Genomic DNA, 900029 nt, shown 5'->3' with positions numbered 1-900029 from the left:
GCGGGTCACCCCGGACGAGCTGGAGCGGACCGCCGCCGCGTCCGGCTACTCCCGTCTGCCGGTCACCGGCGCCGACGGCGGCGTCCTGGGGTACCTCCACATCAAGGACACCCTCGGCGCCGCAGAGCGCGACCGTCCCTTCCCCCCGAGCGCCTTCCACCCCGTCATCCGGCTCCGCCCCACCACCCCGCTGGACGACACGCTCACCGCCCTGCGGGCCGCGGGCACCCACCTCGCCGCGGTCACCGGGGACGACGGCACGCTGCTCGGCTACGTCACGATGGAGGACGTCCTCGAGGAGCTCGTCGGACCGGCCACGGCGGTCGAGGAGGCGGCCTGAGCCGCTACCCGGCGGCGTCGGGCCGGGGACGTTCCGCGGGCGGCGCGGCGATCTCCGGCGCGTACAGGGTCGCCAGCGGTTCCGGGCCGGCGTACCGCCGGCGCGGACACCGCCGGTCCTCGGCCTCGTCCTTGTCGCCGGCCTCGTCCTTGCGGCCGGACGGTGCCGGGACGGAGGCGTAGCACAGGCCCTCGCGCGCGTCGTGGTAGGCGAGGTGGTGCCCGCAACCGCACACCGGCTGCGGCCCGTTCAGCTCCTGCTGACGGGCCTTGCGCCGTTCGGTCGCGGCCTTCCTCAGCCGGTCGTAGGCACCTCCGGTGACATAACCGCCCGCGAGGATGACCAGCGCGATCTCGAACCCCGTCACGGCTCCCCCTGCCCTCACCCGGCGGTCCGTACAAGGCGATGTTCGCACGGCCGTCAAGCACGGGTCCGCGACCGCGCGTTCGACGGCCGGCGCAGGCTCAGCGCCCGGTGCCGTCCACCTCGTCGGTCCTGCGGGTCACGTCCCCGGGGGCCGCCCGGATGACGCGCGGGGCGGGTCCGTCGGCGGACGGGTCGTCGTCCGCCTTCATGGCCGCGGCCTCGCTCTTGAGGATGCGGGTGGCCTTCCCGGCGGAGCGCACGAGGCCGGGGAGCTTCCTGATGCCGATCAGGACGATGACCACGATGAGCAGCAGGGCGAGCTCGCTGAGGCCGAACATCGTGCCGGTTCCCTCCGATGGGACGGGGCGCGGGGCGCCCGTGGTGACGACCCTGTGGAAACTACAGGACTGCGGGGACGAGCGGGGGCGCTAGGCCGTGTCGTCAAAGTCCCGCCTGCCCAGCGGCGCCTGGCACGGCATTTCGCTGCGTTGTCGAATCGTCCGAGTAGCCCACTACGAGGACGACTCTCCGCCTTGCGATGCACCGCACCAGACGCCGCTGGGCCCGCCCTCCGGGCGGCCGGCGCTCCTTTGACGACACGGCCTAGCGCTCCCGCGGGGCGCCTTCAGCCGGGAGCGCCGGCCACGGCGCCGCGCATCTCCCGGGCCGGGTTGCCGCCCCAGTGGGCCCGCTCCGGGACCTCCTCGCCCTTCATCAGGAAGGAGTCGGGCGCGAGGACCGCCCCGTCGCCCATCGTGACGCCGTAGTGGACGAGGGCGCCCACGCCGACGGTGCAACGGCTGCCCAGCGTGGTGCGGTCCGACTTGAAGGTGCCGTCCTCCTGCGAGTGGCACTGGATCCGGGTGCCCTCGTTGAGGACGCATTCGTCGCCGATGGCCACGAGGGACCGTTCCGGCACGTAGCAGCCGTCGTCGAAGACCCTGCTGCCGATCCGGACGCCGAGCAGCCGCCAGACGACGGTCTTGAAGGGCGTGCCGTTGAGGACCGCGATCGCCTCGGTCGGGTTGGTGATCTTCCAGTAGCGCTCGTGCCGCCAGAAGGGACGTTCGTAGATCGAGCAGTACAGCGGCCGCAGACCGCCCGGGCCCGCGGTGGCGCGCTCGGTCAGCATCATGTCGGCGACGGCGAACAGCACCGTGAGGACGTTGGCGAGCGCGATCACCGCAGGGCCGAGCGTGCCGTACAGGTCCGCGGCGACCGACACCACCAGCGCGACCGAGAAGAAGAACAGCCACCGCGACATCAGGTGCAGGGCCATGGTGGCGGCGTTGTGCTTGTTCTTCGCCGCCAGGCGGCGCCGGAAGGTCGCGCCGTCCTTGAGGTGGTCGAACCTGCTGTCCCGCAGCACGGACCGGGGGATCTCGAAGCTGGGCGAGCCGAGCAGCCCCACGCCTTCGCGGACCTCCCCGTCGAGCGGGACCATCACCTTCGTGGCCAGGAGGCAGTTGTCACCGGTCCTGCCGTGGGCGGGGAAGGCGATGTGGTTGCCCAGGAAGTTGTGCGGGCCGATCGTCACCCGTGACGTCCGGAAGGACGTGCCGGTGTAGTCGGTGTTGATGACCGACAGTCCGTCGGCGATCATCGTCCCCCTGCCGACGCTGGTCAGACCGGGGGTGTCCTGCCGCACCGTGAGGCCGAAGTTGGAGCCGGTCTGCTCGGCGTCGCCCAGGTCGTAGCCGAGGCGGCTCAGGTAGGGGACGATCGCCGAGCTGTCGCCGAACAGCACCTTGTGGAAGCGCCGGTTGGTCAGGAAGCCGACGGCCCGGTGCACCCCGTAGCGGAAGCCGAACAAGGGGTAGTCCGTGTCCGGCCGGACGAGGAGGCCCAGCACGCGCGGGACGCTCACGGACAGCAGGGCCCCGACGACGACGGCGCCGAAGAAGAAGATCGCGGACGCGGCCAGGGCATCGACGTAGAACGCCCAGCTCGTCAGCGCCGTCGGCCCGGGTTGCAGCAGCGCCTCGAACTGCGGGACCGCGGCGACCACCAGGACGGCGCCGCCGACGGCCAGGGGGACGTACACGATCAGGGCCGTCAGCACCTGGGTCGCCCCGTAGGCGGCCCTGCGGACGGTGCCGCAGCGGACGGGACGGCAGCGGACGGGGTCGGCGGCGCGGCGGTGGTCCACCTCGGCCGGCTGGGCCGGGGAGCCGTGCCAGCGTTCGCCGTCGGGCACGGACTGACCGGTGTGCAGCGAGGAGGCGTGCCCGAGCCGGGTGCCGTCGCCCATGGCGGTCCCGATGTCGAGCACCGTCGCCTCGCCGATCAGCACGTCCCTGCCGAGGGTGACCGTCCCGGTGCGGATCACCCCGGACTGCGCCCGGTAGCAGTTGAGGAAGACGTCCTTGCGGATCACCGTGCCGTCGCCGACGGTGAGCAGGTCGGTGCAGACCGGTACGTGACGGGTGAGGATCGTGACGCGGCGTCCGATCCTCGCGCCGAGCGCCCGCAGGTACAGGGAGTAGACCGGGGACCCGGCGAACAGCGCCAGCGGGTTCGACCGGATGAGCGTCTTGGCGCACCAGAAGCGGACGTACGCCAGGCTCCAGAGGCGGATCTCCCGCGGGCGCCACCGGCCGACGAGCACCCACTTGGCCACGATGGGCAGCACGCACACCCCGAGGAAGACGACGGCCCCGAACACGACCGCCCGCAGGTAGGTGCCGAGCAGCCCGGAACCGTCCGCGATCCACTCCACGCCGCCCGCGAAGACGAGGGCCGCGGCATAGGAGTAGGCGAGGAAGAACAGCAGTTGCAGCGTCGCGCACAGCACGTAACGCGGCGTACCGGACGGGCTCCCCGGCGTGCCCGGTCCGTACGGCGCCGCCACCGGGGAGGCGGCGGCCGGCACGGCAGCCGGGGGCGGGGCTTGCGCGAGGGCCGCCGCCAGGCTCCTGACGGTCGGATGGCGGTAGACGTCCTTGATCGAGACGGACGGCATGTCCTGGCGCTTCCTGAGCCGCGCGCAGAAGCGGGCCATCACCATGGAGTCCGCGCCGAGGTCGGTGAAGAAGTTGCCGTCGAGCGGGACGTGCTCGGCCTGCACGACCGGCGCCAGCACCTCGGCGAGGATCCGTTCGCGGTCGGTGGCGGAGGACTCGTCGGGATCGGGGGTCAGGACGTCGACCGGGATGTCCGCCATGGCGGCTCCATGAGAGGTGCGGACCACGTGCGGTCGAGCTGAGCACCGGGGCGACACCGCCCCGGCATGCGTCCGAGCGAGCGATCCGGAAGCGGTGGGTGGGCCCTGTGTCCGGCATCGGATGTGTGTGTCGTACTCGCAGTCTCGGCCCCGGAGGCCGCGGACGCCACTCGGCCGGGCCGTCACCTTCGGCAACTCCGCTTCGACGGAACGTGATACCCCCTGGTGGTCGGCGGTGCGGCGGGCGGTGCGGTGAACGGCCGGCGGCTGCGCCGGGGGCGCGGGTGGTCAGCGGGCGGCGGCGCCGAACCACCGCGGGAGGACGCCGAGCAGCGCCCGCTGGTCTTCGCCGGCCCAGGCGACGTGGCCGTCCGGGCGCAGCAGCACCGCGGGGACGTCCAGTTCCTCGGCGACGTCGACGACGTGGTCGACCCGGTCCTCCCAACCGGCCACCGACAGCCCGCCCGTCCGGTCCAGCAGCAGGCCGCGGCCGCCGTGCGTCAGGCCGTACAGCCGCCCCCGCTTCAGCTCCACGTCCCGCAGCCGCCGGCCGAGCAGGTCGTGGCCCTCGCCGAAGTCGTACCGGATCCCGATCGCGGTGATCTTCTCGATCAGGTGCCGGTTCACCTCCTCGAAGTCCATCAGCTCCGCCAGCAGCCGGCGCACGGCCTGCGGACCCGGCTCGGTGGACAGCAGGTGCATCTGCGCGCGGGTGTTGTCCAGCACGGCGGCGGCCACCGGGTGCCGTTCGGCGTGGTAGCTGTCCAGCAGCGCCTCCGGCGCCCAGCCGTTCACCGCGGCGGCGAGCTTCCAGCCGAGGTTGAACGCGTCCTGGATGCCGAGGTTCAGCCCCTGCCCGCCGGTCGGCGGGTGGACGTGCGCCGCGTCGCCGGCGAGCAGCACCCGGCCCACCCGGTAGCGCTCCGCCTGCCGGGTGGCGTCGCCGAAGCGGGAGAGCCAGCGCGGCGAGTGCACGCCGAAGTCGGTGCCGGCGACCGCCCGCAGCCGCTCCTTGAACTCCTCGAAGGTCGGCGCCGCACGGTCCTCGGCCACCCCGTCCGCGGGCACGATGAGACAGTGCCGCCCGCTGGGCTCGGGGATGACGCCGAACCGCCCCTGCGTCCTGCGGACCTCGGCCACCACGGCGGCCACCGTCTCCGGGGGCGCGGCCACCTCCATCTCGCCCAGCAGCGTCTCGACCCGGGAGGGCTCGCCGGGGAAGCCGACGCCCAGCAGCTTGCGCACGGTGCTGCGCCCTCCGTCGCAGCCGACGAGGTAGCGCGAGCGCAACCGCGTCCCGTCGGCAAGCTCGGCGGTCACCCCGTCGCCGTCCTGGCTCAGCCCGGCCAGTTCGCAGCCGCGCCGGATCTCCACGCCGAGCTCGCCGGCGTGCTCGGCCAGCAGGCGCTCGGTGACCGGCTGCGGGATGGCGAGGACGTACGAGTGGGCGGTGTCCAGCCCGTCGGGCCACCGCTTCCCGAGGCCGCCGAAGAACCCGCCGACCGTGAACTTCTCGCCGTGCGCGAGGAACCGCTCCAGCAGACCGCGCTGGTCCATCACCTCCACGCTGCGCACGTGCAGCCCGCGCGAGCGGGTCTGCACGCCCGGCTCGGCCTCCTTCTCCAGCACGAGCGCGTGCACACCTTGCAGCCGCAGCTCGGCGGCGAGCATCAGGCCGGTCGGCCCGCCGCCGACGACGATGACGTCGATCATCACCACACCCATCCCCGCAGGTTCCGACTCAGGGCGGTGATTCTGCGGCACGACGGGGGCCTTGCCGCAAGGCCCCCCGTGCGCTATAGGTTGACAGTGGCGAGGAGCGGTGCTCCTCGCCTCCGTCGTTGCGGCCCTTGGTCAGCCTGCCGTCGACGAGGCGCGCTCGCGCCACAGCCGCCGGAGGGCTTCCGGCTCGGTCCGCGGGAACTCCCTGCCCCAACCGGCGGCTGGAACCAACGCCTAGTTCTCCACGGAGTCGTGCTTCTCGGTGTCGGCTTCGAAGTAGACGTCGAGGACGGCGTCGAACTCATCGCTCCACGCGCGCAGCCGGTGTCGGCTGGGCGCATCGACCCACGTCTCGAACCAGCGGCGCGGGGACAGGTAGACCGTGACGCCGAAGCGATGCCCCCACTTGGGGACGTCGACCTCGACCGCGCCGATCTCCTTCCAACCGAACTCGGCCTCGGTGTCGTCCAGCCGGAAGGTGAGGCCGTCCCGGTCCACCCGGATCGCCCCCCTGCGGTCCGCCGCCTCGAACACCGGGCCCTCACCGGAGCCTTCGGTGACTTCGTCGTCAACTGCCTCGTCGTCAACTGGGTCGTCGTCAACTGGGTCGTCGTCATCGGTGTCGGCGGTGGACCCCTCCGCGGCCGCGGCGGGCGACGGCCCTGCGTTTGTCGTCACGTCAGCCACGGCGTCGGACGCACTGTCGGTCTCGGAGGCCGCGGCCTCGGTTCTGCCGTCTCCAACCGGTTCCGGCCCCAGGATGCCGGGGACGTGTGCCGGATCGATGCCGGCGGCCTGTACGAGCGGGATGTTCGAACCTTTGCTCTGCTCCACGGCGGGCAGTATGGCTGATCCGTCTGTGCACGTGACACCCGCCCCGGCATTCGGGTCCTACCGCAGTCCGCTCACGGCGACCTTGGCTTCCGGCCCCGTAACTCACCGCACTTTGACCGCAGCCGCGGTGAGTCCCCAGGGCACCTCAACTTCCCCCCGGCCCGCTGCCGAGGCGGGGTACGCCGGGCTGGGCTCCGCACTGGCTGGCTCACGACCTCGCGGAGCCCTCAACGGCAGGCTCCTGAGCGGGGTCCCGGGCCTCCGGGTGAGCTGGATCACCGGCCGGGGCGGCGGCACGCAGCGCCGCCTCGACCCGGCGGTTGCCGGTCATGGTCGCGGTGATGGCGGTCATGGTGAGGAGGAGGCCGGCGGCGGTGTAGAGCGGGGTGCGTACGTCGTAGGTGGTGGCCAGCCAGCCGCCGAGGAAGGCGCCGAACGGGGCGGCGCACATGGCGAGCATGCGGGAGGTGGAGGCGACCCGGCCCATCAGGTGGGCGGGGACGATCGCCTGTCGGAGGGAGGGGCCGAGCACCATCGTGGCGCCCATGCCCGCTCCGCAGACGGCGAGCGCGAGGCCGGCGACGTACGGGTTCGGGGCGGCGGCAAGGCCCGCGATGGCGAGTCCCTCCACTGCGGCCGTGCAGGTCAGGGCGGCGCCGGTGCCGAGTCGACGGCCGAGGAAGGAGGCGATGCCTGCGCCGAGCAGACCGCCGGTGGCCTCCGCTGTCAGGAGCAGGCCGAAGCCGTAGGTGCCGATGCCGAGGCGTTCGTGCGCGAAGAGGGCGAGTACGGTCTCCACGGCGAGGAAGGCGATGTTCCCGACCGCCGGACGCAGCGCCAGCCCGAGCAGCAGCTGATCCCGGAATACGTACGAGGCGCCGGCCCGTGCCTGCCGCAGCAGCGACTCACGGGCCTGCGGTGCGGGCCGGGGTGCGGCGGGCAGTGACCGTACGAGCAGCGCGGAGAGCGCGAACGAGACCGCGTCGGCGAGCAGCGGGACCGCCCGCCCGAGCGCGAGCAGGGCACTGCCCGCGGGTGGCCCGGCGAAACCGGACGCGGCGGTCTGGGTGCCGCGCAGGCGGGAGTTGGCGCGCTCCAGGGACGCGGGGTCGCGGCCGAGCAGATCCGGCAGGTAGGCCGTGGCGGCAGTGTCGAAGAAGAGCCCGCCGAGGCCGAGGAGGAAGGCGACGGCCGCGAGCAGCGGAATGCTCAAGCCGTCGAGCGCGGCCGCTGCCGCCGGTATCGCGAGCAGCACCGCACGCGCCGCGTCCGTGACCCACATCGTGCGCCGGCGGTCCCAGCGGTCCACCAGCGCACCGCCGAGCACCCCGAAGAGCAGCCACGGTAAGGTTCCGGCGGCCGTGACGACGGCGAGCGCCATCGGATCCCGCGTCAACGTCAACGCGAGCAGCGGCAGTGCGGCATGCGTGACCCCGTCACCGAGCGAGGACACCGTCTGTGCGGTCCACAGCCGTCCGAACCCGGTCGGCAACTTCCCGATGTCCGACATCACTTGGCGTCCCCCTCGGCCTGCTCGCGCGACGCCGGGTGGAACAGTGCGAAGATGAGTGACGCATCCGGCAGCGACGGATCGGACAGCTCCCGGTACTCGTCCGCCAGTGCCTGCAGCCGCGCCCCCAGCTCCGCGAACTGCTCCTCGGTGAGCCGCAGGTGCGCCATCCGCACATGCCGCTCGGCATCCGCCGGCGCTGCCTCCAGGTCCGCCACCGCGTGCCGCATCAGCACGTCCGGCCCTCCCTCGCCCGGATCCGGCAGCTCGATCGACCGCGCGGCCATCGCGTAGTACCGCTCGGTGACCCCCCGGACCTTCCGCGTCCGCACCACCTTCACCAGGCCGGCCCGCTCCAGCAGCCGTACGTGGTAGCTGGAACTCCCCTTCGCCAGGCCCACGCGCTCGGCGATCTGCGTGATCGTCGCGGGCTCGAAGCGGAGCACGGCCATGATCCGGTGACGCGTGAGATTGGAGACGGCGCGCAACTGCTCGTCAGTGGTGACGTGGAACGTCTCGGGTAGATCGTCGGTAGGCATGCGAGCAATGGTCAACGATTCTTGACCATTGCGCAAGGGGATTCGCGCGGACTTTCCGGATCTGCCGTCCGGCGTGCGAGATCTTCCGTCAGCGCCTCCCGCCCGCTGCCGGTCCGGGGCCGGATCTCATGGGGCGGGACGACAGCCGCAGGTGGGAGGGCCTTGCCTTGCGACTGCTACCGATATATCGTTGAGGTATCGCGACCGTACGATGATGGAAGGAGCGTCACCATGCGTTCCCATGGACATGGACACTTTGGGCCCGGCCATCACGGCCGCGGCGACCACGAGGAGGAGGGGCGGCGCGCGGCGTTCGGCCCGTTCGGGCCGCCCTTCGGCGGCGGGCCCTGGGGGCCCGGGCCGTGGCACGGCGGGCGGGGCGGCAGGGGAGGCCCGCGGGGCCGGGCGCGGCGCGGCGACGTGCGCGCCTCGATCCTGGCGCTGCTGGCCGACCGGCCCATGCACGGCTACGAGATGATCCAGGAGATCGCCGAGCGCAGCGGCGGCGCGTGGAAGCCGAGCCCCGGCTCGGTCTACCCGACGCTGCAACTGCTGGAGGACGAGGGCCTGATCAGCAGTGCGTCGGAGGGCGGCAAGAAGCTCTTCACGCTCACCGAGGCCGGCCGCACCGAGGCCGAGGCGGGGCCCGACGCCCCCTGGGAGGAGGCCGGGCGCGGCATCGACTGGGAGGCCATGAACGAGATCCGCAAGGCGGGCGCCGGCCTGGTCGACGCCTTCCGGCAGGTCTGGGCGACCGGTACGCCCGAGCAGCGTGACAAGGCGCTGACCGTGGTCAACGAGGCCCGCAAGAAGCTCTACCTGATCCTCGCCGACGAGGACTGACCCGCTCGACGCCGCCGGCCCGGGACGCACGCGTCCCGGGCCGGCGGCGCGTCCCGTGCCGTGCCTGCGGGTCACGGGCAGGCCTCGCCGAACTTGACGGCTTTGAAGACCACCGGCTGCCCCGTGAGCCCGGTGCCGGCGGCGGGCGACTGCGAGCACACCTTCCAGTTGCTCTCCATGAGGATGAAGCGGTCCTGCCCGGAGGCGTCCTCCGCCGTGATGCCGGTCGAGGCGGTGAGCGTCGTGCGGGCCACCTTCAGGGACGTGCCGGTGAGGTCGGGCATCGTGGCGCCCGCCGAGGCGGGCGGGGGAGCGTCCCGGGCGGGGCAGGACTCCTCGAGCTTCACGGCGCCGAACTCGACGGAGACGGTGGTGGTCCGGCTCCCCGGGGCCGGGCGCTGGAAGCACACCTTCCAGTCGCGGTCCCAGATCTGCTCGCGGCCGCGGCCCAGCGCGTCGTGCGAGTCGAGGCGGTAGAAGCCCAGCGTCTGGGCCTTGTCCTGGGCGGCCTGCAGGCCCATGCCGGCGAACGAGGGCAGGTCGGCCGGTCCGGCCGTGGCCGGAGCGCTCGCGGGGGGCCGGCCGTCGCCGTTGGTGCCGCCGTCGGCGGGACCGCAGGCCGTCGCGGTGGCGGCGGCGAGGAAGGCGAGCGCGAGGGCGGCGGCGGTGCGGGCGATCTGCATGGGCGGGGCTCCCCTGTCGGTCCGTCGGCCCGGCCCGGCCTGGTCGGGGCAAGCGGTACCGTACCCGGGCACAACGGATCAATGCCGCACTGTCCACCTATGAGTGACGTCCGGTCGGGAGCCCGGGCCCGCGGCCGGCGTCCGCCGGCCCCCGCAGGTCCCGCGGACGACCAGCCGCGTCGGCAGTACGCGCGGCGGGAGCGGGCGGACGGCCTGCGGGTCGAGCAGCTCGCACAGGGCCGCGACGGCCGCGGTGCCGAGGGCGCGGTGGTCCTGGGCGACCGTGGTGAGCGCGGGGCGCACGAGGGTGGCCGCGTCGATGTCGTCGAAGCCGACGACCGCCAGGTCCCCGGGGACGGACAGCCCCGCGTCGGCGACGGCGTGCAGGGCGCCGATCGCCATCATGTCGCCCGCGGCGAACAGGGCCGTCGGCGGCTCGGGCAGGGCGAGCAGCCGCCGGACCGCCTCGCGGCCGCTGTCCAGGAAGAAGTCCCCCGTGACGACGTACTCCTCCGGCACCGCCAGCTTGAGGCGTGCGCAGGCGGCGCGGAAACCGGCCAGCCGCTCGGCGGCGGGGGTGAGTTCCGGCGGGCCGGTGACGGTGGCGATCCGGTGGTGCCCGAGGGAGTGCAGGTGGGCGACGGCCGCCTCCGCCCCGCCGGGGTTGTCGGAGGCGACGCCGACCGTGCGCGGGCCGTCCAGGGCGACGTCGAGACCGGCGCAGGGGATGCCCGAGGCCGCGAGGGCGCGCAGGGCGCGGTCGTCGGCGGGCCGGCCCATCGCGATCACGCCTTCCAGGCTGTGCCGGCGCACGGCCTGGACGTACGTCGTCTGCGGGTCCTCGGGCCCGGCCGTGGTGAGCAGCATGAGGTGGTAGCCCGCGTCGGACAGGGCGGTGCGCACCGAGCTCAGCAGGCCCTGCAGGAAGGGGTGGTGGAGGCCGCGCGACTCGTGCCCGGTGTCCCACAGCAGGCCGATGGTGTCGGAACGGCGCCGCACCAGGGTGCGGGCGGGTTCGTTGGGTGCGTAGCCCAGTTCGCCGGCCAGCCGCCGGATGCGCTCGCGGGTGGCCTGGCTGACCTCGGCCCGGCCGTTGAGCGCGCGCGAGACGGTCGCGGTGGACACCCCGCTGCGCCGGGCGAGCTCGCGGAGGGTGATCGCGGGGCCGGTTCCGGGCGGGGGTGCGGACGAGGGGTCCTCATGGGTTCGCAGCACGGTCACAGTCTTGACGATATGTCATGTCAGCGTCAGTCTGTCGGGTGCGACAGCAGCCGGAAACGTTTACGGCCAGTGCCCGGAAGGGCCCGGACAGGAACGGGATGCCTGCTATGCCAGCGAACGAACCGCGCGCACGCCTCATCCACGACCGGTGGAGAAATCGCAACCGGTGGCGGAACCTCCTCGTCCTCTCGACCGCGGCCGCCTGCGCCGCCGCGGTCGCCTCCGTCCCCGCCCGCGCCGACGGGCCCGTCTACGCCCGGGCCGGCGCGCCCGTCGAACTGCGCGTCAAGGACCTGCTGGGGCGCATGACCCTGCAGGAGAAGATCGGTCAGATGGACCAGGTCGCGGTCGCCCGCATCCAGGGCGACTGCGAGTGGAGCGGCGGTGAGCTCAACGAGAGCTGCATGAAGACCGTGCTCGCCGACTACCCCGTCGGCTCGGTGATCTCCGGCGGCGGCATGACCCCGGCCAGGAACACGCCCCAGGACTGGGCGAAGATGGTCAACGCCGTCCAGAAGTACGCGGTCACCAACACGCGCCTGCACATCCCCGTCCTGTACGGCGTGGACGCGGTCCACGGGCACAACAACGTGCTCGGCGCCACGGTCTTCCCGCACCAGATCGGCCTCGGCGCCACCTGGGACGCGGACACGGTGGAGGACTCCGCCGCGGCCACCGCCCGCGCCGTCGCCGCCACCGGCATCGACTGGAACTTCGCCCCCGTCGCCGACCTCGCCCGCGACCAGCGGTGGGGCCGCTACTACGAGACCTACGGCGAGGACCCGTTGCTCGCCGGCACCCTGGCCGCCTCCGCCGTGACGGGCATCGAGCACGCCGGCGGGTCCAAGCGCGTCGCCGCCAGCGTCAAGCACTACGGCGGCTACTCCGAGCCCTCCAACGGCCACGACCGCGTCCCCGCCGACGTCTCCGTCCGCTACCTCCAGGACACCCTCCTGCCCTCCTACCGGCAGGCGGTCCAGGCCGGCGCCAAGACCGTGATGGTCAACTCCGGTGCCGTCAACGGCGTACCGGCCACCGCGTCGACGTACCTGCTCACGAAGGTGCTCCGTCAGCAGTGGGGCTTCAAGGGCGTCACCGTCAGCGACTGGGAGGACGTGCGCGCCCTCCAGACCCGGTACAAGATCGCCGCGGACTACCCGGAGGCGATCGCCCTCGCCGTCAACGCGGGCCTCGACATGGCGATGGAACCGTACTTCGCCAAGGAGTGGAGCACCGGCCTGAGGACGGCCGTCGACCGCGGACTGGTCCCGACGCGGCGCATCGACGAGGCCGTGGGGCGCATCCTGCGCATGAAGTTCGAGCTCGGCCTCTTCGAGCACCCCTACGTGGACCCCGCCAAGGCCGACAAGGCGGTGCTCGGCGCGGACGCCGCCCTCGCGCGGCAGGCCGCGGCCGAGTCGCAGGTGCTGCTCCGCAACGAGGGCGGCGTGCTGCCGGTGCGCGCGGACGCCAAGCGCATCGTGGTGGCGGGCTCGTACGCGGACGACATCAACGACCAGGCCGGCGGATGGACGATCGGCTGGCAGGGCGTGCCCGAGGGCGTCGAACTGCCCGGGACGACCATCCTGGAGGGCATCCGCGCGGCGGCTCCCTCCGGCACCGAGGTCGTACGGGCCGCGACCGCGGACGACGCGGTGGCACAGGCGAAGGGCGCCGACCTGACCGTCGTCGTGGTCGGTGAGAAGGCCGCCGCCGAGGGCGCCGCGGACAGCCCGCGGCCCGAACTGTCCGCGGACCAGCAGGCGCTGGTCAAGGCGCTGAAGGCGAGCGGCAAGCCGGTCGTCACCGTGGTCGTCGCGGGCCGTCCGCTGGTCCTGGGCGACGCAGCCGGCACCGACGGCCTGGTGATGTCCTGGCTGCCCGGCACCGAGGGCGGCGGCGCCGTCGCCGACGTGCTGTTCGGCAAGGTCAACCCGGGCGGGCGGCTGCCGGTCTCGTGGCCGAAGGACATCGGCAACGAGCCCATGTACTACCAGCAGCTGCCGGGCACGAACGGCGGCCTGGAGTCGTCGTACGACGCGCTCTACCCCTTCGGATCGGGCCTTTCGTACACGACGTACGCCTACGACGCCCTCACCGCCGACGCCAAGGGCGTCAAGGTGACCGTCTCCAACACCGGCGCGCGGGACGGCGACCTGGTGGTCCCGGTCTACGCGTCACGGGCGGTCAGCGAGGTGTTGTGGCCGGCGCGCAAGCTGGTCGCCTTCACCAAGGTGCACCTGAGGGCGGGCGAGAAGCGGACCGTGCGGCTCGACTTCGCGCGCGGCGCGCTCGCCGTGACGCCGGGCGACATCGACGGCGCGGGGACACGGCGGGTCGAGCGCGGGACGTACACCTTCACGGTGGGGGACAAGAGCGCCGACGCGGTGCTGCGTTAGGCGGCGGGCGCCGGGGACCGCGGCGACCACGCCGCCTGCGGTCCCCGGCTTCCGGGGCGTCCCGGGCTACTCGACGAGACCGGCGAGCTTGCGCAGCGACTCGTTGAGCGCGGCGGTGGCGGTGTCCTTGAGCTTGCCCGCCATGAGGGCGACGGCCGCGCCGTTGAAGGCGCCGTCGATGCGGACGTCGGTCTGGTCGCCGTCCGGCGTGAGGCTGTAGCGGGTCAGCAGGTCCACGGCCATCGGGCCCTTGCCGGCGATCTCGAACCCCCGCCCGGGGTCCACGGACGTGACCTCCCAGTTCACCTCGGCCGGGAAGCCCATCAGCTTCATGTTCTCCCGGTAGGTCGCGCCCGTCTCCAGCGGCTCCGGACCGCCGTCGGGGAAGCCGGTGTGCGTGGTGCTCCACTGCGTGTGCGAGCTGAAGTCGGTGAGGGTGCGCCAGACCTTCTCGGCCGGAGCCGCGATGCGGGCCTGTGCGGAGACCTCGGCCATACGACCACACTCCCTTGTGTCGGCGAGTGAGCGGAACGTAACGGCCGGGACCGGAACTTTCAATACTGATGAACTGTCAGAAATGCTGTGGGGTGGCGGTCGTTCCTCAGGGCATCGGGCCGTCGTAGGCCGCGCGCGCCTGTTCCACCTCGTCCAGGTGGGCGTCCGACCAGCGTGCGAGCGTCGCGAACAGGGGCGCCAGGCTGCGCCCCAGCTCGCTGATCTCGTACTCGACCCGTGGTGGGACCTCCGGGTGGTAGGTGCGGACCACCAGTCCGTCGCGCTCCAGTTGGCGCAGGCGCTGCGTCAGCACCTTCGGGGTGATCCCGCCGATCCGGCGCTGCAGTTCGACGAACCGCTGCCGGCCGTGGGCGTGCAGGCTCCAGAGCACCGGTGTCGTCCAGCGGCTGAAGACGAGGTCCACGACCGGGCCGATGGGGCAGGCGAGTGCCGGGTCGGCGGTGCGGGAGGGGCCTTCACGAGGGGCCGGGCCGGGGGCGGCGTCGCGGTGCGCGGTCTCGGCGTTCATGACGGCTCCCTGGGGGCTTCCTGGAGGCTTCCTGGGACTTGAGGGATAGTCACTATCCCGTAGGTACCTACTATATCCACGGTGTTAGCTTCGCCGGGTCGTTGACCAACGGACCGGAATGGAGCGGGAAATGATCGCAGTGACAGGGGCCACCGGGAACGTCGGACGCCCTCTCGTACGGGCACTGGCGGCGGCGGGCGAGCCCGTGACGGCCCTCTCACGCCGGGCCCCCGCGGACGACCGGCTGCCCGCCGGCGTACGTCACGTAACCGTCGACCTCGCGTCGCCGGAGGGGCTGCGGCCCGCCCTCGCCGGCGCGAAGGCGCTGTTCCTGCTGGTGGCGGGGGAGCTGCTGGGGCCGCGGGCGAGGCCGCACGACCTGGTGGCGGCCGCCCGGGACAGCGGGGTGCGACGCATCGTCCTGCTCTCCTCGCAGGCGGCGGGGACCCGGCCGGACGCGGTCTCCCACGAGCCGCTGCGGGCCTTCGAGGCCGCGGTCCGCGACTCCGGCGTGGACTGGACGGTCCTGCGTTCGGGCGGCTTCGCCTCCAACGCCCTGGCGTGGGCGGACTCGGTGCGCACCGCGCGCACGGTGGCCGCGCCCTTCGCGGACGTGGCGCTGCCGGTCGTCGATCCCGCGGACGTCGCCGACGCCGCCGCGGTCGTCCTCCGTGAGGGGTCCCACGCGGGCCGGACCTACGTGCTGACCGGGCCCGAAGCGGTCTCCCCGCGCCGGCAGGCGGAGGTGCTGGGCGGGGAACTCGCAGTCCCGCTGCGGTTCGTCGAACTCAGCCGCGAGCAGGCCCGTGAGGGGATGCTGCGCTTCATGCCGGAGCCCGTGGCGGACGGCACGCTGGACATCCTGGGCGAGCCGCTGCTCGCCGAACAGAGGGTCGGCCCCGACGCCGAGGCACTGCTCGGGCGTCCGGCGCGGCCCTTCGCCGCCTGGGCCGCCCGCCACGCGGCGGCCTTCCGCTGACGCGGAGGTGCCGCCCCGGCCCTCGTGGGGGCGGGGCGGCACCGTGGTCCCGTCGCCCGGGTCAGGGACGGACGACGAGCTGGAAGGACTGCGCGGCGGAGCCGTCGCAGGGGCGCTGGACCAACTGGGTGCCGCTCGGGTCGCCGGTGGGGGCGGTGAGGCACTTGCCGCTGTGCCGGGCGGTGAAGTGGTAGCGGCCGCCGGACTCGGCGACGGGCTTCCACTGCTGGTTGGCGCCGCCGCCGTACGTCCACAGCTGGAGCGCGGCGTTGTCGGCGGTGGAGACGTCCGTGACGTCCACGGCCTTCGCGGTGTCGTTGCGGGCGGCCAGGCGCGTGTAGCCGCTGTCGGTGGACAGCACGCGGAAGTCCTGGGCGGTGGTGGAGTTGCAGGTGTACTGCTGGATCGCGGTGCCGTTGGCCGTGGCGGCGGCGCGGGCGTCCACGCAGCGGCCGCTGCCGGCGTTGACCAGGGAGTACCAGGAGGTCTCGGAGATCGGGTCGGTGGGGGCGGGGTCGCCCGTGGAGCCGGTGCCCAGCCACTTGAGGCCGTCGAGCAGGAAGGTGTTCTGGGTGGCGCTGGCGAAGGTCGACGACAGGGGGGTGTTGGTGTCGTAGTTCATTGCGTTGTGGCCGAAGTTGGCGTACAGCATGCGGTACTTGGTGTTGGTCCACAGGATCGGGTAGTAGCCGCTGTACCACGACTGGTTCGGGTCGGTGCCCAGGGGGAAGCTGACCGGGTCGACGGACGCCAGGACGTCGATGTCCGGGTTGTTGCGCAGGTCGTTGCTCCAGCTGTACCACTCGCTCACCGACGAGGTGAACGTCGCGGGCAGGTGCGTGGTGGAGGGGTGGGTGCGGTCCTCGACGCGCAGCACGGCGGTGGTGGGGCCCCAGGTGTTGGAGCGGAAGTTCCCGCTGCCGAGGAACTGGTTGTAGTACCAGGGCCAGCTCTGCGCGTTGTCGGTCCAGGCCGAGACGTGGAAGCCCATCCAGGCGCCGCCGCCGCGCATGTAGGTCTCGAAGCCGGAGCGCTGGGCGGCGCTCTGCGGGGCGTCGTCGAGGAAGAGGACGACCTGGTACTGCTTCAGCGCGTTCGCGTCGGTCAGCAGGTTCCAGTTGGTCGTCGAGGTGTACGTGAAGCCGTTGGCGGCGCCCGCCTGCGGGAACCACTGGTTGGCTTCCTTGACGAAGTTGATGTGGGCCGCGTCCCAGGTGCCGTTGTAGAACGCCAGCACCTTGAAGGGGGCGGCGGCGGGGGCGGACGTGGCCGGTGCGGCGACGGCGCCCAGGAGGACGGCGAGCAGCAGTAACAGGCGGGCGGCGGCGCGCCTCGCGGCGCTCGTGGCACGGGTCATGGGGGGAGGTCCTTCCCGGTCGGCGGGCGCGTGTGGGGGGCGCCGGTGGGGGAGCGGGGTGGGGAGAGGTGGTGGGGGGAGGCGGTGGGGAGGCCTTGTTCAACTCGTGATTTAAGGAGTGAAGGAAGGGTGCAGTCAAGACTTTGGTACAGACCAGTACGGTCCGCCCAGGTGGCCGTCGTTGATCAGCAGGTCCGGGCGGGGGGTCCGGCGGCGCGGTTCCCGGGGGGCGACCCGGCCGGACCGGCGCCTTCAAGTGTTGTCCGGCCCGGATGTGGCGGCGCTTGCCGGCCACACCGCGCCGCACCGTGTCGCATCGGCTGCCAACTGCGCAAATGCACTGCCCGGACATCGAGTTGAGGCACTACCACGCATCGGGCGGCGTTCGAAATCCGTAGCGCGACCTCTTGACGTGTCCGCTGCGGAAGCCTAACTTCACGCCGTGAAGAAAGGTCGATCCGACCTTTGAGCTGCTGTCGCATGGCCGGGCGCGTGCGCCCGGCCACCCCCCACCTCCGTCATGCCACGTCATGCCGTCGCCCGCTTCGGCATGCCCGCTCACACCCCCCACGGCGCCGCGCCCCGCGCGGCACAGGAGTCCTCCATGAGAACCCTCGGAGCGCCGTCCCGCGGCGTCCCCGGACGCGGCCGGGTCCGGCGCCGCGTCGCACCGCTCGCCCTCGGCGCGCTGTTCGCCTCGGGTCTGTCGGCCGTCGTGCTGACCGCCCCGCAGGCCCAGGCCGCCTCCCTCCCCACCGGCTGGGTGACCGTCGCCGCCAAGCACAGCGGCAAGTGCGTCGACGCCGCCGCCGCGGGCACCGCCGACGGCACCGCGGTCCAGCAGTACGCCTGCAACGGCACCACCGCGCAGCAGTGGCAGTTCCAGGCGACCAGCGACGGCTACGTCCGGGTCAACAACCGCAACGACGCGGCCAAGTCCTGGGACGTCACCGACGTCTCCACGGCGGACGGCGCGCCGGTCCAGCTCTGGTCGTACTCGGGCGGGGCCAACCAGCAATGGCTGCCGGTCGAGGAGACCGGCGGGACGTACCACTTCGTGAACCGCAACAGCGGCAAGTGCCTGGACGTGCCCGCCGCCTCCACCGCCGACAGCGCGCGCATCCAGCAGTACACCTGCAACGGCACCGCCGCGCAGTCCTTCAGCCTCGGCTCCACCGACACCCCGCAGAACCCCCCGGGCACCCCCGACCTCGGCCCCAACGTCTCGGTCTTCGACCCGTCGATGTCCTCGGCCGCCATCCAGAGCCGGCTCAGCCAGGTCTTCGGCCAGCAGGAGTCCAACCAGTTCGGCTCCCAGCGCTACGCCCTGCTCTTCAAGCCCGGCAGCTACAGCGTCGACGCCAACGTCGGCTTCTACACCCAGGTCGCGGGCCTGGGCCTGTCGCCGGACGACGTGACGATCAACGGCACGGTCCACGCCGAGGCCGACTGGTTCCAGGGCAACGCCACCCAGAACTTCTGGCGCTCCGCGGAGAACCTCTCCGTCAACCCGACCGGCGGCACCGACCGCTGGGCGGTCTCGCAGGCGGCCCCGTACCGGCGCATGCACGTCCGCGGCAACCTGCAGCTGGACGACGGCGGCTGGTCCAGCGGCGGCCTGATCGCCGACTCCAAGATCGACGGCCAGGTGCGTTCCGGTTCCCAGCAGCAGTGGCTGTCGCGGAACAGCCAGTGGGGCAGCTGGACGGGCTCCAACTGGAACATGGTCTTCGTCGGTGACGTCAACGCCCCCGCGAACACCTTCCCGAGCCCGCCGTACACCACGGTCGCGCAGTCGCCGGTGACGCGTGAGAAGCCGTTCCTGTACGTGGACTCGGCCGGCGCCTACAAGGTCTTCGTCCCGGCGCTGCGCACCAACACCCAGGGCACGACCTGGGCGGGCGGCAGCCCGGCCGGCAGCTCGCTGCCGATCGACCAGTTCTTCATCGTCAAGCCCGGCGCCACCGCCACCGACATCAACGGCGCGCTCGCCCAGGGCAAGAACCTGCTGTTCACGCCCGGCGTCTACCACCTCAACCAGACGCTCAACATCAACCGTGCCGACACCGTCGTCCTGGGCCTGGGCCTGGCCACCGTCATCCCGGACAACGGCATCACCGCGGTGAACGTCGCCGACGTCGACGGGGTCAAGATCGCCGGACTGCTCATCGACGCGGGCACCACCAACTCGCAGACCCTGATGCAGGTCGGCCCCGCCGGCTCGTCCGCGCGGCACACCGCCGACCCGACCTCGCTGCACGACGTCTTCTTCCGCATCGGCGGCGCGGGCGTCGGCAAGGCCACCCAGAGCCTGGTGGTCAACAGCTCGGACGTCATCGGCGACCACATGTGGCTCTGGCGCGCCGACCACGGCAGCGGGGTGGGCTGGACGAGCAACACCGCCGCCAACGGCCTGATCGTCAACGGCACGAACGTGACGATGTACGGCCTGTTCGTCGAGCACTACCAGCAGCACCAGGTGATCTGGAACGGCAACGGCGGCCGCACGTACTTCTTCCAGAACGAGATGCCGTACGACCCGCCCAACCAGGCCGCCTGGATGAACGGCTCCACCCGCGGCTACGACGCCTACAAGGTCAGCCCCTCGGTGACCAGCCACGAGGCCTGGGGCCTGGGCAGTTACTGCTACTTCAACGTCAACCCGTCCGTCGTCGCCGACCGGGCCTTCGAGGTCCCCGCGGTGTCCGGGGTCCGCTTCCACGACATGGTGACGGTCTCCCTCGGCGGCACGGGCACGATCAGCCACGTCATCAACAACAGCGGAGGCCCGTCCAACTCCGCGAACAACGTGGCCAACCTCGTCTCCGGTCCCTGACCCCGGCCGGACGAAGACCGGCGGGGCCGCCGCCGTCCGCACGGCGGGCGGCGGCGACCCCGCCCCCAGGCATGTCCGCGAGCCCTCCCGCGGTCATCGCGGCGCCCAACGAACCGGTGGCGCGGGGGGCTTGACGCAGGGCTGGTCTAGTCCATACCGTCATCGGCCATCAGCTGTTCATGTAGTGAGGCGATGTTCACCTACATGAACGGCTGTCCAGATCCCCCCACCCCGCTGTCCCACCCCCCCCTCAACGGCTTGCCCCCCACGACGTGCACCCCGGGTGCGCACACGAAGGAGCCGTCCCGTGCTGAAATCCGCCGTCAGAGCCCTCGCCGCGGCCCCCGCCGTCCTCGCGATGGCCGCCACCGCCGTCGTCGCCACCGGCGGCTCCGCGAGCGCCGCCGCCAACCCCGGCCCCGGCTTCCCCGCCCACTACGCCGCGCCCTACGTCGAGACCTGGAACTCGCCCTCGGCGATGACGAACGCCCGCAACGCGACGGGCCTGAAGTACTTCACCCTCGCCTTCGTCATCGACGGCGGCGGCTGCAACGCCATGTTCAACGGCGACACGCCCGTCACCGACGCCGGCTGGACCTCCGCGGTCAACTCCCTGCGGGCCGCCGGCGGCGACGTCATCGTCTCCTTCGGCGGTGCCTCCGGTACCGAGGTCGGACTCTCCTGTACGACCGTGTCCGCACTCAAGGCCCAGTACAAGAAGGTCGTCGACGCCCTCAACCTCACCCGCGTCGACCTGGACGTCGAGGGCAGCGCGATCGCCAACACCGCGGCGAACGACCGCCGCAACAAGGCGCTCGCCCAGCTCCAGCAGGAGTACGCGGCCGCCGGGCGCAAGCTCGACGTCCAGTACACCCTGCCGTCCATGCCGAACGGCCTGGACGACAACGGGACGAAGCTGCTCGCCAACGCCAAGAGCAACGGGCTGAACGTCAACCTCGTCAACATCATGACGATGGACTACTACGACGGGACCCGCGACATGGGCAAGGCGGCCACCGACGCCGCCACCGCCCTGCGCGGCCAGCTCGGCGCCATCTGGCCGGAGAAGTCCGACGCCCAGTTGTGGGCGATGGAGGGCAACACCCCGATGATCGGGGTCAACGACGACACCAGCGAGATCTTCACCACCGGCAACGCCAGCACGCTCGCCAACTTCGCCAAGTCCAAGGGCATCCAGGAGCTCGCCTTCTGGGCGCTCGGCCGCGACAAGGCCTGCGCCACCAACGGGCAGCTCTCCGACAGCTGCAGCGGCACCCCGCAGAGCGCCTGGCAGTTCTCCTCCGTCTTCAACACCGTGACCGGCGGCGGCACCACCCCGCCGCCCACCGGCTCCACCGGCCAGATCACCGGCCTCGGCGGCAAGTGCGTCGACATCGCCGCCGCGAGCAGCGCCAACGGCACCGCCGTCCAGATGTACGACTGCAACGGCACCACCGCGCAGCAGTGGACGGTGGGCACCGACGGCACGCTGCGCGCCCTCGGCAAGTGCATGGACCTCACCGCCGCCGGCACCGCCAACGGCACCAAGGTCCAGCTGTACGACTGCAACGGCACCGGCGCCCAGGTCTGGCAGCGCGGCAGCGGGGACACCGTGGTCAACCCCGCGTCCGGCAAGTGCCTGGACGTCACCGACAAGTCCACCGCCAACGGCGCCCGGCTGCAGATCTGGACCTGCGCCGGCGGCACCAACCAGCAGTTCCACCTCCCGGCCTGACGGCCCCACCGCCGCCGCCCGGCGCACCGCGCGACCGCGGTGCGCCGGGCGGCCGCATGCCAGGATCGGTGCGTGACCGACGACCAGGCACCCGTGACCGCCGACGCCCTCCGGGAGCGCATGCGCTCCGCGCCCGTCCTCGGCGGACCCCTCCCGTCCTTCGACCCCGCGACCGCCGGACCCGAACCCGGGCCGCTGTTCGCCCGCTGGCTGGCGTACGCCCTCGACGACGGCGTCCCGGAGCCGCACGTCATGACCCTCAGCACGGCGGACGCCGCCGGACGGCCCTCGGCACGGGTGCTCATGCTGCGCGGCGTCGACCTCGACCGTCCCGCCTTCGACTTCGCCTCGGACGCGGCCAGCCGCAAGGGCCGCGACCTGGCGGACCGCCCCCACGCCGCGCTCACCTGGTACTGGCCGAGGCACGGCCGGCAGATCCGGGTGACCGGGCCGGTCGAGACCCTGGACCGCGCCACCGCCCGCCGCGACTTCCTCGGCCGCCGTGAGGCCTCCCGGATCGCCGGCTTCACGGGCGTGATGAGCGCCCCGATGCAGGGGCGCGGCGCGTACGAGGAGGCCCGGCGCCGGGCCACCGGGCACGTCGCCGCCCACCCCGACGACGTGCCCGAGGGCCACACCGTCTACCGGCTCGTCGCCGACGAGGCCGAGTTCTGGCAGGCCGCCCCCGCCCAGGGCCACGTCCGCCTCCGCTACACCCGCGACCCCGCCGCCCCCGGCGGCTGGACACGGGGACTGCTCTGGCCCTGAGGCCTCACGGCAGGTGCCGCACCCCCGGCGGGCCGGAAGCGGTGCGGACGCGGGCGGCGTCCTGGCCCGGCGGGGCGCCGAACAGGCGGCGGTACTCGCGGTTGAACTGGGTGGGGCTGGCGTAGCCGACGACATGGCCGACGCCCGCGACGTCCTCGGGCCGGGCCACCAGGAGCGAGCGGGCCTCCTGGAGGCGGATGCGTTTCTGGAACTGCAGGGGGCTCATGGTCGTCACGGCGCGGAAGTGCCGGTGGAAGGCGGAGGGGCTCATGCCGGCGAGACGGGCGAGGTCCTCGATCCGCAGGGGCTCGGCGTAGTGGTCGCGAATCCAGTGGATGGCCCGGCTGACGTGGGACAGGCCGCTGTCGGCCAGCCCGATCTGACGGACCATGGCGCCGTGGGGGCCGGTGAGCAGCCGCCAGAGGATCTCCCGCTCGATCATCGGGGCGAGCACGGGGGCGTCCGCGGGGTGGTCGAGCAGCCGCAGCAGCCGCACGACGGCGTCGAGGAGGTCGGGTCCGGCCTCACCGGTCGCGATCGCGGGCGGGGCGGACGCGGCTCGGGCCCGGCGCCCGGGCGGTGCCTCCAGCAGCAGCGGGGCGATGGCGGCGGCGCGCAGGACCAGCCCCATGCCCAGCGCGGGGTGCCGCGGGCTCATGTCCACGTAGTGGCCGGTGACCGGCAGGACCGCGGTGACCACGAGGTACTGCCCCGCCCGGTAGTCGTGCACCTCCTCGCCGAGCAGCAGGCGCTTGCCGCCCCGGGCCATGACGACCAGCAGCGGTTCGGTCAGCGAGTAGTCGGGCGGGGCCGTCGCCACCCGCGAGAGCAGCAGCCCGTCGATGGGCGTCCGCAGGTCGGGCCGGGCGTGGGTCGAGATGAGGCCGCGGACCTCGTCCAGGAGGTCGGGAGGGGTGCGCACACCTCACCGAACCATCCCCTCCAGGGGCCCGGCAAGCCCGATCGGGGCGAAGTCGGCAGGATCGGGCAAGAGCCCGCGAGGATCGGTCTACCCCGCCGGAGCCGTCTCCCGTTGCATGGAGTGGACAGATTCCGACGCACAAGGGAGCACGTCCATGCCGCTCGACCACTACGTCACCCTCGGCCGATCGGGGCTGCGGGTCAGCCCGTTCGCGCTCGGCGCGATGACCTTCGGCGAGGACCCCGGCGGCGCCGGGTGCAGCGTCGAGGAGTCGGAGAAGATCCTGGCGACCTACCTGGACCGCGGCGGGAACTTCATCGACACCGCGAACTTCTACACCAACGGCCACTCGGAGCGGATCCTCGGCGACTGGTTCGCCGCCCACCCCGGACGGCGCGAGCACGTGGTGCTGGCGTCGAAGTTCTTCACCAACCTCTTCCCCGGCGACCCCAACGGCGGTGGCGCGGGCCGCGGTTCGATCGTCGCCCAGCTCGACGAGACCCTGCGCCGCCTGCGCACCGACCACCTGGACCTGTACTGGCTGCACAACTGGGACCGGCACACCCCGATCGAGGAGACGATGCGCACCCTCGACGACCTGGTGCGCGCGGGCAAGATCCGCTACATCGGCTTCTCCAACACCCCTGCCTGGCTGACCGCGCAGGCCCAGACCACCGCACTGCTGAAGGGCTGGACCCCGCTGATCGCGCTGCAGGTCGAGTACTCGCTGCTGGCCCGCACCGTGGAGGGCGAACTCGGCCCGCTCGCCCTCGACCAGGGCATGGCGCTCGTGCCGTGGAGCCCGCTGAAGAACGGCTTCCTGTCCGGCAAGTACCGGCGCGGCGGCGCGGTCGCCGACTCCGTCCGTACCTCGTTCGTGGGCGGTCCCGGGGAGGACGAGTACCCCGTGATCGAGGAGGTCGCCGCCGTCGCCGACGAGCTGGGGACCACCTCGGCGGCGGTGTCCCTGGCGTGGCTGCGCGCCCGCGAGGGCACCGTCGTGCCGATCGTCGGCGCGCGGCGTCTGGAGCACCTCGAGGACAACCTCGCGGGCCTGGAGACGGTCCTCGCCCCGGAGCACCTGCGGCGGCTGGACGAGGTGTCGGCCCCGGTGCTGGGCTACCCGGCGCCCCTGCACGGCGAGTTGCAGGCGATGCTGCAGTTCGCGGGCACCACGGTCGACGGCCGGGCGTCCACGGTGTACCCGCCGCTGCTGCAGAGCGACGTCCGCTACTGAACCGCCCGCGGCGCCCGGCCCGGGTCCGGCCCGGGTCCGGGCCGGGGTCGGTCCGGGGCTGGTCCTGGGGCCGCCGTCATCCCTGAGGAGGACGCGGCGCACGGGGGTGCCCGTCCAGCGCAGGACGGCGGAATGGGACCGTGCGGCGATGCCGTCCGGGCGTGCCGTCTGATGGGGTGGACCGCGTGCACTGGAACGACTCGCGGCTCGGCGCCGAGCTGCGCACCGTGACCGCCGCCGCCCGGCGGCGCGCCACGAGGGACGGGGACCGGCAGGTCGACACCGCGCACCTCCTGCACTCCCTCCTCGAGGCCGACCCGCGGGCGCGGGAAACCGTGGAGGGAGCGGACGGTGCGGGCGCGGCCGGTACGACGGGTGCCGCCGGCGGCCGGCGGGTGGCGCGCGTCCTCGGCTACCTCGCGCAGCGCAGCATCGGCTACGGCATCGCCTGGCGGGACGCGGTCGAGGACCCGGGCGCCGGAAGCGTGCTCACCGCCGTCGTCGCACCCGGCTGGAGCCCGGCCGCCGCCGCGGCCCTGCGTGCGGCCGCCGTCCGCGCCGGGGAGCGGGGCGCGCCGCGGGCCGACGGGACCGACCTGCTCGCTGCGCTCGTCGCCGACCGGGGGAGCCGGGCGGCGCAGGTGCTGAGGTCGGCGGGGGTCGAACCGGAGGTCCTGGCCGGGCGCCCGCGCCCGCCACGTACCGAGGGCGACAGTCGCCACAGGGATGACGGTCCTGTCGCGAGCTGACATCATGGCCCGATGCATGTGTCTCAGGGGAGGAACGCCGGGCTCTGGCTCGCGCTGGTGTCCGCGTTCGCGTTCGGCGGTTCGGGGGTGGCGGCCAAGCCGCTGATCGAGGCGGGGCTCGACCCGCTGCACGTGGTGTGGTTGCGCGTCACCGGCGCCACACTCGTCATGCTCCCCGTGGTGCTGCGGCACCGGGCGCTCCTGCTGCGCCGCCCCGGTCTGCTGCTCGGCTTCGGCCTGCTCGGCGTCGCCGGCGTCCAGACGCTCTACTTCGCGGCGATCTCCCGCATCCCGGTCGGCGTCGCGATCCTCGTGGAGTTCCTCGGCCCCGCGCTGCTGCTCGGCTGGGTGCGCTTCGTCCAGCGCAAGGCGGTCAGCAAGGCCGCGGCGATCGGTGTCGTGCTCGCCGTCGGCGGCATGGCCGCGGTGGTCGAGGTGTGGTCCGGGCTCGCCTTCGACCCGCTGGGCCTGGCGCTCGCCTTCGGCGCCGCCTGCTGCCAGGTCAGCTACTTCGTCCTGGCCGACCACGGCAGCGAGGGCGACGACGCGCCGGACCCGGTCGCCGTCATCGCCTACGGCCTGGCCATCGGCGCCGTCGTGCTCACCGCGGTCTCCCGCCCCTGGTCGATGGACTGGTCGGTGCTCACCCGGCAGGCGGCCCTGGGCGAGACCGACGTGCCCGCGGTCCTGCTCGTCGGCTGGGTCGTGCTGGTGGCCACCGTGCTCGCCTACCTGACCGGTGTGGTCGCCGTACGACGGCTGTCGCCGCAGGTGGCCGGAGTCGTGGCCTGCCTGGAGGCGGTGGTCGGCACCGTCTTCGCGTGGGTGCTGCTGGGCGAGCACCTCGCCCTGCCGCAGATCATCGGCGGAACGCTCGTACTGGCGGGCGCCTTCGTCGCCCAGACCGCCAAGAAGCAGGGCACGACCACGGTCGTCGCCTCCGGCACCCCGGCCGACGCGGAGGCCGCGTCGTCCCGCACGCAGCCTGTGTAACGCTCCCGCCGGGCCCCGGCGCCGGCCCTGCGGGGGTCTCGTCGTCTCGGCCGCGCACCGCTGCGGAGGACCGACACGACCGTCCGGGACACCTGCGCGGCCTGTGTCGCCCCCCGCCCTCGTCGCTACGCGCGCCGGCCCCTTGGCCGTGTCGTCACATGCCCGCCTGCCCCGCGACGTCTGGTACAGCACTCCCCCAGCCTTCGGCCGGGAGTGCCCCCACGCTGCGTTGTCGAATCGTCCGAGTGGCCCACTACGAGGACGACTCTCCGCCTTGCGATGCACCGCACCTGGGGGCACCTCCCAGCGAAGCTGGGGGAGCTCCATTGACGACACGGCCTAGGCCCGGCCACGTCCCGTGGGGCGCGGGGGTGTTCCACCCGCCGCCGGGCCGCCGGGTCCGGCACCGGCGGTGGCGCTGGTCCGCGTGCCGCGGACGGCGTCGGCGCGGCGTGGTCCGCTGGAGTCACCGGTAGTCGATGGGTGCTCGTCGTCGCGGCCACGCGCCGCGGGCGGCCGGGGCGTTCCGCCTGTGGGGGTCCGGCACCGGCGGTCGCGTTGGTCCGCGTGACGCGCGCTGGTGTCGGTGGCGCGGCCAAGCTGGGGCGGCGCTCGCGGCCGCCCCGGCACAGCGTGATCGTCCCCGTCCGGTTCGCCATGCGCGCTGCCCCGTCCGCCGGGTCCGGTAGCGGCGGTCGCGCTTGTCGGTTCGTCCCCGGCTGTCGGCCGCGGGCCGTGGAGAGCGTCGGTTCCGGCGTTCCGCGCCAGGGTCACCGACCCGCCACGCCGGGCCGCAGCGGTCGTGGTGCCCCCGGTGCCGTGCGCCGACGGCGCCCCCCGTCCGTGCATCTCCGGCCGGGCTTCCGCAATCACCCCTACAACCATTCCTCCCCACGGCGTGTCAAAGACCGTGCCGGAGAAGGAAACGGGCTCTTTCCGGACACCCCCGCACCGCCCGGTCGTCCTGAGCGAAGGAGCCGCTCATGCGCAAGAACCGCTCGGCTGCGGTCACCGCGGCATCATTTCTCCTCATCACGGGCGCGGCCATCGCCACCGCGCCCGCCTCCGTCGCCGGGACCCCCGGCGGCACCCATGCAAGTGACCGCAACCGGGACTTCAACGGCGACGGGTACGAGGACGTGCTGACCGGCGCGCCCGGCGCCACCGTGGGCGGGCGTTCCGGCGCCGGTGCCGTCACCGTGCAGTACGGCGGGCCCAAGGGGGTCACCACCAGCGCCAAGGTCTTCAGCCAGAACACCTCCGGCGTGCCCGGCGCCGCCGAGACCGGCGACGCCTTCGGCCAGGCCGTGGCCAGCGGGGACCTCGACGGGGACGGGTACGACGACGCCGTCGTCGGCATCCCCGGCGAGGACCTGGGCGGCGTCGGCGCCGACGCGGGCGGCATCGTGGTCCTGTGGGGCTCGGCGAAGGGGCTGTCCGGCGCCGCGAGCGACTGGCTGCAGTCCGTCAGCGCCATGAAGGGCGACCGGTTCGGCAGCGCCCTGGCCGCCGGGCACTTCACCACCTACGTCCCGGGTGACCTGCTCGCCGTGATCGACAAGGTGGGGCTGTCGATCTTCCAGTACGAGTCCGTGCCGCAGGCCGCCGCCCGCAAGGGCGGGGACGCGGGGACCTTCACGCCCTTCAAGGACCGGCGGCGCACGCCGCTCGCCCGGCAGGCGGAAGGGCCCGGCATCGCGCCCACCTCGCTGACGACCGGCGACTACGACGACAACGGCCTGGCCGACCTCGTGGTCTCCGGCCTCAGCCTGGGCGACGAGCCGGGCTACGGCTGGTCGTACGTCCTCCTCAGCGACGACATCGATCCGCTGCCCGTCACCGCCCTGCGCGGCGGCCCCGTCGTCGCCTCCGGCGACGTCAACGGCGACGGCTTCGACGACCTGGTCACCGGGGAGCCGCACAGCCCCGACGACGGCGGCGCGTCGATGACCGGCGGCATGGTCGGCGTCTACTACGGCAGTCCGGACGGGCCGGTCGGGCAGGAGGGTCCGGGGAGCCCGCCCGTGTGGTGGACCCAGGACAACGCCGGAGTGCCGGGTGTCTCGGAGCGCGGTGACGGCTTCGGCTCGGACCTCTCCGTCGGGGACGTCAACCGCGACGGGTACGCGGACGTCGCGATCGGCGCCTCGGGCGAGGACATCGGCAGCGTCGCCGACGCCGGAGCCGTGTGGGTGCTGCGCGGTTCGGCCGGGGGCCTGACCACCGCCGGTGTCCTGGACGTCAGCCAGAACACCGCGGGCGTCCCGGGCGCCGCCGAGAAGGCCGACAAGTTCGGCGCCCAGGTCTCCTTCACCGACCCCAACCGCGACGGCTACTTCGGTCTGCTCGTCGCGGCCCCGGGCGAGAACACCAACGACGGCGTGGTGTGGGTGTTCTCGGCGGGCGCCGGCGGCCTCAAGCTGCCGGGGAGCTGGACGTACGGCGGCGGTTCGCTCGGCGCCCCGTCGCAGAACGCCCGGTTCGGCGCGGCGATCGACGACTAACCGCGCTGCCCGAGGCGGCGCAACTGCTGGGTCCGGGCGGCGTCGTCGCCCGGACCGTCGCGCTCGGCCAGCAGCCCGCTCACCCGCCACTGGGTCTCGCGCGGGCGGTTCCCGCCGAACTTGAACTTGGCGCGCACGTCGGTGACCTCCAGCCGCAGCCCGCGGATCCCGGGCAGCATCCGGCCGAACGGCGCCTGGCCGGGGACGACGGGGGCGTGGTCGCCGCGCGGCTGGAAGTGGGCGAGCTGCCGGTGTAGGAGGTCCGCCTTCTCCTGCGGGTCGTCCACGAGGTGGGCCACGCAGAGCAGTTGCACGGCGGCGTAGTAGCTGGTGGGCGTCCCGTGCTCGGGCGGGGTGCCCTCGGGGGCGTGCCAGGGGCCGGGGATGAAGGTGTAGTCGTCGACGATGCTGAGCGTCACCCGGGGGTGGGCCTCGATCGCGGCCCACAGCGGGTTCGGCCGGGCGAGGTGGGTGACCGCCTCGCGCCGTCCGGCGTCGTAGGCGAAGTGCAGCGGCTGGACGAACGGGGGCTCGCCGCCCAGGCCGTTGACCGCGAGCTGGCCGAAGTCGTGCGCGGCCAGCCAGTCCTGCCACTCGGCCTCGTCGAGGGCGGCGTCCCAGGGGTGGACGAGCATGCGCGGGGCTCCTTTCAGCGCGCGGTGAGGTAGCCGGGGACGGCGATCGACGGGTCGAGGTCGTCGGCGGGTTCGGGCGTCCCGTAGAAGCGGGTCACCGGCAGCACGCCCGTCCAGTGGGGGAGCGCCAGGTCCTCGGGGTCGTCGCCGGGGCCGCCGGTGCGCACCTTGGCCGAGACCTCGTGCAGGTCGAGGGCGATGACGGCGGTGGCGGCCAGTTCCCTGGCGTTGGCGGGGCGGGAGTCGGCGGCGCGGCCGGGCACGATGTGGTCGACGAGGGCGTCCAGGGCCGCGGAGCGCTCGGCGGGGTCGGTGACCTGGCGGGCCACGCCGTGCACCACCACCGAGCGGTAGTTGATCGAGTGGTGGAAGGCGGACCGGGCCAGCACGAGCCCGTCCAGGTGCGTCACGGTCAGGCAGACCGGGAGCCCGGTGTCCTCGCCGGCGCCGCGCAGCGGACGGGAGCCGGTGGAGCCGTGCACGTAGAGCCGCTCGCCGACGCGGGCGTAGAGGGTCGGCAGCACGACCGGTGCCCCGTCGCGGACGAAGCCGAGGTGGCAGAGGTAGTCCGCGTCGAGGATCGCGTGCACCAGGTCGCGGTCGTACGAGGCACGCTCGCGGCTGCGGGTCGGGACCGTGCGGTCGGTGGCAGCGTACGCATCGGCAGCGGAGGGCGTGGCGGACATGGCGCGATCCTTTGCACTAGTGCATAATGCCTTTTGTGCTAGGAGAGTACACGTTCACCGGCCGGGGTGCAGCGGACATCGCGGCGAGCGTCGAACGGGCCATCGGGGAGGGCGCGCTGGCGCCCGGCGCCGCGCTGCCGCCGCTGCGGGAGCTCGCCGCGGAACTCGGCGTCAACCCCAACACCGTCGCCGCCGCCTACCGTCTGCTGCGCGACCGCGGCGTCATCGAGACGGCGGGCCGGCGCGGCAGCCGGGTGCGCAGGCGTCCGGCGACCACCGCGCGGGACGAGATCCGCCTGGAGGTGCCGCCCGGGGTGCGGGACCTGTCCACGGGCAACCCGGACCCCGCCCTGCTGCCCCCGCTCGGGGAGGCAATGGCCGAGGCTGCCGCCCGCAACGCGCGGCAGCCCACGCTGTACGGGCGGTCCCCGGTCGAGGAGGAGCTCGCCGCGCTCGCGCGTGCGGCCTTCGACGCCGACGGGGTGCCGCCCGGCCCGGTCGGCCTCACCTCCGGTTCGCTCGACGCCATGGAGCGCGCGCTCACCGCCCACCTGCGGCCGGGGGACGCGGTGGCCGTGGAGGACCCCGGCTGGGGCAGCGTCTTCGATCTCGTCCCCGCCCTGGGGCTGCGCGCGGTCCCGGTCGGCGTGGACGACGACGGCCCGCTGCCGCACGACGTGGACGCCGCCCTGCGGCAGGGCGCGCGGGCGCTGATCGTCACCGACCGCGGCCAGAACCCGACCGGGGCCACGCTCTCCGCGGCGCGCGCCGGCGAACTGCGCGCCGTCCTGAGCGGCCACCCGCAGGTGCTCGTCATCGACGACGACCATGTGAACGGCCTGACCGAGCTGCCGCTGCACCCGCTCGCCGGGAGCACCCCGCACTGGATGCTGGTCCGCTCGACCGCCAAGGCCTACGGCCCCGACCTGCGCCTGGCCGTCCTCACCGGCGACCCGGTCACGCTCGACCGGGTCCGCGGCCGCTACCGGCTCGGGCCCGGCTGGGTCAGCCATCTGCTGCAGCACACCGTCGCCCACCTCTGGCGCACCGGAGCGGTCGACGTTCCGGTCGTCTCCGCCGCCTACGCCGCGCGCCGCGACGCTCTGGTGCGGGCGCTGGCCGACCGCGGCGTCCCGGCGCACGGCCGCAGCGGCATGAACGTCTGGGTCCCGGTGCCCGACGAGACCGGGGCGGTCGCCCGGCTCCTGCAGGCGGGCTGGGCGGTCGCGCCCGGCGCGCGCTTCCGCCTGGACTCCCCGCCGGGCATCCGCATCACCGTCTCCCCGGTCGCGGCGGACGAGGTCCCGGCCCTTGCCGACGCCGTCGCCGCCGCCGTCCGGCCGCACCGCGCCGGGCGCTTCGGCTGACGGGGCGCGGGCCGGAGGGGATCAGGCCGCCGGACGGCGCTGGGTCAGCGCCGCGCCGGCGAGCACGACGAGGGCGCCGACCGGCTCGTTCCACGTCAGGTGCTCGTCCAGCAGGGCGACACCGGCAGCGGTCGCGATGACCGGGATCAGGTAGGTGACCATCGTGGCGATGGTCGGGCCCTTCTCCGCGACGATCCCGTACTGCAGGAGGAAGGCGATCCCGGTGCCCAGCGCGCCCAGCGCCACGACCGACAGCGTCGGCCAGAGCGGGAACGAGCCGGGCGTGGAGGTGAACAGCGGGGTCAGCACGGCCAGTTGGACGGTGCCGAGCAGCAGCTGCGCGGAGGACATCGACAGCGCCGAGTTGCCGCTGCCGCTCAGGGTGCGGCGCACGTAGATCCACCCCACCGCGTAGCTCGCGGAGGCGCCCAGGGCCATCGCGGTGCCCGCCGGGTCCGTCCCGGAGAAGCCCTGCCAGGCGCCGAGGACGGTCAGCACGCCGACGAAGCCGATGCCGACCCCCGCGACCCGCTGCCGGGTCGGCTTGTCGTCCGAGAGCGCCACCACCGACAGCACCATGCTCCACAGCGGGGTCGTGGCGTTGCAGATCCCCGCGAGCGTGGAGGGGATGGTGAGCTCCGCGTACGCGAAGAGCGTGAACGGCAGCGTGTTCAGCAGCAGAGCGGCGACCGCCATGTGCCCCCAGGTGCGGGCGCCGCGCGGCATCCGTTCGCGCTTCACGGCGAAGGCGGCGGCCAGCACGGCGGTGCCGAAGACCATGCGGCCGAGCGCGACCTGCAGCGGGGCGTACGCCTCGGTGCCCACCTTGATGAACAGGAAGCTGAAGCCCCAGATGAGCGCGAGCACGGCCCAGCTGACGCGCCAGTCCACCACGGGGCGGCGGCGCGTGGTGACCGAGGGGACGGCGGGGGCGGGCGAGGTGTCGGTGGGGGAGGGGGCGGCCACGGCGGCCGGGTGGCGGGTGCTGGGTGCGCTCATGGCCATCACCATGACGGATTGAACCTCTTAGGACAAGCGAGAAAACCTGTCGGTGATCACGTAGTGTTGCTTACATGTTGAACCTCGAGCGCCTGCGCATCCTGCATGCGATCTCCACCTATGGCTCGGTGAGCGCCGCGGCGGACGTCCTGCACGTGACGACCTCGGCCGTCTCCCAGCAGATGGGCAAGCTCGAACGCGAGACGGGGCAGACGCTGCTGGCCAAGAACGGCCGCGGGGTCCGCCTCACCGACGCCGGCCGGCTGCTGTCCGGGCACGCCGACCGCATCCTCTCCCTCGTCGAGCTTGCCCACTCCGACCTGGAGGCGCACCGCGGCGCCGCGGTCGGCGAGCTGCGCATGGGGGCCTTCCCCACCGCGGTGCGCGGCCTGTTCCCGCAGGCGCTCGCGGCGACGCGGCACGACCACCCCAAGCTGCGCGCGATGGTCCACGAGATGGAGCCCCAGGACGCGCTGGCCCGGCTCGTCCGCGGCGACATCGACCTCGCGGTCGTCCTCGACTGGTACAACAAGCCGCTGTCGCTGCCCGGGGGCCTGGCCAAGGAGCCGCTGCTCGACGACCTCGCCGACGTGGTCGTCCCCGAGGGCCACCCCCTGGCGGGCCGCGACGAGGTCGACCTCGGCGAACTCGCCGACGACGACTGGATCGCCTGGCCGGACGGCGGCTTCTGCCACGAGTGGCTGCTGTTCACCCTGCGCGGCAAGGGTGTGGAACCGCGCATCGCCCACCACGCCGAGGAGCACCCCACGGTGCTGGCCCTCGTCGCCGCCGGCCTGGGCGTCGCCGTCGTCCCGCGCCTCGGGCGCGGCCCCCTCCCGGCCGGGGTCCGCGCGATCCGCGTGCGCCACACCATGAAGCGCCACATCTACGCCGTCTGGCGCTCCGACGCCGACCGCCGCCCCGCCATCCGCGCCGCCGTCGAGGCCCTGCGCCGGGCGGGCGAGGACGTGGCGGCCGCCGAGGGCTGATCGCGTTCGGGGCCGCCGCGCGTGCGCTAGCCGAGCCCCGGCATCTTGCGGAAGTCCCAGGAGACGACGGAGTCCGGGGTCAGGCGCAGCCACGCGTGGCGACCGTCGTGGGGCATGGACTCCAGGCCGAAGTTCTTGGCGGCGAACAGCCGCTCGACGGCCTCCAGGTCCGGGTGGGGCTCGCCGGTGCGGGGCGCCTCGCCGACGAACTCGAGGGTGCCGGAGAGCTCGACGCCGCGCAGTTCGCCGTACTCCGTGCCGTCGTCCACGACGACCGCGACCCGCGGATCACGCCGCAGGTCGGCCCAGCGGCGGCTGCGGACGATCGAGTACAGCCACAGGGACGTCCCGTCCCAGACGAACCACAGCGCGCCCACGTGCGGGCGGCCGTCGGGCGAGACGGTCGCGACGCGGCAGGTGCGCTGCGCGCCGAGGAAGGCGTCGGCCTCCTGCGGGGTCATCATGATCCGGCGCCCGCGCCGCTGTGCGACGGCCATGTGCGTCCCCCACTTCCCTGCCTGACGACTCGTCAGATACGGTCGCTCGGGACGACGGTAAGGCAGCCGCGCACGAGGGGGCAAGCATGACGGACGGCAACCGGGACCGCAGGCTCGACGCGCTCCTGACCCCCCGGTCCACCGCCGTGCTCACCGTCGAGTGCCAGCGCGGGGTGGTCGGTCCGGACGGCGCGCTGCCGGAACTCGCGGCCGCCGTACGGGCCTCGGGGGCGCTGGACGCCACCGCGCGGCTGGTCACCGCGGCCCACGCGGCGGGCGCCACCGTGGTGCACGCCGTCGCCGAACGCCGCGCCGACGGCCGCGGGTCCAGCCGCAACGCGCGGATCTTCCGCGCCGCCGAGCGGCTGCCCGTCCTGCAGCTCGCGGGTACACCGGCGGTCGAGGTCGCCGAGGAGATAGCGGTCGGTGCCGGCGACTTCGTCGTGCGACGGCTGCACGGGCTGTCGCCGGTCGCCGGCACCGGCCTCGACGCCGTGCTGCGCAACCTGGGCGTGCGCACGGTCGTCGTCACCGGGGTGTCGGCCAACGTGGCCGTTCCCAACGCCGTCTTCGACGCGGTCAACCTCGGCTACCAGGCGGTCGTGCCCGCGGACGCCATCGCCGGGGTGCCGCAGTCGTACACCGCGGACATGGTCCGGCACACCCTCGCGCTCGTCGCCACGGTCACCACCGCCGACGAGGTCATCGGCAGCTGGAAACGGTCCGGGCCGGGCCCGGGGGGCTCAGGCCAGGGCCACTGAGTCCCCCTCCACCTTGATGTTCGCCGCCGGCAGCGGCTGGGTCGCCGGGCCGTTGGCCACGCTGCCGTCCTTGATGCTGAACTTGCTGCCGTGGCATGGGCAGTTGATCGTGCCGCCCGCGATCTCGTTGACGGCGCAGCCCTGATGGGTGCAGATCGCCGAGAACGCCTTGAACGAGCCCGCCTCGGGCTGGCAGACGACGACCTTCTTGTCCGCGAAGATCTTGCCGCCGCCGACCGGGATGTCCGAGGTCTTGGCCAGCGCCGCCTCGGCCCCGCCGCCGGCGGGCGCCGACCCCCCGGTCCCCTGGTCGCCGCCCTGCGGGGGCGCGGCAGGGCTGTAGGCGCCCGCGGAGTCGTTGGAGTCACCGCACGCGGCCAGCGCGGCCGCGAGCCCCGCCGCACCCACCCCGGCGACCACGGCGCGGCGGGTCGGAGCTCCTGCGGTGCCAGTCGTCTCGGCCATGCGTCACACATCCTGTTGCCTCGTCCGTTCCGGACCGCCAGCCGGGGCCCGGGAGCGTCGGTCACGCCCTGCCCTGTCGTACGGACGAGATGGGTGAGCCGTTCAACCATCCCAGGGAAATCTCACGTGCGGCCGCATGTCCGCGCGAAGCGCCGAGGCTAGTAGTGCGTGCTGACGAAGACGTTGATCCATCGATCGATGTCCCCAAGGCGGCCCACCACTGCTCCGCCCACCAAACCCTCCGGGTGCCGGAACCACGGCGCGGCGTGGCCGTGGGACACCGATCACTAGGATGCGTCCATGGAGGAAGTGACCGGGATCCGCTACGTCACGCCGTTGCGTGAGGGCGGATCGGTTCCCGGGGTCGTCGAGGCCGACGACCTGGGGACCTACGTGGTGAAGTTCGTGGGCGCCGCACAGGGGCGCAAGGCGCTGGTCGCGGAGGTGATCGCGGGGGAGCTGGCCCGGCGGCTGGGGATGCGGGTGCCGGTGCTGGTGCGGTTCCAGTTCGACCCGGTGATCGGGCTCGGCGAGCCGGACCAGGAGATCCAGGACCTGCTGAAGGCCAGCGGCGGCCTCAACCTCGGCATGGACTTCCTCCCCGGTGCGCTCGGCTTCGACCCGCTGGTCTTCGAGGTGGAGTCCGGCGAGGCGGGCCGGATCGTGTGGTTCGACGCCCTCGTGGGCAACGTCGACCGCTCGTGGCGCAACCCGAACATGCTGGTCTGGCACCAGGACCTCTGGCTGATCGACCACGGCGCCTCGCTGATCTTCCACCACAACTGGAAGGGCGCAGACCAGGCCGCGGACAAGCCGTACGACGCCGCCGACCACGCCCTCGCCCGCTTCGCCCCGGACGTCGAGGCCGCCGCCCGCGACCTCGCCCCGCGGGTGGACGAGGCGCTGCTGCGCGAGGTCACCGCCCAGGTCCCCGACGAGTGGCTGGTGGACGAGCCCGGGTTCGCCGGCCCGGACGAGGTGCGGCGCGCGTACGAGCGGGTGCTGCTGGCGCGCGCCGGCTCGGTGGGGGAGCGGATCACCCTCGCCCCGAAGCAGCAGGAGAAGCAGGCGCCGCCGGAGTGGCTGCGCACCTGGGTCGAGGGGAAGGCCGCCAAGTGAGCACGGCGAGCGGGCGCGATGTGTTCGAGTACGCCCTGGTGCGCGTGATGCCGCGGATCGAGCGCGGCGAGCTGATCAACGCGGGTGTGCTGGTCTACTGCCGTGCCAAGTCCTTCGTGGGCGCCCGGGTCCACCTGGACGAGACCCGGCTGCGCTGCCTCGACCCCGACGTGGACGTCGCCGGCGTACGGGCGGCGCTGCGCGGCTACGAGGGCATCTGCGCGGGCGGCGAGCGGGCCGGGCAGGCGGCGGAGGACGATCCGGGGCGCCGCTTCCGGTGGCTGACGGCGCCGCGCAGCACCATCGTGCAGCCGGGCCCGATCCACACCGGGCTGACCGAGGACCCGCAGGCCGAGGTGGACCGTCTGCTGGATCTTCTGGTGCGCTGAGCCACATCGGCGCGGTGGGCGTTGACACAGGGTCACTGCGCTCCTACGGTTTCGGCTACGGGACGTACTAAGCGGTCGCTCACCTGCGCGACCGCTCCCCACAGGGCTGAGGAGAGCAGATGTCGACCACCGAGCAGCGCGTAGCGATCGTGACAGGGGCGGCGCGCGGCATCGGCGCCGCCACCGCCGTGCGCCTGGCCGCGGAGGGCCGCGCCGTGGCCGTGCTGGACCTCGACGAGACCGCGTGCAAGGACACCGTCGAGCAGATCACCAAGGCGGGCGGCCGGGCCGTCGCCATCGGCGCCGACGTCTCCGACGAGGAGCAGGTCGCGGCCGCGGTCGCGCGCGTCGCCGCGGAACTCGGGGCGCCGACGATCCTCGTCAACAACGCGGGCGTGCTCCGCGACAACCTGCTGTTCAAGATGAGCGCGTCCGACTGGGACACGGTCATGAACGTGCACCTGCGCGGCGCCTTCCTGATGACCCGCGCCGTCCAGAAGCACATGGTGGACGCGAACTTCGGCCGCGTGGTCAACCTGTCCTCGTCCTCCGCCCTCGGCAACCGCGGCCAGGCCAACTACTCCGCCGCCAAGGCGGGCCTGCAGGGCTTCACCAAGACCCTCGCGCACGAGCTCGGCAAGTTCGGCGTCACGGCCAACGCCGTCGCCCCCGGCTTCATCGCCACCGACATGACGGCCGCCACCGCCGCCCGCATCGGCATGGGATTCGAGGAGTTCCAGGCCGCGGCCGCCACCCAGATCCCCGTCCAGCGCGTCGGCAACCCCGACGACGTCGCCAACGCCATCGCCTTCTTCACCGGCGACGACGCGGGCTTCGTCTCCGGCCAGGTGCTGTACGTGGCCGGCGGACCGCTCGACTGAACCGCGACAGGAGACCCGCATCATGAGCAACCAGCCCGACAGCGGACGCGTCGCGATCGTCACCGGCGCCAGCCGCGGCATCGGCTACGGCATCGCCGAGGCGCTCGTCGCCCGCGGCGACCGCGTCGTCATCACCGGCCGCAACGAGGAGGCGCTGAAGGAGGCCGTCGAACGGCTCGGCGCCGACCGGGCCCTCGGCGTGGCCGGCAAGGCCCACGACGAGGCGCACCAGGCCGAGGTCGTCGAGCGGACGATGGAGGCCTTCGGCCGCGTCGACTACCTCGCCAACAACGCCGGTACGAACCCGGTCTTCGGCCCGCTCGCCGAGCTCGACCTCGGCGTCGCCCGCAAGGTCTTCGAGACCAACGTCATCTCCGCGCTCGGCTTCGCCCAGCAGACGTACAAGGCGTGGATGAAGGAGAACGGCGGCGCGATCGTCAACATCGCCTCCGTGGCGGGCATCAGCGCCTCCCCCTTCATCGGCGCGTACGGCATGAGCAAGGCCGCGATGGTCAACCTCACGCTGCAGCTCGCCTCCGAGATGGCGCCCGGCGTCCGTGCCAACGCCATCGCCCCCGCGGTCGTCAAGACCAGGTTCGCCTCCGCCCTCTACGAGGGCCGCGAGGAGCAGGCCGCGGCCGCCTACCCGCTGGGGCGGCTCGGTGTGCCCGAGGACATCGGCGGCGCCGCCGCGTTCCTGCTCTCGGACGCGGCGGCCTGGATCACCGGCCAGACCCTGGTCGTGGACGGCGGCATCTTCCTCAACGCCAGCGTCGGCGCCTGAGGCCCGCGTTCGTCCGCACTCCGACGTGCAGGGTCCCTGGTGCCGGCCACCGCTGCGGCGGCCGGCACCAGGGACCCGCCCGTAGCCGAGGGACCGTGGAGGCCTTCGCCGGCCTGGCTGCTGGGCGGGGACGTGCCCGTCCTGCCGGTGCCCGGGGTGAGCGGCGTCGTGCAGCTCGACGACCTCCTGGCGGCGGCCGACCCGGACCTCGAACCGGAGCTGCGGGCCCGGCTGGACGCGGCCTGACACCCGGCCGGGCGGATTGTCGGTGCGGAACGGTACGTTCGTCCCCAGTAACGGATCGCGTACCGGAGGTTCCCGACGTGCCCATCACGCTGCCCGAGTCCTGGCAGGCCGTCCTCGGTGAGGAGCTGGAGAAGCCCTACTTCACCCAGCTCACCGAGTTCGTGGAGGAGGAGCGCGGGAAGCACAAGGTCTTCCCGCCGCGCGAGCAGGTCTTCGCGGCCCTGGAGGCCACGCCCTACGACAAGGTGAAGGTGCTGGTCCTCGGCCAGGACCCGTACCACGGCGAGGGTCAGGGGCACGGGCTGTGCTTCTCGGTGCAGCCGGGTGTCAAGACCCCGCCCTCCCTGCGGAACATCTTCAAGGAGATGAAGGAGGAGTACGGCTACCCGATCCCGGACAACGGCTACCTGATGCCGTGGGCGGAGCAGGGCGTGCTGCTGCTCAACGCGGTGCTGACGGTGCGCGAGGCCGAGGCCAACTCGCACAAGGGCAAGGGCTGGGAGAAGTTCACCGACGCGGTCATCAAGGCCGTCGCGTCCCGGCCCGACCCGGCGGTCTTCGTCCTGTGGGGCAACTACGCCAAGAAGAAGCTGCCGCTGATCGACACCGAGCGGCACGCGGTCGTCCAGGGCGCCCACCCGTCGCCGCTGTCGGCCAAGCTCTTCCTCGGCAGCCGTCCCTTCACCCAGATCGACGAGGCGCTCAAGGCACAGGGCCACGACCCGGTGGACTGGCGCATCCCGGACCTGGGCCGGTGAGTTCGTGCCCGGGCCGGGCGACGCACGGGGGTCGTCGCCGGGCCCGGGCCCAGGGGGACGTCGATGGCGTGCGCCGCGACGAGTTGCCGCACCGGGCGCCGGGGTGAGGCGTCAGTCGCCGGTGACCCCGTCGATGCGTTCGCGGATCAGGTCGGCGTGGCCGTTGTGGCGGGCGTACTCCTCGATCATGTGGACGTAGATCCAGCGCAGGGAGATTTCGTGCTTGCCGCGGCGCAGCCCGGTGTCGTCGAGCGAGCGGTGGCGGGTCAGCTCGCGGGCGTGCGCGATCTCGGCGCGCCAGGTGGCGAACGCCTCGGCGGTGTCGGCCTGGGCGAGGTCGTGGAACTCGCCGTCGGGGTCCTCCTCGGTGAGGTAGAGCGGGGGCACGTCCTCTCCGGCGAGCACGGTGCGGAACCAGCCCCGTTCGACCCCCGCCATGTGCCGGACCAGGCCGAGCAGGGTGAGGTCGGAGGGGGGCGCGCTGGGGGTGCGCAGCTGTTCGTCGTCCAGGCCGGCGCACTTCATCGCGAGGGTGTCGCGGTGGAAGTCCAGCCAGCTCTCCAGCATGGTGCGCTCGTCGGCGATGTAGGGCGGGTCGGTGCGCTCCGGTGTCGTCGTCATGGCCGCCATGATGGCGGGGGCCTCTGACAGCGTCGACGCATCAACCGGCCGAGCTGCCGCAGTCGCCGCCGAGCATCCCGCGCAGCAGGTCGGCCGCGCCCGCCCGCAACTCGGCCTCGGGTGGGGGCGACACGGACCCGGCGCCCGCGACGGAGTGGAAGAGGACGCCGTCGCACCACGCGATGAGCGACCGCGCGTGACGCTCCGGCTCGGCGGAACCCACGGCGCGCAGCATCGCCTCCAGCTGCTCGCGAAAGGCGCGGCCCGCGGTGTCGTAGACCGTGCGCAACTCGGGGCGCCGGGTGGCCTCCAGGGCGAGTTCCAGGCGGGCGCGCGTGAGGTCACGGGCCTCGGTGACGGAGCGGTGGAGGAAGTACGCGAGCAGCGCGGCCAGCCCCTCGGGCCCGGGCGCGGACGTGGGGGCGTGGGCCGTCTGCGACTCGCGGAAGGCGAGCCTGCGCACCGCCGCCTCCAGGAGGGCCGCGCGGGTCCGGGCGTGGTTGGACGTGGAGCCCTGCGGCAGACCGGCCGCCTCGTCGACCGCACGGTGGGTCAGCCCGCGCATGCCCCGCTCGGCGAGCAGGGCGAGTGCGGTGTCGGCGATCAGCTCGGGGCGGGACGTCTGCGCGGTGCTCATGACGGCAACCTACCGGCCCCGGCTCCGGCCCCGCCCTGCTCGTGTACCGGCGGGCGGCAGCGTCGTCACCTGGGTTCGGCGTGACGGAAGGCGTCGACGCCGGCCGGTTCACCCGGGCCGAGGCGATGGGCCGCCGCCCCGCCTTCCTTCCCTCACCAGGTGCCCGGGTGGAGGTCTCGGACGGCACCGTCACCGGGATTCGGCGTTGCCGGGCCCCACCCCGGTCAGCCGGGGCGACGGGCGCCTGCGCAGGACGGGGTGGCCCGGGTGGGCCGTCACCCGGCTCGGTGTCACCGTGTGCCTTGCCGAGAGCATGGGCGACCGTCTCCCCGGGTTCGCGTGCGCCTCCGGTTCCGGGGCCGGACCTGCCCGTCTGCCTGCGGCGGCAGGCCGGTGCGGCGCGGACGTGCGGGGTGTGTCCCCCCCCGTCACTACAGATGTAGTACGCTCCCCACTACACCTGTAGTCGCGGGAGGGGAGCGGAAGCCATGGGCCGCACATCGCGTCAGCCGCACGCCGTCGTGGTCGGAGCCGGGATCGGAGGGCTGGCCGCCGCTGTGGCATTGCGCCGGCGCGGATGGCGGGTGACCGTCCTGGAGCGGGCCGCGGCGCTCGAACCCGTCGGAGCCGGGATCGGCATCGCGCCCAACGGCCTGCGTGCGCTGGACGCGCTCGGGGTCGGTGAGGCCGTGCGCGCCATGGCCGCCTTCCAGGGCGAGGGCGGGCTGCGCCGCCCCGACGGGCGCTGGCTCTCCCGGACCAGCGGCGAGGCCGCCGCCGAGCGGTTCGGTGGACCCGTGGTGATCGCCCACCGGGCGGAGCTGGTGGCCGTGCTGTCGGGCCTCCTGCCGGACGGCGCGCTGCGCACCGGGACCCGGGTCCTGTCCGCCTCCCCCGGGGGGAAGGTCGCGACCGAGGACGGGACGATCGACGCCGATCTGGTGGTCGCCGCCGACGGGATCAACTCAGCCGTGCGCGCCGCGCTGTTCCCGGAGCACCCGGGGCCGGTCTACAGCGGATTCACCAGCTGGCGCACGGTCGTGCCGGCACCCTCCGCGTACCTCCCGCACGAGACCTGGGGGCGCGGCCGGCTGTGGGGCACCGTCCCGCTCACCGGCGGCCGCGTCTACTGCTACGCGACCGCCGTGACCCCGCCGGGCGGCCGCGCCCGCGACGGGGACGAACGCACCGAGCTGCGGCGGCTGTTCGGCGACTGGCACCACCCGGTGCCCGAGCTGATCGACTCCGCTGCCCCCGGCTCCGTGCTCCGCAACGACGTCCACCACCTCGCGCGACCGCTGCCCGCCTTCCACCAGGGGCGCATCGCCCTGCTCGGCGACGCGGCGCACGCCATGACGCCCAACCTCGGCCAGGGCGGCTGCCAGGCCCTGGAGGACGCCGTCGTCCTCGCCCACCTCGCCGCCCCCGGCGCCGGCGACGAGGCCGTCGCGCGCGCCCTGGCCGCCTACACCGCTCAGCGGCTGTCCCGTACGACGGGCGTCGTGCGCCGCTCCTGGAGCATCGGGAGGCTCACCACCTGGTCCTCGCCGCCCGCCGTCGCACTGCGCGACGCCCTGTTCGCCACCGTCAACCGGGTCGGCCCGCGCCTGGCGCTGCGCAGCCTCGACGGGATCGCCGACTGGCGGCCGCCGGCCGGCCCGTATGCTGCCGACGGCACAGGTCAGGCACTGCAGGCGTAGGCGGGAGCGGCACATGGAACCCCTCAGGATCGGGGTCATCGGACTCGGCGACATCGCGCGCAAGGCGTACCTGCCGGTGCTGACCGCGCAGCCGGGGGTGGAACTCCACCTGCACACCCGCACCCGCGCCACCCTCGACGCGGTCGGCGACACCCACCGGGTCCCGGTCCCGCACCGCCACGAGACCCTCGACGCCCTGCTCGACCAGGGGCTCGACGGGGCGTTCGTGCACGCCCCCACCGAGACGCACGTGGAGATCACCGAACGCCTCATCGCCGCGGGCGTCCCCGTCTACGTCGACAAACCGCTCGCCTACGACCTGGCCGGGGCCGAGCACCTGGTGCGCCTCGCCGAGGAACGCGGGGTCGGGCTGACGGTCGGCTTCAACCGCCGCCACGCGCCGGGCTACGTGCAGTGCGCCGACCACCCGCGCGACCTGATCCTCCTGCAGAAGAACCGCATCGGGCACCCGGAGACCGCGCGCACCGTCGTCTTCGACGACTTCATCCACGTCGTCGACACCCTGCGCTTCCTCCTCCCCGGCCCCGTCGAGCACACCGACGTCCGGGCACGGGTCCGCGGCGGGCTGCTCCACCACGTCACGCTCCAGCTGTCCGGCGACGGCTTCACCGCGATCGGCGTGATGAACCGCATGAGCGGCTCCAACGAGGAGGTCCTGGAGGTCATGGGCCAGGACAGCAAGCGCCAGGTGCTCAACCTGGCCGAGGTCGTGGACCACAAGGGCCAGCCCACCGTCCGCCGCCGCGGCGACTGGGTCCCCGTCGCCCGCCAGCGCGGCATAGAGGGGATCGCCCTCGCGTTCCTCGACGCCGTACGGCACGGCAAGCCCCTCGACGCCCGCGACGCGCTGCTGACCCATGAGCTGTGCGAGCGCATCGTCACCGCCGTGACCGAGCAGACCTCCTGAGCGCCGTCTCGTACGCGCCCGCCCCGGCCAGCAGCAGCACCGCCAGCCGGGGCACCCAGTCGCCGAGCCGGTCGTACGGGCTGCGCCCGGAACCCAGCGGCACGTCGTAGACCTGCGCCGCACTGCGCGACGTGCCCAGCGACGGGCCGATCCGCTCGCCGCGGGCGTCGTGGACCGCGCTGATCCCGGTCAGCGTCGCGTGCACCATCGGCCGCCAGGACTCTGCCGAGCGCAGCGCCGCCAGCGAGGCGTGCTGCGCGGGCGCCCAGCTCCCCTGGAACGAGGACGTGGAGGACTGCGCCACGAGCAGTTGCGCCCCGTCGTCCGCGAGGTGCCGGCTCATGTCGGGGAACGCCGACTCGAAGCACACCAGGGGCCCCAGCCGCACCGTGCCCGCGTCCATGACCACCTGGTGGTCGCCCCGGATCCGGTCCTCACCCGCCGCCCTGCCCACCGATGTGGCCCAGCCCAGCACCGTACGGGCCGGGACGTACTCGCCGAACGGCACCAGACGCATCTTGTCGTAGCTCGGGCCGACCGGCCCGTCCGGGCCCATCAGGACCGAGGTCTTGGATATCCCGAGGCCGTCGGCCCGCCGGGCGTCGACGTTGACCAGGATGTCGGCGCCGACGTCCCGGGACAGCGCGGCCAGCCGGTTCGCCAGGTCGGGACGGGCGGACAGGTCGAAGCCGACGCTGCTCTCCCCCCACACCACCAGGTCCACGCCCTTGCCCGCGAGCGTACGGGTCAGCCGCTCCCCCTGGTCGAAGCGCGGCTGCGGCCCGGTGATCACCCCCGGCTGCACGACCGCCACCCGCACGGACTCCCCGCTGCGGGCCGGGACCGGCGCCCAGGCCCACGCCGCCGTCGTGCCCACCGCCGCGGCGGCCAGCGCCGACCCCGCGGCCGCCCGGCAGGAGGGCACCGCGAGCAGCGCGGCCAGCGCCGTGTTCACCGCCACCACCAGGAAGCTGACCAGCCACACGCCTCCGATCGAGGCCAGCCGCAGCGCCGGCGTCACCTGCCACTGGCTCGCCCCCAGCAGTCCCCACGGCCCGCCCAGGTACTCCCACGACCGCACCAGCTCGACCAGCAGCCAGGCGGACGGCACCAGCACCGTCGCCGCCAGGACCGTGCGGCGGCCCGGCGTGCCCCCGAGCAGCCGCCGCACCAGCCACCCCCACGGCGCCCACAGGGCCCCCAGCAGCAGGGCGATGAGCACGATGAAGACGTGCAGGCTCGGGATCAGCCAGTGGTGCACGGCCACCATGAAGCCGGCCCCGCCCAGCCAGCCGTCCAAGGCGGCCCGCCGCCCCGTCGGCGCGGCGCGTGCCAGCAGCATCCACGGCACGAGGGCGACGTACGCCAGCCACCACAGCGACGGTGCGGGGAACGCCAGCGCCGGCAGCGCCCCCGCCGCCGCGGCCGCCGCGCCGCGCTTCCAGGGCGAGGCGAGCCGGGGGGAGACCGTCCGCGGCCCGTCGACCTTCACCGTCACCTGCGCCACTCCTCACACTCGCCTGCCCTCAGTCTCGTTCGTCCGGACGGCCTTGCCCAGAGGGCCACGGCGCGTGAACCGGCGGCCCCGTGCCGTGCGCGCCGCGCCCCCGCCGCGCACGCCGGTTGAGAGTGCCCCGGCGGGGGACCATGCTGAGGGGGAACGGCCGTGAGGACGAGGACGTACCCATGGGAAGGCGCACCGGCCACGGGGAGCACGGGGGAGGGAAGGAGCGCCACGGGCTGACGCCGCCCGCGGCCGCTGCCGTCGCTGCCGGTGACACGGGGGTGCTGACCGCCTGGGGCGAGGACGCCTGCCGGCTGCTCGGCTGGTCGTCCGCCGAGGTGCTCGGCCGGCCCGCCGGCACCCTGCTCGCCGCCCCGCTGCCCTTCGCCGCACTGCGCCGCATCGCCGCCGGACGCGCCTGGGCGGGCCCCGTCGTCCTGCGCCACCGCGACGGCGGGGACGTGCCGGTCCGGCTGGGGCTGCGCCTCCTCAGCGACGCGTCGGGCACCGCGCACTGGGCCGTCACCGCGACCGCCCCCGGGCGACCGGAACCGGACGCCGGGGTCCTCGCCCAGCTCCCGGTCGCCGTCGCCGTCTACGACCGCGAGGTACGGCTCAGCACCGCCAACGCGGCGATGGAGCGCCTGGTCGGCAGGAGCGTGGAGGAGGTGCGCGGGCAGCGGCTGCGCGAGTTCATGCCCGGTGCGGCCTTCGAGGAGTTCGACCGCGTCCAGGAGGAGGTGATGCAGACCGGCGCGACCGCGCGCCTGGAGAGCCTCGGCCGCCCGCCCGGCGACGACCGCGACCACGCGTACGCGATGCTGGTCTTCCCGCTCAAGGACGGGTCGGGACAGGTCACCGGGGTCTCCGCCGCGGTCTACGAGACGACCGAGCAGTTCCACGCCCGGCGCCGGCTGGACATCGTCAACGAGGCGAGCACCTGCATCGGCACCACCTTGGACATCACCCGCACCGCGCAGGAACTCGCCGACGTCTCCGTACGGCGGTTCGCCGACATGGTCAGCGTCGACCTGCTGGACTCCGTCGTCCGCGGTGAGGAACCCGGCCCACTGCCGGCCGCGGGCGCCCTCGCCTTCCGCCGCGTCGCCCAGCAGTCCGTGCTGCCCGGCTGCCCCGAGGCCGCGGCCCAGGTCGGGGAGCTGGACATGGTGCCCGAGCACTCGCCGGCCGCCTGCGCCCTGGTCACCGGGCGGGGGTCGCTGCACCGCACCCATGAGCCGGAGATCCGGCGCTGGACGGAGTACGACCGGGCCCGCGGCAGGAGCGTCGTCGACTACGGCGTGCACTCGCTGATGGTCGTGCCGCTGCGTGCCCGGGGCGCGACCCTCGGACTGGCGATCTTCATCCGGCACCGCACCGTCGACCCCTTCCACGCAGACGACCTGCTGCTCGCCGAGGAGATCGCCGCCCGGGCCGCCGTCTGCGTGGACAACGCCCGCCGCTACTCCAGGGAACGCGCCACCGCACTCACGCTGCAGCGCAGCATGCTCCCCCAGCACTCCCCGCGGCAGGCCGCCGTCGAGGTCGCCTCCCGTTACCTGCCGGCCGGCTCCCGGGCGGGCGTGGGCGGCGACTGGTTCGACGTGATCCCGCTCAGCGGCGCCCGGGTGGCGCTCGTGGTGGGCGACGTCGTCGGCCACGGGGTGCACGCCTCGGCGACCATGGGACGGCTGCGCACCGCCGTGCGGACCCTCGCCGACGTCGACCTGGCGCCCGACGAACTCCTCACCCAGCTCGACGACCTGGTGGTACGCCTCGACATGGAGGAGGGGCAGGGCATCGAAGGCGGCTCGGACCAGCTCTCCGGGGAGGTCGGCGCCACCTGCCTGTACGCGGTCTACGACCCCGTCACCCGGCGCTGCACCATGGCACGCGCCGGCCACCCGCTGCCCGCCGTGGTCCTGCCCGGCGGCCGGGCCGACTTCCCCGACCTGCCCGCGGGGCCGCCGCTGGGGCTGGGCGGGCTGCCCTTCGAGTCAGCGGAGCTGGACCTGCCCGAGGGCAGCCTGCTGGCCCTGTACACGGACGGCCTGATCGAGTCGGCCGGGCACGACGTCGACGCGGGGCTCGCGCTGCTCGCCCGGACGCTCACCCGGCCGGCCGGGAGCCTGGACGAACTCTGCGACAACGTGCTGTACGGGCTGCTGCCGGACCGGCCCCGCGACGACATCGCCCTGCTGGTCGCCCGGACCCGCGCCCTCGACGCCCACCAGGTCGCCACCTGGGAGCTGCCCGACGACCCGGCCGTCGTCGGGCGGGCGCGCAGGACGGCCGCGGAGCAACTCCGCGAGTGGGGGCTCGGGGAGGCCGTGTTCATCACCGAACTGGTCGTCAGTGAACTGGTCACCAACGCGATCCGCTACGCCGGCGGCGGCCCGATCCAGCTCCGGCTGATCCGCGACGCCACCTTGATCTGCGAGGTCTCCGACACCAGCAGCACCGCCCCGCACCTGCGCCGTGCCCGGATCTTCGACGAGGGCGGCCGCGGGCTGCTGCTCGTCGCCCAGTTCACCCAGCGCTGGGGATCCCGGCAGACGCCCGCCGGGAAGACGATCTGGGCCGAGCAGGAATTGGTCTGACTCCCTGACGCTGCGCGCTGCGTCAGCCCTTCGTGGCAGAGCCGCCCCTGAAGGAGCGTCAGCCGCCGCGGGACCAGTCGCCCTGCCGGCCGCCGTTCCACTGGCCGCCGTGCCAGCCGGTGCCGCCGCCGGTGCGGTGCCGGCCGCCGAGGTGACCCTGCTCGCCCGAGCGGTGCGCGGCGATGGCACGGGTCACGGCCTCCTGCCAGTCGTCGCTGTCCCAGGTGCCGCTGACGCGTGCGTGGCGGCCCGGGGCCGGGGCGTCGCCCGGGGCGTCCGGCCGCGCGGTGTCGCGCGTGCCGGTGCTCGCCGCGGTACCCGTACCCGTGCCCGTCGACGCGGCCTTCGTGACCGCCGCCGTGTCGGCCTTCGTGGTCCCGGCGGAGACGGCCGCGCCCGCGGCGGTCGGCACGATGGCGTCCTCGACGGACCCGTCCGGCACGGCCCTGGCCGGCCCCTGGGCGGCTTCCGCGACGTCGCCGGAGCCGCCGTGCGGCATGAGCATGGACAGTCCCGCGATGGCCCCGGTCGCCGTCAGCACGGCGGTGCCCAGCGAGCCGCGGCCGGGACCGCCGCGCTGCCCGCGGTGGCGGCCCCCGACGACCTCTCCGCTGATGACCTTGACCTCCGCGGCCTCACCCGCCTCCACCGGCTGCGGCCGGGGTATCACCTCGGTGGGGTCCAGCGCACCCGGGTCGGGGTGGCTCGGTGCCTCGGCGGGCAGGGGGAGAGAATCGGCCATGGCTGCGATCATTCACATCCGGCGGCCCGATGTCCAGTTCTCCCGAAGATCCAACTGTCTGTTCATCGTGCGGTATTGGCGCCGGAACCGGGCGGAACCGCCCCGTCGCCGCTCGCACCCCGCCGCCCCGGGGCGCACACTGGTCGCATGCCGGAGCTGCCCGAAGTCGAAGCCCTGGCCGGTTTCCTCACCGGCCGCATGGCCGGCCACGCCATCGCCCGGGTGCTGCCGGTGGCGGTGAGCGTCCTGAAGACCTACGACCCCCCGCTGGACGCGCTGCACGGGCGCACCGTGACCTCCGTCGGGCGCCGCGGCAAGTTCCTGGTCTTCACCACCGACGAGGGCGCGGGACCGTACCTCGCCGTCCATCTGGCCCGGGGCGGCTGGCTGCGCTGGAAGGACGACCTGCCCACGACCCCGCCCCGTCCCGGCAAGGGCCCGCTGGCACTGCGGCTGCTGATGGCGGAACCGGAGGGCGCCGGCTTCGACCTGACGGAGGCGGGGACGCAGAAGCGGCTCGCCGTCCACTGCGTCCGGGACCTCGCGGACGTCCCCGGCATCGCCCGCCTCGGCCCCGAACCGCTCGATGCCGCCTTCACCCCCGAGGTCTTCGCGGCCCTGCTCTCCGGTGAACGCCGCCGCATCAAGGGCGTCCTGCGCGACCAGGGCGTCATCGCCGGTGTCGGCAACGCCTATTCGGACGAGGTGCTGCACGCCGCCAGGATGTCGCCGTACGCGCTCGCCGCGAACCTCTCCGCGGAGGAGGTCAGCCGGTTGTACGAAGCGCTGCTCACCACCCTCCGGGACGCCGTCGAACGCTCCCGCGGCCTGGCCGCGGGAGACCTGAAGGGCGAGAAGAAGACCGGACTGCGCGTGCACGGGCGCACCGGCGAACCGTGCCCCGTCTGCGGCGACACGATCCGCGAGGTCTCCTTCAGCGACTCCTCCCTGCAGTACTGCCCCACCTGCCAGACCGGCGGGAAGCCGCTCGCCGACCGGAGGATGTCGCGGCTGCTGAAGTAGCCGCCCGGCGGGCGGTGACCCAGGATGACTGGTGACCGAAAGGGTGCGCCATGTCCGATTCCACCGGGTACCGCTACGACGACCTGGGTGCGCTGTTCCTCAACTGCACGCTGAAGCGCTCCCCCGAGGTCAGCAACACCGAGGGGCTCATCGACCGCAGTCGTGCCCTGATGGAGGCGCAGGGGGTCCGCACCGAGGTCGTCCGCGCCGTCGACGAGGACATCGCCACCGGCGTCTGGCCCGACATGACCGAGCACGGCTGGCGGACCGACGCCTGGCCCGCCCTGTACGAGAAGGTGCTGGCCGCCGACGTCCTCGTCCTGTGCGGCCCGATCTGGCTCGGCGACAACTCCTCCGTCGCCAAGCGTGTCGTCGAACGGCTCTACGCCTGCTCCAGCCTGCTCAACGACCGTGGCCAGTACGCCTACTACGGCCGGGTCGGCGGCTGCCTCATCACGGGCAACGAGGACGGCGTCAAGCACTGCGCCATGAACCTCCTCTACAGCCTCCAGCACCTCGGCTACACGATCCCGCCGCAGGCCGACGCCGGCTGGATCGGCGAGGCCGGCCCCGGGCCCTCCTACCTCGACCCGGGCTCCGGCGGCCCGGAGAACGACTTCACCAACCGGAACCTGTCCTTCATGACCTGGAACCTGATGCACCTGGCCGCCCTGCTCAAGCGCTCCGGCGGCATCCCGGGCCACGGCAACCAGCGCAGCGCCTGGGACGCCGGCTGCCGCTCCGACTTCGCGAACCCGGAGCACCGCTGACATGCGCATCGCCATCTTCGGAGCCACCGGCCACGTGGGACGCGAACTCGTGGCGCAGGCGCTCGACGCCGGCCACGAGGTCACCGCCCTGGCCCGCGACCCCGCAGCGCTCCCTCCGCACGAACGGCTGACGGTCGTCCCCGGCGACGTCCGGGACCCCGAGGCCGTCGGCCGCGTGATCGCGGGCGCCGACGGGGTGCTCAGCGCCCTCGGCACCCGCTCCCCGCGCGGCGAGACGGTCTGCGCCGACGGGATGCGGCGCATCCTCCCCGCCATGCGGGCGCTCGGCGTACGGCGGCTGGTGGCCGTCGGCGCGTACGGGTCGGGACCCGGCCGGCGCGGTGTGTACCGGGCCGCGACCTCGCTGGTCATCCCGGCCATCATGCGGGACAAGGACCGCCAGGAGGAGCTGATCCGCGCCGAGGGCGACCTGTGGACGATCGTGCGGCCCGCCGTCGTCACCGGCGGCCGCTACTCCGGCGTCTACCGCACCGGATCCGACCTGCGGCTCGGTCTCGCCTCCCGGGTCAGCCGGGCCGACGTCGCCGACTTCATGCTCCGCGCCCTGGGCTCCGAGGACTGCGTACGGCGGGCCGTGGCCATCAGCTCCTGACCGCCCGGACGGCCCACCGCGGGCGGCGCCCCCCGCGGTGGGCGCCGAGACTGGCCGTACGCGCCCGCACCGCCCCGGAAGGACCCCGTCATGCCCACCAACCGCCGCAAGGACCTCGGACTGCTCGCGCTGCGCCTCGGGGCCGGCTCGGTGCTCTTCGCGCACGGCGCCCAGAAGCTCTTCGGCTGGTTCGGCGGCCACGGCCTGGAGGGCACGGGCGAGGCGATGGAGTCCATGGGCTTCCGGCCCGGCCGGCGCAGCGCGCTCGCCTCGGGCCTCGCCGAGGCCGGCGGCGGCACCCTGCTGGCGCTCGGCCTGGCCACCCCGGCCGCGGGCGCGGCCGCCGCCGGGGGGATGGCCGGCGCCGTCTCCGTGCACCTGCCGGCCGGCTTCTTCGCCGCCTCGGGCGGCTTCGAGCACCCGGCCTTCCTCGGCTTCACGGCCGCCGCGATCGGCATCGCCGGGCCCGGCCGCTACTCCCTGGACCATCTGACCGGCGACGTACTGGACTGCCCCTGGACGGTCGTGGCCTGCTTCGCGGCCAGTGCCGTCGCCGCGGCGGTCGTGGTCTCCCGCCGCAACGCCGCCGTACGCGCCGACATGGCGGCCGAACTGCCGCAGCCCTGACCGGACGGTGGACGCGGCGGTCCGGTCCTGACACAGTCCTGCTCTCGGCACCGAGAGACGGGACAGGGATGGGCGACCGGGCGGACCACCAGTACGAGATCTACCTCAACGGGCTCGCGGGCGTGCTGCCCGCGCTCCCCACCGACCTGACGCGGCTGGAGGAACTGGCCGCCGAGCGCCTGGCGCCCGGCCCCTTCGGCTACGTCGCCGGCAGCGCGGGCAGCGGCCGCACGGAGCGCGCCAACCGGGAGGCCCTGGACCGGCTGCGGATCGTGCCGCGCATGCTGCGCGACGTGTCCGCACGCGATCTGACGGTGGAGGTCCTCGGGCGCACGCTGAGCGCCCCGCTCGCGCTGGGCCCGGTCGGCGTGCTGTCGATCGTGCACCCCGACGCCGAGCGCGCGGCCGCCCGTGCCGCCGCCGCGCAAGGGGTGCCCTTCGTGCTCTCCTCGGCGTCCAGCACGCCCATGGAGGACGTCGCCGAGGCGATGGGCGACGCGGAACGCTGGTTCCAGCTGTACTGGGCCAAGGACCGCGAGGTCACGCGCAGCTTCCTGGGCCGTGCCAGGGCCGCCGGCTACACCGCGCTGCTCGTCACCCTCGACACCCCGTTGCTCGCCTGGCGCCCCCGCGACCTGGACCAGGCGTACCTGCCCTTCCTCAAGGGCATCGGCACCGCCAACTACTTCACCGACCCGGCCTTCCTCGCGGGCCTCGCCAAGCCCGTCGAGGAGGACCTGAACGCGGCCGTCCTGCACTTCGTCGGCATGTTCGCCGACCCCGGCAAGACCTGGCCCGACCTCGCCTTCCTGCGTGAGAACTGGGACGGGCCCATCGTCGTCAAGGGCGTGCAGCACCCCGACGACGCCCGTCTGGCCGCCGACGCCGGCATGGACGGCGTCGTCGTCTCCAACCACGGCGGCCGCCAGGTGGGCGGCGCGATCGGCGCCGCCGAGACCCTGCCCGCCGTGGCCCGCGCCGTCGGCGACCGCCTCGCCGTCCTCTTCGACAGCGGCATCCGCACCGGCGACGACGTCCTCAAGGCGCTCGCCCTCGGTGCCGACGCCGTCCTCGTCGGCCGCCCCTACGCCTACGGCCTCGGCCTCGACGGCCAGGCGGGCGTCGAGCACGTCATCCGCTGCCTGCTCGCCGAGTTCGACCTCACCCTCGCCCTGTCGGGCCACTCCCGCCCGGGGGACCTGGGTCCGGAGGCGCTGTCCCTGGGTTCGTGACCGGGCGTCAGGCGGGGGCGCCGGCCGGCTTGCGGACGCGGAAGGCGAACTGCCCGCAGTAGGTGAGCTTGCGGAGGTTCGCCAGGGCGGCGCCCCGCTTCGTCCGCTGCGCCCAGGTGTCGATCTCGGCGTTCAGGGGCGACGCCTCGTCCCAGTACCGGCCGTACTCGGGCGGCCGGCCGTGGTACGAGCGCATGATGAGGGTCACCCCGTCCAGGGAGGGCCGGATCTCCTCCAGGGCGAGCCCGGCCTCCTCGACCAGCACCCGGAAGCCGTAGGGCGTGTAGTTCCAGAGGCTGAAGGAGTGGTACGGCTCGAACTGCGAGGTGCTGCCGATGAAGACCGCGCCCGGCCGCAGCACGCGGCCGATCTCGGCCAGCAGTTCCCTCGGACGGGAGACGTGCTCGAACACCTGGTGCGAGTAGATCAGCGGGACGGCGCCGGTGCGGAAGGGCAGCCGGACGCCGTCGTAGTGGACGACCGGGTCGCCGCCGGCGGTGCGCTGCCGCGCCTCGGGGGAGTCGCCGATGTCGACGCCCACCCAGCGCACCTTCGGGTTGTGCCGGCGGAAGCGCGCGGCCGAGGTGCCGCGGCCGCAGCCGAGGTCGACCACCTGGTCCGGCGCCTGGGCGGAGGTCATGGCCTCGTCGAGGTAGAAGCGCGACGTGACCTGGCGGGCGTGGTCGTCGGGGATGCAGTCGCGCATGAGCTCCCACAGGGTTGCCATGGACCCGATGCTACGGACGGGCCGCGGGCCGGGACCAGCGGCGCGCGGCCGTGGCGGTGCCCGCACCGCCGTCCGGGCCCCGTCCCGCTCCATGCGGACCGGAACCGACCGCAAGGCAGGCGAGCATGACGGCATGACGACAACATTCCGTGGCCTGGCCACCATCCGCTACCACGCGCAGGACCTCGCGGCCGCCAAGGCCTGGTACACCGAACTGCTGGGCATCGAGCCGTACTTCGACACCCCGGACTACATCGAGTTCCGCCTCGGCGACCACAGCCAGGAGCTGGGCGTCTCCCGCACGCCCTCCGCGCCCGCCGGTGTCGTCGCCTACTGGCACGTCGACGACCTCGAGGCGGTCTGGGAGCGCCTGATCTCCCTGGGCGCCCGCCCGCACGAGGCACCGCGCGACCACGGCCACGGCTTCGTCGCGGGTGCGGCCCTCGACCCCTTCGGCAACCTGCTCGGCGTGATGTACAACCCCCACTTCGTGGAGACGGCCGAAGTGGCCGGCGGCGCCGGCCGGAGCGTCACCGGTGCGCCAGCAGGAGGGTGAACCAGACCGTCTTGCCGTCGCTGGACGGCCGGGTGCCCCAGCCCGTGGCCAGTGCCTCCACCAGCAGCAGACCGCGCCCCGACTCGTCGCCGAGTTCGGCCGGACGTCGCTGCGGGATGTGCGTGCTGTGGTCGGTGACCTCGACGGTGATCTCCCGGTCGGTACGGTGCAGCCGCAGCCGCAACGGCCCCTGGGCGTGCCGCACGGCATTGGTGAGGACCTCCGAGGCCAGCAGGCAGGCGGCGTCCGAGACCTCCTCGCAGCCCCACTGCGCCAGGGTCTCGCGGACGAAACCGCGTCCGTCGGCGACCGCCGAGGGGACGGCCGGCACCTCCATCGTGGTCGCGGCGAGCGGAGCCTCGGGCAGCCGGGCCAGCAGCAGGGTGACGTCGTCGGCGTGGCCGTCGGCGTCGGGGCGGAGCGAGGCCAGCACCATGTCGGCGGCCTCCTCCAGCCCGGGAGAGCGGGCGAAGGCGGTGCGCAGTTCCGTGCCGAGCCGGCGCAGCTGTGCGTCGATGTCGGAGCGCGGCGTCTCGACCAGCCCGTCGGTGTACAGCACGAGCGTCGACCCGGCGGGGACGGGCAGGCACACCTGCTGGTGCGGCACGTCGCCGACGCCGAGCGGCACGCTGATGGGCGCGGGCAGTTCGCGCACGGTGGCCTCGGGGCCGGGGTCCACCAGCAGCACCGGCAGATGGCCCGCCGAGCAGACCGTCACCTCGCCCGCGTCCGGGTCCACCACCAGGTAGCAGCAGGTGACGAGCTGGTCGGGCAGGTCGGTGACGAAGGCGTCGAGGGCCTGCATCAACTGCCGCGGGGGTATCCCGGTCTTGGCCAGCGCGCGGGCCGCCGACCGCAACTGCCCCATCACCGCGGCGGCCTCCAGGCCACGCCCCATCACGTCGCCGATGAGCACGCCCACCTGACCGCCGCCCAGCGGGATCAGGTCGAACCAGTCACCGCCGACGCCCGCGCCCTGCGTGGCGGGGAAGTATCGGCTGGCCGTGCGCATGCCCGGCGGCTCGGCCGGTGACCCCATGAGGCTGCGCTGCAGGGTCAGCGCGATGTGCCGCTGCTGCCGGTACAGCTCCGTCAGCTCCTCCTCGGCACGCTTGAGGTCGGCGATGTCGCGCACGATGGAGCAGGCGCCCACGATGGCCCCGTCGCGGTCGCGTATCGGCCAGAGGGTCACGTCCACGTCCAGCAGCCGCCCGGTGCTCGTCACCCGCAGCGTCTCGAAGTGCTCCACCCGCTCGCCCCGGCCCAGCCGCTGCAGCAGGGTCGCGATCTCCTCCTTCAGGTGCGCCGGGGCCAGCATGGACACGTGCCGGCCGATGGCCTCCTCCGCCGCGTAGCCGTACAGCCGCTGTGCCGCGGCGTTCCAGTAGGTGATGCGGCCGTCGAGGGTCTTGGCGAGGATCGCGTCCTGGGACGACTCGACGAGCACCGCCAGCTCGTTGATGCGCTCCTCGGCGGCCTTGCGCTCGCTGACGTCGCGCACCGCCGCGGAGATCAGCAGGCCGTCGGCGGTCTGCAGGGGACTGAGGCTGATCTCGACGGGGAACTCCCGGCCGTCCTTGCGCAGCCCGTACAGCTCCAGTCCGGCGCCCATCGGCCGCACCTGCTGGTTGTGGGCGTAGCCGTGCCGGTATGAGGGGTGGTGGCCGCGGAAGCGATCGGGGACCAGCACCTCGACGGGACGGCCCAGCAGCTCCTGCCGGGTGTGGCCGAACAGGGACTCGGTCTGCGCGTTGACCAGTCTGATGACACCGGTGCCGTCCACGATGACCATCGCGTCCGGGGCCGCCTCCAGCAGCGCGCGGAACATCTCCTCTGCGGCCGGGTCGCCGACCGCCGGGGCCGGCATGTCGGTCCTGGTCTCGTGCATCGTGGTCCCCCTGTCCATCCGGGCGTCCGTTCGGGGCCGATTCCGGGACCGTAGGGCCTGGCGGCGGGCCGTGCCGGGGATGCGCCGAAACCGGTCCGGTTCGCCCGAATCCGCTCAATCCGCGATCTTCCCTGTCCCCTCCTGCGGCACGCGCACTCCAGATCACGGCCCGTGTCGGACATCCCGTCGGCGTCCGGACCACCGCAAGAGGCCCCATCCGGCCCTAGCGGACCGTCATCGCGAGTGCCGAGTCTGGGAAGGAGAGGTCTCCCGTACCCGACGTTTCGGAGGAAGCCATGCACGACGAGGAGCTCCGTGCCCTCGACGCCCATTGGCGCGCCGCGAACTACCTGGCCGTCGGCCAGATCTACCTGATGGGCAATCCGCTCCTGGCCGAACCGCTCCGCCCCGAACACGTGAAACCACGGCTGCTCGGCCACTGGGGCACCTCGCCCGGCCTGAACCTCGTGTACACCCACCTCAACCGGGTGATCAAGGCCCGCGGGCAGCGGGAGCTCGCCGTCTGGGGCCCGGGGCACGGCGGCCCGGCCGTCCTGGCGAACGCGTGGCTGGAGGATACCTACTCGCAGACCTACCCGGACGTCCCCCGTGACGCCGCGGGCATGGACCGGCTGTTCCGGCAGTTCTCCTTCCCCGGGGGCGTGCCGAGCCACGTCGCGCCGGAGACCCCCGGCTCGATCCACGAGGGCGGTGAGCTGGGCTACTCGCTCTCGCACGCTTACGGTGCCGCCTTCGACCACCCCGGACTCGTCGTCACCTGCGTCATCGGCGACGGCGAGGCCGAGACCGGGCCGCTCGCCGCGTCCTGGCACTCCAACAAGTTCCTCGACCCCGTCCACGACGGGGCCGTCCTGCCCGTGCTGCACCTGAACGGCTACAAGATCGCCAACCCGACCGTGCTGGCCCGCATCCCGGAGGGCGAGCTCGACGAACTGCTGCGCGGCTACGGACACGAGCCGCTGCACGTCACCGGGGACGACCCGATGGCCGTGCACGCCGCGATGGCCGAGGCGATGGACAGCGCCCTGGACCGCATCGCCCAGATCCAGGCCGCCGCGCGCGAGGGCGGGGAGAGCGGGCGTCCGCGCTGGCCCGTGATCGTGCTGCGCACGCCCAAGGGGTGGACCGGACCGGCCGAGGTCGACGGCCTGCCCGTGGAGGGCACGTGGCGCGCCCACCAGGTGCCGTTGGCCGCGGTCCGCGACAACCCCCAGCACCTGCGGCAGCTCGAGCAGTGGATGCGCTCGTACCGGCCGCAGGAGCTGTTCGACGAACAGGGCGCGCCCACCGCCCAGGTGCTGGCCTGCGTCCCCGAGGGCGACCTGCGGCTCGGCGCCACCCCGTACGCCAACGGCGGGCTGCTGCTGCGCGACCTGCCCGTGCCGCCCCTGGAGCGGTTCGCCGTCGAGGTCGACAAGCCGGGCGTGACCCTGCACGAGCCCACCCGGATCCTCGGCGACCTGCTGGAACGCGTCATGGCCGACACCGCCGAGCGCCGCGACTTCCGGCTCGTCGGCCCCGACGAGACCGCCTCCAACCGGCTCCAGGCGGTCTACGAGGCCAGCGGCAAGGCCTGGCAGGCCGAGGTACTCCCCGTCGACGAACATTTGGACCGGCACGGCCGCGTCATGGAGATCCTGTCCGAGCACACCTGCCAGGGCTGGCTGGAGGGCTACCTCCTCACCGGCAGGCACGGGCTGTTCTCCTGCTACGAGGCCTTCGTCCACATCGTCGACTCGATGGTGAACCAGCACGTCAAGTGGCTGCGCACCACGCGGGCGCTGCCCTGGCGCCGCCCCATCGCCTCCCTCAACTACCTGCTGACCTCGCACGTGTGGCGGCAGGACCACAACGGCTTCTCCCACCAGGACCCCGGCTTCATCGACCACATCCTCAACAAGGCGCCCGAGGTCGTACGGGTCTACCTGCCGCCGGACGCCAACACCCTGCTGTCGACCGCCGAGCACGTGCTGCACAGCCGCGACTACGTCAACGTGGTCGTCGCCGGCAAGCAGCCCTGCTTCGACTGGCTCGACCTCGACGCCGCCCGCGCCCACTGCGCCCGCGGCGCCGGGGTCTGGCAGTGGGCGGGCACCGAGGACGGCACCCGCGAACCGGACGTCGTCCTGGCCTGCGCGGGGGACGTGCCCACCCAGGAGGTGCTGGCCGCCGCCTCACTGATCCGCCGTCATCTGCCCGAGCTGGCCGTACGGGTGGTCAACGTGGTCGACCTCGCACGGCTGGTGCCCAAGGACGAGCACCCGCACGGCATGGCGGACCCGGAGTACGACGCGCTCTTCACCCGCGACAAGCCGGTGATCTTCGCCTACCACGGCTACCCGTGGCTCATCCACCGGCTCGCCTACCGCCGCACCGGCCACGCCCACCTGCACGTGCGCGGCTACAAGGAGATCGGCACCACGACCACGCCCTTCGACATGGTCGTCCGCAACGACCTCGACCGCTTCCGGCTGGTCATGGACGTCATCGACCGCGTGCCGGGGCTCGCGGTGCGGGCCGCGCCGGTACGCCAGCTGATGGAGGACGCCCGGCTGCGGCACCACGCGTGGATCCGCGAGCACGGCGTGGACCTGCCCGAGGTCACCGACTGGACCTGGCCGGGACGGTGAGCGGCTGACCGGCAGGCGACCGTCAGCCGTCCTTCACGGCGCGCCGCCCGCGGCCGACGCGGGCGGCGCCTCCTGCTCCGCCTCCCCGAACCGCGCCAGGGCCAGTGCCCCCGCGATCGAGAGCACGAAGCCGAGCACGGCGAGCGGGGCCCGGTCGTGCCGCGTGGAGTCCCCCAGCCACACCACCCCGAACAGCGCGGGCCACAGGGACTCGGTGATGACCATCGCCGCCGTCGCGGCGGTCACCGAGCCCGCCTGGAGGGCGTCCACGAGGAAGACGAAGCCGGTGATCCCCGAGATGACGACGGCGTACGTCGCCGGGTCCGCGAGCAGTTCGCCCACTTCGAACCCGATGAGCATCCGCACCGCGACCGCCACGACGCCGAAGCCGAGCCCCGCCACGGCGCCGAGCACCGCCGCCCTGCTCCGCGTCACACGACGGTCCACGATCCGGCCGGCGACCGCCAGCACGACCGCCGTGACGAGGATCGCCAGCCGCAGCCGCAGGTCCCCCTCGCCCCCGCCGTCCCGGCCCGCGGAGAGCGCCAGCACCGCGAGCCCGACGCACACCGCGCCGACCGCCGTCCACTCCGCCGCACGCAACCGCACCTTCAGCAGCACCGCCGCCACGACCGCGGTGACCGCGAGGGAGGACGCCAGCGCCGCCTCGACCACGAACAGCGCCAGGGACCGCAGCGCGACCAGCTCCGCCGCGAAGCCCAGTGCGTCCATCCCGACACCCGCCACGAACGGCCAGCACCGCAGCGCCGCCAGCAGCGTCCGCGCGCCCGAGCACGGCGCCCCGGGCGAGCCCGCGGCGGCCCGGCGCGCGCCCATGGCCTGCATCACCGTCGCCGTCCCCATCAGGACGGCGGCACACAGAGCGAAGGCGATACCCGGTCCCATGCACGGACCGTAACGGCCGGAGGCGGGCGGCCGGTGCGACCGCCACGCGTCATTTCCTGGCCGCCTGCCCACCTGTCCGCCGACGGGCCGGTCACCCCATCGGAGGATCGGGAATGCCGCCTTTGCAGCGATATGCTCCCCGTGGGGCGATGGTCGACGACGTGCAAGGAGAAGGCAGTGGTGAAGAGTTGGCGCGCGGTGGCGGTCGTCCTGGCCCTTGCGGCGGCGGGGTTCCTGGTGTCCTGCGACGCGGGCGGCGACGGGGCACCAGGTGCCGACGTCACCGGCTCCGCCGTCCCCTCGGGGGAGGGGTCACCCGGCGGCGCGACCGGCGGGTCCTCCTCGCACTCCTCCCCGCACTCCTACGAGATCTCCGGCGCGAAGGCGCTCGACGTGAGCAATGAGAACGGCTCCGTGCGGATCACCGTGGGGAGCGGGCCGATGTCGGTGACCGAGACCCTGGAGTACGGCGCCGTGAAACCGGCCACCCGTCATCGGGTCGAGGGCGGCACCTTGAGGCTGGTCGGCTCCGGGTGCGGGAACAGCCGGCCGTGCAAGGTCGACTACGTCGTCAGGGTGCCCCCCGCGACGCCCGTCACCGTCAGGGTGGACAACGGGGAGGTCGAGGCGGACGGCGTCACCGGCGCGGTCGACCTCGGCACGGGCAACGGGAGCGTCACCGGCACCGCGCTCGGCGCCCGCCGGGCGTCCCTGACGAGCGAGAACGGCACCGTCGAGGCGACCTTCGAGGTCGCACCGCAGGAGGTCACCGCCACCGCCGGGAACGGCATGGTCACCGTCACCGTGCCGCCCGGAACCGCCTACGACGTGCGGGCCCGGACCGGCGTCGGCATGAGGCAGGTGAGCGTGCCGAACGATCCGTCGTCGTCCCGCAGGATCACCGCCACCACCGAGAACGGCATGGTCACGGTGCAGACGGGCTGACCGCCCCGGGCCGCCCCGGGGCGCCGGGCGGCGCGCCCCGGGACCGGTGCCGGGTCAGCCGCGGACGGCCCCCTCGGTCGCGCCCGCGATGAAGCCCCGGGCGAAGAGCGCGAAGACCACCACCAGGGGCGCGGAGGCGATGAGCACGGCGGCCATCACGACGCTGTAGTCGGTGGAGCGGCCGACGTTCAGCTGGGCCAGGGCGACCTGGAGCGTGATGTGCTCGGGGTTGACCAGGGCGATCAGCGGCCAGACGTAGTCGTTCCAGGCGTTGACGAAGGCGTAGATCCCGAGGAACGCCAGCGCCGGGCGGATCATCGGCAGCACCACGTGCCAGTACTGACGCAGGAAGCCGCAGCCGTCCATGCGGGCGGCGTCGAGGAGTTCGTCGGGGACGCCCCCGCTGACGTACTGGCGCAGCCAGAAGATGCCGAAGGCGTTGGCCAGCGCGGGCGGGATGAGCGCCTTGAGCGTGCCGAGCCAGCCCAGGTGCATCATGATCAGGTACTGCGGGATGATCGCCAGCTGCAGCGGCAGCATCATGAAGACGAGCAGCACCCCGAAGAGCCACCTGCGCCCGGGGAAGTCGAACTTGGCGAAGGCGAAGGCCGCGATCGAGTCGACGAGGAGCACGAGCACGGTCGAGACGCAGGCGACGGCCAGCGTGTTGAGCATCGAGCCGAAGAAGTCGATGCTGTCGAGCACCGTGCGGACGTTGTCCAGCAGGTGCGGGCCGAAGGAGACCTTGGGCGGCGTGCGGTAGATGTCGCGGGTGGTGTTGGTCGCCATGACGATCGTCCAGTAGAACGGGAAGACCGAGACGAGGACCGCGACGATCAGCACGAGGTGCGCGGTGAGCCCCTTGGGGCGCAGCGACCGTGCGGTGCGCGTCATGACTTCCTCCCGCGCTGGACGAGGCGCCAGTTGACGACGACGAGCACGAGGATGAGCACGAAGAACGCCCAGACGATGGCGGCCCCGTAGCCGAAGTCGTTGTTGGAGAACGCCGATTGGTAGAAGTAGAGCAAGGTGGTCAGACCCGCCTGGCCGGGGCCGCCGAGATTGGCGTTGGCCGCGTTGCTCCCGAACAGGACCTGCGGCTCGGTGAAGCTCTGCAGGCCGTTGACGGTCGAGATGACGACCGTGAACAGGATGACCGGGCGCAGGATCGGGATCGTGATGCGCAGGAAGGTCCGCACCGGCCCGGCCCCGTCGATCCGCGCCGCCTCGTAGACCTCGCCGGGGATGGCCTGCATGCCAGCCAGGTAGATGATCATGTTGTACCCGGTCCACTGCCAGGTCATCAGCAGCGCGATGACCAGCTTGATGGTCCACGGATTGCTCATCCACTGGACCTCGGGCAGGCCGGCCATGTGCAGGATCGCGTTGACCAGGCCGAAGTTGTTGCTGAAGACCGCCCCGAAGAAGATCGCGATGGCGACGATCGACGTGACGTTCGGCAGGAAGAGCGCGATCCGGTAGAAGGACTTGAAGCGCCGCACGGAGTTGAGCAGCGTGGCCAGCACCAGCGCCCCCAGGAGCGTCGGCACCGTCGACAGCACCCAGATGGCCAGGGTGTTGCGGATCGACAGCCAGAAGACCGGGTCGTCCATCAGGAAGCGGAACTGCTGCAACCCGACGAACTGCATCTCGCCGATGCCGTCCCAGCGGTGGAAGGCCAGGTAGAGCGAGTAGAACACCGGCCAGAGCATGAAGACGCCGAAGACCAGGTAGAACGGCGAGATCGCCAGGTACTGCGGCCAGAAGGACAGCGCACCGCGCCGGGCGGCCCGCGCCGCCGGCTGCGGCAGGTGGTGCGCGGGCGCGGAGCGGCGCGGACGGAACCGCGGCCGCCCCGGGCCGCCGCCGGTGGCGTCCACCGCGACGGAGCCGGGGCCGGTGGTCGGAGGCGCCGCCATGTCAGCGCACGCCCTGCCGCTGCGCGACCTGCTTGGCCTGGGCCACGGCGTCCTTCCAGGCGTCGTCCGCCTTCTTGCCCTTGGTCTCGACGTTGGTCAGCTCGGTCTTGTACGTCGCCATCAGGGCCGCGTCCGCCGGGGCCTCGTAGGCCGCCGGGATCGCCTTGGCGGCCGGCCCGAAGACGTCGATGGTCTTCTGGCCGCCGAAGTACGGATCGCCGGCGGTCATCTGCGGCATCGCGTACGCCGCGGGGGCGGCCGGGAAGACCGCGGCGTCGGCGAAGCCGCGGGCGTCGTTGGCGGGGCTCAGCAGCCAGCTCACGACCTTGAAGGCCTGCTCGGGGTTGCGGCACTGGCGGGGCAGCGCCAGGAAGGAGCCGCCGAGGTTGGACGGGCCGCCCGGCATCGGGGCCACGCGCCACTTGCCCTTGGAGTCGGGGGCGGCGGAGGAGATGTCCAGGGCGTGCCAGGCGGCGCCGAGTTCGGTCGCCAGCGTGCCCTTGGCGATGGCCGCGTTCCAGCTGTTGTCGTTGATCTTGGCGTCGAGCCCGAGCTCGTACGGCCGCACGGCCAGGTCCCAGGCGGCACGGATGTGGTCCTGGTCGCCGACGAAGTGGTTGTCGGTGTCGATGAAGCGCTGCGTGCCCTGGCCCACGGCGATGTCGAAGACCGCGCTGGCGCTGTTGATCAGCGACGCCGACGGCACCGCCTTGTGCAGCTCCCGGCCCGCGGCCAGCCAGTCGTCCCAGCTCTTGATCTGCGCCGCGACCTGCTCCGGCTCGGAGGGCAGCCCGGCCTGCTCGAAGAAGTCCGCGCGGTAGAACATCGCGGTGGGGCCGATGTCGATCGGGAAACCGATCTGCCGGCCGTCCTCGCTGCGCGCCAGCTTGGTCTTCCACTCCAGGTACTGCGGGGCCACGTCCTTGAAGCCCAGGTCGTTGAGGTCCAGGAAGCGGTTGGCGTTGGGCAGGAAGGAGGCCATGTCCTCGCCCTTGATGCCGGTGATGTCGGGCACGGACTGGCCGCCGGTCAGCGTCGTGAGCAGCTTCTGCTTGAAGTCGCCGCCTATCTGCGCGGACTTCAGGGTCACTGCGGTGAAGTGCGCCTCGGCGTCCTTGACAACCTTGTCGCTCAGCCCGCCGCCCCAGTACCAGAGCGTGAGGTTCTTGCCGTTCCTGGTGCCGCCCGCTCCGCCGCCACCGCACGCGGCGGTGAGGCCGGCGGCCGCGGCGGTGAGCACGGTCGCCTGCAGGAATCGTCTGCGGGAAAGGTCCACGGGGTTCTCCTACTGCTCGGGCTGGTCGGCGTGGTGCGGGCCGGCGGCGGTCGTCGCGGCGGCCGGCACGGTGTGGTCGAGGAAGGCGTAGGCGGAGCGCAGGTCGTCGTTGCCGGGGGAGTCGCGCACGGACCGCCACCAGCGGCCGACGGCGGCCACGTCCGGTGCGGCGGCGGCGCCACCGATCCGCCGCACGGACAGCGCGGCGACGAGGTTGGCGAAGCGCAGCCGGTCGGCGAGCGGCAGGCCGGCCAGGGTGGCGGCGACCAGCCCGGCCCCGAAGACGTCCCCGGCGCCGGTGGTGTCGACGGCGTCCACCGGCAGGCCGGCCACCGACGCGCTCTCGCCCGTCGTGGAGTCCACCGCCAGCGCGCCCCCGGCGCCGTCGGTGACCACGGCGAGCGGCACCAGGTCGGCCAGCCGGGACAACGCCGCCCGCGGGGTGCCGGTGCGGGTGTAGGCCATCGCCTCCTCGGCGTTGGGCATGAAGGCGTGGCACAGGGCGAGCTGTTCCAGCACCGCCGGGCTCCAGCGCTCCGAGGGGTCCCAGCCGACGTCGGCGAAGACCAGGGTGCCCGCCGCGTGCGCGCGCCCCACCCACTCCAGCGGCTCGGCGCCGATGTGGGCGATCGCGGCCCGGCTGGGCGGCGGTTCGCCGATCATCGCGTCCGGGCCGAGCGGCGGCTCCTGGCCGTGGGTGACCAGCGCCCGGTCGCCGTCGTACGCCAGCGAGACGGTCACCGGGGTCGGCCACCCGGCGAAACGGCGCGAGCGGGAGAGGTCGACGCCCTCGGTGACGGACAGCTCGTGCCACAGGTGCGTGCCGAGCAGGTCCTCGCCGAAGGCCGCGGACAGCGACGTGCGCAGCCCCAGCCTGCTCAGCGCGACCGCGAAGTTGGCGATCCCGCCGGGGGACGTGCCCATGCCCTTGGTCCACACCTCGGCGCCCGGGGTGGGAGCCGAGGGGAGCCCGGTGAAACCCAGGTCGAAGAAGAGCAGCCCGGACAGGAAGACATCGGCTGCCTCCTCCCGGGTGCTGCCGGCGTGTGTCGACCGCGGCATTGCGACCTACCTCTCCAGGGGCACCGGCGCGGGGCGCCCGGTGCTTCGTGTCCCCCCCCGGTCCAGGCCCGGACAGGGGGACGCCCCGGCCTGAAGTAGGCAAGAGCTTGCATGCTGTGCAGTGGTTTGACAAGGGTCAATCACAAACCTGCTCGACTTTGATTGACTTTGCAGAGAGCCCGGGTAGGGTTCGTGCCATGCTCCCCGACCGACGACATGAGCTGATCCTCCGTGCGCTGCGGGCGGACGGCCCCACCTCGGTGACCGTGCTGGCCGAGCGGATCGGCGCCAGCCAGGCCACGATCCGCCGCGACCTCATCCAGCTCGAGGACGAGGGCCTGCTGAAGCGGGTCTACGGTGGCGCGGTCCCGCTGACCGGCGAGGACGACCCGTTCCCGGACGTCGCCGCCGTCCGCGTCGAGGCCAAGGACGCCATCGCCGTCCGCTGCGCCGAGATCATCCAGGACGGCGAGACCGTGCTGCTGGACATCGGGACCACCGCACTGCGGGTCGCCCGGCACCTGCGCGGCCGCTCGCTCACGGTGATCACCAGCAACCTCGCGGTCTACGAGGAGCTGCAGGACGAGAAGGACGTCCAGCTGGTGCTGCTCGGCGGGGTCGTGCGCCGCGAGTACCGCTCCCTGGTCGGCTTCCTCACCGAGGACAACCTGCGCCAGGTCCGGGCCGACCGGCTGATCCTGGGCACCAGCGGCATCCGCCCGGGCGGGCAGATACTGGACACGACCGCCGTGGAGGTGCCCGTCAAACGGGCCATGATCGCGGCGAGCGACCAGGTGGTGCTCGCGGCGGACGCCGGGAAGTTCCCCGGCACCGGCATGGCCCGCGTGTGCGGGCCCGAGGACATCGACGTCGTGGTGACCAACGCCCCGGCGGACGCGACGACCCGGACCTCGCTGCGCGAGGCGGGGGTGGAGGTGGTCGAGGTATGAGGCTCACGATTCTCGGTGGTGGCGGCTTCCGCGTCCCGCTGGTCTACCGCGCCCTGCTGGAGGACCGTGCGGCGGGCCGCGTCACCCACGTGACCCTGCACGACCTGGACCCCGGACGCCTGGACGCCATCGTCCGGGTGCTGCGGCAGCAGGCGCAGGGACACCCCGACGCGCCCGGGGTCACCGTCACCACCGACCTCGACGAGGCCGTCACCGGCGCCGACTTCGTCTTCTCCGCGATCCGCGTCGGCGGCCTCGCCGGACGCGTCGTCGACGAGCGCGTCGCCCTCGACGAGGGCGTCCTCGGCCAGGAGACGGTCGGCCCCGGCGGCATCGCGTACGGGCTGCGCACCATCCCCGTCGCCGTCGACATCGCCCGCCGCATCGCGCGGCTCGCGCCCGACGCCTGGGTCATCAACTTCACCAACCCCGCCGGCATGGTCACCGAGGCCATGTCCCACCACCTCGGCGACCGCGTCATCGGCATCTGCGACTCGCCCGTCGGCCTCGGCAGGAGGGTGGCGCGCGCCCTGGGCGTCGACGCCGGCCGCGCCTGGTTCGACTACGCGGGCCTGAACCACCTCGGCTGGCTGCGGGCGGTGCGCGTGGACGGCGTCGACCTGCTCCCGCGCCTGCTGGCCGACGAGGCGGCGCTCACCTCCTTCGAGGAGGGCAAGCTCTTCGGCGCCGAGTGGCTGCGCACCCTCGGCTCGGTGCCCAACGAGTACCTGAACTACTACTACTCCAACCGCGAGACCGTCGCCGCCGCGCGCGACGCCGAGCACACCCGCGGCGCCTTCCTCCTGGAGCAGCAGCAGCGCTTCTACGAGACGATGCGCGCCCCGGGCACGGAGCCCTTCGCGGCCTGGGACGCCACCCGCCTGGAGCGCGAGACGACCTACGGCGCCGACGTCCGGGAGGCCGCGGGAGCCGGCGAACGCGACTCGTGCGACCTGGAGTCCGGCGGCTACGAGAAGGTCGCCCTCGCCCTGATGCGGGCCATCGCCCTCGACGAGCGCACGACGCTGATCCTCAACGTCCGCAACCGCCGCGCCCTGGAGCCGCTCGACGCCGAGGCCGTCGTCGAGGTGCCCTGCCACGTGGACGCCAACGGCGCCCGCCCGATCGTCGGCGATCCGCTGCCCGGCCACGCCGTCGGCCTGGTCACCTCCGTCAAGGCCGTCGAGCGCGACGTCATCCGGGCCGCCACCACCGGCGAGCGCGCCGCCGCGCTGCGCGCCTTCGCGCTCCACCCGCTCGTCGACTCCGTCGCCGTCGCCCAGCGTCTGCTCGACGGCTACCGCAAGCACGTACCCGACCTCGCCTACCTCCGGGACTGAGGGGACCAGCACCCATGCACGACGACCGCAAGCAGGTCGAGGCGCGCCTCGACCGCGTCCTCGAACAGCGCATTCGCCCCGCGGTGTACGCGGCGTCGGTGCCGCTGACGCTCACCGCGTGGCACGTGGACGGCGAACCGGTGCCGGTGGGAGAGGCGCTGGCCGCCGAGTACGTCCCCTTCGCGACCGGCGACCGCTGGGGCACCCCTTGGTCGACCAGCTGGATACGCGCCCGGGGCACCGTTCCCGCGGATTGGGCCGGCCGGCGCGTCGAGGCCGTCTTCGACCTCGGCTTCATCGGCGACTGGCCGGGCGGCCAGGCCGAGGCCCTGGTCCACGACGCGTCCGGCACCCCGGTCAAGGGCATCGAGCCGCGCAACCAGTACGTGCCCGTCGCGAACCCCGCGGCCGGCGGCGAACCGGTGGAACTGCTGCTGGAGGCCGCCGCCAACCCCGACATCCTGGCCAAGGGGTTCCTGCCGACCCCGCTCGGCGACCGGCTCACGGCGCCCGCGGAACCGCTGTACACGATGGCCCGCGCGGACCTCGCCGTGCTCGACGAGGACGTGTGGCACCTCGTCCTGGACATCGAGGTCGCGGGCGAGCTGATGCGTGAGCTGTCCACGGCCGAGCCGCGCCGCCACGAACTGCTGCGCGCCCTGGAGCGGATGCTCGACGCCCTCGACATCGCGGACGTCGCCGGCACCGCCGCCGCGGCCCGCGCGGAACTCGCCAGGGCGCTGTCCCGGCCCGCCCACGCCAGCGCCCACACGCTGTCGGCGGTCGGCCACGCCCACATCGACAGCGCGTGGCTGTGGCCGCTGCGTGAGACCAAGCGCAAGACCGCCCGCACCTTCTCCAACGTCACCGCACTCGCCGCCGACTATCCGGAGCTGGTCTTCGCCTGCTCCCAGGCCCAGCAGTACGCCTGGGTGAAGGAGCGCAACCCCGAGGTGTACCGGCGCATGCAGGAGGCGGCGAAGGCCGGCAACTGGGTGCCGGTCGGCGGCATGTGGGTGGAGGCCGACGGCAACCTGCCGGGCGGCGAGGCGATGGCCCGCCAGCTGATCCACGGCAAGCGCTTCTTCGCCGAGGAGTTCGGCGTCGAGTGCCGGGGGGTGTGGCTGCCCGACTCCTTCGGCTACACCGGCGCCTACCCGCAGATCGCCCGGCTGGCCGGGATGGAGTGGTTCCTCACGCAGAAGATCTCGTGGAACCAGACGAACAAGATGCCGCACCACACCTTCTGGTGGGAGGGCATCGACGGCACCCGCATCTTCACGCACTTCCCGCCCGTCGACACCTACAACGCGGTGTTCTCCGGCGAGGAGATGGCTCACGCCGTGCGCAACTACGCCGACAAGGGCGGCGGCACGCGTTCCCTGGTCCCCTTCGGGCACGGCGACGGCGGGGGCGGCCCCACCCGCGAGATGCTGGAGAAGGCCCGGCGCCTGCGCGACCTGGAGGGCTCGGCCAAGGTCGTCGTCCAGGACCCGGACACCTTCTTCCGCGAGGCCCGGGCGGAGTACGAGGACGCCCCGGTGTGGTCCGGCGAGCTCTACCTGGAGCTGCACCGCGCCACGTACACCAGCCAGGCCCGCACCAAGTCCGGCAACCGGCGCGGCGAGCACCTGCTGCGCGAGGCCGAGCTGTGGGCCGCCACGGCCGCGCTGCGCGACCCTTCGTACGCGTACCCGTACGAGGACCTCGACCGGCTGTGGAAGACGGTCCTGCTCCACCAGTTCCACGACATCCTGCCCGGCTCCTCCATCGCCTGGGTGCACCGCGAGGCCGAGGCGACCTATGCCCGCCTGAAGGAGGAGCTGGAGGCGATCACGGCCGGCGCCGCCGCGGTGGTGGCCGGCGACCCCGGCACCGGGCCGTCGGCGCCGTGGGTGTTCAACACCTCGCCGCGGGCCCGGGCGGAGGTCGTGGCGGTGCCGGCGGCGCCGGACGGAGCCGGAGGCCAGCCGCTCGCCGACGGCCGGGTGGCGGTTTTCGCCGAGCTGCCGGCCTCCGGGGCGGGGCCGGTCGTGGCGGGTGAGCCGGGCGGCAAGGTGACCGTCACCGGCCGTGTCCTGGACAACGGGCTGGTCCGGGTCGAACTCGACGACGACGGGCTGCTCACCTCGGTGTTCGACCTGACCGCCGGCCGCGAGGTGCTGGCCCCGGGCGAGCGCGGCAACCTGCTGCGGCTCCACACCGACCTGCCCAACCAGTGGGACGCCTGGGACATCGACCGGCACTACCGTCGCCAGTACACCGACCTGACGGCCGCCGATGCGATCACCGTCGTGGAGGAGGGCCCGCTCGTGGGCGCCATCCGCGTCGAGCGGTCCTTCGGGGGCTCCCGCCTCGCGCAGACGGTGCGGCTGCGCGCGGGCAGCCCGCGGATCGACTTCGAGACGGAGATCGACTGGCACGAGAGCGAGAAGATCCTCAAGGCGGCCTTCCCGCTGGACGTGCACGCCGACCGGAGCGCCGCCGAGATCCAGTTCGGGCACGTCTTCCGGCCCACGCACACCAACACCAGCTGGGACGCGGCCCGTTTCGAGGTCTTCTGCCACCGCTGGGTGCACGTCGCCGAGCCCGGGTACGGCGTGGCCGTGCTCAACGACTCGACCTACGGCCACGATGTCGGCCGCACCTCCCGCGAGGACGGCGGCACCACCACGACGCTGCGGCTCAGCCTGGTCCGGGCGCCCCGCGTGCCCGACCCGCACGCCGACCAGGGCACGCACCGCATGACGTACGCGCTGCTGCCCGGCGCGGCCGTGGAGGACGCCGTGGCGGGCGGCTACGAGCTCAACCTGCCGCTGCGCGTCACCGCCGGGGCCGTGGGCACCGGGCCGGTCGCGCCCCTGGTGACCCTCGACGGCACGCGGGCCGCGATCGAGGCGGTCAAGCTCGCCGACGACCGGTCCGGCGACGTGGTCGTCCGGCTGTACGAGTCGCTCGGCGGGCGCGCCGCGACCACCCTGCGCGCCTCGTTCCCGGTGCAGCGGGTGCAGGTGACCGACCTGCTGGAACGCCCGTTGGAGGGGGAGAGCGCGCAGGTAGGGCCCGACGGAGGGATCCGGGTGTCCCTGCGGCCGTTCCAGATCCTCACCCTGCGTCTCACGCCGCGCGCGTAGCCGCCCCACCGCCCGGAACGGTCCGGCCACCGGCCGCCGGCCACCCGTCCGACCGTTCCGGGCCGTCCGGGGCGCGCGCACCACGCCCGCCCCGGACGACGCACCGCCCGGCCGTCACCCCGTGCCGTCGCAGCGGACCCTCGTCCTCCCCGGCGCCGATCGCGCCGCACCGCGGGCCCCGACCCGCGGCCGCCGGGCCACCCCCGGCGACGCCGCCCCGGTCCTCGTCCCCACGCGGCCCGCCGTCACCGCGCCCCACCGCGAACCGACCGCTCCCGGGAGGGAACCCCCATGCAGGACCGCCGCCCCGCAAGCGCAGAGCCCGTCGTTCCGATCGACCCGTGGGACGCCCCCGAGCTGACCGGATGGCGCAGGCTGCCGATGCACGCCGTCGTCCGCCCCGACGCGCCCCGGGTAGCGCTGGACGGGCGCTGGCGCTTCCAGCTGCTGCCCACCCCGCGCACCCCGCTCGCCGGCCGCTGGGCGCAGACGGACGTGCCCGGCTGCTGGACCGTCCAGGACTTCGACGACATCCACGGCGTGCGCGACCTGCCGCACTACACCAACGTGACGATGCCCTTCCCCGACCTGCCGCCCTCACCGCCGGCCGGACGCAACCCGACCGGGGTGTACGAGCGGGAGGCCGACGTACCCGCCGACTGGGCGGGGCGGCGGGTGGTGCTCCACGTCGGGGCCGCCGAGAGCGTGCTGATCGCGCACGTCAACGGCACCGCCGTCGGGGTGGGCAAGGACTCCCGCCTCGCCTCGGAGTTCGACGTCACGCACGCGGTGCGCCCGGGGGAGCGCAACACCGTGCGCCTGACGGTCGTCAAGTGGTCCGACGCGACCTTCCTGGAGGACCAGGACCAGTGGTGGCACGGCGGCATCACCCGCTCCGTCCACCTCTACGCCACCGACCCGCTCCACCTGGCGGACGTGGGGATCACGGCCGTGCCCGGCGGCACCCTCGACGTCGCGGTCCGGGTCCGCAGCGGGGAGGGCGCCCTCCCGGCGGGCTGGAGCGTGTCCGGACTGCTGTGCACCCCGGACGGCATCCTGCGGCTCCCCGCCGACGAGGCCTTCGCGCGGGCCAACGTCGCGAGCGAGCGCGTCTCGGACTTCCTCGGCGAGGCCCGCATCCGGGCCACGGTGCCCGGTGTCCGGCCGTGGACCGCCGAGACGCCGCACCTGTACGACCTGACCGTGCGGCTGCACCGGGCGGACGGCAGCGTGGCCGACGAGTCGCGCCACCGCGTCGGGTTCCGCCGCGTGGAGATCTCCGGGGCCGACCTGCTGGTCAACGGCGTCCGGGTCTACTTCCGCGGGGTCAACCGGCACGACTTCCACCCCCTGACCGGGCGCGTGGTCGACGCCGAGGAGATGCGGGCGGACCTGTGCCTGCTGAAGCGGCACGGCTTCAACGCGGTGCGCACCGCGCACTACCCGCCCGACCCGGCCCTGCTCTCCCTCGCCGACGAACTCGGCCTGTACGTCGTGGACGAGGCCGACATCGAGACCCACGACCACGCCCACGAGCTGGCCGACGACCCCCGCTACCTGGGGGCGTTCACCGACCGGGTGGCCCGGATGGTGCTGCGCGACCGCAACCACCCCAGTGTCGTCGTCTGGTCGCTGGGCAACGAGAGCGACCACGGCGCCCACCACGACGCCGCCGCGGGCTGGCTGCGGCGCACCGACCCGACCCGGCCCGTGCAGTACGAGGGCGCGATCAAGGACGCCTGGGAGGAGACGCAGTCCGCGAGCGACATCATCTGCCCGATGTACGCCTCCATCGAGGAGATCACGGCCGGCCCGCACTCCAAGCCGCTCATCCTGTGCGAGTACTCGCACGCCATGGGTAACAGCAACGGCTCCCTGGCCGACTACTGGCGGGCCATCGAGTCCACCCCGGGCCTGCAGGGCGGCTTCGTCTGGGAGTTCCGGGACCACGGCATCCTCCAGCGGCTCACCGGGGAGGGGGCCGGCCGCCCGGCCGGGCCCGACGCCCCCGCCGACGCCTACGCCGACGGGGTGACCGCCCCCGGCTACCGCTGGGCGTACGGCGGCGACTTCGGCGACACGCCGCACGACGGGGCCTTCTGCGCCGACGGCCTGGTCCTGCCCGACCGGACGCCCAAGCCCGCGATGGCCGAGCACCGCGAGATCGCCGCCCCGCTGCGGCTGGAGCTCACCCCCGACCGCCGCGAGGCGCGGATCACCAACCGGCAGCACTTCGCGGACCTGGCGTGGCTGAGCGCGCGGTGGCACATCGGCGACTCCGGCACCGCCCCCGCCCGGCTCCCGGACCTCGCGCCCGGGGAGAGCGCGGTGGTGCCGCTGCCCACCAGCCTGCTGCCGCACGGCGACTCGCACCTGACGCTGCGCGTCACGACGGCGCAGGACCTGCCGTGGGCGCCGCGCGGCACGCTCGTGTGCGCCCCGCAGGTGGTGCTCGCCGAGGACCACCGGGACCTGCTCACCCGGGCGGGCGCCGTGCTCGCCGGTGACGGGGCGGGGACGGTGGAGCTCGACGACGCCGGACTGCTGCGGCATCCGCTGCTCACGGCGCCGCCCGTGCTGACGCTGTGGCGCGCCCCCACCGACAACGACGAGTGGGGCGGCATCGCAGCCCGCTGGCGCGCCTGGGGCCTGCACGCCCTGGAACGCACCCTGGTGTCGGTCGGCAGGGAGGGCGCGAGCGTGGTGGTGCGCTCGGCGTACGCGACGGACGGCGCGGGCACCGTCGGCCACGAGCAGGTCCTCACGCCGTTGCCGAACGGAGGGCTGCTCGTCGACGAGACCGCGGTGCTGCCGGATGGGCTGACCGACCTGCCGCGGGTCGGCACCGTCTTCGAGACCGTGGCGGGGCTCGGCACCCTAGAATGGTTCGGGCGGGGCCCCGGCGAGACGTACCCCGACCGGTGCGCGGGTGCGACCGTGGGGGTCCACCGGTCGGCCGTGGACGCGCTGTTCACGCCGTACCTGAGGCCGCAGGAGAGCGGCGGCCGGCACGACGTGCGGCGCTTCACCCTCACCGGGGCCGCGGCCGCGCCGGGGATCGCCGTCCACCTGGACGTGCCGCGCCAGGTGAGCGTCACCCGCTACCGCGCCGCGGACCTGACGGCCGCCGCCCACCACGACGAACTCGAGCCGCGCGCCGCGTGCGTGGTCCACCTGGACGCCGCCCACCGCGGGGTCGGCACCGCCTCCTGCGGCCCCGACACCCTGCCGGCGTACCGGGTGGGCCCGGGTACCCACCGCTGGTCCTGGACGCTGCAGCCGCTCTGACGGGCGGTCAACACGCCGCGTGGAGCGGGGACTTCCGAATTGGTGCAGACCATTGACCCCATTGGTCTAGTCCTTCTAGGGTGTCCCCGCATCCACGCGCGCTCACGACCGCTTCCTCACCAGAGGTGACTCCATGCCCAGACAGCAGGGATCACGGTTCCGCAGAACGCTGGTCGGCCTCGTCGCCGCCGGCACGGCGCTGCTCACCGCGAGCCTGGTCACCGGCCCCGCCGCGGCCCAGCCCGCGCCCGCGGCGGCGTCCCACGGCCACGGCCACCACGCCCCGCACACCACGGGAGCCACGTCGAAAGTCGTCGGCTACTTCATCGACTGGGGCGTCTACGCCCGCGACTACCACGTCAAGAACATCGTCACCTCGGGCGCTGCCTCGCGGCTCACCCACATCAACTACGCCTTCGGCAACGTGAGCGACGGCAAGTGCGCCGTCGGCGACGAGTGGGCCGACCACCAGAAGCCCTACGACGCGGCCGGCAGCGTCGACGGCGTCGCCGACAGCACCGCGGACGGCGCGCTGCACGGGAACTTCAACCAGCTGCGCAAGCTCAAGAAGCAGTACCCGGACATCAAGATCCTGTGGAGCTTCGGCGGCTGGAGCTGGTCGCCGGGCTTCACCCAGGCCGCGGCCGACCCGAAGGCCTTCGCCGACTCCTGCTACGCCCTCGTCGAGGACCCGCGCTGGGCCGACGTGTTCGACGGCATCGACATCGACTGGGAGTACCCCAACGCCTGCGGCATGTCCTGCGACACCAGCGGCCCGACCGCGTACACGGACCTGATGGCCGCGGTACGCCACCGTTTCGGCAAGAAGAACCTGGTCACCGCCGCCATTACCGCCGACGCCTCGGACGGCGGCAAGATCGACGCCGCCGACTACGCGGGCGCCGCGAAGTACGTCGACTGGTACAACCCGATGACCTACGACTACTTCGGCACCTGGTCGGCCACCGGCCCGACCGCCCCCCACTCGCCGCTCACCTCCTACCGCGGCATCCCGGAGAAGACCTCCAACGCTGCGGCGACCATCCGCAAGCTGCGCGGCCTCGGCATCCCGGCCCGCAAGCTCCTGCTGGGCCTCGGCTTCTACGGCCGCGGCTGGACCGGCGTGACGCGGACGGCGCCCGGCGGCGACGCCACCGGCCCCGCCCCCGGCACCTGGGAGGCGGGCAGCGAGGACTACAAGGTGCTCAAGACCCGCTGCCCGGCCACGCGCGTGGTCGCCGGCACCGCGTACGCCCGCTGCGGCGACGAGTGGTGGAGCTACGACACACCGCTCACCCTCCGGGGCAAGGCGGCCTGGGCGAAGTCACAGGGCCTCGGCGGCGCCTTCTTCTGGGAGCTGAGCGGGGACACCACCAATGGCGAGCTGATCAACGCGCTCGGCCGCGGCCTGCGCTGATCCCACCGCACGTACGCCGGGAGGCCCGGCCGCCACGGGGGCGGCCGGTCCTGCCGGCGTCCTGCTTCAGCGCGCGGCGCCGAAGTCCTGCGTCCAGTAGTTGCCGGGCTGCGCCAGCGCGATCCCTATCTCCTTGTACGAGCAGTCCAGTATGTTCCGCTTGTGACCCGGGCTGGCCATCCATGCGCTCATCACGCTGGAGGCTGAGGAGTAGCCGTAGGCCACGTTCTCGCCGTAGCTGCTCCAGTCGTAGCCCGCCGAGGAGATGCGGTCGGCGGGGGACGAACCGTCGGAACCGGTGTGCGACATGTTCTGGTGCGAGGCCATGTCCTTGCTGTGGTCCTGCGCGGCCCGGTTCAGCTTGGCGTTGACCTTCAGGGCGGTGCAGCCGGCCTTCGCCCGCTCCTGGTTGACCATGTCGAGCACGGTGGCCGAGGCTCCCGTCAGCGTGGCGCCGGAACCCGCGGCCGGGGAGGCCGGTGCGGCGGACGGTGCCGACGACGGTGCCGACGAGGGCGCGGAGGCGGGGGCCGAGGGTGCGGAGGCGGGGGCCGAGGGTGCGGCGGGGGGTGCCCAGGACGGCTTCCCGCCCCACTGGCCGCCCTGCGTCCACGTCCCGTCGGCGGACCCGTCGGCGGACCCCTTCCAGGACCCGCCCCACGAGGCGTGGTTCCAGCGGCCCTGGCCCTGGGCCTGGCCACCCTGGCCCTGGTCACCTTGACCCTGGGACCCGCCGTACTGCGGGCCCTGCTGGCCGCCGACGCAAGCCATGGCCACCGAGGGCACACCCACGGCGGCGACGGCGAGGGCGGCGACGGTGATCTTCCGGAAGGGCTTCATCCGGCGGTGCTTCGTCATTGCGTGACCTCACTCCAGGGTTCGGCGTGCGTGTTCACAACCCACCTGAGCTGCCGTGACGGCTGGCGGGCCCGGCCATTGTGTGGACCGTCCCGAACATCGGGCAATGAAAGATCGGTACTACGCGGACTCGTAGCCGCGATGCCTCTTGCGCCCGGCGGGTGAGCGTGCCGCGCCGCCGGATCCACGGTGCGGAAGAGACCTGATGGGCCCTCAGATCGCTGTCCCCACCCCGGGAGAGGCCCATGACGCCGTACGGATCGGATACCGTCGCCCCCCTGTGCGAATTATGTCCCATTCCGTTCCGGATAGATGTTATATGCCGCGTAGACGCCCGCTACTAAGTCGCACCGTAACCACCCGATCCAGCGTGAGGGACATCACGGGACGCCCCGGGAACAGTTGCCGCGACGGCCGTCACGGGCACACCGCAGGGCACAATCACCGCATGCGACACATCCTCGTCATCGGCATCGGCGCGGGCGATCCCGAACACCTCACCCTTCAGGCGGTCAAGGCGATCGGCCGTACGGACGTCTTCCTCGTCCTCGGGAAACCCGAGGAACGCCAGGACCTGATCCGCCTGCGCCGGCGGATGCTGGACGACCACGCGCGCCCCGGCCACCGCCTCGTCGAGGTCCCCGACGCCGAGCGCGACCGCACCGCCCCCGGCTACGCCGAGGCCGTCGAGGACTGGCGACGTCGCCGCGCCGACCTGGTGGCCGAACTCCTCGACGCCCACCTCGGCCCCGGCGAGACCGGCGCCTTCCTGGTCTGGGGTGACCCCTCCCTCTACGACAGCGTGATCGCCGTCGTCGAGGAGGTCCTGGCCCGCCGGCCCGGTTCCTTCACCCACGAGGTCGTGCCCGGCATCAGCAGCGTCGCCGCCCTCGCGGCCCGCCACCGCCTCACCCTCACCCGGGTCGGGCGCCCCCTGCAGATCACCACCGGCCGCCGCCTCGCCGAGGGGTTCCCCGAGGAGGCCGACGACGTGGTGGTCATGCTCGACGGCGGCGCCGCCTTCGCCGGCCTCGACCCCGAGGGCCTGGACATCCACTACGGCGCCTACCTCGGGACCGAGGACGAGATCCTCCTCTCCGGCCCGCTCGCCGAGACCTCCGAGCGCATCCTGCGGGCGCGTACCGAGGCCCGGGAACGCAAGGGGTGGATCATGGACACCTACCTGCTGCGCCGGCTCCCCGGCGCGCCGAGGTGAGCCACGCGCAGCGCGCGCGGCCGGTCCCGTAACGGGGACCGAACACCCCTTACTGTGACATCCGGTACTGAACCCCTGCGTACGGGATGAGGTCGAGGACGTGCCGTTCGCGGAGGCGGCCGCCGGTGACGGGCCCGGGCCCGGGCCCGCCGGCGCGCCGGGCCCGGACGCCCGGCCGTGGTCACGGGCACCGCTGCTGGCGGTGTGCGCCGGCTACTTCATGGTCATCCTGGACGTGACCGTCATCAACGTCGCCGTGCCCGTGGTGGGTCGCGATCTCTCGGCCTCGCTCACCGGGATCCAGTGGATCACCGACGGCTACACGATGGTGTTCGCCGGGCTGCTGCTCACCGGCGGGGCCCTCGGCGACCGGCTGGGCAACCGCCGCGTCTTCTGCACCGGCGTGGCCGTGTTCACCGTGTCCTCGGCCGCCTGCGCGCTCGCGCCGGACGCCCCGTCCCTGGTCGCCGCGCGGCTGGCCGAGGGACTCGGCGCGGCGCTGATCGTGCCCGGCTCCCTGGCGCTGCTCCAGCAGGCCTATCCCGTCCCCGCCGCGCGATCGCGCGCCGTCGGGCTGTGGGGCTCGATGGCCGGCGTCGCGGCCTCCGCGGGCCCGCTGCTGGGCGGGCTGCTTGTGTCCACGGTGGGCTGGCGGTGGGTCTTCCTGGTCAACCTGCCCGTCGGCGTCGCCTGTCTGGCGCTGACGCTGCGGCACGTCGCGCCCTCGCGCCGGCGCGCCGACCGGGCCCTGGACTGGCCCGCGCAGTGCGCCGTCGTGGCCGCGGTCGCCCTGCTGACCGCCGTCCTCAACGAAGCCGGGCGGCGCGGGTGGTCCGATCCGGCGGTCCTCGCCGGCGCCGGCCTGGCGCTCCTGGCCGTCGTGGCGTTCGCGGTGCGCGAGCGGCTGGCCCGCTCGCCCGCGATCCCACCGCACATGCTGCGCTCCCGGGCGGTCGGCGGCGGCTCGCTGACCGGGCTGCTCTTCAACTTCGCCTTCTACGGCATGGTGTTCACCGCCAGCGTCTCCTTCCAGCACGAGCGCGGCTACAGCGCCCTCGGCACCGGCCTCGCCCTCTTCCCGGCCGTGGCGACGACGATGTTCGCCTCCGTCCTGTCCGGGCGGCTGGCCCGCAGGACCGGGGACCGTCCGCTGGTCGTCACCGGCATGCTGCTGGGCGCCCTCGGGCTCGCCGGCTGGGCCGCGGCGGGGCCCGACCCGGCCTACCCGCTGCTCGTCGCCCCCATGATGGCCGCAGGTTTCGGCACCTCCTTCGCCCTCACCGGCACGACCACCACCGTCATGGCGGCCGCGCCCCCCGGCTACTCCGGGACCGCCTCAGCCCTGTTCAACACCGCCCGCCAGATCGGCAGCACCGCCGGTGTGGCCCTCGGTGGCACCCTCCTCGCCACCGCCGCCGACCACGGCACGGGGCTGCGCCTCGCCATGGCCGCCGGCGCCCTCGCCTACCTGACCGCCGCGGCCCTGGCCCTGCGGTGCGTACCCCGGAAGGCCCGGCCCGCCCCCGTGCGGTGACCGGACGGGGACGGCGCCACGCGCCCTGCGTCCCACGAGGCCCTCACCACCTGCCGGAACTGGTTATTCCGTGACCTGAGTGCCGCTCTGCCGTCAACTCGGCGCGTCGCTTCGGAAAGCCTTTGTTCGCCTTCAATTAAGAGTCGATCCATAGGTTCGACAAATGTTTGAGAATCCCCATGAGTGCGCAGTGCACGGTGCGGAGGACCGACGGTGACGACGCAGACCGCTGAATCCGCGACCGCCGTGATCCCGCAGCCGGCGCCGGAATCGGGCGGAACGGCACTGATCTCGTACATCCTCCCCGTGTACAACGAGCAGGACGGCATCCGCCACTTCCACGAGGAGCTGGCCAAGGCCCTCGCCGGGCGGCCGGAATTCCGCTACGAGATCGTGTACGTCAACGACGGCTCCGCCGACGGCTCCCTGACCATCCTCAGGGACCTGGCGAAGAACGACCCCCGCGTGCGGGTGGTCGACTTCGCCCGGAACTACGGCCACCAGATCGCCATCACCGCCGGCCTGGACGAGGCCACCGGCGACGCCGTCATCATCATGGACACCGACCTCCAGGACCCGCCGAAGATCAGCCTGGAGCTGGTCGACGCCTGGCGCGCCGGTGCCGAGATCGTCCACGCGCGCCGCCGTACCCGCCGTGACACGATCTTCAAGCGCACCACCGCGCACGCGTTCTACCGCATCCTGCGCAGCTGGGCCGAGGTGGACATCCCGCTCGACACCGGCGACTTCCGGCTCCTGGACCGGCGGGCGGCCGACGAGCTGCGCCGCTTCCGTGAGCGCAGCCGTTTCGTGCGCGGCATGGTCGCCTCGATGGGGTTCCGGCAGACCGAGGTCCAGTTCGACCGCGACGAGCGCTTCGCCGGGGAGACCAAGTACCCGCTGCGGAAGATGGCCCGCCTCGCCATCGACGGCGTCACGAGCTTCTCCACCGTCCCGCTGCGGCTGATCAGCCGGCTGGGCTTCCTCGTGCTCGCCCTCTCCCTCGCCGGCATCGTGTACGCGCTGGGCATGAAGATCTTCCGGCCCGACATCACGGTGTCCGGCTGGACCATGCTCATGGTCGTCACCCTGTTCCTCGGCGGTACCCAGATGCTCGCCATCGGGGTGCTCGGCAGCTACATAGGACGCATATACAGCGAGGCGCAGAACCGGCCGCTGTACATCGTGCGCGAGGTCCTGCGGCATGACGGCGACTGAGGCGGCCGGGGACGCGGACACCGCGGCCCCGACTCCGGCCGGTCCCGACCGGCGGGCGGACCTGCGGCAGCTGATCCGCTACGGCCTGGTCGGCGGCAGCGGCGTCGCCCTCGACCTCCTGGCCTTCCTGCTGCTCTTCAACGTGCTCGGTCTCGACGAGCAGGTCGCCAACATCATCAGCACGAGCCTCGGCATCACCAACAACTTCGTGCTCAACGCGATCTTCACGTTCGACAAGCGGGACCGGCTGTTCGTGCGCTTCCTGCGTTTCTACGCGGTCGGCGTCACCGGCATCGCCCTGACCTACGTGCTGTTCCAGATCTTCACCAGCTGGCTGGGCGTCGACGCGAACATCGTCAAGGCGGGTTCGCTGCCGCTGGTGCTGGCCACCCAGTTCGTGCTCAACAGGAAGTGGAGTTTCGGATGAATCTCGGCATCATCGGTGCCGGCGCCACCGGCCTGACCGCCGCCTACGACGCGGTCAAGGCCGGACACCAGGTCACGGTGCTCGAGGCGGCCGACGAGCTGGGCGGACTCGCGGCGTCGATCCCCATCGGCGGCGTCCCGCTGGAGCGGTACTACCACCACATCTTCCGCAGCGACCGGGACATCATCGAGCTCATCGAGGAGCTCGGCCTCGGCGACGACCTGCGCTTCCACAAGCCCACCACCGGCGTCTACCGGGACGGCGAACTGCACCCCTTCAGCACCCCGCTGGAGATGCTGCGCTTCCCCTCCTTCTCGCTGGTCGACGGCGTGCGCTTCGGTGCCTCCTCCGCGCTGCTCAAGGCCGTCCGCAGCGGTGAGCGCTACAACGACCTCACCGCCCTGGACTGGCTGCGCCGCCGGGCCGGCCGCAAGGCCACCGAGACCATCTGGGAGCCGCTGCTGCGCGGCAAGTTCGGCGACCGGGCCGACGAGGTCTCCATGGCGTGGCTGTGGGCCCGCGTGCACTGCCGCACCTTCGAACTCGGCTACGTGCACGGCGGCTTCGAGCGTGTGTACGCGGCGCTGCGCGACGCCGTCGCCGCCCGCGGCGGCAAGGTCGAGTTCGGCAAGAAGGTGGAGACCATCCGCCAGCCCGAGGGTGCCGAGCAGGTCACGGTGACCACCGGCGACGGCGCGTCCTACGCCTTCGACCAGCTCATCGTCACCGTCCCGCAGCCGGTCTTCGCCAAGGCCGCGGACGTCCCCTCCGACGACACCGTGTGGCGCAACCAGTACCTCGGCGCCACCTGCTTCGTGCTCGAGGTCGACCGCAGCGTGATCCCGTACTACTGGCTCAACATCAACGACCCGGACTTCCCGTTCCTGGCCGTCGTGGAGCACACGCAGATGGTCGACCGCGAGGAGTACGGCGGCCGCCACCTCCTCTACGTCGGCAACTACGTGCCGCGGGACGACTGGCGGTTCACCACCGACCCCGCGGAGGTGCTGGACCGGTACATCCCGTACCTGCAGCGGCTCAACCCGGACTTCGACCGCTCGTGGATCCAGGAGTGGCACTTCTCCCGTGCCCCCTTCGCCCAGCCGGTCGTGACCCCCGAGTACCGCTCGCTCATCCCGGGGCACCGCACCCACATGAGCCGGGTCACGCTCGCCACGATGGCGCAGATCTACCCGCAGGACCGCGGGCAGAGCTACTCCATCGCGCTGGCGCACCGCGTCACGAAGCTCATCGGCGCGAGCTGAGGCGCCGGCGGCCGGGGCCCGGCCGGGCGACGCCCGGGCCCCAGCCGCGACCAGCTCCGTTCGTCGCCCCACACCGAGAACGGATCCACGTAGGGGCGCAGCAGTCCGGTCAGCACCGGGTCGCCGCCTCCCGCCAGTTCGTCCGAGGCCAGCTTCCGCGCGACCCCCGCGAGGAAGTCGGCGAGCTGGATCCGCGGGTCGTGGCGCGACTCGGCCAGCCGCAGCCCCGCCGGCCGCAGGTCCGGCGCCAGGCGGGCCCCGAGCCGCGCGATCCGTTCCTCGGTGAGCGAGTTCTGCCGGTCGTGCACGACGTGCACCCGGAACCCGTCCGCGCTCCAGCGCGCCACCGTCCGCTCCAGCGCGGGGAAGAGCGGGTCCAGCGGCTCCACGGCCTCCGGCGCCTCCGCGAGCCGCGCCCGGAAGGCCTCCGCCCGCGGCCCGGCCCGCCGCAGCACCTCGACGACCCCGGCCAGGGCCCCGTCACCGCCGTCGTCCCGAGCCAGCGTCTCCAGGGCCCGGAAGAACGGGTCGACGGGCGCCTGCCCCGCCTCGTGGTTCCTGGTCCGCGCCAGTTCGTTGGCGGCCCGGAGGAAAGCGCGCCACCGCTCCGCGTCGACGGTGCGGCGCCCCTCGCGGTACAGCACGGCCGCCCGCGCCGCCGCGGACGGCCCCGGGGCCAGCACGTCGACGACCGCCACGACCACGAACCACGCCTTGTCGACGAGATGCACCGAGGCCTCGCCGCCCAGCGGCCCCGCCGGCCCCAGGAACCACTCCAGCACCGCCCGGTGCTTCTCGCGCAGCAGATGGTTCGCCTTGTACTCCTCGGCGGGCGAGCGGATCCGCTCGCGCACCTCCCGCAGCGCCCGGGCCGCCGCGTCGCCCGCGACGCACACGCCCGCGTGCGCGAAGACGTCCGTGTTCCCGCCGATCAGGTTCTCGCCGTCCGAGCCCGACTCGTCGCAGGCGACCTCCAGGAACGTCACCCGCCCATCATTCCGCCCCACCCCCCGCCCCCACCACGCAATTTGCGGCCCCGGTAGCGCCGGACGGGGGGCCCAAGACGGGACGGGGCGGCCGGGAGGAGGTCCCGGCCGCCCCGTCCCCGGGATGTGACGAAAGGGCCTAGCGGAGCCGGCAGACCACCGGGGTGCGGGGGTTGCCGGTCAGGGGCGGGCAGTCGTAGGTGGACTCGACGGTGGCCGCCAGGGCCTTGTCGATGTTGGCGAGCTGGAACCAGGAGCGCTGCAGGACCGCGTAGGAGGCCGGGTCCTCGGTGACGCAGCGGAGGTTCTCCTTGTAGGACGGCAGCTTGTTGACGTCCGGCAGGTACTTGGTGCGCTGCAGGAACGTCGGGACGGGGTAGCGGCACGGCGTCGGGTGGCCCACGTAGTACGCCACGTCGCCGAAGGCGAGGTAGAGGACCGGCGCGCCGCCCGGGATCTGCCGGTTGACCTCGGCGGCCTCCACCGCGGTCTGGTCGGACCGCGCGGCGAAGGCGCCGTTGCCGTAGACGACGTGGCCGGCGTTCATCAGCTGCGGCGAGCCGGGCCAGATCGCGGCGGCCAGGCAGAAGACCCCGACGACCGCCGAGAGCGCGACGGCGGCGGCCGCGAACCGGCCGGGGCGGGCCGGGCGTACGGCGGTCCTGCGGGCGAGCAGCAGGTCGGCCGTGGCGGCCAGCAGTGCGACGAGGGCGGCCGCCCAGCCGGCGGTGACGCCCTGCACGGCGTGCGGGGACTGCTCGGCGAACGGCACGAAGGCCGCGTAGACCGCCGTGACCGCGGTGAAGAACAGCGGCGGCCTGCCGTGCGCGCGGTACCAGGCGGCGACCGCGAGGCCCCACAGCGCGGCCGCGCCCACCGGGAGGGAGGCGGCGTGGTAGCCGAACCAGTTGCCCTGCACCGCGACCGCGGCCACGCACACCAGGACGATCAGGACGGCCAGCGCGGCCAGTTCGGCGCGGCGGCGGCGGTCCTCCTGGCGGGACAGCAACAGCAGCAGCGCCGCCGGCAGCAGCGCGACGACGGGGCTGAGGTAGGCCCGGTCCACCAGGAAGGACGCGGACTTGTCGAGAAGGAAGGAGGGGTCGAGTCCCTTGCGGGTGAGGGCGCCCTGGTTGATCTTCGGCATGTCCTTGGCCCACTGCAGCTCCCGGGAGCCGGCCAGGACGCTGATCCCGAAGAGCACCAGCGAGGAGACGCCCGTGACGAGGCCGAGCCGCACCGCGCGCATCCGGTCGACGGCGAAGAGCACCAGCAGTGCCATCAGGGCGGTGGCCGCGGTGGAGTACTTCATCATGACCGCCAGGCCCAGCGGCAGTGCCGCCACGGCGGCCGCCGGCCACGGCCGTTCGATGCCGAGGGCGGCGGCGATCGCCAGGACCGACAGCAGGGTCGCGGTCCACTCGGGCTGCAGGAAGTCGATCTTCGGGGCGAAGGCCAGTGCCAGCGCCACCACGGCGGCGGTGAGCGTCGCGTCGCGCAGCGGGAGCCGCCGGGCCAGCGCCGTGCGCAGGGCCAGACCGGTCGCCATGCAGAGCAGGACGGCCGCGATGCGGATGATCATCTCGCGGGTCGCGGTCGATCCGAAGGTGAGCGAGTCCAGACCGGCGACGAACCAGCGGTAGAACAGCGGCCGGTGCACGAAGGTGTCCGATACCGAGAATCCTCCGCCCTTCGCGCTGCGCAGGCAGGCCAGGACGTACCGGAGATCCCCGTTCATGCCCGAGGTGATCGCCGAGTAGCCGAGCAGGACGACGGCCGTGAGCGCCCCGCCCCACAGCGCCGGCCGGAGGGTGCGGCGACGTGTCGGCAGGGGGAGCAGCCTGTTGAGCGTGAGGAAGCCGGAATCGTTCACGGGCAGAACTTAGCACCCAATTAATTAGCTTATATGTATCGGGAATTGGGATGCCGCACATTAACCGTTCGTTTTCCCGGAATTCATTCCTCCCCGGTGGTGCACCTCGATTAACCGGTGGCCCACGGGCTCCCGCGCTCCTACAGTGAGCGCGCACCACATCGTCACGGGGGAATCCGGCACCATGCGCACGCACTATCCACGCACACCTCACCTGCCCTGGTCGCCCGGGGCCACGCCGGACGACATACGCGCCGGGGACGCCGGGGCGCTCCGGGGCCGCGAGGTCGTCGTCACCGAGAAACTCGACGGCGAGAACACCACGCTCTACCGGGACGGGATGCACGCCCGGTCGCTCGACTCGGCCCACCACCCCTCCCGGGCGTGGGTCAAGGCGCTCCAGGGGCGGATCGGCCCCTCCCTCCCGCCCGGCCTGCGGGTGTGCGGGGAGAACCTGCACGCCCGCCACTCCCTCGCCTACCAGGACCTGGACAGTTGGTTCTACGGCTTCTCCGTCTGGGACGGCGACCGGTGCCTGGACTGGGACCGCACGGCCCGCATCCTTCGGCGCCTCGGGATCCCGGTGCCCCCCGTGCTGTGGCGCGGCACGTACGACGAACGCGCGCTGCGCGCCCTGCGCCTGGACACCTCACGTCAGGAGGGCTACGTCGTCCGCACCGTCGACGGCTTCCGGTACGAGGAGTTCGGCCGCCGCGTCGCCAAGTGGGTACGCGCAGGCCATGTGACCACCGGCACCCACTGGATGCACGCCCCCGTCGTGGAGAACGGTCTGGGCCCGGCCGCCCCGCTGTGGGCGGTGCGCTCCGGCGCGGCCCCGGACGCCGGCGCGCTCGCCGCCGCCGTGGGCGTCGCCGTCACCGGCCCCGGCGCCGCCGACCGTGCCGCCGACGTCTCCGCCCGGCTGGACGTCCTCGGCCGCACCGGGGACGCCCGGCTGGCCGGGGTCCTCGCCGCCCTGCTGCACGACACCCCCCGCGCCCGCCTGGCGGCCCGCCTCGCCGGGCCGCTCACCATGCCCCAGGCCCGGCGGGTGGCCGACCTGGCCGGACTGCACGCGGCCCTGCACCGCCCGTACCCCGACGAGGCACGCGCGGCCGGCCTGGCCCGCATGGCGCTCGCCGCCGACCTGGGCGTCCTGCACGCCGTGGCGGCCGCCGCGGCGCCCGACGACGCCGCCCGCGAGCAGACCGAATGGTCGGCGCTGCACGCCGAGGAGGCCGGCCTGCTCGGACCCGACCCGCTCGGCCCGCTGCGCCACGGACTGCGCGGAGCCCTCGCCGGGCTCGCCCCTGCCGCCGCCGACCGCTGCTGGGCTGAGGCCCGTGCCGCGTACGCCGCCGGGCGGATCGGCGGCGCGGAGGAGGCCGTGGCCGCCACCTGGCGGTGGCGTTCCGCGGAGTTCCCCCGTCTGATCCATCTGACCGGACCCGCGGGCAGCGGCAAGAGCACCTTCGCCGGCACGCTGCCCGGCACCGCCGTCCGCATCGCCCTGGACGACCTGCGCCTCGCCCGCGGCTCCCGCGCCGACCAGCGCGCCAACGCCGACGTCCTGCGCGAGGGGCTGCGCCGGCTCGACACCGCCCTGGCCGGGCGTGCGACGGTGGTGTGGGACGCCACGTCCCTCAATCCGCACCAGCGCTCCCTGGTGCACGCGGTGGCCCGCCGCCGCGACGCCCTGATCACGCACGCGGTGACCCTGGTCGACGAGGAGGAGCTGGCCCGGCGCAACGCCGGCCGCGCCCACCCGGTGCCCCCCGCCGTGCTGACCGCGCAGGCCCGCCGGTTCGCCCCGCCGTACCCCGGCGAGGCCCACCGCACCTGGTACGTCGGCGCGGGCGGCACCGTCGAGGACACCGACGGCTCGCTCGGCGGCGGCGCCGCGGCCGGACAGGAGGCATGACATGCGCACCAGCGAGGAGATCTACCACCGCGTCCGCTGGGACGCCCGGTTCGACCCGGCGCGCTTCGTGATCGGCGTCCACCAGCGCGGCGCCGCGCCCAAGCGCATCCCGCTGCCCGCCTTCGTGCCCGGTGGCGAGATCCCCTGGCACCGCGTGCTGTTCGTCGAGGCGGACGGAGAGCTCGTCTGGGACCGGGCCACCGGCACCGACCGCATGGACGCCACCGACGCCGGACGCGTCCGCGACCCGCGCCTGCTGCGCCCGCCGTTCTTCACCGCCCGCGTCCCGCACGCCTGGGACGAGGACGGGCAGCGCTGGCGGCCCGCCGGGCAGGCGACACCCGGCCGGGCGGGCACGGCCGGCGGCGGCCGGTTGCGGGTCCTGACCTGGAACACCCTGTGGGACCGGTACGACAGCCACCGCATCGACACCGACCGCCGCCGCCCCCTGCTGCTGAGCGCCCTGGAGGAGGCGGACGCCGACGTCATCGCCCTGCAGGAGGTCGAGCCCGTGCTGCTCGACATGCTGCTGCGGACCCCCTGGGTGCGCTCCCGCTACACCCTCGGCACCGACCCGGACGGACGTGACACCGACGACAGTGGGGTGCTGCTGCTCAGCCGGCTGCCCGTACGGGAGGCCGCCCGGCACACCCTCGGACCGCACAAGGCCGTCGCCGCGATCACCGTCGAGACGGCCGCCGGTCCGCTCGTGGCCGCCGTCACCCACCTCAGCAGCGACCACTCCGAGGACGGTCCGGCCCGCAGACAGGCCGAACTCGCCCGGCTCGCCGAGGGACTCGCCGGCGTCGAGGGCGACCTGCTGCTGCTCGGCGACTTCAACGACGGAGGCGACGGGCCGGCCCTCGCCCTCGGCCTGCGCGACGCCTGGACCGAGGCGCACGGGCCGGACGACCACACCCCCACCTTCGACCCGGCCGTCAACCCGCTGGCGGCGGTCTCCTCGCTCAGTGGCCGTGCCTCCCGGCTCGACCGCGTCCTGCTGCGCGAGGGCGGACCGCGTGTCACGGGGGCGGCGCTGCGGGGCGAGAACCCCACGGCGGAGGGCCTGTTCGTCTCCGACCACTACGGCGTGGAGGTCACGCTCGCCCTCGCGGCGGGGGCGGCGGACGAGGCCGAGGACGTCCTCGACCTGGCACCGACCGCGCGCACCGCCGTGGCCTGGCTGCCGCCGCGCGAGCTGTGGCCCCCCATCCAGGCTGTCCGGCGCGATCACGATCCGCAGATCCACCGCTGGCCCCCGCACGTGAACCTGCTCTTCGGCTTCGTGCCGGAGGCCGCGTTCGAGCGCGCAGCGCCGCAGCTGTCGCAGGCCGCGGCCGGCGTCCGTCCCTTCACCGCCCGCCTCGACGGGGTGCACACCTTCGGGCACCGCGAGGACGCCACCGTCTGGCTCGACCCGGGAGCCGACGGCGGCACCTCCTGGGCGGTCCTCCAGCACGCCCTCGCCCGCCGTTTCCCCCGCTGCCGGGGCCGCGCCGAGGGCTTCACCCCGCATCTGTCGCTCGGCCGGACGCGGGACCCGCTGCGGGTGGCCGCCGAGTGCGCGGCCCGACTGCGCGGGACGACGGCACAGGTCGGCGAACTCGTCCTGCTCTCCCGGCGCGGGGACGAACCGATGCGGGTCCGGGCCACGGTCGGACTCGGCACGGGGGAGCTGCGCTGGGTGCACGACACCGCCGACACCGGCACACCCGGCGTCACCGGCGCACCCGACGACGTCCCGCACGCCGAGGAGACCGCGCGGCGCGTCGCCGACGCCCTGGGCGACGGCGTGGTCCACCTCGCCGGCTCCCGCCGCATGGGGTGCGCGCTGCCCGGTGCCGACCTCGACCTCGTCGCGGCGCTGCCGGGCACGGTGGACATGGCGCAGGTCCGGGGCAAGGTGGCCGCCGGGCTGCCGGAGGCCACCCGCGTACGGCAGGTGACCGGCGCCCGGGTGCCGGGACTGCGCTTCCGCGTCGGCGCGCTGGACGTCGACCTCGTCGTCGTCGCCACCGGCGGCCTCGACCCCGCCGAGGCCGTGGGCCGCCGCACCGAACTGGGCGAGGCCGCCGCCGTCGCGCTGAGCGCCGTCAGCGACGCCGACGCGGTCCTCGAACTCGCCGGTGACCATGACCGCTTCGCCGGTCTCGCCCGCGAGGTCAAGGCCTGGGCCCGGGCACGCGGCCTGGACTCCGCCCCCTTCGGCGGCCTGCCCGGCCTGGCCTGGGCGCTGCTCGCCGCCCGCACCGTCCACGACGCCCCCGGCCTGACCGGCGCCGGGCTGCTCCGGCACTTCTTCGCCACCTGGGCCGCCTGGGACTGGCGTCAACCGGTGGGCGCCGCCGGGCAGTCGGGCCCGGCGATCTCCATCGCCACCCCCACCGAGCCCGTCCGCCCGTGCACCGCGCAGGTCGGCCCGGACGGCCGCGACCTGCTCGCCGGGGAGCTCTACCGCGCCTGGGAGCTGCTGGAGTCCGCGGACGGCACGGGCACCGGCCCCCTGCCCGCCCTCGCCGCCCCGCCCCCGCTCCACCGCCGCCACGCGGCCTGGGCGGTACTGGCCGTGCACGGCGCGACGGAAGAGGAGTTCGAGGACACCCTCGGCCGGGTCAGGGGCCGCGTCCGCGCGCTGCTCACCGCGCTGGAGGACGCCGGCACCGGCGGCGTCCACGCCTGGCCCCGCCCCTTCCGCACCACCCCACGATCCGCCCACCACGCCATCGGCCTCGGCCCCACCCCGCCCGACGCGGCCGGCCTCGCCGGGATCACCCGCGCGTGGAGCCGGGGCCTGCCCGGTACCGAGGTGACGTGGGCGGAGGGCGGCGCCGTGCCGACACTGCGGTGAGGGCGGGCGCTCGACGCGGTCAGGCGGCCCTGAACTCGACGATCCCGATGTCCCCCGCCGTGCGCACCGACGACACCCGCAGCCCCGCGTCCGCGCCGAGCGCGGTCAGCGCGGCGACCCCGCGCTCCCGGCCGCCGAAGTACACCAGCATGCGCAGGTCCATCGCGGCCACCGTCGACTCGCGGTCGGCGCCCACCTTCTCCACGACGAGCACCCGGCCGTGCTCCCCTGCGGCCTCGGCGCAGCGGCGCAGGACCGACCGTGCCGCGTCGTCGTCCCAGTCGTGCAGGATCGCGCAGAGCAGGTAGCCGCCGGCCCCCTTGGGCAGCGCCTCGAAGAAGCTGCCCCCCACCGCGTCGCCGCGGTCGCCGAGTCCGGCCGCCGCCAGCGTCGCGCGGGCCGCCCCGGCCGTGGCGGGCTGGTCCACCACGGTGCCGCGCAGCTCCGGGAAGGCGGTGAGCAGCGCCGCCAGCAGCGTCCCGTTGCCGCCGCCCACGTCGACCAGGTGACCGAGCGCGCCCCAGTCGTACGCCGGGACCAGCGCGCCCGCCCACTCGGCGACGTCGACCCCCATCGCGCGGTCGTACGAGCGGGTCCGCTCCTCGTCCGCCGCCAGGTCCTCCCAGAACCCGCGGGCGTACTGGCGCGGGAACGCGGCCGTGCCCGTGCGCACGCTGTGCGGCAGCTGCACGAAGGCCAGTTCGGCCCGGCCGAGGCCGCCCTCGGTGTCCAGCCACTCCCGCAGCCCGCCCGGGTGGTCCGACCTCAGCTCCTCGCCCCGGGCCGTCAGCGCGTACCGCCCGCCCCCGTCGCGGGTCACCACCCCGACACCGGTCAGGTGCCGCAGCAGACGGTCCAGCGCCCCCGACTCCGTCCCGGTCTCCTGCGCCAGCTCGGTGGCCGTACGGGGCCCTTCCGCCAGATGGTCCGCCACCTTGAGCGTGGCCGCCGTGCGCAGCGCCATCGGGGTCACCAGGTCCGCCAACCGCCACAGGGACACGTCCCGTTGCTCCTCGCCCGCCATCAGCAACTCCCTCTCCTCGCGACCGACCGGCCAGCCTCGCCCCGACCCGCGGGCCCCGCAAGCGAATTACCCGGTCAGGTTGCGCTGCGGGTACGAATCGGTTGCGGCCGGGGCCAACCGCGGCGCCACGGACGGGGGTGGGGCAGCATGACCGGGCATGGAGCGAGACCGGTACGTCGACTTCCTGCGGGCCCTGGCGATCTGCATGGTCGTGCTCGGCCACTGGCTGATCACCGCCCTCGTCCGGGAGCCGGGCGGGGGCATCGTGGCGCCCGAGCTCCTGGCGGAGATCCGCTGGACGCAGTGGCTGACCCTGGGCTTCCAGATCATGCCGCTGTTCTTCCTCGCCGGGGGCCACGCGGCGGGCGGCTCCTGGGCCCGCACCCGGGCGGCGGGAGGTACGGCGGCCCCCTGGGTGGCGCGGCGGGCCCTGCGCCTGCTGCTGCCCGCGGCCGCCTACTGCGGGCTGGTGCTGCTCGCGGTCGCGATCTGCTCGGCGGCCGGAGTGGACCGGCGCACGCTCGAGCTCGCGGGATGGGCGATGGCCATGCAGTTCTGGTTCCTCCCGGTGTACCTGCTGCTCAGCGCCCTCACCCCGGTGCTGCACGCGGCGCACCGGCGCTGGGGGCCGCGGGTCCCGGTGGCGATGGGTGCGGTCGCGGTGGCGGCGGGTGCATCGGTGACGGCGGGTGCCCCGGCCTCCGCCGGGCTGGTCGACTACGTCCTGGTCTGGGGAGTGGCGTACCAGCTCGGGTTCTGCTCGCGCGACGGGCAGTTGACGCGCCTGCCCGCCGCCGCGATGGCGGCCGCGGGCGCGCTGGCCTTCACGGCGCTGATCACCCTCGGGCCGTACCCGGTGAGCCTGATCCGGGTCACCGGGGAGACGGTCGGCAACACCGACCCCCCGTCGCCGGCGATGCTGGCCTGGGTGGTGGCCCAGGCCGGCGCATGCCTGCTGGCCGCGCCGGCCGTCCGGCGGGCACTGGAGGGCGCACGCATGGGACGTGCCGTCGGGTTCCTCGGCGGCGCGAGCATGACCCTGTACCTGTGGCACATGCTGCCCGTGCTGCTCGCCGCCGTGTTCTACCTGCTCGGCCTCGCCCCCGACGCCGCCTTCGGCAGCGCTGCCTGGTGGGCGCTGCGCGTGCCCTGGATGCTGGTGCTCGCGGTGTTCCTGGCGGGCGTGCTGGTCGCACTGCGGCCGCTGGAGCGTGCGCTCGCCCGCCTGTCCGGCGCCGTCGCCCCGTCGGCCGACGCCCGCTACGACCGCCCCGCCCTGCTGTGGACCGGACTGGCCTGCAGCACGGCCGCCCTCGCCTACTGGTCGGTGCACGGCCTGGCCCCCGACGGCCGGTTCCCCGCTCTGCCCGCCCTCGCGTTCACCCTCGGCGCGGCCCTTGTGGCGCTGCCCCGCCGCCCGGCGGCACGCCCGACCCGTCAGGGGGAACCGGGGACCCCCGCGGAAGAGGCCGCCTGACGCCGCCCTTGCCGCCGGGCGGCGGGTTCGCCGCGTGGATCGTGGTGGCCTCTGTGGTGGCCCTTGCGGTGGTCCGACTGGGCGCGGGTAGCGCAGCGGTCCGGCGGGTGTGCCGTCCAGCCCCGCGGCTTGGCCCGCGGCACGGTGGCCTCCTGGGTCGCCGGCGCGGTCGCATGACGCCATGTCATCTTCGTGGCGGGCCGGGTGTCGTGGACGTCCCGCGGGGTCCGACCGCCCCCTCGTGGTAGCGCAGCGGTCCGACGGCTGCTCCGGCCGGAGCCGGGGCTTGGACCGCTGCGCGGCGGTTCCGGGAGCCGGCAAGGCGGCCCCGCCGCCGAAGCCGCCGTACAACCAGCCCCGCCCCGCCCCGCCCCGTCCTGCCTGTCCCGCCCGCTTGGACGCGGCGCTCGGCGCGTGCGGTGGTCAGGTCCTGCGTCCGGCGAGTTCGGCCAACGCGTCGAAGGTGCGGACGAGGACCGCACGCCGCTCGGCGCGGTGCTCCGGAGAGGGGGCCAGGTCGTCGATCGCCCCGTCCCAGGCGGCGAGGAAGGCCGCCTTCCACCGCCGGACCGTCGCTGCCGCGGGGAGCACCGCGCCCGCCCAGCCCTGGGTGGCGATCAGGTGCAGCAGCTCCACGTTGCAGGGGACGGCAACGCCCCAGTACTCGTCGGGCTCCAGCGTCCCGGGGGCGCCGGCGACGGCGTCCTCGACCTCGCGGACCAGCCGCCCGGTGAGCAGGGACAGATGGTCCGCCGCCGTGTCCTCGTCGAAGTTGCCGCTGCCCCAACCGCCCATCGTTCCTCGTTCCTCCGCTCAGGGTTCGATCAGCCCGGCCCGGATCGCGTACCGGGTGAGTTCCAGGCGGTCGCGCAGGCCCAGCTTCTGCAGGATGTTGGCACGGTGGCGCTCGACCGTCTTGGCGCTGATGAAGAGGATGTCCCCGATCTCCCTGGAGGTGTGGCCCTCGGCGACCAGCTTCAGGATCTCCTCCTCCCGGTCGGTGACGGCCCGCGCGGGCAGCGGCTCGCCCTGCCGGGCGCGTTCCAGGAGGTTGCGCACCAGCGCCGTGACCGCGCCCGGGTAGATGAACGGCTCGTCGCGCACGGCGGCGCGGCAGGCCTCCACGAGGTCCCGGTCGGCGACGGACTTCGGGACGTAGCCGCTGGCCCCGGCGCGCAGCGCCTCGAAGAAGAACTGCTCGTTGTCGTGCATCGTCAGCATGAGGATGCGCAGTCCGGGCCGCAGCCGGGACAGTTCGCGGGCCGCCTGGAGCCCGGTGAGGCGGGGCATGGCGATGTCGAGGACGGCCAGGTCGAGTTCGTGGGCGCGGGCCTGCTCGATGGCCTCGGCGCCGTCCCCGGCCTCCGCGACGACGGTCAGGTCCGGTTCGTCGTCGAGGATCATCCGTACGCCGCGGCGTACCAGCGCGTGGTCGTCGGCGAGCAGGATTCGGGTCTTCGCCGCGTCGGGCACGGTCAGTGGTCCTCCTCGCGGGCGGGTACGTCGAGCCGCACCTCGGTGCCGCCGTCGGGTCCCGGACGGAGGGTGAGCCGCGCCCCGATGAGCAGGGCGCGTTCGCGCATCCCCCGGATCCCGGCGCCCTCCGGGGCGGCGCCGAGGCCCTTGCCGTCGTCGCGGACGGTCAGGCGCACAGCGGTGGCGGTACGTTCCAGCAGGAGGTCGACCCGGCCGGCGCCCGCGTGGCGCGCGGTGTTGGTCAGGCCCTCCTGGGCCACCCGGTACAGGACCAGCTCGGTCTGCTCGTCCAGGGCGGGCAGGTGCGGGTCGAGGCGGTGGCGCACGGCCAGTGCCGGGGAGGTGAACTCGGCGGTCAGCGCCCGCAGGGCGCTGGGCAGGCCGAGTTCCTCCAGGACTCCGGGCCGCAGCCGGCGCGCGATGCGGCGGATCTCCTCCAGGCCGGCGCGGGTGGTCTCGCGGACCTGGTGCAGCTCCTCGCGCAGCGGGCCGGGCGCGAGTTCGGTGACGTGCTTGAGCTGGAGCAGCACCGCGGTGAGCGTCTGCCCGACCTCGTCGTGGAGCTCCTGGGCGATGCGCTGCCGCTCGGCCTCCTGGCCGGAGAGCACGTGGGCACTGCCGGCGGCCTGTTCGCTCTCCAGCCGGTCGAGCATGGTGTTGAAGGTCGTGATGAGTTCGGCGATCTCGCCGTGCCCGGCGGCGGCCGGCCGGCGCCCGGGACGCAGCAGGTCCGCCGCCGCCATGGCCCGGGTCAGCCGGCGCAGCGGCGCCAGCCCGACCCGGAGCAGCACGGCGTTGGCGACCAGCATCGCGACCAGACCCGCCACGACCACCGCCGCCTCGGCCGGCAGGACGGGGGAGGAGACCGTGACCGGCCCCAGCAGCAGCATCGTCGCCACCATCAGCACGGCGGCGTTGAGCAGGAAGATCCGCCAGAACAGCGACACGGCCACGGGCCTCCTCTCAGGGGAAAGCGGGAACCGGGGGACAGCCGGCAACGGACAACGGGCGCGCGCGGTCAGTCCCCGGCGACGGGGGACGGGGTGCGCTCCGGCTCGGAGCCGCTCGTCAGCCCCGCCGGGGCGCGGCGCCCGGCCAGTGCCCGGGCCAGCGGCTCGGTGTAGCGGGCCGTCAGGGGGCCGAAGACGACCAGCAGCAGCACGTACGCCGTGGCCAGCGGGCCCAGCGCGGGCTCGATGCCGGCCGTGACCCCCAGCCCCGCGATGACGATGGAGAACTCCCCCCGCGCCACGAGCGCGCCGCCCGCCCGCCACCTGCCGCGCACGGCGACCCCGGCGCGCCGCGCCGCCCAGTAACCGGTGGCGATCTTGGTGAGCGCGGTGACGACCGCGAGCGCCAGTGCCGGCAGCAGGACCGGCGGGATGCTGGCCGGGTCGGTGTGCAGACCGAAGAAGACGAAGAACACGGCCGCGAACAGGTCCCGCAGCGGGCTCAGCAGCGAGTGGGCGCCCTCGGCGACCTCGCCGGACAGCGCGATGCCGACCAGGAACGCGCCCACCGCCGCCGACACCTGCAACTGCTGGGCGATGCCCGCCACCAGCAGCGTCAGGCCCAGCACGACGAGCAGCAGCTTCTCCGGGTCGTCGCTGGAGACGAACCGGGAGATCACGCGCCCGAAGCGGACCGCGACCAGCAGCACCAGGCCCGCGGCGCCCAGCGCCACGGCCAGCGTCACGCTGCCCGCCGCCCAGCCGACCCCGGCCAGCAGGGCGGTGAGGATCGGCAGGTACACCGCCATCGCCAGGTCCTCCAGGACCAGGATGCTCAGGATGACCGGCGTCTCACGGTTGCCGAGCCGCCCGAGGTCACCCAGCACCTTCGCGATGACCCCGGAGGAGGAGATCCAGGTGACGCCCGCCAGCACCACCGCGGCCACCGGGCCCCAGCCGAGCAGCAGCGCCGCGACCGCGCCGGGCAGGGCGTTGAGCGCGATGTCGACCAGGCCCGACGGGTACTGCGTCCGCAGGTTCCCGATCAGATCGCTCGCGGTGTACTCCAGGCCGAGCATCAACAGCAGCAGGATGACGCCGATCTCGGCGCCGATCGCCACGAACTCCTCACTGGTGCCCAGCGGCAGGATCCCGCCCTCGCCGAAGGCGAGCCCGGCCAGCAGGTAGAGGGGGATGGGGGAGAAGCGCAACCGCCCGGCGACCCTGCCCAGCAGGCCGAGACCGAGGATGATGGCGCCGAATTCGATGAGGAAGACCGCGGAGTGCAAGGACTCACTCCCGCCCGAGTATCGCGGCGGCGGCCTCGACACCCTCACGGGTGCCGATGACGATCATGGTGTCGCCGCCGGCCAGGCGGAAGTCCGGTGCGGGGGAGGGGATCGCGTCGGCCCTGCGCAGCACGGCGACGATGGAGGCGCCGGTGTCCGTGCGCATCCGCGTCTCGCCGAGCAGGCGGCCGTTCCAGTACGAGGTGACGGGCAGTTCGATGCGCTCGGCGACCAGACCGAGGTCGGTCGTGTGCAGCAGGTTCGGGCTGTGGTGCGTCGGCATCAGCGCGTCGATCAGCGACATCGCCTCGGGCCCGGTCAGCCGCAGCGACTGCGCGCACGCGTCCGGGTCGTCGGCCCGGTACACGTTCACCGTCCGTGAACCGTCGCGGTGGGCGACCACCGACAGATGACGCCGGTCCCGCGTGGTGAGGTCGTACCGGACACCGATGCCCGGCAATGGTGTCGTGCTCATCCGCGGAGCAGGCACAGCTCGGTTCCCTTCACGGACGGCGTGCCGCCGCCCGGTTGCTCGTCCGTTTCGCCCCCCATGGATCCGCATCCTTTCATCCGGGCGAACCGGGCCGATATGGGTGCTGACACCCATCGCGGGCCCGGTGTGACGGTTCCCACACCCGGAACGGAAAAGGCCGCGAGTACCGGTGCCTTACCTGAGCGCAGCCTTATGTGTTCTTGAAGATCCGCTCCCGACCGGCGAGTTCTCCGCCTCGGGCGCCTAGGGTCACAGTGCCCGGCACACCGCGTTCGGACGTGCCCGGTGGAGTTCCCGTCGTCCGGAGGTACCCCGCACATGAGTTCCCACAGGAAACGACACCGCGCCCGCCGCGCCCCCTCGGCGCGGTCCTGGCCGCTGGCCGCCGCGGTGGCGACGGTCGCCGCGGGCGCCCTGGTCGGGGTCGGTGCGCAGTACGGGAACAACGGCGGCAAGGACGAGGCCTCGCTGGCGGCCGGCGACCGGGAGGCCGACGACCCCGTCGCGTCCGACGCGCGCCCGGAGACCGCGAGCCCGAGCCCGACGACCGCGAGCCCCAGCGCCTCCGCCACCCCGGAGCGGCGCAAGCCGGCCTCGCGGCCCACCCGCACCCCGCGGCCCTCCGCCACGCCGACCCGTACGGTGGCCCCGTCACCGGCCTCGACGACGGTCGCTGCGCAGCCCTCGCGCTCCGACGCCGACGACTCGGTGGTCGAGGAGATCGTCCGGCTGGTCAACGTCGAGCGCGCCTCGGCCGGATGCCGCCCGGTGACGCTGGAGGACCGGCTCACCGAGGCCGCCCAGGACTACACGGACGTGATGGCCCGCTCGGGCGAGCTCTCCCACACCGGGCCCGACGGGTCCACCATGGCCGGGCGTGTCGAGGCGGCCGGGTACCAGTGGTCGGCCCTCGGCGAGAACATAGCCGTGGGCCAGCGGACCGCCGCCGCCGTGATGGACGCCTGGATGCACAGCGAGGGGCACCGGGCGAACATCCTCAACTGCGACTTCGAGCAGATCGGAGTCGGCGTGAACACGTCGTCCAACGGTCCCTGGTGGACCCAGGACTTCGGCACGCCCCGCTGAACCGCCGACCGGCCGGTCAGCTGGGGCGGCCGGTCGGCCTCAGGCCGGGTGCGGGTGACGCCTCGCGCGTCGGGCCGCTTTCCTTCCCCCCACAGGCGGCCCGCCGGCGAGCCCGAGCGTCACCCGCACCCTCGTGCCGCCCAGTGGGCCCCTGGTGATCTCCATGCCGCCGTCGCAGGCGGCCGCCGCCCGCTGCACGATGTCCAGGCCGAGGCCGGTGGAGCCGCCGACGCTCACCCCGCGGGCCCGGGCGGTGTCCGGGTCGCTGATCCCCGGCCCCGCGTCGTCCACCGTGAGCAGCACCGTCCGGGCGGCGGTCCGCTCCACCGTCACCGCCAGCGCGGTGCCCTGCGCGGTGTGCCGGAACACGTTGCCGATCAACGCGTCGACGACCGCCGCGAGGTCGTCCTCGCCGAGCGGGACCGCGGTCGCCTCCGCGGTCGCCTCCAGCCGGCACTCGCGCTCCTGCTGCGCCGCCAGGACGGACCAGAACTCGACCCGGCCGCGCACCACGGCCGACGCGTCGCACTCCTGCGCGCGGCCCGGGCGCTCGGGCGAGGCCGACAGCGGCGTGCGGGCCGCGTCGATGATCGAGTCCAGCTCGCTCTCCAGGTGCGCGATCGCGGCCTCCAGGTCCTCGCCCCGGTAGCCGGGGACCTGCGCGGCGATCCGCTCGGCCTCCAGCTGCAACCGGGTCAGCGGGGTCCGCAGGCGGTGCGAGAGGTCGGCGACCAGTTCCCGTTCCATGGCGAGCAGTTCGACGACCCGGTCGGCCATCGTGTTGAAGGCCACCCCGGCCTCCTGCAGCTCCGGCGGCCCCTTGGGCTCCACCCGGATCCCCAGTTCCCCTGCGCCGAGCGAGCGCGAGGCGCGGGACAGACCCTGCGAGGCGCGCACCACGCGCGCGCCCAGCCGGTCGGCGACCAGGACCGACCCCGCCACCAGGCCGAGCGCCAGCAACGCCATCATCGCCCAGGACGCCTTCACCCCCCGGTCCAGGTCGGCGCGGGGGACGAAGGCCTCCACCACCGCCACCCGGTCCCGGGCCAGGATCACCGGCTGGAGGTAGACCCAGCCCGCGGAGGTGTCCGTGGCCACGGTCCGCCGTCCGTCCGCCACCCGGTCCAGGGCCTCCTGGGAGGCGTGCACCTTCCCGACGACCTGCCCGTCGGGCAGCCGCACGCTCAGGTGGTCCCCCGAGTCCAGCCCGGCCACCGCCTGCTGGACGTCCGCGGGCCGCGTGGTGAGGGCGAGCACCGGCGCCAGCGCCGCGGCCCGCTGCTCGGCGACCGTGGTCGCCCGCGAACGGGCCTCGGACTGCACCAGCAGCGCCAGCGGGATCAGGAAGGACAGCGCCACCATCGACGTCACCGCCAGCGCCACCCCGGCCAGGGCACGTCTCATCGCGGCGTCACCAGCTTGATGCCGACGCCCCGCACGGTGTGCAGGTAGCGGGGTTGCGAGGCCCGCTCTCCCAGCTTGCGGCGCAGCGCCGACAGATGGACGTCGATCGTCTGGTCCTCCACGTACGCCTGCTGCCACACGTCCGCCAGGATGCGGCTGCGCGGCACCACGCGGTCCGCGTGCTCCGCCAGGTAGGCCAGCAGGTCGAACTCCCGGCGCGTCAGCCGTAGTTCCCGTCCGTCGTGGTACGCCACCCGGGCCGGCACGTCGATCAGCAGACCACCCACCCGCAGCGCGCCGGCCGCGCCCTCCGGGGCCGGGCCCTGCGGCTGCGCCGGCGCCATCGCCGAACGGCGCAGCACCGCCGTCAGACGGGCCACCAACTGGCCCCCGGAGAACGGCTTCACCAGGTAGTCGTCGGCGCCCGCGTTCAGCAGCCGGATCACCTCGCTGTCGTCGTCACGCGCGGTCGTGACGAGGACCGGGACCCGCGAGATGCCGCGCAGCATCCGCAGCACGTCCACCCCGTCCAGGTCCGGCAGCCCGAGGTCGAGCACCACGGCGTCCGGGGGGCGCTGCGCGGCCTGCCGCAACGCCTCGAAACCGTAGGCCGAGCTGTGCACCATGTGGCCGTGCGCGGTCAGCACCTCGACCAGCCGCGCGCGTATCGCGGGGTCGTCCTCGACCAGGAGTACGGATGCCATGTGGAGGGACAGTAGCCGGTCGGGAAAGATGGCGGCGTGCCCCGGTACCTGCGCTACGTCGTCATATGGCTCTCGTGCACCGCGGTCAGCGTGACCGCGGTCATGCTCACCGTGGGCTTCGTGGTGGGCTCGACACGCCCGACGCCGCCCGTCGCGCGGGACATCCCCGAGAGCGCGCTCGCCGGCGGCAGCCCGTCCCCCGCGCGGCCCTCGCCGTCGCGCTCCGCGCCGGTGTCCCCCGCCGCGAAGCGCACCCCCAGCCCCACCGTGCGCCGGCCCACCCGGACCCCGGTCCGGCCGGCCACCACCGCGCCCCCCACCCGCACCGCCGGCCCGTCCGCCACGCCCGTCGACTGCGGGACCGGCGGCGCCGGGGTCCACACCCTCCAGTCCCAGGGCGGCCAGGCCTCGGTGCGCTTCGGCGAGGACGCCGTGTGCCTGGTGTCCGCCGTGCCCGCCAGCGGGTTCACCGTCTCCACCCGGCGTGACGGGGCGCAGCAGCTGACGGTGACCTTCTCCGGCGACCGGCACCGCTCCGAGATCGTCGCCACCACCACCCCGCAGAGCAAGGCGACCATCCGCGAGGTGTCCTGGTGACCGGGCGCGGACGGCGACCGGGATACTGGGCGCCATGCGTATCGACTTCGATCCCGAGGCCATGGGCCGGACCCCGTTCTACAAGCTCCTGACCTCGGTGGTCGTCCCGCGCCCCATCGCCTGGGTCTCGACGCTCAGCGAGGCGGGGACGGCCAACCTCGCCCCGCACTCCTTCTTCACCGTCGCCTGCGTCAGCCCGCCGGTCGTGCAGTTCACCTCGGTGGGCCGGAAGGACTCGCTGCGCAACATCGAGGAGACCCGGCAGTTCGTGGTCAACCTCGCGCCCGAGCACCTCTTCGAGCAGATCAACGCCACCGGCACCGACTTCCCGCGCGGCGTCAGCGAGTTCGACGCGGTCGGCATCGCCCGTGAGCCCAGCCGCGCGGTCAAGCCGCCGCGCGTCGCGGCCTCGCCCGTCGCCCTGGAGTGCGAACTGCACAGCACGGTCACCCTGGGCGACTCGACCGTGGTCTTCGGCCGCGTCGTCCACGCCGCCGTCTCCGAGGCCGTGATGTTCGAGGGCCACCCCGACGTGCGCAAGCTCCGCCCGCTGGCCCGCCTCGGCAAGGACGAATGGGGCACGACCGGCGAGGTCCTGGAGATCTCCCGCATCCGCTACGCCGACTGGCCGGGCGTCACCCAGGGCTGAGCGTCGTCCCGGCCGTACGGCCGGCCCGGACCGGTCGTCCGGTCCGGGCCCTTGGGCGTCACGGACGGCTGCGGCGGCGCAGGGACGGGTCGAGCAGTGCGGGCGGGGTGTCGAACTTCTCGTGCGGGGCGAGGTCGAGACCGGGGGCGACGATCGTGTCGATCGCGTCCAGCACGTCGGCGGAGAGCACGGTGTCCGCGGCGGCGAGGTGCGCCCGCAGGTGGTCCGGTGTGCGGGGGCCGATGATCGCGGCGGTCACGGCGGGGTGCGCCGTCACGAAGCCGAGGGCGAGCTGGACCATGGTCAGGCCGGCCTCGGCCGCGAGTGCGGCCAGCTTCTCGACGGCATCGAGCCTGGCCCGGTTGGCGGGGAGTGCGGTGTCGAAGCGTTCCGGCAGGAACGTGGAGCGGCTGGTGGTGACCGGCCGGCCCTCGCGGACCGCGCCGGACAGCCAGCCCGAGGCCAGCGGGCTCCACACCAGCACGCCCAGGCCGTACTCCTCGGTGACGGGCAGCACATGGGTCTCCACGGCGCGCTGCAGGATCGAGTAGCCGGGCTGCTCGGTGACGTACCGGCTCAGGTGGTGCTCGCGGGCGGCCCACTGGGCCTGCACGATGCGGTGGGCGGGGAAGGTCGAGGAGCCGAAGTGGCGGATCTTGCCCGCGCGTTGCAGGTCGGTCAGGGCCGACAGGGTCTCCTCGTCGCCGGTGGCCGGGTCCCACCGGTGGACCTGGTAGAGGTCGACGTGGTCGACACCGAGCCGGCGCAGGCTGTCCTCCAGGGCCGTGACCAGCCAGCGGCGTGAACTGCCGCGGTGGTTGCGCTCGTCGCCCATCGGCATGCCGGCCTTCGTGGCCAGCACGACGTCGTCGCGGCGGCCGGCGAGGGCCTTGCCGACCATCTCCTCCGACTCCCCGGCGCCGTACATGTCGGCGGTGTCGATGACGTTGATCCCGGCCTCGAGGGCGGCGTCGACGAGGGCGGTGGCCTCGTCCTGGGTGGTGCGCCCGATGCTGCCGAAGTTCATCGCGCCGAGCGCGAGGGAACTGACCTGCACACCGGTGCGGCCGAGGGTTCGGTACTGCATGACCGTGTTCTCCCTTGCGGGTGGGGGTGTGGTGGCTGCGTGCCGCGGAAGCGCGCACGGCTGGTCCCGGGGCGTGCGCCCTGGCATGATGAGCAAACGGAACCTTGTTCCGTTAACGATACGGAACCATGTTCCGGTTGGCAAGGCCGGTCGTGGAAGGAGTGCGCGGTGATGGAGGACGGCGACAAGGGCACGGGGCGGGCGCCGCGGTCCAAGCGGGCCGACGCCCGGCGCAACGAGGAGACGCTGCTCCAGGCGGCGGCCGCCGCCTTCGTCGCCTCGGGCGTGGAGGCGCCGGTGCGCGACATCGCCGCCAGGGCCGGCGTCGGGACGGGCACGATCTACCGCCACTTCCCGACCCGGGCGGATCTGATCATCGCCGTCTACCGGCACCAGGTCGACGCCTGCGCCGAGGCCGGACCCGCCCTGCTGGCGAACAGCGCCACCCCGCACGCCGCGCTGGCGCGGTGGATCGACCTGTTCGTCGACTTCCTGGTGACCAAGCACGGACTCGCCGCGGTGCTGCAGTCCGACAGCGCCGGCTTCGAGACGCTGCACGCCTCCTTCCTCGACCGTCTCGTGCCCGTGTGCGCCGGGCTGCTCGACGCCGCCGCCGCGTCCGGCGAGATCCGCTCCGACCTGGAGGCGTACGCGCTCATGCGCGGCGTCGGCAACCTCTGCATCGGCGCGGACAGCGATCCCCGCTACGACGCGCGCCGCCTGGTCGCGCTCCTCGTCGCCGGGCTGCGCCAGGCGGACCAGGCGGACCAGGCGGACCAGGCGGACTGACCCGCCGTCAGGCGAGGCCCGCCCGGTACACCACCAGGGCGATCTGGACCCGGTTGTTCAGATCGAGCTTGGTGAGGATGTGGGACACATGTGCCTTCACCGTGGGGACGCTCATGTACAGCGACGCCGAGATCTCGGCGTTGGTCCTGCCCTGTGCCACGGCGAGCGCCACCTCCCGCTCCCGCTCCCCCAGGAGGCCGAGCAGCCGCTGCGCCTCGCCCCGGTCGTCGGGGCGCGCGGCGGTGCCCTCGTCACCGGCGGCGGTGACGGCGCCGATGAGCTGTTTGACGGCGGCCGGCGACAGGACCGGTTCGCCCGCCATGACGTTCCGCACCGCGGCGACGATCTGGGCGGGGGGCGTGTGCTTGAGGACGTATCCCGCCGCCCCGGCTCGCAACGCCTCCAGGACGTAGCCGTCCGTGGTGAACGTGGTCAGGATCAGCACCTCGGGCGGCCGGGGCCTGCGCCGCAGTTCGGCGGTGGCGCTCAGGCCGTCCATCCGCGGCATGCGGATGTCCATCAGGACGAGGTCGGGCCGGTGCGCGTCGACCAGCGGCAGGACCTCCGTACCGTCCGCGGCCTCGGCGACCACCTCGACGTCCTGTGCCCCGGACAGCATCATGTGCAGGCCGGAGCGCACCAGCGGGTCGTCGTCCACGATCAGGACGCGGGTCACCTGGTCCATGGCAGCCAGATCTCCAGGGCGAAGTCGGTGGGGGTGAGGGTACGGCGCATGCTGCCGCCCGCCAGGACCGCCCTTTCGTTCATCCCGACCAGGCCCTGACCGGCGCCTTCGGGACGTGCGGCGCGTTCCTGCGGCACCGGGTTGCGGGCCGTGACGGTCAGCCCCTCGCGGGCCCCGCCGGTCAGCGACAACCGCAGCGGGCCGTCCGGGGCGTGCTTGCGGTGGTTGGTGAGGGCTTCCTGCAGGATGCGGTACGCGGCCCGGCTCGTGGTGGGGTCCATGGTGGCCAGGTCCTCCGTGTCCCGGTGCACCTCGACGGTGGCACCGGCCGCGCGCGACTCCTCGACCAGCCGGCCGAAGTCGGCCACGGCGGGCTGCGGGGGCTCGGTGTGCGCGTTGACCGTGGGGGTGCGCAGGACGCGCAGCACGTCCTGGAGGTCCTCCAGGGCCTGTCCGGCGCTCTGCCGGATGACACCGGCCGCCTCGGCGACCTGGGCGGGCGACGCCGTGGGGTGGAACTCCAGCGCCCCGGCGTGCACGCTGAGCAGGGTCAGCCGGTGGGCCAGCACGTCGTGCATCTCCCGGGCGATCTCCTCCCGGGCGTGCTGCCGGGCCTGCTCGGCGCGCAGGTCCGCCTCCCGCTCCGCCCGCGCGGCCCTCTCCCGCACACCGGCGACGTACAGGCCCCAGCCGACGGCGCCGCCCACGAACGCCACGGCCGACACGGCCGTGGCGGAGGTGAGGGGCCCGGTGTACGAGGCCAGGACGAACTGCGCCGCCACGGGCAGCAGGGCCACGCCGGTGACCCGGAGCGTGGTGCGCAGCGGGCGGGTGGCGGCCACGGTGAACAGCGCCACCAGCAGCGGTACGACCACGGGCCAGACGACCGTCAGCGCCACGAGGACCAGGGCCAGCGCCACCGGGTGACGCCTGCGCCAGAACAGGGCCACGCACGCCAGCAGGGGGAACACCGCCCCCCGGACCGTCCACAGCGCCGGTACCAGCGAACCGACGAAGGCGCCGCTGGACAGCTGCGGGTACACGGACAGGCCCGACTCCTGGGCCCGGATGACGAACACCGTCAGCCCGGCGGCCCCGGCCACCACGCCCGCGTCCACGAGCCGCGGGTGCCCGAGCAGGGCCCGTCTCACATCGATCACGCACGCAACCGTAAACGCCGTCCCCGGTCCGCATCAAAAAATACGGGCTACGTTGATAGACTTCTATACCAAAGTATGGGGGCGCCCGGTGCGCATCGTTCCTTGGAACGGAAAAGGCGCATACCCGCAGCCGAATTCCCGGGTTCCCCGCGGTCCGTACCTTTCCTGCCATGAATCCCAGGAAATTCTCCCGACGTTTCACCCGGGCCGCAGTTCCCGCCGCAGCGCGGCCGGGGACCCGGGTCGCCGTCGTGCTGGCCGCCGTCGCCTCCATCGCCGTGATCAGCGGGTGCAGCACCCTCCACGGAGTGACGTCACCGGCCGACGCACGCGCCGCCGCCCAGCGCGCGGACCGGGCCGGCAGCCACCGCCCCGCCCCCGACTGCACCGTCGAGAAATGCGTGGCGCTCACCTTCGACGGAGGGCCCGGCGCCACCACGCCGAAACTGCTGGACATTCTCGCGGAGAAGAAGGTCCGCGCCACGTTCTTCGTCCAGGGGAAAGGCCACACGGCCTATCCGCAGACCCTGCGGCGCATGGCGCGCGATGGCCACGAAATAGGCAACCACACCTGGTCGCACAAGGTGCTCACGGAACTGGACGCGCGGCAGGTGAGCGACGAGCTGACCTCGGTCCAGAACGACGTCCGCAGGATCACCGGACACGCCCCCACCCTGATGCGCCCACCGCAGGGCCGCACCGACGACGACGTCTCGGCGGTCATGCGCGAGCTCAGCCTGGCCCAGGTGCTGTGGAGCGTCACCGCCAAGGACTACGCCACCACCGACACCGCGCTGATCACCCGGCGGGTCCTCGACCAGACGAAGCGCGACGGGATCATCCTCCTCCACGACCGCTACCGGGGCACGATCCCCGCCGTCCCCGGGATCGTCGACGCCCTGCGCCGCCAGGGCTACGTCTTCGTCACCGTCTCCGAGCTGATGGCTCCCGCCGTACCGCACCCCGGCACGGTCTACCGGCAGTAGCGTTCCGGTCCGGCTGCGCGATCCGGTTCCATGGCGGTCGGACTCGACGTCGTCCCCGGGGCGGCCGGTGTGGGCCGCCTCCTCCGCCAGTAGACGTGGTGCGTCGCGTCGGTCAGCCCGTTGGAGGGCTCCAGCGCCGGCAAGTGCCGCAGCGGGCCGGGCCGCCGGCCCGTCTCCTCCGGCATCTCGCGGGCGGCGGCCGCCGTTCAGAGTTCCGGGAACGGCCGTACGTCGTCCATGGCCCGCAGCAGTTGGCGCGCCGCTTCGGCCTCCTCCGGCCGGATCGACCCGGCAACGGCTTCGACGACAGGCCGGCCCGCGACACCGCGGCCCGGGACGCGACCTCCCAGAGGGGCTGGTGCCGGAACGGGCCGTGCTCAGCGCCGCCTGCCGCCATGGCCGAGGAGTGCCACGTCTCGGCCCGCACGATCTTTCCCAGCAGATCAAGCAATTCCGCCGTGCACGGCTGGTGCGGGACGGCGATCAGCTCCAGGAGGAACGGGACGGTCGGGGCCGTCGCCTCGCCGACGACGAACCCCAGGGCGCAGACGACGTCGCCCAACTCGTCGACGGCCGCACGGCCGGTGGGGGCGTCCCCGTACGCGATGCGGGAGAGCAAGGCGGGACGCTTCCGGCGGGAGCTCCCAGGGCGTCGAGCAGTTCGCCCCAGGGGACCCGGGAGACCCCCCTCAGCAGGCTTCCCACCGACCGCCTCCCCTTCCGCTACGCGCTCGCGGCCCGGCCCGCCGGTGCTGTGTGAAGGAACCCCCGGTGGGCTACCGCTTGCGGCGGGTGCGGGCGGCGACGACGACGGCGGCGAGGCCGGTGACCGCGATGAAGCCCATCGCGACGAGGAAGACCGGTGACGTCGGTGTCGCGGCGCGGCTGCCGGCGATGACGTAGGCCGCCGTGTTGGGCACGCTGCCCAGCGCCGTGGCCAGCAGGAAGGGCGCGAGGCGCATCCGCGAGACCGCCGCGCTGTAGTTGGCCGCCGCGAACGGTACGCCGGGGAAGAGCCGCATCGCCAGCATCGTGCGGAAGCCGTGCTCGCTGAGCTGGCGGTCCGCGGCGAGCAGCACCCGGCCGCGCAGCAGCGGGCGCAGCGCGTCCCGCCCGAGGAGGCGGCCGAGGACGAAGGCGAGGCCGGCGCCGAGCACCGTGCCGGCGAGGGCCGCGGGCACTCCTGCCTGGGCACCGAAGAGCGCTCCCGCGCCGACGTTGAGCAGGGGACGCGGTACGAAGGCGAGGGCGCAGAGCCCGTAGCCCGCGGCGAAGAGCACCACGGCCGCGGCGCCCGTGAGTTGCGCGGGCCAGCCGTGCGCGAGCAGCCGCTGGGGCTCCCACACCAGCACCGAGGCCGCGGCCCCGGACAGGAGGACGACCAGCAGCGCCAGCCGGGCCCACGACGCCGGTCGCGAACGCGGTCGGGAGAGGACGGTGACCTCGGACATCCCGCGAGCCTAGCGGAGGAGGATGTCGCTCCGGTGCCGCCGCGTACCGTAGGGCCATGGCCCCTCCCGCCCCGGTCCTGCCGGACAGCGCCCTCGCCGATCTCGTGCTGCCACGGCTGACCTCGGCGTACGGTGCCGCCGCCGACCCGGTGCGGGCCGCCCCGGCGGCGGCGTACATGCGGGACGCGTTCCCGTTCCTCGGTATCGCCACGCCGGCCCGGCGTACGCTGTCCCGCGCCGTGCTCGCGGGCATGCCGCGCCCGGACGAGGCCGACTGCACGGCCGTCGCCCTGCGTTGCTGGGCGCTCCCCGAACGGGAGTACCGCTACTTCGCCGTGGACTACCTGCGCCGTCATGTGGGGCGCTGCTCCCCGGACTTCCTCGGCACGGCCCGGCACCTGATCACGACGGAGCCGTGGTGGGACACCGTCGACCTGCTCGCCGCGCACGTCGTCGGACGGCTCGTGGCCGCCGATCCCGCCCTGGTGGACGTGATGGACGAGTGGATCGCCGGCGACGACCTCTGGCTCGCCCGCACCGCGCTGCTGCACCAGTTGACGTACAAGGCGGACACCGATCCCGGCCGGCTGTTCCGCTACTGCCTGCGTCAGGCGGACCACCGGGACTTCTTCATCCGCAAGGCGATCGGCTGGGCACTGCGCGAGTACGCCCGCACCGATCCCGGCGCCGTGCGGGCCTTCCTCGCGGAGTCGGGGGAGCGGCTGTCACCGCTGTCGGTACGAGAGGCGGGGAAGCACCTGTGAGCGGGACCGACGGGCGCGGCCGGGTGCGCCGCAGCTACGACACCGTGGCCGAGGAGTACCGGGAGCGCATCGGGACCGAGCTGGCGTACAAGCCGCTGGACCGGGCCCTGCTGGCGGCCCTCGCCGAGCAGAGCGCGGGCGGCGCGCCCGTGGCGGACCTGGGGTGCGGCCCCGGCCACGTCACGGCATGGCTCGCGGCGCGCGGGGCGCGGACCGTGGGCATCGACCTGTCGCCGGGCATGGTCGCGCTCGCCCGCCGCGAGCACCCCGGGGCCGAGTTCCGCGAGGGCGACCTGCTCTGCCTCCCGGCGGCGGACGGCGAGTTCGGGGCGGCCGTGGCGCTCTACGCGGTGGTCCATCTGACGCCCGGTGAACTGCGGGCGGCGTTCGGCGAGATGCGGCGCGTGCTGCGCCCGTCCGGACGGGTGCTCGTGGCCTTCCACGTCGGGACGGAGATCCGGCACGTGACGCAGTGGTGGGGGCACGAGGTCGACGTCGACTTCCACTTCCACGACCCCGGGACGGTCACCGAGGCGCTGACCGACGCCGGGTTCGAGGTGGAGGCGCGGCTGGAGCGGGCCCCCTACCCGCAGGAGACGGAGACCCGGCGCGCCTACGTCCTCGCCCGCGTCGGCGGGGCGTGAGGCGGCCCACCGCCGGAAAATCGTTCGACCGACGGCCGTGCCGTGCCCGATCATCGACGGCATGTCCCGGTACGCCTTCAGCGCAGATACGTCCGCAGTCGCGGACGCGCTGCAGGCTGCCCCGGCACAGGCTTTCTCGGCCAACGCGTTCGGCGGCGCCCGAATCTGACCCTTCCCGGACAGTCCGGCGGACCCCGCAGGGGGAGGGTCGGCGCGGTCCAGGGGTCCCGCACGCGAGGCGACGAATCGACTTACCGAGGAAGCAACATGCCCAAGCAGGCGTACGTGCGCACCAAGCCGCACCTCAACATCGGGACCATGGGTCACGTCGACCACGGCAAGACCACGCTGACCGCCGCCATCACCAAGGTGCTCAGCGCCCGCGGCTCCGCCGCGTTCGTGCCGTTCGACCGGATCGACAGGGCCCCGGAGGAGGCCGCGCGGGGGATCACGATCACCATCGCGCACGTCGAGTACGAGACGGACACCCGGCACTACGCGCACGTCGACATGCCCGGTCACGCCGACTACGTGAAGAACATGATCACCGGCGCGGCCCAGCTCGACGGGGCGATCCTCGTTGTCTCCGCCCTCGACGGCGTCATGCCGCAGACCGCCGAGCACGTGCTGCTCGCCCGCCAGGTCGGCGTCGAGCACATCGTGGTGGCGCTCAACAAGGCCGACGCCAGCGACCCCGAACTCACCGACCTGGTCGAACTGGAGGTGCGCGAGTTGCTGTCCGCCCAGGGCTACCCGGGCGACACGCTGCCCGTCGTAGGGGTGTCGGGCCTGCGGGCGCTGGAAGGCGACCCACGGTGGACGTCGGCGATCGAGGCGCTGCTCGACGCGGTCGACACCCACGTGCCGATGCCGCACCGCTACACCGACGCGCCCTTCCTGCTGCCGGTCGAGAACGTGCTGACCATCACCGGGCGCGGCACGGTCGTCACCGGCGCCGTGGAGCGGGGCACGGTCCGGGTCGGCGACCGCGTGGAGGTGCTCGGCGCGGAGACGGCGAGCGTGGTGACGGGTCTGGAGACCTTCGGCAAGCCGATGGAGGAGGCCCAGGCCGGGGACAACGTGGCGCTGCTGCTGCGTGGTGTGGCCCGGGACGTGGTCCGGCGGGGCCACGTGGTGGCCGCGCCGGGCAGTGTCACGCCGAGCCGCCGGTTCCGGGCGCGGGTCTACCTGCTGCCGGCCGCCGAGGGCGGGCGGCGCACCGGGATCGCCAGCGGCTACCGGCCGCAGTTCTACGTCCGCACCGCCGACGTCGTCGGCGACGTGGACCTGGGCGAGGCGGGGGCGGCCCTGCCGGGGGCGACCGTCGACATGACGGTCGAGCTGGGCCGGCCGGTGCCGCTGGAGCCGGGGCTCGGCTTCGCGATCCGTGAGGGCGGCCGCACCGTCGGCGCGGGCACCGTCACGGCGCTCGCCGAGTGAGCGCGGGGGTCCGGGGGTTCCGCCCCCGGGCCCCGTCGTGTGCTGGGACAATTGCGGCGTGGAGGACGACGGACGCATACCCGTGACCCAGGACGTGGACTTCGGCGCGGCCAAGCTGCTGCCGGACGTGGACCGGCCCGCGGGGTGGCTGCTCACGGTCGACGGGGCCCCTCAGTCGTACGTGGACCTGGACGACCCCACCTACCTGGAGTTCGAGTACGCGCGGCGCCTGGCATACGTGCTGGACGAGGCCGCGCCCGAGGGCGCGCCGCTGGACGTCGTCCACCTGGGCGGCGGCGCCCTGACGCTGCCCCGCTACACCGCCGCGACGCGACCCGGTTCGCGCCAGCGGGTCGTGGAGGCCGACCGGGCGCTCGCCGCGCTGGTCGCCGCCCGGCTCCCGCTCGGGCGTGGCGGTGACGGCGTGGCGATCACGACGGACGACGCCCGTGCCTGGCTCGAGGCTGCCCCGGACGCGTCGGCGGACGTCGTCGTGGCGGACGTCTTCGGCGGTTCGCGGGTGCCGGCGCACCTGACCTCGTACGAGTTCGTCACCGAGGCGGCCCGGGTGCTGCGTCCCGGCGGGGTGTACCTGGCGAACCTCGCCGACTCGGCGTCCTTCGACTTCCTGCGGCCGCAGATCGCGGGCCTGCGCGAGCTGTTCGGCCAGGTGTGCCTGATCGCCGAGCCCGGGGTGCTGCGGGGCCGCCGCTTCGGCAACGCCGTGCTGGCCGCGAGCCGCTCCCCGCTGCCGGTGGAGCGGATCGCGCGGCGTACCGCGTCCGACGTCTTCCCGGCCCGTGTGGTGGACGGCGACGCGCTGGAGGTGTTCGGACGGGGGGCGCGGCCGGTCTACGACAAGGACGCGGTGCCTTCGCCGATCCCGCCCGACGGTTCCTTCGGCGTCGGCTGACCGCCCCGCGCGACCGTCCGCCCGCCGTCGGGGTCGTCCACGCGCCGCAGCCGCCGCACCTCGGGGAGGGTGAGCACCGCGCCCGTGAGCAGCACCGTCAGCCCCGCGCAGCCCCACAGCGCCCCGTTCAGGCCGAAGGCGTCCGCGGCCGGGCCCGCGAGCGCCGTGCCGATCGGCATCATGGAGACCGAGCCGAACCAGTCGTAGGCCGCGACGCGGGAGAGCTTGTCCTCGGGGATCTCCTGGTGCAGCGCCATCATCCAGGCCACGCCGAACACCTCGATCGACAGGCCGGCGAGGAGCATCGCGCAGGCCAGCAGCGGCACCGGGAGTGCCAGGGCCAGCGCGGCGGCGGGCAGCGAGAACGGGAAGACGCAGAGCACCCCGGCGAGCAGGATGCGGCGCGGCCGCCAGCGGAGCATCAGCAGCCCGCCCAGCAGGTTCCCGACGCCGAACGCGGCCAGGGCCGCGCCCCACGGCCCGGCGCCGCCGAGGTGCTCCCGGGCGACGAGCGGCCCGTACACCGCGTCGGCGGCCGTGATCACGGCGTTGACGACCGAGAACTGCACCACGATGCCCCACAGCCAGCGCCGTGAGACGAACTCCCGCCAGCCGTCGCGCAGATCGCCCAGCAGACCGCCGCGCAGACCGCCGCCGCGCCGCTCCGCGCGGTCGCGCAGCGTCGCCGGGGACACCCGCAGCAGCGCGCGCAGCCCCGCTGCGACCGCGAAGCACGTCGCGTCCACCGCGAGGACCCAGCCGGGTCCTGCGAGGGCGACCAGCGCCCCGGCGAGCGCGGCGCCACCGACGTTCGCCCCGTTGACGCCGAGCCGGAACACCGCGAAGGCGCGGCCCGCGTGGGCGGAGTCGACGGTCGACAGCAGCATCCCCTCGTTGGCGGGGGCGAAGAAGGCCTGCCCGGTGCCGCCCAGCGCGGAGAGCACGGCCATGTGCCAGATCTCGGCCCGGCCGGTCAGCACCAGGACCGCGAACAGGCCCTGCGAGACCGTGTTCAGGCAGTTGGCGGCGACCATGACCCGGTGCCGCGGCAACCGGTCCGCGACCGCGCCCCCGATGAGCAGGAAGACGACCAGGGGCACCGTCCGCGCTGCGGCGACCAGTCCGATCTCCGTACCGCCGCCGCCCGCCTGCAGGACCGCGAACGCCGACGCGACGACGGCGCCCGAGGCGCCGAGCCCGGTCACGAAGGCGGAGGCGGCCAGGAGCCGGAAGTTGCGGCCGGCCCAGTCCGGGAAGCGCGGCCGGTGGGAGACGTGGCGTTTCACCCGGGGACTATCGTCGCTGGGCCGTTTCTTTGGCAAACCCATTTCCGGCCGACAGCCGGCCGGGCCGGATCGGGCTACGGCCTCGGCCTCAGCCGACCAGCCGGACGCTGTCGCGGACCTTGGCCACCGTCCCGGCGTCGACCGCGCCCGCGTAGCCGCTGTCCACGACCAGCAGCCAGGAGCGGACCTCCTTGTCCTTGCCGAGGAAGGTGAAGCTGTACGAGGTGCCGTCGGCCGCGCACGAGCCCTTCATCCCGGTCGCACGCGTGGAGGCGATCCAGCCGGGCAGGCCCTGGGCGTTGGTGTAGGCGCGGGGGGCCGCCTCGGTCAGCTTGGTGCGGCCCTCCTTGTTGTACTTGCCGTACGCCCAGTTGTAGGCCTCGTTGGCGGCCTCGGACTTCAGGCTCTTGGCGCCCTTGCCGCCCTTCACGCCCGCCAGGCCGCGCTCGTCGGTGCCGCACCACTTCTCGTCGAGGACGGCCGCGCCCCCGGTGACGACGCGGTTGTCGTCCCACTCGTAGCCGATGAGCAGGCCCTGCGGCTTGACCGTCCAGCCCTTGGGGATGTCGTAGGCGACGCCCATGTCACTGCGTACGACCGTCTGCCAGCCGGGCACCACGGGCTTGATCGTGTCCTCACCCGGGTTGCCGCGGGCGTCGTCCGGGCCCGGGCCCTGCTCACCCTCCTCGCCCTCCTTGCTCCCCGACGCGGAGGGCGTGGGTGCGGACGAGCCCGGGGCGCTTTCCGAGGCGACCGGCGAGCCGCTGCCGGACGGGCCGGCCTGCGGTACCTTGTCGTCGCCGGTGAGCTTCACGGCGACCAGCACACCGGCGGCGACCACCGCGACCGCGGCCACCACCGACACCGCGACCACCGCGCCCCGCCGCCCCCCGGGCGGCTTCGGCCCACCAGGCACCGGCCCCGGCGGGGGCCCCCACATCTGCGGAGGCTGCTGGTAGGCCGGGTGCTGCTGCGGCTGGTACGGGGCGGGCTGCTGCTGCCCCCACTGGGGCTGGTTCTGTGGGGGCTGCTGCGGATACTGCGGTTCCCCCGGCTGCTGCTGTCCTGGCCACATGGCTGGAAACACTAGGGGTTGAGCGGCCGCGGTTCCACGGAAGCGATGATTACCTGCTGGTAACATCCGGCCATGTCCGAGAACCAGCCCCAGATAGGCGAGCTCATGGCGGCCACCGTGCCGATGGCCGCCACCCTCAGCATCGAGTTCCTGGAGACCACCGCCGAGCGCGCCGTGGTCCGCCTCCCCGACCAGCCCGCCTACCACAACCACGTCGGCGGCCCCCACGCCGGCGCGATGTTCACCCTCGCCGAGACCGCCAGCGGCGCCGTCGTCCTGGCCGCCTTCGCCGACCGGCTCTCCCGCGCCGTCCCCCTCGCCGTCCGCGCCGAGATCGGCTACAAGAAGCTCGCCATGGGCCCGGTCACCGCCACCGCCCACCTCGGCCGCCCCGCCGCCGACGTCATCGCCGACCTCGACAAGGGCGAGCGCCCCGAGTTCCCCGTCACCGTCGCCCTCACCCGCGAGGACGGCGCCGTCACGGGCGAGATGACCATCGTGTGGACCCTGCGCCCCAACTCCTGAGCGACGCCCGGTTGCCGCACCCCGGTGCCCGACCGGGCGCCGGGACGGGCATCGCGAATCCGTTGCGAACTCGCCCGCCCCGTACGCGCAACTCCCTGTTGACGCCGGACGCGTTCGGTTCCAAGATCGTGGCTTCTGCGGTCTTCGTGCGGCCGGATTGGTTCCGGCTCCATGCCCCGGCTCAGGCCACACGGGCTCACGGAGCGACCCGAGAGCCTGGAGGGCTGCCCCCATGTCGTACCTGATCGTGGGCTTCGCCGGCCTGTACGGCGGCGTCCGGGCACTGTGGCTCCGACGGCGGCAACTGGGCCCCGAGGCGGCGCGGTCCTCGTCGGTGATCCTGCGCCCGGGGGTGCTGGCCGTCCTCGCGGGGCTCGCTCTCGCGTGCGGGGTGTTCCTGCTCGCCGACGGGATCCTCGTTATGGCGCAGGGCTGAGCCCGCGGGGTGCGGCCCGTGGCGACACGCCGGGCCGCACGTCGGATACGCTGCAACGACGTGCGCGCACCGGCGCGCCGACCGACATCCGACCGCCCTAGGGGGAGGAAGCGGCCTTGCACGTCCAGGAGTGGCTCGGCACGATCCCGCCGGTCAGCGTCTACCTGCTGGTGGGCTTTGTGATCGGCCTGGAGAGCCTGGGCATCCCGCTGCCGGGCGAGATCATCCTCGTCAGCTCGGCCCTGCTTGCCTCCCAGGGGCACGTGGACCCGTGGGTGGTCGGCGTCTGTGCGTCGGCGGGGGCGATCGTGGGCGACTCGATCGGCTACGCCATCGGCCGGCGCGGCGGGCGGCCGATGCTGGACCGGCTGGGGCGGCGCTTCCCCAAGCACTTCTCGCCGGCGCACATCGCGACCGCCGAGGCGTCGTTCACGCGCTGGGGCATGTGGGCGGTGTTCTTCGGGCGCTTCGTGGCGCTGCTGCGGATCTTCGCCGGCCCGCTGTCGGGCGTGCTGAAGATGCCGTACTGGAAGTTCCTGGTCGCCAACGTCCTCGGCGGCATCGTGTGGGCGGGCGGCACCACGGCCGTCATCTACTACGTGGGCATCGTCGCCGAGCCGTGGCTCAAGCGCTTCTCCTGGATCGGCCTGGCGGCAGCGGTGCTGATCGGCCTCGGCTCGTTCCTCGTCGTGCGGCGCCGGGCCAAGGCCGCGGCGAAGGCCCACGAGGCCGCGCCGGAGGCGGACGCCGTGGCGGCCGCCGCCGACTGAGCGGCCGGTCCCGGGGCGGTCAGTCCCGGGCGAAGGCGGCCCGGTGGGCGTCGGCGAGCCGTACGTAGTGCTCGGCGTTGATCCGGACCATCTCGCGCTCCTCGGTGGTCAGCTCACGGCGCACCTTCGCCGGTACGCCCGCCACCAGCGACCCCGGGGGCACCCGCATGCCCTGGGGGACGAGCGCGCCCGCCGCGACGAGCGAGCCGGTGCCGATGTGGGCGCCGTTGAGGACCGTGGCGCCCATGCCGACCAGCACGTCGTCCTCGACGACGCAGCCGTGCAGCACCGCGTTGTGGCCCACCGTGACGCCCGCGCCGATCACCGCGGGGAACCCGGGGTCGGCGTGCACCGTGGAGTTGTCCTGGACGTTGCTGCCCTCGCCGACGCTGATCGACTCGCAGTCGCCGCGCAGCACCGTGTGGTACCAGACGCTCGCGCCGGCGGCCAGCGTCACGTCGCCCAGCACCACCGAGGTCGGCGCGGTGAAGGCGGCGGGGTCCAGGTGGGGCCTACGCCCGGCGACGTCCGCGATCAAGGCTCTCTCCGTCATGGGGATCACCGTAGTCCGGTGATTGCGCCCCTCGCGTGGCGGGTAGCGCGTACTGCGTGCTGAAGTTCTCCGACGAAGTGATCATCGCGCTGGAAACCGGTGCCCCGGTCGTCGCCCTCGAGTCGACGATCATCTCCCACGGCCTGCCCCGTCCCCGCAACCACGAGGTGGCGCTGGAACTGGAGGCCGCCGTGCGCGAGGCCGGTGCCGTCCCCGCGACGATCGCGGTGCTGGACGGCGTGCCGTGCATCGGGCTCGACGGGAAGGGCCTGGAGCGCATCGCAGCCGACGAGGGGATGCGCAAGCTCGGCCACCGCGACCTGCCCGTCGCGGTCGCCACCGGCGCCAGCGGCGCCACCACCGTCTCCGCCACGGCCTTCCTCGCCGCCCGCGCCGGGCTGCGCGTCTTCGCGACCGGCGGACTGGGCGGGGTGCACCGGGGCTGGACCGAGGAGCAGGACGAATCCGCCGACCTGAGGCTGCTCGCGGGCACCCGGATCACCGTCGTGTGCGCCGGGGTGAAGTCGATCCTCGACGTGCCCGCCACCCTGCAGCGCCTGGAGACCCTCGGCGTCACCATCGTGGGCTACGGGACGAGCGAGTTCCCCGGCTTCTACCTCAGCGGCTCCGGGCAGCCCGTGGACTGGACGGTCGGCACGCCCGACGAGGCCGCCTGCGTCATGGCCGCCCAGGACGACCTCGACGGGCCGCCGTCCGCCGTGATCCTCGCCAACCCCGTGCCGGAGCACGAGCAACTCGACCCGGCCCTGCACGACCGCGTGCTGGCGCAGGCGCTGGCGGCCGCCGAACGCGAGGGCGTCACGGGGCAGGCCGTCACGCCGTTCCTCCTCGGTCACCTCGTCGAGCACACCGGCGGGGCCAGCCTGGAGGCGAACCTCGCCGCCGTACGCGGCAACGTCCGCCTCGCCGCGCAGGTCGCCGTCGCCTGGACGGAACGCGGCGCACATCACATCTGATCGCCCGGCCGCGCCCCGGCGCCCTCGGTACGGTGAGCGGGTGCCGAAAAACGAGAACCTGTTCTCCTCCGCGGCGGCCTGGCGCCGCCGGGCCGTCTCGCGTCTGGTGCACCGCGGCTGGCGGTGGGTCCAGGACGCGGGTGCCGTCTCCGCCGAGCGCCCCGGCCCGCTGCGCTTCGGCCGGATCGGCGCGGGCACCCGGCTGGCGTTCCCGCAGGGGACGGTCTTCGGCGAGCGGTGGATCCACCTCGGCGAGTGCTGCATCATCGGCGAACAGGTCACGCTGACGGCCGGGATGATGCCCGGCCTCGACCTCGGCCCCGATCCCGTCGTCCGGCTCGGCAACGGCGTCGTCCTCGGCCGCGGCAGCCACGTCATCGCCTCCCGGCCGGTCGTGTTCGGCGACGACGTCTACTGCGGGCCGTACGTCTACGTGACGAGCGACAACCACTCCTACGACGACCCGCACGAGCCCATCGGCCGCCAGTGGCCGCGCTCGGCGCCCGTCGAGATCGGCTCGGGGAGCTGGCTCGGCGCGGGCGCGGTGGTCCTGCCGGGGGCGCGGATCGGGCGGAACGTCGTCGTCGCGGCAGGGGCGATCGTGCGGGGCGAGGTCCCCGACCACTCGGTGGTGGCGGGTGCGCCGGCCCGGGTCGTCCGGCGCTGGACGCCCGAGCGGGGGTGGGAGCCGCCGCTGCGGACGCCCGCCCCGCGTCCCGTTCCCGCCGGGGCGACCCATCAGCAGCTGGCCGCGCTCGCGGGGCTGGAGCCCGAACTCCTCGCGGGGCTCGAGGAGAAGCTCGCCTCCGAGGCCTGACCGGCCGGGCGTGCGCGGCGCCTCTTGCCGAAACGGCACGGAACGTTGCCTCCACCGGCGGCCGGAGTGATCGTGCCGCCATGGACGAGAACATGAGGGGCATCGGCGGGAACGGCATCGAGGCACCGGGCGGCGTGTGGGACGTGGTGGTCGTCGGCGGAGGCGCCGCCGGACTGTCCGGCGCGCTGACCCTGGCACGGGTACGGCGGTCGGTGCTGGTGATCGACGGGGGCGAGCCCCGCAACGCCCCCGCCGCCGCGGCACACGGACTGCTGGGACGCGACGGCATCGCCCCCCTGGAACTGCTGCGGAGGGGGCGGGAGGAGGTCGCATCCTACGGCGGCCGCGTCGTCGCCGGCAGCGTCACGGCGATCCACCGCGACGGTGGCCGCTTCGTGGTCGAGTGCGCGGACGGACGGCGGACGGCGGCCCGGCGGGTCCTGGTGACCTCGGGCCTGGTCGACGAGCTGCCGGACGTACCCGGGCTGGCGCAGCGGTGGGGCAGGGACGTGGTGCACTGCGTGTTCTGCCACGGCTGGGAGGTCCGGGACACCGCGGTCGGGGTGCTTGGCAGCTTCCATCAGGCCCTGCTGTTCCGGCAGTTGTCCGAGGACGTGACGCTGTTCCTGCACTCCGGCACGGATCTGACGGGTGATCAGTGGGAACAGCTCGCCGGGCTGCGCGTCGGTGTCGTCGAGGGCGCCGTGACCGGCCTGGAGACCGATGACGCGGACCGGCTGGCGGGGGTGCGCCTCGCCTCCGGGCAGGTGGTGCCCGTCCGTGTGCTCGCGGTCGCCCCGCGCTTCACGGCCCGGGCGTCCTTCCTCGGCGGTCTCGGCCTGGCCGTGCGGGAGCATCCGGCGGGCTTCGGGGAGCAACTCGGGGTGGACGCCTGCGGCTTCACCGGCGTCGACGGCGTGTGGGCCGCGGGGAACGTCAGCGACCTGATGGCGGGCGTTCCGGCTGCTGCGGCGGCCGGGACGACCGCGGCCGCGGCCATCGTCATGGACCTGCTGACGGACGACGCCCGCGCGGCCGCCCGGCCCCGCCGGCCCGCCGGCACCGAGGTTTTCGGCGGGCGGATGGAGGCGGAGGTCACGCGGCGCGTGCTCGGTGCGCGCCGGCACGGCCTGGACCCGCTGCCGGGGGCGTGACCCCTGTCGCCCCCGTCCCCCCGTCGCCCCGTCGCCCCCGGCCTCAGGCGGTGCGGGCCCGCAGATGGGCCCGCTCGCCCTGCCGCCCGAACAGGACGAGCAGTTCGACGGGGTCCTCGCCGTCGGGGCCGAGCCGGTGCGGGACGTGGGTGTCGAACTCGGCGGCCTCGCCGGCCTTCAGCACCACACGCCGGTCGCCGAGGAGCAGCAGCAGGCGTCCGGCCAGGACGTAGACCCACTCGAAGCCCTCATGGGTCTTCAACTCGGGCTCCGTGCCCGGGTGCGGCGGGATCAGCAGCTTGTGCGCCTGGATCCCGCCCGGTCGGCTCAGCGGCACGTACGTCAGGCCGTCGCGGGTGACCGGCCGGAGGTGGATGCGGGGATCGCCGGTGCGGGGCGCGCCGACGAGTTCGTCGAGCGGCACCGCGTGGACCTCCGCCAGGGTCAGCAGCAGCTCCAGGGTCGGCTTGCGGCCCCCGCCCTCGAGGCGGGACAGGGTGCTCTCGTTGATGCCCGTCCGCCCGGCCAGCTCGGCCAGGGTCATGCCGCGGCGGCGCCGCAGCTCCCGCAGCCGGGGCCCGACGGCGTCCAGCACCTCTTTCCTCGTGACGTCCACACCCCCAGGTTGCCGAAACGGCATGGGTTATTGCAAGTGCGGCAAGTGGCGGGCGGGCGGTACGCCGTCAGCCCGCCGCCAGCAGGACCGATCCCGCCAGGGCGAGGCCGGCGCCGGCCGCCTGGACGGGGCGGAGCCGCTCCCCGAGGACGCCCCGGGCCGCGAGGGCGGTGACGACGGGGTAGAGGGAGGCCAGCACGGCCGCCACCGCGACGGGGCCGTGGTGCGCCGCCACGGCGTAGGAACCGTTGGCCGCCACGTCCGCGAGGCCCACGAAGGACAGCGCGGGCAGGCTGCGCCACACCGTGGGCAGGCCGCCCTCGGGGAGCGACGGCGCGCCCCGCCGCACGGAGACCGCGAGGGCCGCCCCGCCCACGGCGACGTTGCAGACGCGCTGGACGAACAGCGCCAGGAAGAGCCCGGTCACGGTGTGGGACGCCTCCGCCACGAGCGACATGACCGCGCCGAAGCCGAAGGCCGCGACCAAGGTCATGACCACCGCCCGCCGCTGTACGGGCGCCCCGCGCAGCTCGGGCCCGCCGGCCAGGACGATGCCCACGACGGCCACCGCGATGCCCGCGTACTGCACGGTCCCGGGGCGTTCGCCGAGCAGCAGCCCCACGCTCACCGGGACCGCCACCCCCACCGTGGCCAGCGGCGAGACGACGCCCATGGGGCCGAGGGCGAGCGCGCGGTAGAAGCAGAGCATGGCGACCGGGCCGATCAGGCCCGCGGCCACGGCGAACCACAGGCGCGGGGAGGCCTCGCTCCAGCCGCCCGTCGCGACGACGACCGCGCCCAGCACGACGGCGGCCACGCCCTGGGACACGACGACCACGGTGAGCGCCGGGAAACGGCGGGTGAGGAGGCCGCCGCCGAAGTCGGCGAGACCCCACAACAGGCTGGTGGCCAGGGCGAAGACCGCGGTCATGGGGCTCCATCGCAGTACAGTACGGTGAACAGTGCAGTACACCCCACAGTAGTGCAGTGAAGTGAACTCCAGCATTCATCATATTGGACGGTACGGTGCCGGACCTCGACCTGATCGCCCAGTCGCTCGCGCGCAACGTCAAGCGCCTGCGCCTGGAGCGGGGCTACAGCCTCGACGCGCTCGCCGCCCGCGCCGGCGTCAGCCGCGGCATGCTGATCCAGATCGAGCAGGCGCGCACCAACCCGAGCCTGGGCACCATCGTCCGCATCGGGGACGCGCTCGGCGCGAGCCTGGTGAACCTGCTGGACTACGCGGACGGGCCCAAGGTGCGGCTGGTCCCCGCCGACCAGGCCGTCGAGCTGTGGAGCACCCCCGCAGGCAGCCGCGGTCTGTTGCTGGCCGGCGGGCAGGCGCCGGGCCCGCTGGAGATGTGGGCCTGGCGGATCATGCCGGGCGAGGGCCACGACTCGGACGCGCACCCGCCGGGCACCGTCGAACTGATCCGGGTGGACAAGGGCGAGCTCACCCTCGTCGTCGACGGGCAGGAGCACCGCGTGCCCGCCGGGACGACCGCGAGCTTCGAGGCCGCGGCACCGCACGGCTACCGCAACCGGGGCACCGAGGTGACGGAGATGACGCTGGCCATCTCCGTCCCCGCCCCCCAGTGAGACGGCGCCGCCAACTCCCGGGATTTGTTAGCGTTCCGGACATGCGCGCACCCATCGGCACCTTCACCGACGTCCACCCCGCCGTGGAGAAGCTCGACCTGCTTCCGGCCCCCGTCGCGGCCGCACTGACCGCCTGGAGCGGGCAGGTGCCCGTCGAGGAGCTGCTGCTGGTCGACACCGACCCCGAGAAGGCCGACACCGCGGTCTTCACCGAGACGTACGGGGTCGCCCTGGAGCAGTCCGCGAACTGCGTGGTCGTCGCGGGCAAGCGCGGCGGGGAGGTGACGCTCGCCGCCTGCGTCGTCCTCGCCACCACGCGGGCCGACGTGAACGGCCTCGTGCGGCGTCATCTCGGCGTCCGCAAGGCCTCGTTCGCGCCGATGGACACCGCCGTGGGCGAGAGCGGCATGGAGTACGGCGGCATCACCCCGATCGGGCTGCCCGCCACCTGGCCGCTGCTGGTGGACGCGGCGGTCGCGGACACCCCGTACGTGATCATCGGCAGCGGCCGCCGGCGCGGCAAACTGCTCGTGCCCGGCAAGGCGCTGGCCTCGCTGCCCGGCGTGGAACTGCTGGAAGGGCTGGGACTCCCCGCGTGACGGATCTGCTGGACCGCCTGGAGCGCTACTACGACGCCGTGCCCCGCGCGGGCGCCCGCGCCGAGGAGCACGGCCCGCTCACCCTCTTCGTGCGCGAGGGCGTCGGCTGGCCCTTCTACGCCCGCCCGACGCCCGGCGCCGACGGCACCGTCGGCCGGGCCGACGTCGACCGGGTCCGGGCCCGCCAGCGCGAGCTGGGCGTGCCCGAGTGCTTCGAGTGGGTCGCGGAGACCACCCCCGGCCTCCGGGAGGCGGCGCAGGCGTCCGGCCTGGCCGTGCACGAGCACCCGCTGATGGTGCTGGATCCGCGCGTCCCGTCCCCGCCGCCGGAACTCCCCGCGGACGTCGGCGTACGGCTGCTCCGGCCCGGCGACCCCGCGCTGCCCAGCGCGCTCACCGTCCCGCACCTGGCCTTCGCGCAGCCCGGCACCGCCGTCGGCACCGCCGGGCGGGCGGAACTCGCCGCCGCGCTCCCGCTGCACGCCGCCCCGGGACTCGTCGCGACCGCGGAAGCCCGCCTGCGGGCCGGGCTCACCGTCCACGCCGCGGCCGTCGAGGACGGCACCGCGCTGTGCGCGGGCCAGTACAACCCCGTCGGCGAGGTCTGCGAGATCGTCGGCGTGGGCACCCTGCCCAGCGCCCGCCGCCGCGGCCTGGCCCTCGCGGTCACCGGCGCGCTCGTCGCCGAGGCCCGTGCGCAAGGGCTGACCACCGTGTTCCTGTCGGCGGGCGACGATGCCGTCGCCCGGATCTACGGCCGGCTCGGATTCCGCCGGGTCGGCACGGCCCTCATCGCGGAGCCGTCCGCCCCCTGACCGGCCGCCGCGACAGGTCCAGCGACAGCGGGATCGAGTGCTCGGCGAACCCCAGGCTGCGGTACAGCGGTTCCGCCTCCGGGGTCGCGTGCAGTTCGACGCGGGTCACGCCCTGCTCCGTGAACCACGCGAGCAGGGCCTGCGTCGTCGCCCGCGCGTACCCCAGGCCGCGGTAGCGGGTGTCGGTGCAGACGTTGAAGACGAAGCCGAACCGGCCCGCCGGGTGCCCCGGCGCGGGCAGCCGCTCCTCGACCCGGCCCACCGCGCACGCCGCCAGGTGCGGCCCGTCCGCGACCGCGGGCTCGCCGTCCACCACGAACGCCCCCAGCCACCGCGCGCCGCCCCCGCCGAGCTGCTCGCGCGCCCGCTCCCGCGCGGCCGCCTCCCAGGGACCGGGCTCGTCCCGCCCGCTCATGGCCAGGAACATCAGCCGCCGCAGCCGTACCAGCTCGGCGGCGTCATCGGGTCGGGCAGGGCGTACGGGACCGGGCATGCGCGCACGCTACAACGCGGCTAGCCGAGCCGGGGGATCTCGATCGCGGGGCAGCGGTCCATGACCATGAGCGGACCCGCGGCCCGGGTGCGCTCGTACGCGTCCTCGTCGATCACGCCGAGCTGGTACCAGACCGCCTTCGCGCCGATCGCGACGGCCTCGTCCGCGACGGCCCCGGCCAGGTCGGAGTTGACGAAGACGTCCACCACGTCGACCGGGAACGGGATGTCGGCCAGCGAGGCGTAACCCTGCTCACCGTGCACGGTCTCGGCCTTCGGGTGCACCGGCACCACGCGCTTGCCGTACCGCTGCAGCACCGCGGCGACGCCGTACGCCGCCCGCGAGGCGTTGTTGGACAGCCCCACCACGGCCCAGGTGTCCCCGAGGCCGGTCAGGATCTTGCGAACCGTCGCGTCGTCTCCGTACACGTCGTCCTCCCTCGAATCCGGTCCGCAGCAGTCAACCAGAGGACGCACCTGACTGTTCCCGTAGGGTGGCGGGGTGGTGGAGCGGTATCTGACGATCGGGCGCGAGCACGTCCACGAGAGCGAGATCAAGCGCTCGCGGTTCCTGTGCGCACTGGCGCCGGCCCCCAGTGAGGAGGCGGCGCAGGAGTTCATCGCCCGTGTCCGCAAGGAGCACGCCGGGGCGACCCACAACTGCTACGCGTACGTGATCGGCGCCGAGGGCCGGATCCACAAGGCGAGCGACGACGGCGAGCCGGGCGGCACCGCAGGCACCCCGATGCTGCAGGTGCTGCTGCGCCGCGAGGTCCGCGACGTCGTCGCCGTCGTCACCCGCTACTACGGCGGCATCCAGCTCGGCGCGGGGGGTCTGGTCCGCGCCTACGGGGGCGCCGTGTCGGCGGCGCTCGACGAGCTCGGCACGGTCGAGCGGCAGAAGCTCGCGCTGGTCACCGTCGTCGCCGATCACCAACGGGCCGGGCGCATCGAGAACGACCTGCGTGCCGCCGGCCGCACCGTGCGAGGGGTCGCCTACGGCGCGGCGGAGGTGCGCATCGAGCTGGGCGTGCCGGAGGAGGAACTGGCGGCCTTCCGGAGCTGGCTCGCCGACGCCTCCGCCGGGACCGCGGGCGTCGAGGTGTCGGGCAGCGCCTTCGTGGACGTGTAGCGGGCCCGTGCCCGCGGGGAGGTCACTCGGCGTTGACGTAGGTGACCTTGCCCTTGACGGTGGCCTCGATGAAGCAGGTGCGGTAGTCGTCGACCCGGTAGTAGTACAGGGACGGCTTGTCGCTGATGATGTCGGGCCTGACGATCGCGTAGCTGAGGGTCGGGTGCTCGACCTTGCAGTCCTTGTCGGCGCGGCCCATCAGGGCCGTGAGCGCGTCCCAGCTGACGGTCTTCAGGTCGACGACGGTGTCGTCGGGATCGATGGTGCCCTTGCTGCCCCACTCCGACACCGCGCCGTCCCGGTACATGTAGCCGTCGTACACGCCGGTGTCCGACTTCTTCGGTGCCTTGAAGATCGCGTAGTCCTCGTAGACGGTCAGTTCGACCACCTTGGTGCCGCCCGAGACCGACTTCACGACGTCCGTCATCGAGCGGCCCCCGGCCACCGAGAGCAGCTTCTCGGGCGCCGCCGTGCTGGGGGCGCCGGGGCCGGAGGAGTGCGTGGCCTTGGGGGTCCCCGTGCCGCCGCCCTTCTCCCTCGCGTCGGCGGCTCCGCCGTGGAGCCCCGGGACGAGGGTGTACAGCAGGACGCCCGCGACGCCCACGGCCACGACGGCGCCGGAGGCGGCCACGACCCGGCCGGCACGGCCGCCGCGCCGGGCCGCGGGGATCGGGGTGGGGCGGGTCGGCGGCTGCGGGGGGTGGTACGGGTGGGGAGCCATCGGCTGGTACGAGGCCGGGGCGGGCCCGAAACCGGGGGGCGCCGCGTCCACGGGCGCGGGAGCGGGCGGCGTGCCGCGCTCGACGTCGGAGAGCATCCGGTCGAGCCGGTCGGCGTCGGGCCGGGCGGCGGCGTCCCGCACGAGCAGGGCGGTGAGTACGGGGGCGAGCGGCCCCGACCGCACCGGGGGCGGCAGGGGCTCGTCGAGGACGGCGACGAGCGTGGCGATGCTGGTCTCGCGGCGCAGCGGGTGGACGCCCTCCACCGCGACGTACAGCAGCATGCCGAGCGACCACAGGTCGGAGGCGGGGTTGCCCTCCTCGCCGCGGATGCGCTCGGGGGCGATGTACTCGGGCGAGCCGATGAGGCCGCCGGTGGTCGTCAGCCGTGTCGAGTCGCGGAGCGTGGCGATGCCGAAGTCGGTGAGCACCGGTGTCATGTCGGGCCGCAGCAGCACGTTCGCGGGCTTCACGTCGCGGTGGTGGACCCCGACCGCGTGCGCGGCGCGCAGCCCCGCGAGTACCCCGCGGCCGACCGTGGCCGCCTCCGGCGGGGTCAGCGGGCCGCGGGCCAGCCGGTCCTGCAGGGAGCCGCCGGTCACCAGCTCCATCACGAGCCACGGGTGGGGGAGGTCCGTCCTGTCCACGATGTGGTGGATCGTGGCGACATTGGGGTGGTGCACCCGGGCCAGCGCGCGGGCCTCGCGCAGCACGCGCTCCCGCAGTTTCGCCGCCGCCTCGGGGTCGGTCTCGGCCAAGTCCGGGTCGGGCGGCCGTACTTCCTTCAGGGCGACCTCGCGGTGCAGGGCGGTGTCGCGGGCCCGCCAGACCAGGCCCATGCCGCCGCCGCCCAGTCGTTCCAGCAGCTCGAAGCGGCCGTCGATCAGTCGTCTGCCGGAGTCGCTCGCCGTCATGGCGGTTATCGTACGGGCGGGCGGGGACACGGCTTGACCGGCCTTGCCCGAATTCGGACTCCCGCGGCGCGCTGACAGTGGTGCCGGATAGCCTGCTCTCGGAGCCTACGGGACCGGTGGGGACACCGGGGCCCGTGCGGAGTATGCGGAACGTGAGCCGGAGGAACGGAACATGCGGGCGGGAGAGCCACGGTGAGGTTGCTGCACACCTCCGACTGGCATCTGGGGCGGTCCTTCCACCGGGTCGGACTGCTCGACGCCCAGGCGGCGTTCATCGACCACCTGGTGGCCACGGTGCGGGCGGAGCGCGTGGACGCCGTCCTCGTCGCCGGCGACGTCTACGACCGGGCGCTGCCCTCGCTGCCCGCCGTCGAGCTCTTCGACGACGCGCTGCACCGGCTCGCCGCCCTCGGCGTGCCCACGGTGATGATCTCCGGCAACCACGACTCGGCCCGCCGGCTCGGCGTGGCGTCCGGGCTCATCGACCGCGCCGGGATCCACCTGCGGACCGACCCGGCCGGGTGCGCGACGCCGGTCGTGCTCGCCGACGCGCACGGGCCGGTCGCCCTGTACGGGCTGCCCTACCTCGAACCGGCCCTGGTGCGCGAGGAGTTCACCCTCGACCGGGCAGGCCACACCGAGGTGCTGAGCGCCGCCATGGCGCGGGTCCGCGCCGACCTGGCCGCACGCCCCGCGGGCACCCGCTCGGTCGTGCTGGCGCACGCCTTCGTCGCGGGCGGCGCGCCCAGCGACAGCGAGCGGGACATCACCGTCGGCGGTGTGGCGGCCGTGCCCGCGGGCGTCTTCGACGGCGTCGACTACGTGGCCCTCGGCCACCTCCACGGCTGCCAGACGATCACCGACCGTGTCCGCTACTCCGGCTCCCCGCTGGCGTACTCCTTCTCCGAGGCCGACCACCGCAAGAGCATGTGGCTGGTCGACCTCGGCGCCGACGGCTCCGTGGCCGCCGAGCGGGTCGACTGCCCCGTGCCCCGGCCGCTCGCCCGGATCCGCGGCCCCCTGGCGGACCTGCTGGAGGACCCGGCGCACGAACGGCACGAGGACTCCTGGGTCGAGGCCACCCTCACCGACCCCCACCGCCCGCACGAGCCCATGGCCCGCCTGCGCAAACGCTTCCCCCACGCCCTCGCGCTGGCCTTCGAGCCCGAACGCACGGACGCCGACCCCCACGCCTCGTACGCGCAGCGCCTGCGCGGCCGCACCGACCGGCAGATCGCCGAGGACTTCGTGACCCACGTCCGCGGCACCGGGCCCGACACCGCGGAGCGGGGTGTCCTGCGGGACGCGTTCGACGCGGTCCGCAGTGATGCCGTACGGGCGGAGGCCGACTGATGCGCCTGCACCGTCCGACCCTGACCGCCTTCGGGCCGTTCGCCGGCGGCCGCACCGTCGGCCATCGGGGGGGCCGCCGGCCGTACGGTGGTCGTGCCGCTGCCGTGCTCGCCGCCACCGCCGCTGGCCGGCGCGCCGCGCGGCGCGGCACCGGGCCCGACACCGCGGAGCGGGGTGTCCTGCGGGACGCGTTCGACGCGGTCCGTAGCGATGCGGTGCGGGCGGAGGCCGACTGATGCGCCTGCACCGTCCGACCTTCACGGCCCTCGGGGCGTTCGCTGTCAGCCGCGCGGTCGGCGTTCGGTGGGGCGATGGGCCGTGCGGCGATCACGCCGCCGTCGTGCTCGGCCGCACCGTGGGTGGTGGGCGGCCGGGAACCGAGCCGGGCACCGGGCCCGACACCGCGGAGCGGGGTGTCCTGCGGGACGCGTTCGACGCGGTCCGTAGCGATGCCGTAGGGGCGGAGACCGACTGATGCGCCTGCACCGTCTGACCCTGACCGCCTTCGGGCCGTTCGCCGGCAGCCACACCGTGGACTTCGACGAGCTGTCCTCGGCCGGGCTGTTCCTGCTGCACGGTGCGACCGGCGCCGGCAAGACCTCCGTGCTCGACGGGGTGTGCTTCGCCCTGTACGGCGGGGTCCCCGGCAGCCGGCAGGGCAACCGGCTGCGCAGCGACCACGCCGGGGAGGACACGCCCACCGAGGTGGTGCTCGACCTGACCGTGGGCGGACGGCGGCTGGAGATCACCCGGCGCCCCGAGCAGCCGCGCCCCAAGAAGCGCGGCACCGGCTACACGATGGAGAAGGCCGTCACCCTGCTGCGCGAGCACACGGCGGGGGAGTGGCGGGCGCTCAGCAAGTCCCACCAGGAGGCCGGCGAGGAGCTGAAGCATCTCATCGGCATGAGCCGGGAGCAGTTCTGCCAGGTCGTGCTGCTGCCCCAGGGCGAGTTCGCGACCTTCCTGCGGGCCACCGCCACCGACCGGGCAGCCCTGCTCGGCAAGCTCTTCGACACCGGCCGTTTCAAGGCCGTCGAGGAGTGGCTGCGGGCCCGGCGGCGGGCCGCCGAGCAGCGGGTCGCCGCCGGGGACGACGAGTTGCAGCGGCTCGCCGAGCGCATGGGCCAGGCCGCCGGTGACGACCCGGAGGCCCTGGCCGGGCCGCTGCCGGAGGGTGTCGTGGCCGGCGACCCGGAACTGGCCCCGCACATCCTGCGCTGGGCGGCCGTGCTGGCCACCACCGCTCACGAACGCGTCGACGTCGCCGACCTCGCCGTGACCGCCGCCGAGGGCGGGCACGAGCGGGCCCAGCGCGAGGCCGAGGCGGTACGCGAACTCGCCGTCCGGCAGCGCCGGCACGCCGCGGCCGAGCGCCGCGCCCGCGACATGGCCGGCGAGCGCGAGACCCACGCCCGCGAACAGCGGCTGCTGGAGACGGCGGAGCGGGCCGCGACCGTGGTGCCCGCCCTGGATCTGCGCGAGCGGGCCGCCGCCCGGCAGGCCCGTGCGGCCGTCGAGGAACGCACCGCCCGTGCGGGCCTGCCCGCCGAGCAGTACGAGGCGGGCGCCGAACAGCTCGCGGAGTACGAGAACCGGCTCCGCGAGGAGCTGGGCGGCCTCGCCGACGCCGGCCGGGCCGAGCAGCGCGCCGCCGAACTGGCCCACGACCGCGGGCGCGTGGAGCGCGAGGCCGCCGAGGACGAGCGGCTGATCGCCGACACGGCCGCCTGGCTGGACGGCTGGGAGGCCGCACGCCTCGGCCACGAACGCGCCGTCGACACCGCCCAGTCCGCCGCCACCCGCGCCGCCGAACTCTCCGGCGCCCTCGACCGGGCCCGCCGCCGCCTCGACGCCGCCCGCGAACGCGACACCCACGCCACCGCGCTGCTCGCCGCGCAGGACCGGCTGCGTGCCGCACGCGACGCCGCCGCCGACGCCCGCGACCACTGGCAGGACGTGCGCGAGGCCCGCATCAATGGCATCGCCGCCGAACTGGCCGCGCAGCTCAGCCCCGGTGAGGGCTGTCTGGTCTGCGGCGCCACCGAGCACCCGCACCCCGCCCGCCCCACCGGCCGCCAGGTGGGCCGCGCGGACGAGGAGGCCGCGCAGGAGGCCCAGCAGCGGGCCGCCGCCACCCGGGACACCGCGCAGGACCAGGTCGTACGCCTCACCGCGGCCCACGACGCGGCCCTCGCCGCCGCGGGACCGGAGCCGCAGCCCGAACTCGCCGCCGCGCACGCCGCGTTGGAAGAGGAGTACCGGGCCGCCGCGCGGGCCGCCGCGCGGGCCCCCGAGGCGCGCCAGGCGCTCGACCGGGCCCTCGCGGAACACGCCCGCCGCTCCTCGGACCGCAACGAGGCCGAGAACCGGCTCGCCTCCCTCACCACCCGCCGGGAGCTCCTCGACCAGGAGGACACCGAGCTCACCGCCCGGCTGGCGCGGGCCCGCGGCCCGTACGCCACCGTCGCCGAGCGCCGCGCCCGGCTCGCGGCGGACGCCGAGCGCGCCGCCACCGCGGCCCGGGCGGCCCGCGCCGGGCAGGACGGCGCCCGCGGGCTGAAGGAGGCGGACTCCGACCTGGCCGACGCCGCCTACAAGGCCGGTTTCCCCACGCCCGAGGCGGCGGCCGCCGCCGTACAGCCGGAGACGGAACTGCGGCGGCTGCGGCAACGGGCGGAGGAGTGGCGCCGCGAGGAGGCCGCGGTCACCGCCGAACTCACCGCCCTGGAGCTGGCCGAGGCCGCCGCGCTGCCCCCGGCCGACCCCGACGCGGCCCGGCGGGCCGTCGAGACCGCCACCGTACGGCTGCGCGGGGCCGCCGCCCGACAGTCCGCCGCGCACGCGACCCGCGACGCCCTCGACCGGCTGCGGGCCGAGGCGCTGCGCGGTACCAGGGCGCTCGCCCCGGCCCGCGAGGAGTACGCGCGGCTGCGACGCCTGGCGGACCTGGCCACCGGCGCCGGCGAGAACACGCTGCGCATGGAGCTGGAGACCTATGTGCTCGCCGCCCGGCTGGAACAGGTCGCTGCCGCGGCCAGCGTCCGGCTGCACCGGATGTCCTCCGGGCGCTACACCCTCGTCCACACCGACGCCCGTGCCTCACGCAACGTCAAGTCGGGCCTGGGGCTGATGGTCGTGGACTCCTGGACGGGCACCGAGCGCGACACCGCCACGCTCTCCGGCGGCGAGACCTTCTTCGCCTCCCTCGCCCTCGCCCTCGGGCTCGCGGACGTCGTCACGGACGAGTCGGGCGGCGCCCGCCTCGACACGCTCTTCGTCGACGAGGGCTTCGGCAGCCTCGACGAGCAGACCCTGGACGAGGTGCTGGACGTCCTCGACGGCCTGCGCGAACGGGACCGCGCCGTCGGCATCGTCAGCCACGTGGCCGAGCTCCGGCAGCGCGTCCCCGCCCAGTTGCAGGTGGTCAAGGGGCAGCGGGGCTCAGCCCTCCGCCACCGCACGACGGGCGAGCGGTGACGAGTAGACGACGCTCGTCGTCACCGAGCCGAGGCCCGAGACACGGCCGGTGATCTCCTCCAGGTGGCGCATCGAGCGGGCGGTGACCTTCATGATGAAGCAGTCGTCGCCCGTCACATGGTGGGCCTCCAGGATCTCCGGGGTCGACTCCAGCAGATCGTGGAACGGCTTGTAGTTGCCGTGCGGGTAGCGCAGCCGGACGAACGCCATGATCGGGCGGCCGATCCGCTCCAGGTCCACGACGGCCGTGTACGCCGTGATCACCCCCGCCTCCTCCAGCCGCCGGACCCGCTCGGTCACCGCGCTCGGTGACATCGACACGGCACGCGCCAGTTCGGCGTAGCTGGCCCGGCCGTCGCGCTGCAGGGCGTCCAGGATGCGCCAGTCGGTGGCGTCGAGGGAATCCACGGTCATGCACCCTGAGTACCAGTGGTTTCCCCGGTCGGGCAAGACGGACGCCGGGGAACGACCCTTCAGACGGGCGTCGGCGGCTCGTAGATTTGCCGCCATGACGACACAGACCGCTGCCCCCGCCTACGCCCCCGCCTCCGCTCCGGCCGACAACCCCGTGCTGCGCCTCCCGCCCGCCGCTCCGGCCGACGCCGCCGCGTACTTCGCCGCGAGCCTCGCCTTCCACGCCGACGTGTCCGACGTCGCGGCCGCCCTCGCCACGGCGGCGGAGAGCGGCACCGGACCCGGCTTCGTCGTCGTCGACTCCCGCTCCACCCAGGCCTGGGAGCAGGGCCACGTCCCCGGCGCCGTCCACCTGCCCACCGCGGACGTCCCCTGGCTCGCCGCGGCCTACCTCGACCGCGACGTGCCCGTCGTCGTGTACTGCTGGGGGCCCGGCTGCAACGGCGCCACCCGCGCCGCGCACGCCCTGGCGAGCCTCGGCTACCGGGTCAAGGAGATGCTCGGCGGCATGGAGTACTGGATCCGCGAGGGCTTCGCCCACGAGACGGCCGACGGCACCTTCCGGCGCCCGGCCGACCCGCTGACCGCGCCCGTGGGCGGCGACGACTGCGGCTGCTGAGGCCGCCGCGCGGCGGCCTCAGCGGACGACGGAGACGGCCGAGCGCAGGAACCGGCGGTCCCGCGGCCCCCGTCCGGCGAGCGGCGCCGCGGCCCGCAGGACGACGTCCAGCGCGGCGTCGGCCTCGCAGGCGTAGTGCCCGCTCGCCCAGGCCGCGTTGGCCTCGACCACCGCCCAGCCGTCCGCGGTCCTGCCGACGTCGACCACGACCGCGCCGGGCAGTTCCGGCACGCCGGGTGCGAACAGCCGTGCGGCGAAGTCCCGCACCTCACCGGCCGCCGGGTCGCCGTCCAGGGGAGCCACGTCCAGGTCGCCGCGGGTCGCGTAGCGGCTGCCCGTGACGACCTCGCCGTCCAGCAGGAACAGCCGGTATTCGACGGCGAACGCCACGATGTCGCTCACCAGCACGGGGGTGTCGTCGTCCACCGCGTCCGGACCGGGCAGGCCGCTGCCGTCGGGGTACACACGGGCCGGGAAGCTCTTGTCGTTCGGCGGCTTCACGAAGGCGGGCCGGCGCAGCCCGCGGGCCTGCGCCAGGGTGGTGAACTCGATCCGCCGCCTCACGAGTTCGAACGGCAGCCGGGCCAGCCAGTCCTCGTCGGCCTCCAGCAGCCCCAGGCCCAGGTCCGCCGCCACCGCGTCCGCGAAGAGCGGCCCCGCGTACAGCGACGGGCCCACGGCGTCGAGCGCGTCCTGCGGCACCCGCCACGTGGGGAGGGTACGCGTCGCCATGCCGCGCCGGTGGGCGGCCGCGGCGAGCGCGTGGCCGGTGGCGGTCACGCGCGGCGAGAGGAAGAGGGTCCGGGACGGGTGCACGGTGTTCACGGTCACCGATGGTGGCGCATCCGGCGGGTGACGCGACAGCGCATTACGCCGTCACACCACCCCGGCCGGCCGCAGCTCGTACGCCCACTGGGCGTCCCGGTCCGCGACCCGCCCGAAACCGGCCCGCTCCAGCACCCGTTGCGAGGCGCGGTTGCCCGGATCGGTGGTCGCCAGCACGGTGCGCACCTCGGCACGGCTCAGCGCCCACCGGGACAGCACCAGTACGGCGTCCGTCGCCCAGCCCACGCCGCGCGCGGACTCCGACAGGTCGTAGCCGATCTCCACCAGGCCGTCGACGGCGGAGGGCGGGCCGTGGAAGCCGATGCCGCCGAGCGCGAGGCCGTCGTCCGTCCGCTGGATCACGAACAGCCCCCACCCCGGGGCGTACACCGCTGCGGCCGCCGCGATCGTCATCATCCCGGCCGCGATGATCGTGCCCTCGCCCGGCCCGCCGTCGATCCACTCCAGCCCGGCCGGCTTGCCGTCGGCCAGCTGCGCTGCTTCCTCCGGCAGTTGCTCCCTCAGCACCACCCGCCCGTGCGTCAGCACCAGGCGGCCGTCTTCCCGCGCAGCATTCGGAATCATCCGCGTGACACCCCCATGCGACTCACCCTATCCACCCCCGCCGCTCCCCGCGGGCGGGTCCCCGCGCGGGGGCGGGCATCGCGGGCAGGCACCGGGCGGCGGAGTGCCCCGCGGGAAATCCGCGGGCTTCCGACGGTCCGGCGTGGCACGATCGGTGCCGCTCAGGGGAGGGATGGGCATGGGGCTCGACTACACCTACGAGATCGTCCTGCCGGCCGGGAACGTCGCCGCCGCGCTGGCGGAGCTGGTGAAGCTGGCGCCGCCGGCCTCGCGCGTGCCGCCGCTGACGGTCACCCTGCCCGGCGGTGAGGGCGTCGTCGTCCCGTTCACGTCCCATTTCCGGAGCGAGCCGGTGGATTGCTCCGGGAGCGGCACGCTGGAGCTCGACACCTCGATCATGTTCGGGGTGGACGACGCCGTACGCGCGTTCCTGGAGACCCGCGACCCCGAGCCCGACGCGCTCGGGAGGGTCCCGATCGGCTACGTCTACCTGACGGTCCGGTTCGCGCCCGCGCTCCACCCCCACTACGCGACGCTGGAGTTCACGGCGGCGACCACCGGGATGAGCCTGATGTTCGAGCGGTCCGCGAGCGTCCGGTCGGTGTTCACCGGCCTCACGGCCGCAGCCGGGGGAGTGTGCTGCCTGCTCGACACCGAGACCGGCATCCACCGGATGGACTGGCTGAACGGCCGGCCGGTCCGGGAGAGCGTCCCCGGCCCCCGCTTCGCCGACTACCGGGCGCTCGTGGCGGCCTGGCCCGACCCGGAGCGGTAGGCGTCGGTGCGCCCTGCGTCCTTCCCCGGGCGGGGCCCGGGGAAGGACGGTCGACCGTCAGAGCTTCGAGAGCTCGTCGACGAGGTCGTCCAGGCCCAGGGAGCCCTGCGAGAGCGCGGCCATGTGCCAGGCCTTGGGGTCGAAGGAGTCGCCGTGGGCCTTGCGGGCGGCCTCCCGCCCGGCGAGCCAGGCGCGCTCGCCCAGCTTGTAGCCGATGGCCTGCCCCGGCATGCCGAGGTAGCGGATGATCTCGCTGTCGAGCATGGCGTCGCTGAGCCCGTTGAAGCGCCCGAAGAACTCACGCCCCAGCTCCGGCGTCCAGGTCTCGCCCGGACGGTACGGGCTGTCCTGCGGGATCTCCAGCTCCAGGTGCATGCCGATGTCCAGGATGACGCGGGTGGCCCGCAGCATCTGCGCGTTGAGGTAGCCCAGCCGGCGCCCCGCGTCCGTCAGGAAGCCGAGTTCGTCCATGAGGCGCTCGGCGTACAGGGCCCAGCCCTCCGCGTTGGCGCTGACCTGGCCCAGGGTGGCCTGGTAGCGGCTGAGCCGGTCCGCGACGTACACCCACTGCGCGAGCTGCAGGTGGTGGCCGGGGACGCCCTCGTGGTACCAGGTGCTGACCAGGTCCCAGACGGGGAACCGCTCGCGGCCCAGGGTGGGCAGCCAGGTGCGGCCCGGGCGGGAGAAGTCCAGGGAGGGGGCCGTGTAGTACGGCGCGGCGGCGCTGCCGGGCGGAGCGATGCGGGACTCGACGTGCTTGACGGGCTCGGCCAGGTCGAAGTGGGTGCCGTCGAGCGCCGCCATGGCCTCGTCCATCAGGCCCTGCAGCCAGTCGCGGACCGCGTCGACGCCCTCGACGGCCTCGCCGGCCTCGTCCAGGTGGGCCAGCGCCTCCAGCGGGGTGGAGCCGGGCAGCACCTTCTCCGCCTCGACGCGCATCTCGGCGTCGAGGCGCCGGAATTCCTCCCAGCCCCAGGCGTACGCCTCGTCCAGGTCGAGGTCGGAGCCGGTCCAGTAGCGGGCCCAGCGGGCGTACCGCTCGCGGCCGACGGCGTCCGGGGTGCCCTCGACGGCGGGGGCGTAGGTGTCGCGCAGCCAGTCGCGCAGGTCGGCGACGGCGGCGGTGGCGTCGGCGGCACCGCCGTCGAGCTCGGACCGCAGGGCCTGCGGGCCCTCCTTCACGAACTGCGCGAACCAGCTCGCTCCTGCGTCCTCGCCCAGCCACTCGCCGAGCTGCTCGATGACCGTGGCGACCTGGCGCGGCCCGGCCGGCAGCTTGCGGGCGACGCCCTCCTCCAGGGAGGCCCGGTAGCCCGCCAGGGACTCCGGGACCGCGCGCAGCCGGGCGGCGACGGCGGCCCAGTCCTCGTCGGTCCCGGTCGGCATCAGCATGAAGACGCCGCGCACCGAGTGGACGGGGGAGTGCAGGTTGCTCACGGCCCGCAGGCCCTCACCCGCCTCGTGCACGGCCAGCTCGGCGGTGAGCCGCTCGCGCAGCAGCCGGGCGCAGCGGCGCTCGTCGTCGTCCGTCGCCTCGGCCGCGTCGACGTCGGCCAGGGTGCGGCGGGCGAGCCCGGCCTGGGCCTCCAGGCCGGCGGGGCTGAAGTCGGGGAGCCGGTCCTGACCGGTCCGCACCCCCAGGTACGTGGCGGTGATGGGGTCGAGTTCGGTGACCGCGTCGACGTACGCGTCGGCGATCTGGCGGGGCAGCGCGCTGCCGGTGGTGTCGGGCATGGTCACATCCTGGTACGGAGCGGCCTGCTCCGTCATCACCATTGACGATCATATTCCTGACGTGGGCGGGAGCAGTGGGCCGCAGTCCCAGTGCTGGAAGATCAACCGGGTCTCCACGCGCGCGACTTCGGGCCGCGAGGTGAACTCGTCGACGACCAGCCGCTGGAGGTCGCCGGTGCTCGCCACGGCCACGTGGACGAGGTAGTCGTCGGGCCCGGTGAGGTGGAACAGCGCCCGGGACTCGGGCAGTGCCCGCACCCGCTCCACGAACGGGCCGATCAGCTCCCGGCGGTGCGGCCGCACCTGCACCGCCAGCAGTGCCTCCAGCGGCCGCCCGAGCCGGGCCGGGTCGACCCGCAGCTCATGGCCGAGGATCACCCCGGTGCGGCGCAGCCGGCTGACCCGGTCCAGGCAGGTGGACGGGGCCACGCCCACGGCCGCGGCGAGGTCCTTGTAGGTCGTCCGTGCGTCGTTCTGCAGGAGCCGCAGAATCTCGAGGTCGACCGGATCCAGAAGCACGGAATCGGACATCGGCCGAAGTTAACACGGGCTCTCCCCACTACGGACCGGTAGCTGTTCAGCATCGGGCCATGGACACGACAGCATCGGCGCCCACCCGCGCCCTCGCCACCGAGGCCGTGCACGCCGGCCGCGAAGACCTCGCGGACCTCGGCCTGCACGCCGTTCCCCTGGACCTGTCCACCACCTACCCTTCGCGGGACAGCCGCGCCGAGGCCGCCCGGCTGGACGACTTCGCCGTGACCGGTGCCGCGCTGACCGGCCCGCCGGTCTACTCCCGGCTCGACAACCCCACCGTCGCCCGCTTCGAGGCGGCGCTGGCCCGGCTGGAGGGCGCCGAGGCCGCGGTGGCCTTCGCCAGCGGCATGGCCGCCCTCACCGCCACCCTGCTGGCCCGCGCCTCCATGGGGCTGCGCCACGTGGTGGCCGTCCGCCCGCTGTACGGCTGCAGCGACCACCTCCTGACCGGGGGCCTGATCGGCACCGAGGTGACCTGGACCGACCCGGCGGGCATAGCGGACGCCATCGGCCCCGACACCGGCCTGGTGATCGTGGAGACCCCCGCCAACCCGACGCTGGCCGAGGTCGACCTGCGGGCCGTCGCCCACTCCTGCGGCGAGGTGCCGCTGCTGGTCGACAACACCTTCGCCACGCCCGTCCTGCAGCGCCCCCTGGAGAGCGGCGCCAGGATCGTGCTGCACAGCGCCACCAAGTACCTGGGCGGCCACGGCGACGTCCTGGGCGGGGTCATCGCCTGTGACGAGGAGTTCGCCCGCGTGCTGCGCAAGGTGCGCTTCGCCACCGGAGGGGTGCTGCACCCCCTGGCGGGCTACCTGCTGCTGCGCGGGCTGTCCACGCTGCCGGTCCGGGTGAAGGCCGCCTCGGCGACGGCGGCCGCGCTGGCCGAGCGGCTGGCCGCCGACCCGCGGGTGGCGAAGGTGCACTACCCGCGGATCGGCGGCGCCATGGTCGCGTTCGAGGTCCAGGGCGACCCGCACGAGGTGATCGCCGGGGTCCGGCTGATCACCCCGGCGGTCAGCCTCGGGAGCGTCGACACCCTCATCCAGCACCCGGCCTCGATCAGCCACCGCATCGTCGACGAGGGCGACCGCCACAGCTCGGGGGTCAGCGACCGGCTGCTGCGGCTGTCCGTCGGCCTGGAGGACGTCGAGGACCTGTGGGAGGACCTCGACATCGCGCTCAGCGCAGCGACGCGCTCGCGCCGGCCGGTGACAGCGTCGCGGTGATGACCAGCGTGCCGTCCTCGACCTGGTAGTCCAGCGGCAGACCCAGGCGGCGCATCGTCGCGACCATCCCGGTGTTGGTCGCCCGGGTCACCGCGTAGACGCTCTCGCACCCCGCGTCGACGGCCTGGGCGACCAGGCGGCGCAGCAGCTCCAGGCCGATGCCTCGGCGCTGCCAGGCGTCCTCGACCAGCAGGGCGACCTCGGTCTCTTCGCCGTCCCACAGCAGGTGGCCGAGGGCGACGAGCCGGCCGGAGACGGTCTGCACGGCGAGGGTCTGCCCGAAGCGGGGGCTGAGCAGGTGGGTCAGATAGCGGTCCACGTCCGCGACCGGGCCGTGGTAGCGGCGCGTCAGGGTCCTGGCGGAGCAGCGCCCGTGGAGCTCGCGGGCGGCCTCGAGGTCCTCGGGGCCCGCCCGGCGGACGGTGATCTCGTTGCCCTCGGGCAGCGTGAGCACCGCCCGGTCCTCCGGGACCCTGGTGCCCAGGTGCGCGTCGAGCTCGACGAGCGCGCGGGCGCGGGCGAACTCGGTCGGGGTGAACGGGAGGTAGGCGCGTTCCACGGTGATGGTGCCTCCGGCCGGATCGCGCAGCCGCATGACGGTGCCCTCCAGGGTGTCCTCGGTGTCCTCCGTGTCCTCGGCGGGATCGGGGCCGGCCGTACCGGGCGGGGTGGACCTTATCGTGCAGCGGCCGAACAACTGTCGTAGTGCCAGGGGCAGTTCGGCGGCGTCCATGGCGGTGCGGGTGGCGAGGTTCAGCACCCGGGTCGGGGTGTCCACCAGGTCGTGGGCGTCGGCCCGCTCGATCCAGGTGTCGCGCCCGCCCCCGCCGCCCACGGTCCGCGTCAGGTCGCCCGGGGCGAGTGCGGCCGGGGCGCGGACCAGGAACTCGTCCACGGTGCCCTCGGCCAGCGGGTGCGTCTGGAGCGTGAGGATGTCCACGCCCCGCCCCGCCAGGGCCGTGCAGAGGGCGGCGAGGCTGCCCGGCGTGTCGTGCACGGTGGTGCGCACCCGCCACAACGTGGTCCGCGGGTCGGGTCCGCCCACGGCGGAGCTTTCCCCCGGCTCCGTCGTACGGCTCCCGCCGTGGCTCCCGGCGGTCGGCGGTGAATGACCGTGATGGCGTGCCCACCATGTGTGGAAGCCGGCCGTGGCGACGAGCGCGGCGGCCGACAGGCACAGCAGGGCGGGGCCGTCGGGGGCGTGCCCGACGAGATTGGCGATGAGGTCGGCGGTGGCCACGGCCACGAAGAGCGCGGCGAGTTCGATGACGTCGCGGCGCCAGTGGTGCCGCCGGCCCGCGAACGCGGCGGGGGCGGTCGTGGCGGAAGTCAGTTCTCGCATGCAAACACCATGCCGAACTCGTGTTGCGTGATCACGAACGCGTTGTGACCGACGGGTAAAGGGTGTCCCATGTCGGTTAACTCCCCCTTTCAACAATTCCGTCCTGCGACAATCTGCGTAGGCACCGGCCGTAGCGCCGCGCGATGCCACGCTGAGTGACGCGTCCCAGGGGGCCCAGTAGACGCACGTACCACGCCCCCGGTCCACTGAAGGCCGTGACATCCAGCCACACGGACCCGTCGGGCGCGAGGCTCACCACGAACGCCTCCTCCCCGCGTTCCGGGTGGCCGGGGAGCGTCCCGTAGGCGAACCCCACGCGCTCCGGGCCGCGTTCCGCCCACACCACCTCGCACGGCGCGCGCAGCGGGCCGATCCGCAGGGGCACACGCACCCCCGGTGCCGCCTCCGGGGTGCCGGCGGGCACCCGCAGTCCGGTCGCCCGGTGCATCCGCCACCCCATCAGCGCCCGTCCGGCCGCGGCCAGCACCTGGGGGCCCTCGCCGAGCCGGATCCGCTCGTGCAGGTGGTGGAGCCCCGGCGGCGTGGGCCCGCCGGTCCGCGTCACCCCGACCTGCTCGTAGGTGAAACCACCCGTCACGGCGCCGTCCTTCCCGTCCTCGGGAGCCCGCGGAGCACCCTCCCCGCTCGCTCCACGAGGTCTCGAAATCGCCGTATTGCCCCGACGATTTGCACATGCTAAGCCCCGGGGGCGCCGCCCGCCCGCCGGTAGGTGCAGACGTTGACGCCCTTGTCGCTGGTGACCGTGGAGACCAGTGCGAAGGTGCGCAGCGCGCCGTCCTCGGGGAAGAGCGACTTGCCGCCGCCGAGGAGGACGGGCGTGACCATGAGGCGGAGTTCGTCGACCAGGTCCTCGCTCAGCAGGGTGCGCGCGAGCGTGGGGCTGCCCATCACCACGATGTCGCCGCCGGGCGCCTCCTGCAGCTCCTTGATCCGGGCGACGGCTTCGCCGCCGGGGATACGGGTGGTGTTGTGCCAGGCCAGCTCGGAGTCGCCGAGCGTGCCGGACACGACGTACTTCGGCAGCGCGTTCATCCGGTCCGCGAAGGGGTCACCGGCCCGCTCGGGCCACGCGCCGGCCATCGCCGCCCACGTGCGGCGCCCGTACAGCAGCGCGTCGGCCTTGCCGACCGCCTCGTCGAAGGCGCCGCCCACGACCTCCGGGTCGAAGAAGGGGTGCGTCCAACCGCCGTTGGCGAAGCCGCCGTCGGTGTCCTCCTCCGGTCCGCCCGGCGCCTGCACCACGCCGTCGAGGCTGATGAACTCGGTGATCACGATGCGCATGGGATTCGCTCCTCGTCTTCGTCGTCACTCGCCGCCGTCACTGCAAGGGAGACCGTCGCACTGCCCCGGAATCATCGCGCCCAGGAGGCGAGGCGAGGTGACCTGGACCACATCCCTGCGGATCGAGACGGAATCCGACCGCCGCCGACCGGCTGTGATCGCCAGGAGCTGTTCCCGCAGTACTTCTGCACTTCTGCCCGGACGTCGCACCGGAGGAGGCACGGGTACTGGCCGCCGTCCAGGGACCCAGCGACGTGGCCCGCTTCGGCTTCGTGTCGGGACCGCCGGCCTGGCGCGAGCACCCATGCCACTCCGTCGTCGCGGAGAACGACCAGATCATCCCGCCGGACCTGGAACGCTTCGTGGCCGAGCGCATGGGGGCCGCGACGGTATCGGTGCCCGGCGCCGGCCATCTGGTCATGGTCTCCCGGCCGCGGGCCGTGGCAGACGTGATCCTGGCGGCCGCCCGCTGAGCACCGGACGCCCGGCGGCGCGCTCGCACCGCCGGGCGCCGGCCCGTCGCAGCCCCCGCTGCCGTCCGTGGCTACTGGCCGACCAGCCCCGCCCGGAGCACCTTCGTGAACAGCACCGAGCCGTCCTGCTCGCGCAGCCGCACCGTCATGTCCCCGGAGTGGCCGTCGATGTCGACCTGCCCGAAGAACTGGTAGCCCTCGGCGGGCGAGACGTTCGAGGCCGTCGGGGCCTTCACGAAGACCCGCTCCGGGCCGAAGGTGCCGTCCAGCGCGCTCGCCGGGAAGGCACCCGCGTTCAGCGGACCGGAGACGAACTCCCAGAACGGCTCGAAGTCCGTGAACGCCGCGCGGGAGGGCTGGTAGTGCTGCGCCGAGGTGTGGTGGACGTCGGCGGTCAGCCACACCGTGCCCGTGATCCTGCGGTGCTTGACGAACCGCAGCAGTTCGGCGATCTGCAGCTCGCGGCCGAGCGGCGCGCCGGGCTCGCCCTGCGCGACGGCCTCGATGTTCGGCCGGCCCTCCGTGGTGTCGGGCACCACCAGCCCGAGCGGCATGTCGGCGGCGATCACCTTCCACACCGCGCGCGACCGCGAAAGCTCCCGCTTCAGCCACTCCAACTGCTCACGGCCGAGGATGCCCTGCGGGTCGTGGGCCTGGTCGTCGGGGGAGTTGGCGTTGCGGTGGGTGCGCATGTCGAGGACGAAGACGTCCAGCAGGGGACCCTGCCGCAGCACCCGGTACACCCGGCCGGCGCCGTCCGGCCGCAGCGAGGAGAGGGGGAAGTACTCGGCGAACGCCCGCCGCGCCCGGGCCGCGAGGACGTCCACGCTCTTCTCGGTGTAGCGCGGGTCCGAGGCGGCGATCACCTCGCCGGGGTACCAGTTGTTGCGGACCTCGTGGTCGTCCCACTGGATGACCGACGGCACCCGGGCGTTGAAGCGCCGCAGGTTCTCGTCGAGCAGGTTGTAGCGGAAGTTGCCGCGGAACTCGGCCAGCGTCTCGGCGACCTTGGACTTCTCCTCCGTGGTGACGTTGCGGTAGGCGCTGCCGTCGGGGAGGGCCTGGGTCGCCGCGATCGGGCCGTCGGCGTAGATGTTGTCACCGCTGCACAGGAAGAAGTCCGGGTCCACCGCGCCCATCGCGTCGAAGATGCGGTAGCCGCCGATGTCGGGGTTGATGCCCCAGCCCTGCCCGGCCAGGTCGCCCGACCACACGAAGCGCACGCCGCCGTGCCGTCCGTCCGGCGCCGTGCGGAAGGTGCCCGTGACCGGCGCGCCGGTGCGGCGCGGGTCGTCGGGGTCGGCCAGCAGCACCCGGTAGTGGACCTGCTCACCGCCCGGCAGGCCGTGCAGCCGGGTCACCCCGGTGAAGTCGGTGCCGGGGCCGACCACCGGGCCGGGGAAGCGCCGGGTGTGCCGGAACGACCCGGTCGCCGAGGTCTCCACCACCATCCGCGCCGGCCGGTCCGCGCGCACCCACACCAGGCCGCCCGACGCGGTCACGTCGCCGGTCTGCACCCCCGACGTCGCCGCCGGCCTCCCCGACAGGGCCAGCGCGGGCGCGGCCGCCGCGGGCACCAGCAGCGCCCCGGAGGCCGCCAGCCCGCCCCTCAGCACCGAGCGCCGCCCGACCGTGCTCCCGGATCCGTCCGCCATCCCGACCTCCCGCGTCGCAGCCGCGTACGCCGGAATGCGTCCGCCCCACGTTCCTACTCGCGCCGCGTGCCGTCGATCCGAACGCCCGGTGAACAACCGGCCCGCGCCGTACGGCGGCGCCCACCCGCTCCGCGCGCACCCACGTGCGTCCCGTGCGGCGAAACCCCCTGGTAACCACGGGCTCCGCCGCCATACGATGTCCCGAATCCGGCGGCCGCGATCACCCGATCGCCCTACCCGCGCCCCGTACTCCCTCCCCGGGAGCGCACCGGCGCCCCCATGATGACTGCAGATCAGACACCGCACGCCTTCCAGGTCGACCTGCGCGGCCTGGTGGACCTCCTCTCCCACCACCTCTACTCCAGCCCCAAGGTCTACCTGCGCGAACTGCTGCAGAACGGTGTCGACGCGATCACCGCCCGCCGGGCCGAACAGCCCGACGCCCCCGCCCGGGTGCTCCTGCACGCCGAGGGCGGCCGGCTGCGCGTGACGGACACCGGCGTCGGCCTCACCGAGTCCGACGTGCACGAGCTGCTCGCCACCATCGGCCGCAGCTCCAAGCGCGACGGGCTGGAGAACGCCCGCTCGGAGTTCCTCGGTCAGTTCGGCATCGGGCTGCTCGCCTGCTTCGTCGTCGCGGCGGAGATCCGCGTCGTCAGCCGGTCCGCCCGTACCCAGGACGCCCCGCCCGTCGAGTGGACCGCCCGTGACGACGGCTCGTACACCGTCCGCACGCTGCCGCGGCAGGACCACCCCGAGCCCGGTACGACCGTCCACCTGACCGCCCGGCCGGGCGCGGCGGAGTGGCTTGCCGAGGAGCGCGTGCTCGCCCTCGCCAAGGACTTCGGGTCTCTGCTGCCGTACGACGTGCGGGTCGGCGACACGCCCGTCAGCGAGCGCCCGCCGGTCTGGGAGCGCCCGCACCCCGGGCAGGCGGCCCGCCGGGTCGCGCTCGCCCGGCACTGCCACGAGCAGTTCGGCTTCACCCCGCTCGACGTCATCGACCTCGACGTCCCCCTCGCGGGCGTGCGCGGCGTCGGCTACGTCCTGCCCGCCGCGGTCAGCCCCGCCCAGCGCGCCGGGCACCGCGTCCACCTCAAGGGCATGCTGCTGACCGACCGGGCGGACGAACTCCTCCCGGAGTGGGCCTTCTTCGTCCGCTGCGTGATCGACACCGACAGCCTGCGCCCCACCGCGTCCCGCGAGAGCCTGTACGCCGACGAGACGCTCGCCGCCGTCCGCGAGGCCCTCGGCGAACGCATACGCGGCTGGCTGACCGAACTCGCCGCGGGCGACCGGGAACGGCTCGCCCAGTTCCTCGCCGTCCACCACCTCGGCGTCAAGTCGCTCGCCCGGCACGACGCCGGGATGCTCCGCACGATGCTGCCGTGGCTGCCGTTCGAGACCACCGACGGACAGCTGTCGCTCGAGGAGTTCGCCCGCCGCCACCCCGTCGTCCACTTCACCCGCACCGTCGAGGAGTACCGCCAGGTCGCGGCCATCGCCTCCGCGCAGGGCATCGGCGTCGTCAACGGCGGCTACACCTACGACGCCGACCTGGTCGAGCTGCTGCCGACCGTGCGTCCCGGCACCGCCGTGGCCGAACTCGACGCGGACACCGTGACCGCGCACCTCGACCCCGTCGACCCCGCCGAGGAACTCGCCCTGTCCGGCTTCCTCGCCGCGGCCCGCGCCAGGCTCGACCCGCTCGGCTGCGACGTGTCGCTTCGCACCTTCCACCCCATCACCGTCCCCGCGCTGCACCTGGACGACCGGGCCGCCCGCCACGAACGCGCCCGCGCCGAGGAGGAGGAGCAGGCCGACGAGCTGTGGGCGGGCATCCTCGGCTCCCTGCGCGGCGGCGCCCCGCGCGCCCGGCTCGTCCTGAACCACCTCAACCCGCTGGTCCGGCGGATCAGCGCCTTCACCGACCCCGAACTCGTCGGCACCGCCGCCGAGGCGCTGTACGGCCAGGCCCTGCTGATGGCCCAGCGCCCGCTGCGCCCCGCCGACTCCGCGCTCCTCAACCGCGCCTTCCTCGGCCTGCTGCAGTGGGCGGCGCAGACCGCGGACAGCCCCGCGGGCAAGCCCGCCGACGCCGAACAGGAGGACGGCCGATGAGCACCCGGGACCCGGCGGTCGAGACCGTACGCCGCGCCCTGCACCACAACCGGGAGGAGCCCGAGGGCCGCGCCCGCAACGCCGGCGCGGAGCGGCTCGTCGCCGAGGCCGGGGCCACCGGCGACACCCCGCTGCTCCTCGAGGCCCTGTTCAACCTCGCCAACGCCTACGCCTACAGCAGCGAGAAGGACAAGTTCTTCGTGCCCTTCGCCCGCCTGCTGCGCATGTGGGACGAGCGGCCCGGGGACTTCGACGGCGCGAACACCCACCACCTGCACTGGATCTTCAAGTGGGTGGCCAACGGCATGCTCGACCAGCCCGACGTCCCGCTCGCCTCCATCGAGAAGTGGCACCGCGAGATGGAGCACCGCTACCGCCTCGCCGGTCACTCCGAACGCGCCGTACGTCAGGGCGAGTTCCGCATCGCCCGGCACCGCGGTGACACCGCCCGCGCCGAGGCCGCCCACGCCGCCTGGCTCGCCGCCGACCGCGACGGCATGGCCGACTGCCACGCCTGCGAACTCCACGGCCAGGGCAGCTGGCAGGTCGAACGCGGCCGTGACGAGGAGGCGCTGAGCACCTGGGAGCCGGTCCTGACGGGGCAGTACACCTGCGCCCACGAGCCGCACAACGTGCTGGCGTCCTCGCTGCTGCCTCTGGTCCGGCTCGGCCGGCTCGACGAGGCGCGCGCCCACCACCTGCGCGGCCACCGCCTGGTGCGCGCCATGGAGAGCATGCGCGGCGCGGTCTCCTCCCACGTCGAGTTCTGTGCCCTGACCGGCAACGAGGCACGGGCCCTGGAGATCCTCGCCGAGCATCCCGCGTACTTCACCGACACCGGCGACCCCGACACGCTCATGGACCACCTGGTCGTCACCGCGCTCCTGATGCGCCGCCTGCTCGCCCTCGGCCACGCCGGCCGCGGCGTCCCCGGCCCGGCCGGCACCGAGTGGACCGCCCGCACCCTGCTCGCCCACGCCGAGCGCGAGGCCGCCGCCGTCGCCGCGCGTTTCGACGCCCGCAACGGCAACGACGCCGTCAGCCGCCGCATGCGCGAGCGCCTCGGCGCCGAGCCCCTCGTGGAGCGGCTCCCGCTGGGCGTCCGGGCCAGGCAGCGCCTGACCACGCCCGCCCGCCCGCAGCCCGCACCGGCCGCCGAAGCGGCCGTACCCGCGGGCGCGGCGGACGTCCCCGCACTGCTCGCCGAGGCCCGCAGGCTCAGCGCCGCCCAGCACCCCGACGCGGGCGCCGCATGGGCCACCGCGGGCCGTGCCGCGGACAGCACCGGCACCGTCCTGGACGACCTGTCCCGCGCCGAGATCGCCGACCACGCCGGCATCGGCGCCTTCGCCGACCCCGGCACCGCCGTACCGCTCTTCGACACCGCCGCCGGGCTGTTCGAGGCGGCCGGCAAGCCCGGCGAGGCCGCGGCCTGCCGTGCCCGCGCCGCCTACGCGGTGGCCGTCGCGGAACAAAGCGGCCGGGCCCTGACCGCGCTCGACGCGGCCGTCTACGCCCTGCGCGAGCTGCACGGCACCGGCCGGGCCACCGCCCGCCAGCTCACCGGGGCCTGGCTGGCCCGGCTCCACCTGCGGCCGCCCGGCGCCGAGAGCGAGGCGGAACTGCTGCGGATCATCGCCTTCGCCGAGGAGCACCGCGACGAGGACCGGATGGCCGGACGGCTCGCCGACGCGATCGCGCTGCACGCCCGCCACACCGCCGCGCGCGGCGACCTCGCGACCGCCGCCGAGCTCTTCGCCCGGGCCGCCCGCCTCCACCACGAGGCCGGAACCCCGTGGCACGCCGCCGAGCCCGAGGCGCTCCTCGCCGACCTCTCCCTCCAGCGGGACGACCACACCACCGCGGAGCGGTCCGCCCGCGCCGCGCTGGAGGACGGCGCCGCGGGCCTGGGCCCGGTGCACCGGGCCCACCTGCACACCGTGCTCGCCGCCGCGCTCGCCGAGCGCGGCGCCGACGCCGAGGCCGCCGACCACGCCCTGGAGGGCGCCCACTGGGCCGACGAGGGCGACATGTCCGAGGAGCTCGGCGCCTGGGCACGGCTCGTGCTCGGCGGGGCGCTGCTGCGCGAGGACAGGTCCGCCGAGGCCGCCACCGTCCTGGAGACCGCCCTGCCCGACCTGGTGCGCGCCCACCACGACGGGCGCGTCGTCCAGGCCCGCTGGTGGCTGGGGGACGCACTGCGCGACCTGGACGAGCCGCGCGCCGCCGCCGAGCAGTTCCTGCTCGCCGCGGAGATCGCGCAGGGCTGGGAGGAGCAGCAGGACCACGCCGTCCTCGCGAACCTCGCCGCCGACTCCCTGGAACGGGCCGGCCTGGCCGGCGAGGCCGCACAGGCGTACACCCGCGCCGGTGAGCTCTGGCGTGCCCTGGAGCGTCCCGTCCCCCTCGTCCGCTCGCTGCGCGCCCGGGCCTGGCTCGCCCTCCACGACGGCCAGGGCGGGCTCGCCGTGGGCCGCTCGGTGATGGCCGAGGCCGTCGCGGTGGCCGAGGAGGCGCTGGCCGCGGCGACGGCGGCCGGTGACGGGGACGCCGCGGCTCACCTGCGCGCCGAACTGGCGGGGACCCACCGGCAGACCGGCGAACTGGTCGTCCGCTCCTGCCCCGGTGAGCCCGGCGAGGACGACACGGACGGCTCGGCGCGCGCCGCGTACGAGGAGGGCCTGGCCTGCGCGGAACGCGCGATCGCCGTCTTCGAACCGGGTCCCGCGCGCAGCGCGGCCCAGCTGATGGCCGCCTGGCTCGAGGCCGATCTGGGACGGCACGCCGCGGCCGCGGAGCGGGCCCGGGCCGTGATCGCCCTGTACGGGGGCGAGGACGGCGGTCCGGCGGACGAGGTCGCCGAGCAGCGATGGGCCGAGGCGCGCTCCGTCCTCGAATACGTCGGCGAGCGGTCCGCCGGACCGGAGCAGGCACAGGGCGGGGAGGCACAGGGCGGGGAGGCACAGGGCGGGGAGGCACGGGCCGGGCAGGCGTAGCCCCGGCCGCCGGCACGGTCCCGACCGAGAAGGAGCAGGCCGTGGAGGGTTAGTCTGAATGGTGGCTTTTGCCGTTTCCCGGCACGCGAGGAGGCCACCGTGACAGCCGAAGCCCTCCGGTCCGAGTTCGCACCGGCCGACGGCCGGTACCTGCCGATCGCCGCCCACGGGCTCATCGGCGACCTGCGCAGCGCCGCGCTCGTCGGCACGAACGGCACCATCGACTGGTACTGCTCGGGGCGCTTCGACGCCCCCAGCATCTTCGCCTCGATCCTCGACGCAGACCGGGGCGGCAGCTTCGAGCTGGCCGCGGACGTGCCCGCGCGCACCAAGCAGTTCTACTTCCCCGACACCAACGTGCTGATCACCCGGTTCTTCGCCGAGGACGGCATGGGCGAGGTGCAGGACTTCATGCCGGTGGTCGACGACTCCCACGAGGCCGACCGGCACCGCCTGATCCGCCGCGTGGTCTGCGTGCGGGGCGTGCTGCCGTTCCGGATGCGGGTGGCGCCGCGCTTCGAGTACGGCAGCGTGCCGCACACCGTCCACATGAACGGGATGCAGGCGCTCTTCGCCACCCCGGCCCAGACCCTCGCCCTGACCTGCTCGGTGCCGCTGGAGAACGACGGCCGGGACGTGTGGGCCCAGTTCAAGCTCTCCGAGGGCGAGACCGCCGTCTTCGCCCTGGACCAGGTCGGCGACGGTGTCGGCCCCCGCGGCTGCCCGCTGACCGAGGCGGAGGACCAGTTCGAGAAGACCGTGCGCTACTGGCGCCACTGGCTCTCCCAGTCGAAGTACCGCGGACGCTGGCGCGAGATGGTGCACCGGTCCGCGCTGACCCTGAAGCTGCTCACCTACGCGCCGACCGGCGCCATCATCGCCGCGCCCACCACCAGCCTCCCCGAGCGCATCGGCGGGGAGCGCAACTGGGACTACCGCTACGTCTGGATCCGCGACGCGGCCTTCTGCGTCTACGCGCTGCTCCGGCTGGGCTTCACCGACGAGGCCGAGGCCTTCATGAACTTCCTGTCGGACCGCATCTGCATGGGGGGACCCCGCTGCACCACCGGCCCGTTGCAGATCATGTACGGCATCGACGGCCGCTCCGAACTGCCCGAACGGGAGCTGGACCACCTGGAGGGGTACGCGGGTTCCGCGCCGGTCCGGGTGGGCAACAATGCCGTCCACCAACTCCAGCTGGACATCTACGGCGAGCTCATCGACTCCCTCTACCTGTACGACAAGTGGGGCAAGCCGATCTCCAGCAGCCACTGGGACACCGTCTGCGAACTCGTGGACTGGGTCTGCGACAACTGGGACCAGCCCGACGAGGGCATCTGGGAGACCCGCGGCGGCCGCAAGAACTTCCTGTACTCCCGCGTGATGTGCTGGGTGGCGATCGAGCGCGGCATCCGCATGGCGAACCACCGCGGCCTGCCCGCCAACCGCGAGCGCTGGTACGGCGCCCGCGACTCCATCTACCGGCGGATCATGAGGAACGGCTGGTCGCAGGCCCGCGGTGCGTTCACCCAGAGCGAGGGCGAGGACGTGCTGGACGCGTCGGTGCTGATGATGCCGCTGTCGAAGTTCATCTCGCCGACCGACCCCAAGTGGCTCTCGACGCTCGACGCCCTCGGCAAGGACCTGGTCTCCGACTCCCTGGTCTACCGCTACGACCCCCTGTCGAGCCCGGACGGCCTGCCCGGCGACGAGGGCACCTTCTCCATCTGCTCCTTCTGGTACGTCGAGGCCCTCACCCGCGCCGGGCGCAAGGACGAGGCGCGGCTGGCCTTCGAGAAGATGCTCACCTACGGCAACCACCTCGGCCTGTACGCCGAGGAGATCGACCGCGCCGGCGAACTGCGCGGCAACTTCCCGCAGGCCTTCACGCACCTGGCCCTGATCAGCGCTGCCTTCAACCTGGACCGGGCGCTGGGCTAACCGCCCGTGCCGTGCCGGACCCACACGTTGGGCTCCACGTACACGGCGTGGTCGTGCGCGGTGTCGCAGTGCACGGGGACCAGCGCGCCGGGCACCTCGACGGCGCCGTCGCGGTCGAAGGGGAGCCCCGTCCAGCGCCGCCACTGGGCCAGCGTCCCGCTGACCGTCATGGAGGCCGGCGCGACCTTCACGACGACGCCGCCGGCCCTGACGTGCACCCGCAGCCAGGGGTCCTCGGGGAGCCCGTCCTCGCGCAGCAGGCCGACGTACTCGGTCATGGGGAGCCGCGGACGCAGGTGCTTGGCCGTGGGCCGGACCGGGGCGAGCAGCGCGTCGTGGCCCAGGTCCCCCGCGGTGTCGCGCAGCGCGGCCACCATGCGGTGCGACAGGCCGCGCCCCAGGTACCCGGTGTCGATGGTGATCTCCAGCGCGCTGACGGCCGTCGCCGGACGCCCGTCGCGCAGGTCGCCGTACGCCCACACCAGGACGCGGTCCCAGCCCTGGTCGGGTGTCTCCTCGCGGCCCTCGCCGGTGGCGTCGAAGGGGACGGCGAACCCGCGCGCCACGACGCGGTCGCCGTCGGTGGCGACGACGCAAGTCCGCGGGAAGTCCTCGGCCACCCGGTGCAACAGGGCTCCGGCGACCGGGTCCTGGGGGACGAAGGCCGGCCAGTTCCCGGTGATCTCCCAGAGCCGGGGGACCAGGGCGGGGCGCTCGGCGAGCGTGGTGATGCGGAGGGTGCCGGTGTCGTTCACGAGGCGGCACCCTGCCAGACGCGCCACCGCCCCGGCATCCCGATTTCCCCTCAGGCCGCCCGGCTCACGTCCGAGCGGGCCACGACCGCGGCGGCGCGGCGGCCGGCCGCCACGGCGCCCCGGCCCCAGGTCCCGGAACCGGCGCCCCGGGCCACCGCGGTGAGCGGTACGGCGGCGAGCAGCAGCAGGCAGCCCAGGACGGCGCCCATCGCCGGGAAGCCCAGCCGGGAGCCGAGCAGTGCGCCGGTCAGCGGTCCGCAGGCCACCCCGAGCGAGGACGCGGAACCGGCGTACACCGCCCAGCGGCCGCGCGGGTCGAGCGCGGCGGCCAGGCCGATCAGGTACGAGAGGACCACCGGGTAGACGGTGTTCCACAGCACCTCGCCGACCGTGAAGGCGACCGCGCCGCGGGCCGAGGCGCCGGCCGCCACGCACACGGCGATCACGACCGTGCCCAGGCCGACGGGCACCGCGCGCCCGAGGCGGGTACCGAGGGCCCCCGCGGCCACGACGCCGAGCAGCCCGCCCCCGAGGGCGACCGCGAACACCATGCCCACCGCGGCCTCCGACAGGCCCACGCGGTCCAGCCCGATGCGTCCGCTCACGCCCCACAGCGCGTTCTGCGCCAGTGACCAGCACAGCATCGACGCCGCGAGCACGGTCCCGGCGACCGGGTGCGGCAGCGGCAGCCCGGTGTGCCGCGCCACGGCCGTGGTCCGCGGGCACGGCCGCGCGGGCAGCCGCCGGGTCAGCGGGAGGACGAGCAGGGCGGTCGTGGCGATGGCCGCGAACGGCAGGGCGTGGCCACCGCCGAGCCGCGGCAGGACGAGGTAGAGCGCCCCGGCCGTCGCCGAGGTCGTCAGCAGCGCGAGCACCGTGACCCGGTGGGGCTCCCGTTCACCGGCGATGCCGACGGCGGCCACCGCGGTCGACGTACCGGACCCGAGGCCGCCGGCGACGCAGCCGAGGACCACCAGGGGCACGTGGCCGGTGGCCGCGGCCGTCGTGAAGCCGCCCGCGATCAGCAGCAGGCCGTACCGGGCCAGCCGCGCCCGGCCGATCCGGTCGACCCGCGAGGCCAGCGTGAACCCGGCGCAGGCCGAGCCGAGCAGCAGCGTGCTGCCGACCGCCCCGGCCTGGGAACCGCTCAGGGCGAGACCGGTGGTGAGACGGCCGACGACGGTCGGCATGAGGTACGGCGCGAGGTAGCCGGCGCAGAAGAGCGCGACGAGCGGCAGCAGGGCGCGGGAGGGCGCGGTCCGCGAAGACATGGGCGTTCCTGGGTGAGGGACGGCCGAAGGCACGGCGAGCAGGTGGGGGAGTGCGCCCATCGACGGACAGGAACGCGCGGAACCATGTGTATCAAGCAACGAGGCTCGGCGATAAGGGGGTATTCCCCACTCAAACCTGCTGTTGCCGAATCGAGATCAAACGCTCGCGTAGAGCACACGCACACAAGTCTCGATGTCGCCCGCCGACAGGTGCGCGTAGCCGAGCACGAGCCGTACCCGGCCGTCCTCCTCCCCGGACCGGCCGTACGACGACAGCGGCCGCAGCGCCATCCCGGCCCGTGCCGCCCGTGCCGCCCGCGCTGGGAACGACGGCCCGGGGCGCCCGTCGCCCGGCGCGGCGCCGGGCCCCGGCTCCGCGCGCTCGCCCCGCGGCAGTGGGTGCGGCCGGCGCTGCTGGCCGGCACCGGGATGGTGGCCTTCAACCTCGCGGTGCTGAGCGCCGAGCGCACCGCGGAACCCGCCGTGCCCGGGGTGCTGGTGGGCTGCGCGCCCGTCGTCGTCGCCGTCCTGGTGCCCGCCGTGGAGGGCCGGCGCCCCGCGCCCCGGGTGACGGCGGCCGCCGCCCTGGTCGCGGCGGGGGCGTTCGGGGTGCAGGGCTGGGGCGCCACCGACGTCGCCGGGCTGCTGTGGCCGCCGGCGGCGCTCGGCGGCGAGGTCGCCTTCGCCGTGCCGGCCGTGCCGGTGCTGCGGCCGCTCCGCCCGAAGGTGCTGTCCGCCTGCGTGTGCGGCGTGGCCGCGGCCGAGGCGGCACCGCTCGGTGTGGCCCTCGACGGCGCGGAAGCCCTCCGGACCGCCGTGATCGGCTTCGTCTGCTGGTACGCGGGCGTCCAGCGGATCGGCGCCGAGCGGGCCACGCTCTTCTCCGGGCTGATCCCGGTCTCCGCCGCGCCGACCGCGCCGCTCGCCGGAGTCGGCACGTACGGCACCGGGCAGCCGGCCGGCACCTGCTGGTGGCGGCGGGGGCGGCGCTCGGCGCGGGCGTGCGCCACGTCACATCCGGCGATCCGGAACGGGCGGGAACTCCCGCCCCGCGCCGGTAGTTCGACAGGTACGGGCCGCGCGCGGAGCGCCGGTCCGGCCAGCGGCCCCGACCGGGGGCCCCCGTCCCGGTCGGGGTCTTCATCGTGGGGCCGCGGGAGGCCGCCTCGGCCCCCGCGGCCCACCGGGCCCTACTTGACCCCGAGCAGTTGTTCGAGCGGGTCGATCGCGAAGTAGACGACGAAGAGCGCCGACACCGCCCACAGCAGCCAGTGCACCTGACGGGCCTTGCCCAGCACCGCCTTGAGCAGCACGAAGGCGATGAATCCGGCACCGATGCCGTTGGTGATCGAGTACGTGAAGGGCATCACGGCGATCGTCAGGAAGGCCGGGATGGCGATCTCGAAGTCGTCCCAGCCGATGTTCTTGACCTGGGTCATCATCAGGAAGCCGACTGCGACCAGCGCCGGCGCCGCCGCCTGGAGCGGCACGATCGTCAGCAGCGGGCTCAGGAAGAGCGCCACCGCGAACAGGCCGCCGGTGACCAGGTTGGCGAAGCCCGTACGCGCCCCCTCGCCGACCCCCGCCGCCGACTCGATGTAGGCGGTGTTCGACGACGCGGAGGCCGCGCCGCCCGCGACCGCCGCGGCACCGTCGATGAGCAGGACCCGGCCCAGGTTCGGGACCTTGCCCTCCTCGTCCAGCAGGCCCGCCTCGGCCGTGATGCCGACGACCGTGCCCATGGTGTCGAAGAAGTCCGACAGGATGAGGGTGAAGACCAGCAGCACCACCGTGATGAAGCTGACCTCGGCGAAGGCGCCGAAGAGGCTGAAGTGACCCAGCAGCCCGAAGTCCGGTGCGGCGAACACGTCGTCGGGCACCTTGGGCGTGGTCAGACCCCAGCTCTTCACGTCCGCGACGGCGTCGACCACGATCGCCAGCACCGTCATGGCGACGATGCTGATCAGGATCGCGCCCTTCACCTTCCGGGCCAGCAGGGCGATCGTCAGCAGCACCCCCAGGCAGAAGACGAGCACCGGCCAGCCCGACAACGCCCCGCCGCCGCCCAGTTGCACGGGGACCGTGGTGTTCGCGGCGTCCGGGATGCGGCTGACGAAGCCGGCGTCCACGAAGCCGATGAAGGCGATGAACAGGCCGATGCCCACGCTGATCGCCTGCTTCAACGCCTGGGGTATCGCGTGCATCACCGCCTCGCGGAGCCCGGTCACCACCAGGACGCAGATGACCAGGCCCTCGATGACGATCAGGCCCATCGCGTCGTCCCAGCTCATCATGGGCGCGATCTGGAAGGCGACCACCGCGTTGAGGCCGAGGCCCGCCGCGATGGCCAGCGGCAGGTTGCCGCCGACGCCCATGACGATCGTCATGACCGCCGCCACCAGCGCGGTGGCGGTGACCAGTTGACCGGTCGACAGGACGTGGCCGAACTTGTCCTTCGCGCTCCCCAGGATGATCGGGTTCAGCACGAGGATGTAGGCCATCGTGAAGAACGTGGCGAAACCGCCGCGGACTTCGCGGCCGAAGGTCGACCCGCGCTCCCCGATGCGGAAGTAGCGGTCCAGTGCGTTGTGCGGTGGTGGTGGCGGAGAGCCCTTCGCCACGTCGGTGGCCTGAGCGGACATGGTGCTCCTCGGGGTCGGTACGGCAACCGGGTAAACCTGCTGGAGGCTGGGGGGATTGTGTACGCCGGAACGTCCGCTCGGGTTTTGAATCCGTTTCCTTGTGTTAACGAATCGGCACCGCTCGGCGCCCCACCCGGACTCCGGCGTCGAAACCGGCGCGCAGCGGCGTCCTGCCTGGACATGCCCTCCCACCGTCCGGTGGGATGGGGACCGTGGGCGACCAGGACAGCGCGGCGGAGGTCTTCGAGCGGCACCGGCCCCTGCTCACGGGGGTCGCGTACCGCATGCTCGGCCGCTTCGCCGACGCCGAGGACGTCGTGCAGGAGACCTGGCCGCGCTGGGCCGCCGCCGACCGCGCGACCGTACGCGACCCGCGGGCCTTCCTGGTGACCGCCACGACCCGGCTCGCCATCGACCGCCTGCGGCAGGTGCGGTCGCGCCGCGAGTCCTACCCCGGTCCCTGGCTCCCCGAGCCCGTCGCCACCGACTTCGGGCACACCGTGCCCGACGCGGCCGAACGCGTCGTCCTCGCCGAGTCCGTCTCGCTCGCCGTCCTCGTCCTGCTGGAGTCGCTCTCCCCGCTGGAGCGCGCCGTGTTCGTGCTGCGCGAGGCCTTCGCGTTCCCGTACGCGCAGATCGCCGCGGTCCTCGACCGGACCGAGCCCGCGGTACGCCAGCTCGCCGGCCGCGCCCGCCGCCACGTCGAGGACAGGCGCCCCCGCTACGACGCCGACCCCGCCGAGACCGCCCGGGTCACCGAGCGCTTCCTCGCCGCCGCGGTGGGCGGCGACCTCCAGGGACTGCTCGCCCTGCTCGCCCCCGACGTGCGCCTCCTCGGCGACGGCGGCGGCGTGCAACGCGCCCCGCTCCGGGTCATCGAGACCGCCGGCAAGGTCGGCCGCTTCCTGCACGCCGTCGCGCCCACCCCGATCGCCGAACCCGCCTTCGCCTTCCGCGAGGTGAACGGCGTCCCGTCGATCGTCGTCACCTCCCGCGGCCGCCCCCACACCGTGTTCAGCCTGGAGGTCACCGACGGCCTCGTCTCCACGGTCTACCTCCTCACCAACCCCGGCAAGCTCACCGGCGTCGCCACCGCGGCCCCCGTCCTCCGCGGCCCCGGCACGGCCTGACCGCCGTGGCGCACGGGACGGCCGCCCTCCGGCCCCGGGGCAGCAGTAAGTAATGCGGGGGTCCAGAACACCAGGCCCACCTCCCTACGGACGTCCCGCCTGGGCACTCCGACAGGCGGTTCGACGCCGTCGGTTAGGGTGCCCCGGGGGCGGGGGCACCACGAGCGACGCGAGGCGGGGAGCGGCTGTGCACGATCATCCGGAGGGCCACGAGGGCGGGGCGCGCCTGGAGGCGGAGGGCGAAGTGGCCACGGCGCGCATCGCGCTGGCCGGGGGCGACCTCGAGCACGCCGCCCGGCACCTGGAGGACGCGCTGGCGCGTGACCCCGCACTCCCCGAGACCCACGAGGCCATGGCCGAGTTCGCCGCGCGCGTCGGGGGCGCGGAGGCGGCGCTGGCGTACTTCGCCCCCGAGGAGCGGGCGTTCATCGGCACCGTGGCCGCACGCGGCCACCTCTGCGCGGTCGCGGGCCACTGGGACGAGGCCGTCGGCCTGCTCGCCCAGTGCGCCGGGCACGAGCCGCAGCGGCCCTGGCTGGACGTCGCGTGGCTGCGCCGCCCCGACATCGCCGAGCTCGTCGCGCCGGACACCGTGGCCCGGGCGGCCGCGCGCGTCGCGCCGCAACTGCCCGATCCGGTGGAGGAGGAGCGGCGCGGCCCGCTGCTGCCGCTGCTCGACCTGGTCCGCGCGAGCGCCGCGCGCCACCCCGACCACACGATGCTGCTCTGGTGCGGTTCCACGCTCGCCCGCCGCATGGGCGGCTCCGAGGAGGCCGTGGGCTGGGCACGGCGCTCGTACGAGCTCGAACCCTCCCACCCCGCCGCGGTGATGCTCGGTTACGCGCTGCGCAGCGCCGGCCGCCCCGAGGAGGCGCTGGAGGTCTGGCAGCGCGAGGTCGCCCGCGACCCCTGCGACCTCGACCTGTACGTCGACGTCGCCGAGTTGCTGGGGTCGCTCGGCCGTCCCGCCGAGGGCGTGGCATGGGCCGAGCGGGCGCTGGCCGCCGACCCCGCGCACCCCAAGGCGGGACCCGCGGCGCACGCGCTGCGCCACGCGGTGCGGCCGGACCTGCGGCACCTGGTGGCCCTCGCCGACCATCTGCGGGCCGAACCCGGACACGGCTACGCCGCGGACCTGCTCGCCCGGCTGAGCCAGGGGACGCCGTGGCTGAACTGGATACCCGGCGGCAACGAGGCCGTCGTCAGCCTGCTGCACCAGGCGCTCGGGCAGTCCGTGCCCGCGGACGCCGGACTGACGCTCACCGTCTCCGCCCTGGAACCGCCGAGCGCGCTGCTCGCGCTGCGCGCCGCGTACCCGAACGCGGTCACCGACATCCAGTCCGTGCCCGAGCCGGACCTGCGGATCGCCCCGCGCCCCGTCGAGGTCGCGCTCTGGGCCTACGAGGGCACGACCGCGCGGCCCGCCGTCCGTCCGCCGTCCCCGGAGGCGGCCGAAGCGGTGCGCCGCCTGGCCTGGCACGGCTGGCCGCACCTGGTCGCCGCCTACGACGACGCGGTGGCGCTCTCCGGGCTCGATCCCGAGGACCTGCTCGGCGTGCTCGTCCATCCGCCGGCCCCGCGCGAGGACGAGTTGGGCCGCGCGCTCTCCGCCCAGGCCCCCGACCTGTGGATACGGTGCGTGCAGGTGTGGGCGTGCCTGGGCCTGGCGCACCACCGCAGCGACGAGCCCTGGGCCGTCTCTCGGCGCCGTGCGCTCCTCGTGGACGTGCTGGACAACGCCGAGGACTGGGTGTGCGAGGCGGCCGCACTCGCGATCGTGGCGACCGCCTGGACCGACCCCGCCGTGCGCCAGGACGCGGCCGAACTCGTCGGCCGCCGCCTGCTGGACGCCCTGGAGGCGAGGCGGAGCCGCGTCGTCACCCTGACCTGGTCGCTGTGCCACCTCGCCCTCGCCACCCCGGAGCTGACCCCGCAGGTCGCGGCTCTCGCCACCGACGCGCTGCGCACGATCGACGCGGAGGACGACGAGGAGGCCGCCGGCCGGGAGTAGCGGGCGTCGCTACAGGCCGCCGGCGACGCGCAGCACCGCGCCCGTGGTGTACGAGGCGTCCGGCGACATCAGCCACGCCACCGCGCCGGCGACCTCGTCCGGCTCCCCGGGCCGCCGCATGGGCACGCGGTCCGGATTGCGCCAGGGCCGCTCGGGGTCGCCCATCGCGGCGTGGATGTCGGTCACGATCATGCCGGGCTGCACGGAGTTGACGCGCACGCCGTCCGGGGCGAGTTCCTTGGCGAGGCCCACGGTCAGCGCGTCGACCGCCGCCTTGCTTGCGGCGTAGTGCACGTACTCCCCGGGGCCGCCGAGCGTCGCGGCGCCGGAGGAGATGTTGACGATCGCGCCGCCCCGGCCGCCGTACCGGGTGGACATCCCCAGCGCCGCGCGGCGGGCGCACATGATCGCGCCCATCACGTTGACGTCGATCACCCGGCGCATGACCTCGACCGGGGTCTCGGTGAAACGGCCCAGCGGCCCGGTCACGCCCGCGTTGTTGACCAGGCCGGTCACCGCGCCGAGCTGTTCGCCCACGGTGTCGAAGAGCGTGTCCACCTGTCCGGCGTCGCTGGTATCGACGTGCACCACGACGCAGCGGGCGCCCGCGTCCCGGACCTTGCGGGCGACGTCCTCGGCGGCGCCGGCGTCCTTCTCGTAACCGATGCCGACGGCGTGCCCCTCGCGGGCCAGCCGCAGCGCGACCGCCGCGCCGATGCCGCGGCCGCCTCCGGTGACCACCGTGACCGGACCCATGCCAGCTCCCTCACTCGACGTGATCACGAACGCTACCAGCGCGCGAACGCCCCATGACGGGCCCATGACGGGCGCGAACACCTCGTGAACAGCGCGCGGCCGTGCCCGCCGGACGCGGCCGGGCCCCTGAGCATTGGTCTTGACCAAGTCGGAGGGCAGCTCTATCGTCGCCTAGTAGTGCAAGAACCTTTAATAAAGAGCCGTTCGGAAACAAGGCTGAACAAACCCCGGACGGCGTCAGGCCGATTGCGGAGGACAGGGTGGGGACCACGCAGCTCGAGAACGTGCCGGAGCCCAAGTACTGGCACCTCAAGACCGTCCTCATCGACGCCCTCGACTCCGAGTTCGCGGTCGGTGAGATCCTGCCCAACGAGCGTGAGCTCGCCGCCCGTTTCGGTGTCGCCCGGGCGACCCTGCGCCAGGCCCTGGAGCAGTTGGAGCTGGAGGGCCGCCTGCAGCGCCGCCGAGGTGTCGGCACCACGGTCGCGCCGCCGCGCGTGGGCGTCTCGGTCGGCCCGTCGAGCGGCAGCTGGCCCGGCGCCGCGGGTGACGCGTGGCGGACCGTGGGGTGCGTCGAGGCCGTCGCCCCCGCCGCGGTCGCCGAGGCGCTCGGCACCGACGCCGACGAGGCGGTGCACACCGTCCGCCGGGTCCGCGCGATGGGCGGCCAGTCCGTCGCCACCGAGCTGCTCTACGTCCCCCGGGCCTCCGTCCCCGGCCTCGCCGGCGACCTCACGCCGGCCGGCCACGCCCCCGCCGTCCTGCGGGAGTTGCACGTCCTCGGGCTCGACGGCGACGACCGGGCCGTGGAGCTGGGCTCGGCCCGCGCCGAGGACGCCAAGCAGCTCGACCGGCTGCCCGGCGCCCCCGTGCTGGTCGTCACCACCCGTTACTTCAGCGGGGGACGTGTCGCGGCCGTCGCCGTCGCCACCTACCGCGCCGACACCTGCCGGCTGACCTTCGGCGACAGCGGAGCGATGGAGATCACCCACCACGGCCAGGAGCGGCACGCCGCCGCGTCGTGAACCCGGCTCCGGCCTCCGTCCCGCCCTCCCGTCCGGTCCGCCCGCTCAGTAGAAGCGGCCCGTGTTGGCGTCCTCGGCGCCATCACGGCCGGAGGGTACGGGCAGCGGGTGTCCGGAGCAGCGGACGTCCCGGTCCCCGGTGGCGCCGGAGACCAGGTAGCGGTCGACGCGTGCGGTGACGCACTCGTTCCAGAAGCTGATCAGGCCGTGGGAGCCCCGCCCCTCCTCGGTGATCATCCGGGAGCCCGGCAGCCTGCGGTGCAGTTCGACCGCGCCCTCGTACGGTGTGGCCGCGTCCCGCTCCGACTGGACGATCAGCACCGGCGGCAGCCGCGACCCGGGGCGCGCGCCGACGTCCACCGCCCGCCCGCCCTGGACCGGCCACGAGGCACAGGGCAGGTTCAGCCAGGCGTTCGCCCAGGTCTCGAAGGGACGTTGACGCGCGATCCGTGAGTTGTCGCGGTCCCACACGCTCCAGTCGCGCGGCCACGCCCCGTCCGAGCACTCCACCGCAAGGTAGACCGCTTCGCTGTTCTCCTCGTCCTCGGCCTGCCCGGGGTCCGGGGCGGCCGCGGTGACGAGCGGGTCGTCGTCACCGCGCAGGTAGCGCGAGAGCAGATGGGCGAAGGAGGCCCAGCGCTGGTCGTAGTAGGCGGCCTGCACCGCCGCCGAGTGCAGTTCGCCCGCGCCCACCTTGCCGGCCGGGCGCTTGCCGAGCATCCGCATCGCCCGGTCGAAGCTCGCCTGCACGCGCCCGGGTGTCGCGCCGAGGCCGTACACGCGGTCGTGCCCGGCGGCCCAGGCGCGCCAGTCCGCCCAGCGGCGCTCGAAGGCCACGTCCTGCGCGAGGTTGGCGCCGTACCAGACACCGCGCGGGTCGGGGTTGACGACGCTGTCGACGACCATGCGGCGCACGTGCGAGGGGAAGAGGGTGGCGTACACCGCGCCCAGGTACGTCCCGTAGGAGACGCCGTAGTAGTTGAGGCGCGGCTCGCCCAGGGCGGCGCGGATGACGTCGAGGTCCCGTGCCAGGTCCGCGGTGCGCATGTTCCGCAGGAGCGCGCCGCCCCGCGCGCCGCAGTTCTCGGCCGTGCGCCGGGCCTCCGCGCGCTTGGCGGCCTTCACCGCGGCGGTGGGCAGCCGCGGATCGGGGCCGGGGGAGCGCTGGTGGCCCGCCGGGTCCTGGCAGGACAGCGGCGCGGAGTGGCCGACCCCGCGGGGGTCGAAGCCCACCAGGTCGTACGTCCTGGCCGCGGTCTCCCAGACCTTGCGGGTGACCGCGCCCACGCCGGGCCGGCCCACCGCGGGGAACCACAGCCCCGACGAGCCGGGGCCGCCCGGGTTGAACACCAGGGCACCCTGGCGCACCGAGGCGGGGCCCGCCGCGCGCAAGCGGCTCACCAGCAGGCCGATCGTCGCGCCGCCCGGCTCCGCGTAGTCCACCGGCACCCGGACGGTGCCGCACTGCACGGGCGCCTTGAGCCCGCTGTCCGCCGGGCACGCCCCGAAGGCGATCCCGGTGGCCCCGGCCGACCGGGCCGCGACCGTGGCCCCCGCCATCCGCAGCTGCTCGGCGACCAGGGGATCCGGGGAGTGCCCGGCGGCCGGGGCGGTCGCCGCGCCGGCCGCCAGCACCAAGGACACTGCCAGGACCACTGCTCGCCGCACGAGGGACGCCCTTTCGCCGGCCACGCCCGCCGGCGCGGCACGCTCGCCGATGCGACGGATCGTCGGCTGGTCGGACAAACGGGCCAAGCAGGCAGGCCGGTGAGCCGCGGAATTTCGCCCGTATTGCCCTGGCCGCTGGTTCGCGTGCTCGGCGGTGGGGCCGGCCGGTGGGGCCGGCCGGTGGTGCCGTGGTCGGGTGGTGCCGTCGGTGGTGCGGCCCGGCTCGCGTCGCGCGCTCAGCGGCCGAGCAGCGAGGTCCTGGCCACCGCGAACAACTGCTCCTCGACGTGGTCCAGCGCGAGCCGCAGTGCCCCCGTGGCCACCGCCTCGTGCCCCAGCGCCGACAGCGCCACCTCCGGCGGTCGCAGGCAGTAGCGCGCCAACTCCGTGCGCAGCGGCTCCAGTACGCCGTCCAGTCCGGCCGCCCAGCCGCCGATCACCACCAGTTCCGGGTCTATCGCCTGCACCAGCGCCGCCACGTCGTGCACCAGGCGCTGCAGGAACCGGTCGAAGGCCTCCCGCGCCTGGACGTCGCCCGACCTCGCGAGCGCGAACACCTCGGCCACCGCGGACTCGTCCAGCGGGTGCAGCGGTGTCCCCGTCGTGGACAGCAGCCGTTCCGGCCGGGCCTCCCGGCCCAGCAGGTGCAGCGCCCCGATCTCGCCCGCCGCCCCGCCGAAGCCGCGGTGCAGCCGGCCCCCGATCAGGGACCCGGCTCCGGGGCTCAGCCCCGCCAGCACGAACACCACGTCGTCGGTGCCGACGGCCGCGCCCTTCCAGTGCTCGGCGACGGCGGCGGCGTTCGCGTCGTTCTCCACCAGGACGGGGCAGCGGAACGACCGGCGCAGCCGCTCGCCCAGCGGCAGCCCCGTCCAGCCGGGCAGCGCCGTGCTCAGCCGCACCGCGCCGTCGGTCTCCACGATCCCCGGGCTGCCCACGCCGACCGCCCACAGGGTGCTGCGGGCCACGCCGGCCTTGCGCAGCAGCTCGGCGACGGTGCCGCGGACCCGCTCCAGGCGCTCCTCGGCCGGCAACGTGTCGGCGACGTCGTGCGCCAGCGACCCCAGGACGCGACCGCTGAGGTCCGACAGCAGCGTCCGGATCTCCCGGGCCCCGATCTCCACGCCCAGCAGGTGCCCCGCCTCCGCGTGGAAGCGGAACCTGCGCGCGGGACGGCCCTGCTTGCGCGCGTCACCGGGCTCCTGCGGCGCCTCCACCACCAGGCCCGACTCCGTCAGGCCCTCGATCACGCCCTCGACGGTCGGCCGTGACAGCCCCGTCGTCTGCACCAGTTCGGTCAGGCTCACGGCGGGCTCGCCGCGCAGCGCATGGAGCACCACCGCGGAATTGATCCGCCGGAGCAGGGACGGGTCCCCGCCGGTGAGCCGCCCCAACGTACGTCCTCCCAGCTTGCGCGCGTGTTGGCCGGATCGTACCCGTCCCGGCGGCCCGCGGCGAGTAGCTCCGGCACAGGGTTACTGACTCGATGTCAAGTGTCACAGGCGCGGGGTTTACTGGAGCCATGGACCTGCCCGGCCACGTGGCCCTCGTCGACGCGCTGCGCGCCCGCCCCTTCCCGGCGCGGCGCGAGCGCTGCGGCGCGGTCGACAGCGGCCCCGGCTACCACATAACGGACCTCCGGATCAGTGCGGACTTCTGGGACGCCGACGGGGACCCCGGGTACAGAGGGCAGGTCGAGGACGACATGGAGGCCGAGTGCCAGGCCCTGGTCGAGGTGTTCACCGAGCGCTGGGGGGCGCCCGAGACGGTCGACCTCGCCGCCCACCTCGAACGCTCCTTCCACGGTGAGCCGGTTCCGCCGCCGCTGGACACCCTGTGCGGCTACGCCTGCGAGGCGTGGGCTTGGCGCGTCGGGGACCGCTGGATAGGGGTGTGCGTCGGCCAGGCGGACCCGGAGCTGCCCTTCCAGCTCGTCGCCGCCGTCGGCGACGCCGCGGCCGTACCGTGACCGCGTCGCACTCCTCGACGCGGTGGCCGCACCCCCACTACCCTTTGTCCGTAACGGCCTGATGTGTCGTCATGCGCGACGACTCCCGCCCCGGGGCCGGCACACACGGCGCGGACGGCTGACCCAGTGATTCCGGCGCCATGGCGCCGTGCCGTACCCGGGGGGCCGTCATGCCGAACCCGCACTTCCTCCACCGCGCCGCGCGAAGACTCCTCGCCGCCGCCTCCGCCCTGCTCCTGGGCGGCGCCACCGCCCTCGTCCACGCCCCCGCAGCCTCCGCCGAACCCGCCACCCCGGCCGGCTACCCCGCCGGGGCGGGCGCCACCCGCTACTCCGGGCTCGCCTTCGACACGTGCACCGCGCCGCCGCTCACCACGATCCAGGCGTGGAACGCCTCCCCGTACCGCGCGCTCGGCGTGTACGTGTCGGGCGTCAACCGCACCTGCGCCCAGCCGCAGCTCACCGCCTCCTGGGTGACCTCCGTCGCCCGGCTCAAGTGGCGCCTGCTGCCCATACACAAGGGCCTGCAGCCGCCCTGCGGCGCCCGGCCCGGCGACGCCAAGATCAGCACCACCCCCGGCTCCGCGCGGACCCAGGGCACCAGGGCGGCCGGCGAGGCCGTCGCCGCGGCCAAGGCCCTCGGCATGCAACCCGGCAGCGCCCTCTACAACGACATCGAGAACTACGCCCAGGACGACGCCGCCTGCCGCACCGGCGTCCTCACCTATCTGTCGGCCTGGACGAAGGAACTGCACCGGCTGGGCTACGTCTCCGGCGTCTACATGAACCTCAACCTCGGCGCCAAGCAGCTCGCCGACGTCTACACCTCCGCCTCCTACGCCCGCCCCGACGCCCTGTGGATCGCCCGCTACGACGGCGCCGACACCCTCAAGGGCTGGACCGGCGTCGCCGACGCCAAGTGGCCCGTCCACCAGCGCGCGAAGCAGTACCGCGGCGGCCACGACGAGACCTACGGCGGCGTCACCGTGAACATCGACAACGACCGGCTCGACGCGCCCGTCGCCACCGTCGCCCTCGGCTACACGGTGACGAGCTCCACCGCCCTCAAGGCCCGCAGCGGCCCCTCGACGACCCATCCCGTCGTCACCACCCATGCGCCCGGCTCCGCCCTGCGCGTCGTCTGCCAGGCCCCGGGCCTGAAGGTGGGCACCACCTCCGTGTGGGACAAGCTCACCGACGGCACCTACGTCAGCGACCACTACGTCAGCACCCCCTCGGCCACGGGCTACAGCGCCCCCCTGCCCCGCTGCGTCCTGCCCTACCAGGTCACCGCGCCCGGCGGCCTCACCGAACGCAGCGGTCCCGGCACCTCCTACGCCGCCAAGGGCACCTCCCCCAACGGCGCGCTGGCCTGGGTCGTCTGCCAGAAGTCCGGCTCCAAGGTCGGCGCCACCAAGATCTGGGACCGCCTCGACAACGGCCGCTACGTCTCCGACCACTACGTCGCCACGCCCGGCACGACGGGCTACAGCAAGCCGATCCCGCGCTGTTGAGCGGGGAAAGCCCGTTCGGCGTACGGGCTTCTCAAGCTCCCCCGTTCGGTCACCGATGCATCCCGCAGGAAGCGTTACTGCGAGGAGAGGTTGGATCTGTGACGTCAGCATCGGCGCCGCGCTCGGCTGCGGGCCTGGACGCGGTGGGGACCGCCGTCGGCGACCTGCGGGCCGGGCGGCCCGTCATCGTGGTCGACGACGAGGACCGCGAGAACGAGGGCGACCTGGTCATGGCGGCCGAGTTCGCCACCGCGGAGACCATGGGGTTCTTCGTCCGCTGGACCAGCGGCCTGATCTGCGCGCCCTTGGCGCCGGAGATCGCCGACCGCCTGGAACTGCCGCTGATGGTCCCGCCCGGCCCCGACCTCGACACGGCGGCGTACACCGTCTCCGTGGACGCGGTCGGCGTCGGCTCCGGGATCTCCGCCGCGGACCGGGCGCGGACGGTACGGACGCTGGCCGGCCGGGCGACCCGGCCCGACGAGCTGCACCGCCCCGGGCACGTCTTCCCGCTGCGCGCCCGCCCCGGGGGGATCGCCGAGCGGCGCGGGCACACCGAGGCCACCGTCGACCTGCTGCGCCTGGCCGGGTTGCCGCCGGTCGGAGTGATCAGCGAGGTCTGCGAGGACGACGGTTCGGTCGCCCGCTTCGACCGGCTGCGGGCCTTCGCCGACCGGCACGGCCTGGCGCTCATCTCGATCGAGCAGTTGTCGAACGGGCCGCGCCACGCGGACCCCGCGACGGTGTGACCGGATGAGCCGTGCGACGATCTTCGACCTGGACGACACGCTGGTCGACAGCGCGGACGCATGGGTCCGTGTCTGCGCCGCCTTCGCCGCCCGCCACGGTCACCGCTGGCGGGCGCAGGACACCGCCGCGCTGCACGGCAACGGCGGCTGGGCGGCGTACGTCGCCGGACTGTGCGGTGGCACGGCGAGCCCCGCCGAGGTGGTCCGGGCCTGCACCGCCGCGGCGACCGGCGAGGTGGCCGCGGGCCGGGTCCGGGCGCTGCCCGGCGCCGTGGACCTGGTCCTCGAAGCCGGACGGCACGGCCCCGTGGGCCTGGCCACCGCCAGCCCGCGCCGCTTCGTCCTGGCGGTCCTCGACGGGCTGGGCCTGACGGGACGGCTCAGCGCCGTCGTGTGCGGGGAGGACGTGGCGCGGGGCAAACCCGCGCCCGACCCCTACCTGCGTGCGGCCGCCGAGATCGGGGTGCCGCCGTCCGGCTGCCTGGCCGTCGAGGACTCCCCGAACGGCATCCGCTCGGCGGCCGCGGCCGGCATGCGCGTCCTCGCCGTCCCCCGCGGCGGCATGCCGCTGCCGCCCGACGTCGCCCACCTGCCCGCCGCCCAGGCCCCCACGACCGCCGCCGCCCTGCCGTTGCTGACCCGGCTGCTCGCGCCACGCCCCGACCCCCTGGTCCACGGGGGCACCCCGTGAGCGGCGCCGGGGACCGGGAGGGCGGTGTCAGGACGCGGCCCGGACGGCGGCGGCCCACGCGCCGGGGCTGCGGTGGTGGTTCCGGTGTCCCGCGACCAGGACGAGGCGCAGCCGCGCCAGGTGCCGGGTGTCCGGGGGGAGTTCGAGCCCCGACAGCAGGGCGAGCGCCGCATCCGGCCGCAGGTCGCCGTGGACGTCGTGGTACGAGGCCAACAGGGCCCTGAAGAGCGCCCCGTGCAGCGCGGGGAGGCGTGCGGCCACGTCGTACGCCTCCTCCTTCACCGGCCAGGGCACCGGGCCCGAGCCGTCCAGCACTCGCCGGGCACGGAGCAGCAGCGCGGGGGAGGCGTCCTCCCGCAGACGCTCCAGGTCACGCCCGAGGACCTCGGCGAAGGCCGTCGCGGCGGTGCTTCGGTCCTCGAACCAGTCGACCCACAGGGAGTAGGTGACGGGTTCGGCGTCCCGCTCCGCTTCCAGCCGCCGGCGGTAGCCGTCCCAGAGCGCACCCGACGGCAAGGGGCCGTCCGGCCCGCGGTCGGCCATGAGGATCTCGCAGGTCACCCCGTAGTCGTCGAGGAGGTCCAGCAGCCCGAACGCGAGCCGCACCCGGCCTTCGGCGTCCAGGTCGTCGTCGACGAAGACCTCGTGGGCCCGGGAGTGCGCGATCTCGTTCGTGGTGAACCGGCGGCCCGGGTGCTCGTCGTCCGTCCACGCGTCGTCACCGGCCTGCCGCACGCCGCGTGCGGCGAGCCAGCGCCGGGCGTCCTCCGCGGTCCCCGTACCCACGTGTGCATCATGCCTGCGACGCGTCGCGGAGGCGGCCGTATTCCTCCGTCATCGCCTGCGTCGACCAACCGGCGTTCAGGCCGCTGGGGTTGGGCAGGGCCCAGATCCGGGTGCCGCCGATCGTGCGTTCCTGGGGGCCGATGCGGGCGCGGGGCTCGGCGAAGGCGACCCGGTAGGCGGTGACGCCCACGACGGCGAGCCAGCGCGGCTCGTACCGCAGGACCCTCTCCGTCAGCAGCCGCCCGCCTTCCAGCAGTTCGTCGCGGGTCAGTTCGTCGGCCCGGGCGGAGGCGCGCGCGACGACGTTGGTGATCCCCAGCCCGTACGCCGGGAGTTCGTCCTGTTCCGCGGGGTCGAGCCGGCGCGGGGTGAAGCCGGAGGCGTGCAGCACGGGCCAGAAGCGGTTGCCGGGGCGGGCGAAGTGGTGACCGGTGGCGGCCGACATCAGCCCGGGGTTGATGCCACAGAAGAGCACCCCCAGGCCGCCGGCGATCACGTCGGGGATGACGCGGTCGCGGGCGGCCTCCAGCTCGTCCGGGGTGGGGCGGGTGCGCCTGACCGTGGTCAGAGGATGGCCCCGGGGGTGTAGGCGGCCGCCTGCGGGTGGCGCTCGGCGACCTCGCCGACCCGGCGTACGACCTCCGCGACCTGGTCCGCGGCCGCACCCGTGAAGGAGAGGCGGTCGGCCATGAGCGCGTCCAACCGGGCCCGGTCGAGCGGGATGCGCTCGTCCTCGGCGAGCCGGTCCAGCAGCTCGTTGCGCTCCACGCCCTTCTCGCGCATCGCCAGCGCGGAGGCGACCGCGTGCTCCTTGATGACCTCGTGCGCCAGCTCGCGGCCGACGCCGGCCCGCACCGCGCCCATGAGCACCTTCGTCGTGGCGAGGAACGGCAGGTAGCGGTCGAGCTCGCGGGCGATGACGGCCGGGAAGGCGCCGAACTCGTCGAGGACCGTCAGGAAGGTCTCCAGCAGGCCGTCGAAGGCGAAGAACGCGTCCGGCAGGGCGACCCGGCGCACCACCGAGCAGGAGACGTCGCCCTCGTTCCACTGGTCGCCGGCCAGCTCGCCCACCATCGACGCGTAGCCGCGCAGGATGACCGCCAGGCCGTTGACGCGCTCGCAGGAGCGGGTGTTCATCTTGTGCGGCATGGCCGAGGAGCCGACCTGGCCGGGCTTGAAGCCCTCGGTGACCAGCTCGTGGCCGGCCATCAGGCGGATCGTCTTGGCGAGCGAGGACGGCGCGGCGGCCAGCTGCACCAGCGCGGTGACGGCGTCGTAGTCCAGCGAGCGCGGGTAGACCTGGCCGACGGAGGTGAAGACCTCGGAGAAGCCGAGGTGCGAGGCGATCCGCCGCTCCAGCTCGGCGAGCTTGGCGGTGTCGCCGCCGAGCAGGTCGAGCATGTCCTGCGCGGTGCCGACCGGGCCCTTGATGCCGCGCAGCGGGTAGCGGCCCAGCAGGTCCTCGACCCGCGCGAAGGCCACCAGCAGCTCGTCGGCCGTGGTCGCGAAGCGCTTGCCGAGGGTGGTGGTCTGGGCGGCCACGTTGTGCGAACGGCCGGCCATGACCAGCTCCGCGTACTCGGCGGCGAGCCTGCCGAGCCGGGTCAGCACGGCGACGGTGCGGTCGCGCACGTGCTCCAGGGAGAGCCGGATCTGCAGCTGCTCGACGTTCTCGGTGAGGTCGCGCGAGGTCATGCCCTTGTGGACGTGCTCGTGCCCGGCGAGGGCGTTGAACTCCTCGATGCGCGCCTTGACGTCGTGCCGGGTGACCTTCTCCCGCTCGGCGATCGACGCCAGGTCGACCTGCTCCAGCACCCGCTCGTAGTCCGCGAGGGCCTGCTCCGGCACCTCGATCCCCAGGTCCTTCTGGGCCCGCAGCACGGCCAGCCACAGACGGCGCTCCAGCACCACCTTCTGCTCGGGGGACCACAGGGTGGCGAGCTCCGCGGAGGCGTAGCGGCCGGCCAGGACGTTGGGGATGCGGGGCTTGGAAGTCACGTAGCGAGATTCTACTGCGCGTCGGCGCAGGTCAGCGCCCCGCACCGGTCTATGCGCGTAGCGCCGTGGGGTGCCCGGGAGTACCCGGGGAGTACGCGGGGTGGGTCCGTTCGTCGTCGGGCCGACCACCGAGGGCCACCCGGAAGTCTTACGGCGGAGATCATCCGGCTCTACCCTTCCGCCGTGAGAACCATGCTCTGGACGGTGCTGGCCGTCGTGTCCGGCGTCATCACCCTGGCCGGCGCCACCGGCATCTTCGTGGCGAAGCACCCCCTGGACATCGCCCTCTCGTGCCTCGTCGCCATCGGCGCCGGGTCCGCGGCCCGATACGCCTGGCGGAAGGCCCAGGGCCCGCGCGACCTCCAGCGCGCCCGCCTCCCCGGCGGCAACGCCCGCCCGGGGCGGTCCCGGCGCCGCTGACGTTCGGACCTGGCACGACTGCCGGTTATCCGTCCGGCTCGGCCCGCGCGAGCTGGTGGAGATCGCGCCAGGCAGGCCCCCTGGCCGGCGGTCGACGCCAAGTTAGGTCATGCGCATGCCGTCATGGCCGAATGCGATCCAGTCGCCCGGACATGATCCCCATAGCGTTTCCCCGACCCGGATCCGCAGACGAGGGGAGGGCACATGCGCGACATCGGATGGCCGGCGAACGACATCCAGTGGGGCTCCTACGACATCAACTGCTAGACCCCGCACATGACGAAAGCGCCCCGCCGTCCCCTGGGCCGGCGGGGCGCACTCGCGGGTCGGGCCGTGGTCAGGCGTTCCCGCACTGTTGCCCGGGGCGGGACGGCGCCCCGCTCAGAGCTCGAACGGCACCAGTTCGGCGCGCTTGGGCGGCAGGCCGTCGCCGGAGGAGCGGCCGGTGAGGCGGCGGCTGATCCAGGGGACGAGGTGCCGGCGCGTGAAGCGCAGGTCGGCGGCGCGGCGGGCGGGCCACGACAGGGGCACGTACGTGGGCAGCGCCTCGGTCCAGTCGAACTGCGGGGTGTGGCCGAGGGTCTGCCAGACCGCCTCGGTGACGCGGCGGTGGCCCTCGCCGTCCAGGTGCAGCCGGTCGTCCGCCCACAGCCGCGGGTCGCCCAGCACAGGGGCGCCGTACAGGTCCACCACGAGCGCGCCGTGCCGGGCGGCGAGGTCGTCGACGAAGCCGAACAGCTGCTCCATGCGGGGCAGGAACCGCGTCGCGACCGGGCCCCGGCGGGCCGGGCTGCGCATCAGCACCAGTTGCCGGCAGTTCGGCGCCAGCCGCTCCACGGCCTCCTCCAGCAGCGCGCACACCTTCGCCACGTCGCATTTGGGACGCAGCACGTCGTTGAGCCCGCCCACCAGGGTGACCAGGTCGGCCTCCATCGAGGCGGCGGTCTCCACCTGCTCGTCCACGATCTGCTGGATGAGCTTCCCGCGTACCGCGAGGTTGGCGTAGCGGAAGCCCGGGGCGTGGGCGGACAGGCGCCCGGCGAGGAGGTCGGCCCAGCCCCGGTAGGAGCCGTCGGGGAGCGCGTCGGACATGCCTTCGGTGAAGGAGTCGCCGATCGCGACGAAGCTGGTGTGGGTGGCGTTCATCTGCATGGCGCGCGTGATCCTACCGGCCCCGCGGGCCGTCGCTTCAGGCGGCCGGTGCGTGGCCCACGAGCTCCTTCAGCACGTCCTCCATGGTGACCAGGCCGATGCCGCGGCCCTGGTCGTCGACGACCGCCGCCAGGTGCGCGCCGCTGGCCCGCATCGCCGCCAGGACGTCGTCCAGCGGGGTGGCGGCGACGACCCGGGTGATCCGGCGCAGGGCGCCCCGCGGGAAGGGCTGGTCGTGGCGGCTGGGGCCGAGGGCCAGGGCGTCCTTCACGTGGAGGTAGCCCAGGATGCGGCAGGCGTCGTCGGTCACGGGGAAGCGCGAGAAGCCGGACCGTGCGGCCAGGCGCTCCAGCCCCGCCGGGGTCATCCCGAAGCGGGCGGACACCACGCGCTCCCACGGTACGACGACCGCGCGGACCGGGCGGCGGCCCAGTTCGAGGGCGTCCTGCAGGCGGATCGCGGCACGCTCGTCCAGCAGCCCGGCCTGGCCGGCGTCGGTCACCATCCGGGCCAGCTCGTCGTCCGAGAACACCGCCGCGACCTCGTCCTTCGGCTCGACCCGCAGCAGCTTCAGCAGCCCGTTCGCGAGGGCGTTGACCGTGAAGATCACCGGACGCAGCGCCCGCGCCAGGGTGACCAGCGGGGGGCCGAGGACGAGGGCGGTCCGCTCCGGGGCGGCGAGCGCGATGTTCTTCGGCACCATCTCGCCGAGCAGCATGTGCGCGTACGTGGCCAGGGTCAGGGCGATCGCGAAGGACAGGGCGTGGATGGCGCCCTGCGGTACGTGCAGCAGGTGGAAGAGCGGCGCGAGCAGGTGCTCGATGGCCGGTTCCGCGACGATGCCCAGCACCAGGGTGCACAGCGTGATGCCCAGCTGGGCGGCGGCCATCAACGGCGACAGGTGCTGCAGCCCCCACAGCACGTGGCGCGCCCCACGCTCCCCGGCCTCCGCGCGGGGCTCGATCTGGCTGCGCCGGACGGAGATCATCGCGAACTCGGCGCCGACGAAGAAGGCGTTCACGACCAAGGTCAGCGCGCCGATGAACAACTGCAGGAAGATCATCGCGCATCCGCCGTCCCGTCGTCCGCGTCCTGCGGGGCGAGCCCGTTCTGCGCGCGCGGCGCCGGGGAGATCAGCCGTACGTGCGCCGCGCGGTGGTGCGAGTCGTCGGTGACCTCGACCATCCAGCCGTTCACCTCGACGGTGTCGCCGGTGGCGGGGATCCGCCCGAGCCGCTCGGCGACCAGGCCGGCCAGTGTCTCGTAGGGGCCGTTCCCGGCGCGCAGGCCGATGTGCGCGAGCCGGTCGGTCCGCACGGCGCCGTCGGCGTCGTAGACACGGCGGCCGGTGCGGTCCTGGTGGATGAAGGCCAGGTCGGGGGTCTCCTGCGGGTCGTGCTCGTCGCGGACCTCGCCGACGACCTCCTCCACGATGTCCTCCAGGGTGACGACGCCCGCGGTGCCGCCGTACTCGTCGATGACGACGGCCATGCTCATCGAGCCGGAGAGCCGGTCCAGCAGCCGGTCCACGCCGAGCGTCTCGGGGACCGGCACCGGCTCCCGCAGCAGCGGGGTGATGGGGTGGCCCTCGCGGCGTTCGTAGGGCACGGCCAGGACGTCCTTGATGTGGACGATGCCGATGACGTTGTCCAGGCCGCCGCGGTGCACGGGGAAGCGGGACAGCCCCGTGGCGCGGGTGATGTCGGCGACGTCCTGGCAGGTGGCGCCCTCCTCCAGGGCGACCACCTGGACGCGGGGGGTCATCACGTTCTCGGCCGTCAGCCCGGCAAGGCTCAGCGTCCGTACGAACAGCTCCGCGGTGTCGGCCTCCAGCGCGCCCGCCCGGGCGGAGTGCCGGGCCAGGGCCACCAGCTCCTCGGGGCTGCGGGCCGAGGCGAGCTCCTCGGTGGGTTCCATGCCCAGGCGGTGCAGCACACGGTTGGCGGTGTTGTTCAGGTGGCGGATCAGCGGGCCGAAAGCGGCGGTGAAGACGGTCTGCGGCGGGGCGACGGCCTTGGCCACCGGCAGCGGCCGGGAGATCGCCCAGTTCTTGGGGACGAGCTCGCCCACCACCATGAGCACCACCGTGGAGATGCCGGTGCCGATCACCAGGCCCAGTGACGCGGCCCCGGCGGCGGACATCCCCAGCGCGCGCAGCGGGCCGGCCAGCAGCTCGGCGATGGAGGCCTGCGCCAGCATGCCGATCACCAGGCCGGTGACGGTGATACCGAGCTGGGCGCCCGACAGCTGGACCGTCAGGCTGCGCACGGCCCGCAGGGCCGCGGAGGCACCGCGCTCGCCCGCCTTCTCGGCCCGTTCCAGGTCGGTGCGCTCGACCGTGGTCAGGGAGAACTCCGCGGCGACGAAGACGGCGCAGGCCAGGGTCAGCAGCAGGGCGACGGCCAGGAGCAGCACTTCGGTCATCGGGACACCTCGGTCCCATGATCGGTCAGACCGGGGTGGACCGCGCGCTGCAGGCGTGGGCGACTGGAAGGGAGACGTGACGGACTCGCAGGGTCGTCCATACGCCCATCGTAGGAAGCGCCGGCGCAACGGACAGCCCGGGAACGCGGCCAGGGGGTGCGCCCCGGACCCGCCCGGCGCGCTATCGGGTGCGCTGGAAGGGCTTGGTCCAGCGGCGCCAGTGGTGCTCGGGCGCGTAGCCCGCCGAGCGCCAGGCGTGGTGGGCGCGCTCGTTGCGCTCCAGCACCATGGCGTCGCCGCGCCGGCCGCCCAGCGCGGTGAAGCGCTCCTCGGCCGCCGCCAGCAGGGCCCGGGCGATGCCCTGCCGCCGCCGCTCGGGGTGGACCGCCAGCCGGTACAGATGGCAGCGCCAGCCGTCGAAGCCGGCGATGACCGTGCCGACGAGCACGCCGCCGTCCTCGGCGAGCAGCAGGGCCTCGGGGTCGCGTGCGATCAGGCGCGCGACGCCCTCCGGGTCGTCGCTGACGCTGGTGCCCTCGGCGGCCGTCTTCCAGAAGTCCAGCACCCGTTCGGCGTCGGCCGGTACCGCGCTGCGTATCCCGAGATCGTCCATGAGGGTCAGCCAACCAGCCCCCGGGCCCGGGCGGCGAGCGTATTACGCCTCCGCGCGCTCTTACCCGTGCACTTCCCCGTGCCCTTCGCCCGGTTCGTCGCGGCGCAGCTCCTCGATCACCGGGGCGAACGCCTCCATCGAGGGTTCCAGCACCGTGACGTAGCTGAAGCCGAAGCGCTCGCGGCCCCGCCGCAACTGCTCCGCGATCTCCGCGACCGTGCCGACGAGCAGCGTCGGCAGGTCGAGCAGCTGTTTCTCGTCCAGATGCGGCGCGTGCGGGGCGAACTCCCCGGCCGCCGCCCCGCGGTCCCCGGTGATCACGACCCGCTGGACGAGGACGTTGAACTCCGGGTCGGTGCCGTACGACGTGGCGAAGCCGCGCGCGGTGGCGACCCGCTCCTCCACGGTCGCGGCGGACAGCAGCCGCAGCGAGCCGTCGTCCTTGGCCGGGTCGGCCTCGGCGCCGGTGAAGGCGACGACGGCCGCGTGCCGTACCGCCAGGCGCAGCATGCGCGGGCCGTTCCCGCCCAGGAGCAGCGGGGTCAGGGGCGCACCGGCGGCGTCCGCGGCATCCGGCCCCGCGAGCAGCCCGGTCAGCGCCTCGACGGTGCGTTCCAGGTGGTCGACCCGGTCGCGGGCGGTGCCGTAGGCCAGGCCCGCGCGTTCGAACTCGGCGCGCACGTACCCCGCGCCGAGGCCCAGCTCCAGGCGGCCGCCGGTGAGCCGGGCGGTGGTGGCGACCTCGCGGGCCAGCAGGACCGGGTTCCAGAACGCGGCGTTGAGCACGAAGGTCCCCAGCCGTGGGCGCCGCGTGGCGTTCGCCGCCGCGACCAGCGAGGGGAACGGCGCGGGCCAGTCCAGGTGGTCCGGCACCTGCAGGACGTCGTAGCCGAGTGCCTCCACCCGGCGGCACTTGCGCTCCCACGCGTCGCCCTGCGCGGGCTCGAGCAGATTCACACCGAACCGGAACCGTCGCGCCATGACCGCCCCCCTCGTCCCGTCCCGTCCGCCGGTCAACGACCTTCCCCGCCTCCGGGCCGCTCACTCGTGGGCGATCGCGGCGAGGACGTTCATCCTGGAGGCGCGCAAGGCCGGCAGCAACGCCGCGACCAGGCCGACCACCACCGAACCGGCCATGACCGCCCCCACCGTGGTCCACGGGACGGTGAACGCCCGCATGCCCTCCAGCGCCAGCACCTCGTGCGTGACCAGGCCCCAGACCAGCCCCAGGGCGAGCCCCAGCACCGCGCCGAAGACCGCGATCACCACGGACTCCAGCCGGATCATCCGGCGCAGTTGCAGCCGCGACAGACCGATCGCCCTGAGCAGCCCGATCTCCCGGGTGCGCTCGATCACCGACAGGGCGAGGGTGTTGACGACCCCCAGCACGGCGATGATGATCGCCAGCCCGAGCAGGGCGTACACCAGGTTCAGCAGCACGGAGATCTGGGTGCGCACCAGCTGCTTGTAGTCGGCCTGGTCACGGACCTCCACCTGCGGGTAGGGCTTGAGGGCCCGCTCCAGGTTCGCCCGCAGCGTCGGCTTGTCGGTGCCGGGGGCGGCGTTCACGTAGAGCGCGGCGTCCTGGCCGCGGGGGAGGAACCGCTCGGCGGTGGCCAGGCCCATGGTGAGGGTGGCGTCGTCGCCGAGCAGGGTGCTCTGGCTGGTGGTCAGCGCGCGCAGGGTGAACGTCGTGGAGCGGCCGTCGACGAAGCGCACGGGGATGCGGCTGCCCACGCGCAGCCCGTGGTGGGCGGCGTACGTCGCGGACAGGGAGAGGCTGTCGCGGGCCAGGGCGTGCGCCGTGTCGCCCGCGGCGTAGTCCAGGTTGAGCGCCCGGTCCGCGCCGGGGCCGATCGCGGTGCCCGTCAGCTTGGTCGTGCGGTGGTCGGGCAGGGTCATCAGGACGGAGACGTACCGCACCCGCACCACCTCCCCGGCCCCGCGCACCTTCCGCACGCGGTCGGTGATCTCCGGGGAGAACGGCGCGAACTGGTCGCCCTGCACGACGTAGTCCGCGCCCAGGGCCCGGTCGATCTCGTGGTCGAAGGAGCTCGCCATCGAGGTGCCGGCGATGGACATGCCCGTGACCAGGGCCAGCCCGATCATCAGCGCGCCGGCGGTCGCACCCGTGCGGCGCGGGTTGCGCAGCGCGTTGCGCTGGCTCAGCCGCCCCACCGGCCCGAACACGTGGGGGAACGCCCCGCCCAGCACCCGGATCACCGGCCGTACCAGCAGCGGCCCCACGACCACCGCCGCGATCAGCGAAAGACCGATGCCGATCCCCAGGAACGTCGCGGCGTCACCGGTGCTCCCGGCCACCGCCGCCCCGGTCAGCGCCCCCGCGGCCACCAGCGTCGCGACCGCGCCGCCCACCGCCCGCGACCGCAGGCTCCGCGCGCTCCCGGCGACCTCGGCGTCGGACAGCGCCGCCATGGGGGAGACCCGGGCCGCCCGGCGCGCCGGCAGGTAGGCCGCGACCAGCGTCACCAGCAGGCCGACGGCGTACGCGGCGGCGGGTACGCGCCAGCGGATGACCATCTCGGCGGCGTCGATGTTCATCCCGAACACCCCGAGCAGCCGGATCAGCCCCGCCGCCGTGCCGACCCCGCACAGCAGGCCCAGGGTGGAGCCGACCAGCCCGAGCAGCAGCGCCTCCACCAGCACCGACCGCCGCACCTGCCCGCGGTCCGCCCCGAGCGCGCGCAGCAGACCGAGCTCCCGGGTGCGCTGGGCGATCAGCATCGAGTAGGTGTTGACGATCAGGAAGACCCCGACCAGGACGGCGACCCCGGCGAAGCCCAGCATCACGTACTTGATCACATCCAGGAAGGTGGCCAGGCTCTCCACCGCCGACTTCGCCTGCTCGGCCTGGGTCGTGTACGTGTAGTGCGGACCGAGCGCGGCGGCGATCCGCTTCTTCAGCACGTCGTCGGAGACCCCGGGCGCGGCGTCGGCCTGCACCGAGGTGGCGACCCCGGTCCGGCCCAGCAGGCGCGACTGCGAGGTGGGGGTGTCGACGAACAGCAGGGCGGCGCCGGGATTGGTCGTGGTGAAGGTGGCGATGCCCACGAGCCGGACCGGGAACGCGCCCGGCTGCGCCAGCACCCGCAGCCGGTCGCCGATCTCCAGGTGACGCTTCGCCGCGGTGTCGGCGTCGATCAGCGCCTCGTCGGGGCCGTGCGGCGCGTGCCCGCTGGTCAGCCGGACGGGACTGCGCGGGTTCCCCGACCAGTTGGTGGCCAGGGTGGGCGCGCCCGTGGTCGGGCCGACCGGCTGGTCCGCGGCGTCGACCACGGTGGTGTTGCGGACGGTGACGTCGATCCGCGCGTCGGCGACGCCCCGTACCGCCTTCACCCGGTCCAGCAGGGACGCCGGCAGGGTGCGCACCTGGCCGGAGGCGAACTGCTGGTCCTCGCTGAAGGCCTCCGGGGGGCCCACCGTCACATCGGCGGCCGTCGAGGCGAACAGGCGGTCGAAGGTGCGGTTGACGGTGTCGGAGAAGATCATGCTGCCGGTGACGAAGGCGACCGACAGCAGGACGGCGAGCGCGCTGAGCAGCAGCCGGCCCTTGTGGGCCAGGAAGCTGCGCAGCGTCGCCCGGAGCATGCGCCGTTGCCTAGCCGTGCTTGCGCAGCGCGTCGAACCGCTTGAGCCGTTCCAGGACGCCGTCCGCGGTGGGCCCGTGCATCTCGTCGACGATCCGTCCGTCGCCCAGGAAGAGCACCAGGTCCGACCAGGCCGCCGCGGTGGGGTCGTGGGTCACCATCACCACGGTCTGGCCGAGGGCGTCCACGGCTTCGCGGAGGAAGCCGAGCACCTCGGCGCCCGCCTGCGAGTCCAGGTTGCCGGTCGGCTCGTCGGCGAAGATCAGCTGCGGCCGGGAGGCCAGCGCGCGGGCGCACGCCACACGCTGCTGCTGGCCGCCCGACAGCTGTGCGGGACGGTGCCCCAGCCGGTCGCGCAGGCCCAGCGTGTCGATCACCCGGTCCACCCACTCCCGGTCGGGTCTGCGGCCGGCGATGTCCATGGGCAGCGTGATGTTCTCGGCGGCCGTGAGCGTCGGCAGCAGGTTGAACGCCTGGAAGACGAAGCCGACCCGGTCACGGCGGAGCCGGGTCAGTTCGCGTTCCGCCAGACGGGTGATCTCGGTCTCGCCGATCCAGACCTGCCCCGAGGTGACCGAGTCCAGCCCCGCCAGGCAGTGCATGAGCGTGGACTTGCCGGAGCCGGAGGGCCCCATGACGGCGGTGAAGCGGCCGCGGGCGATCTCCACGTCCACCGCGTCCAGCGCCACCACCCGTGTCTCGCCCGTCCCGTACGCCTTCGTCAGCGCGGTCGCCCGCGCGGCGGGCTCCGCTCCCGCCTCGATGCCCTCTGTGTCCGCTGCCGTCCATGTCGACACGCTTGCCCCCCAAGATGAGGAAGTGCGTACTTGTCCGTATGCGACCCGAGCGTAGGTCGTCGGGTGCGGTGCCGCATCGTCCCCGAGGGTGAGCGCCGGGGGCGCGCGGGCGGCCGCCGTGCGACCGCGAGTTCGGCCGGCCGAAACCGGCCGGCCGTCCCGGTACGTCTGTAGGTGCACCCGGGACGGGCACGGTGTGGCCGGGACGGGGACGAGGACCAGTACCGAGGGGGGACCGAATCGATGGTGCATGCACGTATCCGGACCGGGTCCGGTGGCCGCAGGCGCACGCAGGCCTGGGCGGTGGCGCCCGTGGTGGCGCTGCTGGCCCTGGCGCTCCAGGGGTGCCAGGACCCGGCGGCCGACGACGCCGGCGACAAGCCGTCCGCGACCGCGCCGGGCACCCCGGGCGCGGCGCGGTCGTCCGCGGCGTCGCCGGGGCAGCCGTCCGCGTCGTCGCCGGGTGGGACGGCCGGCGACCCGTGCGCCCTGGTGACGCAGGAGGAGGCCGAGCGGCTCGCCGGTACGGCCCTCGAACCCGGTCGGGACCTGGAGGGGACCTGCACCTACCCCGCGCCGGAGTCGGGCCCGACGGCGCAGGTCGAGGTCTTCGCGGGGGAGTCGGGGAAGAACTACTACGACGCCGAACGCGGGCTCGGCCACGAACTGAAGCCGCTCGACGGCATCGGCGACGAGGCCTGGCTGGAGGACGGATCGGTCTTCCTGCGGGTGTCCGGTCAGTGGGTCGCGATCCGGCTGGTCCGCAACGAGGAACCGTCCCGGTTCGACGAGCCGCTCGAAGAACTGGCGCGCACGGTGGCGGGCCGCCTCTGAACGCGCTCCCCGTGCGCCCCGGAGCCCCGTCGGGCCCCGGAGCCCCGTCGGGCCCCGGGGCGCACGGGCTCCGGGCGGATGCGCCCGGGAGCCGCTTGTCACTGCTAGTGCATCGGCGCTAGCTTGAGGGTATGGCCAAGACGCAGTTGAACGTGCGGGTGGACGAGACCACCGCCGCGGCCGCCCGCGAGCGGGCCGCGCAGCGGGGCGTCAGCGTCAACCGGTACATCGAGGAACTCGTCCGGAAGGACGCGGGGGAAGCGGGCCGCAGCTTCGTCGAGGCCGCCGCCGACTTCATGCAGCGCTACGAGTCCGTCTTCGCCGAGGAGTTCGGCACGGAGCGCGAAGGACGCCGTTGACCCTGCAGATCGACCTCGCCTGGCTGCTCATGGTCGCCGAGCACAACACCCCCGGTGACCCCCAGGTGACCGACTGGGGCGCCCTCGTCGCCGCGGTCGGCCGCCACCAGGCGGAGATATTCGGCGTCCCCGTCTACGCCGACCCCCACGAGCGGGCGGCGTGCCTGCTGCAACTCCTGGTCCATGTACCGGCCCTGGAGCGGTCCAACGCGCTCTTCGCCTCCGCGGTCGCCTACGCGTACCTGGTGGCCAGCGGCCTGAAGGTCGCCACCTCCCCCGAACGGGTGCGCGACCTGGCCCGGCTGGTCAAGGGCGGCACCGCCGACGTGCACGAGATCGCCGACGAACTGCGCACCTGGTGCGTCTGAAGCCCGGCCGCAGACCGGGCCGGCCGTCGTCAGGCATCGGCCTCCTGGTGCAGTTCGAGGCTGACCAGAAAGTGGATCACGGCGTCCACCCACGGAGCCGTCGCTGCCCCGGCTGTTTCCCCGTCCGAGCTCCCGGCGAAGGAGTCGAGCAGCGCCGCGGCGGACTGGAGCCCGGTGCGGCGGAGCCCTGCGGCCGCCGCTGCGAGGCGGTCGCGAGCGGAAGGACTGCGGCCGCGCAGGCCGCTGTGCGCGATGTCCGCGAGCGCGGACAAGCCCGATTCGAGTGCCTGGGCGATCGGGTCGCGGGTGTGCGGAACAGCCTCGGAGAGTGGCCCCGCGCCCTCGCCTGCTTCGAGGTCGGGTACGACGAGGCCGTCCTCGGTGAGGACGGCCAGCGGGTCGAGCGCCGGACGGCCGCCCTCCCGGCCCAGCAGGCCGCTCACGAACCGGACCCGGGGACTGCCCAGTGCCGTGGCCAGCGCGTCCAGGCCGCCGGGACAGGCGGGGTTGTGGTCGGCACGGACCACCGCCGCGTTGCCCGACGGATCCCGGACGACCGCTTCGAGTCGTTGCCGAGCGGCGTCGTAGCCGACGGACTCGACGCGGGCCACGGCCAGTACCCGGGCGGTGTCGGCCTCCACCCTGGGCCGGATCAAGCGCGGTGGCCGGCCCTCCCAGGAGGACAGCGCTGCGGCGAGATCGCTGATCAGGAGGGAGTCGGGGAGATCGGCCCAGGCCGAACCGAGCGGCGTGACACTCGTGGGGGCGATGCGTCCGCGTCCGATGGTCACGGTGCGGCTGGGACTGCGGGATATGTGCTCGCTGACGACGTTGGCCCCGGACAGCGCCCGCAGCGGGGATCCGAGCAGGCGGCGTGAAGCCAGGTCGTGGCCGGTGAGGGAGTGGCCTTCCGCCACCTCCCAGCGCTTGCGCAGGACCAGGGCGATCCCGGCGGCCGGGTGCGCGAAGTACACCTCGGCGGTGCGCTCCGACGCCGTCCGGCCGGTGACCCGGCAGCCGAGGGAGACCAGCCGCACCCGGCGCAGCGGGGTATCGGCCGGCTCCTGCGTACCGAGCACGCCCGGGCGGTCGGACCCACCCGCGCGACGGCGGGCGTGCAGTTCGGCGAGGAGGTGCGCCACACGCCCGGCCTCGTGGTGCGCATCGCGCCCGGCGTAGGCGTCGACCTGGCGGCGCAGGTCCGCCATGATCGCGGCGGGCCAGTGGAGCGAGGCATCCGACAGCTCCGCGCCGGCGCGGTCCAATTGCGCTGCGAACACCGGGGTCGTGTGCGCGATGCCGTCCAGCAGCAACTCATCGGCCAGGGCGACGGCGGCGTCGAGCGCGTCGTCGGCGTCCGGCGCGGCGGGTGGGCGTCCGCCGACGGCGACCTGCGCGTCCGCGCCGGCTTGGGCGTCGTCGTCCGCGGCGCGGAAGGCCCAGACCGCAAGCGTGATCATCTCCCCGCGGCGCGGGGCCGCGGCGTCGGTGAGGGCGTAGCCGAGCTGGTGCGGGACGGGGAAGCGCACGGTGCACGTCGGCAGATCGGCCGTCGGTACGGGTCGCGCCGCGTTCGGGCGGTGCACGGTCGCCGAGAAGCCGCGCTCCCGGATCCGGCGCGCGGCCAGCAGAGCGGCCCGTCCCAACGCGGCCTCGAGCGCGGCGTCGTCGAACTCGCCCGGCGACCAGGCGGTCACTTCCGGGCCTGTGGGTTCGGCGGTACCGGCCAGCCGCTGGTACGCCAGTACCAGGCTGATCCGATGGCGGCACACGCCGGTCGCCGCGCAGTTGCACTCCGCGGCTTCCAGGCCGGCCCCGACGGGCAACCGTGTCCGGGTGCCGTCCGGGTAGGTGCCGCGGACGGTTCCGTCGGCCTCGCAGCTGACGTCCGGCCCCGAGCCGGCATCCACATCCTTGGCGGCGCGCTTCACCAAGCCGCGGTTGGCGAGGGAGGCGAGCGTGTCGGTGGTGAGGGCCAGCAGATCCTCACGCGGCGGCGCGCCGGCAGCCGAAGCAGTCGTCCCACCGTTCACCGGGCCACCTTCTCGGCGACGAACTCGGCCAGCCGCCCAGGGGTCATGGCACCCACGTGGGCTCCCTCCTGGGCCAGCCGGGCCGCGAGTGCCCGGTCGTAGTCGGGGTTTGCCTCCTCGTCCAGCGCGGCCAGGCCGAGCACGGTCGCGCCCTGCTGGACGAGGCTGCGCACGGTGCGGACCAGCCGATAGGCATCGCCGCCCTCGTAGAAGTCGGACACGATCGCGACGATGGTGCGGCGTGGGTTGTCCACCAGGTCCGCGGCGTAAGCGACGGCGCGTGCGATGTCCGTACCGCCACCGAGCTGGACCCGCATCAGCAGCTCCACCGGGTCGGTGACGTCCGCGGTCAGGTCGACCACCTGGGTGTCGAAGGCGACGAGGTGCGTGCGGAGACCGGGCAGGTTCCACAGACAGGCTGCGGTGACCGCGGAGTGGATGACCGAGCCCGCCATCGAGCCGGACTGGTCCACCAGCAGGATCAGCTGCCACTGCTGGAGGTGCCGCCGAGTCCGTGAGTGGAAGCGCGGCCGCTCGATCAGTATCCGGCGCTCCTCGGGCTGGTAGTGGGCCAGGTTCGCCCGGATCGTGCCCCGGAAGTCGAAGTCCCGCGCCAGCGGCAGCCGGCTGGGGCGGCGCGAGCGGGCGCCGGCGAAAGCCCGGCTCACCTCCGGGCGCAGCCGTTCCATCAGATCCCTGACCACCGCCTCGACGATGCGCCTGGCCATCGCCAGCACCTGCGGGTTCATCAGGTGCTTGGTGCGCAGTACGGCGCGGAGCAGGGTCGCGTTCGGTTCGACGCGGGAGAGCACGTCGGGGTCGGTGACGATCTCGTTGATCTCGTACTGCTCCACGGCGTCGCGCTCGAGCCGCTCGACGGTCTCCTTGGGGAACAGCCGGTGGATGTCGTCGAGCCAGTCCACCGCGGTGATCAGGGAGGCGCCGTCACCGCCCTCCCGTCCTGCGGAGGCGCCACGGCGCACCCCGCGTCGCACCAGGTCCGGGTCGCGGCCGTAGAGCCAGTCCAGTGCCACGTCGCGGGCGGCGGCCTGCGGGCCGAGCGGGCCCGTGCAGCGGTCGGCCGGCGCACCCAGGATCAGCCGCCACCGTTCCAGCCCGGCGTCGGGGAGCTGCGGGGCGGAGCCGGCCGTGGGGTGGTTCCGCGCGGTCATCGCTTCGCCTGCCCGGCTCGCAGACCGTACCTGTCGAGCAGGCGGATCACGTTCTCCTCCAAGGCGCGGGCGCGGGCGAGTACCAAGGGGTCTGCGGACGTGCGCAGCAGTGAGCGGGCCGAGCCGCGTCGGCCGCGACGCTCCAGCAGTTGCTCCGCGATGCGCTCGCGCTCACGGGGCGGGAAGAAGGCGAAGGCCTGCCGCAGCGCGGGCAGGCCGATCAGGAAGTCCGTGTCCGCCATGGAGACGACGATCTCGTCGAGTACGTCCAGCAGGGAGGGGCCCGACCCGTCGGCGAGGGTTCCACCGCCGCCCGTCAACTCGTCCCGGGCCAGGGCGAACAGTCCGGCCAGCCAGTCGCCGAGCTCCTCGGGATCCGAGGTCGCGAGGAGACGTGCCTGGCCGACGGCGTCGTCACCGGCCAGGCCGAGGGACAGCCGCAGGCCCAGAGCCGCGCCACGCAGGTCCGCGGGGCCGGCGGCGTCGGCACCGATCCGCCGGGCCGTGTCGGCCGCCGCCGTCCGGGAGAGCGTCAGCAGGCACTCCGCGTGCCGCAGTGCGTCGCGGGCGGCGGACAGGGCCCGCAGCCGGGCGAAGTCGACCCCTTTGCCTCCGTGCAGGCCCTCGGCCAGCCAGAACACCCGGTCGACCGCCTTGTCGACGACTTCGCCGAGCAGGGGATTCCCGGCCGTGCCGTACACGCGGTCGTGCCGCCACAGCTGGAGCGCGGTGGTCAGCACCTCACCGGCCGGGCCGAGCTCACCGAGCCCGCGCACGCGGGACGCCAGGGAGCCCAGCAACTCGGTGGAGAGCGTGTCCGCACCGCAGAGCACCGCGTCGAAGAGCACCTCCGACAAGGTGGCCGTGGCCGCATCCGGCGACCCACCTGGTGTGCCCCCCGCGGACCGCACGCGCGCCGACAGCGCCACGGCGGCGGCCTCCTCCAGCCGCGCGCCGTACGCACCGGCCTCGATCAGCGCCGCCTCGCGTCCGTGTGCCGGGCCGGGCTCCCAGCGTTCGGCGAAGACCGGGTCCGATCCGGCCGCGGGGCCCGAGGTGCGGACGTGCCCCGGAACGCCCAGGACACGCAGCCGGTGCAGCAACCGGCTGCGGGCGAGGCCGGCCGGATCGGTCAGGTCGGCCGTGGCCCGTTCTCCCAGGACGATCCCGCACTGCTGCAACTGGGCCGCCACATCCAGGACGAGCGGCGGGGCGGGCGTGTCCGGATGCAGGAGGCCGGTCCGGTCGCCGGTGCTCGCGGCGACCATCTCGACCACCGCCGGATCCGTGCCCGGCGTGAGCGTGCCGTGCCCGGTCCAGGGCAACGGCTGCTCCAGAGCATCGCTGAGCACCGTGGCCGCCAGGCCGTCGAGCACATCGGTCCGGGCCGGCAACGGGTGCCCGCGCATCGCGGCCAGACCCTGGGAGAGGCTCCTGGCCGCGATCAGATCGGCGGTCGACACCGGAAGACGTCGTCCTCGCAGCCGTCCGACGACCTGTTCCAGCAGTCCGTCCGCCGCTGCAGCGGGGCCGTGTTCCCACAGCAGTTGGTAGTAGCCGGGCGAGGGCATGCCGGACTGGTAACCGGCGAAGGCGTCGAGCTGGTGGAAGGAGTACGGCACCAGGAAGCTGCCGCCGACGGCCCCGGCGGGCGGTTCGGGGATCCCGGGCCACGGCGCCGGCGTGGTCCCCGGTGCGTCCGTGGTGCGGACCGGTGGCGCGGCCAGCGCCCGCAGCGCCGGCGTGTGGAATCCGCCGGTGACCACGAGCACCGGCCGCTCCTCCGCCCGGGCGGCCGCGGCGCGGACCCAGGAGGCCATGTACTGCTCCCGCGCCCGGTCCCCCTGTTCGGCCTCGGAGTCGCCCCGTACCAGGTCGAAGTAGGCGTCGAGCCGCCGCTGGAGCCCCTCCGGACCGGCGATCTCGAACAGCCGGTCCCACAGCGCGTCGACGCAGTCCACGTCGAACCGGCTGCACAGGCGCTGCGTCGCCGCCGCGTAGCGGGCCTCGGCGTCGGCGTAGCGGTTGGCCAGCGGCTCCGGGCGCCCGGTGAAGGCCGGGTGCCAGGCGGGCAGGTCGATGAAGCGCACCTGTGCGCCGGCGGCCCGGCCGGACCGCAGCGCGACCCACTCGGGGGAGTAGTCGCACAGCGGTGTCCAGGACGTCGCCGTGCGCTCTTCGTCGCGGTAGTGGCTGAACACGGCGATCGGCAGCTCATGGCCCAGCAGCAGCTCGTCCAGCCGCCCGTTCATGTCGGCCGGCCCCTCCACCAGTACGTAGGCAGGCCGGAGCGCCTCGATGGTGCGGGCCACCAGGAGGGCGCAGGCCGGCGAGTGGTGGCGAACGCCGATGAAGACCGTGGTCATCAGTCGGCCAGCAGGTGTCGTGCCTCATGGAGGGCCTGCCACTGGGCGCCGTGCCGACGCCCTGCCTGCTGGTCGAGGAACCGGCGAAGCCGGGCCAGGTCCTCCGGGCTGTCCTTGGCCGCCGTGCCGGCCAGACAGGTGACCAGATCGGCGGCGTCGCCGGGCTCCCCGCGCAGGAACCAGCCGCGCACGCCCACCGCGTGCGCCACCGAGACGGCCTCCGCCGTGCTCATCACAGCGGAGAGCCGCTCGCCGGACGCCTGCTGCCCGCGCAGCTCGCGAAAGGTCCCCACCAGTACCTCGAGCACGTCACGGTCCGGCGGCGCCTCCACCCCGGACCGGCGCAGCAGGGCTCCCGCCTCCGCTTCGACGAGTGCGAGCTCGGTGTCGAAGTCCGCGATGGGGAAGACCGTCTCGAAGTTGAATCGCCGCTTGAGCGCGGCGCTCATCTCGTTGACGCCCCGGTCACGGGTGTTGGCGGTGGCGATGACGTTGAATCCGCTCCGCGCGAAGACCATACCCTCGGGACCGTCCAGCTCCGGAACGGCCAGGACGCGTTCGGACAGCAGCGAGAGCAGGCAGTCCTGCACCTCCAGCGGACAGCGGGTGATCTCCTCGAAGCGGACGATCCGGCCCTCGGCCATGCCGTGCAGCATCGGCGCGGGCACCAGCGAGCGCGGTGACGGCCCCTCGGAGACGAGCAGCGCGTAGTTCCAGGAGTACTTGATCTGGTCCTCGGTGGTGGCCGCGCCGCCCTGGACGGTCAGCGTCGAGGTGCCGCTGACCGCCGCGGCGATCAGCTCCGACAGAAGCGACTTGGCCGTGCCCGGCTCGCCGACCAGCATCAGGCCGCGGTTGGTCGCCAGCGTCACCAGCGCGCGCTCGACCAGGGAGCGGTTGCCGACGAACTTGCGGCTGATCCCGGCCTCCGCGTCCCCGACGATGAACCGGCGCGCCGCCCGCAGGCTCAGCTGCCACCCCGGCGGGCGAGGGTCCTCGTCCCGGGCCCGGAGAGCCGCCAGTTCCTCCGCGTACCTGACCTCGGCAGGGGGGCGCTGCAGCGGGGAGCCTTCCGGATCCGGAGCCCGGTCGGGCGGCCGGGTCGCGGATGCGTCGTCGACGGCGGTCACCGGGCCGTCACCCCTTCCAGGTCGGCGAGCAGTTCGCAGGCGGCGATCGGGTCGAGGTCGCCGAAGCGCAGTGGGTACTCCCGGCTGGACCAGTGGTCGCAGGGCTCCGTGTCCAGCCAGACCGTCTCGAAGGTCTGGTCGGGGAACATGTCGACGACGCCGACGGCGATGCCCTCGTCCAGGGCGATGACCAGGTGACAGCCCTCGGCGAGCCGCTTGGAGAACCACCGCTCGACACCGGCGTCCTGCGGCTCCCCCCGCTCCCACCCCCGCTTGGTCAGTCCGAGCAGGCGGCCCACCGGCACCTTGCACCCCTCGAACCGGTGCAGGCGGTTGGCGGTCTCCTCCTGCGGCGTCAGCCGAAGCACCGGTCGGCCGAGCTGCGGGAAGGGCTGGAGGATCTCGTAGTCCGCGAACAGCTCGGACCACTGCGGCACCGTGCCGCCCAAGTGCAGCGGATGGGCCAGCCGGACCGTCGCCTCGGCGGCGAGCGTGAACTCGTCGTCGTTGACGTCGGCGAAGCTGCGGTCCTCGGCGACCCTGAAGGCGGTCGCCGCGCCGGCCGTGTCGGCGAGCCAGACCAGCCGGCGCACCAGATGCCAGACCAGGGGGTGCTGCACGAACAACTCACGGAACTCCGCCGCGGTCCAGGTCCGCTGCGTGACCATGGCCGCCTCCAGACGGCGGATCTGGTCGGAGGCGATGGTGCGGACGTCCTTCTTCAACGCCGCGAAGCGCTTGCGCTCGGCCGGGGCGAGCTCCTGGTCGTCCTTGACGCCGGGGGCGGGCAGATCCTTGCGGCGCTTCCCGTCGGCGTCCAGCACGAAGGGACGCAGCTGCTCGTCGAAACCCACCGTGAAGCGGCGCGTGCCGTAGTCGACGACCGTCGTGCCGTCCGGGTCCAGTGCGAGATCGGGCACCAGGCGGTCCGCCAGCTGCTCGCCGCTCAGCCCCAGTCCCTCCGCCACCTCGGAGATCTTCTCCTGGGCCCGGACCTTGAGCGCCTTGAACTTCACCCGCTGGGCGACGCCGTGGAGGTGCATGAGGGCGACGTCGCTGCCGATCTCGGCCAGCACGTTCAGGCCCTCGACCGCGCGGTGGTGCGCACCCTGACCCGGCCAGTCGCGCAGGATCGGAGTGAGCCGTCGCACCGTCCCGTCGTCCCCCAGCCGACCGAGTGCGTGCAGGATCCAGCTCTCCTTGGCCGGCATGGCCGCCTGCCGCCACTCCTCGAACAGGGCCCAGACGAAGTCGGCCAGCGAGTCGGCGCGGCACGTCTCGCCGACGACGGCGACCCCGGGGTACGGGTCACCGGGTTTCGACAGGGCGAGCATGGTCAGCACGTGGCGGACCGCCTCGTCCGGCAGTGCCTCGCCGGAGGTGAGCAGGATCTGCGGGAGCACCGAGGGCTGCACCCAGCTGGGCAGGGCCGGCATCCGGGCGGGGAGCGCGATCTCCAGGGGGTCCGCGGCCAGCGTCTCGGCGACGATCCCGGCCGCCTCGCCGCCGTGTGCCGCGGTCACGGCGGCCAGGACGGCGTCCGTCCCCTCGGCGGACGCGACCAGGCGCAAGGCCTGTTCGGCCGCCTTCCGGGCCGGGCCGGGCTGTCCGACGGCGTCCGGTACGAGCAGCAGGCCCGCGTCGATCCCGTACCGGGCGAACCAGGAGCGGGCCGTCATCTGCACCGACTTGAGCCGGACCAGCCCGTCCGCCATCAACCGTGCCGCGCCCAGGTCGAGGAAGGGCATCAGGAGCGGGGTGAGGTGCGCCGGCTTGGCTGAGGCCACCTTGAGGGCGAGCGGCAGCGCCGCCATGCCGTATTTGGCGACGACAGGCTTGAGGAGGTCCGCGCCACCCCAGAGGTCCTCCGGCGACCACTTCTCCAGCCAGGGCGAGAGCACGTCGAGTGGGCCCTGGACGAAGAAGCGCGTCGATTGCCACAGGCCCGATTCGCGTCCGAGGATCGTGCGGGCCTCCTGGTCCCAGTCGGTCGTCCGGGGGTATTCCCAGCCCCAGGACGGGTGCCCGGCCCAGCGCTCCCTTTCGCCCTCGCGCCACGCCAGCCGCCGCGTGCCGTCCGGCACCAGGCCCGTGAGCACCCGTGGCTTGAGGGGTGTTCGCCTGCGCGTCCAGGGCGGTGAGACGAGCAGCGCCGGCAACACCTCCGGCGCCGCCTCGGTGACGCGCTCGCGCGCACCGTCGAGCGACCGCACCAGTTCCGCCGCCGCAGTGCCGAGTCGCGGCAGCAACTCGGGCAACCGCGCGTTGTTCAGCATCACGTGCGTGTTGAGGAGCTGGCGTGCCGCAGGGGCGTTCTTCCCGTCCTTGAGGCCCGCTTCGGCGAGCAGACGCAGGGCCCGGCCCGGGTAGCGCTGCATGGCCTCCTGTATGGCGGGGCGGATGTGCTTGTTGTCCAGACGGGACAGCAGCAGCCTGAAGGCCTCGTCGGTCGGGAAGTTCGCCACCGCCATGGTGATGCTCCGGAACTGGTCGGCGTCCCAGGACCGTTCGATCGCCTCGTTGAGGAAGGGCACGCACTCCGTGCCCAGGCCGTCGGCGAGCGTGGCGACCAGTGTCACGGACCAGCCGCGCCAGACGAGCTTGGGGGCCGGGCCGAGCCGGCCGACCTGCCCGGGATCGTCGAGCGCGCAGAGCAGCAGCGGCCGGAGCACGTCACCGCCGGATCCGTAACCGGGCTCCTCGGCGATGCACTCGTCGGCCCAGCCGGTCGTGCCCGGCGCGAGATAGGCGGCGACGACCCGGCGCCGCGCGGTGGTGCGGCACTCACGCAGCGCGGTGACGGTCTCCTGGTAGGTCTCGTCGTCCGCGCAGGCGAGCAGCGCACGCACCCGGTCCGCCAGCTGACGTGCGGGTTGGGGCGCGATGTAGTCGGTCAGGCCCCGGAAGCGCAGTGTCGGAATGCCGTGACCCTGTCGATGCCGTTGGCCGGCGTCGATGTCGAAGACCTCCACGACCGCGCGGGCGGCGAAGGCCGGCCCGTGGCTCGCGGCCCACGCGTCGGCGAACGGGAAATCCTCCCTTGCGGCGGGGGGCCAGACGGGCGTCACCAGGTTCGCCAGGACGGCTGCCCCGAGGGGGTCCGGCTTCCCCGCCAGATAGGCGCGCGCTGCCTTGACCAGGGCCGGATTCGCCTGCTGTGCGGCGAGCACCTGCTCGATCCAGTCCAGCTCGGCCGCGATCCGTTCCTGGACCTGGTCGGTGGCATCCGGCGCCGGCACGGCGACGCCCCGCCGAACTCCGCCGCGGCGCGGGTGCAGCACCCGGCGCCATGAGCCGGGCAGGACGAACGTGTCCTCGTCGGGAAGTGCGCCCTCCGGCGGCGCCTCCGGCTCGGGCTGCGATTCCGGCTTGGCCGCTGCCGCTACCACTGCCGCTGCCGGCTCCGGCGGCTGTGGTGCCGACGAACCGACCTCGAGGTAGCCCTTGCGCTCCTTCTCGGCGACCAGCTTGCCGAAGTGCGCCGATGCCGCTTCGGCCGACCCCAACTCCTTCTCCTGGAGCCGCCCCTCGGCACCCATCCGTCCGTAGCGCACGGTCACCAGCGCGCCGTCGACCGCTGCTTCCCAGAATTTCGCGGATCCACCACCGACAAGTTCCCAGCGCCGCACAGCAACCCCTCCCACCCACGACCGCACACCGGAGGCATCACTCGTCCGGTGATCAACGGGCGTCACCCTAGTAGTCGCCTGTGACAAGCGGTCCGGCGCAAGGGCTGTCCCTCGCCGGACGCCGCTCAGGCCCGCTGTGCCAGCAGGGCCAGCGCGCCGCTGACGGCCTGGTCGAACGGCGCGGCCGAGCCCGCCGCGCGGGCGAGCACGTAGCCGCCCTGGAGCACGGCCACGAGCGTGGCCGCGATGTCGCCGGTGTCGAGGCCGGGCGCGATCTCCCCACGCGCCTGGCCCTCGGCGAGCGCGTCCGCGAGCCGGCCGCGCAGCCACTCGAAGGTCTCGTCGAGCGGCGCCCGCAGTTGCGGGCTGGCGACGACCTCCGGGTCCTGGGTGAGCCGCCCGATCGGGCAGCCGCGCAGCACGTCGCGCTCGCGGCGCAGGTAGCGCGAGACCCGCTCGACCGCCGTGCCCGGGCCGGCGAGTTCGCGTTCGGCGGTCTGCCGCATCTGCTCGGCGGTACGGCGCACGGCGGCGAGCGCGAGCTCCGGCTTGCCCGAGAAATGGTGGTACATGCTGCCCTGGCCGACGCCGGAGCGCTGCTGGATGGCCTTCGGGCTGGTGCCGACGTAGCCGCGTTCCCAGAGCAGTTCGCGGGTGCTCTCGATCAGGCGTTCCGACGTCGTCTCCATGCCGGCAGTGTACATACCAGTAGGTACAGAGCGGTGGAGCTCAGGCGGGGCGGCGCGCGGTGGCCAGGATGTGCGGGGCGCTCGGCACGGGCAGGGTGAGGCCCTTGGCGCGCTCCGGAACGCGGAAGCGGCGCAGCTCCAGCACCTCGAACCCGGCCGCCTCGACCGCGGTGAGCGTGTCCCGCCCGGTCCGGCAGCCGCCGAACAGCAGCGGCCACACGGTGCGGTCCACCGCCCACTGCAGCGCCGCGTGCGCTCGGCCCTCGGCCCGGCAGTGCTCCAGCAGCCGCAGTTCCCCGCCCGGGCGCAGTACCCGGCGGAGCTCGGCCAGGGCGCGCTTCTGGTCGCGTACGGAGCACAGCACCAGCGAGGCGACCGCCGCGTCGAAGGCCTCGCTCTTGACCGGCAGCGCCTCGGCGACCCCGGGTACGACGTCCACCGGCACCTCGGCGTGCTGCGCGGCGTCGACGGCCAGCCGGCGCAGATGCCGTTCCGGCTCGATCGCCACGACCTCGGCGACGGTGCGCGGGTAGTGACGGAAGTTCAGCCCCGAGCCTGCGCCGATCTCGATGACCCGGCCGGTGAGTCCCGCGAGCACGGTCCGCCGGTGCGCGCCGAAGCCCGCGCGGGCGTCCATCACCGGGCCGCAGCGGGCGTAGAAGCGGGCGAACAGCGGGTGGTGGACGGCTTCGCCCGTCGCGCCGGTACGGCTCCTCATGGCCGGACCTCCTTCGTCTCGGCACCCCCCACTTCCGATTCTGCCGCTTCGGAGCCCGTCCCAAGCCTCCCCGTTCCGGGGCGGATCCGGCGTGTCGCCCGCCGTCCGTCCCGGACGCGCCCGGGGCCGGACGGCGGTGCGGGTCAGGCGGGGTCGGCGGGCGCCCAGTACGAGGTGAAGGCGGCGGCGTCCCAGATGCCGCCGATGCGGGGGGAGAGCCAACCGGGTGCCGCCTGCCGGAAGTCGGCGGGGTCGAGGGCGGCCGCGCCGGCGGGCAGGGCGCCCACGAGCGGGGCGCCGGTGACCTCGGGCAGGTCGGCGAGGTTGCAGCGGGCGGCCAGGTCCGCGTCGTCCGGCCAGCTGCCGATGACGACGCCGGCGCACTTCAGGTCCCGCGCCTTCAGGGCCTCCGTCGTCAGCGCGGCAGCGTTGAGGGTGCCGAGCCCGGCCGGGGCGACGACGAGCACCGGGGCCGCGAGCATCCGTGCCGCGTCCGCCAGCGTCGAGCCCGTGTCGTCGAGCCGGACGAGCAGCCCGCCCGCGCCCTCGACGAGGACGATGTCGTGCACCGCCGCCAGCTTCGCCGCCGCCTCCGCGATGTCGGCCGGGCCCACCGGGGCGAGTCCGGAGCGCCGTGCGGCCGTGGCGGGGGCCAGCGGCTCGGGGTACCGGGCCAGTTCGACGCCGGTGACCTCGGGACCGGCCAGGCGGGTGACCTCGGCGGCGTCGCCCGGCTCGCCGGGGCCCACCCCGGTCTGCGCGGGCTTGAGGTACGCGACGCTGTACTCGCCGAGCAGCACCGTCGCCGCGATCGCGGCCGTCGTCACCGTCTTGCCGATCTCCGTGCCCGTACCGGTCACGAACAACACCGTCATGCCGCCTCCGCCGCCGCGCGCACCGCCGCGCAGATGCGCGCGATGTCCTCGTCCCCCGTGACGTACGGGGGCATCGTGTAGATCAAGTCCCGGAACGGCCGCAACCATACCCCGCTGCGGGCGGCGGCCCGCGTCGCGGCGGCGAGGTCGACCTGGTGGTCCAGCTGGACGACACCGATCGCGCCCAGCACCCGCACGTCGCGTACCCCGGGGAGGCCGGCGGCGGGTGCGAGCCCCTCGCGCAGCCCGGCCTCGATCCGCTTGACCTCCTGCGCCCAGTCCTGGCCGAGCAGCAGGTCGAGCGAGGCGCAGGCGACGGCCGCGGCCAGCGGATTGCCCATGAAGGTCGGGCCGTGGGCGAGCACCGGCACCTCGCCCCGGGAGATCCCGTCGGCGACGCGCGCGGTGCACAAGGTGGCGGCCATCGTGAGGTAGCCCCCGGTCAGGGCCTTGCCGACGCACATCACGTCCGGCGAGACGCCCGCCTGGTCGGCGGCGAACAGCGTCCCGGTCCGCCCGAAGCCGGTGGCGATCTCGTCGAACACCAGCAGCACGTCGTGCTCGTCGCAGGCCTCGCGCAGCACCCGCAGGTAGGCGGGGGAGTGGAAGGTCATGCCGCCCGCGCCCTGCACGACGGGCTCGACGACGACCGCGGCGAGTTCGTGCGCGTGAGCGGCGATCGTCTCCCGCAGGTGGCCGGCGTACGCCTCCTCGTACGCGGCCGGCGGCGCGTCCGCGAAGACCTGCCGGGGCAGGACGCCGGACCACAGCCCGTGCATGCCGCCCTCGGGATCGCAGACGGACATCGGCTGCCACGTGTCGCCGTGGTAGCCGCCGCGCCAGGTCATCAGACGCTGCTTCTCCGGCCGCCCGAGCGAACGCCAGTACTGCAGGCACATCTTGACCGCGACCTCGACCGACACCGAGCCGGAGTCGGCGAGGAAGACGTGCCGCAGCGGATCGGGGGTGATCTCGACCAGGCGGGCGGCCAGCCGCACGGCGGGCTCGTGGGTGAGCCCGCCGAACATCACGTGGCTCATCCGGTCCAGCTGGCCGCGGGCCGCCTCGTTGAGCACCGGGTGGTTGTAGCCGTGGATCGCCGACCACCACGACGACATCCCGTCGACGAGTTCGCCGGCGCCCTCGAACGGCTCGGCAAGCCGCAGCCGGACCCCGGCCGCGGACTCGACGACGAGCGGTTCCTGACGGCCCGGCATGGGCCCGTACGGATGCCAGACGTGCTCCCGGTCCAGTGCCAGCAGCTCGCCCGGGGTGAGCGGCTCAGGCATTGGGCGGCAGGTCCGTGCCGGTGCCGCGGCGGCGCACGGCCACCAGGTCGGTGCGGGCGGCACCGGCCGTCGCGGGCTGCGCGAGGTCGCCGTGGGTGTCGCCGTGGCCGTGGCCGCCGCAGGGGCCGCAGCCGCCGCCCTCGCCGTGCGAGTCGCAGCCGGCGGAGGCGTGGGAACCGCAGCCCCCGGCCGGGGCCGCCACGTCCGCCCGGTGCTGGGGCAGGGTCACCTCGCCGGCGCCCTCCACCTCGAAACCGGCGTCCGCGATCATGTCGAGGTCGGTCTTGCCGGCCTGGCCCTCGCTGGTGAGGTAGTCGCCCAGGAAGATCGAGTTCGCCAGGTGCAGCGCGAGCGGCTGCATGCTCCGCAGGTGCACCTCGCGGCCGCCCGCGATGCGGACCTCCACATCGGGACAGACGAACCGCACCATCGAAAGAATCCGCAGGCACCGCTGCGGGGTGAGGTTCCACTCCTTCGCCAGCGGGGTGCCCTCGAAGGGGATGAGGAAGTTCACCGGGACGGAGTCGGGGTCCAGCTCGCGCAGCGCGAAGACCACGTCGACCAGGTCCTCGTCGCTCTCGCCCATGCCCGCGATCAGCCCGGAGCAGGCCGAAAGGCCCGCCGCCTGGGCCTGTTGCACCGTTTCGACCCGGTCCGCGTAGGTGTGCGTGGTGGTGATGTCCCCGTAGGTGGCCTCGGAGGTGTTGAGGTTGTGGTTGTACGCGTCGGCGCCCGCGCCGCGCAGCCGCTCGGCCTGCCCGTCGGAGAGGAGGCCCAGGCAGGCGCAGACCTCGACGGCCTCGTTCTGCTCCTTGATGGCCTCGATCGTCTTGGAGACGCGGTCCACGTCGCGGTCGGTCGGGCCGCGTCCGCTCGCCACCAGGCAGACCCGCTTGGCACCGCCGGCGACCCCCGCCGCCGCGGCGGCCGCCGCCTCGTCGGGCTTGAGCCAGGTGTACTTGAGGATCCCGGCCTCCGAGCCGAGCCGCTGCGAGCAGTACGAGCAGTCCTCCGGGCACAGTCCCGACTTGAGGTTGACCAGGTAGTTCAGCTTCACCCGGCGGCCGAACCACGCGCGGCGCACCTTGCCGGCCGCGGCCACCACGTCGAGGAGTTCGTCGTCGGAGGTCGCCAGCACGGCGAGCGCCTCCTCACGGGTGGGCAGCTCGCGGCGCAGGCCCTTCTCGACCAAAGCATTCAGCAGATCCATGTCGCGATCCTGGCGTACCGCACGGGCCCGGGCCAATGGGGCATCCCACAAGACCGCTCGCTCAGGGTGTGTGCATCACCACACCGTGCGAGACGATCCGGCACACTACGGTGGCGCCGAACCCTCCGCCGACCCCAGGGGACGACCATGACCCGCGACCCGTTCGACTGGATCGACGCGCACGCCGAACGGCGTCGCGCGGCCGGGCTGGTGCGCACCCTGCGGCCGCGGCCCGCGCGGTCGCCCCTGCTGGACCTCGCCTCCAACGACTACCTCGGGCTCGCCCACCACCCCGAGGTGACCCGGGCCGGTGCGGACGCCTGCCTGCGCTGGGGCGCCGGCTCGACCGGTTCACGGCTGGTCACCGGCAGCACCGAGCTCCACGCCGAACTGGAGGCCGAACTGGCCGCCTTCTGCGGCTTCGAGGCGGCGCTGGTCCTGGCCTCCGGCTACGCCGCCAACCTCGCCGCCGTCACGGCGCTCAGCACCGAGCCGGACACGCTGCTCGTCTCCGACAGTGGCAACCACGCCTCGCTCATCGACGGCTGCCGGCTCTCCCGCGCCACCACCGAGGTCGTGCGGCACGCCGATCCGGACGCCCTGCGCAAGGCGCTGACCGGCCACGACGGCCCTGCCGTGGCCGTCACCGACTCGGTCTTCTCGGTGGACGGCGACGCGGCCCCGCTCGGCGCGCTGGCCGCCGCCTGCCGCGAGCACGGAGCCGGGCTGCTGGTGGACGACGCCCACGGGCTCGGGGTGCTCGGTCCCGGGGGCCGGGGGGCGGCCGCGGAGGCGGGACTGGCGGGCGCGCCCGGACTGGTGTGCACCGCCACGCTCTCCAAGTCCCTGGGCAGCCAGGGCGGCGTGGTGCTGGGACCGGCCCGCGTCATCGAGCACCTGGTCAACGCCGCGCGGACGTTCATCTTCGACACGGGCCTCGCCCCGGCGGCCACCGGCGCGGCGCTCGGTGCGCTGCGCCTGCTCAAGCGCGAGCCGGAACGCGCCGTACGGGCCCGGGCGGTCGCCCGTGAGCTCTACGAGCGGCTGGTGGGGGCGGGGCTGGACGCCACCGCGCCGGACGCGTGCGTGGTGTCGGTGCGGGCGCCGTCGCCCGAGGCGGCCGTCGCCTGGGCCGGGGCGTGCCGTGAGGCGGGTCTCGCCGTGGGCTGCTTCCGGCCACCGTCCGTGCCCGACGGGATCTCGCGGTTGCGGCTCACCGCGCGGGCGGACCTGACGGACCGGGAGATCGGCGACGCCGTGGGGACGATCGTCCGTACGGCGCCGCCGCGCCCCTGAGTTCAGGGGCGTTCGGTCAGGCTCCCCGTCGTCACGGCGGCGAGGAACTCCGCCCAGGCCGCCGGGGGGAAGAGCAGGGCGGGGCCGCGCACATCCTTGGAGTCGCGTACGGCGAGCTGTCCCGAGAGCGGCCCGTCCCCGATGAGGGCCGTCTCGACGCAGTTGTTCGCCGCCGTGCTGTAGCTGCTGCGTCGCCAATTCACACCTGAGAGGGACGCACTGGAGGTGACGTACTGAGGCAGAGCGTTGGACATGGGGGGTGTGCCTCCTTACGCGCCTTTGCCGATGCCGGAGATGAAGGACAGCGACTGCTCACTCGACAGGGCATGGGAGCGCAACCGATTGAAGGCAGCACCGTACGCCCTGACGTCCTCGTGCTGATCCAGATAGAGACTACTCGTCAAATGGTCGAGAACAACCACGTCGAGATCAGCAATGCGCGGAAATGAGAAGATTACGAAAGGGCCTGTGACGCCTATATGCCCACCGGCCGAGAAAGGCAGCACCTGCAGATGCACATGAGGCAGTGAACCCAGCTCCACAAGATGGCTCAATTGCGCCGCCATCACTCCGGGACCCCCGACCCTGCGGCGCAGCACCGCCTCGTCCAGCACCGCCCACAGCTCCAGCGGCGGATCGGCGCGCAGCACCGCCTGGCGGGCCATCCGCACCTGCACCAGGGTCGCGATCTGCCGCGGTCCGAGCTGCGGCAGCACGGACCGGGTGAGCTCGCGGGCGTAGTCCGGGGTCTGCAGCAGTCCCGGCACCACCGTGGTCTCCAGGGTCCGCGCCCGGCAGGCGTCGGTCTCCAGGGAGATGAAGTCCCGGTAGGCGGAGGGGAGTTCCTCGCGGAACTCATGCCACCAGCCGCGCCGGTCGCCCTCGCCCGCCAGCGCGGAGAGCATCTCCCGCAACCGCTGGTCGCGCACCCCGTACACGTCCAGCAGTGCCGTGACGTCCTCGGGGCGCACTCCGCTGCGGCCGGTCTCGATCCGGCTGACCTTGGACTGGTGCCATCCCAGGCGCTGGGCGGCCTCACCGCTCGTGAGCCCCGCCGTGTCGCGCAGACGGCGCAATTCCGAGCCGATCTTGCGGCGGCGTACCGCCGGCACCTGCTGCATGGTGTGTGCACCTCCCGGTTCCGGCACCCCCGCCGGTCCCCGGGCGAAGTCTGCCGCGCAAATACGTTCTCTCGTAGCAGAGTTCACCGCTTTGGGCGACAGATATATGCATATAGCTGTGGTGACACCCGATTAAGGGCACGATGAGTGACACTCTGGCGCGTGAGTGCCGAACGGGGACGTGCCGCGCGGAAGGCGGGGCACGGCGCCGCCGGCCGTCGCGCGCGCGGCCACGGGCGCGGCAGGCGCCGGCGTCCTGGTCACGGCGGGAAAGGGACAGCGTCGCCATGGCAGACCACCAGGAAGCATCCGTCACCCTGCCGAGCGACCCTGCCTCGGTCCCCGCGGTACGTCGCTACGTGAGCGAGCTGCTGGTGGAGTGGGGCATGCCCGAGGACTCGGACCCCGCCGACTCCGTCCGGCTCATCGTCTCCGAGCTAGCGACCAACGCGGTGCTGCACACCCTCGGCCAGTCCCCCACCTTCACCCTCGACGTCCAGCTGGACCGGGACGAGCAGCTGCGCATCGGGGTCACCGACAGCCACCCCCGGTGGCCCCAGCGGCTGCCCGCCGCCGTGCAGCAGGACAACGGCCGCGGCATGGTGATCATCCGTCACCTCACGGCGGAGGCCGGCGGCACGCTGCTCGTCACCCCCACCGCGGAGGGCGGCAAGACGGTCTGGATCAGCCTGCCCTGGGCCACCGCCGCCGCCGTCGAGTGACCCCGGTGGCCCTCAGCCCTCCCCGGTGAGCAGCAGCGCCTCGGCGCCCATCGGCACGAAGCCCGCCGCCGTGAACGCCCGCACGCTCGCCGCGTTGCCCGGGGCGATCTGCGCCCACACCGTCCCGCCCTCCGGGACGAGATGACGTGCCGCCAGCGCGAGCCGGCGGCCGAGGCCCCTACCGCGCGCCCCCGGATCGACCTCCACGGCCGCCTCCCAGCGGCCCGCCACACCCCGGCCCGTCAGCACGGTGCCCCCGGGCACCGTCCACGCCCGTACCCCGTCACGGTGGCGCAGGGCCCGGACGATCCGCGGATGACCCCGGTCGGCGGTCTCCCGCAGGGGCAGGTCCAGGGCGGCCGGCGGCGGCCCCGGCAGGGCCGGCGCGGCGGTCAGCAGGTCGACGTTGTTCACCGTGCGGTCCAGCAGCCCGCACAGCGCGGTGAGGAACGGCGGATTGAGCGGCGCCGAGAGGTCGCCGGGCGGGAGCAGCCCGCGGATCCGCTCCGGATCGGCGTCCGCGAAGACCACGGCATGGGCGGTGAAGGCGATCACCCCGGCGTCGCGCGGCGCGGGCTGCGGCAGGACCGTCACCGAGCTGTCGGCGGGCGGGAAGACGCCCGCGGCGGCGTCGGCGAGGATCCGTATCAGGGACACACCGGCACGCTACCGGCACGTCCACGGCGCCGGTCGCGTTGCCCGGGAGCCCCGGCTCCCGGGCAACGCGACCGGGGTCACTTCACCCGGCCGTACCAGACGCTGCGGCTCCAGATCTTCTCCAGCCGCACCCGCCCGCCGGGTTTGGGGGAGTGCCAGATCTTCCCGTGCCCGGCGTACATCCCTACGTGGTACACGTTGCTCCCGTAGTGGAAGAAGACCAGGTCACCACGGGTCCGTGCGGACTTCCGGATGTGCCGGACGCTGTTGTACTGGGCGCCCGCGGTGCGGGGGAGCTTCTTGCCCGCCTTCTTGAAGGAGTAGAAGGTGAGCCCGGAGCAGTCGAACCTGCCGGGGCCGGCGGCCCCGTACTGGTACGGCGCGCCCCTCTTGGACGCCGCGATCTTCAGCGCCTTGGCGGAGACCGCCGCCGCGTCTGCCTGCTGGGCGAGCTCCGGCAGTACGGCGGGACCGGCCACGGCGGCCGCTGTGAGGGCGGAGACCGCTCCGAGCCGGCACAGGACCCCGGACATGGCTGTTGGCGCACTCATGCGCAACCCTTCGTCGTCCGCCTGCGAAGGATGACCTGTCGGGTTCGGGCAGGCGAAGATGCCCGGCCGCGGCTGCGGCTTCACCCCAAGGGTCCGGCGAACCGGACCCGTACTGCTCGGGTCCTCCGCTCCTGCCGATGAGTCGTCGTCGACCTGGCATCCGCGCGGCGGCAGGATTCGGCGTCCGCACGGACCGCCCCGCCGGGATGACGGGGGCTTGTCGTCGAAGGGATGATCACCCACCGAAGCGGCCGATTCCCAGCACAACCGGTCGAATGTGAGTCTGTTCACGACTCACCTATTCGGGTGGACTCCGCGACACGGGGCCCGGACTGACGACTCGAAAGGAGTCGAACACCAGGGACGGAGCGTCAGATTCCGGATGTGTGCGGCCATATCGCGCAACTCGGGGCCACTCGGCCGTCCACAGCAGATACAACGATCGGGCGAGTCCATTCGGTTCGAGTTGGCGCCGCCCGAACGGACCAGTGTGTCGTGACGCTCCGTCAGGATGGCCGTGACGACGGCAAGCTGACCTGACCGGTACGCCGTTCGCCGTCCAGCACCCGCAGCGCCCGTTCCATCGTCGCCGTGTGCACCTCGCTCTCTCCGCGCATGTGCATCAGCGTCAGCGCGTCACGCAGCTCCGTCGCCCTCCCCACCAGGGCCTGCGCGGCGCGCAGCGCCCCGTAGGTGTCCCGGGAGCGGGACGGGTTGATCCTGCCCAGCAGGTCCACGGCCTGCAGATAGGTGTCGATCAGCTCGCCCTCGGCCCGCGTCAGTGCGGGGAGCGGGGGCAGTTCGGGCACCACAGCCGGTCACCGCAGGGCGCGCGGAGCGCGGCCGGCGCCGTCCTTGCGGCTCAGCGTCAGCCGGTCCACCAGGCCGTAGGCGAGGGCCGACGGGGCGTCAAAAATGGTGTCCCGTTCGATGTCGGCCCCGATCCGCTCCGGTGCCTGACCGGTGTGGCGTACCAGTAGCTCCTCCAACTGCTCCCGACGGCGCAGCAGTTCCCGGGCCTGGATCTCCAGGTCCGCGGTGGTGCCCTGGATCACCTCCGCGAACGAGGGCTGGTGGATCAGCACCCGCGCGCCGGGGGTCATCAGCCGCTTGCCAGGCGCTCCGGCGGCGAGCAGGACGGCCGCCGCCGAGGCCGCCTGGCCGACGCACACCGTCGACACGTCGCAGCTGACGAACTGCATGGTGTCGTAGATCGCGGTCATCGCGGTGAAGGACCCGCCGGGAGAGTTGATGTAGAGCGAGACGTCCTGCTCCGGGGCGGCGGCCTCCAGGTGGATGAGCTGTGCCATCACGTCGTTCGCCGAGATGTCGTCGATGGGCGTCCCGAGCAGGACGATCCGCTCCTGGAGCAGCTTGGAGTACGGGTCCATGGTCCGTACGCCCTCGCTGGTGCGCTCGGTGAACTCGGGCAGGACGTGGCGGGCGGTGGGTCGAAGCATCGCTGCACCTCCGTGGGCACCCGGGCAGGGGTGCCCGTCGCTGTAAAAAATGTACAGGACGTACATCTCGTTATGATGGGGAGCATGGCCCACGAAGTCCCGGTGACACAAGCGCGTGCGGAGCTGGCGGAACTGATCAACCGCGTCGTCTACGGCGGTGAGCGGGTGGTCGTGACGCGTCACGGCAAGCCGCTCGTCGCCTTGGTATCCGCCGCTGACCTGCAACGACTCCAAGAACTGGACGCCGCTCCCGAGGAGGCGGTGGTCAGTACGGTCTCCTCGGTGCGCGGGGTGGTGTCCGCCACGGGCGAACGCCGCCGGTTCGGCATCGCCGCGGAGCACCGCGGTACGACGGACGCCCACCATGACGGGGCCTGAGCGGTTCGTGGGGGCGCGGACCTGTGGAGGGCCGATCCGCCGGCCTTCCCGGAGAGGGTCGTGTGCCGGCTCGCCGAGCGGCCGGGGCAGGGGGTGCGCCCGGGTGGTCGCCGGACTCGTGTCGTACGCCGAGGAGCGGAAGCGCCGTGACATGCTGCCGGAGGACGCCGAGCCCGACGAGGTCGCCCGCACCCCGCTCCCACGCGCGCCCGCCGGCTTCACCCCGGAGCCCGGGAGTTAACGCGGACGAAACGCCGCCGAACTAGCCTGCGGCTGCCGGACAACGGCAGGGCGAATCCGCCGGCCGGGGCCCCCGCGGGTCCGTTCACCCGGGACGACTGCGAGGTGTGGCCATGCAATTGACCCCCCACGAGCAGGAACGCCTGCTCGTCCATGTCGCCGCGGACGTGGCGGAGAGGCGGCGGGCCAGGGGCCTGAGGCTCAATCACCCGGAGGCCATCGCCCTGATCACCTCGCACCTCCTCGAGGGCGCACGGGACGGCCGCAGCGTCGCGGAACTCATGGCCTCCGGCCGCAAGGTGCTCACCAGGGACGACGTGATGGAGGGCGTGCCGGAGATGATCCACGACGTCCAGGTCGAGGCCACCTTCCCGGACGGCACCAAGCTCGTCACCGTCCACGAGCCGATCGTCTAGGGGGCGCCGCGTGATTCCCGGGGAGATCCTCCACGCGGGTGAGCCCGTCGTGCTCAACGCGGGCAAGCCGGTCACCCGGCTGACCGTGCTCAACTCCGCCGACCGGCCGGTCCAGGTCGGTTCCCACTACCACTTCGCCGAGGCCAACCCCGGTCTCGTCTTCGACCGCGCCGCCGCCCGCGGCAAGCGCCTGGCCGTCGCCGCCGGGACCGCCGTGCGCTTCGAGCCCGGCATCCCCGTCGAGGTCGAGCTCGTGCCGCTGGGCGGCGCGCGGATCGTGGCGGGGCTGCGCGGAGAGACCGGAGGTGCCCTCGATGGCTGAGCTCTCGCGTGCCGTCTACACCGACTTGTTCGGGCCGACCACCGGGGACCGTATACGGCTCGCCGACACCGACCTGCTGATCGAGGTCGAGCGGGACCTGTCGGGCGGCGCCGACGGCTCGGGCGACGAGGTCGTCTTCGGTGGCGGCAAGGTGATCCGCGAGTCGATGGGGCAGGCCCGGGCCACCCGGGCCGAGGGCACCCCCGACACGGTGATCACCGGCGCCGTCGTCCTGGACCACTGGGGCGTGGTCAAGGCCGACATCGGCATCCGCGACGGGCGGATCGCGGCGCTGGGCAAGGCCGGCAACCCCGACACCATGGACGGCGTCCACCCGGACCTCGTCATCGGGCCCGAGACGGAGGTCATCGCCGGCAACGGCAGGATCGTCACCGCCGGGGCCGTCGACGCGCACGTCCACTTCATCTCCCCGACGATCGTGGACGAGGCGCTGGCCTCCGGCATCACCACGCTCGTCGGCGGCGGCACCGGCCCGGCCGAGGGCACCAAGGCCACCACCATCACGCCGGGGCCCTGGCACCTGGCGCGGATGTTCGCGGCGCTGGAGCACTACCCGGTCAACATCGGCCTGCTGGGCAAGGGCAACACCGTCTCCCACGAGGCGATGCTCTCCCAGCTGCGGGGCGGGGCCGTCGGTTTCAAGATCCACGAGGACTGGGGCGCCACCCCGGCCGCCATCGACGCCTGCCTGACGGTGTGCGAGGCGACCGGCGCCCAGCTCGCCGTCCACACCGACACCCTCAACGAGGCCGGCTTCGTCGAGGACACCCTCGCCGCCATCGCCGGCCGGGGCATCCACGCGTACCACACCGAGGGCGCGGGCGGCGGGCACGCGCCCGACATCATGACCGTCGTCGCCCACCGCAACGTCCTTCCGTCCTCGACCAACCCGACCCGGCCGCACACCGTCAACACCGTCGAGGAGCACCTCGACATGCTGATGGTCTGCCACCACCTCAACCCCTCCGTGCCCGAGGACCTCGCCTTCGCCGAGTCGCGGATCAGGCCCGGCACGATCGCGGCCGAGGACGTCCTGCACGACCTGGGGGCGATCTCGATCATCTCCTCGGACTCGCAGGCCATGGGCCGGGTCGGCGAGGTCGTCCTGCGCACCTGGCAGACCGCGCACGTCATGAAGCGGCGGCGCGGGGCCCTGTCCGGCGACGGACGGGCCGACAACCTGCGCGCACGTCGATATGTCGCCAAGTACACGATCAACCCCGCCGTCGCCCAGGGCCTCGACGGCGAGATCGGCTCGGTCGAGAGCGGCAAGCTCGCCGACCTGGTGCTGTGGGACCCGGCGTTCTTCGGCGTCAAACCGCACCTCGTGCTCAAGGGCGGCCAGATCGCCTACGCGCAGATGGGCGACGCCAACGCCTCCATCCCGACCCCCCAGCCGGTCCTGCCGCGCCCGATGTTCGGTGCGATCGGCGGCGCGCCCGCCGCCAACTCCTTCACCTTCGTGACGCACACCGCCCTCGAGGACGGCCTCGCCGAACGCCTCGCCCTCGGCAAGCGGTTCCTCCCGATCCGCGACACCCGGCGCGTCACCAAGGCGGACATGCGCGAGAACGACGCCATGCCGCACGTCGAGGTCGACCCCGACACCTTCACCGTCCGCATCGACGGAGACGTCGTCGAACCCGCCCCGGCCGTGGAACTCCCCATGGCCCAGCGGTACTTCCTGTTCTGAACGGAGCAGGGGGACGATGAACCGCGCCGCGCTGCTGCTGCTCGCCGACGGCCGCTTCCCCGCCGGGGGCCACGCCCACTCCGGAGGGGCCGAGGCGGCCGTCACGGCGGGCCGGATCACCGGCCCCGGCACGCTCGAGGAGTTCTGCCGGGGCAGGCTGCACACCACGGGCCTGGTGGCCGCGGCGCTCGCCGCCGCGGCCGCCGCGGGCGCCGACCCGCTCGCGCTGGACGAGGCCGCCGACGCCCGTACCCCCTCGCCCGCGCTGCGGCAGACCGCCCGCCGCCTCGGCCGCCAGATGACGCGGGCCGCCCGCGCCGCCTGGCCGTCGCCCGCGCTCGACGCGCTCGCCGCCGCCCGGCCGCGGGGGGCCCACCAGCCCGTCGTGCTCGGCGTGACCGCCCGGGCCGCCGGCCTCACCCCGCTGGACGCCGCCCACGCGGCGGCGTACGAGGCCGTGACCGGCCCGGCCACCGCCGCCGTACGCCTGCTGAGCCTCGACCCGTTCGCGGTGACCGCCGTCCTGGCCCGGCTCGCCCCGGACCTGGACGAGGTCGCCGCCCGGGCCGCCGACGCCGCCCACCGCTGCCTCACCGAGGGCACCGACGCCCTGCCCGCCGCCTCCGCGCCGCTGCTCGACGTGTACGCCGAGGCCCACGCCGGGTGGCCCGTCCGCCTCTTCGCCTCCTAAGGGGACCCCTCATGCACCTCGACCACGACCACACCGTCTTCCCGCAACGGCACACCTGGGCCACCCCCACCGCCCGCCCCGACGGCAGCCGCCGCGCCCTGCGGATCGGTCTCGGCGGCCCGGTCGGCTCGGGCAAGACCGCCACCGTCGCCGCGCTGTGCCGTGCGCTGCGCGAGGAGTTGTCCATCGCCGTCGTCACCAACGACATCTACACCCGCGAGGACGCCGACTTCCTCCTGCGCAAAGCCGTCCTGCCGCCCGAGCGGATCGCCGCAGTGGAGACCGGCGCGTGCCCGCACACCGCGATCCGCGACGACATCTCGGCCAACCTCGAGGCCGTCGAGGACCTGGAGGACGCCGTCGGGCCGCTCGACCTCGTCCTGGTGGAGTCCGGTGGCGACAACCTCACCGCCACCTTCTCCAAGGGCCTGGTCGACGCCCAGGTCTTCGTGATCGACGTGGCCGGCGGCGACGACATCCCGCGCAAGGGCGGCCCCGGGGTCACCACCGCGGACCTGCTGGTCGTCAACAAGACCGACCTCGCCCCGTACGTCGGCTCGGACCTCGGCCGCATGGCGCGCGACGCCAAGCGGCAGCGCGGCGACCTGCCGGTGGTCTTCACCTCCCTCGTCGCCGAGAACGGCGTCGCCCCCGTCGCCGACTGGATCCGTACGCGGCTGGCGGCCTGGGCAGCGGTCCCCGCGTGAGGGGCGTCCACGCCACCGCCCGGATCACCGCCGTCCCGGACGGCCGCGGCGGCACCGCACTGCCCGAACTCACCGGCGAGGGGCCGCTCGCGCTGCGCCGTACGCGGGCCGCCGACGAACGGGCGGCCCGGGTGACGGTCGTCGGCGCCATGAGCGCGCCGCTGGGCGGCGACCGGCTGGCCGTGCACGTCACCGTCCGGCCCGGCGCCGTGCTCCACGTGGACGCGGCGGCGGCCACCGTGTCGCTGCCCGGCCGGGGCGGGGAGCAGGCGCGGTACGACGTACGGCTCACCGTCGGCGAGGACGCCGTGCTGCACTGGCTGCCGGAGCCGCTGATCGCCGCGGAGGGCAGCGACCTGCTCATGACCACGACGGCCGAACTCGCCCCGGGCGCCCGCCTCGTGCTGCGCGAGGAGCAGATCCTCGGCCGGGCGGGGGAGCGGCCGGGCCGGCTCACCACCCGCCTCACGGTACGGGTCGGGGGCCGTCCGCTGCTGGACCAGGAACTCTCCTTCGGGCCGGGCGCGGCGGGCTGGGCCGGGCCCGCCGTCCTGCACACGCACCGGGCGGCGGGCCAACTGCTGCTCGTGGACCCCGCGTTCACGGACAAGCCGGTGGAGGCGCGGGTGCCGGTGCGGGACGCGGAACAGGGCGAGGCCGTGCTGACCCCGCTCGCCGGTCCCGCCGCGCTGCTGACCGCCCTCGCGCCCGACGGGCTGTGCCTGCGCCGTATCCTGTCGGCTAGCGTGGCCCCGTGACGTCGATAGACACCGAGAACCCGGGCCGTTACGGCCCCAGCGCGACCACCGAGGCCCAGCCGGAGCAGGTCGGCCCCGTCCGCACCGAGTACGCCCCCGCCCACGACGGCGACCCCGACCCGGGCGAGATCGTCTGGACGTGGGTGCCCTACGAGGAGAACGACGGCCGCGGCAAGGACCGCCCGGTCCTCGTCGTCGCGCGCGAGAGGACCGACACGCTGCTCGCCGTGCAGCTGTCCAGCAAGGAGCACAACGACGACCGCGAGTGGGTCGCCATCGGCTCCGGCCCGTGGGACAAGTCCGGCCGCCCGTCCTGGGTGAACGTCGACCGCGTGCTGCGCGTCCACCCCGACGGCATGCGCCGCGAGGCCTGCGCGCTGGACCGGGGCCGCTTCAACATCGTCGTGAACCGGCTCAAGGAGCTCTACCGCTGGCGCTGACGCGCACGCGGACCGGCCCCGGGGACGGTTACCGCCCCGGGGCCGGGGCCGGGGCCGGGGCCGGGGCCTTCACGGCGTCACGGCGTCATGGCTTCACGTCGGCGACGACCGCGTACTGCGTCGACTCGTGCTCCACGATGCACTCGCGCAGCCCGACTCGCCGCGCCTTGAAGTCCTCGCTCGCCAGGTACGCGAGGTACTGGTCGAGCGACCGCCACTCGCTGGTCACGATCCAGCTGTCCGGGTCCGCGTGGGACCGGCACAGCTGCGAGCTGATGAAGCCGTCTGCCGAGACGATGCCTTGGTGCACGAGGTCGTATGCCGCCGCATACTGATCCCCCTTGCCCTCGTGGAGGCGAATCCGCAGAACGACGCGTGTCTTCGGTGTGCTGTCCATGGGACCTCGATCCTTGGGGGCGCGAGGACCGTGCGCACGCCGCAGCCGCGCTCAGGACGGTGGCGTGGGGCCCGGGCGGGCCGTTCGATCGCACGGGGCGGCGCGGGAGTCGCGTGGCAGGGGCCGTCGAACGCGGGTCCCGGGACGGTCGCCCGGGGGACCGCCTCGTCCATCCCGGGGGGATGGGGCGCCCAGTTACCGCCGTCCCTCGACTGTGCGGCCGTCACCTGGGCGGGGCAAAAGGCGCTGGGCCGAACGGGTGAGCCCCATCCGCCGCTACGGGACGGGCGCCCCGGTCAGCAGGCCGGTCAGCACCGCCGCCGCCCCGCCCGCGCCGCCGCGGTGCAGCACCTCCGTACGGTGGACCAGCCGCGGCGCGGTGAGCGGCACCACGGCGACGCCGGCCGCCCCCTCGGCCGCGGAACGCGGCAGCAGCGCCGGACCGAGCCCCGACCTGACGAGTGCCAGCACCGTCCGGACCTCGGGTCCCTCGTGCCGCACCCCCGCCCGGAGGCCCTGCCCGGCCGCCGCCGGATGCAGCAGCGCCGGTGGCAGCGCGGCGGTCGGCGCGTCCCGCAGGGCGTCCGCGAGGTCCGCCGGCCGCACCCCCGCCGGCGGACCGGCGGATGATCTTCCGCCAGGACCACCGTCAGGTCCCCCCTCGGTGCAGCGCACCGCGTGCAGCGGGCCGGCCTCGGGCAGCCGCAGCGGATCGCCGGGCGCCGCCTCGGCCGCGGAACGCGGCAGCAGCGCCGGACCGAGCCCCGACCTGACGAGTGCCAGCACCGTCCGGACCTCGGGTCCCTCGTGCCGCACCCCCGCGCCCGGAAGCCCTCCCCGTCCGCCGCCGGCCGCACCCTTGCCGGCGTGCCGGCGGATGATCTTCCGCCAGGACCACCGTCAGGTCCCCCTCGGCGCAGCGCACCGCGTGCAGCGGGCCGGCCTCGGGCAGCCGCAGCGGATCGCCGGGCGCCGCCGCGCCGTCGGCCAGCCCGAGGCCGGGCTCTCCCGCCGCCACCCCGGCGACGACCTCCGCGCGGTCCAGCACCCGCAGCGTCATCCGGGCGCGCGGGCGCACTTCCCGCAGCCGTGCCAGGGCCCTCGCCGTCCGGGCACCGGCCGCCAGGGGCGAGGCCCCGCGCACGCCGCCAACCGGAGTTCCCGCCTTATGCGTTGGTAAAGAAACACTCATAAGATCTTCTCTCCGGGGCCTCCGGGACGAAAGGATCCCCCTGCAGTTGCGTTCAGGCCGCCACAAGCGGCACCAACAGCAGGGGGAGTTCATGGTGAGACGCACGGCCGTGCTCGGGCTGACCGCGGCCCTGATAGCCGGCACCGTCGCCACGGCGGCACCGCAGACCGCGGTCGCCCGCAGCACGCCGAAGGCCCACGGTCACAGCGGCGCCGCCGAGGCCCGTGGCGTACGGATCGCCGCCGCGCACGCCGCGAAGAAGGGCATCGACTGGGCCGCGTGCCCGGCCGACTGGGGCATCGCGAACCCCGTCCAGTGCGGCTGGGTGACCGTGCCGGTCGACTACGCCAAGCCCTACGGCAAGACGATCAAGATCGCCGTGGACCGCATCGGCAACACCGGCACCGCCGCCGAGCGCCAGGGCGCCCTCATCTACAACCCGGGCGGCCCCGGTGGTTCCGGCATGCGGTTCCCGCTCCGCGTGACGACCAAGAACCCGATCTGGGCGGCGACCGCCAAGGCCTACGACTTCGTCGGATTCGACCCGCGCGGCGTCGGCCACTCGGCGCCCATCTCCTGCGCCGACCCGCAGGAGTTCGTGAAGGCCCCCAAGGCCGACCCGGTCCCCGACGACGAGGCCGACAAGCGGGCGCAGCGCAAGCTGGCCGCCGAGTACGCGCAAGGCTGCAAGGAGCGCACCGGCGCCGCCGTGCTCTCGCAGATGACGACGGCCAACACCGCCCGCGACCTCGACGTCGTCCGTGCCGCCCTCGGCGAGCGGAAGCTCAACTACCTCGGCGTGTCCTACGGCACCTACCTCGGCGCCGTCTACGCCACGCTCTTCCCGTCGCACGTGCGCCGCATGGTCGTCGACAGCGTCGTCAACCCCGACCGCGACCAGATCTGGTACCGGAACAACCTCGACCAGGACGTCGCCTTCGAGGGCCGCTGGAACGACTGGAAGGCCTGGGTCGCCAAGTACGACTCCGTCTACCACATCGGCAACACCCCGGCGAAGGTCCAGGCGAAGTGGGAGCAGTTGCGGGCCGCCGCCAAGGCGCACCCCATCGGCGGGGTCGTGGGCCCGGCCGAACTGCTCGGCCTCTTCCAGAGCGCGCCGTACTACGACTCGTCGTGGGCGGCCGTGGCCGGCATCTGGAGCGCCTACCTCGCGGGTGACACCCAGGCGCTGGTCGACGCCGCGGCGCCCGACCTGTCGGACACCGCCGGCAACATCGCCTCGGAGAACGGCAACGCGGTCTACACGGCGGTGGAGTGCACCGACGCCAAGTGGCCCCGTGACTGGCGCACCTGGGACCGCGACAACACCCGTCTGCACGCCAAGTACCCGTTCCTGACCTGGTCCAACGCATGGATGAACCTGCCGTGCGCCACCTGGGGCGTCCCGCAGCAGAACCCCGTGGAGGTGCGGACCGGCCACGGCCTGCCGCGCGTCATGATCGTCCAGAGCACCCGTGACGCGGCGACCCCGTACACCGGCGCCGTGGAGCTGCACAAGCGGCTCAAGGGCTCGCTCATGATCACCGAGAAGGGCGCCGGTTCGCACGGCGTCACCGGCCTGGTCAACCCCTGCATCAACGACCGGGTCACCGACTACTTCGTGACGGGCACGCTCGACCGGTCCGACGTGACGTGCGCCCCGCACGCCACGCCGGTGCCGCCCACGAGCTGACCCTGCGCGGTACACAGGCGGACGGCCCCGCGGCGCCCACAGGGGCGCGGCGGGGCCGTCCGGCGTTCCGGGCCCGGGCGGCTATCCGAGCCGCACCCCGGTCGTGCCCGTGCCCTCGTTGCCGTCACCGGTGTTGACCGTGCCGCGCGGCTCGAACATCAGGATGCGGGTGCCCTCCTCGGCGCGCGGGCGGTGCGGGACACCGCGGGGCACGGTGAACACCTCGTGCGGGCCGAGGGTCACCGTACGGTCCGGCAGTTCCAGGTGCAGACGGCCGGCGAGGACGAGGAAGAACTCGTCGGTGTCCGCGTGCGCGTGCTCGGCGAAGTCGCCCTCGACGTTGGCCACCTTCACGTCGTAGTCGTTGACCTCGGCGAGGACGTGCGGCATCCACTTCTGGTCCACGGCGTCCATCACGGTGTCGATGTTGCGTTTGTCGCTCATGGGACTCCTCTACCCGGGGAAGGCGGCGGCGAAGGCCGCCCGGGTGGGCGAGTCCGCGCGCCGGTCCAGTACGGCGAAGACGACCCGGCCGAAGCGGTCCGCGAACCGGCCGCCCGGCCCGAGGTGCTCGCGGAAGGCGGCCGCGACCGCCGCCGGGTCGTTGCGGAACACCCCGCAGCCCCAGGCGCCCAGCACCAGGCAGGGGTAGCCGTGCGCCGCGGCGACCTCGAGCACCCTGCCCGCCCGCGCCGTCAGCGCGGCCGGCACCCGGTCCGCGGCGCCGGGGTCCTGGCGGGCGATCACCCCCGCGTTCGGCGCGGCGGAGGTGAGGAAGCCGGCCTCGAAGGGCTCGTCCAGCAGGACGCCGTGCTCGTCGCGGAAGACCGGGACGGCGGGGGAGTGGATCACCCGGTCGCTGTAGAAGGGGCTGCGGTCGGCCCGGTGCCAGTCGTAGAACCGCCTCGCCGTGAGCAGCGTCGTGTACAGCGCCGACGCGCGGCACACCGCCTCCTCCTGGGCCTGCGCCCCGTTGAGGTAGCCGCCGCCGGGGTTGCGCGCCGAGGCGAAGTTCAGCACGGCGACCGGGACTCCCGGTGCCTCCCGCACCAGGCGGCGCGCCGCCTGCAGGCTGTCCTCGCCGGTCACCTCGAAGGCCGTGGGCCCGGTGCGTTCCGCGCGGGGGCCGGGATCGACGGGCCCGGGGCCGTACATCCGCGTCCCCCGTACCGCCCGCGCGACGGCCTCCCCGATCGCCACCTCCACGCCGCGTGCCGTGCGGTACCGGCCGGTCGCGACGAGGCCTTCCGTCTCCTTGGCGAGGGCCCGCAGCCGCGCACTCATGTCCGGTCCTTTCCCACGCCCTGAGGCTAGTGGGGCTCCCCGGGCCCGGCGAGCGGTTTTCCGGCGGCCAGCCAGCGGTCCTCGGCCTCGTAGTCGAACAGGTCGCCGAACCGGTCGTACGTCGACGCCAGGACGGGGAAGGCCTCCCGCCAGTCCCGCCCGCCGAGCCGCTCGACCAGCCAGGCCACGTTCTCCGGCAGCGACTCCGCGTAGCCGGTCACGGCGTGGTAGCCCAATTCCCGCTCCGCGGCCGACATGTCCAGCACGAAGGGGTGGGCCGTGGTCCACGGGGTGTCGCCGACGTTCTTCGCCGGGGGAGGGCCGTCCACGGTGTACGTCTGCGTCTCGTGGCCGAGCGCCGCACCGATGGCGTCCGCGATCTCCGCCACCGTCGGGGCGTACGGGTCACCGGCGTTGAGCACCCGGGAGCCCGGTCGGCCGGCGGCCAGCCGCACCAGTTCGGCGAGGTTCGCGGCGTGCACCGGGTGGAAGCGACTCTCCCCGCCGTACGCGAGCACCCGGAACGGCCGCCGGTCCACGGCCCGCTTGACGAAGTACAGCTCCCTGGGACGCAGGCTGTGCGGGCCGTGGACGGCCCCGGCGCGCAGCAGGGTGACGGGCAACCGCCCCTCCGCCGCGAGGAGGTCGCGCTCGAGTGCCACCTTGCGCGGCGAGTAGCCGCCCTCGCCGGCGGCCAGCACGGCTTGCGTCTCCGTGACGGGCACCGGGAAGACGGGCGCGCCGCCGGGCTCCCCGTCGGTGTCCAGGCTTCGGCCGTGGCCGTCCTCGTAGACGGAGCAGCTGGACACGACGACCGCGGAGCCGATCCGGTCCGCCAGGTCCGTCAGCTGCCGTGCGTGCTCCGGCCCGTAGGCGACGCAGTCCAGCAGCACGTCGCAGCCCTCGCCGAGCGCCGCCGCCAGGGCCGCCGTGTCCTCGCGGTCCACGGCCACCGGCCGGACCCCGTCGGGCCAGTCCACGTCACCGCCGCCCCCGCGGGAGGCGGCCCGCACCTCCCAGCCGTCCTCGGCGAGGGCGCGTACCGACGCCCGGCCGATCTGTCCCGTCGCCCCGATCACGAACGCAGTTCTCGTCATGACCGCGACGCTAGGCGGGCAGGCGCCGGCGGGGCCAGGCGCGTTCGCCGTGCGCGGATCCGCCCAGGGCGCAACCGCCCAGGGTGCGACCGGTCAGGCGCTGCGGCGCAGCCGGGAGCCGATGCCGGACTGGCCCTGCTGCTCCGCCTTGACCTCGGAGGCGTACCGGTCGACGTACTCCTGGCCGGACAGGCCGAGGATGGCGTACATGATCTCGTCGGTGGCCGAGCGCACCACGAAGCGCTCGTTGTCCATCCCCTCGAAGCGGGAGAACTCCAACGGCGCGCCGAAGCGGATCGTCACCGGCTTGATGCGCGGCAGCCGCCGGCCGGCGGGCTGGATCTCGTACGTGCCGATCATCGCGCACGGGACCACCGGGACCCCGGCGCGGATGGCCATGGTGGCCACGCCGACCTTGCCCTTGTAGAGGCGTCCGTCGTGGGAGCGGGTGCCCTCGGGGTAGATGCCGAGGAGCTCGCCCTTGGCGAGCACCTTCAGCCCCTCGCGGACCGCCGACTCGCCCGCCTTCCCGCCGGAGCGGTCGACCGGGATCTGCCCGATGCTGTGGAAGAACGCCGCGGTCAGCCGTCCCTTGATGCCGGTTCCGGTGAAGTACTCGGCCTTCGCCAGGAAGGTGATCCGGCGCGGCAGGATCGCGGGCATCAGGAAGTGGTCGGAGAACGACAGGTGGTTGCCCGCGACGATCGCCGCGCCCTCCTCCGGGATGTTCTCCATGCCCTCGATCCTCGGGCGGAACAGCACCCGCAGCAGCGGGCCGAGGACCACGTACTTGAGCACGTAGTAGAACACGGACTGACTCCCAACTGGCGCCGATCGGCTCCGGGGCGGCGTTCTGCCAGGTCACAACGCGGTTCGAGGATGGTCAGTCTAGGCGCGGCGGGTGCCGTGCGTCACCGGGCCCGTACGCGCGCGCCGAGTGATTGGTATGGACATGACTAGTCGTCACCTCTAGGCTCGCGGCGACGTCAGTTTTGAGAGCGCTCTCACGACCTCCCCTGCACCACTTCCTCCCACACCAGTTAGGGGAACTGCCATGAGACGCAGGATCAGCGCGCGTGCCGCCCTGTCCGTGCTGCTCGTTCTGGCGGGACTGGGCGCGACCTCCACCGCGCCCACTCCCGCCGCCGCCTCTCCCGCCGGGAGCGCTCCCGCGTCCGCCGCCGGCACGCCGTCCGCCGGGCTCGTCCGGGCCCTCGCCGGCGACCTGGGCCTGAGCGAGGCGCAGGCGCGCGAACGCCTGCGCGACGAGGCCGCCGCCACCCGTCTGGAGCCCGCCGCCCGGCGTGCCGCGGGCGCGGACTACGGCGGGTCCTGGTTCGACGCGCGCACGGGCACCCTCGTCGTCGCCGTGACCGGCGAACGCAAGGCCGCGGCCGTCCGCGGGACCGGGGCGGCCGTACGGGTCGTCGAGCACTCCGCGGGCGAACTCGACGCGGCGAAGGCGGTCCTGGACCGCGGGGCCAGGGCGGGGGCCGCTCCGGCGGCCGTGACCGGCTGGCGCGTCGACCCGCGGGCCAACCGCGTCGTCGTCGACGTCCGCGCGGGCGCCCGGGACACCGCGGCGGTGCGCGCCTTCGTCGCCCCCGCCCGCGGGGCCGCCCCCGGCGCCGTCGTCACCTCGGTACGCCGGGCCGCGCAGGCACCGGAGACGCTCTCCGCGGGGACGGTCGGCGGGGACCCGTACTACAGCCACAACATCCGCTGCTCCATCGGCTTCTCGGTGTACGGCGGCTTCGTCACCGCCGGGCACTGCGCCCAGCCCGGCGCCGCCGTGTACGGCTGGGACGGCTCCTACGTCGGCGCCTTCCAGGGCGGCACGTTCCCCGGCAACGACTACGGCTGGGTCAACGTCGGCAGCGGCTGGTGGACGGTCCCGGTGGTGCTGGGCTGGGGCACCGTCCCCGACGCCCTGGTGCGCGGCTCCGCCGAAGCGCCGGTGGGGGCGTCGGTCTGCCGCTCCGGGTCGACCACGCACTGGCACTGCGGCACGGTCCTGGCGAAGAACGAGACCGTGAACTACAGCCAGGGCAGCGTGTACGGCCTGACGAAGACGAACGTGTGCGCGGAACCGGGCGACTCCGGCGGCTCGTTCATCAGCGGCGACCAGGCCCAGGGCGTCACCTCCGGAGGCTGGGGCAACTGCTCCTCCGGAGGCGAGACCTGGTTCCAGCCCGTCAACCCGATCCTGGCCCGTTACGGCCTGACCCTGCACACCGCCTGAGGCGGGTGCTCTTCAGTGTCCCGTTGCGCCCTCGCGGGCGCGGCGGGGCATCAGGAAGGCGGCCGCCAGGGCCGCGACGAACGCGGCCGCGGCCATGAGCGCCGTCCACTGGGTCGCGGGCACCGTGCCCCCGTCGGCCGCGTAGGAGAAGAACGCCGTGCCGAGCACCGCGACACCGACCGAACCGCCCAGCTGCTGCACGGCGTTGAGGACGCCCGAGGCCGAGCCGGTCTCGCGCTCCTCGACGTCGGCGAGGGCGATGTCGAAGAACGGCGCCATGACCAGGCCCATCGCGAAGCCGTTCAGCAGGAGGGCGGGCAGCAGCTGCCAGGTGGTGGCCCCCTGGCCCGCCAGGTGCACGGTGAGCGCCAGCGCGGCGACGGCCACCGCCGACAGCGCGAAGCCTGCCTGGATGGTGCGCCGGCCGTACTTCGGGCCGAGGACGGCACCGGAGAGGACCGCGCCGACGACCGTGCCGGCCGACCAGGGGATCATCGACGCCCCGGCGTGCAGGGCGCTGTAGCCGAGCCCGACCTGCAGGTGCAGGGTGAGCACGAGCATCAGCCCGCCGACCGCCGCGAAGAAGGCCACGCCCACCACGAGCGCCGCGGAGAAGCCGCGGTGGCGGAAGAGCCCCGGCTCGACGAGCGGGGAACCGCCCCGAGCCACCAGCCGCCGCTGGTACCAGGCGAAGAGGCCGAGCACCGGGACCGCGCCCGCCATCGACAGGTACGTCCACAGCGGCCAGCCCAGATCGCGGCCCTGGACCAGCGGGTACACCAGCATGAGCACCCCGAGGCTGACCAGCGCCGACCCCGGCAGGTCCAGCCGCGGCGCGTGCGGCGAGCGCCCCTCGGGCAGGATGCGCAGCGCGACGGCGAAGGCGACGACGCCGATCGGGACGTTGATCAGGAACACCGAGCGCCAGCCGGAGCCGAACAGGTCCGCGTCGGTGAGGAAGCCGCCGAGCACCGGCCCGGCGACCGCGGCGAGCCCCATGACCGGCCCGAACGCACCGAAGGCCGCCCCCTGCTCCTTCGGCGGGAACATCTGGCGCAGGATGCCGAGGCCCTGCGGCACCATCATGGCGGCGAACAGCCCCTGCGCGGCCCGCCCGCCGATCAGCATCCCCGCGGAGCCCGCGGCCGCGCACAGCGCGGAGCACACCGTGAACCCGGCGAGCCCGACGAGGAACATCCGGCGGCGGCCCACGATGTCGCCGAGCCGCGCCCCCGTGATCATCAGTACGGAGAAGGCCAGCGTGTAGGCGGCGGTGATCCACTGGATCTGCGTGGAGCTGCCGCCGAAGTCCGCGCGGATCGAGGGCGAGGCGACGCCGACGATCGTGGCGTCGAGCAGATCCATGATCTCGACGGCGAGGATCACGGCCAGCCCGAGCTTGCGCAGGGGGTGGCCGGTGGCCGGGGGCGCCGGCGGGGAGAGGGATTGGGTGGTCACGGGGGCCTCCGCGGAATCGGACGAACGGCGTTCGTTCTGAACGAACAGTGTTCTAGAAGACGAACAGTGTTCGTGTCAAGTACGCTGTTCGTGTTCCGCTCCCGGAGGTACGCAGCACGTGACATCGGTCCCCGTCCCGCCCTGGCGCCCCGAGCGCAAGAAGGCCCCCCGTCGCAGCCTCAGCCGCGAGGCGATCGTCACCGCGGCCCTGCACGTCGTCGACGCCGAAGGCCTCGACGCGCTGAGCATGCGCCGGGTCGCCCAGGAACTGGACACCGGCGCCGCCTCGCTCTACGCGCACGTCGCCAACAAGGAGGAGCTGCTGGAGCTGCTCCTCGACCGCATCCAGGCCGACGTGACCCGCCCCGAGCCCGACCCGCAGCGGTGGCAGGAGCAGATCAAGGAGATGGCCCGGCAGGGCCGCCGCGTCCTCGTCGCCCACCGCGACCTCGCGCGCGCCGCCATCGGCCAGGGCATCCCCTTCGGCCCCAACGCCCTCCTCAACGCCGAGGCCATGCTCGCGGTCTTCAAGGCCGGCGGCCTGTCCGACCGGGTCTGCGCCTACGGCGTGGACGCCCTCGCGCTCTTCGTCACCGCCACCGCGATGGAGGAGAGTTTGCGCAACAGCCAGGGCTTCGGCGGGACGGGCGTCCCCCTCGACGAGCACATCGCCCGCATCCGCGAGTACTTCGGCTCGCTGCCCCCCGCGCGCTTTCCCCACATCACGGGCATGGTCGACGCCCTCATGCGCGACGAGGGCGACGAGCGCTTCGAGTTCGGCCTCGACCTCCTCGTCTCCGGCCTCGCCCGCCACGCCCCCGCCTGACGCCGGGCCTTTGCGGCTGCCGCGTGGGGGGGGTACGTACTCGGCCGGAGCTGAGTACGTGCGCTCTGGCCGGTGCCCAGGCGGGGCGGGACGCTCGGGTCATGCGCCGATCAACAGCGAATCCCGTGTCCCGGTTGTTGCCGATCCTCCTGCTGGCCGTCGTCGCGTCGGCCGACTGGGCTGCCTGGCTGGGCTGGGACAGGCACCGTGATGTGCAGCCCGACGGCACCGTGACCGGTCCCTACGAAGCCTGGCAGGTCGCAGGGCTGGTTCTGACGCTCGTGGCGGCCGTGTGCTGGGCCGCGTCCCGCGGCTTCGTCATGGCCGCCGTGCTCGGCACCACGCTCGGCCTGACCGCCGCCGCCTTCGTCGACTGGTCGGACGACTCGAGCGGCCTCTTCGTGGTCGGCGTCGGGATGGTCCTGACCGGGACCCTCGTCGTGACGGCCGTCATCGCCAAGGTGGTCGCCTCCGTGACAGGGGGCGGAGGAAGGACGAGGGCCTGACGGCCTGCATCCACGCCGGGGCATGAGGGGTGGTGCCGCCCACGGGGCCAAAATTCACCGGAACGACGTTGTAATGAAAACATCCCGGGCCCTAGTCTCCGAGCAGGACGGCGACGGGGAGGTCGACATGGGGACGGGTTACGCACCCGCGGACACGCGGATGATGGGGATCGTGCACGGCGCGCTCCGCCGTGACCTGGAGCGCACGCGGACGGTGTTGTCCACCGAGCCGCATCCGCAGCCGGGGCAGGGGAGCGCGGTCGGCCGGCACGTCGTGTGGCTGATGGAGTTCCTCCACGCGCACCACATCGGCGAGGACGAGGGCCTGTGGCCCCTGGTGCGCGAGCGCGACCCGGCCACCGGGCCGCTGCTGGACTCGCTGGACGCCGACCACCGCCGGATCACCCCGGCGGCCGTGACCGTGACGGACGCCGCCCGGCGGTACGCGGAGACGGCCTCCGACCAGGCGCGCGTCAGACTGCTGGCGGCGCTCGACGCGTTGACGGCCGTCCTCGTACCGCACCTGGAACGCGAGGTCGAGGAGGCCATGCCCGTCGTGTCGGCCACCCTCACGCAGGCCGAGTGGCATGCCTGGGACCAGCGGTACAACGTGAAGTCCAAGTCGTTCGGGCAGCTCGGCATGGAGGGGCACTGGCTGCTCGACGGCATCGACCCCGAGGGGCACCGGATCGTGGTCGCCCTGGTGCCCCCCGTTCCGCGCTTCATCCTGCTGCACGGCTTCGCCCGCGCCTACCGGCGGCGCCTGGCGCAATGGTGGCGGCCGCAGGACCCCGAGCGGGGAGGGGAGGTCCGCTGATGGCGGAGCAGGAGGAGCCCCGGGCGCGGCGCGCGTACCGGTCACCGCGACGCGAGCAGCAGGCGGGTGAGACCCGGGCCGTCGTGCTGGCCGCGGCCGTCCGGCTGTTCGGCGAGCGGGGGTGGGCGGCGACCGGGATGCGTGACGTCGCCCGCGAGGCCGGGGTGTCGGTCGAGACGGTGTACGCGGGCTTCCGGTCCAAGGGCGAGCTGCTGATGGCCGCGCTCGACGTCGCCGTCGTCGGCGACGCGGAGCCCGAAGCGCTCGCCGAACGCCCGGAGTTCGCCGGACTCGCGTCGGGGACCCGGCAGGAGCGGATCGCCGCCGCCGCGCGGCTGGTCACCGCCATCCACCGGCGCACCGCCGGTGTGCACCTCGCGCTGCGCGAGGCGGCCGCCTCCAACGGCGACCTGGCGGGGAAGCTGCGGGACAACCAGCGGCGCCGGCGCGTCAGCGTCGAGCAGGGCATGACCGGCGTCACGGGGCGTGCGGTGACCCGGGAGGAGCTCGACGGGGTGTGGGCGGTCCTCGGCGTCGAGGTCTACCACCTGCTGACCGGGATCTCCGGCTGGACACCGCAGCAGTACGAACAGTGGGTGGCCGGTGTCATCGACCGGCTGCTCGACGCGTGAGACCCAAGTACACGACCTGGAGGGGGAGGAACAGTGAGGGACAACGACAGGGAGCGGGGCGTCGCCCGGACGTGCCGCACCGAGGTGGTCGTCGACGCGCCGGCCGAGGCCGTGTGGCGCGTCGTCGCGGACGTGACCCGGACCAGCGAGTGGAGCCACGAGTGCCACCGGGTCACCTGGCTGCGCGGGGCGAGCACGGCGGCACCGGGCGCCCGCTTCCGCGGCCGCAACCGATCGGGCCGGCTGAGGTGGAGCCGGGTCTGCGAGATCGTGGCCTTCGAGGCCCCGCACCGGATCACGTGGCGTACCGTCGCCACCCCGTTCTTCCCCGACAGCACCGACTGGACCATCGCGGTGGAGCCGGCGGGCACCGGGACACGGGTGGTGCAGACCTACCGCATGAGGAACACGCCCGCCTGGTTCCGGTGGCTCGTGGGCCGACTGGTCCCGGCCCACCTCGACCGCAGCGGTGACCTCACCGACGACCTGCGCCGCATCGGGACGATCGCCGCCCGCGACGCGCAGACCGCCGCGGCACGGACCTGAGGACGGGCCGGGGGCCGGGAAGCCTCAGCGGGGCGTGCGGATCGCGAACACCCCGATCGTGGCCAGGGTGAGGACGACCCAGGCGAACCACACCCATCCGTTGGGGCCGAGCGCCACCGTGTACGCGGTCACGGCGACCAGACACGCCACCGTGCACGTGATCATCGCCTTGGCAGGTGTGGGCATCCCTGGCCTCCTCCCCGGGGGCCGCGCGGCGGCGGCCCGGACTCCATGGTCCCGCCGCCGCCCGCCGTGCGCTACCAGTCGCCGTCGGTGACCTGACCCTCGTCCCCCAGCTGCTGCACCTGACCCGGGTGCGGCGCCACCCACGGCGACTCGTCCTCGCCGAGCCAGTCGCCGACCGGCTTCACCTGGGTGAGCGTGCCGGGCGCCGCCAGGTCCTCGGCGTCGGCGTCGTAGTAGTCGAACCAGGGCAGTCCGGCGGCGGTGTACGCGGCGCGGTTGACCGGGGAGGGGGGAGCCGGCTCGCCGGTGATGCGGCGCCATTCCGGCACCGTCGTCAGGTGGACGTAGACCCGGCCCGAGGGCTTCGCGCGCCAGTCCGAGGGCTTGCGGTCGTCGCGGTAGACCTCCTGCCGCATGCGGCCGCCGGCGCCCAGCCCCATGGAGACCGGGGACCGTCCCACGCCCGCCGCCCGGCGCGCGGCGCCCCCCGGACGCGGGACGCCCCCCGGGGCCGGCGGAGGGGCGGCCGCCGGGGCGGCCATCGGCATCGCCCCCGGGGCGCCGCCGTAGCCGCCGAAGGCCGCGCGACGCGTGCTCTCCCGGCGCCGCTGCTCCGCCCGCCACGCCGCCAACTGCTCCTCGCCGAGTTCGGACACCTGCAACTGCACCCCGCCCCAGACCTCCTCGCCGGTGACCTGGCCCTCGACGGTCGCGCCCAGGCCCAGGGGCACGGCCACGAACTGCCGGATCGTCCCGGAGCCCGAGTTGATGCCGTCCAGCCACGGCTGGCGCGGCAGCACCACATAGTTCTGCGGGTCCTGCGACAGCCGGTCGCTCCACGGCCGCCCCGACACCGCGCACACCTTGCCGACGCCCACCTGGAGCGCGGCCGGCGCGGAGGCCGAGAAGCTGAGCCACATGGCCTCGCGCTGGTAGACGGGCAGCATGACCCCGCCCCGCGCGAGCCATTCCTGCGGGGCGGTGTCGGGGTGGTCCGAGACCCGGCGCAGCGGGAAGGTGCCGATCCCGGGTGGGAGCGGATGCGTCCCCGTCTCCGGCAGCCGCAGGGTGCGCATGAAGCGCACCGTGACACCGCCCGGCAACTGCAGCGCGTCGCCCGATATCCGTACCTGGTCGCCCATCGCGGGCCTCCCTTCGCGGCGGGCGGCCCCGTCAGCCGCGACCCCGTGCCTCCAAGGATGCCAAGTACGCGTTGTAGGCTGCCAGTTCCGCGTCGCCGTCGCGGTCCGCGGCGCGGTCCTTACGACGCGCCTGGCGCTGGTCGGAGGTGTACCACTGGATCAGCAGCGCCACGAGGACGATCACCGACGGGATCTCGCTGAACGCCCATGCGATGCCGCCGGCCGCGGTCTGGTCGTCCAGCGCGTCGATCCCCAGCGAGGCGGACGGGTGCTTGAAGGCGCCGATCATCGGCTCGCTCGCCATCATCAGGGCGATGCCGAAGAAGGCGTGGAACGGCATCCCGGCGAACAGTTCGAGGATGCGCAGCACATGGCTCGGCCGGTTCGGTCCCGGGTCCACGCCCATGATCGGCCAGAAGAACACCAGGCCCACCGCGAGGAAGTGGACCATCATCGCGATGTGCCCGGTCCGGCTGCCCATCAGGGTGTCGAACAGCGGGGTGAAGTAGAGCCCGTACAGGCTGGCGATGAACAGCGGGATGGTGAACGCCGGATGCGTGATCACCCGCAGGTAGCGGCTGTGCAGCAGCGCCACCAGCAGCTCCCGCGGGCCCTTGCGGCCGCGTCCCGCCGTCGGCAGCGCCCGCAGCGTCAGGGTCACCGGGGCGCCCAGCAGCAGGAGGATGGGGGAGACCATGCTGACGACCATGTGCTGCACCATGTGGACGCTGAACATGACCATGCCGTAGTCGTTCAGCGCGGTGCACATCACCAGGGCGATGGACAGCACGCCGGCGACGAAGGCGACGATCCGTCCGGCCGGCCAGCGGTCGCCGCGCCGCAGCAGTCGTACGACACCCCAGCCGTAGAGCGCGAGCGCGAGCAGACAGCCGGCCAGGAAGACCGGATCCCCGCTGAACTCGAGCCCCCGGCCGAGGGTGAACGGCGGGAGCTCCGCCGTCATCCCGTGTCCGCCGTGGTCCATCCGTCACTCTCCTGTCGTGCCTGCCGCACGCACCGCGCCGTCGGCAATGTGCCGGTTGGGGCGGGTGCGCCCGCACCAGACTAGAACCGCCCCCGGTCGCGCTCGCGACCGGGGGCGGTTCGAGGAGTGTGATCAGTGCGTCACAGCACGCACTCGGCCTCGACGTAGCGCTCGGCGGGGACGGTCTTGAGGTGTTCGACGGCGGTGGCCAGGGGCACCAGCGTGATGTCGGTGCCGCGCAGCGCCGTCATCATGCCGAAGTCGCCGTTGTGCGCGGCCTCGACCGCGTGCCAGCCGAAGCGGGTGGCCAGCACCCGGTCGTAGGCGGTGGGGGTGCCGCCGCGCTGCACGTGGCCGAGGATGACCGGGCGGGCCTCCTTGCCCAGCCGCTCCTCCAGCTCGATCGAGAGCCGGGTGGCGATGCCGGTGAAGCGCTCGTGGCCGTAGACGTCCTTGACGCCCGACTCGAACTCCATCGTGCCCTCGCGCGGCTTCGCGCCCTCGGAGACCACGACGATCGCGAACTTCTTGCCCGCGGAGAAGCGCTCGCCGACCCGCTGGGTCAGCTCCGCGACGTCGAAGGGGCGCTCCGGCACGACGATCGCGTGCGCGCCGGCCGCCATGCCGGAGTGCAGGGCGATCCAGCCGGTGTGGCGGCCCATGACCTCGACGATGAGCACGCGCTGGTGCGATTCGGCGGTGGTCTTCAGGCGGTCCAGCGCCTCGGTGGCCACCGTCACGGCGGTGTCGAAGCCGAAGGTGACGTCGGTGGAGGCGATGTCGTTGTCGATCGTCTTGGGCACGCCCACGATCGGCAGCCCGTTGTCGGACAGCAGCCGGGCGGCCTTGAGGGTGCCCTCGCCGCCGATCGGGATGATCGCGTCGAGACCCAGGTCGGCGACGTGGCCCTTGGCCCGCTCGACGCCGTCCCGCAGGTGCTCGGGGCGGACCCGCGAGGAGCCGAGGATGGTGCCGCCACGGGCCAGGATGCCACCGACCGCGTCGAGGTCGAGCTTGCGGTAGTCGCACTCGAGGAGGCCCTTCCACCCGTCGTGGAAACCTATGACCTCGTCCCCGTGGTCGACGACCGCGCGGTGCACGACCGACCGGATGACGGCGTTGAGGCCGGGGCAGTCGCCGCCGCTCGTCAGCACACCAATACGCATTTGCTCGTTACTCCTGAAAGATCGATCCGGGCGCCGGACGCCGTCGTCCGGATGGACCCGCGGCGACGCGCACCGCTGCTCACTACGTTATCGAGCCGGGCGCGGGCGGCGGAAACGCCGCCCGCACTGCGGACACAACCCGGCCCTGGCCCCGTTTCCCCCGGTCGGCCCCGCGACGTTGCGGACCTCAGGCCGGCTGGGACGCCGCCGCGATGCGCTCCGCGCGCAGCGCCTCGTACCACTGGTCGTCGACCGGCGGCAGCGCCCTGACGTCCATCGCCAGCTTGATCAGCATGTCCGCGATCTGCGGGTTCCGGGCCATGACGGGGCCGTGCATGTAGGTGCCGAAGACGGTCTCGTTGTACGCGCCCTCGGTGCCGTCGCCGGTGCCGTTGCCGTTGCCGAAGCGGGTCCGCGCCAGGGGGCGGGCGTTCTTGCCGACGTGCGTGACGCCCTGGTGGTTCTCGAAGCCGGTCAGCGGCGGCAGGCCGAGCGCGGGGTCGATGTCGGCCAGCACGTCGCCGACGCAGCGTTCGCCCTCGCCGCGGACGCTCACGACGTCCAGCAGGCCCAGGCCCGGTTCGGGACGGCCGAGGTCGTTGACGAACTCGTGGCCGATGATCTGGTAGCCGGCGCACACCGAGAAGACGATGGCGCCGTTGTCGACCGCGCGGTTCAGCCCGCCGTCGCGGCGCAGCCGCTCGGCGGCCAGCCGCTGCGGGCGGTCCTCGCCGCCGCCGATGAGGTAGATGTCACCGGAGGTCGGGATCGGCTGGTCGGACCGTACGTCGATCCGGGTGACCGGCACCCGCCGCTGGCGGGCCCGGCGCTCGGTGACCAGGACGTTGCCCTGGTCGCCGTAGGTGCTCAGCAGGTCGGGGTAGACCCACACCAGACGCAGGCTGGAGTCGCTCACAGCGTGTTCTCCTGTCGAAACGGGTCTTCGGTCAGTTGCCGACGCGGCGGCGCAGGTCCTGGAAGGCGGTGTAGTTGGCGATGGCCTCGATCCGGCCGGCCGGCGAGGTGCGCACCGCCTCGTCGAAGTCCTGGCACACCTCGAACTGCAGCCCCGCCACCTCGAGCCGGACCGCGAGGTCCAGCTTGCGATCGCCGATGACCCGGATCGGGTGCCCGGCCAGGCGGGTGTAGTCCACGTCCCACAGCCAGGAGGTGTCCGTGCCGTCGGCCCCGCGGGCGTTCACCGAGAGGATCACCGGGGTGGGCGGGCCGTCGATCAGCGAGAAGGTCTCCAGCCAGCCGGCCGGGTTCTTCGCCAGCAGCAGCCGTACGTCGCGGTCCTGGAAGGACACCACGTCGTAGCGGCCGGCGACGGCCTGCACCTTGTACATCCGCTCCAGGGCGACCTTGGGGTCGACCCCGAACGCGGCCGCCGCGGCGGCCGACACGGCGGCGTTGGACTTGTTGGCGCGGCCGGGCAGCTGGAGCTGGATCGGCCATGCGGACCCGTACGGGTCGATCACGTGGTCGCCGGACAGCGCCCAGGTCGGCGTCGGGCGGCGGAAACCGCACTCGCCGCAGAACCAGTCCTCGGCCGGCCGCTGCAGGACACCGCCGCAGGAGGGGCAGGACCAGGCGTCGTCCTTCCACTCCTGGCCCGCCGCGACCCAGACGACGGTCGGGCACGAGGAGGCGGCCCAGGTGATCAGCGGGTCGTCGGCGTTGGCGATGATGATGGCGTCCGAGCCGGCCAGGCCTTCGCGCCACTTCTCGGCGAGCATGCGGGTCTCGGCGGCGCGGTCCAGCTGGTCCCGGGAGAGGTTGAGCAGGGCGATGGCCTTGGGCTTGACGTCACGGGCGACGCCGGCCAGGTACTTCTCGTCGACCTCGATCACGCCGTAGCGGGCCTCGGAGCCGCCGGCGAGCGCCGAGGTGATGCCGGCGGGCATGTTGGCGCCCAGGGCGTTGGAGACGACCTCGCCGTTGGCGCGCAGCGCCTCGGCGAGCAGCCTCGTCGTGGTGGTCTTGCCGTTGGTGGCCGAAACGAGCACGACGTCGAGATGGGTCGCGAGCCGGGCCAGCAGATCAGGGTCGAGTTTCAGGGCGACCCGGCCGCCGATCACCGATCCGCTGCCGCGCCCCGCCGCACGCGACACTGCCGCCGCGGCCTTGCCCGCCGTCACGGCCAGCTTCGCCCGCGGCGACAGTGGCTCCGCATTGCCTGCCATCGTCTCCACATCCTCCTCGCGTCCGGCCCCGCTCACCTCCCCGGCCGTCGGGCCGGAGTGCGTGCCCCGGGCCGTTGCACCGGCCGGAAGGCATCGGTCGCCGATCAGCCTATCCACTTCCCCCACCGGCGCTGAAACGAGCCGCCCCCGTACGCTGGCCCGCATGCCACACGCCCCCATCCCCGGCAGCTCCGGGACCGTCCGCCCGATGCGGCTGCTGGGTGACCCCGGGCTCCGGGAGCCCTGCCGCGACGTGACCGTCTTCGACGCCGAACTCGCGCGCCTCGTCGAGGACTTGTTCGCCACGATGTACGCGCACGACGGGGTGGGGCTGGCCGCGAACCAGATCGGCGTGCCGCTGCGGGTGTTCGTCTTCGACTGCCCGGACGACGAGGACGTCCGGCACCTCGGGTACGTGGTCAACCCCCGCGTCGTGCACAACGAAGGGGTCGTGGTGACCGGCGAGGAGGGCTGCCTGTCGCTGCCGGGCGTCCACGCGGGCACCGCCCGGCACGACGAGACCGTCGTCGAGGGCGTCGGCACCGACGGCGCCCCGCTGCGCGTGGAGGGCACCGGCTTCTTCGCCCGCTGCCTCCAGCACGAGTGCGACCACCTCGGCGGCGGCCTGTTCGTCGACCGGCTCACCGGCCTGCGCCGCCACCGCGCCCTGCGCGCCGTCCGCCGGGCCCCCTGGGCGCCCGACAGTACCTAGAGACGCGGCGCGCCCGGGCGGTCGCCCACGGCGGCGAGGCGGCCCCAGAGCAGGTCCGCGAGGTGGCGGACGAGGACGTCACGGGCGACGGGGCGCTCGCCCAGCCACCAGTCCCCGGCCGCGTGCATCATGCCGACGATGCCGTGGCCCCAGACCCGGGCCGCCACCTGACCCTCCGGGCCGAGGTCGAGGCGCTCGGCGATGACGTCGGCCAGTTCCTCGCCCATGCGGCGCAGCACGGGGGCGGAGTGGCGGCCGATGTCGAAACCGCGGTCGGGGTCCGCGGTGCTCTCGGCGGGGTGCATCAGGAAGCGGTAGACCTGCGGCCGGGCCTCGATTGCAGAGAGGTAGGCGTCGAGGGTGGCCTCCACGCGGTCGCGGCGCTCGTTGGGGGCGTCGAGGGCGGCCCGCAGGTTGGCGAGCAGGGCGTCGGTGTGCCGCTTGGCCAGGGCTCGGTAAAGCCCGCTCTTGTCGCCGAAGTGACGGTACAGAATGGGCTTGGTGATGCCCGCCTCGGCGGCGATGGCGTTCATGGACGCCTCGGGGCCGTCCCGCAGCACGACGCGGTCCGCGGCCTCGAGCAGCTCCCTGCGCCGCTCCTCCGCCGCGGACGGCGTCCGCCGCTCCTGCCGCTGGCTGGTGTCCACCCGAGCCTCCCCGCCCGTTCGAATTTCCTCGCGCCTGCGCAACGTAACACCCCTCGTCCGGTTGACATCCCTTACCAGCCGGTAACACACTGGCGTTACCGCAAGTAACAAGCACGTGGAGGGGACGATGGGCGACTTCTCGCTCGAGCTCAACGACGACCAGAAATCGGTGCGCGACTGGATCCACGGCTTCGCGGCCGACGTCATGCGCCCGGCTGCGGCGGAGTGGGACGAGCGCGAGGAGACGCCCTGGCCGGTGATCCAGGAGGCCGCGAAGATCGGACTCTACTCGCTCGACTTCTACGCCCAGCAGTACTTCGACCCGACCGGCCTCGGCATCCCGATCGCCATGGAGGAGCTCTTCTGGGGTGACGCGGGCATCGGCCTGTCCATCGTCGGCACCGGCCTGGCCGCCGTCGGCGTCCTGGCCAACGGCACCGAGGAGCAGATCGGCACCTGGATCCCCCAGATGTACGGTGACGTCAACGACGTGAAGGTCGCCGCCTTCTGCTCCTCCGAGCCCGACGCGGGCTCCGACGTCGGCTCGATGCGCACCACCGCCGTGTACGACGAGGCCAAGGACGAGTGGGTGCTGACCGGCACCAAGACCTGGGCGACCAACGGCGGCATAGCCAACGTCCACGTCGTCGTCGCCGTCGTCGACCCGGAGCTCGGCTCCAAGGGCCACGCCTCCTTCATCGTGCCGCCGGGCACCCCCGGACTCTCCCAGGGGCAGAAGTTCAAGAAGCACGGCATCCGCGCCTCGCACACCGCCGAGGTCGTGCTGGACGACGTCCGCATCCCGGGGAGTTGCCTGCTCGGCGGCAAGGAGAAGCTCGACGAGCGCCTCGCCAGGGCCCGCGAGCGGGCCAAGGGCGGCGAGCGCGTGAAGAACGCCGCCATGGCGACGTTCGAGGCCTCCCGGCCGGCCGTCGGCGCGATGGCGGTGGGCACCGCCCGCGCCGCGTACGAGGTCGCCCTCGACTACGCCACGACCCGCACCCAGTTCGGCCGGCCCATCATCGACAACCAGGGCGTCGCCTTCCAGTTGGCCGACATGCGCACCCGGATCGACGCGGCCCGCCTGCTGGTCTGGCGCGCCTCCTGGATGGCGATCTCGGGCAAGCCCTTCACCTCGGCCGAGGGCTCGATGTCCAAGCTGTACGCGAGCGAGACGGCGAAGAAGGTCACCGCCCAGGCCATCCAGATCCTCGGCGGCAACGGCTTCACCCGTGAGTACCCGGTGGAGCGCATGCACCGCGACGCCGCCATTTATACGATCTTCGAGGGCACGAGCGAGATCCAGCGCCTCGTCATCGCCCGCACCCTGTCGGGCATGCCGATCCGCTGACGCCCGGCCCGCTCACGCCGCCGTCCCGGTCAGCCCGGCCGCCCGCTCGGCGATCGCGAGGACGGCGGCGTCGGTGTTCGCCGAGCAGGCGGCACGTCCCGACCGGGTGGAAGGACGTGCCGGCGTGCAGCCGCAGGAACGGCCGCAACTCGTCGGCTCCGTGGACGGCCGGACCCGGCAACCCCTCCCCGCCGCGGCGCCGACCGCACGGACGATGAGCAGCCCGGTCGGCATCCGGTCCACGTCCCGCTCGCCGGCGGCGCGGCCCCCGGGCGGGCCCTACCCGAAACCCGCCGGGGAGGCGTCAGCGGCGGCGGGAGGGGCGGGTGCGGGGGCGGGGGCGGAGGGCGGTTTCGAGGTCGTCGAGGGTTTCCATGAGCAGTTCGGCGCTGCGGCGGACGATGCGGTCGGCGTCGGAGGGGGGCCATGCGTCGAGCGTGGCGCGGACGGGGGCGAAGTCCGGGGGGCGCCGTTCGCGGACGGCGGTGGCGGCGTCCGCGGTGGCCGTGCGCAGGTGCAGGGCGAAGGGGGCTGCGTCCGGGACCGGGTCGGCGTCGGGGGCCGGGAGGTGGGCCTCCATGAGCATGGGGACGCGGCCCATGGCCGACAGGGCCGCGTCGGCGCCGTCGGCGGTGCGGCGGGACAGGCCGCGGCCGCGCACGGGTTCGGCGTCGGCGCGGGCGACCGCCTGGTCCCAGGCGAGCGCGGCCGCGCGGGCGTCCAGCAGGGCCGCGCGCACCTCCTCGCGCCGTCCCCGGGCGGGGGCGGCATGGGCCTCCATCGCGGCGGCGGCGTACCGCCCGGTGGCCTTGATGCGGTCGGCCAGCCGGTTCCGCAGCCGGGGGGTCTCCCAGGCCGGGAAGAGCGCGTACGCGGCCATCGCCAGCATCCCGCCGAGCAGCGTGAGGAGCACGCGGTCGGGCACCGTCTGCGTCCAGCTGGAGCCGGCCATGCCGAGCAGGAAGACCACGTACGCCGACGCGGCCACCTGGGAGACCAGGTAGCCGGTGCGCAGGAGGCCGTACATCAGGGCGACCGACACCACGGCCAGCACGGCGCAGGGGTAGGGCCCCGGGGCGAAGGACTGCATCACGGCGGTCGCCACGGTGACGCCCGCGAGGGTGCCGATGAAGCGGGCCACGCTGCGGCCGTACGTCTGGGAGAAGTCGGGCCGCATCACCAGCACCGAGGTCAGGGGCGCCCAGTAGCCGTGCCCGAGCGGCAGGGCCACGCCCAGGGCGTAGCCCGCGGGGGTGACGGCGGCCAGCCGGACGGCGTGCCGGAAGACGGGCGAGTCGAAACGGGCCTCGCGCCGTACGGTGCGCGTGGCGAGCGGCAGGAGTTCGGCCACGCTGGGGCGACGCAGGTGGGCGGTGTCGCTGCTCACCGAGCCGCCGCGGCCGGTGGCGGAGGAGACCGCCTCGCTGAGCAGCGCGACGAGCCGCAGCGCGGTGCGCCGGGCGGGCCCGGTCAGCCGCTCCTCCGGCACGGGGTCGACGAGCACCACGGAGTCCGCCTCCGGCGGTACGCGCACCGGCTGGGCCTCCCGTACCGCGCGCGCCACCGCGTCCAGCACGGAGGCCGCCGCGGCCAGCAGCTCGCGGGCCCGGTCGCGCTCCGGACCCTCGGCGGCGGCGCCGACCGCGGGATCGGCGAGCGAGGCCAGCACGGGACGGATGCGCTCGGCCAGCACCCGTTTGCCGCGCAGCGCGGCCGGGCGCCGCCGCGCCTGCCGGTCGGTGATGACGGCGGCGTTGCGCGCGGTCATCAGCGGCTGGGGGTCGAACGGTGCCACCGGGTCGTGCCGCAGCCGGCGTGCGTAGTCCGCCTCCGCCGCGAAGGCGTCGGCCAGCGCGTCGCGCTGCCGGCCCCAGCGGCGCACCGGGAACAGCACGATCAGCCCCGCCTGCACGACCCCGCCCGCCGCGATGACCAGCGCGTGGCCGAAGGCGCCCAGCACGGAGGTCGGCAGGGTGATCACGACCAGCATGACGGCGACGGTGAGGGACGAGACGATGCCCGCGGTGGGCCCCAGCGCCCAGGCCATGCCCGCCAGGAACGCCCAGACCGCCAGCAGCACCACGAACACCCACCAGTGCGCCCCCGCCAGGTAGCCCAGGAAGGTGCTGACGGCGAGGCCGGTACCGGCGACCAGCGCCAGCACCGGCCGGGGCCGCCAGCTGCGCTGGAAGGTGGCCATGCCGGAGGCGAAGGCGCCGAAGGCCGAGGACGCGGCCACCGAGGGGCCGGCCAGCCACAGCGAGAGGCCGATGACGACGGCGACGCCCGCGGCGGCGCGCAGCGCGACGAGCGGTTCCAGCCCGGCGCGCTCGATCCGCAGCCCTTCGCGGGCGCTGCGGCGCAGGGCGCGCAACCAGGTCATGAGGCTGAGGATAGGACGGGTAGGACGAGGAGGGCCGGGTAAGCGCAGCGCAAGATCCGTTCCGGCGAGTCCCAGGAGGCAGACCGCCATGACCGCCCCAGCACGCCGGGCCACCGTGCCGCCCGTGCCGCCCGCCCCGAGCCCGGTGCCGCCCTTCCCGCCCGACCCCGTACCGCCCGCCCCGCATCCGGTCCCCGGACCGACCCCCGACCCCGTGCCCGCGCCGCCCCCGCAGCCGGAGCCCGAGCCCGAACCCCAGCCGGCGCCGCAACCTCTGTAATGCCTGGTCAGGGCCGTGAAGTGAGCCATCGCTGTCCCGGTGGGCGTCGCGTCTGGTTCAATGGGTGCCATGGCCAGCCTCACTGACACCGCGACAGGTCGCAGCGACCTCGAGCCGTTCTGGCCGTCCAGGCAGGAGTACCAGTTCGACCGGGAGTGTTGTCGCGCGGTCCCCGCGCGGACCCCGGCCCACAGCTGACGCCGTCCCCCGGTCGCCGCCCGCTGCCGGCCTCCCGGCGGTCCCGCGCAATACGTCGTCCCACGACCCTTCGCGCGAGAGCCGAGACCTCCATGTCCTCCAGCACCCAGTCCTTGCCCCTGCCCGCCGTGAACCGTCAGCACCTGCGCGCCGTCCGCTCCGGCGACGTCCCGCCGGTGCCGGACTTCCTCCCGCCCGGCGCGACCTGGCTGCCCGCCCCCGGCCACCTGATGCCCGCGGGCGTCGGCGGGCCGCCGATGGTCGGCTACCTCGTCCTCGTCCCCGTCGAGGGGCAGCCGGTGCCCCCGTCCCCGGCATCCGCCGACCTGCCGGTCACCGTCGACGGCGAGCGCCGCGTCGCCCAGGTGCGCGGCCGCGCACTCGACCTCACCTACCTGGAGTTCGAGCTGCTCGCCCACCTGGTGGCGCACCCGCACCGCGTGCACACCCGCGACCAGCTCGTCACCACGGTCTGGGGGTACGGCCACGTCGGGGACGGACGCACCGTCGACGTCCACATCGCCCGGCTGCGCCGCAAGCTCGGCCCCGAACACCGCGGCAGCATCGTCACCGTGCGCCGGGTCGGCTACAAGTACGCGCCGCCGGCGGCCCGCTGAGCCGTCCGGCGGACGGCGGAGGGGGGCCGGGCGGCCTCCGGGAGCGTTCCCGGAACCGGCGGAAACCCGGCTCTCCCACAGGTCCCGTCTGTAGCATGTCCCCCTACCGGACTATGGGTACGCTGCCACCGTTCCGGTGCGGCTCGACGCAGCGGGGAGCAGGTCCGGAGGGCGTGATGGCTGAGTCTCGGGAGTGGGTGCCCCCTGCGCCCGCGACGGTCGCCTGGCCGGCTCCCGCCGCCGCCCACATGTCGCTCAACGACGTCGGCGGCTTCGACTGGGACCTCGACCGCGACCGCATGCACCTCGACGAACACGCCCTGCGGACCGTCGACCTGCGCCCGCAGGACTTCGACGGCGACCCGAAGGCGCTGTTCTCCCGGCTGGCGCCGGACGAGGCCGGCGACGTCAACCGAACGATCACCCAGGCCCTCGGCGAGGGCCACTCCTCCTTCCGCGCCTTCAGCCGGCTCACCCGGCGCGACGGCCGCCGTGGCTGGATCCGTTTCCAGGGCCGCATCGTCCGCGACGGCACCGGCCGGGCGAACCGGGTGATCGGCATCGTCAGCGACGCCACCGACGAACTCGCCCAGGCGGCGGAGTGCCTGCGCGCGGACGAGGAGCACCCGACCGAGAGCAACCTGGTCATGGAGGTCACCGCGTCGCTGGCCCGGGCCGTGACCGTGCGCGACGTGACCGCGGCCCTCACCGGGAACCCCAGGATGGACCGGCTCGGCATAGCCAGCCTCTTCCTCGGCCAGGTCGAGGCCGGCCGGGTCCACGTGGTGAGCGACGCCAAGGCCAGCAGTTGGGTGCCGTCGCTGCAGTACACCCGGATCGAGGACGAGTTCCCGATGAGCGAGGTGGTACGGACCCTCGTCCCGCGCTTCATCACCTCCGGCGAGGAGTTCGCCCGGCGCTACCCCAAGTTGTGGCCGCACATCGAGCCGCTCGGCGCCTCCGCCGCCGCGTACCTCCCGCTGATCGCCCAGGGCCAGCCCATCGGCGCCCTGGGCCTGCTCTACCGGCACAAGCAGGGTTTCTCCCCGCAGGAGCGCCACCTGCTGATCGCGCTCAGCGGCAGCATCGCGCAGAGCCTGCAGCGCGCCATCCTCTTCGACCAGGAGCACGACATCGCGCAGGGTCTGCAGACCGCGATGCTGCCCCGCACCATCCCGCGCATCCCCGGCACCGAGATAGCGGTGCGCTACCGCTCCGCGCGGCTGGCCCGGGACATCGGCGGCGACTGGTACGACGTCGTGGCGATGCCCGGCGGCCGGGTCGCCGTCATCATCGGCGACGTCCAGGGCCACGACACCCACGCCACGGCCGTCATGGGCCAGTTGCGGATCGCCTTGCGGGCCTACGCCGGCGAGGGCCACCCGCCCGCCAGCGTCATGGCGCGGGCCTCGGCCTTCCTGTACGAGCTCGACACCGACCGGTTCGCCACCTGCCTGTACGCGCAGGTCGACCCGGCCACCGGGTCCGCCCTGCTGGTGCGGGCGGGCCACATCGACCCGCTGGTCCGGCAGTCCGACGGCACCGTGAGCGTGCTGCCCACCGCGGGCGGACTGCCGCTGGGCCTGTCCGCCCAGTTCGGCAGGCCGGACTACCCGGTCACCCCCGCCGAACTCGGTCCCGGCGACACCCTCCTGATGTTCAGTGACGGACTCGTCGAGCGGCCCGGCGCCGACCTCGACGACGGGGTGCGGCGGCTGTCCGGGGCGCTGGGCGAAGGCCCGCGCGAGGTCGGGGACCTCGCCGACCACCTCACTGCCGTCATGGGCGAGCAGGCCACCGACGACGACATGGCCCTGCTGCTGCTCCGGCGCGACAGCGACGCCTCCCCGCACCCGCCGCACCGGCTGCACCGGCACATCGCCCCCGGCGACCCCAAGGCCCTGTCCGAGGCCCGGGCCACGGTCCGTGACGCCATGGCGGGCTGGGGCCTGAGCGACCGGGTGGACGAGGCCGAACTCGCCGCCGGCGAGCTGATCACCAATGCGCTGGTGCACACCGACGGCGGCGCCCTGCTCACCCTGCGCATGCTTCCCGACGCGTCCCTGGCCCACGCCATGCCGGACGCCACCCGGCGGCTGCGCATCGAGGTGCACGACCTCGCGGCGAACTGGCCGCGCCGTCGCCGCCCCGGCGACGGCGAGGTGTCCGGGCGCGGTCTGCTGCTGGTCGACCGGCTCGCCGACGCGTGGGGTGTGGAGCCGCACGGTTCGGGCAAGGCAGTGTGGTGCGAATTCCGCGACCGCAGGAGCGGTTCGGAGCCCCTCGGGCACTGACGGTGAGGGTCCGCCGGCATACCGTTCGCGCCGGTCACGCACCCTGGATTCACCCGGACGGCTCACCCGCCACGACACACCGCCCGATTGGACGCAGGCTGTCGGTGAGGAGCCAAGAAGCCACTCTGCTCACATGCTGGCCGCGCCGGCACCGGGGAGGTCTGCGATGCCGACGGTGTCTACGAGCGTGATCGTCACCCGTACCGTGGAAGAGGTCTTCACCTTCCTTGCCGACGCCCGCAACCTCGCGTCGTGGAACTCCGGTATCGCCGCCGTGGCGGCGGACGCCGTACCCCCCGGCGAGCGGGCCGTCTACCGTTACCACTATCCGGGCCGCCACCGGGAGCACCGGCTGGAGTGCTCGGTCTACCAGCCCTGCCGGCGGATCGCCTACCGCGGCCGGCGGATGTGGAGCCCGCTGGGCACCCAGACGCCCGAGTTCGCGTTCCGGATGCTGCCGCACTCGCGGGGCGCGTTCGTCCAGCTCCAGGTCACCTGCCAGCTCGGCGGCGGCATGCTGCTGCTGAGCCCCTTCCTGGGCTGGGCCTGGCGCCGCGACCTCCCGGAGGACGCGCGCCGGCTGCGCGAGGCCCTCGGCGACCACCCCGTGGCGCCGCCCGTGCTGCCGCCTCCGCCACCACCACCCGCGGCGGTGGGACCGCTCAGGGCGGCCCAGGCCCGGGCACCGGCGGCCGAGGTCGTCGGAGCCGTTCCCGCGCCGCCGGCCAGGGGGCTGCGCCGTGCGGTGGCCCGTGTAGCAGGTCAGGGCCGGATCGGCACGGGCAGCTGACGGATCCGCTGGAATCCCGGCCGCCCGGCCGGTTCGCTGACAGGCTGGACGCCGTACGTGCCCCCCGCACCACAGCACAGAGAGGAACCGCAGATGGCGGAGCAGGCCCGCATCGGCGTCACCGGACTCGCGGTCATGGGCCGCAACCTGGCCCGGAACCTCGCGCGGCACGGCCACCCGGTGGCCCTGTACAACCGCACCCCGGCCAGGACGCGCTCCCTCGTGGAGGAGTTCGGCGGCGAGGGCGAGTTCCATCCGGCGGAGTCCCTCAAGGAGTTCGTCGACTCACTCGAACGGCCCCGGCGCATCATCATCATGGTCAAGGCCGGTGCCCCCACCGACGCCGTGATCGACGAGCTGGTGCCGCTGCTGGAGCCCGGCGACATGGTCGTCGACGGCGGCAACGCCGACTACCGCGACACCCGGCGCCGGGAGAAGGCGCTGCGCGAACAGGGTCTGCACTTCGTCGGCACCGGGATCTCCGGCGGCGAGGAGGGCGCCCTCAACGGTCCCTCGATCATGCCGGGCGGCTCCGTGGAGTCGTACGAGTCGCTCGGCCCGATCCTCGAGGACATCGCCGCCAAGGTCGACGGGGTGCCGTGCTGCACCCACGTGGGCCCGGACGGTGCCGGGCACTTCGTCAAGATGGTCCACAACGGCATCGAGTACTCCGACATGCAGCTCATCGCCGAGGCCTACGACCTGCTGCGGCACGCCGCGGGCAAGCGGCCGGGCGAGATCGCGGAGATCTTCCGCACCTGGAACTCCGGCCGCCTGGAGTCGTACCTCGTCGAGATCACCGCGGAGGTGCTGGCCCACACGGACGCCGACACCGGCAAGCCGTTCGTCGACGTGGTGCTGGACCAGGCCGGCCAGAAGGGCACCGGCAGCTGGACGGTGCAGAACGCCCTGGAGTTCGGCGTCCCCGTCTCCGGCATCGCCGAGGCGGTCTTCGCACGGTCGCTGTCCGGCAGCGCGGAGCTGAGGGCCGCCTCGCGCGGGCTGCCCGGACCGGCGGAGACCTGGCTGGACAGCGCTGCGGGCGACCGCTTCGCGGACGACGTCGAGCAGGCGCTGTACGCCTCCAAGATCGTCGCCTACGCCCAGGGGTTCAACCTGATCCAGGCGGGCAGCAACGAGTTCGGCTGGGACATCGACGCGGGCTCGATGGCGACGATCTGGCGCGGCGGCTGCATCATCCGGGCGCGCTTCCTCAACCGCATCAAGGAGGCGTTCGACTCCGAGCCGGGCCGTCCCACCCTGCTGACCGACGCGCACTTCGCCGAGGCCCTCGGCAACGCGCAGGCGGCATGGCGGCGGGTCGTCTCCACGGCGGCACAACTCGGCGTGCCCGCACCGGGGTTCTCCGCGGCGCTGGCGTACTACGACGCCCTGCGGGCGGAGCGGCTGCCCGCCGCGCTCATCCAGGGGCAGCGCGACTTCTTCGGGGCCCACACCTACAAGCGGGTCGACAAGCCCGGCTCCTTCCACACGCTCTGGGGCGGCGACCGCTCGGAGAACCCGGCCGACTGACGCCGGCCGACACCCGATGTCGCGTGGGCCCGGCCCCGGCCGGGTCTACGCGGCGACCGGCGGGGTGATCACCTGCTCCGCCCAGACCGTCTTGCCCGTCTCCGTGTAGCGGGTGCCCTGGGCGTCGGTGAGCTGGGCGACGATGGACAGCCCCCGGCCGTCCTGGTCGCTGGGCGCCGCGTGGCGCGGGTGCGGGGCGGCGCTGCAGGAGTCCGACACCTCGCAGACCAGGACCCGGTCGCGGATGATCCGCAGCCGGATCGGGCCCGTGGAGTACCGGATGGCGTTGGTGACGAGTTCGCTGACGACCAGCGTGGTGGTGAAGGACAGTTCCGGGAGCTTCCAGTCCGCCAGCAGCCGGTCCGTCCAGGCCCGTGCCTCCGCCACCGCCGCGGGGTCGTTGGACACCTCGCGGGTGGCGACGTCGCCGGCGTCCAGGGCGCGGGTGCGGGCGGCGAGGAGCACCGGCTCCGAGCCGGGTGCCGCGGTGCGCAGGACGCCGTCCAGCACCGTCGCCGGGTCGGTGATCTCCTGGCCGCCGGCGGGCAGCACTCGCAGCCCGGTGACCTGGCCGGCGCCCTCCGAGCCGACGGGGAGCCCGTCCGTGCCGCAGCTCAGCAGCAGCACGCTGCCGGGCGGCACGTCGCACTCGGTGACCTCCGGCTCGCCGGGCACGGGAGCGTCCTCCTCCTCTTCCTCCGCCGCCTCCAGGGGCGTGGCGGGCAGCGCTTGGGCGGGGTAGCCGCCGCACGCCACGGTGCAGCGGCAGGCCACCGGGTCGTAGACGACGATCAGGCACCGGTCGGCCTCGTCGGCGACGGGGGTCGCGGTGGGCCGGTGGAGCCGGGAGATGACCTCGCCCGGGCTCATGTCGAGCAGGATCAGCGCCCGGACCGCGGCCTTGAGCTGGCTCATCGCCGTCGCCGCGGGGACGCCCTGCCCGCGTACCGAACCGGTCACCAGGGCCACCCGGGCGCTGGGCAGCGGGATGACGTCCACCCAGGCCCCCGGGGCCGCGGCCGGCGGCAGGTGCCCCCGGGGGTCCTCGATCGCGTTGACCCGCGGGCCCTGCGGCGCCAGCAGGGCCTGCTGCAGGATCCGTCCGGCGGCGTTCTGGACCAGGCGCCGGCGGGCACCGTCCAGCAACCGGGCGGCCCTGTGGGCCAGACGACCGGCCGCCATCAGGTCGGCCCGGGAGAAGGCGGGGGAGCCCGTCGTCCGGTAGAAGGCCGCGACCCCCAGGACGACACCGCCGACGTCCAGCGGCATCACGAGCAGGGAGTGCGTGCCGGTGATCCGCAGCAGGGGGGCGCGCACCGGGTCGCGGGCGAGCCACCCCGTCTGCGGGCGGAGGTTCATCACCAGGTGCGGCCGCAGGTCGGTCAGCGACGCGTGGTACGGAGTCCTGGGCGGCAGGCTGCTGACGTCGCCGACCTCGTAGGCGCGCGGGACCGCGGTGCCCCGGGCCGCCCGGAAGGCCCCCCGGCGGAAGGTGAGTCCGGTGGCGGGCAGTCCGGAGATGGCGGCCTGCTCCGAGACGGTGGCGTCCGAGACCTCGACGGCGGCGAAGTCGGCCACGGTCGGCACGGCTGAATCCACGAGCTGCTGGGCTGCGTCGTAGGACCACGGCCGGTCCACAGGGTCGGCCTGGGGCGGGAGGGTGGCACAGAGCATGACGGTCGCCTCGGGTGAGGTCGGGGTCGGCGGACTGTTTGGTAGGCATTTCAAGCACTTGTCTTCCGCTTTCGAGGTTGCCCCTCCGGCCGGGCGAACGCATCCCCGTCGATCCGCAGAGGTCATCTGCGATTCCCCGCAGACGTGACTGCGGGTTTCCCGCAACACCGGCGGCGCGGGCTGCCCGCCGCGCGCGCCCGATCTAACGTGTGTGCTATGGACGTCCTCAGCCGCCCCGACGGCAGGCAGCCGCACCCGGCCATCTCGGTCGTACTCGCCGACGACCACCTGGTGGTGCGCGCGGGCATGCGGCTGCTGATGGCCGCCGACCCGGCCTTCGAGATCGTCGCCGAGACGTCCACCGTTCCGGAGACCCTGGAAGCCGTCCGGCGCCACCACCCGAGGGTGCTCGTCCTGGACCTGACCATGTCGGGCAGGTCCAGCCTGCCGACGATCCCGGCACTGCTGACCGAGTCGCCCAGGACGCGCATCCTGGTGCTGACCATGCAGGAGGACCCGGCGTTCGCCCGCGAGGCGCTGCGCACGGGGGCGGCCGGCTACCTGCTGAAGGAGGCCGCCGCCGAGGAACTGCTCGCCGCCGCCCACCAGGTCGCCGGTGGCGCCACCTATGTGCAGCCCTCGCTGGGGGCGCGGCTGGCGGTCGAGGACCTGGACCTGGCGGAACGGCATCACGAGGAGCCGCTCACCGACCGGGAGGCCCAGGTGCTGACCCTGCTGGCGCTGGGGCACACCAACCAGGAGATCGCCCGGCGCCTGTTCGTCTCCGTACGGACGGTGGAGACCCACCGGTCACGGCTGCGGGACAAGCTCGGCAAGGACAGCCGGGCAGAGTTGATCGCCGCGGCCAGAGAGCGCGGGCTGGTGGCATGACGCCGTCCGGCCCTGGAAGGACCGGGACGCGCCTGGCCCTGGAGGGGCTGGGCACCGGCCTCCTCGCGGCGGCGACCGTCATGGAGGTCACCGACCGCTCGCAGGGCTGGGAACTCGTCCTCGCCCTCGCGGCGGCCGTCTGTTACGTGCTGCTCACCCCCCTGGTGGCACCGCGGCAGCGGCTGTGGCTGGTGGTGGCCATCGCCTTCGCGCTCATGCTGACGGTGGCCGGGACGGTCCGCGTCGCCCAGCAGCCCTCGCTGAACGTCCTGCACGTGCTGCCGCTGCTGCTGGTCGCCTACGCGCTCTTCGCCGTCCGTTCCTCGGCGCGCCGGGACGCGAGGCTGCGCCGCGAGCGCGTCAGGGCCCGGCACGACGGCGAGGAGCGCGAGCGCCGCCGCTGGGCGCGTGAGCTGCACGACGACACCCTGCAGGAACTGGGGGCGGTCCAGGTGGTGCTGTCCACCGCCGCCGCGGACGGGCGGCCGGAGGCCATGCGGGAGGCCATCGACCAGGCACGCGGCCTCGTCGGCAACCAGATCGCCTCGCTGCGGCACCTGATCGTCGACCTGCGCCCTGTGGTGCTGGACGAGCTGGGGCTGCGCCCGGCGCTGCAGGCGCTGTGCCGGCGCTCCTTCGAGACGTACGGCATCCGCACCGAGCTGCGGCTCGGCGCGCACGCGGACACCGTCGGCGGCCTGCTCACCGCCGAGACGCAGGCGCAGATGTACCGGATCGTCCAGGAGGCGATCACCAACGCCGTGAAGCACGCCGAGCCGACCCGCGTCGTGGTCAGCCTGGAGAGCGACCAGCGCTCCGTGCACGTGACGATCACCGACAACGGGCACGGCATGGCCGCGGCGACCGCCGCGGGCCGCGGCACCTTCCGCGCCGCGGAGCCGCCGTCGCCGCAGACCCGGGGCATGGGCCTGTCCGCGATGCGTGAGCGCGCCGAGCTCATCGACGCCCGGCTCGCCGTGCGCAGCGCCCCGGGCGAGGGCACGACCGTCGACCTGCGGGTGCCCTGCGAGCCGCGCGGGGTGCCCGGCGAGGAGTGAACACGGGCCGCCTGCGCGGGCGGGGACCTCGACCGGCAGTATGGGGGCGTGCGACTGACGCCTGTGACCTGGGAACGGCTGACCGAGGCCGTCGTGGACCGCGTGCTGGAGCTGAAGCCCGACGACGGCGGCGAGCGTCCCAGGGTCGCGGTCGACGGGGCCCCGGCCACACGCCCGGACGTGCTGGGGGAGGCGCTGGCGCAGGCGCTGCGGCTCAGGGGCCGGCCGGTCGTCCGGGTGCCGGCGCAGACCTTCTGGCGGCCCGCCTCGCAGCGCTACGAAACGGGGCGCCACGACTTTGACGCCTACTACGAGCGCTGGCTGGACACCGGGGCCCTGTGGCGGGAGGTCTTCGACCCGATCGCGCCCGGAGGCACCGGGCGGGTGCTGCCCTCGTTGCGGGACCCGGTGACCGACCGTGCGACGCGGGCCGGGTACGAGGAACTCCCGCCCGGGGGAGTGCTGTTGCTGGAGGGCGCGCTCCTGCAGGGCTACGGCTTCCCCTTCGACCTCTGCGTCCACCTGCGGATGTCGGGGGCGGCCCTGGCCCGCCGCACACCGGAGGAAGAACGCTGGACGCTCCCGGCGTACGCCCGCTACGAGCAGGAGACGGCGCCCGGGGAGACCGCGGACGTCCTGGTGCACACCGACGACCCGCGGCACCCGGCCTGGACCGGGTGACCCGGCGGCCCTTGCCGCCGTACCGCCGTGACCGTTAGCGTCGCGGACCACCATGACTGTCGCCATCGCTCCGCTGACCACCGAGCACGTCCCCGAGGCAGCGGCCCTCCTCGACCGCTGGCACGCCAGGGCCCGCAAGGCGCTGCCCCACCAGTCCGGCCGGACCACCGCGCCGCCGCCGGGTGAGGAGCTGCTGGGCAAGATCCTGGCCGAGCCGGGCGTGGAGGCCGTCCTCGCCCGGGGCGGTGACGGGGCGCTCACCGGCTACCTCGCCGCGACCCCGCTCGACCTCGCGGAGGACGACCGGGCGGGCTTGCGCGCCCATCCGCGCTCCGCGCTGGTCTCGTACGGAGGGCACGCGCTGCGCGGCGGCCGGGACGGGGTGCGGGAGGACGTGCTGCGCGGGATGTACGCGGCGGTGGCCGCGCGCCTGGTCGCGGAGCGCCGGCCGGTGCACTACGTGGACCTGCCCGCCGACGAGGCGGTCGCCTCGGCCTGGTTCCGCACCGGCTTCGGTCTGGAGCGGGTGCGGGGCCTGATGGCGGTGCGCCCGCGCGGGCGGCAGCCGCGCGGTGTGGACGCGCTGTCGGTGCGCCGCGCGGGGCCCGGCGACCTGGACCGGATCGGGCGGATGGCGGTGGAGGCGGCACGCGCGGACCGCGGGACGGCGGTGTTCCGGCCGCAGCCCGAGGGGGCATTGGCGAGGCTGCGGACGCACTACGCACCCGCCCTGGCCGATGCGCGCTGCGGGGCGTGGGTCGCCGCCCGCAGGGGCGAGGAGATCGGCATGGTGGTGCTGACACCGGCGGCCCCGGGCCCCGTCGTGCCCGACGGGTGCGTGGAACTGGCCGAGGCGTACGTGACCCAGGCCGCGCGGGGCGAGGGCATCAGCCGGGTGCTGCTCGCGACGGCGCTGGCGTGGGCGTACGACAGCGGCTACCGGCACATCACGGCCAGCTGGCCGGCGCTTTCGCCGGTGTCGGCGGCGCACTGGCCGCAGGTGGGCTTCCGGCCGGTGGCGTACCGGCTGCAACGGGTGCTGGACCCACGCCTGTGCGGGACACCACAACGTTGACAAGTTTGAGTGGCACGGAGCACTCCTCTTTCACTGTTAAACTAGTTTCAGATCGCCCGGCGGACCCAGGAGCGTCCGCGGCGAACCCCCAGCTGCCCCGGCCAGATCCCCCCGTCCTGGCCGGGGCTTTCCCTTTGGTTTTGGTCTAGACATGACCAACTCATGGGAGTACCTTCGCTGTTGGTCTAGACCTAGTGCCTGCGGGCTGCGCACTGCTCTCAGAACTCCCCCACGTTCTCCGAGGAGCGAAGCATGCACAGGAAATTCGGCGCCGCCGTCGTCGGCCTGGGCCTCGTCGGGCTGTCCGTGCTCGGCACCGGCAGCGCCTGGAGCCACGGCTACACCGACGCCCCCATCAGCCGTCAGAAGCTCTGCGCCAACGGCACCGTGACCAACTGCGGCGACATCCAGTGGGAGCCGCAGAGCGTCGAGGGCCCCAAGGGCTTCCCGTCCTCCGGCCCGTCCGACGGCACCCTCTGTGCCGGCGGCAACAGCCGGTTCGCCCAGCTCGACAACCCGCGCGGCGGCACCGGCTGGCCCACCACGAAAGTGACGTCCGGTCAGAACTACAGCTTCCGCTGGCAGTTCACCGCCTCGCACGCCACCAGCGACTTCACGTACTACATCACCAAGCAGGGCTTCGACCCCAGCCGGCCGCTCACCCGCTCCGCGCTGACCCTGACACCGTTCCTGACCGTCAACTACAACGGCGCCCGGCCGCCCGCCACCGTCACCCACCAGGGCACCATGCCCAGCAGGACCGGACGGCACATCATCCTGGCCGTCTGGTCCGTGGCGGACACCGGCAACGCCTTCTACGCCTGCTCCGACGTGCAGTTCTGACCCTCCGGAGCGGGCCGGCTGCCGAGCAGCCGCTCCCGTACGGCGTCGGCGGCACCGCCGCCGGCGCCCGACCGCTCCGTGCCGCCCACGCCGCCCGTGCCGCCGGTGCGGGCGGCACGGACCCGTGTCCCGCCGTCCACCACCAGCTCGGCGCCGGTGATCCAGGCCGCCTCGTCGGAGGCGAGCCAGCGCACGGCCCGGGCCACGTCGCCGGGTTCGCCGATCCGTCCCATCGGCAGCCCGGCGGCGATCGCGCGCTCGGCGTCCTGCCACACGAAGCGCGCCATCTCGGTGCGCACCAGGCCGGGGGAGACCGCGTTGACCCGCACCGCCGGGCCGAGTTCGCCCGCGAGCTGCGCCGTCAGGTGCAGCAGCGCCGCCTTGCTGGTGCCGTAGGCACCGACGTTCGGTCCGACGTGCCCGGCCCCCTCGGTGCAGACGTTGACCACCGCGCCGCCGTGCTCGCGCATCCAGGCCCGCCACGCCAGCTGGGTCAGCCGCAGGGGCGCCTCGACGTTGACCGCGAACGCGGCCCGCCACCGGTCCGGGTCGGCCTCCACGAGCGGCCCGTACGGGAGGTTGGTGGCGGCGTTGTTGACCAGGACGTCCAGGCCGCCGAGCGCGCGCACCGCGAGCGCCACGCACTGCGCGAGGTGGCCGGGGTCGGCGACCGTCCCGGCCAGGCTGGCCACGGTGTGCCCGGCGGCGCGCAGCCGCCCGGCCGCCGCCTCCAGCCGGACCGGGTCGCGGGCGGTCAGCAGGACGCGCGCGCCCGCGGCGGCCAGTTCCGCGGCGACGGCCAGCCCGATCCCGCCGGACGCGCCGGTGACCAGCGCCGTGCGTCCGGCGAGGGGGAGGGGTTCCGTCATGGGGTGACACTGCCATGACGGGCCATCAGTTGCCAGGGCGCCGACGACCCGAGGTCAGGGGCGCGGCGGTCAGGGGGCCACGGGGTCAGGGGGTCAAGGGGTCAGCGTCCACTTCTGGTTGGCGCCGCCGGTGCAGGTCCACAACTGGAGCCGGGTGCCGTTGGCGGAGTTGTTGCCGGTGACGTCCAGGCACTTGTTCGCCTGCGGGTTGACGATGTCGCGCGCACCGGAGAGGACCCACTTCTGGTTGGTGCCGCCGCCGCAGTCCCACAGCTGCAGCTGGGAACCGTCGGCGGTGCCGAAGTCCTTGACGTCCAGGCACTTGCCCAGGGCGCGCAGGGTGCCGTCGGAGGCCGTGGTCCACTGCTGGGCGGCGGTGCCGTTGCAGTCGTAGAGCTGGACGGGGGTGCCGTTGGCGGGGTTGGCCCCGGCGACGTCGACGCACTTGCCGGCCAGACCCGTGATGCGGCCCGTCGAGCCGCCCCCGCCCCCGCTGTCGGAGGTGGTGACGCGGACGTAGTCGACGACCAACTGCTGCGGGAAGGCGGTGCTGCCGTCGGGGTCGCCCGGCCAGTAGCCGCCCACCGCGAGGTTGAGGATGACGAAGAACGGCTTGTTGAACACCCACGGGCGGCCGCCGAGGTCGGCCGGGGTGCGCCGCTGGTAGACGGTGCCGTCGACGGACCAGCTGATGGCGTCCGGGCTCCAGTCGACGGCGAAGGTGTGGAACGCGTCGGCGAAGGCCTGGCCGCCCGGCAGGGTGTAGCCCGCCCCGATGCCGCCGGAGCCGAAGTAGTCCGGGCCGTGGATCGTGCCGTGGACGGTGCCGGGCTCGAAGCCGACGTTCTCCATGATGTCGATCTCGCCGCTGGCGGGCCAGCCGACGTTGCCGATGTCGTTGCCCAGCATCCAGAACGCGGGCCACATGCCCTGGCCGCGCGGGATCTTCATCCGGGTCTCGACGTGGCCGTAGGTGGTGGTGAAGCGGCCCGAGGTGTTGAGCCGGGCGGAGGTGTACTGGCAACTGCCGTACCAGCACTGGTAACCGGCGGGGTTCTCCTTGCGGGCGGTGATGACGAGGTGGCCCTGGCCGTCGAGGGCCGCGTTGCGGTTCCCTGCGGTGTAGTACTGCCGTTCGTGGTTGTTGACGTTGTCACCGGTCTCGATCTGCCACTTGCCGCCGTCGACGGCGCTGCCGGCCGCGCCGTCGAACTCGTCGGCGAAGGTGGTGACCGCGGCGGTGGCGGCGGGGGCCGCGGGGAGGGGCCGGTCGGTGGGGCCGGTGGTGGTGAGGGCGGCGAGGGCGAGGAGTCCGGCGGCGGCGGCGGTGAGCAGGCCGCGGGCGCGCACGCGTCGGCGCGGGCGGGGGCGTGGGGGGAGTGCCTTCACAGGGGCGCTGCCTTTCGGGGGCGGTCGTGGGGGGTGACGGACGGAAGGCCGGGCGCGCTAGTCATGCACCTGACATTTCTTGAACCCTCGTGCGTGGGGGCACGGGATTCCCGTCCGTATGAGTTCAAGACTTAGTTCACGCCGTGATTGAACTGCCGCCCCCAGGCGCCGTCAAGAGGTCTGGACCAAGAAGGGCGGGCGGGCCCGTGCGGAGCCCCGCCCGGTCCCGCCCGCCCCTGCCGGCGCCGCGGCGCGTCACGTGCCGGGCTTGCGCCCGTACACGTACACGTCGTCACCGTTCTTCAGCAGGCTCCAGTACTTCTTGGCGTCCCCGCTGCGCATGTTCACGCAGCCGTGCGACCCCGGCGGCGACCACACGCTGCCCGCGATCGAGTGGAACGCCTGCCCGCCGTCGAAGAACTGGCTGTAGGGCATGGCCACGTTGTACAACGTCGACCAGTGGTCCTTGTGGCGCCAGTAGATCTTCTTGGCACCGGTGCGCGTCTCGTAGCCGTTGCGGCCCGTCCGCACCGGGACCGGCCCGAACTTCAGCTTCTTGCCGTCCTGTATCCAGCTCAGCTGCCGCGTGAGGTCCACGCACGCGATCCGCCCCTTGTTCGTGGGGCACTTGCCGGCCTTGTTGGGATTGCTGCCCGCGGCCTTCTGGGCGTTCATGATCTTCATGACGCCCCAGGTCACCGGGCCCGCGTAGCCGATGTTCGGGGATATCCCGTTCTTCGTCTGGAAGGCGCGTATCGCCTTGCAGTCGGCCGCCGACTGCTTCCCGTCCACCGGCCGCCCCAGGAACTTCTCCACTTGCTTCTGGTACGGCCCCTTGCTCGTCGTGCACGACGATGCGGCCTGCGCCGAGCCGCCCCCCGCCACGACCGGTGTCACGGCCATCACCGCCACCGCGAGGGCGGCCCCCGCCCGACGTCCCGCTGACGCTCCCGCTCTCATCGCTTCCCCTTCCCCGTTGAGGCCGTCGCGCGACGACCTCACCCCCTAGGACACGCGGGAGGCACCGGAGGTTGCGGAACGACCGCTACGAGAAAGGGAGATGGCGGGCCGTCAGCCGCGCGCGGCGCCGTCCAGGGCCTCGCGGACGATGCGTACGGCCTCTTCCGTGTCGGCGCGCGACACGTCCAGGTGGAAGACGAAGCGCAGCCGTCCGGGATAGCCGGCGCAGTGCAGCCCGCGCCGCGCGAGGCGCTCCTGCACCTCCTCGGCGGACAGCCCCGGCGCCGGCTCGGCGAAGACCATGTTGGTCTGGGAGTCGCCCACGACCAGACCGGGCACGTCCTTGATCCCCTCCGCGAACAGCGCCGCGTTCGCGTGGTCCTCGGCGAGCCGCGCCACCTGGTGCTCCAGCGCGTACAGGGCGCCCGCCGCGATGATGCCCGCCTGCCGCATCCCGCCGCCGAGCGCCTTGCGCCAGCGCAGCGCCCGCGCCACGAACTCCCGGCTGCCCAGCAGAGCGGAGCCGACCGGTGCGCCCAGGCCCTTGCTGAAGCAGACCGAGACGCTGTCGAAGTGGCCGGCGATCAGCCGCGCCTGCTCGTACGGGTCGCCGCCCGCGGCGACCGCCGCGTTGAACAGCCGGGCCCCGTCCAGGTGCGTGGCCAGCCCGTGCTCACGCGCCAGCCCGGTCGCGGCCCGCAGGTAGTCCGTGGGGACGACCCGGCCGCCGATGGTGTTCTCCAGGCACAGCAGCCTGGTGCGCGGGAAGTGCGGGTCGTCGGGCTTGACCGCGGCCGCGATGTCGGCCGGGTCCAGCGTCCCGTCCTCCCGGTGCGGCAGCGGCTGCGGCTGGATCCCGCCGAGCACGGCACCGCCGCCGCCCTCCCAGCGGTACACGTGGGCCGACTGCCCGGCGATGTACTCGTCACCGCGGCCGCAGTGCGTCAGCAGCGCGCACAGGTTGCTCTGCGTCCCGGACGAGACGAACAGCGCGGCCTCGAAGCCGAGCCGCTCCGCGATCCGGTCCTGGAGGGCGCCCACGGTGGGGTCGTCGGCGAAGACGTCGTCGCCCACCTCGGCCTCCGCCATGGCGCGGCGCATGTCCGCGCCGGGCCGCGTGACGGTGTCGCTTCGCAGGTCGATGGCCCGTCCGGGCTGCTCATCGGTGACATCAGTGATCGGCATGCGTTCACCCTGCCATGCCCGCCCTTCGGTAGGATCGTCGGGTGAATTGCTACTGGCACGTCGTCCTTCCGCCGCTGTGCGCCTGACCGGGCGCACTCACTGACGACTCGGACCCCCACCCCCAGCAGGCCGCCCGGCCGCCAGGGGCAGGTGCGGTGCGCCCGTTCCGGATCCGCTTCCACCGATTCGTGACGAAAGGCCACCCCCGTGCCGGACAGCACGCCCTCCCTCGCCCCCGCACGCCCGCTCGCGCCCGGCGCCGCCCCCAGGCCGCGGTTCGTCCAGGGCGCGCTGCCGATCCTCGCCGCCGCCCTGCTGTGGGGCACCACCGGCACCGCCGCGTCCTTCGCGCCCGCCGGCGCCCCGCCCGCCGCGGTCGGCGGTGCCGGGCTCACCCTCGGCGGGCTCCTGCTCCTGGCCGGCGCCAGGGGAGCGCGGACCCTGCTGCGCACCGCGGGGCGTGGCGGAGGAGCCCTGCTCGCCGTCGGCGCCCTCGCCGTCGCCGGATACCCGCTCTCCTTCTACCCGGCGGTCTCCCGTACCGGGGTCGCCGTGGCCACCGTCATCGCCCTGGGCAGCGCGCCCGTCTTCACCGGGCTGCTGGCCTGGGCGGTGGGCCTGCACCGCCCGAGCCGCCGGTGGGCCGCCGCGACGGCCGTGGCCGTCCTCGGCTGCGGGCTGCTGGTGCTCGGCGGCGCGGACGCCGGTCCCGCCGCGCGCACGGACGCCGCGGGGGTGGCACTGGCGGCCCTGGCCGGGCTCTCGTACGCGGTGTACTCCCTGGTCGGCGGGCACTTCATCGGACGCGGGCAGGCGCCGGGCGCCGTGATGGGAGTGCTCTTCGGCTCCGCCGGTCTGCTGACCCTCCCGGTGGTGCTCGCCGCGGGCGTGGTGTGGCTCGGCACGCCGCGCGGCGCCGGGGTGGTCCTGCACCTCGCGGTGCTGACGACCTTCCTGGCCTACCGGCTGTTCGGGCGCGGACTGCGGCACACACCGGCCTCGGCCGCGACCACGCTCACCCTCGCCGAGCCCGCCGTGGCCGCCCTGCTCGGGGTGGCCGTCCTCGGGGAGCGGCCCACGCCGCTGTCCTGGGCGGGGCTGGCCGTCCTCGTCCTGGCCCTGGCGGTGCTGTCCCGCAGGGATCGCTGACGGACGGACGGACGGACGCCCGGACGGCACGTGCCCGCCCCGGCTCACTGGGGCGGGATGTCGTCCATGCGCTCGCCCTCCGCCTGGGAGGGGGTCGTCCGGGGCACGTCCGGGTGGATCTCCATCGTGCTTCGCTCGGCGTCGTCGTAGATCCGTTCGCCCTCCGCCTGGGAGGGGGTCTCGGCGTAGAGGTACGGATCGGCGTCCGAGGACGTGGACTTCATGGCGGACCTCCTGGGGTCGCTGCCTCCATCCTGCTCCCTCAGGCCCGGCGGGGCGAGACCAGGAGGAACGCCCGCCGCCGCCGGTCGTGGTGGAGGGTGCACTGCCAGCCGTACGCCTCCAGGACGCCCTGGCACCGGGCCAGCTCGGCCTCGGCGGTGCCGGGGGCGTCCCCGGCGGGGGAGTGCCAGGAGACCTCGGCGACCCCGCTCTGGGCGGCGGGCGCGACGGCGTAGCCGGCGACCGGGGGACGCCCGGCGCTGCCGCGCGCGGACGGTGGCCTCCCGGCCGCCTCCAGGGCCAGGGCCACCGCGTGGACGTGGCGCTCGCGTTCCCAGGGCGCGGGCCGCGTGGTGTCGCCGTCCTGCAGGACGCGGCGGATCTCCAGCAGCCCCGACCAGGCCGATGCGACCTCGGCGGCGCGACCGGGGGCGGCGGCTCCCGTGCCGTGCCCGTCGTCGGCCGCGAAGCCGCGCTCGGCGGGCTCCTGGCGAGGTTCCGGCTCCGTCCCGGGCGTCGCCCCGTCCTGCGGGTGGGGGAGCTCCACGCGGGCCAGTTCCGAGCGCACCCGGCGGCCCTCCTGGGTGAGGTACCAGCCGCCGGTGCGGCCGTACCGCACGGCGAGGCCCTGCCTGGCCAGCGCCGCGCAGGTCGGTTCGCGTGCGCCCAACTGCCCGGTGTTGGCGTCGGACTCCAGCAGGGCTCGGCGCTGTACGGCGGTCAGGGTCATGCGACGACCCTATGAGCCGGACGCGGGGACCCGGAATGCCCTACACTCGAATTCGAGCAGTTGTTCGAACGAGGTGGAGGCGGGCAGACCATGGTCGAGGCCGAGCCGCACCAGGACCCCGGGCCCTGCGTGCTCTACATCCGCTGCGGCGGGACCGACCCGGCGACGCTCGCGGCGCTGGCCGGGCTCGTCGGCCAGTTCACCCCCGTCGTCCGCGCCGAGCCGCCGGACGCGGTCGTGGCCGACGTGCGCTCCGCGGTGAGCTTCTACGGGCTGCTGCCCGAGCAGCTCGCCCTCATGATCAGCACCCGGGCCTCCGCCCTGTACGACGTGGGCCTCACGATCGGCGTCGCCGGGAGCCGCACGGTCGCCGCCATGGCCGCGTACGACGTCCTGGTCGGCCGGATCCGGGCCGTCGACTCCGACCCGCGGGCCGTCGCCGGCTTCCTGCGCGCCAAGCCGGTCGCGGCGCTCCCCGGGATCACCGCGGAGGCCGTCCGTGCACTGGTCGCGGCCGGGCTGGACACCGTCGGCAGGGTCGCCGCCGCGCCGCTGCCCGACGTCCAGGCGATCCTCGGCGCCGCTCCCGGACGCGGCGTGTGGGAACGCGCGCACGGTCTCGACCCCGCCCCGATCACCCCCGAGCACCCGCCCGGCTCGCTCGCCGCCGACCGCCTGTTCACCGCCGACGCCACCGACCGGGGCGCGCTGAGCCGGGCCGTCCTCGAACTCGGGCTCGGTCTCGGCGACCGGCTGCGCAGCACCGGCCGCACCGCCACCGGCCTCACCCTGACCGTGCGGCTCGCCGGCGGCTCGTCCGTCAGCCGCAGCCGCACCCTGCCGGAGCCCACCTCCGACCCCGGTGAACTCGCCGAGGCCGCCTACGCCATGCACGAGGCCCTCGGCCCGCACGGCGACCCCGTGCGCGCGGTGGCCCTGCGGGCCGAGGGGCTGTCCGCCGCCGACCCGCGGCGGTCCCCTCCCGTGCCGGTGGGGGCGGTCCGGGGCCGGGCCGTGCTGCCGTCGACCTTCGCCGATCCGCCCGCGCCGGGCCCCGCTCAGGAGGAGCGCCGGCTGTCCTCGTGAAGCGCCTCCAGCACGGCGGCCATCACCTCCGCGCCGTCCAGCGGACGCGGCAGCGGGCCGCGCCGGGCCCGCGCTATGTCCGCGAAGCACGCGTCGCACACGGCGAGCGGGAGGTGGCGGATGCCGCAGTCGCGGACGGTGTCGTCCTCCCGCCCGCAGACATCGCACCCCGAGGATGTCGCCATGTGTTCGATGGTGCCCCGTCCCGGCGTTTCGCGACAGGGCGCGACCGATTGGCGACGTGCCGTCAGCAACCCGTCGGCCGTGGGTACTTGAGCTGGCCCGGGACTGCGCCGTGATCATGGGCGGGGCGCCGGTTGCGAGGTGGGAGGGACGGGATGAGGGTGGGAAGGGGGAACATCCGATCGAGATCCGAACGGAGCTTCTCATGCAAGCGAGGAAGACCGAACTGTACGCGCGTGACCTGACGGAAGCGCGCTGGGTCAAGAGCAGCAAGAGCCCCTACCGGACGGACTGCGTGGAGGTTGCGGAGCTGGCCGGCGGAGCCGTCGCGATCCGCGACTCGAACAACACGGACCTGCCACCGCTGCGCTTCACCGCGCAGGAGTGGGCGGCGTTCCGGGAGGGTGTGCGCGACGGCGAGTTCGGCTAGGGCTCATCGCGTCCCACCCCGCTTGACGGGCCGGCCCGCCGAGGCCGATCGACCGCCCCGGTGAGCGGGCCCGCCAAGCCCGGGACCGCCGACGGCGTCCGCTGCCCGGGGCGGCGGCCGCACGCCCATGGTTGCGCGCGGGCAGGGGTCGGAGTGAGGGTGGGGAGGGAACATCCGCACGAACCTCGAACGGAGGTTCTCATGCAAGCGAGAAAGGCCGATCTCTACGCGCGGGACCTGAGGGAAGCGCGCTGGGTCAAGAGCAGCAAGAGCGGCTACCTGCCGGAGTGCGTCGAGGTGGCGGACCTCGGCGGTGGAGCCGTCGCCATCCGTGATTCCGAGAACAGGGACCTGCCGCCCCTGCGCTTCACCGCGCAGGAGTGGACGGCGTTCCGGGAGGGTGTGCGCGAGGGCGAGTTCGGTTAGCACCCGGCACGTTACTCGGTGCTCGGCGGGCCGGCGGACCGGCCCGCCGAACCTTGTCAGCCGTCGCCCAGCACCCGGAGCGTCTGGGCCCGCAGCGCGCACGCGACCGTGCCCTCGTGGGTGCGCCGCAGCTGTGGTGCCGTCGCCGGGTGCCGCCCGGAGATCAGGTCGACGATGCGGTACGCCGTCTCCTCGTCCTCCGCGGCGATGCACACCAGGACCGTGCCGCGGTCCGCCTCCTGCTCCGCCATGGGCGCCTCCTCCCTCGTAGAGCCATCCCCGTGGACGCCTCGGAAGACCGCGCGGCCCCCGCCGCGGTTCTGCGCCGGGCGCCGGTTCACCCGCACGAAGCACCTCGGGGTGCGCGGGGCTTACGATGAGGGGCCGGCAGCCCGTACCCGGAGAGGAAGCCTTGGCCAAGCAACGGATTCCGGTCGTCGTCATCGCGGGATTCCTGGGCTCGGGAAAGACCACGCTCCTCAACCACCTCCTGCGCAACAGCGGCGGTACCCGCATCGGCGCGATCGTCAACGACTTCGGCAGCATCAACATCGACGCGCTCTCCGTCGCCGGCCAGGTCGACTCCATGGTCGCCCTCGACAACGGCTGCCTGTGCTGTGCCGTGGACGCCACGGAGATGGACGACATGCTCGCCAGGCTGTCGCGTCCGCAGGCCCGCATCGACGTCATCGTCATCGAGGCGAGCGGTCTCGCCGAGCCCCAGGGCATGATCCGGCTGCTGCTGGCCAGCACCGACACCGCCATCACCTACGGCGGGCTGGTCGAGGTCGTCGACGCCGCCGAGTACGAGGCGGTACGCGCCCGGCACCCCGAACTCGACCGCCATGTGCGGGCCGCCGACCTCGTCGTCCTCAACAAGACCGACCGCGTCGGCGCCGCCGGCCGTGAACGGGTCCGCGAGGCACTGGCCGCCGTGGCCCCCGGAACGCCGCTGGTCGAGGCCGCCCACGGCCGGGTGGACCCCGCCCTGCTCTTCGAGCCCCGGCCGCGCGCGGCCGACGGCACGGCCGCCCGCCAGCTGTCGTTCGACGAGCTGTACGCGGACGACGGGCACGATCACCACGCGGACGGCGACCACACCGGCCATCTCCACGCGGCGTACGACAGCGTGGAGTTCACCTCCGAGGCGCCGCTGCACCCGCGCCGGCTGATGGAGTTCCTCGACGGCAGGCCCGCGGGCCTGTACCGGATGAAGGGCTTCCTGCGCTTCGCCGCCCCGGCCCACGAGCAGAAGTACAGCCTGCACTCCGTCGGCGGCTTCCTGCGCTTCCTGCCGTCCGCCTGGTCCCGGGGCGAGTCCCGCGCCACCCGACTGGTGATGATCGGTGCGGGGCTCGACGCGGCCGCCCTGCGCAAGGGCCTCGACGCCTGCGTCGCCGACCCGGGCGAGGAACTCCCCGCCGACGCCATGCTCGGCGTCCTGCGCTACGTCCGTCCCTGACACCCCCTGTCCGGGACCGCCCGCCGGGCGGCGGCGCAGCCGCACAGCACGGCGACGGTGAGCGGCACCATCGTCGCCAGGACCGCCGTCGCCCGCGCCCCGGGACGGCGGTCCGTGGCCATGTGCGTCCCCCACGCCGTCCGCACCACGCCCACCACCTGCCCCGGGCTGCCCGCGTGGCGCACCTTCACCGGCTCCGGTGACGGATCCCGGCCCGTGACGGCCCCCAGCGGCACGCCCGTGCACTGCATGGGGGCGCGGCCGCGTTCGGGACGCTGCTCGCACTCGGTCAGCAGCACCCGCACCTCGCGGCCGATCACCCCGGTCTCGTACGCGCCGTGGGCCGCGGTGAAGGCGGTCACCGCCAGCAGGAACACGGTCAGCAGCGACCAGGCCACGGCTGCGGCCGCGGAGGCGCCCCGGGCGCGCGGCTTGGTGATCACACCCTCAGCGTAGGACGGCCCGGCTCAGTCGAAGGCGGCCACCAGCCGGACGCCGTCCGGGCCGAAGCGGCCCGCGAGGGCCTCCATCACGGCGAAGACATGGGGCCAGTGCGTGCCCTCGCCCAGGACCAGGCCTGCGGTCAGCGGCTCGTAACGGCATTCCCCCGCCGGACCGCTCCAGGTGAACCCGCCCGTGGCGCCGTCCAGTTCGGGCGGCCGCGGCCCCAAGGCCGCGACCACGTCCGGTGGCCACACGGCCGGTACGAAACACCGGTCGGGCGGTCCCGGCCGCGACGGCCGCCACCACGTCACCCGGCCCACGAAGTGCTCGGGGACGGCAGCCCGGTCGGCGGCGGCGAGCTCGGCCCAGGTGACCCAGCCGGCCCCGTCCATGGCCCCGGACTCCACCCACGGCGCGAGCTCCTCGCGGAAGCGGCCGGACAGGTCCTCCGGCAGGCCCCGGCCCGCCGCGAGGGGGCGGAACCCGAGGGTGTTGCGCACCCCGAAGAGGTAGCCGAAGGAGGGATAGTCGACCTCGTCGTACAGCGGCCACAGGTCCATCGCGTCGACCCAGGGTTCGCCCTCGTAGAACTCCGTGCCTGCCAGCGGATGGCGGAACTCGATGCCGCCGTAGATGTCCGTTCCCACGGCTCCGCACCGTACAGGCGTCCGGGGGGAAGGCGCGCGCCCATTGTCTGTCGCGACGACGGGGCCTGCCGGGATCACAGGGCTCATCGGCCGCGCAGGGCCGCGGCCGTCGTGCCCGTGCGGTCGCGGAGCAGGACGCGCAGGGTGTTGGCGTGCTCGTAGCCCACGCGGCGGGCGACGACCTCGACGGGGAGGTCGGTGGTGCGCAGCAGGTGCGTGGCCTGCTCGACGCGCAGGTCCTGCACGAAACGGACCGGGGACACGCCCAGGACCCGCCGCACGGCCCGCTGCAGGGTCCGCTCGCCGACCCCCAGGGCGCGGGCCGCCTCGGCGATGCTGATGGGCTCCTCCAGGCGCAGCCGCACCCAGCGCTCGAAGCCGGCCACCGTCGGATCGGCCTGGGCCAGGGCGCTGGGGATGGTGTACGCCGACTGCGACGGGCGCTCGTCCACGACCAGGTAGCGGGCGACCAGATCGGCCAGTGCCGGGCTGGACATGCGCACCACCGCCAGCGCCAGGTCGACGTGGCCGAAGGCCGCGCCCGCCGTCGTGACGCCGTCGCAACTGGTCACCATGCGGGTCTCGTCGACCGTGACGGCCGGGTAGCGCTGCCGGAAGACCGGGGCCAGCCACCAGCTGGTCGTGGCGCGCCGTCCGTCCAGCACCCCGGACTCGGCGAGCAGGAAGGTGCCCGTGCAGGCCGAGGCGACGGGTCCGCCGCGCTCGCGCGTGGCCGCCACCAGACGGCGCACGGCGGCCGTGCCGGGCCCCGAGACGCGCTCCACGAGGGCGTCCGGCCGGCGCTCCGCGAGTGCCGGGACGAGCAGCAGGTCCGCCCCCGCGGCCTCGCCGGCCGGTGCCGCCGCCACCGTGTGCCCGGCGCCGGTGCGGACCCGGCGGCGCGGGCCGACCGTCGTCACGTTCCAGGCGGGCGGCGGCTGCGGGAGCTCGCCGCGCATCGCGTTGGCCGCCTCGAGGACGTCGAGGACCGCCGAGAGACCGGAGTCGAACACACCGTCGTACGCCACCACTGCCACGTCCATGACGGAAACGGTATCCAACGTGTCGTTTCCGACGCTGGGGGGAGGGGTGCCGCGCGGCATAGGTTTCCGGTGTCCGGCCGGACGACGTCCACCACCGCACGACCACCGAGACGGAGCACACGATGACGAAGATCGGCCTGCTGGCACGTATCGAGGCCAGGCCCGAGCACGCGGAGGAGGTCGCGGCCATGCTGCGCGACGCGCTGGCGGCGGCCCGGGAGGAGGAGCACACCGTCACCTGGTTCGCCTTCCGCGAGGACGCCACCACCTTCGGGGTCTTCGACACCTTCGAGGACGAGGCCGGCCGCGCGGGCCACTTGTCGGGCCGCATCGCCGCCGCCCTGGCGGAGGCGGCGAAGACGACGCTCGGCTCGCCGCCGGACATCCGCCCGGTGGACGTCCTGGCGGCCAAGCTGCCCTGACGCCCATCGGCGCCCCGGACCGTGGGAAGGAACAGGTCATGAGCGAGACCGAGCCACGCACCACCGTCGTGAACCTCAAGGGCCACCGCGACGACCCCGCGTACGCGGACGTCGTCTACGTGGGCCGCCCGACGCACCGCGGCGGCTGGCACCTGGCCGGCTCCCCGCTGGCCAGCCCCTACCGCCCGGGGCGGGACGGCACCCGCCAGGAGGTCCTCGACAAGTACCGCGAACACCTGCTGGGCCGCCCCGACCTGCTCGCGATGCTGCCCGCGCTGCGCGGCCGCAGGCTGGGCTGCTGGTGCCTGCCCGAGCCGTGCCACGCGCAGGTCATCGCGGAACTCGCCGACGCGTCCTGACCCCCACCGCCCCGCCGGGTACGGCCGGCCGGACGCGTGTCCCGATCCGAGGGTCGCGCGTCCGTCCGGCATCCGGCGGGGACCGCCGCCGCGTCCGACGATGGATCCAACGGCACCGGGCGGCCCGCCCGGACGCCGCCGGAACCGGAAACCTGTCAGGAGATTCGACGTGGCTGAAATCATCGCGGACATCGAGGTGCCCGGTACCCTGCTCGTGACGGAGGCGACCGAACTGGTGCGCAAGGCCGCCGACCCGGTGGTCTTCCACCACTCCCGCCGGGTGTACTTCTGGGCGTCGATGCGGGGCCGCAACCGCGGGTGGGACTTCGACCCCGAGCTGCTGTACGTCGGCGCTCTGTTCCACGACCTCGGACTGACCGACACCTACGCCCGTACCGACCAGCGCTTCGAGATCGACGGCGCCGACGAGGCCCGCCGCTTCCTGCTGGAGCACGACGTCCCCGAGGACCGCGCGCGGGTGGTGTGGGAGGCGATCGCCCTGCACACCACGCCGGAGATCCCGTGGCACATGGCACCCGAGATCGCCCTGGTCACCTCGGGCGTCGAGGTCGACGTCCTCGGCATCGGGTACGACGAGATCACGCCGGAGGAGCGCGAGGCGGTCGTCGCCGTCCACCCGCGGCCCGACTTCAAGAACAACATCCTCAAGGAGTTCACCCACGGCATCGCGCCGCGCCCCGGCACGACGTTCGGCAACGTCAAGGCCGACGTCCTGGAGCGCTTCGTACCGGGCTTCGTCCGCGGGAACTTCGTGGACACCATCCTGCAGTCCCCCTGGGCGGAGTGACCCGGCCTCGTACCCGACGCCCCGGAGACCGAGCGCGCCCAGGCGGCGCTGCGGTGGTCGCAGCGCTCGTGGTGGGAGGACGTCCGCATGCAGGCGTCGCCCTGCGCGACAGCACGGCGGAGGAGGCCCGGCGAAGGCGCCCTTCGACTGCTCGCCCGTCACCGGGCACCTGCCTGGGCGGCCTCAGCGGTCCTCGCCTACGGCACGAACGCGCTGCCGCGCTCGCTGGACCTCGCCCACGGGCCGGTCGTGTGGGGCTGGGCGTGCGGCCGGGGCGGGCCGGCCCGCTCACCCCTCCCGGGTGCCGCGCGGCCGGGTGGTGCGGAAGCGGTCGCGGTACGCCCCCGGGCTGACGCCCAGACGGCGCCGGAACGCCCGGCGCATTGTCTCCTCCGACCCGAAACCGCTGCGCCGGGCGACCACGTCGAGGGCGTCGTCGCCCGCTTCCAGCAGCGCCTGGGCGGCCTCGACGCGGACGCGTTCCACGTACTCCGAGGCCGTGCCGCCGGTCTCGGAGCGGAAAAGCCGGGTCAGATGACGTGAACTCACCCCCGCCCGCGCCGCCAGCGCGGGCAGGCCGTGGTCCCCCGAGGGATCGGCGGCCACCTGGTCGAGCACCCCGCGCAGCACCGAGTGCGCGGGGTGCCTCGGGCTCTGCCGCACGCTGAACTGCGACTGACCGCCGGGCCGCGCCATGAAGACCACCAGGAACTTGGCGGCCTTGCGGGCGATGTCCGGCCCGAGGTCGGACTCGACCAGGGACAGGGTCAGGTCGATCCCGGCGCTGATGCCCGCCGAGGTGATGAACCGGCCGTCCCGTACGAAGATCGCGTCGTCGTCCACCTCCACCTTCGGGTAGCGGGCGGCGAGGTCGCCCGCCAGCCGCCAGTGCGTCGCCGCCCGCCGTCCGTCCAGCAGCCCGGTCGCGGCCAGTGGGAAAGCGCCGGCGCAGACCGAGGCGACGGTGCGGGAGCGGTCCGCGAGCCGGGTGATGCCCGCCACGAGCGCGGGGTCGGAGACCGCCGCCCACCAGTCGGGACGCCCGGGGATGACGAGGGTGTCGACCGGGAAGTCCACCTCGTCCAGCGACAGGTCCGGCATGAGCCGCAGCCCCGCGGTGGTGGTCACGGGCCCGCCGTCCGGCGAGACGGTCCTCATCGTGTAGTGGGCGCCGTACTCGTTCGCCGCCGCGTACACGTCCAGCGGACCGGTCACGTCCATCAGCTGCAGCCCGTCGAACAGCAGCACGAGGACGCAGTGCGGCGGGACGGCGGGGGAGGTCCCGGAGGGCTTGTGCGGGTTCACGCGGGGCGTCACTCTCGTTCCTCGGGGTGCGGGCCGGCGTCCGGCGCGACCGGCGCGGACACCCATGTGGCCCGCCTCCCGGGGACGTTGGGCCGGCCCGGTCGCCTCCGGTCCGTCATTGTCGCCCATGCGCGTGCGCCTACGATGCCGGGCTGGTGACCCCCGCGACGGGCCGCTGGAGCGGGGCGAGGTGCCGCGTGGTGACCACGCGGCGGCCGCGCTCGTCGTCGTGGATGCACGTGGACCCGGCCAGCCGGCGCACGATCTCCAGGCCGCGGCCGTGCTCGTCCGGCGGGGTGCTGTCCAGGGAGGTCCCGTCGTGGTGCCGGGCCGCGCCGCTGTCGGTGACGGTGATGACCAGGCCGTCGTCGTGCATGCACAGCCGGACCGACATCTGCGCCCTGCCGTGGCGCGCGGCGTTCGCCGCGAGCTCGTCGACGATCAGCTCGGCGGCGATGCGGTCCTCCGCGGTCAGTCCCCACAGGCCCAGCAACTCGGACGTGAAGTGCCGCGCGGCGCCCACGTAGGCGGGCTCCGCCGGCTGCACGAGTTCCGCCGAGCGGGTGGGGGTCGTGTCACCGCACATGACGTGTGGGCCCTTCATGGCTGAGGCCGCGGTCCCGGCGGCCGCGGGGTCGCCCCACCGGCCACGCCGCCTTGCGGCACACCGCGACGTCGGCCTCCCTTCCGGCCGCCGTGCCGGGCGCCGCTCCCGTCCCCCCGCGCGGATAGCGTGGACGTGTGCGTCTTCTTGTGATGTCCGATACACACCTGCCCAAACGTGCCAAGGAGCTTCCGGCCGAACTACTCGACCGGATTTCCGAGGCCGACGCCGTCCTCCACGCCGGCGACTGGGTCGACGCGGCGACCCTCGACCTGCTGCAGGCGCGGTCCCGCCGGGTGATCGGCGTGTACGGCAACAACGACGGCGCAGACCTGCGCGCGCGGCTGCCCGAGGTCGCCCGGGCGGAGCTGGGCGGGCTGCGCTTCGGCGTGGTGCACGACAGCGGCCCGGCCCAGGGGCGCGAACGCCGCTGCGAGGAGCGCTTCCCCGACCTGGACGTCCTGGTCTTCGGGCACAGCCACATCCCCTGGGACAGCACGGCGCCGGGCGGGCTGCGGCTGCTCAACCCCGGATCGCCGACCGACCGCAGGCGTCAGCCGTACGGCACCTACCTCACCGCCGAGGCGGCCGGAGGCGCGCTGACCCAGGTGCGGCTGCACGAACTGCCGCGACGCTGACCCGCGCGGCGACGGTCCGGCTCAGTGCTCGAGCGCCGGGTCGCCGGCCGGCCGGACCGCGCCCGAGGGCCCGGAGACCCGGACCGCCCCGGGAGCCTGCGCGGCCTCCGCCTCCCGTGCCTGCGTCCCCGGGGGGACGTCCGCGGGCGGCAGCAGCGCCATGACCGCCTGGCGGTGCCCGTCGCTGGCGTCCTCGTCGAAGGGGTCCGGGGTCGCCGGCACCTGCACCCGGAGCACCGGCCCCGAGCCCAGCCGCACGTAGCCGCGGCCCGGCGGCACCTCGGCGGCGGACGTGGAGCACTGCGGCGCGCCGAGCACCGCCTGGGTCTGTTCCGCGGTGACCGCGCCCAGCAGCACCCGGGCCCTGGTCTGGGCGATGACGACCGGGGAGAGCGCCTCGGCGCCGTCGAGGTGGTCGGCGACGACGACGGTCACCCCGGCCGCCCGGCCGTGCCGCAGCGGGATGTCCAGCAGCTCCTGCGGGTCGGGGCGGCTCTCGGCGTGCGCGAGCTGGCTGAGCACGGTCGGCCGGTCGACGAGGATCCACAAGGGGCGCCGTACGTCGTCGGGGGCGGTACGCCCCGCCTGCCGGGCCCGGTTGACGGCGATCAGACGGCGCTCGGTCTCGTGCGCCGCCCACTCCAGGGTGGCCAGCGTGCCCGCGAGGCCGCTCTCGACGGCCATCACCCCGGGCCGTCCGGTCAGGCACGCGTACTCGCCGGTCCCGCTGCCGTCCACGACCACGAGGTCGCCCTCGGGCAGCACCTGGAGCGCGATGGAGCGCAGCAGCGTGGTGGTGCCCGTGCCGGGCTGGCCGAGGGCGAGCAGGTGCGGCTCGGTGGAGCGCGGGCCGGTGCGCCACACGACCGGGGGCGCGTCCCTGACCTCCTCGCCGTCCTCGACCGGGACGGTGCGCTGCACCGCCTCGGCGTCGGTGAAGCCGAGCACCGTCTCGCCCGGGGAGGTGACGAAACGCTGTGCGGCGATGCCCGTGGGCAGTGGGGGGAGTGCGGTGAGGGTGAGGTGGTTCTCCTCCTCGTTCCACTCGAAGCGGTACTCGCGGCCGCGCCCCACCTTGGCGTGCAGCACGTGCTCGACGCGGGCCCTGGCCGTGGCCTCGCCGTCGGTGAAGTAGGCGGGGTACTTGAGGTGCAGGCGGACCAGCCGCCCGTCCTCGAAGGCGTAGTCGCCGAAGGCGTTCTCCCAGCTGCCGTCGTGGGCGTAGATCGGGCTGGGGTCGTCGGCGACGGACAGGTACGGCACCAGGGCCTCGTACAGCGCGGTGAGCCGGTCGCTCTCCGCGCCGCTCGGTCCGGTCGGGGCGGGTGTGCGGTCCCGGCCCATCCAGCCGGCGGAACCCATCCAGGCGGCGAACATCAGGTAGGCACCGTAGGGCAGCAGCACCAGGACGAGGAAGCCGGCTCCCACGGAGGCCATCAGCGCCGGTCCGCGCCGGTCCTTGGGCGTGCTGCCCCACCAATCGCGCGCCCAGCCGGCCTGGCGGCGCAGCCCGCGCGCGATGACGAAGAGCGGGTGGAGGACGTCCGTGGTGCTGTCGACGGCGGCCCGCGCGAGCTCACGGCCGCGGGTGAGCGAGGGGCGGCTGCTCAGGAGGGCGGAGAGGGGACGCCGGACCACGGGGAGCTCCAGAGGATCGTTGCGGGGACGGTACGACGGAACGGAACGGGAAGGGCCCGGTGCGGAGCGGCGCCGGGCCCGGTGGATCGGCCGTGCGGGACGGCCGTACTAGAACTTGATCCCGCCCAGGAGGCTCGCCAGGCTCGCCCCGCCGGCCTTGATGCTCGGGGCGATGGCGGTGCCCGCGAGGTAGAAGCCGAAGAGGGCGCAGACGAGCGCGTGGGACGCCTTGAGTCCGTCCTTGCGGAAGAACAGGAAGACGATGATGCCGAGCAGGACGACGCCTGAGATGGACAGGATCATGGGGGCTACTCCTGTGTGATGGGGACTGTCACCATGAGTTGTTCCAGAATTACAGATAGTAATATGTTCTGAAAAGAGGCAAATGGGTGATTTATAGGGAAGTTCACCTGTTCAGCTTCGCTGAACTGTTTCTTCCGGGGTGATCCTCGCCGGTCGTCCGGCGTGTCATGTGGCAGGCCCCGCCGACGGAGCAGCGAAGTCGCCCGTTCGAGTGATCAAAATCGTTAAGCTTCGGCCATGGCTTCTCGTGCGGTCCGCGCCCCCCGAGCCGGCGCGCACCGGCAGCACGCCCGGCAAGGCCGGGGCGCTGGGGGCCGCTTAGGGTGGATCACAAGCGGTCCCGCCCGCGCACGGCGAGCAGCCACGCCTAGTGAGGAACGATGAGCGAGCCGACCCCGCAGAACGACCCGGCCCAGGACCCCGAAGTCCTGCGACTCGCCGCCGAACTCTTCGACCTCGCCCGCCGGGGAGGCACGGAGACCCTGACGGCGTACGTGGACGCCGGCGTGCCGGCCGACCTCACCAACGACAAGGGCGACACCCTCCTCATGCTGGCCGCGTACCACGGTCACGCCGCCACCGTGGCCGCGCTCCTGCAGCACGGTGCCGACCCCGACCGCGCCAACGACCGCGGCCAGACGCCGCTGGCCGGTGCCGTCTTCAAGGGCGAGGACGAGGTGGTCCGCGTCCTCGTCGACGGCGGCGCCGACCCCGCCGCCGGCACCCCCTCGGCCATCGACACCGCCCGCATGTTCGGCCAGGACGCGCTCCTGGAACTCTTCGGCGCCGCATGACCCCCGGGCGCGCCACGACCACCGCCGCACCCACGATGAAGAGAAGTGGACCCATGACGGAAACCGACAGCTGGAACAATCCGCTGCGCGATCCATCCGACCGGCGGCTGCCGCGCATCGCGGGACCGTCCGGGCTGGTGATCTTCGGTGTGACGGGCGACCTGTCCCGCAAGAAGCTGATGCCTGCCGTGTACGACCTGGCCAACCGCGGGCTGCTGCCGCCGGGCTTCTCGCTCGTCGGCTTCGCGCGCCGCGACTGGGCGGACGAGGACTTCGCGCAGGTCGTCCACGACGCGGTCAAGGAGCACGCGCGCACCCCCTTCCGCGAGGAGGTCTGGACGGAGCTGGCCGCCGGAATGCGCTTCGTGCCCGGCGACTTCGGCGACGACGACGCCTTCGACGCCCTCCGTGCGACCGTGGAGGAACTGGACAAGGCCCGGGGCACCAGCGGCAACTTCGCCTTCTACCTCTCGGTGCCGCCCAAGTTCTTCCCGAGCGTGGTCCAGCAGCTGAAGAAGCACGGGCTGTCCGACCCGCCCGAGGGTTCCTGGCGGCGGGCCGTCATCGAGAAGCCCTTCGGTCACGACCTGGCCAGCGCCCAGGAGCTCAACCGGGTGGTCCACGAGGTCTTCCCGCCCGCCGAGGTCTTCCGGATCGACCACTACCTGGGCAAGGAGACGGTCCAGAACATCCTGGCGCTGCGGTTCGCCAACACGATGTTCGAGCCGTTGTGGAACCGTTCCTACGTCGACCACGTGCAGATCACGATGGCCGAGGACATCGGCATCGGCGGCCGCGCGGGCTACTACGACGGCATCGGCGCCGCGCGCGACGTCATCCAGAACCACCTGCTCCAACTCCTCGCGCTGACCGCGATGGAGGAGCCCGCCTCCTTCGACGCCAAGTCGCTGGTGCAGGAGAAGCTCAAGGTCCTCCAGGCCGTCCGGCACCCCGACGACCTGGGCGCACACACGGTGCGCGGGCAGTACGCGCACGGCTGGCAGGGCGGGGAGGAGGTGCTCGGGTACCTGGAGGAGGACGGCATCGACGCCAAGTCCAAGACCGACACCTACGCCGCCATCAAGCTGGCCATCGACAACCGCCGCTGGGCCGGGGTCCCCTTCTACCTGCGTACCGGCAAGCGCCTGGGGCGCCGCGTCACCGAGATCGCGGTCGTCTTCCAGCGCGCCCCGCACTCCCCGTTCGACAACACCGCGACCGAGGAGCTCGGGCAGAACGCCCTGGTCATCCGGGTCCAGCCGGACGAGGGCGTGACGATCAGGTTCGGTTCCAAGGTGCCGGGCACCTCGATGGAGATCCGGGACGTGACGATGGACTTCGCCTACGGCGAGTCCTTCACCGAGTCCAGCCCGGAGGCCTACGAACGGCTGATCCTGGACGTCCTGCTCGGCGACGCCAACCTCTTCCCGCGACCGCAGGAAGTGGAGGAGTCGTGGCGGATCCTCGACCCGATCGAGGAGTACTGGGACCGGCACGGCAAGCCCGAGCAGTACACCGCCGGTACCTGGGGTCCGAAGGCGGCGGACGAGATGCTCGCACGAGACGGCAGGAGCTGGCGCCGGCCATGAACATCGATCTCACCGAGACGACCTCAAGCAAGATCAATTCGGCGCTGATCAAGGCGCGCAGGGCCATCGGCAGTCCGGCCGTCGGCATGGTGCTGACCCTCGTCATCGTCACCGACGAGGGCAACCACTACGACGCCCTCAAGGCCGCCTCCGACGCCTCGCGCGAGCACCCCTCGCGCATCCTGGTCGTCATCAAGCGCCCCGGCCGGTCCCCCCGCGACCGGCGCAGCGCCCGCCTCGACGCCGAGGTGCGCGTCGGCGGCGAGTCCGGCACCGGCGAGACCGTCCTGCTCCGCCTCCACGGCGAACTCGCCGATCACGCCCACAGCGTGGTCCTGCCGCTGCTGCTGCCCGACGCCCCCGTGGTGGTGTGGTGGCCGGTCGACGCACCCGCCAACCCCGCCGCCGACCCCCTCGGCGCGCTGGCGCAGCGCCGGATCACCGACGCGTACGCCGTCGAGCATCCGCTGGAGGAGCTGAAGACCCGTGCCTCCGGTTACACCCCCGGCGACACCGACCTCTCCTGGACCCGGCTCACGCCCTGGCGGTCCATGCTCGCCGCCGCGCTCGACCAGGCCCGGGCCACGGTCGTCTCGGCCGCCGTCGAGAGCGAGGCCGACAACCCCAGCGCCGAACTCCTCGCCCGTTGGCTCGGCAACCGGCTGCGCGTGCCCGTCGAGCGCGTCGTCACCGACGGCCCGGTCGTCACCGCCGTACGGCTGACCACCGCGGACGGCGACATCCACATCGACCGCCCCGAGGGCCCGCTGGCGAACCTCTCCATCCCCGGGCAGCCCAGCCGGCACCTCGCGCTGAAGGTCCGGTCGACCGCCGAGCTCATCGCCGAGGAGCTGCGCCGGCTCGACCCCGACGAGATGTACGCCGCGTCGCTGCGCCACACCGACGCGGCGGAGCCGCCCCGCCCGGCGAAGACCACCGCGCGGAGCAGCAAGAAGCGGCCCACCCCGGCCAGCGCGGAGGCCGCCAAGTAGACCGACTGCCGCAGCAGTACGCCGGGGGCGGCGCACACCGCCTGCAGGAGCAGCATCGCGGCCGTGGTGAACAGGTAGCAGACCACGACCGTCAGCGCCGACTCCAGGTGCGCCCGCCACCCGGCGCGGCCCCCGCCGAAGGTGAAGCGCGCGTGCAACTCGGTGGCCAGCACCGTCGAGGCCACCGTCACCACCGCGTTCGCCAGGGCGAACGGCACCGGTCCCGACAGCGCCATCAGCACGCCGGAGGACGCCAGCCCCACACCGCCGCCGCATACGGCGAAGCGCAGGAACGCGGCCGGGGCGGAAGGCACGGGGCCCGCGGCGCGGGGATGACGGGCGGCGGCGGGAGGGGCGGATCGCTTCGCGGTGACGGTGTCCATGCCCGCACACTGCCCGCCCCCGCTGACAGGGCGCTGACCGCACGCTGACACGCCACCCGCACGCGCCCGACGCCCCCGCCCGACGAGGGCGCGGCCCGGGTCAGGACAGGGCGAACGGGCCTTCCGTGGCCTTGCGGTGCTGCATGGCCGTCAGCTTGCGGACGAACAGGATGGCGAGGACAGCGGCGAGGATGTCCACGCCGTCCACGGCGATGGCGAAGCCGGCGGCGTCGCGGAGGTCGTCCGCGTAGCCCGAGCTCTCGTCGAACAGGCCCCCCGAGAGCCGGCCCAGCACGGAGGAGGCTATCCACGCCGCCCACCAGTAGGCGACCGGGCCCGAGTCGGCGGGCCGCAGGCGGCCGTCCTGCGTCGTCTGGGAGCTCGCGACCCAGGTCTCACGGGCGACCTTGGAGGGGATCCAGAGGTTGCCGATGGGGATGAACCAGCCGCCGATCGCCCACCCGCGGCCCTTCTCGAACCCGTTGGGGGCGAACACCTCGCCGTTGGAGCGGACCCGGTGGAACCAGACGATGAAGACGACGGCCGTCGCCACCAGGGCGAAGAGTTGCAGTACGGCGGCGCTACCCGTCCACAGGTCCGAGCGGTTCAGCGCGGACGGGTCGACGGTGGCGAGCTCGTCCGCGACCGCCGTGCCCATGAGGGAGTAGCGAGCGGCCTCCGCGGCGATGGCGAGCACATCGACCGCGATCACCAGCGACAGCAGCACCGTCACCGCGGTCGCCAGACCCAGCGGCGAACGGAGCACGGCGGTGGTCGCCGGAGGCCCGACGGGTACGGGGTACGGGGCGCCGGGCGGCGGCCCGACAGGGTTGAGCGACATGGAATCCCCCCAGGGACACAACATGGAGACGTGCCCGTCGAGCGGCGGGCAGGAGGACATTACGGCAGGAGATCTTGACCAGTCCACATGATTGAGCCGCGCCCGCGCGCCTTCGGCCCGGTCACGCCGGCGGCGTGGGGGAACGGCGCGCCACCTGCCGGTTTCCGCAAGGGAAACGGGGTGGCAGGGGAGCCTGTCCGCCGTAAGTAATGCGAGGGTCGAGAATTCCTCGTCCCCAGGTCCCGCGGCTCCCGGGGTCCGGCCTGGGGTCCACCTGCGAGCCCGGTGACGCACCTCGCCGCCACCAGTGTCGACACTCCTGCCACTGTGCGCGGGATCGGCCGGTGGACTCTACAGAACTGCTCTGACCAGGCAATATGCCGTACCGGTGAAGACGGTGAAGGAGAGCGGCGGGCACACTGTGATGACACCTTGTGGGTAGACATCGAGTGTATAGACAGCGTGTATATTCACTGCATGTTCTTCGACCCGCTCCGACTCCCGCTCGCGCCGCCCCCGCCCCAGGCCGCGTCCCGCAACCGCCGAGCCGTCATGCACGACGGCGTACCGTGCCCAGGGGGCCCCGCATGAACCGTGACGGTGCCGGGGCCGCGCCGGGGCGGTTCCGTTCGGCGCTGCGAGATCTGTGGCTCGGCGCGCGGCTGGCGGGCTCCGGGGGCCGCGAGGGGTGGATCCGCACGGCGCTGACCGCGGTGGGCGTCGGGCTCGGGGTGGCCCTGCTGTTCCTCGCCGCCGCGGTGCCGAACGTCCTCGACGCCCGCGCGGAGCGCGGGCACGCGCGTGAGACGCCGAACGTCGAGAGCGAGGTGTCGGTGCGGCGCGCGGACACGACGTTCCTCTGGTACGACGCGAGCACCGAGTACCGTGGCGAGGCCGTCGGCGGGCAGTTGCTGCGCCCGGACGGTCCCGGTGCTCCGCCGCCGCCGGGTGTGGCGCGGATTCCCGGGCCGGGGGAGATGGCGGTCTCGCCCGCTCTGCGCGAGCTGCTGGGCTCGTCGTCCGGCGCGCTGCTCAAGGAGCGGCTCGGTTACCGGATCACCGGGACGATCGCGGACCGGGGTCTGCTCGAACCGGGGGAGCTGCGCTTCTACGCGGGGAGTGCCACGCTCACCAGGAGCGGGGGTGCGATCAGGTCCGCAGGGTACGGCCATGATCCCGGCTCCGGGCGGTTCGATCCGCGGCTGGTGGTCCTGGTCGCTTTGATCTGTGTCGTCCTGCTGGTTCCGGTGGGCGTCTTCATCGGTACGGCCGTCCGGTTCGGCGGGGACCGCAGGGACCGCAGGCTGGCCGCGTTGCGGCTGGTCGGTGCGGATGTCGGGATGACCCGGCGGATCGCGGCGGGTGAGGCGCTGTTCGGCGCCGTGCTGGGTCTGCTGGTCGGTACGGGGGTGTTCCTGGGGGCGCGCCGGCTGGCGGGGTCGGTGCGGCTGTGGGGTGTGAGTGCTTTTCCTGCCGATGTCGCCCCTGACCTGCTGTTGGTGGGTCTGATCGTGGTGGCGATCCTGGTGGGGGCGGTGGTGGTCACCCTGTCGGCGCTGCGTTCGGTGGCGATCGAGCCGTTGGGGGTCGTGCGGCATGCCACGTTGCGGCCGCGTCGGTTGTGGTGGCGGCTGGTGAGTCCGGTGGTCGGTGTCGGCGTGCTGATGCTGACGGGGTCGGCGGACGGGGAGTTGGGGTCGGGTGGTGTGTATCCGGTCGCGCTGGGTGCGGTGCTGGTCCTGGTGGGGTTGACCGGGCTGTTGCCGTGGCTGGTGGAGGCCGTGGTGAGGCGGCTGCGCGGGGGGCCGGTCGCGTGGCAGCTCGCGGTGCGCCGGTTGCAGTTGAGCAGTGGGACGGCGTCGCGGGCGGTGAGCGGCATCACCGTGGCGGTGGCCGGTGCGATCGCGCTGCAGATGGTCTTCGGCGGCATGCAGGAGGACTTCGCCTCGCCGTCCGCTCCGAAGGCGGGGCGTGGGTCTTCCGCCTCTGCCGATGTCGTCCGTGCGGATTTCCGGGTTGCCGCGGCTTCGGAGGGCGTGGGCGATCCGGTCCTGGCGGAGCGGATGGCCGGGGAGTTCCGTCAGGTCAAGGGCGTGCGGCGGGTGGTCGCGACGGTCGAGGCGTATGTGAGTCGTCCGGATGCGGGTGGTGGGCCGGGGTCCGTCACCATGTTGACGGTGGGCAGTTGTGCGACGTTGCGGTCGCTGGCCTCGTTGTCCTCGTGCCGTGACGGTGACGCGTTCGTGGCTCACCGGCCGGGTGCGTCGCGGCGGGCGCGGGAGGCGAACCTCCTCACCGATGAGGCTGCCCGGCCGGGTGGGCGGATCGATCTCGACGCCGTTTCGGAGGGTGTTTCGGACGGCGAGTTGTGGACGTTGCCGGTGACGGCTCGGGCGGTGGTGGCGGTCCGGGATCCGGTGGGCGAGGTCCATGACGGCATCCTGGTCACTCCGGGGGCGCTGGCGGGGCACCGGTTGCCGCAGGCGTCGACGTTCGCGTCCGTCGCGATCGACCGCGGGGTTCCGGATGCGGCGGAGTACCTGCGCAATGCCGCGGCGCGGGTGGATCCGATGCTGCGGGTGGGCGGGCTGGTGAACGTGCAGCGGGACCGGCAGTACTCGAGTGTGCAGACGGGTCTGCGGGTCGGCGGGACCTTGACGGTCGCGCTGATCGCGGCGGGGATGCTGGTGGCGCAGATCGAGCAGTTGAGGGAGCGTCGGCGTCTGCTGTCGGTGCTGGTGGCCTTCGGTACGCGGCGCAGGACGTTGGCGTGGTCGGTGCTGTGGCAGACGGCGGTGCCGGTGCTGGCGGGTACGGTCGTCGCGATCGTGGGAGGGCTGGTCCTGGGGCGGGCGATGCTGGGCGTCGTGGTGAAGCCGGTGCGGGACTGGTGGGTGTTCCTGCCGTATGCCGGGATCGGTGCGGTGGCGGTCCTGGTGGTGACGGTGCTGAGCCTTCCGCCGTTGTGGCGGATGATGCGGGCGGACGGGCTGCGTACGGAGTGAGCGTGTGTGCCGCCGGTCTGCTGTGCGGGCCGGCGGTGGGCAAGTGGGTCCGGCTGAAGGGCTGTTGACGTGCGGGGACGGCCTGGCGGGGTGGTGTCGGGGAGGAACCGCGTGAGGGCCCTTGACGTGTCCTGATGGCCGGTGCCAACATCGCGTCCATCAAATGTTTGCGTAAACGTGCGCCGACTGCGGTCACTGATGTTTGCGCAACCATCCCGGACCCGCCCGATGTGGCGGGACCCCGCACGACGATGTGAAGGATGGGATCATGGCTGCCATACCGCCGCCACCGGGCACCGGCCGGGCCGCTCCTCCCCGAGGACGCCGGGGCCGGCGCTGGCTGGGATGGGGCTTCGTGGCACCGTTCATGATCGTCTTCGCACTGGTCTTCCTGGCGCCGATCGGCTACTCGATCTACCTGAGCCTGTTCCGCGACCGCCTCATCGGCGGGACCTCCTTCGTCGGCCTGGACAACTACGTCCAGGCCTTCCAGGACGGCCAGTTCTGGTCCGGCCTCGGCCGCGTCGCGCTGTTCCTCGTCGTCCAGGTGCCGGTCATGCTGGGCATCGCGCTGCTGGTCGCCCTCGCGCTGGACAGCGGGCGGCTGCACGGCCGGAGGTTCTTCCGGATCACGATCTTCCTGCCCTACGCGGTCCCGGCGGTCGTGGCGACGCTGATGTGGGGCTTCATGTACGGGGACCGCTTCGGCCTGGTCGCCGACATCAACGACACCTTCGGCGCCTCCCTGCCGAACCCCCTGTCGCCCGGCCTGGTGCTGGCGAGCATCGGCAACATCGTGACCTGGGAGTTCGTCGGCTACAACATGCTGATCTTCTACTCGGCGCTGCACGTCGTGCCGCGGTCCCTGTACGAGGCGGCCGAGATCGACGGCGCGAGCCGGCTGCGGATCGTCACCTCCATCAAGATCCCGGCGATCCGCGGGGCCCTGGTCATCGCGACGATCTTCTCGATCATCGGCAGCTTCCAGCTGTTCAACGAGCCCAGCATCCTCAAGCCGCTGGCGCCCAACGCCATCACGACGTACTTCACGCCGAACCTCTACACCTTCTCGCTGTCCTTCTCCGGGCAGCAGCACAACTACGCGGCGACCGTCGCGATCGTCATGGGGGTCGTCACGATGATCATCGCCTACGTCGTGCAGCTGCGTGGCATGCGCAAGGAGGCCTGACGATGGCCCAGTCGAGCACCCAGGCGGCCGTTACGGCCCCGCAGCGCGAGCGCCGCGGCGCCGCACCGTCCGAGCGCCCGGCGGGCCGGCGGCACTCTTCCGACCGGCCCCGGCGCAGCATCCTGCTCACCGTCCTGACCGCGCTGGTGGCGGTCTACACCCTGGTCCCGCTGGCCTGGCTGGTGATCAGCGCGACCAAGACCCAGAAGAGCCTGCTGGACTCCTTCGGGCTGTGGTTCAGCGGTGACTTCGCGCTCTGGGACAACATCCGGCAGACCCTCACCTACGACGACCACATCTTCGTCCGGTGGCTGCTCAACACGCTGCTGTACGTGGCGGTCGGCGCCGGGGGCGCGACGTTCCTGGCCGTCCTGGGCGGCTACGGCCTGGCGAAGTTCGACTTCCCCGGCAAGCGCGCGGTCTTCGCGGTGGTGATCGGCGCGGTCGCCGTGCCGGGTGCCGCGCTGGCCGTGCCCACGTTCCTGATGTTCAGCAAGATGGGCCTGACCAACACCCCGTGGGCGGTGATCGTGCCCTCGCTCATCTCGCCGTTCGGCCTCTACCTGATGTGGGTCTTCGCCTCCGAGGCGATCCCCGACGAGCTGCTGGAGGCCGCCAGGGTCGACGGTTCGGGTGAGATCCGCACCTTCTTCAGGATCAGCCTGCCGCTGCTGGGACCCGGCATCGTCACCGTGCTGCTCTTCACCGTGGTCGCGACGTGGAACAACTACTTCCTGCCGCTGATCATGATCAAGGACCCTGACTGGTACCCCCTCACCCTGGGGCTCAACGCCTGGAATGCCCAAGCCGCCACCGCGGGCGGGCAGCCGGTGTTCAACCTGGTGGTCACCGGCTCGCTGCTGACCATCGTGCCGCTGGTCGCGGCCTTCCTCCTCCTGCAGCGCTTCTGGCAGTCCGGGCTCGCCGCCGGCAGCGTCAAGGAGTGATCACCGGCGCCGCGGCGGCGCCGTACCCACCTCCCCCTGCGGTCCTGCGCCCGGCACACCCGTGCCGTGGCGGCGGGCGGTGCCGCAGACCATCACCACAACGAAGTGAGATGCGATGACGAACAAGCCACTGCGCCGTTCGGCGCAGGCGATCGCGGTGCTCTGTGCGGCGGCGCTGTCCCTGACCGCCTGCGGTTCCTCCGACGACTCCGGCTCGGGTGCCAAGGCCGCGGACGCGGGCAGCGTCGAGGCGGCGCTGGACAAGGGCGGCAGCCTGACGGTGTGGGCGTGGGAGCCGACGCTGAAGCAGGTGGTCACCGACTTCCAGGCCACGTACCCGAAGGTCAAGGTGAAGCTGGTCAACGCGGGCACGGGCAACGACCAGTACACCGCGCTGCAGAACGCGGTGCAGGCCGGTTCCGGGGCGCCGGACGTGGCGCAGATCGAGTACTACGCGCTGAGCCAGTTCGCGCTCGGCAAGTCCGTCGCCGACCTCAGCCCTTACGGCGCCAAGGACCTGTCCAAGGCGTACTCGCCGGGCCCGTGGAACTCCGTGGCCGTCAACGGCGGGGTGTACGCGCTGCCCATGGACTCAGGGCCGATGGCGATGTTCTACAACAAGAAGGTCCTCGACAAGTACAAGATCGCGGTGCCCACGACCTGGGACGAGTACCTGACCGCGGCCCGCGCGCTGCACAAGGCGGACCCGAAGGCGTACATCACCAACGACACCGGTGACGCCGGCTTCGTCACCAGCTTGATCTGGCAGGCCGGCGGTCACCCGTACACGGTGGACGGCACGAAGGTGGACGTCGACTTCGGTGACGCGGGCACCAAGCAGTTCACGGAGGTCTGGCAGAAGCTGATCTCCGAGAAGCTCCTCGCGCCGATCGCGTCCTGGAGCGACCAGTGGTACAAGGGCCTGGCCGACGGGACGATCGCCACGCTGTCGACCGGTGGCTGGATGCCCGCCAACTTCGTCTCCGGTGTCCCCTCGGCGTCCGGTGACTGGCGTGCCGCGGCGCTGCCGCAGTGGCAGGCGGGCCAGAGCGCCAGCGCGGAGAACGGCGGCAGTTCGCTGGCGGTGATGGAGGCGGCCAAGGACAAGCCGCTGGCCTACGCCTTCATCAAGTACGCGAACAAGGACGCCGGTGTCCAGGCCCGCATCAAGGGCGGTGCCTTCCCGGCCACGACGGCGGACCTGAACTCCCGGGCGTTCCTGGACACTTCGTTCCCCTACTTCGGCGGCCAGAAGGCCAACGAGATCTTCGCGAAGTCGGCGGCGGACGTCGTCAAGGGCTGGTCGTACCTGCCGTACCAGGTGTACGCCAACTCGATCTTCAACGACACCGTCGGCAAGGCGTACGTGTCCTCCACGCCGCTGCCCGACGCGCTGGGCACCTGGCAGGACGCCTCGGTCAAGTACGGCAAGGACCAGGGCTTCAGCGTCGGCGGCTGACGCCCCCTCGCGATCCGCGGCCGGCCCGGCGGCCCTCTTCGAGGGAGCGCCGGCGCCGGCCCGGGGGGCCCGCGGACCGCCGGTCCGCGCAGCTCGGCCCCCCTAGACTTCTGACCACCAACGGCAGTGAAACGTATGAGGTGTACGACGCACGTGGACGGGACCGGACAGAGCTCGGCGGCGGGTGCGCAGCGGCGGCGGCGCGGTGCGTCGATGGCCGACGTGGCCAAGCTGGCGGGCGTCTCGGCGCAGACCGTCTCCCGGGTCTCCAACGGTTTCCCCGGGGTGCTGGAGGAGACCCGGCAGCAGGTGCTGGCCGCGATGAAGGAGCTCGGCTACCGGCCCAACAGCGCGGCCCGGGCCCTCAAGCGGGGCGAGTTCCGCACCATCGGCGTCATCTTGTTCAACCTCTCCAGCACCGGCAACATGCGCACGCTGGAGGCCGTGGCCTCGTCCGCGGCCCGGGAGGGTTACGCCACGACGCTGCTGCCGGTCACCGTGCCCACGCAGGACGGGGTCCAGGGCGCGTTCACCCGGCTCGGGGAGCTGGCGGTGGACGGGGTCGTCATGATCATGGAGGTCCATCTGCTGGACGCGATGACGGTGGCCCTGCCGCCGACCGCGCCGGTGGTGGTGGTGGACTCCGACGCCGGGGACCGCTACTGCGTGGTCGACACCGACCAGGCCAGCGGCGCCCGGGCGGCCGTGGAACACCTGCTGGGTCTCGGTCACGGCACGGTGTGGCACATCGCCGGCCCGAAGGAGTCGTTCGCCGCGGAGCGCCGGGTGGGTGCCTGGCGGGCGGCGTTGGAGTCGGCGGGGCGCGAGGTGCCGCCGCTGCTGCGCGGGGACTGGTCCGCGGAGTCGGGTTACCGGGCCGGGCTGCGCATCGCGCAGGACCCGGGCTGTTCGGCGGTGTTCGTGGCCAACGACCAGATGGCGCTCGGGCTGTTGCGTGCGCTGCGCGAGCAGGGCCGTCGGGTGCCGGAGGACGTCAGCGTGGTGGGCTTCGACGACATCCCCGAGGCCGCCTCGTACATGCCGCCGCTGACGACGATCCACCAGGACTTCGCCGAGGTCGGCCGACGCTGCGTCGACGGGGTGCTGCGGCAGATCCGCAAGGACGAGGCGGAGCGGGGCACCACGCTGGTGCCCACCAGCCTGGTCGTGCGCAGCAGCACCGCGCCGCCGCCGCGCGGTCGCTGAGGCCGAACCCCCGACGGTTTCCCCGTGGTCACCGCATCGTCGCGATGGCAACGCAAACATTCCGTCACGGGGCGTCCCCGCCGGACACCGGCGAACACCCCGTGACCGCACCGCATGCACCACACGCACCAGAACTCGACTCCACTGGAGGAGCACGGCCCATGCCCGTACTGCGGATCGAAGGGAACGAATTCCGCCTCGGCGGCGAGCCGTTCCGCGTCATCTCCGGTGGCCTGCACTACTTCCGCGTCCACCCCGGCCAGTGGCGTGACCGGCTGCGCAAGGCACGGCTGCTCGGACTCAACACCGTCGACACCTACGTGCCGTGGAACCTGCACCAGCCGCGGCCGCACACCTTCCGCACTGAGGACGGCCTGGACCTGCCGGCCTTCCTGGAACTCGCACAGGCCGAGGGCCTGCACGTGCTGCTGCGCCCCGGCCCGTACATCTGCGCCGAGTGGGAGGGCGGCGGACTGCCGTCCTGGCTGCTCGCCACGCCCGGCATCCGGCTGCGCACCGCCGACCCGCGCTACCTGACCGCCGTGGACGACTACCTGGACCGGCTGCTGCCGCTGGTCGTCCCCTACCTCGCCACCAACGGAGGGCCCGTCCTGGCGGTGCAGGTCGAGAACGAGTACGGCGCCTACGGCGAGGACCCCGCTTACCTGACGCACCTTCAGGACAAGCTGCGCCAAGGCGGTGTGGACGTGCCGCTGTTCACCTGTGACCAGCCCGCCGACCTCGCCCGCGGCAGCATCCCGGGCGTCCTCGGCACCGTCAACTTCGGCAGCCGCCCCGCACAGGGCCTGGCCGCGCTGCGCGAGCACCAGGGCGACGGGCCGCTGATGTGCACCGAGTTCTGGAACGGCTGGTTCGACCGCTGGGGCGGTGTACACGTCGTCCGTGACGCCGCGTCGGCCGCCGCCGACCTGGACGAGATGCTGTCGGCCGGTGCGAGCGTCAACCTGTACATGTTCCACGGCGGCACCAACTTCGGCTTCACCAACGGCGCCAACGACAAGCACACCTACCGCCCCACCATCACCTCCTACGACTACGACGCGCCCCTGGACGAGGCCGGCGACATCACCCCCAAGTACCTCGCCTTCCGCGACGTCCTCGCCCGGCACACCACCGTCCCCGACGAGCCGCTGCCCGAGCCGTCCAAGAAGCTCAACCTCCTCGGCGTCCGGCTCACCGCGAACGCCCCGCTGCTCGGCTCCGCCGGCCGCCTCGGCCAGGCGGTGACCGGGCCGCGTCCGCTGACCATGGAGGAACTCGGCCAGGACTTCGGCTTCGTCGTGTACGAGACCGCCCTGCGCGAGCCGGGCCCCACCCTGCTGCACTTCGCCGCGATCGCGGACCGGGCACAGGTCTTCCTCGACGGCGCCGCCGTCGGCGTCCTCGAACGCGAACTGCACGAAGGTGCCCTGACCGTCACCGTGCCGGCCGGCGGCGCGACCCTGACCGTCCTCGTCGAGAACCAGGGCCGCGTCAACTACGGGGAGGGCATCCACGACCGCAAGGGCCTCACCGGCACGGTCACCGCCAACGGCACCGAACTGACCGGCTGGAGCAGCAGGCCCCTGCCCCTGGACGACCTGTCGGGCCTGACCTTCACCACCGGCGGCCCGCAGCCGGTGGGGCCGGCGTTCCACCGCGGGGTGTTCGAGGTGGAGCAGCCCGCGGACACCTACCTGGACCTCACCGGCTGGACCAAGGGCAACGCCTGGATCAACGGCTTCGCCCTGGGCCGCCACTGGTCCCGCGGCCCCCAGCGGCGCCTCTACGTCCCCGGCCCGGTCCTGCGGCCCGGCACGAACGAACTCGTCGTCCTCGAACTGCACGCCACCGCCCGCGCGACCGTCGACCTGCGGGACACCCCCGACCTCGGACCGACGGAGGAATGAGCGGGGCCTGAGCGGGGATCGAGCGCGCCGCCCCCCGCCCCGCCGTCCGGCACTTCGGACGGCGGGGCGGGGGCGGCTGCGATGATGACGGGCATGCCCATCGACTGGTCACGCCTCGAACACGCCTACGGGGCAACTCCACGAGCCGGGACACGTCCGCGCGCACTACGCGGCAGAGCTCGACGACATGCGCCGGGTGACCCGGCAGCACCTGGTGGCGCAGCCCTTCGACGGCGAGGAGGGCGAGTACCTCTACGCCCTGCAGGCGCTCCTGGCCTTCCTCTGCACCATGGGACCAGGCTACGCGGCGGCCGACGGGCACCGCGGGCCCGGGCGGACGCGCCGTCCGCCCGGGGCCCCGCGGCGGCGCGGGGTCAGGACGGGGCGCGGAGGGCGTCCACGGGTTCCATCCGGGCGGCGCGCAGGGCGGGGTAGAGGCCGGCGAGGAGGCCGACCATGGCGCCGGCGACCGGGGCGCCCAGGGCGAGGCGGAGGTCCAGGACGGGCGTCCAGTCCTTCACGGCGGCCACGCCGACGACGACCACCACGCCCAGGGCCGCGCCCACGACGCCGCCGAGGAGGCCGATGGTGGTGGACTCCGCCAGGAACTGCCCGGCCACCTGGCGCCGGGACGCGCCCAGGGCCCGGCGCAGTCCGATCTCGCCGACGCGTTCCATCACGGTGACGAGGGTGACGTTGGCGATGCCGATGGCGCCCACGACCAGCGAGACCAGCCCGAGGACCAGGAACAGGCCGTTGACGTCGCCCTGGACGCCCTTCCTGGCCTTGGACAGGTCCGGCGGGGCGGTCACGGTGAGCGCCTCCTCGTGTCCGGGGGACAGGGCGACCGGCGCCTGCCGGGCGACCTGCCGGGCCGCGCCGAGGGAGGTGTTGACCAGGACCCGGGTCACGTTGTCCATGCCCATCCGGTCCGCCGCCGTGGTCGGGGGCAGGATCACCGAGGCGGACAGGCGCTGCTCGCGTTGGAACCCGCCGAGCACGCCGATCACCGTGTACGACTGCCCCTTGAAGAAGACGGCTGGGGCGTCGCGTACGTCGTCGATGCCCAGCACCCGGGCCGCCTGGTCGCCGAGGACGGCGACCCGGTCGTGACGTGCGATGTCACCGGTGTCGAAGAACCGGCCGGTGGCCATCGTGCCGCGGACCGCCTCCGGCAGCGCCGGGGTGGCGGCGACGACCGCCAATGTCTGCTCGGTCAGCGCGCCGGGGGCGACCACGTCGTTCGCCCGGACCTGGACGTTCGCGCTGCCGTCGGAATCGGACAGTGCGGCGGCCGACTCCACACCCGCGAGGCGCTCGACCGCTCCGACACCCGGCCAGTCCACCAGCGGCGGATCGGCGGACCCCGGTGGTGGGGACGGCACCACGACCGTCACCGAGGTGGCGGTGAGGGCGTCGAACCGGCCGACGATCTGGTTCGCCGCCGTCGACGCCACGCCGATCGTGATGACCAGCGTGCCGATGCCCAGCACCGTACCCAAGGTCGTCAGCGCGGAACGGACCGGGCGGGCCAGCACTCCGGCCAGGGACTCCGACCACAGGTCCCGCGGGTCCATGAAGGGGCGTTCGTGGGCGGCGCGGCGCCGCACGCCACGGATGCCGGGCCTCATGCGCCCTCCTGCCGGAGCATGCCGTCGCGGATCCGCACCCGCCGGCCGGCCCGTCCGCTCACGGCGTCGTCGTGGGTGATCACCAGCAACGTCATGCCCTGGGCCTGCAGTTCGTCGAAGAGCGCGAGCACCGACTCGGTGTTCTCGCTGTCGAGGTTGCCCGTCGGCTCGTCGCACAACAGAAGGGCGGGCTCGCCCATCAGGGCCCGGGCGATGGCCACCCGCTGCCGTTCGCCACCGGACAGGCGGCCCGGCAGGAAGCCGAAGCGGTGCCCGAGTCCGACCCGCGTCAGTGCGGTCCGGGCGCGCTCGGCGCGGGTGCGGCGCGCACGGCCCGGGCGAGGGGTCCGGTAGGTCTCGGCGAGCATGACGTTCTCGTCCACGGTGCGGTACGGCAGCAGGTGGAAGGACTGGAACACGAAGCCGATGCGGCTGCCGCGCAGCGCGGTCCGCTCGGGATCGCCCAGGGCGTTGGTGAGGACCCCGTCGAGCCAGTAGCTGCCCGACGTGGGCCGGTCCAGCAGGCCCAGGGTGTTGAGCAGCGTGGACTTCCCCGAGCCGGAGGGGCCGACGATCGACAGGTGTTCCCCTCTCCTGACCTCCAGGTGCACGTCGCGCAGGGCGTGCACGGGTGGGTCGGTGTCGAACACCCGGCTCAGGCCGGTGAGCCGGATCACGGTGTCCGGATCCGGCGCCTGCTCAGGGGCCGGGCCAGGCGGTACGGGTCTGTGCCTCACCGTCCGACCACCACCTGGTCGCCCTCGTCCAGCGAGCCGCCGTCCGCATTGACCTCGACCTGCCCGGCGGCCGAGAGGCCCACGGTGACGGGCACGTTCACCACCGCGCCGTCGCGGTCCACCCGTACCCGGGCCCTGCCGTCGGCGCTGGTGTGGACCGCGGCCACGGGCACCACCAGGACGGCGCCCTTCGAGGCGCCCACCTCGATGGTCACCTTGGCGGTGCCGCCCGACTGGTCCTTCAACGGGCCGGGTTCGGGTACGGAGATCACCAGCTGGACCGGAGCGGACGGGTCGGCGCCCGGCTCCGCGCCGGCATCGGCACCGGGTTCGGCCCCGCCCTCGTCCTTCGCGTCCGCGCCGGTGCCGTCGCCGTCCTTTCCGGTGTCCGCCTGGTTCCCGGCGCCGCCCACCTGCGCGACGACGCCGCGCACACGGGTGCCGTCCGCCGTCTCGATCCGTGCGGTCATGCCCTCGCGCAGCGCGGAGCCGTCGGCTCCGGGCACGACGGCCCGCACCACCACGTCGGAGCTCGTCACGGTGGCGACCTCGCCGTCCGGGGTGTCACCCAGGCGCACCTTGACCTTGTCGACCCGGACCGGCAGATCGGGCAGGAAGACGACCTCGCCCGCCGGGACCTTGGTGCCGTACGTGGCGGTGAACGCGCTGAGCGCCGCGTTGGCCCGGTCCAGCCGCTGCCGCGCGGAGCGCAGTTCGAGAGCCGACGCCTCGCCGGAGGCCGGTGGGCCCGCCGTGCCGGAACCGCCCTTGCCGCCCTCGCCCCCGCCCTCGCCCCCGCCCTCGCCTTCGGCTCCGCCGCCCTGCGCCGCGAGGACCGCGAGCTGCGCGTCGGTGACGGCGGCCTCCAGGTCGCCCAGCTGCTGCTGGTCGGCGACGCCCGGCTGCTGCGGCGTGAACCCCTTGCCCTGGTACCAGCGGGTCACCGCCGACGCGGTGCCCTGCCGGTAGTCCCCGCTGACGGCTCCCGGATCGTGCCCGATCCTGCGCAGCGCGCTCTGCAACTGCCTGACGTCGTCGCCCGAACTGCTGGGGCCGAGGGCCCGGTACATCGGGACCGAGCCGCGCAGCACGAACACCGGACGGCCGTTCACCTGCATCAGGACGCTGCCCTCGCGCAGTGTGGCACCGGCCTGCGGAAGCCTGGTGACCCGCTGGGTCGCCTCGCCGTCCCCGGAACCGCCCGCGGACCCGACGGACCCGGAAAGCGACACCCCGTGCGGTGCCCCGAACTCCACGCCGCCCTGCGCGATCACGCTCGCGGTCAGTTTCCGGCGTTCCACGGCGACGGTGACGGGACCGGCCTCAGGCGGCCGGCGCGAGGCGGCGGCGTCGGCGGGCGACTGCATCTGGGTACCGGCGAACCAGCCGCCCGCGCCGACGAGCGCGACCACGCCCACGATCATCCCGACCTGCTTGCCGCGCCCGTTCGGGCCGCTCGGCAGACGCCGGCTCATCCGGTGATCCCGTAGAGGGGGTGCTTGGCGAGCTTGGGGAAGTACGCGGCGCGGAACTCCTTGCCGCACTCCAGGTCCTTGCGGGCGATGGTGATCTCCTGGGTGAGCTTGGCCCGCGCCGTGTCCTGGTCCATCTTCTGGACGCCGTCCTGCGGGGTCTGCTGGGCCGTCGCGAACTTCACCATGTCCCCGATGGCGGTCGGCTGGGTCGTCGTCACCGCGATGCCCTCGTCGCGCAGGCAGGACGCGAACCGCTGCGCCAGGGAGATCAACCGTGGGTCCCCGTTGAGGGCCTGCTTCGCGGCGCGGTCCCGCTCCTCGTTCGCGGCGTGCTCACGGTCGAGTTCGGCCTGGGACTTCTCCGGCCCGTAGGCCTTCTCGATCCCCTCCTTCACACATCCCGGAAGCATCACCTTCTTCCCGCTCGCGAGTTGCTTCGCGGTGCCCATCGCCGTGTCGTAGGCCTTCCGCTGGGCCGGGGACAGTGCGTCGAGGTAGGCCTCGTCCGGGTTGGTCATCTCCCGGGCCTCGTGGGCCTTGCTGCCGGGGACGCCGGGGTCGTCCGGGTAGACGGCGGCCGCGAAGAAGCCGAAGCCGTACTTGTCGCGGTACTTCTTGGCCAGTTCGTAATCCTGACCGTCGACCGGGATGGCGGCGGTTTCCACGCCCGACACGTGCGGCGTGTAGGTGAAGCCCTTCTTCCGCATGCAGGCGGCGATGGTGTTCTGCGACACGTATTGCTGTCTGGTCCCCTCGTCGGCCCCCTCGGGGATCGCCAGTTCACCGTTGACGGCGGCCCGCGAGGGCGACGTGTGGCCGTCGGAGGAGGAGCCGGCGGATGCGGCGGTACCGCCGTCGTCCTGGGTGCATCCGGCGAGCGCGAGGGCGAGCGCGAGGACAACAGCGGCCGCGGCCGGCCGCAGTGCACGCGTGGTGGGTGTGGGAGGCATGTCGTTCCGTCACTTCGTTCGAAAGGTGTCACGGCGGGGCGATGCGCCCCGTTGACGTCCTCAACCCGGTGGACCACCGCTCAGGGATGAGCCGTTTCCAGCGGTGTGACGCACATCACGGTTCGGGGAGGGAGGCCTGGTCGGCGGCGGGTGTTCCCCGGGCAACCGAACGGCGCCCCACCCGGTTGGAACAGGAGTGAGGAGTTCAACCGGGACGGGAGCGCGATGGCAGGGGGCCTGCACGGTGCGGGAGTCGGGGCCGGGCCGCCGTCCCGTGGAGGGGAGTGAGGACCATGCGCGCCGCACCTGACGAGCAGTGGCACGAGACGGAACAGGCGCTGCGCCGCCTTCTGCATGACGCGGTGCCGCAGACCGCCGGCCCCGCCGACCGCATGACGCGGATCAGGTGGCGTGTGCAGCGGCGCCGGCGGCGCCGCGTGGCAGCCGCCGGCGCGGTCACGGCGGTGGTCGCCGTCGTGGCCTGCGCGACCCTCGTACCGGGGCTGCGGCCACCGGGCGAGGCACGGCCTCCGGCCGACGCGGCGGGAGAGCGGCACGCCCTCCCCGCAGCGACGCCCTCGCCGGGAGCCACGGGGGACCGCACGACGGTCCGCCTCCTGAGCGGCACCGGACTGACGCTGCGGGTACCGCGGACCTGGCACAGCCTGTCCGTCGACGACCGTGGCACGGCGACGGGCTTCGTCGCCTCGCAGCTCCTGAGCCTCCCGTCACGCGACTCCTGCCCCGACCTGGCGGAGGAAGCGCAGCCCGCCTGCGAGCCGCTGGAGGAACTCGGCGAGGACGGGGTGCTGATGACGTTCCGTACCACCGTGACGGGCAAGGCCGGCCCGGCGACGCCCCTCACCCTGGGCGATCCGGTGGCCGCGGGAAAGGGCTGCCAGGTACTGCGGGGCGACACGGAGATCCCCGCCTGGGGTTACGGCCGCTCGGCGGCGTACGGCAAGCCCTTCGAGGTGCGCATCGACGTGTGCCTGCGCGCACCGTCGGACGCCACCCTCACCACGGTCACGGAGGCCCTGAGGACGGCGTTCCCCAGCACCGGCGGGTGACGGAAGACGGCTGGCCCGTGGACCGTCCGGGAGACGGCGCGTTCCCGGGCGTCCCGGCACAACCAAACCCTTGCCCGGCATGTCGTACATGGAAAGCAGGCAAGAGCCGCAATGCAAGGGGGAACCATGCGTGCGAAACGATACGGGGCGGTGCTGGCCGCCCTGGTGATGGCGGGTGCGGGGGTGGCCGTGGCAGTGCCCGCGGTGGCCGCGGCGCCCGCGGCGGCGTGCCCGACGGGCTGGGGCAGCCTCCCGAAGTCCGGGACCGACGCCGACCTCGGGTCACTGACCGACATCAGGACCGGCAGCCACGAGTGCTACGACCGTGTGGTGTTCGACGTGCCCACCGCCGGCACGGACGCGATCGGCTACACCGTGCAGTACGTCGACGCCGTCCACCAGGACGGCTCGGGGCGGGTCATACCGGTCTCCGGCGGGGCGATCATCGAGATCCGGGTGGCCGCCCCCTCGTACGACCCGCAGACCGGCGCCGCGACGTACCCGGGCCGCGCGGGGCGGACGCTGCCGGGCGTCGACCTGACCGGCTACCGGACCTTCCGGGACGCGAGGTTCGCGTCGAGCTTCGAGGGTGACACGCAGGTGGGGCTCGGTGTGCGGGCCCGGCTGCCGTTCCGGGTGTTCCAGCTCTCCGACCGCCTGGTGATCGACGTGGCCCACACCTGGTGAGGCGCTCCCGCCGGCCGGGCCCCGTGGCGTGGCGCCACCGGGCCCGGCCTGGGCGGCCACGGCCTTGACCGGTAACTCCTGTGAATTCCCGGGGCGGTTGAACACTCCGGGGGTGGTGTCCGTATGTGTGGACGGCTTGTCGTGTTCAGGCCGCCAATCATCAGGCGCGCAGGAGGGTTTCCTTGGTACGCAATTCGCGCAGACGTGCTACCGGCACACGTAGTGGCACCTTTGTAGCCGTCGCCCTGATGCTGGGAGGCGGTGTCCTGGTGACGGCGAACGTGTTCGCCTCGGCGACCGAGGGGGACTCGTCGGGTCAGACGGCCCAGACGACCTCCGCGGGCCAGGCGATCACGGTCGACTGTCCGGACGTCGGCACGGAGCTCACCTCCGTGCCCGAGCAGGCGAAGGAGGACGTCGACAAGGAACTCGCCCTTCTGGACCAGCAGATAGCCGAGGCCTACCAGAGGCTGAAGGAGACGTCGGCAGCCCAGCAGCAGGACCCCGGTTTCGTGGACAACGCGGTCCTGGGCCCGCTGAAGGACAAGCGCGCCGCGACGATCGCGCGCATCCTGCAGGCCATCGACCGTGTGGGGGACCCCCCGCAGGGTGTCGAGGGCCTCGCGGGCTGCACGGTCCGCTCCACCGATGCCCAGGAAGGCCAGGAGGGCCAGCAGGGCCAGCAGGGTCAGGAAGGCAGCCCGCAGCCGTCCACGGGTGACGGCGGCCAGAACGGCCAGGGCGCCCCGGCCGGGCAGGGCGGCGGACAGGGCGGCAACGGCCCCGTCGTGGCGGACTTCGCCGACATCATGAGCGTGAACCCGAACGCACCGCGCGGCCCGCAGCCGTCGGACGCCTCTTCCGGCACGTTCTCGTCCGAGTGCGGTGTCAACGCGGACGGCCTGTTCAACTCCGACAACATCATCGTCGCCCCCGGAGTGACCAACGGCGCCCACCACTTCCACGACTACATCGGCAACCAGTCCAACAACGGACTCGCCACCATCGACGACCTCGCCAAGGCGGAGACGAGCTGCAAGGACCAGGGCGACAAGTCGTCGTACTACTGGCCCGTGCTGCGCGTGCAGGACGGCACCGTGGAGCGGGACGCCGGGGCGCCCGGCGGCGGCACCGAGGGCAACGCCGGGAAGATCGTGACCCCCAAGGAGGTCACGCTCACGTTCGTCGGCAACCCCGTCAGCAAGGTCACGCCCATGCCGCGCCTGCTGCGCATCATCACGGGCGACGCAAAGGCCTTCGTCAACGGGCCGGCCAACGCCAACGCCTCCTGGAGCTGCACGGGTCTGGAGGACCGGCAGCTGAAGGACAAGTACCCGCTCTGCCCCGACGGCAGCGACGTGGTCCGCACCTTCCGGTTCCAGAGCTGTTGGGACGGCCAGAACGTCGACAGCGCCAACCACCGCACCCACGTGGCCTTCGCCGACGCGGGCGGCAACTGCCCGCAGGGCTTCAAGGCCATCCCGCAGCTCGTCCAGCGCATCGTGTACGACGTCCAGGCGCCGAGCGTCCAGGACGGCGGCAAGACGGTGCCGTTGTTCGCGGTGGACTCCTTCCCCGAGAACCTGCACAAGCCGATCACCGACCACGGCGACTTCATCAACATCTTCGACGAGGGCCTGATGCAGGAGGTGGCCGATTGCATCAACCAGGGCCGCACCTGTGGCGCCGGCGGCGACGGTACGGAGGAGCCCGGCAACGGGGGCAACGACAACCCGGGTACGGAGGAGCCCGGCAACGGCGGGAACGACAACCCGGGTACGGAGGAGCCCGGCAACGGCGGGAACGACGACCCCGGTACGGAGGAGCCCGGCAACGGGGGCAACGACAACCCCGGTACGGAGGAGCTCGGTAACGGCGGGAACGACGACCCCGGCGCCGAAGAACCCGGTAACGGCGGGAACGACGACCCCGGCGCCGAGGAGCCCCCGGCGGACAACCCGGACGACGACCAGAACGGAGGCGGCGACACCCCCGACGCTCCCGTCACGGTGACGCCCAAGGCCGACACCACGCCTACGGCGGGCCAGGACGACACCGCCAACCCGCCCGCCGGCGGCCACCAGCACCACGGCGAGGAGCAGGGCGGGCAGCAGGGCGAAGAGCAGGGCGAGGAGCAGGGCGGCCAGCAGTCGACGGCGCCCGGACAGTCCCCCGCCCCCGGCGGGTTCGCCCCGAGCCCCGCGGGACAGGCCAACCAGCAGGCGATCAACGGCGGTCTGGCCGACACCGGGACCAACCTGTGGCCGGCCGGCCTCGGAGCGGTCCTGGCGATCGCGGGATTCCTCCTGCTCCGCCGGGTGAAGCGCGGCGCGCTCTAGCTCCGCTTCCCAGGCGGCCGCAGTGAAGTCCCCCTTGGCGACCGGGCGTAGCGCCCGGTCGCCAAGGGCGTCGTCCGGCTAGTCGGGGACCCCGGCGCCGTCCAGGAGCCGGTGCATGTCCTCGGCGGGCAGACCGGGGTTGCCGGCGGCGTGATGGGTCGTGCCGGGGTCGTCGAGCAGTTCGCGGATCAGCGGTACGGGCAGCCGCGGGTGGCGGGCCGCAGCCCATCGCCGGTCGGGGTCGCGGGCGAACTCCTCCAGGGTCCGCACGGGCAGGTCCGGGTCGGTCAACGCGAGACGACCTTCCTCGGGGTCCGCCGAGTCCGCGAAGCGCTCCGCGAGGCCCGCGGCGGGGAACCGCGGGTGGTTGGCGAACCACATGACCGCGCGGTGGGTGCCGTTGAGGTAGAGGTCCAGCAGGGTTTCCGGCGGCGGTTCCGGGTGGAACTCGCACAGCAGGAGCCGCACGGCGAAGTCCTCGTCCCGGGACAGCAGTTCGACGTACTCGGGCTCCAGGCCGGGGCACACGGCGGCGCTGCGGCGCAGCCATGTGTGCGCGGAGGTCGCACATCGCCGCAGGACCTCCGGGTCGTCCCGCGCCTCCCGCACCCAGTCCAGCACGTCCAGGCGGTCCTCGGGGCCCACGGTGTAGTCGACGGCCGCGCGTTCCCGCTCCGTCAGCTCCGGCCTGGCGGAGACGACCAGCCGCACGTGCGGATCCGGGTGGGTGGCCAACCGCGCGACGAGGTCCGGAGGGAGGGAGGGGTTGGCGGCGACGGACGCCGGGCGGTCGCCGGTGACCAGGCGTTCGGCGAGCTCACGGCTGAGCAGCCCGCCGCGGAGCACCGTGGCCCGGTCCCAGGGGTTCGTGAGGCTCTCCACGAGCCAGGCCGTGCGTTCTGCGTCCTGATGACAGACGCGCATTGCGGCGGCGCGTCGCACATCGAGGTCGTCGTCGTGGAGCAGCGCCTCCTTGGCGTCGTCGGTCAGGGAGTCCCACGCGCGGCAGGCCGCCTGGCGCAGGGGGCCGTCCGCATGGTCCGCCAGTCGCGCCAGGAGGTGGCCGGGCACGAGGCGCGAGATGACGGTCTCGCAGCGGATCCTCCCGTCCGGGTGGGCGAGGAGACGTTCGTACGCCCAGTCGGGCAGGGGGTCCACGCGTTTCCTGTACGGCGTCGGGCCGATGGCCAGGCCCAGGATGACCCGCGGCGACGGATCGTCGAGGAGGCGGGCCCGCTGGGCCGGGTCCGCGTTCTCGCTCTCGGCGAAGCATGCCCGTAGCGCCGGGTCCGGGTCCGTCAGGATCGCGTCGACCACTTCCAGCGGCAGACCCCTGCGCTGGGCGACGTTCCGTTTGATCGCCCGGTCGTCGTGCCTGAGCAGCCGCAGCAGGACGTCCGCCGGCGCGGAGGGATTCCAGGACAGATACGCCAGGGCGGCGACGTGGTGGTCGGCCATGGTGTCAGGCACCCCCCGCCGCGCGGCGCTCGGCGACCCGGAGCGTGGTGGCGGCCGCCACGCCCGCCGCGAGGCCGAAGGTCAGCGCGGCCGGGACCCCGATGCCCAGACTGGCGGAGAGGTACAGCAGCCCCCAGTGCAGACCGGCCCCGTCCACGGCGACCCGCAGCAATTGCGAGGCGATCAGCCCGAGGACGGTCGCGCAGACCGCGCAGACCGCCATCGCGGGGAACGTGGCCCGTGTCAGGAGCACGGGCAGCCGGCGCAGCATCCACCACACCACGGCGAGCAGCAGCACGTCGGCGGCGCGGGCCAGGAGCCAGCCGGTCAGCGGCCCGCCGGACGGGGTCGTCCAGGCGCCGAGGAGCAGCCACTGGCGCAGCAGGTCGCCCGGTTCGGAGAGCAGGCCGATGCCGGGGGAGTAGGTCTGGAGGGCGGCGGCGACCGACTGGTACGAGAGCACCACGAGGGACACCGCGATCACCGCCGTCCCGACGGTCGCGGCCAGCCGGCCCGCACGCGCCGGGACGACCGCCTGGGGGAGCGGGTCCGCGCCCTTGGCCGTGATGCGCGCCGTGAGCACCGTCACCGCCGCCGCGAGCAGCGCGGCCACCGCGACGGCCTGCCGCCCGGTGGTGATCACCGAGGCCAGCTGGGGCAGGAAGCGGTAGCTGCCGTGCCCGTGCGAGGCGATCAGCCACGGCGCGGAGACGGTGACCGCCAGCGTTCCGGCCACCAGGCCCCACGCCCACACCGCGAGCAGCGTGGCGGGCCACCGGCCGTGCACCGGGGGCAGCCTGCGCAGCAGGAGCAGCGCCCCGGGCACGAAGGACGCGAACACCGCGGCGAACCGGATCTGCAGCCCGGTCCTGTACAGCGTGAGGTAGTCGGTGCCGCCCGTCGGCGCGCCGGCTGGCTGCCCCCAGCCCGGCGGGTCGTACGACCAGGGCGTCAGCCATGTGCCGAGTTCCGCGGCCGCCCGGCCGCCGATCACGTCGACGGTGCCCGGCAGGTTCAGCGCGTGCGCGCTCGACCCCGCCCACCACAACAGCGCCGTGAGCAGCAACCCCCCGGTCAGGACCGGTATCGCCGCACGCCGGTAGGTCATCGTCCGCCCCCCGCTTCGATCGTTCGTCCAGCGGGCGTTGATCATAGGGGCACCCCGCCGCGGTCCCGGGGCGGGGTGAGCCCGCCCGTCCGGATCCCACGGCTCCCGGGTGCCGGTCACCGCGCCGGCCGCGGCAGGCGGCGTCCCGGTCGCCACCAGCGGTTCGATGTCCCCCCGTGGCCCGTACGTCGACAACAGCGCACGCACTTCATGCCTCCCCACGCCCCGAATTCCGGTTACGGCGGGCGATTCTGCGGCACCCCCAGGGGCTTGCCGCAAAGCCCCCGGTGCGCTATACGTTGGGAACGGATTGGAGCGGACGAGCTCCTTTCCTTTTCTTTTTTGCCCCCGCGCCGCAGCCCGCCGGAGGGGCGTCCCGGCACCGTCGCAGCGCCGAGGCCCAGGCCCCGCCCCGAACGCAGGAAATCCCCGTACCGCAATTGCGGTACGGGGATTTCCTCACGTATATTGAGTGTTTCTGTGCGCGCACAGAAACGGCCCCTCACCGGGGGCCACTGGAATCACCATATCCGACAGGGAGCGAATGTGTCAACTCGCGAAAGAGTCGAACTGCAGAAGGAGCAGGAATTCATCGACCGGCTCTACGGGCGGGTCGACACGCTGCGCGGGGTCGCCACCCGGCGCGTCGAGGACGCGCTGACCCCGGTGGGCAACGGCATGCAGGCCCGTCTCGAACGCGACGTCCTCGTCGCCGAGCGTTCCGGTCTGCTGGCGGCCCTCAACGCGGTCGACGGCTCGCTGTGCTTCGGCCGGATCGACCTGCAGGACGGTGCCGCGCACCACATCGGCCGCATCGGGATCCGTGAGGACGACACCGACCACACCCCGCTCCTGATCGACTGGCGTGCACCGGTCGCCCGGCCGTTCTACGTCGCCACCGGGCACACGCCCATGGGTCTGCGCCGGCGCCGGCACATCACCACGCAGGGCCGCCGGGTCACCGAGCTGCACGACGAGATCCTCGACCTCGAGGACGACGACCGCAGCGGCTTCGAGGACCGCACCGGCGACGCCGTGCTGCTCGCCGCCCTCAACTCGGCCCGCACCGGCCGCATGGCCGACATCGTGCGGACCATCCAGGCCGACCAGGACCGCATCATCCGCGCCCCGCACCGCGGCGTCCTCGTCGTCGAGGGCGGCCCCGGCACCGGCAAGACCGCGGTCGCGCTGCACCGGGCGGCCTTCCTGCTGTACGAGCACCGTGAGCTGCTGGCCAAGCGCGCGGTCCTGATCGTGGGTCCCAACCCGGCCTTCCTCCGGTACATCGGCGAGGTGCTGCCCGCCCTCGGCGAGACCGGCGTCATGCTCGCCACGCAGGCCGAACTCTTCCCCGGCGTCCACGCCCGCGGCACCGACACCCCGCGCGCGGCGGCCGTCAAGGGCGGCGCGGAGATGGCCGAGGCGCTCGCCCTCGCCCTGCGCGACCGCCAGGTGCTGCCCGAGCCCGGTGCGCCGATCGTCATCCCGCACGACGACGGCGAACTCGTCCTGGACTGGGAGATCGCCTACCAGGCCCGGGACGCCGCCCGCGAGACGCGCCTGCCGCACAACCTCGCCCGGCCGTACTTCGCCTTCCACGTCATCGACGCCCTCACCGCGCAGCTCGCCGACCGCATCGGCGCGGACCCGTACGGCGGCCCCAACTTCCTCGGCCCGGACGACCTCGCGCAGCTCGGCAAGGGCGTCGCCGCCAGCGCGGGGGTGCGGGCCGCCGTGGCGGAGCTGTGGCCGATGCTCACCCCGCAGGAGTTCCTCACCGGCTACCTCGCCGAGCCGGCGTACCTGCCGGACGAGGACGCCCGGGCGATCCGCCGCGCCCCGGACGACGGCGAATGGACCCCGGCCGACGTGCCGCTCCTGGACGAGGCCGCCGAACTGCTCGGCGTCGACGACAGCGCCGCGCGGGCCGCGGCCGAGGCCGAACGCCAGGAACAGATCGCCTACGCCCAGGGCGTCCTGGAGGTGTCGCGCGGTTCGGAGTCGTACGAGTTCGAGGACGCGGAGTCCGAGGTCCTGGCCGCCCACGACATCATCGACGCCGAGCGGATGGCCGACCGGCAGGAGGAGGCCGACCACCGCAGCGCCGCCGAGCGGGCCGCCGCCGACCGTACGTGGGCGTTCGGGCACATCATCGTCGACGAGGCGCAGGAGCTGTCGCCGATGGCGTGGCGCCTGCTGATGCGACGGTCCCCGACCCGTTCGCTGACCCTGGTCGGCGATCCGGCGCAGACCTCGGAGGAGGCGGGCGTCGGCTCCTGGGAGAAGATCCTCGAGCCGTACGTCGGCGACCGCTTCGAGCACGTGCGGCTGGGCGTCAACTACCGTACGCCCGCGGAGATCATGGACCTGGCCGCGCAGGTCGTACGCATCGAGGACCCCGCCTTCGAGCCGCCCCGGTCGGTCCGTTCCACCGGCGAGAAGCCGTGGACGCGGCACGCCGGCGCGGACTTGGCCGGCGCGGTGGCGCGGGCCGTCGCGGAACTGACCCCCCGCGAGGGGCGCCTCGCGGTGATCGCGCCGCGCGCGCTGCACGAGGAGATCGCCGCCCCGCTCGACGGGGTCACGGCCGGCGCCGAGCCCGACCTCACCCTGCCCGTGGTGCTGCTCGGCCCCCGCGAGGCCAAGGGGCTCGAGTTCGACCACGTCCTGGTCGTGGAACCGGCACGTTTCGGCACCAGCGACCTGTACGTGGCCCTCACCCGTGCCACCCAGCGCATGGGCATCGTCCACCGCGAGGACCTGCCCGCGTCGCTGCGCTGACCGCCACCCCCACGCCCACCTCACGACCCCGGCCCGGCCCTCACCGGCCGGGGCCGTCCGTAGTCGTACGGGCCGTCCCCGTGTTCCCCGCGCCGCGCGGTGACGCCACACTGGGCGCGTGGACCCCGACCTCTATCCCGACCTGATCGCCGCAGGTGGCCTGTCCGCCGCCCTGGAGCAGGCAGCGGTCGGCCTCGGCGCCGATCTCACGATCGTGCGTGACGGCGGTGGCGTGGTCCTCCAGCGCGTGCCGCCACCGCGGTGCCCGACCGCGATCCGCTGATCGTCTACACGTTCGCCAAGGAGCGCGGTTTCACGTTCTCCGGATGGAGCCGGGGGGTCGAGCTGATCTCGGGGAGCACGGCCGACCTCGAGGACGTGGTGCGGGTGGGGGAGGCCTGGGGGAACGGCACCGGATTCCGCGAACTGCACCAACGGTTTTCGTTCCTCCACCCCAGCGAGCGACGCGCCGAAGCCCATGAACGCGGACCGGCCGCCGAGGTCGAGCTGCAGTGGCGGAGGCTGCACGAGCAGGCAGCGGAGGCGCCTGCCTTCGACGGCTTCCGGCTCCTCGTGCAGGCGGCCCGTGCCGAGCCGCGGCTGCGGCAGCTCTTCGCGTTCTCCAGCCACTGGGTACTGGGCTTTCAGCGTCCGCACCGGGCACCCGTCCCGGTTGGAGGTGGCCATCGTCCCCGCGTACGACGGCCATCCGTATCGCGTGAAGGACCACCTCCACCTCGGGGACGGTGTGATCGGCGAGGCGGCCACCGCGGAAGAAGCGGTCGCGCTGGTCGCCCGCCTCCCCGCCGACCTCGGACCGGCCGTCGCCGGCACCTCCGCATCCGACGACGGCAGGTGAGCCCTTCGAGGTGCTGCTGGAACGGCTGACGGGGCACCGGCATCCGGCGGCTCGCGCCCGCGCTCGGGCTGCACACGCCGGACCTCTTCGTCATCGCAGGCGTCGACGTACCCGGCGATCTTGCTCCCGTCCGACTGCCGATCCCTGACAACCCGTTGACGCATTCCACCTGTTGGAGGACCCATGGAACGCGGTCTCGCACTGCCCACCGCCGGGCCGCAGACCTCGCCGGAGACGATCGTCAAGGTCGCCAAAGAGGCCGAACGGCTCGGCTACTCCGCCTTGTGGACGTTCGAACGCCTGCTCCGCCCGATGGAGAAGGTCGTGCTGTGGACGGGAGGCGAACCCCAGATGCTGCCCGAGTTCTACGGCTCGACGTACGAGCCGCTGGAGACGCTGAGTTACCTTGCCTCCGTGACCGAGCGGATCAAGCTGGGCACCGCGATCCTGGTGGCGCCGGTGCACGTGCCCGTGATGCTCGCTCGTCGGCTCGCCACCCTGGACCGGTTCAGCGGCGGCCGGGTCATCGCCGGCCTGGGACAGGGCTGGCAGCACAACGAGTTCGAGACGGCGAACGTGCCGATCGGCCGCAAGGGCGCCCGCACGGACGTATACCGTCAGCCTTCTGCTGCCGCTCGCCACTTCGGCGGCCGCAGCCGACCTCGCGGCGGGACCCTAGTACCAGTTGTTGGCCTGCCAGAACGACCAGGCACCGCAGGGGCTGCCGTAGCGGCTGTCCATGTACTTGAGGCCCCACTTGATCTGGGTGCCGGGGTTGGTGCGCCAGTCGGCGCCCGCGGAGGCCATCTTGGAGCCGGGCAGGGCCTGGACGAGGCCGTAGGCGCCGGAGGAGGAGTTGGTCGCGGTGTAGTTCCAGCCGCTCTCGTGGGTGACGATGTTGGAGAAGCACTGGTACTGCGAGGCGTCACCGATGATCGCCTGGGCCATGGCCTGGACCTCGGCGACCGTGTACGAGGCCTTCACGACCAGCGCCGCGCGGGCGGCGGCCTTGGCCTTGCGGTCGGCCTCCGCCTTCTCCTCCGCCGCCTTGCGGGCGGTGGCGTCCTTGGCGGCCTGCTTGCGGGCGGCCTGCTCCGCGGTCTTCCTGGTGCCGACGTCGGCGGCGTCGGACTGCGCCTGCACCTGCTGCGTCAGGGACGCCTGCTGGACCCGCTGGCCGGCGGGTATGTCCGACAGGACGGTGTCGACTTCGGAGGCGGCGAAGGGCTGCTCGCTCGCCTGGCTGCTCGAGGCGACACCGACGACGGCGCCCACGGAGGTGACCGCCGTGGCCGAAGCCACCGCGATCCCCCGGACCGAGATCCGGCTCACACGGTTTCCTTCCAGCGTGGCCCGTTCGGTGATCTCCCGGACGCGATCGTGCCCCTCCCACCGGCTCGGACCGCCCACGGCGACCACCGGCCAACTCCGTTGCCCCGTGCGCGTGTACGTACGGGTGTGCGGATGACAGGGCCTGACTGGAGCGACAGCCTGCCGTAGGGGAGCGCCCCAAGGCAATTCCTCCGGCACATTTCCTTACACTCGCATCATCAGCCCCGGCAGTCCCGCCCCGTACCGGTGGAGGGCCGCCGGCCGCACGTACACCACCGGCCGTACGTCCGCTACGGCACCCTCAAATCGCCCTCTGAACCCCGCCCCGGCAGGCTTCGACCACCCCCGCCGATGGGCACGTACCCGGCAGACACACGGGGGGTGGCGCCATGGACGAGGGAACGGCGGTCCGGCTGGAACCGCACGCGATCGCGCTGCTGCGCGGGGGCCCGAGGGCCGCCGTGACGGTCGCCGTGGTGGCGCTGCACCTGCGCGGCGCCGTGGAGTCCGGCCGGCCGGGCACCCTGCGCCGGGAGGTCTCCCCGGAGCAGGCGGACCCGCCGCCGCACCGCCACCCGCTGGAGAAGGCGATACGCGTCGGGCTGTACCGCCCGGCGGGGATCAGGGAACTGCTCGGGCGCGCCGTCGTGCGCAAGGCGCTGTCCCGGATGCGGGCCGAACTGGCCGGCGCGGGGCTGCTGCGCCTGGTGCGCGTCAGCCCGACCCGGGCCGCCCGCCGGTACCTGGCGGACCTGCGGCGGGGTACGCCGATGCCGCAGGGTCCCGCAGGGCTCGCGGAGGAGGACATCCTGTTCGCGGTCGCCCTCTACGGCGACCCGGCGCTGACCGCGCTCGTCCCGGCCTTCACCGCTGAGGCGGGGCTGATCGGCCGGGGAGCGGTCGCGGACGAGGGCCTGTTCCCGTTCGGCAGGCACGAGTTCCTGCGCTGGCGCGCCGACTACCCCGACGGCGACACGGGCCACGGCGCCGACGGCGGTGCCGGCCATTCCGGCCATTCCGGCCACACCGACCACTCCGGCGGCTTCGGTTGCGGCGGCGGAGGCGGCGGTTCCGACTGACGAGCCGGACGAGGGCGGACGAGGGCGGTCGAGGGCCGGCGCCGGACGGTCAGAAGCCGAAGGACTTCGTCGTGTAGGCGCACTCGGTGTAGATGTAGCCGGGCTTGAGCGTGGCCTTGTCGGAGGCCGGGCTCGATCCGTCGGACGACGTCGACTTGTGCAGGAAGTACGTGGTGCCGACGGGCAGGCGGATGGTGCGCTGGGGGTAGTTCGTGCCGCTGTCCTGGCAGGGCTTGAACCCCGCCAGGGAGGGTGTCAGGAGGGAGTACGAGGTGCAGCTGCGGCAGGCCTTGAGCGTGAGGCTGCCGGTCACCGGCCCGGTGTAGAGCACCGTGATCGGGTTGGGGCTGTCGTTCTTGATCGTGACCGAGATGCTGCCGCCGGAGGCCAGCGTGGGCAGGCGCTTGCCCGCCGCGGGGATCTCGTCCGCGACCTCCGCCGCGATGGCGAACTTCTTGGCCAGCGCGCGGTTCTTCGCGCCCTTGTTGTCGGCGACGAACGTGTTCATCGTCTCCCGCGCCTCGCCGAAGTCGCCGTCCTTGTACTGGTCGACCCCGCAGGCGTACACGCCCGAGTCGGCGCTCCTCCCGGCCCGGGCGGCGGAAGCCGCGACGGCGTCGCCGACGTCCCCGGCGCCCGCGTTCAGGCCCCGGGCCTGGGTGCCGAGGGTGCGCAGCCGGTCGACGGCGGGGCAGGGGTCGGAGCCGCTCACGTCCTTCGCGGCCTTGTCCACGGCCGAGTCGACGGCGGGCGCGACCTTCGCGGCCTGCTCGGAGTCGGGGAAGGTGCCCAGGAGGTCGCCGAAGTCCTCCGTCCAGCCGGCGTCCTCGTCGCCCAGTCGCTGCGCCCCGCACGCGTAGAGGGAGGCGGCCAGGCGGTCGTCGGGCCACTGGGCGAGCGCGCCGAGCGTCTGCTGGCCCATGGTGGCCGGGACCGTGCGCAGGTACGTCAGTGCCGGTATCGCCGCGCAGTAGTCCTGCTGCTCGTAGGCGGCGCCGACGGTCGTGTAGTAGGTCTTCAGGCGGTCGGGTACCCGGCCGGCGGCCCGGGAGTCAGGGTGGCCGGATCTGATGTCCCGGTACTCGCGCAGGGCCTTGCCGTAGTCGGACCGGGCCGCGTCGAAGGGTCTGCTCCCGCCGGCCCGCACGAGCCGGTCGGCCTGCTCGAGCCGGTCCAGGAGCGCCTGCTCGTTCGCCTCGTCGCGGGCCATGTCGTACAGCACGACGCCGCCGGCCGGCACGGCCAGCAGCACCAGTCCGAGGGCGATCGCCAGGGGAGCGCCCGCGGGCCACACCAGCCGGGTGCGCAGGCCGACCACGGCGCCGTGGACGGCCGCGGCCAGGAGGACGACCAGGTAGACGACCACAAGGCCCACGGGCACCCCGTCGGGGTCGGCGGGCAGTGCCACCAGCAGCAGGATGCCGGTCGCGAACCAGCACACGACCATGAGCACCCAGCGCCGGGTCAGGGCGTAACCGAGGCCGAGGCCACTGAGGTTGAGCAGCCCCACCGCCGCCGCGCGCAGCCCGTCCGGCGGCGCGGGCGGCGGGGTGGAGGGCATGGGCGGGATGACGAATCCGTATCCGTATCCGTGCGCGGTGCCGTGCGGTTGCTCGGACATGGCGGCTCCCCCCGGTCAACACTGCCCGCATGCCTGCAACTTGTCAGTGTACGGACGGTAGCCGGATCTCGACAGTGAGTTCGAGGGGCGGAATCGGGCCAGCCGCCCGCAATCGGGCCGCCGGTCCGGGCCGGAGCCGCCGCAGGGCCTGAGCTGCCGCCGGGCCGGAGCCGGCGCGATCACGCCGCCTTGAAGGGCTGCCGGTAGGACTTGCGCAGGGACGCGGCGGCGACGGGGAGCAGCGTGGCGAGCACCTTGCCCTTGAGCGTGCCGGGGGTGCGGGTGAGCTCGACGTCGACCCGTGTGCCGTCCCCCTCGGGGGTCAGCTGGAAGATCCATCCGCCGCCGGGGCCGAACACCTTCGAGTCGTGCGTGGTGATGGCGACCCTTCCCGTCCCGGCGTCCCAGTCGTAGCGCGCCCGTTCCCAGGCGGACGCGGTGCCCTCGGTCACCTCGGCCCAGGTGTCGCCGATCGCGTGCACCGTGAGGTGCTCGGCGTCGATGGTGGGCCAGTTCCGGGCCCGCGCGGGACCGAAGTCGGTGAGCACCGCGAGCGCCTCGGACGGGCTGAGCGAGGAGAGCAGGTGGAAACGTACGACAGCCATTGCGGCGTCCCCCACATCATGAGTAACCGTTCTGAACGGTGACGACCGTGTCACGGGGGGAAGTCACCTGTCAAGCCAGTGACGAATCGTGGATCACCGGTTAGGATGGTGATGTGAACCATGCCTTCCCCTGTGGGACGCTCGCCCTCGACTTCCTGGGCACGCTGCGCGCACGACGCAATGCGCTGCCCACGGAGAAGCTCGCCTCGCCCGAGCTCCTCGACTCCTGGTTCGTCGAGTCCCGGATGCTCGACCGCGAGCCCGGCTCCGACACGTCGGACCTCGCGGCGGCCGTGGACCTGCGGGAGTCGATCTACGCCCTGGTCGTGGCACGGCTCGACGGCGAACCGCTGCCCGCCGGAGCGGTCGCCGCGGTGAACCGCCACGCGGCCCGGGCACCCGTGGTGACGCAGCTCGGCCCCGACGGCACGAGCCGCTCCGGTTCGGCGTCACAAGGCCTCGCCGCCGTCGCCCGCGAGGCCGTCGAGATCATCGGCGGCGAGGACGGGGCGCTGCTGCGCGAGTGCGCCCGCCCGGAGTGCACCCAGGTCTACCTCGACCGCTCCCGGGGCCGCCGGCGTGAGTGGTGCGCGATGAGGACCTGCGGGAACCGCGTCAAGGCAGCCGCCTTCCGGGCCCGCCACCGCACCACCGAGGCCTGAGCCGAGCGAGGGGCATCAGAACCTGACGGAGAGGTGACGGGGCCCGCGCAGCATGGCGTTGCGCCGGTAGGGAGGCGGGTCCTGCAGCAGGGTCGCCGTCCCCAGACCGGGCAGCAGCGCGCCGAGCGCCGCCTGGGCCTCGATGCGCGCCAGGGGTGCGCCGAAGCAGAGGTGGACGCCGCTGCCGAAGCCGAAGTGCTCGTTGTCCTTGCGGGCGGGGTCGAAGCGTTCGGGATCCTGGAACCGCAGGGGGTCACGGCTGCCCGAGGCCAGCGCGAGGATCACGGACGTGCCCTTCGGCACGACGGTGCCCGCGATGTCCACGTCGGCGAGGGGGATGCGCTCGCGCAGGTGCACCGGCGGCTCGTACCGCAGCAGTTCCTCCACCGTCTCCGGCAGCAGTTCCGGCTCCCGGCGCAGCCGCTCCAGCTGGTCGGGGTGGCGCAGCAGCGTGAGCACACCGTTGGTGATCAGGTTGACCGTCGTCTCGTGCCCCGCGATGAGGAGCAGGATCGCGGTCATCGCCAGCTCCTCGTCGGTGAGCCGCAGCTCCGGATCCGGTTCGTTGACGAAGTCCGAGAGCAGGTCGCCGGTGGGCCGGCCGCGGCGCTGCTCCGCGAGGCCGAGCAGGTAGGCGCCCATCTCCGTCCGGCCCTTGCGACCCGCCTCGGCCCGCGCGGCGGCGTCCTCGCCGGGGCTGATGTCGGCGGAGGCGACGAGCAGGTCGGTCCACTCCCGGAACCGCGGCTCGTCCTCGCGCGGCACACCGAGGATCCGGCAGATGACCGTGACCGGCAGGGGGTAGGCGAGGTCGTCGACGATGTCGACGTGGTCGCGGCCCCGGAGCCCCTCGACCAGTTCCCCGGTGATCCGGGTGATCTCCCCGCGCATCGCGTCGACCCGGCCGGGGTTGTGGGGCGGGCCGAACGGCCGCATGGCCAGCGAGCGCAACCGGTGGTGCTCGGGGTCGTCCAGCCGCAGGAACGGCAGGTGCTGCGTCTCCTCCGCCGCCGGGGCGGCCGGTGTGGTGCGGTTGCGGGGGTCCGCGCTGAGCCTCGGGTCGTGGAGCAGGCCGACGATCTCGTGGTACGTGCCGACCAGGTAGCTGCCGTCCGTCTGCCGCACCACGGGCCCGGCCTCGCGGAGCTCCGCGTACAGCGGGTACGGGTCGGGGCGGCTGGCGTAATCCGTGATCCGTTCCAGCAGGGTCTCGGCGGTCATGCGTGGTGGCTCCTCGTGGATGGGCGGGGGTGGGTCACCCGGCGGGCCTCGCCAGGACCAGCCGCCGGTCCGGCAGGTACCCGGTGAGCGCGACCGTGGGACCGTGCGAGAGCCGGCTCGGGTCCGGCACATCGGAGGGGAGGACGACCTCGGCCGCCGTACGGCGGTCCGACGCGCCCAGCGGGGGCGGGAACGGGGCGGCCGTCTCGATGAGGCGCTCGTAGTACTCCAGCGACTTGGCCATGTTGACCGTGACCGCGGCGGTCAACCGGCCGCGGTAGCCGTACGCCATGACCAGGCGGCGCTCCTCCAGCGAGCCCTGCGCGATGACCACCTGGTCGGAGAAGGTGGGGACGCCCACCGACTTGATGTTGTAGCCGAACTGGCTCGACCAGAACGTCGGCACCGCCAGGTGCGGCCGCCGCAGCGGCCCCGGACTGACCATGTTGTGGGCGGCGACCTCGGCCTGGTCCACCGCGTTGCGCCAGTGCTCGAGGGAGAGCAGCTGGTACTCGTACAGCGGGTGCGGGAAGCGCGAGACGTCACCGGCCACGAAGACGTCGTCCGTGACGATCCCGTACATGGTGAACGCCCGGCACCCGGCGTCGCAGGCGATCCCGCGCGGGCCGGCGGCCAGCCCGGACTCCGCCAGCCACTCGACGTTGCGGACCGCGCCCATCGCGACGACGCACACGTCCGCGTCGACACGGGTGCCGTCCGACAGGTCCGCGCCGGTGAACCTGCCGTTGCCGCGCAGCGAGGTGACGGTCACGCCGCAGCGCAGGTCCACACCGTGCGCCCGCTGCATGGCGGACGCGAGCTTCGACAAGGTCCCGCCGAGCGCCCCCACCAGCGGCGCCGGGCCGCGTTCGGTGACCGTCACCTCCAGACCGCGCTCGCGGCAGACCGACGCGATCTCCGAACCGGTGAAGCCCGCCCCGATCACCAGCACCCGGCGCGGCCCGGCGGCCAGCCGCTCGGCCAGACGCGCGGCGTCGTCGCTGGTGCGCAGCGTGAACACCCCGTCAAGGGCGGCCTCCTCCGGAACCGGCCAGGGCCGCGCCCGCGTCCCGGTCGTGATCAGCAGCCGGTCGAACGGCAGCGACGAGCCGTCGCCCAGCAGGACCCGCTTCCCCACCGGATCCAGCCCGGTGGCGCGCACCCCCAGCCGCCACTCCGCCTCCGGATCACGACGCATCGGCAGCCCGGTGGCGTCCGCCGACACCTTGCCGAGCAGCACCCCCTTGGACAGCGGCGGCCGGTCGTACGGCGGGTGGGGCTCGTCCCCGACGACGGTCAGCGAACCGGTGAAGCCCTTCTCGCGCAGCGTCTCCGCGGCCCGCAGGCCCGCCAGCGACGCTCCGACGATGACGATCCGGCCCTCCAGGAGGTCAGCGGACACCGGCGCTCACCTCCTCGCCCACCAGGATCGCCTGCACCGGGCACGCCGCGGCGGCCTGGCGCACGCGTTCGTACTGGTCGCCCGGGACCGCCGGGTCGTACAGCAGCGCCTCCTCGCCGTGCAGTTCGAACATGTCCGGCGCAAGGAACACGCACTGCGCATAGCCTTGGCAACGGGTGAGGTCCACGACAACGCGCATGCCCAGCCACTCTCTCCGGCGCTTTGATGTCCCTCCATTCGTACGCCCTGCGGGGCCGCGGCGCTCGCCCGGATACTCCGCCCGGACATTCCGCCAGGATGCGTTCCCGCCCCTGCGGGGCCACGCTGAGCCGGTGCGATGCCGAGTGATCGTGTACCCGCCCTCGGGCACCGGCGGCCGCCGCGTGCGGTGCGACGGCAGGATCCTCGGCCTCGCCTACGGACCCCGGGACGTCCTCGCGCTGGCCCGCCGCGCCGGGCTCCGCATGCGCCTGGGCGACCTGTACGACAGCGACCTCGTCGAGTGGCGCGGCGCCGGCCCCACGACCTGGTGACGGCCCGCCGACGCGGCTACGGACGGCCTACGGACGGCCTACGGACGCGGCCAGAGCGGCGTCATCACACCGAGGTCGATCACCGACACCCACTCCGCCGACGGGATGGCCCGCTCCAGCACGAACCACTCGTCCGGACGCCCGTCGAACCGGGACGCCGCGAGCGCCTCCGCGGACCCCGCGGGCAGCCTCGTACCCGCCCACGCATGCCACCGCTGCGCCTCCGGCGCGGGAACCTCCACCGTGAACCGCACGGTGCGGTCCCGGAAGGCCCCCGGCAGCGACCCCGGACTCGGATCGGCCGTCAGGTGCACGGACCGCGCCAGTTCCGGTACGTCGTCCAGCTCCTCCGGCCAGGTCGCCCTGATCTCCGCGTCTGCCAAAATCAGCGGCCACAGCCCCGGCCGCGTGAAGTGGAAAAGGAGCATGCCGGGACCCTACTGGCGGATCGTCGCCGCGTATGTTTCCGGCATGTGACGACGAGCGCCCCGGATCAGCCCGCACGGACGTCACTCGTCGTCGCATCGCTCCAGGACCAGACCCACGGATCCCTCCACCAGCCCCACTCCGGCCTCAAGGTGCAGGTGCGCACCGTCAGGGGTGCCGTTGCCGGCGAGCGTGAGCAAATGGCGTGCGAGGGTTCTGAGCCCATCGGCGTTCGCCTCGATGACGATCTCGCGTCCGAGGTCGCGCACCTCGATGCGCGCGTTCTCGTCCCATGTGAAGACCGAGGCCACGCCATCGGTGAGCGCGGTCTGGTGCGTCGACGCGGCGGGCGGCGCGGGCTTCGACTCGGGTGCCATGCCGACCATCGTCGCCTCACCTTGCCGCATCTTCATTTCACCGCGCCCTGGCATGCGGTCGCCGCCCAGCGGACTCGGCCCCGCGCCGGCGCGTCGTTCTCGCCAGGACCTCACAGCAGTACGTCGCGCCCTTCCGGGTCTCCGCACACGGGACAGTCGTACTCGTCAAGCGATTCCTCAGGAACCGGGTGCCCGCAGAAGGCGCAGGTGCGCATGTCGTCGTCCAGCGGTTCGACCGGAGGTTCGTCGTCGTTCACGACCGCAGGGTTCCACGCGTGGTGCGGCGGTGCGGAATGCGGCGGCAAATCGCCGCGGACGGTTCGGGAAAGGTTTGCGCACACAAAGGGTCGCAGCGGCGGTGGACGGGGCGCGAGCCGGCCCGAGCCTGCCGTGTCGGTGGCAGCCCATAAGGTGCGGGCAACGTCTCCAAGAAGGAGTTCCCGTGGGGTTTTCCGGGCACCTGCTCTTTGCCCGCAGCAAGCGTCCGCTGCTGGAAGCGCCCGTGTTCGACGGCATCGACCGGGAGCTGAAGGACGCGGTGCACGAGTGGTGGCCGCGAGCGGGTGGTTGGCAGACCCTCCAGTTCGACGATGGGATCTGGGAGGACGGCGATCTGCCCGCCCTCGTCGAGTGGACCGGCGCACCGGCCTGCGTGGCGTCCGTATCCGACAGCAGCGTCGCCCTGGTGACGGGGCTGGGGACCGACGGGCGACGTTGGCAGGCGTGGCTCAACCTGCACATTGCTGCGGCACTCGTCACCGAGGAACCCGAGGACCTGGAGGACCAGCTCCTGTGGGTGGACACTCCCGAGTTCGACGAGGCCGTGAGCCGCACACGCGCGGAACTCGACGCGGAGGTTCCTTCCGACGCCGAAGGCGCTCTCGCCTGGGCCGCAGCGGCGGGCATCCCGGCCGTGGCACCGCAGTCCCGGATCGAGGAGGTACTGCGTTCGGAGGGGACCTTCGTCGAGGACCTCTTCGACACACTCCTCGATGCGTTGGGTTTTCCGGAAGGGACCGAGCCCACGCCGTAGCCGTGGGAGACGGCGTTCAACCGGAGGACCGAACGCCGGGCCGGAGCCTGTACCGGTGATCTTCCGGGCCGGCAGGGGCGGGCTGTTACAGCTTGGTCATGAGTTGAACCAGGGGTCATGACCTGCGGGAGCCATGGTGATCGCCGACGCGCCGCGATTCGCGCGCCGTCGGCTGATCTCCTCGCGCTCGAAAGGCACGGCATTGTTCGCTCTCGTCTTCGGAGGGCACATGTTGTACCTCCTCCTCGTCACCCTGGTCTCCGCGGCCGTGCTGGGAGTCGTCTCGGTCGCCCTGCGTGGCCGTTCCGACCGGCCCTGGACCTACGGGGCATGGGCGGCCACCACGACGGCCGCCTTGTTCCTGACGCTTTGGCTCAGACCCGTCGGTACAGGCGCGGTGAAATGCACGGTGAGCAAGGACGTGTGGGAGTCGTTCGGGACGACCCAGGGGTGGATGAACGTCGCCCTGTTCGTGCCGATCGGCTTCTTCGGTGTGCGGGCGGCCCGCCGCCCGGTGCCCCCTGTGCTGCTGTCCGTCCTCCTGGCGTGCGGGATCGAGACCGTCCAGGCCTGCCTTCCCGTCATCGGCCGTTACTGCGACACCAGTGACTTCACCACCAACGTGGCGGGCGCCGTCGTGGGCGCGGGCATCGGGGTCCTGTCGCTGCGCCTCGCCGGTACGCGGCTCTCGCCCTGGCCCACGCGCCACCGCGGGCTCCAGGCCGCCACCGGCGCGGGGTTCCTGGCCGTGGCCCTCGTGCTGACGACCGTCGTCGACGTGCGGGTCGTCGACCACGCCGAGCCGAGCAGGCAGGCGTCGGCGGAACAGCAGGCGGTGATCGGGCAGGCGGTGCGCAAGGCGCTGGGCGACGACGTCAGGATCGTCCGGGTCCAGGACACCACTCCGTGCGGGATCGACGGCGTGAACGAGGAGGTGTGGGCGGAGCTGGCACCGAGCGGGGTCGCCTTCATGAGCTGGCCCGACCCGGACCGGTTCCGCGTCGACGTGTCGACGGGCCCCCGGGCCGAGGCCGCGGCGGTCGGGAAGCCCATCCCGGGCTCCTCCTGGTCGGTGCACGACGCGGCGGCCGCCGAGCGGTCCGCGGACCGGTACGTGGCCCTGCACTACCCCACGGCCGACACGAAGCGTCCCGCGGTGGACCGTGCCGACGACGGCGCGGGCGGGATGTGGACCGTGACGTACCCCTACCGTGACGACAGCATGCGGGCCGTGACGTCGCTTCAGGTGACGGTGAACTCCGCCGGGCGTCTCCTCGGCGTCCGCCTCGCCGCGACCGCCGGCACCGGCCCGGACACCAAGTCCGGTGACTACTGCGGCTGACGACCCGGGGAACCCATGCGGTCACAGCGCTAACCGTCGTAGGGGACCCAGGCACGCCGGCCTGCGTCGTTCGTGCCGTACCAGTAGTGCGGCATCGCCGTGATGCCGGTGGTGCGGAACGGGCGGCCGTGGTCGTCGATGCGGATCGTGCCGGTGCGGCCCTGGGAGGACCAGTCGAGTTCGAGGTACCAGCGGGCGTCGTGGGTCCGTGTCATCGCGTCGACCAGCAGCACTTCCGGGTCCTCGGCAGAGACGCGGTACGGGAAATGCGCGGCCGGGACGACGTGTTCACCGTCGGCGCCGTCCTTCGGGCGGGTGACGGGCCGGTCGACGTCGAGGTTCACGGTGAAGCGGCGGGGCGTGAGGTCGCTCCCGCAGCCCTGGCCCATGGCGTACGCACTCCCGGCGGCCGGGTTGCCGCGGCTGACGATGCGGACGTGGAGCGCCTCGAGGACCACGGCCGCGGACGACCGCCCCTGCACCGAGATCTGCACCCTCGTCTGCTGCCCGTGCACCGCGCCCTGCGCCGCCGCCCACGCCCGGGCATCCTGCTCCACCGGCGGCGCAGGTACCTGAGCGGGCGGCTTGGCGATGACGTAGTCGTGGCCGCAGCCCTTGTCCCAGACCAGGGAGTCGGTGCTCCATGTGAGGGGCAGGCCGGTGGTCTGCTTCGCGGCCGCGGTGGGACCGCTGCCGGTGGCGGGCGGGGCGGAGCTCCGGGAAGGGGAGGGGGACGTGGTGGCCGACGTCGCCGAACGGTGGGGTGCGCCGGTGGCGGTCGTCCGCGAGCCGGGGGTGCGGGAGGCGCCCGCCTCGGAGGAGCGTTCGCCCGACAGGGCCGACGTGCTGCGCAATGCGGCGACCAGGGCGCCGACGACGGCGATGGACGCCAGGACCCGTCGGCGGCGGTACCAGGGGCGCGGAGCGGGGGAGGGAGGGGGCTCGTCCGGGTCGGGGCCGTCCCCGGGCTGCTCCGCGGAGCTGCCCTCGTCGACGAGCACCCCGCCCCCGTCCGGTGCCGCCGCCTCCGCCGCCTCTGCCGGACCGGCCGTACGCACCTCCTGCCGAGCCGCCATCGCCGACAGCCACAGACGGTGCAACTCCAGCCGCTCCTGCGGGCCCGCCCCGCAGAAGGCCGCGAGCCGTTCCACGGGTGCGAAGTCCTGAGGCACCGCGTCGCCCGTGCAGTAGCGGTGCAACGTGGAGGTGTTCATGTTGAGGCGGCGGGCCAGAGAGGCGTAGCTCCGGTTCGTGCGGCCCTTCAGACGGCGCACCAGCGCCGCGAACTCCTCGACATCGTCGTGCATCGACACCGTTCTCCCGTCGTCCGGCCGCCGATCCTGCATCCCAGGCACTCATATCCCTGCACGTCAGATGGGCCGGGATGGTTCCACCGCCGCCAAAGGGGCGGCAGTCGTTGCGCAGGACTCCGGTGGCCGCCGATGCTCTTCGTGTCGCACCGGCCGGGGCCGGACCGACCAGCCGGCGTCAGGCGACGTACGGCACCGATGCACTGCGTTCGCGCATTCACCGAATTCACCGCATTCACGGGGGGACACCCATGCCCGAGAGCACCCGAGCAAGCGCGCTCCTCGCAGCCGCCGACCTGCCGCCGCGCCGCACCTCGTCCTGAACGGCCGCCAGGTCACCGCGATCCTGCGCGGCCCGCACCGCAGCAGGACCCGGCCGTACGCGGTCGGCACCGACGACACAGAACAGCCCGACCACTCGATCACCCGAAATGGAGAACCGACATGAACAGCAAGACCCGCACCGCCCTCACCGCCGGCGTCCTTGCCGTCGTACTCGGCCTCGGCGCCACCATCCAGGCCTCCGCTGGGACCCCGCACCGCGTCAGCGGCAAGCCGTCCGAGTCGGCACAGGCGTCCGTCCATGCCCCCGCGAAGGCGTCCACCGCCGCACCGCAGTCGGTCAGCGGCACGCCCGGTCGAGCGGTGACCCGGGTCGCCGACTTCTACGGCGCGTACATCGACGCGAAGGGCGACTACACGGACCCGGACGCCACGCTGGCCGCGGCCCTCCGCAAGCACTACCTGACGCCCGACTTCGCCCTGCGGCTGGCGGCCTGGGAGGAGGAGAACGGAGTGGACGGCGTCCTGCACGCCCAAAACGTCCCGGCGCGGTGGACGGTGACTGACAACGGCACCGTGGGAAACGGCCATGAGGTCATCGTCACCCTGACCTTCGGCAGCGGGGAGACGGCGCAGAAGACAAGGCTCTTCGTGCTGCTGGAGCGGTACGACCACATCGTCGACATCGAGACCACGAGCGCCCGCTGACGCACACCATGGGCCCCGTCGGGCCGTGCAACTCCGGCGGGGTCCTGCCTACCCACCGCGCAGGAGGCTCGTGCGGTACGTACGGCTGGGCGGCGAGGACGGCTTCCCTCACCGCCCCGGCAGCGGCGGAGCCGTTCGCTCCCACACCCCACCCGGGCTCAGGTGTGGCTGGTCACCCGTGAACCACAAGTAGCGGTCGTTCAGAGACGACCTAGAACGGCCGGAACGACTCGTGCGTCCAGTCGTCCGGAAGCCTGTTCGTGAAGAACGCGTAGACCGGCCCGTGAGGGGACTCGGTGACGACGCCCTCCCATTGATCGAGTTTGTGGTGCAGGTATCGGCGCAGCAGGCTGCTGAACTGCATGCCGCCGGCGGCGCTGCTACTCCTGTGGCCCCTGAGTGCGTTCGTCCCAGCCGACCGCGACCGCCCAGGTGACCCCGGGCTCCGCGGTCACCTTGAGGCGGGTCGCGGCCTCGGCGGACGACATCGCGGCACCGTTGAGGCTGCCGTCCGGCCGGTCCGAACAGTGCTCCGTGGATGTGCCGTAGCGGCCGGCGTCGACCGTGAGCGTGCCCGTGCCCTGGCACTGCGTGGCCACGTAGACCGTCCCGCCCGCGGGTTTCGCCGGCAGCGCCGACTCCAGTCCACCGCTCTGCCGCCCCGTCGACACCCACACCCTGGCGTCCGCCAGTTGCTCCGCCGGATCGCGCCAGGAGGCGGGCGGGGCGGCCGAAGCCGATGGGGAGGCGGCAGCCGGCGTGGCTCCCTGCTGCCGGGGAACTCCGGAGCCCTCCGTGCAGCCGCTGAGCATGAGGACGGACGCGGCGCAGCCCAGCAGGGCACGCCGCCGAACGTGATGGAACACATCAACCCCCGTGTGGTTCCCGATCGTCCGGATCATGCTGGCAGGCCCGGACACGGCCGTACAGGACGCGGCGAACCGGTGCCGGAGAGCGCCCGCGGTCGGGCGGGAACCGTGTTCATGAAGATCGGATATATTCGCGCAGCCGTTCGCCTGACACTCCATGAGGAGCACTGTTCCGTGAACTCGCCAACTCCCGCGCCGCTGCCCGAGCCGTCGCGGCCCGCTGTGAGCAAACTCGCCGTCGCGGCGATGGTGTCCGGGCTGCTGTTCGGTGTTCCGGTGGTCGGTGTCGTCCTGGGCGCCATGGCGCTGGGCCGGATCGAGAGGACCGGGGAGCGTGGCAAGGGCATGGCCACGACCGGGGTGGTGCTGTCGTCGCTGAGCACGCTGGCCTGCGCCGTGGTCCTGGCCTTCGGCCTCGCCGGCTTCACGAAGGGCCTCGGTGACGACATCAGGGAGGAGGCGCTGGCCAACAACACTTTCGCCCTCCTCCGCGAGGGCGAATGCATCGACACCCCCGGCGACGACTTGGAGAGCGATGTTCCCGACATGGCCGTCGTGCCGTGCGGGGGCAAGCACACCGCCGAGGTGTTCGGGGTCTTCGAACTCACCGGGGACGGCGCTTACCCGGGCGACGACTCGATCGACGAGACGCTCGACAGTCGGTGCACGGACCTCGACAGCGCCTACTCGATGGACTACTGGGCGGTGGAGGCAGAGGTCGAGATGTACTTCTACGGCCCCAGCCGGGAGAGCTGGGAGCTCGGCGACCGCCGGGTGACCTGCGTGTACGGCAGGGCCGGGAACACACCCCTGGAGGGTTCCCTCCGGTTTGACGAGACCACGCTCGACGAGCACCAGGTCGCCTACCTGAAGGCCGCCAACGTCGCCAACGACGCGCAGTTCTTCGGCAAACCGGAAGCGTCTTACGTCAAGGACGATTTCAAGGGCTACAAGGAATGGGCGCACGGTATCGCGGTGGCCCTCGACGAGCAGGCGCGCATGCTGCGCGGTCATGAATGGCCCGCCGGCGCGGAGCGCCACGTCGCGGCCCTTCAGCGGGAGATCGACGCGGCCCGCCCGCACTGGGCGAAGGCTGCCGACGCGAAGGACACGGCAACGTACTACGACCACTACGAGGCGGCCCTGCTCCGGCCGGGCCACGACCAGGCGATAAAGGTCCGTGAGGCGCTGGGCCTTGCCACGAACAAGACGCCGGAGTACTTCGTCTGACCGGTGGGCGCTCCTCGTGCCCCGCCTCAACTCCCGGCGTCCGCGCTGTGCACGATCTGGATCAGGTTGCCGCAGGTGTCGTCCAGGACGGCGGTCGTGACGGGGCCCATCTGCACCGGTTCCTGCGTGAAGTGCACCCCGAGCCCGCGCAGCCGGGCGAACTCCGCGTGCACGTCGTCCACGGCGAAGGAGGTCGCCGGGATGCCGTCCTCGGCCAGCGCCGTCTTGTACGGCTTCACCGCGGGGTGGCCGGAGGGCTCGAGCAGCAGTTGCGTCCCGTCGGGGTCCTCCGGTGAGACCACGGTCAGCCACCGGTCCGTGCCGATCGGGACGTCGTGCTTCTTCACGAAGCCCAGCACGTCGGTGTAGAAGCGCAGGGCCTTCTCCTGGTCGTCGACGAAGACGCTGGACAGGTGGATCCTCATGGGGTGCTCTCCGATGCGTCGGGCCTGAGCCACCGGGTCACGATGTGCTCCAGGGGTTCGGTGTTCAGGTCGTGGTATTTGTACCGGCCCTGGCGCCGCGTGAGCACCAGGCCCGCCGATTCGAGCACGGCCAGGTGCTGGCTGACCGCCTGGCGGGACAGCCCCAGGCCGTGCTTCATCGCCAGCCGCCCGCAGATCTCGAACAGGGTCTGGCCGTCCCGTTCCGCCAGCTCGTCAAGGATGCGTCGGCGGGTCGGGTCGGCCAGCGCCTTGAAGACATCCTCTGCCATGACCGCAACGATAGGCAAGTGGATGCTTGCCTATCAAGCCCGGGTTCCGGGGTCGCCGTCCCCGGCCGTCCACGTGTTCGCGGAGGGTATCGGGGTGAGGGCGGCTCAGCTGTCCTGGATCCGGTCGGCCGCGGAGGCCCCGTCGTCCGTCGGGACGTGTGTGATGGCCAGCAGCGCCGTGTCGTCGGTCCTGCGGCCGCCGGTGTGGCGGTGGTGGTCGGCGAGCAGGGCGTCCACGAGGGCGTCGGGGTCGGGGCGGTGGCGGCCCGTGCGTCGGGCGACGGGGTCGTAGAAGGTGCCCGACGCGTCGCGGGCTTCGGTGAGTCCGTCGGTGTAGAGCAGCAGACTGGCCCCTTCGGGGAACGTCACCGTGTCGACGGTGCCGGTGCCGGTGCCGGTGCCGGTGCCGTTGTCGAGGGCGGCGAGGCCCAGGGGCAGGCCCGGCCGGGTGGGCTCGACGTACCGCACGGTGTCGCCCAGGAAGAGCAGCGGCGGCGGGTGGCCGCGGTTGACCAGCCGGACCTTGTTCCCGTGCCGGGGGAACTCCGCCAGCACGCCGGTGATGAACCCCTCGAACTCGGTCAGGGTCCCCGACTGCCGGGACTCGAGGGTGACGGCGCGCTCCAGCCGTTGCGCGAGGGCGGTCAGGCTGGGCTCCTGCAGGGCCGCCTCGCAAAAGGTCCCGATGCCGACGGCGACCGCCCTGACCGCTTCCATCCCCTTGCCGCGTACGTCGCCGATGACGCAACGGACGCCGAAGGGGGTGTCGACCACGGCGTAGAGGTCCCCGCCGATCTGCGCGTCCGTCTGGGCGGCCTCGTACCGGGCGGCGAAGCGCAGCGGGCCGATCCGCTCCGGTGGTCTCGGCAGGACGGCGCGCTGGACGGCGGCGGCGATGTCGCGTACGGACTGGAGCTGCTCATCGCGGTGGTACAGGAGCCGGTTCAGGAGGACGGCGATCCCGGTCACCGTCGCCAACATGAACAGCTCGCTGAACGCGATCGCACTCCGGCGGTAGCCGAAGACCCAGAACATGGCCGCGTCGAGGACGAGGGCGGTCAATCCGATGAGAACCGTCCCGCGCAGCGACAGCAGAGCGGCCGCCACCAGGACCGCCGCCGCGTAGAGGGCCGCGGCGCTGACGGTGCGTGGAGTGGCGAGGTCGATCACCACGGCGACGAGCAGCAGGACGGCCGGCAGCAGGCGGCTCTCCGTTCCCGCCCAGCTCCGCGTTCCCACCCTTGCCACCTGCTGCTCCCGAGGTCGACCGGGCTTCCGGCCAGCTCAGGCTAACCGTCCGTCCGTCCGCCCCGCGCTCCACGTCACCCGGCTCGCCCACCGCGGACATCGCCACACGCCGGGTGTCACCCGGCTGGAGCAGGGGCCCGCGGTGGGCCGGCGGTGGGAGTCCGGTGGGCCGGTGGTCAGGCCGTCCCGCCGGCCTTGCCGGATCGCAGACCGCGGCGGAGGGCGTCGAGCTGCTCGGCGATCATGCGGCGGCCCACCTCGGTCCGCGGGGCCAGCTGGGCCGCGCCGTGGAAGGCGCCCGGGAAGTGGTGCATCTCGGTGGGGACGCCCGCGGTGATCAGCCGCTGGGCGTAGGCCAGGTCCTCGTCGCGCAGCGGGTCGAACTCGGTGGCCGCGATGTACGTGGGCGGCAGTCCGGCCAGGTCCTGCGTCCTGGCCGGGGCGGCGTACGGGCTGACGCCGTAGCCGCCGCGCAGCCCCTTGCCGCCGAGGTAGTGGTCCCAGCTCCGTTGGGCGTTGCGGCGGTTGAACCCGGGGGTGTCGGTGAAGGCCTGCATGGAGGCGGTGGCGAGGCGGTCGTCCAGAATGGGGGCGCCGAGGTACTGCATGCTCAGGGCGGGGCCGCCGTGGTCGCGTGCGTACAGGGCGACCGCGGCCGCGAGGTTCCCGCCGGCGCTCTCACCGGCCACCCCGATGCGGTCGGGGTCGACCCCCAGTTCGTCGGCGTGCCCGGCCAGCCAGCGCAGGGCGGCGTAACAGTCCTCCAGGGCGGCCGGGTAGGGGTGTTCCGGTGCGAGGCGGTAGTCCACCGACACCACCACCGCGCCCACCTCGGCGGCGATGCGGGTGGTCTCGTTGTGGAAGAAGCCCACGAGCCCGATCACGAAGCCGCCGCCGTGCACGTACAGCAGGCCGGGCTGCTTGCCTGCGTGGCCCGCGGGCCTGTGGACGTGCACCCGGACGTCCGGGGCGCCCTGCGGACCCGGAACGGTGACCTCGCGGAAGTCGACCGGGACCGGCGGGGTGTAGGGATCGGCTTCCATCAGGGCCGCTTCCGCCCGCATCCGCGCGACTTCCGTGTGTCCCTCCGCCTGGGCGAGCCGGGACATCCTCTGGGTCAGTTCCGGGTCGAACGGGAAAGCCAACGTCAACTCCTCTTGCGTACGGTGCGCCACGGCATGGCTGACTAGCGTCGCCGAAGTCAGGGGGAGTCTACGCAGCGAATCCTTGCTCAGTCAAAGATCTCGTGAGCTCGTGCGGGCGCCCGCCGGTGATGTGCCGGCCCCCCCGCCCGCAGCCCGGGCGAACGGTTTGCGAGAGTGTTCGCGTGCTGATGGATCCCGAGAAGACGCTCTTCGTCCGCGGTGCCACGCCTGTCCTCCTGCTGGCCGACGCACCCGTCCACGACGCTCTGCCGCCCCTGGTCGTGACCGACGGGGCGGTGCCCTTGTGTGAGGGCTGGAGCGTCTTCCCCCGGCTCACCTTGTGCGTCGTGGACGGGCCCGGCGACCACGGATGCGTCGTACCCGTCCTGGCCGCACCGGTGCTGGGCGGGACTGACGGTGGTGCGGCGTCGAGCGGGATGGCCGAGTGGTGCCTGGACGTCGAACAGGCGGGTGGGGCGGTCGTCCTGTCGGTGGATCAGCTGCCGGACGCGCTCGACTGGCCGGTCCTGCTGTCCTCCGGCGTAGCGCGTGGCGGCTTCATGCCCGCCCTGACCTGACGGCGGCCGCCCGCCGCCCCGCGTCGAGCAGCCCTTCCTCGACGGCGTGGCTCTGGACGCGTCCAAGGCGTCCCGCCCCGGGCCTGAGCCCGCGAGGCCCCCGCGGCGGCCGTCACTCGAACGAGGGCCACCGGCCGGCGGCCCACTCGCGCCATCCCGGCCACCCGGCGGGAGGGTCGCCCACGTCCTCGCCCGCGAGTTCGGCGGCGTCGGGCTCCTCGAACAGCGCCCGCCAGTGCAGGAGGTCCGCCTCGCTCATCGGGAAGGTCCGTTCCGGTGTCGTGGCCTGGCGCCGGGCGACGCGGGCCCGTTGGGTCTCGTGGTCCACCGGTACGTACACCAGGTGGCAGGACCCGCCCGCGGATTCCGCCAGGCGGCGGATCGCCGACCTCTCGTCACGCGACCAGCACCCGAAGTCCAGGACCACATCGGTCCCGAGCGCCAGCGCCTCCAGCGCGAGCCGCAGCAGCAGCCCTTCCAGCACGTCGCGCTTCCCGTCCGCCTCGGATGCGCCGAACAGCGGGATCATCCACTCGTCCGGCGTCAGGCGCAGCGCGCCGTGTTCCCCGGCGAGCCGCCGGGCCACGGTGGTCTTCCCGGCCCCGGGCAGGCCGACCATCAGGAACAAGGAGGTCACCCGGAGATCCTGCCAGGGGAGGGACGGGGTGGGGCCATCGGTGGCAAGGCATCCGACCCCCATGGACCTAACGTCCGGCGTGCCGCGTGCCGGACGGCGCCGCAGGGCGTCACGCTGCTGCCGTGATCGGCCGTGCGGTGGGCCGCCCGTCGCGACGTCCGGCTCGCAGGCCGCACACGGCAACCCCACGAAGGGCCTCAGACATGTCCGCTTCCCCCCTCGGCACACTGACCCGCTCCGGCTCCCACGCCACCGCCGAGTTCGGCGTCCCGCCGTACGTCCATGACGCCGGGCTGCTGCTCCTGCGGCTGGTGCTCGGGCTGACGATGGCGAGCCACGGAGCCCAGAAGCTGTTCGGCTGGTTCTCCGGGGTGGGCCTCGACGGCGCAGGACGCGTCTTCACCTCCGGCGGCTACGCGGCCGGGAAGGCGATGGCCGTGCTGGCGGGGCTCAGCGAGGTGCTCGGGGGCGTGGGCCTCGCCCTCGGGCTGCTGACCCCGCTCGCCGGGGCGGCGGTGGTGGGCGTCATGGTCAACGCCGTCGCCGTGAAGTGGGGCGGCGGGTTCTTCGCCCCGACGGGGGTGGAGTACGAACTGCTCATCGCCGCGCTGGCCACCACGCTGGCCGTCGGCGGGCCCGGCCGCTTCGCGTTCGACCGCCACCTTCCGGGCGTGCGCGCGCACCGGGTGGGCCACGGCGTCTCCGCGGTGGTCCTCGGCGTGGTCCTCGGCGTGTTCGTGCTGCTGTTCCGCAAGTGACCAGGGACTGCGGCGGTGCGGTGGTGGCGGGGTCCGGACGGCGTGAGGGCCCGTGAGCCGTCCGACGGGCCCTCACGCGCTGCGCGCTATGCCGCTGCGGCGGCGGTGAGGCGCTCCGCGACCTCCGAGGCCGAGGGCATCGCGGCGATCTCGTCACGCAGGCGCTCCGCCGCCGCGGTGAACGCGGGCTCGGCGAGCACGCGGCTGACCGCGGCGGTGACCGCTTCCGGCCCCTGCTCGCCGATCGGCATCGCCACGCCCGCTCCCGCGGCCTGGAGCCGGAACGCCTGACGCTGCTGTCCCGCCGCACCCGGGACGACGACGGCCGGGATCCCGCGCGCCGCCGCCCCGAACGTGTTGCCGGAACCGCCGTGGTGCACGACGACCGACACGCCGTCCAGCAACTCCGCGGCCGGTACGAAGGACACCAGCTCGACCCTGCCCGGCTCCAGCCCGAGGTCGTCGACCGGGGCGCCTCCCGTCGTGGCGACCAGGTCGACGTCCAGGACGCTCAGCGACCGGAGCAGCGGACCGAGCGTGGAGGCCCTGCCGGAGACGGTGCTGAGGCTGACGAGCACCCGGGGCCGGCCGGTACCGGGGACCCTGATCGCGCGCGGCGTGCCCTCGGGGCCCTGGTGGGGCTCGGGCCGCAGCGCCATCCGTTCGAGGGGCGGCAGCGCGCCGCCGCGCTGCAGGCCGGGCGGGCAGAGGTCCAGCAGCCAGCGGCCGGACGGCGCGTGGGCCGGGGCCTGCAGACCGCGGTCGAGGTAACGGGACTGCGCCGTCGCGGCCAGGGCGTCCAGGGCCTCGGGCTCCAGCGCCGGGTCGATGCCCATCACCGCGGACGGCACCTTGAGCACCGCGGCGACCAGCGGCCCCACGAAGTCGCAGTGCTCCGACACGACCAGGTCCGGCTCCCACGTGCGCGCCCCTGCGAGGGCCTCGTCCATGGAGAGGTCGACGCGTGCCCCGGCGAAGAACTCGGCGACCAGCGCCGGCGAAGGATTCGACGCCATGTCGGCACCGCTGCGGCGGGACGCTTCGGCGATCGCCACGTCGACGGTCGGACCGGCGGGGATCAGCTCAAAACCCTGCGCCTCGACCGGGCCGGCCATGGCGTCGGCGGAGACGAAGGCAACGGTGTGCCCTTGCGTGCGCAACGCCCGGGCGAGCGGCAGCAGGGGCAGGAAGTGGCCGGTCAGGGGGGTGTTGAACATGAGGATGCGCATGGGTATCGAGATCACCTGTGTGCTTGTGCCACGTGCGTGGCCGCGGTGGGCGGACCGTCGTCGCGGTGCGACTCCCCGGGCCGGCGTGCTGACCTGGACCCGGAAATGATTGTCGGCACAACTATATGGGGGCTACTTGCCGAAGCAAGCAGGTGCCCCCCCCCCGGGTCGCTCGGGGACACCGCTTGTCGGACCTGCCTGTCACGATCGCCACATGATCGAAGCCGACGACCTGGCCGACGACCTGGCCGACGACCTGGTGGTCCGCGTGGCGGCGGAGGCCGGCGCCACCACCGGGGCCTTGCCCGCGCCTGCCCGGGCCGCGCAGGTGGCGGAGGCTGAAGCCCTTCTCGGCTTCGCGATACCGCCGTTGCTCGCCCGGCTCTACACGGAGGTGGCCGACGGCGGCTTCGGGCCCGGGTACGAGCTGTTCCCTCTGGACGGGCAGGGGCGCAGTGCGGTGGGCGTGTACCAGGCCCAGCGGGCGGAATCGCAGGCTGCGGCCTCCCCGCACTGGCCCGAGGGCGTACTGCCGATCCTCGACTGGGGCTGCGGCGTGTACGGCGCGGTGGACTGCCGGAGCGGGAGCGGCACCGTCCTGATCTTCGAGCCGAACGCCGACACCGGTGACTGGTCGGACGGCTGGTTCGTCGACGAGCGGAGCCTGGCCGACTGGCTCGGGACCTGGCTCACCGGCGGCGGCTGGTACCGGCCGGACGGCCACGGCGACCAAGAGCTTCCGGAACCCGGCAGGTGGGAGGAGGCGGCCTCGCGGCTCGCCGCCTGACGGCACCCCGCGGGGGCGCGGTATTGTCCCGCGCACCCCCGGTCACCGTCTGGTCGCCTCCTACGCCGAGGAGGGGAGCCCCGACCACAAGGGAACCCGCGACCGCCGATCAGGGCATCGGCCTGCCGGCCTCGCCCCGTCTGCGGGACATCCCGCGGTAGACCGTCCAGCAGCTCGCCAGGACCAGCAACGCTCCGGCGACGGGCCATCCGATGGACCCGCCGTCGCGGTACTCCCGTACGCCGGTGAAGAGCAGGAGCCCTGACGGGATCAGTCCCGCCCAGTCGATTGCCCTGCCCCATCTCCTGAGGGCCGTCTGGTCGATCATGCGCGGATCATACGGTCGGCACGTGCGTCCGGCGGAGCCGGATCCGCCTACTGCTCGATGAGGCGAAGGGCCCCGATGACCGCGAGCGTCGGGCCGGCGATCGTGAAGACCGAGCCGCCGATCTCCGTCTTGATGCGCGAGGCCTTGCGTGTGGCCGAGGTGGGTGCGGGCACCCATCCGTGGGCGTCGTGGGCATCCTGCTGCGATTGCTCGTCGTACGCCACCCGGAAGCGGTGTGCCGGATTCCGAGCAGGCCGGCCACGGTCATCCCCAGGCCCGTGAACAGCATGATGACGGCCTCACCGCGGGGTGACATGGGCGCACCCGCGAGGACTGCTGCGAACTCGTGCACGGCGGCTCCTCGAGCGGTGTCGGGTCCGGGCGGCTGCGCGCTGCGCGCTGCACGGGGCTGGGGTGCGGCGGGTGCGGCGCTACCTCGTGCGGCGGCGTTGCCGCAGCTGGCGGGCCGTTCGCGCAGCTGGTGGGCCGGATGGCTCCGGTTGCGGGCTGTGGGGGATGCGGACAGCATGTTGCGGGGGCGAAAAGCCCGGCTTGCTTCACCTGTGGCACTGGCGGTGGCCCTTCCCGTGGTGCCCGCCGCAATGCGCGCCGCCCGGCGAGGCCGCCACCGACTCCACCGGAGACGGCGCCCTGGGGCGGTGGTGCCGTCACCAGGAAAGGAACCTCCCCATGTCCACCACCGTCATCCAGCATGTCCTGAACCGGCTGCGGGACATCGGCGTGCGTCATGTCTTCGGCGTCCCGGGCGACTACGCCTTCCCCGTCAACGACGCCATCTCCCAGCACCCGGACATCCAGTGGATCGGCAGCTGCAACGAGCTCAACGCGGGGTACAGCGCCGACGGCTACGCCCGCGTGCACGGTGTGGGCGCGGTGAGCACCACCTACGGGGTCGGCGAACTCAGCGCGATCAACGCCATCGCCGGTGCGTACACCGACCACCTGCCGGTGTTCCACCTGGTCGGCATGCCCAAGATGCCCGTGCAGGCGCACCGCTCGGTCGTCCACCACACCCTGGGCAACGGCGAGTTCGACCTCTTCCTGAAGATGTCCGACGCCGTGGTGTGCGCGAGCGCGATCATGACACCGCAGAACGTCGCGTCCGAGACCGAGCGGCTCATCGCGGCGGCGGCCTACCACCGCCGCCCGGTCTACATGGCGTTCCCCGCCGACCTGGCGGAGATGCCCGTGGTCGGATCGGCCCGGCCGATCCCCGCACCCGCCAGCGACCCCGCGCAACTGGACGCCGCCGTGCGGGCCGTCGCCGACATGCTCGGCCGGGCCGGGAGCGCCTGTGCCCTGCCCGGGGTGCTCGCCGCCCGTTCCGGCCTCGGACCGGAACTGCAGCGGTTCCTGGACGCCACCGGGATGCCCTTCGCGACGATGATGGCCGACAAGGGCGTCCTCAACGAGGAACAGCGCGGCTACTGCGGCATGTACGACGGCAAGCTCATGAACGAGGGCGTCCGCCGTTTCGTCGAGGGCAGCGACGTCGTCATCCTGGTCGGTGCGCTGATGCACGACTTCAACAGCGGCGCGTTCACCGCCGACCTCGACCCCGGTCGCACGATCGACATCCGCCACCACCACGTGAGCGTCGACGGCATGACCTACCAGAGCGTGGAGATGAAGGACCTGCTCGTCGCGCTCACCGAGAAGCTGCCCCGCAAGCAGTGGCCGCACTTCGAGGCCCGGGTGACCCGCATGGCCCCGGCAGGAGGCAGCGGCGGCGACTCCATCACCGCCGAGAACCTCTACCCCCGCTGGGAGGACTTCCTCAAGCCGGACGACATCCTGGTCGCCGAGACCGGAACGGTCTCCATGGGCCTGGCGTTCGCCCAGCTGCCCAGCGGTGCCACCTTCCACAACCAGACCCTGTGGGGCTCGATCGGCTGGGCCACGCCCGCCGCCGTCGGCGCGGCCGTCGCCGCCCAGGACGGCCGGCGCGTCGTCCTCATCACCGGCGAGGGTTCGCACCAGCTCACGGCGCAGGAGATCAGCCAGTTCGGGCGGTACGGGCTGCGCCCGGTGGTGTTCGTGCTGAACAACCACGGCTACCTGATCGAGCGTCTTCTGTGCAAGCACCCGGACATCGCCTACAACGACCTCGCCAACTGGCGCTACTCCGAACTGCCGAAGGCCCTGGGCTGCGAGGACTGGTTCACCGCCCGCGTCTCGACCCTCGCCGAGCTCGACCAGGCCATGGATGCGGCGGCGAAGGCCGGCACGGGCTGCTACATCGAGGTCATGACCGACACCTACACCGCTCCGCCGCTGGCCAACCAGCTCCACGACAACATCGAGAGCCTCTACGCCGGCTGATCGGTCGTCAACCGTCGTGCGGCTGCGGCAGAATCGGAAGCCGTGGCCCAGCAACGTGATCCAGCCGATCTCTTTCCCGACATCGCGAGTCGGGGCGGTCTCGCCCAGGCGCTGCGAGCCGTGGCGGAGGAGGAAGGTTTCTCCCTCCCCGTGACCGCCCCGTCCGCGGACGCGTTGACCCACGCCGCCGTCGAGAGCAGGGTGCCGCACCGCGGTGCCCTGCGGATCGACGCGTCCGAGTTCGCGCGGGAGTGGTGGATCCGTGGCGGAGAGGCGTCGCAGGGCGTGCCGCTGATCTGGGGACGCGCCGAGGAGTTGGGGCAGCTCGCGAGGGCCGCGTGGGCGTGGCACGAGGGTGCGTCCTTGAGCGACATCCGCCGGGTGGCGCCCTTCGTGCTCATGACCGGCCGGTTCGAGGTGCCCGACGGCGATCCCGTGCGGCTGGCCGAGTCCGAGTGGCAGGGCCTGCGCAAGGAGGCGGGGGAAGTGGCCGTGCCCGGATACCGGGCGCTGGTCGAGAGGGCGTACGCCGAACCGGCGCTGAGGGGTCTGTACCCCTTCAGGGACAGGTGGGTGCTGTACTTCTCGACCACCACCCGCCCGGACCTGACCGTCACCGGGCCGTGCCTGCGCGCGTATGACGTCGACCGGTTCACGGTCCGCGGAGCTTTCGCCGACCGGGAGGTCCTCACCGAGACCGCCACCGCGCGGGAGGCGGTGGCGGTCGCCGTCCGGCATCTGCCGAGCGGACTCGGCCCCGTCACGTCCGGGGTGTCCCGGTAGCCGCCTGCCGGCGCCCTTCAGGACCGCAGCAACTCGGCGGCGCGTTCCGCGATCGCGTAGACGGTGGCGTTGGTGTTCGCGGAGGGGATCGAGGGGATGACGGAGGCGTCGGCGACCCGCAGGCCGTCGACGCCGTGCACGCGCAGGGCGGGGTCGACGACGGAGCCGCCGTCGTGGCCCATCCGGCAGGTGCCGACGGGGTGCATGTACGAGCACAGGGTCCTGAGCGCGTAGTCCCGCAGGCCGGCGTCGTCCGTGACCTGGGGCCCCGGCCGGACCTCGTGCCCGCGCCACGCGGCGAGCGCGTCCGCCTGACCGATCTCCCGCGCCAGGCGAAGCCCCCGGACCACGGCGGCCAGGTCCCGCTCGTCGCCGTAGTAGTCGGGGTCCACGAGCGGCAGGACGTCCGGGTCGGCGCTCGCGAGGCGGACGCTCCCGCGGCTGTGGGGCCGTATCGAGGAGACGGAGATGGTGTAACCCTGCCCCGCCGCGGGCGCGTCGGGGACGGGTATGTGGCCCGCCGCGTCGACGAAGAGCACCTGGAGGTCCGGGCCGTCGAGCCCGGGCCCGCTGCGCACCAGGCCGTACGCCTCGCCGTGGTTGTTGGCGCCCTCCGGGACCGGACGGGCCGCCCGGTAGATGAGGTTGGCGATCGGGTGGTCGTGCAGGTTCTCCCCGACGCCCGGGAGGTCCACCACGACGTCGACGCCGGTGCGGCGCAGGTGCCCCTCGGGGCCGACTCCGGAGAGCATCAGCAGGTGCGCCGATCCGATGGCGCCCGCGGTGAGGACCACCTCGCCCGAGCACCGGACGAGCGATACGGTGCCGTCCCTGGCGCCGTACTCCACCCCGCTGCACCGCCCGCCGCCGATGTGCAGCCGGAGGACCCGGGTACCGGTCACCACGGTCAGGTTGGGACGGTGCAGGACGGGGGCCAGGTAGGCGTCGGCGGCGCTCTGCCGCCTGCCGTCGACGACGTTCAGGTCGGACCAGCCGAATCCCTCCTCCGCTCCGCCGCCGATGTCGGTCGCGCGCCGGTGACCGGTCTCGGCCGCCGCGTCGAGCATGGCCGCCACGACCGGGTTCGGGGACTGGGGGAGCCCGACGGTCAGGGGGCCGCCGACCCCGCGCAGGGCCGGATCCCGTCCGGAGAGGTTCTCGCTGCGCTTGAAGTAGGGCAGCAGCCCGTCGAACCCCCAGCCCTCCAGGCCGGCTTCCGCCCAGGCGTCGTAGCTGGAGCGGTGGCCGCGGAGGAAGTTCATCGCGTTGATGGCGGATCCGCCGCCGAGCGTGCGCCCGCGGGCGAGGGGGACGGTGGTGCCGCTCGCCCGCTGCCGGACGGTGGTGTCCCCCCAGTTCGCCGACGTCCGGAGCAGGGCCGGCCAGGCCGGGGGCGAGGTCATGTCGGCCGAGGTCTGCGCCGTGCCCGCCTCCAGCAGCAGGACGCGTGAGCCTTCGCGCTCGGACAGCCGTGCCGCGATCACGCAGCCGGCCGTCCCGCCGCCGACGACGACGTAGTCGTAGGTGTCGGTCATCGATTTCCTGTCCGTTCCTGGTGGGTCGATCGTGTGGTGCCAAAAAGGGGGGCACGTCATTCGGCGATGGGGTAGCGCGGCGGCCGGGAACCTTCGATGGTGATCCACTGGAGTTCGGTGAACTCCTCCAGGCCGGCGCGCCCACCGGACTTGCCGTAGCCGCTGTTCTTGACGCCGCCGAAGGGCATCTGCGCCTCGTCGTCGAGCGTGCTGCCGTTGATGTGGCACATGCCGGCGTTGATGCGCTTGGCGAGGTCGAGGGCGAGGGGGATGTCCCGGGTGAAGACGGCCGAGGTGAGCCCGTAGTCGTTGTCGTTGGCCACGCGCAGGGCCTCCTCGGGTCCGTCGACGGAGATGACGCCGACGACGGGGCCGAAGGACTCCTCGCGGTAGACGCGCATCTCCGGGGTGACGTCGGCCAGTACGGTGGGCGCGAAGCACGGACCGTCCGACGTCCCGCCGGCCAGGAGCCGCGCGCCGGCCGTGACCGCGTCCAGGACCAGGTCGGACAGCCGATCGATGCTGTCCGGTCCGACGACCGGGCCGAGCGCGGTGTGCGGGTCGCGCGGGTCACCGCAGGTGACGGTGGCGGCGACGGCGGCCAGGCGCCGGGTGAACTCCTCGGCGATGCTGCGGTCGACCAGGATGCGTTCCGTGGACAGGCACGCCTGGCCGGAGTTGGCGAAGGCGCCGAAGGCCGTGGCGCTGATCGCCCGGTCGAGGTCGGCGTCGGCGAGGACCAGGACGGGGGCCTTGCCGCCGAGTTCGAGTATCGCCTGCTTCATGTGCGCGGCGGCCCGCTGCGCGATGATGCGGCCCACCCGGCTCGAACCGGTGAAGTGCACCCGCCGTACGGCCGGGTGGGCGATCAGCGCGTCGACCACTTCGGGGCCGTCCTCGGGCGCGTTGGTGACGAGGTTGTACACCCCGTGGGGCAGCCCGGCCTCGGTGAGGCACTCGGCGACCAGGCCGTGGGTGCGCGGGGTCTGCTCGGACGCCTTCATCACGACGGTGTTGCCCACGGCCAGCGCGTAGGGGACCGAGTTGCCGACGAGCAGCGCCGGGGCGTTCCACGGGATGATGCAGGCGACCACGCCGACCGGTTTGCGGATCGCGATGGAGGTGCGGCCGGGTGCCTCGGAGGGGATGAGCTCGCCGGTGAGGCCGTCGTGGACCGCGCTCGCGGCGTAGCGGAACTTCTCCGCGAGGGCCGAGGTGTTGTAGTGGCCCCATGGGGCGGGGCCGCCCATCTCGACGGTGATCGCCTCGGAGATCTCCTCGGCTCGCGCTTCGAGTGCGTCGGCGGCCGCCCACAGGATGCGGCGGCGCTCGTTGGGCGGCAGCGCCGCCCAGGCGGGGAAGGCACGGTCGGCGGCATCGGCCGCCCGCAGGACGTCCGCCGAGAGGGCGGCCGCGGCCTGGGAGGCGATGTCGCCGGTGAACGGGTCGCGTGCGGTGAAGGTGTGCGTGCTGGCGGCCTGTTGCCAGACGCCGTCGATCAGCAGTTGCTGCACGGTGTTCTCGCCGGTGAGGGTCACGGGTGGTTCTCCTGCTGTGCGGGGGCGCGGTGCTTCGTGCGCAGCACGGCGCGTGGAGGTGGCGCTGGGACTGGTGGTGCCAGAGCGAAGGGTGATGCCGATCGGACGGGCCTGCTGGATGCGGGGCCCGGTCAGCGACGCACGGGGTGGCGTCGTGAACGTCGGCGGGTCGCCGGGGTTCCTGGTGGCGCGGGGCGTGTGTCCTGCTCCGGCTCGCGGAGCGGGAGTTGGCGACCGCTCGCCACCGGCCTCGGCGTATGCGCGGGGGGCTCCGAGGACGCCTCACGTGTCGGTGGGGCGTCGGAGGCGGTGGCCTCCGCAGCGTCCGGAGGCCCCCCGGCTGGTGCTATTGAAGGATGTCCGTGCAGCGTAGCGCTGATAAGCCGCAAGGTGCAATAGGTGCTAACATTTTTGTATAAATCGGACGCCCTGAAGTCGCGCCCTTGATCAGGGCGATGCGCCGGCCTCCGGCGGCAGTTGCTGGTCGACCCAGACGAGTTTGCCGTCCGGAAGGTGGCGGGCTCCCCAGGCATGGGACAACTGCGCGACGAGGAAGAGCCCGCGGCCGTGTTCGTCGGTGGCGGTGGGGCGGTGCAGTAGCGGGTGACTGTGGCTGGAGTCCGAGACCTCGCAGGTCAGGACCGCGTGCCGGATCAGCCGCAGCCCGATCGTCCGGTCGTTGTCGCAGCCTGCGCCGCCGTGGATGACGGCGTTGGTGACCAGCTCGCTGACGATCAGCTCCGTGGACTCGGCCAGGTCGTCCAGCCCCCAGCGGGCCAGTTGGCGGGTGACGAGCGACCGGGCACGGCTGACGACGGCCGCGTCGCCGGGGAACCGCCATGACGCGACGTGGCCCGGGCTGAGGGAACGGGTCCGCGCGAGGAGCAGGGTCACGTCGTCGTTCGGTGTGCCGTCGGGCAGCGAGCCCACCGCGGACGAGCACAGGTCCTCGAGCGGGAGGCCCGGTCGCGCGAGGGTCGCGGCCAGGCGGTCCATGCCGACGTCGATGTCGTGCGCGCGGTCCTCGATCAGGCCGTCGGTGTAGAGGGCGAGCACGCTGCCCTCGGGCAGCTCCAGGGTGACGGACTCGAAGGGGACCAGACCCAGGCCGAGCGGGGCTCCCACGGGCAGGTCGAGGAAGGTGACGCCGCCGTGCGGGTGGACGATCGCGGGCGGGGGATGTCCGGCCCGCGCCAGCGTGCAGAGCCGTGTGACCGGATCGTAGACGGCGTACAGGCACGTGGCCGTCATGGTCGTGCCGGCCGGGGGACCGCCCGGGCCGGTCTCCGCCTCGGTGAGGTGGGTGACCTGCTTGTCGAGGGCGGCCAGCAACTCGTCCGCCGGCACGTCCAGGTCGGTGAGGGTGTGCACGGCGGTGCGTAGTTGACCCATGGTCGCCGCCGCGTTGATGCCGTGTCCGACGACGTCCCCGACGACCAGCGCCACGCGGGCGCCGGACAGCGGGATGACGTCGAACCAGTCGCCCCCGACGCCGTGGTGGCTGTCGGCGGGCAGGTAGCGCCAGGCCACGTCCGCGGCGGAACCGCCCGTGGCGTGGCGCGGGAGCAGATGGCGCTGCAGGGCGAGGGCGGCGGAGTGCTCACGCGCGTACTGGCGGGCCTGGTCCAGGGAGATGGCGGCCCTGCGGACGAGTTCCTCGGCCAGGAACAGGTCCTCGTCCACGAACGGCCGGGGATCCCTGGTCCGCATGAACGTCGCCACGCCGAGCACGGCGCCCCGCGCGCGGATGGGGACGAGCATCAGCGAGTGCATGCGGTGCTCGCGGATCTTGGCGGCGCGCGCCGCGTCGTTGTGGTCCAGCCATGTACCGGGGGAGGCGTTCAGCACCGGCTCCAGGTGGGCCTTGCCGGAGCGCAGCACTCCCGTGAACGGCGATGCCGGCGGTGCGGAGACAGGCTCTCCCCGGGCGAACAGCGACTCGGGCGCCCCCGGTTGGACCGAGGCCAGGCCTGCGCGGCGGACGGCGGGGGTCCGTCCGCCGTCCTCGGAGCCGGGGCGGACGGGCGGCTCGTCGCCCAGCAGGACGGACTCCGCGAGGTCGACGGTGGCGTAGTCCGCGAGGGTCGGCACGGCGAGGTCGGCCAGCTCCTGCCCGGTCCGCATCACGTCCAGGGTGGTGCCGATGCGCTTGCCCGCCTCGTCCAGGATCCTCAGACGCTCCTGCGCACGGCGGCTGTCGGTGGCGTCGGTATTCACGGTGCACACGCCCAGCGCGTGGCCCTGCGCGTCGTCGAGACGGAAGAGGGAGGCGGCCGTGGGGGACTCCCGCTGGGCCTGCGGCGGTGCCTGGGTCTGCGTCTGCACGGGGGCCTGGTAGCCCCCGTTGATCACCAGGTCGCCGCTCTCCAGCATCCGGTGCATGACCGCCTCGAGCGATTCCGCCTGCGCGCCGGGGACCGCCTGGGGCGGGCTCCCCGGCAGATGCGGGGGCGGGACGCCCTTCTCGAAGCCCGGGGCGTCGTTCACCCAGATGCAACGGACCTGGGTGTCACGTATCGCGATGCCGATCGGCAGACGGCCGGGCACGGCGACCCCGGCCGGGGACGGCTCCGCCGGCGCCGGGCCGTCCGCCGTCCACGACGGGGGCGAGGACTTCTCGGCAGCCGAGACGAGCCAATGGGTGCGGCCGTCCTGGCCGGCCAGCGACTGTGCCGTCAGGCGCACGTCGATGCCGTGGCCGTCGCGGTGACGGATCCGCGCGACGCCGGACCAGCGGCCCCGGTGGCGGATCTGCTCCTTCGCGGGCGCTTCCGTTCGGGCGTCGCCGTCGACGAGCAACGCGCGGGCGGGCCTGCCGACCATCTCCGCGGCCGAGTAGCCGACGAGCCGCTGGGCGGCCTGCGACCAACCGGCTACGGTTCCCTCCGCGTCGAGGAGGGCCGTCGCCGCGCCGCCCGGCGCGGAGGCCCCGTGTGCTTCGGACGTCGCCGTTTCAGAGGTACTGGTCATCGATCATTCCTTCTCCGACCCCCGAGGTGCGGTGCGTCGCGGCTGCGCGGCTTTCGTGGTTCGCGGGTGGTGGTCCGTGCACGTGCACGTCCATGCCCGCAAGGCTACGCAGTCGGACGCGCAGGAGTGTGGTCCAATTTCACGACATATCCGCAGGACAATTCTGCGGCCGAGTTGGTGGCCCCGACCTCCAAGACGCCCTGCAATTCCACGTCGACGGGCCCGGCCGGGGCCCGTACGTCACATTCCGGCGGCCTGCTTCGTCGTACCTATGTGGAGGCGCACGCCTTCACGGGATGTGCGGATCGCGACCATAGGCTGTGTCTATCGACGCCTTCCGATATCGGTCTTGGACGTCATGGCGCGCTCGTCCATAGCATCCAGACATGGCACTTACCGTCCGGTCGGGGCCGGGCCCCGGGCCGCGGGACGTCCGCCAACGGTGAGCTGACATGACCACCTATGAGGAGGCTTCCATGAATTGGCGCGACGCCGCCGCGTGCAGCGAGGAGGATCCGGAACTCTTCTTCCCGATCAGCGGCAGCGGCCTGGGCATGGCGCAGATCGGCGAGGCCAAGGCAGTGTGCCGGCGGTGCCCCGTCACCGCCCGGTGCCTGGAGTGGGCGGTGGAAACCGGCCCCATGGAAGGCATCTGGGGCGGCACCACAGAGAGCGAACGGCGTGCGATGCGGCACCGCGCCGCCCGTGAGCGACTCAGAGGGGCGAGCGGAACCGCCGCCTGAGCCACTCCACACGACGGCTCACCGGCTTCCCTCACCGCCTGCACGAAGGAAGCACGACACTCATGGAGGCCCTGCGCCGCCGCACAGGGTGCCTCCTCGTCCAGAGGAACTCATGCTCATGCGGGGCAAGGACGCGGGACGACCGGGCACCCGCCCGAACCCGGCGCTGAAGGACCGGCCCATGCTGATGGCGCTGGCCTTCAGGATGCTCGGATCGACGCACGACGCCGAGGACGCCGTCCAGGAGACCTACGCCCGCTGGTACGCCATGTCCCCCTCGGCCCGGGCCGGCATCAGGTCCCCCACGGCCTGGCTGGTCCGCGTGGCCGGCCGGATCTGCCTTGACCACCTCGGCTCCGCCCGCGTACGCAGGGAGAGGTACACGGGCGAGTGGCTGCCCGAACCGCTGCCGGACAGCTCGGCGTGGAGCAGCGTACGGACGTCCGCGCACATGGACGACCCCGCGGACCGGGTCGCCCTGGACGACTCCGTCACCATGGGGATGCTCGTCCTGCTCGAGGCCCTCACGCCGGCGCAACGCGTGAGCTTCGTCCTGCACGACGTCTTCAAGGTGTCCTTCGTCGAGATCGCCGCCATCGTCGGCCGCAGCGCCGAGAGTTGCCGCGCGCTGGCCGTGGCGGGCCGCCGCAGCATCACCTCCGCGCGCAGGCACGAGGCGGATCAGCAGGAGTACCGGCGACTGGTCCGCGAGTTCAAGCGGGCGTGCCAGACCGGCGAACTCGACCGCCTGATCGCCCTGCTGGACCCGCAGGTCACCGCCCGGGCGGACGGCGGCGGACACGTCCGTGCCGCTCTCAAGCCCATCCACGGAGCGGACAGGACCGCCCGCTACCTCATCGGCGCGTCCCGTAAGGAGGGCCGTCTGTCCACGGCCCTCATGACCCTGGAGAACGCAGGTCACCGCCCCGCGCTGGTCTGCCGGGTGGACGGAGCCGTGGTCGCCGTCGTCACCCTGCACGTCGCCGGATCGCGGATCACCGACGTGTGGATCACGCTGAACCCGGACAAGCTGGCCGCCTGGGCCTAGGATTCCTGACAACGGAGGTCTCTGGGCCTCCGGAAATGACGGTGTGTCAGTGCCGCCAACGGTCGTCCCATGTGATCCGCGGCGTCCGGGGCATGGGCGTCTGGGTCGTCGCCAGGTGCTGTGCGGGATCCTGTTCGTGCCTGCTGTACACCGCGATCCGCTGGGAGTTGATGAAGGGCGGGCGGCGCCTCGGTCCGTCCATGGTGGACTGGGGCAAGGCCGGCAGCAAGCACCACATGGTTGTCGAGGCGCGCGGCATCCCGCTCGCGGCAATGCCCACCGGCGCCAACCGCAACGGCGTCACCCGACCGATCCCGCCGGTCCAGGCCGCCCCGCCCATCCGCGGCACGCGCGGCCGGCCACTGCGCCGCCCCCGGTCTCTGTACGGCGACCTCGGCCATGACCACGAGATCTACCGGGACAAGGTCCGCCGGATCGAGATCACGGTCGCCGACGCGCAGGGTGCAGGATTCCTCAGGGCGCGACGCAGGTCCGTGGTCGTGGAAATCATCATTTCGGAAACCCTTGATTAACCTGGCGGCCCCGACGTTTCCACCAAGTGTTCGCCTTACCGGAGTTGGTATCTGACGCCAGTGCCCGAAACAAAGGAAAAGCCTTTCTGCGCTGTCAGTGATCTCTGTTAGCTTCATGCGGCTCGTGTGATCCACGAGCTTCGAGCACTCACAGGGGAGGGCCACTTGGCCAGGTTCGCAAGGTCGGGCGTACACAGACGGATGGTTGTGGCGGGCTGTGCGGTGGCGCTGCTTGCCACGGCGACCGGCACGGCGCATGCGGTGGACAACCTGCCGCCGAAGCAGCCGCTGGTCCAGGACCTCCAGTCGCAGAACAAGCCCTGCGCGACCGGCGACGACATGCCGTACGTCTTGCAGCCGCCCAGGCTCAGCGCCCTGCTGTACGACCCCGAGGAGGACAACCAGCCCAGCGAATCCAGCCCGGTCAACGGTGAGTTCGAAGCCTGGTGGACGGATGCGGCAGGAGTGGAGCAGCGCCGTACCTACACCACCATCACCTTGTCGTCAGGGTCGCGCTTCTACTGGACGATGCCGGGCGACATCCCGGCGAACACGGTCGTCTCCTGGCACGTCCGCGCGAACGACACCAAGGCGGCCTCCCCGTGGAGCGACGAGGGTGACGGCGCGGTCTGCTCGTTCGTGTACGACGACGTGAACCCCGAGAAGGCGGAGATCAGCTCCCCCGAATACCCCAACCCCGACGAAGTGTTCCGGGTGGACGGGGTGGGCGTCTACGGCCACTTCACCATGGACTCGCCCTCCGACGACGTGGTGGCGTACACCTACGACTTCACGGGCGGGCCGTACGCGACCGTCTCCGCCGCGCGGCCGGGCGCAGCCGTGACCATTCCCTACCTGCCGCTCACCGCAGGACCCAAGTCCCTGAGGGTCCGCGCGATCGACCGGTCGGGCCGGAGCAGCGGGGAGTCGCGGTACGACTTCAACGTGAAGACCGGGCGTCCCCCTGTCGCCCGCTGGAAGCTGGACGACCCGGCAAGCTCCCGTTCAGCCTCCGCAGAGACGGGCACCGCCGCACGCGCCGGTATCGGCGTCACCTTCGGCGGCCCGGCGCCCGCGGGCACCGGAGCGACCGCCACCGTCAGCCTCGACGGCAGCGGCCACGGCTTCCTCACCCCGGACGCCCCGGCCACCGACATCAGCAACACCTTCGCCGTCAGCGCCTGGGTGCGGCCCGCCGAGACCGGCCGGAACATGACCGTCGCCAGCCAGGACGCGGACGGGAAGCCCGGCTTCAGCCTCGGGCTGCGCAGCCAGGAGCCCGGCCCTGCCTGGTTGTTCGCGATCGCGGGCGCGCAGGTGTCCGGTGGGGCGCCTGAGACCGGCGAGTGGGCCCATCTGCTGGGGCTGTACGACGCGGAGACAGGTCGCGCGCAGTTGTACGTCAACGGCCACGAGGCCGGCACCGCCGCGCAGGCGGCTCCCGCCGCGACCGCCGGCGCGTTCCAGATCGGACGCGCCCGCGGGGCCACCGGCTACCGTGACCGGTGGCACGGTGACATCGGTGACGTACAGGTCCATGACCGGGTGGTGGTACCGGGCGAGGTGGCCCAACTGGGGCGGCGCCAGCCGAAGCTGCTCGGCCACTGGTCGCTGGAGAACGCGGCGGACGGGATGAGCCCCGAGCAGTCGGACGGTGCGCCGCTGCGGCTCGGCACGGGAGCTTCGATCTACCGGGGCTCCGACAGTTCATGCATCCCGGACGTCGAAACCGACTGCAGCTACATGCCGCCGCCACTGGTCGACAACGGGCATCTGCGCCTGGACGGGCAGACCGGTTACGCCGCCGCCGACGGGCCCGTCGTGGACACCGGGGACAGCTTCACCATCGGCGTCGTCGTCCGCCTCGAGGACTCCGAACCGGCCCACCCGATGACCGTGCTGTCGCAGGCCGGCGAGCACACCGACGCGTTCAAGCTGCGCTACGACCCGGCCACGAAGGCTTGGCAACTGGTGATGCCGGAGAAGGACGAGGCCGGAGCCCCCGAGAAGATGGTGTCCCAGATCACGGGCGCGGACGGGGGCGAGGGCCCGGGGCAGCGTCTCGCCGTGGTCTACGACGACGGGACCGACACGATCAAACTCTTCTCCGAGGGTTACACCAACGCCCAGGCGACCGCGAGCCTCCCCAATGGCTGGCACAGCACCGGTGCCCTCCAGATCGGCCGGGCCAAGGCCGGTGACGGCTGGGGCGAGTACCTCCACGGCGACGTGGACGAGGTGCAGGCCTACTCCGGTGCGCTGCGGGACCAGGACGTGCTCGGCCTGGGCTGGGGTACGGACCCCTGCGTGGAGTGCTGATCGGCCCGTACTGACCCCACACGTCTCCTGACCTCCCGACGGCCCGCCGGAACCCAGGTTCCGGCGGGCCGTCGGGCTCCGCCCGTCCGTCAGGTATCCCCCGGCTTCGCCGGTCAGTGCTCGATGCTGTGCCGCATCTCCTCCTCGGTGGGCTTGGCCACCTGCGACGAGGGCCCGTAGAAGGCGTGCGACAGGCGCACCCTCAGGCGTTCGCGGCGGGTCCGCCGGCGTGGGAGCCCGTTCGGGTCCTCGTTGGGGCCGGGGTCCAGGGGCCGGTACTGCTCGTGGGAGCCCAGGATGTGACGCCGGGCGGCGTCGAGGGGCCGGTGGACCTCGACGTATTCGCCGTGGGGCAGCCGGCGGAGGATCACCCCCGTCGCGGCGCCGTGGAGGAGTTCGTCCTTGTCGCGCCGCTGCAGGCCCAGGCAGATGCGTTTGGTGACGACGAAGGAGACCACCGGGACGACGAACACGGCACCGCGGACGGCCCAGGTGACCGCGTTGATGGAGAGGTGGAAGCGGGTCGCGAAGAGGTCGTTGCCGCCGCCCGCCAGCAGGCAGAGGTAGAGGCTCAGCCAGGCGACGCCGAGCCCCGTGCGGACCGGGCGGTTGCGGGGGCGGTCCAGCAGGTGGTGCTCGCGCCGGTCGCCGGTGACCCAGGCCTCGAGGAACGGGTACGCGCCGATGGCCACCAGGACGGCGGGGAACACCAGCAGGGGGATGAGCACACCGAGCACCAGGGTGTGGCCCGCGAAGTGGACCTCCCACCCCGGCATGACGTCCTGCGGAAGGAGCCGGGAGTCTCCTTCCGCGTGGAGGACGTAAGCGGCCGCCCGGGCCTCGTCGGCCGCATGGACGGCGTGACGGCAGCGGTCGTCGGGATCGACCTCACCGAGGGGGGCCGCATCGGCCGGATCTGGCTCATGATGCACCCGGACAAGCTGCACGCGTGGCGCAACAGGGACGGCGCATGACGACTCCCGGCAAAAGGAGGTTTCCGGACCTCCGGGAATGACGATGCGTCAGTTCTAGGTCCGCAGCGAGCAGTTGGGCCGGGGCAGCCTCACCTCCGGGATCTCAGCACGTCGACCTCGCAGCCCGGCGCGAACGGGTCGAAGCCGTGCTCGATCAGCCAGCGAACCACCAGCAGGCTTCGCAGCGACCACCACGCGTGGATCACGTCGAGGTCGACGTCGGTGCCATAGCCGGCGACGACGTCGTCGAGGTGCTCCTCGTGTCCGAGCGTGAAGGTGGCGAGGTCGTACAGGGCATCACCCTGGCCCGCCTCGGACCAGTCGATGATGCCCGTGACCTCGTCGCCGTCGAGGAAGACGTGCGCGATCTGCAGGTCGCCGTGCGTGAACGCCGGAGTCCACGGCCGGAGCGCGGCCTCGGCGACCTGGCGGTTGCGGGTGACCAGATCAGCGGGCAGGAGGCCGCTCGTCACGAGCAACTCGCACTCGTCGTCGAGTTCCGCCGCCAGCGCGACGACGCTCCGGCCGGCCCCGCCGGGCCGGGGCGGCAGCGGCGCGTCGTGCAGCCTCCGGATGGCGGCGCCCGCCGCGGCCCACGCCGCCGGTGCCCCGGTCGACGGCCCGCCGAGGCGCCCAAGCGTCGTCCCCGGGAGTGCGGCGATCGCGAGCACGGGCGGCTTGCGCCACAGGACCTCCGGGGTCGGGACCGGCGCCAGGGACATCGCCTCGACCTCGACGTCGATGCGCGCCTGATCGGCGTCCACCTTCAGGAACACGTCGCCGACGCGCAGGGTCGCGCGCTCGGAATGGGCGACGACGACTTCGACCTCATCCATGGCCGACCAGTATCCCGGGGGCGATCCGGGGTGTCACACATGCACCGGGTGATGGGTCATGGGGACGAAGGAAGTTCGTGACCACGGAGAACGGCCGTGGAAAGGCCAATGCCGGGCGCCCGTTGATCGCACACCTCCCGGCGTGAAGTTCACCCCGCGGATGGGCCCGAAGCGTCCGTGTTGCCGCGCATGTGCATGCGCCGCGGCCGGATACTGCGCATTGGCGTTCATTGCCCTGCGGCCGTGAAAAAGGAGTTTCCCGATGGTTGATGAGCCGATCCTGGTGCTTGCCGCAACCGGCGGACAGGGCAGGGCCGTGACCGACGCGTTGCTGGACCGCGGGGCCAGGGTGCGCGCGATGGTGCGGGACCCCGAGCGGGAGGCCGCGCGGCGGCTGGCCGATCGGGGCGTCACCGTGGTGGCGGGCTCCCTGAACGACGGCGGTTCCCTTGCCGCGGCGATGGACGGGGTGGCGGGGGTCTTCGCGTTCACCACGCCCTTCGAGGCCGGCGTGGACGCCGAGGTGGCCCAGGGACGGGCCATCCTGACCGCCGCCGGCGTGACGCGCGTACCGCATCTGGTGTTCAGTTCGGTGGCCGGCGCCGACCAGGGGAGCGGCGTACCGCACTTCGACAGCAAGGCCCGCATCGAAGCGGAGCTGGCCTCCGGCGATGTGCCCCACACGATCCTGGGGCCGACGTACTTCTACGACAACGCCCTCGGCGGCGCGGAGCGCATCCGCGCCGGCGTGCTCGACCTGCCGCTGCCCGCCGACAGGCCGCTGCAGCAGCTCGCACGGGCCGACCATGGCGCGTTCGCGGCCGAGGTGCTGCTCAACCCCGCGCCCTACCTGGGGCGGCGTATCGAACTGGCCAGCGACGCACCCACGCCCGCGCAGATGGCGGACGCCCTGCGCGCGGCCCTGGGGCGGGACGTCCGGTACGAGCGCGTACCGCTGGAGGCCATCGGGAACCCGGACATGCACGCGATGTGGACCTTCCTCAACGGCCCCGGCTACCGCGTCGACGTCCCCGCGCTGCACGCGGCGCATCCGGAGATCGCCTGGACCGGCTTCGCCGACTGGGCGCGGACCGCCTTCGCCCCTGCCCCCTGAGCCCGGCGCACGGCCCGGCCATGCCGCACCAGCCGTCACACGTCCGGTAGGAGGAGCCAGACTTCGGAGAAGGCGAGGCCGTGCTCGTGGGTCGTCACTCCGCACGGGCAGCCCAGCCGGATCAGGCGCCAGTCGCAGGTCACCGTCCACGGGCCGTCCCGGCCTCCGCACGCCGGGCAGCCGACGGTCTCGGCCGTCCACACCCCGGCGGCGGGTCTGCCGTGACGTCGGAAGCGGCCCGCGTACCGCACCTGCCAGGGCCGGACCGGTGGCGTGTGTGGAACGGTCCCGGGTGGGCCCGCCGAGGCCAGCGCGGCGAACAGGTCGATCAGCTCGGGGAGCAGGGCCTCGCCCGCGTCGGTCGCCGGCAGGATCTGGCCGGCTGCCGTCCCCGCAGGGCGCCCGTATCCGGGCGCGGCCGCTGCCACTGGTGGGTTCGGGGTGGCGTACCAGGGCAGGAAGGCCCGGGCGACGCCGGCGAGGAGGGCGGCCGCGCGCGGGCTGACGGCGCCTGCGTCGAGGTGGTGGAGGGTGGTGCGCAGGACGCGTTGGAGCCGCCGGTCCCGGTCCGTGGCGCGGGTCCGGGCGGTCGCTTTCCGCCGGGCCGGGAGCGGTGCCGCAAGACGGTCCAGGACGGCCGCGGCCGCTGCGGAGTCCGCGGGGGCGGGGCGCCACTGTCCGGCCGCGAGGAGCCGCCGTGCCTGCCCGGCCTCACGGGTCAGGGCGCGTGTCGACAGCGGCCACGGGCCGCAGGTCGCCTCGTGAACCTCGTGAACCCCGTGAACCTCGTGCCCGTGCGTCACGGCCCCTTCTCCGCCTTCCCTCGTTCCCGCCGCTTCGCGACGTGGGTCCTTCCCTATCCGTACGGGCTGGACGTGTCCAGCTCCGTCCGGTCCGGGACAGGCCGGGGCGCATCCCAGCCGTCTTCCGGCCGATCGCCCGGGGCCGCCCCGTACGGCCGGACCCGGGCGATCGCGCCCTTCCCCTACGGGCCCCTTCCGCTACAGGCCAGGGCCCGCGGCCGCCGCCTTGCCGCTGAGGCTCTCCGGGTCGCTCCTGCGGACCCGGATCAGCAGCAGTGCGACCAGCAGCGCGACGGCCGCCATGGCCGCGGAGGTCAGGAGCGCCGAGGAGATGCCCTCGGTCAGCACCTCGTGCCCCCAGCGGCCGCGGGCCGCCCGGGCGAGACCCTCGTCAAGATCGCCCAGCGGGACGGCGACCTGCTGGTCGTCGGCGCGGGACGCAGGCGGGGGCTCGGTCCGTGGCACTCCCCGGTCGCGCGCCACTGCCTCGCCCACGCCTCGTGCCCGGTCCTCACCGTGCCGCCGTCCCCGCTCCAGCTCGACCTGGAGGCGATGACGCGCAAGAGGGGGCTCCGGCGGGCTGGGCGGCGCGATGACGTGGTGCGGGAGGTGCGCCGGGCGCTGATGGGTGATCAGCTCGTCCGCGGCCCGGCTTCCGAGGTGCCCTGAGCCGGACCCTCGACGTCGCCGGTCACGCGTCACCTGGGCCAGACGGGTAAGACGGCAGCCATGAGGATCGACAGTGGCGCAGCCCCGGCACGGCTGCGGTGGTTGCTGCTGCTGCCCGCGCAGTGGGGGCTGCTGGTGGCGCTCGGAGCGCTGGTGACGGGCCCCCTGGCGGACCGGTGGCCGCTGTCGGCGGAGGACGGCGTCGTCCGGTCCCTGTCCGCGCACCGTACCGGCGCGGGCGTCACCGTGGCGCAGGGGCTGTCACTGGTCGCGGGTACCCAGGGCGTGATCGCCGTGACGCTGCTGTGCGCGGTGGCGCTGCTCGTACTGCCGCGCACCGCGCGGCGGGCGGAGGCGTACTTCCTGGCCGGCGCGGTGGCGGCGCAGTCGGCGGTCTTCGTCCTCGTCACCATGTGCGTGGAACGGCCCCGCCCGGAGGTGCCGCACCTGGAGCTCGCACCGCCGACCTCGAGCTTCCCCTCCGGGCACGCGGGGGCCGCACTCGCCCTGTACGGGGGCCTGGCCGTGCTCGCGGCGCGCGGGCCGCGCCGCCCGTGGCGGCTTCCGGCGGTCGTCCTGCTGCTGTGCGTCCCGGCCGCGGTGGCGGTGGCGCGGCTGTACGCGGGCATGCACCACCCCAGTGACGTCATCGGCGGTCTCCTCAACGGTGCATGCACCCTGTTCGTGATGGCCCGCGCCCTGCCGCCGGCCGGCGGACGGCACGGACGGACGCCCGGCCCCCGCTCCCGTGGTGGCGGCGGACGCCGGGCCGTCGTCGTCCGGCACCCGCATGCCTGCCCCGGCGAACTGGCCGACGAGGTGCGTGCCGTCCTGGACCGCCACGGCTACACCGACCAGCAGTGGACCCTCACCACGGCGGAGCGCCCCGGCGGGGAACTCGCGGCACTGGCCGCGGTACCCGGCACCGCGCTGGTCGTCGTGTGCGGCGGTGACGGCACCGTACGCGCCTGCGCCGGGCCCTTGCTGGGCACGGACACCGCCATGGCCATCGTGCCCTGCGGCACCGGCAACCTGCTGGCCCGCAACCTCCACCTGCCCCTGGACCCCGCCGTGGCCCTGGAGCAGGCACTGACCGGGCGGACCACCCGCATCGACGTGGGGCGGGTGCACGGCGACGGGCTGCCCGCGACCTGCTTCACCGTCATGGCGGGCGCCGGCTTCGACGCCGCCATGGTCCGTGACGCCTCCGTCCGGCTCAAGGCGCGCCTGGGCTGGAGCGCCTACGTCCTGTCGGGGGTCGGCCATCTCACCGACCCGCGCATGCACCTGGCGATCCGTCTGGACGGCGGCCCGGAACTGCCGCGCAGGGCGCGGATGGTCCTCATCGGCAACGTCGGCGTCCTCCAGGGCGGCCTGCCACTGCTGCCCCGGGCACGCCCCGACAGCGGATGCCTGGACCTCGTGCTGCTCAACCCCCGTGGCCTGACCGGATGGGCGGCCGCCGCGGGGCACCTGGCGGTACGCATGCTGCCGCACCGCCCGGGGCGCCGCGGCGGCGGCACCGCGACCGGCGCGCCCGTGGCCCGCGGGGCGCTGGAGTACTTCCAGGCCCGGCGGATCGACATCGGCTTCGCCCCGTCCCAGGCACGGGAACTCGACGGGGACGTCGTCGCCGACGGCACCCGGCTCACCGCCGAGGTCCAGCCGGGGGCGCTCGCCGTCCGTCTGCCCGCCCCCGCCCCCACTACTGCACCCGCCACCAAGCGTGCCCCGCGGCACGACGACCGAGCCGTCACCCCCGGCGGCTGAGACCCCCGCCGCCACCCCGCGGCCGTACCGGTCAGGAGAACGATGGGCACCGCCACCCGCGTCCCGCAACGACGCGACGTCCAGGGCGACGAGCTGTCCGGCGACGAGGCCTGGGCCGCGCTGCGCCGGTACGGCGGCTGGAGCCTGCTGCGCGACTCCTTCGTGCGGTTCCGCTACGCCGACGGCTTCAGCCACTCCCGCGCGCTGGCCCTGCAGACGGTCCTGTCGATCGTCCCCTTCGCCATCGCCGTGATCGGACTGTCGAGCGTCCTGCACACCGACGACATCGGCCGCGTCGCCGAACTGACCGTCCGCCGGATCGCCAGCGGACCCAGCCAGGAGGTGATCGACGACGCCCTGCGGCAGAGCCACCGGCAGGGCGACGGCGGCGGGCAGGCGGCCCTGTGGCTGGGGCTGTTGTTCTCCGTCGTCAACGTCACCACCGGCCTGTGCCAGGTCGAACGCGGCGCCAATCGCATCTACGGCGTGGAGCGCGACCGCCCGTTCCTGTACAAGTACAGCCGCGGCCTGGTGATGGCCGTGCTGGCGGGCATGCCGCTGGGCCTCAGCTTCGTCCTCACCGTCCTGGGAGGCCATCTGACGCGGGCCCTGGCGCAGGTTTACCACCTGGACGCCGCCACCACGCACGCCTGGGACCTCCTGCGCTGGCCGCTCGGGATACTCCTCGCGGTGCTCGCCACCAGCGCGATCTTCCGCCGTTCACCCCGCCGTGCCCAGCCCGGCTACACCTGGCTCGCCTTCGGCGCGACGGTGTACCTGGTGCTGTGGAGCGTGTCGACCTGGGCCCTGAGCCTGTACGTCGGGGCGAGCGGATCCTTCACGAGCATGTACGGGCCGCTCAGCGCCTTCGTCGCGCTGCTGCTGTGGTCCTACCTCACCTCGGTCGCGCTCTTCCTCGGCCTGGCGTTCGCCGCGCAACTGGAGGCGGTGCGCGCCGGGGTCCGGCAACCCGCCGCCGACGACCCGGGCGTGTGACACCCGACCGGCGAAGGAGGCCCCGCCCATGCGCATCCCGTACCACTTCACGCACCTGGGACCCGACGCACGTCTGGGCGCCCGGCTGCCGGCCGCGGCGGCCGCCACAGCCGGCATGGCGGTGCCCTTCGCCCTCGCCGTACTGCTGGTGGAATCCGGATGGCCCCCGCTGCGCCGCCTGGACCAGGGCGCCGCCGACCGTCTGCACCGAGCCGCCCTGCAGCACCCGGGCCTGGTGCGCGTGCTCCGCTTCCTCACCGACGTCGTCTGGGACCCGGCGACGCTGCGCGCGCTGGTGGCCGTCCTGGTGGTGTGGCTGCTGACCCGCCGGGCCTGGCGCCTGGCGGCCTGGGCCGCCGTCACCGCGGTCGCCGGAGCCACGACGGGGCTGCTCGCCAAGAACACCGTCGAACGCGCCCGCCCCCACCTGCCGGACCCGGTCGCCCACGCCCCCGGCTTCTCCTTCCCGTCCGGCCACGCCATGACGGCCACCACCTCCTGCGCCGTCCTGCTGCTCGCCCTGCTCCCCCTGGTGCCCAGGGCGTGGCGCCCGCTGCCGTGGGCCCTCGCCGGGATCACGGTGCTCGGCGTCGGCTGCACCCGGGTGGCCCTGGGCGTCCACTGGGTCAGCGACGTCCTGGGCGGCTGGCTGCTGGGCCTGGTCGTGGTCACCGCCACCACCCTCGTCTTCGAGACCTGGCGCGCCGAGACCGGACGCCCCCGCACCGCCCCCTCGCAGGGCCTGGAGCCGGAACTCACCGGGGCCGCCCCCGAATCACCACACGACGTCTGGCGGCCCTGAGGCCCCGGTCAGCCCGACGAGCCGCCGAGCCAGTCGGCCAGGAGGGGGACGACCAGTTCGGGCGCCTCGACCTGGGGGAAGTGCCCCACCGCGGGCGCGTCGTCGAGAACGGTCAGCTTGGAGCGGGGGACGAACTCCGCGATGCGCGAGATCACATGGGCCCCGTTGATGGGGTCCGCCGGGCCCCAGATGAACTGCTGCTCGTCCTCGCACGTGCGCAGCACCTCCGTCCATCGAGCGGCGTGCACCTTCCGTTCGTCCATGTACCGCAGGAGGCCCGGCAGGACTCTGAGGCCGTCGCGCACCGTGTGACCACGGTGGACTTCCTCGGACCCGGCGAGAGCGACAAGCCCTACCCGCACACCTACTCCCTGCTCGAACAGGCCGACCTCGTCGAGGCGGTCTGGGCGCTGGACGGCCACGCGACCACGGCTCTGGTCGCGCACGACTACGGGGTCTCCGTCGCCCAGGAACTCCTGGCCCGCGACCCGCACCGGGTCACGTCGGTGACCTGGCTCAACGGAGGCATCTTCCCCGACCTCCATCACCCCACCCCCGAGCAGCGGGCGCTCCACGGCCCCCACGGGTCGGACCTGGCCGAGCACGTGGACGAGGGGAAGTTCGCCGCGTCAGTGGCGCGTCTGACCGGCCCCCGGCCGCCAGGTGCGGCACGACCGCCCAGTCCTGCGAGGACGAGGGGAACCCGTGCAGCAGGGTCATGGGAGGGCCCCCGGGCAGCCCGTCCTGCCGTACGAACACGACGTGGCCGAACCCCGGGAGGCACCGCCGGTCACCACCGGCGATCCACTCCCGACGGGACTGCACGCCGCCGGCCATCATCCCTCGATCGCCGGACGCGAGCCGCGCGCACGGCACGCCCCCTCACTGCCACCGGCCGGCCTGACCACGCCGTGACCGGCCCGCACCACGGCCGGTCCGGCCGGGTGACCCCGGCCCGTGGACCGGCTCGCGCGGCCGCTGTCACCGCCGCCAGTTCGGCGGCGGCGTGGCGCCGGCGGGAGGGCTGCTGACGGCGGCGCCGAGGGCCGCGCCGAAGACCGCGAGGGGGAGGGCCGCCAGCGGTACGTAGAGGAGCACCCAGCCGATGGCCTCGTGCAGGCCCAGGCCGATCGGGCCGGAGACCGGGTCGCCGTCGATGGGGTGCACCCCGGCCCGCTGGTAGCGGAACGCCTCTATGACGTAGACGGTGAAGGCCGGAAGGCACGTGGCCGCCACCGCCCACACCGCGGCTTGCAGTCCGGCCCGGAACGAGCGGTCGGCGGCCGCGACGAACAGCGAGGCCAGGAACAGGGCCAGTACCGGAACGGTGAGCAGGTAGAGGCCGAGGCTGTCGCCGGAGGCGATGTCGTTGAGGTGGGCGCAGAGGAGGAGCCCGCCGGCGACCGCCACCCCGACGCCGAGGCCCGTGCGACGGGCACGGCGGCTGGTGGTCAGTGCCCGCGGCGGAACGAGCGCGAGCCACAGGCCCGTGGCCAGCAGCACCGCCAGGGTGACGGCGGCGGAGGGAGCCAGCACGACGGAGGCGTCCGTGCCCAGGGAGTAGGCCGTGACGGCGACGCACGCGGCCACGCCCAGCAGGCCCGCGACCGCGGTGGGCAGACCGGGTGCCGGGCGGCGCAGTCGCCGGGCGCGGGAGACGGCGACGGTGGCCAGGGCGCCTGCCAGGCCGACGAACGTCACCGCGAAGAGCCGCAGTTCGGGCAGTGCGCGACCGACCACCGGTCCGGTGCCGGCGACGAGCGCCGCGGCCAGCGCCGCCGCCGCGAGCACTGCCGCGCGGTGCCCGCGCGGCGGGAACAGCGCGGTACGGGCACAGCCGGTCGCGAACGACCAGCGCTCCCGGCGGTCCGGCACCTGCGCCAGCTCGGCGGTCATCGCCGAACCCCAGTCGCGGCGGTCGGCCGGCAGCGTCGCGACCGCCGCCGTCAGCAGCCGGGCCGGGGCGTCCATGGCGGCCAACCGGACACCGGACGTGCGCCACCAGGCGGCCCAGAGCAGCGCAGCGGCCAATGCCGCGGGCGCCGCCAGGACGACCGAGGTCACGGCGTACGACAGGAGGTCCTCCTCCGGTGCCGGCGGGCTGCTGCGGCTCAGCAGCAGGACGTAGGCCGCGTCGACGGCGGCGCACACCAGCGCCGCGCCCAGCCGGCCCGTGCGGTTCATGCGCCCTCCCACCCCAGACGCAGCCGGGACCGTTCGGTGACGGTGCCGCGTTCCTGCTCGGCGAGTCCGGCGGCCAGCGCCAAGCCGGCGCCGGTGAGGCGGTACAGGTGCCGCGGGGGCCGTCCGGCCGGTGCGTCGGACTCCCACGTGGTCTCCAGCTGCCCGCGGTCGGCCAGCCGGATCAGGATCGGGTACATCGACCCCGCCCGGATGTCGAGCATGCGGCACAGTTCGTAGCCGTACCGCCAGTCGGTCGGGGTTTCGGCCAGCGCCAGCACCACCGCGATGGTCTGCGCCGAGGGGCGTCTGGACCGCGTCATGCGGATAACTCTATATAGCTAGAGTTGGCCCGGCAAGGGATCGTCGCGAAGCGACGACGGAGCGCAACCCGTGGCTCAGACCGCGGACTTGGTGTCGTCGTGGTCGGTGGACAGGGCCAGGGCCCGCCAGGCGTCCGCCTCCTTGCGGAGCTGGACGATCTTGCCGTCCATCGCGGCGGCGCAGTCGCTGCCCAATTGGGCCCGCATCGGCGGGTGGCCGGAGTCGGCGAGCTCGATCATGGCCCGGGCGCCTTTGACCGGGTCCCCCGGCTGGCCGTGGTTGAGGCCGGGAACGGCGTCGCGCACCGCACCCGCGGTGGCGGCGTAGTCGGCGATCACCTGACCCTCGGTGTGCAGGCTGGACGCGTCGAGGAAGTCGGTGCGGAAATAGCCCGGTTCGACGATGACGACGTGGATGCCCAGCGGGGCCAGCTCGTCGTGGAGGGCCTCGGAGAGCCCCTCCACCGCGAACTTGGTGGAGCAGTAGACGCCGAAGCCGGGCGCGCCTCGGAAACCGCCGATGGAGCTGAGGTTGAGGATGCGGCCCGACCGCTGCCGGCGCATGACCGGAAGGACGGCGCGGGTGACGTTGGCCAGACCGAAGACGTTCGTCTCGTACACCGACCGGAACGCCGCGTCGGAGGTCTCCTCGACCGCTCCCAGGACACCGCGGCCCGCGTTGTTGACCAGGACGTCGATCCTGCCGAAGGCGTACACGGCCGCGTCGACCGCCGCACGGGCCTGCGCCTCGTCGGTCACGTCAAGGGCGACCGCGAGCACCCGGTCGCCGTAGGCGGAGAGCGCCTCCTCCACGTTCCGGGGGTCGCGGGCCGTCGCCACGACGCGGTCACCGCGTTCCAGCGCCTGACGTGCGACCTCCAGGCCGAATCCGCGGGCCGCGCCGGTGATGAACCATGTGATCATGACTGCCGGCCTCCTGGAGTCAGTGCGCGATGAGGTTCTGGCCGCCGTCGATGTCGTACGTCCCGCCGGTGAGCGCGTCGTTGCACATGATGTGGGTGGCCAGGGCGGCGACGTCCGCCGGGCCGACGACCCGCCGGATGGGCAGCTTGGCGCGCAGTTCCTCGCGCCGGGCCTCGAGTCGGTCACCCAGGAGCGACGCCGACAGGGAGGTGTCCACGAAGCCGGCGGCGACGAGGTTCACGCGGATCGGCGCCAGCTCCAGCGCCAGGTTCGCGGTGAGGGCGGGAAGGGCGGCGGTGAGCGCGGAGGTCACGGCCAGGCCGACGCCGGGGCGCCGGCCGCCGGTGCCGCCGATGAACAGCAGCGTGCCGCCGGGGCGGACCTTGTCGGCACTGTGGAGCGCCACCGCCAAGGTCATGGCCAGACGTTCGCTGAAGTGGCGGCGTGCCTCCCCGATGTCCATGTCGGCGAGCGGCATGTAGAAGGGGCTGCCGGCCGTGAGCAGCACGTGGTCGACCGTGCCGGGCAGGCCCTGGAAGAACTCCTTGAGACGGTCGGTGTCGGTGGCGTCGAAGGCCGCCGTGCTCAGGGGCCGGAGCTCGTCCGCGGCCTGCCGCAGCCGCTCGGCGTTGCGTCCGACCAGCACCACCTCGCCGCCACCGGCCCGTACGCGGCGGGCGGTCTCGAAGCCGATGCCCGCGCTGGCCCCGATCACCACGACGGTCTGGCCGGCGAGGTCAGGGGGGTCGTGTGACGCCTTGCCGTCCGTCATGGGCACCTCCGGTTGCCGTAGCCGTCCGTCCCGTCGTGTGGGGGTCAGACCAGCGGCTCGCCGCCGTGCAGCTGCGGGTAGAGCTTGCCGGGGCCGCCGGGCAGGGCCGCCTGGACCTGCCGGGTGACGTCGTCGGCGAGCACCTCGTCCGCTCCGGCCTCCACGCCGTCGAGGGTGGCGCGGGCGACCGCGGCGGGATCGGCCTTCGGACCGCTCACGGCGGCGGCCATCTCCGTCGCGAGGTAGCTGACGTGGAGCGCGGTGACCTGCGTGCCCTGCTCGGCGAGCGCCACCCGCAGGGCGTTGGTGATCGACCATTCGGCGGACTTGGCGGCGGCGTACCCGGCGGTGCGCGGGATGGAGACCCAGGACAGCACGGAGAGCACGTTGACGATCGCGCCGCCCCCGTTGCGCCCGAGGACCGGCGCGAACGCCCTGCTCATGGCGAGGGTGCCGAGGACGTGCGTCTCGAATTCGGTACGGAACGCGTCGAGGTCGGCGGTGAGGACGTTCGCGCGGGTCGTCGAGCCCGCGTTGTTGATCAGGAACGTCACGTCCCCGGCCTGCTCGGCCGCGGCACGGACCGACTCCTGGTCGGTGATGTCCACCGCGATCGGGACGGCGCCGGGGACGCCGACCTTCGCGGGGTCGCGGGCTCCCGCGTAGACCTTGGCCGCCCCGGCCTCGAAGAGCGCCCGCACGAACTGCTCTCCGAGCCCGCGGTTGGCTCCGGTGACGAGGGCGACGCACCCTTGGACCTTCATGGAGGCACCTTCCCGGCGTGCGGTCTCGGGGCTGGGGCGCGCGCTCACGGCCCGCCACCGCAGCCCGTGGCCGTCCGTCCTGCCCCCTCGACCTCTTCGAACCCACCCCTTCGAACGTATATCGCCCGGGTTGCCGCCACCACCGGAAGGGCGGGCACTCCTTTGGCGGCGCTCATGATGCCGTGGCCGCCATGGTCCGGAAACTGGGGTTCGGCAGCGGAGTGTCGTGGAGGAGGTCGGCGTGGCGGGCGAGTCTCCCGGCGGGGCGGATCAGCAGGAGTCGTCGGGGCGGACGGCGGACCCGGACGAGACGAACGGTGCGGCGGAGCCCTCCGTGGCCACCGGCGAGCGCCGGACGCTGCTGGACGAGCTGACGAACCCTCCTCCGCCACCCCCACCACCGCCACCGGTCGCGGAGGAGCACACCCCCGTGAGCCCGGTGAGGCTCTGGCTTCCGGTGGTCGTGCTGCTGGCGCTGGTCTTCTGCGTGGTCCAGGCGCTGCGCCCGCTGCCGGCGCCCACGCTGAAGCTGACCGCGGCGCCCTCCTACACGTTCGGCGGCGACGGACCGTCGCTGCCGTGGCCCGCCGAGGGCCAAGCGGTCCTGGAAGCCGAAGGGCTGGGCCGCATCGGTACGTTCGGCGTGCAGCGGCCGGTGCCGATCGCGAGCGTCGCGAAGGTGATGACGGCTTACGTCATCCTGCGCGACCACCCGATCGGGGACGACGGCGAGGGCAAGACCGTCGAGGTCGACCGCAAGGCCGAGGACCAGTTCGGCAGCGGGCAGACGGAGGGGGAGTCCGTCGTCAAGGTCACCGCAGGGCAGAAGCTCAGCGAGTACGAGGCGCTGGAGGCCGTCATGCTGCCCTCGGCCAACAACATCGCCCGCCTGCTGGCCCGTTGGGACGCCGGGACGGAGGAGGCGTTCGTGAGGAAGATGAACGCCACCGCCAGGGAACTCGGGATGGACGACACCACGTACACCGACCCGAGCGGCCTGGAGGCGACCACCGTCAGCACCGCGAGCGACCAGGTCAGGCTGGCGCACGCGGCGATGAAGGACGAGGTCTTCGCGGAACTCGCCGCCAAGACCCGGTACACGGACCTGAACGGCGACGTCCAGAGGAACGTCAACCGGCTCGTCGGCTCCGGCGGCGTCGTCGGCATCAAGACCGGCAGCAGCACCAAGGCGGGCGGCAACCTCCTGTTCGCGGCGGTCCGTGAGTTCGGCGGCACGCAGCAGCTCGTCATCGGAGCGATGCTGGGGCAGCACAAGGCCGACATCCTCGACACGGTGCTGGGCCGCAGCAACACCCTGCTCCAGGCCACGCTGGGCGCCCTCTCCTCGGACACGCTGGTCAGGAAGGGTGAGGTCGTCGGCTACGTGGACGACGGCCTCGGCGGCCGCACCGAGGTCATGGCTGCCGAGGACGTCCAGGCGATCGGCTGGAGCGGACTGAAGGTCCGCCTCACCCTGCACGCCCCCGAGAACGGCGTCCCGCACGCGGCGCCGGCCGGCGCCCCCATCGGCACCCTCACCGTCGGGGACGACGACAGCGCCGTCAACGTGCCGGTCGCCCTCGGCCGCCACCTGTCCTCGCCGTCGATCGGCTCGAAGCTCACCCGCCTCGGCTGACGCGGGTCACACGGGCAGCGCTCCCGCGGGGTGACCGTGTTCCCGGCCGCAGGCGGTGAGCGCGAGGACTCCGCGGCCGGTGGCCCGGGTGTGCGCTCCCAGTGCCCCGGGATCGACCGACAGGCGCGCCGCGATGTCCGTCGCGTAGCAAACGTCGGGGATCCCGAGCTCCTCCTTGACCTGACGATAGTGGGCGCGGAAAGCCTCGGGGTCCGAAGGGTCCACACCGTCGAAGGCGCCCTGGGGGAAGCCGTCGTCCTGATGCGGCAAGAGCAGGCCGGACTCGGCGGGGTGCGGAGGGCCGTCGTCCCCACGTTCCTCGGCGACGAACGCGTCGTAGTGGCGCAGCACCTGTCCGCCCTCGGCGACGCACCAGGCCGTCCAGCCGTCACCGCAGCTCATTCCGTACCAGTGCGCGGCTCCGAACCTGCTGCCGAGTTCGGCGCACCGCCGGCGCACGACGTCCTCCAGGGCCGCCTCCCGATCGTCGGCGTCGGTGATGTGGTGGGCGTCGTGGGAGGAGTGGCCGAAGACGAGGGTCCAGCCCTCCAGAGAGGGGCTGACGAAGACGCGTGCGCAGTCCTGGTGCGGGAGGCCGCGGCCCCGACGGTGGCGGTCGTGGTTCCAGGCCACCGAGCCCGTCCGGATGGTGACGGGCTCCGGGTCGCCCAGCTCGAACGCCGCGAGCACGGCGTCCTGATCGGCGGTCGGGAGCGCGTACCAGGAACCGCACAGATGCATGCCTGCCGGGACCTCGGTGAGCAACTTGATCGAGGTCAGCCGGCGCCATGCCGCCAGGTCCCGGGCGCTGAGGGCGGCAGGCCCGCCGATGGCCGCGAGCGCCTCCAGGGCCCCGGAGCGCGTCCAGGGCCCGGTCGCGGGCCGCTGCCGCACGTGCCGCAGCGCGGGGACGGCTCCCGTGCCGATCGCCGTGAGCGTCGAGACCGCTGTCTGCCGGACCTCGTCGTCGGGGTCCCCCAGCAGGGGGAGCAGCAGGTCGACGAACGCCGCCGCGGCCTCGCCCCGGCGCTGGAAGGAGGACAGCGCGCTCATGCGGACCTGTGCGTCCCGGTGCGTCAGGAGGGGCCCGAGGACGAGCGGGTCGGACACCTCCAGTCGTCCGAGGGCCCAACGGAGCCTCCTGAGCGCCTCTGGGGAGCCCGCCGACGCGACCGCCTCCACGAGGGGGAGGAGAGCGGGCTCTCCGATCCGGCACAGCACGTCCGCGGCGACGGTCCGGTCCACGGGTGAACGTTCGTCGCGCAGCACGTCGAGCACCGCCTCGACCACGACCTCCCCTTGTTCCACGAGGGCGTCGCGGGCCGGCCGCGTCCTGTCCCACGAGCCCGAGAGCTCCCCGGTCAGCAGTTCCTTGTCCATGGCGGGCACCCCGGATCCCTAGACGAGGTAGCCGGCGACCAGGTCGGCGAACTCCTGCTCGCTGAGCACCCTCGTGCCCAGTTCCTGGGCCTTGGCGAGCTTGGACCCCGCGCCCTGGCCCGCGACGAGGATGGTGGTCTTCTTCGACACGCTGCCGGAGGAGGTGCCGCCGGCGTTGCTGACGAGCTCGTTCATCTCGTTGCGGTTCCTGCCGGCGAGGGGCCCGTTCATGCCGCCCGTGATGACGACGACCTGACCGTCCAGGGGCTTCGCCTCGCCGGGCGTGACGGCGGCGGCCGGCGTCACGGGCTCGGTCATGGTGACGCCCGCGGCGACGAGCTTGTCGATGACGGGTCCCATGGCCGCGATGTGGGCCGCGATCTTGGGGGCGTTGGCCGCCGGGAGCTTGTGCACCGCGGCCAGGGCGTCGGCGTCGGCGGCGCGTATCGCGTCCATCGTGCCGAAGTGACGGGCGATCTCCCGCGACAGCGTACGGCCCGTGCGGACGATGCCGAGCGCGCAGAACACCCGGTTGAGGGGCTTGGCCCTGGCCGCCTCGATCTGCGCCACCACGGTGTCGGCGCGCTTCTCGCTGCGGGTCGCGTCGACCAGTTGCCCACGTGTGAGGCCGAACAGGTCGGCCACGTCGGCGACCGCGCCGCCGTCGACGAGGGCCTCCAGGTAGGTGACGCCGAGACCGTCGATGTCGAGCTGGTCGCGGCCCACGGCGTACCGCAGCGCGGCGAGCAGCCCGCATCCGCCGCCGGTGCCGCCCGCGCACTCCCACCGTTCGCCGGAGGTGTCGATCTCGCCGCCGCACGTCGGGCACGACTCGGGGAACACCACGGGCGTCTCGTCGCCCGTGCGCAGTTCCACCACGGGTGCCTCGATGCGGGGGATGATGTCGCCGGCCTTCCACACCATGACGGTGTCGCCGATCATCATGCCGCTGTCGCGGATGAACTTCGGGTTGTGCAGCGTCGCGTACCGGACGACGCTGCCGTCGACCTCGACCGGCTCCAGCACGGCCCGCGGTGCGATGATGCCGGTGCGTCCGACGTTCCACTCCACCGCCAGGAGCTTCGACTGCCGGACGGCGGCGGCGAGTTTGTACGCCGTCGCCCAGTGCGGGTGGCGGGTGGCGAACCCGGCCTTCTCCTGCTCGGCGACCGCGTCGGCCTTGATGACGACCCCGTCGATGCCGAACGGCAGCTCCGCGCGCAGCCCGGCGATCTCGTCGACGCGGCGCTGCACCTCCTCCACGGTGCCGCAGACACGCGGCCCGGCCGGTGTCGCGGCCGTGGTCTGCACCCCCGCGGCGGCGACCGCCTCCATCATCTCCGTGTGCGTGTCAGCGGTCAGACCGACCACGCCGTACGCGTAGAAGGTCGTCTCGATCACGTAGGTGCGGTCCTTGGCGCGCAGCGTCCCGGCCGTGCCGTTGCGCGGGTTGGAGAACACCTTCGCCCCGTGGGCCGTGCGTATGGTGTTGGCCGCCGCGAACTGCTCGCGGGTGAGCAGGACTTCCCCGCGCACCTCGAAGGTGGCCGGTGAGTTCAGCTCCAGGGGCAGGCCCACGATCGACCCGATCGCATGGGAGACGTCCTCGCCGAAGGTGCCGTCGCCCCGGGTGACGAGCTGCGTCAGGCGCCCGTCCACGTACCGGGCGGCGATGGCCGCGCCGTCCAGCTTGGGCTCGGTGACGTAGCCGCCCTGAACCGGCGCGCCCAGACGGCGGGCGACGGACGCGTCCCACTTCACCAGTTCCTCGGGGCTGAACACATTGTCGAGGGACAACATGGGAACGGTGTGGGCGACATCGCCCGCCGGGGCGGCACCACCGCCCACCTTGCCCGTGGGGGAGTCCTCCCGGACGTCCTCGGGGTGCTCCAGCTCGTAGTCGCGGATGCGCCCGGCCAGCAGGTCGTACGCGGCGTCGTCCAGCGGGCTCGTCCCGTCGGCGTAGTAGGCGGCGCACGCCTGCAGGGCCGTGTCGACGGCGGAGCGGTAGTCCTCACGGGACATCAGCGGGGCAGCGATCACTGTCGTCATGTGCCGCATCTTGGTGCACGGGTCTGACAGTGAGGCGGTCAAGCGCGCGGGCAGGGCCCGTCAGCGGCCGCCGGCCGGTCGAACGCCCGTCAGGCGGACTCCTTGCCGATGCCGCCGGACGCCTTGCACAGCAGCCGGGCGGCCCCGTCCGCGAGTTCGCGGACGACGTCGAGGGCCGACTCGATGCGGGAGACCGTGCCGACCGCCTCGCCCGCGTAGAGGGCCATCGCGTCCAGGTGCCCGGTCGTGGTCCGGAGCGGGCAGACCGGGCTGGACGCCGGGACGGGTACGGGCACGCCGCCCAGTACCGCCTCGCCGGCGGTGTCGGTGTCCAGGGCGCGTGCGCGTTCGACGCACTCCGACAGGACGCGGTGCGGCGCGTCGGGCCATCCGGTCGAGAACTGCGTCGTCAGTACGGTGTCGCCGGCGCCCGCCCTGATCAGGGCCTCCTTGTACCGCGGGTGCGCGTCGGACTCGTGCGTGGCGACGAACCGCGTGCCGATGCGGGCCGCGTGCGCCCCGGCGGCCAGCACCGCGGCGAGGGACCGCGCGGTGCCGATGCCGCCCGCCGCGACGACCGGGACGTCGACCGCGTCGAGCACCTCGTCGAGGAGCGGGAGCAGGGGCCGTACCCCGCGCACGTGGCCGCCCGCCTCCCTGCCCTGGGCGACGACGAAGTCGCACCCCGCGTCGGCCGCGGCCCGGGCCTCCTCGACCGAACCCACCTGCCAGGCGGCCAGCGCCCCGCCGCGCTTGGCACGGGTGACCAGGCGGGGTACGGGATCCGCGTAGAAGAACTCGACGACCGGCATCCGCTCCGCGGCGACGTCGACGCACGCCTCGTCCTCGAGCAGCGGCAGGATGAAGTTGACCCCCACCGGGCGGGAGGTGCGCCGCCGTACCGCGTCGAGCAGGTCGGTGAGGACGGGCGGTGGCACCATCGGGTAGCCCACCATGCCGAGCGCCCCCGCCGCGGACACCGCGTCGGCGAGGTCCAGCCCGCTCACCCAGCCCATGCCGGCCAGCTGGATCGGCACGTCGCAGCCGACGAGGTCGGTGAACGGGGTGCGCAGCGGGATGGGTACGGTCGCCATGTGCTGATGCAAGCGCCCGCCGTCGCGCTGTCGCCACTGCGACGCGGCACGCGGGTGGAGCGTCACCCCGACGGCCGATGCGCCGCCTCGACGGGGTGACGCCGGATGAAGTCGAGGACGGTCCACGCGACGAGGGAGGGGTCCTCCAGGGGCATCGCGTGGCTGACGCCCGGGAGCGTCACCTGGCGGGCCCGGGCGAGCCGCCCGGCCAGCGCGCGGTTCCGCGCCCGGTAGGGGCTGTTGAGGCGCTCCCCCTCGCCGCCGGCCACCAGGAGCACCGGCTGCGGCAGGCCGTCGAGGCCGGCCACGTCGGAGTCCCACGCGGCGAACGCCGCTCGCTCGTGGTCGAAGAAGTACCTGCCGCTGAGCACCGACTTCCTGAAGCCTTCCGTGCCGAGCACACGGGTCATGACGTCCAGGTAGCCGGGGGCGCACACGCTCCCCGGGAAGAAGCCGTAGGCCCGCGCCAGGTCGCCCTCCTCCGCGGCGGCGACGGCCCGGCGCATGGCGTCGCTCTCCGGCTCGTCGGGGGCGTACGGGAACGCCGGTTCCAGCAGCACCATCGACCCGACGAGCTCCGGGTGCGCGGCGGCCAGTTGCAGGGTGATGGTGCCGCCGGTCGAGTGGCCGACCACATGCGCCTGCCCGATCCCCCGGGCGGTGAGCACCTCCGCGAGGTGCCGGGCGTGGTCGGTGACGCCCAGCCGACCGCTCAGGTCCCGGCTCCGGCCGTACCCGGCGCGGTGGGTGCGTACGACCCGCAAGCCGGGGAGCAGCCCGGCGAGCGGTGCGAACCAGTCGGCGCCGAAGGAGGCGTGGACGAGCAGTACCGCCTCGCCGTCCCCCTCGTCCCAGAAGGCGATGTCGGCGTCCGGTGTCACGATGTGCTGCTCCGCTCGCATGGGCATTCGCCTCGGAGTGCGTGCCGTCCCTGCTGCCATGTGGTGGTTTGTGCAACTTCACGCGAGGCGATGCTGTTCCCGGCGGGGCGATTCCCCGTGGCCGGTCACCCTGCGGATCGGCCGCTTCGCGGTGAGTGCCGTTGCTCGCGGCGACCGGGACGGCCGTGACGTCGCCGTGCGCTCCGGTCACCGGATGCGATGCTGGACAGCGTGGGTCATCACCGGTGGAGATGACCGTCCGGTTCGGGCCACGGGAAAGGGACGGCGGCGGTTCGCATGGATCTGCGGCAGATGGAAGTGGTGGTCGCGGTCGCCGAGGAGGGCGGGTTCACGGCGGCGGCGCAGCGGCTGCACGTGGTGCAGTCCGCGGTGTCCGGCACGGTGCGGGCCCTGGAGAAGGAACTGGGCAGCGCCTTGTTCGACCGGACCACGCACCGCGTGTCGCTGACCCCGGCGGGGGAGGCGTTCGTGCCCGCCGCCCGTGCGGCGCTCCGCGCGGCCGAGGAGGCGCGAGCGGTGGTCGACGCCGTACGGGGTGAGGTGCGCGGACGCGTGACGGTCGCCATCATGCAGGGCGTCTGGGCCGGCCTGCACCGCGCCCTGGCGGGACTGCGCGCGGAGCACCCCGGGGTGAGCGTACGTCTGCAGCAGGCACCGGTGGCCAACGTCCGGCAGGCGCTGAGCGAGGGCACCGTGGACCTCGGCGTGGTGGCGCTCGACCGGCAGCAGCAACGGGGACTGGTGACCCGTCTGCTGTCGCGCGAGGAGATGCTGCTGGTGTCCTCGCCGACGCGTGCCTTCGCCGAGGAGGATCTGGTGCGCCTCGACGAGATCTCCGGCATGCCGTTCGTGGACTTCCTGCCCGGCTGGGCCATCCGCTACTCGGTGGACCGGGCCTTCCGGGCCGCCGCCGTGGAGCGGTCCACGGTGTTCGAGGTGAACGACATCGTGGCGGCGTCCGAGCTGGTCCGGCACGACCTCGGGGTGTGCATCATGCCGGCGTCGATCGCGGCCCGGTTCCCGGACCTCTCCGTACGCCGGTTCGTGCAGCACGCGCCCGCCTGGAAGGTCATGGTGGTCCGCCGCCGGGGAGACATGTCGCCCGCGGTCGAGGCGCTGCTGCGGCACATCACCCCCCGGACGGCGGCGGAGACGACGGGATGAGAACGGTGGGATGAGCACGGCGGGGCCCGCCGGCCGGAGGCGTTACCGGATCACGGCCGCCGCGCTCGCGGGCGCGGTGTCCTTGCGGCCGGGGCGGCGCTCCGTCGCCCAGTAGGCGAGGGAGATCAGCGGCAGGGCGGCACCGAGGACGCTCACCGCCGTCCAGCCGCCGGCGTGGTAGGCGAGCGACCCGAGCTGCGAGCCGAGTGCGCCACCCGCGAAGAAGACGGCCATGAAGGCGCTGTTGAGCCGTGACCGGGCGCCGGCGTCGAGCTGGTAGATCGTGTGCTGGCCGAGGACGAGGGTGGTCTGCACGGCCATGTCGATCAGGATCCCGGCAAGGGCGATCAGGACGATCTGGTGCTGCCCGAATCCCGCCAGGGCGAAGGCCGGCGCCGCCACGGCGAGGGCGATGCCCGTCACGGGACGCACGAGCCCGCGGTCCGCCCAGCGGCCGGCCAGCGGTGCCACCGCGGCACCGGCGACGCCCACCAGCGCGAACACTCCGACGCCGATCTGCGAGTAGTGGAACCGCGGCCCGGTGAGGAGGAAGGAGACGGTGGTCCAGAAGGCGCTGAACGCGGCGTACATCGCCGCCTGGTACAGCCCCCGGCGCAGCAGCGCGGGGTGGGTGCGCACCAGCCGGAACATGGAGCGCAGCACCTGGCCGTAGGCGAGCGACGTGGTGGGGGCCTGCTGCGGCAGTGCCGCGCGCAGCGCCAGGGCGAGGAGGGCCATCAGGACCGCGGAACCCAGGTACACGTAGCGCCAGCCCGCGACGTCGGAGACCAGGCTGCTGACCGTGCGGGAGAGCAGGATGCCGACGAGCAGGCCGCTCATGACGCGGCCGACGACGCGGCCGCGGGAATGGTCGGGCGCCAGGCTCGCGGCGAACGGGACGAGGATCTGGGCGACCACCGACGTGGCGCCGCTGACCAGCGACGCGGCGAACAGCATCGCGAAGCTGGTCGCGAAGCCGGCCACCGCGAGGGCGACGGTGGCGACGAGGAGCAGGGCGATGACCAGCCGGCGCTTCTCCAGCCGGTCGCCGAGCGGCACGAGGAAGAGCATGCCGGCCACGAAGCCGATCTGCGTCACGGTGATCAGCGCGCCTGCCGTGGCGGTGTCGACGTGGAAGACCTGGCCGAGCGAGGACAGCAACGGCTGGGCGTAGTACAGGTTGGCGATGGACATGCCCGACGCCACGGCGAGCAGCCCCACCAGCCATCCCGGCACGCTGCGGGCGGCCTCGGCGGCCTCGGCGGCCTCGGCGGCCTCGGCGGCCTCGGCGGCCTCGGCGGACGCGGCGGGCGTGGGGCCCTGCGGGGACTGGGAAGCGGGGGAAGCGGTCACGGAACCCCTTCGTAACGTGAACCGCCGAGGCGGTCCGGGTGTGCTGGACGGTCGCCGAGCGGGCTTTTGGCTGCTCAGCTGCATGCTCCAGCGTCGGCACGGTTCGCCTGCTTCCTCGATGCGCGAGATGAATCGTGATGCCGGTCATCTCGAACAGAGATGATGTCGGGTGCAGGCAGACTTGGTGGGCTACTGAACGGGGGCTAGTGCCACAACTGCCGGGAGCCGCCTGATTCCGTTGCCTCATGCGCGGTGAGGGCGAGCCGCCCTCCGTCGCGCACCGCGATGACGTCGACCATGAGTGTGCCGTTCGCGTCGAGGCGCAGGGTGAAGACCGGGTCGAGGGCCATCAGGAAGTCGAATCCCTCCTCCCCCGAGAGCGGGCCGGCGAGTGTCGCCTGGCAGGTCCAGGTGGAGCCGGCGACCTCGATCTCGACGGGCACCTCGAACGAGCCCTGGCACGTCGACCGGTTGTGCCACCACTCGAGCGTCGCCGCCCCCGCGTAGCTGTCCAGGGTCCGAGTATCCGGCCTCGAGGTTTCGTGACGGTCCGTCGGTCGTCAGGGGACCGGAAGGCGCTCTACCGGCGGACCGCCGAGATCAGTCCGCCGGGCCGCTCCTCGCCCTGCGGCGGGGTGCCGATCGGGCGGCCGTAGGCGGCAGCGCGCTCGCGCAGGGTGTGGCTGCCGGCCTCCCAGCCGTGCCCGGCCAGCCAGCCCACCGGGTCGTCGGGCATCTCCGAGACCCACATGGACGCCGCCGATCCCGGCACGGCGTCCGCGCCGAAGCGCTCGATCACGCCGCGCGAGCCCAACGTCAGCCCCATCCGACTGCCTGGCGCCGACCGCGCGCTGATCCGGGCCAGCAGCAGTTCCACTGCGTCCTCGGGCAGATAGATCAGCAGTCCTTCGGCGATCCACACGGTCGGCAGGGCCGGGTCGTGCCCTGCGGCGGCCAGCGCGCCCGGCCAGTCCTCACGCAGATCCACCGCGACGGTGATCCGCTCGCAGCGTGCGACGGCCCGCTCCTGGCACAGCACCGAAGCCTTGAAGTCCAGTGGCGCGGCGGTGTCGACCTCGAACAGCCGGGTGCCCTCGGGCCAGTCCATCCGGAAGGCCCGGCTGTCCATGCCGGCGCCGAGCAGCACGACCTGCCGGACCCCGGACGCGGAGGCCTGCAGCAACAGGTCGTCGAGGAACTTCGTCCTGATGACGATGGAGAACGTCACGGCCAGCCGGCGGCGTCGCGCGGTCTCGTCACCGGGCGGCGGCGAGGAGGGCCACAGGCCGCCGGCGGTGGCGAAGGCCTGTGCCAGTGGGTCGCGGAACAGCGCGTCCTCCCGCTCGGTCTCCATCGCGCGCACCCTGGCCACCCCCACCGCGGTGGTCCACACTCCCGACGGCTGGACCCGCTCCTGCTCATCAGTCACCGCGCCAGCCTAATCACCTTGGTCCAGGGCCGGTGGTGGGGGCTGATCGCCTACGGGCAGCCCACCTCGTGAAAGCTCGAGGCTAGGATCGGCCTGCCACGCGGACCGAGGACAGGTGGGGATGGGACATGGCCGGCCGGGTCACGGCGGTGAGCCGCCATGCGACGTACGCCTTCAGCAAGCCCAATCGTGAGTCCGTCACGCTGCTCGTCGGGCTCGGCGTCGAAGGGGACGTCCACGCAGGCGAGACGATCCGCCACCAGTTCCGGATGACCTACGAGCCCGACCTGCCGAACCTGCGCCAGGTCCACCTGATGCACGAGGAACTCTTCGACGAGCTCGTGCTCAAGGGCTTCGACGTCTCGGCCGGCCGGCTCGGCGAGAACATCACCACCCGCGGCGTGGACCTGCTGGGCCTGCCCACCGGCTCCCTGCTGCACCTCGGCGACGAGGCCGTGGTGGAGGTGACGGGGCTGCGCAACCCCTGCGCGAAGATCAACGACTTCCGCAAGGGCCTGCTCGGCGAGATGTTCGCGCTGGATCCGGTGTCGGGGGAGTTCACCTTCAAGTCCGGCGTCATGGGCGTGGTCCGCTGCGGCGGAGTCGTCCGCCCCCAGGACCCCGTCGAGGCCGAACTCCCGCCCACCCCGCACCGGCCCCTGGAGCGCGTCTAGCGTCGTGGGAGTGCGGGGGCCGGCGGTGCGCCCTGCTCGGCGCAGCAGGCCATGCCCAGGCGGATCAGGCTCGTGCGCATCCTGTGGGCGCCGAGTTCGGGGAGGAGGGCGCCGACGTGGTCCGCGGACAGGGCGGCGAGGAGGGTGTGGGCGAGGGCGGGCGGGTCGGGGGTGGTGGCGAGCAGGGTCGTCAGGTGGTCGTGCCAGAAGCGGTAGGCGGCGGTGCGGTGGCGTGCGCCCGGGTGCGCGGACTGGGAGGCGCGGAGGAGGTCCAGGTGCCCGGCCACGTGGTCGAGGTAGGCGGTGACGAACGCCGCGAGGCGGTCCTCGGCCGGGACTCCGGGGCCGAGTGGGGGCGGTCCGTCGAGGACGGCTTCCCGCAGTTCGCGTTCGCGGGCGGCCAGGAGCGCGGAGGCCAGTCCGGACCGGTCGCCGAAGCGGCGGTACACGGTGCCCTTGCCGACGCCCGCGGCGACGGCGACCCGGTCCATGGAGACGCCGTCCGCGCCGTGTTCGGCGAAGAGACGGGCGGCTGCCTTGAGTATCGCGGCGCGGTTGCGCGCGGCGTCCACCCGCTCCCTGAGCGGCGGGTCGTGGTCGTGCCTCACGTACGGACTCCTGGCCGAAGCATGTTGTGACGTCGGGACCGATGCTGGCAGGCCGGAGTCGTCCCGGGCATCGGGAGAATTCCCGAACTCGGAATCCCTCAGGGGGAGGACGGGAGCCCGTGGCGGTGCGCCATCGCCGCGGCCTCGGTGCGGCTGGAGGCACCCAGCTTGGCCAGGATGCTGGAGACGTGCGTGCTCGTCGTCTTCTGCGATATGTGGAGCTCTTCGGAGATCCGGCGGTTGCTGTAGCCCCTCGCGACCAGCCCCAGCACCTCCGACTCGCGCGGGGTGAGCCCGAACGGCGTCGCCGGTTCCGTCGCGGTGGCGGCGGTCGCGGGCGGGCCCTGTTCGTCCGCCGGGCCCGTGCCGGCCCGGCGCGTCACCGCTTCGACGTCCGCGAGGAGCAGGCCCGCCCCGAGGTCGGTGGCGATGCGCCGTGCCCGGCCGAGCCGGTCGAGTGCCGCGGCGCGGTGCCGGCGGGTGGTGAGCAGGGCGCGTCCCTCGCCGAGGAGCGCCGCCGCCGTCTCGTAGGGACGCTCGGCCGCCGTGAAGCCGGCCACGGCCTTCGACCACAGGGCCGGGTCGTCGGACCCCTCGGCGCGTGCCAACTCCGCGTGGAGCAGCCGCTCGTACGCCGCCCAGACGGGGAAGACGACGTCGAGCCGGCCGGCGGCGCGGCGTACCGCGGCGAGGACCTCGGGCGAGGCACCGCCGAGGGCGGAGGACCGACGGGCCTCGGCCTCGACCGCCGCCGCGGTGCGCAGCAGCGGCAGCGACCAGCGGACGGGGCCGGTGGTCAGGCCCGCGGCGTCGGCCCGCAGGAACTCGGCCCGGGCGTCCGTGAGACGGCCCTGGGCGGCCGCGATCTCCATCGTGCAGTGGCTGAGGGCGCCGAGGAGCTCGGCCCGCAGCCGCTCGGTGCCGCGCAGTCGCTCGGCGAGCGCCAACTGCCGGGCGGCGCCGTCCGCGTCACCGCGGTGGAGCAGGTGGTACGCGCGGCGGGCCGCGAACGTCCAGCGCGGCAGCCGCGACCGGGCGACCGAGGCGGCCTCGTCGAGGGCCGCCTCGGACTCCTCCCAACGGCCCAGGGAGAAGAGGCTGATCGCCCTGTTGGAGTGCACCCACGCCTCGTGGTCGGCCAGCCCGAGCGACCGGCACAGCGCGATGCCGTGGTCCGCGGCCGCGACGGCCTCCCGGGAACGGCCCATGCCCTCCAGGATCGACGGCAGGTTCTGGTTCGCCCGCCCGGCGATGCCGAGTTCGCCCAGTTCCTCCGCCCGCCGCCTGACCTCGTACAACTCGGCGACGCCGGCGCCGTCACGGTCGGTCCCGGCGTCCAGCAGGCACCTGGTCATGCGGGCGTGCAGTTCCAGTGCCTCGGCGCCCACGGCGGCCGCGTACCGCACGGCCTCGTCGGTGGCGGCCCGGTTGTCCGTACCGGGACGGTGGACGGCGCTCCAGTTGGCGATGTGGACCAGGACGTCGGCGTGCACCGGCGACGGGACCAGTCCGTCGACCAGTTTCCGCGCCGTCTCGAGGTCCTGCCATCCGTCGCCGCGGTTCAGTCCCTGGATCAGCCGGGACCGCTGGGTGCGGAACCACGCGGCGCGCAACCGGTGCGGCTCGTCCTCCGGAGGAAGGCCCTCCAGGGCGGTGTCGGCAAGGCGCAGTGCCGTGTCGAGGCTGCCGCTGTGCAGCGCGGCGACGGTGGCGGTCGCGAGCAGCTCCAGGCGGAGGCGTCCGCTCCCGTCGAGCCGGGGCGCGGCGTGCCCGTTCCCGTCGAGCCCGGGCCCCGCGTGCCCGGCGCCACCGCGCGGGTAGGTCTGCGGGCAGCGCGGGGCGGGCAGGGCGGCACGGGCCTCGTCCGGGACCCGGTCCCACAGCTGGAGCGCCCGTTCCAGGTGCCACAGCTGCTCGGCGTAGGCGTAGCAGTGACGTGCCTCCTCGGCCGCCGCGACGCTCATCCGCAGGGCCTTCACGGAGTCCTGCGCGGCGTGCCAGTGCCGGGCCAGACGGCAGGACAGTTCCACCGCGGGCACGAGCGCGGGGTCGGCCTCCAGCGCCTGCGCGTACCGGCGGTTGATCAGGGCGCGTTCGCCCGGCAGCAGGGTCTCGCTGACGGTCTCGCGCACCAGCGAGTGCCGGAACCGGTAGTCCGAGCCGCCCGGTTCGGGGACGAGGACGTGGGCGAGGACGGCCGCGCGCAGCCCCTCGATCAGCTCGTCCTCGGGCAGCCCCGCCACCTCCCGCAGCAGTGCGTACCCGGTCACCGTCCCGCCCTCGGCGGCCGTGCGCAGGATGCGCCGGCTGGTCTCCGGCAACGCCTCCAGCCGGGTCAGCAGCACGTCGTGGAGCTCGTCGAGGAGCTCGCCGGCGCCGGCGAGCTCCTCGACGAAGAAGGCGTTGCCGTCGGAGCGGGCGAAGACGTCGTCGAGGACCGCCGGGTCCGGTGGCACCCCGAGGATGCCGGTGAGCTGTCCGCCGACCTCGCCCCGGGTGAACCGGGGGAGCGCCACACGGCGTACGGACCTGAGCCGGCCCAGCTCCGCGAGCAGCGGGCGCAGCGGGTGCCGGGGGTCGACGTCGTCCGACCGGTAGGTCCCCACGAGCAGCAGCCTGCCGCGCCGCCTGGTGCGGAACAGGTAACCCAGCAGGTTGCGGGTGGAGGCGTCGGCCCAGTGCAGGTCCTCGATGACGAGTACGACCAGGCGGTCCGAGGCGAGGCGCTCCAGGACGCGGGTGGTGAGCTCGAACAGCCGCGTCACGTCGTCGTCCCGGTGGTCGACGGGCGTCACGCCGCCCGGGTCCGGCAGGATCCGGGCGAGGAGCTCCTCATGGCCCGCGCTCGCCGCGCGCACCTCGTCGGGCAGTCGCTGCCACAGCACGCGCAGGGCCTCGGAGAACGCGGCGAAGGGCAGGCCGTCGCCGCCGAGTTCGACGCAGCCACCGACCGCCGCGACGGCCGCCCTCGGCTCCAGCGACCGCAGGAGCTCCCCGACCAGCCTCGTCTTGCCCACCCCGGCCTCGCCCCGGACGAGGACGGCCTGGGGGTCGCCGCCGTCCGCGGCCCCGGCAGCCCGCAGCAGCTCGGCCAGTTCGGCCTCGCGGCCCACGAAGACGGGGCTGACGCGGGTCTGTGCCGGGAGGGAGGCGCTCATCCGAGGGGACCTGTGGGGACCTGTGGGTGGTGACCACCGGGAACCGGGGCGGCGTGCCCCCGTCGTGGTCATGCGGACAATTCTCGCCGAAGGGTAGCAACGTGCGGGCCCTTCCCCGCCCGTGGGGCCGGGCCGGGCGGGGAGCGACCCCCGTGGCGAGCCCCCCGACTGGCTCGACCACAGGGTGCAGCGTTCGCGGGCGGGGGTCCCCGCGAATCCGCGGCTCCGACGGACCGCCGGGGTGGAGCCCTTCCGATGCTGGCGGAGCCGGGCCCTCCCGCGCATCGGGAGAACTCCCGACCGCCCTGCGGCGCCCGTCGGGCGGCCGTGCGGCGCGGACTCCGGCGCGGGATCGGGAATTCTCCCAATGCGTGCGGGCCGCTGCCGCTGACAGCATGCGAAGCTCCGTTCCGCGATCTCCCCCACCAATCGAGGCTTCAGCAGTGGCAGCAGTACCGACAGTCAGCGAACCCATGGCCGATGTGCGCGACATGTTCATGGCGCACACGATGATGCGCCGGGAGTTCCGCCTGCTCCCGCAACTCGTCCGGGACGTGGAGGCCGGTGACACCCGGCGCGCCGGGATCGTGGCGGACCATGCCGACAAGGTGTGCCTCATCCTGCACCTGCACCACGAGGGCGAGGACAAGGTGGTGTGGCCGCGCCTCCTGGAGCGCGGCGGCGAGCGGACCGCGGCCATCGTGCCCACGATGGAGGCGCAGCACCACGGCATCGACACCGCCCTCACCGGGGTGACCGCGCTCCTGCCGGGGTGGCGCGCCACCGCCCAGGACGGCGAGGCCCTCGCCGCGGCCCTCGAAGAACTGCTGAGCAGGCTCCTGGAGCACATGGCCCTGGAGGAGAAGGAGATCCTCCCGCTGGCCGAGGAGCACATCACCGCGGCGGAGTGGGCGGAGCTCGGTGAGCACGGCATGGCCAACAGCCCAAAGAAGGACCTGCCGCTGGCCTTCGGCATGGTGATGTACGAGGGCGACCCCGAGGTGATCAAGGCGGTCCTCTCGCACGCCCCGCTGGTGCCCCGGCTGATCATGCCGCTCCTGGCCCCGCGCCTGTACGCCTCGCACGCCAAGCGCGTGCACGGGACGCCGACCCCGCCCCGCGTCGGGGCCTGACCCGGTCACCGTAGGGCGGGGCGTACGCGGTACGCCCCGCCACGGTGACGGCCGCCCGGCCTCAGGCCCCCGGCCTCAGGCCCCCGCGGGGAAGGCGTGCCTCCTGCCCCCGGTCACGGCCGCGGCGGCGGCGACCAGGAGGGCCAGCGACGCCCAGGTGATCGACGCGGTCCCCAGGTCCGCGACCAGGAGGCCGCCGATGAGGCCGCCCAGGGCGATGGACGAGGAGAAGACCGTGATCGTGATCGACTGCGCGACGTCGGCGGCCGCCCCCGTCGCGTTGATCGCGGCGCCGATGAACAGGCTCGGGGAGCTGCCGAAGGCGAAGCCCCACGCCGCGACGGCGACGTAGACCAGCGCGGGCACGCCGGAGCACACGGCGAGCACGAGCACGGTGAGCGCGAACAGCGCGGTGCTGCCCACGACGAGCCTGCGCAGGTGCCGGTCGATGTGGGTGCCGACGACGAGGACGCTCAGGATGGACGTGACGCCGAAGGCGAACAGCACCCAGCCCGCCTGGCCGCCCATGCCCAGGTACCCGAGGAGGTCGGTGACGTAGGTGTAGAGGATGTTGTGGGCGACCATGTAGGTGGCGAGGGCGAACAGGATGGTGCGCAGCCCCGGCAGGCGCAGGACCTGCCGGACCGTGAAGCGTTCGTCGGCCGACCGGCCGGGCAGGTTCGGCAGCGTCGCCAGGATCCACACCATGGTCAGCGCGGTCAGGGCCGCGGACGCGTGGAAGGCGAGCTGCCACCCGCCGAGGGCGCCCAGCCAGGTTCCCAGCGGGACGCCCAGCGCCAGCGACACGGGGGTTCCGGCAAGGGATATGGCGATGGCGCGGCCCTGGCGTCCCTCGGGGGCGAGCTGGGCGGCGTAACCGCCGAGGAGCGGCCAGACGAGCCCGGTGCCGAGGCCGGCGACGAAGCGGATCACGAGGGTTTGCGCGTAGTCGTCGGACAGCGCCGTGAGGGCGTTGGCGACGGCGACCGTGCCGAGCGCGAGCTGCAGCACGTTCTTGCGGGGCCACCTTGCCGTCGCCCGGGTCAGCGGGATCGCCCCGATCGCGGTGGCGAGGGCGTAGATGGTCACGGTCTGGCCGGTGAGCGAGACGCTCGTGTGGAGCGTGCCGCTGATCTCCGGCAGCAGGCCGGCGGGCAGGCATTCGGTGAGGATGCCGACGAACCCGCTGAGGAAGAGGCCGAAGAGGGCCCTCCCGGGGAGGCGGTCCCGTCCGCGTGCTGGGGTGGACGGACCTGTGGTGGTCGTTTCCGTCATTCTTCGTGGTCCATGGGCTGTGTGTGACCCGACGCCGTGCGGGCGGACGGGTCGGGCGGCACGCGATCCGGAGCGGGCACGGAGGGCGTGACCCCGGGATGGCGTGACCCCGGGTGGTCGTCTCCGGGGCTCGTCCAGGCTGCTCCGGCCGTCCGGCGTCACCCAGAGCCCCGCCCTGCCTACGTCCCGCGTGACTACCACCGGCAGGGACAGGCTCCGCACGGCATCCGGCGTGATACTGGAGCGCATGGCCACCCACCCCGACCTCCGCACCGGCCCGGGAGACGGGCCGGATCCCGGTCCGGGACCCGGCGCCGGGCGGCACCTCGACGCGCGCTCGGAGCTCAACGAGTTCCTGCGCACCCGCAGGGCCCGGCTGAAGCCGGCCGACGTGGGGCTCGCCGAGTTCGGCCGGCGCCGGGTGCCGGGCCTGCGACGGGAGGAGCTGGCACAGCTCGCCGGGGTGTCCGTGGCGTACTACACGCGCCTGGAGCAGGGCAACGGCCGCAACGTGTCCGTGGAGGTGCTGGGCGCGATCTCGCGGGCGCTCAGGCTCTCCGAGTCGGAGCACGCCCACCTGCTGCACCTGGCGGAGCCGAAGCGGCGCAAGCCCCGGCCCGCGCCCGAGCGCCGGCAGGTACGGCCGGAGCTCCGGGAACTGCTGTCGGCCCTGGAGGGCGTCCCCGCGTACGTGTGGGGCCGCCGCACCGACGTGCTGGCGTGGAACCGCACGGCGTCCGCGCTCTTCGGCGACTGGGAGGTGCGCGCCCCTGAGGACCGGAACTGGGCCAGGATCACCTTCCTCGACCCGGCGGCCCGACGGCTCTTCGCCGACTGGGAGTCCAAGGCCGCCGATGTGGTGGGCCAGCTGAGGATGGACGCCGGCCGGCACGTCGACGATCGGGCACTCGCGGCGCTGGTCGGGGAGCTCTCCACGAGGAGTGCGGACTTCCGGTCGCTGTGGGCCGCCCACGACGTCAAGCGGAAGTCGCACGGCGGGATGCGGCTGCTGCACCCGCTGGCGGGCGCGCTCACCCTCCGCTTCGAGACCCTTGCGCTCCCCGGCGACGAGGAGCAGTCACTGTCGACGTACCACGCCGAGCCGGGTTCGGCGTCGGAAGAGGTGCTGCGCCTGCTGGCGAGCTGGGGCGCGGACGCGTCCCGGGACTGGTCGGCGGCCGCGCGGGGTTGATCCCGTCCCCGTGAGCGCTGCTCACAAGTGACCTTCCTGGCCTGCGCGTCGGGGCACGGCGAGCGGCAGACGCGGTGTGGGCCAGGCCGGTTCCCATCGCCATGCCGCCCACGCGGCGGCCTCGCCGAACGGTCCGGAACGCTCCTCGAGCATCGCCAGCGCCTGTTCGCGGGCCGCGTCGACGGCCCGGTGCTCGGTGTCGGTGACGACGCCGAGCCTGCGGACGTGGGCGTACTCGTCCTCGTCCTTCCACTCCCAGCTGCTCAGGTCGGGGGCGACGAGCAGGTCCACGATGAGGTCGAAGGTGTCGAACCCGTCGGCGGTCCGGATCGTGGGGCGCTCGAAGTTCACGTACCAGTTCCGCAGCCCGGCTTCGGTGTAGAAGGCGTTGACGCTGAACCAGGCGGTGTGCGGCTTCCACATCCGCAGCTCGGTCTCCTGCCACCGCCCGGACGTGAGCTCCCACCGTCCCGCGGCGAGGGCGTCGATCGCGTCGGTGCGCACCGTGCGGTCGCCGGTGGCGCGGGCCTGCGCGTAGGCGACGGGCCAGCGGGTCTGCGCGCCGGGAGCACAGGCGGTCACCAGGGCGGTGCCGGTGTCGGCCAGGACACGGAGCGCGTGCTCGCTCCACACACGGCCGCTGCGGTGCACATCGCGGCGCACGGCCGTCCGGCCGGCCCGGTGGGTGTTCATCGTGTTCTCCCTCGACTCGTCCGCCGTGGGACGGCGTGCGCCCGACGCCGTGAGCGTACGTCGCACGTGTCCAGGCCTCCGTTCGAGTGGCCGCCCCACGGCCGTCCGACGCGGCACGCGGCACGGAGCCCGAAGCTCGGCTTCACTCGGTGGTGCCCCCCCGCTTCCGAACCAGGATCGAACGGTGTGCCCGTGATGACGACCGGTACCAGCGTACGCAGCCGCAGGGCGACGGCCCCGCTGGAAGGGCGCGTGGCCGTCGTCACCGGCGCGGCCCGGGGAGTCGGCGAGGCGCTCGCCCTGCACCTGTCGTCAGCCGGCATGCGGGTCGCGCTGCTGGGCCGTGAGGAGGCGACCCTGCGCCAGGCGGCGGCCTCCCTGCCCCGCCCGAACATCTTCGTCGAGGCGGACGTCACCGACCGCCCGGCACTCGAAGACGCGGCCCGGCGGGTCGACGAGGAACTCGGCCCCGCCAGCGTGGTGGTGGCCAACGCCGGCATCGCCGCCGGCGGGCCCTTCGCCCACACCGAAGCCGAACTCTGGCAACGCGTCATCGACGTCAACCTGGTGGGGGCCGCGAACACGGCCAGGGCCTTCCTGCCCCAGCTGACGCGGACCCGCGGCTACTTCCTGCAGATCGCCTCGACCGCCGCCTTCTCCGCCGCCCCGCTGATGAGCGCCTACTGCGCGTCCAAGGCCGGCGCCGAGTCCTTCGCCCAGGCCCTGCGCGGCGAGGTCGAGCCCGACGGCGTCACCGTCGGCATCGCCTACCTCCACTGGACCGGCACCGACATGATCGTGGATCTGGACGACCACCCCGTACTGCGTGCCCTGCGCAAGAACCAGCCGTCGTTCGCACGCCGCGTCCACTCGCCCGTCCAGGTCGCCGACTGGCTCGCCACGGGCATCGCACGGCGCGCACACCATGTGTACGCGCCACCGTGGCTGCGCTTCTGCCAGCCGCTGCGGCCGCTGTTCCCCCCGGTGGTCTCGTGGATGGCCCGGCGCGAGCTGCGTGCCCGTTCAGGTGCGGAACTGGGGTCCGCCACCGCCGTCATGGGGGCCGGCGGCCGCGCCGACTGGGACGCCTTCACGTCGCCCGTCGAGCCGCAGCGGCCGGAGCGCCCGCCGCGGTGAGGGCGTCCGTTCCACCCGCCTACGGCGGAGGGCGTCGTCCCGTGAGCCCCTGCCAGCGGTCCCGGGCGGCCTCCAGGCCCGCGAGCGCTCCGGCGAGTGCCGGGTCGCGGCTCTGGCGGGCGGTCAGCATGCCCAGCCACCTGCGGGCGTCCTGAGCGGGGCCGGTATCGGCGTGCGCGGCCTTGAGGGCGTCCTCCGCCTTCTTGACGGCCGTGGCGAGCTCCGTGCGGAACCTGTTCTCCTTGGCGACGGCGTTCTCGACGCGGACGCTGAAGCGGCGCACGCCGTCCTCGCCGTGCTCCCCGGGCGGGTAGGACTCCAGATGCACCCCGTCCGGCCGCCTGAGGTAGAGGTGATGGCCCGTCGGGCTGTGCTCGAACCGCACCTGCAGGCCGTCCAGCTGCAGCACCTTCGTCTCCCGCCCGGATATGACCATCACGTGCGCGTGCAGGGACACTTTCCCGAGTGCGGCGACGAAGGCGCCCTTGCCGGGCCGGCGCAGCCGCGCGAGGTGCCGTTCGGCGTCGCCGACGCGACGCCGGTGGGCACGATCGGCCCGTGCCACCTGCGCCTGCGCCCTTGCCAGTTCGCGCCGCGCCCCGCGCCGCAGCTTGCGGACGGCCCGCCGGGCGCGGTCCAGGGCGTCCCTGTCGGCTTCATGACGGCCGGAGAGCGCGAATCTCCAGCCGCCGGGGTATCGGCGGAGCCGCCGCCCCGCTCCAGCGAGCACGAGGATCACGACGGTCAAGGTCATCCCCACTATGCCCACGCGCCCACCTCACCCAGTGACAGCCGCCGCCGCACTCATGCGCACGGGGTGGAGGAACCAGTCGAAGGTGTCGAATCCGATGCATATCAGAAGATATGCCCAGCAATGTCACGGCGAATGCGCGCGCGACGGCGGCATTTCCGGACGTGTCCGGCACCTCGGGTCCTGCGGGCTGACGCCGCATCGGGTCGGCCCGCGGGCGGCGTCCGGGAGGGGGCGCGGCCGGGTCGCCCGGGCGCGCCCGCGGGCCGGGTCGTGCCTCTCAGGCGGCGTGATGGGCCAGTTCGGCGTGCGGGTCGGCCGCACCGGGGACGGGTGCGGGGTCCGCGTGGACCAGGGCGGCGGTCAGGCGGGGGACCGCGTGCAGCAGCGCGTGCTCGGCCGCGACAGCCGTGTGGTGGGCCTGACGCACGGTGAGGTTCCCGTCGACGACCACGGCGACCTCGGCGCGCAGCCGGTGCCCGATCCAGCGCAGGCGCAGCTCGCCCACCTCCCGGACCCCCGGCACTTCGCGCAGGGCGCGCTCGGCGTCGTCCACGAGCGCCGGGTCGACGGCGTCCATGACGCGGCGGAAGACCTCGCGCGCCGCGTCGCGGAGCACCAGCAGGATGGCCGCCGTGATGGCCAGGCCCACGATGGGGTCCGCCAGGCGCCAGCCCATCGCGGCCCCCGCGGCGCCGAGCAGCACGGCCAGCGAGGTGAAGCCGTCGGTGCGGGCGTGGAGGCCGTCGGCGACGAGCGCGGCGGAGCCGATCCTGCGTCCGACGCGGATGCGGTAGCGGGCCACCCATTCGTTGCCGATGAAGCCGAGCACCGCCGCGACGGCCACGGCGGGCAGGTAGGCGACGTCCCGCGGGTGCAGGAGGCGGTCGACGGCGGTCCAGGCGGCGAAGCCCGCGGACGCGGTGATGGTGAGGACGATGACGATCCCGGCGAGGTCCTCGGCCCGGCCGTAGCCGTAGGTGAAGCGCCGCGTGGCGGCCCGCCGCCCGAGGACGAACGCGACGCCGAGCGGGAGGGCGGTGAGGGCGTCGGCCGCGTTGTGCACGGTGTCGCCCAGGAGCGCGACCGAACCGGACAGGACGACGACCACGGCCTGGGCGATCGCGGTGACGCCGAGGACCGCGAGCGAGATCCACAGGGCCCGCATGCCTTCGGCGGAGGACTCCAGGGCCCCGTCCACCTTGTCGGCGGACTCGTGCGAGTGCGGGTGCAGGAGGTGTCCCAGCCGGTGGCGCAGGCGTGCCAGGCTCCGGGGGCCGTGGCCTTCGGAGCGGCCGTGGTCGTCGCCGTGGCCTCGCGTGTGCCCGTGGTCGTGCCCGTGTTCCTGCCCGTGGCCGTGGTCGTGCTGGGGGTGCGTGTGCCGGCCGTTCATGGGACCGCCTCCGGGGAGTCGTGGGTGGACACGGGCTGAGCCTTCCCCCCATTATGTGCATATGAACGCACGCATGCACCTGTCACCTGCGTATGGTGCGCACCCGCGAGAACCGGGCACCGAGCACTACGCCCGCGGGGCCGAGCTCCTGAGCCTCCTCGCGGACCGCACCCGCCTCGCCCTGCTGCACACCCTGACCGCGGGCGAGGCGGACGTCTCCACGCTGACCGGGCGGGTCGGCGCCGCCCGTCCCGCCGTCAGCCAGCACCTGGCCAAACTCCGGATCGCGGGCCTGGTCTCCTCCCGCAAGGAGGGCCGCCGGGTGATCTACGCGCTTTCCGACGGCCATCTGCGCAGGCTCGTCGACGAGGTGCTCAACCTCGCGGACCACCATCTGAGCGGCAAACCGCCGCACGCCTGAGCGCGTTCCGGGATGTTCCATGCCGTAATGTGCGGCCTGTGCGAGGCCGCCACCGCGGAACGTGCCCGACGTTCCTCGTTGCGCTGCTGGCCGCATTCTGCTTCACCGTGGCCGGCTCGCCCGCGCACGCCCACAGCTGCCTGCACCCGCACGTTCATCTGAAGAACGCGGAGGAGCGACCGCACCCCGTCACTCCCCACCACCCCGGTGAGGACTGCTCCCCGGGCTCCGCCGAGCTCCCCGGGTCCCGCACCGGACCACGCGAGCACGGGACCGGCCCCGCGCAGACCGGCGCCGCCGAAGCGGCGCCCGGACAGGTGCCCGCCTCGCACAACACGCCGGGGAGCGACCCGGCCCCCGACGCCCGCATAGCGACTGCGGCGCCGTCCGTCCTCTGCCTCTGGCGCATCTAGAAGATGCCCCCCGGACCGGCTGACGGTCCCTCACCCCTGCCCGTGTGCGCACCGGCGGTGGGTGAGCCGTGCACGGCACTCTTCCCGATTCCAGAAAGCGGACACCATGAACGAGCCCACCACCGGCCGCGACCTCGCCTCCGCGGTCGGCGACACCCCCCTGCTGTGGATCTCCCACCCCCTCACCCCTCCCGGACGCGGCTTCTGGGCGAAGCTGGAAGGCGCCAACCCCGGCGCCATCGAGGACCGCTCCGCCCTCCACATGGTCGGCTGCGCACGCGAGCGGGGCGACCTCCTTCCCGGCGCGACCGTCGTGGCGTCCACCAGCGGCGCCTTCGGCCTCGGACTGGTGCTCGCCGGACGGGTCTTCGGCCACCCGGTCACGCTCGTGACCGATCCGGACCTGGAGCCGGACATGAAGCGCCTGCTGCGCTCACGCGGCGCCCGCCTCGACATCGTCCGCGACGCCCACCCCTACGAGGGCTGGCAGGAGGCCTGCCGCCGGCGCGTGACCGAACTCCTGGCGGCCGAACCGGGGGCCTGGTGCGCCGACCCGTACGACAACCCCGACAACGCCGACGCCTACACGCCCCTGGCGGCGGAACTGATCGAGCAACTGGGCCGGGTCGACGTCCTGGTCACCAGCGTCGGCACCGGCGGCCACTCGGCGGGCATCAGCCGCACGCTGCGCGCCGTCAACCCGGACCTGCACGTGATCGGGGTGGACACCGTCGGTTCGATCACCTTCGGCCGGCCCGTCAGGCCCCGTCTCGTCCGGGGCCTGGGCAGCAGCATCCACTCGCGCAACGTGGCGTACGAGCAGTTCACCGAGGTGCACTGGGTCGCCGCGGCCGAGGCCGTGCACACCTGTCGTGCCCTGGCCCGTTCCCACTACGCGTCGGGCGGCTGGAGCGTCGGTGCGGTCGCCCTCGTCGCGGGATGGGCGGCCCGCACCTACTCCGCCGAGGCACGCATCGTGGCCGTCTTCCCCGACGGGCCGCACCGCTACCTCTCCACGATCTACGACGACGACTACTGCCGGGACCGCGGGCTGCTCGGCACCGCGCCCGCCACGGAGCCCACGGAGGTCGCCTCGCCCACCGACGGTGAGGCGGCGGGCTGGACCCGCTGCCGCACGGTGACGAACCCCGTGGCGTCGCTCATCGCCCCGCCGGCGCACCCCGTGGAGGCGCCCGAGTCCGTGTGAGGCGGTGCCCCCGCAAGGGCGGCCGTGTCCGCCGTGCCGCCGGCACGGCGGACACGGCCGCCCCGTCGCTTTCCGGGGCGTGTTCCCCCGTTCACCCTTCTTCCACCGGCGGGGCCGCCGCTTTCACCACGCCGCCACCACGCGCGACGCCAGGCTGCATGCGTGGCAGACATCTGGGTTGTGATCGGAATCGTCGGGTTCGTCGCCGCCGCTCTGGGCTTGATCTGGTGCTTGGAGCGGGTGTGAGCGCGACCGACGTGGTGCTGTTGTTGGTGTCGATCGTCATGCTCGGTTATCTGGGCGTGGCGCTGTTCAAGGCGGAGCGGTTCTGATGGCGTTCGCGTGGACCGTCGTGGTGATGGTCGTCGTCCTGGGATTGTGCTGGCGGTACCTCGGCTCGTACATGGTCGCCGTGTACGAGGGCCGCGCCCGCTGGCTCGGGTGGCTGGAGCGGCCGGTATACCGGGCGCTGCGGGTGTCGCCGGAGGCGGAGCAGACCTGGCAGAGGTACGCCGCGTCGGTGATCGGGTTCTCCGCGGTGGCGCTGCTGGTCACCTACGGCTTCTTCCGGCTCCAGGGGTCCCTGCCCTTCAACCCGCAGCACTTCGGTGCGGTGCGGCCGGACACGGCGTGGAACACGTCGGTGTCGTTCGTGACCAACACGAACTGGCAGTCGTACTCGGGCGAGACGACGATGTCCTACCTCTCGCAGATGGGCTCCCTGGCGGTGCAGAACTTCCTGTCCGCGGCGGTCGGGATGGCGGTCGCCATCGCACTGGTGCGCGGGTTCGCCCGCAGGGGGTCGGCGACGATCGGCAACTTCTGGGTGGACTTCGTGCGCGGCACGATCTACGTCCTGCTGCCGATCGCGTTCCTCGCGGCGATCGTCTTCATGGCCCAGGGCGCGGTGCAGACCCTGTCCGGCGCGGTGTCGCTGCACAACGACCTCAACGGGGCGAGCCAGTTGCTGGGCCGCGGCCCCATGGCCTCCCAGGAGGTCATCAAGCAACTCGGCACGAACGGCGGCGGGTTCTTCAACGCCAACGGTGCCAACCCGCTGGAGAACCCGACCGGCCTGACGAACCTGCTGTCGGTCCTGCTGATCCTGAGCATCCCCGTCGCCTTCACCTACGTGTTCGGCAAGATGGTGTTCAGCCTCCGCCAGGGCGTGGCGATCCTGGCGGTGATGACGGCGCTGTTCGCCGGCTGGCTGACGATGGCCACGGTGGCCGAGCACCAGGGCAGCCCCGCGATGGCCGCGGTGGGCGTCAGCGACACCGGCACCGGCAACACGGAGGGCAAGGAGACCCGGTTCGGGGTGCCGTCCTCCTCCCTCTACAACGTGACCTCGACGCAGACGTCGACGGGCTCGGTGGACTCCGCGGCGGACTCGTACACCCCGATCGGCGGCTTCGCGCTGCTGACCGGCATGATGCTCGGCGAGGTCAGTCCCGGCGGCGTCGGGACCGGGCTGTACGGCATCCTGCTGTTCGCGGTGCTCGCGGTGTTCCTCGGCGGGCTGATGGTCGGGCGGACACCGGAGTACCTGGGCAAGAAGATCCAGGGCAGAGAGGTGAAGTACGCCGCCCTCGGCATCCTGGTCATGCCGATGACGGTGCTCGTGCTGACCGCGATCGCAGCCGCGATCGGCGCCGGCCGGGCCGGTCCGCTCAACGCCGGGCCGCACGGGTTCTCCGAGATCCTGTACGCCTACACCTCGCAGACCAACAACAACGGCTCCGGGTTCGGCGGGCTGAGTGCGAACACGCCCTTCTACAACATCACCGGCACCATCGGTCTGCTGCTGGGCCGCTTCGGGATGATCATCCCGGTGCTGGCGCTGGCCGGCAGCCTCGCCGCGAAGAAGCCGGTGGCGGCCGGGCCGGGGACCTTCCGCACGGACAAGCCGATGTTCGTCGGCCTGCTCGTCGGCGTGGTCCTGATCGTGGGCGCCCTGACGTTCCTCCCGGCCCTGGCCCTCGGCCCGCTGGTCGAGCACGTCAGCCACGGGTTCTTCTGATGCGCGCCCAGCACGTCCCCCTGTCAGCGCGGTCGCCGCGCGTGCGGCACATGTGGAAAGGAAAGCTGTGATGTCGGACGTCCATGTCCTCGACGCCCCGGAGGCCGGACCGGGAACGCCGCAGGGCCCGCGCGGCGTGGTGAACCGGCGCGCCCTGTTCGACCGGCGGATCCTGCGGCAGGCGGCGGTGGACTCGGTCCGCAAGCTCGACCCGCGGGTGCAGGTCAGGAACCCGGTCATGTTCGTGGTGCTGATCGGCACCGTGGTCACCCTGGTCGAGTCGATAGCGCACCCGACCCTGTTCGTCTGGCTGGTGACCGTCTGGCTGGCGCTGACGGTGCTGTTCGCCAACTTCGCCGAGGCGATGGCCGAGGGCCGCGGCAAGGCGCAGGCCGATGCCCTGCGCCGCACCCGCACCGAGACCGACGCGCGTCGGCTGGCCCGGGACGGTTCCGAGCAACGCGTCGCGGCGGCGGAGCTGAGCACCGGCGACGTCGTGGTGTGCGAGGCCGGGGACGTGATCCCCTCCGACGGCGAGATCATCGAGGGGGCCGCGTCCGTCGACGAGTCGGCGATCACCGGTGAGTCCGCGCCGGTCGTCCGCGAGTCCGGCGGTGACCGCTCAGCGGTCACCGGCGGGACCCGCGTGCTCTCCGACCGGATCGTGGTACGCATCACCGCCGAGCCCGGACAGACGTTCCTGGACCGGATGATCCACCTGGTCGAGGGCGCCAAGCGGCAGAAGACCCCGAACGAGATCGCGCTGGCGATCCTGCTCGCGGCGCTCACGATCGTCTTCCTCCCCGTCGTGGTCACCCTGCAGCCGATGGCGAGCTTCTTCGGCACGCAGGTGTCGGTGGTCATCCTCATCGCGCTGCTGGTCTGCCTGATCCCCACCACGATCGGCGCGCTGCTGTCGGCGATCGGCATCGCCGGCATGGACCGCCTGGTGCAGCGCAACGTGCTCGCCATGAGCGGCCGGGCGGTCGAGGCCGCCGGCGACGTGCAGACCCTGCTGCTGGACAAGACCGGCACCATCACCCTGGGCAACCGCATGGCGGCCGCGTTCCACCCGGTCGGCGAGCACGACGAGGCAGCCGTGGCCGAGGCCGCGCAACTGGCGTCGCTGGCCGACGAGACCCCGGAGGGACGTTCCATCGTCGTCCTGGCCAAGGAGCGCTGCGGGCTGCGCGAACGCGACCTCGGCCCGGCGTACACCTTCGTCCCGTTCACGGCGACGACCCGCATGTCCGGTCTGGACACCGGTGAACGGCGGATCCGCAAGGGCGCCGCGGACGCGGTCAAGCGCTGGGTCGTCGAGCAGGGCGGCACGCTGCCCCCGGCGCTGGACCCGATCGTGGAACGCGTCGCCACGGCCGGCGCCACCCCGCTGGTGGTCGCCGACGGGCCGCGGGTGCTGGGGGTGATCGAGCTCAAGGACGTCGTCAAGCCGGGCATCGCGGAGCGGTTCGCCGAACTGCGCGCGATCGGCATCCGCACCGTCATGATCACCGGCGACAACCCGCTCACCGCCGCCGCCATCGCCCAGGAGGCCGGCGTGGACGACTACCTCGCCGAGGCGACCCCGGACCGGAAGATGGAGCTGATCAAGGCCGAACAGGGCGGCGGGAAGCTGGTCGCGATGACCGGTGACGGCACCAACGACGCCCCGGCGCTCGCGCAGGCCGACGTCGGCGTGGCGATGAACACCGGCACCACCGCGGCGAAGGAGGCCGGGAACATGGTCGACCTCGACTCCAACCCGACCAAGCTCATCGAGATCGTCGAGATCGGCAAGCAGTTGCTGATCACCCGGGGAGCCCTGACGACGTTCTCGATCGCCAACGACGTCGCCAAGTACTTCGCCATCCTGCCGGCCCTGTTCCTGACGACGTTCCCGCAACTGCGCGCGTACAACGTCATGGGCCTGCACAGCCCGACCTCTGCGGTGCTGTCCGCGGTCATCTTCAACGCCCTGGTCATCGTCGCGCTGATCCCCCTCGCCCTGCGCGGGGTACGGTTCCGGCCCTCCAGCGCCACGGCGATCCTGCGCCGCAACGTACTGCTCTACGGCGTCGGCGGCCTGGTCGTCCCGTTCCTCGGGATCAAGCTCATCGACATGGTCCTCACCGCCCTGCACGCCTACTGAGACGCGCATGCCGGCGAACGACCGCACCATCCCAAGCTCAAGAACGTCAGGGAGTTGTCATGCTGTGGGTGAACCTGCGACGGGGCGTGATCGTCTCGGCCGTCTTCTTCGTCCTGCTCGGACTGGCCTACCCGCTGGCCGAGACCGGCATCGGGCAGGCGCTCTTCGGCCACCAGGCCGACGGCTCGCTCGGTGCGCACGGATCGGCCCGGGTCGGACAGCAGTGGAGGGGCCCGCAGTGGTTCCAGGGCCGCCCCGACGGTGACGACCCGACCGCGACCGGCGGATCCAACCTCGGCCCCCGCTCGAAGGAACTGGTCGACACCTACGAGAAGCGCATAGCCGCCCTGCGCGAGCAGGGCATCACGCCCACCGCGGACCTGGTCGCCGCCTCGGGCAGCGGGATCGACCCCGACATCAGCCCCGCCGGCGCCTACGCGCAGGTCGAGGCCGTCGCGGCGGCCCGCCGGCTGCCCGCCGACCAGGTACGCGCGCTGGTCGCCGCCCACGTGCAGGGGCCGCAGTTCGGGTTCCTGGGCGCGTCCCACGTCAACGTCCTCGCGCTCAACGAGGCGCTGGCCGGGCTGCGGTAGGACCGGGAGGGACCGATGTCCTCCGGTCGCCCGGCGACGGGCCGTACCGACGCGAGGGTCGCCGACGCCGGACGCTTCCGCCTCTACCTGGGCATGGCGTCCGGGGTCGGCACGACCTACGCGATGCTCGACGAGGCGGCCCGCAGGGCCGCCCGCGGATGCGACGTCGTGGCCGGGATCGTGGAGACCCACGGCCGCCCGGCCACGGCGGCGGCGCCGGCCGGACTCGAGGTCGTCCCGCCGAGGACGGTCGCCCACCGGGGCGGCCGGTTCGCCGAGATGGACCTCGACGCGATCCTCGCCCGCGGGCCCGGACTGGTGCTCGTCGACGAACCCGCCCACACCGACGTGCCCGGCTCCGGGCGCCACGAGAAACGCCGGCAGGACGTCCTCGAACTGCTCGACGCCGACGTCAGCGTGATCAGCACCCTCAACATCCAGCACGTCGAGAGCCTGGCCGGCGTCGTGGAGGCCGTCACCGGCACCCCGGTCCGCGAACGCGTGCCCGACGCCGTGCCCGCCCGGGCCGAGCAGATCGAGCTGGTCGACTCCTCACCCGAACAACTGCGCCGGCGGATGCTGCACGGCAACGTCCACCCGGCCGAACGCATCCACCAGGCCCTGGGAGGCTGCTTCACGACCGAGAACCTCACCGCGCTGCGCGAGCTCACCCTGCGCTACCTGGCCGGCGAGACCGACGCCGAGTCGCTCGCCCGGATGCGCCGCACCGCGCAGGGCCCCTCCCCGGACACCGCCGAACGCGTCCTGGCCGGAGTCGCCGGCGCCCCGGGCACCGAGACGGTGCTGCGCCGGGCCGGCCGCATCGCCGGCCGCCTCGACGCGGACCTGTACGTCGTGCACATCCGCCCGGGCGAAGCCCACCGGGCGCCGCGGACCACGGCACTGCGGCCGGTCCGGCAGCTCTCCGAGGACTTCGGCGGCACGTGGATCGAGATCGCCGACGACGTTCCGGCGCGGGCGCTGGTACGGGCCGCCAGCGAGCACCGCGTCACCCGGATCGTGCTCGGGCCCAGCCGCCGCGGGCGCTGGGAACACCTCCTGGGCGGCGGCTCCACCGTCCGCCGCCTCACCCGCCTGGCGGGCGCCGAGGGCATCGACGTCCACATCCTCGCCCGCTCCGCCACTCCGGCGGCAGCGGGCCGGCACGCCGACGGCGCGTGCCCGGGGGAGGGGCCCGCTCCGGACGAGCCCACCTCGTCGGGGTGAACCGGTGAGGCCGATCTATCGTGGATGACCTGCCCCGTTCCGCGGGTACGAGAGGAGCCCCCACGACCGACACCGTGCGCCGCAGCCTGGCCGGGTCGCTGGCCGCCCTGGCCTCCATCGCCGTCCTCACCGTGGCGATGCTGCCGCTGCGGCCCCACCTCAGCGTCGCCACCACGGCCCTGGTGCTGGTCGTGCCGGTCGTCGTCGGCGTCACCGTCGGCGGTTTCTCCGCCGGTGTCCTCGGCATCGTCGGCGGTTTCCTCGTCTACGACTTCTTCTTCATCCCGCCCTACCGGACGCTGGACGTCGGCGCGAACGAGAACTGGACCGCCCTGGGCATCTACGTGCTCGTCATGCTGCCCGTCGCCCGCGTGGTGGCCGGCATGAACGCCGCCAGAGCCGCGGCCCGGCAGCGCGGCCTGCTGGTGCGGCGACTGTTCGACCTGTCCACCCGGCTCGTCCAGGACCGGCCGCTGCCCGATCTGCTCGGCGTCATCGTGACCGCGCTGGCCGACGTCCTCGACGCCGGCCATGTCGCGCTGCTGCTGCCCGACGGCGACCGGCTGCGCGTCGCCGCCACCGCGGGCGCGGAACTCGACCCGGCCGAGCTGCGGCGCCTCCACCCCGCGCCCGGACAGGTCACCAACCTCGACCTGCTCGCCGCGCCGACCGGTCAGGGACGCAGGGGCGAACCGGTGCAGCTGGCACTGGTGGCCGCCGGGCGCCCCATCGGCATGCTGGCGATCACCGGCGTCACGGTCACCGAGCAGCAGCGCGAGCCGCTGCTGCTGTTCGCCAACCAGATCGCCCTCGCCGTCGAACGGGCCCAGCTCCGGGAGGAGGCGCTACGGGCCCAGCTGACCCACGAGGTCGAGCACCTGGCCCGTACGCTCGTCGCCGCCGTCTCCCACGACCTGCGCGGCCCCCTGGCCTCGATGAAGGCGTCCTCGTCCGTGCTCGCCGACCCCGCCCTCGCGCCCGCCCTGTCCGACACCGCGCGCGCCGAGCTGGCACTCCTGGTCGACACCCAGACTGACCGGCTCGCGGCCCTGGTCACCAACCTCCTCGACATGAGCCGGGTCCAAGCGGGCGTCCTGCGGCCGCGCACCAGCCTGACGACGGCGGGCGAGCTGATCACCGCCGTCCTGCGGGACCTGCCCGGCCCCCCGCCGCGGCAGTTGCTCACCGACATCGAGGACGGCCTGCCGATCCTCGACGTCGACACCGTGCTCATCGCCCGGGTGCTCACCAACCTGCTGGACAACGCCGCCCGCTACGCCCCACCCGGCACACCGATCACCGTCCGCGCCCACCAGGACGATCCGTCCACGGTGACCGTCTCGGTCGCCGACCGCGGCCCCGGCATCCCGCCGAGCGGACGGGACGAGGTCTTCGGCTTCTTCTACCGCCGCGAAGCCGACAGCGGGACCGGACTCGGGCTGGCGATCGCCAAGATCTTCGTCGAGGCCCACCACCAGCGCATATGGGCCGACCAGAACCCGGGCGGCGGCGCCCGCTTCGCCTTCACCCTGCCGGTCGCCGCCGGCCTGTCCGAGGAGAACACATCGTGGCCAGCGTCCTCATCGTCGACGACGACATCGCGCTACTCGCCGCCTGCCGGGTCGGCCTCGAAGCCCTCGGCCACCAGGTCCGCACCGCCGAGACCGGCCAGAGCGGCATCGCCGACGCCGCGGTCCACGCCCCCGACGTCATCGTGCTCGACCTCGGACTGCCCGACCTCGACGGACGCGACGTCTGCACCCGCATCCGCACCTGGACCGACCGGCCCATCATCATCCTGTCCGCCGACAGCTCCGAGGACCGCAAGGTCGACGCCCTCGACAACGGCGCCGACGACTACATGACCAAACCCTTCGGCATGCGGGAGCTCGACGCCCGTCTGCGCGTCGCGATGCGCCACCACGCCGCCGACGCCCACGCCGGCGACACGACCGAACTCACCGCCGGCCCCCTCACCCTCGACCTGGTGCACTACCAGGCCACCTACCGGGACCAGCCGCTCGACCTGACGCCCAAGGAGTTCGACTTCCTCGCCTACCTGGCCCGCCACGTCGGCAAGGTCTGCACCCGGCGCATGATCCTGGAGAACGTCTGGGGCCCCGCCTACACGGCTGAGCAGCACTACCTCAAGGTGTACGCGTACCGCATCCGCAAGAAGCTCCACGACGACGCCGGCCGGTTCCTGCAGAACGACCCCTCCGTCGGCTACCGGCTCAGCGTCGAGCCCGCGACCGCGGCGGGCTGACGTCCTCCGTCGCACGGCGATGACATTCGGTTGCCGCCCTGTGACAGGAGTCCGCAACTGGCCGAGCGCGAGGTGACGTCTTCCGGGGCCGAGACACGAGGCCGGAGTGCCCCTCCGGCCCGCCGCGCCACCATCGGAGGACCCAACAGTGATGCGTTCACCTCTGGCAATCGTCGGCCTGGTGCTCCTCGCCGCGACAGCGACCGCCTGCGGCTCGTCGGACGACGGCGCGAAGGCGGCCCCCGCGCAGTCCGGCCCCGCTTCCGCTGCCAAGGGGAAGGGAGCGGCCTCGGACGGAGGTTCGTCGCAGGGCGGCAAGAAGGTCGACGCCTGCACCCTGCTCAAGCCCGAGGAGGTCGCCCCGCTCATCGGCGAGAACGACGGCGGGCACCCCGACGCCGGCGTGGGGGAGAGCGTCTGCAACTGGGAGAACCCCGACACCTACCACTCCGTCACACTGAGCATCGGCTCCCCGAAGACGGCCGGCTCGGAGGACGTCGACAACTCGATGATGACCGCGTTCACCGTCGACGACCGCCTGTGCACCATCCAGGTCGTCACCCTCAAGCGGGACGCCGACAAGAAGTCCGAGGCCAAGCTCATCGACCTCGTCCGCACGAGAGTGTGACGGGGCGCCGGACGCGCGCCTGACGCGTCGGCACCAGTGCCCCCGCGCAACGCCCCCGCGGGTCCTGGAGCTGCTCCGGGGCCCACGGGGCGCCGGACGCGGCCCCGGCCGGGTTGCCGCTGGTGCGCGGGACATTCGACAACCCTCCCGTCAATCTCGTGGACGCGACGATGACGAGCGAGCTGGACGCCGTCTTCACGCGCGCCGAGCACGGCGGTGTCGCGGTCATCGTCTTCGACAGCGCCGACCCCGCGTCTTCATCGCCCACTACGACCTCTCCGGCAAGGACGAGCTGGACCCGGCGGTGATGCGCACCGGTGGGGTTGGTGTCCCTGGGGGAACTGCCCGAGTATCGGAGGTGATGTGTGCCGTCGCGGACAGCCGTTCCAACGCGCCGACCCTGCTCCTCGTCCACGGGGCGTGGCACGGGTCGTGGTGCTGGGACCGCGTGCGGTCCGTGCTCGGGCCCGGCGGCTGGGCGACGCGCGTCGTCGATCTGCCCAGCGCCGGGCGGGAGGACGCCGGAATCCATGACGACGCGCGCGAGGTGCTCCGGGAGTTGGCGGGCATCGAGGGGCCGGTGGTCGTGGTGGCGCACTCCTACGGTGGTGCGCCCGTCACCCAGGCCCTCGCGGAGGCGCCCCGGGTCGCCCATGTCGTCTACCTCGCCGCATACCGGCTGGAGGTCGGCGAGAGCGTCCTGGGCTACCACGGGGCTCCCGTCGCGGCCGACCCGCGGGGCCTGCGCCCGCCCCCGGACGACCCGGTCCGCACGTTCTACGGCGACGTGCCGCGGCGGGAGGCGGAGGCGGCGGCCGCAAGGCTGGTGCCCCAGAGCGTGAAGTCGTTCGCCGAGCCGCTGACCCGCGCCGGGCGGCACGCGCTCCGGTCCACCTACGTCGTGTGCGAGCGGGACCGCGCACTGTCGCCGGCCCGTCAGGAGGCCATGGCCGGCCGCGCCGACGCGGTGCACCGGCTGCCCAGTGACCACTCGCCGTTCCTGTCCATGCCCGAGGCCTGTGCGTCCCTCCTCGCGAGGATCGCCCTCGGGACGACCGCCTGAGGGCGGCAGCTCGACGCACAGGGGGCCTCCGGCCGGCGGCACCGCCGGCCGGAGGCCCCCATCTGTGATCAGCGGGCGTCAGCCGTCGTTCTCCGCCGACGGGATGTAGGCGCCCGGGACGTCGTCCGGCGCGAAGATCTTGTCCTCGCCGGGGTACGGCGTCGTCCACTGGTGCGTCTCGTACCACGTGAGGTGGTTCATCTGCGCGGGGTTGGCGAAGTCCGGCCTGGCGCTGGGGCCGGTCAGCCGCTGCTTGGACTGCCACTCCTCCCACTTGGCGGCGAGGGCCTTCCTGCTCGCGGGCACCTTCGTCGTCGGGACGGCCGCGGCGTTCGGGTCCTGCGGTGCCGGGGTGTCCAGGCCGCAGGCGGGCGGGGTCTTGAGGCCGTCGGTGAGCGGGGTGCGGTTGGGCAGCGCGGTGAAGGGCGTGTAGTCGGCCTTCTTGGTGAACGCCCCGAACATCGGGGTGGCCGCGCTGTCCTTCTGGTTCATCGGGTGGATCCCGAGGATCTGCTCGATGGTGCGGATCATCGTGATCTGCGAGTAGTAGCGGCTGTCGACGGTGTCGTGCCGGGCCCAGGGGCTGATGATCTGGATCGGGGCGCGGTGGCCGTCGACGTGGTCGAGGCCGGCCTGGGAGTCGTCCTCGACCACGAAGATCGCGGAGTCCTTCCAGTACTTGCTGTGCGAGATCTCGTCGACGATCCGGCCGACCGCGAGGTCGTTGTCGGCGACCTGCGCGGCGGGACCCGCCGGTCCGCCGGTGTGGTCGCTGGAGAGCCAGAACATGTTCAGGTTCGCCGGACCGTTCTTCTCGACGTCCTGCTTCCATATCTCGGCCCGGTAGACGTCCGGGACGCTGGTGTCGAACTTCGGGAAGCCGGGCACCGAGACGCTGTTCAGAGACGGGATCGGCGAGGACGACACCAGGTTGTAGGCGGTGCCCTCCCCGGTGGCCTGCATGTTCTTGGTGTCGCAGTACAGGTTCTGCCAGGTCGCGCCCGACGGCTTGGTGAGGAACTGGTGGAACTCGCCGAAGTCCCGCACGCTCTTGCCCTGCGCCTCGGCACCGGTCCAGATGAAGCCGGTGCGCTGGTGGCCGAGGGCGTCGTCCTCGGTGTCGTAGCTGCGCGCGTACTCTCCGGCGGAGGACTCGGTGTACTCCGGGTTGTCGGCCTGCATCAGCCAGTTGTGGCCCTCGGCGGAGTTCGTGCCGATGTCGTACGTGTTGTCGTACAGCCCGAACTGCCGGGCCAGCGCGTGCTGGTTCGGCGTCACGTTCTCGCCGAACTCCGCGAGCGACGGGTCGCCGTTGCCCTGCGGGACGTCGCCGAAGACCTGGTCGTAGGTCCGGTTCTCCTTGACGATCATGAAGACGTGCTTGATCGTCGACGGGTCGCCGAGCCGCTGCGGGACGGCCGCCGGCTTCGCGTGGCCCTTGTCCTTGTCCTTGCCCTTCGCGAGCTTGACCGAGCCGTTGGTCCAGCCGTTCTGCTGGAAGACCTTGGCCGTCAGGGACTTGATGGCCTTCTCGCTCGGCAGCGTGAACCGCTGGACGCTCGAGGTGGTGTCGTGCGTGCCGTGCCCGGCACTGCCGGTGGGCCGGCGGGCGTCGATGCCGCGGGTGTTGGAGACCACGACCTGGTTGCCCACGGTGGCGATCTCCGCGGGGAAGTAGTCCGTCGGGAGGAGGCCGACGTAGCCGACCGGCTCCTGCGGGGAGCTGTACCGGTAGACGGCGACCGCGTTGGCGCGGCCCAGCGTCACCAGCAGGTGGCCGTCGTCCGTGAGCGTGACGGCGTTGGGCTCGTAGCCCACCGACGCCTCCGGCCACGGCTGGGTGGCGATGGTCTGCACGACCTTGTTCTTGCGGGTGTCGATGACCGACACGTCGTTGGTGGCGGTGTCCGCGACGAACAGCGCCCCCTTCTTGGCGTACAGGGCGGTCGGGTGCAGACCCACGTCGATGCTCGCGACGGCGGTCGCCGGGTCGGCCAGGTCGATGATGCTGACCGTACCGGTGGTGGTGGCACCGGTCTTGGGGTCGGCAGGTACCTGCGTGCCGTACGAGTTGATGGTGGTCTCGCCGGGCTTCGCCGGGCGCCCGCCCTCGTTGCTGACGTACAGCTTGGAGCCGACCACGACCATGTCGCGCGGGGCGTTGCCCACGGCCCAGCTCTGCTTGACGGTCGCCGTCGCCGTGTCGATGGCGACCACGCGGTTCTGGCCGTTGACCGCGGCGTACACGGTTGAGCCGTCGGAGGAGAACACCGGCTCGCCCACCAGGGCGTGCTTGGAGCCGTCCGCCGGGATGGAGACGGACGTCGGGTTGGCGAGGCTGCCGTCGGGGTTCACGGTGAAGCGGGTGTAGCCGTCGGTCTGGCCCAGCCACAGCTGCGAACCGTCGGGGGAGTACGTGGGGCCTTCCTGGCCCACGCTGTTGCTGCCGATGCGCAGGTCCGCGGACGCGGAGCTGCCGACGAGCTGCTGGACCTTCCAGTTCTGCAGGTCCACGACGGCGAGCGCCACGCCCCCGTCGGTGACGGAGGCCGCGAGGTGGGTGCCGTCCGGGCTGACCGAGGACGACATGATCTTGCCGTTGTCGATGACGAGGCGCTCGCCGTACGGGGCGATGTACTGGTCGCTCGCGACGACCTGCCCCCGGTCGGTGACCTGGCCGACCTGGTCGTGGCCGAACTGGGTGGTCTGGGCGAACCCGATCCCGGTGCCGGTGGCGAGGACGACAGCGGTCGCGGCTGCGAGCGTGAGGCTTCTGCGGCTGCCGAACCATCGGCCGGGGAGGACATGGGTGTCCCTCTCGGCGCCCACGCGGCGGCGACGTGTGACCTGCATGGTGAGTTATCCCTTCGGGGAGGTGGCAAGCAGTTCGACGTTGCCGTCGAACTGCCAGAGCGGGTTCGGCGCGTCCCCCACCGGGGTCCGCACCAGGAAGTAGCCGTTGACTTCCTTCGGCCCGTCGCCGTCGGCGACGTACCGCCCGTCCGGAGTGACGTCGAGCTGGTAGATGGCCTGGCCCGTGGCCGCGACGCCGGGAAGGTGCCAGGAGACGACGCAGCGCCAGTCGTTGCCGGGCCCTTCGGCGTCGGCCGTGACGCCGCCCTTGGTGCACGCCGCCGTGGCCTTGAGCTGCGCTTCGGTGACGGCGGGACGGTGGAGCTGGTCGGTCTGCATGCGGTAGAGGTGAGCGAAGGCCGTGGCGACCGAGCGCTGCACCTTGTCCTGCTCGACCCCGGAACCCGTGGCCGTGGCCGTGGTCGTCGCGGTGAGGACGGCGACCGTCGCGGCGAGCAGCCCGGCCAGCGGCAGGGCGCCGGCGAGGAGCGCGCGGCGCGCCGAGCCGTCGTCGGTGAGGTTGGTGAAGTCGCGCCGCAGGAAGAGGAGGTAGGCCAGGGCCGTCGTGGTCACGGCCCACAACAGGCTGACCGCGATGCCGATGAGGAGCGGTGCGAGCTGCTGGGGGCCGGTGAACAGCCCGTTCCAGGAGATGAAGGCGTAGCCGGGCAGGGCCAGGCGTACGGCGACGGGGAGCGGCATCATCTGCGCGAGCTGCATCGCGAGCGCGACGAGCGCGGGCAGCAGCAGGCCCATCGGGGACCGCCCGAGCGCGATGGAACCGAGCAGGCCGATCCCGGCCAGGGCCAGCGTCGGGGCGAGTGCGCAGAGCCAGGCGAGCAGGACCTGTCCGGCGGCGCCGGACGGCGTCAGCAGGTGGCCGTCGAGGCCGACCAGCGGCTGGTTGCCGACCGCCACGACCCCGCCGACCGCGCTGGAGCAGGCCATCCCGGCCACGAGCAGGAGCAGGACGGTGAGGCTGGCCAGTGCCTTCGCCACGAAGATCCGCCGGGGTGAGCGGACCGCCACCAGCAGGTGGCGCCAGGTGCCGAGCCGGTCCTCGGAGGCGAACACGTCACCGGCGACGACCGAGGTCAGCAGCGGGAGGGCCCAGGTGCCCGCGAAACCGAGCATCACCAGCGGTCCGGCCCACCCCGTCGCGTGCATCCAGCGGCCGAAGAGGGTGTCGACGGGGAGCGTGCTCTGCTGGCTCACCGCGGCGACGAAGAGCGCCGGCGCGATCCAGCAGGCCAGGACCAACAGGCGGATCCGCCATTGCGAGACCAGCTTGACCAGCTCGAAGCGGTAGCCGCGCGAAACCGGGACGCGACGGACGGGGACAACGTTGTCGGCGACGACGGTCGCGGTCATCGGCCGGCCTCCTGCTGCTGGGTGAGGGCGAGGAACGCCGCCTCGAGCGGCGAGACGACGGGTGCGAGCTCGCGCAGTGCGATGCCCGCCCGAACGATCCCCACCACGAGTTCGTCGAGGGCCGGCACCAGAGCGCGCACGACCAGGAGGTCGGCGTCGTTCCGTACGCCGGCGTCGTCGACGACGCGGATTCCGGTGGTGCCGAGGGCCAGTTCGCGGGCGGCCCCCGGGTCGGAGGTGAGCAGCCGGTAGTCGAGTTCACGGTTCTCGGCGGCCAGCTTGCCCAGCGGGCCCGAGAAGACGACCCGCCCGGTGGCCAGGATGGTGACCTCGGAGCACAGTGCCTCCAGGTCGTCCATGCGGTGGCTCGACAGCACGACGGCGGTCCCCTCGTCGGCGAGCCGGGTCAGGACCCCGTGCACGTGCTTCTTGCCCGCCGGGTCCAGGCCGTTGGACGGTTCGTCGAGCACGAGCAGCCGGGGTTTGGTGAGCAGGGCGGCGGCGAGCCCGAGCCGCTGGCGCATGCCGAGCGAGAACCCGCGGGCCCGGTCGTCCGCGACGTCCGTGAGTCCGACCTGGGCCAGTACGTCGTCGATCCCGGCGGTGCGCGCGTCCTGCCCGCGGAGGGCGGCCAGCGCGGCGAGGTTCTGCCGGGCGGTGAGCGACGGATAGAGGCCGGGCCCGTCCACGAAGCCGGCGACGCCGTCGGGCGCGGCGAGCGCCCGCCCGACCGGAGCGCCCAGGATCTCGAGGCTACCGCTGTCGGCGACCGCCAGGCCCAGCAGGAGGCCGAGCAACGTGGTCTTGCCTGCGCCGTTCGGTCCGACCAGGCCGTGGATCTGTCCCTGCGTCACGTCGAGGTCGACGCCGTCGAGTGCGACGACGTCCCCGAAGTACTTGGCGATTCCGCGAGCACGGACTGCGAGGAGTGTGTCCATGAGTCCCTTCTTCCGCAACGCTCAAGGACCTTAGGGAGGGCGCACACCCCCGCCAGGGACGCTCGGTTGAATGGCCATGGAACGTATCGTCAAGAGATCGGCAAGTCCGGGTGCACGAAGTGGGCGTCACCGAGCCGGACTCGGGCAGAACCGGGCGTAGGGCGCGGGCCGGGTCCGTTCGGATCGGAGATTTAGTAGCCATGTACATAGTAGCCATGTACGGTATTTAACGTGAGTCCAGCAACTGAGAGCGCCACGCCGGGGTACCTGGTCTGGCGCCTGTCGATGAAATGGCGGGTGGCCGTCGACCGGGCGGTCGCACCACTGGGCCTGACCCACGCCCAGTACGCGGTGATGGCCTCCCTGTACGGCATGTCGCGCTCCGGGCTGCGGCCCAGCCAGCGCCGGCTCGCCGACCACACCGGCCTCGAACCGCTGTACGTCTCCAAGCTCGCCCGCGCCCTGGAGGCCGCCGGACTCGTCGACCGGACCCGGGACCCGAGCGACCCGCGCGCCATGCAGCTGTCGCTGACCGAGCAGGGGCGCGACGTCACGCGACGCGCGATCGGCGTGGTCCAGGGCCTGCTGGACCAGTTGCTGGAGCCGCTCGGGGGGCAGGACAGCCCGCGCACACGGCAGTTCACCCGCGAGCTGGCGACCCTGATCGACGCACCTCTTGATCCGTACACCGAGAACGACGAGGAGCAGTCATGACCACCACCACACCCGCACCCACCGCCAACGGCCGGGTCATCGCGCTTGCGCACTACGCCGCGCGCGCCCTCCTGGAGGGTGTGCTGACCCGCCACGGCGCCACGTTCCACCAGAGTGTGACGCTCCGGGTCGTCGTTGCCGCGGGCGGGGCCATCGGCCGGGACGAGCTCGTCGGCGACGTCATCGGTTCGCTCAAGACCGACGCGTCGGTCGTGCGCGGCGTGATCGAGGAGCTGACCGCCGCAAGGCTGCTGGAGGAAGACCCGGCGGAGGCGTCCCGGATACAGCTCACGGACGCCGGACGGGAGTTGTACGAGAGCACCACCACGGAGACCGCCGAGATCTCCGCCCGGCTGTACGCCGGCATCCCGGCCGAGGACCTCGCTGTCGCCGGTCGCGTGCTGACCCTGATCACGGAGCGTGCGAACGCCGAGTTGGCCGGCGCCTGAGGTCCTCTCCCGCTCCTCGCCGTTCGGGGGGCTGCGGCGTCCTGAGCCGGGGCCCGCTCACCACCGGATGACCATGTATCCGGCCCCGCCGGGCTTCCCCACAGGGTTTGTTGTGGTTCCGCCGTCGCCTCCCGAGCTCTAATCCCCGATCGCCGGCTGCCCGATGAGCGACAACCCCACGGGCGGCGTGACGATGCCGTTCGCCGCGGGGCCGCCCTGGCCGGTGTTCAGACCCGGTTCGCCTGAGCGGGAGACGGCGTCCGGGTTGAGGGGCGGACCGCAGAAGCCGATGCCCGGCGCGCCACTTCCGATGGAGGAAGCGGGTCCACCGGAGCCGCCCGTGGCGAGCGCGACTGCGAAGTTGCCGGGAGGGGCGAACAGGAGCGAGAGTCCGCCCTGGGTGCCTGCGGTATTGGCGGGGCCTCCGGCCCCGCCCTCGCCGATGGTGACCGTGCGAGCTTGCCCCGGCTGTACCTGGACGGTGCACCAGACGAAGCCGCCGCCGTCCCCACCGGTGCCGTTGCCGCCGTTCGTCCTCACACCCGCGCCGCCACCACCGGCGCCCCACAGTTGGACCAAGACGGTGGTGACCCCGTCGGGCGGGACGAAGGTTCCGCCGGCGCTGAATTGCCGCAGACCGTGAACGGCGCTGGGCCCGGCGCGCCTGACGGTCCGCTCGGACCCGCCGGACCCGCAGGCCCGCCCGGACCCGGGGTCCCGGCGGGCCGGGCGGTCCGGGGCGGCCCAATCGCGGCGGGCAGTAGCCGGGCACGGCCGGGACGAAGAAGCACGGGAAAGCGGAGCGCTGCGGGGCGGCGACCGGAGACGTGAGCACGGGAGTCGCGGCGCGCCCTCCGCTGCCGGCATGCGCCATTCCCGTCACGGCGCCGGACGTCAGAGCCACGGCCGCGGCTACCGTCCACACGCGCACGCACCTCGGACGGCGTCCGGTCGGCGCCGCCAAGCCTCGGCGGATCACAGCATCACTTCCAGCACGGGGCCTCGAAGGCGGACTGCACCGCTCTCCCGCGGCAAGACTCACACCGCTTTGCATCTGACGCACCCTCAGTGGGTGGGCGGGTGAAGCGCCTCGGGCACGCAGGGGAGCGCGGGGGCGGGGGACCGGGGCCGGGAGGCGCTATTCCGTGGTATCCAGGCAGCGGTTGGGGCGATCGACTGGCGGGGGAGAGAGCCGTGAGGACACTGGGCGGGGTGGTGCTGGCCGGGGTGGTTCTCGCCGCCGGGGTGCTGGGCTGCACAGGCTGCACCCTCACCATCGGCGAGACGGCGGGGGATCCGGCGGATGTCGCGGTGGTCACCGCGACGGCTTCCGCCACGTCTTCGTCGTCCGGCCCACCGTCCGCGTCGGCGTCCGTCTCCGTGTCCGCCTCGACCTCCCCGTCGTCCTCGCCGAGCCGTACCGCGACACCGGTGCCCGTCCGCGGACCCCGTCAGAAGCTGGTGGTGATGACCGTCAGCGGCGGCTTCGCAGGCGTTCACCAGCAGGTGACGCTCCGGGGTGACGGCACCGTCCTCACGATGGACAACGGCGAACCCGTGCAGCGCCGGGTCGGTGCTGCACGGTTCGAGCAATTGCGGATTCTGCTCGGTGACCCGGCGCTGGAAGACGTCCCGGACTTCACAATGAACATGGCGGCAAACGACATGTTCCAGTACACCCTCGAATTCGACGGCCGCACCGTCATGACGGACCGCCCGGACGGGCCGCCCGCGCTGGAAAGGCTGATCAACGCCCTGAGCCGGTGGCTCCCAGGTCGTTGACCTGTGCTCCCTTGACGGAAGTGGTCCGGCAGCCGTCCATAGGAAATACCGCAGGTGAATTCTCCTGCGGCCATGAGTCGGATATCACGGCGGCCCGCACGAATACGCCACCCGTGCCGTGTGAGAATGCTTCCGTCCAGCCCCGGAACAAGAGAGCCGGAAACTCCGATGCAAACCTCCGTGTACACCGCCGACGTCGGCGGTGGAACGCGCCAGGGGCTGGTCGGTCGCGCGGGGGACGTGGACCGGATCGAGGGTCTGCTGGGCTCCGTCGATTCCGGTGGCGCGGTGCTGCTGTCCGGCGAGCCCGGGGTGGGCAAGACGGCGCTGCTCGGCCACCTCGCCCAGAGGGCACTGGCAGCCGGTGCCAGGGTGCTGCGGGCGGCGGGCACACGGTCCGAGAGCGACGTGGAGTACGCGGCGCTCAACCAGCTGCTCTTCCCGCTGTGGGAGGAGGGTCCGCAAGCCCTGGACGGGGCGCACCGCGAGGCACTGCGGGTGGCCCTGGGCTTCGGCGAGGGACCCCCGCCCGAGCGGTTCCTGGTCTCCAACGCGGCCCTGGTACTGCTCCGCAACGCGGCCACCGCGACGCCCGTAGTGCTGGTCGTCGACGACCTCGATGCGGTGGACCCGGCGAGCGCGGCCGTGCTGGGATTCGCCGCACGCCGGCTCCCGGGAAGCCGCGTCAGGTTCCTGGCGGCCGTCCGCAAAGGTCGTCGTAGCCCCGTCGAGGACGGCGTGCGCGCCGAACACGAGGTCCTGCCGCTGGACGAGAGCGCGTCGCGGCTCCTGGCCGGCTCGTCCCATCCGGACCTCGCCGGGCCGGTCGTGGAGTGCGTCGTCGCCGTGGCGCAGGGAAATCCACTGGCCCTGGTCGAGTTGCCGGCGGCCCTGACCGGGCCGCAGCGCGCCGGGCTGGAGCGGCCGCCGGCCGCACTGCCGCTCACGCGGCGCCTGCGCGAGGTCTTCGGCTCGTGCGTGGCGGAGCTGCCCGCGGCGACACGTCGTCTGCTGCTGGTGTCCGCGCTGGAGGGGACGGGGGACCTGGCCGTCGTGCAGACCGCCGCGCACCGGCTCGGCGTCGGGGCCGACCTGGTGGACCTGGAGGCCGCCGAGCGTGACGGCCTCGTGCGGATCGAGGAGTTCGACCACCGCGTGAACTTCCGGCACCCGCTGTTCCGTGCCGCGGTGGTCGACGCGTCCACCTCCGCGGAGCGCCGTGCCGTGCACGGCGAACTGGCCGAGGTGCTGCACGACCGCCCCGACCAGCGCGCGTGGCACCTGGGGGAGGCCTGCGTGGAACAGGACGAACACGTCGCAGCGTTGCTGGAGGGCACCGCCCACCGGGTCCTGCGGCGCGGCGACGCCATGGCCGCGATCCGGGCTCTCACCAAGGCCGCGCATCTGAGCCCCGGCGCGGCCGACCGCGGCCGCCGGCTGGCCACTGCCGCGTACATACGCGCGGACGCCTCCGGTGAGCTGACGATGGCGTCCCGCCTTCTTGACGACGCCCGGCGCTTTGGCTCCGACGCCCGCGCGTCCCTCTACTCGGCGGCGGTCGCGGTCCACCGGCTGCTCGACGGCGAGGGGGACATCGACACGGCCCACCAGGTACTCCTCGGCGCGATCGAGAACGCCGACCATCCCTACCGCGTCTGCGACCCGGCCCTGGAGGAGGCCCTCTACCTGTTGTTGATGCTGTGCTGCCTGGGTGGCCGCGAAGAGCTGTGGACGCCCCTCCACCGGATCCTGGACCGGCTCGGCCCCGACGCGCCGCGCCTGCTGGGAGTGAACGTCGCCACCCAGGGCGATCCCGCACGCACCGCCCTGGCGGCACTGGGGGACCTGGAGGAACTCATCGCGGGCCTTCCCCAGGAGACGGCCCCGTCGAGGATCACACGGATCGGCGCCGCGAGCATCGCCGCCGACCGGCTCTCCGGCGTGCGTGACGCCGTATCGCGCGTCCTGCCGCAGGGCCGCCGGCAGATCGTCACCCTGCCGCTCCTGTGCACGGACGCGTTCCTCGCGGGCCGGTGGGACGACACGACGGAGCTTGCCGACGAGGGACTGCGCCTGTGCAAGGAGCACGCCTTCGAGGCCGTCTCCTGGTACTTCCGCTACTACAAGGCGGTCGTCGCGGCGGCGCGCGGCGAAGCCGGCTTCGCGGAGGAGGCAGCCGACGCCATGGCCCTGTGGGGGACGTCCCGTGGCGCGCGCCATCTGGTGACCCTGGCGGACCACATCCGGGTGCTCGTCGCGCAGGCGGAGGGCGACTTCGAACGCGCCTACCGGCACGCGTCGGCCATCAGCCCACCTGGTGAACTGGCCCCGTACACACCGGTGGCGCTGCTGGTGGCCGGGGACGTGGTGGAGGCGGCCGTGCGCACCCAGCGGTCGGCGGAGGCGGCCGCCCACGTGACCGCCGTCCGGCAGGCCGGGATCGCGGCGCTCTCCCCGCGCAGGGCCATGCTCGTCGACGCTTCGGCCGCGACGGCCGCCGAGGCGGACGAGGAGGCGATCGGGCACTTCGAGCGGGCCCTGTCGCACCCCGGCCTCCAGCAGTGGCCCTTCGACCTGGCACGCGTGACCCTGGCCTACGGCGAACGCCTGCGCAAGGCGCGGTCGACCACCGACGCCAGGGCGTCACTGAGCGCGGCCCTGGCGACCTTCGAGCAACTCGGCGCACGGCCGTGGGCGGACCGGGCGAGGCGCGCGCTGCAGGCGACCGGATGGATGGTCAAGCGGGCCGACGGGCCGGAGTCCGTCGGCCTCACCCCGCAGGAGGTCGAGATCGCCCACCTCGCGGCCTCCGGCCTGACCAACAAGCAGATCGCCGAGCGGCTCTACCTCTCCCCACGCACCGTGGGCGGCCATCTGGGCCGGGTCTTCCCCAAACTCGGCATCACCTCCCGCGCGGCGCTCCGCGACGCCCTGACGGGCCTCGCCAAGCGCTAGCCGCGGACGTGCGGGGGCCGGCGCGACGCCCGGGCGCCCAGGTGGGCGGGGACTGCACGGGTGGGCAAGGGGCCGTGCACAACGGGGCAAGGAGGCCGGCGGGGACTCCTCCTACGGTCGAGTTGTCCCATCACAAGTGGGACGCCAATGCGCGGGTCCGGCACCGTTCGCGGATCCGTCGGCCCCCGGCCCCGCGCACGGACCCCAAGGGAGTGATGCCGATGCCGGACATCGAACAGTTCGAGGAGGAGCCCGACGACGGGCGGCCGACACGGCACTTGGCCGTCGTGGGCGGAGTGGCGTGGATGCTCGCGGTGTGCGCGGTGTGCGTGATCCTGCCGCTGTACGCCCATCCGAGTCTCGCGTGCGGACTCGCGCCGCTGGTCACCGCGGGGGTCGTGGCGGTGGTGATGGCCCGCATGAAGGACCGGTACCGCCACGGGGCGGCGCGGGCGCGCGCCGTTTCGGACACCGTGCGGCGGACCCTGCTGCGGCCGCTCCCCGAGCGCATCGGGGCGCTGGGGCTCGCCTCCGTCTACCGGGCCTGCGGCGGGCGGGGACAGGTCGGCGGGGACCTCTACGCCGTCGCGCGCAAAGGCGGGACGACCCGCCTGATCATCGGTGACGTGTGCGGCAAGGGCCTGCCCACGTTCGAGGACGTCGCGGCCGTGCTCGGGGCCTTCCGCGAATGGGCCCCGCGTGCGGCGACCCTGGAGGAGCTGTCGGCGCGGCTGGAGGAGAGCTTCCTGCGCCACCTGGCCGAAGCCGAAGGCACCGTCCGCGACACGGACGAACGCTTCGTGACCGCACTGCTGTTGGAGGTGAGGGACGGCGAGCGGTCCGCCCGCATGGTCAACCACGGGCATCCGCCGCCCGTACGGGCCCGCGGGGGGAGCGTCGCCCTTGTGGCGGGCTGCCCGTCACCCCCGCTGGGACTGCGTGCTCTGCGGGGATGCGGAGCCATCGAGGAACGCTTCGAACTGGCCCCTGGGGACACGCTGTTGCTCTACACCGACGGGCTCGTCGAGGCCCGCGACGCCGCGGGGCACTGCTACCCGCTGATGGACCGCGCGACGGCGTGGCGCTGGGTCCGGCAGGGCCCGGCCGACCACGAATGCCTGCCGGAAGCGCTCGGGGAGATCCTCCGGGACCTCGTCGACCACGCCGGTGCGCTCCCGGAGGACGATCTCGCGATGGTCGCGCTGACCCGGATGGAGGAACCGGCCGCCGCCACGCTGCCCCGGCCCGCCGGTGAGGCCCTCGGCGAGGACGCGGGGCAGCTGCGGCAGGACTGATCACCTGTCAGTCGGCTGGGGGAGCGGGCCGGCTGCCCGGAGGGGTGCGACCTGCAGGGCGCCGGCCTGCCGCCACTCCGCCGGGGAGAGACCGTAGACCGCCCGGAAGGTACGACTGAAGTGCGCGTGGCTGGCGAAGCCCCACCGGTGTGCGATCGCCGCCACCGTCTGTCCCGCGAGCTCCGGTCGTACGAGGTCCCTGCGGCAGGCGTCCAGCCTCAGGCGCTGGATCCAGCGGCCGACGGTCATGGGCTCGTCCTGGAAGAGCTGGTACAGGTAGCGGACGGAGATGTGGTGTGCGACCGCGACCGAGGCCGGGGAGAGCGCGGGATCGTCCAGATGGGCGCGGATGTACGCGCGGACGCGCTGCAGCAGAGCCCGCTCCACGGCGGCCTGCTCCCCGGTGTTGCCTTCCAGGGCGACCAGGGCGGTCAGCACGTCGACGATGCCCTGCCGCAGGAAGCGTTTGGCGTCCTGTGCGCAGATGCAGTGTTCCGTCGTCGTCACGAGCCCGTCGACGTATGAGGCGAGGATCCCGCCGATCCCGTGGCCGGGGGAGTAGGTCCGGCCGGTGGCCAGGCGCAGGAGCGAGTCGGGGAGGTCCAGCAGCTGGCGCGGGACCGTGGCCACGTGCTGCCGCACGGGGCCGGCGAAGTCCAGGACGTACGGCCTGCGGCTGTCGAGGATGACGAGTTCGCCGGCGGCCACCGGTGTCTCGCGGCCGTCCTGGGCCGCGACGCTGCCGCCGGTGCGTTGCAGGCTCACGATCAGCGAGCCGTCCCCGTCGGCGGCGATGAGCGGCGCGGTGCGTGCCATGCGTTGCGGGCTCGCTTCGAGGGAGCCGGCCTGGACGCCGGCGACGCAGGCCTGGCGTATCGCCCCGTGGAGCTCGGCCGGCCCCTGGGTGCGTATCTCCAGCCGGGTGAACGCCCTGCGTACGGCGTCCCTCCAGTACTCGGCCCGCTCGGCGGGCGGTTGGATGTCCGTGCAGAATGCTTCGATCACGATGTCCTCGCGAACTGTGAGGAGTTGCCCGGTTCCCCGGGGCCCGGGCGGCGCTTTCCGCGTCACGCGCGGCCCACTCGGGGAACCCCCATCGCGGCCACCGTAGGGTCCTGCCGGGGCCATCGGCGGCCCTTCCGGCGGGGAGTGCGGGACACCCGCAGATATTGTGGGGACATCCGCAAACATGAATTCCCGTTATTGGGATATTTATCACACAAGGCAATATGCGGGCGGAATGTGCATTGAGAGAAATGTCACAATTGATTCACCTGCGCGAATCGGATGTCGAGTGGAATCGGAATAGGGCGGGATTGTGCCGTCGTATTCGGCGGGAAAGGGGTCCGGCAGGGAAAGCGAACGCACGCATCCGCCCGCATGCGCACGGGCCGTTCCCCCGGGCCGGCGTCAGGGCCGAGGCACCGGCCTCGGCCCTGACGCCCCGGTCCCGGCCGGGGAACCGTCGGGTACGTCAGGAACCGACGCGCGCCGGCCTGACCGTCCCGTGCACCTGCCGGGCGTGGGCGGCGTACCGGCGGCGCCCCAGGACGGGGACGATCAGCCGGACGGGCAGCGGGGCCGTCGCCAGCACCGCCTTGATGGTCTCCGGGTCGCCCTCGTACATCGCCATGCCGAAGACGAGCGGCAGGTCCTTCTTCGGGGTGCTCGCCATCCCGTGCTCGCCGAGCTGGTGCCATTCCGCCGCGGTCACGTACTTCGCGGCCAGCGGCAGGATCGCCTTCTCCTCCAGCGCCATGTGCCGGACGAGCACGGTCAACAGCCGCTCGAACGCGTCCGCGAGCTCCTCGCCTCCCTGCCCGGTCGAGCGCCATCCCCCGAGCAGTCCGGTCACCTCGCCGTGCAGTGCGTCGATGGCGTGGTGCTGCTGCTCCATCGTCGGCACGATGGCCTCCGCGTCCACGCCGGCGCGCTCGGCCAGCTTGGGCCACAGCAGCAGGTCCTCGCCCTCGTGGTGCGAGTGCAGGACCCGGCACACCAGCGCCGCGTGGGCACCGACGACCTCCGCGCGCCGGGCGTCGCCCGGCGCGACGGACCGGATGAGGTCGGGAAGCAGCCTGAACTCGCGGCGCAGCGCAGTGTGGGCCATGTACATGTCGCGCGTATCGGCCATGGGTTCATTGACGAGTGGAGCCATTGTCTCTTCCTTGTGCGGCCGCCCGGCATCCCGGGAGGGGACGACGCGGCCCGTGTCGGGCATGGCCCTGCGCCCGGGCCGGCGGTCCGGTGACATGCGGGTCCGTCTGCGGTGGCACCCGGCGGGTGCCACCGGGTGCCACGGAATGCGCAGGGTGATCAGGGCAGGGGTAAGTGCAGGTCGGAGGCCTCGTCCGCTGCCCAGGACACTGTGGCAGTGGTGCCGGGGCTGCCGCATGCGTCAAATGCCCCTGCGTCGCGGCCGCGGCATGGGTCTTCTGACCCGGTCCCCGCTGGTGAGGCGGAGGAGCATGGGGCGTGGTGGCCGTCGGACGGCTGTTGCGCCCGGCCGCGGGGCTGACCCGTCATTCGGGGAGGACGACGTTCCCCATGGCCTCGTTGACCGCGATCATTTCCGGAGTGAAATCCTCCGGGGTCCACAGGCGCGGCGAGTGCCCGGGCAGCGGGTCGTCCCCGAAGTCGAGGAAGAAGTTCTCGGGGCCGCCCGGGGTGAAGAAGAATGCCATCTTGGCCTCGCGGTCGCTGATGTTCTTGAACCGGTGCCGCACACCACGCGGAACGAAGACGAAGTCACCCGCCGAGGCGACGAAGGTGTTCTCGCCGTCCAGGAACTCCAGCTCGCCCTCGAGGACGTAGAACGCCTCCTCGTTGTGCTCGTGGAGATGCGCTATCGGTCCGTTGCCCGGGGGCACGGTGGCGACGACGAAGCCGAGCCGGCCGTCGGTCTCCTTGCTGCTGACCTTGATGGTGTACTCGTCGCCGGCCACCCACTTGACGGGTCCCTCGGTGGCACGGACGTACAGTGCACCGCTCTTGTACTGCTCGGGGGTTGCCAATTCTCGCTCCTGTGCGAAATCGCGGGATCACGCATGCGGGGACGCCGCATGCGTGGGTCGCCGGGAGTCCCGGCCGTGATGAGAGGGGGAAGGGGCGGCGAGGGCCGCGCAGTCGTTGCGGCGTCAAGTAACCATGAGTCATCTTGACTCGTCAAGTAGTAGGTCTCCGGGCCCGGTTGGACCGCCACAGGCCCCGACGGGCTCACCGCTCGCGCGAGCCGCACATATGCTTGCCGCATCAAGCAGCTTGCCGTACGCTCCGACGCGCCGTTCGAAGTTCGAAGGCAACAGGCCCTTCCCTAAACATATTTGACGGAATGTCTGTTCCCAGGCGGATGGTCGCGACCGTAGCTCGCGCAGAGGTCGTTCGGCCGAGAGCAGGCCGACCACTGAGAGAAGCCCAAGGGTGGTGCGGGTCGCCATCGGGGCCAAGGAGAATGTGTGGCTGTCTCGCCCATGACCGCGTACGACAGGATCGTCAGGTCGGACGTGCCCGAGCATCCCCCCGTGCTGTTCGACACAGCGTGTGTGTTGGGTGGCAGTGTCGCCGGCCTTCTGGCGGCCCGGGTACTCGCGGACCACGCCCGGTCCGTTGTGATCGTCGAGCGGGACGAGACGAATGCGGAGGGACGCCCTCGTGCGGGCGTGCCCCACGACCGTCAGGTGCACGGGTTGCAGGCCGCCGGGCTCGTACAACTGGAGCGGTGGCTGCCGGGATTCACGCGGGAGGCGCGGGAACTGGGCGGCGTCCTGCTCGGCCCCCAGCGCATGACCATGTACGTCGACGGCAGGGAGCAACTCCGCACGGGAGACACCGCGTTCCTCTTCTGCACGCGGCCCTTCCTCGAGTCGCGCATACGCAGCCGGGTCCTGGCCCTGCCCAACGTCGAGACCATGGCGGCACAGGCCACGGGCCTGGAGTACGACGACAACGGTGCGGTGAACGCCGTGCGGTACGTCGTCGACGGTGTCGCCGGCGCGCTGCCCGCCGACTTCGTGGTGGACGCGATGGGACGCGCCTCCAAGTCCTCGGACTGGGTCGAGCAGGCGGGCTTCGACAGGCCCCGGCTCCAGCGCATGCAGACCGGGGCCCACTACGCGACGGCGCTCTTCGAGCGGACCGGCCGGCACACGGAAGAGCCGTTCTTCACAGGCGCCCGTTTCACGCTGCCGCCCGGGCCGGACGGCCTGGCCGTGGCCCTGGCCAAGCCCGTCGAAGCCGACCAGTGGCTCGTGGGGCTCACCACCTACGCGGAGGGCCGGCCTCCCCGGTCGATCGAGGAGTTCCGCGCGCTGTGCGAGAAGCTGCCGCATCCCTTCGGGGAGGTGACCAGCGGCGCCGTCACCCGGGACGTCCTGACCTTCCACCAGGCGGACAGCCGGCGCCGTGATTTCACGGGGCTGTCGCGCTACCCCGCCGGCCTGCTCGGCGTCGGCGACGCGGTTGCCTCCCTGAACGCCACCTACGGGCAAGGCATGATGTCCGCCGCCCTCCACGCCTCCTGCCTGTCCGCATACCTGTGCGGCGGCATCGCGTCCGGCGAACCGGCCACCGAGTTCTTCGCCCTGCAGGAAGTGGCCGTCGACGCCATGTGGGCGGTCTCGGCCGGCTCGGACGCCGCCCTCCGCGACGCGATCGAGGGGGCCGAGGTGCCCGAGGACGTGCAGCGCCGGCGCTGGGCCATGGCACAGCTCGCACAGGCCTCGCTCACGGACGTGACGATCGCCGAAGCGAGCGCGGCGGTCTTCTACGGCCTGGCCCATCCCATGTCGCTCGCCGACCCCGCCCTCCTCGAGCGGGCCATCGCCGTGAACGTCCGGGAGTCGGCGAACTCCTGAGCCGCGCACGTCACGTCCATGACGGTGTCGATGGTTCCGCAGCCGTCGTGGACCCCGCTCACCGTGCCGGGTCCGCGCACCAGGCCCCGAGCGGGCAGGACCGGCGCCGGGGGAGAGTGTGCGCATGGAGTTCTTCTGCTACCACCGTGACCGGCCCGATTCCTTGGCGCTGCGTCAAGCGCTGCTGGAGCAGCACTGGTCGTACATGGACCAGTACGAGAAGGAGATGATCGCCCGCGGCCCGACGCTCACCGCCGAGGACGGCGAGCCCACCGGCAGCGTGCACATGGTCGACCTGCCGAACGCTGCCGCTGCCCGCGCGTTCGCCTTCGACGAGCCCGGCTACCAGGCGGGCGTGTACCGGGACGTGCTGCTGCGCCGGTGGCGCAACCTGCTGGGGCGCACCATGTGGGACTTCCCCGGTGGCCGTACCGGCGGCAACCGGTACCTGGTGCTCGGCCTCGGCACGGGCGGGGGAGCCGACCTCGTGGTGCCGCCCCTGCGGGACGACCTGGTCGCGTTCGGACCCCTGCTGTCCGACGACGGCAGCACGTGGCTCGGGACGGCGGCACTGGTCCGGGCGCCGGACGAGGATGCCGCACGCGCTGTCCTGACCTCCGACGCGTACGCCGGGATCGAGGTCCACAACTGGCAGTTCGGCGGCCGGTCGTGATGTGAGGGGAGGCGGGGGCTCCGGGCCGTCAGGGTGGGAGCGCGGGGCCCGGGGCGTGAACCTCCAGGGGTCCGGTCAGGGGCCCGGATCGTCGAGGGGTGCGGTCAGCCGGTCGGAACGGGCGGCCGCTTCGTGGGCCCGCCGACGGGCGTCGCGGGCGGCCTTGTCGGCCTCACGCACCAGTCGCCGGGCCTGGCCCTGGCTGTCGCGGGCTGCCCGTACGGCCTGCTCCGCGTCCTTGACCCGCCCGAGCAGTTCGTCGAGACGGGCCTGAGCCTGGTCGCGCTGCCGGTCCGCCGCGTCCAGGTCCTCCCGGGCGGCAGCTGCCTCGCTTTCCCGGGCCTCGGCTTCCTGCTCCGCCCGGCGGGCTTGCTGTCGGGCCTGCTCGGCATCCTCGCGTCGGCGCTGTCGCTCCGCCTCGCGGCGGGCCCGCGCCGTGTCCTCGGCGGTTCGTGCCGGCTTCGGTGTGCGGTGCGCGGCCTCGGCGGCGGTGGTGGCCTGGCCGGTGATGTCCACGGTCGCCGACAGTGGCTTGGTCAGGCGGCCCTCCGCGAACGCCGCGCCGGCGTCGGGGTCGGCGAGTGCGGCGTGCAGGGTCTCCTCCACTTCCTGCACGGCTTGGCCGGCGAGGGGCTGTCCGGCCTCCGCGGCCAGTTGTGCGGCTTGCCGGGACAGTGCCTGCACGAGCTCCCGCTGTTGCCGGTTGAGCCGGCGGAGTTGTCCTCCGTCCAGGCTGCGGTGGGCCTGCCGCAGCGCTTCGCCGAGTCGGAGGAGCGGCCCGATCTCGTCCCGGCGTTCGCGGGCCAGCAGATTGGCGGCCCAGGCCGAGGTGGTGGGCTTGCGCAGGGCCGCGATCCGGTCGGCGAGGGGCCGGTCGCCGGCCTTCTTGGCGGCCTGCGCGTGTGCGTTGCGGGAGGCGGTGAACCGCGCGGGCGGCAGCCGGTACAGCTCGTCGGCGACCGAGTCGAGGCCGGCGGGAGCGTCCTTGCCTGCCACGGTGCACCACCTGCCCGGCCGTCGGCCCCGCACGGGGCGCGACGGGGACCGTTGCCGCCCATCGAACAACCGCCCCGGCCGCCCCGCAGCCGCACCGCACCCAATCGGGTCGGGGACGCGGGTCTACCGGGTGCCGAGGGCCGCGCGGAGGTGCTCGCCGAACTCGGTGGGGTGTGTCGTCAGGCCGATGTGGCTGCCGGGGAAGTACCGGAGTTCCGTGCCGAGGCGCTCGGCCAGGGACGCCGCCGCGCGGTGGGGGAGTTCGCCCCGCGAGTCCTGGCCGGCGGCGAGCACGATCCGGTCCGACAGCGCCTTGAGGCGGTCGGTGTCGGGGGCGTAGGACATGAAGGCGGGCACGATGCGGCCGACGAAGAGGGGCAGGTTGCCCATGGTCCGCTCGACCCGCGCCGCCGCGCGTGGCGGAAGCTTGATCCCGGGCTTCGGGTCGGTGGTGTCGTCGTCCTTCTTCATGCCCTCGGCGAACGCGGCCATCGCCGGCTTGAGGCCCTGGGTGCGGAAGGTGTCCTGCACGCGGGCGACGAGTGCGCGGTGTTCGGGGGCGTCGGGGAGGACGTCCACGACCGGCGGTTCGTGCGCCACGAGGCGTGCGACGCGTTCGGGGTGGGTGGTGAGCAGATGGAGGGCGGTGATCGCGCCCGAGCTGGCGCCGAAGACGCGGGCGGGTTCGTGGGGCGAGAGCAGGTCGAGGAGGCGGAGCGCGTCGTCGGCGTGTTCGGCCACGTGCTGTTCGGCGTCGGTGTCGTCGAGGGTGCTGCGGGACATGCCGCGCGGGTCGTGCGTCGCGACCGTGTACGCGGTGGCCAGGTCGTCGGCGATGTCGTCGAAGGTCGCGGCGCCGCCGGTTCCTCCCGGGATCAGGAGCAGGAGGGGGCCCCGGCCGCGCACTTCGTAGTGCAGGGTCGCGCCGTTCACGGGCAGGCTGCCGGTGGTGGGGTCGGTCGTCATGGGGCTGCTTCTCCTTCTCGGGACGGGGGCCAGTGCTCCAGGAGGTGGTGCAGGGCGTCGAGGGCGCGGAGCCAGGACTGCTGCGGTGAGCGCCGGTGGGCGAAGCCGCCGGCGGCCTCCAGGGCGACGAACCCGTGGAAGGTGCTGCGCAGCAGCCTTACGGCGTCGGTGAGGTCTGGCTCGGCGAGTCCGTAGGCGCGGAGCATGCCGTAGGTCAGCTCGACGGCGCGCCGTGGTCCGGGGGCTTTGGCGGCCAGTTCGGGGTCGATCTGCAGGGGGGTCTGCGTCGCGGTGTAGCGGCCGGGGTGCTGGTGGGCGTACTCGCGCCAGGCGTTGGCGAACGCGACGAGGGCGTCCTTGCCGGCCCGGCCCGCGGTGGCCTCGGCGATGCGGATGGTCTTCTCGTCGGCGGCCAGGAGCGCGATCCGTCCACGCAGGTCCTCAAGGTTGCGGACGTGCGTGTAGAGGCTGGCGTCCCTGACGCCGAGCCGCCGGGCGACCTGCGACATGGTCACGTGGTCGAGTCCGACCTCGTCCGCCAGTTCGGCGCCCGCGACCGTCACCCGTTCCGCCGTCAGTCCGGCTCGCACCATGAACCCTCCCGCTCTTTCCTAGGGGCCCTCACTTTAACCTAGGGGTCCTAGGGTGCGCGAAGGGTTATCCGTGCGGGGGTGGTTGAGGAGCGGGTGGGGTGTGCCGAGGCCGACGGCAGCGGCGCGGCGGGCCTGGCGCACTCATCGCATGCCGAGCAGCTTCCCGGAGCGGCGGCACGCGTTGTCCACCCCGAGGCGGTGCGGGCGGGGTCCTTGCGCAACGCCCTTCGGGCGGTGGAGGACGGCGCGGGCCACGGGCCGACGGTCGAGTCGGCCTGCCCGGCGACATCGGTCCCTGACGTGTGTGGTGTCCCGGGTGGTCGACCCCGCACCTTCGCGGAAGGCGGGGGGACGGTGCCGCCGGCGACGTCAGCCGTTGTCCCGTTCGGCCGTGGTCAGGTCCTCGGCGAGGCGCCAGCCGTCCCCTGTGGGCTCGAACACGAAGAGGTGAGTGCTCACCCAGGGGACATCGGCCCTGTGGGTCTTGCCGAACCGGTCGGTGGCGTACGGCCTCGTGGACTCGTCGACCCACACCTTGGCCCGGTCGCCGTCCATCTCGACCTGCTGGATGTAGGCGGTGGAGATGGCTCCGTCCCACATCACGTCCGCCTGCGGTTCGTCCCTCCGCCAATACGCGGTGGGGAGGGCGGCGTTGTGCTGGAAGACCTTTTGAGCCGCTCGCTCAAGCGACGCACGCTCCGCCGCTTCGACGTGGCGGTGCACCGCCAGCGTGGCCGGCACGGCGGCGACGAGTGCTGCCGCCGCTGCCAGGACCAGTGCGTGCTTCTTGTGCATGGTGCCCCCACCCCGAGCCGCGTGATCTTGCGGGAGCGTAACCGATCGTCGCAGGTCAGCGATAGTCGGCTGATACCCCCGCGTCGTTCACATGGTGACCTTGGCGATGAACGCGGCGAGGTTCGCGACGGTCCGCTGGATCTTCTCCTCCAGGGTGAGCGTCTCGTGGAGCCGCGCGCCGATGCCCGCGTCCTTCATGCCCCGCACGTACAGCGGGCAGGCGAGGTCGCTGCACATGTAGGCGCCCACGGTGTTGCCCTGCTGCCCGGCCTTCCCGGCCTTCGCGGCGACCATGAGTGAGACGCCCCCGGAGTGGGTGGTCAGGCACATCGAGCACATGCTGAGCCGCGCCTGCCAGGAAGCCGGGCCCGAGGTGCGCAGGGCGAGGGCCACCGTGCGGCCTTCCAGCTCGGTGGCGAGGTAGGAGCGGTCGGGGGCCTGGGGGTCCCGCCAGCCGAGGAAGTCCAGGTCGTCCCAGGGCTGCTCGGCCAGGTCACGGGGGACGAACAGGCGCTTGGCCTCGCCCTTGGTGCAGTTCACGAACGCGCTACGGATCTCTTGCTCGGTCAACGGCTTCATGAGCGGCAGGCTAGTTTGCCTAAAATGATTAGGCAAGTTCATAATTGTCATCGCTGGACGGTGAGGAGGCTTTGGTTCCGGCGCCCCCGCCGCAGGGAAGGCGGCGGGGGCGCGGGAGGGGTCAGTTCGGGCGGGTGGCGGAGATTCCGCCGTCCACGTAGAGCGTGATGCCGTGGACCATGGCCGCGTCGTCGCTGGCGACGTACAGAACGCCCTTGGCGATGTCGTCGGGCCGGATCACCACGCCTGCCGGGGTGGCGGCGGTCATCGCGTCGAGCTCGACACGGGCCGCCTCGTTGCCCGGCGTGAGGGTCGCCCCGGGCGCGACGGCGTTCACCCGCACGCCGCGCGGGCCGTACTCCGCGGCCCAGCTGCGGGTGAGCTGCTCGTCCGCCGCTTTGGTCGCGGTGTACATCGCCGCGTAGGGGCTGCCGACGCGGGCCATCCAGGAGCCGATGGTGACGATGACGCCGTTGCCCCGCTCGGCCATGGCCGGCGCCATCGCGGCGACCAGGACGTGGGGAGCGCGGACGTTGACCGCGAGCATGGCGTCCAGGTCGGCGTCCGGCAGGTCCTCGGTCGCCGTCGCCGGGTAGATGCCCGCGCTGTTGACCAGGATGTCGACGCGTCCGCCGAGCGCGTCGGTGGCCTCCGCGGCGAAGGCCCGCAGCTGCTCGTAGCTGCCTGCCAGGTCCGCCGCGACGAAGTCGGCCCGGCCGCCGGCCTGCCGGATGTCCTCGACGACCTCCTTGCCGCGGGATCCCTGCCGGCCGCTGACGACGACGTGGGCGCCCTCGCCGGCGAGCGTGCGGGCGATCGCCGCACCGATCCCGCTGGTCGAGCCGGTGATCACGGCGGTGCGGCCGGCCAGCCGGGAACCGGGGGTGGGGGGTGTGCTGTCCGTGGTGTGAAGAGAAGTGGTCATGGGTCCCTGTCTACGGCGGCCCGCCGGCATCGGGCCAGGTCAGGACGTACCTGGGCATGGCAGGACCACCCAGGGCGACGGCGTGCCGCCTACCCTGGAGCCATGCCACGCGACCGCGCCGCGCTCGGGGCGTTCCTCCGCTCCCGCCGGGACCGCATCACCCCTTCCCAGGCGGGCATCGAAGCGTTCCCCGGTGCCCGGCGGGTGCCGGGGCTGCGGCGCGAGGAGCTGGCCGTGCTCGCCGGCCTGAGCCCGGACTACTACAGCCGGCTCGAACAGGGACGCCAGGCCAACATCTCCGACGAGGTGCTCGACGCGCTGGCCCGGGCGCTGCGCCTGGACGAGGTCGAGCACGCGCATCTGCGCGACCTCGCCGCACCCACCGTGCGGCGGCGCGCCGCGACCCCGCAGTCGGTGCAGCGCCCCGATCCCGGGCTGCTGCGGCTGATGCGCACGCTCGACCACGTCCCGGTACTGCTGCTCGGCCACCGCGGCGAGGTGCTGGCCCGCAACGCCCTGCTCGTGGAGGTGCTGGGCCGTCCGCTGGAGCCGGGGACGTCGTTCGTCCGCTACATGTTCCAGGACCCGGTCGCCCGCGAACGGATCGTGAACTGGCAGGACTTCGCCTCGGCCACCGTCGCCACGATGCGCCGGGAGACCGCCCGCCGCCCGCACGACAACCGCCTCACCGCGCTCGTCGACGAGTTGCGCACCACCGACGCCGACGTCGCCCGCTGGTGGGACGACCACGCCGTCCGTGACTACGCGTCGGTGAGCAAGCGCGTCCAGCACCCCACGGCGGGCCCGATGACCTTCGACATCGAGATCGTCCGCGCGCCCCACGAGCCCGACCAGCGCCTCGTCGTCTACACCGCAGAACCCGACTCCTCCACCGCCCGCGTCCTGCCGCTCCTGGCCAGCTGGAACGCCGCGCCGCAGCTCTGACCGGGCCGCCTCGTTCCGGGAGCACGACCAGCCCGCCGACCTCGCCGAGCGGCCCGAGGCAGGCCTGTGAGGGGCCTGGCGGCGCTCAAGGAGGTCGTGCCGGTCAGATGGCCGACCGGCTGGCGGTGAGCGCGGCGACCTCCACCGCCTGACGGCGCGCCCGCGCGTGCGCATCCTCCAGTGAGGCGCGGTGCTCGGGGAGCAGGTGCCCGAGCGACGGCACCGTGGGCGCATACGTCAGTTCGGGCGTGATGGAGCGGACGTCCAGGGCCATCAGCCGCGGATCGCCGAGGATGGTCTCCAGCGCGGGGATCAGGAAGTCCTTGCCGTGCTGGGGCGCGCCGGGACCGTAGCCGCCGCCCCGGGCGGAGACGAGGACGGCGGGGCGGCCGGTGGTGGGAGCGGGGCCGGGCAGCCCGATCGTCCTGCCGACGATCATGATGTGGTCCAGCCACGCCTTGAAGACCGACGGCATCGCGTAGTTGTAGAGCGGTACGGCGAAGAGGTAGGCGTCGGCGCCCAGGAACTCCTCCACCAGTTCGTCCTGGAGCAGAGCGGCGGCCTTCTGCTCGGGGGTGTGCTCGTCGGCGGGGGTCGTACGGGCCTGGATGCCGGCCGCGTCCAGGTGGCCGACGGGGTCGCGCGCGAGGTCGCGGCGGACGACGTCGCCGGCCCAGGCGGAGGTGAAGGAATCGGCGACCCGGCGGGAGACGGAGGCGTCGCCGGAGGCCGAGGCGTCGATGCGCAGCAGGTAGGACATGGTGGTGGCTCTTTCGCTGTGGTGCGGGTGTGCGGGTGTGGTGGTGGTCCGCCGGCCGGGTTCCGGCGCGCGGGCATGAGCGGGCCCCGGTGAGGGCGTGGCGTTCGAGGCCGTGTCGTCAGGGCGCGGGAGGCCGGGGGACCGCACAGCCGTCCGGGCCGCAGGCGGCCGCGCCCTCTGCGCCGAGGATCCGCAGCGGCCGGGGCTCGGGGTGCGCCGCCTCCCAGGCCCTGGTCATCGCGGCCAGGAGCTCGTCGACGCCGACGGCGCCGGGGATCGCGTACGTGCCGTCGAGGACCATGAACGGCATCCCGCGTGCCCCCAGGCGCTCGGCCTCGCGCTGGTCGGCGTCCACCCGGGCCCGGTAGCGCCGGTCGCGCAGCGCCTCCGCGGCTTCCGTGCGGTCGAGGCCGGCCTCGGTGGCGAAGTCGAGGACCTGCTCGCGGGTCCACAGCTCGCGCGCCTGCCCGAAGTGGGCGCGGAACATCGCCGTCCACACCTCGCCGCCGCGCCCCTGGTCGGTGGCGAGGGCGAGGAGTTCGTGCGCGTAGTCGGTCGGCCCCAGCGTCCGCTCCAGCGCGTGGTACGGGTCCAGCCCCTCGTCCCGGGCGGCGCGCTCGATCGGCGCGAAGATCTGCTCGCCCCTGGACACGGAGATCCCGTGCTTCTCCAGGAGCCGCCGTTGCGTGATGCCCTCGCGGGGCAGGTCGGGGGGGAGCTGGAACGAGCGGTGGACGATCCGCACCTCTCCGGCGTGCTCGAAACGCTCCAGCGCCAGCCGCAGCCGGTTGTCCGCCAGTCCGCAGTACGGGCAGACGATGTCGGACCAGAAGTCGATCTGCATGGTGGGCCCCTCTCGAAACTCACTTTCTGTTCGTAGCCTCACTCTGCATTAGTGTGAGAAGCGATACAAAAGGCACATTGATGTGCGTGGATCGTGGGAGAGGCGGCGGACGTGGGCACCGGCAGCGAGATGCGGCAGGGACGCACCAACGTGCGGGCGAGCGTGCGGCGCGTCCCCGGCCCGTGCGCGCACTGGGGCGACGGGGACGCGGACCTCATCCGCGAGATCCTCGACATGGTCGGCGACAAGTGGAGCGTGCTGATCATCGGCACCCTCTCCGACGGACCCGTGCGCTACTCCGACCTCGCGCACGCCATCCCCGGCATCTCCCAGCGGATGCTCACCCTCACGCTCAAGCAGCTCCAGCGCAGCGGCCTGGTCGACCGGACCGCGTACGCCGAGGTGCCGCCGCGCGTCGAGTACTCCCTGACCGGGCTCGGCACCTCCCTGCTGTCCACCGTGCTGGAGCTGGCGGCCTGGTCGGCCGACCGGCACGCGGAGATCCGCCGCAACCAGCAGACCTACGACGAGCGGTCCGGGTAGGACCTGTCCGGCCGACCATGTCCGGAGCCGGGTGACGAGGGCCGCCGGCGCGGGTGCGATGCTTGGCGCCATCGGTCAGGGGCGGCTGCCCCGCCCTGACCACCAAGCGCATCCGTTCGGGAGGGGCCTCGTGACCGAAGCGACGGCGATCGTCAACGCGAGGGTCTTCGACGGCACCCGGCTGCGGGACTGGACGTCGGTCCGGTTCGCCGACGGCGTCATCACCGACTGCGCCACCGGTCCCACCGCCCGGGACGGCGACGTGGTGGTCGACGCGGAGGGTGGCACCCTCCTGCCGGGGCTGATCGACTCGCACATCCACCTGGTGCCCGGCGCTCTGGCGCAGGGGCTCACCTTCGGTGTGACCACCGCACTGGACATGTTCAGCCAGGCCGACGTGATGGCGGTGGCCAAGCAACAGGCCGCCGCTCGGCCGGACGTGGCCGACGTGCGTTCCGCGGGGATCGGTGCCACCGCTCCTGGCGGGCATCCCTCGGCGATGTACGCCCCGTTCCCGACCTTGACGGGACCGGAGCAGGCCGAGCAGTTCGTCGCGGACCGCGTCGCCGAAGGCTCGGACCATGTGAAGGTCTTCGGCCCGTCGGGCACCGCGGGTCCACGGACGATGCCGTCTTTGGACCTGGCCACGATCACCGCGTTGGCCAAGGCAGCGCATCGCCGCGGACTCGTGGTCGTCGCGCACATCCACTCCGTGGCCGGCATGGGCGAGGTCGTGTCCGCGGGCGTCGACGTCATCGCGCACGTGCCCGTGGACGGCGAACTGGACGGAGCCCTGGCCGAGCGTATCGCCGAGGCCGGAATCGCGGTCGGCCCGACGCTGGCAACCATCGAGAACGTCCTGGGCGAACCAGGCGGGGCCGCCGTGGCCGCCGACCCCCGACTCGCCGCGGCGCTCGGGGACGCGCAGGCGCGGCGGCTGAGCTCTGGCGCATCGGGGCGGCACGGGCGAGCGATGCCGTCCTATTCCCGTGCTGAGGAGAACGTCGGCCGCCTGGTCGACGCGGGCGTCACGGTCCTGGCCGGCACCGACGCCCCGAACCCGGGGACCGTGTTCGGGGCAAGTCTGCACCGGGAGCTGGAGTTGCTCGGCCGCTGCGGCATGACACCTGCTCAGGCGCTGAACGCCGCGACCGCCGCTCCGGCACGAGTGTTCGGCCTCGCCGACCGCGGGCAGGTCGCGCCCGGTCGGCGCGCGGACCTCATGCTCGTGTCCGGCGACCCGTTGACCGACATCACCGCGACCCGGGCCATCGAACGGATCTGGCGGGCAGGCGTCCTGTGTGACCGACGTGCGTTCGTCGCCGACGCGGCCGAGACGGAAGAACTCGACGCCTTCGACGCCCGGGTCGCCAAGGTCGTGGCGGCCGTCCGCGATCGCCGGTACGGCTTCGATCCGAACAAGGCCGGCTGACCCGTCACGGGCATCCGCCACCGCCGCACCGCGGCGGCCGGGGGTAGGGTGCACGGTCGTGGAACGGATCTTGGTGGTGGGCGCCACGGGCGCGGGCAAGTCCACGCTCGCCCGTGCGGTGGGCGGTCGACTGGGCCTGCCGTACCACGAGATGGACGCGCTGTACTTCAACGGCCCCGACTGGGCGGTGAACGGCGCGTTCGCCGAGGACGTGGCGGGGTTCGCCGCCGGGCCCCGCTGGGTGGTCGACTCCCTCGGCTACCCGGACGTTCGTGACCTGCTGTGGGGGCGGGCCGACACCGTGGTGTGGCTGGACTACCCCAGGCGCGTCATCATGCCGCGCGTCCTGCGCCGGTCCGTGCGGCGCACCGTCACGCGCGAGGCGATCTTCGGGGGCAACAGGGAAACCCTGACCGGCTGGCTGAGCCGGGAGCATCCTGCCTGGTGGTCCTGGTCCCAGCACGTGGGCCGTCGCCTGGAGATCGAGCGCCGCGCCGGCGATCCCCGCTTCGCACCGCTGGACATCCTCCGCTTCGGCCACCCCGACGAGACCGCGGCCTGGCTGGCATCCCTCTGAGCCCGGCGAGGACCGCGGCGGGCGGGACGGCCCCCGGAACGCTTACTTTATTGAACAATCCAGAATCGTGCTAGGCTTCCGGGCATGGGACGGATCAGGGAGTTCGGCGTCGACCAAGCGGTCGACCGCGCGATGGACCTGTTCTGGCGTCGCGGCTACGCCGAGACCTCCCTGCAGGACCTCCTCGACGAGCTGTCGATCGGAAGCGGCAGCTTCTACGCGGCTTTCGGCTCGAAGGAGCAGCTCTACCTCCGCGCCCTCGAGCGTTACTCCGCCCTCCAGGCGGACGACCTCGTGAAGATCCTCGAGCACGCGACCGAGATCCGGTCGGCGGTGCGACAGGTCCTCGTCGCCATGATCGAGGCGGATCTGACCGATCCGTCGCGGGGGTGCCTCGTCGTCAACGCCGCCACCGAGTGCGGCGGCCGGCCCCCGGCGGCCGAACGTGTCGTCGCGGCGATGCGGCAGGTCGAGTCGTCCCTGGCGGGAGCCCTGGAGCGGGCCAGGTCGCGGGGTGAGCTGGCGCCGGACAAGGACCCGGTCGAGCTGGCCCGCTTCCTGACCACCTTCGTCCAGGGCCTGCCGGTCGTCGGCCGGGCGCGTCTTGGGCGGTCCTTCGTCGAGGACGCCCTCGCGGTGGCGATGCGCGCCCTCGGCTGACCGCGGGCGGGCTCTGATGCACACCGTGTGGGCCGGGCTTCCGTTTGCCGTAATTCTGTATTGATCACTCCACAAAGGATTCCTCATGGAACTGCACCTCAAGAACAAGGTCGCCGTCGTCACCGGAGCCAGCAAGGGCATCGGTCTGGCCGTCGTCGAGGCGATGGCCCGCGAAGGCGTCCGCGTCGTCGCCGGCAGCCGCAACTCGACGCCCGAACTCGACGCGCTGGCGACCGCCTACGACGTCACGATCGTGCCCGTCGACCTGGCGGCACCGGAGGGCGCGCAGACCCTGGTCCGCAGCGCGGTGGAGCGCCACCAGCGGATCGACATCCTCGTCAACAACGTCGGTGCCGCAGAACCGCGTAGTGGGTTCCTCGACGTCACCGACGCCGAATGGCGGCGGATCTTCGACCTGACCTTCTTCAGCGCCGTCCGCGCCAGCCGCGCCGCGCTCCCGTACCTGGCCGAGGCCGAAGGTGCGGCGATCGTCAACATCAGCTCCATCAACGCCCGCACGCCCTTCCCGATGGTCGTGGACTACTCCGCCGCCAAGGCCGCGCTGACCAACCTGAGCAAGTCGCTGTCCGAGGAGTTCGCACCGAAGGGCATCCGCGTCAACGCGATCTCCCCCGGCCCGGTGCGCACCCCGTTCTGGACGGCCCCCGGCGCTTTCGCCGACGCCACCGCCGCGGCCGCCGGCACCACGGCGCAGGAGGCCCTGGACGTCGTGGTGCCCAAGAGCATGGGCATCACCTCGGGCCGGATCACCGAGCCGCAGGAGGTGGCCGACCTCACCGTCTTCCTGGCCTCGCCGGTGGCGGGCAACATCAACGGGGCCGAGGTGCTCATCGACGGCGGCCAGATCAAGACGCTCTGAACGCGGCGCACGGCCCGTCCCGCCCGGGGCGGCGGTGCGAGACCGCGACGAGCGACCGACCTGAGAATCCGTTGTCGAGTGAGTGGAGATACATGTGACCGTCGACGAATCGATCACCCCCGAGCCGATCCTTCAGCTGGGTCTGGGGTTCATGGCCTCGAAGACACTGCTGAGCGCGGTGGAGCTGGAGCTGTTCACCGTCCTGGCCCGGGGCGGTCGCGATCGCGCGTCCCTCGCCGCCGAAGTGGGCCTCCACCCCAGGTCCTCCGCGGACTTCCTCGACGCCCTGGTGTCGCTGGGCCTGCTGGACCGTGACGACGACGGCGTCTACCGCAACAGCCCCGCGTCCGAGGTCTTCCTGGACCAGACCAAGCCCTCCTACATCGGCGGCATCCTGGAGATGGCCAACACCCGTCTCTTCGGCTTCTGGGACAACCTCACCGATGCCCTGCGAACCGGCACCCAGCAGAACGAAGTCACGCACACCGGAGCCCCCTTCTTCGCCACGCTGAGCCAAGACCCCGTCGCGTGGCGCAACTTCCTCAACGGCATGAACGGTGTCAGCACCCCCCTCGCCGGGGCACTCGCCGCCGACTTCGACTGGACCGGCCGCCGGCACGTGGTCGACCTCGGCGGCGCCCTGGGGGCCGTACCCGCGGCAGTGCTGCGGGCCCACCCCGAGATGACCGGAACCGTCTTCGAACTTCCCCCGGTTCGACCGGTCTTCGAGGAATTCGCCGCCGCGCACGGCCTGACCGACCGCCTGTCCTTCCACAGCGGCGACTTCTTCTCCGACCCCCTTCCCCCGGCCGACGTCTACGTCATGGGGCAGATCCTCCACGACTGGAATGCCGGGCAGCGGCAGTTCCTGCTCCGCAAGGCCCATGACGCCCTGCCCGTCGGCGGCACGCTCATCGTCTACGACGCCATGATCGACGACGACCGGCGGCACAACACCTACGGGTTCATGGTGTCCCTGAACATGCTCATCGACACGGAAGGCGGCTCCGAGTACACCGTCGCCGATGCGACCCGCCTGCTGGCGGCGGCAGGCTTCTCCACGACGGAGGCCCGTCCTCTCATCGGCGGCTACACGGCCGTCTACGCCACCAAGTAGCCGGTGGGCGATCGTCGGTTCACCGTCGCACTCCAGCCATCACCGGTGGCGATGTACAAGGCCCCCCGGTGCAGGTCGAGGTCGGCGGCGGCCCTCGACACCTCGAGGACGCCGTCGGACCCTCGGCCGCCGTGGGGCGGCGCGGCCCGTGGGCGGCCATGAACCGCAGCGGGTGGACGCAGATCAGACCGTGAGAGCCCGGTACTCACTCCAGGCGGCCTCGCCGGGGGCCCGGTTGTCGTGCGGGCCGGGGATCCCTCACCCCTTCAGGGTCCTCCGCCGTTCCACTTCCTCGACGGAGACCGGTGCCTGGACCTTGTACACGTCGCCGACCCGCAGATTGTCGGGCGTGCTGTACCTGCCGTAGGTCCCGATGACCGAGACGGCCACATGGGAACGGGGCTGCCAGAAAGTGCGGAAGTACGGGGCGTTCGCCGGGATTTCGGGGACCTCCAGCAGGGGGACACCACGCCGGTCCAGCAGGCGTCGAAGCTTGTCGAAGCGAAGCCTGGGAGTGAACCTGCCGTATCTGGCGCGCATTTCGGCGTTGACCAGCGTGCGATCGCGGAACGCCAGCCGGTGCACCTGCAGGCTGAAGTGGTGCCCCGACCAGGGGTGGTCGGCCGCACCGCGGTGCCAGTAGAACTCGACGAGGCCGTAGTCACGGCACATGCTGAGGGAGCCGAAGGCGTTCTCGGCGAAATCCGGGCCGAGGAACTCGGTCACGCGGTCGGGAGAATCCGCGGGGTCCACGCCGAGCACGGTGCCGGTGGTGATGACGTCCATGTAGAACGCCAGGGAGTACGGCGTCACAGGCTGATCCCCGATGCGGTGTGTCCGGCGTGACGTGGGGAGACCCTACTCCACCACGGCCGCCCCACCACCGGGGGCCGGAAGTGACGAACGGGTCCTCGCCGCGATGGAGCGGCGGGGACCCGCGGATGGCGATGAGACCTCGACAGGTCAGCGGGTGGTACCGCCGGCCTGGAGAAGACGCATTGCGTGTGGGGTGGCGTCCGCGCTGTCAGCTGCGGGAGCCACCGTCAGTCACCGTAGTCGCCGCCGTCGTCACCGTCGTCGCCCCCGCCGTCGTCGCCGCCGCCGCCGTCGTCGGCGACCACGGAGACCGTGCTCTGAGGGTGGTCGGCCGCGACGGCGGCCGACGTCGAGCCTGCCGCTCCGGCCAGTGCGGCGGCGGCAGCCACGGTGGCGATCAGTGTCTTGCGCCTCATGATGGCGTGTCCTTCCGTGCATTCGGTAGGTGCCACGGTCGCCCGGCGCGAGAACAACGCTGAGGTACTGAAGAGACCATCAATACCGCCCGGAACGAGCCGGCACACCGGCCCCCGGCCTACGAGGGCCTCCGGGCTCCCGTGGATGGATCGGCCACGGCCCATCGCGGGCAGCGGCCTGCAGCCACAGCCCCGTCCCGAGGGCCCATTCGGCAGGTGCGGAAACGGGGCCTACCTCCAGAGTGCGCCCATGTCGGCCGAGATTCATCCCGGCACCGGTCTCAGGGCCGCAGCACCGGCTACCGCTTCCCCACACCGTCAGCCACCACGGCGGGAGTTGAGGCGGGCGGCCTGGCGTGTCAGATGGTCGCGCTCGGCGAGGTTGGGTGCCCTGCGGGCCGCTTCGGCGTACAGCCGTGCCGCCGTCGTCAGGTCGCCGTCGCGCTCGTGGAGGTAGGCCGCCACCGCGGTGTACCGGGGAAGCGAGTCGTCCAGCGCCGCGAGCGCCGCCAGCCCGGCGCGCGGTCCGTCGGCCTCGCCGACGGCGACCGCGCGGTTGAGGCGGACGACCGGGCTGTCGGTCAGGAGTGTCAGCTCGTCGTACCACTCGACGATCTGCACCCAGTCGGTCTCCTCGGCGGTGGGTGCGTCGGCGTGCAGTGCCGCGATGGCGGCCTGCGCCTGGAACTCGCCGAGCCGGTCGCGGGCGAGTGCCGCCTGCAGGATCCCGACGCCCTCGGCGATGGCCCGGGTGTCCCACCGGCCGCGGTCCTGTGCGGCGAGCGGGACCAGGCTGCCGTCGGGCGCGGTCCGGGCGGCCCGCCGGGCGTGGTGGAGCAGCATGAGGGCGAGCAGCCCCGCCACCTCGGGGTGGTCGATCGCTGCCGCGAGCTGCCGGGTGAGGCGGATGGCCTCGGCGGCGAGGTCGACGTCGCCGGAGTAGCCCTCGTTGAAGACCAGGTAGAGGACGCGCAGCACGGTGGCGACGTCGCCGGGCTGGTCGAACCGCACGCTGGAGACGGTGCGTTTGGCCCGGCTGATGCGCTGCGCCATGGTCGCCTCGGGCACCAGGTACGCCTGGGCGATCTGCCGGGTCGTCAGCCCGCCCACGGCGCGCAGCGTGAGCGCGACCGCCGACGAGGGCGTCAGTGACGGGTGGGCGCACAGGAAGTACAGCTGGAGCGTGTCGTCGGCCGCGGGCGTGGGCCCGGGGTCCGGTTCCCGGTCGACGAGGTCCTCACGGCGGCGGCGGGCGGTGTCCGCCCGCGTCGCGTCCAGGAACCGGCGCCAGGCCACGGTGACCAGCCAGCCCTTGGGGTCCCTGGGCGGGTCGGCCGGCCAGACGCGGACGGCCTCGACCAGCGCGTCCTGGACGGCGTCCTCGGCCGCCGCGAAGTCGGCTCCGCGGCGGACGAGGACGGCGAGGACGCCCGGCGTGAGGCTGCGGAGCCGGGCCTCGTCGATGGGGGTGGTCATTCGGTGATGGTGGGCGGGGCGGCGAGGAAGGGGCGGAGTTCGAGCCATTCGTGGATGGGCTTGCCGCCGGCGCCGGGGGCGGCGGAGAGCTCTCCGGCGAGTTCGACGGCGCGGTCGTAGGTGTCGACGTCGATGATCATCCAGCCGGCGATGAGGTCCTTGGTCTCGGCGAAGGGGCCGTCGGTGACGGGCGGGCGGCCTTCGCCGTCGTAGCGGACCCAGGTGCCCTCGGGTGCGAGGGCCTGGCCGTCGACGAACTCGCCGGTCTCCTCCAGGCGGGCGGCGAAGTCGTGCATGTACTGGACGTGGTCGGAGATCTCCTGGGGCGTCCACTGGTCCATGCACACGTCGTTCACGGCGGCCGGTGCGCCGCGGTAGTGCTTGAGGAGCAGGTACTTGGCCATCGTGGTTCTCCCTGGTGCCGGTGCGGCCCATTGTGGCCGCCTTCACCCCGGGGACGGAGCCGGCCACGGGTTCTCGACATCACCGCCCGATATTTTTCCGGGACCCGTCGACAGGCCTCGGTGTGTCCGGCCGGCGACCGTGGCGTGTGCACCGGTCACAGGACGAAATGCCGGCGCAGCCGCTCGTGTGCGGCCCGCTCGGCGTCGGTGAACCTGGCACGTCCGGCCTCGGTCAGGGTCACTTCGATCGTTCTGCGATCTCTGGGGCCACGACTGCGTTCGACGAGTCCTTCCGCCTCCAGGCCCGTGAGGAGGGAGGCGATCCGGGTCCGCGTCTCGCGCAGGAGCGCCGTCAGCCGGGTCAGGGGTACGGGCCGGCCCTCGGCTTCCGCGAGGGCCCCGAGGATGAGGTAGTCGTGGAGCGACAGGCCGTGCGCTGCCCGCAGTTCGCCGTGCAGGAGACCCAGGCTCCACAGGATGGGTGGAGGTTGCCGTGTGGCGGTGGCCGGATGGCGGTCGGTCATGCTTCTTCCCCGGGGTGGGTCCACCGGCCGCGAGTTCGCGGCCCTACAGACATAACCGGGCTTCCCCACGCAGCCGATGGCGGAGCGGGGGACAAGAAGCCCTCGGATCAGGACACCGCGTCGTCCGTGCGCGCTCCGTGACGCGGGGACGGGCGGTCCGGGGCGGCCGCCCGGCCGATGTCCTGATGTGAGGCCGCCGTGGCACGCAGGACTGTCCGTCCCCGTGCCCTCCCGGATCTAGCGTCTCAAGGCGATGGGGCCGCACAGGTCGGTCCGAGCGGCGGGTGCAGCCGCCGACGGCACAGCGGCATCGATGAGGAGCAGCGGCATGAGCCTGCTGGCAGGGATCAACCGGCCCGCGGACCTGAGGGGCCTGAGCCATCCGGAACTGGTCGGGCTCGCCGGGGAGATCCGCGAGTTCCTGATCCGGCACGTCGCGGCCACGGGCGGCCATCTGGGGCCCAACCTCGGCGTGGTGGAGCTGACGCTGGCGCTGCACCGGGTCTTCGACTCCCCGCGTGACCGGTTGCTGTGGGACGTCGGGCACCAGGCGTACGTCCACAAGATCGTGACGGGGCGGGCCGGTGAGTTCACCGGCCTGCGGCAGCGCGGCGGCCTGTCGGGGTACCCCAGCCGGGAGGAGTCCGCGCACGACCACATCGAGCACTCCCACGCGTCGGCGGCCCTGTCGTACGCCGACGGCATGGCCAAGGCCGGACAGCTCGCGGGGGAGGCGGACCGGCACATCGTCGCCGTCGTCGGCGACGGGGCACTCACCGGGGGGCTGGCCTGGGAGGCCCTGAACAACGTCGCGGAGGCCCCCGAACGGCCCGTGGTGATCGTCGTCAACGACAACGGCCGTTCGTACGCACCGACTGTGGGCGGACTCGCGCGGCACCTGACGGCCCTGCGCACCCACGCCGGCTACGAGCGTCTGGCGGGCTGGGGCAAACAGGCCCTCGGCGGTGCCGGAACGCCGGGGCGGGCACTGCACCGCACCCTGCATGCCGCCAAGGAGGGCATCAAGGAGGGGCTGCGTGCGGGCCTGGTGGAGGGCTCCACCGACGCCGTGACGCCGCACTCGCTCTTCGGCGCGCTGGGCCTGCACTACCTCGGGCCGGTCGACGGCCACGACATCCCCGCCCTGGAAGCGGCCCTGGAGCGGGCCAAGGCCCATGGCGCGCCCGTCGTCGTCCACTGCATCACGCGCAAAGGGCTCGGATACGCGCCCGCCGAGGAGGACGAGGAGGACCATCTGCACGGCATCGGCGCCATCGACCCGCAGACCGGGCGCCCGCTGCGGCCCGCCGTTCCGACCTGGTCGGCGGTGTTCGGCCGGGAACTGGTGGAACTGGCGGACGCGCACCCGGAGGTCGTGGCGATCACCGCGGCCATGCCCGGCTCGGTCGGTCTGAACGACTTCGCCGCACGCTATCCGGCACGGTTCTTCGACGTCGGCATCGCCGAGCAGCACGCGGTCGCCTCGGCCGCCGGGATGGCGATGGCGGGACTGCACCCGGTGATCGCCCTGTACGGCACCTTCCTGAACCGCGCACTCGACCAGGTGCTGATGGACCTCGGGCTGCACCGTCTCGGTGCGACCCTCGTCCTCGACCGGTCCGGGGTCACCGGTGACGACGGGCCCAGCCACAACGGTCTGTGGGACCTGGCGATGCTCCAGGCCGTCCCGGGCCTGCGGATCGCGGCTCCCCGTGACGCGCACACGCTGCGGCAGCAGCTGCGGCAGGCCGTCGCGACCACCGACGCGCCGACGGTCCTGCGCTACCCGCGGGGCGCGGTCGGCCCGGCGATCCCGGCGGCCGGTCGGGCCGGTGCGGTCGACGTCCTGCGTGAGGCCCCCGGCACCGGCGGCGTCCTGCTGATCGCCGTCGGGACGATGGCCCCGGTCGCCCTCGAAGCGGCGGAGCTCTGCGCCGAGCGTGGCGTGGAGGTCACCGTGGTGGACCCGCTGTGGGTCAAACCGCTGCCTGGAGAACTGCCCGCCCTCGCCGCCGACCGCGCCCTGGTCGTCACGGTCGAGGACGGCCTGCGTACCGGGGGAGTGGGCACCGCGGTGGGCCAGGCCCTGCAGGATGCCGGCATCCGCACCCCGGTACGTGCCCTGGGCGTGGCCGACGGGTTTCCCCGGCAGGCCACCCGTGCCGAGATCCTCGCGGAAGCGGGCCTGACCGCACAGGCCGTCGCGGACAGCGTCATGGAGGCCCTGGCGCAGGCTGCCGTCACCGTGCCCAAAAGACGACGAAATGCACATACCAGTAAAATGCTGCTGCTGCGTCAGCGGCCGGAGGATGCGTCATGACCAAGATCAGCGGTCGCAGAATCGATGAACAGGCGCCTTCCGGACGCCGCGCGGCCGTCTCCGCCGCGGTGGCCGACCTCAACCCGGGCGCGCTCGCGTTCGTCATGGGCACCGGCATCGTCTCCACGGCCCTGTACGTCAACGGCGCCGGCACCGCCTCCGCCGTACTGCTGTGGGTGGCACTGGCCGGGTTCGCGGTACTGCTGCCCGCCTACGGCTGGCGGCTGCTGCGGCAGCGCGAGCGTTTCGTCGCGGATTTCCTGGGGCCGCGCGCCTTCGCGTTCCTCACCGTCGCCATCTCCGCCAACGTGCTGGCCGCGCGCCTCGCGCCGGAAGGCCACACCGCGGTCGCATGGGCGTTCCTGGCCTTCGGGGCACTGGGGTGGATCGTGCTGGACTACGGCATCCCGCTCGCGCTCATCACCACCCTGAAACGGGGACCCTCGTTCGACCAGGTGAACGGCACCTGGTTCCTGTGGGCGGTGGGATCGGAGTCGGTGGCGGTCGCGGCGGCCGCGCTGGCCCGGGTGACCCCGGGCGCCGTCCTGCCGGTGCTGGCGGTGGTGTGCTGGGCCGTCGGCCTGGTGCAGTACCTGCTGACCGCCGCCATCGTCCTGGCCAGACTGCTGGCCCGGCCGGTCCGGCCGGAAGGCCTCATGACGTCCGTCTGGATCTTCATGGGGGCGGCGGCGATCGCTGTCCTTGCCGCAGTGCGGCTGATGGCACTCCCCGCGGGCAGCACCATGCTGGCGCGCCCACTCCTCGTCGGGTCGTCCGTCGTCCTGTGGTCGTTCTCGAGCTGGCTCATCCCCCTTCTGCTGGCCCTGGGCGTGTGGCGGCACGCGCTGCGCCGCATTCCGCTGCGCTACGACCTCGGCTGGTGGAACCTCGTCTTCCCGGTCGGCATGTACGCCGTCACGACGCACGAACTGGGACGCGCGACCGGGACCTCGTGGATGACGAGCATGGGCCGCTGGGAGGTCTGGATCGCCGCGGCGTTCTGGGTCGTGGTGTTCGCGGCCATGGTCGCCGCCAAGCTCCGGCCCCGCCGTATGTCTCCCCGGACGCTGTCGTAGGCGTGCAGCCGCCGGCCGCACCCCGCCGGCCGCAGACGCCCGCGGTCAGGCTCCGGGCCTGACCGCCGGGCGCCTCCGGCCTTTCCGGTCCGGCTACCCGCCCCACACCCAGGTGACCCGCTCGTAGAGCAGCTCGAACCCGGCGCGCGTCATGTTGTGCAGGGACGTGTTGTGGTCGCCGGGGCCTTCCGCCCCGGTCTCGGCGACGAGCCATCGGCAGCCTGCGTCGTGGGCGGCCCGGGCCCGGGCCGTGAGCAGCGCCGACTGGGCGCCGCGGCCGCGCCACTCCGGCAGCGTCGCCCCGCCGAACATGTCGGCACAGTCACCGTTCACGAAGATGCTGCCGACTGCAACGATCCGTTCGCCCTCCCAAACGGCGTACTGCCGCCAGTCCGGCCTGCCCACGCATGCCGCGGCCATGTCGATCATGGCCGGCGTGCCGAAGCCGAAGGTCGTCATCATCACGGTCGCCCACTCGCGTGCACGGTCACGCTCGACGAGGCCGACCCGCAGGTCCGGGTCGAGCGCGGCGACACCGTCGGCCCCGGCCAGTACGGTCGAGACGTCGCATCCGAGCTTGGCGAAACGGGTGCCCTCGGTGAGGTTCCACTTCTGCGCGGTCGAGGCCCAATCCGACGGCAGCAGGGACGGCGCGATCATGAACGAGCCCTGGGGCACGCCCTGAGCGCGGTAGAAGTCGCACACCTGCTCCACGACGTCCGCCGTGATCGGCTCGGCAGGCCCGAATCCCCCGGCCCGGTTGAAGAAGCGGCTCGGGTCCTCGCGAACGGCCAGCGCCCGCGCCGAGCCGAACTGCTGCGCGCCGATGCCCAGGGTGCTGAGGACGTCCGCGGGCGCGCCGGCCACGAAGTCGCTGTACGCCTTGATCTCGGTCTCTTCGGCCAGGCCGGTCGGCACGGTGGTGCTCACGCTTGGTTCCCCTTGTCGGTGGTGGTGACGAAGTCGAGTACGGCGGCGACGAACCTCTCGGTCTCCTCGACGTGCCCGAAGTGGCCGCTCCCGGTCAGCTCGCACAGCCGTGCGTCCGGCATGCCGGCGTGGATCTCGTACGCGAAGCGGGGAGGGCAGATGAAGTCGTAGGAACCGACGATCACCAGGGCCGGCGCCGCGATCGTGCCGAGCCGGTCCCGTACGTCCCAGTCGGCGGGGAGCCGATTCGGGTCATGGGTGGCCCGCAGGGTGGGCGTGCCGAACTGCGAGACCGTCGCGCGGTAGTCGGCGAAGTAGGCGGGCAGGAGGGTGCCGAGGTAACGCTCCTTCGACGCGTCGTCGACGACCTCCAGCGCCCCCGACATCCGGGCCTCCCACACCCGCCCCGCCTCGGTCGCCTCGGGCCGGTCCGGCCAGCGCTGGACGAACACGGCCATCTCCTTGGACGCCGCCTCCATCAGTTCCGGCCCGTACACGGGCGCGGTGTCGTAGAGGATCAGCCCGTCGAGGCGGTCAGCGTGGTCGAGGCCGAACTGCAGCGCGACGAAACCGCCGTGCGAGTGGCCGAGGACGTAGGCGGACCGCGCCCCGAGGTCGTCGAGTACGGCCGCGGCGAAGCGCGCGTAGCGGGACGTGGAGTAGTCCCCGTCCGGCAGCAGGCCGCTGTCGCCCGACCCGACGGGGTCGAGGTGGACCATGGTCAGATGCGGCTCCAGTGCGGGTATGCGCAGGTACTCAGGGTGCACACCGGGGCCTCCGGAGTGCACGAGGCACACCGGCCCGTCACCCGCGACCCGGTAGACCTGGCGCACGCCGTCGACCATGACGGTGCGCACCTCGGCAGCACGCTCGCCGTGCTCCGCCTCGTGATGGATTGCTTTCATACCCACACGATGCGGTGGGCCCCGGAAAGGTTCGATCAGTCTTCAAGATTGTTTGCGAGGCCGGCCCGGCGGCGGCGCGGGTGGTACAGGCGCAGCCTGTCGTCACGGTTCCGGTCCAGGTGGTGCACCCAGACCACGCTGGGCGGGCAGTGGAACGGATCCTCCGGGGGGCTGATGATGGCCGCCTCCCAGATGACCACCTCGAGACTGGCCACCACGTTCATCAGCTTCTGACGGACGCCGTCGGAGACGTCACGGCGGAAGGAGAACTCCAGGTAGTCGAGGTCCGAGCGCTTGCCGGTCGGCCAGGTCACCTCCAGTCGAGGTGACCGCCACTGCGCCCACGCCGAGGCGAGCTCGCCACGATGGCCCGCCAGCATGGTCTCCTCGGCCAGACAGCGGTGGCGCGCGGTGCGGGAGACGGCGTCGTCGTGCACCTGGTCGCCCATGCTCACCAGTGCACCGGCCAGCTTCGCCCGCGCCTGGCTGAGCCTGCTGCGCACGGTGCCGACGGGGGTGCCGCACAGCAGCGCGATCTCCTCGTAGGAGGTGACGTCCGTGAAGTAGCGCAGCATGGTCACCAACCGCAGCGCCGGTGACAACTTCTCCAGCGCACTCCAGATCCAGTCCTGCAGCACGTGCTCGTCCAGCACGTCCGCCGGGTCGGGCGGACCACCCGAGCGGTCCATGGCGACGAACCCCTCGAGCTCGGCCACCGGCACCGCCGACTTCTTGCGCAGCTGGGCACGGCAGACGTTGCGGACCACCATGCGCAGCCACGGCCCGGCGGCGTCCGGATCCCGCAGATCCCCGATGCGCCGCAGCGCGATGAGCGCCGCCTCCTGCACCGCGTCCTCGGCATCCGGGCTGTGGCCCAGCATGGCGAGGGCGACCGCGTGCATGGTCGCCTGATGCCTGGCGAGCAGCAGCCCCAGGGAACCCGCATCGCCTGCCTGAGCGGCCCGCACCAGCTCGAAGTCCAGCGGCGCCCCGCTCAAGATCAGATCAGTCATATCGTCACCATTGAACCAGAACGCCCTCACGCCCCGGATTCGCCGCCCACGTCTCACAGCCGCCACCCGACCACGCGGGAGCATCCCGCGCTCGGACTACGGAACGGAGACTTCCGCGTCGACACCGCCCCCATGACCACCGGAGCAGCCGTGACCGGGTCGGCGGTTGGAAGAGCCCCGGGCGCTGCGGCGTTCCAGGGCCTCTGACCATGAAGCACGCGGGCGGAATAGTGGACGACGCAAGCGTCGCATCGCCTTCGACAGGGTTCGAAGAAGGAGCCTCGGGACGCTCGGGGCCACCTTGCACGGCCTACGATCGGGGCGACATCACTTCGTCGACTCCAGGATGCGGTCGAGTGTCCGGCGCCCCATTCTGCTCATCGTCGGATTGCTCTCGACGTAGTACCAGACAAGCCCCATCGCCTGTTCGAAGGCCCAGGCCTTGCCGCGCTCCCACTCCAGATCGTCGCAGGCCAGTGTCCGCCGGAGCACTTCCCGTGGGCCCGGTTGCAACAGGTGCCAGGCGCTGACCAGATCCAGCGCCGGGTCGGCCGGGCCGAAGCCACCGGTGTCGAGTACGCCGCTGAGCCGGTCTCCCGCGACCAGTACGTTGCCGGGAATCAGGTCGCCATGGCTCATCACATCGGCAGCCGTGCGTGGCAACTCCCGCAGGTGGCCCCACACTTGGCGCAGCCGGGGCACATCGAGCAGCCCCTTGCTCGCCGCGAAGCACTTCGCCATCCAGTCGTCGTGGTCAGCGAGAACGCCGCCACGGTTCTCGCCGCTGAAACGCCGCCCCCGCGTCTCGGCGCCCCGCAGGGCTGCGATGAAGGCCGCAAGGTCCTCGGCGAAAGCGTCCGACCCGCTCGGGTCGGCATCGAAGGCGACTGTTCCCGGCAGCCATGTCTGGACCGACCACGGCATGGGGCAACCCGCTCCAGGCTTTCCCAGGGCGACGGGTTCCGGAACGGGGAACCGAGACACCTGTGCCAGCTCCGCGCTCGCCTGGGCTTCCCGTTCCAGTACCGCCAGTGCCTCAGCGGCATCGGTCAGACGCAGCGGGAAACGCGCGGAGAGGTCGTCCCCGATGCGGAAGATGGCGTTGACCGTCCCGGTCGACGACTGGAGCCGGATCGCCTTGCCGCTCCACTGAGGGAACTGTTCCTGGATCAGGGCCGCAACGATGTCGGTGGTCACATCCACTTGGTCATCGTGCATGGTCATTCTCGCAGGCCCTTTCCCCAGTCCAATGCGAACGTCGCGTCGCCAGCAGGCCGGATCAACGGAGACGACAGCCAGTATTCATGCGCCAGGGTCCTGATCAACTGAAATTTTCGGGTCCCCAGGCGCTCTTCGGATCAGGAGCGGATGCTCGCCCTGCCGTAGGGGCAGGATGGGCGCATGATCCTTCGCCCCTTGCGCGACACCGACGAGGACGCCGAGGCGATAGCGGTCGTGGCCGCCGCCGCGTTCGGCGCCTCCGATGCCCTGCCCGGTGGCGGCCCGCCCGAGGAGATGCCTCCCGAGCTGGGCGCTCTGCTGCGGCGGCGCAACCGGTACGTCGCGCGTACCGACCCCGGTGGCTGCTGGCTGGCCGTGGACGAGACCTCCGGCATGCCGCTCGGGGTCGCGATGTCGACGCGCCGCGAGGGGACGTGGGGACTGTCGCTCTTCGCCGTGCTGCCCTCCGCGCAGCGGCAGGGGGTCGGGCGCGAACTGCTCGCCGCCGCCCTGGCGTACGGGCGCGGCTGCCTGCGCGGCATCATCTGCAGTTCCCCCGACCCGCGGGCGGCGGCGACCTACCGCCGGGCGGGCTTCGCGCTGCACCCGGCGATGCGCCTGGAAGGCGCCGTCCGCAAGGGCGACCTGCCCGCGCCGGACGGGGCGGTGCACGAGGGCTCGGCCAAGCACCGCGACCTGATGGACTCTGTCGACCGGCGCACCCGGGGCGGCGCCCACGGCCCCTCCCACGACCAACTGCTCACCGAGAGCCGCCTGCTGATCGTCGACGACCTCGCCGGAAGCGGCTACTGCTACATCGACAAATACGGGAACGTACGGCTGCTCGCCGCTACCTCCCGCCGCCTGGCGACCCGGCTGCTCACGGCCGCACTACTGAGCCTGCCCGAGGGCTCCCCGGCACAGGTCGCCAATGTGACGGCCGAGCAGTAGTGGGCCGTGGATGTGGGGCTGACCGCCGGACTGGAACTCAGCACGTCCGGCTGGGTCTGCCTCCGCGGAATGCGGCCACCGGAGCCGTACATCCCCTCGGGATTCTTCGGGTGACGTTGGAGGCACTTGGGGCGCCTACCCTGCCCCAGGCGCTTGAGTTCGTTCGGCGTCAGACCTTGCCGAGGACCGACTTTCGCTCGGTCTCGCCGGCGCCGGCGCCGGTGGCCGCGGCGGGCCGATTGAGCGCCTTACGTTCGGCCAACCCAAGCTGCACCGTCGCCTGACTCACCAGTCACGCCACCGTTCGGTCAACTCCTCCATGTCCTGGCGGGCCAGGAGCGCCGAGACGTCGACACCTTGCTCGACGAGGACGTCATCGATGTACTCGCAGAGGTCCTCTCGCTCGATGGTGCAGTACGCCCCGTGCTTCTCATCGATGACGTTCAGTTGCTGCACGACGCGCTCCACGGCGGCAAGTACGGGCTCGTCGGATGCGCTGCCGAGAGCACGTGCCTCTTCCTCAAATGAGGCCAGCGCGGTGTCGGTGGCCTGCAGCACGCCGGGGGAGTAGAGCTCCGTGGAGTCGCTTCGCGCGACCTCGTCGCGCCATGTCGTGGACGGTCTGGTTGCCATGCGCGGAGACTACTGCCGGCCTCCGACACCGTAGCGTCGGCCTTCCCGGGCCGCTGGACCAGTTGTTAAGAAGGGGCTCTGGGGCCGCGTCCCGTTCTCCTTGATCTGTGGTTCTTCCTCAGCTGAGCTGCTTGCCGGTAGAACTTCGACACGGATGCGACACGCGGTGTCCTGGCGGATCTGTACGGTGCGAACGGCACACACGTGAGGGGTGAACTGTTGGGGGCGGACATGACGGCGTATCTGACCGACGCTGATCCACGATGGGCCAAGCACTCTGGTGAAGAGGGGCACTACGGAGCCTCGGAATGGGGTCCGGAGGACTTGGAGCGCGCCGCGATGTTCTTGGCCGAACTCGCGCCGCAGGCCCGGCGGGTGCTCCAGCACCTGCTGTGCAACCCAGGCCGGATGATCCACTGCACAGAGTTGGTGGACCAGGCCCTGGGCGGGCCGAACGAGAGTGATCCGGCGCGACGCGTGGCAGGGGTGCTGTCCGGGATGAGCAAGGGACACAGCAACAGTGGGCGGCGGCTTCCGTTCTACTGGTGGGAGGCTCCTGAGGGGAGCGCGGGCGCAACGTACGCGGTCCGCCCCTCGGTGGCAGCGGTGTTCCTGGCCGCTCAGCTCAACGCCGCGTGATCTGCACAGCCGCAACTGACCACAGGCGGCCGCGACCTGCGGCTGTCCGAATGATGAGCGTCCTGACCTGCTGCTGAACTGTTGACACTCGTCAGCGTTGGTCATCACTGAGCGCCCTTCCACGGCCCCAGGACGGCCCGGGAGGGCGCTCGCGCGTCAGGGACGACTGCGCTGTAAACCTGGTGGTGGACTTCGGGAAGACGCGCAGGCCTCAGGGCAGATGGGGAGTACCCAGGTGGGTGGGTAACCGCGACCGATGCGCACCGTCGTTGGCCGTGACCGACCGCCCAATGCGGCACGGAAGTGGCACGCCAGCATGGCAGCGGCGCCTTGGGTCGTCGGCGGAGCGAAGTGCCAGTCCACGGCAACGGCGAGCAGGCTTAAAGTCGCAGCAGTCGATGTCAGAGACCTTCTGATCCCTAGCTCTGGCTCGATCAGCCGGTGCGGCTCCGACACAATCACCAGATGATCGGCAACCGGATCACGTATCGCACCGCGGACGGCGTCCGCATACCCGGAACCTGGCGGCACGCCTTCGTCCGCAACGGCCAGTACTTCCTGACCGACCTCTTCATCTATGCCGACGGACTCATCGACTGCTGGGGCCTGAACACCATCGAGGAGTTCGAGGAGAAGCTCCGGACCGGCTGGGTGGCCACGAGCATCCCGGAGGGTGCTCAGGCATCCGCGCACGAGCTGGCGTCCTGGAAGTTCAGCGAGCCCCGAAGTTGGCTCACCCCTGACCTGCTGGTCGCCGAAATCCGCGACACCATCGACAAGCTGAACGGACGGCCTGACTCGACCGGCCGCTGTCTGGCCGCCGTCGACACTTTCCTCGCCGATAGGACAGAGGCAAACCGGGCCGCGGCCCGCACCGCGTTCCTGGCCATCCCCATCTCACAGCGCCGCTACGCGCTGGGCGACATGGACAGCAAGGACTGGCCGCTGCGCGTGCTGGTGGCGGGGCCCGGAGGTGAGACCTACGTGCCGATCGACCCGCCGGTCACACAGGACGCCTACGACAGTGCCCTCGCGTACTTCGAGGACCGGGCCCGCCGGATCGCCGAGCGGCACACCCGCATCCCAGCAGACGGACCGACCGCTCCGCACGCTCCGGCGGTGCATCTGTACCACTCGTATCCGAACAAGCCGATGACCGACCCCGGCCAGGTCGGCCTGCGCAACGACTATCCCGCCCCGATCACCGTCGGGAAGGTCAGCTACCCCTCGGTCGCCCACGCCTACTGGGCCCTGTCGGTCTCTGATCCAGAGGTTCGCGCCGCGATCACGACAGCGGACACCGCCGCGACAGCACGCAAGCTCGCGACCGGGACACCACGCCGCAAGGGCTGGGAACATGCACGCACCGCCGTCATGACCGGCCTGCTGCGCACCAAGTACGACCAGCATCCCGAGCTGGCCGAGATCCTGCTGGCAACGAGGGACGCCACCTTGATCTACAGCGATGCGGACTCGGCCTTCTGGGGTGACAACGCCGGCCGAGGTCGCAACTGGACGGGCCGTCTCCTCGAACTTGTCCGCTCCGAACTGCACATGCGGCAGGACGGCATTCTCGGGTTGTGATCGAACGGGGGGTGCGCCCCTCGTCGGTCCGCCAAGCCTCGTTGAGGCTGACCAAACGTCAGTCAGATCGTTCGGCGGTACGCACCCAGTTGGGAAGACAAGGTACGTGCCCGTTGGCTGGCCCCGGTGGTTCTACGTTGCCACGGGTCGGCGTCCGTGCCCGCGATTCCCCGCTGTTCCTCCTTGGTAGCTGGATCGGTGCTGCTTGAGCCGGTTGATGGCCCGTTCGACGGTGTTGCGTTGCTTGTACCGGTCCTCGTCGAAGCCGGGTGGTCGTCCGCCACGTGAGCCTTTGCGCAGGCGGGCGACCTGGCTTGTCATCCGGTGTATCCCCTCTCCGTCTGCCGAGGATTCGGCGTGCACCTCTTGCGAACTGCTGCTGTAGGGCGGATCGTTGTAAAGAATTCCAATGGCTGGAGTCATCTTCAACATGTGGATCGATGGTCAATGAGTGCGCAGGATTCCTCCCCCTCATCCCGGCGGTGGCATGGAGTGCACAGGGCGCTGGCGGACCCCCGGCGTATCCGGCTGTTGGAGGCGATGTGGGAGATGCCGCGCTCTGCTCGCGAACTTGCCGGCTGCATCGGGTTGCCAGTTGATCGGCTCTACTACCACCTTGGCCAGTTGGAGCGCGCTGGGCTCATCGAGATCGCCGAATACCGGCCGGTGGCCGGCGGCAAAGTCGAACGGGTCTATGCCCCTGCGGTCAACGAGCCACCTGCGGATGGTGCGACTCCGGAAGAGCAGGCGGCGTTCCTCGGCTCCATGCTCGACGCGACCCGGGCCGACATCAACGCCGCATGCCAGGCCAGACAAGTTGGCCGGCGGAGGGAGGTCGACCTCCATCGCGGTGCCCTGCGGCTTACCGACGAGGCACTTGCCGAGCTACGCGGACACATTGATGAGCTTGCCTCTCGGTTCGGAAACCACGACGCACCCGGCGTCTGGACCCGAGTCGTCGTCGCGGTGATCGACCTGCACGATCGTCCATCCGGCAACGCGCCATCGCCTGGAGGCCAAGATGACCCACGCTGAAGAATCTCAAGACCGGCCTGCGCTCAAAATCTCGGATCCGGAGCGCGATGATGCCGTGGAGCGACTGAAAGACCACTACGCGGCCGGCCGACTGACCCTGTCCGAGCTTGAAGAACGCGTGGCCGAGGCCTACCAGGCAGCCACCGCCGCGCAACTCGGCGCCATCACCGCCGATCTACCGGCGGAGGTGAAGGCATCCGGCCGGGCTTCGGCCGAAACGGACTCAAAGGTACTGATCCTACTGCTGTGCTTCTGCCCACCGGCGGCCCTCGCCTACTGGCTCATCACCCGCAGTCCTGCCCGCCGACACGACTCGTAGCTGCAACGACGCCCCTCGATCCGTAGCTCCATGTAGATCGGTCGCGGACGGTCATTCCGGCGGTGCTGCTGCTCTAGGAGGACGCCAAAGGACGGGATTGGTCGCTGTGGTTGCTGTACTTCAGTGCGGTACGCCGATCCATGTCAGGGTGCGGGACGAGCGGGCGTACGCCAACCTGTACGCCGACAACAGCGCGCAACTGCGAACAGGACGGTCGGCGGTGCTGCTTGTCCGATGGGGGTGGCGTCAGAGCTTCAGCGGCCCGTGGGTGCCCGCGTGGAAAGTGAAGACGGTCGGCGCGGCGTCGAATTCCTCGCGGAAGTGCCCGCCGTAGCCAGGTTCTTCGACGTGAGGTGCGAGCAGGTCCAGGATGGGGACGAGGTCAGCCATCATGTCGTCGAGCCAGAGGTTGCGGCTGAACAGCCCCCAGACGTGGCGCTCACCACTGGCCGTGAAGCCCCAGGACTGGCGCCGTAGGGACGCGAAATCACCTCCGGGCAGGCGGCTGTCCGGATCCGAGGAGAGCAGTGGATATGTGTGCTCCTCCCCGTCGAGTCCTGCCGGGCGTTCAGGGGTCAGGCCGAGGTGCCATCGCAGGGCGTCCAGGACCGCATCAGGCGTGTCGTCGCGGAGGAGGCAGGCGAAGACGACTTCGTAGTGGAGGCTCACGGAGCCGTATTCTGCCCGGTACGACCGACAGGCCCGGAGTGTTGCGCTTGCCGCAGCACAGGAGCGGATGGACGTGAAAACCGTCGTGGCAGCGATGTCACCGTGGGTTCACATCCCACACTCTTCGCACTAGGCCGGCGAAGGCGTTGGACACAAGGCGGGCTCCAAGACACGGGGCGCCGCTTCTACGTGCACGATGGCACCGTGCTCCACCCGGTTCCCCACCTGATCGGGCACGCCGAGGCGCACGGAGTCGGCCGTGCTGCCCGTCTAGATGGCCAGTAGCGCGGCGAGCAACGAAGCCGCCATTGCGGAGAAGAGCCGTGGCTTTCTCCAGCCCGGTCCGGAAGCCGGGCGGGTCAGTTCCCACATGCCCACCAGTCCGCCACCGAGGCTCAATGCGTCCCGCAGCAGGAAAACGGCGGTATGCACAAGGTCCTCCAGTGGCTTCGAACGGACGGGAAGGCTACCTCTTGCGGCGGTCGCGAGATTCGCCGGGGCCCCAGTTCGCAAGACAAGGTACGCGCAGGTTCGCTGCCCCTGGTCGCGGTACGGGTGCCCCCTCTCTGACAGCCTCGGCTGAGACACCCGGTTTATCGGGTTAGTCTGGATGGGCGAGACAGGAGATCCCTTCAGCATGGCCAGCACGACCCCGATACCCGCCGGTGACGATCCGGCGCCGAAGCCGAAGCGGCGGACGTTTTCCGCGGAGTACAAGCTGCGGATCGTTGCCGAGTACGACGCCGCCCCGGCCGGGGAGAAAGGCGCGATCCTGCGCCGTGAGCGGCTGTACCACTCGCACATCATCGAGTGGCGCCAGGCCCGCGAGGCCGGCGCCCTGGATGCCCTGGCCGACCGGCGGACCTCGGCGGTGCGGCCGAAGAAGGCGGCCGAGCAGGCCGAGCTGGAACGGCTGCGCAAGAAGGTCGCACGACTGGAGAAGGACCTGGCCCGCCGGGACGCGGCCCTGGAAGTCATGGGAAAAGCCAACGCGCTCTTGGAACTGCTCTCCGAGAGCGCGGACTGAAGCACGCCGCCGCGCCCCTGATCGACGAAGCGTTCACGGGTGTGCAGGGCCAGTTGGGGACCACAGCAGCCTGCCGGCTGACCGGGCGCTCACGCGCCACCCACTACCGTCACATCAACCCCAAGCCGAAGCCCGCACCGTCCCCAAGACCCACGCCCGCCTCGGCCCTCTCGCCGGCCGAACGGGCAGAGATCCTGGCGCTGTTGAACCGGCCGGAGTACGTAGACCTGCCGCCCGCGCAGGTCTGGGCGCGTGAGCTGGACGCGGGGAACTACTGGTGCTCGGAGCGGACGATGTACCGGATCCTGTCCGCCGCCGGGCAGAACGGCGAACGCCGCCGCCAGGCCACCCACCCGCCCAGGACGATCCCCGAGCTGACGGCGACCGGCCCCTCGCAGGTCTTCACCTGGGACATCACGAAGCTGCCCGGCCCGGACAAGGGCATCTGGTACCACGCCTACGTGATCATCGACATCTTCAGCCGCTACATCGTCGGCCACACCGTCGAGCGGGCCGAAACGGCTGAGCGGGCGGAGGAGTTGATCCGCGAGACGATCGAGCGCAACGGCATCGTGCCAGAGACCGTGCACGCAGACCGCGGCACCTCGATGACCAGCAAGAAGGTGTCCCAACTGCTGATCGACCTCGGCATCACCAGGAGCCACTCGCGCCCCAGGGTCAGCAACGACAACCCATACTCGGAAAGCCAGTTCAGGACCACGAAGTACACCGCCGACTACCCAGAACGGTTCGATTCGCTGGCCCATGCCCGGGAGTGGATGGACGCCTTCATCACCTACTACAACCACGACCACAGACACTCCGGGATCGGCCTGCACACCCCCGCCTCCGTCCACTTCGGCACTGCAGAGGAGGTCCGCGACCAGCGGGCCACCGCTCTCGCCGAGGCATACGAACGCCACCCCGAACGCTTCGCCCGCCGACCAAGACCACCCGAGATACCCGGCCAGGTCTGGATCAACGACCCGGCGAAACGAAGGCAACCCGAACCACAAGGTTCATAGCACCGCGAACGTCTCATTTGACTTGACAACTACCGGCCTGGGGGCGGTGTTCGCGCCCGGGATTCCCCGCTGTTCCCCGCAGCGGCTGATGAACGTACGAGACAGGCCCCCGGCGCTACTCAGCGTCGGAGGCCCGGCTCTCGGCCAAGGGGGGCGTCGGGGTGGAGGTGAAGAACCCTCATGCACCGGCCCGATCCTCATCCCCACGAGCCGCGGCTGCCAGCCGGGGACCCGGGCAGGCGACAGGGGTGCCCCCGGGAGTACCCCGATCGGGTGCCGGCGGGCATCGGGCTTGGCTGGGCCTGCCCGCATCCATTGAGTCGAACGCGTGCGCGAGTTGCGTGATGCGGTGGAGGTGCCGCACCGGGAGTCCGGGGAACCTCCCGTGTACGTCGAGCCCGTCCCGGAGTACCGCCGGCAGGGCGTGGGCTTGCAGCTCGACGGCCGCCTGTACCGCGGTGCGGTGACCGAGCGCCGCGAGCCCCCCCGACGGCAGGGTGGCCGTGCACGTGCTGCTGTGGCCTGCGCTGCCGAAGCAGCTCCTCGACGGGGACGTGGTCCGCATCCGCCGGGCGACGTCCCGCCGGACCGGATCCCGAAGTACGAGAGCCTCGAGCCGGGACTGCGGCCGCGGGTTCAGGTCCGCGTGGGCGGCCAGTGGCATGACGGCGTGGTCTGGCACAAGATCCGGTACCGGGACGGGCGGCACGCGGTCCAGGTGAAGGTGGCGTTCCTGGAGGGCGACGGCTTCCCTGTCGTGTACTGGCGCACCTACTGGTGGAACCCGGATGCCATCCGCCTCGTCCGCTGATCAAGGGCTGAGGAGAGTGAGCGGGCCCGCCAGCCAGGGCGGAGGCCGACGGGCCCGCCGTATCAGGATGCGCCGGAACGGGCTCCAGAGCGCGCTGGAGACCCGGCCACAGCCAGGCTCGCGGGCACGTCGTGATCACTGTTCCGGAGTAGCCCACCGGGCATCGAACTGCCCCGTCACTCACGCTGTCGGCATGCACGCGATCTGGACTGGCTACGTGAGCTTCGGCCTGGTCACCCTTCCCATCCACCTCTACTCGGCCACTGAAGAGCACGGCACCGGATTCCACCAGGTCCACGCGAGCGACGGAGCCCGCATCCGGAACCGGAGGGTCTGTGAGCACGAGGACGTGGAGGGTTCCGCAGTCGGAGATCGCGAGCGGCTGGGAGCGCCCCGACGGACGCACCGTCGTGCTCCTCGATGAGGACCTGGCCGCGCTCCCCCTTCCGACCAAGCGCACCGTCGACGTCCTCGGCTTCGTCGACGAGCGCGATGTCGATCCGGTGCTCTACTCCCGTCCCTATTGGGTCGGAGCGCTGCTGTGGCCGGAGGAGATCCGCGAACCAGATGACCTGTCCCTGGCGGCGCCGGTGACCGAGCGGGAGCTGGAGCTCGCAGAACTGCTGATGGACCAGCTCGCAGGGGTCAATATCGGAGAGCTACACGACGATCACGCGGCGGCGCTTGAGCAATTGGTGGTCGCGAAGATGACCGGCGCGGGGCTGCAGGAGCCGAAAGACCGGGTACCGACCGTGGATCTGATGGCGGCGCTGGACGAGAGCATCCGGCAGGCGGGCAAACGCTAGCGGGGTCCCTGCGGTACGCCGAGTGCCCTGTGCCCTTCTGCCTCTGCGTCGCGCCTCACCAATTCGTTCACGGCAGCATGTGCGCCGCCACGTTTCTGCTGCAGCGGGCCCAGGCCATGCGTCCCGCCCCCGCCGAAGTCCCCACGTATACGGCGCCGTTGCCGTCATCCTGCCGTCAGGGGTCTAGGCAGACGGGCATGTCACCGATGCCGATTGCGCTCCGAAGGGGTCCCTGTCCTGGGCACGCCGCTGAGGCCGAACCCGAGCCGGCCGATCCCCGAGGCGCGGCTCCACTCCGTCTCGGCGTGCTTATGCCGGCGCCGTCAAGCACGGCAGAGCAGTAGGCCTTGGCCAGCGGACTGCTGTGCCCGCTTGATGCCCGGAACGTCGGCAGAAGACAACCCGCGGTGCCCGGATTCCCGCCTGCCGGGCCTGGCCCAATGCCCCCGGTTGCGCGGAGACGCCACCAGCAGAGTGAACCAGGCGCGTCCCATAACTCCTTTGGCTCTCCGCGCATATGCCCTTTATTGGATCATTGCTAGCTTTTGGCTGGTGAGCGGCTGATTGTCGCCTCCTTCGGTGAGCACTTGCTCGCCGGCCCCCTTTGGTCTGGGACCGCTGATTTGGCACACGACTGAGGTTCGACGACCGGAGCTCACTACCCACGTTCGAAGTCCCCCTCGCAGGGGTGGCCGGGCTCGGCCACAAGAAAGGGTCTCTCCCTATGTCAGAGGTTTCCGTCCTGCCCGCTCCGCCAGGCAGGCGACGTATACGCGTCCACAAGGGGCTCAAGGCACCCATGCTCTTGATACCTATCGCGGTGCTGATGGCGACGCTCACCATGATCACGACCCTCGCCCACGCCGTATCGCCCCCGGCCGTGGGACTGGGGACCGCCAAGACCTACGGGGTTCTGGCCGGATCAACGGTCACCAACACGCTCGGAACCATCATCATCGGGGATCTGGGGCTCAGCCCCGGCACTTCGGTGACGGGCTTTCCGCCCGGACGTGTCGTCGGAGCGACGCACGTAGCCGACGCTGCCGCCGGTCAGGCGAAGTCAGACTTGGTCACCGCCTACAACGACGCGGCCGGCAGGCCCTCCGACGGCAGCGCGGGAACGCAGCTCGACACCCAGATGTTCTTGCCCGGCGTCTACACCGCCGGGATGGCGCTGGATCTCGCCGTCAACGGGACGGTCACTCTCGACGCACAGGGCGACCCCAACGCCGTCTTCATCTTCCAGGTCGGCTCCACCCTGGTCATGAACGTGGGGAGCACCGTCCGGCTCATCAACGGAGCGCAGGCCTGCAACGTGTTCTGGCAGGTGGGCAGCTCCGCCACCATCGGGACCAACGCCGACTTCAAGGGCACCATCATGGCCCTGACGGACATCACCGTGGGCTCCGACGCGGCGATCGCGGGCCGGTTGCTGGCGCGAAACGGCGAGGTCACCCTGATCAGGGACAACATCACGGTCCCGACCTGCGGTGTGGCTGGTCCCACCGGTCCCACCGGCCCGACTGGACCCACTGGTCCGTCCGGTCCGTCCGGTCCGTCCGGTCCTGCCGGTCCCTCTGGTGCTCCCGGTGACACCGGCCCGACCGGCCCTGCCGGCCCCTCCGGTCCTGCCGGTCCCTCGGGTCCTGCCGGTCCCTCTGGTGCTCCTGGTGACACTGGCCCGTCCGGTCCTGCCGGTCCTGCTGGACCCGCCGGACCTGGTGGTCCTGCCGGCCCGGCTGGCCCGTCCGGTCCTGCCGGTCCGAGTGGTCCCGCCGGCCCGGCCGGTCCTGAAGGTCCTCCCGGGCGTCCCGGCTACCCCGGCTACCCCGGCTACCCCGGCGGCTTCCCCGGCTACCCCGGCCTCCCCGGCGGTCCGGGCCTTCATGACCACCGCGACCACGACGGCAAGTACGACCACGACGGCAAGCACGAGGACGGCGACGAGTACGACGATGATGAGCACGGCAGCCACTGCCACGCCAAGCCGCCGTGGAAGGAACCGGACGACGACGAGTTGGCATGGAGCTTCCAAATGACCTGCCAGGACTGAGAGAAGCCCCATCCTCATCGCCTTGAGGAAGGAAGACTTCCAGGGGGCGCCCCGAACAAAGGGGCGCCCCCTGGGGGATCTACGGCTTCGGCGCCGTCCACCAGCCCTTCGCCGCCGACCTGGAGCGCCGCATCAGCTCGGACCGCCGTGCACTTGCCGACGCCGATGCATCTCACACCCGTGCTCGGCCGGACCGGCGGCGTTGGGACGGGCGCAGTCGCCCACGGCCCCCGTCGCGGTGGTCACGGCGCTCGTGCCTGACGAGGGGCGGTGCCGGCGTCGCCGGTGTGGTCGGTACGGTCCCGACCGGGAGGCGCGGGCCGTAACCGTGTGTTCCGCCGTGCTGGGTGTCGCGCAGATGATTCATGAGTGCTCTCAGGGTGCTCGCGGCATCAGCGAGAGCAGTGGTGACGGCGGCGTCCGAGACCCTCATATGCTTCCTGCCACGTGCGAGCGCTCCACTGCCAACAAGCGGCCGGCGGTGGCGGTGATGCGGGGATCGGCCGCGGCGGACAACAAACGGGCGGCGGTGTCGGAGTCCGTCTCCGGCGGAATGATCAGAAGGTCCCAGCGTCCGGTGTCGCGGGAGAGCAGCAGGAGCTTGCGAGGGTCCTGGTCCGCTGTGAACCAATCGACGGGCACCACGTGCCCGGCCACGGCCACCCTCCGGGGGACGGCCGGCCAGAAGTGCGGGTTCACGGCGACACGGGCGATCCGCCCCCATGGCGCGTCCGGAGTGGCCGTAAGTGCGGAGAGTTCCGCCGCCAGATCGCGTGAGCGGGGCCACCAGGCTCCGTCGAGGGGACCCGGGGCGGCGGTGACCGGCTTCAGGGAGAGTCGTACGTCATCAGGCGCGAGGGATTCATCGTGCGTCGTGTGATCAAGGATCAAGCCCATGCGTTCACTGGCCCGGCTAGGCATTCGCCGAAAACGACGCCGGCACGGAAGCCGGGTACGGAATGCCTTCGGTTCGTCCACCGTACTCCGCTGCGGAGCCTTCCGTGCTTGCCGCATCCGGCAACCATGAGTGCACCTGGGGCCCGCTCCAGTGGTGGGCCACAGGCATGTCCGCAACCCCGTACGAGGACGCCGGGTCCCCCGCCGCCCCGCCGGCGGCGGGGCTACGATCCCGGGTGATGATGCACGCGAACGAGATACGGACGGACGTCGCGCTGGTGCGCCGGCTGCTGGCACGGCAGTTCCCGCGATGGGCTGACCTGCGAATCGAGGCGGTGCCCTCGGCGGGCACCAGCAACGCCATCTACCGGCTCGGGGACGAGATGGCGGTCCGCCTGCCCCGGATCGAGGGCGCCGTCGGGCAGGTCGGGTTCGAGCACGACTGGCTGCCGCGGCTCGCTCCCGTCCTGCCCATCGCCGTACCCGAACCGATCGCCCAGGGACAGCCGGGTGAGGGATATCCGTTCCGCTGGGCGGTCGGCCGCTGGATCGACGGGACGCACCCGGGGGAGGAGACCCGCGACGAACTCGGATTCGCCGTGGACCTCGGCGAGTTCGTCGCGGCGCTGCGTACGGCCGACACCAGCGGCGCGCCGACGGGCTACCGCGGCGGGCCGCTGCGGGCCTGGGACCCCTTCGTCCGGGAGACGACCGCGAAGGCGGCGGACGTCATCGACGCACGAGCCGTCCTTGCCGCCTGGGAGGACGCTCTCGCCCAGCCAACGTGGGACGGCCCGCCCCGCTGGGCGCACGGCGATCTCATCCCCGGCAACATCTTGGTCGACGCCGGCAGGCTCCGTGCCGTGATCGACTTCGGCACCGCCGGTACGGGCGACCCGGCGTGCGACGCCATCCCGGCGTGGACCCTGCTCTCCGCGCGGACACGGCCGGCCTTCCGCGACGCGGTCGGCTTCGACGACGCGACCTGGGCCCGCGGCCGGCGCTGGGCACTCACCTTCGTGGGCTGCATCGACTATTACCGCGTCACCAACCCCGCCATGGCGGAACTGGGACGCCGCGCCGTCGCGGAGGTCCTCGCGGAGCTGTGAGGCGCGGCCGATCGACGGCGGCTGCGATTCTTGGGAACCACTGCCTTGTAGGCCTGGTGGTGGGGCTTTCGGAGAATGTGCTGGTCGGGGCTACCTTGCAGAGTCGCCATGTCGGCGGTGCAGCGCGACTGCGAGGAACCGTCGTTGACCGTGGTTGTCCGCACGATGTGGCACGGTTGTGGCACGCGCTGGCGATGCTAGTGGCACCGAGCGTCGTCGAGTTCGGCTGTCAGCACGGCCGTCTGAAGCACGTGGGTGAAGTATCTGGTCGCGTACTCGTCATCATCGATGGGCGGGAGGATCCTCCTCAGGACCGCGATGCGCCGTTGCAGGACCTCGCGGCGCCATTCGTCCAGGGGACGCTTCATCACTACGGAGACGCAGCCGGCGAGCATCGTGTCCATCATCGCCAATGCACTCCCCCTCGGGCTCGCGACGGATGAAGCCCGGAGGAAACCGCAAGCTCCTGAACTCGTCCCATTGACGTGACAGCTGATCTTGCTTCACTCCTGTCATGCTCAGGATGATGCCTGACGGGCAGGCGTAGAGGGACGGTCGCGCCGGTTGACCGGCAGAAGAGGGACCTTGAACTGCTCGGAGATATAAGGGTGTTCAAGGAGATTCCCTGCCCGCGACCGAGGTCTGCTGCGGTACAGTCCCGCCACTGCCGAGGGGAGCACGGGAGCGTCATGGGTGAGATATCGGCTGAAGCGGTGGGCTCCTTCGTGGCCGCACTGGCGCTCATTATGTCCGCGTGGTCCGTTTTCTACCTGGCCAAACAGACGAAGGCAGCAGCCGAACAGACCCGGGCCGCCGCCGAGCAGACCCGGGCGGCCACAGAGCAAACCAGGATCAGCAATGCGGTGGCTGCCGTCTCGGCCAATGACATGGTGCTCCGGTCGCTGCGTGAGGTGCACATCCTGATGCTCGAACGGATCGGCTCACGCGGGCACTTCTACGACAGCAAGCCACTGCCCGAGCAATCGGATGAGCGCGACGCGATCGTCACCATCGCCGAACTGCTCGCTGACGTCATGAGTAGCGGCATACACGTCCACCAGAAGATCCCCGACAGCACCAGCACCGAGCCCTGGGAAGAATTTTGCCGAGGGACTCTGGAAAGTAGCCCGGTGCTGTGCGATGTGGTGCGAGCACACCCCTCATGGTGGCCCAACCTCCCTGCCCTCCTCCCGGCGAACCCATCGTGACGGCGCGGAGGGCGTCGGCAACCCCTGAACGGGGAGGCTCACGACACGACGGGCACCAACTCGTACTCATCGGTGCTGCTGAACCGACAGCTGATGTGTAAGTTCGGGCCAGGCTCCTTACGGGCCGCCAGAATCGACGGGGCGACCGTCGCCAAGGCGTATCAGAGCCTCCGGGCCATCATGAACACCGCCGTGGACGGACGGCCTGGTCCAGCTCAATCCGTGCCGGATCAAGGATGGTGGCGGAGGTCTTCCGGCTCGTGGACGCCGTGCCCGCGCGCTACCGGGTGATGATCCTGCTGGCGTCCTTCACGGCGCTGCGCTTCTGGGAGCCAGCCGGCCTCCAGCGGTGGGACGTAGACCTGGAACGCCGCAGCATCTCGGTCCGGCGGTCGGTCGCCGAGACGCGGTTGGACGGACTGACAGTCAAGGCTCCCAAGGCCGCGGCCGAAGCGCGCACCGTGGCGTTCCCGGTCCCCATCACCTTGGACCTGGCGGTCCACCTTGCCGAGTACGCCGCGGGTCTTCGTCGGGCCGCGCGGGGGACTGCTGCGGCGGAACGACTTCCGGCGGATCTGGCTCCACGCCATCGGCACGGCTGGCCTCGGGGACGTCCACTTCCGCGATCTGCGGCACATTCGAAAATCCACCTCATCGTGGACCGCCGTGGTCTGCCTCTGTTGATCGGCATCTCGGCGGCGAACCTCCACGACAGCCAGGCTCTGATCCCGTTGGTCTGCGGCATCCCACTCGTCCGTTCACGCTGCGGCCCACAACGCCGCAGGCCCGGCAAATTGCGCGGGCACAAGGGATGCGACTACCGGCATCTGCGGCGCTGGCTGTCCTCCCGCGGCATCCGGCACCGCCTGGCCCGCAAGGGCACCGAGTCATCCCGACACCTGGGCCGGCACCGCTGGGTCGTGGAACGGACGGTGTCCTGGCTGTCCGGCTAAGCGCTGACCTGCGCGTTCCGGAGTCACTCACCGGTGTTCCCCGGTGGGCGCCGCCTCACCGGGCACGTCACGGGCACGCGTCAATCCGCCTTCTCGCCGCCAATTAGCACCCACTCCAGTAGTGCAATCAAGTAGGGCAACGCCAGGACGATCATCATCGCGGCGACGAGCGCTATGACCGCGAGGATCATGCACCCGAATCCACGGGCGCCCTGGGATGCGTTGGCGATCGGGTCTTGGTCGGTCATGGATCCTCCCCGGCGGAACTGTGGAGGGCGGTCGGTGTAGCGGCTTCGGGTAGGAGTTCAATGACTGGGTCAAGCCGCTGCGGGCTCTGGTGAGGCTGGGGTGAGTGGCGCATCTGGTGCGACCGCCACTGCTGGCGGTGGTCGGCGTGGCCGACGCACGGCAGTGCCGAGTTGGGCAACTCGACGCAGGGCCGCAGTCCGGCGGTGCGGGCAAGGATACGTCCGGCTGTGGTCACACATCGAAGGGCGCGAAGTGCACGAGGGCGACGTGACTTTCCTCGTACTTCACAGAGACGTCGATCGCCATTGCGCCGCTCTGAGCCGACGGGTCCAGTTCGATAGGCGCGCAGGCATCGACGGTGTCGGGGTGGTGGCAGTAGCCCGACTCCAGCTTTGTGCCGGGGTAGTCCGAGGCCAGCCAACGGTCAAGATCGGCCCGAGAGATGTGGAACGCAACGTCGTACTGGGTGTCGAGCCAAGTTCTGGCCGTGCACGTCGCGTCGTGCGCCCCGGTCGGCAGCCCGTCCTTGTCGACGAAGCGCATCGCTTCCGAGCACGGTACCGACACTCCCTCCGGAATCCGGTTGTCGGCCGTCGCGAAGGCGATGATGCCGTGAGCGATCCATCCCAGGAACGCCACCGGTATCGCCAGCAGTGCCACCCACACCCATATCCGGCTCATTCGTCCCCCTTGGCCCATCCAACCCACAAGAGCAGGTACGCACACCTGCGGTCCCTGCGACCCGTGATTCTAGGTCCGCAACTGGACGACTCCCCGACAGGATTTCTGTGAGCTGGGCAAGCGCCAGGAATCCCTGCCCTGACTCCGGTAGCGCGGTCACGATCACGACCCGGTCCGCCGCGAACGTCGGCTACCGGGTTGCCGCGGCGACCCTGCTGACCCGGCTGCGCCGTCTGCGTCGCGGCATCCCCCCTCGTTCTTGGCGGACGGCGGATACACCGGCGGCACCTCGTCGACCGGTGCCGTGACAAACTTCCACAGCCACCGGCTGACCGGCCGGCCGTCGCCCTCCCGCTTGGATAGCGCCAATCCTCCGCAGACGGGAGCATCGCTGGTCACGTCGACACCCTTGGCGAGTGGCACCTTCGTCTTCGTCCGGATGCAATGCATGCGGTGCTGCGGCCTGCGGCGGAACGGCTCGTGACGCGAACACCCACGAGCTGTGCAGGAGTCCTGTCGCCATGGACGCACGGCCAGGGGGACGATCCCACCGGGCGACAGACACAGAGTCACGCCGACCGACATCGACAGCGGATTCCTTCCTATCGGTCCAGGCCGCATACAGCCTCGGCGGCAGTGAGCCAGCCCAGGTACCAAGCAGCGAAGTCCAGCGGAGAGCCGTCGGCGCCGCGCATCGGATGCAGGTCCGTGCCGTCGCTGCGCGGGTCACGCCACATTCGTCCGCGCTCCGAGCCCGTGACGACCAGCCAGACCATCAGCCCGCAGCCCTCGTCACACAGGCAGAGCGCCCCGGCAGTGAAGCGCGGGTTGTACTGCACCTCGGCCAGACGCTCCTCCCACACATCAAGGGCTGCGTCGAGATCGGCGAGGTCGTCGAACTCCTCCCTGAACGGCTGCTCAGCCAGGATCCTTGCTGCTGCCACCGGATCCGCCCCTCCCGGAAACTGCTCAGCGAGCATGCCCGGCTCGACCTCCTCAGGGACGTCGCCGACCCAACGCCAGCCGCCGGAGTCCCCGCGCCGCACCGGAAATACGCCGTAAGCCGGGCCGGCTCCGCCCGCTCCGACGTGCATCAGGAACGAGCGATAGTCCTCGGGAAGCTCAACATCCAACCACGCTTCGAGCTCGGTCACCTCGGTGGCCGAGAGAGGTACATCCAGCGCAAAGCCGTGCCCCATGGCTCCGAACACCTTGTCACTGCCAGGCATCGCGGCCAGAGCCAGAACCCGCTCGCGTACCCCAGTCCAGTCGGTCATAGGACCCGACGTTATCGAGATTCGACTGCGGAAGACCCCCGTGGTCGCTCCCGCAGGCATGGCCGTCCACGGAGAGCAGATCGTCATGCTCGGTGGCCGTCGACAGCCTGATCGCCTGCATCGTTGCCGCATGACAGAACACGAGGCCCTACTGGTCGAGGAGGCTTGTCTCACCCTTCCAAACGGCTCGCCCCTCAAGCGATACGCACGTCCCATCGGACGAGGCCGGCACTTGTACCTGCGTGGACCATCGCCCAGGCAGTGGTACGTGATGAGTGTCCAGGCTGTCTCAAGTCCTCTTGCGTTTCGGGACACCGGCGCGAGCTGACGCCCCAGCACGCCTCCGACGGCGAACGCGCCACCGGGGCCGAGCGCGACCCCGACGCGGAGTGGTGCCGCACCCGGGGTCGGGGTCGCGGGTGCGGCACCGCTTCCGTACGTGCCCTGGGTCAGCGGACCCGGATGAAGACCACGTCGTACCCCAGGTTCGTGCCGCGGTTCTTGACGTAGACGCCGTCCTTGCCGCCGCCCGGGTTGCCGGTGTTGCCCTCGACGGTGGTGAAGGAGGAACCGCCGCTCACCGTCCGGACGATGCCGATGTGCTCCTGGCCGTCGTTGAAGTTGCTCCCGCCGTTCCAGTCGAAGGCCACGATGTCGCCGGGCTGCGGGTTGGTCGTCACCGACAGGTGGTAGTTGCCGGCCCGGGCCTGCTTCACCCAGCCGGAGACGTAGCTGTTGCGGTAGGAGGTGGCACCCGTCTGCCTGGCCACCCAGCTGACGAACGTCGCGCACCAGGCGTAGTTGTTGGTGGACAGGGAGAGCCCCACGGACACTCCGTAGCTGTTCGCCCGGGCGCTGCCCTCGACCGTGCCGACCTCGGCGGCGGCGACCTCGAGGAGCTTGGCGTAGCCGCCGCCGGGCGGCGGCGACGTGGGCGGGGTGACCGCGCCGTACAGGGCGGCCTTGGTGTTCGGGCCCACCCTGCCGTCGACCGCGAGCCCCTTCTCGGCCTGGAAGTCCCGCACCGCGCTGTCGGTCATCGGCCCGAAGTCGCCGTCGACGGCGAGATCGGCGCCGTGGTGGTTGAGCAGGCTCTGCAGTTCGGTGACGCAGCCGCTGCGCTGGCCCTTGACGATGTCGGTCGGGCACGAGGCGGAGTTCAGGTTGATCGGCGCGGGGGCGCCGCTGCCGCCGCCACCGCCGATGTTGGAGTACAGGGCGTTCTTGGTGTTCGGGCCGACCTCGCCGTCGACCGACAGGCCGTGCGAGGACTGGAAGGACCTCACGGCCGTCAGGGTCAGGGGACCGAACTCGCCGTCGACGTCGAGGTGCTGGCCCTTGCCGTTGAGCAGCGCCTGCAGGGTCGCGACGCAGCCGCCGGTCTGGCCCTCCAGGATGACGGACGGGCACGAGGAGGACCGCAGGTCCAGGCCGGTCGACGGCGCCTCGTCGGTGTCGTACAGTTCCCGCTTGGTGTTCGGGCCGACCTCGCCGTCGACCGACAGGCCGTGCGAGGACTGGAAGCTGCGGACCGCGCTGTACGTCTCCGGCCCGAAGTCGCCGTCCACGCTCACCGCGTAGCCGAAGTGGCGGAGCAGGCGCTGGAGTTCGGTGACGCAGCCGCTCTTGCTGCCCTGCACGATGTTCGCCGGGCATGAGGAGGACGTGAGGTTGACCGGAGCGGGCGCCGTGCCCCCGGTGGCGTACAGCTTGCTCTTGGTCTGGGGGCCCACCCGGCCGTCCACGGCGATCGCGGTGGCGGCCTGGAACTCACGGACCGCGTAGAGCGTGTTCGGCCCGAAGTCGCCGTCCACCGTGAGGCCCGCCCCGTGGGCGTTGAGCAGGTTCTGCAGTTCGGTGACGCAACCGCTCACCTGGCCCTGGACGATGTCGGTCGGGCAGGAGGCTGAGGTGAGTTTGATGGGCGCCGGCGCGGCCATCGCCGGGCCGGCGCCCATCAGGGTGGCCGCCACGAGGATCGCCGCGGTGGCCGCGAGGCTCACGATCCGGGCGCGCCAGCCGGGTCCGGCGCCCGGGGCAGGGAGGTGTAAGAGGCTTCTCATGACTGCGGAGGACTCCTTCGACGGATCATCTGACGAGCGACCGGGTCGAGTGGCCGCCGGGCGGCCGCGCACGACGGTGACAGCTGGTGCCCGTGCGGGCAATCCGTTTCGAACAACTGGCCGGATTCCGCCGCTGTGTCCGGGAGGGAGGCACCGCCTCCTGGCGTCGAAGGGGCCGGCCGCGCTCCGCCCCGCCCTCGCCTACGAGCCCGGGCTGATCACGCCTCGGTGTTCCCCGACGCGTCCGACGCCTCCGCGACCGTTCCTTGACGCCCTCGTCGACGCCCGTCACGAACGCGGTGAACGCGCTGCCGGCCAGGACCACGGCGATGACCGCCGTGCTCAGGGCCGAGAGGACCAGTCCGGTGACGGCCAGGCCCTTGCCCCGCTCGCGCGTGTCCTTGATCTGTGTCAGAGCGATGGCCCCCACCACCATGCCGACCACCGGCACGAAGACCAGCAGCCCGAACACCAGGGCCACGACCGCGAGTTTGTTGCGCGATGGCCGCGAAGGCTGCGATGGCACGGGCGTCGGGGTGAGCGACGACGGGTACGACGGGTGCTGCGAGTCCACGGAACAGCGCTCCTCATGGAGGGTCGGGCGAACGGCCGTGCGAATATATCCGGCATTTGGAACCCGATATTGCCCCGCCCCCACCGGTGCGCGTTGCGCATCGCCGGGCATGCCGACCCACTGCCTGTGGCCGCGACGGGCCGCGTGTCGCCGTACCGGTTTCACTGCCGTCGGCGCCCCTGAAAACGCCGTGAAACGGCGGTGAACGGCGGGTCGGCCACGCTCTGCGGCATGACGACGACGGCCCCGCGAGGGGTAGCGACCGGGGAGGGGACCACCATGAACGGCCTGCGACTGATCCGCCGTCACGCGGCGGCGTTCGTGCGCTTCGCAGGGCTGGGCTGCGGGGTCACCCTGGCGGCCTCGGCGGCCTTGGTCCTGCTCTCGCAGTGGATCCCGTGGATGGCGGCGAACGTACTGACCACCGTCGCCTCGACCGTGGTCGCCACCGAACTGCACGCCCGGGTCTCGTTCGGCCAGGGACGGCCCGGCCTGGCAGGCCACGTGAAGAGCGCGGCCACCGTCGCCGCCGGCTGGCTGGTCACGTCGGCCGCAGTCGGCGCACTGACCGCGCTCCGCCCCGGCGCCGGGCTCGTCCTGCAGCAGACGGTGTACCTGTCGGCCACCGCGCTCGTCGGGATCGCCCGCTACCGTGTGCTGCGCCTGTCGGTGTTCGCGGAGCGCGTCCCGCGGCCGCGAACCGCCGGCGGCGTCGGGTTGCGGGCTGCCTTCGACGCTGCGGCGTGAACCAGTTGGACGAGTTGACCGGAACTCCTGACGTGCACCGGTTGCGTACGGGCCCCCATCGATGCTGATGGGGGCCTTACGCAGTTCTTCGAGGCGTTCTGGCCCCGCTCTTGCGCCGGTGCGCTGTCCCGAGCCGGCGGGGCTCCCCGGCGGGGCCCTCACCTGACGCAGTCGCTGCGCTGACCAGCGCATTTCACCGCGTTGCCGCTCGCGGGGGCTGGTGAAACCGCGCTGAAAGGTCGTTGAACGCGGCGCCCCGCAGACTCCGTCGCATGATGACAACGACCGACGCATCCGCCATCGCAGCCACGGGGCTGCGCAAGTCCTTCGGGGACAAACTGGTCCTCGACGGCATCGATCTGCACGTGCCCGCGGGCACGGTCTTCGCCCTCCTGGGCCCGAACGGCGCCGGCAAGACCACCGTCGTCAAGATCCTCTCCACCCTCATCACCGCCGACGCCGGCGAGGTCCGCGTCGGTGGGCACGACATCGCCGCCGACCCGCAGGCGGTACGTGCCGGGATCGGCGTCACGGGGCAGTTCTCCGCCGTCGACGGTCTGATCACCGGCGAGGAGAACATGCTCCTGATGGCGGACCTGCACCACCTGTCCAAGCGTGAAGGGCGGCGGGTCGCCGCCGAGTTGCTGGAGCGCTTCGATCTGGTCGAAGCCGCGAAGAAGCCCGCCTCCACCTACTCCGGTGGTATGAAGCGGCGCCTGGACATCGCCATGACCCTGGTCGGGAACCCGCGGATCATCTTCCTCGACGAGCCGACGACCGGCCTCGACCCGCGCAGCCGCCACACCATGTGGCAGATCATCCGCGAGCTGGTCTCCAGCGGCGTCACCGTCCTCCTCACCACCCAGTACCTGGAGGAGGCCGACGAGCTCGCCGACCGGATCGCGGTGCTGAACGACGGGAAGATCGCCGCCGAGGGCACCGCGGAGGAGCTGAAGCGGCTCATCCCGGGCGGGCACGTGCGGCTCCGCTTCACCGACCCGGACGCGTACCGGTCCGCCGCCGACCAGCTGCGCGAGGTCACCCGGGACGACGAGGCGCTGACCCTGCAGATCCCCAGCGGCGGCAGCCAGCGCGAGCTGCGCTCCATCCTCGACTGGCTGGACACGGCCGGCGTCGAGGCGGACGAGCTGACCGTGCACACCCCGGACCTCGACGACGTGTTCTTCGCCCTCACCGCCCCCGCCACCGTCCCCAACCAGTCCAAGGAGAACGTCCGATGAGCGCCTTTTCCCTCGCGGTCCGCGACTCGAACACGATGCTGCGCCGCAATCTGCTGCACGCGCGGCGCTACCCGTCCGCCACCCTGAACCTGCTGCTCGCGCCGATCATGCTGCTGCTGTTGTTCGTGTACATCTTCGGCGACGTGATGAGCGCGGGCATCGGTGGCGGCGGCGCCGATCGCTCCGAGTACATCGCCTACATCGTGCCGGGCATCGTGATGATGACGATCGGCAGCACCGTCATCGGGGCGGCGGTGTACATCTCCATGGACATGAGCGAGGGTCTCATCGCCCGCTTCCGTACGATGGCGATCCACCGCGGCTCCGTGATCATCGGGCACGTGGTGGGCAGCGTGCTGCAGTGCATCGCCAGCGTGGTCCTGGTCGGTGTCATCGCCGTGGCCATCGGCTTCCGGTCCACGGACGCCTCGGCCTTGGAGTGGCTGGCGGCATTCGGGCTGCTGGTGATGTTCTCGCTGGCGTTCACGTGGATCGCGGTCGGTATCGGCATGGCGAGCCCGAACGCCGAGGCGGCCGCCAACAGCGCGCAGCCGTTGATCCTCCTCCCGCTCATCTCGAGCGCGTTCATCCCGGCGGACACGATGCCGGGCTGGTTCCAGCCGATCGCCGAGTACCAGCCGTTCACCCCGGCGATCGAGACCCTGCGCGGCCTGCTGCTCGGCACGGAGATCGGCAGCAACGGGTGGATCGCGGTCGCGTGGTGCGTCGGTCTGACGGTGCTCGGCCACCGCTGGTCGATGGCGCAGTTCAACCGCGATCCGAAATGAGCGTGCGGGCCGCCTCCCGCAGCCCGTCCCGCTTCAGGGCGGCGTACTCCGACACCGCGTCGGCGTACGCCGCCCCGTCGGCGTCTTCGGCGGCCTGCCGGGCGCGGTCGAGGGACATCGTGGGCTGGAAGACCTGTGAGACGTGCAGTCGTTCCGCCAGGGCCAGCAGGCGTACCGCGGACCGGTCGCCCTTGGCGAGCCGTGCCAGACCGAGGGCCAGGACGCGGGTGCCGTAGGTGAGGACCTCACCGGGCGGGCGGGAGCCGTCGGCGAGCAGCGTGAGCAGCCGGTCCTCCAGTTCGGCCACGAGTCCGGCGACCGGTTCCAGCCGTCCTGCGTACGCGTGGGCGGCCACCGCGTGGGCTTCGATCGCCTGTGCCCAGGCGTCCACGGCGGGATCGGCGGGGGGTGAATCGCTGGCGCGTATCCGCTCGACGGCCGTTCGCCATTGCTTGAGGCCGAGTTCGGTGAGGCCGCGGGCGAGCGCGATCTCGGCCCAGGCGGCCTGGTCGGTGGTGAAGTCCGAGGTCTGCTCGTCCGGCTGGCTCTGCTCGACGCGCCGTAGCCACTGCTCGGCTTCGTCCGGATTGCCGCGCTGCAGGCAGGCGAGGACGAGACCGCGGCGCAGGCCCGTGGTGGGGGATTGGTCGCTGAGGTGCGTCAGGGTGTCCAGCGCGGCGAGGAGGTGCTGGTACGCCTCGTCGCCGAGGCCCGCGTCGGCGCACAGTTCGCTGCTGCGGGAGTGGCCGAGCAGCTTGAGGGTCGGGTTGGGTACGGCGTCGACCATGGCGAGCATGCGGCGAGCCGAGGACAGCGCGCGTTCCGGCTCGTGTTCGTACTCCCAGAGGTAGCTGGCCACGCATTCGGCGATGCCCGCGAGCAGGGGTGCGTCGCTCGCGCACAGTTCCTGCAGGGACTCGTAGCCGGGCGGCCGCATGTCCGGGACGGCGCTCAGTACGACGGCCAGTGCGCCCAGCAGGGTGTCGGGCTTCGCGGGCGGCAGTCGGCGCAGGGTGACCAGGTGGCGTGTCCTGGGCGGGCCGTACCCGATGAAGGGGGCGGCGGTGCAGATGGCGCAGAGGGTGCGGGTGACGTCGGTGTGCCGGGCGTCGGGGCGGTAGTGGGACAGGGGCGCCGCGGTGTCGGTCGCCAGGGTGAGGACCCGGTGGAAGCTCGCGGAGTCGGTGAGCCAGACGCCGGCCAGCACCGCGCCGGCCGCCGCGGTGGTGGCGTGGTCCTCGCGGGCGAGGGCGAGGCGCAGGGCGAGCACGAGGTTGTCCTGCTCGGTGCGCAGCCGCGCCCAGTGCCGTAGCGGCTCGAGGCTGAACAAGGCGTCGTGGTTGGTGAGTCCGAAGTTCCGTGCCCAGTCCAGGAACCGGTCGGTGACCGCCTGTTCCTCCCCGGCCGTCGCGCGTCGGGCGGCGCTGAACTCCCGCACCGTCTCCAGCATGTGGAAACGGATTCCGGCCGCGGTGTCAGCGGCTTTCAGCAGCGACTGGTCGACCAGTTGCTCCAGCAGGTACGGCGCGTCGCCGTCGTCACCGAGAAGGTGCTCCGCCGCGTCTTCGGTGAAGCCGCCGGGGAAGACGGACAGTGCCCGCAGCGCCGCCCGGGCGTCTTCCTCCAGGAGGTTCCAGCTCCACTCGACGACGGCGTGCAGGGTGCGGTGGCGTTCGGGTGCGTCCCGGCTCCCGCCGCGCAGCAGCGCGAACCGGTCACCGAGGCGGCGGGCTATTTCGGGGACGGTCAGTACCCGCACCCGTGCCGCGGCCAGCTCCACGGCGAGCGGCAGCCCGTCCAGGTGGCGGCACAGTTCCGCCACGGCGGTGGGCGGGAGTTCGACGTGGTGGCGTGCGGCCCGGGCGCGCTGTTCGAAGAGCTCGATGGAGGTCGCCAGGCTCAGTTGCGGCAGCTGGTAGACCGCTTCTGAGCTCAGCCCGAGCGGTGCCCTGCTGGTGACCAGCACCCGCAGGTCCTTGGACAAGGCCACCAGCTCGCGCACCAGGTCGGCGGTGCCCTCGACGACCTGCTCGCAGTTGTCCAGCACGAGGAGTGTGGGGTCGGTGCCGAGTGCGGCGACGATTTTGGCGGGCGCGTCCGACCCGCCGCCGAGCGCCGACGCCACCTCGCCTGCCACGTCGTGGTTCGTGCTGACTCCGGCGAGCGAGATGAAGTGCACCGTCCGCTGTTCCGCCTGGCGGCTGACGGCGTGCGCGAGGCGTGTCTTGCCCAGCCCGCCGGGGCCGACGATCGAGGCCAGCCGTGAGGAGTGCAGCAGCCCGGCCACGGCCGCGAGATCCTCGTCCCGACCCAGGAGCGGATTCGGATCGTGCGGCACCCCGTACCGGACCGTGGGTGCCTCGACCTGCAGCAGCTGCCGGTGCGCGGCCTTGAGACCGGGGCCCGGGTCGGTGCCGAGGTCGTCGCGGAGTTCACGCCGGTACGTGTCGTAGCGGGCGAGCGCCGCCGACGGCCCGGCCGTGGCCGCCTCGGCGCGCAGCAGTTCGGCCAGTACTTCCTCGTCCCGGGGGGTCCGGGCGAAGACCTCGGTCAGCGGCCCCATGGCCTCGGCCCGTCGTCCCAGCCGGGCGAGGGCGAGCGCGCGGGAGCGTATGAGGGAGTCGTGGAGCGGCGCCCGCTCGGCGCGCAGCTCCGCGACGGGGTCCCCCGTTGTGGCGTCCGTGTCGGGGGAGGAGTCCCAGAAGGCGAGGCCCTCCTCGGCACTGGCCAGGGCGGCCGCGTGATCCCCGGCCCGGGTGTGCCGGGCGCTCGCCTCGGCACACCGGACCACCGCCGAAGCGTCGACCTGCTCCTCGGCCAGCGCGAGCCGGTAGCCGGTGGGGGTGCTGACGACGACGTCGGCGCCGAGCTGGGAGCGGGTCCGGGAGACGAGGATCCGCAGCGCGTTGGCGGGATTGGCCGGCAGTTCGTCCTGCCACAGCCCGTCCACCAGCCGTGCGGTGCTGCATCCGGAGCGCAGCTCGCTCGCGAGCAGCGCGAGCAGCCCGCGCAGCCGGGGCGCGGTGATCTCCTGGCCGCGGTAGGCCACGCGCGACAGGAGAGTCAGGTCGGTCGTCACTCGGTCAGGTTATCGACAGCGCTTGCCCGGGCGGCTGTTCAGGGCTGGGGGAGTGGGGCTGCGGCGGCCACGCGCTCTCGCTCGCCGGCGACGAGCCGGTCCACTGGGTATCCCTTGGCCCTGTGTCTGCCTGGTCGCGCGGAGGTGCCGTCAGTGGCCGGGCCTACAGTCGAGGCATGGAACTTTCCCGCGAGGAACGTGCAAGCTTTCTGGCTGAGTCGCATGTGTCCGCGCTGGGCGTCGCCGCCGGCGACGACCGCGGGCCGTTGATGGTGCCGATTTGGTACGCCTACGAGCCCGGCGGCCTGCCCTGGATCCTCACCGGCGCGGGCTCGCGGAAGATGACGCTGATCAGCGCGGCGCGCCGCTTCAGCCTGCTGGTCCAGCGCACGGAGCCGACGCCCCGGTACGTATCGGTCGAAGGGCCGGTCGCCGAAGTGACCGAGGGGACGAGCGCGCTCCATCGCGAGATGGCCGGCCGCTACCTCTCGGGTGAGGCACTCGACAGATTCGTGGCCATGGCGGAGGTGGAACTCGCCGATCACGTCGTGGTCCGTATGCGGCCGGAACGCTGGCTCACCGCCGATCTCGGCACGGTCGCATAGCCTTCCGGTTCCGACGTGTGCACGAGCGCCCTCCCTTAAGGCCGTGCGGCCGCCGGCGGCGTGTCAGTACATGGACAGCCCGCCGTTGACCGCGGCGGTGGTGCCGGTCATGAAGGCGTTGTCCTCGGCGGCGTAGAAGGCGACCGCCTGGGCGACGTCCGCCGGGCGCGCGAGGCGGCCGAGAGGGGTGGCGGCCACCTGCCCTTCCTTGACCGCCTCGTCCAGTACGTCCGCCGACACGCGGGTGTCCTCCACGGGACCGGGCGCGACGACGTTGACCGTGATGCCCTGCGGCCCCAGTTCCTGGGCGAGGTAGCGGGCGAACTGCTCCAGCGCGGCCTTGGCCGTGCCGAGCGCGATCATGCCCTCCCGGGGCCGGCGGCTGAGGCCGGTGCCGAGGTAGACGATGCGTCCCCAGCCCTGTTCGGTCATGGCGGGCAGGACGGCCTTCGTGACCGTGAACGCGGCGTGCATCTCGGCGTCCAGCTTGCCGCCCAGCTCCTCCCACGTCATCTCCTGGAACGACGTGACCACGTACGGGATGAGCGCGTTGTGCACGAGCACCTCGATGCCGCCCCATGCCGCCCGGACCTGCTCCACCATGCCCTCGACGGCCGCGACCTCGCGCACGTCGGCCTGCACGGCCATGGCCTGGCCGCCTGCTGCCGCGATGTCCGCCACGACGTCTTCGGCCGCCTTGCCGCTGCGGAGGTAGTTGACGACCACGCGCATCCCCCGGGCGGCCAACAGGCGTGCGGTGGCCGCCCCGATCCCGCTGCTGGCGCCCGTCACCAATGCCACCCTGCCGGTTGCTCCAGTCATGGGGCCGGTTCCTCCTCGTCGTCGCGGGTCGTCGGGATGACCGCCCCGGGTTGTCCGCCGCCGATGCCGTGGCGGCTACGGGGTGGCCCGGCAGCTGCGAGGTGAGCAGCCTCCCCGACCGCCCGGCGGGTGTCCGTACCGGAACGGCTTTTGTCGAGCCGTCGCTAGACGGCTGCGTTCAGCGGCTGCTCCACGTACTGACGTAGCATCACATCGTCGCGACCCGCGGTTGGCTGAGCCGCGCCGAGCCGCCTGAGCGCGGTACCCGCCGTGACGGGGCCCGCGCCGTGCCCCGCGCCAAGGAGCCGACGCTGACGCCGCGACCGGTTCACGCGATGAGCAGGCGGAGGCCGAGATCTACGGCGTCGAGGTCGGCGAGGTCGCCGTTGCGCTCGGTCCACCGGCCGGAGCCCAGGTCGTCACTGAGGCTTCGCACCGCCCGCTGCTCGGCCTCCGGTCCGACCCTCGTCCACACCGACATCGCACGGCGCACGTGATCCTCCAGATACGCCCCCGGCCGGCGCCAGTACGCCTCGAACAGGCCGTCCGCGCAGTCCCACGGGATGGGTACCGGCTCAGCCCGGGCGCCGATCGCGTCGGCCATCCCGGCGAGCGAGGGAAAATCCGCGAGGACGGCGGCGAACTCGGGCAGGTAGTCGCGGGTGAGCCAGAACCGGTCCTGCCAACCGGGCTCGTCGGTGTCGAACGTGAGCACCACCACGCGGCGGGCCACGCGCCGCATCTCGCGCAGTCCCGCCATCGGATCCCCCCAGTGGTGAACGGTGGAGACGGCCATCGCGGCGTCGAAGGACCGGTCCCTGAACGGCAGGCTCTCCGCGGCAGCGGCTACGCAAGGCGCCGCGCCGGCGGGCCGCTGCCCCCGCATCACCGCCGATGGCTCCACCGCGGTCACGTCGCGGTCAGCAGGCTCGTAGGAGCCGGTGCCGGCCCCGACGTTCAGCACCGTCCGCGCGTCCCCGAGCGCGTCCCGGATCTGCGCGGCGATCCGCGGGTCGGTACGCCGTGTCGCGGTGTAGGCGCCGCCGATCGCGTCGTACAGCCGTGCGCCGAGCATCTCGAGTTGCTCCTCCGGCGTCACCTTCAGGCCCTTCGCCCGTGCCTCGAGTTCCCTGTCGATGGCCGTCACCATCGCGTCAGCGCGATCACGCCGCTCCAGCAGCAGGCCGCGCAGTCGGCGCAGGTGCGCGACGGCGTCGGTGGACGGGTCGCCGACGAGTTCCGCGACCTCCCGCAGCCCGAAGCCCAACCGCCGGTAGGCCAGCACTTCCCGCAGCCGCTCCACGTCGCCCGCCGAATAGGCCCGGTATCCGGCTGCGGTCCGCCCCGACGGCTGGACGAGGCCGATCTCGTCATAGTGATGCAGCGTGCGGACGCTCACGCCGGCCAAATCGGCGACGCGTCCCACGGTCCAGTGGTCCTCCACGGCACCCGACTATGCAGCCTGACGCCACGTGAGGGTCAAGGGGCCAAGCACGGCGGCGGTCCGAGTAACCCGGCGCGGAGCCGGGAGACGGCTCAGCCCAGCTCGCAACGGCGGCCGCGGCGCCGAGAACACGCCCCGCGCGGACGGCGATCCGGCGGATCGCCGTCCGCGCACGGCTCAGGCGTTGGGATCGAAGGGGATGCCGGAGGGCTTGGAGTTGGCGAGGGTGGAGTTGAAGCGGGCGTCGTTGATCTTGATGGTGGCCGAGCCGAAGTCCGCGTTCATGAGCTTGTCCCGGTAGCCCGCCGGGTAGCCCTCCCAGCCGACGAGGCGGGGGTAGAACCAGCCTCCGGTGGCGTTCTCCGGCGGCTCGTCGTTGGTGTTGGCGAAGCGGAAGCAGTGTGTCGAGGCGCCGTCCTTGTGGTACACGATCTTGGGGTGGGTGCCGTCGAAACGGATCGCGGAGCGGGCGGCGATCTGGTAGCCGGAGTGCTGGGACGCCGAGACGTACTCGACCTGGTTGTTGTGGATCCAGACCACGACGTGCTCCCAGTCGTGGGTGTGGCCGATGGCCGCAGGGCCGAGCGTGGCCTGGTCCTTTTCGAAGTAACTGGCGTAGACGACTGCGCACCAGTCGTTGTTGCACTTCTCGCGCGAGTACGTGTTGGCGTTGGCCAGCTGGGCGTAGTCGTGGCAGTGCCCGTTGACGTCCCCACCCAGCTTCAAGCCGGGATTGAGCGTGCCGTCGGCGCCGATGGCGGCCGTGGCGTAGCAGCCGTCCTTGTCGTAGTCGTAAGCCGGGGAGAAGGACTGCTCCAGGCCGTCGGCGTTCTGGGGCAGCAGCTGCAGGACTGAGGCGTTCGCCTCGGCAGGGAAGGCCAAGACCAGCGTCGCGCCGAGCGCGGTCGCGACGGCGCCGAGACGGAGACGGTTGGGAAGCCGATTACCGGCGGACGTTCCAGCGGGATTCCTTCTCGCTGACCTAAGGCTGCGCACGAGAACTCCTCGACATGAAAGAGGGCAAGGGTTCTGCTTGAGAATCCCCTGCCCGACGACTGACGCTCTGCGCGACGAAGTTCCCGGCGTTCCGGAAGGCCGGAGGCTCATCTCCGGTTGTACCTCCGCCTGTTGACGCGTCGACAATTTATCCGAGGCTGATCCGGTGGCGCAAGAACACATTTCTGGATCGGCATTCCCGACATGTCCCGGCTTCCGGTAAGGAGAAGATGCCGGGAAATTAAATATCGCTGTGTTTTGACCGACCAACCGGGGACGCCACGAGTGCGCCCCGGAAAAATCCGGCCGGCGGCCGTGGCCGTCATGCCGCCGCCGAACGCCCGGCGGATGAACTTCGGTTCCTTGGCGGAGCGGTCTCCGACGCCGTCGCGGTCGTGGTCCGCGCCTACGGCACCGCCGAGAACCCGCCGGCAGCAATGGGGCCGTCAGCAGGTCGTAAAGAACACGTAAAGATTGCCGGGATCCGGCAATGTCACGGCGCTGTGCTTCATGACACCATCGCGATGCCTTCGGGCGATCGGCGTGCTGGGGGGTGGGGGCAGGATGGGGTGGTTTCTCGGTCTCGGCATCGCCGGTCTGGTGGTGCTGGCGCTGGCGCTCGTCTTCGACGGCGTGCTGGATGGGCTCTTCGACGGGCTCGGTGGCCTGGACGGTTTGCTGTCCCTGCCCGTGATCGCGGGATTCGTGTCGATGCTCGGCTTCGCCGGCGCGATCGTCCTGGGCACCACCGGACTCGGAACGGCGTTCGCCGCCGGGGTGGGGGTGGTTGCCGGCGGCGTGGCGGGATGGCTGACGTGGAGGTTCGGTCAGGCCTTGATGCGCGGGGGGACTTCGCCGGCGCCGCGTGGCGACGATCTCATCGGCGGCTCGGGCACGGTGGTCACCGCGATTCCGGCGGACGGCTACGGCGAGGTGCTGACGTTCCTGGCCGGCCAGCCGGTGAAGCTCGCCGCCAGGAGCACGGCCCCGCTGCCGCGGGGCACCAGGGTGTGGGTCGAGGAGGCACTGTCGACCACATCGGTCGCGGTGCGTCCCGTCGATCACTGAACGCCCGAGGCGTCCGTACCACGTCTTCGTCATTGCTGTTCCGATCAAGGGATTCCTGCATGAGCCCTGTACTCACCGCTGTGGTGGGCATCGTCGTACTCGTCGTACTGCTCGCCCTCGTCGTCATCACCCGCTACAAGGTCGCGGGCCCCAGCGAGGCTTTCATCGTCACCGGCCGTCGGGGCAAGAAGTCCACCGACCCGGAGACCGGCCGGGTCTTCACCGACAACAGCGGCCAGAAGGTCGTGGTCGGCGGTGGCGTGTTCGTCGTGCCCTTCGTCCAGCAGAAGTTCACCCTGGACCTGTCCAGCCGGCACATCCCCGTCGCCGTGCGCGGCGCGGTCACGCTGCGAGGGGTGAAGGCCCACCTGGAGGGTGTCGCGATCGTCAAGGTCGGCGGTACCGAGGACTCGATACGGGCGGCGGCCCAGCGCTTCTTGATGCAGCAGGACGGCATCGTCGGCTTCACCCAGGAAGTCCTGTCCGGTGCTCTTCGCTCCATCGTCGGGCGGATGTCCGTGGAGGACATCATCCGCGACCGTGCGGCGTTCGCCGGCCAGGTGGCGGAGGAGGCGGAGGCCAGTCTGTCCGGGCAGGGCCTGGTGCTGGACGCCTTCCAGATCCAGGACATCACCACCGAGGGCTCCTACCTGGAGGACCTGGGTCGCCCGGAGGCCGCCCGCGCCAAGCAGGAGGCGGACATCGCCGAGGCGGTGGCGCGGCAGGCGTCGGAGCAGGCCCGGCTCAAGGCCGAGGAGGAGATCGCGATCGCCCAGCGGACGTTCGCGCTCAAGCAGGCCGAGATCAAGGCCGAGACGGACGAGGCCGCTGCCCGCGCCGCTGCTGCCGGCCCGCTCGCCGAGGCCGCCCGCAGTCAGGAAGTCCTCGCCGAGAAGGAGAAGGTCGCCGCCCGGCAGGCCGCGCTGACCGACCGTGAGCTGGACACCAAGGTCCGCAAGCCCGCCGACGCCGCGCGCTACCAAGCCGAGCAGGAGGCCGAGGCCCGCCGCATCGCCCTGGTCAAGGAGGCAGAGGCGGACGCCCAGCGTTCCCGGCTGACCGGTGAAGGCGAGAAGGCACACCGCGCCGCACTCGCCGATGCCGTACGGATCGAGGGCGAGGCGCAGGCCGCGGCCATCGCGGCGAAGGGGTCGGCGGAGGCGGAGGCCATGCAGAAGAAGGCCGACGCGTTTGCCCAGTACGGCGACGCCGCGGTGCTGCAGATGCTGGTCGAGGTGCTGCCTCAGGTTGTCGCCAAGGCGTCCGAGCCCCTGGCCGCGGTGGACAAGATGACCGTGATCTCTACCGACGGCGCCGGCCAGTTGACCCGTACGGTCGCGGACAACGTGGCGCAGGGCATGGAACTGCTCAGCTCCACCACGGGAGTCGACCTCGCCGAACTGCTCAAGGGCATCACCAAGCGCGGATCCGAGACGCCGGTACACCCTGAGGCGCCCAATGGACGGGTGGAGATCACCGGCTGACGTATGACGGCGAGAGGCTGGGGGTTGCGCAGGCCGGCGCCGGCAAGGCCAGGCTGTGTGCAGGCACAGGCCCCCCGGCGAGACGGTGAAGGGGTGGGTGTGTGGGCGTACGCCTGTGGGTGTGTGGGCGTACGCCACGTTCTGCGACACAGGGGCCCGCGCCGCCCAAAATGACCCGGACGTGGACGACGTGGCGAAGGGCCTCTCGAGTGGGGCCGACCGCATACGCCGGCCCTACGACTGGGAGGCGTCCTGGCGGGTAATGAAGGCGTCGGCGCATCTACTTGGCTGGACCGCATGCTTCAAGAGCTGTCCGGGGCCTTGTGCCCGATGCTGGCAGGAGTGACGGGCTCATGGCTGGGCAGCGTCGCTGTCGGTCCGCCCTGACCTGCGACTGAACCGCCCGCAATCGTCGTGCCGGCCACGCATGAGTCGGCCACACCACGGCCTGGCGCCTCGCGGCGGCTGCCGGCCGAAAGCGCCGGTTGGCCCGTTCCGCCAAAATGATGCACATGCGCACGAAGAGAATCAGCATGCCCAGCACCGGGAGACCGAAGGCGGAACCTCCCAGAGGACCAGCGCGCCGTCGAAAAACGCCCTCGTTCCCGCGAGAAGCGGTATCAGTTCCACGTACGTCCGCTGGTAGGGAGCGCCGGCCGGCCTGAAACGTCTCCATCCCCAGCGGGCAATGCTGATCACCGTTCCCGCCGCGAGGAGGACCATCCCGTAATGGCGAATTATTCGCGCTATGTCCTCCGTGGCCGGGTCCAGCACGCTTCCCCCTCGAGCTCGAGGGATCCCTGTACGTCCCCGGTTGCGGGGAGCTTACAAGCAGAGGGAGGAACGGCTTCAAGGCGGCAGTGGCCCTGATGTGGGTCATCCACGCCATCGTGGCGTAGGCGGAATGGGTGCGGCTCACCTTTGCCGGACGGCCGTTCTCCCGGTGTGTCATCCCCCCAACCGGTCGTCGTTGGGCTCGGCAGTCGCGAGCCCAGCGACGACCGGCTGGGCGCCGGATCAGGCGCTGCGACCCGGCAGGTCGTGGCCGGCCGCGCGGACGCCGGTGAGGCGTCCGAAGGCGTTCTCCAGGGGTGGCGCACCGGGCTGGAGCACCTCCGCTGCGATGCCGAAGAGGCCCGCGAGGACGGCCTCGGTGACCGCGACCGCGGCCACGCTCTCGCGGTTGGAGACGCCTCGTTCGGCGACCCGGTAGGTGCCGTCCGGGGTCACCTCCATGGCCTGGCCCCACAGGGCGCCGGACGTGGTGCGGTGCGCCCGGCGCAGGATGCCGACGGCGAGGTCCGGGCGGCCCAGGCGGCACAGGCCGTACGCGGTCGCGCCGGGCCAGGCGGCGAACGCGCCGGCGGCGCCGTGGTCGGGGCGGTCGGAGAACGGGGCGACGGGGTCGCGCGGGTCCAGGGCGCGCATCCAGTCGCCGTCGAGCAGCCGCCGGGTGACGAACCCGACCATCTCCTCGCGGTGCGCGGGGGTGAGGTCCTCGGTCATGTCGGCGGCGACCAGGACGTCGCCCACCCCGACGGGCGGCTGGGTGACTACCTGGACGCACCGGAGTCTGCGGTCCTGGTCTTCGTGACGGGCGCGAGCGTCTGGCGGCGGCCGGACCGCTGGCCGCCCCCGACCACCGGGACGACGTGGTTCCTCCGCGCCTCCGGCACACTGTCGCCCGAGCCGCCCGGCACGGACGAGCCGCCGGCCTGCTTCGTGCACGACCCCGCCGACCCCGTGCCGGTCCGCGGCGGCACCCTGCTGCTGACCGACGCGTATCCCGCGGGCCCGTTCGACCAGCGCGCCATCGAGGCCCGGCCCGACGTGCTGACCTGGACCGGTCCATTGTTGACCGCCCCCCTGGAGGTCGCCGGCCGGATGACCGCGGTCCTCACCACAACGAGCGACGGCCCCGCAGCCTGGGTGGCCCGGCTGTGCGACGTCCACCCGGACGGCACGTCGATCAACCTCGCCGACGGCGTCGCCCGCGCCGAAGGCTCGGGCGGGACGGACCCCCAGGAGGTCCGCGTCGACCTGTGGTCCGCGGCGCACGTGTTCCGCCCGGGCCACCGGCTCCGCCTCCAGGTGACCGCCTCCGCCCATCCCCGCTGGGAGGCCCCCGACACCCCGGGCCCGCGCCGTATCCACCACGCCGCAGACCGCCCCTCACGGCTGGTGCTGCCGGTGGCGGAGTGAGCCTCACCGATACTGATGGCCGGGCACTCCAACGCGGAGCATGGCCGGCCATGACGGGACGAGCCTGACCGCGGCCGACCCGTCAGGATCGGCCGCGGTCAGGCCTTCGCCCATTGCCCCTTTCGCATGTGACCGGTCCCTGACCGGCAGGTCGCCCAGGACGACGGTCGGCTTCGGGAGCTACTGACGGATGTTGATGGCCTGGACCGCCTCGGACTGTGCGACTGCCGCCGGGGAGGCGACGTTGGCCGACAGCGATTCGTTACGGGCCTTCACGTGCGCAGAGTTGAGCGACTTGTTGGTCAGCCTGAAGGAGCCGAAGGGCTCGCCCCAGCCGCCGTACCCTCCACGGCCGTAGCCGCCACCGCCGTAGCCTCCACGGCCGTAGCCGCCACCGCCGTAGCCTCCACGGCCGTACCCTCCGCGGTCGTAGCCTCCACGGCCGTACCCCCCGCGGCCGTAGTTCCCGCGGTCGTGACCTCCGTGGCCGTAGCCTCCACGGCCGTGGTCTCCGCGGTCATGGCCCCGGCCACCGTAGCCGTTGTCCCAGCCATCCCCCGAACAGGTCGCGGAAGTGGCCAGCGCCGTACCGGCCAGGGGAACCCCCATGGCTGATACCGCCAATGCCACCGTAGCCGCGGCTCGAGCAAGACCTTTCACTGCATTCCTCCCTTGGAGATAGGAATTTCCTGATGCGAGACCGAAGCTAGCCGATGCCCATCCGGAAGTCATTCACGCTTCGCGGTGAAAGTCGGCCAAACGGGCACCACCGAGAAATGGGCGACGGTGCCCAGGAGGCCGCAACCCTGGCGTTTCCCGAGCTCAGGCCCCATGTCGTCCCGCTGTGCGAGATTTCCCGGGTTCCGCGTTGATACACCTTGGAGTGAATCCGGCACGGGCTCTCAACGTCGATGAAGCGTTGCGGGACGGGATAAAATTAATTCATTCAATCGAGCCAAATTTGGCAAAGAACATGCCATTTCGGATTCCCTTGGTGGGGCATTCCGGCGCAACAAATGCGGCCCGAGCAGCGAGGATCGAAAAATTGGACAACTTGAAATCTGGGGCGGTGCCGAATCCAAACTTCCCGGTGTTCGCCGACGGGTGCGGTCTCGGCAGTGCGAGTGGCGGGCGTCACGGCGTCCCGGCTTGACGTTCACACTAATGTCAACCTTTAGCTTCGGTTCAGTAGCTGCAAGCCAACTGAACGGCGCAAGGAGACATCGCCATGCCCAAGGCTCTGACAGGACGGACTGCGCTCGTGACCGGAGGGTCGCGGGGAATCGGTGCGGGGATCGCTCGTGAACTGGCGCGCGAGGGTGCAAACGTCGTCATCACCTACCGGACGTCGCGCGAGCAGGCGGAAGAGGTCGTCGCCGACCTGGCCGCTCTCGGGGCGAAGGCGCTTGCCGTGCAGGCGGACCAGTCCGTTCCCCACGAGGCGTCGACCGCTGTCGAACAGGCTGCCGAGTTCCTGGGCGGCCGGATCGACGTGCTGGTGAACTCCGCCGGAGTAGCCGTCATGGGCACCGTCGACCAGCTGGACCTGGACCTCCTCGAAGGGGTCCAGCAGATGATGGCCACCAATGTGATGGGCACCGTCGTCACCACGCATTCCGCATCGCGCTATCTGCCCGACGGCGGGCGCGTCATCCTGGTGGGAAGCCTCGTCGCCCACCGCGTCCCGGTCCCTGGCGTCGCCGAGTACGCGGCGAGCAAGGCGGCGATCGACCAGCTCGGCCGCGGGTGGGCGCGCGACTTCGGCCCGCGCGGCATCACCGTCAATGTCATACAGCCCGGTGCGACCGACACGGACATGAACCCCGCGGACGGGCCGAACGCCGCCCCGCAGGTGGCCATGACACCGCTGGGGCGCATGGGCACCACCGAGGACATCGCCAAGGCGGTCGTCTTCCTCGCCAGTGAGAACGCTGCGTACATCACAGGCGCCCGGTTGGCCGTCGACGGCGGATACAGCATCTGACTCGGGAGCAGCACCCATGACGCGCGGGGCTCCGGTGTCACGACGACAGTTGACGGGACCGGAGCCCCGCCACTGGTGGCTCCGTCCGTTGCGGCGTCCTCCGGCCCGCCGTCGCCTCGCCGGTGGCTTCAGCCTCGCGCCGCACCGGTAGCGTCGGCCGACAGGTGAGCGCTACGCCGCGTGAGTCCCGCCGCTGTCACTCCGCGACCAAGACCAGGACTCCATCCGTGGTCGTAGGCGTGGCGGCCGTGGCGTCCTCCTGGAAGCGCAGGTATGCCTCGATCGCGCGCTGGTTGCGTTGCAGCACGTCGATGCGCCGTTTGATGCTGCTGAGTTGACGTCGCAGACCGTCCAGGTCCTTTGCGTCCGGGCACTCCCGGGCGTGCGCATCGCCCTCGGCGGACTCGAAACAGGGCAGGACCTCGCGGATCATCTCCGTCGTCAAACCGACTTCGAGGAGTTCGCGGATCTGCAGTACGCGGTCGATGGCCGGCTCGCCGTACGTGCGGTATCCGTTGGGGCTCCGGAACGGCGTCAGGATGCCGACCTCTTCGTAGTAGCGAAGCAGCCGCGGCGCGACACCGGTCTTCGCGGCCAGTTCTCCGATCTTCACATTGCCCTCCCGTTGCCAGGCGTCGCGCGGACGGTGTGCCTCGTCGTCGCGCAGGTGGGCGACCTTGCCGTCTGCTATTGAACCTTCACCCTACTCGGCCACTGGCGTTGATCGAGGCCCGGCGATCCGCGGCACTCATCGGCTCGGGCCCATCCGGTCCTCCCTGTCCGAAGGAATGCAGCAAAGCCACGCGAATTCATTCGTGCACAATATGACGCAAATCGCAGCGTAGGCCACTGGCCGCTGTACCGTGGGAGACCTGCTTGGCAACGCCTGCTCGCGGTCGGTTTGGGAGAGAGCTCGCATGGCAATCCGGTTTGATGTCAATTCGCTGGCTCCCGGTGATCGCGCGGATGCCATCCGTGAACTCTCGCGGTCGGTGAACGGCCGAATAGAGGTGAACCTTCCTTCGGACCCGACGCGCCTGAGGGCAGTTGCGAACATCAACACGCTGGGTGCGGTGGAAGTCTCGGGAATCGACTGGAACGTGGCCGGCCTCCGGCGGGCAACCGCTGCTGTGAAAGAGGACATGGTGCCGCATGTCTTCGTCGTTCTACAGCAAACGGGGGTCACCCGGTTGGGACAGGGAGGCAAGCATGGAGTGATCCGAACGGGCGATCTCACGGTGATCGATAATGCGAAGCCCTATGAGATATTCTTCGGCGGCACCGTGCATGCGGTCGTCGTTCGCGTTCCCATGCACATCCTGGGGCTCCGATCGTCCCTGCTCGGTCAGGTCGCAGGTGCGCGAATCGGCTCGGAGCCCCCGCTCGTAGGTGCCGCGGCAGCGTTCTTCGCTCGGTTGGCCCGTAACCGGGCCGCTGTCGGCGAGGCTGAGGCCGCCTTGCTCGCGCAGCCCTGCGTCGACCTGATCAGGGCGGTGGCCACTACGAGCCTCGGCCGTGCCGACCTGGCCGGAGGGCCTCTGCACAACACACTTCTTCAGCGCGTCAAGGAATACGTCCGTCTCCATCTGGCGGAATCCGACCTGACTGCCGCACGTATCGCCGCCGAGCATCATGTTTCCGTACGTCAGCTCTACCTGACCCTGTCCCGTGCGGGAATCGCACTAGGCGACTGGATAAGGGCTCAGCGCCTCGAAGAGTGCAAGAGGGAACTGGCCTCGCCCGTGCATCGATTCATGACGATCGAGGCGATCGCTCACCGGTGGGGGTTCGTCAGCGCACCCCATTTCAGTCGCGTGTTCAAAGCGGCGTACGGCATGAGCCCCCGCGAGTGGCGATCGGAACAAGCGGCAGACTGAACGGACCAATTCTCCGATGTTGCCAAGGTAAGCGGCAAGCTGGCCGTCGTATTGCCTTGGTGTGCACGGATCCGCCCGCCGACTTGCCTCGCCGTGCAAGGATTCTGGTCCGACGCCTGGTCTCGAGGAGTCGGCCGCCCTGAGCGTCGGCGCCTCGGCCGCATGACGTGCTGCGGACGCCACGCACCCCCGTCGGCGGGCGAACGCTGCGGATGAAGGCGACCGGCGGGCGGCTCACCAGCGCCTGACTCTGGCGGTGCGCCAGCGGGCAACTTACGTCCATCGCTGGATACATCCGGCATTTTGCCCTGGTTGCCCTTCTCGATTGCTTCGTCCTACTGTCCCTGCCGACGACGTCGTTGGCGCCGAGCCTGCGAGCTACGCGACGAGGGGGGGTGCCCCGGGAGGGCCACCTCGCGTGCGCTTTCCTCGGTGGACTCCATACCGGAACCGTGCGGGGGCTTACGGCGCGCGTCACATCCCGGCGCCGGGCACAACTTCCGTGCCTGAGGTGCGCCGTACCGACGAAAGGCACGACATGACCAAGATCGCGATCATTCTCGGCAGTACCCGCCCGGGGCGCAACGGAGCCGCCGTGGCGGACTGGGTTCTCGGTATCGCCAAGCAGCGTTCCGATGCGGAGTTCGAGCTCGTGGACCTGGCGGACCATCCGCTGCCGCTCCTCGACGAGGCGCTGCCCCCGTCGTTCGGGCAGTACCAGAACGACCACACCAAGGCGTGGGCGTCGAGGATCGCCGAGTTCGACGGCTTCGTGTTCATCACCCCGGAGTACAACCACTCCACCACGGGCGCCCTGAAGAACGCGCTCGACTACCTGTACACGGAGTGGAACAACAAGGCCGCGGGCTTTGTGGGCTACGGCTCCGGCGGTGGCACCCGCGCCGTGGAGCACCTCCGCCTCATCGCGAGCGAGCTGCAGATCGCCACGGTGCGTGCGCAGGTCGCGCTGTCCCTCCTGGCCGACTTCGAGAACTACAGCGTCTTCAAGCCGGGCCCGCACCACCAGTCGACCGTGGAGGCCATGCTCGACCAGGTCGTCAGCTGGTCGAAGGCCCTGCAGCCGCTGCGCGCCGACGCCTGATCAGCCGCTGTCCGAGTGCCCCGTCTCCCCGGTCCGCCCTGCTGAAGTATCGGACGGGCGTCGCGCGCTACTCGGCGAGGCGGGGTCCCGGCCGACAGGCCGGTCGCGCCAGGTGCGGACGGCCGGGTCCGAGGTGCCTGCATCAAGGCATTTTAGATGTCATATGTAATGTAAGAATGTTTTCACAAGGGGACCCATGACTTTTGACGTTCCGTTCGCACGGGTCTCGTCCGCGGAGGCGGCCGAACTCGCATCGCTGGTGAGCGGTCCGGTTCTGCTGCCCGGCGACGAGGGTTACGACGCCGAGTGCCAGATCTACAACCTGAACGTCCCTCTGGAGCCCGCGCTCGTGGTCGGTGCCGCCAACGCGGCCGACGTACGGGCGGCGATCCGCTTCGCGGCCCGCCAGGGCCGGCCGGTGACGGTGAAGACCACGGGGCACCAACAGGTCCACCCTGCCCGGGGCGGCGTTCTGATCAGTACCCGGCGTATGAAGGGCATCGTCGTCGACGCCGGCCGCGGACGCGCACGGGTCGAGGCCGGAGTGATCTGGCAGGAGGTGATCGACCGGGCCGCCGACGTCGGCCTGGCCCCGATGAGCGGCTCGGCTCCGCTGGTGGGCGTAGCCGGCTACACCCTCGGGGGTGGACTCAGTCCGGTCTTCGGCCGGAGCCGGGGATACGCGGCGGACCATGTCCGCTCGCTGGAGGTGGTGACTGCCGACGGCGAGCTGCGACAGGTCACGGCGGACAGTGATCCGGAACTCTTCTGGTCCCTGCTCGGAGGAAAGGGCAATTTCGGCGTCGTAACCGCCTTGGAGTTCGACCTGTTCCCGTTGACCCATTTCTACGGCGGCGGTATCTACTTCCCCGGCGAACGACTCTCCGATGTGCTGCACACCTGGCGCACCTGGCAGTCGGACATGCCGGAGGAGATGTCCTCCTCAGTGGCCGTGCAACGACTCCCTCCGCTTCCCGAGTTGCCGGAACCCCTCCGGGGGGCGTTCGTGGTACACGTACGCATCGCCCACCTCGGTCCGGTGCCCGAGGGCGAGCGGTTGATCGCACCCCTGCGCGCGGCCGCCCCGGCGCTCATCGACACGGTGGGGGAGATGCCCTACACCGCCATGGGCGCCATCCACATGGACCCGCCGACGCCGATGCCCTACTACGACCGCACGACGATGTTGCGCGCGTTCCCCGCCGAGGCGGCCGACAAGCTGATCGAACTGCTCGGCCCCGGGTCGGACTCCCCGCTGGTGAGCGTCGAGATCCGCATGCTCGGCGGTGCGCTCGACCGTGAGCCCGCGGTACCCAACGCCGTCTCCAGCCGAGGGCTTCCCTTCGTCCTCTTCGGATTCGGCGTGGGTGCCCCGGACAGGGCCGAGTTCCTGGGCGGCAAGCTCGAGGAGGTGATGAACGCGATGGAGCCCTGGGCGGACAGGCGCAGGATGGTCAACTTCCTCTCCGTCGAAGAGGCCACCGACCCCGAGCGGTTGAGCGAGGTCTACGGCGCCGAGCGCTACCGGCGTCTGACTGCCGCGAAGAAGGCATACGACCCGACCAATGTGTTCCGGGTGAACCACAACATCTTGCCCGGCTGACGAGGAACCAGGGGCCGGGAGCGTCTGCCCGGCCCCCAGCGGTCCCGGCGAACCGTCAAGGGCGCGTGGGAGCAGGGCCCGTGCCGCCTCCTGAGGGGGATGGGGGCATCACACGAGCCCGGCCCGCAGGGCCTGTCCTTCCTCCTCCATGGGTTCGTCGGCCTGGTAGGAGTGCTCGGCCCAGATGGTCTTGCCTTGCGGGTGATGGCGGGTTCCCCAGCGCTGGGTGAGCTGGGCGACGATGAACAGTCCCCGGCCGCTTTCGTCGAAGGTGCGGGCGCGTCGAAGGTGCGGGGATGTGGTGCTGCCGTCGGTGACCTCGCAGGTCAGGCCTGTGGGGCAGCGGATCAGGCGCAGGCGTACCGGTGGCTGGGCGTGACGGATGGCGTTGGTGACCAGCTCGCTGGCGATGAGGACAGTGGTGGGGGTGGCACCGTCCAAGCCCCATGTCCTCATCTTGGCCGTGACATGTTTTCGTGCGGCAGAGACGGCCGCCGGGTCGGCGGGGAGGTTCCAGGTCGCCACGGTGGTGCCGTCGAGCGTGCGGGTACGGGCGGCGAGCACGCGCGACTGGCGTGGCGCTCCCGCTGCCACAAGGGCTTCCAGAGCAGTACGGCAGGTGTCCGTGAGCGAGGACTCCGGCTCGACGATGCGTTCGGGCACCTTGAGCCCATCGGTCTTCGTCTCGGAATCGGGTGGCGCGACGGAGTGCGTGTGCAGCAGGAGCACGCTGCCTTTCCTGAGCCGGATTTCGGCGGTCCCGACCTTCGCTCGCGTGCGACCGAGCGGTACTCCAGCAGGAAGGTCGACGGCAGTGATCACACCATCGGGGGCGATGACGGAGGGCGCAGGATGCCCGGCGCAAGCGAGGGCGCACTCTGCGGTGACGGGGTCGTAGACGGCGTAGAGGCAGCTCGCCGTAACGTCACGGGCACTCTCGTCCGGCCGCAACCGACGTATGACGTCGTGGAGGTGGGTGAGCACCTCGTCCGGTTGCACGTCGATGTCCGCCAGCGTCCGCACCGCGGCGCGAAGTTCGGGGACCAGGGTGGGGGCTGGGTCTCCGTCCTCGGCCACGCTGCCGGCGACCAGCGCCACCCGGGCTCCGGACAGTGGGATCGCGTCCAGCCAATGAGCCTGCGGCGGCCTTCTGTCATCAGCCCGACAGTATGCGAGCTCCACGGCGGCGGGTTGCGGCAAGCGCCCGGGCGGCAGTCCACCCGCCGGCAGGGAGGCGCATGGGCCGCCGTTGGCCTGACGTGGTGCGGAGACGACGCGGCCCGTCTCCTCACCGCTTCCGGGGCGTACAGCGAAGACGCACCCGGCTTTCTGGCGGAGCCGGACTCGGCAGATGAACAGGCTCATGCCCAGAGACAGGACGGCTGCGGAGATGACGACCGTCCGGCCTCCGTCCGACACGCCTGGAATCGCGAAACCGTAGATGGCCACACTGGTCGCCAGCGTGGAAGCTCCGACGATCAAGGTGTGCCTGATGGGTAGCAGAGCTGCCGCCATCAGCGGTGCCAGGACCGAGTAGTCCGACCAGCGGACCGAGCCCACTGCAGAGGCATCCAGTTGCAGTGCGCAGGTCGCAGCGAGATAGACGGCGAGCAGTGCGCTCGGGTGCCGGAGCGGGAGGAGTCTGGGTGTGGCCATCCTCGTCACCGTCCCTTCTGATGTGGTGCGCAGTGCCTGCGAGACGGTGCGCATGTTTGTGGCGCAAGGGTCGGGGTCTTTGCGCGACGTGCGGGTTCTCGGGCTGTGGACGTTCACGGTGGCGTTTGTCCGGTCTGGACGGGGTGCGCTGGATGATGGACAGCGACAAGGGCCAGGTCGTCCTGGAGGTTCCTGCCCGCGTGTCGGTCCACATCGAGGCTGACGTGCTGTACGAGGCGGCTGGGGCAATCCCACGTCCATGTATCGGCGCGGTCGAGGACGGGGAAGAACTCGCCGGCGGAGTCGCGGGCCTCGGCCAGGCCGTCGGTGTAGAGAAGCAGGGTGTCTCCGGGGCCGAAGGCGACGGTGTCGAGGCAGAAGGCGTTGGGCGTGTCTGCTGCAAGCCCCAGCGGCGGGGCGGGCCGGGTGACGGGAAGCAGGGTGACCTGGTTGCCCTGGCGCAGCAGGGGTGGTGGGTGCCCGCAGCTGACCACTCTGGCGACTTCTTCGTCGTCGGGGAGTTCGATCAGCAGCGCGGTGATGAACCGCTCGTTGCTGTCGGGGGCGATACGGGTCAGCTCGCCCAGGTGCCTGCGGACGCTGCGTTCCAGGGAGGCCGCAAGTTCCGGGAGTGTGCGGTGCTGCTGGGCTGCCTCACGGAAAGCTCCCAGGACGGCGGAGGCGTCGTCGATGGCCGGGAGGCCCTTTCCGCGGACGTCTCCGATGAGGACGCGTGTGGTGCGGTCGGTGCGGGCGGCGGCGTACAGATCACCGCCCACCAGCGCGTGTGCCGCTGCCGCGCGGTACATCGAGGCGACGTGGAAGGGGCCCAGCTCCGGGGGGATCGGCCGTAGCAGCACTCGTTGGGCTGCTTCGGAGACAGCCCGTACCTCGGCCAGTTCCCGCAAGTCGCGGTCATGCAGGGCCCGGGAGACGATGACGAACGCGGAGACTATGAGAACTGCTCCGATGTGAATGGGCAGCAGTGGTGAGTGGAGCAGGCCGTCGTGACGGTCCACGAGGAGCACTGCCGCGGCCGCCATGAGCGCGATGACGGCCGTGAAGCGTGTTCGTGCGAACGTTCCCGTGCACGTGGGGGCCGCCACGAGCAATGGGGACAGGTGAACCGCAAGGGGGGCGAATGACGCACCCGAGGTGATGGCCGCGATCAGTAGGAGCGGAGGCACTGCGTGGCCGCGCATGCCCAAGGGCCCGGTGCCGCGGCCATGGGCTTTCGGCCGTTGGGGGACTTCGGCGCCGGATGCTGGGAGTGAGCGGGCCCCGTCATCGGCCGCGCGCTTGGTGACGGGAATGCGCGGGGCGAGGTGCATCACGGGCTTTCGTGCCATTTCGCTTTTCCGTATGGTGGAAGTGGTTTACCGATATGCGATTCAACTGTGCGACGTGCGGTTCGGCACGTCAAGCGAGCCGTTTCCCTCTCGTCCGGCCGGCACGGCAGGCGCCGCGTGGCACCCTTCGCGCTTCACTGCGGGGAGTTTGAAAGGCACTTGGGCGACGCCAGGGTCTGCTGAGGTTTGGGTGACGGGTTGGGTCGCGTGGCCTTGAGGGCCGGTGTGGTCATTGCGGTCCGTCTCGTATGAGGGCGGTGGGTGCCGGTCGGCAGGCGGCTATGGCGGTCGATAGACAGCAGGCATAATCTTAGAGTCGGGGTGTCGGCCCGCTGGTCGTCGTAACAGCCCGCGGCGGGGCAGATGACCAGTCCGTATTACGGAGGGTGGTAGATGAGTCGCGTATCGCAAGCGGAAGCGAAGGTCAACCGGGAGCGAACGGTGGCCGCGGCTTCTCGGCTGTTCCGTGAGGACGGTGTCGCCAAGGTCGGCATCGCGGATGTGATGAAGGCGATCGGACTCACTCAAGGCGGCTTCTACAAGCAGTTCGCCTCCAAGGCCGCGCTCGTCGACGAGGCGACCGCCAAGGCGTTCGCCGACAACCTGCAAGACCTCGTGACTCTGGACCACGAGGCTGGGGGGCATCAGGCGGCGTGGCAGTCGCTGCTCGAGTCCTACTTCTCCGTCGAGCATCGCGACAACCCCGGCACTGGTTGTCCCGCAGCCGGCTTCGCGGGCGACATCGCGCGTGAGCCCGGGCACAGGGAGACCTACGCCAGGGGCGTCGAGGAACTCGCGGGGTGGATCGCGCCTGGTGACGCCGGCCTGGCCGCCTATGCCACGCTCGTCGGCGGCCTCCTTCTTGCCCGTGCCACCGCAGGCACGCCTTTGTCGGAGCAGATCCTGCAGGCGGCACATGCAGCGGTGGCCAGGGCCGCCGACAGTGGTGAGCCGGCAACCGGCTGACGTGCACGCCACCCCAGTGTCCTGAACCGCTTGACGCCCCGCAGCGCCGACGCCGCGGTACGGCGTCCTGAACTCGTGGCCTGTCCCGCCGCCCCTGTCCCGGCGGGCCCGCGCTTGGCCGTCATCGCGACCGGTGGCGAGTGAATCACCGCCTCCCCGGCTGTTCCTGGCCGTGACGTGGTTCCGTTGCCGCCGGTCTGGCGGCCCGGCGGCCGGCAGTGCGTGAAGCCCAGTGGACGGCTGACGTGGTGACATCGCCGGGAACGGCCGCCGTTGGACCGAGCACCTTGGTGCTCGGGACGTCGGCACCGGCCCCCGCGCGCCCTGGCGTCACTCATGGGCGACAGGCGGTACCCGGGCTTCGCCTGCAACTCCGGTCCTGACGGCCTTCGACTGCGAGACCCGGCCCTACGGGGCGTGGTGGCAGTTCGTTGACCGGGTTCCACCGCGCCAGGTCGGGAAGCGGAAGGAGCCCTTCGCCGAGGTGCTGCACGGCGAACAGCCGGCCGTCATGTCGGCTCCCACCCCAAGGCGCAGGGGGCGAAGGGGCGGCGGGCCGGGGGCGGTTGGCCCCCGGCCCTGGCGAAGAGCGTGCTTGCCCCGGATGTCAGCCGGCGTAGCGTCCGGCGGGGCGCGTGAGGGACAGACCCGGGATGAGTTCCTGGCGGGCGTTCTCGTACTCCTCCCACCTGGCGTACTCCGGCAGCGAGGGGATCGTGACCAGCTCGCCGGCGTCGAGGCCGGCGAGCGCGGCCCGCGCGGCATCGCGGGGTGCCATGACGGCCTCCTTGGGCAACTGGTCCAGTTCGATGCCCGAGCCGTCCCAGATCGCCGTCTCCAGCGCTCCCGGCACCACCACCTGCACCCGGACACCGGAACCGGCGAACTCCTGTGCCAGAGCCTGGCTGAACGCGATCACATATGCCTTGGTCCCGCTGTACGCCGCACCCACCGGCAGGATGTTGAGGGCGAGGGCGGACGACACATTGACGATCGTGCCCGAGCCCCGGCTGGAGAACGCCCGCGCGGCGGCAGCCGCAAGCCTGGTGGCGGAGGTCAGGTTGAGCGTGATCAGCCACTCCAACCGGTCCGGGTCCGCCGCGGACAGGGGGCCGAACAGGGCGCTGCCGGCGTTGTTCACCAGCATGTCGATCGAGAGGTCGGCCGCCAGGCGGTCCTCGACGCTCCGCATGCCCTTCGGCGTGGCCAGGTCGGCGCTCAGCGCCGAAACCCCGATGCCGAAACGCTCCGCAAGGTTCGCCGCGGAAGACTCCAACCGCGCCTCGTCACGGGCGACGAGGAGCAGGTTGTGCCCCCGCGCCGCCAACTCCTCGGCGTAGGCGGCACCCAGACCGGCGGTAGCGCCGGTAACGAGCGCTGTCCCGGGCTTCTGTGTGGACATGGTCGTCCTCATTTCGTCAGTAGATGTCACGCATTAGATGGTGAGCTTAATCTAAAGTGCCCGCGGTCGTCCGGAATCCGGCCGTCCGTACCTGTCGGTCGGTGAGGGCCTCTACCGCGTCGCCGACGCCGCCGAGCGGAAGGGTGCCGGATGCCGGACCGTGCCGGGCGCCCTCCAAGCCCGGCCGGGCGGGCCCCGCAGGAAGCCCGGCAGCCTCGCCGCGGGCTTTCGTGACGGTCCGTCGGTTCTTCCGGCGGGCCGCCTCAGCTTCGCGTGCGGGTGGTGGGCAGGCGGCGGGCCCGGGCCCATCCCATAGATCATTAGTGACATCTATCACGTGGACGTTGCGCAGTGAGGGCCTGGATGATGGGCCCGTACATCATGCCCAACGCATCACCTGCCCTATGAGGTTCGGATGACCCTGCCGTCGCTGTTGCTCGTGCCCGGAGCGTGGCACAAGCCCGAGCATCTGCAACTCCTCGTCGATGCCCTGCCCGGCATCGATGTCCGCACCGTGGCCCTCACCTCGTGTGGCAACGATCCCAAGGCGCTGGGCGACATGTACTCCGACGCGGCAGCCATCAGGGCCGCGGTCGAGGCGATCGGCGGACCCGTGGTCGTCGTCGCGCACTCCTACGGCGGCGTCCCCACCACCCAGGCGCTCGCCGATGCGCCCAACGTCAAGAGCATCGTCTACCTCGCCGCGTTCCAGCTCGACGCCGGGGACTCCCTGCTGTCGAGCGCTGGCGGCGACCCGGCACTCTGGTGGGAGTTCCACCGGCAGGAGGGTGTCGGCGACTTCCTGACCGTCGCGAACCCGGTCGACGTGTTCTACGGCGACGTGGACAGGGGCGTTGCCGAGAAGGCGACGGCGGCCCTGGGTTACCAGTCCTACGTCGCGACCACCCAGAAGCTGACCGCGGTCGCCTGGCAGACGATTCCGAGCACTTACATCATCTGCGAAGCAGACGGCGCCATCCCGCCCTTCGTCCAGGAACTCTTCGCGAAGCGCGCCGACAGGACTCTGCGGCTGAACAGTTCGCACTCGCCCTTCCTGTCGCAGCCCTCCGCGCTCGCCGAGCTCATCAGGCACGAACTCGGCCTGCACTGAGCCGACCGCCCTTGCCGCCCGCCAGTCGCGTCCGCTGCGGCCGGCGGGCCCCAACCGCTTCCCCACGGCTCCGCGCATTGCCGCACGCCGGGCAAGCAGGAGATGCGATCTCGTGACCTGGTTCCTTACGGACAAGCCCGAAGTGTTTCGCTCCGAGGCGGGGGCATTCCTCGCCGCACGTCCCGACCGGCACACCATGCTGCTGTCCGGACTCGACACGATCGAGCAACTGCGCTCCGGGGGCAAACCCCCGCCCACGGTGCTGGGCTGGTGGCGGGAACCGGATGAAGCAGCGACGACGGCCGCGTTCGTGTGGATGCCACCGCACATGCTGACCGCGAGCCGCCTCTCCCAGAGCGCGGCAACGCACCTGGCCGGACTCCTGTCCACCCAAGCCCAGCCGTTTGCACAGCTCCTGGCCGACGACTCATCGGTCCGTGCCTTCTCCGCAGCGTGGCAGACGACCACCGGCTCCGCGCCCAAGAGCGGACCGCATCTTCGCCTCTATCGCCTTGACCGGCTTGTGCGCCCTGGAGTCGCACCGCCGGGGGCACCGCGGACGGCGACCGACGGTGACCGGGCTCTGCTCCGCGAGTGGTGCACCCGTTTCGTCGCGGAAGCCGGCTCGCTCGGAGCGGATCTCGACGCATTCATCGACGAGCGGACGAGCAGGGGCGGCTGGCGGTTGTGGACGGTCGGGGACGAACCAGTTGCCATGGCCGCCATGACGTCGGTGGTGGCCGGAACGGCTCGCCTCACCCCCGTCTACACCCCGCCCGAACAGCGCGGCCGGGGCTACGGCTCCGCCGTCACCGCAGCCGTTTCCCAAGCAGCACGCGACGCCGGTGCGGAACACGTACTTCTCTTCACCGACCTCGCCAACCCGACGAGCAACAGCGTCTACCAGCGCATCGGATACCGGCCCGTCTCGGACTACCGAATCGTGGTGCCCTGACACGCAAGATCAATGAATGACCGTGCCGGACAGGCAGGTTGCGCACCGCTCCGCCGGAGCCTGCGAGGCGTTGGCAGTCACGAATCACTCGACGCAGCCGCCGGCACCGTCGACGGCCACCGGCAACGCCCGGCGCGGAGACAACGACCCCACGGCTGGATCACACGGTCGGCAAGGCATCGCTGTGAAGCCAGCCGGACAAGCCACGGGATACCCTCGGGCCGCTCAGGTCCGAGGCTTTCGGACAGAGGTAACACCCATGACGGACGTATCAAGCAGCGCTGATGAACCGCTCACGGCGGGCGCATCCCCGGGCAGCGTCCCGCGAGAGCTGTGGCACCCCGGGGGCATGGCCCGCGTGACCGCCAACTTCCGGCAATACCTGACCGGATGGGGCATGGTGGACCGCGCTGACGGTGATCTCGAGTACTTCCGCAGCGGGCTGGCTCAACCACAGTTCAACGGAGTGGTCCGTGTCCGCTCCCTGGATGCGGTGGAGCAGTCCACCGCCATCGCGCGGGACCGGCTCGCGGGAGTGCCCTGGTGGTGGTGGGTCGGCCCGGACAGCCCCGCAGGCACGTCGTCCGCCCTCGCCGAGCGTGGGGCGAAGGAGTTCACAACGATCCCCGTGATGGTCAGACCGCTCGACCAGGCGGTCGATCCGATGGAGCCACCGGCCGGCCTGCGGATCGAGGAGGTGACCGATCACGGTCAGCTGCCGGAACTGGTTCGCACCTACAGCGCTTCCATGGGCGTCGCACCGAGCCTCGAACCCGACATCGTGCGGATCGAGTCGCAGCGCCGGGACAACGCGGACATCGTCCGCCTGGCGGCGGTTCTCGACGACCGTGTCGTCGGGACGACCGTGGTGATCGCAGCCCACGACGTGGCCGGGATCTTCCTCGTCCACGTCGCGGACACGCACCGCCGACACGGCATCGGCACAGCTTTGACGGCGGCGGCGCTCCGCGTGGGCCGAGATCGCGGTATGGGGCTGGCCGCACTCGGCGCGAGCCCGGCCGGCGAGCCGCTGTACCGGCGATTCGGTTTCGTCGAGGTTTCGCAGTACCGCCTCTTCACGTTCCCCGCCTAGGCCGTGTCGTCAAAGTCCCGCCTGCCCAGCGGCGTCTGGCACGGCACCTCGCTGCGTTGTCGAATCGTCCGAGTAGCCCACTACGAGGACGGCTCTCCGCATTGCGATGCACCGCACCAGACGCCGCTGGGCCCGCCCTCCGGGCGGCCGGCGCTCCTTTGACGACACGGCCTAGCGTGATCTGCCACCCCGAGGCCGGGACCATGGCCCACGAGGTCATGTGGATCACGGTCGGCGGCGGGTGCCCATCACGGTGATCCTGTGCCTGAGCGCTGCGATGCGCAGGCCGGTTCGCCGTGGTTGGCGGCATCGCAGTACCAGGCGGCCAACTCGTCGGGTCGCGCCGCCGCCCCGCGGAAGCCGTGGGTCAGTCGGTGGGGGTGATGTGGCCGTCGCGGAGTTCGAGGACGTGGTCGGCGAGGGCGAGGAGCTGGGGGTCGTGGGTGGCGACGAGGGCGGTGACGCCTTCGCTGTGGACGACGGCGCGCAGGAGTTCCATGACGGCGCGGCCGGTGTCGGCGTCGAGCTGGCCGGTGGGTTCGTCGGCGATGATCAGGGCGGGGCGGTTGGCGAGGGCGCGGGCGATGGCGACGCGTTGCTGCTGGCCGCCGGACATCTCGCCGGGGCGCTGGCCGGCGTGGCCCTGCAGGCCGACGAGGGAGAGCAGGAGGGCGACGCGTTCTTCGCGTTCGCGGCGGGGGGTGTTGCGCAGGCGCAGGGGGACGCCGACGTTCTCGGCGGCGGTGAGGATGGGCAGCAGGCCGAAGGACTGGAAGACGAAGCCCATGCGGTCGCGGCGCAGGGCGAGCAGGTCGCGTTCGCCCAGGCCGTTCAGGACGGTGCCGTCGACGGTGACGCGGCCGGCGTCGGCGCGGTCCAGGCCGCCGATGATGTTCAGCAGGGTCGTCTTGCCCGAGCCGGAGCGGCCCTTGAGCGCGACCAGTTCACCGCGGGCCACGGAGAAGGACACCCCGCCCAGGGCGTGCACCGCGGTGTCCCCGGTGCCGAAGGTGCGCACCAGGTCCTCGACCACGACCATCGCCTCGGAGGCCGCCCCGCCGCCCGCCGGGCCCTCACGCCGTTCCAGCAGTCCCTCGCTCATGCCCGCCAGCATAAGGGCCACCCAGCTGAGCCCCTGTTCACACGGTGGAAACAAACGCAGGCTTAAGATGACGATGAGCATCTGATCCTTCCACCCACTTCCGCGTGGCAATGGGGCAGTTGTCGGTCACGTCGTGGCATGGGCGCAGTCTGTGTCGCTCCCCCCCGCTCGGCGGTGACCTGGTCGTCCACTCGCAACACACTGTTACGGGCATCGAGAACGGGGGGCATGGTGCCGGGCTTCGTCTTGCTGCGCCTGCGCGCGCACCGGCTGCTACTCGCCGCCGCATTGTTGTCCGTCGTCCTGACCACCTGCGCCGTGGCCGCGCTGGCCGCGTTCAGCGGCGCGGTCGGGGACGCGGGGCTGCGGCGCGCGCTGCAGGGGCCGTCGGCCGCCAGGACACAGATCGACGTGACGTCGGAGGTGGCCGAGCAGGACGCCGGGCGGCTGGACTCCCGCGTGCGCAAGACCCTCGCGGGGGCCTACGACGGGCTGCCGGTGCGGGTCTCGTCCAGCACCCGCTCCGGTGCGTACGGACTGCCGCAGGACTCGCGCCCGGCGGACGCGCCGCGCTCGGACAATCCGGACCTCACGCTGCTCGCCACGTTCGACCGGTCTTGGGTGACCATGGTCGAGGGGACCTTCCCCGACGCGCCGCAGGCCGAAGGCCCGGTGCCGGTCGCGCTGCCCGACACGGCCGCGAAGGCCCTCGGCGTGACGCCGGGGGACGTGATCACGCTCGCCGACCGGCGGAACGGGCCGCCGCTGCGCGTACGGCTGACCGGCCTGTACCGCCCCACGGATCCGTCCGCGCTGTACTGGCGGCTGGACCCGATGGCCGGGCGCGGCGTGCGGACGCTGTCGTTCACCACCTACGGACCGATGCTCACCGATCCCCGGGCTTTTGCTTCGGGCGCGGTGCCTGCGACCGAGGTCCAGTGGACCGCGGGAGCGGACTTCTCGGCCATGACCGCCGGCCGGCTCGACAGCGTCGGTCAGGACGTCCGGCGCACGGTGGGGCAGTTGGACGACAAGCAGCTGGACGGGAAGACGACGGCGAGCAGCGAGCTGCCCGCGCTGGCGGCCGACCTGAGCCGCAATCTGCTGGTGAGCCGTTCGACGCTGCTCATCAGCGCGTTGCAGCTGATCGTCCTCGCGGGCCTGGCGCTGATGCTCGTCGCCGGCCTGCTCGCCAGCGAGCGCTCCGAGGAGACCGCCCAGCTGCGGGCCCGCGGTGGCTCCCGGTCCCGCATCGCGGGCCTGGCCTCCGCCGAGGCACTGCTGCTGGCGCTGCCCGCCGCCGTGCTGGCACCGCTGTTGGCCGGTCCGCTGGTGCGGCTGCTCGCCGGGCACGGGGCCCTGGCGCGGGCAGACGTGCACCTGGACGTACCGTCCTCCACGGCCTGGTGGGCCGGCGTGCTGGCCGCGCTCGCCTGCGGCGTCGCCGTGGCCTCGCCGGCGCTGCGCCGCACGGGCACCTACTCCATCGAGCGGCAGGCACGGACCCGCAAGGGCGCCCTGCCGGGCGCCGTGCAGGCGGGCACCGACCTCGCGCTACTGCTCGTGGCGGGACTGGGCTACTGGCAGCTGTCCCGGCGTGGCGGCGGGTCCGGCGCGCTGACGACGGACACCACAGGCGGGCTGGGGGTGGACCCGGTGCTGGTGGTGGCGCCCGCGTTGTGCCTGCTGGCGGGCGCGGTGCTCGCGCTGCGTCTGCTGCCGCCGGCCGCCCGCCTCGGGGAGCGGCTGGCCGCCCGGTCGCCCGGCCTGCCCACGGCGCTGGCCGGCTGGCAGCTGGCGCGGCGGACCGGCCGCGGCGCGGGCCCCGCCCTGTTGCTGGTCTTCGCGGTGTCGATCAGCATGTTCGCGATCGGCGAGAACGCCACGTGGGAGCGGTCCCAGAGCGACCAGGCGGACTTCTTGGTGGGAGCCGACGTCCGCGTGACCGGCACTTCGACACCGCCGTTCGGACAGGGCGGCGTCTACGACCACATACCCGGGATCGCCGCGGTGACCCCGGCGAGCCGCAGCACGGTGCCGCTGCCCAGGAACCGCGAGGCGACGGTGCTGACGATGGACACCACCACCGCCTCCCGGGTGACCGGCCTGCGCGACGACCTCACCGACCGGCCGTTCCGGCAGGTCCTCCGCTCCCTGCGACCTCAGGACACCGCCTCGCGGGACAGCGGGTTCACCCTGCCCCGTGACACCGCGCGCCTTCTCCTGACCGTCCGCACGCAAGCCTCGGACACCGGCGGCCGACCGATTGCGAGCGACGTCACCACCCGCCTTTCGGCGACATTCGTGGACCGCTTCGGCGTCCCCTACACCATCGCCCTGGGCAAGGTCCCCTCCGACGGCGGACGGCACGTCGTGGTGGCGGACTTCGGCGCCGAGGCGGGCCGGGCCCCCGGGGCCGGCCCGGCCGGGCCGCTGCGCCTGACCAGGATCAAGGCCGACTACACCCTGCCGCAGCGGACCGAGCACCACCGGCTCTCCGTCACCGCCCTGCGGTCGGAGTCCGGCGACGGCACCACGCGGACCGTCCGGGTTCCGGAGGGCTCGTCGTGGCAGGCGCGCGCCGTCATGGGCAACCCCGACTACATGAACTACGACGGCTACGTCGCCGTCTGGACGGACGCCCCGGACTCCAGCGGGCGGACGCCGCTCGCCGTCGAGTTCGACACAGGGGAGATGCCCCTCGGGGCGGCCTGGCAGAGCGGCTATGACACGGCATCCGTAACCCTCAGCTCCGAGCCCAAGACCCCGGCCGCGCTGTCGGCGGTCGCCACGGACACCTTCCTGCGTGCGGTCGGCGCTAAGGTCGGGGACTCGGTGCGGATCCCCGTGGCCGGCGTCACCGTGCCGGTCCGCGTCTCCGCCGCCGTGCGCGCCCTGCCCACCGTCGTGCCCAGGACCGACGGCACCGACGGCGGGGCGCTGCTGCTGGACCTGCGCTCCGTCAACACCCTGTTGAACGGGACCGGCCAGGGTTTCCTGGTCCCCGGCGAGTGGTGGCTGGCGGCCGAGCCGGGCGCGACCGCTCGCCTCGCCTCGGCACTGCAGGCCCGCGGTGACATCACCTCGCTCCTGGTCCGCGACGAGCAGCGCACCGAACTCCAACGCGATCCGCTCGGCGCCGGGCCGCTGTCCGCGCTGCCCGCCGCCGTGGTGACCGCCGTGGTGCTGGCCGCGCTCGGCTACAGCGTGGCGGCGGCCGGAGCGCTGCGCGAACGCTCCCAGGAGTTCGCGATGCTACGGGCGCTGGGCACCCCGCGCCGCTGGCTCGCCCGGGTGATCGCCGCCGAACAGGGCCTGGTCATCCTGGTCGCGGTGGGCGTCGGCGCCCTACTCGGCGGACTGCTGACCCGCCTGGTCGTCCCCTTGATCATCCTGACGGCTGACGCGGAGAGCCCGGTCCCCGACGTGCGGATACATCTGCCGTCCGGCCTGCTCGCCGTGCTGCTGATCACCGTCACCGCACTGCCCCTGCTCGGCGTCATGCTGACGGCGTGGCGGTCCGCCGACCCGGCCCAGGCGCTGCGGCGCCAAGGAGGTGAATGACGTGGCCGAGCCCCGTTCCCCGCGCAGCGGTGACGTCTCCTGGATCCGCGCCCGGCTGCGCGCCGCCCCCGGCGGGACGCTGGCACTCGCCGCGCTGGTGTTCGTCACGGCGTTCCTGGCGGCCGCGCTGCCGCGGGCCGTCGACGGCTACGAGGACACCGCGCTGCGCGACGTGGTGTCACATGCGTCGCTGCCGGGCCGTAGCGTCACCATGTCGCTCCCGGTGTCACGGCTGTCCGCCCCCCTCAACGCAGAGGGGTTGCTCACGCCCCCGTCGCTGGAGGAGACCGAGGCCCGGTTCCAGCGCCTCGTGAAGCCTCCGGTGACGCTCGAACGCGACCGGACCGTGTACGGGGTGCACTCCGCCGACACGGGCGTCACCGACCCTGGGCTGCCCCGGCCTTCGGGCCTCGATCCGGAGAGCGCCCTGGTGGCCCAGCCGGACCTGGCGGCGAACACCCGGCTCCTCGAGGGGCGTCTGCCGCACCCGGGTACCGACCCCCGCAGCGTCGAAGCGGTGATCACCGACCGCACCGCCAAGGTGACGAAACTGCGCACCGGTTCGGCCTTCCACCTCCAGGACGCGGTCGGATCCGTCGTGACCGTCCGGGTCACCGGGATCGTCACGCCGCGCTCACCTGGCGCCGTCTGGTGGAACGCGGAGTCGGACCTGCGCAGGCCCAGCCTGCGCTCGCTGCCCGTCCCGGGTGGCGACCCCGTCCGCTACTGGCACTTCGCCGCGCTCATCGACCCGGGGGCCACGGCCGTCCTGCTCAGCCTTCAGGACGGCGCGCTGGCCTACTGGCACCACCCCGCCGACGTCGATGCGCTCACCGCGCACGACGTCCCGGCCCTGAGCGACCGGATGGCCGCGCTGATCTCGGGACCGGACGGGGCACATCTGCAGGCCAAGCAGCGTGGTCTCCACGTCGAGGAGCAGGGGCTGGGCGAACTTCTGGGCCCCTTCGTCGCGGAGCGTACGGCTGCGCAGCCGCTGGTCCTGGTCGCGGCTGTGGGTGTGGGTACCGTCGGCGCCGTCGTGCTGCTGATGGCGGCGGGCCTGTCGGCGGCCCGGCGCAGGGCCGAGTTCACCTTGCTGCGGGCCCGTGGCATCAGCATGGGCGCGCTCACCGGCCGGCTGCTGGCGGAGGGCGCGGTGGTGGCGGTGCCGTCCGCGGCGGCGGGTCTGGCCGTGGCGCTGCTCCTGCTGCCGGCCGAACGTGCCGCGCTCGCCGTGTGGTCGGCCACCGCCGTGGCGGTCCTGGCCACGGTCAGTCTGCCGCTGCGGGCGGCTGCGACGGCTCGCCGGCCGCGCCCCGAGCAGCGTGAGGACCTCGTCGCGGCACGGCCGTCGCGGCGCCGCACGGTGGCCGAACTGGCGATGCTGGTCGTCGTCGCCGGCGCCGTGGTCGCGCTGCGGCAGCGCGGCACGGCCGACGGCGGTGCGGACGTGCTGACCGCCGCGGCCCCGGTGCTGCTCGCGATGGTCGCCGCGCTGGTGCTGCTGCGGCTGTACCCCTGGCCGGTACGGCTGCTGGCGCGGCCCTTCGCACGGCTCAACGGAGCCGTGCTGCACCTGGGCCTGGCCCGCGCCGGACGCGCCCCCTCCACCACCGCGCTGCCACTGCTGGCCGTGCTGGTGGCCCTCACCATCACCTCCTTCGGCGGATCGGTGCTCGCGGGCGTGGAGTCGGGACGCGACCACGCCGCGGTGACGGCGGTCGGCGCGGACGCCCGCGTGCAGAGCTACGGCGCCCTGCCGCAGGGAATCGACGCCCAGGTCCGCAAGGTCACAGGGGTGCGGGAAGTCACCGGCGTCCGGATCGAATCCGGGCAGAAACTGATCAACTACAGGGACCGGTTCGACCTGCTGGTCGTCGACCCGGAGCCGTACGCCCGGCTCGTGGCGGCCACCGGCCTGGGCTCCTCCTTCCCCGCCGGCAAGCTCGACTCAGGCGCGAAGGAGCCCATTCCCGGCATCGCCTCCCCGGCGCTCGCACGGAAGTTCGGCAACGGCGTCGGTGACCCGGAGACCGTCAGGTCCTCGGTCGGGCGGGTCATGGTGCACATCGTGGCCACGCAGGACGCCACCCCGGCCGCCCCCAACCACGAGTTCGTCATCGTGTCGCGGGCCGCCCTGGCGAAGGTCGCGCCCGGGACGAAAGAGCCGGCACACGGGCCGTCGACGCTGTATGCGACGGGCACCGGCATCGACGCGAAGGCGCTGCGCGCCGTCGTCGCCAAGACCGCGCCCAAGGCGCAGGTCACGCTGCGCACCGAACAACGCGCCTCCTACGGCACGACCTCGGCCCTGCAGTCGGGCGCACGGCACGTGTACCTCGCCGCCGTCGCCGCGGGCGCCGGCTACAGCGTGCTGGCGTTGCTGCTGTCGCTGCTGCACAACGCTCCGCAGCGCAAGGCGCTGCTGGCCCGGCTGCGGACGATGGGCATGACCGGTCGTCAGCGGCAGTGGCTGGCGGTGCTGGAGATGCTGCCGCAGGTCCTGCTGGGAGCCCTCGGCGGTGTCCTGGTGAGCGTGGCCACGGTGCCGCTGGTGCGTCCGGGCGTGGACCTGGTGGCACTGGCCTTCACGGTCCGCACGCCCGCCACGGACCTGTCGGGGGCGGTGCTGCGCACCGACGCGGCGTCGCTGCTGCTGCCCGCCGCAGGGCTGGTGCTGCTGGCCTGTGTGGTGCTGGCCGTCCAGGCCTGGCTGACCGGGCGACGGGGAGAAGGAACCGAACTCCGGATGGGGGAACGATCATGACTCAGAACACGTCCGGCACCGCCGAGCGCGACAACGTCACACTGGCGGACCTGGAACGACGCGTCACCGAGAGCCGGGAGCAGCCCGCCTACGGGCATGACGCGCTGATCGTCTGCGACCGGCTGGTGCGGATCTTCACCGCCCAGGGCGTGGAGGTCCAGGCCCTGCAGGGACTGGACCTGCTGGTGCAGCAGGGCGAACTGATGGCCCTGGTCGGCGCCTCGGGCAGCGGCAAGTCCACCCTGCTGAACATCCTGGCCGGGCTGGACACCCCCACCGCGGGCGCCGCCTCGGTCGCCGGCTTCGACCTGCTCGCCCTCGACGCCGGCGACCGCCTGCGCTACCAGCGCGAGGTCGTCGGCTTTGTCTGGCAGCAGACCTCACGCAACCTCCTGCCCTACCTGACCGCCCTGCAAAACGTCGTCCTGCCCATGCGGCTATCCGGCCGCGTCAAAGGCCGCAAAGCGCGCACCGACCGCGCCACCGAACTGCTGGACCTGATGGGCGTCGGCTACTGCGCCGACCGCCGGCCCCAGCAGATGTCCGGCGGCGAACAGCAGCGCACCGCGATCGCCGTCGCCCTGGCCAACCACCCCTCCCTGGTACTCGCCGACGAACCCACCGGGCAACTGGACTCCGCCACCGGCGAACAGGTCTTCAACTCCTTCCGCACGGCGAACAAGGAACTCGGCACCACCATCGTCGTCGTCACCCACGACCAGGCCGTGGCCACCGCCGTCGACCGCACCGTCGCCATCCGCGACGGCCGCACCGCCTCCGAAGTCGTCCGCCGCACCAGCGTCGACGACGAAGGCCGCACCACCGTCCACGCCAGCGAATACGCCACCGTCGACCGCTCCGGCCGCCTCCAACTCCCCCGCGACTACACCCACGCCCTCGACATCCGCAACCGCGTCATGCTCGAACTCGAACCCGACCACATCGCCATCCGCCCCGACCGCCCCGACCATCCTGCTGGGGGACAGTCCTAGTACGTCGGCCGGACGTCATGATCTGCCGGTTGGTTGTGCGACGAGTGCGCAGCGATGGCGGCGTGAGCGAGGCCTGGATGAGTTCGTGCCCCTGCCCGGTTCCGATACCGACAATGCCGAGGACGAGGCGAGTGACTGCCTGCGGTGGTCGGTGATTGTCGTCAGCGAGTCTTGATGCCGCTCGTCCGCCGGGCGAGCCCAGGGGACAGCCGAACTTCCCGGCCCTGCCACCGACGGCGTAGCCAGCGGTCGTGGCTGGCGACCACGATGGCGCCGGGTCCGGTGCCGAGTGCCTCCTCCAGCTCGTCACACAGGCGGGGGGAGAGGTGGTTCGTGGGCTCGTCGAGCAGCAGCAGGTGGGGCGGGCGGGCCACCAACAGCGCCAGCGCCAGCCGCCGGCGCTGTCCCACCGACAGTTCCCCGACCGGTCTGTCCAGGTCGGCCGCGTGCATCAGGCCGAGCGAGCCGAGCGGCACCTTCACCGCCCGGGCTTGGCCCACCGCCGCTTCATAGGTGTCGCGGACGGTGCGTGCGGGCCGTTCGAACACGGTGTCCTGGGTGAGCAGTCCCACTGTCGTGTGGTGCCGCTTGTGCACCTCGCCCTCGGCCGGGAGCTGTCCGGCGAGGACGGCGAGCAGCGTCGACTTGCCGGCCCCGTTGCCGCCGGTGACCAGCAGCCGGTCGGTCGCCGCCACCTCCAGGCAGTCCAGTGCCAGCCGGCCCGGCACCCGCACGTCCCGTAGTCTCACCAGCGGCTCAGTGCTCTCCTCGGCCCCCCTTGCCAGGTCTCCGGCGGCGAAGCGCAGGGGGCGTGGTGGCTCGGCGACCTGGGTGCGCTCCAACTCCTCCAGCCGCCGGGTGGCGTTGCGCACCCGGCGGGAGACGGAGTGCTGTACGCGGCCGGCCCGATGGCCGTAGCCCATCTTTTCGTTGTCGACGCGGCCCCGGTCCGGGGCGACCCTGTGCGCGGTCACGCCCACCGACTCGCGCAGTTCTTCCAGTTCCTCCTGCTCCTCGGCATGCCGCCGCTCCCAGCGCTGCCGCTCGGTGTGCTTCGCGGAGAGGTAGGCGCTGTAGTCGCCGCCGTAGCGGACGGGTCCGTTGAGCGCCGGGTCGAGGTCGATCAGGTCGGTGGTGACGGCGTCGAGGAACGCCCGGTCGTGGCTGGCGACCACCACGGTGCCGGGCAGGGAACGGACCTGCGCCTCGAGGAAAGCGGCGGCGTCGTCGTCGAGGTGGTTGGTCGGCTCGTCCAGGAGCAGCGCGGAGGGCCGCCGGACCAGCAGCGCGGCCAGGGCGAGCCGGCCGCGCTGCCCGCCGGAGAGTGTGCGAAGGCTCCGGTCGTGGCCGAGGGCGCCCAGGCCGAGGCCGTCCAGGACCATCGCGGCGCGGCGGTCGGCGTCCCAGGACTCCCGGTCCTGGGCCTGTTCGAGACGTCTGCCGTAGGCGTCGAGGAGTTCCCGGTGGCCGGGGTCGTCCTCGGGGACGCGGGTCAGCTCCTCGCCGAGACGGTCCAATTCGGCGAGGTCCTCATGGGCTTCGCGCAGCGCCTCGTCCAGTACGGCGCCGAGGGTGGAGTCCGCGTCGAACGGCATCTCCTGCTGGAGGAAACCGACGTCGTGGGGGCGGGAGATGCTTCCCGCGTCCGGTTCGTCCACCCCTGCGAGCAGCCGCAGCAGGGTGGACTTGCCGACGCCGTTCTCCCCGATCAGGCCGATGCGGTGACCGGGGGAGGCGGTGAGGCAGACACCGTCGAGGACGCGACGTCCACCGAGAGTCCGGACGAGGTCGTGGGCGAGCAGAGCGGGCTGGGGCACGGGGGTTTACCGTCCTGGCGTGATCGGTTCTCGGTCCGCCGGGCGCACGGCCTCGGACGCGGACCACGTCACACGTCGGCGGCTCACACCGCCGGTGCCCCCGTTTCCTTCAGCACCCCGTCGGCCAGCCGCAGCCAGCGGCTGATCCCGATCTCGGCCAGGAACCGCTCGTCGTGGCTGACGACCATGAAGGCACCCTGGTAGGAGTTGAGCGCGCTCTCCAGCTGGCCCGCGCTGACCAGGTCGAGGTTGTTGGTGGGCTCGTCGAGCAGCAGAAGGTGCGGCGCCGGCTCCGCGCACAGCACGCAGGCCAGGGTGGCGCGCAGCCGCTCGCCGCCGGAGAGCACACCCACCGGCAGATGGGCCCGCGCGCCCCGGAAGAGGAACCGGGCGAGCAGGTTCATCCGCTCCGCCTCGGGCCGCTCGGGCGCGAACGCGGCGAAGTTCTCCGCCACAGTCCGGTCGAGGTCCAGCAGGTCCAGGCGTTGCGACAGGTAGGCGATCCTCCCGTCGTTGCGCTTGATCTCCCCGCTGTCCGGGGCGAGACCACCGGTGACCAGCCGCATCAACGTGGTCTTGCCGGCGCCGTTGGGCCCGGTCAGTGCGATGCGCTCGGGGCCCCGGACGCTCAGGTCGACGCCGCCCGCCGCGAACACTTCCTGGTCGCCCAGGCGGACCTGCATGCCCTCGCCGAGGAACAGGTTGCGGCCGGCGGGCACTTGGGTGCCGGGCAGCTCCAGCGTGAGCCGCTGCTCCTCGCGCAGGGCCCGTCCGGCCTCGTCGAGGCGAGCCTTGGCGTCGCTGACCCGGGACGCGTGCATCGTGCCGGACCTGCCCGCGGCCTCCTGCGCGCCGCGCTTCATGTTTCCGGCGAAGATCTTGGGCAGCCCGGCGTTCTTCAGGTTCTTGGCGGCGTTGCTCGCCCGGCGCTCGGCGCGCTCGCGGGCCTGCTGCAGTTCCCGCTTCTCCCGCTTCAGTTCCTGCTCGGCGTTGCGGACGTTCTTCTCGGCGACCTCCTGCTCGGCACGGACGGTCTCCTCGTACTCGGTGAAAGTACCGCCGTACAGGCGCAGTTCGTCGCTGCCGAGTTCGGCGATGCGCTCCATGCGGTCCAGCAGCGCGCGGTCGTGGCTGACCAGGAGCAGACAGCCGTTGAACTCCGACAGCACGTCGTAGAGCTTGTGCCGGGCCTGGAGGTCGAGGTTGTTGGTCGGCTCGTCGAGCAGGAGGACGTCGGGACGCCTGAGCAACTGGGCGGCGAGCCCGAGGGAGACCACCTGGCCTCCGCTGAGTGTGCTCAGGCTGCGGTCCAAGGTGAGGTCGGCCAGGCCCAGACGGTCGAGCTGGGAGCGGGTGCGCTCCTCGATGTCCCAGTCGTCACCGATGGTGGCGAAGTGCTTCTCGTCGACGTCCCCGGACTCCACGGCGTCCAGGGCGCGGATCACCGCGGCGACGCCGAGCACCTCGGCGACGGTGAGGCCGCTGGTCAGGGGCAGGGTCTGCGGGAGGTAGCCGAGCGTGCCGTTCACCGACACCGAGCCCGTGGCGGGCTTCAGCTCACCGGCGATCAGCTTGAGCAGGGTGCTCTTGCCGGAGCCGTTGGGCGCCACCAGGCCCGTACGGCCGGGGGGCACGGAGAAGGACAGCTCGTGGAAGACGGGGGTGTCGTCGGGCCAGGCGAAGGAGACGTTCGAGCAGACGACAGCGGCGTCGGACATGGAAATGACCTCGGAGGTACGAGGGCAGAGCGTAGACCTCTGCCCTGGGCAGACGTGGGAGAAGGGGGCACGACGAAACGGACCACCTCGGCAGCGCTCCTGAGCGCCGGCCGGTGGCCGTCAGATCCGGATCTCACCCGGAGATGTCGTCGTCACCCACCACGTCTGTCACTCCTCATTGCCGTCCTGTGTCAGCCGCCAGCATAACAACACGCTCCCGCCTCCGATCCTTCCCGTGATCGCGATCGGCGGCTCCCGCTGCCGACACGCCTGGCCGGATGGTGACCGAACCCCGTACCACTGCGGCCGAAGGCACACACGCGTTCATCACGGGCCCGGCACATCGCCGCGTGGCAGGACTCGACGGCTGAGACCTCCGCGCCCCGGGCAGTTCGCCACCGGCCCTATGGGCAATGGCCTGCCGTTGTGCCGTGGGGTCCGCACCGTCTGCACAGCAGCGTCGGCTACCGCAGTCCAACGGAATACGGGACAGCACACGCAGCCTGACCACAACCGCACCAGTGGTCTCCGTCAAACCGGAACCAGCTCGGCCCGCCGGGCCGTCCACGGCCAAAGGGGGTGGTGGGCCAGGCATACGGCTCCGGCCCCTGCCCGACGGGAAGTCGGGCAGGGGCCGGATGTTGGTAGCGGGGGCGGGATTTGAACCACGCGACCTCTGGGTTATGAGCCCAGCGAGCTACCGAGCTGCTCCACCCCGCGTCGGTGCACCCAGCTTACGTCTCCCGGGCGGGCTGCGCAGGGATTTACCGCGGGGCTTCCATAGCCTGTGCCGGCGGGACCTTTCTGAACACGCCGTTCGAGTCGGTGGCCACCGCGATGGACGTCTCCGCGTTCTCCCTCAAGGCCTGACGACGAGCGTGCTGCCGCTGCAGGAGAAGTGCGGCAGGGGCGCGTCGGCGGTCAGCTTCACGATCCATGCCACCGTGGGGTGCCCGGTCTGCGACACAGGCCGCTCAGCCGCGCTGTGCCGCCTGGACGGCGTGGCGCAGCATGTCCTTGAACGAGGCGCCGGCGGGATCATCACCGAGCGCGACGTGCATCGACTCGGCCTCGGACCGGTTCGACCAGCGGGTGAACACCGATACCCCGGAGTCAATGGCCAGTCGCTGATCGACCTCGGTGACGGTCATGTCAGCCAGCCGCCCGGAACGTGCTGTGGCCTTCCCCGTGTGCGTGTCGGTGACCGCGACCAAGAGATGCCGCGGCAGCAACACGGCAGCAGTCAGCGTTTCGCGCTGTGGGTCGCCCCCGAGCAAGCGCGCGAAGACGCCGGGACGGCGCCGGGGCACACTGCGGGTCTCCACGCAGGCGACCGCGGTCGACGCGGCATCACCGAGCAGCTCGGTCTCTGTGACGGCCAGAATCGCCGTACGCAACCGGGAGTCCAGATCGTCAACCGTGCAACCGCGGCTCGTGCGGTCGAACAACTGCTCAGGCATGGGCGCATCGTAGCGGGGTCACCGACGGCCGGCTCGCGGCCCGGCCGACGCTTTCCTTCACCCGGTCGGCGGGAGGGTCCACCGGGTGTATTCGTTCTCGTGACCATCGACCACGGCTCGGGTGGGACGCCTGCCGAAGTGGCTCAGGCTCTGTGATCGGTGACGCTGGGTTGTCCGGTCATAGATCGAACAGTGCGTCCTTCTGGGGTTCGGGCTCGGGTGAGGGTGCGAGGACTGCGCGAATGCGGCTGACGCTCTGCCGCCACTTGGGGCCATCGAACGTCTCGTCCCAGAGTTCAGCGAGCTCGGACTCCCCGGCGACCACCCGGTCGAGCGCCTCAACAGCAAGCGGCCGAAGATCGTCGGCGAATTGCGGGAGGGCCTCTTTGGGCCCGTAGCAAGTGCTGATCGGCTCACCGGCTGGGCACTGTGCCGCGATGAGAGCGGCCGCGGCGACGGCCTCTGCTCCTTCTGGGCTCTCAAGGTAGTCCCCGGTCGCGATGGCGCGGGTCAGCGTCGCCCGGACAAGGCTCTCGCGCTCGTCCTTGGCCGTCTCGTCCAGCGTGTAGGCGAAGTCGGCGGCCATGTCGTTCTCGAAAGGGCCGATGTCCCAGGTGCCCATGGCGATCTCCTCGCGTCAACGTGCGGTGATGATCGCATCGGCCACCGACAGCGGTGTCATGCGGCGAGCAGGACACGTTTCCGTAGGAGCGTGAAGCCCGCGCGGCCGAACAGATGCTCAACCGGCGGCCGGGGGCGGATCAGTGCCCGGAGACCACGAGGTGGGCCCTTTCCCGGGGACGGGTCAGGGCCAGGTAGTGCTCCTCGGCCAGGCGCCAGCGGGACTCCCAGTCGATCGGGCCGTGGTCGTCACCGCGCTCGCGCAGGCGGCGCATGGATTCCCCCCGCGGGGTGTCAACGTAGACAAGGAGGTCGTAGTAGTCGGCGAGTTCGGGCCGGGCGGTGTACACGCCCTCCACGACGACGATGCCGCAGGCGGAGACGCAATGGCTTTCGTCCGGGGCCAGATCACCGGTCGCCCAGTCGTAGCGCCGGTAGGCGGCATCACGGCCGGCCGCGAGGGGGGCAAGCACTTCCTCGCGCAGCCGCTGCCAGTCGAAGTAGCGGTGGTAGCCGTCTTCGGGATTCAGCCCGGCGCGCTCCTCCGGGTCCATGGGGCGGTAGAAGTCGTCACCGTGAACCACCGCGGCGCCGCGCAACTCCGCCAGGGCCGTCGCCAAGGTCGATTTGCCGGAGCCCCCCAAGCCATCGATGGCGACCAGGAACACTCCTTTGCGGCTCCGGGCGTCGACGGCGGCGGCAACCTCTTCAGCACCGATGGAGATCGTCGTCATAGCGGCATTCTGATCACGGCAGGCGCCTCAAGAGAAGGGCGACGACTTCGCATCACGATCCCAGGACCCCGAACCGTCGGCCGAGACCCTGGCCACTATGCGTTTTCGGGCAACTTGCCAAGCCGCCCAACGACTCACAGCCGTCACTCAACTGAGCCAGAACCGACACTCATGAGCCCGGACCTGGTCGACGGCTGTCTTCAGGTTCAGAGGCTCAGTCCGACGCGGCTTCCCGCTTCCTGAGGCTGCGACCGGGACGTCGAGGCCCGCTCTGCCTGTCGGTGGGGCGCTCAGCGTCGTCTGAAAACCCGTTGCTCCCCACTCTGCCTGCTTGGTGGGATGCAGGGGTTTCGGCGGCGGGAGGGGACAGCTTGGCGGTGTTCGGGTGTGCGGGCTGCGGCGCGGTCCTGACGGCGGCGGTGTCGCAGGTGGCGTTGCCGCTCCACCTGGCCGACACCCACTGGGAGAAGCTGCACCCGCCACTGCTGGAGGCCGGGTGCTACGCCGTCGATCCTGCGCCGTACGGGCCGCCATGGCGGCAGTGGGACGAGGTCGGGGCGCGTGAGGCGGCGGAACGGGGGCGCTTCGCGCCCTTTGGTGCGCTGTCCGACGGACCGTCGGGCACTGTCCTGCTCGCGCCCGGTGACATGCGCGGCACCAGGCTGATCCTCGAGCGGGCCGGGGGCTACTGCATGGGCATCGACGGGAGGGACGGGCCGAACCTGGCCTGCCTGGGTTGCGATCTGCCGGTCGGAACGAGGATGGACGACTGCGGGTGCTGGCAGGTCGTCCGGCTCGTCCCGCAGGCAGTAGTGCGGCTGCCCGGGCCGCCGGAGCAGCCGGTCATGGATTGGGCGGAGTTGCTGGCCACCGGCGCGCTGTGGCATCGGCTGAGCAAGTACCGGGACATCCCGGCGGGCGTGGCACTCGCCCAGGTGGTGGTGGCCGCCGGGGGCGCACCGGTCGAGGTGGCGCCCGGGCCGGTCGCCGAGCTCCTCGGTCGGGCACTCGGCGCGCTGCTGCCCGCCGGGGAGGGTGCGAAGCTGCTGGACCTGGCGGGACCGGGGTTCGGCGAGCCGGCTGCTGACCTGGTGCTGGTGCCGGTACATCCGCAGACCGGAGACATGTGGCAGCCGCGTGCCGGGGTGGTGCCGGTACCTATGGATGGCGCGCTCTGGGCCGAACTCGCCTTCCCTCCGCACCGGACCCGGCTGCCGGTGGTCGGCGGACTGCCGGCAGGGGTGGAGCGGGACGACCCGCTGCCGCCGCACGAGTGGTATCCGTTCCAGCCGTCCACGGAGGCGTTCCGGTACACGCTCGCGCGGATGCCCGCCGTCAGGGAACCGTGGCTGCGGGCGATCTACGACCGGGGCTGCTGACCCGTCAGGGGGCCGAGCGGACACAACCCGTATGGGCCCCTCCTCAAGGTCTCGGGTGCCATACTCGCCATCGAGGTGAATCCATGGAGAAGTCGGGTGCCCTGACGCCTCGACGGGTAACGGCGGACTGGGCCGCCGCGCTTCCGGGGTTCGACGTCTGGAAGCCGCTACACCTGCTCCGTCGGATCGGCCCGGTCGTCCAGGGTGTCTGTCTCGACCGTACGACGTCTGGCAACGAGTACATGCCGACGGCGCATGTTCACGCGTTGACGCGGGACTTTCCAGTGATCTCCTTGATGCTGGGGCAGCGGCTGGAAGGGGCCTCGGGGCAGCCGGAGCGAGTGCTCTTTGCGAACCACGACGGCGAGTATCGGGCAGCTGTCGGCGCCCTCCGCGTGCAGAGCGTTCTGTCCCTGAGCGAGGAACCGCCGTCCCTGGAACAGGTCGTCAGGGCCTACCACTCAGCCGCTTCCGCGAGCTACGACAAGGGATTCCCGCCGGCCGTTCCGGAGATGGAGGACAGCGTCCTCGTCGCGGCGGCGGCCGGCCTGGCGGACCTCCTCCAGGAGGGCCTGGCACTCGCCGGTGAGCTGGTGGACCTGTGGCCGAAAGCCAGGCTCCCTCTCAACTGGCGAGGGTCAGAAGATTGGTTGGAGGGCTTGCGGGCCAAGGCGGCGGATGCCGTCGCTCTGTCGGCCACGGTCCACCATCAGGTCGCCCGGCACAAGCTCGCCAAAGTCCGGAACGTCCCTGCGGCTTGAGGAGCTTCGACCTTCGCCGGAGACCTTCGCCGGAAGCCTTGGGTCTGGAGAGCCCCGCCACACCCACCGGCGAGGGCTCTTCCGTACGAGGCCGACGTGAGCGTCACCCTGCTGCGGGTGGACGAGGCCATCCGCCGCAGTGTGGCTGTCCTCGTCACGTCCCTATGCGGTACTGGGCTGCCGCGAGCGTGACGACGGCCAGGGGCCGGAGGGTGCGGGTATGTCCTGTTCGACCCAGACGACCTTGCCTTCCGGCATCAACCGGCATCCCCACCTACGCGACAACTGAGCGACGAGGAGGAGACCGCGGCCGTCTTCGTCCGTGGAGCGCGCGCGGCGTGGACGTGGGGCGCAGGTGTCGGTGTCGGACACCTCGCAGGTCAGGACTCCGTGTCGTTTCAGGCTCAAACGGACCGGACCCGTGCTGTGGCGTACGGCGTTGGTGACCAGTTCGCTGACGATCAGCTTCGTCGAGTCACCGAGACCGTCCAGGCCCCACGCGGTCAGCTGGCGGGCCGCCAGGTCGCGGGCACTTCGGACGGCGGTCTCGTCGTTGGGCAGCGTCCAGCGGGCGACCTGCGTCGCGCTCAGGGACAGAGTCCTGACCAGGAGCAGGGTGGTGTCGTCGCACGAAGCCTGCTCCGAGACGGTGTCCGTGGCACGCGTGCAGAGTTCTTCCAGGGGCCGGCCTGGTTCCGCGAGGAGGGTGCCCAGGCGGTGCATGCCGTCCTCGATGTCGCCGTCGCGGGTCTCGATCAGGCCGTCGGTGTAGAGGGCGAGGAGGCTTCCTTCGGGTAGTTCCAGTTCCACGGTCGCGAAGGGGTCTCCCAGGCCGATGCCCAGGGGGGCTCCAGGGGGAAGGTCGGGGAAGGTGACATGGCCCTGCGGGTCGACGATCGCGGGCGGCAGATGCCCGGCGCGGGCCATGGTGCACATCCGGGTCGCTGGGTCGTAGACGGCATACAGGCAGGTGGCGCCCACGGCCCCGGGGGCCGCGTCCAGGTCGTCGCTGTCGGCCTCGGCCAACCGTTGGACGGTGTTGTCGAGGTGGGCCAGCAGTTCGTCGGGTGACAGATCCATGTCGGCGAGGGTGCGCACAGCGGTGCGGAGCGTGCCCATGGTCGCGGCGGCGTGCAGGCCGTGCCCGACAACGTCGCCGACGACGAATGCCACGCGTGCGCCTGACAACGGGATCACGTCGAACCAGTCGCCACCGACTCCGTGGTCCATGTCGGCCGGCAGGTAGCGCGACGCCGTCTCGACGGCCGTGCCACCCCTCAGCCGGCGCGGCAGCAGGTTGCGTTGCAAGGTGAGGGCGGCGGTTTGCTCGCGGACGTACCGGCGGGCGTTGTCCAGCGCGAGGGCGGCGCGGTTGACGAGCTCTTCGGCCAGGAGCAGGTCGGTCTCGTGGAACGGTGGCCGGTTCTCGGTGCGGACGAACATGACCACGCCCAGCAGCGCGCTTCGTACGCGGACGGGCACGACCATCAGGGAGCGCATGCGGGCCTCGCTGACCTCCTGGCCGAGTGCCGGCCGCACCTCGACCCCGGTCCGGTCGAGGTGCTGTTCCAGGTAGGGCTTGCCGGTGCGCAGGACGACGGCGAGCGGCGACGCGGACGACGGGGGGACCGACTCGCCGCGCGTCACAAGGGATTCCGGGACCTCCGGACCAATCGAGGCCTCCCCGGCCCGACGCAGCACGGGAACACCTCCGGCCGTGGTGCCGAGGCGGCCCGCAGGTCCCCCGCCGAACGGGACGGACTGCTCCAGGTCGACAGCGACGTAGTCGGCGAGCAGGGGTACGGCGAGGTCTGCCAGGCCTTGGCTGGTCTGCATCACGTCCAGGCTTTCGCCCAGTCGCGTGTTGGCCTCGCAGATGGTGGCGATGCGCTCGCGTATCCGCCGGCTCTCGGTGACGTCCGCGCTGATCACGCACACTCCCACCGTTTCGCCGTCGGCGCCCTGGAGGCAGTGGTAGGCCCAAGCGAACGGGTGCTGCCGCCCCTGGGCGGTGGGCAGCCATGCCCGGTACTCGTGCACTTCGGTGGCGCCGCGTTGGAGGACCTGCTGCATCAGTGTCTCAAGGGCCTCGGCCTTGGCGCCGGGCAGCGATTCGGGCAGTCGCCGTCCGAGCCGTCGGTCAGTGGGGATGCCATCGTGCTGCTCCATCACGTCGTTGGTGAACGTACACAGCTGGTGCAGGTCCCGGACGACGACTCCGATGGGCGTGCGGGCGAGGAGCGGACCCCTCGCCGGTCCGCTCAGCACGTCCCCGGACAGTGCCCCTGCGTCCGTGAGTGAGGCCAGCCAGCGTGTGGTCCCGTCCTGGCCTCGCAGTGCCGTGATCCGCAGGCTGACGTCGACCAGGTGGCCGCCGCGGTGGCGTACGGCCGTCGCGCCCGGCCAGCCGTTCTCGGCGAGGCAGCGCTCGACGAACGCCGAGGTGGTGGCTGTTGCCTCGAAGGACGGCACCACCAGCGCGGCGGGGCGGCCCACGACATCCCCTGCACCGTGCCCGACGAGCCGCTCGGCGGCCTGTGTCCATCCGACAACCGTGCCCAGTTCGTCGAGCAGCGCGAATGCGGTGTCGGATATGCCGAGCCCGTTGAATTCCCTACCGAGGGTCACTTCGGGGATGCTGTCTGTCGTCATCGGGGTGGTGTCCTTGTGTAGCTAGGGGAGATAGGTCCGTTTTCAGCCTTTTTGCTCACATGTCAAACCGGCCCCGCCATTTGTGACAGCTCAAGTAAAGTCAACCGAAAGTCAGCACGTGGTTACGCTCTGTGCGGCGTTGATGGCGGAGATGGCAATAGGTACGGCCAGGACAAGATGCACCCGCCCCTGGCGGGGAGAGTTCTGCGCATCGGAGCCCCATCGCCCGCGACCGGCAGGACACCCGCCCGATTCGGCGCGCGCCCCTCCGTGCCCGCTAATAGCATGGTGATCACGAGTTGGAGGCCGCTCATGCGCACGCGCGAAAAAGCAGACTCCCTCGAGCAGGCGACGAGGGATTTCATGGCAGCGCGCCCCCGACTCTTCGGCATCGCCTACCGCGTGCTGGGCAGCGCCGCGGAAGCCGAGGACATCGTCCAGGAGGCATGGCTGCGGTGGCAGACCATCGACCATGCCGACGTCCAGGAACCAGCGGCATTCCTCACCACGATCACCACGCGCCTGTCGATCAACCACGCCAAATCCGCCCGGATGCAGCGCGAGACCTACATCGGGCCCTGGCTTCCGGAGCCGATCGACACCAGCGCTGATCCGCAGTTGGGCGCGGAACGGGCAGAAGTACTCGACATGGCGGTTCTCTTCCTCCTGGAAAAGCTGAACCCTGTGGAACGGGCCGCCTACGTATTGAGGGAAGCCTTCGCCTACCCGTACAAAAAGATCGCCGACATCCTGGAGACGAGCGAAGCCAATACGCGCCAATTGGTCAGCCGCGCCCGGAAGCACCTGACAGCGGAACGCAGAGAGCCGGCCAGCTCCACCGCTCACCGGCGTCTGCTGAAGGCGTTCGTCGCGGCGGCGCAAACCGGCGATCTGGCGGCGCTTGAGGAGCTCCTCGCGGCCGACGTCGTCAGCTACGCCGACGGTGCGGGGGCGCGCGGGGCATCCAAGATCCCGATCGTCGGCCGCCCGCACGTCTCCAAGACCCTTGTCGCCTACTCCCCGCGCTTCTGGCCCGAGACGGACATCCGCTGGGTGGAGGCCAACGGAAGGCCGGCTGCCCTGGTGACAAGCCACGGTGACGCAGTGGCTCTTGTGACCGCCGATGTGTCGGAGCGCGGCATCGAACGCGTCATGTGGGTGGTGAGCCCGCCCAAGCTGGCTGCCTATGTGGCATCTCTGGACAACTGAGCCGCTCAGGCACGGTTGTGGCCTTGTTGCCGGAGTCGCGCCGGCCGCCGGGGCGGGGCCGCAGACTCACATTCATGTCACGTTCGTTGACGCCAAAATAGGGTGGTGGTCCACTGGGACCCGCATGGACAACGACGTGGACAGCAAACGGACTTATCGCATGAAGGCCCGGGCGGAGACGACGGCCCGGACACGCCTTCGGATCATGCGATCGGCCTTCGACCTGTCGGTCGAGACCAAGTCGCTGGAGATCGTGCTCGCCGACGTCGCGGCGCGCGCGGGCGTGAGCGTCCGGACCGTGCTGCGGCACTTCGGCAGCAGGGACGGGCTCTTCGACGCCGTCGCCGCACACGTACGCGACGAGGTCCGCGAAGAGCGGGCCGCGCCGGTGGGGGACGTGGCGACGGCGGTCGAGGTGCTCTTCGACCACTACGAGCGGCGCGGCGAGATGGTGCTGCGGCTGCTCGGCGAGGAACTCGGCGACCCCAGGGCGCGGTCGGTGACCGAACAGGGCCGCCGGTTGCACCGCGCCTGGGTGCAGGAGGTTTTCGCACCCCAGATGTCCGGACGCACCGGCACGGAAGGCGAGGTGGTGACCGACCTGCTGGTCGTCGCCACCGATGTCTGCACATGGAAGCTGCTCCGCCATGACCGGGGACTGGACCGGGACGAGGCGCAGCAGCGGGTCAGGTACCTGATCGACGCGGTCCTGGGGAGGACCGTGGGGGAGGAGCGTTGAGATGGCCCGCATCCTGTTCGTCACCTGGGACGGCGGAGGCAACCTGCCGCCGGCCCTCGGCATCGCCGCCGAGCTCGCCCGGCGGGGCGACACCGTCCGCTTCCTCGGACATCCGCAGCAGCGGAAGAGGATCGAGGGGGCGGGGTTCCGCTTCGAGCCGTACGCCTCCGCCCGGCCCTGGTCGGCCACGGCCCGCAACACCCCGGCGAGCTTCCTCGCCATGTTCACCGACGCCGGACCCGGTCGTGACCTGGCGGCCACCGTGGCACGCGAGCCGGTCGACCTGGCGGTGATCGACTGCCTGAGCCTCCCCGCGCTGCGGGCCGCCCAGGAGACAGGGCTGCGCCATGTGGTGCTGGCCCACACCTTCTACGAGTACCTGGTCAAGAACTGGTGCCGTGGACCGATGGGCCTGGTCGCGGCCGCCAAGGGGTACCGCCCGATGCGGCTCTGGTCGTCCGCCGACGCGGTGCTGGTCACCGCCCTGGAGGAGCTTGACCCGGCCGGACGGCGCCCGAGACCGCGGAACGTCCACCACACCGGGCCGGTGCTGGCCGGTCCGACGGTGCCTGCCGCACCGCCGGAGGGACAGCGTGTCCTGGTGAGCCTGAGCACCATCCACTACCCCGCGCAGGCCCGCGCCCTGCAGGCCGTCCTCGACGCGGTCGCCGACCTGCCCGTCCACGCGGTGATGGCCACCGGCCACGCCGTGGAGCCCTCGGCGCTGCGCCCGCCGCGCAACGCCGAAGTCCACCCCTACGTCCCGCACGCCGAGGTGATGCACGGGGTCTCGCTGGTCGTCGGGCACGGCGGCCACGGCACGACCATGCAGGCACTCGCCCACGATCTGCCGCTGGTGGTCATGCCGATGCACCCCATGTTCGACCAGCCGATGATCGCCAGGGCGGTCGAGCGGCAAGGGGCCGCGCGCGTCGTCCGGCGGAACGCCTCCCCTGAGCGGATCCGCGCCGCCATCTCCGAACTGCTCGCCTCCGGCCCCCACCGTCAGGCCGCCGCCCGCCTCGGCACCCGGCTCCGCGCCGAGCCCGGCGACGTGGCCGCCGCGGACCGCATCGGAACGCTCACCGCGACCCCGGCCTGACCGCGCGAGTGGAGCAGTGGTTGCGGTGGAAGCGGGCGGGAACGCGGCCGCACCGGGACTCGACGAGGACCGCCGGGCCTGGCAGCGCGCCGCGGCCACCGTCACCGCGGACGAAGCCGTCGCCGTGGTACTGGAGGTCACTGCGGAACGCGCCCGCCGCAGAGGCGGATTCGCCGCCCGCGACGGCCTTGGAGCGTCGCCGCCGCGTCATCCGCGCTGGGTGGCGGATCTGACCGCGGCTGCCGCGGCGGACGCCGACCTGTACGCCGGCTGGACCTCGTCCCTGACCAGCCGTCACGACGAGGCAGTGGACCGGCTCATGTCGCCACCCGATCTCCGGGCGACCACCCGGTCGGAGGGGCTGCTCGGTGCTCGATGCCCTTGGGATGTTCCGCTTTGGCATGCGGTCTTGAGCTTCGCGACTTCCTGCACGCTGCCGCCCGGCGCCCGGGCCGGCTCCTGACGCATCGTGGTGAAGTGGTCGGCACCGCCGACTGACGAGACTGCGGCGGACCTCCGATCCATCCACTCAGCGAGTTTTGAAGGCCACCCTTCCATGCGGGATCGTGGCCCTACTGCGGGGTGCACTGGCGGCCCAACTCCCGAGAGGCAAGGAATGAAGCGCATCATCGCTGGACTGTGGCGGATCATCCGGGGACCTCTGCAGTGGCGGGTCATGTGGCTGATGAACAGCAAGTACATGGTCGGCGTAACCGGCGTTGTCCGCGACGACGAGGGCCGCGTGCTGTTGCTGCGCCACCGTCTGTGGCCCGAAGACCGCCAGTGGGGCCTGCCAACCGGCTACGCCAAAGCAGGTGAGGACTTCCGCGACACCGTCGTCCGCGAGGTACGAGAGGAGACCGGCCTTGAAGTCGAGGCGGGAGAGGTGGTCCACCTCAAGAGCGGCTACAAGCTGCGCGTGGAGGTGGCGTATGCCGCCGAGCTCGTCGGCGGCTCGCTGGAGATCGACTCATTTGAGGTTCTGGAGGCCAGGTGGGTATCGCCGAACGACCTGCCGCCGGGATTGCAGGAATCGCACCGGCTCCTGATCCAGGGCGGACCCCACGGCTGACCTGCCGGGTCGAGCGCGGTCCCTCCATCTGATGGCAGGCGCCATCAGATGGAGTAGCCTGGATTACAGCCCGGACGAAACGGTGGAAATTGCCTCCGGCGGAGATGCTTCTCGAGTCGTGGGGACTTCTCTCGGACGTATATACCCTCTCGACGAGATCGGTGCCGCCGTGGTCCATGCGGAGCAGATATCCCGTCTCAGCCGGGCGCGTGCCCGAAGGCGCACGCTGGCGAGATGAAAGGTGGCACTGGCATGGGCGGTTCTCATGAGGCTGCTGTCCGCATCGAAGTTGGGCATTGGTTTTTCGATGACTACTTGCCAACCTGGGTGGCAGTGGGAAGCGGTGCGATTCCCCGGGGGCCGGAGTCCATCCTTGACTACTGGGCAGCGCCGCTGCATATCAGTGGGCCTGTCTCGCGTGATTCGCTGCTCGACGGTGACGCCGTCATTGGGTGGCTCGAACGCCGTCAAGCCGCGTTGCGGGCGCAAGGGTATTCGTACACCGCCGTACCTGATAGCAGGATGGCGTTTTACCATGCTGCCGGGGTTGCGATCGAGGTGATCTGGTCACGTCGTCGTGTGGACGACAGCGAGATCGAACGTCTTGCTGTTCATTTCGAAGTGGCTCGGGAGTCCGCGGGGTGGCGGGTAGTCGGAATTCAGCATGTGCCGACGACAGCGGATTCCTTGGATACGGTGTGGCAGGCAGCGGCCGGTAGCCTGCCGTCACCAACCGGTGTCGCCCGAGGACGCTGGGCGCCCGGTCCGGCCAAGCGAGGCCGAAGTGCTACGGCGGTGGTCAACGCTTTTCGCGTCGGCTGCGGATGCTGAGGGCGATGACGGAGACAAGGAACCAGAACGCGCCGAAGGCCGAGTACCCGGCGACGGTGGACAGGCTGCTCGTCGCCGAGGCGGACGAGGCGGCGATGGTGGCGCCGGCGAGTACGGACTGTCCACCGCTGACGACCATGGGCCACTGGGCGCCGACGGTGCGCCGGCGTCGGATCGCCACGACGAGCTGGATGGCTCCGGAAAGCAGGGCCCAGACGCCGAACACGAGAAGGGTCGTCCCGACGGTGGAGAACACGGCGATGATCATTCCGGCGGTGGTGGCCAGGCCGAGACCCAGGTTGACGGTACTGACACGGTTCGCGGAGCCGGTGCCCGCCAGGCGACGCTCGAGGAGCGTGGCGACGGCGTCCCACAGGGGGTAGACGACGAGTAGCGCGGCGGCGCTCACCGTGGGCCTGTCCGCCGACACGAGCGAGGCGGAGGTCGTGAAGACGAGTGCCACCCAGATCAGGGAGAAGACGACTCGGATGAGGTGGAGCGATCGGAGCCCGGAAGGTGTTGTCTCCGTCGTGGTCGAAGTGGTCGAAGTGGTCGAGGGTGCGGTGGTCTGAGTCATCGGGTGTCCCGTGGTGATCGTGACGGTGCGAGGCGGTCGCCTCGATGACGAGTCTCAGGGGCCTCGGGAGGCGCCGTGTACTTCGAACGAAGTAGTTATGCCATCCGCTTCGACGGCATGCGTTCCGCCGTCCCGATCGACCGAAGCAGCTGCGCGGTCTACTTCATTCGAAGTACACGACCGCCGCACACGTGAACGAGAATCGGCTCATGGGCAAGGCGCAGAACAGTCAGGACGGGCTCGCGGCACCGCTGTGGGTCCGTCGCCCCGAGGTGCTGCACCGAGTCGCCTACGCGCTGGCGGCGCTGGCGTTCACCGGTCAGATCGTGGCGGTGATCCTGAGAGGTTCGGACTGGCCGACGGCCCTGTCCGTCCTCCTCGCCGGCATCGGCGTCACCCTCTCGTGGTGGCAGCCGTGGGCGGGGCTGGTCGTGACGAGCGCGGCGTCCTTCGCCGTGACGGCGGTGGGCCACGACCCCCTGTCGGTGTGGATGATGGCGGTGCTCGTGCTGTTCTCGGTCACCCTCAGGGGAAAGCAGCCGCTGGCCGGAACCGGCATCGTGGCGGCCTTCTTCCTCGGGGCGTTCATGACAGTCGGAGGATTCCGCGGCGGCGCGGTCGTCGGAGCCGCCGCCGTCTTCTCGGCTGTGGCGGGAGGTGCGACAGGGGCCGCGCTCCGCATCCACCGGGACCACTGGTGGGCCCTGGAGGAACGCGCCGAAAGCGCCATCGCCACCCGCGAGATCGAAGCCACCCGACGCGTGACCGAGGAACGACTCCGCATCGCCCGGGACCTCCACGACGTCATCGGCCACCAGGTCGCGATGCTGAGCCTGCACCTCGGCGCGGCGGAAATCGGACTGCCCGAAGACGCCGAGTCCTCCCGGCAGGCCCTCGTCTCAGCCAGGTCCAGCGCCCGCACCGTCGTCGTCGAAACGCAGCGCATCCTCGCGCTCCTCCGCCTCGGGGACGACATCTCCGACGACGAGGCGCTGCGGCCGACGCCGGCGCTCAGCGGCCTGGAAGGACTCATCGCCTCCTTCGAGAGCATCGGTCTCGACATCCGACACTCCATCGACATCCCCGCCGGCTTCGTCGAGCCCAGCGTCGGCGTGACGGTCTACCGGGTCGTTCAGGAAGCACTCACGAATGCCTACCGGCACGGAGAGGGGACGGCGACGGTGGATGTGCGCGAGCGCGACGGCAGGATCTGCGTCACGGTGGAGAACCGCGTCGCTCGCTCACCCCGCGGCTCCGACTCGGGCAGCGGACTCGGACTCGTCGGGATGCGCGAACGTGTCGAGTCCTCCAGCGGGCGGCTGACGATCGACAGTCACGACGGGCGATTCCGGGTCCACGCGGAGTTCAGCCCTCTGGGAGCCGTCGTCCGATGACCCGGATTCTGATCGTCGACGACCAGGACGACATAAGGGCCGGCATCCGGGTGATGCTTCGCCTCGACCCGAGTCTCGTCGTCGTGGGTGATCTCTCCGATGGACTCCAGGTCGTCCCCTTCCTCCGGGAGCACCCCGTCGACTTGGTCCTGATGGACATCCGGATGCCCGGCATCGACGGTGTCGAAGCCACCCGCCGGATCCGCGCAGAGCATCCACCCGAAAAGACGCGAGTGATCGTGCTGACCACTTTCGACCAGGACGACATCGTCCTCGCCGCCCTGCGCGCGGGTGCCAACGGTTTCCTGAGCAAGACCGTCAGCCCCGCTGAACTCGTCGCCGGCATCACCGAGGTCGTCGGCGGTGGCGGTGCGCTGTCGGCCGCCGCGACGGCCGCGCTCATCGGTCACATGACCGACAGACCGCCGCCGGTGATCGACCAGGAGCTGCTGCGACGCTTCGGCGCTCTGACACCCAGGGAGCGGGACGTGGTCGTTCTCGTTGCAAGCGGCCTCGGCAACGACGAGATCGCGGCCCAGATGTCCGTGTCGCCGTTCACCGTGAAGACGCATGCGGTGCGGGCCATGACGAAGGTCGGCGCACGTGATCGGGCGCAGCTCGTCTCGTTCGCCTTCCGGGCCGGCCTCTACCCCTGAGCCGGGCGCGTACGGATGTGCAGGACGTCGCCGATGTGGACCAGGACCCCGATCATGCCGCCGATGAGGGCCCCACGATGGGGACCGGGCCGTGGTCGCTGAAGGGGCCGGGCTGCGAACCTGCGAGGGTAAGGTCCCCCAGCCCATGTCCCGGGCGAATAGCCGCGGGCCGCGGTCGCGGGCGGGGCCTGTCGCTGCACCGGGTTGGTAGCGGCACACAAAGCTGATGAAGGCCCGGGCCGAGAGCCCTCTGGCCGCCGGCCAGGTCGGCGCGTCGCGGGCCGTGCCGGGCCGTGCCGGGCCGCTGCCGTCCATCGATTGGGCGCCGTGGTTCTTCCAGGACGCACCAGCTGCGCATGCTAACTTAGATTAGGCTAACCTAAGGAGAGCGTTGATGGCCATTGCATTCGTCCAGGCGGCCTACCCCACCAACGCGGAGCGGATCCGTTCGGTCCTGGCACGTTCCGACTCCCTGAGTCTTACGACCGATGGCAACTGCTACGACCTGATGTCCATGCACACGGTCGACAGCAGCGGAACGCTGCGACTGCACGTCCCCTCGGACAGCCTGCTCGCCGACGAAGCCGCGTTCACCCCGCGTGGCGTTCTCGCGAGTCTGGTCGAGTTCACCGACCTCGCCCCCACAGCGGTCCGCGACCGGGTCCGGGCCCGCGTGTCCCTTGCCGGCTTCCTCACTCCAGCCGAGATCCAGGATGCGCCCGAGGTGCTTGTCCTCCGTCTCGATCCGGCCCGCGCCGCCATCGAACGGGACGGGACGACCGTCGGCGTCGACCTCGACGAACTGTCTGCCGCGCAGACCGACCCGTTGGCCATCGAAGAGACAGCGCTGCTCACCCATCTCGACCGGGACCACAGCGATGTGATGGCCCAACTCGGCAGGCTCGTCGACCGCAACGTCCTGCAAGACGTCGTTCATCTGCGCCCGATCGCACTGGATCGCCACGGGCTCACCCTGCGGTGCGAGTACGCCCGGGGGCACCAGGACGTCCGGGTGGCCTTCCACTCCCCGGCCCGCAGCGCGGCCGACATCGGTCAACGGCTCGCACACCTCATGGCCCTGGCCCGTGGCGGTTCCCGTCGGTGCCGCGCCGATCACCGGTGAACAGATCGATCACTGCCTGCGCCAAGGTGCCCGACCTAGGTGCCGGAGGGCGGTCCCCTCGCAAAGTTCGTGAACCCTCTGCATTCCCCCAACGTCATGAGAGCGAGACGGCATTGACCACGGCCGCGCCCGACTTCACCGGCCGCCTCGGCCGTCCGGGCGCGGTGCGGACCGCCACCCTTGCGGACACCTGGGCTCTGCATCAGCTGTCCTCGGCGTTCGTCCCCGGCGGCGCGCTGCGAGAGCGCCCGCTCGGCCACTATGCCCGTCATGCGGGAGACTTCCTCGTCGCCGAGAACGAGGCAGGGGAGGTCGAAGGCTGTGTTGCGGTGCACCGCTACCAGGAACGATCGCCCGCCGACAGGAGTCTTCGGCAGGCAGGTCCTGAGGGAGCCGGTTGCGCTGCCGCGGTCCTGTACAACTTCTGCGTCGCACCCGGTAGCCAGGGCCGTGGCATCGGTTCTGCCCTGTTGCGGGCCGCGCTCTCCCAAACCGGAACGCAACCCGTGTTCACCGCGACCACAGGCAGCGGTGAACTGTTCCTACGGCACGGCTTCCGCCACTGCGACGCAACCACCGCACCTGCCGCCTGGCTGGCCACACTGGACCCACGTCGAGGGTCGAGGATCCTGACCCGGTCGGCCGGGTCCCTTTGCCGGCCAGTGGAAGCATCCGGACGCCAGGAGTGATCCTCATCGTCCAGGCGTACGCCTCCCGCAAGAACCGCGCCTACCTGCGCAGACGTGGCATTCGCCGCACCATCCCGGACAAGGCCGACCAGGGCTGTGACCAGCACATCCGAGACGCCCCTAGGGTCGCATCCCGAACAGGAAGCGCGTCGCCCGCGTACGGCGGACCAGCAGCTCGTACGTGGTGAGGGTGAGGGCGAGGGCGATCACCACGAGCACGGCGTACTCAACCAGGATCGGCGCGGACCAGCCGACCACGAAGTACGCGACGGCGACCACGATCGGCTGGTGCAGGACGTACAGCGGCAGCACGGCTGCGGCGAGATAGCCATAGAGGCGCCGACGCGTCGTCGGGTTCGGGTTCGGGTTCGGCGCCGCACGCGGCTGCTCCAGCCGCCGACGGTCGAGGAGGCCTGGGATGGCGACCACCAGGCACCATCCAGCCGCACCGAACAGCGCCCGTGAGGCGGTGGCCAGGGCGGTCATCTCCGTGAAGGGCTCGTCGGCCAGGGCAAAGCCGGGGCCGGCTGCCGCGAACAGCAGGGCGCCGAGCCAGGCTGCGGTCCCGGCGTCGCGCCGCATCACGGTGCGGAAGCGGTCGTCGGAGGCGAGCGCGAAGCCGGCAACGAAGAACAGCAGGTACGACCAGCGGTGCCAGCCCGCGTAGTCCTCCTCCAGCCGTGCGAAGGCACAGATCGCCGCGAAGGCGAGGGCCGGCAGGAACACGACGCCGCGCCGGTGCAGGGTCGCCTCCGCCATCCGGTCGCCGATGCGGCGGACGCGTTCGCGCGGCAACCACCGGTGGAACGGCACCAGCATGAGGGAGAACGCCAGGAGGAGCACGACGAACCAAAGATGGCCGGTCTCGAAGTGCTCGCCCTGGACGAGGAAGGGGAACTCTTCGGGCTCCAGGTGCACGTCGTAGAAGCGGGGCAGGAAGCCGAGGTACGACTCGTGGTGGTCGGCGTCGGCCGAGCGCAGCCGCAGCCACTGCGGCAGCGGGTTCAGCGCGAGGGTCGCGAAGACCAGCGGAACGCCGAGCCGCAGCAGCCGCTCCCTGGCGAAGCCGCCCGCGCCGCGGCGCCGAAGCGAGTGCCAGGCACCGAGGCCGGAGATGAGGAACAGCAGCGGCATGGCCCAGACGACCCCGAACCCGGCGATGATCATGATGGCTTCTGTGGTCTCGGCGTTCTTGACGTAGAAGTCGTCGTCGGCAGCGAATACGAGCGCCGAGTGGAAGAAGACCAGCCCGATCACGACCAGCATCCGGATCGCGTCCAGCTCCGGCCGCCGCTCCGGTAGCGGTGCCTGCGCCGGTTCTGTGCGCGTCGCCATGTCCGTGCCCCCCCGTCGTCTGTACGTCACCAGTGTTGGAAAGGCGGCCGCCGGGCGCCACCCCCGCGACGGACCCCGCTCACACCGAAGATCAACTTTCCATACGCCTAGCCACAACCGTCGAGACATGGCGGCCAGAGATCCTTGCGTTCCTGCACACCGGGATCACCAACGCCGGCTCCGAAGGCACCAATCAGGTCAAGACCCTCGCCCGTGACGCCTACGGCTTCCGCAACCCCGGCAACCAGCGCTTACGCGCCCGCTGCGCGACCACCCGTCGAGCCCGTGGACACCTCGATGCCCGCAAATTTCGTTGAGCCCGCACCCTGTAATCGTGTTGGCTGGCGGCACCGAACTGTGAGTACCGCAGGTGTCCGCTTGGCTGTAGCAGGGAGCTGAACGTGCAGGACATTGTTGTCGACCCCGTTGCCCACAATCGGGCGGCCTGGGACAAGTATGTCCAAGAGGGCAACGAGTGGTCGAGGCCGGTGAGTGCCGAGGATGTCGAGCGCGCCCGCATGGGCGACTGGTCGATCGTTCTCATCGGGCGTGAGCCGGTCGACCGCTCCTGGCTGCCGACGGACCTGACCGGCAAGGACGTGTTGTGCCTGGCCTCCGGCGGTGGCCAGCAGGGTCCGATCCTCGCCGCCGCAGGGGCGCGGGTCACCGTATTCGACAACTCACCCCGCCAGCTCGGCCAGGACCAGATGGTGGCGGCGCGCGACGGACTCGAACTGCGCACCGTCCTAGGCGACATGCGCGACCTCAGTGCCTTCGGCGACGCAACATTCGACGTCGTATTCCAACCGGTCTCCAACCTGTTCGTACCGGACTTGGCACCGGTGTGGCGTGAGTGCTTCCGCGTTCTGCGACCGGGCGGAACCCTGCTCGTGGGCTTCCTCAACCCTGATGTGTACTTGTTCGACCACGAGGCGCTCGACGAGCGCGGCGAGCTGATCGTCGTGCACAAGCTGCCCTACAGCGATGTCACGCAGTACTCCGCCGAGGAACGCGCCACGAAGTTCGGCGCGGATGCCGCTCTCGAATACAGCCACACCCTCACCGACCAGATCGGCGGGCAACTCGCCGCGGGGTTCGTCCTCACCGGCTTGGCGGAAGCGCCGCACCAATCCAACGCATCCGCTCCATACATGTCGCACTATTTTGCGACGTTGGCGGTCAAGCCGGGCTGACCCAGCCGTGGGGCCGACCGAGACGGCCGTGTCTCCGAATGGCCAAGCGGAGCGCTGTGCCGGCCCGACCCCCACCGACTTCGCTGAGTCGTAATGCAGCAGGCCGTGTGCCAGGTAGAGGCGGTTGGTGTGCCGGCCGCGCTTCAGCCGGACGTAGACGGCCTCGCGGGTGGAGGCAGCCGTGACAAGCGCATGGGACTCTGGAATACGACGGCCGGGATAGCCGACGGCGTCTGTCATGACTGCCGTGAGGGTGGCAGTCCGAACCTGCCGAAATTCCTTCGGTAGCGTGAGTCGCTCGCTGACTGTTGGGCCTCTTATCGCCAGGTCCGCGCCCTCAGCGGATGGCGGCCCTTCGAATCCGGCCGAACCGAATGGGGCGGGCGGACATTTTGAATTCCGGAAAGATTCGCCACGAGGGCGGGATGAGGACCGCCGACCCTCGTGCACGGGTGGCCGGCGCCCAGTGTCTCGTTGTATGCATCGCGGCAGGTGGCACGCCGTCTGTGCCTGCCTTGCCGGACAGCGGATGCCTTGCGGGCGAAAAATGCGCTAATGCCGGTCATAATTCATCAGTTGGTGACCCGTTTGCTGGCTCGCCATCCAAGATCAACCCGTTGACACCCTCTCGGGGCGGGTGCTTCGCTGTGCGGCGCACCCCAAGTCCACCGTGAAACCCACGTGTTGGCGCGGGGTGAATGAACGAGAGGAAACCGTGAAATTCACGTCCAAGAGACCTGCGATCGGCACGGTCTTGGGAATCAGCATGCTGCTGGTCGCCGCTACCCCGTCGGTGTCCGTGGCACTCTCCACGCCCACCGGCACGGCATCGTCGGCCACGCCGTTGTCGGCCTCGGCCTTCGGAACGGGCCCCGCGGTCAAGGGGACTCCGGCCGGGACCGGCGTGCACCGGTGGATCCCGCTGATCACCGGTGACCGGATCGCGGTGAACGCGAAGGGCGAGATCGTCGCCGCGCGTCCCGCCAAGGGCCGCGAGGACATACCCATCCGGGTGGAGACCCGTGACGGCCACACCTACGCCATGCCCGACGACGCCCGGGACCTCGTCCAGAGCGGTCGGGTGGACCGGCGTCTGTTCGACATCACCACGCTGAGCGCGCCGGCTTACTCGGACCGCCATGACCTGCGGCTCATCGTGATGTACGACGCGGCCCGTCCGGCGGCCAGGACGGCCCTGCGCTCCAGCGGTGGCGCCGAGGTCCGGCGCACCCTGTCGAGCGTCAATGCCGACGCCGTCACCGCGCCCGCGAACGGCAGCGCGGAACTGTGGTCCGCGGTCACCAGCGGGTCCGCCGACGCGATGAAGCGCGCCGTCGCACCGGGTATCGCCTCGGTGTGGCTGGACAGCGTCGTCCAGGCGAGCCTGGACAAGAGCGTCCCGCAGATCGGTGGCCCCGAGGCGTGGGCGGCCGGTTTCGACGGCGCCGGTACGCGTATCGCCGTTCTCGACACGGGTGTCGACACCACGCACCCCGACCTGGCCGGGCAGGTCGTCGAGGAGCGGAACTTCTCCGACTCGCCGGACACCGAGGACCGGTTCGGTCACGGCACGCATGTCGCATCCATCACGGCCGGCACCGGCGCGAAGTCCGGTGGCACGTACAAGGGTGTGGCGCCGGGGGCCCGCATCCTCAGCGGCAAGGTCCTCGGCGACGGTGGCAGCGGCAGCATGTCGCAGATCATCGCGGGCATGGAGTGGGCCGTCGCCGAGAAGGCCGACGTCGTCAACCTCAGCCTCGGCGCGTACGACTCCCCGGAGATCGATCCGGCGGAGGAGGCCGTCAACAGGCTGTCGGCCGAGAGCGGAACCCTCTTCGTCATTGCCGCGGGCAACAACGGCGAGCAGGGATCGGGAACGGTCGGCTCGCCGGGCAGCGCCGAGGCGGCCCTCACCGTCGGCGCGGTGGACAAGCAGGACAAGCTGGCCTCGTTCTCCAGCACCGGCCCGCGCGTCGGTGACGGCGGCATCAAGCCGGATCTGACGGCGCCCGGCGTGGCGATCGGGGCCGCGGCCGCGCACGACAGCTACCTGGCAAGTGTCGCCCCCTCCGTCGCGGACGGCTACATCGCCCTCAACGGCACCTCGATGGCCACCCCGCACGTCGCCGGCGCCGCCGCCATCCTCGCCCAGCAGCACCCCGACTGGACCGGCGACGACATCAAGGACGCGCTGGTCTCCTCGACGACGCCTCTCGGCTACACGCCCTTCGAACAGGGCTCGGGCCGGGTCGACCTGCGGAAGGCGATCAAGCAGAGCGTCGTCGCCCGCGACACGTCGCTCTCGTACGGTGTCGCGCAGTGGCCGCACACCGACGACCAGCCGCTCACCAAGGACCTCACGTACCGGAACACGGGCGACGCCCCGGTCACCTTGAAGCTGACCGTGGACGCCACCGGACCGGACGGAAGCGCCGCGCCCGCCGGGATGTTCACCGCCGACGACCAGGTCACCGTCCCGGCGCACGGCGAGGCGACGGTCAAGGTCACCGCCGACACCCGCCTCGGCGGCGACACGACCGGTGCCTTCACCGGACGCGTCACGGCCACCGGCGACGGGCAGACCCTCGGCACCGCGCTGGCCGTGGACCGCGAGTCGGAGATGTACACCGTCACGGTCAAGGCCCTGGACCGCAAGGGCAAGCCCGCGCCTGCGCCCGCCTGGGACGCTCAGCTGCAGGGCCTGGAAGGGCCCGCCAAGGGCGCCAACACCGTGCTGAGCGGCGAGACGCACTCGGTACGCGTCCCCAAGGGCCGGTACTTCCTCAACAGCATGGTCCGGGTCGACCCGGCGGGTTCGTACGACCAGGGCGGTGACTGGTTCAACCAGCCCAACCTCGACGTCACCCAGGACACCGTGGTGACGGTGGACGCACGCACCGCCAAGCCGCTCGACATCACCGTCCCCGACCGCTCCGCCCAGCCGGCCCTCGGCTTCTTCAGCGCGGGCATCGAACTGGCCGACGGGTACAGCACCCGCTACGGAGTCTTCACCAACTCCCTCGCGCAGTACCGCACCGGCCACCTGGGCCCCAAGGCGGCCGCGGGCGACCGGCTGACGCAGCAGCTCATGACCACCTTCTCCACCGGGGTCAACGGGCACGACGAGTACCACCTGGTGTACCAGCCGACCGGCGACAGGTACCTCACCGGCTTCACCCACCACGCCAAGTCCAGGGAGTTCGCCAAGGTCGAGGCGAAGCTCGGGGCACCCGCCAAGGGCAAGTTCGGATTCATCACGCCGGGCACCGAGGGCGGTGCCGGACTCGGGACCGTGCACGCCCTGCCCTACACCGGCACCCTGCACCTGCTCTCGGGGAACACCTCGTGGCAGCTGGGCTTCATGCAGGTCGACGCGAACGACTCGTACGAGTCGAGCTATGACGCACTTCCGAGGACGTTCAAGCCCGGACGTTCCTACCAGCACGTGTTCAACGTCGGTGTCTTCGGACCGGATCTCCCCGAGGGCGCCGGACTCATCGGGCTGCTCCGGGCGGACGAGGCGATCGACGGACGGCTTCCGCTGTTCTCCGACAGCGAGGGGAACATCAGCGACAACAACTCGCCGATCGAGAGCGCGCGAACGTCCCTCTACCGCAACGGTGAGCTCGTCAACTCCAGCATCTACCCGATGGACGTCTTCTACATCGCGGAGAACGAGCGGGCCGACTACCGGCTCACCGTCTCGGTCAACCGCGGCACGGTCGCCGACGTCTCCACGAGCATGACCACGAGCTGGACGTTCTCCTCCGAGTACGCCCCGGGGATCACCAAGCTCCCCACCTCCGTCGTGCGCTTCACCCCCGCCCTGTCCCTCGACAACACGGGCAAGGCACGGGCGAAGGTGTGGGTCCCGGTGACCGTCCGCGGCACCGCCGCGGGCAGGAACCTCAAGTCCCTCAGTGTGTGGGCCTCCTACGACAAGGGAGCCCACTGGCAGAAGCTGCGCGTGTGCGACGGCCGGGTTCAGATCACCAACCCCAAGGCCGGCGGCAGCGTCTCGTTCAAGGCCCAAGCCGTGGACAAGCAGGGCAACACCGTCGACGAGACCATCGTCGACGCCTACCTGACGAAGTAGCCCACGCTCGGGCCGGAACCACGGTCCAGGGCTCGCACCCACCGCAGACGCTCGGCTGGGGTTTCCCAGCCGAGCGTCTTGCGTGGACGGCTGTCGAGTTCAGCGGCGACGGCGGCCCGACGCCCCGGTCGGCGACGAGTGGCTCTGTTTCACGAGAAGGGGTCGCCGCGAGAAAGGCCCCGTTGGGGGCGGCCCCAGGTCTCGGAACACGGGGGATCCGGGGCGGGCCGACGGCGTACACGTGCCGCTCGGGTTCGGCGTGGCCGCCGAGTGCTGCGGGACTTCGCCCACTGAGGCGGCAAGGGACGGTGCACCCCGGGTCGCCCGTCGCCGTCCCGCTCATGAACGTGGAAGTTGCCGCCTTGTCCGGGCCTACCGCGACGCCCGGAGGGAGAGGCGCGCGACAGGCCCGCCAGGGGGCCGTTCACCGACTCATCGGCCGCCCAGGGCGCACCGGCCTGACCGGCCGTCACCCACCGGTGCGGCTCCACCTGGTGGCGCCGTCCCCGTCGGCTGGCAGCTTGCCGTTCGCGGCCTTGGCGGCCGCGATGCCGCGGGCGAGCTGGAAGGCGGCGACCGGGTCGGCCTTGTCGGTCCAGGGTTCCGCACCGCACCAGGGGCCGATGAGCCGGAACTGCTCGAGTGCGGCGTCGTGGTCGCCGTTCTCGCCCAGGTAGTGCGCGAGCAGGTGCCGCAGGCGCGGCGGCTCCCGGGCGTCCTCGGGAACCTGACCGATCGATCGGGTGACCTCCGCCAGGACACCCTTGACCCTGGCAGTGGTCACGGCTGCCATGGCACCGTGTCGCTCGGTGAGTTCGGACAGCGCGTGCAGGTGGACGCCCGCTAGATGTATTGACCCGCAGCGTTGTTGACGCGGTTCAGCCCAGGGCGGGGTAGTCGCCGGCAGCGAGGTCGTCGATCAGGCGTGGGTGGGTGGGCCCCCAGCCGAACCGTTTCCGGGTCAGAGCGCTCGACGATGCCATGTCGAGGGCGAACACGCGACCGATGAGGCCGAAGCGCTCAGGCGGCGCCGACTCGACCGGCACCGCGAGAACGCCGCCGATGGCCTCGGCCAGTGACCTCATGGTGTCGCCCTCGTCGGCTACCGCGTGCAGGACCGTGCCCGGCGCAGCGTCCTCGAGTGCGATGCGGAACAGCCGGGCGGCGTCAAGCAGGTTGACCGCCGGCCATCGCTGCGTGCCGTCGCCGACGTACGCTGACACGCCCGTCTCCTGCGCGGCGGCGATGAGCACCGAGCAGAAGCCGTATGCCGACCCGCGTTGGTGCACGGAGCGCGGCAGCCGCACGACGGAGGACCGGACGCCTTGGGCGGCCAGGGTCAGCACCGCGTCGGAAGTGCGGCCGCGGCCACCGACCGGACCGTCGGTGGTGTCGCGGTCCTCCTCGGTGGAGGTGTGGCCCGGCACCATCGGCGTGAGGCCGGCATGCACGAACGGATTGCCACTGCCTTCGAGTGCGGCGGCGAGGGTCTGCACGGCACGTGCTTCCTCGTCGATGCCCTCTTCCAAGTTGCTCCAGTCGTTGCTGAAGGCCAGGTTGATGACACCGTCGGCCTGCGCGGCGCCGGCGCGGAGGCTGTCGAGGTCGGTGAGATCGCCGCGGAGCGGCGTCCCGCCGGCGGCGGCGACGGCCGTGGCCGCGGCGTCGGAGCGGACGAGGCCGAGGACCTCGTGACCAGCGGTGATGAGTTCGGGAACGACAGCGGAGCCGATGCTGCCGCTGGCGCCAGTGACGAAAACGCGCATGGGAGGCTCCAGATGACTGCTGCGACGCTGCGTCGCAGGATGGGTGGGGCGAGGGTCAGGCGTGGCGGTCGTAGGTGTGTGGATCCACGGGTCGCTTGGACTTGGGAAGCCCGCCGACCACGAGACGGTAGGAGTCGGTCACGAGTTCCTTCACCAGCTTGTCGTCGATGGTGTCTCCGCCTTCCACTGTGATCCAGTGCCTCTTGTCCATGTGGTAGCCGGGGGTGATGCCCGCGTACTGCTCACGCAGGGCTGTGGCGTCGTCAGGATCGGCTTTCAGGATCAGGACGGGGCGTCCGGGTATGTCGGTCATGAGCATGAAGACTTTGCCGCCCACCTTGTGGAGCTCCCAGTCGGGGCCGAAACGATGCTCCTGGTCGGTGCCGGGCAGTTCCGCGGTGTAGTCGCGCGCGATCTTCTGCAGTTCCTGTCCGTCCAAGGTGATTGACTCCTCTGTCGGTTCGGGTCCTTGCGCCGGTCGGTGGCCGATGGCCGTGGCGTGGATCAGGACCATGACCTGCCGCTCGGACGGTGGGCCGTCCACCACCTACGGGAGGACGCGGATGACCGTCTTCCCGAGGCGTCGGGTGGTCGGGTTGAGGGCGCCGATGGCATCGTCGAGGCTCGCGACGTTGCCGATGTTGGTCCGCAGCCGTCCGTCCCGCACCCGCTGCACGATCTCACCGAGTTCGAGGCGATCGGCTTCGACGACGAAGTCAATGGCCAGGCCGTCAGCGGGCCGCGCTTCGACCGGGCCGACGATGGACACCAGTGTTCCTCCGGCCTTGACCAGGGCGGCGGACTGCTTTTGAACGTCGCCACCGATGGCATCGAAGACCAGGTCGACGCCGCCGACGTCTTTCAGCGTGTCGTTCTCGAGGTCGACGAACTCGTGCGCGCCGAAGTCGAGCGCCTTGTCGCGGTCGGCGGCGCGTCCGGTGCCGATGACGTAAGCGCCGGCTTCACGTGCGAGCTGGGTCACCATCGTCCCGACTGCCCCGGCTGCGGCATGGGCGAGGACCGTCTGACCGGCCTGGAGGCGACCGTGCTGGAACAGGCCCTGCCACGCGGTCAGACCTGAGATCGGCAGGGACGCGCCCACCGTGAAGTCGACGTCGCCTGGCAGCGGTGCGAGGTTGCGTGCTTCGATCGCCACGTACTCCGCGAGGGTGCCGTCGCGGTGCCAGTCGGCGAGGCCGAACACCCGCTGCCCGACCGAGAGCCCCGTCGTGCCGTAGCCGAGAGCGGTGACCACTCCGGCCAGCTCGTGGCCGGGGATCGACGGTGTCTTGTCACGGCCGGCACGATCGGCCCAGGTGGACGGCCACTCCATCTCTGTGGGGACGAAGCCCGATGCGTGGATCCGAACGATGACGTCGTTGATCGCCGGGAGCGGCTCAGGCCGCTCCGTCAGCGTCATTCCGGCCGTTCCCGCGGCCTGGTCGGTGACCACAATGGCTTTCATCGAAATGGCTCTTCCTGGTAGGTGTGGTGGGTTTTGGTTTCCGGGTGGGTTTTTAGACGAAGGTGAACAGCTGGTCCGGGTCGAAGCGCGAGATCGGGGTGGTGTACACCCTCTCCGGGTCGGGGTAGCCGAGGGCCAGCAGCACCGTCGTGGTGTGTCCGTTCTCGCGGATCTTGAAGGCCTTGTCGACGCTGGTCGGGTCGAACCCTTCGAGCGGCGTGGCCTCGACGCCGAGCTCGGCGGCCGCCATCATGGTCAGGCCCACCGCCATGTAGGTCTGCTTCTCCATCCAGTGGTTCAGGTCCTTGTAGCCGTAGTTTCGAAGGTTGAGGAAGTCCCGGGTCATGGATTCCCACAACTCCTGCTTGGATGGATCAGGGAACCGGCCATCGGCCCTCTCCTTTGCGAACACCGCTTCGAGGTGGGTGTCGGGCAGATCCGCCCGGGTGGTGAGGATGATGGTGTGCGACGCGTTGAGGATCTTCTCGGCGTTGTCCCGGAATCGTTCGCCCAGGTTGTCGGCGAGCCGCTCCTTGCCTTCGGGCGTGGCCAGGACGTAGAAGTGGTTGGGCTGCACGTTCACCGATGACGGCGCGGAGCGCAGGAACCGCAGCAGCTGCTGAAGGGTTTCCCCCGGAATGGTCTTGCTGGGGTCGAAGTACCTGGTGAGATGCTTGTTCATGAGCTTGTCGAGATTCACGTGAATCCGCCTTTTTCTCGCGATGAGTGGGTGTGAGGAGCGGTGATGCGCAGCAATTGGGCTAGTTCGTTCCGCGGGCAAGTAGTTCGCTGATGCGTTCGAAGCTGATTCCTGTCGTCGCGGTGGTGAGGTCACCCGCGACGAGAGCCTTGATGGCCTGGTCGAGTGCCTCCATCGCGTGGGTGTAGAGCGCCGGACCCACGCTGATGCGCTTGACCCCGGCTTTCTGCAGTTCGGCGACGGTCAGCACCTCGTCCGCCGGCGAGATGAGGACGTTCACCGGTGTCGGCGCGACGGCGGTGACGATCGCGACGAGCGCGTCGAAGTCGGGTGGGTAAGGGGCGTAGAGCACATCCGCGCCAGCCTCCGCGAAGGCCGTCAGACGCCGGATGGTGTCGTCGAGATCGGGCCGCCCCTGGATGAAGTTGTCGGTGCGGCCGGTGACGACGATGCGCCCCTTGGCGGCCTCGACGGCGCTCCGTATGCGGTTGACCGCCTCGTCGAAGTCGCGGATCGGTTGATCGGGATTGCCCGAGGTGTCTTCGATCCCGATACCGGCCAGGCCGGACTCGACGGCGGCTTCCACGGTCGCGGCGACGTCTTCGGGCGTGTCGCCGTAGCCGTCCTCGAAGTCCCCGTTGACGGGCAGCCCGGTGAGGCGGCCGAGCAGCCGCGCATGCTCAAGGTGCTCACCACAGGTGACTTCGTGACGCCCGTCGGACCGGCCGAGCGTGGTGGCGAGTGCCGCCGATGACGTCGCGATCGCCTCGAAGCCGGCATCGGCCAGCATCAGCGCCGACAGGCCGTCCCATGCGTTCGGCATGACGAGGCCGCCGTCGCGGGTGTGCAGCGCCATGAATTTCTCATAGAGGTCGGAGCCCGGCATATCGAACCTTTCCGAGTGATCGTTTTTGGGTGGAGAGGGGTCTACCGGTTGTGTGCGCAGCCTGGACGGGGGTCCCGGCAATCAGCCGGGCGCTTGGCTGTCCGCAGGGGACCGCCTTCTCCAAACGTACCGCAGATCGGCGAGTTTTTCGGACTGGATAGTCCTCTCCCTGCTGCGCTACACCCGGCTACTGTGCAGGCAGTCGCCATCTGTGGCGGCTGGGGCTCGGGAACGAGTGGACGAAAACGTCCTCGCGTGGTCACGCGCCCCGCTGGGCGGCCTTCGCCCGTCGGGGAAGTGCGGTCCCCGTACGGAGACCGCGACGAAACCCCGTGTGACGCAGTAGCGGGACTTCGCGGCGCCGCCTCGCCCCGGGGGCCGGCTCAGCTCCGGTGAGGCTCTGGCTTTCGGCGCGCATGAGCGTCGGGCGGCAGCGGGCTCTCCTGGTGCTGCTTCCTGGCGGACGGCTGGGCGTGGCGGATGGGGTCCCAGATGCGTTCGGGGCCGCCGTCGGTGTCGGGGGGCACGCCCAGGTGCGGAGGCCGGTGGGGGCGGGCGCGCAGGAAGGAGACCGGCCCGTCCAGGAGCCGTCCGGTCGCGGTGCCGTCGTCGTGGACGGTGAGGCGAGCCGGTTCCGGGGCGTGCATCCAGCCGCCCAGGGCGGCGAGGATCTGACCTCCGGGGCACGTCTGGGTGATCCACGGCTCGGGGATGGTGAGGACGCCGCAGGTAGCGATGACCCGGTCGTACGGGGCGCCTTCCCTGTGTCCGGCCGGGTCGTCGCCGGTGATCAGGTCGGGGCGTGGCCGAGGGCGACCAGGTCGTCTCCGAGGCGGTGACTCAGCAGCGCGGTGGAGTAGCCGGGTGCGGGTGCCGTCGCATGACCGGAATACGACCTCGGCTTGTCGAATCAACGTTGTCACGGGCGACCCGGAAGGCCTCTTCCGGCGCGGTTGTGCGGCAGCCAGTCCTTGCACGTTGGCCAAGGTGCCGCGCCGCCGTCTTGGCTGGTCGGCGGTCGTGACCGGTTGCCGCTCGCAGACGGACGGTGCTTGCCGTCCGTTCGGCGAGCGGCGTCGGCCGGATGTTGGAGAGATCGGTCCGGCGGAAGACCGTCAGCTCACCGCACGCGGGTACCGGCGCGGAAGACTGCCTGAACGTCGAGGACGGCTGCGGGATCATGCGCAAGGTCCCCGCCCACGACGAGAAGGTCCGCGTCGGCACCGACGGAGATGCGGCCCTTGCGGCCCTCGACGTGGCACAGGCGGGCCGCCGAGCTGGTCATGGACCTGAGCGCGTCCAGCGGCGCGACGCCCAGCCGGGCGAGGTCGGCCACGCCGTGGGGGAGGACGTTGTGGGGCTTCCAGGGCCCGATGCCGGCGTCCGATCCGATGACGACCTGGGCACCGTGCTTGTGCAGGTTGCGGTACGTGTCCAAGACGCTGTTGACATGTGCGGACATGGCATGCGCGGTCATGGCCCTCGGCGGCTGGACGGCTTGTCCGGGGGCCAGGCCCAGCGTCAGGCTGACGAAGGTTCCCTTCCTTGCGATGGTGTCGATGAGATCGGGGTCGGTGGCGACGCCGTCGGCGCTGAGGAAGGAGACGTGTTCCAGGCTGTCGACGCCCGCTTCAACGGCGTCGCTGATGGCCTGGATGCCGTGCGCGTGGGCAGCCACCGGCAGCCCGAGGCGGTGCGCCTCGTCCACGACGGCACGCAGGTCATCAAGGCTGTACTGGGATGCGTGCGGCGGCACCGAACCGGGTGTCATGTGGCCGCCGCTGGCCATGATCTTGACGACGGTGCAGCCGCGGGTGTGACGCTCGCGGACGGCGGCACGGAGTGCTTCGGCGCCCTCGACCTCGCCGCCGAGGAAGTGGCAGTGGCCGCCGGGCGTGGTCAGCGGAGGGCCGGCGGCCAGGATCTCCGGACCCCGCTCCGGGTGTTCGGTCATCTCCTCCACGAGAGTCAGCGAGAGGTAGCCGCGGTCGCCGAGGTCGCGCATCGTGGTGATGCCGGCCAGTAGGGCGGACTGGGCGGCGGCCCGCATGTGTGCGAGCAGGTCACTGTCGGAGGCGGAGACCAGGGACGTCATGGGGTCCGGTCCTGCGTCGAAGGCGAGATGGACGTGAGTGTCGATCAGGCCGGGCAGCAGACAGGCCGAGACGCCGAAGTCGATGACCACGCTGCCGTCGACGGGCAGCGCGCCGGTTCGGTCGACGCGCACGATACGGTCCCCCGAAACATGCACAGTGGCCGGACCCGACAGGGTGTATCCGTCGAACATCGAACCGGCATGCAGGGCAAAGGAATTCAACAGTATTTCTCCGATCGGAAGGCGTGGGTCGCTCGGCGCCTCGGCACATGCGGAATTCGACTCTTGCCAGGTCGACGAGGGAGTTCGCACGGGAGCCCCGCCGACGGCCCCGTTTCGGCAGTGCGGGGGTCGCTCCTTGATGGGGGATGCTTCGCCGCCCGGGACGCACGGTGGGCGAGGACTGCCGCCTGTGAGGCTGCTGCCGCCGTCCCCGATACCCCCGCAAGGTCCGCGCCCCGTCAGGAAGACGACGGTGCCCCCACTGGTGTGACGACCGCGCCGTGAGCGTGCGACGGCGTCAGCCGAAGAATTTCTCCAGCTCGGCGGCGAGCGCTGCAGGCTGCTCTTCCGCGATGTAGTGACCGCTGTCGGCGATGGTGGCGAAGCGGATGTCGGTGGCCTTGCCCTCCATCATCGCCTGCACCACGGCCACGTACTGGCCACCCAGTCCCAGGACGGGCATCGTCAGCGGCGGGTAGGAGTTGTTGTCGGCCAGGTCCTGGTGGAACGTCCGGTACACGCCGAAGGCCGCAGCCACCGCTTCGGGCGCGTCGTAAGCCGCGGCGTACAGGGCACGGCTTTCCTCGCTGATCCGCTCCGGGTGGAGCGCCAGGTGCTCGGTCGACCAGTCGATGATGTGCCGGAACCGTCCCGCCAGCAGCTTGACGGGCAGGCCGTCGACCTGGCTCAGCGGATACCACCAGGCGTTCGGCTGTTCCGGGGTGGGGAAGGGGCTGATGACGTCGAGGAATATCTGGGAGAAGGGTCCGCCCTCCCAGATGGCGAGCTTCTTCGTGGCCTGGGGGTGGTTGGCGGCGAAGCTGTAGGCGACCATCGCCCCGATGTCCCCGCCGGCGATGTTGACCTGCTCGTGGCCCAGGCCACGGATCAGTTCGTAGACGTCCTGCGCCATGTTCTTCTTGTCGTAGCCGCCGGCGGGCTTGTCCGACGCGCCTTGCCCGCGGTAGTCCACGGCGATGACGCGGAAGCGCTGCGCCAGTGGGGGGAGGAGTTCGCGCAGAGCGTGCACGGTGCGCGGCCATCCGTCCATGAGGACGAGCGGCTCGCCCTCGCCCCCGGTGATGTAGTGCAGCCGGGTGCCGTTCACCTCGGCATAGCCGTGTTCGAATCCTTCGAGCATGTTTGGTTCTCCTGTGTGCGATGGCGGTCACTTGCCCGGAAGTCGGGCCATGACCAGGTGAGCGCGGGCCTTGGCGGCGGATGCCCCCCTGCATGACGGGCACCTGGCGCCTTCGTTTGCCGCAACGCGGTCGGGCCGGGGGGGTGTGGAGTTCAGGAGGGTTCTGGAAGGATGATCGACTTCGCCAGCCCGGCCATGATGTCGAACCGGGCGAGCTGGTCGTCGTCGATGACCGACGGGGGCCCCTCACCGGGCCTGGCGGGGAGGGCGTGATCGACGAAAATCTGTTCCAGCCCCGGAGGCGTGAAGATGAAAATCATCCTTGCGGCGTGGCTGGCCTTGTTCTTGAAGCGGTGACGGACCCCCCGGGGGATGTGGATGAAGTCGCCCGCGACCGCGGTGAAGAGATGGTCCCCGTCGAGGAACTCCAACTCCCCGTCGAGGATGTAGAACGTCTCCTCCTGCTCGGGGTGCGCGTGAGGAACGGGTCCGCCGCCGGCCGGAACCGTGGCCTCGATGAAGCCCATCCCGCCGTTGGTCTGCGCGCCCGTGGCCTTGATCGTGTAGACGTCACCCGCGGCCCACACCGTCGGGCCCTTGCCTGACGGCACGTGGAACGCGCCGCGCTTGTTCCAGTGCGGGTCGTGTGAGTCGAGATCGGCCAAGGAAAAGGTCATCGGTCCCTCGAAGTCTGGCTGGGATTGACATGGAAGGCGTCCCAGCCGCCCGAGCGGACCTGTGACGCATCGTGAAACTGGGCATGCCGCCGGCCGGCCGGGAAGGGGGAGCGTCAGGCGCCTCGGCGGAGAGGAGCGCCTTCGATCCGCCAACAGCCGGTGTTCCGCGCGAGGATGCGCGGAGTGATCACATCTGGATCGTGCAGGGCAACCCCGTGCCCGGGGTCTCCGCGATCAAGGCATACGTATCGTCGACCGTCCCGGGCGTGACCGCGAGGAGCCGTCCGGCTCCGCAGCCGCTCGGGACAGGGGCCGTACTGAAGCAGGTACGAACCCGTAACTGATCGCGAAGTCGCACAGGAGCCCGGCAACGCCCCAACCGACCCGGGCAATTACCTTGCGGAATTTCATTCGCGGCCTTTCGGTTCATCGTGATTGCGAGGCGGATGGCTCGGAGCGCTGCCTGGCGCCTTCGTCACCCCACTGCGGATGGGGTCGTGAGCCGCGCAGGGGCGCGACAGCCTGCCGTCCGCCGCGAAGCGACCGTGCTGGTCGCAGTCATGGGCGAAGGGTGTGATCGGCGCTGCGACCCGACAAGGGCGCGGCGAGTGGCCGAGCTCAGTCCGTGGACGGCCGGACCTCGACAGGAAGGGACCGCTTGCCCAGGTTCCGCCAGGCTATGGCGCCCAGGAGCGGGGTCAGGACCATGATGACGAGCCAGCCTGCCTTGGGCAGCATGCGAATGCGGGCTGCGGGGGTCCTGATGCAGTCGATCAGAGCATAGATGTACAACACCGCGATTATCGCGTATATCGCGCATACCAGCACTGTCGTCATGGGGCTATCTCCTGTGCCGCAGCAGTGATTACCGCAGGCAGTCCGGCAGATCCCCTGTCGTGCCCGGTAGTTGTGGTCACGATGATTCCGCCCTTCCTGTGATCGTTACGGGTGGCTCGGTGCGCAGCCAGGCAACTTCGTTGCCCCTGAGCGAATACGGTCAGGAGTTGGCCGGGCGGCGCGATCCGCAGGCCCGCTCCGCTGCCACTTCCTCAGGTGGACGAGACAGCCACCGCCAATGTGACGGGTGCGCAGGGACTTGCTGACGAAGGGGCGCTCGCGTGCCATCGGCCAAGCGCGTCTTGGCAGGAGGCGGAACATCCCTGGGGCCGGTGTGCCGGCCAAGGGACTGGTGCCTGGCCGCCGGCCTGCCCCGTCCCGGCAGCCCCGCGCGCCCTCGCATCCCCTGCCCGATTGCCGAGGCCGTCCTCGACCAGGGACCGGACTCCTTCTCGCCACTTCGACTCGGGCTTGTGGGCGGGCAGTTGGAAGACGCGGAGTCAGTCAGCATCCGCGGCTACGGCCCTTGGAAGGCGGTGAGGGCGACAGTTGTCGCCCGGTCGACGTCGGCCGTTGATTCGGCGACCGAGATCGGCGACGCGATCCCTTGGGCGGGTGCCGGCCGTTTCCCGGGTGCGACCGACGGTCTGTGTCGCCGTGTCCATCGGTGAGATCGCGGTCTTCTCCGCCCGGTCCATGAGGCCCTCCGTCCCGGGTCGGCGCGCGGCCGGGCGACCCCACGGCCTGGTCAACTCGAGGGCGTCGAAGCGGACGTGGCCGGCGATGCGGATGGCCCGCCGCTGCAGATGTCGACCGGCCGAATCGTGCCGCCGCCACCACGACGTCCCGTGGCCGTGGCGTCATTGGGACATGTTGCATCCGCGACATGCGGATACCAGTGACATGTGCTGGGACACCACTGATTCTGTCGTGCAGCTCATGAACTGGCTCGACTGGGGCAGAGGAGCGGGCGCGCGCGGCGCCGGAGCGGACCTGGTGGACGACACCGCCACCGCTGTGCTCTAGCGCGACGGACAGCAGATCGCCGAGTCGAGCCAGGGCACGTGGGGCGACATCGAGGTGCCCGCGGGCGATGCCGAGTACCGGCTGGACCTGGAGACCACCCGGGTGTCGGACGACTGCGCTTCGGCGCCGGCACCCGTACCTCGTGGACGTTCCGCTCCGGTGCCGCCGCCGACACGACGCTGCTGCCGCTGCTCCACGTCGATTACGCCGTGCCGGTCGACGCCCGCAACGCGGTCGGCTCGCAGCGCACGCACGACCTGGGACTGAACGTCCGGATGCAGGACGGCATGGCGGCACCGCGCGGCGTGCGGCGTTCGGTCGAGACCTACTACGACGACGGGAAGACCTGGGCCACGGCACGTACGGCCCCCAAGGGCAGTGGCTTCACCGCCACCGTGCAGCGGCTGGCCAAGGTGCACGGCGACGCGTATGTGACGTTGCGCGTCACCGCGAAGGACGCGGCCGGCAACTCCGTCCGGCAGACGATCGATCGCGCCTACCTGCGCAGTGGCGCACGGTGACAGGGACCCTAGCGCTGACAAGTACCTCGTGAAGTCGCGGCGGGTGCCGGGGTATGTGAGCCCCGGCACCCGCACCCTGCCAGGAGCGCATGCGGCCCGGCGCCCCGCGGGACATCGACCACGCGGCAGACGGTCCAGGTCGCCCTTGCGGCGCCTACCGGCGGTTCCTCGCCGCGGCGGTGGCGCGGTAGGGGGCCAGGAAAGTGGTGAGCGCCGCCAGCAGTTCCTGCGGGGCCTCCTCGGCAACCCAGTGGCCGCTGCCCGGGATGACCAGGGACTGCACGTCGTCTGCCGCGAGCTTCATGGTGGTCGTCACTCCCTCTCCGACGCTTTGCGCTCCACCGATGGCGAGGACGGGGATGGTCAGGCGTCGCTTCACGCGGTCGGCGTTCTGCACGAAGGTGGTGTCGAGGTCGCGGTACCAGCCGAAGCTGCCGCCCAGGGCGTGGCGGTGCGAGGTGAGGGACTCGATGTAGTACCGGATGGCGTAGTCGGGCAGCTTCCGTGCGGCCTTGGTGTCGAGCTGCCAGCCGAAGTAGACGTCCTCCCGGCCTGCGACCAGGAGCTCGTTGACGTCGTCGAGCCGGTTGAAGGGGAAGTGCCAGAGCATGTTGTTGGCCTGGGCGGGGCCGAGCAGAGGCGGTGAGGGCGTCACACCGGGAATGACGGCTTCCGCGACGGCGAGACGGTCCACGCGGTGAGGATGGTCCGCTGCGAGCGCGTAGCCGATCGGCATGCCGGTGTCATGGCCGACGACCGCGAAGCGTTCGTGGCCGAGGGTGTCCATCAGCGCGGCCAGATCGTTCGCGAGGGTGGCGGTGTCGTAGCCGTCCCGGGGCTTGTCGGTCAGCCCGATGCCGCGCTGGTCCACGGCGATGACCGTGTGGTTCCGCGCCAGCACCGGCATGATCATGCGCCAGGCGTACCAGTTCTGCGGCCAGCCGTGTATCAGGAGCAGGGGCGGCCCGTCGCCGCCGACGATGGCGTGCTGACGTATGCCACCGGCCTGGATGAGCCGGCTGGTGAACGTCCGACGGAACCCTTCGGGGAGCCCGGGAACACCGGACACGGATCCGAAGCCCTTCGGGGTCGGCCGCGGAGCGGCCGTGGCGGGCAGAGCGGAGACACCGGTGAGCGCGAGACCGGCAGTGACGGCTGCCGCGCCGCCGACGAAAGCGCGCCGGGAGACCTGGCGCGGCGGCTGGTCCGGGCGCGATGACGGCATGCCTGGACCAACCTGGCCGGGCGGTTCGATGGGGGAGGGGTTCACACTCGGTTCCTTTTGTGGTGGTGATCAAACGGCGCCGGCGGGGAAAGGCGCCCGGCGACGGGGTGCCGGCAGTGCCCGATGGCGTGGCGTTGCGCCTGTACGAGCCGCCTTGCGTCCCTGTACGCGGCACGCATGTACATACGAGGAACATGTAAGAGCATATGCTCCTATTTTTGGAAGGGTGATGCGGTGTGCTCTGGGTCATTCCGGAGGGGGTGGTACCGCGCGGCACCGATGATGGATCTTCCCAATTAAGAGCAGATACTCGTATAATGCAGGGGAGCCTGTGGAGGACGCAATGACAAGTGCCACGTCGAAGGCGGACCTGTGCAACAACCTGGCGCTGCGGAAGGCGTCGCGGTACCTCGGCGCGACGTACGACAGGGCGCTGGCCCCGCTCGGTCTTCGGGCGACGCAGTTCAGCATCCTGCAGCAGCTCAGCGTCCACGAGGAGATGACGATCACCGCCCTCGCCGACGTGATCGCCATGGACCGTACGACCATGGCCTCCAACCTCAAGCCCCTCGCTCGCGAAGGACTCGTCACCGTCGAACCGTCGGCAACCGACCGCCGTGCGCGCATCGTCGCCGTCACGCCCGCCGGCCTGGCCCGGATGAAGGCGGCACTCCCGCGGTGGGAGGGGGTGCAGGCCGAATTCGAGAAGGAGTTCGGTGCCGAGAACGCGGCCCGGATGCGCGCCTTCCTCGATGCCGTCCTCGACACCGGCTTCGATCCCTGGGCTGAGTGAACTGCGACTGAGTCGTGCTGGGCGGTCCGTCGCCCACAGGCGAGGTCTTTCGCGGTAGCGCCGTGCAGCTATGCCTCGGCCGTGCTGTGGACCTCGAACCCGGCATGGCGGGCGAAGACCTGCGAGGGCGTGTGAGAGGGCCTTGCCCTTCACTCAATAGGAGCATATGCTCCTATTAGTGAGATGGCGGCCCTCCGCGGCCGCCCGAAGAGAGTGGTCAGCGCGCAGCTCAGCGCTTCCCCGACTCCAGGCCCCTTGAAGCGGCCGCTTCCAGTGCCTGCCGAGCGCCGCCTCCGGTCATCGCAACCGCCGAGAGATCGCCGACCCCGCATCGTGAGAAGGAACCACGTCATGACCCTTGTGAAGGCAGCTGCCGTCCAGATCAGCCCCGTGCTCTACAGCCGTGCGGGCACGGTCGCGAAGGTGGTGGAGAAGATCCGAGAGCTGGGACGGAAGGGTGTCCGGTTCGCGGTCTTCCCGGAGACCGTTGTCCCGTACTACCCCTACTTCTCCTTCGTGCAGCCGCCCTACACCATGGCCAAGGAGCACCTGCGGCTGATGGAGGAGGCGGTGACCGTGCCGTCCGCCGACACGGATGCGATCGGCGCGGCGGCCCGCGAAGCCGGCGTGGTCGTCTCGATCGGCGTCAACGAACGTGATGGCGGCTCCCTGTACAACACGCAGCTGCTGTTCGACGCCGACGGCACGCTGCTCCAGCGCCGCCGCAAGATCACGCCGACGTACCACGAGCGCATGGTCTGGGGGCAGGGCGACGGCTCCGGGCTGCGTGCCGTGGACAGCGCCGTCGGTCGCGTCGGCCAGCTCGCCTGCTGGGAGCACTACCAGCCCCTCGCCCGCTACGCCCTGATCGCCGACGGTGAGCAGATCCACGCCGCCATGTTCCCCGGCGCGTTCGGGGGTCCGCAGTTCGCGCCGCAGATGGAGGTGGCCATCCGTCAGCACGCGCTGGAGGCGGCCGCTTTCGTCGTCAACGCCACCGCCTGGCTCGACGCCGACCAACGGGCGCAGCTCGCGGCGGACACCGGTGCCCCGGCCGGGGTGTTCTCCCAAGGGTTCTTCACCGCCATCGTCGACCCCGAAGGCGGCATCATCGGCGAGCCGCTCACCTCGGGTGAGGGAGAGGTGATCGCCGATCTGGACCTCACGATGATCGACCGGCGCAAGCGCCTGATGGACGCCCGGGGCCACTACGGCCGCCCCGAATTCCTCAACCTGCAGATCGACCGCACCCCCACCGCACCGCTGCTTGACCGCAGCACCCACACGCCGGTCCAGCGCGTCCACATACCCAACGACGGCCTGCACTCGGAAGTCTGAGGCCACCCCGCGTCAGGAGGCGTTGCCGCTGGTTGGCACGCCTCCTGTCCGGTGCCACGGCGCGTCCGGACCGGCCGGCCTCGCCGAGAATGCTGGTCAAGCAGAGCACCGTGTGACCTTGGAGCGCACGTGCGCAAGCTTGTCCGGGTTGAGGACCCTGCGGTAGGCGGTGATCAGGCCGTCCTCGATTTCCACCGTGTCCACGGAGACGGCTCGCCCGTCCCTGCGGAGGAGGAGCGCCGGCTCGCCTCCGACCTCGATGACCTCAATACTGTCCGCGCGCAACAGGCGCCCCGCCCGCATCATCACCATGGCGATGCGCGCGCCGCCCCGGATGACCTTGCGCGCCGCGACGACCCTGCCGCCACCGTCGGTGACATATACGGCATCGGGGTGCAGCAGACGCACCAGGCCGGCCATGTCCCCCTCTTCGTAGGCACTGCGGAAGGCGGCGATGAGGTGCTCGCGCTCCGCCCGGGAGGCGTCCACGGTGCGCTGCCTGGCCCCTGCCACCTTCCGCCGTGCTCGTGAGGCGAGTTGTCGGGCGGCCGCCACCGAGATGCCGAGCACGTCGGCGATCAGGCTGAACTCGAAACCGAACACGTCGTGGAGGACGAAGGCCACACGCTCGGGCGGCTTCAGTTCCTCCATCACCACGAGCATGGCGGATCCGACGGATTCGTCGACCAACACCGGCTCAGAGGCGTCCGGCCCCGTCAGCAGGGGCGCCGGCAACCACGGCCCGACATAGGTTTCCCTTCGGGCGCGGGCGGACTTGAGGATGTCATACGACCGTCGCGCCGCCACCGTGACCAGCCAGGCCCGCAGGTCACGGACGTCGCGTAGGTCGGCTGTGGCTGCCCGCAGCCATACGTCCTGGGCCACGTCCTCGGCATCGGCCACGCTGCCGAGCAAGCGGTACGCCGCTCCGAAGACGGCGGGCCGGAGGGTTTCCCACTCGTTCTCGAGCATCCCAGGTGGCCTGGGTGTATGCGTCACGTCCATCGACGTGGCCTCCTTCGCCCCGGTGTTCAGGTGAGCACCTCCCTGCACGGGGAGTACATGCTGAGAGAGGCCCATGTCGTGCAGACCTGTCGGTCGCGCTCGAGGGCCCGGCGCACATGTCGCCTCGGCGGCAGCGTGCGCTTGCGCCCTCTGCTGGAACGTCGAGCGACATGTGACCAGCGGTTTCACCGGGCCTCACCAATAGGAGCATATACTCTTAGTGCCGAGGCCCTGACGGTGGCCTCACCCCCGCGCGAGCCGGATCGAAGGCTTGTCGTCGGCAAGATAGGAGCATATGCTCCTATTTGTTCACCGGAACCACCGGCAACCGATCGACACGCAAGCCCGCCCCGGCCGCAGCTTCGAAGGAGACACGACATGACGAACGCGGAAAGCAGTGACACCGACCGCCAGGGACTCAGCTACTACCCGTGGTGGCTGGACAACCTGGCCGAGGACGTCACACTGGAAGGCGCCGCCATGAACGGCACCGCGCGTGGCGCGGAAGCGGTTCGCGCCATCGTGGTCAAGGCCCGCGAACTGTATGAGTTCCAGGACTTCGGCTTCACCGGAGACTTCGGTGACAACGGCTTCCTCGAGATCTACGACGCCTCGGTCCTCGGCGAGCCCATGAAGGTCGTCGTCACGGTCACCTGCAACGCCGACGGACAGGCCCAGGAACTCGCGGTGCTCCATCGGCCGCGCAACACGCTGCTGCTCTTCTCCCGCGAGATGAACAAGAAGTTCGCCGGCACCCCCCTCGCCGAACACTTCCTCGCCGACGAGTCCTGAGGCGATGGTCGGGCCGTCCGGCCCCGTCGGCCACGAGGGGGTGGATCCGATGTTCGTTGCGCGCGCCCGCCGGTCGTGCTTGGCTCGCCGGATGAACTTTCTCTTGACGGCGAGTGGCCTGCGCAACGAGACCCTGCGGGATGCGCTGCGGGACATGCTGGGAAAGCCGTTCGGATCGGTGAACGTCGTGTTCGTTCCCACGGCGTCGGTCGCCGAGCCCGGGGACCACGGGTGGGTTGTCGAGGACATGAACCGGCTGCACGGCCTCGGCTGGCGGGAGTTCGACGTCCTGGAGCTGAACGGCCTGCCCCGGCAGATGGTGCTCGACCGGCTGCTCCACGCCGACGTCATCTATGTCGAGGGCGGCAGTCACTACCACCTTGCGCGCAGCATCACGGGCAACGGCCTGGCCGACGGCTTCCTGGAGGCGCTGGAGAGCCGGGTCTACGTGGGGGTCAGCGCCGGATCAATGATCTTCAGTCGTCATCTCACCGGGCATTCGGCCGACGTCATCGGGGACACTGCGGACCTCCACGTGCTCGGTGCGACGACCGTGGAGCCGCCGTTCGGCCTCTTCGACTGGTATCTCAAGCCCCACCTGTACTCGCCGGATTTTCCCGAGCGGGATGACGCCTGGGCTGATCGCATCGTTGCGCGGGCGGACTTTCCGATCTACTTCATCGACGACGAGACAGCCGTTCGCGTCAGGGACGGCAAGGTGGATGTCGTCTCCGAAGGCCGGTGGCGGTTCCATCCGTGACTCAGCCCCTGGTGGCCGCAGGAAGTCTTCGCCTTAGGTGAGTTCGCCTTGTCATCGCCTACGCCGACACGCGCCGGCCCTTCGACGTCGCCGTACGGGCCGCGGGGTCGACGCCCCTCCTGCGTGAGTGGCGGATCTCCAGTGCCACCGCACCATCGGGCAATAAGAACGCGTCGTACCACCGCACCCGCCGGGCGGTGACTCCCGGGGGTATTGGACGACCTGTGGCATCAGGCCTTCGGCAACGTACGGTGCCGAACCGATGGGTGGCTGCACCGTACCCACACGTCTAGTGTGGAATAACGAGGTAGCGACTCCAAGTAGGTGCATCAATGAGCATCGGAACAGGAAAGACCAACAGGCTCATCACGGCATTGAAGACCCTCCTGGAAATCTCCGTCACCTCGGGCTCCGGAGGATGGGGCGAAAGCCGCCGGCATAGTTCGATGGTGGAGCCGTCGCCATCGACTTACCCGCAATCTCAACCACCCGCTGGGTTTCGGTCCGAGTACGCGGAAGTGAATGGCTTCCGTATGCACTACATGCGGGGCGGAAAAGGCTCGCCCGTGGTGATGATCCACGGGTTCCCCCAGACGTGGTCCGAGTGGCGGCAGCAGATGGGCCCGCTCTCCATGACTCACACCGTGATCGCCGTCGACCTGCGTGGCACCGGCAACTCACAGGTCACGAAGAGTGGTTACCAGGCCGCACAATTGGCTGAGGACGTGCATCAGCTGCTGGAGCAGCTGGGACTGAACAACGGCATCCAGGTGGTCAGCCACGATGTCGGCGTGTGGGTCGCCTACGCCTACGCGGCGCAGTGGCCGTCGGAGGTGCGCCGCATGGCCGTGATGGAAGCCCCCATCGCGGATGACAGCGCCTACGGCTTCCCCGTTCTGAACGTTGACCCGAACAAGCCCTCGCCGTGGCACTGGGGCATGTTCCAGATGCGTCTCGCCGAACATCTCATCGCCGGTCACGAGCGTGTCTTCATCGAAGAAATGATCACTGCGTACCTGGTGGGCAACAAGTCACCGTTCACGCCGTCGGACTATGACTATTACGCCCACTTCCTGAAGGAGCCCGGCCGCACGACGGCGTGGATGAGTGTATACCGGCAGCTCCGCGCGAACGTTCAGCAGAACAAGGAGTTCCTGGGCCAGGGCAAACTGGAGATGCCCATCCTCGCCGTTGGCGCGCAGGATTCCTTCGGTGGGATGATCGTCGACCAATGGCGTGATTACGCCGAGAACGTCGACGGACGAGTCCTGACAAATTCGGGACACTTCGTGACGGAGGAGAAGCCACAGGAAGTGACAGCCATGCTGCAATCCTTCCTGCAGAATTAGCTTTCACAGCCGAAAAGCCTTTTCCAACTTGTCTCCGAGCTGAGCACCTCCTAGGTCACCTCCTACTGAGGATTAATGCGTGATGTCGCTTGGGTCTGTGGTGAGGCCGGTGCCGGTGAGGCAGCCGGTGATGATGGTGGGCCGGTACTGGATCTGGCGTAGGCCCCGGCGGACTGCGGTGACCAGGTGCGTGTAGTCGGTGAAGGCGATGTTGGCCAGGCTGGTGCGCCGCAGGCTGGACCAGATCCCCTCCACGGGGTTGAGGTCGGGTGCATAGGCTGGCAACTGGAATACCGTGAGCCAGTCCCGGGCCGTGGTCCAGGCGCGCATCGCGCGGCTGAGGTGCAGGCCGACGTTGTCCCAGACCAGCACGATCGGTCCGCCGAGTTGGGTGTGGGCGGCGGTGAGTAGGTCTCGTAAGTCTTTCCAGGAGAAGCCCTTGCGGCCGTCGGCCCGCCGGTCACCGGTGTGCCGGAAGACCAACCGCGGCCGCTGACCGGGCTTGTAGCAGCACAGAGCGGCCACGGACAGGTGACGTCTGCTGCCGCCGTTGACCCGGATCACCGGGGTGAGGCCTGTGCGGGACCAGGTGCGGGCGGTGTGCGGCGTCATCGAGAACCCGGCCTCGTCGGCGAAGACGGTCCAGGCGCCGAGCGCCGCCGCGGTGGTTCCACGGCCGGCCAGGTCTCCTTCACCCACGTCGCGACCGCCTCATCGTCGCGCTGCACGGCCCTGCGAGCCGGGACCTGGGGCGACCAGCCGTGCCGGTGCAGCAACAGACACACCCCGGGCACGGTGTAGCTCTTGTGGAACATCCGCCCGATCAGCGTCCGGATCCGTGCGAGCGTCCAGCGCTCGTCAGACCAGCCGTGCGCTACCGCCCCCAAAGCCAGCGCCGCCTCCAGCTTCACGAACAACTCGTCACTGAGCTTGGGCAACGACGCCGGCCCCTTCGAGACCAGACCGGCATCACCCCGCTCGACCCACTCCCGCCGCCAGCGCTGTACCGAGCGCACATGCACCCGCAGCACCCTCGCCACCTCGGCGTTGTCGCTACCAGCCGCGAACATCTCACCCGCGTCCAGACGGATCCGCTCGCGAAATGCCCTCCGCTCGGCAGTCAGCCCGCCACCCTGCGCGTACCTCATGACCGTGGTGTACCGCGACGATCACGACCTGTCAGCACCCCACGACATCACGCATTACAAGTCAGTAGGTGCGCCGGATGACCAGCACGGCCACGTCGTCGAGGTGGTCTACGGCGACCACGGCGTCGAGGATGAGATCTGCCGTCGCCTCGACATCGAGCCGGTCGTGCAGGGCGCGTCCGGCCAGCGTTCCCGCTCGCTCCAGTCCGGCTTCCAGCGTCAGGCCCGGCCCTTCGACCAGGCCGTCGGTGACCATGACCAGTGCGGTGCCTTCTTCCAAAGTGAAGGTCTCCTCGGGGTAGTCGACATCGGGCAGGACTCCCAGGACGGGTCCTCCGGGAAGAGTGCGGATGCAGTGGCTCCCGTCGTCGCGTGCGTGGAGCAGCGGAACATGGCCTGCGCTGGTGCCGATGACCTGACCGTCACGCGGATCTACGTGCAGCATGGTGCAGCTGGCGAAGCGTGGTGCGTCCATCGCGGTGAGCAACTCGTTGGTGCGTGTCAGCACCGTTCCCGGCTCGGGCTCGTGGGCGGCGATCGCACGCATCGACGAGCGCACCTGGCCCATGAAAACCGCGGCATCGACGTCGTGCCCCTGGGCGTCGCCGATCTCGAGTGCGACCGCACCGTCGGGCAGGAAGAACGCGTCGTACCAGTCTCCGCCGATATCGAGCCCGTCCCGGCTGGGCTGATAGCGGACGGCGACCTCCAGGCCCGGGAGGTGCTCGGGCAGCGTGGGGAGCATGCTCTGCTGGACCGCCGTGGACAGCTCGACGTGGGCCTGCTGCAACCTGATGCGCCTCAAGGCCTGGCCCGCCAGATCGGCCAGAGTGGTCATGAAGGCGAGCTTCTCCAGGGAAGGAGGGCGCTTGCTGTCGTACGTCACTGCCCAGGCCCCGAGGGGTCGGTCGCCCGGTGGGCTGAGGGGGGTGATCGACATGGCGACATCGGGGCCAGGCGGTGCCTGAGCCGCACGTGAATCACTCAGCCAACACCGCGCGAGCTCCTCCTGGCTGGCGATGAATTGCGGCTGACCGGTACGGATCGCACAGGGCAACGGCCTGTCCTCATCCAGCGACAGACCGAGCAGGGCATCGGTCTGCCATGTGGGGATCCCGGCGTCCGAGGAGACCTGCAGGCGCCCGTCGTCGACGAGCGCGAAGAGTGCGCCGAAGCCGCCGTAAGCCGCGGCGAGCCGAGTCAGGACCACCTGCTGCAACTCCTGCTCGGTGGCGGCAGTGAACAGGGCGGAGGAGAACGCGGCGATCTCATCGGCGCGCTGCCGCTCAGCGCTCACCGCAGCCAGCATGTCCTTTCGGTGCGCCTCCATCGTGGACTCGTCGCGGATCACCCCGAAGACCCGTTCGGGGCCGCCGTATCCCAGAGTGATCCGGCGGGCTTGGCTGGCCAGCATGCGCCAGCCGTCGTGTTCGGTGTGGAACCGCGACCTGATCCACGGGGACTGGGCTACGGACGAGCGCACAAGCCGCTGCACGTCCTTTCGGTCCTCAGGGTGCACTCGCCGGATCACCATGGGCAGGGACATCGACGCCTGCGGGAAGAGCGTTGCCAGGCCGGGCTCGCCACCCAGCCACTCGATCTGGTGCTCATCGGGTGAACACATGTAAAGGCCAAGGCCGGCGGCCTTGGCTGCGAGGTCAAACGGGATCAGCAGGGCGCCCAGGTCATGTCGCGCGTCCAACGAGTGCACCCACACGAGCCGCTTGCCATCTGCGGGGTCTGTTACCGGCCGGGCTTCGACCAGGCAGACCACAGACGCTTCGCCCGTCCCGGGGAATTCCAGCACCCGCATCGCGAGCCGCTTCGTCGTCGCCCCGTGCGCCAGCAGGCTCCTGGCCGAGATCCGCTGATCTTCGGACAGCAGGTCACTGAAGCCGCGACCTACGCACTGTTCCTCCGGCCTGCCAAGCGCTGAGGCCATTGCGGCATTGAGACGGCGGATGACACCGTCCAGGGCCAAAAGAGCCGACGGTGTGGCCCTCTGGAGGAGTTCGTCCGAGGCGTCCATCTGCCGCTCCCTGACCATTATCGAGTGATATCACCCCGATAGACGTAACAATCCTATCTGCCGCCGCAGAGCAGGTCGCGTCCGGCGGGAGCCGGGCGCGAAGCTGAGCGGCGGCCCAGCCGACAGCTGGTTTACCCGTGAGGAGATTGCCGCCGCCGCGGCGGAATTCGTGAACGGTCTCTGGGGGCGTCGTCGAGAGCGGCATGACCGCGGTCTGCGTACCCGCGATGGCCGGCGAGTCGGTGGAGCGGCCTCTGCGTGCCATCGATGGGGCATCCGGTGTCGTTCCGTGCGGGATCCGGAGGGGTGACCCCTCCTCGGGTGCAGCCGTCCTTCGCGGGTCACGGCGTGCGCCGACGGGATGCCGACTCGTGCTCAGGCTGGACTGTTTCGTCCACTTCACTTAGGCTGAAACGCGCTGCGCCGGAGCTCGGGTGGGCGGCCCTTGCAGCAACTCGTCCAGAGGCTGGACCTCTTCACGGCACCCGCCGATCGACTTCTGGCAACTTTCCCATTATGGGGCTTTCACGATGGACCGGAGGGCTGAGATGTCTGACGTTCTTTTTTCAGACGCGGAATCGTCTGTGGTGGTGAGTGACAACGAGAAGGAGTATCGCTACGAGATCTCCGTGGCGGGTGAGACGGCCGGTCACATGGGCTATCGATCGATCGGCAATCGACGCGTATTGATGCACACCGTCATCTATCACGCATTCCGCGGGCAAGGTCTCTCCAACGTCCTCATCAAGAACACCCTGGACTTCTTGCGTATCCACGGAAACACCATTTCAAATTATTGCCCAGTCGTCGACAGGTTCATACGCAAGAATCCCGAATACGTCAGCCTGGTCGACGCGAAACATTCGGGCACCTGGGTCTCGCCTCCATCGAGCTGACCAGTCGGCCGGCCGCCAACTGCCCGCCTGCCTGGCGAAGCATCGAGTCGAGGATCCGGATCAGTCCACGACGTAGGAGCGTACGTAGCTCAACGCCATCTGCATGGAGACGCGCATCGGCTCGACGTCCTGTGCGGTCTGAGCCAGCAAATAGCCACCCTGCAAGGCGGCCATGACGGCGGTGGCGAGCTGCTCCGGGTCCGCTTCTTGACGGAGCGAGCCGTTCTCCTGCATGCGCTTCAAGCCTGCCGAGATGAGCTGCTGCCAGTCGGCGAACGTCTCGGCGAGCTTGCTCCTCGACGTCGGGTCCTGCGCCGCCCGCGCGCTGACGAGCGAGCCCAACGCGCACCCGTAGGCACCGTTCTGCAAAGAGTTGAGATGGATGACCTTGTCGCTCCATCGCTCCAGCGCGCGAATGGAATTCATCCGCTCCAGCATTTGGCGATCACGGTTCAGGACTTGACCGGCCCGCAGTTCGATGACGCTGTGGACAAGCTGGTCCTTGTCCGCGAAGTGGCGATACAGCTGAGATTTGCTCGTCCCACTCGTCGCTCGTACGTCGTCGAGTGAGACCGCGTTGACGCCCCTCACGTAGAAAAGGTCGGCAGCGGCCTGAATAATGCGGTCACGGGTGACAGCCCCACGCGAGGTCAGGCGCCGCTCCTGCCTTGGAGCATCTTCTACGGACATGTGCCCGATATTACTACGCGCGATCACCGGGTTGCCGGGAGAGTCCGAGGGCCGTGCCGACCCGCGCTCGGGCGTATCGGTCGGCTGCTCCCTGCCCACTGGGGGCTCCAGCGCATGAGGTGCGGCCTTCGCAGGCGCGCGCGACTTGCCTGTCATCATGGACCACCTCTGCCTCTCACCGGGTACGAACCGTGGCAACGCTCGAATGGGGGTCCAACTTCCCTCACGGATGACTTCCGGGCAGCAGTCCGCGCCGGCACGCACGGGTCCCCGTGAGCAGGGTGAGGACTCCGACGTTGGCGACATTCGCGGGCGCCCACTACATGGACTACATGGTCCTCTCGTTTGCGTTATAACGGAAGAGGACGGCGGGCCGACGATTATCGGTGGCGTTCTGAGCGGAGCAACGACTCCTGTAGCGATCGTCGACAGGCTCCGCAGTCCAACTGGCAGCTGATGCTCCGCTCCAAACGGTAACCAGTTCTGTTCCGTAATCAACGCTGGCGGAGCAGGGGCGAAGTCGGCTCGACATGGAAGGCCGGCACAAGCCCACCAGCGGCATTCTCCGGTCGGCGGTCAGCCGAAACGCACCACCACTCCCGCAGCCACCACCTGGAAAAGGAGCATCACTGATGCGCGCAGCACTCATGTACGGCGCCGGCGACGTCCGCGTCGAGAACGTGCCCGATTCCGTCATCAAGAACCCGACCGACGCCCTGGTGCGGATCACCGCATCCTGTGTCTGTGGCACGGACCTGTGGCCGTACGCCTCGCTGAAGCCCGAGGACGGTCCCGCACGGATGGGCCACGAGTTCATCGGCGTCGTTGAAGACACCGGCCCGGAGGTGACCACCATCGCGCCCGGCGACCTGGTCGTTTCCCCCTGGAGCATCTCGGACAACACGTGCGAGTTCTGCCGTGAGGGCCTGCACAGCTCCTGTGTCCACCCGCAGGCGAACTTCTGGGACGGCGAGGCGGAAGAGGGCGCTCAGGCCGAAGCCATCCGCGTGCCTCTGGCCGACGGCACTCTCGTCAAGCTTCCCGTCCCCGCGGACTCGGCGCTCGTCCCCTCCCTGCTGACGCTCTCCGACGTGCTCTGCACCGGCTACCACGCTGCCGTGTCAGGCGGGGTCAACGAGCGCACCCGCGTCACGGTGATCGGCGACGGGGCCGTCGGCCTGATGGCGGTCCTGTCCTGCAAACGGCTGGGTGCCGAACAGATCGTCCTCATGGGCCGCCATCAGGCGCGCACCGACCTCGGCCGCGAGTTCGGCGCGACCGATGTCGTCTCCGCCCGCGGCGAGGAAGGCACCGAAACCGTCCGCGAGCTCACTGGCGGGTACGGTCCGCACGCGGTCCTGGAGGCCGTCGGCACCAGGCCCGCCTACGATCAAGCCCTCGCCATCATCCGGCCGGGCGGAGTCATCAGCCGGGTTGGCGCCCCTCAGTACGAGGAAGCACCCATTGGCATCGGCAGCCTCTTCCGTCACAACATCCGCCTGGCCGGCGGCCCCTCACCGGCCCGCGCCTACATCGAAGGACTTCTGCCCGACGTCCTGAGCGGCGCCATTGAGCCCGGGAAGGTCTTCGACGCCACCACCGACCTGGACGGCGTCCCGACCGGCTACCAGGACATGGCGGACCGCAGGAGCCTGAAGGTGCTCATCAGGCCCTGACCCCGGACACGCGTGGGGTGCGGCGCAGTCCCCACCCGGTGGCCAGCCGCCCGCTCGTCGGCGTCGGGAGAGTGGGCTGCCCGGCGTCCCTGAACGGGACCATCTCGACCAGTCATCGACTTGAGTATGCTGTTAGAGTCCAGATCGAACCAAAATTGTGGACCTTTTAGTTCACTTTGATTGTGTAGCTCGGCGTGCGTGGCATGCGGACGATGCGGGATGCAGGGAGTACCCGATGAAGGCGATTGTGGTGACCGATCAGGCCGCGGGAACGGCCGGAATGAGGCTCGCGGAGCGCCCCACGCCCGAGGCGGCGGGGAACGATGTGCTTGTTGAGGTTCATGCGTCCGGATTCACCCCAGGGGAGCTGACGTGGCCTTCGAACTGGACGGACCGCCTGGGCCGTGACCGCACGCCATCGATCCCCGGTCATGAGCTCGCCGGAGTGGTCAGTGCCCTCGGCTATGGCACGACGGGGCTGTCCGTGGGGCAGCGGGTCTTCGGCCTCACGGACTGGACCCGCGACGGCACGCTGGCGGAGTATGCGGCCGTCGAAGCACGTAACCTCGCACCGCTGCCCGGCGATGTCGACTTCACGGTGGGCGCGAGTCTGCCGATCTCGGGCCTGACGGCGTGGCAGGGCCTGTTCGAGCATGGGCGTCTTCAGCCGGGGCAGAGCGTCCTCGTGCACGGTGCGGCCGGCGGAGTCGGATCGATGGTGACGCAACTGGCGCGCGAGGCGGGTGCTCACGTCATCGGCACCGGACGTGCCGCCGATCGTCAGACGGCGCTCGACTTCGGCGCGACGGAGTTCGTCGACCTGGACAACGACACGCTGGAAGACGTCGGCGCAGTTGATCTGGTCTTCGACGTCATCGGTGGCGACATAGGGAAGCGATCCGCGAGCCTGATTCGAGCCGGAGGAACGCTGGTGACCATCGCCGGCCCGCCGGAGGCGCGACCTGCGGACGGCCTGGCCATCGACTTCGTTGTCGAGTCTGATCGCGTCCAGCTGCGTGAGGTGGTCCAGCGGGTGCGGGACGGACGGCTGCGTACGGTCATCGGCAACGTCGCGACCCTCGATGAGGCTGTCGCGGCCTTCAATCCGACCGAGCGGGTCAGGGGAAAGACCGTCATCCGCGTCCGCTGAAGGCTCATCAACCCCCCAAGGGGACGATCTAGTCCACTAGGTGATCGACAGGATTGCCCCGTCATCCAGACGGAGCCGGCACAGATACAGGAACAGCGATGGCCAAGGTGCTGTGGACTGACACGAGCGGCTCGATCCGAGTCCTCAAGGACGAAGACAACAGGTTCTACGAGGTTCAAGAGAACGGCAACTATGCAGGGCTGCTCGCCTACGAGCGCAAGGGCACTCAGTACAGCCTGACGCACACGTACGTCCAGGAGGGTTACCGCGGCCGCGGCCTGGGGACCGCGTTGATGCACGAGGCGCTGTCCGACCTGGTGAAGGAAGACGCGGCAGTCACCAACCGGTGCCCCGTCGTGGATCGCTTCATCGAGAAGCACCCCCGGTTCCGCGAGATCCTCGATCTCGGGTCGCAGGCCGTTGACGATGCCCACAACTGAGGCGCCCGCCCGCGGCGGAACGAGGTGCGGCGGCGCAGACGTGGCTGCCGCAGTCGTCGCCGGCTCCGGGCGAGCAGGCGGTGACCGCGGCGCGCGGTGGGCCGGGAGAGGCCGCCGGCAAGGCAGGAGATGGGGCCGGGTGCCGGTGGCATTGCTGGCCGGCGCCAACGGTATGCCCCGGACTGCGCCCTCACGCGTCGCCATCGATTCCAGATCTCTCAGAAGGGGCAGAGAATGGCGATCACCAGCGGAGCCATAGCACGGGTTCGCATGATCCAGGCCGCTGCAGACCTCTTTTACGTCAAGGGTGTCAACTCGGTGACCCTGGATGACGTGCGAGCGGTGAGCGGGACCAGCAAGTCCCAGTTCTACCGCCATTTTCCGGACAAGGACGAGCTGGTGCACAGTGTGATCGAGTTGCGGGCCCAGCAGATCCTCGATCGCGACCGACAGCACTTGGAACGGATGAGCTCCTTCCAGGCCCTGGAACGCTGGAACGAATCGATCATCCGCCTCAACTCTCTCCAGGACGGAGCCTACGGGTGCGCTCTGGGTGCACTCGTCGGATCCCGCGCGCCTCACGATCCCGCGGCCCGAAACCTGCTCGCTGAGAAGTTCGGCGAATGGCAAGAGTTGATCACGGCAGGCCTGTGCCGGATGCAGGAGAACGGCTCGCTCAAGGAGGAGGCCGATCCTGCAAAGCTCGCTGTGTCCGTGATGGCCGCATTGCAGGGAAGCTACTTGCTCGCCCAGATGACACGCGACGTCGAACCGATGCGCATCGCCATGGAAATGGCACTAGCCCACGTGAAGACGTACACCGTGGGCTGATAAGCGGTGCACGAGGCAGCGGGAGAGCTGTTCGGCCTGGACGTGCGGGCTTGCCGCCCACGCGCGCCACATCTCGTGACCAGTACGGACGGCACACGTGCCGTCCGGTCCTCCCCCCCCATTGAAGCGGTGCCGCGACAACCGGGGCGGCGCCCGCCGGGCAACCGCCCGGCAAACCGCAAAGGAGCAATGACATGAGCGTCAACGAAGAGCACTACGACATGGTCGTTTTCGGGGCCGGCAGCGCCGGGTACGCCGCCGCATTGCGCGGAGCCCAACTCGGGCTCAGCGTCGCCCTGGTCGAACGCCACAAGCTCGGGGGCACGTGCCTCCACAACGGCTGCATCCCGACCAAAGCCATGCTGCACGCGGCAGAACTGGCCGATCAGGCCCGCCAGGCTCGCGACATGGGGGTGCGCTCGTCTTTTCAAGGCATCGACATGGACGCCCTGCACGCATACAAGAACAGCGTCGTCACAAGCCTCTGCAATGGGCTCACCGGCCTCGTCGACGCACGCGGCATCACCTATGTCGAAGGGGAGGGCCGACTGTCATCAGCGACCTCCGTCGATGTCGGAGGCCGCCGGCTCACGGGTCGCCACGTCGTACTCGCTACCGGGTCCGTTCCAAGAACCCTGCCCGGACTGGAGATCGACGGACGGCGAGTGATCTCGTCGGACCACGCTCTCACCCTCGACTACGTCCCCAAGTCCGTGATCGTGCTCGGCGGGGGAGTGATCGGCGTCGAGTTCGCCTCCGCGTGGTCGTCGTTCGGAGCCCAGGTCGCCGTTGTCGAGGCCCTGCCACACCTTGTCCCGACGGAGGACGAGACCGTCTCCAGCCGGTTGGAGACGGAGTTCCTCAAGCGGGGTATCACCCTCCACCTCGGCGTCCCCTTCGTCGGCAGCGAGTACACACAGGACGGCATCCGCGTCCGTCTGGCGGACGGCAAGGCGCTGGAAGCCGACCTCCTGCTCGTGGCCGTCGGACGAGGCCCTGTTTCCCAGGGCCTGGGCTTCGAGGAGGCCGGCGTCGTAATGGACAAGGGGCACGTGATGGTCGACGAGTACATGCGTACCAGCGTCCCCACCATCTCCGCTATCGGAGACCTGGTCCCCACTCCGCAGCTTGCACACGTCGGCTTCGCCGAGGGCGTCCTCGTCGCCGAGCGAGTGGCCAAGAAGGCTGCTGTGCCGATCGACTACGACGGCGTCCCGCGTGTCACGTTCTCCCGCCCTGAGATCGCGTCGGTCGGCCTGACGGAAGCCAAGGCCAAGCAGGCGTACGGGGCCGAGAACGTCGACTTCGTCGTCTACGACCTCGCGGCCAACGCTCGTAGCCGCACGTTGAGAACGGAAGGGCACGTCAAGGTCGTCCGGAGGAAGGACGGGGCAGTCGTCGGTGTGCACATGATCGGCGACCGGATCAGTGAGCAGATCGGGGAAGCGCAGCTCATCTACAACTGGGAAGCGCGTCCTCAGGACGTTGCCGGCCTCGTCCACGCTTATCCGACACAGGGTGCGGCGCTCGGTGAGGCAGCTCTCGCGCTGACAGGCAAACCGCTGCACTCGCAATTCTGACCCTGCGGCGGCGACCACGAAGCGTGGCAGCCGAGCCCTACACGAGCATCCCTTCAGTCGTAGTGCCGGCACCGCACAGGCGCCCGGGCCGTCCGTAGGTCGCTGCCCGTCGACGGTCGCCTCTTCTACGAAGAGCTACACAGTCCATGCTCCTAGACGCTACTTCCAGGCTTGACGCCTCTGAGCTGCCCATTTCTGGGAAAGCGATCGGGAATCTCAAGGGGAAGAGGACTTGACAGTCCCGTTTTGTCCTTGAGAAGCTTGATGAGAGTTCGTCCCAACCAGTGGCCTTCGCTCGGAGCAGGAGCTTCCCGACCTACACACGAGGCCCGGGCTCCCAAGAGGCGGCGGCGCGCGAAAGCCGTCCACCGCTTCATCCGGATCGCGACGGCCGCATTCCATGGCGAACGCGAGGCATTCCCATGTGCGGTGGTCTCTCTCCCTGATGGCCGCGTTCGCCGCGTCGACCAGCACCTGATCGACAGTCCGCAACCGTGCGCGCCGGTGCCGTGCACACGGCACCGAGACGACAGCCCACCTGCAGCGAACGCCGCAACACGCACAGAAGGAACAAGAAAGTGAACGACACCAACACCAAGCAGACCGTCGAAGATCTGGCGATCCTCGATCAGCTCAACAGCGACTACGTCCACTCGGACCAGTTCAACGACGTCCAGCGCTTCAGCGAGCTGCTCGCCGAGGACTTCGTCGTGCAGACTCCGGGTGTCACGCGCAACCGTGCCGAGTTCCTCGAGTACATCGCCAACCCGCGGCCCTTCAAGGATCTTGCTGTGCACGATGTCAAGATCCGCATCCTCAGTGACGTTGCCCTGATCCACGGCCGCGCCACTTACACCATGCTCGCCGACGGAGCGGCCCAGGAAGCCCTGTACACGGACACGTACCAGAAGCGTGAGGCAGGCTGGGTCTGCGTGTCGGCCTGTGCGATCGCTCCGGGCACCTGAGCCGAACGCGCTGTCGATACTGCCGGGCGCTGGGCAACCCGTCACGAGACGGCAAGAGGCCGAAGACGCGGCCTCGCTCCAGTACCCACTCAAGTCGGCACAGGTCACGAGCACGACCAGCGGAATCGGCGCCGGTGTGGCCGCCAACGCCGTCGGCCACTCCGGCGCTGTCCGCATGCGAACAGTCCACGACCCCGTGATCCTCTCTCGCGCACCCGGCCGCAGTCGCAGGCCGGAGCGTCCACGACCGACATCGGGACCTGACTCACCGACTCATGGAAAGGCACTGCTCGATGCAGGACGTGGCACCAGTGATCAGCCTGACCCGCCGGGGCAGAACGCTCCGGCTGGCGTTCTCATCCGCGGTGGTCTCCCTGGTGGCCTCGTTTGCCGCGTCGGCCGCACCGATCCCCTTGTTCAACACCTACCGGGCCGAGGACGGGTTTACCAACGCCGGCATCTCACTGGCCGTCGTCAGCAATTCCGTCGGCACCATCGCCGGACTGTTGGTGCTGGGACGACTGTCCAGTCATCTGGGCCGACGGCCGACCGCGATCGCCAGTCTCGGCCTGCTCCTGCTGGGCTGTCTGCTGCTGCTGAACGTGCACGACATCGGGACCCTGCTGTCCGGTCGGCTACTGATGGGTGTCGGTACGGGGGTGGCCAGTAGCAGTCTCACCTCCTACATCGTCGATGCCGCACCCACCAGACCGGAATGGCTGGCCTCCGTCGCCTCCAGCCAGGGCCCCATGCTCGGCCTCACCCTGGGCGCCATCGCCTCCGGCGCCCTGGTCCAGTTCGGCCCCTGGCCACGCCACCTCATCTACCTGGTCTGTGCCGGTTTCCTCGTACTGTCTGCCGCACTCATCGTCATCAGCCCGGAAACCGCGAAGCCGACGCCGGGCGCCTGGCAATCACTGCTACCCCGGGTCCGCGTACCGGTCCGGGTCAGGCATCTGCTCCCTGTCGCCGCCGCGGTGTTCCTCGCGACCTGGGCGACCGGGGCTTTCTACCAGGCCTTCATGCCCGCACTGGTCGCCGATCAGTTCCACACCCACAGCCCGCTCATCCTCGGACTGCTGTTCGCCCTTTACATGGCCCCCAGCGTCCTCGGCGCTCCCATCGGCGGCCGGTTCACATCCGCGGCGGCCCAGCGGTTCGGGATGCTCGTCTTCCTGACCGGATGGATCGGCATCATTGCAGCGATCGCCATCGGAACACTGGCGTTGTTCATCGCCGCAACCATCATCGCCGGCACCGGTCAAGGCATCGCCATCAGCTCCGCCACCCGCGGTCTACTGCACGACAGCACCCTCGCCGACCGGGCACCGATCTTCAGCGCCGTCTACCTCCTCTGCTACAGCGGAGCCGCCTTCCCCAGCCTCGTCTCCGGCCAACTCTCGAACTCCTTCTCGCTACCGCACATCGCCCTCGGGTACGCCGTACTCGCCATCGTCGCCACCCTCTTCAGCGTCCTCGCTGCACGCGACCCGCACACCGACATGACCGGTAACGAACGGCCGGGCGGTGGGTGATCACGACCTCGCTGTCATCCCGACCTCACCCGACCGGAGCAGGTCGCCACCCGCGCTCGTAGACGCACCTCGATGACCGCACGGATCAGCGCAAGGAGCCAGAACCGGATCGGCGGCCCGCTTCATCTCGAGGCGACGCTCGCGGCGGTCGGCAGGGCCAAGGTGTCCCAGTCGTCGTACGCGACGTCCTGGTACCGGCGCTGCCGGTCTCGGAAAGGATCTCCACGCCGACCTGGGGCTGACCGGATGGATCCTCACCCCCTACCTGCTCGCCGGCGCGGTCCTCGCGCCGCTCTCCGGATCCTTCGGTGACCGCTTCGGCCACCGGCGCGTGCTGCCGGCGGTGTTCGCCGTCTACCTCGTGGCGACCTGCGTCGCAGCGTTCGCCTCCACCATCGGCGTGCTCATCGCCTGCCGAACCGTACAGGGAGTCAGCACAGCGGCGTTCCCCCTTGCGCTGGGCGGGCACCATCGATGCGGACCGGCACTCGCCATTTTCGTGCCGCTCCCCTCCGCTGACGACTGGGGCCCGGCGCGGGCAGTGCCGGCGCGGCGTGACCCGTGACGAATACCTTCGGCGCTTGCTGTCCGCACAGCCTCAACGGCCGGGTTGAATGCGGCCCACCGCACTGTGCCGGAAGGCCGTGCGGGGCGAGCGTACGCCCGCCCCGCATGGTCGGATGGCCGACGACAGGTCACTTTCGGTGCTCTGGTCTTCTCGTGCGCCCGCCGCCGGAGTCCGAGAACGGCCGGTCTGCCGGCGCTCCGGAACACCTCACCGGGCCTGTCGTCGACCCACCGGGAGCGGCGCCTACGGCATCATCGCGGCCGTGAAGGAGTTGGAGTCGAACTGGTTGATCGCGGACTGCGTGACGTCGTGGGACGTGGAGAAGATGCCCGCGTCCTGCTTCGCTGCCGCCGAGGCCAACGTAACGGGCTGACCGAGCGGGACGTAGTTGGCGCCGTCGTAGGAGTACGAGGCGCTGAACGAGGTCCCCGACCGGGTGAGCTTCACCCAGACGGGGCGGTAGATGTCGACGCCGGCGCGGGCGTCGGTGTCCAGGTATCCGTCGCCGTTGGCGTCCCACTCGAACACGACGCCGTTGCGGGCGGTGACCGCGACGACGGCGTACCCGGCCGAACTCCCCGCCTTGGTCATGTCGTTGCGGACCATGACCCCGGACTTGGCCCAGGCGTTGGCGTCGTTGACCGATACGACCCGGGTGGACACGCTCGAGTCGGCCGCGAACGAGTCGTCCCGGTAGATCGAGCCGAACTGGTCGTCGTGCTGCCCGCCGGCGCCCCACACGTCGGCGCCCGCTGCCGCGATCCCGAATCCACCGCCGCTCTGGCCGAAGTACGAGCTGACGGCCGAACTTCCGGAAGTGCGCAGGCCGGGTGCGACGGGTCCACCTGCCGGGCACCCGCTGAAGCCGAACTGGTTCGCGTTGAGCGAGGTCCGGTACTGCGGCGCGACACCCGCCTGGCAGATCACGTCCCGTGCGGCCGCGGGCCAGTTGGCGCCGGTGACCTTCACGTTGTTGATCAGCTGGTTGTTGTGCGCCGCGGCGTTCGGCGTCGAGGCCCCACCCGAGTTGTACCAGTTGTTCTGGATGACGTTGTCGCTGGTGTTGTTGCGGAGGCTGTACGCGTTGGTGAAGAGGAAGGAACCGCCCTGGACCACGTTGTTCTCGTAGGTCATCGAGCGGGAGCCCTCGTCGAGGTAGAGGCCGACGCCCGAGATGTTGAACAGGTAGTTCTTGGCGACGACGCTTCCCGGGCTCGCGGAGAGGTTGTAGACCGATCCGCCGTCGGCGAAGCGCGCCTTCGTGTTGTGCACGAGGTTGCCCTCGACGCGGTTGTCCTTCAGCGTCGTCGGCGTCGTGTACTGCGTGTTCCACTTGTAGTAGCCGCGGTCGACGTAGTCGTTCGAGCCCCCGGCGTCGTTGATGCCCCAGCCGTAGCCGGTGTCGATGCCGTCGTAGGGGACGTTGGAGACCTCGTTGTGCAGGATGCGGGCGCCTGTGACGTAGGTGCTGAGGATGCCGCTGTTGTCCTTGTAGTCGACCGCCACGCGATTGATCGTGTTGTCGGATATCAGGATGTCGTGGTTGGTCATCCTCGGGTCGCTGGGGTGGTGCGCGTCGGGCAGCACGCCGCCGACCGCGACGCCGTGGCCGCTGTTCTCCGTGAACCGGTTGCCGACCACGTCGATGTCGCCGGCGCCCAGCCCGACCCCGGTCACCGTGGCGTTGGCGTCGTTCCCGATGCCCAGCGCCGACTGGCCGAGGTTGGTGAACGTGTTGCCGGTGAACGAGATGCGGCTGGCGGCGGACACCTGCACGGCGGCGGGTTCCTGGTACCAGCTGGTGCGCGCTCGTTCGAACATCTCACAGCCGCGCGAGCAGTTGGTGAAGGCGTCGGCGGGGCGGTAGTCGTAGGCGCCCTTGATGAACAGGCCGTTCTGCTGGTCCGCGTACCCGTCGGTCGAGGGGCCGAGCCAGGAGGTTCCGGAGAACTGGATGCCCTTGAAGGCAAGTCCGGTCACCGGCTTGTCGTACGTCCCGCCGATGCTGATCAGCGACTCCAGGCGGGGCAGCTCGATGTCGAGCCGGTTGGGGTCGACCCCGTCCGCCGGCTTGTAGTAGAGCTTCCCGGCACTCGGGGATATGTACCACTGGCCGACCTGGGTCAGGAAGCTCAGCGAGTTGTCGAGGTACCAGCTCGGCCCGGCCAGGAACGAGTTCTGGACGGTGTCCCAGCCCCAGGTGTTGTTGTCCCACGCCGGTTGCGCCATCGTGATCTCGGTGGCACTGATGCTCTGGACCGGCGAGTAGCGGTTCGTGAAGTCGCCGAGGGACTCGAACTCGATGCGCCCCTGGTCGGGGAGCGTGGCGAGGTAGCTCAGGGCCGGGTTCTTGATGGTGAGACCGGTCGCGGTCGGAGTGACGTCGGCGTTGGCCAGGCGGATGGCGGCGCGAGGGGCGATCACGCCGTTCACGTAGAGCTGGCGGGTGTCGAGGCCATGCGGGGTGTCCGCCTCCCAGATGCCCGACCCCGCCTGGGACTTGGACCAGCCGGTGACCTTCGAGGCGCCCGTGATGACGGGGTGGGCGCCCGGGGCGGCGGTCCACTGGACGGTGTGGTCGCCACCGTCGTCGCCGGGTCCGAACCGGAGGGGCTCGGAGAGGCGGTAGGTGCCGTCGGCGAGCTGGACGGTCACGTCACCGTGCTTGGTGGCGGGGCCGACGACGTGCTGAGCCCGTTCGAGCGAGCACGGCTGCGCCTGGCTGCAGTGTCCGGCGTCCTTGCCGTCCGGGGCTGCGAAGTACTCCGCCCGGGGCGCGGCTTGCGCCTGGAGGGGGATGAGCGCTGACGCGATGACGGCGCAGGCGCCGAGCGCTGCAAGGGCGCCGGCCCTGCGCCTCCATCGTCTGCTCACCGAGCGTGTCGAGTCTGACGTCGATGTCATGTTCGATCGCTTCCTGTGATAGGGGCGTTGATGCCCGACACAGAGTTAGCATACGTATGATGTTTGCGACAAGATTCATGTGACGTATGACTTCGAGCCCCGGAGGGCTAGCTTGCCCGGACCGGATCCGGGGCGAGCCCTGTGACGTGCAGCTCCTCCCACAGCGCCTCCGGGATGTCCGCCCGGTACCGCGCGACATTGCTTCGCACGTGTTCCCCGGTGCGCATCCCTGTCACCACCGAGACGACCGCGGGATGGCGCAACGGGTATTGGACGGCGGCCGCGGGAAGCTCCACGTCGTGTCGCTCGCAGACGGCAGCGATGCGGGCGGCACGTTCGACGACGGCCGGCGGCGCTGCCGCGTAGTCGTAGGTCGCCGAACCGTCCACGGCCTTGGTGCTCAGCAGTCCGGAGTTGTAGACCGCCGCGGCGACGACGCCGACGCCGCGCGCGACGGCGACGGGCAACAGGTCGTCCAGTGCCGATTGGTCGAGAAGGGTGAACCGCCCGGCGACCATCACCACATCGACGTCGGTCCGCCTCACGAACTCGGCCAGCATCGCCGCCTGGTTCATTCCGGCGCCGATGGCACCGACGACGCCCTGGTCCCGTAGCCCGGCCAGGGCGGCGATCCCGCTCGACGATGCCGGCCCCCAGTGGTCGTCCGGATCGTGCAGATAGGCGATGTCGAGCCGGTCCGTCCCGAGCCGCGCCAGTGACTCCTCCACGGAGCGCAGGATCCCGTCGCGGCTGAAGTCCCAGACCCGCCTCTTCGCGGCCGGCACGACGAACCCGTCGTCATCGAGCAGGTGACGGGTGTCCGGACTGTCCACGAGCAGGCGCCCGACCTTCGAGGAGATGACCACACCTCGACGAGTGGCCGTATGGAGGGCGTCCCCCAGCCGGCGTTCGGACAGGCCGAGGCCGTAGTGCGGCGCGGTGTCGAAGTACCGGATCCCTTCCTCGGCCGCGGCTGCGACGGCGCGATGCGACGCGTCGTCGGTCGTCTCGGTGAACAGGTTGCCGAACTGGGCTGCGCCCAGGCCCAACTCCGTGAGCTGGTGCCCGGTTCGCAGTCCCCGGGTCGGGAGCCTCTGTTCCATGGATGCGTGGTCGCGCGTCGGCGGCTTGCTGGTCACGAGGCTGAATGTAGCAGCGACAACATACGTATGACGTTTCCCTGTTAGGCTGCGTAGGGCTGTGGGCCGGTGCGGCCCGCGACTTGACGAGGAGGAGCCGATCGGCATGTTGGCGGCACATTACGTAGGCGCACACATGATGACGGTCGAGGAACGGGAACCGGCTGAGCCGCGTGCGGGGGAGGTCCGGGTCGCCGTGGCGTACGTCGGAATCTGCGGCACGGACCTCCACGTGTTCCACGGGGACATGGACGGCCGGGTCAGCAGGCCGGCGACGATCGGACACGAGATGTCGGGCACGGTCGTCGCCCTCGGCGCCGGTGTGGAGGGCTGGTCGGTGGGTGACGCCGTGACCGTCATGCCGCTTGCCTGGGACGGCACTTGTGCGGCCTGCCGTGCGGGGAACGAGCACATCTGCCAGAACCTGGACTTCATCGGCATCGACAGCCCCGGAGCGCTGCAGGAGTACTGGAACGTACCGGCGTCGACACTCGTGCGGCTGCCCTCGGAGATCTCCTTGCGCGACGCCGCGCTGGTGGAGCCCGTCGCGGTGGCGGTTCACGACGTACGGCGTTCCGAACTTGCCGCGGGCGACAAGGCGGTCGTCATCGGTGCCGGCCCGATCGGCGTTCTGATCGCGACCGTCGCCGCGGCGTCCGGTGCCGAGGTCGTGGTCGCCGAGATCGACCCGACCCGGCGGGCCGCCGCCGAGGAGATGGGGCTGACGACGCTGGACCCCTCGTCGGTCGATCAGGTCGCGTGGGTGGAGGAGTGGACGGACGGCGCCGGAGCGGACGTCGTGTTCGAAGTCTCCGGCTCGGCCGCCGCCGTGCTCGCCGCCACCAGCCTGGCGAAGGTCCGTGGCACGCTCGTGGTGGTGGCCATCCACGCGCAACCGCGGCCGATCGACCTGCACCGCGTGTTCTGGCGGGAGCTGAGGTTGCTCGGGGCACGGGTCTACCAGCGCCACGACTTCGAGCGCGCCATCGAGCTCTTGGCCGAGGGCGCGATACCGGCCGAGAAACTCATCACGGGCATCGTGCCCCTGACTGAGGTCGAATCGGCGTTCGGTGTCCTCGAGGCCGGGCAGGCGATGAAGCTGCTCGTCGAGGTGAGCGCGTCATGAACCCGTTCGACCTGACCGGGCGCCTCGCTGTCGTGACGGGGGCCAAGCGTGGAATCGGGTTCGCCGTCGCCGAGGCCCTGGCCGCTGCCGGTGCCGACGTCGTCGGAGTCTCCGCCACCCTCGATCCCGAGTCCTCGGCGATCGGCGACCGCGTGCGCCGGCTCGGCCGTGAGTTCTCGGGACACCGCGTCGACTTCGCGGACCGGCGGCAGGTGACCCGGTTCGCGGAAGAACTCGCCGCAGGCGAGCGCCCGGTGGAGATCCTGGTCAACAACGCCGGGACCATCCGCCGCGCTCCCGCCGCCGAGCACCCCCTGGAATGGTTCGACGAGGTGCTCGAAGTCGATCTCACGAGCACGTTCGTGCTCAGCCAGGTTCTCGGGCGGCGGATGCTGGAGGCGCGGCACGGGCGCATCGTCTTCACCGCGTCCCTGCTCTCGTTCCAGGGCGGGATCAACGTGCCGGGCTATGCGGCGGCCAAGTCCGGCGTGGCGGGACTGATCCGGGCGCTCTCGAACGAGTGGGCCGGACAGGGTGTGACCGTCAACGGCATCGCCCCGGGCTACATCGCGACCGACAACACCCAAGCGCTTCAGGACGACCCTGACCGGTCCCGCGCGATCCTCGAGCGGATACCGGCGGGGCGGTGGGGAACCGCGGAGGACATCGCAGGCGCTGCCGTGTTCTTGGCGTCGGACGCTGCGCGCTACATCTCCGGGACGATCCTGCCGGTCGACGGTGGCTGGCTCGGCCGATGAGGCTTTCGCACGCCCGTTGTTGGTGACGACGCCCCTGCGAGAGGCGGTGCGGGCAGCCCGCTGGGCGGGCACGTGCTGGCCTCCGGGAGACGATGGGGCTGTTCCTCGCCGCCGACGTCGGCGGCGGCGCGGTCGCCGGTGTTCCCGCGGCGGAAAGTCGGCGGGTACCGCCCGCACTTGATGCCGTTGTCGACGAGGTGGCGGATCGCGTCGAGTATCGCCCGATGCCAGTACGCCTCCGGCTGCGTCCCCCGCATCGATGGGGACACGATCACACGTCGGCGCGGCCGAGTTGCCGACCGGAACAACCGTCGACGCTCACCCCTCAAGATGATGCACCTCAAGCTCGTGACAAACATCATACGTATGCCCTACAGTCCTGGCGCGGAGTCGTCAACGAAGTCGACAAGACAAGGACATCCCATGGCCGGAATCCACACTGCGGTGCGTTCGCGCCGTAAGGCGTCGACGGTCGCCGTTTTGTGCGCCGCAACGGCGCTCCTGGCCCTCGCCGGTTGCGGCGGCAAGGGCAACTCGGCGAACGGCGCGTACGGCTTTCCCGAAGCCAAGCAGGAAGCCTCCTCGACGATCACCGTCTGGGTGGACGCGGACAGGCAGGCTGCCGCGAAGGCGTTCCAGACGGCGAACCCGGACACCAAGATCAAGGTCGTCACCTATGACGGGTCGGCCAACGGGTCCAACTCCTTCCGGACGAAGATGCAGCTCTTCGACCGCGCCGGCAGCGGCTGGCCCGACGTCGTCTTCTCCAGCCAGAACAACGACGCGGCATGGGCGAGCCAGAAGAGCGGCGGCAAGCAGGCGTTCGCGGCCGTGCTGGACAAGGGTCTGGTCCCGAAGGACACGCTCGGCAATTTCACCGAGGGCTCGCTCAACCCCTGCACGGTGGACGGCGCCGTGTACTGCCTGCGCAACGACCTCGCCCAGGCGGTGCTCTGGTACGACAAGTCCCTGCTGGACCAGTTCGGCTACGCCCTGCCGACCACGTGGGAGGAGTACCAGGCGCTCGGCGAGAAGGTCGCCAAGGAGCACCCCGGCTACATCGTCGGGACGGCCGGCGACGCCTGGACGCCCGAGGTGTTCATGTGGGGGAGCAAGTGCCAGGCCAATGACGTGCCCGGCCCCAAGTCCCTCACCGTGAAGACCGACTCGACCGAGTGCAAGCGGGCCGCCTCGCTGCTCGACACCCTCCGCGACAACGGGACCGTGCCGGTGGTCAGCGTGTTCACCCCCGAGTTCCTGAAGAAGTACTCGGGCAAGGTGCTGATGATGCCGGGTCCGGCCTGGTACGCCGGCGCGATCTTCAACAACCCCCAGTCGCTCAACGTGCCGGCCGGGCGGCTCGGTGTCGGCGCGCCGCTGCCGTGGAAGGGCGAGAGCGGGGCGGTGACGGGCAACGTGGGTGGCGGGACCTGGTTCGTCTCCAGCCATTCGAAGAACCTGAAGGCCGCCGAGAAGTTCGTCCAGTTCGTCACCACCGCCGACGAGTACCAGGTCGATGTCGCACCGGGTTACCCGGCGTACGCGCCCGCCGCACAGAAGTGGATCGCCAAGCAGGAGGCGAGCAAGTACTACGCCACCTCGCTGCAGCCGGTGGTGACCGCGGCGTCACAGGTCTGGGACGGCTGGGGCTACCCCATGTTCAGCCAGGAGGCGATATGGGCGAAGACGATGACCCCGGGGATCACGGGCGGCCAGTCGATCGTGGACCTGCTGCCGACCTGGCAGACGGCCATCACGAACCAGGCCAAGGTCAACGGATACAAGGTGAACTGACATGACCCTCGCTCCTCCGAGCGGCCGGCCGGCCGTCGACGCCTCGGGGCGTCGGCGGTCAGGCCGGGGCAGCGGCCGGTCGGCCGGCCGCTCCTTCGCTCGCAGTCCGATCGGCTATCTGTTCGTCTCGCCCTACGCGTTGCTCACCGTCGTCTTCGGGATCGTCCCTTCGCTCTACGCCGTACTCCTGGCCTTCACGAACGCCGACGGTGGATTCGCAGGCTTCGACAACTTCACGAAGGTCGTCGGCGACTTCCGGTTCTGGCCGGCCGTGTTCCACGTGACCACCTATCTCCTCATCTGGCTCCTCGGGCTGGTCGTCTTCGTCGTCGGCCTGGCGTTGGTGGTCCACGCGCTCGGTGTGCGGTGGGTCAGCACGACCCTGCGCTTCGTCTACTACCTGCCCGGCGCGCTCGCGGGCGCGTCCAGCGTCCTGTTGTGGCTCTTCGTCCTCGATCCGACCGCGAGCCCGGTCAGCGGTCTGCTCACGGCGATGGGGTTCGAGAGCTTCGTGCAGGTGATCCAACCCGGCCACCTTCCGGCGATCTTCGCGATCATCGCGTTCTGGACCGGAGCCGGCGGATGGATCCTCATCATGTACGGCGCCCTCAACAACATCAGCACCGAAGTGATCGAGGCCGCCCGCATCGACGGTGCGAACGCCGTCCAGATCGCTTTCCGGATCCAGCTTCCGATGCTGCGCAAGTGGGTCGCGTACATGGGCGTCATGTCGCTCGCGGCCGGGACCCAGCTGTTCGTCGAACCGCAGTTGCTCAGCCAGGCCAGCAACGCGGTGGTGCCCAACGACTACTCGCTCAACCAGCTGGCCTACCAGTACGCCTTCCAGCAGAACGACTTCAACGGCGCGGCGGCGATCTCGCTGATCCTGCTGGTCGTCGCGCTCCTGCTGTCCTGGGTGTTCGTGACCCGCGGCGGCCTCTTCGAGAAGGAATGACCATGGCAGCACTCTCCGCCGCACGCCGCCGGCCGAGCCTCAGCGGGTGGAGCGGGCGGTCCATCATCGGCGTCCTGCTCGTCGTCTTCGTCCTGTTCTTCGCCGTCCCGATCGTCTGGCTGCTCCTCGCGGTCACGAAGTCCTCGAAGACGCTCGTCGTCGCCGACCCGTTCTCGATCGGGTCGTGGTCGGACCTCGTCGCCAACTGGCACCAGTTGTTCGACTTCCAGGACGGTGCGGTGACGACCTGGATCGGGAACTCCGCGCTGTACGCGATCGGCGCTCTGGTGATCACGCTCCTCGTGAGCATCCCCGCCGGCTACGCGCTCGCGCTCACGGAGTTCAGGCTCCGGCAGGCGCTGCTCGTGCTGACACTCGTCGTCATGCTGATCCCCAACACCGCACTGGTGCTGCCGATCTTCCTAGAACTGAACAGCGTCGGCCTGATCGGGAGCCCGCTGTCGGTGATCCTGCCGATGTCGTTCTTCCCGTTCGGCGTCTATCTCACCTACATCTACTTCTCGACCAGCATCCCTCGGGACATCCTCGCGGCCGCGCGCATCGACGGCTGCAGCGGGTTCCAGGTCTTCACCCGGGTCGCCCTTCCGCTGGCCGCCCCGATCGTCGCCCTGGTGGCGTTCTTCAGCTTCGTACAGAACTGGAACAACTTCTTCCTCCCGTTCGTGATGCTGCCCTCGAGCGACGGCTACCCGATCCAGGTCGGGCTCACCTCGCTCCTGGCGTCAACCCCGGCTTTCAATCCCAGCTCCGCGGGATCCGACTCCGTCCAGCTGCCCACCCTGGCGCTGGGGACGATCGTGTCGATCCTGCCCGTCCTGGTCGTCTTCCTGTTCTCCCAGCGATTCCTGGTCGCAGGCATGACAGCCGGAGGAACCAAGGAATGACCACTCGCACCTGCAAGGAGAACCACCGCCGATGAAGATCACCGGGTACCGCAGTCTGAGCACCGTTCACGACTGGGGCAGAATCACCGGGGACGTCAACGGTGTCCAGCCCGGCCACTCCACGCCGGTCCCCGTCCTCATCATCGAGACCGACAGCGGAATCGAGGGAGTGGGCCTCGGGGCCCACGCCGACATCGCCCGTGTCTTCCCCGCGATCGAGGGCGACGACCCGCGCTCGGTCATGGCGCTCTACGACCGCATGCTCGACTGGGTGTTCAAGGCCGGTCACTCGGGATCCACCTTCGGCACCGTCGGGGCGGTCGACATGGCCCTCTGGGACATCAAGGCCAAGGCCGCCGACGAGCCGCTCTGGCGGACCCTCGGTGCCCGCGAGCGCTTCGTCCCGGGCTATGCGTCCGGTCTCGAGTACGGCCTGACCGACGACGAACTGGTCGACCTCTACGGCCGGTTCGCGGACCGCGGGTTCAAGGCCGGCAAGCTCAAGGGCGGCCGCGACCTCGACCGCGACCTGCCCCGGCTGGAGATCATGCGCGACGTCCTCAGCCGCAACTCCCGCCGGCCGGCGCTCATGTTCGACGCCAACGAGTCGTGGAACCACGCCCAGGCGGCCCGGTACGTCGCGGCCATCGAAGAGCGCATGGACCTCACCTGGGTGGAGGAACCGCTGCGCCGGTGGGACGCGGCCGGCATGGCCTCGCTGCGCGGGAAGGTACGCGCGGCGATCGCCAGCGGCGAGAACCTGACCGGGCTGGAGCAGTACCGCCCTCTGCTCGACGCCAACGCGGTGGACATCGTGCAGGTCGGCAACGTGTGGGGGATCACCCACTTCCTCCGCGTCGCGACGCTCGCGCACGCCCACGACCTGCCGGTGAGTCCCGTCGCGTACAACGCGAACCCGGTGGCGCACGCCGCCGCCGCCGTACCGAACCTGCTGACCTTCGAAGTCCAGGACCTTCACTTCCCCGTCGGTCTCGACGTGGACCAGCAGTTCGACGACGGAGGCATCGTCCTGGGCGATCGCCCGGGCATCGGGATCGTCGTCGACGAGTCCCGGATGTCACCGGTCGACGCCGCTCCGCCCCTGCCCGCGGCGACCGGCCCCCACATCCGGCCCGAACGCGCCGCCCTGCGGCTGGTGGCCGAACCCGACGTGATCGACGACCCGACGCACCGCGGAGGCCGAACCCGATGACCCGTCGACCCGAGCGCAGGGCCTTCGTCGTGGGTGTGCGGCCCGACAAGCGCGAGGAGTACCTGGCACTGCACCGTGCCGTGTGGCCGGGCGTCGAGCGAAAGCTCACCGAATGCAACGTACGCAACTACAGCATCTTCATCTTCGGCGACATCCTGTTCGCCTACTACGAGTACGTCGGCGAGGACCACGGGGCGGACATGCGACGGATCGCCGACGACCCGGTCTCGCAGGAATGGTGGACGCACACCGACCCTTGCCAGGTGAGGATCGCCGAGGAGCGTGATCCAGGCGCGCTGTGGCAGCCCGTCGAGGAAGTGTGGCACCTCGCATGACTGCCGGCATCGACGCCCATGTGCACCTGTGGGACCGGGCCGTGGACCCGCAGGACTGGATCGACCCGGAGACCATGGCGCCGATCGCCCGGGACTTCGGCGCCCGCGATCTGAGCGAGATGCTGGCCTCGACCGGACTCGACGGTGCCGTGGTCGTGCAGTCGAGCAACAGCCTCGACGAGAGCGTCCGGCTCGCCGGGCTGGACTCGCCCGCCGTCGCAGGCCTCGTCGCGTGGGTCGACCTCACGGCGGAGGTCGGACCTCAGCTCGACCGGATCCGCGAGAACGCCGTTGTCCCCGTCGTCGGGGTGCGGCATCTCGCCCACATCGACCCGGACCCGGAGTGGATGATGCGCGAGGAGATCGGTGCGGGCCTCGCCGTCCTCGAGCGGGAGGGCCTCTGCTTCGACCTCGTCGTACGTGAGTGGCAGCTCCCGCAGGCGACCCGTCTGGCCGCGCGCCACGGCGGACTCCGCTTCGTGCTCGATCACCTGGGCGGTCCACCCGAGCCCGGGCAGGACAGGAGCACGTGGGCGTCGCGGCTGCGGGAGCTCGCGCGACAACCGAACGTCGTCGCGAAGGTCTCGGGACTCACGTCGGGCCTCGCCCCCGGATCGTGGCAGGCAGCCGATCTCGCCGACCCGGTGACGATCGCCCTGGGATCCTTCGGCCCTGAGCGTCTGCTCTACGGCTCCGACTGGCCGTTGGCTGAGCTCGGCGGGGGAGCGGCGCCCTGGAAGTCCGCTCTGGAAACCCTGCTCGACGGGCTTTCCGCCGCGGAACGCGCGCGTGTGTTCGGCGGCAACGCCGCCGACGTCTACTCGCTTTCCTGATCGAGCGCCCGACCACGCGCCCGTGGCGCGTGGTCGGGCAGCCGACGACGCTCCCACGAGGTGTGGATGTGATCGTGCATGGCCTTCTGGGCCGCGGCTACGTCCTTCCTTGAGATGGCATCGACGATGGCCGCGTGCTCCTTCAGGGTCAGTGCGACCGCATCAGGGGGGTCGATGCCCTGGTAGCGGCTGGACTCCGTGGCGCGCTTGTACAGATGCTTGGCGATGTTCTCCGCCAGCCGGTTGCCCGAGATCTCCATGAGCGCGTAGTGGAACACCACATCCGCTTGCCGGAAGGAGTCCGTCTCGGACTCGCTTTCACGCATCGTGGTCAACGCGTTCTCCAGCCTCCTCAACCCATCTGCGCTGCGCGAAGCGGCAACCGCTCCCGCCATTGCCGACTCGAGGCTCGCCCGCACGATCGTCAGCTCGTCAAGGACACCGAGCGTCGCGTCGTTGTCGATCAACGCGGACAGCACCACCGGATCGAGCATGTTCCAGTACCCAGGCGCTCTCACCTGGGTGCCGCGGCCCTGGGAAACGATCACCAGGCCCTTCTCCTCGAGCCGCTTCACCGATTCACGCAGCACCGTGCGACTCACGCCGAAGTGTTCGCTCAGCGGACCCTCCGGGGGCAGCAACGCGCCTTCCTTCAACTGGCCCGTCACGATGAGGTCGACGAGCTCGGCAACGACCGCAACACCCAAGCGGCCGGCGGGCAGGCGTGGCGGGAACAGACGGTTCGAGGGCTGCGACTCGGATGGCATACGTATGACCTTATCGCTCAATCAATCTTCGGTCGCCCTTCCGTCAGCCCGATGCGGCGACCAGGCCGACACCCTGGACCAGGGTGCGCGCCGCGGACCGGGAGTCGCCGAGGTAGCCCGCGACCATCGCTCCGTCACGTAGGGCGACCACCAGGTCGGCGGACTGCCGGGGGTCCGTGACGCCCATGGTCGCGAAGGTGTCCTCCAGGATCTGGTGGAACCACTCGCGGTGCCTCAGCACGGCTTGGTGGATCGGGCACTCCCGATCCGGGTACTCCGCGGCCGCGTTGATGAAGGGGCAGCCCCGAAACCCCGGACCGCAGATCTCCTCGCCGATGCTGTGCGCGACGACATCGAGCAACGCCGCACCTCCCCCCGTCTTCTCGGCCGCCACGGCCACCCGGGACCGGATGTCGCGATCGGTGGCGTCCAGGTAGCCGCGCACCAGGTCGTTCTTGCCCTCGAAGTGCCGGTAGAAGGTGCCGCGCGCGACGTCGGCCTCCGCCATCACCCGGTCGACGCCGACAGCGCGGATCCCTTCGGTGTAGAAGAGCCTGCTCGCGGTGGTCAGCAGCCGCTCCCGCGCCGCCGACTTGCGGCCGGTCGTGGCAGGCCCGCTCTTCGTCTCGGTCATGGAGACATTATATAGAACGTTCCTTCCATAATCTGAGGTAGGCGCAAGCAGGTACCCAGGTCACAGCGCCACCGGCGGTGCAGGCGGATGCGCGGATCGGCATGCAATGGACGTGAGGCCAATGCGCGGGCCGACGCTGCCGACTGCTCCGCGACGGGAGGCGGGAAATGGTCGTGGGGGGGGGAATGGCCTTTGGCTGCCGAAATGGGTACGCGAAGTTCACGGGTCGGCGGGGCGCCTTTTCCGCTCCCGGCGTCACGCGCGTTCCGGTATTTCTGGCACGGTCGTGCCTGCCGCAGGATGGGCACCTGACGGGCCGTCCACCTGGGCGGGGACCCTCGCGGCGACAGAGGGGGGCGTCGACGGAGCCCGTGTCCGGACGGCACATTACCCCCCCGCGGACACTCCGCGGTCATGACTTTCACGGGACGGTGTCCTCGACGGTACCGCTTTCAGTGCCTCGCCTCCGCAGGCCCAGATGCCTCCTTTGCCGGCGCTGTGGCACCCGGGTGACGATGCCGACTGCCTCACCGTGAATGTCTGGACGCCCGATCCCGGGGCAGCCGGTCTCCCGGTGATGGTCTGGCTTTACGGGGGGAGCGTTCATTTTTGGTTCCGCGAGCCAGCCCGAGTTCGATGGCACGAACCTGGCCCGCTCGGGCGTCGTGCTGGTGACCTTGAACTACCGCACTGGCTTCGAGGGCTTGGGCTGGCTGCCGGACGCGCCGCAGAACCGGGCACTGCTCGACCAGCTCGCGGCCGTGCGCTGGGTTCAGGAAAACATCGCGCGTTTCGGCGGGGCCCCGGGCAATGTGACGATCTTCGGACAGTCAGCGGGAGGCAGCGCCGTGGCGGCGCTGACGGCCGCCGAGGCCGGCCGCGGGTTGTTCGGCCGGGCCATCGGACAGAGCGTCACAGCGGCCTTTCTGCCGGAAGAACTGGCGCGCGGCACGGCAGAGCGGATCGCGGCGGCGCTCGGTGTTCCGCTCACTTCCGAGGCCTTCGCGGGCGTGGCGTCGGAGGCGGTCCACGCCGTGCAGTCCAGGGAGGGCGAGGTCACTCCCTACGGACTGGTGGTGGATGGGGATGTGGTGCGTGACCAGCCCTGGCGCGGCCTGCGTGCGGAGGTCGACCTCATGACCGGGTTCGCCCGCGACGAGTACCGATTCTTCGCCATGGCGATGAGCGAGAACCTGTCCGCCGTTGACGTCGCTGGTGTCGCGGCGGCGCACGGCGTTCCTCTCGACGGCTACCGAGCCGCGTACCCTGGCGTCTCAGACGCTGATCTGTACATCCTCATCCAGTCCGACGCGTTCTTCCGCATGCCGTCGATGTGGTGCGCTCAGGAGCACTCCGGCCGCAGCTGGTGTTATGAGGTGGCCTGGCCGACCCCGGTGTTCGGCGGGGCGCTCGGCGCTTGCCACCTGCTCGACGTACCGCTGACATTCGGCAACTTCCACGGCCCGATGGCGGCGATGATCTTCGGCGACTCACTCCCGCCGGAGGCTGTCGGCCTGGCAGAGGAGTTCCGCAGGTCGCTGACGGCCTTCGCCGCCACCGGCGACCCCGGCTGGCCGCAGTACCGGAAGGGTGAGGCGCTCACGCAGATCTGGGACGTGCCCGTCTCAGTGGTGGCCGACCCCGTGTCGGCGTCCCGACAGATCTGGGCGGACAAAATCTAAAGCCCCCGGGAGCCTGCCGGCGAGTGTGGACCCGCTGGACCGGCATCCAACATCTCGGCGGGGTGGAGGGTTCACTCGCGAGGGCATCGTGCGGACTCTGCTCGATGCCCTTCCATCTGGCAGCTGGCTCATGCTGGGCCATTCGGCACTCGAACCCGGGGGCGCCGGTGACGAGGAGGCGATAAGGTTCCGGAGTGATCATGCCACTCCGCCGATCGTGGCTGCGGGCAGAGGTCGCGTCCTTCGCCGTGGGCCCGGACCTGCTGGAGCTCGGGATCGTGTCCTGCTCACGTCGGCGTCCCGACCGCCGGGCCGAACAGTGACCGGAGGTGGCACAGTTCGGCCTGGTCGCCAGAGAAGCCTGATGGTGGCCGGCCACCTGAGGCTCTTCGCCTCCCGTATCCGTCAGCCGCTCACCAGTCCATGGACGGTGGACGCGGGGCTGATGCTGCTCGTGCAGGCCGCCGAGACCATCCCGTTCGTCGTGCCGCGCTCGCCGTCATTGCCACCCGCCACCTGGGCGTCGTACGGTCTCACGACGCTCGGCGTGCTGCCCCTGCTATGGCGGCGCCGGGCACCAGTGACCGCGCTCGCCGCGGTCCTTGCCGCGCAGGTGCTCTACCGGTTCACGCTCGACGGACCTGGGCAGCCCCTGCCGTACAACGCGCTGGTGGCGCTCTACACGGTCGCCGAGCTGACCCCGGCCAGGTGGCGCATCCCCGTGGCTGCGGGAACGCTTGCGCTGATATTCCCCTCGGTGGCGCTCAACTCCGGTGAGGCCAGGGAACTGCTGTTCTCGTTGTTCCTCTTCGGCGCGGCGTACGGGTTCGGCCGCCTCACGCACACCCGGAAGGCCTACACGGCCGCTCTGGAGGACCGGGCAACTCAGCTGGAGCGGGCGAACCGCATCGAGGTGGAGCAGGCCGCCGCGGCCGAACGGGCCCGGATCGCACGGGAGATGCACGACATCCTCTCGCACGCGGTGAGCCTGATGGTGGTGCAGGCGGAGGCCGGCCCCGTCACGGTCCGTACGGCGCCGGAGCGTGCCGAGGCGGCGTTCGAGGCCATCTCCGAGACGGGGCGGGACGCGATGACGCAGCTCCGCAGGATGCTGGGGGTGCTCAGGCAGGACATGGAGACCCCGGAGCCCGCGTCCCGCAAACCCCTGCCCGCTCTGGCCGATCTTCCGCTGCTCGTGGAGCAGGTGGCCTCGGGCGGCCTCGCCGTCGAGTACGTGACCGTGGGTTTTCCGGGGTCCCTGCCGCCGGCCACCGAAGCGACCGTCTACCGGATCGTGCAGGAGTCGCTGACCAACGTGGTCAGACATGCCTGCGCGGAATCCGCGACGGTATGCGTGGAGCTGGGCGCCGAGACCGTGGAGATCACGGTCACCGACGACGGCAGGGGAGCCGCTGTCGGCACCGGCGGCAGGCCGGTCGGGGGCACGGGGCACGGTCTGATCGGGCTGCGGGAGCGGGCCGCGGCGCACGGCGGGACCGTCCAGACGGGCCCGGGCCCGGACGGCACAGGGTTCCGGGTGAGAGTGCGGTTTCCGCTGGCCGATGTCTTCATGGAGGTGGACGGGTGACCATTCGGGTGGTGGTGGCCGACGACCAGGAGCTGGTACGCAGCGGCTTCGCCATGATCCTCGACGCCCAACCCGACATCGAGGTGGTCGCCGAGGCGGCTGACGGGGCCGAGGCGGCGGAGGCCGTGCGGCTCCATGGCGCGGACGTGGCGCTCCTGGACGTCAGGATGCCGGGCACGGACGGGATCGAGGCGTGTCGCGCCATCGTCGCGGCAACCGACTGCCGAACGATCATGCTCACCACCTTCGACTCCGACGAGTACGTGTACGAGGCGCTGCATGCGGGGGCGAGCGGCTTCCTCCTCAAGGACGTCAGGCGCGACGATCTGGTCCACGCGGTGCGGGTGGTGGCCGAGGGCGATTCCCTGCTCGCCCCCACGGTGGCGCGCCGGCTGGTCGAGGAATACAGGAGCCGGCCCCGGCCGGCCTGGGCGCCTGCGTCGGACCGGCTCGACGCGCTGACCGCCCGCGAGCGCGAGACCCTGCTGCACCTCGCCCGGGGACTGTCCAACGCCGAGATCGCGGTCGCGCTGACGGTCAGCGAGCACACCGTGAAGACCCACGTCGGCAACGTGCTGGCGAAGCTCGGGCTCAGGGACCGCATCCAGGCGGTCATCTGCGCGTACGAGACCGGACTCGTGACTGCGGGGGGACCGGCCGCCGGCGGTCTCCCGGTACGTGATCCCTCTCCCGGAGGAGGCGGGCCCGCCGGCTCCCCCGCGGGGGCGAGTCGACGTCCGCACCAAGACCGCCCGCCCGGGCGATCCGCGCGGGGGCTGTGATCAACAGGATGGCAGGCAACGGCTCGCGCCGTTTCCCGTCGTCAGGAGATCACACGATGAACGCCCGTACCCGTACTGCCCTGTCCGCTCTGCTCGCCCTGACTGCCGTCGCCTTCCCGGCGGCCCAGGCGGCTGTGGCCACTCCGCCCCCGTTGCCGTCCTCGTGCACTTCCGGCACGCACGCGGGCGGGCTCGACACCGAGGCGTTGTGCGCGGCGCTCGGCTTCCTGCCCGACGCCGACACCACCGCCGCGCTCGTACGCGTCGGTGGCACGGACGGCACGTGGCGCGGCAGCGCGGGCGTGCACGACCTGGAGAGCGGGCGCCCAGCCGATCCGCGAGGCCGTTTCCGGGCCGGCTCAGTGACAAAAGTGTTCACGGCAGCGGTGGTCCTGCAGCTCGCCGCCGAGCGGAAGGTGGACCTGGGCGCGCCCGCGCGCCGCTACCTGCCGGCATTGATCCCCGCGGCGTACAGGGACGTCACCGTGCGGCAGCTGCTCAACCACACGAGCGGCATCCCGGCGGCTGACATGCCGGGCGACACCATCGAGGAGGCCTACGTCCACCGGTTCGATCTCTACACGCCCGAGGACATGGTGGAGAACGCGACCGCGAAGCCGGCCGAGTTCGCGCCCGGCACCCAGCAGCACTACCTCAACATCAACTACGCCGTGCTCGGTCTGCTGATCGAGAGGATCACCGGACATGCCTACGAAGAGGAGGTCGGCCGGCGCATTCTGAGGCCGCTGCGGCTTCAGAACACCTCTTACCCCGGCACCGACCCGCGCATCGAGGGACCCCACAACCACGGCTACCAGGCCTTTGCGCGCCCCGACGGCTCGACCGAGCTCCGAGACGTGACGGTCTGGGGCCAGACGCAGGGCTACGCGGCGGGCGACATCATCTCCACCACCGCCGACTTGGAACGGTTCCTGCAAGCGCTGTTCACAGGTCGTGTGGTGCCTCGGCCGCAACTGGAGGAGATGTTCACCCTGCCCGAGGCGTCGGTGCGTGAGTACGGCTCGGGGGCCCCGGCCTCCTACAGCGCAGGGCTGTCCAAGATCAATCTCGGCGGCCGCGAGGTCTGGGGCAAGACGGGCAGCCGGTACGGCTACACCAGCGCGATCGCCGCCACCCGGGACCTGTCCCGCACGATGGTGATGAACGTCGGTGCCACGGACGCGAAGGGCGAGGACATGAACTCCACCGAACTGGCTTTGATAGTGGCGGCATTCGGGGCTCCGTCCTCCTGAGGCCGGTGACGCTCCGCGCCCCGGAGCCATCACGATGGTGCCTGAGCAGGACACCGGGCATCCCCCGCCTCGAAGCCGACCTGGCCGGACGCCCGGTCTCCCGCCTGGACGAGTTCTCGCTGAACGCAGACCGGGGTGCCCCTCACCCCCATGGCCATGGTCTTTGCCAACGGCGCGACGGTCATGATCAACGGAGCCGGCCCGTGCCAGGTCTCCTCGACCCGGCACGGGCCGCGGTACCGTCCTGACGAGGCCGGGCGGCGCGCCGACGAACTCCGCCTTCAATGAGCCAGCGTTGACGCACCGACCTGGACCTTCCGCGAGTCCTGCTCCACCGCTCCGACGGGTAGTCAGGGGGAACAGGGATTCCTGACCATGAACCGATGCACTTCACCGTCCTGCCCATCCGTGTGAGGCCTGCTAGGCCACGCCCGGGGCAAGCCCGAAGAGGGGTGTGACACGACGAACCGGCCCCACCACGCCTTCCACGGGCGTGTCGGGGCCGGTTCCGGTTCGGGTCGCCGCCGCCCCTACGGGCGGGTGCCGGCGTCGGCTACGGGGTCAGCGGTGGCACTCCTGATGGGCGGGGCGCCAGACGCGGGTCCACTTGCCGGGGTGCCAGCGGTGATGCCGGTCACGGAACCCCGGGTGCCACTGCCGTGCCCAGTGGCCCGCCACCTTCGCGCAGTGGTGCGACGCTTTCGGCGGCCGGTGGTCCTGCGGAGCGGCCGACGCGGTGCCGACCGTGCCGACGACCGCGCCCGCAGCCAGGGCCACCGTTGCCGCGCCCAGGGCCGCGGCCCTCTTCAACCCGTTGATCATGTTCAGGCCTTTCCGTACGAACGGGGGCTGACGCCCCCGGGACTGCCCGGACCGTTCGGCCGGGCATGCGTTGATCCTCACCCTCCGGCGCCGCCAAAACACCGCAGAACACTGCTTCTCATGAAATGCAATTCAATTTCTCATTTGCCTTAAATAGTCATATGTTCGCGTAGTTCTTTGTTTGTTGCCGCCTCATACATGCAGCGCAGATGCGGGTCACGGCGCAGTTGCCGCACCTTGCTGCGATCGGTCGGCGTCGTGAACCCCCGGTGTCAGCGCCTGCCGCTACCGTTCGGCCGTCAACGATCTCCAGGGAGGGCGGCTCAATGGGTGCCAGTGGATGGAACGACGTCAATGACGACCCTCTCACCGGCCTGGACGATGTGCCCTGGGCCCAACTGCACCACTCCTACGGCACGGCCGAGGACGTCCCCGGACACCTCCGGGCGATGCAGGCAGGGGTTTGGGACGGCCGGCACCCGCCGAGTGCGCAACTCGCGAACCACATCGTCCACCAGGGCACGCGATCGCAGGCCGCGGTGTACACGGTTCCGTTCCTCGTGCGGATGGCACTCGACCCGAGATTGGTCAATAGGCATCGGTTCGTCGGCCTGCTGGTCGCCATCGCGATCGGGCTGGACAACAACTATCTGCCGAACGGCATCGACCCTCGCGAGGACCGCACCAACCTGGCGAACCTACGCGGCGAAGCCGACGACTGGGCTCAGTGGATCGGCGAAGCGGCGGGCGATGAGCAGCGCAAAGAGCGCGAGGAGACCTGGGCGCATGTGCTCATCGCCGCTGAAGCGGTGGTGCGTTCCTATGACGCCGTCCGGGAGGCGCTTCCCGCACTCGCCGTCCTGCTGACCTCGGACAGTCCTGAACTGCGGGCCGAGACCGCGCACTTGCTGGCGTGGTTCCCCGAGTCCGCGGCGACGTCGATTCCGCTCTTGAAGGCGTTCATCGCCGACGAAGGCTCGCCCGGAGCGGCAGCGACGGCAGTGGTCGCCCTCGGCCTGCTCGGCGAACCGGCGACCGTCCCCTTCATCGAGCGCTACCTGGACAGCCCGATCATCGAGCTGCGCTGGGCCGCCGCCTTCGCGTTGACGCGGTTCGGCGTCTCCGGCCCGGCCGTCGTCGACGTGCTGACGCAGGTCGTCGCCCGGCCGCCCGAGTCCACCGAGACCATGTCGTTCCTGAGCGGCTCGTACCGCGGCCTCGCGACCATGGCCCTGGCCGAAACACCCGAAGCGACGACACCCCGGGCGGTCGACGCCATGCTGGTCGGCCTGGCCGACTGTACGGGCGTCGATAGGTTCTACGACAGGTACTACACGGCGCATAGGCTGTTCACACTGCTTTTCCCGGGTGATCCCGCCGAGCCGCCGCAGTCCTTCGGCGACCTGAGCGACGTGCAGCAGCGTGTCGTGCGTTTCGTCGCCGAGCAGGACGAGACTGCCTGGCCATACGGTGCAATGGACGCCTTGCGTCGGTGGAAGGTGCCGACAAGGCACCCTGACCTCGGCGTCTACGCCGGGATTGTCCAGTCCGGCCAATAGGTTGGCGTCCGACGCCTCGCGCCACACCGCCCTCGACCCCGAGGGCAGCGTCCGCGTCCGAGTCGTGCTCCTCTTCGGCGATCAGGCCGAGATCGCGACACCGAGGACGCCGACACCCCCGAGCGGTATCCGGCCGCCGAGGTTACGGCCGCCGTCGGCCTCGAGCCCAGCGAGCTCCCGGGCAAGCGGCTGACGGCCCGGTTGGGCGCCGGCCACCGCCTCGAGGACTTCCGCCTCGCCTGACACGCACCTCGGCGCAACACAACGGCCCGGCACCCCACCAGGGGTCCCGGGCCGCTGATTCCGAGATGTGGGGCTTCGGCGGTGACCGGCCCTGGAGCGAGGTCTGGCACAAGGGTGTGGTCTTCACCTTCGGCCGCGCGCAACACCGTGCGCCACCATGCCATCATGCATCGGCCCCTCGCTCCAGGGGTGAGGCCCTGGCCGCTACCGAGCACTACGTGAGGGAATCGCCATGAGGCGAACGATCGCTGCTTGTGTCGCTCTCGCGGCGATCGCAGGCGCTGGTGCGTGTACCGATACCGCTGCGCACACCGAAGGCAAGGCAGCGCCGTCGGTGCCGGCTCAGACCATGGGTCCGAGGGCTTGCGTCAACGGCACGTACCAGTGGTTCAACGTCGAGAGGCCTGTCCGGCTCTCCGCCCTCTCCGAGGTGGAGACCTTCGGCAAGGGCGGCGGCAAGTTCACGAAGGCACCCAAGCATCGGGTGTCGTGGCCCGAGACATCCGTATCGGCAAGTGGTCCAGCGGTGCCGTCGCGTGACGTGCTGTTCTCCCTTGCAAAATTGGTAGGCGAGACCCAGGAGGATGACACTGTCGCCGACATGGCCTTCACCGAGGTCGGCAGAAGGCTGGGCGATCCCAATCTGAGCCGGGCCGTCTCGACGCCCGGGGCAGGCCGATTTGTGTCGTACAACGAGACACACGTCGTCGAGGCGGACTTCCGGTACACGTGCCCAGGCACGAAGGCCGTGACCATCGGGCATGCGAAGAGCTGGACGACGGAGGGTTCGGGCACCCTTGAGTGCGGCACCCGGATCGGTCCCGGCAGCGAAGCCCACCTCGCCGTTGCACGAGAAGCCGCCCGACTTTCATGCGGCCCCAAGTCGATTGCCGCGCAGGGCACGCCGGCCTCCGGGCAGTGACAACCTGCTGCCCGCTCGATACCGCTTAGGTTGTACGTGCAGTCGGAGTCATGCGTGCGTGGGCTCACCCGATGAGGGGCGGGCCCCGTGCGGCGGGTCACGCAGGCGATATCCCAACCCACTGAGCGGGCCGGGCACCTGCCGACAGGCGGTGGCCTTTGGCCGGGTCCGGTGAGGTGGTCTGCCGGTCCTGTGGCGGACGGGCAGCGAAGGTCTCCTCACCTGCGAGGGCCGCAGCGGCATGCGCCGACAAGCGCCGTCACGGCGGGTTGGCCGCTGCCCGGCAGGCCCCGGTGGCGGCGCCGCCCGGTACGCCGGCCCCGGTCAGGCCGCTGACACAGCCCTTCAGGTCACCGTGTACCCCCAGGGTGCACGCCGTTGTGACGGCGTCGGAAACCTCGACGCCCGTTTGCCGGACCATGTTCGTGCAGGACGGGATGTCCGCGTGGGCGGCCGGGACGGCGAAGGCCGCGCCGCCGAGTGCGACGGTCAGACCGGTGAGGACACTGGCGATTCGGATCGACGTGCGCATGGGAGGCACCTGCTCTCCGGGGCTGGTCGGGAACTCACGGTGCCGAGCAGCGCACACGACAGGTGCACGACCGTGGTTGCGGACCTCGCAGCGGTCGGCTCGGCAGACCACCCCTTCTTCCGACACTAGAGCAGCGCGCCACCGTGCGCACTCCGGCTCGGCGCCGCTGGGACTCCCTGGTCCGGCTGCTGACCGGCCTGCCGACTCGCCCATACGAGAACGAGGGCCCGCGGCTCTGACCAGCTTAGATGCCGGGGCTTCTGTCATTGATCAAGGTGGCCCAGGACGGCTGATGCCGTTTCACCTTCGCCGGTTCGCCCACCGCCGCGACGGTCTCCGCCACCGGCGACTACGTCGACGTGAAGTAACCACGCACACCGCACGCACCACCTACCACCACGGCAGCCGGACTCCCGCCTCGCGGGGTCCGGCTGTCGCGCGTGCGGGCCGCCGGCGGCGCCCGTCGTACATGAACGGCCGGGGCGGCCGCGCGACGTGATCGGTGACCTTGTCGGCATCCTGCAACAGCCGTTCGACCAGCGGGCGACGGCCGGGCGGGAACCCTCGGCAGGGCGGCGGAAGGCGTGCAGATTGGTCACGACGGCAACGTCACCCGCCGGGGGGACACGCGGCGGGACTGTTTCGATGTGGGGGTAATCATGCACGTGCGTATCCGCTCAGCCGCGGCCGTCGCTGTCGGCGCCCTGGCTCTGTCCGTTCTCGCCATGCCGGCCGTGCAGGCCGCCCCGGCCGACGATGTACAAGGCGACACCCAGATATCCAACGTGATCGTCAACGGCGGCAAGTCCATCGTGGTCAACTCATCGGGCAAGGCATCCGTGACCGTCAAGCTCACGGCCTCCGACCCGAACGGCATCAGCGACGCCGGCGGGATCCTGTACCACGGCAAGGACGTCAACCACGACGACTGGGGTGTGTCGCTGCCCAGTTGCGGTGCGCACGCCGTCACCACCTACACCTGCACCCTGGTGCTGAAGAGCACCTCGGACTACCGGCACTTCGGCGTGAGCAAGAACTCGCAGGCAGGCACCTGGAAAATGTGGGCCTACGCGCTCGGCGCCGACGGCGATTACAGGTTCAGGGACCCCGCCGCGACTTTCAAGGTGCTGCGGGCCACGAAGCTGACGGCCAACGCCACGCCGGAGCCGGTGAAGAAGGGCAAGACGATCACCGTCAGCGGCTCCCTGACCCTGGCGAACTGGGAATCGCACAAGTACATCGGCTACGGCAGTCAGAAGGTCGCCCTGCAGTTCCGCAAGGCGGGCACCACCAAGTACGTGAACGTCAAGGGGATCAAGTCGAGCAAGACGGGCTCGCTGAGGACCACGGTCAAGGCGGCCCAGGACGGCTACTACCGCTTCGACTTCGTCGGTTCGCCCACCGCCGCCGCGGTGGCCTCCACCGGGGACTACGTCGACGTCAAGTGACCGGCTGACAACGGTGTCCCGGGCGGCCGCGTCTCAGGCGTCCGTCCGGGACACCCGTCCGCACACCCCTGCCGCACAGGGTCAGCGATCGTCTCTTCGGAGATGCATCAGCGCATCCGCCCCGGGCAACCAGGGGCTCAGGCACAATCGGAGTCGTGCCGACACCTCCTGACCCCGCTGTGCTGTACCCCGACGTCGTGGCCTGTGGCAGCCTTGCCGCAGCGCTCCGGGCCGAGGCGGGAGGCCGCCTCGACGCCGTTCCCATCCGGTCCTCGGACCTGGTCCATGCGGTCGTGCCCAGCACCTTGCCGCACCGCGAACCGCTGGAGATCAGCGCCCGGTCCTGGGAGCGCCGGTGGTCGATCCGGGGCACGGAACCGTTCCAGAACCTGGCCCTCATCGACGGCACGACGGACGACCTGGCGGAGATCGCCCGTGCCGCCCGGGCGTGGCACGACGGGGCGTCCCTGAACGACATCCGCCGAGCGGCACCCTTTGTGCACGTGACCGGACGGCTCGAGGTGCCCGACCACGATCCCGCACGGTTGACGGAATCCGAGTGGCGGAGCCTGCGCCTGGAGGCGGCCGAAATGGAGTACGACTGGCGCGAGACGTACCAGGCCCTGATCGAGGCGGCGTACGCCGAGCCGGCCCTGCGCGCCCTCTACCCGTTCACCAGCCACTGGGCGCTGCGCTTCTCGACCACAACCCGCCCGCGGCTGACCGTCGTCGGACCGTACCTGGCCGCGAGAAGTGATGGCACGTACGGAGCGGGCAGGAGCATCGCCCGAGAGGACCTCGGCGTCTTCACCACGGCGAAGGAGGCTGTGGCACTGGCCGTGCACCATCTGCCTCCCGGCCTGGCGCCAGTCGCGCTCGGCGGATGAACCTCAGCGCGGTGCTGGAACGCGATCACCGTCTCATCCGCACCGGACAACGCCTCCTCGGCTCGCAGCCGGCATCCGGCACACCCGGACTGGGGACGCCAAGTACCAACGATTCCTGACTGCCCACGACCACTGAGAACGCCGGACCCAATCATCCAGGCTGTCGCCGTGCTCCTGATCCACGACGGGGAAGCCGCCCCCGACGCGCCCGTCCTTCGTACCGGCGGAGTCCCGCTCGTCCCGGAGGGCTTCGTCTGGCCGACCTGCCGGAACTGCGCCGGGGCCCTGCAGTTCCTCGCGCACCTGCCCGTCGACGGCGGGGCGGTCGCCGTCTTCTTCTGCCAGAACGACCCGGGCATGTGCGACGACTGGGACGCCGCCGCGGGAGGCAACCGCGCCTACCTGTTCACCGGCCCGCTCAGTCCGGCCGCCGTCCCCGCCGAGGGAGAGACGCTGCTCGGCGCCGTCACCGCGCTGCGCCCGCAGCCCGCCGGCGTCGCCACGACGGCGCCCGTCCTCGGACGGCTGGGCGGCGAGCCGGACTGGCTGCAGAACGACGAGACCCCGTCCTGCCCCTCCTGCGCCGCGCCCATGGCGTTCGTGGCGGAACTGGAGGAGGGCCACGACCACACCACCTCCGCGAACTTCGGTGGCGGCGGCCTGGGTTACACCTTCGTCTGTCGGCCCTGCGAGCGGGCCGCGTTCCTCTGGCAGCGCTGATCGCGTCCCCGCCGCCACTCGGGCGCCCTCGTGTGCCTCTCGTGGTGACCGTCCCGGCCCGTAGAGCTCGTAACGCGATTTTGAGTGTTGGGAGGGTGCCAGGAGCCCGTGCGCCGTGGTCTCGGGTGCGGGCGTGTTGATCCGCGCGATGTCGGAAGGTGCGCAGAGGTGCCGTGCCGTGCATGGATGAGGCTTTGACAATTGCCGCAGGCACCCATGCGAACGCGGATATTTCTGCTGGTCATCACCGTGTTCTCGCGGCAGTTGAGGAGTCAATCATGCGCCATTAGGCCATAAGTGGACACCGCACGCATCGCTCGATACGGTCGAAACACAGGCGCCGCAATTGCAGCTGTAATCCAATTACGCACGCGAGGAAGTCGGCGTCGCAAGCCGGAAGCCACCGGCCCTCATGGTGCCCAGCGCATCGCGGTGTAGATACCGCTCCCCGGATCGCAATCCGCACCCGGGATGTGTCCTGGCCAGGTTCAGGCGCCATGTGCACGTACTGTCTCGAAGAAAGAGGATGGCTATGCGCGCGAAGCGAAGCATCGCGATCATGGCGAGCCCCGTCGCCGCGGCAGCACTGGCGTTCTCGCCGGCGCTGATGACGCAGGCGGCAGCCGACACCGCAAGCATCTCGGCAACGACGACCGCGCGAGCCGCGCACCTTCCTGCGGACGATGCCTCCGAGGGTAAGGCGAAGGGTGCGAAGGACGGCAAGCGCGACGGCCTCAACTTCAAGTGCGACTACCGGCACTCGTACGCTCCGGCAAAGGCCACGGAGGACTACAAGGACGCGTACGACCTGGCATACCGCTCCAGCTACGACAACTACTGTCGTGGCGAGGCGGCTACCAATACGCCTGCAGGTGCCAACGACGCCTCCGAGGGCAAGGCGAAGGGTGCGAAGGACGGCAAGCGCGACGCGCTCACCCTCAAGTGCGACTACCGGCACTCGTACGCTCCGGCAAAGGCCACGGAGGACTACAAGGATGCGTACGACCTGGCATACCGCACCAGCTACGACAACTACTGCTAGGAGCCTGGGTCGGTAACAGGCAAGCAGACCGAGATAGCCGTGACCGTTGTGGGCCGGTCACGGCCATCGGGCTGGCCTCGACAGGATGAGGCTCCGGTGCCGCCGCGCCGTGCTGGCCTGCGAACCGGAGCACCCCGGTCAGACGCAGGCAGCGCGGCTTGAGCCCCTGCCGGCCGAACGTGCCGCCCGGTGACCGCAGTCCTGCGGTGGGACTGTCAGGGGGTGTGGTGTTCGAGCCAGGGGACGATGTGGTTGACGTAACTGTCGACGTTGGACAGGGGTTTGCCCGGCAGGACGGCGATCAGGTGCTCGATGCCGAAGGTCTGGTCCCAGATGCGGGCGCGCCTGTAGGTGTCGTGGTCGACGGCTTTGCGGATGGTGTCCCAGCCGTGCCAGGCCATGCAGGCGGCGTCGATGGCGGGGTCGAAGGGCAGGGCGAGGTCCCAGTCCAGGACGCCGGTGAGTTTGCCGTCGCGGCTCCAGTGGACGTTGGATCCGGCGAGGTCGCCGTGGACGAGCGCGTCGGGTACGGGGTCCAGGGCGATCGCGTTGTCGAGGCGGCGCCGGCCTTCGTCGCGCCACCGCGCGGGCAGGCGGGGGATGACGTCCTCGGCCAGGATGTCGGCCCAGCCCCGTGTGGGGATCTGGTCCTGGGCAGCGGCCAGGGCCTGGCGGAGGTCCACTGTGAGGGGGACTTCCCGCAGGGTCCGCAGGAGTTCCCCGATCTGCTCCGGGTCCCCTTCACCTTCAGGCAGTGCGGTTCCGTCGATCCAGGACACGGCAACGGCGGCACGGCCGTCGAAGACCGCGACCGGCGTCAGCGGCTCCGGTACGGCGAAGGGCAGACCGGCGGCGCCGATCGCCCGTAGCAGTTCCATCCGACGGGGAAGCGCCTCCGCAGCCGACGGACGCTTGCTGATCCGCACGGCCGCGATGCCGGGCAGCAGCACGACATGATGGACATTGCCATCGGCAGCCAGACGCACCCGATCCAGGGGCGCGCCCGGCAGGAGCGCATCGACAATCTCCAGCAAGTCCGCGGGTACTTCGCTGCTCATGATGAATGCTTTCCCGTGTCGCCGAGGTCGCCCGGCCCCTGTCCCGTCGCCACGAAGGCTAGTCGCCCACTCGCCTACAGCTGACCTCAGTCGAATGCCGCGGGTGGGAGGGGAATGAGCCGGGGCGACCTCGGTGCCGCGCAGGGGCCAGGCTGAACTCTCACGGTGGCGGTTACCAGCACGTGCGATTCGGCACCGCCTGCGTACGGGCCCGATGGGACGTGTTGGCCCTCTTACCCAAGAGGGCCAACTTCTGCTGATCGTGGCCGGGCCGGGAGTGTTGGCGACGGGGGGCTTCGCCTGCTGGCTCCGCCCCCCAGGACAGCCGTACAAAGGATCAGCGTCTGTCTGCCGGCCTTCAAGAGTGCTCAGAGGACTGTCTTGCGCATGCGGCTGTAGCCATCCTCGACAGCGAGCCGATTCCCACTGGGGAACGCGATCAATTCCAGGGTGTGTTGTTGCGCGGACGCCCCGGACGGTGGCCCGGTGTCACGGTCCCCGCCGGCGGTGCAGGGCTCAGGTGGTCACCGGGGGGCTGGTTCACCGTGCCCGGGGCCTGCGCGAGTCCGCCGGCCCACAGCTGGTCCACACGCGAGCGCTCGGTGGCGTTCGGGTAGCGGTTGGTGCAGGACGGGCCGGGGCCGCCGCCCGACATCAGCTCACTGCACGGACCGCTGTAGTTGTCCGGCAGGCCCAGCACGTGCCCGGTCTCGTGGGTGACGACGCGGATCGAGTCGTCCTGCTGGTTCTGGGTGTAGTCAAGGAAGATGTAGCCGCTTCCGTGGCCGTTGGTGGAGGCGTAGGACCCGCGTGAGTCGTTGCCCTCGTAGTAGGAGAAGTCGGCACCGCTCGACGCCTCTTGGAGCTTGACGTTGGACTCGGAGCTGTTCCAGATCGAGGCCGCGCTCGATATCTGCGAACGGAAGCTCGGTGCCTGCGAGGCGTCGTAGTAGACGGTCACCGCCTGCGCGTTGGGCTGGGCGGCGCGCTTCTCGGCGACCGACTTGAGCACGGCCTTGAAGAACGCCGTGTTGTTCGCGGCCTCCGCAACCGACCCGTCGTACCGCGCCACGGAGGTACCGGCGGAAGCAGACGGGGCGGCTGCCGGCTGGGCGCTCGCGGGCACCGCCACGCCCAGCGCGCTGGAGGCCAGACCCAGGCCGAGCGCGAGGGTGAGGAGCCTCGCGGAGGTGCGGGACGACTTCATGTGAGGGCTCCTTCTCACTCGGTGACGCCGAGCGCCCGGTGCGCGGTCGACTCCGCGTGAACACCGGTTCCGAACTGCAGCGACGTCCTGTGGGGGGTCATTGTTAGAACGGCTCGACAGGGAGCGCAAAGGGTCCCGCCACTACGTCGCCTCGTAGGTCCCAGGACCTCGCCGGGGTGGTGTGCGGGTCTCCGGTCCGCACATGGCGGCGCGAGGTAAAGCTGTCGCGACGTCAGAAGCCTTGCGCCGCGGGGCAGTGGACGTGCGGGTCGGCCGGGCGGAATTCCGGACATGCGGCGGGATCCACATTCGGGCAAAGAGGGGCAAATGCCAAGATATCTGCCACACCACGTCTACTAAGTGCGCCAGTTGGTAGGCGGAGCGCTGTGACCGACATCACGGAATATGGGCTTCCGTCTCTTTCGCGCCCCACCGGCCCCGAGTCGCCCCTCAGGGAGTCACCCTCGGCGCTGGGCGGCATCCCTCACCGCTGAGCCGCCGCCGCTCGGTCCCCGCGATGGCCCCGATGACCACGTGATGCGCGGAAATGCGCTCGGCAGGCACGGCGCGGACCCTTGGCGGTTCGCCGCTCTAGATGAAGCCGAGCGGTTGATGAGCTCGCGCCAGGACGCACACCGTGGCGTGCAGCCGTCCCCGGACGCCGGAGGAGAGCATGCGCCGTCGTCGCCGAGATGCCGGCCGCGTTGAGCTCGTACCGTTCCCGACCTGGAGAAAGGAGCGGGGGGCGGGAATCGAACGCAACGTCCAACCGCTGGACATGGTGTGAAGAAAATCGGATTCCTCTCCTTCGGCCACTGGTCGGCCAGCGAGCATTCCCGGGCCCGGTCGGCCGCGGATGTTCTGCACCAGTCGATCGATCTCGCGGTCGCCGCCGAGGAGCTCGGCGTGGACGGTGCGTACTTCCGCGTGCACCACTTCGCCCGGCAGGCGGCCAGCCCGTTCCCGTTGCTCGCGGCGATCGGCGCGCGGACCTCGAAGATCGAGATCGGCACCGGCGTGATCGACATGCGCTACGAGAACCCGCTGTACATGGCCGAGGACGCGGGCGCCGCCGACCTCATATCGGCCGGTCGGCTGCAACTGGGCATCAGCCGCGGCTCACCGGAACAGGTCGTCGAGGGTTGGCGCCTGTTCGGCTACCACCCAGCGCCGGGCGAGACGGACGCCGACATGGCCCGCCGGCACACCGAGGCGTTCCTCACGGTCCTCGGCGGCGAGGGTTTCGCCACCCCCAACCCGCGGCCGATGTTCCCCAACCCGCCAGGGCTGCTGCGGATCGAACCGCACTCCGAGGGGCTGCGCGACCGGATCTGGTGGGGCTCCGCATCGAACGCGACCGCCGTCTGGGCCGCCGAGCTGGGGATGAACCTGCAGAGCTCGACGCTGAAGAACGACGAGACGGGCGAGCCGCTGCACGTCCAGCAGCGCAAGCAGATCGAGGCGTACCGCGAGGCGTACCGGAAGGCGGGCCACACCCGGGAGCCCCGGGTGTCGGTCAGCCGCAGCATCTTCGCCCTGACCAACGACCTCGACCGGGCCTACTTCGGCCGCGACCGCGGATCCCGGGACCAGGTCGGCATGATCGACGACACGACGAGGGCCGTCTTCGGGCGCTCCTACGCCGCGGAGCCGGAGGAACTGGTGAAGCTGCTGCGGGACGACGAGGCGATCCAGGCCGCGGACACCCTGCTGCTGACCATCCCGAACCAGCTCGGGGTCGACTACAACGCCCATGTGCTGGAGAGCATCCTCACCCACGTGGCACCGGAACTGGGCTGGCGCTGAGCATCGGCCGGCGGGGCGGTCCGAATCGACGGGCCGTCCCGTCCGGCACCTCTCGATCCGCCTGGGGCAAGCGTCCCGTGATCACGGAGGCTGCGATCCCGGGCGCTGAAGCGTATGAGAGCAGTCTGGCGACGACCAGATACAGCGCCCGGTAGCGGCCCGCCTCCCAGCGAGTGCGCTGACCTGCCCCTGCGCCGTGACCATCGCCTCATGAATTCGAGTCCGGCTCGGCGCGGCCTGCCAGAACCTGTGTCTACAGTCGGGGCGCGCAGCACCTCTCAGGCCGGGGAGGCGGTCCGGGCCGGGCGGAGCGAGCGGGTGCGGACCAGGAGCAGGCTGGCGTCGTCGAACGCCTCCTGGTCCTGGCAGGGCGCCATCGCGCGGGTGCAGAGCTCCTCCAGGGACAGGTCAGGCTGTGCGAGGGCGGTGCCCAGTCGGTGCATGCCGTCCTCGATGTCGTGGTCGCGGCTCTCGATCATGCCGTCGGTGTACAGGGCGAGGAGAGTGCCCTCGGGCAGTTCCAGCTCCGTGGCCTCGAAGGGGAGCCCCAAGCCGATGCCGAGGGGGGCGCCGGTGGGAAGGTCGGGGAAGCTGACGGGGCCCTGCGGGTCGATGATCGCGGGCGGCGGGTGACCGGCCGCTGCGATGGTGCACTGGCGGGTGGCCGGGTCGTAGACGGCATAGAGACAGGTGGCGCCCACGGTGGTGGGCAGGTCCGGGGCGTCGGTGTCCTGGTCCGCCAGACGCTGGACCGTGGAGTCGAGGCGGGTCAGCAGTTCGTCGGGGGGCAATTCCATGTCGGCGAGGGTCTGGACGGCGGTGCGGAGCCTTCCCATGGTCGCGGCGGCGTTGATGCCGTGTCCGACCACATCACCGACCACGAGGGCCACCCGGGCGTTGGACAACGGGATCACGTCGAACCAGTCGCCCCCGACGCCGCTGTCGATGTCGGCCGGCAGGTAGCGCGACACGGCATCGACCGCTGAGCCTCCCCTGAGACGGTGCGGCAGCAGGTTGCACTGGAGCGCCAGGGCCATGGCGTGCTCGCGCGCATACTGGCGCGCATGGTCGAGCGACGGCACGGCGCGGCTGACGAGCTCTTCCGCCAGGAGCAGATCGTCCTTCTGGAACGGTGTCGGATTCTCCGTGCGGACGAACAAGGCCAGTCCCAGCAGTACGCGCCGCGCACGGATGGGCACGACCATCACCGAGTGGATCCCGTTCTCCCGGATCCTCTGCGCGAGCTCCGGCGTCTGATCGATCCACGAGCCCGGAGCGGTGTCCAGTTTTGGCACCAGGCGGGACTCGCCGGTGATCAGGACGTCGGCCATGGGTGAGCCGGGAGGTACGGGAACGCGCTCACCGCGCACCCACGGGGACTCCGGCACCCCTGGGCGGACCGATGCCATGCCGGCACGCTGAAGCACGGGGAAGCGTTCGCCGATCGAGCCGATGCGCACCGGGGGCCCCTTGCCGAAGGGAACCGAGTGCTCCAGGTCCACGGCTACGAAGTCGGCGAACTGGGGCACGGCAAGATCGGCCAGTTCCTGACCGGTCTGCATCAAATCCAGGGTGCTGCCCAAGCGCGTGCCCGCCTCACCGAGAACCGCCAGGCGCTCCCGCTCCCGCCGGCTCTCGGTGAGATCGGCGCTGATGGTGCAGACCCCCAGCGCTCGGCCGTCGGCGCCCTGGAGACAGGAGAACGAAACCGCATACGGACGCTCCTCTCCCAGACTCGTCGGCAGCCACGTCCGGTACTCGTGGACCTTGGTGCTGCCGTTCCTCAGCACCCGCCGCATCACCGTCTCCGTAGCTTCGGTTTCGACGCTGGGCCACGCGTCGGTGATGCCGCATCCAAGCCGCCGGTCGCGGGAGATGCCGTCGTGGCTCTCCATCGCGTCGTTCACCCCGGTGCAACGCAACTCCAGGTCACGGACGACGACGCCGATCGGCGCGCGGTCAAGAATCGACCCCTGCACCGATACGTTCACCATGTCCCCGGACGGCACACCGATGTCGGTCGCGGACGCGAGCCACCGCACTGCTCCGTCGTCCCCGTGCACCGATGAGATCCGCAGGCCGACGTCGAGCACGCAGCCGTCGCGGTGCCGCACCGCCGTCGCGCCCGCCCAGCCGTTCCGGGTACGGCACTGCTCGACGAACGCCGACATCGCCGGCGATTCACCGAAGGACGGCAGGACGAGTGCGGCGGACTGGCCGACCACCTCGCCTGCGGAGTATCCGACAAGGTGCTGAGCATCCCCACGCTGCCCCAGCGCCTACCGGGTCTGGAGGTCGCCGCCCGCTACCGGCCCAGCCGGGTCGGGCTGGACATCGGCGGAGACTGGTACGACGTCTTCATGATGCCCGACGACTCGATCGCACTGGAGATCGGCGACGTCCAGGGACACGACGTGGACGCCGCCGCCTTCATGGGACAGGTCCGCTTGTCCATGCGCGCGATCGCCGCCCTGGAACCGGCTCCCGGAACCGTGCTGACCCGTACCAACGAGCTGCTCGTCACCATGGCCACCGCACGATTCGCCAGCTGCACCATGTTGCGTCTCAACCCTCACGACGGACGGGTCACCGGCACCAGCGCCGGCCATGTGCCGGTGCTGTGCGCACGCAGGGACGGCAGCCACGATGTCCGTGAGCTGCCGGGCGGCCCGGTCCTGGGCGTCGTACCTGGCACGGACTACCCGGAGGAGACCTTCACCCTGGACAAGAACAGCGCGCTGATCATGGTCACCGACGGCGTGGTCGAAGGACCGGGCCTGACACTGGAAGCCGGACTGGAACGAGCCGGAACACTGGCCGCCCAAGCCGTCCACGACGGACTGAGCGCTGAGGAGACCGCCGACCGAATCCTCGACGCCGCGGCCGCGGTTGACCACCTCGACGATGTGGCCGTGTTGGTCGTCCGACGCACATGACAATGCCCGCACCTCCGGGCTGGCCATGGTCTTGGGTCCCGTCGTCATCGGGGTTGAGTGGGCGCCGGGTTAGAGGACCAGGGTGAGAACCACCTCGTCGATCTCCTCGCCCCGTGCGTTCGCAAAACCCCGCTCACTGCCGGTCACTACAAATCCGCACTTTTCCAGCACCCGGATGGAGCGGCCGTTGTCTGCAGCCGCGCGGGCACGCAGCGGACGCTCCTGCACGACGCTGAGCAGCTCTCGCAGTGCGGCGGTAGCCGCTCCACGGCCCCAGTACTGCCGCCCGATCCAGTACGTGACCTCGCGCTCCTCGGTCGGCCCGAACACGGCAGCATGCCCGACGATCTCATCACCCTCACCAACGACGGTCCGCACAATGACTGACGGATCTTGGCGGATCCGCGCCCAGTGTGCTTCGAAATGGGCGCGGTCTGATGGGTCCTTGGCGGTGAACGCTGCCATCCGAATCCCCTCGGGATCGTTCGAGTGGGAGTAGAAGACCGGCAGGTCGCCGTCCCCCACCTCTCGTAGCGATACGTACATCAGAGCCTCCCTGGTGGTGACCGCGTGAGCGGTCGAGTGGATCGCACGGCGCTCTCTGATCCTTTCAAAGCGCCGCCACCTCCGAGGGGTGTTTCATCGCGGTCCGCCGCGACCTTGCCCAGACTTCGATGGCACGCACTCACGGTTCGGTGGAAGGACATCAACCGATCCACAGGTTTCGGCAATTGCTCGCGCACCGCTGTGCACCGGGATTCCCCCTGACTCCCCGCTCGTTCTGGTACGGATGTGGCACAGCGCGTATCAGTGCGGCCGTGCCTCGTCGTCCCAGGCGTAGACCCGAACGGGATCGAGGTGGAGTCCGCACGGCCCATGCAGTCGGCTGCGAGCGTGGCCAGATGTGAACCGCACGGACAAGTCCGGTTGAGTCCGTGGGCGTTCAAGTCGCTCTTCCATGCCTGCTGGACCGTAGGGTGCACCCCAGGGCAACAGGTCAATCGGATAGTGCCCCCGTGGCAGCAGGGAATGATCCAGCCGAGACCTCTCGTCCCGCCCGCCGGCTGACGGTGTGACCTCCGGAACACGGCAATCACCGCGCGGAATTCACGGGGAGCCGGCCCGGTGAACGGGAGGATCCATGATGCTTCCGCCGCGGTGATCACACGGGGCATCCCTTGATCACCACGGCGGCCAGGACCGATCCTCCCCGCCTTGAGCCAGCCGTAGCCAGGAAGCCGCCCTTTCGGGGAATACCGCCGTCCTCTGCCATGCTGCGTCGGTGGCTCCTTTTGGCTCCCGCACGAAGAACGCGCCGTCTGCCCCTCGATGCGAACTATGGGCGTAGCGGGTCGCTGAGGTCTGCTCGTCTGGTCGGACGGTCGGGCAGAGTTGCTGGTGGTCGGTTGCGGTCGCGGTAGCTGCCGTACTTTGCTGCTGTATCGCACTCGCCGATCACCGCTGCAGGAGTTTCGAGCTCGTGCGTTTTCCCGAGCTCGTGACCGCATGGAGCATGGCCGCTTCTGGCCGCCCGACGCCGCTTATGTCTGTTGACGTTCGCGGCAGTGGCTGAGTCCAAGGCTCCGGAGCCGAGCATGTCTGGCGTGACTGGCAGCATGGTGACATGGAGATCATCCCCGGCCGCGGTGTCGACCTCGTCGAGTCGGCGACCACCGTTCGCACGTCGAGGAGCGCATCGGACTGCCATGCCACGGAACCGGGGCCAGCGCGCGGTCTAGAACACCTCGCCGATGCTGGTGATCACTTATGCAGCGAACGGCGTAGTCGAACTCGAGCCCCAGCGGTGAATTACAAGAGGTGAAATTGATGCGTGAGCGTGATTATTGGGCCAAGGTTCTCATGATGCTCGGTCCGGGCGAGCAGCGCTTTGCCAATCCTGCGGCTTGGGATGAGCTGGAACGGAGGTTTGGATCGGAACTTCCTGAAGATTATCGTGAGTTCATCGACGCATACGCTCCGATTCAATTGAACATGCACCTCTACTTCCATCACCCTGCGACTTCATCCTGGAATCTCGGCACCTGGATTGGGGATACGGCGGAGGCATACAAGAGGATCGATTGGAGTGAGACGATCTGCCCCGACTTTCCTGAAGGGAATCCGGTCTTCGGCGTCCCAGGAGGCCTGATCCCCGTTGCGGGTTCGGACAAGGGGGAGGACGTCTTCCTGATCAACAAGGAGGCGGCCGACTGGCGTGTCTGTGTGTACGTGGGAAGCGACGACGAGTTCTACTCCTACGCGATGGGCTTCTCGGAATGGCTCTACCGCTATCTGATCGGTGAGGACATGACCGGACCGAACAGTGCCTCCTTCTACCCGGGACCCGTTGAGATGGAGTATCTGCCCATGAGGGACGGAGAGGTGACGACCCCATTCCAGGGTCCCGACCGTGGTATGTGACCTCTCCGAGTCGCCTGATACCAGTCTCAGGCCCTCCGTTTCGCGGTGAATAGGTGCCGACGACTCGAACGGCTGCGCATGCCGCTTTTGCCACTGCGGCGCGCCACACCTACTCGCCGGCGTCGTCCTGCGCGTGCGGCTCTTCGGCGTCCGCCCGGGCAAGGTCGCGAAGGAGCGCCTCGATGACCAGGTGTTCCCGCATGCGGTCCTGCGGTCCCGCTGACGCGAGCCTCCCCGCGATCCATACGTGCCTCGCGTTGCGGGGGTCGTATCCGAGAGGACGGCGCTTCCACGGGTGCCAGCGCGTCCAGCATCGCCGAGGTACCTCGTCCACCGTCACCAACGGCGGCAGATCCACGTCGTCCATATTCGTCATATAACTGCGGCAATGGGGATGGCGGAAGGGGTGCCTTCTTGTGATGGTCGTCACGTAGGCGGACCTCCCCTTCGGGCGTGGCACCGCGGCCCGGAATCCCGCCAAGGGGTCCCGTGCCGAAGCGGCCGAGGGCCGTCTCCCCGATGGCCTCGGAGGCGTGGTCGAGTAGTTGCCGAGTGGTTGCCGGTGGTTGAACGGTTCAGCGGTGGGAAGGGCGCCGATGGCGCGACACGCGTCGTAGCAGGGCGACATTGGCGATCGCGGCGCAGGTCAACAGGGCCACGTTCAGAGTTGCGCTGCCGAGGCTGAGCCAGTCGGCCTCCGTCCCGTCCGGGCCGGCGGTAGGACTCCAGATCGAGCCGATCGCCGAGAGCGCCGCATAACCCCCGTACATCGCCGGAAGGGCGACGGCGCCCGAAGGGAGGGTCAACGCGACAGCGGCCAGGTAGAAGGCAGCTCGTTCGTCAACGGCTCCCGCTACGGCCAGACCTACGATCAGCACCACGTAAGCCGCTTCCGCGCATCTTCCGGCCATGCGCTTCATTGTGGTCCTATCCGTGCAGGAGCGGGGCTCCGGGAGCATTCCCGCCGACGGTGCAGCAGCGGCTCGGCCGGGAACTCCCAGCCGAGCCGATGCTTGCACTCCTACCCGCACACGCCGGTGATCACGTGTTGTGGCGAGTCCCGGAATCCGACGGCACGACGTCCGCCGGGCCTTCGCGCGTGGGTCAGCCGGCGGGGGTGGACTCCACCGGAGCCGGGGCGGGAGCGGGGGACTCCGCCGGGGCGGCGGGGGCGGCGGCCTCCTCGACGGGAGCGGCAGGAGCGGGCGCCTGCGCCGGAACCGCGGGGGCCGCGGCGGGAGCCGCAGGAGGCACGACGGCGGCTGCGGCGGCAGCGGCGGCCTTGGCTTCCTCGACGGCCTTGGCCTCGGCGGCCTCCGCCGCCTCGATCTCCGCGGTGTGCTTGGCCACGAACGCCTCGCCCAGGACCTCGTGGGCCTCCTTGAGGTGGTCGAGCTCCACCTCGCCGTTCTCGGCGACGTGGCCCTCCAGGGCCTCGAACATGCGCTCCACCGGCTCGTGCGAGCCGCCGAGGCGCTGCTCGGCGTAGACCGCGACACCCAGCTTCAGGAAGAGCTCGGCCGTGCGGCGGTTGACGGTGAAGTCGTGGATGGCGTCACCGCCCGCGTCAAAGCCCTTCTCGATGACTTCGAATGCCTTCTTGATGAGACTCACGCTGGTGCTCCCCTGCACGTGCCTGTCGGGCGACTGCCTGACTGCGACCTGATCTGACCTGAACTGAACTGCCCTGTACCGCAACTGACCGAACGAGCCGGTCCGCGCCGAACCCTATGGCAGTTCCCCGGGGGATGCGCAGCCGCCCCGCCCCCAATCCGTCCACGGCGGGCGGGGTCTGACGGGGCGCCGGGCGTATCACCCACCGCGCCGCCGCGTACCGCTCCGGCGTGATCGCGCGGGTCGGGCATGACGTGCCGGGCGCCGCCTGGCCGAGTGGACCGTGCGCCGGCAGTGGCTCGTTCCTGACGCGCGCGCCGGCGGAACCGTTTCACCCGCGTGCCGTGTCCTCCTTCGCAGTGGGTGGTTCGACGCCGCGGAGCCACATGTGAAGGGGGATGGCCATGGGGCAGGTACGCGAGGGGGCACGGTTAGGGGCGTGGGCCGTCGGCGCAGTCATCGCGCTGGCGGTGTTGTACGTGATCGGGGTGTTCGCCTTCGGCGGCGCGGGGTGGATCACCGCCCCGTTCCGCGGTGAGGCGGACGAGCGCGAGAACACCGTCGCTTCGGGCGAGTTCCGTCAGACCACCTACGAGGAGTTCTTCGATCTGTGCGCGGCCGTGCAGAACGCCGAAGGGACGATCCAGGCGCTCCAGGAGGAGCGGAAAGCCGCTTCGGAGATCCGCACGACGCAGATCGACCAGTCGATCACCGCGCTGAAGGCCACGCGGATCGAGTCGGTCAACGCCTACAACTCGAAGGCCGCCCAGGAGCACCGAGCGCCCTTCCGTGACAAGGATCTGCCGTACCGGCTGGACGCCACCGCCGAGCGCACGACGTGCACCAACTGATCCCCACCTCATTCCGGGAAGAGGGCAGCACCGCATGAAGAAGTTCGCACGCATGGCCCTGGCCACCCTCGTCGCGCTCGTCGTGGGCCTCGTCCTGACGTCCTGCACCGAGTCCAGCCAGGACAAGGAGAACAAGGCCAAGCAGGACAACTACGACCGCCTCGTGGCCCAGCAGCCGGCGGGCCGCATGGAGTACTCGCCGACCCGCGAAGCGATCAACCAGTGGGTCAAGACGTGGGGGCAGCGGGGCAAGCTCTCCTACGTCTACATCCAGAACGCCAATGGCGAGTACGGGTACTTCATCATGAAGGGCCTGCCGGTGCCGCGCTGCAAGATGCTCACTCCGACGGAGCGGGTGGAGTCCACCTCCAACGGCGTCGCGGTCCTCGCGCAGCCCGGCATGGACGGCACGTACACCTCCGGTTCGACCTGCAACGCCTACTACGGCTTCGACGCGACGACGAACGCGTACATGGAGTTCACGGTCGGCACGAACCAGTCGTTCTTCCTGTTCGACAAGCCCATGACGATGCCGGAGTACGCCAGCGCCAAGCAGTTGGGGCCGTCCTCGGTGAAGGACGTCGAGAAGCAGTCGTGAGCGGCCGGGCGCCGGTTCGAAGAGTTCCGGCTCCCGTGTTCCGGCGAGAAGCGTCGAGGGCGACGGCGATCTGCCGGGTCGGTCTGCGGGCGGCGCGGTCGGAGACCAGGCCGGCGATGGCGGCGTGGGTCTCGTGGTGGGGTACTCGTGCCGTCCGGTGTCCCGCTGCAGCGGGCGCCGCTGCTCGCGCCGGGCATGCCGCCCGCCGCGCTACCGCGCATCGAGTCGTTAGGCTCGGAGACATGACTATTCTGCGGATGGACAACGTCGCCATCGTCGTCGACGATCTGGACGCGGCCGTCGCCTTCTTCACCGAGCTCGGCATGGAGCTGGAGGGCAAGGCCCAGATCGAAGGCCTTTATGCGGACCGCACCGTCGGACTCGACGGCGTCCGGAGCGACATCGCGATGATGCGGACCCCGGACGGCCACAGCAAGCTGGAGCTGACCAAATTCCACACCCCCGCGGTATCCGACGCCGAGCCGCGGAACCCTCCGCCCAACACGCTGGGCCTGCATCGCGTCATGTTCGCCGTCGACGACATCGACGACACCATCGCCCGCCTGCGCACCCACGGCGCCGAACTCCTCGGCGAGGTGGCGCAGTACGAGAACATCTACCGGCTCTGCAACCTCCGCGGCCCCGCAGGCATCATCGTCGCCCTGGCCGAACAGATCGGCTGACGCGGGCCTGCCGCGCGCCGAGCATGTCGACGGTCAGCACCGCTTTGACGCATCCGCGGGCGCGCACGGCCGTCCAGCCACTGGTGCGGAGTGAGTCCGGGCAATGTGAGCCCGTCGAGGTGTTGTGGCACCATCCCCGTTGTGGATGGCCGTACGCATGACGTGGAGTGGGCCGGCCTCTTCCATGCCTCGGGCCCCGCCGGCGACACGCCGCGGCATCTGGCTGCTCTCCTCGGCGACGATGCGGAGGCTTTCGTCGACGGGTACTCGCACCTGTGGTCGGCGACGCTTCGTCGCGAAGGCAAGGCCTGGCCCGCGACGGCGCCCACCGCGCGGCTTGTCGCCGGGCTCCTGGACGATCCGCTGCTGGGGCCGGACGATCCCTCGTTGCCCGATGCCATGCTCGCCTATCTGTACGAGGTCGGCGTCGCCGCCGACCTCGGAGACCGGGCTGCGGAGATCCGTGCTCGGGTCGAGGACCGGGCACCGGAGCTGCGGGCCTGGACCGCCGAGTACGTGTCGACCGACGCGGATGGCAGGGCCCGGATGTGGCGGGACCGCACGGGACTGGGTGAACTCGTCCTCGATCAGGCGGCGCTCGCCTGCTTCGACCTGGTTCCCGTGCTCCTGCGGCGAACACTGCCGCACCTCGCGTCGGAACGCGCCAGGCGCAGGACATGCGCCGCCGCAGCTGTCGGGTCACTGGCGCGGCATCCCGCAGCCTCCGCACAACGTCCGGAGCTGCTGGCACAGTTGACGGCGATGGCCCGGGCCGCCGATACCTCGCACGACCTGGCGACGATCGTGATCGCCATTGGCCACCTCGACGGCGACACGCGCCCCTGGCTGGCTGCCCCGCATGCAGGCGTTCGGGCCTGCGCGGCCCTGGCGCCCGACCTTGCCGGCGACGACGCGGCGGACCAGGTGCTGATGGAACTGGCACGGTCGCCGCAAGCCTTCGGCAGGTCCTTTGGCGACCTGGCTCCACCCGTCCAGCTCCAGTCCACGTCGTACCAGGACCTGCTCACAAGGGGACGAGCGAGCTGATTCCCGGTGTCCGGGCTGGCGCAGGAGCCAACAGGCTTCAGGCACGCCGCAGCCGCTCCCGAAGGCGGCTCTCCACTCCCTCAAGCGCGTAGATCGCACAGTCACACGGGAGCACTGGCAGGCGGCTGACTGGCGTCACGCCATCGAACCGCACGCCCACCCGGTCGATCAGGCCAGGGGCGGGAGAGACAGCCGCATACGGAGGCCGTGATCCAGCGGCTCGGCGGTGATGGTGCCGCCGTGGGTCTCGGCGACCTGTTTGACGATGGCGAGCCCGAGTCCGGACCCGGGGAGGGACCGGGCGGTTGGCGAGCGGTAGAACCGGTCGAACACGAAAGGCAGGTCGTCGGCAGGGATGCCCGGTCCCTGGTCGGTGACCGTGACCGTGCCGTCGAGGGACACCTCGATCAGCACTTCGCCGCCGTCCGGGCTCCACTTGACGGCGTTGTCGACGAGGTTGCCGACGGCGCGTTCCAACGCTTCGGGGTCGGCATGCACCAGGCACTCGGTCAGCTCGGTGCGCAGCGGCACCCGGGGGCTGCGCCGGGCCGTACGGGCCACGACCCGCTCGGCGAGGAGATCGAGGCGGGTGTCCTCGGTGTGGACGTCCTGCTGACCGTAGCGGGCGAGCTCCACCAGGTCGTTGACCAGGTCCCGGAGTTCCTGGGCCTGCGTGCGGGCCTGTTCGACCAGGGCGGGGGCCTGCGGGTCGGCCAGGCCGGGGCTCTCGCTGAGCAGTTCCAGATTGGTGGTGATGCTCGTGAGCGGAGTGCGCAGCTCGTGCGACGCGTCGGCGACGAGCCGTCGCTGGGCCCTCACCGATTCCTCCACCGCCGCCATCATCGCGGTGAAGGAGCGTGCGAGCCGGGCAATCTCGTCGCGGCCCCGCACCTCGATGCGCGCCGTCAGATCCTGCGTCGCCGTGACGTGCTCGACCGTCTCGGTGAGCCGCCGTACCGGGCGCAGTACCCGGCTGGCCAGCAGCCGGGCGCCGAAGGCGGCCAGTAGGGTCCCGCCCGCAGTGATCACGGCAAGCAGGGCGGTGAGCCGGTCCAGGGTGGAGCCGACGACCGACTGACGGATGGCGGCCCGGACCAGCGCGCCGTCCCAGTCGGTGAGCGGCGCGGTGTAGACCCGGTAGCTCACCCCCTCGAACTCCGCGTCCTGGAAGTACGCCGGCGCCTTGCCCAGGGCGACCTGGACGTCGTGCTTGGTGACGGGAATGAAGCCACCGCCCGGGCCGGGGGCGACCGGCGGGACCATGAACTGCAACTGCGTGGAGCCGACGGTGACCGGTGAGGTCGGCACCGTCAGACGTGTGCCTTCCCGTTCCATCTGCTGGACCTTGAACTTGAATTCCTTCAGCAACTGCGAGGCGTCCCGGTCAGCGGCGGACACCAGCACGTCGTCACTCTGCCGGTGCAGACCAGCGCTCAACGAGGGATAGATGATCAGCGAGGCCAGCACCAGGGCCGCGCAGACCACGGCACCACCGGCCAGCGCGACCCTGTTGCGCAGGGTCACGGTTCCTCCCGCAGCACATAACCCAGTCCCCGCACCGTCTGCAGCAGCCGCGGCTCACCACCGGCCTCCAACTTGGCGCGCAGATAGCTGATGTAGACCCACAGGGCATTGGAGGAGGGACCGAAGTCGTACCCCCACACCGCCTCGAAGATCAGCGACCGGCTCAGCACCCGCCGCGGGTTACGCAAGAAGAGCTCCAGCAGGGCGTACTCGGTACGCGTGAGTTCCAGCGTCCGCCCACCGCGGCGTGCCCGGCAGGCAGCCGCATCCAGCTCCAGATCGGCGAAGCGGATCAGCTCCTCCTGCGCGGCGCCGCTGCGCCGTAGCAGGGCCCGGATCCGGGCCCTGAGCTCGTCCAGGGCGAACGGCTTGACCAGATAGTCGTCGGCGCCCGCGTCCAGCCCGGCCACCCGGTCCTCCACCAGGTCCCGCGCGGTCAGCATCAGGATCGGCACGCGATCGCCGCGGGCCCGGATCCGGCGGCACACCTCCAGGCCATTGGGTTCCGGCATCAGCACATCGAGGATGACGGCATCAGGCCGTCCACCGCCGAGCGCCTCCAAAGCCGCCGTTCCGTCGGCCGCCTCGGCGACCTCGTGGCCGTCCCGGGTCAGAGCCCGGGCCAGCGCGAGGCGCACCGCGTCGTCATCGTCCACCACCAGCACACGCATGACCGCATCGTCCTGTCCGGTAGGTCAACAACGGATAAGGACGGCCGGCCCGGACTGCCCCGGACCGGCCGCCCGGCCTTGCCGGCTCAGCCCTTCTGGGACTGCTCACCGGCCGCCAGGTCCTGCTTGGTGCCCGACAACGCCTCCTCGAACCGGTCGGCGCTGACCCCGAGCTTCGTCGCGATCGCCGCGAACTGCGAGCCGTGCGGGTCGACGCCGCCCGGCCGGTCGGCCAGCGCGAACAGTTCCCCGACCGCTCGCTCCGCCGCGACGGTGCCGACGCCCAGCCGGTCAGCGACGCCCTTCGCGAAGAGCTTCACATCGGCGTCGTCGTCCGGTCCCTGGTGCTTGATGACGACCTTGCCGTCGCCCGGCTTGCCCTTGCCCGCGTGCTTGTCGTTCACGACCTGCTTGCCGAGAGCCCGCTTGGTCTCACCAAGGGCCCTCTCCAAGCGGTCCGCGCTGACCCCGAGCTTCTTCGCGATCGCCGCGAACTGCGTACTGTCCGGGTCGACGCCGCTGGACCGATTGGACAGCGCGAACAGTTCCTTGACCGCCTCCTGCGCGGACACCAGGCTCACCCCCAGCCGAGCGGCGACGCCCTTCGCCAGCGCTTCCGCGGTCCGTGCCCGGTTCTCCGTCGGCTTCCCCGACTTGTCCGGCTTGCCCTTGGCCATCGCGGCCACGAGCGCCTCGGACTTCGCCGGGCCGGGCGACGGGGCCGCAACCGCGGACGCCGTCAGGCAGGCCACCGCGGCGGCCGCACCCGCCACGGTGATCCAACGCGCCTTACTGCTCATACCTGCTCTCCTTCGAACTTCCCGGGGCGGTCCGGCGGCTGCCGGCGCCCACGGTCGAGAAGACCATCAGGAACTCAAGGAAACGCTCACGGAACCTTAGGCCGGCCTTAGAGAGCATCTGCTCCCGGTGAGCCGACCCCTGCGGCCCGAACCAGGTGGGCCCGAACACGTGGGGACGAGCCGCAGGCCCAACGACACCGGGGGAAACCGGGCTTCGGGCGGCGTGCCGGCCTGGCGGCTTGTGCGCAGTCAAACGGTGTCGCGGACGGTCAACGTGACTGCTGAAGCCCGTAAAGCAGTGGACAGCCTTGCGGCGCTGGGCGAGCATCTCCGCGATGACCAGCGAACCTCACTCCGCCCCCAAACACGTCCGCTTCGTCGAGCTCAGCGCAAAGGCGCTACGGGCGCTGTCCGAGGGTGACCTCGCAGGCGGCAGCGCCGAGGCCGGGGTCGCCCTTGACGAGTACTTCGTCTCTGACCGGGCCCGCTGGATCTTCGGCTATCGAGCCGGCCAGCTCGCCGAGGACCCGTCTGTCGCGCCCTGGATCGTACGGGCCGCGGTGTCCGAGCCGGACGGGACCGTCGTCGGCGACGCCGGGTTCCACGGGCCGCCGGACGAGGCCGGGATGGTCGAGGTCGGCTACACCGTCGTGCCCCGGTACCGCCGCCAGGGCTATGCCCGCGCCATGCTGGCAGCGCTGCTCGTCAGGGCCGCCGCCGAACCCGGTGTCAGGACCGTGCGGGCCACCATCAGATCCGACAACCACGCCTCCCTGGCCACCATCGCGGGCTTCGGTTTCACGTGCGTCGGCGAGCAGGGGAACGAGCGCGACGGATGCGAGCTCGTCTTCGACGTCCCCGCTGACGCCATCCAGGCCGAGTAGCCGTACGGCCGCTGCGGACGCCGCAAGCGTCCCGGCCGGGCTGTGCCAGGCCCGCAGGCCAACCGTCCTGGACGCCGGTCCTCCGTCTCCGGCGAACGCAGGCAGAACACCGTCAAGACCAGTCCGGCCTGGTCCGCCCGGGCCGGATGCACGACCAGGCCACGACGACGGCGCTGCCCAGACTGCGCCGCAACCAGGTGGCCGCAGGCGCCCGCGACGACAGCGGGGTAGGGATACGGGCAGGCATGCCTGGCATGCTCCGTCACGCAACGCGCCCCCGGCCGTGCGACCGGCCGACGCTCAGGATGCGTTCAGGTTCCCGGTGGCACCGTCGGGTCCCATGACTACTGAGATGTCTGAGACTTCCGGCCCCTCCGGAGCCGCCGCCTCCGGGCGGCACATTCGGTGGAACAAGGTGCCCGAGGTCACCGCGTACTTCTGGGTGATCAAGGTGCTCTGCACGACCGTCGACACCGTCCGCCGCGAGGCCTTCTACTGGCTGGCAGTGCTGTTCACCTTCGCCCTCGGCACCGCCGCCGGCGATCTGGTCGCCGAGCGCATGAACCTCGGCTACTGGATCTCCGCCGGCCTGTTCGCCCTGGCGATCGCCGCAGTGGCGGTGGCCCACTTCGCGCTCGGGCTCAACGCGGTGTGGAGCTTTTGGATCGCCTACGTCCTCACCCGGCCCCTGGGCGCGTCGATCGGCGACTGCCTCTCCCAGCCCACAGCCGACGGCGGCCTGGGTCTGGGCACCGTGATCACCGGCGTCCTGTTCCTGGCCGTCATCCTCGGACTTGTCGTCCACCTCACGGTGACCCGGCGCGACGTCATCGAAGCCGACCACCGCCCTCTGCGGGCGAACTGACACAGGCCCACCCACCCCCAGGGACACGAGCACCTGGGCGCACGGCTCTGCCGGTGCCGGCCTGTCTGGAAGGCCGCGGTGGCCGCCCGGAGGGGTACTGCCACCGGGAGATGCTGGATGCGGTGTTCTATCTGGTCGACAACGGCATCAAGTGGCGGGTGATGCCCGCAGATTTCCCGGCGTGGGACCAGGTGCATGCCTTCTTCCGCCGTTGGCGCGACGGCGCGTTGGTCACCGAGCTGTACCACCGGCTGCGCGGCCGGGTCCGCGAACGGTCCGGGCGGAACCGCCGGAGCCGCGGCAGTCCCAGACGCAGCCCTTCGCGGCGATGACCGTGCCGCTCGCCGGGCATTGTCACAGGCGCGGGCTAGTGTGCTGCGGGACACACACGTAGCCCCGACCTGGGAGAGGGCTCGCATGGCCAAGTTGATCTACATGTTCAATGTGTCCCTGGACGGCTACATCGCCGACTCGGACGGCGATTTCGACTGGACGGTACCGGACGAGGAGTACTACTCCTTCATCAACGACGTGCTGCGGCCGGTCGGGACCTACCTGTACGGGCGCCGGCTGTACGACATGATGGCTGTCTGGGAGACCGACCCGTCCATCGCTGGCCAGTCGCCCGGGGCGCGGGAGTTCGCGGAGATCTGGCAGGCGGCCGACAAGGTCGTGTACTCCAGGACGCTGGAGTCGGCCTCCACCACCCGGACCCGGATCGAACGGGACTTCGACCCCGAGGCGGTTCGGCGGCTGAAGGCATCTTCCGAACGTGACCTCACCGTCGGCGGGGCCGCCCTCGCCGCCCACGCGATCGCCGCAGGGCTGGTGGACGAGTACCACCTGTTCGTCGGCCCCGCCGCGCTGGGCGGCGGCAAGCCCTTCCTCCCCGACGGGGCCCGGCTCCGCTTCGAGCTCCTGGACGAACGCCGGCTCACCAGCGGCGTGGTCTACCTCCGCTACCACACCTACACCCAGCCGTGAGCACCCGGTGCCGCCGGGCCGGGGCAGATCGGCTGCGCCGGGGTGCTCAGCCGGTCTGCCCCTGGAGGACCTGGCGGGCGTTTCTCAGCTGCCTGTCCCGCAGCGCGGTGCGGTGCTTGAGCACGTCGGGGTGATCGTCGAGCCAGCGCTGCTGCATCACGGCGAGTCTGGCGTAGGCGGTGCGCAGGTATCCGGTGGTCTGCTTGCAGTGGACGTCCGCCTTGGTCGCGGGGTGGGTACGGATGTCCGCGTCGGGCGGCAAGGCTCTGATCAGGTCGAGGGGGTCTTTGGCCTGGACGCGGTTGGTGAGCATGCACTGCCGCCAGCTCTCGTTCGCCTTGCGGAAGAGGGAGTCGTGCTTGAGCCACTTGAACGCTGTCTGCTCCCCTTCGTTGAGCTGCATCCGCAGTTCCGTCCACCGCACCCGGCCGTCGCCCAGCATGTGCTTCTCCGCCTCGGCCTGGCAGCCGCTCGCCGGCATGGTCACCTTGAGCAGCTTGCCCTTGACGGAGATCTCGTTTCCGGGTTTGCCGTAGAGGGCGCGGTTGAAGGCCTCTCCTTGCGGCTGCTCCGGTGGCGCCTGCGTCTGGCTGTCCGCCCCGATTTCTTCGAGGGTCTCGAGACCGAACGGCGTCGGGCGGGACACCGCCGCGTCACCCGCCTTCGCCACGGGAGCGGGCTTGAGGGTGAATCCGCGCTCGGCCATGCAGGCGACGAGGACCTGTTGCTGGGCGGTCGCGATCTGTTCGCCGCTCTGGGTCCAGGCGTAGAGCTGGGTGTAGATCGGCGGACGCAAGCCTTGTTCGGCCAGTGCGGCCGGGGACAGCGGACGATGGGGCCGGGGTTCGGGGTTTTGGGCCCTCGCGTCGGCCAACGCCCAGATCGTCGCGCCCGCAGTGGCGGTCAGGACGCAGGCGGCGACGTGCCGGCGAGTGCCGTGGAAGCTCAGTGCCATGTGAATCCTGTCGAGGTCCGGAACGTGCGGGCCCGGTTTGCGCCGGGCCCGCACGTTCCCCGAGGTCAGAAGCAGTCGGTTGACGTCCGGCCCGGGAGCGTCAGCCGGCTGGCCCGGTTCCGGAGGCCGGAGGGCAGCGGATCGCCGTTCTGCTTGCCCGGCTGGTCGACGGTGGAGGCGGAGTTGACGTAGTGACCGGGGTTCAGGCAGAACAGGAAGCCCGTTCCGTTGGTGTTGTCCCAGTAGTGGCTCTCGTAGTTCCCGGTGCTTGAATTGCTGGCCGAGTAGACGTTGTTGTCGACCGGGCGGTTGTGACCGACCCCGCTCACGTTGGCTTCGTCGAAGGTGTCGTTGGAGAAGTCCGGATCGGAGTTGAAGAAGGACTGCCGTGCGGAGTTGATGTCGGTGTAGAAGACGCAGTGGTTGCCGGAGGCGCAGTTGGGGCCGGCGGCCGAGGGGGACGCGCCGACCAGGCCGAGCGTGGCGGTCATGGCGGCCACTCCTGCGACTGCCGCGAGCCTTGTACGCATGTGCTGTCCTGCCTTTCCAGTGATCCGCTGATGGGTGTTCTGATCGCTTCCCGAGCTGAACCCGAGCTTCACGCTGTGTCCTTTCGCGTTCTCCACGACTCCGACGCCATCTCCACGGCGGGGGGTGCCTGTTGGACTGGCCGGCGTCGTTCTGGATGGGCGCACCCTTTCCTTCCTTGATCGGAGGGCCCAGGAGCCGGTGGCCCGGTACGGGAAGCGATCGTTGTGAGACGCGGTATAGGACCCGTATAAGTCCTGATGGGGATGCGTGCGGCAGGTGATCGGGCGTGGCTTCGGCCGGCTGCGCATCGCGGATCTTTGGGGCATGCGGCCAGGGGGTGCCGGCCCGGGAGGCCGCACCAGGCGGCAGTCCGCTGATCCACGTCGGTGCGGCGTCATACGTGGGTCGGACGGGCCGGCGCGGGTCTGCGTCGGAGGGCTGGTGTACCTTCGGGCCGCCGGCGTTGATCCGTGCAGCCTTGGGGGGCGGCCGAGTGGAGTTGGGGATTCTGGGGGATCTGGCGGTCCGTCGCGGGGGCTTGCCGGTCGACATCGGATCGCCCAAGGTGCGTCTGCTGCTCGCGGTCCTGCTGAGCAGGCCCGACCGGCCCGTGCCTTCGGAGCTCCTGATGACCGCACTGTGGGGCGAGCGACCGCCGCGCTCGGCGCGTAAGAACCTGCAGCTGTACGTCCATCTACTGCGCAAGGCCCTGGGCCCGGAGCGCATCGAACGGCAGGGCGACGGCTATCGCGTGGTGGCGGGTGATGCGCTGGACGCCACGCGGTTCGAACGGCTGGCCCTCCAGGCGGAGGAGGCACTGCGACAGGGTGAGACAGCGGGCGCGCAGGAGTTGCACGGTGAGGCGCTGCGGTGCTGGAACGGACCTGCGTTCGCGGAGTTCCTGGATACCGAAGCCGTCGCGACTCGGGCGGCCCGGCTGGAGGAGCTGCGTCTTGCCGTGCATGAGCGGTGGGCCGATTGCGGTCTGGCCCTCGGCAGGCATGCCGAGGTGGTCGTGGAGCTGACGGAGCTGCTGCCTCGGCATCCCTTCCGGGAGTCGCTCCGCGGCCAGCTCATGACGGCCCTGTATCGCTCGGGCAGGCAGGCCGAGGCGTTCGAGCTCTACCGGCGGACCCATACGCTGTACGGGACCGAACTGGGCGTCGAGCCCGGCCCGGGTCTGCAGCGCCTGCACCAGGCGATGCTCCGCGGCGATGAGGGCCTCATGCCCTCTCCGGTCCCCGTCGCGGCACTGGTGCCGGTCGGGGCCAACCCCTACCGGGGCCTGCCGGCGTTCACCTCCTCGGATCACGACCGGTTCTTCGGCCGCGACCGGCTGTGCGGGCTGCTGTGGGAGCGCGTGGAACGCTTCCCCGTGGTCGTCGTGTTCGGCGCGTCGGGATCGGGGAAGACCTCGCTGCTGGCAGCGGGCCTACTGGGCCGGATCCGGCGGGATACGTCCGCTCGGTGGCAGCCCGTCATGATGACGCCGACCGACCAGCCGGTGAAACAGCTGGCGGCCGCGCTCGCCGAGCACGACCGGCCCGCCGGTCAGGTGCTGCTGGTGGTCGATCAGTTCGAGGAATTGTTCACCGTGTGCTCCGATCCCACGGCACGGGAGGAATTCGTCGCCGGGCTGTTGGCGGCGTCCCATGCCGGAACGAAGGTCGTGCTCAGTGTCCGTGCGGACTTCTTCGTCCAGATGACCGGGCTGAGCGAGCTGGCGCCGGCGCTGATGAGCGAGGCGCAGCTGCTGGTCGGTCCGCCGTCGGCCGCGGAACTGCGGGAGCTGATCGTCCGGCCGGCGGATCTTGAGGGCTGCTCGGTCGACGTCGATCTGCTGGCCACCGTGGTGGCGGAGGCCTCCGGCGCTGCCGCCGCACTCCCGTTGGTGTCCCACGCGCTGCGGGAGGCCTGGCGCAACCGGGCCGGCCGCACCCTGACCCTCGCGGCGTACCAGGCAGGGGGCGGGATGCACGGTGCGATCGCCCAGACCGCCGAGCACGTCTACGCCGAGCTCGAACCCGCCGAGCAGGACCTGGTGCGCCGGCTCATGCAGCGGTTGATCAGCCTGGACGAGGACGGGGTGCGGGACGGTCGGCGGCGGGTCCCGCAAACCGAACTCGACGGGATGGGCCCGGCCGCGGCGGTCGCGGATGTGGTCGACGAGCTGGTGGCGGCGCGCCTGGTGGTCGTGGACGAGGATCGGGTGGAGATCGCCCATGAGGCGCTCATCGTGGCGTGGCCCAGGCTGCGGGCCTGGCTGAGCGAGGACCGCCGGCGCCTGGTCGTACGGCAGCGGCTCACCGCCGCGGCCCGAGTCTGGCAGCAGTCGGGGCGGGACGCCGGAGGGCTCTATCGGGGCTCCGGGCTGGCCGAGGCGCGCCCGCACCGCTCGGAGCTGAACCTTCTGGAGCGTGAGTTCCTCGACGCCAGCGAGGAGCTGGCCGAGTCCGAACTCGCCGCGGCGCGGCGCCGGGTCCGCCGGCTGAGGGTCCTGGCGATGGTGCTGGCGGTGCTGCTGGCGGCGACCGTGACCGGGGGCGGTGCCGCCTGGCAGCAGCGGCAGGTGGCACAGCGCGAGCACCTGACCGTCCTGGCCCATCAGGCCGCGCTCACGTCGCGCTCGCTGGTCGCCACCGACCCGGACGTCGCCCGGTCCCTCGCCCTGGCCGCCTATCGGCTGCATCCCGACGCCGACACCCTGGGCGCGGTGATCAGTACGTCGGCGTCCGCGCAGCCCAGCGTCGTACTCAACACGAACGGGCCCGCGTCGTTCGGCCTGGCCCTGTCCCCTCACGGCTCGTTGGTGGCCGCGGCCACCAGCGACGGCACCGTGGAGCTGTGGGATCCGAAACGACGCACGAGGCTGGCCTCCTTCACCGAGCATGTCGCCAAGCCGCTCCCCCAGGGGTTCTTCGCGCTGAGGGTGGCCTTCAACGCCGACGGTACCCGGCTGGCGTCCCTGGCCCGGTTGAACAATCCGAAGCAGCCGACCGGAGGCTCGGTCGTCGTGCGGGAGGTCCGGTCGAGGAAGGTGCTGTTCAAGCAGGTCGTGTCCGGCGACCTCAGCAACGGTCTGGCCTTCAGCGCCGACGGCACGGTCGTGGCCTACGGCACGGGCGAGGGCACACGGGTGTCCACGCTGGGCGGTGGCAAGGCCGTGTTCCTGCCCACCGGTATGCCCGCGGCACTCAGCCTGGCCGGCGATCAGCGCTCGCTCGCCGTCACCCGTACCGATGGGACGGTGGCCGTTTGGGACATCGAAACCGGTCGCCGTCGCTTCGAGCTGAACACCGAAGGCGCCCAGGTGGCCCGGTTCGGCTCCACATCCGATGTCCTGGCCACGGCCTCCGAGGAACACGGCATCAGGTTCTGGCGGCTGACCGGCCGCTCGGCCCGCCAGTTCGCCGACCTCCCGGTGCAGACGGCCTTCCCCTGGATGATCTCCGCGCCGGTCGGTGATCGGATCGCGATCGCCGACGAAGAGGGCATGATCTCGATCTGGGACTACCGGCGCCGCGAGCAGATCGCCCGCCACGCCGACCGCTACCGCTCGGAGACCATGGCTCTGGACCTGGCACCGGACGCGAGCACGGTGGTCTCGGGCGGCCTGGGACGCACCATCGTGGTGCGCCGGACGGCCCTTCCCTTCAGCGGTCACGGCGGCGCCGTGAACGACGTGGACGTCAGCCCCGACGGCCGGCTCGTCGCCTCCGCCGGCGACGACAGGTCCGTACGGATCTGGAATGCCTCCGGTGCTGCCGAACGGCTGCTGGGCGGACACTCCGACCATGTCAAGGCAGTCGCGTTCAACCCGGACGCCACGGTGCTGGCGGCCGTGACGCGCGACCACACCCTGACTCTGTGGAACCCGTCGACCGGGCGGCGCTACACCACCATCGCCTTCACCGGTATAGGCACCGGCACGGACGTCGCCTTCAGCGCGGACGGCAGCACGGTCACCGTGATGTCCCTGGGAGGAACGTTCCGCTGGAGGGTCAGCGACCCGGCACACCCCCGTCCACTGCCGGCGCCGGCCGGCCCGCGCACCTCGACCGCCATGGTCTACCCCGCTCGGGGCGGCCTCCTCGTCGCGAGCACACCGGCCGGCGGCATCGCCGTGTGGAGCACCGCCGACGACCGGCTGGTGAAGGCCTTCCCGGCCACACAGGGGTCCACGCAGGACATCGCGGCCACTCCGGCGGGCGATCTGATCGCCGCCGCCGGCTCGGACCACACGGTGCGCCTGTGGTCGACCCGGACATGGAAAAGCCGGGCCACCCTGACCGGCCACACCGCAGCGGTCGGTACGCTCGCCTTCAGCAGGGACGGGCGCCTCCTCGCCTCGGCAGGTGAGGATCACACCATCGTCGTCTGGGATGTACGAACCCACCGGCGCATCGCCACCCTCACCGGCCACTCGGCAGACGTGCAGGGCTTGGCGTTCACCCCAGACGGAACCCTGCTGTCCGCGGGAGCCGACCAGCGCATCATCCACTGGTCGCTGACCGCGACCGAAGCCATCCGGCGCATCTGCCGAGCCACCGCCCCAACGCCCACCGCGGCGCAACTCGACCGCCACCTCCCCGGCCAGGACACCGGCGCGCTCTGCCCGCAGCCCTGACCCGGGCACGCCGCCGGCGCGGAGTGCTCCCCTGTAAGCGGTCCGTGCCTGGCACCACCGCCCAGGGCAGCCGGCCGACCTTCGGAAATACCCGGGCTATACCGACGCAGGGCACGCTCGGCGCACCGGTCGCTCCCCCGCCGGCGAGCGCACGACGAGGGCCGTACATGGCTGCCCCCACCTCGGCCCTCATCGCGACCGCCATGCGGGCGACACACCGCGAACGCGGCCGTCCCGCGGCGCCCAGCCACAGCGGAAGGGCACCTGCCGTCCCATCGCCGCCCGCACACCCCGCCCCAGACAGGCATGAACACCAAAGAAGGAGACACGTTGCCATCCCTCATCCGCACGCTCAGCCCAGGGCTGCTCGGCAGACTGCTCGTGGCTGTTGCCGCCCTCGTCGTCCTGCCCTGGCAGGCCGCGGCGCCGGCCGCCGCGGCGGCCCCGCCCATCGCCTTCCAACTGCCCTTCACCTGCGGCCAGCAGTGGCGACTCGACAGCTGGGCACACGCACCCGCGCTCGACATGGTCCGCGAGCCCAACCAGGTCGGCACCGAAGGAGCACCGGTGCTGGCTCCGGCCTCCGGCACGGTCCGGCAGTCCTTCTACCACTCCAACGCCGGCAACGTGATCCAGATCAACCACGGGCAGCGCTACTTCACCACATACCTGCACCTGCAGAGCCGCGATGTCAGCGTCGGCCAGACGGTGCAGCGCGGCCAGCTGATCGGCCGGGTCGGCAGGACGGGGCCCACCTCGAACAACCACCCGCACCTGCACTTCGAGCTCGCCTACGACGCCGACAACAACGGATCCGCCACCTGGGGCAACTCCACCTCCGAACGGATCCGCCCCTGGTTCAACGGCGTCGAGTACGGCCAGGCCAACGGCCAGACCTGGCGGAACGTCACCAGCAACAACTGCGGCGGCACACCAGCGCCCACCTGCAGCGGCGTCAACCTCGACTTCACCGCGTACCCCCTCATCCAGCAGGGATCCACCGGCAGTCTGGTCAAGGCGGCGCAATGCCGGCTGATCGCCGCCGGACACAATCCGGGAGAACCGGACGGCGACTTCGGGCCCAACACCGAAACGGCGACGAAGGCCTTCCAGTCCGCCCGGGGCCTCACGGCCGACGGTGAGATCGGCCCCAGGACCTGGACGGCCCTGCTGTCGTACGGCTCGACACCGGCGCTGCAGAACGGGTCGACCGGCGCGGAGGTCAGCCGACTGCAGCGAGCACTGACCGCGGCACTCGGCCGCACCGTGGGCATCGACGGCGACTTCGGCCCCAACACCGAACAAGCCGTGCGCGACTACCAGACCACCCGCAGCCTCGGCGTCGACGGCGACGTCGGCCCGCAGACCTGGGCAGCCTTGCAGGCCGGACGATAACCACCCTCGTGGGCGGGGAAGCACGGCGACTCCGCCCACGACCGGCGTCGGATCGGCCGCGAGGACATCCGGTGCTTCAGAGAATCGAGGCCGGCGTCGCGGTGGTCCTGGAGGGGATCTAGCAGGAGGCGCCTTGACCCCGGATCTTGGACACACGAGACACTGGATCCTGAGGATCTGAGAACGGACATCTCGTGGTCATGAAGAACGATCCGCCGCAGTTCAAGGCGGACGCAGTCGCGCTGTACCAGTCGCGGCCCGAGGCGACGATCAGGTCGGTTGCTACCGATCTGGGGATCAACCCCGAGACCCTGCGCAACTGGGTCAGGGCGGCCGGAGCGAGCCGGCCGCGGGGACGCCGCGCGGAGGCACCGACCGAGCCGCCGACGCCGCTGGAGGCGGAGAACGCCGCTCTGCGCAGGAAGGTGCGCGAGCTGGAAGAAGAGCGCGAGATCCTGCGGAAGGCGGCGAAGTATTTCGCCGGGGAGACGCGCGGGTGAACCGCTTCCAGTTCGTCGCCGACCACCAGCGCCGTTACGGCGTGAAGCGGCTGTGCACCATCTTGGGCATTGCCCGCTCCAGCTACTACTACTGGCGCGCGACGGCCGCGGACCGGGCCGCCCGGCGGGCGTCCGACGCTCGTCTTGCTGCCCGGATACGGGTCGTGCACCGCGAGTCGGATGGCACCTACGGTGTCCCCAGGATCACCGCCGAGCTCCGTGAGAAGGGCGAGCGGATCAACCACAAGCGGATCGCGCGCGTGATGCGGAGCATCAATCTCGCGGGAGTGCGGCTGCGTCGCAGGCACCGCACCACGGTCGCGGACCCCGCCGCGGCGAAGGCCCCGGACCTGATCGGCCGGGACTTCACCGCCGCCGCGGTGAACATGAAGTACGTCGGCGACATTAGCTATCTGCCGCTGACCGGCGGTAAGTTCCTCTATCTGGCCAGGGTCATCGACCTTGCCTCCCGGCGCCTGGCCGGCTGGGCGATCGCCGACCACATGCGCGCTGGCCTCGTCATCAACGCCCTGCATGCGGCTGAACGGACCCGCGGCACCCTCGCCGGCGCCGCCTTCCACAGCGACCACGGGGCCCAGTACTACAGCCGGGCCTTCGCCGATGCCTGCCACGCGGCCGGCGTCACCCAGTCCATGAGCGCGGTCGGCTCCAGCGCGGACAGCGCACTCGCCGAATCGTTCAACGCGACCTGCAAACGCGAGACCCTGCAAGGCCGCCGAGCCTGGGACACCGAACACGAGGCCCACCTCGACCTCTTCCGCTGGCTGCACCGCTACAACACCGTCCGACGCCACTCCAGCCTCGGACAGCGCAGCCCGATCGCCTACGAGCGAACATCCCGAACAACATCAACTACGCTGGCCAAAGCCGCATAACCCGTGTTCAGGATCCGGGGTCAAGGCCCAGGCACGTGTGCCGCCTTTCGGTCACCGATCAGCGAGAACCGGCCGATGCCCGTGTCGATGCAGTCACACCCTTCCGGTGCGAACACGCGTTCCCGTAATCTCCCTTTCTGCATGATCAAGGGGGTCAGGCCTCCGGCCACCCGAGGGCAACACCCCCGTCATGGCACCGGCTGGCGCGGCTTCCGCGCGCATCCCGGGCCGGTAACCAGATGCCGAAGCGGCTTCCGCAACCGAGGGGACCATGTTGGACTTCGACACCGCAGCGTCGCGCCATGCCGGCCGTCGCATCGGCCTGCCGCTGGCGGTCGTGGCCGTGACCGCTCTCGCGGCCGGATGCGGCCCGTCGGAGGGGAAGCCGTCCGCGGCTCGCACGACGTCACCGGCCCCCCTCGTCGTGGTGACGGCTCACGCGAGCCCGTCGCGGTCCGAAGCCGAGCCGCGGGGCGGCGGAACAGGCGACGCGGGAACCGCCGCCTTCAAGGACGGTGTCATGGTGCGTGAGCCGGTGCTGAAGGAGACCGGCGACGCCTTCCGGGTCGGCGTCAGGGTCGTCAACACACACTCCGCACCGGCCAGGATCCAGGCCGTCATCCGGCTGACCGGACCCTGGGGGTACAACGCCGTGATTGATGTACAGACCGACGTTCTGGGGTACGGCGATTCCTACGACGGCGTCTACACCGCGCACGATGAGACTGCGGGTGCGGTGATCCCCGACCGGCCAACGGTCGTGGTGGTCGCGGTCACTCGAACCCGGGCGTGACGCCCTGCGTTTCACTTCACCGCCCTGGCCGCGGGCGCGCGGATACGCCGAGAAGCGGGTCTGCCGACGCCTAGCGCGCCGCTCCGTGGTGTCCTGCCCGCCCTGAACGTCCGAGATAGCAGCTGCCGTCCCGGCCCATCCGGCCTTCCCCCTCCCGGAAGCCGGCGGGGGAGGGCAGACTGGTGGGCATCTGTGTCCCTGCCAAGGCAGTGTGGTGGGGAGAGGGGCGCCGATGGGCAGCGCCGTGCGGAAATCCCCTCCGCGCCTTCGACGGCGCTGTGGACGCAGCGAGGGCGGATGGCCTGCTCGCCGCCCTGGAACAATCGCGGGACGACGCGGCGCGCGGCGCCCCCCTCAATTTCGAAGTACTGCAGGGTTGGCAGCAGCACGTCCTGGACACACCGCAGCCGCCACCGTTCCGAAGCCTGCCCGCCTTCGCCAAGGGCGGCCGGGAACGCTACGGCATCGCCCCGGACACCCGCGACCGCCTCGACGCCTGCCTGAGCGAGAGCGCAGCCGGCGGCGAGCAGCCTTTGCCCCTGACAGCCCGAGCCGCCCGCGCCTATCTCGACGTCTGCTTCTTCCATCCCTTCGACGACGGCAACGCCAGGTCCGCGTTCCTCGCCCTCGTCTTCGTGCTCGCCCGCGAGGGCGTCGCGTTGAACGGGGTCAGCTTGCTGCGTCGCATCGCCTTCCAGGCCGCCGACCCCCAGGACGCGCTGCTGCTGGCCCGGTACATCGACACCCACCTCGCGGATACTCGGCGCAGCCTCGCCGCCCTCGGCTCCTAGCCCGACCGGCAGGACGACACATGGCCCCCCGGCGACTGCAAACCTGCCCTGAAGACCGGCACAGGAAAGACTTTCCTACGCAAGACCCCATTCCGCCGGAAGAGCTGAGCGGATCTGGTGAGCGATGCGCGTCGGGGCGAAGGCCGCTGAAGCGACCGCTTGTCGTCTGTGCGGCACACTGATTGAGTGCCGCACAGGGAACGGCAGACGGATCAGCGCCTGGAGCGGGCCATTCTGGAGCTGCTGGACCGTCGTGCGCCGACCGCGACGATCTGCCCTTCTGACGCCGCGCGGGCGGTTTACGAAGGGGATGACGACGGCTGGCGCGCGCTCATGGAACCGGCCCGGCGAGCGGCCCGGCGGCTGGCCGCAGCCGGCGAGGTGGAGATTACCCAGGCCGGCCGTCCCGTAGAGCCGGACAAGGCCCGCGGCCCCATCCGTATCCGCCGCCTCCGCTGATCTGTCCCCGGGTCGGCCCGTTGCTGGTAGTCCGGTGGTCTGCCGGTCGTGTGTGGGAGGCGCGCGGTGGGACGCGGTGATCAGGGGGCTGTGGTGGCGGCGCTTGTCGGGGCCGGGCTGTCTTCGGTACGGGCGGTCGCCCTGAACTGGCCCGGCGGTTGTGAGCGTGCCCGGCGGAAGGCCCGGCTGAAGGCGTAGCCGGAGGAGTAGCCGACCGAGGCGGCGATCGCGTCGAGGCTGTCGTGGGTGTCGCGCAGGCGCCGGGCGGCGAGGTCCATGCGCCAGCGGGTGAGGTATGCGCCGGGCGACTCGCCGGTGGCGGCGGCGAAGCGGCGGTCGAGAGTGGCGCGCGAGACTCCGACCTCACGGGCCAGGGCGGCGGTGGTCCATGGTCTGGCGGGCTCCTCGTGGAGCCTGGTCACGGCGGCTCCCACCACCGGGTCGTCCAGAGCCCCGAGCCAGGAGGGGGCGGACGTTCCACCGGAGGTGAGCCAGGCCCGCAGCACTTGGACCAGCAGGACGTCCACCAGTCGGTCGAGGACCACGCCGGTGGCCGCCCGCGGAGCGGCGAGTTCGCGGCCGAGCAGGCGCACGGTGTCCTGGGCCAGCCCGTTCGGATCATCGCCCGAGCGCAGGTGGACCACATCGGGCAGCAGGGTGAGCACCTGCGTCGAGACGGTCCGGTCATGGTCGTAATCGGCGCACAGGATGCGGGCACGTACCGGTCCGGTGCCGATCGACACGGTCCCCGAGCCGGTGAGATGCCAGTCGTCGAACGTGCGGGGCCCCGTGCGGGCCACTGCTGCCGGGTCGCTGCCGAGTGCGTGCGCGGCCCCGCCGGGCAGGAGGACGACGTCACCCGGCATCAGTTGCAGGGGCGGGCCGTCCGGCAGACCCACCCAGACCGTTCCCGCGGTGACCGCGTGAAGCGACGCGCGCGGCGTTGCGGAGGTCCACCACCAGCCCCAGTCCTCGCCGGCCTCGATGCGTGCACCGACAGCTCCCCGCACATCCGACAGGGCCAGTACCTCGGCGAGCAGATCCATGGAGGCAGCCTACCTAAGTGCGGTGAGGCAAACAGATATGTTTTTGCGGTACTGAGCCATCGTTCCACTCAAGGTCTGCGCCATACGGTGACCGCATGAAGATTTCGGGAAGCACAGTACTGATCACCGGGGCCTCTCGCGGGCTCGGCCGTCACTTCGCCGAGGAACTCCTCGCGCGCGGTGCCAAGGTGTACGCGACCGCACGTGACCCCGAGCGCGTGGACATCGCGGGCGCCGAGCGCCTGCGCCTCGACCTCCTCGACCCCGCCTCCGTCACCGCTGCGGCCGCAGCCGCACCGGACGTCACGCTGCTGATCAACAACGCGGCCATCAGCCTCTACCAGGACCTCGTCACCGGTGACCTGGACAAGATCCGCCGCGAGCTGGACACCTCCTTCTACGGCACCCTCTCGGTCGTACGTGCCTTCGCCCCGGTGCTCGCCGCGAACGGCGGCGGCGCGATCCTGAACGTTCTCTCGCGTCTGTCGTGGCTCTCCTATCCGGGCGCCAACTCCTACGCGGCCGCCAAGGCGGCCGCCTGGAGCCTGACCAACGGCGTCCGCCTGGAGCTGGCGGGGCAGGGCACCCAGGTCACCGGCCTGCTGATGAGCTCGACCGACACGGACATGATGAGCGGGTGGGACATCCCGAAGAACGACCCCGCCGATGTCGTGCGCCAAGCCCTGGACGGACTCGAAGCCGGCGAACTGGAAGTCCTCGCGGACGAGGACACCCGCCTGGCGAAGGCGGCGCTCAGCGCCGACCCGGGCGAGACGTACGGTGCGCTCCTCACGCAGTCAGGAACCCACGGTGACCCGGAGGGCGGCGCCCGGCAGTGAGGCGGAGGAAGTGACGCGCCGCTGCCAGGCCGTCTTCAGCCGCCCACGGCCCTGGGCCACCATCCGCACCCCACGGATGAGGGAGACCCCACCGCCTGTGGGCTGCGCGGTGGGGCCTCGCGAGGGTCCCGGTTCGTGCGTGGTACCGCGCACGAACCGGTCCGGAACGGGAGCCAGAGCTTCTCCGGCGTCGCCCGGCTGCCCGGCCGCGTACGCGAGGTCCTCACCGCGCGGGCGGATGGGCCAACCGCTCACGCGGGCACGGCCGATACGGAGCGAGTGGATCGACTCACCCCCGTGTCAGGCGACCGATGTGTAGTGGGAGGCGTCGCCCTTGATCGAGTGGCTCGCCTTGCCCCCGACGCCGACCGGCACGTCACCCGCGACCGTCACGCGGTGCAGGCGGGCTACTGGTCCTGCGGCATCAGGGCGCGGAACACCAGGAGCACCATCGGGCGGCGATGCGCGGCGACCGGCGCCGGTGCCACACGATCCAACGTCCAGCCCACCGCTTCCACCTGCTCGATCACATCCGAGAGGTCATTCGTCGTCCCGGCCCGAGCAGACTCCAACTCGACAGCACCGAATACACCTGCCGTCCCGCGCCACGTCGGGAAGCAGCCTCATCCGCCGCTACGACAGCGGCACGCGAACCCCACCGCATCACAGCTCCCTCGGCCCAGTTGCATCGACCGATGTCGTCGTCACCGGTCCGGAGCGATCGTCGTCCATCTTGTCCTTGTGCGGGTACATCCACACGGCTGCACAGATGAGCACTCACGAACACCCCCCCTCTGATCTGGAAGCACACGGTACAGCGGTGCTTGATCAACGACCATCGCCAAACGGCCTCGCTCCGTAGGCAGGGGGGACTTCACACCCCCAGGACGTGGCCCGGCAGCGCCGCCCTTGCCGACCGGCCGGGCAGGTCGACGTCCAGCGTGAGGCGGTGTCGTAGGAGGCGTCCCACCCGTCGCTCCACTTGTGTGTAGATGAGCGCGGCGAGACCAAGCACGAAGACAAGGGACACCGTCATCGAAGGCAGTAGTCCCAGCCCCGGGACTGCCTTGAGCAGTCCCTTGGCCAAGGGGATCCCGATGCTTTGGTGGACGAGGTAGAAGGGATACGTCAGTCCGCCGGCTGTGATCAGCCAACGCCACCGCACTCCGGCCCATGGTCCGACACCGGCCAGTGCCAGCAGCGCGAGGCAGAGGGTGAGTATGGCCGCGCACGCGGCCCAGGAGGGCCGCCCCTCGCCACCGGCGTGGTCCGCCACGCGGAATTCCAGCACGGTGAGTGCGTAGCACCAGGCGAAACCCAGCAGCAGCCACAGCAGCAGGTTCTGGCCGAACCTGCGCATCAGGTAGAGCACGATGCCGGCGACGAAGAGGCCGGTGTACCGGCTCAGTACGAACTCGTCGAGCATCGGCGAGTCGACTTCAAGTGCGATGGTGCCGGCCAGGAGCCATGCTCCGCAGAACGCCACCATCCGCCGGTAGGTCAGCCCGAAGACGAGCAGCACGGCCATCAGGAGATAGAAGCGGGCTTCCACCCAGAGCGTCCAGCTCACGCCGCTGACCAGGTCAAGCCCGAGTGGGCCCGGAGCCATCGTCAGGTTTCCCAGGACCGTGCGGGTGTCGATGCGCGTGGCGGCGTCCCAGTGACCCAGCTGCGCGACCACGACGAGGGCGACCACCAGGAGCACCGTGCACCAGTAGGCAGGGAAGAGTCGTGAGACGCGGGAGACGGTGAATTGCGCGGGTGTACGTCCCCAGCCGCTCATGCAGATGACGAATCCGCTGATGATGAAGAAGAACTCGACGCCGAGCCAGCCGTAACCGCTGAGCGTGTGCAGGAGCGGCACGGCGTCCTTGAGTTCGGTCCGCCCCCAGAAGTGTGGGGTGGGCGTGCCCAGATAGTGGTAGGCGGCCACCATGGCCGCTGCCACCAGGCGGAGCCCGTCGATGGCGGCCAGTCGTACCGGCCCCTTTTGCGGTCGGCCGGAGTCGACGGACCCGCTGATCTCAACGGGGCGGTGGCCATGACTCGAGGCCTGTCGTTCCTTACCGGGATGCACGCTCATGCCGTGTGTGCCTCTTCGTGGATCGCTCGTCGCAGACCATGAACCCCAGCGAGAACAGGGCATGGCCGCGGATTGGTTGGGCGCTCAGGTGGAAACCGCGGACGGTGTGACCGGTGAGCACGTCCAGGACTATACATGCCATGTATACACACGCTGTATAGGAGTGTGTTTCTTTTCCCGGTCTCCACACCTTCATCGGTGGGGTCAGGACGTCGACGCCGACGGAAGCCGCATGCCGACCGCACGTGAGCGTCGATTTCTCCTGCTCAGGCATGTGGCGTCGGCTTCGTGAGCAGGCGTGCGCGGTGGCACCGGCGCCGGGAATCCGGAGAGGGGGCGGTCGGGACCGAGCAGGTACGGCATCCGCTTCACACCGTTCACACGACTCAAGGCCAGGGGATCACCACCCCGCTCAAGCGGTACGGTTGGAGCCACAGCCCGGTCCTCCGCGGCGGATCCGGGCGCGGTGACGCGGCCCGTGTCGTGGCGCCCGCAGGGTGGGGACCCCTACCCGAGCACCTTGCCGTCGGCTGACACGTCCTGCATCAACTCGGCGATGTCGGTGGGGATGGGCGGGACGGCTTCCCGGCGCACCCCGGTCTGCGGCGACCACACCAGGTTGACCGTCAGGTCCGGGTCGAGATCGGGGTAGTCGGACCGGTTGTGGCAGCCCCGCGTCTCCCGCCGCTCCACAGCACACTCCAGTGTCGCCCGGGCGGCGAGAACGGTGGAGCGGAGGTTGAAGGCGAACGCGAGGTCCTGGAAGCCGCTGATGTCGACGTGCACACCCACGTCCGCCATCCGGGCCTCGATCTCGTCGAGTCCGGCGAGCCCGGCGGCGAGCCCGGCCTCGTCCCGTACGACGCCGGCGTGCTTCGTCATCAGGTGCCGCACCGACCGTTGCAGCCCGCGGACGTTCTGGTCGCCGTCAGCGGCCAGCAGCCGGTTCACCTCCGTCTCCGCGGCGCGGATCGCCCCCAGCGACCGTTGCTGGCCGGCGAGCCCGGCCGAGTAGGCTGCCGCGGCCCGGCCGGCGATCCGGCCGTAGACGAGCAGTTCGATCAGCGGGTTCCCCTCCAACCGGTTCGCGCCGTGCAGTCCACTGGCGGCCTCCCCGATCACGAAGAGCCCGTTGACGTCGGTGCCGTGGTCCTCAGGCCGGACCCAGACGCCGCCCATCGAGTAGTGGGCGGTAGGTGCGACCTCGATCGGATCGCGGGTGACGTCCATCTGCAGGTCCAGCAGGGTCCGGTGCACTTGCGGCAGCCGCGTCAGGACCGTCTCGCGCGGCAGGTGGGACAGGTCGAGCCACACACCGCCGGCCTGGGTTCCGCGACCCTCCTTGATCTCGGTGTAGGACGCCAGCGCGACCCGGTCCCTGCTGGAGAGCTCCATCCGCTCGGGGTCGTAGCGCCTCATGAACCGCTCACCGAGGTTGTTGAGCAGGACCCCGCCCTCGCCGCGTGCGGCATCGCTGACGAGCGTGCCGGCCGCGTTCTCCGGATTGATCAGCCCTGAGGGGTGGAACTGCACCAGTTCGGGGTCACGCAGCCGGGCACCGGCCTCGACGGCCAGGCGGAGGGAGTCGCCGGTGTTCTCGTCGCGACGCGACGACGCGCGCCGCCAGATGCGCGTGTGCCCTCCCGTCGCGAGGATCACGGCGTCGGCATGCACGACGTAGCGCGAGCCGTCGACGAGGTCGAATCCATAGGCACCGAACACCGTCCCGTCGTCGACCAGCAGTCGGGTGACGTACAGGTTCGACAGGATGGGAATGGCGAGCCGGTTCGCGTGTGCGCGGAGCACCCGCTGCACCTCCGAGCCGGGGGAGTGGCCTGCGAGGGAGGTGCGTCGGTACGCGGGGGCGCCGAAGTGGCGCGGATCGATCCGGCCGTCGCCATGGCGGTCGAAGTGCATGCCGTAGCGTTCCAAGTCGTGGATCCCGCGTGCGGCGTGGCGGGTCACGACCAGTACGGTGCGTGGGTCGGCCAGCGAGTGGCTCTCCCGCAACGTGTCAGCCGCATGCTGCTCCCACGTGCCGGCGCGGTCGGAGGGGGCCAGCGCCGCGTTGACACCACCGGACGCCAGGACGGTGTGGGCGTCGTCGGCCGCGCGCTTGCCCACCGCGATGACCGCGACACCGGCTTCGGCGACCTCGATGGCCGCTCGAAGGCCTGACCCACCGGTTCCCACCACGAGAACGGACGTCGCGAGTTGGTGTCCGGGCGATGACATGGAACCTCCTGGGACAGCGGACGGGCGATAGGCAGTGCCTGACCCGATAGGGGAGCCGTCCGTGACAGCCCCGGGAAATTCTTCGCTGTGGAGTAAGTCACACGCTTTGCCATCCCTTGCCGGGCAGGGCGACGCCGTGATGGCGATACAGCGGACCCAGGCCCGCCCCCTGCGGGCCTTGCTGCTGGTCGCGAGCGTTCGACCCGGACTCTCACTCTTCACAATAGTGTGCCACGTAAAGTGTGAATGCGGTGGTCGTCCCAGGTATGGTTCGACGGTCGTCCAGCCAGCCGTCGTGGGAGCCGTCCCAGGAACCTCTAGGAGCCGCGTCGCATGACCGCCAGCCCGCTTCCCGTCCTGGTTGGCAGGCATCGCGAGTGTGCGGCAATCGACGACCTGCTGGCCGGCCTGCGCAAAGGTGAGTCCCGGGTATGGGTGATCCGTGGCGAGGCGGGCATCGGGAAGTCGGTGCTCCTGGAGTACGCGGCCACCCAGGCGTCGCGGGTGACGGTGACCCGGGCGCGAGGCATCGAAGCCGACATGGAGCTGCCCTACGCGAGCCTGCACCAGCTGTGTGCGCCGTTCCTGACCGAGGTCGAAGCGTTGCCGGGACCCCAGCGCGATGCCCTCCGCGTGGCATTCGGGATGGCCGCCGGAGACCCGCCAGACCGCTTCCTGGTCGGCCTCGCCGTGCTGACCCTCCTCACCCGGGCCTCGGAGACCCGACCGGTGCTCGTGGTGGTCGACGACGCCCAGTGGCTGGACCAGGTCTCCCTGCAGACACTGGAGTTCGTGGCCCGGCGGCTCCTCGCCGAGGCAGTCGCGATGACGTTCGCCGTACGGGACCCCGAGGGGCGGGCCGCACTGGTCGGTCTGCCGGAGATGCGGATCGACGGCCTCGACGCCGCCGCGGCGGGAGAGCTCCTCGAGGCCGCCGTGGGCGGGCGGCTGGAGAAGCGGGTCCGGGACCGGTTCGTGGCCGAGATGCACGGCAACCCGCTCGCGCTGCTCGAGTTCTCCCGCGGCCGCAGCGCCGCCGATCTGGCATACGGGCTGGACTCGAGTTCCCCGGGTGTCCCAGGTGCGGTGTCGAGCCGGATCGAACGGGACTTCGCCAGCCGGCTCGGTTCGCTGCCGGCACCGACCCGGACGCTGCTGCTGATCGCCGCGGCGGAACCGGTCGGTGACGCGCGCCTGCTGGTCCGCGCAGCCGCCTCTTTGAAGATCACTCCCGATGCGGCACCGGCCAAGGCGGCCGGCCTGATCGAGTTCGGCGAGTCCGTCCGGTTCCGGCACCCGCTGGTCCGTTCGGCGGTCTACCACCAGGCCGACCCCGAAGAACGCCGCGCGGTGCACCGGGCGCTGGCTGAGGCCACGGACCCGGTCCTGGATCCCGACCGGCGCGCCTGGCATGCCGCGCAGGCTGTCGGCGGGCCGGACGAGGAGGTCGCCGCAGGTCTGGAGCAGGCAGCAGGCCGAGCGCGGCAGCGGGGCGGCATGGCGGCCGAGGCGGTGCTGCTGGAGCGCGCGGCCGAGGTGACGCCGGACCCTTGGTCCCGGGGACGCCGCGCCCTCGCGGCCGCCGAGGCGCACTTCTCGGCCGCTTCCCCTGACCGCGCCACCGAGCAGGCGACGCTGGCCGAATTGAGTCCCCTCAGCCCCTTGGACCGCGCCCGCCTGGCGCGCCTGCGTGCCAGGATCCTCTTCGCCCGCAGCCGCAGCGACGAAGCGGCACCGCTGCTCCTCGACGCCGCCGCACAGTTCACCGCTGCCGGATCGCCTCTGGCGGGGGAGACCTACCTCGAGGCGATCAGCGCGACCATCTTCGCGGGAAGGGTCCACGGTCCGGCGGGTGCCCAAGCCGCGGCGATCGCGGCCCGCGGGTCCGGGGCGCCCCCCTCGGGCTCCCACCCTGCCGACCTGCTCCTGGACGGTGTGGCCACGCTCCTCGCGGACGACCACCAGGCCGGTGGCCGGGCACTGCGCCGCGCGCTGGAGCCGCTCGCACACGAGGACGTCAGCACCCGCGAGGCGACGATGCGTTGGCTCCTCCTGGCCCCGGTCGCGCTGGAGGCGTTCATCCACTACGCCTGGGACCTGGGCGCGTGGGACACGCTGTCGACTCGCGCGGTGCGCCTGGCGCGCGACATCGGAGCGCTCGGCGCGCTGCCCCCGGCACTGATCTACGCCAGCGGGGTGCACATCCACACCGGCGAATTCGCCGAGGCGGAACGGATGATCGACGAAGCCGACGCGATCGCCGACGCGACCGGTCACGCCCCGCACAAATATGCGACGCTTGTCCTGGCCGCCTGGCGGGGCGACGAGGACGTCGCCGCCCCCTTCATCGAAGAGGCCAAGGAGAGAGCCGCGCAACGTGGCGAGGTGTCCCTCCTCGGCGTCACGGGCTACATCCAAGGCGTGCTGTTCAACGGCCTGGCACGCTACGACCAGGCCCTGGTGGCCGCTCGTTCGGGCATCGAGCACGACGGGTTCAACTTCACCGGTCTGTCGCTGGTCGAACACGTCGAGGCCGCGACCCGGTGCGGCGAGCTCGACCAGGCCCGGGCCTCGCTCGCCCGGCTGGTCGAACTCACCCGCGCCGCCGATTCCGGCTGGGCCCGTGGCGTCACCGCGCGCAGCCAGGCTCTCCTCACCGACGGCGACGAGGCCGACGGCCTGTACCGGAGCGCGATCGAGGAGCTCGGCCGCGACCGCGTGGTCGTGGCCGTGGAGGTGGCACGCACCCACCTGCTGTACGGCGAGTGGCTGCGCCGTAGCCGGCGCCGTTCACTGGCCCGGGAGCACCTTCGCACGGCCCACGAGATGTTCGGCGGAATGGGGGCGAAGGCGTTCGCCGAGCGGGCCCGCCGCGAGCTGCTCGCCACCGGCGAGCACGTCCGGGTGCGGGAATCCCAGCCGGAGAGCGCCCTGACCCCACAGGAGTCGCAGATCGCGACCCTCGCCGCCGCCGGCATGACGAACCCGAAGATCGGTGCGGAGCTGTTCATCAGCCCGCACACCGTGGAGTGGCACCTGCGGAAGGTGTACACGAAGCTCGGGATCAGCTCACGTCGCGCGCTGCCGGGTGCCCTCACGAAGGCCCCGGCCACGGACACCAAGGGCGCGGGCACGGTGCGATCCGGCTGAGATCCGGTGCGGGCCCCCCGGGGTCCCTACGGACTCGACCACGGACTTCCAGGGCGCGGTGAGCGGTGCCGCGAACCGAGGGTGGAGGCATCGCCCTCGATGGGCGCTGTCCACGAAGAGGAGCCCTCATTGTCCGCGCCCAGCCTGGAGACGACCACGCCGACCGAACCCCCGGTCGCCCGGTCGGCCCCGGACGACCTGGACGACCTGGACGTCGCACTCGACATCTTCCTGGCCCAGCGGACGCGACTGTTCCGCGTCGCCTACCACGTTCTCGGCGACGTCCCGGGAGCCGAGGACGTGGTCCAGGAGATATGGGTGCGCTGGCAGCGCACCCACCGTGCGAAGATCGAGAATCCGGCCGCGTTCCTGACCGCCGCCACGACCCGACTGGCGATCAACGTCATCCAGTCCGCGCGACACCGCCACGAAACCCCGACCGAGTGGGAGTTGGTCGACCGCGTCGACCGGGCCGCCCAGGATCCCCTGCTGCGTGCCGAGCAAGCCGCGGCGATCAAGGAGGCCTTGGCCCTGCTCATGGCGAAGCTGACGCCGGACGCACTGGCCGCCTACGTGCTGCGCAAGGGCTTCGACTACACCTATGCCGAGCTCGCGGGGGTACTTCGGACCAACGCCCCGAACGCACGACAACTGGTCCACCGCGCGCAGGCCCGCCTGCAGAGTGATCGCAAGCGGCCGGTCCCCACGGACTCGCACCGTCGCCTCGTCGCCGCCTTCCAGACCGCGGCTGTCACCGGTGACCTCGAAGACCTCACACAGCTGCTCGCCCCCGACGGTCATCCGCACCGCTTGCCGTCGCCCCCTCAGCCGTCGCGTCCGGGCCGCCGGCCGGCCTGACGCGCTGCGTGGGCGGCCGACCTTGTCGGCCGGACGTTTTGCGCTGAGTGTTGACCGGTCAAGACATCCGATGTTCACTTCCTTTGACGCGGCCATGCCGATGTCGTGGTGTACCCGCACGCCGTACCTCCGCTTGTCGTAGGCGCGTCGAGGGCGAACAGCCCTCGTGTGCCGTGCTTTGGTCATTCGGTTACATGTCCCGATCGGTGCACCGCTTCTCCATGCCCTCGTGCGGCTCGGGGAAGTGAGTGCGCCGAAGAAGCAGTCCGGCCAAGTCATCCGATCAATCAGGCTCGATGCGACCGCTCACGCTCCAGCCCCGCGCTGTCCGGCACCGGTCGTCACCCCCATGACCAGCAGGGAGGGCATTCGATGAGACTGCGCAGACTCGTGCGAGCCGCGCTCGCAGCCGTCTGCATCATGACCGCGACCGCCGTCGGCCTCTCGGCCCCGGCCGCGGCGGCACCGACGGACGCCGCGTTCGACTCCGCCACCGGAGCCCTGAACGTGGATCGCGCCGCCTACCTGTCCAAGCACGACCTCGTCTACAACCGGCCCACCACCAACCCGCTGCACGGGCTCACCGTCGGAAACGGCCGTACGGGTGCGATGGCCTGGCAGAACAACGGGCTGACCATGCAGGTCTCCGGAGTGGACACCTCGCAGCAGACGGCGTTCGGCGCGGGACTGCTCAACCTGTCCACGACCCCGGCGCTCGAGAGCGGCTACAGCACCTATCAGCAACGCCTGTCGCTCTACGACGGCACCCTGACCACCAGGTACGACGCCAACCGCACGGTGACGGTGATGGGCGTGCCGAACTCCGAGGTCATGGGCGTGCACGTGGAGGACTCGCGCTCCGGGGTCTCCGCGGTCAACCTCGACCTGAGCCTGTGGGACACCTCCCAGCTGGGCAACAGCGGAGACGTGCCCGACCTCAACACCTGGAAGACGGTCTCCACGTACGCCGACTCCACGGGCGCCGGACTCAGCCGCGGCCAGTCCGACCCGCAGAACTTCGGCTACACCCTGGCGGCCACGGTGGAGGGAGCGGCCTACAACGCACGCGTCGTCGACGGCCGGACCGTCCGGCTGTCGATCACCCCTTCACGCAGCTACACCATCTGGTTCACCGCGAGCAGCCGGCTCAACGCGCCCTCCCACGACTCGGTGACCGAGGCGAAGCGCGCGCTGGCATCGGCCAAGAGCCGCGGCTACAGCGCGACGCTCGGCGACTTCACGTCCTGGTGGCACGATTTCTGGGGCACGTCGTTCGTGCAGTACTCGGGGCTGTCCGGGGACGCGGACTACCTGGAGAACGTCTACTACCTGAGCACGTACATGATCGCCGCCGGCGGGTACGGCACCAATCCGTTCCACTTCATCAACGGCGTGTTCCGGGCCACCGGTGACCAGACCAAGTGGAGCAACGCCTACTGGTTCTGGAACCAGCGCGACGTCTACAACTCCTTCCTGGCCTCCAACCACGTCGACCTGCTGGCCGGCTTCAACCGCCTCTACAGCCGCAACTCGGCGGCGCTGAAGGCGTACACCCGGACCCGCTACAACGTCGACGGGCTGTGGGTGCCGGAGACCATGGGCTGGGACGGCAATGCCCGGGGCACCGTCAACAGCGACTTCACGAAGAACATCTGGTCGACGGGCACCGAGGCCGCGTACAACATGTACCTCCAGTACGCGTACACCAACGACACCGCCTACCTGCGGGACACCGCGTACCCCTTCATGCGGGACGTGGTGAAGTTCTACGCCGCGAAGCTGTCCTACGACTCCGCGTCCGGCAAGTACCACGTGGCGAGTTCGCACGCGCACGAGACGTACTGGAACGTACCGAACGCGATCACCGACCTCGCGGCGGTGCGCACCCTGTTCCCCCTCGCGATCCGCGCGTCCCAGTCCCTGGGCCTGGACGCCGACCTGCGCCCGCAGTGGCAGCGGATCGTGGACAACCTGATCGCCTACCCGTCCACCACGGACGTCTACCTGCCGCACACCCCGCCGCTCGCGCAGACCCGCAACGGGGAGAACGTCGCGGCCGAGATCATCTGGCCCTACGACCGGACCGGCATCGGCTACCCGGATCAGCAGAAGGCCGTGAACACCTTCAACGCCCGTCCCTTCCCGTACGGCAACGTCTGGGCCAACGACGCCGTGCAAGCGGCCCGGTTGGGGCTGGGCGATCAGGCGTACCAGGGCATGAAGACGATGCTCCGCAAGTACCAGACCTATCCCAACGGCATGACCGACAACACCAACGGCGTCTTCGAGTACCTCGGGGTGCACCTCGCCGCCCTCAACGAGTCGCTGCTCCAGTCCTACAACGACAAGATCCGGGTCTTCCCCGCGGCGCCGAGCGACTCCTCGTTCACGGGACGATTCACCCTGCTGGCCAAGGGCGGCTTCACGGTCAGTTCGGAGCGTGAGGCGGGCGAGGTGAAGTACATCGGCATCAAGAGTCTGTACGGCAACACCACGCGGGTCGTGAACCCGTGGGGGAGCCAGCAGGTCAGGGTACGTGACGTCACCGGTGGCACGACCGTACTCACCACGAGCGCAGCCGAGTTCGACCTCCCCACGGTCGCCGGACGGGTGTACGTGGTGGAGCGCACCGCCAAGCCGCTGTCCTCCTACACCCCCGTACGGCTCACCGGATCCGCGAACCAGGGGGAGAAGGCCCTGAGCGGCACCACCTCCACACTGGGCATGGCCCAGACCCCCAACCCCATGGTGAACGACACCCAGTTGACCTACGACAGCAACTGGTACGCGACCAGCGGGCGAGGCTACGGCGACTACAACGACGACACCCACCACAGCACGACGGTGAACGCCGTGGCCCAGTACACCTTCACCGGTACGGGCGTCGCCTACATCTCCGAACGCAACGGCGACATGGGACCGGTCGACGTCTACCTCGACGGCGCCCTCCAGGCGACCGTGGACCTGCGGGTCTCCGGCGCGCGGCAGGTGCAGCAGACCGTCTGGCAACGTAGCGGCCTGACCCGGGGAACGCACATCATCCGCATCGTCAACCGCAGCACCTCGGTGGGGATGGTGGACGCCCTGCGCATCACGTCGTAGGGCGTCCGTGGACCGAGGGCAGGACGTGCCCCCGGTCGGGTTCCATGGGCTGGGCCGATGTCCGGCCGAGCCCATGGAACCGCACGGAGCATCCTGGAATCGTCGACATCCCTTGGTGCGTCCGCAGGGGCGCCGCGGGTACGGTCGCCCCATGTCGGCCTTCCGGACGCCTCAAGTGATTCTGTTCAGCGACGATCTCCCGCGGGCCGTTGCCTTCTACGTCCGGCTGGGATTCACCGAGACGTTCCGCGTGCCCATGGAGGGCGAGCCGATTCACGTCGATCTCAACCTGGACGGATACAAGATCGGCATCGCCTCCGCTGCCTCCACCCGCGATGACCATGGCCTGGACCCGCTTGTCCACGGCCAGCGCGCGGCCGTCGTCCTCTGGACGGACGATACGACCGCGGCCTACGACGCTCTCGTCGCGGACGGAGCACCCGCCCTCGCGGCCCCGCATGCCTGGCTGGATCGGCTGGTGATCGCCTGGACGGCTGATCCCGACGGCAACCCCATACAGATCGTGCAGTCCATGGCGCGACCGGCCGCAGGCCGGAACCCGGACGGGCCGTCTTGATGCAGCGCGTCGTTCCAGGCCGGGCATCCGCAGGCCTGGATTGACGCCGCCACACATCAGTCCAGCGGGTCAGGCCACTCATGGGCGGGCAGGAGTCCGCGCAGCCTCGCCGTCTTGTGGCGTCCCAGGACTACTTCGGCATCCAGGTACCCACCCGGCCAACCCGAGGCCACTGCACTCGGCCCTGTTCTTCGCCTGGGGCGCGGCGTCCGACGACTCAGGCGGCGATGCCGCGCTTGTCCATGGAGTCCTCGACGATGCGCAGCCCTTCCAAGCCCGGCAGCTTCGCGATGTGCGAGTCGACGTCGCGGACGAGCCTGCGGCCCTCGGCGCCTGCGAAGAGGTGGGTCATGACGTGCGTGACCTCGCTCTCGGGCATGACGCCCGAGCCGACCGGGCCCCAGGCCTTCTCGAGCGCGAACCGGGCGACCACACGGGCCTTCTTGCTCGCCGCGAGCCGGTCACGCGCCTGCGACGCGTAGAACGCGACGTGCTTCGTCTCCTGCTGAGCGATCCGCTTCAGCAGCGGCACCAGAACCGGGTGGCTCTCCAGCGCCGCGAGCCGGTGGTACGCAGCGTGCGCCGACCACTCGTTCGCCGCACCCCACGCCATGTGCACCGCGACGAAGTCATGTCCGATGAGGCGGCTCATCGCCGTCTGCTTCACCGTCCCCAAACGGTCCTTCCAGCCGAGCTTCAGACGGGTCGCCTTGAGCTCGTCGAAGTCGACGCGCACGCCGTGGCGCTCGAGCACGGCCGCGAGCGCTTCGCCGTGCCAGAACTCCTCGCGGTTCCACATCGTCATGAAGGTGCCCACCGCGGGCTCGTTGTGGGACGGGGTCGTCAGCAGATCACGCATGTAGCAGACCGTGTGGTACTCGATGTCGCACATGTAGCGCAGCGTGCGCAGCGTCCCCTCGGGCAGCGGGTTGCGCTCGAACTCGTCGAAGTCGAGGTCGGACCACTGCACCCCGGTGGAGTTCTTGGCGTACTTGTCTATGTCGAAAGCCATCAGGCACTCTCCTCTTCGGTCCGCGCCGGATCCGTCACCCGTGCAGCGATGACCTCGCTGCGCACACCCGAACCGCCTCTCTTCCAGCGGTGGATGTCCCAGTTCCTCTTGTGCGACTCGCGCGCCAGTTCTGCGTCGGGGTTGATCGCCGAAGGCTTGCCCAGCAAGGACAGCCACGCCAGGTCGCAGTGGCTGTCGCCGTAGCCGTAGGAGGCCGCGAGGTCGTAGCCGCCCTCCTCGGCGTACCGCAGGAGCCACGCGGCCCTCGCCTCGTCGACGAGCGGGGGCTTGTCGAGGTAGCCGGTGAGCACACCGTCCTTCGCGTGCATGGAACTGCCGACGACCTCGTCGAACAGGCCGGCGAGCGGAGCGGCGAGCAGGCCGATGGAGCCGGTGACCAGGACGGTGCGGTGACCCGCCGCACGGTGCTCTCGGATACGCGCCAGGGCGTCCGCACTCGTGTGCCGCAGCATCGTGTCGGCGTACCCGCGCCGCACGACCTCCTCGAGACGGGCGACGGGCAGGCCGCGGTAGCGGCGCAGGAACGCACGGATGAACTCGCCGCGGTCGCGCTTCTCGGCGCGGAGGTACCCGGGCAGCGAGGCGAGCAGGTCCGCGACCTCCTTCGGCCAGGCCGCCTTGCGGAAGCCCGAGGTACGCACCCAGAGGTACTGCTCGACGATGTTGGAGTCGACGACGGTCCGTTCGAGGTCGAAGACGGCGAGCACGTCGGTACGCTCCGGCAGCGCGGGTATCGGGCGGCCGTTCGCCGGCCGGGCGGCCGCGGCCTTCCGGCGGCGGTGCGCCGCTGTCAGCTCGCTCAGGGAGGGCAGGTGGACCTTCTGCAGGTACTCCTCCCAGTCGATCCGCTCCACGTCGAAGCCACGGTCCTCGCGCACCTCGGCCGGAAGGGCGTCGTTCAGCGTGCGGGCGTTGCGGTCGTCGAAGATGATCTCGGTCTGCACGTAGGCGCGGTAGAGGTCGGTGAAGTTGCCGAGGGTGGCGATGCCGGCGCGCAGCTTGGCGTTCTCGGCCGCGAGGGCGCGCTTGCGCTCGTCGTTCGGCATCAGCCGCAGACCGGCGTCCCACAGGTCGGCCTTCTTCTTCGCCAGCGCAAGACGTCGGTTGAACTTGCGCTCGCCCGCGAACTTCCAGGTCGGCACCTTGACGAAACCGTCGTCCTTGGGCAGCGGGTGCTGCATGTAGTAGTCGCGTACGTTCTCGTACATGCGGTGGAAAGGCAGTGGATTCGACGCGCCCGAGGCGATGTGGAAGTACGTCGGCTCGTCGACGGGGGTCGGGTTGGCCGCCGCGGCGAGGATGGCGTTGACGACGAAGTCGACGGGGATGACGTCGAGGATCGAGTCGGGCAGCCCCGGGAAGTCCGGCAGCTGGCCGCGGCCGTAGGCGAAGATCAGCGGATCGGCGACCTTGAAGCCGTCGATCCAGCCGGGGAACGGATGCTCCAGGGCGCTCTCGATGATCGCGGGCCGGACCACCGAAAGCCGGTGTCCGGCCTCGCCCCACAGGTCTTCCGCGGCACGTTCCGCGAGTGCCTTCGTCAGTGTGTAGACGTCGGTCCACCCCAGGCTCTGGGCGCGCCGCCGGCCGGCGTCGACGAGATGGGAACGCACCCACTCGCGCCGGGCGTCCTCGCTCGCGCGGGCCGCCGCGATCGGGCCCTCCTTGCCGTGGTCGCCGCGGGCGCGGGACATGAACCGCTCGAGCCGCGCCGGTTCCCGCGAGGTGAGCTCGGTGCGCTCGTGGGCCTGTGTCGCGGAGCGCCACTCGGCTCGCCAGTCGACGTCGTGCTCGAGCCTGGCCTCGGGCACCACACCGCGGCGGAGTCCCCCGACGTAGCAGGTCGACACGTGGACGACGTGCGGGTCCGACCCGGAGGCGAGCAGGGCCTGGTAGAGGCTCACGGCACCGTTGACGTTCGTGTCGAACGCCTCGTGGATGGGCGGGTCGAACGAGACGGTCGACGCCGAGTGGATCACGACGTCAAGGTCGGAAGGCAGCTCGGGAATGCTGGTCATGCTGCCGTCGAGCACCGTGATCCGCTCACGGACGATGCGCTCGGCCTCTTCGGCCCCCACAGCGTCCCGCCAGCGCCCGAACACGGGTTTGCGCAGCAGCCGCCGGAGCCGGTCCTGCCCGGTCTGGCTGCCCTTCCCACGTACGAGGAGCGAGACGTGGGTGGCGGGGTGATCGGTGAGCAGCCGCTCGAGGACGGCTTGCCCGACGAAGCCGGTCGCGCCGGTGAGCAGGACGTGCGCGTTGCCGAGTTCGGTCTTCGCGGTGTGCGGCATCACGGAAGGAGCCTCGATTCCACGGTGGATGCGACACCGGGACCGATGCCGGGGAGCGCGGCGACCATGGCGCGGATCCGGCCCGCCTCGGCCCTTCCGCGCTGGTCGCCGAAGACATGGCGTTCGAAGAAGGTGCGCTCGTGCCGGGAGCGATCGACCGAGCCGAGCGGCCAGGCGGAGTGCCGGAGGGCGCGACCGGTGATGCGCCGGGCGCGGACCGAGCGCCGGAGCCGCAGTTCCGCCTCCTCGGCGAGGAAGTGGATGTGACGCTGCTTGATCTCCACCACGGGGTCGATGATCGACGCCATGGCGGGGGACACCCCGGCCAGACGCCGGTAGGCCGCCTGTGTGATCCATTCGTCCACGAGGCTCGTCGTCACGTGTTCGGCGACGATCTGCGTACCGGTGATGTTGGCGATGAGGGAGCGACGGATCGGGCCGCGGCGCTCGCGCCGCTCCGCCAGTACCCACCGTGCCGGCCCGGAGCTCGAAGGCAGGCCCCGGGCGGCCGGGGAGGCGTCCAGGACGGCGTCGAGGGCGTCGGCGATCCAGAACCGCTCGAACATCCACGTGGTGAGGAACGCGGTGACCCGGGCGTCCTTGTGCGTCGCCGTCACGAGGAGGTTGCGCACGCGGTGCAGCGTCGCACGTTCCATGTCGCGCAGCGCGCGGACGAGCCGGACGGATTCGGCGTCGAGCGGCTCTTCGGCGAGCGACCCGAGGTCCAGCTTTCCGCGGTGGCTGCCGTGTGCCGTGCGGGCGAATTCACGCACGTCGAAGCCCGCTGTCCCGGGTGGCGCGGTCGTCGCCTCGTCGTTTGAGTTCATGCGCGGGCTTTCTGGGGCCGGAGGAGGGGCAACTCTGTAGCGGCCCCGGAACGCGCGAAAGGCTGTCGGGGGCTATGACGTCCGACCGGGAAACCCACGCATGTGTGACAGCCGGCCGGGTTCCGCTTCGTGGCGGACGGTGCGAGCCAGGGAATGATCTAGGGCGAACCGGCACGATCGCGACGGATGGCGTTCTGCCGGTGTCGAGGCCCTTCACCCTGCGTCCGCATGAGCACGTGCGGAAGTTCCTGTCACAGGGCTGATGCGTGCCCGGTCGTACGTAATGAGCCGGGAAAGGAAGGGTGCGTCAGGCGCGAGGAGTCAGCCATCGGCTGCTGCCGCGCCCGACGGCATGGACCCGCTCGCCACCCCATGTGAACGCTACGAGCGGGGAGTTCGGATGTCGAGCAGATGGCATATGAAACTATGCTGAGCCGTACGGGAGTCGCACTTGTCACCGGTGCGACGTCGGGTATCGGAGCGGCGTTCGCGCGCGCCCTGGCGGGCCGTGGCTGGGACCTCGTCCTGGTGGCGCGCGACAGGGAGCGGCTCGGCCGCATGGCGGTCGAGCTCGGATCCCGGGGCCGTGCCGTCGAGGTGCTGCCCGCCGACCTGTCCGATCGCGCCGACGTCGAACGTGTCGTCGCGCGACTGGAGGACCCCGCCCGTCCGGTGGACATGCTCGTGAACAACGCCGGATTTGGCGTGCACGCATCGATCACCTCGACCGACACCGCTCCCCACGACCGGGCGATCGAGGTCATGGGGCGGGCGGTGCTGGTGCTCGCCGGTGCCGCCGGGCGGGCCATGCGCGAACGCGGACACGGTGCGATCGTCAATGTGTCGAGCACGGCCGGCTTCGTCACGATGGGGAGCTATTCGGCCGTCAAGGCCTTCGTGACCTCGCTCACCGAGGGACTGGCGAACGAACTGCACGGAACGGGCGTCACCGTGACGGCGCTTTGTCCCGGCTGGGTCCGTACGGAATTCCACGCCCGGGCCGGAATCCGGTCGTCGAGCATTCCGGACTTCCTCTGGCTCGACGCCGATCGACTCGTGGAGACGAGCCTGCGCGACGTGCGGCGCGGACGGGTGATCTCCATGCCGAGCCTCCGGTACCGGCTGCTCATCTGGTTCACGCGTCATCTTCCGCGCCACACGGTGCGGTGGATCTCGCGACGGATCTCGTCCGGCCGCAACGACTCTCGCACGCACTGAAAGAAACGGTGCGGGCGAGCCCGCACGGGAAGGAAGCGGATGCCCGCGACGATGCGCGACCGTTTCACCTCACGCTCTCACGCTGCGGCGCGATTCGTCGCGCAGCGGGGGCTGCTGAAGCCCGTCGTGTGGAGCGTGACCAGCGTCACGGTACTCGGGCGCGAATGCCTGGAAAAGGTCGAGGACGCGTATGTGGTCGTCGCCAACCACACGTCCCACCTCGACACGCCACTCATCATGGGTGCGCTGCCCCGCCGACTGGCGCGTTACCTCGCGGTGGGAGCCGCCGCCGACTACTTCTTCGACGTGTGGCGGCGGCGCGGCCTCACGGCCCTCTTCTTCAACGCCTTCCCGGTCGACCGCACCGGAGCGAGCGCGCGCAGAGTGAGCGCCAGGGCCCTGCTGAACCGGGGGGTGCCGCTCCTGATCTTCCCCGAGGGCACCCGCTCGCGCGACGGATCGCTCGGGGCGTTCAAGCCCGGGGCGGCGGCGCTCGCCTCGTCTGCCGAAGTGCCGGTGCTCCCCGTCGCGGTCATCGGGGCGTACGCGGCGCATCCCCGCGGATCGAATTGGCCGAAACCGGGCCGCCTGCCGGTCGGGGTGGTCTTCGGCGAACCGCTCACCGCCCTTCCCGGAGAGTCGGTGGACGAGTTCAGCGAACGCATCCGCTCGGCGATCGTCAGCCTGGCCGAGGAGCACTCCGACCGGATCCTCGGCGCCCATGCCACCTCACGTCGTCCTATCTGAAGGAGACCGTCCGTGACCGAACCCACCTCCCGCACCGACGCGATGCCCACCGGTGAGGTGAAACACATGAAGTGGTGGGGCTGGGGCGTGGAAGGCGTCGGCTTCCACCACGAGGACAAGCCCGGTTTCGCGCCGTTCGTGCACAAGGCCGTCGGTCTCGATCTCCGGGCGGGCGAGCGCACCGGACAGCCCGACTTCTCACAGTTGAAGGTGCCGGCCTCGACGGTGCCGGAGGGGTTCCTCAGCGCACTGAGCGGCATCGTCGGGCCCGGGAACGCCGTCGTGGACGACCTGTCCCGGGTCGTCCACACGTACGGCAAGAGCCTGCGCGACCTGGTCCGCCTCCGAGCCGGCGAGATCGCGCGCACTCCCGACGTGGTCGTCTACCCGGCCGACGAAGCGGAGGTGCAGAGCGTCGTCGACGCGGCCGTCGAGGCGGACGCCGTGATCATTCCCTTCGGGGGCGGCAGCAACATCGCGGGCAGCCTCGAGCCGCACGCGGACGAGTCGCGGGTGGTCGTCTCGCTCGACCTCGGTCGCCTGGGCCGCGTGCTGGAGATCGACACCGACTCCGGCCTGGCACGCATCCAGGCCGGGGCGCTGGGTCCCGATCTCGAGGCCCAACTCAACCGGCGCGGCTGGACTATGGGGCACTTTCCCGACTCGTTCACCCACTCCTCGGTCGGCGGGTGGGTCGCCACGCGCTCGTCCGGCATGCAGTCGGACAAGTACGGCGACATCGCGGACATCGTCAAGGGACTGCGTGTCGTGCGGGCCGGCGGGGTCCTCGTGATCCGTGCCGTTCCGAGCGCGTCGACCGGGCCGAGCGTGCGGGAGATGGTGGTGGGCTCGGAGGGGCGGCTCGGCGTCATCACCGAGGTCACGGTGCAGGTGCACCGGCTCCCCGGGAGGCGCGGCATCTACGCCTACTTCTTCAAGAACTTCGACCACGGCCTCGCCGCGATGCAGGAGATCGCCGAGAGCGACGCGTCGCCCTCGGTCACCCGTATCTCGGACGCGCACGAGACGGGCTTCTCGCTCGCGACGACCAAAGCGTCCAGGGGTGTCGCCAAGAAGGCGCAGGCCGGCCTCATGGCGTACCTCAAGCGGCGTGGCTGGGACCTCGACGAGATCTGTCTCTCGTTCATCGGCTTCGAAGGGGGCACGGCGCACGCGAAGCGTCAGAAGTCGATCGTCGACCGGATCGTGCGCAAGCACCACGGCATCGGCGTCGGCAAGGGACCCGGCGCGCTCTACGACCAGAAGAAGTTCGACACGCCGTACATCCGCGACTTCCTGCTCGACCACGGTGCCGCAGGCGATGTGAGCGAGACCGCCGGTCCGTGGTCGAAGCTCCGTGGCATCCATGCGGCGGTCTACGACGCCGCCGACAGCGCCTACGGGAAGATCGGCCGCAAGGGCTGGACGATGTGCCACATGTCGCACTCGTACCACTCCGGCGCCTGCCTCTACTTCACCTTCGCCTTCGTCTTCGGTGACGACCCGCTCGGCGAGTACGACACGGTCAAGCGCGCGATCCAGCAGGCGTTCGTCGACGCCGGCGGCACGATCTCGCACCACCACGGGGTGGGCCTGGAGCACGCGCCCTGGCTGGAGGAGGACATCTCGGCCCAGGGCGTCGCGGTCATGTCGGGCCTCTTCGACGCCGTGGACCCGGGCGGCAACTTCAACCCGCGCAAGATCGTGGTCTGAACCCTTCGGTCCCTGCTGCCCGACCCCGGTGGGAGCGTGCCCACTGAGTGCTGCAACCGTCTTCGCTCGTCGCGGTCACCGCGCTGCCGTCCCTGTGCGGGGGAAGGCGCGCGCTGACCGCTCGGGCGGCCCTGAGGAGGGTCCACCCCGAGCAGCTCGTGTCAGCCCCCAGTGGGGCGCGGAGCACGCAGATGGGTGCGCTGGGCCAGCTCATCCTCTTCGACCACGGTGAGCATCGGCTGGCCCGGCGCGCAGAGCATGGTCACGACGAATTCGGTCCGCTGGTCGTCCAGGGCGTTGCCGTCCTGGTAGTGGATCACGTCCCCGCCCGGCTCCCAGAACGTCTCACCGGCCTTGATCACGCGCTCCGGCTCGCCCTCCAGCTCAAAACGCACCGCACCCTGGGTGACGTAGCCGAAAGCCGGTCCCGAGTGCCGGTGCGGAGGGGCGCCGGGGTCACCGGGCTCCCGCCAGACGATGATGGTCATGGATGTGGCGCCCTCCGGGACGAAAGGCGGCTTGACCTCTTGCAGCGTCTTCAGCTGCGACTTCCACAGCTCCGAGCGGGGCTGCTCATCGGTCCTGTCCACTGATGTCTCATCCGACACGGTGCTGCACCTCCGTATATCACCGTGCGCCGCCCGTGCCACTGCGCGGCGGCCGTACCCGATTCCAGGTTCACACCCATCCTTCGAGTGCACGACCGGGGTGGCCGCCTGTCGAAGACCGTCCGAGGCCGGCAAGGAGCCCGTCCTCCTGCTCATCAGTCGCCTGGCCTGGGGCGATGAGATGCGGGGCGAAGTCTCTTCGACGGCCTCGAATCCCTGCGCGTTGAGCGCCCTCTTTCTGAGAGTGGGCATGCCGAAAGTGCTCTGCGGGGTGTGGAGGGCGACGTCGGCCTGCACCCGCGGACGACCTGCAGCCACTGCCGCGAGGAAATCCGCCCCGGAGAATTCGACGTCGCAGGCGGCACGCATCCCCGGTGCTACAGGGCTGGTGAGGCGGCTGCAGATCATGATCTCGCCGGCAGAGGCCGGCGCGGTCCTGGGTGCGGTCTCAGGGCCGGCCACTGCTGCCTCGTGTCACGGCAACGAGCGTGTGAGCCAGACCACTTCGCCGTTGTCCTCCGTGGAAACGTGATCCCGCTCGAACCCGAGCTTCCCAAGGACACGGAGCGACGGTGTGTTCCACGTGCCGACGGTCGACCAGAGCCGTTTGCGCCCGGTCGCTATTGCGGCGTCGAGCACCGCGAGGGCCGCCTCGGTGGCGTAACCGTGCCCATGCGCGCGCTGGAACAACTCATATGCGATCTCGGGTTCGTCCAGGGTGGAGCGGCCGATGATCAACCCGCAATAGCCGATGAAGTCGCCTTCATCGCGACGCTGGATGGGCAGCAGGGCGATCCCCGTGCTCTCGGTCGCCGTGAGCAGCTCCGCGATGGCCGTCCGGATGCGCTCGACCGTGGGCGTGCCGTTGCCGCGTTCGGAGAGGAGGGCGCTGAATTCAGCGGCGTCCGACTCGGCCCACGGCCGCAGTATCAGCCGCTCGGTCTCAAGGTGGAACGACATCGTCTCGTACGTAGACATGCCCCTACTCTGCCCCACGGCTTGCTCGGGCAGGCCGTCTGCCGTTGGGGGCCGGCCCTCGGCGAATCCGCGGAGTCCGCCTGCTATGGTGCGCCGATGTCAGCGATCAAGAAGTTCCAAGTCACCTTTGACTGCGCAGAACCTGAGCGCGTCGCCCGGTTCTGGTGCGAGGTGTTGGGGTACGTCGTACCGCCGCCACCGGAGGGGTTCGCCACCTGGGAGGATTTCAACGGCACCCTGCCTCCTGCGGAGCGGGGTTCATGGTTCGCCTGCAGTGATCCCTCAGGCGTGGGCCCGCGCCTGTACTTCCAGCGCGTCCCCGAAGGCAAGAGCGTCAAGAATCGGGTGCATCTCGACGTCCGGGTCGGCACCGGGCTCGTGGGGGACGAGCGCCTCGCCACGCTCGAAGCCGAGTGCGCACGACTCGTCGCGCTCGGCGCCACCCATGTGCAAACGCTGTACGCCGATGAGGAGAACGAGTCGTGCATCCCCATGCTGGACATCGAGGGCAACGAATTCTGCATCGACTGAGCATCCTCACGCGCGCCGGCGGAACCTCACGGGGTGCGCCCGCGTCCGATCGCCGCACCGGCTGAGTACGATCACCCACGCCGGTCTGAGTACGTGAACGGTTACCCGCCGCGTGCGGCGCCGAAAGGGTGGACGCATGCGCCGACTACTGCTGCTCGCCCCGCTGTTGCTGTTCACCGTCGGCTGCGGGGTGGTGCAGTCCTCCGAGGATGAGGCGACGGACGCCGCACGGGAGGTGGCCAGGAACGCGGGTGAGCGGCTCTACGGCCAGCGTCCGCGCACGGCGGAGGAGGTCGGGCGCGCCGCTTCCGGCATCGACGGCGTGGAGGTCATGAGGGTGACGGGTACCTCGACACACGACGGGGACGGTGTCGACGTCGTCGTCCGCACGTCCGGCTCGGCGTACAACGGATGGCTCGACCCCGAGGAGATCGTCGTGCGGCGCTGCTTTGCCGTGCGGGTGTCGCCCAGGTCGGAGTGGCGTGAGGATCCCCGTGACGTGGACTGCCCGGACGGCCCTCCGCTGACCTTCGCCCCACCACCCGAACCGCCCCGGCTGCCGTACGAGGAGCTCCGCGCGGAACTCCCCCGGGTGCCGGAGGGCGGCCGGGTGGATGAGGCTGAGGTGCGCCGTACGCTCGCCGCCCTGGACCTGGATCCGGCGATCCGTACCGAGGTGAAGGCGGACGGCGGCCTGGTCGGCGTTCTCCTGTCGGTGAAGGGCAACGGCTTTGACGCGCAGGACTGCCTTCTTGCCCGCGTGGCCCCCGGGGCCACCGAGGTGTGGGTGCCGCCCCGGATCCAGCGGATGCCCGGAGAGGGCGGCTGCACCGTCGGCAATGCCCTGGACCCGGCACCGCCACCGCACTGAACGGGGTGGCTGCCTCCGGTTCAGCGCCGCACCGTCTGCCACAGGGCGCGGTAGAAATCGGGGTAGGTCCGTTCCACGTGCACGGCATACCGGACGGTTTCCGCGTGGCGGGTGGGCAGCTGGTTGATCGGGACGCTCATCGCCGCGTGGTGCTCGATGTGCAGGTTGTTGCCGTTGGTGAACCAGGTGCTGAACCAACTCCCGCGGATGGATCGGGTGTTACGAAGGACATCCGCGGTGTCGGTGTCGCAGAGGATGTGTTCCGGCAGCTCCACGAGGAAGTGCATCGGTACGGAGAGCAGCAGGGGCAGCAGCCACAGGAGCAGCACCTCCTCGTGGTAGCCGGCGGCGGTGAGGACGCCCACCGAGGCGATGACGCCGCCGAGGACGAGGTGCTCGGTGATCACCCGGCGGCGCATCTTCCGGCTGATGTCGCCGAGTTCGTACCGCCAGCGACCGGTTGCCGCGCGGGCGACGTCGCGGACGACCACCGCGAGCCGCCGGTAGTCGAACAGTCCGCGCAGGAGCATCCCCTTCGTCAGGGGTTCACGGGTGTCGAAGCCGAAGAACTCGGTGTCCTGCGGCGTACCGAGGTAGCGGTGGTGCTGCAGGTGCCGGACCCGGTAGTGGCTGTAGACCACGAGCATCGGTATGCCGAGCGGCACTCCGACGAGCCGGTGCGGCCATGCCCGGCGGAAGGCCGAGTGGTGCAGGGCCTGGTGCTGCAGTTCGACCGCATGGGTGTACATGGCGGCCAGGAGCACCACGCCGATGACCGCGGCCGGCGGTTCGGACCGCAGTGCGAGGGTGGCGCCGAGCGTGGTCAGCGCGGCCAGCAGGGCCAGCTTGGCAAGGAAGATCCGTTCGTCCCTCGCGGCCGTTCGCGTCCGGGCGAACAGCAACGTGGGGGACGGTGCCACGTGGGTCATCGAACATTCTCCGTGAGGGGGTTCACTCAGCGTCCGCTGAGCAGCACGACGTGGGTTCCGGCGAGGGCGGCGGTCCGGGCATGGCCGAGGAGTCCCGCCAGGGCGACCGAGCCGGCGGCGGTGGGGCGGGCACCCCGGTCGGCGAGCAGGGCCGCGGCGGCGCGCAGCTGGTCGTCGTCGACGCCGTGGACGGCCCCGCCGGAGTCGGCGACCGCCGCCATCGCCTCGGGCCCCTGCAGCGCGTGCCAATTGACCAGCGGCTGGTTGTGGTCGGTGGTGACGACGCCCTCGGGCGGCAGGGTCCGGTACTCCCCGGGCCAGCTGGTGACGACGGGGTTGTTGGCGGCGGAGCCGACCCCGTGGATGGGCACCGACCAGCCGAGAGCCCGAAGCTGCCGATGCACGGCGATGATCGTGGTGCCGTTCCCGACGGGGATCCACAGCGCCGCCGGCGGCTCGCTGAGTTCCCGGTGCAGCGCGTGGGCGACGACGCCGTGTCCGGTGAGGACCGCGTCGACGTAGGGGCCGTCGACGTTGCCGTCGACCGATCCGTCGAGGAGCGCGAGCCGGCGTGATGCGTCGACGGCGTCCTCGTAGGTGCCAGGGACCGGGTGCACGTCCGCGCCGGCGGCGCGCATGAAGGCGCCGCCGTCGCTCCAGCCTTCCGGCAGCACCACGGTGCAGGCCATTCCGGCCGCGGCGCAGGCCATGGCCATGGCCCGGCCGTAGTTGCCGCAGGTGGCGATCACGATCCGGTGGTGGCCGTCGGCCGCGGCGCGCTCCACGACGGCCCGGGCCGCGGGTTCCTTGTGGCTTCCGGAGGCGTACCGGGTCTCGTCCTTGATCAGGACCCGGGTGCCGGGCACCAGCTCCCCGGCGTCGATGAGCGGAGTGCCGTAGGCGTCGACGGGTGCGTCAGAGGACAGTTCGTACAGGGACAAGGGGATTCCTTAGCGGGTGAGCAGGGCGTCGGCTTCGCGCTGCAGGTCGTCGCGGGAGCCGATCTCGGCGGGCGGTACGGCGTTGGGCAGGTGGTCTTCGAGCAGCCGCAGCCGGCGGTTGAACCACCCGCGCACCGCCCATGCCAGCTGGAGGAGGCCGCTGATGACGACGAGCAGTGCCAGACCGCGGCCGGGTCCGGTACCGAGCAGGTGTCCGACGGTGCCGGCGAGCGCGCCGCCGGGTTCGAGCAGGGGCTGTACGTAGCGTTCGGCGAGCGGCCCGACCACGAGGTAGCCGAGCGGCATCGTCAGCAGCATCACCGTGATGAAGATCGACAGGACCCGGCCCTGGAGCTCGAAGCCGACCTTGCTCTGCACCAGGGCGATCCAGTGGCCCTCGGCGAGGGATTCACCGAAAGCCACCAGGAACATGCCGGTCATCACGAGGGCGGGTGTCGTGCCGGCGCCGACGACCGCCATCGCCAGACTGCCGACGCCCATGAAGATGATCAGCCCGTTCGCGCGCCGTGCGGTGCCGCCCCACAGACCCATCAGCAGGCTGCCGGCCAGCCCGCCGAGGCCGCCGGCTGCCAGCGCGAGGCCCAGGACCGCGGGGCTCTGTTCGATCAGCAGCATCGGCGTGATGACGGCGAAGCCGAGGGTGTAGAAGGCGTGGTCGATGACGAAGAAGCGCAGCGCGGCGCGCAGCCCCGGTCGCCGGGCGATGTAGCGCCAGCCCGCGGTGAGCTCGGTGCGGAAGGGCTCTTCACGGCGGCGGAACATCAGGTCCGGGAAGCGGACCGGCAGCAGGGTGAGCACGCCGACGGCGAAGGTGAGCATGTCGACGACGAGTACGCCGGGCACGCCGATCAGGCCCACGAGGCCGGCACCGAGCATGGGGGCGAAGACCAGTCCGACGTTGATGCCGAGCTGGGTGACGCCGCTGACGTGCCCGAGGTACCGCTTCGGCACGAGTTGGGCGACGGCGGCGAGGTAGGCGGGCCGTTGGAACGCGCCCGCGAGCGAGGTGACCGACACCGCGAGGTAGACGTGCCACAGGTGCATGCCGCCGGTGAACATGAGGGCGCCGAGGGTGCCGATGGCCGCCGCGGCGGCACCGTCGCAGGCGAGCATGATCGTGCGGCGGTCCCAGCGGTCGGCGACGACTCCGGCCAGTGGTCCGGCGAGGATGCCGGGCAGCAGTCCGATCGCGTTGACGGTGGCGAAGTCGGTGAGGGATCCGGTCTGCTGGAACACCCAGATGCCGAGGACCAGCGCGCTGAGCCCACTGCCGATCATGGACACGAACTGGCCGAACGCCACCAGCGCGAACCGTTTCAGGCTCGGTTCGAGCAAGCGGCTCCGCCGCAGGCCGAGGCCCGCAGGGGAGGTGTGATCCGCTTCGGGTGCGCGCTCCCCCCGAGACGGGCCCGGTACGTTGTCCGCCGCCTGCGGCTCGTGCGGTGCCGGCGTGGAGCGCCCGGCGAACGAGACCAGTTCCCGCGCCAGTGGCTCCGCATGGCTCTTGACGAAGAAGTGACCGGCTTTCGGAAGGACGGCCAGGTCCACGTCGGCGGAGAAGTGCCGCCACTCCTGGTGGCGTTCCTGGTAGTGCTCGGTGACCCGGTCGCGGGCGCCGACGACGGCCAGCACCGGTGCGCGCAGGGGCTGCGCCCGGGTCCCGTACGCCGCGGTGAAGTACTCCTCGGCGTCGCGGGCGTCGTGGCGCACGTTGCGCAGCACCAACGCCTCCTGCCCCGGGTCGTCCACGTCCGTGAAGCCACCACGCCCGCGCAGGTAGGCGAGGTACTCGCGGTCGGAGGTGAACCGGTCGGTGGGTACCAGGCGGTAGAACCAGTCGAAGAACCGGCCGGGCAGCCGGGCCGTGGGGAAGCCGGCGCCGAGCCCCACGCCGACCAGGGGCAGACCTGCCTCCTCCGCCCGCCGGGCCAGCTCGACGGTCACCGCGACGCCGAGGCAGTGGCCGTACAGCAGAACCGGTCCCTCGATCGCCTTCATCTCGGTCAGGACCAGTTCCGCCACCTCGGCGGCGGGCAGCAGTGCGTCGTCGGGCCGCGTCAGGTCGTGGCCCGGCAGCTCGACGGCGTGCAGGGCCCAGCCGTCCGGAAGGGCGGCGGCGAGCGGCTGGTACGCGATGGCGCTGCCCCCGGAGAAGGGGACGGCCACGACGGTGATCCCGCCGGTGGACGGGTCGGCCTCGGCGGGCGTCAGCCGGTGCAGCAGCCTGTGTTCCCCGGCCACCGCGGGATCACGCGCTTCCAGCAGGGCGGCGAGCCGGCGCACGGTCGGGTGCTGGTACAGCTCGACCAGGGTCGGTGCGGGCTCGATGCGCCGGATGAGCCGGAGGGCACCGAACGAGTCACCGCCGAGGGCGAAGAAACTGTCGTCGATGCCGACACCGTCGATGCCGAGCACCTCGCTCCACACGGCCGCTATCCGCCCCTCCAGCGGTGTGCGGGGCGCCGTGCCGGACGCCTTGCCGCCGTCGTCGCCGGGCGGCGGCAGCTTGCGGCGGTCGAGCTTGCCGTTCGGCGTCAGAGGCAGTGCCTGCAGGCCCATCAGCCGCGCCGGAACCATGTGCACGGGCAGCGTGGCGCTGAGCGCGTCCCGGATCAGCGTCTCGTCCGGCGGCCGGACGGAGTGGGTGACGACGTACCCGACGAGCTGGGCGATGCCGGAGGGCAGCGGATGGACCGCGACCGCGCACGCGACGACGTCCGGCAGCGCGCCGAGCGCTGCTTCGACCTCACCGAGCTCCACCCGGTAGCCGTTCACCTTGACCTGGTCGTCGAGACGCCCGAGGAAGTCGACGTCGCCGCCGAGGTGGTAGCGGGCCGAGTCGCCGGTGCGGTACATGCGGGCGCCGGGTTCGGGAGCGTACGGGTCGGGCACGAAGCGGTCGGCCGTCAGCTCGGGGCGGTCGTGGTATCCGGCCGCTACGCCCAGACCGCCGAGGTAGAGCTCGCCGACCACGCCCGGGGGCACCGGCCTGCCGTGCGCGTCGAGGACGTAGACCCGGTTGTTCGGGAACGGCCGGCCGATCGGCAGCGGGGCCTCGTCGGCGAGGTGGTGCACCGGGCCGTCGAAGTACACGTTGTCGACCGTCGCCTCGGTGACCCCGTACGCGTTCACGACCCGGTTTCCGGGTCCGACCAGCCGCCGGGCCAGTTCGTACTCCCGTACGTGCCACTTCTCGCCGCCACCGATGAGCAGGCGCACGAAGTCCAGGCCCTGCCCGGACCGCTGGGCGTGCGCGAGCAGGTTGCGCAGCACCGCCGGGACCAGTTCCGTGCACTGGACCTGCTCGCCGCGCATCAGGTCGTACAGCTCGGCCGGGTCCAGGAGGGTCTCCCGGGGGACGACGACCAGCCGGCCGCCGGTGCACAGGGCCCGCAGGGTCTCCCCGACGAACATGTCGAAGGAGAAGCTGGCCGCCTGCTGGTACGTCCACCCGGCTTCCAGGCGGTAGGCGTGCTGCCACATGGCGACGGCGTGCACCAGGTTGCCGTGGCTGACGACGACGCCCTTGGACTTGCCCGTCGATCCGGACGTGTAGATCACGTACGCCGGGTCGGAGCCGCTGTTCACCGGCGTGAGGTCGCCGCGGTCGGACGGGAGCGGTCCGCGGAGGTAATCGGCGTCGACAAGCACCTTCGACCGGCTGTCCCGCAGCATGTGGTCCAGGCGGTCCTGCGGGTAGGCCGGGTCGAGCGGTACGTACGCCGCGCCGGACTTGAGCACGGCCCACATGGCGACGAACAGGTCGATGCCCCGGTCCAGGCCGATGGCGACCCGGTCGCCGGGGCGCACGCCCTCGGCCCGCAGCCTGCGCGCAACCTGGTTCGCTCGGCCGTTGAGCTCGCCGTAGCTGATGGTCGCGGAGCGGAAGGTCACGGCGGGTGCGTCCGGAGCGACCGCGGCATGGCGCTCGAAGAGCTGGTGCAACGCGGTCGCGTCCGGAAGGGCGATGGCGCTGTCGTTCCAGTCGTGCAGGATCCGCTGCTGCTCGTCCGCGCGGAGCAGGGGCAGCCGGGCGACCGCCGCTCCAGGGTCGGCGGCGGCTGCTTCGAGCAGGGTCAGCAGGTGCCCGAGCAGCGCCTCGATGCGGGCGGCGTCGAACAGTTCGGTGGCGTAGTCGATGCTGAGTTCCGGCCCGCCGGCCGGGAAGTCCAGGCTGACGGAGAGGTCCACCAGGGTCGCGGCCGGAGGGACCTCGCCGATGTAGCGCACGGCCTGGTGCCGCGGCGTGGGCATGTTGTGCACCGTGAGCACGACCGGGCTGAGGCGGTTGCGGTTTCCGCTGCCGGGCTGCCCCAGCGTGCCGACCAGGTCGGGCAGGGCGAGGCCCTGGTGGTCGAGGTCGCGCAGCGTGGCGTCGCGGACCCGGCTGAGGAGCTCGGCGAAGGAGGGATCACCGGCGACGTCACCCCGCAGCGGCAGGATGTTGAGCAGCGGCCCGACCACGCCCTCCAGGTCGGGGCTGTTCCGGCCGGCCACCGGCGACAGGACCGTGACGTCGGTACGCCCGGTGTAGCGGGTCAGCAGGGCCTGCAGGCCGGTGAGCACCACCATGAACAGGCTGGCGCCATGGGCCGTGCCGCAGTCGGTGAGCCGCGCCAGGAGCTCCGGGTCGAGCCGTCGGCCGATGCGGGCGGAGGCGAAGGAGCGGGCCGCGGGCCTCGGCCGGTCCGCCGGCAACTCCAGTTCCAGGTCGGCGCCGTCGAAGCGGTCCCTCCAGTACGCCGCGAGGCCGGCGTCCTCCCTGGCGCGGGCGTAACGGGCGGCCAGGTCGGGCACGGCGACGGGTGCGGGCAGCCCCGCGGCCGGACTGAGGCCGTCGGCGGCCTGGGGGTGGCTCAGCGCCGCATCGTAGAGCGCGGCCAGCTCATCGCACAGGACCGCCCCGGACCAGCCGTCGTACACCAGGTGGTGGATGAGCAGCACGAGTTCGTCGTCGTTGTCGCCGCGGACGACGAAGGCCCGCGCCAATGGCCCGTCGACGAGGTCGGTCTTGCCCACCGTGACGCCGCCGTCCGCCCCGGAACGCTCGGTGAGCGGAATGCGCCCGTGCTCGCCGATGACCATCCGCGGCTCGGTCCCGTCGTCGGGAAAGCGCGCGCGGAGCAGCGGGTGCCGCCGGACGAGTTCGTCGAGGCCCCTGGTCATCGCCGCCATGTCGATGCGGCCGTTCCACCGGAACCGCACGCCGAGGGTGTGCGCGGGCAGGTCGGCGCAGATGCGTTCGGCCACCCAGAAGTCGCGTTGCAGCGGGGTCAGCGGCAGGTCCACCCCTTCGGGCAGGCCGTCGGCCGGGGTCTCCTCGACCTCGGCAGGCCCGGTGATCAGTTCGGCGACCGCCGCCAGCGTCGGCGCTGCGAACAGCCGGCTCAGCGTCAACTCCGCCCCGTACCGCTGCCGCAGGGCGCCGATGAGCCGGACCGCTGCGAGGGAGTTGCCTCCGAGTGCCAGGAAGTCGTCGTCCGGCTGTATCTCACCGACGCCGAGCAGGGCGCCCCACAGTTCGGCGATCTCGGCCTGCGCCGGCGTCAGGCCCTGGGAGGACACGGGGGCCTCGTCGGTCACCTCCGACAGAGCCTGCCGGTCGATCTTGCCCTGCGGGGTGAGCGGGAGGGACGTGTGCGCGGTCAGCACGGCGGGGACCATGTACGGCGGCAGGCGGCGGCCGAGCCCGGTGCGCACCGCCGCGAGGTCGGTCCCCGGGAGCGCGACGACATGGCCGACCAGGCGTTGCTGCCCGGCGCGTTCCTCGACCAGGACGACGGCGTCGGCCACGGCGTCGTCCGCGCGCAACGCGGCCTCGACCTCGCCCGGTTCGATGCGGAAGCCGCGGATCTTCACCTGGTCGTCGAGCCGGCCGAGGAACAGCAGGCCGCCGTCGGACGCGCGCCTGACCCGGTCGCCGGTCCAGTACTCCCGGCCGCCGTCGGGTCCGGGGCGGAACCGGTCCGAGGTGAGGTCGGGCCGGTGCAGGTAGCCCGTGGCCACGCCGGCGCCGCCGATCACCAGTTCCCCGGTGTCGGCCTGCCCGCCCTCGGCGTCGACGACGCGGCAGGTGACGCCCGGCAGCGGGTGACCGATCGGCACCTGGTCGCCGTTCCACCGGGTCAGCTCGGCGACGGTGGCCACCACGGTGGCCTCGGTCGGCCCGTAGGTGTTGAGCAACTGCACGGAGGTGCCGACCGCGTCCTGCCAGCCGCGGACGAGGTCGGCGCGGGCCGCCTCGCCGCCGATGATCACCAGCCGGACCGTTGCCGCGAGGGTGGCCTCACCGCGGACCAGGGCCGTCACGAGCTCGTGCCAGTAGGCGGTCGGCAGGTCGAGGACCGTGACCGCGAGGTCCGCGCAGCGGTTCAGGAACAGGTCCGGTCGGCTGATCATGTCCTCGTCGCGCAGCACGATCGCGGCGCCGCTGACGAGCGCGGGGAAGATCTCCTCGACGCTGGCGTCGAAGCTCAGGGACGCGAACTGCAGCACACGATCGCGGTCGTCCAGGCCGTACCGGTCCACCGCGGCGCGGCAGAAAGCGTCGAGGGCGGTCCGCGGTACCGCGACGCCCTTGGGCCGGCCCGTCGAGCCCGACGTGAAGATGACGTACGCCGTGCCCGGCTCCACGGGCCCAGGCCCGGTCCCGGCGGGCCCGTACCCGGAGATCCCGTCCTCGTCGACGACGACGCGGGGACGGGTGTCCTCGAGCATCATCCGCGTGCGCTCCGCCGGATACGCGGGATCCAAAGGCACGTACCCGGCCCCTGCCCGCAAGACCGCCAGCATCGCGACGATCGCCCGGCGGCCACGCGGCAGGCGGATCCCCACCACATCCCCGGCTCGCACGCCGGCGCCCTCGAGTTCCGCCGCGAGGGCCGTGACCTGCTCGGCCAACTCCGCGTACGTCGTCACGTTCGTCTGCTCGACGATCGCCGCCGACTGAGGAGCACGACGTGCCCACGCGGCGACGGCCGCCCAGATGTCGACCGGACCGTCGTGCTCCGGTACGGCCGCACGACCGACGACTGCCTCGCTCACGGAACTCCTTCACTGGTTCGGGTGATCGGATTCCGCGCAACCATAGAGGTGATCTTGTACAACACGGTGTGACACCGAGAGAAACATGTGATGCCGGGGCGTGCCGCAGCGGTTGGGGAAGTGTTCACGGACCAGGCCATGGACATCCCGGGCGTCACGCACTTCCGAAGGAATGAAGGCAGCCGCGACGGCCGCCCGCCCGGCGTTCATGCCCCATCTCCCGAGTGCCCGGGCGCTGTTCATGTCCCGGCCTCACGCATGCAGAAGATGAGTGGATCAAGCGCGCTATCAACTGACGTGGAGGTAGCCGGGCTTGCGGCGCGCCGCTGCCCACGACTTCCCGAGCGCGAGGATTCCCGCATGGTGCGCGCCTCGAGGCGGGGTGCGCACATGGCGAACGCGGTGACGAACAGCCCCAGGGAGAGAGCAGTGACACCGGAGATCGACGAGCACTTCGCCGCCATCAAGGCGGAACACGGCGCCGACTCACTGGCCCGGGTGGAGCAGATGCTGGAGCCACGAGGCCTCACCGAACAGCGCCACCCGCTCCAGCAGGCGGCGAAGTGGGTACTGCCGGGCGTCCCGCAGATCCCCTGGCACGACCCGTACGCCTACCCCGAACTGCTCCCGCTCGTCCGTGCGCTGGAGAGCAACCACGCGCAGATCAAGGCCGAGCAGGAGGAAGCCTGGGCGCGGCAGCGGGAGAGCTTCTCCGACTACGAGCACTACCTGGTCCGCCAGCGGAACTGGCAGGCCCTGTACCTCTACCGTGAGGGCGCTCTCGTCGAGGAGTCCGCACCGATAGCGCCGACCGCGTTCCGGGTGCTCGAGGAGAACGCCGTGAAGCCGGGCATCATCTGCCCACTCCTGGAGTCGCACTTCTCGACGCTGCTGGCCGGTGCCTCCATCGCACCCCACTGCGACCTGTGGAACTTCAGCATCAACCTGCACCTGGCCATCGACATCCCCGAGGGTGCGGGCATACGTGTCGCGGGCGAGACACGGCAGTGGCAGGAGGGCAAGGCCCTCCTGTTCGACTACTCCTTCGAGCACGAGGCGTGGAACCACGGAACGCGGACCCGGACGTGTCTCCTCGTGGACCTCTGGCACCCGCACACCACGCTGCCCGAACGGGCCGCGCTGGTCACGCTCATGACGGAGATCCGCAAGATGATGGGCTGATCCCGGGCGCGTCCCCCCGCGTCGCGCCGGCCCTCTTCCCGGCCGGCCGGACGCGGCCGGCCGGGAAGAGGGTCACGAAGGCGCGGCGGGGCCCGTCCACGCAGAACCGCGACGCCGGCTGCGGGACCGGAACGCCCCTCCCGCGTTGGAGACGGTGAACACCATGCCTGCTACGGGTGGGTGGAGGCCAGTGATGCCACGTAGGGGGCCAGCTTGGCGGGGCTCACCACCCACATGACGCGTTCGATGCCTCGCTCTGACACATCGGCAGTCACGAGCGCCACCGCGTCGCCACGGTTCGAGACGAGGGCAGCCGGCCTGCCGTTGGCCTCCACCCAGCGGATCTCCGTCTCGGGCCAGAAGCGCGGGGAGTAGGCGACAAGAGTCCTGGAGACGTCTGCCCGGCCGACGACCGGGATCCTGGATGCTCCGCGCGTGCCCGCGCTGTCGGCGTAACTGACGACGTCCGCGGCGAGCAGTTCCTCGAGTGCCGCCAGATCGCCGGTTCGCGCCGCCGCGACGAACGCCTTCAGCAGACGCCGGTGTGCGGTGGAACTGACCGGCTCCCTGCGTTCCGCCGCCAGATGCTTCCGGGCACGGCTCACCAACTGGCGCGTATTGGCCTCGCTCGTCTCCAGGATGTCCGCGACCTGCTTGTACGGATAGTCGAAAGCTTCCCTCAGCACGTAGGCGGCCCGCTCCGCGGGGTTCAGCTTCTCCAGCAGGAAGAGAACCGCCATGTCGAGTGCCTCGGCCCGTTCCGCTCCCAAGTGCGGATCCGCGCTGGTGTCGACCGGCTCCGGAAGCCAGGGCCCGACGTACGACTCGCGCCGCATCCTGGCCGACTTGGCGTAGTTGATCGAGAGACGGCTGGTGATCGTCGCAAGGAACGCCGCCGGATCCTTGACGTCGCCACGGTCGACGGTCTGCCACCGCAGCCACGTCTCCTGGACGATGTCCTCGGCCTCCGCGGCACTGCCCAGCACGCGGTAGGCGATACCGAAGAGTCGGGGACGCGCCGCCATGAAATCCCTCGTCGCCTGCTCAAGGGAGTCGGCGTCATCACCCGCACGCATGAGTGGCCTCCGATTTCGCATCACCACGGCTCAGGGCAGGCCCAGTGGGACGCGCGCTGAGCGGTGTGGTCCTGCTTGCCATGGGATCCAGGTCGGACCGCCCCCTGAACTCAATGCCGGATGAACCTATCACACGGTCTGATCATCGAGGTGGACGGCGTGTTTCGTGGGGAAGGGTAGGCGTCGCGCCTGGTAGACGGGCATGTGGGCGTGCTAGTGGCGTCGTTTCGGGGAGGGCCGCTCACTCATGACGTGGCGCCTCCGTGACACTGTTGTGATGCTTGCTGTCTGCCACGTCACAACGTGCGCCCGCGAGCCATTGACGTTCATACGTCCATGTACGCTGCATTCATGCCTGAAGGTGCAGCCATCACCGGTACCGCGCTGGTCACCGGGGCCTCGCGTGGCCTCGGCGCAGTGATCGCCCGACGTCTCGCGGCCGACGGACACCCGGTCGCCGTTGTGTACCGCTCGGGGGCCGAAGCCGCTCGCCGGGTGGTGACGGACGTACGCGCCGCGGGCGGCACCGCCGGGGCCTTCGCCGCAGACGTGACCGACGAGGCCGCCGTCACCGACCTCGTGGCGGACGTGACGGCCCGCCTCGGCCCGGTCGCCACTCTCGTCGTCAACGCAACCGGCCCGCAGCCCGATGTGGATCCGGCAGCGGTGACCTGGCAAGACCATCTCGCCCAGCTCGTGTTCTTCGTCAAGAGCCCCACACTGCTGATGCAGGCGGTGCTGCCGGCCATGCGCGAGCGCGGAGGCGGCCGGATCATCCAGATCGGCTCGGACGTGCTGGAGCGCGCGGTGCCCGAGATGTCGGCCTACGTGGCCGCCAAGGCCGCCCAGCACAGCCTCACCAAGTCCTGGGCCCAAGCACTCGGCCCGTTCGGGATCACCGTGAACACCGTCGCCCCGGGTTGGATCCCGGTCGAACGGCACGCCGGAGCAGACCCCGATTCCCTGGCCGCATACGCCGCCGAAGTGCCACTGGGACGCATGGGCCGACCGGAAGACGTCGCCGCAACCGTGGCCTTCCTCGCAACACCGGACGCCGGCTTCATCACCGGCGAACGCATCAAGGTCAACGGTGGTATCGCCCTCAGCTAAGGGTTGTCCCTCAATCGGCACCGCAGTCGGGTGCTCGCCTCGTTCCTCGGACGCTGGGGCGTGCCGGCGGCCACGGGGGAGGCGCTGGTCGAGGAAGCGATCGGCGGACGATTCGAGAGGTGGACCGGACCCGAGCCCGATGTCGTGGACGACGTGGCGCAGCGCCTCGCGCGGTCACTCGCACGGCCCGGCGGAGTCTGAACCGTGTCGTGACCGGACTGCCGCCGTCGTCCGGCTCAGCCGGACACGTCCATGCGCTGCGTGCCGATCACCGACAGGAGCCGCAGCGCCTCCTCCGCGGGCGAGCCGGGGTCTGCCGTGTAGATCACGACCTGCTGGTCGCGGTCGGTGATGTCGAGGACGTCGCAGTTCACGGTGATGCGGCCGATCAGCGGGTGGTGGACGGTCTTGCGGAGGGTGGGCTCGGCGCGCACGTCGTGGGCGGCCCACAGCCGGGCGAACTCCGCGCTGCCGGCGAGGAGGTCCGCTACCAGGGTGGCCACCTCGGGGTCGTCGGGGTAGCGGGCGGCGGTGGCACGCAGGTGCCGGGCCGCGGCGTGGGCGAACGCCTCCGCCTCGGACGGGTCGTAGATCAGCCGCTCGCGCGATCGCGGTGCGAGAAAGGCACGGCGTACGAGGTTGCGCTCGGGCCGGGACAGAGCCGAGAAGTCCTCCAGCAGGGCTGCCGCCAGGTCGTTCCAGGCGATCACCTCGTACGTCGCGGACAGCACGATCGCCGCGGCGTGCGGCAGCCGCCGCAGTAGGTCGAGGATGCTCTGCCGCACTTCACGCGGGGGCCCGGCGGGCGGGCCGGGCGGGGCACCGGCGAGGTGGTGCAGGTGGTCGCGTTCGGCGTCCGACAGGCGCAGGGCCCGGGTCAGACCGGCGAGCACCTCGCGGGATGGGCGCGGGCCGCGGGCCTGCTCCAGCCGGGTGTAGTACTCGGTCGAGATGAACGCCAGCTGCGCCACCTCCTCGCGCCGCAGCCCCGGGGTGCGGCGGCGCGGCCCGGCGGGCAGACCCACGTCGGCAGGCGTGATGCCCTCGCGCCTGCCGCGCAGGAAGCCTGCGAGTTCTCGTCTGTCCACGCCATCCAGTGTGCGCGGTGCCACCATGCCGATCCAGGTACCGCCGGTGCCTGGATCGGCTCCGCGGTCGGACGCACGCTCGATGCCATGAACAACGCACAGACCACCGACACCTCCACCCCCGCCGCCATGGGCCTGCTGGCCGGCAAAGTCGCCTTCATCACCGGTGCCGGTCGCGGTATCGGCGCCGCCGCGGCGCGGCTGTTCGCCCGGGAGGGCGCCCGGGTGCTGCTCGCGGCCCGTACGGAGGACCAGCTCAAGGCGGTGACCGAGGAAATCCGGGCGGCGGGCGGCACCGCCGAGTACGCGGTGTGCGACCTGGCCGACGGGGCCAGTGTCCGTGCCGCCGTCGACCGTGCCGTTGACCTGTACGGCCGGCTCGACGTCGCCTTCAACAACGCGGCGACCAGCGTGCCGCCGGCCCCGCTGGACCAAGTCCCCGAGGCGGATTTCGACCACGTCTACGCCGTGAACCTCAAGGGTCCGTGGCTGGCCGTGTCCGCCGAGGTCGCCGCGATCCGGGCCACCGCCGGCACGGGGGCGATCGTCAACAACTCGTCCGTCGGCAGTCTGAGGGGCAATCCCACACTGCCCGCCTACGGTGCGATGAAGCGCGCGGTCAACAGCCTCACCGAGTCGGCCGCCGTCACCTACGGCCCGGAGGGCATCCGCGTCAACGCCATCGCCCCCGGGACCACACTGACCGAGATGATCCGTGAGTGGAACGACCGCGCACCCGGCGTCGTCGACCAGCTCAACGCGCGCACCCCGCTGCGCCGTGCGGCCGACCCCGACGAGATCGCCCAGGCCGCCGCCTGGCTCCTGAGCGACCGCGCCTCCTACGTCACCGGGACCGTGCTCCCGGTCGACGGCGGCATACAGGCATGAGCCCGGGACGCGGCTGAAGGACCGGTCGCGGGCCGCTCCGGGGGTTGCCTCCCCTCCCGGCCGCCACCGAGTCCCTCGGTGAACGGAACCGCGCTACGGCCGGAAGCCGTCGATCGCCAGTTCCAGCAGGCGGGTGGCCTGGGCGGCGCCTTCGGGGGTGTCGGGGGTACGCCACAGGCAGCTCATGAGCATGATGACGTCGACGGGGTCGATGCCGGGGCGTACCTCGCCTGCCCGTTCGCATGCGTCGAGGAGCCGGCCCACGGCCGCGGTGACCGGGGGCCACGAGGCGCTGACGACCTCCTGCGCGGCGGCGGAGTGCAGTGCCTCTCCGAGGCCGTGCTTGATGCGTACGTAGGCGGCGAGGGTGGTGAACCAGTGCCTCAGCGCGTCCAGTGGGGCACGGGCGGCGAGAATGCCCGGCACCGAGTCCACCAGGCGGTCGACGTCGCGACGGTGGACCTCCAGGATCAGCGCCTCCCGGGTGGGGAAGTGCCGGTAGAGCGTGCCGGGGCCGACGCCCGCGCGTTTGGCGATCGAGTTGAGCGAGGCGTCCGGGGATTCGGCGAGCGCGTCATGGGCGACCTGGAGGATCGCTTCCCGGTTCTTCAGCGCGTCGGAGCGCTGCCGTGCGGCGTCGGGCATGGGTCCTCCAGCGTTGCGGACAGCCGTCCGTTGCGAAACGGAGAGTTCTCCGTTAGCGTGACCGAGGTCAAGCGGAGAGCTCTCCGCTTAATCTCGCCCTCCATTGTAGGAGCCCCCTCGTGCGCTACATCAAACTCGGCCGCACCGGCCTGGACGTCTCCCCGGTTGCCATCGGCGCCATGACCTACGGCGAACCCGACCGCGGCCACCCCGTCTGGTCCCTGGACGAAGAGGCCGGCCGGCCCCTGATCAAGCACGCCCTGGAAGCGGGCATCAACTTCTTCGACACCGCCAACCTGTACTCCTACGGCTCCAGCGAGGAGATCCTCGGCCGCGCGCTGAAGGACTACGCGAACCGCGACGACGTCGTCATCACCACCAAGGTCCGCCACGTCATGCGCCCCGGCAGCCCCAACGGCGGCGGCCTGTCCCGCAAGGCGATCATGAGCGAGATCGAACACAGCCTCCGTCGCCTGGGCACCGACCACGTCGACGTCTTCATGATCCACCGCCTCGACAACGACACCCCGCTGGAGGAGACGCTGGAGGCGCTGCACGACGTCGTGAAGTCCGGCAAGGCCCGCTACCTCGGCGCGTCCTCCATGCACGCCTGGCAGTTCGCCAAGGCCCTCCACCTCCAGGAACGTCACGGCTGGGCGCGGTTCGTCACCCTGCAGGACCACTACAACCTGCTCGCCCGCGAGGAGGAACGCGAAATGCTCCCGCTCTGTGCCGACGAGGGCGTCGCCACCATGATCTGGAGCCCCCTGGCCCGCGGCCGCCTCGCCCGCCCCTTCGACCAGGCCAACACCGGCGAGCGCGCCGCGACCGACGGCGCCTACGCCGACACGCTCTACGGCAACGCCGAAAGCGACCGGCAGATCATCGACGAGGTCGGCGCCATCGCCGCCGCCCGAGGCCGCACCCGCGCACAGATCGCCCTCGCCTGGCTGCGCCGCAATCCCGTCGTCGCGGCCCCCGTCGTCGGCGCCCGCACCATCCGGCAGATCGACGACGCCGTCGCCTCCCTCGACCTCGACATCACCGACGAGGAAGCCCGCCGCCTGGAAGCCCCCTACACCCCCCGCCACGACCTCCAGGGCATCTCCGACGTACGCGAACTCGAGCGCATCAAAGCCGGCATCCCCGGCTACGCCAACGTCTGATGCCGCGCCTGGCCGCGGGGGTTCCCGCCGGGCTGGAGTGCCCGCGGTTGCGCCCCGCGCTCGGGTTTGCGAGCGCGGGGCGCGGCGAGGACCTCACCGGCCGGCGGTGGATGCGGCCATCCCCACCGAACCGGGACGGCCCTCGCCTCCTCCGTCATCCGGCGCGCGTGTCACCGACGACCCGGGACATCGCACCTACCCCGTGACGCGGAACAGGTGGGTCCCCGGGCCGACGGTGAAGCGGGCAGTGCCGCCGCTGCGTTCGCCGGCCGCCGCGGCTGCGGGTGCGTGCACCTTCTGCCGGCCGCTCACCGGTACGAGGATCTCGGCGGTCGACCCCACCGGCACGTCGACGCGCAGCGTGAAGCGTCCGTGCGTCCGGGTCCACGACGAGGCGATCCGGCCGAGAGGCGACTCGACGTGGGCGGAGGCGTGGGTCAGGTCCCCTACGGCATGGGGGCGGATCGTCACCTTCGTGTAGCCGGGCGCCGCGGGTGAGATGCCGGCCACGCCCTGGTAGAGCCAGTCGTCCACCGTGCCCATGAAGGCGTGGTCGTGCGAACGCGAGTTCGCGTTCCACTCCTCCCACATCGTCGTGGCCCCCAGGCCCTCGAACCAGTAACCCCAGCCGGGGTAGGTCGGGTTGGTCGCCACCGTGTAGGCCAGGTCGGCATGCCCGGCGTCGGTGAGGACCGGAAGGAGCGCCTTGGTGCCGAGCGCGCCGGTATCGAGGTGGTCGCCGCGGGCGTGGATGTCCTCGACGAGGTTGTCGACCACGGCCTGGCGGTGTTCCCCGGGCACCAGGCCGAAGCTCAGCGGCAGCAGGTTCGACGTCTGCCGGTAGCCCGCGGCCTTGTTGTCGTAGTAGGCCTCCTCGTCCTGGTCGTAGAACGTGGCGTTGAAGGTGTCCTTGACCTGCGCGGCGAAGTCGCGGAAGTGACGGGCGTCCGTGTCGTGGCCCAGCGCCTTCGCCATCGTCGCCAGCCGCGTCGCGGTGAGGTAGATGTACGCGGTTCCGGACAGCCGGGTGCCCTCCGGCGCGTTGGCGCCCTCCGGGGAGAGCCAGTCGCCGTAGCTGAAGCCGGTGTAGATGCCGCCGGTGCCGGCGATCTCGTGCTCGTAGTGCTCCAGCCAGGCCTTCATGCCGTCGTAGTTGTCGGCGACCGCCTTGGTGTCGCCGTAGTACCAGTACAGGTCCCAGGCACCGAGGATGAAACTGGCGGACCAGATGGGATCCTTGACCTGCTTGCCCGACTCGGTGGTGGGCACCGTGGGCCCGATGGACCCGTCGTCGTTCTGGTCGTCGCGGTGTGAGCGCAGCCAGCTGTCGTAGAAGTTCTGCATGTCGTAGTTCGCCATCGCCGAGTCGGCGTACAGGAAGCCGTCGGCCGTGTAGGGCCGCTTCTCGTACATGGGCGTGTCGGTCGGGATCGAGTGCAGGTTGTTGAGGATCGTGTCGGCCTGCGCGTCCTGGTAGCGGTTCAGCAGGTCACTGGAGCTGGTGAAGTCGCCGGTGGACGCCACCGCCGTGTGCACCCTCATCCCGTCGACCGACCGGAGGGCGACCCCCTGGGGGACGACGACCTGGGCGTAGCGGAAACCGGCGTAGCTGTAGCTCGGCTGGTAGTGCTCCACCCCTTCGCCCTTCAGGGTGTACGAGTATTTCTGCAGGCCCAGTCCGAAGGCGCCGGTGTTGTCGACGGTGCCGTCGGCGCGCAGCTTCTCGCCGTAGGTGACGGTGACCGTGGCCCCGGCAGGTCCCTGGACCCCGATGCGCGCCCAGCCGGCGGTGGGGCTGCCGTAGTCGTAGACGTGCGTGCCGTCGGCCGGGGCGCTGGTGTGCTCGGCCTTGAGGTGGTCGGTCACCTTGACGGGCGGGAAGCTCTCCGAGCGGAGCGTGCCCTTCGGGCCGTCGACCGTCAGCGCACGGCGCCAGGTGCCGTCCTCGAAGCCCGGACGGTCCCAACCGGACTGCTCCACGCGGGCGTCGTAGGCCTCCCCGAACCAGAGCGACTGGGTGGTCGTCGGCCCGTCGGACACCTTCCACGAGTCGTCACTGACCACCTGCTGGTGCGTGCCGTCGGTGTAGGTGATGTCCAGCTCCAGCTTGAGCTTCGGCTCGCCCCACCAGGACGACGCCTTCCACTCGTCCGGGTCGGTCATCGCGTAGAAGCCGCGCCCGAGGCTGACCCCGATGGCGTTGCCACCGGTGCGCAGGGCGTCGGTGACGTCATAGGTCGAGTACAGGACGGTCTTGTCGTACACCGTGAACCCAGGCTCGAGTTCCCGGTCGCCGATGCGCCGGCCGTTCAGGTAGAGCTTGTTGTAGCCCAGGCCCGCGACGTGGGCGCGCGCCGACGCCACGTGCTTCTTCGCCGTGAACTCGTCGCGCAGCAGCGTCTCGGGCGGCGGCGGCGCCGACACCGACCGGCCCCAGGGGCCCGAGCCGTAGCGTGCGGCCACGCGCGCGTTCGGCCACGCCGCGTCGTCGTACCCGGGCTGCTCCCACCCGTCGTCCGCGGAGGACGAGGCCTTCCAGCCGCTGTCGGTGACGATGTCGGCGGGCGAACCCGCCCCCTGCAAGTGCAGGCTTCCGAGCACGCCCGCCGGCCCCTGATTGGTGTTCGTCGCCTCGACCGCCAGCACATTGGTGCCCGAGTGCAGGTAGGGGGCGATGTCGATGACGCTCGCCGTCCTCCAGGAGTCCGCGACGCGTGGAGAGCTCGCCACCTCCGTGCCGTTGACGTACAGCGAGAAGCGGTCGTCTGCGGTGAGCTGCAGCTCCGCCGAGGTGATCTGCGCGTCGGCGGGCACGTCGAAGCTCCGGCGCATGTAGCGCGTCCCGGCGGGAGCCGAGTCGGCCGGGTCGCCCTCGGGGTACCAGATCCAGCTCGCGTCGTCGAGCCGCAGCGAGGGCGCCTTGTCGTGGGCCCCGATCCAGGCCCCGCGGAAGTCACCGGGGTTGACGAAGGCCGTCTCGAATCGCGCCTCACCACTCCACGGCGACGCCTTTCCGGACCCGTCCCAGACCCGTACGCGCCAGTAGTAGCCCGAACGCGACGCGAGAGCGGGGCCGTCGTACGCCACGTCGAAGGACCGGGAGGAGCGCACGCGCCCGCTGTCCCAGACGTTCGCCCGGCCGCCGCGGGACGTGGACACCTCGACCTCGTAGGCCACTTGCTCGGCGGCGGTGCGACCGGCTGCGCCACGGCCCGGTGCCACGTGCCAGCTCAGCCCCGGCCGGGGGACGTCGACACCCAGGGGCTGGACCTGGTGCTCGACCTCCAGCCCGCTCACCGCGAGCGCCGACCCGCCTGCGGCCGAGCCCTGTTGGACCTCCGGGACGGGCGCGCCCGCCGCGCCGGGCGCCGCTTCCAGCCCCCACGCCGCCGCGAGTGACAGCACCAGCCCGGCAGCGATTCTTCGCTTCCTCACGCTTGCTCCCATCGATGACACCTTCGGCATGCGGCGCGCACGCAAGCCGGCAATGAATCGTTTCAGTTGTTTCGCGTGTTACTCAACCACAGCTGTCAGGAGGGAGACAAGGTGTCGTCGGCGGCCGCCGGGGCGCAGGTCCGCCTCGCGGCGGATGAGGGCGCGTTGCCGTCGTGGCGTGACCTGGCGCGGTCGTCGGGGTGACCTGCGTCCAGGTGACTTTCGCTCTGTGCGGTGTGGGTTCCCGCCCTGCCGGGGTGCTCATGGGTACGCCCCGCGCTCGGGTCGGTGAGCGCGGGGCGTGTGTGTGCCGGGATCCGGCGGGGGCCGCGGTGTGCCCGGCGGGTGTCCTACGGGACGAGCTTGAGGAGCTTGTTGGGCGAGCCGGAGCCGATGCCGCTCAGGGCGCCGTTGGTCGCACCGTTCACGAGCACCGAGGCGACCGTCGCGGGGGAGGAACCGGGGTGTGCGGTCAGGTACGCGGCGGCAGCACCGGAGACGTGGGGAGCGGCGAAGGACGTGCCGTTGCCCGTGTAGGTGGCGCTGTCGGAGTCGTTCCAGCCGGCGGTGACGCCCGAGCCGGGGGCGAAGAGGTCCACGACCGGGCCGTAGTTGGAGTAGCTCGCCCGTGCGTCGGTGCGGGTGGTCGCGCCGACGGTGATCGCGGTGCTCACCCGGGCGGGGGAGTAGCCGGAGGCGGGGGCCCCGGAGTTGCCCGCGGCGATGGAGTAGGTCACGCCGGAGGTGATCGAGTTCCGCACGGCGTTGTCCAGCGTGGTGCTGGCGCCGCCGCCGAGGGAGACGTTCGCGACGGAGTTGGCGACGTGGTTGGCGGTGATCCACTCCACGCCCGCGATGACGCCGGCGGTGGTGCCGGAGCCGTCGTTGCCGAGGACCCGGACCGCGACGACCTTCGCCTTCTTGGCCACGCCGTAGGTGGTGCCGGCGGCGACCGTGGCGACGAACGTGCCGTGGCCGTGACCGTCCTGGGCGGTGGCGTCGTTGTCGACGAAGTCCCAGCCGTAGGAGGCCCTGCCGGCGACGTCCTGGTGGGTGATGCGTACGCCGGTGTCCAGGACGTAGACGGTCGCGCCGTTCCCGCCGTGGTCGGGGTAGGTGTAGGTGCCGCTCAGCGGCAGGTTCGCCTGGTCGATGCGGTCCAGGCCCCAGGGGGCGCTGGTCTGGGTGCCGAGGGCGTGGACCACCTGGTCCTGTTCGACGGAGGCGACCTGCGGGTCGGCGGCCAGCCGCCGGGCCTGGGTGCCGCTGAGCGTCACGGAATAGCCGTCGAGGGTGGAGGTGAAGGTTCGCTTGACCTTGCCGCCGTACTTGGAGATCAGTGCCTTGCCCGGTAATCCGGTCGCGGTGAGACCGGCGCCCGGCTTCAGGGTGACGAGGTAGCTGCCGGGCACGGCCTCGGCGGAGTTGGCGGCCAGCACGACGCCCTCGGCCGGCGCGGCCTGGGCGGGAACCGCCGCGAAGGCGGCGGCGGATGCCACGGCGAGGCTCGTCGCGATCGCCACGGCGATCCGCTGCTTCATGCTGCGCACTGCTGACATCGGTATGGGTCCTCCTCGACCAGGCACGTGCCGGGGGGCGCGTGCTGAACCGGAAGCGGCACGCGGGGCGGTGCCACGGAGCGACCTTGAGCCCCCGCCGGGCAGCGGAACAAGAGTTCCCGAGATCTGTCATGAACAAGACATGGGGTGCCATTCTCATGCAGTCCTGCAGCAATACGAAAGCGGGGCTTTCGCGATGATCCAGGACGAAGTGCGCCGTGGTCGCGGCGGACGGTGCGCACCTCGGTGCCGAGGGTTGCGGCGTGTTCGACGAGGTGCCGGCGGTAGCCGTGGAAGGGGCGAACCGCCTTCGCACCCTGTACCGCTGCCGTCCCCTGTCGGCTCCCGTCGGACGCAGAAGGTGGGGCTCAGCAGGTCCAGCCGCCGAGATGCACTTCCGGTGCATCCGTACCTACGATCGATAAGTCAAGCACAGTGTGCGGCGGACGGTTGGTAGATCTTGGATCGCCGACGCGAAGGCCGCCCGTATCGGAATGAGCAGCTCATCCGTCGGGCGGGCCTCAACCTTCCTGCTCAAGCGCCTGATACGCCCCGCGGAGACAGCGAGTCTTGTCGCGCACGTCGCGTCCGATCAGGCTTCGGCTACAACCGGTGCGCCACCAAGCGTGGGCGGCGGTTTCGTACCAACGATTTTCCCCTGACCTTCCCGGCTGAATTCCTCGGATTCTCCTTGGCGCGCCGATCGCATACCAGGGGCATATTTCGGCATCCTCAAGGAAGGATATTCTGTGAAACTCGATCAGATCCTCCCGGCGCACATAGGGTTTGGTAGTGCGCCGCTCGGAAACATGTTCCGCTCCGTTCCCGAGGAAGAGGCCATGGCAACTGTCGACGCTGCCTGGGAACAGGGAACACGCTACTTCGACACCGCGCCCTTCTATGGTTCCGGACTGTCGGAGATACGTCTTGGGAAAGCGCTTTCCGGTCGTCCACGTGACAATTATGTGCTCAGCACGAAGGTCGGCCGTGTCATCCTGGACGAGGAGGAGGACCCTTCTGCACGTGATCTTGGCGAGAAGGGCAATCTCTTTGCCTACGGGCGTCCGAACAAGATGCTTCACGTGTGGACGGCCGACGCCACGAAGCGCTCGATCGAAGACAGCCTGAAGCGCCTGCAAACCGACCGCCTGGACATCGTATGGGTGCACGACATCGCCCAGGACTTCCACGGCGACGTATGGCTGCAGAAAATCGAAGAGGCCCGCACGGGCGCCTTCCGCGTCCTTACCAAATTGCGCGACGAGGGTGTCATCAAGGCTTGGGGACTCGGGGTCAACCGCACCGAGCCCATCGAAATCACTCTCGCGCTCGAAGAGCCACAACCGGATGGGTTCCTGCTGGCCGGTCGCTACTCCCTGCTCGACCATGCGCACGCCTTGCAGCGACTGCTGCCCATGGCAGAGGAGCAAGGCGTCGGCATGGTCGTAGGAGGTCCCTACAGCTCCGGCATCCTCGCCGGCGGCACCCACTTCGAGTACGTCACTGCCCCGCCCGAGATCGTGGCCAAGGTCGAGCGGCTGAAGGAACTCACCAACAGGCACGGCGTGACCATCAAGGCCGCCGCCCTGCACTTCTCGCTGGCGCACCCGGTCGCCGACGCGGTGATCCCGGGCGCGACCCAGCCCGCCCACACCGTCGAAGACCATGCCGCGCTCAACGAGAAGGTGCCCGCCGAGTTCTGGACCGATCTGCGTGCCTCCGGCCTGGTCAGTCCCATGGCGCCCCTGCCGGGCGGCGCGTAGGTCGCATCGCCGTCAACAGCCGTCCAACGAGTCCTGGAGGAGCGACATGGCATCCACATCGGTGAGCAGGGTCGTCCCGGCCTCTCCCGCACGCGTTTGGGAAGTGATCGGCGGGTTCGGATCGCTGCCCGACTGGCTGCCGTACATCCCCGAAAGCACCTTCTCGGAAGGTGGTCGTGTGCGGCACCTGAAGAACCCCGAGGGTGACCCCATCGTGGAGCGGCTGATGGCGTTCGACGAGGAGCAGCGGTACTACAGCTACCACATCCTGCAGGCGCCCTTCCCGGTCGTCGACTACCTGTCGACCCTGCGGGTCTACGAGATCAGCGGCAACGAGAACGCCGCCGAAGTCCAGTGGTCCGGCCGCTTCGTTCCGAGCGGGGCCACGGACGAAGAGGTCGTCGACCTCTTCACGGGCATCTACCGTGACGGCCTGGACGCTTTGGTCAAGACACTCGGTGGCTAGGAGCGCCGTTCCGAGCGCTGAGGGCACGATGCCCTCGATGAGGCCCGATCCTTCGGCGCCCTGTCCGCACGACTGTCATGAAGGCGACAGTTCACAGGAAGGGCGTCAGTCTTGGCGGCCGGGGAGCATGGTCAGGGCCCGGGAGCGCTGTGCGACGAGGCCGTCGTAGGTGCCGTCGCGCTCGGCCCAGCGGTGCATGAGGACGCCCTTCACGAGGACTTCGTGGGGGGTGGGCTCCTCGGAGAGCAGCTGCATGACCTCGGTGGCGAAGTCGTGGAGCGGCAGCGCGTGCGGGTTCACCTTCTCCTGGCCCGCAGTGGCGACGGCCGGGGGAACGAGTTCCACGACGCCGACACCTGTGCCGTCGAGCTGCGCGCGCAGTGCCTCGGAGTAGGCGTGCACCGCGGCCTTCGACGCGGCGTAGCTGGGCATGGGCGGGAACGGCAGGAAGGCGATGCCGGAGGTGACCGTGACGAAGGTGCCGGCGCCCCGCCGGACCAGGTGCGGGGTGAAGGCGTCGATGACCCGGATGGTGCCGAGCAGGTTGGTGTCGATCGTCGTCTCCGTCGCCTCGAAGTGCGCGGGGTCGCGCAGATCCTCCAGGAGCATGACGCCCGACATCGTCACCACGGTGTCCAGCTCGGGGTGCCGGGCCAGCACGGCGTCACGGGCAGCCGTGACGGAGGAACTGTCGGTGACGTCGATGACGAACGTGGCGAAGCCTTCCGCGGCGAGGTCGGAGAGCGCCTGCGGGCTGCGCCCGCCGACGGCCACGGTGCTGCCCGCCGCCGCAAACCGGCGGGCCAGCTCTCGGCCGATTCCCGAGGTCCCGCCGACGATGAGAACGGTGCGATTGGAGAGATCCACGAGATCTTCCCTTCGGTGCAGGGCGCCAACGGCGTTCAAGGCCGCGGCGCAGACAGTGATGTCCGCTGTCCCTTTCGAAGCAGCGCTACCGAAGTCTCGACGGCATCCGCTGAGTGAGGCAGGGCCCCCTTCTTCCCTGGTCCTGCCAGGGCCCCCTCTCAGACACGCGCACCGCATTACGGTGTCGACATGAAGGACGAGGGATCCGGCAACCGGCTCGGCAGCTACCTCCGGGCCCGGCGCGAGCTGGTCTCCCCGGCACAGGCGGGGCTCCCGCCCGGCGGAAACCGCCGCGTCCCGGGCCTGCGCCGTGAGGAAGTCGCCCTGCTCGCCGGAATCAGCCCGGACTACTACCTGCGTCTGGAACGGGGCCGCGACAAGAACCCTTCGCCGCAGGTCCTGGAATCGCTGGCACGCGTCCTGCAGCTCGACGACATCGAGCGGACGTATCTGCTCGGCCTCGCGGCGGCACGCCCCAGGGCGCTGCGCCGCAGGCGGCCCGAGCACGTGCCGGCGCGGGTGCACGAGCTGCTCGCCCACCTGCAGATCCCCGCGTTCGTCGAAGGGCGCGCGTTCGATGTCCTGGCTTCCAACCCCATGGCCGTCGCGCTCTCCCCCCGCCTGCAGCCCGGCCAGAACCGGCTTCGTTCGCTTCTCCTCGATCCCGAGGAACGAGCCTTCCAGCAGGACTGGACGAAAGCCACCGCCGATTTCGTCGCCGCCCTTCGCACCACCATCGGGGACGACACCGACGACCCCCGGTTCGTCGAGCTCGTCGGCGAGCTCGCACTGTCCAGCCAGCGGTTCCGCACCCTGTGGGCCCGGCACGACGTCCGCACTCTGGACGGAGGCACGACCACGGTGAACCACCCCGTCGTCGGTGAACTACGCCTCCACCGCGACAAACTCGCGATCGGCGATGTCATCCTCGTCGTCTACTACCCCGACAAGGGCGACGACAGCGACGGGAAACTGCAGCTCCTTGCCGCACTCTCACGCGCCGATTCAGCCGGCACGGCACCCGACAGGCCGACGGACAGCCCGCACCCATAGGCCCCCTGACCTCCACGCGCCGCGCTGGCGTCGCCACCTGACGCGCGCCCCGACATCCAGGGTTCGCGCAGGGATCCCAGGGAAGCGTGGCAGGCTGGTCGGCATGTGCGGCCGCTACGTCTCCACCCGACGCCCCGAGGACCTGGTGAAGCAGTTCCGGGTCACCGAATGGAACCCCGAAGCCCTCGTGGCGCCGAACTGGAACGTCGCCCCGACCAACCAGGTGTGGAGTGTCTTCGAGGGCGTCGACCGGGAGACCGGGGCGCTGGAGCGGCAGCTGCGGCCGCTGCGGTGGGGGCTGGTCCCGTCCTGGGCGAAGGACCCGGTGATCGGTTCCAAGATGATCAACGCGCGGATGGAGACGGTCCACGAGAAGCCCGCCTACCGCCGCGCCTTCACCAAGCGCCGTTGCCTGCTGCCGGCCGACGGCTACTACGAGTGGGTACCCGTCCCGTCCACCGAGGACAGGAAGGCGCACAAGCAGCCCTACTTCGTCAGCCCGGAGGGCAGCGACCAGGGCATGGCCTTCGCGGGCCTGTACGAGTGGTGGCGGAACAAGGCGGTCGTCGGTGACGACGCCCCGGGCGCCTGGCTGGCCACGTGCACGATCATCACCACCGAGGCGACCGACGCCGCCGGCCGGGTCCACCCTCGGATGCCGTTGACCATCGCGGCCGCAGACTACGACGCTTGGCTCGACCCCGAGCACCAGGACCCCGACGAACTCCGCGCCCTGCTGACTGCGCCCGCCGATGGCCACCTGGCGGTCAGGCCCGTGTCGCTGAAGGTCAACAGCGTCCGGAACAACGGGCCGCACCTCTTGGACGCCGCCGAGTTCGAAGGCTGATCCCCCCCCGGCAGCGAATGGCTGTGATCGGCTCTACGACCGGACGGCGGAGCGGCGTGCGGCCGACTCAGGCGGTAGAGGGCCGGACCTCGACAGGAGCGGGCCGCTTGCCCAGGTTCCGCCAGGCAATGGCGCCCACGATGGGGAACAGGACCATGATGACCAGCCAGCCCGCCTTGGGCAGCGTCCGAATCCGTGCGGCAGGGGTCCTGATGCAGTCGACCAGGGCGTAGACGTACAACGCCGCGACTATTGCGTACATCACGTAGACCGGCACCGACGTCATCGGGTCACCTCATGTGCAAGGGCGGCTGCCCGCTTCGGTGCGGCACGGCCTGGCCCCACTGGATGGTCATATTAACGGGCATCCCAAGGGGCTGAAGAAACCCTCTGACGGTCTACGGCCACGAAGGAAGACACGACACGCGCGGTGACGGTCCGGCACGGCACGGGACCCCGGCAGATGGCGGCCGGGGTCCCGTGCTGGGGGTGTGTCTCGTTCCCGGGATTCAACGAACGGCAGCAGCGGGCGTCACGGCCCGGCGACGGGGTGCGTGATTGCGCGGAGTGGCGCGCCACCCTTGCCCTTTTTAGATGCCACATGTAATCTATTGTCGTAGGTCCGGCCGCAGGCAGTGCTGTCCACCCGTGGAGGTTTCCTCCTCGGTAGGTGACGGATCTCCGGGCACTGGCCGCGCCCGCGTGGCGCCGGGGATCCCGAGCCCTCACCGGCAACACCGGCGAAAAAGAGGCGAAGAATCAATGATCACGATCTTGATCACGACAGCCAACGGCGAGACCGGCCGTCCGATGGTCGACTACCTGCTCACGGAGGGCTTCCACGTGCGCGCCATGGTCCGCACGGACGACGAGCGGGCACAGCGGCTGCGTGACAAGGGCGCCGAGGTCGTGTTCGGAGACCTGCTCAACCTCCGCGACGTTCGTAAGGCCCTGGAAGGGGTCCAGCGCGCCTACTTCAACTACCCGCTCGGTGAGGGACTGGTGGAGGCCGCAGTGATGTTCGCCCAGGCCGCCAAGGAGGAGGACCTCGAGCTCATCGTGAACATGTCGCACTTCCAGTCCCGGCCCCACGCGCGCAGCAAGGCCACGCAGAACCACTGGCTCTCCGAGCAGATCTTCGACTGGTCGGAAGTCCCCACCACTCACCTGAGGGTCACGTTCTTCATGCAGTGGCTGCTCTACATCTCCGGGCTGATCCGCTACGGCCGCTACGTGATGCCGTTCGACAAGGAGAGCCGCTTCGCCCCGATCGCCGGCCGCGACATCGCGCTGACCGCCGCCAACATCTTCGCCTCGCCCGAAGAGCACGCCGGGCAGGTCTACGCCCTCACCGGCCCTGTGGAATACAGCCACGAAGAGCTCGCGGCCGAGGTCGGCCGGGTGCTGGGCAAGGACCTTCCGTTCGAGCAGGTCACCGTGGCCACCTTCCTGGAGATGCTCGGTATCGGGCAGGACATGGCGAAGCTCAGGCACTTCGAGGCCGTGACCCTCGACCAGCACGAGGGCCGCCTTGCGGGCATCAGTGACACGGCCCCGCGCATCAACGGGCAGCCGCTCACGACGGTCGAGGAGTTCATCACCGAACACCGCCCGGCGTTCGAGCTCGACCACATCAAGCCGAGCGCGTAGCCGGCCGGCCTGAGATCGCCCGCAGCACGGCGAGCCCTCGAACGCCGGCACCGTACGCCGCGGACCTCAGTGCGTGGGATCGTCGGAGTGGCCGTCGGGGAGGTCGACGAGGATCACTGCCACGTCGTCGCTCAAATGGCCCTCGGTGTGGTGGAGCAGCCGCTGGTGCAGTTGTTCCAGGAACTCCTCCGGGGTGGTGGCGTGCAGCGCTTCCATTGCTTCGGGCAGGGCGAAGAATTCGTCGTCGCGGTTGCGGGCTTCGATGACGCCGTCGGTGTAGAGCAGCATCCGGTCGCCGGGGAGGAACGGATGGCTTTCGGCTTTGGGCGGAGGCCCGGTGCAGAGGTCTTCCAGACCGAAGGGCGGTAGCGGGCAGGAGGGCGTCAGGGCCTGCACCTTGCCCTGGTGCAGCAGCAGCGCGGGCGGGTGGCCACGGTTGATCAGCTCCACCACATGTTCACCCGGGATGTCCGGCACCTGGGCCAGCAGGGCGGTGGTGAATCCTTCCAGCGCGGCTTCCTGCCCGAACGCCCCCGGCACGTCCGCCTCCCTCAGCAGCGCGGCCCCACAGCGGTCCATGACCTTCACCAGGTCGTCCTCGTAGTGCACGGCTTCCCGGAAGGCACCCAGCGCCACCGCGACCGCTCGCATGGCGTTCAGCCCCTTGCCGCGGACGTCCCCCACGATCAGCCGGACGCCGTACCGTGTCAGCACCGCCTCGTACAGATCACCGCCGACCTGCGCGCCCGTCCCCGCCGCGAGGCTCAAGCTGGCCGTCCGTACCGGACCCAGCCGCGCCGGAACAGGCCGCAGGATGACGTCCTGTGCCGCCACGGCGATACGGCGGACCTGGTCGAGCTCGCTGCGCCGACGCGCACGCACCGCCTTGCTCAGCATCACACTGGCCATCGACACCACCAGCAGACCCACGAGGTTGCCGAAGACCAGATGGGTTCCCCACGCATGGTTGTAGGTGGCCGTGGTCAGGTTGACGACCAAGGCGGCAGCCGCCGCCGACAGGGTGCCCTTCGGGCCCATCGTCAGCGCTGCCAGCGCCGGCACGGCGGTGAGGAGGGGGCCGGTCATCAAGAAATGCGCAGGTGACAGTTCGATCCCCAGCACGCCCAGCGCTATCACGAAGGGCACAGCCTGCGTGAGTGTCAGGAGGACCCCGCTATGGCCGCCCGCTCCCGGCCCGGGAGACGAGCAGGACGGTGACCGCATGCATTCAGCCTGCCCCAGTGCAGCGCCGATCGCACCGCCGAGCGTCCGGCACGGCCTGACCCATGCCGAGCGCAGCGCTCGCTCCGTAAAGGGCCGCTGCCGCTCATCGGGCTGTGGCCGCCGCAAGCTCGTGGCCTGCTGGTGAACTCCTTCTTCCACGAGGAACACGAGGAAGGAGAACGCCGGCCCGGCCTCACGTCGGAACGCGTCCGGCAGATCTCGTCGACGGCCCGTCCCCTCATGGTCTGGCCGCCTCCGCGCACACCGGGTCGTCGACCGCGCTCACGGTGTACGGGGGCTGTCCCGGCGGGTCGTCGTTCTGGCTGTTGACGACGTAGAGCCGGCAGCCGTGGCGGGCCAGGGTGGTGGGCAGGTCGAAAGGCTCGCCGGTGATGCGGTGCGTCACCGTGCCTGCGTGCAGACCCTGGTCAAGTTCGGCGATGTAGACGCCGTTCGGGGCGCCGTAATTGAGCACGGCGTAAAGCGTCCGCCCCCGTAGCAGCATCCCATCGGCCCCGAAGGACGCGCCGCCCAGATCGAGCTGGACGACCTCACCGGTGGCGACGTCCACCCGCCACACCGCCTCGGTCCCGTTGGACGCCACCAGAAGTGTGCTGCCCGACCGGTCCGCGACGATGCCGTTGAGCAGCCAGTACTGCGCGGGGAACTGCGGGAAGGCCGAGCGGATGTCCAGCCACGGTTCCAGGGGCCCGAGCCTGCCATGGCGGAGGGCGGCCCGGTACACCACGGGGTTGGCCCAGTCCGTGGCGTAGACGGCGTCGTCGGTGATCACCAGGTCGTTCAGGTCCGGCGCGCCGAGCGGACCGCCCTGCGCGGTGCGCGTGGCGAGCAGTCGGCCGCGACGGTCGTGGACGGTCAGTTCGCCTCCTCCGACGGAGTACACCCGCCCCCGGCCGTCGGTGTGCACCCCCAGCGTGCTCGGGCGGTTCGCCAGGCCGTCAGCCCGAAACGACCGCAGGCGCACGGTGCGGACGTCGCCCCGGTACAGCGCGCCGGTGCCGTCGGAGGACACGTACATCGTGCCGTCGCGGTCGATCGCGATCCCCTCAGGCAGCACCCCGCGAGCCTCGGAGACGACGTAGGTGCGCGGCAGTTCGTGCGCGGTGGCAGGGACGGCGGGCAGGGCCGCAAGGCCGGCCAGCAAGGCCGCGGCGCCGAGCCGCGGAAGTCGGGTGGAGCCGGGCATCGTGGCTACCTCCGGGTGCGTGGTGGACGTCCCCGCGACGCGGGGACGTCCGAGAGCCTGCCCGGGGCCGTACGGCGGCCGCATCGCCTTTCACGTCTAGGCGAAAGGCTCCGCCTGGCCCATAATCGGTCGGCGTGATCCGCTTACACTTCGACGCCGCCGACCTGTGCCGGATCACACTCGCCCCGGCGCCCAACGCCCTGTGGGAGGCGGTCCTCAGCGTGCGCGGCCTGCGCACCGCGACCGCCGGAGCGGGCCGGGCGCACCCTGCCGCCGGGCGGTGGCGCCGCCAGGTGAACGGCAGCTTCGCCGACCGCGCCGGGGTCCTGCTGGACCTGGTGCCCCGTGACGGCCACGTGCCCGACTTCTTGCTCCAGCCCGCCGCCGGGGACCTCGCCACGGCCGTCGACCTGGCCGGGCGCACCCCCGCCGCCCGCATCGCCGAGGACCTGCGGCTTCCACGGGACCCTGGCGGCCGGGGCGGCGCGCAGGAGCCGCCCAGCCGCTGGTCGCTCGAGCTCGCCGCCGGATCGGCCGCCGCACGGCGCGTCCTCACCGCCGACCTGCGGAGTTACTTCGCCTCCTCGATCGCCCCCCTGTGGCCGCGGGTCCGCACCGACGGCGCGGCGGACCGCGCCCTGCGGGCCGAGATGCTGCTACGCGGCGGCGTCGACGCCCTGCTGACCACACTCGGCCCCACCTGGCGCTGGGAACCCCCGGTGCTCCACCTGCCGTCCCGGAACACGTATGACATCCCGCTCTGCGGCCGGGGCCTGCTGCTCATGCCGTCCTGGTTCGCGACCGGCCCCATGATCAGGTACCAGCCCGGCGAACCGACCGTGCTGGCCTACCCGATGCACCTGCAGGAGCCCTCCACCGACCCGGGCGCCCCGCCCGGGGCCGCCCTCGGACCGCTGCTGGGGCGGACCCGGGCAGCCGTTCTCCAGGCCCTGCGCGATCCGGCGACGACCACCGCGCTCGCCGAGCGGCTCGGGGTCTCGCTCGCGACCGCCAGCCAGCACGCCGGCGTCCTGCGCGACGCAGGGCTGGTGCGCACGACCCGGATCGGCATCGCCGTCCTCCACAGCCTCACCCCGCTCGGCACGGCCCTGCTGTCGGGCGAGCCACCCGCGGCGTTCCGCTAGGCCGTGTCGTCCGCGAGCGTGTGCGCGGTCCGTCCGCGGTGGCCGGACCACCGCGGACGGACCGGCCGCACCGCACCCGTGGCGGGTGCGTGAACGGCCGCGCCTCAGCGCAGGCCGAAGGCCCGGATCACCGTCTGGTGCACCGAGTTGCCCGCCGAGTCCTTCGCGGTCGCCCGCAGCGACACGAAGGACGCCTTGTCCGGGGCGTCCAGGCGGAACCGCCCGTCGCTGCCGCAAGCGGCCTTGTGCCAGGTCCGGCCGTCGTCGTAGGACAGCTCCACGCCGACCGCGCCGAGCTTGCCGGCGAGGCTGGCGCCCGGCAGGTGGGCGGCGGTGACGGACAGGGTGTCGTGCCGCCCGGCACGCCCTGCCGCGTCGGTGCCGATCCGGTAGTCGAGCTGCACCAGCGGCAGCACCACGGTGGCGGCATCGGTCGGCTGCGCCGACGTGAAGTCCCACTCGGTGCGCGTACGGGAGGAGTACGGGGTGTAGGTCACGTCCCGCTCGCCGGTGACGACCAGCTTGTACGGCAGCTTGCCGCGGCTGGGGGCGTCTCCCCAGACGTTCGTGAAGTTCCCCTGGCCCAGCTGGGTGTTGCCCTGGTAGAGCGTCTGCTGCTGGGTCACGGCCGGGTCCTGGTTCCACCCGACGTGGTTGCCGCTGCCCCAGGCCGGGATGTCGACGTACAGGAGGCTGCCGTTGCGGGTGGGCGGCAGGTTGTTGAAGAAGGCGTCGTTCAGGAAGGGGCGCTGGATCGGCTTGAACCACTCCTCGGACTGCCTGCTGCCGGCCCGGTAGGCGGTCTTCGCTCCCTCCTCGAACCCGATGGACTCGGCGAACACCTCCTGGTGCCAGCGGACACCGTCGGTGGAGACCCAGTCGGTCCGCTTGCCGTTCGCGGGCTCCGGCATGATGGGGCCGGAGGACCAGTCGACGCCGTCGAGCCACTCGAAGCGGAACTCGGCGCCGGGAACGTCCGGCTTCGGGCTCGCCAAGGTGACGTCGATCCGGGCGAGGTTCTTCGTGTCGCCCTTGACCGTCATCTTCGACGGGATCTCGTTGTGCCAGGCGTGCGCGAGGTCGTACACGTACGGGCTCGCGGTCTCGGAGCCGACGGTGATCCTGGCCCCGCCGTCCGCGGCCTGCCGGATGAGCTTCTCGCCCTCCTCGGTGCCGAGCAGGCCGACGTCGAGGGCGACGGGCCGCTGACCGAGCGGCGCGTAGGAGCGCACCGGGCGGCCGTAGCCGTTCTCCACGACGAGCATGAGCTTCGCGCCCGCGGCGATCGCGTTGGCCGCCTGATCGAGGTCGCTGACGTCGTCGCTGTGGCGGACCACCACGGCCTTGCCGCGCGCGTCGAGGTGGGCGTAGTCCTCGCTCGATCCCTGGCCGGCGAAGACCAGCGGCAGCTTGTAGGTGCCCCTGGCCAGCGGCGTGATGCCCTCCTGGCGCAGGATGCCGGTGAACTCGGTCGTACGGGTGGAGACGGCCAGTGCCGGCTTCTCGGCGCGCCAACGGGCGGTCAGCTGGAAGTCCCCGTGGGTGACCTCGTGGGTGGTCGGCTGCGCCCAGATGCTGTCGTAGTACACGCTCTCGGCGGACAGACCCGACCTGACGCCGTTCATGACGCGGTTGTAGCCCAGCTTCTGGAACGTCACGTCGCTGCGCTGCGGGGTGGTCATGTCGATGCGCTTGACCTTGGAGGCGTCGAACGTGACGGTGGTGTCCCGGTCCACGAGCACGTCGGGGTCGCCGAGCAGTGCCAGGCCCCTGGAGTGGGGACCGTGGACGCCCTGGACCTCCTGGTAGGACAGGGCCGAGTACACGTCGTCGGGCACGAAGATCTCCACGGTGCCCGAGGGGCCGACGCCGACCGGGACGGGGTCCTTGCTCCCTGCCTTGATCAGCATGACGTCGCCGGACGTGGGATTGCCCTCGGAGTCCTTGAACGTCAGGGTCAGCTTGTGCATCGTCGCGAAGCCGAGGGAGACGGCGGTGTGCGCCACGGCCCGGCCGGCCGTGTCCGTCGCGAGCACCTGGCCCGAGTAGTGCTCCTTGGCGGTGCCCGCCGAGCCGTCGATCGTCACCGTGACCTTGGCGGAGCCGTGCGCGGGGACGACCACCTGGGAGGCCGACAGGCGGAACATCCCGGACGGGGCGTGCGCCGCGTCGACGGACAGCGAGAGCGCGACCGGCGCGTCGGTGACGTTGGTGTACGTCACCGGACGCTGGAGGGCGCCGCCCTTGTACTGGGCGGCGAAGGCGGTCGCCGAGGCGAAGACCCCGGCCCGTGCTGCCGCGGCGACGTCCAGCCGGCCGCTGCCGGCCTCGAAGGCGTCGTACGTCGGGGTCTGCCGGGAACTGCTGGCCAGCAGGTCCTTCAACTGGCTCCCGGTGAGGTCCGGATGGGCCGCGGCGAGCAGGGCGGCGGCGCCCGCGACGTGCGGTGTGGCCATCGACGTGCCGCTCATGGACTGGTATGCGCCCTGGTCGTTCCCGTCGAACTGGGAGTTGGCCGCCAGGATGTCGACGCCGGGGGCGGTGATCTCGGGCTTCAGCGCACCGTCGATACGGGGGCCCCTGCTGGAGAACGAGGCGAGCGAGTCGGCCGAGTCGACCGCGCCCACGGTCAGCGCCGAGGAGGCCGCCCCCGGTGCGACGATCGTGTTCGGATCCTCCCCGTAGTTGCCGGCGGCGACCACGAACAGCGCGCCGGTCTGGGCGCTGAGCCGGTCGATGGCCTGGCTCATCGGGTCGGTGCCGTCGGACACCTGGCTGGTGCCGAGGCTCATGTTGATGATCTTGGCGTGCCGGTCGACGGCCGCCCACTCCATGCCGGCCAGGGCGTAGGAGATCTGTCCGCCGCCGTGGTTGTCCAGCACCTTGCCGATGCTCAGGCGGGCGCCCGGGGCGACGCCCTTCTCCTTGCCGCCGGAGGCCGCACCGGTTCCGGCGATGATGGACGCGACGTGGGTGCCGTGTCCGGCGTGGTCGTCGGTGTTCTCGTCCGGTACGAAGCTCTGGCGGGTCGCGATGCGGTCCGCCAGGTCCGGGTGGCCGGCGTCGACGCCGGTGTCGAGGACGGCGACGTCCACGCCCTGCCCGGTGTCACCGCCCTGCCAGACCTGCGGGGCGCCGATCTGCGTGGTGCTGTCGGCGAGGTCGGCGTGGATGGGGGCGTCGAGCCAGATGTGCGAGATGCCGCCGCCGAAGGACGGCTGGGCGTTCTGGGACCGGGCGCCGTCGCTCACCGCCGCCCCGGCCACGGACTTCCAGAAGTCGTCCGCGCGGGAGCGGTCCGCGGTCAGCGCGGCGCCCTGGATGCTGTCCAGGTTCCGCACCCGGGCCGCGCCCTCGGGGACGGCGGACGAGCGGCGTGCGCCGCCGGGCTGCGTGTAGGAGACGATCAGCGGCAGCCGGGCGCGGTGCGCGTCGTCGTATCCGTCCGCGATCAGGTCCGTGACGTTGAACAGCTGCCGGTCCAGCGTGCCCTGGGTCAGGAAGGGCAGGGCGGACTCGGGGTAGACGTAGAGGTCGTCGCGCGACGTCATGGTGCGGGTCCGCGACGGCAGTCCGTCGGCACCGCGGACGGTGACGGTGCCCCCGGACTGTCCGCCGCCCCGGGCGGCCTGACTGGTGGTCACGACGTCGCCGGTGATCAGTGTGACGGTGTGTTCGCCCGCGGGCACATGGTCCGCGGCGGATGCGGATGCGCGTGATGGAGTGGGTGCGTCGGAAGGGGCGGCTGCCTGAGCCGTGATCGGGCTCGTGAGGGCGAGTACCGAAGCGCCGGCGATGACCGGCACGCTCCAGCGTCTGTGGTGTCGCTTCAAGGGTTTCCCTGGTTGGGTCCGGGCAGGGGACGATCGCCCCCTGCCGTCCAGGGGCGTCACACCGCAGCGGGTGGCGTCACCTGGGCGACGTGATCATATGCACGTATGAATTCACTGTGAAGAGTGGTGCCTCCACCTTGTGAAACTCGGGGCAACGATGCGTTCCGCGGTGGGCGCTCAGTCGTGTCGTGCCGTCCCGCCTGCGGCAGAAGTGGCCCCCGGGCGCCGGTTGGTGCAGGCGGCAGCCAGGGCGGACGCGCGCCGCATCCCTCGCCTGCCGCGGGGGAGGGCAACGACGGAAACGGTGGTGACAGTGTGCTCGATCGTGTTCGTGCCGGCGCGGGCGAGTGGGGATCCGCCACCGGGGTGTCCGTGCCGCTAACTCCTTGGAGATGCAGTCCAACAGCCTGCTACGTTGCAAGACTTTGCCCCGACCGGAAGGAATGCCATGGACGTCCCCTCCCTGCACGGCCGGTTCCTCGACGACGTGCTTCCGCGGATCCGACAGGACGACCGCGTCAGTGGTGTTGCCGTCGCGGGGTCGATCGCCGGTGGACACCCCGACATCTACTCCGATGTGGACCTGATCGTGGTCATCGACGACGAGGCGTTCGACTCGGTCATGGCGGAGCGTCTCACGCTGATCGGTTCCTGGGCCGCCCTCGTGGCCGGATTCACCGGGGAGCACGTCGGCGAACCCCGCCTGGTCATCACGCTCGTCGGGCCGCCCCTCCTCCACGTCGACTTCAAGTTCGTGCGGGGCTCCGACTTCGCCGACCGCACCGAGGACCCGCACGTCCTGTGGGACCGCGACGGCCGCCTTGCCACCTCACTTGCGGAGCACCCGCCGACCACCGCGTCGTTCGACCTCCAGTGGATCGAGGACCGGTTCTGGACCTGGCTGCACTACGGCGCGACGAAACTCGGCCGCGGTGAACTGTTCGAAGTCATCGGCTTCCTCGGCTACCTGCGCGAGGCCGTACTGGGCCCCCTGGCGGCTCTCCGGGTGGGTGCGGCCCCCCGCGGCGTGCGCCATCTCGAATCCATCGCACCGGACGAGGCGCGTGACCTCCGGGCGACCCTGTGCGGTTACGACCGGCACGACGCCGGCCGGGCCCTCCTCGCCGGCGTCACGCTCTACACACGGTGGCTCGAGGAGGCCGGAGTGGCGATCGAACGTCACCCTCGCGCCGAGAAGCTCGCCGTACAGTACCTCCGCGACGTCATCGACCAGACGAGCTGAGCCAGTCTCCTCGGTGTGCACTGTTCGGCGGCCGGCGGCCGGCGGCAGTACCCGGAGACCGCAGTCGACCGCGTACGGCTGCTCCAGGCGTCGCACCAGGCGGGGCCACCTGTGGCCGCGAGTGTGCAGTGCCGCCTTGCATGAAGGGAGGGGCGGGGCGGCTTACCGCCTTCCGGCGGAGTCCCTGCCGCCGTCACTCGACGTAAGTGGTCAAACACATCTTCCGCCAAGAAGTCGTGGAGAAATGAGCGAAAATGGAGAAGAGGACGCATTGGTATTTGTCGGGGAGCCATAAATGGATGCCTTGGACGAACTCCTTCGAGGGGCTGACCCGGCGGCTCTTCTGACGCTGGACGGTGCCATCCTCGGCCTCAACGCTGCGATGGCCACAGCGCTCGGTGGGCCGGCGGAGCAGTGCCTGGGACGTGACTTCGATGAGCAGCGCCTGGGAGGTGATTTCGGCGATCTGCTGCCCGCAAGCCAGCGGATGTCGGCCGAGAGCCTCGTGGCCCAAGCCGCCAGGTCCAAGGCGGTCGCGATGCGGGTGCTGGAGTTCCCCGGCCCGGGCGACGCACCCGTTGCCTGCTTGATCGAGGCGCGGCAGGTGAAGGATCCCGCAAGGGACGAGCCGTTGGTCTGGGTGCACGCCCTGGATGCGCGGAACGACCTGGCGAGCCTGTTGATCCCGTTCCGGCTGGCCACCGAGGCCGCCGATCTCGGCCTGTGGATGTACGCACCCCAGGGACGCCAGCTGGAGTGGCTCGGTGGCGCACCCTCCCTGGCCGCGCTCTTCCCGGCACCCACTGTGTCGCTTTCCCGTGTGATCTCGGCGGTGCACGCTGACGACCGGGAGGCCTTGCGGCAGCTCCTGCGCTCGACCTCCACCCGGCAACCCTCCTGGGTGAAGTTGCGGTACCTCCCCCAGCACGACGCCTGGCACCAACTGGCCGCCCAGACCATTCGAATCCAGTTGGGATACGGCGGACCCGAGCGGATCTTCGGGGTGGTCCGCGACGACACCAAGCAGGCGAAGCGCAAGGAGAAGGCGCAGGCCGCACTGACTGCAGAGCGGCAGCGCGCCAAAGACATCGCCGACTTCTCCTCCGCCTTGATCACCGCAGCCACGGAGCAGGAACTGCAGCAGATCGCTCTGACCCGGCTCGCCGCAACCTTCGGTGCCACCGGTGCCCTGTTCGCGCTCGTCGACGACGGCCGCCTGCGCGTCTCCACCGATGCCGGGATAGCCATGTGGGAGGCCGGCCCCTTGCACGGCCTGCCGCTGGACCATCCGAGCCCGGTGCCCGAAGCGATCCGCACCGGCACGCCACAGTTCATCGCCGGTCTCAGGGACTACATCCACCGCTGGCCGCAGGGGGCCGAATATCCGCGGCTCGCCCGGCTCGGCTCCGATTACGCCGTCTCCATCACACCCCTCAGCGAAGCCGGCAATCAGCCACTCGGGGCGTGGCTGGTGACCCATGGCAGCGGATACCGGCCGTCCTTGGACGAGATGACCCTCATGGGCACGCTGGCCGATCTGGCAGGCCAGGCACTGCGGCGCATCAGGTTGCAGCAGGCACGAGTCGAGCTGGCCACCGCGCTGCAGCAGACCATGCTCCCCACGCTGCCCGAGGACCTCGCGGGCCTGGAGGTCGCCGCCCGCTACCGGCCCAGCCGGCACGGGCTGGACATCGGCGGGGACTGGTACGACGCCTTCGTCATGTCCGACGGCGCCATCGCAGTGGAGATCGGCGACGCCCAAGGGCACGACGTGGCCTCTGCGGCCCTCATGGGGCAGGTCCGTTTGTCCATGCGTGCGATCGCCGCTCACGAACCGGATCCGGCAACCGTGCTGACGCGCACCAATGAACTGCTCGTCACGATGCAGGCGGCACGATTCGCCAGCTGCACCATGCTGCATCTCGACCCACACGACGGGCAGGTCACCGGCGCCAGCGCCGGCCACGTGCCGTTGTTGTGCGCGTACAAGGACGGCAGCCACAGCATCCACGAGCTGCCGGGCGGGCCGCTCCTTGGAGTCGTGCCCGACACCGAGTACCGCGAGGAGACCTTCACCCTGGACAAGGACAGCGCGCTGATCATGGTCACCGACGGCGTCGTCGAAGGACCGGGCCTGACGTTGGAAGCCGGACTGGAGCGAGCCGGAACACTGGCCGGCGCAGCCCTCCACGACGGACTGAACACCGAGGAGACCGCCGACCGCATCCTCGACGCCGCGGTCGCGGTGGACCACGCCGATGACGTGGCCGTGCTGGTCATCCAGCGCACGTGACGGCGCCCGCTCCTCGCGCACCCTCTGTACGGCCCCCACGTGGGTGCCGGGGTGCGTCAGGGGTGTGGAGGGAGGCGCAGGGCGACGAGGGCGGCGAGGTCGTCGTCGTGGGTCCCGTGACCGTAGGCGAGCAGGTCCCGGTGGAGGAGGTCGAGGAGCCGGCGGGGCGGGGCGAGGGCCCATCGGCGGACGCGCTGGACGAGGGGGTAGAAGGTCCCGGTACGGTCGCGGGTCTCGCTCACGCCGTCGGTGTAGAGCAGCAGGCGGTCCCCGGCGGTGAAGGGAATGGTGTCGACCCGATAGCGGTCTTCGAGGAGGTCCGCCATGTTGATGGGGGGCGACGGCGCGCTGGGTTCCACCTCGCGCACTTGGTCGCCGTGCAACAGCAGTGGCGGAGGGTGGCCGCAGTTGAGCACGCGCGCGATCGGTTCTCCGGCGGGGATTTCCACGAGCACGATGGTGGCGAAGCGCTCCAGCGCGTCGTCGGGGACGTCTCGGGAGTAGTGGCTCATGACGGTCTCCATGTGTCCTGCCAGGGACGGCAGGTCGGGCGCGCTCATCCTCAGCACCCGGAACGTGCTGAGGATGACCGAGGCGACCTCGACGGCCGGAAGTCCCTTGCCGCGGACGTCGCCGATGATCAGCCGCACCCCGTGCGGTGTCTGCATCGCCTCGTAGAAATCGCCGCCGATGCGGGCCTGCGCGGCGGCGGCTTGGTAGAGCACCTCGACGTCGATGTCTTCGAGGTGCTGCGGGAGTGGGCGCAGCAGCACCCGCTGCGCGGTCTCCGCCACGGAGCGGACCTCGGCGAGGGTGTGCTCCCGGTTCTGCCGTACCCGGCTGGCGTAAGCGGCGGCCAGGGTGACGACAATGATTGCGAGCACGGTGAAATTGCCCGGTGTCCGGCCCAGAGTGTGGTCGGCGGCGGAGATGGCGAACCCGGCCATCAGGGCGAGCAGCCCGATGCCCAGAGTGCCGGCCACGGAGAACATCGCGGCGGCCAGCGCCGGCGCTGCCCCGATCAACCGGTAGAACTGCAGGTGGGGCGTGAAGGCTGCGGTCACCGTGTCCAGCACGATCACGAGCAGCGGAATCAGGAGCGCCGGCGAGAACGGCCGGCCCTCTTCCCACATCCGCGGGGAGAGCCCCTTCTGGGCGATCACCTGAGTGAGCGGTGCAGTCGGCCGCGCCATCAGCGACGCCCGACAGAGGCGACGGCGCCGGCGCGGCCTGCGCTCTGCCCGACCATGGGCCTAGTGGGCAGCCCGCCGGACAGCACGTCGATGAAGATCTCACTGTGGTGGTTCCCGAACTGCGCGCCGAGCTCCGGATTCATCGCGATCAGCCTCCTCGCTTCACCAGCCCTGGACCGTCCAGCGTGTGAAGGAGGTGAGGCGGCGACCATGTCCTGACCGTACGAATCCATGGCGACAGCTTGTTGCCAACGCACAATCACTCGTCGGAGGGTCGTTGGTCGTGGTTGACCTCTGTCGAGGCAGCCTAGGGTGGTCCAGAGGCCGCTGACTCCGGCCCTGCCGCGCACAGGTGCGCTCATGGCCCGAGCCAAGAGCCCGCGACCACAGGCACAGCCTTGTCTCACCGTACGAAGTCGGTGGCCCACACCTCACGGACACCGATCCGGCGGTCATGCGGGGCTGGGGCGAAGTAGGGTCGAGCCGAGGTACTGGACCGCGAGCAACGCGACCTCCAGATCGGTGTGCCCCAGCTGGACAGGGTGTCCCAGCGTCTCCTCGACTTTCCGGATGCGGTACTGCACGGTGTTCTTGTGCAGAATTTGGGCGCCGGCGGTCGCGGTGTAGCTGCAACCGTTGTTCAGGAAGATCTGCACGGTCTCCCGCAGCCGTGCGCAGCTCTCGTTGTCGGTGGCCAACGGACCCAGGACGCCCTGCACCCAGGTGCGCAAGTCCTGGATGTTCCCGGCCATGAGGGCGACCGGAGCGACTTGGGAGTATTCGGTGAACCGCGGTGCCGGGTCGGCCATGGACGCGAGCTCCTGACTGTGCAGTGCCTGCCGGTGCGTAGAGCGAAATCCATCGATTCCGAATCCCATGCCACCGAAACCCGCGTGCACGGAATGATCACCGCGCTCGGCGATATTCGACAGCCGATCCCAGGGAACATCGACACGCGAGCCGAACGGCAGCCAGACCCACGAAAGAATCTCGTCGCGAGGGACGAAAAGCGGCCTGGCGGGGCATTGGAATTCCTTGGCGATCACATGGGCCATCCGGCCGAGCCGGGACAGTCCATTTCCCTCACCGGTCAGCGGAGGCAGCCAAGCCACCATTCCGAGGTGATGTTGCCGGAGTCGGTAACCAAGTGCCGATTCCGCCCAGTCGAGGTCGACATCCTGCTCGGCCAGGATGTCCCGCACCCGCGCGGCGCGCACGGCGGTCTGGCTGAGCAGCCAGTGCTCCCGTTCGAACTGGTACACGTCGATGACGTGCTCGGTCACCCGGTCGATGTAGCCGAAACTCACCTGCAACATGTGCCGATTGGTGGCGGCCCACAGATCCCTGTCGGCGCCCTGCCGGTCAAGTTCATCGAGGCACCACTGCATGAACCGCCAATGGCCGATCCTGTAGGCCCGGACCAGCGCGCTGACGGAGACATTCCGTTGCGCGAGTCTCCTGGCGTACTCCGAGGCGGCCACGGGCCCCTCGACGTTGTCCAGCGGAATGTCGTTCTCGAAAATGTGCAGCAAGGTGGCGACGTTTTCCGTGACGCTCGCCTGGAGAATTTTGACGACGGTCTCGTCGCCCCTGAGATCCGGGATCTCGGCAATCAGATTCTGCCCTATGTCGCGGCTTACCGCCGACAGGTGTGACCCTACGTTCTCCGCGACCACGGACAGTTGCTTTACTGCGCCGGGATATTCCGCAACCATGGTCACGATTCTACAGCGGGCCTCATGAACTTCTTGCTCTTCTGCCCGGTGATGGACAGGCATGCCCCCGGCAGCGCGTACGGACGCAGCCCGCTCATGTGGATTGGTTCAACGGCACCAAATTCCGCGCGAAGGTCGTATTGCGCGCCCAGTGGCTGCCGTGCCTCCCACCCCTAGCGTCGTCCTTTGGCGGGATCCCGCCGAATCCGTTCTGCGGCGGTCGGCGCACGCCGGCCCTCGCTTCGAGACAGATCCATTCGAGGAGATGGTCCTCAGTGACCGACACCTACCGAGGCAGCCTCAGCACGCAGCAGTACACGACCCTCGAGACGACCGATTCCGCGATCGCGATGGTCGATTCCGAGGGGCGGGTCGTCGCGTGGACGAGCGCCGCACAACGGCTCGTCGGCTACTCGGCCCGGGAGGTGGTGGGCCAACCCGTCTGGTTCGTGATGCCCCTGTCCCGGAGCATGTGGCAGGTACAGGCGTTCGTCGAGGAGTGCCGCGTGCGGGGCGGCTGGTCCGGCACCACGGCGGTTCGACATCGCGACGGCCGCACGCTCCACGTGGGGGTGCGGATTTCGCTGCTGTGGGGACTGGACGGGAATCTCCACTGGCTCGTCTCCGGCACCGACATCGCCGCGCTGTCGTCGTCGGCGACCACCGGATCGGTGCGCGAGTCGCTTCTCATGCGCACGCCGATCGGCGTCGTGGTCCGCGATCTGGAACTGCGCTGCACCTGGGTCAACGAGGTCATGGAACGGCTGGACGGCGTACCCCATGACCGGCGATTGGGACGTCGCCTTGCGGATGCGCGACCTGGCTTCGAATCCGAAGCGCTCGAGGCGGTGATGCGGCAGGCGCTGAACAGCGGCATTCGCGCGGCGTACGAATACCGGGCGTCGCCCGTGAACGACCAGTCCCGGGAACGTGCCCTGGCGGCGTCGTTCTTCTGCCTCCACGACAGCCACGGTCGACCGCTGGGGGTGTGCTCCTTGACCGCGGACGTCACCAGCAATCAACGGGCGCACGAGCGTCTCGCCATCCTCAGCGAGGCCGGCACCCGGATAGGCAGCACCCTGGACGTGATGCGGACCGGCCAGGAGCTGGCCGACCTCGCCGTGCCCCTCCTGGCCGACTACGCAGTCGTCGACCTCGCGGAGTTCGTCCCGCTCGGCGAAGAGCCGACGGTCCCGGTCCATTCGACGGGGGAGCGCCGCCAGACCTTCCGCCGCGCGGGCCTGGCCTCGATCCACTCGGGCACCCCGGAGTCGCCGTGGGCGCGTGGGGACTCGATCCTCGTCCCGCCGACCTCGCCCTGGATCAAGGTGCTGTCCTCCGGTAGTTCCCACCTCGAACCGGTCCTGGACACCTCACCGGGCACCTGGGTGGACCACGACCCCGCGCGGGCGCGGGCGATCCGTGAGCACGGAATGCACTCCATGATGCTCGTGCCCATCCTGGCGCGTCATGCCGTGCTGGGGGTCGCCTTGTTCATCCGTAGCGAGGATCCCGAGCCGTTTCAGGAGGACGACTTGCTCCTTGCGGAGGAACTGGTCACCCGGGCCGCGCTGTCGCTGGACAACGCCCGCCAGTACACGCGCGAGCACGCCACCGCTCTCACACTGCAGCGCAGCCTGCTGCCCCAGCGCTCGAGGAGCGGCGCAGCGATCGAGGCGGCCTCACGCTACCTGCCGGCCGATGCGGGCAACGGTGTCGGGGGCGACTGGTTCGACGTGATCCCCCTCTACGGCGCCCGGGTGGCGCTGGTCATCGGAGACGTCGTCGGGCACGGCATCAACGCCGCGGCGACCATGGGAAGGCTCCGGACGGCCGTACGCACTCTCGCGGACATGGACCTGGCTCCCGACGAACTGCTGACCCATCTCGACGACACGGTCCGGCACCAGGCCGACGAGGATGCCGACGCCGACCACGGGGCCTTCGCCGCCGTCGGCGCCACGTGTCTCTACGCCGTCTACGACCCGGTCTTCCGGCGGTGCACGATGGCTCGGGCCGGGCACCCCCCGCCCGCGATCGTCGATCCGCAAGGCCGGGTGACGTTTCCCGACCTGCCCACAGGGGCTCCCCTCGGCATCGGATCGGTGCCCTTTGAATCGGTGGATGTGGACCTCCCCGACGGGTCCCTGCTCGCCCTGTACACCGATGGCCTGGTCGAGGCCCGCGAGAGTGACATCGACACCGGGATGCGGCGGCTGGGCGCGACCCTCGTGGCCCAGCCCCGGCGGTCTCTGGAAGCGCTCTGCTCGGCGGTGATCGAGGCGCTGTCGCCCCGGTCACCCTCTGACGACATCACGCTCCTGGTGGCCCGGACCCATTCGCTGACCCCCGTCCAGACCGCCTCATGGGACGTGCCCCGCGACCCCGCCGTCGTCTGCCGCGCCCGTGCACTGGTGACCCGGCAACTGACCCAGTGGGGCTTGGAGGACCTGGCCGCCGACGCGGAGGTGATCGCCAGTGAACTGGTCACCAACGCGATCCGTCACGGCAGCGGACCCGTTTCCCTTCGTCTGATCAAACATCGGCTGCTGACCTGCGAAGTCTCCGATGCCGGAAAGTCCTTCCCGCGCCTGCGCCACACCTGCAGCAGCGACGAAGGCGGTCGCGGCATTCTCCTGGTCTCCCAGCTCTCGCACAGGTGGGGCAGCCGCTGGACGACCGGCGGCAAGGTCGTCTGGGCGGAACAGGATCTGCCCGGACACGGCTGAGCGTCGACACCGGGGCCGTGCATACATCCGTCTGGCCTTCGGGCTCGAGACCCTACTGGGTAAGGAGCCGTCCTCCGGCGCCGGCTGGCTGATGGAGTGCGAGTGTCCGGTGGGCGCCCGGTCGTCGCAGCCGGCCGACCAGCCGACAGCAAGAAGCAAGCCGGCCACCAGCCAGGCCGGCGGGGAACGAATACGGAACCGGGTCACATCCCTCCCAGGGACGCCGAGTGGCCGGGCGGAGAGGTCACGCCCGGGGGGATGAAGTCACAACGGCCCACCGACGGCCCGTCAGCTGGACGTAGGGAGACGAGGGACCCGGACAGATCCTCGCCGTTCACACGAATCGCCAGCCGTACGACACCGGCGCCCCTGAGGCGCCGCTTCGGCTGCCCCCGCCCGAGCAGATTTGGTCACCGTCAGGAGGCGGGTGTCTGGTGGGGGACGCGCTTATGCCTGTGCAGAGCGGTGATTTTGCATATATCCAATTCCTCTTTCCGTGTCAAGCCCCGAACTGGAGTGACCTGACAGAATCCGAACGGTAGGGCCGAATGGAATGCGAGGCGTTCCGGAAGGAAAAAGTGGAGACTTCCACCACCGCCTCTGCCATCGACCCGATATCGCGGCCCGTAGCCCCGGAGGAATCCCGGCTGCAGACCGCACCGACTGTGGGTGAACGACCATGCACTGGAATTGCGCGCCACGATCCGCGAGCTCCTCCTGTCCCCACGGGCAGGAGGAACGGCCGTGACCTGCAACAGCTTTGAGCAGTCCACTGCGGCTTCGGCCGGCTCGCAGAGCGTGGCCGGCGCTTCGGGATCCGGAGAGGAAAATTCTGTCGAGACACTTCTTGCCGAAGTTCTCGCGGGTGTCCTGCGAACCGAGCAGGTACCGGCAGACGGTCACTTCTTCACCGACCTGGGCGCGGATTCTCTGCTGATGGCTCATTTCTGCGCTCGCGTACGCAAGCGCGACGACCTGCCCACCGTCTCGATGAAGGACGTCTACCGGAATCCCACCATCCGCGGCCTGGCCGCCGCCCTGGAGCCGCGGGCGGAAAGGCCCGAAGAGCCTCCGGCCGGATCAGGCGCCGGCGTACCCGGTGCGGTGCCCGTCGCGGCGGGCACCGCGCGGTACGTGCTCTGCGGGGCGCTCCAGCTGCTCGCGTTCCTCGGCATGTCCTTCGTGGCCGCCCTCGCGCTCACCCGCGGATACGAGTGGATCCGGGACGGCTCGGGATTCGCCGGTGTGTACCTGCGGTCCGTGCTGTGCGCCGGCGCGGGGTTCACCGGCCTCTGCGCCCTGCCCGTCGCCGCCAAGTGGATCCTGATGGGGCGCTTCCGGCCACGGCGCTTCCCCGTGTGGAGCCTCACCTACCTGCGGTTCTGGTGCGTGAAGGCCCTGATCCGCACCAGCCCCATGCGTCTGTTCGCCGGCACCCCGCTGTACGTGCTCTACCTGAGGGCGCTGGGAGCGCGTGTCGGACGCGACAGCGTGGTCCTCTCGCACCATGTGCCGGTGTGCACGGACCTGCTCACCGTCGGGCAGGGGACCGTCATCCGCAAGGACGCGCTCTTCTCCTGCTACCGCGCCCGTGCCGGAATGATCGAGACCGGTGCGGTGACGCTCGGCCGGAACGTGACGGTCGGCGAGCAGGCCGTCCTGGACATCGACACCTCGATGGGCGACGGCGCCCGGCTCGCCCACGCCTCCGCGCTCCACAGCGGCCAGGCCGTTCCCACCGGCGCTTCCTGGCACGGTTCCCCCGCCCAGCCGAGCGGCACCGATTTCCGGGTCGTCGAGCCGCTCGCGTGCGGCAGTCTGCGCAAGGCCCTCTACACGGCCGCACAATTGGCGCTTTTGCTCGGGCTGTACCTGCCGGTGGCGGTGGGCGGTCTCGCCCTGCTGTCCGCCGCCCTGCCGCAGCTGGACGTGGTGTCGGCCCCCGAGCACGCCTTCACCAGTCCCGCGTTCCACATCGACGCACTGACCGCCTCGCTGGTGGCCTTCTTCGGCGGTCTCCTGGCTTCCCTGGTGGCGGTGAACGCCCTGCCGCGCCTGCTCCACCGGACGATCGAACCGGGCAGGAGCTACCCCCTGTACGGCTTCCACCACGGTGTCCAGCGGGCCCTCGCGCGGATGACCAACATCAGGTTCTTCGTGCTGCTCTTCGGTGACAGCTCCGCCATCGTCCACTACCTGCGCTGCCTCGGGTACGGCCTGCGTCGGGTCGAGCAGACGGGCTCGAACTTCGGCTCGCTCGTCAAGCACGACACTCCGTACCTGTGCGAGGTGGGCAACGGCACGATGGTCGCCGACGGCCTGTCCGTCATCAACGCCGACTTCTCCAGCACGTCCTTCCGCCTCTCGCCGGCGGCGATCGGCGCGGGCAGTTTCCTCGGCAACAACATCGTCTACCCCGCGCACGGCCGCGCCGGTGACGACTGCCTGCTCGCGACGAAGGTCATGGTCCCCGTCGACGGCCCCACGCGGGAAGGCGTCGGCCTGCTCGGCTCGCCGAGCTTCGAGATCCCGCGCACCGTGCACCGTGACCAGCGGCTCGACCACCTCGCCACCGGTGAGGAGCGGCGGCGCCGCCTGGCAGGCAAGAACAGGCACAATGCCCGCACCGCGCTCCTGTACGTGCTGATGCGGTGGTTCCACTTCTACGTCGTCGCCCTCGTGGCGATGACCGCCGTCGACCTCTACCACGTCCACGGCGTGGCGCCGGTCGCCCTGGTCGGCCCGATCACCCTGATGTTCACCGTCGCCTACTACGCGCTGGTCGAGCGGGTCGTCACCCGCGTACGGCCGCTGAAGCCCCTGTACTGCTCGATCTACGAGCCGTCCTTCTGGCGCCACGAGCGCTTCTGGAAGCTGACCACCCACCGGTACATGCAGCTCTTCAACGGCACCCCGTTCAAGAACGTCGTCTGGCGGCTCCTCGGCGTCAGGATCGGCCGGAGGGTCTTCGACGACGGCTGCTCCCTGATCGAACGGGGCCTGGTCGCCATCGGCGACGGCTGCACCCTCAACACCGGCACGGTCATCCAGTGCCACTCCCAGGAGGACGGCGCCTTCAAGTCCGACCACGCCAGGCTCGGCGCCGGTGTGACCCTCGGGGTCGGGGCATTCGTCCACTACGGCACCACTGTGGGCGACGGGGCCGTGCTGGCCGCCGACTCCTTCCTGATGAAGGGCGAGGAAGTCCCCTCCGGTGAGGAGTGGGGCGGTAACCCCGCCCGCAAGGCCGCCGCCGTCCACCAGCTGCCGGGTGCCCGGCGCACCCCGCCGTCAGGCGGTCCTGAGGCGAGGCCGGGCAACCAGGAGACGCTTGCCGCCGTCGCCGCTCAGCACGGCTAGGTCGCCCGCCCGCGGCAGACACCCGGCACCACCTGACCCCGGCGGCGGTGTGCGGGGACGGCGCCGGACCGTCCCCGCACACCCGTTGTGGCCCCGCTGACGCTCAGGTGATCAGCCGGGCCGGGGTGGTGGCCGCGTGCATCAGGACCTCCAGTGGCCCTCGCCGGAAGATCCGTGTCCAGGCCAAGGCCAGGACCATCGCCGCCGCGGCGAAGGAGAGCAGGACCGGTAGGGCGGCGGAGTCCGGCAGGTCGTCGACGCCCAGGGCCTTGATGGCGACGATGTGGCCGACGTACGCGGTCAGCGAGATCGAACCCACGGCGATCACGGGCGTGGCCGCCCACCGCACGCGCGCCGACCGTTCGACCACCGCCAGGCAGGCGGCCAGCACCAGGAGCGCGCCCCCGGTGTTGCCGAGGATCGAGAACGTCGTCTGGCTGTGCGGCGCGGCCACCAGCAACCAGGACGGCGTGTCGACGACCTGGTCCCCGTACGCCTGGGACAGCGCGTCCGACCACCAGGCCGAGGCCGTTGGAGCGCCGTCCGTGGCCGCGCTGATCGCGGCCCGCGCGCCGGGAGCCAGGTGCAGGGCCAGCCAGGAGCCGCCGTAGCCGAGCACGGCCAGTACCGCCCCGCACACGGCGACCTTCGCGTGCACGCCGGGCCGCCGCAGGTCGAGCCGGGCCACGGCCATCCCGGCGATGAGGAAGGACACCCACGTCAGCACCGGGTAGTCCCCGGTGACCAGCAGCTCCAGGAATCCGTCCGAGCCGGTCAGCCGGGCCAGCGGATCGTGTGCGATCACCGTGTCGCTCCAGCCGCCGTTGTCGACGGCGACCCGCAGTACGTACAGGACCTGTGGCAGCACGAGCGCGGTGGCCGCCGCGATCAGCGCCAGCGTGCGGGCCCGCAACCGGTACAGGGGCAGGACGAGGAGGAAGGCGAGCCCGTAGTAGGACAGGATCACGTCGATGGACGTGCCCAGGTCCGTCAGCAGGTACCCGAGGACGATCAGCAGGCCGGCCCGGATGAGCACGCGGCCGATGGCCTGCCGTCCCGCCCGGCCGGTACGCGGCTCCGGCCGGCCCGTGAGCAGGACCAGGGCGAACCCGGCGAGGAGGGCGAACAACGCGGAGGACCGGCCCCGGGCCAGCTCCATCGCCCAGCCGAGCGGGCCGCCCACCGAGGGATCGGGACCCACGTGCGCGGCGAACATCCCCAGGATGGCCAGACCTCGCGCGAGGTCGACACCGATCAACCGCCCCGCCCCCGCCGGGCGGAAGGGGGAGCGGGCCGCCGGGACCTTCTTGTCGAGCGGCGGCGAGTCCTCGGCCGCGACGGGTGCTGCGTGAGTCATGCGCCCCAGACTTGTGACGCCACCGGTCGCACGCCATCCGGCGGGTGTCGGGATTCCCCCCGCCAAGTGGCTGGGCCCGCGCGCCCCCGCGTCCCGCCGTCGTGACGTTCCCGGTGGCCGAAGGCTCCCGGTGAACGCGGCCGTCCCTGAGGGCTGCGACGCCGCTCCGACCCCCGGGGTCCGGGGGTGCGCCGCGACGGGCAACCCTCCGGGAATGGCCGTTCCGTGCGGGAACCGTGAAGGGCGGGCCCCGAGGTGACGGGGAGGGCCAACGGTCACCCTCCAGCAATGTACGCGCCAACCATCCGGCAACTGCACGCCGCCCTGCACAACTGCAATGCCCTGGCAGCACCAACCGGGCCTCACGGCCGTACTCCGCACGCCAGGGATTGCGCACCCACATGCAGCCTTCCGCATCACCTTCTCCGTCCGGACACTCCGCCGAACTGCGTGACGCCGTACGCCGCTTGGACAGACGCCGCTTCCTGACCGTCACCGGGGCGGCGGCGACGCTGGCCTTCGCCGCGAACATCCCGCTCGGCGGCACCGCCGCGGCGGCCGAGGCGAGCGCCGTGCAGATCACCGAGAACCCCTTCACGCTGGGCGTGGCCTCGGGCGACCCGATGCCCGATTCGGTGTTGCTGTGGACCCGGCTCGCCCCCCGCCCCTACGAGACCGGCAGCGGCCTGCCCCAGAAGCGCTTCAAGGTCCGCTGGGAACTCGCCCACGACGAGCGCTTCACCCGCGTCACCAAGCGCGGCACCGTCGACGCGCACCCGGAGTACAACCACGCCGTGCACGTCGAGGTGGGCGGCCTGGACGCCGACCGCGTCCTCTACTACCGGTTCCGCGTGGGCCAGTGGATCAGCCCGGTGGGCCGTACCCGCACCGCCCCGTCGAAGGGCGCCCGGCTCACCGAGCTGCGCCTCGCCGCGGTGTCCTGCCAGGCGTACCACGACGGGTACTTCACCGCCTACCGCCACCTGGCCGACGAGGACCTCGACGCGGTCTTCCACCTCGGCGACTACCTCTACGAGTACGCGGTCACCGCGACCGGGGGCGCCCGCGCCTACACCGACCGCGTCCTGCCCGAGGTCTTCAACCGCGAGACCCTCACGCTGGACGACTACCGGCTCCGGTACGCCCTCTACAAGTCCGACCCCGACCTGATGGCGGCCCACGCGGCCCACGCCTTCGTCGTCACCTGGGACGACCACGAGACCGAGAACAACTACGCGGACGGCACTCCCGAGAACGACGTGCCCCCGGAGGAGTTCCTGCTGCGGCGGGCCTCCGCCTACCGCGCGTACTGGGAGAACCAGCCGCTGCGGCGCCGGCAGCTCCCGCACGGCCCCGACGCCCAGCTCTACCGGCGCCTGCAGTTCGGGCGGCTCGCCCAGTTCGACGTCCTCGACACCCGCCAGTACCGCTCCGACCAGGCGTACGGCGACGGCTGGCAGGTCCCGGGACCGGATTCGCAGGACCCGGCCCGCACGATGACCGGCACCACCCAGGAGCGCTGGCTCGTCGACGGCTGGCGCACCTCGAAGGCGACCTGGAACGTCGTCCCCCAGCAGGTCACCTTCGCCCAGCGCAAGGACCGCACGACACCGGACTTCAAGGTCTCCATGGACTCCTGGGACGGCTACCCCGCCTCCCGGCAGCGCCTCCTCGACGGCTGGGAGTCCGCCGGCCGGGACAACCTCGTCGTCCTCACCGGCGACGTCCACGTCCACTACGGCTTCGACATCAAGAAGGACTTCGACGACCCGGCCTCGAAGACCCTCGGCACCGAGATCGTCACCAGCTCGATCACCAGCGGCAAGGACGGCTCCGACAAGCCGTCCAACTGGGCCACCTACCTGCAGGCCAACCCGCACCTGAAGTTCTACAACGGCCGCCGCGGGTACGCCGTGGTCACCCTCGGCAAGGACGCGGCGCGCGCCGACTTCAAGACCGTGTCCGCGGTGACCACGCCCGGCGCCCCCATCACCACGGCCGCCTCCTTCGTCACCGAGGCCGGCAACCCGGGACTCACGCCCGCCTGACCCTCTGAGAAGGCCGCAGTACGCAGCGGGACCCCGGGGACGTTCCCCGAGGTCCCGCTCCCGTTCGGCCCGGCCGCCCGACGGCGGAACCGAGGGACATCGACGCGATGCGCCGGCGCGTTCCGCAGGTGCCGATCGGGGTCGCCAGGCTTCGCCGGAGCGAGCTGAGGTGCCGGTAGGGCCATACGGGCATGTTTTCCAGATATGGGTGACGTTCGGTGTGGGCGGAGGAGGCCTCGGCCGGCCTGGGCGGAGGCGACCGGAGGCCGCGTGGGGTGCCCGCGGGCGGCTGCTTCCGCCGGTGGGAGTGGGTGAGCGATGTCCACGGGTGCCGATTCCGTAGCGGCCTCCCGGCTCGGGGCCGAGGAGCTCGACGCCGCGCTGGAGCGTGTCGTCCTGGACACGGGCGCATCGGTGGGGCTGGTGTACCTGCTGGTGCCCGGCGAGCGGGTGCTGCACCTGGCGGTGGTGTCGGGGGCGCCGGTGCGCCTTGCCGCTCCGTGGGCGCGGGTCCCGCTGGACTCCCCGGAGTTGATGGCGGAGGCCGTGCGGGAGCGGCGTCTGGTGTGGCTGGGCAGTCAGGAGGAGGTGGCGCTGCGCTATCCCCGGACGGGGCTGCTGCTGCCGTACGACTTCATGGTGGCTGCGGCGCCGATGGTGCACGGCACGATCGTGTGGGGTGCGCTCGTTCTGTTGTGGCCCGCCCGGGAGCCGCCCAAGCTGGACCTGCAGGAACGCGATGCGATGAACGTCTTCTCCTGCCGCGCCGGGTTGTTCCTGCAGCAGGCCGCCGACCGCGGGTCCCCCCTCCTGCCGGCGCCCAGCCCCGGGCGCTGTCCCGGTGGTCGTCCCGTATCCCCGGGCGGGCCGAGGCGCTGGCTGCTGCGCCGGCCCGACGGCCGCACCGAACCCCTCGAGCTGCCCCCCGGCCTGCTCCTCGGCATCGATCCGGCCGCCACGTACCCGACGACCGAGATCCCCCTGCCGCCGGGAGCGGCACTCGCGCTGTACACCGACGGGCTCGTGGAGACTCCCGGCACCGACATCGACGACACCATCGCCGACCTGGCCAACCACCTCGCACACGCTGAAGACCAGACCATGGACGCCCTCGCCGACAACCTCATCCAGCACGCCACCCACAACGCGGCTGCGACTTGGCCCGATGGGCCGACGTGCCTCCGCCGAAGGGGATCAAGCCCGGTGTTCACGAGTTCCGGTGGATGGCGTGTTGTCCCCGCCGGCCCACGGTGTCACTCGGCGGGCACGGTGAGCGCGAGCTTGCCCGTGACGCGGCCGTCGAGGAGGCGCCGGACGGCTGCGGCGGTCTCGGCGAGCGGGTAGACGCGGTCCACGACCGGGCTGAGCGTGCCTGCGTCGATGAGGGCGGTCAGGTCGCGCAGCCCGTCGGCGTGCTCCGAGGCGATGAAGGTGCCCAGGTGCCGGCCGGTGAACGGGGAGAGTGCCTGTGCACGGATCTGCCGGTCGGTGCCGCCGAGCCAGCGGCCGTTCGTCTCGCTGCCGGTGATGACCAGTCTGCCGCGGGGTGTGAGGGCGCGGCGCAGATCCCGCAGACTGCGATGGCCCGCGATGTCGATGATGGCGTCGTAGCGTCGCGGGCCGGCGAGGAAGTCCTCGCGCGTGTAGTCGATGACGTGGTCGGCGCCCAGCGCGGCTACGGCGTCGAGCTTGGGGGTGCCGGCGACGGCCGTGACCTGGGCGCCGAAGGCGTGGGCCAGTTGGACGGCGAAGGTGCCCACGCCGCCGGCGGCTCCGGTGATCAGGACGTGTTGGCCTTCGCGGACCCTGCCGTTGTCGCGAACCGCCTGGAGCGCGGTGAGCGCACTGACGGGTACCGTCGCCGCCTCCTCGAAGGTGAGTCCGCTCGGTTTGGGGGCGATCCTGTCGGGACGGGCAGCGGCGTATGCGGCGAACGCGGCGACCGCCGTGCCGTAGACCGCGTCGCCGGGTGCGAACCCGGTCACGTCGGTGCCGACCGCCTCGACGACACCGGCGACGCTGCGACCGGGGTTGGGGAGCTTCGGCCTCCGCAACCCGCTCACGGGCCGGATCGCGTACGGCAGTCCGGCCATCATGTGCCAGGTGCCACGGTCCACGCTGGAGGCACGCACCCGCACCAGTACCTCGCCTGGACCGATGCCGGTCCGGGCGAGCCGTGCCATGTGCAGCACGCCTTCAGGATCGGGGCCGTAACGCTCCTGCACGACGGCCGGCATGGTCTCGATCCCACCGGTTGGTGGGATCGGCTCGCTCATGTTCCGCATCATCACTGCTCCCGATCCCGCCTCCCCCTGTACTTACGCCGTAAGTACAGCACTTACGGCGTAAACTCGTCAACGCTGGGAGCCCATGAGAGGAAGCGACCGCCCACCGTGACCCGACGCGCCACCCCGCAGCCCACCCGCACGACGCTCACCCGGCAGCGGGTGGTGCATGCCGCCGTCGAACTCGCCGACGCCGGCGGCTTGGAGACGATCAGCATGCGCAAGGTGGGCGAGGCCGTCGGGGTCGAGGCGATGTCCCTGTACAACCATGTCGCCAACAAGGAGGACCTGCTCGACGGCATGGTCGACCTGGTCTTCGGCGAAGTCGAACTGCCCACGCCGGGTGGCGACTGGCGACAGGCGATGCGGCAGCGGGCGATCTCCATGCGCCTCGCGCTGTCCCGCCACCGGTGGGCGATCGGGCTGATGGAGTCACGGTCCACCCCGGGCCCGGCCACCTTGCGTCACCACGACGCCGTTCTCGGCTGCCTGCGTCAGGGCGGGCTCTCCCTCACCCTGACCGCCCACGCGGTCTCGGTCCTGGACAGCTACATCTACGGGTTCGCCCTGCAGGAAAAGACCTTGCCCTTCGGCACCCCCGAGGAGACCGCCGAACTGGCGGACTCCATCATGAGCGGTTTCGGCGACGGTGAGTACCCGTACCTCACCGAGATCGCGACCGCTCACGTCATGCGTCCCGGGTACTCCTACAGCGACGAGTTCGAATCCGGACTGGACCTCATCCTCAACGGCCTGCAGCAAGCGGCGGGCTGACGAGGCGGGCCGGCCCTCGGGCATGGGCGGGCGGGTCCCCGGGACCGGACGCCCGCCCCACCGCCGTGGAGCGGGCGCCCGGCCGTTCTGCCGGGCTCGTGGCCTCTGCCTCGCGTAGAGCCCGGAGCGCGGGTCCCCCGTGCCGGGGTGCAGGCGGCCCGGGCACCGGCACGGACTTCCGGCCCCAGGTCAGCCTGCATACGGTGAGACCGGACAGCCGGGCGTCCTGTGACGTCGGGCCGTGAATCCTCGGGAAGCCATGTCCGCGATCGTGGACGTACGCACGCGGTGGACCCCGGGGCACTCCGTATCCTGGGCGCATGCATGACGATGACGGTGTCCAGCCGGCCGCCACCCGACGGAGGGACGCCGCTGCGACCAGGGCGGCGATCCTCCAGGCCGCCCGGCGACTCTTCGTCGAGCACGGCTACGACGGTGCGGGCGTGCGGGAGATCGCCGGCGCCGTCGGAGTGGATCCCCGGCTGATCGGTCGCTACTTCGGGTCCAAAGAGAAGCTCTTCGCGGAAGTGGTCGACCTGGCGTACCAGAAGTCGCTGATGATGACGCCCGAGCTGAACGCCGAGGCGGCCCGCGCGCTCCTCCTCGACTCCGATCAGTCCGCCGTGGAAGGGCTGCTGCTGACCCTGCGTTCCGCGGCGAACCCGCGGGCGGCGGAGATCATGCGGGACGTCATCGAACAGAACTACCAGCATGTCCTCGCCGGCGCCCTGCCCGGCGAACGGACCGCCGGGCGCGCCGCGCTCCTGGTCGCCATCTGCTCAGGCGTCCTGCTCACGCGCCTGATCCTCGGCAACACACAGCTCAACCAGCCGGAGACCGAGGACCTGGTCCCCCTCCTCCACAAGGCGCTCGACGCCGTCGCCGTCGCCCCCGGGCCCGTCCGCTGACCGCGTCACCGGAGAAAAGATCTCGGATCCGTCGGGCGGGCGACCTACGCTGAGCCCCGTCCGCACTATCTGGGAGAAGCATGACAAGCAGGTTCACCGAGTTGACCGTTGACTGCCACGATCCGGAGAGGCTCGCGGCCTTCTGGTGCGAGGTCCTGGACTTCAAGGTCGTCGACCGGAGCGAGGGCAAGGTCGAGATCGGCTCGTGGGTGCCGACCGTCGAGGATGTCCGGGCCCGCCAGATGCCGCCCACCCTGGTGTTCATCCGTGTGCCCGAGGACAAGACCGTCAAGAACCGGCTTCACCTCGACGTCAGCCCGATCGACGGCAGCACCGAGGACGAGGTGACCAGATTGCTCGGTCTCGGCGCCGTCAAGGTCGACGTGGGCCAGGGCCCGGACCGGAACTGGGTGGTCATGGCAGACCCCGAGGGCAACGAGTTCGACGTCCTGCGCACCTTGGCACCGCAGGACTAGGCCGGTTACTTCGGATCATCAGATCCGAGGGAAATGGCCTAGTCCGCTTGCAGGACGAAGAACAGGAAGCAGAGGAAGCGGGGCTGGGCCGCGATGGCCTCGGGGAACAGCTCACGGGCGGCGGGGTCGGGATCCGGCTCGCTGATGGCCGTGATCCGGAAGCCTGCGGCGGTGAACGCATCGGTCATCGCATGCAGTGGCCTGTGCCAGAGCCTCATCAGGGCGGTCCGGCCGCCCAAGGTCCACTCGTCGGTCCAGGCGGTGGTGTCGAAGTAGCCGTGCTCGGCCGCGCGGCCGGCCTCGCGGTGCATGGTGGCGATGGCGAAGGGATGGTCGACGGACGCGATCAGCCGGCCGCCGGGCTTGAGTACGCGCCGCAGCTCGGCCAGCGCCGGCCCCCAGTCCTCCACGTAGTGCAGCACCAGGGACGCGACGACGTCGTCGAACGTGTCGTCGGCGTAGGGAAGGGGACTGCCCAGGTCGGCCACCTGCAGGTCCGCACCCTCGCCGAGCCGGCGCCGGGCCAGCTCAAGCATCCCGGAACTCGCATCGAAGCCGCTCACGAGGGCGCCACGGTCACGCAGCGCCGCGAACAGGGCCCCGGCGCCGCAGCCGGCGTCGAGGATCCGCCGGCCGGCCACCTCCCCGGCGAGGGCCAGCATCGCGGGACGCTCGTAGTAGGCGTTGATCAGGCTGGTCTCGTTCTCACTCGTGTACGCCTCGGCGAAGCTGGTGTAGTCGTTGACCTTCGGCGGATCCATCGTCACGGCGGACGGCGAGGTGCGCCCGTTGAGGCTCGCGTGCCCTTGCTGCTCGTCAGAAGTCATGGTGCGAGGGACGTCGGCCCGCAACAGTTCGGTTCCTGGTCCGAGGCATGACGGGCACGTCGGAGACGTCGACGGCGCGTAGCCCTGTGACGCCCGGGGGGTCAGTGCCGCGCCGGCGGCGTGACGCCGTTGAACCAGTTGGTCGCGGTCATCGCGGAGGCCGCCTCCCGGTCCCCTGTGACGGTGAGGGCATCGAGTGTGGCGAACTGCTCCGAGGTCAGGGTCAGTTCGGCAGCCGCGGCGTTCTCGGCCATGAACGTGACGCGGCGGGTACCCGGGATGGGGGTGACGTCCGGGGCCTTGGCCAGCAGCCACGCGAGGGCCACCTGCCCGGGGGTCGCCTCGTGCTGCTCGGCGATGTCGCGAACCGCCTGGAGCGTCTGCATGTTGCGGTCGAAATTCGCCTCCGAGTACCAGGGCAGGCCGCGGCGGTGGTCGTTCTCCGCCAGACTGTCCCGTGAGGTGACGGTGCCGGTCAGCGCGCCGCGGCCCAACGGGCTGTACGGAACGATGCTGATGCCCAGTTCCCGGCACAGCGGCAGGATCTCGGATTCGATTCCGCGCTCCCACAGCGACCATTCCGTCTGCAGCGCCGTGATCGGGTGTACGGCCGCTGCGCGACGCAGGGTGTCCGGTGCGGCTTCGGAGAGGCCGAGATGCAGGACCTTTCCCTCGGCGACGAGTTCGGCCATCGCGCCGACGGTTTCCTCGATCGGCGTCCGGGGATCGACACGGTGCTGGTAGTAGAGGTCGATGTGGTCGGTGCCCAGCTTCTTGAGGGAGCGCTCGACGGCCTCGCGGATGTAGCCGCGGCTCCCGTCCATCCGCGCTTCCGCCCCGCCGAACGGACCCGAAACGATGCCGAACTTGGTGGCGAGCACGAGTTCGTCGCGGCGACCGGCGATCGCCCGGCCGAGGATCTCCTCGCTGTCGCCGTAGCCCTCGGCGGTGTCGAAGAGCGTGACGCCGATCTCGAGCGCGCGGTCGACGATCTCCCGAGCGGCCCGCTCGGGGTCGTAGCCGGACTGCCCGTAGGGGTTGGCGTAGCTCATGGCGCCGTAGCCGACCGCGCCGACGGCGAGTTCGGCGGGACCGAGGTGACGTACAGGGATGGGCATGGCGGGGCCGACCTTTCTGCCGTTGCGAGCAGTGAGGACACGATGTCCTCGGGTGTGGACAAAGGTAAGTCCTCACTTGAGGACAAGCAAGTGCGGAACATGCGGCGGTCGATCCCGCGCCGCGCACGCTCCGTGATGTGACCCACCACTCCCGGCTCCTGATTGCCCGCGGTGGAAGTCGCACATTAAGTTAGGTGGATAGAACGTTCTATCTACTTGCGTCTGTCGCCCGCACCACTGAAGGAGTAGCGATGTCCCACCGTCGTCCCGTTCGCCCCGTCCGTCTCGCCGTCGTCGGCGCGGTCGGCCTGGCCCTGGCCGCCGGACTGGCCACGACCGCCTCGGCCACCCAGGGCCATCACGCCAAGCCGGCAGGCAAGCCGAAGCCCAAGCCGACCGTCGTCCTCGTCCACGGTGCCTGGGCGGACTCCGCCGGCTGGAGCGGCGTCGCCAAGCGCCTGCAGGCCGACGGCTACCGGGTCACCGCCCCCGCCACGCCGCTGCGCGGTCTGGGCAGCGACGCCGCCTACCTCGCGGACTACCTCAAGACGATCAACGGCCCGGTCGTCCTGGTGGGCCACTCCTACGGCGGCGCGGTCATCACCAATGCCGCCACCGGCAACCCCAACGTCAAGGCACTCGTCTACGTCGCCGCCTTCGCCCCCGACAAGGGCGAGAGCGTCACGGACCTGGTGGGCAAGTTCCCCGGAAGCCACCTCAGCGACGACCCCGACGCCCCGCTGCCCACTGCCCTGAACGCGGTCCCCTTCACCCAGGCCGACGGCGGCACCGGCGTCGACCTCTACATCAAGCCCGACAAGTTCCGCGACGTCTTCCTCAGCAACCGCGTCAGCAAGAGCAAGGCCGCCGCGCTCGCCGCGACGCAGCGCCCCGTCACCGCGCAGGCCGTCGGCGAGCCCTCGGCCGTGACTCCGGCCTGGAAGACCATCCCTTCCTGGTACCTCGTCGCCCGCGGCGACCGGACGATACCCCCCGCCGCCGAGCGCTTCATGGCCTCGCGCGCGCACGCCCGCACCATCGAGGTCGACGGCCCGCACGCGGTCCACCTGACCGACCCCAAGGCCGTGACGCGTCTCGTCGAGAAGGCCGCGACGGCGCGCTGACCCACCCCCGCCCCCGGCCTCCTCCCGGCACCTGCGGGAGGGGGCCGTGCACCGTGTGCAGGAGCCGTACTCAGGCCGCGGCCATGAGCACGGCGACCCCGTGCTCGAAGACGGCGCCCGCGGCCCGGGCGTCGCCGAGGTAGCCGGCCACCATCGCACCGTCCCGCATGGCCATCATGGCGTCGGCCGACCGTGCGGGATCGGCTGAGCCGAGCCGCTGGAAGGCTTCCTGCAGCACCTGGAGGAACCAGGCGCGGTGTCGCAGCACCGCCTGGTGGACGGGGCTTTCGGGGTCCGGGTACTCAGCCGTGGCATTGATGAACGGACAGCCCCGGAACCCGGCGCCGCACACTTCCTCACCGATGCCGTGCGCCACGGCGGCGAGGAGGCCGGAAGGCGAACCGATGCCTGCCTGCGCCGCGGTGATCCGGTCCCGGATCTCCTGATCCGTCGCCTCGAGGTAGGCGCGCACCAGGTCGTCCTTGCCGGCGAAATGCCGGTAGAAGGTGCCCCGGGCGACGTCGGCCTCCGCCATGACGCGGTCCACCCCCACGGCCCGGATGCCCTCGCCGTAGAAGAGCCGGTTCGCCGTGCTCAGCAACCGCTCACGGGCCTCGGAGCGGCGGACCGGCGCGGATGCGTCCGTAACGTTCGACATGGCTACAGCATAGAACGGTCTTTCTACTTCCGGGTGTGGATCTCATTGCTGTCGCGCCACCCGCGTGGGAGCATGCGCTGTTCATCGCCGGTGCCTGCGGGACTGCCGCTCCGTGCCGGTGCGTCTTGGGAACTGGGTGGGGCAACGTGGGCAGAGAGGTGGCGCGGGCAGCCGCGGCGGTGTGCGTGCTGACCGTGGCCGTTGTCGGATGCAGGCACGGGGGCGGGCACGGGGGCGAGGACGGGGGCCGGGACAGTGCGGGGGCCTCGCACCCCGCGAGGCAGGCCGCGGCACCCGAGAAGGTCCTGGGTCACCGGGAACTGGAGCGGACCGCTCTGGGGTCGGGGGACGTCGACGGATTCAGCGTCGGCCCCGTGGTGGGCGACGTCGGGGCCGGTCAGCCGGTGGTGGGCCCGGTCGCTCCCGCCCCCGCGCGGTGCAAACCGCTCAACGACATGACCGCGTTCGTCGGCAGGTACCAGCCCGTGTGGCAGGTCGCGAAGATCGTCAGTCGCACGTCCGATGAGGGCGACACGTCGTCCACGACGGTGGCGCTCAACTCCTACCGGCAGCAGGAATCGGTCAAGGTGATGACGGAACTGCGCGGTGCGCTGGACACCTGCACGAAGTTCGCGCCACCCGGGTCCTCGGTCACCGGCTGGACGTACTCGCACATCCGCAAGCTGCCGGATCCTTCGCTGGGGGACGACGCGCTCTCGTACCGCATGACGCTCGACATGCCCGCGGACGACATGGGCCCCGCGCACTCCGTCGTCTTCACCTACGTGGTGGTGCGGAGCGGAACGACCGTCACGACGTTCGCCTCGAACCTCTTCGGCGTGGACGGCAAACCCACCGAGGTCCCCCGGCGGGTCATCGACGCCCAGATCAAGAAGCTGAGCCAGGCGTCGTCGGGCTGAAGGACCCGGTGCCGGCACCCGGAACCCGGGCGGGGCGCGCCGCGCTCGGCGCCCCGCCCGGGTGCGGGATCCGCCCGGGTCAGTCCCGGGCGGCGCTGTGCTGCTGCTGGGCCCACGCCAGGTGCCATGTGTCCGGCGGCGTCTCGGAGTTCAGCTCCAGGCCGGGCACCGGCTCGAGACGTCCCCCGCGCAGTTCGGCGAGGAGGCGCTCGGCCTCGAGGGAGGGGTAGTCGAGGTAGCCGCGGTCGTCACCACCGAAGAAGGTGGCCCGCAGCGCCTCGCGCAGCTCCGCGTTGCGGGCCAGGCGCTCGGGCAGGTCGGGGTTGGCGATGAAGTCGCGGCCGAAGCCGACGGCGTCGACGGTGCCGTTCTCCACGGCGCGCAGGGCCTCCTCGCGTGCGTAGCCGCCGGTCGCGATCAGGCGGCCCGGGTAGCGCTTGCGGGCCCAGGCGCTGTCGATGGTGTCGGCCGGCCGGCGCTCGGCCGTGGAGTCGTCGTTGCCGACGATGCCCGGCTCCACCAGGTGCAGGTACGCGAGGTCGCGAGCGGCGAGCTCGTCCACGACGTGGCCGAACAGGGCCTCCGGGTCGGAGTCGGTCATGTCCTGGAAGACGCTGCTCGGGGATATGCGGACGCCGATGCGGTCCGCCCCCACCGTCTCGACCAGGGCGTCGACCACCTCCAGCAGCAGGCGTGCGCGGTTCTCGACGCTCCCGCCGTAGCGGTCCGTGCGCCGGTTGGCGCTGTCCTGGAGGAACTGGTCGATCAGGTAGCCGTTGGCCGCGTGGACCTCCACACCGTCGAAGCCGGCCGCCAGCGCGTTCGTGCCGGCCTGGGCGAACTGGGCGACGACGGCCTGGATCTCGTCGATCTCCAGCGGTCGCGGCGTCATGAAAGGCACGCGGCCCTCGTCGGTGAAGACCAGGCCGTCGATCGCGATGGGGGAGGGGCCGACCGGGGTCCTGCCTTCGGGCTGGAAGACGGGGTGCGAGGCGCGGCCGGTGTGCCACAGTTGCGTGACGATGGTGCTCCCCGCGGCGTGCACCGCGTCGGTGACGCGCTTCCACCCCTGGACCTGGGCGTCGCTCCACAGGCCCGGAATGCCGGGGCCGCCGACACCTTCGGCGGAGACGACGGTGCCCTCCGTGATGATCAGTCCGGCCGAGGCGCGCTGGGTGTAGTAGAGCGGCGCGGAGGGGCCGGGGCTGCCGTCAGGCAAGGAGCGGCTGCGCGTCATCGGCGGCATGACGAAGCGGTTGGACAGCGGCAAGGCGCCGAGCTGGACAGGGTCGAACAGGGGGCTGTTGTGCATGGTTTCTTCTCCGGGCAATGGGGATGGGGGTGAGGAGTGGTGAAGGTGCATGCCAGGCGGTTGCCGGGCCTGGAGGCTGGACGCCGGGGACGTGGCGGTTCGCCGGACGGTGCGGCCGTCGGATCTGCGTCCCGGCCGCCGAGCCGTGACTTACGCCGCCTGGTACCGGCGGGTGTTGACCCTCCCGCCCAGCGACGTGGCCGCGCGGAGTGCCCAGTACGGGTCGCGCAGCAACTCCTGGCCGAGGAGGACGGCGTCGGCCTCGCCGGAGCGGACGACGGCCTGCGCCGCCTGGGCCGGCCCGGTGAGGGGGCCGACGGCGGCGACGGGCATGCCGGTCCGGTTGCGGACGCGGTCGCCGCCGGTGGAGACGTCCATCAGGTCCACGCCCCGGGCCTGCAGCTCCTTGGCGAGGCGGAGGGTGTCGTCGGTGATCTCCTCCGGCCAGTCGGGGTCGGACGTGCGGAAGAAGACCGGCAGGTCCTGCGGCCACACGGCGCGGACGGCGTCGACGACCTCCAGGGCGAAGCGGGTGCGGCCGGCGAAGTCCCCGCCGTAGGCGTCGGTGCGGCGGTTGCTGTGCGGGGACAGGAACTGGTTGATGAGGTGTCCGTGGAGGCCGTGGATCTCGGCGACCTGGAAGCCGGCGTCCAGGGCGCGCCGGGCGGCCGCGGCGAAGTCCGCCACGATCCGGCCGATCTGCTCGGTGCTGAGCTGTTCCGGTGTGGTGGAGCCGGTGCCGAACGGGACGGCGATGGGACCGCCGGGCGCCCAGCCGTACTGCCTGCCGGGGGCGTCGGGGAACCTGCGGTCCACCCAGGTCCCCTCGGTGGCGTCCCGGTGCCCGGCGGCGAGCTGGATGCCGGGCACGGTGCCCTGGGACTTCAGGAACGCGGTGATCCGGCGGAAGGCCTCGACCTGGGTGTCGTTCCAGATGCCGAGGTCGTACGGGCCGGTCCGGCCCTCGGGGCTGACCGCGGTGGGTTCGGTGAGGATGAGCCCGGTGCCGCCGGTGGCGCGGGCCGCCAGGTGCGCGAAGTGCCCGTCGTCGGGGACGCCCGCCTGGTCGCCGTCCGGTGGGGCGGTGGACCGGCACAGGGCGGCCATCCAGATCCGGTTCGGAACGGTCAGTGACCGGAGGGTCATGGGCTCGAACAAGGTGGTGCTCACGAAAGTGCCTCCTGCTGGAGCGATGGGGGAGCGGGTACCGGGCGAACACCCGGACGTCATCGCGCCAGGTGAGGCGTCCATCGGTGCGGCTTGCGCCGGTCGTGTCGGTCCCTCTCAACCGTCACGTTCCACGGTACGGTATGGACGGTTATGTCCGGAATATTGAGATCCAGATGGTCCGAATCGGGAGACAGCGATGCCGACCGCGCTGCCGGTCAGTGCCTACGTCGTGCTCGGCCTGCTGAGCAGGCAGGACGGCGCGACCCCCTACCAACTCGACCAGAGGATCCGCCAGAGCATCGGGTACTTCTGGGTCTTCCCCCGCTCGCAGCTGTACGCGGAGGCCGGACGGCTGGTGCGGCGCGGACTGGTCGTCGAGCACCAGGAAGAGGGCGGCCGTCATCGCCGCACCCTGTCACTCACCGACGAGGGGCGACGCGAGCTGTGCCGATGGCTCGCCGCCCCGACGCGGGCGATCACCGAGATCCACGACGAGGGGCTGCTGAGGCTGTACTTCCAGCCCCAGGCCTGTGACGCCGACGCTCCCGGCGACGCGGACACGGTGGACGCGATCAGCCGGCTCGCCGCGGAGCAGATCCAGGCCCACGAGGGCCAACTCGCTGAGTACCGGCAGCTCGTCACCTCCGGACTGCTGCCCGCGGGCTCGCCCCAGCGGGCGACGGTCGAGGTGGGGTTGCGGTTCGAGCGCATGATGATCGGCTTCTGGCGCGAGGTCGCCGCCTCGCCGGCGCACCTGATCGGCGAGGGTGCCGAGGAGGCGTGAACGACGGCGGACGACGCGCGTCGCATCCGTCTGCGCCGACCGGCGCGAGGGGGCCCGGGGGGACGTGCCCACCGCGGGGCGGCGGGGCGGTGAACACGCGGTGGCGAAGGACGGGCGGGAAGGGGCTGGTGTCCCAGGGGCGTCACGGAAGGGCAACCGGCCGATTCCCGGGCCCGAGGGTGCCGACGAAGGGCCGCATCATTCGTCGGACGCGCTGTCACACCCCACGGCCAGCGTCGCCGCGAGCGCCACGCCCAGTGCGTATTTGACCACCACGTACCTCCTGAACCCTTCAGTGTTGGTCCGGCTCCGGCAGGTGCTCGGCGCCCGCCCCGAACGGGGCCTGAGGCACGGTCGGAACCGGTGCGGTCGCCGGGAGCGACGAGGCACGGACGACACGCTTGCGCAATGAGGTGAAAGCCATTCCCGGGAGCGTGCTGCCATGCGGCCAACTCCCCACCCGGGTGCCGTGCCCGGATGCGAACGTACCCGTGGACAAATGCATGCGGCGGTACGGGCAGCCCGCGAATTTCGGACGAACGTCACGAACGGCCGCTGCCCGCCCATGTACGAAGCCGGATGCCGTCGCGGCAATGAGTTCCCGGGCGCCCACCGGTCTACCTCCCGACCGAGACGACCAACGCATCGGAAGTCAGACATGGGCCTGATCCACATCGAAATGTTCGCGACCCTCGACCTCGTCGGGCAGGCGCCCGGCGGTCCCGACGAGGACCCGGAGGGGTTCCCGTTCGGCGGCTGGCAGGCGCCCCTGCTGGACGAGGTCTCCGGGGCGCAGGTCGGTGCCGCGTACGAGGGCACGGACGCCCTGCTGCTCGGCCGGCGGACGTACGACATCTTCGCCGCCTACTGGCCGCACCAGAAGGGCGGCGAGGACGGCGAGATCGCCACGCTCTTCAACGGCGTCCCGAAGTACGTGGCCTCCCGCGGCAGGCCCGACCTCTCGTGGGCCGGGTCCACGCAGCTCGGCCCGGACCTGGCCGGCGCGGTGCGCGAGATCCGCGACCGGCACGAGCACGTGAAGGTCGTCGGGAGCCTGAACCTGGTGCAGACCCTCCTGCGTGAGAAGCTCTTCGACCGTCTCGACCTCTGGGTGCACCCGATCGTGCTCGGCGTCGGGAAGAAGGTGTTCGACGGCGGCGCGGTCCCCACGAACGTCACGCTCCTCGAACCGCCCGCCGCCAGCCCGACCGGCACCGTGTACCTGCGCTACGGGCTCGCCGACGGCACGCCCGGCACGGGGGACATGAGCGCACCCGATCGCGGCGTCGGGCGCGCCGACTGACGCCGGCAGTGCATCCGCCGGGTCGGCATCCCGTCACGGCGTCGGCGGTTCGAGCCGGCGACGCCGCGACGACGCCGCGACGACGTGTCTCGCCGGCAAGCGGTGCGGATCTCCGTCCAGCTCCTTCGCCGCCGCGCAGGCCGTCGCGTCATGGCGCCCCACGGCCGCGGGCGGCTCGTGGGGCATCAGTGGTCGTCCCAGTCCTCCACGAAGAACCGGGCCTCGCTGACCACGGTGTCCCCGGCTCTGGCGGCCCGCACGTACATATGGGCCCCGTCCGGTCCCAGGTCGCCGCTGCAGCCGATGAGCAGGTCGACCCGTTGCTTCTCGATGTACCGGGTCAGGTCCGTGTCGACTGCGGACAGCGTCTTGCCGATCAACTCCAGTCCGTCGAAGGTGACCTGTGGGCCGGTTCGTCCGTGCACGGTCACGGCCGCCAAGGTGGGGAACCCCTCTTGGTGCCAGTAGTGGGCGGTCACCCCGGCGTCGTGAAACCGGTCCTCACCCAGGTACCAATGCCCGGCCTTCTGGTGGACCGGCCAGGGAAAGTGGCCCTGCCGCTCGGCCGGTACCTCGCCGCCCAAGGCGGCCACGACCTGCTGCGGGAGCATCCCGAAGCGGAGTGGACCGACGCTCTCCAGCGGAGTGAAGCCCCACTGCGGTCTGTCCTGCTCGGCCCTCACCGGCCATGCCCCCGGGTTCGTCTCCCGTTCGCGGACGTCCCGCCATCGGATGACCGGATCGGCCCCGTACGGGTCCTCGGCCAGCTCCGGGCCGACGAGCAGGGCGTCGGTGATCACCGCGTCCCTCCGCACCGCGTACCCCTGCGGATCCTCCCCCCACTCCAGTGCGGTGCCCATGGAGACGCCCCACGCGGCGACCTCGGGATCACCGCTCCAGTTCACCCGGACCTCCACTCCCTCGTCATGGGCGAGATCGTGGATGCCCGCGCGCACCTCGGACGGGGCTCGGGCGATCAGTTCCATGTCCCGCAGCCGCACCCGCGGACCGTCGTGCGCCTGGATCGCGACGGCGGCCAGCCGCGTCCCCGGCCCGTAGATCGCGGTCACCCCCAGGTCCCCGTACCGCTGCCAGGACAAGGTGCATTCCCTGCTTCGTGACACGTGGACGTCCGCCCCGTCCAGCGCTGCCTTGACCTGGTCGGGACTCATCCCGAACCGCAGCGGACCCACACCCACCAGCGGATCAAGCTCCCACTGCGCCCGCTCGTCAGGCTTCTTGTTCCGCCAGAACATCCCAACCCCCACGAGGCTCCGAACAGCCCGGCGCCCTGCCGGTGATCATGTCCGGCACCCTAGGTGTGCCCACGACACGGAGGCCCTGGAGACATCGTCGGCGGCGGTTCGCGGCATGTCGCCGCCGGTCACCCCGCGACCGCGCCAGGAACCTCTTCGGAGGCCGCGGGCGTCGCGGCACCGGCGTCCTCCCAGGCGCGCAGGTACGCCTTGATCGCGTGCCGGTTGCGCTGCAGCACCTCGATGCGTCGCTCGATGCTGCTGAGCTGACGTCGCAGTCCGTCCAGGTCCTTGGCCGCCGGGCAGGACCGGACGTCCGTCCCCTCCTTCGCGGCATCGAGGCAGGGCAGGACCTCGCGGATCATCTCCGTCGTCAGGCCGGCTTCGAGGAGTTCGCGGATCTGCAGGACGCGGTCGACGGCGGGCTCGCCGTAGCTGCGGTACCCGTTGGCGCTCCGGAAGGGGTGGAGGATGCCGACCTCCTCGTAGTAGCGGAGCAGCCGCGGCGCGACACCCGTCTTCTCGGCCAGGTCCCCGATCTTCACATCGCCCTCCTTGGCTGGGCATCCGTACGGACGGTGCGCCTCGCCGTCGCGCCGTGGGCGATCCGGTCGCCGCTTGACCTTCACACTAATGGAAAGGTTTAGCTTCTTGCACGGCCCCGGAGCTGCCGGCGCGGGGTGACCGGGACCGTGTCAAGAAGAATGCGAGATCAACGATGCCGACAGGCTCCAGCAAGGGATGGACCGCTGACCGAATGGCTCCACAGGAAGGCCGCACCTTCGTCGTGACGGGCGCGACCAGCGGTCTCGGTCTGGTGACGGCGCGCGAACTCGCCGCGCACGGCGGCCGGGTACTGCTCGCCGTCCGTGACACCGCACGGGGGGAAGCGGTGGCGTCCTCGCTGCGCAGGGCGTATCCCGGGGCCGAGGTCGCGGTGCGCCGGGTCGATCTGCTGGACGTGGACTCGATCCGCCGGGCGGCGGAGGAGATCGGCGAGGGGGAGTCCGTCGACGTACTGGTCAACAACGCGGGCATCTCCATGGTCGGGCACTCCGTGACCGCGCAGGGCGCCGAGCGCCACCTCGCCGCGAACCACCTCGGCCACTTCGCCCTCACGGCGCTGCTGGAACCGGCGCTGCGCCGGTCGCCGGCACCGCGGGTGGTCACCGTGACGTCCTACATGCACGAGAAGGGGGAACTCGACCTGGACGACGTCGCGTGGTCGCGGAAGTACACGCCCCTCGCCGCCTACTCGGCCTCGAAGCTGGCCAACGCGGTCTTCGGCGTGGAGCTCGCCCGGCGCGAGCGGTCGTCACCGTCGCCGATCACCAGCGTCCTCGCGCACCCCGGCTACAGCAACACGCCGATGCAGAGCAAGGGCACCGGGCCCGTGGGGATCGTCATGCGCGTGTCCGGCAGGCTCTTCGCGCAGAGTCCGGAGATGGGGGCCCTGCCCCAGCTCTACGCGGCGACCGAGCCCGATCTCGCCGCCGGTTCCTACATCGGCCCTGACGGCAAGGGCGGACGATCCGGGCATCCCGTCCCCGTGCAACTGTCGGCGGCGGCGCAGGACCCGGGACTCGGCCGCCGGCTGTGGGAGCGCTCGCAGCAGCTGACCGGCGTCCGCTGGCACACCGCCTGAGTCCGTACGGGCCATCCCGCGGTACGCCCGCTGGGGCCGCGAGCCGGGCAGGCGCGTGCTCCGCCCCACCCCGGAGCTTCAGGGGTGGGGCCGGACGTGCCGCGTCACCAGGCGCTGGCGCCGCCGTCGACGGCGTAGTTCGCCCCGGTGATGTAGGAGGCTCGGTCGGAGGCGAGGAAGGCGGCCAGGTCGACGATCTCCTCGGGCCGGGCGAAGCGCTTGAGGAGGGTCTTGCCGGTGATCGCGTCGCGGGCGGCCTGGTTGTCGCCGAGGTCGCGGTCGCTGGCGGGGGTCAGGACGGGGCCGGGGCTGATGGCCACCGCGCGGATCCCGTGCGGGGCGCCTTCGAGCGCGAGTTGCCGGGTCATGCCGATGACGCCGGCGTTGGCAGCGGTGTGCCCGACCATCGGGGGGTTCTCCCCGGCGATCATGCCGGCCATGGAGGCGACGTTGATGATGACGCCGCCCCCGCGGCGTACCAGGTGGGGCCAGGCGAATTCCGAGACGAAGAAGGGGATGTCGAGTTCGCCGGTGATGGTGGCGTGCCAGTCCTCGACGGAGAAGTCGGGCAGCGGGCCGAAGCGCAACGAGGCGGCGTTGTTGTAGACGACGTCGAGCCCGCCGTAGGCGGCCGCGGCACCTTCGACGAGGCGCCGCACTTGCTCGGGGTCGGTGAGGTCGACCGGAGCGATGCTGGTCATCTCGCCGCCCGCGCGGCGGACGAGTTCGGTCGTCTCCTCGTTGGCGTCGGGGTTGATGTCGGCTCCGACGACCTTGGCGCCTTCTTTGGCGAACAACTGGGCCGCGACGCGGCCCATGCCTCCGCCGGTGCCGGTGATCAGCACGATCTTGCCGTCAAGAAGAGGTGTCATGGGAGTGCTCCTGGTCAGTGCGGTGTGCGGGTGCGGGTGCGGGTGCGGGTGCGTGTGTGCGGGTGCGTGTGTGTGATGCCGTGGCCCCCCGGGCGCCCGCTGGGGGCGGTGCGCCCGGGGTGCGTGCCGCGGCCTGGTGAAGCCGGTCGTGCGAGGGCTACTTGGTGGTGGGGTGAACGGTGCCGGGAGGCGTCTCCCCGCGGAGCTCGTCCAGGAACACCCCGAAGTTGCCCTCCGACCAGTGCTCGACGGACTGGCCGTGGATGACGCGGTCGATGGAGATGCCGCTGAGCTGGACGTCGCGGCCGGAGGCGGGGATGCCGAAGACCGTGCCGGTGTGACGGCCCGCGAAGCTCCAGCGGGTGACGACCTTGTCGCCCTCCACGATCTGGTCCAGGACGGTCATCTTGAAGCCGGTGAGCCCGGCCTTGATGTCGAGGTCGCCCTTGATCCAGTCGTCCCGGTTCTCGGGGCCGTTGAAGCCGTGGAGCACCAGGTCCTTGGAGATGTAGCGGTCGAATCCGGCGGCCAGGTCGCCGTTGTAGCTGGCGTAGTACGCCGAGGTGACCTGCAGCGGCGAGAGGTAGTGGTGGTGGGCCGCGTGGCCGGACGAGGCGGCGTTCGGTGCCGGGCTCTGGGCCGCGGCCGGGACGGCCACGGCGGTGAGGGCGGCGGCGACGGCGAGGCCGGTCATGGCGCCCACCACCTTCTTGCGTCCGCTGGACGTGGGAGTGGCCGGGGTGGATGCGGCCTCACGGGTCTTGTTGAAGATCACGGGGCACTCCTCAGCTGATCATCGGTGCCCGAGAGCACCGAAGTGATTGACACGTCAAGCATCCTCCCGAGCTTGACAAGCGTCAAGCAGTTTTCGGTGGGGCCCTTCCGAGGTCACCCGGCCGGTGACCGGCATGGAAGACTTGGATCACCGGCGATCGCCTCGCCATCCCGCCCGGGATTCCGGACGCGCACGCCGCCCACCAGGCGCGATGCGCCCGTACCGGGGGCATGACCGGCCCGGTGGCCGAGAGGGAGTGCGATCGGCGCCAGGCCGGCCGACGCCGAACGGAGCGATGCCAGAGTGACCGACGGAACACCGGATCAGGCGCCGGCAGCGACGGCGCGCGGGAAGTACGCACCCGTCCGGCTGCGTGAGAGCGAGATCCTCCGGCGGGGCCTGGACACCTTCGCCGAGCTCGGCTACGCCGCCACCACCATGCGGGAGTTGGCCCGGCGGCTCGGCGTGAGTCACAACTTCGTCCACGAACGGTATGGGTCGAAGGGCGACTTCTGGCGCGCGGTGGTGGACTTCGCGCTGCGGGACGCCCAGCCCGCGCTCGACCGGCTCCTGGCCGAGTGCCACGACGACGGCGAACGCCTACGGGCCGTCGTCGTCCACCTGTACCGCCTCGCCGCGAACGACTCCGCCATGAACCGGTTGCTCACCGACGAGTCGACCCGGGACTCCGGTCGCCTGGACTATCTCCACCAGCGGTTCATCAAGCCGTTCTGGGACAGCATCGAGCCGACGGTCGACGGCCTCATGGCGGCGGGCCGCATGCCGCGCGTCCCCCCGCACATCCTGTACTTCGCCGTCACGGGCCCGGCGCTGGCCCTGGCACAGGACCCGATCGCCGACCGGCTCAACCCCGACGACGTCCCGACGGCGGAGCGCGACAGGAACACCATGGCCGACGCGCTCTCCGCGCTTGTCCTGCACGGCCTGCTTGCGCCCTCGGGCCATGGGCCCGTCACCGGCCGGCCCGGGCGGGCCTGACAGCCGGGGCGGTCGCGTCAGGAGGCGATCCTCGCCAGGGCCGCGGCGAGCGCCTTGAGGTCCAGGCCGTCGAGGTGGTCGAGGAAGCGGCGCCGTACGGAGGCCAGATTGGTCGGCCACGCCTCCCGCAGCCGGGCGAGGCCCGCGTCGGTGAGGACCGCGTTCCAGCCGCGGGCGTCCTGGGTGTCCTTGACGCGCTGGACGAGCCCGTCGCTCTGCAGTCGGTACACGGCCCGCGTCATCCCGCTGAGCGACCGCTCGCAGGCGACGGCGAGATCGCTCATCCGCATCTGCCGCTCCGGTGCCTCGGACAGGTGCATCAGGGCCATGTATTCGGTCAGCGGAAGCCGCTGCTCGCGGACCAGATCGGCGTCCATGGCGCGGGGCAGGGCGTAGATGACGCGGTGCAGCGACCGGATGACCGCCTCTTCATCCGGGCTGAGGGGCGTGATTCCCTCCGGGGCCGCTTCCTGCTGCGGCATGACGTCAGACATGCCTCAAGATTACTTGCTCCGAAAAGTAAGCGAACGCTTTTTCACCGTGACGCGCCTCGCATCCACGGCGGCCGCCGGGCAAGACGATCGCGCGGGTGTGCCGTGGCTGCCTACACTCCCGGGCATGTCATGCCGCATCAGTGAGCTGGTCATCCACGCCGCCGACGCCGAGAGGCTGGCCGTGTTCTGGAGCGAGGTCCTCGGCTACGTCGAACTCGGCCGGGAGGACGACGGAAGTATCGAGATCGGGCCGCCCGGCATCGGCTTCGGCGGCCCGCAGCCCACCCTCATCCTCAGCCCGAGCAGTGACCCGCGGACCGGGAGGCTCCCGCTGCACATCGACGTCAACCCGGTCGACCGCGACCAGGACGCCGAGCTGGAGCGCTTGCTCGCGCTGGGCGCAACGGCCGCCGACGTCGGCCAGACCGGCACCGAGAACTGGCACGTCCTGGCCGACCCGGAAGGCAACGAGTTCTGCCTCCTGCGCCGCCGGCTCCAGCCTCTCTGACACCGCTCTGACACCACGGGGTCCGGCGCGGCCGGGGAAAGCCGGGTGCCGTCGACTCAACGAGTCACAACCTGGGCGCGCAGGCGCGTGAGGATCCGCGACAGGAGCCGGGAGACCTGCATCTGCGAGACGCCCAGGTGGGCGCCGATCTCGGCCTGGGTCATGTCGTGCCCGAAGCGGAGGGAGAGGATCAGCCGATCCCGTTCGGACAGCTGCCGGATGAGGGGCTTGACCGCCTCGATGTCGTCGACCTTGCCGTAGGCGGCGTCGTCGTAGCCCAGGCGCTCCGCCCAGGCAGTGCTGCCGTCGTCGTCCTCGGTCGCCGGCGCGTCGAGGGAGGCGGCCGAGTAGGCGTTGGCGGCGGTCAGGGCCTCCAGCACCTGCTCCTCGGTGATCTGCAGGCGGGTCGCCAGTTCGGCCGTCGTCGGGGCCCGGTCCAGTTCGGCTTCCAGGGCGTCGGTGGCCTTGGCCAGGTCGATGCGGAGTTCCTGCAGGCGCCGGGGCACGTGGACCGACCAGCTGGTGTCGCGGAAGAACCGCTTCATCTCGCCCACGATGGTCGGCACCGCGAAGGTCACGAACTCCACGCCGTAGGCGGGATCGAACCGGTCGACCGCCTTGATGAGGCCGATCGTGCCCACCTGCACGATGTCCTCCATCTGATCGGCGCGCTGGGAGAACCGGCGGGCCGCGAAGTGCACCAGCGAGGTGTTCATCTCGATGAGCGTGTTGCGCACGTACTGGTACTCGGCTGTGCCCTCCTCCAAGGCCTGCAGCCGGGCGAACATCACCTTGGAGACCTGCCGGATCTCGGGCGGCGTCATATCGCCCGGCACCTCGGGAAGCGCGTCCACAGCGCCGTGCTCCTGCGTCGCCGCGACACTGCCACCGGCCACTGCGATCTGCATCTCGGCAACCCTCCTCATCGGTATGTTCCAGCCTGCACCCTCCGTGCGTCACCCGCCTACCCCCGCTCAAGCCCGGCAGTCCACGGCTTCCCGCGTACGGCGTGAGTGGTGTTTGCGACGCCGCCCAGCGGTCAGGCGAAGCAACGGAACATGACCTCGATACCTGGGAAGGTGAGCAGCATGGCCGCCAATGAGAAGGCCAAGGCGAAGACCGAGCAGGCCGTCGGCAAGGCCAAGGAGGCCGCTGGAGAGGCCGTGGGCAACGAGCGGCTGACCGCCGAGGGCCGCATGGAGCAGGCCAAGGGCGACGCGCGCCAGGCCAAGGAGAAGATCAAGGACATCGGCCGGCACTGACGACCGGCACCGAGCTCATGTCCGTGGGGCGGCCCGAGCGGGTCGCCCCACGCTCATGCCCGGTCTCACGGCCCGTCAGGCAGGCGTCCGCGAGGGGCTATGGTGCCCCGCACCAGCCAGAGAGCCGGACGGGATCCAGGGCGCCGGCCGGCACGGCAGGGCTGGGCTTCACGTACATGAGCGTGGGCCGGCGCACGGTCTCCGGCTGACGGTTGACGGCCCACGGGGGCCGGAGCGCCGGGACCCCGGGCCCGCCGGGCCGGCGTGGTCGCCCGATCAGCTGTTGAGGCGGCGCAGTGCCACGGTGCGTCGGGCATCGCGTGTCTTCGCCGTGGCGGGGGATCGCGTGGCTTCTGCGCGTGCCATCGCCGCGAGGCGTGCGAATTGCTCACCCATGCCCCTGGTGCCGCTCAGCGGGGTGAGGCCGTGCGGCCACACGGCCTTGGCGAGCGCGACGTGACGGGCGCCGCCGAGGATGACGACGGGGTCGACCGCGGCGATCCGGAGGTCTTCCGCCTGGGCGCGGAGAACGGCGTCGGTCACCGCGTCGGCGTGCCCGTGCGGGGTGTCGTAGGGGTCGATCTCGTCGTCGAGGTCCAGCAGGCCGTACCGGGCGGAGAGGATCACGAGCCGGTCCGGTTGGAGCGCCTCGGCGGCCTTCCGGCACGCGCGGTGGTAGCTGCCGATGTACATGTCGGCCGCCCTTGCCCGGTGGTCCAACTTGCGGGAGCCGCAAGGGATGACGACCAGCTCCGGTCGGAAGCCGTCGGTGTACTGCGTCGGAGTCATGCAGGTTCCTTCCGGGTCCGTCTGCGCTCGGACGCGACGGACGCCGACTCTCGCGTGGTCCGTCCTCGTCCCGTGCCATGAGGTGCAACACCGCCGGAGGAGAGGGCCGTAGCGGAGGGACATGCCATCGGGCCCTCACATCCGGACGTACCGCGGAGCGGGGCGGCTCTTTCATAGGTGACCGGTCGTATAGTGCTCCGTATGGGAAGCACCAGTGGTGCCAGGGAGAAGATTCTGAGCGCCGCTCACTCGCTGTTCGACCAACGCGGTTACTCGGCGCTGGGGCTGGCGGAGATCTGCAGGGCGGCCGGAGTGCCCAGGGGCAGTTTCCACTACTTCTTCGCCTCGAAGGAGGCACTCGCGCTCAGCGTCATCGACGAGCACTGGAACGCGCAACGACGCGCCTGGCTCTGCCTCCTCGATCCTGATGCGGAACCCCTGTCGCGATTGCGGATGCTCTTCGAGGCCGCCAGCGTCCAGCAAGGTGCGGGACAGCGGGACTGCGGCATCGTCGCGGGCTGCATGTTCGCCAACTTCGCGGTGGAGTCGGGCGAATTGACGGAAGTCGTCCGCGAACGCCTCCGGGAGATCTTCGACGCACAGGTCGGCATGGTGGAGTCGGTCGTCGTCGAGGCCCTGCGGCGGGGCGAGGTGATCGTCCCGGACACGCGGGCGGCCGCCCGCTCCGTGGTGGCACAGCTCGAGGGCCGGGTCCTGTTCGCCAAGCTCTACAACGACACGGCGCAGCTCGGCCCGCTGTGGGTCAACTGCCTTGCGCTGCTGGGTGCCCGCAGCCCTCAGGCGCCCGCCGCATGAGACAGCGTGGTGCCGCCGTGCGGTCTGGGAGGTTGTGCCTCCCAGGAGGGAGCAAGCAGGTCGTGGCATCGGTGCGGGTCGCGGGCGCACGATGGCGGGTGGAAAGCCGGGGAACGGCGGTTCCGCCGTCGTCGTCCTGGGGTCCTTGGGGCGTACCTGACTCAGGGGACTCAGGGGACTCAGGGGACTCAGGTGGGAACCGCGGCGACCGCGGTCCGCGCGGCGCATGACCGGGAGGTGTCCCATGTTTCACAAGCAGCCTGGAGCGGGTCCGCTCACCGTGTTGGTGTTCGTCTTCCCGGGGGTGCGGCTGCTCGACGTGACGGGCCCCATCGAAGTCTTCGCCTCGGCGAACGAATGGGGCGGACCGTACCGGGTGCAGGTCGTGTCCGAGGACGGGGCGGAGGTGGTCACCGCCGCCGGGACGCGTCTCAGTGCCGACCTGTCCGTCGCCGACGTGCACGAGACGTGCGACGTCCTGGTGGTCCCCGGCGGTCCGGAATGGGAAACCGTGATCAAGGACGACGCCCTGCTGGACGCCGTACGGGGACTGAGCGGGAAGGCCCGCTGCACGGCATCGGTGTGCACGGGAGCCTTCCTGCTGGCCGCGTCGGGGCTCCTGGACGGCCGGCGGGCGGCGACGCACTGGAGGCAGACCCGGGAACTGGGCCTGCGCTACCCGTCCGTGAAGGTCGAGCCGGACGCCATCTTCGTCCGCGACGGGAAGATGATGACCTCGGCCGGCGTCAGCGCCGGCATCGACCTGTCCTTGGCCCTCGTCGAGGAGCACTACGGGGCGGAGGTCGCCAGGGCGGTCGCCAAGGACATGGTCGTCTTCATGCAGCGACCGGGCGGCCAGTCCCAGTTCAGCGCGCGCTCCCGGCTGCCGCACCCGCGCCAGGAGATGCTCCGCGAGGTCCTGGACTCGGTCGCGGAGAACCCCGGCGGCAACCACTCCCTGACGGCCATGGCCCGCAGGGCCGGCGTCAGCGTCCGGCACATCACGCGGCTGTTCTACGACGAGGTGGGCACCAGTCCGGGGCGGTACGTGGAGCAGGTCAGGCTGGAGGCCGCCCAGGCGATGCTGGAGACCGGTGACGACCCCATGGCCGTCGTGGCGCGGCGCACGGGATTCGGCTCGCCCGAGTCTCTGCGCCGGGCGTTCGTACGACACCTGGGCGTGACGCCGGCGGCGTTCCGCGCCAGTTTCCGGACGACCGGCCTGGGCGCCGGGGACCTGAGCCCGGCGGCGGGCGCATAGCACACCGGCGATGTGCGTCATGGCCGGCCGTGAGCGAGGCCACGGGCAACAGGCTTCCGGGAGTTGAACGCTTGGGGAACAGCGGCCCTCGGCCGTTGTGGAGCCTCCTTCTCGGGCAGGAGTCGCAGGCGGACGTCGGCGGCCCGGAGCGAGCAGAAGGCGATCACCATGACTTCCATCGGTCCGACTCCCGAACCCGGTCGGCGAAGGCGACGTGCGCCGGGCTGCCTCGAAGCAGAGGTGCCGCGGGCACGGAGCGCGGTGGAGGACACCGAGGCGGCGCATTCGGAGCCGACGCCCCTGAACGACGGTGAACACGCCTGCACGCTGCCGCACTTCCCCAGCGCCCTGTCCGTCATGCGGCGGAGAGTGCGGAAGATCCTCGCCGAGTGGGAGATGGCCCCGCCGGTCGCCGACGACGTGCTGCTGGTGATATCGGAGCTGGCCACCAACGCCGTCGTGCACACCGACGGCCCCGCGGGCCTGCGCCTGTCGTGGACCGAGGTCGACGGGCGCAGCGCCGTGCGCATCGAGGTCACCGACTCGGGTCCGTCGGCGGGGCTCCGCGCGGCGGCGTGCGCCACCGACCCGGACGAGCACGGCCGGGGCCTCGGCATCGTCAGGGCGCTGTCGGCCCGGCACGGCGTCCGTTCCGACTACGCCGGATTCACCCACTGGGCGGAACTGCTCGCCGCGTAGAGGCCTCCGCGCCGCGGCTCCGCTCGGTCAGCCGACCTGTGAGACGCAGGCGAGGAACGGTCCGGCCGCCTTGCTCCACGACTCGCCCCGGGCGAGAGCGGCAGCGCCCTCCGTACGGAGCGAATCGACCACGGGCGTGAGGAAGTCCGCCCACCACTGCCGTACGGCCTCGGGCTTCAGGCCGATCGTGGCGACCGCCGCGCGCACCCTGTCCTCGAGGACCGCGGCGCCCTCGTCCAGGTCGGTTCCCGACCACTCGTCCACGTGCTGGGCCATCAGGGCCCAGGAGATCCGGATCATGCGCCGGATCGTACGTCCGCCGGCCGACACGCCGTCGCAGCGGACCCCCTACGACGGACACCCCCGGGAGGACGGTCCCAGGGGTGTCGTGCGCCGTCGCGGGAGCGGTCAGCGGAAGGCCGACTCCACGAGCTGCTTCTGCTCGGCGGCATGCCGCCGGGCGGAGCCCACCGCGGGGGCCGAGGCGGACGGCCGGCTGACGCATCCGAGGGGGCGGCCCGCCAGCCGTTCCACGTGCGGCCTGACGAAGGACCAGGCACCTTGGTTCTCCGGCTCCTCCTGCACCCACCGCACCTCGGCGTCACGGGGCAAGCGGGCGAGCTCCGCGCCGAGTTCCTCGTCCGGGAAGGGGTAGGGACGCTCCAGCCGGATGATCGCGGTGTCCCGCAGGCCGGCGTTCCGCCGGTACGCGTCCAGGTCGTAGGAGACCTTCCCCGAGCACAGCAGCACGCGCCGGGCCTGTGCGGCGTCGACGTCCCGGTCCGGTACGACCGGACGGAAGGAGCCCGTGGTGAAGTCCGCCAGCCCGGAGGTGGCCTCCTTCAGCCGCAGCATCGACTTGGGGGTGAACACCACCAGGGGCCTCCTGCGCTCGCCGAGCGCCTGCTGCCTGAGCAGGTGGAAGTAGTTCGCGGGCAGCGTCGGGACGGCGACGGTCATGTTCCCCTGCGCGCACAGCTGCAGGAACCGCTCGATCCTGCCGGAGGAGTGGTCGGGACCCTGTCCCTCCAGTCCGTGGGGCAGCAGCAGCGTCACCCCGGAGCGTTCGCCCCACTTCTGTTCCGACGACGCGATGTACTCGTCGACGACGCTCTGCGCGCCGTTGGCGAAGTCGCCGAACTGGGCTTCCCACAGCACCAGCGCGTCGGGCCGCTCCAGCGAGTAGCCGTATTCGAAGGCCAGGGCCGCCATCTCCGACAGCATCGAGTCGTAGGGGGAGAAGCCCGCGCTGCCCGCGCCGAGGCCGTTCAGCGGGGTGTGTTCCGCGCCGGTGCGCCGGTCGGTGAGCACCGCGTGACGCTGGCCGAACGTGCCGCGGCGGGAGTCCTGTCCGGACAGCCGCACCGGCACCCCCTCCATGAGCAGGGAGCCGATGGCCAGGGTCTCGGCGGTGGCCCAGTCGATCGTGCCGGCGTCCAGCATCGTGGCGCGCCGGCGGAGCTGCGGCAGGACGCGCGGGTGCACGGTGAAGTCGGCGGGCTGCCCGGTCTGGGAGGCGATCACGTGCCGGGCGGCCGCCTCCGTGATCGCGGTCGGCACCGGCACCGCGGTGCCGTCCCGGTGGTCCGCGGGGGTGGCGGGCTTCGGGGAACCGGCCGCCGTCAGGGCGCGCGTCTCGGCGAAGGCCCGCTCCAGGCGCTCCCGGTAGTCCCGCAGGGCGCCTTCGGCCTGCCGCTCGTCGATGGCCCCCCGGTCGACCAGGGCCTGGGCGTACAGCTTGCGCACCGAAGGCGTGGCGTCGATGCGGTCGTACATGGCCGGCTGGGTGATGGACGGGTCGTCGACCTCGCTGTGCCCGTGGCGCCGGTAGCAGATCAGGTCGATGACGACGTCCTTGTGGAACGCCTGGCGGTAGTCGAAGGCCAGGCGTGCGATCCGCACGACGGCCTCGGGGTCGTCCGCGTTGACGTGGAAGATCGGGGCCTCGACCGTCCGCGCGACGGCGGTGGCGTAGGTGCTGGAGCGGCCGCTGGCGGGCGAGGTCGTGAAACCGAGCTGGTTGTTGATGACGACGTGCACCGTCCCGCCGGTGCGGTAGCCGGGCAGCTGCGACATGTTCAGCGTCTCGGAGACCACGCCCTGCCCGGCGAACGCGGCATCGCCGTGGACGACGACCGGCAGGACGGGGAACGCCGCGCCGTCGCCGTCGGCCAGGTCCTGCTTGGCGCGCACGACCCCCTCGGCCACCGGCCCGACGATCTCCAGGTGGGAGGGGTTCGCCACGACGGAGACGGCGATCGCGCCGCCGTCCAGGGCGTGGTAGGTCCCCTCCGCGCCGAGGTGGTACTTCACGTCGCCGGTCCCCTGGACCGACAGGATGTCCACCGCGTCCTCGAACTCGTGGAAGATGTTCCGGTACGACTTGCCGATGATGTTGGCCAGGACGTTGAGCCGGCCCCGGTGGGCCATCCCGATGACCGCCTCCCGCATGCCGTGCCTGATGCTGCGGAGCAGCAGGGCGTCGAGCAGCACGATCGCCGACTCGCCGCCTTCGAGCGAGTACCGCTTCTGGCCGACGTACTTGGTCTGCAGGAAGGTCTCGAAGGCCTCCGCAGCACCGAGCCGGTACAGGACCTGCAACTGGTCGGCACGGTCCGGCCGGGGCGAAGGCGCCTCGATCCGCTCCTGCACCCAGCGGCGCTCCTCGAAGGCCTGGATGTGCATGTACTCGGCGCCCACCGTCCCGCAGTAGGACCCGCGCAGGACGTCCAGCACACCACGCAACGTCATGGTGTCGCGCCCGGCGAAGCCGTCGACGACGAACTCCGCCTCCAGGTCCTCGTCGCGCAGGCCAAAGGCCGCGATGTCGAGCTCCGGATGCGTGGTCACCCGACCGGCCGCGAGCGGGTTGGTGTCGGCCGCCAGGTGTCCGCGTACGCGGTACGCGTGGATGAGCGCGGCGACGCGCACGGCCTTGGCAGCCGCTTCTCGCGCGTCCACATGCGGGGACGGCGTGTCGGCACGCTCCTGCCGGCCGGCGGTGGCGGCGGGGGAGACGAAGAAGTCCCTCCACTGCTCGTCGACCGATCCGGGATCGCGCAGGTAGCGGTCGTACAGTTCGTCCACGAGCCATTCGTTGAGGCCGAATTCCGGTCCTTGGAGTGCCGGTTCTTCGGCGCTGGATGTCGACGCCACTGGGTGGATCGCCTTCTTTCCTCATTCGGGACAGCCGATGGCGGGGGCAGTCGCAAGGGCCCCGTCATCCGCGCATGGCTCCCGGTGGGGGAGCGGCCCCGTTCCGTGCCGGTGGGGTGCGCGCATCGCTGACCGTGTGGCACCACCGACCCTAGGACGATGCCGGGCCGACGCCGAGGGCCGAAGGTGCCGGGGAGGCGTCACATCAGGACGTTCCCCCGCGCCGTGCCGCGCCGGTGCGTACGGCTCCCGCTGGGTTCCGTGGGCCGGACGTCCTGATGTGAGGGTGTCCTGGCACGCGTAGTGATGCGGAGCGAGCCGAACGTCACCGTAACGTCGTAGGGCCAACGAGCCGACGGCTGCGGCCGCGGCCCGTGAGCTGTTGGGCCTGGGGGCCGGTGTGCCGATTGCCGACGGCGATTCCCGATGCGAGGAAAGAAGCGTTCTCCGCCGTGACATCCGACCCCAGCGATACCCGGTCCCTCCCGCCCAGGAGCGACGCGGGGCCCCGGCACGCCACCCATGCACGTCCCCGGCTGCCGGCCTTGACCGGGACGCGACGTCCGCACCTGGGCCCCAGCTGGTTCGCGGCGGTCATGGGCACCGGCATCGTCGCCAACGCGGCGGTCACCCTGCCGCGGAGCTCCGCCTGGCTGCGTGACGCGGCCACGGTGGTCTGGGCGGGCGCCGCGCTGCTCCTGGTGGTCCTCGCGGCCGGTTACCTCAGGCAGCGGACGCTGCGGGTGCACGCCGGCGATCCGATGCTGGCGCCGTTCCTCGGGGCCCCGCCGATGGCACTGCTCACGGTGGGGGCGGGCGCGCAGCTGCTCGGCCGGCAGGTGCTCGGAGCGCGTACGGCCCTGAACGTGGACTGGGCGCTGTGGTCACTGGGCACCGTACTCGGCCTGGCGGCGGCCTGCGCTGTGCCGTACGTGATGGTCACCCGGCACCGCTTCGCTCCGGACGCGGCCTTCGGCGGCTGGCTGATGCCCGTGGTGCCGCCGCTGGTCTCCGCGGCGACGGGCGCCCTGCTGGTCCCGCACGCACCGGCCGGACAGCCGCGGCTGGCCCTGCTGCTCGGCTGCTACGCGATGCTCGGGCTCGGCCTGGTGGCGGTCCTGCTGGTACTGGCGATGGTCTTCAGCCGGCTGGTCCACCACGACGCACCCACGGGAGCGGTGGTGCCCACGGTGTGGATCGGCCTGGGCGCCGTCGACCAGGCGGTGACGGCGATGGGCTCGCTGGCCACGGCGGCACCCAGCGCGCTGCCCGCTCCGTACGCCCGGGCCGCGGCGGCGTTCGCGCTGCTGGGCGGGATCGGGCTGTGGGGCTTCGCGATGCTGTGGCTGGTGCTCGCCGCGGCGCTGACCGTACGACAGCTGCGGGCGGGACTCCCCTTCGCGCCCAGCTGGTGGTCCTTCATCTTCCCGCTCGGCGCCTGCGTCACCGGTACGGGTGCCCTCGCCACCCGCACCGGATCGCAGCCCTTCGTCTGGACCGCCGTCGTGCTCTACGTCCTGCTCGTGGCGGCCTGGGCGGTGGTGGCCTGGCGCTCGCTGCACCACGCCGCCGGCCACGTCGCCCCGCGGGGCGCCCGGAGGGAAGCGCGGACGTGAACACCCCCGTGCGTTGCCTCAGCCCGTGATGTGACGCAGGGCGCGGGGGTGGATCCTCGCACCCTGCACCTGCGCCTGATGCGGTTCCTGCACGCCGGCGTCGGTGACGTAGAGGGTGGTGCCGCGCAGCGCGGTGGCGGTGGGCGAGGCGAGACCGTCCGCCGCCGTGAGCACCGTCGCCCGGGTGCCGTCCGGGTAGATCACGTCTACGCGGTTCGCGGCGTTGACCGCGGCCGGCACCACGTTGGACCGGTCGCCGAGGAAGGGGAAGCGGAGGCCGTTGGCACCGAACGGCCGGCCGGCGTCCGGGAGCGGCGCGAGGGCCGGGTCGGTGAGCCAGGGGAGCGCCTTCCCGCCTGCCGTGGGTACGGCCCAGATGGTGCCCTTGCGGCTGTCCGCGACGTAGAGGGTGCGCCCGCCGGGATCGACGGCCCGTCCGTTGGGCAGGCCGTCGGCCGGCAGTGCGGCGATGCGGCGGGCGGTGCGGCTGCCCGGGGCGAGCTTCCAGACGCCGGCGCGCGAGGGGCAGCTCCACCAGAGGTCGTAGTGGACCGTCCCGTCGGCGCCGCGGGTGTTGCCGCTGAAGGTGTCGCCCAGGACGCCGGTCCAGCACCGTCCGGTGCCTGCCGGAGGCGCTGCGGCGCACCGGCTCCGGGGGCCGGCGAAGCTTCCCAGCATCGAGACGTTCAGCGACCCGTCCGGGTCGACGGTGATGTTCTTTCAAGCCGGGGAGCGGCGGTGCCGCACGGCCTGGCACGGTGCGACCACCGCGTGTTTGACGCGTCAAGCACTCTGTTAGGGTGAGGTGATGGTCCGTCCCGGCGGACCCGGCGCGTGACCGCGTCGCACGTCCACCGGAGGAAGGTCATGGCACCCGCAGGATTCGAGACGGCCGACGACACGGCACGGCGGGCGGCCAATCCGCTGCGTCGGCTCACGATCGACGAACTGCGGCGCCGCAAGGGCATCAAGTGGCGTCACCATCCGGCGGACGTCCTGCCGCTGTGGATCGCCGACATGGACGCGACCCCGGCCCCCGCGGTCGTGGACGCGGTGTCCTTGGCCTTCGAACGCGGGGACACCGGCTACCCGCCCTTCGACGCGACGATGGCGGAGGCCTGGGACCAATTCGCCGCCAAGCGCTGGGGATGGCGCATGGCGACGGAGCGGACGATGGTCGTCCCCTCCGCCCTGACGGGCATCGCCGAGACGCTCAAAGTGACGACGGAGCCCGGGGACGTGGTCGTCGTCAACTCCCCGGGGTACGGACTCCACCGGCACATCGCGGAGGGACTGGGCCGCCGCGTCGTGGAGGCCCCGCTGGGGCCCGACCACCGCATCGACCTCGAGGCGCTGCGGGCCGCGTTCGGCCGGACGGTCGACGGCGGCCGCCCCACGGTCTTCCTGCTGTGCAGCCCCCACAACCCGACCGGGACGGTCCATACGGCGCAGGAACTGGCCGCGGTGGCACGACTGGCGCGGCAGTCCGGGGTGCGTGTCGTCTCCAACGAGATCCACGCGCCGCTCGTCCCGTCCGGCGCGCACCATGTGCCGTACCTCTCGGTCCCCGGCACCGAGGACGCCGTCGCCGTCTACTCCGCCTCCAAGGGGTGGCACCTGTCGGGCTTCCGCGCCGGAATGCTCGCCTGGGCGCAGGAGGCGGACGACGTCCTGCGGCGCATCCCCCTGAGCGTCGCCCATGAGCTGAGCGGCATCGGCGTCATCGCCCAGACCGCCGCCCTGCGGCTCGGTGGCGGCTGGCTGGATGCGCTGCTCGCCGGCCTCGACGACAACCGACGCCTCCTCGGCGAACTGCTCGAGCGGCATCTTCCCGGCGTCCGGTACCGCCGGCCCGAGGGGACGTACCTGGCGTGGCTGGACTGCCGCGCCCTCGGACTCGGTGACGATCCCGCGGCCGCCTTCCTGGAACGCGGCCGGGTCGCCCTCTCCCCGGGCCTGGAGTTCGGCACGGGCGGCGCGGGGCACGTACGCCTCAACTTCGCCACGTCGCCGGAGATCCTCACCGAGGCCGTCCGCCGGATGGGCACGCTGGCCTGATCCCGGCCGGCCCCGGGCCGCCGCTCGATCCTCTCGGTCCCGTGACGACGCACGCCGTCCCGCGGGCCGGCACTGCTCTTCAATGGGAACCACCTTGCTCAACACCACTGCCGTACACGCCGGTTCGATGTTCGACGGGTTCACCCGCTCAGGACCGGCCACGGTCCATGTCAGAGGCGACCGCATCCTCCGCGTGGACCGCACCGGCGCGCTGCCGACCGACGGCACCCCGGTCGTCGACCTCGGCCCGCGGACATGCCTGCTGCCCGGCCTCATCGACACCCACACCCACCTCGCGTTCGACGCGAGCCCGGACCCCGTGACCTCCCTGACCGCGACCGGCGACCCGGAGCTGCTCGCGCAGATGCGGGCCGCGGCCCAAGCGGCGCTCCGGGCCGGCATCACCACCGTCCGCGACCTCGGTGACCGCGACTACCTCTCGCTGACCCTCGTCGAGGAGTTCGCCCGGGCCCCGGAGAACGGGCCGGAGATCCTCGCCGCAGGCCCCCCGCTCACCACGCCCGGCGGGCACTGCCACTTCTTCGGCGGCGAGACCGAGGGCACCGAGGCACTGCGCGCCGCGGTGCGCGAGCGCCACGCGCGCGGTTGCGCCGTCATCAAGATCATGGCCAGTGGCGGCAACATGACGCCCGGTTCCGTGCCCCCGCACGCCTCCCAGTACGGCCCGGAGGACCTGCGCGCGGTCGTGGACGAGGCACACCGTCTCGGCCTGCCGGTGGCCGCCCACGCACACGGCGTCCAGGCCATCAGGGACGCCCTCGACGCGGGCGTCGACAGCCTGGAGCACGTCACCTTCCTCGGCGCCGACGGCGCCACGTACGACCCCGGCCTCGCCGCGGCCATCGTGGACAGCGGCACGTTCGCCAGCCTCACCCTGGGCATGGCCCCCGGCGCGGCGTTCAACCCGCCCCCGGCCCTGGCCGCACACGTCCGGACCATCCTGAACACCTTCGGCAACCTGCACGCCGCGGGCGCCAACGTGGTCATCGGCTCGGACGCGGGCATCGGGCCCGACAAGCCCCACGACGTCCTCCCGCACGGCGTCGGCGCCCTCGTCCGCCTGGGCGTGACCCCTGCCGACGCCTTGATTTCCGTGACCAGCCTGGCCGCCCGGCTGTGCGGTGTGGAGGGCCGCAAGGGACGGATCACCGCCGGTGCCGACGCCGACCTGCTGGTCGTCGACGGCGATCCCGTCAAGGACCCCGCCGCCCTCCTGGACGTGCGGGCCGTCTTCCGCGCCGGCATCCGGGTGCGCTGACCTCCGCCGGAGGGCAGCGCATCGCGTGACGTCGGCGACCGGGGCTGTCAGCGGTGGGCGGCCGTCCCCCCAATGGCGTATCCCCGCGTGCTGTGCTCATGATGGTCGCGTAGGGCCGACGTTCAGCTCTGCCCCCGCCGGCGTGCAGAGCCTGGAGGGCAGGCCATCTGCCTTTGTCCGCACTCCTTACCGCTGCGGGAAACCCACGGCCCCTGGATCGTGCGCGGCGTCGCCGGTGCAACAGCGTCCGCTGCTGCCGTTTCGCCTTGGTCACGCGCGCGCCGGTGGCCTGTGGCAACACCTTGACTTCCCTCATACGAATCACTTCAGGTGGGTGAATCGTGGATACACCAACCAGGAAAACCGGCAGGTTCATCGCGCTCATCGCAGTGCTCGCTGCCGCCCTGCTGGTCTGCCCGAGCGCCAGCGCCGGAGCATGGGGCGACAGCCGCGGGCAGGACACGGCGGTGGGGGAGTCTCCCTCCCCGTCGTCCTTCCCGCAGGCGAAACCTCCCCCCGGTTTCACGTCCAAGTACGCGGAAGTGAACGGCTTCCGCATGCACTACCTGCGAGGCGGCAAGGGTTCACCGGTCGTGCTGATCCACGGCTTCCCCCAGTCGTGGGCCGAGTGGCGGGACCAGATGGGCCCGCTGTCCAAGAACCACACCGTGATCGCGGTCGACCTTCGCGGCGCCGGCAACTCCGAGGTCACCAGGGGCGGTTACGCGAAGGCACAGATGGCCAAGGACGTGCATGAGCTGCTGAAGCAGTTGAAGCTGAACAACGGTGTCCAGGTGGTCGGGCACGACGTCGGTCTGTGGGTCAGCTACGCCTACGCTGCCCAGTGGCCGAAGGAGGTGCGCCGCCTGGCCGTGATGGAGGCTCCCATCCCGGACGACAGCCTGTACCGCTTCCCGGCGCTGGAGGCCAACCCGAAGACCCCCTCGATGTGGCACTTCGGCCTGTTCCAGCTGCCGCTCGCCGAGCAGCTCATCTCCGGTCACGAGCGCGTCTTCGTCCAGGGCTTCATCGAGGAGCTCCTGGCCGACAAATCGGCGTTCACGAAGGACGACTACGACTTCTACGCCCATTACCTGAAGGAGCCGGGCCGCACGGTGGCCTGGATGAAGATGTACCGCGAGCTCCGCGGAGACGTGGACCAGAACAAGAAGTTCCTGGCGGAAGGCAAGCTGCGGATGCCGGTCCTGGCGATCGGCGGCCAGGCGTCGTTCGGCGGCAAGATCGCCGACCAATGGCGTGACTACGCCGTGAACGTCGAGGGCCGGGTCATCATGGGGTCGGGTCACTGGGTGACCGAGGAGAAGCCCCAGGAAGTGACGAACCTGCTGCAGTCCTTCCTGCAGAAGTAGGTTCCGCCGCGAACGGCGGTACCCGCGGCAACCGTGACGGTGCCTTCGGCACCTCAGGCGCCGCTCTGCTGCTCGGCCGGCTGCGGAACCGGTGCGGCGGGCAGCAGTTCGCGGCGCGCCAGGGCGACCAGGGTCCGCAGGGCGATGGCGCCGATGAACACGGTGATGGCGGCGAGGAACACGTAGGTGTACGCCCCGGCCCCGGGCGGACGCTGGCGCTCCACCCAGTGGATCGCGACGGCGGCGACCGCGGCCCAGCTGAAGGTGAACGCCCATGTGCTGGGCATGAAGGGCAGCTTCACGTAGGCGGGGAGCAACCGCAGCTGGGCCAGCACCATCAGCAGTCCGTAACCGCCGAGGAAGGCCGCGACCCCGTCGATGGAGTCGGTGAACAGCACGAAGTAGGCGGTGCTGGCCACGGCCGCGGGGGCGACCTCGATCGCCAGGGTCGGCAGCAGGGGCGGGGGCGGCAGGGGGCGGAAGAACAACCGTCCCATGATCACCGAGCCGAGGATCATCCAGCAGACCACGCCCAGGCCGAACATCACCTGACCCAGCCGCTGCTGCCCCACCACGCCGGCCGACGCCGCGGCCAGCAGGCCACCGGCGACCGTGGGCAGGAAGTAGCCGGGATGGAAGCGGTCGACGTCGATCCGCCCGTAGATCCACTGACCGGTGAACCAGGCGCCGAGCAGCACGGTGAGGACGAGGAACACGTCCACCAGCACCCGCCCGGCCGTGGGGGCCCGGACGTAGAGGCCGTTCGCGGCGATCACCATGGGGACGATCACGCACAGCGACGCGAACGGTCCGGCCGCGGCGTCGGTCAGGTCCCGTGCCAGGGACCGTGCCCGCACCGCGTGGTGGAGATAGGCGACCGTCACCAGCAACCACACGGCGGCCGCCAGGACCAGCAGCGCGTCCCCGACGCCCCGTGGCACGCGACCGGCCCCGGCGGCGATCAGCCAGGCGTCCGCCAGACCGACGAGACCGAAAGGCATGCCGAAGAAGTTCAGGGGAATCGGTCGATTTGTCACGGTATCGGAAACTATCCCACTTTTTCCCCACCGGTCCTCGCGGCGCAGGGCCGGACCGGACGGGCCCGGCTCCTCACACTCCACGGCCTCCAGGTACAGCTCCACGTACCGCTCGACGTCGACCCCGAGCGCCACGTCCACTGGTCAGCCCCCGCGGGTCGGCGACCGCGCAGACCGCGCCCGCGTCACCCAGGCCGCCGCCCGGGTCGGTCCCGTCGGGGTTCAGGCCGCGGTGGGCGGGCAGGCGCGTACCGGGCTCCTCGCTCTTCAGCAGCCGGCGCACGTGCTCGGACGGGACGATCACCTGCTCGAACACGTCCAGTCCGTACATCGTGACCGGCACTCCGGCGGAGAACAGGATCGCGGCGGCCTCCGGGTCGTGCCAGACGTTGAACTCCGCGACCGGGGTGGCGTTGCCCCTGCCCACGGCGCCGCCCATGGAGACGATCCGCTCGATGTTGGCGGTGACCTCCCGGTGGGTGCGCAGCAGCAGCGCGATGTTGGTGGCCGGCGCCGTGGGGATCAGCGTGACCGGGCGTGGGGAGGCGAGGATCTGCCGGCGCAGCAGTGTCACGGCGTCCAGGTCGACGGGCGTACGGGTGGGTGCGGGCAGTCCCAGGTCGCCCATGCCGTCCTGGCCGTGCACCTGGTGGGCCGTACGCGGGGGTGCGATCAGCGGATGTTCCGCGCCCCGGGCGACGGGGATGCCGGGGGCCCCGGCCTGCTCCAGCACGGTCAAGGTGTTGCGCACGACCGCGTCCACGTCGGTGTTGCCGCCCACGCACGTGACCGCGCGCAGGCCGAGGCCCGGATGACGGACCGCCAGCAGAAGCGCCAGGGCGTCCTCGATGCCGGTGTCGCAGTCGATGATCACCGGGATCGGCCGGCCGTCGGCGTCGTGCACAGGAGGTCTCCCTCGTCGTGTCGGGCTGTTGCGTGCGGGACTTCCCCGCGGTTCGTCGCTCTGGGGGCGCGGCTACTCGTCGCGGGGCCCGATCCGGGCTCCTTGGGGACGGCGCACCGGTTGCGCAGGGGCGGGGGCCTTTGCGCCGTGCAGGAGTTCGTCCTCCACTGTCCGGTCCCGTCCGGCCAGCACGCCCGCGGCGATCTGCGGCACGAGGAGCAGGAGCATCACGGCGACGGGCAGGTCCCACCCGCCGGTGTGCTGGTAGAGGGCTCCGATGAGGATCGGCGCGGGGACGGAGAGCAGGTAACCGGTGCACTGTACGAAGGCGGAGAGCCGTACGACGCCGGGGCCGGTACGCGCGCGCATCCCGATCATGGTGAGGGCCAGCGAGAAGGCGCAGTTGGAGACCCCGATGAGCACGGTCCACACCCACGGCGCGGCACCGGGCGCCGCCCACAGCCCCGTGTAGCCGACGACCCCGGACAGACCCAGGACGACGACGAGAGGTCCCTGGCCGGGCAGCCGACCGCCGATCGCGGGCAGGACGAAGGACATGGGTACGCCCACCGCCATCGACACCCCCAGCATCAGGCCGGCGGCGGAGGCCGGGATACCCGCGTCGCGGAGGATCTGCGGCAGCCAGCCCATGGCGACGAAGGCGGCGGCCGACTGGAGCCCGAAGTAGACGGTGAGCGCCCAGGCCGTCGGACTGCCCGTGATACGGCCCGTCGACGTGGCCGGACTGCCGGAGAACACGCCGGCAGCGGCCGCGGCGTGCCGGGACCGGTCCCGTACCAGGGGCAGCCAGGGCAGCACGGCGACGGCGCCGACCGCGCCCCAGGCGGCCAGGCCGAGCCTCCAGTCGCCGCCCAGTGCCCCGGTCACCGGGACGCTGAGCGCGGCGGCCAGGGCCGTACCGCAGGAGAGGGCCATCGCGTACAGGCCCGTCATGGTGCCGACGCGGTGCGGGAACCAGCGTTTGACGACGACGGGCATCAGGACGTTGCCGACGGCTATGCCGCTCAGGGCGAGCGCGCTGGCGGCGAGGAACGGCACGGTGTGCCCGGTGAAGGGGCGCAGGAAGAGGCCCGTGGCGACCAGTGCCATGCCCGCACAGATCACGGCCGCCGGACCGTACCGGCGGGACAACCGGGGCGCCGCGGCGCCGAACACGGCGAACGACAGGGCCGGCAGGGAGGTGAGCAGGCCCGCCAGCGTGCCGCTCATGCCGAGGGAGGCACGGACCTCCTCCAGCAGGGGGCCGAGGCTGGTGATCGCGGGCCGGAGGCTGAACGCCGATACGAACAAGGCGCCGCCGACGAGCAGTTGGACACGCCGCGTGCCGGGCGCGGCGGCGGGCGCGGCGGTGGCCGCCGCGGTGGCGCGGGTGCGGCGCGCCCGGACCGGCAACCGGTAGAGCCCGGCCCCGAGTGCCGCGCCGATGATGGGCCCGACCAGGTAGATCGCGAGGTCGGTGGTCTGCCCGGAGAAGACCGCCGGACCGAGCTGGCGGGCCGGGTTGACCGCGCCCCCGCTGAGCGGGCCGAGGGTGGCGATCACGACCCCGACGGACAGCCCGATGATGGGCGCCAGACCGCGGATGAACCGGGGGCGGGCGACGAAGAAGGCGACGACGAGGGTCAGCGCCAGCATGCCCCCGACCTCCGCGAGGAGGACCGGCACGGGCTGCCAGGTCGGGGCGGGCCGGATCGCGGCGTGCGAGACCGACGGGAGCGCCACCGCCGGACCCCAGGCAAGGCGTGCCAGGCCCGTACCGGCGGCGGAACCGGCGAGCTGGGCCAGCACGTACGGCAGGACGTGCCGGCCGGGGAAGGCGCCCATCAGCCACAGGCCGACGGTGACGGCGGGGTTCGTGTGGCCGCCGCTGCGCCGTCCGGGAGGGCTGAGGATCAGGCCGGTGAGGATGGCCCCGCTGACGGCGCCGATCACGACGAGGGCGACGCGCAGGTCGGCGATGTAGAGGGACGAGTGCGGGTCGCGCAGCCATCGCACGACCGTCACCGCGAGGAACAGCAGGACGGTCGTGAGGACGAACTCGTCGGCGGCACGGGCCAGGGCCGGCCGCCGTGGCGGAGGGGAAGCGGTACCCACCTGGATCTCCTAGTCGGGGTGGTCGCCGGCGGGGCACCCCTGACGTCTGCTGCCGGGGGAGGAGCCACGAGCGGGGGAAAGCGGCCGGGGGGACGCGGTCGGGGGGACGCGGTCGGCCGCCGGGCCTGCCCGGCGGGGCGGGGACCCGGCCCCAGCGTGCGCGGGGTGGGTCGAAGGCCCGGCCGGGCGGGCGTGTCAGGCGTTCGGCGTGTGGTGGCCGGGGACCATGCGGGTCGAGACGCCGATGCGGTTGAAGGCGTTGATCGCCACGATCGCGGCGATGAGGTGGGCCAGTTCGGTCTCGTCGAACTGCGCGGCGGCCCTGGCGTACACCTCGTCCGGGACGAAGCCGTCCGTCACGACGGTGATCGCCTCGGTGAGCTCGATCGCCGCGATCTCCCGTGCCGTGTAGAAGTGCTTCGCCTCCGTCCAGGCGCCGAGCTGGATCACGCGCTCCGCGGATACGCCGGCGGCCATGGCGTCCTTGCTGTGCATGTCCAGGCAGAAGGCGCAGTGGTTGATCTGTGACGCGCGGACCTTCACCAGGTGCAGCAGGCCGGCGTCGACACCGCGGCCCGCGGCCGAGTCCAGTCGGACCAGCGCCTTGAAGGCCTCGGGGGCGAGCTTGGCCCAGTCCATGCGCGCCGTGTGCTCCGGAAGACGGGTGGTGTGCTCATGTGCTTCGTTCATCGTCATGCCGGCAACGCTACGGATCCGGTGGTACCGGAGTATGGTCCAATTACATGAGGGATTCCCGGACCAATTCCGCCGCCGAACCGCCTGCGTCCGCGATCGGCGCCGACCTCCATCTGGAACTGCGCGGGACCAAACTGCGCACCGGGCTCACCGACGCGCTGCGGGAAGCCGTGCGCACGGGGCGCCTCGCGCCCGGTACCCGGCTGCCGCCGTCCCGCTCGCTCGCCGCGGACCTGGGCGTCTCCCGCAACACCGTCGTGGAGGCGTACGCGGAGCTCGTCGCCGAGGGCTGGCTCACCGCCCAGCAGGGCTCCGGGACCCGGGTGGCCCCCAGGGCCGAGCCGCACAGCCCTCCGACCGGCGCTCCCCGCACCAGGCCCGTCCGGACCCGCCCCAGGTACGCCATGCAGCCCGGTTCGCCGGACCTCGCGAGGTTCCCCCGCACCCAGTGGCTCGCCGCCGCACGCCGTGCCCTGACCGCCGCGCCGAACGACGCCCTGGGCTACGGCGACCCCCGCGGCGGTCCGGAACTGCGCGCCGCGCTCGCGGACTACCTGGCACGGGCCCGCGGGGTGTACGCCGAGCCGGAGCGGATCGTCGTCTGCTCCGGCTTCCACCACGCACTGGCACTGATGGCGCAGGTCCTCAGGGTCCGCGAGGCGCGAGCGGTCGCCGTCGAGGCGTACGGCCTGGACCTCTACCGCGACCTGCTGACCAACGCCGGCCTGCGGACCCCGCCCGTGTACGTCGACGAGCACGGCGCACGCACCGACGACCTGGCACGCCTGCCGGGAGTGGGAGCGGTGCTGATGACCCCGGCGCACCAGTACCCGACGGGAGTCGCCCTGTGCCCGGAGCGGCGCACCGCGGCCGTCGCCTGGGCGCGGGACACGGGCGGCCTGATCCTGGAGGACGACTACGACGGGGAGTTCCGGTACGACCGCCGGCCCGTGGGCGCCCTGCAGGGCCTCGACCCCCAGCGCGTGGTGTACTGCGGCTCGGCGAGCAAGTCGCTCGCCCCGGGGGTACGGCTCGGCTGGATGGTGCTCCCGGACGAGCTGGTCCCCGAGGTCGTGGAGGCAAAGGGGTACGGCGACTACATGTCCAGCACCCTGGAGCAGCTCACGCTGGCGGAGTTCATCACCTCGGGCGCCTACGACCAGCATGTGCGGTCGATGCGACAGCGCTACCGGAGACGCCGCGACCAACTGGTCGCAGCCTTGGCGGAGCGGGCGCCCGGCGTCCGGGCGGCCGGCATGGAGGCAGGGCTCCAGGTCGTCCTCGAACTCCCTGCGGGAACCGAGAACTCGGTCGTCCAGGCGGCGGCCCGGGAGGGTCTCGCGGTGAGCGGCCTCAGGGAATTCGGCCACGAAGCGCAGGACTCCGGCTGGCAGCTGCCCGAGCGGGACGCCCTGGTGGTCAACTACGCGGCCCCCTCGGACAGCGCGTGGATGGGCGCACTCGACACCCTGTGCAGCGTGCTGCCCCAGGCGCTCAGTTGAGGGTGCGTTCCGTGAGGGCGACCTGCCCGGCCGCCCGGAGGGAGGCCTCCAGCTGCGCGAATGCGGCGGCACCGGTGTCGGCGACGAGGACCAGTTCCGCCAGGGGCACCGGCAGGAATCCCTCCTCGTCCATCCGCCGGAGCTGGAGGATCAACCCGTCGTAGAAGCCCGCCGTGTTCAGCAGCACGACGGGCTTGTCGTGCAGACCGTGCTTCCTCAGTTCCAGGACCTCGGTCGCCTCGTCCAGGGTTCCCAAGCCGCCGGCCATCACCACGACCGCGTCGGACGCGGCGAGCAGCCGGGCCTTCCGCGAGGCGAGGTCCTCGGCGAAGACCATCGCGTCGGCGTCCTGCCTGGCCCACTCCTTCAGGAAGCCGACCGAGACCCCGGCGAGCCGCCCGCCCGACTCCCGTACGGCGTCGGCGACGACCTTCATCAACCCGGTGTCCGACCCGCCCCACACCAGGGTGTGGCCCCCTGCGCCGACGAGCTCGCCAAATGCGCGGGCCGGCCGCGTGTAGCGCTCATCGAGGTCGGCGGCGGAGAGGAAGACACAGATCTTCATGGGCGCGGGCGCTTCAGCGGTCATGGCCCGAACGTACGCGGGCCTGCACCCTCACACGCGGACCATTCCCCGCGCGGAACACCGGACCAATTCCGCGGCCGCGACCCGTGGCGGGCCGCCGGTCCGCGACCTGCGTCAGGCCATCTGCGCCGCGAAGCCGGTGCGCCACGAGGCATGCCCGGGTCGCCACCCGCGCGACCGGGCCAGCCCGTTTGACGCGCCCCGCGCCCAGTCCAGGCGACCGGGTACGGGCTGGGGGGCCGGAACGTCCAAGGCGCGGGCCAGCGCCGGCAGCCACTCGCGGGCCTGCGCGGGTTCGTCGTCGACGATGTTGACGGGACCCGAGGGCCAGGCGAGCGCGGCGACGGCGGCCCGGGCGGCGTCGGCGACGTGGAGGAACGACATCACCGAAAGGTCCGCCTCGGTGCTCCCGAGGAAGCGGGCGGACGGATCCCCGGCCAGCGCCGCGGCGACGGGCCCCCCGGGTGCGTACCAGGTGCCCGGGCCGTACAGGATGCCGTACCGCAGCTGCACCGCCGTCTCCACCTCGGCGGCCTTCTCCTCCAGCGCCCGGACGCCCTCCACCATCCCCCCGCGCGGCGCCGCCGCCGCGACGTCCAGCGGTGTGCCCTCGTCGGCCGGCCCCTCCCCGGGCGCGTACGCCCAGGCGATCGACTGGGCGACGATCCTGGTCACGCCGGCGGACACCGCCGCGTCCACCAGATTGCCCGTCCCCTCGCGCCGCAGCCGGTTGGTCGCCTCCCCGTCCGCGTCCGACAGGTCGGTGAGCTGGTGGATCACCGCGTCCGGCGCGGCGTCCGCCAGGACCCGGTGCAGCGCCTCCCGGTCGAACACGTCCGCCTGGACGGCGGTCGCCCCCTGCTGCCGAATGCGCTCGACACCCGCCGAGCTGCGCGAGATTCCCGTGACGCGGTGCCCCTCGGCGAGCAGCAGCGGAACGAGCTGACGGCCGACAGCGCCGGTGGCACCGGCAACGAAGACATGCATGGTCCACTCTCCTGTGATCAGGCGGAACCGTCCCATCGGGGCGGACGGTCCCTGGTCGTACCCGCAACGCTAGGCGGTGAGTGGTACCGGAGCCGGATCCATTTCGCGGATGTGTCGGCGGACCAATTCTGAGAGGATCGCAGCATGACCGGCCACCCCCACCCCGCCCCCGCACTCCACCGGCCATTCGCGGAACCGGTCCGCGGACCTCCTACGCCGTCGAAGCCCGCCTTATCGGATTCGACGGCATCCCGCCCCTGCACGAGTCCCTTGACCAACTGCGCACGTGCGACGAGTCCTTCCTCGGCGTTCGCGACGGGTCGAGCCTCGTCGGAGCGGTCGCCTGGACCCGCTTGCCGAACGGCGTTCTGGACCTCTGCCGCCTCGTGGTCCATCCCGACGCACATCGCCGCGGCGTCGCAACGGCACTACTCGACGCACTGGATTCGATCGAGCCCGCGGAGCTGACCGTCGTCTCCACGGCGACCGCCAACCTGCCCGCACTCGCGCTCTACCGTCGGCGCGGATTCACACCTGTCGGTGAGCGCCATGTCGCGCCCGGCGTCACGGTCACCCTGCTGGAACGCAAGCGTGCAGGTCATGCCCCCGTTGAACGGGGTGCCAAGGTCGGTAGCCTGCCGACCCGGGCCCAACACCGGGCCCGGCGTGGAGGGGTGGGGCAATGAGCAGCAGTTCCAGCAATGACATCGGCATCATCTGGGGGTTGTGGACTTTCGGGGGCGGCCTGGCGGCGATCCTGAACATGTTGACGCACAATGTGCCGGTACTCGGTGTGACCGTTTTCTGGCTCTTGTTCGCCCTGGGACTGATAGCCACGTACCTCGCCATCGCCCTCACGTGGTCCGCGTGGAAAAACTTGCGCGCCGACAGGTAGTGACGATCACTCAGTTCTGATCCTCGCACCCTGGAGTGCTTGGTCGGTTGCTCTGTCGTGATGTGACGCGCCGCCCCGGTGCTGTGCCGGGCGGCGCGTGGCCGCCCCCCTGTCCGGGTGGCCAGAACGAGTGCTTCACCCTCGATGGCACCGCCCACGCCGGCCACGAGGAACAGGGCAGCATGTTCCGCCGCCGCTACATCATCTGGCGAAACCGCCATGCCGACTTCCCGAAAGCTACGTCTGGGCGGACCACCAGCTCGACGCTGAGGAGACCACACCGGTGTTGTGACCGGAGACGGCAACCAGGCTGGCGCGTAGGGCTTTTCGGGACGGAGAGCCGCCTTCTGGCAGCAGCCTATTCAGACCGGGACTTCAAAGACGAGCTCGAGGCCGTCCACCTCGTCCCACTGCTCTCCGACCTCCACGAAGCCGAATCCGGAAATCGTGGCCAGGGATGCGGTGTTCTCGGGACTGATCGTCACCCGCGCGGTCTTGACTACGGATTCGGCGGCGGCGCGACGCAGCAACTCGGTCAGCATCGTCCTGGCGTATCCCTGGCGACGGTAACCGGGGGCCACCGAATAGCCGATCTCCACCATGCCCGCCCCATCGGGAGGTCCGTGGAACCCGGCATACCCCACGACGACGCGTTCGGGCTCGGCCACCACGGCTCGGGTCAGCCACCCCGCGCTGCCCGGGTCCGAGGCCAGCTGGTCGAGCCGATACCGCCACACCCACTTCGCCTGATCGGTGAGGAAGTAGTCCGTGAGCTCGACCCCTGCTTCGGCACTGGCCCGGGCGAGGTCGTCGTCCAGCAAGGCGGTCATGGCCGTGCTCGTGAGATCGACGAATCTCACTGACCTGAGGCCGGTCGGGCCCGGGGAACGGCGGGTGGGTTCATCTGTCACAGCGCCGGATGATTGCGGAGCGCCCTGGAACGTGTCCATCGGTTTTCGCAGTGGTCGATGCCCCACCGGCTCACTTCACTCCATCGAGCTGAGTCCCCGGGGACCGAAGCCGTCAGACGTCGAGCGCCCACCGTACGTACCGCTCCTTGGGTGTGAAGCCGGCCTTCTCGTAGATCCCGAACGCCCCGCTGGGGTTGGTCGAGTCCACGCTCAGGCTGGCCTTCCCGTAGCCCCGGTCGGCGGCGCTGCGCAGCGCGTGCCGGATCAGGCCGCCGGCGACGCCGCGCTTGCGGTAGTCGCGCAGCGTCCCGATGAGCATGAAGTGTGCCTCGCGCACGCCGGTGGCCACCGTGTCGGCCTCCCACGACATGGTCACCAGCATGCCCGCCGGGGCCCCGTTCGCCACGTCCCGGAGCAGGAAGCTGACTTCGGGCCGGAAGGTGTGATTGGTGATCTTGTTCTTCCAGGCGTCCACGGGCACCGGCACGGTACCCCAGTGGTCCTTGAACGCCTCGTTCCGGATCATCCGGAACTCCTCGTCGTTCTGCTCCGACCACGGCTCGACCCGCAGCCCGTCGGGGATCGCCGCGTCCGGGATCGCGTCACCGAGCGGATGCTCCATGAAGTGGTAGTAGCGGGCGGGTGCGAAACCCTGGGAGCGGTAGAGCTCGGCCGCACCGGCGATGCGCTCGCAGTTCTGGACCTGGACCTCGAGTTTCAGTGTCGGCTGGTGCAGTGCGTGCAACGCCTTCGCGCCCGCTATCCCGGCCTTCAGCAGCACGGTGCCGACACCCTGGCGACGGTAGTGCGGGTGCACGCCGCCGTCGACCATGATCCGGTGCACGCCCTCGGCGGTCGGTTTGTAGGTGGCCTTCATGTAGCCGACCATCACGTCGCCGTCGAAGGCGGCGAGGCTCGCGCGTTCCAAGTCCGCGTAGGGATCCACCAGTTCCTGGAGGGTGTCCGCCTCCTCGTAGTTCTCGCCGATCTTGTCCTCGGCCTCCATGGCGTTGAGGAGGTCGGCCGACGTCTTCGCGTCGCCTGTGGTGAGCGGTCGCCACGCCAGGGTGGTGGATTCTGCGTCCATGGCGGCGACAGTACGGACTCCGCCCGCAGGCTGTCGCGTTGTTTTCCCGACGCGGGCGGAGGGTGGATGCGACGGGGGTTCAAGGCCTTCGGCGGCCCCGGATCAGCCCCGGCGTCACACCCCGGGGCACGTCCCGCCCCGGTGACGGCCGGACGCCGGCTTGCCGCCGGACGCCCACCGCCGATCCGGCGGCGCGGCAGGATGGGCACCATGGTGGAGATCAGCTTCCTGACCGAGTCCGACCGCGCCTGCTGGGAAGTGCTGGCCCGCGGCAAGGACACGTACTTCGACGTCGAACGGCACGACGACAGCTACGAACGGACCTGGCGACGCCTGCTCGGCGACGAGGGGATACGCGGGATCGCCGCCCGGCTGGACGGCAGGATGGTCGGCATCGCGCACTACCTGTTCCACGCCAGCGTCTGGTACGCAGGGAAGTGCTACCTGGCGGACCTGTTCGTGGACGCGGAGGTGCGGCGGCAGGGTGTCGCGACCGCGCTGATCGAATGGGTCGCACGCGACGCGGAGGAACACGGCGCCCCGGGCCTCTACTGGAACACCCTGGAAGACGCCCCGGCTCGCGCGCTGTACGACAAGGTGGGCAGGTTCCACGAGGGCTTCATCCTCTACACCTACCGGCGTGACACGCATTCATAGGAAATCAACCGGTTCTTCCGGGGTTCGGGGAACCGCCGCCGGCGTTCCGCCGCGGTGTGAAGGGCGCTGCCCACCCTCCGTCCCCGCACTTGCTTCACCTATCGAGATTCGATAGGTTTCCATCGTAACTCGATGGAAGGGTGGGTCATGGGAAAGCTGACCGTGCGTGCGCTGCGCGCTGTGCTGGTGGTGGTGTTCGCCGGCACCGTGTTCGTACAGGCAGGGATGGTGTGGGCATTGGTGTCGGGCAACGACCCGGAGGACGGGTCGCTCCCGCTGACCCCGCTGCGCCTGATCACGGTCCTGGGGATGCTGTCGGCCCAGGTCGCCCTGGTCTGCGTATGGCGGCTGGTGGGGATGGTGCAACGCGGAACCGTGTTCTCCCACGCCGCCTTCCGGTACGTGGACGTCATGATCGGCGCGATCGTGGCGGCGGCCCTCGTGTGGTTCGCGGTCACGGCCATCAATGCGCCGGGCCAGCGGGAGGACCCGGGAGTCACCGTCATCATGGGCGGGGTCGGCGTGGCCATCCTGGGGGTCGCGCTGATGGTGCTCGTACTGCGGATGCTGCTCGCCCAGGCCGTCGCGCGCGACGTCGAGGCGACGCAGATGCGGGCCGAGTTGGACGAGGTGATCTGATGCCGATCTCCGTCGACATCGACGTGATGCTGGCCAGGCGGAAGATGTCCGTGGGCGAGCTCGCGGACCGCGTGGGGATCACGCCCGCCAACCTTGCCGTGCTCAAGAACGGCCGCGCCAAGGCGGTGCGCTTCGCGACGCTCGCCGCGCTCTGCGAGGTGCTGGAGTGCCAGCCGGGCGACCTGCTGCGCTGGGAGGCGGAGGACGCCGCGGGCGCATGAAGTGCCCGGGGCCGGGCGTGAGAACGCGTGGCACCGCCGGCCCGTGACGCGGCACGTGGAGCACGCGTGACCCGCGTACGTGACCTCCCGACGACGAACCCCCGTCCTTCCCAGCCGGAAGGGCGGGGGTTCGTCGTCGGGCGGGAACGACGCACCGACGCACCGACGTACCCGTCGGCTCGGACCGGGAGGGCACCCTCCGTCGAGCTCGCGCGGTCGCGCCGCCAGCCGAACAGGGCCCGAACGTGCAGGTCGGCGCGGCCGGTTCATCCCATCCGCCGGATGTCCTGCCTCATGTGCCCATCCATCCGGTATCGCCCCACCATCACCCACCACCCGTAAGGCCCGCAGCTCACCAACGCCGGTGAGCGGGTCTTGACGGAGGTTCGACCCGTGCCTACAGTCGTTCACAATCCCGATGCGAGTTCGAGATAATGAACAGAAACGGTCGTGTGATGGTTCAGACTCAGGCTTTGGCGGGGACGCGGGTGATCGACGCGGCCACGATGGTGGCGGGCCCGCTGGGGGCGTCGATCCTGGCGGACTTCGGCGCCGACGTCGTCAAGGTGGAGCCCATCGCGGGGGACGAGTCCCGGACCTTCGGGCCCGGCCGCGACGGCATGAGCGGGGTGTACTCCGGGGTCAACCGCAACAAGCGGGCGATCGCGCTCGACCTGCGGACCGAGGAGGGCCGGGAGCTCTTCCACGAGCTGTGCGCAGGCGCGGACGTACTGATCGAGAACATGCTGCCCGGCGTGCGCGAGCGGTTCGGCCTGACTCCCGAGGACCTCCGGGAGCGTCACCCCCACCTGATCTGCCTCAGCGTCAGCGGTTACGGCGAGAGCGGGCCGCTGGCCGGGCGGCCGGCGCTGGATCCCGTGGCCCAGGCGCTCACCGGGCTGATGCAGGCCACGGGTGAACCCCAGGGGCCCGCGGTCAAGGCCGGGCCGCCGATCGCCGACAGCGCCTCCGGCTACCTGGTCGCCGTCGCGGCGCTGGTCGCGCTCCTGGCGAAGCAGCGCACCGGAGCCGGCCAGCACGGTTCGGTGTCGCTCGTCGGCTCACTGTTCCACCTGCAGACGCCTTGGCTGGGGCAGTACCTGCTGGCCGGCCACGTGCAGTCGCGCGTCGGCAACGCGAGCAACTTCTACGCGCCGTACAACGCCTACCCGACCCGGGACGGCGGAGCCGTGCACGTGGTGGCCTTCAACGACCGCCACTTCGACAGGCTGGCGCGGGCCGTGGGCGCCGAGCGGTTGCTCGACGACGCGCGGTTCGCCGATGCAGCGAGCCGGCTCGCCCACCGCGAGGAGCTCGACGACGCGCTGGCCCCCTGGTTCGCCGGGCGCGACCGGGACGACGTCGTCGAACTCCTCACCGAGCAGGACGTCATCTGCGCCCCGGTCCTGGCGTACGACGAGGCCGTGGTCCATCCCCAGATCCGTGCGCTGGACCTGGTGGTCGACATCGCGCACGACACGCTCGGCCCGCTCCGGGTGCCGGGCGTCCCCATCAAGCTGTCGGCGACCCCCGGTCGGGTGGAGCGGCCGCCGACATCGCTGGGTGAACACACCGCCGAGCTCCTCAAGGAGCTCGGACACGACGACGAGGACATCGCGCGGCTGCTGGCCGCCCGCGTCGTCCGTTGATCGTCCGCTGATTCAGCCACTTCCGCAAAGGAGCATCACATGAAGGTTGGCATCAGGATCCCCGGCGCCGGTCCCTGGGCCGGACCGGACGCGATCAGCGAGGTCTCGCGGTACGCGGAGAAGATCGGGTTCGACTCGCTGTTCATGACCGATCACGTGGCCCTGCCCACGAAGGTGGACACGCCGTACCCCTACACCGAAGACGGCAAGTTCCTCTGGGAGCCCGAGACGCCCTACTTGGACTGCCTGACGGCACTGACCTGGGCGGCGGCGGCGACGGAGACCGTCGAGCTCGGCACGTCCTGCCTGATCCTCCCCTGGCGGCCGCTGGTGCAGACGTCGAAGACGCTGGTGAGCATCGACGTCCTGTCGAAGGGCCGGCTGTCCATCGCGGTCGGTGTCGGGTGGATGAAGGAGCAGTTCGCGGCCCTGGGCGCGCCCTTCAAGGACCGGGGGCGTCGCGTGACGGAGATGGTCAACGCGATGCGGCAGATGTGGTCCGACGACGAAGTGGACTTCGACGGCGAGTTCTACGACCTGCACGACTTCAAGATGTACCCGAAGCCCGTGCGTGGCACCATCCCGATCTGGTTCGCCGGTTACAGCGAGGCGTCGTTCCGGCGGATCGCCGCCATCGGCGACGGCTGGCACCCGCTGGCGATCGGTCCCGAGGAGTACGCGGGCCACCTCGCCACCCTCCGTACGCACGTCGAGGCGGCCGGCCGCGACATGAGCGAGATCACCCTGACGGCGCGGCCGCTGCGCAAGGCGCCCTACAACGCCGAGACCATCGAGGCCTACGCCGATCTCGGTGTCACCCACTTCGTGTGCGACACCTCGTTCGAGCACGCCACGCTCGAGTCCGCGATGGAGGAGCTCCAGGCCCTCGCCGAGGCGGTCCTGCCGACCGCTCACCGCCTTCCCTGACGCCCGAGCGAAAGCGACATCGATCATGCGTGCCCTGACCTCCAGTGTTCCGCTGGTCATCGGTGACCAGCTCACAGACGCCTCGACCGGGGCGACCTTCGACACCGTCAACCCCGCCGACGGCAGCCGCATCGCGGCCGTCGCCGAGGCCACCGTCGACGACGTCGGCCGTGCCGTCGAGGCCGCGCGGAAAGGCGCCAAGGCGTGGCAGCGCCTCCGGCCGTCCCAGCGCACCCGTCTGATGCTGCGCTTCGCGGCGCTGATCGAGACGAACAAGGACCAGCTCGCCGAACTGCAGACCCGGGACATGGGCAAGCCGATCCGCGAGTCGCGCTCGATCGACCTGCCCGTCATGATCGAGACCCTGGAGTACTTCGCCGGTCTGGTCACGAAGATCGAGGGGAGGACCACCCCGGCGCCCGGCCGCTTCCTCAACTACACCGTGCGGGAGCCGATCGGCGTGGTCGGCGCCGTCACGCCGTGGAACTTCCCGGCCGTGCAGTCCATCTGGAAGATCGCACCGGCACTGGCGACGGGCAACGCCATCGTCCTCAAGCCGGCGCAGCTGGCGCCCCTGGTGTCGGTGGCCCTGGGCGAGCTGGCGCTGGAGGCCGGGATCCCGCCCGGGGTGGTCAACGTCCTGCCCGGCCGGGGCACGGTGGCCGGGAACGCGCTCGTCCAGCACCCGCTCGTCGGCAAGATCACCTTCACCGGATCGACCGAGGTCGGCCTGGAGATCGGCCGCATGGCTGCCGAACGGCTCGTCACCACCTCGCTGGAGCTCGGCGGGAAGTCGGCGATGGTCGCCTTCGCCGACGCCTCCCCGAAGGCGATCGCCGACCTGGTCTTCCAGGCCATGTACGGCAATCAGGGCCAGACGTGCACCGCTCCCAGCCGACTGCTGGTCGAGCGGCCGATCTACGACGAGGTCGTCGAACTGGTCAGAACGCGGGTCGAGTCGGCCAAGGTCGGCGACCCGCTCGACCCGGAGACGGAGATCGGTCCCCTCATCAGCGCCCAGCAGCGCCGCTCGGTCCACTCCTACGTCACGTCCGGCGTCGAGGAGGGCGCGGTCCTGCTGGCGGGGAGCGCGGAACATCCCGAGGACGAGCCCGGCCGCGGCTTCTTCTACCAGCCCGCGCTGTTCACGGACGTGACGCCGGACATGCGGATAGCCCGCGAGGAGATCTTCGGACCCGTGCTGGCGGTGCTGCCCTTCGAGGGCGAGGACCAGGCGCTCGCGATGGCGAACGACACGGTCTACGGCCTCGCCGCCGGGATCTTCACCCGCGACGTCGGACGGGCGCTGCGCTTCGCCGGGTCCCTGGACGCCGGGAACGTCTGGATCAACAGCTGGGGCGTGCTCAACCCCGCCTCCCCGTACCGCGGCTTCCGGGACAGCGGATACGGCAGCGATCTCGGCCAGAGCGCGATCGAGAGCTTCACGAAGGAGAAGAGCGTATGGGCGCGTCTCGACTAGCGCAGGACCGCGCGAGCGTCCCGACCGTCTCACGACTGCGGGAACTGCGAGGCGTGCCCCGGTGGTCGCCGGCGCAGGACTACTCGATCACGCACGACGCGCTCTTCGCACAGGATCCGGACGCCGTGGCCCTCCTCACGGCCGGAGCGGACGCGCCACTGCCGATCACCTTCGGCGAGGTCCAGCGCGCCGCGCTGCGGATCGGCGGTGTCCTGCGTGCACACGGCGTACGGCCGGGCGACCGCGTCGCCCTCTACCTCGATCCCTCGCCCGCCGCCGCGGAGGTGGTCTTCGGGGTGCTGGCCGCAGGGGCCGTACTGCTTACGATCCCCCGGCTCCTGACCGGCACCTCAGTGGCGCATCGCCTCGGCGACTCGGGTGCGAAGGTACTCGTCTCCGACGGGGCGGGGCTCGACCGGCTGAGGGCGACCGGATGCCGGGTCGAGGACCGCGTCGTGCTGACCGTCGACGGCGCCGAGGGCCGGGGAATCGCCGAACAGCCGGTCGACGCGGACTTCGACGCCCCACACCCCGGAGGCCCGTCCCGACCCGCGCTCCTGCTGTACACCTCCGGGACCAGCGGTCCGCCCAAGGGCATCGTCCACGGTCACCAGGTCCTGCTCGGCCACGCCGGAGTGGACTGCGCGTTCGAGTACTTCGAGGCGGGGGATGTCTACTACGGGACGGCCGACTGGGGATGGATCGGCGGCCTCCTGCTCGGGCTCCTGGTCCCCTGGTCCTTCGGGGTCCCGGTGGTCGCGCACCGTCAGGCGCGCTTCGACCCGGATGCCACCCTCGACCTCTTCGCGCGCTGCGGCGTCACCACCGCCTTCCTGCCACCGTCGGTCCTGCGCCTGCTCCAGGCCAACGACCGGGCGCCGGAACACAGGTTGCGTGCCGTCGTCACCGGCGGGGAGCCGGCCGGGCGCTCCGAGATGGACTGGGCCCGGCGGCATCTGGCCCGGGCGGTCAACAAGGCGTACGGGCAGACCGAGGCGAACGCGCTCATCGGTGACTCGGGGGTCCTCGGCTCGGTCGACGACGACACCATGGGAGCCCCCTATCCCGGCCACCGGATCGCGCTCCTCGACGAAAGCGGCGAGGAGGTGGGCCACGGCGAGGCCGGTGAGATCGCCGTGGCACTGCCGGATCCCGTCGCCATGCTGGGGGTGTGGGACGCGGAGTCGGAGCGTGCGCTGCCGCACGCGGGCCCCTGGCACCGTACGGGCGATCTGGCACGGGGTGCGTACGGGCGGCGACTGGAGTACCTCGGCCGCGCCGACGACGTCATCAAGAGCCGCGGCTACCGGATCGGACCCTCGGAGATCGAGGACGCCCTCCTGAAGCACGCGCTCGTCGCCGAAGCCGCCGCGGTCGGAGTGCCGGACGACAAGCTCGGCCAGCACGTGAAGGTGTTCCTTCGCCTTGCCGTCGGCGAGCTCGGCGAGCTCGGCGACTCGCTCCGCGCGGAGCTGTGCGAGCTGGTGGCGGCGTCGGTCGGGCCGCATGCCAGACCCCGAGAGTTCGAGGTGGTGGCGGCCCTGCCGAGGACGGAGACCGGGAAGCTGCTCAGACGCCGCCTCACCTCACCCACCCGCTGACACACGACAACCACCGTCACACACTCATGAGAGGAACCATCATGCGAAGGTTCTGGCACGTCGGCATCAACGTCACCGACATGGACCGAACGATCGACTTCTACCGGCGCATCGGCTTCCAGGTCGTGCAGGACAAGGAGGTCGAGGACGCCAACCTCGCGCGGGCCTTCATGGTCGAGGGCGCCGGCAAGCTGCGTTTCGCGCACCTGCGGCTGAACGACTCTCCGGACGAGGCGCTGCTGGACGTCATCGAATGGCGCGACATCGAGGCGGGCGGTCGCGCGACCAGCGACCTCGTCCACCCCGGCCTGTGCCGCTTCTCGATCCTGACCGACGACATCCAGGCCGAGTACGACCGGCTGAGCGCGGAGGGCGTCGAGTTCCTGCACACGCCGCAGACCGTGATGGGCCCGGACGGTGTCAACGGCTGGAAGCTGCTGTTCGCCCGCGACCCCGACGGCACCCTGTTCCACTTCGTCGAGCTGGTGGGGGATGCCGCTACGGTCAGGTGAAACACCCTGACCGGAAGGTAGGAAGACGTGGCGATCGGCCCTTCCCAGCAGCATGGCGCGCCCCGGGACGACGATGCGGGTGACCAGGGCGGCGGAGTCCTCGTGCCGGCGGTCTCGCGCACCGTTCGTGTGCTGGACACCCTGGTCCAGAGCGCCGGCGGCGCCACGCTCACCGAGCTCGCCAACCGCTGCGGGCTCGCCAAGAGCACGGCGTCGAACCTGATCCGGACGATGGTGACCGAGGGCCTGATCAGCTACGACCCCGAGACCCGGCGCTACAACCTCGGGCCGTTGCTGGTGGAGTACGGGATCGCGGCGGTCACCCGCACCACGCCGGTCACCGAGGCGCGGCCGTACATGGAGCGGCTGGCCGAGCGGACCCGCCTGGCCTGCCTCGCGATCCAGCCGATGCCCGACGGGCACTTCACCGCGATCGCCAAGATGGAGAGCCGCAAGGCCATCAAGACCACCATCGAGATCGGCTCCCGCTTCGGCCGGGACGCGCCGCTGCTCCGCCGGATCACCGCCGCGTGGCGTGACGACATGCACGCTGTCGAGCCGGCCGGTGGCCCGGGGCGCGAGGAGATCCGTGCCCGTGGCTTCGGTGCCGTCTTCGGTGAGTACCGGCCCGAGCTCAACGTCGTGGGATTCCCGGTCTTCGACCGTGACGGATACCCCTGTCTGCTGATCACCCTGCTCGGCATCGGCGCGGATCTCACACCGCACGACGTCGAGGAGCTGGCCCCGGACCTGGTGGCGGCCGCCCGGGCCATCACCGCCCGCAGCGGTGGACAGGTCCCGGCCGACTACCCCGTCGTCGGTCCGGAGGAAGTCGCCGACTGAAGCCCGGCTGAACCCCGTTCGACCTCACTTGCCCGGCGCAGCCGCACCGCCGGGCCGTCCGACCCTGCCCGCATGCCGATCGTTCGGTGCCGGGCTGGGGTGCCTTTTCACCCGAGAGGAGTACAAAACCGTGGGGAACCACACCATCGCCGTCGTGGGAGGGACCGGCCCGCAGGGCAAGGGCCTGGCCCTGCGCTTCGCCCGCGCCGGGCACCGGGTCGTCGTCGGATCCCGTTCGGCGGAGCGTGCGGAGGAGACCGCGTCCCTGATCCGGCACCGTGCCGGGACGACCGTCGACGTGTGCGGTCTCGACAACCGCGCCGCCGTCGTGGCCGCCGACGTCGTCTTGCTCGCCGTGCCGTGGGCCGGCCACGGCGAGCTGGTCACGGACTTGGCGCCGGACCTCGCCGGGAAGCTGCTGATCAGCTGCGTCAACCCGCTGGGCTTCGACAAGCACGGCCCCTACGGGTTGGCCGTCAAGGAGGGCAGCGCCGCCGAACAGGCACAGCAACTGGTCCCCGACGCGGTCGTCGTGGGCGCCTTCCACCACCTGTCCGCGGTGACGCTGTGGGAGGAGGACGGGTTGCTCGACCACGAGGACGTGCTCGTGTGCGGTGACGACCTGGCCGCGAAGGCCGAGGTGGCCGACCTGGCCGCGACGATCACCGGACGACCCGGCATCGAAGCCGGCGCCCTCCGCAACGCACGCCAGCTCGAGCCGCTCACCGCAGTGCTCATCGGCATCAACCGTCGCTACAAGACGCGCTCCGGCCTCGCGATTTCGGGGATCCCGGCATGATCCTCGAACTGCGCGAGTACCTCGCGCTGCCCGGGCGGGAGGAAGAGCTGCACCGCCGTTTCGCCGAGGAGACCCTCGACCTCTTCGAGGAGGTCGGTCTGGATCTCCGGGGCTTCTGGCAGGTCGTCGGCGAGCGGCGGCGGATCGTCTACGCCTGCGCGTTCGACGACGTCGCCGCGGCGGTCGCGCACTGGGAGGCCTTCCGGGCCGATCCGCGGTGGATCGCGCTGAAGGAACGTACCGAAGCGGCAGGGCCGTTGATCGAGGACATCGTGAGCACCTACCTCGTCGAGCCCGATTACGCGGCGTCCCGCCGTGCGCCTTCGGCGGGTCCGGCCCTCTTCTGACCGCGGCCTCAGACGGCCGGCCGGAGGGCACGGGGGCTCTTGACCCGAGCAATTCCCCCGGCGCCATCACCCAGGTGGTCGCCGGCCCGTCGGCCGGTCCAACTCAACGTCGTCGCCCGCTCCCTGGGGCTGCGAGCCGGCCGATGCGCAACGATCTCCGGAGGAAGACGTTCATGCACACGATCGATCTGGCCTACGTGGGGCGCGGCCCGCACGAGGAACTGGTCACCTACATCGCCGACCAGCAGGACCACTACGCCGACGAGGGTGTCCACGTCGCACTGCGGGACGGCTCCGTCTGGGACCCGGAGCGGCTGCGCCGCGGCGCCGTCATCGGGCTCGGCCGGACGCTGCTGTCCCGGCTCGTCGGTGGCATCCCCTGGGTCGCGCTCAACGTCAACACGCAACGCCCGCAGTTCTGGTTCCTCGCCCGCCCCGGCCTGAACTCCCTGGCCGACCTGGCCGGCCGACGACTGGCGGTACATCCGCCGCACACCGGACCCGGCTGCTTCACCCGCATCGTCCTGCGGCGGGCCGGCATCGACCCGGACCGCGACGTCCACACCCTCGTTCGTTCGCCCGGCGACTACAGCATGGACCTGCGCCGGCTGCGCGAGGGCACGATCGACGCCGCCGTGGTCGGCGACACCATGGCACCGGAGGCGGTGGCAGCCGAGAACGGCTGGCAGGTGCTGGCCTTCGTCGGCGACCACTTCCAGATCCCGACCGTGGGCGTGGCCGTCGACCCCACCCACATCCACCCGGACGACCCCGCGGTCCAGGCCGTCGTGCGAGCCCACCGGCGCGCCCTGCAGGTGATCCGGAACGACCCCGACACCACGGTGCGATACCTGCAGACCTTCCTCAACGGACACACCGCGGAGGAAGTCCGGGCGCACTACGGGAAGTTCATCGCGCCGCACTTCACCACCGACGGCCAAGCCGACCCCGCCGCCGGCGCCACCGCCATCACCGCGGTCGCCGCCGAACTCGGCGTCCCCGCGACCTTCACCGCGGCCGACTTCTACCGCACCGCACCCACCACCCCCTAGGGGCGACCCGAAGTCTTGACATCGCGCCGTCCAACAGGGAGCCGCAGCACCGTACTTTCCGAGCATCACAGAGAGGCAGGCCTGTGAAAGAGTTCCTGGTGGAGGTCACCACCAACATTCCTGACGGTACCGATCCGGCCGAGGTCGACCGCCGTCGCGCCGCGGAGGCCGTTCGGGCCGCGGAGCTCATCGCCGCCGGCCACCTGGTCCGGATCTGGCGCCCGGTGGGAGAGATGCGCAGCATCGCACTGTGGCGCGCCGCCGACGAGGCCGAACTGTACGACAAGGTCCTCGACACGCTGCCGTTGTGGCCGTGGATGACCTCCGTCGTCACCGCCCTCCAGTCGCACCCGAACGACCCGGGCAGGGCCGACGCCACCGGCTGAGCCGGGGTCACGTCGTCGCCCGTCGCGGAGCTTCGGGCTGCTCAGGTGTGCTCACGCACGGTCCGGCAGCACGAATCGGGCGGAAATCAGGGTCTTGACCGGAGCAACTCCGATACTTAGCTTGTTCCATATCGTGGACGCAGTTCAGTAAAATGAATCGAGGGTCGATGATCAAGGGCATTCAGCTGCACGCCTGGGCGGCCGGACCAAGCATGGTCGAGGTCGCCGAGGTCGCTGCCCGCGCCTTCGAGACGATCTGGGTCAGCGACCAGATGCAGTCGCGAGGCGTGAGCGCGGTCCTGGGCGCGATCGCGGCCCGGACCGGGGCCGGCGTCGGCACGGCGGTCACCTTCCCTTTCGGGCGCAACCCCCTGGAGCTGGCCTCGACGATGGCCACGCTGGCGGAGTTCATGCCCGCGGGACGCCAGGTCAGCATGGGGATCGGTACCGGTGGCGGCCTGGTCATGGCGCTGATGGACCGGTCGAATCCGGTGGGACGGGTCGCGGAGCTGATCGGGATCTGCCGGGCGCTGTGGCAAGGCGAGACCATCCGGTTGGGCGACTTCCCGCTCACCTGCGAGGACCTCGGTCTGCGCGAGGACGCACGCGCGTCCCTTGACTGGGTGAAGGACCCCGCCGTGCGGGTGGTCGTCGCCGGCGCGGGGCCCCGCATACTCGAGATGGCCGGTGAGCTCGCCGACGGCGTCATCTGCGCGAGCAACTTCCCGGCACACAGCCTGGCCGCCTTCCGCAGCGGCCAGTTCGACTCGGTGAGCAACCTCGACCGGCTCGAACGCGGACGGGAGCGCAGCACCCGCCGCGAGTTCACCCGCATCTACGGCGTGAACATCTCCGTGTCGGCGGACCGTGACCGCGCCAAGGCCGCGGCGCGCAGACAGGCCGCGCTGATCGTCAGCCAGCAGCCGCACGAGAACCTGCAGCGGGTCGGCTTCGAACAGCCGGACTACGCGGCGACCCGGGCGGCCGTGCAGGCGGGCGACGGCGTCCACGCCGCCGCGGAACTGCTGCCCCAGGAGATCGCCGACCAGCTGATCATCTCCGGAACCCCCGGTGACTGCATCGAGGCGCTCACGGAGCTGCTGGAGTACGCCCGCGGCGCCGGCTTCACCGAGGCGTACGTCGGGGCTCCCGTGGGCCCCGACCCGGCGGAGGCGGTCGAGTTGCTGACCTCCCAGGTGCTCCCGGAGGTCCGGTGAACGCCGCAACGGAGCACGCCCCGACGCTGTGCCTGATGGAGCGCGAGGGCGCCGTGGCGACGGTGACCCTGAACCGTCCGGACGCACGCAACGCGCTCAACGTCCCGCTGCTCCTGCAACTGGTCGAGGCGCTCGAAGACGCCCGCGAGCGACACGCGGACGTCCTGGTGCTGAGGGCAGCGGGACCCGCGTTCTGCGCGGGCGCGGACGTACGTGCCGACGACGGCACCGCGATCGGGCAACCGGGCCTGCGTCGGCGACTGATCGAGCAGGCCTGCGCTCTCATCGAGGCCTTCCCGGCATCGGTCGCCGCCGTGCACGGTCCGGCCGTCGGCGGCGGATGGGCCCTGGCCGCGGCGGCGGTGGTCACCCTGGCGGCTCCTGAGGCGGCCTTCCGCTTCCCGGAACTCCGCCTGGGCTTCCTCCCCCCGGAGGCGACCGTCCGGCGGCTCCGCGCGTCCGTCGGCCCTGCCCTCGCGTTCCGGCTGCTGGCCGCCGACGAACGCTTCACCGCGGACGAGTTGGCCCGGCTCGGACTCGTCGAGGTCGTCGCCGCCCCGGACCTCGACCGGCACGCGCGGGACCTCGCCGACCGGTTCGCCGCCGCGCCGGCCGACCTCCTGCACAAGCTCCGGGCAACGCTCACCGGCTGACGGGCCGTGAGGCAGCCGCACCGTTCCCACCACGTGACACCCGACGAAAGACGACGCTCATGCACCCAAGTCCCTTCAGCGACAGCGAAGAACAAGCAGCCCTGCGGGCGACCGCCCGCGCGTTCCTCTCACGGCACGCCCCGGAACGCGACGTCCGCGTCTGGGACGAGGAGGGCTCCTATCCCGAACAGCTCTACCGCGAGATCGCGAAGCTCGGCTGGTACGACATGGCCGCGGACGCGGACGAGCCCGTAGAAGACGTCGCTAGCCTGCTCGTCGCCCTGTGCGAGGAGATGGGCCGTGCCAGTTCCGATCTCGTGGCCCTGCTGAACCTCAACTTCAGCGGGATCCGCGACCTGGTCCGCTGGGGCACCCCGGAGCAGCGGCAGACCTACGTCGCGCCGGTGCTCAGCGGCGACGGCCGGTTCTCGATCGCGGTGAGCGAGCCCGACGTCGGGTCGGACGCCGCGAGCGTCTCCACCAGGGCCGAGCGGGTCGACGGCGGCTGGGTGCTCAACGGCCAGAAGACCTACTGCGAGGGCGCGGGCCTCCCCGGCACCGTCATGGAGGTGCTCGTCAAGGTCGGCGACGGCGGACGCAAGCGCGACGACCTGGCCGTCTTCCTGGTGCCCGCCGACCACCCGTCGGTCGAGCTCCGCCGCATGCCGGCCCTGGGCCGCAACATCAGCGGCATCTACGAGGTGTTCCTGCACGACGTCCACCTGCCCGACTCCGCACTGCTCGGCCGGCCGGGACAGGGCTGGCAGATCCTCAAGGAGCGACTCGTACTGGAACGGATCATGATCAGTTCCGGTTTCCTCGGCAGTGTCGGATCGGTGCTGGACATGACCGTCACCTACGCCAACGAGCGCGCGCAGTTCGGCCGCACCATCTCCTCCTACCAGGGCGTGACGCTCCCGCTGGCGGAGATGTTCGTCCGGCTGGACGCCGCCCGATGCGCCGTGCGGCGCTCGGCCGGCCTCTTCGACGCGGGCCTGGCCTGCGAAGTGGAGAGCACCATGGCCAAGTTCCTGAGCGGGCAGATCTACGCCGAGGCGTCCGCGCTGGCCATGCAGATCCAGGGCGCGTACGGGTACGTCCGCGACCACACCCTGCCGATGCACCACTGCGACGGCATCATCGCCCGGGTGGTCGCCGGCCCGCCCGCCGTTCAGCTCAACGTCATCGCCCGCTCCATGGGTCTGCGAGCCGGCTGATGCGCGACGATCTCCACGTGAGGGGGCCGCGATGACCGCCGCACCCGTACGCCGTGCGCTGGCCCGAGCGCGCGCCGGCAAGAGCATCGACCGCGACGAGGCCACCGCCCTGCTCGGAGCGCGCGGAGACGACCTCACCCGGCTGTGCGAGATCGCTGCCTCCGTCCGCTCGGCGGGCCTGGAGGACGCGGGCCGCCCCGGCGTCGTGACGTACAGCAAGAAGGTCTTCGTCCCGCTCACCCGGCTGTGCCGGGACCGGTGCCACTACTGCACCTTCGCCACCACCCCGGGCCGGCTCGACGAGCCCTACCTCACGCCGGACCAGGTGCTCGACATCGCCCGTGAGGGCGCCCGACTGGGCTGCAAGGAAGCCCTCTTCACCCTCGGCGACCGGCCGGAGGACCGCTGGAAGGCGGCGCGGTCCTGGCTGGAGACCCGCGGCTACGAGGACACCCTGTCCTACGTCCGCGCGATGGCGATCCTCGTGCTCGAGGAGACCGGGCTGATCCCGCACCTCAACCCCGGCGTGATGAGCTGGGCGGAGCTGCAGAGGCTCAAGCCCGTGGCCGGATCCATGGGCCTGATGCTCGAGACCACCGCCCGCTCGCTGTGGGCCGAGCCGGGCGGGTGCCACCACGGCTCGCCCGACAAGGAACCTGCGGTGCGCCTGCGCGTCATCGAGGACGCCTCGCGGACCAGCATCCCCTTCACCACCGGCATCCTGGTCGGCATCGGGGAGGGTCCCGAGGACCGCGTCGACTCCCTCCTGGAGATCCGCCGGATCGCCCGGCAGTACGGCGCCGTCCAGGAGGTGATCGTCCAGAACTTCAGGGCCAAGCCCGGCACGGCGATGCGCGCCGCCCCGGACGCCGGTCTCGAGGAGTACCTCGCCGTGATCGCGGTGGCACGCATCCTGCTCGGCCCACGGATGCGGGTCCAGGCCCCTCCCAACCTCTCCCACCCCGAGGAACTGCGCCTCCTGCTGGCGGCCGGTGTCGACGACTGGGGCGGGGTCTCGCCCCTCACACCGGACCATGTGAACCCGGAGCGGCCCTGGCCGCAGCTGGCGCGGCTGGCGGAACTGACCGCCGAGGCCGGGTTCGACCTCCGCGAGCGGCTGGCGGTACAGCCGGAGTACCTGCGCGCGGGCGGCCCCTGGGCGGACGCCCGAGTACGACCGCACCTGCAGGCACTGGCGGACCCGGCCACCGGCCTCGCGGCCGATGTGACCCCGTCGGGCCTGCCCTGGCAGGAGGCGGCCGAAGCGGTGTCCTCCGGCCGCACCGACCTCCACGTCGCGATCGACCGGGAAGGCCGGCGGACGACCGCGCGCGGCGACTTCGACCAAGCCTTCGGCGACTGGCAGGTGCTGGCGGACGAGCTGAAGGACAGGTCGACGTCGCCCGGTTCCACCGCCCCCGACCGGCTGGACTCGGACGTCGCCGCGGCCCTCCGCGCCGCCGAACGCGACCCGGCGGGTCTCACCCGCGACCAGGCGCTCGCGCTGGCCTACGCCGACGGCCCCGAGCTCGACGTGCTGTGCCTGCTCGCCGACCAGGTCCGACGTACGGCGGTCGGTGACGTCGTCACCTACGTGGTCAACCGGAACGTCAACTTCAGCAACGTCTGCTACGTCGGCTGCCGGTTCTGCGCCTTCGCACAACGGGCCAGCGACGCGGACGCCTACCGCCTTTCGCTCGACGAGGTGGGGGAGCGCGTCGAGCAGGCGTGGACGGTGGGAGCCACGGAGATCTGCATGCAAGGGGGCATCGACCCCGGCCTGCCCAGCACCGTCCACCTCGACCTGGCCCGCGAGGTGAAGCGGCGCTGCCCGGAGATCCACCTTCACGCCTTCTCACCGATGGAGATCATCAGCGGCGCCTCCCGCATGGGGATCCCGGTCTCCGAATGGCTCAGCGAAGCACGGGCCGCGGGCCTCGACTCGGTCCCGGGCACAGCCGCCGAGATCCTCGACGACGAGGTCCGATGGGTGCTCACCAAGGGCAAACTCCCGGCGGGGGAGTGGATCCGGGTCATCCGGACCGCGCACGAACTCGGCATCAGGACCACCGCGACCATGATGTACGGCCATGTCGACGAGCCGCGCCACTGGGTCGACCACATGAGGACCTTGGTCCAGCTGCAGCAGGAGACCGGCGGATTCACCGAGTTCGTACCGCTGCCCTTCGTGCACCAGAACTCGCCCATCTACCTGGCGGGCATCGCCCGTCCGGGCCCGACGCGGCGCGACAACCGTGCCGTCCACGCACTGGCACGGCTCCTCATGCACGGCCACATCGACAACATCGCCTGCTCCTGGGTGAAGCTCGATCCGGAGAGTTGCGTCGACATGCTGCGCGGCGGAGCCAACGACCTCGGCGGCACGCTGATGGAGGAGACCATCAGCCGCATGGCCGGATCGACCAACGGGTCGATGCGGACGATCGCCGGCATCGAGGAACTGGCGGCCGCGGCGGGCCGGACCACACGGCAGCGCACCACCACCTACGACGACGTCACCGCCGAGCGCGCTCAGGCCGCGCTCGGGTTCGACACCGAGGTGCACCGCGCCCTGCCGCTGAGCGTCGGGTTCCTCCGATGAGGCGGTCGAACTGGGTGATCGTCATCCCCCAGAAGGACCTCCGACTGGCCAAGAGCCGCCTCGAACTGGGCCCGCGGGACCGGCGGAGCGTCGCCCGCGCCCTGCTCCGCGACACCGTGACGGCCGCACGGACGGCACCCGGGGTCGGCGAGGTCATCGTCGTACTCGACCGCCTCCAGGACTTCGACACCGTCGACGACCTCGACGTGCGCCCCGTCCTGACCGACGGCCCCGGCCTCAACGAGGCCCTCCGGCAGGGCGAGCGGACGGCCCGGGCGATCCACCCCCGGTGCGCCGTGGCCTCACTCCCGGCGGACCTCCCTTTCCTCGAACCGGCGGTCCTCGGGCGTGCCCTCGCATACGCCCGGACCCGTGACAGGGCGTTCGTCGCCGACGCGGAGTGCCGCGGCACCACCCTGCTGACGGCCGGCCCGGGACAGGCCCTGCAACCGTCGTACGGCGCCGAATCACGGGCGGCCCACCGCGGCTCCGGCGCCCACGAACTGACCGAACCCGACCTGGCGTCATTGCGGTTCGACGTCGACCACCTCGCCCATCTGCTGCTCGTCGCACCACTCGTGAACCACTCCGACTCCCACCTTTCCGACGCGCTCGGCCGGCTCGACCCGGACACGTACGGGCGCACGCCGGCCGCACACACCATTCCTGGAGGACATCGATGGGTCTGCTGAGGGACCGCGCCGCCATCGTCACCGGAGGCGCCCAGGGCATCGGGCTCTCGACGGTCGAGACGTTCCTGCGCGAAGGCGCTCGGGTCGTCATCGCCGACCGCGACGCCGACGCCGCCCACAGTGCCGCAGAGCGCCTCGACGCAGGCGACCGGGTCGTGACGGTGGCGTGCGACGTCACCGCCGCGGCGGACGTCCAGAGCGCCGTGGACCTGTGCGTCTCGACGTTCGGCGGACTCGATGTGATGGTCAACAACGCGGGTATCACCCGTGACGCGACCATGCGGACGATGACCGAGCAGCAGTTCGAGCAGGTCGTCGCCGTACACCTCAAGGGCTGCTGGAACGGCACCCGACTGGCCGCCGCCGTCATGCGCGAACAGCGCTCGGGCGCGATCGTTAACCTCTCCTCCATCTCCGGCAAGGTCGGCTTCGTCGGCCAGACCAACTACTCGGCGGCAAAGGCCGGAATCATCGGGCTCACCAAGGCCGCCGCCAAGGAGATGGCCCACCACGGCGTGCGGGTGAACGCCATCGCCCCGGGTCTGATCCGCTCGCCGATGACCGAGGCGATGCCGGCCCACATCTGGGACGCGAAACTCGCCGAGATCCCGATGCGACGCGCCGGCGAAGCCTCGGAGGTGGCCTCGGTGGCGCTCTTCCTCGCATCGGACCTCGCGTCGTACCTCACGGGGACGGTCATCGAGGTGACCGGCGGCCGTCACATGTGACCAGCCGCTGATCAAGTGATGTCGGGATTCACGGCCGCCCGAGCTTCGCCGGGGAGGGCAGGGACGACGACCGAGGTGCAGCAATTCACCGATGCAGAACGCCCCGCGATGGGGCAAGGTGGAACGGAGGGCCGAATGGCCGGGACGGCCCCTCCGCAGGAAGGGGCCTCGCGGCTCCGGGCCGGAATGTGCTTCGGAAGGACATCCGCTGTACCGATACTTATCACGCCAGTGGTTTGTTGTCGCGTGAGGAGCACCAGGTGGAAATCAGGAATACCGACACGGCGGTCGTGTTCATTGACCCACAGAACGACGTGCTGAGCGAGAACGGAGCGAACTGGGACGCGGTGGGGGCGAGTGTCACGGAGAACAGAACCGTCGAGAATATGGAGAGAATCTTCGAGGCGGCCAAGGCGGGCGGTTATGAGGTCTTCATCTCGCCCCATTACTTCTACCCGACCGACAACGGATGGCGAATGAATGGGCCGCTCGAGACGAGCGAGCTGGAGACCCACACGTTCGCACGGGCGGGACAGCTCGATCTGACCGGGTTCCGAAACTCCGGGGCAGACTGGCTGGACCGCTTCAAGCCCTATATCGAAGACGGCAGAACGGTGGTCGCCAGCCCGCACAAGGTATTCGGTCCGGAATCCAACGACTTGGTGCTGCAACTGCGCAAGCGGGGAATGCAAAGGATCGTTCTCGGCGGGATGCTGGCGAACATGTGCGTCGAATCCCACATGCGCCACCTCATCGAGGAGGGATTTGAGGTGGCCGTGGTCAGGGATGCGACAGCCGGACCCCGGCACCCGGAATGGGGCGACGGCTATCAGGCGGCGATCATCAACTACCGCTTCTTCGCCCATGCGTTGCTGTCGACTGACGAAGTGCTCGATGGAATGCGCTGAGGAACTCGCAGCCGGGAAACAGCGCGCCGTCGACGGTCGCCGGTCCACTGCGCGGGGAGTGCAGTGCGGTAGCAACAGAGATTGCGGACCATAGGCGAGCGGATTCGGGTCGGTGCGAGAGGGGATTCCGTGGAGCTCCAACACATCGTGGAGCTGGCCGGTCGAGCCGTTGACGCCGCGGGCGTGGCCGTCATCGTCGTGGGAACGCTCTTGGCGACCGTTCTCGCGGCTGTCCGGCTCGGTCGCCGACAGGCGGGCGTGTACCGCGACTATCGCCGTCGCGTCGGGCGTTCGATCCTGCTGGGTCTGGAGTTCCTCGTAGCCGGCGACATCATCCGCACGGTCGCCGTCGCACCGACGTACGCAAGCGTCGGAGTGCTGGCCGTGATCGTGGGCATCCGGACCTTCCTCAGCTTTTCCCTCGAGCTCGAGATCACCGGGCGGTGGCCATGGCAAAAGCCGGCGGCCGGAGCCGAAGACTGACCCCGCGTGGCGCCGGCGACCGGCGGAGCGACGCCATCCCTGGAGAGAGCTACCGCGCCGATTGATCGTGCTCGGCTCGGAACTGGTCGAGCAGGCTGAAGAACAGCTCGATCGCCGATGTTCCGGTGGTCTCGGCCTCGCGCTCGATCTGCGTCGACCAGCCCAGCGAGCTTTCCTCGCCGTTGCGTTGGCAAAGCCACCGGCTGAAGGGGGGTTCCGCACCCGGTTCGCAGAAGGGGAAGTCCTCCTCGATGCCGTGGATGCCCATGGCCAGGCGATACCCGTACAGCGTCGAGTCGAGGTGCTGCAGGGAGCCCCCGCGGACGAACATGCCAGGGCGAAGGCGCACCTCGTCCAGAAAGTCGTAGACGTCCTGAAGTTCGTCGATGCGCCGTGGCGGGCGGTTGTTCTGCTCAGCCTGTGTCATACGGACTCCTTCAACTGCTCGCCGTCGTGGTTGCGGACGTGGGGGCCGTCCCTGCGCGTGCGTCCGAAAGCCGGATCGGGTAGCTCAGCACCCATGACCGGCGTCATGCCGCACGAACATCACTTCACGGGGGACAACCTCTACGCCTTGACTCGTGCGGCCGACCTGGCGGCCTGCTCGATCTTCGCGCAGTGGGCTGCACGGGCTTCCTCGTCGATCTGCTGCTCGTGTTCGGCGCGCAACCCGGTCCGGCCGTCGAGGCCTTCGCGCAGGATGTCGGCGTGCCCGGCATGCCGGATGGACTCGCCGAGGACATGGACCATGATGGCGAACAGGTTCGTGTCGGCATAAGGCTCCGGCCACCACGGCACGTGGCCGGGGGCGTCGAGGGGAAGCTCGTTGATCGTCGCGTCCGAGTGTTCCCACGTGCGCCGGTAGAACCCGGTGATCTGATCGCGGGTCTCGTCCTCGGTCGCCCACAGATCGCTGCCGTCGGAGTCCTGCCACCGGGGCAGCGGTTCCGGGGAAGGGCGGTCGAAGACCTCGCCGAAGTACCTGGCCTCGACGGTGGCCACGTGTTTGACCAGGCCAAGGAGGTTGGTCCCGGTCGCTGTCAAAGGCCGGCGGGCGTCGTATTCGGACAAGCCGTCGAGTTTCCAGAGCAGCGCCTTGCGGTCCCGCCGCAGTCTGCCGTGCAGGTTGTCCTTCGCGAATTCATCGATCATGCGACATGAGCCTGCCATGGATTGCTCGTATCTTGGCGCTCGAGCCGCATCGAAGGGGGGACCGAACACCGCACGACGGCGTCGTCCTGAGCGCCATGCTCGGCGAGGAGGAGGCCGTCCGCGTCGGCGGCCTCCTTCCCCTCGCCACCCGCGAGCCGGGCCAGGATGACGAAGCGGAGCCCGACCGGCGCTGATGGCGCGGATCCTGGCGTGCGAGGAGTCTGCCGTGCCGCTTGTGCGGATCCGACACATCGATTCAGCAAATGCGAGGAATTCTCACTGCTGCCCTGTTTCGGCGCGGTGCGCGGTCCTGAAGCGGCGCTGATACGCGGCGGGGCTTATCGCCATTTTCCTCACGAAAACCCTTCGCATGCTCTCGTAACTCGGGAATCCGGCGAGGGATGCCACCTGGGTCGCGGTGTGCCCTTGGTCGAGCAGGGCCTTCGCCATGTCGAACCGGACCGTCTCCACGTACCGGGCCGGCGTGGTGGAAAGTTCGTCGCGAAAGAGCCGGGTGAGGTGCCGAGGACTCAAATTGAGGTGCTTGGCGAGCTCGCCGACCGAGTAATTGCCCGCGGGATCGGCCGTCACCAGGTCGGTGATCCTGCGGATGGCAGGGGAGCGGGGCGGTGGTCCTTGCAGCGGGGCCGAGAATTGGGACTGGCCTCCCGAACGCTGCAAATACACCACCAGGGAACGGGCGACGTCGCGGGTCAGATCAGGGCCGTAGTCCTCCTCGACGAGTGCCAGCGCGAGGTCGATGCCGGCGGTCACGCCCGCCGAGGTGTACGTGGTGCCGTCACGGACGTAGATCGCGTCGGGCTCGACGCGGCTGGCCCGGTGCCGGGCCGCGAGTTGGTCCGTGACCTTCCAGTGCGTCGTCGCACGCTTGCCGTCCAGGAGACCGGCGGCGCCGAGGACGAATGCCCCGGTGCAGATCGACGCGACCCGGTCGGCCTTGACGGCCAACGTCTGCGCCGCTTCGAGCAGGTCACGGGCGACGGCGTTGCGCGGGTAGAGGTCCGAGCCGGCCACCAGGAACGTATGGGGGGCACGTTCCGTGGCGGCGCCGGAGACGGCGATCCTGACCCCGATGGACGAGGCGACGTCGTCCCCGGTCGGTGAGACCAGCACGACCTGGTAGTCGGCCCCGAACCGGTTCGCTTCCGCGAACACCTCCGCGGGGCCGGCGACGTCCAGCAACGTGACCCCGTCGTAGACGAGGATCACGACCTGATGCGCGGCAGGCTTCACAACCCCATTCTCCGCCCGTCCGGATTCGGGTGACTCGTGGCGGGACTGCGGTGGCGCCGGACGCCCGGTGGTCGGCAGTGTGGAAGTCGGAGGCACCGTTCCTTCATAACACACCGATATCAGAAAGCGCAGAGGTCATGACCGAGATCATCGCCGGCGTAGAGATTCCCGAAACAGCCGCGGTCGCCGAAGCCACCCGACTCATTCAGGAGACGACCAGCCCCCTCATCTACCATCACTCCCGGCGCGTTTTCGTCTTCGGCGCCATTCATGCCCGCAGGCTCGGACTTGACCCCGACCCGGAGCTGCTCTACCTGTCCTCCATGTTCCACGACACCGGCCTCATGACGCCCTTTTCCGACGTGGAGCAGCGCTTCGAGGTCGACGGAGCCGACCACGCGCGCAAGTTCATGCTGGAACGCGGTTTCCCGGCCACGGCCGCCGACGTGGTCTGGACGGCCATCGCGCTGCACACGACACCGGGAATTCCCGACCGGATGGGCCCGGAGATCGCCATCACAAATCTCGGCGTGCTGACCGACGTGCTCGGCCTGGGCCTGGACGAGCTGGACCGCGCCCAGGTGGAAGAGGTGATCGCCCTCCATCCGCGGGGCGACTTCAAGAACGAGTTCCTGCAGGCCTTCGTCGACGGACTCCAGCACCGCCCGGAGACCACGAACGGGACCGTGAACGCGGACGTTCTGGAGCACTTCATCCCCGGCTTCCGTCGTACGACCACGGTCGAGCGCATCATGGGCGCGCCCTGGTCGAGCTGAGCAGAGAGCCGTAGTAGACGACGTGATGAAACACGTGAATCGGTGTCGCGCCGGCGTCCGTCTCGGACGAGGCGCCGCCTTCACCGTTCTCGTCTCCGCGAACGTGGTGATGATGGCCACGGCGAGCGCACCCTCACCGATCTACCCCCTGTACCGGGCGCGTTGGGGATTGTCGGTCACGATGCTGACGGTGGTCTTCGCGGTGTACGTCGTGGGTCTGCTCGGTGCCCTGCTCACGGTCGGATCGCTGAGCGACCACGTGGGCCGCCGTCCGGTGCTGGCCGCCGCCCTCTCGGTGGCGGCGGTCAGCACGGCGATCTTCTGGACGGCCGATGGCGTCGTGTCCCTCCTGGTCGCGCGGGTGGTGCAGGGCATCGCCACCGGGGCGGCCACGGGTGGTCTCGCCGCCGGTCTGGTCGAGCTCTCGCCCACGGGACGTCCGCATCTGGGGCCGACGATGACGGCGGTGGGCACGAGTTTCGGCATGGCCGCCGGCGCGGCGACGGTGGGGTTGCTGATCCCGTTCACCTCGCGTCCCGACGCGTACGTCTTTCCCGTCCTCACCTGCACTTTCGTGGTTCTGGTCGTGGTCGTCCCCGCGATGCCCGAGACGCGCGCCCCGCGCGCCGGCGGACTGGCGTTGCTGCGCCCCAGGGTCCGGGTCCCCCGGGAAGCCCGGCCGGCGTTTCTCGCCTCCGTCCCCGCCCTCGTCGCAGGGTGGTCCGTCACGGGGTTGTTCCTCGCGCTCACCCCATCGCTGGTGGGCAACGTCCTGCACGTGCGGTCCGGCGCCGCGGGCGGAGTGAGCATCGCAGTGCTGTTCCTGGCCAACAGCGTGGGCGGCTTGTGGTCCGTGCGGCACACGGCTCGGCTCGCCACCCTGCTGGGAGCGGTGGCCCTGGCCCTGGGCGCGGCCGGACTGGCGGTCGCGATGGCTCTCGCGTCAGCGGTCGCCTTTGCGATCGGAGCGGTCGTCGCGGGGCTCGGGGTCGGCCTGACCTTCAACGGCACCCTCCGCGCGATCAGCGAGGTCACGAGCGCGAAGTCGCGGTCGGAGGTCTTCTCCGCCGTCTACGTGATCAGCTACGCGGCGCTCAGCCTCCCCGCCCTCGCGGCGGGGTTCGCGGCTCCCGTCTGGGGGCTGGAGACCACGGGCTACCTGTACGTCGGGTTCGTCGGGGTGCTCTCCATGGGTGCCGCCCTCCACGCCGGCCGGTCACGTGCTCACAGGCCTCTCGGGGGCCGGATACGCGCGCACCCGCGGACCGGGAGTCGGAGCCGACCTCATGGCGAAGGGATCGCTCACTGAGTGTTTGTTGATGGCAGAGGGAATTCATGACAAAGCACAGAACAATTTTCTGCGATGGTGTCGATATCTTGGTGTGGTCATGGATTCTCGTGCGCGCCGAACAGCGAATGGTCTTTCCGTGTCGGCGAAATTCTGATGTGTAAATTTCCTTAAGAGAGGACTTGTCATGCAAGCCGTCACCGCTCGGGACCGGAACGCCGGAGCCGATGGGCTCTCGCTCACGGACATGCCCCACCCGCACGCCGCCGAGAACGACGTCATCGTGCGGGTGCACGCCGCGGGCTTCACACCGGGGGAGCTCGAGTGGCCGGGAACCTGGTCCGACCGGGCCGGCCGTGACCGGACGCCGACCGTACCCGGGCACGAACTGTCGGGCGTCGTGGCCGAACTGGGCTACGGAACCACGGGCCTGACCGTGGGCCAGCGGGTGTTCGGTCTGGCCGACTGGACCAGGAACGGCTCACTGGCCGAGTACGTCGCGGTGGAGGCCCGCAATCTCGCTCCGCTCCCGGCGGACGTCGACCACACGGTGGCCGCCGCGCTGCCGATCTCCGGGCTGACCGCATGGCAGGGCCTCTTCGACCACGGACAGCTCACCACGGGCCGGACCGTCTTGATCCACGGTGCCACGGGCGGGGTCGGGTCGATCGCCGTGCAGCTGGCACGCGAGGCGGGCGCCCGGGTGATCGGCACCGGCCGGGCCGCGGGCAGGAGCACCGCGCTCGATCTGGGCGCGGACGCGTACGTGGACCTGGAGAACGACCGGCTCGAAGACGTCGGCAAGGTCGACCTGGTACTCGATGTGTTCGGCGGCGACATCCTCGAACGCTCGACGGCGCTGGTCCGCGCCGGCGGCACGCTCGTCACCATCGTGGAGCCACCAGCCGTCCAGCCCGACGACGGGCGGGCCGTCTTCTTCGTCGTCGAGGCCGACCGGGCACGTCTCGCGGACCTCGTCCAGCGGGTCCGGGACGGACGACTCAAGCCGATCGTCGGGGATGTGCTGCCCCTGTCCGAGGCACCCGCAGCCTTCACCCACAAGGGGCGCCGCACCCCCGGCAAGACGATCATCCGGGTCACGGAAGGCTGAGTGCGGGCGCACGCCCGCAAGGGCAGGCCGGGCGCGCCGTGTGGGGGAACAGCGCGCCCGGCCGGCCGGCCGTGACGCCGGGCGCCCCTGGGCGCCTGCTGCGCCCTACGAAGCGGACGAAGGAACGTCGGCGATGGTGTGTCCCCGGTCGTCCGAGTGGATGAAGGCGAGTGCCCGCCTGATGTGGGGGAGAAGGTCGCCCGGATACGCGTGCCCGAGTCCCGGCAGCACTTCCACCTCGCAGGGGACTCCCTGCGAGGTGAGGAAACCGGCGAGTGCGGACAGCTTCTCGTACCGCACGCCGCCATCGTCGTCCGCGCCCACGAAGAAAGAGCCGCGCAACGGAAGGCCGGTCCGGTGCCGCTTCTCGATGAACGGCAACCAGGACGCGGGATGGGCCGTACGCGGCCCGGCCATCCCCAGCAGGACGAAGCCACGGGCCGGGACGCTCCCTTCGAGCGCCGTGCGCAAGGCGGTCTCGGCGCCCATGGAGAAGCCCGCGACGACCAGGTGATCCGGGTCCAACCGGTGATCCGTCGTCAGCGCCGCGTACTGTTCGCGGACGTCCCGCAAGGCCACGGCCTCGTCGTCCCAGACAGCGCGATTCCGTGCGATCCACTGCGAGGACTGGAAGGCCACGAGCAGTCGGCCTGCGCCCACGACCCCTCGCCAGCCGCTCATCGATTCGTGGGCGTTCCCGCCGTTGCCATGCAGAGCGACGACCGCGCGGTACGGCTCCGCCCCGGTTTCGTGGCCCATGGCGAGGGAGCGTGTCGGGCCGCAGGCGGCCCGCCGGCGAGCTGTGCTTTCACGCGCCGCCTCCTCGAAGTCGGCCGTACCCTGCAAGAACTCCCAGGACGGCGACTGACGCAGTAGCACTTCGCCGTACCAGTGGCCCCGCGCCAGGGCTTCCCGCAAGAGCGCCACGGCAAGCTCGGCATCACCCATCCGTGCGGCCGCGCACGACCGCAGGTAGTAGACATCCGATTCGTTCTCGGTGAACTGCGGCCCCTCGTCGGTGACGAGGCGGTACGCGTCCGCGTACCGCTGCTCGTCCGACAACTCCCTTACGCGTTCCCGCAGCCTTGGGAATCCGAGTGAGGTCATCACATCCCTCCGGGACAGGCCCTATCCCCACGTTGGCGAGGTGACGCATCAGCGCCCGCACGTAAGTGCAATCGTAAGGTCGATCGTCTGCCCCCGTACGGCCGTCGTGGGTCGTGCACATGACGCCACGACGTGGCCAAAAGCCGTGCGGAGCGGTGACGTTCAGCAGCAGCCGGTCATCGTCGGGCGATCGCGATGAGCGGTGGTGCCGTGGCCGCAGGCGCAGCCGGCGCCTTCGGCGGCCGGGACGCCCTCGGCGCTCTTGCCGAGGGTGTCGGCGTCGGCCTTGACCACGTAGACCTCCCACGGCTCCCTGCCGGGGCCGGTGACCCAGACCTTGTCCTGGAGGGCGTAACAGCAGGAGGTGTCGTTCTCCTCGAAGGTGGCCAGACCGGCGTCCTGGAGCCGCCCGGTGGCGGCGGCGACCTGCTCGGTGGAGGCGACCTCGACGCCGAGGTGGTCCAGGCGGGTGTCCTGACCGTCCTCGCCCTCGATCAGGACGAGCTTGAGCGGGGGCTCGGCGATGGCGAAGTTCGCGTAGCCGGGGCGGAGTTTGGCGGGCTCGACGCCGAAGAGCCTGGAGTAGAACGCGATGGACGCCTCGAGGTCGGCGACGCGCAGGGCGAGCTGAACACGGGACATGACGGTCTCCCTCATCTGCTATCTGCCATCTGCTTCTGTATCGACAATCATCGATACAGCTCGACCAGCCCGAGGTTGCCAGCTGGATCGACATCCGTCAACATAGACACATGTCGAAATCAGAGCTGCGGATCCTCGGGCAGGACGACCAGGCCGTCGCGTGCTGCTCGCCGATGGTCCGCGAACCCCTCGGTGAGGCGGACGCGGTCGACCTCGCGCGCATGTTCAAGGCGCTGTCGGACCCCGTGCGACTGCGGCTGCTGTCGCTGATCGCCTCCTACGAGGGCGGCGAGGCCTGCGTGTGCGACCTGACCGGGCCGTTCGACGTGTCGCAGCCGACGATCTCGCACCACCTGAAGGTGCTCCGCGAAGCCGGGCTGGTCGGCTCCGAGCGGCGCGGCACCTGGGTCTACTACTGGGTGCTGCCGCCCGCGCTGGCGCGGCTCTCCGCGCTCCTTCAGGCGCCGGCCGAACCGGCTGCCGCCGGGGTCCTCGGATGACCGCTTCCCTCGGCCGGCGGGTCGCGGCCGAGTTCGTCGGCACGGCCGCCCTGGTCGCGGTCGTGGTGGGTTCGGGCATCCAGGCCACCCAGCTCTCCCGGGACGTCGGCGTTCAGCTGCTCGCCAACTCCCTCGCGACGGTGTTCGGCCTGGGCGTGCTCATCGTCCTGCTCGGACCCGTCTCCGGCGCGCACTTCAACCCCGTCGTCACCGTCGCCGCCTGGTGGACGGGCCGCGCCACCGGAAGCGGTCCCTCTCCGCGTGAGGTCGCGACCTACGTGCCCGCGCAGGTCGCCGGCGCCGTCGGTGGGGCCGTCCTGGCCGACGCGATGTTCGCCGAACCCCTGGTGGCCTGGTCCGCGCACGACCGGTCCGCCGGCCACCTGTGGCTGGGCGAGGTCGTCGCGACCGCGGGCCTGATCCTGCTCGTCCTCGGCCTTGGTCGTACCGGGCAGCAGCGCCTCGCCCCGGCAGCGGTCGCCTGCTACATCGGCGCCGCCTACTGGTTCACCTCGTCCACCAGCTTCGCCAACCCCGCCGTGACGATCGGCCGCGCCTTCTCCGACACCTTCGCCGGCATCGCCCCCGCCTCCGTGGGGCCCTTCGTCGCCGCCCAGCTCGTCGGCGCCGCCCTCGGCCTGGCCTCGGTCGCCGTCCTCTTCGGACGCACAGCCCAAGCCGCGACGCCCGTCGCCGAGCCCGGACTCGCCGCCACCAGCCTCTGATCAAGGAAGACCTCGTGAGCACTCCCGCCGTCCCGTCCGTGCTGTTCGTCTGCGTCCACAACGCCGGCCGTTCCCAGATGGCCGCCGCCTTCCTCACCCACCTCGCCGGGGACCGGGTCGAGGTCCGCTCGGCTGGCTCCGCCCCCGCCGACGCGGTCAACCCCGCCGTGGTGGAGGCCATGGAGGAAGCCGGGATCGACATCTCCGCCGAGGTCCCCAAGGTCCTCACCACCGAAGCGGTGCGGTCCTCCGACGTGGTCATCACCATGGGCTGCGGGGACGCCTGCCCGTACTTCCCCGGCAAGCGCTACCTCGACTGGCAGCTGGACGACCCCGCAGGCCAGGGCGTCGACGCCGTCCGCCCGATCCGCGACGAGATCGAGCAGCGCATCATGGGGCTGCTCACCGAACTCGGCGTCGAGGCGCGGTCATGACCGCCGGATCACCTGACCTTCGCCGTCCGTAAGCTCGGCTGCAGGGCGCGAGGGGGGGAGGGGGCTGTGGGTACCTACCGGCAGACCGTCGTGGACCTGGACGCCTCGGCGGAGGAGGCGGACGTGTGGGGCCTGCGGGGCAGGGGCTGGCTCGAGGCCGAAGGCTTCATCCGCCCGGTGCCGTGGCGGGACGGCGTGGCACACCTGGCCGGTCCACGCCGGCGGGAGACGGTCGACCTGGTCCCCTGGGACTGGCGTGCCCGGATCAGGGAGTTGGAGGAGGAGCCCGGAGGCGAGGTCCAGGTGGTCAGGGGCCGTACGGTCTTCGTCGCCGGCCCGGACGAAATCCCTTCGGCCGTCTGCCCCCGCTGCCAGTGCGCTACGTCCGCCTGGCCCGTCGAGACCGTCGACACCTGGTACACCACGGGCGCCGCCGACCTCGACTGCCCGGCGTGCGCCCACCCCACACCGCTCCCCGACTGGGAGTGGACCGGCGACCACTTCGCCTTCGCCTACCTGGGCTTCCAGTTCGACGACTGGCCGCCCCTCCACCCTCGCTTCACTGCCGCCCTCGGACGGGTGTTGGGTCACCGCATCCGCGTGCTCACGGGAAAGATCTGAGCCGGACGCACCGACGCGGGGCGACGTCGCCGGGCCCCGCCTGCGGCAACGAACGCGGGCCTTGAGGAGCCGCTTCGCTCGCCCGATGTGCGGCACCGGCGAGCTGCCCGCGAAGTACCGTCGGCGTCCTCGGTGCCGCCGCCGGCTCCGCCGCCGCCTCGCCGGCCGCCGGCGAGGGCAACTGGAGCCCGTGCAGGGACCCCGGCTTCGTGAACTGCACCAACGGCCCGAGCCGGGGCTACAAGGACGTACCCCGCCTGGCCAAGATCACCACCATCGGCATCGACCTCAACGACAACATCCAGTCGCTGCGGACGGGCACGCAGGCCATGGAGACCTGGAACGACTACAACTTCCAGGGCACCTACGGCTACTGGGCCCCCAACTCGCAGTGGAGCAACCTGAGCTACCCGTACAGCGACGCCATCAGCTCGATCTCCCACCCCGGAATCTGACCTGAAGCGATGCCGACCGACCCCATGAAGCGCGAACGTCCCACCGTGCGACCGTCCGGCTCGCCGTCACGAAAGGGCGACTCGGACGGCCAGGGGCCGCCGCCCCGTAGGCACGACCTGCCGCCGGCGGCCGGCACCCCGGCAAGGGGATCGCACGGACCGGCCGCGAGGACGCTCCTCGCCGCCGGCCTGGCAGTCCTCGCGCTCGCCGGGTGCGGCTCCCCGCACACGGGAAAGCAGCCCGACGCTTCCGCGCCCACCCAGGGGTCGGCCCGGCAGATGCTGGACATCCTGAGAACCGTGCTGCCCGAGGGCACCCTCTCGGAGCAGCACGGTCAGGAACCGGACGGCAAGACCGGCCGGCCGCCCTCCGCCCAGGTGGTCTTCACCAGGGGCGGACGGGCGGCACGGCTCACGGTCACCGTGAACCGGTACCCGCTTCCGGTGCCCGAGCAGTTCTCGACGTGCCGCGACTCGGCCTACCACCCGTACAGCCACTGCACGCAGGCCCGGCTGTCCGACGGAGCCCTGCTCACGCAGGACCGGTCCCCGGTGGACGAGAAGCGACCGTCGGGGGCGGACGTGCTGACCACGCTGCTCACCCACAAGGACGGCGCCCAGGTGTTCGTCTCACAGGCCCCTGGTGCCACCGGGGGCCCGACGGCCGGGGAGTCCCCGCTTCCCCTGACGGCGAAGGATCTCGCAGCCATCGCCGGTTCCCCCGCCCGGAAGCCCGTCCTGTCCACCGCGCCCGTCCCGCGGACCGCTCCCCCCGGAACGTCGCTCGTCCCCAGGATGACCGGCCGTCAGATCACGGACACCATCGCCGACCTGCTGCCCCCGGCACTGCGCACCGCACAGCAGGACGGGTCGCTCGGCTTCGGCCACCTCACAGTCGACGACGGCCGGGGCGAGAGTCTCATCGCCGTCAACGTCCAGTAGTGGAAGCCCGGGAGCCCCGCCCTCGGCGAGCTGTTCCACTCCGCCCGCACGCTCGCGGACGGCACGCGCGTCGGCATCCACACGGCTCCGTCGTCACACGGTGGAGCAGGCGCCGTCGAATGGACCGTCGACACGCTGCGCACCGACGGCCTGCGCGTGGTGATCACCACGGTCAAGGCGCCCGCTTACCAACTGCCTGCGTCCCGGGCCGAACCCGTCCTGACCACGCGGCAACTCCAGCGCATCGCCCTCGCCTCCGTCTGGCGGCGGGCCGCAACGGGCTGAGGCCGTGGCGACGGGTGGGCCGTGTGACCATCAACGCCGGCCGTCCGTCGGGGATCTGGGCCTGGCGCGTCGGTGCCGCCCGCTCCCGGGCGGCGGGTCGGCCTCCCGGCCATCGCGGCCTACTTCGTGGCCCGCGGGGTCTTCTCTGTAGCGTTCACCTTTCATCCATTGCAATGCCTCAAGAGTGAGGCATTGCGTTGCGTCCACAACCATTGCAATGAATTCTCCGCAATGACCTGCAAGAACAGATTAGTTGCGCAACAAGTCTGTTGCCACATCAGCGAACGCAACGTAGCGTTTCTTTTGTCAGAAACACCGGGACGCACCGGCGCCCGATGGAGACGAAGGAGAGCACGATGCAGAAGTTCGACACCCCCGCCCCGATCCTGGCCGTCCTCGACGTCCCGGCCGGACGCATCCGGTTCATCGCCGCCGACCGGGCCGACGCCACCGTCGAGGTCCTGCCCGCGGACGCCGCGAAGAGCCGTGACGTGAAGGCGGCGGAGCAGGCCGAGGTCGCCTACCGCGACGGCGTGCTGCGGATCGAGCTCCCGGCGGCGAAGAACCGGGTCCTCGGCGCATCCGGGTCCATCGACGTGACGGTCCAACTGCCCACGGGCTCGCGCATCGAGGCGAAGGCGGCCGCCGCCGAACTCCGCGGCATGGGACGGCTCGGCGACGTCGCCTTCGAGGGCCAGCAGGCCACGGTCAAGCTCGACGAGGCCGAGAGCGCCCGCATCTCCGTCCTCGCCGGCGACATCGCCGTCGGACGCCTGGGCGGCCCCGCCGAGATCAGCACCCAGAAGGGCGACCTCCTCATCACCGAAGCCGTACGCGGCACCGTCACACTGCGGACCGAGCACGGCCAGATCTCGGTGGGCGCCGCCCGCGGAGCCTCCGCCTCCCTGGACGCCGGCACCGCCTACGGCCGGATCCACAACACCCTCAAGAACACCGACGGTGCCGCCGCCGACCTGGACATCCACGCGACCACCTCCTACGGCGACATCACCGCCCGCAGCCTGTAGTCGCTTCCCACCAGGACGCGAAGCAACCGCCATGGCAACGCGGGCCGTCTCCCGCAACGTGACGCACCCAGGGCGGCGTACACCGACACCCGTCGGAGTACGCCGCCCTGTTCACGGGAAATCCGGCCGAGCGACGCCGTGACAAGCAGCGGGGACGAACGCTGCCCCCCGCGCGACGACCGCGGCCCCATGTACATCGAGTCCCATGAACTCCATCAAGGCCCAGGTTTCCGGAGTCATGCCCGATGATCTGGGCCTTCGCCGTGCGCTGGGGCTGGTGAGCAGGGGACGGTTCGCACCGCCGACACCTGCCTTGTAAGTTCGGGCCAGGCCTCAGTCAGCCTGCCAGGAGACCCCGCGACAGGCGGCCCCTGTCCAACTTCGGCTGCCGCGTTCCGCGGCTGTCCCTCGTCGTTGATGTCATCTGGTGATGTCAGCCGCGACCGGGCCGGCGCCTCCGGCAGCGTGGTGGGGAAGGGCCCGACTAGTGTGGCGCACCGCTGCCCCGAGCATCCCCGTCAGTCCCTCGTAGGCTCCGAGGGCCGCCATGGCCTCGGCGCCCATGAACACCAGCGGGATGGCCGCCAGGTAAGCCTCCCGGCGTCCCTGCATTTTCCATTGTTCGCGCTGGGCTTGATGCTGAGATGCGCCTGCCAACCATGCCGAATTCTTTGCCCTTAGAGCTCCTAAGGCGGCGCCAACGGTAGTACCAGGGTCGCCAATTGAAGGGCGCGTGGTGGTTCCGGGGACGATGCGAGGTGGCGCATCCTTGGGCTAGCGGAGTCGTGTGGCGGGGGGTCGGTGTGGGCAGTGGCATGCGCGCGCGGGTGGGCTTCTTCGTCAGCGGGTCTGGAGCGGCGGCGACGTGCGCTTTGGGTCTGGTGACGAACTACGTTACGAACGTCGTGCCTAACTGGGCCTCGAGCCCATGGGTGGTGTGGTCGGTCTTCGGTGCACTGGCGGTTGCCGCGCTGGTGTTGGGGCTCGTTAGCCGCCGTTTGGACGCTACCGATTCCGTGGGGGTCAGCGGACCGGTGAGGTTAGTGCCGCTGGGGCGGGTCCTGGGGGGCGGCATGACCTCCCTGCGCGCACCCCACGGCTCTGCCCCCGTCCGCGGCCGGGACATCGAACTCGACGTGTTGAGGCTGCTGCTGCCCCGGCCGCAAGGGAAGTACGTGGTGGTGTGCGGGGTGGGTGGAATCGGAAAGACCACCCTGGCCACGGCGCTGGCTGACGTCGCCCGCACAGAAGGGCGGAACGTGTTCTGGATCCGCTGGCGCAACCCCGAGGAGCTGGCCGAGCAGATGACCCGCACCGCTCTGGCATGCGGCCTTCCTGAAGCCCGGCTCGAGGAGGCCCGCGCGGGTCGGGCCGGACTGCCAGATGTGGTGTGGGAGCAGCTGGAGCAGACTGGTCGGTGGCTCCTGATCCTCGACAACGTCGATAACCCGCAGGCCGTCGGTCCCGACGGGGAGGACGTGGCGTCTTACCGGGGGTGGATACGGCCGGGCAGGAGGGGCTTGCTGCTGGTCACTAGCCGCAATACCGACCCCGCAGTGTGGGGCACGCGTGCCGTCCTCCGCCGCGTCGCCCCGCTGGGACCCGCAGCCGGCGGCCAAGTCCTCTGCGACGCGGCGCCTCATGCAGGAACCGCCGCAGAAGCGCGGGCACTCGCGGACCGGCTCGGCGGCCTGCCGCTCGCGCTCCACGCCGTCGGCCGATATCTGGCCGCACCCGGTAGCCGCCACCGCGCCTTCACTGCGTACACCACCGCCATCGACACGCAGCTGGGTACATTGCTCGGGGCCACACAACCCCAGGCGAGCGATCCGACCGTCGCACGGACCCTGATACGCCGCACATGGGAGCTGTCACTGGACCAACTCGCTGCCGACGGCACCCCGCTGGCACGGCCAGTACTGCGGCTCCTGTCCCTCATGGCGCCAGCCCCCATCCCCGTCTCCCTCCTTACCCCGGAACTGGTCACTGAGGCCACCGAGCAGCAGACTGGCGAGATCGAAGTGGAGGCTGCGCTCAACGGCCTGCACACCTACGGACTCATCGACACACCCACGCGCCAAGACGGACAACCCGTTCTCGGACATGTCATCCTGCACCCCCTCGTACGCGAGATCACCGCCCACACCCACACCACTGAAACCACTGACTTCAACCGCTACCACCAGGCCCTCACCAACCGGCTGACCCAAGCAGCCCAAGAAGTGATCAGTGCTAGGGCCGCTGGCTGGGACACGGTCCGCCTCCTCGCCCCTCACATCCTCAGCGCCGCAACGCACACCGCCAATCAACACAACAGTCAACTTGCCGACGCTGTTGACCAGATGAGTCAGATCCTCACAAAATTGGGCGACTACGGCAGCGCGCTACAACTGAATCAGGCGGCGTACTCGATCACGGCCCGCTGCCTCGGCCCTGAACACCCCGAAACTTTGCGCAGCCGCAACAACCTTGCCGACGCGCTCAACCACTTCGGCCGGCACCAGGAAGCGGCTGACCTCCACCGACAGGTTCTCACCACCCGCGAGCGCGTCCTCGGCTCCGACCACCCCGACACCCGGCACAGTCGCAACAACCTCGCAGTAGCACTGCGTGCTACGGAGCGCGCTGGCACAGTTACGGCTCCTGGGAGGGGGCGTTGGTTCTCCGGCGCGAGGCGTAGTTGAGGCCTACGAAGAAGCCGCCACCCTCGATCGCTCCTGATGTGGCCGTGACGATTCGACGGCAACCCTTGGCAGCAGCCCAGGTCACTCACACGTCTCCTCTGCGGTGAACGACCGCTGACCACGGTGGACTGCACAAAGTGGCACGGCTGCGGCACGTTCCGAGTGATAGAGCGCTTAGAAGGCGCTTGGATGATCCTTGCGCATCCCTGGCGTGCCCTGCGTCAGGGCCCTGTCCCACATTGGGCGTTGCCGAACTTCAACACGGATTCGACAGAGAGCCGTGAGCACTCCGGCTCCACTGTGGGACATGGCCACCGCCTTCGAGGAACATGGCGGCGTGCAGGGAAGACACTGTCAGCGGAGCGCAGGCCACGAGAGCCCGACGGCCTTCGAGGAGTGGGCCAGGGCAGCGGGAGTTGATCAGCTCTCTGCTCCCAATTCTCCCGCACGGCCGGCACCCTGGGTGAGGTGGCGCAGGGCGCGCATCACCGTGTCCGCCTCCTCGCCGTGCAATTCCCGGCTGGGTCCCCCGAGAGCGGCACCCCGGGCGGCGATGTCGCGCAGGGCCCGCAGCGCGGCGTCCGCCTCGTCCACCTGCAAATGTCGGCTGGGCCCCGCCGCCCGGAGATCGCTTCCCACGGCAACGGAGATCGCTTCCCGGGCCGGGAGGAACGCGGTCGGGGCCGAGTACGCGGCCAGGTCGTTCACGAGGGCCAGGCGCAACTCGCTGGGTTCTATCTCGTAGCCGGACAGGACCACTTCGGTGTACTCGACACGGCCCCGGGCGACCCAGTAAGGGTTGCTGCTGTTCCGCCAGAGTTCGAACGTCACGGGTTTCCCGTCTGCGGTGATGGTGATGGGTTCGGAGACCGGCAGGCTGGCCGGAAGTCCCTCACCGGGGTGGCAGTAGTCCTCCAAAGCGTCCTCCAGGGCCTCGCTGGCCTTTGCACTGCCGGAGGAGGCGCTGAAAACCATGACGTGCTCGACCTGGGGGTCATAGGACGCAGAGCCGAACCACAGGGACACATGAATATCTCCGGTGACTCGGCTGTCGCCGCCACCCATGAACTGCCGTGACTCTGGCCAGTCGGCATCAACAGCGACGACCCTGAACCCACCTGCCGAAACAGGGGTGCCTTGATCGTTCATGGGATCTCCTTGTGCTCGTCCGTGATCAGGCATCGTGCCATGCACGAGACCGGGGTCAACGGGTTGGGGCTGCTCGGTGCACTTCCACTCTCGCGGACCGGTCTCACCAGGCTCTGACGGCGGAGCGCACGGGGCGCCCCCTTGGGATAGCGCCGGCGCCCCTGACACCCGCTTTATGGAGCGAGGTGGGGCGGCCCTTGTCCTGACCTGGGGTTCCATGCCCTGGGTGGAGTCCGGCAGCACGCACCCTGGCGCACTTCTATTCCTCGTGGGACCCCGCTCGTTCTGGCACGGATGTGGCACGCGAGACCTTGGGCTGGTGTGTCTCTTACCTGCTGCCATGGTCTGCAGGTGTGCCGTGCGCGTATCGGTCAGAAGGGAGGTTCGAGATCACCGCGGCCATCGCTGTGCGGCCAACGGTCCTCGGGCTCCTCCGGAAGAGGCTCCGGGCCGGGCGGATGGTGGCCCCATGTTTTGAGGGCCTTCCACGCGACGCGCCGGTTGGGCTCGTAGCTGCTGGTGTCCAGGATGCGGCGCGCGTGCCCGGCGAGGTGATCACGGTGCTCGGCGAGCGCGGGGTGTTCGGCGAGGATGAGCGCGGCGATGACGGCGGCTTCGCGCACGTTCTTGTGGCTGTCCTGCAGGAAGGGCGTGACGGCCCGGTAGAGCATCGGACGCAACTCCCGGAAGGCCGCCACGGTGGTGTCCGGGGCGAAGCCTGGCCAGTACTCCTCGTTGCGGGCGACGATCTCGTCGGAGGCGTCGTGAAGCGTGGAAGCCAGCCAGCCCAACAACGTCGCGCGGATGGGGATGTCGCGATAGGGCCGTCGCGTCATGGCCGCCGGGTGGGTGAGGATGGCAGCGACGTACATGGCGGCGGGGGCGGTGGCTTCGTAAATAGTGTTCTGGTGGCCGACCAGCTCACGCAGCTCCTGCAAAGCCGTGACCTGGACCTTGGGATCGGGCTCCAAAAGTTGCGTCAGAACCTTAGGAAGGTCCTCCCCGGACCCGAAAGGCGTCTGGAGTGAACCCCAGTCGGTTTCCGCCAGGACAACCTGGTAGGGCGGCAAGTCAGGCTCGTGGGGTGCCCCGGCATTGGAACGATTGTGGGTCACAGGCCAAATCTAGACCAGACTTCTGACACCATCCCCTTCCGGGTCAGTCCCTCGGTCTGCGGTCCGGCCATAGGCCGCTGCTGCGCGTGTGGCATGTCACCAGTTTGGAAGACTGAGGCTCCGGACTATGCCTCACCTGGGCGGACGCTGACCTGCGGCAACGGGGCGCTTTCACTGCTGTTCCCCGTGGCTCCCCCTTCGGCACCGCCTCACCTGGCACGGCTGTGGCACGCACGCTCCCCTCGATGCGAACTATGGGCGCGACGGTCGCTGTGGTCAGCGGGGCACGTCGGCAATCGTCCAAGGTTCGTGGCGGTCGGTCGCGGGCGCGGTGATTGCTGTACTTCGCTGCTGTCAATCGAGAAAGTAAGACCAGAACGGGATCGGGGCGTATCGGTGGTCATTGGCGGTCGGTGCGCGGCGGCCGAACTCGTGATGGAAGTAGTCGACCAGATCGGTGCCGTAGTAAATGATGTCCGTCTGGTACATCGACAAGACTGGCGTACCGGTTCGTTCTGGATCGCCCAATAGGTACCGGTGTGAGCGAATCGGTACCATCACAGGAGCTTTGGCCATATAGGCACGGGCCAAGTCCAACGCGTCCTGCGCGCCCGCCGGCCGCGGATCCCAATCTGGGTGCCAGAAACCGTTTCGCTCCACGTCGAACAGCACGCCTTCCACCGGCCAGGCCAGGCGCCTCGCCAGATCCTCTGGGTCCCCGTCGCGCCAATCGGGCCAACTCCGACTGCCGACCGGCAACCCTTCGCCGAGCAGGGCTCGATGTTCCGGAGCGAAACGGAATTCCCAACGCTCCTCGACGCGATCGAGTTCCCGGTCGCTCATGCCCTGCTTGATCTCGACCCCAGCATGGAGCAGGGAGAGCAGTGCGCGGGCATCTTTTGATCTCAGCGGGTTCTCAGGGCTGATCGCAGTCATGATCGGAACGGTAGAACATCCGGGCGACGACGAGGAAGGTCAGTTCTTCTGGAACTGATCCGTGGGGAGTCCTGACCTGAGTCGACATAGGCGATCAGCGCTCTGACCAGGCGCTGAGCTGTCGACGGTTGTCAACGTCTGTCATCGTTGAGTCCCCTCCCACGGCCCCGAGACGGCCCGGGAGGGGCTTCGGTGTCCCGGACGGAGTCGGTTTCGTAGGCTCGTGTGCCATGGAACGGAGGCATGCGGTGTTCACACTCGAGCGAGGCGCCACCGGCTTCTACAACGCTCAGCACGGACCGCTTCCTCGGACGGATGTGCGCGCGCTCCGTGCTGCTTGGCACGCGTCCGCCCGCGTAGCTGGTGGAAGGGTTGGCGCTTGGACAGACCAGGTGTATCCGCGGACTTACCACACCGTGTCGGTCGCCGACCGTGACGGCCTGCACCATGCCTTGTGCCACGCGTATGTACCGCTGGTCGCCTATGTGGTCGACCATTGCTTCCGTCACGTCTACGAGTTCCGCGATCCTCCGGCGTGGGCGCAACCCTTTTCTGAAGCTGGTTTCACCGTGCTGAGTTCCGAACAGTTGAACGCGCCCCTTGCCCAAGTCGACACCGCCGTTCTGACGGACATGGAGTGGCGAGAGATCCGCTTCTGGGAGATCTCCACGCTGGGCGGAGTGCTGTTCAACTCCTGGGACTAATGGCACCAGCGGATGCCAGTTTGGAAAACTGAGGCTGCGGACCGTGCCTCACCTGGGTAGGCAGTCCAACTGCGGCCATGCGGCGCTATCGCCGACGTTCCCCGTGGTTCCCCGTCGTGCCCCGCCCAACGTGGCACGTATCTGGGACTCCACCGGGCGGCCCGGCAGCACCTCATGCACTGGCCGCCCGGACGCGGCGTGACCAGCCAGAAGACGTACGTGGACACCGGCCGGCGGCTGAGGATCGAACGTCATGACGGTGATCGTCCCAGATGCCTGCGACCACGCCCCCAAGGCCATCCAAGATCCCGAAGAGACTTCGTGGACAGTCGCCTCGGCTTCGTCACAGGCGAGGCCGTCCCAGTTGCCGGTCCCGCACGCGAGCCCGGTGAAGGGTCGTGTCACGCCCCGACGAACCTCACCGTCTCCGTGATGTCCGCGCGGCCCGTGCGCAGTCGATGCACGCCCTCCTTCTCGAAGCCCACCGCGACGCCGCAGAACAGCACGAGGCCGTCGCCTGCCCCGACGGCCTGGCTGACGGTCTTGCGGTACAGGGTCCACATCACCTGGGGGCAACTGTGCAGGCCTTCCGCCCTCAGCAACAGCATGACCGTCTGCAGGTACATCCCCGCGTCGGCCCACTGTCCGAGCCCCATCGTCCGGTCGAGGTAGCAGAACAGGACGACCGGTGCCCCGAACGCCTCCGAGTTCAGGGCCGCGATCTTCCTGGGCCTGTCGGGGTCGTCGCGCTCGATCCCCAGTGCTTCGTACCGCTGGGCGGCCGCGGCGGAGAAGCGGTCCAGATACGGCGAGGTCAGTTCGGCCGGGTACATGGGGTACTCCCGATCGTCACCCGGGTCTCCCGCCAGCGCCCTGGCCGTCGCGTGCCGCTTCAGTTCGGCCAAGGGTTCGCCGGTCACGACGTACACATGCCAGGGCTGGAGGTTGCCACTCGACGGAGCCCGCGTCGCCGCGGCCAGCACTCTCTCCAGCGTCTCCTTGGACACCGGCGCATCGCTGAACGCCCGTACCGCCCGGCGACTGTCCACGGCTTCGTACACGTCCACGTCTTCCCGCCCCCTCACTCCACGACGACCACCTCTCTACCGCCTTCAACGCGTACGAGTTGCCGCGGGTGCGAAAAGGGCTGCTCCGGGTCCGTGATCCGGAACGGACAGGGCCGGCGCTACGGGTGAGCGCCGGCCCTGCGACTGTCGTCGCCGCTGGTCACCCGCGGCGTTCGATCGTGTGGCCCAGCACGTCGATGACCGATTCCTTGCGGGCGTCGATGGAGGACGGCTCGATGCTGCTACTGCGTATGTCGATCTTGCCGTCGGGAGATGCCTTGTCGATGACCTCGGGCAGTTCGGCGGCGAGGGCGTCGGGCTTCACGCCGGCCTGCTTGCTGGCCTCGGCCACCTTGTCGGCGCCGAACGCGTCCTCGATCTGCCTCGTCGTGACCGGTTCGTTGGGACCGTTGCCGAGCCATGAGTCGACGACGCCCTTCAGGCCGCTGTCGCTCAGGAGCTTCGTCGCACCCTCGAGCAGTGCCTGCAGCTCGTCCATCATGCCGCCGCCGCTGCTCTTCGTGGGGTCAGCCATGGGTTACTCCCGTGGTTGTGGTCTGTGCGGGCGACACGCGGCGATTTCGGATGCTGCGCCGGTCGGCGATGGGGTGGGGCCGACATACTGTTGCCGCAGGTCGCACGTGGTGTCGCCTCGCTCGTACACCCCCCTCCAGGCCAGCACGAGACGTCCGCGGGCGCCGTGCGATTAGCCCATTCGGGTGACGCGAGGAGGCCCCCCGGCGCGGGTCGGCGTGGTGCCGGGCCCGGCCCGGCGACCGGCAGGCGCCGCGTCGGCGCCGGGAACATGCCCGACGGCGATGGCGGCCCCGTACGAGCGGCCCGCGGGATCGCTCGTCGTTCAGCTGTCCGAGCCGATACCGCCACCCAAATGATCTCTCCCGGATAAAGTCAGCACCGGCGTGGCGCTGATCGATCAAGGGAGCGGACGGTGGCTGGACGGACCGAGACCGAAGCCGGTCGGCATCCGGCGCTCTCCGGGCCGCGGTTCGTGGGCCGGGAACGGGAGCTCGCCGCCCTGGGCGGAGCGCTCGGGCCGGTCCCCGCGGTCGTCCTGCTCGACGGTGAGGCGGGCATCGGCAAGACCCGGCTGTTGCGCGAATTCCTGGGGTCGCAGGCCGAGCAGGGACGTCGTGTCCTCGTCGGGGCCTGCCCGGAGCTGCGGGTGCCGTACACGCTCGGAGCGGTCGTGGACGCGGTGCGCGACGGCGTTGACAACGTTGCCACCCTGGGGTTGAGCGGGCTGGGCGGTGCGCTGCGGCCCCTGTTCCCCGAGTGGGCCGACGACCTGCCTCCGGCGCCGGAGCCACTGGAGGACGCGAGCGCCGCCCGGCACCGGCTGTTCCGCGCGTTCGTCGAGGTCCTCGGACGGCTCGACGTCGCGGTGCTGGCGATCGAGGACGTGCACTGGGCGGACGAGGCGACGCTGGAGTTCCTGCTGTTCCTGGTCTCCCGCCGGCCGCAGACGCTGAGCGTGGTGCTGACCTACCGGCGGGAGGAAGTGCCCGCCGACTCGCTGCTGTTGCGGCTGTCCTCCCGGCCGCCCGCCGACGCGCACCTGGTCAGGCTGACACTGCAGCCGCTGGACATCCCCGAGACCGCGTCGTTCGTCTCGTCGATGCTGGCCGACGGCCACGTCTCGACCGAGTTCGCGACCTTCCTGCACGCACGCACGGAGGGTGTGCCGCTGGCGGTGGAGGAGTCGGTGCGGCTGATGCACGACCGGGCCGACCTGATCAGCCAGGACGGCGGGTGGGCACGGCGCAGGCTGGACCGCATCGACGTGCCGCCCACGATCCGCGACGCCATGCTCGAACGCGTCCAGCGGCTCCGGCCCGCTGACCGGACCGTCCTGTACGCGGTGTCGGTGCTGTCCGGCCCGGCCGACCACGCGACCCTGAGGGCCGTGACCGGCCTGTCCGAGGACCGGTTCGCCGCGCAAGCGGCCGAAGCGCTCGGCTGCGGCCTGCTGCGTGAGGACAGGCCCGGGCAGTGGTCGTTCCGCCACTCGCTGGCGTGTCACGCCGTGTACGACGCCATCCCGGCCGAGGAGCGGCGCGCCATGCATCTGCGCGCGGGCCGGGCACTTGAGCGATGGCCGCTGCCGCCGGTGGCGCAGTTGGCCCGGCACTTCCGGCTGGCCGGCGAGGTCGACGCCGCGTGCCGGTACACCGAGCAGGCGGCCGACCTCTGCGTCCAGTCCGGAGACGTGGCGACCTCGGCGCTGCTGCTGCACAGCCTGGTGACCACCGTGGCCCTCCCGGCGGAACCGCTGGTACGGCTGGTGACGAAGATCCAGTTCCAGGCGCTGTCCGGCTCCGACCCGTACTCGAAGACCATCGACGCACTGCGAGCGGCCCTCGGCAGCCAGGTCCTGACGCCGGGACAGCAGGCCCTGGTCCGCTTCCAGGTCGGCCGGGTCCTCATGGTGGCGGGAGAGATCGAGGCGGGCCGCCTCGAGATCCTGCGAGCGGTGCCCCATCTCGCACCGGACTCGCCGGAGGCGCCGCGCGCCCGCATCCTGCTCGCCCTGCCCCTGGGGAACGCACGCCCGGTCGCGGAGCACCTGCGGTGGCTGCAGGAAGCACCGCCGCTGGCCCAGGCGATGGCCTCGCACGACCGGCTGCGCCTGTTCGTGGAACGCGCCTTCGCGCTGCTCATGCTCGGTGAGGAGGCCGGCTGGGACGCGGCCCGGCAGATCCCGGACGACGTCTCCGATCCCCGGGCGGCGGCCATCGTCGCGATAGGCCACACGAACGTCGGCGAGGAGGCGACGCGGTGGGGCCGGTACGACGAGGCCAGGGCACGGCTGGCCACGGCCCAGGCGCTCGCCGAACGCCACCAGCTCCTGGACTACCTCGACAGCATCGCCTCCTCCCGGGCCCACCTCGACTGGTTCACCGGCGCCTGGCCGGGACTCGCCGAGCGGACGGCGCGGCTGGTCGACGACGACGGCGGCGTACGGCTGAAGGACCGCTGCGAGGCCGCGCTCGTGGCGGGCCTGATCGAGGCCGCCGCCGGGGACCGGGAGGCAGCGGAGGCACGTCTGCGCTTCGCCGGACGCGACGACCAGCAACGCATCGAGGCCGCGGCCGCGCTGGCACAGCTGTGCCTGCGCGACGGCGAGGTCGAGGAGGCGCTCCGCCTCACCGACCAGCCGGCCGAGATCGCCGTCAGCGGCGGCATCTGGTCCCGGGCCGTCGAGTTCGCCCCGGCACGGGTCGCGGCCCTGGTCGCCGCCGGTCAGCTCGGCCGCGCCGCCGACCTGGCCGACACCTTCGAGGGGGCCCTGGGAGACAGGGACGCCCCGGCGCCGCGGGCCTCCGTGGTGCTGTGCCGCGCCATCCTGGCCGAAGCCGAGGGCCGGCTCGCCGACGCCGCCTCGCTGTTCGCCCGGGCGGCCGACGCCTGGCAGGCGCTGCCGCGCCCCTACGACGCCCTGCTCGCACGGGAGCGCCACGCCCGCTGCCTGCTCGCCGACGGCCGGGACGAGGCCGCTCTGCCGGTGCTGGCCGACGTCCGGCGGGCATTGTCGGAGCTCGGCGCCCACCACGACGCCGACCGGGTGGCACGGACCCTGAACGAGCGGGGTGGGGACACCCGCGAGACCCGCGGCCGGGGACGGCCCAGCTACGGCAACCACCTCTCCCCGCGCGAGCTGGAAGTCGCCCGCCTGCTGCTCGACGGCCGGACGAACCGGCAGATCGCCGACGTGCTGGTGGTGTCGACGCAGACCGTGGCCAGCCAGGTGAAGTCGGCCATGCGCAAACTGCAGGTGACGTCGCGGACCGGACTCGCCCTCAGGGTCGTGGAGTTGGGACTCGTGGGCGAGCAGGGGCAGACACCGCCGGGCGACGAGTGAATTCACCGTCGTCGCCCGGGACGAAAAAAGGACCCACGGGCGAACGACGAGTTAAATCCCGCATCTGACCAATCGAGGCGGCGTCGGGCCCGGTTGCACACTCGTCCCCATGTTGCCCGCAGAACCGCTGACACCCGAACCGGCAGATGACCCGGCCGTTTCGGCACGCCGTGCGAAGGACGGACCGGTACCGGCAGGACCGCAGGCCGACCCGGCAGACGCCCCGACCACCGAGGACGCGGGTGATGCCGCCGTTGCCGGCGAGTACGAACCGCTCTAGCGCGGAGGCCCAGGGGCGGACCGTGATCGCCCGTGGCGCGAGGCGTCGCCCGAGCCAGTCCACCTGGTGGGGCGCGGAGTCCTCGCGCACCGGGAGCCCGATCGCCGACGCCCTGCAGGTCCCCACGCCGGACCTCCCCCGATATCCCCCGTCATTCATCTCACAGGAGACTCATAGATGAGGCGAAGCTCAAGGAAGCGTCTCGGCAGACGCCTGGGCGCGGTGACCGTCGGTCTGACCGTCTTCGGCATGGTCGTGTCGACCACGGCGACCCAGGCTGCCGAGCCGACCCGGAAGCCGCCGCTTCCCGGGGTCGTACAGACGAACAGCCCGACGATGATCGCCGACGACGACCTGGCGCGGATCGTCTCCGCGTCCGGCGGGTCCGTCCCGGTGACGCTGATCACCGGCGACAGGGTGCACGTCGGCGTCGACGACGACGGCAAGCCGGTCGTCCGCGACGTCGACAGCGCGGATCGGCCCGATGGACCCCCGGTCGTGTTCCACACGATCACCCGCCAGGGCAAGGTGTACGTCGTGCCGGACGACGCCCTCGCGCTGGTCGGCAAGGGACTGCTCGACTGGGGGCTCTTCGACCTGTCCCAGCTGGTGACGCTCGTCGCGGCGGGCAAGGGCGACGCGGTGCCGGTGCTCGTCACCTACACCGGAACGGCCGGCGCCGACAAGACCCGGAAGGTCGCCGGGGCGTCGGGCGGCAGGGCGCTCCCGAGCATCAACGGCCGCTCGATGAAGATCGCCGACGGCGGACGGTGGTGGCAGGGGGTACGGGGCAAGACGGACTCCACGTCCGCCGCCCGGTCCGCCGGTTCCCTGGCCGGGGTCAAGAAGGTCTGGCTCAACGGCATGTCGCATGTCGACCTCGAGCAGTCCGTACCGCAGATCGGCGCGCCCGTCGCCTGGGAGCGCGGCTACGACGGCACCGGCGTGACCGTGGCGGTACTGGACACCGGCATCGACGCCACCCACCCGGACGTGTCCGGAAGCATCGCCGGGCAGGTCGACTTCACCGGCAGTCCCACGGGCACCAAGGACGGGCACGGACACGGCACCCACGTGGCGTCCACGGTCCTCGGCAGCGGCGCCGCGTCCAAGGGGCTGCGCAAGGGCGTCGCCCCCGGCGCCAAGCTGCTGGTCGGCAAGGTCTGCGACGACAACGGGCAGTGCCCCGACGACGGCATCATCGCGGCCATGGACTGGGCCGCCCACTCGGGGGCCAAGGTCGTCAACATGAGCCTCGGCGGTGAACCCACCGACGGCACGGACCCGATGAGCCAGGCGCTCAACGAACTCAGCCGCGCCACCGGGACCCTGTTCGTGGTCGCGGCCGGGAACTCCGGCTTCGTCGCCCAGAAGGTCGTCGCCCCGGGCTCCGCCGACGACGCCCTGACCGTGGCGGCCGTCGACAAGAGCGGCGACATGGCCACCTTCTCCAACCGCGGACCGCGGATCGGGGACGGCGCCGCCAAGCCGGACATCGCGGCTCCGGGCGTCGGCATCGTCGCGGCACGCGCCGCCGGCACGGCCATGGGCACCGTGGTGGACGAGTACTACACATCGGCCGACGGGACCTCGATGGCCACCCCGCACGTGGCCGGCGCCGCGGCCATCGTCGCCCAGCAGCACCCCGAGCTGACCGGTCAGCAGATCAAGGCGCTGCTGATGGACACCGCAAGCGACCTGGGGCACGACATGTACGCCCAGGGCAGGGGCCTGGTGGACCTGGCGACCGCGACCAACCCGCAGATCGTCCCGAAGGGGAACCTGAACTTCGGCCGCCTGGCCTACCCGCAGTCGGCGGTGACGAAGAAGATCACGTACACCAACCGCGGGGACGAGGCGACCACGTTGCATCTGACGATGCCGGTCTCCTTCGCCGACGGCAAGCCGGCCGCGGCAGGCCTGTTCACCCTCAGCTCGGACACGGTGGTCGTCCCCGCAGGCGGGTCCGCCGAGGTGTCGGTGACGCTCGACGGCAGCGTGCTGGGCACCGCCGGGGCCCACGGCGGCTACAACGGAGTGCTGAGCGCCCGTGACGACTCCGGTGCGATACGGCTGAGCTCGGGCATCCACACCTTCGTCGAAGCCCAGAAGTTCCCGCTGACCCTGAACGTCGTGCCCCCGGCGGGTGCCACCGACGTCCGTTACGGCACCGCCACCTTCATGCCGGTCGACGACCAGGTCCACCTGCACGCGGGCCAGGTCTTCGAAGCCGGCGCGGACACCGTGACCGAGCAGCTCTTCCGCGGCACCTACGCGGTGCAGATGCCGGTCACCTGGCGGGACGCGACCGGCGAGTGGCAGCAGGCCCAGCCGATCGCACCGGAGGTGAGCCTCACCAAGGCGAGCACGGTCACGCTGGACCTGCGCAAGGCCAAGCCGCTGAGCGTGCAGTACCCGGAGTCCACCGAGACCTACAACGCGACCGACATCGTCAACCGGGTCTCCGCGACCGGGGCATGGACGACGGGCACGGCGCTCACGTACGACTACAAGGCCGTCGAGCCGAACTGGTGGGTGCTGCCCACCGGCAAGGTGAGCGAGGGTACCTTCACCCACGACTTCTACAACTCGCGGACGACTCCCGTCGTCACCCTGCGCGCCACCGGCGGCGGTGCCCCCTCCAGCCTGTCCGCCCGCTACGTGACCCCGGACGGCGGGCTGACCGAGACGCAGGCGTGGCTGCGCGACAACGGGGACCCGACCACCCGCGAAGCCGCGATCCAGGTTCCCCGCCTGCCGGTCAAGGGACACCTGCCGGTGGTCCACGCCGGCACCGGGACCGCCGCCGAACTCGCGGACGTCGACGCCCGGGGCAAGCTCGTACTGCTGACCCCGACCGACATCTGTCAGGGCACCTGCGACTACGCGAAGCTCCGGGACGAGCGGGTGGCGGCCGCCGCCGCAGCCGGCGCCGTCGGCGTGCTGGTCGCGGCACCGGGCCTCACTTCGCTGGGCCGTCCCTCGGAGTTGGACCAGTGCGTGGACGGGCCGCAGAGCTGCCCGGCGATCCGGCCGTACGCCGCACTGCCCATCGTGAGCGTGCCCTACGCCGAGGCCGAAGGCCTGATCAAGCGGATCAAGGCCGACCGGAAGCACGTCGAGATCAGCCTCGGCGGCAGCGTCGTGCCGAGGGCGTACGCCGCCAGGTACCACGACGAGGGACAGATCCGGCCGAACGCCTACGAGGTCGGAAAGGACGATCTGGACCGGGTCGACCTCTCCTTCCACGCGTCACGGCCCGGTGAGGTGCACCAGCTGAGCTGGAAGCAGTCCCTCCAGGCGACCCCCGTCACGTCGCAGGTGTCCCTGCCGCACCCGTCCACGCGGCAGACCATGACCACCTTCGTCAAGCGGGAGGACAACGCCATCAGCCGGTTCACCGCTTCATGGGCCGAGGTCGGAGCGGACTCCTTCCTGGCGCACAACCGCACCGAGATGAACGACATGGTCCTCACCGGCAGGGACGAGATCCACTGGAACGCGGGGCCCGCCGTACCGGGAGCCGTGCCGCAGGTGCGGACCAAGTCCGGCTTCTCGGTCGAGGCCGGACCGTGCTCGGGCTGCCGGCAGGGCGACACCTTCTACCCCACCGTCTACCTGACGGGCAGCGGCGGCGGCCGCCAGGCCCTGATCGGCATCGTCGGCGACGAGCTGCTCCAGCACGAGTTCCTCGAGATCCCCTCCTGCGGGACGGTTCCCTCGCCCACCATTCCGAACCTCGACTCCACCTGCGACTTCAAGCTGCTGAACGCGTCCGGTGACGAGGTCGAGCGTCACACGCAGCACCTCCCGGACGAGACCTCGGCGACCCTGTGATGGCACTCGACACCGCTAAGGAGACCGACACGATGAACACCCCTGTGCCATCGGCACGGCGTCGCAGAGGGGCGGCCCTCATGGTGCTCGCAGCCGCGGCGATGCTGGCGCTCTCCGGCTGCAAGGGCGGTGACCTCGTCTCCTACGACCTTCCGGCGAAGTCGGCCCGGTACACGTTCGAGGCGGAGACCAACGACGTCAAGACGGTGTGGCAGTACACCTCCGCCAAGGCGACCAAGGACGACGCACCGAAGCTCAGCCCGTGCATCGGCGAGGTGGTCGGCAGCAACCAGGCGGCCTGCCGCCCGGAGCCGCTGATCTTCCTGCGCTACGACTTCGACCTGGCCCTGGACAACACCGTCAAGGCCGGGGAGAACCACGAGGTCACCGTCGTCGGCTACTACCAGGAAAGCCTCACCGCCCTGCCCAAGGTGACGTCCCTGAAGGCGGAGACCACCTTCGACGGGGGCAAGACCTGGCACCCGGCGACCACCCGGGCCACCGGGAAGAACACCTTCACCATGACGATCAAGAACCCTCGGCGCGACCAGGCCGCCAAGGGCGTCGGACTGCGGATCAGCGCGACCGACAGCAAGGGCAACACCGTCAGGCAGACCATCCCCACCGCGTACACGCTGCGCTGACGGGCACGGCCAGGAACACCTGAACAGGGCGGGGCGGGACCGAGTCTCGCCCCGCCCTGTTCGGGCTGTGGACGTCTACGGCTGGGGCCACAGGGGTTTCTGCACCTGCAGATCAACGACCGCGACCCACTCCGCCGACGGGATGGCCCGCTCCACGACGAACCACTCGTCGGGGCGCTCGCCGAAGTGCGTCGCCGTCAGCACGTGGACGGTCTGGGCCGGCAGCCTGGTGCCCGCCCACGCGTGCCACCGTTGCGCCTCCGGGGCCGGCACTTCCACGGTGAACCGCACCGTGCAGTCCCGGAAGGGCCCGGGGAGCGAGGCAGGGCTGGGATCGGACGTGAGGTGCACGGTCCCCGCCAGCTCCTGCCCGTCCTCCTGAGCCGTCGGCCAGGTCGCTTTGATCTCTGCGTCTGCCAGGATCAGCGGCCACAGCTCCGGCCGCGTGAAGTGGAAAAGCAGCATGCCAGGACTTTACTGGGTGCTCCGCGCGTGTGTTCCCACCGGCGACCGGGCCGCCCGTCCCGGGCCATGCGACGAAGCGCCACATCAGGACCAGAGCCCCCTACGATTCCGGCCATGGCACGCTTCGAGGACCTTCGCCGCTCCCTGTGGGACACCGAGGGCCGGTACGGAATTCAGGAGCCCGAACCATGAGCGGCGCTCCTCACCGATCCAGGTGACCTGAGTCAGCCGAAGAGGGCAACGAGTCCATTCACCCAGATCGCGAGGAACACAAGGACCGCCACCAGGCAGCCGGCGCCCGCCAGCACACCGCCGACCGTCCACGGCTCGGAGGGCGCCTCGTGCTGCTCATCCAGGCTGTCCCGGTAGGAGGCGGGGTCGTCCCAGTTGACGGGGTGCCCCACTTCCTCGGTGCAGGCGGTCCGCACCGCGACCAGTTGCCCCTCCGCGAAGGCGGTGGCGGCCATCGCTTCGGGACCGTGCCAGGCGAGGGCCTTCATCCGCCGTCCGGGAGACCCGTACCGCGCTTCGAAGGCGGCGGTCTCGTCGGCGTCCCGGTCATCTTCAAGGTACATCCAGCGCCCAGCCTCGGCGGCGTCGCCGTAGAGCCGGTACACCTCGGCCAGACGGCGGCGGAGCGGCAGGTCGTGCGGGAAGGACGAGATGAGACCGCGCAGGCGCTGACGCGCGACGGGGACCCGGCCGGCGGCCAGGTCTGCATCGATGCGGGCAAGGGTCTCTCCCAGAGGCATGAACGCATGATCGGGTACCGCACTGACCTACGTCGACTTGGTTTGTGGCTCAGCACCCGCTCGCACTCAACGGCATCGGCCGAACCTCACCGGGACGGGACCGGCCGTCTTCCTGGCCGTCGGCGCGCTGCTCACCGTCCTCCTGACCGTCTACCTGGCGCGCGCCGGGGTGCGCCGCTACTGGGCCTGCGCCGCGCTCGCGCCAGTGGGCGCTGCCGTCTTCCACCTGGCGGAGCTCTTCGTCCTCGACGTCCTCCTCTGACGGGTCCGAGCGGTGTGGTGAAGTGGTCCCCTCGTAAGCGACGTCGGGAGTCGCAGCGCAGGGGAAGGCGGTCCGTCCATGTCCGTGCCGAGCCTGCTCGGGGTCTTCGCCCACCCGGACGACGAGTCGTTGTCGGCGGGCGGAGTGCTGGCCCGTCACGCGGCCGCGGGTGCCCGGACCGCGGTCGTCACGGCGACCTGGGCCGCGGACAGCTCGCGGGCTGCGGAACTGGGCGAGGCGGTGCGGATCCTCGGCGCCGGTGAGCCGCGGATGCTCGGCTACGCCGATGCGCGGGTGCCACGGTCGGCCCCGGGCCGCCCGAGGTTCTGCGACGCGCCGCTCGACGAGGTGGTGCACCGACTGGTGGCGCACATCAGGGAGTTCCGCCCCGACGTCATGGTCACCCATGACGCCTACGGCGGCCTTCCCGGTCACCCGGATCACGTGCACACCCATCGGGTGACCGTGCTCGCCGCACAAGCGGCCGCGCTCGAACAGCTCTACCCGGATGCCGGTGCCCCCTGGCAGCCGCGTTCCCTGTACCTGGCCACCCACCCGCGCTCGGCCGTGCCGGCGCTGCACGATCTGATCGGTGCGCGCAAGGCGGTGTACAGCGTCCCGGACGAACAGGTCACCGCGACCGTCGATGTCCGTCCCTGGATGAGGCAGAAGGTCGCGGCGGTGCTGGCGCACCGCTCCGAGGTCGAACGCGGAGCCCTGCCGGGGGTGATCGCAGGCCTTCCACCACATGCCCGGGAGCGACTGCTCGCCACCGAGTGGTACATCCGCCACGCCCCCTTCACAGCAACGGCGGCCCAGACGGAACTGACCACCTGACCAGGTCGTCCGGGACCCGGCTCGTCAAAGCTGTCCCAGGGGCCCGGTCTCCCACGCCCAGGCGGACGGGTCACCGCGGGGAAGGGCCGGCGGCCGCACCGGCACGGAAGGGGAGCCGGTGCGGCCGCGTATGGGGGGGGCGGTCAGCGGGACGAGGGGAGGCTCAGGTCGTCAGCCGGCCGTCAGCTCGGACGGGTCCGGCCAGCGGCTCGTGATGACCTTGCCGCGCGTGTAGAAGTGAACGGCTTCGCTGCCGTACATGCGGTGGTCGCCGAAGGCCGAGTCCTTCCAGCCGCCGAAGGAGTGGTAACCCACCGGGACCGGCATCGGGACGTTCACGCCGACCATGCCGGTCTCGACCTCCAGTTGGAACCGGCGGGCCGCGCCGCCGTCGCGGGTGAAGACCGAGCCGGCGTTGCCGAACGGGGAGCCGTTGATGATGCGCATGGCCTCGGCGTAGGTCTCCGCGCGGAGCACGCACAGGACGGGGCCGAAGATCTCGTTCCGGTAGACGTCCGAGTCGGTGCTGACGTTGTCGAGGAGCGAGATGCCCATCCAGTGGCCGTTCTCGCGGCCCTCGACGGTGAAGTCCCTGCCGTCGAGCACCACATCGGCGCCCTGGGCGGCCGCGCCCGCGACGTACGCCGCGACCTCGTCGCGGTGTGCCTTGGTGACGAGCGGGCCCATCTCGGACGTCGGGTCGTCGCCCGGGCCGATCTTGACCTGCGTGGCCCGCTCGGCGATCCGCGACACCAGCGCGTCGCCCGCCGAGCCGACCGCGACCACCACGGAGACCGCCATGCAGCGCTGGCCCGCGGAGCCGTAGGCGGCGTTCACGGCGGCGTCGGCGGCCGCGTCGAGGTCGGCGTCGGGCAGGACCAGCATGTGGTTCTTCGCGCCGCCGAGGGCCTGGACGCGCTTGCCGCTCGCGGATGCCCTGCGGTAGACGTGACGGGCGACGGGCGTGGAGCCCACGAACGACACGGCCGCGACGTCCGGGTGGTCGAGCAGCGCGTTCACCGCGACCTCGTCGCCGTGCACGATGTTGAGCACCCCGTCGGGCACGCCCGCCTCGGCCGCGAGCTCCGCGAGGAGCATGGACGCGGACGGGGCCTTGCTGCTGGGCTTGTGGACGAAGGTGTTCCCGCAGGCGATCGCCATGGGGAACATCCACATGCCGATCATCGCGGGGAAGTTGAACGGCGAGATGCCCGCGACCACGCCGAGCGGCTGCCGTATCGACGCCACGTCGACGTCGCTCGACACCTCGGTGGACGTGTCGCCCTTGAGCGCCGTGCCCAGCCCGCAGGCCAGCTCGACGATCTCCAGGCCCCGTGCCACCTCGCCCAGCGCGTCCGCGTGGACCTTGCCCTGCTCGGCGGTGATCAGCGCGGCCAGGTCGTCGCGGCGCGCGTCCAGCAGTTCGCGGTAGCGGAAGAGGATCGCGATCCGCTGCGCGAGCGGGGACGTGCGCCAGGTGGCGTAGGCCTCCTTCGCCGCCGTGACCGCGGCGCCGACCTCGTCGGCGCCGGCCATCGCGACCCGGGTGGTGACCGCTCCGGTCGCGGGGTCGGTCACGGGTCCCCAGGTGCCGGAGGCGCCTGCGGCGTCCCCGTAGGGCTTGCCACCGATCCAGTGGGTGACGGTCTTCATCGGCGGAACTCCTCCAAAGGTGACGGCGGCGGGCCGTGAGGTTCCTGTCGTCCACCTCACGGACCCTGACGGCAGCCGGAGGTCCGCGGTCCTGTCCGCGGACACACACGCCCCCAGCCCGGGAGCGCGCGACTGCTGATATCGAAGTTACGGTTCCGATCCGCCCGAACAGGCGCTTGGGAGCCCCGCGGCCCGAAGTGCCTGCCGCGTGTCCCGAACTGCCGTGGGCTGGATCACCCGGATGCCGGGAGCCACCGTGTTCGCGTCCGGCGCGATGAGTTCCGGCCGCGGCGGGAGTCTGTTCCGGTGACCGTCGCAGGACGCCGTACGACGGCCGTACGGCGCTGCCCGGCACCGGACACCACGGAGGACACCATGACGACCACCCCCGACGACCCGACCACCGCGCTGCCCGGCCTCCCGCCGGTCGTGGACCTGGCCACCTGGCAGGCCGCCCGTGACGAGCTCCTGGTCCGCGAGAAGGCGCACACCCGCGAGGGCGACGCCCTCGCCGCGGCGCGCCGCCGGTTGCCGATGGTGGAGTTCGACGGGTCGGTCGAGGTCGTCGGACCCGACGGCCCGGTCCCGTTCCTGAACCTGTTCCAGTGCCGCGACGAGCTCGTGGTCTACAAGCACATGTGGCACGACGGCGCGCCGCACCAGGGGCAGTGCGAGGGCTGCACCACCACGGCCTGGCACCTGAAGGACGCCGTCTACCTCAACGCGCGCGGCGTCTCGTTCGCCGTCGTGACCACGGGCAGGTGGGAAGAGGTGGCCCCGTACGTCGAGTTCATGGGCTACACCCAGCCCTGGTACTCGGTGCGCGGCGTGGACGGGCCGGCCGGCGGCAGGATGGGGTACCTCACCTGCTTCCTGCGCGACGGCGACCGGGTGTTCCTCTCCTACTCCACGACGGGGCGCGGCAATGAAGCGGTCAACGGGTCCATGAGCCTGCTCGACATGACGCTCTACGGTCGCGGCGAGGCGTGGGAGGACAACCCCGAGGGCCGGCCCAAGGGCGGCGACGCCTGCTGGACCTGGCGTTCGGACGCGGACGGGAAGGCCACCTGGGGCCCGACCAGCCGCCCCGTGCCGCAGTGGACCCGCCCGGGCGTGACCCCTGTGGAGACCCTCGGCCGGCACGGCCACCACCACTGACGCGCCGTCGTCGAGGGGCGTCGGCGGTGTGGCCCGACGGCCACGGAACGTGAGCTTGAGGGGAGGGCTGGATGATCGTTATCATCTACGGGCCGGCTGGGGGTCCGAGGTAGGGTGGACAACGTTGTCAGTCCTGGGTGGCGGCACCAGCCCCGGATCTGTGGCGGTTCCCCGAGCCCGGCGGCCTGTCCGAGCGGCATACCGCGGGGGTGCCCTGCTCGACAGGAGCACCTGCCGGGCCATCAGAGCGATGTGGAAGTCATGCGGTGAAGAGCCTCAAAGCGCTGGTCGGCAGTCGGGTGCAGGACACGTCGTGCGACGACCGGGTGCGCCTGCGTCTCGCCCCTGCGGACGGGGGCGAGACGTCAGGCGGCACCACGGAACTGGTCCTGGAAACGGGGTTCCGCCTGAGGGACGACGACGGCCATTACCACGACATGCACCCCGGAACGGGTTCTGCCCTCGCCCCGGTGCTCGACCTGTTCGGCCAGTCCGTCACGGACGTCGACGTGGTCGCCGACGGTTCGTTCCTCATCGCCTTCGACGCCGGTGCGCTCCTGTGGATCGTCGCGGACGCGCAGTTCGACGTGCGGCACGTGCCCGGCGCGTGAAGCGGATCCCCTCGGCGAGCCTGCCCCGGCGCGGGTCGTCGGGCTAGGGGGCCGGCGGGGCGGTGTGGAAGGGGCGGAGTTCGAGCCATTCGTGGATGGGCTTGCCGCCGGCGCCGGGGGCGGCGGAGAGCTCTCCGGCGAGTTCGACGGCGCGGTCGTAGGTGTCGACGTCGATGATCATCCAGCCGGCGATGAGGTCCTTGGTCTCGGCGAAGGGGCCGTCGGTGACGGGCGGGCGGCCTTCGCCGTCGTAGCGGACCCAGGTGCCCTCGGGTGCGAGGGCCTGGCCGTCGACGAACTCGCCGGTCTCCTCCAGGCGGGCGGCGAAGTCGTGCATGTACTGGACGTGGTCGGAGATCTCCTGGGGCGTCCATTGGTCCATGCACACGTCGTTCACGGCGGCCGGTGCGCCGCGGTAGTGCTTGAGGAGCAGGTACTTGGCCATCGTGGTTCTCCCTGGTGCCGGTGCGGCCCATTGTGGCCGCCTTCACCCCGGGGACGGAGCCGGCCACGGGTTCTCGACATCACCGCCCGATGTCTTTTGGGCCGCGGAGACAGCGGAACGGGCCGCCGACCGCCGCGTTGCCCGTAGCGGCTGGAAACGAGGTCACCCAGGATGAAAGTGACCGGTCGTCTCGATCGGTCGACCCGTCCCCCTGCCGGACCAGAAGCTACCACGGCTAAATGCGTAAATTAAAGCCAGGTGGCCATGGGCGGTGGGCGTGCCGACCGGTCAGCGCTGGGCGACCGCCTGACCCAGGTCGATCCATTCGCCGTTGCCCGCGGAGCGCAGCCGCCCGGCGAGCCCGGCGTCATCGAAGGCGTGCTCGATGTCGGCGCGGGTCTCGCTGAAGTGCGCCCATCCGTCGCAGTGGGCGGCGACGACGATCGGGGACCCCAGTACGGAGGCGGCGGCGCCGGCCCGCTGTGCGGTCAGCGTCAGAGGCCGGCCGCGCATCTTCGACGGGACGCGCGCCGCGCCCACGAACAGGACGGCCACGTCGACGGGCGGCATGCGGCGGCCGATTTCGGCCACCACCGCGAGCGAGGCGTTGTCGCCGCTGACGTAGACGGTGGGCAGCTCGTCACCCGTCAGGACGAAGCCGGTGACCTCGCAGTTCACATGACCCTGCTCGTCGCGTTCGCCGTCGTCGGGACCGTGCTGGGCGGGGACGGCGTGCACGGTGACGGTGCCTCCGGCCGGGCGGGGGAGCTCCACGCGGTCCCAGGCCGACAGCCCCTGGGCCGGGGCGCCCAGACGCCGCGCGGCGGCGGGCCCGGTCAGCACCAGCGGCGAAGCCAGGGCGAAGGCACGGCCGCGGGTGTCCAGGTTGTCGGGGTGGAGGTCGTGGCTGACGAGGACCGCGTCCACCGGCCCCAGGGCGTCCTCGCCGACGGCGGGCCCCGCCGTCTTGGTGAGGTACCCGTGGTCGCCCGGGTCGTCGAAGGTGGGGTCCGACACCAGGCGCAGCCCGCCGATGTCGATCACCGTGGTGGGCCCCCCGAGGACGCTCACCGCGGCAGGGCGGCGGGCGGGGCTGACCTGATCGTTCATGGCGGCACCTCTCCTGTCGTGCTGGTCACCGGAGCCCGTCACCGGGCCCTGTGTGATCACATCACACCACCGGGGGGCGGCCCAGGGCGGTCATCCGCGCGACGGTGCGCCACCGCATGGGCCTCCGGGCCCCGCACGGCGTGCGAACACCCTCCATGAAGCCGCCCCACCAGGCCCGAAGTCCCTCCGGTGACGGCCGCTTGAGCACCGTGAGCACCGCCCACACCCCCAGGTACGCCGGCACCAGGGCGGTCGGGAGACGCCGTCTGGCCAGCCACACCCGGTTCCGGGCCACCATCCGGTAGAACACCGCATGCCGTGTCGGCGACGTCCATGGGTGCTGCAGCACCAGCTCCGGCGCGTAGCGGATCCGCCAGCCCGCATCCAGCGCCCGCCACGCCAGATCGGTCTCCTCGTGGGCGTAGAAGAACGCGTCCGGCCAGCCGCCGACCTCCTCCAGCATCCGCATCGACAACGCGTGCCCTCCGCCGAGGAACGTCGTCACCAGACCACCGCGCATGGGGTCCGACGCCCGTAGCCGCGGCACGTGCCGCCGCTGCGTGCGGCCGAGTTCGTCCGCGATCCGGAACGACACGATGCCCAGCCGCGCGTCCCGGCGGTACAGCTCCGCCAAACGGCGGAAGACGTCCGTCTCGATCAGCAGCCCGTCGTCGTCCAGGTCGACCACCACGTCGACATCCCCGAACTGCCGCAGCCGTTGCAGGGCCACGTTGCGACCACCCGCCACCCCCAGGTTCTCCGGGAGGACCACCCCGGTCACCCCGTCCGGCAGCGCCGGCAGCGGGGACCCGTTGCCCACCACGACGACCCGCGCCGGCGGCAGATCCTGCGTGGCGACCGAGGCCAGCAACGCATCGAGTTCGGCGGGCCGGTTGCCCATGGTGAGGACGGCAACCCCGATGCGCAGGTGGCCCACGGGTGAACTCCGTTCGTCCGGGAGTGGTCCTCGCGATGCTAACCGCCCCGCGCTCCGCACACCCCTCGTGCGGTACCGCCCAACCCCGGCGCCACAGGGCGTCGCCGAAAATCCCGGCACCCGGCGTTCGGCGCGGCGTACGCTCCGGCGTTGTGGGTCCGCAGACGTGCAGCCATCGGGCCACTGGTGATCGATCACGGCGCCGATCGGGGCACGCTGGTGGAGCCGAACGTGTGGGTGCGGCACCGCTGAGCCGCCGGCCTGCCGCGTCGTACGGTCGGGGCACCCGACGCCCCCCCACGGCATCACTGGGCCGGATGCTCGTAGCCTGCGGTCATGGTGGACGAAGACGAGGCGTGTCCCGCGGTCCGCGTGGGCGGGGAGGGCTCCCGGGGGGTCGAGCTGCGCTTCCACGGGTTGACGCGTTCGTTCCCGTCGGAGCGGGACGATCCGATGCGCGACTTCCTCGTGACGGCGCAGGGCGAATGGGTCCGGGTCGAGGTCATGGTGAGGACGTGGGGCGGCGACGGGCTGCACGACTTCCTGGCGGAGCCGGCGGATGGGTTCCGTGGGTGGGCCGGTGCCCGGACGTGGCGATCGCTGGAGCGGGACCTGACGCTGTCGGCCGAGCACACGGGATCGCGGGTCCGGTTGACATGGGGGCTGCACGACCGATTGCCCGACGACGAGTGGCATTTCGAGGCGACGACCGATCACGCCCCTGGAGAGGACATGCGCAACCTCGCCGTGGAACTGCGTGCCTTCCTGGAGGCCGAGCCTCCGGCGTGAGTCGCACGAGTTGATGGGGGATCAAGCTACTTGAACGTATTTGTGCCGTGCTGTTCAATTATTTGACCGAGCAAGCATTGCGGGTGGGGACCCCCTTGCTCGGAACATGGGGATGCGGCCTCGCGGTGATGAGCCACCGCGAGGCCGTCCGTGACGGCTACTTGCCCGGCGTTCCGGGGTTGCGCAGTGCCGAGAACGCGGCGCGGAGTTCCCTGGTGAAGATGTCCGGGACCTCCCAGGCCGCGAAGTGGCCGCCCCGCGGAGCCTTGTTGTAGTAGATGAGGTCGTGGTAGGCGTCTTCCGCCCAGCTGAGCGGTGCCTGGTAGATCTCGCCGGGGAACACGGTGATGGCGGCGGGGATCGAGATCGACACCGCGTTGAAGTTGTTGGCGTTGTTCTCCCAGTAGAGGCGGGACGAGGAGACCGCGGTGTTGGTGAGCCAGTAGAGGCTGATGTCGTTGAGGATCTCGTCCTTGGTGAGCACCCGCTGCGGGTCGCCGTCGCTGTCGGTCCAGGCGGCGATCTTGTCGTACATCCAGGCGGCCAGCCCGGCGGGGGAGTCCGTCAGCCCGTACCCCTCGGTCTGCGGGCGGGTGACCATCATCGCGGAGTAGCCCGAGCCGGTCTTGTAGAAGGCGTTGAGCTTGTCGTAGGCGGCCTTCTCGTCGGCGGACAGGCCGGACGGGGTCGGGTCGCCGCAGGCGAGCTTCTTCGCGATGTCCGGCGGCACGGTCGCCGGCATGTTGACGTGGATGCCGATCAGCCCGGGAGGCTTCTGCGCCGCCATCTTGTCCGACACCACCGCGCCCCAGTCGCCGCCCTGGGAGACGTAGCGCGTGTATCCCAGACGCTGCATCAGCACGGCCCAGGCGCGGGCGATGCGGCTGGGGTTCCAGCCGGTGGTGGTGGGCCGCTCGGAGAAGCCGTACCCGGGCATCGAGGGGATGACGACGTCGAACGCGTCCTGCGCGCGGCCGCCGTGGGCGGTGGGGTTGGTCAGGGGGTCGATGACCTTGAGGAACTCCAGGACCGAGCCCGGCCAGCCGTGGGTCAGGATCATCGGGAGCGCGTCCTGGTGGCGGGACCGGACGTGGATGAAGTGGATGTCGAGCCCGTCGATCCTGGTCTTGAACTGCGGCAGGGAATTGAGCTTCGCCTCGATCTTCCGCCAGTCGTAGTCGCTTCCCCAGTAGCGCGTGAGATCGCGCATCGTCGCCAGCTGGACGCCCTGCGACTGGTCGGGGACGGTCTCGCGGTCGGGCCACCGCGTCCCGTTGACGCGTCGGCGGAGCTCGGCGAGATCCGCCTCCGGGATGTCGACGTGGAAGGGCCGGATGCCGGTGCCCTCCGCCGCCCGCTCCCGCACCGCGTCCGGCGTCCGCGAGGCCATGCCGACGGCCCCCGTGGTCGCCGCGGTCATCGCGCCGGCGGAGGTGAGCAGGAGCTTTCGCCGGGAAAGCAGACGGGCAATGTCGGGCATGGCAGATCTCCGGTCGTCCGTTTCCCGGGAGGGAAGCGTCGTGGGCGTGCACGTACCTCGTCGGAGTCGGCGGGAGATGCCGCACGGAATGCGCGATCGCCAGGTGCGGGGCGGGAGAACCAGGCCGATATCCGATATGAGGGTATTGCGATGGAATGAGACGCTATGTGGCGCTCTGTTGCTCCGCAACTCAGGGTCGGGCCCGGCCCTGGGGCGGCATGGAGGCCGGCAGGTCCGCGTCGCGATCGCGTGTCATCGTTGTTCCGGAGCGCACCGCAACAGGCAGGGGACGACAGTGGCGACGTTGGACGAATTCGCGGAGCTGGCCCGCACCGAGCAGGGCCTCGGTGTGGTGTCGACGCTGCGTGCCGACCGGAGCATCCAGTCCTCCGTGGTCAACCTCGGGGTCATGCGGCGTCCGGTGTCCGGCCCGGACGTGGTGGCGTTCGTGACCTACGGCAAGGTCAAGCTCGCCAACCTCAGGCGGCGTCCCCGGCTCGCCGCGAGCGTGCGCTCCGGATGGCACTGGCTGACGGTGGAAGGCGAGGCCGAGATCATCGGTCCCGACGACCCGCATCCGGCGGTCGACGCGGAGGGCAGGCGCCTGCTGCTGCGGGAGATCTTCACCGCGGCGGGCGGCACCCACGACGACTGGGACGCGTACGACGAGGTCATGGCCGCCGAACGCCGGGCGGCCGTGCTGGTGCGACCCGAACGGATCTACGGCGTCTGAACGCCGGCCGCCGGGAGCGCGGCGACACCGAGGGTCGGCTGAGGAGACCTGATGGGACGACTCGAGGGGAAGACGGCCGTGGTGACCGGCGGCTCGACGGGGATCGGCCTTGCCGGCGCCCGTCGCTTCGCCGAGGAGGGGGCCCACGTCTACGTCATGGGCCGGCGGCAGAAGGAGCTCGACGCCGCCGTGGCGCTCATCGGGCCCGCGGCGACCGGCGTCCGTGGCGACGTCGCCGTCCCCGCCGACCTGGACCGGCTCTGCGAGCGCATCGCCGCGGACGGCCGCCGGGTCGACGTGCTGCACGCGAACGCCGGGGTGGGGGAGCGGGCTCCGCTCGCGGAGGTCACGGAGGAGCACCTCGACCTCCTCCTCGGCGTGAACGTGAAGGGCACGGTCTTCACCGTGCAGAAGGTCCTGCCGCTGCTGAACGATGGCGCGTCCGTCATCCTCACGGCCTCGATCTGGACGGTCGAGGGACCCGAGGGCTTCGGCGTCTACTCGGCGACGAAGGCGGCGATCCGGTCCTTCGCGCGCACCTGGGCCAACGAGCTCAAGGACCGGGCCATCCGCGTCAACGCCATCAGCCCGGGCACGATCGACACGCCTCAGCTCGACCAGGCGCTCGGGGCGGGCACGGAGGAGGGGCGACGCATGAAGGAGCTCCTGGTCTCGCGGATCCCGCTCGGCCGCATCGGCGTCCCGGACGACGTCGCCGACGTGGTCCTCTTCCTCGCGTCCGACCAGAGCCGCTTCGTCACGGGCACGGAACTGTTCGTCGACGGCGGCACCGTCCAGGTCTGACCAGGGCCGGGGGAGCGCGGCCCTGCCTACGAGCGGTCCGCGTCGGGGCAGGCGTCGGCCGACTGCGTCATCGTCCATCCGTCCCCGCGCACATCGACGCCCTTGTACAACAGGGAGTCCCGCACGGCGACGGAAGGAGACGCGGCGGCGCCGCCTCCGCCCGAGACCGAGGGCAGCGTGGCGGAGGACCCACCCACGTGGGACACCGTGCACGCCAGCTGCAGCATGGCCGGGTGGCTGAGGGGAGGGATGCCCTCGGGGAGCCGGACGGAGACGAGGCCGGTCTTGCCGACCGTCACCTCCGGTGCGACCGCGAGGTGCGGCAGCTCCGTGGTGACCTTGTCGGCCTCGCCTCCGGCCGGTCCGTCGAACAACAAGCGCACGGCGGCCGCAACGTCCGAAGGATCGGCGAGCTTGCGGCCGACGGGCGTCGGATCGCCGTTGAGCAGGAAATACAGGGACACGGGGGCCGCCACCGCGGGATCGGGGGCGTAGAACATGCCGCTCGCCGGCGCGCCGGCCTCGATGACGTCGGACGGCGGGACTCCGCAGCCCGCCAGCGTGAGCCCGGCGGCGAGCCCGGCTGTCAGCGCCGCGACGCGCGCGCCCTTCACCAGGCACCTTCGATCACGTCGTCGGTGTCGTCGCCGTCGGCCGCCGAGTCGCGGTCCAGGGGGAGTTCGACGGTGAACGCCGCGCCGCCCCAGGGCAGGTTGGCCACGGTGATGCGCCCTCCGTGCAGGTGCACGTTCTCCGCCGTGATGGCGAGGCCCAGACCGCTGCTCTCGCTCCTGGTCCGTGTGCTGTTCGCCTTGTAGAAGCGTTCGAAGATGTGCGGCATGGCGTCCTCGGCGATGCCCTTCCCGTTGTCGGTCACCTCGATGACGGCCCACGCCACGTCCGCCCGCTCCTCCCGCGCGCTCATGGTCAGCCGTACCGGCGGCGCCCCGTGCCGCAGCGCGTTGCCGACCAGGTTGGCCAGCACCACGTCGAGCCGGCGCGGATCCACGCGGGTCCGGAGCACACCGGGCGGGGGCAGGTGGGTCTCGACCTGGCCCTGCCAGCCCCGGGCCGCGAGGGTGTGCTGCACGAAGTCGGCCAGATCGATCTCGTCCACGTTGAGTTCGGCCGCGCCCGCGTCGAAGCGGGAGATCTCCATCAGGTCGTTCACCAGCCCGCTCAGCCGGCTGGTCCCCTCGCTGATCAGCCGCAGCGCCTCGCCGGTCTCCAGGTCCAGCCGCAGGGCGTTCTCGTCGAGCACGTCGGTGACCGCCGTCATCGCCGCCAGCGGCGTCCGCAGTTCGTGGGAGACGTCCGCGACGAAGCGGCGCGCCTGGGCCTCCAGACGGCGCAACTCCGCGACCGAACGCTCCAGTTCGGCCGCCGTGTGGTTGAAGGACTCCGAGAGGTCGGCCAGTTCGTCGGAACCGTTGACGGCCAGGCGGACGTCGAGGTGGCCTTCGGCCATCCGGCGCGTCGCCCCGCGCAGCGCCCGTACGGGACGGAGGACACCTCGTGCGGCCAGCAGCGCCAGGACGACGGCGAGGCCCAGCGCGACCAGGGAGGCGTGCTCGATGGCGCTGACCATCGCCCTGACGTAGGCCTCCTCGGTGTCCTGCGGCACCACCAGGTACATCACGAGCCCCGACAGTTGGGGCTCCTTCTCCTCGCCGCCGGTGTACGTGACCGGCAGCCCGACGACGAGCCAGGGACGCCCGTCGGTGGTCACCCGCTGGAACACCGCGGCGCGTTTGGTCGCCACGCTCCGGCGCAGTTCCGGGCTGAGCATGTCGAACTCCGCGCCCACCACCCAGGCGCGGAGGTCGCCGTACGTGGCCATGACCCGCCAACCCTGGGACTGGTTGGCGCGGGTCACCTGGTTCACCGCCGTCTGCAGGTCCGACTGGTCCGGGTTCGTGGGGGTGTATTCGGCCACGGCGTCGACGCTGGCCCGGAACTGCTGGATGACGGCGTCCTGGCTCTGCTGCAGCACGCCGTTGCGCGCCTCCCGGAAGGTGACGGCTCCGGTGCTCAGCGCTCCGGCCATGGTCACCAGGACGAAGGCCACGACGAGCCGGGAGCGCAGGCCCCGCAGCGGGAGCGGGAGCTTCGCCAGTGCCGCGCGGTGGAAGCGCGTCCACCGGGGGCCCTGGCCGGTCGCCGCGGCTTCGCGCTGCCGCACGGCCTTGCGCGGCCGTACGGATCCCCGGCGGCTCACGCGGTACCGAAGCGGTAACCGAAGCCGCGTACGGTCTGGATGTACCGGGGAGCGCCGCCGAGCTCGCCGAGCTTGCCGCGCAGTCGTTTCACGCAGGCGTCCACGAGGCGTATGTCGCCGTAGTAGCTGTGCTCCCAGACCGCTTCCAGCAGTTGCTGGCGGCTGAAGACCTGCCCGGGCGAGGCCGACAGGGTCAGCAGCAGCCGGAGCTCCGAGGGGGCGAGCGCGACGGGTTCACCTCGGTGCGTCACCACGAGTCCGGCCCGGTCGATGGCCAGCTCGCCGTGGGACTCCGCCCTGGGGCGGACGGCGTCGGAGACCGACGCGTCCTGCCGGCGCAGCACGGCCCGTATGCGCGCGTCGAGCACCCGGGCCTGCACGGGCTTGACGACGTAGTCGTCCGCGCCCGCCTCGAGCCCCACGACCACGTCGATGTCGTCGCCCTTGGCGGTGACCATGATGATCGGCACCTGGTCGCGGTCGCGTATTCGGCGGCACACGTCGAGACCGGACATCCCGGGCAGCATGAGGTCGAGCACGACGACGTCCGGGTGGAAGGGACGGAGCTGTTCCAATCCCTCTTCACCCGTTCCGGCGGCGAAGACCTCGTGTCCCTGGTGGCGCAGCCCCAGCTGGACGGCCTTCCGGACATCCGGGTCGTCTTCGACAATAAGGACTCGTGGCACGCCGACAGTGTAAGCAGATCGCGATCGGTGACCGGGCCGGGGAAGGGGCCCTCCCGGGAGCTGTTACACAAGGGTCATACGTGGGGTGTGAGGCTGGCGCCGGGGGTCACCGGAAGGCCGCTCGTTATCGTTTCGTGATGGCGTGAGCTCATGGCGATCATCTGAAATGACCAGTTTGAGCTGCCATGCATTCATCCCACCGTGCCGGACGCCACCGGTCCTCCCGTCGCAGGCGCCGTCCGCGCCGCCGGGGCCGGGGCTATCTGGTCGCCATGCTGGTGGTCGCAGGGCTGCTCGGCTCCGTCGCGTTCTTCCTGGACGACGGGCGAAGTGACGCGTCGAGCGGCGCCCCGCGCCCGCGGAGCGTGGTGCACGTCACCCCCACCCCGACTCCCACACCCACACCGACCCCCACCCCGACGCCGACGCCGACCCCCACCGAGATCGACGTCCCCGCGACGGGCAGCGGCACCTTCGTCACCGCGCAGGCCGGCGGCGAGAAGGTCGGTCGCGGTCCCCGTCCGCTCCGCTACGTGGTGAAGGTCGAGACCGGCCTCGACATCTCGCCGGACCAGGCGGCCAACGAGATCGCCGACATCCTCGCCGCCCCCCGGGGCTGGACCCACAACCCCGCCTTCGCGTTCCAGCTGGTGAGCGCGGGACAACCCCACGACCTCACGGTGCGGATCGCGACGCCGGGCACGGCGGACGCCCTGTGCTGGACGGGCATCAAGCAGGACACCCAGGGCGAGTACAACTGCGAGGTCCCCGGCGGGGTCGTGGTGAACCTCAAGCGCTGGGTCAAGGGCTCGCCGACGTTCGACGGCCCGATCCACGACTACCGGGCGCTGATCATCAACCACGAGATGGGGCACTTCCTGAACTACACGCACACCACCTGCGCGGGCCCCGGACAACCGGCCCCGGTGATGATGCAGCAGATCAAGGGCCTGCACGGATGTGTCGCCAACGCCTGGCCCTACGACAGGAACGGTCACTTCGTCACCGGCCCGCACGTGCCGTGAGCCGGCGTTACAGCTCGGTCATGATCCGGGCCAGGAGCCATCACCTGCGGACGCCAGCCTTGGACGCACGAACCCGGTGACGCCCCCTCAGGGGCGACGACCTCCCTTCTCCCCCGATCGGATGGATGAGCATGTCTGGATCCCGCACTGTCCGGAGACTGGCCGCGGCGGTGAGCCTCCTGCCGCTGCTGGCGGCCTGCGGCGCGCAGTCGGCATCGCACGCGGCGGGCGGTGGCAAGGACCCGGCCGGAGCGCGGGGACAGCTCGACGTCCCCGCGGACGCCGGCGCGGAGCTCAAGGAGCAGTACCGCCTGCAGAACGCCATCGCGGCCTGCATGAAGAAGAAGGGCTTCCCCTACACCCCCGTCGCCCCCGAGGACCCCGCGGACTCCTGGGCCACCGACGGGGCCGACTACGGCCTGACGAAGAAGTACCGGCAGAAGTACGGCTTCGGCGTCTACGCGGGCGTCGTCTACCCCGACGATCCCCAGGCGCCGGGCAGCGAGGCCGCCCGCGACGACGCGAACATCTCGCCCAACGCGGACTACGTCGCCACCCTCACCTCCGCGCAGAAGGCCGCCTGGGACAAGGCCATGGGAGGCCCCCCGGACCCGAAGACCGGTGAGAAGCAGTGGACCGGATGCGACGGGGAGGCCAACAAGGAGGTCTACGGCAACGCCTCTGCCCAGGAGCGGAGCGTCACGACCGCACAGCGGAACCAGGCGAACGCGCAGGCGCTCAACGGCGATTCCCGGCTGGTCACCCTGGCGCAGTCCTACGCCTCGTGCCTGAAGGACCACGGCATCCCCGTCACGACGACGCAGCCGACCGGCATCGGGGAGATGGTGAAGCTGCAGGCGATGACCTCCGCCGCCCCCGGCGCCATGGCCGGTGTCGCCGAGGCGCACCCCGACGGTACCTCCACGAAACCCATGGGCAAGGACGAGGCCATGCCCCTGCTCGCCAAGGACATCGACCTGGCGCTGCAGGACCTGGAATGCGGCAAGGCCTTCCGGGCCGCCTACTTCCCGAAGTTCTTCAAGGCCCCGACCAGCGGCGGCGGTGCCGGGTGAGCCAGCGTCGCAAGGTGGGCAGCCGGCCCAGGCAGCTGGGCGTCATCGTCGCCGGGGTGGGGCTGGTGGGCGCGGGCGGCTGGTTCGCCGGATCGCAGATGCAGTCGCCGGCCGACGCGGCCGCCGCCCACCGCCCGCCGAAGGCCGGACCGGTCACCGTCGCGGTGGAACGGCGGTCGCTGACCGCGAGCGTGGTGGCCCAGGGCTCGGTGGAGTTCGCCTCACCGCAGAGCCTGGCGCTGGCCGGGCCCGTCGGGTCCCCGGACTCCGGCGCCGGGGACTCCGGGGCCGGCGACGCCGCCGTCCAGCGCGTCACCAAGGCTCCGGTCGCCGGATCGGAGGTGAAGGAGGGCGACGTGCTGATGCAGGTGAGCGGCCGGCCGGTGCTGGTGCTCAGGGGATCCGTCCCGATGTACCGCACGCTCGGTCCCGGCGCCACCGGCGACGACGTCGAGCAGCTCGAACGGGCCCTGGGCCGCCTCGGGTTCGACCCGGGTGGGACCACCGGGACGTACGGGCAAGCCGACGCCGCGGCGGTGAGCCGCTGGTACAAGAGCAAGGGCTTCCGCGCCGAGGAGCCCGGATTCGCGGACAAGCAGCAGTTGGGGACGCTGGAAGCGGCCGTGACCACCGCACAGCAGGCACTCCTGGACGCACAGGACCCCGGCAGCGGCTCCGGCGCCGGTGGCGGATCCGGAAAGCTGCGGCTCAAGGCGGCACAGCAGCAGCTGGACGCGGCCAACGCCGCGCTCTCCGCCTTCCAGGCCGGCTACGGCACCAAGATCCCGGCGGGCGAGGTGGTCTTCCTGCCGGACCTGCCGGCCCGGCTGGACAAGGTGTCCTTGAAGACCGGCGACACCCCGTCCGGAACGATCGGCACCATGACCAGTTCCAAGGTCGTGGTGCAGGCCGTGGTGCCGGGCAGCGACGCCAAGCTGCTCCACAAGGGGATGACGGCCCAGGTGGAGACCCCCGACGGCACGAAGGTGCGGGGGCGGCTGGTGGCGCTCGGCGACGAGGTCCCGAAGGACGACGCGGGCGACGGCAAGGACGCGCCGGGGACGTCGGGGGGCGGCGGCGAAGCGGCGGCCCCCGTACCGGTGCAGATCTCCGTCCCATCGGGGAAGCTGGCCAAGAACGCCAACGGGTCCGCGATGGTGACCATCGAGGTGGGTTCCTCCGACGGCGACGTGCTGACGGTGCCCATCGCCGCGCTGCACACATCGGCCGGCGGGCAGGCCAGGGTGCAGGTCGTGCGGGGCGGCAAGGTCGTGGACGTCCCCGTGAAGGCGGGCCTGTCCGCGGACGGCCAGGTGGAGGTCACCGCGTCCGGTGACGACCTCACGGCGGGCGATCCGGTGGTGGTCGGACGATGACCGGCCCCGCACTGTCGGTGGTGCCCGACGCGGACACCGTCATCCAGCTGGTCTCCGTCGGCCGGACCTTCGACTCAGAACCGCCGGTGCACGCCCTGCGGGACGTGGACCTGGCCGTCCGGCGCGGCGAGCACCTGTCGATCGTCGGCCCGTCCGGCTCCGGCAAGTCGACGCTGCTCAACACCCTGGGGCTGCTGGACCGCCCCACCTCGGGCGCGTACTGGCTCGACGGCGTGGAGACCAACACCCTCGGCGACCTCCAGCGCACCTCGCTGCGCGGCAGCCGGATCGGATTCGTCTTCCAGTCCTTCCACCTGCTGCCCTACCGGACGGTGGACGAGAACGTCATGCTCGCCGAGGCCTACCGCCGGCCGCGCCCGGGGCGCGGCCGGGCCGGCCGCCGCGCCAGGGCCGAGGAGGCACTGCGACGGGTGGGCCTGGCACACCGCACCGGCTTCCGGCCGGACCGGCTCTCCGGTGGCGAGAGGCAGCGCGTGGCGATCGCGCGGGCGCTGATGAGCGAGCCCGCGCTGCTGCTCTGCGACGAACCCACCGGCAACCTCGACAGCGAGAACACCGCGTCGGTGCTGGACCTCTTCGACCAGCTCAGCGAGCAGGGCATGACCCTGGTCGTGATCACCCACGAGGAGACGGTCAGCGCGCGGGCCGACCGCCGGGTGCGGATCAGCGACGGACGCCTCACCGAGGAGGACCGATGAGGACCCGGGTACGCGTCCCGGCCCCGGCCGCTCCGCCGATCGCCGGGCCGCCCCCCGGCGGACGGCACACCGCCCGCCGGGCCCGGCGCCGCGGCAGGTCCAGGGGCATCGAGCACCCCTGGATGGACTTCCGGGACCTGTGGACCGAGGCGCTGGCGGGGGTGCTCGCCCGTCCCATGCGTTCCGCCCTGACCACCCTGGGCACCGTCCTCGGCATCACCACCCTGGTCATCACCATCGGGGTCTCGTCCACGGCGGGCAACCAGATCGTCGGCCGGTTCGACGCACTCACCGCCACCTCGGTCACGGTGGTCGTGCCCGCGCCGCCGCCGTCGGCCGACCCCGTCCCGCTCGTGGACTGGTCGGGCGTCGAAGCCGTCCGGCGGCTGGCCGGGGTCGACTCGGTGGCGGCCATCGCCGAATCCCAGGCGACCGCGAGCGTCCAGGTACGGGCGAACGACGTGGTGGCACCCGGGGAGGTCACCGGCCAGACCGTGGCGGTCGTCGCGGCGTCCCCGACGCTGCCCGCCGCGGTGCGCGGCACGATGACCGCCGGACGCTTCTTCGACGACGGGGACGTCGCCCGGCACGGCCGGGTGGCGGTGATCGGCGACCAGGCCGCACGGCTGCTCGGCATCGGCTCGGTCAAGGACTCGCCCGCCGTCTTCCTCAAGGGCCAGGCCTTCACCGTCATCGGGATCCTCGGCGGAGCCGAACGGGAACAGCAGCTCGCCACCGCCGTGATCCTGCCGCCCACGACGGCGCAGGACCAGCTCGGCCTCGGAGTGGTCACCCGGGTACTGATCAACACCGCGCTCGGCGCCGCGAACCAGGTGGCCCACCAGGCACCCATCGCGCTGGCCCCCGGAGCCGAGGGCGCGCTCGCCGTCACGGCACCGCCCGACCCGGCCAAGGCACGCAAGGGAGTACAGGGCGACGTCAACGGCCTGTTCCTGGTCCTCGGACTGGTCTCGCTGGTGGTCGGGGCCATCGGCATCGCCAACGTGACGCTGGTGACGGTCATCGAACGGATCGGGGAGATCGGACTGCGCCGCGCCCTCGGCGCCTCGCGACGCCAGGTCGCCGGCCAGTTCCTGCTGGAGTCGACGACCATAGGACTCCTCGGCGGCGTCGTCGGCGCCGCCCTGGGCATGGTCGTCGTGGTGGCCGTCTCCGCCGTCCGGGACTGGACCCCGGTCCTCGACGTCCGGCTCGCCTTCGGCGCCCCGGTCGCCGGAGCCCTCGTCGGACTCCTGGCCGGTCTCTACCCCTCCCTGCGGGCCTCCCGCATGGAGCCCGTCGACGCCCTGCGGTCCTGAGGCGGGTGGTCGTGGTGGGACGGCCGTGGCGTGAGCGCGCGCTGATACACGGTTGATGCATGGCCGAGCGCCACCGGACACCCGCCGGGGCGTCCGCCTCGCGCATGATGGGAGTCCCCGTACCTGCGTCCGATGGGAAGAGAGTGTCGGTTCTGGTGACAGAGGGGGCCGCCCCGGCGCCCGTGGCGGTCCTGCTCGTCGAGGACGACGAGGTGATCCGCAGATCGGTCACCATGGCGCTGGAGCGCTACGGCTACCGCGTGACGTCGGCGGGTGACGGCCTGACCGGGCTCGAACTGTTCCGGGAGGGCCGCCACGACCTGCTGCTGCTCGACGTGATGCTGCCGGGCCTGGACGGGATCGGGCTGTGCCGCAGGGTCAGGGAGACCAGCATGGACCCGATCCTGATGATGTCCGCGCGCGGCGACGCACTGGACGTCGTCTCCGGCCTGGAGGCGGGCGCCGACGACTACGTGGTCAAACCCGTGGACACCGCGGTGCTGGTGGCCCGGATCCGCTCGCTGCTGCGCCGGGCGACCTTCACCCCCGGCTCCGCCCCCGCAGTGGTCCCGCCCCCGGCGGACCCGGTGGGGCGGCCGCAGGACCCCGCCCGGCTCGTCTTCGGTGACCTGACGATCGACACCGCCGGTCTTGAGGTGTTCCGGGCGGGCGCACCCGTCGCGCTCGCCCCCACCGAATTGCGGCTGCTCCTGGAGTTCGCCGCGAACCCCGGCGTCGTGCTGGACCGGAACACCCTGCTGCGCAACGTGTGGGACTACGGCTGGGACGGCGACAGCCGTGTGGTGGACCTCTGCGTCCAGCGGCTGCGGAAGAAGATCGGGGCCGACCGGATCGAGACGGTCCGCGGCTTCGGCTACAAGCTGCGGCGCTGAGGTGGACACCGTACGGGACCTGCTCAACTGGCGTTCGCTGCGCTGGAGGATCGCCCTCCTCGTGGCCGTGGCCTGCTGCGCGATCGCGCTGACCGTGGGGGTGCTGGTCCACCGCAGCACCCTGGAGCGGTCGATGAACGACGGCGGCGCGAAAGCCACCGCCCAGCTGGACCGGGCCCTGGAGGACTACGCGCGCGACGGCGTGCCGCCCCAAGGGCTGGAGACGTCGCCCGCCGCGATGCCCGCCGGACTGCTGGACCGGCTGCGGCACGGGCAGGGGCCGAGCACCGGGCACGCCACCTGGTACGACGGCGACGGTCCCGGGGACCACCCGGAGATGTGGGCGGCGCGGATGTACGGGGGCGGCCCGGTGGCGATGAGCACCGACATGACGTCCGACCTGCTCACCCGGCGCGCCCTGGACCGGCACATGTGGAAGTACTCCCTGGCCGCGCTGGCCGTCGTCGTACCGCTCACGGCGCTCGCGGCCGAGCTGCCCAACCGCAGGCTGCGGCGCGTGGCACGGACCGCGCGCCGGATCGCGGCCGGTGACCTGGCCGCGAGGACCGCGGACGGCCGCGGCGGCCGCAGCGGCGACGAGATCACCGAGATCTCGGCCACCGTCGACTCGATGGCCGACAGCCTGCTCGGGCGGCTGACGGCCGAGCAGCGCTTCACCGCCGACGTCGCCCACGAACTGCGCACCCCGCTGATGGGCCTGGTCACCGCGAGCGGGCTGCTGCCCGACGGGGAGGCCACCGACCTGGTCCGGGACCGGGTGGGGGTGTTGCGCGACCTGGTGGAGGACCTGCTGGAGATCTCCCGGCTCGACGCCGGCGCCGAGCGGGCCGAACTCAGACCCGTCCCGCTCACCGAGGTCGTCGAGGACGCGCTGGCCCGCACCGGGCTGCGGACACGGTTCGCCTCCGACGGCACCGCGTACGCACGGACCGACCCGCGCCGGGTCGACCGGATCGTGGCCAACCTCGTCGTCAACGCCCACCGGCACGGCGGCGCGCCCGTCGAGGTCGCGGTGGCGGGGACCACGGTGACCGTACGGGACCACGGCCCCGGATTCCCGCGCGAGCTGCTCGCGGACGGGCCCCAGCGGTTCCGCACCGGGGCCTCGGAGCGCGGTCGGGGCCACGGCCTCGGGCTGACGATCGCGCTCGGCCAGGCCCGGGTCATCGGCGCGTCGCTGTCCTTCGCCAACGCGCCCGACGGCGGGGCCCTCGCCACGCTCCGGTTGCCCGCGGCCGACTGAGGCGCGGCGCGCGGCCGGACGGCGTCGATACACGACGGATGACCGGTCGAGCGGTGGCGGAGGCACGGTCACGGCCGGGCGGACACCAGCGCGTTCCACGGTGGGCGGTGTGCGTGAGAGCCACGCCGTGATCCCGTGGAGGTGCCCGTCCATGCGCCCAGTCCCCGAACCCCGCGAACGTGACACCGGTGGACCGTGGTCCGCGGCGGGCCGGTCGCTCCGCGCACGGCGTATCCCCGTGCCCATCGTGGCAGGCGCGGCTGCCCTGGTCACCCTGATCGTGCTGGGCGCGCTGGTCGTCGCCACGGGCGACGACGGCGACGGAGGCGACGGGTCCCGGACGGGCGGTCTCCTCGGCCGGCGGCCGGAGCACCGCCCCACGGTGTCGTTGCCCTGGCCGCACGAGGGGCAGGCGAGCGTGCTGGTCGAAGGGCTCGGCGACGGAGGTGACCTGGGGGACCGTGGCGCGCAGAACCCGGTGCCCATCGCCAGTGTCGCCAAGGTGATGACCGCGTACGTGATCCTGCGCGACCATCCGCTGCGCGAGGGCGCGACCGGCCCCCGGGTCACCGTCGACCGGCAGGCCGCGGACGAGTCCGTGTCCGGCGTGGAGTCCAGCGTGCCGCTCAGGCAGGGGCAGCGGCTGGGCGAACGGCAGCTGCTGGAGCTGATGCTGATCCCCTCCGGCAACAACGTCGCCCGGCTGCTGGCCCGTTGGGACGCGGGAACGCAGGAGGCCTTCGTCGCCAAGATGAACCGGGCCGCCGACCACCTCGGCATGGACCGGACCACCTACACCGGGGCCAGTGGCATCGAGGCCACCACCACCAGCACCTCCGGCGACCAGCTGAAGCTGGCCCGGCAGGTCATGCGCGACCCGGTGTTCGCAGCCGTCGTCGCCCTGCCCGGCACCACCGTCCCCGGAGTGCCCGGCACCATCCTCAACACCAACACCCTGCTCGGCACGTCCGGCGTGATCGGGCTCAAGACCGGCTCCAGCACCCCCGCGGGCGGCGCCCTGATGTGGGCGGCCACCGCCACCGACCGCCGCGGACGCGGCCATCTCGCCCTCGGCGTCGTCCTCCACCAGCGTCCCGGCACGAGCCCGCAGGAGGGCCTGAACGCCGTCCTGGGCACCAGCCACACCCTGGTGGAGGGCGTACGGCGATGGGTAGCCGGGACGGACCCCGCGTCCGCGGCCGGTGCCCGGTCCGGGGACCGGTGAGCCGGCCGTGACCACTCTCCTCCGCGTACCCGGCGCTCCGCCGGAACCCGAGCCCGCGCGCGGACGACGGCCGGACAGGTGCCCCGGCATGTGGCGACGAGGACGCGTCGCCGCCGCCCTCGCGGCGTCGGCCGCCCTCGTCATGAAGGGCCACACCCACGTCCCCAATGGGCCCGGCCACCTCGGCAGCCTCGTCGAGACCTTCCTGCCCTGGACCGGCCTGGCCGTACCGCTCCTGCTGCTGTGCGCGCTGCTGCGGCGCTCCGCGACCGCCGCCGTGGCCGTCCTGCTGCCCGCCGTCGTCTGGTGCTCGCTCTTCGGCGGGGCACTGGCCGACAAACGGGCGGCCGGCGGCGACCTGACCGTCGTCACGCACAACGCCAACGAGCAGAACCCGGACCCGGCGCGCACCGCCCGTGCCCTGGCGGCCTCCGGCGCCGACCTGGTGGCCATTGAGGAAGTGGGCGACAACGCGCCGGCGTACGGCACCGCGCTGGGCACCGCGTACCCCTTCCACTCGGTGCAGGGCACGGTCGGCCTGTGGAGCCGCTACCCGCTCTCCGGCACCCGGACGGTCGACATCGCGCCCTGGCCGCGTGCCCTGCGTGCCACCGTCCGCACCCCCAAGGGGCCCGTCGCCGTCTACGTCGCCCACCTGCTGTCCGTCCGGTTCACCCCCGTGTACGGCTTCGGTACGGCCGGACGCGACGCCGCCGCGCGCGCTCTGGCCGACGCCCTGCGCGCCGAACCCCTGCCCCGCACCCTGGTCATGGGCGACTTCAACGGCACCACGGACGACCGGGCCCTGTCCGCGGTCACGTCCCACCTACGTTCGGCCCAGGCCGAGTCGGGTGCCGGGTTCGGGCTGACCTGGCCCGCGTCCTTCCCCGTGGCCCGGATCGACCACATCCTGGTGCGCGGTATGGAACCGCGGTCGGCCTGGACCCTCCCGGCCACGGGCAGCGATCACCTGCCGGTGGCGGCATCGGTCCGTCTGTAGGCGGGCAGGTCCACCTCCGCCCACACGACCTTGCCGCCGCCCGGCACCGGCCGGCAGCCCCATCGGCGGGACAACTGGGCCACCAGGTAGAGGCCACGGCCGTGGTCGTCCAGGGACCGTGCGCGACGCCGCCGCGGGAAGCACCCGTCGGCGTCGGACACCTCGCAGGTGAGGACCTGATGCCGGATCAGGCGCAGCACGACCGGGCCGGCTCCGTGACGCAGCGCGTTGGTGACCAGTTCGCTGACGATGAGCCTCGCCGGGTCCTCGAGCCCGTCCAGGCCCCACGCGGTCAGTTGACGGGCCGTCATGTCCCGGGCCTGGCGGGCGGCGGTCCGGTCACCGGGCAGAGTGAAGGAGGCGACCTGGTCCGGGGCGAGGGAGCGGGTCCGGACCAGGAGCAGGGAGACGTCGTCGGACGCGGCCCGGCCCCGGAGGGCCTCCGTGGCGAGACCGCACAGGTCCTCCAGGGACCGGCCCGGCCGGGCGAGGGCGGTGCCCAGGCGGCGCATGCCCTCCTCGATGTCGTGGTCCCGGTTCTCGACCAGGCCGTCGGTGTACAGGGCGATGAGGCTCCCCTCGGGCAGCTCCACCTCCACGGCCTCGAACGGGTCTCCCAGCCCGATGCCCAGCGGGGCCCCGGTGGGCAGGTCGGGGAAGGTGACCCGGCCCTGCGGGTCGACGATGACGGGCGGGGGGTGACCGGCCCCCGCCATGGTGCAGCGGCGGGTGGCGGGGTCGTAGACGGCGTACAGACAGGTGGCGCCCATGACGGCGGGGGCCGCGTGGTCGTCACCCTCGGCCAGCCGCTGGAGGGTGTCGTCGAGGCGGGTCAGCAGTTCGTCGGGGGGCAGCTCCATGTCGGCGAGGGTGTGGACGGCGGTGCGGAGCCTGCCCATGGTCGCTGCGGCGTGCAGACCGTGCCCGACGACGTCGCCGACGACGAGGGCGACCCGGGCGCCCGACAGGGGGATCACGTCGAACCAGTCGCCGCCGACGCAGTGGTCCACGTCGGCGGGCAGGTAGCGCGATGCCGTCTCGACCGCTGCTCCGCCCTTCAACTGGCGGGGGAGCAGGGTGCGTTGGAGGGTGAGGGCCGCGGTGTGCTCGCGGGCGTACTGGCGGGCGTTGTCCAGCGACAGTGCGGCGCGGCCGACGAGCTCTTCGGCCAGCAGCAGGTCGACGTCCTGGAACGGCGACTCGTTCTCGGTGCGGACGAACAACGCCGTTCCCAGCAGCGTGCGCCTCGCCCGGATGGGCACGATCATGATCGAGTGCACACCGTTGCCGCGGAGCCGGTGCGCCAGCTCCGGCGCGGTGTCGAGCCACGTGCCGGGAGCGGTGTCGAGCGTCGCCTCCAGGCGGGACCTGCCGGTACGCAGCACGTCGGTGAGGGGCGAGACCAGGGGCACACCGATCGGTTCGCCGCGCAGCCACGGGGACTCGGGGACCCCGGGGTGGATCGAAGCGAGCCCGGCACGCCGGAAACCGGGCAGGCGCCTGCCCTCGGCGCCGACCCGAACCGGAGGGCCCTCGCCGAACGAGACCGACAGCTCCAGGTCCACGGCGGCGTAGTCGGCGAGCAGGGGCACGGCGAGGTCGGCCAGCTCCTGGCCGGCCTGCATCACGTCCAGGGTGCTCCCGAGCCGCGCACCGGCCTCGCCGAGGACGGCGAGGCGCTGGTGAGCCCGCCGGCCCTCGACGACGTCCGCGCTGATGACGCACACCCCCAGTGCCTGGTCGTCCGCGTCCAGGAGGCACTGGCAGGACACCGCGAACGGCCGCTCCCGGCCCGGAGCCGTCGGTTGCCAGGTGCGGTACTCGTGGACCCTGGAGGTACCGCTCTGCAGCACCTGCCGCATCAGCGCCTCGATGGCCCGCGCCTCGGCGCCGGAGCGGATGTCGGGGAACCGGCGCCCGAGGCGCCGGTCACGGGGGAGGCCGTCGTGGCTCTCCATCGTGTCGTTCACACCGGTGCACCGCAGTTGCCGATCACGGATGATGACGCCGATCGGCGCGCGGGTCAGCAGCGATGCCCGCACCGACTCGTTGATGGAGCCGGCGGACGACGTGCCGGCATTGACCAGGGAGGCGAGCCACTGCGGCTCGCCGTCATGCCCCTGCACCTTCGAGATCCGCAGCGTGGTGTCGACCACGCGGCCGTCCCGGTGGCGCACCGCCGTCACGCCCGGCCAGCCGTTCCGGGCGCGGCACTGCTCGACGAAGGCCGACATCGACAGCGCCGACCCGTACGACGGCAGCACGTGGGCGGCTGACCGGCCCACCATGTCGCCCGCGGAGAATCCGACGAGCTGCCGGGCGGCCTGCGTCCATCCGAGCACGGTTCCCCGCTCGTCGAGCAGGGCGATGGCGGTGTCGGATATCTCGGCCGTGTTCAGCTGTTTGCCAAGTGACATGTCGGGGCTGAGTGTGGTCGCCAAGTGGCTGCCCTCGGATGGATGGGGGATGGGTGCGACAGGGGCTCGAGCTTCTTTGCCCCAGTTTGAAATGTTGACCGGGCAACCATCCGTTTTGTGACAGCCTGGCGTGGGCAGCGCTGTGACCTGTGGTTCTTTCGCAGAAGGTTGCTGGAGGCAATGTGTTCTCCCGGATAGTGGATCCACGCCGGTGTGCCCCTCTGGCTCTGGTCACGGGTCCTGCGCGTCCCTTCGTGGACGCCGTCGCTGGTTGCCTCGTGACCGGCGCATCCCGCGCAGACGGAGGGCGAGGATCAGGGCCGAAACGCCGAACAGGACGGCGGTGACGGCCAGCCACCGGCCGAGGTAGACGGCGTCGGTGAGTCCCGTGGCGCCCGGGTAGGGGGCGGGCAGGCGGAGGATCAGGGGGAACCAGACCAGGAGGAGCACGCCGGACAGGAAGGCGGGCACGCGGAGGTGGTTGATCCACGCCGGTCCCGGCATGGCCCGGGCCCGGTGCGGCAGTACCGAGCGGGCCGAGAGGTCGGCGAGGGAGTACAGCGGCAGCAGGATCAGGTCGTGCAGGACCGCCGCTCCCACCAGCCAGATCGCGACCCCCACGGGCCGGACGGCGAACAGGCGTACGCAGGCGTAGCCGGTGACGGCCAGCGAGCAGACCAGGACGAGCAGGTGCAGGGGGTTGGCGCCGTACCAGCGCAGGTAGCGGGCCATGGTCAGGACCGGAAGGTGAGTCGGTGCACCCACTTGGTGTTGTTGACCCCGGGGTTGGCCGGCACGATGACGCGCGCCGGGTAGCCGTGGTCCATGGACAGGTCCGCTCCGTTGACCCGCAGGGCGAGCAGGGCCCTCGGGTCGTGGATCTGGTTCCCGCGGAGCATCACCGAGCGGTACGGCCCCGAGGGCTGGACGGACTCGACCAGCACGCTCCCGGCGTTGGGCAGACCGCTCAACGCCGCGAGGTCGGCGAGCCGCAGACCCTCCCAGCGCTGGTCGGTGGTGGACCAGCCCTCCACACAGGCGATGGGCAGGGCCGCGCTGTGCCGTGGCATCGCGCTCAACTGCTCGAGGGAGAGGACCAGGGGCCGTCCGACGCCGTGCACCTCGAGCCGCCAGGAGGGGCCGACGAGCTCCGGGGTCACGCCGACGGACGCCGCCGTCTTGTTGATCTGGAAGGCGTTGGGTCCGCTGCCCGGGTCGCGATCGTGTGGGGCGAGCAGCGCCGTGCCACGCAGCCGCCCGCCGATGCTCTGCCCGGCCGTGACCGCCAGCAGCAGGAGCGATCCGGCGCCGACCATTCCCACGGCGCCCCGCCGGCTCATGGTGGCGGCCGCGGGTGCGACCGGCACCAGGCCGTCCGCATCGGGAGGTTCGGGCCGGGTGCCGGCGACGCCGATGCGCAGTTCCCGGAAGGGATCGCGACTGCGCAGGGCGCGCGTCATCCGGCGGAGCCTCAGGCTCACGTGGACGGCGAAGGCGGCGATGAACACCCAGGCGCCGTAGAAGTGCAGGGTGTAGAAGGAGCCGGGGAAGACGTAGAACAACTGGACGTTGAAGATCCCGGTCACGAACTCGAAGATGACGCCGCCCACCAGGAGGAGCAGCGACAGCCGTTCGAGCGCCTGGGCGACCGATCGCAGCGGCGGCCATGCGAAGAGCTTGGGGATGACCGACCACAACTTGGCCAGCACCACCGGCACGAGAGCGACGCCGAGCGTCACGTGGACGCCCTGGGTCAGCCTGTACAGCCAGTAGGGGCGGGTGGGCCAGTCGAAGAGGTAGAAGCCCAGCAGCCCCTTGTCCGGGGTCTGGTCGTTGAGCGGGCCCAGATCCGGGTTGTACGCGGCGTACGAGAGCGCGCCGGTCACGAACACCACCGGGATGCCGAACAGCAGCACCAGACCGAAGACCGACGTCAGCCACGGCCCCCGGATCGGGCTGCGCCAGAACTCCGGACGGAAGGGCCCCGGAGGTCCGGCCGCCGCCGCGCGTCGTGCGACGTCCCTCGTGCGTTCGACCGCCGTTGCGGTGAACTCCCTGAGCGGCCGTCGTGGAGGCGCCTGGGGCTCCTCGGGGCGACCCGGAGGTCCGCCCGAACCGGCCTGCGACGGCTGATCGTGGTCGCGCATCGACTGACCCTCCGCTGTCAGGGCGCGTGCCGGAGGGCAACGGCCGTGATCTCGCCCCCACACATAGCCTGACCTCGGCCGTCTGGCGTCCCGCCACCACCGGGGACCGCGAGATTCCAGCCGAAGAGGCGTGCGCTCTGCGTAGGCGGGCGTCCGGGCGCCTCGCGTCGGCGGGCCCTGCCACCGGGAGCGGACGTCCCTGTTCCGTAAGGGGTCGGGACGTTCCGCGGCGGCCTTGCGGCGGCTGTGATGGGAGGCATGAGATCGCGCTTGTTTCCGCCGGTGTTCACCGGCAGCCTCCATGATGCCCGCACGGCGACCTCGATCGGACGCTGGCTCGGACTCGCCTTCCTCGTGTGCTTCGTCACCGGCCTGATCAGCCACGTGCTGCAGCATCCGCCCATGTCGCCGGCCGGTGGTCTGCCGACCCGCCCGGTGTGGGGGTACCGGCTGACGCAGGGGCTGCACGTCGCCTCGGGTGTCGCGGCGGTACCGCTGCTGCTGGCGAAGTTGTGGACGGTCTACCCGCGGCTGTTCTCCTGGCCGCCGGTGCGGTCGGTGCGGCACGCCATGGAGCGGGTGTCGGTGGCGGCGCTGGTGGCGGCGGCCGTGTTCGAAGTCGCCACCGGGCTGCTGAACACCGCGCAGTGGTATCCGTGGCCGTTCTCGTTCGTGCCGGTGCACTACGCAGTGGCCTGGCTGCTCACCGGATCGCTCGTGCTGCATGTCGCCGTCAAGGCTCCGGAGATCCGCGCCCACTGGAGGCGGCGGTCGCCGGGAACCCTGGCGCTGCCCCAGGCGGACGGTGCCGACCGGCGCTCGCTGCTTGCCGCCGTGGCGGCGGCGGTCGGCACGGTCACCGTGACCACGGTGGGACAGTCCTTCACCCCGCTCAAGGGCCTCATCCTGCTGGCCCCGCGGCATCCGGACCACGGGCCGAACGGCCTGCCGGTCAACCGCACCGCCGCCGCGGCCGGAGTCGGGCTGATCGTGGCCGACCGCTATCGCCTGACGGTGGCCGGGCCGCGGCCGCGCACGCTGACACTGGATGAGCTGAGGGACCTCCCGCAGTACGAGGCGGAGCTGCCGATCGCCTGTGTGGAGGGCTGGAGCAAGACCGCGCACTGGACGGGGGTGCGGGTCATGGACCTCCTGGACCTCGTGGGGGCCCCACCCCACGCCCGGGTACGGGCGGTGTCCCTGCAGACCCGGGGCGGCTACCGGGTCTCCGAGATGGGGCACGAGTACGCCCGCGACCCGTTGACCCTGCTCGCCCTGCGCCTCAACGGCGAGGAACTCAGCCCCGACCACGGCTACCCGGCGCGTCTGATCGCCCCGAACAGGCCCGGTGTGCTGCAGACCAAGTGGGTCGGCCGGCTGGAGGTGCTGTCGTGAGGACGAGCGTGACGCGGCGGCTCACGGGCGCGGCCGGTCTGGTGCTGGTGGGAGTGGGCGCCTACCAGCTGCTGGGGGTGGGCGACCTGACGGGCGTTCTGATCTGGCTGGGCGGCGCGGTGGTGCTGCACGACGTGCTCATCGCGCCGCTGGTGCTGCTCATCGGGTCGGTGCTGGTCCGCGGGGGCGTGCGCGGCCCCGTCCGCGGCGCACTGATCGTCGCGGGCGCTGTGACGGCGGTCGCCCTGCCGGTGATGCTGCGCCCGGGGAAGCCGGCCAACTCCTCGGTCCTGCCGCTGGACTACCCGCGCAACTGGCTGCTCACGCTGGCGGCGGTGGCGGTGGTCGCGGCCCTCGTGCTCGTCGTGCGGGGTGCCCGCCGCGGCCGTCGGCCAAGACGTGCGGCGGGAAGGCTTACGAACCGCTGACGTGTCGGCGTCGTACGGTCGCCGGCCGGGTCGGTGGCCGTACGGTCGGGACATGTTGATCCTGGTCACCGGAGGTGCGGGCTTCATCGGCTCGCACGTCGTCACCGCCCTCACCGGCGCCGGGCACGAGGTACGCGTGCTCGACGCCCTGCTGCCCGCCGCGCACCGCACGCCCCCGCCGGTTCCCGACGGGGTGGACTGGAGGCACGCGGACGTCCGTGACGCGGCGGAGGTGTCCGAGGCCCTGCGGGGCGTCGATGCCGTCTGCCATCAGGCGGCGATGGTCGGCCTCGGCAAGGACTTCGCCGACGCACCCGCCTACGTGGGCTGCAACGACCTGGGTACCGCGGTGCTCCTGGCCTGCATGGCCGGGGCGGGAGTGAGGTCCTTGCTGCTGGCGAGTTCGATGGTGGTCTACGGCGAGGGACGGTACGAGTGCCCGTCGCACGGTGTCGTGGGACCGGGACCGCGCGAGGTGGCCGACTTGCGGGCGGGACGCTTCGAACCTCCCTGTCCGAAGTGCGGCGAACCGCTGGCGTCCGGGCTGGTGGGCGAGGACGCCCCGCTCGACCCCCGCAACGTGTACGCCGCCACCAAGCTGACGCAGGAGCACCTCGCCTCCGCCTGGGCGCGCGCGGTGGGCGGACGGGTGATCGCGTTGCGGTACCACAACGTGTACGGGCCGGGGATGCCGCGTGACACCCCGTACGCCGGGGTCGCGTCGCTGTTCCGGTCCGCGCTGGAGCGCGGTGAGGCACCACGTGTGTTCGAGGACGGCGGCCAGCGTCGTGACTTCGTCCACGTACGGGACGTGGCCGGGGCCAACCTCGCGGCCCTGGACGGGCTGCCCGGTCTGCCGGAGGGGACCGCGAGGCCGTACAACGTCGGCAGCGGCGAGCCCCACACGGTGGGGGAGATGGCCGCCGCCCTGGCCGGGGCGCACGGAACGCGGGTGCCGGTGGTCACGGGCGAGTACCGGCTCGGCGACGTCCGCCACATCACCGCCTCCTCGCGCAGGCTGCGTGAAGAACTGGGCTGGAAGCCGCGGGTGGCCTTCGCGGAGGGGATGGCGGAGTTCGCGACGGCCCCGCTGCGAAGCGGCTGACCGTCAGCCCGGCCGCCGGTCGCGTCAGGCGGCGGGCAGCCGGACCTCGAAGCGGCAGCCGCCGGGGACGTTGCGCACCGCCGCCCGGCCCTTGTGGGCCTCCACGATCCCCCGGACGATCGCCAGGCCCAGGCCCGCTCCGGCGGGCGGGGTCCGTGCGTCGGTGCCGCGCCAGCCGGTGTCGAAGACACGGGGCAGGTCCTCCGCGGGGATGCCGCCGCAGCCGTCCGTCACCGACACGACGACGCTGTTCGCCTCGCGGCGGGCGGAGACCGCGATCGTGCCGTCGGCCGGGGTCCGGTGGATGGCGTTGACGAGCAGGTTGGCCAGTACGCGGGACATCTCGCGTCCGTCGACCTCGACCGGGACCCGCTCGACCCCGTCACCGACGATCCGCACACCGTGCTGCTTCGCGAGGGTGGCCGTGCCCGCGAGCGCGTCGCCGACGAGGTCGTAGACCGACATGCGGGTGGTGTTCAGGGCGAGGACGCCGGCCTGGATGCGGGAGAGTTCGAAGAGGTCGCCGACCATACCGCTCATGCGCTCGACCTCCGCGCGGATGCGGACGTGGTACAGGCTCGGGTCGTCGACCATGCCGTCCTCCAGGGCCTCGGTCATGGCCTGCAGTCCGGCGAGCGGGGTGCGCAGGTCGTGGGAGATCCAGGCGACCAGTTCGCGGCGGGATTCCTCCAGGGCCCTCTCCCGCTCCCTGGACGCGGCGAGCCTGGCGCTGGTGGCGGCCAGTTCACGACCGAGTTCGGCGAGTTCGGCGGTGGGCGCGGCGGCGGGCGCGGTGAAACCGCCGCCGTCGCCGAGGGCGCGGGTGGCCTCGGCGAGGGCCCGGCTGCCGCGGACCACGCCGCGGCCAAGCGCGAGCGCCACCCCGAGCGAGACGACCGCGGCGATGGAGCAGACCATGGTCACGACCCACAGGTCGTGGTCGGACAGGAACATGGCCCAGGACACCAGCATGGTTCCGGCGAGCATCGCCGCGACCGTGACGGCGGCGACCACCGCCAGGGACACCGCGACCGAGCGGTTGCGCAGCAGCCGCAGGACGCCCGTGCCGAGCAGGCCGGCACAGGCCGCACCGATGGCCGCGTAGGCCACGATGAGGAGGGTGTCATGCACCATCGGGGGCTCCCTGGTCCGCGGTCGGAGGGTCGAACCGGTAACCCACGCCCCACACGGTGCTGATCAGGCGGGGGTGTGCCGGGTCGTCCTCGACCTTCTCGCGCAGCCGCCGGACGTGGACGGTGACGGTCGACAGGTCGCCGAACTCCCAGCCCCACACCCGGCGCATCAACTCCTCCCGGCCGGCGGCCCGCCCGGGATTGCGCAGGAAGAACTCCAGCAGGTCGAACTCGCGGATCGTCAGGGCGAGTTCGGTCCCGTGCCGCGTGACACGGCGAGCGCCTGGGTCGAGGGCGAGGGCGCCGGCCCGCAGCCCGGATCCGGCCGGGGCTGTCCGGGTGGCGTGGTCTCCCGTACGGCGCAGCACCGACTCCACCCTGAGCACGAGTTCGCGGGGGCTGAAGGGCTTGGTGACGTAGTCGTCGGCCCCGACCTCCAGGCCGAGGATGCGGTCCTCCTCGTCACCGCGCGCCGTCAGCATGACCACGGGGATGGGGCCGTTGTCGCGGATGCGGCGGCAGACCTCGAGGCCGTCCATGCCGGGGAGCATCAGGTCCAGGACGACCAGGTCGGGGACCCGGACGGCGGCCATGGCCACGGCGGCGGGGCCGTCGGCGGCCACGTCGACGTCGAAGCCGGCCCGGTTCAGGTAGCCGACGACGACCTCGGAGACGGTGGCGTCGTCGTCCACGACGAGTACGTGTTTCACGCCACCGAGTGTGGCACCCGGCCTTCGGCCGACGGTGGGAGCGGAGGCGGACGTCAGCGATCCGTAAGGTGCCCATATCCCTTTTGGGCTTTTTGTCTCCGTAGGGTGAGTGGGGTGATCGAGACTTCCCCTCCTCCTTCCGCCCCGGTGGACGTGGTACTGCCCTGCCTCGACGAGGCCGAGGCCCTGCCGTGGGTGCTGGATCGCATCCCCTCCGGCTGGCGCGCGATCGTCGTCGACAACGGGTCCACCGACGGCTCGGCGGACATCGCCCGCGCCCTCGGGGCGCACGTGGTCCACGAACCGCGCCGCGGTTTCGGTGCCGCCTGCCACGCGGGGCTCACCGCCGCGACGGCCGACGTCGTCTGCTTCTGCGACTGCGACGCCTCCCTCGACCCCGCGCTGCTGCCCGCCGTCGCCGTGCCCGTCCTCGACGGCGTGGCCGACCTCGTCCTCGGGCGGCGCAGGCCCCTTACGCGCGGTGCCTGGCCGCTGCACGCCCGGCTGGCCAACCTGGAACTGGCCCGACTGGTCCGCCGGCGTACCGGCCTGCGCCTCCACGACCTCGGACCGATGCGCGCCGCCCGGCGCGATTCCCTGCTCGCCCTGGACCTGACCGACCGTCGCTCCGGCTACCCGCTGCAGATGGTGGTCCGCGCCGCCGACGCGGGCTGGCGGGTGGAGGAGACGGACGTGCCGTATCGCCCGCGCACGGGCCGCTCCAAGGTCACCGGCACCTGGCGCGGTACCTGGCACGCGGTACGGGACATGCGTTCCGTCCTGGCCGAACCCCCCACCGCCGACCCGGCGCCCGCGGCAACGGCCCGGGGGACCGGACGATGAGTCCCCGCCACCCGGCCGGGAACCCGGCCACGCTGTTGGTCATCGCCAAGGAGCCCGTCCCGGGGCGGGTCAAGACACGGCTCACCCCGCCCTACACACCCCTGGAGGCGGCCACCCTCGCGGAGGCCGCCCTCGCCGACACGCTGCACACGGTGCTCAAGACCCCCGCGCGGCGTCGCGTCCTCGTTCTCGACGGCGCTCCCGGACCCTGGCTTCCGCCCGGCTTCGACGTCGTGCGCCAGGAAACCGGCGGTCTGGACGAGCGGATCGCGGCCGCCTTCGCCCGCTGCGACCGCGGACCGGCCCTCCTGGTCGGCATGGACACCCCGCAACTGACCGTTGAACACCTCGCGGAGGCCGGACGCGACGGCCACGACGCCTGGTTCGGTCCGGCCGAGGACGGCGGCTTCTGGGCGCTGGGACTCGCCGATCCGGGGTGCGCCGAGGCCCTCGTACGCGGCGTTCCGATGTCCACCGGGCACACCGGTGCGACGCAGCGGCGCCGGCTCGTCGAGGCGGGGCTCAGCGTGGGCGACCTGCCGGTGCTGCGCGATGTGGACACCGCCGCCGACGCCGCCGCGGTCGCCGCGTGCTGCCCGCCCGGCTCGCGCTTCGCCACCACGCTGAACTCGCTCGCGGAGACCGGCCGGTGAGCGACACCGCAGGCGGTTCGGATCCCGCCCTCGCCGAGCGGACGCCGCGGACCGCGGCCGGCTGGAACCCCCGGACGGTGGCCCGCCCCGCCGGTCTCCCCGCACAGTCGCAGGCGGCCAAGCGGCAGTGGCCGGCGCAGCCGGGGGAACCGTGGACGGACGACCCCTACGCCCATGCCCTGCGCACCGGTCGCGGCCCGCTCTTCCTGCGCCGCCTGTCGCCTCCGGCCCCACCGGACGGCGCCGGAGGGGGAGGGGAACTGCTTCCGCTGGACGTCGAGCGCTGGTGCGCCGCCCCCGACGCCGCCGACGCCGCCGTCCTGAAGCGCTGCACCGGCCCCGTCCTCGACGTGGGTTGCGGACCGGGGCGTCTGGTCGCCGCCCTCGCCGTCCGGGGGGTTCGGGCACTCGGCGTGGACGTGAGCCCGGCCGCCGTGGCCCGGACCCGGCAACACGGCGGTTCCGCCGTACGCCGGTCCGTCTTCGACCGCCTGCCGGGGGAGGGGCGCTGGGGAAGCGTCCTGCTGATGGACGGCAACGTCGGCATCGGTGGCGACCCGTTCGCCCTCCTCACGCGCCTGCGCACCCTGGTCGCGCCGGGTGGAAGCCTCCTGGCAGAGGCCGCTCCGCGCGACGAGGACGAGCGCCTCACCGTCCGGGTCGAGGACGGCCACGGCCGGCACGGCCGCCCGTTCCCCTGGGCCCGCCTCGGCACCAGCGTCCTGCTGCGCACCGCCGAGGCCGCGGGGTGGATCCCGGCCGGCCGGTGGACGGCCGAAGGCCGGGCGTTCGTGGAACTGCACCGCCCGCGGGCCGGCCATCGTGCCGGGCCCCCCGCGGCCACCGGAGGGCCCGGACGACCATGAGCGACACAACCGCCGCACAGCACCAGTCCCCGCAGCCGCCGTCCCGTCCTACGGAGGCGCGCGTCAACCGCGCACCTGACCGTGTCCGCACCGTCGCCGTCGCGGTCCTCCTCGCCGCACTGACCGTCGTCGTCATCGGCACCCTCCGCGCCGGCGACAGCCAGAACGAACCGGGCCGCCTGTTGGCCGGATACGCCGTCGCATGGACACTGTTCGCCGCCTCGGCATGGGCCGTTCGAAAGGTGCCGGCACGCGCCGCCACCGCACTGGTCCTGACCGGAGCGGCCGCCGTGACGCTGGCCGGGCTCGCCGCACCTCCCCGCACCAGCACCGACATGTACCGCTACGCCTGGGACGGCCGTGTCCAGGCCGCAGGGATCTCCCCGTACGCCCATCCCCCCGCCGCACCCGAACTCGCCAAGCTGCGGGACGACTGGCTGTTCCCCGTCACGGATTCCTGCCGGGCCTGGGGACTGACCCGAACGGACAGCGGCCTGTGCGCCCGCATCAACCGCCCCACCGTCCCGACCATCTACCCGCCCGTCGCCGAAGGCTGGTTCGTGACCGTCCACATCCTGTCTCCGCCCGGCAGCCGCCACAAGCCGCTCCAAGCAGGCGGCGCCGTCGTGGCGTTCGGCACCACCGTCGCCCTGCTCGCGGTGCTGCGCAGGCGCGGCGACCAGCGCGGGGCCCCGGCCCGCACCGCCCTGTGGGCGTGGTGCCCGGCCGTCCCCTTCGAGGCGGTCGACAACGCCCACGTCGACACCCTCGGTGTCCTGCTGACCGTGCTCGCCCTCGGTACCGCCACCGCGGGCGCCCGCCGAGGAGGACTGCTCGGCGCCGCCGTCGCCGTGAAACTGCTGCCGCTCCTGACGCTGCCCGGCGCGCTGTCCGGGGAGCGCAGTCCGGCCCGCATCCTGCGCACGGTGTCGGCGGCGGTCGCCGTGGTCGCCCTCGCCTACCTGCCGTACGTCGCCGTGTCCGGCACGGGCGTCCTGGGCTACCTGCCCGGCTACCTGCAGGAGGAGGGATACGAACCCGGTGACGTGCACCGCTTCGCCCTGCTGCGGCTGCTGCTCCCGGACGCCGCCGCAGGAGCGTTCGTCCTCGTGCTGCTGGCACTGCTGGCCCTGTACGTATGGTGGCGCGGCGACCCGGCCCGCCCCTGGCGCGGCGCCCTGCTGCTGACCGGTACGGCGCTGCTGCTGGTCTCGCCCAACTACCCCTGGTACTCACTGCTCGTCGTCGGCCTCGTCGCGCTCGACGGCCGCTGGGAGTGGCTGGCCGTCACTCTCGCCGGCACGGTCCTCTACCTCGGGGGCCGGTTGCTGCCGGGCGTCCCGCTCCAGGCGTGGGCCTACGGCGCGGCCGCCGTGTGCGTCGCCTGCGCGGCCTGCCTGCGCGCGGCCCCGGCACAGCGACTCCTGGCCCGGCGCCGGCCGAGCACCTGACGTACCTCGACCCGGGGCGGGGGGCCGCCCGCTCGGTCAGCCGGCGGCTTCTTCCGTGCGATCGGTGTCCCAGCGGGTGTGGAAGGTGCCGGGGCGGTCGGTGCGGCGGTAGGTGTGCGCGCCGAAGTAGTCGCGCTGGGCCTGGATCAACGCCGCGGGGAGCCTTGGTGTGCGCAGGGTGTCGTAGTGGGCGAGGGCGGCGGCGAAGGCAGGAACGGGGACGCCGTCGCGGGTGGCGTGGGCCACGACCAGGCGCCAGGGGAGCTGGGCTTCGCCGACTTCCCTTGCGAAGCCGGGGTCGGCGAGAAGGCCGGGCAGCGCGGGGTCGGCGGTGTAGGCGTCGCGGACGCGGTCGAGGAAGGTGGCGCGGATGATGCAGCCGGCACGCCATACCGCGGCGACGGCGGCGAGGTCGGTGTTCCAGCCGTAGGTGTTGCTGGCGGCGTGGATCTGGTGGAGGCCCTGGGTGTAGGAGATGACCTTGGAGGCGTACAGGGCCTGTTCGACCTGGTCGGTGAAGCGGGCCGCGTCGCGTGCGCCGAGGACGGTGCGGGAGGGGCCTGGCAGGGTGGCGCCGGTGGCGCGCAGGGCGGTGTGTCCGGACAGGGAGCGGGCGAAGACGGCCTGGGCGATGCCTGAGACGGGGACACCCAGGTCGAGGGCGGTCTGCACGGTCCACCGCCCGGTGCCCTTCTGTTCGGCGGCATCGGCGATGACGTCGACGAAGGGGAGACCGGTGTCGGCGTCGTGGTGGGCGAGGACCTCGGCGGTGATCTCGATGAGGTAGGAGTTCAGGCGGCCGGTGTTCCACCGGCGGAAGACCTCGGCGATCCGGGCGGGCTCCCAGCCGGTGGAGTGCCGCAGCAGGTGGTAGGCCTCGGCGATGAGTTGCATGTCGGCGTACTCGATGCCGTTGTGGACCATCTTGACGAAGTGGCCGGCGCCGTCGGGGCCGAGGTGGGCGACGGCTGGGGTGCCGTCGGGGGTGGTGGCGGCGATGTCGGTCAGGAGGGGGGCCAGGAGCCGGTAGGCCTCCCGGGAGCCGCCGGGCATGATGCTGGGGCCGTTCAGGGCGCCGTCCTCGCCGCCGGAGATGCCGGTGCCCAGGAAGTGGATGCCGCGCTCGTGCAGGGCGGCCTCGCGGCGGCGGGTGTCGGCGAAGTGGGCGTTGCCGCCGTCGACGATGACGTCACCGGGATCGAGCAGCGACGCGTACTCGGCGATCACGTCGTCGGTGGGCTTGCCGGCCTGCACCATGACGATCAGGCGGCGGGGCCGCTGCAGCGCGGCGACCATCTCCTTGGCGGAATCCGCCGCGATGAAGGTGCCCTCGTGACCGAAGTCGGTGAGCAGGGCCCGGGTGCGGGCGCGGGTGCGGTTGTGGACGGCGACGGTGTAGCCGCGCCGGGCCAGGTTGCGGGCGAGGTTGCGGCCCATCACGGCGAGGCCGGTGACGCCGATCTGTGCGGTGGGGAACACGGTTCTTCCTTCGGGTTTCTGACGGGCTGTCTGCGGTGCGACTCGTGTGGTCGTCTCTGGTAGGGCAGGCCACCGCCGGCTCAGGCCGGCTGCCGGCGGTGGCCACGACGCCGACCCCTGTGTCGTTCCGGTGACTTCAGGCTGCGGCTTGCCGCGGCGGAAGGAAGGCACCGGCGGTCTCCGGGTCGGGCCACGGCGTGACGGTCTCCCCGGCGACGAGCCAGCCGTAGGCACCGCCCCGCTTCAGGCGCAGCTCGTAGAGGAAGGGGGCGGCGGTGTCGCTCATGCGACGGTAGAGGAGCGCGGTCGCGTACTCGCCCTGGTCCTCGGTGTGCAGGACCTCGTACTCGGTGGACAGGGGCGCCTCACCTGCCTGTCCCCGGGCGGCGAACTCCGCGAAGACCTCCTTGCGGGGAGCTGCCGCGATGGCTCCTTCCCGGGTCGGGAAGAGGATCGCCATGTCGTCGGTGTAGAGCTTCTCCATGGCGTCCATGCGGTAGTTGCTGCCGTCGTGCACGACGCGGGAGATGAACTCCTGCATCTCAGTGGTGATGGCACTCATGGCTTTTCTCCTTCTGCTGGGTGTTGAGGTACGCCGGCGGTCAGTCCGGTCGAGGGCCGACCGGCGGCGGCATTTTTTGTGGATGGCAGGGCGAGGATTCACTCGGACTCTGGCCGACACCTGCATCTGGCCCTGCGTGTACGCCGGGAAATGATCGTTCGACGTATGCCGAACAACCTAACACGGCCGACTTCACCCTGAACGTTGCGACCGACGTGACGGCGCTCTCATTGCACGTGCACACGGTGTCACTCATGCGTCGGAACAAAGTCCGTGAGCTATGCCACCTTCGCGACCTCCCCGGTCGGCGAATGGCCGGTGTACCGTCGCAAGCGAAGTTCGATGACCGGCGAACGTGGCGTACGCCCCGCCTGTTGTCGTGCGCGAAAGGGCCCCCACCCGCCATTGAGCGGCGTGACACTGTGCCCACACGAAATCAACGCAACATTGGCACCGCATGGCAGGGGCGCTGTTTTCCTGCGCGAAATGGGCCGCCGAACTTCCCTCAGGCCCACGTCAGGTATGTCCCGCGGTATCGAAATGACCGACTGGAGTGAGTAACGCATGGCGAGTCAAACGAGCAATCTCAGCCGTCGACGGTTGCTGTACGCCATGGGGGCGCTGGGCGCGGGCTCTGCCGCGGCGGCGATGACGTCCGGAGTCGCCGAGGCCGTCACGGGAACGGGCGCCACCACTGGTGGCCTGTCCGCGCCACTTCCGGGCAACGGGGCGGTCATGCCCATGAGGCTTCACGTGCCTGAGCGCATGCTGGACGATCTGCGGCGACGCCTGGCCATGACCCGGTGGCCGACCGAAGAACTCGTGGACGACTGGTCCCAGGGGGCTCCGCTGTGGCGGGTCAAGCGACTCGTGGATCACTGGCAGCGACACTACGACTGGCGCAGGGTGGAGGCGCTGCTCAACGGATTCGGGCAGTACCGCACCATGATCGACGGCGTGAGCATCCATTTCCTGCATGCCAGGTCACCGCACCGCGACGCCATGCCCATCATGCTCACCCACGGCTGGCCGGGCTCGATCCTGGAATTCCGCAAGGTGATCCGGCGCCTGACCCACCCGACCGAGTTCGGTGGATCCGCGCGTGACGCATTCCACGTGGTCACACCGTCCCTCCCGGGATTCGGCTTCTCCGATCAGCCGGACGCCGTGGGATGGGGGCGCGTGAGGACGGCGAAGGCCTGGGCGAAGATCATGCCTCGCCTCGGGTACGACCACTACCTCTCCCAGGGAGGGGACTGGGGAGCTGCCGTGAATGTGCAGCTGGGTGTCCTGCGTCCCAAGGGGTTGCTGGGCATCCACCTGAATTTCCCGCAGATCGTTCCCCCTGATCTCGACCCCAAGCGCCTCACTCCGGAGGAGCGGGTCGCGATGAACCAACTGAACGCACAACAGCAGAACGAGATCGGCTACCAGCTCCAGATGATGACCAGGCCCCAGACCGTGTCCTATTCCCTGGCGGACTCCCCGGTCGGGCAGGCCGCCTGGATCTACGAGAAATTCGGGGTCTGGACGGACAGCGACAAGAACCCCGAGTCGGTCCTCAGCCTGGACGAGATGCTGGACGACATCACTCTGTACTGGCTGACGAATACGGCGGAGTCCGCCGCGCGCTTCTACTGGGAGAACTCCGACATCACCATGAACGCGGTCAAGATCGACGTGCCCATGGGTGTGACACTGTTCCCCAAGGAGTTCTACACGCCGCCCCGCGCATGGGCCGAGAAGGCGTTCCCCAACCTCGTCTACTGGAATCGGGCAAGCAGGGGCGGCCACTTCGCGGCGTTCGAGCAGCCGAAGATCTTCGCGGAGGAGGTGCGCCGATTCGGCCGGCTCTTCCGCTGACATCCTGCTGCGCCACAGGCGGCCCACTGCCGAACACGGTGGGCCGCTTGCGTTTCTCCGGTTTGGCACGGCGTCGCCCGGCAGTCACCGAGAGCGACCTGCGGCGCGTGTCATGCCTCACCTTTCCCACCAAAGCGTTTCACACGCGTGTACCTTGTTCGTAGTTCGCCGAACATCGAACAAAGGAGAGAGTCCATGACCACCACTTCCCAGCTGCCCTTCTCCGGTCACGTTGCCATCGTCACCGGCGCGGGATCCGGCATCGGCCGTGCGACGGCACACGCTTTGGCGCAGGCCGGGGCGAACGTGCTCGGTGTCGGCCGCCGGATGGATGCCCTCGAGGAGACAGCCAAGGCCCACCCGAACATCGAAGCCCTGTCCGTGAACCTCGTCGACGACGGTGCGCCCGCGCAGGTCGTCAACACCGCCGTGGCACGTTGGGGACGGCTCGACCTGCTGGTGAACAACGCGGGCGCCACGGCCGTCATGCCCCTGGCCGAGGCGGACAAGCAGGTCATCACCGACCTGTTCGCCCTCAACGTGGTGGCCCCGAGCCTGCTCGCGCACGAGGCCCTGCCCCATCTGCGCACCTCCTCCGGCAGCATCGTCAACGTGTCGAGCACCTACGGACACCGCCCCATGTCCGGCGGATCCCACTACGCGGCCACCAAGGCCGCGATCGAGCAGATGACCCGCAGCTGGGCCCTCGAACTCGCGGCGGAGGGCATCCGCGTCAACTCCGTCGCTCCCGGCCCCACCCGGACCGACGTCATGGTCGCCGCAGGCCTGTCCCCCGAGGCGATCAACGACATGTACGCGTACGAGCGCGACCGCATCCCCACGCACCGCATCGGGGACGTCGAGGACATCGCCCACTGGATCCTGCGCATGGCCGAGCCGGCCGGACGCCAGGCCACCGGGCAGGTCGTCACCGTCGACGGTGGCCTGGAACTCATCTGAGGTCACCGCCGTCACAGCCTGAGCGTCTGCCCGGTCTCCGCGGGCGCCAGGTGCGGGAGCTGCCGGGAACGGTTGGGGCCGCCGATGCGCCGCCGTTAGGGTGTCAGTAAGGCGTCAAGAAAAGGCGCCCGGTGTGCCGGGAAGTCTGGTCGGCGTTGTGAGGGGCCTTGTGCCCGTTGCCGTCGACGCCCCGGAGGTTCGCCCATATGGCCACCGCCCCCCGTTCCCGCCCCCCGTTCCTCGGCGTGCTCCCGTGGCCGGAGCGGCGGGCCGTCGCCCGGGCGCTGCGGACGGAGACGGTCGGCGGCCTGGTCCTGCTGGCCGCGGCGGTGGTGGCCCTGGTGTGGGCGAACAGTCCGTTCAGCGGCGCGTACGAGGCGGTACGCGACTTCCACTTCGGCATCCCCGCGCTGGGGCTGGACCTGTCGGTGGGGCACTGGACGGCGGACGGACTCCTGGCGGTGTTCTTCCTGGTCGCCGGGATCGAGCTGAAGCGTGAACTCGTCGTCGGCGAACTGCGCACCCCTGCCACCGCCGCGCTGCCGGTCATCGCGGCCGTGTGCGGCATGGTGGTGCCCGCCGGGACGTACGCCGTGGTCGCGGCGCTCGGGGGCGGCAGTCCGAGCGGCTGGGCGGTGCCGATGGCCACCGACATCGCCTTCGCGCTGGCGGTCCTGGCCGTCGTCTCCACCCACCTCCCAGCGGCCCTGAGGGCCTTCCTCCTCACCCTCGCGGTGGTCGACGACCTGGGCGCGATCCTGGTCATCGCGGTGTTCTTCACCGCCGACCTCAACCTCTGGGCGCTGCTCGGCGCGGCGGCCGGGCTCGCGGTGTTCTACGCGCTGCAGCGGCTGCGGGTCACGGGCTGGTGGTGGTACGTGCCGCTCGGTGTGGTGATCTGGGCGCTGATGTACAACAGCGGCGTGCACGCCACCGTGGCGGGGGTGGCCATGGGCCTGATCCTGCGGACCACCCGCGACGAGGACGAGGTGACCTCGCCCGCCGAGCGCACCGGCTACCTGCTGCACCCCTTGTCCGCCGGTGTCGTCGTCCCGCTGTTCGCCCTCTTCGCCGCCGGGGTCGGCGTCTCCGCGGGTGCCCTGGGGGAGGTGTTCACCAGGCCCGAGCCGCTCGGTGTCGTCGTGGGCCTGGTGCTGGGCAAGATCGCCGGCATCTTCGCCGGAACCTACCTTGCCGCCCGTTTCACGCGGGCCCGGTTGAATCCGGACCTCGCCTGGGCCGACGTGTTCGGCCTCGCCACCCTGGGTGGCATCGGCTTCACCGTGGCCCTGCTGATCGGCGAGCTCGCCTTCCCCGCGACCGCGCAAAGTGAGCACGTCAAGGCCGCGGTCCTGGTGGCCTCGGTGATCTCGGCCTGCATGGCCTCGCTGCTCCTGCACCGCCGCAACCGGCTGTACCGGCGGCTGTGCGCCGAGGAGGACGTCGACGCCGACGGGGACGGCATCCCCGACATCTACCAGCGTGGCGGCGCGAGCCCGGCGACAGCCGAACAGGCGGACTGATCCCGCGTTCGTCCGGGCGGCGTATCCCCGCTGGCACGCGGACGCCGTCCTGCCGAGGCTGGCAGAGGGTTCATCCCGTGTGGGCGTGATGACGGTACCGGTCTCGAAGGAGAACACGATGTCCGCCGATTCCGCGCTGAAGGGCCCCGAGTCGGCGATCGTCGCCGCCAACCAGGCCGCACGAAGCCTTCTGCCGTTCGAGGACAACCGCGACCTGGGCGACGCCGGCCGTGGTTTCCTCGGCACCGTCGGGCAGCGGGAGATCACGGACCGCGACGGTCGCACGGTGTGGTCCCTGGACGCGTACGGCTTCCTCGACGCCGACTGCCCGGACACCGCGCACCCGAGCCTGTGGCGGCAGAGCGCTCTCGTCGCCCGGCACGGGCTGTTCGAGGTGGCCGAGGGCATCTACCAGGTACGAGGCTTCGACCTGTCCAACATGACGGTCGTCGAGGGCGAGCGGGGCATCCTGGTCATCGACCCCCTCCTGTCCGTCGAGACCGCCGCGGCCGCCCTGGCCCTGTACCGGCACCACCGCGGCGACCGCCCCGTCAGCGGCGTGCTCTACACCCACAGCCACGCCGACCACTTCGGCGGCGTCAAGGGCGTCGTGACCGCAGAAGAGGCCGGAGCCGGACTGCCCGTCATCGCCCCCCAGGGTTTCCTGACCCACGCCGTCAGCGAGAACGTGTACGCGGGCACGGCGATGGCGCGCCGCGCCGCCTACATGTACGGCGCCGCACTGCCCAAGGGGACGCAGGGTCAGATCGGGGCAGGTCTGGGGCAGACGACCTCCACGGGCACGGTCAGCCTCATCCCGCCCAGCGTCGAGATCATGCGCACCGGCCAGACGCACACCGTCGACGGCATCCGCATGGTCTTCCAGCTCACCCCCGAGACCGAGGCGCCGGCCGAGCTGAACATCCACTTCCCCGGCCGGGCGGCGCTCTGCATGGCCGAGAACGCCACCCACAACCTCCACAACCTGCTCACCCTGCGCGGCGCCGAGGTCCGGGACCCGCGCGTCTGGGCGCAGTACCTCACCCAGACCATCCAGCTCTTCGGCGCCTCCTCCGACGTCGCCTTCGCCTCGCACCACTGGCCGACCTGGGGCCGCGCACGGGTGCTGACGTTCCTGTCCGACCAACGCGACCTGTACGCGTACCTGCACGACCAGACCCTGCGCCTGATCAACCAGGGACTCACGGCCCTGGAGATCGCCGAACGGATGCACCTGCCGCCGGCCCTGGAACACGTCTGGCACACCCACGGCTACTACGGCTCCGTCAGCCACAACGTCAAGGCGATCTACCAGCGGTACCTGGGCTGGTTCGACGGCAACCCCGCCCACCTGTGGGAACACCCGCCCACCGAGGCCGCCACCCGCTACGTGGAGTTCATGGGAGGCGCCGACGAGGTCCTGCGGCGCGCCCGCCGGTCCTACGCGGACGGCGACTTCCGCTGGGTGGCCCAGGTCGTCAACCACGTGCTGTTCGCCGACCCCGGAAACACCGAAGCGCGGGAGCTGCAGGCGGACGCCCTCACCCAGCTCGGCTACGGCAGCGAGAACGGGACGTGGCGCAACTTCTTCCTCACCGGCGCCCTCGAACTGCGCCACGGCCCGGTCGGCACGCCCACCGTCACCGCGTCGCCCGACGTGATCTCCGCGCTCTCCCTCGACCAGCTCTTCGACTCCCTCGCCATCCGCGTCGACGGCCCCGCCGGCTGGGACGCGGACATCACCATCCGCTGGAACGTCCACGGCTCGGAGCCGATCACCTGGCGCCTGCACAACGGCGTGCTCACCCACGTGCCGGGCGAGGGCCCCGCCGCCACCGAACCCGACCTGGCGGTCACCCTCCCCGAAGCCGATCTGCGGGCCGTCCTCCTGGGAACCCTGCCGGCAGCCGACCTGGCGGCCCGAGCCGGCATCCAGGTGTCGGGCGACCCCGGCAAGCTCGCCGAACTCATGGCGCACCTCGTCGAACCCGACCCGGACTTCGCGATCGTCACTCCGTAGACGCCCCCCGGCTGCACGGGACCGGTCGGGTCCTACCCGCTGAGAGCGTCCACGAGGAAGAGGAACCCGTTCAGGCCGAGTACGACGATGGCAACGAATCCCACGACCACCAAGGAGCAGCCACCGGCGATCGCGACCATGACCCAGGCGCGGCCGACGGCACGGCGGTATGCGGTGTCATCGTCCCACTCGTGATCCACCCTCGCACCCCTCGTCGAGGCACCGTACACCGCGGCTGCTGCGGCGAACGCGGGTGCGCGCGGCGGCCTCGGGCCTCCGGCCGGGTCGGGGCGAGCTGGGCCGGGGCAGGCACCGCGGGGGTTCCAGGCGGTGCCGGTTAGGCTGAGGCGTGTCCCTCATCGGCCGTGACCAGGAGCTTTCCGCGATCGGGGCCCTCCTCGACCGGCTGCGTGCCGGCGTCGGCGAACGCCTGGTCGTCACCGGGCCGCCGGGGGCGGGCAAGACCGCGCTGCTGGCCGCCGCGGCGGAACTGGCCGTCGAGCGCGGCATCCGGGTCGAGCACACCGGGGACCGCACGCTCCCCGCGTCCGCCGTCCCGCCGCTGGCGGAGCCCGTTCTGCTGCTGGCCGACGAGGGCACGGCCGAGGACCTGCCCGGGTCCGGCGCGCCCCCGGGACCGCGCGCACTGCTGGTCGCCGCCCGTGAGTACTCCGGGGACGGGACCGAGTTGAGGCTGGGCGGACTGTCGGGCGCGCGGTTCGCCGCGCTCGTGCCCGGGCTGCCGCCCGACGCCGTCCACGCCCTGTGGCTGGTCTCCGGCGGGCTGCCCGGTCCCGCGCTCTCCCTGGCCGAAGGGCTGAAGGGCCTGCCCGGGGACGCCGACCCGGCCGTGCACCTCGCGCTGGTCGCCCCGTCGCGGGCCCAGTTCCTCGAACTCGACCTCGGACTCGTCCGGTTGCTGGAGGAGGCCGCCGGGCGACCGGTCGCCCCTGCGGTCCGCGCCCGGGTGCTGGCCCGGCTCGCGCGCGAGCTGCTGGCCGACACCACGGCCCTGGCGCGCCGTCGTGACCTGGCGGACACGGCGCTCGGCCTGGCCCGCGCATCCGGCGACCCGGGCACGGTCGCCGAGGTCCTCGACAGCCGGCTGCACGCGCTGTGGGACCCGGCCGCCACCGCCGAACGCCTGGCCACCGCCGGGGAGATCGTCGCTCAGGCCCGCCGGGCGGGGGACGCGGCGGCCGAGTGCCGCGGCCTGTTCTGGCGCTTCGTGGCGTACACCGAGACCGGGGACCTGACGGCCGCCGAGGCCGCGCTCGCCGTGTACGTCGGCGCCGCGGAACAGGCCGGCCACACCGACGCCCACGTGGTGGCGCTCGCCCGGCGGGCGATGCTCGCCACGGCCCGGGGCCGGTTCGAGGAGGCCGGGGAACTCGCGGACCGGATCGTCGTCGCCGGGCACAAGGCGAGGGTGAGCGACACCGAGCGGCTGGCCGGTTCGGTGCGCCACCAGCTGGCCGTCGTACGGGGCGGCGCCGAGACCCCGGTCGAGCCCTGGCAGCGGATGGCGCGCCGACTGCCCGGGCACTTCTTCGAGGCCACGGCGGCCCGGGCGATGCTGGAGTCGGGACGCGAGGTCGAGGCCGGTCTGGAACTGGAACGGCTGCTGCCGTCGGTGCTCGCGGGCACCGGCCCGCGGTGGATCGGCGCGCTGGCCGACCTCGCGGTCGTCGCCTCGCGGACCGGTGGCCCGGCGGCGGCCGCCGCACTGTACGACGCGCTGCTGCCCTACCAGGGACGGCTGGTGGTGTGGGGCGGCGCCAACACCGTCACCGGACCCGTCGACGACTACCTGGGGCGGCTGGCGGCGCGCCTGGACCGGCCGGACGCCGCCCTCGGCCACCTGGACGCGGCAGCCGAGCTGTCCCGTAGTACCGGCGCCCTCCCCTGGCTCGCGCGCACCCTGGCGGCACGCGCGGAGGTCCGCACCCGGCGCGACGGCCCAGAGGACCGGGAAAGGGCGGCGGAGGACGTGGCGCAGGCCCGGTCGATCGCGGAGCGGCTCGGCATGGACGGTCTCCTTTCCACCCTCCGCGCAGCCGGTCCGCCGGACGGCCGGTGGCGCTGGGTGCTCGACGGGCGTGACTGGCGACTGGAGGCCGGCGGCGAGACGGCCCGGGTGCCCGACGGGCGCGGACCCCGTTACCTGCGCACGCTGCTGGCGTCGCCCGGCCAGGAGATCCCCGCGCTCGATCTCGTGGCGGGCGGCTCCGGGCTCGCGGCCCCGGCGGCCGACCCGTTGCTGGACGACACGGCACGCGCCTCCTACCGCCGACGGCTCGCCGTGCTCGACGACCGGCTCGACGCCGCCGACCGGGCCGGTGACGTGGACGCCGCCGCGGCCGTGCAGGCCGAGCGCCGGGCGCTCCTCGCGGAACTCCGGCGCGCGACCGGCCTCGGCGGCCGCCCCCGTGCCCACGGCGACGCGGCGGAACGGGCCCGGGTCGGCGCTACACGGGCGCTGTGGGGGACCGTCCGGCGCATCGAGGCCGCCGCGCCGCTCGCCGGCGCCCATCTGCGGGCGTCCCTGCGCACGGGCCGCCTCATGCGCTACCAGCCGGGCCCCGGCGGCCCCGGGCGCTGGCAGGTGTGACGCCGGTCACGAACGGATCGTTCCCCGCGGGGTTACGCCTCCTGTTGTGCACGGCACGCACCACAGGAAGGACACACCACATGAGCACCGGCGAAGCGCCTCTGACGTACGCGGGTCTGCGGGCGGAGCACCGCGGCGAGCCGGACGGCCGACCGCCGCTCGTCCTGCTGCACGGCCTGAGTTACGACCGTCACCGGTGGGGCCCGCTCCTGCGGGAGCTGGAGATCGCCGACCCGGGGCGGAGCGTCCTCGCCGTCGACCTGCCGGGACACGGGCAGTCGCCGCCGCTGGACCGGCACGGGCTGGACGACGTCGCCGCCGTGGTGCACCAGGCGGTCACCGAGGCGGGCCTGACCCGGCCGGTCGTGGTGGGGCACTCCATCGGCGGTGCCATCGCCACCGCCTACGCCGCGACCCATCCGGTGCGGGGCGTGGTCAACATCGACCAGCCGCTGCGCGTCGGCGGCTTCGCCGACCTGCTGCAGCACAACGCGGACGTGCTGCGCGGCCCGGACCACGGCACGATCTGGACCGGCCTGCTCGGCCGCATGGGCATCGACGGCCTGCCGCCGGAGGCCCGCGCCCTCGCCCGGCCCGACGCGCCGCCCGCGCGTGAACTGCTGCTGGCCTACTGGGACGAGTTGCTGACCACCCCGCCCGCGCTGCTGGAGGAGCGGAACGCCGCCCGCCTGGAACGCATCGCGTCCCGGGACACGCCGTACCACTACGTCACCGGCGCCGAACCCGACCCGGACCACCTCAGCTGGCTCCGCAAGGCCCTGCCCGGCGTCACGGTCACCGTCCTCCCCGGCAGCGGCCATTTCCCGCACCTCGCCCACCCTGCGGAGGTCGCCCGGCTCCTGAGGTGAGGGCGGTGTGCGCCGCTCACCGAAGGCGCAGGTCAGCCGGGCATCCGGCGCCGCGCGAAGACCATGCCTGGCGGACCTGCTGGGGGCGCATCATGCTTTAAGTAACACATGGCCCCTAACCGTGTCGGATACCGACAGGGAGGCGATGGTCCGATGGCGAAGCTGCTCTTCGTTCTGACCGGGGCGTCGTACTGGACGCTCAAGGACGGCACCAGGCACGCGACGGGTTACTGGGCCGAGGAGTTCGCGGCCCCGTACAAGGCGCTCAGCGAGGCCGGCCACGAGATCACGGTCGCCACTCCGGGCGCGGTGATCCCGACCGTGGACATGATGAGCCTGCGTCCCGACATGGCCGGCAGCGCGCAGATCGCCCTCGACCTGGAGGAGATCATCCGCTCCGCGGAGGTGATGCGGCGGCCCATCCACCTGGCGAACGCCCGCGTGGAGGACTACGACGCCGTCTACTTCCCGGGCGGCCACGGGCCCATGGAGGACCTGTCCGCCGACCCCGACGCCGGCCGGCTGCTGACCGCGGCGCTCGCCTCCGGCAAGCCCCTCGCGGTCGTCTGCCACGCCCCCGCGGCGATGCTGGCGACCAGGATCCACGGGAAGTCCCCGTTCGCGGGCTACCGGGTCACGGCGTTCACCAATGAGGAGGAGGACGCGGTCGGCCTCGCCAAGCGCGCGCGGTGGCTGGTGGAGTCCGAACTCATCGACATGGGCGTCGAGTTCACCAAGGGCGAGATGTGGAAGCCCTACACGGTGGTGGACCGGAACCTGTTCACGGGCCAGAACCCCGCCTCCGCGGCCGTCCTGGCGGAACGCCTGCTCAAGGCGCTCTAGCGGGTGCATGCCCGGCCCCTGTCGGGGCCCTTCTGATGTGGCGGAGCCCAACGGGGCCCGGACCGGTGATCGTTGCCGGTCCGGGCCCCGTGGTCCGGGAGTGCCGGTCCCTCGCCCGCGAAGTATGGAAGGCGACCGGTCGTCTGGAGCCGGGTCGCCGTGGAGCGGTCGGCGGACACGCCTTCGCCGCCCTGCCGCCATCCCGTGGCCGCCGCCCCGTCACTGGAGGCGCAGGCTCTCCCCGTAGATTCGACCTGCGAGTGCGCTGCGAGCGGACGAACATCAACACCCTTCAAGCGGGCCTCCTCGATGCGACACGGAGGCTTGCGGCATGGAAAGGCTTCACCTGTGGCTGAGCTGTTCTACGACGACGATGCGGACCTGTCCGTCATCCAGGGCCGCAGGGTCGCGGTCATCGGCTACGGGAGCCAGGGGCACGCGCACGCGCTGTCGCTGCGCGACTCGGGTGTGGACGTGCGGGTCGGCCTGCACGAGGGTTCCAAGTCCAAGGCGAAGGCCGAGGAGCAGGGCCTGCGCGTGGTGACGCCCGCGGAGGCCGCGGCCGAGGCGGACGTCATCATGATCCTGGTTCCGGACCCGATCGAGGCGCGGGTGTACGAGGAGTCCGTCAGGGACAACCTGAAGGACGGCGACGCGCTGTTCTTCGGTCACGGCCTGAACATCCGTTACGGCTTCATCAAGCCCCCGGCCGGTGTCGACGTGTGCATGGTGGCGCCCAAGGGCCCGGGTCACCTGGTGCGCCGTCAGTACGAGGAGGGGCGCGGCGTGCCGTGCATCGCGGCCGTGGAGCAGGACGCGACCGGCAACGGCTTCGCGCTGGCGCTGTCCTACGCCAAGGCGATCGGCGGCACCCGCGCGGGTGTCATCAAGACGACGTTCACCGAGGAGACCGAGACCGACCTGTTCGGTGAGCAGGCGGTGCTGTGCGGTGGTACGGCGGCGCTGGTCAAGGCCGGTTTCGAGACGCTGACCGAGGCCGGTTACCAGCCGGAGATCGCGTACTTCGAGTGCCTGCACGAGCTGAAGCTCATCGTGGACCTGATGTACGAGGGCGGCCTGGAGAAGATGCGCTGGTCGATCTCGGAGACCGCCGAGTGGGGTGACTACGTCACCGGTCCGCGCATCATCACCGACGCCACCAAGGCCGAGATGAAGAAGATCCTCGGTGAGATCCAGGACGGCTCGTTCGCCAACAACTGGATCGCCGAGTACAACGCCGGCCTGCCCCGGTACAACGAGTACAAGAAGGCCGACGAGAACCACCTGCTGGAGACCACAGGCAAGAAGCTCCGCAAGCTCATGAGCTGGGTCGAGAACGGTGACTGACCCCTCCCGGCGGATCCCCGCGCCGTCCGACCGGCGCGGGGATCCGCGCTTCGCCCTGCTCCTCCTCGACAGCTACCGACGTCTGGTGGGTGTCCACCTGTGCCCGCCGGTGTGGGCATCGGACGCCGAGGCGGCCCAGTGGCTCTACGAGGAGGCGCCCTTCGGGCTGCTGGCGCACGACGTGTCGGCCGACCCGCTGTTCGTCTACGCCAACCGCACCGCGCAGCGGTCCTTCGGCTACACCTGGGAGGAGTTCATCGGCCTCCCGTCGCGCCGGTCGGCCGCGCCGGACGCGCAGCAGGACCGGGACGCGCTGCTCGCATCGGTGGACGAACGCGGCTACGCCGACGGGTACCAGGGTCTGCGGCAGCACAAGGACGGCCGGATATTCCGGATCGAGGACGTCTGCATGTGGAACCTCGAGGACTCCGACGGAACCCACCACGGTCAGGCCGCCGTGTTCCGTCCGGCGGTCGGGCCTGGACCGTCCGCGGACTAGGCCACGTGTGACGGCGGCAACTGTGCCCATCGGGACGTCCCGATGGGCACAGCCCGCTCTGCTTGCGTACGTCGCCCTCCGGGCGTCAGGACTGGCTGTACCGCAGGTGCCGCCGCTCGGCCAGCTCGTCCGCGCCGACCACGGTCAGCACGGGGGTGCCGGGAGGCGCGAACATGGTCACCACCAGCTGGGACTGTGCGTCCTGGAGGTTGTTGGCGCCCTGGTAGTGGATGACGTCGCCGCCGGGCTCGAACAGGGCGTCGCCGGCCTTGAGCACCCGGGGCGGCTGGCCTTCGAGCTCGAAGAGGATCTCGCCCTGGGTGACGTAGCCGAAGAGCGGCCCGGGGTGCCGGTGCGGCGGGGCGCCGGCGTCGCCGGGCTGCAGGGTGACCCGGATGGTCCTGGCCTCGGAGCCCTGCGGGATCCGCGGCTGCGCATCCGGCAGGGTCGCGATCACCTCGACGCCCGGGGGCAGGTGTGCGTGGTCTGCGCTCATGTGTTCCTCCAGCAACGTGGACTGTCCGCAGTGAGGACAAGACGGCGTCCCCGGCTGTGACAGGGACCCGGCGTCGATCCGCGGCGAGCGCGGGCGCGAAGGAACGTGCGATGCGCAGACGGTTGTGTCGCCTACTCCCAGAGCCAGCCCCGTTCGGCGAACCGGGCCATGAACTCCGTGATGGACGACGCCTGGTGGATGGCATCGGACCAGCCCTCGGCCGAGACGTCCACCATGTACAGCGAGGGATGCTGCTGCCGGCAGTCGTAGACCAGCAGTTCACGACTGCCGTCACCGCCGATGATCACCGCGCCGGGAAGACGCGCGGCGAGCTCCGCTGCCTCATTGAGGCCGATCAGGTCACCGGCCGGGAAGAGCAGCAGGAAGTCGTCCGCTGGAGGAAAGAACCGGGACACAGCTCCCTGAACTGCGAGGAAGGCGCGGCAATCCTCGGGCAACGCAACCCCGAGCACCCGCTCCACCTGCTCGATCTCGGCTGAGGCCGTGTCCACCGTCTGCCGCCTTCCTCGCGGCTGCCTGGAGCGGCCGCGGTGCGTGTGAGCAGGCAGGCTATCGGGACGGACTGGCACGACTCCCGAGCTGCTGGGACCAGTGGTCCTTCAGCCGGACACCTCCGCCACGACGCCCCCTCCAGGGGCGGACCTGGCGTCACAGGCTCTGGCCTCCGGAGATTTCGATGCGCTGTGCCGTGACCCACCGGTTCGCGTCCGAGAGCAGCGCGGCAAGTGCTGCGCCGATGTCGTCGGGCTTGCCCATGCGGCCGAGGGCGACCTGCGAGCTGATACGTGTTCGCACCCGCTCGTCGCGCATCATGCCGCCACCGCCGAAGTCGGTTGCCGTGGCCCCGGGCGCGATGGCGTTGACGCGGATACCGCGTTCCCCGAGTTCCTTCGCCTGGTAGCGGGTCAGGACTTCGACCGCACCCTTGATCGCGCCGTAGGCCGCGTGGCCCGGGGGCAGTGATGCGTGTCAGTCCGGTGGAGACGTTCACCACGGCGCCGCCGTCGGCGAGTTGCGGCAGCAGAGTCTGAGTGAGGAAGAAGACGCCTTTGAGGTGGACGTCGACCAGGCCGTCGAAGTCCTCCTCGGTGGTGTCCGCGAAGGCCGCGGTCACGTCGTGGCCGGCGTTGTTGACCAGGTGGTCGAATGTCGTCCTGTCCCAGCGGGATGTCAGTTCCGCGCCCAGTCGCTCGGCGAAGGCGGTGAAGGAGCCCACGGCCGCGGTGTCCAGGCGCAGCGCGACCGCGGTCCGGCCCAGATCCCTGATGGCGGCCACGACGTCCTCCGCCTCGGCCTGGTTGTTCCGGTACGTGATCACGACGTCGACGCCCGCCGCGGCCAGGTGCAGGGCGCCGGCCCGTCCCAGCCCGCGGTTGGCCCCGGTGATGACGGCGATCTTCTGGTCGGTGCTCATGGTGTCTCCTTGATCGGTGTGCGACGGTGGAGATCAAGCCGGTGGCCGACGATCCCCACCCACGACCAGTGGACGTAACGGCCGCCGGAGCTGCCAGTGCCCCGGTTTTCCGGGGACTGGCAGTACCAGGCCGGCGCGGGAACGACGATGGACTCACTTCTCGCGGTGAGCGGTGAGGGCGACGATCACGGCTCCCACGGCGCCCGCCGCGAACACGGCGGAGAACCCGATCATGGCCGGTTGCAGCGCCACGTGCCGGATCGCCAGGCTGAAGGCGATGGGCGGCAGACCCAGGCCCAGGTACGCGATCACGAAGAAGACCGAGAACACTCCTGCCCGCGACTCGGGAACGGCCGATCTCATCGTCTCGGCAACCGCTCCCTTGAAGAGCAGGCCGGCGCCCGCACCGGCGAAGCCGGCCGCAGCGAGCAAGAGCCACATGACCGGGTGGTAGAGGGACAACGTGGTCAGCGCCAGACCTGTCGGGAACAGAACGGTCCCGGTGCCGAGCAGGGCCGGGTGCGTCAGCTTGCCCAGTGCGAGCTGAGCCAGGGCTGAGGCTGCGAGTGCGGTGAAGGGCACGAGGCCCACCACGAAGGTCGAGGTGACGTGAAGCTCGGTGCGGACGATGGTCGACCCGAGGGAGGAGAAGAACCCCATCACCGCGAAGGCGAAGAACCCGACCGCCGCCGCCAGGCCGAAAGCCGGGGCTCCGCCGGTACGCAGGGCGAAACGGACCGCCCGGTGGCCGCCCGCGGTGGTGGTGTCGACGGTCTCGGGGCCGGCGAGCAGCGCTGCGGCGAGCAGGAGCATGACCACGCCCAGGGCGACGTAGGACGTGCGCAGGGGTACGGGGGCCCATTCGGACAGGACACCGGCTATCAGCGGTCCCATCGCGAGGCCGCCGAGATTGGCCACGTTCGCGACCACTGCCGGTACCTGCGATGCGGCACGTCCCGGATGGGCCCGGTGGTACAGGTCGCTGAGATACGCGGTGGCGGTGGAGGCCATCAGCCCGACGGCCACTCCGGTGAGCACCCGTCCGGCGATCAGCCCCGGGAGCGTCGGCCACACGGCCAAGGTTGCCGCGGCTGCCACGCCGACCAGCAGGGCCGGTACGACCACCATGCGGCGCCCCACCCGGTCGGACAGATGGCCGAGCACACCGAAACTGAAGGCCGCTCCGACGACCATGGCCGCGAAGGCCACCGTCACGGCGGTCGCGCCGAAGTGATCGCGTTGCTGGTACAGCGGCCAGAGCGGTGTCGGTGCGGCACCGAAGGCCATCAATGACGCGTATCCCGCGGCCACCATGTGGAATCCGGTGGCGAAGGAGGTCTGCGGGCGTCGACGCGCGGCGGGGTGCCGGGCGGCCGCCGAACGGATGGGGCCCCGACTGGTATCGGCGGTGGTCATCAAGGTTTCTCTCGCTTCGTTCGATGGGAAGGCGCCGCCAACTCGCCCGCGGGCCCGGTACGGCCCGGGTGTTCCGGGCCGTACCGGGTGGAGGCGCGCCGAGCGCCGGGCTCACCCGCGCGCACGGTCACCGACCGTCCAGGTCAGGCGAACTTCTGGGTGATGGTCTTGCACTCGAGGAAGTGGTCGATGCCGCCGGGGCCGTTGGCGTGACCGACGCCGCTCTGCTTGTAGCCGCCGATCTCGAACTGGTTGGGCAGCTGGCCCCAGTCGTTGATCCACAGCATCCCGGCCTCGACCTTGCGGGCCACCCGCAGCGGACGGTTCACGTCGCTGCTCCACACGCTGGCACCCAGGCCGTACTCGCTGTCGTTGGCCAGCGCGATCGCCTCTTCCTCGGTGTCGAACACCTGGATCGTCTGGACCGGGCCGAACACCTCCTGCTGCACGATCGGCAGCTTCGAGTCGGTCACCTCGAGCAACGTCGGCCGGTAGAAGGCGCCCTTGGCGAGATCGCCCTCGGTCACCGGGCCACCGCGCAGCACGGGCACCGCGCCGTCGGCGATGGCGTCCTCGACCATGCGGTTCACCCGCTCGACGCCGGCCCGGTCGATCAGGGCGCCCATGTCGTTGGACGGATCGATGCCGGGTCCGACCTTCACCTTCGCGAGGCGCTCGGCCAGGCGCCGCTTGAACGTCTCGTACACGCCGCGCTGGACGATCAGGCGGCTGGCGGTGATGCAGAACTGGCCGGTGAAGATGGTCAGGGACTTCTCGATGACCGGCAGTGCGGCGTCGAGGTCGGCGTCGTCGAACACGATGTGCGGGGTCTTGCCGCCGAGTTCGAGGCCGATGCGCTTGACCCGCTGCGCGCCCGCCGCGGCGATGGCCCGCCCGGTCGGGGTGCTGCCGGTGAACATGACGACCGGGACGTCGGGGGAGTCCACCAGGTGCTTGGCGGCCTCCGCACCGCTCTCGGTGATGATGTTGACCACGCCCGGCGGCAGGCTCGGCACATCTGCGAAGACCCGGCTGATCGCCTCGTTGACCAGTGCGGTCTGCCCGGGCAGCTTGACCACGGCGGTGCAGCCGGCGGCCAGCGCGGGCGCCAGGTCGCGGGCCAGCAGTGCGGTCGGCGAGTTCCACGGGGTGATGACGGCCGCGACCCCGACCGGCTCACGGACCAGCATCGTGTGCTTGCCGGGCTCGACCTCCATCACCCGGCCGTAGGTGGTCTGCGCCAGTGCGGCGGCGGTGATGAAGTTGCCCTTGGCGAAACTCACCTCGAAGGAGGCCTCGCCGATCGTCTTGCCGTTCTCCAGCGTGGTCAGCTCGGCCAGTTCCGCCTCATGACGCCGGAAGGACTCCGCGATCTCCAGGAGCACCCGCGTGCGGAACTCCATGTCGCTCGCCCAGTCGGTCTCGTGGAAGGCCGCCTTGGCGGCCTGGACGGCCTGCTCCGCCTCGGCACGGCCGGCATCCGCGTAACGGCCGATCACCTCACCCGTCGCAGGGTTGAGGGTCTCCCGGTGCGCCACCGAGTCCACCCACTTGCCGTTGATCCAATGCTGGGCCGTCTGACCAGTACTCATCTGAACACCTGTATCCGTTGACTGACGGCACCCTGGCGGTGCCATGGAGGGGAGAGCGCATGGCAAGCGGATTGCCGTGCCGGTTGTCGCTCGCCCTGGGGAAGCGCCGGATCCGGCGCTCCTTGTCGCGGCTCGTCAGCCACCCCGTTCCCCAGCGCCGTCGGGCGCGTGCTCCCGTGCGTACCGACGCGGGGCGTTGAGGAGGACGAGGGGCTGTCACCTGACTGTCCGGGTGAAAGTGTGGGCTCGGCCACAGGCATTCACCCGGAATTCCGGACCGGTCGCCCGCAACGAACGGCCGCGCCCTTTGCATGATCCACTCTCGGTCACCAGTCGACTGCGAGTGCTCCTGCGCCTCAGACATTTCCACGGGCGACTCGCAAATGGCAACCGTGGCCCCGGGCCGGCCCGTAAGTTTTTTCCGGAGAGCGGAAGAAACGGAGACGGGGGCCTTGGGTGCCCCCGGATACGGTTTGGCGAGAGCGTTAGTCTTCCGGAATGCGGGAAAATGCACATGAGGGCTCGCCCGACTCCAGCGTCAGCCGGGCTTTGCGGATCCTCGCCGTGGTGGCCGACCGCGGGGAGGCCAGGCTCGGCCACATCTCGGCCGCCGTGGGAATCCCCGCGTCGACCGCGCACCGCCTGCTCGGCATCCTGGAATCGAGTGGCCATGTGGTCAGGGCTGCGGGTTCGGGTCACCGTGCCTACCTCGCGGGGCCGGCCCTGTTCGATCTCGCCGCGGCACAGCACAGGGCGGAAGAGGAACTGGTGACCCGGGCCGAGCCGTACCTGGCGGCGCTGGCGGCGGAACTGGGCGAGACCGTTCAGGTCGCCGCGCTCCGCGGCACCCGCACGCGCTTCCTGGCCGGGCACGAGTCCACCCGGTCGCTGCGTACGGGCCTGCGCCTGGGCCTTGACCATCCAGCCGTACTCTCCTCCCCGGGCCGTGCGATTCTGGCCCGGATGCCCCCCGAGGACCTGCGCCGCCTGCTCGGCTCCGAGGCGGAGTCCGCCGAGGTCGCGAGCGCCCTGGACGACACCCGCCGACAGGGGTACGGCCTCAACATCGGGAACGTGGAAGCGGACATCACCGCCATCGGGGCAGCCGTGGTCGACCGCTCCGGCCGTATCCGGGGGGCCCTGGCTGTCGCGGGACCGAGCACCCGGCTGCCCGAAAGCACGGCCCACTGGATCGGCCCCATCCTGGTGAGGGAGGCGACGCGCCTCGGAACCGAACTCGGAGGCGGCGATCGCCCGCCGGTTTCCTGAAATTCACGGGAATTCCTGACGGGGAAGCCCGACCCTGTCGGCGCGGCGAAATCCGCAACGGAAGTGGCGCACCGGTGGCCCAATGACGCCTGTGCGATCACTGGAAGTCAGTACGGGCCCTGGCGTTCCTAGGACTCTCAGGGCCAGTCATATGGCCACCAGAAGCGTTGTTTATCGTTAAACTACCCTTACCGGCCGGTCGGCACCGGAGATCCGTGATGTCGCCGGCCAAAGGCAGACGTGAACCGGAGCACCACGCAATGCACATGACGTACAGGGTCGCGCGAGTCGCGCTGCCGAAACGGCTCTCGCCGTCTCGCTTCCGGAATGTCGACGGCCCGCAGGGCGCCGTCGGTGGAGGCGACCTCAAAAGCGGCCATGGCATGGGACGCCACCGCGGACGCATGGCGTCGGACGACAGCATTGATTCGGGCGGCGGTGGCCGACACCGCCGTGTCTGAACGTCCAGCGGCCTGAAGGGCATTCAGAAGTGCGGGACGCGGCTTTCCACGGCTCCCGGTGAACGATCCGGTTGATCCCGGGCCGTTGCTCGTACCAGGGCGACGGCCCGCCGAGAGTGGCCCCCGAAGTGGTTGCCACAGCGAGTGAGGTTTCAAGTGACGCAGGCGAACGAGCCCATGGCGGATGTCCGAGACATGTACATGGCGCACACGATGCTGCGCCGGGAGTTCCGCCTCCTTCCCCGTCTGGTGCGCGACGTGGCGCCGGGGGACGTGGAGCGCGCCGAAACGGTCGGTGCCCACGCCGAGCAGGTGTGTTTCCTGCTGCACCTGCACCACGAGGGCGAAGATCTGCTGCTCTGGCCGCGCCTGGTCGAACGCGCGGGTGACCGGGCGACGGCGATCGTGCCCACGATGGAGGAGCAGCACGCCGCCATCGAGGAGACCTACGAAGAGGTGACCGGGCTGCTGCCCCGGTGGCGGGCCACGGCCGAGCACGGTGGGCGCCTCGCGGCCGCACTCGACCGACTGCTGCCCGCACTCCTGGAGCACCTGGCGCTGGAGGAGAAGGAGGTGCTCCCGCTCGCCGAGCAGTACGTCACCGCGGCCGAGTGGAGGCAACTCGGTGAGCACGGGATGGCCCGGACACCGCAGGAGGTCCTGCCGTTGTCCCTCGGGATGGCGATGTACGAGGCGGACCCCGAGGTCGTCGAGGCGCTCCTCGCGGAGCTGCCCGAGGCGCACCGCTCGGCGTTGACGGACGCCGCCGAGCGCGCGTACGCCGCCCACGCCGAGCGCGTGTACGGCACCGGCACCCCGCCCCGCATCGGCGACTGACCCCCTTTGCCCGGGCGGCCCATGGCGGCTTCGCTTCGAGTGCCCGCTCCGGGCCCCGGCGGCGGGGCCGCCGTCGGCGTGTTCGTGGACGGTCCCGGTCCGATGCCGATGGCGCCTAGACCTCGGGAAGGGAAGGATCGGGCGTCCACGGGGATGGTGCGGTGATGGACCACCGTTCGTGATCGCGCCAGGCCCCGTTGATGTAGAGGTAGTCGGGGGAGAGACCCTCGTAGCGAAAGCCCAGGCGCTGGACCAGGGCCAAAGACGCCTTGTTCGCCGGCTGGATGTTCGCCTCCAGCCGGTGGAGGCGCAGGTCTTCGAAGGCGTGCTGCATGGCTGCGGCGACCCCTTCGGTCATGTAACCCCGCCCCGCAGACGGGGCGAAAGCCGCGTAACCGAGGGACGCGCCCTGGTAGCGGCCCCGGATGATCGAGTTGATGTTGACCGTGCCGGCGGCCGCACCGGTGTCCGGAACGCGGATCAGGAAGCCCAGGTTGGCGCCGTCGTCGAAGCGGTGCATCCAGTCCTGGAACGCCTCCGCGCTCGCGGGGAGTTGCATCCACGGCCCGTAGAGATCGGCGCTGGCCCTCACGAGCGAGCAGAACTCATCCTGGTCGCCGAGGGTGAGCGGGCGCAGTTCGACTCGTGACGGCATCTGGGGCATGCGGCAATGCTAGGCCTCTTCCGAACAGAAGGTCACGAGAGTGATCCTTTTCCGACGCGCTCCCTGGATCCCCGGGTACGTTGTCGGGTCGGACGGCCCAGGACTCGCGGACCCGAGCGGCGCCCCCCAGGGGTACCTCCGCCGTTTCCGGGACATGTCGGAGAAAGCTCCGTGTCGCCGTTGGGACATGGCCCAGTTGTGCCAGGCGGGATCGGTGACAGGCCCGGTGGGTGCGACGCATGATTCCGAAGGTCCGGTGAACCGCAGTTGTACAGGGGGTTTGCTCCCGGCACGGGAGTGCCCGGCGGCGGCGATCCCCGGCCCGAACCTGTAGCGCCGTCGAACACGGCCGGGTTCACCACGACGCGTCATGACGCCCACTCTCAGGCGCCCTGCCCGGATGCCGGGATGACAGAAAGGCTGTAGACACCAATGAGACGCATCCGCCTCTGGGCGGTGATAGCGATGTCGGCGACGGTGGCGACGGGTGCGATCACGCCCGTTGCAGCCCAGTCCCCGTCGGAGACCGGTGCAGGTACGCCGGCGACCCACGACCGCGCGACCACCGTCCGCCTGATCACCGGCGACCGGGTCACCGTCAGCGACGCGCCGAACGGCAAGAAGACGGCGTCGGTGCAGCGCGCGCCGGGCCGCGAGAACGTCTTCTTCCAGATGACCGAGAAGGGCGGCGCCCTGACGGTGCTGCCCTCCGACGCGGCCGTGCTGGTCCGCACGGGGCAGCTGGACGAGGGGCTGTTCGACGTCGCGGGCCTGGTGGCCCAGGGGTACGACGAGGCGCACACCGACGCCCTGCCCCTGATCGTGTCCGCGCCCAAGGGCTCGGCGCGTGCCGCCGCCAAGCGGGCGGACGCCCTCGCGAAGTTCCAGGACGACTCGGCGGAGCCGCGGCGACTGCCGAGCATCGACGCCCAGGCGCTGCGCGTGGCCGACGAGGACCTCGCCGCGTTCTGGAAGCAACTCGCGCCCGCGGCGGGTGCGTCCCTGGCGAGCGCTGCGGCCGCGACCCCGAAGGTCTGGCTGGACCACAAGGTGCGCCCCACGCTGGACCGCAGCACCGCGCAGATCAACGCGCCCGCCGCATGGGCGGCCGGCTTCCACGGCGAGGGCGTCAAGGTCGCGGTCCTCGACACCGGTGCCGACCAGACGCATCCGGACCTCGCGGGCCGCGTCAGCGAGGCGAAGGACTTCAGCGACAGCGGTTCGACCCAGGACCACTTCGGCCACGGTACGCATGTCGCCGCCACCGCCGCCGGTAGCGGCGCCGCATCCGCGGGCCTGCGCAAGGGCGTCGCGCCCGGCGCCGACCTGCTGATCGGCAAGGTGCTCGGGGACGACGGCTCCGGCAGCGAGTCCCAGGTCATCGCGGGCATGGAGTGGGCCGCGGCGCAGGGCGCCAGGGTCGTCAACATGAGCCTCGGCGCGGACATGCAGACCGACGGCACCGACCCCATGAGCCAGGCGGTGAACGAGATCTCCCGCAGCAGCGGCGCGCTCTTCGTCGTCGCCGCGGGCAACACCGGCGAGCTCGGTGAGATGACGGTGGGCTCGCCCGGTGCGGCCGACGCCGCCCTCACCGTCGGCGCCGTCGACCGCGACGACTCGCTGGCCTCCTTCTCCAGCCGCGGCCCGCGCTTCGGCGACAAGGCGGCCAAGCCGGACATCACCGCTCCGGGCGTCGGGATCGTCGCCGCCCGCGCCGCCGGTACGACCATGGGCGACCCGGTCGACGATCAGTACATCGCGGCAAGCGGTACGTCCATGGCCACGCCCCACGTGGCGGGTGCGGCGGCCCTGATCGCCGGGCAGCACCCCGACTGGACGGGTGAGCAGCTCAAGGACGCGCTGATCAGCACCTCCCACACGGTGTCCGGCCAGGTGCCGACCGAGCAGGGCGGCGGTCGCGTCGACGTCAAGGCGGCGTTCACGTCCCCCGTCACCGCCACCGGCACGATGATCCTGGGCCCGTTCGACCGGGACGCATCGCCCGTGCAGCGGGCCGGAGTGCTCCGCTACACCAACAACTCCGGCGACGAGGTGTCGCTGAGCCTGCGTGCGGCGCTGACGGCCAAGGGCGGCAAGGAACTCCCCGCGCAGGCGCTGACGCTGGGTTCGGACACCGTCCGCATCGCCCCCGGCGCGACCGTCGAGGTGCCGGTCGGCGTCGACCCGGCGAAGGCGGGCCGCGGCACCTACTACGGCTACGTCACCGCCACGTCCACCGGCGGCGTCCCGGTGCACACCACGCTCAGCCTGTGGGTGCGCGCTCCGATGCACAAGCTGACCATCGACTCCCTCGGACTGGAGGGGGAGCCCACGGCGTGGGCCCTGCTGGACGTCTTCGGAGGGGACACGGAGGTCCAGTTCACCGACTCGGGGGTCGCCCAGGTCGAGGAGGGCACCTACCTGATCGGCGGGACGCTGGTGGAGGACGGCGGCGACGGCGTCCGGGTGTTCCAGGTCATCGATCCCGAGGTCAAGGTCACCAAGGACACCACCGTCACCCTGGACGCGCGCAAGGCCAAGCCGGTGCAGGTGCGCACGCCCAAGCCCGCCGAGCGCCGCAACAACCTGACGTACCAGATGTACCGGAAGATCGACGGCGTCGAGCAGACCATGGGCATCTACTACGAGGACGGCGGCGGGGACGTCGACCTGTGGGTGAACCCCACGTCCAAGGTCACCGAGGGCGAGTTCGAGTTCAACTCCCGCTGGGAGATGACGGCTCCCGACCTCATCACCGAGGTCCGCGGCGCGGACTTCGACCTGGAGTCGTTCTACGCCAAGCAGTCCACGCCGTTCGACCCCGACGGTGAGCGGATCGTCGCGGTGGACGCCGGGACGAGGGACAAGCCGGACCTGCGGCCCGCCACCGTGCGGGGCAAGCTCGCGGTGATCCGCGACGACTACGCGATGGACGGGTACGACCTGGCGGAGACCGCCGCGAAGGCGGGTGCGAAGGGCGTCGTGATCGTCCTGCCCCAGGGCTTCCTCGCCTATACCAACTGGAAGCCGATGGACACGCGCTCCGCCGTGCCCGTCATCCGGATGACCGGGGACGACGGCGCCAAGCTGCTGCAGTACATGAAGAAGCACACGGCCGTCGTCGACGTCTCCGGGACGGTCGAGAGCCCGTACCTGTACGACATCGCGGCGCACTGGCAGCAGCAGATCCCGCAGGACGTGACGTACACCGTCACGGACCGCAACACCGCGCAGGTGAAGGCCTCCTACGCGGACAACGGCGCACTGCACTGGACGAGCGAGCAGCGGTTCAGCTGGCGCTCCTACGCGCAGGTCGCCTGGGAGACCTCGCGCTGGGCGCCGACGGGCAAGACCCGCACGGAGTACGTCACCTCCGGGGACACGCAGTTCATGCACTACGTCGACTTCATGGCCGGCCCCGACCTGTTCTACAGCGGTGCGCTGCAGTCGGGTCTGCGGGACACCCCCCGCACCTTCAAGACCGGTGAGAAGGCCTCGGAGGAGTGGTACGAGGCCGTGGTGCGGCCGTCGATCCCGCGCGGCTGGAGCCGTCCGGCCGTCCGCTCCGGTGACCTGTTCAGCGTGGCGATCCCGGAGTACACCGACGCGGCGGGCCACTGGGCCCGCAAGCAGGACCCCGCCGCCGGCGGCGGCATCGGGAGGGTCGGCAGCGCGCCCGGGACGCTGGACGACCCGACCTACCCCCAGGGGGACAGCGTGACGGCCGTCCTCTACCGCGACGGCAAGAAGGTGGGCGAGTCCGCGGGCGCCTGGGGGAACTTCGCGGTCCCCGCGGGCCGGGCCGGCTACCGACTGGAGCTGACGACCGGGCGCGACACCGAGTACTGGCGGACCGGTACGAGGACCTTCACGTCCTGGGGCTTCCGCTCCGACACCGCGGCCAAGGAGACCCTGCTGCCCCTCCTCCAGGTCGACTACGGCGTCCCGGCCGACGTGCGGAACACCGTCGACGGCGGTAAGCGGCACGAACTGGCCCTGACCGTCCGTAACCAGGACGGGCTCGCCGCCCCCACCGGGGTCAAGCTCAAGGTCGAGGCGTCCTTCGACGAGGGCAAGAACTGGAACGGGCGGGTCCGCGTCGAGGACCGCGGCCACAACCGGTTCACCGCGACGATCGAGCGCCCGGGCGACCAGCGCAAGGGTGCGTACGTGACCCTGCGGGTCACGGCCTCCGACAAGGCGGGCAACACGGTGCAGCAGACCGTGGAGCGGGCCTACCTGCTCGGTAAGTGAGCAAGCGCCTCCGCGGCGACCCCGCGGAGGCGCCGGCCGAGCCATCACGGCGGGTGCCGGGGGTACGACCCCCGGCACCCGCCGTTCGCCGTCGGGCGTCGGCGGTGGGGCGGCTCAGTCCAAGCGGGATGCCGGCTCCTCGAACCAGTCGGTCGGTCACTTCGCCGTTCGGTGCGCCGAAAGCACCACCCGGTGCGGTCGGGGTGGCGCCTTCGGCGGCGCTACGGGTTCGCCGCGCCCGCGTCAGCGGGCGTAGCCGCCGTCGGCCATGATCGTCTGGCCGGTCACGAAGGCGGCGTCGTCGCTGGTGAGGAAGGCGACGGTGCCGGTCAGGTCCTCCGGCACACCGTTGCGCTTGATGGCCTGGGCCTGCGCGGCGGCCTCCAGCGCCTCCTGCGGGTGGACCTCCCGGGAGCCCGGGGTGATGGTCAGGGTCGGGCCCACCGCGTTGACGGTGATGCCGAAGGGGGCGAGGTCGTTGGCCAGGCCGCGGCTGAAGCCGATGTTGCCCATCTTGCTCGCCATGTAGTGCGAGAGGCCGGGGACGCTGGTGACGATCGAGTTGGAGGTCAGGTTGACGATGCGGCCCCAGCCGCCCTCCTTCATGGTCTGCAGCACCGCCTTGGCCATGAGGAACTGCGAGTCCAGGTTGACCGCGAGAACGCGCCGCCAGGTGTCGTAGTCCAGCTCCTCGAAGGTCCGGAAGGGGAAGACCCCGGCGTTGTTGACCAGGATGTCGGTGCGCCCGAAACGGTCGGCGACCTCCTCGCCCACGGCGGCGGTCTGCTCCGGGCTGGACACGTCGGCCGTGAGGCCGAGCACCGGGCGGCCAGCGTCGGTGAGCAGGGCGACGGTCTCCTCCGGGTTGTTGAGGTCGACCGCGACGACGGTCGCGCCGCGCGCGCCGAGGTCGACCGCGATGGCCTGGCCGATGCCGCGTCCGGCGCCGGTGACGACGGCCACGCGGCCGGTGTGTGTCTGGGGGACTGTCATGTCGGGTTCCTTTGCTGTGAACTGATCGGGTCCCGGGCATCGTTGAGGGGTGCCCGGGAGCTCTGTCCCTCCGGGCTGCACGCCCGGAGGAGTCGTCACGCCGCGCGGCCGGCCTTCATGATCCGGGTGACGTCGGCGATCCGCCGGCCCTGGAAGTGGGCGGAGGCGCGGGCCGTGCTGTCGACGGGGAGCTCTCCGTCGGCGCCGGTGACGTGCGAGGTGCCGTAGGGGTTGCCGTCGGCGAACTTCACGGGGTCGGTGAAGCCGGGGGGCACGATGAACCCGCCGAAGTGGTAGATCGAGTTGTAGAGCGCCAGCAGGGTGGACTCCTGCCCGCCGTGCAGCTGGGAGGTGGAGGTGAAGCCGCTGTAGACCTTGTCCGCCAGCAGGCCGCGGGCCCACATGCCGCCGAGGGTGTCCAGGAACTGCTTGAGCTGGCTGGCGACGTTGCCGAAGCGGGTGGGGGTACCGAAGACGACGGCGTCGGCCCATTCGAGGTCGTCCGTCGTGGCCACCGGTATGTGCTCGGTCGACGCGGCGTGCTCGGCCCACGGCTGGACGCCCGCGATCACTTCCTTGGGCGCGATCTCGGCGACGCGCAGGAGCCGCACGTCCGCTCCGGCCTCGGTCGCACCGACGGCGACGGTCTCCGCCAGCTGGTGGATGGTGCCGGTGGAGGAGTAGTAGATGACGGCGACGTTGGGTGTGTGGGGCATGGTGAGGTCCATTTCGGTGCGGAACGCCTGAGCCCGAGGGGTCTCGGCGCGTGGGGGAGGGGGAGCCGGGCCGCCGCGGTCCTGCCCGGTGTCCCTCTCGGGCGTGGCAACGGCCGCCGCATGGCCCGGGAGGCTGCCACCTCCCCGCGAACTGCGTGCGCAAGCAATGAAACAGGAAGCCCGGGCAACTTCCTATGCGAAATGCGACCTACTCCCCGGGCTGTAGGCGGCCGTCGCGGTGGCTGGGCGGGCTGCCCCGCCCGCCGCCTCGGGCGCCGCCGATGGGGCGTCCGTGCGGTGCCGCACCTGATGGGGGCGGTCGACGGCAAGGGTGAAGCGATCGTCGAGGGCGTGTGCGAGGCGCGGTGCCGAAGCCGCTCACCGCGCCGCGGTCCCGGCCGTCACGCATGGTCAAAGGCCTGGTCGGGGGCGTCGTTGCCCCCCCGGATGCCGCCATCCGTTCAGGGTGCGGGCGACTGCGACCCCGGGACCGGCTTCGTCCTTCACGACTACGGCTGGGGGAGTAGGTCGTTTATCCGATGTGCACGCCACGGTCGCGGGTGTTTCATTGCTGGCGCACGCAACTATGGCACGTGGTGGGCGACGTACTCCGGCAGCGGCACACCGCCTCGGCCGGCGGCGGCCCTACGCGCCGTCGTCGGGAAATCTCGGCGCTCGGTCCATCCCTCCGATCCCGGGCCCGGCTGCGGCCCGTCGGCGGCGCCGTCCCACCGGAACAGCAGAAGGAGACGCAGACCATGCGCAACGTCAAGCGCGCCGTACTGGTGAAGCCGGGCTCGCCCCTGGAGATCTGGGAGCATCCCACCCCGTCCGCATCCAGCCGCGACGTGATCGTGTCCGTCGAGATGTCCGGCGTCTGCGGCACGGACCACCACCTCCAGTCCGGTGACATCGAACTTCCCCACCCGATGGTCCTGGGCCACGAGGCCATCGGCCGGATCGAGGAGCTCGGCTCCGACATCACCACCGACAGCGCCGGCGAGCCGGTCGCGGTGGGAGACCTCGTCTACTGGCAGCCGGCGCAGCCGTGTTACCGCTGCTACTACTGCACCGTCCTCGAAGACGTGTCCATGTGCCCCAACCTGGTCATGTTCCAGTTGCACAACCCCGCGGACAAGCCGCCGGTGGGCACCTACACGCAGTACGCCTGGCTGCCCGACCGCACGGCGTTCTTCAAGATCCCGCCGGACGTCCCGGCCGAGGCCCTCATCGCGTTCGGCTGTGCCATGCCCACGGTGCTGCACGCCCTGGACCGGCTGGGCGGCATCCGGTACGGGCAGAACGTCATCGTGCAGGGCTCGGGGCCGGTCGGCCTCGCCGCCACGCTCCTGGCGCACCTCGCCGGCGCGGGGAGCGTCACGGTCCTCGGGGCACCGGCCAAGCGGCTCGCGATGGCCGGGAGGCTCGGTGCCACGACCACGATCGACGTGACGAAGACGGACGAGCACGAGCGGGCCGCCGCCGTCATGGAGATCACGGACGGGCGGGGCGCCGACGTCATCATCGAGGCCGCCGGCAGGGTCCCGGCCTTCACCGAGGGCCTCCCGCTCGTCGCCACCGACGGGACGTACGTCATCCTCGGCCTGTGGTCCGCCCGGGGCACGTCGCCGGTCGAGCCGCGCCACCTCAACAACCGCAACATCCGCGTCATCGGCTCGGCCTACACGACCCCGCGGCACATGTACGACACGATCCGGATCACCCGGATGTGCCATCAGCGGTTCCCGCTCGCCGAGATGGTCACGCACCGCTTCTCCCTGGAGCAGGCGCAGGACGCGTTGGACGCCGTCGGCCGCGGCGAGCCGCTCAAGGCCGTGATCGTCCCGTAGCGACCCGGTTCGCCATTGCGGTGCCCTGAAGTGAGCACAGCCCGCCCGCTGTTCCGGCAGGACGATCAGGGACAGCGGGTGGCAGCGGCCGTCGTCACGTCAGATCCCGGCTCGGCTCTTCCTCGTTGGTGACTCAGCGCTCGTCCGTGTGCGGCCGCCCGTCGTGGAACCTCACATCGCGGCCGTCCCAGTCCCCGTGTCCGATGACGCAGGCGGCGTCGCGGACCTCCTCAAGCCGCCCGCGCACGGCCGCGCCCCGCAGGCGACGGACACCGGGTCGCCGTACCGGCACGGTACGTCACCGCGCCCATGGGCGGGAGCGGCCCAAGGAACGCCGTTGCGTACCCTTGCGGCATGCGCATGCGCCCCACCCTGAGCTGGACGCCTCCCGAGGACCTACCGCCGGGCACCACGGATCTGGAGCCGGTCGCCGATGCGCTGAGGGCCGGCGGGGTGCTGGTGCTCAGCGGGGCGGGCATCTCCACGGAGTCGGGCATCCCCGACTACCGGGGCGAGGGCGGGAGCCTGAGCCGGCACACCCCGATGACGTACCAGGACTTCACCGGCAGCGCCCGGGCCCGGCGCCGGTACTGGGCGCGCAGCCACCTGGGCTGGCGGACCTTCGGCCGCGCCCGGCCCAACGCCGGGCACCGGGTGGTGGCCGCGTTCGGGCGGCACGGCCTGCTCTCGGGTGCGATCACCCAGAACGTCGACGGCCTGCACCAGGCCGCCGGCAGCGACGACGTGGTGGAGCTCCACGGGAGCCTCGCCCGGGTGGTCTGCCTGTCCTGCGGCGCGGTCAGCCCGCGCGGCGAACTCGCCCGGCGGCTGGAGGAGGCCAACGCGGGCTTCGAGCCGGTGGCCGCGGGGATCAATCCGGACGGTGACGCCGACCTCACCGACGACCAGGTCGGGGACTTCCGCGTGGTGCCCTGTACGGTCTGCGGCGGCGTCCTCAAGCCGGACGTGGTGTTCTTCGGCGAGGCCGTTCCCCCGGGACGGGTCGAGCGGTGCCGCGAGCTGGTCCGTGGGGCGTCCGCGCTGCTGGTGCTGGGATCGTCGCTGACGGTGATGTCCGGGCTGCGGTTCGTCCGGCAGGCGGCCCAGGCCGGGAAGCCGGTGCTCATCGTCAACCGGGACCCGACCCGCGGCGACCAGTACGCCCTCGCCCGCGTCGAGCTCCCGCTGGGAACGGCCCTCACCTCCGTGGCCGGCCGGCTGGACATCCCCGTCGACGGTGAGGCGGCGGCTCCGGCGGGTTGCTGACGCCCCGTCAACAACCTGCCGGTGATCCCGTCACGGGCGACCGCCCCCGTCCGGCCGTACCGCCACGAACCGGCTCAGCCGATACGTGGTCGGCTGCACGAGCCGGCCGCAGAACGTGTCGATCCGGAGCGTCGCCTCGTCGACCCGTGCCTCCCGCAGACGACGCAGGTGCGCGCGCAACTCCGCCTGGTCCCGCGTCTCGAAGATCACTTCCCACCGGCCCTCGCTCGGCGCGGTACGAGCGGCGACCCGCTGCCTCGCGGCTGCTTGCCGCCGCTTCCTCTTCCCCTGCCCTGGCACCGACCCGGAATCGCCGCCAGGCGGTCAGCCGGTGGTGATGTTCTTGTCGTCGATCCAGTTGCCGTGGAAGCCGAAGGGGACGCGGCTGGGCAGGTGCACCCTGGCGATCGGAGCGGCGGTGAGGTCGGCTGCGTCGAGGACCACCAGTTCGCCGCGGTTGACGTTCGCGTCATGGACGACCGAGAGGATCCAGCCGTCGTCCTCGCCCGTGGCGTCCGGCCGCGGTACGAACGCCGGCTCCATCGTGACGCGTCCGGGACCGTAGTCGTGGACGCCGGTGACTCCGGTGTGGGTGTCGACCTTGATCAGCGGTCCGGTGCCGAAGCCGTCGGTGGGGTCGCGTTCCACGTCGTCCGTGATCATCAGACCGTGTGCGCTGAAGCCGGCGAACCATCCGTAGCGGTGCGCCCGGCCGGTCAGTGCGGGGTCGATCCGCGGGAACTCCACGCGGAACTGGCTGATCACCTCCTCCCTGACCGTGCCCAGGGCCGGGTTCACCGTCCAGCGCACCAGGGTCGGGGTCGATTCGCCGGGCCCCCAGACGTCGTGCACGAACATGCGGTCGTACCGCACGACATCCATCGTCAGCGAGCCGTCGGCGTTGTCGAAGGCGTTGAGGACGTGGAACACGAAGCAGCGCGGCGCCTCGATCCACTGCACCTGCTCGGCCGTCCCGCCGATCGGCAGGATCCCGATCCGCGCCGCGTGACGTTCGTCCCAGGTGAGGGGAAGTTTGGTCATGGGCCCGCCGTCCTGCGCGAGACGCTTGGCGGCGGCCAGCGTGACCGGGAGGTCGAGCACGACGACGCGTGTTTCGGTCAGCGCCATGTCGTGCACCATCGGGCCGTCGTCGACCTCGATGTCACTGCTGTGCCTTGCCTTGCCGTCGGCTCCGAGGACCACGTACCGCAGGGAGCTGAACCGCAGGTTGTAGGTGATGGCGTGCAGGTCGCCGGTCGCCGGGTCCACCTTCGGATGCGCGGTGAAGCCGCGGTCGAGTGCGCCCTCGCAGTCCCAGACCGCCATGCGGGCGAGATCGGGACTGATCTCCACCGGCGGCCTGCCGGCCTCGATGAGGGTGAGGATGCGCCCGGCGTGGCTGAGCACATTGGTGTTGGGCGCGCCCTGCTCGCTCTCGACGAAGCGGCTGCGGTACCACTCGGCCTTGCCGTCGCGGAGCCGGATCCCGTGGACCATCCCGGCGCCGTTGAACCAGTGGTGGGTGGCCGGGTCGACCTCGCCCCGCGGGTTCGGTCCGATCCGCAGGTAGCGCCCGTTCAACTCGCGCGGCAACTCGCCGGTGACGGGCAGGTCGGACGCGCTCACCTCCTCGGTGAGAGGGGCGTAATTGCCCGCGCCGAGATACCGATGGGTGAAGTTCTCGCTGGTCATGATGGTTCCCTTCGACCGTACACACCAACGGTACGGCCGGGACGTTCCGGTCCGGCATATTGAGATTCAGAACGTCCGAACCCGGAGAACCCCTCTGCGTGAGGCTTCCCACACTTCGTTCGCCGGGCCATATCGCCTACGCGGGTGCCGACTTCGGCGAGGTGGAGGCCACCGCCGAACGGATCAGCCCGGGAAGGCCAATGCAGTTGGTTCGACGAGTGGTGCGCCACCGCGGTGCGCGCGCCGGCCTTCGACGGGCCGGGCCAGCCCGTTGCACGCCGGCACCAGTCGGCGGACGGCGGTAGCGGACACCTCCAGGTCCGCGGCCCCGGTCTGAGATGGCGCAAGCGTGCGCGCCGCCCACCTGACACAGGCGGGCGGCGCGCACGTGAGCTGTCCCGTCGGCGGGCCGGCCTCCCTACCGCGCGGGCGCGCGGGCTTCATTCGAAGACGATGACCTGGCGCCCGATGACGTCGCCGTGCCCGAGGGCCTCCAGGTTGTCGTTGATGTCCTCGAGCCTGACCTTGGTGACGTTGTGCTTGACGAGGCCGGCTTCGGCGAGGGAGAGCACCTCGACCAGGTCCAGGTGGTTGCCCCAGAAGGAGCCCATGTAGGTCAGTTCCGTACCCACGAAGGGGAACTGCTTGTGCTCGACGTGGTGGCTCATGAGGCCGACGGCCGCCAGCACCCCTTCGGGGCCCAGCAGGTCGAACCCCATGGAGATGGACGCGTTGCTGCCGACGCAGTCCAGGATGGCGTCGATCGTCCTGCGGCCGGTGAGCTGTTCCAGCTCGTCCTGGATGGCCTCGGTGGACTTGTCGCGGACGTTGATCCCGTAGTCGGCGCCGTTCTCCTTCGCCACGTCCAGCTTGCCGTCCTTGCGGGCGAGGGCCACCACGGTCGCTCCGCCGCCGAGCAGCTTCGCGTACTGGACGGCGTAGCTGCCCAGGCCTCCGATGCCCGTGACGGCGACGGTACGGCCGGGGCCGAGCTTGCCGGTGTCCCGGAGCTTGCGCATCCCGCGGTACGGGGTCATGCCCGCGTCGGTCATCGGGGCGAGGACCTCGGGCGTCTTCGCCGCGTTCTCCGAGACGGGGATCGCGTGGCGGCACTCCACGGCCATGTACTCGGCGAAGCCTCCGGGAGGTCCGAACCCCACCCACCTGCCGTTGCCGCTGCACAGCTGTTCGTTGCCCTCCCGGCACTGGCGGCATGTGCCGTCGCCCCAGCTGGGGTTGACCACGACCATGTCGCCCTCGGAGTACCCCACCGACTGCGGTACGGCGCTGCCCATCCCCGCCACCCGGCCCGTGACCTCGTGGCCGGGGATGTAGGGGAGGTCCACGGGGAACGGGACTTCGAAGTAGCCGTTGAGGAGCTGGTAGTCGCTGCGGCACATGCCGGTCGCGGCGACCTTCAGCAGGATCTCGTCCGGCGCCGGGTCGGGCATGGGGACGTCTTCGATTCGCAGGGGCTCTTTGTATCCGTGCATCCGAGCTGCTTGCATCTGCATGGGGGTGCCTCGCTTTCGCCGGCGGGCAGCACTACGTGCCGGTGCAGCGTGACGATCTCGGAATGCTGCGCCGGTCAAGGTGGCCGCCGCTCCGCTTCGGACATCTCCAGGGTCCTGCGCCTGCCGTCGCCGCGCATCCGGAGCCGACGGTGGGGGAGTGCGATCCGTCGCCGTCCGGTCGCTGACCGCAACTCGGTTGAATGTGCGTGCCACTTCACGCCCTCCGGGCGGGAGCGGCGGCACCGCGGCACCGCCCGTTCGCTCGGTGGCCCGCTGCCCGGCCGGGACCTACGGTGGGTGGACGGGAGTGCCACGCCGGATGCGTGGTCGCACGGCGGCACCGGCGAGCCGGAGCGGGCCCGTGCCGCTGAGCGTCGCCGTCGCCGGCGCCGGAGGGACGTTCGACGTCCGCTGAGCAGGCGCGCGGTCGCCCGGCCACCCACCGGGGCCTACGGTTGACCGGTGGGAGTGCGGCGCTGGACGGAGTGGCTGCGGGCCCGGGATCCCGGGTCGGCCGCGGTGCGTCGGGCGGCACGCGTCACGGTGGTCGCGTGCGCGGGGTTCTATGCCGCGCGGTACGGGCTGGGCGACCGGACGGTCGCGATCTACGCCCTCTTCGGTGCCGTCGCGTCGGGTGGGTTGTCCTCCGTGCCGGGGACGCCGCGTCAGCGGGCGGTGACGCTGCTGGCGGTGCTGCCGCTCGCGATGGCGCTGGTGACGCTCGGCACATGGCTGGCGGTGTACGGATGGGCGGCGGCGCTGGGGATGCTCGTGGTGGGCTTCCTCGTGACGTACAGCGGGGTCGGCGGGCCGAAGTTCGTCGGGCTGGCCAACGGGCTGCAGCTGTTCTACATCCTGCCGTGCTTCCCGCCGTACGCGCCCTCGACGTTGGGGTTGCGGCTCACGGGCCTGGTCGCCGGGATGGTCCTGATGGCGGCGGCCGAGCTGTGGCTGTGGCCGGCGGCGCGTCCTGGCCGCTACCACGACCGGCTGGCGCGGGCGGCGCAGGTGGCCGCCGATGCCCTGTACGGCTTGGCGGCGGATCCGCCGCGGCGCTGCGACCCGGCGCTGCTGCTGGAGGTGTCGCAGGCGCTGCGCATGAGTCACGTACCCGCCGACGAGCGTCCGGTGTCGGCGTCGGCGCGGGACCGGGCGCTGTCCGAGGGCGCCGGGCACATGCGGCATCTGCTGGCGCAGGCACGGCAGCTGGAGGAGTCGGCGGCCGAGGGGGCGGCGCTGGGCGAACCCGTCGCGAAGGGGCTGCTGCTGGCGTCCGCCGCCACGTGTGTGTGAGGACGTGGCGCGGGCCCTGACGGGGAAGGCGCCGCCGCCGATGCCGGCCCTGTGCGGGGACGCGGTGCGGGCATTCGAGTCGCATCGCGGCCAACCGCGCGAGGCGGGCACGGACTCGGCGACGATGGTGCGGAACGGCGCGATCGCCCTCGACATCACGCACACGGCGGACCTGGTGGTGGCGGCGACCCGGATCGCGATGGGCGCCCCGGTACCCGCCGGGACCGCGTCGCCGGAGGTGCGTGGCGCGTTCTGGTACGCGGGCCGGTCGACGGCGGAGTTGTACTACCGGCGGGTGCTGGCCCATCTCACCCCGCGGTCGGTGTGCTTCCAGAACGCGGTGCGCATCGCGGTGGCCCTTGCGGCGGCGCGCTTGGTCGTGGGCCAGCTGGGCTTGGCGCACGGTTTCTGGGCGCTGCTGACGACACTGACCGTGATGCGGACGAGTGCCGCCGACACCCGTACCGCTCTGCGGCCCGCGCTGCGCGGGACCCTCGCGGGGGCGGTCGTCGCGGCGCTGATCCTGCACTTCGCCGCGGACGCGCCGGCCGTCTACGCCGTGCTGCTGCCGCCCTGCATGCTGCTGGCGTTCGCGTCGGGCACGGTGCTGGGTCCGGGATGGGGGCAGGCGTTCTTCACCCTCACCGTGGCGGCGGCCTTCGCGCAGGTGGCCCCCAGCGGGCCCGAGCTGGCGGCAGCCCGGGTGCTGGACGTGCTGGCCGGGGCGCTGATCGGCGCGGTGGTCGGACTGCTCGCGTGGCCTCACGGCGGCACCGGGGAACTGCGGAGGGCCTGCGCGCGCGTGCTGGACGAGGGCACCCGCGCGGTCACGGACGTGACCGGCACCATCACCGAGGGCGTGCGAGTCACCGACGCCCTGCCCAGGGCGAGGCTCGCGCAGCGGATCGCGGAGGCGAGCTACGCCGAGTACGCCACCGAACGACACCCCCCGCGGCGCGCGGGGGCGTCCTCCGACACCGACTTCCAGGTGATCATGCTGGTGGGCAACCGGGTCATCACGATGGGGCAGGTCCTGCTGGACAACTGCCCGCCGGGCGCGCTGTCCGCCTGGCCGCGGAGTGCCACGCACCTACGCGACGCCGCCCACAGGCTCCGGCTGTCCACGCTGCCGTTCAGCCACGCACTGCGCTCGGGCGAGGAGCAGGCCGCCCCCGTGGACGGCACCACCGACGACGCCCCGGCCGACACCACCGTGATCCACGACGTCTGCCTCGCGTCGCCCGGCCGGGCCCCCGACCCGCTGCTGTACTACGCCGTGGACGCCGCCATCTGGCTGGCCAGTCTGCGGCGCGCGATCGGCGCTGCCCGCTCGCCGCGCACGGCGGCCGGTACGACGACCTCCCCGTGGCGCTGACGTCCCCGCGACGCCGGATGCCTCGAGGGCCGGCCTGAATTGCCGGTCGGATTGGCCGGTCCTAGCGTGGAAGCATGGCCATCGCAACGATCAGCCCCGTGACCGGCGAGGTCCTCGAGCGGTTCGACGAACTCACCCCCGGGGAACTCGAGGACAAACTGGCCCGGGCGGCCGCCGCGGCCGCGTCGTACCGCCTGACGACACCGGAGCAGCGAGCGGGATGGGTCGAACAGGCCGCCGACCACCTGGAGAAGGAGGCCGACGCCGTCGCCCGGCTGCTCACCACGGAGATGGGCAAGACGCTCCGGTCCGCCCGGGAGGAAGTGGTCAAGTGCGTGCGCGGGCTGCGCTTCTACGCCGCCGAGGCACCCGCGTTCCTGCGGGACCGGACCGGTGACGGCCCGAGCGTCGGCGCGCGGCAGACGTACGTCACCTACCAGCCGCTCGGTGTGGTCCTGGCGGTGATGCCGTGGAACTTCCCGCTGTGGCAGGCGATGCGGTTCGCCGCGCCCGCGTTGATGGCGGGCAACGTGGGCCTGCTCAAGCACGCCTCCAACGTGCCCCGGACCGCTCTCTACATGGAGCGGCTGTTCCGTGACGCGGGCTTCCCGGACGACGTGTTCCAGACCCTGCTGATCTCCTCCGGACGGGTCGAGCAGGTGCTGCGGGACGAGCGCCTGGCGGCCGCGACGCTCACCGGCAGCGAACCCGCGGGACGGTCGGTGGCCGCCATCGCCGGGGACGAGATCAAGAAGGTGGTCCTCGAACTCGGCGGTTCCGACCCCTTCATCGTGATGCCGTCCACGGACCTGGAGCGGGCCACCGACGCCGCGGTCAGGGCACGGTGCCTCAACAACGGGCAGTCGTGCATCAACGGCAAGCGGTTCTTCGTCCACGCGGACATCGCCGAGGCCTTCATCGGGATGTTCGTCGCGAAGATGGGCGCGCTGGTCGTGGGGGACCCGATGGACGACGGGACCGACGTCGGCCCGCTGGCCACCGAGTCCGGCCGCCGTGACGTGGAGGCCTACGTGGACGATGCCGTGAGCAAGGGGGCGACGGTGCTGGTGGGCGGGGAACGACCGGACCGGCCCGGCTGGTTCTACCCTCCCACGGTGCTCACCGACATCACTCCCGACATGAAGATGTTCCACGAGGAGGTCTTCGGCCCGGTGGCGCAGGTGTGGACGGTGTCCTCGCTGGAGGAGGCACTCCGGATCGCCAACGGCCACCCGTACGGGCTGGGTTCCAACCTGTGGAGCGAGGACGAGGCGGACCGGGCGCTGTTCGTACGTGACGTGCAGTCGGGCATGGCCTTCATCAACGGCAACACGACCAGCTACCCGGAGATCCCCTTCGGCGGCGTGAAGCGCAGCGGGTACGGACGCGAACTGTCGGACCTGGGCATGCGTGAGTTCATGAACGTCAAGACCGTCTGGATCGGCGGGAGCGCGGGCGGCACGTCGTAGCCGAAAGCGAGGGACCGTGATGATCAAGCCCTATGCCCCCTACGACTTCATGCCGCCGATCCCGGGCTTCTCGGTGACCTCGCAGTCCCTGGCCGACGGCGGGCAACTGGCGCGCGAGCACGTGAGCGGCATCCTGGGGGCGGGCGGATCGGACGTCTCACCGCAGCTGAGCTGGTCCGGCTTCCCCGAGGGGACCCGTAGTTTCACGGTCGCGATGTTCGACCCCGACGTGCCGACCGCCTCGGGCTTCTGGCACTGGGCCGTGGCCAACCTCCCCGCCTCCGTGACCGACTTGCCGGCCGGGGCGGGAGACGGAAGCGCGCTGCCGGGCGGCGCGGTGACGCTGCCCAACGACGCCGGCTACCGCAGGTACCTCGGTCCGGCGACACCTCCGGGGAACGGCCCGGACCGCTACTTCCTCGTGGTGCATGCCGTCGACGTGGAGAAGCTGGACGTGTCCGAGGCGACGGCCCCCGCCCTCATGGAGTTCCAGCTGTTCACGCATGCGATCGCGCGGGCGACCATGTACGGCACCTTCGAGCGGTGACAGGGCCCGTGTCCTACAGGATGCCGCGGCCCGGGTCGTCGCCACCGCCGACGGCTCGGCGATCCCGCACGTATGCGGCGGGAGTGGCCCCGTAGCCCGACTTGAAGGTCCGGATGAAGTGACTGGTGTCCGAGAAGCGCCAGCGTGCCGCGATCTCGGCGATCCCGGCCGTGGTGTCCGGGTCCACGAGTTCGTCGTGGGCCTTCTGCAGACGCCGCCTGCGGACGCAGGCCATCACGGAGTCGTCCGCGGCCGAGAAGCTCCGGTGCAGCGTCCGAAGGGACACTCCCACGTGCCGGGCGACCATCGCCGGAGACAGGTCTCCGCTTTCGAGATGCCTTTCGATGACGTTCCTGGCGGCCGCCACGATCGCCCGGGGGTGGTCGTCGAGCGCCGAACCGGGACGTTCCGAGAAGATGCCCGAGAACAGGGTCGCGCAGGCATCACGCGCCATGCGCCGTGCGGTGTCCGACGTCTCCAGTTCCCGGCTGCTGCTCCGCACCGCCTCGAGGTAGTTGAGGAGGAACCGCACCTCGGGTGCGGCGGTGTCCGCGACGTAGGCCTGGCCCAGCCGTTTCCCCGATGCGATGTGCGGAAGCACCAGGTGGCGCGGAATGGAGATGACGTGCACATTCGTGGCCGACGAGCAGGAGAACCGCCACGAGGCCTTCGTGTCGCGGATGCAGATCTGTCCCGGCTTGACGTAGTACGTTTTCTTGCCCGCCAGGAACTCGATCCAGCCCGAGGTCACCACGTCGGCGACGATCGGATCCTGGGGCAGGTTCTTCCCGGAAATCCCTGTCAGGGAATCGACGTAGACCTGGGCGGACAGCAGTCCGTCGATGAGCTGGCCACGTGCGTCGAAGCGAAATCCGCGAGAAGCGGCGGAGTGCGGGACGGCGAGGCGTGTGAGGTGCGAGAAAGGGCCCTGCTCTCCGAAAGGGTTGTGTTCCCGGTGACGGAAATGCCGCTCGGAGGATTCCGCCTGTGCGGCGGTGAGGCGCATTCCGGCCCGGTAGGCGATGGTGCTGTCGGGACTCGGCATGGCGGTCGCAAAGCCTGCCGATCGCTCGTATTCCACCTGCACCCTCTCACGATCGCTTCGGGATCCTCCGCCGGAGGTGCCGAGTGATCGATGCCTTGCCAACTGACGCGTGCGTGCTCAAGTGTACTACTGGTTCGGAATTCAACAACTCGCCACGCGTTCCGCGGAATGGATCCGGTACGTCCGTGGCGCGGATCTTCCATGACGTGGCACACATTTTCAGAAGGCCTTGCGCGTTGCCGCGGACCGTCCACGCCGAATCCCGCACGATTTGCACCCCCAAGCGGCGCCCGCCGAGAATCGATCCATAGGGGAACGGACGGGCTGAAGACTCGCTACCGGAGGTATGCCATGGCCCAGGTCATCGCCGGCCCCAGGATCACCGGGGTCCACCACCTCTCCTTCACCGTGTCCAACCTGGAGGACAGTCTGGACTGGTACCAGCGGCTGTTCAGCGCCGAACGCGTCGACTACAAGTTCAACCACCTCTACCGGGAATCGACGGGGTACGGGGTGCTGCTGGTCACCCCCGACTCCGGCCTGGTGATCGGGTTGCACAAGAACACGGGCAACCAGCACGAGGGCTTCCTCGAATCCCGGACCGGTCTCGACCACATCTCGTTCCAGGTCGGCTCCCGCACCGACCTCGAGACCTGGATGACCTGGCTCGACGAGCTGGGCATCGCGCACACACCCATCAGGGACGAGACGGAGCCGTTCGCCTACTCGACCGTCGTGTTCCGCGACCCCGACAACCTCCAGCTCGAGTTCCTCGCCCTCGCCTGACGGACGCCCGTACGGCGACGGCCCGGACGGGCTGTGCGACGAGCGCGGGTGGTGGTGCCCGGGGCGCGGATGCCCCGGACACCACCACGGATGCGGTGCCGTGCCGTGCGTCAGCCGTGGCTGGGAGGGTTGACCGGGCGCTTGGCGGTGACGTCGCCCTCGTAGACCAGCGCGGTGCGGTGGTTGTACTGGACGGTGTACATCTTCTTGGCGCCGAAGACGACCTTGCCGTCGGCCTTGAAGTAGTCGTCGGTCAGGGCCGGCGGCGCGGTGGCGACGTACGCCTGGCCGGACGGGATGGTGTACATGCTCAGCGGGGCCTGGGTGGAGGCACCGTACCCGGCCGGGTACTCCGCGGCGTCCGGGTAGCTGGAGCCGTAGACCTTTACCGGCGGGGTGTCGGAGGTCCTGCCGCTCTTGACGACGGTCACGCCGTGGGCGGGGACGGTGTTCCGGCCCTTCGGGTTGTGGAACCAGACCTTGCTGCCGCTGAACCAGATCGCGGTCCAGGCGCCCTGCTTGCCGGCGACCACGAACTGCTGGCCGGCCTGGGCGGTGCTGCCCCAGTCGTTGATCCGGTTCGTCCCGGCGGCGCCGGGGTGGATGGACTGCTCGCCGAAGAGCGGCGCGGTGTCGTTCGGCGCGGTGCGCAGGTAGACGAAGTTGGCGGGCTGCTCGACGTCCGTGCAGGCAGGGGTGGCGCCGGTCGGGTCGTCGGACGGGCAGATCTGGACGGTCTGCCGGTTACCGGCGAAGCCGGGGGCGATGGTGACGACGCTGCCGACCTGGCCGACACCGTGCCTGCCGGTCAGCGGGGCGCCGACCAGGGCCATGAAGTGCTCCCAGTCCCAGGACGGTCCCGGGTCCCAGTGCATGCCCGACACCGTCGCCGACGTCGGGCCGACAACGTTGTCGTGACCGATGACGTGCTGCCGGTCGAGCGGGATGTCGAAGCGCTCGGCCAGATACGTCACCAGCTCCGCCGTGGCCTCGTACTGGGCCTCGGTGTACCAGGTCGCCCCGTGCGCGGCGTAGCCCTCGTGCTCGATGCCGATGGAGTGCATGTTGGTTGAGTAGTTGCCCGCGTGGAACGCCAGGTCCTTCGTGGGGACCATCTGCGTGACCGCGCCGTCGGCGGACCGCATCACGTAGTGCGCGGAACTCCCGCCGGCCGTCTGGAACGTGGCGATCGCCGACTCGTACGAGGACTCGGTGTCGTGGATGACGATCGAGTCGATCCGGATCCCGTTGGCCGGGCGGTTGGACACCTGGCCGTTGGACGGGGCGGCCGGCACGAAGGTGCAGTCCACGGTGGTGGGGCACTCGGTGTCGGTCGTCGCCGCCGCGGTCAGGCGCAGGCGGTCCAGCTGGCCGGTGGCCGGGGTCACTCCCGGCCCGGCCGCCAGCGCCACCCGCTGACCGTCGGCCGTGGTGCGCTTCACGCCCTTCTTCAGCGTGGCGTAGACCCGGTCGGCGAACGCCCGGGCGCCCTGCCGCTGCGTGGACTGGCTGTAGCGGGCCACCGCGCCGTACCAGTCGTCCGGAGCCGCCGAAGCCTTTCCGCCGGTCGCCTCCTGGTACGACGCCAGCAGGGCGGCCCCGCCACGGATGTTGGCCGTCGCGTCGTCGCGCAGGTCCTTCACGGACAGGCCGGTGAGCTTCGCCGCGGCCTGGAGCGTGTGCAGCGCCGGGTCCGCGGCCAGTTCGGCCACGTCCGCCCGGCCGGCCATGCCGGCGTCACCGGTGGAGAGCATCGACGGCGTGACATCCGTGAGATGCATCGGCCCGTAGCCGCCATCCGTGCTGTGCTGCCCGGCATGCGCGTCCCACGCCGACTCCTGGTACGCCACCGCGAGCAGCACCTGCTCCGGCACGTCGAACTCCGCGGCCGCGGCCGTGAAGTCGGCCTGCCGCGTGGAGGTGGAGGGGGAGTTCTCGCCCGTCGCCTGTGCCACCACCGGCACCGCCACCGCACCGGCCACCGCCAGTGCCGCGGCCGCGAGCAGCACCGGCCGACGCCGTTCGGCATGCCGCCGGCGAGTCGTTCTCTGTGTCGTCATCAATTATTCCCGAGTGTGTCTGAGACGGTCATGTCGCCCTGTGGGCGAGCTGACTGACACGGCATGAGCCGTTCTGCGAGGCACTCCGGACTCCCTGCGGAGGTGTGCCTGCCGTCTGTCGGCGCCGAACCGCGTCCGGCGTTCGCTCGCAATCGACCTGAGGACGATTGGTGACGCTAGCAGAGCGCGGCGGACGGAATCAAAGAAGACAGTGCCACCGGGAGAATTCCCGGAAGTTGTGAACGTGGCGTGAATCCTTTTCGGGGGCAGGCCGGTTGGGTCTTTCGCGCCGTCAGTCCGCCGGGAGCGTGCGGGCGTCATTTGTCCACCCCCGCCGGTAATTTCTGCCACGAGGCACGCAGATGACATTTCATGGTCCCCGACGTCCGGCGGGCACGACATTGACGCCGGACGTCGGGGGGCTTGTGCGAAGGCGCCGCGGAGCACGGGGGAGCGGGCTCGCACCCGTGGCCGCCCTCGACCGCGGCTGCGGCACGTCGCGCGTGCGCGATCAGGGGCCCGCAACGCCGCAGTGGTGTTGCGGGCCCTCTGCCGTGCAGGTGGCACGACGATCTCCGGCCCCTGGGGAGGGCGGGATGGCGGGCGTCGGCTGAGCCGACCCTGCCGTGGCCGGAGAGGCGTCAACTCCTGCAACTCCTGACGGCCGACCGGCATGTGACCGGCCGCCAAGGGTCAATTCGGTCGCCGAAACCGTCGACGTTGGGATTCGCGTGGATCGTGCCGAAACGGTACGACTGCGATGGTGTTCTCTTAGACGATGCCGGGCACGACGAACCTTCCCCACTGACTTTCCGCTTGCGCACATTCGGCGAAGCACCGCCACGACAGTGCACGGGGCATTACCCGCAACGGCTCCACCATCCGATCAGGTGAAGCGCGGTGCTGTATAGAACCTTGACGCCACGACCGGACCGGGCCGAAGTGGCACGGACTACTGCACGGCGGACGGCATGGAACCGTCCACGTCGGTGAAGCCGTAGTGGAGTGCGAGGTCGCTCGTCGACACCGCGGCTCCCGAGCGGTCCCCCACCGCGGGGTCGCCTGCCAGCGCCACCACGCCCCGCCCGACGAAACGCGGCGACTCCGCCGCGCCCACGTCGAACCTGCCCTCGCCCGGGAGCTCGATCTCGCTACGGCCGTGGCCGGCCGCGCGCGCGGCGGCGTCGACCAACTCGGTCCGGACCAGGCCGGGCCACACCGACACCACGGAGACCTCCCGCGGGCGCAGTTCGACGGCCATGTCCGCCGTCATCTTGTCGAGCGCGGCCTTGCCCACGCCGTACGCGGTGGTGTGGGAGTACTGGCGTGCGCCTGCCGACGAGATGTTGACGATCAGCCCCCGTCCTGCCGCGAACAGCAACGGCGCCGCGCAGACGCTCGCGACGTAGTGCGACCGTGTGCCGATGTCCAGCACTTGATCCCACGCGGCGAGTGGCAACTCCCAGAACGACTTGCCGAGCCACGCCCCGAGGTCCGGCGACGAGAAGACGTTGTTCACCAGCAGGTCCAACCGCCCGGACTCCTCCCGTACCCGCGCGAACACGTCCGCCACCTGCTCGTCACTGCGGTGGTCGCAGACGAGGGCCACCCCCTTGCCGCCGAGCGCGGTCACCTCGTCGGCGGTCTCGCTCACCGTGCCGGGCAGCGGGCCGGCCGTGACGCTGCGCCCGGTCACGTAGACCGTCGCACCGGCGGCGCCCAGTTCGAGCGCTATCCCCTTGCCCACCCCGCGACTCGCGCCGGTGACGACGGCGATCCTGCCGACCAGCGGTCGATCCATGCCCACTCCTCCGGGAAGCCCCCGTGCGACCGCGGTCGGCTTCCTCCCGTACCGATCATCCGAATGCCTACACTGTAGGCATGATTGCATCGAGTGCAAAATTGCCCGGATGGTAGAGTCCGGCTCATGACGGCGGACGGGCTCAGGGAACGCAACAAGCACAGGAAGCGGGAGGCGATCCTGCGCGCCGCCCACGAACTCTTCGCCGAACGCGGCTACGAGGCCGCCACGATCACCGACATCGCCGACAGGGCCGAGGTCTCCCGGCGCACGGTCACCCTGTACTTCCCCACCAAACTCAGCCTCGCGCTGGCCCACCTCGACGCGCTCGAAGCACGACTCCACGCCGCCATCAGCGAGCGCGAACCGGGCTGGAGCATCATCGACGCCGTCGAGCACTGGCTGTACGGCGAACTGGACCACCCGCAGGAACTGAGCGCACTCACCGAGCGCATGCTCGCGCTCAACCCCCAGCTCCTGGGCCCTCACAAGGCGCGCATGGCCGAGATCGTCGAGACCGGGGCACGTCGCCTGGTCGAGGACATGGACACGCCTCCCGACGAGAGGGACGCCCGCATGACGGCCGCCGCGGCGGCCGCGCTGTGCTCCTCCCTCGGCCCCACGCCGACACGTGACGACGTCGTCGCGGCCATGACCTTCCTGCGCGCGGGTGTCGAGGCCCTGGCGGCGAACGGCACGTGAAGGCGCGGTCCGGCTCCGCCCGGTCCGGAGGCAACCGGGCCCGCACGGCCTAGCGCCGACGCCCACCTCCGGCCGGCAGACGCAGGGTGAACAGCGAGCCCTCGCCGTAGGTGCTCTCGGCGGTGACGGAACCCCCGTGCGCGTGCGCGAGGTTGCGCACGATGGCAAGACCGAGACCGCTGCCGCCCGTACCGCGGTTGCGGGACTTCTCGGCACGCCAGAAGCGGTCGAAGACCCGGGGCAGATCCTCGGGCCGGATCCCGCCGCCGGTGTCGGCCACGGCGATGACGACCGTGTCGTCGTCCCGGTGCGCCCGGATCGTGACCGTGCCGCCCGACGGGGTGTGGCGGACGGCGTTGGAGACGAGGTTCGCCACAGCCTGACGGAGACGGACCGGGTCGGCGTCGACGGTGCCGAGGCCGACGCCGTCCTCGGCGCAGAGGCCGACGCCGGCGTGGTCGGCGCGTCCGCGGTGGGCGGTGACGACCTGCTGGAGGAGTTCGGCGACGTCGCACGGCACCTTGTGGAGCCGCAACGCTCCGGCGTCGGCGGCGGCGAGGTCCCGGAGGTCGTCCACGACGTGCTGGAGCAGCAACGCCTCTTCGAGGAGCGAGCCGACGAGGGCGCGGTCGGCCGGGACGACGCCGTCGTCGGCGGCTTCGAGCCAGCCGCGGATGTTGCTCAGCGGGGTGCGGAGCTCATGGGCGATGTCACCGACCATCTCGGTGCGCAGCCGTTCCAGCTCGGCGCGGTGCCGGGACATCTGGTTGAACACCTCGGCGAGCCGGCCGATCTCGTCCTTGCCGGTCACCTGGACGCGAGCGGCGAGGTCACCCGCCTTCATGCGGTGGGCGGCCGTCGTGAGGGCCCGCAGCGGCCTGACCAGCCGGAGGCCCAGGCCGACGGTGACGGCGACGGTGAGCAGCAGCACGCTGCCGACGACCGCGGCCATGCGGAGGCGGTTGGGTGCGGACAGGTCGAACGGTGAGACGGCGGCGGCCTGGTCCGGGGAGCCGATGAACAGGAGCGCGGCCGGGGCGACGTACGAGGCGAGCTGCTCGCGGCGGGCGCTGTCCAGGCACGAGGGGACCAGCTGATCGTGCACAGGGGTACGGCTTCCCGTGCCCGTCCAGGTCAGGTCCGGCGCGAGCCGTACCGGACCGCTGCCGCGGCGGCTCAGACAGGTGCCGACCAGGGTGTCGAGCTGGGCGAGCGCACGGGCCTCGGTACGGGTGGGGCGGTCCAGGGCGTCGTTGGCGCACCTGCTTCCGGTGTAGCCCGGCGCGTCCACGCGGGGTCGTCCGTTGGGGGCCGTGGCGATGGTGGCGCGAATGCCCGGGATCCGGTCGAAGCAGTTGACCCGGCGTTGCGCGAGGGCGGTCAGTTCCGTGCGCTCCGCCGGTGTCAGGCGGAACGGGCCGACCGCGCGGGAGTCGATGCGGTCGCTGCCACGTGAGCCCGAGATGCCGGCGTCGACGGACAGCGCGTCCACCGTCGCCGACGCCCGGTCGGGCAACGGGGCCCTCCGGCCGGAGTCGGAGTCGGAGTCGGAGTCGGAGTCGGAGTCGGCGATCGGCCGGCGGTCCTGGGTGGTGAGGACGACGCGGTGTCCCGTCTCCCCGGCGAGGCGGTCCACCAGCGCCTGCACACCTTGCCAGTCGGCGTGCGTGGCGGCCCTGGCCACGAGCGCCTCGTAGATCCGGGAGTCGTCGGAGATGGCCTGGCCCTGCTCCTGCCGGATCGCCCGGGCGGTCGTGCGGACCGCGAGCCAGGCGGTGGCCGCGATCGAGCACACGGAGATCAGGACCGACAGCGCGAGCAGCCGCACGACCAGGCTGCGGTGGAGGGCGTTCACGCGCTGTCGGACAGGACGTAGCCGACACCGTAGACGGTCAGCAGGCGCACAGGCCGGGCGGGATCGGATTCGATCTTCCGGCGCAGGTTCATGACGTGCGTGTCCACCGTCCGCACGGTGAAGTAGCGCCCCGTGCCGTGCAGGTGCCCGAGGATCTGCTCCCGGGTGAAGACCCGGCCCGGCTGGGCGGCGAGCGTCTCCAGCAGCCGGAACTCCCCGGGCGTGCAGTCCACGGGGGCGCCGTCGCAGGTGACCTGGTGCCGGGACGGGTCGATGCTCAGACCGGCGACGGTCAGCACCGGATCGGGTTCGGGTTCGGGTTCCGGTTCGGGGACGCGGGGCGCGGCGGGGCGGGCACGGCGCAGCAGGGTGCGCACCCGGGCGGTGAGCTCCCGCGGACTGTACGGCTTGGCCATGTAGTCGTCGGCGCCCAGGTCGAGGCCGAGCAGCAGGTCGTCCTCGGTGCAGCGGGCGGTGACCATCAGGACCGGCAGGTCGGACTCGCGGCGCAGGATGCGGCAGACGTCCAGCCCGTCGACCCTCGGCATCATCACGTCCAGCACGAGGAGCTGCGGGGGATTGCGGCGCAGTTCCTCCAGAGCGGCGCGCCCGTCGTGGACGACGGTCACGGAGTGCCCTTCGTGTTCGAGGTACACCCGCAGCAGCTCCGCCTGTTTCTCGTCGTCCTCGGCAACCAATATGTGGGCGCTCATGACCGGGAGTATAAGTAGGCCAAGTGGCGCATTCGGGCGCCCCGGGCGGCGTCCGTACCGGGGCCACCGGATCACGAACACTTCCTGACAGGATGCTGACATTCGTCGGCCACGATCCAGCGGCATGACCCACTCACGTCTCCCTCACCGCTGCCTCGGCGCGGCCGCCGCGCTCGCGTGCGCCACCCTCCTCGCGGGGTGCGGCGGGTCCGCCGGGCACACCGACGCCGAGTCCGGGAAGCGCGACGTCGCGTCCCTGGCGACGGGCTCGCCGTCCGCCACGGCGTCCGGTGCCGCGCCCTCACGAAGCGCCGAGGAAGGCCGTCCGCAACTGCGCCTGGACAGCTCCGACGCCGAACGCGACCGCTACTGGAACGCGTACGCCACCTGCCTGAAGGACCACGGGCACAAGATGATCCTTTCCCGTGGCCCCTACTCGATCGACCAGAACGACAACAGCCCCACCGCCCGGGCCGCGCAGAAGACCTGTGCCGGGAAACTCCCCCTGCAGCCCCCCGAACTGGACCGCGACAGGAACCCGCACTACGACGACGACTACCGCGCCTACGTCACGTGCCTGAACTCCCACGGGCTCAAGGTCGTCGCGCTGCCCGACAACTCCGGCTGGACCTACGACGGCCAGACCACGATGAGCGAGACCGAGCAGACCAAGGTCGACAAGAGCTGCACGATGGAGGCCTTCGGTGGCAAGGACCGCTGACCACCGCCTCCCCAGACGGCGCCGGCGCCGGCTCACCGTGGCCCTGGCCGTCCTCCTGACCGCCGGTGGCGCGGGAGGGGCCACCGCGGCCTGGAGCGCGCGGCACGGCAGCCCGCAGACCGCGCCGGAACGCCCGATCCCGCTCCACACCGTCAAGGTCGTCAGGACCGACCTCTCCACCGACCGGACCCTGCCCGGCACCCTCGGCTACGGCCCGCTCCGGACGCTCAAGGGCAACGGCACCGGAGTGATCACCAAACTGCCTGTCCCGGGCACGACAGCCGCGCGCGGCAAACCCCTGTACTGGGTGGACGACCGGCCCGTCACCGTCTTCTTCGGCGACACCCCCTTCTTCCGCGCACTGGACAAGCCCGGGCTGCACGGCCACGACGTCACGGTGCTGGCGGACAACCTGCGGGCCCTCGGCTACGACATCGGGTACACCACCGACCGCGGCCCCTCCCGTCTCACGACCGGCGGCTCCGAGTTCACCCCCGCTCTCAGCGCCGCCCTCCGACGCTGGCAGCACGACACCGGCCAGACGGCGACCGGCACCCTGAAGCCCGGCCAAGCGCTGGTCCTGCCGGGCAGGGCGCGCGTCAACACCGTCACCGCCGCCCTCGGAGACCCGGTCGCCGGGGAACTGCTGACGTACACCACCACCGCGAAGTCGGTGGCGGTCAGCGTGGACGCGACCGAGGTCGGCGCACTCCGGACCGGGCAGAGCGTGACGATCACGCTGCCCGACAGCCGCGAGATCCCCGGCAGGATCACCACCGTCGCCCGTGCCGTCCAGGGCGGCTCCGGCGAGGAGCAGACGGCCCAGACCGGCCCGCCCACGGTCGCCGTCACCATCACCCCCCAGCGGGCGACGGACGTGAAGGCCCTGGACTCCGCCTCCGTCCAGGTCCGCTTCACCGCGACCGACCGCAAGGGCGTCCTGGCCGTCCCCGTCACCGCGCTCCTCGCACTCAGCGAAGGCGGTTACGCACTGCAGCGGCCCGACTCCTCCCTGATCGCCGTGGAGACGGGCGTGTTCGCCGACGGCCTGGTCGAGGTGCGCGGCACGGGGGTCAGCGAGGGCATGACGGTGGTGACCTCCTCATGAGCTCCGGGCAACCCGCCCTCGCCCTCGTCGTGCACGAGGTGACCAAGACCTACCCGGGCGATGTCACGGCCCTGGACGGGGTCACCCTCACCGTCGAGGAGGGGGAACTCCTGGCCATCGTGGGCCCCTCCGGCTCCGGGAAGTCCACGCTGCTGCACATCATGGGCACCCTCGACCAGCCCACGAGCGGCACGGTCGAGATCGCCGGCCACGCCGCCGCCGGCCTGTCCGACCGGCGGCTGTCCGCGCTGCGCGCACGGCTGCTGGGCTTCGTCTTCCAGCACTTCCACCTCACCGACGGCCTCGACGCGACCGAGAACGTCGCCACCGGCCTGCTCTACGCCGGCGTGCCGTCCCGGCTGCGCCGCCCCCGCGCCGAGGAGGCGCTGGCCCGGGTCGGCCTGGCGCACCGCACCCGCCACCTGCCCCAGCAACTGTCCGGCGGCGAACGCCAACGGGTCGCCATCGCCCGCGCACTGGTCAACGAACCCGCCCTCGTCCTCGCGGACGAACCGACCGGAGCCCTGGACAGCGCCAACGGCCAGGCCGTCCTCGACCTGCTCACGCGACTGAACCAGGAAGGCACCACCATCGCCGTCATCACCCACGACCGCGACATCGCCGCCCGCATGCCGCGCCGCATCGAGATGCGCGACGGCCGCGTCGCCTCGGACACCGCCACCCGCACGACCGCCGGGAGCCCGGCATGAACCGACCGATCCGGCTGTCCCCCCTCGACGTCCTGCGGCTGGGACTGCTGGGCCTGCGCACCCGCAGGACCCGCGCCGCGCTGTCCGCCCTGGGCATCGCCATCGGCATCGCCACGCTCGTCGTCGTCACCGGCATCCCGGCGTCCAGCCAGCGGGCGCTCATGGAGGAACTGTCCGCGCTCGGCACCAACATGCTGCGCGCCCAGCCCCAGCCCGACGCCGACCAGAAGGCCCGGCTGCCGGAAGCGGCGGACGCGATGGCGGCCCGCATCGGCCCGGTGACCAGCGCCACCGCCGTCGCCAACACCCACGCTACCGTGCGGCGTTCCGACCTGTCCGACCCCAACGACTCCATCGGGATCACCGTCCTCGCCGCCAGGACCAACCTGCTGACCACCGTCGGCGGCACCGTACGCGCGGGCCACTTCCTCGGCCGGGCCACCGAGCGCTTCCCGACAGCCGTCCTCGGCACGCGCGCCGCGTCGCGGCTCGGGATCGACCGGGTCCTCCAGGGACGGGAGCCGCTGGTGACCATCGGCGAGCACCGGTTCACGGTGATCGGCATCCTCGATCCGATGCCGCTCACCCCCGATCTGGAGAGTTCCGTCCTGGTCGGCTGGGACGCGGCGCGCGACGTCCTGGCCTTCGACGGGCATCCCACGGTGGTCTACGTGAAGGCACGCGAGTCGCGGATCGAGGCGGTACGTGCGGTCCTGCCCGACTCCGTCAACCCCGAACTGCCCGGACTGGTCCAGGTCAGCCGGCCCTCGGACGCCCTGGCCGCCAAGCGCGCCACCGAGCACGCCTTCTCCGCCCTCTTCCTGGGTCTCGCGGGTGTCGCTCTCCTGGTCGGCGGCATCGGCGTGGCCAACACCATGTTCGTCTCCGTCCTGGAACGACGCCGCGAGATCGGTCTGCGCCGCGCCCTCGGCGCGAACCGCCGCCAGATCCGGGGGCAGTTCCTGACGGAGTCGGTCATGCTGTCCGTGCTGGGCGGGCTCAGCGGCACCCTGCTCGGAGCGGCCGGCACCGCGGCATACGCGATCTCCCAGTCCTGGCCGCCCGTCCTGCCGCCCCTCGCCCTCGCCACCGGCATGGCCGGCGCGATCGCCGTGGGCGCCGCCGCCGGCGTCTACCCCGCCCTGCGCGCCTCGCGCCTGCCCCCGACACAGGCCCTGGCGGCGGTCTGACGCCGACTGCGGCACTACGTGGTCGAGGGCTATGAGGACGGCCTGCCCCCGCTCTGAACGAACACCGAGCGGATGACCGTTCGCCCCGACCGGTCGTGCACGGAGCCGGACGACCAGGACTGCGACCGCGGCGGTGCGCAGACCGGCGGGGCGCCGCAGCACACGCCACCCCGGTCGGGCCCTACCCGCCGGCGAGGCCCGTGCGCCAGGCCCACAGGGCGATCTCGACGCGGTTGCGGGCGGAGAGCTTCGTCTGGACGTTGCCCAGGTGGGTCTTGACCGTTCCCAGGGACACGAAGAGTTCGGCCGCGATCTCCGCGTTGGTTTTGCCCTCGGCCACCAGCCGGACGACGTCCGTCTCGCGGGAGGACAGGTCGGAGGCCTCCGGCGCGGTGGGTCGGGGCGGCTTGATGCCGCGCAGCAGCCGGATCGTGATCGCGGGGCTGACCAGGGCTTCCCCGGAGTACGCCGCGCGCACCGCCTCGGTCAGGAGCGCCGGGCCGGAGTCCTTGAGGAGGAATCCGGAGGCTCCGTTGTCCAGTGCCCGGTAGACGTACTCGTCGTCGTCGAAGGTGGTGACGACCACGATCCTGGGGGTGTCGCCGGCTCCGGGGCGGTTGAGTTCGCGGAGGGCCTGGAGGCCGTCCATGCGCGGCATGCGGATGTCCATCAGGACGACGTCGGGGTTGAGCGTGCGGGCCATCTCCAGGGCCTGGACGCCGTCCTTCGCCTCTCCCACGACCTCGATGTCGTCCTCCGCGCCGAGGATGAGGGAGAACCCGGTGCGGACCATGGCCTGGTCGTCCGCCAGCAGCACACGGATGGTCATCGTGCGCCCCCGGTGGGGATCCGGGCCTGCACGCTCCAGCCCTCCGGGAGCCGGGGGCCGGCGGTCAGGGAACCGCCGAGTGCCGCGGCGCGCTCGTGCAGGCCGGCCAGGCCGTAGCCGCCGTCGGGGTGGTGGCCGCCACGGCTGCGGCCGTCGTTGGTGACCTCGACGGTCACCACGTCGGGCCGGTCCTGGCGGCGCACCTGGATGTCGAGGGTGCGGACCGCGTCCGCGTGCTTGCGCACGTTGGTGAGGGCCTCCATGACCACCCGGTGCACCGCCGACTGGACGTCGATGGCGATGTCGTCGAAGTCGCCCTCGATGCGCAGCCTCACGTCAGGACCGGTCTCGGAGGTGAAGTGTCCCGCGAGGGAGGCGATGTCGGCGATCGTGCCCGGTGGTGACAGCCGGGCCTGGGCGTCGGGCTCGCGCAGCAGGGTGACCATGCGGCGGATGGCCGTCATGGCCTCGTCGCCGGCCGCCTCGATGCGTTCCAGGGCGGGAAGCACGGCCTGCGGCTTGCTCGCCGCCACGGTCTGCGCGGCCTGGGCGAGCACGACCATGCCGGTCACGTGATGGGCGACGTAGTCGTGGAGGTCCGACGCGATGCCCGTCCGCTGGGCCAGCTGGGCGGCGGTCACCTGGCGCTGGCGGTTGGTCTGGAGCATCCGTACGGACAGGCCCGTCGCGGCGGCGATCACGCCGCCGAGCGCCAGGGCCAGGGCCAGGGCCAGGGCGATGCGCTGGTGGGACTTCAGGGGTTCGAGCACCAGCCCCGCCAGCAGGAGCATGACCGCGAAGGAGGCGCGTCTGGGCTCGGCCCGCCATGCGGTCACCCCGATGACCAGGATGGTCACGGCGGCGGCGGTGAACCCGAACGGCACGGTGCTGTAGTCGGCCGGCGGAGTGGTGAGCGTCGCCAGCAGCACGAGCGCCCCCAGCCACAGCGCGCCCGTACCCAAGGGGACGGCGGCCAGCCGCGGCGTCACCAGCGCGACCACGATCGCCAGGAGGACGGTGTACGGATGGGCCTGGTTCAGGCTCACGTCCAGGATGCCCAGGACCAGCAGGGCCCCGGTGGCCGCCAGCCACCCGATGCCCCGCACCGCCCGTTCGAAGACGCCGTCCGCTGTGGTGCCCACGTTCTCGTCGTCTCCACTTCCGCTCGCCTGCCGAGCGGAAACCGCTCCGGGTGTCGCCTCCAGTGTCACCGATACGCCCCGGAAGACCCGGATCCATCCGCGCGCACCATCGGTGTGGCCGCGTCCGGCGCCGGGGGCGGGGGCGGTGTGCGCTCCGGCTTCGTGTGGATGTCGTCCGTTCCCGTGCCCAGGACGACGACGTCGAAGACGGTCTGGGCGTAGACACGGGCGGTGCGCAGCAGGTGGTGCATGCGGTGGTGCCCTCCGTTGCTCTCGTGGTGGATCGCGGCGGCGCCGGGACCCTGGTCGGTGGTGAGGCGGTGCTGCCCGGTCACGGCCGCACCTGCGCCGGGGAGGACGGGTCAGGTGCGGCGAGCGCCCCGCGGACCAGTTCGTCGAGCAGTGCGGGGTAGCCCAGGCCCTGGTGCGTGAACATTTTGGGGACCTGGGACTGGGCGGTCATGCCGGGCATGGTGTTGACCTCGTTCAGCACGGGACCGTCGGGGGTGAGGAAGAAGTCGCAGCGGGCCACTCCGCGGCAGCCCAGCGCGGTGAACAGGGCGAGGGACGCCTCGGTGAGCCGGTCCAGCTCGTCGGCGGACAGGGCGGCGGGTATGCGGAACCGGGCTCCGCCGTCGTACTTCTGTTCCGTGTCGAAGAGGCGGCCGTCGTCCAGCAGGATCTCCAGCGGTGGTCCGACCGTCAGACGGCCGTCCGCGCGCTGCAGCACGGCGAGGTCGACCTCGCGTCCGCTCACGAGGTCCTCGACCAGGACCCGGTCGTCGATCCGGAGCGCCGCGGCGATGGCCGGGGCGAGCTCCGCCGCCTCGGTGACGAGGGCCACGCCGTGACTGGACCCCGCGGCGACGGGCTTGACGACGACCGGGCCGTGGAAGCGCACCTGGTCGGCGTCGCCGGTGGTGACCAGGAAGCCCGGTGCGACGGCGATGCCGACGGCTTCGGCCACCAGCTTGGTCGCCCACTTGTCCATGGCGAGGGCGCCGCCCCGCACACCGGCGCCGACGTACGGCAGGTCCGCGAGGTCGAGCAGGGCGGCGAGCGTGCCGTCCTCGCCCTGCGGGCCGTGCATCGCGGGGAACACCACGTCGCAGCCGGCGAGCAGGGTCAGGGCCGCGGACAGGCTCGCCGCGGGCGTGCCCGCCAGCGGGTGCCCGGCGCCGTCCCGCCACACACCGTCCCGCCCGATGGTGAGCGACAGCACGTCGTAGGCGGTGGGATCGAGTGCCGCGCCGACGGACGCGGCGGAGGCCAGGGACACCTCGTGCTCGTCGCTGCGGCCGCCGCCGATCACGGCGACCCGGACGCGCCGGGCCTCGGACGCGGGGATCATGCGGCCACCGCCGGCTGCTGCACCGTGCGGCGCAGTCGCGCGCCCAGGCCGGTCACGATCTCGTGCTCGATGGTGCCGGACCAGCGGGCCCACTCCCGGAGGGTGGGCTCGCCCTGGTCACCGGCGCCGAAGACGGTGGCGACGTCGCCGGGGGCGGCCGGGTGCTCGCCGGTGTCGACGATGATCTGATCCATGGAGATCCGGCCCACAACGGGGCGGCGGCGCCCGGCGAGGAGCACTTCGGCCCGGCCGGAAGCGGCGCGGGGAAGCCCGTCGGCGTATCCGACCGCCACCAGTGCCAGGTGGGTGCCGCGGCGGGCGCTCCATGTGTGCCCGTAGCCGGCCCGGGTCCCGGCGGTGACCGTGCGGACGGAGACCACGGGGGCGGTCAGCGTCAGCGCGGGCCGCAGCGGGGTCGTCCGCGTCGGATCGATGCCGAAGAGCCCGGCGCCGACACGGCTCAGGTCGAACCGGGTCCGCGGATCGGTGAGGGTCGCCGAGGTGGCGGCCACGTGCCGGAGGGCCGGCCGCAGACCGGCCTCCGCCGCGGTGACCGTCGCAGCCCGGAACAGTTCGAGGGCCTGGTCGGTGCACGGGTCGCCCGGGGTGTCCGCGCAGCCCAGGTGACTCATGACGCCGACCACCCGGACCAGGCCCGCACGCTCCGCGTTCCGGGCAAGACGGCACAGGTCGGCCCATTCCCGGGGGTCGGCACCCTCGCGGGCCATCCCGGTGTCCACCTGGAGGTGGACCTCGGCGGTCCAGCCCGTCCGGGACGCGGCACGGGTCACGGCGGCCAGGTGTTCGTGCCCGGGAACGGCCAGTGAGACACCCGCCCGCAGCGCCTCCTCGAAGGCGGCGTCGACCGGATTGAGCCAGCTCAGGATCGGCACCCGCAATCCCGCGCGCCTGAGGTGCAGTGCCTCCTCGACGGACGTCACGCCGAGCGAGGTCGCCCCCGCGCCCAGGGCGGCGGAAGCGGCCTCCGCCGCGCCGTGTCCAAAGCCGCCGGCCTTGACCACGGCCATCACGCGGGCGGCGCGCGCCGCGAAGACCCGGGTGTTCGCGGCGACCGCCGTCAGGTCCACCCGCAGCTCGGGCCCGGTCCGGTGGCCGGGCAGCGTACGGAGTGGGTCGGCGGCACGGACGGCGGAACCGATCGGTGGAACGCAGTGCATGGGGTGCCCTTCGGAGGTGTCACAGTCAGGCCGGTGCCCTGCGACCGGGAAGGCTCAGGGCATCACCGCAGGTGGGTGAGGTTCGAGCCCCCGCCGGTCCGGGCGCTCGGCCCGGCCCTGCAGCCCGGGCGAGGCCGCCCGCGGATGCGGTGCACGAGCCGGAGCTCATGCCAGGAAGGCTATGAAGAGCCGATGACCGTCCGCTTCGGGCGGAAGTCGGACCTCTTGGGGCGTCGCTACGACTTTCGGCTGAACGCGGCCGCCACCGAAAGACGAGAGCGAAGACCGCTCCGTCACCCCGCCGCCGGGGGGCGTCCCGTGTGGTCGGGGGGTCTGCTGTACCCCCGGTGGAGCCGACCGTGGGGTGAGCAGTGGGCTTCCCGGCCTTCAGCGCGGATGGTGCCCTGGATGTGTCGAGGCCCTGGCCACCTGAGCCGGGGCGGGGCTTCAGAAAGGTGATCAGCGGCCATGCGACACATCCACGGCGGAGGCCGTCATCGGCGGCTCACGACTCCGTCCGCCTCCGGGAGGCAGCCATGAGCCAGGCCCCCGCCCGCACCAGGCCTCCCGCGGCCACCCGCCGTCCCCGCGCCCTTGACGGCACCGACGCGGCGCACCCGTCCGACGTCGTCGCCCGGTTCGATCGCGAAGCCATGCCGTTTCTCGACCGGCTGTACGCCGCGGCGATCCACCTGACCGATCACCGCGCCGCAGCGGAGGGCCTGGTCGAGCAGACGTACGTGCGGGCTTTCGGCGCATTCGAGTCGTCCCAGGCGGGGAGCAGCCTGAAGAGGACGCCGGGTGGTGGGTCGTCAGGCCTGGGCCGTGCCCTGGACGATGACCTCGCTGACGTTGACGTCGGCGGGCTGTGCGATCGCGTAGCCGATCGCTTCGGCGATGGCCGAGGCGTCGACGCCGACGGCGTCGAGTGCCGCTCGCACCGCGCCCTGCACGTCAGCGTTGCCACCTGAGTGGGTGAGCTCGGTGTGGGTCAGGCCCGGGCTGACGACCGTGACGCGGAGGTCCGCGCTTTCCTGCCGCAGGCCGTCGGACACGGCGCGCACGGCGAACTTGGACGCGCAGTGGACGACCCCGGTCGGGTCGACCCGGTGGGCGGCTGTGGAGGCGACGTTCAGCCTTGCGTCGTAAGGTTTCGCCCCCGGGGTTTCGGTAGCGCCTGGGAGGCTAGGCGACCCTCCGGAGCCGCCCGCCCGGTCGGGTGTGGTGATGGTGCACGGGGCCGGGCGGGCTCCCGAAGCGGTTCCGCCGGCCGCAATCGCCCCTGAGCGGCGGCCCCGGCCTGTGTTTCACGATGCCCCCTGGCCGGGGCCGCCCGGACATGGAGAAGGGCCCCGTGTCGCCATCGGGGCCCTCGGGCCGTGCCCGCGGTGGTGGCCGCGGGCAACATCACGAGCGTAGCCACCCCCCACGCCGTCCGCCGTGGTCTTGGGGCCGACGCGCCGCAAAGGCCCACCAGGCCGGTGCCTGCGGCCTGGGCCTCAGAACCTGGCCGGCAGCCAGCCCCGCTGCACGGCGCGCACGCCGGCCTCGAAACGGCTGCGTGCGTCGAGGCGGTCCATCAGCTCGGAGGCGATCCGCCGGGCCGTGCGGTGTGACACCCCGAGCCGCTTGGCGATCGCCTCGTCGGTGTGGCCCTCGGCCAGGAGCCGGAGGGTGGTCGCCTGCTGGCCGGTGAGCCCGTGCGGGTCGGTGGGCGCGATCTCGCCGAGCGGCTGGGCGGCCTCCCAGGTGGTCTCGAAGAGCGCGCACAGCGCGGTGAGCGTGCCCTGGCCGGTCAGCAGGACGGCGCCCGCGGCGGTGTCGTCGCTGCTGACCGGGATCATGGCGGTCAGCCGGTCCATGATGATCATCCGGGTCGGCAGGGACGGGGTTGTGCGGATCCGACCGCCCAGTCCGGCCAGCCAGGTGGCGTGCTCGACGGTGGGCCGGTGGGTGCGGACGCTGTCGAGGTAGATCGTGCGCATGCGCACCCCGCGGTCGAGCAGATCCTCGTTGAGCGGCCGCGAGGCGGCCATGTTCTCCGCGGTCTGCGGACCGCCAGGGGCGAAGGTCAGGAATTCCTCGCGTACCTCGCGGGTGAGCACGGTCAGCCGGTCGCGTATCCGGTCGAGGCCCACCAGATGCTCCACCCCGGGATGGCTGGTGGCGGGACGGAGCTCGGCGTACTCGGAGATGAGCTGGGCCGCGGCGGCCCGCGAGGCTTCGAGGCGCTGCTGCTGGGCCGCCAGCTGGGCCTGCTGGCGGCCCATCAGGACCTCCATGCCGACGTCCGGTGAGACGGCCCGGAGGCGGCCCGCGTCCCCGGCGGCAGGGCGTACCAGGGCCAGCTCGCTCAGGGTGTCGAGGGCCTCGCCCACCTCTTCCACGGAGAGCCCCACGGCGTGGGCGAGGCCCGCGACACCGGCGTTCGGGTCTCTGAGCATGGCGCGGTACACCGTCTCCGCGACGGAATCGAGTCCGAGAGCGGTCAGCATCTGGTTCCCCCTGGTTTTCCTGCGTGCGGCATCCCCTGTTCGACGGCGATCTTCGCAGAGCGACGGGGGATCGTCACGGAGGCAGGACGGAACCGGCCAGGGCCCCAACGGTCCAGTGTTCAAACGGACTTGCTCACGATTTCGGTTGAGACTCTGGAGCGCATGTACCTGGTCCATGCACATCTGGCACTCCCCTCCGACGAGGAGCTGCCGCAGAACGTCAAGGCGTTGGTGCGATCGGCGATCGTCCCCCGTGACCGCGTCGAGCACGTCGCCGTGCACCCGACCCCTCCCTCCGAACTCACACTCGGCTTCTATCTGCTGGCCGGTGGGCTCGACGAGGCGGAGGAACGGGCCCTTCGGGTCTGCCGCCGACTGCTGCGCGACGTGCCGCAGTTGGCCACGGCGCGCTTGACCGGCGCGGGGGTGCCGCTGATGCCGCTGGCCTTCCTGCCCGAGACGGTGGACTGAACCGGCCCGTGTGGACGCATCAGTCCAAGGCCCTTTCCGTCCATCCCCGAAGCCTTTCCACAGGCTTGAGCTGCGACGAACCTATTGGTCACCGGCCGGGCCGAGCGTCACCGCGGGACGCGAGGGCGGGCCGGACATCGCATCTCTCCTCCGGAAGGAACGGACACAGGCATGCTTCGCAACCGAATCGCCAAGGTCGCCGCGGTCTGCTCTCTCGTCGTCGCCGCGGCTCTCGCCGCCCCGGTGGTCACGCCCCGGTCCACGGCCGACGCGGTTCCGTCCTCCTCCGTCCTCGTCGCCGACGCCGGCTGGCAGGTCACCCCGGCGGACGCCGGCTGGCAGTAGGCCGCCCGCCACCGACAGCCACTCGCTGCGGCCCGTGCAAAGGGCGGCGCTCCTTCGAAGCGAAGGGGCGCCGCCCTTTACGGCTGGTGGGAGTCGGCCGCCACGGTCCGCCTGAGTGGATCGGTGTCAGGCGCGGGGGTTCTCACTGACGTCGGTTGCCGAGGACACAGAACTCGTTGCCCTCGGGGTCCGCCATGACGACCCACGACGACTGGTCACCCTGGCCGATGTCGACACGCTTGGCGCCATGGGCCTCGAGACGGGCCACCTCGGCGTTCTGGTCATCGGGCCTGAAGTCGAGATGCAGCCGGCTCTTGCCCTGCTTGAGCTCGTTGATCCGGACGAAGTCCAACCCTGGCATGCGATCCGGCTCCGGCCGGATCTCGAACTCGTCGTCGGAGGAGTGGACCACGACCCAGCCGAGAGCCTCGGCCCACCACTGCCCCAAGGCCGCCGGATTCACCGAGTGAACGATTACCTGTTCCCATTCCAAGGTCATCTTCCGAGTGTAGGCCTGCCGTCCCTTCGCACGCAGGCGCTTGAAGCGCTCGGAGCTCCGGGTCGCGGACGCCTCGAAGGCCCCGCGGGGATCCGCGGGGCCTTCGAGGCGTCGGGTGGGGCGTCAGGCGATCTTCTTGTACCGCAGGGCGACGTACGACGAGGCCGGGTGGCCGCCGATGTCGCCGCTGTAGACGTTCGCGGTCGAGTAGTTCATGTCCGTGGCCGTGCTGCCCTCGGCGTAGTAGTAGAAGGTGCCCGCGTCCTGGTTCTTCCAGCCCGCGAAGAGGACGGCGTGGTCGGAGTAGTCGTTCAGCGCGTCACCGGGCCTGAGGTCGGCCTTGTTGATCTGCGTGCTCACGCTGGGGAGGGTCTCGGTCGTGAGCGAGGTGGTGAGGTGCCAGGTCATGGAGACGAAGCCGGAGCAGTCGGTGCGGTAGGAGTGGTCGCCGTCGACGTCGGTGGCGTAGGCGCTCTGGCTGTACTGGATGTTGCGGTTGTACCAGTCCTTGGCCCGGGCGATGACCTCGTTGCGGTAGATGGTGCCGCCCTGGACGGACTTGGGCGGCGCCGGCGCCACGTAGGCGCAGTTGTTCGCGTAGGCCGACAGCAGGCTCTGCGTCCAGCCGGACGCGTCCACCGGGTCGTCGGAGTGGTACGCGATGTCGCTGCCGTCACCGTCGGTCGGGTCCGAGTCGTGGTACCAGTACATGCCGCCGTTGGTACGGCCGTAGTAGAGGCCGCCGCCCGGCGAGGAGAGCGAGTCCACCGCCGACCAGCCGCTCGGCTTCAGGACCGAGCTGTCCCAGTCGTTCACGCCGTTGATCTTGTAGCTGAGCAGTCGGCCGTCCGAGGTCGAGGCGATGATGCGGTCGTCGCCCGCGGCGGCGAGGGTCTTGAGGACGAAGCCGGTGTCGATCACGACGTGCTGGCCTATGTGGGCGGACCCTGCGGGCTTGGCCTGCGACACCAAGTATTGGTGGAGCTGGCCGTCGACCGTCCCGTAGAGGTGACCGGCGCCGTCGTAGACCAACTTGTCGAAGGTCCAGCCGCCGTCCCAGATCTTGACGACGCCCGCGAGCGTGAGGGACGTGTTGTTCGTCTGCACGTCGACCCGGTAGAGGTCGCCGGTGGTCGAAGTGACCAGCACCGTGTTGAAGTTGAGGGCCGCCATCGTCTTGGGCGTGAAGCCGAGGTTCGGGCCGATGAGCGTCTTGACGCGGTCGCCGGTGTTCGGCTCGATCTGCGTGTACGTCAGCCGGCCGTCGGACAGCGTGCCGTACATCGACACGTCACCACTGCACGACGCGACGGCGTGCGCGGCTCCGGCGGTGGTCGCGACCAATCCGAGGGACATCGCGCTGACGGCGACCACGGCGGCGGTGGTACGACGGACGGCATGGCCCAGCTTCATGATTTCTCCTGCGGTGGGTGGTTCGAGCGGGCGAAGGCACACCCCGGCCCAAACAGCTGCCCTGCAGGTGCAGCTGTGAAGGATGTCTCGGGTGTGACGCCCGGTGGCAGGAACTACTTTCGCCGCAGGTCACGCGGCTTGGAAGAGAAGACGAATGGACGTAAACGGCCCTGGCCCATTGCGTCCTGACGGCGCGCTGGGCGCGCTGGGAGGTCAGGCATGCGGCCTGGACCGTCGCGGACAGACCAATTCCATGTGAAGATCACCGCGACCGTCTCGCAATGGGGGGAAGCGTGCGACCACGAGGTGTGGAACTTCCGCATGCCCGTGCGGCCGACCTCAACATCAGACAGAAGCTCGGACTGCGCCGCACCGTTCCGGTAGCCGGGGCGGTGTTCCTGGTGGCCGTCGCCGGCATCGCGTTCGGTGTCTGGGCGGCGTTCTTCCGGACGCCCTACACGCTCGCCGATTCGCCGGGAGTCGATGTGACGGTCCGGGCCGGGCAATCGGACTACCCGGATGTGGCGGAGACGGCCGACGAGGTGGAAACCCTCATCAAGGTGTACGTACAGCGGCTCAAGGCGGGAGACGTCGAGGGGCTGGTGAGGCTGTCCGGTCCCGCGTACGAGCACCCCCAGGGGGACGCCGCGACGTTCGTGCGCGAGTACGCCGACGGAGCCGAGGGCCATGTCGAGGCCGTGGTCGTCGAAGGAACGGTCCCGTATGGGGCCGGCCGGGGCGGTCCACCGGCCTCAGACGGGGGCGGAGCCTCCGTTCTCGCTGGTCAGAGCCATAACGACCTTGACCGTCGGTAATCAGGAGTACGGTGGGGGCACCGAAGGCATTTCGTGCGTTGGCATCAGCGTTGGCGTCGTCGTCGGATCAGGCGCGCCCGGCCAACCAGCCGGGCCGGAAGGCGGCGTCATGGCCGCGACGACGATTCGGGCGACCGGTTGTGCCGCCGAACTCGCTTTGGCCCGCGGCTTTCGTCCTCTCGATCGGACCACCGCGGCGGCGTGGATCACGCGAAAGAAGCACGAGCAGGCCGCTACTCCGGAAACCCACGGCCAGGAAACGGCGTGTGAGGGCGAAGGCGGCCGGTGAGCCGCGGGTCCGTCGCGAGAAGACTGGAGACACACATGGGAACCGACGCATCGCTCCCGGAGGGCGAACTTGCCGAGGTCCGTATCACCGCCGCCTCACCGGAAGTGGCACGACGCGTGGCCGAGGTACTGCGTACGTGGTTCGCGAGCACCGAACAACGCAGCTACCCCGCCGGCGTCACGGGCAGTGGCACCCGACTGCATCTGACGGTGGACACCGCCCACACCCCGGAGCGGCACAGCGGATTCCAGCGGTGGCTCGCCGCCGCTTCACGGACGGGTGGCTGAGGTGCCCATCGGCAGCATGCAGGCCACCCGCCCGGGGGCCGAAGAGGGGCCTGTCCGGGTCAGGCTGGTCCGGCGCGACCTGGGGCCGCACTGGCTGGACGGCGTGTGGTGGCCGCGGACGCACGATCTCGGCAAGGGCCTGCCCGGTCTGCTGGCGGCCCTGGACGAACGCTGGCCCGGCATCAGCCGCATCACGGTGAGCGGTCCGATGTGGCGCATGGGGCCACAGGAGTTCCGGTTCGGCGGCCGGAACATACACATCAACCGGGCCGCCGCGACCCCGCGGCCGAACACGATCTGTCTGGTGTCCTACGGGGTCGGCCGCTGCGACCTCCTGGTCGTGCCTCCGGGCGCGACGCCTGATGACGCGTGCCGCCTCATGGACTCCGTCGTCACTTCCGACGGCGCCCGCGCCGGGTGCCCGCCGAGGTGAGGGCCGCCGACGGTCAGACGTCGGTGGCGGCGGTAACGGTGTGGCAGGCGAATCCGAGGCGCGTCATGGCACGTGTGACCTCGGCCGCGGTGAAGTCCCGTCGGTCCTGGCGGGTGATCACGGCGCCCACCTGCTTGACGGGGTAGTACTGCTGCCCGATACGTACGGACTCGCCGGCCAGGGGTTCGGGGGAGACGCCGCTCATGGCCTGCTGCACCTCGCTGGGGGTGAGGTCGAAGGGGTAACCGGCGATGATGCAGCGCACTGGGTCTCCACACGATGGTCGGATGTACCTCGGGGAGTCAGCGTTGCACAGTGAGGCCGCCGGAGCGACAGGAGAAGGACACGAATAATTCGGTCTCCGTGATCCACCGCCGGCGGAGCATCTGTGTTAGCTTTTATGTGTTGCAGTTTTGGTACCCATGAACGTCATGTGCACCTGACCCACAGGTGCATTTTTGTTTTTCCGGTCCTTCCGGAGGGTCATTGCGGCGACAGGAGTCCGCGCAGTGTGGACTTCAGGCAACTGCTCCAGAAGGAGATGCTTCATCATGGCAACTGGCACCGTTAAGTGGTTCAACGCGGAAAAGGGCTTCGGCTTCATCGAGCAGGACGGCGGCGGCGCTGACGTCTTCGCCCACTACTCGAACATCGCCACCCAGGGCTTCCGCGAGCTCCAGGAGGGCCAGAAGGTGAGCTTCGACGTCACGCAGGGCCAGAAGGGCCCGCAGGCCGAGAACATCGTTCCGATCGGCTGACGTCGGAAAGCATCAGGGTCGGGGCCGGCACCCTTCGGGGGCCGGCCCCTTCCGCATTCCCCGGCCCTGTGGCCCCAGGCCTGCCCGTTTGAGTGTCGAATATTGGGCAGGGTTGCAGATAGGTCAATCATTCCTCTGGGGGTTGATGAAGGAAGGCCGTCATGGAGAAGAAGCACAGTAAGGGTCGGCAGGGCGCGAATCCGAGCCGGTCCAAGGGCGATGACCAGCACGGATGGTCGCAGGATGTGGACGCGACCCGTCAGGAGGAGAACCCGAGCGCGCATCGCTCCTTCCACCCGGACACCTATGCGCCGGGCGGGAAGACGCGCGAGCCGAGTCGGCAGGACATCGAGGACTCGCTGGAAGGCACGCCCGTGGAAGGCATCTCCCGCAGCGGCGAGGAACGGTCGGGGAAGTCCGGCAAGAGGGGCATCCAGGACACGGGGCGACGGGGCCCCTCGGGACGTCCCAGCGGGACGGAGGACGCCTCGGAAACCACCGGGGTGGACCCGCAGGAGCCGTCTGGCGGGCCTCCGCGTGGGAAGCGGGAGACGAATCCCTAGCCAGTCTCTCGACGCCGTCTCGCAGCAACACGATGGACGCGGGCCCATTCGGGGCCGGATCACGCACGTGTCCGTGCGATCCGGGTGATGGTGACGGTCACGGTGAGGGCCTCCCCGCTCCCGTGGGCCGTGACGAGCGGCATGAGTGATGCCCGGGTCCGGTCGTGGACCGTGCGGGCGACGTCCACGGCCCGGTGACCCTCGGCGAGGACGCAGCGTATCTCCACCTGCCAGCCCGAGCCGTCCGGGTCGCACGCCACGCGGATGCCCGACAGCGGCGAGGCGAACCTCTCGTGTGCCGCTCCCGGAACCGGGCGTGAAGCGGCTCGGGCGAGACGGCTGGCGAGAGTGGGCTGCAAGCCGAGCACCCCGTCGACCCCGAGGGCGGCCTCAGCGGCGCTCTGGCGAATGTCGGCAGGGTCGCAACCTGTCATGGGTCGGGTTCCAGCCCGCCCTGCGCGGGCTCCGAGATGCTCGCCGACCATGCGGCGTGGTGCACGTCGATCACCGTGACGTCTATCGCGGCCGCCAACAGGCCCAGCGCGTTGTGGGCGGCGTCCCGTACCGCGTGTCGCACCAGTGCCGCTGTCTCGGGCAGAGGGCGGTTCAGAGCGGCGGCCAGAGCGATGCTCACGCGTATGCCCGTCGGCTCGTCGGCCCGGGTGAGGCGACAACTGGCGGTCGTGACGCCGAGTACCGAGTCCGCGGCGCTCCGCAGCACGCCGGCCGCGGTGTGTTCGGCGATCCGCAGAGTGCGCGTGGGGTCGCCCAGCGGGAGCATCGGCCCCAGCAGTACCTCGTCACGGACGATGTCCATGACGCGGGAGACGAGGCTCTGTGTGCCGGGTGGTTCCTGCTCCCGCAGCGCCTGCGTCGCCCTGTCCAGTGCGGCCAGGCCGTCGACGGCATCGCGGCAGTAGGGGCACTCGGCGAGGTGGGGGTCCACGGGCGGACCGGTGTCCCTGGCCTGCTCCCAGGCGTGGCTGAGAGTGCGCCCGCAGGTGAGCACTTCGTCGCCGGTGTGACGGCGGACCTCGTCGAGAGGGCAGCCGTCCGCCGGAGGCCGGGGGGGATGGTCGTCTAGCGCCATGGGCCCAGTGCCTCCTTCAGGGTTCGTCGTGCTCGGTACAGTCGCCCGCGGACCGTTTGCTCGGTGGTGCCCGTGACGTGGGCGATCTGGGAGTAGGGGAGTCCGTGCAGTTCCCGCAGGATCCAGCAGATGCGCTGCTGCGGTTCCAGCGCGCCGAGCGCACCGGCCAGAGCGTCGGTGAGGGCGTCCTGTTCGGCTGCCCGCGCCGGCGAGCTCCGCATTCCGGGGGCGGCGGGTTCGGCCACCGAGTTCAACGGTACCGGGGCCGGCCGGTGGCGCAGGGAGTTCAGGCAGCGGTTGACGGTGATGCGGTACATCCAGGTCCTGAACGCCGCGCCATGACGGAAATCGGGCAGGCGCCGCCAGGCGCTGATGAAAGCGTCCTGAACGGCGTCCTCGGCGTCCTGCAGGTTGCCCAGCGTGTGGAAGGCCAGGGCGAGCAGCGGGCGGCTGTGACGCCGCACCAGGATCGCGAACGCCTCCTCGTCGCCTTCGCCGGCCCGGGTCGCGAGCAGGTCGTCCGGCGCGGACGGCAGGCCGTCGGCCAGGCCCGGGGGAACGGGGCCTGGGGGAACGGGACCCGGGGGCGTGCCGAGTGCGGCCGATCGGCGCGGGGAAGTGCCGGCGCTGTGCGTCATGACCGCACCTCCTCCCTGCGGTGTTACGCGTGCCCGGCTTCAGGCATGTGATGCCGGTTCGCGAATATGCATGACGAATTGCCTCCCGGATGTGTCCAAACCTGTGACGGGCGCCGTACCGGTGCCCGCAGCAACTGATCGAGGCGACTGCCATGACGGACACCACCGACCGTCCCTTCACCGGACAGGACGGCTCCGCCGGGACCGGGACGATGCTCAAGGGGCCGACCGGCGCGAACACCTCCCCCGAAACGCGGGGCCAGACCACCATCGCCGACGGCGTCGTGGCCAAGATCGCGGGAACTGCCGCTCGCGAGGTCCCCGGGATCCACAACCTCGGTGCGGGCATGGCCCGGGCCATGGGCGCCATGCGCGAACGCGTCCCCGGCGGCGGGACCGCAAGCGTAAGCCGCGGGGTGAAGGTCGAGGTGGGCGAGAGCCAGGCCGCGCTGGACCTCGACGTCGTCGTCGAGTACGGCTACGCCATCCCCGATGTGGCAGCAGAGGTCCGCGTCAGCGTCATCTCCGCCGTGGAACGCATGACCGGCCTTGAGGTCGTCGAGGTGAACCTCGTCGTCGACGACGTGAAGCTGCCCGACGAGGAAGAGGAAGACGAAACCGAGCCGGGCGAGGGCCGTGTCCGATGAACTCCGTCAGTGGGCCGTCAGCGGGTCCACCCACGCGGCACGAAGCGCGCCCGAGGCGGCGGCACACGCCGGCGCGGGACAGGTGAGTGAATCATGAATACAGCGACAGTGGGTCTGGCAGCCGGAATGGCACTGGGATTCGCGGGCTTCTTCGGCGGGTTCTGGGCCTTCCTCCTGGTAGCGGTCCTGGGCGCCGTGGGGTTGGGCGTCGGTCTCGTCCTGCAGGGTGACGCCGACGTGTTCACCCGGCGGCAGCGGGACGTGTCCGCCCGGCGGCCACGGTGAACACCAGCACCCGTGCCGCCGGTTCGTCCGGCCGTCCCCCCGGCGAGCCTGCGGAAGACGTCCACGGCCGCGTGCCGCCTGCCGCGCGTGGCGCGACGGTGATACCCGACCGGGTCGTGGCCCGCATCGCCGTCCGGGTCGCCGGCACGGCGCTGCGCCGACTCGTCGGCCCGAGGCAGCCGCGCACGGATCTGGCCGTACCGGGGGCTCGCGTGACCACGTACGGCGGGACGGCACAACTGGCGTTGTCGGTGGACCTTCCGTACCCCGCTGACATCGCCGTCACCTGCCGGCAACTGCAGCGCGAGGTCGCCGAACGGGTGGCCCAACTGACCGGGCTGGACGTCCGCGACGTCACGCTGACGATCCGGCGCCTGGCGACCGTCGGCGGCCCGGACCGCGTTCAGTGACCCCCGGCGCCTCGGCGGCGCCGGACGGAACCAGCCATCGTCACGCACGCACAGACCGAGGAGCCCCCCCATGACTCTCCCCTCCGGTATCGCACCTCCCGGCCGCCATGCACCGCGGCCCAAGACCGAAAGAGCCGCAGACCCGGGCCGACCCGGCATCCGTGCTCCGGCGGCGAGGTCGCCGGCGCGCGACAGCCGTGGGGCGAGGTCACCTCGCCTGTGGTCGGCACGCCGCATCCCGGCCACCGTGGTGGCTCTGGTGGCAGCCTGCGCCTTCGGGGTGGTGCTGTACGACGTGATCGCCGTGCGTGCCGGGCAGCGCGCCGCGGCGTGGCGCACCCGCCTCGCCGACGAGTTGGCCAGCCGCCCGGTCGACGATCTGTGGCTGCTGCTCGGCGCCTGCGTCGCCGTCCTCCTCGGCCTGTGGCTGCTCGTCCTCGCGCTCACCCCAGGCCTGCGCCGGCAGTTGCCGCTGCGGGCCCCCGACGGCTGTACCGGACTGCGGGCCTGGCTGGACCGTCGGGGAGCCGAACTGGTGCTGCGCGACGCCGCGATGCGGGTCCCGGGCATAGCCCGAGCCCGGGTCCGGGTCGGACGCCGCCGCGTCATCGCCCGAGCGGACGTCCGCTTCCGCGACCCGGCGACCGTCCGCGACGACCTCACCCAGGCCTTGCAGGACCAGTGCCGCCAGCTCGCTCTGGCACATGCCCCACGGCTGACGGTCCGCCTACGACACCACACCCGTTGACCCCGCCCGGGAGCGCGCCATGAACGGCCGATCCACACTCAACCGCCTCCTCCTGGCCATCAGCGGCCTGGTGCTGCTGGGTGGCGGGCTGCTGATCCTCACCGCGGCTCTCGACCTCTACCGTCGGATTCACGTGGCTGCGCCCGCCGGCTGGCCGCTGACCACGCACAATGACGTCCTGCTCAGCAACGCCGACCGGATCCGGTGGAGCGACCAGGGCTGGTGGTGGTGGCCCGCCGTCATCGCCGGCCTCACCCTGGCGACCGTGCTGGCCCTCCTGTGGCTGCTCGCCCAGTTCCGCCGCCAACGTCCCGGCTCGGTGCACCTGGGCGGAACGCCTCCGCCCGATGGTGTCGAACTGCGCGGCCGCGCCCTCAGCGACGCCGTGGCCGCCGAAGCAAGCGCTCTGCCCGGCGTCGGGCGGGCGGGTGCCCACATGACCGGACGCCCGGCGCACCCCCGGCTCGACGTGGCCGTCACGCTGACGGATCACGCCGCACCCGCCCCGGTCCTGCAGGCGCTGTGTCACGGTCCGGTCGCGCACGCGCGCGAGAGCACCGGGTTGACCGAACTGCCCACCCGGGCGTGCTTCGACGTCGGCAGGCACAAAGCGCGCCGCGTCGAATAGGGCGCCCGGATCGGGCGCGCTGGGACACCGGCAAGGCCGCCCGCTCTGTCCCACGCCCCGTCAGGGACGCGGGGGGACGCGCAGGGCGAGGAGGGCGGTGTCGTCGCTGGCCCAGTCACCCGTGTGCTCGGCGATGAGGTCGCCGAGGTGGGTGACGATGCCCCGCGCATCCATTCCTCGGCAGCCGGCGAAGGCGGCGGCCAGTGCTTCCTCGCCGAACTGCGGTCGGGCGCCGGAAGATGCGGTGCGACGGGCCCGGGCCTCGGTGGCGCCGTCGGTGTAGAGCAGCAGGGCGTCGCCCGGGGCCAGCCGGAACGGGACGTCGGTCAGCCTGACGTCGGCGAGGATGCCCAGCAGGCTTCCGGACCGTCCGACTTCCTGGATGCGGCCGTTGGCCCTGCGGATCAGGGCCGGGGGGTGTCCAGCGGTGCACAGCCGCCCCGCGATTCCCACGGGTGTGGTGCGGAAAGTGGCATAGACGGCGGTCAGGAACCGCTCTCCCTTGCGCTGCTCCATGAGGGCGGAGTTGAGGTGATCGAGCACTGAGGCGGGGGACTTGTGCTGGGTGGCCTCGGCGCGCAGGGTGTAGCGGGCCAGGGCGGTGACCTTGGCCGCTTCGGTGCCCTTCCCGCACACGTCGCCCATCACGGTGCACCACCAAGGCCCCTTGGCCCGGAAAAGGTCGTAGAAGTCGCCCACCACGGCGCTGCCACCGGCCGCCGGCAAGTACGAGGCGGCCGTCTCCAGGCCGGGGACCTTCTGCAGTACCGGGGGCAGCAGGCTGTCCTGGAGGCTGCGGGCCAGCGTGCTTGCGGTCTCCAGGGCGTCCTGGGCAACGGCCAGCGAGGTGCGCAGGTTGATCTCGTTGCTGGCCGCGCGGGCGATCGTGGCCAGTTCGGCCAGTTCCTGGGGCTGCCAGGCGTGCGGATTCTCATCCACCACGCTCATGCTGCCCAGCACCTCCCCGCCCGGGGCGAGGATCGGGTACCCGGCCCAGGCTCCGATCTTCATCCGGGTGACCGCGGGATGGCCGCTCGTGCGGGGGTCGGCAGCGGCGTCCGCGACCACGAACGGCTCCCCGTGCCGGCCGACCACAAAGAGGCAGAAACTCTCCTGGACGGGGATCTGCCGCTCGGCCACCTCCCCGGCGTCCACCCCGACGCAGGACTTCCAGAACGAACGACGCTCGTCGACCAGGGTGATGAATGCCCGCCCGCAGCCGGTCACCGAGGCCGCGAGCTGGGCCAGGTCGTCGAATGCCGCCTCGGGGCCGGTGTCCAGCAACCCGGTCGCCTCCACCGCGGCCAGCCGCCGTCGGTCGGACAGTGCCACGGGCAGGCCGTCGGGCCGCGTCTCGCCTGGGATCGCGAGGCCCTCATGCAAACGTCTCCGTGCCCCCACGACCGCCTCCGGTACGTCAGAAAGTGTTGGATCGATCGCACACCGTCATCGACTGGACGGTCACACGACCACCGTAGCCACCAGCGGTCCGGCGCCGGGGACAAGGAGGACGATTGCCGGTGTGGGGCGGCGGTGCTGCCGTCCATGGGACCACCATGGAGGCTCGTGTCCTCGCTGCGAACAGGGAGGCCTCGGAGCACCGTCAGTGCCGGCACGCGCACGCGGCCGCGGGTCAGCTCGCCTTCTCCCGCTCGCGGACGTCGTTCTCCACGGCGTCGGCCAGCCTGCCGAGCATGCTGCGGTGGCGGAGCTGGATCAATGCGTCAAGCGCCGCGTTGTGGAGAAGGCCGCCAGGGCCCCGCAGCGGATGTTCGTCGAGGATGATCAGGGTGTCCTCGCCCCATGGACGGAGCTCGATCGCGATGCGCGCGGTGCCGAGCCATCCGGCCTCGGCCTCCAGTTCCAGTTGCCGGGGCGGCCGGCAGACGCGGACGACCGTCTGCCCCTTTGCGACCAGGGGTCCCACGTTCACGCTGTACTCGATGGAGGACCCGACGTGCGGCCACCGGTCGTCGCTCTGTTGGGAATGCGAGGGGCCGACGACCCACTCGCCGTAGCGCGAGCCGTCGGCGAGGGCGGCCCACACCTCCTCTGGGGATCCGCCCACCAAACGGTGCTGTACGGCCATGAACTCCTCCCGTATAGGCTTGTCACTGCTGATCAGAGGCCGGAATCCACTCCTGCGTGAAGGCGTACGTCCCCTTGCTGCCGGGCCCCCGGCTGCGGCTGCCGGAAGGGATCGACGCTGTGGACAGCCTGGGCCCGCCCGGTCGGGGCCCGGGCCTCGTGGGGGTATTCACACGGCCGGCCGGGCGGACACTTCCCACGCTACGCTCCACGGACCCCGCTGCGCATGCCAGGAACCGCAGGTCACATGCCGGTCAGACGGCGGGCAGGGCGATCGCCGCGTAGTGGGTCGTGAAAGCAGCCAGGGTGAAGGTGTGGAACACCTCGTGGAACCCGAACCAGCGCGGAGAGGGGTCGGGTCGCTTCGTCGCGTACACCACTGCGCCTGCGGTGTAGAGAACTCCGCCGGTGACGATCAGGACCACGACCACGGGCCCGCCGACGCGCAGGAAGTCCGGTAGGAGGAAAGCGCCGGATCAGCCGAGCGCAAGGTAGCAGGGGGTGGACAGCCAGCGGGGTGCCCCCACCCACAGCACCCGGAAGGCGACTCCGGCGAGCGCGCCGGCCCACATGAGTCCCAGCAGGACGGCTCGTCTGTGCTGGGGAAGAAGGACCACGGTCAGGGGTGTGTAGGTGCCGGCGATGATGACGAAGATGTTGGCGTGGTCCAGTCGGCGCAGGACCGCCTCCCCGCGAGGACGCCAGGTGCCGCGGTGGTAGAGCGCGCTGGTGCCGAACAGCAGCCACGCGGAGGCGGAGTAGATCCCACAGGCGAGCGTCGTCAGAGTTGTGCGTGCAAGGCAGATCAGCGCGATGCCCGCGATCAGTGAGGCCGGAAACATACCGGCGTGCAACCAGCCACGGAGTCTCGGTTTCAGCGGTTCCATGGCCCCGGCGGCCGCCTCCGCCATCTCGCCGACCTGGTGGGCGGCCCCCGCGGCTCCGCGTCCGGTCGCCTCGGCGAGACCGACCGCTCGCTGGCGCGTCCCCTTTGCCCTGTGACCAGGAACTGCGCTGGTGGGCACGGCGTGGGCTGTGAAGTCCGGCTGCCTCAGAGGCCGCTGGACGTCATCTGCGCACATGCATCCCATGCTAGGAGCCCGCCCACGTCGGCGCATGAGGTGGCAAGGCCACTCACGGACCGCGGAGGCGCGGATCGGGTGGCCGCCATTCTCCATGGCGTTCCGCCCTCCGCATGCGCCTGCTGACGTCACAACCCAGACTGGAGATAGCGGAGCGAGCAGCGCGGCCACTGCGCGCCACCCCGTGCGGACGCTTCGCCCTGACGAGCGAGCCCCCGTTCCCGGCGACGGCGGGCGCCAGCCGGAACACCAGCTCGGTAACCCTCTCGAAGGGAAACTCGATGAACGACGTACCCAAAGTCGCTCTTGCTGTCGCGGTCGCCGGAGGTTACATCCTCGGCCGGACCAAGAAGGGGCGGCTGGCCTTCGGCATCGCGACCTACCTGGCCGGACGGCGGGTCGGCCTCGAACCCCAACAGCTGCTGACGGAAGGGGTCAAGAGGCTGCGTGAACTTCCTCAATTCGAAGAACTCAGCGAGCAGCTACGCGGTGAGGCTTTGAAAGCCGGCCGCCAGGCGATGGGCGCGGTTGCCGACCGCAAGCTCTCGGCGCTGGCCGACTCCCTGCAAGCACGTACTGAGCGCATAGGCAAGCGCAAGGAAGAGGAGCCGGAAGAGGAGGAGCCCGAGGACGAATACGAGGAGGAAGAGGAGGAGCCCGAGGAGGAGCCCGAGGAGGAGGAAGAAGAAGAGGAGGAGACATCCGAGGGTGAGGCAGAGACGGAAGAGGAGGAGCCGGAGAAGCCCGAGCCCAGGCGCCGCCGGCCAGCTCGCAAGGACGCGGACCGGGATGAGGGTGCGCGCGGTGGTGGTGGAACCCGCCGCCCCGCCAAGGCGGCTCCCCACAAGGCGCCGGCCAGGAAGACAACAGGGAAGAAGACGGCGCCCGCGAAGAAGACGACGGCGGCGAAGAAGTCCTCCGCTCCCGCGAAGAAGACGGCAGTTGCGAAGAAGGCCTCCGCTCCGGCCAAGAGGACGGCGGCGAAGAAGACGGCGGCGAAGAAGGCATCCACACGGCGGAGGTAGGCCCATGGCCGGCACGACACGCGAAGGCGAACAGGGCTCGGGGCTCGACCAGTTGCGCGGCGCGTTCACGAGCTTCCTGGGGGCCCAGGTACAGAATCTGGCGGACAAGGCCACGGACAAACTCGGCGACGTCACCAGCGGGCTCCAGGGTGTGGCTGACGGGGGCGGCGTGCTCCCCAAGGCGGGCCTGCGAATGCTCCAAGGGGACTCACCGGTGAAGGCTCTGATCGGTGAGAAGGCGAAGAGCATCAAGGACAACGTCGTCGACAAGGTCAAGGGGGTGTTCGGCGGCGGAGGGGGCAAGGGCCGTAAGTCCGGTACGCCCAAGGTCATGAACATCATTGAAGTACTGGACGTGGGCGTGCCGTTGCGCTTCGCCTACGACCACTGGACTCAGTACGAGAAGTTCAGCAGCTTCACCAAGGGCGTCCGCAGCGCGTCACGGGGCAAGGAGGCGGACAGCGACTGGAAGGTCAAGGTGGGTCCGTCGACCCGCGGGTGGAAGGCCACGACGCAGGAGCAGGTGCCGGACGAACGCATCGTCTGGACCTCGGAGGGTGCCAAGGGCACCACGCGCGGTTGCGTGAGCTTCCACGAATTGGCACCCAGCCTCACCCGCATCGTGCTCGTGGTCGAGTACTACCCCTCTGGCCTCTTCGAGAAGACCGGAAACGTCTGGCGCGCGCAAGGGCGTCGTCTGCGCCTGGACTTCAAGCACTTCCAGCGTTACGTGACCCTTACCGACGAGGAAGCGGACGGCTGGCGCGGCGAGATCCGCGACGGCGAAGTGGTCCGGACGCACGAGGAAGCCATCGAGGAAGAAGAGCAGGCCGCCGAAGAGGAAGGCGCGGAGGAGCCTGACGAGTACGAAGGCGAGGACGAGTACCCCGAGGGCGAAGAGGGGGAGGAAGAGGAAGAGGAGGGCGAGTACCCCGAGGACGAAGAGGAAGAGGAGGGCGAGTACGCCGAGGGCGAAGAGGGCGACGAAGAGGAAGACGAAGAGGAAGAGGAGGGCGAGTACCCCGAGGACGAAGAGGAGGGCGACGAAGAGGAAGACGAAGAGGAAGAGGAGGACGAGTACCCCGAGGACGAAGCAGAGGAGGGCGAGGAAGAAGAGGACGAAGAGCAGAGTCCTGATCGCTCCTCCGAGCGGGCACGTGGCGGCCGCAGGCGGCGATGATCAGTCACCCCCCAGGAGGACGCGGGCTCAGGAGTCGGTGAGCATCTCCGCACGGAGCTTGGACAGCAGCCGCGAGAGCAGCCGGGACACGTGCATCTGGGAGAGCCCGAGTTCGACGCCGATCGGGGACTGGGTCAACTCCCGGCCGAACCGCATCTGCAAGAGGACACGTTCGCGCTCACCCAACTGGTCCAGCATGGGGGCGAGCGCCCGCAGGTCCTCGACCTTCTCGATCGCCGGATCGCAGGCACCTATCGTGTCGGCGTTGGAGCGGATGCCACCCTCACCCTCCTCGTCAGTGGGCAGATCGAGGGAACCGGCGCTGTAGCCGTTGGCGGCGACCATACCCTCGATGACCTCCTCCTCGCCGATCTCCAGGTACGCCGCCAGTTCCGCCACACTGGGCGGGGCGTCGAGGACCGCAGTGAGGTGGTCACGAGCCTTGGCCAGCTCCACCCGCAACTCCTGCAGGCGTCGCGGCACGTGCACGGCCCAGGAGGTGTCGCGGAAGAACCGCTTCATCTCTCCGACGATGTAGGGAACGGCGAAGGTCGTGAACTCGACCTCGCGGCTCAGGTCGAACCGGTCGATGGCCTTGATCAGGCCAATGGTGCCGACCTGCAGGATGTCCTCCTGCTCCTCGGGACCGCGGCTGCGGAATCGACAGGCAGCGAAGTGGACCAGGGACACGTTCATCTCGATCAGCGTGTTGCGCGCGTAGCTGTACTCGGCTGTGCCCGCTTCAATGCTCTGCAGCCGGTCGAAGAACAGCTTCGACAACTGGCGGGCATCCTTCGGCGCGATGTGGCCGGCGTCCTCGATCCACGGCAGACCCGCGTCCTGGAGGGCCCGTGTGGGCATCGATCCCACAGGGGGCTCGATGACGTCCGTGGACTGCCGCGTGGATACCGTCACGTCATCACCCTTGAACCCCTTGGGTGAAATAGATGGCCAGTCGCCTATTTCGCCGTGGTCGATCCACCCGCGCGCCCATGGGATGCAGGCGGGCGGGGGGATCGGCCAACCGGCCTCGCGCCACAGCAGCGTGTGCAGCAGTACGAGCATCGCGTGACGAGGCCTCAGCACCGCCTGTCGCTCCCGGCCTGCCGTCGGCGACGTCTTTCCTGCACGAGTCGCGGGCCGCCTTCGAGGCGCCACCCTCTGGATGCTGCGTGCATGGTCAAGATCTCATGCGCCGCCGCGCAAGCTTCGCCGCTCTGCCTCGCCTACGGTCGTGGCGCGACGACCACCGGACCCCCGATGAGCGTCCGCCCCGGCGGCCGCCGCAGCCTCCCACCAACAAGGCGGGCGCATGGGAAAGGAGAGGTGCGGCATGACCGATCTCGAGCAATTCGACGAGATGCCAGTGGTACGGCTCGTACCCATCGCGGGGGCATTGCTGGGGGTACTCACGATCTGCGCGGCCGTTCCCTTGCGCGGTCGGGTGAGGACCGCCTGCCGTCTCCTGCAGCTGGTTGCGGCACCGGCGGCGGCCGTGGCATGCGGCAGGCTGCTCCGGCTGTACCGCCGGCGGGTGGCCAGTGCCCTCGCCGTCTCCGACGCCGTGCAGGATGTGCTGCTGCGACCGCTTCCCTCGCGCGTCGGCGGCCTCGATGTCGCTTCCGTCTACCGCGCCTGCGGCGGACAAGTCCGGGTGGGCGGGGACCTCTACGCGGTCGCCCGGGCCGACGCGGCGACCCGCATCATCATCGCCGACGTCCGGGGGAGAGGACTGCCCTCGTTCCTCGACGTCATCGCCATCCTCGGAGCCTTTCGCGAATGGGCGCCGCAGCCGGTCTCCCTGGTCGAGCTGTCCACCCGCCTGGAGGAGAGTTTCCTGCGGTACCTGGCCGACGCGGACGACGACGCACGCTGCGACGCGGACGAACGCTTCGCGACGGCACTGATCCTGGAGGTGCCGGACGGTGAGCCCGGCGCCCGCATGGTCAACTTCGGCCATCCGCCCCCGGTGCGGGCACGCCCGGGAGAACTGGTCCTGCTGCCCGGCACGCCCTGCCCGCCGCTCGGGCTCAGCCCGCTGTGCGACATCCGCGCCCATGAGAACGCCTTCGAACTCGGCCCCCAAGACACGCTGTTGCTGTACACCGACGGTCTCATCGAGGCCCGTGACTGCAGCGGGATCTCCTTCCCGCTCCTGGAACGCGCCACCTCGTGGACGTGGCATGACCAGCACCGTTTCTGTCATGAGCGCCTGCACAACGTCCTGGCGGAGATCCTCGAGGACATCGTCGCTCATTGCGGTGCCCTGCCGGCCGACGATCTCGCGATGATCGCGCTGGCCCGCCACGGAGAGGGGGGCGGCGCGGTCCTTCCCTGCCCGGCGGACCCCGACCCGTCGGAAGGCGTCAGGCCCATGCGGCGGCGCTGATCACGAACGGCGCCTCGTCGTAGCCGCCGGTCGAGCGTGCCAGGGAAGGTCGGCGAGGGCCATGCGGCGCCACGCGGCCGGGGAGATGCCGTAGGCGGCACGAAAGGTCCGGCTGAAGTGTGCGGGACTGGCGAAACCCCATCGCTGCGCAATCGTCGCCACCGTCAACCCGGCCAGGTCAGGACGTGCGAGATCCTCGCGGCAGGCTTCCAGCCGCTGGTGGTGGATCCATCGGCTGACGGTCATTTCCTCGCCCTGGAACAACTTGTGCAGATAGCGCACGGAGATGTGGTGCGCGGCCGCGATCACGGCCGGAGAGAGTTCCGGTCGGCCGAGGTGGGCCTTGATGTAGTCGCGCACGAGCAGCCGCATCGTCTCCTCGGCGGTGGGCGTGACCTCCGCGTTGAGTCGGCCGTCGTGTGCCACCAGCGCGGTCAGCACGTCGAGCATCCCCCGCTCCAGGTGCTGCTGCGCTCCTGCCAGGCAGGTCTCGGACTCCGCCGCCGCGGCGAGCCTGGTCACGTACGCGGCGAGGATTCCGCCGATGTAGTGGGTCGGGCGATACGCCTGCCCGGTGACGCGGGCCAGATGCGCATCGGGAAGGTCCAGCATCTCGAGTGGGATGGAGGCGATGTTCTGACGGAAGCTGCCGGGAAAGTCCCTGAAGAAGGGTCGCCGGGAGTCGAGCAGGACCAGTTCCCCGGGGGTGAGGAGGGTCTCGCGCCCGTCCTGCGCCACGACGCTGCTGCCTGCTTCCTGCAGGCTCACGATGAGCGCGTTGCCGGTGTCGTTGGCGATGATCCCTCTGGTCCGGGCCATCCGTTGAGGGCTTGCCTCGACGTGGCCCACATGGATGGCACCGACCGAGGCCAACCACAGGGACCCGCACAACGTGCCGTCCTCTGGAGGCCGGATCTCAAGCCTGGTGACTGCCTGGTGGACTGCGTCCGTCCAGTACTCCGCCTTCTCGTGGGGCGGAAGGATGTTCGTGCGAAATGCCTGGTTCACGATGTCACCGCGTCAGCGAAAGCAAAATCTGATGACGGCCCGGGCACTTTCGGTGACGTGCCCGAGGCTGCCGCCAGCTCCAACAGGGGCATGCTAAATCGTTTCACCCGGATATGGGTCGAATCGAGAAAATACTGCGGTTTGTCCGCAGGGCACGCTCTTGCGATCCCTCGGGCGACTTGCTTGCCGCGTCAAGCAATATGTAGGGTTATTGCATCAACCTGCGGGGAGGTCATGGGCGCGATCGGGCGGAGAGCGCCTGCCGCCAGGTTGTGGGGATGGAGCGGCCCGCCGGTACCCGGCGGGCCGCCCGCATGTCGCCGGGCCGCGCCGGAGCAAGTTGCGCCGGGGCCGACCTCCCGTCCCCACGAAGCAGGGTGCGGTGCGGGCCCTTCCGCTGGGAAGGGCTCGGCCGGTGCTCGTGGCTCCGTGGGACGGGTCCTCGTCGTCGTCCACGAGGGGCACGTCGCGGGTGTCATCGGCGCCCGCCGGCTCATGCCCCAGCACTACGGGGTCCGGCGCGGGCACCGCGGTCGGGGCTACGGCCGCGCGCTGTGGTGGGCGGCGATGGACTGGGGGAGCGTCCACGGAGCCTGACGGCGCGTAGCTAGCACAGGCCCTCGTGCGCCGTCGGTGCTTCCGCGTGCCCCATCCCTCATTCGGGTGGTCAATGGCATCATTGCTGCCCATGACATCCGGGCCCGCCTTCCGCCTCGCGCGTGCCGCGGTGTTCGCGGCCGTGTGCGTGGCGGTGACGGGTCTCGGACACGCCCTGATGTCGCGGGCGGTTCCCGGTTGGGCGGTGGGGTACGGGTTCACCGCCACCACCGCCGGGGCGTGGTGGCTGGCGGGTCGCCGTGAGCGCGGTGCCCCGGCGGTCATGGTGGCGACCGTGGGGGCCCAGTTCGCCCTGCACGGCTGGTTCAGCCTCGCCCAGGCCTTTGCGGCCGCCCCCGCCGATATGACGGCCGGCCACCGGTCTTCGGCCGCTGCGGCCGCGATGCCCATGAGCACCGCCGCCATGGGCGGCTGGTCCACCGGCATGGTCTCCGCCCACGCCCTGGCCGCGGTCCTGTGCGGGCTGTGGTTGTGGCGCGGTGAGGCCGCGGCCTTCCAACTCGGCCGATCCCTGGCCGCTTTCGTCTTCGCTCCACTGCGCCGGGCCTCGCACGTCCGAGCCGTCGTCACCTCACCCGCCCCCGCGACGCCCGCGTCCTTCCACGTCCCCCCACGCCTGGACCACCAGGCGACCCTGTGGCACAGCGTCACACGGCGCGGCCCCCCGCAGCCGGCGATCTGATCCTGACCGTCCGTCACGCCCCGTCGTGGTGACGGACGCAGTCCGGCGTGCCCACGTACACCGTCCGCCCGGCGCATCCACGCGCGCCCGGTGCCGGAACGGCGGGCCCGTCACGCCGTACCGCCGTGAAGGCGGACCGAATCGTCGACTTCACGAGCGCCCGCGCCCAGCGCGCCGGGCGCCGATTGGGGATGCACGCATGACTTCGACACAGGAACAAACGCCAAGAGACGACCGCGACGGAGCCGCGGTGGCCGTCGCGGAGGCCGACGGCCCCGCCGTACCGCGGCCCACCTCGGGGACCGGTCCCGTACAACCCGGCCGTTCGTGGAAGGGCGTCCGGGCGCTGCTCGTACGGCTGCACTTCTACGCGGGGGTGTTCGTCGCCCCCTTCCTGCTCGTGGCCGCCCTGACGGGGCTGGCCTACACCTTCACGCCCCAGCTCGACCAGCTCGTCTACGGCGACCAGCTCAGCGTGGCGAAGGCCGGCGACGAACCGCGCCCCCTGGCGGAGCAGATCGCCGCCGCCCGGGCGGCCCACCCGGAGGGCACGCTGTCCTCGGTGATCACTCCGTCCGGCCCGGAGGAGACCACGCGGGTGGTGCTGTCGCTGCCGGAGCTGGGCGAGAACCAGCGCACGGTGTTCGTGGACCCGTACACGGCCGAGGTCAGGGGTGAGCTGACCACGTGGTACGGCTCGACGCCGCTGACCACCTGGCTGGACGACCTGCACCGCAACCTGCACCTCGGTGAGACCGGGCGTCTGTACTCGGAGGTCGCCGCGAGCTGGCTGTGGGTGATCGTGGCAGGGGGCCTCGTCCTGTGGCTGGGGCGCGCCCGCGGGCAGCGTGCCACGTCGGCGCGCGGTGCGCTGCTGCCCGACCGCTCCGCCCGGGGCGTACGGCGTACCCGCAGCTGGCACGCGGCCACGGGCGTCTGGATCGCCGTCGGCCTGCTCGCTCTCAGCGCCACCGGTCTGACCTGGTCCCACTACGCCGGTGACCGGTTCGGGCAGCTGCTGGACGCGGCCAAGGGACACGCCCCCGAGCTGGTCACCTCGCTGCCCGGCGGAGCCGAGGCGACGGAGGGCGAGCACGCGGGGCACGCCGGACACGGCACGGACCAGGGCGCGGCGTCGGCGGACCCCGCCGACTTCGACGCGGTCCTCGGGGTGGCCCGCGACGCCGGGCTGGGCGGCCGGGTGGAGCTGACGCCGCCCACGGACGACGCGGCCGCCTGGACCGTGGCGCAGGACGACGACCTCTGGCCGGTCCACTACGACCAGGTCGCCGTCGACGCCGCCAAGGGCGAGGTCACCTCGGAGAGCAGGTGGGCCGACTACCCGGTCCTGGCCAAGCTCAGCAAGCTCGGCGTCCAGGGCCACATGGGCCTGCTGTTCGGCATCGTCAACCAGATCCTGCTGGCCCTGATCGCGCTCGGCCTGATCGCCGTCATCGTGTGGGGCTACCGGATGTGGTGGCAGCGCCGGCCCACGCGTGGCGACCGCACGGCGGCACTCGGCAAGGCCCCGGCACGGGGGACCTGGCGGCAGCTGCCCCTGCCGGTGCTGATCATCGGCGTCCCGGCCGTCGCCGCTCTCGGCTGGGCCCTGCCACTCCTGGGCGTCACGCTGCTCGGATTCCTCGTCGTCGACACGGCGGTCGGGTTCGTCCGGCGGAACCGCACCGCCTAGCGTCGAAGGGGAGACGCAACGTCAACTGCCTCCGGTCCGGCGCGCCCACTGTGCCGGACCGGAGGCAGTTGCGTCGTGTGGGGCAGCGCCGGACACGCGGCCGCCACCGAACGTGACGGGAGCCGGGCGCAGCGTCCCCTCACCGCGCTCACCCACATGCGACGTCCCGGCCGGGCGGTGACACTGGAGAGAGCGGCGCCTGAAGAAGGTGGGCCATGACGACCGTCGAAGAAGTGGTCGAGATCGCGGTCCCGGTACGTACCGCGTACAACCAATGGACCCAGTTCAAGAGCTTTCCGCGGTTCATGTCCGCGGTGAAGAGGGTCGAGCAGATCAACCCCTCGGTCACCCACTGGGTCATCGGGATCGGCCCGTTGCACCGGGAGTTCAAGGCGGAGATCGTCGAGCAGCAACCGGACTCCCACCTCGTCTGGCAGAGCCTGGAACGCAGCCCCTACCACCGGGGCACGGTCTCGTTCCGCCCCGCGGCGCCGGACCGCACCGAGGTGACCGTACGCATCGAGGCCACACGCCGCGGTTTCGCGGACACCGTCACGAGTGCCCTCGGCGTCACGCGCCGCGTCGTCCGCGCCGAGCTGCGCAACTTCAAGGAGTACATCGAGGGCATCGGCGAGGAGAGCGGGGCCTGGCGGGCGTCCATCCACAACGGACACGTGCAGCCGCTGGAGCCGGAACCGCCACGGAGCCGGGTCCCGCGCTGGCCGGTCGGATGAGCGATCCGCGGACGAGGGAACGAGGGACGCACGTCATGAAGAAGGCCCCCCGGGAAGAGCCGGACGAAGCGCTCGGTGTGACTCCGCCCAAGGAATGGGCCGCGGGAGTCCCCGCCGTACGGCACGCGCTGGAGTACTCCCTCGAGGAGACCTCGGTCGCGCGCACCGGAGTGACGCTGCTGACCATGAACCAGGTGGACGGCATCGACTGCCCCGGCTGCGCCTGGGCGGATCCCGCTCCCGGCCACCGGCACCGCAACGAGTACTGCGAGAACGGTGCCAAGCACATCAACGATGAGGCCACGACGCGGCGCATCCCCGTCGAGTTCTTCCGGCGGCACTCGGTCTCCGAGCTGGGACGGGGGTCGGACCTGTGGCTGAACCAGCAGGGCCGGCTCGTCGAACCGCTGGTCAAGCGGCCCGACTCCGACCACTACGAACCGATCAGCTGGCGCGACGCCTTCGAGCTGGTCGCCGCGGAGCTGAACTCGCTCGACTCACCCGACGAGGCGGTCTTCTACACCTCGGGCCGGGCCAGCAACGAGGCCGCCTTCGTCCTGCAGCTCTTCGCCAGGGCGTTCGGCACCAACAACCTGCCCGACTGCAGCAACATGTGCCACGAGTCCAGCGGCACCGCCCTGCACGAGACCCTCGGCACCGGCAAGGGAACGGTCAGCCTGGACGACCTCCACCACGCCGACCTGATCTTCCTGGTGGGCCAGAATCCGGGTACGAACCATCCGCGGCAGCTGTCCGCCCTGGAGGAGGCCAAGCGCAACGGCGCCCGCATCATCGCGGTGAACACGCTCCCGGAAGCCGGGTTGCTGCGGTTCAAGAACCCGCAGAAGCCGCGCGGGATCGTCGGACACGGCACCCAGATCGCCGACCGGTTCCTGCACATCCGCAGCGGCGGCGACCTCGCGCTGTTCCAGGGCCTCAACAGGCTCCTGCTGGAGGCCGAGGACGCCCGGCCGGGCACCGTGCTCGACCATGACTTCATCCGCTCCAGCACCAGCGGTTTCGAGGAGTTCGCGCAGCACGCCCGCGGCATCGGCTGGGAACAGGTCCTCCCCGCGACGGGACTGACCCGCGAGGAGATCGAGGACGTACGGGACGACGTCCTGCGCAGCGAGCGCGTCATCGTCTGCTGGGCCATGGGCGTGACGCAGCATCAACACGCCGTCCCCACCATCCGGGAGATCGTCAACTTCCTGCTGCTGCGAGGCAACCTCGGCAGGGCCGGGGCCGGCGCCTGCCCGGTGCGCGGACACAGCAACGTCCAGGGCGACCGCACGATGGGCATCTGGGAGCAGATGCCGGACTCCTTCCTGGACGCGCTGCAGCGGGAGTTCGGCTTCGACCCGCCACGCGCCCACGGTCTGGACTCCGTGAACTCGATCAAGGCCATGCGGGAGGGCCGCATCAAGGTCTTCCTCGCCCTCGCGGGCAACTTCGTCCGGGCCGCGCCCGACAGCGCGGTCACCGAGGAGGCCATGCGGCGATGCCGCCTGACCGCCCACATCTCCACCAAGCTCAACAGGTCGCACGCGGTCTGCGGACGGACGGCACTCATCCTGCCGACCCTGGGCCGCACCGAACGGGACGTCCAGCCCTGCGGCGAGCAGTTCGTCACCGTCGAGAACTCGATGAGCGAGGTGCACACCTCCCGAGGACGACTCGAACCGGCCTCCAAACTGCTGCTCAGCGAGATCGCCATCCTGTGCCGGCTCGCCCGGCACACCCTCGACGGCAGGACCGGCATCCCGTGGAAGCAGTTCGAGACCGACTACGGCACGATCCGCCACCGCATCGCGCACATCCTGCCGGGGCTGCACGACTTCAACCGGCGAGTCGTCCGGCCGGGCGGCATCAGGCTGCCGAACCCCGTCAACGAGGGCGTCTTCGCCACCGCCACCGGCAAGGCCATGTTCACCAGCAACGCCTGGGCCATGCCGCGGGCCCCGGACGGGCACCTGCTGCTGCAGACCCTGCGCTCCCACGACCAGTGGAACACCATCCCGTACACCAACAACGACCGGTACCGGGGCATCCACGGCAGCCGCCGCGTCGTGCTGGTCAACCCCGCGGACCTGACCGAACTCGGGCTTCGCGAAGGACAGTCGGTGGACCTGGTGAGCGTGTGGAACGATGACGTGGAGCGCCGTGCGGAGGGCTTCGAGGTGGTCCCCTACCCGACCGCGCTGGGCTGCGCCGCCGCGTACTACCCCGAGACCCAGGTCCTGGTGCCGCTGGAGAGCGTGGCCGAGACCAGCAACCAGCCGACCTCAAAGGGCATCGTCGTCCGGCTGGAACCCTCGGGTACCCGCCCGGACGCCTCGCCGCTGTGAGTGAAGCGCCAGCGGGGGCGTACGGCTCCTACACGCCGGCCGGGCGCCAGTAGAGCGAGGGGTCGGGGTGGTCGGTGAAGCCCAGGGCCCGGTAGAGCGGTTCACCGTCCTCGGACGCGTACAGGTCCACGCGGGCGACGTCGCGTTCCCGGAACCAGTCGAGCAGATCCCGCATGATGGCCCGGCTGTGGCCGCGTCGCCGGTGAGCGGGGTCGGTGACCACGCCGATGACGTGCCCGATACGGCCGTTGCGCAGGTGTGGTCCGGGCAGGCGCTGCTCGATGGTGCCGATGCCGCAGGCCGCGAGGCCTGTGGGGCCGGGGACGACGAGGATCCGCACGGTCTCCGCCGCGATCTGTTCCCTCAGGACCGAGGCAAGGGCGGTCCGCCAATCGTGGTCGCCTGACGCGGGGTTGAAGAAGTCGCCCCCGAGGGTCTCGAACAGGAGGGACCGAAGGCGTACGAGTTCCGGAACGTCCCGTTCCATGGCTTGCTGCACACGCGACATGTAAGAACCGTACACAGGGTTGGGGTGTTACGGAAAGGGTGGAAGTCGAGCGGACGGCCCCGCCCGCCGTGCGGGCGAGGCCGGATGCGCGCTGCACGTCAGGCGCCGGACGCGGCCTTCGCCGTCTCGAAGCGGGCGATGACGTCGTTCCAGTTGACGAGGTCCCAGAGCTTGGTGACGTAGTCGGGGCGGACGTTCTTGTACTGGAGGTAGCAGGCGTCGGCCAGGGCACGACCCCCCTCCTGGTCTTCGACGCCGCTTGCCGAGGGGTTCCCAGGCACGGGCGTGCGGCGGATATCGCCGCCGGGCAACCGAGCAGGAGGGGCATTCGTGGACCTGGGCGTCGTCGGGCAGGCAGCCGGGCTGTTCGCCGTCACGAACATCGACGACATGGGTGGGATGAGCGTCTACGCCGTCGTCTTCCTGGTGTTGGTGGCGGTGTGGTGCTTCGCGGGCCGGCACTTCGCCACCCGCCCGGTCATCGCGAAGGCACTCAGCCGGTGGGGTCACATCCTGCTGCCGCTCGTCCTCGTCGAGGGCGGCGCCTTCGGTGTGTGAGGCCGGTCGGGGCTGGTGCGGTCGAAGAAGACGAAGCGGCGCATTACGGTCGTAATCATGACGCAGCCATCCCAGACCCAGTCGCGTACCTGGCTGATCACCGGCGCCACCTCCGGCATCGGCCGCGAGCTGACCACGCAGGCGCTCGACGCCGGCGAGAACGTCGCCGCGCTCTCCCGCAGCACCGCGTCCCTGCACGACCTGCGTGCGGCGCACCCCGAGCGGCTGCTCCTGATCGACGCCGACGTGCGCGACCAGGAAGCGGTGACGGGGGCGGTGGAGCAGGCCGTGGACCGGTTCGGCCGGATCGACGTGGTCTCCAACAACGCGGGATACGGCCTCTTCGGCGCAGTCGAGGAGGCCACGGACGAGCAGGCCCGCGCCATCTTCGACACGAACGTCTTCGGGGTCCTGAACGTGCTCCGCGCGACCCTGCCCGTGCTGCGCGCACGGCGCTCCGGCCACATCTTCCAGGGTTCCTCGCTCTACGGGCAGTGCGCCCACTCCGGCGTCGGTCTCCTGGCGGCGACCAAGTACGCCGTCGAAGGTCTGTCGGACGCCCTCGCCGACGAGCTCGCCCCGCTCGGCATCAAGGTCACCATGGTCCAGCCCGGTCCCACCGCCACGGCCTTCCTCGACAACCTCGACGTCGCGGCCGCCATCGACGACTACGACCAGACCGTCCGCGAGGTCCAGAAGGCCATCGGCGCACAGCCCGCGTCCGCGTACGCGTCACCGGCGCGCATCGCCGCGGGCATCCGAGCAGCCGCGGACAGCGACGCCCCGCCCCTGCGACTGGCCCTCGGCGTCTTCGGCGCGGACGCCATGCGCGCCGCCCTCACCGCACGCCTGGCCGACCTGGACAGCTGGGCCGGGACGACCCGCGCGGTCGACGCGTAACCCCGGACGTCGGGAGCGGACGGGCCCCGGGCCGTCGGCCCGGGGCCCGCGCGTGGAGCGGAGTGCCTACGCGGTGGTGCGGTAGGCGCGGTAGATCGTCTGCTGCGCGGTGTTGCCGTCGGCGTCGGTGAGCACGACGCGCAGGGAGACGGTGCCCGGGCGGGCGGGGTGGCGCAGTTCGAGCCGCTCACGGTCGGTGACCTTGGCCGGCTTCCAGCTCCTGCCGCCGTCGTAGGACACCGAGAACGCCAGCTTGCGGGCGGTGCGGGCGGTGGCCGCGCCCTCGACCGTGAACGGGACGGTGAAGGCCCTGCCAGCCTTGGCCGTGCTGGCCGCTTGGAGCTTGGGCGTGAAGCGCACCGCCGACAGGGGCAGCCACGTCATGGTGTCGCCCGAGACGTGGGCGGAGCGGAAGGTCCACTCCGCGGTCACCCGGGTGCTGACCGCGGAGAGCGACGCGGCGCGGGTGACGTCCGTGGTGAGCCGGTAGGCCCGAGACCCGGCGGGCAGGGTGTGCGTGTCGCCGTCCAGGGGCGTGTCCGAGGTGAACACCGGCGTGCCGTCCGCGTACAGCGCGCTCGTGGCCTTGGTGTAGTCGCAGACGCCGACATGGCCCGCGCCGTCGGAGAACAGCGGCACGTAGGCGCTGAAGTCGTCGCCGAGACGGACCGCACCCGACGCCTTCCCACCTGCGCTGTACAGGTGCGGGCCGAAGACGCCGATGTTGAAGCGCTGCGCGTACGTCGTGCCCGCGGCGTAGGCCCTCGCCCGGGTGACGGTCTGGCCGCCGTCCCACACGGGTTCGCCGTCCGCACCCGGAGCGCCGTACTGGCCGGTGGCGTACTGCCACTTCACGCCCGGCAGGACGTAGTCGGTGACGGTGCGCGGCAGGGCGCCCTCCTCCGGGTGGAAGTCGAACCAGTTGCCGCCCGGCGTCAGGGGCGCGGCGACGAGGCTGCCGGTCTTGCCCGCGGCGGGCGCGCCGAGGGTGAGCGCGAGCTTGGCGAAGTCCTGGCGGCGCAGCTTCGCGGTGAATCCGGAGAGGTCGCCGGTGCGGTTCGAGGCCGGCCGGTAGTTCACCGTGCCGTGGGTCCACGTCCCGTTGTACTGCGCGAACGCCTCGCCTGCGGGAAGCGGGGCCCCGAGCTGCCCGACGCGCAGATTGCCGAAGCTGCCCATGTCGTAGGTGGAGGTGTAGCCGGATCCGTTGTCGCTGACGCCGAAGTTGAGTGTGGCGTCGGTGTTCTCGGCCGCGCGGTCGGGCACGGTAATCCGGACGGGCCTGGCCTTGCGGGCGTCCATGACCAGGATGGTGTCCCGGGTCAGCGGGAACTTCGGGTGCAGCAGCAGCGCCAGCTTCCCGTCGTCGGGGTCCGCCCCGGTGGAGACGCGGCCCTCGAGCGAGTAGCGGCCCTTGGGCAGCCGCACGGTGAACTCCCCGTCCGTGGGCTCGGAGTAGTCCCGCCAGATGTCGTTGTCCAGGCCGTACACGCCCGTCGCGGAATCGCCGGTGGGCCTGCCCCCCAGATCCAGGTGCCTGACCGTCAGGTTGTACGACTCCTGCTCGCGGTGCACGCCGATGGCGGTCCGCACGGAGGTCTCCCCGGCCGTCGCCGTCACGGAGCCGCCGAACGTGCCGTCGGCCGTGCCCGCGTGGCTGTCGGCGGTCACCGTGGCGGTCGCGGTGCCTACCGCCGGGATCGTGAGCCGCTTCGGCGAGACGTCGAACATGCCCTCGGCGGCCGGCTTCCCGTCCTCGCCGAACGCCTCGGTCGCCAGGTCGACGGTGACCGGGCGGTCACCGTCGTTGCGGTAGGTGACCGTCTTGGTGACGGGCTCGTCGTCCGCGTGCGGCCACCGTGCGGTGCCGAAGTCCAGCGAGGTGGGGCTGCTGGTCACGTGCTGACGTATCGCCCGCGCGATGTCGGTGCGGCCGGTGCCCTGCGCGAACGCGGCCAGGTCCGGGGTCGGCGCGGCGGAACCGGTGAGGACGGCCTTGATCCGCTCGCCGGTCCAGTCCGGGTGCTGCTGGGCCAGGATCGCGGCGGCGCCCGCCACATGCGGGGTGGCCATCGACGTACCGCTCATCGACACGTAGCCGTCGGCTGCCGGGTCGCCCTCCACGCCCTCCGCGGCCTTCGCGGCGACGATGTCCACGCCGGGGGCGGTGAGGTCGGGCTTGAGGGAGCCGTCGGCGGTCGGGCCCCGGCTGGAGAATTCCGCGATGGCGTCCGCCCGGTCCACCGCGCCCACGGTGAGCGCGGCGGCGGCGCTGCCGGGGGAACCGATCGTGCCCGCGGCGGGGCCGCCGTTGCCCGCGGCGATGACGAAGAGGGTGCCGGAGTCCGCCGACAGCTCGTTTACGGCCTGCTCGACCGGGTCGGTCTCCGGGGTGTCGTCGCTGCCGAGGCTGAGGTTGACCACCTTCGCGCCCTGGGCGACGGCCCACTGCATGCCGGCGATGATGCCCGAGGGGCTGCCCGATCCGTCGTCGCCGAGGACCTTGCCGCTGATGATGCGGGCGCCGGGCGCGACGCCCTTGTACTTCCCACCCGACCGGGCCCCGGATCCCGCGACGGTCGAGGCCACGTGCGTGCCGTGGCCCACGCGGTCGGCAGTGTCCGGGGACTCGGAGAAGTTCACCTGTGCGTCGACGCGGTCCCTCAGATCCGGGTGCGTGGCGTCCACACCGGTGTCCAGCACGGCGACGGTGACACCGGCGCCGTCGTAACCGGCCGCCCAGGCAGCGGGAGCACCGATCTGCGCCGTGCTGCGGTCCAGAGTCGCCGTGACCTTGCCGTCGAGCCAGATCTTCTCGACCTGGGCCGAGGTGGCGGCGGCGGCCGGCGAACGGGCGCTCGCGCCACCGCCGGTGAGGGTCCGCCAGAGCGTCGCGGCCTCCGACTTGCGGGCCCGCAGAGCGTCGCCGTTGATACTGGGCAGGTCGCGGGTGACGCGGGCGCCGGAGTCCGACAGCGTACGCGCCGCGACGGGACCGCCCTTGGTGTAGGTGACGATGAGCGGCAGGTCGGGCCGTGAGGAATCGTCGTACCCGAAACTCACCAGCCGTGTCACGTCGAACAGTTGCCGGTCGGCGGTGCCGTCCGCGATCAGCCGTTCGGCGTCGCGCGGCACGGCGTAGGTGTCACCGCCGGCCGCGCGGGATATGCGGAACGCCATGCCCTCCCGGCCCTCGGCGGCCGTGACGCCGACGACCTTGCCGGTGGCGTCCAGCGTCACCTTGTCGCCGGTGACGAGGGTGACCGTCCGCCGTGTGGCGTCGGAACCCGCGCCGAACGCGGCCCCAGGACGCGATCCGGTACGGGACGCGCCATCGGCCGGCGCGGCCTGGACGACGCCGACCGTTCCGCTCAGCAGGGCCGCGGCGATGGTGCTGGCGGCGAACGGGGCGAAAGCCGCAACCGGCGCTCGTCTCTTGTGTGTCAAGGCATGCCTTTCTTACCGGGCACGGCGAAGCGGCCGGTGACAGTGGAAGGGGGTGGAAGCGGAGGGGATGGGTCGTCGGGCGGGCCACCCCTTCCAGCACCGGACCCGAAGACGGACGCAGAGGTGGCCGCGGCCGGACCCCGGCGCGGCGGAGACCGTCGCCGAGCCCGGGAAGATCACGGGAGTCAGCCCGCCCACGCGGCCGGGCTCTGCCGGGAGTGATCTGCTCTCATCGGTTCCTCCCCATACGGGCCGGGCACTGGTCGCGGTCCCCTGTTACCTGTCGACCCCGTCCGCCGGGTTCCCGATCTCCCCGGACCGGTTTCCACGCACCCTCGGTCCCGCCCGTGCGCACGATCTGCCGCGCACCCTGCCGCAGGCCGCCGACCCTTCCGCCGCGCCTGGGCCTTGGGGGGCTCGCGGAGGCCCGGGCGCGGCTCCCCACCGTCAGGGCGGCGTCAGGGTTTGCCGCGGAGCGAGATCGCGGCCTGACCTGCGGGCATAGCCTCATTGCCGGACGCGGGCCCGTGCCCGCGTCGCGTATCTGCCTCGCTCCAGGAGGAACACCATGTGCCTGTACGTGTACGGGGAAGACCCCGAACCCGCCGAAACCGACCCGGCTGGGCTTTTCTACGTCCCCGCCCAGTCGGGTTCCGTCGGCTGCGCACCCCGCTACTTCACCGCCGACCGGGAGAACGCCGACGGGGCGGTGCCCGGCATCGACGGGGAGGCCGCCGTCGGCGGCCTGGCGTTGCCGTCGTCCCGGAGTCGCACATGATGCCCACGAGGTGCGACAGCCGACACCGCTGCGGCAACGGCCTCCGAACCGACCGAGTCGCCGGATTGAGATCCGTTCTTCCTGGCGTCACCTGGGGGATCGACACCGGCCGGACTGATTCCGCAGCGCGCCGACGCCTCCACTCTCGACGTGCACTACGTCCATGACGGAATCCGAGGTCGCGCAGTTCGTGGGTGACCGGCGGGGGGCCCCGAATTTCCGGCCCGATGTCTCGAACGGAGAAAAGCCCTGCGCCCGAGGGCCGATGCCACGGGGCGCAGGGAGTTGAGGCAGCTCAGGTCAGTAGCCGCCGGGTCCGTCGAATCTGAAGCATTCACCAGCCCAGGTGCCGGCGTGCAGCATCCTGTCTCGGGTGTAAGGGCCGTACTGCCCGTCGGCGGTCACGCCGATCTTCTTCTGCGTGCGCTTGAGAGCCGCCTCGGTGGCGGGGCCGAAGTCCCCGTCCCACTCGAGGTTCTCGCCGTAGCACTCGGTCATGCTGACCTGGAGCGCCCACACTCCGTCGTTCGCATAGCCTCTCTGCAGGTGGCAGCTCGTGTTGAAGCCCGAAGCCAGTGGCACCCAGGCCGTCCCTCCAGGTACCTCGAACCCGCCGTAGTTGACACAAGCCGGTGTGGCCGACGCAGGGCCCCCGGTGGCTATGACGAGGCCCGCTCCGAGAGCGACCGTCGCAAGGCCTGCCAGGAAACGATTCATCTCACCCTCCCTTGAGTCCCCGGCGCACCAGGTTGCGCTGGGGCGGGCCCGAGGATTCCAGTGCATCCCAGTCAGAGGGAAGACGAGTAACACGCCATTCAGTGGCCGAAGAAAGGCCGTTTCAGAGAGGGCAAAGGTCGGTTGCGCAGATCTTCCGCACATCGGCCATGTGATGGGCCAGTCAGGAAATAGCCAGATCCCGCCGCGGAATCCGACCGGTGCGTAGGCGGTGATTTCCGTGTCGTGCGGGCGGGCGGGAGCCTCCTCGCGGGGTGCCGGCGTACGGCGAAGCCCCAAGCGTGGCAGCCCGGTCGGGCGCGCTTTCGGCTCACGGATAGGCTGCGGCAGCATGACGCGTGCGTGGATCTTGCCAATGCTGCTCGTGGTCTGCGGCTCGGTTGTCGCGACCGGGCTGGTTCTCGGGGGGAGCCCCGGTGAGGCCGCAGCCTTCTTCGCGGGGTTCTTGCTGCTCGCGGGCGTGAACTCGCCGCTGGTCTTCCCCCGAGGCATCAGTGCGTCGGAGGCGCAGCGCCGGAGCGCGGTCGACGGCCGCCCGGTCGTCTTCTGGCGGCCCGGCTGCACGTACTGCCTCCGCCTGCGCGTCCGCCTGGGGAGGAGAGCCCACCAGTTGCACTGGGTCGACATCTGGCGCGACCCGGCTGGTGCCGCGGCGGTCAGGGCGGCCAACGACGGCAATGAGACCGTGCCGACCGTCGTCGTGGCCGGCCGGCCACATACGAACCCTGACCCTGATTGGGTGCGCGCACAGCTCACCCCGCCCGCCTGACCAGCAGCGACGGCTGCGCGGCGCGGTCAGAGCCATCTGTTGCGGCGCAGGGCCCGGTAGATGACGGTGCAGATGAGGGCGATGACGGCAAGGACTGCCGGATAGCCGTACGGGGATCTCAGCTCGGGCATGTAGTCGAAGTTCATGCCATAGATGCCGACGACCAAGGTGGGAAGGGCGACGAGGGCCGCCCAGGCGCTGATGCGCCGCATGTCGGCGTTCTGCTGGACGTTGATCTGGGCGATGCTGGCGCCGAGTATGCCGCTGACGAGTTCCTCGAAGGTGACGATCTGCTCGGCGACGCGTTGCCGGTGGTCGGCGACGTCGCGGAAGTAGGCGGGAACCTGGCCCGGCATGTGCGGGGTCGGCTGCTCGCTGAGGTGCTGCAGGGCGGGGCCGAGCGGCATCACGGCGCGCTTGAACTCCAGTAGTTCCCGTTTGAGCTGGTAGATGCGTGCGGGGTCGACGGGGCGCCCGGGGGAGAAGACCTCGCCCTCCAGGGTGTCGATGTCGCCGTCGAAGGCGTCGGCGACCTCCAGGTAGCGATCGACGACCAGGTCGGCGACCGCGTGCATGACGGCAGCCGGTCCGTGGCCCAGCTGCTGCGGGTCGGCTTCGAGTTGGCGGCGCACGCGGTCCAGGGGCGGGGCGCTGCCGTGGCGGACGGTGATGGCGAAACCGGGGCCCGCGAAGACCATGATCTCCCCGGTGTCGACGATCTTGCTGGTCGCGGTGACCTTCTCGTGGTCGACGTAGACGATGGTCTTCAGGACCAGGAACAATGTGCCGCCGTAGCGTTCCAGCTTGGGCCGCTGGTGGGCGTGGACGGCATCCTCCACGGCCAGGGGGTGCAGGTCGAAGGCGTCGGCAACCTGCTGGATCTGGTCGGCGGTGGGCTCGTACAGACCGATCCACGCGAACCGCCCGGCTTGTCCGTCCCGCCGGTCCACGAGTGCGTCCAGATCCATCCGGCCGGGCACTCGACGGCCGTCCTCGTACAGAGCGCAGTGCTCGACCGCCGACGGCAGCCAAGTGCCGTCCGCCCTGTCCTGTTGCGCCATCTGCTGTCCCCGACTCCTTGTACGAGTTCCCGCACGGCGGCGAGCCGTCGCGCGGTTCGTCCGAAGGGCCGGCCGGTTCGTGGCCGTCCCGGCGTCGCGGCACGGCCGGACCTCGTGAAGCGCATGAGCGGGATGGCGCCGACCCTCGATCGCGTGCCTTCCCCGTCCCTCCGTGTGCACGCGGACGCGAGGTGCAGGCCGGCCTGAAGGCCCCACGGACTCCCTGCCTCCGGGCCAGCCTGCACGTGTAGAGACCGGGTAGCGCGTCGTTTTGTGACACGGACCGCCCGCGGCCGGCAGTTCGACCTGACCGGCGGAAGGCCGCGTGGGGTGCTCCGCGGTCTAATCGCCGACGAACTCCACCGTCTCGGTGAGTGACGCCCGTGCCGGGCGGGGGTGACGTGCGGTGACGTCCTCGAACCCTATGGACATGCCGCAGAAGAGAACGAGCTCGTCCGGCGGAGCGAGGACCTCTGCGACGGTCTTGTGGTACTTCGCCCATGCCATCTGCGCGCAGCTGTGTAGTCCTTCGGTGCGGAGCAGCAGCATGACGGACTGCAGGTACATGCCGACGTCGGACCACTGGGGCTTGCCCATGTCGCGGTCGACGTAGCAGAACAGGGCGGCGGGTGCGCCGAAGCAGTCCCAATTGGCGGCGGCGGCCCTCTGGCGCGCCTCCAGGTCCTGGCGCTGGATCCCGAGGGCGCTGTAGCGCTGCTCCCCGAAGGCGGCCCGGCGCTCGCGGTACGGGGACTGCAGTGCCGGCGGGTACTGCTCGTACTCGGGCTCGTCCCAAGCGTCGCCCGCGATCACCCGTTCGCCGGCGCGCTTCTTGAGCTCGGCCAGCGGCCCGCCGGTCACCACGTAGACGTGCCACGGCTGCAGGTTCGACGCGGAGGGGGACCAGGCGGCGGCAGCCAGCACGCGCTCCAGCACCTCGCCGGGGACCTGCCGGTCGGTGAAGGCGCGGACTGCCCGTCGGCTCGTGACCGCCTCGTAGACATCCATGACCAACCACCTTCAATAGCGTGAACTCGCATGATTGACAGTCAAAGGAGGCGAAATGTGACACATGGGTGCCGTCCTCGTCGTGCGCGGAGCCTGTGACTGCTGCGGCTGCCCTCCGTGGAACCGGTCCGGGCCAAGCCCGGCGTGATAAGTTAATACGAAGGTTCGTTTTTTGTGCGGAGGATGGATCCATGCCCAAGGTCACGCCGGAGTACATGGAAGCCCGCCGTCAGCAGATCCTGGACGCGGCGCGCCGCTGCTTCCTGCGCGACGGGTTCCATTCGACGTCCATGCAAGATCTGTTCGCCGAGTCGGGCCTGTCGGCCGGCGCCGTGTACCGGCACTTCGCCAGCAAGAACGAGATGATCACGGCGATCGTCGAGGAGAGCGTGCGCGATGTCCTCGCCATGGTCCAGAGCGTCGCGAGGAACCGGCCCGGCGGTTCCTTCGGGGACCTCATGGCCGACGTCCTGGAAGTCGTGAAGGTCAAGACCGCCGAGCAGAGCATCGCCGGGCTCTCCGTGCTGGCCTGGTCCGAGGCACTGCGGAACCCTTCGCTGGCCAGGCAACTCGACGATCTGATGGCCCAGATGCGCACGGCACTGGCCGACGTCATCCGTGAGCACCAGCAGAGCGGCACCCTCCCGCGCGAGGTCTCTCCCGAGGCGATGGCCGCCGCGTTCATGTGCATGCTTCCCGGCTACATCCTCCAGTTGGCGATGGACGACTCCGCGCTGGACGGAGTGCCGGGCGCCCTGCGAGCGCTCTGGCCGGCTCCGGCGACGTCCTGACGCACGGGCCTGCCGCAGGCCTCGTTGCCGCTCCGCGTCCGGATCACGATCCGGACGCGCCACCGCACACATCCCCCTCGCCCGCGGCCCAGTGTCATCTGCTGCCCGGCATCGGTGGCCCGACGGGGCCATGCACGCCCGTCCCGCATCCGGCTGTACCGGCGCGCCCCGGCGGTGAGCGGGTAGTCCCCTGGCTCCGACGACCAGCCGGTCGTCGGAGCCAGGGGACTACCCACCTCGTACGGTCACGCGGATACGTGACGCCTGGTCAGAAGACCTATTCGCAGGCGTGGTTGTTGCCCCTCCGCACGCACCGATCCTCCGGCTGGGCAGGCGACGTCCTCCGCGAACAGCCTTTCGAGCGGGGCGACGTTCCCCGCCCGGGCCGCCACCAGGAAGGTGACGAGAAACCGTTGGTGGTCGGCGGCCGAGACGCTGGCCCGTTTCTGCGCGGCCAGTCGCTTGCGGGCGCGGCTCACCAGCTGGCGCACGTTGACCTGGGACTGTCCGATGACCTCCGCGATCTGCCCGTAGGGGTACTCGAACGCCTCCCGGAGCACGTACGCCGCCCGTTCCGCGGGCGTGAGCCTCTCCATGAGCATCAGCACCGCGACCTTCAGCGCTTCCGCCTTCTCGGTGCCCAGTGCGGGATCGCTCATGGGGTCGGGCGACTCCGGCGGCTGGTCGCCGACGTAGTTCTCCCGGCGGACCCTCGCGGATTGCAGCACGTTGATCGTCAGCCTGGTCACCATCGTGGTGAGGAAGGCATCGGGGTTCTGCACCTTGGAGCGGTCGTAGGTCTGCCAGCGGATCCAGGCTTCCTGGAGGACGTCTTCGGCGTCGCCGATGTTGCCGAGCATCCGGTAGGCGATCCCGAACGTGATGTTGCGGACGTCGTGGAACGCCGTTTGTGCGTCCATCAGGTCCTCGGTGCGCTCCGCGGACTTCGACGACATGGTTCTTTTCCTTGCGTTCGGTGCGTTGGCCGGCTGTCGCCGTCTCCCGCGCGGAGGCGAGGACGAGCCGCCTTCCTCATCCGTGGGCGGCGTGCCGGGCGTGCGAGTGCGTGCGGAACACCGGTGCGGGCGTCACGGTCGTCGTGGTGCCGGCCGTGTCCGGGGCGACCGCACTCGTGTCGCCGGCGTCGAGCCGGTCCTCCCCCAAGGTGCCGTTCGCGACCGCGGAGCGTCGTCGGCCCCCGATGAGGGCTGCGGCCAGGCCCAGGGCGCTCCACAGGGCGAGGACGACGATGTGTCCCGCGGACGCGTTCCCGTCGAAGTAGGCAGTGCTGCGCAGAAGGCCCGCGCCGGCACCCGGCGGGAGCCACTGGCCGATTTCGTCCACGGCCTTGGGCAGCAGTTCCGGTGCGGACGTGCTGCCGGAGAAGGGGTTCCCCACGAAGACCATGAGTGCGACGCTCAGTCCGAGCCCGGGGGGACCGATGAGGGTGACCAGGCCGAAGCTGGTCGCGCTGATGGCGAGCAGGGTGAAGGACAGGGCCGCCCAGGTGGCCACGTGCTGGTGCGGCAGGGCACCGAGAAGGCCTTGGGCGATGAGGTAGGCGGCGAGTCCCGTCACGGCGCACGCGGCGACCAGGTCGACCAGCCTGCGGCGTACCGAGACGCGACCGGGTGTCAGCGCGATGAGCGCTGCGATGATGATGCTGCACACGGTGAGCGGGAGAAGGGCCGAAACGAAGACGACGCCGCGCGGGTCGCTCGCGGAGATCGGGACGATGTCGACCGTCTTCACCTTCACCTTGGTGATCTTCTTCGCGGCGGCCTTCTTCGCGGCGGCCTTCTTTGCGGCGGTGGACCGGACGGACGCGTCGCTCGGCGGCGTCGGGTCCTTCGCCGCCGCCTTCGCCGCCTTCGCCGCCTTCGCCGCCTGGTCCGCCAGGTGCTGGCCGGACGTGGTCAGCAACTGGGCGACGGGCATGCTCGCGGCGGTGGCCTCCAGCACGGTGACGTGGCCCGGAGTGATGACGAAGGCGCCGTAGATCTCCCGGTGCTCGATCGCTGAGCGCGCCGATGCCTGGTCCGCGTAGAGGTGGAAGTCGAATCCGTCCGGCTTGCCGTGCGTCAGTCCCTCGACCGCCTTCTGGCTGGCCGCGCTGGTGCCGACGACCCCTACGGGTAGATCGCGGGGCGCGATCCGCGACGCGGGCCACGCGAACGCCATCACGGCCAGAGAGATCACCAATGGCAACGCCACGGTCGCGATGACGGTCCGGTGCCATGACTGCAGCCCCGTCGATGGCTTTTTCACGCCATGCCTCCACAAAGACGAATGATCATTTTATTTACTGCTCCAGTGTGGGGTTGTCGCGGGAAAACGTCAAGCCGAACATTCGTTTTCTTTTTGCCAAGAAGGTGCCGCACCGGGCGGGACCTGCTCGGCTACGTCTTCCGGACCGTCGTGGTTTCACCGGCGGGTGCCCCGCCGTCGTGAGGGGTGAGGGCCAGGTTCCCGTCCGCGCCCAGCAACACCGCGATGGCGCCCACGATCAGCGCGGCACGTCGCCGCAGGCGCGGTAGCGCGGTGAGCGTGCCGCACGGGTGGTGGGCGTGGCCCGCCCGGTCGCCCGGCCCCGTCGCCGGGTCGTCGGCCTCGGTCCCGTCCTCGTCGCTCATCGCCCCGGCCAGTCGGGCAGCAGCCGGGCCGGGCCCTCCAGGTGCACCCGGCACTTCGTGCGCGCCGGGATCGGCAGATCCCACAGACCCGCGAAGAAGTGCACGTCGACGGCTGCGGCACGGCCCGAGTCCGCGTCTGCGACGTGCGGGAGCGTGTCCGCGATGTCGAACCGTACGAGGGGCACGACGTCGGTGATGCCGTTGAGCGTGAGCACCGCGATGAGTGCCTGCGGGGCGGTGGTCCCGTCGTGGCGGTGGTTCCGGACCAGCCGGAGCTCCCCCGTGGATCCGGCGAGGTGGCGCCCCACGTCCGTCCGGGGCCACCACGAGCGTCGCGGCCGGCCGTCCTCGATGGCGTCCGGTATCCGGAACCGCACCAGACCCCCGGTCGGTCCCTCGGCGTCGTCGCCGACGAGGAAGACATCCCCCAAGTGCAACGTGAGGTGTGAGGCGGTCTGCCCCGGGCGCCGACTGCGCAGCCAGCCACCGGCCTTCCCGGTGCCATGTCCGCTGTCGGGTGTCGTGCGCGCGACGCTCGGGCGATCTCCGTCGCCCGGAAGCGACGGTAGGGGGGAGTGGGGCATGTCGGACTGCCTTGGGGGGAGTTGCGAGTGGGGATCCGGGTGGTCCGGCCGGACACGGCGTGCGCCGCTCCGGGCGGAACGTTCGGCGGACACGAGAGCGGTCAACGAGCCGAAGAGCACGATGAGGAGGGCGCCCGCGACGGCGTCGGCGAGATAGTGGTTGCCCGTCGCGACGACCACGAGAGTGGTCAGTACGGGGTAGGCGAGGCCGCAGCCCCGAAGCGTCTTCCGGCGGGAATGCCGGAAGAGGAGCCACCCCGACCACACCGCCCAGCCGACGTGGAGCGACGGCATGGCCGCGTACTCGTTCACGAGGCTGCCGAGTCCCTGCGGCGCGCTGGTCTCGCCGCTCCACCACCCCCAATGCTCGACGTCGGCCACGATGTCGCGGATGCCGCCGTCGCTCAGCAGACGGGGCGGCGTGGTCGGGAAACGCCAGTACGCGACGAGCGCGGCCAGTGTCACCGTGGCGAGCCAGGTGCGTGCGCCGCGGTAGTGCGTGGGGTGCCTGCGGTAGAGCCATATGAGGACGGCAGGCGTGACGACGTAGTGCAGCGTGGCGTAGAAGTACGCGGCGGCGACGGCCAGGACCGGCAGCTGGTGCAGCACCTGGTTGAGGGGCTGCTCCGGTGCCATGTGTACGGCGTTCTCCCAGCGCTGGATGCTCCGGCCGTTGCCGTCCGCGCTGGCGTCCCAGCCCCGCTGCAGCCCGCGGGTGGTTTCGTAGACCGCGTAGAGCACCCCGACCAGCAGCAGTTCCGCCCACCACCGCGGCGCGCGGCTGTTCGGCGGACGTGAGGTGCGGGGGAGCAACTGCCTGATGAAGCGGGCCGTGTTGGCCATCGGACGTCCTCAGGCCATCGCCGCGGGCTGCCGGGCGAGCCAGTCCCGGGTGAGCGAGTAGCCCGTCTGGAGCAGCCGCGGGGTGTCGTGGAAGTCGATGAGGCTGACCACGGGCGTGGTGGCGGCCGGCAGCCGTATAACCGACCCGCGCACCGCCGCCACGTCCCGGCGTTCCCGCTCCTCCAGCATCTTTCCCACCGCCTGGTAGGCGGCGAGCAGGGCCGTCCGTGCCCGGCGGCCGGTCTGTTCGGAGACGGCGGCGGGCAGGAGGTAGATGGTCGTCGCACCCAGTGCCTCCGCCTGGAGAACGGGCGTGTCCGCCGATACGGCGCCGTCGATGAGGTGACGCTGCCCGACGCGCACAGGGGGGTACAGGCCCGGGACGGCCGCTGAGGCCAGCAGGGCCGATACGGCGTCGCCCCGGGAGAGGACCACCGCGGCGCCGGTCTCCACGTCGGTCGCCACGACGTGCACCGGCACGGCGACGTCTTCGAGCCGGTCGACGCCGACCCCGCACCTCAGTACCTGCCGCAGCGCGGTGCTCGAGACCGCGGCCTCGCCGTGACCCAGCGCGGCCCGGATCACGGTCCATGGCGAAATCGGCGCCACGTGCCGCCGCTTGATGTTCAGCCACAGCGTTTCCAGCCGGTCGACGCCCTCGGCGGTCGGGTCGGCCGCGAAAGCCGCGCCGTTGAGCGCGCCGGCCGAGGACCCGACGATGAGATCGGGCGTGATGCCCGCGTGTGTGAGCGCCCGCAAGGCGCCGACCTGCGACGCGCAGAGGCTGCCACCGCCCTGGAGCACGAAGGCCACGGTTTCGGGCGGGGTGGGCCCGGTTGGCAAAGGTGAGGCGGAAGCCCCGCCATCCCGCGCAACCCGGCATGCGGTCACAGCCGACCCCGAGGTGTGCACGGTTTCCACGGCGCCTCCTCCCTTTCCGAGAACAACCATTCCTTTTTGCGGTGCCCATCCTGTGGCACGAGCGGTCTCCCGTCAAGCCGAACATTCGTTTTTTTACCGAGGTGGGAAAGGTGCGCACACCTGCAAGGTGATCCGGCGTGCTTACGTCGTGCCGCTCGCGGGACGGGCGACGCGCATGAGCAGATCGACGGACTGCGCGCGCTCGCCCGGGCTCAGTTCGGTGACCATGTGCTCGGCCGGTTGCCCCGCGGCCGCATGGGCCGGGTCGGCAACCCCGGCTCCTTGCGGCGTGACGTCGTCCATCATCGCGGTCGCGCGCCGCTGCGTCCGGCGCAGCGGTAAGGCGGCGGCCAAGGGTGGCCGCTCCGCCCCGTGGCCGGCGGACCCGGTCAGTCGCCACGCTCCGCGGTGCCGGCCGCCCGAGTGCGGCCGGTCGGTTCGGACGCGCCCGCCACGAACCACTCCGGAGGCGTCATCCGGCCCGTCCCGTAGGCCACGTCGGTGTCCAGGAGGTATCCCCAGCTGGGCAGGTGGTCGTGGACCGCACCCGCGGCGAGCGGCCAGCCCTTCGCCTCGTCGCGGCGCCAGTCGGCGATGAGTTCGGCGACCACGCCGAACCACGACTTGATGTGTACCCCGGCCCGCGAGAGGTTCGCCACGACCGCGTCGCGGACGATCTCGCCGGGCGCCTCGGCGCCGGAGGCGTCGATCACGGCATGCACCTCGTAGCCGTCCAGGACCATGTCCAAAGCGGGGAACGACAGGCAGGTGGCATCGGTGACCCCGGCAATGACGACCTTCTTCCGGCCGGTGGCCTCCAGCGCCTCGCGGAAGGCAGGCCACCGGTAGGCGTTGATCACGCCGGATCGGCGGATGACCTCCTCGTCGGGGAAGAGCGAGGCGAGCTCGGGCAGCAGAGCCCCGTTCGGACCCCAGTCGCGGCTGGTGGTGAGGATGACGGGCAGGCCCAGGGTCTTCGCCGCCCGGGCGAGCCCGACGACGTTGTTCTTCGCCGTCTCCGGGGGCATGTCGTCGATGAGCTGCATCAGGCCGATCTGGTGGTCGATCAGCAGGACGACTGCGTTGTCCGGGGTGAGACTGTCGTAGGGGCCGGCGTTGGGCGTGTACGGCACGGGAGTTCTTCCTCTTCGATGAGGCCGGATCGGGCCAGGATGGACGTGCGGTTGGCGATGGCGATGGCGATGGCGAGGGCTCGTACGGCGACGAGAGGGGAGTCACGTCAGCGCCCGCCCGTGGAGCCGCTCGCTCAGCGGACCGAGCGCGCCGCCCGCTCGATGATGTCGGCGACGTCACCCGGGTGGGACACGCTCGGGGCGTGGGACGAGTGGATCACGACCATGTGGGACTCGGCGCGCCTGGCCATGAACATCTGGGCCTCACGCGGGATGTTGAGGTCCTCGCCGGCCACCAGCGTCCAGGAGGGGATCGTCTTCCACGCGGGCTCGCCGGAAGGCTCCTCGAGCGCGGCGACGGTCACGGGGCGCTGGGTGGCCGCCATGAGGTTCGTGGTGTACGGATGGACGTCCGCGGCGAATTGATGGTGGAACCTGTCCTGGTCGATGTAGAGGTCGACCCCCGGGGAGCCGTCGGGCAGGGTGCACGGGACGGGACGCAGCGCGTCGGCGAGCGAGCTGCCCGGGAACCTCCTCGCCAGGTCGTCGGCGCTCTCGTCCTCGTCCGGGATGAAGGCGGCGATGTACACCAGCGCCTTGACCTGGTCGGAGCCGTGGGCGGCATTGGTGATGACGGCACCGCCGTAGGAATGGCCGACGAGGACCACAGGACCGGCGATGCTCGCCAAGAGGCTCCTGATGTGGGCGGCGTCGTCGGCCAGTCCGCGCAGCGGATTGGCCGCGGCCACCACCGGGTAGCCGTGTCGCTTGAGCTGCTTGATCACGTCGTTCCAACTCGAGGAGTCGGCGAACGCGCCGTGGACGAGGACGACCGTCGGCTTGCCGTCCTGCATCGAACCACCCTCCTTTTGCTGTACGGCTTCCGCGGGATCCACGGCCACCGAGAGGAGACCGGCGGTAGCGGACACCGCGGCCATGGGGGAGAGGGGGGTCCTGACGTTCCGGTACTGAGAGGGACGGTTCACAGAAGGCCTTTCATGGCGACGAGCGGATGATCAAGGTGTCCTCGCGCGAGGACCCCTCGACGCCCGAGGGCAGGTGTGAGCGGTTTGGGCCCATGCATCCCTCCAAGCGGGGACTGTCCACAAAGACGACAAGACCGCTTTGCCGCCTGTGACAGTGATTTCGCGCGAGGGCCGCTCAGCCGCCGCGCCGCGGGGGCGAGGACCAGCCGGGCGCGTCGCCTGCCAGACTGATGCCATGAGCAGGCCCCAGACGATCGACGAGTACATCGAGGGCTTCGGCGGCCAGGCCCGCGAGCTGCTGGGGCAGCTGCACGTGCTGGCGCGTGAGACCGTGCCGGAGGCGAACGAGTCGATCAAATGGGGCCACCCCGCGTGGGTGCACCCGTCGGGAACGATCCTGTTCGTGATCAGCGGCCACGCGAAGCACGCGAACTTCGCGTTCACCCCCAGTACCCGCGAAGCCTTCGATGCCGAACTCAACGATTTCGGAACCGGCAAGGGCACCGTCAGGCTCCCGTACGGGAGCCCGGTGCCGACCGGCCTCCTCCGCCGCATGATCGCTCACCGCGTCCGCGAGCACGAGGACGACGGCGTGCTGTGGATGTGACCGCAACGCCGGCTTCGCGTGCTGTCGGCACGCCTCGATGAGTGCAGTGCTCAGCAGGATTCAAGGTCCACGCGGTGCCTCGACACGCTTAGATCGGCACCGAAAAGGACCCGACCCCCGTCTGCGGCGCTGATCAGCCCGAGCCACGACCTCGCACACCGGCTCCGCTGGTCACAGTGGCGGCGCCGACATCAAGCCCGAGCCCGCGCCTCCCACTACCGCCGCCAAGCAGCCGCCCAGCCATGACGATCACGATCTCGGGGACTCGCGGTATCAGGGTGTGGCGGACGCCGGTGATGAGGCAGACTTCTTCGCCGTGGACATCGTGGAAGGCGAGCTGCGGCGCCTTCGGTCCGGACCGGAAGTTGAGGACGACCGGCGACGACCGTTTCTCGTGCGCGTCCGATTCGCCGCGGAGGACCCGGCTCTGGTGATAGCCAATGCGCGTGCGGTGCTGACGTGCGTGGTCGAGCAGATGGGCGACTGGCCTGAATCGGAGCGGTGGCCGCAGTTGCTGCCGGCATGGTTCATCCGGCGGTGCGAGCCCGAGCCTGTGGAGCCGGAGCACGGCGAGCCCTTCGATGCCGAGGCATGGCTGCGGCACTGGCAGGCGATGACGCCGGAGCAGAGAGCGGTAGCCGGCCGGGGGCCGTGGACGCTCTCGGATTGGTTGTTCTACTTCGACCCGACCGAGGAAGGGGCCGGTGACGATCGCAGCTGGTGGTGGCACGCGGGAACCGATGAGTCGGGCGGCTGGGTGCAGGTGGCCACCACCGGCTGGCCGTTCGGCAGCGGTTCGCTGTCCTGGCTGGTCGAGGCAAGCGGCGGCACAGATCTCGCCTACGGCCCCTGAGTCTCCCGCACCGCGGTGGCCCTGGCTGACGGCAAGATCGTGAACTACGGCTGGAGTACGAGGGCGCGCATCCAGCCATGGTCAATCCGCGGGTATCGCCG

Annotated in this window: 830 protein-coding genes, 1 tRNA gene, 24 pseudogenes and 1 riboswitch (1 of these 856 only partly in view); of the genes and pseudogenes, 462 read left to right on the top strand and 393 right to left on the bottom strand. The window is 71.7% G+C overall.

The features are described 5' to 3' along the window. Positions 1–340 carry the final stretch of a hemolysin family protein gene (locus AC1VWI_RS09525; protein ID WP_499510527.1) on the top strand. The gene continues 692 nt to the left of window position 1, outside the view, so 340 of the gene's 1032 nt are visible here — the last part of the coding sequence; its start codon lies beyond the left edge, outside the window; the stop codon is at positions 338–340. Positions 341–344: 4 nt separating this feature from the next. Here AC1VWI_RS09525 and AC1VWI_RS09520 read toward each other — a convergent pair whose 3' ends face one another. The 7 genes from AC1VWI_RS09520 to AC1VWI_RS09490 all read right to left on the bottom strand — a co-directional run bounded on the left by AC1VWI_RS09520 (position 345) and on the right by AC1VWI_RS09490 (position 8474). Beyond that, the gene (locus tag AC1VWI_RS09520; protein ID WP_499510526.1) at positions 345–707 is read right to left on the bottom strand and encodes a hypothetical protein; all 363 of its coding nucleotides are present in this window, start codon (positions 705–707) and stop codon (positions 345–347) included. Between the two features lie 97 nt (positions 708–804). Further along, positions 805–1044, bottom strand: coding sequence for a twin-arginine translocase TatA/TatE family subunit (locus AC1VWI_RS09515; protein ID WP_499510525.1), 240 nt, complete (start codon positions 1042–1044; stop codon positions 805–807). 287 nt (positions 1045–1331) lie between these two features. After that, positions 1332–3869 (bottom strand): Pls/PosA family non-ribosomal peptide synthetase, encoded by a 2538-nt coding sequence (locus AC1VWI_RS09510; RefSeq protein WP_499510524.1) that lies wholly within the window; start codon positions 3867–3869, stop codon positions 1332–1334. Between the two features lie 288 nt (positions 3870–4157). After that, the gene (gene rox / locus AC1VWI_RS09505; protein WP_499516755.1) at positions 4158–5582 is read right to left on the bottom strand and encodes a rifampin monooxygenase; all 1425 of its coding nucleotides are present in this window, start codon (positions 5580–5582) and stop codon (positions 4158–4160) included. A gap of 243 nt (positions 5583–5825) precedes the next feature. Continuing rightward, positions 5826–6425 carry a hypothetical protein gene (locus tag AC1VWI_RS09500; RefSeq protein WP_499510523.1) on the bottom strand — a complete coding sequence of 200 codons (600 nt, stop codon included), beginning with the start codon at positions 6423–6425 and terminating at the stop codon, positions 5826–5828. A gap of 208 nt (positions 6426–6633) precedes the next feature. Next, positions 6634–7935 carry an MFS transporter gene (locus tag AC1VWI_RS09495; protein WP_499510522.1) on the bottom strand — a complete coding sequence of 434 codons (1302 nt, stop codon included), beginning with the start codon at positions 7933–7935 and terminating at the stop codon, positions 6634–6636. Next, complete coding sequence (locus AC1VWI_RS09490) at positions 7935–8474, bottom strand: ArsR/SmtB family transcription factor (RefSeq protein ID WP_499510521.1); 540 nt, start codon at positions 8472–8474, stop codon at positions 7935–7937. The genes AC1VWI_RS09495 and AC1VWI_RS09490 overlap by 1 nt, the downstream gene beginning before the upstream one ends. A 231-nt stretch (positions 8475–8705) precedes the next feature. Between AC1VWI_RS09490 and AC1VWI_RS09485 the strand changes: the two genes are divergently transcribed. Further along, positions 8706–9317: a PadR family transcriptional regulator gene (locus AC1VWI_RS09485; RefSeq protein ID WP_499510520.1), complete on the top strand. Its 612-nt coding sequence runs from the start codon at positions 8706–8708 to the stop codon at positions 9315–9317. Between the two features lie 71 nt (positions 9318–9388). Here the strand turns inward: AC1VWI_RS09485 and AC1VWI_RS09480 are convergent, their stop codons facing one another. Together AC1VWI_RS09480 and AC1VWI_RS09475 are read right to left on the bottom strand one after the other, a co-directional pair. Then, a complete protein-coding gene (locus AC1VWI_RS09480; protein WP_499510519.1) occupies positions 9389–10000 on the bottom strand; it encodes a hypothetical protein in 612 nt (203 codons plus the stop codon). A 78-nt stretch (positions 10001–10078) separates the two neighbouring features. Then, a complete protein-coding gene (locus AC1VWI_RS09475; RefSeq protein ID WP_499510518.1) occupies positions 10079–11221 on the bottom strand; it encodes a LacI family DNA-binding transcriptional regulator in 1143 nt (380 codons plus the stop codon). 107 nt (positions 11222–11328) lie between these two features. On the opposite strand from AC1VWI_RS09475, the gene AC1VWI_RS09470 reads away from it, so the two are divergent. Next, positions 11329–13620 carry a glycoside hydrolase family 3 N-terminal domain-containing protein gene (locus tag AC1VWI_RS09470; protein ID WP_499510517.1) on the top strand — a complete coding sequence of 764 codons (2292 nt, stop codon included), beginning with the start codon at positions 11329–11331 and terminating at the stop codon, positions 13618–13620. A gap of 66 nt (positions 13621–13686) precedes the next feature. On the opposite strand, the gene AC1VWI_RS09465 is transcribed toward AC1VWI_RS09470, so the two are convergent. Together AC1VWI_RS09465 and AC1VWI_RS09460 are read right to left on the bottom strand one after the other, a co-directional pair. Continuing rightward, entirely contained in the window at positions 13687–14115 is a 429-nt protein-coding gene (locus AC1VWI_RS09465; RefSeq protein WP_499510516.1) for a type II toxin-antitoxin system Rv0910 family toxin, read from the bottom strand. 106 nt (positions 14116–14221) lie between these two features. After that, on the bottom strand, positions 14222–14644 hold the full coding sequence (locus AC1VWI_RS09460) for a winged helix-turn-helix transcriptional regulator (protein WP_499510515.1): 423 nt from the start codon (positions 14642–14644) through the stop codon (positions 14222–14224). A gap of 130 nt (positions 14645–14774) precedes the next feature. On the opposite strand from AC1VWI_RS09460, the gene AC1VWI_RS09455 reads away from it, so the two are divergent. After that, positions 14775–15623, top strand: coding sequence for an SDR family oxidoreductase (locus tag AC1VWI_RS09455; protein ID WP_499510514.1), 849 nt, complete (start codon positions 14775–14777; stop codon positions 15621–15623). A 61-nt stretch (positions 15624–15684) separates the two neighbouring features. Here AC1VWI_RS09455 and AC1VWI_RS09450 read toward each other — a convergent pair whose 3' ends face one another. After that, positions 15685–16980, bottom strand: a complete 1296-nt coding sequence (locus tag AC1VWI_RS09450; RefSeq protein WP_499510513.1) for a ThuA domain-containing protein — start codon at positions 16978–16980, stop codon at positions 15685–15687. A gap of 604 nt (positions 16981–17584) precedes the next feature. Between AC1VWI_RS09450 and AC1VWI_RS09445 the strand changes: the two genes are divergently transcribed. The 3 genes from AC1VWI_RS09445 (at position 17585) to AC1VWI_RS09435 (ending at position 22319) form a co-directional block, all read left to right on the top strand. Then, positions 17585–19816: a pectate lyase-like domain-containing protein gene (locus tag AC1VWI_RS09445; RefSeq protein WP_499510512.1), complete on the top strand. Its 2232-nt coding sequence runs from the start codon at positions 17585–17587 to the stop codon at positions 19814–19816. A 307-nt stretch (positions 19817–20123) separates the two neighbouring features. Continuing rightward, a complete protein-coding gene (locus tag AC1VWI_RS09440; protein ID WP_499510511.1) occupies positions 20124–21551 on the top strand; it encodes an RICIN domain-containing protein in 1428 nt (475 codons plus the stop codon). A gap of 72 nt (positions 21552–21623) precedes the next feature. Continuing rightward, positions 21624–22319, top strand: coding sequence for a pyridoxine/pyridoxamine 5'-phosphate oxidase (locus tag AC1VWI_RS09435; protein WP_499510510.1), 696 nt, complete (start codon positions 21624–21626; stop codon positions 22317–22319). 4 nt (positions 22320–22323) lie between these two features. Here the strand turns inward: AC1VWI_RS09435 and AC1VWI_RS09430 are convergent, their stop codons facing one another. Continuing rightward, positions 22324–23241, bottom strand: a complete 918-nt coding sequence (locus tag AC1VWI_RS09430; RefSeq protein WP_499510509.1) for an AraC family transcriptional regulator — start codon at positions 23239–23241, stop codon at positions 22324–22326. Positions 23242–23395: 154 nt separating this feature from the next. Between AC1VWI_RS09430 and AC1VWI_RS09425 the strand changes: the two genes are divergently transcribed. The 4 genes from AC1VWI_RS09425 (at position 23396) to AC1VWI_RS09410 (ending at position 28724) form a co-directional block, all read left to right on the top strand. Next, on the top strand, positions 23396–24478 hold the full coding sequence (locus AC1VWI_RS09425; protein WP_499510508.1) for an aldo/keto reductase: 1083 nt from the start codon (positions 23396–23398) through the stop codon (positions 24476–24478). Between the two features lie 185 nt (positions 24479–24663). After that, positions 24664–25227 (top strand): peptidase, encoded by a 564-nt coding sequence (locus AC1VWI_RS09420; protein WP_499510507.1) that lies wholly within the window; start codon positions 24664–24666, stop codon positions 25225–25227. Positions 25228–25239: 12 nt separating this feature from the next. Then, positions 25240–26220 carry an EamA family transporter gene (locus AC1VWI_RS09415; RefSeq protein WP_499510506.1) on the top strand — a complete coding sequence of 327 codons (981 nt, stop codon included), beginning with the start codon at positions 25240–25242 and terminating at the stop codon, positions 26218–26220. Positions 26221–27203: 983 nt separating this feature from the next. Continuing rightward, the gene (locus AC1VWI_RS09410) at positions 27204–28724 is read left to right on the top strand and encodes an FG-GAP repeat protein (protein ID WP_499510505.1); all 1521 of its coding nucleotides are present in this window, start codon (positions 27204–27206) and stop codon (positions 28722–28724) included. On the opposite strand, the gene AC1VWI_RS09405 is transcribed toward AC1VWI_RS09410, so the two are convergent. Beyond that, complete coding sequence (locus tag AC1VWI_RS09405) at positions 28721–29359, bottom strand: FMN-binding negative transcriptional regulator (RefSeq protein ID WP_499510504.1); 639 nt, start codon at positions 29357–29359, stop codon at positions 28721–28723. The genes AC1VWI_RS09410 and AC1VWI_RS09405 overlap by 4 nt on opposite strands. A 14-nt stretch (positions 29360–29373) precedes the next feature. After that, entirely contained in the window at positions 29374–30045 is a 672-nt protein-coding gene (locus tag AC1VWI_RS09400) for a pyridoxamine 5'-phosphate oxidase family protein (protein ID WP_499510503.1), read from the bottom strand. Between the two features lie 35 nt (positions 30046–30080). On the opposite strand from AC1VWI_RS09400, the gene AC1VWI_RS09395 reads away from it, so the two are divergent. Then, positions 30081–31412 (top strand): aminotransferase class I/II-fold pyridoxal phosphate-dependent enzyme, encoded by a 1332-nt coding sequence (locus AC1VWI_RS09395; RefSeq protein WP_499510502.1) that lies wholly within the window; start codon positions 30081–30083, stop codon positions 31410–31412. A gap of 21 nt (positions 31413–31433) precedes the next feature. Here the strand turns inward: AC1VWI_RS09395 and AC1VWI_RS09390 are convergent, their stop codons facing one another. Then, entirely contained in the window at positions 31434–32417 is a 984-nt protein-coding gene (locus AC1VWI_RS09390) for a DMT family transporter (protein ID WP_499516754.1), read from the bottom strand. 68 nt (positions 32418–32485) lie between these two features. On the opposite strand from AC1VWI_RS09390, the gene AC1VWI_RS09385 reads away from it, so the two are divergent. Further along, entirely contained in the window at positions 32486–33400 is a 915-nt protein-coding gene (locus tag AC1VWI_RS09385; RefSeq protein WP_499510501.1) for a LysR family transcriptional regulator, read from the top strand. 26 nt (positions 33401–33426) lie between these two features. Here AC1VWI_RS09385 and AC1VWI_RS09380 read toward each other — a convergent pair whose 3' ends face one another. Then, positions 33427–33897, bottom strand: a complete 471-nt coding sequence (locus AC1VWI_RS09380) for a pyridoxamine 5'-phosphate oxidase family protein (protein ID WP_499510500.1) — start codon at positions 33895–33897, stop codon at positions 33427–33429. Between the two features lie 86 nt (positions 33898–33983). Here AC1VWI_RS09380 and AC1VWI_RS09375 point away from each other — a divergent pair, with 86 nt between their 5' ends. Continuing rightward, the gene (locus AC1VWI_RS09375) at positions 33984–34658 is read left to right on the top strand and encodes an isochorismatase family protein (RefSeq protein ID WP_499510499.1); all 675 of its coding nucleotides are present in this window, start codon (positions 33984–33986) and stop codon (positions 34656–34658) included. Here AC1VWI_RS09375 and AC1VWI_RS09370 read toward each other — a convergent pair. Next, a complete protein-coding gene (locus tag AC1VWI_RS09370) occupies positions 34641–35123 on the bottom strand; it encodes a Rieske (2Fe-2S) protein (protein ID WP_499510498.1) in 483 nt (160 codons plus the stop codon). The genes AC1VWI_RS09375 and AC1VWI_RS09370 overlap by 18 nt on opposite strands. 300 nt (positions 35124–35423) lie before the next feature. On the opposite strand from AC1VWI_RS09370, the gene AC1VWI_RS09365 reads away from it, so the two are divergent. From AC1VWI_RS09365 to AC1VWI_RS09340, 6 genes are all read left to right on the top strand, one after another. Further along, positions 35424–36242 carry a HipA family kinase gene (locus tag AC1VWI_RS09365; RefSeq protein ID WP_499510497.1) on the top strand — a complete coding sequence of 273 codons (819 nt, stop codon included), beginning with the start codon at positions 35424–35426 and terminating at the stop codon, positions 36240–36242. Between the two features lie 47 nt (positions 36243–36289). Further along, the gene (locus AC1VWI_RS09360; protein ID WP_499516753.1) at positions 36290–36631 is read left to right on the top strand and encodes a DUF3037 domain-containing protein; all 342 of its coding nucleotides are present in this window, start codon (positions 36290–36292) and stop codon (positions 36629–36631) included. A 119-nt stretch (positions 36632–36750) separates the two neighbouring features. After that, the gene (fabG, locus tag AC1VWI_RS09355) at positions 36751–37512 is read left to right on the top strand and encodes a 3-oxoacyl-ACP reductase FabG (RefSeq protein ID WP_499510496.1); all 762 of its coding nucleotides are present in this window, start codon (positions 36751–36753) and stop codon (positions 37510–37512) included. Positions 37513–37534: 22 nt separating this feature from the next. Continuing rightward, the gene (locus AC1VWI_RS09350; RefSeq protein WP_499510495.1) at positions 37535–38296 is read left to right on the top strand and encodes an SDR family oxidoreductase; all 762 of its coding nucleotides are present in this window, start codon (positions 37535–37537) and stop codon (positions 38294–38296) included. Positions 38297–38335: 39 nt separating this feature from the next. Beyond that, positions 38336–38542 (top strand): hypothetical protein, encoded by a 207-nt coding sequence (locus tag AC1VWI_RS09345; RefSeq protein WP_499510494.1) that lies wholly within the window; start codon positions 38336–38338, stop codon positions 38540–38542. A 77-nt stretch (positions 38543–38619) separates the two neighbouring features. Continuing rightward, positions 38620–39300 (top strand): uracil-DNA glycosylase, encoded by a 681-nt coding sequence (locus tag AC1VWI_RS09340; protein ID WP_499510493.1) that lies wholly within the window; start codon positions 38620–38622, stop codon positions 39298–39300. A 111-nt stretch (positions 39301–39411) separates the two neighbouring features. On the opposite strand, the gene AC1VWI_RS09335 is transcribed toward AC1VWI_RS09340, so the two are convergent. Together AC1VWI_RS09335 and AC1VWI_RS09330 are read right to left on the bottom strand one after the other, a co-directional pair. Beyond that, positions 39412–39930, bottom strand: a complete 519-nt coding sequence (locus tag AC1VWI_RS09335) for a DinB family protein (RefSeq protein ID WP_499510492.1) — start codon at positions 39928–39930, stop codon at positions 39412–39414. 31 nt (positions 39931–39961) lie between these two features. Next, positions 39962–40558: a TetR/AcrR family transcriptional regulator gene (locus AC1VWI_RS09330; protein ID WP_499510491.1), complete on the bottom strand. Its 597-nt coding sequence runs from the start codon at positions 40556–40558 to the stop codon at positions 39962–39964. Positions 40559–41046: 488 nt separating this feature from the next. Here AC1VWI_RS09330 and AC1VWI_RS09325 point away from each other — a divergent pair, with 488 nt between their 5' ends. Both AC1VWI_RS09325 and AC1VWI_RS09320 read left to right on the top strand, forming a co-directional pair. Beyond that, entirely contained in the window at positions 41047–42258 is a 1212-nt protein-coding gene (locus AC1VWI_RS09325; RefSeq protein ID WP_499510490.1) for an FAD-dependent monooxygenase, read from the top strand. Between the two features lie 13 nt (positions 42259–42271). Beyond that, positions 42272–43186 (top strand): Gfo/Idh/MocA family protein, encoded by a 915-nt coding sequence (locus AC1VWI_RS09320; RefSeq protein WP_499510489.1) that lies wholly within the window; start codon positions 42272–42274, stop codon positions 43184–43186. Here the strand turns inward: AC1VWI_RS09320 and lnt are convergent. Then, a complete protein-coding gene (gene lnt / locus AC1VWI_RS09315; RefSeq protein WP_499510488.1) occupies positions 43158–44684 on the bottom strand; it encodes an apolipoprotein N-acyltransferase in 1527 nt (508 codons plus the stop codon). The two genes, AC1VWI_RS09320 and lnt, sit on opposite strands and share 29 nt — an antisense overlap. A gap of 188 nt (positions 44685–44872) precedes the next feature. On the opposite strand from lnt, the gene AC1VWI_RS09310 reads away from it, so the two are divergent. Next, positions 44873–47290: a SpoIIE family protein phosphatase gene (locus tag AC1VWI_RS09310; RefSeq protein ID WP_499510487.1), complete on the top strand. Its 2418-nt coding sequence runs from the start codon at positions 44873–44875 to the stop codon at positions 47288–47290. Positions 47291–47348: 58 nt separating this feature from the next. Here AC1VWI_RS09310 and AC1VWI_RS09305 read toward each other — a convergent pair whose 3' ends face one another. Further along, positions 47349–48032 carry a hypothetical protein gene (locus AC1VWI_RS09305; RefSeq protein ID WP_499510486.1) on the bottom strand — a complete coding sequence of 228 codons (684 nt, stop codon included), beginning with the start codon at positions 48030–48032 and terminating at the stop codon, positions 47349–47351. Between the two features lie 147 nt (positions 48033–48179). On the opposite strand from AC1VWI_RS09305, the gene AC1VWI_RS09300 reads away from it, so the two are divergent. From AC1VWI_RS09300 to AC1VWI_RS09280, 5 genes are all read left to right on the top strand, one after another. Continuing rightward, positions 48180–49055, top strand: a complete 876-nt coding sequence (locus AC1VWI_RS09300; protein ID WP_499510485.1) for an Fpg/Nei family DNA glycosylase — start codon at positions 48180–48182, stop codon at positions 49053–49055. 50 nt (positions 49056–49105) lie between these two features. After that, on the top strand, positions 49106–49825 hold the full coding sequence (locus AC1VWI_RS09295; protein WP_499510484.1) for a flavodoxin family protein: 720 nt from the start codon (positions 49106–49108) through the stop codon (positions 49823–49825). A 1-nt stretch (position 49826) separates the two neighbouring features. Beyond that, positions 49827–50438, top strand: coding sequence for an NAD(P)-dependent oxidoreductase (locus AC1VWI_RS09290; RefSeq protein ID WP_499510483.1), 612 nt, complete (start codon positions 49827–49829; stop codon positions 50436–50438). Positions 50439–50528: 90 nt separating this feature from the next. Beyond that, the gene (locus tag AC1VWI_RS09285; RefSeq protein WP_499510482.1) at positions 50529–51065 is read left to right on the top strand and encodes a DoxX family protein; all 537 of its coding nucleotides are present in this window, start codon (positions 50529–50531) and stop codon (positions 51063–51065) included. A gap of 68 nt (positions 51066–51133) precedes the next feature. Further along, positions 51134–52297 carry a lactate 2-monooxygenase gene (locus AC1VWI_RS09280; RefSeq protein ID WP_499510481.1) on the top strand — a complete coding sequence of 388 codons (1164 nt, stop codon included), beginning with the start codon at positions 51134–51136 and terminating at the stop codon, positions 52295–52297. 7 nt (positions 52298–52304) lie between these two features. Here the strand turns inward: AC1VWI_RS09280 and AC1VWI_RS09275 are convergent, their stop codons facing one another. Further along, on the bottom strand, positions 52305–53024 hold the full coding sequence (locus AC1VWI_RS09275) for a class I SAM-dependent methyltransferase (RefSeq protein ID WP_499510480.1): 720 nt from the start codon (positions 53022–53024) through the stop codon (positions 52305–52307). A gap of 133 nt (positions 53025–53157) precedes the next feature. Between AC1VWI_RS09275 and AC1VWI_RS09270 the strand changes: the two genes are divergently transcribed. Beyond that, positions 53158–53580, top strand: coding sequence for a VOC family protein (locus AC1VWI_RS09270; protein WP_499510479.1), 423 nt, complete (start codon positions 53158–53160; stop codon positions 53578–53580). Here the strand turns inward: AC1VWI_RS09270 and AC1VWI_RS09265 are convergent. Then, the gene (locus AC1VWI_RS09265; protein ID WP_499510478.1) at positions 53555–55468 is read right to left on the bottom strand and encodes a PAS domain S-box protein; all 1914 of its coding nucleotides are present in this window, start codon (positions 55466–55468) and stop codon (positions 53555–53557) included. The two genes, AC1VWI_RS09270 and AC1VWI_RS09265, sit on opposite strands and share 26 nt — an antisense overlap. Positions 55469–55704: 236 nt before the next feature. Between AC1VWI_RS09265 and AC1VWI_RS09260 the strand changes: the two genes are divergently transcribed. Then, on the top strand, positions 55705–58119 hold the full coding sequence (locus AC1VWI_RS09260) for a phosphoketolase family protein (RefSeq protein ID WP_499516752.1): 2415 nt from the start codon (positions 55705–55707) through the stop codon (positions 58117–58119). A 33-nt stretch (positions 58120–58152) separates the two neighbouring features. On the opposite strand, the gene AC1VWI_RS09255 is transcribed toward AC1VWI_RS09260, so the two are convergent. Next, on the bottom strand, positions 58153–59025 hold the full coding sequence (locus AC1VWI_RS09255) for a DMT family protein (RefSeq protein WP_499510477.1): 873 nt from the start codon (positions 59023–59025) through the stop codon (positions 58153–58155). A gap of 180 nt (positions 59026–59205) precedes the next feature. On the opposite strand from AC1VWI_RS09255, the gene AC1VWI_RS09250 reads away from it, so the two are divergent. Further along, positions 59206–59970, top strand: a complete 765-nt coding sequence (locus AC1VWI_RS09250) for a DUF4097 family beta strand repeat-containing protein (RefSeq protein WP_499510476.1) — start codon at positions 59206–59208, stop codon at positions 59968–59970. A 54-nt stretch (positions 59971–60024) separates the two neighbouring features. Here AC1VWI_RS09250 and AC1VWI_RS09245 read toward each other — a convergent pair whose 3' ends face one another. Genes AC1VWI_RS09245 through AC1VWI_RS09230 form a run of 4 tightly spaced genes read right to left on the bottom strand, consistent with a single transcriptional unit; the run spans position 60025 to position 64227 of the window. Continuing rightward, positions 60025–60864, bottom strand: a complete 840-nt coding sequence (locus AC1VWI_RS09245; protein WP_326578253.1) for a carbohydrate ABC transporter permease — start codon at positions 60862–60864, stop codon at positions 60025–60027. Further along, positions 60861–61889, bottom strand: a complete 1029-nt coding sequence (locus AC1VWI_RS09240) for a carbohydrate ABC transporter permease (protein ID WP_499510475.1) — start codon at positions 61887–61889, stop codon at positions 60861–60863. The genes AC1VWI_RS09245 and AC1VWI_RS09240 overlap by 4 nt, the downstream gene beginning before the upstream one ends. A 1-nt stretch (position 61890) precedes the next feature. Further along, the gene (locus tag AC1VWI_RS09235) at positions 61891–63165 is read right to left on the bottom strand and encodes an ABC transporter substrate-binding protein (protein WP_499510474.1); all 1275 of its coding nucleotides are present in this window, start codon (positions 63163–63165) and stop codon (positions 61891–61893) included. A gap of 9 nt (positions 63166–63174) precedes the next feature. Continuing rightward, positions 63175–64227 carry a carbohydrate kinase family protein gene (locus tag AC1VWI_RS09230; RefSeq protein ID WP_499510473.1) on the bottom strand — a complete coding sequence of 351 codons (1053 nt, stop codon included), beginning with the start codon at positions 64225–64227 and terminating at the stop codon, positions 63175–63177. A gap of 197 nt (positions 64228–64424) precedes the next feature. Between AC1VWI_RS09230 and AC1VWI_RS09225 the strand changes: the two genes are divergently transcribed. The 5 genes from AC1VWI_RS09225 to AC1VWI_RS09205 all read left to right on the top strand — a co-directional run bounded on the left by AC1VWI_RS09225 (position 64425) and on the right by AC1VWI_RS09205 (position 74356). Beyond that, on the top strand, positions 64425–65177 hold the full coding sequence (locus tag AC1VWI_RS09225) for a DeoR/GlpR family DNA-binding transcription regulator (RefSeq protein ID WP_499510472.1): 753 nt from the start codon (positions 64425–64427) through the stop codon (positions 65175–65177). After that, entirely contained in the window at positions 65174–66517 is a 1344-nt protein-coding gene (locus tag AC1VWI_RS09220) for a 6-phospho-beta-glucosidase (protein WP_499510471.1), read from the top strand. Before AC1VWI_RS09225 ends, AC1VWI_RS09220 begins: the two co-directional genes overlap by 4 nt. Positions 66518–66531: 14 nt before the next feature. Further along, the gene (locus tag AC1VWI_RS09215; protein ID WP_499510470.1) at positions 66532–69651 is read left to right on the top strand and encodes an alpha-mannosidase; all 3120 of its coding nucleotides are present in this window, start codon (positions 66532–66534) and stop codon (positions 69649–69651) included. 291 nt (positions 69652–69942) lie between these two features. After that, positions 69943–72939 carry a glycoside hydrolase family 2 TIM barrel-domain containing protein gene (locus AC1VWI_RS09210; protein ID WP_499510469.1) on the top strand — a complete coding sequence of 999 codons (2997 nt, stop codon included), beginning with the start codon at positions 69943–69945 and terminating at the stop codon, positions 72937–72939. A gap of 133 nt (positions 72940–73072) precedes the next feature. After that, on the top strand, positions 73073–74356 hold the full coding sequence (locus tag AC1VWI_RS09205) for a glycoside hydrolase family 18 protein (protein WP_499510468.1): 1284 nt from the start codon (positions 73073–73075) through the stop codon (positions 74354–74356). A 66-nt stretch (positions 74357–74422) separates the two neighbouring features. On the opposite strand, the gene AC1VWI_RS09200 is transcribed toward AC1VWI_RS09205, so the two are convergent. After that, on the bottom strand, positions 74423–75214 hold the full coding sequence (locus AC1VWI_RS09200; RefSeq protein ID WP_499510467.1) for a CAP domain-containing protein: 792 nt from the start codon (positions 75212–75214) through the stop codon (positions 74423–74425). 448 nt (positions 75215–75662) lie between these two features. On the opposite strand from AC1VWI_RS09200, the gene cobF reads away from it, so the two are divergent. The 5 genes from cobF to AC1VWI_RS09175 all read left to right on the top strand — a co-directional run bounded on the left by cobF (position 75663) and on the right by AC1VWI_RS09175 (position 80874). After that, entirely contained in the window at positions 75663–76430 is a 768-nt protein-coding gene (cobF, locus tag AC1VWI_RS09195; protein ID WP_499510466.1) for a precorrin-6A synthase (deacetylating), read from the top strand. 100 nt (positions 76431–76530) lie between these two features. After that, a complete protein-coding gene (locus AC1VWI_RS09190) occupies positions 76531–77964 on the top strand; it encodes an MFS transporter (RefSeq protein ID WP_499510465.1) in 1434 nt (477 codons plus the stop codon). Positions 77965–78177: 213 nt separating this feature from the next. Further along, positions 78178–79182 (top strand): glycosyltransferase family 2 protein, encoded by a 1005-nt coding sequence (locus AC1VWI_RS09185; protein ID WP_499510464.1) that lies wholly within the window; start codon positions 78178–78180, stop codon positions 79180–79182. Then, complete coding sequence (locus tag AC1VWI_RS09180) at positions 79169–79609, top strand: GtrA family protein (protein WP_499510463.1); 441 nt, start codon at positions 79169–79171, stop codon at positions 79607–79609. Before AC1VWI_RS09185 ends, AC1VWI_RS09180 begins: the two co-directional genes overlap by 14 nt. Beyond that, positions 79606–80874 (top strand): NAD(P)/FAD-dependent oxidoreductase, encoded by a 1269-nt coding sequence (locus AC1VWI_RS09175; RefSeq protein ID WP_499510462.1) that lies wholly within the window; start codon positions 79606–79608, stop codon positions 80872–80874. The genes AC1VWI_RS09180 and AC1VWI_RS09175 overlap by 4 nt, the downstream gene beginning before the upstream one ends. Here the strand turns inward: AC1VWI_RS09175 and AC1VWI_RS09170 are convergent. Both AC1VWI_RS09170 and AC1VWI_RS09165 read right to left on the bottom strand, forming a co-directional pair. Beyond that, positions 80823–81860 carry a DUF3800 domain-containing protein gene (locus tag AC1VWI_RS09170; protein WP_499510461.1) on the bottom strand — a complete coding sequence of 346 codons (1038 nt, stop codon included), beginning with the start codon at positions 81858–81860 and terminating at the stop codon, positions 80823–80825. The genes AC1VWI_RS09175 and AC1VWI_RS09170 overlap by 52 nt on opposite strands. A 139-nt stretch (positions 81861–81999) precedes the next feature. Next, the gene (locus AC1VWI_RS09165; protein WP_499510460.1) at positions 82000–83733 is read right to left on the bottom strand and encodes a hypothetical protein; all 1734 of its coding nucleotides are present in this window, start codon (positions 83731–83733) and stop codon (positions 82000–82002) included. Between the two features lie 184 nt (positions 83734–83917). Here AC1VWI_RS09165 and AC1VWI_RS09160 point away from each other — a divergent pair, with 184 nt between their 5' ends. Then, positions 83918–85654 (top strand): RNA ligase family protein, encoded by a 1737-nt coding sequence (locus AC1VWI_RS09160; RefSeq protein ID WP_499510459.1) that lies wholly within the window; start codon positions 83918–83920, stop codon positions 85652–85654. Between the two features lies 1 nt (position 85655). Then, a complete protein-coding gene (locus AC1VWI_RS09155) occupies positions 85656–88502 on the top strand; it encodes a poly(A) polymerase (RefSeq protein ID WP_499510458.1) in 2847 nt (948 codons plus the stop codon). Between the two features lie 19 nt (positions 88503–88521). Here AC1VWI_RS09155 and AC1VWI_RS09150 read toward each other — a convergent pair whose 3' ends face one another. Further along, complete coding sequence (locus AC1VWI_RS09150; RefSeq protein WP_499510457.1) at positions 88522–89526, bottom strand: methyltransferase; 1005 nt, start codon at positions 89524–89526, stop codon at positions 88522–88524. 157 nt (positions 89527–89683) lie between these two features. Here AC1VWI_RS09150 and AC1VWI_RS09145 point away from each other — a divergent pair, with 157 nt between their 5' ends. After that, entirely contained in the window at positions 89684–91003 is a 1320-nt protein-coding gene (locus AC1VWI_RS09145) for an acyltransferase family protein (RefSeq protein ID WP_499510456.1), read from the top strand. A 423-nt stretch (positions 91004–91426) separates the two neighbouring features. Here the strand turns inward: AC1VWI_RS09145 and AC1VWI_RS09140 are convergent, their stop codons facing one another. From AC1VWI_RS09140 to AC1VWI_RS09120, 5 genes are all read right to left on the bottom strand, one after another. Next, positions 91427–91798 (bottom strand): DUF4259 domain-containing protein, encoded by a 372-nt coding sequence (locus AC1VWI_RS09140; RefSeq protein WP_499510455.1) that lies wholly within the window; start codon positions 91796–91798, stop codon positions 91427–91429. An 18-nt stretch (positions 91799–91816) separates the two neighbouring features. Beyond that, entirely contained in the window at positions 91817–92476 is a 660-nt protein-coding gene (locus tag AC1VWI_RS09135; protein ID WP_499510454.1) for a response regulator, read from the bottom strand. A 2-nt stretch (positions 92477–92478) separates the two neighbouring features. Beyond that, entirely contained in the window at positions 92479–93426 is a 948-nt protein-coding gene (locus AC1VWI_RS09130) for a sensor histidine kinase (RefSeq protein WP_499516751.1), read from the bottom strand. 71 nt (positions 93427–93497) lie between these two features. Next, positions 93498–94718, bottom strand: a complete 1221-nt coding sequence (locus AC1VWI_RS09125; RefSeq protein WP_499510453.1) for a cation:proton antiporter — start codon at positions 94716–94718, stop codon at positions 93498–93500. 4 nt (positions 94719–94722) lie between these two features. Beyond that, the gene (locus AC1VWI_RS09120) at positions 94723–95208 is read right to left on the bottom strand and encodes a cation:proton antiporter regulatory subunit (protein WP_499510452.1); all 486 of its coding nucleotides are present in this window, start codon (positions 95206–95208) and stop codon (positions 94723–94725) included. A 321-nt stretch (positions 95209–95529) separates the two neighbouring features. Between AC1VWI_RS09120 and AC1VWI_RS09115 the strand changes: the two genes are divergently transcribed. Continuing rightward, entirely contained in the window at positions 95530–96297 is a 768-nt protein-coding gene (locus AC1VWI_RS09115) for a CAP domain-containing protein (RefSeq protein ID WP_499510451.1), read from the top strand. Positions 96298–96336: 39 nt separating this feature from the next. Here the strand turns inward: AC1VWI_RS09115 and AC1VWI_RS09110 are convergent, their stop codons facing one another. Both AC1VWI_RS09110 and AC1VWI_RS09105 read right to left on the bottom strand, forming a co-directional pair. Next, positions 96337–97701: a sensor histidine kinase gene (locus AC1VWI_RS09110; RefSeq protein ID WP_499510450.1), complete on the bottom strand. Its 1365-nt coding sequence runs from the start codon at positions 97699–97701 to the stop codon at positions 96337–96339. Beyond that, positions 97698–98405: a response regulator transcription factor gene (locus AC1VWI_RS09105; protein WP_499510449.1), complete on the bottom strand. Its 708-nt coding sequence runs from the start codon at positions 98403–98405 to the stop codon at positions 97698–97700. Before AC1VWI_RS09105 ends, AC1VWI_RS09110 begins: the two co-directional genes overlap by 4 nt. Before the next feature lie 36 nt (positions 98406–98441). On the opposite strand from AC1VWI_RS09105, the gene AC1VWI_RS09100 reads away from it, so the two are divergent. Both AC1VWI_RS09100 and AC1VWI_RS09095 read left to right on the top strand, forming a co-directional pair. Further along, positions 98442–99002, top strand: coding sequence for a hypothetical protein (locus tag AC1VWI_RS09100; protein WP_499510448.1), 561 nt, complete (start codon positions 98442–98444; stop codon positions 99000–99002). A 34-nt stretch (positions 99003–99036) separates the two neighbouring features. Then, complete coding sequence (locus AC1VWI_RS09095) at positions 99037–99651, top strand: flavin reductase family protein (RefSeq protein WP_499510447.1); 615 nt, start codon at positions 99037–99039, stop codon at positions 99649–99651. A 58-nt stretch (positions 99652–99709) separates the two neighbouring features. Here the strand turns inward: AC1VWI_RS09095 and AC1VWI_RS09090 are convergent, their stop codons facing one another. Next, positions 99710–100738 (bottom strand): aldo/keto reductase, encoded by a 1029-nt coding sequence (locus tag AC1VWI_RS09090; protein ID WP_499510446.1) that lies wholly within the window; start codon positions 100736–100738, stop codon positions 99710–99712. 171 nt (positions 100739–100909) lie between these two features. Between AC1VWI_RS09090 and AC1VWI_RS09085 the strand changes: the two genes are divergently transcribed. After that, a complete protein-coding gene (locus AC1VWI_RS09085) occupies positions 100910–101527 on the top strand; it encodes a TetR/AcrR family transcriptional regulator (protein WP_499510445.1) in 618 nt (205 codons plus the stop codon). A 7-nt stretch (positions 101528–101534) separates the two neighbouring features. Here the strand turns inward: AC1VWI_RS09085 and AC1VWI_RS09080 are convergent, their stop codons facing one another. Beyond that, positions 101535–102212, bottom strand: coding sequence for a response regulator transcription factor (locus AC1VWI_RS09080; protein ID WP_499510444.1), 678 nt, complete (start codon positions 102210–102212; stop codon positions 101535–101537). After that, entirely contained in the window at positions 102200–103372 is a 1173-nt protein-coding gene (locus AC1VWI_RS09075; protein WP_499510443.1) for a sensor histidine kinase, read from the bottom strand. The genes AC1VWI_RS09080 and AC1VWI_RS09075 overlap by 13 nt, the downstream gene beginning before the upstream one ends. A 170-nt stretch (positions 103373–103542) precedes the next feature. On the opposite strand from AC1VWI_RS09075, the gene AC1VWI_RS09070 reads away from it, so the two are divergent. Further along, complete coding sequence (locus AC1VWI_RS09070) at positions 103543–104358, top strand: polysaccharide deacetylase family protein (protein ID WP_499510442.1); 816 nt, start codon at positions 103543–103545, stop codon at positions 104356–104358. A 33-nt stretch (positions 104359–104391) separates the two neighbouring features. Here the strand turns inward: AC1VWI_RS09070 and AC1VWI_RS09065 are convergent. Both AC1VWI_RS09065 and AC1VWI_RS09060 read right to left on the bottom strand, forming a co-directional pair. Then, positions 104392–104561, bottom strand: a pseudogene (locus tag AC1VWI_RS09065) (NUDIX hydrolase); the annotation flags it as partial. A 573-nt stretch (positions 104562–105134) separates the two neighbouring features. Beyond that, positions 105135–105809, bottom strand: a complete 675-nt coding sequence (locus tag AC1VWI_RS09060) for a TVP38/TMEM64 family protein (protein WP_499510441.1) — start codon at positions 105807–105809, stop codon at positions 105135–105137. 56 nt (positions 105810–105865) lie between these two features. Between AC1VWI_RS09060 and AC1VWI_RS09055 the strand changes: the two genes are divergently transcribed. From AC1VWI_RS09055 to AC1VWI_RS09040, 4 genes are all read left to right on the top strand, one after another. Next, on the top strand, positions 105866–106573 hold the full coding sequence (locus AC1VWI_RS09055) for a DNA alkylation repair protein (protein ID WP_499510440.1): 708 nt from the start codon (positions 105866–105868) through the stop codon (positions 106571–106573). After that, on the top strand, positions 106570–107217 hold the full coding sequence (locus tag AC1VWI_RS09050) for a class I SAM-dependent methyltransferase (RefSeq protein ID WP_499510439.1): 648 nt from the start codon (positions 106570–106572) through the stop codon (positions 107215–107217). Before AC1VWI_RS09055 ends, AC1VWI_RS09050 begins: the two co-directional genes overlap by 4 nt. A gap of 267 nt (positions 107218–107484) precedes the next feature. Further along, a complete protein-coding gene (gene tuf / locus AC1VWI_RS09045) occupies positions 107485–108657 on the top strand; it encodes an elongation factor Tu (RefSeq protein ID WP_499510438.1) in 1173 nt (390 codons plus the stop codon). 58 nt (positions 108658–108715) lie between these two features. After that, on the top strand, positions 108716–109570 hold the full coding sequence (locus AC1VWI_RS09040; RefSeq protein ID WP_499510437.1) for a spermidine synthase: 855 nt from the start codon (positions 108716–108718) through the stop codon (positions 109568–109570). Here the strand turns inward: AC1VWI_RS09040 and AC1VWI_RS09035 are convergent. Together AC1VWI_RS09035 and AC1VWI_RS09030 are read right to left on the bottom strand one after the other, a co-directional pair. Next, positions 109510–110898 (bottom strand): MFS transporter, encoded by a 1389-nt coding sequence (locus AC1VWI_RS09035; protein ID WP_499510436.1) that lies wholly within the window; start codon positions 110896–110898, stop codon positions 109510–109512. The two genes, AC1VWI_RS09040 and AC1VWI_RS09035, sit on opposite strands and share 61 nt — an antisense overlap. 46 nt (positions 110899–110944) lie before the next feature. Then, positions 110945–111931 carry a DUF8017 domain-containing protein gene (locus AC1VWI_RS09030; RefSeq protein WP_499510435.1) on the bottom strand — a complete coding sequence of 329 codons (987 nt, stop codon included), beginning with the start codon at positions 111929–111931 and terminating at the stop codon, positions 110945–110947. Between the two features lie 72 nt (positions 111932–112003). On the opposite strand from AC1VWI_RS09030, the gene AC1VWI_RS09025 reads away from it, so the two are divergent. The 3 genes from AC1VWI_RS09025 to AC1VWI_RS09015 all read left to right on the top strand — a co-directional run bounded on the left by AC1VWI_RS09025 (position 112004) and on the right by AC1VWI_RS09015 (position 113662). After that, positions 112004–112456 carry a DUF4442 domain-containing protein gene (locus AC1VWI_RS09025; RefSeq protein ID WP_499510434.1) on the top strand — a complete coding sequence of 151 codons (453 nt, stop codon included), beginning with the start codon at positions 112004–112006 and terminating at the stop codon, positions 112454–112456. A gap of 232 nt (positions 112457–112688) precedes the next feature. Continuing rightward, the gene (locus AC1VWI_RS09020; RefSeq protein WP_499510433.1) at positions 112689–112892 is read left to right on the top strand and encodes a hypothetical protein; all 204 of its coding nucleotides are present in this window, start codon (positions 112689–112691) and stop codon (positions 112890–112892) included. A gap of 116 nt (positions 112893–113008) precedes the next feature. Next, positions 113009–113662 (top strand): DedA family protein, encoded by a 654-nt coding sequence (locus tag AC1VWI_RS09015; RefSeq protein WP_499510432.1) that lies wholly within the window; start codon positions 113009–113011, stop codon positions 113660–113662. A gap of 19 nt (positions 113663–113681) precedes the next feature. Here the strand turns inward: AC1VWI_RS09015 and AC1VWI_RS09010 are convergent, their stop codons facing one another. Beyond that, positions 113682–114215 (bottom strand): gamma carbonic anhydrase family protein, encoded by a 534-nt coding sequence (locus AC1VWI_RS09010; RefSeq protein ID WP_499510431.1) that lies wholly within the window; start codon positions 114213–114215, stop codon positions 113682–113684. A gap of 56 nt (positions 114216–114271) precedes the next feature. On the opposite strand from AC1VWI_RS09010, the gene AC1VWI_RS09005 reads away from it, so the two are divergent. The 3 genes from AC1VWI_RS09005 (at position 114272) to AC1VWI_RS08995 (ending at position 117163) form a co-directional block, all read left to right on the top strand. Beyond that, on the top strand, positions 114272–115192 hold the full coding sequence (locus AC1VWI_RS09005) for a pseudouridine-5'-phosphate glycosidase (protein ID WP_499510430.1): 921 nt from the start codon (positions 114272–114274) through the stop codon (positions 115190–115192). Positions 115193–115232: 40 nt separating this feature from the next. Continuing rightward, entirely contained in the window at positions 115233–116009 is a 777-nt protein-coding gene (locus AC1VWI_RS09000; protein WP_499510429.1) for an acyltransferase, read from the top strand. Positions 116010–116089: 80 nt separating this feature from the next. Beyond that, complete coding sequence (locus tag AC1VWI_RS08995) at positions 116090–117163, top strand: NAD(P)/FAD-dependent oxidoreductase (RefSeq protein ID WP_499510428.1); 1074 nt, start codon at positions 116090–116092, stop codon at positions 117161–117163. Between the two features lie 43 nt (positions 117164–117206). Here the strand turns inward: AC1VWI_RS08995 and AC1VWI_RS08990 are convergent, their stop codons facing one another. Together AC1VWI_RS08990 and AC1VWI_RS08985 are read right to left on the bottom strand one after the other, a co-directional pair. Continuing rightward, a complete protein-coding gene (locus AC1VWI_RS08990) occupies positions 117207–117779 on the bottom strand; it encodes a helix-turn-helix domain-containing protein (protein WP_499510427.1) in 573 nt (190 codons plus the stop codon). A 67-nt stretch (positions 117780–117846) separates the two neighbouring features. After that, positions 117847–118710 carry an EamA family transporter gene (locus AC1VWI_RS08985; RefSeq protein ID WP_499510426.1) on the bottom strand — a complete coding sequence of 288 codons (864 nt, stop codon included), beginning with the start codon at positions 118708–118710 and terminating at the stop codon, positions 117847–117849. A gap of 95 nt (positions 118711–118805) precedes the next feature. On the opposite strand from AC1VWI_RS08985, the gene AC1VWI_RS08980 reads away from it, so the two are divergent. Genes AC1VWI_RS08980 through AC1VWI_RS08970 form a run of 3 tightly spaced genes read left to right on the top strand, consistent with a single transcriptional unit; the run spans position 118806 to position 120792 of the window. Next, on the top strand, positions 118806–119378 hold the full coding sequence (locus tag AC1VWI_RS08980) for a helix-turn-helix domain-containing protein (protein ID WP_499516750.1): 573 nt from the start codon (positions 118806–118808) through the stop codon (positions 119376–119378). 41 nt (positions 119379–119419) lie between these two features. Beyond that, positions 119420–119977 (top strand): YbaK/EbsC family protein, encoded by a 558-nt coding sequence (locus AC1VWI_RS08975; protein WP_499510425.1) that lies wholly within the window; start codon positions 119420–119422, stop codon positions 119975–119977. After that, positions 119974–120792, top strand: a complete 819-nt coding sequence (locus AC1VWI_RS08970; protein ID WP_499510424.1) for a GNAT family N-acetyltransferase — start codon at positions 119974–119976, stop codon at positions 120790–120792. The genes AC1VWI_RS08975 and AC1VWI_RS08970 overlap by 4 nt, the downstream gene beginning before the upstream one ends. Here the strand turns inward: AC1VWI_RS08970 and AC1VWI_RS08965 are convergent. Both AC1VWI_RS08965 and AC1VWI_RS08960 read right to left on the bottom strand, forming a co-directional pair. Further along, positions 120767–121285 carry a GNAT family N-acetyltransferase gene (locus tag AC1VWI_RS08965; RefSeq protein ID WP_499510423.1) on the bottom strand — a complete coding sequence of 173 codons (519 nt, stop codon included), beginning with the start codon at positions 121283–121285 and terminating at the stop codon, positions 120767–120769. The two genes, AC1VWI_RS08970 and AC1VWI_RS08965, sit on opposite strands and share 26 nt — an antisense overlap. Positions 121286–121305: 20 nt before the next feature. Then, positions 121306–121713 carry a CoA-binding protein gene (locus tag AC1VWI_RS08960; protein ID WP_499510422.1) on the bottom strand — a complete coding sequence of 136 codons (408 nt, stop codon included), beginning with the start codon at positions 121711–121713 and terminating at the stop codon, positions 121306–121308. Between the two features lie 73 nt (positions 121714–121786). Between AC1VWI_RS08960 and AC1VWI_RS08955 the strand changes: the two genes are divergently transcribed. Continuing rightward, complete coding sequence (locus AC1VWI_RS08955; protein ID WP_499510421.1) at positions 121787–122416, top strand: YigZ family protein; 630 nt, start codon at positions 121787–121789, stop codon at positions 122414–122416. A gap of 22 nt (positions 122417–122438) precedes the next feature. Here the strand turns inward: AC1VWI_RS08955 and AC1VWI_RS08950 are convergent, their stop codons facing one another. Next, positions 122439–124049 carry a serine/threonine-protein kinase gene (locus tag AC1VWI_RS08950; protein ID WP_499510420.1) on the bottom strand — a complete coding sequence of 537 codons (1611 nt, stop codon included), beginning with the start codon at positions 124047–124049 and terminating at the stop codon, positions 122439–122441. A 192-nt stretch (positions 124050–124241) separates the two neighbouring features. On the opposite strand from AC1VWI_RS08950, the gene AC1VWI_RS08945 reads away from it, so the two are divergent. From AC1VWI_RS08945 to AC1VWI_RS08935, 3 genes are all read left to right on the top strand, one after another. Then, positions 124242–125402: an exonuclease SbcCD subunit D gene (locus tag AC1VWI_RS08945; RefSeq protein WP_499510419.1), complete on the top strand. Its 1161-nt coding sequence runs from the start codon at positions 124242–124244 to the stop codon at positions 125400–125402. Continuing rightward, entirely contained in the window at positions 125402–125638 is a 237-nt protein-coding gene (locus AC1VWI_RS08940) for a hypothetical protein (RefSeq protein WP_499510418.1), read from the top strand. Before AC1VWI_RS08945 ends, AC1VWI_RS08940 begins: the two co-directional genes overlap by 1 nt. Before the next feature lie 238 nt (positions 125639–125876). Then, positions 125877–128879, top strand: coding sequence for an AAA family ATPase (locus AC1VWI_RS08935; RefSeq protein ID WP_499510417.1), 3003 nt, complete (start codon positions 125877–125879; stop codon positions 128877–128879). Here the strand turns inward: AC1VWI_RS08935 and AC1VWI_RS08930 are convergent. Beyond that, positions 128844–129293, bottom strand: coding sequence for an Lrp/AsnC family transcriptional regulator (locus AC1VWI_RS08930; RefSeq protein ID WP_499510416.1), 450 nt, complete (start codon positions 129291–129293; stop codon positions 128844–128846). The two genes, AC1VWI_RS08935 and AC1VWI_RS08930, sit on opposite strands and share 36 nt — an antisense overlap. A 94-nt stretch (positions 129294–129387) precedes the next feature. Between AC1VWI_RS08930 and AC1VWI_RS08925 the strand changes: the two genes are divergently transcribed. Next, positions 129388–129912 (top strand): rhodanese-like domain-containing protein, encoded by a 525-nt coding sequence (locus AC1VWI_RS08925; RefSeq protein ID WP_499510415.1) that lies wholly within the window; start codon positions 129388–129390, stop codon positions 129910–129912. Between the two features lie 18 nt (positions 129913–129930). On the opposite strand, the gene AC1VWI_RS08920 is transcribed toward AC1VWI_RS08925, so the two are convergent. Together AC1VWI_RS08920 and AC1VWI_RS08915 are read right to left on the bottom strand one after the other, a co-directional pair. Next, on the bottom strand, positions 129931–130737 hold the full coding sequence (locus tag AC1VWI_RS08920) for an ATP-grasp domain-containing protein (protein WP_499510414.1): 807 nt from the start codon (positions 130735–130737) through the stop codon (positions 129931–129933). A gap of 51 nt (positions 130738–130788) precedes the next feature. Beyond that, on the bottom strand, positions 130789–131322 hold the full coding sequence (locus AC1VWI_RS08915; RefSeq protein ID WP_499510413.1) for a GNAT family N-acetyltransferase: 534 nt from the start codon (positions 131320–131322) through the stop codon (positions 130789–130791). A 178-nt stretch (positions 131323–131500) separates the two neighbouring features. Between AC1VWI_RS08915 and AC1VWI_RS08910 the strand changes: the two genes are divergently transcribed. Next, a complete protein-coding gene (locus AC1VWI_RS08910; RefSeq protein WP_499510412.1) occupies positions 131501–132097 on the top strand; it encodes a hypothetical protein in 597 nt (198 codons plus the stop codon). Positions 132098–132154: 57 nt separating this feature from the next. On the opposite strand, the gene AC1VWI_RS08905 is transcribed toward AC1VWI_RS08910, so the two are convergent. Together AC1VWI_RS08905 and AC1VWI_RS08900 are read right to left on the bottom strand one after the other, a co-directional pair. Beyond that, positions 132155–133831, bottom strand: a complete 1677-nt coding sequence (locus AC1VWI_RS08905) for a DUF885 domain-containing protein (protein WP_499510411.1) — start codon at positions 133829–133831, stop codon at positions 132155–132157. 48 nt (positions 133832–133879) lie between these two features. Beyond that, positions 133880–134362: an Lrp/AsnC family transcriptional regulator gene (locus tag AC1VWI_RS08900; RefSeq protein ID WP_431964617.1), complete on the bottom strand. Its 483-nt coding sequence runs from the start codon at positions 134360–134362 to the stop codon at positions 133880–133882. Positions 134363–134421: 59 nt separating this feature from the next. Between AC1VWI_RS08900 and AC1VWI_RS08895 the strand changes: the two genes are divergently transcribed. After that, entirely contained in the window at positions 134422–135597 is a 1176-nt protein-coding gene (locus tag AC1VWI_RS08895) for a trans-sulfuration enzyme family protein (RefSeq protein WP_499510410.1), read from the top strand. Here the strand turns inward: AC1VWI_RS08895 and AC1VWI_RS08890 are convergent. The 3 genes from AC1VWI_RS08890 to AC1VWI_RS08880 form a co-directional block, all read right to left on the bottom strand. Next, the gene (locus AC1VWI_RS08890; RefSeq protein WP_499510409.1) at positions 135551–136939 is read right to left on the bottom strand and encodes a GNAT family N-acetyltransferase; all 1389 of its coding nucleotides are present in this window, start codon (positions 136937–136939) and stop codon (positions 135551–135553) included. The genes AC1VWI_RS08895 and AC1VWI_RS08890 overlap by 47 nt on opposite strands. Before the next feature lie 76 nt (positions 136940–137015). Then, complete coding sequence (locus tag AC1VWI_RS08885) at positions 137016–137537, bottom strand: DUF1990 domain-containing protein (RefSeq protein ID WP_499510408.1); 522 nt, start codon at positions 137535–137537, stop codon at positions 137016–137018. 98 nt (positions 137538–137635) lie between these two features. Next, positions 137636–138241 (bottom strand): dihydrofolate reductase family protein, encoded by a 606-nt coding sequence (locus AC1VWI_RS08880; protein ID WP_499510407.1) that lies wholly within the window; start codon positions 138239–138241, stop codon positions 137636–137638. 185 nt (positions 138242–138426) lie between these two features. Between AC1VWI_RS08880 and AC1VWI_RS08875 the strand changes: the two genes are divergently transcribed. Further along, positions 138427–138714 carry an alpha/beta fold hydrolase gene (locus AC1VWI_RS08875; protein ID WP_499516749.1) on the top strand — a complete coding sequence of 96 codons (288 nt, stop codon included), beginning with the start codon at positions 138427–138429 and terminating at the stop codon, positions 138712–138714. Positions 138715–138785: 71 nt separating this feature from the next. On the opposite strand, the gene AC1VWI_RS08870 is transcribed toward AC1VWI_RS08875, so the two are convergent. After that, the gene (locus tag AC1VWI_RS08870; RefSeq protein ID WP_499510406.1) at positions 138786–140369 is read right to left on the bottom strand and encodes an alkaline phosphatase D family protein; all 1584 of its coding nucleotides are present in this window, start codon (positions 140367–140369) and stop codon (positions 138786–138788) included. A 282-nt stretch (positions 140370–140651) separates the two neighbouring features. Between AC1VWI_RS08870 and AC1VWI_RS08865 the strand changes: the two genes are divergently transcribed. The 3 genes from AC1VWI_RS08865 to AC1VWI_RS08855 all read left to right on the top strand — a co-directional run bounded on the left by AC1VWI_RS08865 (position 140652) and on the right by AC1VWI_RS08855 (position 147427). Beyond that, the gene (locus AC1VWI_RS08865) at positions 140652–142490 is read left to right on the top strand and encodes an HSP90 family protein (protein ID WP_499516748.1); all 1839 of its coding nucleotides are present in this window, start codon (positions 140652–140654) and stop codon (positions 142488–142490) included. Next, positions 142487–145486, top strand: coding sequence for an ATP-binding protein (locus AC1VWI_RS08860; protein ID WP_499510405.1), 3000 nt, complete (start codon positions 142487–142489; stop codon positions 145484–145486). The genes AC1VWI_RS08865 and AC1VWI_RS08860 overlap by 4 nt, the downstream gene beginning before the upstream one ends. 99 nt (positions 145487–145585) lie before the next feature. Next, positions 145586–147427 (top strand): glycoside hydrolase family 15 protein, encoded by a 1842-nt coding sequence (locus AC1VWI_RS08855; protein ID WP_499510404.1) that lies wholly within the window; start codon positions 145586–145588, stop codon positions 147425–147427. Here AC1VWI_RS08855 and AC1VWI_RS08850 read toward each other — a convergent pair. Beyond that, positions 147424–148182 carry an N-acetyltransferase gene (locus tag AC1VWI_RS08850; protein ID WP_499510403.1) on the bottom strand — a complete coding sequence of 253 codons (759 nt, stop codon included), beginning with the start codon at positions 148180–148182 and terminating at the stop codon, positions 147424–147426. The genes AC1VWI_RS08855 and AC1VWI_RS08850 overlap by 4 nt on opposite strands. Positions 148183–148232: 50 nt before the next feature. Next, positions 148233–149453: an MFS transporter gene (locus AC1VWI_RS08845; protein WP_499510402.1), complete on the bottom strand. Its 1221-nt coding sequence runs from the start codon at positions 149451–149453 to the stop codon at positions 148233–148235. Between the two features lie 342 nt (positions 149454–149795). Here AC1VWI_RS08845 and AC1VWI_RS08840 point away from each other — a divergent pair. Beyond that, a pseudogene (locus AC1VWI_RS08840) lies at positions 149796–150514 on the top strand (EamA family transporter); the annotation flags it as partial. Between the two features lie 129 nt (positions 150515–150643). On the opposite strand, the gene AC1VWI_RS08835 reads toward AC1VWI_RS08840, so the two are convergent. After that, complete coding sequence (locus AC1VWI_RS08835) at positions 150644–152095, bottom strand: NCS2 family permease (RefSeq protein ID WP_499510401.1); 1452 nt, start codon at positions 152093–152095, stop codon at positions 150644–150646. A 203-nt stretch (positions 152096–152298) separates the two neighbouring features. Here AC1VWI_RS08835 and sigJ (AC1VWI_RS08830) point away from each other — a divergent pair, with 203 nt between their 5' ends. Further along, complete coding sequence (gene sigJ / locus AC1VWI_RS08830; protein WP_499510400.1) at positions 152299–153225, top strand: RNA polymerase sigma factor SigJ; 927 nt, start codon at positions 152299–152301, stop codon at positions 153223–153225. A 187-nt stretch (positions 153226–153412) separates the two neighbouring features. Continuing rightward, positions 153413–155236, top strand: coding sequence for a tetratricopeptide repeat protein (locus AC1VWI_RS08825; RefSeq protein WP_499510399.1), 1824 nt, complete (start codon positions 153413–153415; stop codon positions 155234–155236). Between the two features lie 9 nt (positions 155237–155245). Here the strand turns inward: AC1VWI_RS08825 and AC1VWI_RS08820 are convergent, their stop codons facing one another. Further along, entirely contained in the window at positions 155246–155992 is a 747-nt protein-coding gene (locus AC1VWI_RS08820) for an SDR family oxidoreductase (RefSeq protein WP_499510398.1), read from the bottom strand. A gap of 260 nt (positions 155993–156252) precedes the next feature. Here AC1VWI_RS08820 and AC1VWI_RS08815 point away from each other — a divergent pair, with 260 nt between their 5' ends. Then, positions 156253–157017, top strand: coding sequence for a GntR family transcriptional regulator (locus tag AC1VWI_RS08815; RefSeq protein WP_499510397.1), 765 nt, complete (start codon positions 156253–156255; stop codon positions 157015–157017). A gap of 45 nt (positions 157018–157062) precedes the next feature. On the opposite strand, the gene AC1VWI_RS08810 is transcribed toward AC1VWI_RS08815, so the two are convergent. Both AC1VWI_RS08810 and AC1VWI_RS08805 read right to left on the bottom strand, forming a co-directional pair. Continuing rightward, positions 157063–158685, bottom strand: coding sequence for an alpha/beta hydrolase (locus AC1VWI_RS08810; RefSeq protein WP_499510396.1), 1623 nt, complete (start codon positions 158683–158685; stop codon positions 157063–157065). Positions 158686–158921: 236 nt separating this feature from the next. After that, positions 158922–160079, bottom strand: coding sequence for an ROK family transcriptional regulator (locus AC1VWI_RS08805; protein ID WP_499510395.1), 1158 nt, complete (start codon positions 160077–160079; stop codon positions 158922–158924). Positions 160080–160207: 128 nt separating this feature from the next. On the opposite strand from AC1VWI_RS08805, the gene AC1VWI_RS08800 reads away from it, so the two are divergent. From AC1VWI_RS08800 to AC1VWI_RS08785, 4 genes are all read left to right on the top strand, one after another. Next, entirely contained in the window at positions 160208–160654 is a 447-nt protein-coding gene (locus AC1VWI_RS08800) for a hypothetical protein (protein ID WP_499510394.1), read from the top strand. A gap of 170 nt (positions 160655–160824) precedes the next feature. Then, the gene (locus tag AC1VWI_RS08795) at positions 160825–162168 is read left to right on the top strand and encodes a glycoside hydrolase domain-containing protein (protein ID WP_499510393.1); all 1344 of its coding nucleotides are present in this window, start codon (positions 160825–160827) and stop codon (positions 162166–162168) included. A 98-nt stretch (positions 162169–162266) separates the two neighbouring features. Beyond that, positions 162267–162917 (top strand): 3,4-dihydroxy-2-butanone-4-phosphate synthase, encoded by a 651-nt coding sequence (gene ribB / locus AC1VWI_RS08790; RefSeq protein WP_499510392.1) that lies wholly within the window; start codon positions 162267–162269, stop codon positions 162915–162917. 4 nt (positions 162918–162921) lie between these two features. After that, the gene (locus AC1VWI_RS08785; protein ID WP_499510391.1) at positions 162922–163608 is read left to right on the top strand and encodes an HAD family hydrolase; all 687 of its coding nucleotides are present in this window, start codon (positions 162922–162924) and stop codon (positions 163606–163608) included. A 27-nt stretch (positions 163609–163635) separates the two neighbouring features. Here the strand turns inward: AC1VWI_RS08785 and AC1VWI_RS08780 are convergent, their stop codons facing one another. The 3 genes from AC1VWI_RS08780 to purB all read right to left on the bottom strand — a co-directional run bounded on the left by AC1VWI_RS08780 (position 163636) and on the right by purB (position 166392). Next, positions 163636–164394: a hypothetical protein gene (locus tag AC1VWI_RS08780; protein WP_499510390.1), complete on the bottom strand. Its 759-nt coding sequence runs from the start codon at positions 164392–164394 to the stop codon at positions 163636–163638. A 7-nt stretch (positions 164395–164401) separates the two neighbouring features. Then, a complete protein-coding gene (gene mug, locus AC1VWI_RS08775; protein ID WP_499510389.1) occupies positions 164402–164890 on the bottom strand; it encodes a G/U mismatch-specific DNA glycosylase in 489 nt (162 codons plus the stop codon). 68 nt (positions 164891–164958) lie between these two features. Further along, positions 164959–166392 (bottom strand): adenylosuccinate lyase, encoded by a 1434-nt coding sequence (gene purB, locus AC1VWI_RS08770; protein ID WP_499510388.1) that lies wholly within the window; start codon positions 166390–166392, stop codon positions 164959–164961. A 183-nt stretch (positions 166393–166575) separates the two neighbouring features. Between purB and AC1VWI_RS08765 the strand changes: the two genes are divergently transcribed. Then, the gene (locus AC1VWI_RS08765) at positions 166576–166812 is read left to right on the top strand and encodes a hypothetical protein (RefSeq protein WP_499510387.1); all 237 of its coding nucleotides are present in this window, start codon (positions 166576–166578) and stop codon (positions 166810–166812) included. 381 nt (positions 166813–167193) lie between these two features. On the opposite strand, the gene AC1VWI_RS08760 is transcribed toward AC1VWI_RS08765, so the two are convergent. The 7 genes from AC1VWI_RS08760 to AC1VWI_RS08730 form a co-directional block, all read right to left on the bottom strand. Beyond that, positions 167194–167964 carry an SGNH/GDSL hydrolase family protein gene (locus AC1VWI_RS08760; RefSeq protein WP_499510386.1) on the bottom strand — a complete coding sequence of 257 codons (771 nt, stop codon included), beginning with the start codon at positions 167962–167964 and terminating at the stop codon, positions 167194–167196. 37 nt (positions 167965–168001) lie between these two features. Further along, on the bottom strand, positions 168002–169027 hold the full coding sequence (locus AC1VWI_RS08755) for a hemolysin family protein (protein WP_499510385.1): 1026 nt from the start codon (positions 169025–169027) through the stop codon (positions 168002–168004). Continuing rightward, a complete protein-coding gene (locus AC1VWI_RS08750) occupies positions 169024–170388 on the bottom strand; it encodes a hemolysin family protein (protein WP_499510384.1) in 1365 nt (454 codons plus the stop codon). The genes AC1VWI_RS08755 and AC1VWI_RS08750 overlap by 4 nt, the downstream gene beginning before the upstream one ends. A 181-nt stretch (positions 170389–170569) precedes the next feature. Further along, the gene (locus AC1VWI_RS08745; RefSeq protein WP_499510383.1) at positions 170570–171001 is read right to left on the bottom strand and encodes a GNAT family N-acetyltransferase; all 432 of its coding nucleotides are present in this window, start codon (positions 170999–171001) and stop codon (positions 170570–170572) included. Between the two features lie 60 nt (positions 171002–171061). Then, on the bottom strand, positions 171062–171982 hold the full coding sequence (locus AC1VWI_RS08740) for a TIGR03621 family F420-dependent LLM class oxidoreductase (protein WP_499510382.1): 921 nt from the start codon (positions 171980–171982) through the stop codon (positions 171062–171064). 60 nt (positions 171983–172042) lie between these two features. Further along, positions 172043–174610, bottom strand: a complete 2568-nt coding sequence (locus AC1VWI_RS08735; protein WP_499510381.1) for an ABC transporter permease — start codon at positions 174608–174610, stop codon at positions 172043–172045. A 10-nt stretch (positions 174611–174620) separates the two neighbouring features. Beyond that, positions 174621–175406, bottom strand: coding sequence for an ABC transporter ATP-binding protein (locus tag AC1VWI_RS08730; protein WP_499510380.1), 786 nt, complete (start codon positions 175404–175406; stop codon positions 174621–174623). A 243-nt stretch (positions 175407–175649) separates the two neighbouring features. Between AC1VWI_RS08730 and AC1VWI_RS08725 the strand changes: the two genes are divergently transcribed. The 3 genes from AC1VWI_RS08725 to AC1VWI_RS08715 all read left to right on the top strand — a co-directional run bounded on the left by AC1VWI_RS08725 (position 175650) and on the right by AC1VWI_RS08715 (position 176967). Further along, positions 175650–176240, top strand: a complete 591-nt coding sequence (locus tag AC1VWI_RS08725) for a DUF3558 domain-containing protein (protein ID WP_499510379.1) — start codon at positions 175650–175652, stop codon at positions 176238–176240. A 131-nt stretch (positions 176241–176371) separates the two neighbouring features. Next, the gene (locus AC1VWI_RS08720; RefSeq protein WP_499510378.1) at positions 176372–176599 is read left to right on the top strand and encodes a toxin-antitoxin system HicB family antitoxin; all 228 of its coding nucleotides are present in this window, start codon (positions 176372–176374) and stop codon (positions 176597–176599) included. After that, positions 176596–176967 carry a fic family toxin-antitoxin system, toxin component gene (locus AC1VWI_RS08715; protein ID WP_499510377.1) on the top strand — a complete coding sequence of 124 codons (372 nt, stop codon included), beginning with the start codon at positions 176596–176598 and terminating at the stop codon, positions 176965–176967. Before AC1VWI_RS08720 ends, AC1VWI_RS08715 begins: the two co-directional genes overlap by 4 nt. Before the next feature lie 29 nt (positions 176968–176996). Here AC1VWI_RS08715 and AC1VWI_RS08710 read toward each other — a convergent pair whose 3' ends face one another. The 10 genes from AC1VWI_RS08710 to bioB form a co-directional block, all read right to left on the bottom strand. Beyond that, on the bottom strand, positions 176997–179000 hold the full coding sequence (locus AC1VWI_RS08710) for a YehQ family protein (protein WP_499510376.1): 2004 nt from the start codon (positions 178998–179000) through the stop codon (positions 176997–176999). Then, positions 178997–180172: a VWA domain-containing protein gene (locus AC1VWI_RS08705; RefSeq protein WP_499510375.1), complete on the bottom strand. Its 1176-nt coding sequence runs from the start codon at positions 180170–180172 to the stop codon at positions 178997–178999. Before AC1VWI_RS08705 ends, AC1VWI_RS08710 begins: the two co-directional genes overlap by 4 nt. Beyond that, on the bottom strand, positions 180169–182538 hold the full coding sequence (locus AC1VWI_RS08700; RefSeq protein WP_499510374.1) for a DUF5682 family protein: 2370 nt from the start codon (positions 182536–182538) through the stop codon (positions 180169–180171). Before AC1VWI_RS08700 ends, AC1VWI_RS08705 begins: the two co-directional genes overlap by 4 nt. Continuing rightward, positions 182538–183668, bottom strand: coding sequence for an ATP-binding protein (locus tag AC1VWI_RS08695; RefSeq protein WP_499510373.1), 1131 nt, complete (start codon positions 183666–183668; stop codon positions 182538–182540). The genes AC1VWI_RS08700 and AC1VWI_RS08695 overlap by 1 nt, the downstream gene beginning before the upstream one ends. Beyond that, positions 183665–187297, bottom strand: coding sequence for a WGR and DUF4132 domain-containing protein (locus AC1VWI_RS08690; protein ID WP_499510372.1), 3633 nt, complete (start codon positions 187295–187297; stop codon positions 183665–183667). Before AC1VWI_RS08690 ends, AC1VWI_RS08695 begins: the two co-directional genes overlap by 4 nt. 125 nt (positions 187298–187422) lie before the next feature. Continuing rightward, positions 187423–187986: a TetR/AcrR family transcriptional regulator gene (locus AC1VWI_RS08685; protein WP_499510371.1), complete on the bottom strand. Its 564-nt coding sequence runs from the start codon at positions 187984–187986 to the stop codon at positions 187423–187425. A gap of 40 nt (positions 187987–188026) precedes the next feature. After that, positions 188027–188704 (bottom strand): class I SAM-dependent methyltransferase, encoded by a 678-nt coding sequence (locus tag AC1VWI_RS08680; RefSeq protein WP_499510370.1) that lies wholly within the window; start codon positions 188702–188704, stop codon positions 188027–188029. Between the two features lie 143 nt (positions 188705–188847). Beyond that, entirely contained in the window at positions 188848–189579 is a 732-nt protein-coding gene (gene bioD, locus AC1VWI_RS08675) for a dethiobiotin synthase (protein ID WP_499510369.1), read from the bottom strand. Then, positions 189576–190868, bottom strand: a complete 1293-nt coding sequence (locus AC1VWI_RS08670) for an adenosylmethionine--8-amino-7-oxononanoate transaminase (RefSeq protein ID WP_499510368.1) — start codon at positions 190866–190868, stop codon at positions 189576–189578. The genes bioD and AC1VWI_RS08670 overlap by 4 nt, the downstream gene beginning before the upstream one ends. Next, positions 190861–192078, bottom strand: coding sequence for a biotin synthase BioB (bioB, locus tag AC1VWI_RS08665; protein ID WP_499510367.1), 1218 nt, complete (start codon positions 192076–192078; stop codon positions 190861–190863). Before bioB ends, AC1VWI_RS08670 begins: the two co-directional genes overlap by 8 nt. A 147-nt stretch (positions 192079–192225) precedes the next feature. On the opposite strand from bioB, the gene AC1VWI_RS08660 reads away from it, so the two are divergent. Further along, positions 192226–193374, top strand: coding sequence for an 8-amino-7-oxononanoate synthase (locus AC1VWI_RS08660; RefSeq protein WP_499510366.1), 1149 nt, complete (start codon positions 192226–192228; stop codon positions 193372–193374). Positions 193375–193376: 2 nt separating this feature from the next. Here AC1VWI_RS08660 and AC1VWI_RS08655 read toward each other — a convergent pair whose 3' ends face one another. Both AC1VWI_RS08655 and AC1VWI_RS08650 read right to left on the bottom strand, forming a co-directional pair. Beyond that, positions 193377–193628, bottom strand: coding sequence for a DUF397 domain-containing protein (locus AC1VWI_RS08655; RefSeq protein ID WP_499510365.1), 252 nt, complete (start codon positions 193626–193628; stop codon positions 193377–193379). A 15-nt stretch (positions 193629–193643) separates the two neighbouring features. Continuing rightward, positions 193644–194495: a helix-turn-helix domain-containing protein gene (locus AC1VWI_RS08650; RefSeq protein ID WP_499510364.1), complete on the bottom strand. Its 852-nt coding sequence runs from the start codon at positions 194493–194495 to the stop codon at positions 193644–193646. Positions 194496–194782: 287 nt separating this feature from the next. Here AC1VWI_RS08650 and AC1VWI_RS08645 point away from each other — a divergent pair, with 287 nt between their 5' ends. Continuing rightward, the gene (locus AC1VWI_RS08645; RefSeq protein WP_499510363.1) at positions 194783–195217 is read left to right on the top strand and encodes an ATP-binding protein; all 435 of its coding nucleotides are present in this window, start codon (positions 194783–194785) and stop codon (positions 195215–195217) included. A 12-nt stretch (positions 195218–195229) separates the two neighbouring features. Here AC1VWI_RS08645 and AC1VWI_RS08640 read toward each other — a convergent pair whose 3' ends face one another. From AC1VWI_RS08640 to AC1VWI_RS08625, 4 genes are all read right to left on the bottom strand, one after another. Beyond that, positions 195230–195874 (bottom strand): GNAT family N-acetyltransferase, encoded by a 645-nt coding sequence (locus AC1VWI_RS08640; RefSeq protein ID WP_499510362.1) that lies wholly within the window; start codon positions 195872–195874, stop codon positions 195230–195232. 77 nt (positions 195875–195951) lie between these two features. Further along, positions 195952–196425, bottom strand: coding sequence for a C40 family peptidase (locus AC1VWI_RS08635; RefSeq protein WP_499510361.1), 474 nt, complete (start codon positions 196423–196425; stop codon positions 195952–195954). Positions 196426–196428: 3 nt separating this feature from the next. Beyond that, a riboswitch (cyclic di-AMP (ydaO/yuaA leader) is annotated at positions 196429–196583 on the bottom strand. A gap of 348 nt (positions 196584–196931) precedes the next feature. Beyond that, the gene (locus AC1VWI_RS08630; RefSeq protein WP_499510360.1) at positions 196932–197237 is read right to left on the bottom strand and encodes a hypothetical protein; all 306 of its coding nucleotides are present in this window, start codon (positions 197235–197237) and stop codon (positions 196932–196934) included. A 6-nt stretch (positions 197238–197243) separates the two neighbouring features. Next, positions 197244–197885 carry an ATP-dependent Clp protease proteolytic subunit gene (locus AC1VWI_RS08625; protein WP_499510359.1) on the bottom strand — a complete coding sequence of 214 codons (642 nt, stop codon included), beginning with the start codon at positions 197883–197885 and terminating at the stop codon, positions 197244–197246. Between the two features lie 84 nt (positions 197886–197969). Here AC1VWI_RS08625 and AC1VWI_RS08620 point away from each other — a divergent pair, with 84 nt between their 5' ends. The 9 genes from AC1VWI_RS08620 (at position 197970) to AC1VWI_RS08580 (ending at position 203551) form a co-directional block, all read left to right on the top strand. Beyond that, positions 197970–198263, top strand: coding sequence for a type II toxin-antitoxin system Phd/YefM family antitoxin (locus AC1VWI_RS08620; protein ID WP_499510358.1), 294 nt, complete (start codon positions 197970–197972; stop codon positions 198261–198263). A gap of 103 nt (positions 198264–198366) precedes the next feature. Continuing rightward, a complete protein-coding gene (locus tag AC1VWI_RS08615; RefSeq protein ID WP_499510357.1) occupies positions 198367–198504 on the top strand; it encodes a hypothetical protein in 138 nt (45 codons plus the stop codon). Positions 198505–198616: 112 nt separating this feature from the next. Then, positions 198617–198919 (top strand): urease subunit gamma, encoded by a 303-nt coding sequence (locus tag AC1VWI_RS08610; protein ID WP_499510356.1) that lies wholly within the window; start codon positions 198617–198619, stop codon positions 198917–198919. 10 nt (positions 198920–198929) lie between these two features. Then, positions 198930–199241, top strand: coding sequence for an urease subunit beta (locus AC1VWI_RS08605; RefSeq protein WP_499510355.1), 312 nt, complete (start codon positions 198930–198932; stop codon positions 199239–199241). Next, complete coding sequence (locus tag AC1VWI_RS08600) at positions 199234–200955, top strand: urease subunit alpha (protein WP_499510354.1); 1722 nt, start codon at positions 199234–199236, stop codon at positions 200953–200955. Before AC1VWI_RS08605 ends, AC1VWI_RS08600 begins: the two co-directional genes overlap by 8 nt. A 16-nt stretch (positions 200956–200971) precedes the next feature. Beyond that, positions 200972–201646, top strand: coding sequence for an urease accessory protein UreF (locus AC1VWI_RS08595; protein ID WP_499510353.1), 675 nt, complete (start codon positions 200972–200974; stop codon positions 201644–201646). A gap of 11 nt (positions 201647–201657) precedes the next feature. Beyond that, the gene (gene ureG / locus AC1VWI_RS08590) at positions 201658–202353 is read left to right on the top strand and encodes an urease accessory protein UreG (protein ID WP_499510352.1); all 696 of its coding nucleotides are present in this window, start codon (positions 201658–201660) and stop codon (positions 202351–202353) included. After that, positions 202350–203111, top strand: coding sequence for an urease accessory protein UreD (locus AC1VWI_RS08585; protein WP_499510351.1), 762 nt, complete (start codon positions 202350–202352; stop codon positions 203109–203111). Before ureG ends, AC1VWI_RS08585 begins: the two co-directional genes overlap by 4 nt. Beyond that, positions 203108–203551 carry a type II toxin-antitoxin system PemK/MazF family toxin gene (locus AC1VWI_RS08580; RefSeq protein ID WP_499510350.1) on the top strand — a complete coding sequence of 148 codons (444 nt, stop codon included), beginning with the start codon at positions 203108–203110 and terminating at the stop codon, positions 203549–203551. Before AC1VWI_RS08585 ends, AC1VWI_RS08580 begins: the two co-directional genes overlap by 4 nt. Before the next feature lie 85 nt (positions 203552–203636). Here the strand turns inward: AC1VWI_RS08580 and AC1VWI_RS08575 are convergent, their stop codons facing one another. Next, positions 203637–203948: an antibiotic biosynthesis monooxygenase family protein gene (locus AC1VWI_RS08575; RefSeq protein ID WP_499510349.1), complete on the bottom strand. Its 312-nt coding sequence runs from the start codon at positions 203946–203948 to the stop codon at positions 203637–203639. A 276-nt stretch (positions 203949–204224) separates the two neighbouring features. Next, positions 204225–204734 carry a LysR substrate-binding domain-containing protein gene (locus AC1VWI_RS08570; protein ID WP_499510348.1) on the bottom strand — a complete coding sequence of 170 codons (510 nt, stop codon included), beginning with the start codon at positions 204732–204734 and terminating at the stop codon, positions 204225–204227. Positions 204735–205231: 497 nt separating this feature from the next. On the opposite strand from AC1VWI_RS08570, the gene AC1VWI_RS08565 reads away from it, so the two are divergent. Beyond that, a complete protein-coding gene (locus AC1VWI_RS08565; RefSeq protein WP_499510347.1) occupies positions 205232–206833 on the top strand; it encodes an alpha/beta hydrolase in 1602 nt (533 codons plus the stop codon). Between the two features lie 81 nt (positions 206834–206914). Here AC1VWI_RS08565 and AC1VWI_RS08560 read toward each other — a convergent pair whose 3' ends face one another. The 4 genes from AC1VWI_RS08560 to AC1VWI_RS08545 all read right to left on the bottom strand — a co-directional run bounded on the left by AC1VWI_RS08560 (position 206915) and on the right by AC1VWI_RS08545 (position 210024). Further along, a complete protein-coding gene (locus AC1VWI_RS08560; protein ID WP_499510346.1) occupies positions 206915–207277 on the bottom strand; it encodes a cupin domain-containing protein in 363 nt (120 codons plus the stop codon). A 9-nt stretch (positions 207278–207286) separates the two neighbouring features. Further along, positions 207287–208117: a TIGR02452 family protein gene (locus AC1VWI_RS08555; protein WP_499510345.1), complete on the bottom strand. Its 831-nt coding sequence runs from the start codon at positions 208115–208117 to the stop codon at positions 207287–207289. A gap of 26 nt (positions 208118–208143) precedes the next feature. Then, positions 208144–209214, bottom strand: a complete 1071-nt coding sequence (locus AC1VWI_RS08550) for an NAD-dependent epimerase/dehydratase family protein (RefSeq protein WP_499510344.1) — start codon at positions 209212–209214, stop codon at positions 208144–208146. A gap of 93 nt (positions 209215–209307) precedes the next feature. Continuing rightward, complete coding sequence (locus tag AC1VWI_RS08545; RefSeq protein WP_499510343.1) at positions 209308–210024, bottom strand: lysophospholipid acyltransferase family protein; 717 nt, start codon at positions 210022–210024, stop codon at positions 209308–209310. A gap of 244 nt (positions 210025–210268) precedes the next feature. Between AC1VWI_RS08545 and AC1VWI_RS08540 the strand changes: the two genes are divergently transcribed. Continuing rightward, positions 210269–211456, top strand: a complete 1188-nt coding sequence (locus tag AC1VWI_RS08540; protein WP_499510342.1) for a S1 family peptidase — start codon at positions 210269–210271, stop codon at positions 211454–211456. A gap of 12 nt (positions 211457–211468) precedes the next feature. Here AC1VWI_RS08540 and AC1VWI_RS08535 read toward each other — a convergent pair whose 3' ends face one another. Next, on the bottom strand, positions 211469–212914 hold the full coding sequence (locus tag AC1VWI_RS08535; RefSeq protein ID WP_499510341.1) for an MFS transporter: 1446 nt from the start codon (positions 212912–212914) through the stop codon (positions 211469–211471). Between the two features lie 118 nt (positions 212915–213032). Between AC1VWI_RS08535 and AC1VWI_RS08530 the strand changes: the two genes are divergently transcribed. The 5 genes from AC1VWI_RS08530 to AC1VWI_RS08510 all read left to right on the top strand — a co-directional run bounded on the left by AC1VWI_RS08530 (position 213033) and on the right by AC1VWI_RS08510 (position 216241). Further along, positions 213033–213740 (top strand): TetR/AcrR family transcriptional regulator C-terminal domain-containing protein, encoded by a 708-nt coding sequence (locus AC1VWI_RS08530; protein ID WP_499510340.1) that lies wholly within the window; start codon positions 213033–213035, stop codon positions 213738–213740. A gap of 125 nt (positions 213741–213865) precedes the next feature. After that, positions 213866–214246 (top strand): hypothetical protein, encoded by a 381-nt coding sequence (locus AC1VWI_RS08525; protein ID WP_499510339.1) that lies wholly within the window; start codon positions 213866–213868, stop codon positions 214244–214246. 127 nt (positions 214247–214373) lie between these two features. Beyond that, the gene (locus AC1VWI_RS08520; protein ID WP_499510338.1) at positions 214374–215063 is read left to right on the top strand and encodes a hemerythrin domain-containing protein; all 690 of its coding nucleotides are present in this window, start codon (positions 214374–214376) and stop codon (positions 215061–215063) included. Beyond that, on the top strand, positions 215063–215695 hold the full coding sequence (locus AC1VWI_RS08515) for a TetR/AcrR family transcriptional regulator (RefSeq protein WP_499510337.1): 633 nt from the start codon (positions 215063–215065) through the stop codon (positions 215693–215695). The genes AC1VWI_RS08520 and AC1VWI_RS08515 overlap by 1 nt, the downstream gene beginning before the upstream one ends. A 33-nt stretch (positions 215696–215728) precedes the next feature. Next, entirely contained in the window at positions 215729–216241 is a 513-nt protein-coding gene (locus tag AC1VWI_RS08510) for an SRPBCC family protein (protein WP_499510336.1), read from the top strand. A 24-nt stretch (positions 216242–216265) separates the two neighbouring features. Here the strand turns inward: AC1VWI_RS08510 and AC1VWI_RS08505 are convergent, their stop codons facing one another. From AC1VWI_RS08505 to AC1VWI_RS08480, 6 genes are all read right to left on the bottom strand, one after another. After that, a complete protein-coding gene (locus AC1VWI_RS08505) occupies positions 216266–216427 on the bottom strand; it encodes a hypothetical protein (protein ID WP_499510335.1) in 162 nt (53 codons plus the stop codon). Positions 216428–216498: 71 nt separating this feature from the next. Beyond that, complete coding sequence (locus tag AC1VWI_RS08500; RefSeq protein ID WP_499510334.1) at positions 216499–217569, bottom strand: hypothetical protein; 1071 nt, start codon at positions 217567–217569, stop codon at positions 216499–216501. 31 nt (positions 217570–217600) lie between these two features. Beyond that, positions 217601–218554 carry a cytochrome c oxidase assembly protein gene (locus AC1VWI_RS08495; protein WP_499510333.1) on the bottom strand — a complete coding sequence of 318 codons (954 nt, stop codon included), beginning with the start codon at positions 218552–218554 and terminating at the stop codon, positions 217601–217603. 140 nt (positions 218555–218694) lie between these two features. Next, the gene (locus AC1VWI_RS08490; RefSeq protein ID WP_499510332.1) at positions 218695–219720 is read right to left on the bottom strand and encodes a 6-phosphofructokinase; all 1026 of its coding nucleotides are present in this window, start codon (positions 219718–219720) and stop codon (positions 218695–218697) included. 187 nt (positions 219721–219907) lie between these two features. Continuing rightward, entirely contained in the window at positions 219908–220636 is a 729-nt protein-coding gene (locus AC1VWI_RS08485) for a type 1 glutamine amidotransferase (RefSeq protein WP_018561605.1), read from the bottom strand. Positions 220637–220667: 31 nt separating this feature from the next. Next, positions 220668–221906, bottom strand: coding sequence for a MurT ligase domain-containing protein (locus AC1VWI_RS08480; protein ID WP_499510331.1), 1239 nt, complete (start codon positions 221904–221906; stop codon positions 220668–220670). Positions 221907–222069: 163 nt separating this feature from the next. Between AC1VWI_RS08480 and def the strand changes: the two genes are divergently transcribed. After that, positions 222070–222618, top strand: a complete 549-nt coding sequence (gene def / locus AC1VWI_RS08475) for a peptide deformylase (protein WP_499510330.1) — start codon at positions 222070–222072, stop codon at positions 222616–222618. Here def and AC1VWI_RS08470 read toward each other — a convergent pair. Further along, positions 222615–223265, bottom strand: coding sequence for a TetR/AcrR family transcriptional regulator (locus AC1VWI_RS08470; protein ID WP_499510329.1), 651 nt, complete (start codon positions 223263–223265; stop codon positions 222615–222617). The genes def and AC1VWI_RS08470 overlap by 4 nt on opposite strands. Before the next feature lie 127 nt (positions 223266–223392). On the opposite strand from AC1VWI_RS08470, the gene AC1VWI_RS08465 reads away from it, so the two are divergent. Continuing rightward, the gene (locus tag AC1VWI_RS08465) at positions 223393–224616 is read left to right on the top strand and encodes an acyl-CoA dehydrogenase family protein (RefSeq protein WP_499510328.1); all 1224 of its coding nucleotides are present in this window, start codon (positions 223393–223395) and stop codon (positions 224614–224616) included. 304 nt (positions 224617–224920) lie between these two features. Here AC1VWI_RS08465 and AC1VWI_RS08460 read toward each other — a convergent pair whose 3' ends face one another. Then, positions 224921–226999, bottom strand: coding sequence for an FUSC family protein (locus AC1VWI_RS08460; protein WP_499510327.1), 2079 nt, complete (start codon positions 226997–226999; stop codon positions 224921–224923). Positions 227000–227087: 88 nt separating this feature from the next. Between AC1VWI_RS08460 and AC1VWI_RS08455 the strand changes: the two genes are divergently transcribed. The 5 genes from AC1VWI_RS08455 to gnd (AC1VWI_RS08435) all read left to right on the top strand — a co-directional run bounded on the left by AC1VWI_RS08455 (position 227088) and on the right by gnd (AC1VWI_RS08435) (position 232711). Next, positions 227088–227279 (top strand): hypothetical protein, encoded by a 192-nt coding sequence (locus tag AC1VWI_RS08455; protein ID WP_499510326.1) that lies wholly within the window; start codon positions 227088–227090, stop codon positions 227277–227279. Between the two features lie 290 nt (positions 227280–227569). Next, positions 227570–228094 carry a winged helix-turn-helix domain-containing protein gene (locus AC1VWI_RS08450; RefSeq protein WP_499510325.1) on the top strand — a complete coding sequence of 175 codons (525 nt, stop codon included), beginning with the start codon at positions 227570–227572 and terminating at the stop codon, positions 228092–228094. 176 nt (positions 228095–228270) lie between these two features. Continuing rightward, positions 228271–230388, top strand: coding sequence for an ATP-binding SpoIIE family protein phosphatase (locus AC1VWI_RS08445; RefSeq protein WP_499510324.1), 2118 nt, complete (start codon positions 228271–228273; stop codon positions 230386–230388). 166 nt (positions 230389–230554) lie between these two features. Further along, on the top strand, positions 230555–231178 hold the full coding sequence (locus AC1VWI_RS08440) for an SRPBCC family protein (protein WP_499510323.1): 624 nt from the start codon (positions 230555–230557) through the stop codon (positions 231176–231178). 93 nt (positions 231179–231271) lie between these two features. After that, complete coding sequence (gnd, locus tag AC1VWI_RS08435) at positions 231272–232711, top strand: NADP-dependent phosphogluconate dehydrogenase (RefSeq protein ID WP_499510322.1); 1440 nt, start codon at positions 231272–231274, stop codon at positions 232709–232711. A gap of 45 nt (positions 232712–232756) precedes the next feature. Here gnd (AC1VWI_RS08435) and AC1VWI_RS08430 read toward each other — a convergent pair whose 3' ends face one another. After that, positions 232757–234385 (bottom strand): ATP-binding SpoIIE family protein phosphatase, encoded by a 1629-nt coding sequence (locus tag AC1VWI_RS08430; protein WP_499510321.1) that lies wholly within the window; start codon positions 234383–234385, stop codon positions 232757–232759. A gap of 216 nt (positions 234386–234601) precedes the next feature. Between AC1VWI_RS08430 and AC1VWI_RS08425 the strand changes: the two genes are divergently transcribed. From AC1VWI_RS08425 to AC1VWI_RS08405, 5 genes are all read left to right on the top strand, one after another. Next, the gene (locus AC1VWI_RS08425; RefSeq protein ID WP_499510320.1) at positions 234602–235276 is read left to right on the top strand and encodes a response regulator; all 675 of its coding nucleotides are present in this window, start codon (positions 234602–234604) and stop codon (positions 235274–235276) included. Then, positions 235273–236334 (top strand): sensor histidine kinase, encoded by a 1062-nt coding sequence (locus tag AC1VWI_RS08420; protein ID WP_499510319.1) that lies wholly within the window; start codon positions 235273–235275, stop codon positions 236332–236334. The genes AC1VWI_RS08425 and AC1VWI_RS08420 overlap by 4 nt, the downstream gene beginning before the upstream one ends. A 48-nt stretch (positions 236335–236382) precedes the next feature. Beyond that, positions 236383–237015 carry a nucleoside/nucleotide kinase family protein gene (locus AC1VWI_RS08415; RefSeq protein ID WP_499510318.1) on the top strand — a complete coding sequence of 211 codons (633 nt, stop codon included), beginning with the start codon at positions 236383–236385 and terminating at the stop codon, positions 237013–237015. Between the two features lie 52 nt (positions 237016–237067). After that, on the top strand, positions 237068–238090 hold the full coding sequence (locus AC1VWI_RS08410) for a GNAT family N-acetyltransferase (protein WP_499510317.1): 1023 nt from the start codon (positions 237068–237070) through the stop codon (positions 238088–238090). A gap of 252 nt (positions 238091–238342) precedes the next feature. Next, positions 238343–238933: a lytic polysaccharide monooxygenase auxiliary activity family 9 protein gene (locus AC1VWI_RS08405; protein WP_499510316.1), complete on the top strand. Its 591-nt coding sequence runs from the start codon at positions 238343–238345 to the stop codon at positions 238931–238933. On the opposite strand, the gene AC1VWI_RS08400 is transcribed toward AC1VWI_RS08405, so the two are convergent. The 4 genes from AC1VWI_RS08400 to ltaE form a co-directional block, all read right to left on the bottom strand. After that, positions 238906–239802 (bottom strand): SDR family oxidoreductase, encoded by an 897-nt coding sequence (locus AC1VWI_RS08400; RefSeq protein WP_499510315.1) that lies wholly within the window; start codon positions 239800–239802, stop codon positions 238906–238908. The genes AC1VWI_RS08405 and AC1VWI_RS08400 overlap by 28 nt on opposite strands. Before the next feature lie 93 nt (positions 239803–239895). Beyond that, positions 239896–241152, bottom strand: a complete 1257-nt coding sequence (locus AC1VWI_RS08395; RefSeq protein WP_499510314.1) for an RICIN domain-containing protein — start codon at positions 241150–241152, stop codon at positions 239896–239898. A gap of 294 nt (positions 241153–241446) precedes the next feature. Next, complete coding sequence (locus tag AC1VWI_RS08390) at positions 241447–242094, bottom strand: L,D-transpeptidase family protein (RefSeq protein ID WP_499510313.1); 648 nt, start codon at positions 242092–242094, stop codon at positions 241447–241449. Positions 242095–242262: 168 nt separating this feature from the next. After that, positions 242263–243336 carry a low-specificity L-threonine aldolase gene (ltaE, locus tag AC1VWI_RS08385; protein WP_499510312.1) on the bottom strand — a complete coding sequence of 358 codons (1074 nt, stop codon included), beginning with the start codon at positions 243334–243336 and terminating at the stop codon, positions 242263–242265. A gap of 207 nt (positions 243337–243543) precedes the next feature. Here ltaE and AC1VWI_RS08380 point away from each other — a divergent pair, with 207 nt between their 5' ends. Next, complete coding sequence (locus AC1VWI_RS08380) at positions 243544–244485, top strand: DMT family transporter (protein WP_499510311.1); 942 nt, start codon at positions 243544–243546, stop codon at positions 244483–244485. A 44-nt stretch (positions 244486–244529) separates the two neighbouring features. On the opposite strand, the gene AC1VWI_RS08375 is transcribed toward AC1VWI_RS08380, so the two are convergent. After that, complete coding sequence (locus AC1VWI_RS08375) at positions 244530–244709, bottom strand: hypothetical protein (RefSeq protein WP_499510310.1); 180 nt, start codon at positions 244707–244709, stop codon at positions 244530–244532. Positions 244710–244747: 38 nt separating this feature from the next. Then, positions 244748–245437, bottom strand: coding sequence for a hypothetical protein (locus AC1VWI_RS08370; protein ID WP_499510309.1), 690 nt, complete (start codon positions 245435–245437; stop codon positions 244748–244750). A gap of 90 nt (positions 245438–245527) precedes the next feature. Between AC1VWI_RS08370 and AC1VWI_RS08365 the strand changes: the two genes are divergently transcribed. After that, on the top strand, positions 245528–246523 hold the full coding sequence (locus tag AC1VWI_RS08365; protein WP_499510308.1) for a DNA polymerase Y family protein: 996 nt from the start codon (positions 245528–245530) through the stop codon (positions 246521–246523). Here the strand turns inward: AC1VWI_RS08365 and AC1VWI_RS08360 are convergent. Further along, positions 246496–246708, bottom strand: a complete 213-nt coding sequence (locus AC1VWI_RS08360) for a hypothetical protein (protein ID WP_499510307.1) — start codon at positions 246706–246708, stop codon at positions 246496–246498. The genes AC1VWI_RS08365 and AC1VWI_RS08360 overlap by 28 nt on opposite strands. A 203-nt stretch (positions 246709–246911) precedes the next feature. Here AC1VWI_RS08360 and AC1VWI_RS08355 point away from each other — a divergent pair, with 203 nt between their 5' ends. Further along, positions 246912–247136, top strand: a complete 225-nt coding sequence (locus AC1VWI_RS08355) for a DUF397 domain-containing protein (RefSeq protein WP_499510306.1) — start codon at positions 246912–246914, stop codon at positions 247134–247136. A 201-nt stretch (positions 247137–247337) separates the two neighbouring features. Then, positions 247338–247562 (top strand): DUF397 domain-containing protein, encoded by a 225-nt coding sequence (locus AC1VWI_RS08350; protein ID WP_499510305.1) that lies wholly within the window; start codon positions 247338–247340, stop codon positions 247560–247562. Positions 247563–247618: 56 nt separating this feature from the next. On the opposite strand, the gene AC1VWI_RS08345 is transcribed toward AC1VWI_RS08350, so the two are convergent. After that, a complete protein-coding gene (locus tag AC1VWI_RS08345) occupies positions 247619–247813 on the bottom strand; it encodes a hypothetical protein (protein ID WP_499510304.1) in 195 nt (64 codons plus the stop codon). A 161-nt stretch (positions 247814–247974) separates the two neighbouring features. On the opposite strand from AC1VWI_RS08345, the gene AC1VWI_RS08340 reads away from it, so the two are divergent. Beyond that, positions 247975–249024: a CobW family GTP-binding protein gene (locus AC1VWI_RS08340; RefSeq protein WP_499510303.1), complete on the top strand. Its 1050-nt coding sequence runs from the start codon at positions 247975–247977 to the stop codon at positions 249022–249024. On the opposite strand, the gene AC1VWI_RS08335 is transcribed toward AC1VWI_RS08340, so the two are convergent. From AC1VWI_RS08335 to AC1VWI_RS08325, 3 genes are all read right to left on the bottom strand, one after another. Continuing rightward, the gene (locus AC1VWI_RS08335) at positions 249009–249467 is read right to left on the bottom strand and encodes a hypothetical protein (protein WP_499510302.1); all 459 of its coding nucleotides are present in this window, start codon (positions 249465–249467) and stop codon (positions 249009–249011) included. The genes AC1VWI_RS08340 and AC1VWI_RS08335 overlap by 16 nt on opposite strands. Before the next feature lie 24 nt (positions 249468–249491). Then, a complete protein-coding gene (locus AC1VWI_RS08330) occupies positions 249492–250115 on the bottom strand; it encodes a hypothetical protein (RefSeq protein ID WP_499510301.1) in 624 nt (207 codons plus the stop codon). Positions 250116–250198: 83 nt separating this feature from the next. Next, on the bottom strand, positions 250199–251158 hold the full coding sequence (locus AC1VWI_RS08325) for a GlxA family transcriptional regulator (RefSeq protein ID WP_499510300.1): 960 nt from the start codon (positions 251156–251158) through the stop codon (positions 250199–250201). Between the two features lie 122 nt (positions 251159–251280). Here AC1VWI_RS08325 and AC1VWI_RS08320 point away from each other — a divergent pair, with 122 nt between their 5' ends. The 3 genes from AC1VWI_RS08320 (at position 251281) to AC1VWI_RS08310 (ending at position 252747) form a co-directional block, all read left to right on the top strand. Continuing rightward, entirely contained in the window at positions 251281–251580 is a 300-nt protein-coding gene (locus AC1VWI_RS08320; protein WP_499510299.1) for a putative quinol monooxygenase, read from the top strand. 38 nt (positions 251581–251618) lie between these two features. Continuing rightward, a complete protein-coding gene (locus AC1VWI_RS08315) occupies positions 251619–251939 on the top strand; it encodes a DUF4326 domain-containing protein (RefSeq protein WP_499510298.1) in 321 nt (106 codons plus the stop codon). Positions 251940–252108: 169 nt separating this feature from the next. Further along, complete coding sequence (locus AC1VWI_RS08310) at positions 252109–252747, top strand: HD domain-containing protein (RefSeq protein ID WP_499510297.1); 639 nt, start codon at positions 252109–252111, stop codon at positions 252745–252747. Positions 252748–253035: 288 nt separating this feature from the next. Here AC1VWI_RS08310 and AC1VWI_RS08305 read toward each other — a convergent pair whose 3' ends face one another. Both AC1VWI_RS08305 and AC1VWI_RS08300 read right to left on the bottom strand, forming a co-directional pair. Beyond that, a complete protein-coding gene (locus tag AC1VWI_RS08305) occupies positions 253036–254064 on the bottom strand; it encodes a GlxA family transcriptional regulator (protein WP_499510296.1) in 1029 nt (342 codons plus the stop codon). A gap of 127 nt (positions 254065–254191) precedes the next feature. After that, positions 254192–254638 (bottom strand): ATP-binding protein, encoded by a 447-nt coding sequence (locus AC1VWI_RS08300; RefSeq protein WP_499510295.1) that lies wholly within the window; start codon positions 254636–254638, stop codon positions 254192–254194. 155 nt (positions 254639–254793) lie between these two features. On the opposite strand from AC1VWI_RS08300, the gene AC1VWI_RS08295 reads away from it, so the two are divergent. Next, positions 254794–255294 (top strand): metallophosphoesterase family protein, encoded by a 501-nt coding sequence (locus AC1VWI_RS08295; protein ID WP_499510294.1) that lies wholly within the window; start codon positions 254794–254796, stop codon positions 255292–255294. A 21-nt stretch (positions 255295–255315) separates the two neighbouring features. Here the strand turns inward: AC1VWI_RS08295 and AC1VWI_RS08290 are convergent, their stop codons facing one another. Both AC1VWI_RS08290 and AC1VWI_RS08285 read right to left on the bottom strand, forming a co-directional pair. Next, positions 255316–256932, bottom strand: coding sequence for a hypothetical protein (locus AC1VWI_RS08290; protein WP_499510293.1), 1617 nt, complete (start codon positions 256930–256932; stop codon positions 255316–255318). A 108-nt stretch (positions 256933–257040) separates the two neighbouring features. Next, positions 257041–257235 carry a hypothetical protein gene (locus tag AC1VWI_RS08285; protein WP_018534760.1) on the bottom strand — a complete coding sequence of 65 codons (195 nt, stop codon included), beginning with the start codon at positions 257233–257235 and terminating at the stop codon, positions 257041–257043. Positions 257236–257615: 380 nt separating this feature from the next. Between AC1VWI_RS08285 and AC1VWI_RS08280 the strand changes: the two genes are divergently transcribed. The 3 genes from AC1VWI_RS08280 to opcA are packed head-to-tail and all read left to right on the top strand — an operon-like array spanning position 257616 to position 260610. After that, a complete protein-coding gene (locus AC1VWI_RS08280) occupies positions 257616–258029 on the top strand; it encodes an ankyrin repeat domain-containing protein (RefSeq protein ID WP_499510292.1) in 414 nt (137 codons plus the stop codon). A gap of 35 nt (positions 258030–258064) precedes the next feature. Beyond that, positions 258065–259618 carry a glucose-6-phosphate dehydrogenase gene (zwf, locus tag AC1VWI_RS08275; RefSeq protein ID WP_499516747.1) on the top strand — a complete coding sequence of 518 codons (1554 nt, stop codon included), beginning with the start codon at positions 258065–258067 and terminating at the stop codon, positions 259616–259618. Continuing rightward, on the top strand, positions 259615–260610 hold the full coding sequence (gene opcA, locus AC1VWI_RS08270) for a glucose-6-phosphate dehydrogenase assembly protein OpcA (RefSeq protein ID WP_499510291.1): 996 nt from the start codon (positions 259615–259617) through the stop codon (positions 260608–260610). The genes zwf and opcA overlap by 4 nt, the downstream gene beginning before the upstream one ends. A 483-nt stretch (positions 260611–261093) precedes the next feature. Here opcA and AC1VWI_RS08265 read toward each other — a convergent pair whose 3' ends face one another. Continuing rightward, on the bottom strand, positions 261094–261834 hold the full coding sequence (locus AC1VWI_RS08265) for a DUF4328 domain-containing protein (protein ID WP_499510290.1): 741 nt from the start codon (positions 261832–261834) through the stop codon (positions 261094–261096). A gap of 587 nt (positions 261835–262421) precedes the next feature. On the opposite strand from AC1VWI_RS08265, the gene AC1VWI_RS08260 reads away from it, so the two are divergent. The 6 genes from AC1VWI_RS08260 to AC1VWI_RS08235 all read left to right on the top strand — a co-directional run bounded on the left by AC1VWI_RS08260 (position 262422) and on the right by AC1VWI_RS08235 (position 271550). Further along, positions 262422–264839: an FtsX-like permease family protein gene (locus AC1VWI_RS08260; RefSeq protein WP_499516746.1), complete on the top strand. Its 2418-nt coding sequence runs from the start codon at positions 262422–262424 to the stop codon at positions 264837–264839. Between the two features lie 268 nt (positions 264840–265107). Further along, positions 265108–266028 carry a carbohydrate ABC transporter permease gene (locus AC1VWI_RS08255; protein ID WP_499510289.1) on the top strand — a complete coding sequence of 307 codons (921 nt, stop codon included), beginning with the start codon at positions 265108–265110 and terminating at the stop codon, positions 266026–266028. 2 nt (positions 266029–266030) lie between these two features. After that, entirely contained in the window at positions 266031–266975 is a 945-nt protein-coding gene (locus tag AC1VWI_RS08250) for a carbohydrate ABC transporter permease (RefSeq protein WP_499510288.1), read from the top strand. Positions 266976–267090: 115 nt separating this feature from the next. Continuing rightward, positions 267091–268434: an ABC transporter substrate-binding protein gene (locus AC1VWI_RS08245; protein ID WP_499510287.1), complete on the top strand. Its 1344-nt coding sequence runs from the start codon at positions 267091–267093 to the stop codon at positions 268432–268434. 153 nt (positions 268435–268587) lie between these two features. Beyond that, positions 268588–269640 (top strand): LacI family DNA-binding transcriptional regulator, encoded by a 1053-nt coding sequence (locus tag AC1VWI_RS08240; RefSeq protein ID WP_499510286.1) that lies wholly within the window; start codon positions 268588–268590, stop codon positions 269638–269640. Between the two features lie 161 nt (positions 269641–269801). Then, entirely contained in the window at positions 269802–271550 is a 1749-nt protein-coding gene (locus AC1VWI_RS08235; RefSeq protein WP_499510285.1) for a glycoside hydrolase family 35 protein, read from the top strand. Positions 271551–271924: 374 nt separating this feature from the next. Here the strand turns inward: AC1VWI_RS08235 and AC1VWI_RS08230 are convergent, their stop codons facing one another. Genes AC1VWI_RS08230 through AC1VWI_RS08215 form a run of 4 tightly spaced genes read right to left on the bottom strand, consistent with a single transcriptional unit; the run spans position 271925 to position 276343 of the window. Then, entirely contained in the window at positions 271925–273181 is a 1257-nt protein-coding gene (locus AC1VWI_RS08230) for an ABC transporter permease (protein WP_499510284.1), read from the bottom strand. Beyond that, complete coding sequence (locus AC1VWI_RS08225) at positions 273178–273858, bottom strand: ABC transporter ATP-binding protein (RefSeq protein ID WP_499510283.1); 681 nt, start codon at positions 273856–273858, stop codon at positions 273178–273180. The genes AC1VWI_RS08230 and AC1VWI_RS08225 overlap by 4 nt, the downstream gene beginning before the upstream one ends. Before the next feature lie 56 nt (positions 273859–273914). Beyond that, positions 273915–275393 carry a peptidoglycan-binding protein gene (locus AC1VWI_RS08220; protein WP_499510282.1) on the bottom strand — a complete coding sequence of 493 codons (1479 nt, stop codon included), beginning with the start codon at positions 275391–275393 and terminating at the stop codon, positions 273915–273917. Then, positions 275390–276343 (bottom strand): hypothetical protein, encoded by a 954-nt coding sequence (locus tag AC1VWI_RS08215; protein WP_499510281.1) that lies wholly within the window; start codon positions 276341–276343, stop codon positions 275390–275392. Before AC1VWI_RS08215 ends, AC1VWI_RS08220 begins: the two co-directional genes overlap by 4 nt. A gap of 293 nt (positions 276344–276636) precedes the next feature. On the opposite strand from AC1VWI_RS08215, the gene AC1VWI_RS08210 reads away from it, so the two are divergent. The 3 genes from AC1VWI_RS08210 (at position 276637) to AC1VWI_RS08200 (ending at position 280439) form a co-directional block, all read left to right on the top strand. Beyond that, positions 276637–277413, top strand: coding sequence for a hypothetical protein (locus AC1VWI_RS08210; protein ID WP_499510280.1), 777 nt, complete (start codon positions 276637–276639; stop codon positions 277411–277413). 126 nt (positions 277414–277539) lie between these two features. Then, positions 277540–278100 (top strand): AMIN-like domain-containing (lipo)protein, encoded by a 561-nt coding sequence (locus AC1VWI_RS08205; RefSeq protein WP_499510279.1) that lies wholly within the window; start codon positions 277540–277542, stop codon positions 278098–278100. A gap of 248 nt (positions 278101–278348) precedes the next feature. Beyond that, positions 278349–280439, top strand: coding sequence for a DUF1996 domain-containing protein (locus tag AC1VWI_RS08200; protein ID WP_499510278.1), 2091 nt, complete (start codon positions 278349–278351; stop codon positions 280437–280439). A 78-nt stretch (positions 280440–280517) separates the two neighbouring features. Here AC1VWI_RS08200 and AC1VWI_RS08195 read toward each other — a convergent pair whose 3' ends face one another. Both AC1VWI_RS08195 and AC1VWI_RS08190 read right to left on the bottom strand, forming a co-directional pair. After that, positions 280518–281897 carry a hypothetical protein gene (locus AC1VWI_RS08195; RefSeq protein ID WP_499510277.1) on the bottom strand — a complete coding sequence of 460 codons (1380 nt, stop codon included), beginning with the start codon at positions 281895–281897 and terminating at the stop codon, positions 280518–280520. A 4-nt stretch (positions 281898–281901) separates the two neighbouring features. Further along, complete coding sequence (locus tag AC1VWI_RS08190; protein ID WP_499510276.1) at positions 281902–283005, bottom strand: hypothetical protein; 1104 nt, start codon at positions 283003–283005, stop codon at positions 281902–281904. Between the two features lie 570 nt (positions 283006–283575). Between AC1VWI_RS08190 and AC1VWI_RS08185 the strand changes: the two genes are divergently transcribed. The 5 genes and pseudogenes from AC1VWI_RS08185 to AC1VWI_RS08165 all read left to right on the top strand — a co-directional run. Next, positions 283576–285786 carry a HelD family protein gene (locus tag AC1VWI_RS08185; protein WP_499516745.1) on the top strand — a complete coding sequence of 737 codons (2211 nt, stop codon included), beginning with the start codon at positions 283576–283578 and terminating at the stop codon, positions 285784–285786. Positions 285787–285904: 118 nt separating this feature from the next. Then, positions 285905–286069, top strand: a complete 165-nt coding sequence (locus tag AC1VWI_RS08180) for a hypothetical protein (protein WP_499510275.1) — start codon at positions 285905–285907, stop codon at positions 286067–286069. Further along, a pseudogene (locus AC1VWI_RS08175) lies at positions 286048–286449 on the top strand (DUF6193 family natural product biosynthesis protein); the annotation flags it as partial. The gene AC1VWI_RS08180 and the pseudogene AC1VWI_RS08175, both read left to right, overlap by 22 nt. A gap of 16 nt (positions 286450–286465) precedes the next feature. Further along, complete coding sequence (locus AC1VWI_RS08170; RefSeq protein WP_499510274.1) at positions 286466–286645, top strand: DUF6193 family natural product biosynthesis protein; 180 nt, start codon at positions 286466–286468, stop codon at positions 286643–286645. A gap of 183 nt (positions 286646–286828) precedes the next feature. Next, positions 286829–287242: pseudogene (locus AC1VWI_RS08165) on the top strand (LLM class flavin-dependent oxidoreductase); the annotation flags it as partial. A 78-nt stretch (positions 287243–287320) separates the two neighbouring features. Here the strand turns inward: AC1VWI_RS08165 and AC1VWI_RS08160 are convergent. Then, on the bottom strand, positions 287321–287977 hold the full coding sequence (locus AC1VWI_RS08160; protein WP_499510273.1) for an aggregation-promoting factor C-terminal-like domain-containing protein: 657 nt from the start codon (positions 287975–287977) through the stop codon (positions 287321–287323). A gap of 389 nt (positions 287978–288366) precedes the next feature. On the opposite strand from AC1VWI_RS08160, the gene AC1VWI_RS08155 reads away from it, so the two are divergent. Further along, positions 288367–289056, top strand: a complete 690-nt coding sequence (locus tag AC1VWI_RS08155; RefSeq protein ID WP_499510272.1) for a TIGR04222 domain-containing membrane protein — start codon at positions 288367–288369, stop codon at positions 289054–289056. Positions 289057–289105: 49 nt separating this feature from the next. Here the strand turns inward: AC1VWI_RS08155 and AC1VWI_RS08150 are convergent, their stop codons facing one another. Both AC1VWI_RS08150 and AC1VWI_RS08145 read right to left on the bottom strand, forming a co-directional pair. Then, on the bottom strand, positions 289106–290677 hold the full coding sequence (locus AC1VWI_RS08150) for a hypothetical protein (protein WP_499510271.1): 1572 nt from the start codon (positions 290675–290677) through the stop codon (positions 289106–289108). Positions 290678–290856: 179 nt separating this feature from the next. Continuing rightward, positions 290857–291282 (bottom strand): SRPBCC family protein, encoded by a 426-nt coding sequence (locus tag AC1VWI_RS08145; protein ID WP_499510270.1) that lies wholly within the window; start codon positions 291280–291282, stop codon positions 290857–290859. Positions 291283–291395: 113 nt separating this feature from the next. Between AC1VWI_RS08145 and AC1VWI_RS08140 the strand changes: the two genes are divergently transcribed. Then, positions 291396–291944, top strand: coding sequence for a CGNR zinc finger domain-containing protein (locus tag AC1VWI_RS08140; protein WP_499510269.1), 549 nt, complete (start codon positions 291396–291398; stop codon positions 291942–291944). A 15-nt stretch (positions 291945–291959) separates the two neighbouring features. Here AC1VWI_RS08140 and AC1VWI_RS08135 read toward each other — a convergent pair whose 3' ends face one another. The 3 genes from AC1VWI_RS08135 to AC1VWI_RS08125 are packed head-to-tail and all read right to left on the bottom strand — an operon-like array spanning position 291960 to position 294766. Beyond that, a complete protein-coding gene (locus tag AC1VWI_RS08135) occupies positions 291960–293165 on the bottom strand; it encodes a cytochrome P450 (protein ID WP_499510268.1) in 1206 nt (401 codons plus the stop codon). Between the two features lie 34 nt (positions 293166–293199). Continuing rightward, on the bottom strand, positions 293200–294567 hold the full coding sequence (locus AC1VWI_RS08130; RefSeq protein ID WP_499510267.1) for an NAD(P)/FAD-dependent oxidoreductase: 1368 nt from the start codon (positions 294565–294567) through the stop codon (positions 293200–293202). Further along, positions 294557–294766, bottom strand: a complete 210-nt coding sequence (locus tag AC1VWI_RS08125; RefSeq protein ID WP_499510266.1) for a ferredoxin — start codon at positions 294764–294766, stop codon at positions 294557–294559. The genes AC1VWI_RS08130 and AC1VWI_RS08125 overlap by 11 nt, the downstream gene beginning before the upstream one ends. A 133-nt stretch (positions 294767–294899) precedes the next feature. Here AC1VWI_RS08125 and AC1VWI_RS08120 point away from each other — a divergent pair, with 133 nt between their 5' ends. Next, on the top strand, positions 294900–295100 hold the full coding sequence (locus AC1VWI_RS08120) for a hypothetical protein (protein WP_499510265.1): 201 nt from the start codon (positions 294900–294902) through the stop codon (positions 295098–295100). Positions 295101–295138: 38 nt separating this feature from the next. Here AC1VWI_RS08120 and AC1VWI_RS08115 read toward each other — a convergent pair whose 3' ends face one another. From AC1VWI_RS08115 to AC1VWI_RS08105, 3 genes are all read right to left on the bottom strand, one after another. Then, complete coding sequence (locus AC1VWI_RS08115) at positions 295139–295528, bottom strand: hypothetical protein (protein WP_499510264.1); 390 nt, start codon at positions 295526–295528, stop codon at positions 295139–295141. A gap of 81 nt (positions 295529–295609) precedes the next feature. Then, the gene (locus tag AC1VWI_RS08110; RefSeq protein WP_499510263.1) at positions 295610–295903 is read right to left on the bottom strand and encodes an Imm32 family immunity protein; all 294 of its coding nucleotides are present in this window, start codon (positions 295901–295903) and stop codon (positions 295610–295612) included. Positions 295904–296013: 110 nt separating this feature from the next. Continuing rightward, positions 296014–296160 (bottom strand): hypothetical protein, encoded by a 147-nt coding sequence (locus AC1VWI_RS08105; RefSeq protein ID WP_499510262.1) that lies wholly within the window; start codon positions 296158–296160, stop codon positions 296014–296016. 185 nt (positions 296161–296345) lie between these two features. On the opposite strand from AC1VWI_RS08105, the gene AC1VWI_RS08100 reads away from it, so the two are divergent. After that, a complete protein-coding gene (locus AC1VWI_RS08100) occupies positions 296346–296936 on the top strand; it encodes a hypothetical protein (protein WP_499510261.1) in 591 nt (196 codons plus the stop codon). Positions 296937–297165: 229 nt separating this feature from the next. Next, positions 297166–298278, top strand: a complete 1113-nt coding sequence (locus AC1VWI_RS08095) for a VanZ family protein (protein WP_499510260.1) — start codon at positions 297166–297168, stop codon at positions 298276–298278. Between the two features lie 29 nt (positions 298279–298307). Here AC1VWI_RS08095 and AC1VWI_RS08090 read toward each other — a convergent pair whose 3' ends face one another. Beyond that, a complete protein-coding gene (locus AC1VWI_RS08090; protein WP_499510259.1) occupies positions 298308–299585 on the bottom strand; it encodes a helix-turn-helix domain-containing protein in 1278 nt (425 codons plus the stop codon). A gap of 447 nt (positions 299586–300032) precedes the next feature. On the opposite strand from AC1VWI_RS08090, the gene AC1VWI_RS08085 reads away from it, so the two are divergent. Then, on the top strand, positions 300033–300578 hold the full coding sequence (locus AC1VWI_RS08085) for a hypothetical protein (RefSeq protein ID WP_499510258.1): 546 nt from the start codon (positions 300033–300035) through the stop codon (positions 300576–300578). A 211-nt stretch (positions 300579–300789) separates the two neighbouring features. Here the strand turns inward: AC1VWI_RS08085 and AC1VWI_RS08080 are convergent, their stop codons facing one another. Further along, complete coding sequence (locus AC1VWI_RS08080; protein ID WP_499510257.1) at positions 300790–300942, bottom strand: hypothetical protein; 153 nt, start codon at positions 300940–300942, stop codon at positions 300790–300792. A 16-nt stretch (positions 300943–300958) separates the two neighbouring features. After that, the gene (locus tag AC1VWI_RS08075; RefSeq protein ID WP_499510256.1) at positions 300959–301444 is read right to left on the bottom strand and encodes a hypothetical protein; all 486 of its coding nucleotides are present in this window, start codon (positions 301442–301444) and stop codon (positions 300959–300961) included. A 177-nt stretch (positions 301445–301621) separates the two neighbouring features. On the opposite strand from AC1VWI_RS08075, the gene AC1VWI_RS08070 reads away from it, so the two are divergent. Beyond that, complete coding sequence (locus AC1VWI_RS08070; protein ID WP_499510255.1) at positions 301622–302677, top strand: DUF4190 domain-containing protein; 1056 nt, start codon at positions 301622–301624, stop codon at positions 302675–302677. 26 nt (positions 302678–302703) lie between these two features. On the opposite strand, the gene AC1VWI_RS08065 is transcribed toward AC1VWI_RS08070, so the two are convergent. The 4 genes from AC1VWI_RS08065 to AC1VWI_RS08050 all read right to left on the bottom strand — a co-directional run bounded on the left by AC1VWI_RS08065 (position 302704) and on the right by AC1VWI_RS08050 (position 305785). Continuing rightward, positions 302704–303102 carry a VOC family protein gene (locus tag AC1VWI_RS08065; protein ID WP_499510254.1) on the bottom strand — a complete coding sequence of 133 codons (399 nt, stop codon included), beginning with the start codon at positions 303100–303102 and terminating at the stop codon, positions 302704–302706. Continuing rightward, entirely contained in the window at positions 303099–303392 is a 294-nt protein-coding gene (locus AC1VWI_RS08060) for an ArsR/SmtB family transcription factor (protein ID WP_499510253.1), read from the bottom strand. The genes AC1VWI_RS08065 and AC1VWI_RS08060 overlap by 4 nt, the downstream gene beginning before the upstream one ends. Before the next feature lie 105 nt (positions 303393–303497). Next, positions 303498–304631 (bottom strand): PP2C family protein-serine/threonine phosphatase, encoded by a 1134-nt coding sequence (locus tag AC1VWI_RS08055; RefSeq protein ID WP_499510252.1) that lies wholly within the window; start codon positions 304629–304631, stop codon positions 303498–303500. A 185-nt stretch (positions 304632–304816) separates the two neighbouring features. After that, complete coding sequence (locus AC1VWI_RS08050; RefSeq protein ID WP_499510251.1) at positions 304817–305785, bottom strand: alpha/beta hydrolase; 969 nt, start codon at positions 305783–305785, stop codon at positions 304817–304819. A gap of 188 nt (positions 305786–305973) precedes the next feature. Between AC1VWI_RS08050 and AC1VWI_RS08045 the strand changes: the two genes are divergently transcribed. Continuing rightward, the gene (locus tag AC1VWI_RS08045) at positions 305974–306363 is read left to right on the top strand and encodes a hypothetical protein (protein ID WP_499516744.1); all 390 of its coding nucleotides are present in this window, start codon (positions 305974–305976) and stop codon (positions 306361–306363) included. 112 nt (positions 306364–306475) lie between these two features. Here the strand turns inward: AC1VWI_RS08045 and AC1VWI_RS08040 are convergent, their stop codons facing one another. Then, entirely contained in the window at positions 306476–307000 is a 525-nt protein-coding gene (locus AC1VWI_RS08040) for a P-loop nucleotide/nucleoside kinase family protein (protein WP_499510250.1), read from the bottom strand. Positions 307001–307203: 203 nt separating this feature from the next. Between AC1VWI_RS08040 and AC1VWI_RS08035 the strand changes: the two genes are divergently transcribed. Then, positions 307204–307758: a DoxX family protein gene (locus AC1VWI_RS08035; RefSeq protein ID WP_499510249.1), complete on the top strand. Its 555-nt coding sequence runs from the start codon at positions 307204–307206 to the stop codon at positions 307756–307758. Between the two features lie 86 nt (positions 307759–307844). Here the strand turns inward: AC1VWI_RS08035 and AC1VWI_RS08030 are convergent, their stop codons facing one another. Then, positions 307845–309002: a glycosyltransferase gene (locus AC1VWI_RS08030; protein ID WP_499510248.1), complete on the bottom strand. Its 1158-nt coding sequence runs from the start codon at positions 309000–309002 to the stop codon at positions 307845–307847. Between the two features lie 199 nt (positions 309003–309201). Here AC1VWI_RS08030 and AC1VWI_RS08025 point away from each other — a divergent pair, with 199 nt between their 5' ends. Continuing rightward, entirely contained in the window at positions 309202–309774 is a 573-nt protein-coding gene (locus AC1VWI_RS08025; RefSeq protein ID WP_499510247.1) for an SMI1/KNR4 family protein, read from the top strand. A gap of 109 nt (positions 309775–309883) precedes the next feature. On the opposite strand, the gene AC1VWI_RS08020 is transcribed toward AC1VWI_RS08025, so the two are convergent. After that, the gene (locus AC1VWI_RS08020; RefSeq protein WP_499510246.1) at positions 309884–310102 is read right to left on the bottom strand and encodes a hypothetical protein; all 219 of its coding nucleotides are present in this window, start codon (positions 310100–310102) and stop codon (positions 309884–309886) included. 47 nt (positions 310103–310149) lie between these two features. Beyond that, positions 310150–310326: a hypothetical protein gene (locus tag AC1VWI_RS08015; protein ID WP_499510245.1), complete on the bottom strand. Its 177-nt coding sequence runs from the start codon at positions 310324–310326 to the stop codon at positions 310150–310152. A gap of 466 nt (positions 310327–310792) precedes the next feature. Between AC1VWI_RS08015 and AC1VWI_RS08010 the strand changes: the two genes are divergently transcribed. Both AC1VWI_RS08010 and AC1VWI_RS08005 read left to right on the top strand, forming a co-directional pair. After that, on the top strand, positions 310793–312445 hold the full coding sequence (locus AC1VWI_RS08010) for an alpha-keto acid decarboxylase family protein (RefSeq protein WP_499510244.1): 1653 nt from the start codon (positions 310793–310795) through the stop codon (positions 312443–312445). Positions 312446–312595: 150 nt separating this feature from the next. Then, a complete protein-coding gene (locus AC1VWI_RS08005; protein ID WP_499510243.1) occupies positions 312596–313228 on the top strand; it encodes a DUF6193 family natural product biosynthesis protein in 633 nt (210 codons plus the stop codon). Between the two features lie 17 nt (positions 313229–313245). Here AC1VWI_RS08005 and AC1VWI_RS08000 read toward each other — a convergent pair whose 3' ends face one another. The 3 genes from AC1VWI_RS08000 to AC1VWI_RS07990 form a co-directional block, all read right to left on the bottom strand. Then, positions 313246–314763, bottom strand: a complete 1518-nt coding sequence (locus tag AC1VWI_RS08000) for a GMC family oxidoreductase (RefSeq protein WP_499510242.1) — start codon at positions 314761–314763, stop codon at positions 313246–313248. A 56-nt stretch (positions 314764–314819) separates the two neighbouring features. Beyond that, positions 314820–316301 carry an aldehyde dehydrogenase family protein gene (locus AC1VWI_RS07995; RefSeq protein WP_499510241.1) on the bottom strand — a complete coding sequence of 494 codons (1482 nt, stop codon included), beginning with the start codon at positions 316299–316301 and terminating at the stop codon, positions 314820–314822. Between the two features lie 447 nt (positions 316302–316748). Next, a complete protein-coding gene (locus tag AC1VWI_RS07990) occupies positions 316749–319271 on the bottom strand; it encodes an ATP-binding SpoIIE family protein phosphatase (protein ID WP_499510240.1) in 2523 nt (840 codons plus the stop codon). Positions 319272–319747: 476 nt separating this feature from the next. Here AC1VWI_RS07990 and AC1VWI_RS07985 point away from each other — a divergent pair, with 476 nt between their 5' ends. From AC1VWI_RS07985 to AC1VWI_RS07970, 4 genes are all read left to right on the top strand, one after another. Beyond that, complete coding sequence (locus AC1VWI_RS07985; protein WP_499516743.1) at positions 319748–320014, top strand: WhiB family transcriptional regulator; 267 nt, start codon at positions 319748–319750, stop codon at positions 320012–320014. A gap of 118 nt (positions 320015–320132) precedes the next feature. Further along, positions 320133–321062, top strand: a complete 930-nt coding sequence (gene sigJ, locus AC1VWI_RS07980; RefSeq protein ID WP_499510239.1) for an RNA polymerase sigma factor SigJ — start codon at positions 320133–320135, stop codon at positions 321060–321062. A 92-nt stretch (positions 321063–321154) separates the two neighbouring features. Then, the gene (locus AC1VWI_RS07975; protein ID WP_499510238.1) at positions 321155–321595 is read left to right on the top strand and encodes a hypothetical protein; all 441 of its coding nucleotides are present in this window, start codon (positions 321155–321157) and stop codon (positions 321593–321595) included. A gap of 201 nt (positions 321596–321796) precedes the next feature. Beyond that, entirely contained in the window at positions 321797–323914 is a 2118-nt protein-coding gene (locus AC1VWI_RS07970; protein WP_499510237.1) for a LamG domain-containing protein, read from the top strand. A gap of 113 nt (positions 323915–324027) precedes the next feature. Here the strand turns inward: AC1VWI_RS07970 and AC1VWI_RS07965 are convergent. Beyond that, positions 324028–324690: pseudogene (locus tag AC1VWI_RS07965) on the bottom strand (cytochrome bc1 complex cytochrome b subunit); the annotation flags it as partial. Positions 324691–324726: 36 nt separating this feature from the next. Between AC1VWI_RS07965 and AC1VWI_RS07960 the strand changes: the two are divergent. Beyond that, a complete protein-coding gene (locus AC1VWI_RS07960) occupies positions 324727–324888 on the top strand; it encodes a hypothetical protein (RefSeq protein WP_499510236.1) in 162 nt (53 codons plus the stop codon). 89 nt (positions 324889–324977) lie between these two features. On the opposite strand, the gene AC1VWI_RS07955 is transcribed toward AC1VWI_RS07960, so the two are convergent. Further along, on the bottom strand, positions 324978–325724 hold the full coding sequence (locus AC1VWI_RS07955; protein ID WP_499510235.1) for a phosphotransferase family protein: 747 nt from the start codon (positions 325722–325724) through the stop codon (positions 324978–324980). 262 nt (positions 325725–325986) lie between these two features. On the opposite strand from AC1VWI_RS07955, the gene AC1VWI_RS07950 reads away from it, so the two are divergent. Further along, entirely contained in the window at positions 325987–326838 is an 852-nt protein-coding gene (locus tag AC1VWI_RS07950) for an NmrA/HSCARG family protein (RefSeq protein WP_499510234.1), read from the top strand. Positions 326839–326873: 35 nt separating this feature from the next. Here AC1VWI_RS07950 and AC1VWI_RS07945 read toward each other — a convergent pair whose 3' ends face one another. After that, the gene (locus tag AC1VWI_RS07945) at positions 326874–327641 is read right to left on the bottom strand and encodes a hypothetical protein (RefSeq protein ID WP_499510233.1); all 768 of its coding nucleotides are present in this window, start codon (positions 327639–327641) and stop codon (positions 326874–326876) included. On the opposite strand from AC1VWI_RS07945, the gene AC1VWI_RS07940 reads away from it, so the two are divergent. From AC1VWI_RS07940 to AC1VWI_RS07925, 4 genes are read left to right on the top strand one after another with little or no spacing between them, the layout of a single operon-like run. Then, positions 327600–328310, top strand: a complete 711-nt coding sequence (locus AC1VWI_RS07940) for a universal stress protein (RefSeq protein WP_499510232.1) — start codon at positions 327600–327602, stop codon at positions 328308–328310. The two genes, AC1VWI_RS07945 and AC1VWI_RS07940, sit on opposite strands and share 42 nt — an antisense overlap. A gap of 60 nt (positions 328311–328370) precedes the next feature. Beyond that, the gene (locus AC1VWI_RS07935) at positions 328371–330080 is read left to right on the top strand and encodes a bifunctional phosphatase PAP2/diacylglycerol kinase family protein (RefSeq protein ID WP_499510231.1); all 1710 of its coding nucleotides are present in this window, start codon (positions 328371–328373) and stop codon (positions 330078–330080) included. A gap of 42 nt (positions 330081–330122) precedes the next feature. After that, entirely contained in the window at positions 330123–331076 is a 954-nt protein-coding gene (locus AC1VWI_RS07930) for a YihY/virulence factor BrkB family protein (protein WP_499510230.1), read from the top strand. A gap of 28 nt (positions 331077–331104) precedes the next feature. Further along, on the top strand, positions 331105–331878 hold the full coding sequence (locus AC1VWI_RS07925) for a phosphatase PAP2 family protein (RefSeq protein WP_499510229.1): 774 nt from the start codon (positions 331105–331107) through the stop codon (positions 331876–331878). A gap of 8 nt (positions 331879–331886) precedes the next feature. Here AC1VWI_RS07925 and AC1VWI_RS07920 read toward each other — a convergent pair whose 3' ends face one another. After that, positions 331887–332141 carry an alpha/beta fold hydrolase gene (locus tag AC1VWI_RS07920; RefSeq protein WP_499517071.1) on the bottom strand — a complete coding sequence of 85 codons (255 nt, stop codon included), beginning with the start codon at positions 332139–332141 and terminating at the stop codon, positions 331887–331889. On the opposite strand from AC1VWI_RS07920, the gene AC1VWI_RS07915 reads away from it, so the two are divergent. Further along, positions 332034–332909: an alpha/beta fold hydrolase gene (locus AC1VWI_RS07915; RefSeq protein ID WP_499510228.1), complete on the top strand. Its 876-nt coding sequence runs from the start codon at positions 332034–332036 to the stop codon at positions 332907–332909. The genes AC1VWI_RS07920 and AC1VWI_RS07915 overlap by 108 nt on opposite strands. Here the strand turns inward: AC1VWI_RS07915 and AC1VWI_RS07910 are convergent. The 5 genes from AC1VWI_RS07910 to AC1VWI_RS07890 form a co-directional block, all read right to left on the bottom strand. Continuing rightward, the gene (locus AC1VWI_RS07910; RefSeq protein WP_499510227.1) at positions 332860–334062 is read right to left on the bottom strand and encodes a hypothetical protein; all 1203 of its coding nucleotides are present in this window, start codon (positions 334060–334062) and stop codon (positions 332860–332862) included. The genes AC1VWI_RS07915 and AC1VWI_RS07910 overlap by 50 nt on opposite strands. Next, the gene (locus AC1VWI_RS07905; RefSeq protein WP_499510226.1) at positions 334059–334382 is read right to left on the bottom strand and encodes a PadR family transcriptional regulator; all 324 of its coding nucleotides are present in this window, start codon (positions 334380–334382) and stop codon (positions 334059–334061) included. The genes AC1VWI_RS07910 and AC1VWI_RS07905 overlap by 4 nt, the downstream gene beginning before the upstream one ends. A gap of 75 nt (positions 334383–334457) precedes the next feature. Then, positions 334458–335306, bottom strand: a complete 849-nt coding sequence (locus tag AC1VWI_RS07900; RefSeq protein ID WP_499510225.1) for an oxidoreductase — start codon at positions 335304–335306, stop codon at positions 334458–334460. 19 nt (positions 335307–335325) lie between these two features. After that, entirely contained in the window at positions 335326–336078 is a 753-nt protein-coding gene (locus AC1VWI_RS07895) for an SDR family oxidoreductase (RefSeq protein WP_499510224.1), read from the bottom strand. 44 nt (positions 336079–336122) lie between these two features. After that, positions 336123–336842, bottom strand: a complete 720-nt coding sequence (locus AC1VWI_RS07890) for an SDR family oxidoreductase (protein ID WP_499510223.1) — start codon at positions 336840–336842, stop codon at positions 336123–336125. 241 nt (positions 336843–337083) lie between these two features. Here AC1VWI_RS07890 and AC1VWI_RS07885 point away from each other — a divergent pair, with 241 nt between their 5' ends. Then, the gene (locus AC1VWI_RS07885) at positions 337084–338478 is read left to right on the top strand and encodes a serine hydrolase (RefSeq protein ID WP_499510222.1); all 1395 of its coding nucleotides are present in this window, start codon (positions 337084–337086) and stop codon (positions 338476–338478) included. 6 nt (positions 338479–338484) lie between these two features. Here the strand turns inward: AC1VWI_RS07885 and AC1VWI_RS07880 are convergent, their stop codons facing one another. The 4 genes from AC1VWI_RS07880 to AC1VWI_RS07865 form a co-directional block, all read right to left on the bottom strand. Further along, the gene (locus AC1VWI_RS07880; protein ID WP_499510221.1) at positions 338485–339858 is read right to left on the bottom strand and encodes a HEAT repeat domain-containing protein; all 1374 of its coding nucleotides are present in this window, start codon (positions 339856–339858) and stop codon (positions 338485–338487) included. Positions 339859–339876: 18 nt separating this feature from the next. After that, positions 339877–341910 carry an NAD-dependent DNA ligase LigA gene (gene ligA, locus AC1VWI_RS07875; protein WP_499510220.1) on the bottom strand — a complete coding sequence of 678 codons (2034 nt, stop codon included), beginning with the start codon at positions 341908–341910 and terminating at the stop codon, positions 339877–339879. Between the two features lie 89 nt (positions 341911–341999). Next, positions 342000–343004, bottom strand: coding sequence for an NAD(P)H-dependent flavin oxidoreductase (locus tag AC1VWI_RS07870; RefSeq protein ID WP_499510219.1), 1005 nt, complete (start codon positions 343002–343004; stop codon positions 342000–342002). 62 nt (positions 343005–343066) lie between these two features. Further along, complete coding sequence (locus AC1VWI_RS07865) at positions 343067–343906, bottom strand: alpha/beta fold hydrolase (protein ID WP_499510218.1); 840 nt, start codon at positions 343904–343906, stop codon at positions 343067–343069. 276 nt (positions 343907–344182) lie between these two features. On the opposite strand from AC1VWI_RS07865, the gene AC1VWI_RS07860 reads away from it, so the two are divergent. After that, positions 344183–345070 carry a LysR family transcriptional regulator gene (locus AC1VWI_RS07860; protein ID WP_499510217.1) on the top strand — a complete coding sequence of 296 codons (888 nt, stop codon included), beginning with the start codon at positions 344183–344185 and terminating at the stop codon, positions 345068–345070. Between the two features lie 42 nt (positions 345071–345112). On the opposite strand, the gene AC1VWI_RS07855 is transcribed toward AC1VWI_RS07860, so the two are convergent. From AC1VWI_RS07855 to AC1VWI_RS07845, 3 genes are all read right to left on the bottom strand, one after another. Then, on the bottom strand, positions 345113–346423 hold the full coding sequence (locus AC1VWI_RS07855) for an MFS transporter (RefSeq protein ID WP_499510216.1): 1311 nt from the start codon (positions 346421–346423) through the stop codon (positions 345113–345115). Between the two features lie 203 nt (positions 346424–346626). Continuing rightward, entirely contained in the window at positions 346627–346866 is a 240-nt protein-coding gene (locus AC1VWI_RS07850; RefSeq protein WP_499510215.1) for a hypothetical protein, read from the bottom strand. A gap of 137 nt (positions 346867–347003) precedes the next feature. After that, positions 347004–347852 carry a class I SAM-dependent methyltransferase gene (locus AC1VWI_RS07845; RefSeq protein WP_499510214.1) on the bottom strand — a complete coding sequence of 283 codons (849 nt, stop codon included), beginning with the start codon at positions 347850–347852 and terminating at the stop codon, positions 347004–347006. A 128-nt stretch (positions 347853–347980) separates the two neighbouring features. On the opposite strand from AC1VWI_RS07845, the gene AC1VWI_RS07840 reads away from it, so the two are divergent. Next, on the top strand, positions 347981–348526 hold the full coding sequence (locus tag AC1VWI_RS07840; protein ID WP_499510213.1) for an MOSC domain-containing protein: 546 nt from the start codon (positions 347981–347983) through the stop codon (positions 348524–348526). Here AC1VWI_RS07840 and AC1VWI_RS07835 read toward each other — a convergent pair. Continuing rightward, the gene (locus AC1VWI_RS07835) at positions 348523–349134 is read right to left on the bottom strand and encodes a TetR/AcrR family transcriptional regulator (protein WP_499510212.1); all 612 of its coding nucleotides are present in this window, start codon (positions 349132–349134) and stop codon (positions 348523–348525) included. The genes AC1VWI_RS07840 and AC1VWI_RS07835 overlap by 4 nt on opposite strands. Before the next feature lie 98 nt (positions 349135–349232). Next, a complete protein-coding gene (locus AC1VWI_RS07830; RefSeq protein WP_499510211.1) occupies positions 349233–352292 on the bottom strand; it encodes a helix-turn-helix transcriptional regulator in 3060 nt (1019 codons plus the stop codon). Positions 352293–352765: 473 nt separating this feature from the next. On the opposite strand from AC1VWI_RS07830, the gene AC1VWI_RS07825 reads away from it, so the two are divergent. Further along, positions 352766–353425: a hemerythrin domain-containing protein gene (locus AC1VWI_RS07825; protein WP_499510210.1), complete on the top strand. Its 660-nt coding sequence runs from the start codon at positions 352766–352768 to the stop codon at positions 353423–353425. A gap of 75 nt (positions 353426–353500) precedes the next feature. Here AC1VWI_RS07825 and AC1VWI_RS07820 read toward each other — a convergent pair whose 3' ends face one another. After that, positions 353501–354700 carry an MFS transporter gene (locus AC1VWI_RS07820; RefSeq protein WP_499510209.1) on the bottom strand — a complete coding sequence of 400 codons (1200 nt, stop codon included), beginning with the start codon at positions 354698–354700 and terminating at the stop codon, positions 353501–353503. Positions 354701–354947: 247 nt separating this feature from the next. Here AC1VWI_RS07820 and AC1VWI_RS07815 point away from each other — a divergent pair, with 247 nt between their 5' ends. After that, positions 354948–355892, top strand: a complete 945-nt coding sequence (locus tag AC1VWI_RS07815) for a helix-turn-helix domain-containing protein (protein WP_499510208.1) — start codon at positions 354948–354950, stop codon at positions 355890–355892. Positions 355893–355913: 21 nt separating this feature from the next. Here AC1VWI_RS07815 and AC1VWI_RS07810 read toward each other — a convergent pair whose 3' ends face one another. Beyond that, positions 355914–356585 (bottom strand): ribonuclease FAU-1 family protein, encoded by a 672-nt coding sequence (locus AC1VWI_RS07810; protein ID WP_499510207.1) that lies wholly within the window; start codon positions 356583–356585, stop codon positions 355914–355916. A 195-nt stretch (positions 356586–356780) separates the two neighbouring features. On the opposite strand from AC1VWI_RS07810, the gene AC1VWI_RS07805 reads away from it, so the two are divergent. Further along, positions 356781–357722, top strand: coding sequence for an SDR family oxidoreductase (locus AC1VWI_RS07805; RefSeq protein ID WP_499510206.1), 942 nt, complete (start codon positions 356781–356783; stop codon positions 357720–357722). 19 nt (positions 357723–357741) lie between these two features. Here AC1VWI_RS07805 and AC1VWI_RS07800 read toward each other — a convergent pair whose 3' ends face one another. Together AC1VWI_RS07800 and AC1VWI_RS07795 are read right to left on the bottom strand one after the other, a co-directional pair. Next, positions 357742–358476, bottom strand: coding sequence for a hypothetical protein (locus AC1VWI_RS07800; protein ID WP_499510205.1), 735 nt, complete (start codon positions 358474–358476; stop codon positions 357742–357744). Positions 358477–358753: 277 nt separating this feature from the next. Further along, positions 358754–359866 carry a cation diffusion facilitator family transporter gene (locus AC1VWI_RS07795; protein ID WP_499510204.1) on the bottom strand — a complete coding sequence of 371 codons (1113 nt, stop codon included), beginning with the start codon at positions 359864–359866 and terminating at the stop codon, positions 358754–358756. A gap of 61 nt (positions 359867–359927) precedes the next feature. Here AC1VWI_RS07795 and AC1VWI_RS07790 point away from each other — a divergent pair, with 61 nt between their 5' ends. From AC1VWI_RS07790 to AC1VWI_RS07725, 14 genes and pseudogenes are all read left to right on the top strand, one after another. Next, on the top strand, positions 359928–360287 hold the full coding sequence (locus AC1VWI_RS07790; RefSeq protein WP_499510203.1) for an ArsR/SmtB family transcription factor: 360 nt from the start codon (positions 359928–359930) through the stop codon (positions 360285–360287). Between the two features lie 107 nt (positions 360288–360394). Next, entirely contained in the window at positions 360395–360700 is a 306-nt protein-coding gene (locus AC1VWI_RS07785; protein WP_499510202.1) for a hypothetical protein, read from the top strand. Positions 360701–360806: 106 nt separating this feature from the next. Continuing rightward, positions 360807–361907 (top strand): PLP-dependent cysteine synthase family protein, encoded by a 1101-nt coding sequence (locus tag AC1VWI_RS07780; protein ID WP_499510201.1) that lies wholly within the window; start codon positions 360807–360809, stop codon positions 361905–361907. Positions 361908–362149: 242 nt separating this feature from the next. Then, positions 362150–362239 carry a potassium-transporting ATPase subunit F gene (locus AC1VWI_RS07775; RefSeq protein ID WP_499510200.1) on the top strand — a complete coding sequence of 30 codons (90 nt, stop codon included), beginning with the start codon at positions 362150–362152 and terminating at the stop codon, positions 362237–362239. Beyond that, positions 362239–363927 carry a potassium-transporting ATPase subunit KdpA gene (kdpA, locus tag AC1VWI_RS07770; RefSeq protein WP_499510199.1) on the top strand — a complete coding sequence of 563 codons (1689 nt, stop codon included), beginning with the start codon at positions 362239–362241 and terminating at the stop codon, positions 363925–363927. Before AC1VWI_RS07775 ends, kdpA begins: the two co-directional genes overlap by 1 nt. A gap of 70 nt (positions 363928–363997) precedes the next feature. Then, the gene (gene kdpB / locus AC1VWI_RS07765; protein ID WP_499510198.1) at positions 363998–366076 is read left to right on the top strand and encodes a potassium-transporting ATPase subunit KdpB; all 2079 of its coding nucleotides are present in this window, start codon (positions 363998–364000) and stop codon (positions 366074–366076) included. 59 nt (positions 366077–366135) lie between these two features. Continuing rightward, a complete protein-coding gene (locus AC1VWI_RS07760; RefSeq protein WP_499510197.1) occupies positions 366136–366669 on the top strand; it encodes a potassium-transporting ATPase subunit C in 534 nt (177 codons plus the stop codon). 15 nt (positions 366670–366684) lie between these two features. Further along, a complete protein-coding gene (locus tag AC1VWI_RS07755; protein ID WP_499510196.1) occupies positions 366685–367896 on the top strand; it encodes a universal stress protein in 1212 nt (403 codons plus the stop codon). A 20-nt stretch (positions 367897–367916) separates the two neighbouring features. After that, positions 367917–369425: pseudogene (locus tag AC1VWI_RS07750) on the top strand (ATP-binding protein); the annotation flags it as partial. Beyond that, positions 369380–369739 (top strand): annotated as a pseudogene (locus AC1VWI_RS07745) (response regulator); the annotation flags it as partial. The pseudogenes AC1VWI_RS07750 and AC1VWI_RS07745, both read left to right, overlap by 46 nt. An 18-nt stretch (positions 369740–369757) precedes the next feature. Next, positions 369758–370162 (top strand): winged helix-turn-helix domain-containing protein, encoded by a 405-nt coding sequence (locus AC1VWI_RS07740; RefSeq protein WP_499516742.1) that lies wholly within the window; start codon positions 369758–369760, stop codon positions 370160–370162. Between the two features lie 151 nt (positions 370163–370313). Beyond that, entirely contained in the window at positions 370314–370790 is a 477-nt protein-coding gene (locus AC1VWI_RS07735; RefSeq protein WP_499510195.1) for a DUF3558 family protein, read from the top strand. A 170-nt stretch (positions 370791–370960) separates the two neighbouring features. Beyond that, the gene (locus tag AC1VWI_RS07730) at positions 370961–371098 is read left to right on the top strand and encodes a hypothetical protein (RefSeq protein ID WP_499510194.1); all 138 of its coding nucleotides are present in this window, start codon (positions 370961–370963) and stop codon (positions 371096–371098) included. 53 nt (positions 371099–371151) lie between these two features. Further along, positions 371152–371853 (top strand): alpha/beta fold hydrolase, encoded by a 702-nt coding sequence (locus tag AC1VWI_RS07725; RefSeq protein ID WP_499510193.1) that lies wholly within the window; start codon positions 371152–371154, stop codon positions 371851–371853. 78 nt (positions 371854–371931) lie between these two features. Here the strand turns inward: AC1VWI_RS07725 and AC1VWI_RS07720 are convergent, their stop codons facing one another. The 3 genes from AC1VWI_RS07720 to AC1VWI_RS07710 are packed head-to-tail and all read right to left on the bottom strand — an operon-like array spanning position 371932 to position 377015. Then, positions 371932–374706, bottom strand: coding sequence for a bifunctional YncE family protein/alkaline phosphatase family protein (locus AC1VWI_RS07720; RefSeq protein WP_499510192.1), 2775 nt, complete (start codon positions 374704–374706; stop codon positions 371932–371934). Between the two features lie 6 nt (positions 374707–374712). Next, complete coding sequence (locus AC1VWI_RS07715; RefSeq protein WP_499510191.1) at positions 374713–376077, bottom strand: ABC-2 transporter permease family protein; 1365 nt, start codon at positions 376075–376077, stop codon at positions 374713–374715. Then, complete coding sequence (locus tag AC1VWI_RS07710) at positions 376074–377015, bottom strand: ABC transporter ATP-binding protein (RefSeq protein WP_499510190.1); 942 nt, start codon at positions 377013–377015, stop codon at positions 376074–376076. Before AC1VWI_RS07710 ends, AC1VWI_RS07715 begins: the two co-directional genes overlap by 4 nt. A 231-nt stretch (positions 377016–377246) precedes the next feature. On the opposite strand from AC1VWI_RS07710, the gene AC1VWI_RS07705 reads away from it, so the two are divergent. Both AC1VWI_RS07705 and AC1VWI_RS07700 read left to right on the top strand, forming a co-directional pair. Continuing rightward, positions 377247–377729: a MarR family winged helix-turn-helix transcriptional regulator gene (locus AC1VWI_RS07705; RefSeq protein WP_499510189.1), complete on the top strand. Its 483-nt coding sequence runs from the start codon at positions 377247–377249 to the stop codon at positions 377727–377729. Continuing rightward, complete coding sequence (locus tag AC1VWI_RS07700) at positions 377726–378178, top strand: winged helix DNA-binding protein (RefSeq protein ID WP_499510188.1); 453 nt, start codon at positions 377726–377728, stop codon at positions 378176–378178. The genes AC1VWI_RS07705 and AC1VWI_RS07700 overlap by 4 nt, the downstream gene beginning before the upstream one ends. Before the next feature lie 138 nt (positions 378179–378316). Here AC1VWI_RS07700 and AC1VWI_RS07695 read toward each other — a convergent pair whose 3' ends face one another. Further along, complete coding sequence (locus AC1VWI_RS07695; protein ID WP_499510187.1) at positions 378317–379045, bottom strand: glycine-rich domain-containing protein; 729 nt, start codon at positions 379043–379045, stop codon at positions 378317–378319. Positions 379046–379372: 327 nt separating this feature from the next. Between AC1VWI_RS07695 and AC1VWI_RS07690 the strand changes: the two genes are divergently transcribed. From AC1VWI_RS07690 to AC1VWI_RS07680, 3 genes are all read left to right on the top strand, one after another. After that, positions 379373–379960, top strand: a complete 588-nt coding sequence (locus AC1VWI_RS07690; protein ID WP_499510186.1) for a hypothetical protein — start codon at positions 379373–379375, stop codon at positions 379958–379960. A 168-nt stretch (positions 379961–380128) separates the two neighbouring features. Further along, entirely contained in the window at positions 380129–382915 is a 2787-nt protein-coding gene (locus tag AC1VWI_RS07685; RefSeq protein WP_499510185.1) for an ATP-binding protein, read from the top strand. Positions 382916–383136: 221 nt separating this feature from the next. Continuing rightward, the gene (locus tag AC1VWI_RS07680) at positions 383137–384210 is read left to right on the top strand and encodes a PP2C family protein-serine/threonine phosphatase (RefSeq protein WP_499510184.1); all 1074 of its coding nucleotides are present in this window, start codon (positions 383137–383139) and stop codon (positions 384208–384210) included. On the opposite strand, the gene AC1VWI_RS07675 is transcribed toward AC1VWI_RS07680, so the two are convergent. From AC1VWI_RS07675 to AC1VWI_RS07665, 3 genes are all read right to left on the bottom strand, one after another. Beyond that, positions 384211–385215 (bottom strand): helix-turn-helix domain-containing protein, encoded by a 1005-nt coding sequence (locus tag AC1VWI_RS07675; protein WP_499510183.1) that lies wholly within the window; start codon positions 385213–385215, stop codon positions 384211–384213. A 469-nt stretch (positions 385216–385684) separates the two neighbouring features. Next, positions 385685–386344 carry a hemerythrin domain-containing protein gene (locus tag AC1VWI_RS07670; protein WP_499510182.1) on the bottom strand — a complete coding sequence of 220 codons (660 nt, stop codon included), beginning with the start codon at positions 386342–386344 and terminating at the stop codon, positions 385685–385687. 388 nt (positions 386345–386732) lie between these two features. Beyond that, entirely contained in the window at positions 386733–387224 is a 492-nt protein-coding gene (locus AC1VWI_RS07665; RefSeq protein WP_499510181.1) for a cupin domain-containing protein, read from the bottom strand. 456 nt (positions 387225–387680) lie between these two features. Here AC1VWI_RS07665 and AC1VWI_RS07660 point away from each other — a divergent pair, with 456 nt between their 5' ends. Both AC1VWI_RS07660 and AC1VWI_RS07655 read left to right on the top strand, forming a co-directional pair. Then, positions 387681–389063 carry an FAD-dependent monooxygenase gene (locus tag AC1VWI_RS07660; RefSeq protein ID WP_499516741.1) on the top strand — a complete coding sequence of 461 codons (1383 nt, stop codon included), beginning with the start codon at positions 387681–387683 and terminating at the stop codon, positions 389061–389063. A gap of 124 nt (positions 389064–389187) precedes the next feature. After that, positions 389188–389736, top strand: a complete 549-nt coding sequence (locus AC1VWI_RS07655; RefSeq protein WP_499510180.1) for a YciI family protein — start codon at positions 389188–389190, stop codon at positions 389734–389736. Between the two features lie 75 nt (positions 389737–389811). Here AC1VWI_RS07655 and AC1VWI_RS07650 read toward each other — a convergent pair whose 3' ends face one another. The 6 genes from AC1VWI_RS07650 to AC1VWI_RS07625 all read right to left on the bottom strand — a co-directional run bounded on the left by AC1VWI_RS07650 (position 389812) and on the right by AC1VWI_RS07625 (position 394590). After that, positions 389812–390732 (bottom strand): hypothetical protein, encoded by a 921-nt coding sequence (locus tag AC1VWI_RS07650; protein WP_499510179.1) that lies wholly within the window; start codon positions 390730–390732, stop codon positions 389812–389814. 123 nt (positions 390733–390855) lie between these two features. After that, complete coding sequence (locus AC1VWI_RS07645; protein WP_499510178.1) at positions 390856–391698, bottom strand: alpha/beta fold hydrolase; 843 nt, start codon at positions 391696–391698, stop codon at positions 390856–390858. After that, positions 391695–392291 carry a TetR/AcrR family transcriptional regulator gene (locus tag AC1VWI_RS07640; protein ID WP_499510177.1) on the bottom strand — a complete coding sequence of 199 codons (597 nt, stop codon included), beginning with the start codon at positions 392289–392291 and terminating at the stop codon, positions 391695–391697. The genes AC1VWI_RS07645 and AC1VWI_RS07640 overlap by 4 nt, the downstream gene beginning before the upstream one ends. A 369-nt stretch (positions 392292–392660) precedes the next feature. Further along, positions 392661–393086 carry a hypothetical protein gene (locus AC1VWI_RS07635; protein WP_499510176.1) on the bottom strand — a complete coding sequence of 142 codons (426 nt, stop codon included), beginning with the start codon at positions 393084–393086 and terminating at the stop codon, positions 392661–392663. 87 nt (positions 393087–393173) lie between these two features. Next, complete coding sequence (locus AC1VWI_RS07630) at positions 393174–393665, bottom strand: FBP domain-containing protein (protein ID WP_499510175.1); 492 nt, start codon at positions 393663–393665, stop codon at positions 393174–393176. Positions 393666–393786: 121 nt separating this feature from the next. Further along, positions 393787–394590 (bottom strand): SDR family NAD(P)-dependent oxidoreductase, encoded by an 804-nt coding sequence (locus AC1VWI_RS07625; protein WP_499510174.1) that lies wholly within the window; start codon positions 394588–394590, stop codon positions 393787–393789. A gap of 102 nt (positions 394591–394692) precedes the next feature. Between AC1VWI_RS07625 and AC1VWI_RS07620 the strand changes: the two genes are divergently transcribed. After that, positions 394693–395535, top strand: a complete 843-nt coding sequence (locus tag AC1VWI_RS07620; protein ID WP_499510173.1) for a helix-turn-helix transcriptional regulator — start codon at positions 394693–394695, stop codon at positions 395533–395535. Between the two features lie 103 nt (positions 395536–395638). On the opposite strand, the gene AC1VWI_RS07615 is transcribed toward AC1VWI_RS07620, so the two are convergent. Together AC1VWI_RS07615 and AC1VWI_RS07610 are read right to left on the bottom strand one after the other, a co-directional pair. Next, the gene (locus tag AC1VWI_RS07615) at positions 395639–396295 is read right to left on the bottom strand and encodes an FMN-dependent NADH-azoreductase (protein WP_499510172.1); all 657 of its coding nucleotides are present in this window, start codon (positions 396293–396295) and stop codon (positions 395639–395641) included. Between the two features lie 118 nt (positions 396296–396413). Further along, complete coding sequence (locus AC1VWI_RS07610) at positions 396414–397139, bottom strand: DsbA family oxidoreductase (protein WP_499510171.1); 726 nt, start codon at positions 397137–397139, stop codon at positions 396414–396416. Between the two features lie 93 nt (positions 397140–397232). Between AC1VWI_RS07610 and AC1VWI_RS07605 the strand changes: the two genes are divergently transcribed. The 6 genes from AC1VWI_RS07605 (at position 397233) to AC1VWI_RS07580 (ending at position 402348) form a co-directional block, all read left to right on the top strand. Then, complete coding sequence (locus AC1VWI_RS07605) at positions 397233–397682, top strand: winged helix-turn-helix transcriptional regulator (protein WP_499510170.1); 450 nt, start codon at positions 397233–397235, stop codon at positions 397680–397682. A gap of 130 nt (positions 397683–397812) precedes the next feature. After that, positions 397813–399114: an amidohydrolase family protein gene (locus tag AC1VWI_RS07600; protein WP_499510169.1), complete on the top strand. Its 1302-nt coding sequence runs from the start codon at positions 397813–397815 to the stop codon at positions 399112–399114. 58 nt (positions 399115–399172) lie between these two features. Further along, positions 399173–399691, top strand: coding sequence for a P-loop NTPase family protein (locus AC1VWI_RS07595; protein ID WP_499510168.1), 519 nt, complete (start codon positions 399173–399175; stop codon positions 399689–399691). Positions 399692–399775: 84 nt separating this feature from the next. After that, on the top strand, positions 399776–400351 hold the full coding sequence (locus AC1VWI_RS07590; RefSeq protein ID WP_499510167.1) for a TetR/AcrR family transcriptional regulator: 576 nt from the start codon (positions 399776–399778) through the stop codon (positions 400349–400351). A gap of 85 nt (positions 400352–400436) precedes the next feature. After that, entirely contained in the window at positions 400437–401231 is a 795-nt protein-coding gene (locus tag AC1VWI_RS07585) for an SDR family NAD(P)-dependent oxidoreductase (RefSeq protein WP_499510166.1), read from the top strand. 94 nt (positions 401232–401325) lie between these two features. Continuing rightward, on the top strand, positions 401326–402348 hold the full coding sequence (locus AC1VWI_RS07580; protein ID WP_499510165.1) for a methyltransferase: 1023 nt from the start codon (positions 401326–401328) through the stop codon (positions 402346–402348). 258 nt (positions 402349–402606) lie between these two features. On the opposite strand, the gene AC1VWI_RS07575 is transcribed toward AC1VWI_RS07580, so the two are convergent. From AC1VWI_RS07575 to AC1VWI_RS07555, 5 genes are all read right to left on the bottom strand, one after another. Next, on the bottom strand, positions 402607–403161 hold the full coding sequence (locus AC1VWI_RS07575) for a hypothetical protein (protein ID WP_499510164.1): 555 nt from the start codon (positions 403159–403161) through the stop codon (positions 402607–402609). A gap of 230 nt (positions 403162–403391) precedes the next feature. After that, positions 403392–403580, bottom strand: a complete 189-nt coding sequence (locus AC1VWI_RS07570; protein ID WP_499510163.1) for a hypothetical protein — start codon at positions 403578–403580, stop codon at positions 403392–403394. 318 nt (positions 403581–403898) lie between these two features. Next, on the bottom strand, positions 403899–405056 hold the full coding sequence (locus AC1VWI_RS07565) for an RNA polymerase sigma factor (RefSeq protein ID WP_499510162.1): 1158 nt from the start codon (positions 405054–405056) through the stop codon (positions 403899–403901). Then, positions 405053–405460: a YciI family protein gene (locus AC1VWI_RS07560; protein ID WP_499510161.1), complete on the bottom strand. Its 408-nt coding sequence runs from the start codon at positions 405458–405460 to the stop codon at positions 405053–405055. Before AC1VWI_RS07560 ends, AC1VWI_RS07565 begins: the two co-directional genes overlap by 4 nt. A 155-nt stretch (positions 405461–405615) precedes the next feature. Then, positions 405616–405984: a MarR family winged helix-turn-helix transcriptional regulator gene (locus AC1VWI_RS07555; RefSeq protein ID WP_499510160.1), complete on the bottom strand. Its 369-nt coding sequence runs from the start codon at positions 405982–405984 to the stop codon at positions 405616–405618. 328 nt (positions 405985–406312) lie between these two features. Between AC1VWI_RS07555 and dxs the strand changes: the two genes are divergently transcribed. Both dxs and AC1VWI_RS07545 read left to right on the top strand, forming a co-directional pair. After that, entirely contained in the window at positions 406313–408304 is a 1992-nt protein-coding gene (dxs, locus tag AC1VWI_RS07550; protein ID WP_499510159.1) for a 1-deoxy-D-xylulose-5-phosphate synthase, read from the top strand. After that, positions 408301–409380 (top strand): tellurite resistance/C4-dicarboxylate transporter family protein, encoded by a 1080-nt coding sequence (locus AC1VWI_RS07545; RefSeq protein WP_499510158.1) that lies wholly within the window; start codon positions 408301–408303, stop codon positions 409378–409380. The genes dxs and AC1VWI_RS07545 overlap by 4 nt, the downstream gene beginning before the upstream one ends. Positions 409381–409473: 93 nt before the next feature. On the opposite strand, the gene AC1VWI_RS07540 is transcribed toward AC1VWI_RS07545, so the two are convergent. From AC1VWI_RS07540 to AC1VWI_RS07525, 4 genes are all read right to left on the bottom strand, one after another. Next, the gene (locus AC1VWI_RS07540) at positions 409474–410310 is read right to left on the bottom strand and encodes a GNAT family N-acetyltransferase (protein ID WP_499510157.1); all 837 of its coding nucleotides are present in this window, start codon (positions 410308–410310) and stop codon (positions 409474–409476) included. Then, the gene (locus tag AC1VWI_RS07535) at positions 410307–411215 is read right to left on the bottom strand and encodes an alpha/beta fold hydrolase (protein WP_499510156.1); all 909 of its coding nucleotides are present in this window, start codon (positions 411213–411215) and stop codon (positions 410307–410309) included. Before AC1VWI_RS07535 ends, AC1VWI_RS07540 begins: the two co-directional genes overlap by 4 nt. Positions 411216–411250: 35 nt before the next feature. Beyond that, a complete protein-coding gene (locus tag AC1VWI_RS07530; protein ID WP_499510155.1) occupies positions 411251–412228 on the bottom strand; it encodes an RNA polymerase sigma factor in 978 nt (325 codons plus the stop codon). A gap of 327 nt (positions 412229–412555) precedes the next feature. Then, on the bottom strand, positions 412556–413452 hold the full coding sequence (locus tag AC1VWI_RS07525; RefSeq protein WP_499510154.1) for an aminoglycoside phosphotransferase family protein: 897 nt from the start codon (positions 413450–413452) through the stop codon (positions 412556–412558). Between the two features lie 177 nt (positions 413453–413629). Between AC1VWI_RS07525 and AC1VWI_RS07520 the strand changes: the two are divergent. Further along, positions 413630–414514: pseudogene (locus AC1VWI_RS07520) on the top strand (GNAT family N-acetyltransferase). Positions 414515–414685: 171 nt separating this feature from the next. Here AC1VWI_RS07520 and AC1VWI_RS07515 read toward each other — a convergent pair. Continuing rightward, positions 414686–415033, bottom strand: a complete 348-nt coding sequence (locus tag AC1VWI_RS07515) for a hypothetical protein (protein WP_499510153.1) — start codon at positions 415031–415033, stop codon at positions 414686–414688. Between the two features lie 231 nt (positions 415034–415264). Between AC1VWI_RS07515 and AC1VWI_RS07510 the strand changes: the two genes are divergently transcribed. Continuing rightward, the gene (locus AC1VWI_RS07510) at positions 415265–415672 is read left to right on the top strand and encodes a DUF6416 domain-containing protein (RefSeq protein ID WP_499510152.1); all 408 of its coding nucleotides are present in this window, start codon (positions 415265–415267) and stop codon (positions 415670–415672) included. 465 nt (positions 415673–416137) lie between these two features. Further along, the gene (locus tag AC1VWI_RS07505) at positions 416138–417256 is read left to right on the top strand and encodes an NADAR family protein (protein WP_499510151.1); all 1119 of its coding nucleotides are present in this window, start codon (positions 416138–416140) and stop codon (positions 417254–417256) included. Between the two features lie 62 nt (positions 417257–417318). Here AC1VWI_RS07505 and AC1VWI_RS07500 read toward each other — a convergent pair. Continuing rightward, positions 417319–417565 (bottom strand): annotated as a pseudogene (locus tag AC1VWI_RS07500) (hypothetical protein); the annotation flags it as partial. Between the two features lie 183 nt (positions 417566–417748). Between AC1VWI_RS07500 and AC1VWI_RS07495 the strand changes: the two are divergent. Together AC1VWI_RS07495 and AC1VWI_RS07490 are read left to right on the top strand one after the other, a co-directional pair. Beyond that, complete coding sequence (locus AC1VWI_RS07495; protein ID WP_499510150.1) at positions 417749–418291, top strand: helix-turn-helix domain-containing protein; 543 nt, start codon at positions 417749–417751, stop codon at positions 418289–418291. Beyond that, positions 418278–418610: a DUF1707 SHOCT-like domain-containing protein gene (locus AC1VWI_RS07490; RefSeq protein ID WP_499510149.1), complete on the top strand. Its 333-nt coding sequence runs from the start codon at positions 418278–418280 to the stop codon at positions 418608–418610. The genes AC1VWI_RS07495 and AC1VWI_RS07490 overlap by 14 nt, the downstream gene beginning before the upstream one ends. Before the next feature lie 246 nt (positions 418611–418856). Here AC1VWI_RS07490 and AC1VWI_RS07485 read toward each other — a convergent pair whose 3' ends face one another. Next, positions 418857–419279, bottom strand: coding sequence for a hypothetical protein (locus tag AC1VWI_RS07485; RefSeq protein ID WP_499510148.1), 423 nt, complete (start codon positions 419277–419279; stop codon positions 418857–418859). A 637-nt stretch (positions 419280–419916) separates the two neighbouring features. On the opposite strand from AC1VWI_RS07485, the gene AC1VWI_RS07480 reads away from it, so the two are divergent. From AC1VWI_RS07480 to AC1VWI_RS07455, 6 genes are all read left to right on the top strand, one after another. Beyond that, on the top strand, positions 419917–420306 hold the full coding sequence (locus AC1VWI_RS07480) for a transposase (protein WP_419249714.1): 390 nt from the start codon (positions 419917–419919) through the stop codon (positions 420304–420306). Positions 420307–420347: 41 nt separating this feature from the next. Further along, positions 420348–421331, top strand: coding sequence for an IS3 family transposase (locus AC1VWI_RS07475; protein ID WP_419249715.1), 984 nt, complete (start codon positions 420348–420350; stop codon positions 421329–421331). 670 nt (positions 421332–422001) lie between these two features. Beyond that, positions 422002–422142 carry a hypothetical protein gene (locus tag AC1VWI_RS07470; protein WP_499510147.1) on the top strand — a complete coding sequence of 47 codons (141 nt, stop codon included), beginning with the start codon at positions 422002–422004 and terminating at the stop codon, positions 422140–422142. After that, positions 422120–422566, top strand: a complete 447-nt coding sequence (locus tag AC1VWI_RS07465; RefSeq protein WP_499510146.1) for a Ku protein — start codon at positions 422120–422122, stop codon at positions 422564–422566. Before AC1VWI_RS07470 ends, AC1VWI_RS07465 begins: the two co-directional genes overlap by 23 nt. Next, positions 422478–422948 (top strand): Ku protein, encoded by a 471-nt coding sequence (locus AC1VWI_RS07460; protein WP_499510145.1) that lies wholly within the window; start codon positions 422478–422480, stop codon positions 422946–422948. The genes AC1VWI_RS07465 and AC1VWI_RS07460 overlap by 89 nt, the downstream gene beginning before the upstream one ends. Positions 422949–423747: 799 nt before the next feature. Beyond that, positions 423748–425001, top strand: coding sequence for an ice-binding family protein (locus AC1VWI_RS07455; RefSeq protein WP_499510144.1), 1254 nt, complete (start codon positions 423748–423750; stop codon positions 424999–425001). A 429-nt stretch (positions 425002–425430) separates the two neighbouring features. On the opposite strand, the gene AC1VWI_RS07450 is transcribed toward AC1VWI_RS07455, so the two are convergent. Then, positions 425431–425898, bottom strand: coding sequence for a DUF5994 family protein (locus tag AC1VWI_RS07450; RefSeq protein WP_499510143.1), 468 nt, complete (start codon positions 425896–425898; stop codon positions 425431–425433). A 239-nt stretch (positions 425899–426137) separates the two neighbouring features. On the opposite strand from AC1VWI_RS07450, the gene AC1VWI_RS07445 reads away from it, so the two are divergent. Beyond that, positions 426138–427007: an aminoglycoside phosphotransferase family protein gene (locus AC1VWI_RS07445; protein ID WP_499510142.1), complete on the top strand. Its 870-nt coding sequence runs from the start codon at positions 426138–426140 to the stop codon at positions 427005–427007. Between the two features lie 197 nt (positions 427008–427204). On the opposite strand, the gene AC1VWI_RS07440 is transcribed toward AC1VWI_RS07445, so the two are convergent. Next, positions 427205–427414, bottom strand: coding sequence for a hypothetical protein (locus AC1VWI_RS07440; RefSeq protein WP_499510141.1), 210 nt, complete (start codon positions 427412–427414; stop codon positions 427205–427207). A 282-nt stretch (positions 427415–427696) separates the two neighbouring features. Between AC1VWI_RS07440 and AC1VWI_RS07435 the strand changes: the two genes are divergently transcribed. Next, on the top strand, positions 427697–428215 hold the full coding sequence (locus AC1VWI_RS07435; RefSeq protein ID WP_499510140.1) for a hypothetical protein: 519 nt from the start codon (positions 427697–427699) through the stop codon (positions 428213–428215). 632 nt (positions 428216–428847) lie between these two features. Then, a pseudogene (locus AC1VWI_RS07430) lies at positions 428848–429165 on the top strand (transposase); the annotation flags it as partial. Between the two features lie 83 nt (positions 429166–429248). On the opposite strand, the gene AC1VWI_RS07425 reads toward AC1VWI_RS07430, so the two are convergent. The 5 genes from AC1VWI_RS07425 to AC1VWI_RS07405 form a co-directional block, all read right to left on the bottom strand. Beyond that, positions 429249–429416 carry a hypothetical protein gene (locus AC1VWI_RS07425; RefSeq protein ID WP_499510139.1) on the bottom strand — a complete coding sequence of 56 codons (168 nt, stop codon included), beginning with the start codon at positions 429414–429416 and terminating at the stop codon, positions 429249–429251. Positions 429417–429648: 232 nt separating this feature from the next. Next, positions 429649–430098 (bottom strand): hypothetical protein, encoded by a 450-nt coding sequence (locus AC1VWI_RS07420; protein ID WP_499510138.1) that lies wholly within the window; start codon positions 430096–430098, stop codon positions 429649–429651. A gap of 602 nt (positions 430099–430700) precedes the next feature. Then, complete coding sequence (locus AC1VWI_RS07415; RefSeq protein ID WP_499510137.1) at positions 430701–431375, bottom strand: SMI1/KNR4 family protein; 675 nt, start codon at positions 431373–431375, stop codon at positions 430701–430703. Between the two features lie 449 nt (positions 431376–431824). Next, the gene (locus AC1VWI_RS07410; RefSeq protein ID WP_499510136.1) at positions 431825–433438 is read right to left on the bottom strand and encodes a peptidoglycan-binding protein; all 1614 of its coding nucleotides are present in this window, start codon (positions 433436–433438) and stop codon (positions 431825–431827) included. 25 nt (positions 433439–433463) lie between these two features. Continuing rightward, positions 433464–434012: a DUF4190 domain-containing protein gene (locus AC1VWI_RS07405; RefSeq protein WP_499510135.1), complete on the bottom strand. Its 549-nt coding sequence runs from the start codon at positions 434010–434012 to the stop codon at positions 433464–433466. A 279-nt stretch (positions 434013–434291) separates the two neighbouring features. Here AC1VWI_RS07405 and AC1VWI_RS07400 point away from each other — a divergent pair, with 279 nt between their 5' ends. The 3 genes from AC1VWI_RS07400 to AC1VWI_RS07390 all read left to right on the top strand — a co-directional run bounded on the left by AC1VWI_RS07400 (position 434292) and on the right by AC1VWI_RS07390 (position 436788). Then, complete coding sequence (locus AC1VWI_RS07400; RefSeq protein WP_499510134.1) at positions 434292–434759, top strand: hypothetical protein; 468 nt, start codon at positions 434292–434294, stop codon at positions 434757–434759. 272 nt (positions 434760–435031) lie between these two features. Beyond that, positions 435032–436000 carry an ATP-binding cassette domain-containing protein gene (locus AC1VWI_RS07395; RefSeq protein ID WP_499510133.1) on the top strand — a complete coding sequence of 323 codons (969 nt, stop codon included), beginning with the start codon at positions 435032–435034 and terminating at the stop codon, positions 435998–436000. Beyond that, complete coding sequence (locus tag AC1VWI_RS07390; RefSeq protein WP_499510132.1) at positions 435997–436788, top strand: ABC transporter permease; 792 nt, start codon at positions 435997–435999, stop codon at positions 436786–436788. The genes AC1VWI_RS07395 and AC1VWI_RS07390 overlap by 4 nt, the downstream gene beginning before the upstream one ends. Here the strand turns inward: AC1VWI_RS07390 and AC1VWI_RS07385 are convergent. Then, positions 436769–439867 carry an ATP-binding protein gene (locus AC1VWI_RS07385; protein WP_499510131.1) on the bottom strand — a complete coding sequence of 1033 codons (3099 nt, stop codon included), beginning with the start codon at positions 439865–439867 and terminating at the stop codon, positions 436769–436771. The genes AC1VWI_RS07390 and AC1VWI_RS07385 overlap by 20 nt on opposite strands. Positions 439868–440043: 176 nt before the next feature. Here AC1VWI_RS07385 and AC1VWI_RS07380 point away from each other — a divergent pair, with 176 nt between their 5' ends. Then, positions 440044–440472: a pyridoxamine 5'-phosphate oxidase family protein gene (locus AC1VWI_RS07380; RefSeq protein ID WP_499510130.1), complete on the top strand. Its 429-nt coding sequence runs from the start codon at positions 440044–440046 to the stop codon at positions 440470–440472. A gap of 63 nt (positions 440473–440535) precedes the next feature. Here the strand turns inward: AC1VWI_RS07380 and AC1VWI_RS07375 are convergent, their stop codons facing one another. From AC1VWI_RS07375 to AC1VWI_RS07365, 3 genes are all read right to left on the bottom strand, one after another. Continuing rightward, a complete protein-coding gene (locus tag AC1VWI_RS07375) occupies positions 440536–441294 on the bottom strand; it encodes an SDR family NAD(P)-dependent oxidoreductase (protein ID WP_499510129.1) in 759 nt (252 codons plus the stop codon). A gap of 328 nt (positions 441295–441622) precedes the next feature. Next, positions 441623–442720: a MerR family transcriptional regulator gene (locus tag AC1VWI_RS07370; protein ID WP_499516740.1), complete on the bottom strand. Its 1098-nt coding sequence runs from the start codon at positions 442718–442720 to the stop codon at positions 441623–441625. A gap of 195 nt (positions 442721–442915) precedes the next feature. Beyond that, on the bottom strand, positions 442916–443620 hold the full coding sequence (locus AC1VWI_RS07365; protein ID WP_499510128.1) for an NPP1 family protein: 705 nt from the start codon (positions 443618–443620) through the stop codon (positions 442916–442918). 678 nt (positions 443621–444298) lie between these two features. On the opposite strand from AC1VWI_RS07365, the gene AC1VWI_RS07360 reads away from it, so the two are divergent. After that, positions 444299–444802: an NfeD C-terminal domain-containing protein gene (locus AC1VWI_RS07360; protein ID WP_499516739.1), complete on the top strand. Its 504-nt coding sequence runs from the start codon at positions 444299–444301 to the stop codon at positions 444800–444802. Between the two features lie 59 nt (positions 444803–444861). Continuing rightward, positions 444862–446286, top strand: coding sequence for a flotillin family protein (locus tag AC1VWI_RS07355; RefSeq protein WP_499510127.1), 1425 nt, complete (start codon positions 444862–444864; stop codon positions 446284–446286). 1017 nt (positions 446287–447303) lie between these two features. Here the strand turns inward: AC1VWI_RS07355 and AC1VWI_RS07350 are convergent. Then, on the bottom strand, positions 447304–447792 hold the full coding sequence (locus AC1VWI_RS07350) for a hypothetical protein (RefSeq protein ID WP_499510126.1): 489 nt from the start codon (positions 447790–447792) through the stop codon (positions 447304–447306). Here AC1VWI_RS07350 and AC1VWI_RS07345 point away from each other — a divergent pair. Then, the gene (locus tag AC1VWI_RS07345) at positions 447766–448488 is read left to right on the top strand and encodes a CocE/NonD family hydrolase (RefSeq protein ID WP_499510125.1); all 723 of its coding nucleotides are present in this window, start codon (positions 447766–447768) and stop codon (positions 448486–448488) included. The genes AC1VWI_RS07350 and AC1VWI_RS07345 overlap by 27 nt on opposite strands. Before the next feature lie 180 nt (positions 448489–448668). On the opposite strand, the gene AC1VWI_RS07340 is transcribed toward AC1VWI_RS07345, so the two are convergent. Beyond that, positions 448669–449097, bottom strand: coding sequence for a hypothetical protein (locus AC1VWI_RS07340; protein ID WP_499510124.1), 429 nt, complete (start codon positions 449095–449097; stop codon positions 448669–448671). 619 nt (positions 449098–449716) lie between these two features. Here AC1VWI_RS07340 and AC1VWI_RS07335 point away from each other — a divergent pair. Next, on the top strand, positions 449717–450472 hold the full coding sequence (locus AC1VWI_RS07335; protein ID WP_499510123.1) for an SDR family NAD(P)-dependent oxidoreductase: 756 nt from the start codon (positions 449717–449719) through the stop codon (positions 450470–450472). Between the two features lie 196 nt (positions 450473–450668). Here AC1VWI_RS07335 and AC1VWI_RS07330 read toward each other — a convergent pair whose 3' ends face one another. After that, positions 450669–451085 carry a MerR family transcriptional regulator gene (locus tag AC1VWI_RS07330; protein ID WP_499510122.1) on the bottom strand — a complete coding sequence of 139 codons (417 nt, stop codon included), beginning with the start codon at positions 451083–451085 and terminating at the stop codon, positions 450669–450671. A 304-nt stretch (positions 451086–451389) separates the two neighbouring features. Between AC1VWI_RS07330 and AC1VWI_RS07325 the strand changes: the two genes are divergently transcribed. From AC1VWI_RS07325 to AC1VWI_RS07315, 3 genes are all read left to right on the top strand, one after another. Beyond that, positions 451390–452349: a helix-turn-helix domain-containing protein gene (locus tag AC1VWI_RS07325; protein WP_499510121.1), complete on the top strand. Its 960-nt coding sequence runs from the start codon at positions 451390–451392 to the stop codon at positions 452347–452349. Between the two features lie 538 nt (positions 452350–452887). After that, positions 452888–453451: an NADPH-dependent FMN reductase gene (locus AC1VWI_RS07320; RefSeq protein ID WP_499510120.1), complete on the top strand. Its 564-nt coding sequence runs from the start codon at positions 452888–452890 to the stop codon at positions 453449–453451. Between the two features lie 196 nt (positions 453452–453647). After that, positions 453648–455054 (top strand): FAD-binding oxidoreductase, encoded by a 1407-nt coding sequence (locus AC1VWI_RS07315; protein ID WP_499510119.1) that lies wholly within the window; start codon positions 453648–453650, stop codon positions 455052–455054. Positions 455055–455162: 108 nt separating this feature from the next. Here the strand turns inward: AC1VWI_RS07315 and AC1VWI_RS07310 are convergent, their stop codons facing one another. Together AC1VWI_RS07310 and AC1VWI_RS07305 are read right to left on the bottom strand one after the other, a co-directional pair. Beyond that, complete coding sequence (locus tag AC1VWI_RS07310) at positions 455163–456764, bottom strand: SpoIIE family protein phosphatase (RefSeq protein ID WP_499510118.1); 1602 nt, start codon at positions 456762–456764, stop codon at positions 455163–455165. A gap of 59 nt (positions 456765–456823) precedes the next feature. Beyond that, entirely contained in the window at positions 456824–457753 is a 930-nt protein-coding gene (locus AC1VWI_RS07305; protein WP_499510117.1) for a PP2C family protein-serine/threonine phosphatase, read from the bottom strand. Between the two features lie 699 nt (positions 457754–458452). On the opposite strand from AC1VWI_RS07305, the gene AC1VWI_RS07300 reads away from it, so the two are divergent. Beyond that, on the top strand, positions 458453–459025 hold the full coding sequence (locus AC1VWI_RS07300; protein ID WP_499510116.1) for a TetR/AcrR family transcriptional regulator: 573 nt from the start codon (positions 458453–458455) through the stop codon (positions 459023–459025). Between the two features lie 607 nt (positions 459026–459632). Here the strand turns inward: AC1VWI_RS07300 and AC1VWI_RS07295 are convergent. Next, a complete protein-coding gene (locus tag AC1VWI_RS07295) occupies positions 459633–460427 on the bottom strand; it encodes an SDR family NAD(P)-dependent oxidoreductase (RefSeq protein ID WP_499510115.1) in 795 nt (264 codons plus the stop codon). Between the two features lie 415 nt (positions 460428–460842). Between AC1VWI_RS07295 and AC1VWI_RS07290 the strand changes: the two genes are divergently transcribed. The 3 genes from AC1VWI_RS07290 to AC1VWI_RS07280 all read left to right on the top strand — a co-directional run bounded on the left by AC1VWI_RS07290 (position 460843) and on the right by AC1VWI_RS07280 (position 463586). Further along, complete coding sequence (locus tag AC1VWI_RS07290; RefSeq protein ID WP_499510114.1) at positions 460843–461538, top strand: alpha/beta hydrolase; 696 nt, start codon at positions 460843–460845, stop codon at positions 461536–461538. A 196-nt stretch (positions 461539–461734) separates the two neighbouring features. Beyond that, positions 461735–462493: a GNAT family N-acetyltransferase gene (locus AC1VWI_RS07285; protein ID WP_499510113.1), complete on the top strand. Its 759-nt coding sequence runs from the start codon at positions 461735–461737 to the stop codon at positions 462491–462493. A 349-nt stretch (positions 462494–462842) separates the two neighbouring features. Next, the gene (locus AC1VWI_RS07280; RefSeq protein ID WP_499510112.1) at positions 462843–463586 is read left to right on the top strand and encodes a GNAT family N-acetyltransferase; all 744 of its coding nucleotides are present in this window, start codon (positions 462843–462845) and stop codon (positions 463584–463586) included. Between the two features lie 367 nt (positions 463587–463953). Here the strand turns inward: AC1VWI_RS07280 and AC1VWI_RS07275 are convergent, their stop codons facing one another. Beyond that, entirely contained in the window at positions 463954–464688 is a 735-nt protein-coding gene (locus tag AC1VWI_RS07275) for an ABC transporter ATP-binding protein (protein WP_499510111.1), read from the bottom strand. A gap of 228 nt (positions 464689–464916) precedes the next feature. Here AC1VWI_RS07275 and AC1VWI_RS07270 point away from each other — a divergent pair, with 228 nt between their 5' ends. From AC1VWI_RS07270 to AC1VWI_RS07260, 3 genes are read left to right on the top strand one after another with little or no spacing between them, the layout of a single operon-like run. Beyond that, positions 464917–468252, top strand: coding sequence for an FtsX-like permease family protein (locus AC1VWI_RS07270; RefSeq protein WP_499510110.1), 3336 nt, complete (start codon positions 464917–464919; stop codon positions 468250–468252). Position 468253: 1 nt separating this feature from the next. Beyond that, positions 468254–471019 (top strand): permease-like cell division protein FtsX, encoded by a 2766-nt coding sequence (locus AC1VWI_RS07265; RefSeq protein ID WP_499510109.1) that lies wholly within the window; start codon positions 468254–468256, stop codon positions 471017–471019. Further along, on the top strand, positions 471016–472011 hold the full coding sequence (locus tag AC1VWI_RS07260) for an ATP-binding cassette domain-containing protein (protein WP_499510108.1): 996 nt from the start codon (positions 471016–471018) through the stop codon (positions 472009–472011). Before AC1VWI_RS07265 ends, AC1VWI_RS07260 begins: the two co-directional genes overlap by 4 nt. 161 nt (positions 472012–472172) lie before the next feature. On the opposite strand, the gene AC1VWI_RS07255 is transcribed toward AC1VWI_RS07260, so the two are convergent. The 3 genes from AC1VWI_RS07255 to AC1VWI_RS07245 all read right to left on the bottom strand — a co-directional run bounded on the left by AC1VWI_RS07255 (position 472173) and on the right by AC1VWI_RS07245 (position 476266). Further along, on the bottom strand, positions 472173–473828 hold the full coding sequence (locus AC1VWI_RS07255; protein WP_499510107.1) for an ABC-F family ATP-binding cassette domain-containing protein: 1656 nt from the start codon (positions 473826–473828) through the stop codon (positions 472173–472175). 83 nt (positions 473829–473911) lie between these two features. Then, positions 473912–475546: a ribosomal protection-like ABC-F family protein gene (gene abc-f / locus AC1VWI_RS07250; RefSeq protein ID WP_499510106.1), complete on the bottom strand. Its 1635-nt coding sequence runs from the start codon at positions 475544–475546 to the stop codon at positions 473912–473914. A gap of 642 nt (positions 475547–476188) precedes the next feature. Next, a tRNA-Met gene (locus tag AC1VWI_RS07245) sits at positions 476189–476266 on the bottom strand. Positions 476267–476338: 72 nt separating this feature from the next. Here AC1VWI_RS07245 and AC1VWI_RS07240 point away from each other — a divergent pair. Next, a pseudogene (locus AC1VWI_RS07240) lies at positions 476339–476416 on the top strand (enoyl-ACP reductase FabI); the annotation flags it as partial. A 104-nt stretch (positions 476417–476520) separates the two neighbouring features. On the opposite strand, the gene AC1VWI_RS07235 reads toward AC1VWI_RS07240, so the two are convergent. From AC1VWI_RS07235 to AC1VWI_RS07225, 3 genes are all read right to left on the bottom strand, one after another. Then, positions 476521–477006: a hypothetical protein gene (locus AC1VWI_RS07235; protein ID WP_499517070.1), complete on the bottom strand. Its 486-nt coding sequence runs from the start codon at positions 477004–477006 to the stop codon at positions 476521–476523. Positions 477007–477184: 178 nt separating this feature from the next. Continuing rightward, positions 477185–477628: a DUF4259 domain-containing protein gene (locus tag AC1VWI_RS07230; protein ID WP_499510105.1), complete on the bottom strand. Its 444-nt coding sequence runs from the start codon at positions 477626–477628 to the stop codon at positions 477185–477187. 139 nt (positions 477629–477767) lie between these two features. Then, positions 477768–478361 carry a uridine kinase family protein gene (locus tag AC1VWI_RS07225; RefSeq protein ID WP_499510104.1) on the bottom strand — a complete coding sequence of 198 codons (594 nt, stop codon included), beginning with the start codon at positions 478359–478361 and terminating at the stop codon, positions 477768–477770. Positions 478362–478738: 377 nt separating this feature from the next. Here AC1VWI_RS07225 and AC1VWI_RS07220 point away from each other — a divergent pair, with 377 nt between their 5' ends. Together AC1VWI_RS07220 and AC1VWI_RS07215 are read left to right on the top strand one after the other, a co-directional pair. Then, the gene (locus AC1VWI_RS07220; protein ID WP_499516738.1) at positions 478739–479740 is read left to right on the top strand and encodes a hypothetical protein; all 1002 of its coding nucleotides are present in this window, start codon (positions 478739–478741) and stop codon (positions 479738–479740) included. Positions 479741–479823: 83 nt separating this feature from the next. Further along, the gene (locus AC1VWI_RS07215; protein WP_499510103.1) at positions 479824–480501 is read left to right on the top strand and encodes a hypothetical protein; all 678 of its coding nucleotides are present in this window, start codon (positions 479824–479826) and stop codon (positions 480499–480501) included. 162 nt (positions 480502–480663) lie between these two features. Here the strand turns inward: AC1VWI_RS07215 and AC1VWI_RS07210 are convergent, their stop codons facing one another. Beyond that, positions 480664–483153 (bottom strand): SpoIIE family protein phosphatase, encoded by a 2490-nt coding sequence (locus tag AC1VWI_RS07210; protein ID WP_499510102.1) that lies wholly within the window; start codon positions 483151–483153, stop codon positions 480664–480666. 312 nt (positions 483154–483465) lie between these two features. On the opposite strand from AC1VWI_RS07210, the gene AC1VWI_RS07205 reads away from it, so the two are divergent. The 6 genes from AC1VWI_RS07205 (at position 483466) to AC1VWI_RS07180 (ending at position 488106) form a co-directional block, all read left to right on the top strand. Beyond that, positions 483466–484362: an RNA polymerase sigma-70 factor gene (locus AC1VWI_RS07205; RefSeq protein WP_499510101.1), complete on the top strand. Its 897-nt coding sequence runs from the start codon at positions 483466–483468 to the stop codon at positions 484360–484362. Positions 484363–484567: 205 nt separating this feature from the next. After that, complete coding sequence (locus AC1VWI_RS07200; protein WP_499510100.1) at positions 484568–485101, top strand: TetR/AcrR family transcriptional regulator; 534 nt, start codon at positions 484568–484570, stop codon at positions 485099–485101. Position 485102: 1 nt separating this feature from the next. Next, positions 485103–486203 carry a glycosyltransferase gene (locus AC1VWI_RS07195; protein ID WP_499510099.1) on the top strand — a complete coding sequence of 367 codons (1101 nt, stop codon included), beginning with the start codon at positions 485103–485105 and terminating at the stop codon, positions 486201–486203. A 16-nt stretch (positions 486204–486219) separates the two neighbouring features. Continuing rightward, positions 486220–486666 carry a hypothetical protein gene (locus AC1VWI_RS07190; protein ID WP_499510098.1) on the top strand — a complete coding sequence of 149 codons (447 nt, stop codon included), beginning with the start codon at positions 486220–486222 and terminating at the stop codon, positions 486664–486666. 153 nt (positions 486667–486819) lie between these two features. After that, positions 486820–487275: an NUDIX hydrolase gene (locus AC1VWI_RS07185; protein WP_499510097.1), complete on the top strand. Its 456-nt coding sequence runs from the start codon at positions 486820–486822 to the stop codon at positions 487273–487275. A 252-nt stretch (positions 487276–487527) separates the two neighbouring features. Further along, positions 487528–488106, top strand: coding sequence for a DUF6841 family protein (locus AC1VWI_RS07180; RefSeq protein ID WP_499510096.1), 579 nt, complete (start codon positions 487528–487530; stop codon positions 488104–488106). Here the strand turns inward: AC1VWI_RS07180 and AC1VWI_RS07175 are convergent. After that, complete coding sequence (locus tag AC1VWI_RS07175) at positions 488075–488569, bottom strand: DUF308 domain-containing protein (protein ID WP_499510095.1); 495 nt, start codon at positions 488567–488569, stop codon at positions 488075–488077. The genes AC1VWI_RS07180 and AC1VWI_RS07175 overlap by 32 nt on opposite strands. A 323-nt stretch (positions 488570–488892) precedes the next feature. On the opposite strand from AC1VWI_RS07175, the gene AC1VWI_RS07170 reads away from it, so the two are divergent. From AC1VWI_RS07170 to AC1VWI_RS07155, 4 genes are all read left to right on the top strand, one after another. Beyond that, positions 488893–490077, top strand: a complete 1185-nt coding sequence (locus tag AC1VWI_RS07170; protein ID WP_499510094.1) for a sensor histidine kinase — start codon at positions 488893–488895, stop codon at positions 490075–490077. After that, positions 490074–490733 carry a response regulator transcription factor gene (locus AC1VWI_RS07165; RefSeq protein ID WP_499510093.1) on the top strand — a complete coding sequence of 220 codons (660 nt, stop codon included), beginning with the start codon at positions 490074–490076 and terminating at the stop codon, positions 490731–490733. The genes AC1VWI_RS07170 and AC1VWI_RS07165 overlap by 4 nt, the downstream gene beginning before the upstream one ends. Positions 490734–491127: 394 nt before the next feature. Next, on the top strand, positions 491128–491856 hold the full coding sequence (locus tag AC1VWI_RS07160; RefSeq protein WP_499510092.1) for a DUF2470 domain-containing protein: 729 nt from the start codon (positions 491128–491130) through the stop codon (positions 491854–491856). A gap of 113 nt (positions 491857–491969) precedes the next feature. Continuing rightward, entirely contained in the window at positions 491970–492545 is a 576-nt protein-coding gene (locus AC1VWI_RS07155; RefSeq protein ID WP_499510091.1) for a GNAT family N-acetyltransferase, read from the top strand. A 120-nt stretch (positions 492546–492665) separates the two neighbouring features. On the opposite strand, the gene AC1VWI_RS07150 is transcribed toward AC1VWI_RS07155, so the two are convergent. Next, complete coding sequence (locus AC1VWI_RS07150) at positions 492666–493880, bottom strand: acyltransferase family protein (protein WP_499510090.1); 1215 nt, start codon at positions 493878–493880, stop codon at positions 492666–492668. Here AC1VWI_RS07150 and AC1VWI_RS07145 point away from each other — a divergent pair. From AC1VWI_RS07145 to AC1VWI_RS07135, 3 genes are all read left to right on the top strand, one after another. Then, complete coding sequence (locus tag AC1VWI_RS07145; RefSeq protein ID WP_499510089.1) at positions 493850–494197, top strand: transposase; 348 nt, start codon at positions 493850–493852, stop codon at positions 494195–494197. The two genes, AC1VWI_RS07150 and AC1VWI_RS07145, sit on opposite strands and share 31 nt — an antisense overlap. Before the next feature lie 84 nt (positions 494198–494281). Further along, positions 494282–495073, top strand: coding sequence for a class I SAM-dependent methyltransferase (locus tag AC1VWI_RS07140; RefSeq protein ID WP_499510088.1), 792 nt, complete (start codon positions 494282–494284; stop codon positions 495071–495073). Between the two features lie 715 nt (positions 495074–495788). Next, positions 495789–499169, top strand: a complete 3381-nt coding sequence (locus AC1VWI_RS07135; protein WP_499510087.1) for a S8 family peptidase — start codon at positions 495789–495791, stop codon at positions 499167–499169. Positions 499170–499638: 469 nt separating this feature from the next. Here the strand turns inward: AC1VWI_RS07135 and AC1VWI_RS07130 are convergent, their stop codons facing one another. From AC1VWI_RS07130 to AC1VWI_RS07075, 12 genes and pseudogenes are all read right to left on the bottom strand, one after another. Next, positions 499639–499953, bottom strand: a complete 315-nt coding sequence (locus AC1VWI_RS07130) for a hypothetical protein (protein WP_499510086.1) — start codon at positions 499951–499953, stop codon at positions 499639–499641. 94 nt (positions 499954–500047) lie between these two features. Continuing rightward, positions 500048–500935, bottom strand: a complete 888-nt coding sequence (locus tag AC1VWI_RS07125) for an SDR family oxidoreductase (RefSeq protein WP_499510085.1) — start codon at positions 500933–500935, stop codon at positions 500048–500050. 55 nt (positions 500936–500990) lie between these two features. Further along, the gene (locus AC1VWI_RS07120) at positions 500991–501374 is read right to left on the bottom strand and encodes an MmcQ/YjbR family DNA-binding protein (RefSeq protein ID WP_499510084.1); all 384 of its coding nucleotides are present in this window, start codon (positions 501372–501374) and stop codon (positions 500991–500993) included. Positions 501375–501482: 108 nt separating this feature from the next. Next, positions 501483–502400 carry an NADP-dependent oxidoreductase gene (locus AC1VWI_RS07115; protein ID WP_499510083.1) on the bottom strand — a complete coding sequence of 306 codons (918 nt, stop codon included), beginning with the start codon at positions 502398–502400 and terminating at the stop codon, positions 501483–501485. Between the two features lie 52 nt (positions 502401–502452). After that, entirely contained in the window at positions 502453–503100 is a 648-nt protein-coding gene (locus AC1VWI_RS07110; RefSeq protein WP_499510082.1) for a nitroreductase family protein, read from the bottom strand. Between the two features lie 61 nt (positions 503101–503161). After that, a complete protein-coding gene (locus AC1VWI_RS07105; RefSeq protein ID WP_499510081.1) occupies positions 503162–503956 on the bottom strand; it encodes an isocitrate lyase/PEP mutase family protein in 795 nt (264 codons plus the stop codon). A gap of 413 nt (positions 503957–504369) precedes the next feature. Beyond that, positions 504370–504633 (bottom strand): hypothetical protein, encoded by a 264-nt coding sequence (locus tag AC1VWI_RS07100; RefSeq protein ID WP_499517069.1) that lies wholly within the window; start codon positions 504631–504633, stop codon positions 504370–504372. A gap of 66 nt (positions 504634–504699) precedes the next feature. Continuing rightward, positions 504700–504909, bottom strand: a pseudogene (locus AC1VWI_RS07095) (hypothetical protein); the annotation flags it as partial. Positions 504910–505106: 197 nt separating this feature from the next. Then, on the bottom strand, positions 505107–506213 hold the full coding sequence (locus AC1VWI_RS07090; RefSeq protein ID WP_499510080.1) for a metal-dependent hydrolase family protein: 1107 nt from the start codon (positions 506211–506213) through the stop codon (positions 505107–505109). Between the two features lie 388 nt (positions 506214–506601). Continuing rightward, complete coding sequence (locus AC1VWI_RS07085; RefSeq protein WP_499510079.1) at positions 506602–507444, bottom strand: alpha/beta fold hydrolase; 843 nt, start codon at positions 507442–507444, stop codon at positions 506602–506604. A 152-nt stretch (positions 507445–507596) separates the two neighbouring features. Continuing rightward, the gene (locus AC1VWI_RS07080; RefSeq protein ID WP_499510078.1) at positions 507597–508121 is read right to left on the bottom strand and encodes a cupin domain-containing protein; all 525 of its coding nucleotides are present in this window, start codon (positions 508119–508121) and stop codon (positions 507597–507599) included. Positions 508122–508739: 618 nt separating this feature from the next. Further along, positions 508740–508913, bottom strand: a complete 174-nt coding sequence (locus AC1VWI_RS07075) for a PLD nuclease N-terminal domain-containing protein (protein WP_499510077.1) — start codon at positions 508911–508913, stop codon at positions 508740–508742. Positions 508914–510022: 1109 nt separating this feature from the next. Here AC1VWI_RS07075 and AC1VWI_RS07070 point away from each other — a divergent pair. Further along, positions 510023–510505, top strand: a complete 483-nt coding sequence (locus AC1VWI_RS07070; protein ID WP_499510076.1) for a hypothetical protein — start codon at positions 510023–510025, stop codon at positions 510503–510505. 154 nt (positions 510506–510659) lie between these two features. On the opposite strand, the gene AC1VWI_RS07065 is transcribed toward AC1VWI_RS07070, so the two are convergent. Next, a complete protein-coding gene (locus tag AC1VWI_RS07065) occupies positions 510660–511730 on the bottom strand; it encodes an alpha/beta fold hydrolase (RefSeq protein ID WP_499510075.1) in 1071 nt (356 codons plus the stop codon). A 343-nt stretch (positions 511731–512073) separates the two neighbouring features. On the opposite strand from AC1VWI_RS07065, the gene AC1VWI_RS07060 reads away from it, so the two are divergent. Both AC1VWI_RS07060 and AC1VWI_RS07055 read left to right on the top strand, forming a co-directional pair. Then, on the top strand, positions 512074–512523 hold the full coding sequence (locus AC1VWI_RS07060; protein ID WP_499510074.1) for a MarR family winged helix-turn-helix transcriptional regulator: 450 nt from the start codon (positions 512074–512076) through the stop codon (positions 512521–512523). Positions 512524–512874: 351 nt separating this feature from the next. After that, on the top strand, positions 512875–513861 hold the full coding sequence (locus tag AC1VWI_RS07055; protein ID WP_499510073.1) for a nitrilase-related carbon-nitrogen hydrolase: 987 nt from the start codon (positions 512875–512877) through the stop codon (positions 513859–513861). Positions 513862–513957: 96 nt separating this feature from the next. On the opposite strand, the gene sigJ (AC1VWI_RS07050) is transcribed toward AC1VWI_RS07055, so the two are convergent. Continuing rightward, positions 513958–514833, bottom strand: coding sequence for an RNA polymerase sigma factor SigJ (gene sigJ / locus AC1VWI_RS07050; protein ID WP_499510072.1), 876 nt, complete (start codon positions 514831–514833; stop codon positions 513958–513960). 411 nt (positions 514834–515244) lie between these two features. Between sigJ (AC1VWI_RS07050) and AC1VWI_RS07045 the strand changes: the two genes are divergently transcribed. From AC1VWI_RS07045 to AC1VWI_RS07035, 3 genes are all read left to right on the top strand, one after another. Beyond that, positions 515245–515658, top strand: coding sequence for a hypothetical protein (locus AC1VWI_RS07045; RefSeq protein WP_499510071.1), 414 nt, complete (start codon positions 515245–515247; stop codon positions 515656–515658). A gap of 91 nt (positions 515659–515749) precedes the next feature. Continuing rightward, positions 515750–516418, top strand: a complete 669-nt coding sequence (locus AC1VWI_RS07040) for a Type 1 glutamine amidotransferase-like domain-containing protein (protein WP_499510070.1) — start codon at positions 515750–515752, stop codon at positions 516416–516418. Between the two features lie 332 nt (positions 516419–516750). Further along, positions 516751–517767, top strand: coding sequence for an alpha/beta fold hydrolase (locus AC1VWI_RS07035; RefSeq protein ID WP_499510069.1), 1017 nt, complete (start codon positions 516751–516753; stop codon positions 517765–517767). 72 nt (positions 517768–517839) lie between these two features. On the opposite strand, the gene AC1VWI_RS07030 is transcribed toward AC1VWI_RS07035, so the two are convergent. Both AC1VWI_RS07030 and AC1VWI_RS07025 read right to left on the bottom strand, forming a co-directional pair. Further along, a protein-coding gene (locus tag AC1VWI_RS07030) for an IS630 family transposase (protein WP_499510068.1) occupies positions 517840–518915 on the bottom strand; the annotation gives its coding sequence in 2 pieces (ribosomal slippage) (positions 517840–518466 and positions 518469–518915; 1074 coding nt in all). Between the two features lie 61 nt (positions 518916–518976). Further along, positions 518977–520944, bottom strand: a complete 1968-nt coding sequence (locus AC1VWI_RS07025; RefSeq protein ID WP_499510067.1) for a SpoIIE family protein phosphatase — start codon at positions 520942–520944, stop codon at positions 518977–518979. 590 nt (positions 520945–521534) lie between these two features. Here AC1VWI_RS07025 and AC1VWI_RS07020 point away from each other — a divergent pair. Continuing rightward, the gene (locus AC1VWI_RS07020; RefSeq protein WP_499510066.1) at positions 521535–521840 is read left to right on the top strand and encodes a GNAT family N-acetyltransferase; all 306 of its coding nucleotides are present in this window, start codon (positions 521535–521537) and stop codon (positions 521838–521840) included. 60 nt (positions 521841–521900) lie between these two features. On the opposite strand, the gene AC1VWI_RS07015 is transcribed toward AC1VWI_RS07020, so the two are convergent. Beyond that, entirely contained in the window at positions 521901–522530 is a 630-nt protein-coding gene (locus tag AC1VWI_RS07015; protein WP_499510065.1) for a TetR/AcrR family transcriptional regulator, read from the bottom strand. A gap of 632 nt (positions 522531–523162) precedes the next feature. On the opposite strand from AC1VWI_RS07015, the gene AC1VWI_RS07010 reads away from it, so the two are divergent. The 8 genes from AC1VWI_RS07010 to AC1VWI_RS06975 all read left to right on the top strand — a co-directional run bounded on the left by AC1VWI_RS07010 (position 523163) and on the right by AC1VWI_RS06975 (position 531272). After that, on the top strand, positions 523163–524206 hold the full coding sequence (locus AC1VWI_RS07010; protein ID WP_499510064.1) for a zinc-binding dehydrogenase: 1044 nt from the start codon (positions 523163–523165) through the stop codon (positions 524204–524206). A 235-nt stretch (positions 524207–524441) separates the two neighbouring features. Next, positions 524442–525356, top strand: a complete 915-nt coding sequence (locus AC1VWI_RS07005) for an NADP-dependent oxidoreductase (RefSeq protein WP_499510063.1) — start codon at positions 524442–524444, stop codon at positions 525354–525356. A 98-nt stretch (positions 525357–525454) separates the two neighbouring features. Then, a complete protein-coding gene (locus tag AC1VWI_RS07000; protein WP_499510062.1) occupies positions 525455–525796 on the top strand; it encodes a GNAT family N-acetyltransferase in 342 nt (113 codons plus the stop codon). A gap of 234 nt (positions 525797–526030) precedes the next feature. Beyond that, positions 526031–526627 carry a TetR/AcrR family transcriptional regulator gene (locus tag AC1VWI_RS06995; RefSeq protein ID WP_499510061.1) on the top strand — a complete coding sequence of 199 codons (597 nt, stop codon included), beginning with the start codon at positions 526031–526033 and terminating at the stop codon, positions 526625–526627. 194 nt (positions 526628–526821) lie between these two features. Beyond that, positions 526822–528207 carry a dihydrolipoyl dehydrogenase gene (lpdA, locus tag AC1VWI_RS06990; RefSeq protein WP_499510060.1) on the top strand — a complete coding sequence of 462 codons (1386 nt, stop codon included), beginning with the start codon at positions 526822–526824 and terminating at the stop codon, positions 528205–528207. 578 nt (positions 528208–528785) lie between these two features. Continuing rightward, positions 528786–529172 carry a nuclear transport factor 2 family protein gene (locus AC1VWI_RS06985; RefSeq protein ID WP_499510059.1) on the top strand — a complete coding sequence of 129 codons (387 nt, stop codon included), beginning with the start codon at positions 528786–528788 and terminating at the stop codon, positions 529170–529172. Positions 529173–529483: 311 nt separating this feature from the next. Next, positions 529484–530707 carry an MFS transporter gene (locus AC1VWI_RS06980; protein ID WP_499510058.1) on the top strand — a complete coding sequence of 408 codons (1224 nt, stop codon included), beginning with the start codon at positions 529484–529486 and terminating at the stop codon, positions 530705–530707. A 124-nt stretch (positions 530708–530831) separates the two neighbouring features. Beyond that, positions 530832–531272, top strand: a complete 441-nt coding sequence (locus AC1VWI_RS06975; RefSeq protein ID WP_499516737.1) for an MFS transporter — start codon at positions 530832–530834, stop codon at positions 531270–531272. Between the two features lie 246 nt (positions 531273–531518). Here the strand turns inward: AC1VWI_RS06975 and AC1VWI_RS06970 are convergent, their stop codons facing one another. Beyond that, positions 531519–534179: a right-handed parallel beta-helix repeat-containing protein gene (locus AC1VWI_RS06970; protein ID WP_499510057.1), complete on the bottom strand. Its 2661-nt coding sequence runs from the start codon at positions 534177–534179 to the stop codon at positions 531519–531521. Between the two features lie 107 nt (positions 534180–534286). Beyond that, positions 534287–535282: an aldo/keto reductase gene (locus AC1VWI_RS06965; RefSeq protein WP_499516736.1), complete on the bottom strand. Its 996-nt coding sequence runs from the start codon at positions 535280–535282 to the stop codon at positions 534287–534289. Between the two features lie 142 nt (positions 535283–535424). On the opposite strand from AC1VWI_RS06965, the gene AC1VWI_RS06960 reads away from it, so the two are divergent. The 8 genes from AC1VWI_RS06960 (at position 535425) to AC1VWI_RS06925 (ending at position 543237) form a co-directional block, all read left to right on the top strand. After that, a complete protein-coding gene (locus AC1VWI_RS06960) occupies positions 535425–536444 on the top strand; it encodes a zinc-dependent alcohol dehydrogenase (protein WP_499510056.1) in 1020 nt (339 codons plus the stop codon). Then, positions 536441–537202 (top strand): SDR family oxidoreductase, encoded by a 762-nt coding sequence (locus AC1VWI_RS06955; protein WP_499510055.1) that lies wholly within the window; start codon positions 536441–536443, stop codon positions 537200–537202. Before AC1VWI_RS06960 ends, AC1VWI_RS06955 begins: the two co-directional genes overlap by 4 nt. Before the next feature lie 423 nt (positions 537203–537625). Then, on the top strand, positions 537626–538996 hold the full coding sequence (locus tag AC1VWI_RS06950) for an ABC transporter substrate-binding protein (protein ID WP_499510054.1): 1371 nt from the start codon (positions 537626–537628) through the stop codon (positions 538994–538996). A 1-nt stretch (position 538997) separates the two neighbouring features. Continuing rightward, entirely contained in the window at positions 538998–539951 is a 954-nt protein-coding gene (locus AC1VWI_RS06945) for a carbohydrate ABC transporter permease (protein WP_499510053.1), read from the top strand. A 2-nt stretch (positions 539952–539953) separates the two neighbouring features. After that, positions 539954–540856 (top strand): carbohydrate ABC transporter permease, encoded by a 903-nt coding sequence (locus AC1VWI_RS06940; protein WP_499510052.1) that lies wholly within the window; start codon positions 539954–539956, stop codon positions 540854–540856. A gap of 31 nt (positions 540857–540887) precedes the next feature. Continuing rightward, positions 540888–542069, top strand: coding sequence for a mandelate racemase/muconate lactonizing enzyme family protein (locus tag AC1VWI_RS06935; RefSeq protein ID WP_499510051.1), 1182 nt, complete (start codon positions 540888–540890; stop codon positions 542067–542069). Next, the gene (locus AC1VWI_RS06930; RefSeq protein ID WP_499510050.1) at positions 542066–542404 is read left to right on the top strand and encodes an L-rhamnose mutarotase; all 339 of its coding nucleotides are present in this window, start codon (positions 542066–542068) and stop codon (positions 542402–542404) included. Before AC1VWI_RS06935 ends, AC1VWI_RS06930 begins: the two co-directional genes overlap by 4 nt. Next, positions 542401–543237, top strand: a complete 837-nt coding sequence (locus AC1VWI_RS06925; RefSeq protein WP_499510049.1) for an amidohydrolase family protein — start codon at positions 542401–542403, stop codon at positions 543235–543237. The genes AC1VWI_RS06930 and AC1VWI_RS06925 overlap by 4 nt, the downstream gene beginning before the upstream one ends. On the opposite strand, the gene AC1VWI_RS06920 is transcribed toward AC1VWI_RS06925, so the two are convergent. Both AC1VWI_RS06920 and AC1VWI_RS06915 read right to left on the bottom strand, forming a co-directional pair. Continuing rightward, positions 543222–544004 carry a FadR/GntR family transcriptional regulator gene (locus tag AC1VWI_RS06920; protein ID WP_499510048.1) on the bottom strand — a complete coding sequence of 261 codons (783 nt, stop codon included), beginning with the start codon at positions 544002–544004 and terminating at the stop codon, positions 543222–543224. The genes AC1VWI_RS06925 and AC1VWI_RS06920 overlap by 16 nt on opposite strands. A 43-nt stretch (positions 544005–544047) precedes the next feature. Then, on the bottom strand, positions 544048–544638 hold the full coding sequence (locus AC1VWI_RS06915) for a TetR/AcrR family transcriptional regulator (RefSeq protein WP_499510047.1): 591 nt from the start codon (positions 544636–544638) through the stop codon (positions 544048–544050). Positions 544639–545080: 442 nt separating this feature from the next. Here AC1VWI_RS06915 and AC1VWI_RS06910 point away from each other — a divergent pair. The 6 genes and pseudogenes from AC1VWI_RS06910 to AC1VWI_RS06885 form a co-directional block, all read left to right on the top strand. After that, a pseudogene (locus AC1VWI_RS06910) lies at positions 545081–545233 on the top strand (carboxylesterase family protein); the annotation flags it as partial. 7 nt (positions 545234–545240) lie between these two features. Then, positions 545241–546320, top strand: a pseudogene (locus tag AC1VWI_RS06905) (carboxylesterase family protein); the annotation flags it as partial. A 200-nt stretch (positions 546321–546520) separates the two neighbouring features. Next, positions 546521–546643, top strand: a complete 123-nt coding sequence (locus AC1VWI_RS06900; RefSeq protein WP_499510046.1) for a hypothetical protein — start codon at positions 546521–546523, stop codon at positions 546641–546643. A 41-nt stretch (positions 546644–546684) separates the two neighbouring features. Beyond that, positions 546685–547908, top strand: a complete 1224-nt coding sequence (locus AC1VWI_RS06895; RefSeq protein ID WP_499510045.1) for a sensor histidine kinase — start codon at positions 546685–546687, stop codon at positions 547906–547908. Beyond that, the gene (locus AC1VWI_RS06890) at positions 547905–548690 is read left to right on the top strand and encodes a response regulator (protein ID WP_499510044.1); all 786 of its coding nucleotides are present in this window, start codon (positions 547905–547907) and stop codon (positions 548688–548690) included. The genes AC1VWI_RS06895 and AC1VWI_RS06890 overlap by 4 nt, the downstream gene beginning before the upstream one ends. Before the next feature lie 56 nt (positions 548691–548746). Next, a complete protein-coding gene (locus AC1VWI_RS06885) occupies positions 548747–549943 on the top strand; it encodes a serine hydrolase domain-containing protein (RefSeq protein WP_499510043.1) in 1197 nt (398 codons plus the stop codon). A 561-nt stretch (positions 549944–550504) separates the two neighbouring features. Here AC1VWI_RS06885 and AC1VWI_RS06880 read toward each other — a convergent pair. Next, positions 550505–550765, bottom strand: coding sequence for a hypothetical protein (locus AC1VWI_RS06880; protein WP_499510042.1), 261 nt, complete (start codon positions 550763–550765; stop codon positions 550505–550507). Between the two features lie 326 nt (positions 550766–551091). Between AC1VWI_RS06880 and AC1VWI_RS06875 the strand changes: the two genes are divergently transcribed. Next, positions 551092–552324, top strand: coding sequence for a HEAT repeat domain-containing protein (locus AC1VWI_RS06875; RefSeq protein WP_499510041.1), 1233 nt, complete (start codon positions 551092–551094; stop codon positions 552322–552324). Between the two features lie 475 nt (positions 552325–552799). Next, positions 552800–553489: a hypothetical protein gene (locus tag AC1VWI_RS06870; protein WP_499510040.1), complete on the top strand. Its 690-nt coding sequence runs from the start codon at positions 552800–552802 to the stop codon at positions 553487–553489. Between the two features lie 259 nt (positions 553490–553748). Here the strand turns inward: AC1VWI_RS06870 and AC1VWI_RS06865 are convergent, their stop codons facing one another. Beyond that, positions 553749–554021 (bottom strand): hypothetical protein, encoded by a 273-nt coding sequence (locus AC1VWI_RS06865; RefSeq protein WP_499510039.1) that lies wholly within the window; start codon positions 554019–554021, stop codon positions 553749–553751. A 659-nt stretch (positions 554022–554680) separates the two neighbouring features. Here AC1VWI_RS06865 and AC1VWI_RS06860 point away from each other — a divergent pair. The 4 genes from AC1VWI_RS06860 (at position 554681) to AC1VWI_RS06845 (ending at position 558118) form a co-directional block, all read left to right on the top strand. Then, the gene (locus AC1VWI_RS06860) at positions 554681–555469 is read left to right on the top strand and encodes a calcium-binding protein (protein ID WP_499510038.1); all 789 of its coding nucleotides are present in this window, start codon (positions 554681–554683) and stop codon (positions 555467–555469) included. A gap of 155 nt (positions 555470–555624) precedes the next feature. Continuing rightward, positions 555625–556356 carry a DUF6193 family natural product biosynthesis protein gene (locus AC1VWI_RS06855; protein ID WP_499510037.1) on the top strand — a complete coding sequence of 244 codons (732 nt, stop codon included), beginning with the start codon at positions 555625–555627 and terminating at the stop codon, positions 556354–556356. Between the two features lie 168 nt (positions 556357–556524). Continuing rightward, the gene (locus AC1VWI_RS06850; protein WP_499510036.1) at positions 556525–557076 is read left to right on the top strand and encodes a hypothetical protein; all 552 of its coding nucleotides are present in this window, start codon (positions 556525–556527) and stop codon (positions 557074–557076) included. A 532-nt stretch (positions 557077–557608) separates the two neighbouring features. After that, positions 557609–558118, top strand: coding sequence for a hypothetical protein (locus tag AC1VWI_RS06845; protein ID WP_499510035.1), 510 nt, complete (start codon positions 557609–557611; stop codon positions 558116–558118). Between the two features lie 215 nt (positions 558119–558333). On the opposite strand, the gene AC1VWI_RS06840 is transcribed toward AC1VWI_RS06845, so the two are convergent. Together AC1VWI_RS06840 and snpA are read right to left on the bottom strand one after the other, a co-directional pair. Beyond that, a complete protein-coding gene (locus AC1VWI_RS06840; protein WP_499510034.1) occupies positions 558334–559176 on the bottom strand; it encodes a phosphotransferase family protein in 843 nt (280 codons plus the stop codon). Between the two features lie 439 nt (positions 559177–559615). Beyond that, complete coding sequence (snpA, locus tag AC1VWI_RS06835) at positions 559616–560383, bottom strand: snapalysin (RefSeq protein WP_499510033.1); 768 nt, start codon at positions 560381–560383, stop codon at positions 559616–559618. Between the two features lie 783 nt (positions 560384–561166). On the opposite strand from snpA, the gene AC1VWI_RS06830 reads away from it, so the two are divergent. Next, the gene (locus AC1VWI_RS06830) at positions 561167–562189 is read left to right on the top strand and encodes an LLM class flavin-dependent oxidoreductase (RefSeq protein ID WP_499510032.1); all 1023 of its coding nucleotides are present in this window, start codon (positions 561167–561169) and stop codon (positions 562187–562189) included. A gap of 278 nt (positions 562190–562467) precedes the next feature. Here AC1VWI_RS06830 and AC1VWI_RS06825 read toward each other — a convergent pair whose 3' ends face one another. After that, complete coding sequence (locus AC1VWI_RS06825; RefSeq protein WP_499510031.1) at positions 562468–564414, bottom strand: PP2C family protein-serine/threonine phosphatase; 1947 nt, start codon at positions 564412–564414, stop codon at positions 562468–562470. 24 nt (positions 564415–564438) lie between these two features. Between AC1VWI_RS06825 and AC1VWI_RS06820 the strand changes: the two genes are divergently transcribed. Then, a complete protein-coding gene (locus tag AC1VWI_RS06820) occupies positions 564439–565125 on the top strand; it encodes a PP2C family protein-serine/threonine phosphatase (RefSeq protein ID WP_499510030.1) in 687 nt (228 codons plus the stop codon). A gap of 69 nt (positions 565126–565194) precedes the next feature. On the opposite strand, the gene AC1VWI_RS06815 is transcribed toward AC1VWI_RS06820, so the two are convergent. After that, the gene (locus AC1VWI_RS06815) at positions 565195–565671 is read right to left on the bottom strand and encodes a GNAT family N-acetyltransferase (protein ID WP_499510029.1); all 477 of its coding nucleotides are present in this window, start codon (positions 565669–565671) and stop codon (positions 565195–565197) included. Between the two features lie 1281 nt (positions 565672–566952). Here AC1VWI_RS06815 and AC1VWI_RS06810 point away from each other — a divergent pair. Then, entirely contained in the window at positions 566953–567546 is a 594-nt protein-coding gene (locus tag AC1VWI_RS06810; RefSeq protein ID WP_499510028.1) for an SMI1/KNR4 family protein, read from the top strand. Positions 567547–567655: 109 nt separating this feature from the next. Here AC1VWI_RS06810 and AC1VWI_RS06805 read toward each other — a convergent pair whose 3' ends face one another. From AC1VWI_RS06805 to AC1VWI_RS06795, 3 genes are all read right to left on the bottom strand, one after another. Further along, positions 567656–567913, bottom strand: coding sequence for a hypothetical protein (locus tag AC1VWI_RS06805; RefSeq protein WP_499510027.1), 258 nt, complete (start codon positions 567911–567913; stop codon positions 567656–567658). Positions 567914–568121: 208 nt separating this feature from the next. Then, a complete protein-coding gene (locus AC1VWI_RS06800) occupies positions 568122–568466 on the bottom strand; it encodes a hypothetical protein (protein ID WP_499510026.1) in 345 nt (114 codons plus the stop codon). Positions 568467–568650: 184 nt separating this feature from the next. Continuing rightward, positions 568651–569160, bottom strand: a complete 510-nt coding sequence (locus AC1VWI_RS06795) for a hypothetical protein (RefSeq protein WP_499510025.1) — start codon at positions 569158–569160, stop codon at positions 568651–568653. A 398-nt stretch (positions 569161–569558) separates the two neighbouring features. On the opposite strand from AC1VWI_RS06795, the gene AC1VWI_RS06790 reads away from it, so the two are divergent. The 4 genes from AC1VWI_RS06790 (at position 569559) to AC1VWI_RS06775 (ending at position 572339) form a co-directional block, all read left to right on the top strand. After that, positions 569559–570011, top strand: coding sequence for a hypothetical protein (locus tag AC1VWI_RS06790; RefSeq protein WP_499510024.1), 453 nt, complete (start codon positions 569559–569561; stop codon positions 570009–570011). A gap of 34 nt (positions 570012–570045) precedes the next feature. After that, a complete protein-coding gene (locus AC1VWI_RS06785; RefSeq protein ID WP_499510023.1) occupies positions 570046–570609 on the top strand; it encodes a hypothetical protein in 564 nt (187 codons plus the stop codon). Positions 570610–570851: 242 nt separating this feature from the next. Then, positions 570852–571292, top strand: a complete 441-nt coding sequence (locus AC1VWI_RS06780) for a VOC family protein (RefSeq protein ID WP_499510022.1) — start codon at positions 570852–570854, stop codon at positions 571290–571292. Positions 571293–571433: 141 nt separating this feature from the next. Then, positions 571434–572339, top strand: a complete 906-nt coding sequence (locus tag AC1VWI_RS06775) for a hypothetical protein (protein WP_499510021.1) — start codon at positions 571434–571436, stop codon at positions 572337–572339. A 168-nt stretch (positions 572340–572507) separates the two neighbouring features. On the opposite strand, the gene AC1VWI_RS06770 is transcribed toward AC1VWI_RS06775, so the two are convergent. The 3 genes from AC1VWI_RS06770 to AC1VWI_RS06760 form a co-directional block, all read right to left on the bottom strand. Continuing rightward, positions 572508–573863 (bottom strand): sensor histidine kinase, encoded by a 1356-nt coding sequence (locus tag AC1VWI_RS06770; RefSeq protein ID WP_499510020.1) that lies wholly within the window; start codon positions 573861–573863, stop codon positions 572508–572510. Then, entirely contained in the window at positions 573860–574534 is a 675-nt protein-coding gene (locus AC1VWI_RS06765; RefSeq protein WP_499510019.1) for a response regulator transcription factor, read from the bottom strand. The genes AC1VWI_RS06770 and AC1VWI_RS06765 overlap by 4 nt, the downstream gene beginning before the upstream one ends. A gap of 86 nt (positions 574535–574620) precedes the next feature. Then, complete coding sequence (locus tag AC1VWI_RS06760) at positions 574621–575334, bottom strand: hypothetical protein (protein ID WP_499510018.1); 714 nt, start codon at positions 575332–575334, stop codon at positions 574621–574623. A 335-nt stretch (positions 575335–575669) separates the two neighbouring features. On the opposite strand from AC1VWI_RS06760, the gene AC1VWI_RS06755 reads away from it, so the two are divergent. The 4 genes from AC1VWI_RS06755 (at position 575670) to AC1VWI_RS06740 (ending at position 578067) form a co-directional block, all read left to right on the top strand. Then, positions 575670–576218, top strand: a complete 549-nt coding sequence (locus AC1VWI_RS06755; protein ID WP_499510017.1) for a GNAT family N-acetyltransferase — start codon at positions 575670–575672, stop codon at positions 576216–576218. 340 nt (positions 576219–576558) lie between these two features. Further along, a complete protein-coding gene (locus AC1VWI_RS06750; RefSeq protein WP_499510016.1) occupies positions 576559–577083 on the top strand; it encodes a COG4705 family protein in 525 nt (174 codons plus the stop codon). Between the two features lie 110 nt (positions 577084–577193). Continuing rightward, complete coding sequence (locus AC1VWI_RS06745) at positions 577194–577415, top strand: transposase (RefSeq protein ID WP_499510015.1); 222 nt, start codon at positions 577194–577196, stop codon at positions 577413–577415. Between the two features lie 85 nt (positions 577416–577500). After that, on the top strand, positions 577501–578067 hold the full coding sequence (locus AC1VWI_RS06740) for a dihydrofolate reductase family protein (protein ID WP_499510014.1): 567 nt from the start codon (positions 577501–577503) through the stop codon (positions 578065–578067). Positions 578068–578113: 46 nt separating this feature from the next. On the opposite strand, the gene AC1VWI_RS06735 is transcribed toward AC1VWI_RS06740, so the two are convergent. Together AC1VWI_RS06735 and AC1VWI_RS06730 are read right to left on the bottom strand one after the other, a co-directional pair. Beyond that, positions 578114–579022 (bottom strand): hypothetical protein, encoded by a 909-nt coding sequence (locus tag AC1VWI_RS06735; RefSeq protein ID WP_499510013.1) that lies wholly within the window; start codon positions 579020–579022, stop codon positions 578114–578116. Positions 579023–579087: 65 nt separating this feature from the next. Then, entirely contained in the window at positions 579088–579513 is a 426-nt protein-coding gene (locus AC1VWI_RS06730) for a hypothetical protein (protein ID WP_499510012.1), read from the bottom strand. A gap of 326 nt (positions 579514–579839) precedes the next feature. Between AC1VWI_RS06730 and AC1VWI_RS06725 the strand changes: the two genes are divergently transcribed. The 7 genes and pseudogenes from AC1VWI_RS06725 (at position 579840) to AC1VWI_RS06695 (ending at position 589014) form a co-directional block, all read left to right on the top strand. After that, positions 579840–584180 (top strand): nSTAND1 domain-containing NTPase, encoded by a 4341-nt coding sequence (locus AC1VWI_RS06725; RefSeq protein ID WP_499510011.1) that lies wholly within the window; start codon positions 579840–579842, stop codon positions 584178–584180. Between the two features lie 306 nt (positions 584181–584486). After that, positions 584487–584966 (top strand): annotated as a pseudogene (locus tag AC1VWI_RS06720) (M23 family metallopeptidase); the annotation flags it as partial. Positions 584967–585107: 141 nt separating this feature from the next. Beyond that, positions 585108–585575, top strand: a pseudogene (locus AC1VWI_RS06715) (peptidoglycan-binding domain-containing protein); the annotation flags it as partial. A gap of 194 nt (positions 585576–585769) precedes the next feature. Then, a protein-coding gene (locus AC1VWI_RS06710; RefSeq protein WP_499510010.1) for an IS3 family transposase occupies positions 585770–586971 on the top strand; the annotation gives its coding sequence in 2 pieces (ribosomal slippage) (positions 585770–586061 and positions 586061–586971; 1203 coding nt in all). A 274-nt stretch (positions 586972–587245) separates the two neighbouring features. Beyond that, positions 587246–587764 carry a hypothetical protein gene (locus AC1VWI_RS06705; protein ID WP_499510009.1) on the top strand — a complete coding sequence of 173 codons (519 nt, stop codon included), beginning with the start codon at positions 587246–587248 and terminating at the stop codon, positions 587762–587764. A 278-nt stretch (positions 587765–588042) separates the two neighbouring features. Next, the gene (locus AC1VWI_RS06700) at positions 588043–588555 is read left to right on the top strand and encodes a Fic family protein (RefSeq protein ID WP_499510008.1); all 513 of its coding nucleotides are present in this window, start codon (positions 588043–588045) and stop codon (positions 588553–588555) included. A gap of 186 nt (positions 588556–588741) precedes the next feature. Continuing rightward, positions 588742–589014 carry a DUF3253 domain-containing protein gene (locus AC1VWI_RS06695; RefSeq protein WP_499510007.1) on the top strand — a complete coding sequence of 91 codons (273 nt, stop codon included), beginning with the start codon at positions 588742–588744 and terminating at the stop codon, positions 589012–589014. A gap of 80 nt (positions 589015–589094) precedes the next feature. Here the strand turns inward: AC1VWI_RS06695 and AC1VWI_RS06690 are convergent, their stop codons facing one another. After that, entirely contained in the window at positions 589095–590060 is a 966-nt protein-coding gene (locus tag AC1VWI_RS06690; RefSeq protein WP_499510006.1) for an AraC family transcriptional regulator, read from the bottom strand. Between the two features lie 95 nt (positions 590061–590155). On the opposite strand from AC1VWI_RS06690, the gene AC1VWI_RS06685 reads away from it, so the two are divergent. Then, positions 590156–590899, top strand: a complete 744-nt coding sequence (locus AC1VWI_RS06685; RefSeq protein WP_499510005.1) for an SDR family oxidoreductase — start codon at positions 590156–590158, stop codon at positions 590897–590899. Positions 590900–591306: 407 nt separating this feature from the next. Here the strand turns inward: AC1VWI_RS06685 and AC1VWI_RS06680 are convergent, their stop codons facing one another. From AC1VWI_RS06680 to AC1VWI_RS06670, 3 genes are all read right to left on the bottom strand, one after another. Beyond that, positions 591307–591429, bottom strand: coding sequence for a hypothetical protein (locus tag AC1VWI_RS06680; protein ID WP_499510004.1), 123 nt, complete (start codon positions 591427–591429; stop codon positions 591307–591309). Positions 591430–591773: 344 nt separating this feature from the next. Beyond that, positions 591774–592982, bottom strand: coding sequence for an acyltransferase family protein (locus AC1VWI_RS06675; RefSeq protein WP_499510003.1), 1209 nt, complete (start codon positions 592980–592982; stop codon positions 591774–591776). A 507-nt stretch (positions 592983–593489) separates the two neighbouring features. Next, the gene (locus AC1VWI_RS06670) at positions 593490–595217 is read right to left on the bottom strand and encodes an FAD-binding protein (RefSeq protein WP_499510002.1); all 1728 of its coding nucleotides are present in this window, start codon (positions 595215–595217) and stop codon (positions 593490–593492) included. A gap of 333 nt (positions 595218–595550) precedes the next feature. Between AC1VWI_RS06670 and AC1VWI_RS06665 the strand changes: the two genes are divergently transcribed. The 4 genes from AC1VWI_RS06665 (at position 595551) to AC1VWI_RS06650 (ending at position 602904) form a co-directional block, all read left to right on the top strand. Next, positions 595551–598367 carry a helix-turn-helix transcriptional regulator gene (locus AC1VWI_RS06665; RefSeq protein ID WP_499510001.1) on the top strand — a complete coding sequence of 939 codons (2817 nt, stop codon included), beginning with the start codon at positions 595551–595553 and terminating at the stop codon, positions 598365–598367. A gap of 129 nt (positions 598368–598496) precedes the next feature. Then, positions 598497–599225: a sigma factor gene (locus AC1VWI_RS06660; RefSeq protein WP_499510000.1), complete on the top strand. Its 729-nt coding sequence runs from the start codon at positions 598497–598499 to the stop codon at positions 599223–599225. A gap of 372 nt (positions 599226–599597) precedes the next feature. Beyond that, complete coding sequence (locus tag AC1VWI_RS06655) at positions 599598–602327, top strand: glycosyl hydrolase family 95 catalytic domain-containing protein (RefSeq protein ID WP_499509999.1); 2730 nt, start codon at positions 599598–599600, stop codon at positions 602325–602327. A 151-nt stretch (positions 602328–602478) separates the two neighbouring features. Further along, positions 602479–602904, top strand: a complete 426-nt coding sequence (locus tag AC1VWI_RS06650; protein WP_499509998.1) for a VOC family protein — start codon at positions 602479–602481, stop codon at positions 602902–602904. Between the two features lie 217 nt (positions 602905–603121). Here AC1VWI_RS06650 and AC1VWI_RS06645 read toward each other — a convergent pair whose 3' ends face one another. From AC1VWI_RS06645 to AC1VWI_RS06635, 3 genes are read right to left on the bottom strand one after another with little or no spacing between them, the layout of a single operon-like run. Continuing rightward, positions 603122–603916: a ferritin-like domain-containing protein gene (locus tag AC1VWI_RS06645; protein WP_499509997.1), complete on the bottom strand. Its 795-nt coding sequence runs from the start codon at positions 603914–603916 to the stop codon at positions 603122–603124. Beyond that, the gene (locus AC1VWI_RS06640; protein WP_499516735.1) at positions 603916–606228 is read right to left on the bottom strand and encodes an SDR family oxidoreductase; all 2313 of its coding nucleotides are present in this window, start codon (positions 606226–606228) and stop codon (positions 603916–603918) included. The genes AC1VWI_RS06645 and AC1VWI_RS06640 overlap by 1 nt, the downstream gene beginning before the upstream one ends. Continuing rightward, positions 606228–607055 carry a hypothetical protein gene (locus tag AC1VWI_RS06635; protein ID WP_499509996.1) on the bottom strand — a complete coding sequence of 276 codons (828 nt, stop codon included), beginning with the start codon at positions 607053–607055 and terminating at the stop codon, positions 606228–606230. Before AC1VWI_RS06635 ends, AC1VWI_RS06640 begins: the two co-directional genes overlap by 1 nt. Positions 607056–607481: 426 nt before the next feature. On the opposite strand from AC1VWI_RS06635, the gene AC1VWI_RS06630 reads away from it, so the two are divergent. From AC1VWI_RS06630 to AC1VWI_RS06620, 3 genes are read left to right on the top strand one after another with little or no spacing between them, the layout of a single operon-like run. Then, positions 607482–608273, top strand: a complete 792-nt coding sequence (locus AC1VWI_RS06630) for an SDR family NAD(P)-dependent oxidoreductase (protein WP_499509995.1) — start codon at positions 607482–607484, stop codon at positions 608271–608273. Positions 608274–608312: 39 nt separating this feature from the next. Beyond that, entirely contained in the window at positions 608313–609020 is a 708-nt protein-coding gene (locus tag AC1VWI_RS06625; RefSeq protein WP_499509994.1) for a lysophospholipid acyltransferase family protein, read from the top strand. Positions 609021–609032: 12 nt separating this feature from the next. Continuing rightward, positions 609033–610733, top strand: a complete 1701-nt coding sequence (locus AC1VWI_RS06620) for an FAD-binding oxidoreductase (RefSeq protein ID WP_499509993.1) — start codon at positions 609033–609035, stop codon at positions 610731–610733. A 161-nt stretch (positions 610734–610894) separates the two neighbouring features. Here the strand turns inward: AC1VWI_RS06620 and AC1VWI_RS06615 are convergent, their stop codons facing one another. Then, positions 610895–611290, bottom strand: a complete 396-nt coding sequence (locus AC1VWI_RS06615; RefSeq protein ID WP_499516734.1) for a cupin domain-containing protein — start codon at positions 611288–611290, stop codon at positions 610895–610897. Between the two features lie 525 nt (positions 611291–611815). Beyond that, a complete protein-coding gene (locus AC1VWI_RS06610; RefSeq protein ID WP_499509992.1) occupies positions 611816–612319 on the bottom strand; it encodes a GNAT family N-acetyltransferase in 504 nt (167 codons plus the stop codon). Between the two features lie 96 nt (positions 612320–612415). Between AC1VWI_RS06610 and AC1VWI_RS06605 the strand changes: the two genes are divergently transcribed. Next, the gene (locus AC1VWI_RS06605; protein ID WP_499509991.1) at positions 612416–612850 is read left to right on the top strand and encodes a VOC family protein; all 435 of its coding nucleotides are present in this window, start codon (positions 612416–612418) and stop codon (positions 612848–612850) included. A gap of 136 nt (positions 612851–612986) precedes the next feature. Then, positions 612987–613721, top strand: coding sequence for a translation initiation factor IF-2 (locus AC1VWI_RS06600; RefSeq protein ID WP_499509990.1), 735 nt, complete (start codon positions 612987–612989; stop codon positions 613719–613721). A gap of 20 nt (positions 613722–613741) precedes the next feature. Here the strand turns inward: AC1VWI_RS06600 and AC1VWI_RS06595 are convergent, their stop codons facing one another. From AC1VWI_RS06595 to AC1VWI_RS06585, 3 genes are read right to left on the bottom strand one after another with little or no spacing between them, the layout of a single operon-like run. Continuing rightward, complete coding sequence (locus AC1VWI_RS06595; protein ID WP_499509989.1) at positions 613742–614650, bottom strand: fatty acid desaturase family protein; 909 nt, start codon at positions 614648–614650, stop codon at positions 613742–613744. Positions 614651–614676: 26 nt separating this feature from the next. Further along, positions 614677–615591: a pyridoxal-phosphate dependent enzyme gene (locus AC1VWI_RS06590; protein ID WP_499509988.1), complete on the bottom strand. Its 915-nt coding sequence runs from the start codon at positions 615589–615591 to the stop codon at positions 614677–614679. Between the two features lie 9 nt (positions 615592–615600). Continuing rightward, positions 615601–622656 (bottom strand): non-ribosomal peptide synthetase/MFS transporter, encoded by a 7056-nt coding sequence (locus AC1VWI_RS06585; protein ID WP_499509987.1) that lies wholly within the window; start codon positions 622654–622656, stop codon positions 615601–615603. A gap of 429 nt (positions 622657–623085) precedes the next feature. Between AC1VWI_RS06585 and AC1VWI_RS06580 the strand changes: the two genes are divergently transcribed. Then, positions 623086–623838 (top strand): aspartyl/asparaginyl beta-hydroxylase domain-containing protein, encoded by a 753-nt coding sequence (locus AC1VWI_RS06580; protein WP_499509986.1) that lies wholly within the window; start codon positions 623086–623088, stop codon positions 623836–623838. Positions 623839–624008: 170 nt separating this feature from the next. Here the strand turns inward: AC1VWI_RS06580 and AC1VWI_RS06575 are convergent, their stop codons facing one another. Next, a complete protein-coding gene (locus AC1VWI_RS06575) occupies positions 624009–624914 on the bottom strand; it encodes an RNA polymerase sigma-70 factor (RefSeq protein ID WP_499509985.1) in 906 nt (301 codons plus the stop codon). Positions 624915–625250: 336 nt separating this feature from the next. Here AC1VWI_RS06575 and AC1VWI_RS06570 point away from each other — a divergent pair, with 336 nt between their 5' ends. Next, positions 625251–626024 (top strand): SDR family NAD(P)-dependent oxidoreductase, encoded by a 774-nt coding sequence (locus tag AC1VWI_RS06570; protein ID WP_499509984.1) that lies wholly within the window; start codon positions 625251–625253, stop codon positions 626022–626024. A 236-nt stretch (positions 626025–626260) separates the two neighbouring features. Here the strand turns inward: AC1VWI_RS06570 and AC1VWI_RS06565 are convergent, their stop codons facing one another. Then, positions 626261–627112: a helix-turn-helix transcriptional regulator gene (locus AC1VWI_RS06565; protein WP_499509983.1), complete on the bottom strand. Its 852-nt coding sequence runs from the start codon at positions 627110–627112 to the stop codon at positions 626261–626263. A gap of 87 nt (positions 627113–627199) precedes the next feature. Here AC1VWI_RS06565 and AC1VWI_RS06560 point away from each other — a divergent pair, with 87 nt between their 5' ends. Then, positions 627200–628000, top strand: coding sequence for an SDR family NAD(P)-dependent oxidoreductase (locus AC1VWI_RS06560; protein ID WP_499509982.1), 801 nt, complete (start codon positions 627200–627202; stop codon positions 627998–628000). A 93-nt stretch (positions 628001–628093) separates the two neighbouring features. Here the strand turns inward: AC1VWI_RS06560 and AC1VWI_RS06555 are convergent, their stop codons facing one another. Next, positions 628094–628645 (bottom strand): TetR/AcrR family transcriptional regulator, encoded by a 552-nt coding sequence (locus tag AC1VWI_RS06555; RefSeq protein WP_499509981.1) that lies wholly within the window; start codon positions 628643–628645, stop codon positions 628094–628096. A 119-nt stretch (positions 628646–628764) separates the two neighbouring features. Here AC1VWI_RS06555 and AC1VWI_RS06550 point away from each other — a divergent pair, with 119 nt between their 5' ends. Then, complete coding sequence (locus AC1VWI_RS06550; RefSeq protein ID WP_499509980.1) at positions 628765–629811, top strand: aldo/keto reductase; 1047 nt, start codon at positions 628765–628767, stop codon at positions 629809–629811. 195 nt (positions 629812–630006) lie between these two features. Here the strand turns inward: AC1VWI_RS06550 and AC1VWI_RS06545 are convergent, their stop codons facing one another. After that, a complete protein-coding gene (locus tag AC1VWI_RS06545; protein ID WP_499509979.1) occupies positions 630007–633246 on the bottom strand; it encodes a family 78 glycoside hydrolase catalytic domain in 3240 nt (1079 codons plus the stop codon). Positions 633247–633596: 350 nt separating this feature from the next. Further along, the gene (locus tag AC1VWI_RS06540) at positions 633597–634805 is read right to left on the bottom strand and encodes a S8 family peptidase (protein ID WP_499509978.1); all 1209 of its coding nucleotides are present in this window, start codon (positions 634803–634805) and stop codon (positions 633597–633599) included. A gap of 749 nt (positions 634806–635554) precedes the next feature. Here AC1VWI_RS06540 and AC1VWI_RS06535 point away from each other — a divergent pair. Together AC1VWI_RS06535 and AC1VWI_RS06530 are read left to right on the top strand one after the other, a co-directional pair. Next, positions 635555–636568: an aldo/keto reductase gene (locus tag AC1VWI_RS06535; RefSeq protein ID WP_499509977.1), complete on the top strand. Its 1014-nt coding sequence runs from the start codon at positions 635555–635557 to the stop codon at positions 636566–636568. A 46-nt stretch (positions 636569–636614) separates the two neighbouring features. Next, entirely contained in the window at positions 636615–637034 is a 420-nt protein-coding gene (locus AC1VWI_RS06530) for an SRPBCC family protein (RefSeq protein WP_499509976.1), read from the top strand. Between the two features lie 105 nt (positions 637035–637139). On the opposite strand, the gene AC1VWI_RS06525 is transcribed toward AC1VWI_RS06530, so the two are convergent. After that, complete coding sequence (locus AC1VWI_RS06525; protein ID WP_499509975.1) at positions 637140–637901, bottom strand: SDR family oxidoreductase; 762 nt, start codon at positions 637899–637901, stop codon at positions 637140–637142. 189 nt (positions 637902–638090) lie between these two features. Here AC1VWI_RS06525 and AC1VWI_RS06520 point away from each other — a divergent pair, with 189 nt between their 5' ends. After that, complete coding sequence (locus AC1VWI_RS06520; protein WP_499509974.1) at positions 638091–638954, top strand: helix-turn-helix transcriptional regulator; 864 nt, start codon at positions 638091–638093, stop codon at positions 638952–638954. A gap of 103 nt (positions 638955–639057) precedes the next feature. Beyond that, a complete protein-coding gene (locus AC1VWI_RS06515) occupies positions 639058–639801 on the top strand; it encodes an SOS response-associated peptidase (protein ID WP_499509973.1) in 744 nt (247 codons plus the stop codon). Positions 639802–639868: 67 nt separating this feature from the next. Here the strand turns inward: AC1VWI_RS06515 and AC1VWI_RS06510 are convergent, their stop codons facing one another. Next, positions 639869–640087, bottom strand: coding sequence for a PLD nuclease N-terminal domain-containing protein (locus AC1VWI_RS06510; protein WP_499509972.1), 219 nt, complete (start codon positions 640085–640087; stop codon positions 639869–639871). Between the two features lie 488 nt (positions 640088–640575). Between AC1VWI_RS06510 and AC1VWI_RS06505 the strand changes: the two genes are divergently transcribed. Further along, on the top strand, positions 640576–641451 hold the full coding sequence (locus AC1VWI_RS06505; RefSeq protein ID WP_499509971.1) for an NmrA family NAD(P)-binding protein: 876 nt from the start codon (positions 640576–640578) through the stop codon (positions 641449–641451). A 66-nt stretch (positions 641452–641517) separates the two neighbouring features. On the opposite strand, the gene AC1VWI_RS06500 is transcribed toward AC1VWI_RS06505, so the two are convergent. Both AC1VWI_RS06500 and AC1VWI_RS06495 read right to left on the bottom strand, forming a co-directional pair. Then, a complete protein-coding gene (locus AC1VWI_RS06500) occupies positions 641518–642597 on the bottom strand; it encodes a PP2C family protein-serine/threonine phosphatase (RefSeq protein WP_499509970.1) in 1080 nt (359 codons plus the stop codon). A gap of 316 nt (positions 642598–642913) precedes the next feature. After that, on the bottom strand, positions 642914–643882 hold the full coding sequence (locus tag AC1VWI_RS06495) for an SMP-30/gluconolactonase/LRE family protein (protein ID WP_499509969.1): 969 nt from the start codon (positions 643880–643882) through the stop codon (positions 642914–642916). Between the two features lie 134 nt (positions 643883–644016). Between AC1VWI_RS06495 and AC1VWI_RS06490 the strand changes: the two genes are divergently transcribed. Continuing rightward, positions 644017–645027, top strand: a complete 1011-nt coding sequence (locus tag AC1VWI_RS06490; protein ID WP_499509968.1) for a winged helix-turn-helix domain-containing protein — start codon at positions 644017–644019, stop codon at positions 645025–645027. A gap of 104 nt (positions 645028–645131) precedes the next feature. Here the strand turns inward: AC1VWI_RS06490 and AC1VWI_RS06485 are convergent, their stop codons facing one another. After that, positions 645132–648671 carry a S8 family serine peptidase gene (locus tag AC1VWI_RS06485; protein WP_499509967.1) on the bottom strand — a complete coding sequence of 1180 codons (3540 nt, stop codon included), beginning with the start codon at positions 648669–648671 and terminating at the stop codon, positions 645132–645134. A gap of 637 nt (positions 648672–649308) precedes the next feature. Between AC1VWI_RS06485 and AC1VWI_RS06480 the strand changes: the two genes are divergently transcribed. Further along, on the top strand, positions 649309–650103 hold the full coding sequence (locus AC1VWI_RS06480; RefSeq protein WP_499509966.1) for a nucleotidyltransferase domain-containing protein: 795 nt from the start codon (positions 649309–649311) through the stop codon (positions 650101–650103). A 295-nt stretch (positions 650104–650398) separates the two neighbouring features. Then, positions 650399–652396 carry a SpoIIE family protein phosphatase gene (locus AC1VWI_RS06475; RefSeq protein ID WP_499509965.1) on the top strand — a complete coding sequence of 666 codons (1998 nt, stop codon included), beginning with the start codon at positions 650399–650401 and terminating at the stop codon, positions 652394–652396. Between the two features lie 56 nt (positions 652397–652452). Here the strand turns inward: AC1VWI_RS06475 and AC1VWI_RS06470 are convergent, their stop codons facing one another. The 3 genes from AC1VWI_RS06470 to AC1VWI_RS06460 all read right to left on the bottom strand — a co-directional run bounded on the left by AC1VWI_RS06470 (position 652453) and on the right by AC1VWI_RS06460 (position 655304). After that, a complete protein-coding gene (locus AC1VWI_RS06470) occupies positions 652453–653559 on the bottom strand; it encodes a PP2C family protein-serine/threonine phosphatase (protein WP_499509964.1) in 1107 nt (368 codons plus the stop codon). 29 nt (positions 653560–653588) lie between these two features. Then, on the bottom strand, positions 653589–653732 hold the full coding sequence (locus AC1VWI_RS06465) for a hypothetical protein (protein WP_499509963.1): 144 nt from the start codon (positions 653730–653732) through the stop codon (positions 653589–653591). Between the two features lie 309 nt (positions 653733–654041). Then, entirely contained in the window at positions 654042–655304 is a 1263-nt protein-coding gene (locus tag AC1VWI_RS06460; protein ID WP_499509962.1) for a PucR family transcriptional regulator, read from the bottom strand. Positions 655305–655402: 98 nt separating this feature from the next. Between AC1VWI_RS06460 and AC1VWI_RS06455 the strand changes: the two genes are divergently transcribed. Continuing rightward, on the top strand, positions 655403–658033 hold the full coding sequence (locus AC1VWI_RS06455) for a SpoIIE family protein phosphatase (protein ID WP_499509961.1): 2631 nt from the start codon (positions 655403–655405) through the stop codon (positions 658031–658033). A 744-nt stretch (positions 658034–658777) separates the two neighbouring features. Next, the gene (locus AC1VWI_RS06450; protein WP_499509960.1) at positions 658778–661393 is read left to right on the top strand and encodes a Pls/PosA family non-ribosomal peptide synthetase; all 2616 of its coding nucleotides are present in this window, start codon (positions 658778–658780) and stop codon (positions 661391–661393) included. 103 nt (positions 661394–661496) lie between these two features. On the opposite strand, the gene AC1VWI_RS06445 is transcribed toward AC1VWI_RS06450, so the two are convergent. After that, positions 661497–662750 (bottom strand): DUF418 domain-containing protein, encoded by a 1254-nt coding sequence (locus AC1VWI_RS06445; RefSeq protein ID WP_499509959.1) that lies wholly within the window; start codon positions 662748–662750, stop codon positions 661497–661499. 401 nt (positions 662751–663151) lie between these two features. On the opposite strand from AC1VWI_RS06445, the gene AC1VWI_RS06440 reads away from it, so the two are divergent. Then, the gene (locus AC1VWI_RS06440; protein ID WP_499509958.1) at positions 663152–664798 is read left to right on the top strand and encodes an alkaline phosphatase D family protein; all 1647 of its coding nucleotides are present in this window, start codon (positions 663152–663154) and stop codon (positions 664796–664798) included. Between the two features lie 879 nt (positions 664799–665677). After that, positions 665678–665941 (top strand): annotated as a pseudogene (locus AC1VWI_RS06435) (SpoIIE family protein phosphatase); the annotation flags it as partial. 110 nt (positions 665942–666051) lie between these two features. On the opposite strand, the gene AC1VWI_RS06430 reads toward AC1VWI_RS06435, so the two are convergent. Then, positions 666052–667074 (bottom strand): NAD(P)-dependent alcohol dehydrogenase, encoded by a 1023-nt coding sequence (locus AC1VWI_RS06430; protein ID WP_499509957.1) that lies wholly within the window; start codon positions 667072–667074, stop codon positions 666052–666054. Between the two features lie 117 nt (positions 667075–667191). Between AC1VWI_RS06430 and AC1VWI_RS06425 the strand changes: the two genes are divergently transcribed. The 3 genes from AC1VWI_RS06425 (at position 667192) to AC1VWI_RS06415 (ending at position 669241) form a co-directional block, all read left to right on the top strand. Next, a complete protein-coding gene (locus AC1VWI_RS06425) occupies positions 667192–667857 on the top strand; it encodes a TetR/AcrR family transcriptional regulator (protein ID WP_499509956.1) in 666 nt (221 codons plus the stop codon). Positions 667858–668177: 320 nt separating this feature from the next. Next, entirely contained in the window at positions 668178–668765 is a 588-nt protein-coding gene (locus AC1VWI_RS06420) for a TetR/AcrR family transcriptional regulator (protein WP_499509955.1), read from the top strand. Between the two features lie 80 nt (positions 668766–668845). Beyond that, positions 668846–669241 (top strand): VOC family protein, encoded by a 396-nt coding sequence (locus tag AC1VWI_RS06415; protein ID WP_499509954.1) that lies wholly within the window; start codon positions 668846–668848, stop codon positions 669239–669241. Positions 669242–669279: 38 nt separating this feature from the next. Here the strand turns inward: AC1VWI_RS06415 and AC1VWI_RS06410 are convergent, their stop codons facing one another. Both AC1VWI_RS06410 and AC1VWI_RS06405 read right to left on the bottom strand, forming a co-directional pair. Next, entirely contained in the window at positions 669280–670068 is a 789-nt protein-coding gene (locus tag AC1VWI_RS06410; protein WP_499509953.1) for a class I SAM-dependent methyltransferase, read from the bottom strand. A gap of 101 nt (positions 670069–670169) precedes the next feature. Next, a complete protein-coding gene (locus AC1VWI_RS06405) occupies positions 670170–671186 on the bottom strand; it encodes an aldo/keto reductase (RefSeq protein WP_499509952.1) in 1017 nt (338 codons plus the stop codon). A 251-nt stretch (positions 671187–671437) separates the two neighbouring features. On the opposite strand from AC1VWI_RS06405, the gene AC1VWI_RS06400 reads away from it, so the two are divergent. Then, positions 671438–672310 carry an alpha/beta fold hydrolase gene (locus AC1VWI_RS06400; protein WP_499509951.1) on the top strand — a complete coding sequence of 291 codons (873 nt, stop codon included), beginning with the start codon at positions 671438–671440 and terminating at the stop codon, positions 672308–672310. 70 nt (positions 672311–672380) lie between these two features. On the opposite strand, the gene AC1VWI_RS06395 is transcribed toward AC1VWI_RS06400, so the two are convergent. After that, entirely contained in the window at positions 672381–672968 is a 588-nt protein-coding gene (locus AC1VWI_RS06395) for a TetR/AcrR family transcriptional regulator (protein WP_499509950.1), read from the bottom strand. 146 nt (positions 672969–673114) lie between these two features. Between AC1VWI_RS06395 and AC1VWI_RS06390 the strand changes: the two genes are divergently transcribed. Next, a complete protein-coding gene (locus tag AC1VWI_RS06390; RefSeq protein WP_499509949.1) occupies positions 673115–673888 on the top strand; it encodes a hypothetical protein in 774 nt (257 codons plus the stop codon). Positions 673889–673967: 79 nt separating this feature from the next. Here AC1VWI_RS06390 and AC1VWI_RS06385 read toward each other — a convergent pair whose 3' ends face one another. Together AC1VWI_RS06385 and AC1VWI_RS06380 are read right to left on the bottom strand one after the other, a co-directional pair. Further along, positions 673968–675200 carry an alkene reductase gene (locus AC1VWI_RS06385; protein ID WP_499509948.1) on the bottom strand — a complete coding sequence of 411 codons (1233 nt, stop codon included), beginning with the start codon at positions 675198–675200 and terminating at the stop codon, positions 673968–673970. Between the two features lie 150 nt (positions 675201–675350). After that, a complete protein-coding gene (locus AC1VWI_RS06380) occupies positions 675351–676346 on the bottom strand; it encodes an oxidoreductase (protein WP_499516733.1) in 996 nt (331 codons plus the stop codon). A 220-nt stretch (positions 676347–676566) separates the two neighbouring features. Here AC1VWI_RS06380 and AC1VWI_RS06375 point away from each other — a divergent pair, with 220 nt between their 5' ends. Further along, entirely contained in the window at positions 676567–677154 is a 588-nt protein-coding gene (locus AC1VWI_RS06375) for a helix-turn-helix transcriptional regulator (RefSeq protein ID WP_499509947.1), read from the top strand. Positions 677155–677812: 658 nt separating this feature from the next. Continuing rightward, complete coding sequence (locus tag AC1VWI_RS06370; RefSeq protein ID WP_499509946.1) at positions 677813–678457, top strand: dihydrofolate reductase family protein; 645 nt, start codon at positions 677813–677815, stop codon at positions 678455–678457. 185 nt (positions 678458–678642) lie between these two features. Here the strand turns inward: AC1VWI_RS06370 and AC1VWI_RS06365 are convergent, their stop codons facing one another. Further along, on the bottom strand, positions 678643–679713 hold the full coding sequence (locus tag AC1VWI_RS06365; protein ID WP_499509945.1) for a hypothetical protein: 1071 nt from the start codon (positions 679711–679713) through the stop codon (positions 678643–678645). A 128-nt stretch (positions 679714–679841) separates the two neighbouring features. Next, complete coding sequence (locus AC1VWI_RS06360; protein WP_499509944.1) at positions 679842–680258, bottom strand: MerR family transcriptional regulator; 417 nt, start codon at positions 680256–680258, stop codon at positions 679842–679844. Between the two features lie 173 nt (positions 680259–680431). Between AC1VWI_RS06360 and AC1VWI_RS06355 the strand changes: the two genes are divergently transcribed. After that, positions 680432–681358, top strand: coding sequence for an oxidoreductase (locus AC1VWI_RS06355; protein ID WP_499509943.1), 927 nt, complete (start codon positions 680432–680434; stop codon positions 681356–681358). Positions 681359–681462: 104 nt separating this feature from the next. Here AC1VWI_RS06355 and AC1VWI_RS06350 read toward each other — a convergent pair whose 3' ends face one another. Continuing rightward, the gene (locus AC1VWI_RS06350) at positions 681463–682230 is read right to left on the bottom strand and encodes an SDR family NAD(P)-dependent oxidoreductase (protein ID WP_499509942.1); all 768 of its coding nucleotides are present in this window, start codon (positions 682228–682230) and stop codon (positions 681463–681465) included. A gap of 157 nt (positions 682231–682387) precedes the next feature. Beyond that, positions 682388–683005 carry an ester cyclase gene (locus AC1VWI_RS06345; protein ID WP_499509941.1) on the bottom strand — a complete coding sequence of 206 codons (618 nt, stop codon included), beginning with the start codon at positions 683003–683005 and terminating at the stop codon, positions 682388–682390. A gap of 303 nt (positions 683006–683308) precedes the next feature. Here AC1VWI_RS06345 and AC1VWI_RS06340 point away from each other — a divergent pair, with 303 nt between their 5' ends. Then, complete coding sequence (locus tag AC1VWI_RS06340; RefSeq protein ID WP_499509940.1) at positions 683309–684004, top strand: TetR/AcrR family transcriptional regulator; 696 nt, start codon at positions 683309–683311, stop codon at positions 684002–684004. 17 nt (positions 684005–684021) lie between these two features. On the opposite strand, the gene AC1VWI_RS06335 is transcribed toward AC1VWI_RS06340, so the two are convergent. Further along, positions 684022–684498 (bottom strand): MarR family winged helix-turn-helix transcriptional regulator, encoded by a 477-nt coding sequence (locus AC1VWI_RS06335; RefSeq protein WP_499509939.1) that lies wholly within the window; start codon positions 684496–684498, stop codon positions 684022–684024. Between the two features lie 124 nt (positions 684499–684622). Here AC1VWI_RS06335 and AC1VWI_RS06330 point away from each other — a divergent pair, with 124 nt between their 5' ends. Continuing rightward, positions 684623–685006, top strand: coding sequence for a VOC family protein (locus tag AC1VWI_RS06330; protein WP_499509938.1), 384 nt, complete (start codon positions 684623–684625; stop codon positions 685004–685006). Positions 685007–685062: 56 nt separating this feature from the next. On the opposite strand, the gene AC1VWI_RS06325 is transcribed toward AC1VWI_RS06330, so the two are convergent. After that, a complete protein-coding gene (locus AC1VWI_RS06325; protein ID WP_499509937.1) occupies positions 685063–685914 on the bottom strand; it encodes an RNA polymerase sigma factor SigF in 852 nt (283 codons plus the stop codon). Positions 685915–686094: 180 nt separating this feature from the next. Between AC1VWI_RS06325 and AC1VWI_RS06320 the strand changes: the two genes are divergently transcribed. Continuing rightward, a complete protein-coding gene (locus AC1VWI_RS06320; protein WP_499509936.1) occupies positions 686095–686268 on the top strand; it encodes a CsbD family protein in 174 nt (57 codons plus the stop codon). A 276-nt stretch (positions 686269–686544) separates the two neighbouring features. Here AC1VWI_RS06320 and AC1VWI_RS06315 read toward each other — a convergent pair whose 3' ends face one another. Continuing rightward, positions 686545–687057, bottom strand: coding sequence for a DUF6884 domain-containing protein (locus AC1VWI_RS06315; protein WP_499509935.1), 513 nt, complete (start codon positions 687055–687057; stop codon positions 686545–686547). Positions 687058–687258: 201 nt separating this feature from the next. Here AC1VWI_RS06315 and AC1VWI_RS06310 point away from each other — a divergent pair, with 201 nt between their 5' ends. The 3 genes from AC1VWI_RS06310 (at position 687259) to AC1VWI_RS06300 (ending at position 689833) form a co-directional block, all read left to right on the top strand. After that, a complete protein-coding gene (locus tag AC1VWI_RS06310) occupies positions 687259–687873 on the top strand; it encodes a TetR/AcrR family transcriptional regulator (RefSeq protein WP_499509934.1) in 615 nt (204 codons plus the stop codon). Positions 687874–688117: 244 nt separating this feature from the next. Beyond that, positions 688118–689134, top strand: coding sequence for a GlxA family transcriptional regulator (locus AC1VWI_RS06305; RefSeq protein WP_499509933.1), 1017 nt, complete (start codon positions 688118–688120; stop codon positions 689132–689134). A 261-nt stretch (positions 689135–689395) separates the two neighbouring features. Then, complete coding sequence (locus AC1VWI_RS06300; protein ID WP_499509932.1) at positions 689396–689833, top strand: ATP-binding protein; 438 nt, start codon at positions 689396–689398, stop codon at positions 689831–689833. Between the two features lie 27 nt (positions 689834–689860). Here AC1VWI_RS06300 and AC1VWI_RS06295 read toward each other — a convergent pair whose 3' ends face one another. Both AC1VWI_RS06295 and AC1VWI_RS06290 read right to left on the bottom strand, forming a co-directional pair. Beyond that, the gene (locus AC1VWI_RS06295) at positions 689861–690133 is read right to left on the bottom strand and encodes a hypothetical protein (protein ID WP_499509931.1); all 273 of its coding nucleotides are present in this window, start codon (positions 690131–690133) and stop codon (positions 689861–689863) included. Positions 690134–690241: 108 nt separating this feature from the next. Next, positions 690242–692980 (bottom strand): annotated as a pseudogene (locus tag AC1VWI_RS06290) (multifunctional oxoglutarate decarboxylase/oxoglutarate dehydrogenase thiamine pyrophosphate-binding subunit/dihydrolipoyllysine-residue succinyltransferase subunit); the annotation flags it as partial. A gap of 554 nt (positions 692981–693534) precedes the next feature. On the opposite strand from AC1VWI_RS06290, the gene AC1VWI_RS06285 reads away from it, so the two are divergent. Continuing rightward, positions 693535–694605, top strand: coding sequence for a TDT family transporter (locus tag AC1VWI_RS06285; protein ID WP_499509930.1), 1071 nt, complete (start codon positions 693535–693537; stop codon positions 694603–694605). A gap of 18 nt (positions 694606–694623) precedes the next feature. On the opposite strand, the gene AC1VWI_RS06280 is transcribed toward AC1VWI_RS06285, so the two are convergent. Then, positions 694624–695283: an SMP-30/gluconolactonase/LRE family protein gene (locus tag AC1VWI_RS06280; RefSeq protein ID WP_499509929.1), complete on the bottom strand. Its 660-nt coding sequence runs from the start codon at positions 695281–695283 to the stop codon at positions 694624–694626. 189 nt (positions 695284–695472) lie between these two features. On the opposite strand from AC1VWI_RS06280, the gene AC1VWI_RS06275 reads away from it, so the two are divergent. The 3 genes from AC1VWI_RS06275 to AC1VWI_RS06265 all read left to right on the top strand — a co-directional run bounded on the left by AC1VWI_RS06275 (position 695473) and on the right by AC1VWI_RS06265 (position 699312). Further along, positions 695473–696663: a MalY/PatB family protein gene (locus AC1VWI_RS06275; RefSeq protein ID WP_499509928.1), complete on the top strand. Its 1191-nt coding sequence runs from the start codon at positions 695473–695475 to the stop codon at positions 696661–696663. A gap of 82 nt (positions 696664–696745) precedes the next feature. Continuing rightward, complete coding sequence (locus AC1VWI_RS06270; protein ID WP_499509927.1) at positions 696746–697942, top strand: metal-dependent hydrolase family protein; 1197 nt, start codon at positions 696746–696748, stop codon at positions 697940–697942. 341 nt (positions 697943–698283) lie between these two features. Further along, positions 698284–699312 (top strand): alpha/beta fold hydrolase, encoded by a 1029-nt coding sequence (locus AC1VWI_RS06265; protein WP_499509926.1) that lies wholly within the window; start codon positions 698284–698286, stop codon positions 699310–699312. Between the two features lie 53 nt (positions 699313–699365). Here AC1VWI_RS06265 and AC1VWI_RS06260 read toward each other — a convergent pair whose 3' ends face one another. From AC1VWI_RS06260 to AC1VWI_RS06240, 5 genes and pseudogenes are all read right to left on the bottom strand, one after another. Beyond that, complete coding sequence (locus tag AC1VWI_RS06260) at positions 699366–700349, bottom strand: SLAC1 family transporter (RefSeq protein ID WP_499509925.1); 984 nt, start codon at positions 700347–700349, stop codon at positions 699366–699368. 73 nt (positions 700350–700422) lie between these two features. Continuing rightward, entirely contained in the window at positions 700423–701253 is an 831-nt protein-coding gene (locus tag AC1VWI_RS06255) for a nucleoside hydrolase (protein ID WP_499509924.1), read from the bottom strand. A gap of 72 nt (positions 701254–701325) precedes the next feature. Further along, positions 701326–702699, bottom strand: a complete 1374-nt coding sequence (locus AC1VWI_RS06250) for a CynX/NimT family MFS transporter (RefSeq protein ID WP_499516732.1) — start codon at positions 702697–702699, stop codon at positions 701326–701328. Positions 702700–702729: 30 nt separating this feature from the next. Continuing rightward, a pseudogene (locus AC1VWI_RS06245) lies at positions 702730–703269 on the bottom strand (MIP/aquaporin family protein); the annotation flags it as partial. Positions 703270–703563: 294 nt separating this feature from the next. Beyond that, a complete protein-coding gene (locus tag AC1VWI_RS06240) occupies positions 703564–704064 on the bottom strand; it encodes a carboxymuconolactone decarboxylase family protein (protein WP_499509923.1) in 501 nt (166 codons plus the stop codon). A 47-nt stretch (positions 704065–704111) separates the two neighbouring features. On the opposite strand from AC1VWI_RS06240, the gene pdxR reads away from it, so the two are divergent. Next, a complete protein-coding gene (gene pdxR, locus AC1VWI_RS06235; RefSeq protein ID WP_499509922.1) occupies positions 704112–705566 on the top strand; it encodes a MocR-like pyridoxine biosynthesis transcription factor PdxR in 1455 nt (484 codons plus the stop codon). On the opposite strand, the gene AC1VWI_RS06230 is transcribed toward pdxR, so the two are convergent. Further along, the gene (locus AC1VWI_RS06230) at positions 705559–706131 is read right to left on the bottom strand and encodes an LOG family protein (RefSeq protein ID WP_499516731.1); all 573 of its coding nucleotides are present in this window, start codon (positions 706129–706131) and stop codon (positions 705559–705561) included. The two genes, pdxR and AC1VWI_RS06230, sit on opposite strands and share 8 nt — an antisense overlap. 135 nt (positions 706132–706266) lie before the next feature. Then, a complete protein-coding gene (locus AC1VWI_RS06225; RefSeq protein ID WP_499509921.1) occupies positions 706267–707139 on the bottom strand; it encodes an NAD-dependent epimerase/dehydratase family protein in 873 nt (290 codons plus the stop codon). Between the two features lie 80 nt (positions 707140–707219). Between AC1VWI_RS06225 and AC1VWI_RS06220 the strand changes: the two genes are divergently transcribed. The 3 genes and pseudogenes from AC1VWI_RS06220 to AC1VWI_RS06210 all read left to right on the top strand — a co-directional run. Next, a complete protein-coding gene (locus tag AC1VWI_RS06220) occupies positions 707220–707825 on the top strand; it encodes a GNAT family N-acetyltransferase (protein WP_499509920.1) in 606 nt (201 codons plus the stop codon). Next, entirely contained in the window at positions 707822–708034 is a 213-nt protein-coding gene (locus AC1VWI_RS06215) for a hypothetical protein (RefSeq protein ID WP_499509919.1), read from the top strand. Before AC1VWI_RS06220 ends, AC1VWI_RS06215 begins: the two co-directional genes overlap by 4 nt. 134 nt (positions 708035–708168) lie before the next feature. Then, a pseudogene (locus AC1VWI_RS06210) lies at positions 708169–708261 on the top strand (transposase); the annotation flags it as partial. A gap of 135 nt (positions 708262–708396) precedes the next feature. Here the strand turns inward: AC1VWI_RS06210 and AC1VWI_RS06205 are convergent. Together AC1VWI_RS06205 and AC1VWI_RS06200 are read right to left on the bottom strand one after the other, a co-directional pair. Then, the gene (locus AC1VWI_RS06205) at positions 708397–708864 is read right to left on the bottom strand and encodes a GNAT family N-acetyltransferase (RefSeq protein ID WP_499509918.1); all 468 of its coding nucleotides are present in this window, start codon (positions 708862–708864) and stop codon (positions 708397–708399) included. Between the two features lie 193 nt (positions 708865–709057). After that, the gene (locus AC1VWI_RS06200; protein WP_499509917.1) at positions 709058–710032 is read right to left on the bottom strand and encodes a GNAT family N-acetyltransferase; all 975 of its coding nucleotides are present in this window, start codon (positions 710030–710032) and stop codon (positions 709058–709060) included. Between the two features lie 210 nt (positions 710033–710242). Between AC1VWI_RS06200 and AC1VWI_RS06195 the strand changes: the two genes are divergently transcribed. The 21 genes and pseudogenes from AC1VWI_RS06195 (at position 710243) to AC1VWI_RS06095 (ending at position 729645) form a co-directional block, all read left to right on the top strand. After that, positions 710243–710689: a GNAT family N-acetyltransferase gene (locus AC1VWI_RS06195; RefSeq protein ID WP_499509916.1), complete on the top strand. Its 447-nt coding sequence runs from the start codon at positions 710243–710245 to the stop codon at positions 710687–710689. A 147-nt stretch (positions 710690–710836) separates the two neighbouring features. Continuing rightward, positions 710837–711328 carry a DUF2975 domain-containing protein gene (locus AC1VWI_RS06190; RefSeq protein WP_499509915.1) on the top strand — a complete coding sequence of 164 codons (492 nt, stop codon included), beginning with the start codon at positions 710837–710839 and terminating at the stop codon, positions 711326–711328. Further along, the gene (locus AC1VWI_RS06185) at positions 711328–711549 is read left to right on the top strand and encodes a helix-turn-helix domain-containing protein (protein ID WP_499509914.1); all 222 of its coding nucleotides are present in this window, start codon (positions 711328–711330) and stop codon (positions 711547–711549) included. Before AC1VWI_RS06190 ends, AC1VWI_RS06185 begins: the two co-directional genes overlap by 1 nt. 455 nt (positions 711550–712004) lie before the next feature. Then, complete coding sequence (locus AC1VWI_RS06180; protein ID WP_499509913.1) at positions 712005–713198, top strand: CaiB/BaiF CoA transferase family protein; 1194 nt, start codon at positions 712005–712007, stop codon at positions 713196–713198. Positions 713199–713237: 39 nt separating this feature from the next. Further along, positions 713238–714125, top strand: coding sequence for a TIGR03619 family F420-dependent LLM class oxidoreductase (locus AC1VWI_RS06175; RefSeq protein WP_499509912.1), 888 nt, complete (start codon positions 713238–713240; stop codon positions 714123–714125). 25 nt (positions 714126–714150) lie between these two features. Continuing rightward, positions 714151–715605, top strand: a complete 1455-nt coding sequence (locus AC1VWI_RS06170) for an aldehyde dehydrogenase family protein (RefSeq protein WP_499509911.1) — start codon at positions 714151–714153, stop codon at positions 715603–715605. Further along, the gene (locus AC1VWI_RS06165) at positions 715587–717206 is read left to right on the top strand and encodes an AMP-binding protein (RefSeq protein ID WP_499509910.1); all 1620 of its coding nucleotides are present in this window, start codon (positions 715587–715589) and stop codon (positions 717204–717206) included. The genes AC1VWI_RS06170 and AC1VWI_RS06165 overlap by 19 nt, the downstream gene beginning before the upstream one ends. A 41-nt stretch (positions 717207–717247) precedes the next feature. Further along, positions 717248–717718 (top strand): VOC family protein, encoded by a 471-nt coding sequence (locus tag AC1VWI_RS06160; protein WP_499509909.1) that lies wholly within the window; start codon positions 717248–717250, stop codon positions 717716–717718. 27 nt (positions 717719–717745) lie between these two features. Continuing rightward, entirely contained in the window at positions 717746–718561 is an 816-nt protein-coding gene (locus AC1VWI_RS06155; RefSeq protein ID WP_499509908.1) for an IclR family transcriptional regulator, read from the top strand. A gap of 130 nt (positions 718562–718691) precedes the next feature. Then, positions 718692–719360: an NADPH-dependent F420 reductase gene (gene npdG / locus AC1VWI_RS06150; protein WP_499509907.1), complete on the top strand. Its 669-nt coding sequence runs from the start codon at positions 718692–718694 to the stop codon at positions 719358–719360. Next, positions 719357–719707 carry an NIPSNAP family protein gene (locus tag AC1VWI_RS06145; protein WP_499509906.1) on the top strand — a complete coding sequence of 117 codons (351 nt, stop codon included), beginning with the start codon at positions 719357–719359 and terminating at the stop codon, positions 719705–719707. Before npdG ends, AC1VWI_RS06145 begins: the two co-directional genes overlap by 4 nt. Positions 719708–719880: 173 nt before the next feature. Further along, the gene (locus tag AC1VWI_RS06140) at positions 719881–720759 is read left to right on the top strand and encodes an ABC transporter substrate-binding protein (RefSeq protein ID WP_499509905.1); all 879 of its coding nucleotides are present in this window, start codon (positions 719881–719883) and stop codon (positions 720757–720759) included. A gap of 83 nt (positions 720760–720842) precedes the next feature. Further along, entirely contained in the window at positions 720843–721145 is a 303-nt protein-coding gene (locus AC1VWI_RS06135; RefSeq protein ID WP_499509904.1) for a muconolactone Delta-isomerase family protein, read from the top strand. Between the two features lie 167 nt (positions 721146–721312). After that, positions 721313–722362, top strand: a complete 1050-nt coding sequence (locus tag AC1VWI_RS06130; RefSeq protein WP_499509903.1) for an LLM class flavin-dependent oxidoreductase — start codon at positions 721313–721315, stop codon at positions 722360–722362. Next, on the top strand, positions 722359–723015 hold the full coding sequence (locus AC1VWI_RS06125) for an enoyl-CoA hydratase/isomerase family protein (protein ID WP_499509902.1): 657 nt from the start codon (positions 722359–722361) through the stop codon (positions 723013–723015). Before AC1VWI_RS06130 ends, AC1VWI_RS06125 begins: the two co-directional genes overlap by 4 nt. Before the next feature lie 59 nt (positions 723016–723074). Continuing rightward, positions 723075–724232, top strand: a complete 1158-nt coding sequence (locus AC1VWI_RS06120) for an acyl-CoA dehydrogenase family protein (protein ID WP_499509901.1) — start codon at positions 723075–723077, stop codon at positions 724230–724232. A 4-nt stretch (positions 724233–724236) separates the two neighbouring features. Beyond that, positions 724237–726834, top strand: a pseudogene (locus AC1VWI_RS06115) (bifunctional FO biosynthesis protein CofGH); the annotation flags it as partial. Then, the gene (gene cofC / locus AC1VWI_RS06110) at positions 726831–727526 is read left to right on the top strand and encodes a 2-phospho-L-lactate guanylyltransferase (protein ID WP_499509900.1); all 696 of its coding nucleotides are present in this window, start codon (positions 726831–726833) and stop codon (positions 727524–727526) included. The pseudogene AC1VWI_RS06115 and the gene cofC, both read left to right, overlap by 4 nt. Further along, positions 727514–728254, top strand: a complete 741-nt coding sequence (gene fabG / locus AC1VWI_RS06105) for a 3-oxoacyl-ACP reductase FabG (protein WP_499509899.1) — start codon at positions 727514–727516, stop codon at positions 728252–728254. The genes cofC and fabG (AC1VWI_RS06105) overlap by 13 nt, the downstream gene beginning before the upstream one ends. Before the next feature lie 260 nt (positions 728255–728514). Further along, a complete protein-coding gene (locus AC1VWI_RS06100; protein ID WP_499509898.1) occupies positions 728515–729162 on the top strand; it encodes a cysteine hydrolase family protein in 648 nt (215 codons plus the stop codon). A 129-nt stretch (positions 729163–729291) separates the two neighbouring features. After that, on the top strand, positions 729292–729645 hold the full coding sequence (locus AC1VWI_RS06095; protein ID WP_499509897.1) for a DUF1622 domain-containing protein: 354 nt from the start codon (positions 729292–729294) through the stop codon (positions 729643–729645). A 49-nt stretch (positions 729646–729694) separates the two neighbouring features. On the opposite strand, the gene AC1VWI_RS06090 is transcribed toward AC1VWI_RS06095, so the two are convergent. Together AC1VWI_RS06090 and AC1VWI_RS06085 are read right to left on the bottom strand one after the other, a co-directional pair. After that, positions 729695–730072 carry a hypothetical protein gene (locus AC1VWI_RS06090; RefSeq protein ID WP_499509896.1) on the bottom strand — a complete coding sequence of 126 codons (378 nt, stop codon included), beginning with the start codon at positions 730070–730072 and terminating at the stop codon, positions 729695–729697. A gap of 140 nt (positions 730073–730212) precedes the next feature. Continuing rightward, complete coding sequence (locus AC1VWI_RS06085) at positions 730213–730797, bottom strand: DinB family protein (RefSeq protein WP_499509895.1); 585 nt, start codon at positions 730795–730797, stop codon at positions 730213–730215. 32 nt (positions 730798–730829) lie between these two features. Here AC1VWI_RS06085 and AC1VWI_RS06080 point away from each other — a divergent pair, with 32 nt between their 5' ends. Beyond that, positions 730830–730991 (top strand): hypothetical protein, encoded by a 162-nt coding sequence (locus AC1VWI_RS06080; protein ID WP_499509894.1) that lies wholly within the window; start codon positions 730830–730832, stop codon positions 730989–730991. A gap of 82 nt (positions 730992–731073) precedes the next feature. On the opposite strand, the gene AC1VWI_RS06075 is transcribed toward AC1VWI_RS06080, so the two are convergent. Beyond that, positions 731074–732051, bottom strand: coding sequence for a GlxA family transcriptional regulator (locus tag AC1VWI_RS06075; RefSeq protein ID WP_499509893.1), 978 nt, complete (start codon positions 732049–732051; stop codon positions 731074–731076). 137 nt (positions 732052–732188) lie between these two features. On the opposite strand from AC1VWI_RS06075, the gene AC1VWI_RS06070 reads away from it, so the two are divergent. The 3 genes from AC1VWI_RS06070 to AC1VWI_RS06060 all read left to right on the top strand — a co-directional run bounded on the left by AC1VWI_RS06070 (position 732189) and on the right by AC1VWI_RS06060 (position 735226). Next, positions 732189–732827, top strand: coding sequence for an HD domain-containing protein (locus tag AC1VWI_RS06070; RefSeq protein ID WP_499509892.1), 639 nt, complete (start codon positions 732189–732191; stop codon positions 732825–732827). Positions 732828–732852: 25 nt separating this feature from the next. After that, complete coding sequence (locus AC1VWI_RS06065) at positions 732853–734136, top strand: MFS transporter (RefSeq protein WP_499509891.1); 1284 nt, start codon at positions 732853–732855, stop codon at positions 734134–734136. 166 nt (positions 734137–734302) lie between these two features. Next, entirely contained in the window at positions 734303–735226 is a 924-nt protein-coding gene (locus tag AC1VWI_RS06060; protein ID WP_499509890.1) for an NADP-dependent oxidoreductase, read from the top strand. Positions 735227–735331: 105 nt separating this feature from the next. Here the strand turns inward: AC1VWI_RS06060 and AC1VWI_RS06055 are convergent, their stop codons facing one another. Both AC1VWI_RS06055 and AC1VWI_RS06050 read right to left on the bottom strand, forming a co-directional pair. Further along, entirely contained in the window at positions 735332–736288 is a 957-nt protein-coding gene (locus AC1VWI_RS06055) for an alpha/beta hydrolase (RefSeq protein WP_499509889.1), read from the bottom strand. Positions 736289–736495: 207 nt separating this feature from the next. Beyond that, positions 736496–736975, bottom strand: coding sequence for an ArsI/CadI family heavy metal resistance metalloenzyme (locus tag AC1VWI_RS06050; protein WP_499509888.1), 480 nt, complete (start codon positions 736973–736975; stop codon positions 736496–736498). 110 nt (positions 736976–737085) lie between these two features. Here AC1VWI_RS06050 and AC1VWI_RS06045 point away from each other — a divergent pair, with 110 nt between their 5' ends. The 9 genes from AC1VWI_RS06045 to AC1VWI_RS06005 all read left to right on the top strand — a co-directional run bounded on the left by AC1VWI_RS06045 (position 737086) and on the right by AC1VWI_RS06005 (position 744649). Continuing rightward, the gene (locus tag AC1VWI_RS06045) at positions 737086–737475 is read left to right on the top strand and encodes an ArsR/SmtB family transcription factor (protein ID WP_499509887.1); all 390 of its coding nucleotides are present in this window, start codon (positions 737086–737088) and stop codon (positions 737473–737475) included. Beyond that, entirely contained in the window at positions 737472–738200 is a 729-nt protein-coding gene (locus AC1VWI_RS06040; protein WP_499509886.1) for an aquaporin, read from the top strand. Before AC1VWI_RS06045 ends, AC1VWI_RS06040 begins: the two co-directional genes overlap by 4 nt. A gap of 14 nt (positions 738201–738214) precedes the next feature. Then, positions 738215–738634 carry an arsenate reductase ArsC gene (locus AC1VWI_RS06035; RefSeq protein WP_499509885.1) on the top strand — a complete coding sequence of 140 codons (420 nt, stop codon included), beginning with the start codon at positions 738215–738217 and terminating at the stop codon, positions 738632–738634. Positions 738635–738700: 66 nt separating this feature from the next. Continuing rightward, positions 738701–739255 (top strand): hypothetical protein, encoded by a 555-nt coding sequence (locus AC1VWI_RS06030; protein WP_499509884.1) that lies wholly within the window; start codon positions 738701–738703, stop codon positions 739253–739255. Positions 739256–739464: 209 nt separating this feature from the next. Next, positions 739465–739710 carry a hypothetical protein gene (locus AC1VWI_RS06025; protein ID WP_499509883.1) on the top strand — a complete coding sequence of 82 codons (246 nt, stop codon included), beginning with the start codon at positions 739465–739467 and terminating at the stop codon, positions 739708–739710. Positions 739711–739719: 9 nt separating this feature from the next. Next, entirely contained in the window at positions 739720–740652 is a 933-nt protein-coding gene (locus AC1VWI_RS06020; protein ID WP_499509882.1) for a hypothetical protein, read from the top strand. 156 nt (positions 740653–740808) lie between these two features. Beyond that, entirely contained in the window at positions 740809–740937 is a 129-nt protein-coding gene (locus AC1VWI_RS06015) for a hypothetical protein (RefSeq protein ID WP_499509881.1), read from the top strand. Positions 740938–741293: 356 nt separating this feature from the next. Beyond that, the gene (locus AC1VWI_RS06010; protein ID WP_499509880.1) at positions 741294–741965 is read left to right on the top strand and encodes a DUF4097 family beta strand repeat-containing protein; all 672 of its coding nucleotides are present in this window, start codon (positions 741294–741296) and stop codon (positions 741963–741965) included. 1073 nt (positions 741966–743038) lie between these two features. Then, positions 743039–744649, top strand: a complete 1611-nt coding sequence (locus AC1VWI_RS06005; protein ID WP_499509879.1) for a tetratricopeptide repeat protein — start codon at positions 743039–743041, stop codon at positions 744647–744649. 420 nt (positions 744650–745069) lie between these two features. Here AC1VWI_RS06005 and AC1VWI_RS06000 read toward each other — a convergent pair whose 3' ends face one another. The 3 genes from AC1VWI_RS06000 to AC1VWI_RS05990 form a co-directional block, all read right to left on the bottom strand. Then, positions 745070–745798 carry a hypothetical protein gene (locus tag AC1VWI_RS06000; RefSeq protein ID WP_499509878.1) on the bottom strand — a complete coding sequence of 243 codons (729 nt, stop codon included), beginning with the start codon at positions 745796–745798 and terminating at the stop codon, positions 745070–745072. 371 nt (positions 745799–746169) lie between these two features. Then, positions 746170–746913, bottom strand: a complete 744-nt coding sequence (locus tag AC1VWI_RS05995) for a hypothetical protein (protein ID WP_499509877.1) — start codon at positions 746911–746913, stop codon at positions 746170–746172. Positions 746914–747267: 354 nt separating this feature from the next. Further along, entirely contained in the window at positions 747268–747849 is a 582-nt protein-coding gene (locus tag AC1VWI_RS05990; RefSeq protein WP_499509876.1) for a hypothetical protein, read from the bottom strand. 416 nt (positions 747850–748265) lie between these two features. On the opposite strand from AC1VWI_RS05990, the gene AC1VWI_RS05985 reads away from it, so the two are divergent. Continuing rightward, positions 748266–748553, top strand: a complete 288-nt coding sequence (locus tag AC1VWI_RS05985; protein ID WP_499509875.1) for a hypothetical protein — start codon at positions 748266–748268, stop codon at positions 748551–748553. A 401-nt stretch (positions 748554–748954) separates the two neighbouring features. On the opposite strand, the gene AC1VWI_RS05980 is transcribed toward AC1VWI_RS05985, so the two are convergent. Together AC1VWI_RS05980 and AC1VWI_RS05975 are read right to left on the bottom strand one after the other, a co-directional pair. Then, positions 748955–749620, bottom strand: a complete 666-nt coding sequence (locus tag AC1VWI_RS05980; protein WP_499509874.1) for a nitroreductase — start codon at positions 749618–749620, stop codon at positions 748955–748957. A 160-nt stretch (positions 749621–749780) separates the two neighbouring features. Next, the gene (locus AC1VWI_RS05975) at positions 749781–750155 is read right to left on the bottom strand and encodes a YidB family protein (RefSeq protein WP_499509873.1); all 375 of its coding nucleotides are present in this window, start codon (positions 750153–750155) and stop codon (positions 749781–749783) included. Between the two features lie 414 nt (positions 750156–750569). Between AC1VWI_RS05975 and AC1VWI_RS05970 the strand changes: the two genes are divergently transcribed. The 3 genes from AC1VWI_RS05970 (at position 750570) to AC1VWI_RS05960 (ending at position 758261) form a co-directional block, all read left to right on the top strand. Further along, positions 750570–753500: a helix-turn-helix transcriptional regulator gene (locus AC1VWI_RS05970; RefSeq protein ID WP_499509872.1), complete on the top strand. Its 2931-nt coding sequence runs from the start codon at positions 750570–750572 to the stop codon at positions 753498–753500. 457 nt (positions 753501–753957) lie between these two features. Beyond that, a complete protein-coding gene (locus tag AC1VWI_RS05965; RefSeq protein WP_499509871.1) occupies positions 753958–757617 on the top strand; it encodes a S8 family peptidase in 3660 nt (1219 codons plus the stop codon). A gap of 80 nt (positions 757618–757697) precedes the next feature. After that, positions 757698–758261, top strand: coding sequence for a hypothetical protein (locus tag AC1VWI_RS05960; protein WP_499509870.1), 564 nt, complete (start codon positions 757698–757700; stop codon positions 758259–758261). Between the two features lie 75 nt (positions 758262–758336). Here the strand turns inward: AC1VWI_RS05960 and AC1VWI_RS05955 are convergent, their stop codons facing one another. Beyond that, positions 758337–758726 carry a hypothetical protein gene (locus tag AC1VWI_RS05955; RefSeq protein ID WP_499509869.1) on the bottom strand — a complete coding sequence of 130 codons (390 nt, stop codon included), beginning with the start codon at positions 758724–758726 and terminating at the stop codon, positions 758337–758339. A 224-nt stretch (positions 758727–758950) separates the two neighbouring features. Further along, positions 758951–759478: a DUF6584 family protein gene (locus tag AC1VWI_RS05950; RefSeq protein WP_499509868.1), complete on the bottom strand. Its 528-nt coding sequence runs from the start codon at positions 759476–759478 to the stop codon at positions 758951–758953. A 37-nt stretch (positions 759479–759515) separates the two neighbouring features. Here AC1VWI_RS05950 and AC1VWI_RS05945 point away from each other — a divergent pair, with 37 nt between their 5' ends. Next, on the top strand, positions 759516–759740 hold the full coding sequence (locus AC1VWI_RS05945) for a hypothetical protein (protein WP_499509867.1): 225 nt from the start codon (positions 759516–759518) through the stop codon (positions 759738–759740). 78 nt (positions 759741–759818) lie between these two features. After that, positions 759819–760577: a PIG-L family deacetylase gene (locus AC1VWI_RS05940; protein WP_499509866.1), complete on the top strand. Its 759-nt coding sequence runs from the start codon at positions 759819–759821 to the stop codon at positions 760575–760577. 171 nt (positions 760578–760748) lie between these two features. Here the strand turns inward: AC1VWI_RS05940 and AC1VWI_RS05935 are convergent, their stop codons facing one another. Next, on the bottom strand, positions 760749–762230 hold the full coding sequence (locus tag AC1VWI_RS05935; protein WP_499509865.1) for a CoA-acylating methylmalonate-semialdehyde dehydrogenase: 1482 nt from the start codon (positions 762228–762230) through the stop codon (positions 760749–760751). 375 nt (positions 762231–762605) lie between these two features. On the opposite strand from AC1VWI_RS05935, the gene AC1VWI_RS05930 reads away from it, so the two are divergent. Next, positions 762606–763388 carry a DUF899 family protein gene (locus AC1VWI_RS05930; RefSeq protein WP_499516730.1) on the top strand — a complete coding sequence of 261 codons (783 nt, stop codon included), beginning with the start codon at positions 762606–762608 and terminating at the stop codon, positions 763386–763388. 266 nt (positions 763389–763654) lie between these two features. Continuing rightward, positions 763655–763999, top strand: a complete 345-nt coding sequence (locus tag AC1VWI_RS05925; RefSeq protein WP_499509864.1) for a DUF6188 family protein — start codon at positions 763655–763657, stop codon at positions 763997–763999. 43 nt (positions 764000–764042) lie between these two features. On the opposite strand, the gene AC1VWI_RS05920 is transcribed toward AC1VWI_RS05925, so the two are convergent. The 3 genes from AC1VWI_RS05920 to AC1VWI_RS05910 all read right to left on the bottom strand — a co-directional run bounded on the left by AC1VWI_RS05920 (position 764043) and on the right by AC1VWI_RS05910 (position 766491). After that, a complete protein-coding gene (locus tag AC1VWI_RS05920) occupies positions 764043–764444 on the bottom strand; it encodes a YciI family protein (protein WP_499509863.1) in 402 nt (133 codons plus the stop codon). A gap of 288 nt (positions 764445–764732) precedes the next feature. Continuing rightward, positions 764733–765554 (bottom strand): MBL fold metallo-hydrolase, encoded by an 822-nt coding sequence (locus AC1VWI_RS05915; RefSeq protein ID WP_499509862.1) that lies wholly within the window; start codon positions 765552–765554, stop codon positions 764733–764735. A 61-nt stretch (positions 765555–765615) separates the two neighbouring features. Continuing rightward, a complete protein-coding gene (locus AC1VWI_RS05910) occupies positions 765616–766491 on the bottom strand; it encodes a glycosyltransferase family 2 protein (protein WP_499509861.1) in 876 nt (291 codons plus the stop codon). Between the two features lie 336 nt (positions 766492–766827). Here AC1VWI_RS05910 and AC1VWI_RS05905 point away from each other — a divergent pair, with 336 nt between their 5' ends. Beyond that, positions 766828–767280: a DUF6228 family protein gene (locus AC1VWI_RS05905; RefSeq protein WP_499509860.1), complete on the top strand. Its 453-nt coding sequence runs from the start codon at positions 766828–766830 to the stop codon at positions 767278–767280. Between the two features lie 157 nt (positions 767281–767437). On the opposite strand, the gene AC1VWI_RS05900 is transcribed toward AC1VWI_RS05905, so the two are convergent. Further along, the gene (locus AC1VWI_RS05900; RefSeq protein WP_499509859.1) at positions 767438–768760 is read right to left on the bottom strand and encodes an epoxide hydrolase family protein; all 1323 of its coding nucleotides are present in this window, start codon (positions 768758–768760) and stop codon (positions 767438–767440) included. Between the two features lie 304 nt (positions 768761–769064). On the opposite strand from AC1VWI_RS05900, the gene AC1VWI_RS05895 reads away from it, so the two are divergent. Further along, positions 769065–769493 (top strand): TIGR03618 family F420-dependent PPOX class oxidoreductase, encoded by a 429-nt coding sequence (locus tag AC1VWI_RS05895; RefSeq protein ID WP_499509858.1) that lies wholly within the window; start codon positions 769065–769067, stop codon positions 769491–769493. A 51-nt stretch (positions 769494–769544) separates the two neighbouring features. Further along, positions 769545–770297: an SDR family NAD(P)-dependent oxidoreductase gene (locus AC1VWI_RS05890; protein WP_499509857.1), complete on the top strand. Its 753-nt coding sequence runs from the start codon at positions 769545–769547 to the stop codon at positions 770295–770297. Between the two features lie 26 nt (positions 770298–770323). Here the strand turns inward: AC1VWI_RS05890 and AC1VWI_RS05885 are convergent, their stop codons facing one another. From AC1VWI_RS05885 to AC1VWI_RS05875, 3 genes are read right to left on the bottom strand one after another with little or no spacing between them, the layout of a single operon-like run. After that, a complete protein-coding gene (locus tag AC1VWI_RS05885; protein WP_499509856.1) occupies positions 770324–770911 on the bottom strand; it encodes a hypothetical protein in 588 nt (195 codons plus the stop codon). Beyond that, positions 770908–772515 carry a sensor histidine kinase gene (locus AC1VWI_RS05880; protein ID WP_499509855.1) on the bottom strand — a complete coding sequence of 536 codons (1608 nt, stop codon included), beginning with the start codon at positions 772513–772515 and terminating at the stop codon, positions 770908–770910. Before AC1VWI_RS05880 ends, AC1VWI_RS05885 begins: the two co-directional genes overlap by 4 nt. Then, a complete protein-coding gene (locus tag AC1VWI_RS05875; RefSeq protein WP_499509854.1) occupies positions 772512–773201 on the bottom strand; it encodes a response regulator in 690 nt (229 codons plus the stop codon). The genes AC1VWI_RS05880 and AC1VWI_RS05875 overlap by 4 nt, the downstream gene beginning before the upstream one ends. Positions 773202–773479: 278 nt before the next feature. Between AC1VWI_RS05875 and AC1VWI_RS05870 the strand changes: the two genes are divergently transcribed. The 9 genes from AC1VWI_RS05870 to AC1VWI_RS05830 all read left to right on the top strand — a co-directional run bounded on the left by AC1VWI_RS05870 (position 773480) and on the right by AC1VWI_RS05830 (position 783095). Next, a complete protein-coding gene (locus AC1VWI_RS05870) occupies positions 773480–774226 on the top strand; it encodes a DUF3152 domain-containing protein (RefSeq protein WP_499516729.1) in 747 nt (248 codons plus the stop codon). A 170-nt stretch (positions 774227–774396) separates the two neighbouring features. Continuing rightward, the gene (locus tag AC1VWI_RS05865) at positions 774397–775299 is read left to right on the top strand and encodes a hypothetical protein (RefSeq protein WP_499509853.1); all 903 of its coding nucleotides are present in this window, start codon (positions 774397–774399) and stop codon (positions 775297–775299) included. Continuing rightward, positions 775296–776675, top strand: a complete 1380-nt coding sequence (locus tag AC1VWI_RS05860) for a peptidoglycan-binding protein (protein ID WP_499509852.1) — start codon at positions 775296–775298, stop codon at positions 776673–776675. The genes AC1VWI_RS05865 and AC1VWI_RS05860 overlap by 4 nt, the downstream gene beginning before the upstream one ends. After that, positions 776672–777394 carry an ABC transporter ATP-binding protein gene (locus AC1VWI_RS05855; protein WP_499509851.1) on the top strand — a complete coding sequence of 241 codons (723 nt, stop codon included), beginning with the start codon at positions 776672–776674 and terminating at the stop codon, positions 777392–777394. The genes AC1VWI_RS05860 and AC1VWI_RS05855 overlap by 4 nt, the downstream gene beginning before the upstream one ends. Then, on the top strand, positions 777391–778713 hold the full coding sequence (locus AC1VWI_RS05850) for an ABC transporter permease (protein WP_499509850.1): 1323 nt from the start codon (positions 777391–777393) through the stop codon (positions 778711–778713). The genes AC1VWI_RS05855 and AC1VWI_RS05850 overlap by 4 nt, the downstream gene beginning before the upstream one ends. Before the next feature lie 107 nt (positions 778714–778820). Next, the gene (gene cseB / locus AC1VWI_RS05845; protein WP_499516728.1) at positions 778821–779606 is read left to right on the top strand and encodes a two-component system response regulator CseB; all 786 of its coding nucleotides are present in this window, start codon (positions 778821–778823) and stop codon (positions 779604–779606) included. Between the two features lies 1 nt (position 779607). Further along, positions 779608–780870, top strand: a complete 1263-nt coding sequence (locus tag AC1VWI_RS05840) for an ATP-binding protein (RefSeq protein ID WP_499509849.1) — start codon at positions 779608–779610, stop codon at positions 780868–780870. A 151-nt stretch (positions 780871–781021) separates the two neighbouring features. Continuing rightward, positions 781022–782095 (top strand): D-alanyl-D-alanine carboxypeptidase family protein, encoded by a 1074-nt coding sequence (locus tag AC1VWI_RS05835; RefSeq protein WP_499509848.1) that lies wholly within the window; start codon positions 781022–781024, stop codon positions 782093–782095. An 88-nt stretch (positions 782096–782183) separates the two neighbouring features. Further along, a complete protein-coding gene (locus AC1VWI_RS05830; RefSeq protein ID WP_499509847.1) occupies positions 782184–783095 on the top strand; it encodes an endonuclease/exonuclease/phosphatase family protein in 912 nt (303 codons plus the stop codon). Here the strand turns inward: AC1VWI_RS05830 and AC1VWI_RS05825 are convergent. The 3 genes from AC1VWI_RS05825 to AC1VWI_RS05815 all read right to left on the bottom strand — a co-directional run bounded on the left by AC1VWI_RS05825 (position 783062) and on the right by AC1VWI_RS05815 (position 787659). After that, positions 783062–785512 (bottom strand): SpoIIE family protein phosphatase, encoded by a 2451-nt coding sequence (locus tag AC1VWI_RS05825; RefSeq protein ID WP_499509846.1) that lies wholly within the window; start codon positions 785510–785512, stop codon positions 783062–783064. The genes AC1VWI_RS05830 and AC1VWI_RS05825 overlap by 34 nt on opposite strands. A 231-nt stretch (positions 785513–785743) precedes the next feature. Then, positions 785744–786244: a hypothetical protein gene (locus tag AC1VWI_RS05820; RefSeq protein ID WP_499516727.1), complete on the bottom strand. Its 501-nt coding sequence runs from the start codon at positions 786242–786244 to the stop codon at positions 785744–785746. A gap of 2 nt (positions 786245–786246) precedes the next feature. Next, positions 786247–787659: a molybdopterin-dependent oxidoreductase gene (locus tag AC1VWI_RS05815; protein WP_499509845.1), complete on the bottom strand. Its 1413-nt coding sequence runs from the start codon at positions 787657–787659 to the stop codon at positions 786247–786249. A gap of 258 nt (positions 787660–787917) precedes the next feature. Between AC1VWI_RS05815 and AC1VWI_RS05810 the strand changes: the two genes are divergently transcribed. The 3 genes from AC1VWI_RS05810 to AC1VWI_RS05800 are packed head-to-tail and all read left to right on the top strand — an operon-like array spanning position 787918 to position 790587. Continuing rightward, positions 787918–789054 (top strand): molybdopterin-dependent oxidoreductase, encoded by a 1137-nt coding sequence (locus tag AC1VWI_RS05810; protein WP_499509844.1) that lies wholly within the window; start codon positions 787918–787920, stop codon positions 789052–789054. Beyond that, entirely contained in the window at positions 789051–789482 is a 432-nt protein-coding gene (locus tag AC1VWI_RS05805; RefSeq protein ID WP_499509843.1) for a hypothetical protein, read from the top strand. Before AC1VWI_RS05810 ends, AC1VWI_RS05805 begins: the two co-directional genes overlap by 4 nt. A gap of 52 nt (positions 789483–789534) precedes the next feature. Further along, entirely contained in the window at positions 789535–790587 is a 1053-nt protein-coding gene (locus AC1VWI_RS05800; protein WP_499509842.1) for an NAD-dependent epimerase/dehydratase family protein, read from the top strand. Between the two features lie 24 nt (positions 790588–790611). On the opposite strand, the gene AC1VWI_RS05795 is transcribed toward AC1VWI_RS05800, so the two are convergent. Next, the gene (locus AC1VWI_RS05795) at positions 790612–791721 is read right to left on the bottom strand and encodes a sensor histidine kinase (protein ID WP_499509841.1); all 1110 of its coding nucleotides are present in this window, start codon (positions 791719–791721) and stop codon (positions 790612–790614) included. Further along, positions 791711–792430, bottom strand: coding sequence for a response regulator transcription factor (locus AC1VWI_RS05790; protein ID WP_499509840.1), 720 nt, complete (start codon positions 792428–792430; stop codon positions 791711–791713). The genes AC1VWI_RS05795 and AC1VWI_RS05790 overlap by 11 nt, the downstream gene beginning before the upstream one ends. A gap of 114 nt (positions 792431–792544) precedes the next feature. Between AC1VWI_RS05790 and AC1VWI_RS05785 the strand changes: the two genes are divergently transcribed. Genes AC1VWI_RS05785 through AC1VWI_RS05770 form a run of 4 tightly spaced genes read left to right on the top strand, consistent with a single transcriptional unit; the run spans position 792545 to position 796243 of the window. Beyond that, positions 792545–793273, top strand: a complete 729-nt coding sequence (locus AC1VWI_RS05785) for a glycosyltransferase family 2 protein (protein WP_499509839.1) — start codon at positions 792545–792547, stop codon at positions 793271–793273. Then, entirely contained in the window at positions 793270–793926 is a 657-nt protein-coding gene (locus AC1VWI_RS05780) for a TIGR04282 family arsenosugar biosynthesis glycosyltransferase (protein WP_499509838.1), read from the top strand. The genes AC1VWI_RS05785 and AC1VWI_RS05780 overlap by 4 nt, the downstream gene beginning before the upstream one ends. Next, positions 793923–794792, top strand: coding sequence for a class I SAM-dependent methyltransferase (locus AC1VWI_RS05775; protein WP_499509837.1), 870 nt, complete (start codon positions 793923–793925; stop codon positions 794790–794792). The genes AC1VWI_RS05780 and AC1VWI_RS05775 overlap by 4 nt, the downstream gene beginning before the upstream one ends. Then, on the top strand, positions 794789–796243 hold the full coding sequence (locus tag AC1VWI_RS05770; protein WP_499509836.1) for a glycosyltransferase 87 family protein: 1455 nt from the start codon (positions 794789–794791) through the stop codon (positions 796241–796243). Before AC1VWI_RS05775 ends, AC1VWI_RS05770 begins: the two co-directional genes overlap by 4 nt. 36 nt (positions 796244–796279) lie before the next feature. Here AC1VWI_RS05770 and gnd (AC1VWI_RS05765) read toward each other — a convergent pair whose 3' ends face one another. Both gnd (AC1VWI_RS05765) and AC1VWI_RS05760 read right to left on the bottom strand, forming a co-directional pair. Then, positions 796280–797722 carry an NADP-dependent phosphogluconate dehydrogenase gene (gene gnd, locus AC1VWI_RS05765; protein WP_499509835.1) on the bottom strand — a complete coding sequence of 481 codons (1443 nt, stop codon included), beginning with the start codon at positions 797720–797722 and terminating at the stop codon, positions 796280–796282. Positions 797723–797858: 136 nt separating this feature from the next. Beyond that, positions 797859–798284, bottom strand: a complete 426-nt coding sequence (locus AC1VWI_RS05760) for a hypothetical protein (protein ID WP_499509834.1) — start codon at positions 798282–798284, stop codon at positions 797859–797861. Positions 798285–798848: 564 nt separating this feature from the next. On the opposite strand from AC1VWI_RS05760, the gene AC1VWI_RS05755 reads away from it, so the two are divergent. The 4 genes from AC1VWI_RS05755 to AC1VWI_RS05740 all read left to right on the top strand — a co-directional run bounded on the left by AC1VWI_RS05755 (position 798849) and on the right by AC1VWI_RS05740 (position 804650). Next, entirely contained in the window at positions 798849–800147 is a 1299-nt protein-coding gene (locus AC1VWI_RS05755) for an epoxide hydrolase family protein (RefSeq protein ID WP_499509833.1), read from the top strand. 195 nt (positions 800148–800342) lie between these two features. Further along, positions 800343–801107 carry an SDR family NAD(P)-dependent oxidoreductase gene (locus AC1VWI_RS05750; RefSeq protein ID WP_499509832.1) on the top strand — a complete coding sequence of 255 codons (765 nt, stop codon included), beginning with the start codon at positions 800343–800345 and terminating at the stop codon, positions 801105–801107. A 206-nt stretch (positions 801108–801313) separates the two neighbouring features. Continuing rightward, positions 801314–802630 carry a Na+/H+ antiporter NhaA gene (gene nhaA / locus AC1VWI_RS05745; RefSeq protein WP_499509831.1) on the top strand — a complete coding sequence of 439 codons (1317 nt, stop codon included), beginning with the start codon at positions 801314–801316 and terminating at the stop codon, positions 802628–802630. Positions 802631–802748: 118 nt separating this feature from the next. Beyond that, a complete protein-coding gene (locus AC1VWI_RS05740) occupies positions 802749–804650 on the top strand; it encodes an alkyl/aryl-sulfatase (RefSeq protein ID WP_499509830.1) in 1902 nt (633 codons plus the stop codon). A 32-nt stretch (positions 804651–804682) separates the two neighbouring features. Here AC1VWI_RS05740 and AC1VWI_RS05735 read toward each other — a convergent pair whose 3' ends face one another. Then, complete coding sequence (locus AC1VWI_RS05735) at positions 804683–804850, bottom strand: hypothetical protein (RefSeq protein WP_499509829.1); 168 nt, start codon at positions 804848–804850, stop codon at positions 804683–804685. Between the two features lie 149 nt (positions 804851–804999). Here AC1VWI_RS05735 and AC1VWI_RS05730 point away from each other — a divergent pair, with 149 nt between their 5' ends. The 5 genes from AC1VWI_RS05730 to AC1VWI_RS05710 all read left to right on the top strand — a co-directional run bounded on the left by AC1VWI_RS05730 (position 805000) and on the right by AC1VWI_RS05710 (position 810819). Then, entirely contained in the window at positions 805000–807261 is a 2262-nt protein-coding gene (locus tag AC1VWI_RS05730; protein ID WP_499509828.1) for an ATP-binding protein, read from the top strand. A gap of 80 nt (positions 807262–807341) precedes the next feature. Then, on the top strand, positions 807342–808130 hold the full coding sequence (locus AC1VWI_RS05725; RefSeq protein WP_499509827.1) for an alpha/beta fold hydrolase: 789 nt from the start codon (positions 807342–807344) through the stop codon (positions 808128–808130). Between the two features lie 153 nt (positions 808131–808283). Further along, positions 808284–808973 carry a type 1 glutamine amidotransferase domain-containing protein gene (locus tag AC1VWI_RS05720; RefSeq protein WP_499509826.1) on the top strand — a complete coding sequence of 230 codons (690 nt, stop codon included), beginning with the start codon at positions 808284–808286 and terminating at the stop codon, positions 808971–808973. Between the two features lie 348 nt (positions 808974–809321). After that, complete coding sequence (ilvC, locus tag AC1VWI_RS05715) at positions 809322–810320, top strand: ketol-acid reductoisomerase (protein ID WP_499509825.1); 999 nt, start codon at positions 809322–809324, stop codon at positions 810318–810320. Further along, entirely contained in the window at positions 810313–810819 is a 507-nt protein-coding gene (locus tag AC1VWI_RS05710) for an MEKHLA domain-containing protein (RefSeq protein ID WP_499509824.1), read from the top strand. Before ilvC ends, AC1VWI_RS05710 begins: the two co-directional genes overlap by 8 nt. Before the next feature lie 85 nt (positions 810820–810904). Here AC1VWI_RS05710 and AC1VWI_RS05705 read toward each other — a convergent pair whose 3' ends face one another. The 5 genes and pseudogenes from AC1VWI_RS05705 to AC1VWI_RS05685 form a co-directional block, all read right to left on the bottom strand. Continuing rightward, positions 810905–811315, bottom strand: coding sequence for a cupin domain-containing protein (locus AC1VWI_RS05705; RefSeq protein ID WP_499509823.1), 411 nt, complete (start codon positions 811313–811315; stop codon positions 810905–810907). Between the two features lie 131 nt (positions 811316–811446). Next, a complete protein-coding gene (locus AC1VWI_RS05700) occupies positions 811447–811827 on the bottom strand; it encodes an SMI1/KNR4 family protein (RefSeq protein WP_499509822.1) in 381 nt (126 codons plus the stop codon). A 157-nt stretch (positions 811828–811984) separates the two neighbouring features. Further along, a pseudogene (locus AC1VWI_RS05695) lies at positions 811985–812750 on the bottom strand (SDR family NAD(P)-dependent oxidoreductase). A 153-nt stretch (positions 812751–812903) separates the two neighbouring features. Continuing rightward, the gene (locus AC1VWI_RS05690; RefSeq protein WP_499509821.1) at positions 812904–814166 is read right to left on the bottom strand and encodes an MFS transporter; all 1263 of its coding nucleotides are present in this window, start codon (positions 814164–814166) and stop codon (positions 812904–812906) included. A gap of 143 nt (positions 814167–814309) precedes the next feature. Next, complete coding sequence (locus AC1VWI_RS05685) at positions 814310–815758, bottom strand: aldehyde dehydrogenase family protein (protein WP_499509820.1); 1449 nt, start codon at positions 815756–815758, stop codon at positions 814310–814312. 498 nt (positions 815759–816256) lie between these two features. Between AC1VWI_RS05685 and AC1VWI_RS05680 the strand changes: the two genes are divergently transcribed. Beyond that, the gene (locus AC1VWI_RS05680; RefSeq protein ID WP_499509819.1) at positions 816257–817027 is read left to right on the top strand and encodes an IclR family transcriptional regulator; all 771 of its coding nucleotides are present in this window, start codon (positions 816257–816259) and stop codon (positions 817025–817027) included. Positions 817028–817665: 638 nt separating this feature from the next. Next, positions 817666–818325: a hemerythrin domain-containing protein gene (locus AC1VWI_RS05675; protein WP_499509818.1), complete on the top strand. Its 660-nt coding sequence runs from the start codon at positions 817666–817668 to the stop codon at positions 818323–818325. A gap of 115 nt (positions 818326–818440) precedes the next feature. Here the strand turns inward: AC1VWI_RS05675 and AC1VWI_RS05670 are convergent, their stop codons facing one another. Continuing rightward, positions 818441–818989, bottom strand: a complete 549-nt coding sequence (locus tag AC1VWI_RS05670) for a GNAT family N-acetyltransferase (protein ID WP_499509817.1) — start codon at positions 818987–818989, stop codon at positions 818441–818443. A 432-nt stretch (positions 818990–819421) separates the two neighbouring features. Between AC1VWI_RS05670 and AC1VWI_RS05665 the strand changes: the two genes are divergently transcribed. Continuing rightward, positions 819422–823246, top strand: coding sequence for a S8 family serine peptidase (locus AC1VWI_RS05665; RefSeq protein WP_499509816.1), 3825 nt, complete (start codon positions 819422–819424; stop codon positions 823244–823246). 243 nt (positions 823247–823489) lie between these two features. Here the strand turns inward: AC1VWI_RS05665 and AC1VWI_RS05660 are convergent, their stop codons facing one another. Continuing rightward, a complete protein-coding gene (locus AC1VWI_RS05660) occupies positions 823490–824239 on the bottom strand; it encodes an SDR family NAD(P)-dependent oxidoreductase (RefSeq protein WP_499509815.1) in 750 nt (249 codons plus the stop codon). A 95-nt stretch (positions 824240–824334) separates the two neighbouring features. Continuing rightward, a complete protein-coding gene (gene wrbA / locus AC1VWI_RS05655) occupies positions 824335–824955 on the bottom strand; it encodes an NAD(P)H:quinone oxidoreductase (RefSeq protein ID WP_499509814.1) in 621 nt (206 codons plus the stop codon). Positions 824956–825713: 758 nt separating this feature from the next. Between wrbA and AC1VWI_RS05650 the strand changes: the two genes are divergently transcribed. Further along, positions 825714–826805: a zinc-binding dehydrogenase gene (locus tag AC1VWI_RS05650; protein ID WP_499509813.1), complete on the top strand. Its 1092-nt coding sequence runs from the start codon at positions 825714–825716 to the stop codon at positions 826803–826805. A 354-nt stretch (positions 826806–827159) separates the two neighbouring features. Beyond that, positions 827160–828071 (top strand): NAD-dependent protein deacetylase, encoded by a 912-nt coding sequence (locus tag AC1VWI_RS05645; protein WP_499509812.1) that lies wholly within the window; start codon positions 827160–827162, stop codon positions 828069–828071. 30 nt (positions 828072–828101) lie between these two features. Here AC1VWI_RS05645 and AC1VWI_RS05640 read toward each other — a convergent pair whose 3' ends face one another. The 3 genes from AC1VWI_RS05640 to AC1VWI_RS05630 all read right to left on the bottom strand — a co-directional run bounded on the left by AC1VWI_RS05640 (position 828102) and on the right by AC1VWI_RS05630 (position 831214). Beyond that, the gene (locus AC1VWI_RS05640) at positions 828102–828281 is read right to left on the bottom strand and encodes a hypothetical protein (RefSeq protein WP_499509811.1); all 180 of its coding nucleotides are present in this window, start codon (positions 828279–828281) and stop codon (positions 828102–828104) included. Positions 828282–828395: 114 nt separating this feature from the next. After that, complete coding sequence (locus AC1VWI_RS05635) at positions 828396–829763, bottom strand: carotenoid oxygenase family protein (protein WP_499509810.1); 1368 nt, start codon at positions 829761–829763, stop codon at positions 828396–828398. A gap of 440 nt (positions 829764–830203) precedes the next feature. Continuing rightward, a complete protein-coding gene (locus tag AC1VWI_RS05630) occupies positions 830204–831214 on the bottom strand; it encodes an NAD(P)-dependent alcohol dehydrogenase (RefSeq protein WP_499509809.1) in 1011 nt (336 codons plus the stop codon). Positions 831215–831739: 525 nt separating this feature from the next. Here AC1VWI_RS05630 and AC1VWI_RS05625 point away from each other — a divergent pair. The 4 genes from AC1VWI_RS05625 (at position 831740) to AC1VWI_RS05610 (ending at position 835961) form a co-directional block, all read left to right on the top strand. Next, positions 831740–832570: a hypothetical protein gene (locus tag AC1VWI_RS05625; RefSeq protein ID WP_499509808.1), complete on the top strand. Its 831-nt coding sequence runs from the start codon at positions 831740–831742 to the stop codon at positions 832568–832570. A gap of 40 nt (positions 832571–832610) precedes the next feature. Continuing rightward, positions 832611–833945, top strand: coding sequence for an FUSC family protein (locus tag AC1VWI_RS05620; RefSeq protein WP_499509807.1), 1335 nt, complete (start codon positions 832611–832613; stop codon positions 833943–833945). A gap of 74 nt (positions 833946–834019) precedes the next feature. Further along, positions 834020–835414 (top strand): NADP-dependent succinic semialdehyde dehydrogenase, encoded by a 1395-nt coding sequence (locus AC1VWI_RS05615; protein ID WP_499509806.1) that lies wholly within the window; start codon positions 834020–834022, stop codon positions 835412–835414. Between the two features lie 19 nt (positions 835415–835433). Further along, entirely contained in the window at positions 835434–835961 is a 528-nt protein-coding gene (locus tag AC1VWI_RS05610; RefSeq protein WP_499509805.1) for a YbhB/YbcL family Raf kinase inhibitor-like protein, read from the top strand. 13 nt (positions 835962–835974) lie between these two features. Here the strand turns inward: AC1VWI_RS05610 and AC1VWI_RS05605 are convergent, their stop codons facing one another. Next, positions 835975–837108, bottom strand: a complete 1134-nt coding sequence (locus tag AC1VWI_RS05605) for a helix-turn-helix transcriptional regulator (protein WP_499509804.1) — start codon at positions 837106–837108, stop codon at positions 835975–835977. Between the two features lie 249 nt (positions 837109–837357). Between AC1VWI_RS05605 and AC1VWI_RS05600 the strand changes: the two genes are divergently transcribed. Continuing rightward, complete coding sequence (locus AC1VWI_RS05600; RefSeq protein WP_499509803.1) at positions 837358–837792, top strand: VOC family protein; 435 nt, start codon at positions 837358–837360, stop codon at positions 837790–837792. A gap of 110 nt (positions 837793–837902) precedes the next feature. Here AC1VWI_RS05600 and AC1VWI_RS05595 read toward each other — a convergent pair whose 3' ends face one another. Both AC1VWI_RS05595 and AC1VWI_RS05590 read right to left on the bottom strand, forming a co-directional pair. Next, positions 837903–839852 (bottom strand): N-acetylmuramoyl-L-alanine amidase, encoded by a 1950-nt coding sequence (locus AC1VWI_RS05595; protein ID WP_499509802.1) that lies wholly within the window; start codon positions 839850–839852, stop codon positions 837903–837905. A gap of 952 nt (positions 839853–840804) precedes the next feature. Next, positions 840805–841653, bottom strand: a complete 849-nt coding sequence (locus AC1VWI_RS05590) for an SDR family NAD(P)-dependent oxidoreductase (protein WP_499509801.1) — start codon at positions 841651–841653, stop codon at positions 840805–840807. Positions 841654–841779: 126 nt separating this feature from the next. On the opposite strand from AC1VWI_RS05590, the gene AC1VWI_RS05585 reads away from it, so the two are divergent. Continuing rightward, positions 841780–842355, top strand: coding sequence for a TetR/AcrR family transcriptional regulator (locus AC1VWI_RS05585; protein WP_499509800.1), 576 nt, complete (start codon positions 841780–841782; stop codon positions 842353–842355). 49 nt (positions 842356–842404) lie between these two features. Here the strand turns inward: AC1VWI_RS05585 and AC1VWI_RS05580 are convergent, their stop codons facing one another. Both AC1VWI_RS05580 and AC1VWI_RS05575 read right to left on the bottom strand, forming a co-directional pair. After that, a complete protein-coding gene (locus AC1VWI_RS05580; protein ID WP_499509799.1) occupies positions 842405–844210 on the bottom strand; it encodes a sensor histidine kinase in 1806 nt (601 codons plus the stop codon). Continuing rightward, positions 844207–844923 carry a response regulator transcription factor gene (locus AC1VWI_RS05575; protein WP_499509798.1) on the bottom strand — a complete coding sequence of 239 codons (717 nt, stop codon included), beginning with the start codon at positions 844921–844923 and terminating at the stop codon, positions 844207–844209. Before AC1VWI_RS05575 ends, AC1VWI_RS05580 begins: the two co-directional genes overlap by 4 nt. Before the next feature lie 124 nt (positions 844924–845047). Between AC1VWI_RS05575 and AC1VWI_RS05570 the strand changes: the two genes are divergently transcribed. Genes AC1VWI_RS05570 through AC1VWI_RS05555 form a run of 4 tightly spaced genes read left to right on the top strand, consistent with a single transcriptional unit; the run spans position 845048 to position 848652 of the window. Then, entirely contained in the window at positions 845048–845644 is a 597-nt protein-coding gene (locus AC1VWI_RS05570) for a hypothetical protein (RefSeq protein WP_499509797.1), read from the top strand. Next, positions 845628–846752, top strand: a complete 1125-nt coding sequence (locus AC1VWI_RS05565; protein ID WP_499509796.1) for an efflux RND transporter periplasmic adaptor subunit — start codon at positions 845628–845630, stop codon at positions 846750–846752. The genes AC1VWI_RS05570 and AC1VWI_RS05565 overlap by 17 nt, the downstream gene beginning before the upstream one ends. Further along, entirely contained in the window at positions 846749–847462 is a 714-nt protein-coding gene (locus AC1VWI_RS05560) for an ABC transporter ATP-binding protein (RefSeq protein WP_499509795.1), read from the top strand. The genes AC1VWI_RS05565 and AC1VWI_RS05560 overlap by 4 nt, the downstream gene beginning before the upstream one ends. After that, positions 847459–848652: an ABC transporter permease gene (locus tag AC1VWI_RS05555; protein ID WP_499509794.1), complete on the top strand. Its 1194-nt coding sequence runs from the start codon at positions 847459–847461 to the stop codon at positions 848650–848652. The genes AC1VWI_RS05560 and AC1VWI_RS05555 overlap by 4 nt, the downstream gene beginning before the upstream one ends. Positions 848653–848833: 181 nt before the next feature. Here the strand turns inward: AC1VWI_RS05555 and AC1VWI_RS05550 are convergent, their stop codons facing one another. From AC1VWI_RS05550 to AC1VWI_RS05520, 7 genes are all read right to left on the bottom strand, one after another. Beyond that, positions 848834–849481, bottom strand: coding sequence for a response regulator (locus AC1VWI_RS05550; RefSeq protein WP_499509793.1), 648 nt, complete (start codon positions 849479–849481; stop codon positions 848834–848836). Continuing rightward, positions 849478–850623, bottom strand: coding sequence for a sensor histidine kinase (locus AC1VWI_RS05545; protein WP_499509792.1), 1146 nt, complete (start codon positions 850621–850623; stop codon positions 849478–849480). The genes AC1VWI_RS05550 and AC1VWI_RS05545 overlap by 4 nt, the downstream gene beginning before the upstream one ends. Positions 850624–850688: 65 nt before the next feature. Beyond that, positions 850689–850958, bottom strand: a complete 270-nt coding sequence (locus tag AC1VWI_RS05540; RefSeq protein ID WP_499509791.1) for a hypothetical protein — start codon at positions 850956–850958, stop codon at positions 850689–850691. Then, a complete protein-coding gene (locus AC1VWI_RS05535) occupies positions 850955–851974 on the bottom strand; it encodes a D-alanine--D-alanine ligase family protein (protein ID WP_499509790.1) in 1020 nt (339 codons plus the stop codon). Before AC1VWI_RS05535 ends, AC1VWI_RS05540 begins: the two co-directional genes overlap by 4 nt. Next, a complete protein-coding gene (alr, locus tag AC1VWI_RS05530; RefSeq protein WP_499509789.1) occupies positions 851971–853152 on the bottom strand; it encodes an alanine racemase in 1182 nt (393 codons plus the stop codon). Before alr ends, AC1VWI_RS05535 begins: the two co-directional genes overlap by 4 nt. An 812-nt stretch (positions 853153–853964) precedes the next feature. After that, a complete protein-coding gene (locus AC1VWI_RS05525) occupies positions 853965–854288 on the bottom strand; it encodes an SDR family oxidoreductase (protein WP_499516726.1) in 324 nt (107 codons plus the stop codon). A 363-nt stretch (positions 854289–854651) separates the two neighbouring features. Continuing rightward, positions 854652–855647 (bottom strand): helix-turn-helix domain-containing protein, encoded by a 996-nt coding sequence (locus AC1VWI_RS05520; protein WP_499509788.1) that lies wholly within the window; start codon positions 855645–855647, stop codon positions 854652–854654. Positions 855648–855809: 162 nt separating this feature from the next. Between AC1VWI_RS05520 and AC1VWI_RS05515 the strand changes: the two genes are divergently transcribed. Both AC1VWI_RS05515 and AC1VWI_RS05510 read left to right on the top strand, forming a co-directional pair. Further along, positions 855810–856118, top strand: a complete 309-nt coding sequence (locus AC1VWI_RS05515; RefSeq protein WP_499509787.1) for a hypothetical protein — start codon at positions 855810–855812, stop codon at positions 856116–856118. A gap of 171 nt (positions 856119–856289) precedes the next feature. Beyond that, positions 856290–856463, top strand: coding sequence for a hypothetical protein (locus AC1VWI_RS05510; protein WP_499509786.1), 174 nt, complete (start codon positions 856290–856292; stop codon positions 856461–856463). A gap of 142 nt (positions 856464–856605) precedes the next feature. On the opposite strand, the gene AC1VWI_RS05505 is transcribed toward AC1VWI_RS05510, so the two are convergent. After that, a complete protein-coding gene (locus AC1VWI_RS05505) occupies positions 856606–856962 on the bottom strand; it encodes a VOC family protein (protein ID WP_499509785.1) in 357 nt (118 codons plus the stop codon). Positions 856963–857085: 123 nt separating this feature from the next. After that, positions 857086–858375, bottom strand: coding sequence for a tachylectin-related carbohydrate-binding protein (locus tag AC1VWI_RS05500; RefSeq protein WP_499509784.1), 1290 nt, complete (start codon positions 858373–858375; stop codon positions 857086–857088). A gap of 281 nt (positions 858376–858656) precedes the next feature. Here AC1VWI_RS05500 and AC1VWI_RS05495 point away from each other — a divergent pair, with 281 nt between their 5' ends. From AC1VWI_RS05495 to AC1VWI_RS05480, 4 genes are read left to right on the top strand one after another with little or no spacing between them, the layout of a single operon-like run. Further along, positions 858657–859190 carry a hypothetical protein gene (locus tag AC1VWI_RS05495; RefSeq protein WP_499509783.1) on the top strand — a complete coding sequence of 178 codons (534 nt, stop codon included), beginning with the start codon at positions 858657–858659 and terminating at the stop codon, positions 859188–859190. Continuing rightward, entirely contained in the window at positions 859177–859479 is a 303-nt protein-coding gene (locus tag AC1VWI_RS05490; protein WP_499509782.1) for a hypothetical protein, read from the top strand. Before AC1VWI_RS05495 ends, AC1VWI_RS05490 begins: the two co-directional genes overlap by 14 nt. 35 nt (positions 859480–859514) lie before the next feature. Then, positions 859515–859766 carry a hypothetical protein gene (locus AC1VWI_RS05485; RefSeq protein ID WP_499509781.1) on the top strand — a complete coding sequence of 84 codons (252 nt, stop codon included), beginning with the start codon at positions 859515–859517 and terminating at the stop codon, positions 859764–859766. A 1-nt stretch (position 859767) separates the two neighbouring features. Further along, positions 859768–860199, top strand: coding sequence for a DUF5994 family protein (locus AC1VWI_RS05480; protein ID WP_499509780.1), 432 nt, complete (start codon positions 859768–859770; stop codon positions 860197–860199). A 13-nt stretch (positions 860200–860212) separates the two neighbouring features. Here AC1VWI_RS05480 and AC1VWI_RS05475 read toward each other — a convergent pair whose 3' ends face one another. Next, entirely contained in the window at positions 860213–860464 is a 252-nt protein-coding gene (locus tag AC1VWI_RS05475) for an SCO5918 family protein (protein ID WP_499509779.1), read from the bottom strand. 286 nt (positions 860465–860750) lie between these two features. Here AC1VWI_RS05475 and AC1VWI_RS05470 point away from each other — a divergent pair, with 286 nt between their 5' ends. Together AC1VWI_RS05470 and AC1VWI_RS05465 are read left to right on the top strand one after the other, a co-directional pair. Continuing rightward, complete coding sequence (locus AC1VWI_RS05470; protein WP_499509778.1) at positions 860751–860957, top strand: cold-shock protein; 207 nt, start codon at positions 860751–860753, stop codon at positions 860955–860957. Positions 860958–861118: 161 nt separating this feature from the next. Further along, the gene (locus tag AC1VWI_RS05465) at positions 861119–861520 is read left to right on the top strand and encodes a hypothetical protein (RefSeq protein WP_499509777.1); all 402 of its coding nucleotides are present in this window, start codon (positions 861119–861121) and stop codon (positions 861518–861520) included. A gap of 59 nt (positions 861521–861579) precedes the next feature. Here the strand turns inward: AC1VWI_RS05465 and AC1VWI_RS05460 are convergent, their stop codons facing one another. The 3 genes from AC1VWI_RS05460 to AC1VWI_RS05450 are packed head-to-tail and all read right to left on the bottom strand — an operon-like array spanning position 861580 to position 863248. Continuing rightward, on the bottom strand, positions 861580–861954 hold the full coding sequence (locus AC1VWI_RS05460; RefSeq protein ID WP_499509776.1) for an Asp23/Gls24 family envelope stress response protein: 375 nt from the start codon (positions 861952–861954) through the stop codon (positions 861580–861582). Then, positions 861951–862610 (bottom strand): Asp23/Gls24 family envelope stress response protein, encoded by a 660-nt coding sequence (locus AC1VWI_RS05455; RefSeq protein ID WP_499509775.1) that lies wholly within the window; start codon positions 862608–862610, stop codon positions 861951–861953. Before AC1VWI_RS05455 ends, AC1VWI_RS05460 begins: the two co-directional genes overlap by 4 nt. Then, positions 862601–863248 (bottom strand): RNA polymerase sigma factor, encoded by a 648-nt coding sequence (locus AC1VWI_RS05450; protein ID WP_499509774.1) that lies wholly within the window; start codon positions 863246–863248, stop codon positions 862601–862603. The genes AC1VWI_RS05455 and AC1VWI_RS05450 overlap by 10 nt, the downstream gene beginning before the upstream one ends. A 152-nt stretch (positions 863249–863400) precedes the next feature. On the opposite strand from AC1VWI_RS05450, the gene AC1VWI_RS05445 reads away from it, so the two are divergent. The 5 genes from AC1VWI_RS05445 to AC1VWI_RS05425 all read left to right on the top strand — a co-directional run bounded on the left by AC1VWI_RS05445 (position 863401) and on the right by AC1VWI_RS05425 (position 865966). Then, complete coding sequence (locus tag AC1VWI_RS05445) at positions 863401–863895, top strand: Asp23/Gls24 family envelope stress response protein (protein WP_499509773.1); 495 nt, start codon at positions 863401–863403, stop codon at positions 863893–863895. A 93-nt stretch (positions 863896–863988) separates the two neighbouring features. Further along, positions 863989–864180, top strand: a complete 192-nt coding sequence (locus AC1VWI_RS05440; protein ID WP_499509772.1) for a hypothetical protein — start codon at positions 863989–863991, stop codon at positions 864178–864180. Next, positions 864177–864590 (top strand): Asp23/Gls24 family envelope stress response protein, encoded by a 414-nt coding sequence (locus tag AC1VWI_RS05435; protein ID WP_499509771.1) that lies wholly within the window; start codon positions 864177–864179, stop codon positions 864588–864590. The genes AC1VWI_RS05440 and AC1VWI_RS05435 overlap by 4 nt, the downstream gene beginning before the upstream one ends. 247 nt (positions 864591–864837) lie before the next feature. Then, positions 864838–865338 carry a DUF6286 domain-containing protein gene (locus AC1VWI_RS05430; protein WP_499509770.1) on the top strand — a complete coding sequence of 167 codons (501 nt, stop codon included), beginning with the start codon at positions 864838–864840 and terminating at the stop codon, positions 865336–865338. 19 nt (positions 865339–865357) lie between these two features. Next, entirely contained in the window at positions 865358–865966 is a 609-nt protein-coding gene (locus AC1VWI_RS05425) for an Asp23/Gls24 family envelope stress response protein (RefSeq protein ID WP_499509769.1), read from the top strand. A gap of 60 nt (positions 865967–866026) precedes the next feature. On the opposite strand, the gene AC1VWI_RS05420 is transcribed toward AC1VWI_RS05425, so the two are convergent. The 3 genes and pseudogenes from AC1VWI_RS05420 to trhA all read right to left on the bottom strand — a co-directional run bounded on the left by AC1VWI_RS05420 (position 866027) and on the right by trhA (position 868965). Beyond that, a complete protein-coding gene (locus tag AC1VWI_RS05420; protein WP_499509768.1) occupies positions 866027–867298 on the bottom strand; it encodes a PP2C family protein-serine/threonine phosphatase in 1272 nt (423 codons plus the stop codon). Between the two features lie 301 nt (positions 867299–867599). Continuing rightward, entirely contained in the window at positions 867600–868055 is a 456-nt protein-coding gene (locus AC1VWI_RS05415) for an SRPBCC family protein (protein ID WP_499509767.1), read from the bottom strand. A 253-nt stretch (positions 868056–868308) separates the two neighbouring features. Continuing rightward, positions 868309–868965: pseudogene (trhA, locus tag AC1VWI_RS05410) on the bottom strand (PAQR family membrane homeostasis protein TrhA). A gap of 452 nt (positions 868966–869417) precedes the next feature. On the opposite strand from trhA, the gene AC1VWI_RS05405 reads away from it, so the two are divergent. After that, on the top strand, positions 869418–870161 hold the full coding sequence (locus AC1VWI_RS05405; protein WP_499509766.1) for a histone protein: 744 nt from the start codon (positions 869418–869420) through the stop codon (positions 870159–870161). Positions 870162–870165: 4 nt separating this feature from the next. Then, complete coding sequence (locus tag AC1VWI_RS05400; RefSeq protein WP_499509765.1) at positions 870166–871341, top strand: SRPBCC family protein; 1176 nt, start codon at positions 870166–870168, stop codon at positions 871339–871341. 27 nt (positions 871342–871368) lie between these two features. On the opposite strand, the gene AC1VWI_RS05395 is transcribed toward AC1VWI_RS05400, so the two are convergent. Then, complete coding sequence (locus tag AC1VWI_RS05395) at positions 871369–872202, bottom strand: SigB/SigF/SigG family RNA polymerase sigma factor (protein WP_499516725.1); 834 nt, start codon at positions 872200–872202, stop codon at positions 871369–871371. A gap of 472 nt (positions 872203–872674) precedes the next feature. On the opposite strand from AC1VWI_RS05395, the gene AC1VWI_RS05390 reads away from it, so the two are divergent. Beyond that, the gene (locus tag AC1VWI_RS05390; RefSeq protein ID WP_499509764.1) at positions 872675–873730 is read left to right on the top strand and encodes a PP2C family protein-serine/threonine phosphatase; all 1056 of its coding nucleotides are present in this window, start codon (positions 872675–872677) and stop codon (positions 873728–873730) included. Here AC1VWI_RS05390 and AC1VWI_RS05385 read toward each other — a convergent pair whose 3' ends face one another. Continuing rightward, positions 873731–874738, bottom strand: coding sequence for a helix-turn-helix domain-containing protein (locus AC1VWI_RS05385; RefSeq protein ID WP_499509763.1), 1008 nt, complete (start codon positions 874736–874738; stop codon positions 873731–873733). A 429-nt stretch (positions 874739–875167) separates the two neighbouring features. On the opposite strand from AC1VWI_RS05385, the gene AC1VWI_RS05380 reads away from it, so the two are divergent. The 5 genes from AC1VWI_RS05380 (at position 875168) to AC1VWI_RS05360 (ending at position 880813) form a co-directional block, all read left to right on the top strand. Then, positions 875168–875335 (top strand): GNAT family N-acetyltransferase, encoded by a 168-nt coding sequence (locus AC1VWI_RS05380; protein WP_499509762.1) that lies wholly within the window; start codon positions 875168–875170, stop codon positions 875333–875335. Positions 875336–875426: 91 nt separating this feature from the next. Beyond that, positions 875427–876038, top strand: a complete 612-nt coding sequence (locus AC1VWI_RS05375; protein WP_499509761.1) for a hypothetical protein — start codon at positions 875427–875429, stop codon at positions 876036–876038. Positions 876039–876237: 199 nt separating this feature from the next. Then, positions 876238–877731, top strand: a complete 1494-nt coding sequence (locus AC1VWI_RS05370; protein WP_499509760.1) for a PepSY-associated TM helix domain-containing protein — start codon at positions 876238–876240, stop codon at positions 877729–877731. Between the two features lie 215 nt (positions 877732–877946). Beyond that, entirely contained in the window at positions 877947–878465 is a 519-nt protein-coding gene (locus AC1VWI_RS05365; protein WP_499509759.1) for an SRPBCC family protein, read from the top strand. A 35-nt stretch (positions 878466–878500) separates the two neighbouring features. Continuing rightward, entirely contained in the window at positions 878501–880813 is a 2313-nt protein-coding gene (locus AC1VWI_RS05360) for an FdhF/YdeP family oxidoreductase (protein WP_499509758.1), read from the top strand. A gap of 28 nt (positions 880814–880841) precedes the next feature. On the opposite strand, the gene AC1VWI_RS05355 is transcribed toward AC1VWI_RS05360, so the two are convergent. Both AC1VWI_RS05355 and AC1VWI_RS05350 read right to left on the bottom strand, forming a co-directional pair. Continuing rightward, positions 880842–881321 (bottom strand): GNAT family N-acetyltransferase, encoded by a 480-nt coding sequence (locus AC1VWI_RS05355; RefSeq protein ID WP_499509757.1) that lies wholly within the window; start codon positions 881319–881321, stop codon positions 880842–880844. Between the two features lie 98 nt (positions 881322–881419). After that, a pseudogene (locus tag AC1VWI_RS05350) lies at positions 881420–881539 on the bottom strand (Fe-Mn family superoxide dismutase); the annotation flags it as partial. Between the two features lie 112 nt (positions 881540–881651). Here AC1VWI_RS05350 and AC1VWI_RS05345 point away from each other — a divergent pair. Further along, on the top strand, positions 881652–881879 hold the full coding sequence (locus tag AC1VWI_RS05345) for a hypothetical protein (RefSeq protein WP_499509756.1): 228 nt from the start codon (positions 881652–881654) through the stop codon (positions 881877–881879). Positions 881880–881936: 57 nt separating this feature from the next. Then, entirely contained in the window at positions 881937–882779 is an 843-nt protein-coding gene (locus tag AC1VWI_RS05340; RefSeq protein ID WP_499509755.1) for an SDR family NAD(P)-dependent oxidoreductase, read from the top strand. Positions 882780–882845: 66 nt separating this feature from the next. Here the strand turns inward: AC1VWI_RS05340 and AC1VWI_RS05335 are convergent, their stop codons facing one another. Then, a complete protein-coding gene (locus AC1VWI_RS05335; protein ID WP_499509754.1) occupies positions 882846–886226 on the bottom strand; it encodes a S8 family peptidase in 3381 nt (1126 codons plus the stop codon). Between the two features lie 568 nt (positions 886227–886794). Between AC1VWI_RS05335 and AC1VWI_RS05330 the strand changes: the two genes are divergently transcribed. Continuing rightward, positions 886795–887004 (top strand): hypothetical protein, encoded by a 210-nt coding sequence (locus tag AC1VWI_RS05330; RefSeq protein ID WP_499509753.1) that lies wholly within the window; start codon positions 886795–886797, stop codon positions 887002–887004. A gap of 300 nt (positions 887005–887304) precedes the next feature. Here the strand turns inward: AC1VWI_RS05330 and AC1VWI_RS05325 are convergent, their stop codons facing one another. Further along, a complete protein-coding gene (locus AC1VWI_RS05325; RefSeq protein WP_499509752.1) occupies positions 887305–887586 on the bottom strand; it encodes a peptidoglycan-binding domain-containing protein in 282 nt (93 codons plus the stop codon). Between the two features lie 484 nt (positions 887587–888070). On the opposite strand from AC1VWI_RS05325, the gene AC1VWI_RS05320 reads away from it, so the two are divergent. Continuing rightward, on the top strand, positions 888071–888508 hold the full coding sequence (locus AC1VWI_RS05320; RefSeq protein ID WP_499509751.1) for a glutaredoxin domain-containing protein: 438 nt from the start codon (positions 888071–888073) through the stop codon (positions 888506–888508). A gap of 26 nt (positions 888509–888534) precedes the next feature. Here the strand turns inward: AC1VWI_RS05320 and AC1VWI_RS05315 are convergent, their stop codons facing one another. Both AC1VWI_RS05315 and AC1VWI_RS05310 read right to left on the bottom strand, forming a co-directional pair. Then, a complete protein-coding gene (locus tag AC1VWI_RS05315) occupies positions 888535–889569 on the bottom strand; it encodes a magnesium and cobalt transport protein CorA (RefSeq protein WP_499509750.1) in 1035 nt (344 codons plus the stop codon). Between the two features lie 342 nt (positions 889570–889911). Continuing rightward, on the bottom strand, positions 889912–890577 hold the full coding sequence (locus AC1VWI_RS05310) for a nitroreductase (protein WP_499509749.1): 666 nt from the start codon (positions 890575–890577) through the stop codon (positions 889912–889914). A gap of 191 nt (positions 890578–890768) precedes the next feature. Here AC1VWI_RS05310 and AC1VWI_RS05305 point away from each other — a divergent pair, with 191 nt between their 5' ends. Continuing rightward, the gene (locus tag AC1VWI_RS05305) at positions 890769–891368 is read left to right on the top strand and encodes a TetR/AcrR family transcriptional regulator (protein ID WP_499509748.1); all 600 of its coding nucleotides are present in this window, start codon (positions 890769–890771) and stop codon (positions 891366–891368) included. 245 nt (positions 891369–891613) lie between these two features. Here AC1VWI_RS05305 and AC1VWI_RS05300 read toward each other — a convergent pair whose 3' ends face one another. From AC1VWI_RS05300 to AC1VWI_RS05265, 8 genes are all read right to left on the bottom strand, one after another. Further along, on the bottom strand, positions 891614–892324 hold the full coding sequence (locus AC1VWI_RS05300; protein WP_499509747.1) for a sigma-70 family RNA polymerase sigma factor: 711 nt from the start codon (positions 892322–892324) through the stop codon (positions 891614–891616). Between the two features lie 76 nt (positions 892325–892400). Continuing rightward, positions 892401–893636, bottom strand: a complete 1236-nt coding sequence (locus AC1VWI_RS05295; RefSeq protein WP_499509746.1) for an ABC transporter permease — start codon at positions 893634–893636, stop codon at positions 892401–892403. A gap of 131 nt (positions 893637–893767) precedes the next feature. Beyond that, positions 893768–894001 (bottom strand): hypothetical protein, encoded by a 234-nt coding sequence (locus tag AC1VWI_RS05290; RefSeq protein ID WP_499509745.1) that lies wholly within the window; start codon positions 893999–894001, stop codon positions 893768–893770. After that, the gene (locus tag AC1VWI_RS05285; protein WP_499509744.1) at positions 893998–895428 is read right to left on the bottom strand and encodes a phosphatase PAP2 family protein; all 1431 of its coding nucleotides are present in this window, start codon (positions 895426–895428) and stop codon (positions 893998–894000) included. Before AC1VWI_RS05285 ends, AC1VWI_RS05290 begins: the two co-directional genes overlap by 4 nt. A gap of 9 nt (positions 895429–895437) precedes the next feature. Further along, complete coding sequence (locus tag AC1VWI_RS05280; protein ID WP_499509743.1) at positions 895438–896241, bottom strand: patatin-like phospholipase family protein; 804 nt, start codon at positions 896239–896241, stop codon at positions 895438–895440. Between the two features lie 249 nt (positions 896242–896490). Then, positions 896491–896703 carry a hypothetical protein gene (locus AC1VWI_RS05275; RefSeq protein ID WP_499509742.1) on the bottom strand — a complete coding sequence of 71 codons (213 nt, stop codon included), beginning with the start codon at positions 896701–896703 and terminating at the stop codon, positions 896491–896493. 35 nt (positions 896704–896738) lie between these two features. After that, positions 896739–897482 (bottom strand): isochorismatase family protein, encoded by a 744-nt coding sequence (locus AC1VWI_RS05270; RefSeq protein ID WP_499509741.1) that lies wholly within the window; start codon positions 897480–897482, stop codon positions 896739–896741. A gap of 134 nt (positions 897483–897616) precedes the next feature. After that, positions 897617–898336 (bottom strand): alpha/beta fold hydrolase, encoded by a 720-nt coding sequence (locus tag AC1VWI_RS05265; protein WP_499509740.1) that lies wholly within the window; start codon positions 898334–898336, stop codon positions 897617–897619. A gap of 367 nt (positions 898337–898703) precedes the next feature. Between AC1VWI_RS05265 and AC1VWI_RS05260 the strand changes: the two genes are divergently transcribed. Both AC1VWI_RS05260 and AC1VWI_RS05255 read left to right on the top strand, forming a co-directional pair. Beyond that, positions 898704–899075 (top strand): iron chaperone, encoded by a 372-nt coding sequence (locus AC1VWI_RS05260; RefSeq protein WP_499509739.1) that lies wholly within the window; start codon positions 898704–898706, stop codon positions 899073–899075. 316 nt (positions 899076–899391) lie between these two features. Continuing rightward, entirely contained in the window at positions 899392–899928 is a 537-nt protein-coding gene (locus AC1VWI_RS05255) for a hypothetical protein (protein ID WP_499509738.1), read from the top strand. Positions 899929–900029 lie beyond the last annotated feature (101 nt).

Source organism: Streptomyces sp. TOM-9 (assembly GCF_056858595.1).
This window is presented reverse-complemented; position numbering and strand designations above follow the sequence as displayed.

What these genes read in the sequence shown, in the direction of transcription:
- AC1VWI_RS05505 (WP_499509785.1), bottom strand. Translation starts at nt 856,962, where the DNA reads ATGACCTTGGAATGGGAACAGGTAATCGTTCACTCGGTGAATCCGGCG.
- AC1VWI_RS08660 (WP_499510366.1), top strand. Translation starts at nt 192,226, where the DNA reads ATGACCCGCGACCCGTTCGACTGGATCGACGCGCACGCCGAACGGCGT.
- AC1VWI_RS07910 (WP_499510227.1), bottom strand. Translation starts at nt 334,062, where the DNA reads ATGAACCGCACGGGCCGGCTGGGCGCGGCGCTGGTGTGCGCCGCCGTC.
- AC1VWI_RS09110 (WP_499510450.1), bottom strand. Translation starts at nt 97,701, where the DNA reads ATGAGACGTGCCCTGGCCGGGGTGGCGCTGGCGGTGACGTCGATGGTG.
- AC1VWI_RS07185 (WP_499510097.1), top strand. Translation starts at nt 486,820, where the DNA reads ATGAAGCGCATCATCGCTGGACTGTGGCGGATCATCCGGGGACCTCTG.
- AC1VWI_RS07415 (WP_499510137.1), bottom strand. Translation starts at nt 431,375, where the DNA reads ATGACCGACTGGACTGGGGTACGCGAGCGGGTTCTGGCTCTGGCCGCG.
- AC1VWI_RS06530 (WP_499509976.1), top strand. Translation starts at nt 636,615, where the DNA reads ATGGCATCCACATCGGTGAGCAGGGTCGTCCCGGCCTCTCCCGCACGC.
- AC1VWI_RS07525 (WP_499510154.1), bottom strand. Translation starts at nt 413,452, where the DNA reads ATGACCATGCACGATGACCAAGTGGATGTGACCACCGACATCGTTGCG.
- AC1VWI_RS06200 (WP_499509917.1), bottom strand. Translation starts at nt 710,032, where the DNA reads ATGGACGCAGAATCCACCACCCTGGCGTGGCGACCGCTCACCACAGGC.
- pdxR (WP_499509922.1), top strand. Translation starts at nt 704,112, where the DNA reads ATGAGGGATTCCCGGACCAATTCCGCCGCCGAACCGCCTGCGTCCGCG.
- AC1VWI_RS08930 (WP_499510416.1), bottom strand. Translation starts at nt 129,293, where the DNA reads ATGACCGTGGATTCCCTCGACGCCACCGACTGGCGCATCCTGGACGCC.
- AC1VWI_RS06385 (WP_499509948.1), bottom strand. Translation starts at nt 675,200, where the DNA reads ATGCACAACAGCCCCCTGTTCGACCCTGTCCAGCTCGGCGCCTTGCCG.
- nhaA (WP_499509831.1), top strand. Translation starts at nt 801,314, where the DNA reads ATGGCCACCGCCCCCCGTTCCCGCCCCCCGTTCCTCGGCGTGCTCCCG.
- AC1VWI_RS08685 (WP_499510371.1), bottom strand. Translation starts at nt 187,986, where the DNA reads ATGGAGACGACGTCGGAACGCCTGATCGAGAGCACCCGCGAACTGCTC.
- AC1VWI_RS05520 (WP_499509788.1), bottom strand. Translation starts at nt 855,647, where the DNA reads ATGCTGACCGCTCTCGGACTCGATTCCGTCGCGGAGACGGTGTACCGC.
- AC1VWI_RS05915 (WP_499509862.1), bottom strand. Translation starts at nt 765,554, where the DNA reads ATGAACGATCAGGTCAGCCCCGCCCGCCGCCCTGCCGCGGTGAGCGTC.
- AC1VWI_RS08285 (WP_018534760.1), bottom strand. Translation starts at nt 257,235, where the DNA reads ATGATCCTGTCCATCTCAGGCGTCGTCCTGCTCGGCATCATCGTCTTC.
- AC1VWI_RS08680 (WP_499510370.1), bottom strand. Translation starts at nt 188,704, where the DNA reads ATGAGGAGCCGTACCGGCGCGACGGGCGAAGCCGTCCACCACCCGCTG.
- AC1VWI_RS05470 (WP_499509778.1), top strand. Translation starts at nt 860,751, where the DNA reads ATGGCAACTGGCACCGTTAAGTGGTTCAACGCGGAAAAGGGCTTCGGC.
- AC1VWI_RS08035 (WP_499510249.1), top strand. Translation starts at nt 307,204, where the DNA reads ATGTCCGCTTCCCCCCTCGGCACACTGACCCGCTCCGGCTCCCACGCC.
- AC1VWI_RS08125 (WP_499510266.1), bottom strand. Translation starts at nt 294,766, where the DNA reads ATGCGCGTTGTCGTGGACCTCACCCGTTGCCAAGGCTATGCGCAGTGC.
- AC1VWI_RS05750 (WP_499509832.1), top strand. Translation starts at nt 800,343, where the DNA reads ATGACCACCACTTCCCAGCTGCCCTTCTCCGGTCACGTTGCCATCGTC.
- lpdA (WP_499510060.1), top strand. Translation starts at nt 526,822, where the DNA reads ATGAGCGTCAACGAAGAGCACTACGACATGGTCGTTTTCGGGGCCGGC.
- AC1VWI_RS05285 (WP_499509744.1), bottom strand. Translation starts at nt 895,428, where the DNA reads ATGGCCAACACGGCCCGCTTCATCAGGCAGTTGCTCCCCCGCACCTCA.
- AC1VWI_RS07235 (WP_499517070.1), bottom strand. Translation starts at nt 477,006, where the DNA reads ATGCCTGAGCAGTTGTTCGACCGCACGAGCCGCGGTTGCACGGTTGAC.
- AC1VWI_RS05585 (WP_499509800.1), top strand. Translation starts at nt 841,780, where the DNA reads ATGACGGCGGACGGGCTCAGGGAACGCAACAAGCACAGGAAGCGGGAG.
- AC1VWI_RS07210 (WP_499510102.1), bottom strand. Translation starts at nt 483,153, where the DNA reads ATGACGACAGACAGCATCCCCGAAGTGACCCTCGGTAGGGAATTCAAC.
- AC1VWI_RS05415 (WP_499509767.1), bottom strand. Translation starts at nt 868,055, where the DNA reads ATGGCCGTACAGCACCGTTTGGTGGGCGGATCCCCAGAGGAGGTGTGG.
- AC1VWI_RS05290 (WP_499509745.1), bottom strand. Translation starts at nt 894,001, where the DNA reads ATGAGCGACGAGGACGGGACCGAGGCCGACGACCCGGCGACGGGGCCG.
- AC1VWI_RS08440 (WP_499510323.1), top strand. Translation starts at nt 230,555, where the DNA reads ATGCCGACGGTGTCTACGAGCGTGATCGTCACCCGTACCGTGGAAGAG.
- AC1VWI_RS09510 (WP_499510524.1), bottom strand. Translation starts at nt 3,869, where the DNA reads ATGGCGGACATCCCGGTCGACGTCCTGACCCCCGATCCCGACGAGTCC.
- AC1VWI_RS08940 (WP_499510418.1), top strand. Translation starts at nt 125,402, where the DNA reads ATGCGCCTGCACCGTCCGACCCTGACCGCCTTCGGGCCGTTCGCCGGC.
- AC1VWI_RS05500 (WP_499509784.1), bottom strand. Translation starts at nt 858,375, where the DNA reads ATGAAGCTGGGCCATGCCGTCCGTCGTACCACCGCCGCCGTGGTCGCC.
- AC1VWI_RS09310 (WP_499510487.1), top strand. Translation starts at nt 44,873, where the DNA reads ATGGGAAGGCGCACCGGCCACGGGGAGCACGGGGGAGGGAAGGAGCGC.
- AC1VWI_RS08915 (WP_499510413.1), bottom strand. Translation starts at nt 131,322, where the DNA reads ATGATTCCGAATGCTGCGCGGGAAGACGGCCGCCTGGTGCTGACGCAC.
- AC1VWI_RS08670 (WP_499510368.1), bottom strand. Translation starts at nt 190,868, where the DNA reads ATGCCTGAGCCGCTCACCCCGGGCGAGCTGCTGGCACTGGACCGGGAG.
- AC1VWI_RS08835 (WP_499510401.1), bottom strand. Translation starts at nt 152,095, where the DNA reads ATGTCCGCTCAGGCCACCGACGTGGCGAAGGGCTCTCCGCCACCACCA.
- AC1VWI_RS09495 (WP_499510522.1), bottom strand. Translation starts at nt 7,935, where the DNA reads ATGTCGGACATCGGGAAGTTGCCGACCGGGTTCGGACGGCTGTGGACC.
- AC1VWI_RS05795 (WP_499509841.1), bottom strand. Translation starts at nt 791,721, where the DNA reads ATGGTGCATGACACCCTCCTCATCGTGGCCTACGCGGCCATCGGTGCG.
- AC1VWI_RS07215 (WP_499510103.1), top strand. Translation starts at nt 479,824, where the DNA reads ATGGAGAAGTCGGGTGCCCTGACGCCTCGACGGGTAACGGCGGACTGG.
- AC1VWI_RS06325 (WP_499509937.1), bottom strand. Translation starts at nt 685,914, where the DNA reads ATGCAGATCGCAGTGGCCGGTGGCAGTGTCGCGGCGACGCAGGAGCAC.
- AC1VWI_RS09390 (WP_499516754.1), bottom strand. Translation starts at nt 32,417, where the DNA reads ATGGCCATGAGCGCACCCAGCACCCGCCACCCGGCCGCCGTGGCCGCC.
- AC1VWI_RS05460 (WP_499509776.1), bottom strand. Translation starts at nt 861,954, where the DNA reads ATGACAGGTTGCGACCCTGCCGACATTCGCCAGAGCGCCGCTGAGGCC.
- AC1VWI_RS08555 (WP_499510345.1), bottom strand. Translation starts at nt 208,117, where the DNA reads ATGAGTGCGCGGCTGCGGGCCCTCGCCAAGGAGACGGAAGGCCTCGTC.
- AC1VWI_RS07710 (WP_499510190.1), bottom strand. Translation starts at nt 377,015, where the DNA reads ATGGACACACTCCTCGCAGTCCGTGCTCGCGGAATCGCCAAGTACTTC.
- AC1VWI_RS05450 (WP_499509774.1), bottom strand. Translation starts at nt 863,248, where the DNA reads ATGACGCACAGCGCCGGCACTTCCCCGCGCCGATCGGCCGCACTCGGC.
- AC1VWI_RS06945 (WP_499510053.1), top strand. Translation starts at nt 538,998, where the DNA reads ATGACCCTCGCTCCTCCGAGCGGCCGGCCGGCCGTCGACGCCTCGGGG.
- AC1VWI_RS06465 (WP_499509963.1), bottom strand. Translation starts at nt 653,732, where the DNA reads ATGAATCCGGAGCTCGGCGCGCAGTTCGGGAACCACCACAGTGAGATC.
- AC1VWI_RS08210 (WP_499510280.1), top strand. Translation starts at nt 276,637, where the DNA reads ATGCGCGCCGCACCTGACGAGCAGTGGCACGAGACGGAACAGGCGCTG.
- AC1VWI_RS07815 (WP_499510208.1), top strand. Translation starts at nt 354,948, where the DNA reads ATGGCCACCCACCCCGACCTCCGCACCGGCCCGGGAGACGGGCCGGAT.
- AC1VWI_RS09445 (WP_499510512.1), top strand. Translation starts at nt 17,585, where the DNA reads ATGAGAACCCTCGGAGCGCCGTCCCGCGGCGTCCCCGGACGCGGCCGG.
- AC1VWI_RS09360 (WP_499516753.1), top strand. Translation starts at nt 36,290, where the DNA reads ATGCCGCGGATCGAGCGCGGCGAGCTGATCAACGCGGGTGTGCTGGTC.
- AC1VWI_RS05370 (WP_499509760.1), top strand. Translation starts at nt 876,238, where the DNA reads ATGACTTCGACACAGGAACAAACGCCAAGAGACGACCGCGACGGAGCC.
- AC1VWI_RS08795 (WP_499510393.1), top strand. Translation starts at nt 160,825, where the DNA reads ATGCCGAACCCGCACTTCCTCCACCGCGCCGCGCGAAGACTCCTCGCC.
- AC1VWI_RS08315 (WP_499510298.1), top strand. Translation starts at nt 251,619, where the DNA reads ATGAGCGAGACCGAGCCACGCACCACCGTCGTGAACCTCAAGGGCCAC.
- AC1VWI_RS08975 (WP_499510425.1), top strand. Translation starts at nt 119,420, where the DNA reads ATGCGCGCACCCATCGGCACCTTCACCGACGTCCACCCCGCCGTGGAG.
- AC1VWI_RS06925 (WP_499510049.1), top strand. Translation starts at nt 542,401, where the DNA reads ATGACTGCCGGCATCGACGCCCATGTGCACCTGTGGGACCGGGCCGTG.
- AC1VWI_RS06640 (WP_499516735.1), bottom strand. Translation starts at nt 606,228, where the DNA reads ATGCCGCACACCGCGAAGACCGAACTCGGCAACGCGCACGTCCTGCTC.
- AC1VWI_RS09205 (WP_499510468.1), top strand. Translation starts at nt 73,073, where the DNA reads ATGCCCAGACAGCAGGGATCACGGTTCCGCAGAACGCTGGTCGGCCTC.
- AC1VWI_RS07445 (WP_499510142.1), top strand. Translation starts at nt 426,138, where the DNA reads ATGATGCACGCGAACGAGATACGGACGGACGTCGCGCTGGTGCGCCGG.
- AC1VWI_RS09150 (WP_499510457.1), bottom strand. Translation starts at nt 89,526, where the DNA reads ATGGCGGGCGAGGAGCAACGGGACGTGTCCCTGTGGCGGTTGGCGGAC.
- AC1VWI_RS06225 (WP_499509921.1), bottom strand. Translation starts at nt 707,139, where the DNA reads ATGCATGTCTTCGTTGCCGGTGCCACCGGCGCTGTCGGCCGTCAGCTC.
- AC1VWI_RS08720 (WP_499510378.1), top strand. Translation starts at nt 176,372, where the DNA reads ATGGCCAAGACGCAGTTGAACGTGCGGGTGGACGAGACCACCGCCGCG.
- AC1VWI_RS08500 (WP_499510334.1), bottom strand. Translation starts at nt 217,569, where the DNA reads ATGGGCGACCAGGTACGGATATCGGGCGACGCGCTGCAGTTGCCGGGC.
- AC1VWI_RS06205 (WP_499509918.1), bottom strand. Translation starts at nt 708,864, where the DNA reads ATGACCGCCTTGCTGGACGACGACCTCGCCCGGGCCAGTGCCGAAGCA.
- AC1VWI_RS08245 (WP_499510287.1), top strand. Translation starts at nt 267,091, where the DNA reads ATGACGAACAAGCCACTGCGCCGTTCGGCGCAGGCGATCGCGGTGCTC.
- AC1VWI_RS05550 (WP_499509793.1), bottom strand. Translation starts at nt 849,481, where the DNA reads ATGACCATCCGTGTGCTGCTGGCGGACGACCAGGCCATGGTCCGCACC.
- AC1VWI_RS07295 (WP_499510115.1), bottom strand. Translation starts at nt 460,427, where the DNA reads ATGTCCACACAGAAGCCCGGGACAGCGCTCGTTACCGGCGCTACCGCC.
- AC1VWI_RS09245 (WP_326578253.1), bottom strand. Translation starts at nt 60,864, where the DNA reads ATGACGCGCACCGCACGGTCGCTGCGCCCCAAGGGGCTCACCGCGCAC.
- AC1VWI_RS09485 (WP_499510520.1), top strand. Translation starts at nt 8,706, where the DNA reads ATGCGTTCCCATGGACATGGACACTTTGGGCCCGGCCATCACGGCCGC.
- AC1VWI_RS06870 (WP_499510040.1), top strand. Translation starts at nt 552,800, where the DNA reads ATGAGGCGAACGATCGCTGCTTGTGTCGCTCTCGCGGCGATCGCAGGC.
- AC1VWI_RS08495 (WP_499510333.1), bottom strand. Translation starts at nt 218,554, where the DNA reads ATGGACCACGGCGGACACGGGATGACGGCGGAGCTCCCGCCGTTCACC.
- AC1VWI_RS07725 (WP_499510193.1), top strand. Translation starts at nt 371,152, where the DNA reads ATGTGTGCCGTCGCGGACAGCCGTTCCAACGCGCCGACCCTGCTCCTC.
- AC1VWI_RS05820 (WP_499516727.1), bottom strand. Translation starts at nt 786,244, where the DNA reads ATGGCCCGCTACCTGCGCTGGTACGGCGCCAACCCCCTGCACCTGCTC.
- AC1VWI_RS06760 (WP_499510018.1), bottom strand. Translation starts at nt 575,334, where the DNA reads ATGAGCAGTAAGGCGCGTTGGATCACCGTGGCGGGTGCGGCCGCCGCG.
- AC1VWI_RS05300 (WP_499509747.1), bottom strand. Translation starts at nt 892,324, where the DNA reads ATGTCGTCGAAGTCCGCGGAGCGCACCGAGGACCTGATGGACGCACAA.
- AC1VWI_RS07535 (WP_499510156.1), bottom strand. Translation starts at nt 411,215, where the DNA reads ATGAAAGCAATCCATCACGAGGCGGAGCACGGCGAGCGTGCTGCCGAG.
- AC1VWI_RS06570 (WP_499509984.1), top strand. Translation starts at nt 625,251, where the DNA reads ATGTACGCTGCATTCATGCCTGAAGGTGCAGCCATCACCGGTACCGCG.
- AC1VWI_RS06920 (WP_499510048.1), bottom strand. Translation starts at nt 544,004, where the DNA reads ATGCCATCCGAGTCGCAGCCCTCGAACCGTCTGTTCCCGCCACGCCTG.
- AC1VWI_RS06215 (WP_499509919.1), top strand. Translation starts at nt 707,822, where the DNA reads ATGAGCAGCAGTTCCAGCAATGACATCGGCATCATCTGGGGGTTGTGG.
- AC1VWI_RS08320 (WP_499510299.1), top strand. Translation starts at nt 251,281, where the DNA reads ATGACGAAGATCGGCCTGCTGGCACGTATCGAGGCCAGGCCCGAGCAC.
- AC1VWI_RS06020 (WP_499509882.1), top strand. Translation starts at nt 739,720, where the DNA reads ATGCCGACCGACCCCATGAAGCGCGAACGTCCCACCGTGCGACCGTCC.
- AC1VWI_RS09105 (WP_499510449.1), bottom strand. Translation starts at nt 98,405, where the DNA reads ATGGCATCCGTACTCCTGGTCGAGGACGACCCCGCGATACGCGCGCGG.
- AC1VWI_RS07505 (WP_499510151.1), top strand. Translation starts at nt 416,138, where the DNA reads ATGATCGGCAACCGGATCACGTATCGCACCGCGGACGGCGTCCGCATA.
- AC1VWI_RS05935 (WP_499509865.1), bottom strand. Translation starts at nt 762,230, where the DNA reads ATGAAGACCGTCACCCACTGGATCGGTGGCAAGCCCTACGGGGACGCC.
- AC1VWI_RS05445 (WP_499509773.1), top strand. Translation starts at nt 863,401, where the DNA reads ATGACGGACACCACCGACCGTCCCTTCACCGGACAGGACGGCTCCGCC.
- AC1VWI_RS07700 (WP_499510188.1), top strand. Translation starts at nt 377,726, where the DNA reads ATGACCACCACCACACCCGCACCCACCGCCAACGGCCGGGTCATCGCG.
- AC1VWI_RS06335 (WP_499509939.1), bottom strand. Translation starts at nt 684,498, where the DNA reads ATGTCTGACGTCATGCCGCAGCAGGAAGCGGCCCCGGAGGGAATCACG.
- AC1VWI_RS08950 (WP_499510420.1), bottom strand. Translation starts at nt 124,049, where the DNA reads ATGACGGCGAGCGACTCCGGCAGACGACTGATCGACGGCCGCTTCGAG.
- AC1VWI_RS08155 (WP_499510272.1), top strand. Translation starts at nt 288,367, where the DNA reads ATGGACGAGGGAACGGCGGTCCGGCTGGAACCGCACGCGATCGCGCTG.
- AC1VWI_RS08705 (WP_499510375.1), bottom strand. Translation starts at nt 180,172, where the DNA reads ATGACCGCGCGGAACCACCCCACGGCCGGCTCCGCCCCGCAGCTCCCC.
- AC1VWI_RS07685 (WP_499510185.1), top strand. Translation starts at nt 380,129, where the DNA reads ATGCAAACCTCCGTGTACACCGCCGACGTCGGCGGTGGAACGCGCCAG.
- AC1VWI_RS06350 (WP_499509942.1), bottom strand. Translation starts at nt 682,230, where the DNA reads ATGACACCTCTTCTTGACGGCAAGATCGTGCTGATCACCGGCACCGGC.
- AC1VWI_RS06610 (WP_499509992.1), bottom strand. Translation starts at nt 612,319, where the DNA reads ATGTCTACGTACGAGACGATGTCGTTCCACCTTGAGACCGAGCGGCTG.
- bioB (WP_499510367.1), bottom strand. Translation starts at nt 192,078, where the DNA reads ATGGATCTGCTGAATGCTTTGGTCGAGAAGGGCCTGCGCCGCGAGCTG.
- AC1VWI_RS06740 (WP_499510014.1), top strand. Translation starts at nt 577,501, where the DNA reads ATGGCCAAGTTGATCTACATGTTCAATGTGTCCCTGGACGGCTACATC.
- AC1VWI_RS09400 (WP_499510503.1), bottom strand. Translation starts at nt 30,045, where the DNA reads ATGTCCGCCACGCCCTCCGCTGCCGATGCGTACGCTGCCACCGACCGC.
- AC1VWI_RS08750 (WP_499510384.1), bottom strand. Translation starts at nt 170,388, where the DNA reads ATGACCGAAGTGCTGCTCCTGGCCGTCGCCCTGCTGCTGACCCTGGCC.
- AC1VWI_RS05800 (WP_499509842.1), top strand. Translation starts at nt 789,535, where the DNA reads ATGTTGATCCTGGTCACCGGAGGTGCGGGCTTCATCGGCTCGCACGTC.
- AC1VWI_RS07040 (WP_499510070.1), top strand. Translation starts at nt 515,750, where the DNA reads ATGAACTTTCTCTTGACGGCGAGTGGCCTGCGCAACGAGACCCTGCGG.
- AC1VWI_RS05485 (WP_499509781.1), top strand. Translation starts at nt 859,515, where the DNA reads ATGGGAACCGACGCATCGCTCCCGGAGGGCGAACTTGCCGAGGTCCGT.
- cseB (WP_499516728.1), top strand. Translation starts at nt 778,821, where the DNA reads ATGGGAGTCCCCGTACCTGCGTCCGATGGGAAGAGAGTGTCGGTTCTG.
- AC1VWI_RS05815 (WP_499509845.1), bottom strand. Translation starts at nt 787,659, where the DNA reads ATGCGCGACCACGATCAGCCGTCGCAGGCCGGTTCGGGCGGACCTCCG.
- AC1VWI_RS07890 (WP_499510223.1), bottom strand. Translation starts at nt 336,842, where the DNA reads ATGAAGGTCCAAGGGTGCGTCGCCCTCGTCACCGGAGCCAACCGCGGG.
- AC1VWI_RS09330 (WP_499510491.1), bottom strand. Translation starts at nt 40,558, where the DNA reads ATGAGCACCGCGCAGACGTCCCGCCCCGAGCTGATCGCCGACACCGCA.
- AC1VWI_RS07230 (WP_499510105.1), bottom strand. Translation starts at nt 477,628, where the DNA reads ATGGGCACCTGGGACATCGGCCCTTTCGAGAACGACATGGCCGCCGAC.
- AC1VWI_RS07625 (WP_499510174.1), bottom strand. Translation starts at nt 394,590, where the DNA reads ATGACCACTTCTCTTCACACCACGGACAGCACACCCCCCACCCCCGGT.
- ltaE (WP_499510312.1), bottom strand. Translation starts at nt 243,336, where the DNA reads ATGCCGATCACTGATGTCACCGATGAGCAGCCCGGACGGGCCATCGAC.
- AC1VWI_RS09025 (WP_499510434.1), top strand. Translation starts at nt 112,004, where the DNA reads ATGTCCGAGAACCAGCCCCAGATAGGCGAGCTCATGGCGGCCACCGTG.
- AC1VWI_RS07055 (WP_499510073.1), top strand. Translation starts at nt 512,875, where the DNA reads ATGACCCTTGTGAAGGCAGCTGCCGTCCAGATCAGCCCCGTGCTCTAC.
- AC1VWI_RS09200 (WP_499510467.1), bottom strand. Translation starts at nt 75,214, where the DNA reads ATGACGAAGCACCGCCGGATGAAGCCCTTCCGGAAGATCACCGTCGCC.
- AC1VWI_RS09455 (WP_499510514.1), top strand. Translation starts at nt 14,775, where the DNA reads ATGATCGCAGTGACAGGGGCCACCGGGAACGTCGGACGCCCTCTCGTA.
- cobF (WP_499510466.1), top strand. Translation starts at nt 75,663, where the DNA reads ATGCGACACATCCTCGTCATCGGCATCGGCGCGGGCGATCCCGAACAC.
- AC1VWI_RS06185 (WP_499509914.1), top strand. Translation starts at nt 711,328, where the DNA reads ATGCCGATCTCCGTCGACATCGACGTGATGCTGGCCAGGCGGAAGATG.
- AC1VWI_RS08560 (WP_499510346.1), bottom strand. Translation starts at nt 207,277, where the DNA reads ATGAGCGACAAACGCAACATCGACACCGTGATGGACGCCGTGGACCAG.
- AC1VWI_RS08060 (WP_499510253.1), bottom strand. Translation starts at nt 303,392, where the DNA reads ATGGCAGAGGATGTCTTCAAGGCGCTGGCCGACCCGACCCGCCGACGC.
- cofC (WP_499509900.1), top strand. Translation starts at nt 726,831, where the DNA reads ATGAGGCGGTCGAACTGGGTGATCGTCATCCCCCAGAAGGACCTCCGA.
- AC1VWI_RS08405 (WP_499510316.1), top strand. Translation starts at nt 238,343, where the DNA reads ATGCACAGGAAATTCGGCGCCGCCGTCGTCGGCCTGGGCCTCGTCGGG.
- AC1VWI_RS07380 (WP_499510130.1), top strand. Translation starts at nt 440,044, where the DNA reads ATGGAACTTTCCCGCGAGGAACGTGCAAGCTTTCTGGCTGAGTCGCAT.
- AC1VWI_RS08865 (WP_499516748.1), top strand. Translation starts at nt 140,652, where the DNA reads ATGACTGCAGATCAGACACCGCACGCCTTCCAGGTCGACCTGCGCGGC.
- ligA (WP_499510220.1), bottom strand. Translation starts at nt 341,910, where the DNA reads ATGACGACAGTGATCGCTGCCCCGCTGATGTCCCGTGAGGACTACCGC.
- AC1VWI_RS06445 (WP_499509959.1), bottom strand. Translation starts at nt 662,750, where the DNA reads ATGACTCACGCAGCACCCGTCGCGGCCGAGGACTCGCCGCCGCTCGAC.
- AC1VWI_RS09240 (WP_499510475.1), bottom strand. Translation starts at nt 61,889, where the DNA reads ATGGCGGCGCCTCCGACCACCGGCCCCGGCTCCGTCGCGGTGGACGCC.
- AC1VWI_RS09470 (WP_499510517.1), top strand. Translation starts at nt 11,329, where the DNA reads ATGCCAGCGAACGAACCGCGCGCACGCCTCATCCACGACCGGTGGAGA.
- AC1VWI_RS08880 (WP_499510407.1), bottom strand. Translation starts at nt 138,241, where the DNA reads ATGCGCATCGTGATCACCGAGTTCATCAGCCTCGACGGCGTGGTGCAG.
- AC1VWI_RS06605 (WP_499509991.1), top strand. Translation starts at nt 612,416, where the DNA reads ATGTCAGCGATCAAGAAGTTCCAAGTCACCTTTGACTGCGCAGAACCT.
- AC1VWI_RS09325 (WP_499510490.1), top strand. Translation starts at nt 41,047, where the DNA reads ATGGGCCGCACATCGCGTCAGCCGCACGCCGTCGTGGTCGGAGCCGGG.
- AC1VWI_RS07290 (WP_499510114.1), top strand. Translation starts at nt 460,843, where the DNA reads ATGACCCTGCCGTCGCTGTTGCTCGTGCCCGGAGCGTGGCACAAGCCC.
- AC1VWI_RS05905 (WP_499509860.1), top strand. Translation starts at nt 766,828, where the DNA reads ATGGTGGACGAAGACGAGGCGTGTCCCGCGGTCCGCGTGGGCGGGGAG.
- gnd (WP_499510322.1), top strand. Translation starts at nt 231,272, where the DNA reads ATGGCGGAGCAGGCCCGCATCGGCGTCACCGGACTCGCGGTCATGGGC.
- AC1VWI_RS07905 (WP_499510226.1), bottom strand. Translation starts at nt 334,382, where the DNA reads ATGACGCGGTCCAGACGCCCCTCGGCGCAGACCATCGCGGTGGTGCTG.
- AC1VWI_RS09090 (WP_499510446.1), bottom strand. Translation starts at nt 100,738, where the DNA reads ATGCAGTACCGAACCCTCGGCCGCACCGGTGTGCAGGTCAGTTCCCTC.
- AC1VWI_RS05740 (WP_499509830.1), top strand. Translation starts at nt 802,749, where the DNA reads ATGTCCGCCGATTCCGCGCTGAAGGGCCCCGAGTCGGCGATCGTCGCC.
- AC1VWI_RS07045 (WP_499510071.1), top strand. Translation starts at nt 515,245, where the DNA reads ATGACGAACGCGGAAAGCAGTGACACCGACCGCCAGGGACTCAGCTAC.
- AC1VWI_RS05975 (WP_499509873.1), bottom strand. Translation starts at nt 750,155, where the DNA reads ATGGCTGACCCCACGAAGAGCAGCGGCGGCGGCATGATGGACGAGCTG.
- AC1VWI_RS06395 (WP_499509950.1), bottom strand. Translation starts at nt 672,968, where the DNA reads ATGTCGAACGTTACGGACGCATCCGCGCCGGTCCGCCGCTCCGAGGCC.
- AC1VWI_RS06315 (WP_499509935.1), bottom strand. Translation starts at nt 687,057, where the DNA reads ATGACTCCGACGCAGTACACCGACGGCTTCCGACCGGAGCTGGTCGTC.
- AC1VWI_RS06430 (WP_499509957.1), bottom strand. Translation starts at nt 667,074, where the DNA reads ATGAGCGAGCCGATCCCACCAACCGGTGGGATCGAGACCATGCCGGCC.
- AC1VWI_RS07970 (WP_499510237.1), top strand. Translation starts at nt 321,797, where the DNA reads ATGGTTGTGGCGGGCTGTGCGGTGGCGCTGCTTGCCACGGCGACCGGC.
- AC1VWI_RS05690 (WP_499509821.1), bottom strand. Translation starts at nt 814,166, where the DNA reads ATGACCACCGCCGATACCAGTCGGGGCCCCATCCGTTCGGCGGCCGCC.
- AC1VWI_RS07720 (WP_499510192.1), bottom strand. Translation starts at nt 374,706, where the DNA reads ATGCAGGTCACACGTCGCCGCCGCGTGGGCGCCGAGAGGGACACCCAT.
- AC1VWI_RS06320 (WP_499509936.1), top strand. Translation starts at nt 686,095, where the DNA reads ATGGCCGCCAATGAGAAGGCCAAGGCGAAGACCGAGCAGGCCGTCGGC.
- AC1VWI_RS07065 (WP_499510075.1), bottom strand. Translation starts at nt 511,730, where the DNA reads ATGCCGTCATCGCGCCCGGACCAGCCGCCGCGCCAGGTCTCCCGGCGC.
- tuf (WP_499510438.1), top strand. Translation starts at nt 107,485, where the DNA reads ATGCCCAAGCAGGCGTACGTGCGCACCAAGCCGCACCTCAACATCGGG.
- AC1VWI_RS08300 (WP_499510295.1), bottom strand. Translation starts at nt 254,638, where the DNA reads ATGTGCGGTGACACGACCCCCACCCGCTCGGCGGAACTCGTGCAGCCG.
- AC1VWI_RS09175 (WP_499510462.1), top strand. Translation starts at nt 79,606, where the DNA reads ATGAATCTCGGCATCATCGGTGCCGGCGCCACCGGCCTGACCGCCGCC.
- ureG (WP_499510352.1), top strand. Translation starts at nt 201,658, where the DNA reads ATGCACCTCGACCACGACCACACCGTCTTCCCGCAACGGCACACCTGG.
- AC1VWI_RS08725 (WP_499510379.1), top strand. Translation starts at nt 175,650, where the DNA reads ATGGTGCATGCACGTATCCGGACCGGGTCCGGTGGCCGCAGGCGCACG.
- AC1VWI_RS08540 (WP_499510342.1), top strand. Translation starts at nt 210,269, where the DNA reads ATGAGACGCAGGATCAGCGCGCGTGCCGCCCTGTCCGTGCTGCTCGTT.
- AC1VWI_RS07465 (WP_499510146.1), top strand. Translation starts at nt 422,120, where the DNA reads ATGCCATCCGCCTCGTCCGCTGATCAAGGGCTGAGGAGAGTGAGCGGG.
- AC1VWI_RS07635 (WP_499510176.1), bottom strand. Translation starts at nt 393,086, where the DNA reads ATGCACAAGAAGCACGCACTGGTCCTGGCAGCGGCGGCAGCACTCGTC.
- AC1VWI_RS07955 (WP_499510235.1), bottom strand. Translation starts at nt 325,724, where the DNA reads ATGGATGAGGTCGAAGTCGTCGTCGCCCATTCCGAGCGCGCGACCCTG.
- AC1VWI_RS06045 (WP_499509887.1), top strand. Translation starts at nt 737,086, where the DNA reads ATGTCGAAATCAGAGCTGCGGATCCTCGGGCAGGACGACCAGGCCGTC.
- AC1VWI_RS06000 (WP_499509878.1), bottom strand. Translation starts at nt 745,798, where the DNA reads ATGAACGATCAAGGCACCCCTGTTTCGGCAGGTGGGTTCAGGGTCGTC.
- AC1VWI_RS09460 (WP_499510515.1), bottom strand. Translation starts at nt 14,644, where the DNA reads ATGAACGCCGAGACCGCGCACCGCGACGCCGCCCCCGGCCCGGCCCCT.
- AC1VWI_RS09450 (WP_499510513.1), bottom strand. Translation starts at nt 16,980, where the DNA reads ATGACCCGTGCCACGAGCGCCGCGAGGCGCGCCGCCGCCCGCCTGTTA.
- AC1VWI_RS05360 (WP_499509758.1), top strand. Translation starts at nt 878,501, where the DNA reads ATGAAGAAGGCCCCCCGGGAAGAGCCGGACGAAGCGCTCGGTGTGACT.
- AC1VWI_RS06800 (WP_499510026.1), bottom strand. Translation starts at nt 568,466, where the DNA reads ATGAAGCGCATGGCCGGAAGATGCGCGGAAGCGGCTTACGTGGTGCTG.
- AC1VWI_RS05955 (WP_499509869.1), bottom strand. Translation starts at nt 758,726, where the DNA reads ATGCTGCTTTTCCACTTCACGCGGCCGGAGCTGTGGCCGCTGATCCTG.
- AC1VWI_RS09225 (WP_499510472.1), top strand. Translation starts at nt 64,425, where the DNA reads ATGCTCCCCGACCGACGACATGAGCTGATCCTCCGTGCGCTGCGGGCG.
- AC1VWI_RS06060 (WP_499509890.1), top strand. Translation starts at nt 734,303, where the DNA reads ATGCAAGCCGTCACCGCTCGGGACCGGAACGCCGGAGCCGATGGGCTC.
- AC1VWI_RS08150 (WP_499510271.1), bottom strand. Translation starts at nt 290,677, where the DNA reads ATGTCCGAGCAACCGCACGGCACCGCGCACGGATACGGATACGGATTC.
- AC1VWI_RS07375 (WP_499510129.1), bottom strand. Translation starts at nt 441,294, where the DNA reads ATGACTGGAGCAACCGGCAGGGTGGCATTGGTGACGGGCGCCAGCAGC.
- AC1VWI_RS08635 (WP_499510361.1), bottom strand. Translation starts at nt 196,425, where the DNA reads ATGAGTGCGCCAACAGCCATGTCCGGGGTCCTGTGCCGGCTCGGAGCG.
- AC1VWI_RS08620 (WP_499510358.1), top strand. Translation starts at nt 197,970, where the DNA reads ATGGCCCACGAAGTCCCGGTGACACAAGCGCGTGCGGAGCTGGCGGAA.
- AC1VWI_RS06305 (WP_499509933.1), top strand. Translation starts at nt 688,118, where the DNA reads ATGTTTCACAAGCAGCCTGGAGCGGGTCCGCTCACCGTGTTGGTGTTC.
- AC1VWI_RS06885 (WP_499510043.1), top strand. Translation starts at nt 548,747, where the DNA reads ATGAACGCCCGTACCCGTACTGCCCTGTCCGCTCTGCTCGCCCTGACT.
- AC1VWI_RS09140 (WP_499510455.1), bottom strand. Translation starts at nt 91,798, where the DNA reads ATGGGCGGTTGGGGCAGCGGCAACTTCGACGAGGACACGGCGGCGGAC.
- AC1VWI_RS05555 (WP_499509794.1), top strand. Translation starts at nt 847,459, where the DNA reads ATGAACCGACCGATCCGGCTGTCCCCCCTCGACGTCCTGCGGCTGGGA.
- AC1VWI_RS08235 (WP_499510285.1), top strand. Translation starts at nt 269,802, where the DNA reads ATGCCCGTACTGCGGATCGAAGGGAACGAATTCCGCCTCGGCGGCGAG.
- AC1VWI_RS06375 (WP_499509947.1), top strand. Translation starts at nt 676,567, where the DNA reads ATGCCGACCGCGCTGCCGGTCAGTGCCTACGTCGTGCTCGGCCTGCTG.
- AC1VWI_RS07660 (WP_499516741.1), top strand. Translation starts at nt 387,681, where the DNA reads ATGACCGCGTACGACAGGATCGTCAGGTCGGACGTGCCCGAGCATCCC.
- AC1VWI_RS07105 (WP_499510081.1), bottom strand. Translation starts at nt 503,956, where the DNA reads ATGGCGCTGCACACCCGCGACGGCGGCCTCGTCATGCCGAACGCATGG.
- AC1VWI_RS07195 (WP_499510099.1), top strand. Translation starts at nt 485,103, where the DNA reads ATGGCCCGCATCCTGTTCGTCACCTGGGACGGCGGAGGCAACCTGCCG.
- AC1VWI_RS05340 (WP_499509755.1), top strand. Translation starts at nt 881,937, where the DNA reads ATGACGCAGCCATCCCAGACCCAGTCGCGTACCTGGCTGATCACCGGC.
- AC1VWI_RS06845 (WP_499510035.1), top strand. Translation starts at nt 557,609, where the DNA reads ATGCGCGCGAAGCGAAGCATCGCGATCATGGCGAGCCCCGTCGCCGCG.
- AC1VWI_RS08430 (WP_499510321.1), bottom strand. Translation starts at nt 234,385, where the DNA reads ATGCTCTGTGCCACCCTCCCGCCCCAGGCCGACCCTGTGGACCGGCCG.
- AC1VWI_RS08390 (WP_499510313.1), bottom strand. Translation starts at nt 242,094, where the DNA reads ATGGCCGTGACACCGGTCGTGGCGGGGGGCGGCTCGGCGCAGGCCGCA.
- AC1VWI_RS07275 (WP_499510111.1), bottom strand. Translation starts at nt 464,688, where the DNA reads ATGAGCGAGGGACTGCTGGAACGGCGTGAGGGCCCGGCGGGCGGCGGG.
- AC1VWI_RS08995 (WP_499510428.1), top strand. Translation starts at nt 116,090, where the DNA reads ATGGACGAGAACATGAGGGGCATCGGCGGGAACGGCATCGAGGCACCG.
- AC1VWI_RS09305 (WP_499510486.1), bottom strand. Translation starts at nt 48,032, where the DNA reads ATGGCCGATTCTCTCCCCCTGCCCGCCGAGGCACCGAGCCACCCCGAC.
- AC1VWI_RS06655 (WP_499509999.1), top strand. Translation starts at nt 599,598, where the DNA reads ATGAGACTGCGCAGACTCGTGCGAGCCGCGCTCGCAGCCGTCTGCATC.
- AC1VWI_RS05570 (WP_499509797.1), top strand. Translation starts at nt 845,048, where the DNA reads ATGACCCACTCACGTCTCCCTCACCGCTGCCTCGGCGCGGCCGCCGCG.
- AC1VWI_RS07530 (WP_499510155.1), bottom strand. Translation starts at nt 412,228, where the DNA reads ATGACTGATCTGATCTTGAGCGGGGCGCCGCTGGACTTCGAGCTGGTG.
- fabG (WP_499510496.1), top strand. Translation starts at nt 36,751, where the DNA reads ATGTCGACCACCGAGCAGCGCGTAGCGATCGTGACAGGGGCGGCGCGC.
- AC1VWI_RS07655 (WP_499510180.1), top strand. Translation starts at nt 389,188, where the DNA reads ATGGAGTTCTTCTGCTACCACCGTGACCGGCCCGATTCCTTGGCGCTG.
- AC1VWI_RS09290 (WP_499510483.1), top strand. Translation starts at nt 49,827, where the DNA reads ATGCGCATCGCCATCTTCGGAGCCACCGGCCACGTGGGACGCGAACTC.
- AC1VWI_RS05890 (WP_499509857.1), top strand. Translation starts at nt 769,545, where the DNA reads ATGGGACGACTCGAGGGGAAGACGGCCGTGGTGACCGGCGGCTCGACG.
- AC1VWI_RS08205 (WP_499510279.1), top strand. Translation starts at nt 277,540, where the DNA reads ATGCGTGCGAAACGATACGGGGCGGTGCTGGCCGCCCTGGTGATGGCG.
- AC1VWI_RS05825 (WP_499509846.1), bottom strand. Translation starts at nt 785,512, where the DNA reads ATGTCACTTGGCAAACAGCTGAACACGGCCGAGATATCCGACACCGCC.
- AC1VWI_RS08520 (WP_499510338.1), top strand. Translation starts at nt 214,374, where the DNA reads ATGGGGACGGGTTACGCACCCGCGGACACGCGGATGATGGGGATCGTG.
- AC1VWI_RS06690 (WP_499510006.1), bottom strand. Translation starts at nt 590,060, where the DNA reads ATGGATCTGCTCGCCGAGGTACTGGCCCTGTCGGATGTGCGGGGAGCT.
- AC1VWI_RS07930 (WP_499510230.1), top strand. Translation starts at nt 330,123, where the DNA reads ATGGGCACCGCCACCCGCGTCCCGCAACGACGCGACGTCCAGGGCGAC.
- AC1VWI_RS08355 (WP_499510306.1), top strand. Translation starts at nt 246,912, where the DNA reads ATGCAAGCGAGGAAGACCGAACTGTACGCGCGTGACCTGACGGAAGCG.
- AC1VWI_RS06930 (WP_499510050.1), top strand. Translation starts at nt 542,066, where the DNA reads ATGACCCGTCGACCCGAGCGCAGGGCCTTCGTCGTGGGTGTGCGGCCC.
- AC1VWI_RS05920 (WP_499509863.1), bottom strand. Translation starts at nt 764,444, where the DNA reads ATGGCCAAGTACCTGCTCCTCAAGCACTACCGCGGCGCACCGGCCGCC.
- AC1VWI_RS06160 (WP_499509909.1), top strand. Translation starts at nt 717,248, where the DNA reads ATGCGAAGGTTCTGGCACGTCGGCATCAACGTCACCGACATGGACCGA.
- AC1VWI_RS07790 (WP_499510203.1), top strand. Translation starts at nt 359,928, where the DNA reads ATGAACGCACGCATGCACCTGTCACCTGCGTATGGTGCGCACCCGCGA.
- AC1VWI_RS06950 (WP_499510054.1), top strand. Translation starts at nt 537,626, where the DNA reads ATGGCCGGAATCCACACTGCGGTGCGTTCGCGCCGTAAGGCGTCGACG.
- AC1VWI_RS06050 (WP_499509888.1), bottom strand. Translation starts at nt 736,975, where the DNA reads ATGTCCCGTGTTCAGCTCGCCCTGCGCGTCGCCGACCTCGAGGCGTCC.
- AC1VWI_RS09020 (WP_499510433.1), top strand. Translation starts at nt 112,689, where the DNA reads ATGTCGTACCTGATCGTGGGCTTCGCCGGCCTGTACGGCGGCGTCCGG.
- AC1VWI_RS06785 (WP_499510023.1), top strand. Translation starts at nt 570,046, where the DNA reads ATGAAGAAGTTCGCACGCATGGCCCTGGCCACCCTCGTCGCGCTCGTC.
- AC1VWI_RS05725 (WP_499509827.1), top strand. Translation starts at nt 807,342, where the DNA reads ATGAGCACCGGCGAAGCGCCTCTGACGTACGCGGGTCTGCGGGCGGAG.
- AC1VWI_RS06735 (WP_499510013.1), bottom strand. Translation starts at nt 579,022, where the DNA reads ATGGCACTGAGCTTCCACGGCACTCGCCGGCACGTCGCCGCCTGCGTC.
- AC1VWI_RS08895 (WP_499510410.1), top strand. Translation starts at nt 134,422, where the DNA reads ATGGACACGACAGCATCGGCGCCCACCCGCGCCCTCGCCACCGAGGCC.
- AC1VWI_RS09425 (WP_499510508.1), top strand. Translation starts at nt 23,396, where the DNA reads ATGCCGCTCGACCACTACGTCACCCTCGGCCGATCGGGGCTGCGGGTC.
- AC1VWI_RS05465 (WP_499509777.1), top strand. Translation starts at nt 861,119, where the DNA reads ATGGAGAAGAAGCACAGTAAGGGTCGGCAGGGCGCGAATCCGAGCCGG.
- AC1VWI_RS09415 (WP_499510506.1), top strand. Translation starts at nt 25,240, where the DNA reads ATGCATGTGTCTCAGGGGAGGAACGCCGGGCTCTGGCTCGCGCTGGTG.
- AC1VWI_RS07225 (WP_499510104.1), bottom strand. Translation starts at nt 478,361, where the DNA reads ATGACGACGATCTCCATCGGTGCTGAAGAGGTTGCCGCCGCCGTCGAC.
- AC1VWI_RS07180 (WP_499510096.1), top strand. Translation starts at nt 487,528, where the DNA reads ATGGGCGGTTCTCATGAGGCTGCTGTCCGCATCGAAGTTGGGCATTGG.
- AC1VWI_RS07825 (WP_499510210.1), top strand. Translation starts at nt 352,766, where the DNA reads ATGGCCGATGTGCGCGACATGTTCATGGCGCACACGATGATGCGCCGG.
- AC1VWI_RS05960 (WP_499509870.1), top strand. Translation starts at nt 757,698, where the DNA reads ATGGTGCTCGCAGCCGCGGCGATGCTGGCGCTCTCCGGCTGCAAGGGC.
- AC1VWI_RS09410 (WP_499510505.1), top strand. Translation starts at nt 27,204, where the DNA reads ATGCGCAAGAACCGCTCGGCTGCGGTCACCGCGGCATCATTTCTCCTC.
- AC1VWI_RS06380 (WP_499516733.1), bottom strand. Translation starts at nt 676,346, where the DNA reads ATGACCCTCCGGTCACTGACCGTTCCGAACCGGATCTGGATGGCCGCC.
- AC1VWI_RS06995 (WP_499510061.1), top strand. Translation starts at nt 526,031, where the DNA reads ATGGCGATCACCAGCGGAGCCATAGCACGGGTTCGCATGATCCAGGCC.
- AC1VWI_RS06645 (WP_499509997.1), bottom strand. Translation starts at nt 603,916, where the DNA reads ATGGCTTTCGACATAGACAAGTACGCCAAGAACTCCACCGGGGTGCAG.
- AC1VWI_RS07325 (WP_499510121.1), top strand. Translation starts at nt 451,390, where the DNA reads ATGGCAATCCGGTTTGATGTCAATTCGCTGGCTCCCGGTGATCGCGCG.
- AC1VWI_RS07870 (WP_499510219.1), bottom strand. Translation starts at nt 343,004, where the DNA reads ATGGCGACCGTACCCATCCCGCTGCGCACCCCGTTCACCGACCTCGTC.
- AC1VWI_RS07590 (WP_499510167.1), top strand. Translation starts at nt 399,776, where the DNA reads ATGGGACGGATCAGGGAGTTCGGCGTCGACCAAGCGGTCGACCGCGCG.
- AC1VWI_RS07645 (WP_499510178.1), bottom strand. Translation starts at nt 391,698, where the DNA reads ATGACGACCGACCCCACCACCGGCAGCCTGCCCGTGAACGGCGCGACC.
- AC1VWI_RS09465 (WP_499510516.1), bottom strand. Translation starts at nt 14,115, where the DNA reads ATGGCCGAGGTCTCCGCACAGGCCCGCATCGCGGCTCCGGCCGAGAAG.
- AC1VWI_RS08220 (WP_499510282.1), bottom strand. Translation starts at nt 275,393, where the DNA reads ATGAGCCGGCGTCTGCCGAGCGGCCCGAACGGGCGCGGCAAGCAGGTC.
- AC1VWI_RS07115 (WP_499510083.1), bottom strand. Translation starts at nt 502,400, where the DNA reads ATGAAAGCCATTGTGGTCACCGACCAGGCCGCGGGAACGGCCGGAATG.
- AC1VWI_RS07840 (WP_499510213.1), top strand. Translation starts at nt 347,981, where the DNA reads ATGGCCGGCCGGGTCACGGCGGTGAGCCGCCATGCGACGTACGCCTTC.
- AC1VWI_RS08095 (WP_499510260.1), top strand. Translation starts at nt 297,166, where the DNA reads ATGTTGTACCTCCTCCTCGTCACCCTGGTCTCCGCGGCCGTGCTGGGA.
- AC1VWI_RS06860 (WP_499510038.1), top strand. Translation starts at nt 554,681, where the DNA reads ATGCACGTGCGTATCCGCTCAGCCGCGGCCGTCGCTGTCGGCGCCCTG.
- AC1VWI_RS05400 (WP_499509765.1), top strand. Translation starts at nt 870,166, where the DNA reads ATGGCCGGCACGACACGCGAAGGCGAACAGGGCTCGGGGCTCGACCAG.
- AC1VWI_RS09375 (WP_499510499.1), top strand. Translation starts at nt 33,984, where the DNA reads ATGACGGACGGCAACCGGGACCGCAGGCTCGACGCGCTCCTGACCCCC.
- AC1VWI_RS09180 (WP_499510463.1), top strand. Translation starts at nt 79,169, where the DNA reads ATGACGGCGACTGAGGCGGCCGGGGACGCGGACACCGCGGCCCCGACT.
- AC1VWI_RS05355 (WP_499509757.1), bottom strand. Translation starts at nt 881,321, where the DNA reads ATGTCGCGTGTGCAGCAAGCCATGGAACGGGACGTTCCGGAACTCGTA.
- AC1VWI_RS07420 (WP_499510138.1), bottom strand. Translation starts at nt 430,098, where the DNA reads ATGAGCCGGATATGGGTGTGGGTGGCACTGCTGGCGATACCGGTGGCG.
- AC1VWI_RS05620 (WP_499509807.1), top strand. Translation starts at nt 832,611, where the DNA reads ATGCCGGCCCTGTGCGGGGACGCGGTGCGGGCATTCGAGTCGCATCGC.
- AC1VWI_RS07755 (WP_499510196.1), top strand. Translation starts at nt 366,685, where the DNA reads ATGTCCTCCGGTCGCCCGGCGACGGGCCGTACCGACGCGAGGGTCGCC.
- AC1VWI_RS08450 (WP_499510325.1), top strand. Translation starts at nt 227,570, where the DNA reads ATGTCCTCCAGCACCCAGTCCTTGCCCCTGCCCGCCGTGAACCGTCAG.
- AC1VWI_RS06600 (WP_499509990.1), top strand. Translation starts at nt 612,987, where the DNA reads ATGCGCCGACTACTGCTGCTCGCCCCGCTGTTGCTGTTCACCGTCGGC.
- AC1VWI_RS05395 (WP_499516725.1), bottom strand. Translation starts at nt 872,202, where the DNA reads ATGCCCACACGGGCCCTCCAGGACGCGGGTCTGCCGTGGATCGAGGAC.
- AC1VWI_RS06420 (WP_499509955.1), top strand. Translation starts at nt 668,178, where the DNA reads ATGCATGACGATGACGGTGTCCAGCCGGCCGCCACCCGACGGAGGGAC.
- AC1VWI_RS06370 (WP_499509946.1), top strand. Translation starts at nt 677,813, where the DNA reads ATGGGCCTGATCCACATCGAAATGTTCGCGACCCTCGACCTCGTCGGG.
- AC1VWI_RS09490 (WP_499510521.1), bottom strand. Translation starts at nt 8,474, where the DNA reads ATGCCTACCGACGATCTACCCGAGACGTTCCACGTCACCACTGACGAG.
- AC1VWI_RS09145 (WP_499510456.1), top strand. Translation starts at nt 89,684, where the DNA reads ATGGAGCGAGACCGGTACGTCGACTTCCTGCGGGCCCTGGCGATCTGC.
- AC1VWI_RS09320 (WP_499510489.1), top strand. Translation starts at nt 42,272, where the DNA reads ATGGAACCCCTCAGGATCGGGGTCATCGGACTCGGCGACATCGCGCGC.
- AC1VWI_RS07800 (WP_499510205.1), bottom strand. Translation starts at nt 358,476, where the DNA reads ATGACCTTGACCGTCGTGATCCTCGTGCTCGCTGGAGCGGGGCGGCGG.
- AC1VWI_RS09300 (WP_499510485.1), top strand. Translation starts at nt 48,180, where the DNA reads ATGCCGGAGCTGCCCGAAGTCGAAGCCCTGGCCGGTTTCCTCACCGGC.
- sigJ (WP_499510239.1), top strand. Translation starts at nt 320,133, where the DNA reads ATGCGGGGCAAGGACGCGGGACGACCGGGCACCCGCCCGAACCCGGCG.
- AC1VWI_RS07830 (WP_499510211.1), bottom strand. Translation starts at nt 352,292, where the DNA reads ATGAGCGCCTCCCTCCCGGCACAGACCCGCGTCAGCCCCGTCTTCGTG.
- AC1VWI_RS08250 (WP_499510288.1), top strand. Translation starts at nt 266,031, where the DNA reads ATGGCCCAGTCGAGCACCCAGGCGGCCGTTACGGCCCCGCAGCGCGAG.
- AC1VWI_RS07300 (WP_499510116.1), top strand. Translation starts at nt 458,453, where the DNA reads ATGAGTCGCGTATCGCAAGCGGAAGCGAAGGTCAACCGGGAGCGAACG.
- wrbA (WP_499509814.1), bottom strand. Translation starts at nt 824,955, where the DNA reads ATGCCCCACACACCCAACGTCGCCGTCATCTACTACTCCTCCACCGGC.
- AC1VWI_RS06460 (WP_499509962.1), bottom strand. Translation starts at nt 655,304, where the DNA reads ATGGTTGCGGAATATCCCGGCGCAGTAAAGCAACTGTCCGTGGTCGCG.
- AC1VWI_RS07400 (WP_499510134.1), top strand. Translation starts at nt 434,292, where the DNA reads ATGAACGGCCTGCGACTGATCCGCCGTCACGCGGCGGCGTTCGTGCGC.
- AC1VWI_RS09255 (WP_499510477.1), bottom strand. Translation starts at nt 59,025, where the DNA reads ATGGGACCGGGTATCGCCTTCGCTCTGTGTGCCGCCGTCCTGATGGGG.
- AC1VWI_RS06750 (WP_499510016.1), top strand. Translation starts at nt 576,559, where the DNA reads ATGACTACTGAGATGTCTGAGACTTCCGGCCCCTCCGGAGCCGCCGCC.
- AC1VWI_RS08085 (WP_499510258.1), top strand. Translation starts at nt 300,033, where the DNA reads ATGAACAGCAAGACCCGCACCGCCCTCACCGCCGGCGTCCTTGCCGTC.
- AC1VWI_RS06755 (WP_499510017.1), top strand. Translation starts at nt 575,670, where the DNA reads ATGACCAGCGAACCTCACTCCGCCCCCAAACACGTCCGCTTCGTCGAG.
- AC1VWI_RS07435 (WP_499510140.1), top strand. Translation starts at nt 427,697, where the DNA reads ATGGGTGAGATATCGGCTGAAGCGGTGGGCTCCTTCGTGGCCGCACTG.
- AC1VWI_RS07440 (WP_499510141.1), bottom strand. Translation starts at nt 427,414, where the DNA reads ATGATGGACACGATGCTCGCCGGCTGCGTCTCCGTAGTGATGAAGCGT.
- AC1VWI_RS08860 (WP_499510405.1), top strand. Translation starts at nt 142,487, where the DNA reads ATGAGCACCCGGGACCCGGCGGTCGAGACCGTACGCCGCGCCCTGCAC.
- AC1VWI_RS08890 (WP_499510409.1), bottom strand. Translation starts at nt 136,939, where the DNA reads ATGCGAGAACTGACTTCCGCCACGACCGCCCCCGCCGCGTTCGCGGGC.
- AC1VWI_RS08985 (WP_499510426.1), bottom strand. Translation starts at nt 118,710, where the DNA reads ATGACCGCGGTCTTCGCCCTGGCCACCAGCCTGTTGTGGGGTCTCGCC.
- def (WP_499510330.1), top strand. Translation starts at nt 222,070, where the DNA reads ATGCCACACGCCCCCATCCCCGGCAGCTCCGGGACCGTCCGCCCGATG.
- AC1VWI_RS07025 (WP_499510067.1), bottom strand. Translation starts at nt 520,944, where the DNA reads ATGGACGCCTCGGACGAACTCCTCCAGAGGGCCACACCGTCGGCTCTT.
- AC1VWI_RS08925 (WP_499510415.1), top strand. Translation starts at nt 129,388, where the DNA reads ATGACGACACAGACCGCTGCCCCCGCCTACGCCCCCGCCTCCGCTCCG.
- AC1VWI_RS09275 (WP_499510480.1), bottom strand. Translation starts at nt 53,024, where the DNA reads ATGGCAACCCTGTGGGAGCTCATGCGCGACTGCATCCCCGACGACCAC.
- AC1VWI_RS06170 (WP_499509911.1), top strand. Translation starts at nt 714,151, where the DNA reads ATGCGTGCCCTGACCTCCAGTGTTCCGCTGGTCATCGGTGACCAGCTC.
- AC1VWI_RS06240 (WP_499509923.1), bottom strand. Translation starts at nt 704,064, where the DNA reads ATGACGATGAACGAAGCACATGAGCACACCACCCGTCTTCCGGAGCAC.
- AC1VWI_RS09155 (WP_499510458.1), top strand. Translation starts at nt 85,656, where the DNA reads ATGCGCACCAGCGAGGAGATCTACCACCGCGTCCGCTGGGACGCCCGG.
- AC1VWI_RS07610 (WP_499510171.1), bottom strand. Translation starts at nt 397,139, where the DNA reads ATGCAGATCGACTTCTGGTCCGACATCGTCTGCCCGTACTGCGGACTG.
- AC1VWI_RS08375 (WP_499510310.1), bottom strand. Translation starts at nt 244,709, where the DNA reads ATGAAGTCCACGTCCTCGGACGCCGATCCGTACCTCTACGCCGAGACC.
- AC1VWI_RS08610 (WP_499510356.1), top strand. Translation starts at nt 198,617, where the DNA reads ATGCAATTGACCCCCCACGAGCAGGAACGCCTGCTCGTCCATGTCGCC.
- AC1VWI_RS07730 (WP_499510194.1), top strand. Translation starts at nt 370,961, where the DNA reads ATGACGAGCGAGCTGGACGCCGTCTTCACGCGCGCCGAGCACGGCGGT.
- AC1VWI_RS09035 (WP_499510436.1), bottom strand. Translation starts at nt 110,898, where the DNA reads ATGGGTTTGCCAAAGAAACGGCCCAGCGACGATAGTCCCCGGGTGAAA.
- AC1VWI_RS08080 (WP_499510257.1), bottom strand. Translation starts at nt 300,942, where the DNA reads ATGCAGTTCAGCAGCCTGCTGCGCCGATACCTGCACCACAAACTCGAT.
- AC1VWI_RS06650 (WP_499509998.1), top strand. Translation starts at nt 602,479, where the DNA reads ATGTCGGCCTTCCGGACGCCTCAAGTGATTCTGTTCAGCGACGATCTC.
- AC1VWI_RS06685 (WP_499510005.1), top strand. Translation starts at nt 590,156, where the DNA reads ATGAAGATTTCGGGAAGCACAGTACTGATCACCGGGGCCTCTCGCGGG.
- AC1VWI_RS07390 (WP_499510132.1), top strand. Translation starts at nt 435,997, where the DNA reads ATGAGCGCCTTTTCCCTCGCGGTCCGCGACTCGAACACGATGCTGCGC.
- AC1VWI_RS05260 (WP_499509739.1), top strand. Translation starts at nt 898,704, where the DNA reads ATGAGCAGGCCCCAGACGATCGACGAGTACATCGAGGGCTTCGGCGGC.
- AC1VWI_RS07170 (WP_499510094.1), top strand. Translation starts at nt 488,893, where the DNA reads ATGGGCAAGGCGCAGAACAGTCAGGACGGGCTCGCGGCACCGCTGTGG.
- AC1VWI_RS07680 (WP_499510184.1), top strand. Translation starts at nt 383,137, where the DNA reads ATGCCGGACATCGAACAGTTCGAGGAGGAGCCCGACGACGGGCGGCCG.
- AC1VWI_RS08425 (WP_499510320.1), top strand. Translation starts at nt 234,602, where the DNA reads ATGGACGTCCTCAGCCGCCCCGACGGCAGGCAGCCGCACCCGGCCATC.
- AC1VWI_RS07925 (WP_499510229.1), top strand. Translation starts at nt 331,105, where the DNA reads ATGCGCATCCCGTACCACTTCACGCACCTGGGACCCGACGCACGTCTG.
- AC1VWI_RS06880 (WP_499510042.1), bottom strand. Translation starts at nt 550,765, where the DNA reads ATGATCAACGGGTTGAAGAGGGCCGCGGCCCTGGGCGCGGCAACGGTG.
- AC1VWI_RS07880 (WP_499510221.1), bottom strand. Translation starts at nt 339,858, where the DNA reads ATGGACAAGGAACTGCTGACCGGGGAGCTCTCGGGCTCGTGGGACAGG.
- AC1VWI_RS09380 (WP_499510500.1), bottom strand. Translation starts at nt 33,897, where the DNA reads ATGGCCGTCGCACAGCGGCGCGGGCGCCGGATCATGATGACCCCGCAG.
- alr (WP_499509789.1), bottom strand. Translation starts at nt 853,152, where the DNA reads ATGCACTGCGTTCCACCGATCGGTTCCGCCGTCCGTGCCGCCGACCCA.
- AC1VWI_RS09160 (WP_499510459.1), top strand. Translation starts at nt 83,918, where the DNA reads ATGCGCACGCACTATCCACGCACACCTCACCTGCCCTGGTCGCCCGGG.
- AC1VWI_RS05455 (WP_499509775.1), bottom strand. Translation starts at nt 862,610, where the DNA reads ATGGCGCTAGACGACCATCCCCCCCGGCCTCCGGCGGACGGCTGCCCT.
- AC1VWI_RS08745 (WP_499510383.1), bottom strand. Translation starts at nt 171,001, where the DNA reads ATGGACGATCTCGGGATACGCAGCGCGGTACCGGCCGACGCCGAACGG.
- AC1VWI_RS08550 (WP_499510344.1), bottom strand. Translation starts at nt 209,214, where the DNA reads ATGACGAGAACTGCGTTCGTGATCGGGGCGACGGGACAGATCGGCCGG.
- AC1VWI_RS08625 (WP_499510359.1), bottom strand. Translation starts at nt 197,885, where the DNA reads ATGCTTCGACCCACCGCCCGCCACGTCCTGCCCGAGTTCACCGAGCGC.
- AC1VWI_RS05305 (WP_499509748.1), top strand. Translation starts at nt 890,769, where the DNA reads ATGCCCAAGGTCACGCCGGAGTACATGGAAGCCCGCCGTCAGCAGATC.
- AC1VWI_RS08115 (WP_499510264.1), bottom strand. Translation starts at nt 295,528, where the DNA reads ATGCTCCTTTTCCACTTCACGCGGCCGGGGCTGTGGCCGCTGATTTTG.
- AC1VWI_RS07780 (WP_499510201.1), top strand. Translation starts at nt 360,807, where the DNA reads ATGAACGAGCCCACCACCGGCCGCGACCTCGCCTCCGCGGTCGGCGAC.
- AC1VWI_RS08870 (WP_499510406.1), bottom strand. Translation starts at nt 140,369, where the DNA reads ATGGCGGACGGATCCGGGAGCACGGTCGGGCGGCGCTCGGTGCTGAGG.
- AC1VWI_RS06040 (WP_499509886.1), top strand. Translation starts at nt 737,472, where the DNA reads ATGACCGCTTCCCTCGGCCGGCGGGTCGCGGCCGAGTTCGTCGGCACG.
- AC1VWI_RS06070 (WP_499509892.1), top strand. Translation starts at nt 732,189, where the DNA reads ATGACCGAGATCATCGCCGGCGTAGAGATTCCCGAAACAGCCGCGGTC.
- AC1VWI_RS07560 (WP_499510161.1), bottom strand. Translation starts at nt 405,460, where the DNA reads ATGGCCAAGTACCTGCTCCTCAAGCACTACCGCGGCGCACCGGCCGCC.
- AC1VWI_RS08455 (WP_499510326.1), top strand. Translation starts at nt 227,088, where the DNA reads ATGACCGCCCCAGCACGCCGGGCCACCGTGCCGCCCGTGCCGCCCGCC.
- AC1VWI_RS09080 (WP_499510444.1), bottom strand. Translation starts at nt 102,212, where the DNA reads ATGGACCAGGTGACCCGCGTCCTGATCGTGGACGACGACCCGCTGGTG.
- AC1VWI_RS09030 (WP_499510435.1), bottom strand. Translation starts at nt 111,931, where the DNA reads ATGTGGCCAGGACAGCAGCAGCCGGGGGAACCGCAGTATCCGCAGCAG.
- AC1VWI_RS05755 (WP_499509833.1), top strand. Translation starts at nt 798,849, where the DNA reads ATGGCGAGTCAAACGAGCAATCTCAGCCGTCGACGGTTGCTGTACGCC.
- AC1VWI_RS07280 (WP_499510112.1), top strand. Translation starts at nt 462,843, where the DNA reads ATGGCCCGCGTGACCGCCAACTTCCGGCAATACCTGACCGGATGGGGC.
- AC1VWI_RS05265 (WP_499509740.1), bottom strand. Translation starts at nt 898,336, where the DNA reads ATGCAGGACGGCAAGCCGACGGTCGTCCTCGTCCACGGCGCGTTCGCC.
- AC1VWI_RS07630 (WP_499510175.1), bottom strand. Translation starts at nt 393,665, where the DNA reads ATGAAGCCGTTGACCGAGCAAGAGATCCGTAGCGCGTTCGTGAACTGC.
- AC1VWI_RS07640 (WP_499510177.1), bottom strand. Translation starts at nt 392,291, where the DNA reads ATGGTGCGAGCCGGACTGACGGCGGAACGGGTGACGGTCGCGGGCGCC.
- AC1VWI_RS06330 (WP_499509938.1), top strand. Translation starts at nt 684,623, where the DNA reads ATGTCATGCCGCATCAGTGAGCTGGTCATCCACGCCGCCGACGCCGAG.
- AC1VWI_RS08645 (WP_499510363.1), top strand. Translation starts at nt 194,783, where the DNA reads ATGGCAGACCACCAGGAAGCATCCGTCACCCTGCCGAGCGACCCTGCC.
- AC1VWI_RS09220 (WP_499510471.1), top strand. Translation starts at nt 65,174, where the DNA reads ATGAGGCTCACGATTCTCGGTGGTGGCGGCTTCCGCGTCCCGCTGGTC.
- AC1VWI_RS06960 (WP_499510056.1), top strand. Translation starts at nt 535,425, where the DNA reads ATGTTGGCGGCACATTACGTAGGCGCACACATGATGACGGTCGAGGAA.
- AC1VWI_RS06195 (WP_499509916.1), top strand. Translation starts at nt 710,243, where the DNA reads ATGGTGGAGATCAGCTTCCTGACCGAGTCCGACCGCGCCTGCTGGGAA.
- AC1VWI_RS09095 (WP_499510447.1), top strand. Translation starts at nt 99,037, where the DNA reads ATGCGTATCGACTTCGATCCCGAGGCCATGGGCCGGACCCCGTTCTAC.
- AC1VWI_RS06900 (WP_499510046.1), top strand. Translation starts at nt 546,521, where the DNA reads ATGCCACTCCGCCGATCGTGGCTGCGGGCAGAGGTCGCGTCCTTCGCC.
- AC1VWI_RS05595 (WP_499509802.1), bottom strand. Translation starts at nt 839,852, where the DNA reads ATGACGACACAGAGAACGACTCGCCGGCGGCATGCCGAACGGCGTCGG.
- AC1VWI_RS07975 (WP_499510238.1), top strand. Translation starts at nt 321,155, where the DNA reads ATGGGCGTCTGGGTCGTCGCCAGGTGCTGTGCGGGATCCTGTTCGTGC.
- AC1VWI_RS07340 (WP_499510124.1), bottom strand. Translation starts at nt 449,097, where the DNA reads ATGGGGGTTCCCCTGGCCGGTACGGCGCTGGCCACTTCCGCGACCTGT.
- AC1VWI_RS05810 (WP_499509844.1), top strand. Translation starts at nt 787,918, where the DNA reads ATGAGATCGCGCTTGTTTCCGCCGGTGTTCACCGGCAGCCTCCATGAT.
- AC1VWI_RS06575 (WP_499509985.1), bottom strand. Translation starts at nt 624,914, where the DNA reads ATGCGTGCGGGTGATGACGCCGACTCCCTTGAGCAGGCGACGAGGGAT.
- AC1VWI_RS05950 (WP_499509868.1), bottom strand. Translation starts at nt 759,478, where the DNA reads ATGCCTCTGGGAGAGACCCTTGCCCGCATCGATGCAGACCTGGCCGCC.
- AC1VWI_RS05720 (WP_499509826.1), top strand. Translation starts at nt 808,284, where the DNA reads ATGGCGAAGCTGCTCTTCGTTCTGACCGGGGCGTCGTACTGGACGCTC.
- AC1VWI_RS07810 (WP_499510207.1), bottom strand. Translation starts at nt 356,585, where the DNA reads ATGAACACCCACCGGGCCGGCCGGACGGCCGTGCGCCGCGATGTGCAC.
- AC1VWI_RS05770 (WP_499509836.1), top strand. Translation starts at nt 794,789, where the DNA reads ATGAGCGACACAACCGCCGCACAGCACCAGTCCCCGCAGCCGCCGTCC.
- AC1VWI_RS05425 (WP_499509769.1), top strand. Translation starts at nt 865,358, where the DNA reads ATGAACGGCCGATCCACACTCAACCGCCTCCTCCTGGCCATCAGCGGC.
- AC1VWI_RS06675 (WP_499510003.1), bottom strand. Translation starts at nt 592,982, where the DNA reads ATGAGCGTGCATCCCGGTAAGGAACGACAGGCCTCGAGTCATGGCCAC.
- AC1VWI_RS06090 (WP_499509896.1), bottom strand. Translation starts at nt 730,072, where the DNA reads ATGACACAGGCTGAGCAGAACAACCGCCCGCCACGGCGCATCGACGAA.
- AC1VWI_RS08065 (WP_499510254.1), bottom strand. Translation starts at nt 303,102, where the DNA reads ATGAGGATCCACCTGTCCAGCGTCTTCGTCGACGACCAGGAGAAGGCC.
- AC1VWI_RS06180 (WP_499509913.1), top strand. Translation starts at nt 712,005, where the DNA reads ATGGTTCAGACTCAGGCTTTGGCGGGGACGCGGGTGATCGACGCGGCC.
- AC1VWI_RS08370 (WP_499510309.1), bottom strand. Translation starts at nt 245,437, where the DNA reads ATGACCCTGACCGCCGTACAGCGCCGAGCCCTGCTGGAGTCCGACGCC.
- AC1VWI_RS05390 (WP_499509764.1), top strand. Translation starts at nt 872,675, where the DNA reads ATGACCGATCTCGAGCAATTCGACGAGATGCCAGTGGTACGGCTCGTA.
- AC1VWI_RS05900 (WP_499509859.1), bottom strand. Translation starts at nt 768,760, where the DNA reads ATGCCCGACATTGCCCGTCTGCTTTCCCGGCGAAAGCTCCTGCTCACC.
- AC1VWI_RS07545 (WP_499510158.1), top strand. Translation starts at nt 408,301, where the DNA reads ATGACCAAGATCAGCGGTCGCAGAATCGATGAACAGGCGCCTTCCGGA.
- AC1VWI_RS07060 (WP_499510074.1), top strand. Translation starts at nt 512,074, where the DNA reads ATGACAAGTGCCACGTCGAAGGCGGACCTGTGCAACAACCTGGCGCTG.
- AC1VWI_RS06270 (WP_499509927.1), top strand. Translation starts at nt 696,746, where the DNA reads ATGGGAACCACCTTGCTCAACACCACTGCCGTACACGCCGGTTCGATG.
- AC1VWI_RS05635 (WP_499509810.1), bottom strand. Translation starts at nt 829,763, where the DNA reads ATGACCAGCGAGAACTTCACCCATCGGTATCTCGGCGCGGGCAATTAC.
- AC1VWI_RS07010 (WP_499510064.1), top strand. Translation starts at nt 523,163, where the DNA reads ATGCGCGCAGCACTCATGTACGGCGCCGGCGACGTCCGCGTCGAGAAC.
- AC1VWI_RS06230 (WP_499516731.1), bottom strand. Translation starts at nt 706,131, where the DNA reads ATGAAGATCTGTGTCTTCCTCTCCGCCGCCGACCTCGATGAGCGCTAC.
- AC1VWI_RS06190 (WP_499509915.1), top strand. Translation starts at nt 710,837, where the DNA reads ATGGGAAAGCTGACCGTGCGTGCGCTGCGCGCTGTGCTGGTGGTGGTG.
- AC1VWI_RS05615 (WP_499509806.1), top strand. Translation starts at nt 834,020, where the DNA reads ATGGCCATCGCAACGATCAGCCCCGTGACCGGCGAGGTCCTCGAGCGG.
- AC1VWI_RS08215 (WP_499510281.1), bottom strand. Translation starts at nt 276,343, where the DNA reads ATGCCTCCCACACCCACCACGCGTGCACTGCGGCCGGCCGCGGCCGCT.
- AC1VWI_RS05780 (WP_499509838.1), top strand. Translation starts at nt 793,270, where the DNA reads ATGAGTCCCCGCCACCCGGCCGGGAACCCGGCCACGCTGTTGGTCATC.
- AC1VWI_RS09515 (WP_499510525.1), bottom strand. Translation starts at nt 1,044, where the DNA reads ATGTTCGGCCTCAGCGAGCTCGCCCTGCTGCTCATCGTGGTCATCGTC.
- AC1VWI_RS09115 (WP_499510451.1), top strand. Translation starts at nt 95,530, where the DNA reads ATGAGTTCCCACAGGAAACGACACCGCGCCCGCCGCGCCCCCTCGGCG.
- AC1VWI_RS08700 (WP_499510374.1), bottom strand. Translation starts at nt 182,538, where the DNA reads ATGACCACGGTCTTCATCGGCGTTCGCCACCACTCGCCGGCCTGCGCC.
- AC1VWI_RS08735 (WP_499510381.1), bottom strand. Translation starts at nt 174,610, where the DNA reads ATGCTCCGGGCGACGCTGCGCAGCTTCCTGGCCCACAAGGGCCGGCTG.
- AC1VWI_RS09335 (WP_499510492.1), bottom strand. Translation starts at nt 39,930, where the DNA reads ATGGCGGCCATGACGACGACACCGGAGCGCACCGACCCGCCCTACATC.
- fabG (WP_499509899.1), top strand. Translation starts at nt 727,514, where the DNA reads ATGGGTCTGCTGAGGGACCGCGCCGCCATCGTCACCGGAGGCGCCCAG.
- AC1VWI_RS06365 (WP_499509945.1), bottom strand. Translation starts at nt 679,713, where the DNA reads ATGTTCTGGCGGAACAAGAAGCCTGACGAGCGGGCGCAGTGGGAGCTT.
- AC1VWI_RS08800 (WP_499510394.1), top strand. Translation starts at nt 160,208, where the DNA reads ATGGACCTGCCCGGCCACGTGGCCCTCGTCGACGCGCTGCGCGCCCGC.
- AC1VWI_RS08760 (WP_499510386.1), bottom strand. Translation starts at nt 167,964, where the DNA reads ATGCAGATGAACGCCACCCACACCAGCTTCGTCGCGATCGGCGACTCC.
- AC1VWI_RS08280 (WP_499510292.1), top strand. Translation starts at nt 257,616, where the DNA reads ATGAGCGAGCCGACCCCGCAGAACGACCCGGCCCAGGACCCCGAAGTC.
- AC1VWI_RS08565 (WP_499510347.1), top strand. Translation starts at nt 205,232, where the DNA reads ATGGTGAGACGCACGGCCGTGCTCGGGCTGACCGCGGCCCTGATAGCC.
- AC1VWI_RS08365 (WP_499510308.1), top strand. Translation starts at nt 245,528, where the DNA reads ATGGTCGAGGCCGAGCCGCACCAGGACCCCGGGCCCTGCGTGCTCTAC.
- AC1VWI_RS07320 (WP_499510120.1), top strand. Translation starts at nt 452,888, where the DNA reads ATGACCAAGATCGCGATCATTCTCGGCAGTACCCGCCCGGGGCGCAAC.
- AC1VWI_RS09085 (WP_499510445.1), top strand. Translation starts at nt 100,910, where the DNA reads ATGGAGGACGGCGACAAGGGCACGGGGCGGGCGCCGCGGTCCAAGCGG.
- AC1VWI_RS06730 (WP_499510012.1), bottom strand. Translation starts at nt 579,513, where the DNA reads ATGACCGCCACGCTCGGCCTGGTCGGCGCGTCCCCCTCGGCCGCCGGC.
- AC1VWI_RS06005 (WP_499509879.1), top strand. Translation starts at nt 743,039, where the DNA reads ATGACCTCCCTGCGCGCACCCCACGGCTCTGCCCCCGTCCGCGGCCGG.
- AC1VWI_RS05600 (WP_499509803.1), top strand. Translation starts at nt 837,358, where the DNA reads ATGGCCCAGGTCATCGCCGGCCCCAGGATCACCGGGGTCCACCACCTC.
- kdpA (WP_499510199.1), top strand. Translation starts at nt 362,239, where the DNA reads ATGGCGTTCGCGTGGACCGTCGTGGTGATGGTCGTCGTCCTGGGATTG.
- AC1VWI_RS08845 (WP_499510402.1), bottom strand. Translation starts at nt 149,453, where the DNA reads ATGTCTTCGCGGACCGCGCCCTCCCGCGCCCTGCTGCCGCTCGTCGCG.
- AC1VWI_RS07150 (WP_499510090.1), bottom strand. Translation starts at nt 493,880, where the DNA reads ATGGCGACGCGCACAGAACCGGCGCAGGCACCGCTACCGGAGCGGCGG.
- AC1VWI_RS05670 (WP_499509817.1), bottom strand. Translation starts at nt 818,989, where the DNA reads ATGCCCCAGATGCCGTCACGAGTCGAACTGCGCCCGCTCACCCTCGGC.
- AC1VWI_RS07900 (WP_499510225.1), bottom strand. Translation starts at nt 335,306, where the DNA reads ATGATCACATGGTTCATCACCGGCGCGGCCCGCGGATTCGGCCTGGAG.
- AC1VWI_RS08445 (WP_499510324.1), top strand. Translation starts at nt 228,271, where the DNA reads ATGGCTGAGTCTCGGGAGTGGGTGCCCCCTGCGCCCGCGACGGTCGCC.
- zwf (WP_499516747.1), top strand. Translation starts at nt 258,065, where the DNA reads ATGAAGAGAAGTGGACCCATGACGGAAACCGACAGCTGGAACAATCCG.
- AC1VWI_RS09480 (WP_499510519.1), bottom strand. Translation starts at nt 10,000, where the DNA reads ATGCAGATCGCCCGCACCGCCGCCGCCCTCGCGCTCGCCTTCCTCGCC.
- AC1VWI_RS07805 (WP_499510206.1), top strand. Translation starts at nt 356,781, where the DNA reads ATGACGACCGGTACCAGCGTACGCAGCCGCAGGGCGACGGCCCCGCTG.
- AC1VWI_RS06915 (WP_499510047.1), bottom strand. Translation starts at nt 544,638, where the DNA reads ATGACCGAGACGAAGAGCGGGCCTGCCACGACCGGCCGCAAGTCGGCG.
- AC1VWI_RS06415 (WP_499509954.1), top strand. Translation starts at nt 668,846, where the DNA reads ATGACAAGCAGGTTCACCGAGTTGACCGTTGACTGCCACGATCCGGAG.
- AC1VWI_RS06275 (WP_499509928.1), top strand. Translation starts at nt 695,473, where the DNA reads ATGGCACCCGCAGGATTCGAGACGGCCGACGACACGGCACGGCGGGCG.
- AC1VWI_RS06405 (WP_499509952.1), bottom strand. Translation starts at nt 671,186, where the DNA reads ATGCCCATCCCTGTACGTCACCTCGGTCCCGCCGAACTCGCCGTCGGC.
- AC1VWI_RS08465 (WP_499510328.1), top strand. Translation starts at nt 223,393, where the DNA reads ATGGGCGACTTCTCGCTCGAGCTCAACGACGACCAGAAATCGGTGCGC.
- AC1VWI_RS05590 (WP_499509801.1), bottom strand. Translation starts at nt 841,653, where the DNA reads ATGGATCGACCGCTGGTCGGCAGGATCGCCGTCGTCACCGGCGCGAGT.
- AC1VWI_RS06355 (WP_499509943.1), top strand. Translation starts at nt 680,432, where the DNA reads ATGCCGACAGGCTCCAGCAAGGGATGGACCGCTGACCGAATGGCTCCA.
- AC1VWI_RS07015 (WP_499510065.1), bottom strand. Translation starts at nt 522,530, where the DNA reads ATGTCCGTAGAAGATGCTCCAAGGCAGGAGCGGCGCCTGACCTCGCGT.
- AC1VWI_RS08460 (WP_499510327.1), bottom strand. Translation starts at nt 226,999, where the DNA reads ATGACCTGGTTGCGCGCCCTGCGCCGCAGCGCCCGCGAAGGGCTGCGG.
- AC1VWI_RS07410 (WP_499510136.1), bottom strand. Translation starts at nt 433,438, where the DNA reads ATGAGAAGCCTCTTACACCTCCCTGCCCCGGGCGCCGGACCCGGCTGG.
- AC1VWI_RS06940 (WP_499510052.1), top strand. Translation starts at nt 539,954, where the DNA reads ATGGCAGCACTCTCCGCCGCACGCCGCCGGCCGAGCCTCAGCGGGTGG.
- AC1VWI_RS07205 (WP_499510101.1), top strand. Translation starts at nt 483,466, where the DNA reads ATGCGCACGCGCGAAAAAGCAGACTCCCTCGAGCAGGCGACGAGGGAT.
- AC1VWI_RS07920 (WP_499517071.1), bottom strand. Translation starts at nt 332,141, where the DNA reads ATGGACGAACGGAAGGTGCACGCCGCTCGATGGACGGAGGTGCTGCGC.
- AC1VWI_RS07035 (WP_499510069.1), top strand. Translation starts at nt 516,751, where the DNA reads ATGAGCATCGGAACAGGAAAGACCAACAGGCTCATCACGGCATTGAAG.
- AC1VWI_RS09365 (WP_499510497.1), top strand. Translation starts at nt 35,424, where the DNA reads ATGGAGGAAGTGACCGGGATCCGCTACGTCACGCCGTTGCGTGAGGGC.
- AC1VWI_RS07310 (WP_499510118.1), bottom strand. Translation starts at nt 456,764, where the DNA reads ATGCGCACCGTCTCGCAGGCACTGCGCACCACATCAGAAGGGACGGTG.
- AC1VWI_RS05680 (WP_499509819.1), top strand. Translation starts at nt 816,257, where the DNA reads ATGCGGGAAAATGCACATGAGGGCTCGCCCGACTCCAGCGTCAGCCGG.
- AC1VWI_RS06540 (WP_499509978.1), bottom strand. Translation starts at nt 634,805, where the DNA reads ATGTCAGCAGTGCGCAGCATGAAGCAGCGGATCGCCGTGGCGATCGCG.
- AC1VWI_RS08265 (WP_499510290.1), bottom strand. Translation starts at nt 261,834, where the DNA reads ATGTCGCTCAACCCTGTCGGGCCGCCGCCCGGCGCCCCGTACCCCGTA.
- AC1VWI_RS07985 (WP_499516743.1), top strand. Translation starts at nt 319,748, where the DNA reads ATGAATTGGCGCGACGCCGCCGCGTGCAGCGAGGAGGATCCGGAACTC.
- AC1VWI_RS09405 (WP_499510504.1), bottom strand. Translation starts at nt 29,359, where the DNA reads ATGCTCGTCCACCCCTGGGACGCCGCCCTCGACGAGGCCGAGTGGCAG.
- AC1VWI_RS07355 (WP_499510127.1), top strand. Translation starts at nt 444,862, where the DNA reads ATGAGCCCTGTACTCACCGCTGTGGTGGGCATCGTCGTACTCGTCGTA.
- AC1VWI_RS06875 (WP_499510041.1), top strand. Translation starts at nt 551,092, where the DNA reads ATGGGTGCCAGTGGATGGAACGACGTCAATGACGACCCTCTCACCGGC.
- AC1VWI_RS07080 (WP_499510078.1), bottom strand. Translation starts at nt 508,121, where the DNA reads ATGACCTTTTCCTTGGCCGATCTCGACTCACACGACCCGCACTGGAAC.
- AC1VWI_RS07335 (WP_499510123.1), top strand. Translation starts at nt 449,717, where the DNA reads ATGCCCAAGGCTCTGACAGGACGGACTGCGCTCGTGACCGGAGGGTCG.
- AC1VWI_RS06625 (WP_499509994.1), top strand. Translation starts at nt 608,313, where the DNA reads ATGCCCGCGACGATGCGCGACCGTTTCACCTCACGCTCTCACGCTGCG.
- AC1VWI_RS07425 (WP_499510139.1), bottom strand. Translation starts at nt 429,416, where the DNA reads ATGACCGACCAAGACCCGATCGCCAACGCATCCCAGGGCGCCCGTGGA.
- AC1VWI_RS09230 (WP_499510473.1), bottom strand. Translation starts at nt 64,227, where the DNA reads ATGCCGCGGTCGACACACGCCGGCAGCACCCGGGAGGAGGCAGCCGAT.
- AC1VWI_RS07990 (WP_499510240.1), bottom strand. Translation starts at nt 319,271, where the DNA reads ATGACCAGTACCTCTGAAACGGCGACGTCCGAAGCACACGGGGCCTCC.
- AC1VWI_RS08900 (WP_431964617.1), bottom strand. Translation starts at nt 134,362, where the DNA reads ATGTCCGATTCCGTGCTTCTGGATCCGGTCGACCTCGAGATTCTGCGG.
- AC1VWI_RS05515 (WP_499509787.1), top strand. Translation starts at nt 855,810, where the DNA reads ATGTACCTGGTCCATGCACATCTGGCACTCCCCTCCGACGAGGAGCTG.
- AC1VWI_RS08420 (WP_499510319.1), top strand. Translation starts at nt 235,273, where the DNA reads ATGACGCCGTCCGGCCCTGGAAGGACCGGGACGCGCCTGGCCCTGGAG.
- AC1VWI_RS06665 (WP_499510001.1), top strand. Translation starts at nt 595,551, where the DNA reads ATGACCGCCAGCCCGCTTCCCGTCCTGGTTGGCAGGCATCGCGAGTGT.
- AC1VWI_RS05940 (WP_499509866.1), top strand. Translation starts at nt 759,819, where the DNA reads ATGTCCGTGCCGAGCCTGCTCGGGGTCTTCGCCCACCCGGACGACGAG.
- AC1VWI_RS08650 (WP_499510364.1), bottom strand. Translation starts at nt 194,495, where the DNA reads ATGCAGCAGGTGCCGGCGGTACGCCGCCGCAAGATCGGCTCGGAATTG.
- AC1VWI_RS06840 (WP_499510034.1), bottom strand. Translation starts at nt 559,176, where the DNA reads ATGAGCAGCGAAGTACCCGCGGACTTGCTGGAGATTGTCGATGCGCTC.
- AC1VWI_RS08145 (WP_499510270.1), bottom strand. Translation starts at nt 291,282, where the DNA reads ATGGCTGTCGTACGTTTCCACCTGCTCTCCTCGCTCAGCCCGTCCGAG.
- AC1VWI_RS06805 (WP_499510027.1), bottom strand. Translation starts at nt 567,913, where the DNA reads ATGGACGACGTGGATCTGCCGCCGTTGGTGACGGTGGACGAGGTACCT.
- AC1VWI_RS05665 (WP_499509816.1), top strand. Translation starts at nt 819,422, where the DNA reads ATGAGACGCATCCGCCTCTGGGCGGTGATAGCGATGTCGGCGACGGTG.
- AC1VWI_RS07915 (WP_499510228.1), top strand. Translation starts at nt 332,034, where the DNA reads ATGGGCCCCGTTGATGGGGTCCGCCGGGCCCCAGATGAACTGCTGCTC.
- AC1VWI_RS05675 (WP_499509818.1), top strand. Translation starts at nt 817,666, where the DNA reads ATGGCGGATGTCCGAGACATGTACATGGCGCACACGATGCTGCGCCGG.
- AC1VWI_RS09280 (WP_499510481.1), top strand. Translation starts at nt 51,134, where the DNA reads ATGGGCGACCGGGCGGACCACCAGTACGAGATCTACCTCAACGGGCTC.
- AC1VWI_RS07455 (WP_499510144.1), top strand. Translation starts at nt 423,748, where the DNA reads ATGCTCTTGATACCTATCGCGGTGCTGATGGCGACGCTCACCATGATC.
- AC1VWI_RS07565 (WP_499510162.1), bottom strand. Translation starts at nt 405,056, where the DNA reads ATGACCACCCCCATCGACGAGGCCCGGCTCCGCAGCCTCACGCCGGGC.
- AC1VWI_RS07950 (WP_499510234.1), top strand. Translation starts at nt 325,987, where the DNA reads ATGGTTGATGAGCCGATCCTGGTGCTTGCCGCAACCGGCGGACAGGGC.
- AC1VWI_RS05575 (WP_499509798.1), bottom strand. Translation starts at nt 844,923, where the DNA reads ATGAGCGCCCACATATTGGTTGCCGAGGACGACGAGAAACAGGCGGAG.
- snpA (WP_499510033.1), bottom strand. Translation starts at nt 560,383, where the DNA reads ATGAAGTCGTCCCGCACCTCCGCGAGGCTCCTCACCCTCGCGCTCGGC.
- AC1VWI_RS08230 (WP_499510284.1), bottom strand. Translation starts at nt 273,181, where the DNA reads ATGAGGCCCGGCATCCGTGGCGTGCGGCGCCGCGCCGCCCACGAACGC.
- AC1VWI_RS08785 (WP_499510391.1), top strand. Translation starts at nt 162,922, where the DNA reads ATGAGCCGTGCGACGATCTTCGACCTGGACGACACGCTGGTCGACAGC.
- AC1VWI_RS08325 (WP_499510300.1), bottom strand. Translation starts at nt 251,158, where the DNA reads ATGGACGTGGCAGTGGTGGCGTACGACGGTGTGTTCGACTCCGGTCTC.
- kdpB (WP_499510198.1), top strand. Translation starts at nt 363,998, where the DNA reads ATGTCGGACGTCCATGTCCTCGACGCCCCGGAGGCCGGACCGGGAACG.
- AC1VWI_RS08020 (WP_499510246.1), bottom strand. Translation starts at nt 310,102, where the DNA reads ATGATCGACCAGACGGCCCTCAGGAGATGGGGCAGGGCAATCGACTGG.
- AC1VWI_RS07510 (WP_499510152.1), top strand. Translation starts at nt 415,265, where the DNA reads ATGACGGCGTATCTGACCGACGCTGATCCACGATGGGCCAAGCACTCT.
- AC1VWI_RS06140 (WP_499509905.1), top strand. Translation starts at nt 719,881, where the DNA reads ATGCACACGATCGATCTGGCCTACGTGGGGCGCGGCCCGCACGAGGAA.
- AC1VWI_RS08820 (WP_499510398.1), bottom strand. Translation starts at nt 155,992, where the DNA reads ATGGGTCCGGTCACGGTGGTCACCGGAGGCGGCCGCGGCATCGGCGCG.
- AC1VWI_RS08255 (WP_499510289.1), top strand. Translation starts at nt 265,108, where the DNA reads ATGGCTGCCATACCGCCGCCACCGGGCACCGGCCGGGCCGCTCCTCCC.
- rox (WP_499516755.1), bottom strand. Translation starts at nt 5,582, where the DNA reads ATGATCGACGTCATCGTCGTCGGCGGCGGGCCGACCGGCCTGATGCTC.
- AC1VWI_RS07615 (WP_499510172.1), bottom strand. Translation starts at nt 396,295, where the DNA reads ATGTCCTACCTGCTGCGCATCGACGCCTCGGCCTCCGGCGACGCCTCC.
- AC1VWI_RS07865 (WP_499510218.1), bottom strand. Translation starts at nt 343,906, where the DNA reads ATGCGAGCGGAGCAGCACATCGTGACACCGGACGCCGACATCGCCTTC.
- AC1VWI_RS05930 (WP_499516730.1), top strand. Translation starts at nt 762,606, where the DNA reads ATGACGACCACCCCCGACGACCCGACCACCGCGCTGCCCGGCCTCCCG.
- AC1VWI_RS05440 (WP_499509772.1), top strand. Translation starts at nt 863,989, where the DNA reads ATGAATACAGCGACAGTGGGTCTGGCAGCCGGAATGGCACTGGGATTC.
- AC1VWI_RS07695 (WP_499510187.1), bottom strand. Translation starts at nt 379,045, where the DNA reads ATGCCGGCAGCGGAGGGCGCGCCGCGACTCCCGTGCTCACGTCTCCGG.
- AC1VWI_RS07935 (WP_499510231.1), top strand. Translation starts at nt 328,371, where the DNA reads ATGAGGATCGACAGTGGCGCAGCCCCGGCACGGCTGCGGTGGTTGCTG.
- AC1VWI_RS09010 (WP_499510431.1), bottom strand. Translation starts at nt 114,215, where the DNA reads ATGACGGAGAGAGCCTTGATCGCGGACGTCGCCGGGCGTAGGCCCCAC.
- AC1VWI_RS06085 (WP_499509895.1), bottom strand. Translation starts at nt 730,797, where the DNA reads ATGATCGATGAATTCGCGAAGGACAACCTGCACGGCAGACTGCGGCGG.
- AC1VWI_RS06120 (WP_499509901.1), top strand. Translation starts at nt 723,075, where the DNA reads ATGCACCCAAGTCCCTTCAGCGACAGCGAAGAACAAGCAGCCCTGCGG.
- AC1VWI_RS08090 (WP_499510259.1), bottom strand. Translation starts at nt 299,585, where the DNA reads ATGCACGACGATGTCGAGGAGTTCGCGGCGCTGGTGCGCCGTCTGAAG.
- AC1VWI_RS09070 (WP_499510442.1), top strand. Translation starts at nt 103,543, where the DNA reads ATGAATCCCAGGAAATTCTCCCGACGTTTCACCCGGGCCGCAGTTCCC.
- AC1VWI_RS05310 (WP_499509749.1), bottom strand. Translation starts at nt 890,577, where the DNA reads ATGGATGTCTACGAGGCGGTCACGAGCCGACGGGCAGTCCGCGCCTTC.
- AC1VWI_RS07735 (WP_499510195.1), top strand. Translation starts at nt 370,314, where the DNA reads ATGCGTTCACCTCTGGCAATCGTCGGCCTGGTGCTCCTCGCCGCGACA.
- AC1VWI_RS05560 (WP_499509795.1), top strand. Translation starts at nt 846,749, where the DNA reads ATGAGCTCCGGGCAACCCGCCCTCGCCCTCGTCGTGCACGAGGTGACC.
- AC1VWI_RS06745 (WP_499510015.1), top strand. Translation starts at nt 577,194, where the DNA reads ATGCTGGATGCGGTGTTCTATCTGGTCGACAACGGCATCAAGTGGCGG.
- AC1VWI_RS09350 (WP_499510495.1), top strand. Translation starts at nt 37,535, where the DNA reads ATGAGCAACCAGCCCGACAGCGGACGCGTCGCGATCGTCACCGGCGCC.
- AC1VWI_RS07100 (WP_499517069.1), bottom strand. Translation starts at nt 504,633, where the DNA reads ATGCACGCCCCGGAACCGGCTCGCCTCACCGTCCACGACGACGGCACC.
- AC1VWI_RS05630 (WP_499509809.1), bottom strand. Translation starts at nt 831,214, where the DNA reads ATGCCCGACCCGGCGCCGGACGAGATCCTGCTGAAGGTCGCCGCGACC.
- AC1VWI_RS07555 (WP_499510160.1), bottom strand. Translation starts at nt 405,984, where the DNA reads ATGACCGACCGCCATCCGGCCACCGCCACACGGCAACCTCCACCCATC.
- AC1VWI_RS06865 (WP_499510039.1), bottom strand. Translation starts at nt 554,021, where the DNA reads ATGCGCACGTCGATCCGAATCGCCAGTGTCCTCACCGGTCTGACCGTC.
- AC1VWI_RS07270 (WP_499510110.1), top strand. Translation starts at nt 464,917, where the DNA reads ATGGTGCCGGGCTTCGTCTTGCTGCGCCTGCGCGCGCACCGGCTGCTA.
- AC1VWI_RS07820 (WP_499510209.1), bottom strand. Translation starts at nt 354,700, where the DNA reads ATGACGGAAACGACCACCACAGGTCCGTCCACCCCAGCACGCGGACGG.
- AC1VWI_RS07005 (WP_499510063.1), top strand. Translation starts at nt 524,442, where the DNA reads ATGAAGGCGATTGTGGTGACCGATCAGGCCGCGGGAACGGCCGGAATG.
- AC1VWI_RS08200 (WP_499510278.1), top strand. Translation starts at nt 278,349, where the DNA reads ATGCTGGGAGGCGGTGTCCTGGTGACGGCGAACGTGTTCGCCTCGGCG.
- AC1VWI_RS06515 (WP_499509973.1), top strand. Translation starts at nt 639,058, where the DNA reads ATGTGCGGCCGCTACGTCTCCACCCGACGCCCCGAGGACCTGGTGAAG.
- AC1VWI_RS06145 (WP_499509906.1), top strand. Translation starts at nt 719,357, where the DNA reads ATGATCCTCGAACTGCGCGAGTACCTCGCGCTGCCCGGGCGGGAGGAA.
- AC1VWI_RS08755 (WP_499510385.1), bottom strand. Translation starts at nt 169,027, where the DNA reads ATGATCTTCCTGCAGTTGTTCATCGGCGCGCTGACCTTGGTCGTGAAC.
- AC1VWI_RS07285 (WP_499510113.1), top strand. Translation starts at nt 461,735, where the DNA reads ATGCTGCTGTCCGGACTCGACACGATCGAGCAACTGCGCTCCGGGGGC.
- AC1VWI_RS05610 (WP_499509805.1), top strand. Translation starts at nt 835,434, where the DNA reads ATGATCAAGCCCTATGCCCCCTACGACTTCATGCCGCCGATCCCGGGC.
- AC1VWI_RS05660 (WP_499509815.1), bottom strand. Translation starts at nt 824,239, where the DNA reads ATGACAGTCCCCCAGACACACACCGGCCGCGTGGCCGTCGTCACCGGC.
- AC1VWI_RS07260 (WP_499510108.1), top strand. Translation starts at nt 471,016, where the DNA reads ATGACTCAGAACACGTCCGGCACCGCCGAGCGCGACAACGTCACACTG.
- AC1VWI_RS08595 (WP_499510353.1), top strand. Translation starts at nt 200,972, where the DNA reads ATGAACCGCGCCGCGCTGCTGCTGCTCGCCGACGGCCGCTTCCCCGCC.
- AC1VWI_RS05320 (WP_499509751.1), top strand. Translation starts at nt 888,071, where the DNA reads ATGACGCGTGCGTGGATCTTGCCAATGCTGCTCGTGGTCTGCGGCTCG.
- AC1VWI_RS06165 (WP_499509910.1), top strand. Translation starts at nt 715,587, where the DNA reads ATGGGCGCGTCTCGACTAGCGCAGGACCGCGCGAGCGTCCCGACCGTC.
- AC1VWI_RS05495 (WP_499509783.1), top strand. Translation starts at nt 858,657, where the DNA reads ATGGGGGGAAGCGTGCGACCACGAGGTGTGGAACTTCCGCATGCCCGT.
- AC1VWI_RS05405 (WP_499509766.1), top strand. Translation starts at nt 869,418, where the DNA reads ATGAACGACGTACCCAAAGTCGCTCTTGCTGTCGCGGTCGCCGGAGGT.
- AC1VWI_RS06780 (WP_499510022.1), top strand. Translation starts at nt 570,852, where the DNA reads ATGACTATTCTGCGGATGGACAACGTCGCCATCGTCGTCGACGATCTG.
- AC1VWI_RS09215 (WP_499510470.1), top strand. Translation starts at nt 66,532, where the DNA reads ATGCACGACGACCGCAAGCAGGTCGAGGCGCGCCTCGACCGCGTCCTC.
- AC1VWI_RS06815 (WP_499510029.1), bottom strand. Translation starts at nt 565,671, where the DNA reads ATGTACGTATCGCTACGAGAGGTGGGGGACGGCGACCTGCCGGTCTTC.
- AC1VWI_RS08655 (WP_499510365.1), bottom strand. Translation starts at nt 193,628, where the DNA reads ATGTCCAACGCTCTGCCTCAGTACGTCACCTCCAGTGCGTCCCTCTCA.
- AC1VWI_RS09265 (WP_499510478.1), bottom strand. Translation starts at nt 55,468, where the DNA reads ATGCACGAGACCAGGACCGACATGCCGGCCCCGGCGGTCGGCGACCCG.
- AC1VWI_RS09385 (WP_499510501.1), top strand. Translation starts at nt 32,486, where the DNA reads ATGTTGAACCTCGAGCGCCTGCGCATCCTGCATGCGATCTCCACCTAT.
- AC1VWI_RS05990 (WP_499509876.1), bottom strand. Translation starts at nt 747,849, where the DNA reads ATGACTGCGATCAGCCCTGAGAACCCGCTGAGATCAAAAGATGCCCGC.
- AC1VWI_RS06560 (WP_499509982.1), top strand. Translation starts at nt 627,200, where the DNA reads ATGAACAACGCACAGACCACCGACACCTCCACCCCCGCCGCCATGGGC.
- AC1VWI_RS07305 (WP_499510117.1), bottom strand. Translation starts at nt 457,753, where the DNA reads ATGGCGGCCGCGGCAGTGCTCCTCGTGGACCGTCACGACGGCCTGCTC.
- AC1VWI_RS06310 (WP_499509934.1), top strand. Translation starts at nt 687,259, where the DNA reads ATGGGAAGCACCAGTGGTGCCAGGGAGAAGATTCTGAGCGCCGCTCAC.
- AC1VWI_RS08490 (WP_499510332.1), bottom strand. Translation starts at nt 219,720, where the DNA reads ATGCGTATTGGTGTGCTGACGAGCGGCGGCGACTGCCCCGGCCTCAAC.
- AC1VWI_RS06790 (WP_499510024.1), top strand. Translation starts at nt 569,559, where the DNA reads ATGGCCATGGGGCAGGTACGCGAGGGGGCACGGTTAGGGGCGTGGGCC.
- AC1VWI_RS06810 (WP_499510028.1), top strand. Translation starts at nt 566,953, where the DNA reads ATGCGTGAGCGTGATTATTGGGCCAAGGTTCTCATGATGCTCGGTCCG.
- AC1VWI_RS05535 (WP_499509790.1), bottom strand. Translation starts at nt 851,974, where the DNA reads ATGATCCCCGCGTCCGAGGCCCGGCGCGTCCGGGTCGCCGTGATCGGC.
- AC1VWI_RS09370 (WP_499510498.1), bottom strand. Translation starts at nt 35,123, where the DNA reads ATGGCCGAGACGACTGGCACCGCAGGAGCTCCGACCCGCCGCGCCGTG.
- AC1VWI_RS08505 (WP_499510335.1), bottom strand. Translation starts at nt 216,427, where the DNA reads ATGCCCACACCTGCCAAGGCGATGATCACGTGCACGGTGGCGTGTCTG.
- AC1VWI_RS07000 (WP_499510062.1), top strand. Translation starts at nt 525,455, where the DNA reads ATGGCCAAGGTGCTGTGGACTGACACGAGCGGCTCGATCCGAGTCCTC.
- AC1VWI_RS08025 (WP_499510247.1), top strand. Translation starts at nt 309,202, where the DNA reads ATGATCGAAGCCGACGACCTGGCCGACGACCTGGCCGACGACCTGGTG.
- AC1VWI_RS08345 (WP_499510304.1), bottom strand. Translation starts at nt 247,813, where the DNA reads ATGGCGGAGCAGGAGGCGGACCGCGGCACGGTCCTGGTGTGCATCGCC.
- AC1VWI_RS09210 (WP_499510469.1), top strand. Translation starts at nt 69,943, where the DNA reads ATGCAGGACCGCCGCCCCGCAAGCGCAGAGCCCGTCGTTCCGATCGAC.
- AC1VWI_RS06520 (WP_499509974.1), top strand. Translation starts at nt 638,091, where the DNA reads ATGAAGGACGAGGGATCCGGCAACCGGCTCGGCAGCTACCTCCGGGCC.
- AC1VWI_RS06295 (WP_499509931.1), bottom strand. Translation starts at nt 690,133, where the DNA reads ATGATCCGGATCTCCTGGGCCCTGATGGCCCAGCACGTGGACGAGTGG.
- AC1VWI_RS09055 (WP_499510440.1), top strand. Translation starts at nt 105,866, where the DNA reads ATGGCCCCTCCCGCCCCGGTCCTGCCGGACAGCGCCCTCGCCGATCTC.
- AC1VWI_RS05375 (WP_499509761.1), top strand. Translation starts at nt 875,427, where the DNA reads ATGACATCCGGGCCCGCCTTCCGCCTCGCGCGTGCCGCGGTGTTCGCG.
- AC1VWI_RS07570 (WP_499510163.1), bottom strand. Translation starts at nt 403,580, where the DNA reads ATGAGGCGCAAGACACTGATCGCCACCGTGGCTGCCGCCGCCGCACTG.
- AC1VWI_RS07480 (WP_419249714.1), top strand. Translation starts at nt 419,917, where the DNA reads ATGGCCAGCACGACCCCGATACCCGCCGGTGACGATCCGGCGCCGAAG.
- AC1VWI_RS08360 (WP_499510307.1), bottom strand. Translation starts at nt 246,708, where the DNA reads ATGGCGACATCCTCGGGGTGCGATGTCTGCGGGCGGGAGGACGACACC.
- AC1VWI_RS05835 (WP_499509848.1), top strand. Translation starts at nt 781,022, where the DNA reads ATGCGCCCAGTCCCCGAACCCCGCGAACGTGACACCGGTGGACCGTGG.
- AC1VWI_RS08400 (WP_499510315.1), bottom strand. Translation starts at nt 239,802, where the DNA reads ATGACGGAACCCCTCCCCCTCGCCGGACGCACGGCGCTGGTCACCGGC.
- AC1VWI_RS06670 (WP_499510002.1), bottom strand. Translation starts at nt 595,217, where the DNA reads ATGTCATCGCCCGGACACCAACTCGCGACGTCCGTTCTCGTGGTGGGA.
- AC1VWI_RS05705 (WP_499509823.1), bottom strand. Translation starts at nt 811,315, where the DNA reads ATGAGCGCAGACCACGCACACCTGCCCCCGGGCGTCGAGGTGATCGCG.
- AC1VWI_RS09270 (WP_499510479.1), top strand. Translation starts at nt 53,158, where the DNA reads ATGACGACAACATTCCGTGGCCTGGCCACCATCCGCTACCACGCGCAG.
- AC1VWI_RS08045 (WP_499516744.1), top strand. Translation starts at nt 305,974, where the DNA reads ATGGATCCCGAGAAGACGCTCTTCGTCCGCGGTGCCACGCCTGTCCTC.
- AC1VWI_RS06965 (WP_499516736.1), bottom strand. Translation starts at nt 535,282, where the DNA reads ATGGAACAGAGGCTCCCGACCCGGGGACTGCGAACCGGGCACCAGCTC.
- AC1VWI_RS07620 (WP_499510173.1), top strand. Translation starts at nt 394,693, where the DNA reads ATGCCACGCGACCGCGCCGCGCTCGGGGCGTTCCTCCGCTCCCGCCGG.
- AC1VWI_RS07895 (WP_499510224.1), bottom strand. Translation starts at nt 336,078, where the DNA reads ATGACGGACGGCAAGGCGTCACACGACCCCCCTGACCTCGCCGGCCAG.
- AC1VWI_RS08195 (WP_499510277.1), bottom strand. Translation starts at nt 281,897, where the DNA reads ATGGCCGACCACCACGTCGCCGCCCTGGCGTATCTGTCCTGGAATCCC.
- AC1VWI_RS06595 (WP_499509989.1), bottom strand. Translation starts at nt 614,650, where the DNA reads ATGACCCACGTGGCACCGTCCCCCACGTTGCTGTTCGCCCGGACGCGA.
- AC1VWI_RS08935 (WP_499510417.1), top strand. Translation starts at nt 125,877, where the DNA reads ATGCGCCTGCACCGTCTGACCCTGACCGCCTTCGGGCCGTTCGCCGGC.
- AC1VWI_RS06495 (WP_499509969.1), bottom strand. Translation starts at nt 643,882, where the DNA reads ATGCCCGGCTCCACCCGACTTCCGCGGCTCGGCGCCGCGGCCTTGCTG.
- AC1VWI_RS06955 (WP_499510055.1), top strand. Translation starts at nt 536,441, where the DNA reads ATGAACCCGTTCGACCTGACCGGGCGCCTCGCTGTCGTGACGGGGGCC.
- AC1VWI_RS08260 (WP_499516746.1), top strand. Translation starts at nt 262,422, where the DNA reads ATGAACCGTGACGGTGCCGGGGCCGCGCCGGGGCGGTTCCGTTCGGCG.
- AC1VWI_RS08110 (WP_499510263.1), bottom strand. Translation starts at nt 295,903, where the DNA reads ATGGCACCCGAGTCGAAGCCCGCGCCGCCCGCCGCGTCGACGCACCAG.
- AC1VWI_RS07490 (WP_499510149.1), top strand. Translation starts at nt 418,278, where the DNA reads ATGACCCACGCTGAAGAATCTCAAGACCGGCCTGCGCTCAAAATCTCG.
- AC1VWI_RS06065 (WP_499509891.1), top strand. Translation starts at nt 732,853, where the DNA reads ATGAAACACGTGAATCGGTGTCGCGCCGGCGTCCGTCTCGGACGAGGC.
- AC1VWI_RS06440 (WP_499509958.1), top strand. Translation starts at nt 663,152, where the DNA reads ATGCAGCCTTCCGCATCACCTTCTCCGTCCGGACACTCCGCCGAACTG.
- AC1VWI_RS07585 (WP_499510166.1), top strand. Translation starts at nt 400,437, where the DNA reads ATGGAACTGCACCTCAAGAACAAGGTCGCCGTCGTCACCGGAGCCAGC.
- AC1VWI_RS08740 (WP_499510382.1), bottom strand. Translation starts at nt 171,982, where the DNA reads ATGGCGCGACGGTTCCGGTTCGGTGTGAATCTGCTCGAGCCCGCGCAG.
- AC1VWI_RS06010 (WP_499509880.1), top strand. Translation starts at nt 741,294, where the DNA reads ATGCAGAAGTTCGACACCCCCGCCCCGATCCTGGCCGTCCTCGACGTC.
- AC1VWI_RS06280 (WP_499509929.1), bottom strand. Translation starts at nt 695,283, where the DNA reads ATGCTGGGAAGCTTCGCCGGCCCCCGGAGCCGGTGCGCCGCAGCGCCT.
- AC1VWI_RS08190 (WP_499510276.1), bottom strand. Translation starts at nt 283,005, where the DNA reads ATGACCTACCGGCGTGCGGCGATACCGGTCCTGACCGGGGGGTTGCTG.
- AC1VWI_RS09285 (WP_499510482.1), top strand. Translation starts at nt 50,529, where the DNA reads ATGCCCACCAACCGCCGCAAGGACCTCGGACTGCTCGCGCTGCGCCTC.
- AC1VWI_RS09060 (WP_499510441.1), bottom strand. Translation starts at nt 105,809, where the DNA reads ATGTCCGAGGTCACCGTCCTCTCCCGACCGCGTTCGCGACCGGCGTCG.
- AC1VWI_RS05830 (WP_499509847.1), top strand. Translation starts at nt 782,184, where the DNA reads ATGTGGCGACGAGGACGCGTCGCCGCCGCCCTCGCGGCGTCGGCCGCC.
- AC1VWI_RS08965 (WP_499510423.1), bottom strand. Translation starts at nt 121,285, where the DNA reads ATGCCCGGTCCCGTACGCCCTGCCCGACCCGATGACGCCGCCGAGCTG.
- AC1VWI_RS08910 (WP_499510412.1), top strand. Translation starts at nt 131,501, where the DNA reads ATGGGGCTCGACTACACCTACGAGATCGTCCTGCCGGCCGGGAACGTC.
- AC1VWI_RS07860 (WP_499510217.1), top strand. Translation starts at nt 344,183, where the DNA reads ATGGATCTGCGGCAGATGGAAGTGGTGGTCGCGGTCGCCGAGGAGGGC.
- AC1VWI_RS06400 (WP_499509951.1), top strand. Translation starts at nt 671,438, where the DNA reads ATGTCCCACCGTCGTCCCGTTCGCCCCGTCCGTCTCGCCGTCGTCGGC.
- AC1VWI_RS06555 (WP_499509981.1), bottom strand. Translation starts at nt 628,645, where the DNA reads ATGCCCGACGCCGCACGGCAGCGCTCCGACGCGCTGAAGAACCGGGAA.
- AC1VWI_RS07450 (WP_499510143.1), bottom strand. Translation starts at nt 425,898, where the DNA reads ATGGGCTTGATCCTTGATCACACGACGCACGATGAATCCCTCGCGCCT.
- AC1VWI_RS07125 (WP_499510085.1), bottom strand. Translation starts at nt 500,935, where the DNA reads ATGCGCGTTTTCGTCACTGGCGCCAGCGGCAGCATCGGCTCCGCTGTC.
- AC1VWI_RS05365 (WP_499509759.1), top strand. Translation starts at nt 877,947, where the DNA reads ATGACGACCGTCGAAGAAGTGGTCGAGATCGCGGTCCCGGTACGTACC.
- sigJ (WP_499510072.1), bottom strand. Translation starts at nt 514,833, where the DNA reads ATGCTCGAGAACGAGTGGGAAACCCTCCGGCCCGCCGTCTTCGGAGCG.
- AC1VWI_RS07715 (WP_499510191.1), bottom strand. Translation starts at nt 376,077, where the DNA reads ATGACCGCGACCGTCGTCGCCGACAACGTTGTCCCCGTCCGTCGCGTC.
- abc-f (WP_499510106.1), bottom strand. Translation starts at nt 475,546, where the DNA reads ATGTCCGACGCCGCTGTCGTCTGCTCGAACGTCTCCTTCGCCTGGCCC.
- AC1VWI_RS08600 (WP_499510354.1), top strand. Translation starts at nt 199,234, where the DNA reads ATGGCTGAGCTCTCGCGTGCCGTCTACACCGACTTGTTCGGGCCGACC.
- AC1VWI_RS06635 (WP_499509996.1), bottom strand. Translation starts at nt 607,055, where the DNA reads ATGAACTCAAACGACGAGGCGACGACCGCGCCACCCGGGACAGCGGGC.
- AC1VWI_RS08350 (WP_499510305.1), top strand. Translation starts at nt 247,338, where the DNA reads ATGCAAGCGAGAAAGGCCGATCTCTACGCGCGGGACCTGAGGGAAGCG.
- AC1VWI_RS06175 (WP_499509912.1), top strand. Translation starts at nt 713,238, where the DNA reads ATGAAGGTTGGCATCAGGATCCCCGGCGCCGGTCCCTGGGCCGGACCG.
- AC1VWI_RS09295 (WP_499510484.1), top strand. Translation starts at nt 49,106, where the DNA reads ATGTCCGATTCCACCGGGTACCGCTACGACGACCTGGGTGCGCTGTTC.
- AC1VWI_RS07740 (WP_499516742.1), top strand. Translation starts at nt 369,758, where the DNA reads ATGACCAAACCCTTCGGCATGCGGGAGCTCGACGCCCGTCTGCGCGTC.
- AC1VWI_RS07760 (WP_499510197.1), top strand. Translation starts at nt 366,136, where the DNA reads ATGCTGTGGGTGAACCTGCGACGGGGCGTGATCGTCTCGGCCGTCTTC.
- dxs (WP_499510159.1), top strand. Translation starts at nt 406,313, where the DNA reads ATGAGCCTGCTGGCAGGGATCAACCGGCCCGCGGACCTGAGGGGCCTG.
- AC1VWI_RS08905 (WP_499510411.1), bottom strand. Translation starts at nt 133,831, where the DNA reads ATGCCCGACACCACCGGCAGCGCGCTGCCCCGCCAGATCGCCGACGCG.
- opcA (WP_499510291.1), top strand. Translation starts at nt 259,615, where the DNA reads ATGAACATCGATCTCACCGAGACGACCTCAAGCAAGATCAATTCGGCG.
- AC1VWI_RS08010 (WP_499510244.1), top strand. Translation starts at nt 310,793, where the DNA reads ATGTCCACCACCGTCATCCAGCATGTCCTGAACCGGCTGCGGGACATC.
- AC1VWI_RS06510 (WP_499509972.1), bottom strand. Translation starts at nt 640,087, where the DNA reads ATGACGTCGGTGCCGGTCTACGTGATGTACGCAATAGTCGCGGCGTTG.
- sigJ (WP_499510400.1), top strand. Translation starts at nt 152,299, where the DNA reads ATGGGGACCGTGGGCGACCAGGACAGCGCGGCGGAGGTCTTCGAGCGG.
- AC1VWI_RS06130 (WP_499509903.1), top strand. Translation starts at nt 721,313, where the DNA reads ATGATCAAGGGCATTCAGCTGCACGCCTGGGCGGCCGGACCAAGCATG.
- AC1VWI_RS07350 (WP_499510126.1), bottom strand. Translation starts at nt 447,792, where the DNA reads ATGACCGAGGACCTCACCCCCGCGCACCGCGAGGAGATGGTCGGGTTC.
- AC1VWI_RS08000 (WP_499510242.1), bottom strand. Translation starts at nt 314,763, where the DNA reads ATGACCGACACCTACGACTACGTCGTCGTCGGCGGCGGGACGGCCGGC.
- AC1VWI_RS05510 (WP_499509786.1), top strand. Translation starts at nt 856,290, where the DNA reads ATGCTTCGCAACCGAATCGCCAAGGTCGCCGCGGTCTGCTCTCTCGTC.
- AC1VWI_RS05645 (WP_499509812.1), top strand. Translation starts at nt 827,160, where the DNA reads ATGCGCATGCGCCCCACCCTGAGCTGGACGCCTCCCGAGGACCTACCG.
- AC1VWI_RS08515 (WP_499510337.1), top strand. Translation starts at nt 215,063, where the DNA reads ATGGCGGAGCAGGAGGAGCCCCGGGCGCGGCGCGCGTACCGGTCACCG.
- AC1VWI_RS05650 (WP_499509813.1), top strand. Translation starts at nt 825,714, where the DNA reads ATGCGCAACGTCAAGCGCGCCGTACTGGTGAAGCCGGGCTCGCCCCTG.
- AC1VWI_RS07165 (WP_499510093.1), top strand. Translation starts at nt 490,074, where the DNA reads ATGACCCGGATTCTGATCGTCGACGACCAGGACGACATAAGGGCCGGC.
- AC1VWI_RS07670 (WP_499510182.1), bottom strand. Translation starts at nt 386,344, where the DNA reads ATGGCCGATACGCGCGACATGTACATGGCCCACACTGCGCTGCGCCGC.
- AC1VWI_RS07200 (WP_499510100.1), top strand. Translation starts at nt 484,568, where the DNA reads ATGCGATCGGCCTTCGACCTGTCGGTCGAGACCAAGTCGCTGGAGATC.
- AC1VWI_RS06895 (WP_499510045.1), top strand. Translation starts at nt 546,685, where the DNA reads ATGGTGGCCGGCCACCTGAGGCTCTTCGCCTCCCGTATCCGTCAGCCG.
- bioD (WP_499510369.1), bottom strand. Translation starts at nt 189,579, where the DNA reads ATGACGGTGTTGTTCGTGACCGGTACGGGCACGGAGATCGGCAAGACG.
- AC1VWI_RS07360 (WP_499516739.1), top strand. Translation starts at nt 444,299, where the DNA reads ATGGGGTGGTTTCTCGGTCTCGGCATCGCCGGTCTGGTGGTGCTGGCG.
- AC1VWI_RS07515 (WP_499510153.1), bottom strand. Translation starts at nt 415,033, where the DNA reads ATGGCAACCAGACCGTCCACGACATGGCGCGACGAGGTCGCGCGAAGC.
- AC1VWI_RS07315 (WP_499510119.1), top strand. Translation starts at nt 453,648, where the DNA reads ATGACTTTTGACGTTCCGTTCGCACGGGTCTCGTCCGCGGAGGCGGCC.
- AC1VWI_RS06935 (WP_499510051.1), top strand. Translation starts at nt 540,888, where the DNA reads ATGAAGATCACCGGGTACCGCAGTCTGAGCACCGTTCACGACTGGGGC.
- AC1VWI_RS05330 (WP_499509753.1), top strand. Translation starts at nt 886,795, where the DNA reads ATGTGCCTGTACGTGTACGGGGAAGACCCCGAACCCGCCGAAACCGAC.
- AC1VWI_RS06475 (WP_499509965.1), top strand. Translation starts at nt 650,399, where the DNA reads ATGGATGCCTTGGACGAACTCCTTCGAGGGGCTGACCCGGCGGCTCTT.
- AC1VWI_RS06970 (WP_499510057.1), bottom strand. Translation starts at nt 534,179, where the DNA reads ATGACATCGACGTCAGACTCGACACGCTCGGTGAGCAGACGATGGAGG.
- AC1VWI_RS08575 (WP_499510349.1), bottom strand. Translation starts at nt 203,948, where the DNA reads ATGGACAGCACACCGAAGACACGCGTCGTTCTGCGGATTCGCCTCCAC.
- AC1VWI_RS06410 (WP_499509953.1), bottom strand. Translation starts at nt 670,068, where the DNA reads ATGACTTCTGACGAGCAGCAAGGGCACGCGAGCCTCAACGGGCGCACC.
- AC1VWI_RS05965 (WP_499509871.1), top strand. Translation starts at nt 753,958, where the DNA reads ATGAGGCGAAGCTCAAGGAAGCGTCTCGGCAGACGCCTGGGCGCGGTG.
- AC1VWI_RS07395 (WP_499510133.1), top strand. Translation starts at nt 435,032, where the DNA reads ATGATGACAACGACCGACGCATCCGCCATCGCAGCCACGGGGCTGCGC.
- AC1VWI_RS08410 (WP_499510317.1), top strand. Translation starts at nt 237,068, where the DNA reads ATGACTGTCGCCATCGCTCCGCTGACCACCGAGCACGTCCCCGAGGCA.
- AC1VWI_RS07795 (WP_499510204.1), bottom strand. Translation starts at nt 359,866, where the DNA reads ATGAACGGCCGGCACACGCACCCCCAGCACGACCACGGCCACGGGCAG.
- AC1VWI_RS05855 (WP_499509851.1), top strand. Translation starts at nt 776,672, where the DNA reads ATGACCGGCCCCGCACTGTCGGTGGTGCCCGACGCGGACACCGTCATC.
- AC1VWI_RS08135 (WP_499510268.1), bottom strand. Translation starts at nt 293,165, where the DNA reads ATGACCGCCGAGACCCTGCTGGAACGGATCACGGATTACGCCAGCCGC.
- AC1VWI_RS05315 (WP_499509750.1), bottom strand. Translation starts at nt 889,569, where the DNA reads ATGGCGCAACAGGACAGGGCGGACGGCACTTGGCTGCCGTCGGCGGTC.
- AC1VWI_RS08480 (WP_499510331.1), bottom strand. Translation starts at nt 221,906, where the DNA reads ATGGCAGGCAATGCGGAGCCACTGTCGCCGCGGGCGAAGCTGGCCGTG.
- AC1VWI_RS06630 (WP_499509995.1), top strand. Translation starts at nt 607,482, where the DNA reads ATGCTGAGCCGTACGGGAGTCGCACTTGTCACCGGTGCGACGTCGGGT.
- AC1VWI_RS07160 (WP_499510092.1), top strand. Translation starts at nt 491,128, where the DNA reads ATGGCCATTGCATTCGTCCAGGCGGCCTACCCCACCAACGCGGAGCGG.
- AC1VWI_RS06480 (WP_499509966.1), top strand. Translation starts at nt 649,309, where the DNA reads ATGGACGTCCCCTCCCTGCACGGCCGGTTCCTCGACGACGTGCTTCCG.
- AC1VWI_RS07085 (WP_499510079.1), bottom strand. Translation starts at nt 507,444, where the DNA reads ATGCTCGAAGGATTCGAACACGGCTATGCCGAGGTGAACGGCACCCGG.
- AC1VWI_RS05760 (WP_499509834.1), bottom strand. Translation starts at nt 798,284, where the DNA reads ATGAGTGCCATCACCACTGAGATGCAGGAGTTCATCTCCCGCGTCGTG.
- AC1VWI_RS06765 (WP_499510019.1), bottom strand. Translation starts at nt 574,534, where the DNA reads ATGCGTGTGCTGGTGGTGGACGATGACGACGCGGTGCGCCTCGCGCTG.
- AC1VWI_RS05685 (WP_499509820.1), bottom strand. Translation starts at nt 815,758, where the DNA reads ATGAGTACTGGTCAGACGGCCCAGCATTGGATCAACGGCAAGTGGGTG.
- AC1VWI_RS05850 (WP_499509850.1), top strand. Translation starts at nt 777,391, where the DNA reads ATGAGGACCCGGGTACGCGTCCCGGCCCCGGCCGCTCCGCCGATCGCC.